The organism is Mycobacterium sp. JS623 (genome assembly GCF_000328565.1).
GTDB lineage: Bacteria > Actinomycetota > Actinomycetes > Mycobacteriales > Mycobacteriaceae > Mycobacterium.
The window spans coordinates 2158090-3068887 of record NC_019966.1 but is presented as its reverse complement, the minus strand read 5'-3'; the positions used below and the strand labels follow the sequence as shown (position 1 = coordinate 3068887).

The 910798-nt window shown below is 65.6% G+C and carries 897 protein-coding genes, 8 tRNA genes, 3 rRNA genes and 18 pseudogenes (2 of these 926 running past the window's edge); 356 read left to right on the top strand and 570 right to left on the bottom strand.

Annotation, left to right across the window (positions count from 1 at the left end; all coding sequences use genetic code 11):
* Positions 1-655: the 5' portion of a segregation/condensation protein A gene (locus tag MYCSM_RS15025; protein ID WP_015307015.1), read on the bottom strand. Its footprint begins 173 nt before the window's first position; 655 of the gene's 828 nt are visible here — the first part of the coding sequence; it begins with the start codon at positions 653-655; its stop codon lies beyond the left edge, outside the window.
* Positions 652-1512: a ParA family protein gene (locus MYCSM_RS15020; protein ID WP_015307014.1), complete on the bottom strand. Its 861-nt coding sequence runs from the start codon at positions 1510-1512 to the stop codon at positions 652-654. The genes MYCSM_RS15025 and MYCSM_RS15020 overlap by 4 nt, the downstream gene beginning before the upstream one ends.
* 139 nt (positions 1513-1651) lie before the next feature.
* On the opposite strand from MYCSM_RS15020, the gene MYCSM_RS15015 reads away from it, so the two are divergent.
* Positions 1652-2407: an O-methyltransferase gene (locus tag MYCSM_RS15015; RefSeq protein ID WP_015307013.1), complete on the top strand. Its 756-nt coding sequence runs from the start codon at positions 1652-1654 to the stop codon at positions 2405-2407.
* Positions 2408-2459: 52 nt separating this feature from the next.
* Here the strand turns inward: MYCSM_RS15015 and MYCSM_RS37175 are convergent, their stop codons facing one another.
* From MYCSM_RS37175 to tyrS, 16 genes are all read right to left on the bottom strand, one after another.
* Positions 2460-2603, bottom strand: coding sequence for a hypothetical protein (locus MYCSM_RS37175; protein ID WP_157681330.1), 144 nt, complete (start codon positions 2601-2603; stop codon positions 2460-2462).
* 87 nt (positions 2604-2690) lie between these two features.
* On the bottom strand, positions 2691-3638 hold the full coding sequence (gene xerD / locus MYCSM_RS15010) for a site-specific tyrosine recombinase XerD (protein ID WP_015307012.1): 948 nt from the start codon (positions 3636-3638) through the stop codon (positions 2691-2693).
* Entirely contained in the window at positions 3635-4255 is a 621-nt protein-coding gene (locus tag MYCSM_RS15005) for an NUDIX domain-containing protein (RefSeq protein ID WP_015307011.1), read from the bottom strand. Before MYCSM_RS15005 ends, xerD begins: the two co-directional genes overlap by 4 nt.
* On the bottom strand, positions 4248-6011 hold the full coding sequence (locus MYCSM_RS15000; RefSeq protein ID WP_015307010.1) for a CTP synthase: 1764 nt from the start codon (positions 6009-6011) through the stop codon (positions 4248-4250). The genes MYCSM_RS15005 and MYCSM_RS15000 overlap by 8 nt, the downstream gene beginning before the upstream one ends.
* A 114-nt stretch (positions 6012-6125) precedes the next feature.
* Positions 6126-7067, bottom strand: coding sequence for a copper transporter (locus MYCSM_RS14995; RefSeq protein ID WP_015307009.1), 942 nt, complete (start codon positions 7065-7067; stop codon positions 6126-6128).
* Between the two features lie 9 nt (positions 7068-7076).
* Entirely contained in the window at positions 7077-8261 is a 1185-nt protein-coding gene (gene steA, locus MYCSM_RS14990; protein WP_015307008.1) for a putative cytokinetic ring protein SteA, read from the bottom strand.
* A gap of 167 nt (positions 8262-8428) precedes the next feature.
* Positions 8429-10180 (bottom strand): DNA repair protein RecN, encoded by a 1752-nt coding sequence (gene recN, locus MYCSM_RS14985; RefSeq protein ID WP_015307007.1) that lies wholly within the window; start codon positions 10178-10180, stop codon positions 8429-8431.
* On the bottom strand, positions 10180-11103 hold the full coding sequence (locus tag MYCSM_RS14980) for an NAD kinase (protein ID WP_015307006.1): 924 nt from the start codon (positions 11101-11103) through the stop codon (positions 10180-10182). Before MYCSM_RS14980 ends, recN begins: the two co-directional genes overlap by 1 nt.
* Entirely contained in the window at positions 11100-11909 is an 810-nt protein-coding gene (locus tag MYCSM_RS14975) for a TlyA family RNA methyltransferase (RefSeq protein WP_015307005.1), read from the bottom strand. Before MYCSM_RS14975 ends, MYCSM_RS14980 begins: the two co-directional genes overlap by 4 nt.
* Positions 11910-11915: 6 nt before the next feature.
* Positions 11916-12101 (bottom strand): hypothetical protein, encoded by a 186-nt coding sequence (locus MYCSM_RS14970; RefSeq protein WP_041314086.1) that lies wholly within the window; start codon positions 12099-12101, stop codon positions 11916-11918.
* 8 nt (positions 12102-12109) lie between these two features.
* Positions 12110-13132 (bottom strand): HAD-IIA family hydrolase, encoded by a 1023-nt coding sequence (locus MYCSM_RS14965; RefSeq protein WP_015307003.1) that lies wholly within the window; start codon positions 13130-13132, stop codon positions 12110-12112.
* A gap of 2 nt (positions 13133-13134) precedes the next feature.
* Positions 13135-13917 (bottom strand): tetratricopeptide repeat protein, encoded by a 783-nt coding sequence (locus tag MYCSM_RS14960; RefSeq protein WP_015307002.1) that lies wholly within the window; start codon positions 13915-13917, stop codon positions 13135-13137.
* 113 nt (positions 13918-14030) lie between these two features.
* A 5S ribosomal RNA gene (rrf, locus tag MYCSM_RS14955) occupies positions 14031-14145 on the bottom strand.
* Positions 14146-14248: 103 nt separating this feature from the next.
* A 23S ribosomal RNA gene (locus MYCSM_RS14950) occupies positions 14249-17377 on the bottom strand.
* A gap of 386 nt (positions 17378-17763) precedes the next feature.
* A 16S ribosomal RNA gene (locus MYCSM_RS14945) occupies positions 17764-19287 on the bottom strand.
* Together the 16S, 23S and 5S rRNA genes form the textbook arrangement of a ribosomal RNA operon.
* Before the next feature lie 472 nt (positions 19288-19759).
* Complete coding sequence (gene tyrS / locus MYCSM_RS14940; RefSeq protein WP_015307001.1) at positions 19760-21034, bottom strand: tyrosine--tRNA ligase; 1275 nt, start codon at positions 21032-21034, stop codon at positions 19760-19762.
* Positions 21035-21064: 30 nt separating this feature from the next.
* Between tyrS and MYCSM_RS14935 the strand changes: the two genes are divergently transcribed.
* Positions 21065-21493, top strand: a complete 429-nt coding sequence (locus MYCSM_RS14935; protein WP_157681329.1) for a DUF5990 family protein — start codon at positions 21065-21067, stop codon at positions 21491-21493.
* Here MYCSM_RS14935 and MYCSM_RS14930 read toward each other — a convergent pair.
* Positions 21490-22101: a DNA-3-methyladenine glycosylase gene (locus MYCSM_RS14930; protein ID WP_041312129.1), complete on the bottom strand. Its 612-nt coding sequence runs from the start codon at positions 22099-22101 to the stop codon at positions 21490-21492. The genes MYCSM_RS14935 and MYCSM_RS14930 overlap by 4 nt on opposite strands.
* 59 nt (positions 22102-22160) lie before the next feature.
* On the opposite strand from MYCSM_RS14930, the gene MYCSM_RS14925 reads away from it, so the two are divergent.
* Genes MYCSM_RS14925 through MYCSM_RS14915 form a run of 3 tightly spaced genes read left to right on the top strand, consistent with a single transcriptional unit; the run spans position 22161 to position 24293 of the window.
* Complete coding sequence (locus tag MYCSM_RS14925) at positions 22161-22925, top strand: ABC transporter ATP-binding protein (protein WP_015306998.1); 765 nt, start codon at positions 22161-22163, stop codon at positions 22923-22925.
* On the top strand, positions 22859-23677 hold the full coding sequence (locus tag MYCSM_RS14920; protein WP_083906287.1) for an ABC transporter permease: 819 nt from the start codon (positions 22859-22861) through the stop codon (positions 23675-23677). Before MYCSM_RS14925 ends, MYCSM_RS14920 begins: the two co-directional genes overlap by 67 nt.
* 1 nt (position 23678) lies before the next feature.
* Positions 23679-24293 (top strand): TetR/AcrR family transcriptional regulator, encoded by a 615-nt coding sequence (locus tag MYCSM_RS14915; RefSeq protein WP_015306996.1) that lies wholly within the window; start codon positions 23679-23681, stop codon positions 24291-24293.
* Here the strand turns inward: MYCSM_RS14915 and MYCSM_RS14910 are convergent.
* From MYCSM_RS14910 to MYCSM_RS14900, 3 genes are all read right to left on the bottom strand, one after another.
* On the bottom strand, positions 24276-24491 hold the full coding sequence (locus tag MYCSM_RS14910; protein ID WP_015306995.1) for a Trm112 family protein: 216 nt from the start codon (positions 24489-24491) through the stop codon (positions 24276-24278). The genes MYCSM_RS14915 and MYCSM_RS14910 overlap by 18 nt on opposite strands.
* Positions 24492-24496: 5 nt before the next feature.
* Positions 24497-24871 carry a hypothetical protein gene (locus MYCSM_RS14905; RefSeq protein WP_232425766.1) on the bottom strand — a complete coding sequence of 125 codons (375 nt, stop codon included), beginning with the start codon at positions 24869-24871 and terminating at the stop codon, positions 24497-24499.
* A 226-nt stretch (positions 24872-25097) separates the two neighbouring features.
* Positions 25098-28061, bottom strand: coding sequence for an acyl-CoA synthetase (locus MYCSM_RS14900; protein WP_015306993.1), 2964 nt, complete (start codon positions 28059-28061; stop codon positions 25098-25100).
* An 80-nt stretch (positions 28062-28141) separates the two neighbouring features.
* Between MYCSM_RS14900 and MYCSM_RS14895 the strand changes: the two genes are divergently transcribed.
* From MYCSM_RS14895 to MYCSM_RS14885, 3 genes are all read left to right on the top strand, one after another.
* Complete coding sequence (locus MYCSM_RS14895; RefSeq protein ID WP_015306992.1) at positions 28142-29890, top strand: ABC-F family ATP-binding cassette domain-containing protein; 1749 nt, start codon at positions 28142-28144, stop codon at positions 29888-29890.
* A 226-nt stretch (positions 29891-30116) separates the two neighbouring features.
* Positions 30117-30689 carry a TetR/AcrR family transcriptional regulator gene (locus MYCSM_RS14890; protein WP_015306991.1) on the top strand — a complete coding sequence of 191 codons (573 nt, stop codon included), beginning with the start codon at positions 30117-30119 and terminating at the stop codon, positions 30687-30689.
* 15 nt (positions 30690-30704) lie between these two features.
* Positions 30705-31157 (top strand): TIGR03618 family F420-dependent PPOX class oxidoreductase, encoded by a 453-nt coding sequence (locus tag MYCSM_RS14885; protein WP_015306990.1) that lies wholly within the window; start codon positions 30705-30707, stop codon positions 31155-31157.
* On the opposite strand, the gene argH is transcribed toward MYCSM_RS14885, so the two are convergent.
* From argH to MYCSM_RS14835, 10 genes are all read right to left on the bottom strand, one after another.
* Entirely contained in the window at positions 31154-32566 is a 1413-nt protein-coding gene (argH, locus tag MYCSM_RS14880; protein WP_015306989.1) for an argininosuccinate lyase, read from the bottom strand. The two genes, MYCSM_RS14885 and argH, sit on opposite strands and share 4 nt — an antisense overlap.
* 28 nt (positions 32567-32594) lie before the next feature.
* Positions 32595-33797: an argininosuccinate synthase gene (locus MYCSM_RS14875; protein ID WP_015306988.1), complete on the bottom strand. Its 1203-nt coding sequence runs from the start codon at positions 33795-33797 to the stop codon at positions 32595-32597.
* Positions 33798-34289 (bottom strand): arginine repressor, encoded by a 492-nt coding sequence (locus MYCSM_RS14870; RefSeq protein WP_015306987.1) that lies wholly within the window; start codon positions 34287-34289, stop codon positions 33798-33800.
* Complete coding sequence (argF, locus tag MYCSM_RS14865) at positions 34286-35209, bottom strand: ornithine carbamoyltransferase (RefSeq protein ID WP_015306986.1); 924 nt, start codon at positions 35207-35209, stop codon at positions 34286-34288. The genes MYCSM_RS14870 and argF overlap by 4 nt, the downstream gene beginning before the upstream one ends.
* On the bottom strand, positions 35206-36378 hold the full coding sequence (locus MYCSM_RS14860; RefSeq protein ID WP_015306985.1) for an acetylornithine transaminase: 1173 nt from the start codon (positions 36376-36378) through the stop codon (positions 35206-35208). The genes argF and MYCSM_RS14860 overlap by 4 nt, the downstream gene beginning before the upstream one ends.
* Positions 36379-36439: 61 nt before the next feature.
* A complete protein-coding gene (gene argB / locus MYCSM_RS14855) occupies positions 36440-37342 on the bottom strand; it encodes an acetylglutamate kinase (RefSeq protein ID WP_015306984.1) in 903 nt (300 codons plus the stop codon).
* Positions 37339-38553, bottom strand: coding sequence for a bifunctional glutamate N-acetyltransferase/amino-acid acetyltransferase ArgJ (gene argJ, locus MYCSM_RS14850; RefSeq protein ID WP_015306983.1), 1215 nt, complete (start codon positions 38551-38553; stop codon positions 37339-37341). Before argJ ends, argB begins: the two co-directional genes overlap by 4 nt.
* On the bottom strand, positions 38550-39584 hold the full coding sequence (gene argC, locus MYCSM_RS14845; RefSeq protein WP_015306982.1) for an N-acetyl-gamma-glutamyl-phosphate reductase: 1035 nt from the start codon (positions 39582-39584) through the stop codon (positions 38550-38552). The genes argJ and argC overlap by 4 nt, the downstream gene beginning before the upstream one ends.
* A 42-nt stretch (positions 39585-39626) precedes the next feature.
* A complete protein-coding gene (locus tag MYCSM_RS14840; protein ID WP_015306981.1) occupies positions 39627-40397 on the bottom strand; it encodes a DUF2182 domain-containing protein in 771 nt (256 codons plus the stop codon).
* A gap of 4 nt (positions 40398-40401) precedes the next feature.
* Entirely contained in the window at positions 40402-41004 is a 603-nt protein-coding gene (locus tag MYCSM_RS14835) for a DUF1326 domain-containing protein (protein ID WP_015306980.1), read from the bottom strand.
* A gap of 91 nt (positions 41005-41095) precedes the next feature.
* On the opposite strand from MYCSM_RS14835, the gene MYCSM_RS14830 reads away from it, so the two are divergent.
* Positions 41096-42298, top strand: coding sequence for a cytochrome P450 (locus MYCSM_RS14830; protein ID WP_015306979.1), 1203 nt, complete (start codon positions 41096-41098; stop codon positions 42296-42298).
* Between the two features lie 4 nt (positions 42299-42302).
* On the opposite strand, the gene pheT is transcribed toward MYCSM_RS14830, so the two are convergent.
* From pheT to MYCSM_RS14810, 4 genes are read right to left on the bottom strand one after another with little or no spacing between them, the layout of a single operon-like run.
* Entirely contained in the window at positions 42303-44801 is a 2499-nt protein-coding gene (gene pheT / locus MYCSM_RS14825) for a phenylalanine--tRNA ligase subunit beta (protein WP_015306978.1), read from the bottom strand.
* Positions 44801-45844 (bottom strand): phenylalanine--tRNA ligase subunit alpha, encoded by a 1044-nt coding sequence (pheS, locus tag MYCSM_RS14820; protein WP_041312119.1) that lies wholly within the window; start codon positions 45842-45844, stop codon positions 44801-44803. The genes pheT and pheS overlap by 1 nt, the downstream gene beginning before the upstream one ends.
* On the bottom strand, positions 45837-46643 hold the full coding sequence (locus tag MYCSM_RS14815) for a rhomboid-like protein (RefSeq protein ID WP_015306976.1): 807 nt from the start codon (positions 46641-46643) through the stop codon (positions 45837-45839). Before MYCSM_RS14815 ends, pheS begins: the two co-directional genes overlap by 8 nt.
* An 18-nt stretch (positions 46644-46661) precedes the next feature.
* On the bottom strand, positions 46662-47471 hold the full coding sequence (locus MYCSM_RS14810) for an adenylate/guanylate cyclase domain-containing protein (protein WP_442928532.1): 810 nt from the start codon (positions 47469-47471) through the stop codon (positions 46662-46664).
* Positions 47472-47651: 180 nt separating this feature from the next.
* On the opposite strand from MYCSM_RS14810, the gene MYCSM_RS14805 reads away from it, so the two are divergent.
* Together MYCSM_RS14805 and MYCSM_RS14800 are read left to right on the top strand one after the other, a co-directional pair.
* Entirely contained in the window at positions 47652-48701 is a 1050-nt protein-coding gene (locus MYCSM_RS14805) for an oxygenase MpaB family protein (protein ID WP_015306974.1), read from the top strand.
* A gap of 4 nt (positions 48702-48705) precedes the next feature.
* Positions 48706-49944, top strand: a complete 1239-nt coding sequence (locus MYCSM_RS14800) for an acyl-CoA dehydrogenase family protein (RefSeq protein ID WP_015306973.1) — start codon at positions 48706-48708, stop codon at positions 49942-49944.
* Positions 49945-49998: 54 nt separating this feature from the next.
* Here MYCSM_RS14800 and MYCSM_RS14795 read toward each other — a convergent pair whose 3' ends face one another.
* Genes MYCSM_RS14795 through infC form a run of 4 tightly spaced genes read right to left on the bottom strand, consistent with a single transcriptional unit; the run spans position 49999 to position 52033 of the window.
* A complete protein-coding gene (locus MYCSM_RS14795; RefSeq protein ID WP_015306972.1) occupies positions 49999-50745 on the bottom strand; it encodes a TrmH family RNA methyltransferase in 747 nt (248 codons plus the stop codon).
* 23 nt (positions 50746-50768) lie between these two features.
* A complete protein-coding gene (gene rplT, locus MYCSM_RS14790; protein WP_015306971.1) occupies positions 50769-51158 on the bottom strand; it encodes a 50S ribosomal protein L20 in 390 nt (129 codons plus the stop codon).
* Positions 51159-51201: 43 nt separating this feature from the next.
* Positions 51202-51396, bottom strand: coding sequence for a 50S ribosomal protein L35 (rpmI, locus tag MYCSM_RS14785; protein ID WP_015306970.1), 195 nt, complete (start codon positions 51394-51396; stop codon positions 51202-51204).
* Between the two features lie 10 nt (positions 51397-51406).
* Positions 51407-52033 carry a translation initiation factor IF-3 gene (infC, locus tag MYCSM_RS14780; RefSeq protein ID WP_083906286.1) on the bottom strand — a complete coding sequence of 209 codons (627 nt, stop codon included), beginning with the start codon at positions 52031-52033 and terminating at the stop codon, positions 51407-51409.
* Positions 52034-52249: 216 nt separating this feature from the next.
* Here infC and MYCSM_RS14775 point away from each other — a divergent pair, with 216 nt between their 5' ends.
* From MYCSM_RS14775 to MYCSM_RS14760, 4 genes are all read left to right on the top strand, one after another.
* Positions 52250-52609 carry a DUF1844 domain-containing protein gene (locus tag MYCSM_RS14775; RefSeq protein ID WP_041312110.1) on the top strand — a complete coding sequence of 120 codons (360 nt, stop codon included), beginning with the start codon at positions 52250-52252 and terminating at the stop codon, positions 52607-52609.
* A 50-nt stretch (positions 52610-52659) separates the two neighbouring features.
* Positions 52660-55956 carry a bifunctional lysylphosphatidylglycerol synthetase/lysine--tRNA ligase LysX gene (gene lysX / locus MYCSM_RS14770; protein ID WP_015306967.1) on the top strand — a complete coding sequence of 1099 codons (3297 nt, stop codon included), beginning with the start codon at positions 52660-52662 and terminating at the stop codon, positions 55954-55956.
* A 107-nt stretch (positions 55957-56063) separates the two neighbouring features.
* On the top strand, positions 56064-57452 hold the full coding sequence (locus MYCSM_RS14765; protein WP_015306966.1) for an alpha/beta hydrolase: 1389 nt from the start codon (positions 56064-56066) through the stop codon (positions 57450-57452).
* A gap of 18 nt (positions 57453-57470) precedes the next feature.
* On the top strand, positions 57471-57764 hold the full coding sequence (locus MYCSM_RS14760) for a hypothetical protein (protein ID WP_015306965.1): 294 nt from the start codon (positions 57471-57473) through the stop codon (positions 57762-57764).
* Here MYCSM_RS14760 and MYCSM_RS14755 read toward each other — a convergent pair.
* Entirely contained in the window at positions 57758-58840 is a 1083-nt protein-coding gene (locus tag MYCSM_RS14755) for a hypothetical protein (protein ID WP_015306964.1), read from the bottom strand. The genes MYCSM_RS14760 and MYCSM_RS14755 overlap by 7 nt on opposite strands.
* Positions 58837-60159: a hypothetical protein gene (locus MYCSM_RS14750; RefSeq protein ID WP_015306963.1), complete on the bottom strand. Its 1323-nt coding sequence runs from the start codon at positions 60157-60159 to the stop codon at positions 58837-58839. Before MYCSM_RS14750 ends, MYCSM_RS14755 begins: the two co-directional genes overlap by 4 nt.
* Before the next feature lie 54 nt (positions 60160-60213).
* Between MYCSM_RS14750 and MYCSM_RS14745 the strand changes: the two genes are divergently transcribed.
* Positions 60214-60708: a hypothetical protein gene (locus tag MYCSM_RS14745; RefSeq protein WP_015306962.1), complete on the top strand. Its 495-nt coding sequence runs from the start codon at positions 60214-60216 to the stop codon at positions 60706-60708.
* A 5-nt stretch (positions 60709-60713) separates the two neighbouring features.
* On the opposite strand, the gene MYCSM_RS14740 is transcribed toward MYCSM_RS14745, so the two are convergent.
* The 3 genes from MYCSM_RS14740 to MYCSM_RS14730 form a co-directional block, all read right to left on the bottom strand.
* Entirely contained in the window at positions 60714-61949 is a 1236-nt protein-coding gene (locus MYCSM_RS14740; protein ID WP_015306961.1) for a CHAT domain-containing protein, read from the bottom strand.
* Positions 61904-63529 carry a hypothetical protein gene (locus tag MYCSM_RS14735; RefSeq protein ID WP_015306960.1) on the bottom strand — a complete coding sequence of 542 codons (1626 nt, stop codon included), beginning with the start codon at positions 63527-63529 and terminating at the stop codon, positions 61904-61906. The genes MYCSM_RS14740 and MYCSM_RS14735 overlap by 46 nt, the downstream gene beginning before the upstream one ends.
* A 62-nt stretch (positions 63530-63591) precedes the next feature.
* On the bottom strand, positions 63592-64074 hold the full coding sequence (locus MYCSM_RS14730) for a lipoprotein LpqH (RefSeq protein WP_015306959.1): 483 nt from the start codon (positions 64072-64074) through the stop codon (positions 63592-63594).
* A gap of 117 nt (positions 64075-64191) precedes the next feature.
* Between MYCSM_RS14730 and MYCSM_RS14725 the strand changes: the two genes are divergently transcribed.
* Complete coding sequence (locus tag MYCSM_RS14725) at positions 64192-65352, top strand: winged helix DNA-binding domain-containing protein (RefSeq protein ID WP_015306958.1); 1161 nt, start codon at positions 64192-64194, stop codon at positions 65350-65352.
* A 118-nt stretch (positions 65353-65470) separates the two neighbouring features.
* Complete coding sequence (locus MYCSM_RS14720) at positions 65471-66331, top strand: GNAT family N-acetyltransferase (RefSeq protein WP_015306957.1); 861 nt, start codon at positions 65471-65473, stop codon at positions 66329-66331.
* Between the two features lie 6 nt (positions 66332-66337).
* On the opposite strand, the gene uvrA is transcribed toward MYCSM_RS14720, so the two are convergent.
* Positions 66338-69235, bottom strand: a complete 2898-nt coding sequence (gene uvrA, locus MYCSM_RS14715) for an excinuclease ABC subunit UvrA (RefSeq protein WP_015306956.1) — start codon at positions 69233-69235, stop codon at positions 66338-66340.
* Positions 69236-69331: 96 nt separating this feature from the next.
* Here uvrA and MYCSM_RS14710 point away from each other — a divergent pair, with 96 nt between their 5' ends.
* Both MYCSM_RS14710 and MYCSM_RS14705 read left to right on the top strand, forming a co-directional pair.
* Entirely contained in the window at positions 69332-70003 is a 672-nt protein-coding gene (locus MYCSM_RS14710; RefSeq protein WP_015306955.1) for an MBL fold metallo-hydrolase, read from the top strand.
* 14 nt (positions 70004-70017) lie between these two features.
* Positions 70018-70902 (top strand): fructose bisphosphate aldolase, encoded by an 885-nt coding sequence (locus MYCSM_RS14705; RefSeq protein ID WP_015306954.1) that lies wholly within the window; start codon positions 70018-70020, stop codon positions 70900-70902.
* Between the two features lie 18 nt (positions 70903-70920).
* Here MYCSM_RS14705 and MYCSM_RS14700 read toward each other — a convergent pair whose 3' ends face one another.
* Positions 70921-71367 (bottom strand): universal stress protein, encoded by a 447-nt coding sequence (locus tag MYCSM_RS14700; protein WP_015306953.1) that lies wholly within the window; start codon positions 71365-71367, stop codon positions 70921-70923.
* Between the two features lie 337 nt (positions 71368-71704).
* Here MYCSM_RS14700 and MYCSM_RS14695 point away from each other — a divergent pair, with 337 nt between their 5' ends.
* From MYCSM_RS14695 to MYCSM_RS14685, 3 genes are read left to right on the top strand one after another with little or no spacing between them, the layout of a single operon-like run.
* Positions 71705-73243: a glycosyltransferase family 39 protein gene (locus tag MYCSM_RS14695; RefSeq protein WP_041312105.1), complete on the top strand. Its 1539-nt coding sequence runs from the start codon at positions 71705-71707 to the stop codon at positions 73241-73243.
* Between the two features lie 16 nt (positions 73244-73259).
* The gene (locus tag MYCSM_RS14690) at positions 73260-73907 is read left to right on the top strand and encodes a UdgX family uracil-DNA binding protein (RefSeq protein WP_015306951.1); all 648 of its coding nucleotides are present in this window, start codon (positions 73260-73262) and stop codon (positions 73905-73907) included.
* A 15-nt stretch (positions 73908-73922) separates the two neighbouring features.
* Complete coding sequence (locus tag MYCSM_RS14685; protein ID WP_015306950.1) at positions 73923-74783, top strand: alpha/beta fold hydrolase; 861 nt, start codon at positions 73923-73925, stop codon at positions 74781-74783.
* Here the strand turns inward: MYCSM_RS14685 and MYCSM_RS14680 are convergent.
* Positions 74780-75577 carry a nitrilase-related carbon-nitrogen hydrolase gene (locus MYCSM_RS14680; RefSeq protein ID WP_015306949.1) on the bottom strand — a complete coding sequence of 266 codons (798 nt, stop codon included), beginning with the start codon at positions 75575-75577 and terminating at the stop codon, positions 74780-74782. The genes MYCSM_RS14685 and MYCSM_RS14680 overlap by 4 nt on opposite strands.
* Before the next feature lie 115 nt (positions 75578-75692).
* Between MYCSM_RS14680 and MYCSM_RS14675 the strand changes: the two genes are divergently transcribed.
* Complete coding sequence (locus tag MYCSM_RS14675) at positions 75693-77105, top strand: purine-cytosine permease family protein (RefSeq protein WP_015306948.1); 1413 nt, start codon at positions 75693-75695, stop codon at positions 77103-77105.
* 18 nt (positions 77106-77123) lie between these two features.
* Here the strand turns inward: MYCSM_RS14675 and MYCSM_RS14670 are convergent, their stop codons facing one another.
* From MYCSM_RS14670 to MYCSM_RS14660, 4 genes are all read right to left on the bottom strand, one after another.
* On the bottom strand, positions 77124-77555 hold the full coding sequence (locus MYCSM_RS14670; RefSeq protein WP_015306947.1) for a type II toxin-antitoxin system Rv0910 family toxin: 432 nt from the start codon (positions 77553-77555) through the stop codon (positions 77124-77126).
* A gap of 27 nt (positions 77556-77582) precedes the next feature.
* Entirely contained in the window at positions 77583-77717 is a 135-nt protein-coding gene (locus tag MYCSM_RS36725) for a hypothetical protein (RefSeq protein WP_442928518.1), read from the bottom strand.
* Positions 77718-77778: 61 nt separating this feature from the next.
* Positions 77779-77849: transfer RNA gene (locus MYCSM_RS14665), tRNA-Cys, on the bottom strand.
* A gap of 60 nt (positions 77850-77909) precedes the next feature.
* Positions 77910-78668, bottom strand: a complete 759-nt coding sequence (locus tag MYCSM_RS14660) for a DUF899 domain-containing protein (RefSeq protein ID WP_015306946.1) — start codon at positions 78666-78668, stop codon at positions 77910-77912.
* Between the two features lie 92 nt (positions 78669-78760).
* Here MYCSM_RS14660 and MYCSM_RS14655 point away from each other — a divergent pair, with 92 nt between their 5' ends.
* On the top strand, positions 78761-79489 hold the full coding sequence (locus tag MYCSM_RS14655) for an MgtC/SapB family protein (protein WP_015306945.1): 729 nt from the start codon (positions 78761-78763) through the stop codon (positions 79487-79489).
* A gap of 26 nt (positions 79490-79515) precedes the next feature.
* The gene (locus MYCSM_RS14650) at positions 79516-80232 is read left to right on the top strand and encodes a 5'-methylthioadenosine/adenosylhomocysteine nucleosidase (protein ID WP_015306944.1); all 717 of its coding nucleotides are present in this window, start codon (positions 79516-79518) and stop codon (positions 80230-80232) included.
* On the opposite strand, the gene MYCSM_RS14645 is transcribed toward MYCSM_RS14650, so the two are convergent.
* The 3 genes from MYCSM_RS14645 to MYCSM_RS14635 all read right to left on the bottom strand — a co-directional run bounded on the left by MYCSM_RS14645 (position 80178) and on the right by MYCSM_RS14635 (position 84718).
* The gene (locus MYCSM_RS14645) at positions 80178-81620 is read right to left on the bottom strand and encodes an MFS transporter (RefSeq protein ID WP_015306943.1); all 1443 of its coding nucleotides are present in this window, start codon (positions 81618-81620) and stop codon (positions 80178-80180) included. The two genes, MYCSM_RS14650 and MYCSM_RS14645, sit on opposite strands and share 55 nt — an antisense overlap.
* Positions 81621-81729: 109 nt before the next feature.
* On the bottom strand, positions 81730-83892 hold the full coding sequence (gene uvrB / locus MYCSM_RS14640) for an excinuclease ABC subunit UvrB (RefSeq protein ID WP_041312102.1): 2163 nt from the start codon (positions 83890-83892) through the stop codon (positions 81730-81732).
* Positions 83893-83938: 46 nt separating this feature from the next.
* Entirely contained in the window at positions 83939-84718 is a 780-nt protein-coding gene (locus MYCSM_RS14635; protein ID WP_015306941.1) for a crotonase/enoyl-CoA hydratase family protein, read from the bottom strand.
* 20 nt (positions 84719-84738) lie between these two features.
* On the opposite strand from MYCSM_RS14635, the gene MYCSM_RS14630 reads away from it, so the two are divergent.
* The 5 genes from MYCSM_RS14630 (at position 84739) to MYCSM_RS14610 (ending at position 88582) form a co-directional block, all read left to right on the top strand.
* On the top strand, positions 84739-85326 hold the full coding sequence (locus MYCSM_RS14630; protein ID WP_041314060.1) for a TetR/AcrR family transcriptional regulator: 588 nt from the start codon (positions 84739-84741) through the stop codon (positions 85324-85326).
* 26 nt (positions 85327-85352) lie between these two features.
* The gene (locus MYCSM_RS14625; protein WP_198345091.1) at positions 85353-85859 is read left to right on the top strand and encodes a DUF402 domain-containing protein; all 507 of its coding nucleotides are present in this window, start codon (positions 85353-85355) and stop codon (positions 85857-85859) included.
* A 137-nt stretch (positions 85860-85996) separates the two neighbouring features.
* The gene (ligD, locus tag MYCSM_RS14620; RefSeq protein ID WP_015306938.1) at positions 85997-86884 is read left to right on the top strand and encodes a non-homologous end-joining DNA ligase; all 888 of its coding nucleotides are present in this window, start codon (positions 85997-85999) and stop codon (positions 86882-86884) included.
* Entirely contained in the window at positions 86877-87653 is a 777-nt protein-coding gene (locus MYCSM_RS14615; RefSeq protein ID WP_015306937.1) for an Fpg/Nei family DNA glycosylase, read from the top strand. The genes ligD and MYCSM_RS14615 overlap by 8 nt, the downstream gene beginning before the upstream one ends.
* A gap of 362 nt (positions 87654-88015) precedes the next feature.
* The gene (locus MYCSM_RS14610; RefSeq protein WP_015306936.1) at positions 88016-88582 is read left to right on the top strand and encodes a hypothetical protein; all 567 of its coding nucleotides are present in this window, start codon (positions 88016-88018) and stop codon (positions 88580-88582) included.
* Here MYCSM_RS14610 and coaE read toward each other — a convergent pair whose 3' ends face one another.
* The gene (gene coaE, locus MYCSM_RS14605) at positions 88583-89743 is read right to left on the bottom strand and encodes a dephospho-CoA kinase (RefSeq protein WP_015306935.1); all 1161 of its coding nucleotides are present in this window, start codon (positions 89741-89743) and stop codon (positions 88583-88585) included.
* Between the two features lie 80 nt (positions 89744-89823).
* Entirely contained in the window at positions 89824-91269 is a 1446-nt protein-coding gene (gene rpsA, locus MYCSM_RS14600) for a 30S ribosomal protein S1 (protein WP_015306934.1), read from the bottom strand.
* A 212-nt stretch (positions 91270-91481) separates the two neighbouring features.
* Between rpsA and MYCSM_RS14595 the strand changes: the two genes are divergently transcribed.
* Both MYCSM_RS14595 and MYCSM_RS14590 read left to right on the top strand, forming a co-directional pair.
* Positions 91482-92669 (top strand): PrsW family intramembrane metalloprotease, encoded by a 1188-nt coding sequence (locus tag MYCSM_RS14595; RefSeq protein ID WP_015306933.1) that lies wholly within the window; start codon positions 91482-91484, stop codon positions 92667-92669.
* A 26-nt stretch (positions 92670-92695) separates the two neighbouring features.
* Positions 92696-94282 (top strand): adenylate/guanylate cyclase domain-containing protein, encoded by a 1587-nt coding sequence (locus tag MYCSM_RS14590; protein ID WP_015306932.1) that lies wholly within the window; start codon positions 92696-92698, stop codon positions 94280-94282.
* On the opposite strand, the gene polA is transcribed toward MYCSM_RS14590, so the two are convergent.
* Positions 94239-96896, bottom strand: coding sequence for a DNA polymerase I (gene polA, locus MYCSM_RS14585; RefSeq protein WP_198345090.1), 2658 nt, complete (start codon positions 96894-96896; stop codon positions 94239-94241). The two genes, MYCSM_RS14590 and polA, sit on opposite strands and share 44 nt — an antisense overlap.
* Positions 96897-96941: 45 nt before the next feature.
* The gene (locus MYCSM_RS14580; protein WP_041312095.1) at positions 96942-97832 is read right to left on the bottom strand and encodes a LysR family transcriptional regulator; all 891 of its coding nucleotides are present in this window, start codon (positions 97830-97832) and stop codon (positions 96942-96944) included.
* Between the two features lie 87 nt (positions 97833-97919).
* Here MYCSM_RS14580 and MYCSM_RS14575 point away from each other — a divergent pair, with 87 nt between their 5' ends.
* Positions 97920-99059, top strand: coding sequence for an FAD-dependent monooxygenase (locus tag MYCSM_RS14575; protein ID WP_015306929.1), 1140 nt, complete (start codon positions 97920-97922; stop codon positions 99057-99059).
* A complete protein-coding gene (locus MYCSM_RS14570; RefSeq protein WP_015306928.1) occupies positions 99056-99721 on the top strand; it encodes an alpha/beta fold hydrolase in 666 nt (221 codons plus the stop codon). Before MYCSM_RS14575 ends, MYCSM_RS14570 begins: the two co-directional genes overlap by 4 nt.
* Here the strand turns inward: MYCSM_RS14570 and MYCSM_RS37790 are convergent.
* Both MYCSM_RS37790 and MYCSM_RS14560 read right to left on the bottom strand, forming a co-directional pair.
* A complete protein-coding gene (locus MYCSM_RS37790; protein ID WP_015306927.1) occupies positions 99718-99921 on the bottom strand; it encodes a hypothetical protein in 204 nt (67 codons plus the stop codon). The two genes, MYCSM_RS14570 and MYCSM_RS37790, sit on opposite strands and share 4 nt — an antisense overlap.
* Positions 99922-99933: 12 nt before the next feature.
* Complete coding sequence (locus MYCSM_RS14560) at positions 99934-100314, bottom strand: hypothetical protein (RefSeq protein ID WP_015306926.1); 381 nt, start codon at positions 100312-100314, stop codon at positions 99934-99936.
* Positions 100315-100510: 196 nt separating this feature from the next.
* On the opposite strand from MYCSM_RS14560, the gene MYCSM_RS14555 reads away from it, so the two are divergent.
* The 4 genes from MYCSM_RS14555 to MYCSM_RS14540 all read left to right on the top strand — a co-directional run bounded on the left by MYCSM_RS14555 (position 100511) and on the right by MYCSM_RS14540 (position 103254).
* Positions 100511-100948, top strand: coding sequence for a Zn-ribbon domain-containing OB-fold protein (locus tag MYCSM_RS14555; RefSeq protein ID WP_041312092.1), 438 nt, complete (start codon positions 100511-100513; stop codon positions 100946-100948).
* Positions 100930-102144, top strand: a complete 1215-nt coding sequence (locus MYCSM_RS14550; RefSeq protein ID WP_198345030.1) for a lipid-transfer protein — start codon at positions 100930-100932, stop codon at positions 102142-102144. Before MYCSM_RS14555 ends, MYCSM_RS14550 begins: the two co-directional genes overlap by 19 nt.
* Positions 102145-102247: 103 nt before the next feature.
* Positions 102248-102931 carry a YwaF family protein gene (locus MYCSM_RS14545; protein ID WP_015306923.1) on the top strand — a complete coding sequence of 228 codons (684 nt, stop codon included), beginning with the start codon at positions 102248-102250 and terminating at the stop codon, positions 102929-102931.
* Between the two features lie 8 nt (positions 102932-102939).
* The gene (locus MYCSM_RS14540; RefSeq protein ID WP_015306922.1) at positions 102940-103254 is read left to right on the top strand and encodes a hypothetical protein; all 315 of its coding nucleotides are present in this window, start codon (positions 102940-102942) and stop codon (positions 103252-103254) included.
* 67 nt (positions 103255-103321) lie between these two features.
* Here MYCSM_RS14540 and MYCSM_RS14535 read toward each other — a convergent pair whose 3' ends face one another.
* The 6 genes from MYCSM_RS14535 to MYCSM_RS14510 form a co-directional block, all read right to left on the bottom strand.
* Entirely contained in the window at positions 103322-104062 is a 741-nt protein-coding gene (locus tag MYCSM_RS14535; protein WP_015306921.1) for an ABC transporter ATP-binding protein, read from the bottom strand.
* Positions 104049-104876, bottom strand: a complete 828-nt coding sequence (locus MYCSM_RS14530; RefSeq protein WP_015306920.1) for an ABC transporter ATP-binding protein — start codon at positions 104874-104876, stop codon at positions 104049-104051. Before MYCSM_RS14530 ends, MYCSM_RS14535 begins: the two co-directional genes overlap by 14 nt.
* Entirely contained in the window at positions 104873-106039 is a 1167-nt protein-coding gene (locus MYCSM_RS14525; RefSeq protein ID WP_015306919.1) for a branched-chain amino acid ABC transporter permease, read from the bottom strand. The genes MYCSM_RS14530 and MYCSM_RS14525 overlap by 4 nt, the downstream gene beginning before the upstream one ends.
* Positions 106036-107082 carry a branched-chain amino acid ABC transporter permease gene (locus MYCSM_RS14520; RefSeq protein WP_015306918.1) on the bottom strand — a complete coding sequence of 349 codons (1047 nt, stop codon included), beginning with the start codon at positions 107080-107082 and terminating at the stop codon, positions 106036-106038. Before MYCSM_RS14520 ends, MYCSM_RS14525 begins: the two co-directional genes overlap by 4 nt.
* A gap of 102 nt (positions 107083-107184) precedes the next feature.
* Positions 107185-108396, bottom strand: a complete 1212-nt coding sequence (locus tag MYCSM_RS14515) for a branched-chain amino acid ABC transporter substrate-binding protein (protein WP_015306917.1) — start codon at positions 108394-108396, stop codon at positions 107185-107187.
* Between the two features lie 176 nt (positions 108397-108572).
* Positions 108573-109184: an ANTAR domain-containing response regulator gene (locus MYCSM_RS14510; protein WP_015306916.1), complete on the bottom strand. Its 612-nt coding sequence runs from the start codon at positions 109182-109184 to the stop codon at positions 108573-108575.
* 78 nt (positions 109185-109262) lie between these two features.
* On the opposite strand from MYCSM_RS14510, the gene MYCSM_RS14505 reads away from it, so the two are divergent.
* Positions 109263-109339 (top strand) — tRNA-Leu (locus MYCSM_RS14505).
* 142 nt (positions 109340-109481) lie between these two features.
* Here the strand turns inward: MYCSM_RS14505 and MYCSM_RS14500 are convergent.
* From MYCSM_RS14500 to speB, 3 genes are read right to left on the bottom strand one after another with little or no spacing between them, the layout of a single operon-like run.
* Positions 109482-110930, bottom strand: a complete 1449-nt coding sequence (locus MYCSM_RS14500; protein ID WP_015306915.1) for a sodium:solute symporter — start codon at positions 110928-110930, stop codon at positions 109482-109484.
* Positions 110931-110944: 14 nt separating this feature from the next.
* Positions 110945-112522: a 5-guanidino-2-oxopentanoate decarboxylase gene (locus MYCSM_RS14495; protein WP_015306914.1), complete on the bottom strand. Its 1578-nt coding sequence runs from the start codon at positions 112520-112522 to the stop codon at positions 110945-110947.
* Positions 112519-113466 (bottom strand): agmatinase, encoded by a 948-nt coding sequence (speB, locus tag MYCSM_RS14490; RefSeq protein WP_015306913.1) that lies wholly within the window; start codon positions 113464-113466, stop codon positions 112519-112521. Before speB ends, MYCSM_RS14495 begins: the two co-directional genes overlap by 4 nt.
* 82 nt (positions 113467-113548) lie before the next feature.
* On the opposite strand from speB, the gene MYCSM_RS14485 reads away from it, so the two are divergent.
* The gene (locus MYCSM_RS14485) at positions 113549-115048 is read left to right on the top strand and encodes a PucR family transcriptional regulator (RefSeq protein WP_041314057.1); all 1500 of its coding nucleotides are present in this window, start codon (positions 113549-113551) and stop codon (positions 115046-115048) included.
* Positions 115049-115067: 19 nt separating this feature from the next.
* Positions 115068-116366, top strand: coding sequence for an adenylate/guanylate cyclase domain-containing protein (locus MYCSM_RS14480; RefSeq protein ID WP_041312089.1), 1299 nt, complete (start codon positions 115068-115070; stop codon positions 116364-116366).
* A gap of 199 nt (positions 116367-116565) precedes the next feature.
* On the opposite strand, the gene MYCSM_RS14475 is transcribed toward MYCSM_RS14480, so the two are convergent.
* Genes MYCSM_RS14475 through MYCSM_RS14445 form a run of 7 tightly spaced genes read right to left on the bottom strand, consistent with a single transcriptional unit; the run spans position 116566 to position 123233 of the window.
* Complete coding sequence (locus tag MYCSM_RS14475) at positions 116566-117057, bottom strand: Dps family protein (RefSeq protein WP_041312086.1); 492 nt, start codon at positions 117055-117057, stop codon at positions 116566-116568.
* Positions 117058-117086: 29 nt separating this feature from the next.
* On the bottom strand, positions 117087-118883 hold the full coding sequence (locus MYCSM_RS14470) for a DUF2339 domain-containing protein (RefSeq protein ID WP_015306909.1): 1797 nt from the start codon (positions 118881-118883) through the stop codon (positions 117087-117089).
* Between the two features lie 44 nt (positions 118884-118927).
* Positions 118928-119590: a response regulator gene (locus MYCSM_RS14465; RefSeq protein WP_015306908.1), complete on the bottom strand. Its 663-nt coding sequence runs from the start codon at positions 119588-119590 to the stop codon at positions 118928-118930.
* On the bottom strand, positions 119563-120684 hold the full coding sequence (gene macS / locus MYCSM_RS14460) for a MacS family sensor histidine kinase (RefSeq protein ID WP_015306907.1): 1122 nt from the start codon (positions 120682-120684) through the stop codon (positions 119563-119565). Before macS ends, MYCSM_RS14465 begins: the two co-directional genes overlap by 28 nt.
* Positions 120684-121436: an amino acid ABC transporter ATP-binding protein gene (locus MYCSM_RS14455; protein WP_198345089.1), complete on the bottom strand. Its 753-nt coding sequence runs from the start codon at positions 121434-121436 to the stop codon at positions 120684-120686. Before MYCSM_RS14455 ends, macS begins: the two co-directional genes overlap by 1 nt.
* A gap of 5 nt (positions 121437-121441) precedes the next feature.
* Entirely contained in the window at positions 121442-122371 is a 930-nt protein-coding gene (locus MYCSM_RS14450) for an amino acid ABC transporter permease (RefSeq protein WP_015306905.1), read from the bottom strand.
* A gap of 19 nt (positions 122372-122390) precedes the next feature.
* Positions 122391-123233 (bottom strand): ABC transporter substrate-binding protein, encoded by an 843-nt coding sequence (locus MYCSM_RS14445; RefSeq protein WP_085976616.1) that lies wholly within the window; start codon positions 123231-123233, stop codon positions 122391-122393.
* A gap of 488 nt (positions 123234-123721) precedes the next feature.
* On the opposite strand from MYCSM_RS14445, the gene MYCSM_RS14440 reads away from it, so the two are divergent.
* The 6 genes from MYCSM_RS14440 to MYCSM_RS14415 all read left to right on the top strand — a co-directional run bounded on the left by MYCSM_RS14440 (position 123722) and on the right by MYCSM_RS14415 (position 130386).
* Positions 123722-124336: an HdeD family acid-resistance protein gene (locus tag MYCSM_RS14440; RefSeq protein WP_041312082.1), complete on the top strand. Its 615-nt coding sequence runs from the start codon at positions 123722-123724 to the stop codon at positions 124334-124336.
* A gap of 70 nt (positions 124337-124406) precedes the next feature.
* Positions 124407-125867, top strand: coding sequence for a cytochrome ubiquinol oxidase subunit I (locus MYCSM_RS14435; protein ID WP_015306902.1), 1461 nt, complete (start codon positions 124407-124409; stop codon positions 125865-125867).
* Between the two features lie 12 nt (positions 125868-125879).
* Positions 125880-126920 (top strand): cytochrome d ubiquinol oxidase subunit II, encoded by a 1041-nt coding sequence (gene cydB, locus MYCSM_RS14430; RefSeq protein WP_015306901.1) that lies wholly within the window; start codon positions 125880-125882, stop codon positions 126918-126920.
* Between the two features lie 23 nt (positions 126921-126943).
* Entirely contained in the window at positions 126944-128422 is a 1479-nt protein-coding gene (locus MYCSM_RS14425) for an ABC transporter ATP-binding protein/permease (protein ID WP_015306900.1), read from the top strand.
* On the top strand, positions 128415-129890 hold the full coding sequence (locus MYCSM_RS14420) for an ATP-binding cassette domain-containing protein (RefSeq protein WP_015306899.1): 1476 nt from the start codon (positions 128415-128417) through the stop codon (positions 129888-129890). Before MYCSM_RS14425 ends, MYCSM_RS14420 begins: the two co-directional genes overlap by 8 nt.
* Before the next feature lie 10 nt (positions 129891-129900).
* Positions 129901-130386: a DUF4190 domain-containing protein gene (locus MYCSM_RS14415; protein ID WP_015306898.1), complete on the top strand. Its 486-nt coding sequence runs from the start codon at positions 129901-129903 to the stop codon at positions 130384-130386.
* Here the strand turns inward: MYCSM_RS14415 and MYCSM_RS14410 are convergent.
* The 15 genes from MYCSM_RS14410 to MYCSM_RS14335 form a co-directional block, all read right to left on the bottom strand.
* Entirely contained in the window at positions 130383-131780 is a 1398-nt protein-coding gene (locus tag MYCSM_RS14410) for a bifunctional lysylphosphatidylglycerol flippase/synthetase MprF (protein ID WP_015306897.1), read from the bottom strand. The two genes, MYCSM_RS14415 and MYCSM_RS14410, sit on opposite strands and share 4 nt — an antisense overlap.
* 18 nt (positions 131781-131798) lie before the next feature.
* Positions 131799-132668 carry an acyl-CoA thioesterase II gene (locus tag MYCSM_RS14405; RefSeq protein ID WP_015306896.1) on the bottom strand — a complete coding sequence of 290 codons (870 nt, stop codon included), beginning with the start codon at positions 132666-132668 and terminating at the stop codon, positions 131799-131801.
* Positions 132669-132681: 13 nt separating this feature from the next.
* Positions 132682-134100 carry a pyruvate kinase gene (gene pyk, locus MYCSM_RS14400; protein WP_041314048.1) on the bottom strand — a complete coding sequence of 473 codons (1419 nt, stop codon included), beginning with the start codon at positions 134098-134100 and terminating at the stop codon, positions 132682-132684.
* A gap of 26 nt (positions 134101-134126) precedes the next feature.
* Positions 134127-135635, bottom strand: a complete 1509-nt coding sequence (locus tag MYCSM_RS14395) for a glutamate synthase subunit beta (RefSeq protein WP_015306894.1) — start codon at positions 135633-135635, stop codon at positions 134127-134129.
* The gene (gltB, locus tag MYCSM_RS14390; RefSeq protein ID WP_015306893.1) at positions 135628-140154 is read right to left on the bottom strand and encodes a glutamate synthase large subunit; all 4527 of its coding nucleotides are present in this window, start codon (positions 140152-140154) and stop codon (positions 135628-135630) included. Before gltB ends, MYCSM_RS14395 begins: the two co-directional genes overlap by 8 nt.
* Positions 140155-140238: 84 nt before the next feature.
* Positions 140239-140646, bottom strand: a complete 408-nt coding sequence (locus tag MYCSM_RS14385; protein WP_015306892.1) for a DUF2752 domain-containing protein — start codon at positions 140644-140646, stop codon at positions 140239-140241.
* Entirely contained in the window at positions 140636-141073 is a 438-nt protein-coding gene (locus tag MYCSM_RS14380; RefSeq protein WP_041314045.1) for an NINE protein, read from the bottom strand. Before MYCSM_RS14380 ends, MYCSM_RS14385 begins: the two co-directional genes overlap by 11 nt.
* A gap of 80 nt (positions 141074-141153) precedes the next feature.
* Positions 141154-142671, bottom strand: coding sequence for an HNH endonuclease signature motif containing protein (locus MYCSM_RS14375; RefSeq protein ID WP_041312078.1), 1518 nt, complete (start codon positions 142669-142671; stop codon positions 141154-141156).
* A gap of 89 nt (positions 142672-142760) precedes the next feature.
* Positions 142761-144680 (bottom strand): prolipoprotein diacylglyceryl transferase, encoded by a 1920-nt coding sequence (gene lgt / locus MYCSM_RS14365; RefSeq protein ID WP_015306889.1) that lies wholly within the window; start codon positions 144678-144680, stop codon positions 142761-142763.
* Positions 144677-145465 carry a tryptophan synthase subunit alpha gene (gene trpA / locus MYCSM_RS14360; RefSeq protein WP_015306888.1) on the bottom strand — a complete coding sequence of 263 codons (789 nt, stop codon included), beginning with the start codon at positions 145463-145465 and terminating at the stop codon, positions 144677-144679. The genes lgt and trpA overlap by 4 nt, the downstream gene beginning before the upstream one ends.
* Positions 145462-146721 (bottom strand): tryptophan synthase subunit beta, encoded by a 1260-nt coding sequence (gene trpB, locus MYCSM_RS14355; RefSeq protein WP_015306887.1) that lies wholly within the window; start codon positions 146719-146721, stop codon positions 145462-145464. The genes trpA and trpB overlap by 4 nt, the downstream gene beginning before the upstream one ends.
* A gap of 35 nt (positions 146722-146756) precedes the next feature.
* Positions 146757-147575, bottom strand: a complete 819-nt coding sequence (gene trpC, locus MYCSM_RS14350) for an indole-3-glycerol phosphate synthase TrpC (protein ID WP_015306886.1) — start codon at positions 147573-147575, stop codon at positions 146757-146759.
* A 71-nt stretch (positions 147576-147646) separates the two neighbouring features.
* A complete protein-coding gene (locus MYCSM_RS14345; RefSeq protein WP_015306885.1) occupies positions 147647-148225 on the bottom strand; it encodes a TIGR02234 family membrane protein in 579 nt (192 codons plus the stop codon).
* The gene (locus MYCSM_RS14340; RefSeq protein WP_015306884.1) at positions 148222-149781 is read right to left on the bottom strand and encodes an anthranilate synthase component I; all 1560 of its coding nucleotides are present in this window, start codon (positions 149779-149781) and stop codon (positions 148222-148224) included. Before MYCSM_RS14340 ends, MYCSM_RS14345 begins: the two co-directional genes overlap by 4 nt.
* Positions 149782-149819: 38 nt before the next feature.
* Positions 149820-150020 carry a hypothetical protein gene (locus MYCSM_RS14335; RefSeq protein ID WP_041312075.1) on the bottom strand — a complete coding sequence of 67 codons (201 nt, stop codon included), beginning with the start codon at positions 150018-150020 and terminating at the stop codon, positions 149820-149822.
* Positions 150021-150123: 103 nt separating this feature from the next.
* Between MYCSM_RS14335 and MYCSM_RS14330 the strand changes: the two genes are divergently transcribed.
* The 4 genes from MYCSM_RS14330 to MYCSM_RS14315 are packed head-to-tail and all read left to right on the top strand — an operon-like array spanning position 150124 to position 153344.
* Positions 150124-150588, top strand: a complete 465-nt coding sequence (locus MYCSM_RS14330) for a peroxiredoxin (RefSeq protein ID WP_198345088.1) — start codon at positions 150124-150126, stop codon at positions 150586-150588.
* Positions 150588-151388 carry an alpha/beta fold hydrolase gene (locus MYCSM_RS14325; RefSeq protein ID WP_015306882.1) on the top strand — a complete coding sequence of 267 codons (801 nt, stop codon included), beginning with the start codon at positions 150588-150590 and terminating at the stop codon, positions 151386-151388. The genes MYCSM_RS14330 and MYCSM_RS14325 overlap by 1 nt, the downstream gene beginning before the upstream one ends.
* Positions 151385-152533 (top strand): PP2C family protein-serine/threonine phosphatase, encoded by a 1149-nt coding sequence (locus tag MYCSM_RS14320; RefSeq protein ID WP_015306881.1) that lies wholly within the window; start codon positions 151385-151387, stop codon positions 152531-152533. The genes MYCSM_RS14325 and MYCSM_RS14320 overlap by 4 nt, the downstream gene beginning before the upstream one ends.
* A gap of 13 nt (positions 152534-152546) precedes the next feature.
* Positions 152547-153344, top strand: coding sequence for an ABC transporter ATP-binding protein (locus MYCSM_RS14315; protein ID WP_015306880.1), 798 nt, complete (start codon positions 152547-152549; stop codon positions 153342-153344).
* On the opposite strand, the gene MYCSM_RS14310 is transcribed toward MYCSM_RS14315, so the two are convergent.
* From MYCSM_RS14310 to hisD, 9 genes are all read right to left on the bottom strand, one after another.
* Positions 153341-154126 carry an SDR family NAD(P)-dependent oxidoreductase gene (locus tag MYCSM_RS14310; RefSeq protein WP_041314036.1) on the bottom strand — a complete coding sequence of 262 codons (786 nt, stop codon included), beginning with the start codon at positions 154124-154126 and terminating at the stop codon, positions 153341-153343. The genes MYCSM_RS14315 and MYCSM_RS14310 overlap by 4 nt on opposite strands.
* A gap of 103 nt (positions 154127-154229) precedes the next feature.
* Complete coding sequence (gene hisI, locus MYCSM_RS14305; protein ID WP_015306878.1) at positions 154230-154574, bottom strand: phosphoribosyl-AMP cyclohydrolase; 345 nt, start codon at positions 154572-154574, stop codon at positions 154230-154232.
* The gene (hisF, locus tag MYCSM_RS14300) at positions 154571-155353 is read right to left on the bottom strand and encodes an imidazole glycerol phosphate synthase subunit HisF (RefSeq protein ID WP_015306877.1); all 783 of its coding nucleotides are present in this window, start codon (positions 155351-155353) and stop codon (positions 154571-154573) included. Before hisF ends, hisI begins: the two co-directional genes overlap by 4 nt.
* The gene (locus MYCSM_RS14295) at positions 155353-156168 is read right to left on the bottom strand and encodes an inositol monophosphatase family protein (RefSeq protein ID WP_015306876.1); all 816 of its coding nucleotides are present in this window, start codon (positions 156166-156168) and stop codon (positions 155353-155355) included. The genes hisF and MYCSM_RS14295 overlap by 1 nt, the downstream gene beginning before the upstream one ends.
* Before the next feature lie 7 nt (positions 156169-156175).
* A complete protein-coding gene (priA, locus tag MYCSM_RS14290) occupies positions 156176-156910 on the bottom strand; it encodes a bifunctional 1-(5-phosphoribosyl)-5-((5-phosphoribosylamino)methylideneamino)imidazole-4-carboxamide isomerase/phosphoribosylanthranilate isomerase PriA (RefSeq protein ID WP_015306875.1) in 735 nt (244 codons plus the stop codon).
* A gap of 4 nt (positions 156911-156914) precedes the next feature.
* Positions 156915-157535, bottom strand: coding sequence for an imidazole glycerol phosphate synthase subunit HisH (gene hisH / locus MYCSM_RS14285; protein ID WP_015306874.1), 621 nt, complete (start codon positions 157533-157535; stop codon positions 156915-156917).
* Positions 157532-158146 (bottom strand): imidazoleglycerol-phosphate dehydratase HisB, encoded by a 615-nt coding sequence (gene hisB, locus MYCSM_RS14280; protein ID WP_015306873.1) that lies wholly within the window; start codon positions 158144-158146, stop codon positions 157532-157534. Before hisB ends, hisH begins: the two co-directional genes overlap by 4 nt.
* Entirely contained in the window at positions 158143-159279 is a 1137-nt protein-coding gene (locus MYCSM_RS14275) for a histidinol-phosphate transaminase (protein WP_015306872.1), read from the bottom strand. Before MYCSM_RS14275 ends, hisB begins: the two co-directional genes overlap by 4 nt.
* A complete protein-coding gene (hisD, locus tag MYCSM_RS14270) occupies positions 159279-160592 on the bottom strand; it encodes a histidinol dehydrogenase (RefSeq protein ID WP_232425802.1) in 1314 nt (437 codons plus the stop codon). The genes MYCSM_RS14275 and hisD overlap by 1 nt, the downstream gene beginning before the upstream one ends.
* A gap of 71 nt (positions 160593-160663) precedes the next feature.
* On the opposite strand from hisD, the gene MYCSM_RS14265 reads away from it, so the two are divergent.
* Entirely contained in the window at positions 160664-161083 is a 420-nt protein-coding gene (locus tag MYCSM_RS14265; protein WP_041312071.1) for a nitroreductase family deazaflavin-dependent oxidoreductase, read from the top strand.
* Between the two features lie 21 nt (positions 161084-161104).
* Positions 161105-161743, top strand: coding sequence for a LysE family transporter (locus MYCSM_RS14260; protein ID WP_015306869.1), 639 nt, complete (start codon positions 161105-161107; stop codon positions 161741-161743).
* Here MYCSM_RS14260 and MYCSM_RS14255 read toward each other — a convergent pair.
* The gene (locus MYCSM_RS14255; protein ID WP_015306868.1) at positions 161733-162371 is read right to left on the bottom strand and encodes a maleylpyruvate isomerase family mycothiol-dependent enzyme; all 639 of its coding nucleotides are present in this window, start codon (positions 162369-162371) and stop codon (positions 161733-161735) included. The two genes, MYCSM_RS14260 and MYCSM_RS14255, sit on opposite strands and share 11 nt — an antisense overlap.
* A gap of 64 nt (positions 162372-162435) precedes the next feature.
* Positions 162436-163470, bottom strand: a complete 1035-nt coding sequence (locus MYCSM_RS14250) for a zinc-dependent alcohol dehydrogenase (RefSeq protein WP_015306867.1) — start codon at positions 163468-163470, stop codon at positions 162436-162438.
* A 63-nt stretch (positions 163471-163533) separates the two neighbouring features.
* Here MYCSM_RS14250 and MYCSM_RS14245 point away from each other — a divergent pair, with 63 nt between their 5' ends.
* Positions 163534-164115 (top strand): TetR/AcrR family transcriptional regulator, encoded by a 582-nt coding sequence (locus tag MYCSM_RS14245; protein ID WP_015306866.1) that lies wholly within the window; start codon positions 163534-163536, stop codon positions 164113-164115.
* Positions 164116-164194: 79 nt separating this feature from the next.
* On the opposite strand, the gene MYCSM_RS14240 is transcribed toward MYCSM_RS14245, so the two are convergent.
* The 4 genes from MYCSM_RS14240 to nadA all read right to left on the bottom strand — a co-directional run bounded on the left by MYCSM_RS14240 (position 164195) and on the right by nadA (position 168395).
* A complete protein-coding gene (locus tag MYCSM_RS14240; protein ID WP_015306865.1) occupies positions 164195-164686 on the bottom strand; it encodes a hypothetical protein in 492 nt (163 codons plus the stop codon).
* A gap of 285 nt (positions 164687-164971) precedes the next feature.
* A complete protein-coding gene (gene nadC, locus MYCSM_RS14235) occupies positions 164972-165829 on the bottom strand; it encodes a carboxylating nicotinate-nucleotide diphosphorylase (RefSeq protein WP_015306864.1) in 858 nt (285 codons plus the stop codon).
* Positions 165829-167373 (bottom strand): L-aspartate oxidase, encoded by a 1545-nt coding sequence (locus tag MYCSM_RS14230; protein WP_015306863.1) that lies wholly within the window; start codon positions 167371-167373, stop codon positions 165829-165831. Before MYCSM_RS14230 ends, nadC begins: the two co-directional genes overlap by 1 nt.
* A complete protein-coding gene (gene nadA / locus MYCSM_RS14225; protein WP_041312067.1) occupies positions 167370-168395 on the bottom strand; it encodes a quinolinate synthase NadA in 1026 nt (341 codons plus the stop codon). The genes MYCSM_RS14230 and nadA overlap by 4 nt, the downstream gene beginning before the upstream one ends.
* 64 nt (positions 168396-168459) lie before the next feature.
* On the opposite strand from nadA, the gene MYCSM_RS14220 reads away from it, so the two are divergent.
* Both MYCSM_RS14220 and MYCSM_RS14215 read left to right on the top strand, forming a co-directional pair.
* Positions 168460-169152 (top strand): NUDIX hydrolase, encoded by a 693-nt coding sequence (locus MYCSM_RS14220; RefSeq protein WP_015306861.1) that lies wholly within the window; start codon positions 168460-168462, stop codon positions 169150-169152.
* 43 nt (positions 169153-169195) lie between these two features.
* Positions 169196-170533, top strand: coding sequence for a lipase family protein (locus MYCSM_RS14215; protein WP_015306860.1), 1338 nt, complete (start codon positions 169196-169198; stop codon positions 170531-170533).
* Here the strand turns inward: MYCSM_RS14215 and MYCSM_RS14210 are convergent.
* The 3 genes from MYCSM_RS14210 to bioB are packed head-to-tail and all read right to left on the bottom strand — an operon-like array spanning position 170499 to position 172346.
* Positions 170499-171164: a DUF2567 domain-containing protein gene (locus MYCSM_RS14210; RefSeq protein WP_015306859.1), complete on the bottom strand. Its 666-nt coding sequence runs from the start codon at positions 171162-171164 to the stop codon at positions 170499-170501. The two genes, MYCSM_RS14215 and MYCSM_RS14210, sit on opposite strands and share 35 nt — an antisense overlap.
* Positions 171151-171351 (bottom strand): biotin synthase auxiliary protein BsaP, encoded by a 201-nt coding sequence (gene bsaP, locus MYCSM_RS14205; RefSeq protein ID WP_015306858.1) that lies wholly within the window; start codon positions 171349-171351, stop codon positions 171151-171153. Before bsaP ends, MYCSM_RS14210 begins: the two co-directional genes overlap by 14 nt.
* On the bottom strand, positions 171351-172346 hold the full coding sequence (bioB, locus tag MYCSM_RS14200) for a biotin synthase BioB (RefSeq protein ID WP_015306857.1): 996 nt from the start codon (positions 172344-172346) through the stop codon (positions 171351-171353). The genes bsaP and bioB overlap by 1 nt, the downstream gene beginning before the upstream one ends.
* Before the next feature lie 49 nt (positions 172347-172395).
* On the opposite strand from bioB, the gene MYCSM_RS14195 reads away from it, so the two are divergent.
* Both MYCSM_RS14195 and MYCSM_RS14190 read left to right on the top strand, forming a co-directional pair.
* Positions 172396-173007, top strand: coding sequence for a TetR family transcriptional regulator (locus MYCSM_RS14195; RefSeq protein WP_015306856.1), 612 nt, complete (start codon positions 172396-172398; stop codon positions 173005-173007).
* 140 nt (positions 173008-173147) lie between these two features.
* The gene (locus tag MYCSM_RS14190; RefSeq protein ID WP_041314028.1) at positions 173148-173483 is read left to right on the top strand and encodes an MmcQ/YjbR family DNA-binding protein; all 336 of its coding nucleotides are present in this window, start codon (positions 173148-173150) and stop codon (positions 173481-173483) included.
* On the opposite strand, the gene MYCSM_RS14185 is transcribed toward MYCSM_RS14190, so the two are convergent.
* Genes MYCSM_RS14185 through MYCSM_RS14170 form a run of 4 tightly spaced genes read right to left on the bottom strand, consistent with a single transcriptional unit; the run spans position 173476 to position 177110 of the window.
* Entirely contained in the window at positions 173476-173985 is a 510-nt protein-coding gene (locus MYCSM_RS14185; RefSeq protein ID WP_015306854.1) for a 2'-5' RNA ligase family protein, read from the bottom strand. The two genes, MYCSM_RS14190 and MYCSM_RS14185, sit on opposite strands and share 8 nt — an antisense overlap.
* Positions 173985-174650, bottom strand: a complete 666-nt coding sequence (bioD, locus tag MYCSM_RS14180) for a dethiobiotin synthase (RefSeq protein ID WP_015306853.1) — start codon at positions 174648-174650, stop codon at positions 173985-173987. Before bioD ends, MYCSM_RS14185 begins: the two co-directional genes overlap by 1 nt.
* Complete coding sequence (locus MYCSM_RS14175; RefSeq protein ID WP_015306852.1) at positions 174647-175792, bottom strand: 8-amino-7-oxononanoate synthase; 1146 nt, start codon at positions 175790-175792, stop codon at positions 174647-174649. Before MYCSM_RS14175 ends, bioD begins: the two co-directional genes overlap by 4 nt.
* A 28-nt stretch (positions 175793-175820) precedes the next feature.
* Complete coding sequence (locus tag MYCSM_RS14170; protein WP_015306851.1) at positions 175821-177110, bottom strand: adenosylmethionine--8-amino-7-oxononanoate transaminase; 1290 nt, start codon at positions 177108-177110, stop codon at positions 175821-175823.
* 93 nt (positions 177111-177203) lie between these two features.
* Between MYCSM_RS14170 and MYCSM_RS14165 the strand changes: the two genes are divergently transcribed.
* Genes MYCSM_RS14165 through MYCSM_RS14135 form a run of 7 tightly spaced genes read left to right on the top strand, consistent with a single transcriptional unit; the run spans position 177204 to position 186668 of the window.
* Positions 177204-179381 (top strand): acyltransferase family protein, encoded by a 2178-nt coding sequence (locus MYCSM_RS14165; protein WP_015306850.1) that lies wholly within the window; start codon positions 177204-177206, stop codon positions 179379-179381.
* Positions 179381-181528 (top strand): glycogen debranching protein GlgX, encoded by a 2148-nt coding sequence (gene glgX, locus MYCSM_RS14160; protein ID WP_015306849.1) that lies wholly within the window; start codon positions 179381-179383, stop codon positions 181526-181528. The genes MYCSM_RS14165 and glgX overlap by 1 nt, the downstream gene beginning before the upstream one ends.
* A gap of 3 nt (positions 181529-181531) precedes the next feature.
* Positions 181532-183757: a malto-oligosyltrehalose synthase gene (gene treY, locus MYCSM_RS14155; protein WP_015306848.1), complete on the top strand. Its 2226-nt coding sequence runs from the start codon at positions 181532-181534 to the stop codon at positions 183755-183757.
* Positions 183750-185501, top strand: a complete 1752-nt coding sequence (gene treZ, locus MYCSM_RS14150) for a malto-oligosyltrehalose trehalohydrolase (RefSeq protein ID WP_015306847.1) — start codon at positions 183750-183752, stop codon at positions 185499-185501. The genes treY and treZ overlap by 8 nt, the downstream gene beginning before the upstream one ends.
* 56 nt (positions 185502-185557) lie before the next feature.
* Positions 185558-185998 carry a hypothetical protein gene (locus MYCSM_RS14145; RefSeq protein ID WP_041312063.1) on the top strand — a complete coding sequence of 147 codons (441 nt, stop codon included), beginning with the start codon at positions 185558-185560 and terminating at the stop codon, positions 185996-185998.
* 17 nt (positions 185999-186015) lie between these two features.
* Complete coding sequence (locus MYCSM_RS14140; protein WP_041314025.1) at positions 186016-186282, top strand: type II toxin-antitoxin system Phd/YefM family antitoxin; 267 nt, start codon at positions 186016-186018, stop codon at positions 186280-186282.
* Entirely contained in the window at positions 186279-186668 is a 390-nt protein-coding gene (locus MYCSM_RS14135; RefSeq protein WP_015306844.1) for a type II toxin-antitoxin system VapC family toxin, read from the top strand. Before MYCSM_RS14140 ends, MYCSM_RS14135 begins: the two co-directional genes overlap by 4 nt.
* On the opposite strand, the gene ilvA is transcribed toward MYCSM_RS14135, so the two are convergent.
* Together ilvA and MYCSM_RS14125 are read right to left on the bottom strand one after the other, a co-directional pair.
* Positions 186665-187945: a threonine ammonia-lyase IlvA gene (gene ilvA / locus MYCSM_RS14130; RefSeq protein ID WP_015306843.1), complete on the bottom strand. Its 1281-nt coding sequence runs from the start codon at positions 187943-187945 to the stop codon at positions 186665-186667. The two genes, MYCSM_RS14135 and ilvA, sit on opposite strands and share 4 nt — an antisense overlap.
* A gap of 53 nt (positions 187946-187998) precedes the next feature.
* The gene (locus tag MYCSM_RS14125) at positions 187999-188436 is read right to left on the bottom strand and encodes a nitroreductase family deazaflavin-dependent oxidoreductase (protein WP_015306842.1); all 438 of its coding nucleotides are present in this window, start codon (positions 188434-188436) and stop codon (positions 187999-188001) included.
* Positions 188437-188529: 93 nt separating this feature from the next.
* Here MYCSM_RS14125 and MYCSM_RS14120 point away from each other — a divergent pair, with 93 nt between their 5' ends.
* Positions 188530-188721, top strand: coding sequence for a hypothetical protein (locus MYCSM_RS14120; protein WP_335337509.1), 192 nt, complete (start codon positions 188530-188532; stop codon positions 188719-188721).
* On the opposite strand, the gene MYCSM_RS14115 is transcribed toward MYCSM_RS14120, so the two are convergent.
* Positions 188718-189119, bottom strand: coding sequence for an SRPBCC family protein (locus tag MYCSM_RS14115; protein ID WP_015306840.1), 402 nt, complete (start codon positions 189117-189119; stop codon positions 188718-188720). The genes MYCSM_RS14120 and MYCSM_RS14115 overlap by 4 nt on opposite strands.
* A 29-nt stretch (positions 189120-189148) precedes the next feature.
* Here MYCSM_RS14115 and MYCSM_RS14110 point away from each other — a divergent pair, with 29 nt between their 5' ends.
* Complete coding sequence (locus MYCSM_RS14110; protein WP_015306839.1) at positions 189149-189895, top strand: hypothetical protein; 747 nt, start codon at positions 189149-189151, stop codon at positions 189893-189895.
* A 2-nt stretch (positions 189896-189897) separates the two neighbouring features.
* Here MYCSM_RS14110 and dnaE read toward each other — a convergent pair whose 3' ends face one another.
* The 8 genes from dnaE to lspA form a co-directional block, all read right to left on the bottom strand.
* Positions 189898-193461, bottom strand: coding sequence for a DNA polymerase III subunit alpha (dnaE, locus tag MYCSM_RS14105; RefSeq protein WP_015306838.1), 3564 nt, complete (start codon positions 193459-193461; stop codon positions 189898-189900).
* Between the two features lie 67 nt (positions 193462-193528).
* Entirely contained in the window at positions 193529-193663 is a 135-nt protein-coding gene (locus MYCSM_RS38725) for a hypothetical protein (RefSeq protein WP_257720751.1), read from the bottom strand.
* A gap of 107 nt (positions 193664-193770) precedes the next feature.
* Complete coding sequence (locus MYCSM_RS14100; protein ID WP_157681328.1) at positions 193771-194496, bottom strand: TetR/AcrR family transcriptional regulator; 726 nt, start codon at positions 194494-194496, stop codon at positions 193771-193773.
* A gap of 31 nt (positions 194497-194527) precedes the next feature.
* A complete protein-coding gene (locus MYCSM_RS14095; RefSeq protein ID WP_015306835.1) occupies positions 194528-195760 on the bottom strand; it encodes an RNA polymerase sigma factor in 1233 nt (410 codons plus the stop codon).
* Positions 195745-196122: a YciI family protein gene (locus MYCSM_RS14090; RefSeq protein ID WP_015306834.1), complete on the bottom strand. Its 378-nt coding sequence runs from the start codon at positions 196120-196122 to the stop codon at positions 195745-195747. The genes MYCSM_RS14095 and MYCSM_RS14090 overlap by 16 nt, the downstream gene beginning before the upstream one ends.
* Positions 196123-196149: 27 nt before the next feature.
* Positions 196150-197052 carry an EamA family transporter RarD gene (gene rarD / locus MYCSM_RS14085; RefSeq protein ID WP_015306833.1) on the bottom strand — a complete coding sequence of 301 codons (903 nt, stop codon included), beginning with the start codon at positions 197050-197052 and terminating at the stop codon, positions 196150-196152.
* Positions 197049-197978: an RluA family pseudouridine synthase gene (locus MYCSM_RS14080; RefSeq protein ID WP_041312058.1), complete on the bottom strand. Its 930-nt coding sequence runs from the start codon at positions 197976-197978 to the stop codon at positions 197049-197051. Before MYCSM_RS14080 ends, rarD begins: the two co-directional genes overlap by 4 nt.
* Positions 197975-198538 (bottom strand): signal peptidase II, encoded by a 564-nt coding sequence (gene lspA / locus MYCSM_RS14075; protein ID WP_015306831.1) that lies wholly within the window; start codon positions 198536-198538, stop codon positions 197975-197977. Before lspA ends, MYCSM_RS14080 begins: the two co-directional genes overlap by 4 nt.
* 43 nt (positions 198539-198581) lie before the next feature.
* Here lspA and MYCSM_RS14070 point away from each other — a divergent pair, with 43 nt between their 5' ends.
* Positions 198582-199514, top strand: a complete 933-nt coding sequence (locus MYCSM_RS14070; protein WP_041312055.1) for an asparaginase — start codon at positions 198582-198584, stop codon at positions 199512-199514.
* On the opposite strand, the gene MYCSM_RS14065 is transcribed toward MYCSM_RS14070, so the two are convergent.
* A complete protein-coding gene (locus MYCSM_RS14065) occupies positions 199479-200861 on the bottom strand; it encodes a DNA polymerase IV (protein ID WP_015306829.1) in 1383 nt (460 codons plus the stop codon). The two genes, MYCSM_RS14070 and MYCSM_RS14065, sit on opposite strands and share 36 nt — an antisense overlap.
* A gap of 117 nt (positions 200862-200978) precedes the next feature.
* On the opposite strand from MYCSM_RS14065, the gene MYCSM_RS14060 reads away from it, so the two are divergent.
* Positions 200979-201449, top strand: coding sequence for a cupin domain-containing protein (locus MYCSM_RS14060; RefSeq protein ID WP_015306828.1), 471 nt, complete (start codon positions 200979-200981; stop codon positions 201447-201449).
* Here MYCSM_RS14060 and ileS read toward each other — a convergent pair.
* Entirely contained in the window at positions 201446-204556 is a 3111-nt protein-coding gene (ileS, locus tag MYCSM_RS14055) for an isoleucine--tRNA ligase (RefSeq protein WP_015306827.1), read from the bottom strand. The genes MYCSM_RS14060 and ileS overlap by 4 nt on opposite strands.
* Positions 204557-204837: 281 nt before the next feature.
* On the opposite strand from ileS, the pseudogene MYCSM_RS14050 reads away from it, so the two are divergent.
* Positions 204838-205101: pseudogene (locus MYCSM_RS14050) on the top strand (PaaI family thioesterase); the annotation flags it as partial.
* Here MYCSM_RS14050 and MYCSM_RS14045 read toward each other — a convergent pair.
* Together MYCSM_RS14045 and MYCSM_RS37170 are read right to left on the bottom strand one after the other, a co-directional pair.
* On the bottom strand, positions 205083-205652 hold the full coding sequence (locus MYCSM_RS14045; RefSeq protein WP_015306826.1) for a carboxymuconolactone decarboxylase family protein: 570 nt from the start codon (positions 205650-205652) through the stop codon (positions 205083-205085). The pseudogene MYCSM_RS14050 and the gene MYCSM_RS14045 overlap by 19 nt on opposite strands.
* Positions 205649-205795 (bottom strand): hypothetical protein, encoded by a 147-nt coding sequence (locus MYCSM_RS37170; protein ID WP_015306825.1) that lies wholly within the window; start codon positions 205793-205795, stop codon positions 205649-205651. Before MYCSM_RS37170 ends, MYCSM_RS14045 begins: the two co-directional genes overlap by 4 nt.
* Positions 205796-205826: 31 nt before the next feature.
* Here MYCSM_RS37170 and MYCSM_RS14040 point away from each other — a divergent pair, with 31 nt between their 5' ends.
* Positions 205827-206042: a dodecin gene (locus MYCSM_RS14040; RefSeq protein WP_015306824.1), complete on the top strand. Its 216-nt coding sequence runs from the start codon at positions 205827-205829 to the stop codon at positions 206040-206042.
* 2 nt (positions 206043-206044) lie between these two features.
* On the opposite strand, the gene MYCSM_RS14035 is transcribed toward MYCSM_RS14040, so the two are convergent.
* A complete protein-coding gene (locus MYCSM_RS14035) occupies positions 206045-206689 on the bottom strand; it encodes a hypothetical protein (RefSeq protein WP_015306823.1) in 645 nt (214 codons plus the stop codon).
* 135 nt (positions 206690-206824) lie between these two features.
* On the opposite strand from MYCSM_RS14035, the gene MYCSM_RS14030 reads away from it, so the two are divergent.
* Entirely contained in the window at positions 206825-207193 is a 369-nt protein-coding gene (locus MYCSM_RS14030; protein ID WP_041314006.1) for a transcriptional regulator, read from the top strand.
* A 51-nt stretch (positions 207194-207244) separates the two neighbouring features.
* Positions 207245-207982: a hypothetical protein gene (locus tag MYCSM_RS14025; RefSeq protein WP_015306821.1), complete on the top strand. Its 738-nt coding sequence runs from the start codon at positions 207245-207247 to the stop codon at positions 207980-207982.
* A gap of 1 nt (position 207983) precedes the next feature.
* Here the strand turns inward: MYCSM_RS14025 and MYCSM_RS14020 are convergent, their stop codons facing one another.
* Genes MYCSM_RS14020 through mutA form a run of 4 tightly spaced genes read right to left on the bottom strand, consistent with a single transcriptional unit; the run spans position 207984 to position 214329 of the window.
* Positions 207984-209255 (bottom strand): serine hydrolase domain-containing protein, encoded by a 1272-nt coding sequence (locus tag MYCSM_RS14020; protein WP_015306820.1) that lies wholly within the window; start codon positions 209253-209255, stop codon positions 207984-207986.
* A gap of 50 nt (positions 209256-209305) precedes the next feature.
* On the bottom strand, positions 209306-210295 hold the full coding sequence (gene meaB, locus MYCSM_RS14015; RefSeq protein WP_015306819.1) for a methylmalonyl Co-A mutase-associated GTPase MeaB: 990 nt from the start codon (positions 210293-210295) through the stop codon (positions 209306-209308).
* Complete coding sequence (gene scpA / locus MYCSM_RS14010) at positions 210296-212530, bottom strand: methylmalonyl-CoA mutase (protein ID WP_015306818.1); 2235 nt, start codon at positions 212528-212530, stop codon at positions 210296-210298.
* A gap of 2 nt (positions 212531-212532) precedes the next feature.
* Positions 212533-214329 carry a methylmalonyl-CoA mutase small subunit gene (gene mutA / locus MYCSM_RS14005; protein WP_015306817.1) on the bottom strand — a complete coding sequence of 599 codons (1797 nt, stop codon included), beginning with the start codon at positions 214327-214329 and terminating at the stop codon, positions 212533-212535.
* A gap of 100 nt (positions 214330-214429) precedes the next feature.
* Between mutA and MYCSM_RS14000 the strand changes: the two genes are divergently transcribed.
* Positions 214430-215170 (top strand): TVP38/TMEM64 family protein, encoded by a 741-nt coding sequence (locus MYCSM_RS14000; protein WP_041312050.1) that lies wholly within the window; start codon positions 214430-214432, stop codon positions 215168-215170.
* 25 nt (positions 215171-215195) lie between these two features.
* Here MYCSM_RS14000 and MYCSM_RS13995 read toward each other — a convergent pair whose 3' ends face one another.
* The gene (locus MYCSM_RS13995; RefSeq protein ID WP_015306815.1) at positions 215196-216407 is read right to left on the bottom strand and encodes an SPFH domain-containing protein; all 1212 of its coding nucleotides are present in this window, start codon (positions 216405-216407) and stop codon (positions 215196-215198) included.
* 33 nt (positions 216408-216440) lie between these two features.
* Positions 216441-216872, bottom strand: coding sequence for an NfeD family protein (locus tag MYCSM_RS13990; protein WP_015306814.1), 432 nt, complete (start codon positions 216870-216872; stop codon positions 216441-216443).
* A 60-nt stretch (positions 216873-216932) separates the two neighbouring features.
* Between MYCSM_RS13990 and MYCSM_RS13985 the strand changes: the two genes are divergently transcribed.
* Positions 216933-217778 (top strand): hypothetical protein, encoded by an 846-nt coding sequence (locus tag MYCSM_RS13985; RefSeq protein WP_015306813.1) that lies wholly within the window; start codon positions 216933-216935, stop codon positions 217776-217778.
* On the opposite strand, the pseudogene MYCSM_RS13980 reads toward MYCSM_RS13985, so the two are convergent.
* The 10 genes and pseudogenes from MYCSM_RS13980 to MYCSM_RS13935 form a co-directional block, all read right to left on the bottom strand.
* Positions 217744-218767, bottom strand: a pseudogene (locus MYCSM_RS13980) (ferrochelatase). The gene MYCSM_RS13985 and the pseudogene MYCSM_RS13980 sit on opposite strands and share 35 nt — an antisense overlap.
* Positions 218768-219577: an NADH-dependent enoyl-ACP reductase InhA gene (inhA, locus tag MYCSM_RS13975; protein WP_015306811.1), complete on the bottom strand. Its 810-nt coding sequence runs from the start codon at positions 219575-219577 to the stop codon at positions 218768-218770.
* Between the two features lie 19 nt (positions 219578-219596).
* On the bottom strand, positions 219597-220361 hold the full coding sequence (gene fabG1, locus MYCSM_RS13970; RefSeq protein WP_015306810.1) for a 3-oxoacyl-ACP reductase FabG1: 765 nt from the start codon (positions 220359-220361) through the stop codon (positions 219597-219599).
* 43 nt (positions 220362-220404) lie between these two features.
* Positions 220405-221412: a VWA domain-containing protein gene (locus MYCSM_RS13965; protein WP_015306809.1), complete on the bottom strand. Its 1008-nt coding sequence runs from the start codon at positions 221410-221412 to the stop codon at positions 220405-220407.
* Positions 221413-221436: 24 nt separating this feature from the next.
* On the bottom strand, positions 221437-222444 hold the full coding sequence (locus MYCSM_RS13960; protein ID WP_015306808.1) for a VWA domain-containing protein: 1008 nt from the start codon (positions 222442-222444) through the stop codon (positions 221437-221439).
* Positions 222445-222501: 57 nt separating this feature from the next.
* Positions 222502-223446: a DUF58 domain-containing protein gene (locus tag MYCSM_RS13955; protein ID WP_015306807.1), complete on the bottom strand. Its 945-nt coding sequence runs from the start codon at positions 223444-223446 to the stop codon at positions 222502-222504.
* Positions 223443-224585 (bottom strand): chaperone MoxR1, encoded by a 1143-nt coding sequence (moxR1, locus tag MYCSM_RS13950; protein WP_015306806.1) that lies wholly within the window; start codon positions 224583-224585, stop codon positions 223443-223445. The genes MYCSM_RS13955 and moxR1 overlap by 4 nt, the downstream gene beginning before the upstream one ends.
* Positions 224586-224759: 174 nt before the next feature.
* Positions 224760-225458, bottom strand: a complete 699-nt coding sequence (ripB, locus tag MYCSM_RS13945) for an NlpC/P60 family peptidoglycan endopeptidase RipB (RefSeq protein ID WP_015306805.1) — start codon at positions 225456-225458, stop codon at positions 224760-224762.
* On the bottom strand, positions 225452-226840 hold the full coding sequence (gene ripA, locus MYCSM_RS13940; protein WP_015306804.1) for an NlpC/P60 family peptidoglycan endopeptidase RipA: 1389 nt from the start codon (positions 226838-226840) through the stop codon (positions 225452-225454). The genes ripB and ripA overlap by 7 nt, the downstream gene beginning before the upstream one ends.
* Before the next feature lie 214 nt (positions 226841-227054).
* Positions 227055-227615: an Rv1476 family membrane protein gene (locus MYCSM_RS13935; RefSeq protein WP_041312048.1), complete on the bottom strand. Its 561-nt coding sequence runs from the start codon at positions 227613-227615 to the stop codon at positions 227055-227057.
* Between the two features lie 171 nt (positions 227616-227786).
* Between MYCSM_RS13935 and acnA the strand changes: the two genes are divergently transcribed.
* The gene (acnA, locus tag MYCSM_RS13930; protein WP_015306802.1) at positions 227787-230609 is read left to right on the top strand and encodes an aconitate hydratase AcnA; all 2823 of its coding nucleotides are present in this window, start codon (positions 227787-227789) and stop codon (positions 230607-230609) included.
* Positions 230610-230616: 7 nt separating this feature from the next.
* Positions 230617-231186, top strand: a complete 570-nt coding sequence (locus MYCSM_RS13925; RefSeq protein ID WP_015306801.1) for a TetR/AcrR family transcriptional regulator — start codon at positions 230617-230619, stop codon at positions 231184-231186.
* On the opposite strand, the gene MYCSM_RS13920 is transcribed toward MYCSM_RS13925, so the two are convergent.
* The 9 genes from MYCSM_RS13920 to MYCSM_RS13880 form a co-directional block, all read right to left on the bottom strand.
* Positions 231183-231374: a helix-turn-helix domain-containing protein gene (locus MYCSM_RS13920; RefSeq protein ID WP_015306800.1), complete on the bottom strand. Its 192-nt coding sequence runs from the start codon at positions 231372-231374 to the stop codon at positions 231183-231185. The two genes, MYCSM_RS13925 and MYCSM_RS13920, sit on opposite strands and share 4 nt — an antisense overlap.
* 123 nt (positions 231375-231497) lie before the next feature.
* The gene (locus tag MYCSM_RS13915; RefSeq protein WP_015306799.1) at positions 231498-233126 is read right to left on the bottom strand and encodes an ABC-F family ATP-binding cassette domain-containing protein; all 1629 of its coding nucleotides are present in this window, start codon (positions 233124-233126) and stop codon (positions 231498-231500) included.
* Positions 233127-233188: 62 nt separating this feature from the next.
* Positions 233189-234037 carry an enoyl-CoA hydratase gene (locus tag MYCSM_RS13910; RefSeq protein WP_232425801.1) on the bottom strand — a complete coding sequence of 283 codons (849 nt, stop codon included), beginning with the start codon at positions 234035-234037 and terminating at the stop codon, positions 233189-233191.
* Positions 234038-234403 carry a thioredoxin gene (gene trxA / locus MYCSM_RS13905; protein WP_015306797.1) on the bottom strand — a complete coding sequence of 122 codons (366 nt, stop codon included), beginning with the start codon at positions 234401-234403 and terminating at the stop codon, positions 234038-234040.
* A 69-nt stretch (positions 234404-234472) separates the two neighbouring features.
* Complete coding sequence (locus tag MYCSM_RS13900; protein ID WP_015306796.1) at positions 234473-234712, bottom strand: anti-sigma factor family protein; 240 nt, start codon at positions 234710-234712, stop codon at positions 234473-234475.
* Positions 234709-235341: an RNA polymerase sigma factor gene (locus tag MYCSM_RS13895; protein ID WP_015306795.1), complete on the bottom strand. Its 633-nt coding sequence runs from the start codon at positions 235339-235341 to the stop codon at positions 234709-234711. The genes MYCSM_RS13900 and MYCSM_RS13895 overlap by 4 nt, the downstream gene beginning before the upstream one ends.
* Positions 235342-235348: 7 nt before the next feature.
* A complete protein-coding gene (locus MYCSM_RS13890; protein WP_015306794.1) occupies positions 235349-235975 on the bottom strand; it encodes a hypothetical protein in 627 nt (208 codons plus the stop codon).
* Between the two features lie 31 nt (positions 235976-236006).
* Positions 236007-236885, bottom strand: a complete 879-nt coding sequence (locus MYCSM_RS13885; RefSeq protein WP_041312045.1) for a bifunctional helix-turn-helix transcriptional regulator/GNAT family N-acetyltransferase — start codon at positions 236883-236885, stop codon at positions 236007-236009.
* A gap of 10 nt (positions 236886-236895) precedes the next feature.
* Positions 236896-237450 (bottom strand): hypothetical protein, encoded by a 555-nt coding sequence (locus MYCSM_RS13880; protein ID WP_015306792.1) that lies wholly within the window; start codon positions 237448-237450, stop codon positions 236896-236898.
* A 250-nt stretch (positions 237451-237700) separates the two neighbouring features.
* Between MYCSM_RS13880 and MYCSM_RS38720 the strand changes: the two genes are divergently transcribed.
* A complete protein-coding gene (locus MYCSM_RS38720) occupies positions 237701-237835 on the top strand; it encodes a hypothetical protein (protein ID WP_257720750.1) in 135 nt (44 codons plus the stop codon).
* Here the strand turns inward: MYCSM_RS38720 and MYCSM_RS13870 are convergent.
* Genes MYCSM_RS13870 through MYCSM_RS13840 form a run of 7 tightly spaced genes read right to left on the bottom strand, consistent with a single transcriptional unit; the run spans position 237832 to position 244172 of the window.
* Positions 237832-238179: a metal-sulfur cluster assembly factor gene (locus MYCSM_RS13870; RefSeq protein WP_015306791.1), complete on the bottom strand. Its 348-nt coding sequence runs from the start codon at positions 238177-238179 to the stop codon at positions 237832-237834. The two genes, MYCSM_RS38720 and MYCSM_RS13870, sit on opposite strands and share 4 nt — an antisense overlap.
* A complete protein-coding gene (gene sufU / locus MYCSM_RS13865; protein ID WP_015306790.1) occupies positions 238157-238660 on the bottom strand; it encodes a Fe-S cluster assembly sulfur transfer protein SufU in 504 nt (167 codons plus the stop codon). The genes MYCSM_RS13870 and sufU overlap by 23 nt, the downstream gene beginning before the upstream one ends.
* 9 nt (positions 238661-238669) lie before the next feature.
* Positions 238670-239977, bottom strand: coding sequence for a cysteine desulfurase (locus MYCSM_RS13860; RefSeq protein ID WP_015306789.1), 1308 nt, complete (start codon positions 239975-239977; stop codon positions 238670-238672).
* A gap of 1 nt (position 239978) precedes the next feature.
* Complete coding sequence (sufC, locus tag MYCSM_RS13855) at positions 239979-240746, bottom strand: Fe-S cluster assembly ATPase SufC (RefSeq protein WP_015306788.1); 768 nt, start codon at positions 240744-240746, stop codon at positions 239979-239981.
* Positions 240746-241918 (bottom strand): Fe-S cluster assembly protein SufD, encoded by a 1173-nt coding sequence (gene sufD / locus MYCSM_RS13850; protein WP_041312042.1) that lies wholly within the window; start codon positions 241916-241918, stop codon positions 240746-240748. The genes sufC and sufD overlap by 1 nt, the downstream gene beginning before the upstream one ends.
* On the bottom strand, positions 241915-243360 hold the full coding sequence (gene sufB / locus MYCSM_RS13845; RefSeq protein ID WP_015306786.1) for a Fe-S cluster assembly protein SufB: 1446 nt from the start codon (positions 243358-243360) through the stop codon (positions 241915-241917). Before sufB ends, sufD begins: the two co-directional genes overlap by 4 nt.
* Positions 243357-244172: a helix-turn-helix transcriptional regulator gene (locus MYCSM_RS13840; protein ID WP_015306785.1), complete on the bottom strand. Its 816-nt coding sequence runs from the start codon at positions 244170-244172 to the stop codon at positions 243357-243359. The genes sufB and MYCSM_RS13840 overlap by 4 nt, the downstream gene beginning before the upstream one ends.
* Positions 244173-244196: 24 nt before the next feature.
* Between MYCSM_RS13840 and mptB the strand changes: the two genes are divergently transcribed.
* The 4 genes from mptB to MYCSM_RS13820 all read left to right on the top strand — a co-directional run bounded on the left by mptB (position 244197) and on the right by MYCSM_RS13820 (position 248653).
* A complete protein-coding gene (mptB, locus tag MYCSM_RS13835) occupies positions 244197-245909 on the top strand; it encodes a polyprenol phosphomannose-dependent alpha 1,6 mannosyltransferase MptB (protein WP_041313998.1) in 1713 nt (570 codons plus the stop codon).
* The gene (locus tag MYCSM_RS13830) at positions 245906-246868 is read left to right on the top strand and encodes an ABC transporter ATP-binding protein (protein ID WP_015306783.1); all 963 of its coding nucleotides are present in this window, start codon (positions 245906-245908) and stop codon (positions 246866-246868) included. Before mptB ends, MYCSM_RS13830 begins: the two co-directional genes overlap by 4 nt.
* Positions 246862-247638: an ABC transporter permease gene (locus tag MYCSM_RS13825; RefSeq protein WP_232425800.1), complete on the top strand. Its 777-nt coding sequence runs from the start codon at positions 246862-246864 to the stop codon at positions 247636-247638. Before MYCSM_RS13830 ends, MYCSM_RS13825 begins: the two co-directional genes overlap by 7 nt.
* 85 nt (positions 247639-247723) lie before the next feature.
* Positions 247724-248653, top strand: a complete 930-nt coding sequence (locus MYCSM_RS13820; RefSeq protein WP_198345086.1) for a COX15/CtaA family protein — start codon at positions 247724-247726, stop codon at positions 248651-248653.
* Here the strand turns inward: MYCSM_RS13820 and MYCSM_RS13815 are convergent.
* A complete protein-coding gene (locus tag MYCSM_RS13815; protein ID WP_015306780.1) occupies positions 248603-249541 on the bottom strand; it encodes an ATP-grasp domain-containing protein in 939 nt (312 codons plus the stop codon). The genes MYCSM_RS13820 and MYCSM_RS13815 overlap by 51 nt on opposite strands.
* 18 nt (positions 249542-249559) lie before the next feature.
* Here MYCSM_RS13815 and MYCSM_RS13810 point away from each other — a divergent pair, with 18 nt between their 5' ends.
* Positions 249560-250531 (top strand): quinone oxidoreductase family protein, encoded by a 972-nt coding sequence (locus MYCSM_RS13810; protein ID WP_015306779.1) that lies wholly within the window; start codon positions 249560-249562, stop codon positions 250529-250531.
* Here the strand turns inward: MYCSM_RS13810 and MYCSM_RS13805 are convergent.
* A complete protein-coding gene (locus MYCSM_RS13805; RefSeq protein ID WP_015306778.1) occupies positions 250520-251452 on the bottom strand; it encodes a heme o synthase in 933 nt (310 codons plus the stop codon). The two genes, MYCSM_RS13810 and MYCSM_RS13805, sit on opposite strands and share 12 nt — an antisense overlap.
* A 167-nt stretch (positions 251453-251619) precedes the next feature.
* Here MYCSM_RS13805 and tkt point away from each other — a divergent pair, with 167 nt between their 5' ends.
* From tkt to MYCSM_RS13775, 6 genes are all read left to right on the top strand, one after another.
* On the top strand, positions 251620-253710 hold the full coding sequence (gene tkt, locus MYCSM_RS13800; protein ID WP_015306777.1) for a transketolase: 2091 nt from the start codon (positions 251620-251622) through the stop codon (positions 253708-253710).
* 17 nt (positions 253711-253727) lie between these two features.
* On the top strand, positions 253728-254846 hold the full coding sequence (gene tal, locus MYCSM_RS13795) for a transaldolase (RefSeq protein ID WP_015306776.1): 1119 nt from the start codon (positions 253728-253730) through the stop codon (positions 254844-254846).
* Positions 254843-256402 carry a glucose-6-phosphate dehydrogenase gene (zwf, locus tag MYCSM_RS13790; protein ID WP_015306775.1) on the top strand — a complete coding sequence of 520 codons (1560 nt, stop codon included), beginning with the start codon at positions 254843-254845 and terminating at the stop codon, positions 256400-256402. The genes tal and zwf overlap by 4 nt, the downstream gene beginning before the upstream one ends.
* On the top strand, positions 256399-257310 hold the full coding sequence (opcA, locus tag MYCSM_RS13785; RefSeq protein WP_015306774.1) for a glucose-6-phosphate dehydrogenase assembly protein OpcA: 912 nt from the start codon (positions 256399-256401) through the stop codon (positions 257308-257310). The genes zwf and opcA overlap by 4 nt, the downstream gene beginning before the upstream one ends.
* Before the next feature lie 148 nt (positions 257311-257458).
* Entirely contained in the window at positions 257459-258196 is a 738-nt protein-coding gene (gene pgl / locus MYCSM_RS13780; RefSeq protein ID WP_015306773.1) for a 6-phosphogluconolactonase, read from the top strand.
* A gap of 403 nt (positions 258197-258599) precedes the next feature.
* On the top strand, positions 258600-258974 hold the full coding sequence (locus MYCSM_RS13775; protein ID WP_041313995.1) for a hypothetical protein: 375 nt from the start codon (positions 258600-258602) through the stop codon (positions 258972-258974).
* A gap of 9 nt (positions 258975-258983) precedes the next feature.
* Here the strand turns inward: MYCSM_RS13775 and ppc are convergent, their stop codons facing one another.
* Positions 258984-261779, bottom strand: coding sequence for a phosphoenolpyruvate carboxylase (ppc, locus tag MYCSM_RS13770; RefSeq protein WP_015306771.1), 2796 nt, complete (start codon positions 261777-261779; stop codon positions 258984-258986).
* Between the two features lie 33 nt (positions 261780-261812).
* On the opposite strand from ppc, the gene MYCSM_RS13765 reads away from it, so the two are divergent.
* Positions 261813-262067, top strand: coding sequence for a hypothetical protein (locus tag MYCSM_RS13765; protein ID WP_041312032.1), 255 nt, complete (start codon positions 261813-261815; stop codon positions 262065-262067).
* 32 nt (positions 262068-262099) lie between these two features.
* Here the strand turns inward: MYCSM_RS13765 and secG are convergent, their stop codons facing one another.
* The 7 genes from secG to MYCSM_RS13730 all read right to left on the bottom strand — a co-directional run bounded on the left by secG (position 262100) and on the right by MYCSM_RS13730 (position 271483).
* Positions 262100-262333, bottom strand: a complete 234-nt coding sequence (gene secG / locus MYCSM_RS13760; protein WP_015306770.1) for a preprotein translocase subunit SecG — start codon at positions 262331-262333, stop codon at positions 262100-262102.
* Positions 262334-262364: 31 nt separating this feature from the next.
* Entirely contained in the window at positions 262365-263150 is a 786-nt protein-coding gene (gene tpiA, locus MYCSM_RS13755) for a triose-phosphate isomerase (RefSeq protein WP_015306769.1), read from the bottom strand.
* Between the two features lie 12 nt (positions 263151-263162).
* Positions 263163-264377 carry a phosphoglycerate kinase gene (locus tag MYCSM_RS13750; RefSeq protein ID WP_015306768.1) on the bottom strand — a complete coding sequence of 405 codons (1215 nt, stop codon included), beginning with the start codon at positions 264375-264377 and terminating at the stop codon, positions 263163-263165.
* Between the two features lie 4 nt (positions 264378-264381).
* Positions 264382-265404 (bottom strand): type I glyceraldehyde-3-phosphate dehydrogenase, encoded by a 1023-nt coding sequence (gap, locus tag MYCSM_RS13745; protein ID WP_015306767.1) that lies wholly within the window; start codon positions 265402-265404, stop codon positions 264382-264384.
* Between the two features lie 75 nt (positions 265405-265479).
* Positions 265480-266190, bottom strand: a complete 711-nt coding sequence (locus MYCSM_RS13740) for an ABC transporter substrate-binding protein (protein ID WP_015306766.1) — start codon at positions 266188-266190, stop codon at positions 265480-265482.
* Between the two features lie 5 nt (positions 266191-266195).
* Entirely contained in the window at positions 266196-268835 is a 2640-nt protein-coding gene (locus MYCSM_RS13735; RefSeq protein ID WP_015306765.1) for an ATP-binding protein, read from the bottom strand.
* A complete protein-coding gene (locus MYCSM_RS13730) occupies positions 268832-271483 on the bottom strand; it encodes an ATP-binding protein (protein WP_015306764.1) in 2652 nt (883 codons plus the stop codon). The genes MYCSM_RS13735 and MYCSM_RS13730 overlap by 4 nt, the downstream gene beginning before the upstream one ends.
* A gap of 132 nt (positions 271484-271615) precedes the next feature.
* Here MYCSM_RS13730 and MYCSM_RS13725 point away from each other — a divergent pair, with 132 nt between their 5' ends.
* Positions 271616-271867 carry a hypothetical protein gene (locus tag MYCSM_RS13725; protein ID WP_015306763.1) on the top strand — a complete coding sequence of 84 codons (252 nt, stop codon included), beginning with the start codon at positions 271616-271618 and terminating at the stop codon, positions 271865-271867.
* A gap of 100 nt (positions 271868-271967) precedes the next feature.
* Here MYCSM_RS13725 and whiA read toward each other — a convergent pair whose 3' ends face one another.
* The 4 genes from whiA to uvrC are packed head-to-tail and all read right to left on the bottom strand — an operon-like array spanning position 271968 to position 276848.
* A complete protein-coding gene (gene whiA / locus MYCSM_RS13720; protein WP_085976614.1) occupies positions 271968-272945 on the bottom strand; it encodes a DNA-binding protein WhiA in 978 nt (325 codons plus the stop codon).
* The gene (gene yvcK / locus MYCSM_RS13715; protein WP_015306761.1) at positions 272942-273967 is read right to left on the bottom strand and encodes a uridine diphosphate-N-acetylglucosamine-binding protein YvcK; all 1026 of its coding nucleotides are present in this window, start codon (positions 273965-273967) and stop codon (positions 272942-272944) included. Before yvcK ends, whiA begins: the two co-directional genes overlap by 4 nt.
* On the bottom strand, positions 273964-274857 hold the full coding sequence (gene rapZ / locus MYCSM_RS13710) for an RNase adapter RapZ (protein ID WP_198345084.1): 894 nt from the start codon (positions 274855-274857) through the stop codon (positions 273964-273966). Before rapZ ends, yvcK begins: the two co-directional genes overlap by 4 nt.
* A gap of 8 nt (positions 274858-274865) precedes the next feature.
* Positions 274866-276848 carry an excinuclease ABC subunit UvrC gene (gene uvrC, locus MYCSM_RS13705; protein ID WP_015306759.1) on the bottom strand — a complete coding sequence of 661 codons (1983 nt, stop codon included), beginning with the start codon at positions 276846-276848 and terminating at the stop codon, positions 274866-274868.
* Between the two features lie 112 nt (positions 276849-276960).
* On the opposite strand from uvrC, the gene MYCSM_RS13700 reads away from it, so the two are divergent.
* Both MYCSM_RS13700 and MYCSM_RS13695 read left to right on the top strand, forming a co-directional pair.
* Positions 276961-278901: a gamma-glutamyltransferase family protein gene (locus MYCSM_RS13700; protein ID WP_015306758.1), complete on the top strand. Its 1941-nt coding sequence runs from the start codon at positions 276961-276963 to the stop codon at positions 278899-278901.
* Positions 278898-279374 carry a GNAT family N-acetyltransferase gene (locus MYCSM_RS13695; RefSeq protein ID WP_015306757.1) on the top strand — a complete coding sequence of 159 codons (477 nt, stop codon included), beginning with the start codon at positions 278898-278900 and terminating at the stop codon, positions 279372-279374. The genes MYCSM_RS13700 and MYCSM_RS13695 overlap by 4 nt, the downstream gene beginning before the upstream one ends.
* Here MYCSM_RS13695 and MYCSM_RS13690 read toward each other — a convergent pair.
* The 4 genes from MYCSM_RS13690 to MYCSM_RS13675 all read right to left on the bottom strand — a co-directional run bounded on the left by MYCSM_RS13690 (position 279361) and on the right by MYCSM_RS13675 (position 282328).
* A complete protein-coding gene (locus MYCSM_RS13690; RefSeq protein WP_015306756.1) occupies positions 279361-279813 on the bottom strand; it encodes a PH domain-containing protein in 453 nt (150 codons plus the stop codon). The two genes, MYCSM_RS13695 and MYCSM_RS13690, sit on opposite strands and share 14 nt — an antisense overlap.
* Entirely contained in the window at positions 279810-280286 is a 477-nt protein-coding gene (gene ribH, locus MYCSM_RS13685) for a 6,7-dimethyl-8-ribityllumazine synthase (protein WP_015306755.1), read from the bottom strand. The genes MYCSM_RS13690 and ribH overlap by 4 nt, the downstream gene beginning before the upstream one ends.
* Positions 280287-280308: 22 nt before the next feature.
* Positions 280309-281580 (bottom strand): bifunctional 3,4-dihydroxy-2-butanone-4-phosphate synthase/GTP cyclohydrolase II, encoded by a 1272-nt coding sequence (locus MYCSM_RS13680; protein ID WP_015306754.1) that lies wholly within the window; start codon positions 281578-281580, stop codon positions 280309-280311.
* A gap of 130 nt (positions 281581-281710) precedes the next feature.
* Positions 281711-282328 (bottom strand): riboflavin synthase, encoded by a 618-nt coding sequence (locus MYCSM_RS13675; RefSeq protein ID WP_015306753.1) that lies wholly within the window; start codon positions 282326-282328, stop codon positions 281711-281713.
* A gap of 109 nt (positions 282329-282437) precedes the next feature.
* On the opposite strand from MYCSM_RS13675, the gene MYCSM_RS13670 reads away from it, so the two are divergent.
* Positions 282438-283136: an LppX_LprAFG lipoprotein gene (locus MYCSM_RS13670; protein ID WP_015306752.1), complete on the top strand. Its 699-nt coding sequence runs from the start codon at positions 282438-282440 to the stop codon at positions 283134-283136.
* Positions 283137-283140: 4 nt separating this feature from the next.
* Entirely contained in the window at positions 283141-284793 is a 1653-nt protein-coding gene (locus MYCSM_RS13665) for an MFS transporter (protein ID WP_015306751.1), read from the top strand.
* A 4-nt stretch (positions 284794-284797) separates the two neighbouring features.
* Here the strand turns inward: MYCSM_RS13665 and MYCSM_RS37785 are convergent, their stop codons facing one another.
* Complete coding sequence (locus tag MYCSM_RS37785) at positions 284798-284950, bottom strand: hypothetical protein (RefSeq protein WP_015306750.1); 153 nt, start codon at positions 284948-284950, stop codon at positions 284798-284800.
* Between the two features lie 148 nt (positions 284951-285098).
* Between MYCSM_RS37785 and MYCSM_RS13660 the strand changes: the two genes are divergently transcribed.
* Genes MYCSM_RS13660 through MYCSM_RS13650 form a run of 3 tightly spaced genes read left to right on the top strand, consistent with a single transcriptional unit; the run spans position 285099 to position 287778 of the window.
* Positions 285099-285662 (top strand): type 1 glutamine amidotransferase domain-containing protein, encoded by a 564-nt coding sequence (locus MYCSM_RS13660; RefSeq protein WP_015306749.1) that lies wholly within the window; start codon positions 285099-285101, stop codon positions 285660-285662.
* Between the two features lie 46 nt (positions 285663-285708).
* On the top strand, positions 285709-286758 hold the full coding sequence (locus MYCSM_RS13655) for an ABC transporter permease (RefSeq protein ID WP_015306748.1): 1050 nt from the start codon (positions 285709-285711) through the stop codon (positions 286756-286758).
* 3 nt (positions 286759-286761) lie between these two features.
* A complete protein-coding gene (locus tag MYCSM_RS13650) occupies positions 286762-287778 on the top strand; it encodes an ABC transporter ATP-binding protein (protein WP_015306747.1) in 1017 nt (338 codons plus the stop codon).
* On the opposite strand, the gene ribD is transcribed toward MYCSM_RS13650, so the two are convergent.
* The 8 genes from ribD to MYCSM_RS13610 are packed head-to-tail and all read right to left on the bottom strand — an operon-like array spanning position 287759 to position 296815.
* On the bottom strand, positions 287759-288760 hold the full coding sequence (ribD, locus tag MYCSM_RS13645) for a bifunctional diaminohydroxyphosphoribosylaminopyrimidine deaminase/5-amino-6-(5-phosphoribosylamino)uracil reductase RibD (protein ID WP_015306746.1): 1002 nt from the start codon (positions 288758-288760) through the stop codon (positions 287759-287761). The two genes, MYCSM_RS13650 and ribD, sit on opposite strands and share 20 nt — an antisense overlap.
* The gene (gene rpe, locus MYCSM_RS13640; protein ID WP_015306745.1) at positions 288757-289434 is read right to left on the bottom strand and encodes a ribulose-phosphate 3-epimerase; all 678 of its coding nucleotides are present in this window, start codon (positions 289432-289434) and stop codon (positions 288757-288759) included. Before rpe ends, ribD begins: the two co-directional genes overlap by 4 nt.
* A gap of 5 nt (positions 289435-289439) precedes the next feature.
* On the bottom strand, positions 289440-290810 hold the full coding sequence (locus MYCSM_RS13635) for an RsmB/NOP family class I SAM-dependent RNA methyltransferase (protein ID WP_015306744.1): 1371 nt from the start codon (positions 290808-290810) through the stop codon (positions 289440-289442).
* Positions 290807-291736: a methionyl-tRNA formyltransferase gene (gene fmt / locus MYCSM_RS13630; protein WP_015306743.1), complete on the bottom strand. Its 930-nt coding sequence runs from the start codon at positions 291734-291736 to the stop codon at positions 290807-290809. The genes MYCSM_RS13635 and fmt overlap by 4 nt, the downstream gene beginning before the upstream one ends.
* A gap of 19 nt (positions 291737-291755) precedes the next feature.
* Positions 291756-292292, bottom strand: coding sequence for a LemA family protein (locus MYCSM_RS13625; protein ID WP_015306742.1), 537 nt, complete (start codon positions 292290-292292; stop codon positions 291756-291758).
* Positions 292286-294094, bottom strand: coding sequence for a DUF2207 domain-containing protein (locus MYCSM_RS13620; protein ID WP_015306741.1), 1809 nt, complete (start codon positions 294092-294094; stop codon positions 292286-292288). The genes MYCSM_RS13625 and MYCSM_RS13620 overlap by 7 nt, the downstream gene beginning before the upstream one ends.
* Positions 294095-294131: 37 nt before the next feature.
* Complete coding sequence (locus MYCSM_RS13615; protein WP_083906401.1) at positions 294132-296072, bottom strand: primosomal protein N'; 1941 nt, start codon at positions 296070-296072, stop codon at positions 294132-294134.
* A gap of 47 nt (positions 296073-296119) precedes the next feature.
* Complete coding sequence (locus MYCSM_RS13610) at positions 296120-296815, bottom strand: lysoplasmalogenase (RefSeq protein ID WP_015306739.1); 696 nt, start codon at positions 296813-296815, stop codon at positions 296120-296122.
* Between MYCSM_RS13610 and MYCSM_RS13605 the strand changes: the two genes are divergently transcribed.
* On the top strand, positions 296814-297776 hold the full coding sequence (locus MYCSM_RS13605; RefSeq protein ID WP_015306738.1) for an alpha/beta hydrolase: 963 nt from the start codon (positions 296814-296816) through the stop codon (positions 297774-297776). The two genes, MYCSM_RS13610 and MYCSM_RS13605, sit on opposite strands and share 2 nt — an antisense overlap.
* Positions 297773-297946, top strand: coding sequence for a hypothetical protein (locus MYCSM_RS37780; RefSeq protein WP_015306737.1), 174 nt, complete (start codon positions 297773-297775; stop codon positions 297944-297946). The genes MYCSM_RS13605 and MYCSM_RS37780 overlap by 4 nt, the downstream gene beginning before the upstream one ends.
* Here the strand turns inward: MYCSM_RS37780 and MYCSM_RS13600 are convergent.
* Positions 297930-298886, bottom strand: coding sequence for a GlxA family transcriptional regulator (locus MYCSM_RS13600; RefSeq protein WP_015306736.1), 957 nt, complete (start codon positions 298884-298886; stop codon positions 297930-297932). The two genes, MYCSM_RS37780 and MYCSM_RS13600, sit on opposite strands and share 17 nt — an antisense overlap.
* An 84-nt stretch (positions 298887-298970) precedes the next feature.
* Between MYCSM_RS13600 and MYCSM_RS13595 the strand changes: the two genes are divergently transcribed.
* The 3 genes and pseudogenes from MYCSM_RS13595 to MYCSM_RS13585 all read left to right on the top strand — a co-directional run bounded on the left by MYCSM_RS13595 (position 298971) and on the right by MYCSM_RS13585 (position 301566).
* Positions 298971-299612, top strand: coding sequence for an HD domain-containing protein (locus tag MYCSM_RS13595; RefSeq protein ID WP_015306735.1), 642 nt, complete (start codon positions 298971-298973; stop codon positions 299610-299612).
* Between the two features lie 263 nt (positions 299613-299875).
* Positions 299876-300013, top strand: a pseudogene (locus MYCSM_RS38180) (alpha/beta hydrolase); the annotation flags it as partial.
* Between the two features lie 71 nt (positions 300014-300084).
* Positions 300085-301566, top strand: coding sequence for a flavin-containing monooxygenase (locus tag MYCSM_RS13585; protein ID WP_015306734.1), 1482 nt, complete (start codon positions 300085-300087; stop codon positions 301564-301566).
* Here the strand turns inward: MYCSM_RS13585 and metK are convergent.
* From metK to mihF, 5 genes are all read right to left on the bottom strand, one after another.
* A complete protein-coding gene (gene metK, locus MYCSM_RS13580) occupies positions 301563-302771 on the bottom strand; it encodes a methionine adenosyltransferase (protein WP_015306733.1) in 1209 nt (402 codons plus the stop codon). The genes MYCSM_RS13585 and metK overlap by 4 nt on opposite strands.
* A gap of 115 nt (positions 302772-302886) precedes the next feature.
* Positions 302887-304140 carry a bifunctional phosphopantothenoylcysteine decarboxylase/phosphopantothenate--cysteine ligase CoaBC gene (coaBC, locus tag MYCSM_RS13575; RefSeq protein WP_015306732.1) on the bottom strand — a complete coding sequence of 418 codons (1254 nt, stop codon included), beginning with the start codon at positions 304138-304140 and terminating at the stop codon, positions 302887-302889.
* Between the two features lie 13 nt (positions 304141-304153).
* A complete protein-coding gene (gene rpoZ / locus MYCSM_RS13570) occupies positions 304154-304474 on the bottom strand; it encodes a DNA-directed RNA polymerase subunit omega (RefSeq protein ID WP_015306731.1) in 321 nt (106 codons plus the stop codon).
* Between the two features lie 62 nt (positions 304475-304536).
* Positions 304537-305136, bottom strand: a complete 600-nt coding sequence (gmk, locus tag MYCSM_RS13565; protein ID WP_015306730.1) for a guanylate kinase — start codon at positions 305134-305136, stop codon at positions 304537-304539.
* Positions 305137-305146: 10 nt separating this feature from the next.
* Positions 305147-305464, bottom strand: a complete 318-nt coding sequence (mihF, locus tag MYCSM_RS13560; RefSeq protein WP_003932123.1) for an integration host factor, actinobacterial type — start codon at positions 305462-305464, stop codon at positions 305147-305149.
* 535 nt (positions 305465-305999) lie between these two features.
* Here mihF and MYCSM_RS13555 point away from each other — a divergent pair.
* Positions 306000-306320, top strand: a complete 321-nt coding sequence (locus MYCSM_RS13555; protein ID WP_015306729.1) for a hypothetical protein — start codon at positions 306000-306002, stop codon at positions 306318-306320.
* A 125-nt stretch (positions 306321-306445) separates the two neighbouring features.
* Here MYCSM_RS13555 and pyrF read toward each other — a convergent pair whose 3' ends face one another.
* The 7 genes from pyrF to pyrR form a co-directional block, all read right to left on the bottom strand.
* Positions 306446-307264, bottom strand: coding sequence for an orotidine-5'-phosphate decarboxylase (gene pyrF / locus MYCSM_RS13550; RefSeq protein WP_015306728.1), 819 nt, complete (start codon positions 307262-307264; stop codon positions 306446-306448).
* Positions 307264-310602 (bottom strand): carbamoyl-phosphate synthase large subunit, encoded by a 3339-nt coding sequence (gene carB, locus MYCSM_RS13545; protein WP_015306727.1) that lies wholly within the window; start codon positions 310600-310602, stop codon positions 307264-307266. The genes pyrF and carB overlap by 1 nt, the downstream gene beginning before the upstream one ends.
* An 87-nt stretch (positions 310603-310689) precedes the next feature.
* On the bottom strand, positions 310690-311808 hold the full coding sequence (gene carA / locus MYCSM_RS13540) for a glutamine-hydrolyzing carbamoyl-phosphate synthase small subunit (protein ID WP_015306726.1): 1119 nt from the start codon (positions 311806-311808) through the stop codon (positions 310690-310692).
* A complete protein-coding gene (locus tag MYCSM_RS13535; RefSeq protein WP_015306725.1) occupies positions 311805-312302 on the bottom strand; it encodes a PH-like domain-containing protein in 498 nt (165 codons plus the stop codon). The genes carA and MYCSM_RS13535 overlap by 4 nt, the downstream gene beginning before the upstream one ends.
* A 31-nt stretch (positions 312303-312333) precedes the next feature.
* Complete coding sequence (locus MYCSM_RS13530; RefSeq protein ID WP_015306724.1) at positions 312334-313629, bottom strand: dihydroorotase; 1296 nt, start codon at positions 313627-313629, stop codon at positions 312334-312336.
* A complete protein-coding gene (locus tag MYCSM_RS13525) occupies positions 313626-314573 on the bottom strand; it encodes an aspartate carbamoyltransferase catalytic subunit (protein WP_015306723.1) in 948 nt (315 codons plus the stop codon). Before MYCSM_RS13525 ends, MYCSM_RS13530 begins: the two co-directional genes overlap by 4 nt.
* Complete coding sequence (gene pyrR, locus MYCSM_RS13520) at positions 314570-315154, bottom strand: bifunctional pyr operon transcriptional regulator/uracil phosphoribosyltransferase PyrR (protein WP_015306722.1); 585 nt, start codon at positions 315152-315154, stop codon at positions 314570-314572. The genes MYCSM_RS13525 and pyrR overlap by 4 nt, the downstream gene beginning before the upstream one ends.
* A gap of 188 nt (positions 315155-315342) precedes the next feature.
* Here pyrR and MYCSM_RS13515 point away from each other — a divergent pair, with 188 nt between their 5' ends.
* Both MYCSM_RS13515 and MYCSM_RS13510 read left to right on the top strand, forming a co-directional pair.
* Positions 315343-316548, top strand: coding sequence for a serine hydrolase domain-containing protein (locus MYCSM_RS13515; protein ID WP_015306721.1), 1206 nt, complete (start codon positions 315343-315345; stop codon positions 316546-316548).
* On the top strand, positions 316549-317751 hold the full coding sequence (locus MYCSM_RS13510; RefSeq protein WP_015306720.1) for an FAD-dependent monooxygenase: 1203 nt from the start codon (positions 316549-316551) through the stop codon (positions 317749-317751).
* A gap of 45 nt (positions 317752-317796) precedes the next feature.
* Here the strand turns inward: MYCSM_RS13510 and MYCSM_RS13505 are convergent, their stop codons facing one another.
* The 12 genes from MYCSM_RS13505 to MYCSM_RS13450 all read right to left on the bottom strand — a co-directional run bounded on the left by MYCSM_RS13505 (position 317797) and on the right by MYCSM_RS13450 (position 328781).
* A complete protein-coding gene (locus MYCSM_RS13505) occupies positions 317797-318012 on the bottom strand; it encodes a hypothetical protein (RefSeq protein ID WP_015306719.1) in 216 nt (71 codons plus the stop codon).
* 90 nt (positions 318013-318102) lie between these two features.
* Positions 318103-320781: a fumarate reductase/succinate dehydrogenase flavoprotein subunit gene (locus tag MYCSM_RS13500; protein WP_015306718.1), complete on the bottom strand. Its 2679-nt coding sequence runs from the start codon at positions 320779-320781 to the stop codon at positions 318103-318105.
* Positions 320778-321524, bottom strand: coding sequence for an ABC transporter ATP-binding protein (locus MYCSM_RS13495; protein WP_015306717.1), 747 nt, complete (start codon positions 321522-321524; stop codon positions 320778-320780). Before MYCSM_RS13495 ends, MYCSM_RS13500 begins: the two co-directional genes overlap by 4 nt.
* Positions 321521-322381, bottom strand: a complete 861-nt coding sequence (locus MYCSM_RS13490; RefSeq protein WP_015306716.1) for an ABC transporter permease — start codon at positions 322379-322381, stop codon at positions 321521-321523. Before MYCSM_RS13490 ends, MYCSM_RS13495 begins: the two co-directional genes overlap by 4 nt.
* Complete coding sequence (locus MYCSM_RS13485) at positions 322378-323805, bottom strand: ABC transporter substrate-binding protein (RefSeq protein WP_015306715.1); 1428 nt, start codon at positions 323803-323805, stop codon at positions 322378-322380. The genes MYCSM_RS13490 and MYCSM_RS13485 overlap by 4 nt, the downstream gene beginning before the upstream one ends.
* Positions 323806-323815: 10 nt before the next feature.
* Positions 323816-324043 (bottom strand): 4Fe-4S dicluster domain-containing protein, encoded by a 228-nt coding sequence (locus MYCSM_RS13480; RefSeq protein ID WP_015306714.1) that lies wholly within the window; start codon positions 324041-324043, stop codon positions 323816-323818.
* Entirely contained in the window at positions 324040-324816 is a 777-nt protein-coding gene (locus MYCSM_RS13475) for a GntR family transcriptional regulator (RefSeq protein ID WP_015306713.1), read from the bottom strand. Before MYCSM_RS13475 ends, MYCSM_RS13480 begins: the two co-directional genes overlap by 4 nt.
* Before the next feature lie 211 nt (positions 324817-325027).
* Positions 325028-325915, bottom strand: coding sequence for a DUF559 domain-containing protein (locus MYCSM_RS13470; protein WP_041313978.1), 888 nt, complete (start codon positions 325913-325915; stop codon positions 325028-325030).
* A gap of 160 nt (positions 325916-326075) precedes the next feature.
* Positions 326076-326618: a hypothetical protein gene (locus MYCSM_RS13465; RefSeq protein WP_015306711.1), complete on the bottom strand. Its 543-nt coding sequence runs from the start codon at positions 326616-326618 to the stop codon at positions 326076-326078.
* On the bottom strand, positions 326618-327097 hold the full coding sequence (gene nusB / locus MYCSM_RS13460) for a transcription antitermination factor NusB (RefSeq protein ID WP_015306710.1): 480 nt from the start codon (positions 327095-327097) through the stop codon (positions 326618-326620). The genes MYCSM_RS13465 and nusB overlap by 1 nt, the downstream gene beginning before the upstream one ends.
* A 20-nt stretch (positions 327098-327117) precedes the next feature.
* A complete protein-coding gene (gene efp / locus MYCSM_RS13455; RefSeq protein WP_015306709.1) occupies positions 327118-327681 on the bottom strand; it encodes an elongation factor P in 564 nt (187 codons plus the stop codon).
* Positions 327682-327695: 14 nt separating this feature from the next.
* On the bottom strand, positions 327696-328781 hold the full coding sequence (locus MYCSM_RS13450; protein ID WP_015306708.1) for a M24 family metallopeptidase: 1086 nt from the start codon (positions 328779-328781) through the stop codon (positions 327696-327698).
* An 86-nt stretch (positions 328782-328867) separates the two neighbouring features.
* On the opposite strand from MYCSM_RS13450, the gene MYCSM_RS13445 reads away from it, so the two are divergent.
* Entirely contained in the window at positions 328868-329431 is a 564-nt protein-coding gene (locus MYCSM_RS13445) for a B-4DMT family transporter (protein ID WP_015306707.1), read from the top strand.
* A gap of 3 nt (positions 329432-329434) precedes the next feature.
* Here MYCSM_RS13445 and aroQ read toward each other — a convergent pair whose 3' ends face one another.
* The 8 genes and pseudogenes from aroQ to MYCSM_RS13405 all read right to left on the bottom strand — a co-directional run bounded on the left by aroQ (position 329435) and on the right by MYCSM_RS13405 (position 335094).
* Complete coding sequence (aroQ, locus tag MYCSM_RS13440; RefSeq protein ID WP_015306706.1) at positions 329435-329872, bottom strand: type II 3-dehydroquinate dehydratase; 438 nt, start codon at positions 329870-329872, stop codon at positions 329435-329437.
* Complete coding sequence (gene aroB, locus MYCSM_RS13435; protein ID WP_015306705.1) at positions 329869-330954, bottom strand: 3-dehydroquinate synthase; 1086 nt, start codon at positions 330952-330954, stop codon at positions 329869-329871. Before aroB ends, aroQ begins: the two co-directional genes overlap by 4 nt.
* Before the next feature lie 127 nt (positions 330955-331081).
* Positions 331082-331588, bottom strand: a pseudogene (locus tag MYCSM_RS13430) (shikimate kinase); the annotation flags it as partial.
* A gap of 67 nt (positions 331589-331655) precedes the next feature.
* Positions 331656-332856: pseudogene (gene aroC, locus MYCSM_RS13425) on the bottom strand (chorismate synthase); the annotation flags it as partial.
* A 38-nt stretch (positions 332857-332894) separates the two neighbouring features.
* Entirely contained in the window at positions 332895-333497 is a 603-nt protein-coding gene (locus MYCSM_RS13420; RefSeq protein ID WP_041313972.1) for a TetR/AcrR family transcriptional regulator, read from the bottom strand.
* A 175-nt stretch (positions 333498-333672) separates the two neighbouring features.
* Positions 333673-334164, bottom strand: a complete 492-nt coding sequence (locus tag MYCSM_RS13415; protein ID WP_015306701.1) for a DUF3237 domain-containing protein — start codon at positions 334162-334164, stop codon at positions 333673-333675.
* Complete coding sequence (locus tag MYCSM_RS13410; protein WP_015306700.1) at positions 334161-334547, bottom strand: nuclear transport factor 2 family protein; 387 nt, start codon at positions 334545-334547, stop codon at positions 334161-334163. Before MYCSM_RS13410 ends, MYCSM_RS13415 begins: the two co-directional genes overlap by 4 nt.
* A gap of 115 nt (positions 334548-334662) precedes the next feature.
* On the bottom strand, positions 334663-335094 hold the full coding sequence (locus MYCSM_RS13405; protein ID WP_015306699.1) for a prepilin peptidase: 432 nt from the start codon (positions 335092-335094) through the stop codon (positions 334663-334665).
* Positions 335095-335117: 23 nt separating this feature from the next.
* Here MYCSM_RS13405 and MYCSM_RS13400 point away from each other — a divergent pair, with 23 nt between their 5' ends.
* Positions 335118-336005 (top strand): EamA family transporter, encoded by an 888-nt coding sequence (locus tag MYCSM_RS13400; protein WP_051073752.1) that lies wholly within the window; start codon positions 335118-335120, stop codon positions 336003-336005.
* A 41-nt stretch (positions 336006-336046) separates the two neighbouring features.
* On the opposite strand, the gene MYCSM_RS13395 is transcribed toward MYCSM_RS13400, so the two are convergent.
* From MYCSM_RS13395 to MYCSM_RS13375, 5 genes are all read right to left on the bottom strand, one after another.
* On the bottom strand, positions 336047-336850 hold the full coding sequence (locus tag MYCSM_RS13395; RefSeq protein ID WP_015306697.1) for a shikimate dehydrogenase: 804 nt from the start codon (positions 336848-336850) through the stop codon (positions 336047-336049).
* Positions 336828-338078 (bottom strand): endolytic transglycosylase MltG, encoded by a 1251-nt coding sequence (locus tag MYCSM_RS13390; RefSeq protein WP_015306696.1) that lies wholly within the window; start codon positions 338076-338078, stop codon positions 336828-336830. Before MYCSM_RS13390 ends, MYCSM_RS13395 begins: the two co-directional genes overlap by 23 nt.
* Positions 338071-338586, bottom strand: a complete 516-nt coding sequence (gene ruvX / locus MYCSM_RS13385) for a Holliday junction resolvase RuvX (protein WP_015306695.1) — start codon at positions 338584-338586, stop codon at positions 338071-338073. The genes MYCSM_RS13390 and ruvX overlap by 8 nt, the downstream gene beginning before the upstream one ends.
* Positions 338587-338589: 3 nt before the next feature.
* On the bottom strand, positions 338590-341283 hold the full coding sequence (gene alaS / locus MYCSM_RS13380) for an alanine--tRNA ligase (protein ID WP_041312014.1): 2694 nt from the start codon (positions 341281-341283) through the stop codon (positions 338590-338592).
* Positions 341284-341394: 111 nt separating this feature from the next.
* Positions 341395-341784 (bottom strand): secondary thiamine-phosphate synthase enzyme YjbQ, encoded by a 390-nt coding sequence (locus MYCSM_RS13375; RefSeq protein ID WP_198345082.1) that lies wholly within the window; start codon positions 341782-341784, stop codon positions 341395-341397.
* Between the two features lie 164 nt (positions 341785-341948).
* Here MYCSM_RS13375 and MYCSM_RS13370 point away from each other — a divergent pair, with 164 nt between their 5' ends.
* The 3 genes from MYCSM_RS13370 (at position 341949) to MYCSM_RS13360 (ending at position 343699) form a co-directional block, all read left to right on the top strand.
* A complete protein-coding gene (locus tag MYCSM_RS13370; RefSeq protein ID WP_041313966.1) occupies positions 341949-342572 on the top strand; it encodes a hypothetical protein in 624 nt (207 codons plus the stop codon).
* Positions 342573-342679: 107 nt separating this feature from the next.
* On the top strand, positions 342680-343303 hold the full coding sequence (locus MYCSM_RS13365) for an antibiotic biosynthesis monooxygenase (protein WP_041312011.1): 624 nt from the start codon (positions 342680-342682) through the stop codon (positions 343301-343303).
* Positions 343304-343390: 87 nt separating this feature from the next.
* Positions 343391-343699, top strand: coding sequence for a GlsB/YeaQ/YmgE family stress response membrane protein (locus tag MYCSM_RS13360; RefSeq protein ID WP_015306690.1), 309 nt, complete (start codon positions 343391-343393; stop codon positions 343697-343699).
* A gap of 71 nt (positions 343700-343770) precedes the next feature.
* On the opposite strand, the gene MYCSM_RS39050 is transcribed toward MYCSM_RS13360, so the two are convergent.
* The 6 genes and pseudogenes from MYCSM_RS39050 to MYCSM_RS13335 all read right to left on the bottom strand — a co-directional run bounded on the left by MYCSM_RS39050 (position 343771) and on the right by MYCSM_RS13335 (position 347470).
* Positions 343771-343851 carry a hypothetical protein gene (locus tag MYCSM_RS39050; RefSeq protein WP_442928531.1) on the bottom strand — a complete coding sequence of 27 codons (81 nt, stop codon included), beginning with the start codon at positions 343849-343851 and terminating at the stop codon, positions 343771-343773.
* A 5-nt stretch (positions 343852-343856) separates the two neighbouring features.
* Positions 343857-344192 (bottom strand): annotated as a pseudogene (locus MYCSM_RS13355) (VOC family protein); the annotation flags it as partial.
* Positions 344192-344665 (bottom strand): SRPBCC family protein, encoded by a 474-nt coding sequence (locus MYCSM_RS13350; protein ID WP_015306688.1) that lies wholly within the window; start codon positions 344663-344665, stop codon positions 344192-344194. The gene MYCSM_RS13350 and the pseudogene MYCSM_RS13355, both read right to left, overlap by 1 nt.
* On the bottom strand, positions 344662-344979 hold the full coding sequence (locus MYCSM_RS13345; RefSeq protein ID WP_051073751.1) for an ArsR/SmtB family transcription factor: 318 nt from the start codon (positions 344977-344979) through the stop codon (positions 344662-344664). Before MYCSM_RS13345 ends, MYCSM_RS13350 begins: the two co-directional genes overlap by 4 nt.
* Positions 344980-345175: 196 nt before the next feature.
* A complete protein-coding gene (locus MYCSM_RS13340; protein ID WP_015306686.1) occupies positions 345176-346048 on the bottom strand; it encodes a hypothetical protein in 873 nt (290 codons plus the stop codon).
* Between the two features lie 93 nt (positions 346049-346141).
* Complete coding sequence (locus MYCSM_RS13335) at positions 346142-347470, bottom strand: replication-associated recombination protein A (RefSeq protein WP_015306685.1); 1329 nt, start codon at positions 347468-347470, stop codon at positions 346142-346144.
* Between the two features lie 40 nt (positions 347471-347510).
* Here MYCSM_RS13335 and MYCSM_RS13330 point away from each other — a divergent pair, with 40 nt between their 5' ends.
* The gene (locus MYCSM_RS13330) at positions 347511-347906 is read left to right on the top strand and encodes a cupin domain-containing protein (RefSeq protein WP_015306684.1); all 396 of its coding nucleotides are present in this window, start codon (positions 347511-347513) and stop codon (positions 347904-347906) included.
* On the opposite strand, the gene MYCSM_RS13325 is transcribed toward MYCSM_RS13330, so the two are convergent.
* Positions 347903-348745 carry a DUF3097 domain-containing protein gene (locus MYCSM_RS13325; RefSeq protein WP_015306683.1) on the bottom strand — a complete coding sequence of 281 codons (843 nt, stop codon included), beginning with the start codon at positions 348743-348745 and terminating at the stop codon, positions 347903-347905. The genes MYCSM_RS13330 and MYCSM_RS13325 overlap by 4 nt on opposite strands.
* Before the next feature lie 23 nt (positions 348746-348768).
* Between MYCSM_RS13325 and MYCSM_RS13320 the strand changes: the two genes are divergently transcribed.
* Positions 348769-349341, top strand: coding sequence for a hypothetical protein (locus tag MYCSM_RS13320; RefSeq protein WP_015306682.1), 573 nt, complete (start codon positions 348769-348771; stop codon positions 349339-349341).
* A gap of 145 nt (positions 349342-349486) precedes the next feature.
* On the opposite strand, the gene MYCSM_RS13315 is transcribed toward MYCSM_RS13320, so the two are convergent.
* Genes MYCSM_RS13315 through MYCSM_RS13300 form a run of 4 tightly spaced genes read right to left on the bottom strand, consistent with a single transcriptional unit; the run spans position 349487 to position 357381 of the window.
* The gene (locus MYCSM_RS13315; protein ID WP_015306681.1) at positions 349487-350512 is read right to left on the bottom strand and encodes a zinc-binding metallopeptidase family protein; all 1026 of its coding nucleotides are present in this window, start codon (positions 350510-350512) and stop codon (positions 349487-349489) included.
* Entirely contained in the window at positions 350505-351428 is a 924-nt protein-coding gene (locus tag MYCSM_RS13310) for a transglutaminase family protein (protein WP_015306680.1), read from the bottom strand. The genes MYCSM_RS13315 and MYCSM_RS13310 overlap by 8 nt, the downstream gene beginning before the upstream one ends.
* Entirely contained in the window at positions 351425-354064 is a 2640-nt protein-coding gene (locus MYCSM_RS13305; RefSeq protein WP_015306679.1) for a circularly permuted type 2 ATP-grasp protein, read from the bottom strand. Before MYCSM_RS13305 ends, MYCSM_RS13310 begins: the two co-directional genes overlap by 4 nt.
* Entirely contained in the window at positions 354064-357381 is a 3318-nt protein-coding gene (locus MYCSM_RS13300) for a transglutaminase family protein (RefSeq protein WP_015306678.1), read from the bottom strand. Before MYCSM_RS13300 ends, MYCSM_RS13305 begins: the two co-directional genes overlap by 1 nt.
* A 123-nt stretch (positions 357382-357504) precedes the next feature.
* Here MYCSM_RS13300 and MYCSM_RS13295 point away from each other — a divergent pair, with 123 nt between their 5' ends.
* The 3 genes from MYCSM_RS13295 (at position 357505) to MYCSM_RS13285 (ending at position 359284) form a co-directional block, all read left to right on the top strand.
* Positions 357505-357846 carry a hypothetical protein gene (locus tag MYCSM_RS13295; RefSeq protein WP_015306677.1) on the top strand — a complete coding sequence of 114 codons (342 nt, stop codon included), beginning with the start codon at positions 357505-357507 and terminating at the stop codon, positions 357844-357846.
* Between the two features lie 174 nt (positions 357847-358020).
* Positions 358021-358821 (top strand): hypothetical protein, encoded by an 801-nt coding sequence (locus MYCSM_RS35240; RefSeq protein ID WP_157681327.1) that lies wholly within the window; start codon positions 358021-358023, stop codon positions 358819-358821.
* A gap of 1 nt (position 358822) precedes the next feature.
* Entirely contained in the window at positions 358823-359284 is a 462-nt protein-coding gene (locus tag MYCSM_RS13285; protein WP_015306675.1) for a hypothetical protein, read from the top strand.
* 18 nt (positions 359285-359302) lie between these two features.
* Here MYCSM_RS13285 and MYCSM_RS13280 read toward each other — a convergent pair whose 3' ends face one another.
* Both MYCSM_RS13280 and MYCSM_RS13275 read right to left on the bottom strand, forming a co-directional pair.
* Complete coding sequence (locus MYCSM_RS13280) at positions 359303-359749, bottom strand: DUF1003 domain-containing protein (RefSeq protein ID WP_051073749.1); 447 nt, start codon at positions 359747-359749, stop codon at positions 359303-359305.
* Between the two features lie 63 nt (positions 359750-359812).
* Positions 359813-360283 carry a winged helix-turn-helix transcriptional regulator gene (locus MYCSM_RS13275; protein WP_015306673.1) on the bottom strand — a complete coding sequence of 157 codons (471 nt, stop codon included), beginning with the start codon at positions 360281-360283 and terminating at the stop codon, positions 359813-359815.
* A 94-nt stretch (positions 360284-360377) separates the two neighbouring features.
* Here MYCSM_RS13275 and MYCSM_RS13270 point away from each other — a divergent pair, with 94 nt between their 5' ends.
* Entirely contained in the window at positions 360378-361559 is a 1182-nt protein-coding gene (locus MYCSM_RS13270) for a thiolase family protein (protein WP_015306672.1), read from the top strand.
* 65 nt (positions 361560-361624) lie between these two features.
* On the opposite strand, the gene MYCSM_RS13265 is transcribed toward MYCSM_RS13270, so the two are convergent.
* The 3 genes from MYCSM_RS13265 to MYCSM_RS13255 are packed head-to-tail and all read right to left on the bottom strand — an operon-like array spanning position 361625 to position 363378.
* A complete protein-coding gene (locus tag MYCSM_RS13265; protein ID WP_015306671.1) occupies positions 361625-362056 on the bottom strand; it encodes a nitroreductase family deazaflavin-dependent oxidoreductase in 432 nt (143 codons plus the stop codon).
* On the bottom strand, positions 362053-362943 hold the full coding sequence (locus MYCSM_RS13260) for an LLM class flavin-dependent oxidoreductase (protein WP_015306670.1): 891 nt from the start codon (positions 362941-362943) through the stop codon (positions 362053-362055). The genes MYCSM_RS13265 and MYCSM_RS13260 overlap by 4 nt, the downstream gene beginning before the upstream one ends.
* A gap of 6 nt (positions 362944-362949) precedes the next feature.
* Positions 362950-363378, bottom strand: a complete 429-nt coding sequence (locus MYCSM_RS13255; RefSeq protein ID WP_015306669.1) for a nitroreductase family deazaflavin-dependent oxidoreductase — start codon at positions 363376-363378, stop codon at positions 362950-362952.
* Between the two features lie 95 nt (positions 363379-363473).
* Here MYCSM_RS13255 and MYCSM_RS13250 point away from each other — a divergent pair, with 95 nt between their 5' ends.
* Complete coding sequence (locus tag MYCSM_RS13250) at positions 363474-366062, top strand: flavin-containing monooxygenase (RefSeq protein WP_015306668.1); 2589 nt, start codon at positions 363474-363476, stop codon at positions 366060-366062.
* Here MYCSM_RS13250 and aspS read toward each other — a convergent pair.
* The gene (gene aspS, locus MYCSM_RS13245; protein ID WP_015306667.1) at positions 366059-367858 is read right to left on the bottom strand and encodes an aspartate--tRNA ligase; all 1800 of its coding nucleotides are present in this window, start codon (positions 367856-367858) and stop codon (positions 366059-366061) included. The two genes, MYCSM_RS13250 and aspS, sit on opposite strands and share 4 nt — an antisense overlap.
* Positions 367859-367934: 76 nt before the next feature.
* On the opposite strand from aspS, the gene MYCSM_RS13240 reads away from it, so the two are divergent.
* Positions 367935-368852: an oxidoreductase gene (locus MYCSM_RS13240; RefSeq protein ID WP_232425762.1), complete on the top strand. Its 918-nt coding sequence runs from the start codon at positions 367935-367937 to the stop codon at positions 368850-368852.
* Between the two features lie 19 nt (positions 368853-368871).
* Positions 368872-369366 (top strand): SRPBCC family protein, encoded by a 495-nt coding sequence (locus MYCSM_RS13235; RefSeq protein ID WP_015306665.1) that lies wholly within the window; start codon positions 368872-368874, stop codon positions 369364-369366.
* Positions 369367-369438: 72 nt separating this feature from the next.
* Here the strand turns inward: MYCSM_RS13235 and MYCSM_RS13230 are convergent, their stop codons facing one another.
* Positions 369439-370941, bottom strand: coding sequence for a carboxylesterase/lipase family protein (locus MYCSM_RS13230; protein ID WP_041313951.1), 1503 nt, complete (start codon positions 370939-370941; stop codon positions 369439-369441).
* A 72-nt stretch (positions 370942-371013) separates the two neighbouring features.
* Between MYCSM_RS13230 and ypfJ the strand changes: the two genes are divergently transcribed.
* The 5 genes and pseudogenes from ypfJ to MYCSM_RS38175 form a co-directional block, all read left to right on the top strand.
* Complete coding sequence (gene ypfJ, locus MYCSM_RS13225; RefSeq protein ID WP_015306663.1) at positions 371014-371901, top strand: KPN_02809 family neutral zinc metallopeptidase; 888 nt, start codon at positions 371014-371016, stop codon at positions 371899-371901.
* Positions 371894-373540, top strand: a complete 1647-nt coding sequence (locus MYCSM_RS13220) for a DUF885 domain-containing protein (RefSeq protein ID WP_015306662.1) — start codon at positions 371894-371896, stop codon at positions 373538-373540. Before ypfJ ends, MYCSM_RS13220 begins: the two co-directional genes overlap by 8 nt.
* 41 nt (positions 373541-373581) lie before the next feature.
* A complete protein-coding gene (locus tag MYCSM_RS13215) occupies positions 373582-374259 on the top strand; it encodes an MBL fold metallo-hydrolase (RefSeq protein ID WP_041312003.1) in 678 nt (225 codons plus the stop codon).
* Positions 374256-374783, top strand: a complete 528-nt coding sequence (locus MYCSM_RS13210; protein ID WP_015306660.1) for a DinB family protein — start codon at positions 374256-374258, stop codon at positions 374781-374783. Before MYCSM_RS13215 ends, MYCSM_RS13210 begins: the two co-directional genes overlap by 4 nt.
* Positions 374784-374841: 58 nt before the next feature.
* Positions 374842-374943 (top strand): annotated as a pseudogene (locus MYCSM_RS38175) (SDR family mycofactocin-dependent oxidoreductase); the annotation flags it as partial.
* Positions 374944-375011: 68 nt separating this feature from the next.
* On the opposite strand, the gene MYCSM_RS13205 reads toward MYCSM_RS38175, so the two are convergent.
* The gene (locus MYCSM_RS13205; protein WP_015306659.1) at positions 375012-375893 is read right to left on the bottom strand and encodes an acyl-CoA thioesterase; all 882 of its coding nucleotides are present in this window, start codon (positions 375891-375893) and stop codon (positions 375012-375014) included.
* A gap of 108 nt (positions 375894-376001) precedes the next feature.
* Here MYCSM_RS13205 and MYCSM_RS13200 point away from each other — a divergent pair, with 108 nt between their 5' ends.
* From MYCSM_RS13200 to MYCSM_RS13185, 4 genes are all read left to right on the top strand, one after another.
* The gene (locus MYCSM_RS13200; protein WP_083906283.1) at positions 376002-376568 is read left to right on the top strand and encodes a TetR/AcrR family transcriptional regulator; all 567 of its coding nucleotides are present in this window, start codon (positions 376002-376004) and stop codon (positions 376566-376568) included.
* Positions 376569-376678: 110 nt separating this feature from the next.
* On the top strand, positions 376679-377902 hold the full coding sequence (locus tag MYCSM_RS13195) for an amidohydrolase family protein (protein WP_015306657.1): 1224 nt from the start codon (positions 376679-376681) through the stop codon (positions 377900-377902).
* An 87-nt stretch (positions 377903-377989) separates the two neighbouring features.
* Positions 377990-379147: an acyl-CoA dehydrogenase family protein gene (locus MYCSM_RS13190; RefSeq protein ID WP_015306656.1), complete on the top strand. Its 1158-nt coding sequence runs from the start codon at positions 377990-377992 to the stop codon at positions 379145-379147.
* Positions 379144-380397: an acyl-CoA dehydrogenase family protein gene (locus tag MYCSM_RS13185; RefSeq protein ID WP_015306655.1), complete on the top strand. Its 1254-nt coding sequence runs from the start codon at positions 379144-379146 to the stop codon at positions 380395-380397. The genes MYCSM_RS13190 and MYCSM_RS13185 overlap by 4 nt, the downstream gene beginning before the upstream one ends.
* Positions 380398-380613: 216 nt before the next feature.
* Here the strand turns inward: MYCSM_RS13185 and MYCSM_RS13180 are convergent, their stop codons facing one another.
* Positions 380614-381630, bottom strand: coding sequence for an Rv2578c family radical SAM protein (locus MYCSM_RS13180; RefSeq protein WP_442928517.1), 1017 nt, complete (start codon positions 381628-381630; stop codon positions 380614-380616).
* Between the two features lie 109 nt (positions 381631-381739).
* Between MYCSM_RS13180 and MYCSM_RS13175 the strand changes: the two genes are divergently transcribed.
* The 4 genes from MYCSM_RS13175 to MYCSM_RS13160 are packed head-to-tail and all read left to right on the top strand — an operon-like array spanning position 381740 to position 385120.
* The gene (locus MYCSM_RS13175; RefSeq protein WP_015306653.1) at positions 381740-382366 is read left to right on the top strand and encodes a PadR family transcriptional regulator; all 627 of its coding nucleotides are present in this window, start codon (positions 381740-381742) and stop codon (positions 382364-382366) included.
* Between the two features lie 10 nt (positions 382367-382376).
* Positions 382377-383603, top strand: a complete 1227-nt coding sequence (locus MYCSM_RS13170) for an FAD-dependent monooxygenase (RefSeq protein ID WP_015306652.1) — start codon at positions 382377-382379, stop codon at positions 383601-383603.
* A 31-nt stretch (positions 383604-383634) separates the two neighbouring features.
* Complete coding sequence (locus tag MYCSM_RS13165) at positions 383635-384219, top strand: TetR/AcrR family transcriptional regulator (protein ID WP_157681326.1); 585 nt, start codon at positions 383635-383637, stop codon at positions 384217-384219.
* 10 nt (positions 384220-384229) lie between these two features.
* Positions 384230-385120: a haloalkane dehalogenase gene (locus tag MYCSM_RS13160; RefSeq protein WP_015306650.1), complete on the top strand. Its 891-nt coding sequence runs from the start codon at positions 384230-384232 to the stop codon at positions 385118-385120.
* 33 nt (positions 385121-385153) lie between these two features.
* Here the strand turns inward: MYCSM_RS13160 and MYCSM_RS13155 are convergent, their stop codons facing one another.
* Positions 385154-385570, bottom strand: coding sequence for a hypothetical protein (locus MYCSM_RS13155; RefSeq protein WP_157681483.1), 417 nt, complete (start codon positions 385568-385570; stop codon positions 385154-385156).
* A gap of 188 nt (positions 385571-385758) precedes the next feature.
* Between MYCSM_RS13155 and MYCSM_RS13150 the strand changes: the two genes are divergently transcribed.
* Positions 385759-387360: a purine-cytosine permease family protein gene (locus tag MYCSM_RS13150; protein ID WP_232425799.1), complete on the top strand. Its 1602-nt coding sequence runs from the start codon at positions 385759-385761 to the stop codon at positions 387358-387360.
* 125 nt (positions 387361-387485) lie between these two features.
* Positions 387486-388016 carry a hypothetical protein gene (locus MYCSM_RS37775; RefSeq protein ID WP_015306647.1) on the top strand — a complete coding sequence of 177 codons (531 nt, stop codon included), beginning with the start codon at positions 387486-387488 and terminating at the stop codon, positions 388014-388016.
* Positions 388017-388096: 80 nt separating this feature from the next.
* Here MYCSM_RS37775 and hisS read toward each other — a convergent pair whose 3' ends face one another.
* Together hisS and MYCSM_RS13135 are read right to left on the bottom strand one after the other, a co-directional pair.
* Positions 388097-389362 (bottom strand): histidine--tRNA ligase, encoded by a 1266-nt coding sequence (hisS, locus tag MYCSM_RS13140; protein ID WP_015306646.1) that lies wholly within the window; start codon positions 389360-389362, stop codon positions 388097-388099.
* On the bottom strand, positions 389362-390024 hold the full coding sequence (locus MYCSM_RS13135; protein ID WP_041311999.1) for an MBL fold metallo-hydrolase: 663 nt from the start codon (positions 390022-390024) through the stop codon (positions 389362-389364). The genes hisS and MYCSM_RS13135 overlap by 1 nt, the downstream gene beginning before the upstream one ends.
* Positions 390025-390129: 105 nt before the next feature.
* Between MYCSM_RS13135 and MYCSM_RS13130 the strand changes: the two genes are divergently transcribed.
* On the top strand, positions 390130-391008 hold the full coding sequence (locus MYCSM_RS13130) for a peptidylprolyl isomerase (RefSeq protein ID WP_015306644.1): 879 nt from the start codon (positions 390130-390132) through the stop codon (positions 391006-391008).
* Positions 391009-391018: 10 nt separating this feature from the next.
* The gene (locus MYCSM_RS13125; protein WP_015306643.1) at positions 391019-392038 is read left to right on the top strand and encodes a peptidylprolyl isomerase; all 1020 of its coding nucleotides are present in this window, start codon (positions 391019-391021) and stop codon (positions 392036-392038) included.
* 57 nt (positions 392039-392095) lie between these two features.
* Here the strand turns inward: MYCSM_RS13125 and MYCSM_RS13120 are convergent, their stop codons facing one another.
* The 7 genes from MYCSM_RS13120 to yajC all read right to left on the bottom strand — a co-directional run bounded on the left by MYCSM_RS13120 (position 392096) and on the right by yajC (position 400522).
* Positions 392096-392389 carry a DUF4333 domain-containing protein gene (locus MYCSM_RS13120; RefSeq protein ID WP_015306642.1) on the bottom strand — a complete coding sequence of 98 codons (294 nt, stop codon included), beginning with the start codon at positions 392387-392389 and terminating at the stop codon, positions 392096-392098.
* Positions 392390-392435: 46 nt separating this feature from the next.
* The gene (locus MYCSM_RS13115) at positions 392436-394784 is read right to left on the bottom strand and encodes a RelA/SpoT family protein (RefSeq protein WP_015306641.1); all 2349 of its coding nucleotides are present in this window, start codon (positions 394782-394784) and stop codon (positions 392436-392438) included.
* 72 nt (positions 394785-394856) lie between these two features.
* Positions 394857-395384 (bottom strand): adenine phosphoribosyltransferase, encoded by a 528-nt coding sequence (locus MYCSM_RS13110; RefSeq protein WP_015306640.1) that lies wholly within the window; start codon positions 395382-395384, stop codon positions 394857-394859.
* Positions 395381-397027 carry an ABC transporter substrate-binding protein gene (locus MYCSM_RS13105; RefSeq protein WP_015306639.1) on the bottom strand — a complete coding sequence of 549 codons (1647 nt, stop codon included), beginning with the start codon at positions 397025-397027 and terminating at the stop codon, positions 395381-395383. Before MYCSM_RS13105 ends, MYCSM_RS13110 begins: the two co-directional genes overlap by 4 nt.
* A gap of 5 nt (positions 397028-397032) precedes the next feature.
* Positions 397033-398271, bottom strand: coding sequence for a protein translocase subunit SecF (secF, locus tag MYCSM_RS13100; protein ID WP_015306638.1), 1239 nt, complete (start codon positions 398269-398271; stop codon positions 397033-397035).
* A 4-nt stretch (positions 398272-398275) separates the two neighbouring features.
* The gene (gene secD, locus MYCSM_RS13095) at positions 398276-400081 is read right to left on the bottom strand and encodes a protein translocase subunit SecD (protein WP_015306637.1); all 1806 of its coding nucleotides are present in this window, start codon (positions 400079-400081) and stop codon (positions 398276-398278) included.
* A 78-nt stretch (positions 400082-400159) separates the two neighbouring features.
* Positions 400160-400522, bottom strand: a complete 363-nt coding sequence (gene yajC / locus MYCSM_RS13090; protein ID WP_015306636.1) for a preprotein translocase subunit YajC — start codon at positions 400520-400522, stop codon at positions 400160-400162.
* Positions 400523-400651: 129 nt separating this feature from the next.
* Here yajC and MYCSM_RS13085 point away from each other — a divergent pair, with 129 nt between their 5' ends.
* From MYCSM_RS13085 to MYCSM_RS13075, 3 genes are all read left to right on the top strand, one after another.
* Positions 400652-401062 (top strand): VOC family protein, encoded by a 411-nt coding sequence (locus MYCSM_RS13085; RefSeq protein ID WP_015306635.1) that lies wholly within the window; start codon positions 400652-400654, stop codon positions 401060-401062.
* Positions 401063-401211: 149 nt separating this feature from the next.
* On the top strand, positions 401212-402552 hold the full coding sequence (gabT, locus tag MYCSM_RS13080; RefSeq protein WP_015306634.1) for a 4-aminobutyrate--2-oxoglutarate transaminase: 1341 nt from the start codon (positions 401212-401214) through the stop codon (positions 402550-402552).
* Positions 402553-402568: 16 nt separating this feature from the next.
* Positions 402569-404002 carry a gamma-aminobutyraldehyde dehydrogenase gene (locus tag MYCSM_RS13075; protein ID WP_015306633.1) on the top strand — a complete coding sequence of 478 codons (1434 nt, stop codon included), beginning with the start codon at positions 402569-402571 and terminating at the stop codon, positions 404000-404002.
* A gap of 138 nt (positions 404003-404140) precedes the next feature.
* On the opposite strand, the gene MYCSM_RS13070 is transcribed toward MYCSM_RS13075, so the two are convergent.
* Positions 404141-404854, bottom strand: coding sequence for a hypothetical protein (locus tag MYCSM_RS13070; RefSeq protein ID WP_015306632.1), 714 nt, complete (start codon positions 404852-404854; stop codon positions 404141-404143).
* Between the two features lie 194 nt (positions 404855-405048).
* Here MYCSM_RS13070 and car point away from each other — a divergent pair, with 194 nt between their 5' ends.
* The gene (gene car / locus MYCSM_RS13065) at positions 405049-408555 is read left to right on the top strand and encodes a carboxylic acid reductase (RefSeq protein WP_015306631.1); all 3507 of its coding nucleotides are present in this window, start codon (positions 405049-405051) and stop codon (positions 408553-408555) included.
* A gap of 189 nt (positions 408556-408744) precedes the next feature.
* Here the strand turns inward: car and MYCSM_RS13060 are convergent, their stop codons facing one another.
* The 5 genes from MYCSM_RS13060 to MYCSM_RS13040 are packed head-to-tail and all read right to left on the bottom strand — an operon-like array spanning position 408745 to position 411992.
* On the bottom strand, positions 408745-409131 hold the full coding sequence (locus tag MYCSM_RS13060) for a DUF1304 domain-containing protein (protein WP_015306630.1): 387 nt from the start codon (positions 409129-409131) through the stop codon (positions 408745-408747).
* Between the two features lie 8 nt (positions 409132-409139).
* Complete coding sequence (gene ruvB, locus MYCSM_RS13055) at positions 409140-410201, bottom strand: Holliday junction branch migration DNA helicase RuvB (protein ID WP_015306629.1); 1062 nt, start codon at positions 410199-410201, stop codon at positions 409140-409142.
* Positions 410198-410785 (bottom strand): Holliday junction branch migration protein RuvA, encoded by a 588-nt coding sequence (ruvA, locus tag MYCSM_RS13050; RefSeq protein WP_015306628.1) that lies wholly within the window; start codon positions 410783-410785, stop codon positions 410198-410200. Before ruvA ends, ruvB begins: the two co-directional genes overlap by 4 nt.
* Positions 410782-411348, bottom strand: a complete 567-nt coding sequence (ruvC, locus tag MYCSM_RS13045; RefSeq protein ID WP_015306627.1) for a crossover junction endodeoxyribonuclease RuvC — start codon at positions 411346-411348, stop codon at positions 410782-410784. The genes ruvA and ruvC overlap by 4 nt, the downstream gene beginning before the upstream one ends.
* A gap of 32 nt (positions 411349-411380) precedes the next feature.
* A complete protein-coding gene (locus MYCSM_RS13040; RefSeq protein ID WP_015306626.1) occupies positions 411381-411992 on the bottom strand; it encodes a TetR/AcrR family transcriptional regulator in 612 nt (203 codons plus the stop codon).
* A gap of 67 nt (positions 411993-412059) precedes the next feature.
* Between MYCSM_RS13040 and MYCSM_RS13035 the strand changes: the two genes are divergently transcribed.
* The 3 genes from MYCSM_RS13035 to MYCSM_RS13025 all read left to right on the top strand — a co-directional run bounded on the left by MYCSM_RS13035 (position 412060) and on the right by MYCSM_RS13025 (position 415743).
* Entirely contained in the window at positions 412060-412890 is an 831-nt protein-coding gene (locus MYCSM_RS13035; protein WP_015306625.1) for an alpha/beta fold hydrolase, read from the top strand.
* A 27-nt stretch (positions 412891-412917) separates the two neighbouring features.
* Positions 412918-414876, top strand: coding sequence for a molybdopterin-containing oxidoreductase family protein (locus MYCSM_RS13030; protein WP_015306624.1), 1959 nt, complete (start codon positions 412918-412920; stop codon positions 414874-414876).
* Positions 414877-414966: 90 nt separating this feature from the next.
* The gene (locus tag MYCSM_RS13025; protein WP_051073748.1) at positions 414967-415743 is read left to right on the top strand and encodes a methyltransferase; all 777 of its coding nucleotides are present in this window, start codon (positions 414967-414969) and stop codon (positions 415741-415743) included.
* A gap of 1 nt (position 415744) precedes the next feature.
* Here MYCSM_RS13025 and MYCSM_RS13020 read toward each other — a convergent pair whose 3' ends face one another.
* From MYCSM_RS13020 to MYCSM_RS12940, 17 genes are all read right to left on the bottom strand, one after another.
* Entirely contained in the window at positions 415745-416173 is a 429-nt protein-coding gene (locus tag MYCSM_RS13020) for an ester cyclase (protein WP_015306623.1), read from the bottom strand.
* Positions 416174-416184: 11 nt separating this feature from the next.
* Complete coding sequence (locus tag MYCSM_RS13015; RefSeq protein ID WP_015306622.1) at positions 416185-416940, bottom strand: YebC/PmpR family DNA-binding transcriptional regulator; 756 nt, start codon at positions 416938-416940, stop codon at positions 416185-416187.
* A gap of 65 nt (positions 416941-417005) precedes the next feature.
* The gene (locus MYCSM_RS13010) at positions 417006-417170 is read right to left on the bottom strand and encodes a hypothetical protein (protein WP_015306621.1); all 165 of its coding nucleotides are present in this window, start codon (positions 417168-417170) and stop codon (positions 417006-417008) included.
* Positions 417171-417274: 104 nt separating this feature from the next.
* Positions 417275-418123, bottom strand: coding sequence for a class I SAM-dependent methyltransferase (locus MYCSM_RS13005; RefSeq protein WP_015306620.1), 849 nt, complete (start codon positions 418121-418123; stop codon positions 417275-417277).
* Positions 418124-418171: 48 nt separating this feature from the next.
* On the bottom strand, positions 418172-418843 hold the full coding sequence (locus MYCSM_RS13000; RefSeq protein ID WP_015306619.1) for an SDR family oxidoreductase: 672 nt from the start codon (positions 418841-418843) through the stop codon (positions 418172-418174).
* Between the two features lie 73 nt (positions 418844-418916).
* Positions 418917-419501 carry a pyridoxal 5'-phosphate synthase glutaminase subunit PdxT gene (gene pdxT, locus MYCSM_RS12995; protein WP_015306618.1) on the bottom strand — a complete coding sequence of 195 codons (585 nt, stop codon included), beginning with the start codon at positions 419499-419501 and terminating at the stop codon, positions 418917-418919.
* Entirely contained in the window at positions 419498-420337 is an 840-nt protein-coding gene (gene tesB, locus MYCSM_RS12990; protein ID WP_015306617.1) for an acyl-CoA thioesterase II, read from the bottom strand. Before tesB ends, pdxT begins: the two co-directional genes overlap by 4 nt.
* A 10-nt stretch (positions 420338-420347) precedes the next feature.
* Entirely contained in the window at positions 420348-421265 is a 918-nt protein-coding gene (gene pdxS / locus MYCSM_RS12985; protein WP_198345081.1) for a pyridoxal 5'-phosphate synthase lyase subunit PdxS, read from the bottom strand.
* 115 nt (positions 421266-421380) lie between these two features.
* Complete coding sequence (locus MYCSM_RS12980) at positions 421381-422427, bottom strand: NUDIX hydrolase (protein WP_015306615.1); 1047 nt, start codon at positions 422425-422427, stop codon at positions 421381-421383.
* Entirely contained in the window at positions 422424-423608 is a 1185-nt protein-coding gene (locus MYCSM_RS12975; RefSeq protein ID WP_015306614.1) for a glycosyltransferase family 4 protein, read from the bottom strand. The genes MYCSM_RS12980 and MYCSM_RS12975 overlap by 4 nt, the downstream gene beginning before the upstream one ends.
* Positions 423609-423633: 25 nt before the next feature.
* Positions 423634-424545: a phosphatidylinositol mannoside acyltransferase gene (locus MYCSM_RS12970; protein WP_015306613.1), complete on the bottom strand. Its 912-nt coding sequence runs from the start codon at positions 424543-424545 to the stop codon at positions 423634-423636.
* Positions 424542-425210 (bottom strand): phosphatidylinositol phosphate synthase, encoded by a 669-nt coding sequence (gene pgsA / locus MYCSM_RS12965; protein WP_041311993.1) that lies wholly within the window; start codon positions 425208-425210, stop codon positions 424542-424544. The genes MYCSM_RS12970 and pgsA (MYCSM_RS12965) overlap by 4 nt, the downstream gene beginning before the upstream one ends.
* Entirely contained in the window at positions 425207-425779 is a 573-nt protein-coding gene (locus MYCSM_RS12960) for an HIT family protein (protein WP_041313929.1), read from the bottom strand. Before MYCSM_RS12960 ends, pgsA (MYCSM_RS12965) begins: the two co-directional genes overlap by 4 nt.
* Before the next feature lie 14 nt (positions 425780-425793).
* Positions 425794-427848: a threonine--tRNA ligase gene (gene thrS / locus MYCSM_RS12955; protein ID WP_015306610.1), complete on the bottom strand. Its 2055-nt coding sequence runs from the start codon at positions 427846-427848 to the stop codon at positions 425794-425796.
* 79 nt (positions 427849-427927) lie between these two features.
* Complete coding sequence (locus MYCSM_RS36720; protein ID WP_015306609.1) at positions 427928-428347, bottom strand: TIGR02611 family protein; 420 nt, start codon at positions 428345-428347, stop codon at positions 427928-427930.
* On the bottom strand, positions 428344-429006 hold the full coding sequence (locus tag MYCSM_RS36715) for a PaaI family thioesterase (protein ID WP_015306608.1): 663 nt from the start codon (positions 429004-429006) through the stop codon (positions 428344-428346). The genes MYCSM_RS36720 and MYCSM_RS36715 overlap by 4 nt, the downstream gene beginning before the upstream one ends.
* A 21-nt stretch (positions 429007-429027) precedes the next feature.
* Positions 429028-429900: an aldo/keto reductase gene (locus tag MYCSM_RS12940; RefSeq protein ID WP_015306607.1), complete on the bottom strand. Its 873-nt coding sequence runs from the start codon at positions 429898-429900 to the stop codon at positions 429028-429030.
* A gap of 37 nt (positions 429901-429937) precedes the next feature.
* Between MYCSM_RS12940 and MYCSM_RS12935 the strand changes: the two genes are divergently transcribed.
* Positions 429938-430435: a DUF1990 family protein gene (locus MYCSM_RS12935; protein ID WP_015306606.1), complete on the top strand. Its 498-nt coding sequence runs from the start codon at positions 429938-429940 to the stop codon at positions 430433-430435.
* A gap of 75 nt (positions 430436-430510) precedes the next feature.
* Positions 430511-431221: a GAF and ANTAR domain-containing protein gene (locus MYCSM_RS12930; protein WP_015306605.1), complete on the top strand. Its 711-nt coding sequence runs from the start codon at positions 430511-430513 to the stop codon at positions 431219-431221.
* Here the strand turns inward: MYCSM_RS12930 and MYCSM_RS12925 are convergent.
* Positions 431218-432087, bottom strand: a complete 870-nt coding sequence (locus MYCSM_RS12925) for a L,D-transpeptidase (protein WP_015306604.1) — start codon at positions 432085-432087, stop codon at positions 431218-431220. The genes MYCSM_RS12930 and MYCSM_RS12925 overlap by 4 nt on opposite strands.
* A 235-nt stretch (positions 432088-432322) precedes the next feature.
* Positions 432323-432835: a hypothetical protein gene (locus tag MYCSM_RS38170; protein ID WP_083906399.1), complete on the bottom strand. Its 513-nt coding sequence runs from the start codon at positions 432833-432835 to the stop codon at positions 432323-432325.
* A gap of 345 nt (positions 432836-433180) precedes the next feature.
* Between MYCSM_RS38170 and MYCSM_RS12920 the strand changes: the two genes are divergently transcribed.
* From MYCSM_RS12920 to MYCSM_RS37770, 4 genes and pseudogenes are all read left to right on the top strand, one after another.
* Entirely contained in the window at positions 433181-433591 is a 411-nt protein-coding gene (locus tag MYCSM_RS12920) for a phage holin family protein (RefSeq protein WP_041311986.1), read from the top strand.
* Positions 433578-433877, top strand: coding sequence for a DUF3618 domain-containing protein (locus MYCSM_RS12915; RefSeq protein ID WP_015306602.1), 300 nt, complete (start codon positions 433578-433580; stop codon positions 433875-433877). The genes MYCSM_RS12920 and MYCSM_RS12915 overlap by 14 nt, the downstream gene beginning before the upstream one ends.
* Positions 433878-434034: 157 nt before the next feature.
* A complete protein-coding gene (locus MYCSM_RS39045; RefSeq protein ID WP_015306601.1) occupies positions 434035-434994 on the top strand; it encodes a DUF742 domain-containing protein in 960 nt (319 codons plus the stop codon).
* A 539-nt stretch (positions 434995-435533) separates the two neighbouring features.
* A pseudogene (locus tag MYCSM_RS37770) lies at positions 435534-435752 on the top strand (IS1380 family transposase); the annotation flags it as partial.
* 942 nt (positions 435753-436694) lie between these two features.
* On the opposite strand, the gene MYCSM_RS12895 reads toward MYCSM_RS37770, so the two are convergent.
* From MYCSM_RS12895 to MYCSM_RS12885, 3 genes are all read right to left on the bottom strand, one after another.
* Positions 436695-438653 (bottom strand): GMC family oxidoreductase, encoded by a 1959-nt coding sequence (locus MYCSM_RS12895; RefSeq protein ID WP_015306599.1) that lies wholly within the window; start codon positions 438651-438653, stop codon positions 436695-436697.
* Entirely contained in the window at positions 438643-439791 is a 1149-nt protein-coding gene (locus MYCSM_RS12890; RefSeq protein ID WP_015306598.1) for a catalase family protein, read from the bottom strand. The genes MYCSM_RS12895 and MYCSM_RS12890 overlap by 11 nt, the downstream gene beginning before the upstream one ends.
* A gap of 221 nt (positions 439792-440012) precedes the next feature.
* Entirely contained in the window at positions 440013-441218 is a 1206-nt protein-coding gene (locus MYCSM_RS12885; protein WP_157681325.1) for a S1 family peptidase, read from the bottom strand.
* A 327-nt stretch (positions 441219-441545) separates the two neighbouring features.
* On the opposite strand from MYCSM_RS12885, the gene MYCSM_RS12880 reads away from it, so the two are divergent.
* The gene (locus MYCSM_RS12880; RefSeq protein WP_015306596.1) at positions 441546-444152 is read left to right on the top strand and encodes a helix-turn-helix transcriptional regulator; all 2607 of its coding nucleotides are present in this window, start codon (positions 441546-441548) and stop codon (positions 444150-444152) included.
* Positions 444153-444242: 90 nt separating this feature from the next.
* Positions 444243-444605, top strand: coding sequence for a hypothetical protein (locus MYCSM_RS38155; RefSeq protein ID WP_015306595.1), 363 nt, complete (start codon positions 444243-444245; stop codon positions 444603-444605).
* 95 nt (positions 444606-444700) lie between these two features.
* Here MYCSM_RS38155 and MYCSM_RS12870 read toward each other — a convergent pair.
* Positions 444701-444775, bottom strand: a tRNA-Val gene (locus MYCSM_RS12870).
* Between the two features lie 312 nt (positions 444776-445087).
* Here MYCSM_RS12870 and MYCSM_RS12865 point away from each other — a divergent pair.
* The 12 genes from MYCSM_RS12865 to MYCSM_RS37160 all read left to right on the top strand — a co-directional run bounded on the left by MYCSM_RS12865 (position 445088) and on the right by MYCSM_RS37160 (position 453130).
* Positions 445088-445160: transfer RNA gene (locus tag MYCSM_RS12865), tRNA-Gly, on the top strand.
* Positions 445161-445186: 26 nt separating this feature from the next.
* A tRNA-Cys gene (locus MYCSM_RS12860) sits at positions 445187-445260 on the top strand.
* A 10-nt stretch (positions 445261-445270) separates the two neighbouring features.
* Positions 445271-445345: transfer RNA gene (locus MYCSM_RS12855), tRNA-Val, on the top strand.
* Positions 445346-445754: 409 nt separating this feature from the next.
* Positions 445755-445955 (top strand): helix-turn-helix domain-containing protein, encoded by a 201-nt coding sequence (locus MYCSM_RS12850; protein ID WP_015306594.1) that lies wholly within the window; start codon positions 445755-445757, stop codon positions 445953-445955.
* A 49-nt stretch (positions 445956-446004) separates the two neighbouring features.
* Positions 446005-446313 (top strand): hypothetical protein, encoded by a 309-nt coding sequence (locus MYCSM_RS12845; protein ID WP_015306593.1) that lies wholly within the window; start codon positions 446005-446007, stop codon positions 446311-446313.
* A 126-nt stretch (positions 446314-446439) separates the two neighbouring features.
* Positions 446440-446841 (top strand): hypothetical protein, encoded by a 402-nt coding sequence (locus MYCSM_RS12840; protein WP_015306592.1) that lies wholly within the window; start codon positions 446440-446442, stop codon positions 446839-446841.
* Between the two features lie 677 nt (positions 446842-447518).
* Positions 447519-447812: a hypothetical protein gene (locus MYCSM_RS12835; protein ID WP_041311983.1), complete on the top strand. Its 294-nt coding sequence runs from the start codon at positions 447519-447521 to the stop codon at positions 447810-447812.
* 11 nt (positions 447813-447823) lie between these two features.
* Entirely contained in the window at positions 447824-448273 is a 450-nt protein-coding gene (locus MYCSM_RS12830; RefSeq protein WP_015306589.1) for a hypothetical protein, read from the top strand.
* Positions 448274-448375: 102 nt separating this feature from the next.
* Positions 448376-449800 carry a DUF4041 domain-containing protein gene (locus tag MYCSM_RS12825; protein ID WP_041311980.1) on the top strand — a complete coding sequence of 475 codons (1425 nt, stop codon included), beginning with the start codon at positions 448376-448378 and terminating at the stop codon, positions 449798-449800.
* A 402-nt stretch (positions 449801-450202) separates the two neighbouring features.
* The gene (locus MYCSM_RS12820) at positions 450203-450658 is read left to right on the top strand and encodes a DUF2834 domain-containing protein (protein ID WP_015306587.1); all 456 of its coding nucleotides are present in this window, start codon (positions 450203-450205) and stop codon (positions 450656-450658) included.
* Positions 450659-451113: 455 nt separating this feature from the next.
* Positions 451114-452286, top strand: coding sequence for a phage major capsid protein (locus MYCSM_RS12815; RefSeq protein ID WP_232425761.1), 1173 nt, complete (start codon positions 451114-451116; stop codon positions 452284-452286).
* A gap of 574 nt (positions 452287-452860) precedes the next feature.
* Positions 452861-453130 (top strand): hypothetical protein, encoded by a 270-nt coding sequence (locus MYCSM_RS37160; RefSeq protein ID WP_157681324.1) that lies wholly within the window; start codon positions 452861-452863, stop codon positions 453128-453130.
* A gap of 465 nt (positions 453131-453595) precedes the next feature.
* On the opposite strand, the gene MYCSM_RS12800 is transcribed toward MYCSM_RS37160, so the two are convergent.
* Together MYCSM_RS12800 and MYCSM_RS12795 are read right to left on the bottom strand one after the other, a co-directional pair.
* Entirely contained in the window at positions 453596-453838 is a 243-nt protein-coding gene (locus tag MYCSM_RS12800) for a hypothetical protein (protein WP_041311974.1), read from the bottom strand.
* A 671-nt stretch (positions 453839-454509) separates the two neighbouring features.
* Positions 454510-455700, bottom strand: coding sequence for a tyrosine-type recombinase/integrase (locus tag MYCSM_RS12795; RefSeq protein ID WP_015306581.1), 1191 nt, complete (start codon positions 455698-455700; stop codon positions 454510-454512).
* Between the two features lie 737 nt (positions 455701-456437).
* Here MYCSM_RS12795 and MYCSM_RS12790 point away from each other — a divergent pair.
* Entirely contained in the window at positions 456438-457196 is a 759-nt protein-coding gene (locus MYCSM_RS12790; RefSeq protein WP_015306580.1) for an AIM24 family protein, read from the top strand.
* A gap of 143 nt (positions 457197-457339) precedes the next feature.
* Here the strand turns inward: MYCSM_RS12790 and MYCSM_RS37150 are convergent, their stop codons facing one another.
* Complete coding sequence (locus tag MYCSM_RS37150) at positions 457340-457501, bottom strand: hypothetical protein (RefSeq protein ID WP_157681323.1); 162 nt, start codon at positions 457499-457501, stop codon at positions 457340-457342.
* Positions 457502-457908: 407 nt separating this feature from the next.
* Here MYCSM_RS37150 and MYCSM_RS37145 point away from each other — a divergent pair, with 407 nt between their 5' ends.
* The 3 genes from MYCSM_RS37145 (at position 457909) to MYCSM_RS12785 (ending at position 458918) form a co-directional block, all read left to right on the top strand.
* The gene (locus tag MYCSM_RS37145; protein WP_015306579.1) at positions 457909-458067 is read left to right on the top strand and encodes a hypothetical protein; all 159 of its coding nucleotides are present in this window, start codon (positions 457909-457911) and stop codon (positions 458065-458067) included.
* A gap of 166 nt (positions 458068-458233) precedes the next feature.
* Positions 458234-458392 carry a hypothetical protein gene (locus MYCSM_RS37140; protein WP_157681322.1) on the top strand — a complete coding sequence of 53 codons (159 nt, stop codon included), beginning with the start codon at positions 458234-458236 and terminating at the stop codon, positions 458390-458392.
* A gap of 103 nt (positions 458393-458495) precedes the next feature.
* Positions 458496-458918: a hypothetical protein gene (locus tag MYCSM_RS12785; RefSeq protein ID WP_015306577.1), complete on the top strand. Its 423-nt coding sequence runs from the start codon at positions 458496-458498 to the stop codon at positions 458916-458918.
* Positions 458919-458930: 12 nt separating this feature from the next.
* Here the strand turns inward: MYCSM_RS12785 and MYCSM_RS12780 are convergent, their stop codons facing one another.
* Positions 458931-459287, bottom strand: a complete 357-nt coding sequence (locus MYCSM_RS12780; RefSeq protein WP_015306576.1) for a helix-turn-helix domain-containing protein — start codon at positions 459285-459287, stop codon at positions 458931-458933.
* A 75-nt stretch (positions 459288-459362) separates the two neighbouring features.
* Here MYCSM_RS12780 and MYCSM_RS12775 point away from each other — a divergent pair, with 75 nt between their 5' ends.
* The 7 genes from MYCSM_RS12775 to MYCSM_RS12745 are packed head-to-tail and all read left to right on the top strand — an operon-like array spanning position 459363 to position 463285.
* Positions 459363-459839 carry an SRPBCC family protein gene (locus MYCSM_RS12775; RefSeq protein WP_015306575.1) on the top strand — a complete coding sequence of 159 codons (477 nt, stop codon included), beginning with the start codon at positions 459363-459365 and terminating at the stop codon, positions 459837-459839.
* Positions 459840-459890: 51 nt separating this feature from the next.
* The gene (locus MYCSM_RS12770) at positions 459891-460604 is read left to right on the top strand and encodes a Clp protease N-terminal domain-containing protein (RefSeq protein WP_015306574.1); all 714 of its coding nucleotides are present in this window, start codon (positions 459891-459893) and stop codon (positions 460602-460604) included.
* Positions 460605-460639: 35 nt separating this feature from the next.
* Positions 460640-461122 (top strand): RNA polymerase sigma factor, encoded by a 483-nt coding sequence (locus MYCSM_RS12765; protein ID WP_015306573.1) that lies wholly within the window; start codon positions 460640-460642, stop codon positions 461120-461122.
* Positions 461119-461712: a methylated-DNA--[protein]-cysteine S-methyltransferase gene (locus MYCSM_RS12760; RefSeq protein WP_015306572.1), complete on the top strand. Its 594-nt coding sequence runs from the start codon at positions 461119-461121 to the stop codon at positions 461710-461712. Before MYCSM_RS12765 ends, MYCSM_RS12760 begins: the two co-directional genes overlap by 4 nt.
* A gap of 41 nt (positions 461713-461753) precedes the next feature.
* The gene (locus tag MYCSM_RS12755; protein ID WP_015306571.1) at positions 461754-462176 is read left to right on the top strand and encodes a PPOX class F420-dependent oxidoreductase; all 423 of its coding nucleotides are present in this window, start codon (positions 461754-461756) and stop codon (positions 462174-462176) included.
* Positions 462177-462222: 46 nt separating this feature from the next.
* The gene (locus MYCSM_RS12750; protein ID WP_015306570.1) at positions 462223-462750 is read left to right on the top strand and encodes a hypothetical protein; all 528 of its coding nucleotides are present in this window, start codon (positions 462223-462225) and stop codon (positions 462748-462750) included.
* A gap of 4 nt (positions 462751-462754) precedes the next feature.
* Positions 462755-463285, top strand: a complete 531-nt coding sequence (locus tag MYCSM_RS12745) for a GNAT family N-acetyltransferase (protein WP_015306569.1) — start codon at positions 462755-462757, stop codon at positions 463283-463285.
* On the opposite strand, the gene zapE is transcribed toward MYCSM_RS12745, so the two are convergent.
* Positions 463261-464298, bottom strand: coding sequence for a cell division protein ZapE (gene zapE / locus MYCSM_RS12740; protein WP_015306568.1), 1038 nt, complete (start codon positions 464296-464298; stop codon positions 463261-463263). The two genes, MYCSM_RS12745 and zapE, sit on opposite strands and share 25 nt — an antisense overlap.
* A 34-nt stretch (positions 464299-464332) precedes the next feature.
* On the opposite strand from zapE, the gene MYCSM_RS12735 reads away from it, so the two are divergent.
* The 6 genes from MYCSM_RS12735 (at position 464333) to msrB (MYCSM_RS12710) (ending at position 477796) form a co-directional block, all read left to right on the top strand.
* Complete coding sequence (locus tag MYCSM_RS12735) at positions 464333-465106, top strand: pyrimidine reductase family protein (protein WP_015306567.1); 774 nt, start codon at positions 464333-464335, stop codon at positions 465104-465106.
* 55 nt (positions 465107-465161) lie between these two features.
* Positions 465162-466727, top strand: a complete 1566-nt coding sequence (locus tag MYCSM_RS12730) for an alpha/beta hydrolase (protein ID WP_041311969.1) — start codon at positions 465162-465164, stop codon at positions 466725-466727.
* A gap of 21 nt (positions 466728-466748) precedes the next feature.
* The gene (gene aftC / locus MYCSM_RS12725) at positions 466749-468038 is read left to right on the top strand and encodes an arabinofuranan 3-O-arabinosyltransferase (RefSeq protein ID WP_015306565.1); all 1290 of its coding nucleotides are present in this window, start codon (positions 466749-466751) and stop codon (positions 468036-468038) included.
* 112 nt (positions 468039-468150) lie between these two features.
* On the top strand, positions 468151-469218 hold the full coding sequence (locus tag MYCSM_RS12720; RefSeq protein ID WP_015306564.1) for an oxidoreductase family protein: 1068 nt from the start codon (positions 468151-468153) through the stop codon (positions 469216-469218).
* A 2-nt stretch (positions 469219-469220) separates the two neighbouring features.
* Entirely contained in the window at positions 469221-477386 is an 8166-nt protein-coding gene (locus tag MYCSM_RS12715) for an AAA family ATPase (RefSeq protein ID WP_015306563.1), read from the top strand.
* Positions 477383-477796 (top strand): peptide-methionine (R)-S-oxide reductase MsrB, encoded by a 414-nt coding sequence (msrB, locus tag MYCSM_RS12710; protein WP_015306562.1) that lies wholly within the window; start codon positions 477383-477385, stop codon positions 477794-477796. The genes MYCSM_RS12715 and msrB (MYCSM_RS12710) overlap by 4 nt, the downstream gene beginning before the upstream one ends.
* An 11-nt stretch (positions 477797-477807) precedes the next feature.
* Here the strand turns inward: msrB (MYCSM_RS12710) and MYCSM_RS38150 are convergent.
* Both MYCSM_RS38150 and MYCSM_RS12700 read right to left on the bottom strand, forming a co-directional pair.
* Positions 477808-478027, bottom strand: a pseudogene (locus MYCSM_RS38150) (diaminopimelate decarboxylase); the annotation flags it as partial.
* 41 nt (positions 478028-478068) lie between these two features.
* Positions 478069-478830 carry a class II aldolase/adducin family protein gene (locus MYCSM_RS12700; RefSeq protein ID WP_157681321.1) on the bottom strand — a complete coding sequence of 254 codons (762 nt, stop codon included), beginning with the start codon at positions 478828-478830 and terminating at the stop codon, positions 478069-478071.
* Between the two features lie 102 nt (positions 478831-478932).
* Between MYCSM_RS12700 and MYCSM_RS12695 the strand changes: the two genes are divergently transcribed.
* A complete protein-coding gene (locus MYCSM_RS12695; RefSeq protein ID WP_015306560.1) occupies positions 478933-479898 on the top strand; it encodes a D-2-hydroxyacid dehydrogenase in 966 nt (321 codons plus the stop codon).
* Between the two features lie 15 nt (positions 479899-479913).
* Here the strand turns inward: MYCSM_RS12695 and MYCSM_RS12690 are convergent, their stop codons facing one another.
* Genes MYCSM_RS12690 through MYCSM_RS12680 form a run of 3 tightly spaced genes read right to left on the bottom strand, consistent with a single transcriptional unit; the run spans position 479914 to position 483249 of the window.
* The gene (locus MYCSM_RS12690) at positions 479914-480699 is read right to left on the bottom strand and encodes a hypothetical protein (protein ID WP_015306559.1); all 786 of its coding nucleotides are present in this window, start codon (positions 480697-480699) and stop codon (positions 479914-479916) included.
* Positions 480699-482297 carry an APC family permease gene (locus MYCSM_RS12685; protein WP_015306558.1) on the bottom strand — a complete coding sequence of 533 codons (1599 nt, stop codon included), beginning with the start codon at positions 482295-482297 and terminating at the stop codon, positions 480699-480701. Before MYCSM_RS12685 ends, MYCSM_RS12690 begins: the two co-directional genes overlap by 1 nt.
* Positions 482298-482301: 4 nt before the next feature.
* Entirely contained in the window at positions 482302-483249 is a 948-nt protein-coding gene (locus MYCSM_RS12680; RefSeq protein ID WP_015306557.1) for a metallophosphoesterase family protein, read from the bottom strand.
* A 200-nt stretch (positions 483250-483449) separates the two neighbouring features.
* On the opposite strand from MYCSM_RS12680, the gene MYCSM_RS12675 reads away from it, so the two are divergent.
* From MYCSM_RS12675 to MYCSM_RS12650, 6 genes are all read left to right on the top strand, one after another.
* Entirely contained in the window at positions 483450-484286 is an 837-nt protein-coding gene (locus MYCSM_RS12675) for a creatininase (protein ID WP_232425760.1), read from the top strand.
* Between the two features lie 19 nt (positions 484287-484305).
* Positions 484306-484998 carry an SDR family NAD(P)-dependent oxidoreductase gene (locus MYCSM_RS12670; protein WP_157681320.1) on the top strand — a complete coding sequence of 231 codons (693 nt, stop codon included), beginning with the start codon at positions 484306-484308 and terminating at the stop codon, positions 484996-484998.
* Entirely contained in the window at positions 484995-485714 is a 720-nt protein-coding gene (locus MYCSM_RS12665) for an SDR family NAD(P)-dependent oxidoreductase (protein ID WP_041311959.1), read from the top strand. Before MYCSM_RS12670 ends, MYCSM_RS12665 begins: the two co-directional genes overlap by 4 nt.
* 57 nt (positions 485715-485771) lie before the next feature.
* The gene (locus MYCSM_RS35235) at positions 485772-486494 is read left to right on the top strand and encodes a TetR/AcrR family transcriptional regulator (RefSeq protein WP_157681319.1); all 723 of its coding nucleotides are present in this window, start codon (positions 485772-485774) and stop codon (positions 486492-486494) included.
* Positions 486491-487546, top strand: a complete 1056-nt coding sequence (locus MYCSM_RS12655) for an aromatic ring-hydroxylating oxygenase subunit alpha (protein ID WP_015306552.1) — start codon at positions 486491-486493, stop codon at positions 487544-487546. The genes MYCSM_RS35235 and MYCSM_RS12655 overlap by 4 nt, the downstream gene beginning before the upstream one ends.
* Positions 487547-487643: 97 nt before the next feature.
* Positions 487644-487880 (top strand): hypothetical protein, encoded by a 237-nt coding sequence (locus tag MYCSM_RS12650; RefSeq protein WP_015306551.1) that lies wholly within the window; start codon positions 487644-487646, stop codon positions 487878-487880.
* 20 nt (positions 487881-487900) lie between these two features.
* On the opposite strand, the gene MYCSM_RS12645 is transcribed toward MYCSM_RS12650, so the two are convergent.
* The 6 genes from MYCSM_RS12645 to MYCSM_RS37135 all read right to left on the bottom strand — a co-directional run bounded on the left by MYCSM_RS12645 (position 487901) and on the right by MYCSM_RS37135 (position 493217).
* Complete coding sequence (locus tag MYCSM_RS12645; RefSeq protein ID WP_015306550.1) at positions 487901-488158, bottom strand: hypothetical protein; 258 nt, start codon at positions 488156-488158, stop codon at positions 487901-487903.
* Positions 488159-488258: 100 nt separating this feature from the next.
* A complete protein-coding gene (locus tag MYCSM_RS12640; protein WP_015306549.1) occupies positions 488259-489905 on the bottom strand; it encodes an NAD-dependent malic enzyme in 1647 nt (548 codons plus the stop codon).
* A 24-nt stretch (positions 489906-489929) separates the two neighbouring features.
* The gene (gene hemQ / locus MYCSM_RS12635) at positions 489930-490625 is read right to left on the bottom strand and encodes a hydrogen peroxide-dependent heme synthase (RefSeq protein ID WP_015306548.1); all 696 of its coding nucleotides are present in this window, start codon (positions 490623-490625) and stop codon (positions 489930-489932) included.
* Between the two features lie 4 nt (positions 490626-490629).
* Positions 490630-491985 carry a protoporphyrinogen oxidase gene (locus tag MYCSM_RS12630; protein ID WP_015306547.1) on the bottom strand — a complete coding sequence of 452 codons (1356 nt, stop codon included), beginning with the start codon at positions 491983-491985 and terminating at the stop codon, positions 490630-490632.
* Positions 491982-493031, bottom strand: coding sequence for a uroporphyrinogen decarboxylase (gene hemE, locus MYCSM_RS12625; protein ID WP_041311957.1), 1050 nt, complete (start codon positions 493029-493031; stop codon positions 491982-491984). The genes MYCSM_RS12630 and hemE overlap by 4 nt, the downstream gene beginning before the upstream one ends.
* A gap of 24 nt (positions 493032-493055) precedes the next feature.
* Entirely contained in the window at positions 493056-493217 is a 162-nt protein-coding gene (locus MYCSM_RS37135; protein ID WP_015306545.1) for a hypothetical protein, read from the bottom strand.
* Between the two features lie 93 nt (positions 493218-493310).
* On the opposite strand from MYCSM_RS37135, the gene MYCSM_RS12620 reads away from it, so the two are divergent.
* The gene (locus MYCSM_RS12620; protein ID WP_015306544.1) at positions 493311-493892 is read left to right on the top strand and encodes a DUF3000 domain-containing protein; all 582 of its coding nucleotides are present in this window, start codon (positions 493311-493313) and stop codon (positions 493890-493892) included.
* A 2-nt stretch (positions 493893-493894) separates the two neighbouring features.
* Positions 493895-495163 carry an HRDC domain-containing protein gene (locus MYCSM_RS12615; protein ID WP_015306543.1) on the top strand — a complete coding sequence of 423 codons (1269 nt, stop codon included), beginning with the start codon at positions 493895-493897 and terminating at the stop codon, positions 495161-495163.
* A gap of 14 nt (positions 495164-495177) precedes the next feature.
* Here the strand turns inward: MYCSM_RS12615 and MYCSM_RS12610 are convergent, their stop codons facing one another.
* The 3 genes from MYCSM_RS12610 to nhaA form a co-directional block, all read right to left on the bottom strand.
* Entirely contained in the window at positions 495178-496074 is an 897-nt protein-coding gene (locus tag MYCSM_RS12610) for an alpha/beta fold hydrolase (protein ID WP_015306542.1), read from the bottom strand.
* A gap of 91 nt (positions 496075-496165) precedes the next feature.
* Positions 496166-498079 (bottom strand): 1-deoxy-D-xylulose-5-phosphate synthase, encoded by a 1914-nt coding sequence (gene dxs, locus MYCSM_RS12605; protein ID WP_015306541.1) that lies wholly within the window; start codon positions 498077-498079, stop codon positions 496166-496168.
* 28 nt (positions 498080-498107) lie between these two features.
* The gene (nhaA, locus tag MYCSM_RS12600; RefSeq protein WP_015306540.1) at positions 498108-499391 is read right to left on the bottom strand and encodes a Na+/H+ antiporter NhaA; all 1284 of its coding nucleotides are present in this window, start codon (positions 499389-499391) and stop codon (positions 498108-498110) included.
* A gap of 251 nt (positions 499392-499642) precedes the next feature.
* Between nhaA and MYCSM_RS12595 the strand changes: the two genes are divergently transcribed.
* The 5 genes from MYCSM_RS12595 (at position 499643) to MYCSM_RS12575 (ending at position 503147) form a co-directional block, all read left to right on the top strand.
* Positions 499643-500086 (top strand): CBS domain-containing protein, encoded by a 444-nt coding sequence (locus tag MYCSM_RS12595; RefSeq protein ID WP_015306539.1) that lies wholly within the window; start codon positions 499643-499645, stop codon positions 500084-500086.
* A 25-nt stretch (positions 500087-500111) separates the two neighbouring features.
* Positions 500112-501401, top strand: a complete 1290-nt coding sequence (locus MYCSM_RS12590) for an SLC13 family permease (RefSeq protein WP_015306538.1) — start codon at positions 500112-500114, stop codon at positions 501399-501401.
* 5 nt (positions 501402-501406) lie between these two features.
* The gene (locus MYCSM_RS12585; protein WP_041313900.1) at positions 501407-502054 is read left to right on the top strand and encodes a TIGR03085 family metal-binding protein; all 648 of its coding nucleotides are present in this window, start codon (positions 501407-501409) and stop codon (positions 502052-502054) included.
* Positions 502055-502147: 93 nt separating this feature from the next.
* The gene (locus tag MYCSM_RS12580; RefSeq protein WP_015306536.1) at positions 502148-502633 is read left to right on the top strand and encodes a hypothetical protein; all 486 of its coding nucleotides are present in this window, start codon (positions 502148-502150) and stop codon (positions 502631-502633) included.
* Between the two features lie 37 nt (positions 502634-502670).
* Positions 502671-503147, top strand: coding sequence for an Lrp/AsnC family transcriptional regulator (locus MYCSM_RS12575; RefSeq protein ID WP_015306535.1), 477 nt, complete (start codon positions 502671-502673; stop codon positions 503145-503147).
* Between the two features lie 53 nt (positions 503148-503200).
* Here MYCSM_RS12575 and MYCSM_RS12570 read toward each other — a convergent pair.
* Both MYCSM_RS12570 and MYCSM_RS12565 read right to left on the bottom strand, forming a co-directional pair.
* Positions 503201-503660: pseudogene (locus MYCSM_RS12570) on the bottom strand (MSMEG_6728 family protein).
* A 41-nt stretch (positions 503661-503701) separates the two neighbouring features.
* A complete protein-coding gene (locus MYCSM_RS12565; RefSeq protein WP_015306534.1) occupies positions 503702-504154 on the bottom strand; it encodes an SRPBCC family protein in 453 nt (150 codons plus the stop codon).
* Positions 504155-504217: 63 nt separating this feature from the next.
* Here MYCSM_RS12565 and MYCSM_RS12560 point away from each other — a divergent pair, with 63 nt between their 5' ends.
* The 3 genes from MYCSM_RS12560 to MYCSM_RS12550 are packed head-to-tail and all read left to right on the top strand — an operon-like array spanning position 504218 to position 505556.
* Complete coding sequence (locus tag MYCSM_RS12560) at positions 504218-504772, top strand: TIGR03086 family metal-binding protein (protein WP_015306533.1); 555 nt, start codon at positions 504218-504220, stop codon at positions 504770-504772.
* On the top strand, positions 504769-505092 hold the full coding sequence (locus tag MYCSM_RS12555) for an ArsR/SmtB family transcription factor (protein ID WP_015306532.1): 324 nt from the start codon (positions 504769-504771) through the stop codon (positions 505090-505092). Before MYCSM_RS12560 ends, MYCSM_RS12555 begins: the two co-directional genes overlap by 4 nt.
* Positions 505089-505556, top strand: coding sequence for an SRPBCC family protein (locus tag MYCSM_RS12550; protein ID WP_015306531.1), 468 nt, complete (start codon positions 505089-505091; stop codon positions 505554-505556). Before MYCSM_RS12555 ends, MYCSM_RS12550 begins: the two co-directional genes overlap by 4 nt.
* Positions 505557-505859: 303 nt before the next feature.
* Here the strand turns inward: MYCSM_RS12550 and MYCSM_RS12540 are convergent, their stop codons facing one another.
* The 3 genes from MYCSM_RS12540 to MYCSM_RS12530 are packed head-to-tail and all read right to left on the bottom strand — an operon-like array spanning position 505860 to position 511226.
* Complete coding sequence (locus tag MYCSM_RS12540) at positions 505860-507971, bottom strand: catalase (protein ID WP_041311952.1); 2112 nt, start codon at positions 507969-507971, stop codon at positions 505860-505862.
* Between the two features lie 37 nt (positions 507972-508008).
* Positions 508009-509235: a class I SAM-dependent RNA methyltransferase gene (locus MYCSM_RS12535; RefSeq protein ID WP_015306528.1), complete on the bottom strand. Its 1227-nt coding sequence runs from the start codon at positions 509233-509235 to the stop codon at positions 508009-508011.
* Complete coding sequence (locus tag MYCSM_RS12530) at positions 509232-511226, bottom strand: APC family permease (protein ID WP_015306527.1); 1995 nt, start codon at positions 511224-511226, stop codon at positions 509232-509234. Before MYCSM_RS12530 ends, MYCSM_RS12535 begins: the two co-directional genes overlap by 4 nt.
* A 97-nt stretch (positions 511227-511323) precedes the next feature.
* Between MYCSM_RS12530 and MYCSM_RS12525 the strand changes: the two genes are divergently transcribed.
* Positions 511324-511998, top strand: a complete 675-nt coding sequence (locus MYCSM_RS12525) for a potassium channel family protein (RefSeq protein ID WP_015306526.1) — start codon at positions 511324-511326, stop codon at positions 511996-511998.
* A complete protein-coding gene (locus tag MYCSM_RS12520) occupies positions 511995-512660 on the top strand; it encodes a potassium channel family protein (protein WP_015306525.1) in 666 nt (221 codons plus the stop codon). Before MYCSM_RS12525 ends, MYCSM_RS12520 begins: the two co-directional genes overlap by 4 nt.
* Positions 512661-512663: 3 nt before the next feature.
* Here the strand turns inward: MYCSM_RS12520 and MYCSM_RS12515 are convergent, their stop codons facing one another.
* Genes MYCSM_RS12515 through MYCSM_RS12505 form a run of 3 tightly spaced genes read right to left on the bottom strand, consistent with a single transcriptional unit; the run spans position 512664 to position 515171 of the window.
* On the bottom strand, positions 512664-514094 hold the full coding sequence (locus tag MYCSM_RS12515) for an MFS transporter (RefSeq protein WP_015306524.1): 1431 nt from the start codon (positions 514092-514094) through the stop codon (positions 512664-512666).
* Positions 514084-514803: a DUF3159 domain-containing protein gene (locus MYCSM_RS12510; protein ID WP_041311949.1), complete on the bottom strand. Its 720-nt coding sequence runs from the start codon at positions 514801-514803 to the stop codon at positions 514084-514086. The genes MYCSM_RS12515 and MYCSM_RS12510 overlap by 11 nt, the downstream gene beginning before the upstream one ends.
* A complete protein-coding gene (locus tag MYCSM_RS12505; RefSeq protein ID WP_015306522.1) occupies positions 514800-515171 on the bottom strand; it encodes an OB-fold nucleic acid binding domain-containing protein in 372 nt (123 codons plus the stop codon). The genes MYCSM_RS12510 and MYCSM_RS12505 overlap by 4 nt, the downstream gene beginning before the upstream one ends.
* 133 nt (positions 515172-515304) lie before the next feature.
* On the opposite strand from MYCSM_RS12505, the gene MYCSM_RS12500 reads away from it, so the two are divergent.
* Entirely contained in the window at positions 515305-516006 is a 702-nt protein-coding gene (locus MYCSM_RS12500; RefSeq protein ID WP_015306521.1) for an alpha/beta fold hydrolase, read from the top strand.
* A 53-nt stretch (positions 516007-516059) separates the two neighbouring features.
* On the opposite strand, the gene MYCSM_RS12495 is transcribed toward MYCSM_RS12500, so the two are convergent.
* Positions 516060-516803 (bottom strand): DUF3710 domain-containing protein, encoded by a 744-nt coding sequence (locus MYCSM_RS12495; protein ID WP_015306520.1) that lies wholly within the window; start codon positions 516801-516803, stop codon positions 516060-516062.
* Between the two features lies 1 nt (position 516804).
* Complete coding sequence (gene dut, locus MYCSM_RS12490; protein ID WP_015306519.1) at positions 516805-517269, bottom strand: dUTP diphosphatase; 465 nt, start codon at positions 517267-517269, stop codon at positions 516805-516807.
* Between the two features lie 25 nt (positions 517270-517294).
* Here dut and MYCSM_RS12485 point away from each other — a divergent pair, with 25 nt between their 5' ends.
* The gene (locus tag MYCSM_RS12485) at positions 517295-517771 is read left to right on the top strand and encodes a DUF3093 domain-containing protein (RefSeq protein WP_015306518.1); all 477 of its coding nucleotides are present in this window, start codon (positions 517295-517297) and stop codon (positions 517769-517771) included.
* Positions 517772-517793: 22 nt separating this feature from the next.
* Here the strand turns inward: MYCSM_RS12485 and MYCSM_RS12480 are convergent, their stop codons facing one another.
* Positions 517794-518096 (bottom strand): DUF4193 domain-containing protein, encoded by a 303-nt coding sequence (locus MYCSM_RS12480; RefSeq protein ID WP_015306517.1) that lies wholly within the window; start codon positions 518094-518096, stop codon positions 517794-517796.
* A gap of 166 nt (positions 518097-518262) precedes the next feature.
* On the opposite strand from MYCSM_RS12480, the gene cei reads away from it, so the two are divergent.
* The gene (gene cei, locus MYCSM_RS12475) at positions 518263-518919 is read left to right on the top strand and encodes an envelope integrity protein Cei (RefSeq protein WP_015306516.1); all 657 of its coding nucleotides are present in this window, start codon (positions 518263-518265) and stop codon (positions 518917-518919) included.
* 38 nt (positions 518920-518957) lie between these two features.
* Here cei and MYCSM_RS12470 read toward each other — a convergent pair whose 3' ends face one another.
* A complete protein-coding gene (locus MYCSM_RS12470) occupies positions 518958-519809 on the bottom strand; it encodes an inositol monophosphatase family protein (protein WP_015306515.1) in 852 nt (283 codons plus the stop codon).
* Positions 519810-519906: 97 nt separating this feature from the next.
* Here MYCSM_RS12470 and ppgK point away from each other — a divergent pair, with 97 nt between their 5' ends.
* The 4 genes from ppgK (at position 519907) to MYCSM_RS12450 (ending at position 523947) form a co-directional block, all read left to right on the top strand.
* A complete protein-coding gene (gene ppgK / locus MYCSM_RS12465) occupies positions 519907-520716 on the top strand; it encodes a polyphosphate--glucose phosphotransferase (RefSeq protein ID WP_015306514.1) in 810 nt (269 codons plus the stop codon).
* A gap of 182 nt (positions 520717-520898) precedes the next feature.
* On the top strand, positions 520899-522419 hold the full coding sequence (locus MYCSM_RS12460) for an RNA polymerase sigma factor (RefSeq protein ID WP_051073897.1): 1521 nt from the start codon (positions 520899-520901) through the stop codon (positions 522417-522419).
* 36 nt (positions 522420-522455) lie between these two features.
* On the top strand, positions 522456-522884 hold the full coding sequence (locus tag MYCSM_RS12455) for a hypothetical protein (RefSeq protein ID WP_015306512.1): 429 nt from the start codon (positions 522456-522458) through the stop codon (positions 522882-522884).
* Between the two features lie 97 nt (positions 522885-522981).
* Positions 522982-523947, top strand: a complete 966-nt coding sequence (locus MYCSM_RS12450; protein WP_015306511.1) for a methyltransferase — start codon at positions 522982-522984, stop codon at positions 523945-523947.
* Positions 523948-524037: 90 nt separating this feature from the next.
* Here the strand turns inward: MYCSM_RS12450 and MYCSM_RS12445 are convergent, their stop codons facing one another.
* Positions 524038-524850: an LLM class F420-dependent oxidoreductase gene (locus MYCSM_RS12445; RefSeq protein ID WP_015306510.1), complete on the bottom strand. Its 813-nt coding sequence runs from the start codon at positions 524848-524850 to the stop codon at positions 524038-524040.
* Between the two features lie 165 nt (positions 524851-525015).
* Between MYCSM_RS12445 and MYCSM_RS12440 the strand changes: the two genes are divergently transcribed.
* Positions 525016-525291 carry a hypothetical protein gene (locus MYCSM_RS12440; RefSeq protein WP_015306509.1) on the top strand — a complete coding sequence of 92 codons (276 nt, stop codon included), beginning with the start codon at positions 525016-525018 and terminating at the stop codon, positions 525289-525291.
* Positions 525292-525314: 23 nt separating this feature from the next.
* Here MYCSM_RS12440 and MYCSM_RS12435 read toward each other — a convergent pair whose 3' ends face one another.
* The gene (locus MYCSM_RS12435; protein WP_015306508.1) at positions 525315-526097 is read right to left on the bottom strand and encodes a hypothetical protein; all 783 of its coding nucleotides are present in this window, start codon (positions 526095-526097) and stop codon (positions 525315-525317) included.
* Between the two features lie 79 nt (positions 526098-526176).
* Here MYCSM_RS12435 and MYCSM_RS12430 point away from each other — a divergent pair, with 79 nt between their 5' ends.
* Entirely contained in the window at positions 526177-526542 is a 366-nt protein-coding gene (locus MYCSM_RS12430; protein WP_015306507.1) for a RidA family protein, read from the top strand.
* On the opposite strand, the gene MYCSM_RS12425 is transcribed toward MYCSM_RS12430, so the two are convergent.
* A complete protein-coding gene (locus MYCSM_RS12425; RefSeq protein ID WP_015306506.1) occupies positions 526539-526895 on the bottom strand; it encodes a DUF952 domain-containing protein in 357 nt (118 codons plus the stop codon). The two genes, MYCSM_RS12430 and MYCSM_RS12425, sit on opposite strands and share 4 nt — an antisense overlap.
* 131 nt (positions 526896-527026) lie before the next feature.
* Between MYCSM_RS12425 and MYCSM_RS12420 the strand changes: the two genes are divergently transcribed.
* Together MYCSM_RS12420 and MYCSM_RS12415 are read left to right on the top strand one after the other, a co-directional pair.
* Positions 527027-527218 carry a DUF7455 domain-containing protein gene (locus tag MYCSM_RS12420; protein ID WP_015306505.1) on the top strand — a complete coding sequence of 64 codons (192 nt, stop codon included), beginning with the start codon at positions 527027-527029 and terminating at the stop codon, positions 527216-527218.
* Positions 527219-527245: 27 nt separating this feature from the next.
* Positions 527246-528238, top strand: coding sequence for a YihY/virulence factor BrkB family protein (locus MYCSM_RS12415; protein WP_015306504.1), 993 nt, complete (start codon positions 527246-527248; stop codon positions 528236-528238).
* Here MYCSM_RS12415 and MYCSM_RS12410 read toward each other — a convergent pair.
* Entirely contained in the window at positions 528228-528464 is a 237-nt protein-coding gene (locus MYCSM_RS12410) for a DUF3039 domain-containing protein (RefSeq protein WP_041313890.1), read from the bottom strand. The two genes, MYCSM_RS12415 and MYCSM_RS12410, sit on opposite strands and share 11 nt — an antisense overlap.
* A 66-nt stretch (positions 528465-528530) precedes the next feature.
* On the opposite strand from MYCSM_RS12410, the gene MYCSM_RS12405 reads away from it, so the two are divergent.
* The 3 genes from MYCSM_RS12405 (at position 528531) to MYCSM_RS12395 (ending at position 530860) form a co-directional block, all read left to right on the top strand.
* Complete coding sequence (locus MYCSM_RS12405) at positions 528531-528932, top strand: DUF3099 domain-containing protein (protein ID WP_015306502.1); 402 nt, start codon at positions 528531-528533, stop codon at positions 528930-528932.
* Positions 528933-529079: 147 nt separating this feature from the next.
* Positions 529080-530039: a sigma-70 family RNA polymerase sigma factor SigB gene (sigB, locus tag MYCSM_RS12400; RefSeq protein WP_015306501.1), complete on the top strand. Its 960-nt coding sequence runs from the start codon at positions 529080-529082 to the stop codon at positions 530037-530039.
* Between the two features lie 131 nt (positions 530040-530170).
* Entirely contained in the window at positions 530171-530860 is a 690-nt protein-coding gene (locus tag MYCSM_RS12395; RefSeq protein WP_015306500.1) for a metal-dependent transcriptional regulator, read from the top strand.
* 74 nt (positions 530861-530934) lie between these two features.
* On the opposite strand, the gene MYCSM_RS12390 is transcribed toward MYCSM_RS12395, so the two are convergent.
* The gene (locus MYCSM_RS12390) at positions 530935-531984 is read right to left on the bottom strand and encodes a DUF4192 domain-containing protein (RefSeq protein WP_015306499.1); all 1050 of its coding nucleotides are present in this window, start codon (positions 531982-531984) and stop codon (positions 530935-530937) included.
* 187 nt (positions 531985-532171) lie between these two features.
* Between MYCSM_RS12390 and sthA the strand changes: the two genes are divergently transcribed.
* Positions 532172-533578 (top strand): Si-specific NAD(P)(+) transhydrogenase, encoded by a 1407-nt coding sequence (gene sthA / locus MYCSM_RS12385; RefSeq protein WP_198345078.1) that lies wholly within the window; start codon positions 532172-532174, stop codon positions 533576-533578.
* A 5-nt stretch (positions 533579-533583) separates the two neighbouring features.
* On the opposite strand, the gene MYCSM_RS12380 is transcribed toward sthA, so the two are convergent.
* Positions 533584-534408: a trypsin-like serine peptidase gene (locus MYCSM_RS12380; RefSeq protein WP_015306497.1), complete on the bottom strand. Its 825-nt coding sequence runs from the start codon at positions 534406-534408 to the stop codon at positions 533584-533586.
* Positions 534409-534629: 221 nt separating this feature from the next.
* Here MYCSM_RS12380 and MYCSM_RS12375 point away from each other — a divergent pair, with 221 nt between their 5' ends.
* Genes MYCSM_RS12375 through MYCSM_RS12365 form a run of 3 tightly spaced genes read left to right on the top strand, consistent with a single transcriptional unit; the run spans position 534630 to position 537396 of the window.
* The gene (locus MYCSM_RS12375; protein ID WP_015306496.1) at positions 534630-535601 is read left to right on the top strand and encodes a proteasome assembly chaperone family protein; all 972 of its coding nucleotides are present in this window, start codon (positions 534630-534632) and stop codon (positions 535599-535601) included.
* Positions 535602-535660: 59 nt separating this feature from the next.
* Positions 535661-536683 (top strand): alpha/beta fold hydrolase, encoded by a 1023-nt coding sequence (locus MYCSM_RS12370; RefSeq protein ID WP_015306495.1) that lies wholly within the window; start codon positions 535661-535663, stop codon positions 536681-536683.
* Positions 536684-536709: 26 nt separating this feature from the next.
* Complete coding sequence (locus tag MYCSM_RS12365; protein WP_015306494.1) at positions 536710-537396, top strand: PhzF family phenazine biosynthesis protein; 687 nt, start codon at positions 536710-536712, stop codon at positions 537394-537396.
* A gap of 13 nt (positions 537397-537409) precedes the next feature.
* On the opposite strand, the gene nrdR is transcribed toward MYCSM_RS12365, so the two are convergent.
* Positions 537410-537874 (bottom strand): transcriptional regulator NrdR, encoded by a 465-nt coding sequence (nrdR, locus tag MYCSM_RS12360; RefSeq protein ID WP_015306493.1) that lies wholly within the window; start codon positions 537872-537874, stop codon positions 537410-537412.
* Positions 537875-538034: 160 nt separating this feature from the next.
* The gene (locus MYCSM_RS12355; RefSeq protein WP_015306492.1) at positions 538035-538499 is read right to left on the bottom strand and encodes a LysM peptidoglycan-binding domain-containing protein; all 465 of its coding nucleotides are present in this window, start codon (positions 538497-538499) and stop codon (positions 538035-538037) included.
* Between the two features lie 209 nt (positions 538500-538708).
* Here MYCSM_RS12355 and lexA point away from each other — a divergent pair, with 209 nt between their 5' ends.
* Entirely contained in the window at positions 538709-539416 is a 708-nt protein-coding gene (lexA, locus tag MYCSM_RS12350; RefSeq protein ID WP_041311930.1) for a transcriptional repressor LexA, read from the top strand.
* On the opposite strand, the gene MYCSM_RS12345 is transcribed toward lexA, so the two are convergent.
* The gene (locus MYCSM_RS12345) at positions 539413-541335 is read right to left on the bottom strand and encodes an LGFP repeat-containing protein (RefSeq protein WP_041311927.1); all 1923 of its coding nucleotides are present in this window, start codon (positions 541333-541335) and stop codon (positions 539413-539415) included. The two genes, lexA and MYCSM_RS12345, sit on opposite strands and share 4 nt — an antisense overlap.
* Positions 541336-541443: 108 nt before the next feature.
* Positions 541444-542604, bottom strand: coding sequence for an acyl-CoA dehydrogenase family protein (locus tag MYCSM_RS12340; RefSeq protein WP_015306489.1), 1161 nt, complete (start codon positions 542602-542604; stop codon positions 541444-541446).
* Between the two features lie 150 nt (positions 542605-542754).
* Here MYCSM_RS12340 and MYCSM_RS12335 point away from each other — a divergent pair, with 150 nt between their 5' ends.
* The 3 genes from MYCSM_RS12335 (at position 542755) to mbp1 (ending at position 545887) form a co-directional block, all read left to right on the top strand.
* Positions 542755-545043: a molybdopterin guanine dinucleotide-containing S/N-oxide reductase gene (locus MYCSM_RS12335; protein ID WP_015306488.1), complete on the top strand. Its 2289-nt coding sequence runs from the start codon at positions 542755-542757 to the stop codon at positions 545041-545043.
* Positions 545040-545543 (top strand): hypothetical protein, encoded by a 504-nt coding sequence (locus MYCSM_RS12330; protein WP_015306487.1) that lies wholly within the window; start codon positions 545040-545042, stop codon positions 545541-545543. The genes MYCSM_RS12335 and MYCSM_RS12330 overlap by 4 nt, the downstream gene beginning before the upstream one ends.
* A gap of 104 nt (positions 545544-545647) precedes the next feature.
* Complete coding sequence (mbp1, locus tag MYCSM_RS12325) at positions 545648-545887, top strand: microaggregate-binding protein 1 (RefSeq protein WP_015306486.1); 240 nt, start codon at positions 545648-545650, stop codon at positions 545885-545887.
* 352 nt (positions 545888-546239) lie between these two features.
* Here the strand turns inward: mbp1 and MYCSM_RS12320 are convergent, their stop codons facing one another.
* From MYCSM_RS12320 to MYCSM_RS12295, 6 genes are read right to left on the bottom strand one after another with little or no spacing between them, the layout of a single operon-like run.
* Positions 546240-547940 (bottom strand): amidase, encoded by a 1701-nt coding sequence (locus MYCSM_RS12320; RefSeq protein WP_015306485.1) that lies wholly within the window; start codon positions 547938-547940, stop codon positions 546240-546242.
* Complete coding sequence (gene hflX / locus MYCSM_RS12315) at positions 547941-549353, bottom strand: GTPase HflX (protein ID WP_015306484.1); 1413 nt, start codon at positions 549351-549353, stop codon at positions 547941-547943.
* A gap of 45 nt (positions 549354-549398) precedes the next feature.
* Entirely contained in the window at positions 549399-550259 is an 861-nt protein-coding gene (gene dapF / locus MYCSM_RS12310) for a diaminopimelate epimerase (protein ID WP_015306483.1), read from the bottom strand.
* Between the two features lie 4 nt (positions 550260-550263).
* On the bottom strand, positions 550264-551169 hold the full coding sequence (gene miaA, locus MYCSM_RS12305; protein WP_015306482.1) for a tRNA (adenosine(37)-N6)-dimethylallyltransferase MiaA: 906 nt from the start codon (positions 551167-551169) through the stop codon (positions 550264-550266).
* Complete coding sequence (locus MYCSM_RS12300) at positions 551166-551846, bottom strand: hypothetical protein (RefSeq protein WP_015306481.1); 681 nt, start codon at positions 551844-551846, stop codon at positions 551166-551168. The genes miaA and MYCSM_RS12300 overlap by 4 nt, the downstream gene beginning before the upstream one ends.
* 16 nt (positions 551847-551862) lie before the next feature.
* On the bottom strand, positions 551863-552732 hold the full coding sequence (locus MYCSM_RS12295; RefSeq protein WP_015306480.1) for a DMT family transporter: 870 nt from the start codon (positions 552730-552732) through the stop codon (positions 551863-551865).
* Between the two features lie 160 nt (positions 552733-552892).
* On the opposite strand from MYCSM_RS12295, the gene MYCSM_RS12290 reads away from it, so the two are divergent.
* Positions 552893-554218, top strand: a complete 1326-nt coding sequence (locus tag MYCSM_RS12290) for a DUF349 domain-containing protein (RefSeq protein WP_442928516.1) — start codon at positions 552893-552895, stop codon at positions 554216-554218.
* On the opposite strand, the gene MYCSM_RS12285 is transcribed toward MYCSM_RS12290, so the two are convergent.
* Positions 554215-554823 carry an Rv2732c family membrane protein gene (locus MYCSM_RS12285; protein WP_015306478.1) on the bottom strand — a complete coding sequence of 203 codons (609 nt, stop codon included), beginning with the start codon at positions 554821-554823 and terminating at the stop codon, positions 554215-554217. The two genes, MYCSM_RS12290 and MYCSM_RS12285, sit on opposite strands and share 4 nt — an antisense overlap.
* Positions 554824-555041: 218 nt before the next feature.
* Positions 555042-556487 (bottom strand): annotated as a pseudogene (gene miaB / locus MYCSM_RS12280) (tRNA (N6-isopentenyl adenosine(37)-C2)-methylthiotransferase MiaB); the annotation flags it as partial.
* 124 nt (positions 556488-556611) lie between these two features.
* On the opposite strand from miaB, the gene MYCSM_RS12275 reads away from it, so the two are divergent.
* Genes MYCSM_RS12275 through MYCSM_RS12260 form a run of 4 tightly spaced genes read left to right on the top strand, consistent with a single transcriptional unit; the run spans position 556612 to position 559761 of the window.
* Entirely contained in the window at positions 556612-557340 is a 729-nt protein-coding gene (locus MYCSM_RS12275) for an amino acid ABC transporter ATP-binding protein (RefSeq protein WP_051073896.1), read from the top strand.
* Between the two features lie 24 nt (positions 557341-557364).
* Positions 557365-558180, top strand: a complete 816-nt coding sequence (locus tag MYCSM_RS12270) for a glutamate ABC transporter substrate-binding protein (protein ID WP_015306475.1) — start codon at positions 557365-557367, stop codon at positions 558178-558180.
* A gap of 15 nt (positions 558181-558195) precedes the next feature.
* Positions 558196-558876, top strand: a complete 681-nt coding sequence (locus MYCSM_RS12265) for an amino acid ABC transporter permease (protein WP_015306474.1) — start codon at positions 558196-558198, stop codon at positions 558874-558876.
* Entirely contained in the window at positions 558877-559761 is an 885-nt protein-coding gene (locus tag MYCSM_RS12260) for an amino acid ABC transporter permease (protein WP_015306473.1), read from the top strand. It begins immediately after the preceding gene.
* Between the two features lie 8 nt (positions 559762-559769).
* Here the strand turns inward: MYCSM_RS12260 and recX are convergent, their stop codons facing one another.
* Both recX and recA read right to left on the bottom strand, forming a co-directional pair.
* Positions 559770-560300, bottom strand: a complete 531-nt coding sequence (gene recX, locus MYCSM_RS12255; RefSeq protein ID WP_015306472.1) for a recombination regulator RecX — start codon at positions 560298-560300, stop codon at positions 559770-559772.
* Positions 560266-561318 (bottom strand): recombinase RecA, encoded by a 1053-nt coding sequence (gene recA / locus MYCSM_RS12250; RefSeq protein ID WP_015306471.1) that lies wholly within the window; start codon positions 561316-561318, stop codon positions 560266-560268. Before recA ends, recX begins: the two co-directional genes overlap by 35 nt.
* 225 nt (positions 561319-561543) lie before the next feature.
* Between recA and MYCSM_RS12245 the strand changes: the two genes are divergently transcribed.
* From MYCSM_RS12245 to hypD, 18 genes are all read left to right on the top strand, one after another.
* The gene (locus tag MYCSM_RS12245) at positions 561544-561873 is read left to right on the top strand and encodes a hydrogenase maturation nickel metallochaperone HypA/HybF (protein ID WP_041313881.1); all 330 of its coding nucleotides are present in this window, start codon (positions 561544-561546) and stop codon (positions 561871-561873) included.
* A 2-nt stretch (positions 561874-561875) separates the two neighbouring features.
* Positions 561876-562652, top strand: coding sequence for a hydrogenase nickel incorporation protein HypB (gene hypB, locus MYCSM_RS12240; RefSeq protein WP_015306469.1), 777 nt, complete (start codon positions 561876-561878; stop codon positions 562650-562652).
* 107 nt (positions 562653-562759) lie between these two features.
* Positions 562760-563815, top strand: coding sequence for a Ni,Fe-hydrogenase I small subunit (locus tag MYCSM_RS12235; RefSeq protein ID WP_015306468.1), 1056 nt, complete (start codon positions 562760-562762; stop codon positions 563813-563815).
* Between the two features lie 90 nt (positions 563816-563905).
* A complete protein-coding gene (locus tag MYCSM_RS12230; protein WP_015306467.1) occupies positions 563906-565702 on the top strand; it encodes a nickel-dependent hydrogenase large subunit in 1797 nt (598 codons plus the stop codon).
* Positions 565703-565705: 3 nt separating this feature from the next.
* Positions 565706-566596 (top strand): NifU family protein, encoded by an 891-nt coding sequence (locus MYCSM_RS12225; RefSeq protein ID WP_015306466.1) that lies wholly within the window; start codon positions 565706-565708, stop codon positions 566594-566596.
* Positions 566596-567231 carry a DUF5947 family protein gene (locus MYCSM_RS12220; RefSeq protein ID WP_015306465.1) on the top strand — a complete coding sequence of 212 codons (636 nt, stop codon included), beginning with the start codon at positions 566596-566598 and terminating at the stop codon, positions 567229-567231. Before MYCSM_RS12225 ends, MYCSM_RS12220 begins: the two co-directional genes overlap by 1 nt.
* Positions 567228-567872: a DUF6084 family protein gene (locus MYCSM_RS12215; protein ID WP_015306464.1), complete on the top strand. Its 645-nt coding sequence runs from the start codon at positions 567228-567230 to the stop codon at positions 567870-567872. Before MYCSM_RS12220 ends, MYCSM_RS12215 begins: the two co-directional genes overlap by 4 nt.
* The gene (locus MYCSM_RS12210; protein WP_015306463.1) at positions 567872-569206 is read left to right on the top strand and encodes a hypothetical protein; all 1335 of its coding nucleotides are present in this window, start codon (positions 567872-567874) and stop codon (positions 569204-569206) included. Before MYCSM_RS12215 ends, MYCSM_RS12210 begins: the two co-directional genes overlap by 1 nt.
* Positions 569197-569316 carry a DUF6893 family small protein gene (locus MYCSM_RS39040; protein WP_015306462.1) on the top strand — a complete coding sequence of 40 codons (120 nt, stop codon included), beginning with the start codon at positions 569197-569199 and terminating at the stop codon, positions 569314-569316. Before MYCSM_RS12210 ends, MYCSM_RS39040 begins: the two co-directional genes overlap by 10 nt.
* A 16-nt stretch (positions 569317-569332) precedes the next feature.
* Positions 569333-569815 (top strand): hydrogenase maturation protease, encoded by a 483-nt coding sequence (locus MYCSM_RS12205; protein WP_015306461.1) that lies wholly within the window; start codon positions 569333-569335, stop codon positions 569813-569815.
* Positions 569816-569817: 2 nt separating this feature from the next.
* Positions 569818-570102 (top strand): HypC/HybG/HupF family hydrogenase formation chaperone, encoded by a 285-nt coding sequence (locus tag MYCSM_RS12200; RefSeq protein WP_015306460.1) that lies wholly within the window; start codon positions 569818-569820, stop codon positions 570100-570102.
* The gene (gene hypF / locus MYCSM_RS12195; RefSeq protein WP_015306459.1) at positions 570099-572402 is read left to right on the top strand and encodes a carbamoyltransferase HypF; all 2304 of its coding nucleotides are present in this window, start codon (positions 570099-570101) and stop codon (positions 572400-572402) included. The genes MYCSM_RS12200 and hypF overlap by 4 nt, the downstream gene beginning before the upstream one ends.
* Positions 572399-573094 carry a DUF6390 family protein gene (locus MYCSM_RS12190; protein ID WP_015306458.1) on the top strand — a complete coding sequence of 232 codons (696 nt, stop codon included), beginning with the start codon at positions 572399-572401 and terminating at the stop codon, positions 573092-573094. The genes hypF and MYCSM_RS12190 overlap by 4 nt, the downstream gene beginning before the upstream one ends.
* On the top strand, positions 573091-573807 hold the full coding sequence (locus tag MYCSM_RS12185) for a hydrogenase assembly protein HypCF (protein ID WP_015306457.1): 717 nt from the start codon (positions 573091-573093) through the stop codon (positions 573805-573807). The genes MYCSM_RS12190 and MYCSM_RS12185 overlap by 4 nt, the downstream gene beginning before the upstream one ends.
* Positions 573804-574484 (top strand): D-sedoheptulose-7-phosphate isomerase, encoded by a 681-nt coding sequence (locus MYCSM_RS12180; RefSeq protein ID WP_015306456.1) that lies wholly within the window; start codon positions 573804-573806, stop codon positions 574482-574484. Before MYCSM_RS12185 ends, MYCSM_RS12180 begins: the two co-directional genes overlap by 4 nt.
* A complete protein-coding gene (hypE, locus tag MYCSM_RS12175) occupies positions 574481-575566 on the top strand; it encodes a hydrogenase expression/formation protein HypE (protein ID WP_015306455.1) in 1086 nt (361 codons plus the stop codon). Before MYCSM_RS12180 ends, hypE begins: the two co-directional genes overlap by 4 nt.
* A 15-nt stretch (positions 575567-575581) precedes the next feature.
* Positions 575582-575854: a HypC/HybG/HupF family hydrogenase formation chaperone gene (locus tag MYCSM_RS12170; protein WP_015306454.1), complete on the top strand. Its 273-nt coding sequence runs from the start codon at positions 575582-575584 to the stop codon at positions 575852-575854.
* A gap of 10 nt (positions 575855-575864) precedes the next feature.
* On the top strand, positions 575865-576989 hold the full coding sequence (gene hypD, locus MYCSM_RS12165; protein WP_015306453.1) for a hydrogenase formation protein HypD: 1125 nt from the start codon (positions 575865-575867) through the stop codon (positions 576987-576989).
* A 9-nt stretch (positions 576990-576998) separates the two neighbouring features.
* Here the strand turns inward: hypD and MYCSM_RS12160 are convergent, their stop codons facing one another.
* Positions 576999-577265, bottom strand: coding sequence for a helix-turn-helix domain-containing protein (locus MYCSM_RS12160; RefSeq protein ID WP_041313877.1), 267 nt, complete (start codon positions 577263-577265; stop codon positions 576999-577001).
* An 80-nt stretch (positions 577266-577345) separates the two neighbouring features.
* Here MYCSM_RS12160 and map (MYCSM_RS12155) point away from each other — a divergent pair, with 80 nt between their 5' ends.
* Both map (MYCSM_RS12155) and MYCSM_RS12150 read left to right on the top strand, forming a co-directional pair.
* Positions 577346-578158 carry a type I methionyl aminopeptidase gene (gene map, locus MYCSM_RS12155; protein ID WP_015306451.1) on the top strand — a complete coding sequence of 271 codons (813 nt, stop codon included), beginning with the start codon at positions 577346-577348 and terminating at the stop codon, positions 578156-578158.
* Between the two features lie 40 nt (positions 578159-578198).
* Positions 578199-578636 (top strand): hypothetical protein, encoded by a 438-nt coding sequence (locus MYCSM_RS12150; RefSeq protein ID WP_015306450.1) that lies wholly within the window; start codon positions 578199-578201, stop codon positions 578634-578636.
* A 48-nt stretch (positions 578637-578684) separates the two neighbouring features.
* Here MYCSM_RS12150 and MYCSM_RS12145 read toward each other — a convergent pair whose 3' ends face one another.
* Together MYCSM_RS12145 and MYCSM_RS12140 are read right to left on the bottom strand one after the other, a co-directional pair.
* The gene (locus MYCSM_RS12145; protein WP_015306449.1) at positions 578685-578879 is read right to left on the bottom strand and encodes a DUF3046 domain-containing protein; all 195 of its coding nucleotides are present in this window, start codon (positions 578877-578879) and stop codon (positions 578685-578687) included.
* A 10-nt stretch (positions 578880-578889) separates the two neighbouring features.
* A complete protein-coding gene (locus MYCSM_RS12140) occupies positions 578890-580062 on the bottom strand; it encodes a glycosyltransferase (RefSeq protein WP_015306448.1) in 1173 nt (390 codons plus the stop codon).
* Positions 580063-580136: 74 nt separating this feature from the next.
* Here MYCSM_RS12140 and MYCSM_RS12135 point away from each other — a divergent pair, with 74 nt between their 5' ends.
* Positions 580137-580580: a limonene-1,2-epoxide hydrolase family protein gene (locus MYCSM_RS12135; protein WP_015306447.1), complete on the top strand. Its 444-nt coding sequence runs from the start codon at positions 580137-580139 to the stop codon at positions 580578-580580.
* Entirely contained in the window at positions 580577-580993 is a 417-nt protein-coding gene (locus tag MYCSM_RS12130; protein ID WP_015306446.1) for a DUF5313 domain-containing protein, read from the top strand. Before MYCSM_RS12135 ends, MYCSM_RS12130 begins: the two co-directional genes overlap by 4 nt.
* Here MYCSM_RS12130 and pspM read toward each other — a convergent pair.
* The 5 genes from pspM to pgsA (MYCSM_RS12105) all read right to left on the bottom strand — a co-directional run bounded on the left by pspM (position 580990) and on the right by pgsA (MYCSM_RS12105) (position 584227).
* A complete protein-coding gene (gene pspM / locus MYCSM_RS12125) occupies positions 580990-581811 on the bottom strand; it encodes a phage shock envelope stress response protein PspM (protein WP_015306445.1) in 822 nt (273 codons plus the stop codon). The two genes, MYCSM_RS12130 and pspM, sit on opposite strands and share 4 nt — an antisense overlap.
* Positions 581812-581823: 12 nt before the next feature.
* Complete coding sequence (gene pspA / locus MYCSM_RS12120; RefSeq protein ID WP_015306444.1) at positions 581824-582636, bottom strand: phage shock protein PspA; 813 nt, start codon at positions 582634-582636, stop codon at positions 581824-581826.
* A 93-nt stretch (positions 582637-582729) separates the two neighbouring features.
* Positions 582730-583056, bottom strand: a complete 327-nt coding sequence (gene clgR, locus MYCSM_RS12115) for a transcriptional regulator ClgR (RefSeq protein ID WP_015306443.1) — start codon at positions 583054-583056, stop codon at positions 582730-582732.
* A gap of 108 nt (positions 583057-583164) precedes the next feature.
* Positions 583165-583653 (bottom strand): CinA family protein, encoded by a 489-nt coding sequence (locus MYCSM_RS12110; RefSeq protein ID WP_015306442.1) that lies wholly within the window; start codon positions 583651-583653, stop codon positions 583165-583167.
* Positions 583631-584227, bottom strand: coding sequence for a CDP-diacylglycerol--glycerol-3-phosphate 3-phosphatidyltransferase (pgsA, locus tag MYCSM_RS12105; protein WP_015306441.1), 597 nt, complete (start codon positions 584225-584227; stop codon positions 583631-583633). Before pgsA (MYCSM_RS12105) ends, MYCSM_RS12110 begins: the two co-directional genes overlap by 23 nt.
* A gap of 150 nt (positions 584228-584377) precedes the next feature.
* Here pgsA (MYCSM_RS12105) and MYCSM_RS12100 point away from each other — a divergent pair, with 150 nt between their 5' ends.
* On the top strand, positions 584378-584878 hold the full coding sequence (locus MYCSM_RS12100) for an amino-acid N-acetyltransferase (RefSeq protein WP_198345076.1): 501 nt from the start codon (positions 584378-584380) through the stop codon (positions 584876-584878).
* A 17-nt stretch (positions 584879-584895) separates the two neighbouring features.
* Positions 584896-585144 (top strand): hypothetical protein, encoded by a 249-nt coding sequence (locus MYCSM_RS12095; protein WP_041311915.1) that lies wholly within the window; start codon positions 584896-584898, stop codon positions 585142-585144.
* Here the strand turns inward: MYCSM_RS12095 and MYCSM_RS12090 are convergent.
* Positions 585141-587624 (bottom strand): FtsK/SpoIIIE family DNA translocase, encoded by a 2484-nt coding sequence (locus MYCSM_RS12090; protein WP_015306438.1) that lies wholly within the window; start codon positions 587622-587624, stop codon positions 585141-585143. The genes MYCSM_RS12095 and MYCSM_RS12090 overlap by 4 nt on opposite strands.
* A 98-nt stretch (positions 587625-587722) precedes the next feature.
* On the opposite strand from MYCSM_RS12090, the gene MYCSM_RS12085 reads away from it, so the two are divergent.
* From MYCSM_RS12085 to MYCSM_RS12070, 4 genes are all read left to right on the top strand, one after another.
* Positions 587723-588172 carry a DUF2834 domain-containing protein gene (locus tag MYCSM_RS12085; protein WP_015306437.1) on the top strand — a complete coding sequence of 150 codons (450 nt, stop codon included), beginning with the start codon at positions 587723-587725 and terminating at the stop codon, positions 588170-588172.
* Between the two features lie 68 nt (positions 588173-588240).
* Positions 588241-588555: a putative quinol monooxygenase gene (locus MYCSM_RS12080; RefSeq protein ID WP_015306436.1), complete on the top strand. Its 315-nt coding sequence runs from the start codon at positions 588241-588243 to the stop codon at positions 588553-588555.
* Complete coding sequence (locus tag MYCSM_RS12075; RefSeq protein ID WP_015306435.1) at positions 588555-589373, top strand: mycofactocin-coupled SDR family oxidoreductase; 819 nt, start codon at positions 588555-588557, stop codon at positions 589371-589373. The genes MYCSM_RS12080 and MYCSM_RS12075 overlap by 1 nt, the downstream gene beginning before the upstream one ends.
* A 2-nt stretch (positions 589374-589375) precedes the next feature.
* Entirely contained in the window at positions 589376-590248 is an 873-nt protein-coding gene (locus MYCSM_RS12070) for an SAM-dependent methyltransferase (protein ID WP_015306434.1), read from the top strand.
* Positions 590249-590444: 196 nt separating this feature from the next.
* On the opposite strand, the gene MYCSM_RS12065 is transcribed toward MYCSM_RS12070, so the two are convergent.
* The 4 genes from MYCSM_RS12065 to MYCSM_RS12050 are packed head-to-tail and all read right to left on the bottom strand — an operon-like array spanning position 590445 to position 594636.
* A complete protein-coding gene (locus MYCSM_RS12065) occupies positions 590445-592121 on the bottom strand; it encodes a ribonuclease J (RefSeq protein ID WP_015306433.1) in 1677 nt (558 codons plus the stop codon).
* Positions 592121-593023: a 4-hydroxy-tetrahydrodipicolinate synthase gene (gene dapA, locus MYCSM_RS12060; protein ID WP_015306432.1), complete on the bottom strand. Its 903-nt coding sequence runs from the start codon at positions 593021-593023 to the stop codon at positions 592121-592123. Before dapA ends, MYCSM_RS12065 begins: the two co-directional genes overlap by 1 nt.
* Before the next feature lie 57 nt (positions 593024-593080).
* Positions 593081-593833 carry an FAD-dependent thymidylate synthase gene (thyX, locus tag MYCSM_RS12055; RefSeq protein WP_015306431.1) on the bottom strand — a complete coding sequence of 251 codons (753 nt, stop codon included), beginning with the start codon at positions 593831-593833 and terminating at the stop codon, positions 593081-593083.
* 35 nt (positions 593834-593868) lie between these two features.
* The gene (locus MYCSM_RS12050) at positions 593869-594636 is read right to left on the bottom strand and encodes a FadR/GntR family transcriptional regulator (protein WP_015306430.1); all 768 of its coding nucleotides are present in this window, start codon (positions 594634-594636) and stop codon (positions 593869-593871) included.
* Between the two features lie 66 nt (positions 594637-594702).
* On the opposite strand from MYCSM_RS12050, the gene MYCSM_RS12045 reads away from it, so the two are divergent.
* Together MYCSM_RS12045 and MYCSM_RS12040 are read left to right on the top strand one after the other, a co-directional pair.
* Complete coding sequence (locus MYCSM_RS12045; RefSeq protein WP_015306429.1) at positions 594703-595614, top strand: proline iminopeptidase-family hydrolase; 912 nt, start codon at positions 594703-594705, stop codon at positions 595612-595614.
* Positions 595615-595642: 28 nt separating this feature from the next.
* Positions 595643-597052, top strand: coding sequence for an APC family permease (locus MYCSM_RS12040; protein ID WP_015306428.1), 1410 nt, complete (start codon positions 595643-595645; stop codon positions 597050-597052).
* 149 nt (positions 597053-597201) lie between these two features.
* On the opposite strand, the gene MYCSM_RS12035 is transcribed toward MYCSM_RS12040, so the two are convergent.
* The 3 genes from MYCSM_RS12035 to MYCSM_RS12025 are packed head-to-tail and all read right to left on the bottom strand — an operon-like array spanning position 597202 to position 599762.
* A complete protein-coding gene (locus tag MYCSM_RS12035; protein ID WP_041313868.1) occupies positions 597202-598410 on the bottom strand; it encodes a winged helix-turn-helix domain-containing protein in 1209 nt (402 codons plus the stop codon).
* 34 nt (positions 598411-598444) lie between these two features.
* On the bottom strand, positions 598445-598936 hold the full coding sequence (locus tag MYCSM_RS12030; protein WP_015306426.1) for a dihydrofolate reductase: 492 nt from the start codon (positions 598934-598936) through the stop codon (positions 598445-598447).
* A 25-nt stretch (positions 598937-598961) separates the two neighbouring features.
* Positions 598962-599762, bottom strand: coding sequence for a thymidylate synthase (locus tag MYCSM_RS12025; protein ID WP_015306425.1), 801 nt, complete (start codon positions 599760-599762; stop codon positions 598962-598964).
* Positions 599763-599805: 43 nt separating this feature from the next.
* Between MYCSM_RS12025 and MYCSM_RS12020 the strand changes: the two genes are divergently transcribed.
* Both MYCSM_RS12020 and MYCSM_RS12015 read left to right on the top strand, forming a co-directional pair.
* Positions 599806-600546 carry a dienelactone hydrolase family protein gene (locus MYCSM_RS12020; protein WP_015306424.1) on the top strand — a complete coding sequence of 247 codons (741 nt, stop codon included), beginning with the start codon at positions 599806-599808 and terminating at the stop codon, positions 600544-600546.
* 44 nt (positions 600547-600590) lie between these two features.
* Entirely contained in the window at positions 600591-601628 is a 1038-nt protein-coding gene (locus MYCSM_RS12015; RefSeq protein WP_157681318.1) for a winged helix DNA-binding domain-containing protein, read from the top strand.
* Here the strand turns inward: MYCSM_RS12015 and MYCSM_RS12010 are convergent.
* The 7 genes from MYCSM_RS12010 to MYCSM_RS11980 form a co-directional block, all read right to left on the bottom strand.
* The gene (locus MYCSM_RS12010) at positions 601618-602076 is read right to left on the bottom strand and encodes a hypothetical protein (RefSeq protein ID WP_015306422.1); all 459 of its coding nucleotides are present in this window, start codon (positions 602074-602076) and stop codon (positions 601618-601620) included. The two genes, MYCSM_RS12015 and MYCSM_RS12010, sit on opposite strands and share 11 nt — an antisense overlap.
* Positions 602077-602086: 10 nt before the next feature.
* On the bottom strand, positions 602087-602731 hold the full coding sequence (phoU, locus tag MYCSM_RS12005; RefSeq protein ID WP_015306421.1) for a phosphate signaling complex protein PhoU: 645 nt from the start codon (positions 602729-602731) through the stop codon (positions 602087-602089).
* A 9-nt stretch (positions 602732-602740) separates the two neighbouring features.
* Positions 602741-603001, bottom strand: coding sequence for a hypothetical protein (locus MYCSM_RS12000; RefSeq protein ID WP_015306420.1), 261 nt, complete (start codon positions 602999-603001; stop codon positions 602741-602743).
* Positions 603002-603161: 160 nt separating this feature from the next.
* Entirely contained in the window at positions 603162-603617 is a 456-nt protein-coding gene (locus MYCSM_RS11995; RefSeq protein WP_015306419.1) for a flavodoxin family protein, read from the bottom strand.
* Positions 603614-604030, bottom strand: coding sequence for a hypothetical protein (locus MYCSM_RS11990; protein ID WP_051073895.1), 417 nt, complete (start codon positions 604028-604030; stop codon positions 603614-603616). Before MYCSM_RS11990 ends, MYCSM_RS11995 begins: the two co-directional genes overlap by 4 nt.
* A 47-nt stretch (positions 604031-604077) precedes the next feature.
* On the bottom strand, positions 604078-604815 hold the full coding sequence (dapB, locus tag MYCSM_RS11985; protein WP_015306417.1) for a 4-hydroxy-tetrahydrodipicolinate reductase: 738 nt from the start codon (positions 604813-604815) through the stop codon (positions 604078-604080).
* A 64-nt stretch (positions 604816-604879) separates the two neighbouring features.
* Positions 604880-605395 carry an Lrp/AsnC family transcriptional regulator gene (locus MYCSM_RS11980; RefSeq protein WP_015306416.1) on the bottom strand — a complete coding sequence of 172 codons (516 nt, stop codon included), beginning with the start codon at positions 605393-605395 and terminating at the stop codon, positions 604880-604882.
* Positions 605396-605488: 93 nt separating this feature from the next.
* On the opposite strand from MYCSM_RS11980, the gene ald reads away from it, so the two are divergent.
* The gene (gene ald / locus MYCSM_RS11975; RefSeq protein WP_015306415.1) at positions 605489-606604 is read left to right on the top strand and encodes an alanine dehydrogenase; all 1116 of its coding nucleotides are present in this window, start codon (positions 605489-605491) and stop codon (positions 606602-606604) included.
* A 952-nt stretch (positions 606605-607556) separates the two neighbouring features.
* On the opposite strand, the gene MYCSM_RS11970 is transcribed toward ald, so the two are convergent.
* From MYCSM_RS11970 to MYCSM_RS11945, 6 genes are all read right to left on the bottom strand, one after another.
* Positions 607557-608252: a LuxR C-terminal-related transcriptional regulator gene (locus tag MYCSM_RS11970; RefSeq protein ID WP_015306414.1), complete on the bottom strand. Its 696-nt coding sequence runs from the start codon at positions 608250-608252 to the stop codon at positions 607557-607559.
* 111 nt (positions 608253-608363) lie between these two features.
* Positions 608364-609260, bottom strand: coding sequence for a class A beta-lactamase (gene bla, locus MYCSM_RS11965; protein WP_015306413.1), 897 nt, complete (start codon positions 609258-609260; stop codon positions 608364-608366).
* A 17-nt stretch (positions 609261-609277) separates the two neighbouring features.
* Positions 609278-610624 carry a M16 family metallopeptidase gene (locus tag MYCSM_RS11960; protein ID WP_015306412.1) on the bottom strand — a complete coding sequence of 449 codons (1347 nt, stop codon included), beginning with the start codon at positions 610622-610624 and terminating at the stop codon, positions 609278-609280.
* The gene (locus tag MYCSM_RS11955) at positions 610602-612866 is read right to left on the bottom strand and encodes a polyribonucleotide nucleotidyltransferase (RefSeq protein ID WP_015306411.1); all 2265 of its coding nucleotides are present in this window, start codon (positions 612864-612866) and stop codon (positions 610602-610604) included. The genes MYCSM_RS11960 and MYCSM_RS11955 overlap by 23 nt, the downstream gene beginning before the upstream one ends.
* Before the next feature lie 322 nt (positions 612867-613188).
* Positions 613189-613458 carry a 30S ribosomal protein S15 gene (gene rpsO, locus MYCSM_RS11950; RefSeq protein ID WP_015306410.1) on the bottom strand — a complete coding sequence of 90 codons (270 nt, stop codon included), beginning with the start codon at positions 613456-613458 and terminating at the stop codon, positions 613189-613191.
* Between the two features lie 97 nt (positions 613459-613555).
* Positions 613556-614530 carry a bifunctional riboflavin kinase/FAD synthetase gene (locus tag MYCSM_RS11945; protein WP_015306409.1) on the bottom strand — a complete coding sequence of 325 codons (975 nt, stop codon included), beginning with the start codon at positions 614528-614530 and terminating at the stop codon, positions 613556-613558.
* A gap of 81 nt (positions 614531-614611) precedes the next feature.
* Between MYCSM_RS11945 and mntR the strand changes: the two genes are divergently transcribed.
* Positions 614612-615316: a manganese-binding transcriptional regulator MntR gene (gene mntR, locus MYCSM_RS11940; RefSeq protein ID WP_015306408.1), complete on the top strand. Its 705-nt coding sequence runs from the start codon at positions 614612-614614 to the stop codon at positions 615314-615316.
* Here the strand turns inward: mntR and MYCSM_RS11935 are convergent.
* The 4 genes from MYCSM_RS11935 to MYCSM_RS11920 are packed head-to-tail and all read right to left on the bottom strand — an operon-like array spanning position 615313 to position 618238.
* Complete coding sequence (locus MYCSM_RS11935; protein WP_015306407.1) at positions 615313-615723, bottom strand: DUF6632 domain-containing protein; 411 nt, start codon at positions 615721-615723, stop codon at positions 615313-615315. The genes mntR and MYCSM_RS11935 overlap by 4 nt on opposite strands.
* Positions 615724-615738: 15 nt before the next feature.
* Positions 615739-616620: a tRNA pseudouridine(55) synthase TruB gene (truB, locus tag MYCSM_RS11930; protein ID WP_015306406.1), complete on the bottom strand. Its 882-nt coding sequence runs from the start codon at positions 616618-616620 to the stop codon at positions 615739-615741.
* Complete coding sequence (gene pptT / locus MYCSM_RS11925) at positions 616617-617291, bottom strand: 4'-phosphopantetheinyl transferase PptT (protein ID WP_015306405.1); 675 nt, start codon at positions 617289-617291, stop codon at positions 616617-616619. Before pptT ends, truB begins: the two co-directional genes overlap by 4 nt.
* Complete coding sequence (locus tag MYCSM_RS11920) at positions 617288-618238, bottom strand: metallophosphoesterase family protein (RefSeq protein ID WP_015306404.1); 951 nt, start codon at positions 618236-618238, stop codon at positions 617288-617290. The genes pptT and MYCSM_RS11920 overlap by 4 nt, the downstream gene beginning before the upstream one ends.
* Positions 618239-618367: 129 nt before the next feature.
* On the opposite strand from MYCSM_RS11920, the gene MYCSM_RS11915 reads away from it, so the two are divergent.
* Together MYCSM_RS11915 and MYCSM_RS11910 are read left to right on the top strand one after the other, a co-directional pair.
* Positions 618368-618937 (top strand): DUF3558 domain-containing protein, encoded by a 570-nt coding sequence (locus MYCSM_RS11915; RefSeq protein WP_015306403.1) that lies wholly within the window; start codon positions 618368-618370, stop codon positions 618935-618937.
* 120 nt (positions 618938-619057) lie between these two features.
* Positions 619058-620740 (top strand): CocE/NonD family hydrolase, encoded by a 1683-nt coding sequence (locus MYCSM_RS11910; protein ID WP_015306402.1) that lies wholly within the window; start codon positions 619058-619060, stop codon positions 620738-620740.
* On the opposite strand, the gene MYCSM_RS11905 is transcribed toward MYCSM_RS11910, so the two are convergent.
* Positions 620729-621274 carry a DUF1802 family protein gene (locus MYCSM_RS11905; protein ID WP_015306401.1) on the bottom strand — a complete coding sequence of 182 codons (546 nt, stop codon included), beginning with the start codon at positions 621272-621274 and terminating at the stop codon, positions 620729-620731. The genes MYCSM_RS11910 and MYCSM_RS11905 overlap by 12 nt on opposite strands.
* Positions 621271-621537, bottom strand: coding sequence for a DUF2277 domain-containing protein (locus MYCSM_RS11900; RefSeq protein WP_015306400.1), 267 nt, complete (start codon positions 621535-621537; stop codon positions 621271-621273). Before MYCSM_RS11900 ends, MYCSM_RS11905 begins: the two co-directional genes overlap by 4 nt.
* Before the next feature lie 47 nt (positions 621538-621584).
* Between MYCSM_RS11900 and MYCSM_RS11895 the strand changes: the two genes are divergently transcribed.
* A complete protein-coding gene (locus tag MYCSM_RS11895) occupies positions 621585-622328 on the top strand; it encodes an enoyl-CoA hydratase (RefSeq protein ID WP_232425795.1) in 744 nt (247 codons plus the stop codon).
* Positions 622329-622400: 72 nt separating this feature from the next.
* Here MYCSM_RS11895 and MYCSM_RS11890 read toward each other — a convergent pair whose 3' ends face one another.
* From MYCSM_RS11890 to rimP, 7 genes are all read right to left on the bottom strand, one after another.
* Positions 622401-623735, bottom strand: a complete 1335-nt coding sequence (locus MYCSM_RS11890; RefSeq protein WP_015306398.1) for an MATE family efflux transporter — start codon at positions 623733-623735, stop codon at positions 622401-622403.
* Positions 623728-624711, bottom strand: coding sequence for a DHH family phosphoesterase (locus MYCSM_RS11885; RefSeq protein ID WP_198345075.1), 984 nt, complete (start codon positions 624709-624711; stop codon positions 623728-623730). The genes MYCSM_RS11890 and MYCSM_RS11885 overlap by 8 nt, the downstream gene beginning before the upstream one ends.
* Positions 624704-625210 (bottom strand): 30S ribosome-binding factor RbfA, encoded by a 507-nt coding sequence (gene rbfA, locus MYCSM_RS11880; RefSeq protein ID WP_015306396.1) that lies wholly within the window; start codon positions 625208-625210, stop codon positions 624704-624706. The genes MYCSM_RS11885 and rbfA overlap by 8 nt, the downstream gene beginning before the upstream one ends.
* Positions 625203-627920 (bottom strand): translation initiation factor IF-2, encoded by a 2718-nt coding sequence (gene infB / locus MYCSM_RS11875; protein WP_015306395.1) that lies wholly within the window; start codon positions 627918-627920, stop codon positions 625203-625205. Before infB ends, rbfA begins: the two co-directional genes overlap by 8 nt.
* Before the next feature lie 67 nt (positions 627921-627987).
* Positions 627988-628305 carry a YlxR family protein gene (locus MYCSM_RS35935; RefSeq protein WP_015306394.1) on the bottom strand — a complete coding sequence of 106 codons (318 nt, stop codon included), beginning with the start codon at positions 628303-628305 and terminating at the stop codon, positions 627988-627990.
* A gap of 108 nt (positions 628306-628413) precedes the next feature.
* Positions 628414-629448: a transcription termination factor NusA gene (gene nusA, locus MYCSM_RS11865; protein WP_015306393.1), complete on the bottom strand. Its 1035-nt coding sequence runs from the start codon at positions 629446-629448 to the stop codon at positions 628414-628416.
* Positions 629445-629978: a ribosome maturation factor RimP gene (rimP, locus tag MYCSM_RS11860; RefSeq protein WP_015306392.1), complete on the bottom strand. Its 534-nt coding sequence runs from the start codon at positions 629976-629978 to the stop codon at positions 629445-629447. Before rimP ends, nusA begins: the two co-directional genes overlap by 4 nt.
* A 191-nt stretch (positions 629979-630169) precedes the next feature.
* Here rimP and MYCSM_RS11855 point away from each other — a divergent pair, with 191 nt between their 5' ends.
* Positions 630170-630637: a hypothetical protein gene (locus tag MYCSM_RS11855; protein WP_015306391.1), complete on the top strand. Its 468-nt coding sequence runs from the start codon at positions 630170-630172 to the stop codon at positions 630635-630637.
* A complete protein-coding gene (locus tag MYCSM_RS11850) occupies positions 630634-631200 on the top strand; it encodes a ferritin-like domain-containing protein (protein ID WP_015306390.1) in 567 nt (188 codons plus the stop codon). Before MYCSM_RS11855 ends, MYCSM_RS11850 begins: the two co-directional genes overlap by 4 nt.
* A gap of 88 nt (positions 631201-631288) precedes the next feature.
* Here MYCSM_RS11850 and MYCSM_RS11845 read toward each other — a convergent pair whose 3' ends face one another.
* The 11 genes from MYCSM_RS11845 to mqo all read right to left on the bottom strand — a co-directional run bounded on the left by MYCSM_RS11845 (position 631289) and on the right by mqo (position 644504).
* Entirely contained in the window at positions 631289-633031 is a 1743-nt protein-coding gene (locus MYCSM_RS11845) for a proline--tRNA ligase (RefSeq protein ID WP_015306389.1), read from the bottom strand.
* Entirely contained in the window at positions 632988-633458 is a 471-nt protein-coding gene (locus tag MYCSM_RS37765) for a hypothetical protein (protein WP_041311883.1), read from the bottom strand. Before MYCSM_RS37765 ends, MYCSM_RS11845 begins: the two co-directional genes overlap by 44 nt.
* Positions 633459-633475: 17 nt before the next feature.
* On the bottom strand, positions 633476-634147 hold the full coding sequence (locus tag MYCSM_RS11835) for a VOC family protein (RefSeq protein ID WP_015306387.1): 672 nt from the start codon (positions 634145-634147) through the stop codon (positions 633476-633478).
* Positions 634148-634160: 13 nt separating this feature from the next.
* The gene (locus MYCSM_RS11830) at positions 634161-635654 is read right to left on the bottom strand and encodes an MFS transporter (RefSeq protein WP_015306386.1); all 1494 of its coding nucleotides are present in this window, start codon (positions 635652-635654) and stop codon (positions 634161-634163) included.
* Between the two features lie 141 nt (positions 635655-635795).
* Positions 635796-637301: an MFS transporter gene (locus MYCSM_RS11825; protein ID WP_442928530.1), complete on the bottom strand. Its 1506-nt coding sequence runs from the start codon at positions 637299-637301 to the stop codon at positions 635796-635798.
* A 108-nt stretch (positions 637302-637409) separates the two neighbouring features.
* On the bottom strand, positions 637410-638609 hold the full coding sequence (gene cobA, locus MYCSM_RS11820) for a uroporphyrinogen-III C-methyltransferase (RefSeq protein WP_015306384.1): 1200 nt from the start codon (positions 638607-638609) through the stop codon (positions 637410-637412).
* Positions 638610-638618: 9 nt separating this feature from the next.
* Complete coding sequence (locus tag MYCSM_RS11815) at positions 638619-639986, bottom strand: cobyrinate a,c-diamide synthase (RefSeq protein ID WP_015306383.1); 1368 nt, start codon at positions 639984-639986, stop codon at positions 638619-638621.
* Between the two features lie 85 nt (positions 639987-640071).
* A complete protein-coding gene (gene cobO, locus MYCSM_RS11810; RefSeq protein WP_015306382.1) occupies positions 640072-640686 on the bottom strand; it encodes a cob(I)yrinic acid a,c-diamide adenosyltransferase in 615 nt (204 codons plus the stop codon).
* A 10-nt stretch (positions 640687-640696) separates the two neighbouring features.
* Complete coding sequence (locus MYCSM_RS11805; protein WP_083906398.1) at positions 640697-642526, bottom strand: magnesium chelatase subunit D family protein; 1830 nt, start codon at positions 642524-642526, stop codon at positions 640697-640699.
* Positions 642526-642987: a GNAT family N-acetyltransferase gene (locus MYCSM_RS11800; protein ID WP_015306380.1), complete on the bottom strand. Its 462-nt coding sequence runs from the start codon at positions 642985-642987 to the stop codon at positions 642526-642528. Before MYCSM_RS11800 ends, MYCSM_RS11805 begins: the two co-directional genes overlap by 1 nt.
* Positions 642984-644504, bottom strand: coding sequence for a malate dehydrogenase (quinone) (gene mqo, locus MYCSM_RS11795; RefSeq protein ID WP_015306379.1), 1521 nt, complete (start codon positions 644502-644504; stop codon positions 642984-642986). Before mqo ends, MYCSM_RS11800 begins: the two co-directional genes overlap by 4 nt.
* A gap of 77 nt (positions 644505-644581) precedes the next feature.
* Here mqo and MYCSM_RS11790 point away from each other — a divergent pair, with 77 nt between their 5' ends.
* Both MYCSM_RS11790 and mtr read left to right on the top strand, forming a co-directional pair.
* A complete protein-coding gene (locus MYCSM_RS11790) occupies positions 644582-645631 on the top strand; it encodes an alpha/beta hydrolase (protein WP_041311877.1) in 1050 nt (349 codons plus the stop codon).
* 3 nt (positions 645632-645634) lie between these two features.
* The gene (mtr, locus tag MYCSM_RS11785; protein ID WP_015306377.1) at positions 645635-647050 is read left to right on the top strand and encodes a mycothione reductase; all 1416 of its coding nucleotides are present in this window, start codon (positions 645635-645637) and stop codon (positions 647048-647050) included.
* Here mtr and MYCSM_RS11780 read toward each other — a convergent pair.
* The 3 genes from MYCSM_RS11780 to MYCSM_RS11770 form a co-directional block, all read right to left on the bottom strand.
* Positions 647047-648150, bottom strand: coding sequence for a HoxN/HupN/NixA family nickel/cobalt transporter (locus MYCSM_RS11780; protein ID WP_015306376.1), 1104 nt, complete (start codon positions 648148-648150; stop codon positions 647047-647049). The two genes, mtr and MYCSM_RS11780, sit on opposite strands and share 4 nt — an antisense overlap.
* A 69-nt stretch (positions 648151-648219) precedes the next feature.
* Positions 648220-650667 (bottom strand): GcvT family protein, encoded by a 2448-nt coding sequence (locus MYCSM_RS11775; RefSeq protein ID WP_015306375.1) that lies wholly within the window; start codon positions 650665-650667, stop codon positions 648220-648222.
* An 8-nt stretch (positions 650668-650675) separates the two neighbouring features.
* Positions 650676-651599: an LPS biosynthesis choline kinase gene (locus MYCSM_RS11770; RefSeq protein ID WP_015306374.1), complete on the bottom strand. Its 924-nt coding sequence runs from the start codon at positions 651597-651599 to the stop codon at positions 650676-650678.
* A 46-nt stretch (positions 651600-651645) separates the two neighbouring features.
* Here MYCSM_RS11770 and MYCSM_RS11765 point away from each other — a divergent pair, with 46 nt between their 5' ends.
* Entirely contained in the window at positions 651646-652383 is a 738-nt protein-coding gene (locus MYCSM_RS11765; protein WP_015306373.1) for an HAD family hydrolase, read from the top strand.
* On the opposite strand, the gene MYCSM_RS11760 is transcribed toward MYCSM_RS11765, so the two are convergent.
* Complete coding sequence (locus MYCSM_RS11760; protein WP_015306372.1) at positions 652334-653137, bottom strand: GntR family transcriptional regulator; 804 nt, start codon at positions 653135-653137, stop codon at positions 652334-652336. The two genes, MYCSM_RS11765 and MYCSM_RS11760, sit on opposite strands and share 50 nt — an antisense overlap.
* A 10-nt stretch (positions 653138-653147) precedes the next feature.
* Positions 653148-653477: an ArsR/SmtB family transcription factor gene (locus tag MYCSM_RS11755; RefSeq protein WP_015306371.1), complete on the bottom strand. Its 330-nt coding sequence runs from the start codon at positions 653475-653477 to the stop codon at positions 653148-653150.
* A gap of 135 nt (positions 653478-653612) precedes the next feature.
* Here MYCSM_RS11755 and MYCSM_RS11750 point away from each other — a divergent pair, with 135 nt between their 5' ends.
* The gene (locus tag MYCSM_RS11750) at positions 653613-654995 is read left to right on the top strand and encodes an HNH endonuclease signature motif containing protein (protein ID WP_041311871.1); all 1383 of its coding nucleotides are present in this window, start codon (positions 653613-653615) and stop codon (positions 654993-654995) included.
* Between the two features lie 132 nt (positions 654996-655127).
* On the opposite strand, the gene MYCSM_RS11745 is transcribed toward MYCSM_RS11750, so the two are convergent.
* From MYCSM_RS11745 to eat, 11 genes are all read right to left on the bottom strand, one after another.
* Positions 655128-655475 carry a VOC family protein gene (locus MYCSM_RS11745; protein WP_015306370.1) on the bottom strand — a complete coding sequence of 116 codons (348 nt, stop codon included), beginning with the start codon at positions 655473-655475 and terminating at the stop codon, positions 655128-655130.
* A gap of 15 nt (positions 655476-655490) precedes the next feature.
* Positions 655491-656210 carry a FadR/GntR family transcriptional regulator gene (locus MYCSM_RS11740; RefSeq protein ID WP_015306369.1) on the bottom strand — a complete coding sequence of 240 codons (720 nt, stop codon included), beginning with the start codon at positions 656208-656210 and terminating at the stop codon, positions 655491-655493.
* Complete coding sequence (locus MYCSM_RS11735; protein WP_198345074.1) at positions 656210-656986, bottom strand: 3-oxoacyl-ACP reductase; 777 nt, start codon at positions 656984-656986, stop codon at positions 656210-656212. Before MYCSM_RS11735 ends, MYCSM_RS11740 begins: the two co-directional genes overlap by 1 nt.
* Positions 656983-658344 (bottom strand): aldehyde dehydrogenase family protein, encoded by a 1362-nt coding sequence (locus tag MYCSM_RS11730; protein ID WP_015306367.1) that lies wholly within the window; start codon positions 658342-658344, stop codon positions 656983-656985. Before MYCSM_RS11730 ends, MYCSM_RS11735 begins: the two co-directional genes overlap by 4 nt.
* Positions 658344-659123 carry a gamma-glutamyl-gamma-aminobutyrate hydrolase family protein gene (locus tag MYCSM_RS11725; RefSeq protein WP_015306366.1) on the bottom strand — a complete coding sequence of 260 codons (780 nt, stop codon included), beginning with the start codon at positions 659121-659123 and terminating at the stop codon, positions 658344-658346. Before MYCSM_RS11725 ends, MYCSM_RS11730 begins: the two co-directional genes overlap by 1 nt.
* Positions 659110-660468: a glutamine synthetase family protein gene (locus tag MYCSM_RS11720; RefSeq protein WP_015306365.1), complete on the bottom strand. Its 1359-nt coding sequence runs from the start codon at positions 660466-660468 to the stop codon at positions 659110-659112. The genes MYCSM_RS11725 and MYCSM_RS11720 overlap by 14 nt, the downstream gene beginning before the upstream one ends.
* A 110-nt stretch (positions 660469-660578) precedes the next feature.
* The gene (locus tag MYCSM_RS35230) at positions 660579-661328 is read right to left on the bottom strand and encodes a GntR family transcriptional regulator (RefSeq protein ID WP_015306364.1); all 750 of its coding nucleotides are present in this window, start codon (positions 661326-661328) and stop codon (positions 660579-660581) included.
* Positions 661329-661338: 10 nt separating this feature from the next.
* Positions 661339-662031: a 1-(5-phosphoribosyl)-5-((5-phosphoribosylamino)methylideneamino)imidazole-4-carboxamide isomerase gene (locus MYCSM_RS11710; RefSeq protein WP_015306363.1), complete on the bottom strand. Its 693-nt coding sequence runs from the start codon at positions 662029-662031 to the stop codon at positions 661339-661341.
* A 10-nt stretch (positions 662032-662041) separates the two neighbouring features.
* Entirely contained in the window at positions 662042-663397 is a 1356-nt protein-coding gene (locus MYCSM_RS11705; protein WP_015306362.1) for an iron-containing alcohol dehydrogenase, read from the bottom strand.
* Positions 663394-664887: a xylulokinase gene (locus tag MYCSM_RS11700; RefSeq protein ID WP_015306361.1), complete on the bottom strand. Its 1494-nt coding sequence runs from the start codon at positions 664885-664887 to the stop codon at positions 663394-663396. The genes MYCSM_RS11705 and MYCSM_RS11700 overlap by 4 nt, the downstream gene beginning before the upstream one ends.
* A gap of 14 nt (positions 664888-664901) precedes the next feature.
* Positions 664902-666476, bottom strand: coding sequence for an ethanolamine permease (gene eat / locus MYCSM_RS11695; RefSeq protein ID WP_015306360.1), 1575 nt, complete (start codon positions 666474-666476; stop codon positions 664902-664904).
* A gap of 244 nt (positions 666477-666720) precedes the next feature.
* On the opposite strand from eat, the gene MYCSM_RS11690 reads away from it, so the two are divergent.
* The 3 genes from MYCSM_RS11690 to ngg are packed head-to-tail and all read left to right on the top strand — an operon-like array spanning position 666721 to position 671910.
* A complete protein-coding gene (locus MYCSM_RS11690) occupies positions 666721-668304 on the top strand; it encodes an amino acid permease (protein WP_015306358.1) in 1584 nt (527 codons plus the stop codon).
* A gap of 49 nt (positions 668305-668353) precedes the next feature.
* Positions 668354-670153 (top strand): N-acetylglutaminylglutamine amidotransferase, encoded by a 1800-nt coding sequence (locus tag MYCSM_RS11685; RefSeq protein ID WP_015306357.1) that lies wholly within the window; start codon positions 668354-668356, stop codon positions 670151-670153.
* The gene (gene ngg / locus MYCSM_RS11680) at positions 670150-671910 is read left to right on the top strand and encodes an N-acetylglutaminylglutamine synthetase (protein WP_015306356.1); all 1761 of its coding nucleotides are present in this window, start codon (positions 670150-670152) and stop codon (positions 671908-671910) included. The genes MYCSM_RS11685 and ngg overlap by 4 nt, the downstream gene beginning before the upstream one ends.
* A gap of 5 nt (positions 671911-671915) precedes the next feature.
* Here the strand turns inward: ngg and MYCSM_RS11675 are convergent, their stop codons facing one another.
* The 3 genes from MYCSM_RS11675 to MYCSM_RS11670 are packed head-to-tail and all read right to left on the bottom strand — an operon-like array spanning position 671916 to position 673406.
* Entirely contained in the window at positions 671916-672479 is a 564-nt protein-coding gene (locus MYCSM_RS11675; RefSeq protein WP_015306355.1) for an alpha/beta fold hydrolase, read from the bottom strand.
* A gap of 9 nt (positions 672480-672488) precedes the next feature.
* A complete protein-coding gene (locus MYCSM_RS37130; RefSeq protein WP_157681315.1) occupies positions 672489-672668 on the bottom strand; it encodes a hypothetical protein in 180 nt (59 codons plus the stop codon).
* 9 nt (positions 672669-672677) lie between these two features.
* On the bottom strand, positions 672678-673406 hold the full coding sequence (locus MYCSM_RS11670; RefSeq protein ID WP_041311864.1) for an SDR family oxidoreductase: 729 nt from the start codon (positions 673404-673406) through the stop codon (positions 672678-672680).
* A gap of 24 nt (positions 673407-673430) precedes the next feature.
* Here MYCSM_RS11670 and MYCSM_RS11665 point away from each other — a divergent pair, with 24 nt between their 5' ends.
* Positions 673431-674081 carry an HAD-IA family hydrolase gene (locus MYCSM_RS11665; RefSeq protein ID WP_232425759.1) on the top strand — a complete coding sequence of 217 codons (651 nt, stop codon included), beginning with the start codon at positions 673431-673433 and terminating at the stop codon, positions 674079-674081.
* A gap of 1 nt (position 674082) precedes the next feature.
* On the opposite strand, the gene MYCSM_RS11660 is transcribed toward MYCSM_RS11665, so the two are convergent.
* From MYCSM_RS11660 to MYCSM_RS11645, 4 genes are read right to left on the bottom strand one after another with little or no spacing between them, the layout of a single operon-like run.
* Positions 674083-675123, bottom strand: coding sequence for an ABC transporter substrate-binding protein (locus MYCSM_RS11660; RefSeq protein WP_015306353.1), 1041 nt, complete (start codon positions 675121-675123; stop codon positions 674083-674085).
* Positions 675120-676202 carry an ABC transporter permease gene (locus MYCSM_RS11655; RefSeq protein ID WP_015306352.1) on the bottom strand — a complete coding sequence of 361 codons (1083 nt, stop codon included), beginning with the start codon at positions 676200-676202 and terminating at the stop codon, positions 675120-675122. The genes MYCSM_RS11660 and MYCSM_RS11655 overlap by 4 nt, the downstream gene beginning before the upstream one ends.
* Positions 676199-676963, bottom strand: a complete 765-nt coding sequence (locus tag MYCSM_RS11650; protein WP_015306351.1) for an ATP-binding cassette domain-containing protein — start codon at positions 676961-676963, stop codon at positions 676199-676201. Before MYCSM_RS11650 ends, MYCSM_RS11655 begins: the two co-directional genes overlap by 4 nt.
* Entirely contained in the window at positions 676960-677979 is a 1020-nt protein-coding gene (locus tag MYCSM_RS11645) for a class I mannose-6-phosphate isomerase (protein ID WP_015306350.1), read from the bottom strand. Before MYCSM_RS11645 ends, MYCSM_RS11650 begins: the two co-directional genes overlap by 4 nt.
* 154 nt (positions 677980-678133) lie before the next feature.
* Between MYCSM_RS11645 and MYCSM_RS11640 the strand changes: the two genes are divergently transcribed.
* Complete coding sequence (locus MYCSM_RS11640) at positions 678134-679168, top strand: LacI family DNA-binding transcriptional regulator (protein ID WP_015306349.1); 1035 nt, start codon at positions 678134-678136, stop codon at positions 679166-679168.
* Here the strand turns inward: MYCSM_RS11640 and MYCSM_RS11635 are convergent.
* From MYCSM_RS11635 to dxr, 9 genes are all read right to left on the bottom strand, one after another.
* Complete coding sequence (locus MYCSM_RS11635; protein WP_015306348.1) at positions 679149-680624, bottom strand: cobyric acid synthase; 1476 nt, start codon at positions 680622-680624, stop codon at positions 679149-679151. The two genes, MYCSM_RS11640 and MYCSM_RS11635, sit on opposite strands and share 20 nt — an antisense overlap.
* Before the next feature lie 79 nt (positions 680625-680703).
* Entirely contained in the window at positions 680704-681561 is an 858-nt protein-coding gene (map, locus tag MYCSM_RS11630) for a type I methionyl aminopeptidase (protein WP_015306347.1), read from the bottom strand.
* A 76-nt stretch (positions 681562-681637) separates the two neighbouring features.
* Entirely contained in the window at positions 681638-682219 is a 582-nt protein-coding gene (locus tag MYCSM_RS11625; protein ID WP_015306346.1) for a DUF1707 SHOCT-like domain-containing protein, read from the bottom strand.
* A gap of 34 nt (positions 682220-682253) precedes the next feature.
* On the bottom strand, positions 682254-684068 hold the full coding sequence (locus tag MYCSM_RS11620; RefSeq protein WP_015306345.1) for a penicillin-binding transpeptidase domain-containing protein: 1815 nt from the start codon (positions 684066-684068) through the stop codon (positions 682254-682256).
* 111 nt (positions 684069-684179) lie between these two features.
* Complete coding sequence (locus MYCSM_RS11615; RefSeq protein ID WP_015306344.1) at positions 684180-684839, bottom strand: GNAT family N-acetyltransferase; 660 nt, start codon at positions 684837-684839, stop codon at positions 684180-684182.
* A gap of 11 nt (positions 684840-684850) precedes the next feature.
* Positions 684851-685705 carry a GNAT family N-acetyltransferase gene (locus MYCSM_RS11610; protein ID WP_015306343.1) on the bottom strand — a complete coding sequence of 285 codons (855 nt, stop codon included), beginning with the start codon at positions 685703-685705 and terminating at the stop codon, positions 684851-684853.
* Positions 685706-685759: 54 nt separating this feature from the next.
* Positions 685760-686914: a flavodoxin-dependent (E)-4-hydroxy-3-methylbut-2-enyl-diphosphate synthase gene (gene ispG, locus MYCSM_RS11605; RefSeq protein ID WP_015306342.1), complete on the bottom strand. Its 1155-nt coding sequence runs from the start codon at positions 686912-686914 to the stop codon at positions 685760-685762.
* Positions 686915-686923: 9 nt separating this feature from the next.
* The gene (locus MYCSM_RS11600; protein ID WP_041313838.1) at positions 686924-688150 is read right to left on the bottom strand and encodes a M50 family metallopeptidase; all 1227 of its coding nucleotides are present in this window, start codon (positions 688148-688150) and stop codon (positions 686924-686926) included.
* Positions 688150-689361: a 1-deoxy-D-xylulose-5-phosphate reductoisomerase gene (dxr, locus tag MYCSM_RS11595; RefSeq protein WP_015306340.1), complete on the bottom strand. Its 1212-nt coding sequence runs from the start codon at positions 689359-689361 to the stop codon at positions 688150-688152. The genes MYCSM_RS11600 and dxr overlap by 1 nt, the downstream gene beginning before the upstream one ends.
* A gap of 207 nt (positions 689362-689568) precedes the next feature.
* Here dxr and MYCSM_RS11590 point away from each other — a divergent pair, with 207 nt between their 5' ends.
* Together MYCSM_RS11590 and MYCSM_RS11585 are read left to right on the top strand one after the other, a co-directional pair.
* Positions 689569-690240, top strand: coding sequence for a fasciclin domain-containing protein (locus MYCSM_RS11590; protein ID WP_015306339.1), 672 nt, complete (start codon positions 689569-689571; stop codon positions 690238-690240).
* Between the two features lie 65 nt (positions 690241-690305).
* A complete protein-coding gene (locus MYCSM_RS11585; protein WP_015306338.1) occupies positions 690306-691988 on the top strand; it encodes a cytochrome c biogenesis protein DipZ in 1683 nt (560 codons plus the stop codon).
* 1 nt (position 691989) lies between these two features.
* Here the strand turns inward: MYCSM_RS11585 and msrB (MYCSM_RS11580) are convergent, their stop codons facing one another.
* The gene (gene msrB / locus MYCSM_RS11580; protein WP_015306337.1) at positions 691990-692484 is read right to left on the bottom strand and encodes a peptide-methionine (R)-S-oxide reductase MsrB; all 495 of its coding nucleotides are present in this window, start codon (positions 692482-692484) and stop codon (positions 691990-691992) included.
* A gap of 112 nt (positions 692485-692596) precedes the next feature.
* On the opposite strand from msrB (MYCSM_RS11580), the gene msrA reads away from it, so the two are divergent.
* Positions 692597-693301, top strand: coding sequence for a peptide-methionine (S)-S-oxide reductase MsrA (gene msrA, locus MYCSM_RS11575; protein ID WP_015306336.1), 705 nt, complete (start codon positions 692597-692599; stop codon positions 693299-693301).
* Here msrA and sigI read toward each other — a convergent pair.
* Complete coding sequence (gene sigI, locus MYCSM_RS11570; RefSeq protein ID WP_015306335.1) at positions 693288-694136, bottom strand: RNA polymerase sigma factor SigI; 849 nt, start codon at positions 694134-694136, stop codon at positions 693288-693290. The genes msrA and sigI overlap by 14 nt on opposite strands.
* Before the next feature lie 81 nt (positions 694137-694217).
* On the opposite strand from sigI, the gene MYCSM_RS11565 reads away from it, so the two are divergent.
* The 3 genes from MYCSM_RS11565 to MYCSM_RS11555 all read left to right on the top strand — a co-directional run bounded on the left by MYCSM_RS11565 (position 694218) and on the right by MYCSM_RS11555 (position 696259).
* On the top strand, positions 694218-695060 hold the full coding sequence (locus MYCSM_RS11565) for an NmrA family NAD(P)-binding protein (protein WP_015306334.1): 843 nt from the start codon (positions 694218-694220) through the stop codon (positions 695058-695060).
* A 12-nt stretch (positions 695061-695072) separates the two neighbouring features.
* Positions 695073-695516, top strand: coding sequence for a nitroreductase family deazaflavin-dependent oxidoreductase (locus MYCSM_RS11560; RefSeq protein WP_015306333.1), 444 nt, complete (start codon positions 695073-695075; stop codon positions 695514-695516).
* Between the two features lie 134 nt (positions 695517-695650).
* Positions 695651-696259 carry a hypothetical protein gene (locus MYCSM_RS11555; RefSeq protein ID WP_041311854.1) on the top strand — a complete coding sequence of 203 codons (609 nt, stop codon included), beginning with the start codon at positions 695651-695653 and terminating at the stop codon, positions 696257-696259.
* Here the strand turns inward: MYCSM_RS11555 and MYCSM_RS11550 are convergent.
* The 4 genes from MYCSM_RS11550 to MYCSM_RS11535 are packed head-to-tail and all read right to left on the bottom strand — an operon-like array spanning position 696232 to position 698334.
* The gene (locus MYCSM_RS11550; RefSeq protein ID WP_015306332.1) at positions 696232-697044 is read right to left on the bottom strand and encodes a DUF4097 family beta strand repeat-containing protein; all 813 of its coding nucleotides are present in this window, start codon (positions 697042-697044) and stop codon (positions 696232-696234) included. The genes MYCSM_RS11555 and MYCSM_RS11550 overlap by 28 nt on opposite strands.
* Positions 697045-697073: 29 nt before the next feature.
* Positions 697074-697544, bottom strand: a complete 471-nt coding sequence (locus MYCSM_RS11545) for a hypothetical protein (RefSeq protein WP_015306331.1) — start codon at positions 697542-697544, stop codon at positions 697074-697076.
* A 38-nt stretch (positions 697545-697582) separates the two neighbouring features.
* Positions 697583-698005 (bottom strand): ester cyclase, encoded by a 423-nt coding sequence (locus MYCSM_RS11540; protein WP_232425758.1) that lies wholly within the window; start codon positions 698003-698005, stop codon positions 697583-697585.
* 14 nt (positions 698006-698019) lie between these two features.
* A complete protein-coding gene (locus tag MYCSM_RS11535) occupies positions 698020-698334 on the bottom strand; it encodes a hypothetical protein (RefSeq protein WP_041311849.1) in 315 nt (104 codons plus the stop codon).
* Between the two features lie 46 nt (positions 698335-698380).
* On the opposite strand from MYCSM_RS11535, the gene MYCSM_RS11530 reads away from it, so the two are divergent.
* The gene (locus tag MYCSM_RS11530) at positions 698381-699661 is read left to right on the top strand and encodes a cryptochrome/photolyase family protein (RefSeq protein WP_015306329.1); all 1281 of its coding nucleotides are present in this window, start codon (positions 698381-698383) and stop codon (positions 699659-699661) included.
* On the opposite strand, the gene MYCSM_RS11525 is transcribed toward MYCSM_RS11530, so the two are convergent.
* Positions 699654-700487: a mycofactocin-coupled SDR family oxidoreductase gene (locus MYCSM_RS11525; RefSeq protein WP_015306328.1), complete on the bottom strand. Its 834-nt coding sequence runs from the start codon at positions 700485-700487 to the stop codon at positions 699654-699656. The two genes, MYCSM_RS11530 and MYCSM_RS11525, sit on opposite strands and share 8 nt — an antisense overlap.
* A 150-nt stretch (positions 700488-700637) precedes the next feature.
* Between MYCSM_RS11525 and MYCSM_RS11520 the strand changes: the two genes are divergently transcribed.
* On the top strand, positions 700638-700892 hold the full coding sequence (locus MYCSM_RS11520; RefSeq protein WP_015306327.1) for a DUF2631 domain-containing protein: 255 nt from the start codon (positions 700638-700640) through the stop codon (positions 700890-700892).
* A gap of 7 nt (positions 700893-700899) precedes the next feature.
* On the opposite strand, the gene MYCSM_RS11515 is transcribed toward MYCSM_RS11520, so the two are convergent.
* Together MYCSM_RS11515 and MYCSM_RS11510 are read right to left on the bottom strand one after the other, a co-directional pair.
* On the bottom strand, positions 700900-701469 hold the full coding sequence (locus MYCSM_RS11515; protein ID WP_015306326.1) for a hypothetical protein: 570 nt from the start codon (positions 701467-701469) through the stop codon (positions 700900-700902).
* A 135-nt stretch (positions 701470-701604) separates the two neighbouring features.
* On the bottom strand, positions 701605-703032 hold the full coding sequence (locus MYCSM_RS11510) for a WS/DGAT/MGAT family O-acyltransferase (RefSeq protein ID WP_198345026.1): 1428 nt from the start codon (positions 703030-703032) through the stop codon (positions 701605-701607).
* Positions 703033-703153: 121 nt separating this feature from the next.
* Here MYCSM_RS11510 and MYCSM_RS11505 point away from each other — a divergent pair, with 121 nt between their 5' ends.
* A complete protein-coding gene (locus tag MYCSM_RS11505; RefSeq protein ID WP_015306324.1) occupies positions 703154-703831 on the top strand; it encodes a DUF427 domain-containing protein in 678 nt (225 codons plus the stop codon).
* A gap of 129 nt (positions 703832-703960) precedes the next feature.
* The gene (locus MYCSM_RS11500) at positions 703961-705787 is read left to right on the top strand and encodes an acyl-CoA dehydrogenase (RefSeq protein WP_015306323.1); all 1827 of its coding nucleotides are present in this window, start codon (positions 703961-703963) and stop codon (positions 705785-705787) included.
* 112 nt (positions 705788-705899) lie between these two features.
* Here MYCSM_RS11500 and MYCSM_RS11495 read toward each other — a convergent pair whose 3' ends face one another.
* Entirely contained in the window at positions 705900-706559 is a 660-nt protein-coding gene (locus tag MYCSM_RS11495; protein ID WP_015306322.1) for a TetR/AcrR family transcriptional regulator, read from the bottom strand.
* 103 nt (positions 706560-706662) lie between these two features.
* On the opposite strand from MYCSM_RS11495, the gene MYCSM_RS11490 reads away from it, so the two are divergent.
* The 6 genes from MYCSM_RS11490 to MYCSM_RS11465 are packed head-to-tail and all read left to right on the top strand — an operon-like array spanning position 706663 to position 713709.
* Positions 706663-707793 (top strand): VOC family protein, encoded by a 1131-nt coding sequence (locus MYCSM_RS11490; protein WP_015306321.1) that lies wholly within the window; start codon positions 706663-706665, stop codon positions 707791-707793.
* Entirely contained in the window at positions 707790-708728 is a 939-nt protein-coding gene (locus MYCSM_RS11485) for a fumarylacetoacetate hydrolase family protein (RefSeq protein ID WP_015306320.1), read from the top strand. Before MYCSM_RS11490 ends, MYCSM_RS11485 begins: the two co-directional genes overlap by 4 nt.
* The gene (locus MYCSM_RS11480; protein ID WP_041313826.1) at positions 708719-710557 is read left to right on the top strand and encodes an AMP-binding protein; all 1839 of its coding nucleotides are present in this window, start codon (positions 708719-708721) and stop codon (positions 710555-710557) included. The genes MYCSM_RS11485 and MYCSM_RS11480 overlap by 10 nt, the downstream gene beginning before the upstream one ends.
* On the top strand, positions 710554-712098 hold the full coding sequence (gene mhpA / locus MYCSM_RS11475) for a bifunctional 3-(3-hydroxy-phenyl)propionate/3-hydroxycinnamic acid hydroxylase MhpA (protein ID WP_015306318.1): 1545 nt from the start codon (positions 710554-710556) through the stop codon (positions 712096-712098). Before MYCSM_RS11480 ends, mhpA begins: the two co-directional genes overlap by 4 nt.
* 11 nt (positions 712099-712109) lie before the next feature.
* Complete coding sequence (locus tag MYCSM_RS11470; RefSeq protein ID WP_015306317.1) at positions 712110-713300, top strand: cytochrome P450; 1191 nt, start codon at positions 712110-712112, stop codon at positions 713298-713300.
* Positions 713301-713331: 31 nt separating this feature from the next.
* Complete coding sequence (locus tag MYCSM_RS11465; protein WP_015306316.1) at positions 713332-713709, top strand: DoxX family protein; 378 nt, start codon at positions 713332-713334, stop codon at positions 713707-713709.
* A 171-nt stretch (positions 713710-713880) separates the two neighbouring features.
* On the opposite strand, the gene MYCSM_RS11460 is transcribed toward MYCSM_RS11465, so the two are convergent.
* A complete protein-coding gene (locus MYCSM_RS11460) occupies positions 713881-714798 on the bottom strand; it encodes an LLM class F420-dependent oxidoreductase (RefSeq protein ID WP_015306315.1) in 918 nt (305 codons plus the stop codon).
* Between the two features lie 103 nt (positions 714799-714901).
* On the opposite strand from MYCSM_RS11460, the gene MYCSM_RS11455 reads away from it, so the two are divergent.
* Together MYCSM_RS11455 and MYCSM_RS11450 are read left to right on the top strand one after the other, a co-directional pair.
* The gene (locus tag MYCSM_RS11455; RefSeq protein ID WP_015306314.1) at positions 714902-715738 is read left to right on the top strand and encodes a MaoC/PaaZ C-terminal domain-containing protein; all 837 of its coding nucleotides are present in this window, start codon (positions 714902-714904) and stop codon (positions 715736-715738) included.
* Positions 715735-716667: an LLM class flavin-dependent oxidoreductase gene (locus MYCSM_RS11450; protein ID WP_015306313.1), complete on the top strand. Its 933-nt coding sequence runs from the start codon at positions 715735-715737 to the stop codon at positions 716665-716667. The genes MYCSM_RS11455 and MYCSM_RS11450 overlap by 4 nt, the downstream gene beginning before the upstream one ends.
* Positions 716668-716735: 68 nt before the next feature.
* On the opposite strand, the gene MYCSM_RS11445 is transcribed toward MYCSM_RS11450, so the two are convergent.
* Genes MYCSM_RS11445 through MYCSM_RS11410 form a run of 8 tightly spaced genes read right to left on the bottom strand, consistent with a single transcriptional unit; the run spans position 716736 to position 724582 of the window.
* On the bottom strand, positions 716736-717851 hold the full coding sequence (locus MYCSM_RS11445) for an acyl-CoA dehydrogenase family protein (RefSeq protein ID WP_015306312.1): 1116 nt from the start codon (positions 717849-717851) through the stop codon (positions 716736-716738).
* A complete protein-coding gene (locus MYCSM_RS11440; protein ID WP_015306311.1) occupies positions 717833-718768 on the bottom strand; it encodes an alpha/beta hydrolase in 936 nt (311 codons plus the stop codon). The genes MYCSM_RS11445 and MYCSM_RS11440 overlap by 19 nt, the downstream gene beginning before the upstream one ends.
* Complete coding sequence (locus MYCSM_RS11435) at positions 718750-720264, bottom strand: flavin-containing monooxygenase (RefSeq protein ID WP_015306310.1); 1515 nt, start codon at positions 720262-720264, stop codon at positions 718750-718752. Before MYCSM_RS11435 ends, MYCSM_RS11440 begins: the two co-directional genes overlap by 19 nt.
* On the bottom strand, positions 720246-720950 hold the full coding sequence (locus tag MYCSM_RS11430; protein WP_015306309.1) for an SDR family NAD(P)-dependent oxidoreductase: 705 nt from the start codon (positions 720948-720950) through the stop codon (positions 720246-720248). The genes MYCSM_RS11435 and MYCSM_RS11430 overlap by 19 nt, the downstream gene beginning before the upstream one ends.
* A complete protein-coding gene (locus MYCSM_RS11425) occupies positions 720947-721693 on the bottom strand; it encodes an HpcH/HpaI aldolase family protein (protein ID WP_015306308.1) in 747 nt (248 codons plus the stop codon). The genes MYCSM_RS11430 and MYCSM_RS11425 overlap by 4 nt, the downstream gene beginning before the upstream one ends.
* Positions 721690-722658: a zinc-binding dehydrogenase gene (locus MYCSM_RS11420; RefSeq protein ID WP_015306307.1), complete on the bottom strand. Its 969-nt coding sequence runs from the start codon at positions 722656-722658 to the stop codon at positions 721690-721692. Before MYCSM_RS11420 ends, MYCSM_RS11425 begins: the two co-directional genes overlap by 4 nt.
* 2 nt (positions 722659-722660) lie before the next feature.
* Positions 722661-723881, bottom strand: coding sequence for a cytochrome P450 (locus tag MYCSM_RS11415; RefSeq protein WP_015306306.1), 1221 nt, complete (start codon positions 723879-723881; stop codon positions 722661-722663).
* Complete coding sequence (locus tag MYCSM_RS11410) at positions 723878-724582, bottom strand: NIPSNAP family protein (RefSeq protein WP_015306305.1); 705 nt, start codon at positions 724580-724582, stop codon at positions 723878-723880. The genes MYCSM_RS11415 and MYCSM_RS11410 overlap by 4 nt, the downstream gene beginning before the upstream one ends.
* Positions 724583-724640: 58 nt before the next feature.
* Between MYCSM_RS11410 and MYCSM_RS11405 the strand changes: the two genes are divergently transcribed.
* Positions 724641-725474: an SMP-30/gluconolactonase/LRE family protein gene (locus MYCSM_RS11405; protein ID WP_157681314.1), complete on the top strand. Its 834-nt coding sequence runs from the start codon at positions 724641-724643 to the stop codon at positions 725472-725474.
* On the top strand, positions 725471-726286 hold the full coding sequence (locus MYCSM_RS11400) for a thioesterase family protein (RefSeq protein ID WP_015306303.1): 816 nt from the start codon (positions 725471-725473) through the stop codon (positions 726284-726286). The genes MYCSM_RS11405 and MYCSM_RS11400 overlap by 4 nt, the downstream gene beginning before the upstream one ends.
* 47 nt (positions 726287-726333) lie before the next feature.
* Here the strand turns inward: MYCSM_RS11400 and MYCSM_RS11395 are convergent, their stop codons facing one another.
* Positions 726334-726531 (bottom strand): ferredoxin, encoded by a 198-nt coding sequence (locus MYCSM_RS11395; protein WP_015306302.1) that lies wholly within the window; start codon positions 726529-726531, stop codon positions 726334-726336.
* Positions 726532-726539: 8 nt separating this feature from the next.
* The gene (locus MYCSM_RS11390; RefSeq protein ID WP_015306301.1) at positions 726540-727793 is read right to left on the bottom strand and encodes a cytochrome P450; all 1254 of its coding nucleotides are present in this window, start codon (positions 727791-727793) and stop codon (positions 726540-726542) included.
* A 38-nt stretch (positions 727794-727831) separates the two neighbouring features.
* On the opposite strand from MYCSM_RS11390, the gene MYCSM_RS11385 reads away from it, so the two are divergent.
* The gene (locus MYCSM_RS11385) at positions 727832-728362 is read left to right on the top strand and encodes a TetR/AcrR family transcriptional regulator (protein WP_015306300.1); all 531 of its coding nucleotides are present in this window, start codon (positions 727832-727834) and stop codon (positions 728360-728362) included.
* On the opposite strand, the gene MYCSM_RS11380 is transcribed toward MYCSM_RS11385, so the two are convergent.
* Positions 728343-729509 carry a CaiB/BaiF CoA transferase family protein gene (locus tag MYCSM_RS11380; RefSeq protein WP_015306299.1) on the bottom strand — a complete coding sequence of 389 codons (1167 nt, stop codon included), beginning with the start codon at positions 729507-729509 and terminating at the stop codon, positions 728343-728345. The genes MYCSM_RS11385 and MYCSM_RS11380 overlap by 20 nt on opposite strands.
* A 157-nt stretch (positions 729510-729666) precedes the next feature.
* On the opposite strand from MYCSM_RS11380, the gene MYCSM_RS11375 reads away from it, so the two are divergent.
* The 3 genes and pseudogenes from MYCSM_RS11375 to MYCSM_RS11365 all read left to right on the top strand — a co-directional run bounded on the left by MYCSM_RS11375 (position 729667) and on the right by MYCSM_RS11365 (position 731076).
* Positions 729667-730215, top strand: coding sequence for a TetR/AcrR family transcriptional regulator (locus MYCSM_RS11375; protein ID WP_015306298.1), 549 nt, complete (start codon positions 729667-729669; stop codon positions 730213-730215).
* A gap of 32 nt (positions 730216-730247) precedes the next feature.
* Positions 730248-730608, top strand: a pseudogene (locus MYCSM_RS11370) (aldehyde dehydrogenase family protein); the annotation flags it as partial.
* A gap of 150 nt (positions 730609-730758) precedes the next feature.
* On the top strand, positions 730759-731076 hold the full coding sequence (locus MYCSM_RS11365; protein WP_015306297.1) for a hypothetical protein: 318 nt from the start codon (positions 730759-730761) through the stop codon (positions 731074-731076).
* 61 nt (positions 731077-731137) lie between these two features.
* Here MYCSM_RS11365 and rlmN read toward each other — a convergent pair whose 3' ends face one another.
* On the bottom strand, positions 731138-732256 hold the full coding sequence (gene rlmN, locus MYCSM_RS11360; RefSeq protein ID WP_015306296.1) for a 23S rRNA (adenine(2503)-C(2))-methyltransferase RlmN: 1119 nt from the start codon (positions 732254-732256) through the stop codon (positions 731138-731140).
* 66 nt (positions 732257-732322) lie between these two features.
* Between rlmN and MYCSM_RS11355 the strand changes: the two genes are divergently transcribed.
* Positions 732323-733252: a DMT family transporter gene (locus tag MYCSM_RS11355; RefSeq protein WP_015306295.1), complete on the top strand. Its 930-nt coding sequence runs from the start codon at positions 732323-732325 to the stop codon at positions 733250-733252.
* Positions 733253-733302: 50 nt separating this feature from the next.
* A complete protein-coding gene (locus MYCSM_RS38715; protein WP_257720747.1) occupies positions 733303-733434 on the top strand; it encodes a TetR/AcrR family transcriptional regulator in 132 nt (43 codons plus the stop codon).
* On the opposite strand, the gene MYCSM_RS11350 is transcribed toward MYCSM_RS38715, so the two are convergent.
* The 4 genes from MYCSM_RS11350 to MYCSM_RS11335 form a co-directional block, all read right to left on the bottom strand.
* The gene (locus MYCSM_RS11350) at positions 733423-734307 is read right to left on the bottom strand and encodes a phosphatidate cytidylyltransferase (RefSeq protein ID WP_015306294.1); all 885 of its coding nucleotides are present in this window, start codon (positions 734305-734307) and stop codon (positions 733423-733425) included. The genes MYCSM_RS38715 and MYCSM_RS11350 overlap by 12 nt on opposite strands.
* On the bottom strand, positions 734307-734864 hold the full coding sequence (gene frr, locus MYCSM_RS11345; RefSeq protein WP_015306293.1) for a ribosome recycling factor: 558 nt from the start codon (positions 734862-734864) through the stop codon (positions 734307-734309). Before frr ends, MYCSM_RS11350 begins: the two co-directional genes overlap by 1 nt.
* 39 nt (positions 734865-734903) lie before the next feature.
* Positions 734904-735662: a UMP kinase gene (gene pyrH / locus MYCSM_RS11340; RefSeq protein ID WP_015306292.1), complete on the bottom strand. Its 759-nt coding sequence runs from the start codon at positions 735660-735662 to the stop codon at positions 734904-734906.
* An 83-nt stretch (positions 735663-735745) separates the two neighbouring features.
* Complete coding sequence (locus MYCSM_RS11335; protein WP_015306291.1) at positions 735746-736432, bottom strand: class I SAM-dependent methyltransferase; 687 nt, start codon at positions 736430-736432, stop codon at positions 735746-735748.
* Positions 736433-736477: 45 nt separating this feature from the next.
* Between MYCSM_RS11335 and MYCSM_RS11330 the strand changes: the two genes are divergently transcribed.
* Positions 736478-736909, top strand: coding sequence for a MarR family winged helix-turn-helix transcriptional regulator (locus tag MYCSM_RS11330; protein ID WP_015306290.1), 432 nt, complete (start codon positions 736478-736480; stop codon positions 736907-736909).
* A gap of 66 nt (positions 736910-736975) precedes the next feature.
* Here the strand turns inward: MYCSM_RS11330 and MYCSM_RS11325 are convergent, their stop codons facing one another.
* From MYCSM_RS11325 to rpsB, 9 genes are all read right to left on the bottom strand, one after another.
* Positions 736976-738949, bottom strand: a complete 1974-nt coding sequence (locus MYCSM_RS11325) for a primary-amine oxidase (protein WP_015306289.1) — start codon at positions 738947-738949, stop codon at positions 736976-736978.
* The gene (locus MYCSM_RS11320; RefSeq protein WP_015306288.1) at positions 738946-740448 is read right to left on the bottom strand and encodes an APC family permease; all 1503 of its coding nucleotides are present in this window, start codon (positions 740446-740448) and stop codon (positions 738946-738948) included. The genes MYCSM_RS11325 and MYCSM_RS11320 overlap by 4 nt, the downstream gene beginning before the upstream one ends.
* Before the next feature lie 25 nt (positions 740449-740473).
* Positions 740474-741196, bottom strand: a complete 723-nt coding sequence (locus MYCSM_RS11315; RefSeq protein WP_015306287.1) for an ABC transporter ATP-binding protein — start codon at positions 741194-741196, stop codon at positions 740474-740476.
* Positions 741197-741199: 3 nt separating this feature from the next.
* Entirely contained in the window at positions 741200-741766 is a 567-nt protein-coding gene (locus MYCSM_RS11310; RefSeq protein WP_015306286.1) for an ABC transporter permease, read from the bottom strand.
* Between the two features lie 31 nt (positions 741767-741797).
* Positions 741798-742970 carry an FtsX-like permease family protein gene (locus MYCSM_RS11305; RefSeq protein WP_083906271.1) on the bottom strand — a complete coding sequence of 391 codons (1173 nt, stop codon included), beginning with the start codon at positions 742968-742970 and terminating at the stop codon, positions 741798-741800.
* 120 nt (positions 742971-743090) lie between these two features.
* Positions 743091-743279, bottom strand: coding sequence for a hypothetical protein (locus MYCSM_RS11300; RefSeq protein WP_015306284.1), 189 nt, complete (start codon positions 743277-743279; stop codon positions 743091-743093).
* Positions 743276-744718 (bottom strand): amidase, encoded by a 1443-nt coding sequence (locus MYCSM_RS11295; RefSeq protein ID WP_015306283.1) that lies wholly within the window; start codon positions 744716-744718, stop codon positions 743276-743278. Before MYCSM_RS11295 ends, MYCSM_RS11300 begins: the two co-directional genes overlap by 4 nt.
* Before the next feature lie 92 nt (positions 744719-744810).
* On the bottom strand, positions 744811-745635 hold the full coding sequence (gene tsf / locus MYCSM_RS11290) for a translation elongation factor Ts (RefSeq protein WP_015306282.1): 825 nt from the start codon (positions 745633-745635) through the stop codon (positions 744811-744813).
* Between the two features lie 16 nt (positions 745636-745651).
* Positions 745652-746482 carry a 30S ribosomal protein S2 gene (rpsB, locus tag MYCSM_RS11285; RefSeq protein ID WP_015306281.1) on the bottom strand — a complete coding sequence of 277 codons (831 nt, stop codon included), beginning with the start codon at positions 746480-746482 and terminating at the stop codon, positions 745652-745654.
* A 281-nt stretch (positions 746483-746763) separates the two neighbouring features.
* On the opposite strand from rpsB, the gene MYCSM_RS11280 reads away from it, so the two are divergent.
* Positions 746764-747255: a M23 family metallopeptidase gene (locus MYCSM_RS11280; RefSeq protein WP_015306280.1), complete on the top strand. Its 492-nt coding sequence runs from the start codon at positions 746764-746766 to the stop codon at positions 747253-747255.
* Between the two features lie 77 nt (positions 747256-747332).
* Here MYCSM_RS11280 and MYCSM_RS11275 read toward each other — a convergent pair whose 3' ends face one another.
* The 3 genes from MYCSM_RS11275 to MYCSM_RS11265 all read right to left on the bottom strand — a co-directional run bounded on the left by MYCSM_RS11275 (position 747333) and on the right by MYCSM_RS11265 (position 750082).
* A complete protein-coding gene (locus MYCSM_RS11275; RefSeq protein WP_041313818.1) occupies positions 747333-748235 on the bottom strand; it encodes a tyrosine recombinase XerC in 903 nt (300 codons plus the stop codon).
* 68 nt (positions 748236-748303) lie between these two features.
* Complete coding sequence (locus tag MYCSM_RS11270; protein WP_015306278.1) at positions 748304-749464, bottom strand: lactate 2-monooxygenase; 1161 nt, start codon at positions 749462-749464, stop codon at positions 748304-748306.
* Between the two features lie 33 nt (positions 749465-749497).
* The gene (locus MYCSM_RS11265) at positions 749498-750082 is read right to left on the bottom strand and encodes a TetR/AcrR family transcriptional regulator (RefSeq protein WP_015306277.1); all 585 of its coding nucleotides are present in this window, start codon (positions 750080-750082) and stop codon (positions 749498-749500) included.
* A 116-nt stretch (positions 750083-750198) separates the two neighbouring features.
* Between MYCSM_RS11265 and MYCSM_RS11260 the strand changes: the two genes are divergently transcribed.
* The gene (locus MYCSM_RS11260; protein WP_015306276.1) at positions 750199-751974 is read left to right on the top strand and encodes an acyl-CoA dehydrogenase; all 1776 of its coding nucleotides are present in this window, start codon (positions 750199-750201) and stop codon (positions 751972-751974) included.
* Here MYCSM_RS11260 and MYCSM_RS11255 read toward each other — a convergent pair.
* The 4 genes from MYCSM_RS11255 to MYCSM_RS11240 all read right to left on the bottom strand — a co-directional run bounded on the left by MYCSM_RS11255 (position 751971) and on the right by MYCSM_RS11240 (position 756103).
* Positions 751971-752819 (bottom strand): siderophore-interacting protein, encoded by an 849-nt coding sequence (locus tag MYCSM_RS11255; RefSeq protein WP_015306275.1) that lies wholly within the window; start codon positions 752817-752819, stop codon positions 751971-751973. The two genes, MYCSM_RS11260 and MYCSM_RS11255, sit on opposite strands and share 4 nt — an antisense overlap.
* Before the next feature lie 283 nt (positions 752820-753102).
* Complete coding sequence (dprA, locus tag MYCSM_RS11250; protein WP_015306273.1) at positions 753103-754227, bottom strand: DNA-processing protein DprA; 1125 nt, start codon at positions 754225-754227, stop codon at positions 753103-753105.
* Positions 754224-755735 carry a YifB family Mg chelatase-like AAA ATPase gene (locus MYCSM_RS11245; protein WP_015306272.1) on the bottom strand — a complete coding sequence of 504 codons (1512 nt, stop codon included), beginning with the start codon at positions 755733-755735 and terminating at the stop codon, positions 754224-754226. Before MYCSM_RS11245 ends, dprA begins: the two co-directional genes overlap by 4 nt.
* Positions 755735-756103 carry a YraN family protein gene (locus tag MYCSM_RS11240; RefSeq protein WP_015306271.1) on the bottom strand — a complete coding sequence of 123 codons (369 nt, stop codon included), beginning with the start codon at positions 756101-756103 and terminating at the stop codon, positions 755735-755737. The genes MYCSM_RS11245 and MYCSM_RS11240 overlap by 1 nt, the downstream gene beginning before the upstream one ends.
* A 554-nt stretch (positions 756104-756657) precedes the next feature.
* Between MYCSM_RS11240 and MYCSM_RS11230 the strand changes: the two genes are divergently transcribed.
* Positions 756658-757476: a DUF1206 domain-containing protein gene (locus tag MYCSM_RS11230; protein ID WP_015306269.1), complete on the top strand. Its 819-nt coding sequence runs from the start codon at positions 756658-756660 to the stop codon at positions 757474-757476.
* A 3-nt stretch (positions 757477-757479) separates the two neighbouring features.
* On the opposite strand, the gene MYCSM_RS11225 is transcribed toward MYCSM_RS11230, so the two are convergent.
* A complete protein-coding gene (locus MYCSM_RS11225; RefSeq protein ID WP_015306268.1) occupies positions 757480-757878 on the bottom strand; it encodes a heme-binding protein in 399 nt (132 codons plus the stop codon).
* A gap of 44 nt (positions 757879-757922) precedes the next feature.
* Positions 757923-758150: pseudogene (locus tag MYCSM_RS35925) on the bottom strand (helix-turn-helix domain-containing protein); the annotation flags it as partial.
* 113 nt (positions 758151-758263) lie between these two features.
* Between MYCSM_RS35925 and MYCSM_RS11215 the strand changes: the two are divergent.
* Genes MYCSM_RS11215 through MYCSM_RS11200 form a run of 4 tightly spaced genes read left to right on the top strand, consistent with a single transcriptional unit; the run spans position 758264 to position 764402 of the window.
* Entirely contained in the window at positions 758264-759280 is a 1017-nt protein-coding gene (locus MYCSM_RS11215) for an iron ABC transporter substrate-binding protein (RefSeq protein WP_015306267.1), read from the top strand.
* Positions 759281-760855 (top strand): ABC transporter permease, encoded by a 1575-nt coding sequence (locus MYCSM_RS11210; RefSeq protein ID WP_015306266.1) that lies wholly within the window; start codon positions 759281-759283, stop codon positions 760853-760855.
* Entirely contained in the window at positions 760852-761895 is a 1044-nt protein-coding gene (locus tag MYCSM_RS11205; RefSeq protein WP_015306265.1) for an ABC transporter ATP-binding protein, read from the top strand. The genes MYCSM_RS11210 and MYCSM_RS11205 overlap by 4 nt, the downstream gene beginning before the upstream one ends.
* Positions 761892-764402, top strand: coding sequence for an AMP-binding protein (locus MYCSM_RS11200; RefSeq protein WP_015306264.1), 2511 nt, complete (start codon positions 761892-761894; stop codon positions 764400-764402). Before MYCSM_RS11205 ends, MYCSM_RS11200 begins: the two co-directional genes overlap by 4 nt.
* On the opposite strand, the gene MYCSM_RS11195 is transcribed toward MYCSM_RS11200, so the two are convergent.
* From MYCSM_RS11195 to MYCSM_RS11175, 5 genes are all read right to left on the bottom strand, one after another.
* Entirely contained in the window at positions 764295-765095 is an 801-nt protein-coding gene (locus MYCSM_RS11195) for an acyl-CoA thioesterase (protein WP_015306263.1), read from the bottom strand. The two genes, MYCSM_RS11200 and MYCSM_RS11195, sit on opposite strands and share 108 nt — an antisense overlap.
* The gene (locus MYCSM_RS11190) at positions 765092-766291 is read right to left on the bottom strand and encodes a CoA transferase (protein ID WP_015306262.1); all 1200 of its coding nucleotides are present in this window, start codon (positions 766289-766291) and stop codon (positions 765092-765094) included. Before MYCSM_RS11190 ends, MYCSM_RS11195 begins: the two co-directional genes overlap by 4 nt.
* A gap of 98 nt (positions 766292-766389) precedes the next feature.
* Entirely contained in the window at positions 766390-768495 is a 2106-nt protein-coding gene (locus MYCSM_RS11185) for a thiamine pyrophosphate-dependent enzyme (protein WP_442928529.1), read from the bottom strand.
* Positions 768496-768539: 44 nt separating this feature from the next.
* Positions 768540-769460 carry an arginase family protein gene (locus tag MYCSM_RS11180; RefSeq protein ID WP_015306260.1) on the bottom strand — a complete coding sequence of 307 codons (921 nt, stop codon included), beginning with the start codon at positions 769458-769460 and terminating at the stop codon, positions 768540-768542.
* A gap of 3 nt (positions 769461-769463) precedes the next feature.
* Complete coding sequence (locus MYCSM_RS11175) at positions 769464-770237, bottom strand: HAD-IIA family hydrolase (RefSeq protein ID WP_041311826.1); 774 nt, start codon at positions 770235-770237, stop codon at positions 769464-769466.
* On the opposite strand from MYCSM_RS11175, the pseudogene MYCSM_RS38885 reads away from it, so the two are divergent.
* Positions 770225-770578 (top strand): annotated as a pseudogene (locus MYCSM_RS38885) (GNAT family N-acetyltransferase); the annotation flags it as partial. The gene MYCSM_RS11175 and the pseudogene MYCSM_RS38885 sit on opposite strands and share 13 nt — an antisense overlap.
* Positions 770579-770681: 103 nt before the next feature.
* Here MYCSM_RS38885 and MYCSM_RS11170 read toward each other — a convergent pair.
* Genes MYCSM_RS11170 through MYCSM_RS11160 form a run of 3 tightly spaced genes read right to left on the bottom strand, consistent with a single transcriptional unit; the run spans position 770682 to position 774513 of the window.
* On the bottom strand, positions 770682-773585 hold the full coding sequence (locus MYCSM_RS11170) for an MMPL/RND family transporter (protein ID WP_015306257.1): 2904 nt from the start codon (positions 773583-773585) through the stop codon (positions 770682-770684).
* Positions 773582-774022, bottom strand: coding sequence for an MmpS family transport accessory protein (locus MYCSM_RS11165; protein ID WP_015306256.1), 441 nt, complete (start codon positions 774020-774022; stop codon positions 773582-773584). The genes MYCSM_RS11170 and MYCSM_RS11165 overlap by 4 nt, the downstream gene beginning before the upstream one ends.
* Positions 774019-774513 (bottom strand): MarR family winged helix-turn-helix transcriptional regulator, encoded by a 495-nt coding sequence (locus tag MYCSM_RS11160; protein WP_041311822.1) that lies wholly within the window; start codon positions 774511-774513, stop codon positions 774019-774021. The genes MYCSM_RS11165 and MYCSM_RS11160 overlap by 4 nt, the downstream gene beginning before the upstream one ends.
* Before the next feature lie 271 nt (positions 774514-774784).
* Here MYCSM_RS11160 and MYCSM_RS11155 point away from each other — a divergent pair, with 271 nt between their 5' ends.
* Positions 774785-776158, top strand: a complete 1374-nt coding sequence (locus MYCSM_RS11155) for a pyridoxal phosphate-dependent decarboxylase family protein (protein WP_015306254.1) — start codon at positions 774785-774787, stop codon at positions 776156-776158.
* Here the strand turns inward: MYCSM_RS11155 and MYCSM_RS11150 are convergent.
* The 10 genes from MYCSM_RS11150 to MYCSM_RS11110 form a co-directional block, all read right to left on the bottom strand.
* On the bottom strand, positions 776155-776940 hold the full coding sequence (locus tag MYCSM_RS11150) for a spirocyclase AveC family protein (RefSeq protein WP_015306253.1): 786 nt from the start codon (positions 776938-776940) through the stop codon (positions 776155-776157). The genes MYCSM_RS11155 and MYCSM_RS11150 overlap by 4 nt on opposite strands.
* On the bottom strand, positions 776937-777065 hold the full coding sequence (locus MYCSM_RS38710; RefSeq protein ID WP_257720768.1) for a hypothetical protein: 129 nt from the start codon (positions 777063-777065) through the stop codon (positions 776937-776939). Before MYCSM_RS38710 ends, MYCSM_RS11150 begins: the two co-directional genes overlap by 4 nt.
* A 151-nt stretch (positions 777066-777216) precedes the next feature.
* Positions 777217-778485, bottom strand: a complete 1269-nt coding sequence (locus tag MYCSM_RS11145) for a cytochrome P450 (RefSeq protein ID WP_015306251.1) — start codon at positions 778483-778485, stop codon at positions 777217-777219.
* Entirely contained in the window at positions 778482-779705 is a 1224-nt protein-coding gene (locus MYCSM_RS11140) for a cytochrome P450 (RefSeq protein ID WP_015306250.1), read from the bottom strand. The genes MYCSM_RS11145 and MYCSM_RS11140 overlap by 4 nt, the downstream gene beginning before the upstream one ends.
* A gap of 11 nt (positions 779706-779716) precedes the next feature.
* A complete protein-coding gene (locus tag MYCSM_RS11135; RefSeq protein WP_083906397.1) occupies positions 779717-781165 on the bottom strand; it encodes an aldehyde dehydrogenase family protein in 1449 nt (482 codons plus the stop codon).
* A gap of 19 nt (positions 781166-781184) precedes the next feature.
* On the bottom strand, positions 781185-782072 hold the full coding sequence (locus tag MYCSM_RS11130; RefSeq protein ID WP_015306248.1) for an SDR family oxidoreductase: 888 nt from the start codon (positions 782070-782072) through the stop codon (positions 781185-781187).
* A complete protein-coding gene (locus MYCSM_RS11125) occupies positions 782065-783195 on the bottom strand; it encodes a spirocyclase AveC family protein (protein WP_015306247.1) in 1131 nt (376 codons plus the stop codon). The genes MYCSM_RS11130 and MYCSM_RS11125 overlap by 8 nt, the downstream gene beginning before the upstream one ends.
* Positions 783196-783197: 2 nt before the next feature.
* Positions 783198-784313: an ABC transporter substrate-binding protein gene (locus tag MYCSM_RS11120; RefSeq protein ID WP_015306246.1), complete on the bottom strand. Its 1116-nt coding sequence runs from the start codon at positions 784311-784313 to the stop codon at positions 783198-783200.
* Positions 784314-784407: 94 nt separating this feature from the next.
* Complete coding sequence (locus tag MYCSM_RS11115; protein WP_015306245.1) at positions 784408-785208, bottom strand: CbbQ/NirQ/NorQ/GpvN family protein; 801 nt, start codon at positions 785206-785208, stop codon at positions 784408-784410.
* A 52-nt stretch (positions 785209-785260) separates the two neighbouring features.
* On the bottom strand, positions 785261-786949 hold the full coding sequence (locus MYCSM_RS11110) for a nitric oxide reductase activation protein NorD (RefSeq protein WP_015306244.1): 1689 nt from the start codon (positions 786947-786949) through the stop codon (positions 785261-785263).
* A gap of 79 nt (positions 786950-787028) precedes the next feature.
* On the opposite strand from MYCSM_RS11110, the gene MYCSM_RS11105 reads away from it, so the two are divergent.
* Both MYCSM_RS11105 and MYCSM_RS11100 read left to right on the top strand, forming a co-directional pair.
* Complete coding sequence (locus tag MYCSM_RS11105; protein WP_015306243.1) at positions 787029-787958, top strand: SDR family NAD(P)-dependent oxidoreductase; 930 nt, start codon at positions 787029-787031, stop codon at positions 787956-787958.
* 99 nt (positions 787959-788057) lie between these two features.
* Positions 788058-789341: a TetR/AcrR family transcriptional regulator gene (locus MYCSM_RS11100; protein ID WP_015306242.1), complete on the top strand. Its 1284-nt coding sequence runs from the start codon at positions 788058-788060 to the stop codon at positions 789339-789341.
* A gap of 2 nt (positions 789342-789343) precedes the next feature.
* Here MYCSM_RS11100 and MYCSM_RS11095 read toward each other — a convergent pair whose 3' ends face one another.
* On the bottom strand, positions 789344-790540 hold the full coding sequence (locus MYCSM_RS11095) for a cytochrome P450 (protein WP_015306241.1): 1197 nt from the start codon (positions 790538-790540) through the stop codon (positions 789344-789346).
* An 85-nt stretch (positions 790541-790625) separates the two neighbouring features.
* Positions 790626-791512: pseudogene (locus tag MYCSM_RS11090) on the bottom strand (dihydrodipicolinate reductase).
* Between the two features lie 170 nt (positions 791513-791682).
* Here MYCSM_RS11090 and MYCSM_RS35915 point away from each other — a divergent pair.
* Positions 791683-792012: pseudogene (locus MYCSM_RS35915) on the top strand (dihydrodipicolinate reductase); the annotation flags it as partial.
* Here the strand turns inward: MYCSM_RS35915 and MYCSM_RS11080 are convergent.
* From MYCSM_RS11080 to rplS, 4 genes are all read right to left on the bottom strand, one after another.
* Positions 792013-792318 carry a DUF2469 domain-containing protein gene (locus MYCSM_RS11080; RefSeq protein WP_015306240.1) on the bottom strand — a complete coding sequence of 102 codons (306 nt, stop codon included), beginning with the start codon at positions 792316-792318 and terminating at the stop codon, positions 792013-792015.
* Between the two features lie 41 nt (positions 792319-792359).
* On the bottom strand, positions 792360-793079 hold the full coding sequence (locus MYCSM_RS11075) for a ribonuclease HII (protein ID WP_015306239.1): 720 nt from the start codon (positions 793077-793079) through the stop codon (positions 792360-792362).
* A 20-nt stretch (positions 793080-793099) separates the two neighbouring features.
* Positions 793100-793945, bottom strand: coding sequence for a signal peptidase I (gene lepB, locus MYCSM_RS11070; protein WP_041313810.1), 846 nt, complete (start codon positions 793943-793945; stop codon positions 793100-793102).
* A 77-nt stretch (positions 793946-794022) separates the two neighbouring features.
* Positions 794023-794364 (bottom strand): 50S ribosomal protein L19, encoded by a 342-nt coding sequence (rplS, locus tag MYCSM_RS11065; RefSeq protein ID WP_015306237.1) that lies wholly within the window; start codon positions 794362-794364, stop codon positions 794023-794025.
* Between the two features lie 291 nt (positions 794365-794655).
* Between rplS and MYCSM_RS11060 the strand changes: the two genes are divergently transcribed.
* Positions 794656-795600 (top strand): hypothetical protein, encoded by a 945-nt coding sequence (locus MYCSM_RS11060; protein WP_015306236.1) that lies wholly within the window; start codon positions 794656-794658, stop codon positions 795598-795600.
* On the opposite strand, the gene trmD is transcribed toward MYCSM_RS11060, so the two are convergent.
* Genes trmD through rpsP form a run of 4 tightly spaced genes read right to left on the bottom strand, consistent with a single transcriptional unit; the run spans position 795597 to position 797649 of the window.
* Positions 795597-796274, bottom strand: a complete 678-nt coding sequence (gene trmD, locus MYCSM_RS11055; protein ID WP_015306235.1) for a tRNA (guanosine(37)-N1)-methyltransferase TrmD — start codon at positions 796272-796274, stop codon at positions 795597-795599. The two genes, MYCSM_RS11060 and trmD, sit on opposite strands and share 4 nt — an antisense overlap.
* A 13-nt stretch (positions 796275-796287) precedes the next feature.
* Entirely contained in the window at positions 796288-796803 is a 516-nt protein-coding gene (gene rimM / locus MYCSM_RS11050) for a ribosome maturation factor RimM (protein WP_015306234.1), read from the bottom strand.
* Positions 796804-796810: 7 nt separating this feature from the next.
* Positions 796811-797053, bottom strand: a complete 243-nt coding sequence (locus MYCSM_RS11045) for an RNA-binding protein (protein WP_003881089.1) — start codon at positions 797051-797053, stop codon at positions 796811-796813.
* A gap of 8 nt (positions 797054-797061) precedes the next feature.
* Positions 797062-797649 (bottom strand): 30S ribosomal protein S16, encoded by a 588-nt coding sequence (gene rpsP / locus MYCSM_RS11040; protein WP_015306233.1) that lies wholly within the window; start codon positions 797647-797649, stop codon positions 797062-797064.
* A 206-nt stretch (positions 797650-797855) separates the two neighbouring features.
* On the opposite strand from rpsP, the gene MYCSM_RS11035 reads away from it, so the two are divergent.
* Both MYCSM_RS11035 and MYCSM_RS11030 read left to right on the top strand, forming a co-directional pair.
* Positions 797856-798347 (top strand): nuclear transport factor 2 family protein, encoded by a 492-nt coding sequence (locus MYCSM_RS11035; RefSeq protein ID WP_015306232.1) that lies wholly within the window; start codon positions 797856-797858, stop codon positions 798345-798347.
* Positions 798348-798365: 18 nt separating this feature from the next.
* Positions 798366-798995 (top strand): class I SAM-dependent methyltransferase, encoded by a 630-nt coding sequence (locus tag MYCSM_RS11030; RefSeq protein WP_015306231.1) that lies wholly within the window; start codon positions 798366-798368, stop codon positions 798993-798995.
* Between the two features lies 1 nt (position 798996).
* On the opposite strand, the gene MYCSM_RS11025 is transcribed toward MYCSM_RS11030, so the two are convergent.
* The gene (locus tag MYCSM_RS11025) at positions 798997-799419 is read right to left on the bottom strand and encodes a nuclear transport factor 2 family protein (protein WP_015306230.1); all 423 of its coding nucleotides are present in this window, start codon (positions 799417-799419) and stop codon (positions 798997-798999) included.
* Positions 799420-799465: 46 nt separating this feature from the next.
* Here MYCSM_RS11025 and MYCSM_RS11020 point away from each other — a divergent pair, with 46 nt between their 5' ends.
* Both MYCSM_RS11020 and MYCSM_RS11015 read left to right on the top strand, forming a co-directional pair.
* Positions 799466-800344, top strand: coding sequence for a D-alanyl-D-alanine carboxypeptidase family protein (locus tag MYCSM_RS11020; RefSeq protein ID WP_015306229.1), 879 nt, complete (start codon positions 799466-799468; stop codon positions 800342-800344).
* Positions 800345-800406: 62 nt separating this feature from the next.
* Entirely contained in the window at positions 800407-801243 is an 837-nt protein-coding gene (locus tag MYCSM_RS11015) for a D-alanyl-D-alanine carboxypeptidase family protein (RefSeq protein ID WP_015306228.1), read from the top strand.
* Between the two features lie 73 nt (positions 801244-801316).
* Here the strand turns inward: MYCSM_RS11015 and MYCSM_RS11010 are convergent, their stop codons facing one another.
* From MYCSM_RS11010 to ftsY, 6 genes are all read right to left on the bottom strand, one after another.
* Positions 801317-802414, bottom strand: coding sequence for a metal-dependent hydrolase family protein (locus MYCSM_RS11010; protein WP_015306227.1), 1098 nt, complete (start codon positions 802412-802414; stop codon positions 801317-801319).
* A 1-nt stretch (position 802415) separates the two neighbouring features.
* Entirely contained in the window at positions 802416-803972 is a 1557-nt protein-coding gene (gene ffh / locus MYCSM_RS11005) for a signal recognition particle protein (RefSeq protein ID WP_015306226.1), read from the bottom strand.
* 184 nt (positions 803973-804156) lie between these two features.
* Positions 804157-806664, bottom strand: a complete 2508-nt coding sequence (locus tag MYCSM_RS11000) for a [protein-PII] uridylyltransferase (RefSeq protein WP_015306225.1) — start codon at positions 806662-806664, stop codon at positions 804157-804159.
* A gap of 77 nt (positions 806665-806741) precedes the next feature.
* Positions 806742-807080, bottom strand: a complete 339-nt coding sequence (locus tag MYCSM_RS10995) for a P-II family nitrogen regulator (RefSeq protein ID WP_003881099.1) — start codon at positions 807078-807080, stop codon at positions 806742-806744.
* Positions 807081-807086: 6 nt separating this feature from the next.
* Entirely contained in the window at positions 807087-808466 is a 1380-nt protein-coding gene (locus MYCSM_RS10990) for an ammonium transporter (protein WP_015306224.1), read from the bottom strand.
* Positions 808467-808641: 175 nt separating this feature from the next.
* Positions 808642-809970: a signal recognition particle-docking protein FtsY gene (gene ftsY / locus MYCSM_RS10985; RefSeq protein ID WP_015306223.1), complete on the bottom strand. Its 1329-nt coding sequence runs from the start codon at positions 809968-809970 to the stop codon at positions 808642-808644.
* 49 nt (positions 809971-810019) lie between these two features.
* Here ftsY and fni point away from each other — a divergent pair, with 49 nt between their 5' ends.
* Positions 810020-811024 (top strand): type 2 isopentenyl-diphosphate Delta-isomerase, encoded by a 1005-nt coding sequence (fni, locus tag MYCSM_RS10980; RefSeq protein WP_442928528.1) that lies wholly within the window; start codon positions 810020-810022, stop codon positions 811022-811024.
* Here fni and smc read toward each other — a convergent pair.
* The 15 genes from smc to MYCSM_RS10905 form a co-directional block, all read right to left on the bottom strand.
* A complete protein-coding gene (gene smc / locus MYCSM_RS10975) occupies positions 811021-814611 on the bottom strand; it encodes a chromosome segregation protein SMC (RefSeq protein ID WP_198345024.1) in 3591 nt (1196 codons plus the stop codon). The genes fni and smc overlap by 4 nt on opposite strands.
* 26 nt (positions 814612-814637) lie before the next feature.
* Positions 814638-814922, bottom strand: a complete 285-nt coding sequence (locus MYCSM_RS10970; protein ID WP_015306220.1) for an acylphosphatase — start codon at positions 814920-814922, stop codon at positions 814638-814640.
* A complete protein-coding gene (locus MYCSM_RS10965; RefSeq protein ID WP_015306219.1) occupies positions 814906-815322 on the bottom strand; it encodes an OsmC family protein in 417 nt (138 codons plus the stop codon). Before MYCSM_RS10965 ends, MYCSM_RS10970 begins: the two co-directional genes overlap by 17 nt.
* A 122-nt stretch (positions 815323-815444) precedes the next feature.
* Entirely contained in the window at positions 815445-816173 is a 729-nt protein-coding gene (locus tag MYCSM_RS10960) for a hypothetical protein (protein WP_015306218.1), read from the bottom strand.
* A 95-nt stretch (positions 816174-816268) separates the two neighbouring features.
* Positions 816269-817126 carry a bifunctional DNA-formamidopyrimidine glycosylase/DNA-(apurinic or apyrimidinic site) lyase gene (mutM, locus tag MYCSM_RS10955; protein ID WP_015306217.1) on the bottom strand — a complete coding sequence of 286 codons (858 nt, stop codon included), beginning with the start codon at positions 817124-817126 and terminating at the stop codon, positions 816269-816271.
* The gene (rnc, locus tag MYCSM_RS10950) at positions 817127-817819 is read right to left on the bottom strand and encodes a ribonuclease III (protein WP_015306216.1); all 693 of its coding nucleotides are present in this window, start codon (positions 817817-817819) and stop codon (positions 817127-817129) included.
* Positions 817816-818400, bottom strand: coding sequence for a YceD family protein (locus MYCSM_RS10945; protein ID WP_015306215.1), 585 nt, complete (start codon positions 818398-818400; stop codon positions 817816-817818). The genes rnc and MYCSM_RS10945 overlap by 4 nt, the downstream gene beginning before the upstream one ends.
* Positions 818401-818430: 30 nt before the next feature.
* Complete coding sequence (sepIVA, locus tag MYCSM_RS10940; protein ID WP_015306214.1) at positions 818431-819168, bottom strand: cell division protein SepIVA; 738 nt, start codon at positions 819166-819168, stop codon at positions 818431-818433.
* Between the two features lie 252 nt (positions 819169-819420).
* Positions 819421-819987: a hemerythrin domain-containing protein gene (locus tag MYCSM_RS10935; RefSeq protein ID WP_015306213.1), complete on the bottom strand. Its 567-nt coding sequence runs from the start codon at positions 819985-819987 to the stop codon at positions 819421-819423.
* A gap of 98 nt (positions 819988-820085) precedes the next feature.
* Complete coding sequence (gene coaD / locus MYCSM_RS10930) at positions 820086-820562, bottom strand: pantetheine-phosphate adenylyltransferase (protein WP_041311803.1); 477 nt, start codon at positions 820560-820562, stop codon at positions 820086-820088.
* Positions 820563-820960: 398 nt separating this feature from the next.
* Complete coding sequence (gene rsmD / locus MYCSM_RS10925; RefSeq protein WP_083906270.1) at positions 820961-821518, bottom strand: 16S rRNA (guanine(966)-N(2))-methyltransferase RsmD; 558 nt, start codon at positions 821516-821518, stop codon at positions 820961-820963.
* On the bottom strand, positions 821515-824898 hold the full coding sequence (locus MYCSM_RS10920) for a pyruvate carboxylase (protein WP_015306210.1): 3384 nt from the start codon (positions 824896-824898) through the stop codon (positions 821515-821517). Before MYCSM_RS10920 ends, rsmD begins: the two co-directional genes overlap by 4 nt.
* 29 nt (positions 824899-824927) lie before the next feature.
* Complete coding sequence (locus tag MYCSM_RS10915; protein ID WP_015306209.1) at positions 824928-825560, bottom strand: vitamin K epoxide reductase family protein; 633 nt, start codon at positions 825558-825560, stop codon at positions 824928-824930.
* Complete coding sequence (locus MYCSM_RS10910; protein ID WP_015306208.1) at positions 825557-826447, bottom strand: DsbA family protein; 891 nt, start codon at positions 826445-826447, stop codon at positions 825557-825559. The genes MYCSM_RS10915 and MYCSM_RS10910 overlap by 4 nt, the downstream gene beginning before the upstream one ends.
* A 35-nt stretch (positions 826448-826482) precedes the next feature.
* Positions 826483-827577 (bottom strand): alpha/beta hydrolase, encoded by a 1095-nt coding sequence (locus MYCSM_RS10905; protein ID WP_015306207.1) that lies wholly within the window; start codon positions 827575-827577, stop codon positions 826483-826485.
* Between MYCSM_RS10905 and MYCSM_RS10900 the strand changes: the two genes are divergently transcribed.
* Entirely contained in the window at positions 827576-828406 is an 831-nt protein-coding gene (locus MYCSM_RS10900) for an aldo/keto reductase (RefSeq protein ID WP_015306206.1), read from the top strand. The genes MYCSM_RS10905 and MYCSM_RS10900 overlap by 2 nt on opposite strands.
* Positions 828407-828411: 5 nt before the next feature.
* Positions 828412-829251 carry an aldo/keto reductase gene (locus MYCSM_RS10895; protein ID WP_015306205.1) on the top strand — a complete coding sequence of 280 codons (840 nt, stop codon included), beginning with the start codon at positions 828412-828414 and terminating at the stop codon, positions 829249-829251.
* Between the two features lie 49 nt (positions 829252-829300).
* Here MYCSM_RS10895 and MYCSM_RS10890 read toward each other — a convergent pair whose 3' ends face one another.
* The 4 genes from MYCSM_RS10890 to MYCSM_RS10875 form a co-directional block, all read right to left on the bottom strand.
* Entirely contained in the window at positions 829301-830269 is a 969-nt protein-coding gene (locus MYCSM_RS10890; RefSeq protein WP_015306204.1) for a type IV toxin-antitoxin system AbiEi family antitoxin domain-containing protein, read from the bottom strand.
* A gap of 135 nt (positions 830270-830404) precedes the next feature.
* Positions 830405-831112 (bottom strand): HNH endonuclease family protein, encoded by a 708-nt coding sequence (locus MYCSM_RS10885; protein ID WP_015306203.1) that lies wholly within the window; start codon positions 831110-831112, stop codon positions 830405-830407.
* A complete protein-coding gene (gene recG, locus MYCSM_RS10880; RefSeq protein WP_015306202.1) occupies positions 831109-833319 on the bottom strand; it encodes an ATP-dependent DNA helicase RecG in 2211 nt (736 codons plus the stop codon). The genes MYCSM_RS10885 and recG overlap by 4 nt, the downstream gene beginning before the upstream one ends.
* Before the next feature lie 2 nt (positions 833320-833321).
* Positions 833322-834956: a DAK2 domain-containing protein gene (locus MYCSM_RS10875; RefSeq protein WP_015306201.1), complete on the bottom strand. Its 1635-nt coding sequence runs from the start codon at positions 834954-834956 to the stop codon at positions 833322-833324.
* A 227-nt stretch (positions 834957-835183) separates the two neighbouring features.
* On the opposite strand from MYCSM_RS10875, the gene rpmB reads away from it, so the two are divergent.
* A complete protein-coding gene (rpmB, locus tag MYCSM_RS10870) occupies positions 835184-835378 on the top strand; it encodes a 50S ribosomal protein L28 (RefSeq protein WP_015306200.1) in 195 nt (64 codons plus the stop codon).
* A gap of 59 nt (positions 835379-835437) precedes the next feature.
* Here rpmB and MYCSM_RS10865 read toward each other — a convergent pair whose 3' ends face one another.
* Positions 835438-836121 carry a uracil-DNA glycosylase gene (locus MYCSM_RS10865; protein WP_015306199.1) on the bottom strand — a complete coding sequence of 228 codons (684 nt, stop codon included), beginning with the start codon at positions 836119-836121 and terminating at the stop codon, positions 835438-835440.
* A 31-nt stretch (positions 836122-836152) separates the two neighbouring features.
* Positions 836153-837106: a thiamine-phosphate kinase gene (locus MYCSM_RS10860; protein ID WP_015306198.1), complete on the bottom strand. Its 954-nt coding sequence runs from the start codon at positions 837104-837106 to the stop codon at positions 836153-836155.
* 73 nt (positions 837107-837179) lie between these two features.
* Here MYCSM_RS10860 and MYCSM_RS10855 point away from each other — a divergent pair, with 73 nt between their 5' ends.
* A complete protein-coding gene (locus MYCSM_RS10855; protein WP_083906396.1) occupies positions 837180-837422 on the top strand; it encodes an Lrp/AsnC ligand binding domain-containing protein in 243 nt (80 codons plus the stop codon).
* A 10-nt stretch (positions 837423-837432) separates the two neighbouring features.
* Complete coding sequence (locus MYCSM_RS10850; RefSeq protein ID WP_015306196.1) at positions 837433-837996, top strand: DUF3515 domain-containing protein; 564 nt, start codon at positions 837433-837435, stop codon at positions 837994-837996.
* Between the two features lie 237 nt (positions 837997-838233).
* Here the strand turns inward: MYCSM_RS10850 and MYCSM_RS10845 are convergent, their stop codons facing one another.
* The 3 genes from MYCSM_RS10845 to MYCSM_RS10835 all read right to left on the bottom strand — a co-directional run bounded on the left by MYCSM_RS10845 (position 838234) and on the right by MYCSM_RS10835 (position 841582).
* Complete coding sequence (locus tag MYCSM_RS10845) at positions 838234-839355, bottom strand: D-alanine--D-alanine ligase family protein (RefSeq protein WP_015306195.1); 1122 nt, start codon at positions 839353-839355, stop codon at positions 838234-838236.
* 138 nt (positions 839356-839493) lie between these two features.
* Positions 839494-840597, bottom strand: coding sequence for a cystathionine gamma-lyase (locus MYCSM_RS10840; RefSeq protein WP_015306194.1), 1104 nt, complete (start codon positions 840595-840597; stop codon positions 839494-839496).
* A 4-nt stretch (positions 840598-840601) separates the two neighbouring features.
* Positions 840602-841582, bottom strand: coding sequence for an NAD(P)H-dependent glycerol-3-phosphate dehydrogenase (locus MYCSM_RS10835; RefSeq protein ID WP_085976611.1), 981 nt, complete (start codon positions 841580-841582; stop codon positions 840602-840604).
* 143 nt (positions 841583-841725) lie between these two features.
* Here MYCSM_RS10835 and cofC point away from each other — a divergent pair, with 143 nt between their 5' ends.
* The 3 genes from cofC (at position 841726) to MYCSM_RS10820 (ending at position 845594) form a co-directional block, all read left to right on the top strand.
* Positions 841726-842379 carry a 2-phospho-L-lactate guanylyltransferase gene (cofC, locus tag MYCSM_RS10830; protein WP_015306192.1) on the top strand — a complete coding sequence of 218 codons (654 nt, stop codon included), beginning with the start codon at positions 841726-841728 and terminating at the stop codon, positions 842377-842379.
* 65 nt (positions 842380-842444) lie between these two features.
* Positions 842445-844598, top strand: coding sequence for an RNA degradosome polyphosphate kinase (locus tag MYCSM_RS10825; RefSeq protein ID WP_015306191.1), 2154 nt, complete (start codon positions 842445-842447; stop codon positions 844596-844598).
* A 66-nt stretch (positions 844599-844664) separates the two neighbouring features.
* Positions 844665-845594 carry an NUDIX hydrolase gene (locus MYCSM_RS10820; RefSeq protein ID WP_015306190.1) on the top strand — a complete coding sequence of 310 codons (930 nt, stop codon included), beginning with the start codon at positions 844665-844667 and terminating at the stop codon, positions 845592-845594.
* Positions 845595-845693: 99 nt separating this feature from the next.
* Here the strand turns inward: MYCSM_RS10820 and MYCSM_RS10815 are convergent, their stop codons facing one another.
* The 3 genes from MYCSM_RS10815 to leuC form a co-directional block, all read right to left on the bottom strand.
* Positions 845694-846332: an HU family DNA-binding protein gene (locus MYCSM_RS10815; RefSeq protein WP_015306189.1), complete on the bottom strand. Its 639-nt coding sequence runs from the start codon at positions 846330-846332 to the stop codon at positions 845694-845696.
* A gap of 192 nt (positions 846333-846524) precedes the next feature.
* Positions 846525-847118: a 3-isopropylmalate dehydratase small subunit gene (gene leuD, locus MYCSM_RS10810; RefSeq protein WP_015306188.1), complete on the bottom strand. Its 594-nt coding sequence runs from the start codon at positions 847116-847118 to the stop codon at positions 846525-846527.
* Between the two features lie 12 nt (positions 847119-847130).
* Complete coding sequence (gene leuC, locus MYCSM_RS10805) at positions 847131-848564, bottom strand: 3-isopropylmalate dehydratase large subunit (RefSeq protein ID WP_015306187.1); 1434 nt, start codon at positions 848562-848564, stop codon at positions 847131-847133.
* A 39-nt stretch (positions 848565-848603) separates the two neighbouring features.
* Here leuC and MYCSM_RS10800 point away from each other — a divergent pair, with 39 nt between their 5' ends.
* Positions 848604-849305 carry an IclR family transcriptional regulator gene (locus MYCSM_RS10800; protein ID WP_015306186.1) on the top strand — a complete coding sequence of 234 codons (702 nt, stop codon included), beginning with the start codon at positions 848604-848606 and terminating at the stop codon, positions 849303-849305.
* Between the two features lie 127 nt (positions 849306-849432).
* Here the strand turns inward: MYCSM_RS10800 and MYCSM_RS10795 are convergent.
* The 4 genes from MYCSM_RS10795 to MYCSM_RS10780 all read right to left on the bottom strand — a co-directional run bounded on the left by MYCSM_RS10795 (position 849433) and on the right by MYCSM_RS10780 (position 852045).
* A tRNA-Glu gene (locus MYCSM_RS10795) sits at positions 849433-849505 on the bottom strand.
* 86 nt (positions 849506-849591) lie between these two features.
* Positions 849592-849666, bottom strand: a tRNA-Gln gene (locus MYCSM_RS10790).
* A 118-nt stretch (positions 849667-849784) separates the two neighbouring features.
* The gene (gene gltX / locus MYCSM_RS10785; RefSeq protein WP_015306185.1) at positions 849785-851260 is read right to left on the bottom strand and encodes a glutamate--tRNA ligase; all 1476 of its coding nucleotides are present in this window, start codon (positions 851258-851260) and stop codon (positions 849785-849787) included.
* On the bottom strand, positions 851260-852045 hold the full coding sequence (locus MYCSM_RS10780) for a fumarylacetoacetate hydrolase family protein (protein ID WP_015306184.1): 786 nt from the start codon (positions 852043-852045) through the stop codon (positions 851260-851262). The genes gltX and MYCSM_RS10780 overlap by 1 nt, the downstream gene beginning before the upstream one ends.
* A gap of 104 nt (positions 852046-852149) precedes the next feature.
* On the opposite strand from MYCSM_RS10780, the gene MYCSM_RS10775 reads away from it, so the two are divergent.
* Complete coding sequence (locus MYCSM_RS10775; protein ID WP_015306183.1) at positions 852150-853358, top strand: MFS transporter; 1209 nt, start codon at positions 852150-852152, stop codon at positions 853356-853358.
* A gap of 141 nt (positions 853359-853499) precedes the next feature.
* Here MYCSM_RS10775 and MYCSM_RS10770 read toward each other — a convergent pair whose 3' ends face one another.
* From MYCSM_RS10770 to serA, 3 genes are all read right to left on the bottom strand, one after another.
* Positions 853500-855083, bottom strand: coding sequence for a phospholipase C (locus MYCSM_RS10770; protein WP_015306182.1), 1584 nt, complete (start codon positions 855081-855083; stop codon positions 853500-853502).
* 301 nt (positions 855084-855384) lie between these two features.
* The gene (locus MYCSM_RS10760) at positions 855385-856395 is read right to left on the bottom strand and encodes a 3-isopropylmalate dehydrogenase (RefSeq protein WP_015306181.1); all 1011 of its coding nucleotides are present in this window, start codon (positions 856393-856395) and stop codon (positions 855385-855387) included.
* Positions 856392-857978, bottom strand: coding sequence for a phosphoglycerate dehydrogenase (gene serA, locus MYCSM_RS10755; RefSeq protein ID WP_041311787.1), 1587 nt, complete (start codon positions 857976-857978; stop codon positions 856392-856394). Before serA ends, MYCSM_RS10760 begins: the two co-directional genes overlap by 4 nt.
* A 56-nt stretch (positions 857979-858034) precedes the next feature.
* Here serA and MYCSM_RS10750 point away from each other — a divergent pair, with 56 nt between their 5' ends.
* Both MYCSM_RS10750 and wrbA read left to right on the top strand, forming a co-directional pair.
* Complete coding sequence (locus tag MYCSM_RS10750; protein ID WP_198345023.1) at positions 858035-859468, top strand: phytoene desaturase family protein; 1434 nt, start codon at positions 858035-858037, stop codon at positions 859466-859468.
* On the top strand, positions 859465-860064 hold the full coding sequence (wrbA, locus tag MYCSM_RS10745) for an NAD(P)H:quinone oxidoreductase (RefSeq protein ID WP_015306178.1): 600 nt from the start codon (positions 859465-859467) through the stop codon (positions 860062-860064). The genes MYCSM_RS10750 and wrbA overlap by 4 nt, the downstream gene beginning before the upstream one ends.
* A gap of 61 nt (positions 860065-860125) precedes the next feature.
* On the opposite strand, the gene ilvC is transcribed toward wrbA, so the two are convergent.
* From ilvC to MYCSM_RS10730, 3 genes are read right to left on the bottom strand one after another with little or no spacing between them, the layout of a single operon-like run.
* The gene (gene ilvC / locus MYCSM_RS10740) at positions 860126-861127 is read right to left on the bottom strand and encodes a ketol-acid reductoisomerase (protein WP_198345071.1); all 1002 of its coding nucleotides are present in this window, start codon (positions 861125-861127) and stop codon (positions 860126-860128) included.
* 44 nt (positions 861128-861171) lie between these two features.
* A complete protein-coding gene (gene ilvN / locus MYCSM_RS10735) occupies positions 861172-861678 on the bottom strand; it encodes an acetolactate synthase small subunit (RefSeq protein WP_015306176.1) in 507 nt (168 codons plus the stop codon).
* The gene (locus MYCSM_RS10730; protein WP_015306175.1) at positions 861678-863543 is read right to left on the bottom strand and encodes an acetolactate synthase large subunit; all 1866 of its coding nucleotides are present in this window, start codon (positions 863541-863543) and stop codon (positions 861678-861680) included. Before MYCSM_RS10730 ends, ilvN begins: the two co-directional genes overlap by 1 nt.
* A 322-nt stretch (positions 863544-863865) precedes the next feature.
* Here MYCSM_RS10730 and MYCSM_RS10725 point away from each other — a divergent pair, with 322 nt between their 5' ends.
* A complete protein-coding gene (locus MYCSM_RS10725; protein ID WP_015306174.1) occupies positions 863866-864207 on the top strand; it encodes a PH domain-containing protein in 342 nt (113 codons plus the stop codon).
* On the opposite strand, the gene MYCSM_RS10720 is transcribed toward MYCSM_RS10725, so the two are convergent.
* Entirely contained in the window at positions 864204-865004 is an 801-nt protein-coding gene (locus tag MYCSM_RS10720) for a DoxX family protein (protein WP_015306173.1), read from the bottom strand. The two genes, MYCSM_RS10725 and MYCSM_RS10720, sit on opposite strands and share 4 nt — an antisense overlap.
* Before the next feature lie 139 nt (positions 865005-865143).
* Between MYCSM_RS10720 and MYCSM_RS10715 the strand changes: the two genes are divergently transcribed.
* Positions 865144-866265 carry a PQQ-dependent sugar dehydrogenase gene (locus MYCSM_RS10715; RefSeq protein WP_041311776.1) on the top strand — a complete coding sequence of 374 codons (1122 nt, stop codon included), beginning with the start codon at positions 865144-865146 and terminating at the stop codon, positions 866263-866265.
* Positions 866266-866278: 13 nt separating this feature from the next.
* Here the strand turns inward: MYCSM_RS10715 and MYCSM_RS38140 are convergent, their stop codons facing one another.
* Both MYCSM_RS38140 and MYCSM_RS10710 read right to left on the bottom strand, forming a co-directional pair.
* Positions 866279-866368, bottom strand: a complete 90-nt coding sequence (locus MYCSM_RS38140; protein WP_232425794.1) for a hypothetical protein — start codon at positions 866366-866368, stop codon at positions 866279-866281.
* A 14-nt stretch (positions 866369-866382) separates the two neighbouring features.
* Positions 866383-867282, bottom strand: a pseudogene (locus MYCSM_RS10710) (oxygenase MpaB family protein); the annotation flags it as partial.
* Positions 867283-867367: 85 nt separating this feature from the next.
* Here MYCSM_RS10710 and MYCSM_RS10705 point away from each other — a divergent pair.
* Positions 867368-867991 carry a TetR/AcrR family transcriptional regulator gene (locus MYCSM_RS10705; RefSeq protein ID WP_015306170.1) on the top strand — a complete coding sequence of 208 codons (624 nt, stop codon included), beginning with the start codon at positions 867368-867370 and terminating at the stop codon, positions 867989-867991.
* On the opposite strand, the gene gatB is transcribed toward MYCSM_RS10705, so the two are convergent.
* Positions 867988-869490, bottom strand: a complete 1503-nt coding sequence (gene gatB, locus MYCSM_RS10700; RefSeq protein ID WP_015306169.1) for an Asp-tRNA(Asn)/Glu-tRNA(Gln) amidotransferase subunit GatB — start codon at positions 869488-869490, stop codon at positions 867988-867990. The two genes, MYCSM_RS10705 and gatB, sit on opposite strands and share 4 nt — an antisense overlap.
* Positions 869491-869513: 23 nt before the next feature.
* Positions 869514-869987, bottom strand: coding sequence for a MarR family winged helix-turn-helix transcriptional regulator (locus tag MYCSM_RS10695; protein ID WP_015306168.1), 474 nt, complete (start codon positions 869985-869987; stop codon positions 869514-869516).
* A gap of 74 nt (positions 869988-870061) precedes the next feature.
* On the opposite strand from MYCSM_RS10695, the gene MYCSM_RS10690 reads away from it, so the two are divergent.
* Together MYCSM_RS10690 and MYCSM_RS10685 are read left to right on the top strand one after the other, a co-directional pair.
* A complete protein-coding gene (locus tag MYCSM_RS10690) occupies positions 870062-870760 on the top strand; it encodes an NAD(P)-dependent oxidoreductase (RefSeq protein ID WP_015306167.1) in 699 nt (232 codons plus the stop codon).
* 84 nt (positions 870761-870844) lie between these two features.
* A complete protein-coding gene (locus tag MYCSM_RS10685) occupies positions 870845-871195 on the top strand; it encodes a DoxX family protein (protein WP_015306165.1) in 351 nt (116 codons plus the stop codon).
* An 11-nt stretch (positions 871196-871206) separates the two neighbouring features.
* On the opposite strand, the gene MYCSM_RS10680 is transcribed toward MYCSM_RS10685, so the two are convergent.
* The 3 genes from MYCSM_RS10680 to gatC form a co-directional block, all read right to left on the bottom strand.
* Entirely contained in the window at positions 871207-872238 is a 1032-nt protein-coding gene (locus tag MYCSM_RS10680) for an ATP-dependent 6-phosphofructokinase (RefSeq protein ID WP_015306164.1), read from the bottom strand.
* 18 nt (positions 872239-872256) lie between these two features.
* Entirely contained in the window at positions 872257-873741 is a 1485-nt protein-coding gene (gene gatA / locus MYCSM_RS10675) for an Asp-tRNA(Asn)/Glu-tRNA(Gln) amidotransferase subunit GatA (protein WP_015306163.1), read from the bottom strand.
* A gap of 64 nt (positions 873742-873805) precedes the next feature.
* The gene (gene gatC, locus MYCSM_RS10670; protein WP_015306162.1) at positions 873806-874105 is read right to left on the bottom strand and encodes an Asp-tRNA(Asn)/Glu-tRNA(Gln) amidotransferase subunit GatC; all 300 of its coding nucleotides are present in this window, start codon (positions 874103-874105) and stop codon (positions 873806-873808) included.
* A gap of 63 nt (positions 874106-874168) precedes the next feature.
* Between gatC and MYCSM_RS10665 the strand changes: the two genes are divergently transcribed.
* Positions 874169-874822, top strand: coding sequence for an amino acid-binding protein (locus MYCSM_RS10665; RefSeq protein ID WP_051073887.1), 654 nt, complete (start codon positions 874169-874171; stop codon positions 874820-874822).
* A gap of 6 nt (positions 874823-874828) precedes the next feature.
* Here MYCSM_RS10665 and MYCSM_RS10660 read toward each other — a convergent pair whose 3' ends face one another.
* The gene (locus tag MYCSM_RS10660; protein ID WP_015306160.1) at positions 874829-875083 is read right to left on the bottom strand and encodes a hypothetical protein; all 255 of its coding nucleotides are present in this window, start codon (positions 875081-875083) and stop codon (positions 874829-874831) included.
* Positions 875084-875195: 112 nt separating this feature from the next.
* On the opposite strand from MYCSM_RS10660, the gene MYCSM_RS10655 reads away from it, so the two are divergent.
* The 5 genes from MYCSM_RS10655 to MYCSM_RS10635 are packed head-to-tail and all read left to right on the top strand — an operon-like array spanning position 875196 to position 878823.
* The gene (locus MYCSM_RS10655) at positions 875196-875813 is read left to right on the top strand and encodes a DUF4178 domain-containing protein (RefSeq protein WP_015306159.1); all 618 of its coding nucleotides are present in this window, start codon (positions 875196-875198) and stop codon (positions 875811-875813) included.
* A gap of 8 nt (positions 875814-875821) precedes the next feature.
* Entirely contained in the window at positions 875822-876325 is a 504-nt protein-coding gene (locus MYCSM_RS10650; protein ID WP_015306158.1) for a DUF2617 family protein, read from the top strand.
* A complete protein-coding gene (locus MYCSM_RS10645) occupies positions 876322-876750 on the top strand; it encodes a DUF4247 domain-containing protein (protein WP_015306157.1) in 429 nt (142 codons plus the stop codon). Before MYCSM_RS10650 ends, MYCSM_RS10645 begins: the two co-directional genes overlap by 4 nt.
* A 31-nt stretch (positions 876751-876781) precedes the next feature.
* A complete protein-coding gene (locus MYCSM_RS10640) occupies positions 876782-877249 on the top strand; it encodes a DUF350 domain-containing protein (protein ID WP_015306156.1) in 468 nt (155 codons plus the stop codon).
* Positions 877246-878823 (top strand): polyamine aminopropyltransferase, encoded by a 1578-nt coding sequence (locus tag MYCSM_RS10635; RefSeq protein ID WP_015306155.1) that lies wholly within the window; start codon positions 877246-877248, stop codon positions 878821-878823. Before MYCSM_RS10640 ends, MYCSM_RS10635 begins: the two co-directional genes overlap by 4 nt.
* Positions 878824-878829: 6 nt before the next feature.
* On the opposite strand, the gene ligA is transcribed toward MYCSM_RS10635, so the two are convergent.
* Complete coding sequence (ligA, locus tag MYCSM_RS10630; RefSeq protein WP_015306154.1) at positions 878830-880929, bottom strand: NAD-dependent DNA ligase LigA; 2100 nt, start codon at positions 880927-880929, stop codon at positions 878830-878832.
* Between the two features lie 58 nt (positions 880930-880987).
* Between ligA and MYCSM_RS10625 the strand changes: the two genes are divergently transcribed.
* Together MYCSM_RS10625 and MYCSM_RS10620 are read left to right on the top strand one after the other, a co-directional pair.
* Positions 880988-881428 (top strand): MmcQ/YjbR family DNA-binding protein, encoded by a 441-nt coding sequence (locus tag MYCSM_RS10625; protein ID WP_041313791.1) that lies wholly within the window; start codon positions 880988-880990, stop codon positions 881426-881428.
* Positions 881429-881439: 11 nt separating this feature from the next.
* Positions 881440-883050 carry a 4-coumarate--CoA ligase family protein gene (locus MYCSM_RS10620; RefSeq protein WP_015306152.1) on the top strand — a complete coding sequence of 537 codons (1611 nt, stop codon included), beginning with the start codon at positions 881440-881442 and terminating at the stop codon, positions 883048-883050.
* Here the strand turns inward: MYCSM_RS10620 and MYCSM_RS35220 are convergent.
* The 4 genes from MYCSM_RS35220 to MYCSM_RS10600 all read right to left on the bottom strand — a co-directional run bounded on the left by MYCSM_RS35220 (position 883033) and on the right by MYCSM_RS10600 (position 885719).
* Positions 883033-883701 carry a hypothetical protein gene (locus MYCSM_RS35220; RefSeq protein WP_015306151.1) on the bottom strand — a complete coding sequence of 223 codons (669 nt, stop codon included), beginning with the start codon at positions 883699-883701 and terminating at the stop codon, positions 883033-883035. The genes MYCSM_RS10620 and MYCSM_RS35220 overlap by 18 nt on opposite strands.
* 114 nt (positions 883702-883815) lie before the next feature.
* Positions 883816-884148, bottom strand: a complete 333-nt coding sequence (locus MYCSM_RS10610; protein WP_015306150.1) for an ArsR/SmtB family transcription factor — start codon at positions 884146-884148, stop codon at positions 883816-883818.
* Positions 884145-884639 carry an SRPBCC family protein gene (locus MYCSM_RS10605; RefSeq protein WP_015306149.1) on the bottom strand — a complete coding sequence of 165 codons (495 nt, stop codon included), beginning with the start codon at positions 884637-884639 and terminating at the stop codon, positions 884145-884147. Before MYCSM_RS10605 ends, MYCSM_RS10610 begins: the two co-directional genes overlap by 4 nt.
* Positions 884640-884708: 69 nt before the next feature.
* Complete coding sequence (locus MYCSM_RS10600; RefSeq protein ID WP_015306148.1) at positions 884709-885719, bottom strand: methionine synthase II (cobalamin-independent); 1011 nt, start codon at positions 885717-885719, stop codon at positions 884709-884711.
* Positions 885720-885755: 36 nt separating this feature from the next.
* Here MYCSM_RS10600 and MYCSM_RS10595 point away from each other — a divergent pair, with 36 nt between their 5' ends.
* Positions 885756-886400, top strand: coding sequence for a sensor domain-containing protein (locus tag MYCSM_RS10595; RefSeq protein ID WP_015306147.1), 645 nt, complete (start codon positions 885756-885758; stop codon positions 886398-886400).
* A 78-nt stretch (positions 886401-886478) separates the two neighbouring features.
* On the opposite strand, the gene mnmA is transcribed toward MYCSM_RS10595, so the two are convergent.
* The 7 genes and pseudogenes from mnmA to MYCSM_RS10560 all read right to left on the bottom strand — a co-directional run bounded on the left by mnmA (position 886479) and on the right by MYCSM_RS10560 (position 893038).
* On the bottom strand, positions 886479-887546 hold the full coding sequence (gene mnmA, locus MYCSM_RS10590; RefSeq protein ID WP_015306146.1) for a tRNA 2-thiouridine(34) synthase MnmA: 1068 nt from the start codon (positions 887544-887546) through the stop codon (positions 886479-886481).
* Positions 887543-888742: a cysteine desulfurase family protein gene (locus MYCSM_RS10585; protein ID WP_015306145.1), complete on the bottom strand. Its 1200-nt coding sequence runs from the start codon at positions 888740-888742 to the stop codon at positions 887543-887545. Before MYCSM_RS10585 ends, mnmA begins: the two co-directional genes overlap by 4 nt.
* A gap of 47 nt (positions 888743-888789) precedes the next feature.
* Positions 888790-889617, bottom strand: coding sequence for a lysophospholipid acyltransferase family protein (locus MYCSM_RS10580; RefSeq protein ID WP_015306144.1), 828 nt, complete (start codon positions 889615-889617; stop codon positions 888790-888792).
* Positions 889614-890462 (bottom strand): GNAT family N-acetyltransferase, encoded by an 849-nt coding sequence (locus MYCSM_RS10575; protein ID WP_015306143.1) that lies wholly within the window; start codon positions 890460-890462, stop codon positions 889614-889616. The genes MYCSM_RS10580 and MYCSM_RS10575 overlap by 4 nt, the downstream gene beginning before the upstream one ends.
* Before the next feature lie 91 nt (positions 890463-890553).
* A pseudogene (locus tag MYCSM_RS10570) lies at positions 890554-891021 on the bottom strand (nitroreductase).
* Between the two features lie 224 nt (positions 891022-891245).
* Entirely contained in the window at positions 891246-892202 is a 957-nt protein-coding gene (locus MYCSM_RS10565; protein WP_015306142.1) for an electron transfer flavoprotein subunit alpha/FixB family protein, read from the bottom strand.
* Positions 892203-892237: 35 nt separating this feature from the next.
* Positions 892238-893038, bottom strand: coding sequence for an electron transfer flavoprotein subunit beta/FixA family protein (locus tag MYCSM_RS10560; RefSeq protein ID WP_015306141.1), 801 nt, complete (start codon positions 893036-893038; stop codon positions 892238-892240).
* A 196-nt stretch (positions 893039-893234) separates the two neighbouring features.
* Here MYCSM_RS10560 and MYCSM_RS10555 point away from each other — a divergent pair, with 196 nt between their 5' ends.
* The 7 genes from MYCSM_RS10555 to MYCSM_RS10525 all read left to right on the top strand — a co-directional run bounded on the left by MYCSM_RS10555 (position 893235) and on the right by MYCSM_RS10525 (position 900461).
* On the top strand, positions 893235-894011 hold the full coding sequence (locus MYCSM_RS10555; protein WP_015306140.1) for a class I SAM-dependent methyltransferase: 777 nt from the start codon (positions 893235-893237) through the stop codon (positions 894009-894011).
* Positions 894008-895585, top strand: coding sequence for a 1,4-alpha-glucan branching protein domain-containing protein (locus MYCSM_RS10550; protein ID WP_015306139.1), 1578 nt, complete (start codon positions 894008-894010; stop codon positions 895583-895585). The genes MYCSM_RS10555 and MYCSM_RS10550 overlap by 4 nt, the downstream gene beginning before the upstream one ends.
* 100 nt (positions 895586-895685) lie before the next feature.
* Positions 895686-896927 carry a glycosyltransferase family 4 protein gene (locus MYCSM_RS10545; RefSeq protein ID WP_041311759.1) on the top strand — a complete coding sequence of 414 codons (1242 nt, stop codon included), beginning with the start codon at positions 895686-895688 and terminating at the stop codon, positions 896925-896927.
* A 175-nt stretch (positions 896928-897102) separates the two neighbouring features.
* Entirely contained in the window at positions 897103-897525 is a 423-nt protein-coding gene (locus tag MYCSM_RS10540) for an Hsp20/alpha crystallin family protein (RefSeq protein WP_015306137.1), read from the top strand.
* A 337-nt stretch (positions 897526-897862) separates the two neighbouring features.
* A complete protein-coding gene (locus MYCSM_RS10535) occupies positions 897863-898243 on the top strand; it encodes a J domain-containing protein (RefSeq protein WP_041311756.1) in 381 nt (126 codons plus the stop codon).
* 75 nt (positions 898244-898318) lie between these two features.
* The gene (locus tag MYCSM_RS10530) at positions 898319-899704 is read left to right on the top strand and encodes an MFS transporter (RefSeq protein WP_015306136.1); all 1386 of its coding nucleotides are present in this window, start codon (positions 898319-898321) and stop codon (positions 899702-899704) included.
* Positions 899697-900461 (top strand): ArsR/SmtB family transcription factor, encoded by a 765-nt coding sequence (locus MYCSM_RS10525; protein ID WP_015306135.1) that lies wholly within the window; start codon positions 899697-899699, stop codon positions 900459-900461. Before MYCSM_RS10530 ends, MYCSM_RS10525 begins: the two co-directional genes overlap by 8 nt.
* A gap of 78 nt (positions 900462-900539) precedes the next feature.
* Here MYCSM_RS10525 and MYCSM_RS10520 read toward each other — a convergent pair whose 3' ends face one another.
* Positions 900540-901277, bottom strand: coding sequence for an acyltransferase (locus MYCSM_RS10520; RefSeq protein ID WP_015306134.1), 738 nt, complete (start codon positions 901275-901277; stop codon positions 900540-900542).
* A gap of 81 nt (positions 901278-901358) precedes the next feature.
* On the opposite strand from MYCSM_RS10520, the gene MYCSM_RS10515 reads away from it, so the two are divergent.
* A complete protein-coding gene (locus MYCSM_RS10515) occupies positions 901359-902654 on the top strand; it encodes an outer membrane protein assembly factor BamB family protein (RefSeq protein ID WP_015306133.1) in 1296 nt (431 codons plus the stop codon).
* 3 nt (positions 902655-902657) lie between these two features.
* Here the strand turns inward: MYCSM_RS10515 and MYCSM_RS10510 are convergent, their stop codons facing one another.
* The 9 genes from MYCSM_RS10510 to MYCSM_RS10470 all read right to left on the bottom strand — a co-directional run bounded on the left by MYCSM_RS10510 (position 902658) and on the right by MYCSM_RS10470 (position 909525).
* On the bottom strand, positions 902658-903341 hold the full coding sequence (locus MYCSM_RS10510; protein ID WP_015306132.1) for an esterase: 684 nt from the start codon (positions 903339-903341) through the stop codon (positions 902658-902660).
* A 68-nt stretch (positions 903342-903409) separates the two neighbouring features.
* Positions 903410-904555, bottom strand: coding sequence for a class I SAM-dependent methyltransferase (locus MYCSM_RS10505; protein WP_015306131.1), 1146 nt, complete (start codon positions 904553-904555; stop codon positions 903410-903412).
* Positions 904556-904573: 18 nt separating this feature from the next.
* Complete coding sequence (locus MYCSM_RS10500; RefSeq protein ID WP_015306130.1) at positions 904574-905578, bottom strand: class I SAM-dependent methyltransferase; 1005 nt, start codon at positions 905576-905578, stop codon at positions 904574-904576.
* A gap of 10 nt (positions 905579-905588) precedes the next feature.
* Positions 905589-906236, bottom strand: coding sequence for an enoyl-CoA hydratase (locus MYCSM_RS10495; protein WP_015306129.1), 648 nt, complete (start codon positions 906234-906236; stop codon positions 905589-905591).
* The gene (locus MYCSM_RS10490; protein ID WP_015306128.1) at positions 906233-907108 is read right to left on the bottom strand and encodes an NUDIX hydrolase; all 876 of its coding nucleotides are present in this window, start codon (positions 907106-907108) and stop codon (positions 906233-906235) included. Before MYCSM_RS10490 ends, MYCSM_RS10495 begins: the two co-directional genes overlap by 4 nt.
* The gene (locus MYCSM_RS10485) at positions 907105-907974 is read right to left on the bottom strand and encodes an ABC transporter ATP-binding protein (RefSeq protein ID WP_015306127.1); all 870 of its coding nucleotides are present in this window, start codon (positions 907972-907974) and stop codon (positions 907105-907107) included. Before MYCSM_RS10485 ends, MYCSM_RS10490 begins: the two co-directional genes overlap by 4 nt.
* A 76-nt stretch (positions 907975-908050) precedes the next feature.
* On the bottom strand, positions 908051-908683 hold the full coding sequence (locus MYCSM_RS10480) for a nucleoside/nucleotide kinase family protein (protein ID WP_015306126.1): 633 nt from the start codon (positions 908681-908683) through the stop codon (positions 908051-908053).
* A complete protein-coding gene (gene yczE / locus MYCSM_RS10475; RefSeq protein WP_015306125.1) occupies positions 908634-909329 on the bottom strand; it encodes a membrane protein YczE in 696 nt (231 codons plus the stop codon). Before yczE ends, MYCSM_RS10480 begins: the two co-directional genes overlap by 50 nt.
* On the bottom strand, positions 909322-909525 hold the full coding sequence (locus tag MYCSM_RS10470; RefSeq protein WP_015306124.1) for a hypothetical protein: 204 nt from the start codon (positions 909523-909525) through the stop codon (positions 909322-909324). Before MYCSM_RS10470 ends, yczE begins: the two co-directional genes overlap by 8 nt.
* Before the next feature lie 12 nt (positions 909526-909537).
* On the opposite strand from MYCSM_RS10470, the gene yczR reads away from it, so the two are divergent.
* Positions 909538-910798, top strand: the 5' portion of a protein-coding gene (gene yczR, locus MYCSM_RS10465; protein WP_015306123.1) for a MocR-like transcription factor YczR. The gene runs 185 nt beyond the window's last position; only the first 1261 of its 1446 coding nucleotides appear in the window; its start codon is at positions 909538-909540; its stop codon lies beyond the right edge, outside the window.

Here is a 910798-nt window from a genome sequence, read left to right as displayed (position 1 = left end):
CGGCAACCAGCTCGGAGAACGACGCCCACTGCCCGATGCCGCGACTCTCCAGCAGGTTCATCAGATTGGTGACCTGCTCGGGCACCGACACCCCCACTTCGTGCAAGTGGTCGGTGCGTATGGTCGGCACGGGCCGTGGTGTGAACGCCGCCGCGGCGATCTCGGCGAAGCTCTCGGCGTCGACGCCCAGCATCACCTCGGGCAGCAGGTCCTCATAGCGCTTCTCCAACGCCACCGACCGCGGATAACTGCGCAGCGCCGCAGCCTCGAGTTCGGCGAACATCTCCGCGACATGCTTGAACGCCCGATACTGCAGAAGGCGCGCGAACAGCAGGTCGCGGACCTCGAGCAGCGCGAGATCGTCCTCGTCGTGTATCTCCCCCGCGGGCAGCAGCCGCGCGGCCTTGAGGTCGAGAAGCGTGGCCGCGACGACGAGGAACGCCGTCGTCTCGTCCAGCTCCATCTGCGGGCCAATCGCCTTGGTGTACGCGATGAATTCGTCGGTTACCTGATGCAGCGCCACCTCGGTGACGTCGAGGCGGTGCGCGAAGATCAGCTGCAGCAGCAGATCGAACGGACCCTCGAAATTGCTCAGCCGGACCTGGAAGCCGCTCTGTTGGGTCTGCTCCTCCGGCGTTGATTGGACGTCGTTCACGCGCCGAACCGGTCGATGACCTCGCGCGCCAACGACCGATACGCTTCGGCCCCACCGGATTTCGGCGCCCATGTGGTGATCGGCTCGCCTGCGACGCTGGTCTCGGGGAACCGCACCGTGCGGGTGATCACGGTGTCGAACACCAGATCGCCGAACCTCTCGATCACGCGGGCCATCACCTCGCGGGCGTTGACGGTTCGGGTGTCGAAGCGGGTGATCAGGATGCCGCTGATCGACAGCTTCGGGTTCAGCCGGTCACGGACCTTGTCGACCGTGTCGGTCAGCAGCGCCAGGCCGCGCAGCGAGAAGAACTCGCATTCGGTCGGGATGATCACGCCGTCGCTGCACGCCAGCCCATTTACGGTGAGCAGACCCAGCGACGGCTGGCAGTCGATCAGCACGTAGTCGTAGCGGTCCAGCACGGGATACAGCGCGCGGGCCAGTGATTGCTCGCGGCCCACCTCGTTGACCAGCTGGATCTCCGCGGCCGACAGGTCGATATTGCTTGGCACCAGGTCCATGCCGGGCACCCGGGTGTGGATCAGCACAGTGTCGATCGACACCCGCGGTTCGACCAGCAGGTTGTGGATCGTGTGCTCCAGCTCGTAGTGCGGCACGCCCAGCCCGGCTGACAGCGCACCCTGCGGATCGAGGTCCACGAGCAGCACGCGGCGACCGTACTCGGCCAGGCTGGCGCCCAGATTGATGGTCGACGTCGTCTTGCCGACCCCGCCTTTCTGGTTGCACATCGCGATGACCTTGGCGGGCCCGTGCACGTTCTTCGGCTTGGGCTCGGGAATGGTCCGTGGCGTGCGGCCGGTCAGACCGAACTCGGAGCCGCCCCCCTCGTCGGTCATGCCCGACCGTCGCTGGTCATCCACGCTGGAGGCATTCCGAACATCCGGGCAAGTTTAACGGTGCGCGGCTGCCTGGTCTGGCAGACCCGCGGGCAACGTAGAACCCAATCCCGGTGGTCGCGCTAATAGGCTGACGGCTATGAGCCTGAAGCAGCGCGTACCGTTCCTGCGCTGGTCGTTTTGGCGGCTGGCGCTCGGGGCCCGCAACATCACCAAGACCGGGCAGATCGGCGACGGACGCGAGGCTGCCGCCGCCGACTATGTGGTCGCCAACGCACGCAAGGGCGACATCGACGACGTGATCGCCAAGGTGGACCAGTTCGCGTACGAGAAGTCTTTCCTGATCAATGTCGGCGACGAGAAAGGCGAGCTGCTCGACGCCGCCGTCCGCCGCGCCAACCCCGGCCTCGTGCTGGAGCTGGGCACCTACTGCGGCTACGGCTCCCTGCGGATCGCGCGCGCTGCGCCGTCGGCGAAGGTGTTCTCCGTCGAGCTGTCCGACGCCAATGCCGAAGTGGCGCGGCGCATTTGGGCCCACGCCGGCGTCGACGACCGGGTCACGTGTGTGGTCGGCACGATCGGCGACGGCGGCTTCACGCTCGACGCGCTGGCCGATCAGCACGGGTTCGCCGGCGGGAAGTTGGACCTGTTGTTCATCGACCACGACAAGGCCGCCTACCTGGCCGACCTGCAGAGCATCATCGACCGGGGCTGGCTGCACCGCGGGTCGATCGTCGTCGCCGACAACATCCTGATACCCGGCGCGCCGAGGTACCGCGAATTCATGAAGCTGCAGCAGGGCAAGCTGTTCGACAGCGTCGAGCACAAGACGCACGGCGAGTACCAGACGCTGATACCCGACCTCGTGCTGGAGTCGGAGTACCTAGCCGGCTAGGCGCTCGCGATCTTCTTCGCGATCCGCAGTGACTGGATGCCGACGAAGCGGATCAGCGCAGGCCGCGCCGAGAACCCGAGGAACCACAGCCGCGCACGGCGGGTGCCTCTCCGCTGATCTGCGGTGCGCCGCGGCCATCGAGCACGCCCAGGTGCCCGACCATCTGCTCGAGTCCCTGCCGATAACGGTCGCGCACACCATCACGTCGGGGTCGAGCCGGCGCCCGTCGACTAGCCGACCCTAACCTAGCGGTCAGGTCATATGTTGTCTGGAATTGACGCTGCTATCGCGCCCGCGGATGGGCGCCGGCCCACACCTCGCGCAGCACGTTCACCGTCACCATGGTGTAGATCTGCGTCGTCGTGACCGACGCGTGGCCAAGCAATTCCTGCACAACGCGAACGTCTGCGCCGCCATCGAGCAGATGTGTGGCGAACGAGTGACGCAGCACGTGCGGCGACACCGCAGCCTTGATACCTGCACGCTCGGCGGAGTCCTGCAGTACCTGCCACGCGCTCTGCCGCGACAGCCGCCCGCCGCGCGCATTGAGGAAGATCGCCGGGGTGCCACGGCCGCGGCGGGCGAGCTCGGGCCTGCCGCGCACCAGGTAGGCGTCGAGCGCAGTGACGGCCGGACGGCCGATCGGCACCAGTCGCTGCTTGCCGCCCTTGCCGCGTAACAGCACCGACCGTGCCTGGGTGTCGATGTCGTCGATGTCGAGGCCGACCGCCTCGGAGATGCGCGCGCCCGTCGAATACAGCAGCTCCAACAGCGCGCGGTTGCGTAGGGTCAGCGGACCGTCGGCCTCGCTGTCGCCGCCTGCGCCGTCGAGTAGGGCCAGCACCTCGTCGATGGTCAGGCTCTTTGGCAGCCGCCGACTCGGCGTCGGTGGCTTCACCTCGCGCGCGACGTCGACCTCGGTCAGCCCCTCCGCGACCGCGAACTTGTGCAGGCCCCGGACGGCGACCACGGCGCGGGCGGCCGAAACCGCGGACAGCGGAACGGTTTTCGCATCAGGATCGCCACGGCGCAGCGCCACCAGGAAATCGCTGACGTCTGTCTCGGTGACCTTGGTGAGATCGTCGATGCCGCGTTCTGTCAGGTGCTCGGCGTAGCGGCGCAGATCGCGGCGGTACGAACTCAATGTATTGGCGGCGACTCCGCGTTCGATGGTGAGGTGGTCGAGGTAGCCCTGCAACTGGTCATCCAGAGCCGATCGAAACGTGGTCATGTGTGTGCCTGTCGAGCGGCGAACGCTTTCGACCTGTCGATCCATGGTGCCTCGACAGGTCGCAGCGACGACGGATCCTCGACGTCGTGGGCGGCCAGAATGCCCGCTATCGCAATGGAATTGACGATCTCGCCAGCCAGCACCATGCGCCTGGCCTCCTCGAGTGAAAACCACTTCACCTGCAGGTCGGCTTCTTCGTCATGAGCTTCCGGCCGGCCGACGTCGGTTATTCCGGTCGCGAGGTACACCCGCACGCTTTCGTCGCTGAAGCCCGGCGCCGATATCAGGTCAACCAGCACCCGCCATTCGGTGGCCTCTAGCCCGGCTTCCTCCTTGAGTTCGCGGGCGGCGGTGACATGCGGTGCTTCACCGCCGAGGTCGAGCAGACCCGCCGGCAGTTCCCACAACCGCCGACCGACGGGATGCCGGTATTGATAGACCATGACGACATTGCTTTGTTCGTCCATCGCGAGAATGGCCACCGCGCCGTAGTGCTCGACCACTTCGCGGCGTGCGGTGTTGCCGTGCGGCATGCGGACCTCGTCGGCGCGCAACGCGAAAATCTTGCCGACGTAGATGGTTTCGCTGGAGACGGTGTCGAACTCGTGTTCAGCCACGGGTCGCGGGCTCTTGCAGCAGTTGCGAAACCTTGTCGTCGTGCTCGACGCCATTCGCGTGCTGCTCGGGAATGTCCATGCCCGGCAAGCGTTCTTCGGCCTTGTAGTTCAGCGACGCGCCGATGAACGCGACGAACAGCGGATGCGGCCGGGTGGGCCGACTCTTGAGTTCGGGGTGTGCCTGGGTGCCGACGATGAACGGGTGGACGTCGGCGGAGTACTCGACGAACTCCACGAGATGCCCGTCGGGCGAGGTGCCGGAGAACTTCAGTCCGCTTTCGGCGATGCGGTCGCGGTATTCGTTGTTGACCTCATAGCGGTGGCGGTGTCGCTCGGAGACTTCGGTGGCCTGATATGCCTCTGCCACAATCGAACCCGCCTCCAGCACAGCCGGATACGCGCCCAGTCGCATGGTGCCCCCCAGGTCTGCTTCGCCGGCGACGGCGTCGCGCTGATCGGCCATTGTGGAGATGACGGGATCAGGGGTCTTCGGGTCGAACTCCGCGGAGTTGGCGCCGGCCAGCCCGACCGAACGCGCCGCCTCGATGACGATGCACTGCAACCCCAGGCACAGCCCGAGCACCGGCAGCCCGCGCTTGCGGGCATATGAGATGGCGCCGATCTTGCCCTCGATGCCGCGGATGCCGAACCCGCCTGGAATGAGTACACCGTGCACGTCGGCGAGCGCAGCCGCGGCGCCGGCTTCCGTCTCGCAGTCGTCGGAGGCAACCCAGCGCATCTCGACCTTGGCGCGGTGCTTGAAACCGCCGGCCCGCAGCGCCTCCGCCACCGACAGATATGCGTCGGAGAGGTCGATGTACTTGCCCACCAACGCGATTCGCACCGTCTCCTGCGGTTCGTGCACCCGCTGCAGGAGGTCGTTCCACTGCGTCCAGTCGACATCACGGAACGGCAGGCTCAGCCGGCGCACCACGTAGGCGTCGAGTTCCTCGCGGTGCAGCACCTTGGGGATGTCATAGATCGACGGCGCATCGGGTGTGGAGATCACACCATCGATGTCGACGTCGCACATCAGCGCGATCTTGTTCTTCAGCGGTTCGGGCACGTCGCGGTCGCAGCGCAAGATCAGCGCGTCCGGGGTGATACCGATGCTGCGCAGCGCAGCCACCGAATGCTGCGTCGGCTTTGTCTTGAGCTCACCCGACGGCGCCATGTAGGGCACCAGCGAGCAGTGCAGGAAGAAACAGTTCTCCCTGCCGACCTCGTGTCGCACCTGCCGGGCGGCTTCGAGGAAGGGCAGCGACTCGATATCGCCGACGGTGCCGCCGATTTCGGTGATCACCACGTCGGGCCGGTTCCCGTCGACGTCGGGTTCGGCCATTTCCCGGATGCGGCTCTTGATCTCGTCGGTGATGTGCGGAATGACTTGGACGGTGTCGCCGAGGTATTCGCCACGGCGCTCCTTGGCGATCACCGTCGAATACACCTGTCCCGTCGTGACATTCGCCGAACCAGACAGATTGCGGTCCAGGAAGCGTTCGTAATGCCCGACGTCGAGGTCGGTCTCGGCGCCGTCCTCGGTAACGAACACCTCGCCATGCTGGAAGGGGTTCATGGTGCCGGGGTCGACGTTGAGGTACGGGTCGAGCTTCTGCATCGTCACCTGCAAGCCCCGCGCCGTCAGCAACTGGCCGAGGCTGGACGCCGTCAGGCCTTTACCGAGTGAGGAAACCACGCCGCCCGTTACGAAGAGATGCTTGGTAGCGGTTTGCGGGTGCTTGCGTAACGCTGGCAAGAGCAACCTCCGTGACGACGGGCAGGGGATCGCTGAACTAGCTGGGGCCTGCCGACCCACGGAATCTCACCTTAACACCGACGCCGACAAGCCGTCGCTGACACGCCCTTGGTGTTATTGCGGGAGCGTCACCGATGACGCGCCCTGGCCGACGCCGTATTGACCGGGCCGTCCGCCGTTGATCAGCTCGCTCAAGGCGAGCACCGCGGTCATCCGGCCCGACTCGGCGTTAACGTCGTCGACGGTGCTGATCGCGCCGCTGAGCCCCGCGTCGGACCTGGTCACGGCCACCGCTGCGGTGCCAGATGCGGAGCCGTCGCGCCCGGCGACGACGATGCCCGAGCCGTGCGGAGCGAGGCCGACCGCGAACCTGGCGACCGTCGCGCCCTGGTTGCCGGCACCGTCGCCCATGCCGCCGCCGGTGACGATCAGCGCGGTGTTGGCGGGGCCGATGCGCTCGCTGCCATAGGTGACAAAGCCGGTGTCGCGCAGCGCCGCCAGCACGGTGTCGCGCTGGGCGTCGTCGACCACCTGAACCTTCGGATCTCTGTTGGTCAGCAGCGCGATGCCCAACAGGTCGCCGGCCTGCGAGCCCTGGTCCACGGACTTGGTGCTCAACTGCGCGCCGGCGGGCACGATCGGCGAGTTCACCACCGACAGCAGCTTCTCGGCTGAGTTGGCGTCGACGAACTCCTGGGTCAGCGCGATGGTTCCGCTGACCGTGCCCCGGGCCTGCCCCACCATCCGGGTCAGCGCGTCGACGTCGTCGTCGCTTGCGTCGGGGGTTCGGAACACCACGACCGACTTGCCGTCGAGCGCGTTGTGCAGAATGCGTGGCGACATCTGCGCATCGAATTCGCCTGCCGCATTGAGCTTTTCGTTCAGCGCGTTCTTGTCGTCGGTGAGCGTGTTGATCTGGTTCTGCAGCTGGTGCTTGTCATCGCGCAGCCCCGACAACAGCGTGTTCGACAGCAACCCGGACCCGAGCGCCACGCCAATTGCCAACGCAAGGAAAACCGCGGCAAGCGAAATCGCGTGTGTGCGTAGGGAAATCATGCGGACTGCCTAAGTGACCAAGCCCTGGACCCAGAGCGAGAACTGATTCCAATAATTGCCGATCCAATCGAGCACCGCGGCGTCGGCGCGCGACACCCACAGCGCGGCGATCACAGCGATGAGCATCGCCAGCACCAACAGTGCAATGGCCCCGCCGGACACCCTGCTGCGGTACAACGTGGCAACGGCCTTGGCGTCCACCAGTTTCTCGCCGACCTTGAGCCGGGTCAGGAATGTCGACGGGTTGCTCTGCTGCCGCGACCGGTCGAAGAACTCCTCGATGCTTGCGGTATGGCCGGCCGTGACTATCAGCGACGCCCCGTGGTGATCACACAGCAGCAACGCCAGATCGGCGGCCGAGCCGGCGGCCGGGAACGTCATCGCGCCGACGCCCAGATCCTGGATGCGCTCCAGGCCCGCGGCGTGGCCGTCAGCGTCGGCGGGCAGCACGACCTGGGCGCCACAGCGCAGCACCTCGGCACTCATTCTGTCGGGATCGCCGACGATCAGCGCCGGCCGGTAGCCACCCTTGCGGAGCACATCGGCACCGGTGCCGACCCCGATAAGCACCGGTTGGTACTCCTTGATGAACGGCTTGAGAGCTTTAAGGTCCGCGGCGGCGCTGATGTCCTCGGCGACGATCACAACGTGCCTGCGGTTGACGTCGACATCGATGTCGGGAATGCCGATGCCGTCGATCAGCAGCGGGCTCTCGCTGCGGATGAACTCGATCGTGTTGCCCGCGAACGCCTCGAGGTGAGCCACCAGGCCGCTCTTGGCCTCGTGCATCAACTCGTGGATCTCGTGGTCGGTGCGCTCGGTACCGAGGATCAACTGCCGGTCGCCGGCGTACACAGCACCCTCGTGCAGGCGCACCCGCGCGCCGTCCTTGACCTTCTTGAACACGTCAGGGCCGGTGTCGTCGATGAGCGTGACGCCGTTGGCGACGAGCACCTCCGGCCCGAGGTTCGGGTAGCGGCCCGAGATCGATGGCGACGCGTTGACGACCGCGGCAACATTCGCCTCAACGAGCGCGTCCGCGGTGATTCGATCAAGATCAAGGGCGTCGATGACGACGATGTCACCGGGGGTGACTCGACGTAGCAGCCGATCGATGTCGCGGTCAACCCGTGCGGTACCGGTGACGCCGGGCCGTGAGCTGGCAGTTCGGGATAGCAGCGCAGACATCTTCATAGAGGCCGATTCTGTCGAGGATCAGCGCGTATCCGTCGGAGGCGCGCCGTAACATGAGCCCCAGAAGTACCTTTTGTCACAACTGCAACACGATTAGTGTCCGCTTTCGGACGCCTCGAATAACTCGACGAGGTTCCGGTGGCGGCCCTCGCGGGCGTCCACCACTCCTACTCCGCGCGGTCGCTCTGCGCCGCATCGAGCAGCTCGCGGGCATGCGCCCGGCCGCTGTCGGACTCCCCGAGCCCGGCCAGCATCCGCGCAAGTTCGGCGACGCGGTCGTCATCGTCGAGGCGCCGCACCCCGCTGGACTTGTTGCGACCCCCGCTGTCGACGACAAGGTGGACGTCGGCGTAGGCCGCGACCTGCGGCAGATGCGTGACGACGATGACCTGGTGCGTGCGGGCCAAACGGGCAAGCCGCCGGCCGATCTGCACCGCCGCACGCCCGCCCACCCCGGCGTCGACCTCGTCGAAGACCATGGTGGTGCCCTCGGCGGAGGCCGCCAGCACCACCTCCAGCGCCAGCATGACGCGCGACAGCTCGCCGCCCGATGCGCTCTTGTTGAGCGGCAGCATGTCGGTGCCGCGGTGCGCGGCGAAGCCGAACTCGACGGCGTCGATGCCGTCATGCCCGGCGTGAACGGCCTCGCCCGACGGGAGAGTCAGCGGCGCAGAGTCGTCGGTGCGGGCCGCCAGATTGGCGACCGACACGCTGAAACCGGCGTCGCTCATGGCCAATCCGGACAGCTCTGCCGTGACGGCCTTGGCCAGACCCTTGGCGGCCTTGGCGCGCGCCTTGCTGAGTTCGGTTGCGGCGCTGACGACTTTGGCCTCGAGTTCGTTGACGCGCCGCTCGAGTTCGGCCAACGCCTCTTCGGAGACGTCGAGCTGCGCCAGCCGCTCGCGCGACTCGGTCGCCCATCGCAGCACTCCGTCGATGTCCGGCGCGTACTTGCGCGTCAGCGTGCGCAGCTCGCCCTGCCGCGCCAGCTTGGTCTCCAAAGTGCTTGCATCGCTGGGCAATCCGGCCAGATAGTCACCGAGTTCGGTCGAGACGTCCGAGACGACGGCCAATGCCTCGGCCAGCTGCTCGGCGAGTGCCCGCAACGCCGAGTCATCGGTGGCCTCGAGCACGGACTTCGCGTGTCCCACCCCATTGGCGGCCGACGCGTCCGACGGATCGTCGTCCAGGCCGGACAATGCTGTGCGTGCCGTTTGCGCGGCCTCACGCAGCGCATCGAGTTCGGAGAGTTTGCGGATGTCGTCGACGAGCGCGTCGTCTTCGCCGGGTTCCGGCGCGACAGCGTCGATCTCGTTGAGTCCGAACTTGAGGCGGTCGGCCTCCTGCGCAAGTTCACGCGCTCGCTGCTTGCGGTCGGCCAGGTCGCGGCGGGCGTCGAGCCAGTCGTCGCGCACCCGTCGGTAGCGCTTGAGCTGTGACTCGATGTCGATGAACCGATCGAGGGCCCCTCGCTGTTCCTCGGGGCGCATCAGCCGTAGCTGGTCGTTCTGGCCATGCAGCGCGAGCAGTTCGCTGGTGAAGGTGCTCAGCGATTTAGCGGGCACGCTGCGGCCACCGAGGTACGCGCGCGAGGGCCCGTCACGGCTGACGGACCGCGCGGCGATGACACTGCCGTCGTCGTCGCGCTCGGCGCCGGACGAGTCGAGAATCTCGTCGACGTGTGCGGCCACCCCGTCGCCGAGTTCCGTTGTGGTGAACCGTCCTTCGACCACCGCGCGATCGGCGCCGGAGCGCACCCGGTTGGCGTCGGCGCGTCCGCCGCCGAGCAGATGTAGGCCGGTGACGACCATGGTCTTACCCGTACCGGTTTCGCCGGTCAGCACTGTGAACCCGCGATCGAATTCGGCGGTCGCGGTGCTGATGGCACCCAGAGACTCGATACGGATTTCGGATAGCACTACTGTCCGCGCCACCCTTTGACCGGCAGCCGGAACTTACGCACGAGGCGGTCGGTGAACGGCGCGCTGTCCAACCGCACCCACTTCAGCGGGGTGCCGCAGCGCGTCACCTCCAGCCGGCCGCCCGCGGGCACAATCATTTCGCGGCGACCATCGCAGAACACGAGGGCGTCGTGGCCGCCGCCCTCGATCTCGATGGCGATGGCAGCGTTGGGGCTGGTGACCATCGGGCGCGCGAACAACGCGTGAGCGTTGTTGGGCACCACCAGGATTGCCTCTAAGTCCGGCCACACGATCGGGCCGCCCGCAGAGAACGCCCACGCGGTCGAACCGGTGGGCGTCGCGACCAGCACCCCGTCGCACCCGAACGACGACACCGGCCGACCGTCGACCTCCAGTACCGCGCCCAGCACGCCAAGCCGCGGCCCCTTCTCCAGGCTTGCCTCGTTCAGCGCCCAGCCACGATCGGTGATCTTGCCGTCGACGCGCACCACGACGTCGAGCGTCATGCGCTCCTCGACGTTGTAGTCCTTGTTGATGACATGCTCGAGCACGCTGTCGATGTGATCGGCCTCGGCCTCGGCGAGGAAGCCGATGCGGCCGAGATTGACGCCGAGCACGGGTATTTCGACATTGCGTGCGAGTTCGGCGGCACGCAGGAATGTACCGTCGCCACCGAGAACCAGGACGAGTTCGCAACCTTCCGCCGCGCGTTCGTCGGCGTCGACAACCTCGATCTCGACCCCGAGGGCACGCATGTCGTCCGGTGCAAGATGCACCGGGCCTCGGTCGACAGCTTCCGCCGAGAGCACTCGAAGCGCAATGTTGTTGTCGCCCAATACTTTCTCGACCCGGCGAGCGACCTCAGTGGCCTCGTCGCGGCCGGTGTGCACGACCAGTAGGACGGTGCGTTCACAGGTCATTGCGGACCCTCCGCGACGGCCCGGCGCACCGTCTGCTCGAGCAGGTCACCCTGCAATGGGCTGTCGGTGGTGGTGCGCAGGTGCAGAAAGAACTCGACGTTGCCGGACGGGCCGGGCAATGGGCTGGCGATGACACCGACGGTATGCCACGCGAGTTCGGCGGCCCTGTGCGCCACGGCAAGCACCGCGTCCGCGCGCAAGTCCGGGTCGGACACGACCCCTCCCGCACCGACCCGATCCTTGCCGACCTCAAACTGCGGCTTCACCATAGGAACGATATCCGCGTTCACCGACGCGCAGGACGTCAGCGCCGGTAACACTGTCGTCAAGGAGATGAACGACAGATCGGCCACCACGAGATCGACCAGTCCCCCGATCGCGTCGGCCGTCAGCTCGCGGACGTTCGTGCGTTCGTGCACGACGACCCGAGGATCTGTGCGCAGTGACCACGCCAGCTGGCCGTAGCCCACATCTACGGCCGCCACCTCGCGGGCGCCTCGGTCGAGCAGGACCTCGGTAAAACCCCCGGTCGACGCGCCGGCATCCAAGCAGCGACGGCCGTCAACCGAGAGACCGAATGCGTCGAGTGCGCCGATCAGCTTGTGCGCACCGCGGGAGACCCAGCTGCGTTCGTCATCGCCCTCGACCGTCAGAGCGGCGGTGACGGCGATCGCGGTCGCGGGCTTGGCCGCCGGCATCCCATCAATGGAGACCCGCCCGGCGCCGATCAACTCGGCGGCCTGTTGGCGCGAGCGCGCAAGACCGCGCCGCACCAGCTCGGCGTCAACACGAGCGCGCCGCGTCACGTGCGGTTAGCCCTTCTCGACCGATTCCAGCGCACGCACCAGCAGGTCGTGGGCCTCCTCGAGCCGCGCGGCGACAGCGTCGATATCAGATTCGGCGAGCTGGTCGAATCCAGACCCCTCCTGGGCAGGATCGGGCACATCTGCCAGTAACGCCGCGATCTGGGCGCGGATCTGGTTGGGCTCGGTACTCATCTCGCTGTTCACGCTAGCCGATCTGGCGAGCTGAGCAGGGACCAGCGGTCCATGGCCTGTCGCGCCACGTCGTCACCGGCAAGCAGGACCACGCGACGCCCGTCGAGCTGGGCGTTCCACACCGCGCTGGCAGTCGCGCGGACCACTGACAGCGCATCCCCGGGGTCGCGCCCGGTGGCCTGCACGGTGACCGCTGTCGGGCCGACGTCTACGTACCACGCGGGGTGCGGCCCGATGCGCAGGCTGTCGGCGCGGGCGTAGAGCGCGCGGAGGTCTTCGGCGATGTAGTTGGGTCGTTGCCCGATGGTGGCGCGCACAGTGTCGGCGGCGGTGCTGACGCCGCACAGCACGTGCAGGCTCGGCAGACCCGCGGCGTTGGCCCCCGCGATATCGGTGTCGAGCCGGTCGCCGACAACGAGCGGGGTGCGAAACTTGCCGCGCGCCAACGCATCCATCAGCAATGTCGGCTCCGGTTTGCCTGCCACCTGCGGTTTACGGTCGGTGGCGGCCTGCAGCGCGGCGACCATCGCACCGTTTCCGGGCAGCAGTCCACGTTCGGATGGCAGTGTCTTGTCGACGTTCGCCGCGACCCAGAGCGCCCCTCCGCGGATGGCCAGCGCCGCTTCGGCCAGGTCGGGCCACGCGGTCTGCGGCGAATGGCCCTGCACGACGGCGACCGGTCCGTCGGACCACTGCCGGACCGGCTTGAGACCGACCCTCCTGACTTCGGCGGCAAGCGAATCGGTGCCGACGATGAGGACAGCAGCACCCGGCTTTAGTTCTTCCTGCAGCAGGCGCGCGGCACTTTGCGCACTCGTGACGACGTCATCGGGTTTGGCCGCGAAGCCCATTGCACTCAGATGCTGGGCGACCTCGGCCGGTCCGCGGGAGGCGTTGTTGGTGACGAACAGGACGCGAGAGCGGACTACCGCGAGCGTCTCAACGGCGCCGTCGGTAGGTTCATGGCCGCGGAAAACGGTGCCGTCGAGATCGAGAAGTAAGCAATCATGGTCCTGCGCAAGGGTACTCACGTTTAGGCGAGCTCCGTGATCCGCTCTTCGGCATCGGTGACGCCATCGACGTCGGCTGCCGCGGCATTGATGAACCATTGCAATGCGTCTTGCTCGCGGCCAAGCGCGAGCAGCGTTTCTGCGTAAACATAGAAGAGCCGGGCAGCTGTCTGCCCGGTGCGGGTCGGGTCAAGTTGCGGGGTCGACAGAGTCGCCAGGGCCTGCTCCTGCTGGCCGAGGTCGGAGCGGGCGCCGGCAACGACGATGCGCAGCTCGTCGGCGTCGTCCCCGTCAAGTTGGGCGGCTTCAGGCGTGCGGGCCAACTCGATCGCCCGTTCCGGGCGGCCGACGCCGCGTTCGCAGTCCGCGATCATTGGTAGCAGCGGCGATTTGCTGCCCATCCGGCGGGCGGCCCGGAGTTCAGCCAGCGCCTGGGCCCAGTCCCCGCAGTGGTAGGCGGCAATGCCGACCGCCTCGCGGACCGCCGCGATGCGTCCCGAACGAGCGCGAGCGGCGCGGGCGTGGGCCAGAGCGGCCTCGGGATCGACGTCGAGAAGTTCGCCGGCGGCGACGAGATGCCGCGCGACGACATCGGCCGTCGTGCGATCCAAAGTCGTTAATTCGCCGCGGATTTCGGGCGACAGCTGCTTGGCTTCGATCTCGGCGGGTATCGGCGGGCCCTGGGGCTTCGGCGCGTCACCATCGGGCTTGGGCTGAGCTCGGCGGGCGCGGTCCGGCCCCGAGGTGCGCGGCGCCGACTGCCGCGGACGGCGCCCGTTGCTGCCGCCGTGCCTGTCCTGGACCACGTATGCCTTTCTACACTTATTTGCCAATCTCGACAATTCATGCAATTCAATTGTCGAATGCGGCGAATATAGAATTACCCCCCACGCAATCGTGGGGGGTAATTCTAATGTGTGTTCGGCGGTGTCCTACTTTTCCACCCGGGTTGGGTAGTATCATCGGCGCTGGCAGGCTTAGCTTCCGGGTTCGGGATGGGTCCGGGCGTTTCCCTGCCGCTATGGACCGCCGTAACTCTATTCACTTTTCGGTGCCCCACGGTTTTGTGTGGGGAAGTGTTATTTGGTGGTGGGGTGCAGTGGTTTGACTGCTGTGGATGTGTGTGGTTGCGGGTGTGTGTGTAAGTTTTCGGCCGGTTAGTGCCAGTTCCCTGAACACATTGCTGTGCGTGTAGGTCTGGTCTATCGATCCCGTGGTCTGCGGGGGGCCTTATCCCACTTGAATGGGTGAGAAGCCTGGTCTTGGAGGGGGTTTCCCGCTTAGATGCTTTCAGCGGTTATCCTGTCCGAACGTGGCTATCCAGCGGTGCCCCTGGTGGGACAACTGGTGGACCAGAGGTTCGTCCGTCCCGGTCCTCTCGTACTAGGGACAGGTTTCCTCAAGCTTCTGACGCGCGCGGCGGATAGAGACCGAACTGTCTCACGACGTTCTAAACCCAGCTCGCGTGCCGCTTTAATGGGCGAACAGCCCAACCCTTGGGACCTGCTCCAGCCCCAGGATGCGACGAGCCGACATCGAGGTGCCAAACCATCCCGTCGATATGGACTCTTGGGGAAGATCAGCCTGTTATCCCCGGGGTACCTTTTATCCGTTGAGCGACACCCCTTCCACTCGGGGGTGCCGGATCACTAGTCCCGACTTTCGTCCCTGCTTGACGTGTAGGTCTCGCAGTCAAGCTCCCTTGTGCACTTACACTCAACACCTGATTGCCGTCCAGGTTGAGGGAACCTTTGGGCGCCTCCGTTACATTTTAGGAGGCAACCGCCCCAGTTAAACTACCCACCAGGCACTGTTCCTGAACCGGATAGACGGTTCGAGGTTAGAGGCCCAATACGATCAGAGTGGTATTTCAACGATGACTCCACAATCACTGGCGTGACTGCTTCACAGTCTCCCACCTATCCTACACAAACCGTATCGAGCACCAATACCAAGTTGTAGTGAAGGTCCCGGGGTCTTTTCGTCCTGCCGCGCGTAACGAGCATCTTTACTCGTAGTGCAATTTCGCCGAGTCTATGGTTGAGACAGTTGAGAAGTCGTTACGCCATTCGTGCAGGTCGGAACTTACCCGACAAGGAATTTCGCTACCTTAGGATGGTTATAGTTACCACCGCCGTTTACTGGGGCTTAAATTCTCCGCTTCACCCCCGAAAGGGTTAACGGGTCCTCTTAACCTTCCAGCACCGGGCAGGCGTCAGTCCGTATACATCGTCTTGCGACTTCGCACGGACCTGTGTTTTTAGTAAACAGTCGCTTCTCACTGGTTTGTGCCACCCCCCACCGCTGCCGGCTGCAAGAGCCATGACGATGTGAGGTCCCCCTTCTCCCGAAGTTACGGGGGTATTTTGCCGAGTTCCTTAACCATAGTTCACTCGTACGCCTCGGTATTCTCTACCTGACCACCTGTGTTGGTTTGGGGTACGGGCCGTGTCTGTGCTCGCTAGAGGCTTTTCTCGGCAGCATAGGATCACCGAATTCACCTCACTCGGCTATGCATCACCTCTCGGACTCATATGACACCCGGATTTACCTAGATGTCGTCCTACCGGCTTGCCCCAGTATTACCACTGACTGGTACGGCTACCTTCCTGCGTCACCCCATCGCTTGACTACTACCAAAGAAGATCCCACGCAGCCCCACCACCCCATCACCCGAAGGATCCGGTGGTCGTGGTTTTGGGTGGTTAGTACCTCTGATTCGTCAGGGGCGCACATACACGGGTACGGGAATATCAACCCGTTGTCCATCGACTACGCCTGTCGGCCTCGCCTTAGGTCCCGACTCACCCTGGGCGGACTGGCCTGGCCCAGGAACCCTTGGTCTTTCGGCGGGCAAGGTTCTCACTTGCCTTATCGCTACTCATGCCTGCATTCTCACTCCCACACCCTCCACCACTGAATCACTTCGTGGCTTCACCGGATGCAGGACGCTCCCCTACCCAACAATCCTCGCGGACCATTGCCGCGGCTTCGGCGGTGTGCTTGAGCCCCGCTACATTATCGGCGCACAATCACTTGACCAGTGAGCTATTACGCACTCTTTCAAGGGTGGCTGCTTCTAAGCCAACCTCCTGGTTGTCTTCGCGACTGCACATCCTTTTCCACTTAGCACACGCTTAGGGGCCTTAGCCGGCGATCTGGGCTGTTTCCCTCTCGACGCACGGAGCTTATCCCCCGCCGTCTCACTGCCACGCTTTCATTTACCGGCATTCGGAGTTTGGCTGACGTCAGTAACCTAGTAGGGCCCATCGGCCATCCAGTAGCTCTACCTCCGGCAAAAAACACGTAACGCTGCACCTAAATGCATTTCGGGGAGAACCAGCTATCACGGAGTTTGATTGGCCTTTCACCCCTACCCACAACTCATCCCCTCAGTCTTCAACCTAAGTGGGTTCGGGCCTCCACAACATCTTACTGCTGCTTCACCCTGGCCATGGGTAGATCACTCCGCTTCGGGTCCAGAACACACCACTACACCAATCCCAACGAATTGGATACGCCCTATTCAGACTCGCTTTCGCTGCGGCTACCCCACCCGGGTTAACCTCGCGACATGTCCCTGACTCGCAGGCTCATTCTTCAAAAGGCACGCCATCACCCCACAACAAAGTCGAGGGCTCTGACGGATTGTAAGCGCACGGTTTCAGGTACTCTTTCACTCCCCTCCCGGGGTACTTTTCACCATTCCCTCACGGTACTAATCCGCTATCGGTCACTGGGAAGTATTCAGGCTTACCGAGTGGTCTCGGCAGATTCACAGCAGATTCCACGGGCCCGCTGCTACTCGGGGACAGTTCCACGAAAGCCGTCAAATTTTCGGTTACGGGGCTCTCACCCTCTCCGGACAGGCCATCCCAGGCCACTTCACCTAACCCAACGGTTTATCACTTTCGCCCTGGCCGGCGGACCAGAGAAGAAACGCCCCACAACACCGCACACACAACCCCCGCCGGGTATCACATGCATACGGTTTAGCCATCCTCCGCTTTCGCTCGCCACTACTCACGGAATCACTTTTGTTTTCTCTTCCTACGGGTACTGAGATGTTTCACTTCCCCGCGTTCCCCCCCAACGCCTATATATTCAGCGTTGGGTGACACGACATCACTCGTGCCGGGTTTCCCCATTCGGACATCCTCGGATCCACGCTCGGTTGACAACTCCCCGAGGCATATCGCAGCCTCCCACGTCCTTCATCGGCTCCCAGTGCCAAGGCATCCACCATGCGCCCTTAAACACTTACAACACAAAACCAATTGTATTAACAAAAATTGCACATCAACACACACAAAAACACCAACCCCCCAACGGAAGGCCAGCGCCCACATGCGTGCTAGATGCTCGCAACCACTATCCACAAATCAAACACCACACCCCACCACCAAAACTCGGGGCGACAACAACCAACTCCCTATCCCCGGTTTCCCACCATCGGGACGAAGAGATAGCGGGCTTGTTGTCTCAAAGCCCAATAGTGTGTCTGGCAATCCATCACCGATGTCTCCCCACCGGCTCAACGTTTGTCGTGCACCAGAACCACACCCACTACAGGTGCGGCCCATCCATCGAATCGCCCAAATCTCGGTGATCCGCGCGATGCGGGCCGGCTCGGGTCTCGTGGTGCTCCTTAGAAAGGAGGTGATCCAGCCGCACCTTCCGGTACGGCTACCTTGTTACGACTTCGTCCCAATCGCCGATCCCACCTTCGACGGCTCCCTCCCACAAAGGGGTTAGGCCACCGGCTTCGGGTGTTACCGACTTTCATGACGTGACGGGCGGTGTGTACAAGGCCCGGGAACGTATTCACCGCAGCGTTGCTGATCTGCGATTACTAGCGACTCCGACTTCACGGGGTCGAGTTGCAGACCCCGATCCGAACTGAGACCGGCTTTGAAAGGATTCGCTCCACCTCACGGCATCGCAGCCCTTTGTACCGGCCATTGTAGCATGTGTGAAGCCCTGGACATAAGGGGCATGATGACTTGACGTCATCCCCACCTTCCTCCGAGTTGACCCCGGCAGTCTCTCACGAGTCCCCGCCATAACGCGCTGGCAACATGAGACAAGGGTTGCGCTCGTTGCGGGACTTAACCCAACATCTCACGACACGAGCTGACGACAGCCATGCACCACCTGCACACAGGCCACAAGGGAAACCACATCTCTGCAGTCGTCCTGTGCATGTCAAACCCAGGTAAGGTTCTTCGCGTTGCATCGAATTAATCCACATGCTCCGCCGCTTGTGCGGGCCCCCGTCAATTCCTTTGAGTTTTAGCCTTGCGGCCGTACTCCCCAGGCGGGGTACTTAATGCGTTAGCTACGGCACGGATCCCAAGGAAGGAAACCCACACCTAGTACCCACCGTTTACGGCGTGGACTACCAGGGTATCTAATCCTGTTCGCTCCCCACGCTTTCGCTCCTCAGCGTCAGTTACTGCCCAGAGACCCGCCTTCGCCACCGGTGTTCCTCCTGATATCTGCGCATTCCACCGCTACACCAGGAATTCCAGTCTCCCCTGCAGTACTCCAGTCTGCCCGTATCGCCCGCACGCCCACAGTTAAGCTGTGAGTTTTCACGGACAACGCGACAAACCACCTACGAGCTCTTTACGCCCAGTAATTCCGGACAACGCTCGCACCCTACGTATTACCGCGGCTGCTGGCACGTAGTTGGCCGGTGCTTCTTCTGCATCTACCGTCACTTGCGCTTCGTCGATGCTGAAAGAGGTTTACAACCCGAAGGCCGTCATCCCTCACGCGGCGTCGCTGCATCAGGCTTGCGCCCATTGTGCAATATTCCCCACTGCTGCCTCCCGTAGGAGTCTGGGCCGTATCTCAGTCCCAGTGTGGCCGGACACCCTCTCAGGCCGGCTACCCGTCGTCGCCTTGGTAGGCCATCACCCCACCAACAAGCTGATAGGCCGCGGGCCCATCCCACACCGCAAAAGCTTTCCCCCACCAACCATGCAGCCAGCGAGGTGTATTCGGTATTAGACCCAGTTTCCCAGGCTTATCCCAAAGTGCAGGGCAGATCACCCACGTGTTACTCACCCGTTCGCCACTCGAGCACCCCCGAAAGGGCCTTTCCGTTCGACTTGCATGTGTTAAGCACGCCGCCAGCGTTCGTCCTGAGCCAGGATCAAACTCTCCAAACAAAACCCAAAAAGGCCATTCAGAAAAATCTGAACCAAAGCAAGACACCAAAAACTGGCATCAAAAACAACCACCCCCCAAACGGGAAAAAGAGGGCAGCCAAAAAACAACAACAAACAAAAACCACCAAACACACTATTGAGTTCTCAAACAACACACCCGCTCGGCCGCGCAGCGAGCCCGCGGCCAAAAGGCCGCGGACAAGTAGTGCGGACGATCAGGAACCCACCGAAGTGGGGTTTCCCTCTGGGAGCCGCCGCGCTCTTCGGGCCAGGCCCGTGTCGCAGCGACTCCGATAAGTTACGTGAGGGATAACTCGGAGTCAAATGGGCTGATAGGGCGTGTCTTTCAGGTTACGGCCTATCGTGCGCACAAGGGTGCGTCGACTCCAACAAGTGGTCCAACGCACAACGAGAACGCTTTGTTCCCAGCCCCGCACACACCCCTACCGTCAGAGTCAAAAACTCCGACAAATCAATCAACTCGCTCGACGCCGGCGATATTCCGCTTCCCACGGCGAAGCACCAACCAACGGCCGTGGAGGAAGTCGGATGTCTGCGGCGACCACTCCTCGCTGTCGATCCGCACGTTGTTGACATAAGCGCCGCCCTCCCCGATGGTTCGGCGGGCGGCCCCCTTGCTGTTCGACAGTCCACTGGCTACCAGCAGGTCAGTGATGGTGTCGGGGCCACCGGGCTTGAGTTCGGCCACCGAGGCTTCGCGCAGCGCGGCCGCCAGCGTCGGCTCATCGAGCTGGGCCAACTCCCCCCGTCCGAACAGCGCCTGGCTGGCATGTTCCACGCCTTCGGTCGCCGCCTCGCCGTGCACCAGGTTGGTCAGCTCGCGAGCCAGCCGGCGCTGCGCGGCTCGCTCATGGGGCCGTTCCTCCGTCGCCTCCTCGAGTTCAGCGAGCTCGTCGCGCGACAGGAAGGTGAACCACCGCAGGTAGCGGATGACACCGGCGTCCGCGGTGTTGATGAAGTACTGATACCAGGCGTACGGGCTCGTCATGTCGGGATCGAGCCAGAGGCTGCCGCCGCCGGTCGACTTGCCGAACTTCTTGCCTTCCGAGTCCGTCACCAGCGGCGTTGTCAGCGCGTGAACCGTCGCTCCCGCTATCTGACGCACCAACCGGACGCCGGCGATGATGTTGCCCCACTGATCCGAGCCGCCGACCTGAAGCGCGCATCCGTACCGCCGATGCAGCTCCACGTAGTCATTGGCCTGCAACAGCATGTAGCTGAACTCCGTGTAGGAGATGCCGTCGCCCTCGAGGCGCCGGCGAACGGTTTCGCGATCGAGCATCACGTTGACCGAGAAGTGTTTGCCCAGGTCGCGGAGGAATTCGATCGCGGACAGCTCGCTTGTCCACGACAGGTTGTTCTGCACAATCGCGCCGGTTGGCGAGTCGTCGAAATCGACGAACCGCTCCAGTTGCCCGCGTATCCGATCGGCCCAGTCGGCCACGGTGTCCGCGGTGTTCAGCGTCCGCTCGCCGGTGTCACGCGGGTCGCCGATCATTCCTGTCGCGCCGCCGGCCAGCACGATCGGCCGGTGCCCCGCCTGCTGGAAACGCCGCAGCGTCAACAGCGGGATGAGGTGCCCGGCATGCAGGCTGGGCGCGGTCGGGTCGAAACCCGAATAGACGGTCACGGGTCCGGACTCCAACTCGGCGGCCAGCGCATCGCGGTCGGTGGACTGCGCAATCAGCCCACGCCATTCCAACTCGTCGAGGATCGACGTACCCATGCGCTTGATCTTCCCCTACCGTCGATGCCGATGTTGTTGCAGATCCAGGGTCATCACCTGCCGGGCCGCGTCTGGCGGTCCCGCGATGAGTACTACGACAACATTCACGTCGGAATCCAGATCGGCAAGGAGCCACGCGACCTGGTGCGCGCCGACGCGGAGTCGTCGTTCTGGACGATCCCGATCGAGGTCGTGTCCCGCGGTGACGGTGTGGACTTCCGCGGACCGGCCGTGCAAGGCAAGCCCGGTGCCCGGTTTGTGTACCTCACCTGGGGTGACGTGGGCGACGACGGCTCTTTCGCGATGTTTCGCCGAGCCAAGCTGATGCTCTCTGACCTCACGCCTCTGGTCGGCGACACCGGGCAGGTAGTCGCACGTGTCGACCTCACCGACGAATGCGGCGCCCCGCGATGCGCCCGGCTCGCACCGCCGGCGTTGGCCTTGGAGCAGGCTGACTAATCGCTTTTGCCAGGCGCGGGTGCCCGCGGGCTGCGGCGATACAACGACACCTCCGGACGGCCGGCCAGCCAGAATCGCCAGGGCCGGTCGGCCGCCTTACTGACGCCGACACGCGGACCATCGACGCCGTCGTGCTCTTCGTTGAGCGTCACCCGCACGGGGCTCGTCGCGTCGAATAGGTCAATTCCGTTGTCGTCCATGGTGATTCCGAGCGCTGAGCAAAGATTGCCGGGGCCGCGCGCCAACGCAACCGGTCGCGTCGAGACGCCGCGCCGGGCTTGGGCCTCATCGATCCCCGCCTCGACCGCCGCCGCACGCAACAGCACTGCACCAGCCACACCGTCCGTCGCACACACGACGTTCGCGCAGACGTGAATGCCGTGGCTGCGGTAGGTATAGAGCCGGCCTGCAGGGCCGAACATCACCTTGTTGCGACCGGTCGGGCCGCGAAACGAGTGCGCCGCGGCGTCGGGCCACGGCCCGTCCGGTGGACCGCCATACGCCTCTACCTCCACGATCATCGCGCTCACTCCGCGCCCGGTCAGCGCCGCCCCGAGCAGCCGCCGCGCCGCGGTCACCGGATCCACGGACAACAACTCGGCGCTCACCTGAGCGATTCTGCCTGCGGACCTTGACAGCCCCACCAGCGGGGAGGACTATTCATCACATGATGAGTTCATCGAGCGATGAATTACTTCGCAACGGGGCAGAGCCGGCCATCGACATCCAGAACCTGCGGGTCGTCCGCGGTAAGCGGGTCGCGCTGGACAACATCTCGGTTCAGATCGCACGTGGAACGATCACCGGCCTGCTCGGCCCGTCCGGTTGCGGCAAGACGACACTGATGCGCTGCATCGTCGGCACGCAGATCATCGACGAGGGCACGGTGGCCGTACTGGGCCGCCCAGCGGGGTCGGCGGAACTGCGCCACCGCGTCGGCTACGTCACCCAGGACCCGACCATCTACAACGACCTGCGGATCGTCGACAACGTGCGCTACTTCGCAGCCCTGTACGGCACGGGCACCGACGGCGCCGACGACGCGATCAAGGCTGTCGGCCTGGATGATCACCGAACTGCTTTGTGCGGCAACCTGTCCGGCGGCCAGCGAACCCGCGTGTCATTGGCATGCGCTCTGGTATCACGTCCCGAACTTCTCGTACTCGACGAGCCCACCGTGGGCCTTGACCCGGTGCTGCGGGTCGACCTGTGGGACCAATTCCACCAACTTGCCCAGCGCGGAACGACATTGGTGGTCTCGAGCCACGTGATGGACGAGGCCGACCACTGCGGCGACCTGCTGCTGATGCGCGAAGGCCATCTGCTCGCCCACAGCACACCGACGAAACTACGAGAGGACACGGGATGTCAGTCACTGGAGGAAGCGTTTCTGTCCGTCATCCGGCACAGCACCGCGGCCGCAGCCGGCTGAGCCCGCAGGCTTACTTCGCCACCACCGGGCGAATCCTGCGCCAGCTCGCCGCCGATCATCGCAGCGTCGCGATGATCCTCGTGGTGCCGAGTCTGATCATCACCCTGATGTATTTCATGTTCCAGAATGCCCCGCATCGGCCAGGCATGCCGACGCCATTCAACAACGCCTGCCTGATCATGCTCGGCGTGTTTCCGCTCATCGTGATGTTCCTGATCACTTCGATCACCATGCAGCGAGAACGGGTTTCGGGAACCCTGGAACGCATCCTCACTACTCCCCTGCGCCGGCTCGACTTGTTGGCGGCATACGGCACCGCGTTCTCGATCGCGGCCGCAGCGCAGGCCACGCTGGCGTGTCTGGTGTCATATCTGTTCCTGGGGCTCGACACCAAGGGCAGCCCGATACTGGTGTTCACCATCGCGATCATCAATGCCGTCCTGGGTGTCGGGCTGGGTCTGCTGTGTAGTGCGTTCGCCCGCACCGAGTTTCAGGCGGTGCAGTTCATGCCGGTGGTCATCGCCCCACAGCTGCTGTTGTGCGGCATCATCGTGCCTCGCGACGTCCTGCCCGAATGGCTGCAGTGGATCAGCAATGTGCTGCCCGCCAGCTACGCTCTGGAAGCGTTGCAACAGGTCGGCGCATACTCGGAGCCGACGGCGATTGCCGTGCGCGACATCGCCGTCGTCATCGGCTTCGCGGTACTCGCACTGTGCCTGGCTGCGGCAACGCTTCGACGAAGGACTCCATAGATTGACGGCGGAACTAGAACGCAAGCGTCCCGGGCGCCCACCCGGGACATCGGACACGCGTGAGCGCATCTTGGAGAGCGCTCGTAATCTGTTCGCCCGCAACGGTATTGACAAGTCCTCGATCCGCTCAATCGCCAAGGACGCAGGCGTCGACCCCGCTCTGGTGCACCACTACTTCGGCACCAAGACCCAACTGTTCGCAGCGGCCATTCACATTCCGATCGATCCCATGGATGTCATCGGCCCGCTTCGCCAGGTGCCGGTCGAGCGGATCGGCTACGTGCTGCCGTCGGTGCTGTTGCCGCTGTGGGACTCCGAGATGGGCAAGGGTTTCATCGCAACACTTCGGTCGATTCTCGCGGGCGGCGAAGTCTCGCTTATCCGATCGTTTCTCCAGGAAGTGATCGCCGTCGAGGTCGGTAACCGCGTCGACAATCCTCCTGGCAGCGGACGGATCCGCGTGCAGTTCGTCGCATCGCAGTTGGTGGGCGTCGTAATGGCGCGCTACATCCTGGAACTGGACCCGCTCAAGTCGCTGCCCGTCGAGCAGATCGCCGAAACCATCGCCCCCAACCTGCAGCGCTATCTGACGGGCGAACTACCCGGTCTCACCTGAGGAACGGTCCAGCATTCGCTGATGCTCGGCGTCGTCGGTCACCGCGACCGCCTCGTCGACGAGAAGCACCGGAATGCCGTCCTCGATGCGGTATGCGCGGCGCAGCCGCGGGTTGTACAGAAACTCGTCGCCGACCAGTAACAGGGCCCCGCGGTCCTGCGGGCAGACGAGAATGCTCAGCAGTTTTTCGTCGAGCACGGCCGTTAGCCGACGCCGATGAAAACGCCCTGGTTCTGGCCCGGCTCGACCGGGACGCCCGGCGGCACAGCCGGTCCCATGCCGGCCGGCGGCTGGCCGATACCGACGTTGTATCCGGGCTGCTGTGGGTTGTTCGCGTTCTTCTGGAGCGCCTGCATCTTGTGCTGGTAGGCCAACGTCTCCTTCAGCGCGTCAATGAGTGGCTGCTGGTTCGGCCGGTAATCCAACGCCTTGACGATGGCGTCTTTGTTCGCGTTCGATGGCATGAAGCCCTGGGCTCGAAGCTTCAACACGTCGTGGATCAGAGTCGACAGCTGACCGCCGCCAGCGCCGGTGTCGTAGTCCTGGTCGATGATGGCGAGCACCTGATCGGCTGTCATCGCCGGTGGAGTGCCGGCCTGCGCGTTCGGGGTCGCTGGATCATTTTTTGCGCACTCCGCCCCTGTACAACTGTCACCGGGCTCGGCAAACGCCGTCGCAACACCGAGACCGGTGAGGAGACTCGCGGCCATAGCGCCGCCAACGACTGCGCGCCGCAGATTACTGGTCTGCAATGTCATCTCCTCCTGCCGACAGCGGGAGCCTAACAGTGATCCCAGCTCACTGTTAGGCGCCGGCGATCTCGGTCCGGACAGCAACGGTCAACCGCTTGTACCGATTCTCATCGGGATCGAGATACCAGGCGTTACGCGATGGCTTCGGGATGCCCTCCGCCGTCAGCGGGCCAACCAGCGGCCGGTAGGTCGCGCTGAGCTTCATCTCAGGCACCACATGCACGATGTCGGGCGGGTTGCCGACCGGCAGATCGGCCAGCGCCTCGTTGAGATCCGCCGACGGAATGCTGCCGCCAGGACGCAGCGCCAACGCCGTCACTGCCAGATGGTGGCCGTTGGTGTCGACCCCGTAGGTCACGGCCAGATCCACGGCACCGAGCTGCCCGACGGCGTCATTGACGGGTGACGAGTACACCGTGCCTCGCTCGGTGTGGATCAGCGCGCCGCGGTTGTCGACGAGCCAGTAGTCGCCGTCCTCATCGCGGCGGAACAGGTACTCCGTCGACACCCAGGTGTCGGCGGGCGCGAAGACGCCACGCTTGACGGACGCCTTCGGATCCACCGGACCGCGCGGGTGCGCGAGCAGCACACCGACTTCGTTTGTTTCGGCCCTGCGGACGAATCCCTGTTCGTCCTCGAGAATCAGGTCATCCTCTGCGTCGTAGGCGGCGAGTTCGACCTCGCCGCCGCCCGGCAGCGCCCTGCCCTTGCTACCCGGCTTGGCGCCAGAAACGTTGGCCAGCACGGCTTGTCCGTCGGTGGTGGCGAAGAACTCCACGATGTGCGCCGGCTCGAAAACCTCGCACACCCGCTTCCACAGTCCCGTCGGCATGCCGGAGCCGATGAACAGTCGCACCGGATGGCTGCCAGTCAGCGAAAACGCGGGATCGTCGATGACCGCACGCAGCATCGCCCAGGTGTACGACACCACGGTCACGCCGTACTGGCGGATCTCCTGCAGAAACCTGTCGGGGCGCAACTCGCGCGACAGCGCGATGCGCGACCCGCCGACGACCGCGCCGCCGAGGCTCACCAGAAGACCGGACTGATGATGCAACGGCGTCAGGCAGTAGACCGTGTCGGCGCGGCCGAGGTTGGCCGCCGACGCGGTGCCGAAAGCGGACAGCGCCCAGCGGTAGTTGGTGATCTGGCGGGCGACGAGCTCACCGCCGATGTTGCTGAACGCGACGAATGCCAGGTCGCGGGCGAGCCCAGGGTTGGGTCGGTACCACCCGGGCAGGTCGACGACATCAGGATCGATCTTCTCCATATCGATGACGTCGGCGTGCTCCGGCACGTCCAGGTCGCGCGATTCGCCGCCGCCGAGCACGAGCACCCGCGTGTCGAGTCGGCGCGCGGCCTCCAGGTGGCTGGGGTCGGCGATGATCTCTGACACCCCGCCGAGCCGCGCGGCGGCAGCCAGGTCGACGTCGGGCGGCATCAGTACCGCGACCGCGCCAAGCCGCGACAGCGCGGCGATCGCGACAAGCGCGCTGGGCCGGGTCTCCATCAGCACACCGACGTGAGCGCCTTGCCGCACCCCGACGTCGATCAGGCCGCGGACGACGTTGTTGATCCGGCGGTCCACCGCTTCGTAGGTGTGGACGCGGCCGTCGAACAGCAGGCATTCGCCTTGGGGTACGTCGCGGGCCTGCTCGGACATGATGCGGCCGAGCGAGATGCGGGTGTGGTCATTGATCTGGCCGAGGCGGGCGAGCCGGGGCAGCGTGCGATACGTCTCGATCGCCAGCGTCCGCGCTGATTTGTTCGCGGCGACGACCGCGTCGGCCGCCGTGCGTGCGAGGCTGAGCGCCAACTCGGTTGCGGCGGCGGTGGTGTGGGCGACGCGAGAGCTCAGCGAGACACCGCTTTCGGTGTGCTCGGCGGGTTGCAACGCCATCGGGTTGACGCCCTCGGGCTGATCGCCGCTGCCGTCGATCCACTTCACCCACTGCGCGACGGTCGGCCACGTTTGGCTGGCGGCCTTCGAGCCCACAACAAGTCCGAAATGCCCTGCGCGAATGAGGAATTCGTAGACGTCGGCCCTCGGCGCAGCACGCTTGATGCCGCGCACAGAGGCCGGCTGACCGATGTCGTCGACCTCACCGATGACGGCGAGCACCGGGCAGTCGATGTCAGACAGCGTGACGAGGTCGCCGTGGATAGAGAAGCCGCCACTCATCATCCGGTTGTGGGCGATGAACTGCTTGAGGAGTTCGGCGATGGCAGGCCCCGACCACGCGATCCAGCCTTCGGAGGCAAGGAAGCGCCGTTGCTGCTCGCGTGGCAGCAACGCCTCGCGGTCGTGCAGCTGACGCAGGAACTCCAGCCGCGACTGAGCGGTCTTGATGGGGTCGAGCATCTGGAAGCCGGTGCGTGCCAACCAGCCGGGGATGTCGATGCGGCTGAAAACGTGGTCGGCCATGAAGTCGGCCGCCGCCGGCGCCAGGCTGGCGGGCATGTTCATCGGGAGCGCGGCCAGGGTGTCGACCGGTGATCCGAACGCGACGATACTGGCCAGGTCCTTCGATCGGCGGTAGGCCGCGGTCTGGTAGGCGAACATGCCGCCCTGGGAGTAGCCGGCCAGGTGTACGTCGCGGCCGGTGACCTCCTTGACGGTGTCGATCGCTTCGCTCAGCGCCACGACGTGGTCAGCGAGGTTGCGGTCCATGCCGCCCTCGACCTTGTCGGGCGAGCCGAAGTCGATGACCCACGGGTCGACGCCCGCATTGTGCAGGATGCCGACGGCGCCATCGTCGCGGGTGACGTCCCACATGTCGGCCGACATCATCATCGGGTGGACCATCAAAACCGGCGGTCCGGGACGTTTTGCGCCCGGCCTCGCATCGGGCGGGAAGTAGCGCCGCAGCCGGTACATCGGAACGCTCTGGATGATCTGGAACGGCGACGGCACGGCGCCGGTTTCGAGGCCGCCGTACCGCAGTACCTCGAGCCCGTTTTGCGCGGTGGCCACCAGCCGCCCAACAGGCCTGGTTATTGCCGAAAGGTCCACCACGACCCACTCCCCTTTTGCTGCTGTCAGTCCCCGACTGCCGTCGTCATCATGGCACGTCGCCCGCATATCATCGGCGGCTGATGGCGAATCTGATCAACGTCGAGCGGGCGACCGTCGGCTACGGCACCCGCACCCTGTTGGACGCGGTCAGCCTCGGTGTTGAGGAGGGCGACGCAATCGGCGTCGTCGGCCGCAACGGCGACGGCAAGACAACCCTGCTGCAGGTGCTGACCGAAACCCGGTCGCCCGATTCGGGCCGGGTCACGCACACCTCCGGTCTGTCCGTCGGTTATCTGCGGCAGGGCGACGAACTCCTTGGCGCCACCGTGCGGGAGGTGATCGTCGGCGGCCGGGCCGATCATGTGTGGGCAGCCGAACCCGAGACCCGCGACGTCGTCTCGCATCTGTTGTCCGGTGTGGATCTGGATGCCGAGGTCGGCACGCTCTCCGGTGGTGAGCGTCGCCGGGTGGCGCTGGCGCAGGTGCTGCTGGCCGGGCACGACGTGTTGGTGCTCGACGAGCCGACCAACCATCTCGACGTCGAGGTGATCGAGTGGCTGGCGTCCTACTTGAGCGGGCAGCGGGCCAAGGCGCTGGTCGTGGTGAGCCATGACCGCTGGTTCCTTGATGCGGTATGCACACGGACGTGGGAGGTGCATGGCGGCCAGGTCGACGCCTACGACGGCGGATATGCGGCCTACGTCCTTGCGCGTGCCGAGCGGATGCGGCTGGCGGCCGGGACCGAGGCCCGCCGACGCAACCTCATGCGCAAGGAGCTGGCGTGGCTTCGGCGCGGGCCGCCGGCACGCACTTCTAAACCCAAGTTCCGGATCCAGGCCGCCAACGACCTGATTGCCAACGAGCCGCCGCCGCGCGATTCGCTTGTGCTGCAACGCTTTGCGACCACCAGACTGGGCAAGGACGTGTTCGACTTGCACCGCGTTGTGTTACAAGTCGCGGATCGGGCGATCCTGGATCGCGTGGACTGGTCGATCGGCCCTGGCGTCCGAATCGGGTTGGTCGGTGTGAACGGCAGCGGCAAGACGTCGGTGTTGCGGCTGCTCTCCGGCGAACTGGAGCCGGCCGCGGGAACCATCAAGCGCGGCACCACGCTTCGGATCGGCTACCTGAGCCAGGCACTTGCCGAGGTCGACGGTGCCTCTCGGGTGTTGGATGCCGTCGAGAACCGGCGCCGGGTAACCGAATTGGCGGGTGGCCGGAAGATCACCGCAGACACCCTGCTGAAGGATTTCGGCTTCACCGGCGACAAGCTGACCGCGCGCATCGAACAGCTATCCGGTGGTGAGCGGCGCCGACTGCAGTTCCTTCGGCTGTTGCTCGACGAGCCGAACGTCTTGTTGCTCGACGAGCCGACCAACGATCTGGATATCGACACGTTGACCGTGATCGAGGATTACCTCGACGGCTGGCCGGGCACGCTGATCGTCGTCACGCACGACCGGTATTTCCTGGAGCGGGTCAGCGATGTGACCTATGCGCTGACCGGTGGCGGTCGGTGTGATCTATTGCCAGGCGGCGTCGACCAGTACCTTGCCGAGCGGGCAGGTGTTTCGGAACAGGCAGCGCGACCGGAACCGTCACGGGGCTCGGAGTCCGCGTCGGCTCGCGAACGACGGGCCGGCAAGGAGATGTCCCGTATCGAGGGACAGCTCGGGAAGCTCGACGGCCAGATTGCCACGCTGCACGAGTCGATGGCCGAGGCGGCCGCGGATCACGTGCGGGTCGGCGAACTCAACGGCCAGCTTCAGGAGCTGTTGGCGCGCAAGGAATCTCTCGAGGAGGCGTGGCTGGCGGCTGCGGAGGAATGAGAACGCCTCTCGGCTGTAGGCGTTCTTCTGCTGTTCGACCCGCTGCTGGCTGTCCGCGAGCAGCCTCATGCATGAAGATCATGAAATCGGGGCGCTGGTAGGCACGTCGAGGTATCCGATGGGCATCTTGTCCTCCTTCAGGATACGCTGTTAGTCAGTTACCTAACTAAGTCGACCGACCGTCGACGAATTTCGCATCGCCAGCGACTGCCTTAGGAGAACCGACGTGAATGGCCCTGCCGCCCGATCGCCCAAGCGGGAGCGGCTGGTGACCGCAGCGGGCGAGCTCGTCTACCGCCAGGGCGTTGCACGCACCACACTCGCGGACATCGCCGCGGCGGCAGATGTCCCCCTGGGCAATGTCTATTACTACTTCAAGACAAAGGACGACATCGTCGATGCCGTCGTCGATACGCACGTCCAGCAGCTCACGACGGACATCGCCGAGCTCGAGCGTCGTCATCGCAACCCGAAGACGCGGCTGAAGGCGCTAGTGGGTCTCGTGCTGGCGCAGCGGTGCGACGTGATCGCCCAGTACGGCTGCCCGTTCGGCACGCTGACTTCCGAGCTCGCCAAGCATGCGGATGGCTCAGATCAGCCGGCCGCTGCACTGATGGAGGTTTCGCTCGACTGGGCCGAACGGCAATTGCGAGCAATGGGTCGACGAGACGCGCACGACCTCGCGGTCGAACTGGTTGTTGGGTTTCAGGGCACCACTGTCCTCGCCAATGCGCTCGGTAAACCCGAGCTGGTGGCCCGGCAGGCCCGACGCCTTGAGAAATGGATCGATGCACTCTAGGGAAGGAATCGCAGCATGACCGATATCTCCGCGTTCGCCGAGTTGATCTCGCTAGACAACGGGCTGTGTGTGCTGAGCACTCTGCGAAGCGACGGCAGCATCCAATCGTCGTTGGTCAATGCCGGGGTACTGCCGCACCCGTTCACCGGCGAACCGGTGGTTGGGCTTGTCGCAATCGGTGGGTCCCTCAAGCTGCGTCATCTCCGAGCGGATCCGCGGACCACGATAGTCGCGCGCGCCGGCTGGCAATGGGCCAGCGTCGAGGGAGCAGCCCAGCTCATCGGACCCGACGACACACATCCCGACGTCGACTCCCAAGCGCTGAGGACGCTGTTGCGCGACGTCTTCAAGGCCGCGGGCGGCACCCACGACGACTGGGACACCTACGACCGGGTGATGGCGGAGGAACGCCGAACTGCGGTACTCATCGCCCCTACGCGCGTGTACACCAACCCAGCTGCGAGCTAGCGGCGCAGAGCCAGCCGCAGCTTGTCGCTGGTGTCGCGGACGACGCCGAGCTGCTTGGCGACCTGGATGGGCGCGGTTCCACCGCGGGCGTCGCGCGAGTTGACCGACCCGTCGACGGTCAGCACCTCGCGCACCTGTCCCGTCATCTCGGGATGGATACCGGCGAGCTCCGCGTCTTCGAGATCCTCCAGCCCCACGCCTCGAGCCTCAGCGGCCCGGACCGCCGCGCCCGCGGCCTCATGTGCGACCCGGAACGGAACTCCCCTGCGCACAAGCCATTCCGCGACGTCGGTGGCCAGTGTGTATCCCAACGGCGCGAGTTCCGCCATCCGGTCAACGTCGAAACGCAGCGTGCCGACAAGGCCGGCCATCGCAGGCAACAGCAGCTCGAGCTGGGCCACCGAGTCGAACACAGGCTCCTTGTCCTCTTGCAGATCGCGGTTATACGCCAGCGGCTGCGCCTTGAGCGTCGCCAGCAGCCCGGTGAGATTGCCGATGAGCCTGCCCGCCTTACCGCGCGCCAGCTCCGCGATGTCGGGGTTCTTCTTCTGCGGCATGATCGAGCTGCCTGTCGACCACGAATCGTGCAGCGTGACGTAACCGAATTCGGTTGTGCTCCAAAGGATGATGTCCTCGGCCAACCGCGACAGGTCTACGCCGATCATCGACAGCACAAAGGCGGCCTCTGCGGCGAAGTCACGGGACGCGGTGGCGTCGATGGAGTTGTCGGCCGCCGCTTCGAAGCCGAGATCCTCGGCGATCGCGTCGGGATCGAGGCCGAGCGATGATCCTGCCAAGGCCCCAGACCCGTAGGGCGACACCGCCGCCCGCTTGTCGAAATCGACCAGCCGGTCTACATCGCGCAGCAGCGGATGTGCGTGCGCCAGGAGATGATGCGCCAACAGCACCGGCTGCGCGGACTGCAGGTGCGTCTTGCCCGGCATGATCGCCGTCGGATGCGCCGCCGCCTGAGTAGCCAGCGCGCCGACGACCTCGAGGGCACCGTCGGCGACTCGACGAACGGCATCGCGCAGCCACATGCGAAACAGCGTGGCCACCTGGTCGTTTCGCGACCGTCCCGCCCGCAGTCGGCCGCCAAGGTCGTCGCCGACCCGGTCGATCAGGCCACGCTCCAGCGCGCCGTGCACGTCCTCGTCGGTGACCAGCGGCCCGAAGCTGCCGTCGGCGACGTCTTCGGCCAGGCTGTCCAGTCCGGCCAGCAGGCCATCGCGCTGCTCTTCGGTCAGCAGTCCTGCCCGGAACAGCACCTGCGTGTGGGCTTTCGACGCGGCGACGTCATACGGTGCCAGCACCCAGTCGAAGTGTGTCGACTTGCTCAGGGAGGCAAGGGCATCGGATGGCCCATCGGCGAACCGGCCACCCCACAGCGACCCCTCGTTGGTGCTCATAGTTGATGCTCTTCGCGCAAGCGGCTCATCACTGGCCCGCGAGATCCCGTCGCGCCGAGATCTTCGACGACAGACCGTGCACGTGCACGAAGCCCTTGGCCGCCGACTGGTCGAAGGTGTCGCCCTCGTCGTAGGTGGCGAGGTTGAAGTCATACAACGACTCGGCGCTGCGACGGCCATTGACCGCAATGTGCCCGCCGTGCAACACCATCCGGATCTCGCCCGACACGTGCTCCTGCGTCTTGGCGACGAACGACTCCAGCGCAGACTTCAGCGGCGAGTACCACAGGCCGTCGTACACCAGCTCGCCCCACTTCTGGTCCGTCGTTCGCTTGAACCGGCCGAGTTCACGCTCCAGCGTGACATGCTCGAGTTCGGTGTGCGCGGTGATGAGCACCATCGCGCCTGGCGCCTCGTAGATTTCACGGCTCTTGATACCGACCAGCCGGTCCTCGACCACATCGAGCCGGCCGACGCCCTGCGAACCCGCGCGCTCGTTGAGCTCCTCGATGGCCTGCAGCACTGTCACCGGCTTGCCATCGATGGACACCGGCACACCCTTTTCGAACCCGACGATGACCTCGTCTGGTGTGCTCCAGTTGACCGTCGGGTCCTCTGTGTAGTCGTAGACGTCTTTCGTCGGCGCGTTCCACAGGTGTTCGAGGAAGCCGGTTTCCACGGCCCGGCCCCATACGTTCTGGTCGATCGAGAACGGAGAGCGCTTGGTCACGTTGATCGGGATCGCGTTCTCCTCGGCGAACGCGATGGCCTTCTCCCGCGTCCACGCGTAATCGCGGACCGGGGCGAGCACTTCGAGATCCGGTGCCAGCGAAGCGAATCCGACCTCAAAGCGCACCTGGTCGTTGCCCTTACCGGTGCACCCGTGCGCGACGATGCCGCCGCCGTGTTCACGCGCCGCGGCCACCAGATGCTTGACGATCAGCGGCCGGGAGAGCGCCGACACCAGCGGGTAGCGGTCCATGTAGAGCGCGTTGGACTTGATCGCGGGCAGGCAGTATTCGTCGGCGAACTCGTCCCTGGCGTCGACCACCACGGCCTCCACCGCGCCGCAGTCGAGTGCGCGCTTGCGGACGACCTCCATGTCCTCGCCGCCTTGACCGAGGTCGATGGCGACCGCGACGACTTCTTTTCCGGTTTCCTTGCCGATCCAGCTGATCGCCACCGAGGTGTCCAAACCACCGGAATACGCCAGGATGACGCGTTCGGCCATTTAACCAATCTCCTTTTGTTGGATGCTTTCAAGCTTTGTGGCGAGTTCAGCGCCGGTCATCGGCTCACGAGCCACCACCAAGATGGTGTCGTCGCCGGCGACGGTGCCGACCACATACTGCAGGGCAGCGCGGTCGATCGCGCTGGCGAGGTAATGCGCGGCGCCGGGCGGCGTGCGCAGCACAGCGAGGTTGCCACTGGCGTCCGTCGACACCAACAGTTCGCCCAGCAGTCGCGACATGCGTTCGGTGCCACCGGAAACGCCGCGCACCGGGCTGCCGTCCTCGGGGACGACGTACACGCCGACGCCGCCGTCCGCGCCGCGCAGCTTGACCGCGCCCAGCTCCTCGAGGTCGCGTGACAACGTGGCCTGTGTGACGTCGATGCCTTCATCGGCCAGCATTGCCGCCAGTTCCGTCTGGCTGTGCACCGACTGCGACGACAGGAGCGAGACGATGCGCGCCTGCCGACCGACTCGGGTAGCTGAAGTCATGATCGCTCCAGCAGCCACACCAGCAGCGCCTTCTGCGCGTGCAGCCGGTTCTCGGCCTCGTCCCACACCGCGCTGTGCGATCCGTCGATCACCTCGTCGGTGATCTCATGTCCGCGATGCGCCGGAAGGCAATGCAGCACAACGGCATCGGGATCGGCGAGGCTTACCAGATCGGCGTTGATCTGGAACGGCCGGAACGGCCGCACGCGGTCCAGCCCATCGTTCTCCTGTCCCATCGAGGTCCAGGTGTCGGTGACGAGCACGTCGGCGCCCTCGGCGGCCGCCCGAGGGACGTTGGTGACGCACACGGAGGCGCCGGTCTGCAGTGCGCGTTGCTCGGCGGCGACGACGAACTCGGTATGCGGCTCAAAACCGCTCGGCGCGGCGATTGTCACGTGGACGCCTGCCGTGACGCCGCCGAGCATCAGTGAGTGCGCCATGTTGTTGGCACCGTCGCCGAAGTAGGCCATTCGCAGGCCCTTCAGCTCACCTTTGCGTTCGGCCAGCGTCTGCAGATCGGCGAGCACCTGGCACGGGTGGAACTCATCGGACAGCGCGTTGACGACGGGAACAGTGGCTCCGGATGCCATGGCACTCAAGCGTTCCTGGGCGAATGTGCGCCACACGATCGCGTCCACGTAGCGCGACAGCACCCGCCCGGTGTCTTCGAGTGTCTCCTCACGGCCCAGCTGGGTGTTGCGGCCGTCGACCACCACCGCGTGTCCGCCGAGTTGCGCGATGCCGATCTCGAACGAGAACCGGGTGCGCGTGGAGTTCTTGTCAAAGATGACGGCGACGCCGCGCGGTCCGTCGAGTGGCCTGTGGCTGAACGGGTCCTTCTTCAGCTCGGCCGCCAGCGCCAGCACCTCGGCCTGCTCGTCGGGACTGAGGTCGTCATCGCGCAGGAAATGACGGGTCATGCCTGGGCTCCGGTGTCCAGCACGCCCGGAAGCCCCTTCAGGAAATCGTCGATTTGCGCCTCGGTGATCACCAGCGGTGGCGCCAGCCGGATCACGTCAGGGGCGGCGGCGTTGACCAGGAACCCGGCGTCACGGGCTGCGGCCTCAACAGCTTTGGCGGCTTCGGTGGTGAGCACGACACCCTGCAACAGACCGCGTCCGCGGACATGGTCGACCAGCGGATGGTGCAGCGACTCGATGCCGTGCGACAACGTCTTGCCGAGCACATCCGCGCGACCGACAAGTCCCTCGTCGGCGAGCACCTTGAGCACCGCGTTCGCGGCGGCCGTGCAGACCGGGTTGCCGCCGAACGTGCTGCCGTGCAGGCCGGGCGTCAGCAGATCGGCGGTCTTGCCGACCGCGAGGCACGCACCGATCGGCAGCCCGCCGCCCAATCCTTTGGCGAGCGTGACGATGTCGGGGGTGATGCCGTCGTGCTGGTGTGCGAAAAACGCGCCGGTGCGGCCCATTCCAGTCTGCACCTCGTCGAGCACCAGCAGCGCACCGTGCTTGGCGGTGATCTCACGCGCCGCGACCAGGTAACCGCCCGGCGGGACGACCACGCCGCCCTCCCCCATGATGGGCTCGAGGAACACCGCCGCCGTGGTGTCGTCGATGGCCCCTTCGAGCGCGGCAGCGTCGCCATACGGCACGTGCGTGACATCGCCGGGCAGCGGTGCGAACGGCTCCTGCTTCGGGGGCTGACCGGTCAGCGCAAGCGAGCCCATCGTGCGGCCGTGGAATGCGCCATGGGCGGCAACGAGTTTCGTGCGTCCGGTCAACCGAGAGATCTTGAACGCGACCTCGTTGGCCTCGGTGCCGGAGTTGCAAAAGAACACTCGCGCATCGGCACCGAGCAGCCCGACCAGCGATTCGGCCAACGCGATACCGGGCTCGGTGGCATAGAGGTTCGACGTGTGTCCGAGCGTGTTGAGCTGGTGGGTGACAGCATCGATGACCGCGGGGTGCCGGTGCCCGAGAACGTTGACCGCGATGCCGCCGAGCAGGTCGACGTAGGACTTGCCGTCGACATCTGTCACCACCGCTCCGTCACCACTGGCCAATGCCAGCGGCGGTGTGCCGTAGTTGTTCATCATCACGCCAGACCAGCGCTCCAGCAGCGTGCTCATGCGGTGACCTCGCGGGCTCGGCCGCGGCATTCCGTGCCCATGATTCGCTCGCAAGCTTTGCTCATGCGCTCACCACCTTGGTGCCCGTCCCTTCATCGGTGAACAACTCGACCAGTACGCAGTGTTCGACGCGGCCGTCAATGACGTGCGCGCTGGGCACCCCGCCCGACACGGCACGCAGGCACGCCTCGATTTTGGGCACCATTCCGGATTCCAGCGTCGGAAGCAGTTGCGTCAATGCGGCCGTGTCGATTTCGCTGACCAACGAATCGGTGTCGGGCCAGCTGGTGTAGAGGCCTTCGACATCGGTCAGCACAACCAGCTTCTCGGCGCCGAGCGCCTCGGCCAGCGCGGCCGCGGCGGTGTCGGCGTTGATGTTGTGTACGACGCCGTCGATGTCGGGCGCGATGGTCGAGACCACCGGGATACGGCCCGCAGCAATGAGATCCATCAACGCGGCGGCGTCAACGCGTTCGACGTCGCCGACCAGTCCGATGTCGGTCGCGACGCCGTCGACGGTGACGCTGCGGCGCACCGCGGTGAACAAGTGCGCGTCCTCGCCGGTAACACCGACCGCGTAGGGGCCGTGTGCGTTGATCAGGTTCACCAGCTCGCGACCGACCTGGCCGAACAACACCATCCGGGCCACGTCGAGCACCTCCGGTGTGGTGACGCGGAAGCCGCCCTTGAAATCCCCTTCGATGCCAAGGCGTTTGAGCATCGTGCTGATCTGCGGACCGCCACCGTGCACGACGACTGGATGGATGCCGCAGTTGCGCAGGAACACCATGTCGGCGGCGAACGCCGTCTTGAGCAGGTCGTCGGTCATCGCATTGCCGCCGTACTTGACGACCACGATCTTGCCGTGCAGTTGTTTGAGCCACGGCAGCGCTGCCGCGAGCACCTGGGCCTTGGTCTCGGTCGCAGGCGGAGTCGTTCCGGCGGCGACATCAGGCGAAGTCATGAGCTGTAGGCCGAGTTCTCTTCGACGTAGCCGTGTGACAGATCGGTGGTGCGGATGCTCGCCCGTTGCGATCCGACGCCGAGGTCGATGGTGACGTCGATATCGGCGCCGGACAGGCCGACCTCGCGTGCGCCGGGTGCGCCGGTGCCGTCGACGCAGACCGGAGAACCGTTGAACGACACGCTGATCCGCTCGGCATCCAGGGTCACCGGCGCCATGCCGACCGCGGCGAGCACGCGGCCCCAGTTCGGGTCGGAGCCGAACAGCGCGGTCTTGACCAGGCTGTCGCGTGCCACCACCCGCGCCGCGGTCAGCGCCTCGTCTTCGGAAGCGGCACCGGCGACCGTGATGACGACGCGTTTCGTGACACCCTCGGCATCGGCCTGCAACTGCGCGCACAGGTCATCGCATACGCGCAGTACCGCGTCGTCGAGTTCGCTTTGGCTGGGCGTGATCTCACTGGCGCCCGAGGCCAGCAACAGGACGGTGTCGTTGGTGGAGCAGCTGCCGTCGACGTCAAGGCGGTCGAACGTCTGCGCGGCCGCTTTCCGCAGCGCACGATCCAGGGCCGCCGAGTCGGCAACGGCATCGGTGGTGATGACCGTCAGCATCGTCGCCAGCGACGGCGCCAGCATGCCCGCCCCCTTGGCCATGCCGCCGACCGTCCAGTTGTCGCTGTGGTGCAGCGCAACCTGTTTCGGCACGGTGTCGGTGGTCATGATGGCGCGGGCCGCCTCTTCGCCACCGGTCAGCCCGCCTGCCAACTCGTGCACGATCTCGGTAACCCCGGCCAACACCTTGTCCATCGGTAGCCGGTCACCGATCAGCCCGGTGGAGCAGACCGCGACCTCGACGGCGCCGGTCTCGGTGCCCCAGTCGGACAGCGCGGCGGCGACAGCTTCGGCGGTAGCGTGGGTGTCCTGAAACCCTTGCGGCCCGGTGCAGGCGTTGGCGCCGCCGGAATTCAAAATCACGGCGCGCAACCGGCCCGTGGTCAGCACCTGCTGCGACCACAACACCGGCGCGGCCTTGACCTGGTTGCGGGTGAACACGCCTGCCGCGGCGTAGTCGGGGCCCTCGTTGAACACCAACGCCAGGTCGAGCGCGCCGGAGGCCTTGATACCCGCCGCGATTCCGGTGGCGCGGAAACCTGCTGGTGCGGTTACGCCCTGCGTGCGGACGAGCCGCGTGGTTTCGGTGATGTCGGTCATGGCGCGACTCCCACGATCGAAAGTCCTTCTGTCTCTGGCCAACCCAAGGCGAGGTTCATCGACTGCACGGCCGCGCCACCGGTCCCCTTGACAAGGTTGTCGATGGCGGCGATCGCGACGAATGTCTCGGCATCCTCATCGACGGCCACCGCCAACTGAGCGGCGTTACTCCCGATCACCGCGCCAGTCTTCGGGAACTGTCCCTCCGGCAGCAGATATACGAAAGGCTCTGCGTCATAAGCCTTTTCATACGCTGCGCGCAGCTGCGACAGCGGCGTCGTCGTGCGGGCGGTGCACGTAGCCAGGATGCCGCGGGAGGTCGGAATCAGCACCGGTGTGAACGACACGGTGACGTCCTGGTCGGTGAGCGCCGCCAGGCCCTGGGCGATCTCCGGAGTGTGGCGGTGCTTCCCGCCGATGTTGTAGGCGCGGGCCGACCCGATGACCTCCGAGCCGAGGAGGTCCACCTTGGCTGCGCGGCCGGCTCCGGAGGTGCCGCTGACGGCGACGACCGTCACCGCGGGCTCGATCAGGTCCTCGGCGATCGCAGGCCACAAGGCCAGCAGGGCCGCGGTCGGATAACAACCGGGAACGGCGATCCGCTTGGCGCCGCGCAACCGGTCGCGGGCGCCGGGTAGTTCGGGCAGTCCGTACGGCCAGCTGCCCGCGTGGGCCGAGCCGTAGAACTTCTCCCAGGCGGCCGCGTCAGTCAGCCGGAAGTCGGCGCCGCAATCGATGACTACGGTCTGCGGCCCGAGCTGTTCGGCCAGTGCGGCGGAATGCCCGTGCGGTAACGCCAGGAAGACGACGTCGTGGCCGGTCAGCACGTCGATGTCGGTAATTTCGAGCACGCGCCCTGCCAGCGGAAGCAGGTGGGGATGGTGTTCGGCGAGCGTGGTGCCCGCGCTGGCCGCGGCGGTGAGCGCACCGATGGTCAGCCGGCCGTCCGCGTATGCCGGATGACCAAGCAGCAGGCGAAGGATCTCTCCGCCGGCATATCCGCTGGCACCGGCGACCGCCACAGACGTCATGCAACCGATTCTGCATGGTTATGCAGGACGTTGCAAATTGATTTACATACCGGGCATCGTTGGCATCGGCGGCGGGGCTGCGACCTGCAGAATGGCCAGAATCAGCAGGATGGCTGCGGTGCCGTACGTCGCCAGGCGGCCCCACGGCAGCGTCTTCTCCAGGGTGATCAGCGCCGCGACGAGGGCCATCCACGCCACGCTCATCACGCCGAGCGCGAATAGGGATGCCATCAGCGCCCAGCAGCATCCGACGCACCAGGCGCCGTGCGTCGCACCCATCCGCAGTGCGCCGGGCAATCCGTTGCGCCAGGAGCCGAGGAGGAAGCCCAGCGGGCTGCGGCAATGCCGCAGACAGACGGATTTCAGCGGGGTCAGCTCGTAGACGGCGGCGACCGCCAGAACGCCTGCCGCTAGCCAACGGCCCGCCCGATCCCAAGCCAACGCGTCGCCGAACAGGCGGCGACCAGCCGCCGACACTGCGAAGGCCAGCAGTCCGGCCGCGGTCCACGTCAGCAGGTACCCGGAGGAGAAGACCAGCGGCGCCAGCGGGGTGCTCCGCTTTGCCATCGTCGAGTACAGCGCCACCGTTGGCGCGACCGACGGGAACATCATCGCAGCCATCATCACCAACCAGATAGCGAGAAACCATGTGAGCGGGCCCAGCTCGGTGCCCGGCCCGTCGTCCATGCCACGCACCTGCTCGACGGTGAACCACCACGCGAGCGCGGCAAGGACCAATAGCAGCGCGATCAACCCGAGCCGGCTGCGCGCAGCGGTGAAAACCGGTTGCAGTTCGTCCTTTTGGACAGTCACGCGATCAAGTAGCCCAGTTGAACTGTGAGGAGCTGAGCCCCGACTTGCCTTGGTATTCAATGCCGAACAAGCTGATGTCAGCCGATTTTGCCTTTGCCACACGGAATTCCGAGCCAGCCGGATGGAAGATGCCGGTGACGCGCGCAGGCTCCCCGTTCTCGACGCCGAACGGCACGACATCCTCGACTTCGAGGTTCGTGGTGTCGCCGATGCGGACGCTGTGCAACCGCCCTTCCTCTCGGACGTCGATGGCGGCGCGCTGGACACCGAGGTTCTCGGCAACGAGCGGCCCCAATGCCGCCATCGGGCCGCCCAATTCGCCGCTGAACACGCATCGCAGTTTCTCGGCCTGTTCATCGGTGGCCCTTGAATCGATCACCGTGCCCAGTCGCCAGTTGCCGTCGGCCATCACCTTGGGTGTGTCGGCGATGATAACCACCACGAGCCCGCTGACGTCTGTCCCCTCGATGTCGCCGTCGGTGATGTTGAAGACCAATGTTGCGCGGCAACGGTCGTAATCAGCGCCGTTTGCCAAATTGAAGTTGCACGGGCAAAAGAATTCACACGAACAGGTTTCGACGTACGTCCCCCGAATTTTCCACGCCATTGCTGGATTGTCCGCCTATTGCAGTCGACTTGAAGCGATTCGCGCAGAACCCGCGCATACTTCTGAGCAACGGCAACTTCCGGGGGAAATCGTGACTTCGTCTGTGCTCACACCCATTGACTTGTCTCGGTCGTTTTCGGCCGACCTGCACGGCATGCTCCGGGAGGCCGCGGCACAAGGGCCACTGGCCACCGACATCGACACCGGCGCCACCATTGTCTTGCGCCAGCACGACGTCGAAACGCTGGCGCATGATCCGCGACTCGAGGGCATCGGGCTGATCTTGTTCGACATGATGGGCATCGCCGACGGACCGCTGCGCGACTGGTACGCCAAAGTCATGTTCACCACCGAGGGTGACTACCACCGTCGCATCCGATCGCTGGTGTCGCGGGCCTTCACGCCTCGCTCCGTCGGGGCACTTCGGGATACCGCTGCGCAGATGGCTAATGACGCCATCGCAGCGGCTAAACAGACCGGCGACCTACTCACCATGTCGTCGCTGGGCACGCGCATGATCTGTCGGCTGCTCGGGGTTCCGGATGGTGACGACGCGGTTTTCACGCAATGGGCCGAAGCCTTGAGCCCCGTGTTCTTCGTCATGACGCCCGAGCAGATCGCCGATGCGACCATGGCTATCGTCGAATTGCAGAGCTACGTCGATGAATTGACGACGCGGCGGGCGAAGGATCCGGGTGACGACCTCATCACATCGCTGCTCGCCGCCGAGTCCGATGGGGATTGTCTGACTCACGACGAAACGGTGACGATGATCGCCAATCTGCTTGTCGCCGGGCATGATACGGCTGGCAGCCAGATTCCGTGCAGCATTCTGACCGCCCTGCAGCATCGCGACAAAGTCGACGGAACGCTCGACGACGCGCCGCGGTTCACCAGCGCCGTCAACGAGACCATCCGGCTCGAACCGAGTATCCCGGCCATTCCGCGCACCGCAGTGCAGCCGGTTGAGTTGCACGACACCGTGCTTCCGTCCGGGTCGATGGTGTTCTTGTGTATCGCGTCGGCATGTCGCGATGCATCCGCGTGGCCGGAGCCAGACCGATTCGATCCCGACCGCTTCACCCGCCCGGATACCGCAAAGCTGCTGAATTTCGGTGCAGGCACCCACTATTGCTTGGGGACCGCGTTGGCCAAGGTCGCCGTTGAGGAGGCGGTGCGTGCTGTGTTCGCCGCCGATCCCCCGCTGCGCCTGACCGAGAACGTCGGCGAGATACCGTGGCGCCAGGTGCTCGGCCGCAGTCCCGCCCGGTTGACGGTCAGCCCTGGGACCTAACGACTTAGGCGCGTTGCACGGCGCCGACACGGTCGGCCGCGGTCTTGACCGCAGCGTCTCGGGCCGTGCTGGCCTCGTCTTCGGTCAACGTGCGATCCGCGGCGCGGAAGCGCAGCGCCAGCGTGACCGATTTACGGCCGTCGCCGATCTGCGGTCCGGTGTAGACGTCGAATAGCCGCACATCCTCGAGCAATTCGCCGGCGCCGTCGCGCACCGCATCGACTACCGCTTGCGCGGCGACATCCTTCCCGACGATCAAGCTGACGTCCTGGAAGACCGCGGGGAAGGGGGAAACTCGCGGGGCGGGCAGCACCTCGCTGATCGGAATCGCGTCGAGGTCAAGCTCAACCGCGCAGGCGCCTTTCGGCAGGCCCGACCGTTCCACCACCGCGGGGTGCAATTGACCGGCGTGCCCGACCACTACCCCGTTTTGGCTGTCGCCGATCAAAACCTCCGCGCAGCGGCCCGGATGCCATGGCAGATATTGCGCAGCCCGCAACGTCAACTCGACGCCTGCGGCGCGGCCGATGACGCGGACCGCCTCGAACGCATCGCGGGCCTCCACCGGACGGCCGGGGCCCCACGGGCCCGCCGGTTCACGCAGCCCCGCCATCACGACGCCCACGTGCTGCGGCTGACGTGGCAGCGACGCGTCGAGGATGGCGATCTCGTCGTCGGTTGGCCTGCGGTCGTTCGGAATCCGTTCCACGGAGCGGGTTTCCGAGATGGGTTCGACGACCTGCTGGATCGCATACAGCGCGACGTCGACAGCACCACGGGACACGTTGCGCGCCAAGGCTTCCAGCAGCCCAGGCAGCAGCGTTGTCGCCAACTCCGGCCGGTCGGACTCCAACGGGTTGAGCACCTGGGTGGCGATGCGCCGCGGATCGTCGGCGGGCAGACCCCACTGGTCGAAAACACCTGCTGGTAGGAACGGCGTCGGCAGAACTTCGACATAGCCGTTGAGCGCCAACGACTTTCCGATCGCCCGGCGACGCTTCTGGACCGGAGTGAGACCGCGGCCCGCCGGCGCCTGCGGCAACACCGACGGGATGATCTCGAGACCTTCCAGCCGCAGCACCTCTTCGACGAGGTCGGCCGGCTCGCGCAGGTCGGGCCGCCAGCTCGGCGGGGTTGCCGTCACCCGGTCGCCATCGGTCACCACGTCGGCGCCGATCTGTGTCAGCCTGCGTTGCGTCGTGCCGTCGGCGTAGTCGACACCCGCGGTGCGGTGCGGCAGGTCGACAGCCATGCTGACGGGTGCCGGCGACCAATTCTCGCGCGGCGGGTCGCCGCGCCAGTCGGTCAGCTTGGGTTCGATTGTGCCGCCGGCGATCTCGGCCAACAGCGTGGCGGCCCGGTCCAGTGCGGCCACGGAGACAGCAGGATCGACGGTGCGCTCGTAGCGACGGCCCGACTCGCTGGTGAGGTGCAACCGACGCTGAGTCCGCGACACCGCAGCCGGGTCCCACACCGCGGCCTCCAACATCAGGTCGGTCGTGGTTTCGCGCACCTCGGTGGTGCCCGCTCCCATGATCCCACCGATCGCCGCGGTCGCGACGTCGTCGACGATCAGCACATCGCGAGGGTCGAGCTTGCGCTCGATGTCGTCGAGCGTGACGACCGTCTCCCCCGGTTCCGCGAAGCGGACCTTGAAGCCGCCGGTGATCAGGCTGCGGTCGTGGGCGTGCATCGGGTGACCGAGCTCGAGCATCACATAGTTCGTCACGTCGACGGCCGGTGAGATGGCGCGGATGCCGGACAACAGCAGCCGCCGCTGCATCCACCACGGCGACACCGCTTTTGGATCGATGCCCGTCACCGGTCGCAGTCCGAATCGCAGCACCCCGGTGCCGGGCTGAATCGTCACCGGCAGCGCCTCGCCGTCGGCGGGCAGCGGTGGTACATCGGCGGGGTCGACGTAATCGAGGTCGTATGCGCAGGCGATTTCGCGTGCCATGCCGCGCACCGACAGGCAGTAGCCGCGATCCGGGGTGATGGCCAAATGGAACACCACATCGTCGAGGCCGAGCAGTTCGGCGGCCGCCGCCCCCGGCTCTGCAGTGCCGGGCGGAAGCACCAGGATGCCGGAATGGTCGGTGCCCACGTTGAGTTCGGCCGTCGAGCAGATCATTCCATCGGACGTGCGACCGTATGTCTTTCGCGTCGCGATCGTGAACTCGCCGGGCAGCACCGTTCCCGGCAGCGCGACGACCACCAGATCGCCGACGGCGAAGTTGGTTGCCCCGCAGACGATGTCGCGAGGTTCGGGCTCGCCGACGTCGACCTTGACCGCCCGGATGGGTTTCTTGAACTCGGTAAGTTCCTCGATCCCGGCGACGCGGCCAACGGTCAGCGGGCCTGTGACGGGTCCGACGGGGATGATCTCTTCGACCTCGTGGCCGATCCGGATCAGGGTGTGCTCCAGTTCTTCGGGAGGCACGTCCCACCCCGGAGCGCCGGCCTGGACGACGTCGCGCAGCCAGCTGTAGGGAAGCCGCATCAGGCCCCTACCCCGAATGGCAGCGAGAAGCGGACGTCGCCCTCGACCATGTCGCGCATGTCGGGAATGCCGTTGCGGAACTGCAGGGTCCGTTCCAAGCCCATGCCAAACGCGAAGCCTGAGTATATCTCGGGGTCAATCCCACAGGCGCGCAACACATTTGGATTGACCATGCCGCAGCCGCCCCACTCCACCCAGCCGGGACCCCCCTTCTTGTTGGGGAACCAGATGTCCACCTCGGCGGACGGCTCGGTGAACGGGAAGAAGTGCGGGCGGAAACGCGTGCGGCCCTCCGGGCCGAACTCCGAGCGGGCGAACGCGTCGAGTGTCCCGCGCAGGTGCGCCATCGTCAGCCCCTTATCCACCGCCAGCCCCTCGACCTGATGGAACACCGGGGTGTGGGTGGCGTCGAGCTCGTCGGTGCGGAACGTCCTGCCGATCGAGATGATGTACACCGGCAGGTCGCGCTCAAGCAGCGCGCGGATCTGCACCGGCGAGGTGTGCGTGCGCAACACCTGACGCGCTCCGTCCGGCGCGACGTAGAAGGTGTCCTGCTCGCTGCGGGCCGGGTGGTCAGGCGGGAAGTTCAGCGCGTCGAAGTTGAACTGCTCAGTCTCGACCTCGGGGCCCTCCGCCAGCTCCCAGCCCATCGCGACGAACGTATCGGCGATGTGCTCGGCGAGGATCGTGATCGGATGGCGAGCGCCGATCGGCTGTCGGGTCGAGGGCAGCGTGACGTCTATGCGCTCGGCGACCAACACGGCGGCGTCTCGTTCGGCCCGCAGCGCGGCCAGCCGGTCGTCGAAGGCCCGCTGGGCCTCGGTGCGCGCGACGTTGACCCGCTTGCCCGCATCGGCGCGGTCGGCCTTTGGCAGCGAACCCAGCGCCTGGCGGGCCAACGCGATCGGCGAACGGTCGCCGAGATGCTCGGTCTTCGCGCGCGCCAGCTCATCCAGATCGGCGGCAAGATCGAAGGCATGCTCGGCCGCGCTGACGGCTTTGGTCAGCGACTCTTCTGACAGGTCTCCTGCCTGATCAGCCACCCGGCGATCGTACGCGATCGCCAGTGGTGGCCTCACACGCATTACTTGCCGGTGCGCGCGCCGCGAATGACCGGCTCAACGCCTCGCCGATCACGGCGCCTGCCAGGCCAGCGGCAGTGGCAACCAGCAGGTCGGTGCTGCCCAGCACAAGAAAGCCGAACGCTACGGCCACCACGAGCAGTACGAACCGCGCGGGCGTCCAGTGGTCCGGCCGACGGAAGCGCGTCGCCACCAACATGCCAAGCCCCAGCGCCACCGCATGACCGACGTCGGTGAAGTCATGGCCAACGGCGACCGCCGCCAGCCCTACCGCGACAAACCATCCGATCCATGCGGGCCGCCAGCGTGCGGGTATCGCCGCGGTCAGTGAGCCAAGCACGGCCGCGGCCCCGTAACTCATGCCGACATCGGTCGCGCGGCTGATCGACAACGGCAGCCAGCCCACGTGTACAGCCACAGTCAGGCCCGCAGCGACCAGCAGGGTCGCCCCGATGTGGCCCGCCGCGAACGTCGCCGCCAACAGGCCGCTGCGGAACGTCAGTTCCGCCACCGCTAGCAGGCAGACCAACCCTGGCAACCACACATAGATGGGCCCGGCGTCGATGACGAAGGCACTGCCCAGCAGCGTGCCGAAGTGCCCGTGACTGAGATTGTGCAGGTTCGTGCTGACATGACGGATCACTCGGTCCTGTACCTGAGGACCGAGCGCGTACAAGGCTACGGTGACGCAGGTCACTATGACCGCGTAGACCGCGGTGACGCGGACCCGTGCCAGCGGGGCGAGGGTTCGGAGCAACATCTCAGACATCTCAGACCACTATGCGCCCGCCGCGCCTGCTTCGCCGTCCTCGCCGCCTGGCAACTGCCTGCGAGTTCTCAAGCGGTACATGATGAGGTCGGCGGGCACGCCGTCCTGCTTGGCCGTAAAGACCTGCCGGCGAAGCCGTTTCGCCGTCACGCCGAGATTTTCGAAATCCTCCTCTGAAATTCGGTCGAGCGTCGCCGCAGACACCACTAGTTCGCCCTTGGTGGCCCGCGCCATCACTCGCGCAGCGATGTTGACGTCGACGCCGAGCCAGTCCGAACCGATCCGCTGCGGCCGGCCGGTGTGCACCCCGACTCGCATCCGCGGCGTATGGCCTTCCACCTCAACGTCTTTCACTGCTTCGCGGGCAGCGATGGCGGCGCGCACCGCGGTGGCGGGTTGGGCGAACACCGCCATTATGCCGTCGCCCATCCGCTTGACGATCTGACCACCCGCCTCCAGTAGCGGCGGCTCGACGACCTGAGAAACCCGGCGCAACAACTTCAACGTCGCCTCGTCGCCAGCACTCAGAGACCACGACGAAAAGCCCACTAAGTCGGTAAACACCAGCGTCACCTCACGATTCGCCGGCTTACCCGACACCCGCTCCGTCAGCGCCTGCCACACCTGCAGTGCGCCCAGGCTGACTTCGCGCGAGGCGGCCTCCCGTTCGAGCAAGCGATCAGCGGCCCGCGCGGCCGCACGTGGACCCCCAACACCGTCGACTGACAACGGATCTCCGAAATCGGGGTCACCGGGCAGTGCCCGACGCGCCCGGCGCAGGAACTCGATGACAGCCGGGTTGTGATTGGTGCCCTTCAACCAACCCTTAGGGCCGGATGATTGTGTGACGGGTCGCTCGTCGATCGACTCGACATCATCCACGGGCGCCAGCCTAGTTGAGGCAACATCGACCGGTAAACAGCCTGGTCACAGGCGTGTGGCTAGACGATGGAGCGCGGATAACACTGCGCCGCCACGCCGCAGGCAATCGTAGACAACATGTGTTGTCAACATTATCGTTGGGTTGTGCGTTCAACGACGACCACAGACGACGGCAATCCCCTCGGCCCCGACTCGCTGACATGGAAGTACTTCGGCGACCTGCGGACCGGCATGCTCGGCGTTTGGATCGGTGCGATCCAGAACATGTATCCCGAGCTCGGCGCCGGCGTCCAGGACCATTCGATTTTGCTGCGCGAGCCACTGCAGCGGGTCGCCCGCTCGGTGTATCCGATCATGGGCGTGGTGTATGACGGCGACCGCGCCGCGCAGACCGGTGAGCAGATCAAGAGCTACCACAAGACGATCAAGGGCACCGACGCCGAAGGCCGTCGCTATCACGCGCTGAACCCGGAGACCTTCTACTGGGCCCATGCCACGTTCTTCATGCTCATCATCAAAACCGCCGAGTACTTCTGCGGCGGGCTGACCGAGGCCGAAAAGCGACAGCTGTTCGACGAGCACGTGCAGTGGTACCGGATGTACGGCATGAGCATGCGCCCGGTGCCCAAGTCCTGGGAGGATTTTCAGGAGTACTGGGAACGCAAGTGCAGCGAAGAGCTCGAGATCAACAAGGCCACGCTGGACATCTTCACGATCCGCATCCCCAAGCCGTGGTTCGTGTTGATGCCGACGGCGGTGTGGGACCAACTGTTCCGGCCGATGGTGGGCGCGCAGCGCTGGATCGCGGCCGGCCTGTTCGACGAAGCGGTGCGCGAGAAGGTGGGCATGCGGTGGACGCCAGGCGACGAGGTGCTGCTGCGGTTGTTCGGAAAGCTCGTCGAGCTGGCGTTCGTCGCGGTTCCCGACGAGATCCGGTTACACCCACGGGCATTGGCCGCCTACCGCCGCTCCCAGGGCCGGACGCCGGCCGATGCCCCGCTTGTCGAGGCGCCGGCGTTCATGTCGCCGCCTCGCGACCGTCACGGCCTGCCGATGCATTACCTGCCGCCGCGCAAGACACTGCTGGATCGCGCCGGGTCGCTGATGCATACGACGTTCTCGTTGGCGGGGCTGCGTCCGGCGCGCGGTCGCGGTAAGGCAGCCTGAACACATGCTCGAGTGGACTGATGTCGATCTCGCTGTGCGCGACGCCGTGCGCGAGTTCGTCGACAAAGAGATTCGTCCCCACGTCGACGCGCTGGAAAGCGGCGAGATGGAGCCCTACCCCATCATCCGCAAGCTGTTCGCGACGTTCGGCATCGCGGAGATGGCGCGCGACTCGCTTGACAAGCGGCTCGCGAAGCTCCGCGAGGGCGGGTCGTCGTCGGGTAAACCGTCATCCGGCGGCGGCATGTTCGGTGAGGGCTCCGGCGGTATGGGCTTCGTCGTGGTCAGCGAGTTGTGCCGGGTGTCGATGGGCATCGTCACCGGCATGGGCGTCTCGTTGGGCTTGACGGTGCCGACGATCATGGGCCGCGGCACGCTGGCGCAGCAGGAGCGCTGGCTGCCCGATCTCGTCACGTACGACAAGATCGGCGCGTGGGCGATCACCGAACCGGACTCTGGTTCTGATGCGTTCGGGGGCATGAAGTCCTACGTGGTGCGCGACGGTGACGACTACATCCTCAACGGCCAGAAGACGTTCATCACCAACGGGCCGGACGCGGATGTGGTGGTGGTGTACGCGAAGCTCGATGAGGGTGACGGCGCCGATAAGCGCGACCGCAAGGTGCTGACGTTCGTGCTTGATCGCGGCATGCTGGGCTTCGTCCAGTCAAAGCCGTTCCGCAAGATGGGGATTCACAGTTCCCGCACCGGGGAGTTGTTCTTCAACAACGTCCGACTTGGCCGCGACCGGCTGCTGGGCGAGACCGAAGACGCGGCTGGCGACGGCCGCGCGAGCGCACGGTCCAACTTCTCGGCCGAGCGGATCGGCGTTGCGGCGATGGCGTTGGGCGTCATCGAGGAGTGCCTGCGGCTGTGCGTCGACTACGCGAAGAGCCGCACGCTGTGGGGCCAGGAGATCGGCCAGTTCCAACTGATCCAGCTCAAGCTGGCGAGCATGGAGGTCGCGCGAATGAACGTGCGCAACATCCTGTTTCGCGTCATCGAGTCGGCGCAAAAGGGCAAGCCGATTTCACTGCCCGAGGCGTCGGCGATCAAGTGGTACTGCTCGCAGGCCGCCACCGACGTCGCGATGGATGCGGTGCAACTGTTCGGCGGCAACGGCTATATGACCGAGTACCGCGTCGAGCAGTTGGCGCGCGACGCGAAGTCGTTGATGATCTACGCCGGGAGCAACGAGGTGCAGATCACCCATGTCGCCAAGGCGCTGCTGAACGGTGGCTAGAGTTTTTACGTAACGCAGTGGCGAGTTTTCGGCGGCAGTTTCTTCGCCGTGGCGTTACGCAAATCGGTGGGCTCTGGCGCTTTGGTAGAGGCAGATCGAGGCGGCCGACGCGACATTCAGGCTTTCGGCGCTGCCCGGCATCGGGATGTGCACCCGATGGGTGGCCATGTCCGCCAATTCGGTTGGCAGGCCGTGCGCTTCCGGGCCGAACAACCAGGCCGTGGGCCCCGATAAGTCGGCGTCGTCGAGGCTCACCTCGCCGTCGACCGTTGTCGCCAGCACCTGAAGGCCGCCGTCGCGCAGCTTGCTCACGGCGCCCGAGGCGTCGTCATCGGCCACCACAGGGATAGCGAAGATGCTGCCTGCCGAAGCCCGCAGGCACTTGCCGTTGTAGGGATCGACGCTGTGCCCGGCCAGCACCACCGCGTCGGCGCCCATCGCATCGGCGATGCGGATCAGCGTGCCGGCGTTGCCGGGTTCAGAGATCTCCACCGCGACCGCCACCAGGCGCGGCGTGTCGGCAAGCACATCGTCAAGCGTCGTCTCCGGCACCGAACACACTGCGACCAAACCGACTGGAGTTACGGTGTCCGACAACGCTTTTGCGGCACGGTCAGTCACTAGATGCACCGGCACGTCGGTGAGTAGCGCGCCGAACCGGTTCATCGCGGACTCGGTGGCGAACACTTCAGAAACGAGTCCGCACCGCAACGCTGCCTCGACGAGATTGGATCCCTCGGCGAGAAAACGTGCGGCGCGTCGTCGTCCAATGTGGCGGTGCAGCTTGACCGCGGCCGCCACCCTTGCGGAGCGCTCGGTGAGCGTCAGGCGGCCTCGCCGGAGGGCGCGTTGACATCGCTGGGCAGCGCGCCCTTGGCGACCTCGACCAGCGCGGTGAACGCAGCAGGATCGCTGACCGCGATCTCGGCGAGGTTCTTACGGTCCACCTCAACGCCGGCGGCCTTCAAGCCCTGGATCAGGCGGTTGTAGGTGATGTCGTTGGCGCGGGCCGCCGCGTTGATCCGAGAGATCCACAGCTTGCGGAACTCGCCCTTGCGGGCACGCCGGTCGCGGTAGGCGTAGGTCAACGAATGCAGCTGCTGCTCTTTGGCTTTGCGATACAGCCGCGACCGCTGACCGCGGTAGCCCTTGGATGCCTTGAGTACTGTGCGCCGCTTCTTTTGAGCGTTCACTGCGCGCTTCACGCGTGCCATGGGAGTTTTCCTCTTCGTTCAGGTCGTACGGGGGCTGGGCTACTTAGCCGTTCAGCAACTTCTTGATGCGCTTGGTGTCGTTGGCCGCCACCTCGGTGCGTCCGTCCAGGCGCCGGGTGCGCTTGGTCGGCTTGTGCTCGAGAAGGTGCCGACGGTTGGCCTTCTGGCGCACGACCTTGCCGGTGCCGGTCAGCCGGAACCGCTTGGAAGCGCCGCTATGGGTCTTCGCCTTTGGCATGTGTCCTCTTTCAGTTCTTCGTTACGTCTGGAGCTTCAGTCGGTGCCGCCGCGGGCGCGGGGGTCGGTTCTGCCCGTTGCGCCGGCGGGGCATCTGCGTCGTGTGCCGCCTTGGCGCGAGTCTTCGCGCCGCGGTGCGGAGCCAGCACCATCGTCATGTTGCGGCCGTCCTGCTTGGCCGACGTCTCGACGAAGCCGTAGTCGGCGACGTCGGCGCCCAGCCGTTGCAGGAGCCGGTACCCGAGTTCGGGCCGCGACTGCTCGCGTCCGCGGAACATAATCGTGACTTTGACCTTCGACCCCGCTTGCAGGAAGCGGACCACGTGGCCCTTCTTGGTCTCGTAGTCGTGCGGATCGATCTTGGGTCGCAGCTTCTGTTCCTTGACGACGGTCTGCTGCTGATTCTTGCGAGACTCGCGCGCCTTCTGAGCCGTCTCGTATTTGAACTTGCCGTAGTCCATGATCTTGCAAACCGGCGGTTTGGCATCCGGGGCTACTTCGACAAGGTCGAGATCGGCATCCGCGGCGACGCGGAGGGCGTCTTCGATGCGCACAATGCCTACTTGCTCGCCACCTGGTCCGATAAGCCGGACTTCGGGGACTCGAATGCGCTCGTTGACGCGGGTCTCAGTGCTGATGGGGCCTCCTATGTTGTCCTCTAGGAGTCCACGCCTTCAGCCACTCTGCTCAATCGAACAGAAAAGCCCTGCTCAAAGCAGGGCCCAAAGCCGACCAGGACAGGCACGGATGCCTGTGACCGGACCGCTGTGCCGGTATGGTCAGCGGTGGGAGTGGGACTCCACTTGCTGTCCCTGGCGTACGCCGGGACGGTCGCGCATGCGAGTCTAGCAGGCATGACCGATCCCACTGACATTGGCGATCTGGACGGCCCGGCCGTCCGCGAGCTGAGTGATATCCCCGCCGTCGAGGTCATCACGCGGTCGGCGGTCATGTTGATGAGCGCCGCCGCCGAGAAGCTCGGGCTCTCGGCGGAGGACCCGGACGAGAGCCCGCAGCGCGATCTCGACGAGGCGCGGCGGCTGATCACCGCGCTTGCCGGGTTGGTCACCGCGTCCGCCGAATACCTCGGCCCACACGCCGGGCCAGTGCGCGACGGGCTGAAGACACTGCAGTTGACGTTCCATGAATCCAGCGCCGCGCCAGACGAACCGGGCCAGGGGCCTGGCGAAAAGTACACCGGGCCGGTCTGGTAGCTAGCGCAGTCACAACCATTTCCAGGTTTGAGCGAATATCCTCGCGGCCTATGACCGCCACGTTGACGCGTCGGGCCTCCCGCTACTCATGGGTGCCCGCAGCCGCCGGCTGGACGGTCGGCATCATTGCCACGCTGTCGTTGATCGCCAGCGTCTCACCGGGAATCCGGTGGGTGATCAAGGAGCCCCGCGAGTTCGTCAACAACTACATCTTCAACTTCCCCGACACCAGCTTCGCGTGGGCCTTCGTGCTGGCGCTGCTCGCGGCGGCGTTGGCAGCCCGCAAGCGGATCGCATGGTGGATCCTCATCGGCTACATGGTCGCGTCGATCGGGTGGAACGTCGGCGGATTGGTCACGAGCCCCAAGTCGGTGATGGACGACATCGGCGAAGTGATCGGGGTGGCGTTCCACGTCACGTCGATCCTGTGCCTGGTCCTGGCCCGCAAGGAATTCTGGGCGAAGGTGCGCCGCGGAGCATTGCTGAAGGCGGTGTTCACGCTGGTCGCGGCCATGGGAATCGGCACCCTCATCGGCTGGGCCCTACTCGAGGTGTTCCCTGGCAGCCTGGCCCGCGAAGACCGCTTCCTCTACGCGCTCAACCGGGTCAGCGCCTTCGCGGGCGCCGACTCCGCCTCGTTCAGCGGCCACCCGCATGTCTTCGTCAACGCGCTGCTCGGCCTGTTCGGCGCGGTCGCGCTGATGGTGACCGCGATCGTGCTGTTCCAGTCGCAGCGCGCCGACAACGCGCTCACCGGCGAGGACGAATCAGCCATCCGCGGGCTGTTGGAACTGTTCGGAAAGAACGACTCACTTGGCTATTTCGCCACCCGCCGCGATAAGGCCGTGGTCTTCGCCTCCAACGGCCGGGCGGCCATCACCTATCGCGTCGAGGTCGGCGTCTGCCTCGCCAGCGGCGACCCCGTCGGCGATCCGAAGGCGTGGCAGCAAGCCATCCATGCGTGGCTAGAGCTGTGCCAGACGTACGGCTGGGCGCCCGGCGTGATGGGGGCCAGCTCGACGGGCGCGGAGGCGTTTCGGCAGGCGGGCCTCAACGCGCTGCAACTCGGCGACGAGGCCATCCTGTATCCCGACAGCTTCCGGCTCTCCGGACCCGAAATGCGGGCAGTGCGCCAGGCCGTGACGCGGGCGCGACGGGCAGGTGCAACCGTCCGGATTCGACGGCACCGAGATCTGTCCAGCGAGGAAATGGCCAAGGTCATCGTGCGTGCGGACACGTGGCGCGACACCGAAACCGAGCGCGGCTTCTCGATGGCGCTTGGCAGACTCGGCGACTCCGCTGACGGCGACTGTCTGCTGGTGGAAGCTGTGCAAAACGATCAAGTCGTGGCGATGCTGTCGCTGGTCCCGTGGGGCAACAACGGCGCGTCGCTCGACCTGATGCGCCGCTCACCGCAGTCCCCCAACGGAACCATCGAATTGATGGTCAGCGAGCTATGCATGCAATCCGAAGGCATTGGGGTGACCCGGATTTCGCTGAACTTCGCGATGTTCCGGACGGCATTCGAACACGGCGCACAGCTCGGGGCGGGCCCTGTCGCGCGGCTGTGGCGTGGCCTGTTGGTGTTCTTCTCCCGGTGGTGGCAGCTCGAGACGCTGTACCGGTCGAACATGAAATACCTGCCGCAGTGGGTGCCGCGGTACGCCTGCTACGAAGACGCCCGCCTTGTGCCCCGCGTCGGTGTCGCATCGGTGATCGCCGAAGGCTTCCTGGTGCTGCCGTTCTCGCGACGCGCTGAGCAACCGCATACCGGCCATCACATCTCGGCTCCCGAAAACCTGGTCGCGACAGGGCTTTTGCGCCATGACGGCAGCGCGCCCGACCTCGGCGAGCTAGAGGCCGACCTCCCCGAGGCCGACGACGGAGCGCGACTGCCTGAGCAGGTGCGCGTCCGGATGGCCAAGTTGAAGTCGTTGCAAGACAACGGCGTCGACGCATACCCCGTCGGCGAGGCGCCCAGCCACACCGTCGCGCAGGCAGTCGACTCCGAGGGCGCAGGCACCGTGACCGTCGCAGGGCGGGTGCTTCGCATCCGCGACTACGGCGGCGTGCTGTTCGCGCAGTTGCGCGACTGGTCGGGCGAAGTGCAGCTGCTGCTTGACAATTCGATCCTTGAAGACGGATCTACCGCGGATTTCACCCAGGCCATCGATCTTGGCGACCTGATCCAGGTGTCCGGGACCATGGGCTACAGCAAGAAGGGCACCCGCTCGCTGCTTGTTCTCAGTTGGCGACTGATCGGCAAGTGCCTGCGCCCGCTGCCCGATAAGTGGAAGGGGCTGACCGACCAGGAGTCGCGGGTACGGGCCCGCTACGTCGACCTGGCGATCAACACCGAGGCCCGCGAGCTGATCCGAGCGCGCAGCGGGGTGCTGCACGCGATCCGCGAAACCCTGGTCGGCAATGGGTTTTTGGAGGTCGAAACCCCGATCCTGCAGCAGATCCACGGCGGTGCCAACGCCAGGCCGTTCCTCACCCACATCAACGCCTACGATCTCGATCTGTATCTGCGCATCGCGCCCGAGCTGTATCTCAAGCGGCTGTGCGTCGGCGGTGTCGAGCGGGTCTTCGAGCTTGGTCGCGCGTTTCGCAACGAGGGTGTCGACTTCAGCCACAACCCCGAGTTCACACTGCTGGAGGCCTATCAGGCGCACGCCGACTACAACGTCTGGATCGGTGGCTGCCGCGAGCTGATCCAGAACGCCGCGCAGGCCGCCAACGGCGCACAGGTCTTCATGCGTCCTCGCGAGGACGGCACGCTGGAACCCGTCGACATCTCCGGGGAGTGGACGGTGAAGACCGTGCACGGCGCGGTGTCCGAGGCGCTCGGCGAGCAGATCGGGCCCGACACGAATCTGGCCGTGCTGCGCAAGCTTTGCGATGCGGCAGGCATCCCGTACCTGACCCACTGGGATGCGGGCGCGGTGGTGCTCGAGCTTTACGAACGGTTGGTCGAGGACCGTACCGAGGCGCCGACTTTCTACAAGGACTTCCCCACCTCGGTATCGCCGCTGACCCGGCCGCATCGCAGCATCCCCGGGGTCGCCGAGCGCTGGGATCTGGTGGCGTGGGGGGTGGAGTTGGGCACCGCCTACAGCGAGCTGACGGATCCCGTCGAGCAGCGCCGACGGCTGCAGGAGCAGTCGCTGCTGGCCTCGGGCGGCGATCCCGAGGCGATGGAACTCGACGAAGACTTCCTGCAGGCAATGGAGTACGCGATGCCGCCGACGGGCGGCCTCGGCATGGGTGTCGACCGGGTGGTCATGCTGATTACCGGACGCAGCATCCGCGAAACGCTGCCGTTCCCCTTGGCCAAACCGCGCTAGCAGCATCCGCCGGGGACGAACAGCTGGCTCACAGGCAGCCCTAAGGAACCACGTCCACGATTGTTGCCGTGACGTTACCGGGCCCGTTTCGCCACCACCTCTCGCTCATGCACGGATGGCTTCCGATCGCGGTGCAAGTCATCGCAGGCCTGCTGCTCATCGCCGCGATCGGCTGGCGAAACCGCCGCTGGCGCGTGGTGTGGCTGCCGTGGGCGGCGCTGGTCGGGGTCGCGCTGACGGTGGCGGCGTACTGGTACATCGCTTCGCAGGGGCTGGGCGACAACACCAATCCAGCTCCGAATTCGCTGTGGATTTGGATCGGCCTGACCGGTGTGGCCGCCGGCGTGTTGATCGCGGGCTGGCGTGGCGCCCGGTGGTGGCGGCGGGGCGTATCAGCAGTGGCGGTGCCGGCGTGCGTGCTGTGTGCCGGGCTCGCGCTGAATATATGGGTGGGCTACTTCCCCACCGTGGAGACCGCCTACAACCAGCTGACCGCGGGACCGCTGCCCGACCAGACGGACGCCGGGACCGTCGTCGCGATGCAGAAACGGCACGCTATTCCGCTGAAGGGCACTGTGGTGCCGGTCAACATTCCGGATGCGGGATCCGGCTTCAGGCACCGGGGCGAGCTGGTCTACCTTCCGCCCGCCTGGTACGCCACCGATCCCCCGCCGCCCTTGCCGACGGTGATGATGATCGGGGGCGAATTCAACACGCCCGCCGATTGGTTACGCGGGGGTGGCGCGGTCAAGACGATCGACGACTTCGCTGCCGCGCACGGCGGTAATGCACCGGTGTTCGTGTTCGTCGACGCCGGCGGCGCCTTCAACAACGACAGCGAATGCGTCAACGGCAGCCGCGGAAACGCCGCGGATCACCTCACCAAAGATGTTGTGCCGTTCATGGTTTCGGACTATCACGTTTCGCAGAACCGGGCCAACTGGGGCGTTGTCGGATTTTCGATGGGTGGCACGTGCGCGGTCGACCTGACAGTGATGCATCCCGACATGTTCAGCGCCTTCGAGGACATCGCGGGCGATTTGTCACCCAACTCCGGAAACAAGGCCCAGACGATTGCGCGGCTGTTCGGGGGCAATGCCGCCGCCTGGGCGGCGTTTGATCCGACGACGGTCATCACCCGCCACGGCCCCTACACCGGGGTGGTCGGCTGGTTCGACATCAACGGCAACCCGTCGACGCAGCCGCATGTGGTGAATGCGGCGGCCAGCGCGGGCGACCAGACCGCGGCGGCGAACTCGTTGTGTGCGACCGGAAGCGCGAACGGGATCAAATGTGCGGTGGTGATGCAGCCGGGCAAGCACGACTGGCCGTTCGCCGCACACGCGTTCGCGGTCGGGCTGCCATGGTTGGCCGGTCAGCTGGGCACACCCGGGCTGCCCGTACTGCCGCTGCCTCCGTCGCCGCAACCAACGGCTCCCGCTCCAGCGCCTGCCCCGCCGCACTCGGGCCCAAACCTGCAGGCGGCGGCCAAGTAGGACGGTAGCGTTGGCGTCATGCCGGACGAACCCACGCCTGAGCCGGAACCCGAGGCCGGTACCGCAGCAGCACCTTTACCCACCGAGCCGGCCGACACCGGATACACGGCCGGCGGGGTGCCCACGTTCGATTCGGTGCGCGAAAAGATCGAAACGCGCTACGGCGCCGCTATCGGCGCCTCAGAACTGGCCACCGAGACTCCTGAGGGTCGCACCATCGAGGAGCAATACGACGCCCGTCAGCGGGCCGCAGCCGAACGGCTAGCCGAGATCCGCAAGTCGATGCACCGCGAAGAGAACGCGGGTCAGTAATCCGACTCAGCGGCCAGCACTTCGGCGAGGAACGCATCACCTGCGGGCACTCGCAGTCGTGCCCGCGCGAACTCCCTGATCCGCTCGCGCGTCTGCGGCGACTCCTCGATGTCGGCACCGATCGTCACCGTGGTGGACCGCCAATCATGATCCCACGCAGCCGATTCCGCGACCGGCTGCTGTCCGCCGAGAATTTCAAAGGTGGCGACGCCGTCCGCATCAAGCACGCCCTCACCGCTGAAATCGCCGGAGCGCAGCCGAACATTGATGCCTGCGGGCAACGCAGCCCCTGACAACTCAACGCGCACAACGGCTTTCGCTGCGCCATCGATCATCTCGACCTGCCACTGGATGGTGTCCTCAGCCGCATCGAAGATGCCCGGTGGGACAGCGCCCCAGTTGACCGAGTCGGTACCTGTCGCTATTGCGGTCGCGCTGCGTCCGTGGCCGTCCGCTCCGGCGGCCAGCGCGTAGTCATCGCGACGCATCGCCAGATTGTCCGTCTCGGAGAACGCGACTCCGACGTCGGCGGCGAGATCGGCACAGCTGCGCACGAGTTCGATGACGCGCGGGTCGCCGCCCCGCAGATGCGCGCTCAGCGCCGCGGTGTGCGGCCGCAACAGGGCCGCCACGTCGGAATCGAAGGTGTCGTCGGTGAAGTACTCCTCGGCCCCGGCCGTAAGCGTCGCTATCTCCGCGTCGAGCAGCGAGCCGTCGAGTGCTGCGATGCCGTCGCGCTGGCTGGTGGGCCACCAACGCCGCAGCCAATGCCCCAACGCCAGCCTGCGAAGCGGCTCAAGCGTTTCCGGTCGCGGATTGACGTCGGCGAGCTCGATGGCCGCGTCGGGCGTCCGCCCGTCCAGCGCAGCGGCCAGCGCGATGTGCCCGGGCTCGCCGAGCACCCGCCACAGCCAATCGGCGCGATCAGGATGGGTGAAGGTGATCTGTGCCGCGTGCGTAGCGTCGTCGACGGTCCACGACAGAACCGCACCGCTGACTTCCAGCAGCGCGACGAGTTGTGGCTGGGCCACTTGTTGTCCGGTGCTCCACAACCCGGAATCGGCGACGAGTCTCATCCCGCCACCTGCAGCTCGAGCATCGATTTGATCCGTTGGCGGTGATCGAGACTCACCGACCTCGCAACGCCCTCAAGAAGCGCGCGCACGTCGTCGACGTCATCGCACGACTCCTGCCAAACGTCGCGGCCATGCAGTCGGGCCCACAGTCGGCTCAAATACGGGCGCGCGAACGAGGCCAGGTCATCGACCACCTGCTGCTGCCGAGGATGCATGGGGCCGCCGTCGACGAGATACCGACGGGCGTGCAGCACATAGGCTTCCTTGCGCAGCCGGGCCTGAATCTGGGCGGCCAACTCATAGCGGGTGTCCACGGAATCGGACAGCGGTGCCAGGCAGGCGCCGACCTCGATTCCAGCGATCAGCGTGGCCTGCTTGTCCTCTGCCATCAGTCCCCACGGCGCGCAGGACCGGTCGACCTCTTCCGCGCACAACAACGGGATGTCGGGCAAATCATCGCGCCCCATCGCGCGCCGCAGCGTCGCCCGCACCCGGTCGATGACGCTCCGGTTCAGCGGCCGGTCGCTGTCCGACCCGCTCACGATGTCCGGCGGTCGTTGCGGCTCAACGGAACTCAGGCCGAGCGCCGAGATCGACCACGGCAACTCCGCGACGGCGCTCCGTGCTTTTGCGCCCAGGTTGTACGGTGTGGCATCGGCGATCAGCGCCGACCACACGCGCTGCCGAGCGATCGACGCATTGTGACCGTCGGCAGGTCCGAGCACCGTGGTGAGGCCCGCCAGAAACGGAGTATTGATCTCGGGGCCCGGCTGTACGTCGGTCCAGCTGCGGCCGAGTTGATCAGCCAGCGCGGCGACGACGTCGGGATCGGTCACGTATTGGTTGAGCACCTCAATCGCGATGCGGTCGCGGTCGCCGTGAATCTCCCGTAACGCCGACTCGGCAGATCCATCATCCTGTTGCGCGGGTGCGCCTTTCGTTACCGCGAGCTCGAAACAGACCGGGAAGTAGAGCTCCTGGGCATTGCCGGTGGTGATGCGCAGCCTGCGACGCTCACGCTTGAGCTGCTCGAACCACGCTGCGGCAGCACGCAATTGGGGCCCATGGCTGACGATCAGCTCGTGCATCGCCATCGCGGTGGCCGCGTCGACGAAGGGCGCCGAGTACTGGGTGTTGGCACGCAGCCGAAGCACCAGCGGGTCGAGGATCCGCTTGATGGTGCGACGCAGCGGCCCACCGTCGTCGCCGCTGAGCACCTCGACGCCGGGGCCGATGGCCCGCCATGCGCGGTCGATCACGGCGCGGCGAGGCTGGCTGACGGCAATAGCCGACGTCGCCGTCTCGAAGCCCGCGCTCATCCGTCCAGCATAAAGTTGGGTTCGGTAGCCAGCACAAGAGCTGAACCTAGTGGCATGTCCACAGCACTGTTGCTCGGATTCGCCGCCGATCAGCTCGTCACCGTTGCCTTCTTCTGCTTCCTGCTGACAGGCAGCACCGCCGCATTGCTCATGCCGGCTCGGGTGAGCACGGGGCACCCACCGGGGTCCGACGAGAGCGCCGAACGCCTGGTCACCGCTGCGGACATGCTGGTCGTCCGCGCGGAATTCGAGCAGATGTTGTTGCGAAAAGGCCTGCTCACCGGTGATCAAATCGCCCTGATCCGGAACGGCACCAAGTCGCACGCAGTCGTCACCGGCATGCGCACCACCGGCGCTTCCCGCGAGGACCATCGGGAGGTCGTGCTCGACGTGATGGTGAGAAAGCCGGGCGGCGGCCAGTTTCCCGCTCACCAGACGGCACTGATTCCCGCCTCGGCGCTGACGAAGGTCTCTCCAGGCAGCATTGTCGAGACCTATTACTGGGCCGGAGACGAGTCGGCGGTGGCCGTGTGCGTGCCCCCCAGCTGAGGTGTTCATCGGACTCCGTCGACCGCGAAAGTAGCCAGGGCCGCCCAATACAGCGGGCTCGCGCTGATGTCGCCGTCGCGCCATCGTCGCATCTGCGCACGCTGCCAACCGTTCACGGCGCGTCCCGCGGCTGGCTCTTCGTGGGCGCGGTCGACGGCGATGATCGCCTCCGCCATCGGATCGTGATCACCTGCGGCAGAGACGAACTGGCGGTAGCCAGCGGTGGTCGGTAATGACCACAGCGTGGCGGTGACCAGCTGCGCGCCACCCAGGATCATCGCCGCCACCAGGCCCGTCGCCTCGTCGAATTGATAGTCGCCGCCGGATGCACACGCAATCATCGCGATTCGCGGCGGCATCGGCAGTTTCGCCGACATCAGATCCGACGCCGTCAGCGGTCGTTCATCGGCGAGATGCAGCGCGGCCCGGTCGGCATGCCCAACGTCGCCGTCTGCGGCGGTGGCATGCCCGACGTACAGCAGCCTGCTCGGTTTCCGGTCGAGCTGACGGCCCAGCCATGACCGATCGGCGTCGGTACGGCGGAATAACTCGATGGCGCCGCCGACCTCGGGCAGCACCGCGCGTTGCCCCATCGTGGCCGCAAAGTGTTGCGCCAGTGAGGTTTCCGCCGATGGTCTGCCCAGCACGGAGCCCAGCGCAGAGTCGGGTCGCTGCCCTGGCACACGCGGATCGAGAATCAGGAGCGGCGGGCTATCGCGACGATCGTCCCAGTTCGCCGCTGTTCGCGCGGAATTCACGATGTTTGACGGGGCCGCCATCAGCACGTCCGCGAGTTCCACCAACCGGAAGCCGTCCTCGTTCGGCATCGCGAGCAGCCCCCACGGCACGCGCGCCAGCCGCGCGCTGGGCGATACGAACAGCGCGGCCCGCGGCGATGCCGCACATTCGACCAGCAGCTGCCACGCTTGGGGCGCCAACAGGCTAAGCCCCAACGTGCGGGCGATCGCCAATTCGGTGGCTGGCGCTGCGAACGGGCCTGAGGCGATGGCACGCTCGACCGCATCGCGGCGTGTCTCGGACTCGACTGGGTCCGGCAGCGCGGTGGCCAGTCGATCAAGTGCGGCAACGAGTTCGGGCTCCTGAACCACCCAGGTGACGGTTCGCGCCGGCTCTCCGACGACGCGGAGGCTGGCATAGGTGGCGACTCCGACGTCGGCGTAGCGAAGGACGAGGGTTACGGCCACGTTGACCAAGCGGCCTCGTCGGCGGTGACTGCACATCCGTAGCGCTCCGACGCCAGCGTGCGATACCGGCTCATGATCGGTCCGTTGGTCGGATCCATCTGCAGCGGTGGCAGCGGACCGAGCCGGGTCAGCGACGCGCCGCCGGACACCGCTTGTCCAGCGGCGACCAGGGCGTACTCGTCGACGGTATCGAGGGGAACTGCGGCTGTCGCGGTCCCGGTCCAGTCGGCGGTCTGGGCGTCCGGCTCGGTGCTGAAACTGCCTCGCGCGCTGTGGTATTCGACGAGTTCGCTGACGAGTTCGGTGTTGCCCCACTCCCATGCGACAGCGAAGGCGCCCGCAAGGATCCTGGCGGATACGTGGTTCGCCCACCGCATCCGCGCGTCCGCATCGGTCATGGAGTGCCGTACGGAGTCGACGGCGAGCGCCGCCGGGACCTTGAGCTCGGCGGCCTGCTCGAACTTTGCCGCCGCGGTGTGGGGGTCGGCCAGCGCCTCGGCGCGCAGGATGCTGCCGAAATGGTCGTCGAGCCGGGCGTACTGCAGCCAGCTGTGCCGTGGCCACGAGTCGAGCAGCGCGCGGGCCTCGTTGGTGCGCGCCTCAGCCGCCGCGAAGTCGCCACGGAAGATGTCGACCCAACTGCGCTGCAACAGAATACGGTGGATGTGCAACGGCTTCTCGACCTCACGCCAATGTCGTTCGGCATGCCCGAACCGCTCGTCGGCGTCGTCCAGCATCTCGATCGAGAGGCTGAGCAGACCGAAGTACAGCCAGCACCGCGACACGTCGTGCGCGCGGTAGCCCTCGGCAATCGCTGGGTACGCCTCGTGCACAAGCCGCTGACACTCCGCGCGGTCGCCCACCGACCAGCGGGCGGTGGAACGTTCGAATTGCGTTCTGGCCGTTGCCAGTTTCCATCCGCGTTTCTGGGCACGGGCACCGGCGCGCTGAAGCCACGGCTCCGCCTCCGATAAGCGCCCGGTCTCGACGCAGAACCGGCCGTATGCCGTGCCGGCCTGGACGAGCAGGAAGTCGTCGAATTCGGTTTCGCCGCAGGAGTTTTCGATGGTATCGAGCACGTGCTCCCACAGCGGAACCGACCGGACGTGCAGGTCGTCGTCGCAGAGCGCGGTGGCACAGAGAATCTGTGCATAGGTGATGAGAAATCGGTGTTCGGCCGTGAGGTCGGAGAATGTTGTCGGGGTGTCGTCGGTCAGGATCAGCAGTGCGGCCTCGGCGGCCTCATGGTCGCCGTGCGCGGCGGCGGCAAGTCCGGTCCGCAGAAACTGCGCCCGTCGCGAATACCGGCAGATCATGTGGTCGACGTCGGCGTCAGACATCGGGACCTGGGCCGCCGCTTCGGGATTGGTGCCGGTCCGGATCGACTGGTAGATGGTCAGGCAGTCGGTGATGCGGCGGAGGCATTCCTCGACGCCGTTGTACGCCGTGCGAACCAGGTAGATCTCGCCCAGCTGGGCGTAGACCTCGAGCAGAAGATCGTCCCGGTCGGCCTTGTCGATCTGCTCGTCGAGAGACAGCAGCAATTGCTTCGCCGCTTCTTCGTCCGCGGCGAAGATCAGCCGTCGCGCGCGCTTCAAGTCGCTGGCTATCGTCACAGGTGAATTGTAGGAAGCGGCGGGCGCGGGAGGGGCGCCCGCCGCTTCCGTACTTCGGCCGATCAGCTGCAGGTCACCTTGACGGTGAACGGCTTGGTGATCATGCCTGCCATCGGGTTCTTGATGTCAGCGCCCGCGGCCTGACCGGTGATGGTGTAGGTGCTGCCGTCGACCTTGACGTCGGCCTTACCGACCTGTGCGCCCATGCTGTTGGTGACCGCCAGAGCGTTGCCGTCAACAGTCATGCCCAGCGACTCCACGGTCGGCGGGTTCGCGTCGCTCATCACGACGGCCAGGCCCGCCTGGCCGTTGACTGCGGCGCTGGCCACGTTGATCTTGCCGCCCTGCTTGACGCACGTCACCGATTTCAGATCGAGGCCGGAAAGGTCCTTACCGTCGACCTTGACCTCGGTGCTGCCGCCTGTGCTGACCTGTGAGCCACCCGCAGCCGTCGCCGGAGCGGGTCCGCTCTTGTTGTCAGAGCATCCCACCAGCACAGCAGCCGCGGCGGCCAATCCGACCACGCTCACGACAACCTTGTTCATCGATTTTCCCTTCGTCGTACGTCGCCTTGATGGCGTCCGTCGTGGGTTCAGTCAAAGTCGGCCCGATGGCTACCGATCCCAAACTTTGTCGGTCTGTGCAGGTACGGTTCGTCCGCGATGCGGTCATTCACGGTTGAGGAGCGACGAGCTCGGCTCGGGCGGCGACATTTTCTGGCTGAGCCGGCAGGGTCGCTCGACGGTGTGGTGGCGGATCTGGTCGGGCTGCATGCCACCGATCCGGCCACTCCGTATTTGTCGCTGTGGGCGCGGATGCCGGGCTTCGCCGTCGCTGACCTGGATGCCGAACTGTATGAGCGCCGCACCCTGCTCAAACACCTGGCGATGCGGCGCACACTGTGGACGGTGCGGGCGAAGGACCTTCCGCTGATCCAGTCGGCCGCCAGCGACCGCGTAGCAGACAACGAACGCAGGCGATTGGTCACGGACGCGCAGAAGGCGGGCGTCGCGACGGACGGTGAGCGATGGCTGGATGCGGCGTGCGCGGCGGTACTGCGTCACCTCGCCGAACACGGCGCGGCCAGCGCGAAGGAGTTGCGCGAGGCGCTGCCCGAGCTGACCGGCCGGTACGACTACGCGCCCGGCAAGCGTTGGGGCGGCGAGACTCCTTTGGCGCCAAGGGTTTTGACGGTATTAGCCGTGCGGGGTGATGTCGTCAGGGGCCCGAATGACGGCGCGTGGACGATTTCGCGGCCGCGATGGACGCCGATGGGCGCGTGGCTGCCATCGGTTTCGGAGCCCGCAGAGCCGGAGGCGGCTCGCGCTGAACTGGTGCGCAGATGGCTGCGGGCGTTCGGCCCCGCGACGGAGACGGACATCAAGTGGTGGTTCGGCAACACCCTGACGTGGGCGCGGCACGCGCTGCGCGACATCAGCGCTGTCGAGGTTGATATCGACGGCACACCCGGTTTCGCGTTGTCCGATGATCTCGACATCGAACCCGATGTCGAGCCGTGGTGCGCGCTGCTGCCCGGCCTGGATGTCACCACGATGGGCTGGTACGGCCGCGACTGGTATCTCGGTGAGCACCGCGGTCAGTTGTTCGACACGAATGGCAATGGTGGCCCGACCGCATGGTGCAACGGCCGGATCGTCGGCGGCTGGGGTCAGGACGCCGACGGCCGCGTCGAGGTGCGGCTGCTCGAGGATGTGGGCCGCGACGCGAAGCGGGCGTTGAAGAAGCGGGCAGCGGAGCTGACGGCGTGGCTGGACGGTGTGCGTGTCAGCCCAAGCTTTCCGTCGCCGCTGTCGAAGCGCTAGCCGCTGGGCCACGCACAGGCCGGCAGACACAATTGCTGTCGACACCAGGGCTGTCCGTCTGTCGACTCATGGCGCTGATTTCCTCTCGGTTGCCGAGTGCTCGGCGCACACTTGGCTGGTGACACGGCTGCGGATTCGCGAGGCGACGGCGCACGACGCCCAGACGCTGGGTCGCATATTCTTCGATTCCTTCGAGTCGCTGGCGACGCGCCACGGGTTCCCCATCGAGCCCGGCACCCCGGAATTCACCGAATTTCAGATGACGTCAATGCTGAGCACCGACGGTATCCACGGTTTGGTCGCCGAAAGCGACGGCAAGATCCTGGGCAGCGGATTTCAGGACGAACGCGGCATGATCGTCGGCGTCGGCCCCATCAGCGTCGATCCAGCCGCGATGGACGCCGGCGTAGGCCGGGCGCTGATGGAGGCGTTGCTGCTCCGATCTGCCAACCGAGAAGTCGCGGGCGTCCGACTCGTCCAGACGGCCTACCACTATCGATCGCTTTCGCTGTACGCCAAGCTCGGCTTCGCTGTCCGGGAGCCGCTCTCGGTCTTCCAAGGCAGTCCTAGCGCGGAACCTGCACCCGGCGCCACGGTGCGACCAGCCACCGCCGACGACACCCAGGCATGCGATGCCATCTGCCGATGGGTGCACGGCCACGACCGCCACGCCGAACTGCAAGCCTGGATCGCCGCCGGCACGGCGCGAGTGGTCGAGCGCAACAACGACATCGCCGGATATGCAACCGGATTCGGCTACGGGTGGCATGCGGTCGGTCGGACCGACGACGACGTTGCCGCCCTTCTGGGTTCCGCCGAAACGCTCATGGGGCTGGGTGTTCTTGTGCCGTCACGCAATACCGCGCTGATGAAGTGGTGCTTCGAGGCGGGGCTTCGTATCGTGCAACAGTCGACGCTGATGACGGTCGGACTGTACAACGAGCCGCAGGGCTCCTGGCTGCCGTCGATCAGCTACTAGCGGGTACTAAGCGGTGACCCTGCGGCCGCGAGACTTCAGCTTCGGCCGCGGCACGTCGAGGACCTCCGCGAGGAAATGCCCGGTGTAACTGTCCGGGTTCACGGCGACGTCCTCCGGCGTACCCGACGCGACCACCGAGCCGCCACCCGCCCCGCCCTCGGGACCCATATCGACAATCCAGTCCGACGTCTTGATCACATCGAGGTTGTGCTCGATGACGATGACCGTATTGCCTTTGTCCACAAGGCCATTGATGACGCCGAGCAGCTTGCGGATGTCCTCGAAATGCAGTCCCGTCGTCGGTTCGTCGAGGATGTACACCGTGCGACCCGTCGAGCGCTTCTGCAGTTCGGACGCCAGCTTCACGCGCTGCGCCTCGCCGCCCGAGAGCGTCGGCGCCGGCTGACCCAACCGCACATAGCCGAGCCCGACGTCGACCAGCGTCTGCAGATACCGGTGAATCGAGCTGATCGGCGCGAAGAACTCCGCCGCTTCCTCGATCGACATGTCGAGCACCTCGGCGATGGTCTTGCCCTTGTAGTGCACTTCCAGCGTTTCCCGGTTGTACCGGGCGCCGTGGCACACCTCGCACGGCACGTACACGTCCGGCAGGAAGTTCATCTCGATCTTGATGGTGCCGTCGCCCGAACACGCCTCGCACCGGCCGCCCTTGACGTTGAAGGAGAACCGGCCCGGCTGATAGCCCCGCACCTTCGCCTCGGTGGTGGCCGCGAACAACGTGCGGATCTTGTCGAACACCCCGGTGTAAGTGGCCGGATTCGACCGCGGCGTGCGGCCGATCGGCGACTGGTCGACCCGCACCAGCTTGTCCACCTTGTCCAGCCCGGTGACGCGGGTGTGCCGGCCGGGCACCTGCCGCGCGCCGTTGAGTTTGTTAGCCAGCACCGATGCCAGGATGTCGTTGACCAGAGTCGACTTGCCCGAACCAGACACACCCGTCACAGACGTCAGCACACCTAGGGGGAACGACACATCGATCTCACGCAGGTTGTGCTCGCGGGCGCCGACGACGGTGAGCTGACGCTTGTGGTCGGCCGGGCGCCGAATAGCCGGCACCTCGATCTGTTCCTTGCCCGAAAGATACGCTCCGGTAAGCGAATTCGGGTTGGTCAGCAGTTCGTCATACGGGCCGCTGTGCACGATGCGACCACCGTGCTCCCCCGCCGCCGGGCCGATGTCGACCACCCAGTCGGCGTGGGCGATGGTGTCGAGGTCGTGCTCGACCACGATCAGCGTGTTGCCCAAATCCCTTAGCCGGATCAGGGTTTCGATCAGCCGGCGGTTGTCACGCTGATGCAGACCGATGGACGGCTCGTCGAGCACATAGAGCACGCCGACCAGTCCCGACCCGATTTGGGTGGCGAGCCGAATGCGTTGCGCCTCACCGCCAGAGAGCGTGGCCGCCGCCCGCGACAGCGACAGATATTCCAGCCCGACGTCGAGCAGGAAGCCCAACCGCGATTGGATCTCCTTGAGCACCTGCCCCGCGATGGCCTGCTCGCGCGTGCCGAGCGTCAGCCCGTTGAGGAACTCTGCGCACTCCGCAATGGAAAGTTCAGCGACCTCGGCGATCGACATGTGCTTGCTGTCCGCGGCCAGCGTCACCGCGAGGATCTCCGGCTTCAGCCTGGTGCCTTCGCATTCCGGGCACGGAACGTCACGCATGAAGCCCTCGTAGCGCTCCTTCATCTGTTCGGAGTCCGTCTGCTCCATCTTGCGCTGAAGGAACGCCATCACGCCTTCGAAATCGGCGTAGTACGAACGGGTTCGGCCGTAGCGGTTGCGGTACCGCACGTGCACCTGCTCGTCGCAACCCTCGAGAATCGCTCTGCGTGCCTTGGCAGGCAGCTTCTTCCACGGCGTGTCGACGTCGAAGCCGAGTTGATCACCCAGGCCCGACAGCATCCGGGTGAAGTACTCGGCCGTCTGGCCCATGGACCATGGGGCCACGGCCCCTTCAGCCAGCGTCAGCTCAGGATCCGGGACTACCAGGTCCGGATCGACCTCTTTCTTGATGCCGAGGCCGGTGCACTCCGGGCAGGCGCCGTAGGGCGAATTGAACGAGAACGACCGCGGCTCCAGGTCGTCGACGGCCAGCGGGTGGCCGTTCGGGCAGGCCAGCTTCTCGGAGAACCGTTGCTCACGGTGCGGGTGGTCGTCCTCGCGGTCGACGAACTCGAGGACGACGATGCCGTCGGCGAGGGTCAGCGCCGTCTCCACCGAATCGGTCAGCCGCTGCTTGGAGCTGGCCTTCACGGTCAGCCGGTCGACGACCACCTCGATGTCGTGCTTTTCCTGCTTCTTCAGCTTCGGCGGATCGGTCAGCGAGTGCACCACCCCGTCGACGCGCACGCGGCTGTAGCCCTGCGAGTTGAGCTTGTCGAACAGGTCGACGAACTCGCCCTTGCGGGTGCGCACCACCGGTGCCAACACCTGGAACCGCAGGCCCTCGTCCATTGCGAGCACCTGGTCGACGATCTGCTGCGGCGTCTGCCGCGCGATGCGCTCGCCGCACACCGGGCAGTGCGGGGTGCCGGCCCTGGCATAGAGCAGGCGCAGGTAGTCGTACACCTCGGTGATGGTGCCGACGGTCGATCGCGGGTTGCGGTTGGTGGACTTCTGGTCGATGGACACCGCGGGTGACAGACCCTCGATGAAGTCGACGTCGGGCTTGTCCATCTGGCCGAGGAATTGCCGCGCGTACGCCGACAACGACTCGACGTAGCGGCGCTGCCCCTCGGCGAAGATCGTGTCGAACGCCAGCGACGACTTGCCCGAGCCGGACAGACCGGTGAAAACGATCAGCGCATCGCGAGGTAATTCGAGGTCGATGCTTCGCAGGTTGTGCTCCCGCGCACCCTTGATGATCAGGCGCTCAGCCAACTGTGTGTCCTCCCGAAGACAGAAGTCATGCCCATGCTATGTCCACCCACCGACAACTTCGCGGGCGCTGTGAAGCCATTCGATAACGTGAGCACTATGACGACCGTCGACGACAACTACACCGGCCACGTCGAACCCAGAACCGCGGCGCGGCGCACCCTTCCCGGCGCGTCGATCGTCAAAGTGTCAGTAGGCCCGATGGACAACAACGCGTACCTCGTCACGTGTTCCCAAACAGGCGAAACGCTACTCATCGACGCCGCCAACGACGCCGAGATCCTGCTCGAGCTCATCGAGAAGAACGCCCCCAAGCTGTCGTTGATCGTCACCAGCCACCAGCACCAGGACCACTGGCTGGCACTAGAGCAGGTCGCCAAGGCCACCGGAGTGCCGACGGCCGCGCATCAACTCGACTCCGAGCCGCTGCCGGTGAAGCCCGAGCGCGTGTTGGCCCATGGCGACACCGTCAAGATCGGCGAACTGTCCTTCGACGTCATCCATCTGCAGGGCCACACTCCTGGCTCCGTCGCACTGGCTTTAAACGGCGCGGACGATGCCACCCACCTGTTCACCGGCGATTGCCTGTTTCCCGGCGGCGTCGGCAAGACGTGGAAGGAAGGCGACTTCGAGCAGCTGCTCGAGGGCGTCACCCACCGAGTGTTCGACGTCTACGGCGATTCGACCGTCGTGTACCCGGGGCACGGGGACGACACCACGCTCTGGACGGAACGCCCGCATCTTGACGAGTGGAAACAGCGCGGTTGGTGAGAAAAGGAAAAGGGATGAACACCGAACAATTCGACAAGGCCCGCAACGGCGCCGGATTCATTGCGGCACTTGATCAAAGCGGCGGCAGCACGCCCAAGGCGCTGAAGCTCTATGGCATCCCCGAGGACGCCTACACCGGCGACGAGCAAATGTTCGACCTGGTGCACGAGATGCGGACCCGCATCATCACCAGCCCGGCCTTCGACGGCGACCGCATCATGGGCGCAATCCTCTTCGAGATGACAATGGACCGCACCATCGACGGGCGGCCGTCGGCCGACTACCTCTGGAACGTCAAAAACGTCGTGCCGTTCCTCAAGATCGACAAGGGCCTCGCCGACGAGGACCAGGGCGCACAGGTGATGAAGCCGATGCCTGGCCTCGACGCGCTGCTGAACCGCGCGGTCGAGAACGGCATCTTCGGTACCAAGGAACGCTCGGTCATCAAGCTGCCGGGCGCCGGCCTGGACGCCGTCGTCGACCAGCAGTTCGAGGTGGCCCAGCAGGTCCTCGCCAAGGGACTCGTGCCGATCATCGAGCCCGAGGTCGACATCCACAGCCCGCGTAAGGCCGAGGCCGAAGATCAGCTCAAGGCCGCGCTTCTCGATGGTGTCAACAAGCTGGCCGACGACCAGGCGGTCATGCTGAAGCTGACGCTGCCCGACACCGACAACCTGTACAGCGAACTGGTTGCGCACCCGAAGGTGGTCCGCGTGGTCGCGCTGTCCGGCGGTTACAACCGCGACGAGGCGTGCGAGAAGCTCGCGCGCAACAACGGTGTCATCGCTAGCTTCTCGCGCGCGCTGACCGAAGGACTGACCGCGCAACAGAGCGATCAGGAGTTCAACGCGACACTGGATGCGGCGATCGGCGAGATCGCGAAGGCGTCGAGTACGTAACCCAGCGGCAGGGACGCATCAAGGAGTGGTGTGCACGATGAGCACGTCGGTCTTGGACCGGCGTGCGACGTTGGCTGGCACCGAGCCGAGCAGACGGCCGGCGATGGTGCTCAGCCCAACGTTGCCCACTACGAGTAGATCGGCGTTGACTTCCTCGGCCAGGTCGACGAGTGCGTCAACCGGCGCGCCGACAACGGCCTTCTCCTCGACATCGCCGGCACCGGCGGCCTTCGCCCGGTCTTTCGCCTCACGCAAGATGGCGTAGATCGGCGCATTGCCTGCCATCTTGTAGCCCTCGTCCTTGAGGACATCGGCGGCGCGCTGATCCTCGCTCTGAGGGAAGTACGCGGTCGCGACGACCACCCTGGCACCCGACCCTGCGGCGATCTGGCCGGCCTTGTCCACCGCGCGCAGTGACGAATCCGATCCGTCCGTGCCGACGACGATGGTCTGGTAGCCGCTCATCCATTCCCTCCCAGTGTCAGTTGCAACGCCACCCGAGACAGTAACCTGTTGCTCGTTGACCAGGGGCGCAATTGGAAACACCCGATGGTAACCGGCGGTTGGGCCGTACACGCACCTTAAGTGACGGACGCGACGCCGTTGCTACGCCGAACGCCCGTGTCGCAACGGCATTGCCGACGTGACCCAGATCAACTTTTGTGAACGCGCCACGGCCCCAAGGAAAGTCGGAACCGATCTCGACGACGACGTCAAATATGCGGCCGTAGCGGGTTTTCCCGAGCGCGCAGCGTAGAGACGAGTTACGGTTTTGCCGTCACTAGAGGGGCAGGCCGAGCAGGTGGATCTTTCAACCGGACCGCTGCGCGTCGCGCGCGTCCAACCGCGAGAGCGGGTTCGGGCCGGACGGTTCGATCCGGCGATGGTGGCGGTGTTCGCCGTTGCGGTGTCCGCGGCGGGTGCGGCCAGGCCGTCGCTGTGGTTCGACGAAGCGGCGACGATCTCTGCGTCGACTCGATCGGTGCCCGAACTATGGCGGCTGCTGCACAACATCGATGCGGTGCACGGCCTCTACTACCTGGTGATGCACGGTTGGTTCGCGATCTTTCCTGCGACGGAGTTCTGGTCGCGGCTATCGAGTTGTCTTGCCGTCGGGATTGCCGCGGCGGGTGTTGTCGTTGTGGGCAAACAGTTTTCGACGCGAACCGTAGGTGTGTGCGCCGGCGTGGTTTTCGCGATCCTGCCACGGATCACATGGGCGGGCATCGAGGCGAGGTCGTACGCGCTGACAGTGGCGGCTGCGGTGTGGTTGACGGTGCTGGTTGTCGTCGCCGCCCGACGGAACACATCGGCGCTGTGGCCGCTGTACGGGCTGGCGTTGGTGGTGTCGACGGTGCTGAACGTGTTCGTGGTGCTGATGGTCTTGGTGCACGGCGTTGTAGTGGCGGTGGTGGCCAAGAACCGGGCGGCGATACTGCGGTGGGCCGCGGCGGCGACGGTCGCCGCGCTGTTGGTCGGCCCGTTCCTGATGTTCTGTCGTACCCAGATCGCGCAGGTCAGATGGATTTCGCCGATTCATTTGGGGACATTCGTCGAGATCGTGCAGGAGCAGTACTTCGACCACAGTGTCGGGTTCGCGCTGTTGGCCGGGGCGGTGCTCGCGGCCCCGTTGCTGCTGCGGCGGCCGTGGCAAACCGGCGACCGCCAGCTCGCAGGCATTGCCGTGGCGTGGATCGTGCTGCCGACCGTCGTCTTGCTGCTGTATTCGGTGGTGCAGCAACCGATTTACTACCCGCGCTACCTCTGCTACACCTCGCCCGGCATGGCGCTGCTGCTGGCGGTCTGCATCGCGGAGTTGGTCCGCACCCGCGAACGCGTCACCGCGGTGGTGGCCGCGTTTGCGCTCGCGGCCACCCCGAACTACCTCCTCGAGCAACGCGGTCCGTATGCCAAGGAGGGCATGGACTTCAGCCAGGTCGCCGACGTGATCACCGCGCACGCGTCGGCAGGCGACTGCCTGATCCTCGACAACACGACCACATGGAAGCCGGGCCCGATCAGGCCGCTCACGGCGGCCCGGCCCTCCGCCTACGCAAAGCTCGTCGATCCCGGCCGCGGCTTGCGCGCCGCGCAACGCAACTGGCTGTGGGACCAGCACCTCGCTATCTGGGGCGTCGCCGACCGCGTTCAGCACTGCAGGGTGCTGTGGACGGTGTCGGAACGGGACACCACTGTGCCGGATCACCAGAGCGGCCAGGCGTTGGATCCAGGGCCACGACTCAAGCGGGCCCCGGCGTACCAGGTGCCGCAACACATGGGCTTTCACATCGTCGAGCGCTGGCAGTTCAGCTTCGCGCAGGTGGTGAAGTCGACGCGATAAGGGGTAACCGAAGGCGGTGAGCGCCGCCGACTTCGTGCCCGACACCCATGACCTCGACACGCTGACCGAGGCCGCGCACGGATGCAAGGGATGCGATCTGTACCTGGACGCCAGCCAGACGGTATTCGGTGCGGGCGCGAAAGATGCCGCCATGATGCTCGTCGGTGAACAACCGGGCGATCAGGAGGACAAGGCGGGCGCTCCGTTCGTCGGGCCTGCGGGCAAGTTGCTCGACAAGGCGCTGATCGAGGCTGGCGTCGAGCGCGACCGGTTGTACGTCACCAACGCGGTGAAGCACTTCAAGTTCACGCTGCCCGAACGCGGTAAGCGCCGCATCCACAAGACCCCCAGTCGAACGGAAGTGGTGGCGTGCCGGCCATGGCTGTTCGCGGAGATGATGTCGGTTGAGCCCGACGTTTTGGTGCTACTCGGTGCCACCGCGGCAAAGTCGTTGATGGGTAACGACTTTCGGTTGACAACGCATCGCGGCGAGGCGCTGCACCTTCTTCCCACCAATGAGATGGCCGACCTTGACTTCGACCCCCTGGTGACCGTCACGGTTCATCCGTCGTCTGTGTTGCGCGGACCACCGGAGGACCGGGCGAAGGCGTTCGACGGGCTGGTGGCAGATCTGCGGTTCGCCGCCGGGCTGGTTGCCCATTGAGACATGATCGACTCGATGCAGCTCGCGGTCGATCGCATCGTCCGGCTAATGGACGGACGATCGGTGAGCTACGCGCAGTACGGCAATCCCGGGGGCTTTCCGATCGTCAATGCTCACGGTGGTCTGGCCTGCCGCCTCGACGTGGCTGCCGCGGACGCTGCTGCGGCGGCCGCGGGTGTCCGCCTGATCTCTCCCGACCGGCCAGGTGTCGGTCGGTCAGATCCACACCCCGGCCGCACCATCGACGACTGGGCGCGTGATGTCGCGGGGTTGCTCGACCTGATCGATGTCGACCGGTTCGCGGTGATGGGCTGGTCGATGGGTGGGCAGTACGCGGCGGCAGTGGGTCATGCGCTGCCGCACCGGGTGACGCGGGTCGCGATCATCGCAGGCGCGCGGCCGCTGACCGAGCCAGGGATTTTCGACGAACTGCCCACGATGGACCGGCTGCTCAGCCGCGCGGCTCAGCGCGTGCCGTGGCTCGCGGCGCAGTGGTTTCGAATCATGCGACTTGCGGCTGGCGCGGCGCCGACGTGGTACGGGCGGCTGGCCGCGCGCGAACTGGGGCCCGCAGACGGTTCGGTGCTCCGCGAGGACGGGTTCGCGGCGTTCGCCCGCATGACCTGCCAGGCAGTACGCCAACCGGCTGGCGCCGTCGAGGAGTACCGGGCGTGGATGCGCCCAAGGGGTTTTGCTCCGGAGGAGCTGACGGTACCGGTCGACGTATGGGCGGGGACGCGCGACGAGCTCGTCAACGAAAGCTGGCCGCACCGCCTCGCTGCGCGAATCCCCAATGCCACCTTGAACATTCGCGACGGCGGGCACTTCATGGCGCACTTGCACTATCGCGAGATCTTCGACGCGCTGATGCGTTAGTACAGGTCGATGCGCCGGTCGTCGAACAGGTGGACGTGCTCGGTCAGGGTCTTGTCGTGTGTGAGGGCAAGGTCGATGTCGGCGAGGGCCATCGCGGTGCCGGGACCGGCGGAGGCGACCACCCATCCGTTCGGATCGACGATCGCCGTGCCTTCGGTCCATTGCTGGCCACGCTCGACGCCAGCGCGGTCGCACACCGCGACCGCGATCTTGTTGGTCCGTGCCGTCGACATCGCGGTGATGACTTCTCCCGGGTGCTCGCCCTCTGGTCGGGGGAACAGTGGCCAGTTCACCGGGGCGGCGATCAGCTCAGCGCCGTGCACAGCGACGGGGCGAGTGAGTTCGGCGAACTCCAGGTCGTAGCAGACCATCACGGCGATCACGCCGTGCTTGGTCTCGACCACTGAAGGCAGGGCACCGCCCGGGGTGAAGATCAGCTTCTCGCGGTCCCACAGGTGCGTCTTGCGATAGGTGGCGATCACGCCGTCGGCGTCGAGCATGACCGCGCTGTTGTACAGCCGTTCGTCATCGCCCACTTCACAGAAGCCACCGACGACAATCGAATCCCCCGCGGCAGCAGACCATTTGGTGAATGTCGGGGCAGCGGCCGTGAGCGCCACCGCCCGCGCTTCATCCGCGTCGGCGAACATGTATCCGGACGTGGCGAGCTCGGGCAGCACGATCACGTCGGCGCCGGCCTCGACCGCTCGGCGGATATTCGTCTCGATCAATTCGGTGTTGGCCGCCAATTCGCCGATCGTCGGGTCGATCTGACAGCACGCGATCCTGACCATGGTGCAACGGTACGGGACTGGCGGTGCAGGCTCAGGACAGTTTGTCCAAGCGGTCTTGGCTCGTTGGACATTTTCACCATGGTGTCGCATCGGGACGGGGCGCAAGGTGTGACGCGTGGAATCGCCCGCTGTCACCAGGATCGAAACGCGCTCCATCGACTATGATCCCGACGACGAACGTCATGGCAAGGTCGGCCATCAAGGGCCGTTCTGGTTCGTCGGGAACTTTCAGCCGTTCACGCTTGCGCTCGGGTTCGTCGGGCCAAGCCTTGGACTGTCGCTGTGGTGGAGCATCGTCGCCGGCATAGCGGGCATCGCGTTCGGCACGCTGTTCATGGCGTTCCACGCCACACAAGGACCGGTCCTCGGGCTGCCGCAGATGATCCAATCGCGCGCCCAGTTCGGTTTTCGCGGTGTGCTGTTGCCGTTGATCGGCACGTTGTTCACGTTCGTCGGCTTCAACGTCGTCGACGTCGTGATCATCAAGTCCGGTCTGCAGTCGATCTTCGGCTGGAATCCCGTTGTGGTGGCCGCGGCGATCACCGTGATCGCGGCGCTGCTGGCCATCTTCGGACACGACCTGCTACACAAGTCGTTCCGGGTTCTGTTTTGGATCTCGTTGCCGCTCTGGGTGATTCTGACCGCCAGCGTGGTGTTCGGCGGAGTGACCGGCGGCCCGGCCGCGCCAGGCGGTTTTTCGTGGGTCGGGTTCCTGGCGCAATTCGGTGTTGCGGCGTCCTACAACATCACCTACGCGCCATACGTTTCGGACTACAGCCGCTACCTGCCGCGCGAGACGAAGCCGTCGTCGATCATCGCCTCGGTGTTCGTCGGGGCGGCCGGCTCCCCCGCGTGGTTGATCCCGATCGGCGCGTGGATGGCGACCTATCTCGGTGCCAGCGACGCGCTCGCGGGCATCAACGAGACGGGCAATGCTGCCGTCTCCTACCTCGGCGGCGGATTGGCGATCGTGTCGACCTTGGTATTGGTGGCCACGATGGGCTTGAACGCTTACAGCGGAATGCTCACTGTGGTAACGGCTTTGGACTCGCTGCGACCTGTTCAGCCGACGCGACGGCTGAGGGTGGTGACGATCGTCGTGCTGGCGGTGGCCTGGTTCGTGATGAGCCTGCTGCTGACGAACGCGACGACCGCGCTGAACACGACCCTGCTGATCATGCTCTATCTGCTGGTGCCGTGGACGGCGGTGAACCTGACCGACTACTTCTTCGTCCGTCGCGGTCACTACGCGATCGCCGACCTGTTCACGCCCGACGGAATCTACGGCGCATGGTCGTGGCGGGGCATCACGGCGTTTGTGGCCGGCATCGCCGCCGAGATCCCCTTCGTTGTGCTGCCCTACTTCGTCGGGCCGGTGGCCGCGGCGATGGGCGACGCCGACATCGCGTTCATCGTCGGTCTATTGGTGTCCGGTCTGGTCTATGTACTGCTGACTCGGACCCTTGATGTGTCGCAGGAGTTGGCGCTGATCGAATCGCATCCCGAGCTCGCCGACCCGGTCGGCTAACGCTCAACACCCATTGCGTCAGCCGTAGAGTTGTTCGAACCGCCGGATCGATCGTTCGATGTCGCCCTTGACGGCTCGGGCCGCGGCCGCCCCGATGGGTCCGAACAAGGGCCTGCCACCCAGTTCGAGTTGGAACGTGAACGCGCATCCCTTCGACGTCGGCGACACCGTCATTCGCAGCGCGTACTTGGTGCCGCCAACGCCATCGCCGGTCAGCTCCAGCAGCCGGGGCGGCTCAACCTCCCGCACGGTCCACGCCACCCGATTGCGTAGTCCCTTGGCGCCTGCGACGCCGACGAGCGTCGCACCCGGTGTCAGTTCGGCCGGCACCTCACCCCGCCAGCCCTGGTGCATCACCAGCCAGTCACCGAGCTCGGCGAGGTTGGAGGCATGCGCCCACGCATCCTCGGGGGTCTGCGACAGCTCGCGGGACAGCTCCAGTTTGGCCACGCACCGATGTTAAAGGGGGCCCCGCAACTACGAGGACTGATACACGAGCCACCGCATCTCGATGGGCGATTCTTCGCGCGGCAAGTCGAATACGTCGCGACCGCTGACCCAGTCCGCATACCAACTGGTCTGCGGCGAGGCGCCCTGCGGCAGGTGCGTCATTTCGTATTCGTACATGAGGGAAGCCGCGGCATCCGCGCACGACTATTACGTATCGTGTACGAGCGAGTGACGGGATTCGAACCCGTGTAGACGGCTTTGCAGGCCGGCGCCTAGCCACTCAGCCACACCCGCACTGGACGTGACTTTGCCAGGTGGCCAGGCATCGGCACAGCGTTTGGATCGCGGTGATCGCTACTCGTCCATCGGAACGCCGACAGCGTCAGCCCCCTGCGGCCACCCGGCAGGCGAGTCTTCCCACTTTTCCTGGCGCCCATAGGGCGTCAGGTCGAGGAAGGGATATCCCGGCGCCGAGTGGTCGAGGCCGCGCGCGAACGCCGAATATGTGTGGAACACCTCGTCACCGCGCCGCAGAAAGACACTGGCGCCGGGCCAGTCGCCACGCAGCACGTCGTCGGTCAATCCGTCGGCGTGCAACTCATCGACGGATTTGTAGTTGTACTCGATCGGGGCCCGCGCGGGGTCGAGGGTGACGTGGTAGTCGTAGGTGAAGTCGTTGTCGCGCGACGAGTACCACGGAAACGTCCAGCCGTGCTCGGCCTGGTAGCGCGCGATGCTCGCGTACGGCGCCCGCGACACCGCCGCGAACGTCACACCCTTCGCATTCAGCAGTGCGCGATCCCGTTCGGTGAACGTGAGGTCCGCGGCCATCGTGCAACTCGGGCAGCCCCTGTCGATCGCGTCTATCCACATGAAGTGGTGGATATACAACTGCGGGCGCCCCTCGAACATGTCGATCAGACGCAGTTCACCGTCCGGACCCTCGAACACATAGTCCTTGTCGACCTTCACCATCGGCAGCCGGCGACGCTCCGCGTTGACGGTGTCGCGCAGGTGGGTGACCTCGCGTTCGCGGGCCAGCAGCTTTCTGCGGGCGGCGAGCCAGTCTTCGCGGGTGGTGACGTCGGGATAGCCGGCGGGAGTTGTTGGCATAGTGGATCTCCTATCGAATAGGCCTTGCAAATATCGACTCCCCGGCGCGCCGGAAGTCATCGGTCGATCTGCGCGGGGTTAATTTGTTTCCCATGCAGGTGTGGCTCGCCGATCCGCCGTTCTTCGGCGGCCCTGGGCAGGGCACGCGCCAGCTCGTCGAGCTTTTCGTCGCGTTCGGTCTGACGTCGTTGATCGGCCTCGAGCGTGAGATCCAGGGCAAAAGCGCCGGCGTCCGCACACAGACCATCGTCGGCACCGCCGCCGCCCTGATCCTGCTCGTCAGCAAGTACGGCTTCGCTGACGTGCTGCAGGACGGTCTCGTCGTCGTCGACCCGTCGCGCGTCGCGGCCCAAATCGTCTCCGGCATCGGCTTTCTCGGAGCCGGCATCATCATCTTCCGCCGCGGCTCAGTTCATGGCCTGACGACTGCCGCCGCCGTGTGGGAGTCTGCGGCCATCGGCATGGCGGCCGGCGCCGGACTGCTGCTGCTGGCGGTCACGGTCACCGCGATGCACTTCCTCATCATCGTCGGCTTCATGCCGCTGGCGAAGCGACTGAGCGCCCGGTTAGCGGGATCGATCACCATGCACGTCACCTATGACGAGGGCCGCGGCGTGATGAGCCGGTTACTGCAAGCCTGCGACCGGCACGACTGGCAGCTCACCGACCTCGCCGCCGACGCCGCAGGAGAGCGCGTCACTGCGGACAGCGCAGGCGTCTTGCTGACACTGTCGGGCCGAGGCATTCTCGCCGCGCCGACGGTGCTGGCGGGTATCGACGGCGTGACCGCGATCCGCCAGCTGGACGACGAAGCCGACTAGTTGTGCCATGCCCTTTAATACCTGGTGTGACCATCGGATTGATCTGCGCGATCCCGCAGGAACTCGCACACCTTCGCACCGTCCTGGCCGACCCTCGTAGCACGCACGCCGCGCATACCGTCTTCGATACGGGCACGATCGACGGACATGAGGTCGTGCTGGCCGGCTCAGGCATGGGCAAGGTTAACGCCGCACTCGTCACGACGCTGTTGGCAGACCGATTCGGCTGCCGCACAATCGTTTTCACCGGCGTGGCTGGCGGGCTGAATCCGCGGCTGACCATCGGCGACATCGTCGTCGCCGACTTCTTGATCCAGCACGACGCGGGCATGGTGGAGAACGAGCGGGTTCAGACGTATCAGCCCGGCCACGTACCCGTCATCAACCCGACCGATCGCCTCGGCTACCCGGTCGACGCCGAACTGCTGGACCGGGTCAAGCAGCGGTTGGTGGGTGTCTCGACTCCGGGCCAAATCGTCTATGGCACAGTGCTATCCGGCGATCAATACCTGAACTGCGAGGCCACCCGCGATCGACTGCGCAGCCAACTTGGCGGGCAGGCGATCGAAATGGAAGGCGGTGCAGTCGCGCAGGTGTGCGAGGCGTTCGGCATCCCCTGGCTCGTGATCCGGGCGCTGTCCGACCTTGCAGGCGGCGACGCGTTGTTCGATTTCACCGCGTTCGTCGATCAGGCCGCGGAGTCCTCGGCCACGATCCTGCGCCGTCTGCTTCCGGTGCTCTGAGTCCGTCCGCTTCTTGTCGACGCGAGCACACCGAGTGCGGCCAGCGCGGCGAACGCCGAGAACAACCAGCGCGCCGGCGTAGCGTCGCCGGCTTCGGTCAGGTTGACCATTATCCCAGCCAGGCCGGCGCCGAAGGCGCCGCAGATCAACTGCACGGTGTTGATGGCTGCGGCCGCAGCCGGTCCTTCGGCGGGATCGTCGACACGACTCATGGCCCACGCCGAAAGATGAGGCCACGCGATGCCGACCCCGACGCCTGTGATCAGTAGTGCCACCGCCCACACCGCCACAAGCCCGAACGACGCTTGCTCGTATTGCGTCACCGCGGCCAGCGCAAGCCCGGTCGCCATCACCAGTGGCGCGACGGCGACCGTCCACCTGATCACCCGCTCACTACGCAGGGACGCGCTACCGATTTCGCCGACTGTCCAGCCGATGGCGAGCCCAGCGCCAAGGAATCCGGCGGCGACGGGTGTCAGGTGCGCCAGGCGTTGACCGAAGAGCGGCACATACATATCGGCCATCGTCGCCGCCATCAACAACCCGAGCGTCAGGTAGATCCACTTCAACGGGCCGGGGCCGAATGCGCTCGGCGGCAGCACCGCCGCGGGCAGGCGCCGATCGACGTAGAGGAACACGACGACAAGTACGGCGCCGAGGGCCAGCAGCAGGGCCGTCGCGCGCCAGTCGTGCGGGATCCCCGCCACGCTCACGGAAAGCGCCGCGGCACCCAGAAGAAGCAGTGACCAAATGGGAATCGGGATGCGCAACCCCTGCACGTCGGCCTCGTCTCGCGCCGGTAGCGCGATCGGCACCAGTGCTGCCATTGCCGCGGTCAGAATCACCAGCACACCGAAAGCCCAACGCCACGAACTGAATTGGGCAAAGAGACCGCCTGCAGCAGGTCCGACCAGGGTTCCGACTCCCCACATCGCCGACACCAGTGCGGAGGCTTTGGTCCACAACGTGCTGGGCAGCGCGGTGTTGATCACCGCATAGCCGAGACCAGCCAGCAGACCGCCCGCCGCGCCCTGCACCGCGCGGCCTGCGAGCAGTATCTCCATCGTCGGCGCCGCCGCGCACGCGAGGCTACCCGTGCCAAAGACGCTGAGGCCCAACAGATATGCCAACCGCGGCCCCAGGCGTATCAGCAGCGCGTGCACGGTGGTTGCGGCCACCACCGATGCCACCAGGTACACCGTCGTCACCCATGCGTAGAAGCGGTGACCGCCGATGTCGGCGACCGCGCTGGGCATCAGGCTGATGGTGAGAAACTCATTCGTGGCGTACAGCGCGACACCGCCTGCGAGCACCGTAGAGGCCCCGAGGTTCTTCGGGCCGAGCAGCTCACGCCAGCTGCCGGTGCTGATCGCCGCGCTATCGGTCACGCGCTCACCGTAGGAGCTCAAGCGCCATTGAGGTCAAGCCATTTTGAGGTTGGCGATTCGGGTAATTAGCTGTCCTGATCGTCCTAGCGTGTTCCTCGTGGTAGGGGCGCTACTTGAGCCCGGCGGCGTCCATTCCGCGCAGTTCCTTCTTGAGGTCGTGGATCTCGTCGCGGATCCGCGCGGCCAGCTCGAACTGCAGGTCGCGCGCTGCGGCCATCATCTGAGCGGTCAGATCCTTGATCAGATCGGCGAGTTCCGCGCGCGGCATGTTTGATGTGTCGCGGCCCTCGACAATGCCCGCGCTGACGGCCCGACCCGGCTCGCCCTGGGCACGGCGCCCGCGCGACGCGTTGCGACCGGAGCCACCGATTTCGACGGTCGCGTCGGTGTCGTCGGCTTCGCGATACACCTGATCGAGGATGTCGGCGATCTTCTTGCGCAGCGGTTGCGGATCGACACCATGGGCCTGGTTGTAGGCGATCTGCTTGGCCCGACGACGGTCTGTCTCGTCGATGGCCTCGCGCATTGAGTCGGTGATCTTGTCGGCGTACATGTGTACCTCGCCCGACACGTTGCGTGCCGCGCGGCCGATGGTCTGAATCAGGCTGCGCGCCGACCGCAGGAAGCCCTCCTTATCGGCGTCCAGTATCGACACGAGCGACACTTCGGGCAGGTCCAGACCTTCCCGGAGCAGGTTGATGCCGACCAGCACGTCGTACTCGCCGAGCCGCAGCTGGCGCAGCAGCTCAACGCGACGCAGTGTGTCGACCTCGGAATGCAGGTACCTGACCCGGATGCCAAGCTCCAGCAGGTAGTCCGTCAGATCCTCGGCCATTTTCTTGGTCAAGGTGGTGACCAGTACCCGCTCGTCGAGTTCGGTGCGTTTACGGATCTCGCCGATCAGATCGTCGATCTGCCCCTTGGTGGGTTTGACCACGACCTTCGGATCGACCAGGCCGGTCGGTCGAATGACCTGCTCGACGAACTCACCGCCGGTCTGGCTCAGCTCATAAGGCCCGGGCGTGGCCGACAGGTAGACCGTCTGCCCGATCCGGTCGGCGAACTCCTCCCACGTCAGCGGCCTGTTGTCGACGGCCGACGGGAGCCGGAAGCCGAAGTCGACGAGGTTGCGCTTACGCGACATGTCGCCCTCGTACATGCCACCGATCTGCGGCACCGTGACGTGCGACTCGTCGATGACGAGCAGGAAGTCCTCGGGAAAGTAGTCGAGCAGCGTGGCAGGCGCTGAGCCGGCGGGCCTTGCATCGATGTGGCGCGAGTAGTTCTCGATGCCCGAGCAGAACCCGACCTGGCGCATCATCTCGACGTCGTAGTTGGTGCGCATCCGCAGCCGCTGCGCCTCGAGCAGCTTGCCCTGGCCCTCCAGTTCGGCCAGCCGCTCCTCGAGCTCCTGCTCGATGGTCGAGATCGCGTGCGCCATGCGCTCCGGGCCGGCGACGTAATGGGTGGCAGGGAAGATCCGCAGCGAGTCGACCTTGCGAACGACGTCGCCGGTCAGTGGGTGCAGGTAGTACAGCTCCTCGATCTCGTCGCCGAAGAATTCAATGCGGACGGCAAGCTCCTCATACGACGGGATGATCTCGACGGTGTCGCCGCGCACGCGGAACGAGCCGCGGGTGAACGCCATGTCGTTGCGGGTGTACTGGACATCAACCAGCAGCCGCAGCAGCGCGTCGCGCGGGACCTCCTGGCCGACGGCCAGCTCGACCGAGCGGTCCAGATACGACTGCGGCGTGCCGAGGCCGTAGATACAGGACACCGACGCGACCACGACCACATCCCGACGGGACAACAGGCTGGACGTCGCGGAGTGCCGCAGCCGCTCGACGTCGTCGTTGATCGAGCTGTCCTTCTCGATGTAGGTGTCAGTCTGCGCGATGTACGCCTCGGGCTGGTAATAGTCGTAGTACGAAACGAAGTACTCAACGGCGTTGTGCGGCAACATCTCTCGTAGCTCATTGGCCAGCTGTGCGGCCAGCGTCTTGTTGGGTGCCATCACCAGGGTGGGCCGCTGCAGCCGCTCGATCAGCCACGCGGTGGTGGCCGACTTACCGGTGCCAGTGGCACCGAGCAGCACCACATCGCGCTCCCCGGCCCTGATCCGGCGTTCCAACTCCTCGATGGCTGCCGGTTGGTCACCCGCCGGCGCGTGCGGGCTGACCACCTCGAAGCGACCACCGACCCGGACCATCTGGTCGACAGGGCGGTACTCCGAGTGCGCAAGCACGGGGTGTTCGGTAGCGAAAGCCATATTCACCAGGGTAGAACCAGCCACCGACATCGGCTGTTCCCTGGGCTCAGGCTCCCGCGAAGCGCGGCGCACGGCGTTCGATGAACGCCTGGATTCCCTCCGCCCCGTCGGTCGTCCTGAACAGGGCGAGGACGTCGTCGACGAAGCGGTCCTCGGCGGCCTGCTCACCCTCCCGGTTGGCGCGTTGAGCAGCACCAAGGGTGGTGCTTACGGCCAGCGGAGCCGACCGTGTCGCGATCCGTTCTGCCAGCTCAACGGCACGGTCGCGCTGTCGTCCCGGCTCGACAACCTCCTGCACGAGGCCGATGCGCAGCGCCTCTGCGGCGTCGAATTCGTCGCCGGTCAGCAGCCAGCGCATCGAGTTGCCCCAGCCCGCGTCGCGGGGTAGCCGGGTGGTGGCCCCGCCGAACGGATAGATGCCCCGCTGGACCTCGAGCTGGGCGAAGCGGGTATCGGCGCTGGCGATCCGGATATCGGCGGCCAGTAAGAGTTCGATGCCGAGCGTCATGCACCAACCCTGGGCGGCAGCGACGATCGGCTTCGTCCACCCCCGGCCGTCATTGCGCCAGGGGTTGCGGGCGTCGTCGGGCCAGTCCAGGGTTCCTTCCATCAGCCGGGGGCCGATCTCGGCGAGGTCGAGGCCGGCGGTGAAGTTGGCGCCCTCCGCATACAGCACGCCCGCGCGCAGGGTGTCGTCGCGCTCCAGCCGCTCGTAGGCGCGGCCGAGGTCCTCGAGCATCTCGACGTCGAATGCATTTCGCTTTGCCGGCCGGTTGAGACCCATGTGCAGGACGTGGTTGCGTTCGTCGACTATGACAGTTGGCATAGCCACCACACTAGACTATGATGACTGTCATAACCAGCGATAGCCGAGACCGGATGATTCAAAGTGCCGCTTTGCTGTTCAGAGAGAACGGCTACAGCGGCACGGGTTTTCGCGACGTCATCGAGCACAGCGGAGCGCCGCGCGGTTCGATCTATCACCACTTCCCCGGAGGCAAGGAACAACTCGCGGCGGAGACGGTGGCATGGGCGGCGGCGGTGATCGAGCGGCGCATCACCCGCGCCGCGGAGAGCGGTGACCCGATCGCCGCGCTTGGCATATTTGTCGAGTCCTGGCGAGAAGTGCTTGAAGACAGCAACTTTCGCGCCGGCTGTCCAGTCGTTGCTGTGGCTGCCGAGGCCGACGCCGGCTCAACTGCAACCGATGCGGCCGCCGCGGCGTTCGGGCGGTGGCAGGATCTGATCGGACGGACCCTGCTCGACAGCGGTGTCAGCCGTACCGACTCACGGCGATTAGCTACGACGGTCGTCGCCGCAATCGAAGGCGCGATCCTGCTCTGCCGGGTTCGCCGCGACATTCGTCCACTGCGCGACGTCCACCGCGCGCTGGAGGCGACGCTGCGCACCGCCATTTCCTGGCACGACCGGTAGCCCCCCGGGCCGCCTATGCTGAGAACATTCACGCGCCGAAGCACGAAACATTTGACCTGGTAGCCCGCACCAACACCGATCCGAAGGGCATCGTGCGGGCTGTCGACGTCTACACCGTCGAGCCGTGGGGGCTCTACATGGCACGGCCCGCTCCCGGGCGGGCACAGTTTCACTACTTGGAGTCCTGGCTGCTGCCGTCTGTGGGCTTGCGGGCCACGGTCTTTCACTTCAGCCCCGGGCACGAACTCGACCAGGACTACTACCTTGACGTCGGCCACTACACGCCGGGGGCCAACGCATGGCACGCCGAGGACCACTACCTCGATCTTGTCGTGCGGACCGGTAAGGGCGTCGAGTTGTTGGACGTCGACGAGCTGCTGACTGCCGTTCGCCACGGCCTGTTGACCCCGGAAACCGGCGAGCATGCGGTGCAGACGGCGGTATCGGCGATCGATGGGCTGTCCAGGCACGACTACGACCTGAACCGCTGGCTCGCCGACAGCGGGATGACGCTCACCTGGCGCTCGGCATAGGCCCGTTCCCGGGCGGGTACGCCGTGGACATGACGCTGAAGGCATCGCATGCGCTGACCCGCTTGCGCACCGGCAAGGACGAGGCGTGAACGTGCCCCGGTGGGTGTCCCCGACGATGTGGTGAGGGAGACGCGCTGATGGCCGCCACGGTAGAGATCACCCACGGGAAGCGAGTGCTGTTTCCCGATGACGGTATCACCAAGGAGGAGCTAGCCGGTTACTACGCCGCGGTGGCCGACGTGATGGTGCCGCACTTGAAGGGCAGGCCGCTGACGCTGTGGCGGTATCCACGGGGAATCGGTCAGCATGGCTTTGTCCAGCAGGATTTCGGAGGCGCGCTGCCCGACTGGATGGGTTCAGCCGAGGTCACCAAGCAGGGTGGGAATGTCGTCCATCCGGTCGCCGATAGCCGTGATGCCCTGGTGTGGCTGGCCAATCAGAACTGCATCACCCCGCATACGTGGCTGTCGCGCCGCGACCGGCTGGACGAACCAGACCTCATCGTGTTCGACATGGATCCCTCGACAACCGACTTCGCGCCGGTGCGGGCGGCGGCCCGCGCCTGCGCCGATGCCCTGAGAGATCTTGGTTTGACGCCGTATCTGAAGACGACGGGCTCGCGCGGCCTGCATGTCGTGGTGCCGATCAGTCGCGGTTCCGACTTCGATACGGTGCGCCAGTTCTCCCGCGATGTAGCCGAACTCGTCGTGGCCGACGATCCGGGCCACCGCACGCTCGAGCAGCGCAAGGACAAGCGCGGCGATCGGGTGTACCTCGACATCATGCGAAACGCCTACGCGCAGACGGCGGTTGCGCCGTATGCGGTGCGTGCCCGCCGCGGCGCCCCGGTGTCCACGCCGCTGGAGTGGGAAGAGCTGAACAGTCGTGGCATGCGGCCCGACCGATTCGCGCTTCGCGATGTGCCCAAACGGATTGCCGAGCAAGGAGATCCGTGGGCCGACATGCGCAAGCACGCGCGTTCGCTCTCGCGGCCAACGCAGCGCCTTTCAAAAGTTCATGCCTGAGCTGCCCGATGTGGAGGGATTCCGCCGCGAGCTGGCCGACAAGCTGCCGGGACGCCAGGTCCGGCGCGTCGATGTGCGTGACGCCGGCGTATTGCGCAACGCAACGGCACGTGGGCTTTCGCGCAATCTCCTCAAGCACACGTTCCGCGACCCGCGCCGACACGGCAAGTGGCTGATTCTGCCGACCGACGGTCCGGTATTGCTGGTCCACAGCGGAATGACCGGCCACCCCTATTTCGCGGCGGAAGGCGCTCCCGAAAAAGGATACGAACGGCTTGTAATCGGACTGGACCGTGGCGAGTTGCGTTACGCCGACCTCAGAAAACTGCGCGGCGTTTGGCTGGCCCCCGACGACGACGCGACAGCCGAGGTGATGGGCAAGCAGGGCCCCGACGCGCTCGACCTGGATCTGCCGTCGTTTCGCAAGGCAATGCGTGGTCGGCGCGGCGCGCTGAAACCCACCTTGATGAACCAATCCGTGATTGCTGGTCTCGGCAACCTGCTCGTTGACGAAATCTGTTGGCGCGCCGCAGTGCACCCAGCACGACCGGTCGCCAGCATCGACGATGAGATGCTGCGATTGCACGCTGCAATGAAGCGGGTGCTGCGGACGTCGGTGCGACACGGCCGAGTGCCCGGACTGCCGCGGTGGCTGACCAGCGTGCGCGACGACCCCGATCCAAGCTGCCCGCGCTGCGGTACACGACTGCGGCGCAGCCGAATCGGCGGCCGGACCTCGGTGTGGTGCCCGAATTGCCAACGGCCATAACGACAATGAGCCCGCTCAGCACCTGATGTCGGAATACTGAGCGGGCTCACCGTCATTGCGCAGCGGCTAGGTCGTGCCGCCGTTACTCCCGTTGCTTCGATTGTTTCCTCAGCGCCGGTGGCACCAGTACCGCCCGTGCCGCCCTTGCCGCCGGCACCGCCGTCGCCACCGATGCCTAGCACCAGGCCGCCGTAGCCACCTTTACCGCCAGCGTCGCCGGCCGTAACGGGTGAGTGGGCGTGGGCGATGATCTTGTAATGGCAAATAACCGCAGGTCCGCGCGCTACGACCACGCAGTTCGGCAGCGGTCGGCCGGCAGCCGCATCGCCGGTGGTCCGATACCGACGGTAAGGTCGGCTGTCATGAGCTTTGCCAAGCGCCGATGGCTGGCGATCGCCGCTGCTGCGGTCATCGGCACAGGTGCGCAGTCCATGCCGGCCACGGCGATGGCCGCTCCGGAACCCGCGCCGCCCGGACCGCAGACCGAAACCCAGCCCGCTCCCGGCGATGGTTTGAAGCACAACATCACCTACCGGGCCCGAGCGGACGGGACGTCGCGGGGCGCGGTGGTGGCGTACAAGTTGGACGACCAGAACGTCAACAGCGAAACGCCGACGCTGCTGCCCGGACAAACATTCGAGGTCAACACCGTGTTGGACGACCCCAAACAGGCCGGCATGGAAGTCTCGATCCAGTGGCCATACGGGTCGAATCTGCACTGCGAGATCCTGGCCGACGACCAAATCGTCGCGCAGGCCGATCAGTTCATCGCTCCGCGGTTATTTCACCCTAGGGACGATCCTCTGTACGGCGTGCTGCAGTGTGGCGCCCCGCTCGACACGCCGACCGCAGGTCAGCCAGCGACCGAGGGTTCCGCTCCGGCCGCGCCCGCAGCTCCGGCTGCCGCTTTTGGTCCAGCCGCCGCGTAATCAGGGCCGCCACCCCGTCGTCTTCGCCCACTCCCTGGCGCGTTCGTACGCGTCGGCGAACCACGGCTCCTTGGCTTCTGAGTAATGAGGGGCCGTCAGCGCGTGTCGCTTTGCCTTCACATACTCGTCGCGCACGCTGGAATTCGAACGCAGCCAGTCGGTGAACAGCAAGGCGAATCGCTGATTCGGCCAGCCGTCAACGCGAATGTGGATGCGGGCCGGCCGACCGGGATCGGCGGCGCCGTGAATCCGCTTCTGCCACAACGACGGATCGCCATCGTGGGGCACATCGCTGACGATCTGCTTGATGCGTGGGTAGCCGACATTGGCGAGTGAATCGTTGATCTCGTCGGCGACATGCAGCGAAGCGACCGTTACCTGGAGATCGATGACGTTTTTGGCTTCCGTGTCCGGAACAGCGGTCGATCCGATGTGGTCGACCCGTAAGATCTTTGCGCTGCATGCCATTTGGACCCGTTTGATGATCCGCGCCGCGTCGTCGGCCCATGTCGGGTCATAGGGAGTCAACTCCAGCTTGTGTTGAGCCACTTCTCGCGTGCGGATATTGTGCGCTAGCGGCAGTACCCGGTTGTACCAGAGGTCTCGCGCCTCCTCGACGAGTTCGCCCTGCGAACCCGAATTGTCCAGCAGCACATCGGCTATCGCGCGGCGCTGCTCTTCCGGTGCTTGCGCCTTGATGCGCGCGCGGGCGTCGGCTTCGTCCATGCCACGCTTGATCAACCGCTCGACCCGTGTCTCCTCGTCGGCCGTGACCACGACGACGAGCGGGAACAATGGCGCCATCCCCGTTTCCACGAGCAGCGGAATATCCTCCACCACGACGGCGTCGTCGTGCACCGCGTCCAGGATCTCCTGACGACGACGGGCAACCTGCGGGTGCACGATTCCGTTCAGCGTCGCGCGCTTCTCGTCGTCGACGAACGCCTTGGCGGCCAGCGCAGGCCGGTTCAGCGCCCCGTCAGCCAACAGAATGTCCTCGCCGAACGCCTCGACCAGCTGCGCCAACCCTTCGGTGCCGGGTTCGACGACCTCGCGGGCAATGACATCGCCGTCGACGACGATGCCGCCACATTCGGCGAACGCGGCGGACACCGTCGACTTGCCGGCGCCGATGCCGCCGGTCAGACCTATGCGCAACACCGTCCCAGTCTGTCAGGGGCCCAGCCCGATACGACAAAGGCCCGACTCGAATTGAGTCGGGCCCTTGCCGTTGGAATCGGCTAGGCGCTACCGGCGAGCTTCTCGCGCAGCGCGGCCAGCTGAGCGTCGCTGGCGAGCGAGCCACCGGCGGACTGCTCATCGGAGCGCGACGCGCCGTTGGACGACGACGGCCGTGCCGCGTCTTCGGCCTCGGCCGCGGCGAACTTCTCCATCTGCGTGGTGTGCATCTTGTGCCGGCGCTCGGCCTCCGCGTAGCGGGACTCCCACTCCTCACGCTGCTTCTCGAAGCCCTCGAGCCATTCGTTGGTCTCGGAATCGAAGCCCTCGGGGAAGATGTAGTTGCCCTGCTCGTCGTAGCTGTCGGCCATGCCGTACTTCGACGGGTCGAACTCCTCGGTGTAGTCCTCGTTGGCCTGCTTGAGGCTCAGCGAGATGCGGCGACGCTCCAGGTCGATGTCGATGACCTTGACCATCGCGTCGTCGCCGACCTGCACCACCTGGTCCGGGACCTCGACGTGGCGCTCCGACAGCTCGGAGATGTGCACCAGGCCCTCGATGCCCTCCTCGACTCGGACGAACGCGCCGAACGGCACCAGCTTGGTGACCTTGCCGGGCACGATCTGGCCGATGGCGTGCGTGCGGGCGAAGTGGCGCCACGGATCTTCCTGAGTTGCCTTGAGCGACAACGAAACCCGCTCGCGGTCCATGTCGACGTCGAGAACCTCGACGGTGACCTCGTCGCCGACCTGGACGACCTCGGACGGATGGTCGATGTGCTTCCAGGACAGCTCGGAAACGTGCACCAGGCCGTCGACGCCGCCGAGATCGACGAACGCGCCGAAGTTGACGATCGAAGACACGACACCCTTGCGGATGGCGCCCTTCTGCAGCTGGTTGAGGAACTCGCTGCGCACCTCGGATTGGGTCTGCTCCAGCCAGGCGCGGCGCGACAGCACCACGTTGTTGCGGTTCTTGTCGAGCTCGATGATCTTGGCTTCGATCTCCTTGCCGATGTACGGCTGCAGATCGCGGACGCGACGCATCTCGACCAGTGATGCCGGCAGGAAGCCGCGCAGGCCGATGTCGAGGATCAGGCCGCCCTTGACGACCTCGATGACGGTGCCCTTGACGGCCTCGTCCTTCTCCTTGAGCTCTTCGATGGTGCCCCAGGCCCGCTCGTACTGAGCGCGCTTCTTGGACAGGATCAGGCGGCCTTCCTTGTCCTCCTTCGTGAGAACCAGAGCTTCGACCTCATCGCCGACGGAAACGACCTCGTTGGGGTCGACGTCGTGCTTGATGGAGAGCTCACGGGAAGGGATGACGCCTTCGGTCTTGTAACCGATGTCGAGCAGGACCTCGTCACGGTCAACCTTGACGATTGTTCCCTCGACGATGTCGCCATCGTTGAAGTATTTGATGGTTTTGTCGATGGCGGCGAGAAAATCCTCGCTCGAGCCAATGTCGTTGATGGCTACTTGCGGCGAGGTGACGGAGGGACTTGGCATGTGGTGGGTTGCTCCGGACAGGTTTGATCGTAGGGACATGGGACTCTTGTTATTTGCTTCGGCGCGAGCGCCGAAAATCGTGCTCTGCACCCGCAGCAGAAATCGCAAAACCACAGACGGGTACCCGTCGAGATTACTCGACTGTGCACATGCTGGACAAACTCGGTCTCAAGAGCCGCCGGTCATGATCAGCGCGCCGCTACGCTGCTGGAGTGTCATCCGCAGGCGCAGCACCACCGAGGTACGCGCTCGCCCCGCCATTTCAGCGCAAAATCCGTAAGGTCGGCGCCCCCCTCGCCGTGATCATCCTGCTCGGCACCATTGCAGGGCTGATCGTGATCGGGCTGACCGTCTACAACCCGGTCGGGACGGGAATCGGGTTTGCGCTGTCCAGCACGACAATGATGATCGTCGTCCTGGCCTATATCTGGCTAGATCGCTGGGAACCCGAGCCGCCGCGCCTACTCGTCTTCGCATTCTTGTGGGGCGCATCGGTCGCAGTCGTGCTGGCCTCGATAATTCAGATTTACGCCGAATCGATGCTCAACCCCGATTTGGCGGATACGGAGTCGGTCAGCGCGTTCTCCGTCGTCCTCAGTGCGCCGCTGACCGAGGAAGCCGCGAAGGGCCTGTTTCTGCTGCTCATGATGACCGGCCGACGCCGTAACGAGCTCAACTCACTTACCGACTGCCTGGTGTACGCGGGCCTGGTCGGGGCCGGCTTCGCCTGGCTGGAGGACATTCTGTACATCGCCAACGGCGAGTCAATGTCCGATTCGCTGCTGACGGCGGCGGTTCGGCTGATCATGGGGCCGTTCGCGCACTCCCTTTTCACGACGATGACCGGCATCGGCGTCTACTTCGCGCTGCAGCAGCGCAACGGCATCGCCAAAGCCGGCTGCGTCGCGCTCGGCTATGTGGGCGCGGTGTTCATGCACGGGCTCTGGAACGGCTCATCGCTGGTGGGGTTCGAGGCGTATCTGCTGGTCTACGCGTTGTGGATGGTGCCGATTTTCGCGCTGGTGATAATCCTAGGCGTGCACAGCCGTCGCAGGGAGCAGACGGTCACCGCCTCCAAGCTGCCGGGCATGGTGTCGGCGGGGATCGTGACGCCGAACGAGGCGACCTGGCTGGGTTCGTTGAAGACCCGCAAGCTCGCGATCGCCGAGGCGAGGAGGCTCGGCGATCGGGCGGCGGGCAAGAGCGTGAAGAATTTCGCCGCGCAGGTGGTGGAACTCGCGTTCGTACGCGACCGGATCGATCGCGGTTTCGGCGATCCACGGGTCGCCGCACTACAGAACGAGGAGACGTACCGGTTGTACGACGCACGAGCAGCCGCGCCCGCGCTGGCGAGGCTGGCCGGATACCACACTCCGGCGGCGCCAAACCGGAAATATTAGCGTGCGCGTTAGATACGCTTGACGGCGTGGGGGAAACGTCGTACGCGACCTGCGGCGACCTCAGCCTGGCCTATCAAGTGTTCGGCGACGGGCCGGTCGAGCTCGTATTCGTCGGCCCCTTCGTCAGCCACGTCGAGCTGTTCTGGACGCTGCCGGAATTCAAGGCCTTCTTCGACCATCTCGGCACGTTCTGCCGCGTCGCCCTGTTCGACAAGGCCGGGCTCGGGCTGTCGGACCCCATTCCGAAAGTCCGCACACTCGATGATCGGGCGGCCGAAATCGAGGCCGTCATGGATGCCGCCGGATTTCGACGACCGGCCGTCTTCGGCATGAGCGAAGGCGGTCCGGCGGCCATCCTGTTCGCTGCGAAACGACCAGAGCGCACCCGCGCATTGATCTTGTACGGCTCCTATGCCTTCACTGCTGGCGGGTGGGAAGACCTCGACCGCGAACCGGCGGAACTCCATGCGCGCGCCGTTGCCGACTATGGCGAGGAGTACACGCCGACGACCGCTCAAATCGCTCGCATGCAGGAACTCATCCAGCACGTCAGCTCCGGGTGGGGCAGCGGCGAGGCGATCAGAGCGTCCATGCCGTCTCTCGGGTCGATCCGGCAGCTCGGCATCTTCGAGCGGATGTGTGCCAGCCCCGGGATGGCGCGGGCTACCGTCGAGGCGACGTTCAGGATCGACGTACGGCCGATCTTGCCGACGATCACCACGCCGACGCTCGTCATCCACGCCCGCGAAGACCCCATGCCCGTTCAGTGCAGCCGATATCTCGCCGACAACATCCGCGGGGCCACGTACCTGGAGGTTGACGGTGCCGACCATGCGCCGTGGCTCAGCGATCCGGACAAGATCCTGACCGGAATCGAGGGATTCCTCACCGGCGGCCATGCGGCGCCGTCGCAGACGCACCGCGCGCTGCGCACCGTCTTGTTCACCGACATGGTTGCATCGACGCAGCGTGCCGCCGCGGCAGGCGACGAGCGGTGGCGCGCGGTCCTTCAACGCTTCGGGGAGCTCACCACCGAGCTCACGAATCGATTCGACGGGACGCTGGTGAAAAGCACCGGCGATGGCCACCTCACTACGTTCGACGGCCCAACCCAGGCCATCCGGTGTGCCGAAGCACTGCGCGCTGACGCCGAGGCACTGGGCATCGAGATACGGGCAGGCATCCACACCGGAGAATGCGAACTGCTGGACGGTGACATCGGCGGGATCGCGGTACACATCGCCGCCCGGATACTCGGCAATGCCGGGGCCGGAGAGATCCTGGTGTCCCGCACGGTCCGGGACCTCGTCGTGGGCTCGGGCATCGGCTTCGACGACCGCGGCAGTTTCGAATTGCGCGGTGTGCCCGACGCCTGGCAGCTGCTGGCGGTCGATCCCGCCGGTGCACGGCCGGGATCGGTCGAGGCGGAACTGGTGGCGCGACCGACTCCCGGCGCGAGGGATGAGATGCGCCGGTCCGATCGGGCCGTCGCCGCGGTGGTCAGGCACACGCCGTGGATCTTGCGAGGCATCGCGCACTTGTCCGCGGTCAACGGTCGCGGGCAGCCGGTCAGTGCGCTGCCGAGTCCCAGCTCCGCCCGAAACCCACGCTGACCTCGAGCGGCACGTCCAGCGGATAGGCGTTGCCCATCTGCTCGCGTACCAACTTCTCGAGGTCGGCGCGCTCGCCGTCAGCGACCTCGAATAGGAGTTCGTCGTGCACCTGTAGCAGCATCCGCGACTTCAGACCGGACTCCTTGAGCGCCTTGTCGACGTTGATCATCGCGACCTTGATGATGTCGGCCGCACTGCCCTGGATCGGCGCGTTGAGCGCCGCGCGTTCGGCGGCCTCACGCACGTTGCGATTGCTGCTGTCCAGCTCGGGCAGGTAGCGCCGCCTGCCGAACACCGTCGACGTGTAGCCGTCCTTGCGCGCCTGGTCGACGACATCGCGCAGATAGTCACGCACCCCGCCGAACCGGTCGAAGTACTGCTCCATCTGCACCTTGGCTTCCTCGGTGGAGATCTTCAGCTGCGCGGCCAAGCCGTACGCGCTCAATCCATACGCCAGGCCGTACGACATCGCCTTGACCCGGCGCCGCAGTTCGGCGGTGACCTCATCGATTGGCACCGAGAACGCCCGCGAGGCAACAAACGAGTGCAGGTCTTCGCCGGTGTTGAACGCCTCGATGAGGCCTTCATCCTTCGACAAGTGCGCCATGATGCGCATCTCGATCTGGCTGTAGTCGGCGGTCATCAGTTCGTGGAAGCCCTTGCCGACAACGAACGCGTCGCGAATGCGGCGGCCCGCCTCGGTGCGGATCGGGATGTTCTGCAGGTTCGGCTCGGTCGACGACAACCGTCCGGTGGCGGCGATGGTCTGGTTGAACGTGGTGTGGATGCGGCCGTCGGACGCGACAGAGTTGATCAACCCGTCGACGGTGACCTTGAGCCTGGTCGCATCGCGGTGCGACAGCAGGTGTTGCAGGAAGGGGTGGCCCGTCTTGTCGTACAGCGACTGCAGCGCGTCCGCGTCGGTGGTGTAGCCGGTCTTCGTGCGCTTGGTCTTCGGCATCTCCAGCTCGTCGAACAACACCACCTGCAGCTGCTTCGGCGAGCCCAGGTTGATCTGCTTGCCGATCACCGCATACGCCGCCTCAGCCGCGTCGCGGATCATGTCGGCGAACTCACTCTGCAGCTCGCCCAGCTGCTTCAGGTCGACGGCGATGCCCGCGGACTCCATCTCGGCGAGCGCGCGCTGCACCGGCAGCTCCATGTCGCCAAGCAGCGACGAGCACTCCATCCGGGCCAATTCCTCGTCGAGCGCATCGGCCAGATCCATCACGGCGCTGGCGCGAAGAATAACCGTCTGCACGGCCTGATCGTCAACACCCTCACTGTCGTCAAGCAACGAAAGTTGTTGCTGCTCAGGGTTATCCGCGCGCAGTTCACGTTTGAGATAGCGCAGCGACAGGTCGTCGAGGGCGAAACTGCGCTGACCAGGACGCACCAGGTACGCGGCGAGTGCGGTGTCGGAGGTGACGCCTGCCAGCTTCCAGCCGCGGCCTTCGAGGTCGTGCATGGCCAGCTTGGCCTCGTGCAACGCCTTCGGTTGGCTTGCATCGGCCAGCCACGACCCCAGCGCCGCCTCATCGTCGGGATGCAGCGTCGCGGTGTCGATGTAGCGGCCGTCGCCGTCATTGGCGACGATGGCCAGCGCGGTGGCGTCGGCGTCGAATGCCAGATGCGTACCGACAACCGCCATCCCGAACCGGCCGCCCTTGTGCTGGGCCAACCAGTCGGCCAGCTCACCCGCTTCGAGCGCGCCGCCCTTGATGTCGAAGCCCTGGTCGACCTCGGGATCGGCCGACGCCAGCGTGTCGAAGAGCCGGTCGCGCAGCACCCGGAATTCCAGGTCGTCGAACAGCCGGTGGATCTGGTCGCGGTCCCACGGCTGCATCCGCAGCGTGTCGGGTGTCTGCGCCAGCGGCACATCCTTGACGAGGTCGGTGAGCTCACGGTTGAGCACCACGCTCGACAGGTTGGCCCGCAGCGCATCGCCGACCTTGCCCTTGACCGCGTCGACGTTGTCGACCAGCGACTGCAGTGACCCGAATTCTGCGATCCACTTGGTCGCCGTCTTCTCCCCTACGCCGGGGATGCCGGGCAGGTTGTCGCTGGGGTCGCCGCGCAGCGCCGCGAAGTCGGGGTATTGCTGCGGCGTCAGCCCGTATTTGTCGAGAACTGCCTCCGGGGTGAACCGCGTCAGCTCGCTGACACCCTTCCGCGGATACAGCACCGTGACGTCGTCGCTGACGAGTTGCAGCGAGTCGCGGTCGCCGGTGACGACCAGCACGCGGTAGCCGTCATCCTCGGCCTGGGTGGCCAGCGTGGCGATGATGTCGTCGGCCTCGAAGCCCGGCTCGGCGAGCACCGTGATGCCCAGCGCGACGAGCACCTCTTTGGTGATGTCGATCTGGCCGCGGAATTCGTCCGGCGTGGCCGACCGGCCCGCTTTGTACTCCGGGTACTTGTCGACACGAAATGTCTGGCGGGAGACATCGAAGGCGGCCGCGATGTGTGACGGCTGTTCGTCGCGCAGCAGGTTTATCAGCATCGCGGTGAACCCGTAGACGGCGTTGGTGGTCAGCCCGCCCTGGGTCTTGAAGTTCTCGGCGGGCAGCGCATAGAAGGCCCGATACGCCAGTGAATTGCCGTCCAGCAGCATCAATGTGGGCTTCTCGGCGGTAGCGCTTGCGGTCACGGGCCTACTCTATGCACCGCCGCTGACACGCAGTAGCCGCCGAGCCCTATCGACGAGTACGCGTGCGGCGGGGCTCATCGGCCCGTCGGACCGCCATGCCAGCACCAGTCGGCCGCGCAGCTGCGGAACAATGGTCAGTGCCTGGACCCCGTCCCGGTCGCGCGGCACCGATGCGGGCACGATCGCCACGCCGAGCCCGCGCTCGGCTAGGTCGGCGAGCGCCACCGGGGTGCTGGCCTCGAAGGCGATTCGTGGCATCACCCCGGCCTTGGCGCACGCGATGTCGAACTGATGGCGGATGCCCGCCCCGACCGGGAGCACGATGAGCTGACGGTCGGCCAGGTCGCTTAGCCGGATGGTCTTGCGCGACGCGAGCTTGTCGGTGCGTGACACCACGGCCTGGATCGCCTCGTCGGTGACGACCTCCACATCGAGGCCCTCTGGTCGCTCGTCGGGCCCGACGGAGACGATTGCAGCGTCCAGCCGTCCGGTGCGCACCTTCTCGATCAGTGCGTCGGAACCGTCTGTGCTGAGAATGATTTCGACCTGCGGATGGTCGGCGTGGAAGTCAGCAAGCAGCGATGGGATGTCGACGCTGTGCGACGTCACCGTGCCGATCGTGACGGTGCCGCGCACCAGCTGTGTCAGCTCCTCGACGGCGACGTGGACGTCGGCGACTGCGGCAAGAGCGGCCCGCGCATGGGGCAACGCGGCCTCGCCTGCGGCGGTCAACCGCACCGTGCGCCGCGACCGGTCCAGCAGCGGCTGGCCGAGTTCGCGCTCGAGACGCTGGATCTGGGCGCTGACGGCCGGCTGTGCGACGTGGACTCGCTGGGCGGCGCGGGTGAAGTTGGCCTCCTCCGCGACGGCGACGAAGTATTCGAGCTGCCGCAATTCCATAATCATTGATTATAGTTTCTGGCTCTAACCGATATTGGACTTATAGAACGTCGGCGCCGACCCTGGATAGCGAGGGAAGGAGACGAGATGACTGACGTCTTGATTGCCGGCGGCGGCGTCGGAGGGCTGACCGCGGCGTTGACGCTGCACGCGCGCGGCATCGAATCGACCGTTCTTGAACGAGCTTCACAGCTTCGCCCCCTCGGCGTCGGGATCAACCTGTTGCCGCACGCCGTCAGGGAGCTGTATGAGCTCGGTCTTGGCGACAAGCTGTCCCAGCTGGCGGTGGCGCCCACCTCGATCTCGTACTACGACACCGACGGTGAGCTGCTGTTCCGCGAACCACGCGGGATCGATGGCGGCTACGGCTATCCGCAGTACTCCGTGCACCGCGGCCAGCTGCAGATGCTGCTGCTGTCCGCACTGCGAGAACGGCTGGGCCCCAACGCCGTTCGCGTAAACACTCAGGTGGAGAGTTGTGACGACATGGCCAACGGCGTGCGTGTGCACACCTCGGCGGGCGACTTCACGGCGCACGCGCTGGTCGGCGCCGACGGAATCCACTCGGTCGTGCGCTCGCAGTTGCATCCAGAAGCCGACCCGCTGCTGTGGTCGGGCGTGCGGATGTTCCGGGGTGCGGCACCGGGCGATTTCCTCGACGGCCGCACGATGGTGATCGTGAAGGACCCCCACGGCGTCGACCTCGTCACATACCCGATCGGCGACGGCCTGCTCAACTGGGTGGTGATGAGGCCGGAGGCAGACCCCGGGCCGTTGCCGGGCGACGTGAAGTGGAATCAGCCAGGTGACCGCAGCGCCATCGTGGGCCACCTGGAGCGTTGGAAGCTGGGCTTTCTGCACGCCGCCGACCTGGTGCAGCGCACCGAGGAGGTGTTGGAGTATCCGATGGTCGACCGCGACGTGCTGCCGTGGTGGGGTCGCGGGCGGGTGACGTTGCTCGGCGATGCCGCCCATCCGATGTATCCGGTCGGCGCAAACGGTGGTTCGCAGGCGATCGTCGACGCGCGGGTGCTGGCCGACGAGCTGGCGCGCGATATCACCGGCGGGCTGCGGTCCTATGAGGACATCCGTCGTCCTGAGACAGCCGACGTGGTCGCGGCCAACCGCAAGATGCACGTCACCGGCGCCACTCAGCGGCCCGAGGACCTGGCGACGGTGACGGGCAGGTACCGCGAGGACACTGACGCCGACAAGGTGAGCCGATGACCACATACGTATTGGTGCCCGGAGCGTGCCATGGCGCGTGGTGCTTCGACGACCTCGCCAAAGGCCTTCGGGCCCAAGGGCATCGGGTGCTTACCGTCACGCTGACCGGCATCGCGGAGCGCGCGCATCTGTTGCACGCCGGCGTGAACCTCGAAACGCACATAACCGATGTACAGGCCGAAATGGCCGTGCACAACGTCTTCGACGCGGTGCTCGTCGGGCACAGCTACGGCGGCATGGTGACCACCGCGGTGGCGGATCGTGTTCCGCAACAAGTCAATTCACTGGTGTATGTGGATGCATTCGTCCCGCGCAACGGCGAGTCGTGCTGGACGCTGACCACCGACGAGCAGCGGGAGTGGTACACGGGGGTTGATGAAACCGGCTACGGTGTGCCGCCGATGCCGTTCTTCGATGCCCGCGCCACCGCGCATCCGCTCGCATCGCTGATGCAGCCGGCCCGGTTGACCGGGGATCTGTCCCGCTTCCGCAAGCGGGCGTACGTGTACGCGACCAAGTGGGAGGGTGAGTCGCCGTTCGCGGCGACGTTCAACCGTGTGCGACACGACCCGACGTGGACCACGCATGTGCTCGACGGCGCGCACAACCTGATGCGCGACTGCCCGGACGAGCTGCTGCGCATTCTGCTCGGCGCGGCCTAGCCGCTGAGCTGGCCCCTCCGGATCCAGTCGATGGTCATGCCGACATCCTCAGCAACGGCGACATGTTCATGTACGACCCGACCTGCCAGACGCCCTCGATCGTGACGCTGGCCGAAGGTTGATGACGGCCGGCCCTGCGATTCGAGGTACTGCGTGTGGGCGCCGTACATCCGCGCCCAGTCCTTGACTGGGTTGGGCATTTAAGGGCTCGCTCAGTAACCGAGTAGCTTGCGGAACTGCTGCCCGACAGCCATCGACTGGCCCATCCGCTGCACCCAGCCGTCGAACGCCGCTTTGGTGTCAGCCGGGTTCCAGCCGCGCTCCTGGGCGAGGGTGATCATGCCGGCTTCGTCGTTGATGCCGCGTGCCTGCGCTTCGCGGGCGAGTTCGGCGTAGTCCTGCAGCGAGATGCCGTTGATGGGCTGCCAGATCGGGTCATCGGCCGCCACCGAACGCGTCGACGGTCCGCCGAAATGGGCAGTGTCGATTGGTCCGGCGCCTTGGACGTGCACCATTCCATCCCCTTGGTGTGGTTGCGCGAATGCCTGTTGTGCCTGCTGCGCAGCCTTCTTGGCCTTATCGAAAAGTCCCATCGATGGTCTCCCAGTGAACGGGCGCCGCCTCTGTTGGCGTGCGCCATTGCGGTTGAGTAAAGACCGTCGCCGTGGCTACCGATCCCAACAAGACATCTTCAGTCGAATGAGCACGGGGGATTGGGGTAATCGGCTACCCCAGGTGCCGAACTGGAACACGTTTCAGTTTTGCTCCCGGACTCGGTACGCTGACCGCGTGTCAGCTTCTACGCAACCTGCGATCGACGGGTGGTTCGCGACCGACGGGTCCGGAGCTCCGTATCTGATCGGCGGCAAGTGCCACCAGTGTGGAACGTATGTGTTTCCGCCGCGGGCCAACAATTGCCCCAATCCCTCATGTGACGGCGACGAACTAGCTCAGGTGCCGTTGTCGCGCCGTGGCACGCTGTGGAGCTACACCGAAAACCGCTACGCCCCGCCGCCGCCCTACCCGTCGCCAGATCCGTTCGAACCGTTCGCCGTCGCGGCCGTGCAATTGGCCGACGAGGGCCTGATCGTGCTCGGCAAGGTCGTCGAGGGCACCCTGGCAGCGGATCTGAAGGTTGGCATGGAGATGGAGTTGACCACCATGCCGCTGTTCGTCGATGACGACGGCGTCGAACGCATCGTCTACGCATGGCGGATCGCGTCATGAGTCCCGAACCGCTCTACATCCTCGGCGCGGGCATGCACCCGTGGGGCAAGTGGGGCAACGACTTCACCGAGTACGGCGTGTCCGCCGCGCGCGCAGCGTTGGCCGAGGCGGGGCTGGACTGGCGTCAGATCCAGCTCGTGGCCGGCGCCGACACCATCCGCAACGGATATCCCGGCTTCGTCGCGGGGGCGACTTTCGCGCAGAAGCTCGGCTGGAACGGCGTGCCGGTGTCGTCGTCATATGCCGCATGCGCCAGCGGGTCCCAGGCATTGCAGAGCGCCCGCGCCCAGATCCTGGCCGGCTTCTGCGACGTCGCTTTGGTGATCGGCGCGGACACGACGCCGAAGGGTTTCTTCGCCCCGGTCGGCGGCGAGCGTAAGAACGACCCCGACTGGCAGCGATTTCACCTGATAGGTGCGACGAACACCGTGTACTTCGCGATGCTGGCCCGTCGCCGGATGGACCTCTACGACGCGACGCTCGAGGACTTCGCCGCGGTGAAGGTGAAGAACTCGCGTCACGGCCTGAACAATCCGAATGCGCGTTACCGCAAGGAGGCCTCCGTCGAGGACGTGTTGGCCAGTCCGGTGGTGTCGGATCCGCTTCGGCTGCTGGACATTTGCGCGACGTCAGACGGCGCCGCCGCGCTGATCGTGGCCAGCGCCGAGTTCGCGAAGAAGCATTTGGGTTCGCTGGACGGCGTGCCGTCGGTGCGCGCGGTGTCGACGGTGACGCCACGCTATCCGCAGCATCTGCCTGAATTGCCGGATATCGCAACGGATTCCACGGCGGTGGTGGCAGCGCCGGAACGAGTGTTCAAGGACCAGATCCTCGACGCCGCCTACGCCGAGGCCGGCATCGGGCCCGAGGACTTGAGCCTCGCAGAGGTCTACGATCTGTCCACCGCGCTGGAGCTGGATTGGTATGAGCACCTTGGCCTTTGCCCGAAGGGTGAGGCCGAGCAGCTGCTGCGCAGTGGAGCGACGACGATCGGCGGGCGCATCCCGGTCAATGCCTCCGGTGGGTTGGCGTGCTTCGGCGAAGCCATTCCGGCGCAGGCCATCGCGCAGGTCTGCGAGCTGACGTGGCAGCTCAAGGGGCAGGCCACCGGCCGTCAGGTCGAGGGCGCGACCGTCGGCGTCACCGCGAACCAAGGTCTGTTCGGCCACGGTTCGTCGGTCATCGTTGCTCGCTAGCTCGTCGATGTGACGAGCTGAACTTGTTGTCGAGAATTCCGGAAAATCTCGCACCCAAGCTCATGTTCGACGTGCATGTGACGCGATGGTGGTAGGCACGATAATGGCCGCACGGGAGTTCACTGCCTATGGTCCGTCGCATTGGGCCGTCATCGCCGTGTTTGCAATCGGCGCCGTGCTTTTGGTGTGGGTCGGGCGCAGGCAAACCGACGGGCAAGCCCGGCTCCTCGGGCGCATCCTCGGCGCGCTGACCGCGCTCATCTACGCCGCGATCCTGGTCTACGTCCTGACCCCGCCCACTTTGGATTCAGTGCCACTGCAACTGACCGACCTCGCGACAGTCGTCGGCGCGTACGCCTTGTGGTCGCAGAAGCACTGGGCGTACGCGCTCACCTATTACTGGGGGCTGGTGCTGAGCACGCAGGCGTTGATCTCGCCAGCGCTGCAGAGTCCCGATTTTCCGCACTATCAGTTTCTGGCGTTCTGGGCGATTCACCTGATGGTCGTGTGGGCGGCCATCTATCTGACTTGGGGTCGCGGCATGCGACCTCATTGGCGCGACTTTCGCTTGGCGGTCGTCGTCACCGTGGGATGGGCCATCGTGACGTTCACTTTCAACCGGATCACCGGAACCAATTACGGCTTCCTCAACCGAAAACCGTCCACTGCGTCGCTGTTGGACGTGATGGGGTCGTGGCCCTGGTACGTCTTCGTCGGAGCCGCGCTGATTGTGCTTGTGTGGGCGTTGATGACGTGGCCGTGGGAACGGATGCGGGCGTCGAGCTAGTGTGAGTTATGGCGGTCCCCGAAGACTGGGCGCCGGACGCATGCACGCTTCCGACGACGGAGCGCCCCCTGCGCGTCGCCGAATTCGACGACCTGTTCACCTTCGTCGTGCGCGCCGAGCGCCGGCAGCCGCAACGTCTTGAACTCGTATTGCAGCGCATTGTCGAGGCGCCTGCCCGCGAGCTGGCGCGACGGGAAAGCGCATGCTGTTCGTTCTTCACCTTTGAGTTCGAGGCCGTGGACGAGGATGTTCTGATGCGGATCGGCGTTCCGCCGGAGCACGTCGCGGTGCTCGACGCCCTCGAAGCGCGCATCACTCGATGAGCGCGAGCGACCGCCCAGGTACAGATTTGCGCGGCGTGTCGTATACAAACACGGTCGCTCGCGGGAACTAGGCGACGCCCAGGTACGCCGCGCGAATGCTGTCGTCCGCCAACAACTCTCGCGCGTTGCCCTCGCGGGTGACCTCACCGGTCTCCAGGATGTAGGCGCGATCGGACCGACTCAGCGCCTGCTGCGCGTTCTGCTCGACCAGCAGTACCGTCGTGCCCTGCGAGTTGATCTCGGCAATGATCTTGAAGATCTGCGATATCACCATCGGCGCCAGACCCATCGATGGTTCGTCAAGCAGCAGCACCTTGGGTCTGGCCATCAGTGCGCGGCCGATCGCCAACATCTGCTGCTCGCCGCCGGACAGTGTGCCGCCCACCTGGTTCTTGCGTTCGGCCAGCCGCGGGAACGTTTCGAGCACCCAGTCCAGCCGCTCCTTGTGTTCGGCCTTCGACGCGAACTTACGCCCGTAGCAACCCATTTCGATGTTCTCGGTGACGGTCATGCCGGGGAACACGCCCCGGCCCTCCGGCGCCTGAATCAGACCGTCGGTCACCCTCTTGTGTGCCTTCACGCGGGAGATGTCCTGCCCGTTGAACCACACCGAACCCGACGTCAGCGGCCGCAGGCCCGAAATCGCCCGCATCATCGTCGTTTTGCCTGCGCCATTGGAGCCCAGCAGCGTCACCAATTCGCCTTCATGCACCACCAGCGACACCCCGTGCAGGGCCTTGATGCGGCCGTAGTGCACGACGACATCGCGGGCCTCCAGCAGGATTGGGCGATCATCACTCGACGTCATCGTCGGGCACCCCCAGGTATGCGGCGACGACCTTCGGATCCTCGCGAATGTCATGCGGCAGGCCGTCGGCGATCTTGCGGCCGAATTCCAGCACCACGATCCGGTCCGTCACGCCCATCACCAGACGCATGTCATGTTCGATGAGCAACACCGTATAGCCGTCGTCGCGGATCTTGCGGATCAGCTCGATCAGCGCGGCCTTCTCGCTGGGGTTGAAGCCGGCTGCGGGTTCGTCGAGGCAAATCAGCTTGGGCTCGGTGGCCAGCGCCCTGGCGATCTCCAGCCGCCGCTGGTCGCCGTAGGGCAGGTTCTTGGCCTTCTCCTCGCCGCGGTGCGCGATGCCGACGAAGTGCAAGAGCGCCGCAGCTCGTTCGACCGCCGTCTTCTCTTCTCGGCGATGCCGCGGGGTTCGCACCAGCGCACCCGGTACCGACGTCTTGTGTCGCGCATCGGTCGCGACGACGACGTTTTCCAGCGCCGTCATTTCGCCCCACAGCCGGATGTTCTGGAACGTGCGAGCGATGCCCTTGCGGGTGATCTGGTGGCGTTTGATCCGGCCCAGCGGCGCCCCGTCGAAGATCACCGCCCCCGAACTCGGGCGGTACACGCCGGTGATCGCGTTGAAGCAGGTGGTCTTGCCCGCGCCGTTGGGTCCGATCAGGCCGAGGATCTCCCCGCGCTTGATGTTGAAGGTGACCGAGTCCAGCGCGACGAGCCCGCCGAACTTCACAGTCAAATCCTTTGTCTCCAAAAGGACTTCGCCTTCGGCGGCGTGGATCTCGCGGTGGACGCCCGCCAGGTCCTCGATTGTCATGTGGCCGGCTCCTTCTCCACTGGCGGAGTTCGCAGCCAGTCGCGGGCGGCCTTGCCGTAGGCCAACAGCCGCGCGCGGGCAGGGAACAGGCCCTCGGGCCGGAAGATCATCATGACCACAAGCGACAGCCCGAAGAACAGATACTTCAGGTCACCCATGTTGATGCCCAGGAAATGCACGCCCAGCAGTCGGTTCGGCAGATACACGATGACGAACGCGCCGAAAATCACGCCCAGTTTGTTGCCCTGCCCGCCCAGCACCACCGCACACAGGAACAGCATCGAGTTGATGATGTTGAAGCTCGGCGGCGCGACGTACTGCACCTGGCCCGCATACAACGCGCCGGACAGCCCGCCGATGGCAGCCCCCATCACGAACGCCCACAGTTTGAACCGAAACGTGTTGACGCCCATCACTTCCGCGGCGTCCTCGTCCTCCCGGATGGCGACCCACGCGCGGCCAACCCTGCTGCGCTCCAGGTTGCCGACCAACAGCAGGATGGCGACGATCAGCACCAAACCCAGCCAGAACCACCACGTTCCATAGTTGGCGTGGCCCGATGAGTTCCCATTGGAGAACACCCCTTCCGGGAGCTTCTCGCTCTCCCCCAGCCGCGGGAACGCCACCTGGCTCAGCCCCCGCGGACCGTTCGTGATGTCGGACAGGTTGTCGGCCATCAGCCGGATGATCTCGCCGAATCCCAGCGTGACGATCGCCAGGTAGTCACCGCGCAGACGCAACGTCGGGATCCCGAGGATCAGGCCCGCCAGCGCGGTAATAGCCATCGCCAGGGGCACACAAGACAGCCATGCCCACGGGGCACTGAAGGGCCCCGTGGCGCTCATCTTGTTCCACGGGCTGTTGGGGCTGGTGAGCAGCGCGACGGTGTAGGCGCCGACGGCGTAGAAGCCGACATACCCCAGGTCGAGCAAGCCAGCCTGGCCGACCACGACGTTCAACCCGATTGCGATGATCGCCACCATCGCGAACTGCGCCATCGTGCCGCCGAAGCTGATGCCGGGCGTGTCCAAGAACGGCGGCGTATACAGCGGCAGCAGCGCCAGCGCGCCGAACAGCAGGACGCCGAAGCCCCACTTCGGCACTCGGGACAGGCCGTCCCACCACTCGCGCAGGCCGTCGCCCGGAGCCAAAAGCTTGCTCATGCTCGTGCCTTCCCGAGGCTCTCCCCGAGTATGCCCGTCGGCCGGAAAAGCAGCACCAGAACCAGCAGCACGAACGCCACCACGTCGCGCCACTGGGTGCCGAACACGGCCTGGCCGTAATTCTCCATGATGCCCAACAGCAGGCCGCCGAGCAGAGCGCCGCGGAGGTTGCCGATACCGCCGAGCACCGCGGCCGAAAAAGCCTTGATGCCCAATAGGAATCCGCCGGAATAGATGATGCCCTGCGGCACCTTGAGCGTGTAGAGCAGCGCTGCGGCGCCGGCGAGCAGCCCGCCGATCAGGAATGTCGTCGTGATGATGCGTTCACGGGAAACACCCATCAGCGTTGCAGTTGTCGGGTCTTGGGCGACGGCGCGGATGCCGCGGCCGAACTTGGTCCGGTTGATCGCGAAATCCGTGAGTACCGCGAGGATCAACGCCGCGATGACGATCAGGATGGTCACGTTGGAGACCGTGGCATTGAAGATGTGGAACTGGGTCTTGGGCTGTACCAGGATGATTGGCTGTTGCGCGTTACTGCCGCCGTAGCCCTTGATGAGGTGCGGCAGGATGAAGTGGACGAATTCCTGCATCACGAATGACGCACCGATAGCCGTGATGAGAAACGTCAGCGAGCGGGCGCCCCGTCTTCGCAACGGCCGGTACGCGACGAATTCCAAACCCACCGCCGCCGAACCCGACACCAGCATCGCGAACAGCATTGCGATGCCGAGATACAACACCGTCAGCGCGATGCCCTTGTTGTACGCGTTACCGCTCGGCGTGAAGCCAAGGATGATATCGAGCGCGAAGTAGGCGCCGAACATGCCGAGCATGAAGATCTCGGAATGCGCGAAGTTGATCAGCCGTAGTACGCCGAACACCAGCGTGTAGCCGACTGCCACCAACGCATAGATGGCTCCCCAGGCAAGCCCGTCGATCGTCAACTGCCAGAAGCCGATTCGCAGGCCTTCTAGGTTGAAGTTGATGTTGGCGGCCAGACAGGCGTACTGGGCCCCGTGCTCCATGCACTCATGAATCATCCGTTGGCGGCTCTCCTCGCGAAACTTTCCTTGGCAAACAAGCGCTTCTCTAGCGAAAACGCGTCCGAGCCTTTCGGTCTCGGACGCGCTTCGCTTGAGCGACTACTGAACCTTGAAGATCCAGATGAGGTTGGTGGTGAGCTCACCGGTTGGCGTCCACTGGTACTTACGCGCCGTCCCCTGGCCGTTGTAGTTCTTGACGAAGTCGAGCAGCGCGGGCCGGGTGATGGCGCCCGAGTCGATGCCCTTGACCAGGATCGTGCCGAGGTCGTAGCCCTCTGCGCTGTAGGTGCCGGCGTCGGTGTTGAACTTCTTCTTGTACTCGTCGGCGAACGATCCGGTGGCCGGTCCGCACGGGCAGGACAGAATGGCGCCCTTGGTCGCTTCGCCACCCTGCTTGACGTACTCGGGGTCCTTGGTGCCGTCGGCCGACACGAAGGTTCCGGTGAAGCCGCCGTCCTTCAGCTGCTGGGTCAGCGGCGCCGCCTCAGAGTAGTAGCCGCCGTAGAACACCGCGTCCGGGCTGACGCCCTTGACCTGTGTGACCGCGGCGGAGAAGTCCTTGTCGCCCTTCTTCACTGAGATGTTGCATCCCGAATCGGCGATCGGCCCCAGAGTTTGACGCACCGCAGAGGCCAGCCCGAGGCCGTAATCGGTGCTGTCGTCGATCACGCAGATCTTCTTGTAGTTCAACGTGTTCTTCAAATAGTTGGCGACTGCCGGGCCCTGCACGGCATCGTTGGCCAGGCCGCGGAAGAACGTCTTCCAACCGTTTTGGCTGAGCGTCGGGTTAGTCGCGGACGCCGTGGTGGCGACAAGGCCGGCCTGGTCGAACACGGTGCCGGTGGCCTTCGTCTCGCCGGAGAACGCCGGGCCGACAAGGCCGATCGTGTACTGATCGTCGACGATCTGCGGCGCGATCGCGGTGGCCTTCTGCGGATCACCCTCGGTATCGAACGGCTTCAGCTGCACCTGGCAACCAGGGTTGGCGGCGTTGTGCTTGTCGATGGCGAGCTGCACGCCGTTTTTGATGTTGATGCCGAGCGCGGCGTCGGGGCCGTTGAGCGCGCCCGCCATCGCGATCGACACCGGCGGGCAGGTGGCCTTGCCGTCACCGGCCGGATCGGCAGGCGCGGCGCTCTGGTCCGACTTGACCTCCTTGCCTTGCTCGTCGATCTGTACCTGTTCGACGATCTTCAGCGGGGTCTGCGACGACTGTTCCTCAGGCTTGGACTGGTTGCAGCCGGCAATACCGAGGACAACCAAACCCGCACTACCGAGAGCAAATACATTCCGTGCTACGCGTGCGCGCACACTTCACCTCCGGGTCAATGTTTTCGTCGGCATCGACGCACCAGCCCTCCGCTGCCGGGGCGGCGATGCTTCGGGACGACCATAGCCAACGGGGGCCCATGTCGCGTGATGTTGGAAAACGCACACGGCTGACCGGCTGCTAAATCGCTGTCAACGGCGCGTCGGAAACGAAGTATTTACGCTTTCTCCGGCGTATCGAGGGTTTCCAGCACCACTTCGGCGACGCGCTTCATGGTGGTCCGGCGATCCATCGCGGCGCGCTGGATCCACTTGAAGGCCTCGGGCTCGGTCATCCCCTGCTTTTGCTGCAGCAAACCCTTGGCGCGTTCGACCAGCTTGCGAGTCTCCAACCGCTCCGACAGCGTTGCGACTTCGTTTTCCAGCGCGGCGATCTCACTGAACCGGCTGACGGCCACCTCGATTGCCGGGATCAAGTCGGTGATGTTGAACGGCTTGACGAGATACGCCATCGCGCCGGCGTCGCGGGCGCGCTCCACCAGATCGCGCTGACTGAACGCGGTCAGAATGACGATCGGCGCGATTCTCTTGCTGGCGATCTCGGATGCGGCGTCAATGCCGTCGCGACGCGGCATCTTGACGTCCATGATCACGAGATCGGGCCGGAGACTCTCGGCAAGATCGACGGCTTCCTGGCCGTCGCCGGCCTCGCCGACGACCTCGAAGCCTTCTTCACGCAGCATCTCGGCCAAGTCCAGCCGGATGAGCGCCTCGTCTTCGGCGACGAGAACGCGGCGCGGCTTATCGGCGTTGGTCGGTGACGCGGTCATGGCACACATTGTGGCGGTACCACGCCCGATCAGCGACCGCGGGGCATCCTCTATGGTGGGAAGCCGCGATAAAGAGAAGCCCTCGTATCCCAACTGGCAGAGGAAACGGATTCAAAACCCGTCCAGTGTGAGTTCGAATCTCACCGAGGGCACCAGCGATTGAGCCGAGCGACGCGTGAGGCCCCGCGGGTCCTCGGCGAACCCGCGAGGCTCTCACGCGCGTTGTCTTTCATCTGGCCTGCCCTAGATTTTGTTATGGCATACGGCGGATAGCCGAGGCGTCGTAATTCGGCAAACCTAAGAAACCGGTGCCGGCACTGTCTCAGCACTCTGTGGGCGGCTGCGGCGGTCCCACTCCGCGAGCACCTCGGGATCAGTGGGATCACTGGCGAGACTTGCGACCACAAACACCAACAGCCCAGACGCCAAGCCGAAGTAGATCGGCTCGTTGGCGTAGATGTCGCCCAGGTAGATCATCGTGGCCAGCGTCAAGACGGTGCCGACAGCCATGGCCGCTACCGCCCCGACGTTCGTGCCGCGCCGCCAGATCAAGCCACCGAGGATCGGGACCAGCAGTCCGCCGACGAGGATGTCGTAGGCCACGGTCAGTGCGGCGACGACATCCTGCAGCACGCACGCAATGATCACCATCACGATGCCGAATCCGAACACGTACAGCCTGTTGTTGCGGATGTGGTCGTGCTCGCTACCGGCCTCGATATCGCTGTGCCGCAACCGCGCGACGATGTCCTGACTGAACACGGTCGCGGTGGCAATCAGCGCCCCGCTCGAGGTCGACATCACCGCGGCCAGCGCGGCGGCCAACACCAAACCGGCTAGCACCGGCGGCAATTGCTGCTCAACGAACTGCGCGAACGCGTCGTCGCGGGACTCCAGCGCAGGCAGCAGCACCTTGGCCGCCATGCCGATCACGGCGCCGGCCACCGCGTAGAGCAGGCAGTACACCCCCGACGCTGCACCTGCCCAGCGCGCCACGCCCGGGCTGCGTGCCGTGAACACCCGCTGCCAGATGTCCTGGCCGATCAGCAGGCCGAACGTATAGATGACGAAGTACGTCAGGATCGTCTCGCCGCCGATCGTCGTCAGCGACGTGGCATCGGCGGGCAGCTTGTCGGCCAGCCCGGAAATGCCACCCGTCTTGTACAGCGCGATCGGCACGAGGATGAAGAAGATCCCGATCGTCTTGACCAGGAACTGCACGAAGTCGGTGAGTGTGATCGACCACATGCCGCCCAGCGTGGAGTAGATGATCACCACGCTGCCGCCAAGGATGATGGCCGGCACCTTGCCGATATCGAATAGCGCGCCGAAAATCGTGGAGTACGCAATCGTCGAAGTCACCGACAGCATCAGCGTGTAGCCCCACATCACCATCCCGGACAACACGGATGATCCTGGGCCATAACGTAATTCGAGCATCTGACTGACGGTGTACACCCGCAGCCGCTGAATCCGGCCTGCGAACAGCAGGCTCAGTGCCAGGATGCCGACACCGATCCAGAACACCAGCCACATGCCTGAGATGCCGTACTTGTAACCGAGTCCGACGCCGCCGATCGTCGACGCGCCGCCGAGCACGATCGCGGCCATGGTGCCGGAGTACAGCAGCGGGCCGAGTCGGCGACCGGCGACCAGGAAGTCGGATTGCGTTTTGGCTCTGCTCTTTCCCCAGAAGCCGAACGCGATCATGCCAAGCAGATAAATGACGACAATCGCGATATCCATGAGTAGTGGTCCTTTCAGCGGATGTCGAAATGGATGAGGGTCGGGCCGTCGGCGCCCAGCGCGCCGCGGACCATGTCGGTCAGGTCGGCCGTCGACGTCGTGCGCGCACCGCGCGCACCCATCGCGACCGCCAGCGCGGCGAAATCCGGGGTGCGCAGGTCGACACCGATCGGCGGGATGTTACGAGCCGCCTCCTGGTCGCGGATCTCCCGATAGCCACCGTTGTCGACAACGATCACCGGCACCGAAAGCCGTTGCTCGACAAGCGTTATCAGCTCCTGCACGGAAAACATCAGCGCGCCGTCACCGAGCAGCACGGCCACCGGCGTAGCCGGCTTGCCTATCGCGGCGCCGATACCCGCGGGCAGCCCGTAGCCGAGAGTCGCGAATCCGGGTGAATAGCAAAACCGGCGCGGCGCAGGCATGTCGAAGAAATGGACCGATCCGAAGTAGGTGACTTGCGAGCTGTCCCCGGTGAGCACACCGTCGGCGGGCAGTGCCGCGCGCACGGCCGCGTTGATCTCCGCATACGGGCCTGCGTCCTTGGCGGCTTCCTCGCGACATGCCACCCGTAACGCAGCGGCCCGCTCGGGCACCGACGGCCGGTTCCCGGGCAGGGCGGCGCAAAGTGCGGCGACGGTGTTGGCGGCGTCACCGAGCAGCGTGTGGTCGGCCCGGCAGTTCTTGTTCAGCTGAGCCGCGTCGATGTCGCAACGGATCACAGTCCGACCGCGAATCTGGCCCTCCCACAGATCCGAATCGCCGAGTTCTGTGCCGACCACGAGCAGCGCGTCGCTATCGGCGGCCGCCTTCTGCACGGTGCGCAATCGAACCGATGCGCCGACCGACAGCGGATGCCCCTCGTCGACGACACCCTTGCCGTTGACCGTGGTGGCGACCGGCGCTCCGAGCGTCTCGACCAGCGCGGTCAGCTCCGCTTGTGCGTCAACGGCTCCCCCGCCGGCAATGACCATGGGCTGGGTGGCAGCCGCCAACACCGCGGCGATCCGGGCAATCTCGTCCGGATCAGCTTGAGGCGCAGTAACTTTCACGGCAATACGCGGTTGGCCTGACCACTGCTGCTCCAGCACGTCGACCGGAATTTCGATGTGTACTGGGCGCGGTCGCCCACCGGTGAAGGATTCGAACGCCTCGGTGACGGCTTCGGCCGCTTCATCGGCATCGCGGACCCGCGTGCTCCAGCGGACCAGCTGACCCATCGCAGCACTGGTGTTCTTTGCCTCGTGCAGCTGTCCCAAATCCTGGTCCTCGCTGCCGGTGGGCATGCCCGACGAGACGATCAGCATCGGCTGCGACTCGGCATAAGCGGTCGCCGCGGCGGTCATGGTGTTGGTCAGCCCTGGACCGCTGGTTGCGACGACCACGCCGGGCCGTCCCGTGACTCGCGCGTAGGCCTCGGCGGCATACCCGGCGCCCTGCTCGTGACGTGGGGTGACCGCGCGGATGCCGGTCGCCGGGAAGTGGCGATACAGCTCCAGGTTGTGCGTGCCGGGAATACCGAAGATGGTGTCGACGCCATGTGCGGCAAGGGTTTCCACCACAGCCGCGCCACCGTTGCGATTCCTGGTCATTTGGAGGCCGCCAGCACGGACAACAGCTCGTACGCGACATGGGCGGCGGCGATGCCGGTGATCTCGGCGTGGTCGTACGCGGGCGCGACCTCGACGATGTCGGCGCCAACAAGGTTGACGCCCACCAGGTTTCGCAGGCAATGCAACAGCTCGCGGCTCGTGATGCCGCCCGCCTCCGGCGTGCCGGTTCCCGGTGCGTGCGCCGGGTCGAGCACGTCGATGTCGACGGACACGTAGACCGGTGCGTCGCCCAGGCGCGCCCGCATCCGTTCGATCACCGCGGCGAGGCCGTCGAGCTGGAAGTCGTCTGTGCCGATCACCTGGAAGCCGAGCACCTTGTCGTCGGTCAGATCGGTGGACGCGTACAAAGGCCCGCGAATTCCGACATGCAGGCAGTGCTCGGGATCCAGCAACCCCTCTTCGCTGGCACGACGGAACGGTGTGCCGTGAGTGAACGGCGCACCGAAGTAGGTGTCCCAGGTGTCGAGGTGAGCGTCGAAGTGCAGTACCGCGATCGGGCCGTGGTCGCGGTGCAGTGACCGCAGCAGCGGCAGCGCGATGGTGTGGTCACCGCCCAGCGTGATCAGCTTCGTCCCGCCGTAGCGCAATTCGTCAGACGCGCGCTCGATCGTGGTGATCGCCTCGGCGATGTCGAACGGGTTGACGGCGATGTCGCCTGCGTCGGCCACCTGGTGAACCGCGAAGGGCTCAACGTCCAGCCGCGGGTGATATGGCCGCAGCAGCTTCGACGCGGCGCGAATGTGGGCCGGCCCGAAGCGCGCGCCCGGCCGATAAGAGACACCCGAATCGAACGGGATGCCGACGACGGCGACGTCGGTGTGGGTGACTTGGTCGGTGCGGGGCAGGCGTGCGAATGTGGCCGGGCCGGCATAGCGCGGCACGCGGGTGGCATCTACCGGTCCGATCGGGGGCTGTGACGTCATGCCCAGAAGGCTTCCGGACATGCGCGCCGGCGGATATGGCCATTTTGTAGAGATTGTTCGACGGGTGTTCGACGATATGTCCATGTTGACCGTCGCCGAGTTGGTCGCGGATCCCGAACTCGGGCTGAAGCTGGTGGCGGGCCGCACCGGTGCCGACCGGGAGATCGAGGCCGCCGCAGTTTCCGAGCTGGTGAGTCCGGGGCCGTGGCTACAGGGCGGCGAGCTGCTGTTGACGATCGGGCTGCTGCTTCCGAAGACCGTCGACGGCTGCCGCTCCTATGTGGCCGAGCTGGATGCCGTTGGCGTGCAGGCCGTGGGGCTCGGGCTGGGCGCCGAGCTTCCCCATCAGCGGGCCCCGGCGCGGCTGATCACCGCCGCCGACGAGATCGGCATGCCACTGCTGACAGTGCCCGACCCGGTGCCTTTCATCGCCGTGACGAAGGCGGTGTTCGCCTACCGGGCGCGCGCCGAGCGCCAAGAGTTGGAATGGGCGTTGCAGACGCAGCGCGCATTGACGGCCGCCGCCGTCACACCAGGCGGATTGCTGGGCATCCTTGCCGCTCACCGCGAAACGACAGGCCGCTCGGGTGTGGTGATCGACTTACTCGGGCGGGTCCTCGCGCAATCCGACGCGAGCGGTGAGCAGTTGGTCGCACGCCTGTCGGGGTTGCTCGAGTCGGTGCGCGATCAAGGCCTCAGCGCCGCGGCCGCCGACATCAGCGAGGGCCGCAGGCGCGAGCTACATGCGCTCGGCGCACGCAGGCTGCGGGCCTGGCTGATGATCGACGGTCCTGCCGAACTTCCTGCGGCGCATCAGATTTCAGGTGATCTGGTATCGCTGCTTTCCCTTGAGCTTGAGCGCAGGCACGGGCTGAACACGACACAGCGTCGCGGGCGGGCACAAATGCTCGACCGGTTGGCCCGAGGCACAGTCGACGACGTGGTGGCGGCGCGCTGGCTGACTGCCGTAGGACTGCCCGACGCCGACCTCCGTGCGGCCGCCGTCGCCGCGCCGGATGACGCCGACGAATTGGCCGCCGACTTGCTGACCACTCTGCCTGACGGGTTGGTTCGGGTCGTTGGAGAAGTCGTCGAGCTGGCCGTGCCACTCGACACCGACCTGCCGGGCGTGCTCGCCACATTGGCAGGGCACCACCCCGCAGGCATCGGTATCGCCGTGCGCCCTGGCGCGCTGGTCGTGTCGCTGCGGCAGGCCCGCTCGGCGTTGCCCGCCAGCCGGGTGCAAGGCAGGCACATGCACGCCGAGGAGATCGCCAGCAGTCGGCTGCTGCTCAATACCGTTGGAGCTCAACCCCTTCAGGCCTACGCCGACGCGGTGCTCGGACCGCTGGACGCAACGGACCGATCCGGTGAACTGCTGCGGGGGCTGACCGCATTCCTCGAACACAACGGGCACTGGGGTTCGGCGGCCACTGCGCTGCGCGTGCACCGGCACACCATGCGAAATCGAATCGATGCGGTGGAACGACTAACCGGGCGGCGGATGGATTCCGCACAGGACCGCCACGAGTTGTGGCTGGCCCTGCGGGCCCGCGACGCCGCCCGGATGTCGTCCGACTAGCCGACTGGGGCGTTACGCTTTGAGCGTGGTGGTCAAGGTCCGCCCCGTCTGCGTGCCGGAACTGGCGCTGGAAAGCCGAGTCCCGGCCCGCACGCGCCACTACGCCGAGACCGCGGCGCGCCACCTACGGGTGCTGACCGTGACCACCCGCATTGGCGCAGCCATCAGCCTGTTCTTCGGCATCCAGGGCTTGGTTGTCGGCCCGGATGTCTGGACCGCAGTGATCAACCTCGCGAGCGGCGTGATCTTCCTACTGATCCCGCTGCTATACCCGCTCGGCGAGCTGGTTGCACCACTGGTGTTCGTCGTTGTCGCCTACGCGACCATCACCGTGGTGTGCTGGCACCTTGGCACGGGCTCGGGCCTGCCCTTCTACTACCTGGTCGCCGCGACGCTCATGGTCCTGATTCTCGGCATCGACCACATTCTGCTCGCATCGCTGCTTGCCGCCTTGGGCGTTGCCACCGTCATCGCACTGGAGTTCCTGGTCCCGTATAACACTGGCGCACAACCGGATTGGGCGTTCAGACTGGGTTTCATCCTCTCGGTCATCTCCGCGTGGGTGATGGTCGTCGCGGTGGTCTGGTATGCACTGCGCGAAACCCGTCGCGCCAGGCTCGCAATGGAAGCGGAATACGAACGGTCCGAACGGCTGCTCACGAACATCCTGCCCTCGACCATCGCCCAGCGGCTGAAAGACCCGTCGCGCAACATCATCGCCGACAAGTACGACGACGCCTCGATCCTGTTCGCCGACATCGCCGGCTATACGAAACGCGCGAGCGACACTCCGCCAAGTGATTTGGTGCGCTTCCTGGATCGCCTCTACACCGACTTGGATGCGCTGGTCGACCGACACGGCTTGGAGAAAGTGAAAACCAGCGGCGACTCATACATGGTGGTCAGCGGCGTGCCCGAGCCGCGTGACGATCATGTCGAGGCGCTCGCCTGCCTCGCGTTGGACATGGCCGAGGCTGTCGCAGACCTGAAAGACCCGCAGGGAAGGGAGGTTCCGTTGCGCATCGGCCTTGCGGCGGGTCCGGTGGTCGCGGGTGTTGTGGGGACCCGAAAGTTCTTCTATGACGTCTGGGGCGACGCGGTCAACATCGCTGCGCGAATGGAAACCACCGACGTCGAGGGCCGAATTCAGGTGCCGCAGAACGTTTATGAACGGCTCAATCACGAATTCCTGCTCGAGGAACGCGGCGAGGTCGATATCAAGGGCAAGGGTGTGATGACCACGTGGTACCTGGTCGGGCGGCGCAACGACGGGGCGGTTCGAAACGCGGTCGAACAGGGCGCCCCCGCTGGCGGCTAGTCGATGCTGGCTGCGCGCGGCGCGACGCAGGGTCTTGCCAGCAGCTCCAACGGCGCGGCGGTCACCTCGTCCGGTCGCTCTTCCATGATGTAGTGATCGCCGCCGGCCAGTCGGCTCAACGTTGCGCCAGGGATGCCGTCGGCCAGTTCAGGCGCGGTGGCATCGGAATGTCGCGGTCGCGGTCACCCCAGATGATGGCCTAGACCTTCCGATTCTCCGACTTGATCAACCAAGCCAGCTTCTCCAGACCGTCGATCAGCTGATGCAGGATGTCGGCGGTGCTGGAGTCCTCGGCATCGACGGCGTCATGCACCGTACGGATCGTGTCGACAGCCGCGTAGATGCGGCCGGTGATGAGGTCGACGACCTCGGTGGTGCCGTGCTCGTAGGCCGGGAACGCGGGCAGCGACGTGCCGGCCGCGACGGTGTCAGACCGGCCGTCCGGCACTGCATCCAGCGCGCGCATCCGCTCGGCGACGGTGTCGCTGGCTTCTCGGGCGAAGTCGACGACTTCGTCGAGTTGCAGGTGAAGGTCACGGAAGTTGGTGCCGACGACATTCCAGTGCGCCTGCTTGCCCTGCAGGTGAAGTTCGACCAGGTCGACCAGCACCCGTTGCAAGTTGGCGCCCAGCTCCGGTGATGCCTGAAAATTCTGTACTTCTGCTTCTGTGCGACGTGTTGAGGTAGCCATGTCTAAGACAACGTCCGCGTTTTCTGGATTCATTCCAAATTAGCGAGGTCTTGTTTCTCCAGCAGCCGCGCATAGCCGGCGCCCATGCCTAGCAGGACCAAGCCCACGACGATGAACACCACCACGCGGAAGATGCCGTCGAGGGTGCCGAGGTCGAACAGGAACAGCTTGGCCATGGCCGCGGCCACCAACGCCATCCCGCCGCCGATCGGCATCGACCGCTCCGCCTTGGTCAGGCGCGCGGCGTAGCCGAACAGCGCGGCGGCCATGGCGATCCAGCAGATCGTCGCGGCCATGTGGCCGGCGAAGAAGCCGCCGCCCGCTCCCCCGATCAGCACACCGGCGGTGACCGTGAACGCGGTGACGGCGTAGGTGATCGCCGCGGCTGCACCCGCCCAGATCACTGTCTCGTCCTTCCACCACCATGCGATCGTCACGGCGCACACCGCCAACAGGACGCTGCCGATCAGCGTGGAAACACCTGCCGCTGTGGTTGTTTCGGTGGCTTGGACCAGTGAGCTCGGCGGTGCGTAGGCGAGGAAGGTGCCGCCACCCGCGACGCTGAATCCGACCGCGACCCACCGCGCGATGACGTCGCGACGGCCCGCGATCGCGGCCACCACGGCCACCGCCAGCAGCACCGGACCCGCGATGTACCCGTCGAAAGCCACGGTCACCGCGATCAGCGCCGACACCGCTGACAGCGCGGACCAGATCGGTCGCACCACGCCCGTCACGCCCGGCAGGTCGATCAGGACGATTGTGAGCAGCGCCGCGGCCAACGCGGCCGCCAGCAAAGCCGCCACCACCTTGTCAACCGCCAGCGATACACACCACACCGGCACCACGCCTGCGGCGGTCAGGATGGCCATCGCCGCGCGGTTTGCCGTGCGCGGCAACAGAATCAACGCCCCGACGACGGCGAGCAAAGCGGTGATGCCGCACGCGCCTGCCAGCCAGAGATCGCGCCCAGAGTCGAGGTAAACCCCGGCCAAGGCGATGAGTAGCGGGAAAGAAGTGGCTGCCGTGCGGGCAGCGTGCATCCAGATCCAGTCCTTGCCGAGCTGTACCGGCAGAGAGGCCGCCGACAGAGCCAACATGAACCCGACAAGCATCAGCGTGATGCCGTCGGTGACAACCGGTGCGAGGACGATCAGCGGCGCCAGCACCAACAGGCCGAGGTGCTGCGAATCCCAGCGCCGCGCCAACGTCAATCCGCCGCCGCCGATGACCGCGGCGACAAGGAGGCCCGCGACCGCGGGCACCCAGTGATAGATCGTTGTGACAGCGATGACGTCCATGTACGACGCCGCGACACCAGTGGCGGCCAACGCGATCGCGCCGACCCGGCCACCGGGTCGGGTATACAGCCACCACGCTGCTGCCACCAGAGCGGCCGCGAGTGCCGCCCCGCCTGCAACGCGGAACTCTGGCCGCAGAAAGCCTGCCTGCGCCGCCAGTACGAGCAACAACACGACACCGATCAGCGTCACGGCGACACCGGCGACGGCCAACACCTTGCCGATCCAGCCCTCAGAGCGCTCCTGTCGAGACTTCTGCGGCGGGCCCGGCGACGGAATGTGTGCGGGCCGCGGCGGCTGGGCATAGTGCGGCGGATACTGCACGGGGGGCCAGTAGGGCACGGCGGGCCGGGCGTAAGGCTGCGGGGCGAAAGGCTGAGGCGCTGCGACGGGGTGGGGCCCTTGCGGCTGTTCCGTCAGCAGTCGGTCGAGTTCGATCAGATCAGCCGACACCCTGGCCAGCTGTTGGGAGATCGCGGCGAAGTCCGCCGACAGCCGGGAGATGACGGCGCGCGGATCGGTCATGTCAACGATCGTCGCAACGCGCCGGCGAAAGCGGATGAGTAGGACTACTCGTCCTTGTCGAGACCGTGTTCGATCGCGTAACGGGCGAGCTCGACCCGGTTGGCGACCTGCAGCTTGCGGAAGGTGGCCTGCACGTGGTTCTCGACGGTGCGGTGGCTCAGCGAAAGCCGGGCCGCAATCTGCTTGGCGGTCAACCCCTTCGCAACGTGGCGCAGTATCTCGGTCTCGCGGTCGGTAAGGCTGGGCATGCCGGGCCCCGTGCCCGGGGTCAGCGCGATGCGGCGGTACTCCCCCAGCACCAGCCCCGCCAACCCTGGCGTGAACACCGCGCGCCCCTCTGAAGTCGCGCGCACCGCATCACCGAGCTCCTGCCTCGACGCACTCTTGACGAGATAGCCTGTGGCGCCGGCCTTTACCGCCTCAAGGACGTCGTCGCGCTCGTCGGATGCCGAGAGCACCAGAATTCGGGACGACGGCGAAACGACGAGCACCTCCGCGGTGGCTTGTGCGCCGTCGCCGTCGGACAGCCGCATGTCCATCACCACCACATCGGGATGCACAACGGCAGCGCGCCTGCGCGCCGTCGCCACCCCATCTGCCGTGGCCACCACGTTGAAGCCGTCCTCGGCGAGGTCACGGGCCACCGCGTGGCGCCAGATCGGATGGTCATCGACGACCATCACCGTCGGGGTACCGTCAGCTCCCATTCCGTCCCGCATCCCGGTGAGGTGTTCAGCTTCGCGCTGCCACCCAACCACTTCATCCGTCCCACAATCGATTTGGCCACGCCGACGCGGCCCTCTGCCACCGCTTCCGCCAGCCTGCCCTCCGCAATGCCGACACCGTCATCGCGGACGCTGACGGTGACCGAATCCCCGAGATCCTCCAGCAGCACGTAGGCGCGCGATTCGGGCCCAGCGTGTGACGCGGCATTGTCCAAACAGTTGGCGGCCGCCGCGTAGAGCTCTTCGGCCACCGCGGAGTCCAGCAGCACCGGATCCGCGGGCACGCTAACCGAGACCCGGTCCGATGCGCGGCGCCGCAGTAGTGCCCCAAGGTCTGCCATCGTTCCGGCCTGCGGTTCGGCGTCTGAGGAGCTGACCAGCCGGCGCAGCGCTCGCTCCTGCTCGCCTGCCAGCTCGGCCAATTCCGCTGTCTCTCCGCCGATTTCGCGACCCCGCCGAGACACCAGCGCGAGCACCTGGATCGCGCCGTCGTGGACCTGACGCGACAGTCGGTCGCGTTCCTGTTGCGACGCCGCGAGCCGGGTGGCCCGTTCCAATTCCGCGTGCGCGCGTCTGGCCGTCTGCGCAGCCATGCCGATCGCAAGGCCCACCGCGAGTTCGATGACGATGGTCGCGTTGCGGCCGAGGTCGTAGTTGATGAAGCCCTTGACCACCGTGCTGGCGATCATCACAACGATGCCCGAGAGCATGCCGGGGATCGGACCCGCCAGAACCGCCGCGGAGATCGTCGCGTTGGTCGCCCACAGCGTCGTCGGCCACGACTGATTGTCCAGTGCCCACTGGTCGGACGCGACGTACTCGGTCGACAACACCAGCGCGACCACCACCGCGATTTCGGCCAACACCCATGCGGGCCTTCGGCCGAACCCTTGCAAATATGCCACCGCGCACGACGCACTCCACCCGATCAGCACAGCGAACAGCGTCCAGCCGACCGCGGGATGGTCAAGCTCTGCGTTGATCGCGATCTGGAAACCCAGCGCGTAAATGCAACTCAGCAGACGGAACACCTGAGCGGCCCGCCACAGCGGGGTGGCCGGGTCCTGGTCGTGCATTAGAGCACCTTGGACAGAAACGCTTTCGTGCGTTCGTGTTGCGGGTTGCTCAGCACGTCACGGGGCGGCCCGTTCTCGACGACCACGCCACCGTCCATGAACACCAGTTGGTTGGCGACCTCGCGCGCGAAGCCCATCTCGTGGGTGACCACGACCATCGTCATGCCTTCTTGCGCAAGCTTTTTCATCACCGCGAGCACCTCGCCGACGAGTTCTGGGTCGAGCGCCGAGGTGGGTTCGTCGAACAGCATCAGTTTGGGATTCATCGCCAGCGCGCGCGCAATAGCGACCCGCTGCTGCTGACCGCCGGACAGCTGGGCCGGGTAGGCACCTGCCTTATCCGACAGCCCCACCTGCTCGAGCAGATCTTTCGCCCGGGCCACGGCGGTGTCCTTCTTGACCCGCTTGACGTGGATTGGCGCGTCGATGATGTTCTCCAGCGCAGTGCGGTGCGGGAACAGGTTGAAATGCTGGAAAACCATGCCGATATCCCGCCGCTGCTTGGCGGCGTCACGCGGTGACATCTCGTGCAGTTTGTCGCCGCGCTCGCGGTAGCCGATCAAGTCGCCGTCGACGTACAGCCGCCCCGCGTTGACCTGCTCCAGATGATTGATGCAGCGCAGGAACGTCGACTTGCCCGACCCCGACGGGCCGACCATGCACAGCACCTCGCCCTTGGGCACCTCCAGCGTGATGCCCTTGAGGACATGCAGTGCGCCGAAGCTCTTGCATACGCTCTCGGCCTTGACCATCGGTGTCATGGGTGCGCCTCCCCAACCATCTGCGCCTTCGCCAGGGCCTCAAGCTGTTTGGCGGTCAGTTTTCGGCTTGCCCCACGCGAGTAGTACCGCTCCAGGTAATACTGGCCGACCATCAGGACACTTGTCACCACGAGGTACCACGCAGCCGCAACGAGCAGCAGCGGAACAGGCTCGAACTCCCGGGCGGCTATCTCTCGGGTGGCAATGCTGTACAGGTCCAGCGTGTACGGCACGGCGGTGACCAGTGATGTGGTCTTCAGCATGCTGATGACCTCGTTGCCGGTCGGAGGGATGATGACACGCATCGCCTGCGGGAGCACCGTGCGGCGCATCGCCAAACCCCACGACATACCTAGCGCTGTCGAAGCCTCCAGTTGGCCCTCCGGCACGGAACTGATTCCCGCGCGGATGATTTCGGCCATGTAAGCGGCTTCGTTGAGAGCCAGACCCAGAGTTGCCAGCAGGAAGGGAATGGACAACGCCTGTAGGTCGAGGTGGAAGAATGATGGTCCGAATGGCACTCCCAGCTGAATCTTCGAGTAGATCGTCGGAATCAAACCCCAGAACGTCAGCTGCACATAGATCGGCGTGCCGCGGAATATCCATAAATACACCCACGACACCGACCGGAACACGGGGTTAGGCGATAACCGCATCACCGCCAGGATCACGCCAAGCACGATCGCCAGCACCATCGAGTAGACCGTCAGCTGGAGGGTGTTCGACACCCCCATCAGGATCCGTTCGTTGAACAGATACTCGAAGAAGACAGACCACCGATAGGCCGAGTTCGTGGCGACGCCGTATAGGAACAGCCCAAGAAGCACAACGATGACGACCGCCGCCACCCACCGCCACGGATGTCGCAGTGGGACGGCATCGATCGCGGCTGGGCTGGTGGATGGCGACGAGTCGACAACAGTCATTTCTCGGGCTCCTCGGAACCTAGCTGATCGCGCCGTTGACGACCGGCTTGTCGATGACGCCCTTCTCGACACCCCAGTTCGTGGCGATTTGCTTGTACTGGCCGTTCTCGATCAAGTGCTCGAGCGCCTGCTTGAGCGACTGAGCCAGCGGCGAACCCTTCTTCACCGGCCAGCCGTACGGCGCTGCGTCAGCGACGCCGCCGGCGGCCTCGAGCTTGCCGTTGCTCTGCTTGATCGCATACAGCGTCACCGGTGAGTCGGCCGACATCGCGTCGGCCTGGCCAAGCACCACCGCGTTGGTGGCCGCGTCCTGACCGTCGAACTTAATGATGTCGATCGCGGGCTTGCCTGCATCCGTGCATGCCTTGCTCTTGGCCGGTAGCTCATCGGTTTCCTCGGTCGTGGTGGCCTGCACCGAAACCTTCTTGCCGCACGCGTTGTTGGGATCTATTCCGGCACCCGGCTTTTGGGCCCAAAGGATGCCGGCCGAGAAGTACGTGACGAAGTCGACCGTCTGCTCGCGTTCCTTCGTGTCGGTGAACGACGACATGCCGACGTTGAAAGTATCGCCCTGGATCGCCGGAATGATTTTGGCGAAGTCCGCCTCGCGGTACTCGGCCTTCAGACCGAGGGTCGCGGCAACCGCGTTCATCAAATCGACGTCGAAGCCGACGATCTTGCCGTTGGGATCCTTGAACTCGTTGGGTGAGTAGGGAATGTTCACACCGACGATCAACTTTCCGGACGACTTGATGGCCTCGGGCACGGTGTTCGCGATCGCGTCGACCTTCTCGGCGTTCACCGCCGTGGTGGCCGTCGTCGGCCCCGCCTGTTCGCTCTTACTCGAGCATCCCGACAGCATGAGAGCGCCGGTCGCAGCAAACACCGCCGCGATGCGCCAGAACTTCTTTGGTCCGCCTTGACATCCAGCTGACACGGTTGCCTCTACTTTCTGCTTCGTGGATCCGGCGCGCAGCACCGGTAACGGAACAGTAGTAGAGACCTAACGCGCTGGCAGGAGAACGAAGGCCAGCGAGCAACCCAGCACTGAGCCCAGGCGCTCGGGCAGTAGGTGGGGACGGCGCACAGCCCTTGCAACGAGCGCGCCGTTGCTCAGGCGAATCGCCGGGTCCATCATCCCTACATTTGTTTGCCCACGGGCCTCGACCAGCTGTGCTGACGGGAATCGTTTCTCTGGACACCATAGCGAACGAAACGAGTGTTACCAGAATCTTCGAATTCTCCCCATCGCCAACACTATTTGCACTGACGGGTTGCGCTACTTTGCGTTGTGCTGAACAAACGCCGAAAGACGCGTCAATTCAGCGCCGGCTATGCCACACTTCGGCCATGGAAAGCCCTGCTCCTCCTGCGATGCTGCAGCATCTGTGGAAATCCGCGCTGTTGTCCGGGATTCTCGCTGTGATTCTCGGCATTCTCGTGTTGGCTTGGCCAGGCAAGACGATCATCGTTGCGGCGATCTTCTTCGGCGCCTACTTATTGGTTACCGGCTTCGCGCAAGTGATATTCGCGTTCGCGTTGCATGTGTCGGCAGGCGGCCGGGTTCTGCTGTTTCTGTCGGGCGCGGCGTCGCTAATTCTGGCGGTGCTGTGCTTTCGCAGCTTGGCTGACTCGATCCTGTTGCTGGCCATCTGGATCGGGGTCGGCTTCATCTTTCGCGGGGTTGCGACCGCCGTATCGGCGATCAGCGATCCGACGTTGCCCGGCCGCGCCTGGGAGATCTTCATTGGCGTGATCAGCCTGATCGCCGGCGTGGTGATGTTGGCCTCGCCGTTCGATTCGATTGCGACGCTCACCTTCGTCGTCGGCATCTGGCTGATCGTCATCGGAGTATTCGAGGCGATTTCCGCCTTCGGCATCCGCAGCGCCAGCAAGAAGGTCGGCGAGGTCCGGGAGAAGTTGGCAGCGCCTACCTCGCCTGCTGCGACCGAGCCCACAGAGTAGGCCTATCGCCACGAGTCCCGGATCACTACTACAATCTGTCGTAGATTGATCCTCGGCCTGGGAGTGGCACATGGATGCCCTGGACGTTTCACGGTGGCAGTTCGGAATCACCACCGTCTACCACTTCATCTTCGTCCCGCTCACGATCGGACTGGCTCCGCTCATCGCGGCGATGCAGACCGCGTGGGTGATCACCGGCAACACGGGGTGGTACCGGCTGACCCGGTTCTTCGGGAAGCTGTTCCTGATCAACTTCGCGATGGGCGTGGCGACGGGGATAGTGCAGGAATTCCAGTTCGGGATGAACTGGAGCGAGTACTCCCGCTTCGTCGGTGACATCTTCGGCGCGCCACTGGCCTTCGAGGGCCTGATGGCGTTCTTCTTCGAGTCCACGTTCATCGGGCTGTGGATCTTCGGCTGGAGCCGGCTGCCGCGCCTGGTGCATCTCGCGTGCATCTGGATCGTCGCGATCGCGGTCAACGCCTCGGCGTATTTCATCATCGCGGCAAACTCGTTCATGCAGCATCCGGTGGGCGCCCGATTCAATACCGAAACCGGTCGTGCCGAACTGGTCGACTTCGGCGCGCTTCTGACAAACAACACCGCGATCTGGGCGTCCCTACACGCGATCGCCGGGTCGTTGTTGACGGCAGGCGCGTTCGTCGCCGGGGTTTCGGCGTGGCTGATGGTCCGCTCGCGTAAGCGCCCTGAGGATGCCGCCGATGCACGAACCATGTATCGGCCCGCGACGATCGCAGGCAGCCTCGTCGCGCTGGTCGCTGCGGGCGGGTTGTTCTTCACTGGCGACGTCCAGGGCAAGCTGATGTTCGTCCAGCAGCCGATGAAGATGGCTTCGGCGGAATCGTTGTGCCACACCGAAACCGACCCGGACTTCTCATTCCTCACGATCGGCACGCACAACAACTGCGACAGCGTCACCCACGTCATCGAGGTGCCGTACGTGCTGCCGTTCCTCGCCGAAAGCAAATTCGAGGGCGTCACCCTGCAGGGCGTCAAGGACCTTCAGCAGTCCTACACCGAGAAGTTCGGGCCCGGCGACTACCGGCCCAACCTGTTCGTCACGTACTGGGCGTTTCGCGCCATGATCGGATTGATGGCAGTCCCAGTGGCTTTCGCGTTGCTCGCCCTGTGGCTGACTCGGCGCGGACGGATTCCCGACCGGCGCTGGTTCGGCTGGTTCGCGCTATTGACGATTCCGACGCCGTTCCTTGCCAACTCATCCGGATGGGTGTTCACCGAAATGGGCCGACAGCCATGGGTGGTGGCGCCGAATCCGACCGGCGATCAGATGGTGCGCTTGATGGTGCAACAGGGCGTGTCCGACCATGCGCCGGGGACGGTGTTCTTCTCGCTTGCCGTCTTCACGCTGTTGTACGGCGTACTGGCGGTGATCTGGTTCTGGCTGATGCGCCGGTACGTGGTCGAGGGTCCGCTCGAGCACGACTCCGAACCCGCCCCGCCCGCGCCGCCGGACTCCGACGACGTGGCTCCCCTGTCGTTCGCGTACTGAGAGGAGGAAATCGTGGGACTTCAGGAACTCTGGTTCTTCATCATCGCGGCGCTGTTCCTCGGCTTCCTCGTGCTCGAGGGCTTCGACTTCGGGGTCGGCATGCTGATCGCCCCACTCGGCGCGGCGGGCGGCGGAGAACCCGAAACCCGCAGGCGCGCAGTGCTGAACACCATCGGGCCCGTCTGGGATGCCAACGAGGTGTGGCTGATCACCGCGGGCGCATCGATGTTCGCGGCATTCCCCAACTGGTACGCGACGATGTTCTCCGCCCTTTACCTGCCGCTGCTGGCGATCCTGTTCGCGATGATCCTGCGCATCGTCGGCATCGAATGGCGGGGCAAGATCGACGATCCCGTCTGGCGGGCGCGGGCTGACGCGGGCATCGCGATCGGGTCATGGGTGCCTGCGATCCTGTGGGGCGTCGCCTTCGCAATCCTGCTGCGCGGCTTGCCAATTGGTGCCGATCACCGGGTAGACCTGTCGATCGGCGACGTGCTCAACGCGTACACACTGCTTGGCGGGCTCGCGACCGCGTCACTGTTCGCCTTCTATGGCGCCGTTTTCATCGCTTTGAAAACGGCGGGCCCGGTGCACGACGACGCATTCCGATTCGCGCGCGTGCTGTCGGGACCGGTGATCGTGTTGGCCGGTGGCTTCGGACTGTGGACGCAGCTCGCGCACGGCAAGGCATGGACCTGGCTACCTTTGGCCGTCGCGGTCGGCGCACTGTTGATTGCCGCCGCACTGGTGTGGGCTCGCCGCCACGAGGGGTGGGCGTTCGTGTCGATGGTGGTGGTGATCGTGGCGGTGGCCGTGCTGGTGTTCGGCTCGATGTATCCAAACTTGTTGCCGTCCACGCTCAACCCGCAGTGGAGCGTGACGATCTACAACGGGTCCTCGACGGCCTACACGCTGAAGATCATGTCGTGGGCGTCGCTGACGTTGCTCCCGCTGGTGATGATCTGTCAGGGCTGGACGTACTGGGTGTTCCGCCGTCGGATGACCGCCGACGCGATACCCGCATCCATCGGACTGGCGAGGCGATCGACCTGAACCTACTGCAGGTTTCCACCGCGATGCGGCGCTTCCTGGCCGCGTCGGTGGTCTGCGGTGCGGTGATCAGCGGCGCCACCATCGCCTCGGCCGTGCTGCTGGCGCACATCGTCGCGGGCGTCATCACCGACCCGCAATCGCGTACTGTGGCGCATTGGGCCGGCCCACTGTGGATCCTGGTGGCGCTGTGGGTGATCCGCACGGGCGCGCACTGGCTGCAGGGCCGCCTGTCTCAGCGGGGCGCGACGGCGGTGATCGGCGAACTGGCAGGCGAGGTGCTGCGCAAGGTCGCCCAACTGCCACCGCGGCAGCTCGCCGCTCAGCGTGAATCCGCCGCCGCGCTGATCACCAGGGGGCTGGACGGACTGCGGCCGTATTTCACGTCATATCTGCCGTCGCTGTTCCTCGCAGCCATCCTCACCCCGGCTGCAGTGGTGGTCATCGCGCTCTATGACTGGCGGTCCGCGGCCATCGTCGTTGTCGCGTTGCCCCTCATTCCGATATTCATGGTGCTCATCGGATTGCTCACCCGCGATCGCTCCGCGGCGTCGCTTGCCGCGATGACCACACTGCAGTCGCGGCTGCTCGATCTGGTGGCGGGCATCCCCACGCTGCGCGCATTGGGCCGAGTGGGCGACTCCGCGCAGCGGATCGCCGAACTCGGTGCGGCCCACCGCCGATCGGCGATGTCCACGCTGCGCATCGCGTTCCTGTCAGCACTCGTGCTGGAGCTGTTGGCCACGCTCGGCGTCGCGCTCGTCGCGGTCGGGGTGGGCCTGCGTCTGGTGTTCGGCGATATGACGCTGGCCGCAGGTCTGACCGCGCTGCTGCTGGCGCCGGAGGTGTTCTGGCCGCTGCGCCGCGTCGGCATGGAGTTCCATGCGGCGCAGGATGGGAAGGTGGCCGCCGACAAGGCCTTTGAGCTACTGGAAACCGCCCAGCCGGGACCGGCCGCGCCGCCCGCACTGGACGTCGAACTCGAACCGGGTGTAGTCACGGTGTTGACCGGACCGAACGGTGCCGGAAAGACCACGCTATTGCACAGCATTCTCGGGCTCGATTCGTCGCAGCCGCAGGCGTGGTGGAGGCAGGTGGCGTGGCTGGCCCAGCGTCCCATCCTTGTGCCGGGCAGCATCCGCGACAACCTCGAGCTGTTCGGACCGCTGGCGGATCTCGAAATGGCCTGCCGGGCTGCGGGTTTCGACCAGGTGCTTGCCGTATTGCCGGACGGTTTGGACACGGTGATCGGCCGCGGAGGAGTCGGCCTGTCACTTGGCCAACGCCAACGACTCGGCCTGGCGCGGGTGTTCGGTTCGGAGGCGTCGGTGCTGCTTCTCGACGAACCGACATCGCACCTGGACGCTGCGCTGGAAGCCCGTGTGCTGCGGGAGATCGTGGCGCGCGCTCGCGCAGGCGCGGCCGTCCTGGTTGTCGGCCACCGTGACCCGGTGCTGGCGATCGGCGACCGGGTGCTACGCATGGGGAGCTTGGTCGATGCGTGACCTGTTGCGCCCCCGCTTGCCCCGGTTGCTGCTGGCCGTCGCACTCGGCGTGCTGTCGCTGGGCAGCGCGCTGGCGCTGACCGGCGTTTCGGCGTGGTTGATCACCAGGGCCTGGCAGATGCCGCCCGTGCTCGACCTCTCGGTGGCGGTGGTTGCGGTCCGCGCACTGGGCATCTCGCGCGGTGCGCTCGGATATTGCCAGCGATTGGCGGCCCACGACACCGCACTGCGGGCCGCTGCGGACACGCGCGAAACGCTGTACCGCAGGCTCGCCGACGCGCCCGCCGACATCGCGATGCGTCTGCACAGCGGTGAATTGGTGGCCCGCATCGGCGCCTCGGTCGACGAACTCTCCGATGTGCTGGTGCGCGCGGTGTTGCCGATCGCGGTCGCTGCAGTGCTCTCTGTGGCGGCCGTGGCCGCAATCGCGGTGATCTCCCTGGCCGCGGCGGTCGTGCTCGCAGTCTGTCTATTGATCGCAGGGGTTGTCGCGCCGTGGCTCGCAGCCCGCGCCGCTACCGCTGCTGAAGATGTTGCTGCGCAGCATCATTCAGGCCGCGATATCGCGGTCATGCTGGCTCTTGAGCACGCACCCGAGCTGCGGGTCGCAGGACGCCTCGACGACATCATCTCCGAAGCCGACCGCCGACACCGCGCGTGGGGCCGGGCCGCCGACCGAGCCGCTCGGCCAGCCGCGGTGGCCGCTGCCGCACCAACTGCGACACTCGGCGTCAGCGTGCTCGGCGCCGTCGTGGCCGCCATCGGGATCGCCGACGCGGTCGCGCCGACGACTGCGGCGATACTGATGCTGGTGCCGCTCGCGGCGTTTGAGGCGATCGCCACGTTGCCCGCCGCCGCTGTGCAACTGACTCGCTCGCGGCTCGCGGCCCGAGGGTTGCGCGACCTCGTTGAACCGGACGCCGAGATGCGGATGCGGCCGCGAGTGACGCCCGTCGCGTTCCAAGAAGGTGACCGGCTCGCAGTGACCGGGCCGAGCGGTTCCGGCAAGACCACACTGCTGATGACGATGGCCGAAAACCCGTCGAAGGAAGCCTTTTTCGCCGAAGACGCGCATCTGTTCGCCACCACGGTGCGCGACAACTTGCTTGTCGCCCGCGGTGACGCCACCGACGAGGAGCTGCGAGATGCGCTGCGGCAGGTGGGTCTTGGTGATTGGCTCGACGCACTGCCAAACGGATTGGCTACGGTGCTCGTCGGCGGCGCGGCGGCCGTCTCGGCAGGACAGCGCAGGCGGCTGCTGCTGGCGCGGGCGTTGATCTCGACGGCGCCGACCGTGCTGCTCGACGAACCGACCGAGCATCTCGACACCGCCGACAGCGACCGGCTGCTGAGCGAACTCCTCACCCCCGGCGCGCTTTTCCCTGCCGACCGCACCGTCGTCATCGCCACCCACCACCTGCCCGGCGGTGTTGTCTGTCCCGTACTCAATCTCAGCTCCGGCGAGTAGCCTCACCGGCATGAGCGAACCGCCGCCGCCACCGCCACCACCTCAATGGGGTTCGTACCCTGGCGGCTATCCCCCGCCGCCACCGCAGCCGTACGCGGGGTACGCCGCTCCCGTCGGTCCCCGCAATGGGCTCGGCATTGCCGCATTGGTGGTCGCGATCATCGGCTTGGTGCTCTGCTGGACCGTGGTCGGCGGTGTCATCCTCGGCGTCGGCGCCATCATCATGGGGTTCGTTGCGCGGGGGCGGGTGAAACGGGGCGAAGCCACTAACGGCGGCGTCGCGATCGCCGGAATCGTGTTGGGGTTCTTGGCGATCGTCGTCTCGCTGGTCTTCATCCCGATCTGGATCGGCATGTTCGAAGATGTAGGCGGATCCAACTACGTCGACTGTCTATCCAAGGCCGGCTCCGACCAGCAAGCGATCCAGAAGTGCGCCGACCAATTCCGTCAACACGTCGAGAATCAGTTCTCGGTAACGGTCACGCGGCACAGCTAGCGCAGCCGTCGCCGCCTCGGCAGGAATTCCAGCGACAGCAGCACCGCCGCCACCGGCAGGATCTGCGTCAGCGACACCATCACGTGGCGACGATCGCCGAGCGCATGGAATTTGCGCAGGTAGCGGTAGAGCGATTCGAGCGCAATCAGCGCGTCGCCCAGGTGAATCGCCGTATAGATCAGACTCGCGATCTTGCCGCGGTGCTTGTCGTTGAAGATCTCCGGGAACGCCGCGAAGGCGAGCGACAGCCGCTGGGCCCCGTTGTCGCGGGCCCACGCGATCATGTCGACCGACAGCCGTTCGTCGATGCCGTTCGGCGCGCCGCGGCGCCGCCATGGCACGTCAAGGGACACCTCGCTGCCCTGACCCGCGGTCGCATACCGGTGAAAGCCCTGCACCCGCCCGTGCTTGTCGCGGGCGACGATCAACTGCACACCGGGATACCGGCCTTCGAGGGCGCCGTCGAGGCACATCGAGAAGCCCCGTTCGGTGCGCGCCCCGCTGGGTGAGGCCAACAGCACCTCGGTCAGCTCGGCCAGCATGCCGTCGTCGAGGCCCTGCTCGGACACCACCTCGGTGGTCACACCGAAGTTCCGCGTGCGATGCACGGCCTGCCGTAGGTTGCGGTACTTGCGCCCGACCATGTCGAACGCCGTCACATCGATGACGACGTCGCGCCCGATCGGCACGGCGCGCAGCGACTGGCCGAGCACCGTCGCATCGTCCCAAAGTTCCAGCCGCCGTTGGCTGCAGCCGAGCACGACCATGCGCCAGCCGTGGGAGTGACACATCGCGGCGAAGTCGGCAACGAGTTCGGGGTAGCGGGATTGGTCGCCGATCGGGTCGCCGCTGACCACCGCGTAACCCATCCGGGTGCGGTACGCGATGGCCGCCGTCCGGTCGGCGTTGAAGTGATAGCACTTCAAATCCTGCATCGCGAACGGCGCGAGCGGGTCAGCCGTCGTCATGTCGACTAGCGCCCAAACCCGGTGCAGGTCAGTGGGATTCGGCCGGGCGCTGGTAGGCCACATCAACAGCGCGCCTGCCGCGACAATCAACAGGTTGCCCCCGAGGTCGAACACCAGTACATGCGCGCCGAGGCCGACGAGCACCGCCGCCAATGCCATCCAGGCGTGTGCCGCCGTCACCGGCCTGCCCAAGAAGATGCCGCGGGCGATCAACGCGACCGCGAACAGCAGCGTCAGCGACCACGCCAGCCGGCCCGCGGCATGCCAGTCGCGGTCGTGGTCGCGGGTAAGCAACAGGATCAGCCAGCAGAACATGGACAGCACCGCGAGCGCGCTGATCCAGCGCGCGGCGGGCGAATCCACGTGGACGACGACCCGCTCGCGGGCGCGCAACCGGGGAGCAAAATTGACGTGCGATTCGCTCACAGCAAAAGGTTACGCCCGCTACCTGGGTTTACCGGGGAAATACTTGACGATGCCTTCCTGGACCACGGTGGCCAACAGTTGGCCCGACCGGTCGAAAAAATGCCCGGTGCCAAGGCCACGCGAGTCCGCCGCCACCGGCGAGGACGTGGAGTACAGCACCCATTCGTCGAAGCGCACCGGCCGGTGAAACCACACCGAATGGTTGGCGGTCACGGCAAAAATGCGGTCGTAGCCCCACGACAGGCCATGCGTGGTGATGATCGAGTCGAGCACGGTGGTGTCCGACGAATACACCATCGCGGCGGCGTGCATGACCGGATCGTCGGGCATCCGGGCGACCGTCCTCATCCACACTCGGTTATGCGGAAGCCGGTCCCCCTTGTCGCGCATCACCCACGTCGGGTCGTTGGTGTAACGCCAGTCGATCGGCCGCAGCGCCTCGACGAAATGCGGCACGACGTCCTCATAACCCTGCAGCAGATCATCCACTGGCAGCAGCGATTCCGGGTCGTTGAGCACGGGAGGTTCGACACCGTGCTCGAGCCCTTGGCCGCCAGAGAGGAACGCGACCATGGCCGTCGTCAGCACCTTGCCGCCCTGCATCACGTCGACACGACGATTGGCGAAGCGGCGCTCGTCACGCAGCCGCACGACGCGGAATTCGAGATCCTTCTCGGGATCGCCGCCCGCGATGAAGTGCACCGACATCGCGCTCGGCGGCACCTCGTGTTCGAGGCTGCGGCTGGCGGCGACGAAGGCCTGGGCCATCATCTGACCGCCGAACGTCCTGATCGGATTCTTGCTCGGGTGCGAACCGATAAAGAGGTCGTCGTCCTCGCGGGAGAGGTCGAGGATCGACAGCAGTTCTTTGAAGTCCGCTGTCGACACTCAAAACCTCCTGCTAAACGTCTTCCTCCCCGATCCGGTGCACGTGGATCAGGTTCGTGGAGCCTACTGTGCCAGGCGGTGCGCCCGCGACGATGACCACCAGCTCGCCGCGCTTGTAGCGGCCGAGCTCCAGCAGCGACTTGTCCACCTGGCGGATCATGCCGTCAGTACTGGCGATATGCGGCACGATGAACGTCTCGGTGCCCCACGTCAGCGCCAATTGGCTGCGCACCTCGGGCAGGGACGTGAACGCCAGCACCGGCAGCGGGGTGTGCAACCGCGCAAGCCTGCGCACGGTGTCGCCGGATTGGGTGAAGGCCACAAGTGCCTTGGCGTCCAGGCGTTCGCCGATATCGCGGGCCGCATACGAGATGACGCCGCGCTTGGTGCGCGGCACGTGCGCGAGAGGCGGTGCGGCCACCGAATTCTCCTCGACCGCATGGATGATGCGAGCCATCGTCTTGACGGCTTCGAGCGGGAACTTGCCGACCGACGTCTCACCCGAGAGCATCACCGCGTCCGCGCCGTCGAGCACGGCGTTGGCGACGTCGGACGCTTCGGCGCGGGTCGGCCGCGAATTCTCGATCATCGACTCCAGCATCTGAGTGGCGACGATGACGGGTTTGGCGTTCTCCCTTGCCATTTGGATGGCACGCTTCTGCACCAGCGGCACTTCCTCGAGCGGCAGTTCGACGCCGAGGTCACCGCGGGCCACCATGATCGCGTCGAATGCCAGCACGATCGCCTCGAGATTGTCGATGGCTTCCGGTTTTTCGAGCTTGGCGATCACCGGAACCCGCCTGCCGACGCGGTCCATGATCTCGTGCACGAGTTCGATGTCTGCGGGCGAGCGGACGAACGACAACGCGACGAGGTCGACGCCGAGCTTCAACGCGAATTCGAGGTCGTCGATGTCCTTGCCCGACAGCGCGGGGGCGGACACATTCATGCCGGGCAGCGACATGCCCTTGTTGTTACTGACCGGCCCGCCCTCGGTGACGGTGCAGACGACGTCGTTGCCCTCGATGGTGTCAACGAGGAGGCCCACGTTGCCGTCGTCGACGAGCACCCGGTCTCCTGGCGTGGCGTCCTGGGCCAGTCGCTTGTAGGTGGTGGACACCCGGTCGTGGGAGCCTTCGCAGTCATCGACGGTGATGCGCACCGTTTCGCCGTTGGCCCAGAAGGTCGGACCGTCCTTGAATCGACCAAGGCGGATCTTGGGGCCCTGTAGGTCGGCCATGATGCCGACGGCGTGCCCAGTCAGGTCGGAAGCGGCGCGAACCCGCTTGTAGTTGGCCTCGTGATCGGCGTAGTCGCCGTGGCTGAAGTTGAGCCGTGCGACGTCCATCCCGGCCTCAACCAGAGCCGTCAAGGTCTCGTCGGTGGCAGTGGCCGGACCGAGCGTACAGACGATTTTCCCGCGTCTATTCACGCCGAGAAGCATAGTCGTTAATCGATTCAGACGACGGCCAGAGGTAGGGCGCCCGGCTTGACCGGCTCAGGCAGATCCGACTCACCCATCAGGTATGTATCGACTGCGTGCGCGGCGCTGCGACCCTCGGCGATGGCCCACACGATCAGCGACGCACCGCGGTGAGCGTCACCGCAGACAAACACGCCGGGCGCCGCTGTCTGCCAATCCGACCCACACGGCAAAGCCCCGCGCCGGTTCAGTGTCAGGCCAAGACCGTCCAGCAGCGGCATCTGCTCCACGCCGTCGAAGCCGATGGCCAGCAACGCCAATTCACAGGGAATCTCAAGGGACTCACCAACCGGCGTGATGCGCCTGCGACCGTCCGGGTCGCGGTCGACTTTCACCTCTGCGATCTCCATTGCGCGCAGGTGACCGTTCTCGTCGCCAAGGAATCGCTGCACGGCGACTTCGTAGTGGCGGGCGCCGCCCTCGGCGTGCGCAGGCGACAGCCGGGTGCGCAGCACGATCGGCCACATCGGCCACGGCGAACGGGATTCGTCGCGGTACTCCGGCGGCTCGGGGTTGTAGTCCAACTGGGTGACCGACTTGGCGCCCTGCCGGTGCGCGGTGCCAAGGCAGTCGGCACCGGTGTCGCCGCCGCCGATGATCACCACGTGCTTGTCCTTGGCGGACAACGAGCTCGGTCCGTCGCCCTCGCACTCCTTGTTCGCGGGCACGAGGTGCTCCATCGCCAGATGCACGCCCTGAAGGTGGCGGCCCTCGACGTCGTTGTCGCGACCGCGTAGCGCACCGACGGCGAGCACAATGGCGTCGTACTGATTTCGGATTTGGTCGACGGTGATGTCGACACCGACTTCGGTCTCGGTGACGAAACGCGTCCCCTCCGCACGCATTTGAGCCAGCCGCTGGTTCAGCGCGCGCTTCTCCAGCTTGTACTCGGGGATGCCGTAGCGCATCAGCCCGCCGATGCGGTCGTCACGCTCGTAGACCGTGACGTCGTGGCCCGCCCGCGTGAGCTGTTGTGCGGCAGCCAGACCCGCGGGTCCGGACCCGACGATGGCGACCTTTTTGCCCGTCGAAATCGCGGCGGGCTGTGGTTCGACGATGCCGTCCATCCAGGCCTGGTCGGCGATGGTCTGCTCGATCCGCTTGATCGTCACGCTGCCACCGGTCTGCTCCTCGGCGATGGACAGCACGCACGCCGCCTCACACGGCGCGGGGCACAGCCGGCCGGTGAACTCGGGGAAGTTGTTCGTGGCGTGCAGTCGGTCGCTGGCCGCATCCCAGCGTCCCCGCCTGACGAGGTCGTTCCACTCGGGGATCAAATTGCCCAGCGGGCAGCCCGCGGTTCCCGAGTGGCAGAACGGGATTCCGCAGTCCATGCACCGGCGGGCCTGCTGCGACACCTCGCCTGCGCGCTCATGTGGGTCCTGCAGTTCGTAGACCTCACGCCAGTCCCCGACCCGCTCATCGACCGGCCGCTTGGCCGCCTCCACCCTGGCTACTTCGAGGAACCCATGCGGATCAGCCACGGCTGGCCTCCATGATCGCGGTGTCGACGTCGCGGCCCTCGGCCTTGGCCATTCGGGTGGCCTGCAGCACCCGCTGATAATCGGTGGGCATGATCTTGGTGAATTGAGCGCTGCGCCTTGGCCAGTCGGAAAGCATCGACGTGGCCAGGGTGCTGCCGGTGTAAACGGCGTGCCTGGCGATCACGTCGTGCAGCCAGGTGAGGTCCTCGGGTTCGAGGCGTTGCAACTCCACCATCTCGGTGTTGACGTTCGCGGGGTCGAGGCCGAGGACGAACGCGATACCACCGGACATGCCCGCCGCCATGTTGCGACCGGTCTTGCCGAGCACGACGACTCGACCGCCGGTCATGTATTCACATGCGTGGTCGCCGACACCCTCGACGACGGTCAGTGCGCCGGAGTTACGTGCGGCGAACCGCTCCCCGACCCGGCCGCGCAGGTAAACCTCGCCGGAGGTCGCACCGAACAGCAGTGTGTTGCCCGCGATCACGTTGTCCTCGGGCAGGAACAGCACGTCGTCGGGCGGCCGGACAATGATGCGCCCACCCGAAAGACCTTTGCCGACATAGTCATTGGCGTCGCCGACGAGTTCGAGGGTGATACCGGGCGGCAGGAATGCGCCGATCGACTGGCCGGCCGATCCGGTGAGCGTCACGTGGATGGTGCTGTCCGGCAGCCCCTGCGCACCGTAGCGACGGGTGACCTCGGAACCCAGCAGGGTGCCGACGGTGCGATTCACGTTGCGCACGGGCAGCTCGAGCCTGACGGGGTGCGCATCCTCGAGGGCGCCCTCAGCGAGCTGGATCAGGGTGCGGTCCAACGCCTGCTCGAGCCCGTGGTCCTGGTCCCTGGTGCGGCGGCGCTGCTCCCCTTCGGGCACGGCGAACACCGGCGTCAGGTCGAGGCCCTTGGTCTTCCAGTGGGCCACGCCCTCTGCGGTGTCGAGCATCTCGGCGTGACCGATGGCCTCGTCGAGGCTGCGGAAGCCGAGCTCGGCCAGATAGTGCCGGACGTCTTCGGCGATGAAGCGGAAGAAGTTCTCGACGAACTCCGGCTTGCCATTGAATCTGGCCCGCAGTTCCGGGTTTTGGGTCGCGACGCCAACCGGGCACGTATCGAGGTGGCAGACCCGCATCATGATGCAGCCGGACACCACCAGCGGCGCGGTGGCGAAACCGTACTCCTCGGCACCGAGCAACGCCGCGACGATCACATCGCGCGCGGTGCGCATGCCGCCGTCACATTGCACGGTGATGCGGTCTCTCAGGCCGTTGAGGACCAGCGTCTGCTGGGTGTCGGCAAGGCCGATCTCCCACGGCACGCCCGCATGTTTGAGACTCGTCAGCGGCGCCGCACCGGTGCCGCCGTCGTAGCCCGAGATCAGCACGACGTCGGCGTGCGCCTTGGACACCCCCGCGGCGACGGTACCGACACCAACGGAGCTGACCAGCTTGACGTGGATACGCGCGTCGGAGTTGGCGTTCTTGAGGTCGTGGATCAGCTGAGCCAGGTCCTCGATCGAGTAGATGTCGTGGTGCGGCGGCGGGCTGATCAGACCCACTCCGGGTGTCGAGTGGCGGGTCTTGGCGATGTTGGGATACACCTTGAAGCCCGGAAGCTGGCCGCCCTCACCGGGTTTGGCGCCTTGGGCCATCTTGATCTGAATGTCGGTGGCGTTGACCAGGTAGTCGCTGGTGACGCCGAACCGGCCGCTTGCGACCTGCTTGACCGCACTGCGTCGCTTCGGGTCATAGAGCCGGTCAACATCTTCCCCGCCCTCACCGGAGTTGGACCGGCCGCCCAGGTTGTTCATCGCGATGGCCATGTTCTCGTGGGCTTCGGCGGAAATGGAGCCGTAACTCATCGCGCCGGTGTTGAACCGCGTGAAGATCGATTCGACGGACTCGACTTCTTCGAGCGGCACGGGTGGCCTGAGCTTCTTGAAGTCGAACAGCCCCCGTAGCGTGCCGCCCTCCTTCGAGAGCCGATTCACCTCGTCGGAGTACTGCTGGAAGACCTCATGTCGGCCGGTACGCGTCGAATGCTGCAGCAGGAAAACCACTTCCGGGGTGAACAGGTGCAGTTCGCCCTCGCGACGGAACGCGTACTCACCGCCCACCTCGAGGCGGCGATGCACCCGCTCGGTCGGGTTCTCAGGGTAGGCGCGGCGGTGCCGCAGCTTGACCTCGTCGGCGAGCACGTCGAGACCCGCGCCGCCGAGTTGGCTTGGCGTACCGGTGAAGTACTGGTCGATGACGTCCTTGCTGATGCCGACGGCCTCGAAGCCCTGCGCGGCCGTGTAGGAGGCGACGGTCGAGATGCCCATCTTGCTCATCACCTTCATCACGCCCTTGCCGAGCGCCTTGAGGTAGTTGCGCACCGCGGTGGCCGGCTCGATGCCGGTGAGTTCGCCTTCGCGGATCAGGTCCTCGATGGATTCGAAGGCGAGATACGGGTTGACTGCGGCAGCGCCGAAACCGATGAGCATCGCGATGTGGTGCACCTCGCGGGCGTCACCGCTTTCCACCACGAGCGCAACCGAGGTGCGCTCCTTGGTGCGGACGAGGTGGTGGTGCACCGCCGAGACCGCAAGCAGCGAAGGGATCGGCGCCCGCGTGTGGTCGGAGTCGCGGTCCGAGATGACCAGTGTGCGTGAACCTTTGGAGATCGCGTCGCACGCTCGGTGCTGCAGTTCGTCCAGCGCGTCGGCGAGACCTTCACCGCCGCGTTCGACCTCGTACAGGGCCTTTAGCACCGTGGTCCTCAGGCCGGGGTGCTCGTGATCGTCGTTGATGTGGACGATCTTGTTGAGCTCGTCGTTGTCGAGAACGGGCCATCGCAATACGATCTGACGACACGAGGCGGCGGTCGGTTCGAGCAGGTTCTGCTCGGGGCCCATGACGCGCGCCATGGACGTGACGACCTCTTCACGGATAGCGTCCAGCGGAGGGTTGGTCACCTGAGCGAAGAGTTCGACGAAGTAGTCGTAGAGCAGCCGGGACCGTTGCGACAGTACGGCGGTCGGGGTGTCGGTGCCCATCGAGCCCAGCGGTTCAGCGCCGGACGCGGCCATCGGGGTGAGCAGGATGCGGAGGTCTTCTTCGGTGTAGCCGAACGAGATCTGGCGGCGCACCACCGATTCGTGGTTGGGCGTCACGCGGTGGCGCTCGGGAAGCGTCTTGAGGTCGAGTAGGCCGGCGTGCAGCCATTCGCCGTAGGATTCCTGCTTGCTCAGGTCTTCTTTGATCTCGTCGTCGGAGACGATGCGGCCTTGCGCGGTGTCGACCAGCAACATCTTGCCGGGCTGCAGGCGGCCCTTCGCGACGATCTCCGCGGACGGCACGTCGAGCACACCGCTTTCACTCGCCAAGATGATGCGGTCGTCGATGGTGCGCCACCACCGGCCGGGCCGTAACCCGTTGCGGTCCAACACCGCTCCGACGAGTGTGCCGTCGGTGAACGTCACGCAGGCGGGGCCGTCCCACGGCTCCATCAGTGACGCGTGGAATTGCCAGAACGCGCGTTCGGCGGCGTCCATGGTGGTGTTGTTCTCCCACGCCTCGGGGATCATCATCAGCACGGCGTGCGGCAGGCTGCGGCCGCCGAGATGCAGCAGTTCGAGCACCTCGTCGAAGGAGGCCGAATCGGAAGCCTCCGGCGTGCAGATCGGCGAGAGCCTGCCGAGGTCGCCTGGGATTTTCGAGCTGGCCAGCATGGCCTCGCGGGCGTGCATGCGATTGCGGTTGCCTCGCACCGTGTTGATCTCGCCGTTGTGCGCGACGAAGCGATACGGGTGGGCCAGCGGCCACGACGGGAACGTGTTGGTGGAAAAACGGCTGTGCACGATCGCGATCGCACTGACGCATCGTTCGTCGCGCAGATCCGGAAAGTATTGGGGCAGCTGCATTGTCGTGAGCATGCCCTTGTAGACGATGGTGCGGCTGGACAGTGACGGGAAGTACATGCCGTTGCGCTCGGCGCGCTTGCGCAGCGGGTACACCCGGCGGTCGAGGTCGATGCCCCCGACATCGCCGTGCGGGGCGGAGACGAACAACTGCGCCATGTGTGGCATGCAGCTTCGTGCCGTGACGCCGACTTCGGCGCCGTCGGGATCGACAGGCACCGTGCGCCAGCCGAGGACATGCAGGCCTTCGTCCTTGGCGATGGCTTCGACATGTTGGGTGGCGGCCGCGCGGGCGTCGGGGTCCTGCGGCAGGAAGCAGATGCCAGCGGCGAACGCGTTGGTGCCGTCGGGCGCGGTAGGGGGAAGTTCGAAGTCGACAACCTCGGTGAGGAGTGCGACGGGCAACTGGATGAGGATGCCTGCGCCGTCACCGCTGTTGGGTTCTGCGCCGGCCGCGCCGCGGTGTTCGAGGTGTTCCAGGGCGATCAGCCCGTCGGCGACGATGCCGTGCGAGCGGCGACCCTGGATGTCGGTGACCATGGCGACGCCACAGGAGTCCGACTCGTTCGCGGGGTCATACAGGCCCTGGGGTTTCGGGAATGCCGAATACAGCATCGAGGGGGCACCTCCGCAGTCCGGGAAAATCTGGTCCGGGACTGCACCGGCCCGGTTGCTGATTGTATCAGCGCAGCAGCGGACCTACCCGGTAATAAGCGTCGGGACCAGCGGGAATCCCGGCAGATTCCGTACCACCGTCCAGCTAATCGCGGCAATGGCAATAACGACGCTCGCGGGCGTCGGCATCAGTTTTCCCCCCCGGCGCCACCGCAGCACCAGCCAGGCCGCCAGCATCGGCAGACCGATAAGGAGGAATACGTTGTCGACGATGGCGGCGGCGAAGTCGCCGTGCAGGAGGTCGTGGGTCATCCGCAAGCCGCCGCACCCCGGGCAGTTCCAGCCCGTCAGCGCCTTGAACGGGCAGGTCGGGAACGCGAAGTCGGAACGGTGTGGATCGCCGATGCCGATATAGGCGAGCGCCCCCACGGCTGCGGCCCCGGTGCCGAGTGCGCCGTAGAGCCGTCCCCGACTGGTCGCGCTAGGTGCCATCGCGCAGCGGACGCCCCTCTGGATCGCGGACCCTGTCGGTGAGCATCAGGACCGCGTCGATGATGCCCCAGACGATCGCCCCGAGGCCGCACGTGATTAGGCCGACGATGAGCTGAGCGATGCCAAGCCCGGTGTAGCCGAGATAAATGCGGCCGATACCGACGAGCCCAAACAGGCCGAGCAACTGTAATAGGCCAGCGACGACCTTCGATTTGTCGGACAGCGGCTCGCCGGTCAGTGGATGACGGCCGAACGGCGCCGCGGGATCCGCGTACGCCGGCGGATACATCCCCGCGGGCGGTGGATATTGCCCTGGCGGGGGAGGGTACTGCCCTGGCGGCGGATATTGGCCAGGCGGTACGTAACTCGGATCCGGCGGCGGAAACGTATTGCCACTCTCGGTGCCACTGAAAGGCGGCTCGGTCATGGCATTCAGCATGCCAGAGCGGGACCTCGCGTTGTAAGTAAGGAAATCCGCCGAATGTTCGTCGGGTAATCCGCTTCGCCTCAGAAGGGAGGCGGTTTGTTGCGTTCGAGGACACGGTCGTCGTTCAGTCGGCGTTCGGCCTCGATGCTGCGTTGCCGGTTGTATTCCCGAGTGCGCTTGCGGCGCGGCATCATCAGGCCGGTGGCCGCTCGGGGCACGCGGACCGACGCCGCAACGGGCGCGGTCGGCTTGCACAGCGTGGGGAAGTGCAGCCGACTACCCGGATAGGTCGTGTAGGTCTGCCCACTGGGCGCAGTCCAGATGAAGGTGCCGTCGGGTAACTGTCGCGCCAACCACCCCCAGTAGGTCTTGAGCAGATGGTGCTTTCGACACAGACAGCCGAGGTTCGAGGCACACGTCGGCCCCACGGGATACGGGATCGTGTGGTCCAAGTCGCAGCGGTACGCGGGCTCATCACATCCGGGGAAGCGACATCTCAGATCCCGACAGCGCACGAAGTCGGCCAGTTTTCGTGACGGCACATACCTCGGCTCCGGTGGCGCCTCCCCCGGATGAATCAGCGGCCGAATCGTCGCGGTTTTCGCGAGTTTTGCGGCGAGCAGCGGCGCTGGCATGATTCCGCCACCGATCACCAGCGCAGGATTTGTGTGCGCGGGACCCGTCTGCGGATCGGGCGCCGACACTTCGGCAATCGTCCTGTCCCGCAACGGCTTATCCGGATCGAACGGGGGCGGTGCTTCGCCGTCCAGCTGTACCGGAGTGTCATCGGTCAGGCTGCGCTCCTCGGCGATGACGTGAACCACAGGCGCACTGGGCGCCGCATTGGCGGCCGCCGAGCATGCCGGATCACCGCACTCGCACGCCAGGCGGTCCGCGCCCATTCCCAACGCGCCGAGGGCATCGGAGCGCAGCTGATCAACCGTGCGGGGATCGTTCTCGCACACGCCGCCGGCCATGTCGAGGAGGCGTTGTTTCAGCGCAGCCCCGTGGTGGCCGTATAGCTTGCCCTCGATACTGTCCAGTCCGCTGCCGTCGTCGCTAGGCACGATGTCCAAGTGTCGGCCACGGGAACTACTCTCCATGCGCCGCAACGCGCCTGGATCAACCCGATCCACCCAGGCGTCTATCTCCGCCTCCGCCTTGGCGACCGACAAGCTCCCCCAGCCCGCGACCTCGGCCGCGATTGCCGCATCTAGTTGTGTCCGGGCGTCGAGGTCGCGTACCAATCGGGTGCGCGACACGATCGCCGACACCAACCGATACGAGATCGCCCCCGTGGCGAAAACCTCAGCGACGCGCGGCAGCCGCTCCCGTAAGGCCATCGCCACCAGCAGTTGATGCGACGCCACTCCGTGCGAGACGTTCTGCGCTGCGGCCACCTCAGCGGCCACCGCATCCCAATTGTCGAGGCACCACTGGTCGCGTTCGGCCGACCCGTGCGCCGAGAGCCGCGCCTCCAAGGCGTCAGCGCTTGCGGCCAACCGCCGCGCGCAGGCCGCGTTCTCGACGCGCGCCCACGCCCCGACTCCGCCGGCACCAGAAGTGCCCGCGGCGGCGGCGCTCAGCGATTCGAACATACTTTCGACAATAATCAGGCGAAGGACGTCCCGCCACACCACAGATCCAGCCTGTGGACGAATTCGGGTCTGGGGATAACTCGCTTTGGTCAGCGATTACGACGAAGCCAGCGGCTCAATCGCCCACCGGATTCCTGCTCCGGTGCGCGCACAACGGCTGGATCGGGGGCAACGGCCGGATCGGGCACAACGGCTGGATCGGGGGCAACGGCCGGCTCGGGCCCGACCTTCGCCTCTTCGAGGACGCCCGTCTTGGGTTCGTCCTCGGCGGCGGAATCGGCCTCATCGTCCACGGCTTCCGCCTGCTCGGCGGCCTCTTCTTCGGTGGGTTCGGCTGAAGCCTCTCCTACCGCAGCTTCGGCGGCCTCGGTCTCCGGCTCGTCGGGTTCGGAGTCGTCCGACTCCACCGCATCTGCTTGCTCGCCTGCGGCGGCGAACTCGGCGGCCGCCTCGATGTCCTCCGCCGGCGCTTCGGCCACCGCGTCAGCAATATCTTCGGCTTCCGCCGCCGCCTCGGAGAGTGGCTGGTCAGCCTCATCGGCGACTGTTTCCGCCTCATCGGCCGCTTCTACCGCGGCGTCGTGAACCTCCGGCGCCGCGTCCACTGCCTCGGCCACTTCGTCACCCTCAACCGCGCCAAGGCCGGCTTCGGGCTCGGACTCTTCCTTGCCTTCGTCGCCTTCCACTGCGGGCTCGGGCTCGGACTCGGGCTCTTCCCCTTCGACATCGTCGGCCTCGGCGCGTTCAGCAGCCAACTCATCGGCGACGGCTTCGGCCTCCTCGACCGCTTCGACCTCTGCGTCATGAACCTCCGGTGCGGCCTCTACCGCCTCGGCGACGTCATCACCCTCGACGGCGCCTAGGCCACCCTCAGGTTCTTCGGTTTCCTCTTCGCCCTCGGCGGCGAATTCCTCGGCCTCTTCAACAGTCTCGGCGGGGACACCCGCGACGTCCGCGCCAAGCGCTTCAGCATCGGCATCCTCGACCGCAGGTTCGTCCTCGACGGAATCCACCACGTCACCCACTGCATTGGCGTCTTGGTCCTCGACATCACCCGCGGCCTTCGCAGCGGCCACCACGCCCGTCGTCGCCGCCACCGCCGTCAGCTCCTTGGCGGCCAATGTCGCGAATTCGTCCTCGGTCTCCGGCTTACCAACGAGCGTCGCAGGATCTTCTCGGCCCTTCGGCGCGACCATGATGTAGACCACCGCGCCGATGAACACGAACGTCGACGTGAACGAGTTGACACGAATGCCCGCAAAATGGGTCGCCACATCGCTACGCATCAGCTCGATCCAGAATCGACCAAGGCAATAGCCCGCAACATACGTTGCGAACAGTCGACCGTGGCCCATCTTGAATCGGCGGTCGAGGTAGATCAGCGCCGCGAAAACCAAGAGATTCCAAAGCAGTTCGTACAGGAACGTCGGATGTACCACCTCGATCAGCTGGCCCGTCGACGCGCCATTCAACGTGTCGAGCGCACCGCTGGCATCGCGCCGCTCATAAATCTCCAAGCCCCACGGCAGCGTCGTCGGCCTGCCGTAGAGCTCCTGGTTGAAGTAATTGCCAAGCCGCCCAATGGCCTGCGCCAAAATGATTCCCGGGGCAATCGCGTCACCGAACGCGGGCACCGGAATGCCCTTCTGCCGACAGCCAATCCATGCACCAACGCCGCCAAGCGCCACCGCGCCCCAGATGCCGAGGCCGCCATCCCAGATCCGCAGCGCACCCGCCAGTCCCGCTCCGTCCTCACCGAAGTAGGTCCGCCAGTCCGTCATGACGTGATAGAGCCGGCCACCAATCAGGCCGAAGGGCACTGCCCACAGCGCAATGTCGTAGATGACCCCTGCCTGGCCGCCACGCGCAACCCAGCGCCGGTCGCCCAGCACCAGCGCCACCACGATGCCGACAATGATGAACAACGCATACGCCCGAAGGGGTACGGGGCCGATGTGCCACACGCCCTGCGACGGGCTCGGTATGTAGGCCAAATAAGTCGTCGTCATGCAGTAATCCTCTGCCGCACACCGTCGGCGAGTTCCCCGGTCAACGACCGCACCGCCGGAATACCATCCTTCAACGCCGACACCAATGCCGACCCCACAATGACACCGTCCGCGTATGCGCCGATCTCCGCCGCCTGCTCACGCGACCGCACACCCAGGCCGACGCCAACCGGAATATCCGATACCGCCTTCACCCGGCGCACCAGTTCGGGTGCCGCCACCGACACTGCATCGCGCGCGCCGGTCACCCCCATTGTTGAAGCGGCATAGACGAATCCGCGCGACGCGTTGACCGTCGCCGCCAGCCGCTCCGGTGTCGACGACGGCGCGACCAGGAAAATCCGATCCAGGTCGCGCGCTTGCGACACCTCGAGCCATTCCGACGCTTCATCGGGAATCAGGTCCGGCGTGATCATGCCGAGCCCGCCGGCAGAAGCCAGGTCACGCGCGAACGCGTCGATTCCCCAGCGCAGCACCGGGTTCCAGTAAGTCATGACGACGGCATGTCCGCCGGCCTCGCTGATCGCCTCGACCGCCGTCAGCGCGTCGCGCACCCGCACCCCGCCCTGCAACGCCGCCTCGGTGGCCGCTGCGATCACGGGTCCGTCCATTCCCGGATCCGAATACGCGATCCCGACTTCGATGATGTCGCAACCGGATTCGACCATCGCCGTCATTGCCGAAATCGACGTTGGCACGTCGGGAAATCCCGTCGGCAGATACCCGATCAGCGCCGAGCGGCGCTGGTCACGGCACGCGGCAAACAACGAAGCAAGCCGGCTCATGACGCCCCGTCCAACAACCCGAACCACTTGGCGGCCGTTTCGACGTCTTTGTCGCCGCGCCCCGACATGTTCACCAGAATGATCGACCCACGGCCCAACTCGACACCGAGTTTCAACGCGCCCGCCACCGCATGCGCGGACTCGATCGCCGGAATGATGCCCTCGGTCTTGCATAGCACCGAGAACGCGTCCATCGCCTCGGTGTCGGTGATCGGCCGGTACTCGGCGCGGCCGGTGTCCTTCAGGAAGGCATGCTCTGGGCCGACGCCTGGATAGTCCAAACCCGCTGAAATCGAATGTGATTCGATGGTCTGACCGTCCTCATCCTGCAGCAGATATGAGAACGAACCCTGAAACGCCCCAGGCGAGCCACCGGTGAACGTCGCGGCGTGCCGACCGGTCTCGACACCGTCGCCCGCCGCCTCATAGCCGACCAGTCGCACGCCCGGATCATCGATGAACGCATGGAAGATTCCGATCGCATTCGACCCACCGCCCACACACGCCGTCACCGCGTCGGGCAAGCGGCCCGCCTGCTCGACGATCTGGACCCGCGCTTCCAACCCGATCACCCGCTGGAAGTCGCGCACCATGGTCGGGAAGGGATGCGGGCCCGCGGCAGTGCCGAAGCAGTAATAGGTGTTGTCCGCGTTGGTGACCCAATCGCGGAACGCCTCATTGATCGCGTCCTTCAACGTCTTCGAGCCGCTTTCGACCGAAACGACCGTTGCACCCAACAGCCGCATCCGTGCCACGTTCAGCGCCTGGCGCGCGGTGTCGACGGCACCCATGTAGATCACGCACTCGATGCCCAACAGGGCGCACGCCGTCGCGGTCGCCACTCCGTGCTGTCCTGCACCGGTTTCGGCGATCACGCGGGTCTTGCCCATCTGGCGCGCCAGCAGTGCCTGTCCCAGCACGTTGTTGATCTTGTGAGATCCGGTGTGGTTGAGGTCTTCTCGCTTCAGGAATATCCGCGCCCCGCCAGCCACCTCGCTCAACCGGGAAGCTTCGTAGAGCGGCGAGGGCCTGCCGCTGTAGTGCCGCTGCAGTCGGTCCAACTCATCCAGGAAAGCCTGGTCGCCGCGGGCCTTTTCGTATGCCGCGGTGACCTCTTCGATCACCGCCATCAGCGCTTCGGGAACGAACCGCCCGCCGTAGACGCCGAAATGTCCACGCGCATCGGGATCGTGAACGGTCGGTTCGGCGACGGCCGCGCTGGAACGCGGCAGATTTGGATTGGAGAGATCCGACATCAGTGATGCTCTTCGCCCAAGCGGCTCATCGCCAGTCAGCGCGCGGGTTTGGGGCACGACGGATGCGTGCCTGCGGTGACCAAATCGGCAACGGCGCTACGGGGATCGCCACTGGTGACCAGCCCCTCGCCGACGAGCACCGCATCGGCCCCCGCTCCGGCGTAGGCGAGCAGATCGGCGGTGCCGCGAATCCCGGACTCCGCGATCCGAATGACGTTGCTCGGCAGCCCCGGCGCAATCCTGGCGAAGCAATCACGGTCGACGTCAAGCGTCTTGAGGTCGCGGGCGTTGACACCGATCACCTTCGCGCCCGCCTGCAGCGCGCGATCCGCCTCTTCCTCGGTATGAACCTCGACGAGCGCCGTCATTCCGAGCGACTCGGTGCGGTCAAGCATGGGTTCGAGCACCGACTGCTCCAGCGCCGCGACGATCAACAGCAGCATGTCCGCACCGTGCGCGCGCGCTTCGTGGATCTGGTACGGCCTGACGATAAAGTCCTTGCGCAACACCGGGATTGACACCGCTGCACGCACCGCGTCGAGGTCGTCGAGCGAGCCGTTGAACCGGCGCTGTTCGGTCAACACACTGATGACGCGCGCGCCTCCGTCCTGGTAGGCACTGGCCAGCTTGGCGGGATCGGAGATCGTCGCCAATTCCCCGCGTGACGGGCTGGCCCGCTTCACTTCCGCGATCACGCCGATGCCCGGTTCACGCAGCGCGGCCAACACATCCAGCGGCGGCGGTGCGTCCTTGGCCATCTGCTTGATCTCGGTGAGGGGAACAACAGCCTCACGGGCGGCTACGTCGGCGCGAACTCCCTCGATGATGGAGTCGAGCACAGTCGCCGAACTCATACCCGCCGCAGTCCTTCCATAGAGCTCGCTTGATCTTCAACGAAGGGTAGCCGCCACCACAGCACGATCGATCACCGACCCTTGTTGTCCGGATCGGTTGGGTCTCGACCCTCGTCGAGGGCGTCCCAGATGGCCCGCTCGGACGGCGCAGCGGCCTCCTGCGCCGACGCCGCGCTGCGACGTTCGTAACGGGCCGCCTCGGGCTTGGCTCTGGCCGCCGAACGCACGAGCAACACCGCGCCCAACAGCGTGACAACCGCGGCCACCAACGTGACGATCGCCCCGGCGTAGTGGCGCTGCGTACTCACCAGATTCGTAATCGGCACGTCGGCAAGATGCGCGGCGCGCGGCGCGACATCGCGGATCACCCACAGGCTGATGGCCAAGTACGCCATCAGTGCGCTGGCTGCGGCGACGAGCACCGCGAACAGCCGCAGCGGCCAGCCCCGCACCGCCAGCGCCGCCACCGCGGCCGCCAGCAGCAGCACCGCGAGTGGCACCAGCGCCGTCGACCACGATGAGCCGGTCAAGGCGGTGGTCTTGGGTTGGCCGAGCCCGTCGAACGACTGCACCTCGACCCACACCATCCGCGACGCCCCCCACAGCGCCGCAGCGGACACCAGGAGCAGCAGTTGGGCCAGCCGGATCACGGCTCGGTCAGCGTTTCAGCCGCGGCAATCGCGTTCAGCACCGCCTTGGCCTTGTTCGCCGCCTCGGTGTACTCATACGGGCCGTTGGAGTCGGCCACGACTCCCCCGCCTGCCTGCACATACGCCGTGCCACCCCGTATCAGGGCCGTGCGAATGGCGATCGCGAAGTCGGCGTTGCCCGCGAAGTCCAGATAGCCGAGCACGCCGCCGTACAGGCCGCGGCGGGTCATCTCGACCTCCTCGATCAGCTCCATCGCCCGCACCTTCGGCGCTCCCGACAGCGTGCCCGCCGGGAAGCAGGCCGTCACCGCGTCCAACGCCGTCTTGTCGGCTGCGAGCTCGCCGTGCACCGTCGACACGATGTGCATGACGTGGCTGTAGCGCTCGATGTGGCTGTAGTCCTCGACGCGCACCGTGCCGGGCCGGCAGACCCGACCCAGATCGTTGCGGCCAAGGTCGACAAGCATCAGATGCTCGGCGCGCTCCTTCTCGTCGTGCAGCAGTTCCTTTTCGAGCAGCACATCCTCTTCCTCGGTCGCGCCACGCCAGCGCGTACCCGCGATCGGATGCGTCGACGCCCGGCCGTCCTTGACGGTCACCAGCGCTTCGGGGCTGGAGCCGACAATCGAGAAGTCCAGTCCACCAACATGATTGGGCACGTTCAGCAGGTACATGTACGGGCTGGGGTTGGTCACCCGCAGCATCCGGTAGACGTCCAGCGGGTCGGCGTCGGTGTCCATCTCGAACCGTTGCGAGGGCACCACCTGGAACGCCTCGCCTGCCTCGATGTCGCCGACGAGCTTCTCGACGATGCTCGTGTACTCCTCGACCGTGCGCTGCGAGCGATGCAGCGGCTCCGGGCGGCTGAAGGTAGCGACAGTCGAGGGCAGGTGCTCGGACAGCGCAGCCGTCATCACATCAATGCGCTTCACCGCGTCGTCGTACGCCCAGTCCACGCGCTCCTCGGTGCCATTCCAGTTCACGGCGTTGGCGATCAGCGTGATGGTGCCCTCATGGTGGTCGACGGCCGCTACGTCGGTCGCCAGGAGCAGCAGCATGTCCGGCAGCCCGAGGTCGTCGACGGCCAGCGAAGGCAGCCGCTCCAGCCGCCGGACCATGTCGTACGCGAAGAAGCCGACAAGGCCGCTGGACAGCGGGGGCAGGCCCGGCACGGGTTCGGTCTTCAGCAGCTCGAGCGTGGCGCGCACGGCCTGCAGCGGGTCGCCGCCGCGCGGCGCGTCGTTCGGCGTCGTGCCCAACCACACCGCCTCGCCGTCGCGCACCGTCAACGCCGACGGCGCACCGGCGCCGATGAACGACCATCGCGACCACGAACGGCCGGTCTCGGCCGATTCCAGCAAGAACGTCCCGGGCCGGTTGGCGGCCAGCTTGCGGTACGCCGACAGCGGGGTCTCACTGTCGGCGAGCACCTTGCGGGTCACCGGCACCACGCGGTGCTCGGCGGCCAGCGCCCGGAAGTCCTCGCGCGAGGTTGTGATCAGCTGCGATGAGCGCTCGCGCGAAGAGCCGACGGCAAGGTTGGCGGTCGTTTGCACGGGTCAATCCTCCCAGACCAGCCTGTGCCGACCACAATTCAGGCGGCGAACACGCACGCGAGCGGCTGGGACGAGGTGGGCGTGAACGGGGTGGTCAGCATGACCGGCGCCTGCGCCATCAAGCGGGGGGTACGCCCGCAGTGCTGGTCGGTGGCGTGCACGACAGGCCGGTGGGCGCTGGCCTCGTCGACAATGCGACCCACGAAGCCGTCGGACAGGAAGGCCTCGAGGTTGACCATTGCGCGAGAGTGACACGACAACAAAGCACCGCGCCAATGGTTTTCGATGCAGCCCTGTTTGCCCGGGCCGCCGCTGGGCGTAGCGTGAACCGCCATGACAGCCATCAAGCAGGGCGACCAGGTAGGCGAGTTCGAACTGCCGGACCAAACGGGCACTGTGCGAAGCCTCACCGAGCTGCTCGCGGGCGGCCCCATCGTGCTGTTCTTCTACCCCGCGGCGATGACACCGGGCTGCACCAAAGAAGCCTGTCACTTCCGCGACCTGGCTTCGGAGTTCGCGGCCCTCGGCGCCAGCCGCGTCGGCATCAGTGCCGACGCGATCGAGAAGCAGGCCAAGTTCGCCGACAAGGAGAAGTTCGACTATCCGCTGTTGTCGGACATCGAAGGGACCGTCGCCACGCAGTTCGGCGTCAAGCGTGGCCTTCTCGGCAAGTTCATGCCCGTCAAGCGGACCACCTTCGTGATCGACACCGACCGCACCGTGCTCGACGTGATCGCCAGCGAGATCAGTATGGATACCCACGCCGACAAGGCGCTGGAGGTGTTGAGGCAGCGGCAATCGGCGTAATGACAGCCCGCACCCGCAATAACGTCAACATCGTCGGGCCCGACGGTGCACCGACGATCATGCTGGCCCACGGATTCGGCTGCGATCAACAGTTGTGGCGACTCGTCGTACCGGAACTTGTTCCGAATTTCCGGGTCGTGCTCTTCGACCATGTCGGTTGTGGCGCGGCCGAGCCATCCGCCTGGGACGCCGAGCGATATGCGTCGCTGCAGGGATATGCGGCCGACATTCTCGAGCTCCTGTCAGCGCTCGAGCTGCGCGACGTGACGTTCGTCGGGCACTCGGTGGCAGCGATGATGGGAGTGCTTGCGGTCGCGACCGATCCGAGTCGGTTCGCGAAGCTCGTGCTCTTGACCCCATCCCCGTGCTACATCGACGACGAGGACTACCGCGGCGGCTTTTCCCGAAGCGACATCGACGAGCTACTGGAGTCGCTGGACAGCAATTACCTCGGCTGGTCCCGGGCGATGGCGCCGGTGATCATGGGTGCACCCGAACAACCCGAGCTCACGGACGAGCTGGCTGACACCTTCTGTCGAACCGATCCTGAGTGTGCACGGGTTTTCGCGCGCGTGACGTTCCTTTCCGACAACCGGGCCGATCTGCGACGCGTTCCCGTGCCGACGCTGGTGATCCAATGCGAACACGATGCCATTGCCCCCCGCGACGTCGGGGCCTATGTGCACCGGCACATCGAAGGCAGCGAACTCGTGACGCTGAACACCACAGGCCACTGCCCACACCTAAGCGCCCCGAAAGACACCGCCAGAGCCATAATGGCCTTCGCTGGTGCCCCGTGAACATTGCCGACCTGTACGAGAACTCACCATGCGGATACATAGCGGCGAACGCCGACCGCCGGATAATTGCGGTCAATACGACGCTGTCGCGATGGCTTGGTTATGCGCCGGCGGCACTGATCGGTAAGCCCTTCACAGATCTGCTCACCGCAGGCAGCCGCATCCACTACGAAACGCACTTCGCACCGTTGCTGCAACTGAAAAACGAAATCTCCGGTATCACGGTGGATTTGGTGACCTCGATCGGTACACGCCTGCCTGTCTTCATCACCGCCAACGTCAAGACAGACGTTGACGGAAACATCGAACTTCTGCGGATTGTCAGCCAAGACGCCAGCGACCGTCGCTCCTACGAGCGCGAACTACTCGAAGCGCAACGCGAAGCCGAACTCGAGCGAACGCGAACTCAGGTGTTGGCGCGAACCTTGCAGCGCTCCCTGTTGCCTCCCACGCTATCGCCGCCCGAAGGCCTGGAGGCGCGCGCCTATTTCCACGCCGCCTCGCCCGACCAGGTGGGTGGCGACTTCTATGACTTGTTTGCATTGTCGCACGACAGATCGGGATTTTTCATCGGTGACGTATGCGGCAAAGGAGCCAATGCTGCAGCGCTCACGTCGTTGACCCGATACACGCTGCGCGCGGCCGCCGTCATCGACGGCGACCCGGTGATGGTGTTGGACAACCTCGACGCCGTGTTCCATCAGGAAGTGCTCAGCCCGTCCATGCGGTTCTGCACTGTCATTTTCGGAGTCCTGACTCGATGCGAGGACGGCTTCGACGTGCACCTTGCGAATGGCGGGCATCCGCCTGCCGTTCTACTTACCGCCGACGGCGCCGCGCGTTTCGTAGACCTCGTCGGCGGTCAAGCCGTCGGCATCTCCTCGGCTCCGCACTTCACCTCGACCCGGATCCGTCTCACCGCCGGCGACACGCTGGTGCTGTACACCGACGGTCTTACGGAGGCACGCACAGGTGTCGCCAGTCAGCGTCTCGGCGACGATGCACTGATCGAATTCGCTTCGGCCCATTCTCCCGCGTCGGCCGCCACGATCGTGAATGCATTACGTTCGGTACTCGAGAACCTCGGCGAGGGCGTCGAAGACGATGCAGCCGTTCTGGCGATAGGCGTGCCCCTGCGGGCCTAGTAGCGTGCGAGTCGTGACGCCGGTGCTGGAACTCGTGGATGTGACGTTTCGCCGCGACCGCAAGCAGATCATCGACGGCATCTCGTTAACGGTGCACGAGGGCGAGCACTGGGCGCTCCTGGGCCCCAACGGCGCCGGCAAAAGCACGCTGCTCGGTTTCTGCGCGGCGGTGATGTTCCCGACCTCAGGCACCGTGCGCATCCTCGGCGAGCAGATGGGCCGCGTCGACCTGGCGCGGCTGCGGCATTCGATCGGCCACGTGAATCCTCGGCACCGCTTGCAATACGCGTTGACGGTTCGCGAGGTGGTGCTCACCGGCATCACCGCGACGATCGACATTCCGAACCGGTGGACGCCCACCGCCGACGAACTGCGCCGCGCCGACGACATGATCGCCACCGTCGGCCTGTCACGCAGAGCCGACGATGTCTGGCCCACCTTGTCTCAGGGTGAGCGCGGCCGCACTCTCATTGCGCGGGCACTGATTTCGGATCCGAAGCTGCTGCTGCTCGACGAACCCACCACCGGTCTCGACGTGGCGGCGCGTGAGCAGCTTCTGGAAACCATTGACACGCTTGACGAAACGCATCCCGAAGTGGCCTCGATCCTCGTCACGCATCATCTCGAGGAGCTGCCGACCACCACCACGCATGCGCTGCTGATCGCCGAAGGTCGCACCGTCGCGGCCGGGCCTGCACGGGAGACGGTGACAACCGAGAACGTCTCGGCGGCGTTCTCTCACCCGGTCGAGGTGCGCCACGACGAGGGCCGGTGGGTGGCCCGCACGAAGGCCGCCCGCATCGACGTTTAACCGCCCAGCGTGCCGATGGTGAAACACGATGTGCGGCCGCCGTCGACCACCAGATTGGCTCCCGTGATGTAGCCGGCCTCATCGGACAACAGGAACGCAACCGCGGCTGCGATGTCTTCCGGTTGTCCGAATCGGCCCAGCGGGATTGTCGACTGGTTCTCCGCCCGCTCTCGGGCTGGGTCGGGTGAGGCGTCGAATTCGGCTGCAAGCATTGGTGTTTCGGTGGTGCCCGGAGAAATGCTGTTCACACGGATACCGTGCACGGCCAGCTCTGCGGCGAAGGCACGCGTCATCGCCAGCACGCCGCCCTTCGTCGCCGTGTAGCCGACATAGCCGGTCTGGCCGAGGATTCCAAGTTCTGAGCCCGTGACGACGATGGCACCGCCGCCCCGCGCAATCATCCGCCGGGCCGCTTCACGCACGACGTAGAAGCTGCCGGACAGGTTGATCTGAAGCTGATGCAGCCAGTCGTCGTCGGTCAGTGACACTGCCGGACCGACGATCGAGATGCCGGCATTGCTGAACACCGCGTCGACGGGACCGAGGGTTTCGGCCTGATCGAACGCGGCGGCCACCTGGCGAGAGTCCGCGACCTCCGTGGGCACGGCGAGGGCTGTGGCTCCCGTGGCCCGACATTCCTGTGTAGCCGCGGCCAGTTCGTCGCCGGGCAACGCGACGAGCGCGACACCGGCACCCTCCTGCGCCAGCCGAAGCGCGGTGGCGCGACCGATTCCAGAACTGGCGCCGGTGACGAGGGCGACGCGGTCGGCGAAGCGAGGCATCGTCACAGTGTGCTGTCCCAACGACATCTGTGCCGAACGTGAGCTTGTGGTCGAAGAATCCGGCAAATATGGCACATGAGCTCAGGTTCGCTGCGGCGCGTCGTCACTCGGGCGCCAGCAGCTGGTCCGCATCGAAGCACGTGTGGTCGCCGGTGTGGCAGGCGGCCCCGACCTGGTCGACCTCGAGCAGCACGGTGTCGCCGTCGCAGTCGAGTCGCACCGAGTGCACGTACTGCGTGTGCCCCGACGTTTCGCCTTTGACCCAGTGCTGCTGGCGAGAGCGCGAGTAGTAGGTGGCCTTGCGCGTCTCCAGGGTGCGGGCCAGCGCGAGGTCATCCATCCACGCCACCATCAGCACCTGACCGGTGCCGTGTTCCTGCACCACCGCGGTGAACAACCCGTTCGCATCGCGTTTCAGCCGCGACGCGATGCCTGCGTCCAACGTCACCTCACCACGATCCCTTCCGCCGCCATCGCCTCCTTGACCTGGCCGATGGTCAGCTCCCCGAAGTGGAACACGCTGGCGGCCAGCACGGCGTCGGCTCCTGCAACAACCGCGGGCGCGAAATGTTCCACCGCGCCCGCGCCGCCGCTGGCGATCACCGGCACGGATACCGCGCCGCGGACGGCCCGCAGCATCAACAGGTCGAACCCGGCCTTGGTACCGTCGAAATCCATCGAGTTGAGCAGGATCTCCCCCACCCCGAGTTCGGCGCCGCGGGTGGCCCACTCGATCGCGTCGATGCCAGTGCCGCGCCTGCCGCCGTGTGTGGTGACCTCCCAGCCCGATTGGGTCGCCGGCTCGCCCTCCGGCACCGTGCGCGCGTCGACGGACAGCACGATGCACTGCGACCCGAACTGGCGCGATAGCTCGGCCAGCAATTCGGGGCGGGCGATCGCCGCGGTGTTGACCGAGACCTTGTCCGCACCCGCCCGAAGCAGCGCGTCGACATCCTCGACCGAGCGCACACCCCCGCCGACGGTGAGCGGGATGAACACCTGCTCCGCGGTGTGCTTGACCACCTCCAGCATGGTCGCCCTGCCCGCCGAGGATGCGGTCACATCGAGGAAGGTCAGCTCGTCGGCGCCTTCCTTGTCGTAGCGCGCGGCCAGTTCGACGGGATCGCCTGCGTCGCGCAGGTTTTGGAAGTTGACCCCCTTGACCACCCGGCCGTTGTCGACGTCCAGGCATGGGATGATCCGGACTGCAAGGTCTCCTGCGTTCATCAGTAACTCCCCGGCTCACCGGCGGAGTTCAGGATCTCGAGTAGCTGCTCGTGCACGCCGGGCGCGCCGACGACCGCCGAGCGCGATTTCGTCGTCCAGGCGCTGCCGTCAAGATCGGAGACGACGCCGCCCGCCGCCCGCACCAGTGCGACACCGGCCGCGTGATCCCACACATGGGCACCGAAACTGATTGCACCGCCGAGGATTCCGGCTGCCGTGTAGGCCAGGTCGATGCCGGTCGCACCATGCATCCGCATCCGCGAGCACGAGCGGCTCAGACTCTCGATCACCGCCAGCCGGTAGCGGCCTGGCACCCGACCACGCGAATCGATGTTGAAGGTGCTGACGCCGACGATGGAGTCGGCCAGCTTCGTGTGTTGCAACCGTGGCTGCTCGATGCCGTTGCTACGCAGCGGTTTACCCACCACCGCTGTGAATCGCTCGCCGGTGAACGGCACCCATGTCAGCCCTGCGACGGGTTCGCCGTCGCGGACCAGGCCCAGCAGGATCGCCGCCATCGGTGAGCCAGCGGCGTAGTTGAACGTGCCATCGATCGGGTCGAGCACCCACACCAGCGGTGAATCGACGTCGGCACCGCCGAATTCCTCGCCGTGCACCTCGATCCCGGTCTTGGTGGTCAGCGCCTCGACCACCTGGCGCTCGATCGCCAGGTCGACCTCGGTGGCGAAGTCGTTGCCCTTCTTCTGCACCGCCGAGTCGGCGCGATGGCCGTCGACGAACGGCACGGCGGCGGCGTCCAGGATGGCAGCGGCCTCGTAGACCAGTGCCTCGAGGTCGGTGTCGTCCAGCGCCATCGGCGGCCTACTGCGTTACCGCGGCCAGCGCCTGCGGCAGCGTGAATCGTCCTGCGTACAGCGCCTTCCCGACGATCGCGCCCTCGACGCCACGGTCAACCAGGGTGGCGATCGCGCGAAGGTCGTCCAGGCTGGAGACTCCGCCGGAGGCGATCACCGGGGCGTCGGTGCGCTCGGTGACCTTGCTGAGCAGTTCGAGATTTGGACCGTTCAGCGTCCCGTCCTTGGTGACATCGGTGACCACGAATCGCGAACATCCTTCACGGTCAAGGCGTTCCAGCACATCCCACAGGTCACCGCCATCGGTCTCCCAGCCGCGACCGCGGAGCCGGTGCTCGCCGTCAACGATCTTCACGTCCAGCCCGACCGCGACCTTTTCACCGTGGTCGGCGACCACTTTTGCGCACCACTGCGGGTTCTCCAGCGCTGCGGTGCCGAGGTTGACGCGGGCACAGCCGGTGGCAAGCGCCGCCGTCAGCGAGTCGTCGTCGCGGATGCCGCCCGAGAGCTCGACCGCGACGTCGAGCTTGCCGACCACCTCGGCCAGCAGGTCACGGTTGGAACCGCGGCCGAAGGCGGCATCGAGGTCGACGAGATGGATCCACTCGGCGCCGTCGCGCTGCCAGGTCATGGCGGCGTCCAGCGCCGAGCCGTAGTCGGTTTCGCTGCCTGCCTGACCCTGCACCAGGCGGACAGCCTTGCCGTCAACGACGTCGACAGCAGGCAACAAAATCAATGACACGGGCTCAACCTAGTGCTCCGACCCAATTGGTAAGCAATTCGGCACCGGCGTCGCCGCTCTTCTCCGGATGGAACTGGGTGGCCGACAGGGGTCCGTCTTCGACCGCCGCGAGAAACGGCACGCTATGGGTGGCCCACGTCAGCACCGCGTCCGGATTGCCCTCCCACTGTTGAGCGGCGTAGGAGTGCACGAAGTAGAACCGTGTGGTGGACCCGATGCCCTTGAATAGGATCGAGCCTGCCGGTGCGTCGACGACGTTCCAGCCCATGTGCGGGATCACCGGGGCGTCCAGCCGCACGACAGCACCCGGCCACTGCGCGCAGCCGGTGGTCTGCTGGCCGAACTCAACACCCCGGGCGAACAGGATTTGCATACCGACGCACACGCCCAGCACGGGCCGACCGGCGGCTACCCGATCGGCGATGATCTTGTCCCCGTGGATCTTTCGCAGTCCTGTCATGCAGGACTCGAATGCGCCGACGCCTGGCACCATCAGCCCGTCGGCGTTCATCGCCGCATCGACGTCCGCGGTCACCTCGACGTCGACGCCGACCCGCTCCAGCGCCCGCTGTGCAGATCGGAGGTTGCCGGAGCCGTAGTCGAGAACAACGACTTTGTTTGTCACAGCGTGCCTTTGGTCGACGGCACACCGCTGACCCGCGGGTCGTACTCGACGGCCTGGCGCAGCGCGCGGGCCACGGCCTTGTATTGCGCCTCGGTGATGTGGTGCGGATCGCGACCATACAGCGTGCGCACGTGTAGAGCGATGCGCGCGTTGAAGGCCAGCGATTCGAACACGTGCCGATTGACCACGGTGTGGTACGGTGCGCTCGAACCCGCAATCGTGAACTCCACCATGAATTCCGGCTCGCCGGTGTGCACGAAGTACGGCCGACCGGAAACGTCGACGGCCGCATGCGCGAGCGTCTCGTCCATCGGGATCCACGCATCGCCGAACCGGCGGATGCCCTTCTTGTCGCCGAGCGCCTGACCGAGCGCCTGACCAAGCACGATCGCGGTGTCCTCGATGGTGTGGTGGCCCTCGATCTCGATGTCGCCCTTGGCCTGCACGCTCAGGTCGAAGCTGGCGTGACTGCCCAGCGAGGTGAGCATGTGGTCGAAGAACGGCACCCCGGTGTCGATGTCGACGCTGCCGGCACCGTCGAGGTTCAGCTCGACGACGATGTCGGATTCCTTGGTCTTGCGCTCGATTCTCGCGCGACGTGGCTCGGTCACTGTGCTCCTATTTCGGCGCTCGCCTTGAGCAGCGCATCGTTCTCCTCGGCCAGCCCTGTGGTGGCGCGCAAATATCCGGGAATGCCGACGTCGCGGATAAGGATGCCGGCGTCGAGGTACCGCTGCCAGGTCGCGGACGCGTCGGCGAACTCGCCGAACAGTACGAAGTTGGCGTCACTGGGAATCACCCGAAAACCCATGTCGGTCAACGCTTCCACGACGCGATTGCGCTCAGCGATCAGCTTCGCGACGCTGCCGAGGGTGTCGTCGGCGTGGCGCAGCGCAGCGCGCGCGGCCGCCTGGGTGAGCGAGGACAGGTGGTACGGCAGCCGCACCAACAGCATCGCGTCGATGACCGCAGGCGCGGCGATCAGGTAACCGAGCCTACCGCCAGCGAACGCGAACGCCTTGCTCATGGTGCGCGTGACGACCAGCTTGGTCGGATACTCGTCGATCAGTTTGACCGCGCTGGGCTGCGACGAGAACTCCCCGTAGGCTTCGTCCAGAATCAGGATGCCCTTGGGCATCGCGTCAAGCAGGCGCCTCAGCTCGTCCAGCGGAACGCTTTGTCCCGACGGGTTATTCGGGCTGGCGACGAACACGATGTCCGGATTGTGTTCCTTGATGGCCTGCACGGCCACATCCACGTCGAGACTGAAGTCCTCGCCCCGGTTCGCCACCAGCCAAGCCGTCTGTGTGCCGTCGGAGATGATCGGGTGCATCGAATACGACGGCACGAAGCCGACGGCGCTGCGGCCCGGCCCGCCGAACGCCTGCAGGAGTTGCTGCAGGATCTCGTTGGAACCGTTTGCCGCCCAGAGGTTCTCGACACCCAACGCCGTGCCCGTCCTGGCGCTCAGGTACGCGGCCAGGTCGGTGCGCAGGGCCACCGCGTCGCGGTCGGGATAGCGGTGCAGGTCGCCCGCCACCGCCTGCACAGAGGCGGTCACGTCGTCGACGAGCGCCCGCGTCGGCGGATGCGGATTCTCGTTGGTGTTGAGCCGCACCGGCACATCCAATTGCGGTGCGCCATAAGGTGATTTGCCGCACAGATCCTCGCGCAGCGGCAGTTCGGACAGCGATACAGATCGCCCAACCGGCCCCGTCTTTTGTCCTTCGTCCGAGCGGCTCATCACGTTTCGAACCTCCGCCTGACCGCCTCGCCATGGGCGGGCAGGTTCTCGGCTTGAGACAAGGTGATCACGTAGCCGGACACATCCTTCAGCGCAGCCTCGTCGTAGTCGACGACGTGGATGCCTTTGAGGAACGTCTGCACCGAAAGCCCGCTCGAGTGCCGTGCACACCCCGCTGTCGGCAGCACGTGGTTGGACCCGGCGCAGTAGTCACCAAGGCTGACCGGTGCATAGGCGCCCACGAAAATTGCTCCCGCCGAACGGATTCGGTTGGCTACCTCGCGCGCGTCGACGGTCTGGATCTCCAGGTGTTCGGCGGCGTACGCGTTGACGGTGCGCACCCCGGCATCGATGTCGTCGACCAGCACGATGGCCGACTGCTTGCCGGTCAGCGCCGCGGTCACCCGCTCGCGGTGCACGGTGGTCTCCAGCTGGTTGGCCAGCTCCCGATCGGTGGCGTCGGCGAGCGTCAGGCTGTCGGTGACGAGCACACTGGCGGCCATCTCATCGTGTTCGGCCTGGCTGATCAGATCCGCGGCGACATGCACTGGGTTCGCGGTGTGGTCAGCGAGGATTGCGATTTCCGTCGGTCCGGCCTCCGCGTCGATGCCGACCTGCGAACGGCAGATCCGCTTGGCGGCAGTAACGTAGATGTTGCCCGGCCCGGTGATCATGTCGACGGGCGACAGCTCTGCACCATCAGTGTCGGTGCCGCCATGGGCCAGCAGCGCAATGGACTGCGCACCGCCGACCGCCCACACCTCGTCGACCCCCAGCAGCTTGGCGGCGGCCAGGATGGTCGGATGGGGTAGGCCGCCAAAGTCGGCCTGCGGCGGGCTCGCGATCACCAGCGAGTCAACGCCGGCGATCTGTGCGGGCACCACGTTCATCACGACGCTCGACGGGTAGACGGCGTTGCCGCCGGGCACGTAGAGGCCGACGCGCTCGACGGGCACCCAGCGTTCGGTGACTGTCGCGCCGGGCGCAAGGCTGGTTGTGGTGTCGGTGCGCCGCTGGTCGCTGTGCACGGCGCGGGCCCGGTCAATGGACACTTGCAGAGCCGCGTGGACGTCGGCATCCAATGCGGCGAGCGCCGCGTCCAGCTCGTTCGCCGGCACCCGGACGGTCGCGGGCCGCACGCCGTCGAACGACGCACCGTATTCGAGGGCGGCCTCGGCGCCCCGCTCGGCGACCGCATCGACGATGGGGCGCACCTTGGGGACCACCGCGTCCACGTCCACGCCACCGCGCGGCAGCGCGGCACGAAGCTGTGCTGCGCCCAGCGAGCGGCTGCGCAGGTCGATGCGGGTCATCGTGAAGGAGGCCATCGGCTCTATTGTCCCTGATCGGCCGATCCGAACAAAAATGCATTACCTTCAAGGCCATGTCGTCTGGATCTCGCAAAGAGCACCCGAACAACGCCCCCGGTGTGCCGATGGTGTTCCCGGTCGCGGTGGAGAACTTCCAGGTCAAATATTTCAACCCGTTGATCAAGCCGATCGCGAAGTTCCTGCCGGGCATGTCGACCATCAAGCACCGCGGCCGCAAGTCCGGTAAGCCGTACGAAACCGTCGTCACCGCGTTCCGCAAGGGCAACCAGGTCGCGATCGCCCTGGGTCACGGCAAAACCGACTGGGTGAAGAACGTGCTGGCCGCCGGCGAGGCCGATCTGCGCTTCATCCGGAAAGAAGTGCATCTCACCAACCCGCGGATCGTGCCCGCAGGAACCGGGGCCGAGGGGCTGCCGTTCATGGCTCGGATGCAGGCGAAGAACGTTGCGATCTTCGTCGCCGATATCGCTTGACCGCGCTGAAAGACTGACGTCATGGCGTGGGAAGTCTGGCTGACGTTCTTTGGTGCTGCGATCGCGATCAGCGTGTCTCCCGGCGCCGGTGCCATCCAATCGATGGCGACCGGTCTAACACACGGCGTGCGGCGTGGCTACTGGAGCATCCTCGGGCTCGAGATCGGACTGATGCTGCAACTCGCGCTCGTCGCGATCGGCCTCGGTGCGGCCGTTGCGAACTCGATCCTGGCGTTCAACATCATCAAGTGGATCGGCGTGGCCTATCTGGTGTATCTGGCTGTGCGCCAATGGCGTACCGCGACCATTGACCTCCGCGAACAGGTCAGCAAGGCGATGGACGGCGGCCGGGTGGCGCTGTCGGTCCGCGGCTTTTTAGTAAACGCCACCAACCCAAAGGGTTTGGTGTTCTTCCTCGCGGTGCTGCCGCAGTTCGTGGTGCCGACGGAACCGCTGCTACCGCAATATCTCGCCGTCGGCGTGACGATGGTCGCCGTCGACCTCGTCGTGATGGGGCTCTACACCGGCCTGTCGGTACGGCTGCTGAAGTGGCTGCACACGCCGCGCAAGCAAACGATGATGAATCGGGTCTTCTCCGGACTATTCGCCACCGCGGCCGTCGTGCTGTCGCTGGTGCGCCGCGGTGCGGCTACGGTCTGAGCCCCCCTGCCAACGCGTCGACGCCTGGTCCCGACAACTGCGGTATCGCAACAGCGCGTCCGGTCAACAACAACAGGATCGCCGCGGCGGGGCCGGCTACCTCTGGGCCATCGCCAGCCGTCCAATCGACATCGGTCGCGGTGTAAGTGAACCGCTTGAGTGAGCGGTTCACCCCTAAGAGCCAGCCGATCGTCCAGGCTCTCTCGATGGCTGCGAGGACGGCGTCCTTCGGCATGTCGCGGGGAATGCCGAGCGGGATCGCGATGTCCTGACCGTGCACGAGGATGTCCATCACGATGTTGCGGTAGTTCGTCACTATCGGCAGCCGCCGTGACGCCGCGTTCTCGCGTATTTCGGCAACCAGGTCGGTTCCGGGACGGTCGGCGAAGCGCACCGCCATGTCCCGAGTCGCCTTGGGCAGGCTGCCTCGAGCGCGGACCAGTTCAGCGGCCACGGCACCCAGCGTCGGCGGCCGCGGGGTCATCGCGACATGCGCGGCGACGTCCCTGATCCGCCACCCGTCGCACAGCGACGGCGAGTTCCATTGGTCCTCTGTCAGATTCTCCAGCAGATCGGCGAGGCTGCGGCGTTCCCGTTCGATCACCCGCCAACTCGTTTCGGCGTCCACCCGTCGATACTAGTCAGGCATCCTGACTATTTGCAAGAGCGTGTGATCGCCTGCGGGCGTGCACTCACCGATCCATTCGGGTGAACACCGTCTTGCCCGTCATCGCCGGCCATGCCTGCGGTGCGTCCTCCCACGCCACCACCCGGTCGATGGCGGGCGCGAGATCGCAATGCGTCGTGAGCAATTCGATGATCTCCGGGATCACAGCGCGCGCATTCACCCGGCCGGTGACGAATCGCAAGCCGCGGGTGTACATCGATAGCAGCGGCATCTCGACCGCGCCTTGGTAGTAGATGCCGGTGTCGGTGCACACCCCGTCCGGCCAGGTGGCGCGCATCGTCGCCGCAAGCACCGCCGAATCAGCCGTGGTGTGCACCGTGACCGGGTAGGGATCCCACGACTTGTCCGGCTTCAACCCGTCATGCACTGTGGCGCCCAGCTTCTCGGCCATCGCCAGTCGCTGCGGGTCCGTGTCCACGTAGTCAACCTGCGCTCCGTAGGCACATGCAAAAGCGGCGGCATACAACCCGATCGAAAGGCGGCCCGCGACCAACACCCGGCGATCCGCGGGATCCAGGGCGGCCAGTTCTGCGCGATACGGGCCGACCGCGCGCCAGCCGTCGGGAATGTTGTCCGACAACGACGCGATCGCGACCGGATCGACCCCGGCGGGAAGGCGCAACAACATCGCGTCCGCATACGGCACCAGCAGTAGGTCGGCCATGAACCCGCCGCCGTCGAGACCTGCCAACGGCGCCATGCCATACATCGCCATCAACGGCACCGACGCGCACGAGCCCGTCGCACCCCGACGGCACGCGACGCACGTTCCACAGCTGATCTGGAACGGCACGATCACCCGATCGCCAATCGTGACGTCGCGGACGGCGTCGCCCACCGCCACGACCTCGGCAACCCCCTCGTGGCCGACGGCGTGCCCCGGCGGCGTCGGCAACCGCCCCTCGGCGACCGCCACGTCAAGGTCGCAACACGCGACGGCCACCGGCCGCACGATCGCCTGTTCTGGTGCCGTGACCTGGGGGTCAGGGGCGTTCCGCCAGGTGTATTCGCCTGCCGCCTCGAACATCAGCTGCTGCATGCCGGACCCTTCTTTAGCGACCTTTCAAGTATTGTTGAGCGATCTTTCAAGTAAAGTCAAGGCATGCCCCGTCCGGATCGGAGCCGCGCCGCGCTACTGGAAAGCGCTGCCCTGCTGTTCCGCAGGCAGGGCTACGCCGCGACCGGGGTGAACCAGATCCTGGAGTCCGCCGATGTCAAGGCGGGTTCGCTCTATCACCACTTCCCCGAAGGTAAGCAGCAGCTCGCCGCGGCGGTCGTCGACGTCGTCGGTGGAGACATCGAGCGACGCCTGCGGTCATTCCTCGCCAGCGACTTGGCGGTCGCCGACATCATCGACGCATGGATCGACCTGATGAGCGCCGGGCTGAGCTCCGATCGGCGCGACGGCTGCCCCATCGAGCCGATTGCCACCGAGTCGGTGAACGCCAGCGCGCAGGTGCGGGACGCCTCGGCGCGAGCCTTCGGCGGCTGGTGTTCGGCCGTCGCCGACCGACTACGTAACGACGGCTGGCCCGCCGACGACGCGCAGCAGACCGCGCTCGCGGTGATCGCGCTCCTGGAAGGCGCGCTGATCCTCTCGCGGATCGCCGGCGACGCGTCGGCGCTCAACGCCTCGAAGGCGGCCGCGCGCACCCTGCTCAGCTCAGCGAAACCAACTAATTAGCCAGTTCACCGATGCATCACGTGCCTTTTCAGCCCAGTAAAAGCGCCCTTAACGACGGCTGTCTGGCTTGCTGATTTCGTTATTTGCACAGTTCGGTGAGCTTGGTATTGGCCGCGTCCGCTTCCTTTAGCCGAGCCGCCTGTTCCGGCTGGGAGTTCTGCGCTCCCGCGGTTGCGTTCGCGCCGATGTCCACCAACAGCTTGGCAAAGTCTTTTACCGCGTCGGCGAGATCCGTCGGAGTCGCAGGGTCGAGGCGCACGAGCAGATATTGGCCTCCGTCGTACAGCGATATCCGGGCGTTGGCCGCCACCGCCAGGCTGCCGGTGACATCCTCCGGGCCACCGGGTGGTTGCAGATTGGTGTTGAGCGACACGCCCTTACGCACCACGGCGGTCGCGTCGCAGATCTTCTGTTTCGCATCGCTGCGCTGTGCGTCGGAGTAATTCGGCGTGTGTTCTCGCATCACTCGAAACAGCAGCCAACCGGACAACACGGCTGCAGCGAGGGCTACGGCAAGGGTGACGGCAAGCAGGATCCGCCACGAGCGCGAGGCGCCGCCATCCTGATACACGACGGTGGACTCATCATCTGATCGCTGCGGCACGAGGCCGATAGTAACGGCGCTGCCTTCACATGAGCGCCGGATTGTTGCCCGGGACGCGCCGGCCCACGGCTTCGCTGCGCGGTTTGCGGACATCTTCGAATTACCGCTGTCCCAAGTCTTTCGGACGCTCGAAAAAGACTGCGTACCGCTCTGCCAACCGGACAAACACCAATTCCGTCGACTTTGGCAACGCACTTAAGAATTCCCACGGAGCGGTAGTGGTCACGCGACCGGCGGCACCGATGGCAACGGCTAGACGTCTAGGCCGATATCCAACACACGTACGGAGTGGGTCAGGGCTCCGACGGCTAGGTAGTCGACGCCCGTCCCCGCATATGCTGCAGCGCTGTCCAGCGACAGCCCGCCGGACGATTCGAGTTTCGTTGCGGGGGAACGGGAGTCGCGGCGCTGCGCGGCGATCTGCGTCTGCCACACCGGAAAGTTGTCCAGCAGAACAAGGTCTACATCCTCGGCGAGTACCTCGTCGAGCTGCTCGAGAGAGTCGACCTCGACCTCGCACTCCAATTCCGGTGCGGCGGCGCGGACCGCGCGCAGAGCGGCCACCACGGAACCCGCGGCGGCGACATGGTTGTCCTTGATCAGCGCGGCGTCGCCAAGTCCCATCCGGTGGTTGACTCCCCCGCCGACGCGCACCGCATATTTCTGCAGCGCGCGAAGGCCAGGCAGTGTCTTGCGGGTGTCGCGGATCTTCGCCTTGCTGCCTTCGACGGCATCGACCCACGCAGCCGTCGCCGTCGCGATGCCTGACAGGTGACACACCAGGTTCAGCATCGTGCGCTCGGCGGTCAGCAGGCCCTGCGTCGGCGCCTCAACAACGAGCAGGACCCCACCCGCGTCCAACCGGGCACCGTCTTCGACGCGCTCCTTGACCCGGTAGCCGTCGGGCCCGATCACCTCGTCGAGCACCAACAACGCTATGTCCACGCCGGCGATCACGCCGGGCTCACGCGTGACCATTGACGCGGTGGTCGTCGCGTCGACAGGCACTGTCGACAGCGTGGTGACATCGGGTCCGTAGCGCAGGTCTTCCTCGAGGCCGCGCGCGATCACCCTGCGAGCCTCGGTCAGCTCGTCGGCACTGAGCTCCATCACCAGGCCACCGCCGGAACCAGACTATGCGCCAACGCCGGGTCAGTGGCCGGATAGTCGGACCGGTGATGGCAGCCGCGCGATTCCGTGCGGGCCAGTGCTGCGGCTGCGACGGCGCCCGCCGTTGCAGTCAACGCGACATCCTCGAAGTCGCTGCGGGACTTGAGAACACGTGGTGCCGCGGTGTCGAGCTCCTTCGCGAGCCGTTCGAGGCCATCGCCGTCGCGCACCACCGAGGCGTAGCGGGACATGGCACGCTGCAGATCGGCCCGCGGTAAGGCACGCCGCGGGGATGGGTCGGGCAACATCGCGCGACTCGGCCCGGCGGCCACGGCATGTTCGGCCGCCGCCATGCCCGCTCGACGGCCGACGACCAAACCCTCCAGAAGGCTGTTGGATGCCAACCGGTTTGCGCCATGCAGGCCCGTGCGGGCCACCTCGCCGGCGGCGAATAGGCCGCCCAGTTCGGTGCGGCCATTCACGTCGGTGACGACACCGCCGCAGCTGTAGTGCGCGCCCGGCACGACCGGAATTGGCTGACGCGTCGGGTCGATGCCGGCGGCCAGGCAGGCCGCCGTCACGGTGGGGAACCGCCGCTTGAAACCCTTGATGCCGCGAGCGTCGAGATACACACAAGGGTCGCCGGTTTCGACCATCCGAGCGTCGATGGCTGCCGCCACCACATCCCGCGGCGCGAGGTCACCCATCGGATGAACTCCCGTGGTTACCGAATTCCCTTGCCGGTCAAGCAGTATCGCACCTTCACCGCGAACGGCTTCGGTGATCAGCGGGCGTCGGCCGCCGACGTCGCCGTCGAACAGCATGGTGGGGTGGAACTGGATGAATTCGAGGTCGCTGACCGCCAGCCCGGCCCACATCGCCAATGCGATGCCATCGCCGGTCGAGCCCTCAGGGTTCGTGGTCGCGGTGTAGAGGTGTCCGAGGCCGCCGGTAGCAAGGATCACCGACGGCGCGTGCACGATGCCAAGCCCGTCGTCATTGCGCACAAGCACTCCGGTGACCGCACCATCGGCCTGCAGCAATTCCAACGCAACGTGATTGCGCCGGATGTCCAGCAGCGCCGCAGCGTGATCAAGCGCGCGCTGCACCTCCGCGCCCGTCGCGTCGCCGCCGGCGTGGATGATCCGGCGCCGTGAATGTCCACCCTCGCGGGTGAGCGCCCACTGCCCCGGCGCAGCCTCGTCGAAACGTGCGCCGTCGTCGACGAGTGCGGCGACAGCAGGGTAGCCGTCGGCCACGATCGAGCGCACCGCATCGGGGTCGCACAAGCCGGCACCGGCCGCCAACGTGTCTGCCACGTGCTGCTCGATGGAATCGTCCGTGTCCGGCAGCACGACGGCGATGCCACCTTGCGCATAGAACGTCGCAGTGTCACTGGCCTTGCTCAGCACCAACACTTTTTGCCCCCTGCGGTGCGCGGCCAACGCGGCGACGAGGCCGGCCACTCCGGTGCCGATGACGACGACATCGGCACGCTGCTGCCAGTAGCCTCGACCGCCGCAGGCCGTCGGTGGGCGAGTCATTCGCCGCCGCCGGGCGTACCGATCTCGATCATTCGCTGCACGCTGGCGCGCGCCAGTCGGGCGGTCTCGGGATCGACGTCGACTTCGTCCTTGCCTTCGACGAGGCAGCGCAGCAGCGCGGCAGGCGTGATCATCTTCATGTACTTGCATGACGCCCGGTCGTTGACGGCACGGAAGTCGACTTCCGGTGCGGCGCGGCGCAATTGGTGCAGCATGCCGACCTCGGTGGCGACCAGCACCTGGCGCGCGTGTGTTTCGCGCGCCGCATCCAGCATGCCGCCGGTTGACAGAATCTTGACCCGGTCCTCGGGAAACGCACCTTCGCCCGCCAGATACAGCGCCGAAGTCGCACAACCACATTCGGGGTGCACGTAGAGTTCGGCGTCCGGGTGAGTGCGGGCCTGGTCGGCGAGTTCGTCGCCGTTGATGCCGGCATGCACATGGCACTCGCCGGCCCACACATGCAGGTTCTTGCGGCCCGTGACCCGCCTGACGTGGGCGCCAAGGAACTGGTCGGGACAGAACAGCACTTCGCGGTCTTCGGGGATGGACGCGACGACCTCGACCGCGTTAGACGATGTGCAACAGATGTCGGTCTCGGCTTTCACGGCGGCCGTGGTGTTCACGTAGGACACGACGACGGCGCCGGGATGCTCGGCCTTCCATGCCCGCAACTCGTCGGCGGTGATCGAGTCGGCCAGCGAGCAGCCGGCACGCTGATCAGGGATCAGCACGGTCTTGGCGGGGCTGAGAATCTTCGCCGTCTCGGCCATGAAGTGCACACCGCAGAACACGATGGTTTCCTCGGCCACGTCGGCGGCGATCCGCGACAGCGCCAGCGAGTCACCGACGTGGTCGGCGACGTCCTGAATGGCAGGAAGTTGGTAATTGTGGGCCAGCAGCGTCGCGCCACGCAGGTCGGCAAGGCGGCGCACCTCGGCGGCCCAGTCCTCATCGCCATCGAGGCCGGAATATCCCGTCGGACCAGCAACAATTCGGTCCGCAAGATCGTTAGCGGGCATACGGTCTATAACCGTCACTGCCGCCTCCTTACTCCGTAGAGGTTTTCGACTTATAATCGAAAACATGTCCCATGGTAACACTGCGCACGAGGTGCTTGCCGTCGTGTTTCAGGTTCGCGATGTCGACTCCCATAAACCCGCACTTCACGTGCTGTTGTGGCAACGTGCACTCGAACCCGAGGCCGGCAAGTGGTCGCTGCCTGGCGGCCGCCTTGGCGTAGACGAGGATCTGACCAGCTCAGTACGCCGGCAGCTCGCGGAGAAGGTGGACCTCCGTGAACTTGCTCACCTCGAGCAGCTCGCTGTGTTTTCAGACCCCAAACGGGTTCCGGGAGTCCGCACCATCGCGTCGACGTTCCTCGGGCTCGTGCCCTCCCCCGCAACCCCCGAGCTTCCACCGGACACCCGGTGGCATCCTGTCAGCGATCTGCCGCCGATGGCGTTCGACCACGGCCCGATGGTGGAGTACGCCCGCACTCGACTGGTTGCCAAGCTGTCTTATACGAACATCGGATTCGCTTTGGCGCCAAAGGAATTCGCGGTTTCAACGCTTCGCGACATCTACGGCGAGGCGCTGGGTCATCCGGTCGACGCCACCAACCTTCAGCGCGTGCTGGAACGCCGCAACGTCATCACGCGCACCGGCACCACTGCGCGTTCTGGCCGCAGCGGTGGCCGCCCCGCAGCGCTGTACCGCTTCACCGACTCGTGCTACCGGGTGACCGACGAATTCGCGGCACTGCGCCCGCCCGGGTGAGTCGGCTGGCTTCTTAATGCCTTCTTAAGGTAAGAATGACCGGATGGACCTGGGCAGCGCGGCGCGGTACACCGGCGCCGAATGGATCGGCCAGCCGCTTCACGAGGACGTGGAGCGCAAGGCCCGGCCCGTCATTCCTGCTAAAGATCCCTTTTACCAGCCGCCGGCAGGCTTCGAGCATGCCCGCCCTGGGACCGTGCTGCGTTCGCGCGACGTTGAGCTGGCCTTCATGGGGCTGGTTCCGCAGCAGTTCACGGCCACGCAGCTGCTGTACCGCACCACAGACCTGAACGACCTGCCCCAGGCCACGGTCACCACTGTGATCGTGCCGGCCGAGCGCCCGGCCAAGGGACCGATTCCGCTGGTGTCCTACCAGTGCGCGATCGACGCGGTAGCGGGCCGCTGTTTCCCCTCGTACGCACTGCGCCGGGGCGCCAAGGCTCTCGGCGCGCTGGCCCAGTTCGAGTTCTTCCTGGTCGCGGCTGCGCTTGCCGAAGGCTGGGCCGTGTCGGTCCCCGACCATGAGGGCCGCTACGGCATGTGGGGCGCCCCCTATGAGCCCGGTTACCACGTGCTCGACGGCGTACGCGCGGCGCTGAACTTCGAACGGCTCGACCTGTCCCCCGAAGCCCCTGTGGGCCTCTGGGGCTATTCCGGCGGTGGCCTGGCCAGCGCCTGGGCCGCCGAGGTCAGCGGTTCGTATGCGCCGGAACTCAACATCGTGGGCGCGGTCCTCGGCTCGCCGGTCGCGGACCTCGGCCACGCGTTTCGCCGGCTGAACGGAAGCATCTACTCCGGCCTGCCTGCGATGGTGGTGGCCGCGCTGACGCACATCTATCCCGAGCTCGACAGGGTCATCCAGGAGCACGCCACCGACGAAGGCAAGGCGATGCTGCTGCGGATCGAGAAGATGACCACCGCACATGCGGTGCTCCGCCTGATCGGCATGGACATGGCCAAGATGGTCGATCAGCCGCTCGAGCAGATCCTGCAGACGCCGGAGGTGCAACACGTCTTCGACAGCATCAAGCTCGGCACTGCGGTGCCGACGCCGCCGGTGCTGATCGTGCAGGCGGTGCACGACCGCATCGTCTCGGTGGACGACATCGATGACCTGACGCACACCTACCAGTCGGGCGGTGCCTCGGTGACATACCACCGCGACATGTTCAGCGAGCACATGCTGCTGCACCCGATGTCGGCACCAATGACGTTGCGCTGGCTCACCGATCGCTTCAACGGCAAGCCGCTCGACGAGCACCTGGTGCGGACGAAATGGCCGACGCTGCTGAACCCGATGACCTACGTCGGCATGGCGCGGCTGATCAAAATCGCCGCGAAGGTCGTCACTGGGCGGACGGTAGAACGTTCTCCGTTGTGACCTGCGGGCCGAGAACCGGCTCTGCCACCGGCGGCCACGCGCCAAGGTCATCACGCTGCGTCGACACCGCCATCAGCGCGTAGACGAACGCCGCAACGGCGGCAGGGAACAGGATCGTGGTTGCGATCACTAGTGGACCGTGCCCGAAGAACACCGCGGGCGCCTCGATGACGTAGTGCACGCGATGTTCGGGCGACACTGGTGCGCCCGCGATGTCGATTGCGCCGTAACGCCAATGCACCAAGACGGCGCCGATACCCGCCGCCGCACCCGCGGCTGCCGCCGATCCGATCGTCAGCGCTGCTGCCATCACCGGACCCCGGTGAGCCCGCCATTTCCACACCAAAACCGCCGTGATGAATGCCAGTACCGACACCATGCCGACCACCAGGAAGGCTCCGATGAAGAAGTTGTCGCCTTCGTTGCCTAGATAGCCCTTGACCCGGTTACCACTCTTGGTGAGCGCCACGACGCCATGGATCGGCGGCGCCAGCCAGGCCCACAGCGCCCCCACCGCAGCGCCGGCCACGGCCAGGCCTGCGACGGTCGTCGCCGCGGCCCTGCGGCGCGAAAAGCGGGGTGGCTCAACGTCAGTCATCGTCTCCTCGCGCAAGCGCTCATCGGCGTTCATCTAGATCCTTGGAGTCCAGCTCGCCGTGCCGCGAGCATTTCGCCACCCAGCCGTCGGGGCGCACCTGCACCACCATGCGGCGGCCGCACTCCGCGCAGAACCGGGGTGGCTCGAGGCCGAGTTGCGCGGCGGTCGGCACTGCTCCGCCCGCGGACTCGCCAGTGTAGACGTTGAACTTGGCAGCCATTAGAGGCTGGCGTTGAGCGCCTTGATAGGCATCTGCAGATCGTCGAGCAGTTCCAGATCCGCCTCGGCGGGTCTGCCGAGCGTGGTCAGGTAGTTGCCGACGATGACGGCGTTGATGCCGCCCAGGATGCCCTTCTTGGCGCCGAGGTCGCCGAGCGTGATCTCGCGGCCGCCGGCGAAGCGCAGCATCGTGCGCGGCAGCGCAAGGCGGAACGCGGCGACGGCCTTCAGCGCCTCGGTAGCGGGCAGCACGTCGAGGTCGCCGAACGGCGTGCCGGGTCGCGGGTTGAGGAAGTTCAGCGGCACCTCATGCGGATCGAGTTCGGCGAGGTTCGCCGCGAATTCGGCACGCTGCTCAAGGGTTTCGCCCATCCCGAGGATGCCGCCGCAGCAGACCTCCATGCCCGCCTCGCGGACCATCTGCAGAGTGTCCCAGCGCTCTTCCCAGGTGTGGGTGGTGACGACGTTGGTGAAGAACGACTGCGCGGTCTCGAGGTTGTGGTTGTAGCGGTGCACGCCCATCTCGGAAAGCCGCTCGACCTGGTCGGCGGTCAGCATGCCCAGCGAGCACGCGATCTGGATGTCGACCTCGTTGCGGATCGCTTCGATGCCCGCGGCGACCTGGGCCAGCAGTCGCTCGTCGGGTCCGCGCACGGCGGCGACGATGCAGAACTCGGTCGCGCCGGTCTTGGCGGTCTGCTTGGCGGCCTCGACAAGGCTCGGGATGTCCAGCCATGCGCTGCGCACCGGAGACGCGAAAAGCCCTGACTGCGAACAGAAGTGGCAGTCCTCTGGGCAGCCGCCGGTCTTCAGGCTGATGATGCCCTCGACCTCGACGTCGGGTCCGCACCACTTCATCCGGACGTCGTGAGCCAACTCCAGCAGCTCGTCGAGCTTGTCGTCGGACAGCTGTAGTACCCGCAGCGTCTGGTCCTGGTTCAGGCCCTCGCCGCGCTCCAGTACCTGCTCGCGAGCCTCCGCCAGAATGTCGCTCACCCGTTGCCCTCCATCGCGTCTTGAACGGTGTTCAGGTTAGGGTACCGGTGTGCAGCTCCACAAACGCGACGTGGTCGACGCAGCGACGACGCTGCTGGACTCCTACGGCATCGCCGACCTGACGATGCGGCGGCTGGCCCGCGAGCTCAACGTCTCCCCCGGCGCGCTGTACTGGCATTTCGGCAACAAGCAGGAGCTACTGGGCGCGGTTGCGGACAGGATTCTGGAGTCGGTCGACGATGTGCCGGGCGGCTGGCGTGACCGCGTGGCACAAATCTGCGGGCGGCTGCGCGATGCCCTGCTGTCGCACGCGGACGGTGCCGAGCTGGTGTCGGCGAGCTTCGCGGCAGGCCAGTCGAAGGCGATGGCGCGGGTGCTCACACATCTGACCGGGGGCGCCGCGGATGCCGGTGTCGAACGCGCCAACGCCGAGCTGGCCGCCCGCACGGTCGTGTACTACGTGCTCGGCTTCACGGTCGACGAACAATCTCGTTTGCAGTGGGACGCCGCGGGGGCGGAACTGCCGGACGAGCAGTCGGTGCTGGCAGAGGATCCCAGCGCACGGTTTGCGTTCGGGCTGCGCCTACTCATCGACGGGATCGCCGGCCACAGCGCATCACGTCATGCCCTCGGTGACGAGGGCCTCAAGAGCCGCAACTGATACCGGCTCCCCGGCAATGTCCACCTTTCCGCCGCGCGTCCACGCCCATAGCGCGAGGTCGACCACCACGGTGCGAATGATCGCAATTCGGTCCCGCGTTGAGCATCTGAGTGTCGGACGGCGCCGCTAACGTCATCGACGTGATCACAGTCGACGAAGTACGGCCCATCGCCTTATCACTGCCACGGGCGTCCGAGGCCATCGTTCGCGACCAGATCAAGTTCCGGGTAGGTCAGATTGTTTTCGTCGCGTTCTCTCGTGACGAGACGGTAATGGGCGTCGGCTTTGCAAAGGAAGAGCGGGCGGCCATGGTGGAAGCCGAACCCTACAAGTTCATGCTGCCGCGCCAATCCGACATGCGATACAACTGGATTCACGTCCGGCTCGACGCAATCGACCTCGACGAGGTGCGCGAGCTGGTGCTCGACGCCTGGCGGATGTGCGTGCCGAAAAAGGTTGCCGCAGAGCTTAACTGATCGGATACTCGCGCTTCGAGCCGCCATCCCAACGCCGCACGCCCACCACCTTGCCCGCAATCTCCGACGGCCGACCCGCAATGCGCAACGCCCGCCCGAGCTGGCTGCCGTGCAGCCGACGCGCCATGGTGACGTGACAGGTCCATTGACCTGGCAGCGAGTTCGCCATCGGCCCCGGTGCCTGATGCGGCGCACACAGCCGGTACACCTCGGCGTGCAGGTCGAGCAGCGCCGCGGTCGGCACCACCAGCCGCGTGAGGATGAACTGGGACCGGCCGAATAACAACGGCGCGCCGATGCGACACCCAAACGGGAACCGCGCCGCCAGCGGCTGTAGTGCAGCGTCCACCTCGGGATCGATGCGTTCAGCGACCGTCAGAGTCGCGTGCGGCCGACTCGCAGGCGCCTGACTCGGTATCCCGGCCTCGCGCAGCCCGTCCCAGATGTGCCGGACCGCGGCCTCGGTATCCGGATCGAAAACCAGCTCGATCGAGTGAACCATCAGAGGCTGGTGAGCCAGTCAGCGTCGACCGCGGACGCGCTCATGGCCTCGAACTCCGCGGCGCTCATCGCTCCCGCACCCGCGGGCAGCACCGCCCGGACCGGAGCCAGTCGAGCCAGCGCGTCGCGATTGCCTTCCTCAACAATTCCCGGTTCACGCGGCCAGGCGCCAATCACCAATCCCGCACATGGAATGCCGTGCGCTGCAAGCGCTTCCAGTGTCAGCGCAGTGTGGTTCAGCGTGCCAAGGCCCGGCGAAACGACCACTACTACCGACGCGGCCAGATCGCGCGCGAGGTCGCGCAGCGTCACCCCGCCGATACCCAGCTCGACCAGCAGCCCACCCGCGCCTTCCACCAGGGTCAGCTTGGCGTCGACCCCCGAGACCGAAGCCACCAGCTCGTCACCCGTCGGCAGCGCCATGCCGGCGCGCGCTGCAGCCGCGGCCGGCGCCAGCGGTTCGGGATAGCGCCAGGTGCCGTATAGCGCACTGACCCCGGACAGCCGCGCCACATCGGCGAGGTCGTCGTCGCGAGGACTGCCGGTTTGCACCGGCTTGCACACCGCGACGTCGACGCCTGCCAACCGCGCGCTACACGCGAGCGCCGCAGTGGCCACCGTCTTGCCGACGCCGGTATCGGTGCCCGTGACGACCAGAACGCTCACGGTCGCCGCGATAGCACTTCTGTGAGAACCTCGCGCGCCAAAGCCATCTCGTCGTCGGACAGCGACGCCCGCGCCGTCAGCCGCAGCCGAGACGTACCGGCGGGGACGGTCGGTGGGCGGAAGCAGCCGACCCGCACGCCGCGGTCCAGGCATGCCACCGCTGCTGCGAGGGCCACCTCGGGTTCGCCAATGATGACCGACACCACCGCCGAATCCGGCCGCTCGCCGACCCCGCACATTTGGGCTAGAGCCGCAGCATGATCCAGCACGGCCGGCGCGCGCCAGGGCTCATCGGCCAACACCGTCAAAGCGGCCCACGCGGAACCGACCGCAGCTGGCGCCAGCCCGGTGTCAAAGATGAACGATCGCGCGGCGTCGATCAGATGTGCACGCACCGCCGCGGGCCCGAGCACCACACCACCCTGGCTGCCCAACGCCTTGGACAACGTCGTCGTCATCACCACGTCCGGCGCGCCGGCCAGGCCGACCTCGTGCAACAGCCCGCGGCCGGCGCTGCCTCGCACGCCGAGGCCGTGCGCCTCGTCGACGATCAGCAGCGCGCCGTACCGCCGGCACACGTCGTGCAAGGACCGCAACGGCGCCAGCACCCCATCGGCGGAGAACACCGAATCGGTCACCACGACGGCGCGCTCCTCATCGCGAGAGGACAACGCCTCCTCGACGGCGGAAACATCGCGGTGCGGTGTCACGACGACGCGGGCACGCGACAGCCGGCAGGCGTCGACCAGCGACGCATGCGTCAGCGCATCCGATACCAGCAACGAGCCCGCCCCGGACAGCGCGACCACCGCGCCGAGGTTGGCGGTGTAACCCGATGAGAAGACCAGCGCCGACTCGGCGCCGACGAACTCGGCGAGCGCGGTCTCGAAGCCTTCGTGCAGTTCGGTGTTCCCGGTGACCAGGCGCGATCCGGTCGAGCCCGCACCCCACGTGCGTAGCGCCTCGACGCCGCCAGCGATCACCGCAGGGTGCTGCGAGAGCCCCAGATAGTCGTTGGAGGCCAGGTCGAGCTCTGCGCCGACGGGCGGACGGGTGCGGAGGTAGCGGCGCAGTCCGGCCGCCCGGCGCTGCTGCTCGACCTCGTCGAGCCAGGCCAGCGGCGAAACACCGACACGCGTCATCTGAACACCTCCCGCACTTGAACGGTGTTCAGGTTAGCGCACCGGCGACTCCGACCATCGCCGAGGTGATCTGCGCGATCTCCGCAGCAGTGCAGATATACGGCGGCATGACGTAGATGAGATTGCGGAACGGGCGCAGCCAGACGCCACGCTCCAGCGCGGCCGGTGTCGCGATCCGAAGGTCGACAGGGTTGACCATCTCGATCACGCCGATCGCGCCGAGCACCCGAACATCGGCCACGCCCGGCAGGTCGGCAGCTTCTGCCAACCCACCACGCAGACCCGCCGAGATCGCCGAAACCCTTGCGCGCCAATCTTGTTCGAGCAACAGCTCGACGGCTGCCACCCCGACAGCACAGGCCAGCGCGTTGGCCATGAACGTCGGGCCGTGCATCAGTGCGCCCGGCTCGTGCGTACTGATGGTCTGCGCGATGTCTCGGGTACACAAGGTCGCGGCCAGCGTGATGTATCCGCCGGTCATTGCCTTGCCCACACACATGATGTCGGGGCTGACGCGCGCATGGTCGGCGGCGAACAGCTCCCCGCTCCGGCCGAAGCCGGTGGCGATCTCGTCGAAGATCAGTAAGACGCCGTGCCGATCGCAGATTTCCCGCAGATCGACCAGATACCGCGGGTCGTGGAACCGCATGCCGCCCGCCCCCTGCACGACGGGTTCGACGATCACAGCCGCCAGCTCATCGGCATGCGAGGCCAGCTGCTGTTCGAACGCCTCGCTGTACGCAGCGTCGTATTCGGTCGGTACCGGCGGAGCGAAAACTTGCCGTGCCAATACGTCCGTCCACAGCTCGTGCATGCCGCCGTCCGGGTCGCACAGGCTCATCGGCGTGAACGTGTCGCCGTGGTAGCCGCCCCGCCACGTCATCAGCCGATGCTTGGCGCCGCGGCCGATGCTGCGCCAGTACTGCAGCGCCATTTTGACCGCGACCTCCACCGACACCGAGCCGGAGTCGCTGAAAAACACCGTCTCGAGACCATCGGGCGTGATCTGCACCAGCAGCTGCGCCAACCGCGCGGCCGGCTCATGGGTGAGCCCGCCGAACATGACGTGGTTCATCGTCGCGAGCTGGCCGGTGATGGCTGCGTCCAGCACGGGATGGCCGTGGCCGTGGACGGCGGTCCACCATGACGCCATCGCGTCGAGCACCTCGATTCGCCGTCCGCCGTCGACCAGCGTCAGCCAGGCGCCCTTCGCGCCCACCGCCACCACCGGCGGCAGCGCCTCGGCCCCGATCGTGCTGTACGGATGCCAGACGTGCGCGGCGTCGATCGCACTGATCTCGGCGGGGGTCAACGTCATCTCCAGAACCAGCCTGATCCTTTGCTCGGGGGCTGTGATGGATCGCCTGTCGTATGAGGCACCAGGCGATCTTCGGTAGATTAACCGTCGACCATGTTGACCCTCGCCCCTCCCCGGCCGACGGCCGTCACCGATCCGGTTCCCCCCTCACGGCCCACCACCGGGACGCGTGAGTCGGGTTTCTACCGACACGATCTCGACGGCCTGCGCGGCATCGCGATCGCCCTCGTTGCGGTGTTCCACGTGTGGTTTGGTCGCGTGTCCGGTGGTGTCGATGTTTTTCTCGCGCTGTCGGGCTTCTTCTTCGGAGGGCGACTTCTGCGCACGGCGCTGACGCCGGGCACGTGTTTATCGCCGGTGCCCGAAGTGATGCGACTTGTTCGCCGGCTGCTGCCCGCGCTTGTCATCGTGCTCGCCGCGTCGGCCGTGCTGACGATCGTCATCCAGCCAGAGACGCGCTGGGAAACGTTTGCTGATCAAAGCCTGGCGAGCCTGGGCTACTTCCAGAACTGGGAGTTGGCGAACACCGCGGCGGACTACCTTCGCGCCGGTGAAGCGGTCAGTCCGCTGCAGCACATCTGGTCGATGTCCGTCCAAGGACAGTTCTATATCGCGTTTCTGGCATTGATCTTCGGGTTCGCCTTTCTGTTCCGTCGGCGCCTCGGTACGTACATGCGGATTTCATTCGTGGTGCTGCTGAGTGCGCTGACCATCGCCTCCTTCGTCTACGCGATATTTGCTCACAACGTCGATCAGGCGACCGCCTACTACAACAGCTTCGCGCGCGGATGGGAGCTGCTTCTTGGCGCGTTGCTTGGCGCCCTCGTGCCGTATGTGCGGTGGCCGATGTGGCTGCGGACGATGGTCGCGCTGGTCGCACTGGCGGCGATCCTGTCGTGCGGGGCGCTGATCGATGGCGTCAAGGAGTTCCCGGGCCCGTGGGCGCTGGTGCCAGTCGGCGCGACGATGTTGTTCATCCTGTCGGCCGCGAACCGGCAGGCCGATGCCAAGACCGCCGACCGATTGCCGGCCCCGAACCGGTTTCTCGCCAGTGGGCCGTTCGTGACGCTCGGCAGCATGGCCTATTCCTTATATCTCTGGCACTGGCCGCTGCTGATCTTCTGGCTCTCGTACACCGGCCGGTCGCGGGTCAACTTCTTCGAGGGCGCCGCGGTGCTGCTGCTTTCGGGCGTGCTGGCCTGGTTGACGCTGCGCTACGTCGAGAATCCGCTGCGCTACCGGGCCGCCTCGAAAGCGCCGAAGCCGACCGTTCTCGTCCCGCTGTGGGTGCGGCTGCGGCGCCCGACGATCGCGATGGGTTCCATCGTCGCCCTACTGGGTGTCGCGTTGACTGCGACGGCGTTCGGATGGCGCGAGCACGTCACAGTGCAGCGCGCGAACGGCAAAGAGCTGGCCAACCTTTCGATCCGCGACTATCCCGGGGCGACCGCATTGCTCAACCACGCCAAGGTGCCCAAACTGCCGATGCGCCCGACGGTGCTGGAAGCCAGGGACGATCTGCCCGAGACGACCACCGAGGGCTGCATCAGCGACTTCAACAACAGCGACGTCATCGACTGCACCTTCGGTGACAAAGAGGCGACCCGCACCATCGCGCTGGCCGGCAGCTCTCATGCCGAGCATTGGGTCACCGCGCTCGACCTGCTCGGGCAGCTGCATCACTTCAAGGTCGTGACGTACCTGAAAATGGGTTGCCCACTGACCACGGAGCAGACCCCTCTGGTGATGGGTGACAACCGCCCGTACCCGGGCTGCCGGGTGTGGAACAACCGGGTGATGCCGAAACTGATCGCCGATCATCCGGACTTCGTGTTCACCACCTCCACCAGGCCGTGGAACATCAAACCCGGCGACGTGATGCCATCCCACTACATCGGCATCTGGCAGGCGTTGTCGGACAACAACATTCCGATCCTCGCCATGCGCGACACGCCATGGATGGTGCACGACGGAAAGCCGTTCTTCCCGGCGGACTGCCTGGCCAGCGGCGGCAACGCGATCTCCTGCGGCATCAAGCGATCCGACGTACTGTCGGAACACAACCAGACATTGGATTTCGTCGCGCAGTTTCCCCTGCTGAAGCCGCTCGACATGAGTGATGCGGTGTGCCGCAAGGACATTTGCCGCGCCGTGGAGGGGAATGTGTTGCTGTATCGCGACGCCCACCACATCTCGACGACCTACATGCGCACGATGGTCAACGAGCTGGGCCGGCAGATGGGCCTGGCCACCGGCTGGTGGCGGGGCTGATGTCGTCCGCCGAGCGCGCGTCCGCCCTCACCGTCTGGCCGGGTGAGGCCTATCCCCTTGGCGCTACGTATGACGGTGCGGGCACGAACTTTTCGCTGTTTTCCGAAGTGGCAGAGCGGGTGGAGTTGTGCCTGATCGCCAAGGACGGCACCGAGGAGCGCGTCAATCTCGATGAGGTCGACGGTTATGTGTGGCACTGCTATCTGCCCACGGTTACACCGGGCCAGCGCTACGGCTTCCGCGTATACGGGCCGTGGGATCCCGCGGCGGGACATCGCTGCGATCCGAGCAAGCTGCTGCTTGACCCCTATGGCAAGTCGTTCCACGGTGACTTCGATTTCAGCCAGGCGTTGTTCTCCTACGACCTCGAGGCCGACGACCTGGCGTCGGGCGGCACGCCGCCGCAGATCGACTCACTGGGCCACACCATGACCAGCGTGGTGATCAATCCGTTCTTCCAGTGGGGGTCGGACCGCGCACCGCGAACGCCCTACCACGAGACCATCATCTACGAGGCCCATGTCAAAGGGATGACGCAGACGCATCCTGGCATCCCTGAGGAACTGCGCGGCACCTACGCCGGGCTCGGCCATCCGGTGATCATCGACCACCTCAAGTCGTTGAACGTCACCGCAATCGAGCTGATGCCGGTGCACCAGTTTCTGCACGATCACCGCCTGCTCGATCTCGGGCTGCGAAACTACTGGGGCTACAACACTTTTGGGTTCCTCGCGCCCCACTACCAGTACGCCGCCACCCGGCACGCCGGCGGCGCGGTCGCCGAGTTCAAGACCATGGTCCGGTCGTTTCACGAGGCCGGCATCGAGGTCATCCTCGACGTCGTCTACAACCACACGGCCGAAGGCAACCACCTCGGTCCCACGATCAACTTTCGTGGCATCGACAACGCCGCCTACTACCGGCTGCAGGACGGTGACCTGCGGTACTACAAAGACTTCACCGGCACCGGCAACAGCCTCAACCCGCGGCACCCGCACACCCTGCAGCTGATCATGGACTCACTGCGGTACTGGGTGCTGGACATGCATGTCGACGGGTTCCGCTTCGACCTGGCCGCCGCGCTGGCCCGCGAGTTCTATGACGTCGACCGGCTGAGCGCCTTTTTCGACCTGGTACAGCAGGATCCGGTGGTCAGCCAGGTCAAGTTGATCGCCGAACCGTGGGATGTCGGCGAGGGCGGCTACCAGGTCGGAAATTTTCCGGGTTTGTGGACCGAGTGGAACGGGAAGTATCGCGACACTGTGCGTGACTACTGGCGGGGCGAGCCCGCAACCCTCGGCGAGTTCGCCTCGCGGCTGACCGGATCCTCGGACCTCTACGAGGCCACCGGCAGGCGACCGGGCGCCAGCATCAACTTCGTCACCTGTCACGACGGCTTCCCGCTGGCCGACCTGGTGTCGTACAACGAGAAGCACAACGAGGCCAACGGCGAGGACAACCGCGACGGCGAAAGCCACAACCGGTCGTGGAATTGCGGGGTCGAGGGCCCCACCGACGACCCGGAGATCCTCGCGCTGCGCGCCAAGCAGATGCGCAACATCATGGGCACGTTGATGGTGTCGCAGGGCACGCCGATGATTTCGCACGGCGACGAGATCGGCCGCACCCAGGGTGGCAACAACAACGTCTACTGCCAGGACTCCGAGATTTCCTGGATGGATTGGTCGCTCTGCGAGAAGAACACCGACCTGCTCGAGTTCACCCGCCGGGCCACCACGCTGCGGCGGGACCATCCCGTATTCCGCAGGCGCCGCTTCTTCGAGGGCGAGCCGATCCGCCGCGGCGATCAGGTGCGCGACATCGCCTGGCTGACCCCGGCAGGCAAGGAGATGGCACAGCAGGATTGGGACTCCGGCTTCAAATGCGTGGCGGTGTTCCTCAACGGCGAGGCGATCCCGACTCCCAACTCGCGCGGTGAACGGGTCGTCGACGACTCATTCCTGCTCTGCTTCAACGCAAACGACAAGCCGCAGGACTTCGTCACACCGAAGGGTGACTACGCCAAGGAATGGACCGCCACACTGGACACGGCCGACGCCACCGGGGCGACCGAACTGGTTGTCACTGCGGGCAAGAAGATCTCGCTGCAGGCGCGGTCTCTGCTGGTGCTGCGTAAGACCGCCTGACACATGGCATTTCCCGTGCTGTCGACCTATCGGCTGCAGATGCGCGGCTCGGCTTCTGGGGCTGCATTCACCTTTGACGACGCGATAGCGGTGCTGGACTACCTCGACAACCTCGGGGTGTCGCATCTGTACTTGTCGCCGATCCTGACCGCGGTCGAGGGATCGACGCACGGCTACGACGTCACCGACCCCACCACGGTCTCGGCGGCACTGGGTGGGCCGCAGGGTCTCGCGAGGTTGTCGGAAGCGGCCAGGGCGCGCGGCATGGGCTTGATCGTTGACGTCGTGCCCAACCACGTCGGCGTCGACAAGCCGGAGCAGAACAGGTGGTGGTCCGACGTACTCGAACATGGTCGCTCGTCGCCGTACGCCACGTATTTCGACATCGACTGGGACCTCGACCCGGACGGCCGAATCATCTTGCCGGTCTTGGGTTCCGACAATGACGAAGCCCCGCCCGGCTACCCCGCCGACAACCAGCACTACCGGTTGACCGGATGGCGCACGGGGATCTGCGGCTACCGCCGCTTCTTCTCGATCACGTCGCTGGCGGGGCTACGGCAGGAGGACCGCGCGGTTTTCGACGCCACACATGTGGAGGTCAAGCGCTGGTTCGACGAGGGCCTTGTCGACGGGGTGCGCATCGACCATCCGGACGGATTGTCCGATCCCGCAGGGTATCTGGCGTGGCTGCGTGAACTCGCCGGACCGCAGGCATGGATCGTCGTGGAGAAGATCCTCGCCGTCGACGAGCCGCTGGACACGACGCTGCCCGTGGCGGGCACCACGGGCTACGACGCGCTGCGTGAAATCGGCGGCCTGTTCCTCGATCCAGCGGGTGCGGGCCCGCTCACCGAGCTGTTTAATTCGAGCGGAATCGACTATGCGGACATGCCCGACCTGGCCCGCCGGCTGAAGGCCGAAGCCGTCACCACCACCCTGGCGAGCGAGCTGGGGCGGGTGTGCCGGACGATCATCGCTGCCACGGGCATCGACCACGCCGATCTGCCCAACGCGGTGGCGGAGCTGATCAGCCGGATCCCGGTGTACCGGTCGGACTATCCGTCGCTGTCGTTGGTGCTGTCCGAAGCGCTGGCCCGAACCAGTTCTGACCATCCGGAATTGGCCGACCCATTGGCGATCGTGTCAGCGGCATTGAGCACCAGCACCGCGGCGGCGGTACGCATCCAGCAACTCTGCGGCGCGGCTACCGCCAAATCGATGGAGGATTGCCTGTTCTACCGCGACGCCCGGTTGGTGTCGCTGAACGAAGTCGGCGGAGAGCCCGAGCGATTCGGAGTCGGCATTGCGGAGTTCCACCAGCGCGCCGCCACCCGTGCGCGGCTGTGGCCGCACGCAATGATCGCGCTCAGCACCCACGACACCAAGCGCGGAGAGGACGTTCGGGCCCGCATTGGCGTGCTCTCGCAGGTACCGTCGCTGTGGGAGCAGTATGTCGGCGCCTGGCAACGACGGACTCCGCCACCCGACCCTGCGACCGGACTCTTCTTGTTGCAGAACATGTTCGGCATCTGGCCGGCCGACGGCGCGGTCACCGAAGAGCTGCGGGGCCGGCTCCACGCGTACGCCGAGAAGGCGATCCGCGAGTCAGGCATGCACACGTCATGGCACGATCCCGACACCGAATTCGAAGACTCGGTGCACGCATGGATCGACGCGGTTATCGATGGACCCGTGGCCACGGAACTGGTCGGGCTGCTCGGTCGGTTGGACCTGCATGCGCGCAGCGACGCGCTCGGGCAGAAGTTGTTGGCATTGACCGTGCCCGGTGTGCCGGATGTCTACCAAGGCACAGAGTTGTTCGAGGACAGTCTGGTCGATCCGGACAACCGGCGACCGATCGACTATCGGGCCCGCCGCGATGCTCTTGCCGCCATCAACCACCCCAAGATCAGGGTGGTTTCGGCGGCGTTGCGGCTACGGCGTGACCGTCCGGCCACTTTCGCCGACGGTGGCTACACGCCGGTACTGGCGCAGGGACCCGCCGCCGACCATCTAGTGGCGTTCTTGCGCGGTGACGATGCGCTGACCGCGGTGAGCCGCCACACCGTACGGCTCTCCGAAAAGGGTTGGGGCGACACGTCTCTGACGCTGCCTGGCGGAACGTGGACGGACCGGATCAGCGGTGGACGATTCAGCGGCACGGTGCTGGCGGTGGAGTTGTTCACGGATCTGCCGGTGGCTCTGCTGGTGCGAGACGATGACTGAGTTTTCGGTGTGGGCGCCGCGGCCGCAGCAGGTCCGACTCGACGTCGACGGAGCGCTGTACCCGATGCAGCGCGACGACGACGGCTGGTGGCGGACTGACGTCCCCGATTCTCAAGCCCGGCCCGACGCGCGGTACGGGTTTGTGCTCGACGATGATCCGACCGTGCTGCCCGACCCGCGCTCACCCAGGCAGCCGGACGGCGTGCACGGACGCTCGCAACTGTGGCAGGCCGCCCCGGACGCGTGGACCGACGGTGACTGGCGCGGACGCTCGATCGAGGGCCGCGTGATCTACGAGCTGCACGTCGGAACGTTCACACCGGACGGCACGTTCGACGCTGCGATCGAGAAGCTGGACTACCTTGTCGATCTGGGTGTCGACTTCGTCGAGCTGATGCCCGTCAACGCGTTCGGCGGCACCCACGGCTGGGGCTACGACGGCGTGCTCTGGTACGCGGTGCACGAACCGTATGGCGGGCCTGACGGGCTGGTGCGCCTGATCAACGCATGCCACCGACGCGGCCTGGGTGTGCTGATCGACGCGGTGTTCAATCACCTTGGCCCGTCGGGAAATTACCTACCGCGCTTCGGGCCGTATCTGTCGTCGGGCAGCAACGCGTGGGGCGAGTCGATCAACATCTGCGATGCCGATGCCGACGAGGTGCGCCGCTACATCATCGACTGTGCGCTGCGATGGATGCGCGTTTTCCACGCCGACGGCCTGCGACTCGACGCCGTGCATGCACTGGTCGACACCACCGCGATCCACATCCTCGAAGAGCTGGCGGCCGAAACCGAGGCGCTGGCTGAGGAGTTGGGCCGTCCGCTGTCGCTGATCGCGGAGAGCGACCTCAACGACCCGCGGCTGATCACTCCTCGCGATCGCGGCGGATACGGGATGACCGCGCAGTGGGACGACGACATCCACCACGCGATCCACTCGGCGGTGTCGGGCGAGCGGCAGGGTTATTACGCGGATTTCGGTTCGGTGGAGGCGTTGGCGCAGACACTGATGCACGGCTACTTCCACGCGGGGACATACTCGTCGTTCCGGCATCGCAGGCACGGGCGTCCACTCGACACGTCAACCATCCCGGCCACCCGACTGCTGGCGTACACGCTGACGCACGATCAGGTGGGCAACCGCGCGGTCGGCGACCGGCCGTCGCAGAACCTGACGTTTGGCCAACTGGCCGTGAAGGCCGTGCTCGCACTCGGATCACCGTATACCGCAATGCTTTTCATGGGTGAGGAATGGGGATCGTCGTCGCCGTTTCAGTTCTTCAGCTCACACCCGGAACCGGAGTTGGCTCGAGCGACCGCCGAGGGCCGCAAGCGTGAATTCGCCGAACACGGCTGGGATGCCGACGTGATTCCCGATCCCCAGGACCCAGCCACCTTCGAACGGTCCAAACTGAACTGGGATGAGATCGACGCCGGCGAGCATGGCAGGCTGCGGCAGGTCTACCGGCAACTGATCGCGTTGCGGCACAACGAACCCGACCTGGCCGATACGTGGTTGGACCACATGCGCGTCGACTACGACGAAGCCGAGCGATGGATTGTCATGCACCGCGGCCATCTGGCGATTGCGTGCAACTTGGGCACCGATGCCGTGGACGTTCCAGTAACCGGCGACGTGGTGTTGGCCTGGGGCCAGCCGACGGTTGAGGCCGACGCGACGCGGCTGGACGGGCATTCTTTCGCGATTCTGCGAACTGTCAAGTCGCTATCCACAGCCTGACGGCCTGTGGATAACTGATTACCGCACAATGGCTTTCGTGGGTGATGCTCACCCGTATGGCACATCCCTACGTACCGCCTCGGATCGAAACCGCCACTGATCCCATTCACTCGGCCGCAGACTTGGCGCAACGCTGGCGCGCCCTGATGGGACCGTTGGGATTTGGTGAACGGCTGCTGTGGATGGGATTCGTCGGACCTGACCGGTGCTTGATCAAAGCGCTGAGCCAGCTGCCGCTTCCGCCTCGACCGAGGCACCCCATCGTGGTCTCCGCAATGACGGCACTTCTCGAGGTACTCGATGGACTCACGAAGGACACCACCGTGGCGCTGCTGTTGACCCGACCAGGACGGGGTCCGATATCGGATGCCGACCGGCGCTGGGCAGCGCTGCTAACAGATGTGGCGCACTCCTTGGGTGTGCCGATCGAGCCTGTCTTCCGTGCGAATGACGAGTCGCTTGTGCTGGTCGAGCCGGAAATGACAGCAGCCGGCTAAGTGCTACCATGTGCTACATGGAGCGCATCGGTCTCCGTGAACTGCGACAAAACGCAAGCCAGTACATCGCCCGCGTGGCGCGTGGGGAAACCGTGGAAGTCACCCAACGCGGCCGATTGGTCGCGCGCATCGTGCCGGCCCGTCCGGACACTTGGGAGGACATGATCCTGCGCGGCGACGTCATTCCAGCGGAGTCGTCGGCAGCCCTGGAAGACGTCGTGCCAATCAGCGTCGATTTCGACGCATCCTCAGAACTGCAGCGGCAACGCGAAGACCGCCTGTGACTATCTACGTCGACTCGTCGGCGCTTGTGAAGATCGTGGTCTATGAGGCTGAATCACCCGCATTAGCGCGATATCTGGCGAGCGTGCCGGATGACAAGCGGCTGACCGCTGCGATCGCCCGGACGGAGTTGCTACGGGCTGTTGCTCGTCGGGGTGTCGCGGTCGAGAACGCACGCAAGGTTCTCGCCAGACTCAATTTCGTCGCGCTCACTGCCAGCGTGCTCGATGTCGCGGCAACCATCGGGCCACCTGAGCTTCGTACCCTCGATGCGATTCACCTGGCCGCCGCGCAGGTTGCGCCCGAACTACGTGCGCTTGTCACGTACGACAACCGCCTGGCCGACGCCGCGAGGGCTGCCGGTCTGGCGGTCGTCTCCCCTGCTTAGAGCAGGTAGCGATACGCCGGTGAACCCGGCTCAAGCGTCTCGACGTGGATGTCGGAGGCTTTGATCCGCTCGAGCAGGCCTTCGAAGTCCGCTGCCGAACTGAGTTCGATGCCGACGAGCGCCTCGCCGGTTTCGCGGTTGTTGCGCTTGACGTATTCGAACAACGTGATGTCGTCGTTCGGGCCGAGCACATCGTCCAGGAACCGCCGCAGCGCTCCGGGTTCCTGCGGGAAGTCGACGAGGAAATAGTGCTTGAGACCGAGGTGCACCAGCGAGCGCTCGAGCACTTCGTTGTACCGCGATACGTCGTTGTTGCCACCCGAAATCAGGCACACCACAGTCGATCCCGGTTCGATGTCGGCCTCCATCAGTGCGGCCACCGACAGCGCCCCGGCGGGTTCGGCGATGATGCCCTCGTTCTGGTAAAGGTCGAGCATCGCGGTGCACACCGCACCCTCGTCGACCGTCGTGATCGACACCATGTCCCCCGCCGCCGACAGCACCGCGTACGGCAGCGCGCCTGCACGGGCTACTGCTGCGCCATCGACGAACTGGTCGACGTGCTCCAGCGTGACGGGCTCCCCGTTGGCCAGCGCGGCAACCATCGCCGCGGCCCCGGCCGGTTCGACGCCCAACACCGCCGTATTCGAGGTGCGCTCGGCGAGATACGTCGTAACCCCGCTGATGCAGCCCCCTCCGCCAACCGGGACGATGACGAGATCCGGCTCGCTGTCGAGTTGATCGAGTATTTCGACGGCGATCGTGCCTTGACCGGCCATCGTGCGGAGGTCGTCGTAGGGCGGCACCAGAGTCGCACCTGTACGAGCGACATCGTCGAGTGCCGCCGCGGCGGCGATGTCGTAGGTCTTGCCGCCCACGATCAGCTCGATGAACTCGCGGCCGTGGTAACGGATGCGGTCACGCTTCTGCTTCGGCGTCTTGGCGGGCACGTACACCCGACCGTGGACGCCCATCGAACGGCACGCCATCGCGAAGCCCTGCGCATGGTTGCCCGCCGACGAACACACCACGCCGGCGGCTTTCTCCGCGTCGGACAGCTGCATCAGCAGGTTGTGCGCGCCGCGCAACTTGTACGACCGAACCGCCTGCTGGTCCTCGCGCTTGAGGTAGACCGTCGCGCCCGTGGCCTCCGAAAGCCGTTCGCTGTACTGCAGCGGGCTGCGCAGCACCACGCCCGAAATTCGCTGAGCAGCCTCGTCGATGTCGGCCGCGGACAGCGGCGACGTCTGGGGGCTCTGGCTCAGTTCAGCGGACACCGAACAATAGTGCCACTAACCAGCGGTTTTCAGTTAATCGGGGTCAGCATTTTTCAGTTAATCGGGGTCAGCACAAAGACGGGAATCTGCCGGTCCGTCTTGGTCTGATACTCCGCGTAGTCTGGCCACGCTTCGACGGCGCGCTCCCACCAGATGGCCTTTTCGTCACCGGAGACCTCGCGTGCCTCGTACTCCTTGGTGACGTCTCCGTCCTGCAACTCAACCTGTGGGTGCGCCTTGATGTTGTAGTACCAGACCGGATTCTTCGGCGCCCCGCCCAGAGAAGCCACCACCGCGTACTGGCCGTCATGCTCGACGCGCATCAGCGGTGTCTTGCGGACCTTGCCGGACTTCGCACCGATGGTGGTCAGCAAGATGATCGGTTTGCCCTTCATCTCACTGCCTTCGGTGGTGCCGGTCTCCATAACCCTGTCGGCGTCCTTGCGGACCCAGTCCCAGGGGCTTGCTTCGTACTCTCCGGAAAGTGGCATCGCACCAGGGTAGACCCGCTATCGAAAGGCCCATCCAGAACGGTGTTTCGGTTGACCGAAAACTTGCTTGCGAGCTATCGTCACCCTGTGACCGTGCGCGACGAAGTCAGCATTGCCGGTGTGGCCTGGCCGGTGTACAAGCTGCTCGCGCTCGCAATCGGCTTCCTGGTCCTGGTGATCGTCGCGGTCGCGACCGCCAGCGCCGCCCCGTCCGTACTGGCCGCCGCTGCGGCGGGCACCGTGGTGTGGCTGGCCTTGAGCCCGTTCCAGTCGTCTGACCGCTAGTTCTCCAGCAGCCGCCGAAGCGCTTCGAGGTCGGCGGCAACGGCTGCTGCATCGGCATCGAACTCGGATGCGGCCATACCGTCGCGCCGTCGCACTGTGAAGAGCACCTCGCACCGCGGCTCCCCGACCCCGCCGGGAATCACCCGCAGCGGGTTGTAGACGGCCTCACCGGACGGCAGCCGGACCACATGGTCCAGCACGCCGAATGTGTTCGGCGGTGCGAACTCGACCGTCACCTGCCCCATCGGTGAATCGGCGACCCATCCTTCGGCGGTCTGCCGAAGCTCTCCTGCGGCGAGTCCAGCGGCCCACCTCGGCCAGGTTTGGGGGTCGGCGGCGAACTCGTAGACGGCCTCGGGGGCGGCTTCGATCCATATGCTGACGTGTCGCGACTCCATCTCTCCATCGTGGCGCAGACACTGATCTAATGGACAACACACCCGAACCATCGTCACCGGTCGAGGAGTTCGTCAAACGCGCCGAGCGAATGGCCTCCGGCGCCGAGCGCCACATCCCGTCATGGCTGCGGCCCGGCGATCCGGAAAGCCGGCTGCCCGTGCTCATCGCACTGATAGCCGCGATCGGTCTGCAGCTGGCGATCCCGAAGAGCTACACCGTGGTGCCACGCTGGCCGCTCATCGCGCTCGAATTGTTGCTGCTTGGAGTTCTCACCTGGCTCAACCCGTTGCGCCTCACCAATGCCACGCGACTCGGCCGATACGCCACCTTGGTGCTTCTCGCCGCCATCACACTCGACAACACCCTGTCGGCGGTACTGCTGGACATCCGCATCCTGTCCGGAGAGGTGAGCAACAAGCCAGCGGTGTTGTTGGGCAGCGGAGGGGCGATCTTCGTCACCAACATCATCGTTTTCGGCATCTGGTACTGGGAACTGGACCGCGGTGGACCATTCGCCCGGCGTGCCGGCGAGCAGCCCTACCCGGACTTCATGTTCCCGCAGATGGATCCCGACACTGCGAAGCTCGTAAAACCGGGTTGGCGGCCGACGTTCGTCGACTACCTGTATGTCAGCCTGACCAACGCGATGGCCTTCTCTCCCACCGATACCATGCCGCTGGCCCGCTGGGCGAAGGGGATGATGGCGGTGCAAAGCCTCGTCGCGGTTACCACCATCGCGCTCGTAATCGCAAGGGCAGTCAACGTTTTGGGCTAGTTCTAGCCGCCCAGGCAGCCGGGGCCGAGCAGCGCCTTCAGGTCGCCCATCAGAGCCGACGACGGCGTGACCCGCAGCGAGGCATCCAGTTCCAGCGTAGTGATCCGCTCGCCGCTGATCAACCGCAGATGCACCTGCGACGTGCCAGGATGGCGTGCCAGCACCTGCTTGAGCGCGGTGACCTTGTCGACCGTACATTGCCGCGTCGGCAGGCTAACGGCCACCGGCCGGTTCACCTGGGCACTCGAAAAGTCGGGTACCACAAGCTCATTGGCGATCAACGAGATGCGGTCATCGCGAATCGCGACCTTGGCTCCCACCAACACCACTGCGTCGTCGGCGATCTCCGCACCGAACGTGGAGTACGTCTGTGGGAAGAACAGCACCTCGATGCCACCGGTGAGGTCTTCCAATTGTGCTGACGCCCACGGCAGACCGTTCTTGTTCACCCGCCGGTTGACCGAGGCCAGAATCCCGCCCACCCGCACCTGCGTGTCGTTTCCGACGTCGCCGTCGAGGATGGCCGGAATCTGCGTATCAACCTGCGCCGCAAGCAGATGCGCGATGCCATTCAACGGGTGCCCTGACACGTAGAGGCCGAGCATCTCGCGCTCGAGCGCCAGCTTGTGCTTGTCCTCCCACTCCTCGTCGGGCACCTTGATCGTGAACACCGCATCGGTCGCAGTGTCGGCGCCGCCGAACAGGTCGAACTGACCCATCGCCTCGGCCTTCTTGGTGCCGAGCACCGAGTCGACGGCGTCGGTGTGAATCAGGAACAGCCCCTTGCGCGGATGATCAAGCGAGTCGAACGCGCCCGCCTTGATCAGCGATTCCGTCACCTTCTTGTTGCAAGGGCCGATCTCGATCTTGTTGAGGTAATCCGAGAAGTCGATGTACTTGCCCTTGTCAGTCCGGGTAGCGACAAGGGATGCAACGACGTTCGCTCCGACGTTGCGTACCGCGCCGAGGCCGTAGCGGATGTCCTCACCGACCGAGGCGAAGTTCAGACTCGATTCGTTGACATCCGGCGGTAGCACCGTGATGCCGAGCCGTCGGCAGTCGGCCAGGTACACAGCGGCCTTGTCCTTGTCGTCGCCCACCGACGTGAGCAACCCCGCCATGTACTCGGCCGGATAGTTGGCCTTCAGATACGCCGTCCAATACGACACCAGCCCATAGCCCGCGGCGTGTGACTTGTTGAATGCGTAGTCGGCGAACGGCAGCACCGTGTCCCACAACGCCTTGATGGCCGCGGCCGAGAACCCGTTGGCCTTCATTCCCTCCGAGAAGCCCTCGTACTCCTTGTCGAGCACCTCACGCTTCTTCTTGCCCATGGCCTTTCGCAGAATGTCTGCTCGGGCGAGCGAGTAGCCGGCCACCTTCTGCGCGATACGCATGATCTGCTCTTGGTAGACGATCAGGCCGTACGTCTCGGCAAGAATATCCCGGAGAGCGTCCTCCAATTCGGGGTGGATCGGCTTGATGGCCTGCTTACCGTTCTTGCGGTCGGCGTAGTCGTTGTGGGCGTTCATGCCCATTGGGCCTGGCCGGTACAGCGCGATGACCGCGACCACGTCCTGGAAGCCGGTGGGCTGCATGCGTCGCAGCAGGTCGCGCATCGGTCCACCGTCGAGCTGGAACACGCCCAGCGTGTCGCCCCGGCCGAGCAACTGGTAGGTGGCGGGATCGTCGAGCGGGACCGACTCGAGGTCGAGGTCAATTCCCCTGTTGGCCTTGATGTTCTCCAGCGCGTCGCCGATGATCGTCAGGTTGCGCAGCCCGAGGAAGTCCATCTTCAACAAGCCGATGGCCTCACACGACGGGTAGTCCCAGCCGGTGATGATCGCGCCGTCCTGCGGCCGCTTCCACAGCGGGATGGCCTCGGTCAACGGCTCACTGCTCATGATCACCGCGCAGGCGTGCACGCCGGAGTTGCGGATCAGGCCTTCCAGTCCGCGCGCGGTCTCATAGATGGTGCGGACGTCGGGATCGGTATCGATCAGCCCGCGAACCTCGGCGGCTTCCTTGTACCGCTCGTGGTTCGGATCGGTGATGCCGGACAGCGGGATGTCCTTGGCCATGATCGGCGGCGGCAGCGCCTTGGTGATCCGGTCGGCGATTGCGAAGCCCGGCTGCCCGTAGTGAATGCGGGCCGAATCCTTCAGCGCCGCTTTGGTTTTGATGGTTCCAAACGTGATCACCTGAGCGACCCGGTCGCTGCCCCACTTGTCGGCGGCGTAGCGCACCATCTCACCGCGGCGACGGTCGTCGAAGTCGATGTCGATGTCGGGCATCGACGCGCGCTCGGGGTTCAGGAACCGCTCGAACAGCAGCCCGTGTTCGATCGGGTCGATGTCGGTGATGCGCAACGCATAGGCGACCAGCGATCCCGCCGCCGAACCGCGGCCAGGCCCGACCCGGATATCGACCGAGCGCGCGTAGCTCACCAGGTCCGCCACGATCAAGAAGTACGACGGGTAGCCCTTGGCGCAGATGACGTCGATCTCATACGCCGCGCGGTCGATGTAGTCCTGCGGCACCCCGGACGGAAAGCGACGCGCGAGGCCGGCGTCCACCTCGTGCTTCAGCCACGACGCCTGATCATGCCCTTCCGGCACCGGGAAAACCGGCATGCGGTCGCGCAGCTCCCACACATCGGAGTAGGACTGCACGCGCTCGGCGATCAACAACGTCGAGTCACACGCACCGGGGATGTCGGCATCCCAGATCTGCCGCATCTCCTCGGCGGATTTCAGGTAGTAACCGTCACCGTCGAACTTGAACCGGTTCGGGTCCGAGAGCGTCTTGCCGGTCTGCACGCACAGCAGCGCCTCGTGATTGTGCGCGGCGTCCCGGGTGACGTAGTGGCAGTCGTTGGTGGCCAGCGGCGGGATGCCGAGCTTCTGCCCGATCTCGAGCAGCCCGTCGCGCACCCGACGCTCGATGTCGAGGCCGTGGTCCATCAGCTCGAGGAAGTAGTTGTCGGGCCCGAAGATCTCACGCCAGTTGGCGGCCGATTCCAGTGCCTCGCGATCGTGACCGAGCCGCAGCCGCGTCTGCACCTCGCCGGAAGGACACCCGGTGGTGGCGATGATGCCCGATGAATGCTCGGCGATGAGCTCGGCATCCATCCGGGACCATTTGCCGAGCTGACCTTCGAAAGAGGCCAGCGACGACAGCTTGAACAGGTTGCGCAGACCCGTGGCGTTCTCGGCGACCATGGTCATGTGGGTGTAGGACCCGCTGCCCGAAACGTCGTCACCCTTCTGGCTCGGATCACCCCACAGGATGCGCTTGGTCTCGAAGCGCGACGCCGGCGCAATGTAGGCCTCGATTCCGATGATCGGCTTGATGCCCACTTCGGTGGCGGCGTTGTAGAACTCGCTGGCGCCGAACATGTTTCCGTGATCGGTCATCCCGATCGCGGGCATCTGCAAGCGCTGCGCCTCGGCGAGCATCGGCTTGACCTTCGCGGCACCGTCCAACATCGAGTATTCGGTGTGATTGTGTAAGTGCACGAAGGACCGATGAGCACTTGCGCGAAGATCAGACGAATCCGAGTTCATAGGGACGCCAGTCTATGGCCGCGGTCCGACACTTCTCGGCGTGTCGCTGTGCGTGTCTTTGCCGGCGTTAGTCGATCCGCGACCGTCCCCGCCGCAGCACCCGTTTGACGGTGGGAATCGGGTGCAGTTTCCAGCCGATTTGCACGAGCACCCCGGCCGCGATGAACGCCGCGATGAGGATTGCGAACCAGATGCCAACCATGGGCAGAACGCTATTGGCGTCCGCCAACGGAGGAATCGGGTGTTTCCCTCGAATACTGTCGGGGGTTGGCCGCTAAACGGCTAACCTGCGGAAACAAGATCCGCCCGTCAGCCCGTCCAGGCGTGGGGGAATTCCTCGCCGCCGACGGTCGCAGGGACCGGCGGGGTGAAGCTCAGCGTGTGGCCATTCTGCTGCTGATCCAGCAATCCTCGCTTCATCAGCCTGTGGAGTTGCTTGGCAATCTCGGCCATGTTGTTCTGATCGACGATAAAGCCCGCGTAGAAGCCCATTCCCAAGAACGTCGCCAGCAACATGCTCACCACAGCAGGCGCGTCCGTCTGGGCAGGAATCTCGCCACGAACCATCGCCTCGTCCACGACGGAGACATAGAACGCCTGCATGGCGGCGACCACAGGACCGGGGTTGTCCCGCAGGCTGGGACTGCGGTGGGATTCCAACCGGGCCGTGATGACGAATCGCAACATCGACTGGTTCGCGAACCCCGACCGGTGTGCGGCTGTTGCGAAGGTCGTCAGCTGATTCATCAGGGTTTCCTGACGTTTCGCTTGCGCAATGCAGTCGGCGACAATCGAATACGCCTCCGCGACGAGGCAGTCGTAGATCTCCTCGCGACTGTGGAAGTAGTAGTGCATGGTCGGCCGGCTCAGGTCGGCACGCGACGCGATGGCCTGAAAGTTGGCGGCCTCATAGCCGCGTTCGTTGATCACCTCGCGGGCCGCGCGAAGAATGCGCGCCCGTGTTTCGGCCGAGTCGGCACCCACTGGGCGGCCCCGTCCCCTGCCGCCTGTCAGCGGCTCCGCGTCACACCCCACGAGCAAACGCTAGGACATTGCTAGCAGCTGGTCAACACGTGACCAGATGCAAACACCGCAAAAGGTAGTCGGCGACGCCCGGATCACCGGTCAGTTCGATCGCTCGGCGATACGCCTCCGCGGCCTCCGCACGCCGTCCCGCTTCGGCCAGCAGATGCGCGCGCGTCGTCCAAAACGGCTGGAATCGCACGGCGGCCGGGTCATCGATCGCGGCCAGCCCCCGAAGCCCTGCATCGGGCCCGTCGAGCTCGCCGTCGACGGCCGCAGCTGCCACGGCCGCCCCCAGGGACGGCGCCGTTCGCAGCAGTGCTCGGTGCAGCTTGCTCAAGGCATTCAGGTCGACGCTGCCCGCGGTGGCTCTGGCGCAGTGGGCGGACTGGATCGCCGCCTCGTATTGGAACCGGCCGGGCATGTGGTGGTCATGGGCGTGACGGAGCAGACCTTCGCCGCGGGCGATCAGTGCCGCGTCCCACAGGTCGGTGTCCTGTTCGTCGAGCGGGACGAAAGCTCCGTCGGCGGTGCGCCGTGCCGGCCTGCGGGCCTCCGACAAGCACACCAACGCGGCAAGGCCGAGTACTTCCGGCTCGTCGGGCAGTAACTCGGCAAGCACGAGTGCCAGGTGAAGGGCCTCGGCGGATAGCGATTCGATCGGCGCGCCGTGCGGCGCGAGTTGCCAGTCGATCGAATAGGCACCGTAGACCGCCTCGAGCACCGCGGGCAGCCGTTCGGCGAGGTCGTCGCGTTCGGGCAACACAAACGGGATGCCTGCGTCGCGGATGCGTTTCTTGGCGCGCACCAGTCGTTGCGCCATCGTCGCGGGCTCCACTGCGAATGCGGTGGCGATCGCGGCGGCCTCGACGCCGAGCACCGACTGCAGCATCAGCGGTGTGCGAATGTTCGGCGAGATCGCCGGATGGGCGCAGACCAGCATCAGCTCGAGCCGCCGGTCTGGTATGGCGGGCATATCGTCATCCAAACTTGTCGGAGCATGGTCGATTTCGTCGAGCGGCTCGGTCATCCGATAGCCGGAGGACTTCCACAGGTCGCGTAATCGGTTACGTGCGACCGTCAGCAGCCAGCCTTCTGGATTGGCAGGTATGCCATCGTCGGGCCAGTGCGTCAGCGCGCGTTCGAACGCGTCGGCCAACGCGTCTTCGGCGGCGGACAGATCACGCGTCGGCGCCGCCAGCACAGCCAGCAGCCTGCCGTAAGAGTCCCGGGTGAGCTCCGCCAGCCGGGCCTGTACTTCTATGGGTTGTACCACCCGCGGTCGGCGGCGTATGTCCGCGCCACCGGGCGGATCTCGATCCAACCCCAGCCGTTGGCGGGATTGCGCTGCGCCCACTTCAGTGCCTCGTCGAGGTTGTCGACCTCGATGACGAAGATGCCGCCGAGTTTCTCCTTGGTGTCGGCGAAGGGGCCGTCCTGGATTTCGGGGGTGCCGGAGTGGGCGGTGACGGTGGTGGTGGCGACAACGGATTCGAGCACTTCGGTGTCGATCAGCACACCGGCGGCCGACAGGTCGTCGGCGTACTGCTGGAAGGCGGCCATGGCGGGAGCCATGTCCTCCTCGGTCAGCCCGACCTCGGTGCCTTCCTGGTAGTGCATCAATAGGCAGTACCGCATGACTGGATCCTCTCTAACTCGATGCTGTCACGGGTATGACGATTCGAGGTCCTGCCGATCGACACGGGCCCGCCGCAATGCATCGACGCTGAATACCGCAAGCGCCACCCAGATCAGCGCGAAACCCAGCCACCGCGCCGGGGGCATCGGTTCATGGCCGACGACCACGCCCCACGTCAGCTGCATCGCCGGGGTCAGATAGAACAGCAGGCCCATCGTCACCAGCGGCAGCCGCTGGGCGGCGGCAGCGAACAGCAGCAGCGGCAGCGCCGTGAACACCCCGGACAGGATCATGAGCACGACGTGACTCGGGCCGTGGTCGGTGAAGGTGCCGCGCCCCGTCACCTGCAGCACGACGACGTAGGCGACCGCAAGAGGACCGGCCACTCCAGCTTCTATACCGACGCTGACCCGCGGATCGACGGGCACCACCTTCTTGATCGCCCCGTAGAGACCGAAGGACAGTGCCAGCCCGAGGCCGATCACGGGCAGCGCGCCGACCTCCACCGTCAGAACCACGACCGCGATCACTGCGACGCCCAACGCGGCGAACTGTGCGCGGTTGAGCCGCTCACGGAAGACCAGCAGCCCCAGCGCCACCGTCACCAGTGGGTTGATGAAGTACCCGAGCGCGGCGTCCACGACGTGGCCGTTGTTGACGGCGTAGATGTAAATCACCCAGTTAATTGAGATCAGCGCGGACGCCAATGTCAGCAACAGCCAAGTGCGCCCGGTGATTTGGCGGACGTCACCGAGTCGGCGCACGGCCGCGACCACAACGACCATCAGCGCCAAACACCAGACGATTCGGTGGGCCAGTATCTCGAATGCGCTGGCGGGCTTCAGCAGCGGGAAGAACGCCGGGAACAGACCCCACGACGCGTATGCGCCAACGCCGAACAACAACCCAGACCGACGCGCGTCACTCACAGTTCGTGATTGCGCAACACGTCCAGCGCGTGCTGCAGATCGTGCGGATAGGGGCTAGTGATCTCGACGCGCCTGCCGTCGGCGGGGTGAGCGAACGCCAGCGACCGCGCATGCAGCCATTGGCGCTCCAGCCCAAGCCTTTTCGCCAGCGTCGGGTCAGCGCCGTAGGTAATGTCGCCTGCACATGGATGGTGCAGAGCGGCGAAGTGCACCCGAATCTGGTGGGTGCGTCCCGTTTCCAGCTCGATGTCGAGCAGACTCGCCGCCTGGTGCGCCTCGAGCGTGTCGTAATGCGTGATGCTGTGCCGACCCTGTTCGGTCACCGCGAACTTCCAGTCGTGCCCGCGGTGTCGCCCGATCGGCGCGTCGATCGTCCCACTGGACGGATCGGGATGCCCTTGTACGAGTGCGTGATAACGCTTTTCGACGGTGCGTTGCTTGAACGCCCGCTTGAGCACGGTATAGGCGCGTTCGGAGAGCGCCACTACCATGACGCCCGAGGTGCCGACGTCGAGGCGGTGCACGATGCCCTGGCGTTCGTGGATACCCGACGTGCTGATCCGAAAGCCCGCCGCGGCGAGACCACCGAGCACCGTCGGCCCGTGCCATCCGACGGTCGCGTGCGCGGCCACGCCAGGGGGCTTGTCGACGGCGACGATGTCGGCATCGGAGTACAGGACCTCCATGCCCTCGATGTCGACGGGCGTATTCTCCACCGGCGCAGGCGCTTCCGGCAGCTGCACCTCCAGCCACGCGCCTGCTGTCAGCTTGTCGGACTTGCCGGCGCGGGCGCCGTCCACCTCGACGCCGCCGTCCTCGGCCAGCGCTGCCGCTGCTGTTCGCGACAGCCCCAGCAGCCGCGCCAGCCCGGCGTCGACGCGCATCCCGGCCAGTCCCTCGGGGACTGGCATCGAACGGGTCGTCACTCGGACGGGTCGGCCTTGCGACGGCCGACGGTGTCGAAGTCAAAACCGAACAGCGACAACGCAACCAGCAGGATCGCCCCGCCTACCACCGACGGGTCGGCGACGTTGAACACCGGCCACCAGCCGATGGACAGGAAGTCCACCACATGCCCGCGAAGCGGCCCGGGCGAACGGAAGAATCGATCGACGAGGTTGCCCATGGCGCCACCGAGGATCATGCCGAGGCCGATCGCCCACCACGGCGAGACCAGCCGCCTGCCCATCCAGATGATGCCGATCACCACGCCGGTGGCGATCAAGGTGAGCACCCACGTGTAGCCGGTCGCCATCGAGAACGCGGCCCCGGAGTTGCGCACCAATGTCCAGGTGATGGTGTCGCCAACGATCGACACCGGTTGGCCCGGGGTAAGGAGCCTCACCGCGAGAACCTTGGTGACGATGTCGAGAACCAGCACCACCCCGGCCACGGCAAGCAGCAGGCGCAGCCGCTTGTGTGCAGGCTGCGGCGTCGCCTCCTCATCGGTCACGGGCTCGGCCGTCCCCGGGGATTCGTCAGTCACTCCCCCATCATCGCAGGAGACTGGTTTTGGGATGATTTCCCCCATGGGTCGCTTCGTCGTCGTCACCACCGGCGGCACCATCGCCACAAGCAGCGACGACAGCGGAGTCAAGAGACCTACGCGAAGCGGCGCGGATCTGACCGCCGGGCTCGACGTCGACGTCGTCGACCTGATGGCGATGGACAGCTCGCAATTGACTCCCGCGCACTGGGACCAGATCCGCGCAACGGTGCTGTCGGCCTGCAAGAACGACAGCGCCAAGGGTGTGGTCATCGCGCACGGCACCGACACCATGGAGGAGACGGCGCTGTGGCTCGAGCTGACCTATGACGGGGAGATGCCGGTGGTTATTACCGGCGCGCTGCACAGTGCCGATGCGCCCGACGCCGACGGACCCGGGAATCTGCGCGATGCGCTGACGCTGGCCGCCAGCGCCCAGACCCGCGGACAAGGGGTGCTGGTGACGCTCGCCGGCACCGTGTGGCAGCCGCTGGGTCTGCAGAAGCGGGCGACGGGTGACATGCGCGGCTTCACCGGCGACGAGCTCGGCACCGTCACCGATGGGCGGTTCGTCCAGCAGCGATCGAAGGACAGGCCGTTTTTCGGGCCGCTGTCGGCGGCGGACGCGCCGCGCGTCGACATCATCGCGGTGTACCCCGGCGCTGACGCGGTCGCGATGGATGCCTGTGTAGAGGCAGGCGCCCGCGGCATCGTGCTCGAGGCCGTCGGCGCGGGTAACGCAGGGGCGGCGGTGATCGACGGGGTGCGGCGGCATTGCCGCGACGGGGTGGCGGTCGCGGTGTCCACCCGGGTGCCCGGGGGGAAGGTCACCGCGGGCTACGGCCCGGGCAGAGACCTGGTCGACGCGGGAGCGGTGGTGGTGCCGCGGCTCCCAGCGGCGCAGGCACGCGTCCTGCTGATGGCCGCGTTGGCTGCCGGCTCACCCGTCGAGGAGGTCATCAGCCGCTGGGGCTGATCGGGCAGCCAGCTCACTGACGAAGTCCGGCCAGTCCAGGCTGTCGACGGGGTTCGCGCGCTCGATGCGCGCCGTGTCGTCGGTAAATGTGCGCACCGGCCCGGGCCCGGTACCGCGCGTCTCGAACCGCACCGTCATCACCCCATGGCCTGCGCCCTGGATCCAGCCGTGCCCGTATTCGGGGTGCACGACGTCGTCGCCGACGCGCCAGGCCGGCGGCGTGGCGGCCAATTGGCTGACGGTCTGCGGTAGTTGGGTGTTGGACACTTCCTCGGCCACCAGGTCGAGATCCGGAAACAGCGACTCCTGGCGGACGTCGGACAGTCCCGAAAAGCCAACGCCGACAAGGCGAATCGGGCCGATTTCGACGGGATCGAGCAGCAGCCGCCTGGCCATTGAGATCAAGGTAGGAGCATCGGTCGTCGCGTACGGCAGTGTCGCCGACCGAGTCAGGATGCTCATGTCCGACTTCTTCAGCTTTACCGTGACCGTCCGGGCACCGCGGCCGTCCTTCTCCAGCCGTGCGTGCGCGTGCTCGCCGATGGGTCCCGCCGCTTCCCGCAACTGGTCCAGGGTGGTCAGGTCTTCGGGGAAGGTGGACTCGGCGCTGATCTGCTTGGCGGGAGCGTTCTCGGCGACGGGGCGGTCGTCGATGCCCTGCGCGAGGCGGTGCAGCGCAGGTCCCACAGTCGCACCGAGGATGTTCGCAGCCTCGGCGTCGGTCAAGGCCGCGAGCTGGCCGACGGTGTCGATGCCGAGCCGGTGCAGCTTCTCCTCGGCCACCGGACCGATGCCCCACAACCGCCGCACCGGAAGGCTGTGCAGCAGAACGGTTTCCTCGTCGCGGCGCACCACCCGGATGCCGTCGGGCTTCGCCAGGTCCGAGGCGATCTTGGCGATCTGCTTGCCCGAGCCCGCGCCGACAGATGCGACAAGCCCGGTCTCCTCACGGATCCGGGCCTTGAGATGTCGGCAAAACTCGTCGACGTCCTCGGCGGCCGCACCGGTGAGCTCAGGCGGCTCGCCGAAAGCTTCGTCGAACGACAGCTGCTCGAGGACGGGAACCAAAGCCCGGACGGTCTCGAACACGCGGCGGCTTGCCACGCCGTAGACCACACCGCGCGGCGGCAAAACCACCGCCGGAGCGCCGACGAGACGGCGAGCCTGATGCATGGGCATCGCCGACCGGGCGCCGTAGACGCGCGCCTCGTAGCTGGCACCCGCCACCACGCCGCGACCGCCCAACCCACCCACGAGCACGGGCCGTCCCCGCAGGGTGGGCCGGGTCAGCTGCTCGACGGACGCGAAGAACGCGTCCATGTCGAAGTGCAGCACCCAGCGGTCCATGCCGCCGATGTTATGGCGCGAGCCCGACGTCGCCGACGTTCTCCCCGGCGGGATCTCTTTTGCAGAGTCATCATGTGGTGACGGCGGAAAGTGTGCATCCTTGGAGCGGAGGTCGCGATGGCTACCGAGAAGTCCGACTACCGTCTGGATGGCGTGCGGGTTGTGCGCGCCGATGAACTGGATCCCAACACGCCGCAGACTCCCGGCATGAATCGTGCCGCGGCGATCAATGCCGCGCGCGCCGGCGCCGAGAAGTTGTGGGCGGGCACGGTTGTCATTCATCCAGACGCCAGGACCGGGCCGCACCATCATGGCCACCTGGAGAGCGTGATCTATGTCGTCGCGGGCCGGGCCCGGATGCGATGGGGCGAGCGCCTCGAATTCACTGCCGAAGCCGGCCCAGGCGATTTCATCTACGTCCCGCCGTACGTGCCGCACCAGGAGATCAACGCCAGCGCCGACGCACCGCTGTCCTGCGTCGTGGTCCGCAGCGACCAGGAACCGGTCGTCGTCAACCTTGACCTAGCCGATGTGGAAGCCGATCCCGAGCGCGTGCAATGGGTCGACGACATCCACCCGGGCAGCTAGGCCTTTTCGATCGCCACCCGCACGCCGTCGCCGAGCTCGGCGCCGTCGACCGGCTCGCCGAACTCAAAAGTGGTGGCCAAGATTTCGCCGGCGATCAAGTCGGCGTGCGTCTGCGCCCATTGCGTCTTGTCCTCGGGCACCGCGATCGTCACCCGGATCCGGTCGGACACCTCGAGCCCCGTCGACTTACGCAGATCCTGCAGCTCGCGAATCAGGTCGCGCGCCCAGCCCTCGGCCGCCAACTCCGGGGTCACCGTGCCGTCGAGCACCACCAGTCCGGCGCCGTCAGGCAGCGCCGTGGTGAACTCGGGATCGGCGGCCACCAGCCGCGAACTGTATTCCTCGGGCTGCAAGACGGCCGGACCCGCCGTCAACGTGCCGTCGGCATTGACGACCGCCTCGCCCGCCTTCACCGCCTGGATCGCTGCCTGCACGTCCTTGCCCAGCCGCGGACCGGCCACCTTGGCGTTGACAGTGAGATCGAATCGGCCGTAGGTGTCGATGTCGTCGGTCAGCTCGACCGCCTTGACGTTGAGCTCCTCGGCCAACAGATCCTTGAACGCCTCCAGCCGCTGCGGATTCTCCACCGCCACAGTCAGTTTCGGCAACGGCAGCCGCACCCGCAGCTTCTTCGCCTTGCGCAGCGACGACGCCGCTGATGCAACCTCACGCACCTGATCCATGGCGGCGACGAGTTCCGGATCCGCAGGCACCACACCGGCTTCAGGCCAGTCGGTCAGATGCACCGACCGCTCCCCCGTCACGCCACGCCAGATCACCTCGGCGATCAGCGGCAGCAGCGGGGCCGCCAGCCTACCGGTCACCTCGAGCACGGTGTGCAGCGTGTCGATCGCGTCGGGATCCTCTTCCCAGAACCGCTGACGCGACCGTCGCACATACCAATTCGTCAGCGCCTCGGTGAACTGGCGCAGCTGATCGCATGCGCCGTAGATATCGCAGACGTCCAGCGACTCGGTCAGGTCCTCGCGCAACTCGGCGAGCTTGGCAAGGATGTACCGGTCAAGAACATGCGACGAGTCGGTGCGCCAAGTGCCCTTCTTCGGCGCGTACAGCGCCAGGAACGTGTAGGCGTTCCACAACGGCAACAGCACCTGCCGGACGCCCTCGCGGATGCCCTGCTCGGTGACAATCAGGTTGCCGCCGCGCAGGATCGGCGATGCCATCAGGAACCACCGCATGGCATCGGAGCCGTCGCGGTCGAACACCTCGGTCACATCGGGATAGTTGCGCAGCGACTTGCTCATCTTCTGACCGTCGTTGCCCAGCACAATGCCGTGTGCCACACAGGTTTTGAAGGCCGGGCGGTCGAATAGAGCGGTCGCCAGTACATGCATCGTGTAGAACCAGCCACGGGTCTGCCCGATGTATTCGACGATGAAGTCGCCGGGAAAATGCGTGTCGAACCAGTCCTGGTTCTCGAACGGGTAGTGCACCTGCGCGTACGGCATCGAGCCTGAGTCGAACCACACGTCGAAAACGTCCTCGATGCGCCGCATCGTCGACTTACCGGTCGGGTCATCCGGGTTGGGCCGGGTCAGCTCGTCGATGTATGGCCGGTGCAGATTGTCCGGCCGCACCCCGAAGTCGCGCTCCAACTCGTCGAGGCTGCCGTACACGTCGATTCGCGGATACTCCGGGTCGTCTGACTTCCACACCGGAATCGGGCTGCCCCAGTAACGATTTCGCGAAATCGACCAGTCCCGCGCGTTGGACAGCCACTTGCCGAACTGGCCGTCCTTGACGTGCTCGGGATACCAGGTGATGTCATTGTTCAGCTCTAGCATGCGGTCGCGGAAGTCGGTGACCTTGATGAACCAGGACGATACGGCCCTATAGATCAACGGGTTTCGGCACCGCCAGCAGTGCGGGTAGGAGTGCTCGTATGTTTCGTGGCGCAACAGCACAGGGCCGTTGACCGCCGCCGAGCGGCCCTGGTTCTTCAGGTCGCGGATGATCTGCGGGTTGGCGTCGAACACGTGCTGGCCCGCATAGTCCGGCACCGTCTTGTCGAAGCGGCCCTTGGCGTCAACGGGCGTCACCGCGGGGATACCGGCTGCCTGCGTCACCGCCATGTCGTCCTCGCCATACGCCGGCGACATGTGCACGATGCCGGTGCCGTCCTCGGTGCTGACGTAATCGGCCGGCAGCACCCGAAACGAGTTCGGCGCATCCATGAAGTACGGGAACGGCGGCAGATACCGCGTCTCGACCAGATCCCGACCGGTGTACGTGCCAAGGACTTCCGGTTCCTCACCGAGTTCGCGGGCGTACGCCGCCAGCCGTGCCTGCGCCAGTACATAACACTTGTCTTCGGGACCCTGAACCAGAACGTAGGTGACGTCGGGGTTCACCGCGACCGCCTGGTTCGACGGCAGCGTCCACGGCGTCGTCGTCCAGATCAACAGATAGGCGCCCTCAAGTGGGCCGTCGGCGACCCGGAAGCCGACGGTGATCGCCGGGTCCTGTCGACTCTGATAGACGTCGTCATCCATCCGCAATTCGTGGTTGGACAGCGGTGTTTCGTCGTTCCAGCAGTATGGCAGCACCCGATTGCCTTCGTAGGCAAGGCCTTTGTCCCACAACTGTTTGAACGCCCAGATCACCGACTCCATGAAGCCGAGATCCAATGTCTTGTAATCGTTGTCGAAGTCGACCCAGCGCGCCTGCCGGGTCACGTAGGCCCGCCATTCGTTGGTGTACTTGAGCACCGACTCGCGGCACGCCTCGTTGAACTTCTCGATGCCCATTTCTTCGATCTGGGCCTTGTCCGCGATGCCGAGCTGGCGCTGCACCTCCAGTTCGGCGGGCAGTCCGTGGGTGTCCCAGCCGAAGCGGCGTTCCACCCTGTAGCCGCGCATCGTGCGATACCGCGGCACGATGTCCTTCACATAGCCCGTCAGCAGATGCCCGTAGTGCGGAAGGCCGTTGGCGAACGGCGGGCCGTCGTAGAACACGTATTCCGGTCCGCCGTCACGACGCGCGACACTCGCGCGGAACGTGTCGTCGCGCTCCCAGTAGTCGAGGACGTCGAGTTCGAGCTCCGGGAACTTCGGAGCCCCGGATGTCGGCTTCGGATATGCGGTCACTGTGGTGCGTTGTCTCCATGCCCAATTTGCGGCCTCCGGCCTCGGAAGCCAACTGTCGGCACGGGGACGACGTCGCGCCGGTGCGCGAGCGCCGCGGTACCACCCCGCTTGCGCACTCAGGTGTGCGCCGCTCATCTGCGGGCGATGACGGGCCCACCCGTTCGGCTCTACTGGGCTGGATCAGCTGTTCTTCCGAAGGCTCCCCGGTGATGGCCGGATCGGTGCCGTTAGATCGATTCTAGTGGCCGCCGCAAATCAGGGCTGACCAGGCGTCGCGCCGCTTCCGCAGCGGCGTGATCGCGGCTGCGATGGACACCACCGGCGCGGCCGCCGCGTGGTCCAACCATGACTTCGAAAAGGGCACGCGGGCGTCGACGATCTCGATGACGATCAACTACGTCGGCGCCGCCAAGCGCTCAGATTTGATCTGGCACGCCCGCACCGTGCGTCGGGCCAACGAACTGACCTTCACCGAAATCACCACCACCGATGCCGACGGCGATGTCGTCGCCCATGCGGTGCAGACCTATCGGCTCGGCGGCTGACCGTGCGGCGGCCAGCTGGAAACGCCGTCCTCCAGCGGCACCTCGAGGCTGTGCAGCATCGAAGCGATCATCCGCCACGCCCCGATCGCCGTCACCAACTCGATCAGCACGGCTGAATCGGCGCCGAGTTCCCGCTCGCACGCGCCCCATGTCTGCGCACTGACCGCACCGTCGCGCACGACTTCGTCCGTGGCGGCGAGCACCGCACGCTCCACGGCACCGAAGCCGTCATGCGTCGACCAGTCCCGCACGCCGAGCAGATCCTCAGCAGGCACACCCAGCCCGCACGCAACCCGCCAATGCTGTGTCCACTCGTAGTCGCACGCCGTTAGCCAGCCGATCCGCATGATCGCCAACTCACGCAGCCGCAGCGCGAGGCGGCCATGCCAGAGCATCGTCGCGAGCAGGTCGTTGATGGCACGCGCGAGCGTCGGATGGTTCAGAAGTACTTGAAAGATGGACAATTCGGCCATGTAGTCGGGCACTCCGGCCCCGTCGGCGGCGGCCTTGGCCTCCTGCAGCGGCAATCTCGGAACACGCGCCTCAGTCATGCGGCCACCACTCTGTATGCGCGCGTGACCTCATCGCGGACGTGGGCGTCATCGCCGCCGAGGACCGGCAGCGGAATTTCGTGGAGCGCGAGGCGGCGTCGATATTCCAACGCCATCGCATGCGCGCTCGCCGACTCCGGCATAGCCGCACCCTAAACCGCGTAGCGTCGCGACATGAGCGATCACACGTACCGAATCATCGAGATGGTCGGCAGCTCGCCGGACAGCATCGACGACGCGATCCGTAACGGGATATCAAGGGCATCGGAGACAATGCGCGGCCTCGACTGGTTCGAGGTGCAGTCGGTCCGCGGGCACCTTCAGGACGGCGCCATCGGGCATTTCCAGGTAACGCTGAAGGTTGGGTTCCGCCTGGAAGATGCCCGATGACGTCAGACCGGAGCGGCGGCGTCTGAAGTCATGTCGAAGAGCGCCAGCGGGAACTGCTCCGCGAGCTCTTCGATGGTGGAGGCCTCGAAGCGGGTGCTGTCGTACCACCAGTCGAGATGCAGCTGCCCGTCAACGCGATATACCCGGAGTTCGAGCGCGTAGCCCAGGCCGGGCGGCGTCTCGTACATCGGAGTGGTTCCGTCCGGCAGTTCGCCGATGTAGTTAAGGAGGATCTCCGACTCGAGGGAGGTGACGTGCGCAGGCCCCGAATCGAACATGCGGTGCACGTCCTGCAGCATTTCCGTCGGGCTGGCTTGCCGCGACGAAGCGCATAGCAGCGGGATGGCGTGCAGCAGCCAACGGCGCTGACCGGTCACGTCTACCGCAACGACGCCGTCACCGATGGTGCGAGCGATGGTCCGGCCGAGCGCGGCAAGCAAGATCTCGTCGGCCGCTACCCCGAGCCATTCCGTTGCTCCGTCAACTTCCGCGGTCACCTCATCGGAAGGGGGTGTGGAGAGTTTGTCGAGGACGGGGACGGTCCCGTCGGCAATGTCATGGTCGGCGACCCGCAACGTGGCGACGGCCACGGTGTCGACCGGATACGTCATCTCGCTGGTCTGATCAGCTACATGGGGAGCAACCATGCAGCTAACATAACATCGTGTTCCCAAAATTGGGAGAGCACTCCCAAAACTGTGACACCTGCGTCAATAACGGCTAACCTATCCGATTTGCGAAGGGTACTGCCCAAAACCGGGATGTCCAGCTATCGTGAGTGCATGCCACGGACCGATGAGAACGGCAGACAACTTAAGGCGTTGCTTGACTACCTCCTTGACGGCGACATCGATGCCAAAGACATCTACGACGCGTTGGGCATCTCGAGCAGCACGTACTACCGGCGAATCAAGGAATCCGACTATCCGAACGCCGAGGAACTGCGGCGAGTCGCCGATAGATTCGCACTCAGTTACCCCGACCTGCAAATCCAGTTCGGGTTGATGAGCCGCCAAGAAGTGTGGAGCTACGTTGAATCGGCCCCATTCACCACGATGACGGCAGTGCAGGACGCCGTGCAGACCAAGCAGTCGACCCGCCCGCCGAAGCTTTCCGAGATGAAGCCGAGGGCGGACGCTCCTCCTCTTTAATCCGGATAAGCCGTACACTTTGCTGACAGGCTCAGTTCGAAGGCGACTCCCATGGCTCTGGCAACCCTGATAGCAATCACCCTTGCATGTATCGGGTGGAGCTTGTGGATTCGTCGCGTCACCTGGTCGTCTCGCTGGGAGTTCGCCGCCACCCTGAACATCGCATTGCAGGGGGGCGCGGTTCTGTTGATGTCTCCGTGGGCTTCGGAGACGCTCGGCCATTGGCTGCACGCACTGACCGGCAAGTGGAATCTCGAGGACTACATCGGCCACGACCTCTACATCGTCGCCGCATCCGCCGTGGTGTACAACGCTCTCGGCAGGCTTCAGGACGACCACTCCCTGCAGAGGACCTTCAAGCAGTACGTCGAATACCCTGCGACGCTGTGCATCCCGCTGCTGTTGGTCACGTTCACACTCGGCAACGGCGCAAAGATATACAAGGCCGACTTCTTCCAGGTGCCCACCGACCTCTGGCTGAATATCTACTGGCTGCTGCTCTGCGGCATGCTGATCTACCTGCTGACCTACGGGGCCCGGGCGCTGCTCGTGCTGCGCAAGGACCCGCGTTCGCGCCGGGTCGCCAACATCTATCTCGTCGCCTCGGCAGCGGGTGTGGCCGCCTGCCTCGTCCGGCTTGCCACCGCCTTGATCCCGCCGCTTCAGGCGACTGACGCCGGCACCACCTTGGTGTGGGTGTTCGCGTGCATGTGCGGCGCCGGATTCGCGATCACGTCGGCGGAGTCCTGGCGAAACAAGACCAAGTGGTTCACCAACGCCAATCGGTGAACTACCCCGCGACCGGCCTCGACACGTCGTAGGGCGCACCGAACGCGGGCACAGTCTGGTAGCCCCGCCTGCGCGCCTGTGCGGCGTCGCGGCGGATCAGCGCGTAGATGCCAGCGAATGTCGCCTGGTCCAGCACCATCCTGGTGAGCAGTCGGTTGTGCACGAACCCGAACGACAGGCCGGTCCCCGGATCGGCCCAGCCCACCGAGCCGGCCAGTCCCGCATGCCCGAAGCCCGGCATCAGCCCCGGCGGGAACGGCATCGAGTGGTAGCCAAGGTGGAAGCTCAACGGCACGAAGATGTTTCGGTCCGGCAGCATGCTGGGCTTGCCGGTCAAACCGGCGGTCAACTCCTGCGAGAGGAACTGGGCGCCGTCGATGCGACCGCCATTGGCCAGCGCGCCGTACATCTTGGCCAGGCCGCGGGCCGTTGTCACGCCGTTCGCTGCGGGGATCTCGGAGTCGAGGAACGGGATATCCCCCTGCACAACGGCTTTCATGCCAGGGAAGTACATCGATCCGAACACCCCTGAGTACTGCAGCGCGGCGATCCGGGGCGCGACGAAGTTGAACACCGGATTGCTGAACGTGCCCTGTGGCACCAGGATCTGAGCGGCCCGCGTCGGCGAATCGGCGGGCGGGCGGCCCAAGTGCAGCCCGTCGGTGTTCAACGGCTCGGCCAGTTCCTGACGGATCAAGTCGCGCATGCCCTTGCCGGTGACGGCGCGAGCGAGCCCCGACATCAGCCAGCCGTATGTCAACGCGTGATAGGCCGGCTTGCCGTATAGCACCTTGTTCACCGACGCCGCCGCCAGCCGCGACTCCATCGCCTGGTGATCAAGGAGTTCGGTCTTGCTTACGCCGTTGAGCTGAGACAGCCCGGCGCGGTGGCGCATCGCATCCCGGACGGTGATCTCGGACTTGCCGTTGGCACCGAACTCCGGCCAGTACTTGGCGACGGGACTGTCGTAGTCGATCAGGCCACGGTCGGCCAGCCGGTGGATGACGGTCGAGGCCAGGCCCTTGGTCACCGACCAGACCATCGCGCCGGTATCGGCGGTCCAGTACTCGCTGCCGCGTCGGTCGGCGTATCCCGTCCAGACATCGACCACCGGTTCGCCGTGGAGGTAGACGGCAAGCGCCCCGCCACCGAACCGCTTGCCAGGGAACAGTTGGGAAAACGCGCGAACCGTGCAAGCGAAGCTGGAGTCGGCTGCGCCCTGTATGCCGTGCGGGAGCGCTGCGCTGCGCTCCCCGTTATTGACACCCGTCACAATGTATTGAATTTACCTGCAACCCCGGCAAATAAACGAAGTGTTACCAATTAGTTAGGTCCGTGCACGTCAGCGGCATCGAGCAGCTGCTGTGCAGCAAGCGCGGGGGTCAGCTCGCCATCGCGCACCTGGCGTTCCACCTCGGCGCGGATCTTTCGCACGGCCGGATGCGACAGCACCCGGTCCAGCACGGCGTCGCGAACCATCGACCACGTCCAGTCCACCTGTTGCGCGCGTCTGCGGGTCTCGAACTCCCCCGCGTCGGTGAGCACCCTGCGGTGTTTGAGCACCGTATCCCACAGCTCGGTGAGGCCGTTTCCCTCCAACGCACTCATCGTGAGAACTGGTGGGCGCCAAAGGGTTTCGCGAGGATAAATGAGGCGGATCGCTCCGGTCAGCTCGCGGGCCGCCGTCTTGGCCTCGCCGGCGTGCTCACCGTCAGCCTTGTTCACCACCACGATGTCGGCGAGTTCCAGCACGCCCTTCTTGATGCCCTGCAGTTGGTCACCGGTGCGCGCCAGCGTCAAGAAGACGAACGTGTCGACCATGTTGGCCACCGTCACTTCGGACTGCCCGACGCCGACGGTTTCGACCAGGATCACGTCGAAGCCGGCCGCCTCGAGCAACACGATGGTTTCGCGGGTGGCCTTAGCAACGCCGCCGAGAGTGCCCGAGGTCGGCGAGGGCCGGATGTAGGCGTCGGGATGCACCGCGAGTTGAGCCATCCGGGTCTTGTCGCCCAGGATCGATCCGCCAGTGCGGGTAGACGATGGGTCGACGGCCAACACCGCGACTCGATGGCCCTGCTCGATCAGATACATACCGAGCGCTTCAATGGTCGTCGACTTGCCGACGCCGGGCACACCGGTGATGCCGACATGCATGGCGTTTCCCGCCTCGGGCATCAGCTCGAGCAGCAGCTGCTGCGCCTGCTCGCGGTGATCCGGGCGGGTCGACTCGACCAGCGTGATGGCCCTCGGCAACGCCGCCCGGTCGCCGCTGCGGACGGCCGCCGCTAGTTCCTCGACCGGGGTCGCCATCTAGCCGAGGCTGTAGCCAAGGCGTTCGGCCAGCTTCTCCAGCAGTCCGATCGCGGCGTCGGCGATGACCGTGCCGGGTGGGAAGATCGCCGTCGCACCGGCGGCGTAGAGCTCATCGAAGTCGCCGGGCGGGATGACGCCGCCGACGACGATCATGATGTCGGGCCTGCCCACTTCGGCGAGTGCGTCGCGCAGTGCAGGCACCAGCGTCAGGTGCCCGGCGGCCAGCGACGACACCCCGACCACGTGTACGTCGTTATCGGCGGCCTGGCGCGCCACCTCTTCCGGGGTGGAGAACAACGAGCCCACGTCGACGTCAAAGCCGATGTCCGCGAACGCCGTTGCGATCACCTTCTGGCCCCGGTCGTGCCCATCCTGGCCCATCTTTGCCACCAGGATGCGGGGGCGGCGGCCGTCGGCCTCGGCGAACTTCTCGACGAGCTCTGAAGCGCTGGAGATATTGCTGACCTTTCCGACTTCGTCGCGGTAGACCCCGGCGATGGTACGGATCTCGGCCTGATGGCGCCCCCAAACCTTCTCGAGCGCATCGGAGATCTCACCGACGGTGGCCTTGGCCCGCGCCGCGTTGATCGCGAGTTCGAGCAGGTTCCCCTTCCCGTTCGCGGCGGTGCTGAGTTCGGCCAGCGCTGCTTCGACGGCTTTCGGGTCGCGGTCGGCGCGCAGCTGCTGCAACTTGGCGATCTGTTCGGCCCGCACCCGGCTGTTCTCGACCTTGAGCACCTCGATCTCGTGGTCGGTGCCATCGCCGGTGGCAACCTGGTACTTGTTGACGCCGATCACGGGCTGCTGCCCGGAGTCGATGCGCGCCTGTGTGCGGGCGGCCGCCTCTTCGATCCGCATCTTCGGGATGCCGTCGCTGATCGCCTGAGCCATGCCGCCGTGCTCGTTGACCTCTTTGATGTGGGCCCGCACCTTCTCGGCGAGCTGATGAGTCAGCCACTCCACGTAGTACGAGCCGCCCCACGGGTCGATCGGCCGCGTGGTGCCGGACTCCTGCTGCAGCAGCAGCTGGGTGTTGCGTGCGATGCGGGCGGAGAAGTCGGTCGGCAGCGCCAGCGCCTCGTCCAGCGCGTTGGTGTGCAGCGACTGGGTGTGGCCCTGGGTGGCGGCCATCGCCTCGATGCAGGTGCGCGCGACGTTGTTAAACGGGTCCTGCGCGGTCAGCGACCAACCCGAGGTCTGCGAATGTGTGCGCAGCGAAAGGGATTTCGCGTCTTTCGGGCCGAACTCGGCGACCAGCTCGCTCCACAGCAGCCGGCCCGCGCGCAGCTTGGCGACCTCCATGAAGAAGTTCATCCCGATGCCCCAGAAGAACGACAGCCGTGGCGCGAACTTGTCGATGTCCAGGCCCGCGTCCAGCCCGGCCTTGATGTACTCGACACCGTCGGCCAGCGTGTAGGCCAGCTCCAAATCGGCTGTGGCACCGGCCTCTTGGATGTGATAGCCGGAGATGGAGATCGAGTTGAACTTCGGCATCTTGGTGCTGGTGTAGCCGAAGATGTCCGAGATGATCCGCATCGACGCCTTGGGTGGATAGATGTAGGTGTTGCGGACCATGAACTCCTTGAGGATGTCGTTCTGAATGGTCCCGGCCAGCTTCTCCGGCGGCACACCCTGCTCCTCGGCGGCCACCACGTACAGCGCGAGGATCGGCAGCACCGCGCCGTTCATCGTCATCGAAACGGACACCGTCGACAGGTCGATGCCGTCGAACAGCTGGCGCATGTCGAGGATGGAATCGATTGCCACGCCCGCCATTCCGACGTCGCCGGCGACCCGCGGGTGATCGGAGTCGTAGCCGCGGTGGGTGGCAAGGTCGAACGCGACCGAAAGACCCTTCTGGCCAGCGGCCAGGTTGCGGCGGTAGAACGCGTTGGATTCAGCCGCGGTGGAGAAGCCGGCGTACTGGCGGATGGTCCACGGCTGGTTGACGTACATGGTCGGGTAGGGCCCCCGGATGTACGGCGCCTCGCCGGGGAAGCTGTTCAGCGGGTAACCCGCGGCGACGGCGGCATCGCGGTCGGCGCCGATATAGACCGGCTTGACGTCGATGCCCTCGGGGGTGGCCCAGCCGAGCTGGTCGGGGGTATAGCCGTGCGCGGCGGCCGCGGCGTCAACGTGCTTGGCGACCGCGGCTTCCGTGGTCGGTTCGCCCTCGCGATCGCCGTGCAGCGGAACGTCGGCGAAGCTTCCGATTCCAGTAGTTGCCGTCATGGTCACGCCCCCAATCGGGTGAGCAGGTCCGAGAGCGCCTTGACGGCGTCGATCTTGGCGGTCAGATAGTCGTCGGGTTTCGAATCCGCTTCGGCCACAGCCTTTTCCGGGCCTGCCAGCAGGACATGCGAAATCCCCGCCTGGTGCGCCGCGTCGACGGCGGCCGACGCCTCGGTCGCATAGCGGGCGTCGGTGCCGCAGATCACCGCGACTTTGGGGTCGGGATCCTCGGTGACCGCCTCGATGCCGCCGGACGCGAGCAGGTTGGTCGCGAACGTGGTGCGGATGTTGTGCTCCGCCAGCGGGCCGAGCGGCAACAGCAATACCGTCGGTCGCGATCCGGTTTTCTCCAGGAAAGCATCCGATCGGTCCCGCAGCGCCTCGAAGCCAGCCGCATAGCGCACCACTGCGTCAAGCGAATCACCTTGCGGCAGAGGTGGTTCGGCCAGATTCGGGTATTCGTTGACACCGGTGAGCGCCGTACGGCGGTGTGCGATGTCGTCCGCGCGGCGCTCGGCTACCTCGTTGATCTGGCCGACGACGTAGTCACGCGCGGCCTCGAAGCCACCGCGGGCTTCGATGTCCTGGAAGTGTTTCCACGCTTGCTCGGCCAGCCCCCTGGTGAGATCCTCGACGAACCAGGAGCCGCCAGCGGGGTCGAGCACCCGGCCGATGTGCGACTCCTCCAGCAGCAGCAATTGGGTGTTGCGGGCAATGCGTCGCGCGAAACTCGCTGCGGTACCGGGGAACCCACCGGGTATCGCCACATCGAACGGGTGTACCAGCACAGTGTCCGCTCCGCCGGCGCCCGCAGAAAACGCCGCCACCGTGGTGCGCAACATGTTCACCCACGGGTCGCGCTGCGCCATCATCGGCAGCGACGTGACGGCGTGCAGCCGGGCCGCTCCCGCGTCTGGCTCCCCCACCACTTCGGCCACCCGCGCCCACAGCTGGCGCGCCGCGCGCAGCTTCGCAATCGTCATGAACTGGTCGTCGTCGGCGGCGAAGCGGAAGCTGATCTGCCGCAGCGCATCCCGCGTAGCGATACCGCCCTCGCCGAGCGCACGCAGATACCCGACCGCCGCCGCGATGCTGCCCGCCAATTCCCACGACGCACTGGCGCCACGATTGTGGAACGCCGGGCCGTCGACGGTAATCGCCCGTACGCCACCGTTGTATCCGGTCGCCTTCGCTGCCACCGCAACGAAGTCGGTGAGATTCACCGTGGCTTGCGCGTTCAGCGGTGCGGTCAACGGATCGGCGCCGAGATCCACCGACAGCCGCGACCGTTGGTCGTCATCGAGATCCGTCAACAGAGCCAACACGGCATTCGATGCGGCCACATAGTCGGCACCAGCATCGAGCACTACCGGGACGAGGTCGAGGAACACACCGTCGAGCAGGCGGTCCAGTTCAGCCGTCTTACCCCCGACGCGCAGCACCAGCGCGCTGACGCCTTCGGTCAATGCCACCAACACAGCGCCGTTGGCGTCGGCCGCCGAGGATCCGTTCGCGGGAAAGACTTCGGCGACCCGCCAGCCGGACTTGACGTCGCGCAGCGCGTCGCCGCCCCGCACGAACGGCCACTGCCCCGGCAGCGCCGGTTCGGGTAACTCGTCGAGCGATGTGTACAGCGGGCGCACCGGAAAACCCTCGTAGGTCGGCGAGTCCAGCAGCCGCTCAGGCTCGGCGGGCAAATCCGCCGGGTCGCGCCGGGTGCTCTTGGCCAGGACGCCGGCTACCGCCGTGCGCCACCTCGCGATATCGGAATCCGTAACGCCGGGTTTCTGCACAGCCATCAGGCTAAATGATCGCCATCACAACATCGCCTGCCGGCTGACCGACTCACACCGACGCGCAGATCGTGTCGCCGCGGCATGGCCCGTAGTGTTGGTAGGCGTGAAAGCCGTCGTCAACACCCTGCGTGCACTGCGTGCTGCGGTGATTTCGACGGCGTCCACGGTCTCACCCCGCCGCTTCATCGCGATCCTCACAGCAATTGTGATTCTCATCGCAGTTGCGCTGCTGGCCCCAGTGCCGAGCGCCCTGCAGATGCGCGATTGGGCGACCTCGGTGGGGCCGTGGTTCCCGCTGGCGTTCCTGGCCGCCCACATCGCGGTGACGGTGTTTCCGTTCCCACGCACCGCATTCACGTTGGCCGCGGGCCTACTCTTCGGCCCGTACCTGGGCGTCCCGCTGGCGGTGCTGGCCAGCACCGTGAGCGCGGTCATCGCGCTGCTGCTGGTGCGCGCCGCCGGCTGGCAACTGAGTCGGCTGGTAAAGCACGCCCGGGTGGAATCCGTCGACGCGCGGCTGCGCGAGCGCGGCTGGCCGACGGTGATCTCGATGCGGATGATCCCGGCCATGCCGTTCTCGGTGGTCAACTACGCGTGCGGGGCGTCGGCGGTGCGCGTGCTGCCGTACACCGTGGCCACCCTGGTGGGCCTGCTGCCAGGCACCGCCGCTGTGGTCATCCTCGGCGACGCACTCACCGGCAACGTCAGCCCGCTGCTGTTCGTGGTCTCGTTGTGCACAGCGAGCATCGGCATCGCGGGGTTGATCTACGAGATCCGCACCCACCGCCGCCATCATCGCGAGCGCCTCGCGGCGCCCCACAGCGAACCGGCGGTCACCGGTTGACGCCGGGCCCCTTTACAACTCGGCGTTACCCGCTGTGGCGCCCTGGTGGCGGCGGCTGTGGCGCATAGTCGGAAGGCGGCTGCTGCTGCTGGCTCAGCGGCGGGTATTGGGGAGGCGGGTCAATCGCACCCGGCACCGGTGTCCGCGCCTCAGCCACAGCGGCGGCAACGGCCTGCGCGATCTCGGGGTCCGTCTGCGTGTTGAACCACTCGGCCACCTCAGCGGAGTCGTCCTCGGGCTTCGGCAGATCCTCCTCGACGGGCGAAGGCTGGTAACGGAACACGCCGTCGTCGCCCGGCGCCCCCAGCATCTTGGTGAACCCCTGCAGCGCAGCACCGAAATCGCTTGGCACCAGCCACACCTTGTTCGCCTCGCCCTTGGCCATCTGCGGCAGCGTCTGCAGGTATTGGTAAGCCAGCATCTCCGGGGTGGGCCGCCCCGCCTTGATCGCGGCGAACGTCTTCTCGATCGCCTTGGCCTGGCCCTGGGCCTGCAGGTAGGACGCGGCGCGCTCACCCTGGGCCCGCAGCATGCGCGACTGCCGGTCGGCTTCGGCCGCCAGGATTGCGGCCTGCTTGGCACCTTCGGCCGCCAGAATCTGAGCCTGCTTCTGACCCTCGGCCTGTTTGATCGAGGCCTCCCTGCTGCCCTCGGCGGTCAGGATCATGGCCCGCTTTTCGCGGTCGGCACGCATCTGCTTTTCCATCGAGTCCTGGATCGACGGCGGCGGATCGATCGACCGCAACTCCACCCGGGCCACACGCAGGCCCCACCGGCCGGTGGCCTCGTCGAGCACTCCGCGCAGCTGGCCGTTGATCTGGTCGCGCGATGTCAGTGTCTGCTCCAGCGTCATCCCGCCGACCACGTTGCGTAAAGTGGTGGTGGTCAACTGCTCGACACCGACGATGTAGTTGCTGATCTGGTACACCGCCGCCTGCGGGTTGGTGACCTGGAAATACACCACCGTGTCGATGTTGACCGTCAGGTTGTCTTCGGTGATCACCGGCTGCGGCGGGAAGGACACCACCCGTTCGCGCAGGTCCACCCGCGCCCTGATCTTGTCGACGAACGGCAGCAGCAACGTCAGCTGACCCGACACGGTCTTGCTGTAGCGGCCCAACCGTTCGATCACCGCGGCCTCGGCCTGCGGGATCAGCGCAATCGATTTGGCCACGATGATGGCGGCGAATACCACCAGCACCCCGACCAAGATCAGGCCGGCAACGGCACCTTCCATGACGGGTTCCTTCCCTAGTTTGTCCAGCGTTCTCTAGACAACTTTTTGGACGACGGCGGTGGCGCCGTCGATGTGCACGACGGTGACGTGGTCGCCCGGTTCGTAGATATCGTCGTCGTTGAACGGGCGCGCCGTCCAGATTTCGCCATCGAGTTTCACCTGGCCTTCATGGCGCGCCACCCGATCGAGCACCAGAGCGCTCTTGCCCTCGAGCGCCTTCACCGGTTCGGGCAGACCCTTACCCGAGAGGAAATGCCGTCTCAACGCGGGCCGCACGAGCACCAGCAGCAGGACCGACACCACGAGGAACACGGCGCCGTGCACCCACAGCTCATCGAAGACCAGACTCGAGCCCGCAGCGGCCAACGCCCCACCGCCAAGCATGAGGAGAAACATGTCGCCGGTGAGCGCTTCGGCCCCGGCGAGGGCCAGTGCGGCGATTAGCCAGATCAGCGGAACGGCCATGCCGCCCACCCTATCGTGTGACCGACCCAATCCGCCGTTAACAACTACACTGCGAGCATCATGTGGTGCCCCAGTGTCTCACTTTCGGTTTGGGCCAACGCCTGGCTCGCAGGCGCCGCCGCGCCTGACGACGTCCTCGATGCGTTATCGCAATGGGCGTCAAGGCATTCCGTGACCGCGTATGACTCGGTCGCGGCCGGTCGCACGGGGCTGCCGTGGCCCGACTTGAACGACGCCGGCGCGGTGTCGATGCTGCAAACGGTGCGCACAGCGGCAGGCAGGGGCCTCTCGGCGCCCGCCATCGGCGTGGTGTTGCCGGTGCCTGGCGATGTGCGCGGACTGCCCGCCGGCACCCAATTTCAGCGCGACGCAGTGACCGCGGGCGAGGCGGTCATCGTCGGTCGCGATGCGTCAACCGCGGTCGGCCTTGTCCCCGAATTCGAATACGACGAATTGGAAGACGAAACCGATTACGAACCGGAGCCGACCGCATTGTCGTGGACGGTCTATTCGGTGCCGGCGCAAGCCGCTGACGAACATGTCGACCTCGGCGAGGCGGAGTACGCGTTGCGCGCTGCGGTCCGGTCAGCCGCCGACGCACTCGGCGCAATCCGCGCGGCCGGCACCGATGTGGCCGATCCGCGCGGACTCGTCGAGCAAGTGCTTGAAGGCAATCGGGGGCACCGGGTGCCCGATCACGCGCCCACCCGCGCGGTGCGCGTGCTCGAAAATGCCGCCCACATCGACGCGATCGTCACCGTCAGCTCCGGCCTGATCCCGATCGGATTGCAGACATCATCGGAGGTGCAGATCGCCAGCGACGCGCTGCGTCCGCTGTCATCAGTGGTGCGATCCGCGCGCATGGCGGCGGTCAGCGCGATCCTGCACTCCGCCTGGCAGGCCTAACCGCAGTTCGGCGTGCAGACCACGCCGTCTCGCGAAAACCCTTGCAGCGGAGGCGCATCCGGGCCCGCCACCCTGGCAGGCTCGCGGCCGTCGCGCAGCTCATCGAGCAGATCGGCGACCAGCCTCGCGAATCGCGGATCGGCGTTGGGAGTTGCGGCCCGCGCGAACGCGATGCCGAGATTCTCGGCGTGCTCGCGTAGCTCGTTGTCCAGATCCCAGACCACCTCGATGTGATCGGCAACGAAACCGATTGGGCAGACGATCACCGCCTTGGTTCCGCCGTCGGCAAGTGCCGTCAGATGATCGGCGACGTCAGGCTCCAGCCACGGTACCTGCGGCGGCCCCGAGCGTGACTGCCACACCTGGTCATAGTCGGCGTATCCGGCGGCGGTGGCGACCAGGCGCGACGCGTAGGCCACCTGGCGGCTGTACAGGTCTGTGCCGCACCGGTTCCGGGCTGCAACCGGAATCGAATGCGCGCTGAACACCAGGCGGGCACCGTCGGGCACGGTCTGTGCCGCCGCACCGATGGCTTCGGTGAACATCTCGACGAACAATGGGTGGTCGAAGTACTGGCGCAGCTTCACCAGTTCGGGCGCGCCCTCACCTGCCGCAGCCCTGGCCCGCGCGATGTCCTCGACGTACTGGGTGCAACTGGAGTAACCGCCCCAGGCCGAGGTGGCGAATACGGCAGCTCGGCGAATCCCGTTGTCCCGCATTGCCGCAACCGTGTCCTCGACATACGGCTCCCAGTTACGGTTGCCGAAGTAGACGGGCAGGTCGATCTCGGCCTCGAGCGCGCTGACCAACTGGCGGTTGATGCCGTTGATCGGTGACACGCCACCGAAGTGCAGGTAATGCTCGGCGACCGACGCGAGCCGTTCGCGCGGGATACCGCGGCCGCGAGTGACGTTCTCCAGGAACGGCATCACGTGTTCCGGCGCCTCCGGTCCGCCGAACGACAGGAGCAGAAGCGCATCGAAGTTCATTTACAGTAACTGCGTGCTTGCGCCGCCGTCGGCGTAGATGATGGTCCCGGTCGTCGCGGGCAACCAGTCGGAAAGCAACGCGCACACCGTCTTTGCCACCGGCGTCGGATCCTTCATGTTCCAGCCGATCGGCGCACGCTGATCCCAGCCCTCCTCGAGCAGCTGCATCTGCGCGCCCGCCTCCTCGCCGAGTGCACCGCCGACGATGGCGCTCATCGCCAGCGTCCGGATCGGTCCGGCGGCAACGAGATTCGACCGCACACCGTACTTGCCGGCTTCGCGCGCCACGAACCGGTTCACCGACTCGAGCGCACTCTTGGCCACGGTCATCCAGTTGTAGGCGGGCATCGCCCGGGTGGGGTCGAAGTCCATGCCGACGATGCCGCCGCCGGGATTCATGATCGGCAGTAGCGCCTTGGCCAGCGAGGCATACGAATACGCCGAGATGTGGATGCCCTTGGCGACGTCCTCATACGGTGCGTCGAAGAACGGGTTGATGCCCATGCCGGTCTGCGGCATATAGCCGATCGAGTGCACGACGCCGTCGAGCTTGTTGCCCTCGCCGATCACTTCGGTGACCCGGTCAGCCAACGACGCCAAGTGCTCCTCGTTCTGCACGTCGAGTTCCAGCAGCGGCGCCTTCTCCGGCAGCCGGTCGGCGATGCGCTGGATCAGCTTCATCCGGTCAAAGCCGGTCAGTACCAGTTCGGCACCGGCCTCCTGCGCCACCTTGGCGATGTGGAACGCGATCGACGAATCGGTGATGATCCCCGTGACGAGGATGCGCTTGCCTTCGAGCAAACCTGCCATGTCAAAGTCCTTCTCTCTCTTAGTGGCCCATGCCCATGCCGCCGTCGACCGGGATCACCGCGCCCGCGATGTAGCTCGCGTCCTCGGACGCCAGGAAGCTGACCGCTCCTGCGACCTCCTCGGCGGTGCCGACCCGCTTGGCCGGGATGAACTCGAGCGCCCCCTCCTGGATGCGCTCGTCCAGCGCGCGGGTCATCTCGGTGTCGATGTAGCCCGGCGCCACCACGTTCGCGGTAACACCAGCCTTGGACAGCTCCCTGGAGATCGACCGGGCCATGCCGATCAGACCGGCCTTGGCGGCCGCGTAGTTGGCCTGGTTGCCGATGCCCCACGTGCCAGAGACCGAACCGATGAAAATGATCCGGCCAAAGCGCTTGCGCTGCATGCTGCGCGACGCGCGCTGCGCCACCCGGAACGCCCCGGTGAGGTTGGCATTGATCACCTCGGTGAACCGCTCCTCAGTCATCCGGATCAGGAAGGCGTCCTTCGAGATGCCTGCGTTGGACACCAGCACCTCGACCGGACCCTGGTGTTCCTCGACCTCTTTGAAGGCGCGGTCGACGGCGTCGTTGTCGGTGACGTCACACTCCACGCCGAACAGCCCGTCGGGCGCTCCCGATCCGCGGTGCGTGACAGCGACCTGGTGGCCGTCGGCAGCCAGCCGCTGAGCAATGGCCAGACCGATGCCGCGGTTTCCCCCGGTCACCAGCACCGAACGCGAGACGAACGGTGGACGGCCACCCGCGGCTTGGCCGGCGGAACCGGCATCATCGGTCGCAGTCATGGAGGCCAACTTAGTGCCTGAGGCGCATTCTTAAGAAATCGCCTTAGTTGGGCAGCCGCCGATTGATGAACAACGCGGCCAACGCCGCGAGCGCCAGCACCAGCGCCCCAAGTCGCAGCCAGCCCGCGCTGGCGTCGCCCTTGCGGGTCTCGTAGCCGATCTGCTCCTGCAGATTGGTGAAGACTTCTTTGAGTTGCTCGACATCGGACGCGGTGTAGGACTGTCCGTTGGACAGCTGGGCGATCTTCTTCAGCATCTCGTCGTCGACGGGTACTGGCGTTCGCTGGCCATTCATCTCGACAAAGCCGTACTGGGTGCCGAAAGCCACCGTGGAGATCGGCACTCCCTGATCCTTGGCGGCCCGCGCCGCAGTGTAGGCACCCTTGGGGTTGTCCGGGTTCGACGGCACCGTCTCCTTGCCATCGGACATCAGGACGATGCGGGCAGGCGGCGGGGTATCACCGCCGCCGATCACCGCGCCGACGGTGGAGATGGCCTGCAGCGCTGTGAAGATGGCCTCACCGGTCGCGGTGCGGTCGGCCACTTGCAGCTTGTCGATCGCGTTCTTGGACGCGTCACGATTGGTCGTCGGCGACACCAGCACGGTCGCCGTGCCCGCATAGGCGATCAGTCCCAGGTTGATCCCGGGCGTCATCTGATCGACGAACTGCTTGGCCGCCTCCTGCGTCGCCGCCAGCCGGTTCGGCGATACATCGGTGGCCTTCATGGACTGGGACACGTCGATGACGAGCATCACCACCGCGCGGTTGCGCGGAATCTTGACATCGTGCGTCGGCCCGGCCATCGCGACCGTGAATAAAACAAGCGACAACACCAGCAGGATGGTCGGCAGATGCCGCCAGCGCGGCGGCCGTTTGGGCGCAACGCTTTCCAGCAGTTCGGTGTTCGCAAAGCGCAACATCCGCTTACGCCGCGCCGCCTGCATCGCGAGGTACAGCCCGGCCAGCCCCAGCACCGCAATGAGGAACAGGAAGAACCACGGGTGGTCAAAACCCGTCAGCGTCATGGGTCCGAGCAACGGTAAAGTCATGTGCCAGTTGTCATTTCATTTGCGTCAGTCGGGTAGTCGGCGGTTGATCAGCATGGCCGCCAGCGCTGCCAACGCCAGCACCAGCGCGCCGAGCCGCAGCCAGCCGGCGCTCGCGTCGCCCTTGCGGGTTTCGTAGCCGATCTGCTCCTGCAGGTTGGTGAAGACTTCCTTGAGCTGCTCGAGGCTCGAGGCGGTGTAGGCCTGACCGCCGGATAGCTCCGCGATCTTCTTCAGCGTCTCGTCATCGACAGGGACCGGCTGGCGCTGGCCGTTGATCTCGACGTAGCCGTACGGGGTGCCGAACGACACCGTCGAAATCGGCACGCCCTGGTCCTTGGAGGTACGCGCGGCGGTGTAGGCGCCCTTCGGGTTGTCCGGGTTGGACGGCACCGTCTCCTTGCCGTCGGACATCAACACGATGCGCGCGGGCGGCGGTTCGTCCCCACCGCCGATCACTGCGCCGACGGTGGCGATCGCCTGCAGCGCGGTGAAGATGCCTTCACCGGTCGCCGTGCGGTCGGCCAATTGCAATTTGTCGATCGCGTTCTTGGAGGCTTCACGATTGGTGGTCGGCGACACCAGCACGGTGGCGGTGCCCGCATAGGCGATCAACCCGAGGTTGATCCCTGGCGTGAGCTGATCGGCGAACTGCTTGGCGGCCTCCTGGGCCGCGGCAAGCCGGTTGGGCGACACGTCGGTGGCGCGCATCGACTGCGAGACGTCGATGACGAGCATCACCACCGCGCGGTTACGCGGAATGCGAACATCATGCGTCGGCCCAGCCATCGCGACGGTGAACATCAGCAGCGACAACACCAGCAAGATCGCGGGCAGATGCCGCCAGCGCGAAGGTCGTTTGGGCGCAACGCTTTCCAGCAGCTCCATGTTCGCAAAGCGCAACATCCGCTTGTGTCGGGCCACCTGCACCAGGACGTACAGCGCCGCGATCGCGAAGACCGCGATGAGAAACAGGAAGAACCACGCGTGTTCGAAGCCCGAGAGCGTCATCGGTCCGAGCAACGGTAATGTCATATGCCAGTTGTCATTTCGTTGGATAACGCGCCTCGGACACGCTCTTCGCGCAAGCGCTCATCGGCCGGCAAGCGCTCCACGACGGCGGTTGGCGACAAAACGGACTACGTCGGCGATCCAGTCCCGGTCGGTGCGCAACGACAACAACGGTGCGTCGCATCGCCGTAACGTGCGGGCCACCTCTGCGCGATGGGCGGCAGCGGCCTTCTCGAAGTCGTCGCGCAGCTGCGCGTCGATGGTGAACTCCCGGGTCACGCCACTTTCGGCGTCCTGCAGGATGACGTCGCCGACGTCGGGAAGTTCCACATCGCGCGGGTCCAGTATCTCGATGCCGAGCACCTCGTGGCGGCCCGCGATCGCCCGCAGCGGACGCATCCAGTTGATCGGACCGAGGAAGTCGCTGATGATCACCGCCATCCCGCGGCGCCGCTCCGGCCGGCGCAACGCGTCGATGGCCGCGGCCAAGTCGCCGCGTACGCCCGTCGGCGCCTTGGGCATCGTGGCGATCGTGCGCAGCAGTTCCTGTTCGTGCATGCGGCCGGACAATGCCGGAACCCGCCGCACCGAGTCGCCGTTCGCGATGATCGCGCCGATCCGGTTGCCGCCGCCACTGTTGAGGAACGTGATCGCCGCCGCCGCTGCTACCGCCAGATCGCGCTTCTCGCAGCCGGTGGTACCGAAGTCGAGGCTGGCCGACATGTCGACAACCAACCATGTCTCGAGCTCACGGTCGGCGATCATCTGACGCACATGCGGGTGAGTGGTGCGCGCGGTGACCGACCAGTCCATCCGGCGCACGTCGTCACCGGGCTGGTAGAGCCGCGACTCCCCCGGCTCTGACCCCGGCCCCGGCAGTAGCCCGAGGTGGTCGCCGTGCAGCACGCCGTCGAGCTTGCGGCGCACGGTCAGCTCCAGCTTGCGCAGTGCCGCCGTCAGCGCGGGGTCACGAATCTCCCCGCGCTTGAGCGACGGCAGGTCGACCCCTCGTCTGGAAGTAGTCACCGATTACCGGCGGCAGCCGCTGCTGCTGGCATCACCGGCTGCACCGAATGACCTTGCTGCGGAATGGCATTCACTTGCGGGAGCGCCACCGTCTGCAGGATCCGGTTGATCACGGTCTCCGACGAGATCTCGTCGGCCAGCGCGTCGTAGGTGAGCACGAGGCGGTGCCGCAGCACGTCGGGGATGACCTCGACGACATCCTGCGGCACGACATAGTCGCGCCCACGCACCAGCGCCAGAGCACGCGACGCGGCGATGATGCCGAGCGAGGCGCGAGGCGAAGCACCGTAGGCAATCCACGCCTTGGCGTCGGGCATGCCGAACTTCTCGGGATGCCGGGTTGCGGTGACGATGCGGACCACGTAGTCGACCAGCGCGTGGTGCACGAAGTTGTTCGACGCGACGTCCTGCAAGCGCAGCAGATCACCGGTGGCCAGGATTTGCTTGGGCTCCGGCGGCTTGACGCCCATCCGGTAAACGATCTCCCGCTCCTCCTCAGGAGTCGGGTAGTCGATGTTGAGCTTGAACAGGAAGCGGTCGCGCTGGGCTTCCGGCAGCGCGTAGACGCCTTCCTGCTCGATCGGGTTCTGCGTGGCCATCACCAGGAACGGCGCAGGCAGCGGGAATGTCTTGCCGCCGATGGAGATCTTGCGCTCGGCCATCACCTCGAGCAGCGCCGACTGCACCTTGGCGGGCGCGCGGTTGATCTCGTCGGCGAGCAGGAAGTTGACCACCACCGGGCCGAGTTCGATGTCGAACTCTTCCTTGCCCTGGCGGTAGATCCGGGTGCCGACGATGTCGGTGGGCACCAGGTCGGGGGTGAACTGGATGCGGGCGAAGGTGCCGCCGACCACCTTGGCGAAGGTTTCGACGGCCAGCGTCTTGGCGACACCGGGCACACCTTCAAGCAGCACGTGGCCCTTCGCGAGCAGGCCAACGAGCATCCGCTCGACCAACTGGTCCTGGCCGACAATGATCCGCTTGACCTCGAAGATGGCGCGCTCGAGGGTGTGCACCTCCTGCTGCAGACCTCCGTTGTTCGGCGGGGCGGCGTGGGAGCTACCGGGGTTGTAGGCCTGGGTGGGGGCCTGTCCGGAATATCCTCCAGCGCCCTGCGGCGGCCCACTCGGTGACGTCATCAACGGTCCTTCCACATCAATTAAGACGCTGGTCGCAACGGCGTAGGCCGGTGTTGGCCGCACGCTCGCCGTCAACTATTCCAGGCAGTCCGGAATCCGTCGACGTTGCCCAGCGAAGTGTCGCCTGGTCGAACGGCATTCACCAGGAGTGCTCAGTGTTAACTCAGGCCCCGCTCAGCTTTCGATAATTCGCGCGGCATACGGCTGAAGGCCGGGGTTACGCACGGGGCTGACCGTGACGTGTCCCGCGGCGCTGGAGGCTTCGAGCATCCGCCCGCCGCCCAGGTACAGCGCGACGTGCTGCGTGCCGCCGGGACCGTAGAACAACAGATCGCCGCGCTTGGCCTGCGACAAGGGCACCTTGCGGCCGGTGTTGTACTGGTCGCCAGAGTACTTCGGAATCAGCACGCCAACGCCGGCGAACGCATAGCGCGTAAAACCGGAACAGTCGTAGCCGATCTTGCCCGCGTCTTCATCGACGCCTGCGCTCGGACCGTTCGGCATGCCGCCGCCCCACGAGTACGGCACTCCCATTTGCGAGGCACCGCGGCGGATCACGTATTCGATCGCCTGAGGACCGCGCACACGCGTACCCGGGGAAGCGGCTGCTGTACTCGGCGAGCCGCCAAGGCCCAGGCTCGACAGGAACTGCTGACCGAGATTCTGGGTCGTTTGAATGGCCACCTGGGTGGCCTGAAACGACGCGTTCGCGATCGCGACGGGATCACCAGGCGCGCCGGCGCTGAGGATCTTCGGCAGCGTGGGATCCCACTGTCCGTCATCGGGGGCGGCGATCGCGGGTGCGACAAGGCCAAGCAGCAGCGCGACGGCTATCAGGAGTCCAATTGTTATGCGGCGCAGGGGATTCACCATTCGATCATTCGAGTCACGTAGGGGGTCATACCGCTGGTGCGCACCGGCGAGACCTTCACGACGGAGCCCGTGTACGGGGCCTCGAGCATTTGGCCGTCGCCGAGATACATCGCGACGTGCTGGCTGGCGTTGGGTCCGTAGAAGATCATGTCGCCACGACGCATCTGCGACGACGGGACCTTACGGCCGGCGTTGTACTGCGAGCCCGAGTAGTGGTCGAGCTTGATGCCGACGCCCGCGAACATGTACAGCATCAATCCCGAACAGTCGAAACCGACTGTGTCAGCACCGGAATCGATGCCGCGGCTCGGGCCCGCGGCGTTGCCGCCACCCCAGGAGTACGGCGTGCCGCGCACCGCGAGGCCACGGTTGATCACGTACTCGGTGGCCTGGCGGCCGTACACACGGGGAATCGCGCCATTCGTGTAACCGCTCGGCGTGGGCAGCAGGCCGACCGACTGCAGGAAGTTGCGGCCCATCTGTTGGGTCACCTGAGCCGACGTCGACATGTAGCCGAGGATCGTGTTGATGATCGCGATCGGGTCACCGCTGACAAAGGCGCTCGGGATCGCAGGCAGCGTGGGATCCCACCCTGAGTCCCACTTCTGACCGCCCCCGCCACGCGCACCCGGTGCGCGATCCCAGTTCGCGTTCGGGTCACCGACGCGCGCCGCGGCAGGTTGGGCCGCAGGCGCTCCGCCTGCGGGCGCAGACCAGTTGCGGGCGTTGTCCAGCTTGGCTTGAGCGGCGGCGTGCTCGGCGGTCAACTGATCGAGTTGGGACTGCTGGTCCTTGAACGTCTGTTGCGCGTTGCTCAGCGCCGAAACCGCGCTCTGCTGACTGGCTTCCGCGTCGGCGACGGCCTTGTCGGCGTTCTGCTTCGCCAACCGCGCGGCCGACTCCTTGTTCACCTGCTCGGTGCGGGCGCGCTGAAGATTGGTGATGACTTGCTGTGAGCTCACTGCCAATGTCTGGCCTGCCGACGCCGCGGACAGGATGTCGGCGGGATCGGTGGCCGTCAGGTAGGAATCCGACGGCCCGCTGACATACGTTGCGGCAGCGAAGGTGTCGAAGCGTTGCTGCGCCGCAGCGATCGCGGTGTTGGCCTCCGTCACCCGCTGCGCGTTGGCATCCACTTCGTGTTGCGCGGCGGCGGCATTCTCACGCGCAGTCTGCACATCGACGATCGCCTTGTTGACACCTTCCTGCTGGGCCTGGATCGCGGCGCCGAGGTCTTGCAGCTTCTGGTTGGCGTTGGCCACGGCCGCGACAAGCTCGCCGAGGGTGTCCGGACTCGCGGGCTGGGCGATCGCCAGGCCGGGAGTCGCGAGCAGCATGCCGATGGCAAGCGTCAGCGCGCGGACCCGCGGGGTGCGTCTCATTCGACCGTGTCTCCTAATGGCTCACATGCTGTGCGCAGTCACAAGAACCACAACTGCAACATCAGCCACCGATTGCACGGTACGTCACATCTGACGCTAAGGAAACTTTAGTCACAAATTACAGGTTTGTAATTGAATTTAGCGTTATCCCGCTGTGACTTTCTATTGCGCGAGCAGACGTGAAAACCCCGGAAAACGCGCGCTTTTGGGGGTTTTACGCCTGTTCGCGAGAAGAGGCGCGCTTGGCTTTGACTTGTAACACTCGAGTGGCGACAACGGCCGCAATCACCGCCAACACAAGAACAATCGTGAATGGCGTCCACGGGAAATGTTGGGTCGTCAACTCACTGACGAAATTCTTCGACGACTGCACGGCGTCGCCGGTCTTGGCGATGTCCTGACCCGCCTCGAGAGTCACCCGGTCGTATACCGGGCTATACGTGCCAGCCCAACCGGGGCTGATGACCAAGACTGTGGAACCGGGATAGGCCTTGCCAACCTGAGTGGCGACATCGCGCAGCGGGGTGTCGATCGGCGGACTCTGGTCGAGCACGACGATCTTGAGGTCGATGCCCTTCTGCTTGGCGTCGGCAACCACGGCCGCGAGGCCGGCCTTGTTCTGGCTAGCCGATGCGCTCACGCCGTCCTCGCGAATATCGGCGAAGACGAGATTCATGCAGGCGTCCGGCGGGGTCGCCGGGTCCTGCCCGACCGTCGCGCATACCTGGGGCGGGATGTACGTCGGCAGAAACGGAATCACGTGCGGTCCGGTCACACGGGCACGGTACGCGATGAGTGGGTATGTGGGTGGCAGCACGCGCCTCGCAAGGAAGAATGAGGCAAGACACAAAAACACCCCTGCGTTGGTTTGCAGGACAAGCGTACTGTTAGAGTTGTGACCGCCGACGACACAGCCCGTCGCGGCGATATCGAGCCGGGAGTTGATGTGAGCAGCAAAGATTCGGTTAATTCGTTTGGCGCCCGCGACACATTGAAGGTCGGGGACAAGAGCTACGAGATCTACCGCTTGGACGCGGTGAAGGGCACCGAGAAACTGCCCTACAGCCTCAAGGTGCTCGCCGAGAATCTGCTGCGCACCGAGGACGGCGCCAACATCACCAAGGACCACATCGAGGCCATCGCGAACTGGGACCCGTCGGCAGAGCCGAGCGTGGAGATCCAGTTCACCCCCGCCCGCGTGATCATGCAGGACTTCACCGGGGTCCCCTGCATCGTCGACCTGGCCACCATGCGTGAGGCCGTTGGCGACCTCGGCGGCAACCCGGACAAGGTCAACCCACTGGCGCCTGCCGACCTGGTCATCGACCACTCCGTGATCGCCGACCTGTTCGGCACCGCGAACGCATTCGAGCGCAACGTCGAGATTGAATACGAGCGCAACGGCGAGCGCTACCAGTTCCTGCGCTGGGGGCAGGGCGCGTTCAACGACTTCAAGGTGGTGCCGCCGGGCACCGGCATCGTGCACCAGGTCAACATCGAGTACCTGGCCCGCGTGGTGTGGGAACGCGATGGCGTGGCCTACCCCGACACCTGCGTCGGCACCGACAGCCACACCACGATGGAGAACGGCCTCGGCGTACTGGGCTGGGGCGTCGGCGGCATCGAGGCCGAGGCGGCCATGCTGGGTCAGCCCGTGTCGATGCTGATCCCCCGCGTCGTCGGCTTCAAGCTCTCCGGCGAGCGCAAGCCCGGCGTAACCGCCACCGATGTGGTGCTCACCGTCACCGAGATGCTGCGCAAGCACGGCGTGGTCGGCAAGTTCGTCGAATTCTATGGCGAGGGTGTTGCCGAGGTGCCGCTGGCCAACCGCGCAACGCTGGGCAACATGAGCCCCGAATTCGGTTCTACCGCAGCCATTTTCCCCATCGACGAGGTCACCATCGACTACCTGCGGATGACCGGACGCAGCGACGAGCAGCTCGCGTTGGTCGAGGCTTATGCCAAGGAACAGGGCATGTGGCACGACCCCAAGAGTGAGCCGAAGTACTCCGAGTACATCGAGCTGGACCTGTCCGACGTCGTACCCTCGATCGCCGGACCCAAGCGTCCGCAGGACCGCATCGCGCTTGGCGACGCAAAGTCGGCCTTCCGCAAGGACATTCACAACTATGTGGACGACGGCGCGGAGAGCCCGCATACCAAGCTCGACGAGGCCGTCGAAGAGTCGTTCCCGGCCAGCGACCCGGCTTCGAGCCTGGCCTTCGCCGACGACGACGCGGTCGTTCCGTCGGCGGCCGTCGGCGCCGACGGCAGGCCGAGCAGCCCGGTCGAGGTCAAGTCCGACGACCGCGGCGAGTTCATCCTCGACCACGGCGCGGTGGTGATCGCGGCGATCACGTCGTGTACCAATACGTCCAACCCCGAGGTGATGCTCGGCGCGGCACTGCTTGCGAAGAACGCCGTCGAGAAGGGCCTGACGTCGAAGCCGTGGGTGAAGACCACGATGGCGCCTGGTTCGCAGGTCGTCACCGACTACTACAACAAAGCTGGGCTGTGGCCGTATCTGGAGAAGCTCGGCTTCTACTTGGTCGGTTATGGCTGCACCACGTGTATCGGTAACTCGGGCCCGCTGCCCGAGGAGATCAGCAAGGCGGTCAACGACGCCGACCTGTCGGTGACGGCGGTGCTCTCGGGTAACCGCAACTTCGAAGGCCGCATCAACCCAGACGTGAAGATGAACTACTTGGCGTCGCCGCCGTTGGTGATCGCCTACGCGCTGGCGGGCACCATGGACTTCGACTTCGACTCCGAGCCGCTTGGCAGAGACAAAGAAGGCGCCGACGTCTTCCTGAAGGACATCTGGCCGTCGCAGAAGGACATCAACGACACCATCGCCAATGCCATCAGCACGGAGATGTTCACGAAGAACTACGGAGACGTTTTCAAGGGCGACGACCGGTGGCGCAATTTGCCGACGCCTGCGGGCAACACCTTCGAGTGGGATTCCAACTCGACGTATGTGCGCAAACCACCGTACTTCGACGGCATGCCCGCCGAGCCGCAGCCGGTGACCGACATCAAGGGCGCCAGAGTGCTGGCGCTGCTGGGTGATTCGGTGACCACCGACCACATCTCCCCAGCAGGCAGCATCAAGCCGGGCACGCCGGCCGCGCAGTACCTCGACAGTCACGGGGTCGACAAGAAGGACTACAACTCCTACGGCTCGCGGCGCGGTAACCACGAAGTGATGATCCGCGGCACGTTCGCCAACATCCGGTTGCGTAATCAACTTCTCGATGACGTGTCCGGCGGCTACACCCGCGACTTCACTACCGGCGGTGAACAGGCGTTCATCTATGACGCCGCGCAAAACTATGCGGCGCAGGACATTCCGCTGGTTGTGCTCGGCGGCAAAGAATACGGCTCGGGCTCGTCGCGCGACTGGGCGGCCAAGGGCACCAGCCTGCTCGGCGTGCGCGCGGTCATCACCGAGTCGTTCGAGCGCATCCACCGCTCCAACCTGATCGGGATGGGGGTCATCCCCCTGCAGTTCCCCGAGGGCGAGTCGGCGGCCAGCCTCAAGCTGGACGGCACTGAGACGTTCGACATCACCGGCATCGAGGCGCTCAACGACGGCAAGACGCCGAAGACCGTGCATGTCACCGCGAGGAAATCGGGAGACGGCGCCTCGGATGACAACACTGTCGAGTTCGACGCGGTGGTGCGCATCGACACCCCCGGTGAGGCGGACTACTACCGCAACGGCGGCATCCTGCAGTATGTGCTGCGCAACATGCTGAAGTCGTAAGAGTCCAGTGCCCCGGGTAACGGATGACCATCTGGCAGCGCGGCGCCGGCAGATTCTCGACGGCGCCCGGCGATGCTTCGCAGAGTACGGCTACGACAAGGCCACCGTGCGACGGCTCGAGCAGACCATCGGGCTGTCGCGCGGTGCGATCTTTCACCACTTCCGCGACAAGGACACGCTATTCTTCGAGCTCGCCCGCGAGGACGCCGAACGGATGGCCGATGTCGCGTCGCGGGAAGGGTTGATTCAGGTGATGCGCGACATGCTGGCCGCGCCCGAGCAGTTCGACTGGCTGGCGACGCGGCTGGAGATCGCGCGCAAGCTGCGCAACGATCCGGCGTTCAACCGCGGTTGGTCCGAGCGCTCGGCGGAGTTGTCGGCGGCGACCACTGAACGTCTGCGCACCCAAAAGCAGGCAGGCCGGCTGCGCGACGACGTGCCCAGCGCAGTGCTGCAGACGTATCTGGACCTCGTGCTCGACGGCCTGGTGGCGCGACTGGCCTCCGGCGATGAACCCGAAAAGCTCAGTGCCGTACTAGACCTCGTCGAGGCCTCGCTGCGCCAGCAACCGCCTTAACTGGCACGCCTGCGGTGGTTGGGCCCCCCGCGGCTACGCATTGCAGTGCCCGACTCACGCAGCATGCTGTGAATCGAGCCGTACGAGCGGCCGGTGTTGGCTACCAACGTACGGATGCTCGCGCCCCCCTCGTAGGCACTGCGCAACTCGTTCAGCACCTCGTCTCGCGACTTGTTCAATTTCTTCATCGACATCTCCCCACGTGTGATGCCCCGACGCATACCCAGCGTAAGAAGCCTTCACACGCGATGGGCGGAATTGATGAAACGGTTCGCGATTCGGACTGGCCGAAGCTCCATGAGCGTCCGAGCTCAGGCGAGCTCGATCAAATCCGAGTAGTCGTTGGACCAGAAGTCCTCAGTACCGTCGGGCAGCAGCACCACCCGCTGCGGGTCGAGCGCTTCGGCGGCACCCGGGTCGTGTGTCACCAACACCACTGCGCCGACGTAACTCCGCAACGCGTCGAGCACCTGCTCGCGCGACGCGGGGTCGAGATTGTTGGTCGGCTCGTCGAGCAGAAGCACGTTCGCGGTCGACGCGACGAGGCCCGCCAACGCGAGTCGAGTCTTCTCGCCACCGGACAGTGTGCCTGCCGGCTGATCAAGCTGCGCACCGCTGAACATGAAGGCGCCCAACAGACCCCGCAGTTCCTGCTCACCTGTGTCGGGCGCAGCGTGACGGATGTTCTCCCACACCGTCGCCATATTGTCGAGCGTGTCATGTTCCTGTGCAAAGTAGCCGAGCTTCATTCCGTGGCCGGGCTCGAGTCCCCCGGAGTCCGGTGTCTCCACGCCCGCCAACAGCCGCAGCAGTGTGGTCTTGCCCGCGCCGTTGAGGCCGAGCACCACGACGCGCGAACCGCGGTCGATCGCGAGATCGACGCCGGTGAACACTTCGAGCGAGCCGTAGTTCTTCGTCAGCCCCTTGGCCACCAACGGTGTGCGACCGCACGGCGCCGGCGTCGGGAACTTGATCCTGGCCACCTTGTCGGCAACTCGTTCCTCGTCGAGCGCGGCCATCATCCGGTCGGCTCGGCGCAGCATGTTCTGCGCGGCAACGGCTTTGGTGGCCTTGGCGCCCATCTTGGCGGCCTGCGCGCGCAGGGCCGAGGCCTTGCGTTCGGCGTTGGCACGCTCGCGGCGGCGCCGCTGTTCGTCGGTCGCACGGGCATCGAGGTACTTCTGCCAGCCCATGTTGTAGACGTCGACCTCGCCGCGCACCGCATCGAGGAACCACACCCGGTTGACGACGTCGGCGAGCAACTCGACGTTGTGACTGATCACCACTAGACCGCCGGTGTGGCCGCGTAGGAAGTCGCGCAGCCAGCCAAGCGAGTCGGCGTCGAGATGGTTTGTTGGCTCGTCGAGCAGCAGCGTGGTGGCCGACCCCGAACCCGTATCGGATGCGGCGAACAGGATGCGGGACAGCTCCACTCGGCGACGCTGACCGCCGGACAGCGTGCGCAAGGGTTGGGTCAGAACACGTTCGGGCAGACCAAGACTCGCGCAGATGCGGCCCGCCTCGCTTTCGGCCGCATAACCGCCGAGCGCCGCGAAGCGCTCCTCGAGCTGGCCGTATTTCCGGACCGCTTTGTCACGTGCGGCGTCGTCGGCCACCTCGGCCATCAGCGCCTGCTGCTTTTCCAGATCGGCAAGCAACGCGTCAAGACCGCGGGCGGACAACACCCGATCGCGGGCCAGCACCTCGAGGTTGCCCTCTTTGGGATCCTGTGGCAGATAACCGATTTCCGCGCTGCGAACGATGGTGCCCGCGTAGGGCTCACCCTCGCCGGCGAGGATGCGCATGGTGGTGGTCTTACCTGCGCCGTTGCGACCGACGAGCCCGATGCGGTCGCCGGGCTGGACCCGCAACGCTGCGCCGTCGGTGGACAGCAGCGTGCGTGCTCCAGCGCGGACCTCGAGGTCCGTTGCGGTGATCATTGGCGCCACTCCTCCTCACCACTTCGCGATGCATCGTCGGCGCGGATCACGCTGCGGTACTCCTACTTGTCGTCTGTAAAGACCGGTGCGCGCTTGTCGGCGCGCGCCGCGACCGCTTCTTCGAAGTTGCCGGTGAGCAAACGGACGAAGAGCTGTCCCAGGCCCTCGGCCTGCATATGCCCCTCCAGGCTAGCGGCGTCCAGTCCACTCCAAAGCGTGCGCTTGGTCAATTCGATTCCGGGCCGCGAAAACGATGCGATGCGCTCGCCGAGCTCGTAGCAAACGTCGAGTAGCTTGTCGTCCGGCACTGCACGCGACACCAGGCCGATGCGTGCGGCTTCGTCCGCGTCGACGTCGCGTCCGGTCAGCATCAGCTCGAAGGCGCGAGACGTGCCGATGGCGCGTGGCAACAAGTAGGACAGCCCGAGCTCGCTGGCGGTCAGGCCGTTGTTGATCCCCGCGGCCCGGAAATAGCCGGCCTCACCTGCGACGCGGATATCGCAGGCGAGCGCCAGGCAAAGTCCCCCGCCGATCGCCGCGCCGTTGACGGCAGCGATCACCGGTTGGTGCATCTTGCGCAACGACAGGATGACGTCGTCGAGCACCTCCATCGATCGCAGCGCGAACGTCGGCCGGGTCAGCCCGTCGATGTGCGGCACCGAACCTGCCGACTTGTGGTCGGCGCCGGACGAAAAGCCGCGGCCCGCGCCTGTGAGCACAATCACCCGCGTCGCGTTGTCGTAGGTCAGCTCCTCGAGCACCTTCTTGAGCGGCACCATGACGTCGAACGCCATCGAGTTCATCCGCTCGGGCCGGTTCAGCGTCACCAGCGCGACATGCGGCCGCGGATGGTCGACGAGGACGAAGTTGTTTTGCTCGGTCACGGACTGCACGCTATCGCGTGCATTCAGTTACTTCGGTTCGCCGTTGCCCTGCGCGGCGATTGCGGCGTCGATATCGAACTCCTTGACCCGCTGCACCAGCTGCTCCAGCGCCGCCGGCGGCAACGCACCGGCCTGGTTGAACACCAGCTTGCCCTTCTTGAATGCCATCAGGGTCGGGATGGAGCGGATGTCGGCAGCCGCGGCCAACTGCTGCTCGGCCTCGGTGTCGACCTTCGCGTACACGACGTCGGGGTGCTCCTCCGAAGACGCCGCGAACGTCGGCGCGAACGCCTTACACGGGCCGCACCACGACGCCCAGAAATCCACCAGCACGATGTCGTTGTCGTTGATGGTGTCGTTGAACTCTTCGGCGGTGATGTCTCGCGTAGCCACGATGTTCCTAACGCTCGGGTAAATCGGGTTGTTCCCAGCCTATGGGCACGGCAAACTGCCCGGCGGCAATCAACGGAAGTCTCTGAACGCATCGAGCAGCCGGTTGCGAAATCCTGGGTCGAGGTCGTCGTCGCGGATCTTGCCGACGGCCCGCACGGTTTCGCGGAACTGCTGAAGATAGTTCTCGCAGCCGTCGCAGTCACCGAGGTGGGACTCGAAGCGCGAGCGGGTTTCCCGGTCGAGGGCGTCGTCAAGGTATGCGGTGACCAACTCTACGAGTTCGTTGCAGTCCATGGCATCCAGGCTCATGACCGGTCCTCCAAATACTCTTCGAGCGCCTGCCGAACCGCGGCGCGGCCGCGGTGCAGAAGCACCCGTTGGTTGGCGACGCTGATGTCGAGCATGTTGCACACCTCGCCCGAGTCGAAGCCGAGCATGTCCCGCAGCGTCACCACCATCCGCTGTCGGTCGGGCAGTCTGTCCAACTCACGCCCAGCCACGTCGACGAGTTCGTTGCTGAGCACCGATCCCTCCGGGGTGTCGGGGAACGGCGACGGCTGCTCGCCTTGTTTCCAATGTCCCGGATAGGGATCGTCGGCCGTGCGAAACCGTGCCGGGTCGACGGTGCCGTCGGTGAACGCCATGATCGCCGCGTCGGCATCGCGGCGCTCGCGAAGCCCGCGGGCCTTGGCGATGTTGATCATCACGGCGAAAAGCCAAGTGCGCAAAGAGGATCGGCCTTCGAAATTGTCAATGCCCTTGAGCAGAGCGATCCACGTCTCCTGGACCACCTCTTCGGCGATCTCGCGGCTGGGCACATAACCGCGGGCCACTCGCAGCATCGATGGCGCATGCTGATCGACGAGTTGGGCGAACGCTCCCTCGTCGCCGGCACGCAATCCCGCGAGAATCGTCGTTTCGTCCACGGCTGCGATCATGGCCGAATCACAACTCCCGTCTGCCCTGTTGGAAGAACTCGGTGATCTGCGCGGCCAATTCGTCCACATCGTGTGCGGCGTCGAGCGGACGAACCGCCCCGAATGGGGCATTCCAGAATGGACCGGTGCGTTCAGTCCATGGCCCGACGTACGCGTACGGCGTCGGGTGGTAGTCGTCGCCGGCGGAGACGCCGTAGTTCACCTCGTCCTCGGTGGCGGCGACGTCGAAGTGCTCGGGCCATAGCACGGGGTGTGCCTCGGGCAGGACGGTCTTGATCGCGTGCCCGCCCGCGTAGTGGCTGCGATAGAGCCAGTCCGCCACGGTCGCGTCCACGTCCAGCGCCGCATCCACCGGCAGTGGGTCGACGACGTCGTATACGCCCTCGGGCGGGCCAGGGGCGACGCCGGCGGCGTCGGCGAGCGCGCCAACCGGTCCTGCTAGCGCGGCGGCACCGTCGGGCCAGACCAGCTGCGTGCCATGCACGGCCAGGGGCACGGCCACGCCTGCGAAGCCATCCGGGCGCACCGCCAGCCGGATGGTGCCTGTCGCGCGGTACTGCGGCCCGGCGATCAGGCTTTCGGCGACTCCGCGCAGTTGTCGCCGGGTAGCGACATACGTCTCGTCGAGGCTCATACCGACTGAGTTACCAGATCTCGCCCGAGCGTTACAGCGACTTCTCGAACCAGTGATGGGCGTAGGGCTCGTCGTTGAAGGGCTCGACTTCGCGGTACCCGGACGTCTGATACATCCGGATCGCCTCGGACAATTCGTTGCGGGTCTCCAACCGCATCAACCGGACCCCGTCGGCGCGCGCCCGGTTCTCCAATTCGTAGAGCAGCCGGCGGCCCAGCCCCAGGCCACGGACCGCGGGAGCCACCCACATCCGCTTCACCAGGGCCACGCCGTCGGGGTAGAAGATCAGCGCCCCACAGCCGACAGGTTCGCCGTGCAACGACGCGACGAGCAAAAGCCCTGCGGGCGGGGTCATTTCGGCGTCGGCGACAGGGCTGAGCGCCGGGTCGTAGCCGCCCTCGAAGCGGACAGCCAGCTCGTCGTAATAGGTCTGCAGACAGAACCGGGCGTCGCGGTGGCGCGGTTCGCATTCCCTGACCTCGACCGTTGAGGCGATCAGCAGACGCTCGACGTCCGCCATGGCCGTGACCAGTGCGGTGCGCTGTCGGTCGTTGAGCGGCTGCAGAATGGCCGCCGCGGCGTCGTCGGAGCGCCGGTCGAGTGCGGCGAGCTCACGGCGGCCCGCCGCCGTCAGCCGGGCAATGCGGATGCGCCCGTCGGCTGGACTCGGCTCCACGACGACGTGGCCAGCCGCCTCCAGCGCGCGCAGCAGCCTGCTGACGTAGCCCGAGTCCAGGTCGAGCCGTTCCCGCAGCGAGCGGATGTCGCAGCCGTCGACTCCGATCTCCCAGAGCAGCCGGTTCTGGGCGAGTGACCGGTGGCTGGCCAGGAAATTCTCGTTGAGCACGCCGATCCGCTGGGTGACGGTGCGGTTGAACCGTCTGACCTGCGCCACCATCTCCGCCGTCATATCTCTGACTTTAGTCAGAGATCATCGTCTGTCGAGCCATTTCCGCCGCGCGGTCACCATTAGCCAGCAGCTCGTCTCGCTTCTTGGGCCACCAGAGCAGCTCGATCAGTAGGGCCACCAAGTAGATGACGGACACGATAGCGTTGCCCCAAGTGCCAAAGATGCTGTCCCACAACACGGTTGCGACGCTCACGACGAGGATGAGCGGCAGCACCCATCGATAGGGCTTAGCCTGCTCGGCCGCTGCATGCATACCTGCGCTGTAGTCAACGACGGGTTGCGCCAACCGAGAGTCGCCGACGTGCTCGCCCCGTCGGGCAGTGCCAGCCACCGTCACGCGGTCCTCGCCCGAGAGTTGTTCGGCGCCTGGCCAGTAGCGTCTCATCCGCCGCGGCATCCAGCTGCCGTAGATGAGACCGGTCATGAAGACCGTCAAGATGCCGGCAAGCAGGAGTCCGGAATCTATCCAGGCCATCGCGCCGAGGACGATCCCCAGTGCGCCGCCGATGATTACTGCGCGGCGGAGGAAATCGCCCCGCCAAACGAACGCCGGCACTGTGACCACAGTGCGATTGTGACGTCAGTGGCCGCTCCGAGGCGGGCAAACGCAATACGTCGACGCAGGTTATCCACAACAGACACAATGACTGCTGTCGCGTGGTCATTTCTGACTTAGTGTGATGGCGTGGCGACGCTGGAAGATCTCGAAGCGCGGGTAGCAGCGCTCGAAGCATCGCAAGCCGACTACCGCGCGGTACTAGCGGACGTAAATGCGCTCGGCGCAAACCAGCGGGAACACGCAATCCGACTAAGCGGTGTTCGAAACACGATTGACCGTGCTCGAAACACGGGTGGACGAAGGCTTCCAAGAGACGCGCGGGCGCTTCCGCTCAGTGGATGAGCAGCTCGCCGAGATCAAGGATCTGATCATCGGCGGCCGCAACGGCTAGACGGTAAAGCCCAACGCCCGCAACTGTTCGCGGCCGTCCTCAGTGATCTTGTCCGGGCCCCACGGCGGGTTCCACACCCAATTGATCCTGATCTCATTGACCAGTCCGGCACCAACCAGAGCGGTGCGCGACTGATCCTCGATGACGTCGGTCAGCGGGCAAGCGGCCGACGTCAGCGTCATGTCGATCAACGCAACGTTGCCCTGCTCCCCCTGTTCGACGTTCAGGTCGTAAACGAGCCCGAGGTCGACGACGTTGATCCCAAGTTCCGGATCGACGACGTCGCGCATCGCCTCCTCGAGGTCGGCGAGCAGTTCGTCGTTAGGCGCTGCGGTTTCGCTCATCTGCGGTCTCCTCGTCTTCAAATGAAGCTAGCGCTGTGTTTGATGCGCTCGCCTGGGCGAGCGCGGCCTTGAAAGCCATCCAACCCAGCAGCGCGCATTTCACCCGTGCCGGATACTTCGCGACACCGGCGAACGCGATGCCGTCGCCGATTACATCCTCGTCCCCTTCGACTGTGCCGCGCGAGGACACCATCTCGGTGAACGCCGCCACAGTCTTCAGCGCATCGCCGACGCTCTGGCCGATCACCTGATCTGTCAGCACCGACGTCGATGCCTGGCTGATCGAGCAGCCCTGCCCGTCGTAAGACACGTCGTCGATGCGCTCGCCATCCTCGCTCAGCGCGACGCGGAGCCGCACCTCATCTCCGCACGTCGGGTTCACCTGATACGACTCGGCACCGAACGGCTCGCGCAGCCCGCGATGGTGCGGATGCTTGTAGTGATCGAGGATCACTTCCTGATAGATCTGCTCCAGCCGCACGTCAGTCCCTCAGCCCAATCCCCGGGTCGCTTCGCTCCTGCCCGCCGGATCGAAGAATTCGACCGCGTGCCGCACGCCGGCGACCAGCCGGTCGACCTCGTCGAGCGTGTTGTAGACGGCGAACGATGCCCGCGCGGTCGCGGCGATGCCGAACCGGCGGTGCAGCGGCCACGCGCAGTGGTGGCCCACGCGCACCGCAACGCCGTCGTCGTCGAGCACCTGCCCGACATCGTGGGCATGAACGCCGTCTACGACGAAAGACACTGGCGAACCGCGATTTTCAAGTGATGTGGGTCCGATGACCCGCACACCGTCGATGTCCGACAGTCCGCTCAGTGCCGCTGCCACCAACTCTGCCTCGTGCGCCTCGACGGCGGCCATGCCGATCTCTCGCAGATACTTCGCCGCCGCGGCCAGGCCGACCACCTGCGAAGTCATCGGTGTCCCGGCCTCGAAGCGTTGCGGCGCGGGAGCGTAGGTGGTCTGCTCCATCGTGACGGTCTCGATCATCGACCCGCCGGTGATGAACGGCGGCATCGCATTGAGCAGTTCACTGCGGCCGTACAACACGCCAATACCGTTGGGGCCAAGCATTTTATGTCCGGAGAACGCCGCGAAGTCAACATCGAGCGCGTGGAAGTCGACCGGCTGGTGCGGCACCGACTGGCAGGCGTCCAGCAGCGTCAGCGCACCGACCGCCTTGGCGCGCGCCACCAGCTCCGCTACCGGAGCCATCGTACCGGTGACGTTCGAGTGATTGCTGAACGCAACCACTTTCACGCGTTCGTCGAGCACCAGCGACTCCAGATCGATGCGGCCGTCGTCGGTAACGCCGTACCACTTCAGCGTCGCTCCGGTGCGACGCGCCAGCTCCTGCCAGGGAATCAGGTTGGCGTGGTGCTCCAGCTCGGTGGTGACGATGACGTCGCCCGGCCCGACCGCATGGTCAAACCGGTCGTCGCCGAGCACATAGGCGACCAGGTTGATCGCTTCTGTGGCGTTCTTGGTGAACACCAGCTCGTCGGGGTCCGCGCCGACGAAGGCCGCGATGTCGGCACGGCCCTCTTCGTAGGCGTCGGTGGACTCCTCCATCAGCTGGTGTGCACCGCGATGCACCGCGCCGTTGGACGTGGTCAGGAAGTCCCGCTCGGCGTCGAGCACCTGAAGCGGCCGTTGCGATGTCGCACCGGAATCCAGGTATGCCAGCTGACTTCCGCCGCGCATCACCCTTTTCAGGATCGGAAAATCCGCCCTGATCTTGGCGACATCGAGAGTTCTAGCGGCGGACGAAAGGAGCACCTCTTGTGCCCGAGTCATGTCAGGCTCCGACCGCCTGGGTGAAGCGCACGTACCCGTTCTCTTCGAGCTCGTCGGCGAGTTCCGGTCCGCCGGACTCGACGATGCGGCCGCCAACGAACACGTGCACGAACTGCGGCTGGATGTAGCGCAGGATGCGGGTGTAGTGGGTGATCAGCAGGACGCCGCCGTGCTCTGCTTCCGCGTAACGGTTGACACCCTCGCTGACGACGCGCAGGGCATCGACGTCAAGGCCGGAGTCGGTCTCGTCGAGTATCGCGATTTTGGGCTTCAGCAGCGACAGCTGCAGGATCTCGTGGCGCTTCTTCTCGCCACCCGAAAAGCCTTCGTTGACACTGCGTTCGGAGAACGCGGGGTCGATTTCGAGGTCACCCATCGCGCCCTTGACCTCTTTGACCCAGTGCCGCAGCTTCGGCGCCTCGCCGCGGACCGCGGTGGCCGCAGTGCGCAGAAAGTTCGACATCGACACACCCGGCACCTCGACGGGGTACTGCATCGCAAGGAACAGCCCGGCGCGTGCGCGCTCGTCGATGGTCATCTCGAGCACGTCCTGACCGTCGAGCGTGATCGAGCCCGAGGTGACGGTGTACTTCGGGTGACCGGCGATCGCGTAGGACAGCGTGGACTTGCCGGATCCGTTGGGGCCCATCAACGCGTGGGTCTCCCCCGAGTTCACGGTGAGGTCGACGCCCTTGAGGATCGGGATGTCGGTCCCGTCCTCTTTGGAGACGACGCTGACGTGCAGGTCCTTGATTTCCAGTGTGGTCATCAGTGAGTGATTCCTTCGGTTAGCTCGAGTTCGTGTTCGATGGCCGCGGTGAGACGTTCACGCACCGCGGGGACGGCGATCTTGCCGATGATCTCGCCGAAGAAGCCGCGCACGACCAACCTGCGGGCCTGGTCCTCGGGAATGCCGCGGGCCTGCAGATAGAACAGCTGCTCATCGTCGAAACGACCGGTGGCGCTCGCGTGACCGGCGCCGACGATCTCGCCGGTCTCGATCTCCAGGTTCGGCACCGAGTCGGCACGCGCGCCATCGGTGAGCACCAGGTTGCGGTTGGTCTCGAAGGTATCGGTTCCGGTGGCCGCGGCCCGGATCAGCACGTCGCCGATCCACACGGTGTGCGCGTCCGGCTTTTTCGAATCGGGATCGCCTTGCAGCGCACCCTTGTACGTGACGTGCGAACGGCAGTTCGGCTGGGCGTGGTCCACCAGCAGCCGCGACTCGAAGTGCTGGCCGTCGTCGGCGAAGTACAACCCGAGCAACTCGGCGTCACCACCCGGCGCACAGAACTTGGCCCGTGCGGTCAGCCGCACGACGTCGCCGCGGAGCGTGACCGCGACGTGACGCAGCACCGCATCCTTGCCGAGCGCGGCGTGGTGTGTGCTGACATTCACCGCATCGTCTGCCCAGTCGGCGATCGACACCACCGTGAGCCGGGCGGCGTCGCCGATGACGAACTCGACGTTGTCGGCATACGTTCCGCTGCCGCGTTGGTCGATGACGACGACTGCCTCGGACAGCTCACCGACCCGCACCTGCAGGTGCCCGTAGGCGACCTTGTCCTCGCCGGGCCCGGTCACCGTCACCTGGATCTCATCGCGGATGACGGTATCCTTCGGCACCTCGATCAGCGTCGCGGTCTCGAACGACGAATATGCTTGCGCCGCAACACGATCAGCGGGTGCACCCGCTGCGCCGAGTCGCGAGTCGTCGCGCCCGACCCGATCGACTCGCACGTCATCCGATGTCTCGACGTCGATGGTGGCCGCGCCGGTCGCGACAGCCGACCCGTCGTGGAGGCCGCGCAAACGCCTCAAGGGTGTGAAGCGCCAGAGCTCGTCGCGACCGTGCGGCACCTCGAAGGCGTCGACGTCGAACGACGTGAACAGCTCCCCCTTGTTGATTCCCTCGACAGCAGTGGTCAGCTCAGCCACTATCCGACCGCGCCTTCCATCTGCAGCTCGATCAGCCGGTTGAGCTCAAGCGCGTACTCCATCGGAAGCTCCTTGGCGATCGGCTCGACGAAGCCGCGCACCACCATGGCCATCGCCTCGTCCTCGGTCAGCCCGCGGCTCATCAGATAGAACAGCTGATCCTCGCTGACCTTCGACACCGTGGCCTCATGGCCCATCGTCACGTCGTCCTCGCGGATGTCGACGTACGGATAGGTGTCGGAGCGGCTGATCGTGTCGACCAGCAGCGCATCGCATTTCACGCTGGAGCGCGAACCGTGCGCGCCCTTGTTGACCTGAACCAGTCCGCGGTAGGACGCGCGGCCACCGCCGCGGGCCACCGACTTGGACACGATGTTGCTCGAGGTGTTCGGCGCCAGGTGCAGCATCTTCGCGCCGGTGTCCTGGTGCTGACCCTCGCCTGCGAACGCCACCGACAGCACCTCGCCCTTGGCGTGCTCGCCGGTCATCCAGACCGCCGGGTACTTCATCGTGACCTTCGAGCCGATGTTGCCGTCGACCCACTCCATGGTCGCGCCTGCCTCTGCCCGCGCACGCTTGGTCACGAGGTTGTACACGTTGTTCGACCAGTTCTGGATGGTCGTGTAACGGCAACGGCCACCGGGCTTCACGATGATCTCGACGACCGCCGAATGCAGCGAGTCGCTCTTGTAGATCGGCGCGGTACAGCCCTCGACGTAGTGCACGTAGGCGTTCTCGTCGACGATGATCAGCGTGCGCTCGAACTGGCCCATGTTCTCGGTGTTGATCCGGAAGTAGGCCTGCAGCGGGATGTCGACGTGCACGCCGGGCGGCACGTAGATGAACGAACCGCCTGACCACACAGCGGTATTCAGCGCGGAGAACTTGTTGTCGCCCGCCGGGATCACGGTGCCGAAGTACTGCTTGAAGATCTCCGGGTGTTCCTTCAGCGCGGTGTCGGTGTCGAGGAAAATGACGCCCAGCTTCTCTAGATCCTCGCGGATGGAGTGGTAGACGACCTCGGATTCGTACTGTGCGGCGACACCAGAGACCAGACGCTGCTTCTCGGCCTCGGGGATGCCCAGCTTGTCGTAGGTGTTCTTGATGTCGGCGGGCAGGTCGTCCCACGTGGCAGCCTGCTTCTCGCTGGATCGCACGAAGTACTTGATGTTGTCGAAGTGGATGCCCTCGAGGTTGGAGCCCCAGTTCGGCATCGGCTTCTTGTCGAACGTGCGTAGCGCGCGCAGCCGGGTCTCCAGCATCCACTCCGGCTCGCTCTTCTTGGCCGAGATGTCGCGCACTACCGCTTCGGACAGCCCGCGCTGTGCGCTGGCGCCCGCCGCGTCGGAGTCCACCCAGCCGTAGCCGTACCGGCTCAGCGAGGCGATGGCCTCATCCTGGCTGAGCGGTTCGCCCACTTTGTGGATCTCGGGAGTGGTCGTCATGTCGACGCTCCTTGCTTGCTCGTGGTTTTCCTGACGCGGGCTGTGCGCCGGGTTGATTTTGGCTTCTCGGGGGTGAGCGGTACGTGGGTGGTGCACGCGCAGTCGCCGTTGACGATGGTCGCCAGCCGCTGCACGTGGGTGCCCAGGATCTCTGCGAATGCCTCCCGCTCGGTCTCGCACAGTTCGGGGAACTCCTCGGCGACGTGCGATACCGGGCAATGGTGCTGGCACAGCTGGATGCCGTGGATCGGCCCCGTCACCGGAGTCGTGCTGGTTGCGTAGCCGGCCTTGGTCAGCGCATTCGCAACCCGGTCGGCCTTGGCTTCAACGTCACTGGGCCCATCGGTTACTCCCGACAGGATGGCATCGATGCGGCGCCTCGCGAAGGTGCGCACGGCGTCGTCGCCGCCGATCTCCCGCAGCTGTCGCATCGCGGCAACAGCCAGGTCGTCGTAGGTATGCTGCAGCTTTGCCCTGCCCTGAGGCGTCAGCCGATACCGCTTGGCCGGCCGTCCGCGTCCGTGGTGCTGCCAAGCCGCCGCGGCGCTGGATTGCGCGTCGCCCGCGTCCAACAGGGCGTCAAGGTGCCTACGCACGCCGGCGGCGGAAATACCGAGGCGGTCGCCGATCTCCCCCGCTGTGATTGGTCCGGATTCCAGCAAGAGCTGGACGATCGCGCCACGCGTGTGGCGATCAGCGCTAGTAGTCGCCGCCTGAGCGGCGCCAGCGTCCGGACCGAATTTCACAACACTATTGTGACGGAATTCAGAAACCCGGTAAAGCAAGGGTGCCCTTAGGGTGACGGGACCCATACAACCGGCCGCTACGCTGCTGTGGTGGCGCTTCGCCTGCGGACCCTCAGCACGTCGATTGCCGGATGGCATGGCGACGAGCGTGCCGTCGGCTCCCCGCTGAACGACGCCGAACTCATCGCGTTCCGGCGCACCCGCCTGTTCGGAGCCACCGGGACGGTGTTGATGGCGATCGGCGCATTGGGTGTCGGCGCCCGCCCGGTGGTGCAGGACCCCACATTCGGGGTCCGGCTGCTGAATCTGCCGTCGCGCATTCAGACGGTGTCGCTGACCATGACCACCACGGGCGCGGTGATGATGGCGTTGGCCTGGCTGATGCTCGGCCGGTTCACCCTCGGCGACCGGCGCATGACGCGCAGCCAGCTGGACCGCACGCTGCTGTTGTGGGTGCTGCCGCTGCTCATGGCGCCGCCGATGTACAGCAGAGATGTCTACTCCTACCTGGCGCAGAGCGAGATCTCGCTGCAGGGCCTCAACCCGTACCGCGTGGGTCCTGCCCCAGGACTCGGCCTCGACCATGTCTTCACCTTGTCGGTGCCGAACATGTGGCGCGAGACGCCTGCGCCCTACGGCCCGCTGTTTCTGTGGATCGGGCAGGGCATCTCCGCGCTGACGGGAGAAAACATCGTCGCGGCGGTGCTGTGCCATCGGCTCGTGGTGCTGCTCGGCGTCGGCCTAATTGTGTGGGCGACACCGCGGTTGGCGCGGCGCTGCGGTGTCGCCGAGGTGAGTGCGCTGTGGCTGGGCGCGGCGAACCCGCTGCTGATCATGCATCTGGTCGCAGGCATTCATAACGAGGCATTGATGCTGGGCCTGATGTTGGCCGGCGCCGAATTCGCGCTGCGCGGCGTCGACGCCGCGGGCCCACTCCTGCCGAAGCCTTGGGCCTGGCCGCAAGGCAGGGACGACTGGGCACGATGGCTGCCGATGGCGAATCTCCTGCTCGGCATTGTGCTGATCACGCTGTCCTCGCAAGTGAAGCTGCCGTCGCTGCTCGCACTCGGCTTCGTGGCGATGGCGCTGGCCTGCCGCTGGGGCGGCACGTTCAAGGCATTCCTGATCGCTGGCGGGTCGCTGACCGCCGTCTCGCTGGCGGTGATGGGGCTGATCGGCTGGGCCAGCGGGCTCGGCTTCGGCTGGTTGTACACGCTGGGCACCGCCAACGTCGTGCGCAGCTGGATGTCGTTGCCGACGTTGTTGGCGCTGGGCACCGGACAGGTCGGCATCCTGTTGGGGCTCGGCGATCACACCACCGCGGTGCTCGGGCTGACGCGTGCGATCGGTGTGTTCGTCATCGCGATCATCGTGACGTTCCTGTTGCTCGCGGTGCTGCGCGGCCGGCTGCATCCGGTGGGCGGACTAGGTGTCGCGCTCGGCATGACGGTTCTGCTGTTCCCTGTGGTTCAGCCGTGGTACGTGCTGTGGGCCGTGATCCCGCTCGCGGCATGGGCTACCCGACAGCAGTTCCGAACTGCGACGATCGGTGTCACCCTTGTCGTCGGCATCTTCGGCCCGACGGCCAACGGTGACCGATTCACACTGTTCCAGATCCTGCTCGCGGTCGTGGCGAGCACCGTGATTGTGCTCATACTCATCGGCCTCACCTACTACCGATTGCCGTGGCGAAAGCTGCCCGACCCCGGCCGTCCGCACGTAGAGCCGGTGCCTGAAATCGTCGAACCGGCAATACCGGCGCCGCAGCCTGCCAAGCCCGGCGCTTACGCTGAATCCCCGTGACCTCCTCGAGTGCTGCCGGCTCCTCGCGCGAGCGCTCGTCGGCCGTCCCCGTGCGCCTGCGCGGCGTCATCAAGCGGTATGGGTCGACGACGGCCGTCTCCGAACTCGACCTCGACGTGAACACCGCTGAAGTGCTCGCGCTGCTCGGCCCCAACGGCGCCGGGAAGACCACGACGGTGGAGATGTGCGAGGGCTTCATCAAGCCCGACGCGGGCAGTATCGAGATCCTCGGACTGGATCCCGTCGCCGACAACGCCCGCCTGCGCGAGCGCATCGGTGTGATGCTGCAGGGCGGCGGCGGATACCCGGCAGCGCGCGCCGGCGAAATGCTGAATCTCGTTGCGGCGTATGCGGCTAACCCGCTCGACCCGCAATGGCTGCTGGACACGCTTGGCCTTAACGAGGCGGCGCGCACGACCTACCGTCGGCTGTCCGGTGGCCAGCAGCAGCGGTTGGCCCTGGCCTGCGCGGTGGTGGGCCGCCCGGAGCTGGTGTTCCTCGACGAGCCAACGGCGGGCATGGATGCCCATGCGCGAATCGTCGTGTGGGAGTTGATCAATGGGCTTCGCCGCGACGGCGTGACGGTGGTGCTGACAACACATCAGCTGACCGAGGCCGAGGAACTCGCCGACCGGATCGTCATCATCGACCGTGGTGTCGCGGTGGCGACCGGCACACCGGCCGAACTGATGCGCAGCGGCGCGGAAAACCAGCTGCGATTCCGCGCGCCACGGATGCTCGACCTGTCGCTACTGGTGTCGGCGCTGCCCGAGAGCTACCAGGCGACCGAAACCGCGCCGGGCGAGTACCTGGTCGAGGGCAACATCGACCCGCAGGTGCTGGCCACCGTCACCGCCTGGTGCGCTCGACTGGATGTACTGGCCACCGATATGCGAGTCGAGCAGCGAAGCCTTGAGGACGTGTTCCTCGACCTGACCGGCCGGGAGTTGCGATCGTGACCAATTTGTTTGCGCCAGGCACTTTTTCGCCCGATCCCCGCCCGGCGACCGTGCAGAAGATGCTGACAGCACAGTTCGGCCTTGAGCTCAAGCTGCTGCTGCGCAACGGCGAGCAGTTGTTGCTCACCATGTTCATTCCGATCACGCTGCTGGTCGGGCTGACGCTGCTGCCGCTGGGCTCGTTCGGCCCGAACCGGGCGGCCACGTTCGTGCCCGCGATCATGGCGCTCGCGGTGATCTCGACGGCGTTCACCGGGCAGGCCATTGCGGTGGCGTTCGACCGTCGCTACGGAGCGCTCAAACGGCTTGGCGCGACGGCGTTGCCGGTGTGGGGCATCATCGCGGGCAAGTCGTTGGCCGTTGTCACCGTGGTATTCCTGCAGGCGATCCTGTTGGGCGCCATCGGTTTTGGCCTCGGTTGGCGACCGAACATTCTTGGGTTGGCGCTTGGCGCGGCGATCATCGCACTCGGCACCGCGGGGTTTGCCGCGCTGGGGCTTCTGCTCGGCGGCACGCTGAAGGCCGAGATCGTGCTGGCGATCGCCAACCTGCTCTGGTTCGTCTTCGCCGGCCTTGGCGCGCTGACGCTCGAGGGCGGAATGGTGCCGCACGGCGTGCAGTGGGTGGCTCGGTTGACGCCATCTGGTGCGTTGACCGAAGCGCTGTCGCAGGCGATGACGCTGTCAGTCGACTGGTTCGGAATCGCGGTGCTCGCGGCATGGGGCGCGGTGGCCTCGCTATGCGCGCTGCGCTGGTTCCGCTTTACCTAACGCACGCACGACCACCCGCTACTACGAGCTGTAGTTGCGTTCCTCTACCATCGAGGCCGTGCCCGTCGGACGACTCTTCCTACGAATGGTCGACCGACTGCCGATGCCGAGCCTGCGGGTTCAGCGCATCATCGCCGCCGCAGTCATCCTGACGCAGGGCGGTATCGCCGTCACCGGCGCCATCGTCCGCGTCACCGCGTCGGGTCTCGGCTGTCCGACCTGGCCGCAGTGCTTCCCCGGCAGCTTCGTACCGGTCCCCCACGCCGAGGTCGCCGTCATCCATCAGGCCGTCGAGTTCAGCAACCGGATGATTACGTTCCTTGTGGTGTTGACGGCTGCGCTCGCGGTGCTGGCCGTCACGCGCGCCAGACGCCGCCGCGAAGTGCTGATCTACGCATGGTTGATGCCGGCGTCGACGGTGGTGCAGGCGGTGATCGGCGGTATCACCGTGCTCACTGGATTGCTCTGGTGGACGGTCGCCATTCACTTGCTCGCGTCGATGACGATGGTGTGGTTGGCGGTGCTGCTGTACGTCAAGATCGGCGAACCCGACGAAGGTGTGCCGACGCCCGTAGTACCAAAGCCGTTGCGCCAGTTGACTATACTGACCGCACTCGTGCTGGCCGCGCAGCTCGTGACCGGCACCCTGGTCACTGGCGCCGGACCACACGCGGGCGATAAAAGCATCACCCAGCCCGTGCCGCGGCTGCAGGTGGAGATCACCACGCTGGTGCACCTGCACTCGTCGCTGCTCGTCGGCTACCTGGCGCTGCTCGTCGGCCTCGGCTTCGGCCTGCTCGCGGTGCGGGCGCCCCGTCCCGTCACACTGCGGCTGAACGTTCTGCTCGCGCTCGTCGCGATCCAGGGTTTCGTCGGCACGGTGCAGTTCTTCACCGGTGTGCCCGCCGCGCTGGTGGCCGTCCATGTGCTCGGTGCGGCCGCCTGCACCGCGGCAACCGCGGCACTATGGGCGTCGATGCGAGAGCGGTCCGAGCCCGAGCCGCTCAAGGGCTGATTCCACGCCGAGCGCGAACTCCCGCTGCTGCCGCGTCCTCGTGGCCGCATCCAGTTGTCGCCAGCCCAGCGACGGCTCCACCAGTTCGACCTCGAGCACATGCGCGTCGCGTCGATCCCCGATCACGTCGACGCGCGCGTACAACAGGTCGCCGACGCTGATGCCGAGGTGGGCCGCCGAGGCCTCAAGCGCCGCGTGGCCGGTACCCCACAACTCGAAATCGGGATCGGCGGGCGTCAGGGTTTCTTCGGCATAGGTGCCGGACTCGTCGAACACCGGCGCCTGTCCCGGCGGCGGCAGGATCGGGCCCTTGGTGAATGCGTGCGACTGCCTGCCACCGAGAAACACCAGCGCCGTCTCGCCGTGCTTGATCCGGCGGTCGTAGGGCTGCACCAGCACCGTGCGCCCCTCTGCCTGCAAGGCGGCGGCGTGCGCGCGCGCCTCGTTATGATCGGAAAACCGCAGCGCGCCAACGGAACCCGCGCCGATCGCGGGCTTGACCACCACCTCGCCGGCGGGCAGTACCACGTTCTCCCCCGGCGCGAAGAACTGGCTGGGCACGGTAGGGACACCAGCATCGGCGAGGTCAGCGAGGTACCGCTTGTCAATGTTCCACAGCACGACCTGAGGCGGGTTGAGCAGATTGCGGACACGCTTCGTCCATACCAGGAACTCGTCGAGCCGCTCGATGTAGTCCCACGCCGCGCGCAAGATCACCAGATCGGCCTCAAGCGTCTTCGGGTCATCCCACGACCGCCAGCGAGCATGCAGCCCACGCCCGCGCAGCGCTACGACCAGCCCATCGTCGTCGCCGTCGCCCTCCGGCAGTGCCGGGCAACCCGCCAACACGATGCGGGGATGGAACACGTCAGGCTTCGCGAGCTTCACCTTGGCAGGATAGAAGGCATGAAGGCCATTGAAGTCGCCGAGACCGGCGGACCCGAAGTCCTGACCTACGTCGACAAAGACAAGCCCTCCCCTGGCTCGGGCGAGGTGGTGATCAAGGCCGAGGCCATCGGCGTGAATTTCATCGACACCTACTTCCGGTCCGGCCAGTATCCGCGCGAGGTGCCGTTCATCGTCGGAACCGAAGTCTGCGGCACCGTCGAGGCCGTCGGCGACGACGTCGCCGCGTTGAGCGTCGGCGATCGCGTCGTCACCGCCCAGGCCGTCGGCGCCTATGCCGAATACTGCACTGCCGCAGCCGATTTCTGCGCGTACGTGCCCGACGGCGTCGGCGCGGATGTGGCCGCCGCTTCCCTGCTCAAAGGGATGACGGCGCACTATTTGATCAAGTCGACGTACCCGGTGCAGGAGGGCGACGCCGTGCTGGTGCACGCCGGCGCAGGAGGCGTCGGGCTGATTCTCACGCAGTGGGCCACCAGCCTCGCCGTGCGCGTGATCACCACGGTGTCGACACCCGAGAAGCGCGAGCTGTCGCGCAAGGCCGGCGCGGTCGAGGTGCTCGGCTACCCCGAGGACCCAGAGGAATTCGGCGCGACGATCAAGGACCTGACCGACGGCGGCGTCGCCGCGGTGTACGACGGCGTCGGCGCGGACACCTTCGATGCGAGCCTGGCCAGTTGCCGGGTCCGCGGCACCGTCGCGCTGTTCGGGGCGGCCAGCGGGCCGGTCCCTGCGTTCGATCCGCAGCGGCTCAATGCGTCGGGTTCGCTGTTTTTGACCCGTCCGACGCTTGCGCATTACACCCGCACACCCGACGAGTTTGCTTGGCGCGCAGGTGAACTGCTCGACACGATCGCTGCGGGCACCATCAACATCACCGTCAGCGAGCACTACCGGCTCGAGGACGCCGAGCAGGCCCACCGCGATTTGCAGGGCCGCAAGACCGTCGGCTCGGTGGTGTTAGTGCCCTAACAGCCTCGGCAGCGCCAGGGCCGAATCCACCGCGAGCGCAAGGAAGACCACAGCGAGATAGTTGTTCGACTGCAGGAACAGTCGCAGCGGCTTCACGGTCTCACCGCGTCGCACGCCGGCGTACAGCTGGTGCGCCATCACCAGGAACCAGGCGCCCGCAAGGATCGCGACCGACGCATACAACCAACCGGTCGCGAGCGCCAGCACCAGCGTCGAGATCACCGTCAGCCACGTGTACACGAGGATCTGCTTGGTGACCTGCTGCTCGGTGGCCACCGCGGGCAGCATCGGCACCCCGGCTGCCTGGTAGTCCTCCTTGTAGCGCATGGCAAGCGCCCAGGTGTGCGGCGGGGTCCAGAAGAAGATGATCGCGAACATCACCAGCGCGGGCCAGCCGATGGTCCCGGTAACCGCGGACCAGCCGATCATCACTGGCATACAGCCGGCCGCCCCACCCCACACGACGTTCTGCGAGGTGCGCCGTTTCAGCAGCAGCGTGTAGACCAACACGTAGAACGCGATGGTCGCCCCGGCCAGGTGTGCGGACAGCATGTTCGTCGTCCACCACAGCCAGAAGAACGAGCCAACGGACAACGCCAGCCCGAACACCAGTGCATGACTGCGCGGCACCGTGTCCCTGGCCAGGGGCCGACGGGCGGTCCGCTTCATCTTCTTGTCGATGTCCGCGTCGGCCACACAATTCAGCGTGTTGGCGCCAGCCGCGGCCAGCATTCCGCCAAACAAGGTGTTGAGGATGAGCAGCGGATCAACGGTGCCGCGGTGAGCCAGCAGCATCGCCGGAATGGTGGTGACGAGCAGCAGCTCGATCACCCGCGGCTTCGTCAGGGATAGATAGCCGAGAAGTTTGGTGGTGATTCGGTTCGGCGCCCCTTCGGCAAGGCTGCCTTCGCGAATCCTCACGCAATTACTCCTCGGGGTCGCCGCTGGGCGGCTTCTACTACAGACGATGGTAGACCGCGTGTAAACGCCGTCCTAATCGTCCCCCACGCACCTGCGGCACGCCAGGTTCGCGCACTAGGGTGGACCAAGCGGATTGCGAAGCCGGGCCTATGTAAGGAGTTCGCCACGTGACCACTCTCGACGAGATCTCCACCCTCACTCGTCCGAATCACCCCGACGACTGGACCGAGCTGGACTCGCAGGCGGTGGACACGGTCCGCGTGCTGGCGGCGGATGCGGTGCAGAAGGTGGGCAACGGCCATCCGGGCACAGCGATGAGCCTGGCGCCCCTTGCCTACACGCTGTTTCAGCGCCAGCTGCGCCACGACCCCAGCGACCCGCACTGGCTCGGTCGCGACCGCTTCGTGCTGTCATGCGGACACTCCAGCCTCACGCTGTACATCCAGCTGTATCTGGGTGGGTTCGGGCTGGAACTGTCCGACATCGAGTCGCTGCGCACGTGGAAGTCCAAGACGCCGGGCCATCCGGAGTTCCGCCACACCAAGGGTGTGGAGATCACCACCGGCCCGCTGGGCCAGGGGCTTGCCTCGGCCGTCGGAATGGCGATGGCCTCGCGCTACGAGCGCGGCCTGTTCGACCCGGATGCCGCGCCGGGCACCAGCCCGTTCGACCACTACATCTACGTGATCGCCTCCGACGGCGACATCGAAGAGGGCGTCACCAGCGAAGCGTCATCATTGGCGGGCACCCAGCAGCTGGGCAACCTGATCGTGTTCTACGACCACAACGAGATTTCGATCGAGGACGACACCAACATCGCGTTGAGCGAGGACACCGCCGCCCGCTACCGCGCATACGGGTGGCATGTGCAACAGGTCGAGGGCGGCGAGAACGTGGTCGGCATCGAGGAGGCCATCGCCGAGGCCAAGCGGGTCACCGACAAGCCTTCGTTCATCTCGCTGCGCACGATCATCGGCTATCCCGCGCCCGAGCTGATGAACACCGGCAAGGCGCACGGAGCCGCGCTGGGCGACGAAGAGGTCGCGAAGGTCAAGGAGATCCTCGGCTTTGACCCGGACAAGACATTCGAAGTGCGCGACGAGGTCATCGAGCACACCCGCAGGCTGGTCGCGCGCGGCAAGGAAGCACACGAGAAATGGCAGAGCGAGTTCGACGCGTGGGCCCAGCGCGAACCCGACCGCAAGGCGCTGCTGGACCGGCTGACTGCGGAGGAACTGCCCGACGGCTGGGATGCCGACCTGACCTATTGGGAGCCGGGTTCCAAGCCGCTGGCCACCCGCGCGGCCTTCGGTCAGGTACTCAACGACGTCGCACCGAAACTGCCCGAATTGTGGGGCGGCTCAGCGGATCTCGCTGGCAGCAACAACACCACGATAAAGGGCGTCAAGTCGTTCGGCCCCGCATCAATCTCCACGAAGGAGTTCACCGCGGACCCCTACGGCCGCGTGCTGCACTTCGGCGTCCGCGAACACGCGATGGGGTCGATCCTGTCGGGCATCGTGCTGCACGGGCCGACACGCGCGTTCGGCGGCACCTTCCTGCAGTTCTCGGATTACATGCGCCCGGCAGTGCGGTTGGCGTCGCTGATGAACATCGACACCATCTATATCTGGACGCACGACTCGATCGGCCTCGGCGAGGACGGTCCCACCCACCAGCCGATCGAACACCTGGCGGCACTGCGGGCCATCCCCAACCTGTCGGTGGTGCGACCAGGCGACCCGAACGAGACCGCGTACGCGTGGCGCACGATCATCGCGCGTGGCGCGACAGCCGGCCCGGTCGGTTTCATCCTCACCCGACAGGGCATCCCAGTACTGGAGGGCACCGACGCTGAAGGGGTTTCCAAGGGTGGTTACGTGCTCGGTGGTGCACCTGATGAGGACCCCGACGTGGTGCTGATTGGTACGGGGTCGGAGCTGCAGTTGGCCGTGGCCGCACAAAAGATATTGGCCGACAAGGGAATCACCGCGACGGTGGTCTCGATGCCATGCGTCGAGTGGTTCGAATCTCAGCCGGCGGAGTACCGCAACAGCGTGCTTCCCCCGGCGGTGTCAGCGCGTGTTGCGGTGGAGGCCGCAGTCGCGCAGAGCTGGTACAAACTGGTCGGCGACACCGGCGAGATCGTCTCGATTGAGCACTACGGCGAGTCGGCCGACGACAAGACGTTGTTCCGCGAGTTCGGTTTCACCCCAGAGGCAGTGGTGGCCGCCGCAGAACGATCACTAGATAATTAGTTTCGAAAGGCAATCCAATGGCTCAAAACGCAAACCTTGCAGCCCTTTCCGCGCAAGGCGTCTCAGTATGGCTCGACGATCTCTCCCGGGACCGGCTGCAGACCGGCAACCTGCAGGAGCTGATCGACACCAAGAGCGTGGTCGGTGTGACCACCAACCCGTCGATCTTCCAGGCAGCGCTGTCCAAAGGCAGCGCCTATGACGACCAGGTGAAAGAACTCGCCGAGCGCGGCGCCGACGTAGAAGCCACCATCCGCACCGTCACCACCGACGACGTGCGCAACGCCTGCGACGTGCTGGCCAAGCAGTACGAGTTGTCCGACGGCGTGGATGGCCGCGTGTCGATCGAGGTGGACCCACGCATGGCGCAGGACACCGACAAGACGATCCTGCAGGCGATCGAGCTGTGGAAGATCGTCGACCGGCCGAACCTGTTGATCAAGATCCCCGCGACGATGGCAGGCCTGCCCGCCATCACCGCCGTTATCGCCGAAGGGATTTCGGTGAACGTGACGCTGATTTTCTCCGTCGAGCGCCACCGCGCCGTGATGGACGCCTACCTGGCCGGCCTGGAGAAGGCCAAGGAAGCCGGACACGATCTGTCGAAGATCCATTCCGTGGCTTCGTTCTTCGTCTCGCGTGTCGACACCGAGATCGACAAGCGGCTGGAGAAGATCGGCGGAGACGAGGCACTCGGACTGCGCGGCAAGGCCGGCGTCGCGAATGCCCGGCTGGCCTATGCGGCATACGAAGAGGTCTTCCTCGGCGGGTCGCGCTACGAGGCGCTGAAGGCCGACGGTGCACGCGTGCAGCGGCCGCTCTGGGCGTCAACCGGCGTGAAGAATCCGGATTACTCGGACACGCTGTATGTCACCGAGCTAGTGGCACCGAACACCGTGAACACCATGCCGGAGAAGACGATTGATGCGGTCGCCGACCACGGCGTCATCACCGGTGACACCGTCACCGGGACGGCAGACGCGGCACAGGCCGTGTTCGACGAGCTTTCAGGTGTCGGTGTCGATCTACCGGACGTGTTCAAGCTGCTCGAGGACGAGGGTGTGGAGAAGTTCGAGAAGTCCTGGCTTGAGTTGCTCGAAGCGACACAGGCTCAGCTCGACGCCGCCAACAAATGACGGCCGACACGGAAACGGCCGCATCGACCGCAGCGGCATGGCGTAATCCGCTGCGGGACAAGCGCGACAAGCGGATGCCACGCATCCCGGGCCCGTGCGGTGTCGTGATTTTTGGTGTCACCGGCGACCTGGCCACCAAGAAGCTGATGCCTGCCATCTACGACCTCGCCAATCGCGGATTGCTGCCCGCGAACTTCGCACTCGTCGGTTTCGCCCGAAGGGACTGGGCCCACGAGGATTTCGCCAAGCTGGTCTGCGACGCGGTCAGGTCGCATGCGCGCACGCCGTACCGCCAGGAAGTCTGGGACCGGCTGTCGGAGGGAATCCGGTTCGTGCAGGGCACATTCGATGACTCGAAGGCGTTCGAGCGGCTGGCCGAAACACTGCAGAAGCTCGACGCCGAGCGGGGCACCGGCGGCAACCACGCGTTCTATCTGTCGATTCCGCCCAAGGCCTTTCAGCAGGTATGCGAGCAGCTACAAAAGTCTGGGTTGGCCCGCCCGCAGGAAGAGCGCTGGAGCCGGGTGGTCATCGAGAAACCGTTCGGCCACGATCTGCAGAGCGCCCAGGAGCTCAACGGGGTCGTCAACAGCGTCTTCCCCGAAGAGTCGGTGTTCCGCATCGACCACTACCTCGGCAAGGAAACAGTCCAGAACATTCTGGCACTTCGGTTCGCCAATGAGCTGTACGAGCCGATCTGGAACAACAACTACGTCGACAGCGTGCAGATCACGATGGCCGAGGACATCGGCCTCGGCGGCCGGGGCGGCTACTACGACGGGGTCGGCGCTGCCCGGGACGTCATCCAGAACCACTTGCTGCAACTGCTTGCATTGACGGCCATGGAGGAGCCGGTCAACTTCAGCCCGCAGGAGCTGCAGGCAGAGAAGATCAAGGTGCTCTCCGCCATCAAGTTGATGCAGCCCCTCGATGACACCACAGCTCGCGGGCAGTACGCCGCGGGTTGGCAGGGCAGCGAGAAGGTCGTCGGCCTGCTGGACGAGGAGGGATTCTCCAGAGAGTCCACCACGGAGACGTATGCGGCGATCACGCTGGAAATCGACACCCGTCGTTGGGCGGGTGTGCCCTTCTTTCTGCGGACCGGAAAACGGCTGGGACGCAGGGTGACCGAGATTGCGCTGATCTTCAAACGCGCCCCGCACCTGCCGTTCGACAAGACGATGACCGAGGAACTCGGCCAGAACGCGTTGGTGATCCGAGTACAGCCCGACGAAGGCATCACCACCCGGTTCGGATCCAAGGTTCCCGGCAGCGCCATGGAGGTCCGTGATGTCAACATGGACTTCTCCTACGGCTCCGCCTTCGCTGAGGACTCCCCCGAGGCCTACGAACGATTGATTCTCGACATGCTGCTCGGCGAACCGTCGCTGTTCCCGACCAACGCCGAGGTCGAATTGTCTTGGGAGATCCTGGATCCCGTGCTGGATTACTGGGCGTCGCACGGCAAGCCTGATGAGTATGAATCCGGCACCTGGGGGCCGGCCTCGGCCGACGAGATGATGCGCCGCACCGGCCGAGAATGGAGGCGGCCGTGATTGTCGACTTGCCCGACACGACAACCAACGACATCAGCAAGAAGATCACCGGTCTTCGCGAGGAGGGTGGTGCGATCACCCTGAGCCGGGTGCTCACGCTCGTGATCTCGCTTGACTCAGACGATCTGCTGGAAGATTCCATCGAGGCGGCCAATTTTGCGAGCCGTGAACATCCGTGCCGTGTGATCGTGGTGGTCCAGGGCGATCGAAGCGCCGCCGAGTCACGACTGGATGCGCAACTTCGGGTCGGCGGCGATGCGGGCGCCGGCGAGGTCGTCGCGCTGCGCCTGCACGGTGAGCTTGCCGAACACGCCAGCAGCGTTGTGCTGCCCTTCCTTCTGCCTGATACCCCGGTCGTGGCATGGTGGCCGGCGGGCGGCCCGCCCGTTCCGGCACAGGACCCGTTGGGCCACTTGGCAATTCGCCGGATAACGAATGCGACAGAATGCTCCGACCCGCTTGCAGCGATCAAGAGTCGCCTGCAGGGTTACACCGACGGCGATACCGACCTGGCGTGGGCCCGCATCACCTACTGGCGGGCACTGCTGGCGTCGGCGCTCAATCAGCCGCCCTTTGAACCAATCACCTCAGCGGTGGTGTCGGGCCTGAGGGATGAGCCCTCGCTCGACGTTCTCGCGGGTTGGCTCGCCGCCCGCATCGACGGACCGGTACAGCGCGCAGTCGGCGAATTGAAGGTCGAGCTGGTACGGGACAGCGAGACCATCACCCTGAAGCGTCCGCAGACAGGAGTCACCGCGACGCTGAACCGAACCAGTAGGCCCGAAGCGCGAATCCCGTTGGCGCGCAGGGACGCCAAGGAATGTCTGGCCGAGGACCTGCGCAGGCTGGACGCCGACGAGATCTATCGCGAAGCACTGCAGGGCATCGAGAAGGTGCAGTACGTATGAACTCCGAAGGCGACGACGAGTGAGGATCGCAGCGAGGAACGAGCGAGGACCGGAGCGAGGAGGAGTCGAGGCATGAACTCCGAAGGCGACGACGAGTGAGGATCGCAGCGAGGAACGAGCGAGGACCGGAGCGAGGAGGAGTCGAGGCATGAATTCCGTCGTCGAGAAGTATCCCGACACCACCGCATTGGTGGCCGCGGCCGGCGACCGACTGGTCGACGCGATCACCGATGCGATCGACAGACGCGGCGCGGCCCACATCGTGCTGACCGGTGGTGGCACCGGCATCGGCCTGCTCAAGCGGGTTGGCGAGGGCAGCGACAAGGTCGACTGGTCGAAGGTGCATCTGTATTGGGGCGACGATCGGTTCGTGCCCGAGGACGATGACGAACGCAATTACAAGCAGGCCCGTGAGGCGCTGCTCGACCACATCGACATCCCGAACGGCAACGTGCATCCGATGGCGGCCAGCGGCGGTCAGTTCGGCGACGACCTGGCTGCCGCTGCCCGCGATTATGCGCAGGTGCTGGCCGCCAATGCCGCCGACGGCCAGCCCGCACCGGACTTCGATGTGCACCTGCTGGGCATGGGGCCCGAAGGCCACATCAACTCGCTGTTTCCCGATACCCCTGCGGTGCGCGAGACGGAGCGGCTGGTACTCGGCGTGCCCGACTCCCCCAAGCCGCCGCCGCAGCGAATCACGTTGACGTTGCCCGCGATTCAGCGTTCGCGGGAGGTTTGGCTGGTGGTGTCGGGCGCTGGCAAGGCCGAGGCCGTGGCCGCGGCGATCGGCGGCGGCAAGCCGGTCGATGTGCCTGCGGCGGGCGCGATCGGCCGGGATGCGACCGTGTGGCTGCTCGACGACGACGCCGCCTCGAAGCTCTGATACCACCACCCATGGCGCATGAGCCCAGCGCTCATCGCGGGCTGATGCCGCGCCGCAAACAAACCCGAGCACAAGACCACCGCGACCGCATCAACGCCGAACGCCGCCAACGAACCCAACTCATCGTCGAAGAAGATCGCCAACGCCAAGCCTGGCTCGCCGCCCACTACGCACCACCATCCTTCTGAGGGTTAGTCGTACGCTGTTATGCCCCAGTCGGTTTGTCCATCCTTGAATCCCTGGGCATACTCGGCCGCCCGGATCGATGGGTCGGCAGCACGCGCTCGCCGCCGAACATCGACCGGGCATTGGCGGGACGGTGTGTCCCCTCCGCACTCCGTCATACCTGGTTCAGACGACCACTAGGCTCCGGCGGTTCCGTCGTGTGGTCATAATGACTGCCATGGTGGACAAAGGTGGCAAGGCGGGCGCGCGCACCGGCACCGAGCGGATCCGCAAGCTCGCGCAGGCCGCGCTCAACGCCGACGTCACGGTGGAGCAGGTCGACACCATCTTGGAGGGGTTGAGCGAGACCCTGGTCGACCTGAACAACTCGACGGGCAACCTCGACGCCACCCTGGAGCGGTTCAACGAAACGATCAACCAGATCAACGAGCTCGCACCGCGGCTGTTCGCGGTGGTCGATCGCCTAGAAGCGATCGTCGGCCGCGTCGAACGCATCGTCGACATCGGTGAAGCGGCGGTCGCGCCGATCGCGGCGACAGAATCGGCAGTGCGCGGTGTCGTCGACAGGGTGCGCCGAACTGCCGGTTTCTAGCGACCAGCGCTATCCACTGTTGCGTAACGCGGTAGCCAGCCCACTCATCGTCAGCAGGATGCCCCGCTGGACGAGTTCGTCGTCGTCACCGGACCGGTATCGCCGCAGCAGCTCGACCTGCAAATGGTTCAGCGGTTCCAGATACGGAAACCGGTTGAACACCGACCGCGCCAGCGCCGGGTTGTCGGCAAGCAGGTCGTCCTGGCCGGTGATGAGCTTGTGCATGCGGATCGTGCGGTCGTGTTCGTCGACGATCTTGTCGAACACCCGCTGGCGCAACGCCTCGTCCTCGACGAGTTCCGAGTAGCGCGCGGCCAGTCCCATGTCCGACTTGGACAACACCTGCGCCATATTCGAGAGGACGGTGCGGAAGAACGGCCATCGATGATAGAGGTCCTGCAGCACTTCCAGCCTGCCGTCGCCTTCGGCGATCCAGCCTTCGAACGCGGCCCCGGTGCCGTACCAGCCGGGCAGCATCACCCGCGACTGGCTCCACGCCAGCACCCAGGGGATAGCACGCAGATCCGAAATCGACGTGGTCGGTTTACGCGACGTCGGCCTGCTGCCGATGTTGAGCGCACCAATCTCGCTGACCGGCGTCGACGCCTTGAAATACTCGACGAAACCCGGTGTCACGTGCACCAATTCGGCGTACGCACGCTGGGCACGGGCAGCAAGTTCATCGAGCACCTCGTAGGCCGGCTCGGCCGCATCGCCGAGGCCTTCGACGTCGAGCAGCGTGGCTTCCAACGTCGCCGCCAACAGCGTCTCGAGGTTGCGATGCGCGACCCGCGGTTCGGCGTACTTGGCGGCGATCACTTCGCCCTGCTCGGTGATCCGAAGCGACCCGTTCACCGCGCCAGGCGGTTGGGCGAGAATGGCGTCATAGCTCGGCCCACCTCCGCGGCCGACCGTGCCGCCACGACCATGAAAGAGTCGCAACCGAATTCCGGTCTTGCGGGCCGACTCGACCAGATCGAGCTCGGCACGATACAGCGCCCAGTTGGCCGCGAGATAACCGCCGTCCTTATTCGAGTCCGAATAACCAAGCATCACTTCCTGGCTGTCGCCGCGCGCAGTCACGACAGCGCGGTAGAGGGGAAGATCAAGCACCGCTTCAAGAATCGACGAGCCCCGCTGCAAGTCGTCGATCGTCTCGAAGAGCGGCACAATCCCGACCGGCGCATACGGCTCGTCGCCCGAGGCATCCAGCAGCCCGACCTCCTTTAGCAGGATGGCCGCCTCGAGCATGTCCGAAACCGACTGGCACATCGAGATGATGTAGTTGGGTATCGCATGAGGCCCATAGACATGAACGGCTCGCGCGGCGGCGGCAACGATGTCCAACTCCTTGCGAGCCAGCTCCGACAATTCGGCATCGTCTTTCGTCAGTGGTCGACGGGTCGCCAACTCGGCGGCCAGCAGCTCAACGCGCTCCGGCTCAGACAACGACTGGTAGTCCGCGTGCACCCCCGCCCAGGCCAGCAGTTCGGCAACGACTTCTTCGTGCACATCGGAGTTCTGACGCAGATCCAGGCCGGACAAGTGAAAGCCAAAGACACGCACGGCCTCTCGCAGCTGCGCCAGCCGGTCGTCGGCGAGCACCCCGCTGCCGTTGGAACGCAACGAGTGATCAATGACATCGAGGTCGGCCAGCAGTTCGGCCGGCGTCACGTAGCGCTGTAGGCCAAGATCGAGCTCGTGCTCGGGCTGGCTGTCCAGGATCTCACCTGCAGTCGCGGTGAGCCGGCCGTGGATGACGCGCAATGCGCGGCGATACGGTTCGTCGGCACGTGCTGGCTCGTGACACTTGTCGGCCAATGCCGCGAGGTCGTCGCTGACCTTGACCAGCCGCGCCGACATCGACAATTCCTGTTCCAGCGCACTGATTTCGGTGAAGTAATGTTCGAACGCGGTGTAGGAAGCTCTGCCGGTGGCCTGCCGGACCACGTCCGCGGTGACGTTGGGATTGCCGTCACGGTCACCACCGATCCACGAGCCCGGCCGCAGAATCGGCAGCTCGAGCAGGTCCGCCTCGGGCCAGCGGGCCTGCAGTGCGGTACGTACCTCCGCGTTGACCTTCGGGATCACTTCCAGGAAAGCCGCCTGGTAGTAGCGCAACCCCGTCTTGATTTCGTCCTGAATCTTCAACCGCGACAACCGAATCAGCGCGGTCTGCCACAGCGTGAAGATGTGGCGACGCAGCTCCAGGTTGATGTTGCGACCGTCGTCGGTCTCGGTCTGGCCGTGCAGCCGCAGCCTCATCAGTTCGGTGATGCGATGTTGGGTGTCGAACACCGTGCGCCGGCGCGTCTCGGTGGGATGCGCGGTGATCACCGGAGCGACCAGCGCGCCTCTCAGTGCGTCGGCAACCGTGGCCGAATCCAGTTCCGCGGAGTCGAGTTTCAGGTACGTAGCGGCCAGGCTGCTGTTCTGCGGAGGTTCGCCCGCGGCGACGTGAACGGCGCGGCGGCGTTCACGATGGATATCCTCGGCGACGTTGGCAAGCAGCGCGAAATGCGAGAACGCCCGGATAACCGGGATGGCCTGGTGGATGTCGATGCCGTCGAACATGCGGGCCAACTCGGCCCGATCGATCTCCGAGCGTCGCACCCGGAACGACTCGACGCGGGCCCGCTCGACGAGGTCGAAGACCTCCTCGCCGTTCTGCTCACGCACCGTGTCGCCGAGGATCGTGCCAAGCAGCCGGATGTCCTCCCGCATCGGCTCGGTTGCCTCGCGACCCACCTGGGTACGACGCACCGAGCCGATCGGGGCGAGCGCGACATCGGGTCCTTCAGCCATGCGTCAAGTATCGATGCGGGCCCCAAGGCGCGCATGACGAGGGCCAGTGCTTGGCACCGCAGGGTTGCTGCGGCCTTGGGCCGGGCGCGTTGGCTCTCGGGCCATCCGGGCCCCGCGGCCGCCGAACCGCCGGTCTGCCCGAAGAACACCGTGACGATCGGCAACCAGGGTCAGGTGATCAATGTGCCGCAGCAGAGCCAGGTCTGCGACGACGATCCGACGATGGGCGGACTGCTCGGTGATCTGCCTTTGCTTGGCAATCTGCCCGGCCTTGGCGGCATCAGGTAGCGGCTAGAGGGCCGCAAGTAGGAACAGCAGCACTACGTGTACTTGATCATCAGCGCGACGCCGATGATCGAGACCAGCCAGATGCCGGTCACGAACAGCGTCAGGCGGTCGAGGTTCTTCTCGACAACGGTCGATCCCGACAGGCTGGACTGGACGCCACCGCCGAACAGCGTGGACAAGCCACCGCCCTTCGCGCGGTGCAGCAGGACCAGGAGCACAACCAGCACACTGGTCACGACCAGGGTTATCTGCAGGGCCAATTCCATGGCAGCCAGACTACAGGCTGGTGAGCAGGCCTCAGGGCAGGGGCCCGCCGGCCGCAATGGCCGACAACGTGGCGAATTGCTCGCCGTCCAGCGACGCTCCGCCGACCAATGCGCCGTCTACGTCTTCCTGCGCGACGATCTCGCCGACGTTCTTGGCGTTGACGGAACCGCCGTAGAGCACCCGGACGCCGGCGGCCAGTTCCGGTGTCGCCAGCTTGCCCAGCTCGTCGCGGATGGCCTTGCAGACCTCCTGTGCATCGGCCGCACTGGCCACCCGCCCGGTGCCGATGGCCCATACCGGCTCATAAGCGATCACGGAGTTGCCAATCTGCTCGGCCGTCAGCCCTGCCAGCGAGCCGCGCAGCGACTCGACGTTGTATTCGACGTGGTTGCCTGCCTCGCGGACCTCGAGCTGCTCGCCGATGCAGATGATCGGAGTGAGCCCGTGCTTGAACGCGGCGGCGGCTTTCGCCGCAACCAGTGCGTCGTCCTCGTGGTGGTAGGTGCGCCGCTCCGAATGGCCGACGACCACGAAAGTGCAGCCCAACTTGGCCAAAAACGCACCGCTGATCTCACCCGTGTAGGCGCCGGAGTCGTGCTGAGACACGTCCTGCGCTCCGTAGGTCAGCCGCAGCTTGTCGCCGTCGACAAGGGTCTGCACGCTGCGCAGGTCGGTGAACGGTGGAATCACCGCAACGTCGACCTTGTCGAAATATTTGTCCGGCAGCGAGAACGCGATCTTTTGGACGAGCGCGATCGCCTCGAAATGGTTGAGGTTCATCTTCCAGTTGCCGGCGATCAGGGGCTTACGGCTCACGGGCGATGCCTTTCAGTCGTCCAGCACTTCAATGCCGGGCAGTGTTTTGCCCTCAAGGTATTCCAGCGAGGCACCGCCACCGGTGGAAATGTGGGAGAAGCCGTCCTCGGGCAGGCCGAGCTGGCGCACCGCTGCGGCCGAGTCGCCGCCGCCGACGACGCTGAACGCGCCTTTGCCGGTCGCGGCGATGATCGCCTCAGCAACGCCCTTCGTGCCCGCCGCGAACGCGGGGAACTCGAAGACGCCCATCGGGCCGTTCCAGAACACCGTCTTGGCGTTGGACAGCAGCGTGGTGAACCGGTCGACCGAACCAGGCCCGACGTCCAGGCCCATCTTGTCCTCCGGAATGCGGTCAGCCGCAACGATCTCCGAGGGCGAATCGGCCTTGAACTCGTCGGCGACGACGATGTCGACTGGCACGTGGATCACGTCGCCGTAGTCCTCGAGCAGCTTGCGGCAGGTGTCGATCATGCCCTCTTCGAGCAGCGACTTACCCACCGAAACACCTTGTGAGGCAAGGAAGGTGAAGCACATGCCGCCGCCGATGACGATGCTGTCGGCCTTGGTGGCGAGGTTCTCGATGACCGCCAGTTTGTCCGACACCTTCGAGCCGCCGAGCACCACCGCGTACGGCCGCTCGGTCGAGCTGGTCAGCTGCTCGAGAACTTTGACCTCGGCGGCCACCAGCGTGCCCGCATAGTGCGGCAGCAGCGTTGCGACGTCGTAGACCGATGCCTGCTTACGGTGCACCACGCCGAAGCCGTCGGAGACGAAAGCGCCGTCGTCTCCAACCAATTCGACGAGCTGCTTGGCCAGTGTCAGTCGCTCGGCGTCGTCCTTGCTGGTTTCGCGAGGGTCGAAGCGAATGTTCTCCAGCAGCAGGAGGTCGCCGTCAGTCAGGCCTTCGGCGCGGGCTAACGCGTCGGTTCCGACGACGTCTCCGGCCAGCGGAACGTGCCGACCGAGCTTGTCCCCCAACGCCTTTGCGACCGGCGCGAGCGAGAACTGCGGGTCCGGGCCGCCCTTTGGCCTGCCGAGGTGCGCGGTGACGATGACCTTGGCACCGGCGTCGGACAGCGCCTGCAGCGTCGGCACCGAGGCGATGATGCGGCCCGGGTCCGTGATGTCACCGTCATCGTCCAGTGGGACGTTCAGGTCTGAGCGCACAAGTACGCCCCGGCCCGAAACCCCTTCTGCGAGTAGGTCGTCGAGTGTCTTGATAGCCACTGGGCTACAGGGACTTGCCGACCAGCGCGACCAGATCGACGAGTCGGTTCGAGTAACCCCACTCGTTGTCGTACCAGGAGACGACCTTGGCCTGGTTGTCGATGACCTTGGTCAACCCCGAGTCGTAGATCGAGCTGTGCGGGTCGGTGACGATGTCACTCGACACGATCGGCGCGTCGTAGTACTTCAGGATCCCCTTCAGTGGGCCCTCGGCTGCGGCCTTGTAGGCGGCGTTGATCTCCTCGACGCTGGCCGACTTCTTCAGCTCCACAGTCAGGTCGGTCACGGAGCCGGTTGGGATCGGCACGCGCAGCGCGTAGCCGTCGAGCTTGCCCTTGAGTTCGGGCAGCACCAGGCCGATGGCCTTGGCGGCACCGGTGGAGGTCGGCACGATGTTCAGCGCGGCGGCGCGGGCGCGGCGCAGGTCCTTGTGCGGGCCGTCCTGCAGGTTCTGGTCCTGGGTGTAGGCGTGGATCGTCGTCATCAGGCCCTTGACCACACCGAACTCGTCGTTGAGGACCTTGGCCAGCGGGCCGAGGCAGTTCGTGGTGCACGAGGCGTTGGAGATGATGTTCTGGCTGCCGTCGTACTTGTCGTCGTTGACGCCGATGACGATCGTGATGTCCTCATCGGTGGCGGGTGCGGAGATGATGACCTTCTTCGCACCGGCGTCCAGGTGGCCCTTGGCCTTGGCGGCGTTGGTGAAGATACCGGTGGACTCGACGACCACGTCGACGCCCAGGTCGCCCCAGGGCAGGGCGGCGGGGCCTTCCTTGACCTCGAGCGACTTGATCTTGGTGCTGCCGACGACGATCGTGTCGTCGCCCTCGAGGCTGACGTCCTCGGGCAGGCGGCCCAGGATCGAGTCGAACTTCAGCAGGTGCGCCAAGCTGGCGTTATCGGTGAGGTCGTTGACCGCGATGATCTCGATGTCGGTGCTCTTGCCCTCGGCCTTTTGCGCCGCGAGGGCCCGGTAGAAGTTGCGTCCAATGCGGCCGAAGCCGTTAACGCCAACCCGGATGGTCACTTGTCTCTCCCTATTAGTTGCCTTGATGCTCGGCGCCCAGCCTAGTGGTGTGATAGACGCCACGCGCGGGCTGGTTCAATGGATGGCCGTGCTCTGGTCCGCGTCGGGTCTGCCCAGCCATTTCTGACGGATTCGCGGCAGGGTGCCGTCGGCTTCGAGCTCGGCCTGGGCGACCGAGATTCTGCTGAGCAGGGCCTGGTCATCCAGCGGGACGGCGATCGCGATGTTCTCGACGGAAATGCCGCGCTGGACGACCTCGACGCCGGCGATCAGCTTGACCAGTTCGGTGAGGACTGGCGCGAGCTTCATGAACGCATCGCAGCCGCCGGTGGTCAGGTCGGTCAGCGCGGTTTGGATGGAGCCGTAGTCGTAGACGCGGACTCTTGCGGCCTTGCCGTGGGCGACGAGTTGGTCGGCGATCGGCTGGCTGGTGTTGCCCTGTTGGACGCCGATGGTCAGACACGTGAGGTCATCGATCGAGGTGACGTCCGGTAGCCGGGTGGTGTCGACTGCGAGGGATTGCCCAGAGATGAGATAGGGCGCGACGAATTTGGCTTTCTTTTCGCGGTCAGGTGTGACGGTGGTGCCTGCGGCCACACAGTCGTACTCGGAACCGAGTGCGTCGAAAATACCGTTGAAATCCGCTCCTAGGTACGGAACGAATTCGACTGTGGCGCCGAGGGCTTCGGCAATCGCGGACATCAGGTCGATGTCGAGCCCTGAATTGTCCGGCATGCCGTTGAAGGGCGGATCGGGGAACGCCGCGCCGACCCTCAGTGTCTCCATGGGAGTCACGCTAGTCGTTCGAGTTCTATTCGGGCTTGGGCGATTTGCTCATAGGCATACGCGACAACCTCCGCCGTGCTCATCGCTTCGCCATGGCCGGCGAACGATTCGTAGGTCGGATCGCCGAGCACTTCGCGGAGGTGGGCGATGGTAGCGGGGAACTCTGGCACCGATGCCAGAGATACGGGGTTGCACGAGAAGCCGGCTATTGTCGCGGCGGCCTCTAACCGCCCAAGGCGATCGAGGAATCCGCTGAGCATCGCGAGGGGCCCGACCACCCCCCCGACATTCCCTGAGTCGTGCCAATGCCGAATGACAATCGTCAGGTGGTCGAGCGCCGCTACGGTAACAAACGGCTCGGCTTCGAGTCGGGCCAGAGCCGTCGCGAGAATCGTTCCGGTGTACCGATTGCCGCTGTCTTGAGCGAGCGCTAACCCCTGTCGGCAGAGCGCGAGATCATGTTCGGAGCCTGCTGAGCTCAAGCAGATGCCGTAGTTGGCGAGCGCGAACGTGTGCAAGTACGGGTTATCGCAGGCAATAGCCGCTTCGATCAGTCCGTCGGCCGCTGCTCTCGCGTCCTCCACGAGACCGGCGAAAGCGAGCGCGAAGGAGCGGCAAATACGAATGAGCACGTTGTTGTCGCCGCGGCGTTGGAGCGAAGTGCGGCAGAGCTCGGCCCACCGCTCGGGTTGCCCGGTGGCAATGTATGGTCCGCCCAGGGCGCCCTCCCAGCCGTGCGGCGGCGCATCCGGACTGTTCGCCGCGAACGTCGCCAAGAGGGTCTGGCCGCTGTCGACGTATACGAGCGCTTGATCGACTCGGCCCACCGTCCAGCACAGCGATGCACCGACATACAGACTGGCCAGGCGCGGGTGCTGAACTGCACGCGCCGGCTCGATCAGCTCTTCCGCCCACGAAACCGGCTCGAGGTTCTCGACGCAAAACCCGAGAAACGAGCCACATGTCGCGATGGCCGCAGCAGTGTCGAGGTCACCGCGGTCGGCGGCCCAGCGGAACGCACTGCGCAGATTGGCGAGTTCGATTGCGAACCAGGCATATGCCTCACGCTGGCGCGGGCTGTCCCACAGCGCGAGCATGTCGGTTCCGAGGTCGGCGAAAAAGTGGGCGTGGGCCGAACTCGCTTCGGCCGCTTTCCCATGTTCGATCAGTTTCTCCTCCGCATATTGGCGGATGGTCTCCAGCATCGAAAACCGGGTCTTACCGGTCGATCGATCCGCGACAAGCAAGGACTTGCGCACCAGCGTGTCGAGCACGTCAAGGATCGCGAACTCGTCGGCATCGTCGAATCCTGAAACGGCACAAGCGCCTCGGACGTCGAAGCCACCCGCGAACACCGAACACCGTTCCAGCAACGTCTTTTCCGGTTCTTCTAGGAGGTCATACGACCATGACACCGCCTGCCGCAGCGTCTGGTGGCGTGCAAGTCCACGCCGCGAGCGGACGAGCAGCTTGAATCGGTGGTCGAGGCGGTCGCGCATCTCGGTCGCGGTCATTGACTCCATTCGCGATGCGGCCAGCTCGATCGCCAATGGGATGCCGTCGAGTCGGCGGCAGACCTCTTCCACCGCCGTGGATTCGTCAGCCGACATTTCCCGTGCAGCCCGTTCTGTGAACAGCTCGATGGCCGCAACGACTGCCAATGACGGAACCCGCCACAATCGCTCGTCGGCGAGGCCCAGCCCCTCACGGCTTGTGGACAGGATCTTCACCGTGGCCGACCCCTCGAGGATGCGGTTGATCAAATCCGCTGCGGCGTCAACGACGTGCTCGCAGTTGTCGAAGACCAGGAGGCGAACCCTGCCCTCCAAAGTGGCTGCGATCGACTCACTCATCGTCATGCCGGGCTGCTGCGTGATGCCCAGCACCGCGGCCACGGCGTCGGGCACAGCCGCAGGATCGGTGACCGAAGCGAGTTCGAAAAACCAGACGCCGTCAGGAAATTCGTCGGCCAGGACTGTGGCAACCTCAAGCACCAATCGGGTCTTACCGACGCCGCCCACACCCGCCAACGTGACAAGCCGGTGCGACCGCATCGCCGCTACGACGTCCTCAACTTCGTCGTCGCGACCGATGAGTCGACTGGCAGCCGGTCGCAGATTGCCCAGACTGGAATCGATCGTCCGTAACGGCGGGAAATCCGTACGCAAGCCAGGCGCGTGCAATTGAAACACTGTGATCGGATTCGGCAGATCTCGCAGCCGACGAGATCCGAGGCTGACTAGCTCTACTCCGCTGAGCAGGCTGGCGGTGGAGTCTGCGACCAAGATCTGACCGCCATGCCCGGCGGCCATCACCCGGGCGGCGCGGTTGAGCACTGTCCCGAAGTAGTCACCGTCCCGCAGTTCGGCTTCCCCGGTCGCGATGCCCATCCGCACCGGCAACTCCAACTCGCGCTGCGCGTCGATTGCCGCGTCGACAGCCGCCTTTGGCGACGCGAATGCGGCAACCACGCCATCGCCGGTGTGGCTGAACAGAAAACCGTCATGCGCGTCGATCGCGGTGCGTAGCACCTTGTCATGCGCAACGAGCGCTACCCGCATCACGTCCGCATCTGCCTCCCACCGACGAGTCGATCCCTCGATATCGGTGAACAGGAACGTCACGACCCCCGACGGCGGTTTCATTTCGATCGTTCGAGTTCTGCTCGAACGTGGTCGATTTCGTCGTACGCATACGCCGCGATGCCGGAGGCGGTCATCGATTTCCCCTTGCCGGCGAGCGTGTCATAGGTTTCGTCACCAAGGGCCTCGCGGAGTTGGGTGATCGCGGTGCGGAGCTCAGGCACCCAATTTTTAGCGAAGGGACTGAACGCGTAACCCGCGATAATTGCGCACTTTTCGTGGCGACCGATCCGGTGGAGCAATGCTGCGAGCGAGGCAAGGGGTACCCGCATCACCGTGAAACTGCCTGAGTCATGGTAGTTGTGGATGGCCAGAGAGAGATAACCCATCGCGGTCAAGGGGTCGCCGTACCAGGCCTCGAGCCGTCCCAGCACGTTTGCGATGTGAGATTCGTTGTAGCGGTTGCCGCTTTCTTGAGCAATCACGAAACCCCTGCGCAGCGCGTCTCGCGCGCTGACGGGATCGCTATCGCAACAGGCCATGCCGTACACCAGAAATGCATACGTCCGCGCCCACGGATTTGAGATGGCATCGGCGGTTTGAACTAGGCGCTTGGCCGTGGCGACTGCCTCCGCGTGATCGCCGGATGCCATCAGAGCGGCAACCAGGCTAGACGACGCCAACGCGTACGGGTCTGGACGGGTCGCAAGCATTTCCCGGGACCACGCGGCGGTCCGCTCGGCTTGGCCAATCACGTTGAACACACCCGCGAGCCAGCTTTCGAAGCCCGGTGGCACTGCGTCGCGGCCGCTGAGAAGAAGCTTCTGACCGGCCTCGCTGTAGCGGATCGCTTCTTCGACCCGCCCGAGCGACCAGCACCAAGTTGCCATCAAGTGCAGCGACGTCAGGCCGGGATGGTCGACGGCGCGTGCGGGCTCGACGAGCTCCTCCACCCAGGTGATGGGTTCTACGTTCTCCACGAACGTCCCGAGCAACGCCGCGTATACGGCGATGGGGGTGGCTGAGTCGAGGTCGCGGTGTTCCTCAGCCCACCGAAACGCGGCGCGGAGATTCGCCAACTCATTGGTGAACCACGTGTAGGCGTCGCGCTGACGAGGGCTATTCCACAGCGCGAGTATGTCTGCTTGGCGCCCCGCAAAGTAGCTGGCGTGTGCAGTACGCGCCTCATCGGCCTCGCCGCGACTAGCGAGTTGTTCCTCGGCGAACTGGCGGATGGTCTCCAGCATTGAATACCGGGCTCGGCCCGTTGACCGATCGGTGACAAGCAGTGATTTGCGTACCAGTGCATCGAGCAAATCAAGAACGGCAAAGTCGTCGCGGTCATCGAATCCTGCTACTGCACAAGCACTTTGAACATCGAATCCGCCAGAGAAGACCGAACACCGCGCCAACAGCGCCTTTTCCGCGTCTTCCAAAAGGTCGTAGGACCACTGGACAGCCTGACGCAGCGTCTGGTGTCGCTCAACGCCCCGCCGAGTACCCACCAGCAACTTGAAACGTTGATCGAGTCGATCGCGGACGTCGACCGCGGTCATCGACGAAATGCGCGAAGCCGCCAACTCGATTGCCAATGGGATGCCGTCGAGGCGCTGGCAGATCTCCGTGACGGCTTCCTCGTCTTCTGCCGAAAGGGCCGGCGCCACACTGTAAGCACGTTCGGCGAACAAGTGGCCGGCCGCAACTGTATCCAGCGATTTCACCGGCCAGACTTGCTCGTTAGCGACACTTAAACCCTCGCGACTGGTGGCCAGAATGCGTACGGTCGTCGAGCGGTCGAGGATCGCCCCGATGAGATCGGCCGTCGCGTCCAGCACGTGCTCACAGTTGTCGAATACCAACAACCGAACCCGGCCCTCCAAAGCCGCGGCCACGCTTTCGCTTACGGTCATGCCGGGCTGTTGAGTGATGCTCAACACTGCGGCTACCGCGTCGGGAATCGCTGCGGGATCTGTCACTGCCGCCAGCTCGAAAACCCATACCCCGTCGGGAAACTCACCGACGAGTTGCGCCGCCGCCTCAAGTGCGAGCCGGGTCTTGCCCACTCCTCCGACACCTGTCAGGGTGACCAAACGATGAGCCCGAAGCGCCGCCTGCACATTGGCGACCTCGCCTCCGCGGCCGATGAAGCTGGTGGCTGCCGGCCGGAGGTTGCCCGGATTTCTGTCAAGGGTGCGGAGCGCCGGGAAGTTCGTCCGCAGACCCGGCGCGTTCAGCTGGAAGATCGTGATGGGATTCGGCAGATCCTTCAGGCGTCGCGGGCCGAGGTTCTGTAGCTCCACCCCGCTCAGCAGGACTGCCGTTGAGTCCGCCACCAGCACTTGACCGCCATGCCCGGCCGCCATCACCCGCGCGGCGCGGTTGAGCACGGTGCCGAAATAATCCCCATCTCGCAGTTCGGCCTCCCCCGTGGCGATGCCCATCCGCACCGGTAACTCCAACTCGCGCTGCGCATCGATCGCCGCGTCAACGGCCGCCTTGGGCGACGCGAACGCCGCTACGACGCCATCTCCGGTGTGGCTGAACAGAAAACCGTCATGCGCCTCAATTGCGGTGTGCAACACGTCGTCATGCGCCAGCAGCGCCACCCGCATCGCAGCCGCGTCTGCCTCCCACCGACGCGTCGAACCCTCGATATCGGTGAACAGAAACGTGACAACGCCAGAAGGCGGTCCCCCCGCGGACACCCGCACAGAATCTCATAGAACACGAGGTCGATCAGATATTCACGCGATTCCACTTGCCGCCAAGGATCCGCCAAGGCACACCTCGGAAGCTTTAGACCAACCCGGGGGGACCGGGAACTTCACACCAAGGGGAACAAAATGAAGAAGATCGTCGTAGGGGCACTACTGTCAGGCGGCATCGCGCTCGCAGGCCTGGGGCTGAGCGTGGGCACGGCTCAGGCCTTCAACCCGCAGCCGGACCCGCCCGGCAAGGTCGCCACCTCGCCCATCACCGATCGCGGTGTCATCCGCGGCTTCAACCCGCAACCCGACCCGCCGGGCGTGCCGGTGCTGAAGCCCGGCCTCATCCGTGGTTTCAACCCGCAGCCCGAGCCGCCAACCGCCGGGTAGCAAGGCTGAGCGGGCCAGGCCTCGTCGCAAGATTGCATCTACGGTCGTGCTTCGATCGAAATCACGACCCTCAGTGCAATTTCGGGCGAACAAGCGCCGGCTAGGCGTCCTCGAGTAGATCAGGCGTGACGGCAGACTCGGTATCGGGAATGCCGTCCTGCTTGGCCTTACGGTCGGCCATCGACAGCAAGCGTCGAATCCGGCCTGCCACAGCATCTTTCGTCATCGGCGGATCAGCAAGCCGACCCAGCTCCTCCAGCGACGCCTGCCGGTGCTCGACGCGCAGCTTCCCCGCTGCGGCCAGATGATCGGGCACGGTGTCGCCGAGGATCTGCAGAGCCCGCTCCACCCGGGCCGCCGCCGCCACCGCCGCGCGCGCTGACCGCCGCAGATTGGCGTCGTCGAAGTTGGCCAGCCGATTCGCCGTCGCCCGCACCTCGCGGCGCATCCGGCGCTCTTCCCACGTCAGCCGGGTGTCCTGGGCGCCCATTCGCGTCAGCAACGCCCCGATGGCCTCGCCATCGCGCACCACGACGCGGTCACTGCCGCGAACCTCACGCGCCTTAGCGCTAACCCCCAACCGTCGCGCCGCGCCAACCAAAGCCAGCGCCGCCTCCGGCCCCGGACAACTGACCTCCAGCGCTGACGACCGGCCTGGTTCGGTCAGCGAACCGTGCGCCAAAAACGCTCCGCGCCAAGCGGCTTCGGCATCAGCGACGCTACCGCCGACCACCTGCGCGGGAAGTCCTCGCACCGGTCGGCCGCGCAGATCGAGCAGGCCTGTTTGCCTGGCCAACGCTTCCCCGTCTTTGGCCACCCGCACCACGTAGCGCGTGCTCTTGCGGATGCCGCTGGCTGAGAGCACGTGCACCACCGCGTTGTAGCCGTACAGGTCGTAGATGTCCTTGCGCAGCCGTCTTGCGATGATCCCGAGGTCGACCTCGGCCTCCACCACCACGCGTCCGGACACGATGTGCAGGCCGCCCGCAAAGCGCAGCAAGGACGCCACCTCGGCACGACGGGCGCTCACGGAGTTGACCGCCAGCCGGCTCAGCTCGTCCTTGACCTCGGCCGTCATCGCCACGGGTCGTCACCTCTCGGTCCGTTCACTGTCGGTGTGGGCACGGTCGGCTCCTGGATGTTCGGCGTCGGGGCCACCCCACGTACACGTACACCCTCCAGAGCCGCAGCCAACCTCGCCGGGTCATGTAAAGGTGTACCAGGTCTGGACACCTCAGCAAACTCAACTTCGGCATTGAGGATGGTAGCGGTCCGACGCAACTGCTCGCGTTCGCGTTCGCTGGGCACCCGGCTGGAGTCGACGATGATGTCGTGCACCGAGAACCCCGGCGCATGCTGGGCGAGCACATGGATGTGCCGCTCCACCGAAAAGCCCGCCGTCTCCCCCGGCTCGGCTACCAGGTTCAGCACCAGCGCCCGTCGCGCCGTCGTGGCCTGCAGCGCCGCCGCCAACTGCGGCACCAGCACGTGTGGGATCACGCTGGTGAACCACGAGCCGGGGCCAAGCACCACCAGATCTGCGGACATGATTGCGTCGACCGCCTGGCGGGTGGCTGGCGGATCCGCGGGCTGCAGCCGCACCCGTCGCACCTGACCGACGGTGGTGGCGATCGCCACCTGTCCGCGGATCACCCGGAACATCCGCGGATCCGACTCGAGGCCCGACACGTCGGCCTCGATGCTCAACCCCATCGGGCACATCGGCAACACCCGGCCCTTGACGCCGAGGACACGGGCGAGTTCGTCGAGCGCCGCCACCGGATCGGCCAGCACCTCGTTGAGCCCCGCCAGCATCAGGTTGCCAATCGGGTGGCCGGCCAACGCGCCGCTGCCGCCGAATCGATGCTGAATGATGGTCGCCCACAGTCGGCCATGAGGGCTGTCAGATGCCAACGCCGCCAATGCCATTCGCAGATCACCCGGTGGCACCACATCGAGCTCGCTACGCAACCGGCCCGACGATCCGCCGTCGTCGGCGACCGTGACCACCGCGGTCACGTGCGGACTGAGCCGACGGGCGGCAGACAGCGTGGCGTAGAGCCCGTGCCCGCCACCGAGTGCGACAATCCGTGGGCTCATTCGCGGCCCAGATCCCGGTGCAGCACCCGCACCGTGAGCTCATCGTCCTGCAGTCGCGATGCCAGCGCCTCGGCCATCGCGACACTGCGGTGCTTGCCGCCGGTGCAGCCGATGGCAACGGTCATGTAGCGCTTCCCTTCCCGGCGATAGCCTTCGATCACGACGTCCAGCAGCTGATGGTAGGTATCCAAGAACTCCGCGGCGCCCGGCTGTCCGAGCACGTAGTCCCGCACCGCCGGGTGCTGGCCGGTGTGCGGCCGCAGCTCATCCACCCAGTGCGGGTTCGGCAGGAACCGAACGTCCATCACGGTGTCGGCGTCCATCGGCAGCCCGTATTTATACCCGAACGACTCGACGGTCACACTGGTCTGGGCGATGGTCTCGCCGCCGAACGCGCGCTCGATGCTTTCGCGCAGCGCAGGCACAGACAACTTGGACGTGTCGATCACCAGGTCTGCTACCGCGCGCAACGGCGCGAGCATCTGCCGTTCCGCCGCGATGCCTTCGGCCAGAGTCTGGTTGCCCTGCAACGGATGACTGCGTCGGTTCTGCTCATACCGGCGCACCAGGATGTCGTCGGAGGCTTCAAGGAACAACACCCTCGGAGAAATGCCCCGCGTGGCCAAATCGGTGCGCACCCAATCCAGGTCGCCGGTGAAGCCACGGGACCGCACATCCATCACCACCGCGAGCTGCGTGATGCGAGAACCCGCCGCCAGACCCAGTTCGACCATCTGGGCGATCAGCTCGGGTGGCAGGTTGTCCGCGACATACCAGCCGAGGTCCTCCAGCACCTTCGCCGCCGTGCCACGCCCCGCACCCGACAACCCGGTGACCAGGACAACATCGATACCGGTGTCGCCGGCGCTAGCGCGCAGTTCCTCGTGCATATGCTCCGTCATCCCGATGCCCTGGTCTGATCATTGCCGATGACGGGGGCGGGCGCTTCGGAATCGGGCGGTACGCCGAGCGCCTCCAGCACCGCCTTGGCCGTTGCCACGCCGATCCCAGGCACCGCAGTGATCTCCTCGACGCTGGCCTGCTTCAGCCGGGCCACCGAGCCGAAGTGCGTGACCAGCGCCTTACGCCGGTGTTCCCCGAGCCCGCGCACCGAGTCGAGCGCAGACGCGGTCATCCGCTTCGAGCGCTTGCTGCGGTGATAGGCGATCGCGAACCGGTGTGCTTCATCACGCACCCGCTGCAACAGATAAAGCCCCTCGCTGTTGCGGGGCATGATCACAGGGTCCGGCTCTGACGGCACCCACACCTCCTCCAGCCGCTTGGCCAACCCGATAACAGCCACGTCCGCGACTCCCAATTCATCGAGCGCCGCCTGCGCAGCGTTGACTTGCGGCGCGCCGCCGTCGACCACAAACAGGTTGGGCGGATAGGCGAACTTACGCGACTTTCCTTCTGGCGCAAGCTCAGTCGGATGCTGGGTGTCGTGCAGGTGACGGTAGAAGCGGCGTCGCGTCACCTCCGCGATCGACGCCACGTCGTCGGAGCGACCTTCACCGGCAGCCTCCTTGATCGCGTAATGCCGATAGTCCGACTTGCGTGGCAGCCCGTCCTCGAACACCACCAGTGACGCCACCACGTCAGTACCCATCACATGGCTGATATCTACGCATTCGATTCGCAGCGGCGCATCGGCCAACCCGAGTGCGTCCTGAATGCTTTGCAGCGCAGCGGTTCTCGCGGTGAAATCGCCTGCGCGCTTCAGCTTGTGCTGGGTCAGCGCATCCTGCGCGTTGCGCTTCACGGTCTCGGCAAGCGCACGCTTGTCACCGCGGCGCGGCACTCGCAGTGAAACCTGCGATCCCCGCAGCTGCGACAGCCAGGTCGCCAGCTGGTCGGAGTTGTCAGGCAGGCATGGCACCAGCACCTGGCGCGGTACCGGGTTGAGCGACTCGTCGGCTGCGCCATCCAGTTCGACCTGATCGCCATAGAACTGCGTCAGGAACTGCTCGACAAGCTGGCTCTCACCGGATTCCCCTGGCTCACCGGACTTTTCGACGATCCACCCGCGCTGACCCCGAACACGTCCGCCACGGACATGGAACACCTGAACGGCTGCTTCGAGTTCGTCGTCGGCGAACGCCACCACGTCGGCGTCGGTGCCGTCGCCGAATACGACGGCCTGCTTTTCCAGCGCGCGTTTGAGCGCGGAAATATTGTCCCGTAACCGGGCAGCGCGCTCGAAGTCGAGTTCTGCGGCCGCCTCGTTCATCTGCTGTTCCATGTCGCGGGCCAGCCGGTCGGTCTTGCCTGCCAGAAAATCACAGAAGTCGTTGACGATCTGACGATGCTCGTCAGCGCTGACCCGCTCGACGCACGGCGCCGAACACTTGTCGATGTACCCCAGTAAACACGGACGTCCGATTTGCCTGTGCCGCTTGAATACTCCCGCAGAACACGTGCGGGCAGGAAACACCCGGGTCAGTAAGTCGAGGGTCTCCCGGATTGCCCAGGCATGCGAATACGGCCCGAAGTAGCGAACGCCTTTGCGCCTGGAGCCGCGGTACACCATCAGCCGCGGATACTCCTCGTTCAGCGTGACGGCCAGCACCGGATACGACTTGTCGTCGCGGTAGCGGATGTTGAACCGGGGATCGAACTCTTTGATCCAGTTGTATTCCAGCTGCAGCGCCTCGACTTCGGTGGTCACCACCGTCCACTCGACGCTGCCCGCAGCCATCACCATCTGCCGGGTGCGCGGTGCCAGGCCGGCGATGTCTGCGAAGTACGAGTTCAGCCGGCTGCGCAAGCTCTTGGCCTTGCCGACGTAGATGACCCGGCCGTGCGGATCCCGGAACCGGTAAACGCCCGGCTCGACCGGAATCGATCCGGCGGCAGGCCGGTACGTCGCTGGATCGGGCACGGATTCCAGGTTACTGCCGCCGGTCCGGCAGGCAGGGCGGCTGGGCCCACCGCGAAGCGTGGGGACGACTCGGGGAGTTACCGAGGCGGCTCCGATCAACTACCGTCGAGTGATGCGGATCCTGGCACCGCTCGCAGCAGTGATCTTGGTTCTGGCCGGATGTGCCGCCGAGGAGACGACGCCACCGGCCACCAAGGCTGGCCCTTGTTCGATCGTCGCGAACGGGACACCGGCTCCCAAGACGTCCGCGGCGCCGGCCTCGGGGTCGGCCACCACCTCCACGAACATCTCGACCAACCCCGAGGTCGCCACCGGCTACCGCAAAGACATGACGGCGGTTCGGACGTCGCACTATGCCGCCGTTACCGCCAATCCGCTGGCCACGCGGGCGGCCTGCGAGGTGCTCGACAAAGGTGGAACCGCCGCCGATGCACTCGTCACTGCGCAGGCGGTGCTTGGCCTGGTCGAGCCGCAGTCCTCTGGCATCGGTGGCGGCGGCTTCCTGCTGTATTACGACGCCGCGACCGGCACGGTGCAGGCCTATGACGGCCGCGAGACGGCGCCGATGGCCGCCACCGAGAATTACCTGCGCTGGATCTCCGATGCCGACCGCACCGAGCCCAAACCCGATGCCCGCGGCTCGGGGCGGTCCATCGGCGTGCCCGGAATCCTCCGGCTGCTGCAGGCCGTCCACACCGAGCATGGCAAGACCCCATGGCGTGATCTGTTCAGTCCCGCGGCGTCGATGGCAGACGACGGCTTCGACATCAGCCCGCGGCTGGCCGCCGCGATCGCCGACGGCGCCCCGAAGCTGAAGGTGGATCCGAACGCCTCGGCCTACTTCCTGAACCCCGACGGCAGCCCGAAGGCGTCGGGCATCAAACTCACCAACCCGGCCTACTCAAAGACGTTGGGCGTCATCGCATCCGATCCGGAGTCCTTCTACACCGGCGATCTCGCGCGGGCCATCGTGGCCGCTTCGGTCGACACCAGCGGCGGCCGTACCCCAAGCGTGATGACGCTCGACGACCTGTCGCGCTACACCGCCAAGAAACGCGAACCTCTCTGTACGGCCTACCGCGGCAAGGAAATTTGCGGCATGCCGCCCCCCTCCTCTGGTGGCATCGCGGTGGCGGCGACACTGGCCATGCTCGAACATTTCCCGATGGCTGATCACAAACCCACCGACGTCGACCTGAACGGCGGCAAGCCAACAGTGATGGGTGTGCACCTGATCTCCGAAGCCGAACGGCTGGCCTACGCCGACCGCGACAAGTACGTTGCCGACACCGATTTCGTGCCCCTGCCGGGTGGCTCACCGGAGACACTTCTTGGCAGTGATTACCTCGCAGGCCGAGCTGCATTGATTTCCGAGCAGCACACCATGGGCACCGCGAAGCCGGGCGAGTTCGGCCCACCGACGCCGCCCGCCCCGCCGATACCTGAACACGGCACCAGCCAGATCAGCATCATCGATGCCCAGGGCAACGCGGCGTCGATGACCACCACGGTGGAATCGGCATTCGGCTCGTTTCACATGGTGGACGGGTTCATCCTCAACAATCAGCTCACCGACTTCTCCGCGGAACCGGATAAGGACGGGGTGCCGGTGGCCAACCGGGTGCAGCCAGGTAAGCGACCACGCAGCTCGATGGCGCCCACACTGGTGTTCAACCCGACCGATCCGGGCCAGTCGAAGCGGACGTTGTACGCAGTGACGGGGTCACCTGGCGGGTCCGTCATCATCCAGTTCGTCGTGAAAACCCTTGTCGGAATGATTGATTGGGGCCTGAATCCGCAACAGGCGGTATCAGCGGTGGATTTCGGTGCGGCGAACTCGCCGAAGACCAATGTCGGCGGTGAACATCCCGCGATCGACACGGCCGACAACGGCGACCACGATCCACTGGTGCAAGGCCTACGCCAGCTTGGCCATCAAGTCGACATCGCCGACCAGTCCAGTGGGCTGTCGGCGATCGTGCGCGACAGTGGGGGGTGGAACGGTGGCGCAGACCCGCGTCGCGAAGGTCTTGTCATGGGCGACACTCGGTGACCGCAGCTACCTCACGTGTCGCGCGACTAACAGAGGCTGACTGGCGGACATTCGCCGCAGTTCGGTTGCGCGCGTTGGCCGATTCGCTCGGCGAGAACGATCCGCAGTATCAGCACGAAGCTACGTTCACTGCTGCGAAATGGCGCCGCCGGTTACGCGATCACGCGCAGTTCGCTGTGCTGATCGACGAGCGACCCGTTGGCCTGATCGGGGCACAGCGGGAGAATGCCGAAACCGTGTACCTGTATTCGCTGTGGTTGGACCCGGCGGCCCGCGGCCGAGGCCTGGCGCGGCCGCTGGTAGAGGCTGCGGTGGACTGGGCCAGCCAATGCCGCGCCCGCACCGTCACCTTGCGGGTGGCGGCCGAAAACGCCGTGGCTCGTGGCGTTTACGAAAGCCTTGGCTTCACACTGAATCCAGCCGAGAACCCAAGCGACCGTGGCGAAGTCGCGATGACGCTCAGCGTGAGTTGATGTCGGGCCGGTAGCGCACCAGCAGACCGCGCACGCGGTCCATCGCGTCGACGGCGCGCTCCTTGTCAACGGCCTGAATCGCCATCACCGGAATGTATTCATCGTCGGGCAGATCCACCCGCGCCCACCGCGCCCCGCGCGGAAATGACACGTCCACCACGTCCGACCACGGGATCAGCTTGTACCCAAATAGGTTTCGCACTGCAATGCCCGCGGCGCCGACCCGAAGCCGCGGCCGGGCGAAGAGCAGAACAGCGCAGGCGATGACAACACCGAGGAGCGCGATCGCCACCTGATCGGCGGTCTGGAAGATCACGCCGGTCGACGAAATCTTCAGCAGCGCACCGACGGCGATGTGGACCGCCAATATCAGCGCAGCCGCGCCATAAGCGAAATAGGGCGTCAGATGCGGCCGCACCTCAATATCCCAAGCAGTCATGACCTCAGGTCACGCAGTGTCATCGCGGTCGACAGCGCCGCGGCGGCGGCCTGCGCACCCTTGTCCTCTGCTGAGTCCGGCAGTCCCGCGCGATCCAGCGCTTGCTGCTCGTTGTTCGTCGTCAGCACGCCATTGGCCACTGGGGTGGACGCATCCAGCGACACCCGCGTCAAACCCTGGGTGACCGCGTCACACACGTAATCGAAATGCGGTGTCTCGCCGCGGATCACCACGCCCAGCGCCACCACCGCGTCGTGAGTGGCGGCCAATGCCTGTGCCACGACCGGGATCTCGATTGCGCCAAGCACGCGGACGATGGTCGGGTTGTGAATGCCCGCATCCGCGGCGACCTTTCGGGCGCCCTCGAGCAAGGCATCGCAGATCTTCACGTGCCACGTGCTGGCCACGATGCCCAGCGTCACACCCCTCGCGTCCAGATCGGGAAAATCGGGAACGCCGGCGCCTCCACTCAATTCACGGCCCCGCCGTGGCTGCTCACAATGCACCGCCGAATTCGCCGGGCACGGCTTCGTCGTAATCGTCAAGGCCGACCAAGTCGTGGCCCATCCGGTCGCGCTTGGTCATCAGATAGCGGATGTTCTCCGCGTTGGCCCGCACCGGCAGCGGCACGCGCTCGATGATGTGCAGCCCGTAGCCGTCAAGGCCAACCCGTTTCGCGGGGTTGTTGGTCAGCAACCGCATCGATCGCACTCCGAGATCCACCAGGATCTGCGCGCCGATGCCGTAGTCGCGCGCGTCGGCGGGCAGGCCGAGCTTGAGATTCGCGTCGACGGTGTCGTCGCCCGCGTCCTGCAGCTGATAGGCCTGCAGCTTGTGCATCAGGCCGATGCCGCGGCCTTCGTGGCCGCGCATGTACAGGACCACGCCGCGGCCCTCGCGAGCCACCATCGCCATTGCGGCGTCCAGCTGCGGGCCGCAGTCGCAGCGGCGCGAGCCGAACACGTCGCCGGTAAGGCATTCCGAGTGCACGCGCACCAGCACGTCGTGCCCGTCGCCGTGTGGTCCGGCGATGTCGCCGCGGACCAGCGCCACATGCTCGACGTCGTCGTAGATGCTGGTGTAGCCCACCGCCCTGAACTCACCGTGCCGGGTCGGGATGCGGGCTTCGGCGATGCGCTCGATGTGCTTTTCGTGCTTGCGACGCCATTCGATCAAGTCGGCGATGGAGATGAGTGCTAGGTCGTGCTCGTCGGCGAAAACGCGCAGCTCATCGGTCTGCGCCATCGCGCCTTCGTCTTTCTGGCTGACGATCTCGCAGATCGCGCCCGCCGGTTGCAGACCAGCGAGTCGCGCCAGGTCGACGGCGGCCTCGGTGTGGCCGGGCCGGCGCAGCACCCCGCCGTCCTTCGCGCGCAGCGGCACCACATGTCCCGGCTTGGTGAAATCCTCAGCGACGCTTGACGGATCGGCGAGCAGACGCATGGTGGTGGCACGGTCGGAGGCCGAAATACCCGTTCCCACACCATTTTTCGCGTCGACCGTGACGGTGTACGCGGTGCCATGCTTGTCCTGGTTGACCGCATACATCGGCAGCAGCCCAAGCCGGTCGCAGACCTCACCATCCAGTGGCACACACAGGTAGCCCGACGTGTAGCGGACCATGAACGCGACGAGTTCGGGAGTGGCCTTCTCGGCGGCGAAGATGAGGTCGCCCTCGTTCTCGCGATCTTCGTCATCGATGACGACGACGGCCTTACCCGCGGCGATGTCGGCAACCGCTCGCTCCACGGAGTCCAGCCTCGTCATCACATCAGTATGAACCACGCCGACTGGATAGTTATTGCCGCTCCCCTGACCTGGGCATTGACCGAGATTGTCAGGGTGATCGGCGCGTTGCCGCCATGCCCGTCGGACATTCCGAGCTGTCAGAAGCCTGTCAGGAGTTGCTGCCGTCCGGCTGATCGCCGGAGCCAAGCAATCGTTCCACGTACTTCGCGATGACGTCGACTTCGAGGTTCACCCTGGTGCCGACCTCTGCCCTTCCGAGGGTGGTCAGATCCAACGTCGTCGGGATCAGCGACACCTCGAACCAGTCGTGCCCCAAACCGGAAACCGTAAGGGAGACACCGTCGACGGTGATCGAACCCTTCTCGACGACATAGCGCGACAGTGCGGTCGGCAACGCGATCCGAACAACTTCCCAATGTTCCGACGGTGTCCGCGCGATCACATGCGCCGTGCCATCGACGTGTCCCTGCACGATGTGTCCCCCGAGGCGGCTGTTGACCGCGGCGGCGCGCTCCAAGTTCACGTGGCTGCCGACACCGACACCGCGCAGACTCGACCGGTTCAGCGTCTCGCCCATCACGTCGGTGCTGAACGCCCCATCCGGCAGCACCTCGACCACGGTGAGGCAGACTCCGTTTACCGCGATCGAGTCACCGTGTCCGGCATCGGACGTGACGACGGGCCCGCGGATGACGAGTCGCGCCGAATCGCCGAGCTCTTCCTTGCCGACGACCTCGCCCAGCTCTTCGACGATTCCGGTGAACACGCCGACGAGCCTAGCTCCTGCTCGAAAGTCCAGTTCGGAAGCCACGATTGCAGTTCGGCCGCCACCACGCACAACGCGCCCACACAAGCGCACCCTCTACGATGCACTCATGCAGACGCGCCTCTTGGCCATCTTCGCCGCCCTTTTCGCCACAATCGCCCTTATCGCCGGGTGCTCCTCGAAGTCGCAGGACTCGTCCAAGCCACTGCCAGACGCCGCCACCCTGCTCAAGGAGTCCAGCGAGACCACCAAGGCGCAGTCGAGCATGCACCTGAAGCTGAGCGTGCAGGGGCAGATCAAGGAACTGCCGATCGAGACCCTCGAAGGCGATGTGACGAACAAGCCCGCCGTCGCCGCCCAGGGCACGGCGAACATCATCTTCCTGGGTCAGCGCCTTCAGGGCGTCGACTTCGTGGTCGCCGACGGCAACCTGTTCGGCGCGCTCACCAAGGGCAGCTTCCAGGATTTCGGACCTGCCGCCGACATTTACGACGTGTCAGTGCTGCTGAACCCCGATACCGGGTTGGGCAACGTCCTCGCCAACTTCTCGGACGCGAAGACCGACGGCCGCGAGACCCTCAACGGTGTCGAAACCATCCGCGTCACCGGAAACGTGACCGCCGACGCGGTCAACAAGATCGCCCCGCAGATCGGCGCGACCGCTCCGGTCCCCGGCACCGCATGGATCCGCGAGGACGGCAACCACGAACTCGTGCAGGCCAAGCTGGACCCGTCACCAGGCAACAGCATCACGATGACATGCACTGACTGGGGTAAGTCAGTAACCGTCACCAAGCCCACGGTCTGATCTGATGCGCGCTTCGCCCGGAGTCGCTCAGCCGGCGACATCTGGCCGCCGAGTCGCGATCAGCGCCGGCAGCCTCGCAGTGCTGCTGGGTGCCCTCGACACGTATGTCGTGGTCACCATCATGACCGACATCATGAAAGACGTCGGGATCGGGATCAATCAGATCCAGCGGGTCACCCCGATCGTCACCTGGTACCTACTTGGCTACATCGCGGCCATGCCGCTGCTCGGCCGCGCCTCGGACCGGTTCGGCCGCAAGCTGGTGCTGCAGGTCAGCCTCGCCGGGTTCGCGATCGGCTCGGTCATCACCGCGTTGTCGGACGATCTGCTGCAGCTGATCATCGGGCGCGCGATCCAGGGCACTGCCAGCGGCGCGCTGCTGCCGGTCACGCTGGCGCTCGCGGCCGACCTGTGGTCTGCGCGCAACCGCGCCGCCGTGCTTGGCGGCATCGGCGCCGCGCAGGAACTGGGCAGCGTGCTGGGCCCGCTGTACGGCATCGCCGTGGTCTGGGCGCTGAACACCTGGCGTGACGTGTTCTGGATCAACGTGCCGCTCACCGCGGTCGCGATGGTGATGATTCACTTCAGCCTGCCGTCGCGGGAGAAGACGGAGGAACCGCAGAAGGTCGACGTGATCGGCGGTGTGCTGCTGGCGATCACGCTGGGCCTGGCCACCTGGGGCCTGTACAACCCGGCGCCGGACGGCAAGCGGGTGCTGCCGAGCTACGGGCTGCCCCTGCTGATCGGCGCCGCGCTCGCCTGTGTGGCGTTCTTCGTGTGGGAGAAATTCGCCCGCACCCGGCTGATTGAGCCTGCCGGTGTGCACTTCCGCCCGTTCCTTTCCGCGCTCGGCGCCTCGCTGACCGCAGGCGCGGCGCTGATGGTCACGCTGGTCAACGTCGAGCTGTTCGGCCAGGGCGTGCTCGGTCTCGACAAGAACGGCGCCGCCGCCTTGCTGCTGCGGTTTCTCATCGCCCTGCCGATCGGCGCTCTACTGGGCGGCTGGATCGCGACCAAGGTCGGCGATCGGATCGTGGCGTTTGTGGGCCTGATGATCGGCGCCGGCGGCTACTGGTTGATCTCGAAGTGGCCCGTTGACCTCCTGGCCGCCCGCCACGACCTCGGCTTCATCAGCCTGCCGGCTCTCGACACCGATCTAGCGATCGCTGGCCTTGGCCTTGGTCTGGTGATCGGCCCGCTGACGTCGGCGACGCTGCGGGTAGTGCCCACTTCCCAGCATGGGATCGCGTCGGCGGCCGTGGTGGTGTCCCGCATGATCGGCATGCTGATCGGCATCGCCGCGCTGAGCGCATGGGGGCTTTATCGCTTCAATCAGCATCTGGCCAGCCTGCCCGCCGGCACCGGCAACAACCTCGTCGAGCGGCTGGCCGCGCAGGCGGCCCGTGTCCGCACGGCCTACGTCATGCAGTACGGGGAGATCTTCGGCATCACCGCGCTGGTCTGCGTGATCGGTGCCCTGCTGGGCCTGTTGATCGCTGGCAGGCATGAGCACGCCGAGGAATCAGCTCCGGCGGCTGACGTCGCCGAGACTGGGCGTGCGAATGAGACGCCCACCACAATGATCGAGGCGCCGACACAGGCGTTCGACGCCCAGACTCAGCAGATCTCGAGGCCGGGCAGACACCGGCAGGAGTAGACGCTCAGCAGCGCTCGAGCCCCCTGCGCAGCAGCGCAGGCTCGTCGGTCTTTGCCGGCTCGTCGGCGGTCAGGGTCCGCAAGGCGTCGCGGATGAAAATTTTGAGGCCCCGCGGATCTACGGGTCGGGTGCTGAGCCAGTCCTGCAGTGCAGTCACGCTCGTTTTCCTTTGTTAGTGCTCACCAGGCGGCAACTCTCGTCGGTGAAAGCGCTTTGGTACGAGTGTACCGACAGCAATGCGCTGATTGGTCCCTCGCCGCGCCGGGTACGCGTGCGATAGCCAACAATGAGACGGGAGAAAATTCATGCCAAGTTCACTGAAAGGCAAGACTATTGCGTTCCTCGTCGCCCCCGAAGGAGCCGAGCAGGTCGAGTTGACGGAACCGTGGAAGGCCGTCGAACAGGCAGGCGGCACACCCGAGTTGGTTTCGACGGAGGTCGGAAAGGTCCAGGCGTTCAACCACCTGACACCGGCCGATACATTCGAGGTCGATAAATCTGCCGATAGCGTCTCCTCTGCCGACTACGCCGGCCTGGTGTTGCCCGGCGGCGTGGCCAACCCCGACTTCCTGCGCACCAACGACGCGGCAGTTGCGTTCGTCAAGAGTTTCTTCGACGCCGGCAAGCCGGTTGCAGTGATCTGCCACGGACCGTGGACGCTGATCGAGGCCGACGTTGTCCGCGGCCGGACGATGACGTCGTGGCCAAGTGTGGCGACCGATCTTCGCAACGCTGGCGCGAATTGGGTCGACGACGAAGTTGTCGAATGCTCGCGCGGGCCAAACACGTTGGTGTCGAGTCGCAAGCCCGACGACCTGCCCGCGTTCTGTAGCACACTGGTCGGGGCGTTCGCAAAGGAGAAGTCATAGTCCGAACTCGGCCCATAATCGTTAAGGCGTCGGTAATCTCGCGGACATGCTGATCGCCGCGCTGCGCGACATGCAGTGGCGGAGACGGCGCTTCGTCATCGCGATTCTTTCCACGTCGATCATCTTCGCGATGACGCTCGCTCTCACGGGGCTCGCGAACGGATTCCGGGTGGAGGCCGAGAAAACCGTCGGTGCGCTTGGCGTCGACGTCTTTCTCGTCAAGGCAGGAGCATCCGGGCCCTTCGTCGGTGCGACGCCGTTCGCGCCCGTGGACCTGCAACGGATCGCCACCATCCCTGGCGTGATCGCGGCCGCTCCACTTGCTTATGCCGGCGGCACGGCCACGCTTGGCGACACAACGCGCAATGTTGACATCTTCGGTGCACCGGAGCGCGGGCCAGGGATGCCGGCCGTGTCCGAGGGCCGGCCGCCGACGACGCCCGACGAGGTCGTGGTATCGACCACGCTCGGTCGCAACATTGGCGAGGACGTCGAAATCGCTTCGCGCAGACTGCACGTCGTCGGCCGTGTGGAGAACTCGACGGCGTTGGCCAACCTGCCGAATGTGTTCCTCACCACCCAGGGCGCGCAGCAATTGGTGTACGGCGGTCAACCGCTGGTCGCCTCCATCGGCATCCGCGGAGCCCTCGGCCAGGTGCCCGCCGGCTATCGCGCCGTCGACAGAGCGGGCGCGGTCGCCGACCTCCTTCGGCCGTTGAAGGTCGCAGTGAATTCGATCACGATCGTGGCCATTCTGCTCTGGGTGGTCGCGGCGCTGGTGGTCGGATCCGTGATCTATCTGTCGGCGCTCGAACGACTGCGAGACTTCGCGGTTTTCAAGGCGATTGGCGTTCCCACTCGGAGCATCGCCGCCGGCCTCGCAATGCAGTCGGTCATCGTGGCATTGCTCGCTGCGCTTGTCGGCGCCGGCCTCTCGATGCTGCTTGGTCCGTTGTTTCCGATGCAAGTTATTGTTCCGGCTTATGCTTTCGTCCTGCTTCCGGTTGTCGCGGTCGTGATCGGCTTGATCGCCAGCGCGACAGGACTGAGCCGCGCGGTGTCCGTCGACCCGGCGCTGGCCTTCGGGGGTCCTTGAGCCATGGGCGATCTGAGCATTCAGGACCTGGTGGTGGAGTACGCCAGCGGCGCCGAGACGGTTCGCCCGATCGACGGCTTCAACCTCGACGTGGCCGCCGGCTCACTGGTGATCCTGATGGGCCCCAGCGGCTGCGGGAAGACGACGCTGCTGTCCTGCCTCGGCGGCATTCTGAAACCCAGCGGGGGCGCCATCAAATTCGGTGACGTCGACGTCACCGCCCTCGACGCCCGCGCACTGTCGAATTACCGTCGCGAAACAGTCGGCATCGTGTTTCAGGCCTTCAATCTCGTTCCGAGTCTCACCGCCCTGGAGAATGTGATGGTGCCGCTGCTCGCCTCCGGTATGTCACGCCGCGCCTCGTTCAAGAAGGCCGAACAGCTGTTGTCCCGAGTCGGCCTGCAGGATCGGATGTCGCACCGGCCTGGTGATCTCAGTGGTGGGCAGCAGCAGCGCGTCGCGGTGGCCCGCGCGATCGCCCTCGATCCGCCGTTGATATTGGCCGACGAGCCCACCGCGCACCTGGACTTCATCCAAGTCGAGGAAATACTGCGGCTGATCCGCGAGCTCGCATCGGGCGACCGGATGGTGGTCGTCGCGACCCACGACAGCCGGATCCTGCCGTTGGCCGATCTCGTCGTCGAATTGGTACCGGACTTCGCGTCCACCGACCGCCCCCCCGAGACCGTGGAGTTGACGGCAGGTGAGGTGTTGTTCGAGCAGGGCACAATGGGCGAGCTGATCTACATCGTCTCCGAGGGCGACCTGGAGGTTGTGCGTGAATTGCCAAGCGGCGCTGAGGAAATACTGAAGGTCGTCAAACGCGGAGACTACTTCGGGGAGATCGGTCCTGTGTTTCATCTGCCGCGCAACGCGACGGTGCGGGCTTGCACCGATGCAACGGTGGTCGGCTACACCGTACGAGCCTTCAGGGAGCGTCTCGGCGTCGGCGGGGTGCGCGATCTGATCGAACACCGCCCGCTGGAGGTCGACGAACCCGCTACGCAGGAATCAGGCTGAGCAACAGGTCCGGCCCGATCGGCTCGATACCGTCGAAGCGCCACCGCTGTGCATGGGCGATGGACAGCACGCCGACGTCGTCGACGGCGGTGATGGGCCCGCCCAACAAGATTGGCGCCACGTACGCAAGGATCCTGTCGATCGCCCCTGCCCGCAGGAACGCGCCAGCCAGCGTCGGGCCGCCTTCGAGGAGCACATCGGTGCGGTCTGACAACGCCTTGATCACCTCGTGGGGATCACGGGTACGGATCACCATGGTGCGCGAGTCGTCGTTGAGAACCCGTGCCTCAGAGGATATTTCACGCTCACCGACGACGACGCGCAACGGCTGACGCGCAGCCAACGTTCCGTCGGGCAACCGTGCCGTCAACGTCGGGTCGTCGACGAACACCGTGCCGGTTCCAACGATGATCGCGTCAGCAGTCGCTCGACGGCGATGCACGTCGGCCCTGGCGGCCTCGCTGGTGATCCACTGACTGGTGCCGTCGGCGGCTGCGCTGCGGCCGTCGACGCTTGTGGCGTATTTCCACGTGATATGTGGTAACCCGGTGCGCTGCTTGTGCAGCCACTCCCGAAGCGGACCGCCAGCGACGACGTCGGTCAGCACTCCGGCCTCAACGTTGATGCCGGAGTCAGCCAGCCGCGTGGCGCCACCCGCGGCTTCCGGGTTGGGATCGGCGACCGCGTAGGCGACGCGCGAAATCCCGGCGGCGACAAGCGCATCCACACACGGCGGGGTCCTGCCGTAGTGGTTGCACGGCTCGAGCGTCACGATTGCGGTGCCGCGGACGGCGCGCTCCCCCGCTCGACGCAACGCGACGATCTCGGCGTGCGGACCGCCGGGCGGTTCCGTCGCACCAGCGCCGGCGATCTCGCCGTCGCGGTCCAAAATAACCGCTCCCACAGGTGGATTCGGATACGTGGTGCCCTTGACCCGGTCGGCGTGTTCGACCGCCAACCGCATCGCGGCGTCCAGATTCATAACGTCAGATGTTTTGAGGCCGAGGCAGCCTGTCGGCGCAGCGATTCCACTGCGGCGGCCGGGTCTTCGGCGCTGTACACAGCGGATCCCGCGACGAAGCAGTCGACTCCGGCCAGGGCCGCCTCTTCGATGGTGTCTTCGTTGATACCGCCATCGATCTCGACGACGATCGTCAACTCGCCGGCGTCGACGAGCCTGCGTACGGTGCCAACTTTCGGCAGCACCTCCGGGATGAACTTCTGCCCGCCGAAGCCGGGCTCAACGGACATGATCAGCAGCGTGTCGAAGTGGGGCAGGATCTCCAGGTACGGCTCGATCGGGGTGCCCGGCTTGACCGAGAGCCCCGCCTTGGCGCCTGCTGCCCGGATGTCGCGGGCCACGCCGATTGGGTTGTCGGTTGCCTCGGCGTGGAATGTGACGTTGTACGCCCCGGCCTCGGCATAGGGCGGCGCCCACCTGTCGGGGTTGTCGATCATCAGATGGCAGTCCATCGGGATGTCGGTTCTCCTGAGCAACGCCTCGACAACCGGGAGCCCAATGGTCAGGTTGGGCACGAAGTGGTTGTCCATCACATCGACGTGCAGCCAGTCGGCGCCCGCCACCGCCGCGGCTTCGTCGCCGAGCTCGGCGAAGTCGGCGGCCAGGATCGACGGCGCGATCAGGGGTTCTGCCATGGCGCTCACCCTACTAAGAGGGCCGCGGCGAACATCGCATCGGTGCCATGCCGGTGCGGCCAGAGCTGCACGTAGGGCCCGTCGCCGAGATCGTCGACCGGGTCGAACAACGGCCGGGTGTCCAACGCCATGACCCGGTGACGGCGCAATGCGTCGGCCACGACGCCAACGGTCTCGGCCAGATGCGGCGAACACGTCGCATACAGCACCACCCCGCCGGGCCGGGTCAGCTCAATTGCCGAGGCCAGCAGCTCACGCTGCAGCTTGGCCAACGCAGGCACGTCGCTGGGCTGGCGCCGCCAGCGGGCCTCTGGCCTGCGCCGCAGCGCACCGAGCCCGGTACACGGGGCGTCGACCAACACCCTGTCGAATCCCGGCTCGAGCCCCGACTCGCGGCCGTCGACGCGCACCACCTCGACCGGCAGGCCACGGGTGTTCTCCTCGACCATCTCGGCGCGTCTAGCGGCTGGCTCGATCGCGGTGACCTGTGCTCCGTCAGCTAAAGCGGCCAACAGCGCGGTCTTGCCGCCGGGGCCTGAGCACAGATCCAGCCATCGGCCGGAGTCCGGGCCGTCGAGTGGGGCGAGGGTCAAGGCCCGCGCCACCAACTGGCTGCCCTCGTCCTGCACCAGCGCCGCACCCCCACGGATCGCGTCAAGCCGACCCGGATCGCCACCTGACAGGTACACCGCGTACGGCGAATATCGCCCGACGGTGCCGTCGACCTGATCGGCCAGTTCCTCGGCGGTCAACACGCCGGGCCGCGCGGCCAGATGCACCGCCGGGCGCGCGTCATCGCTTGCCAAGAGCGCGTCCAGCTGTCCCGCATCGACGCCAAGCGCGTCGGCGAAGGCTTGGGCAACCCAACGCGGATGGGCATGCACGAACGCGAGATGTCCGATGGGATCGCTGTCAGCGGACGGGGCCAGCTCCGACACCCAAGACTGTTCGTCACGGCCGGCGATGGTGCGCAGCACACCGTTGACGAAACCCGCTCGAGCCGAATCGAATTCGATACCCGCCTGCTCGACGGTCGTGGACACCGCCGCATGGTGTTCCACCCTGGTGCGCAGCAGTTGGTAGGCGCCGAGCCGCAGCAGGTCCAGCAGCACGGGGTCGATGTGCTCGGGCGGTCGATTGGCTGCCTTGCCGATGATCGAGTCGAGCAAGCCGCGGGTGCGGCAAGTGCCATAGGCGAGTTCGGTGGCGAACGCTGCGTCGCGGCCGGTGATACCGCGATCGCGCAGCAGCGCAGGCAGGGCGAGATTGGCGTAGGCGTCACGCTCCGACACCGCGCGCAACACGTCGAACGCCGCCCCGCGGGCCGGGTCGAGTGGTTTGCGTCGCGGCGGACGTCTGTTGGGCGGCTTGGTCATTCGGCGCGTGCGGTTTCGTCGAGACGGGCACCGCGCGCCCAGTCAGCAGCGAGCATCGGCTTCTTACCCTGGGGCTGGATCTGGCCGAGGAGCACCGGATGCGAGCCCGTGCCAACGTGAACGCCGTTGCGTTCCACCCGAATCGCACCGGGCGCCAGAGTGTTTGCCCCCTCTTCCACGGTCACGGGACCGAGTTTGACGCGCAGATCGCCAATCATTGTCCATGCGCCGGGATTCGGCGTGACGGCCCGAACCCGGCGATCGACCGCGTGGGCGGGCAGGTCCCACCGCACACGCGCGTCGTCGACGGTGACTTTCGGCGCGACGGTGACGCCGTCGGTGGGCTGTGGCACCGCGGTCAGCGAACCGTCGGCGATACCATCGAGCGTCGTCTCCAGCAGCGCCGCTCCCGAAATCGACAGCCGCTCAAGCAGATCGCCCGCGGTGTCGGTGGGCCGGATCGTCTCCGTCACGACCCCGTACACCGGGCCTGAGTCCAGCGCGAGTTCGATCTGAAACGTCGTCGCTCCGGTCACCGCGTCACCGGCGGCGATGGCCGCCTGCACGGGTGCCGCGCCACGCCACGCGGGCAACAGCGAGAAGTGCAGGTTGATCCAGCCGTTGGCGGGCACCGCGAGCAACCGTTCCGACAGCAGCGCGCCGTAGGCGACGACCCCGCAGGCGTCTGGCGCCAGGTCCGTCAGCTCGGCGATGAATTCGTCGGAGTTGGGACGTGACGGCCGCAGCACGGGAATGTCGTGTTCAAGGGCCAGCTGAGCCACCGGCGACGGCGAGAGCTTGCCGTGCCTGCCCTTCGCGGCGTCAGGCCGGGTCAACACGGCGACGACGTCGTGACGCGGCGATTCGATCAGCCGTCGCAACGACGGAAGCGCTGGCTCTGGGGTGCCGGCGAAGACGATGCGCACCGCGCCAGTGTAGGGATGGCTAGCGCGGGGTCTGGTAGTACTCCCGCTCCGACACCCCGGTCATCGGCGCGACGAACATCCACGGGATGGTGCTGATCAGCCGATTCAGCGTCGCGACGGAATCGTTGTAGTACTGCCGCGCGAAGGCCAGCTTGTTCTCCGTGTCGGCGAGGTTGTCCTGCAGATTCAGGAAGTTGTTGGACGAGTTCAGCTGCGGGTAGCTCTGGCCGAGCGCCAGCACTGGCGCCAACGCGCTGTCGAGCTCCTTCTCCGCCGCGCTGCGCTGCGCCACCGATTTCCCGGTCGTGGCGGACGTCAGTGCCGCACGCGCGTTGGTGACGTGATCGAGGACGCCCTTCTCGTGAGCGGCGAACGTCTCGACGGTGTGCACGAGGCTCGGGATCAACGAGGCACGCCGCGTCAGCTCCACGTCGATGCCGGACAGCGCTTCGGCGACGCGGACGTCCGCGGAGCGAATCTTGTTGTAGCCCATCACAAAACCGATCAGCACCAGCACCGCTAGCACCAACACCAGAATGAGCAGAAACCTCACCATGAGCCGCCTCCTCCTCCACCGCCGCCGCCCCCTCCGCCGCCGCTGAAGCCGCCGCCGCTACTGCTGCCGGAGGAGGACGATTGCGACGCGGTATAGGCGCCGATCGATGACGATAACGCCGACTCGAAGCTGTCGAAACTCGGACCACTGGAGCCGTGCGCGAAGCCCCATGAGGTCGACGACGACGAGTTGTACCAATCCGGTTGTGGTGCAGGCGCCCCCACCGTCGTCTCATACTTCTTCGCCCACAGCGCCGCCGTACCTGCGGCCACGGCGAACGGCACATAGGCGCTGTAGAGATCCTTGCGGGCGCCGAAGTCGAACCGCGTCTCGGCGGAGTCGGTGGACAGCATCCGGTGGAATCCGCCTGCACGCGACCACAATTCGCGGCCGGCCTCGGTGCGCCTGGTGCCGACGCCGTCGGCCCATGCCCGGACTGACAGCAGGAAGAACGCCGCGAACGGCAGCGCCCACATCGTGGTCGGAAGGCCCCACCGGAAGAACCCGCACACCATGATGCCGAACGCTATCGCGTTCGCCGCGCGGACCCACATTTCCTTTTTGCGCTTGACCATCAGCCCGTGGTCGAACGCCCACTTCTCGGCGGCCTTAGCCATATCGGTCTTGGCCTTGTTGAGTTTCTGACCGGATTTGACGGTGTGTTTGGCCTCGAATTCGCTGCCCTTGTTCATGACGCCCAGTGCTGAGCCGACCGCGACGCTAACCGGATCGACGTCAGCCCAGGCGCTGCGTTCAGCGAGGCTTCGGATGTTCCACTGTTTGTCGTTCACCTGCTTCAGCTCGATGAGCCTTCGCTCGGCGAGATAGAAGAGCGTGGCGGTGAGCCCGTTCTTCGGGACGGACTCAGTACGGATGTACTCGGTCTGGACCGGCCCGAGACCCGGCGGTGGCGCGTACTGCAGTGGGAATCCTGGCGGTGGCTCGACGGTGGTGCGGTACCAGAGGAACGCCCAAAGGCCGAAAGCCACTGTCAGGCCTGCGATCCAGACCACGCCGGTCACCGACTGGCCCAGGATGCGGTCCCAGGTATACGGCCACGGCAGGCTGATGCGCGACGGTGTCGGCACGTCGACACCAGCGCGCACGGTGACGGGCGTACGCGGCGCGAGGTCGGATGCCGACAACCTGACCGTGTTGCCGTCTACCGTGAGGTCGTCGCACTTGCGGCCCACGCCGAATCCCACCGAGCATTGAGCGCGGCCGACGTCGCCGGGAAGGGCCACGGTGACATCAACGTTGTCGATCTCGTTGTTCCAGGACGGCGCGATGACGTTCCAGAAAAACACCGACGGCGACGTCGTTGGCACACCCATGCCGCTGGCGAACATCTTGTCGGCGCCGGTGCTGCCGGGGTCGAGCACGCCAGGGATGCGGTAGCGGATCTCGTAGGTGTGGGTGCCGTAGCTGAGGTACTTGTCCGCCTGACCGATCTTGGCGACCACGAAACGTTCTCCGCCCTCCCACAGTATTTCGTAGGACTCGGGCTCACCGTCGAGCAGGATCGAGGTGATCTCGGGCTGCTGCCGCACCCGCGGGCTGTTCTGGTTGGCGACATCCCAGTACCGGAAGATGCCGTGGCGCCCGCCGGGGAATTCGGCTGTGATGGTTTCGACCGCGTCGAGTTGGCCGTCGCTGTCGACGACGAAGTTGGCCTTGTAATTGCTGAAAACCACCGGATCGGAAACATCTGATGCCTGCGAGCCACCGGTGAACACGAGCGGCCACAATAGACCAAAAGTGATGAGCGCCAACGGGATCAGCCACTTGAATAGCCGCCCCATGGCCACCTCCTGATCGGCGCGAGTCGCCGTGTCCGCATCACCCTATGTGCAAAGGATCGATTTGCACACGAGTTGGCTGCTGATCGTGTCGCGCGCTGAGTACACCGGTGGCCCGCCGCAGCGCGGCCGCGAGCGCCAACCCGCCGTCGCGCGGCACCCGGACCAGCATTCGGGTGACGGGGGTGTCGACCGAGAACCCGGGCGGGCGCCGCGCACCGATCGGCAGGTCAACGGGCCCGAGTAGCTGCGCGGTTTCGGGCAATTCCGCCGTGTCGAGCAGAGCAGCCACGGCCGCGGGCGCGCCGTCGACCGCCGCGATGTGCACGGCGGGCGGCAGTCCCACCTCCGCGCGGGCGTCGAACTCGGCGTCGGCATGCCCCACCGGATCCCACCGGATCAGCGACTGCACGGTCGGAATCGCCGATTCGGCAACCACGGCAACCGTGCCGCCGTCCTCGCGTGGCCGCACCAGCGCCGCGGCTGCCATCCATCGCCGCAGGGTGTCCTCGGCGGCTCGCAGATCCTGGCGGCCGAGCAGAGCCCACGCGTCGAGCAGCAATGCCGCGCCGTAGCCGCCCTCGGCCACGGGTTCAGCACCGGGTGTCGCGACGACGAGAGCCGGCTCTCCAGCGACCGCAGCGACCATCGCGTCACCGCCGGACGTGAGCACTGGCATCCCGGGAAATGCCCTCCCGAGTTCCTCGGCGGTGCGCCTCGCGCCAATGACAACCGCGCGCACCGCATCGGATCCGCACCGGGCGCAACGGAGCGCCGGCTCCTCACGGCCGCACCATCGGCAGACCGCCGCACCGCGGTCTAGTAGCGACAACGGTCCGGTGCAGTGCCTGCACCGCGCGACAGTGCGGCACCGCGCACATGCCAGCGCGGGCACGTAACCGCGTCGGGGCACCTGAACCAGCACAGGATGTCCGGCCTGCAGCGCGGTCCGCGCCGCCCGCAGGGCCAGCGACGGCAGCCGGGCCGTGCGGGCGGCCGGGTCGCGTTCCTGCTCGTGGCCGCTGTCATCGGGTGCGACGACGCGTGGCGAGCGGGCGCGCACAACACCGCGGGGCGCGACGAGATCATGCGCCCATCGGCTCCGCACCAGCGCCTGTGCTTCTGCGGTGCGGGCGTAGCCGCCGATCAGTGCGGCACAACGCAGTTGGTGAGCGCGCAGCATCGCCACCTCACGCGCATGCGGGTACGGGGCACGGGGTTCGGCGAGGGTGTCGTCGCCGTCGTCCCACACGATGGCCAACCCGAGGTCGGTGACAGGTGCGAAGACCGCGCTGCGAGTGCCGATGACCATGCGTGCGCCGCCGTGCAGCACGGACAACCAGCGGCGGTAGCGCTGCGCGGGCCCGAGCCCGGCCGACAACGCCGCCACCCTCTCCTCGTCGATGTACCGAATTGCGCTGGCGTGCAACGCATCAACATCGCGCTGATCGGGCACGATCGCCAACACCCCGCGGCCCGAGTTCACCGTGACCGCGGCGGCTTCGGCCAGCCGGTCGGTCCACGGCTCCCCCGGCAACGCCTGCCACACAGCGCGGGCTGCGCGGCCGTCACCGAGCGCCGTGAGGAACTGCTCGCCACGCCCGTACGTGGACCACGCGGCTGTGTCGACGGGCTTGACTGCCAGCGGCGCAAGCTCTGGCGCGGGCTGCTTTTCGACGTTGGCGTGCCGCGGCGGGACGGCGAGCCGCAACACGTCGGCGCGGGTGCCCGCGTAGCGCGCCGCAACGGCGTCGATGAGGCGGCGCACGTCGGGTGTCAGCACCGCCTCCGCCGACACCACCCGGTCAAGCCAGCCGAGCTTGCCGACATGGTCTGTGTCGGAACGTCTTTCGAGGACAAAGGCGTCAACAAGCCTGCCGTGGAAACGCACCCGCACCCGCACGCCGGGCTGGGCGTCGTCGGATTGCTCGGCCGACACGAGATAGTCGAATTCACGGTCCAGGTGCGGCACCGTCAACATCGGCAGCACACGCGCGATCGGCTCGTGCTCGGCTTGCTGGCGGGTGGTCACGTGCGGCCGAAGAAGAAGCCCGCGGTGATGAGCAATATCGACGATGCGTACGCCCACCAGATCGGCACGGCCAGCGCCTCTGAACCCAACACGAACTTGCCGATGCCGATCATCCCGTCCGACACCGCAAAGCACACCGCGCCCAGCGCGGTCCACGGCGTCGGCAACCGAGCCAGCAGCGCAGCACACACCATCGCCCCGAGCACTGCGATGTAGAGCGTCACCGGTACGGCCATGCCCTCGACGAGCAGTCTCGGCCAGAACCACACCAGCAGCACAATGCAGGCCGACACCATGACAGCGGCGCCCGCCAGCCGCGGACCCGTCCGGGAGACAAGCGGGATCAGCACGGCCAGAAAGCACAGGTGCGCGATCAGGAATGCGCCGAGCCCAAGCACGAACGAGGGTTTCCACCACGGCATCGCCAGCAGAAAATCACCGGCCGCCGAGAGCACCAGTGCCGCGATCAGCCAATGTCGCTCCCGGGCGATGGGGTGTGTCAGCGCCGCGACGGCCAACAGCACCGCGGTCAGCGCCTTGGCGGCAGGCTGCAGCATGAACTGGCCAGTGAGCTCTGCACCGGACGGCAGTTGCAGTGCCGTGACGATGAGGAACACGCCGTAACAGGCGCCGACGATCGCGGCGGTCACCCAAAACAGCCTGGTTCGCGAGTGTGCGTACGGTGTCCCCATGTCTGTTGCCGAGGAAGAGCCCGCCAGCCGAAAACCCCCAGACGCCATTCTGCTGAAGGTACTGGAGGCCGTTCCGTTTCAGTTGACAACCGACGGAGGTGTCGAGGCAGCCCGGCAACGATTTCGCGACCTGCCGCGCCGCCCTGTGCATCCCGACGTGCACACAGAGGAGCGCACGATCGACGGGCCTGCGGGACCGATCCCGATCCGCATCTACCGGTCGCCGACCGATAACGAGGCAACGCCGCCGGTGGTCGTCTTCCTGCACGGGGGCGGCTGGTGCGTCGGCGATCTCGATACCTATGACGGCGACGCACGCAACCATGCGGTCGGAGCCGACGCGGTAGTGGTGTCGGTGGACTACCGGCTCGCGCCCGAACACCCCTACCCCGCGGCGGTCGAAGATGCTTGCGCCGCAACGCAATGGGTGGCCGCCCACGCCAGCGAGCTCGGCGTCGACCCCGAGCGGATTGCCGTCGCGGGCGACTCGGCTGGCGGCAACCTTTCGGCGGTGGTGACGCTGCTGGCACGTGACGCCGGCGGCCCGCCGATCCGCTTTCAGTTGCTCTGGTACCCGGCGACGACGTGGGACACGTCGCTGCCGTCGTTCACGGAGAACGCCGATGCATTGCTGCTCAACGGCTCGTCGGTAAGAGGGTTTTCCCGTTGGTACGTGGGCGATTTGGATCTGTCCGACATGCCAATGACGTTGGCTCCCGGGCGGGCGAAGGATCTGACGGGACTTCCCCCTGCGTATATCGCCGTCGCAGGCCATGACCCGCTGCGTGATGACGGCATCCGCTATGCCGAACTGCTGGCGGCGGCGGGTGTGCCCGTGCAACTGCACAACGCCGAGACGCTGATCCACGGCTACCTCGGGTACGCCGGCGTGGTGCCCGCAGCGACGGAGGCGGCCGAACGCGGATTGTCCGCGTTACGGGACGCGTTACACGGTCCATGAGCAACTCCGTCGATATCGTGCATGCCTTCTGGGAACAGTGCTGGAACGCACGCGATCCCGCGGCCGTCGACACCGCCGTGTGGGCTGTGCGTGAGGACGGGAAATTGTTGAGCAACCATGTCGAACGCGCTGCGCTCGATCAGTTTCAGCGGCTCACCCGGTCGACTTGAACCGGTCCCGATACGCCTTGGGCGAGAGGCCCAGCTGGGTGACGAACACACGACGCAAGGTCTCCGCACTGCCGAAACCGGCCAGCCGGGCCGAGTCCGCGACAGAGCGGCCCGCGTCAAGAGCCGAGCGGGCCGCGTCGATGCGGATCATCTCGACATAGCGGGCAGGAGTCGTCCCAAGCTCGCTTTGGAATAACCGGGTTAACTGCCGAGTGCTTAGAGATGCTTGCGCTGCAAGGGTTTTCACGGTGTGGTTGGCGCCGGGATCGGCAGCGATCGCCTCCGTGACCGCACGCAGCTGGAATCGCTCCGGTGGAGGCGATTCGACCAACGCGGAGAACTGCGACTGGCCGCCTGCCCGCTTCAGGTAGACCACCAACGACCGGGCAACATCGCGAACGAGGTCGGCGCCGTGGTCGTCCTCGACGAGGGCCAACGCAAGATCGATGCCCGCCGATACCCCAGCCGAGGTATAGATGTCACCGTCGCGCACAAAGATCGCGTCCGGTTCGACGTTGATTCGCGGATATGCACGCGACAGCAGGGCGGTTTGGCGCCAATGGGTGGTCGCACGGCGGCCGTCGAGCAGGCCGGCCTGCGCCAGGATGAACGAGCCGGTGCAGATCGACGCCATCCGGCGGGTCCGCGGACGCAACGCCTGGACCGCCGCCACGAGGTCCAGATCGATGGGACGACCGACCAGATCGTCACCCCCGGAAACGACCACCGTGTCAACATCTTCCACCGCGCTGGTCGAAGTCGACACCGCGAGCCGGCTGCCGACCGACGTGACCACGTCCTGCCCGTCGACTGACGCCATGACCACGCGGTAGGGCGCCCCGAACCGGTTAGCCTCCGCGAACACCTCGGCAGGCCCGGCGACGTCGAGCAGCTTCATGCCGTCGAACACCACGAACACAACGACGCGGGCACTGGACATGCGACCATTGTATGTCGCTTTTTGTGGGAAAGATGGCTGAACGGACACCCCCAGTCGAGGGCGCTCCCAGCTGACACTGACGTCATGACAACACAGACGATCGCGGGCATCGCGATACCAGACACTCAACTCGTGCGCGACACCACCGAGTACATCCGGGACGTCGAAGACGACCTGCTCTTCAACCACTCCCGGCGCGTCTTTCTGTTCGGCGCCCTGCAGGGCCGTCGGAGGGGCCTCGACCCCGATCTCGAACTGCTGTACGTCGGCGCGATGTTCCATGACATCGGCCTGACGGAGGCCTTCCGCGACTCCACCGTGCGCTTCGAGGTAGACGGCGCCAACGCGGCCGAGAAATTTCTGCGGAACCAGGGTCTAGACGATGCGACGGTGCGCAAAGTCTGGCTTTCCATCGCGCTGCACACCACGCCCGGCATCCCGGAGTTCCTCGATCCCGAGATCGCCCTCGTCACCGCTGGGGTCGAAACCGATGTGCTCGGCATCGGTCGCGACGACTTGTCGGAGGATGTCCGCAACGCCGTCACAGCGGCGCATCCGAGGCCGGATTTCAAGCGTCAGATTCTGCAGGCCTTCAACGACGGCATGGCGCACCGGCCACAGACCACCTTCGGCACGGTCAACGACGACGTGCTGGCCCATTTCGATCCGACGTTCGTTCGCGAGGACTTCGTCGAGATCATCGTGAACAACAGCTGGCCGGAGTAGGCGCTCAGCGGCGGCCGCTACGGTGCCTGAACCCATTTGACACCGGCCGGCATCGATCCGGCCATGCAGGCGCTGCTCGATGCATTCCCGTTCACCTCACCGCGGACCAGGGTGTCGACGTGGCGCGCGAGCAGATGCGTCAGATGAAGGCGCCGCCGGAAACTGTTGCCGGAGATGCGAATCGAAGAGCGGACGATCGATGGGGATTCGGCGGGTGGCAACATCTCGGCGGTGATGGCGCCGCTGGCCCGCGACAACGGCGGACCCGCGCTGGCGTTCCCGTTGAGCTGGACAACGCGCCGACACTCGTGCATGGCTTCGTCAGCTTCGCACTGGCGGTTCCCGCCGCGGCCGAGGCCACCAATCGTGGCCTTGCGGCGCTGAAGGCCGCGCTGCACTAGGTGTACTGACCCTTTGACCCGACGCGGGACGTCCGGTGAAATGGGAAGGGAGCCCAGCGACGGGAGACCCTATGACAGTGCCCGACTACGAGACCGTCATCGTCGGCGCCGGTTTTTCCGGTATCGGCACCGCGATCAAGCTCGACAAGGTCGGCTTGAGCGACTATCTGGTCGTCGAAGCCGGCGACGGCCCGGGCGGCACGTGGTACTGGAACACGTATCCCGGTATCGCCGTTGATATTCCGTCGTTTTCTTACCAGTTCTCCTTCGAGCAGAGCCCGGACTGGTCACGCACCTACGCGCCCGGCCACGAATTGCGGGCGTACGCCGAGCACTGCGTCGACAAGTACGACCTGCGCCGAAAGATCCGGTTCAACACCAAGGTGCTCGGCGCCGACTTCGACGAGGCACAGGATTTGTGGCACGTCCGCACCGACCCCGGCGGCATGATCACCGCGCGGTTTCTGGTCAACGCCAGTGGCGTGCTCATCACACCCAAGCTTCCGGACATCGACGGCGTCGATTCGTTCGCGGGCCTGACCATGCACACCGCGCGCTGGGACCACGACCAGAACCTGACCGGCAAGCGCGTCGCGATCATCGGCACGGGAGCCTCAGCGGTGCAGGTGGTTCCCGAGATCGCGCCAATCGTCAAGCACCTCACAGTATTTCAGCGCACGCCGATCTGGTGCTTCCCCAAACTCGATGTGCCTCTGCCGCCGTGGTCACGCTGGGCGATGCGGCTGCCTGGCGGCAAGACCGTGCAGCGGATGCTCAGCCAGGCCTACGTCGAGCTGACGTTCCCGTTGGCGGCGCAGTACTTCACCGTCAACCCGATGGCCAAGAACATGTCGAAGGTCGGTGAGGCGTATCTGCGCAAGCAAGTCCGCGACCCCGAAGTCCGCGACAAGCTGACGCCGCGATATGCCGTCGGCTGCAAGCGGCCAGGATTCCACAACACGTATCTGTCGACGTTCAATCGCGACAATGTTCGGCTGGTCACCGAACCGATCGACAAGATCACGGGCTCGGGGGTGGCCACCGCGGACGGCGAGAACCATGACGTCGACGTGCTGATCTTGGCGACCGGTTTCAAGGTGATGGACACCGACGACCTGCCGACCTATCCGGTCACCGGCCCGGGCCGCCGATCGTGGAGCAGCTACTGGGACGAGCATCGCCTGCAGGCCTACGAAGGTGTGAGCATTCCCGACTTCCCCAACTTCTTCATGGTGTTCGGGCCATACGGCTATGTCGGATCGTCGTACTTCGCGCTGATCGAGACGCAGACCCACCACATCGCGCGTTGCCTGAAGCGGGCCCGTCGCCGCAAGGCCACCCGAGTCGCCGTGAAGCAGGAGGCCAACGACCGGTATTTCGCCGAGATGATGCGCAAGCGGCACCGGCAGATCTTCTGGCAGGACAGCTGCCAGCTAGCCAACAGCTACTACTTCGACAAGAACGGCGACGTGCCGCTGCGGCCGGCCAGCACGATCGAGGCGTACTGGCGCAGCCGCCGTTTCCCGCTCGACGATTATGTGTTCAGCCCCTAGACGGCGGCCTTGAGCTCGTCGACCTTGTTCAGCTGCTCCCACGGCAGCTCGACGTCCGTGCGGCCGAAGTGGCCGTACGCGGCGGTCTGCGCGTAGATCGGGCGCAGCAGGTCCAGGTCGCGGACGATCGCGCCGGGGCGGAGGTCGAAGACCGAGGTGATGGCCTTCTCGATGCGGGCCGGGTCGACGGTCTCGCTGCCGAAGGTCTCGACGAACAGGCCGACGGGGGCCGCCTTGCCGATCGCGTAGGCCACCTGCACCTCAGCGCGCTCAGCCAGGCCAGCTGCGACGACGTTCTTTGCCACCCAGCGCATCGCGTACGCGGCCGAACGGTCCACCTTGGACGGATCCTTGCCCGAGAATGCGCCGCCGCCGTGGCGGGCCCAGCCGCCATAGGTGTCGACGATGATCTTGCGACCGGTCAGGCCGGCATCGCCCATCGGGCCGCCGAGCACGAACTTTCCGGTCGGGTTGACCAGCAGCCGGAAGTCCGAGGTGTCCATCGTGTCGTGGTTGAGGTCGGCCAGCACGGTGTTGACGACCTTTTCGCGGATGTCCGGGGTCAGCGTGGCGTCGAGGTCGATGCCCGCGGCGTGCTGAGTCGAGAGCACGACGGTGTCGAGGCGGACCGGCGTGGTGCCGTCGTACTGGACGGTGACCTGGGTCTTGCCGTCCGGGCGCAGGTAGTCCAGCACGCCGTTCTTGCGGACCTCGGTCAGCCGGCGCGACAGCCGGTGGGCCAGCGCGATGGGCAGCGGCATCAGTTCAGGGGTGTCCTTGATGGCGTAGCCGAACATCAGGCCCTGGTCGCCGGCGCCTTGGGCATCCAGCGGGTCGCCTGCGCCCTCGACGCGGGTCTCGTGCGCGGTGTCGACGCCTTGGGCGATATCGGGCGACTGCGCGCCGATGCCGATGTTCACCCCGCAGGTCTCGCCGTCGAAGCCCTTTTCCGATGAGTCGTAGCCGATGTCGAGGATCCGCCGACGGACGATGTTGGTGATGTCGGCGAAGGCCTCCCTGGCGCTCGTCGTCACCTCCCCGACGACGTGCACCTGTCCCGTGGTGACCAGTGTCTCCACCGCGACGCGAGATTTGGGATCGTCCGCGAGCAACGCGTCGAGCACCGAGTCGCTGATGGCGTCACAGATCTTGTCGGGGTGGCCCTCGGTTACCGACTCACTGGTAAACAGCCGAGCATCGCTCACGGTTCGAACCCTTTCCGAAACTTAGTTAGTCAAATTATATCCCTGCTTCGCTGCAGCCAACCGTGCGCCACCTTCTCGCGCAACCCTTAGCCGCAGCCTGACGCCTGCGTCGGTGCTACCCGCCGCTGCTGTGCAGGAACGCCACGATCGCGTCCACAATACGGCTGGCCATCAGAGTTTTGGAACCGTGCTCCAGTGCCGATTCGGTTCCGTCTGATGCAAGCAGCCATCCGTCGTTGTTGTCGACTTCGAACGCCCGATTCTCACCGACAGCATTGACCACGAGCAAATCGCAGCCTTTCCGTGCCAATTTGGCGCGGGCGTGGAAAAGCACATCGCCGTTCGCGTCGCCGGTTTCCGCAGCGAACCCGACGATGGCCCGCATGTTCGGCAGCTGTCCGTCGGCACGGGCGCGCACCGCACCGGCGAGCACGTCGTCGGTGCGGGTCAGCTCGATCACCGGCGCCGCGGCGTTGGGGTCCGCCGACTTCTTGATCTTGCTGGTCTGCACGTTCGTCGGCCGGAAGTCCGCGACGGCGGCGGCCATCACCAGCACGTGCGCGTCCGGGGCGTGCTTGGATACGGCGTCTTTGAGCTGGGCGGCGGAGCCGATGTGGACGACGTCAACACCAGCCGGGTCGATCAGGCCTGCGGTGTTACCCGCGATGAGCGTGACGTCGGCGCCACGCTGAGCCATCACTCGGGCCATCGCATAGCCCTGCTTGCCGGAGCTGCGGTTGCCGATGAAACGCACCGGGTCGATCGTCTCGCGGGTGCCGCCGGCGCTGACCAACACCTTAACGCCGGCCATGTCGAAGGGCAGCGCGTCGCCGCGTTCGAGCAGCAGCCCCGCAAGCGTGGTGATTTCTTCGGCCTCGGGCAGTCGGCCCGCTCCGGTGTCTGCTCCGGTCAGCCGACCCGAGGCGGGCTCGAGAACGATTGCGCCCCTTCGCCGTAACGTTGTGACGTTCTCGATCGTGGCTGGGTGGAACCACATCTCGGTGTGCATCGCGGGCGCGAACATCACGGGGCATCGCGCGGTGAGCAGCGTCGCGGTCAGCAGGTCGTCTGCGCGGCCGGCGACCGCGCGGGCCAGCAGGTCGGCTGTCGCCGGCGCGACCACGACGAGGTCGGCCTCCTGCCCGATGCGGACGTGCGGAACCTCGTGGACGTCGTCAAAGACGCCCGTGTGTACGGGATTTCCGGACAGCGCTTCAAACGTTGCGGCACCGATAAAACGCAGGGCGGACTCGGTCGGCACGACGCGGACGGAATGGCCCGCTTCGGTCAACTGACGGACGACGGTGGCCGCCTTGTAGGCGGCGATGCCACCGGCGACGCCGACGATGATCCGCTTGCGCTCCGTCACGCCCGCGGGTCCCCTACGACTCGCCCTCGGTGTGCTCGAGCAGGTCTTCGTGGATCTCGCGCATAGCGATCGACAGAGGCTTTTCCTGCAGGCCAGGCTCGACCAGCGGGCCGACGTATTCGAGGATGCCGTCGCCGAGCTGGTTGTAGTAGTCGTTGATCTGGCGCGCCCGCTTGGCGGCATAGATCACCAGCGCGTACTTGCTCGACGCGCGGTCCAGCAACTCGTCGATGGGCGGGTTGGTGATGCCCAACGGCGTGTCGTAGGCGCTGGCGGCGGACGGGTCGATGTCGTCCACAGCGGCCAGCTGCGCATCGGCGTGCGGGGTGCTCACGTAGAAAATCTCCTGGGGGTTTAGGTGGCTCTCGGGCGGGATGGCGACTGGCTAAGGGCGCCTCAACAAGTCCTGCCCACCAGCAAGGATACCAATTCGGTGCAGGCAGATTCCAACTCGCTGTTCACGACGACCGCGTCGAAGTCACTCTGAGCGGCCAATTCGGCCCGTGCGGTGGCCAGCCGGCGCGCCATCACCTCGGGGGTTTCGGTGCCTCGAGCGGACAACCGGCTCTCCAGCTCCGCCCAACTGGGTGGGGCCAAAAAAACGGTGATGACCTCGGGCATTGCCTGCTTGACTGCCCGCGCGCCTGCCAGATCGACTTCGATCAGGACTGGGCGGCCTGCCTCGGTTGCCTCGCGTACCGGCGCGGCGGGCGTTCCCGATCTGTGCAAGCCACTGTGAATTTCCGCCCATTCCAGCAGGGCACCGTCATCGATCAGCTGCTGGAACCGTTCGGGGGTCACGAACGCGTAGTCGACGCCGTCCACCTCACCGGGGCGGGGCGCCCTGGTGGTGACGGACACGGAAAAGTGCAGGTCAGGAATCCGGTCCCGCAGGCAGCGGACGACTGTGGATTTCCCGACGGCAGACGGGCCGGACAACACCAAGACCGGTGCCTTAGAGCGCCGAGTGCTGGCCGGCCCTCCGCCTTCGCTCACCGACCTCCCTTTACGAGAAGTCGAACTTTTCCAGCAGCGCCTTCCGCTGACGATCGCCCAGGCCGCGCAGACGGCGGGTCGGGGCGATCTCGAGTTCGGTCATGATTTCCTGCGCCTTGACCTTGCCGACTTTGGGCAATGCCTCCAGAAGCGCAGAAACCTTCATCTTGCCCAAGACCTCGTCGGTCTCGGCATCCTTCAGCACCTGCTTGAGGTTGGTGCCGCCGCGCTTGAGCCGATCCTTGAGTTCGGCACGTGCTCGACGTGCGGCAGCAGCCTTCTCCAACGCTGCCGCGCGCTGTTCGTCGGTCAACTGGGGAAGGGCCACGGGTTCCTCCGTCTCGTCTCCATCATCTGTTTTGTCTCGGCTGACCTAGAAACTTCCTAGAACCAGCCAGCGTGGACGACCGTACCCACGCAATCTGACGAAAGCTAACCCCACCCCCTGGTTACTGGGTCAAAAGCCCAGCGTGTAGCGCGCACACGTGGCTCACCCGCTGCGGCCTCCTGCGGCGCCTGCGATGCAATTTCTCCGGCGATTTGTGCGGAACTGCCTGCATATCAACGGTTTTCGCGTTTTGTGTCGCGCGTCACCCCAACGGCGTCGATGTGACGCCTTCCAAAGCCCGGCCTGGCGGTGACCGCAAAATTAAAATTTTCCCTGGTCATCGCGTGTCGGGCGTGTCGCGGCCGGTCAGTTGACAGGTAATCCGCCCAGCACGCCATGCGGAATGTTGCATTCAAACAACACTGGTGTGACTCGTGCGCCGCGTGATGCAGAAGTTGCCCATGGCAGGCCCAATTCCTGTCAACTACAGTGCGTAGTAGATCGAAGCACGCGGAGCAACGCTCGGGAGCCGTCCATGCGGCAGGCTTTTCAGGGGTTCCTGACGCTATTCGGCGTCATCGTGATCGGCATTTCGCTCCCCCATCTGGCGATCGGCCCGCGAGCAATCATCGGCAGCGTGGCCGTTGACCCGACCATGGCGGGTGAGGACCGGTTCTTCGCCGGGCTGTTCCTGTGTACCGGCGTCGCGTCGAGGCGGCTTCGGCCAGGAGCCGACCGCTTGTGTGGTGTGCGCGCGACGTGCAACGCAAACGCGTGCACGTCAACCTGCTGGCTGGTGTTGCCGCCGCTGATGGTCGTCGTGGCCAAGCGCGTCGCCGAGCCTATTAGCGTTTGATCTCAACCAGCAGCACCCAGGCATTGGCCGTTGCGGCCGCGAAACCCGTTGCCACAGCCGCGGTTATCCAATACAGGCCGCGACGGTGTTCGCGAATTCGGCCCATTTCGCGACGAGGTAAGCGGTCATGCCAGGTATGCCACCGCGTCGCGGAAGCGTTCGGCAGCAGCGTGTAGCGCGGCCACGTCGGGCCCGGCACGCAGGATGTCGCGCGACACAGCGGGCAGCAGCTGCCCTGGTAGCGCCCCGCCGAGGCCGCCTAGCGCCTCGAGTCGCCCGCCCTGCGCGCCGACGCCGGGCACCAGGACCGGACCGGCAAGCGCGCTGAGGTCCGGCGGGTCGGACAGCGTGGCACCGACGACGACGCCGACGGACCCCGGCTCCGGAGATGACTCGCGGTTGACTGCTGCGGCGGCATCGACGATCGACTGCGCGACGGTGCCGCCGTCGGTCTTGGCCCGCTGCACGCTGGCGCCCTCGGGGTTCGACGTTGCGGCGAGGACGAACACGCCGCGGCCATGCGCCTTCGCGGTGTCGAGCAGCGGTTGGAGAGACCCGAATCCGAGATACGGCGAAGCGGTCACCGCGTCGGAGGCAAGCGGCGAATCACCCGCCCAGGCGTCGGCGTACGCCGCCATCGTCGAGCCGATGTCGCCACGTTTCGCGTCGGCCAGCACGAGCACACCCGACGACTGCAGCGCACCGATCGTCCGCTCCAGCACTGCGAAACCCTTGGCCCCGAACGCTTCGAAGAACGCAACCTGCGGCTTGACGACGGCGAAGTCGGCGAAGGCTTGCACGCAGATGTCGCAGAACGTGGCGAGGCCGTCGCTGTCCGTTGACAGGTCCCACGCCCGCAGGAGCTCCCTGTGCGGATCGATGCCCGGGCACAGCGGCCCGCGCCGCGACACCGCGTCGGCCAGCCGCCGCCCGAACCCGTCCACTATGAACCCAAGGTGCTGTGCAGTTCCTGCAGCGACATCACGTCGATATCACCGCGGATGCCTGCCTCGATGCCTTGCACCGCCGCCGAGGCGCCCTGCACGGTCGTCACGCATGGGATGTTCACCGACACTGCGGCAGAACGGATTTCGTAACCGTCGATGCGCGGACCGGAGTTGCCGTACGGCGTGTTGATCACCATGTCGACCTCGCCGGCGCGAATCGCGTCGACGGCCGACAACTCCGGGCGGCCCGGGCTGGGTTCTTCGAAGTGCTTGCGCACCTCGTCGCACGGAATGCCGTTGCGCCGTAGCATCTCCGCGGTGCCTGCGGTGGCCAGCACCCGGAAGCCCAAGTCGGCGAGCCGCTTGACCGGGAACACAAGCGAGCGCTTGTCGCGGTTGGCGACCGAGACGAATACTGTGCCTTCAGCGGGGAGCGACCCGTAGGCGGCTGTCTGACTCTTCGCGAACGCCGTGCCGAAGTCGTGGTCGATGCCCATCACCTCGCCGGTCGACTTCATCTCCGGGCCGAGCAGCGAGTCGACCTGGGCGCCATCGGCCTTGCGGAACCTGTTGAACGGCAGCACGGCTTCCTTCACCGCGACGGGTGCGTTGCGGGCAGTGGTGGCGCCGTCGCCCGTCTTGGCTAGCATGCCTTCCTCGCGCAGTTGAGAGATGCTGGCGCCCAACATGACTCGCGCGCACGCTTTGGCCAGCGGGACTGCCGTGGCTTTTGACACGAACGGCACTGTGCGGCTCGCGCGTGGGTTGGCCTCCAGCACGTAGAGCACATCGTCCTTGAGTGCGTACTGCACGTTGAGCAGGCCGACGACCCCGATGCCGTGGGCGATCGCCTCGGTGGCACGCCGCACGGCCTCGATGTCGCTGCGGCCCAAGGTGACAGGAGGCAGCGCGCACGCCGAATCGCCGGAGTGGATGCCCGCCTCCTCGATGTGCTCCATGATGCCGCCGATGTAGACCTCGGTCCCGTCGCAGAGCGCGTCGACGTCGATTTCGATGGCGTCCTCGAGGAACCGGTCGACCAGCACGGGATGTTCGGGCGACAGCTGGGTGGCGCGGGTGATGTAGCCCTCCAGCGTCTCATCGTCGTAGACGATCTCCATGCCGCGGCCGCCCAGCACGTAGGACGGGCGCACCAGCACCGGATAGCCGATCTCGGCAGCGATGCGGCGGGCCTGCTCAAAGCTGGTGGCCATGCCGAACCGCGGCGCGGGCAGCCCCGCGGCCCGTAGCACCTCGCCGAAAGCGCCGCGGTCTTCGGCCAAGTCGATCGCCTTGGGGCTGGTGCCGACGATCGGGACACCGGCCTTCTCGAGGCGCTCGGCCAGCCCGAGCGGTGTCTGCCCACCGAGTTGCACGATGACGCCGACGACGCCGGGACCGCCCTTCCCGGAAGCAGATTCGGCGTAGTACACCTCGAGCACGTCTTCGAACGTCAGCGGCTCGAAGTACAGCCGATCTGCGGTGTCGTAGTCGGTCGACACCGTCTCGGGGTTGCAGTTGACCATCACGGTTTCGAAACCGGCCTGGCTCAGGGTCGTGGCGGCGTGCACGCAGCTGTAGTCGAATTCGATGCCCTGCCCGATCCGGTTCGGGCCGGAGCCGAGGATGAGTACCTTGGGCTTCTCGGCCTGCGGGGAGACTTCGGTTTCGGCTGCGGGGTCCAGCTCGTAGCTGCTGTAGTGGTACGGGGTCTTGGCCTCGAACTCGGCCGCACAGGTGTCGACCGTCTTGAACACGGGATGGATGCCGAGCCGCTGGCGCAGTGCGCGCACCCCGACTTCGCCAGCCAATTCCGGTCGCAGCGCAGCGATCTGGCGGTCGGACAGGCCGTAGTGCTTGCTGCGTCGCAACAGCGCCTCGTCCAGCACGGGCGCATCCAGCAGCTCGGAGCGCAGCGCCACCAGCCCGGCGATCTGCTCGACGAACCAGGGGTCGACCCCCGACGCCTCCGCCACCTGCTCGACGGTCGCGCCCAGGCGAAGCGCCTGTTCGATGTCGTAGAGCCGGCCGTCCGTCGGCGTCCTGAGACCCTCGAGCAGGTCGTCGACCGACATCTCAGGCTCCGGCGCGGTCCAAAACCCGGCTCGCCCAGTCTCCAGCGACCGCATCACCTTGCCGAGAGCTTCGATGAAGTTGCGGCCCAACGACATCGCCTCGCCAACGGACTTCATCGTGGTGGTCAGCGTGGGGTCCGCACCGGGGAACTTCTCGAAGGCGAACCGCGGCGCCTTGACCACGACGTAGTCCAGCGTCGGCTCGAAGCAGGCGGGGGTTTCCTTGGTGATGTCGTTGAGGATTTCATCGAGGGTGTAGCCGATGGCCAGCTTGGCGGCGATCTTCGCGATCGGAAAGCCGGTGGCCTTGGACGCCAGAGCAGACGAGCGCGACACCCGCGGGTTCATCTCGATGACGATCAGGCGGCCATCGGCCGGGTTGACCGCGAACTGGATGTTGCAGCCGCCGGTGTCGACCCCGACCTCGCGCAGGATCGCGATGCCGAGGTCGCGCATTTTCTGATACTCGCGGTCGGTCAGCGTCATCGCCGGCGCGACGGTCACCGAGTCGCCGGTGTGCACACCCATCGGGTCGACGTTCTCGATCGAGCACACCACGACCACGTTATCGTGGTGGTCGCGCATCAGCTCGAGCTCGAATTCCTTCCAGCCGTAGATGGATTCCTCGATCAGCACATTGGCGCTTGGCGAAGCCGCGAGTCCGTCGCCCGCCATCCGGTCCACGTCCTCGGTGGAATACGCCATGCCGGACCCAAGGCCGCCCATCGTGAACGACGGGCGCACCACTACCGGCAGCCCGAGTTCGGCGACCGTCTCGCGAACCTCGTCCATGGTGAAACACACGCGGGAGCGCGCCGATTCGCCGCCGACCTTCGCGACGATGTCCTTGAACCGCTGCCGGTCTTCGCCCCGCTGGATGGCCTCGAAGTCGGCGCCGATCATCTCGACGTTGTACTTCTCGAGCACGCCGTTCTCGTACAGCGCGACGGCGGTATTCAATGCCGTCTGCCCACCGAGGGTGGCCAGCACCGCGTCAATCTTGTTGCCGCGCTTGGCTTGCTGGGCGATCACCTTCTCGACGAACGCCGGCGTGATCGGCTCCACGTAGGTGTGGTCGGCGTATTCGGGATCGGTCATGATCGTGGCCGGGTTGGAGTTGACCAGGCTCACTTGCAGGCCCTCTGCGCGCAGCACGCGACACGCCTGGGTGCCCGAGTAGTCGAATTCGCAGGCCTGCCCGATGACGATCGGCCCTGAGCCGATCACCAGCACGTGGTTGAGGTCAGTCCGCCTCGGCATCTACCGCTCCCCCTTCTCCGCGAGTGACCGTGTTTGTACACGACACGCCGTGGGTTTCTGCGCAAAAGCGGTCGCTCGCCGCGGAAATCATCGCCCTCCACTCATCAGGTCGACGAACTGGTCGAACAGGTACTCGGCGTCGTGCGGGCCCGCTGCCGCCTCCGGGTGGTATTGCACCGAAAAGGCGCGGCCGTCAACGAGTTTGATGCCCTCGACGACACCGTCGTTGGCGCAGGTGTGGCTGACCTCGGCGCGTCCGAACGGGGTATCAAAGACCTCGCCACGCTCTCCTTCTAATGCGAACCCGTGGTTCTGTGCGGTCACTGCGACCCGCCCGGTGGCATGGTCGATGACCGGAACATTGATGCCGCGGTGTCCGAACACCATCTTGTAGGTCGAGCGGCCCAACGCCCTGCCCAGGATCTGGTTGCCGAAGCAGATGCCGAACAGCGGGATTCCGGCGCCGAGCACGTCTCGGGTGACGCCGACAATGTGGTCGGCGGTCGCAGGGTCGCCCGGACCGTTGGACAGGAAGACACCGTCGGGATTGAGGTCGGCGATCTGTCCGAACTCCACCGTCGACGGCAGCACGTGGCTGCGGACGCCGCGTCGCGCGAAGTTGCGCGGCGTGTTGGTTTTGATGCCGAGGTCGATCGCGGCGACGGTGAATCGTTGCGGCCCATCGGGTTCCACGATGTAGGTGGCGTCGGTGCTGACTTCGCCTGCGAGATTGGCACCGAGCATCGACGGCTGGTTGCGCACCCTATTCAGCAGCTTCTCCGGGTCGGCCAGCGCGGCTCCCGAGAACACCCCGGCCTTCATCGAGCCGAGGCTGCGCAGGTGGCGCACCACTGCCCGAGTGTCGATGCCGGCGATGCCGACGATGCCCTGGCGCACGAGTTCGTCTTCGAGGGTGCCGCTGGCACGCCAGTTCGAGGCACGCGGCGAGGGGTCACGAACTGCGTAGCCGGCCACCCAGATCTTGTCGCCGCGACTTTCGGCGTCCTCGTGATTCCACCCGGTGTTGCCGATCTGCGGTGCCGTCGCCACGACGATCTGCCCGTGATAACTCGGGTCGGTGAGCGTCTCCTGATAACCGGACATCCCGGTGGAGAACACCGCTTCGCCGAGTGTCTGGCCCACCGCTCCGAACTCGGTACCGGTGAAGATGCGGCCGTCCTCGAGGACGAGTACTGCCTTACTCATGCGACCTCCAGCCATCGGTCGTACTCGCGGCGATCGTCGGCGCGAAACCCGGTGTCGATTTCGGCGCCCGACGGCAACCGCCAGCGGATGGCCAGGATGCCTTCATGGGTCATCGCCTTGCCTGCGATGCCCTTCTCGGTGCGGATCGCTTCGATCGAGTCGTCCGGTATCCAGATGGGCCCGGCACCGGTGCGCTGCAACATGATTCCTTCGGGATAGCGGGTCAACACGGCCTTGGCGCGATAGCCGAGGTCACCGACGGCGATGCGATCGAGCCAGCTGGGCGCCAACGTGCTGCCGACGTAGAGACCCTTTGTCGCGGGAATCAGCGCCGGGCCGACAGTATCCGGCAGCTGCGGCAGCGTGCCGATCAATTGCGCCTGCCGCTGGGCACGGTGCAGCCAGCCGCGCATCATCTGCCGGATCGCCAACGCGATCAGCGCTGCCAGCGCGGCGGCGATGATCAGCATCGTGATAAGCGTTCCGGTGTTCACGCGCGATCCGCCTGCGTTACTGGCTGGCCGTTCACGCCGGGCTCTTCCCATCGCGCGCTGTCACCTTGCCCCGCAGCAGCGTCAGCGTGACGGCCGCGGGCAGTTCCATCGACTCATAAGGCGTGTTGTCCGAGCGGCTGGCCAACGCGGAACCCTCGACTGTCCAGGTGGCGTCGGGGTCGACGACGGTCAGGTTGGCGGGTTCCCCGATCTCCAGCGGTCGGCCGTGGTCGGGCAATCCGACTATGCGGGCGGGGTTTTCGCTCATCACCCGCGCGACGTCACGCCATGTCAGCAGGCCGGGGCGCACCATCGTCTCGACCACCACCGACAGCGCGGTCTGCAGTCCGAGCATGCCAGGCCGTGCGTGGGCGAACTCGCACATCTTCTCGTGCTCGGCGTGGGGCGCATGGTCGGTGGCGACACAGTCGATCACGCCGTCGGCAAGCGCCTGGCGCAGCGCCTCTGCGTCAGAGGCCTCACGCAGCGGCGGGTTGACGCGGTTGCGGCCGTCGTAGGTGGCCAGCCGGGCATCGTCGAGGAGCAGATGGTGGGGTGTCACCTCGGCGGTGATCGAAATGCCTTGTGCCTTGGCCCATTTGACGATCTCGACGGTGCCCGCGGTAGACGCGTGGCAGATGTGTACCCGCGCGCCCGCATCACGGGCCAGCAGCGCGTCGCGCGCGACGATGGATTCCTCCGCGGCGCGCGGCCAGCCGGCAAGCCCGAGCCGGGCGGCGTTGGGTCCTTCGTGCGCGACGGCGCCGACTGTCAGACGCGGCTCCTCGGCGTGCTGAGCGATGAGCACACCCAGGCCGGTGGCGTACTCCAAAGCGCGGCGCATGATCAGCGGATCGTCGACGCAGATGCCGTCGTCGGAGAACATCCGCACCTGCCCTGCGCCCCCGGCCATCATGCCCATCTCCGTGAGCTGCTTGCCCGCTAACCCCATGGTCACCGCGCCGACGGGATGCACATCGACGAGCCCGACCTGCTGGCCGCGGTACCACACGTGATCAGTGACGACGGGGCTGTCGGCGACCGGATTGGTGTTGGCCATCGCGAAGACCGCGGTGTAACCGCCCAAAGCCGCAGCCGCCGAACCCGTTTCGATGTCCTCGGCGTACTCCCGGCCCGGTTCACGTAGGTGGGTGTGCAGGTCGACGAAGCCAGGAAGCAGCACCTGATCGGTGGCGTCGAAGACGTCGGCGTCGTCGGGCGCGGGCAGGTCTGCCCCGATGTCCGCGATCTGGCCGTCGGACGCGAGGACGTCGGCCCTGTCGCCTTCGCCGTATAGACGTACTCCTCGAATCAAGACACTGGTCATGCGCTGATCGCCTCCTGCCCGGCGCCGACGAGTAAGTGGAACAGCACCGCCATTCGAACGTGCACACCGTTGGAAACCTGCTGCAGCACCGCCGATTGCGTCGAATCGGCGACCGAGAACGCAATCTCCATGCCGCGCACCATCGGGCCAGGGTGCAGCACCACGGCGTTGCCGGGCAGCAGCGCCTGACGCTTCTCGGAGAGTCCGTAGAGGACCGAGTACTCGCGCGCCGACGGGAAGAAGCCGCCGTTCATCCGCTCTGCCTGGACGCGCAGCATGAGCACCGCGTCGGCCAGCGGCAGTTCGGCATCGAGGTCATGTGAAACGGTGACCGGCCACTCGGCGACGCCGACCGGCAGCAAGGTGGGCGGCGCGACGAGCACCACTTCGGCGCCGAGGGTGGCGAGCAGCAGCACATTGGAGCGCGCGACCCGGCTGTGGAGGACGTCGCCGACGATCACCACCCGCTTGCCGTCGATGCTGCCCAGCCGCTGCCGGATGGTCAGCGCGTCGAGTAGCGCCTGCGTCGGATGTTCGTGGGTGCCGTCGCCGGCGTTGATCACCACCGGGCCGCCATGCTCGGTCGCCGTCCATTCGGCGAGCTGCTGGGCTGCGCCGGAGGCAGGATGGCGGATGATCAACGCGTCAGCGCCTGCGGCCCGCAGCGTCAACGCGGTGTCGCGCAGCGACTCTCCTTTGGAGACAGACGATCCCGAAGCGCTGACGTTGATGACGTCGGCGCTCATCCACTTGCCCGCCACCTCGAACGAGACCCGGGTGCGGGTGGAGTTCTCGTAGAACATCGTGATGATGGTGCGGCCGCGGAGCGTCGGCAATTTCTTGACCTCGCGGCCGAGCAATGACTGGCTGAACCGGTCGGCGTCGTCGAGAATGGCCAGCGCGTCGTCGCGGGACAGGTCGCCGGCCGAGAGCAGATGCTTCATCGTGTTGGCCCTCCCTGAGGTGCGATCCAGATGCCTTCGATTTGATCGTCTTCGGAGAGCCGGACCTTGACGTTCTCGCTACGCGAGGTTGGCACGTTCTTGCCGACGTAATCCGCACGCAGCGGCAACTCCCGGTGGCCGCGGTCGACGAGGACCGCAAGCTGCACGGCGCGGGGCCTGCCGATGTCGCGCAGCGCGTCCAGAGCCGAGCGGACCGAGCGCCCGGTGTAGAGGACGTCGTCGACGAGGACGACCAGCGTGCCGTCGATGCCGCCTTCAGGAATGGAGGTGTCCTCGAGTGGACGCGGCGGCTTGAAGTCGAGGTCGTCGCGGTAGAGCGTGATGTCGAGGGCGCCGTGCGGGACGGTGACTCCGGAGAATTCCTTGATCTTGTCGGCCAGCCGCGCGGCGAGGGTGACGCCCCTGGTCGGGATGCCGAGGAGGATGACGCGGGGGGCATCGGAGCCGTCGAGAGCGGTCTTTTCGATGATCTGATGGGCGATGCGGGAGATGGTTCGACCGACGTCCGCTGCGGACATCAACTCCCGGTCGGTGCCTGATGAGGCTGCGCTAGAGCCCAAGTGACCCTGACCTCCTTCTCCGCCTCTCTGGACGGATCGTTAAAGGACGTCGAACTTCGCCGGCGAGCTTAGCACCTCCCTTTCAGCGCGCAGCCAGCGACACCAGCGGGTTACAGCGGCGCCAGATCATCGTCCCGCCCGACTCATCCCCGTCGAGCGATGCGCGCCCGCTGGGTACGCTGACGCCGATGAAGCTCGACACCAACCAGGCGTCCATCCGCGAGGCCATCGACGCCGGCCTGTTGGCTGGCGCGGTCACGCTCGTGTGGCGCTCCGGCGAGGTGCTCCAGGTCAACGAGCTCGGCCACCGCGACGTGCACGCCAACCTGCCCATGCAGCGCGACTCGATCTTCCGTATCGCGTCGATGACCAAACCCGTCACCGTCGCCGCGGCCATGACCTTGGTCGACGAGGGCAGGCTCGCCCTAACCGACCCCGTCGTGAAATGGCTACCGGAATTGTCGGACATGCGGGTGCTCGCCTCTCCGGGCGGTCCACTCGACAAGACGCAGCCGGCGCGTCGGCCCATCACCGTCGACGACCTGATGACCCACCGCAGCGGGCTCGCATACTTCTTCTCAGTGACCGGTCCGCTGGCTAAGGCGTATTCGCGCATTTCGCCCCGGCAGGGCCCCGACCGCTGGCTAGCCGAGGTGGCCGCGCTGCCGCTGCAGCATCAACCCGGCGACCGCCTGACCTACAGCAATGCGACGGATGTGCTGGGGATTGTGCTCGAGCGGATTGAGGGCAAGTCCCTGCAGGAAGTGCTCGCCGAGCGGGTGCTGGGTCCGCTGAACATGACGGACACCGGGTTCTTCGTTGACTCCCGCAGTCGCGGTCGTACCGCGACGATGTACAAGCTCGAGGACGACGACACCCTCAGCCATGACGCGATGGGTCCCCCGCCGATCACGCCGCCGCCGTTTTGCATGGGCGGCGCCAATCTGTTCTCCACCGCCGACGATTATCTGAAGTTCGTCCGAATGCTGTTAGCGGGCGGCGAAGTCGACGGCGTACGTGTGCTGTCGGACGAGTCCGTGAGGTTGATGCGCACCGACCGGCTGACCGACGAGCAGAAGCAACATCCGTTTCTCGGCATGCCGTTCTGGATCGGCCGCGGTTTCGGCTTGAATCTTTCGGTGGTGACCGACCCAGCCCGATCCCGGCAACTGTTTGGCCCAGGAGGTCTTGGCACGTTCAGTTGGCCGGGCGCATACGGTACGTGGTGGCAAGCGGATCCGAGCGAGAACCTCATCTTGATCTACCTGATCCAGAACCTGCCGAACTTCGGCGCAGACGCGGCGGCCGCTGTCGCGGGTAACACCGCATTGCTGAAACTTCAATCCACCCAACCGAAGTTCGTCCGGCGCACCTACCAGGCGCTCGAAATCTAGATGCCGACGGTACTGATCAACGGTGCCGGGATCGCGGGACCCGCACTTGCCTTCTGGCTCACCAAAAGTGGCTATCAGGTAACGATCGTCGAACTCGCGGACGGCATTCGCCCCGGAGGACAAACCGTCGACTTGCGCGGCGCGGGCGGCGATGTGGTCGAGCGCATGGGGCTCATCGACCAGATGCGCCAACGCTCTCTCGACCAGCGTGGCGTCGCGTGGATCAAGGCCGACGGCAGCAGGCGCGCCGAGATGCCGGTCACCGCGTTCAACGGGAACGGCTTGGTTTCCAAGCTCGAGATTCTGCGCGGCGATCTGGTCGACGTGCTGTATCAGGCGACCAATGCGCAGACCGACTACCGCTTCGGCACCCGCATCGAGGAACTCGGCCAGACCCAGGATGCCGTGACAGCGACGCTGAGCGACGGGTCGACTGTGTCCGCGGACATCGTCGTCGGTTGCGATGGACCACATTCGGCAGTGCGGCGCTTGGTTTTTGGGCCCGAAGAGCAGTTCGTCAAACCACTGGGCGGATACAATGCATGGTTCACCGCGCCCGACACCGTCGGACTCGATGGCTGGTATCTGATGTATCAAGCACCGGGTCTCAACGCGTCGATGCGGCCGTCGCATGATCCAGCGCTGTGCAAGGCCGGACTGGCCTTTCGCTCAGAACCCCTTACCTATGAGCGACGCAATGCCGACGAGCAACGAGCGTTGCTGGCAACGTATTTCGCTGGCGCCGGTTGGCAGTGCGACGCACTCTTGTCCGCCGCGCAGACCGCCGACGACTTCTACTTCGACGCGTTCGCACAGGTGCACATGCCGACAATTTCGCAGGGCCGGGTCACCCTCGCCGGTGACGCCGGATATTGCGCTTCACCACTGAGCGGCATGGGCACCAGCCTCGCGTTGGTCGGCGCCTACGTGTTGGCGGGCGAACTTGGCTCCGCCAAATCTCTAGACGCCGAACGCATCCAGGTCGCGCTGAAGCGATACGAGGCCGTGATGCGACCGTACATCCAGAGGTGCCAGGGTCTGCCCAACGGCGTCGACGGCTACCTGCCGAAGTCGAGCAGCGACATCACGATCACCGCACAGGTGATGAAGTGGATGCAGCGCTGGCCGTTCCGCTCCTTCGCTGAGAAGAAGTGGTTCACCACCGCGGACGCCATTGACCTGCCGGACTACGCCGCACCGTGAACTGCGACGACGCCTTCGGTTGTTTCATCTGTCAAACAGAACTCCTCAGCAACGCTCCTCGCATGGCTTCCGTGCCTGCTCCGCGGCGTTGAGCTTGGCCTCGGCTATCCGGTAGACGCCTGCCAACGCGGCTTCGTCCACACCGACGTATTCGCTGACCACTTCGGGCGCGACTCCGGCCTCGCGTAGCCGTAGCGCGAGCGAGTACGGCAGCGGAAGCTTGCGCAGTGCGTTCTCGTGAGGGGTGAGTTCATCGGCCACCCCATCAGCCTCCTCCCGGCGGGCAGTGACCAGGTGAGTAACGGCCTACTCGATTTTCTCGACGTCTTCAGCTGGTGCCACTCAGCGGAGTCATACCGCCAATGCCTTCCGGGCATACGCCCGCACGTCGGCGTCGCCGTCCTGAAGCGCCAGCTCCAACGCCTCACGCGCCGCGGGCTCGTCGTCCGCCCACCGCGTCAAGGTCAGCACCGCCGCCTTACGGACGTCGAGGTGCGGATCGGTGAGCGCGGTTGTCAGCGTGGGGACGGCGACCGTCGGCTCTGCTCCGGCCAGTGCCCTTGCGGCACCTTCACGGACCTGCCACGCCGGTTCGGTGAGCGCACGCTGTACGTGGGCCAAATCGTCGTCGCCACAGCCGACGGCGCCGAGCGCAGCCAGCGCCGCGGCCCGCACTAGGGGGTCGTGGTCGCCGACCAGGCTGCGCACCGCATCGACGCCCGCGCGCAGTGTCGCAAGCCCGTTCGCCGCTGCGATCCTGACTTCGCGGTTGTCATCGGTGGCGGCGGCCGCGACGCCCTCGGCATCGTCCACGGACACCAGGGCCCGCACCGCCTCGATGCGCACGCGGTGATCGGCATCCGCCGACGCACGCCGGTATTGCACTCGGTCGCCCACCCGCCGCGCGCTCAGCAGGTACACCGCCACCGCGCGGACGACGGGATCCGCCGAATTCAGCTGTCCGGCAACATCTTCTGGGACAGGAATCACCTCGGCGAGTTCGCGGGCACTGTCAGCGGCGGTCCGCCGCACTTCCCCGTCGCCGTCGCCCAGCGCATCCAGCAGTGGTCGGGAGTACCCGTCGGGCAGATTCTCGACGAGCGTTGCCACCGCGGTCCTTCGTACCCCCGGATCGGAGTCCGTCAGATACTGCGCCAGGTCAGCGACCGTCGGTGATTCCAGCGTCACGACCTCGACGATGCGCGGCGACGGCGGCTGGCTAGGCCCGGCCGGCCGTACGCGCGACGCCGAGGTGGCCGGCGCCTGGCCGCCGGCCAGCACCGGCTGCTCGATATGCGCCACGGGCTGCTCGGATGGCAGGTGCTCCAGCTCTGGTACCGGCACGAAATACGGTGCGACGGGCCGTTTCAGGAACTCCATCGAACCGTCGGGCCTCTTGCGCAGGTTCAGGTGATAGCGCCACTCTTCGTCGTCACGATCGGGCAGGTCGGCGCGATCGTGATACAGGCCCCACCTCGACTCGGTGCGGGTGAGCGATGAGCGGGCGGCCATTTCGGCGCAGTCACGGATGAACGACACCTCCACCGCCCGCATCAATTCATGCGGTGTAGTGGCGCCCATCTCGGCGATTTCATCGTGCATCCGCTCGAAGCTCTGCACCGCGATCGATAGCTTCGTCGCGGTCTTCGGCGGAGCCACGTAGTCGTTGACGAACCGGCGCAGCTTGTATTCCACCTGTGGCTGCGGTGGGCCGTCGGGCTGACGTATCGGACGGTAGACGAGCTCGTGCGCCTCCTTGAGCTGGTCTTCGGGAGGCTGCTGCGGCGCAACGACGTCCGCGATCGTCGATGCTGCATGCTCGCCTGCCAGATCGCCGTACACGAAGGCACCGATCATGTAGTTGTGCGGAACGCAGGCCAGATCGCCCGCGGCGTACAGACCGGGCACCGTGGTGCGCGCGTGCTCGTCGACCCAGACCCCGGAGGCGGAATGCCCACTGCACAAGCCGATCTCGGAGATGTGCATCTCGACGTCGTGGGTGCGGTAGTCCTGCCCGCGGTTGGCGTGAAAGGTGCCACGGGTGGGTCGTTCGGTGGTGTGCAGAATGTTTTCCAGCGCGGTCAGCGTCTCGTCGGGCAGATGCGACACCTTGAGGTAGATCGGGCCGCGGGCGGACTCGATCTCGCGTTTCACCTCGAGCATCATCTGACCGGACCAGTAGTCGGAGTCGACGAACCGTTCCCCTAATGCATTGACCTGATAGCCGCCGAACGGATTGGCGACATATGCGCATGCGGGCCCGTTGTAGTCCTTGATCAACGGGTTGACCTGGAAGCACTCGATTCCGGACAGTTCGGCCCCTGCGTGATACGCCATCGAATACCCGTCGCCGGCGTTGGTGGGGTTTTCGTAAGTGCCGTATAGGTATCCCGATGCGGGCAGGCCCAGCCTGCCGCACGCACCGGTGGCCAGGATCACCGCCTTGGCTGCCACCGCGACGAATTCGCCTGTGCGGGAATTCAGTGCGGCGGCACCGACCGCGCGGCCATTGTCGGTCAGCACGCGCACCGGCATCAGCCGGTTCTCGATCGTGATCCTCTCGCGCATCGACCGCTGCCGCAGCACCCGGTACAGCGCCTTCTTGACGTCCTTGCCCTCGGGCATCGGCAGCACGTAAGAACCCGATCGATGCACACGGCGCACCGCATACTCGCCGTGCTCGTCCTTCTCGAATTTGACGCCGTAGCGCTCCAGGCGCTGCACCATCGCGAAGCCGCGCGTAGCGGTTTGGTAAATGGTGCGCTGGTTGACAATTCCGTCGTTGGCCCGGGTGATCTCGGCGACGTAGTCCTCGGGGCTGGCCTTGCCGGGGATGACGGCGTTGTTCACCCCGTCCATGCCCATCGCCAACGCGCCAGAATGGCGCACGTGCGCCTTCTCCAGCAGCAGCACCTGCGCACCATGCTCCGCGGCGGTCAACGCCGCCATGGTGCCCGCCGTGCCTCCGCCAATCACCAGCACATCGCAGTCGAGGCGACTCGTGTCGGCCAGTTCAGGTATCTGCATCATGAATGACCAAGGACTGTAATGATTTCCGTCCGGAGTGCGTGGCGGCCGGTCTGGTCGGTGCGCGGCTGCGGCACGTCGATCACCGCGCGCAAGGGCTGGCCGACGCGGCCGAGAACGGCGACACGGTCGCCAAGGATCAGCGCTTCGTCGACGTCGTGGGTGACGAACACGATCGTGGTCGGGTGGGCGCGCCAGGTCTCGATGAGCAGTCGTTGCATCGCGCCGCGGGTCTGGGTGTCCAGCGCGGCGAACGGTTCGTCCATCATCACCGCACGGGGTGCCCCGGCAAGCCCGCGAGCGAGCTGCACGCGCTGACGCATGCCGCCCGACAGACTCTTGGGCAGATAATCGGCGAACCCGGTCAGTCCCACCTCGTCGATCCACTGGTCGGCACGCCGGCGTCGGTTTGCGCGGGGTTCACCGCGCAACTGAAGGGCGAGTTCGATGTTGGAACGCACTGTGCGCCATGGCAACAACGCGCTGTCCTGGAACACCATGCCGCGATCGCGCGACGTGGTGGTGACCTCTTGCCCATCGGCCAGCACCTGGCCGGAGTCCGGCCGCAGCAGACCGGCCAGTGCGCGAAGAACAGTCGACTTGCCGCAGCCCGATGGCCCGGTGAGCACCAGGATTTCGCCCGGCTGCACCGTCAGGCTCAAGCCATCGACGACTGGCGCTCCCGTGTAGGACAGCCGGACGTCGTCAAGCTCCAGCCGCATGCCTTCTGCCACAGCCGTCGTCATCGCACGTTCTCCTCACCGCGGGGCAGCCAACGGGTGGCCCGCCTGCCGATCAGTTCGACGGCCGCAGCGGTCGCGAAGCCGAGCACGCCGATCGTGATGATGCCGACGAACACGTCGGGATAGCTGAGCACCGTGTAGGCCTGCCAGGTGCGGTAGCCCACACCCAGTCGCCCCGAGATCATCTCGGCGGATACCACGCAGATCCACGCCACACCCATGCCGACAGAGAGCCCCCCGAACAACCCGGGCAGGATGCCGGGCAGCACTACGCGCCGCAGCACATCCCAGCTGTTGCCTCCGAAGGTGCGCACCGAGTCCTCCCAGATCGTCGGCAATGCGCGCACGGCGTGCCGGGTGCTGACCATGATCGGGAAGTAGGCCGCAAGGAACGTGATGAACACGATCCCGGCCTCGTCGGTCGGGAACAGCAGGATCGCGACCGGAACGATCGCGATCGCCGGGATGGGCCGCGCCAATTCGGTCAACGGACCGAACACGTCGGCGAACACCGCCGACCGGCCGAGCAGGATCCCGGTGCCAACACCGATGACCGCGGCCAACCCGAAACCGGTCAAGATCCGGATCAGCGACTGGCCGAGGTCGAGCCAGTATGCCTGGGTGCCAAGGCGATCCACGAATGCCGTGGCGATCTGCGTGACCGTGGGCAACGTGTCGAACCGTAGCCACATCCGGACGTGGTTGGCGGTGAGCAGCTGCCAGAGGCCGATGGCCGTGATGACCGATGCCAGGCGCACGAGCCGACGGCGCCATTGTGGGTTCGACCGCGGGCGTAGAACCGCCGGCCGCGCGCTTACCGGCTCGAGTACACCCGGGACGACGGCATCGGCGGTCGTCATACGGCGCCCGCCAACGCCTCTTGGTAATCCACCGCCGTACTTCCGGGATGGGCTGCAACGTGTCGCTGGGCCCCAGCTGGGGTGCCGAACGGTAGGTAGTTCTGGCCGTCGCGCACCCACGACGCCTTGTCGGCGAACCACCGCGTACCGAGATCGGTGTCGGGAACGTAGGCGGCGCGGACCTTCGAACCGTTGGCGGTGGCCTCGCGAACGGCCTTGAGCAGGCAGGTCGGGCTGGCCGCGGGCTGCGTGGCCGACGCTCCGTCGAGCCAGAGTTCACTGGCCCGCGCGGGATTGTCGACAGGCGTGTTGCAGACCGGGTCGGTACCGCCGAGCACCGACGGGTTCGTCGTGGCGGCTACGGCCTTGCCGTAGTCCTGGTTTCGCGTCGCGAATGCGGCCTTCAAAGGAGCGTCCTGGACGAAGCCGGCGACGTCGAGGTCGGCGAAGTCGCCGATCGACTTCAGATAGGGCACATCGCCTTTGAGCGCGTCGACCAATGACGGCTTGAGCGTCGTATCGAACGAGGTGCCGCCTGGGCCGTTGTAGAGGTAGACGACTTCCTGGGGCAGGCCGCTGCCGTCGGCGACGATCTTGGCTGCTTCCAGTGGCTTGGAGTTGAGGAAGTCAGTGGCGTCGAGTTGCGCCTGCAGGAAGGCGTCGAGCACTTCTGGATGTTCGGCGGCGTACGCACGTCGGACGACAACACCGTGCAAGGTGGGATAGTTCAGCTCGGCCCCGTCGTACAGCAGCTTGGCCTTGCCCTGAAAGACCAGCAGACCTGGCCATGCCACAAACTGCGAAAGCCCCTGGACCTGACCGGATTCCAATGCTGACGCGCCGACCTGTGGCTGCTGGTTGAGCACCTCGACCCCGCTCTTGGGGTCCAGGCCCGCGTTGGACAGCGCCCGCACGAGCGTGCCGTGGCCTGCCGATCCGACACTGGCAGATACCTTCTGACCTTGGAGATCGGAGAGTTTCTGTGCAGGCGAATTAGGCGCCACCACAACCATGTTCAGTACGCCCTTGGGGTTGTAGCCGGTCACCGAGACGATCTCGGTGCGCGCGCGGTCGTTGGCCTGGGTCTTGGAGCCATTGATCAACATCGGGTAGTCGCCCATCGAGCCGATATCGATCTTCTCGGCGACCATCTGCGCGGTGATGGGTGCACCCGTGTCGTAGTCCTGCCACGTCACGTTGTACTTGGTTCCGGTCCGGCTGGTGATGTCGGCCAGCCGGCGCTCCAGATATCCCTGCGCGCGCAGCAATGTCCCTGCGGTGACGGTGTTGATGGTCTTCGACTGGTAGCCGATGACGACATTGACGACGTTGCCGGAGGATTGGCTGGTGGCGTCCAGTGAGCAGCCGGTGGCGGCGAGGAGAAGCGCAGTGGCCAGGGCTACAAATCGAATCAGTTGTCTCACGGTGGGGTCCTTACCGGATCAGATAGGGCATGTTGACGGTGACGGCGCCGGTGGGGCAGCGGGCGGCGCAGGGCCCGCAGTACCAACACTCGTCGACATGCATGTAGGCCTTGCCGTTGTCCGGGTTGATCGCCAGCGAGTCGAGCGGACAGATGTCGACGCAGAGCGTGCAGCCCTCGATACACAAGGATTCGTCGATCGTCACCGGAACATCGGTGCGTTGGTTCACCAGCGTCATGATTCGCTCCTGATCAGGCTGCCGCGCATGGTGATTCGGTCACCACGCATCCGGATGTATTCGAGGTCGACGGGCCTGCCGTCGTCGAGGCTGGTGAGACGTTCCAGCATCAGCAGAGCCGCGCCGTCGGGCACCTGCAGCGTCGCTGCGGAATGCGGATCGGCCGAAACCGCCTCCAGCGCAAGCGTTGCCGATCCCAGCCGTTGTCCGCTGACCTGCTCGATGAGCGCGAACACGTCGTTGGTTTCTAGCGAGTGCGCGAGTACCTCGGCGCCGATATCGGGCGCCAGGTACGTCAGGTCGAGAGACAGCGGCAGGTCGCCGAGATAGCGCAACCGCTCGATGAAAACCACCTGTGCGCCCGGTTCGAGCCGCAGTCGGCGCGCGACCGCGGGCGGCGCGGCCACGTTTAGGACGGCCCGCACATCGTTGTGCACCTCGCCGTAGTCCTTGAAAGTCTCCTTCAGGCCGACGAGGGCATCGAGGCCGTGGTCGTACTTGCGGACTGCGACGTGGGTGCCAACCTTGCGCCCGCGGTCGATCAGCCCTTCGTTCTTGAGCACCGCGAGCGCCTCGCGAACGGTATTACGGGAGGCGAAGAACTCGGCGGCCAGCTGCTGTTCGGTGGGCAGCCCGTCGTCGTAGGCGCCGGCATGGATTTGATGCCGCAGCACGTCGGCGACCTGCCGCGCACGGTCGGCGCGGGGCCGCCGGATCGGCGTCGGCTCAGCTGACACGACGTGAACGCTAAGAGGCGCGAAAGCCTGCCGCATCGCCGTGAAATCTACGTTGGCGCAGGTTAACTGAATCCGCCACCGTGGACAGGCGGCTACCAGGCAAAAGACCGCGCGGGCGTGGCTATTGCGCCAGCCCGTGCCGGCGAAGAATTTACAATCGCGCTGAGCTTAAAGCCGTCGCTCAACTACCGCGACCGTGCGTGTCCGCACGCTGACACGCCGCATTTCGTGTGCATTCCGCGCACGCTCACGCCGCCCGAGCGTGACACAACTGCTTGGCAATCATCGCGATGAACTCCCATGGCCGGTGACGGACATCCTCGAACACGATGGGGATGACGATCCATCCGACCGCTTCCAGAGCCGCGCGCCGTCGGCGGTCGCGCTTCATGGCGTCGGGCTGGCTATGCCAGTCGACGCCGTCATACTCGACCGCGATCCGGTATTGCGGCCACGCGAAGTCGACGCGCCTGCGCTCACCATTGCCGTCGATGATCTCGTATTGCAGTTTCGGGATCGGCAGCCCACCGTCGATCATCGCGAGCCGCGCTTCGCTTTCCATCGGTGATTCCGCGAGCGCATCGGCGAGCGGGATCAGCTCGCGCACCGCAACGATGCCGCGCCGCCGGGCCTGCTCGACGGCCGCGCGCCACATCTCGGCGCGACTACACGATTCACTGCGCAGCGCGGCATCCAGCGTTGCGAGCGCCCGCGGCCGACGCTGCGCACGGGCGACCTCGACAGCCGTCCACCCAGCAGACGTTGCCAGTCGTCCGTCGACCATCACGAGAGGAGCGCCGTCGCGCCGATGCACCACCAGCCCGTCAGCGTTACGCAGCTGTCCGCCGGCCGGATTCAGCACATGTAGGTCGACGGTGCCCTCGGTGTCGAAACCGTAAATCGCCGCGGCGGTACCGAGGCACACGGGTACAGATTTGCCACTCGACAGGTCTAGGCCGCGAAGCCTCAGCTCGTCCGTCGGCTCGCCGGCGCAGTAGATTCCTTGCCACATCCTCTCCAGGACACCGCAATTGACAGCCGCCGCGAAACGGCGCCTCGTAGTGCGGGCCAGAATTTGACCGCTTGTGGCCACGCCGCCTTGGTTGTAGAAGAGTTCCGCTAGTTCGGGATTCATGGCCAGGATCATCTAAACCGGCTGACAAGGACGGTAGACCCGGAGTAGTCATCTGTGGATGAGTGCGCGATTGTGCACAGTCGGCGGCCGTGAGCGTGCACGAAATGCACGCGATTTGCGGCGTGTCGGCGCGCAGACACGCACGCTCGGCATAGCTAAGTTATTGCATGCAGCGCGAGAGCACCCGGCCGAACTGCAATAGTCGTTGCATCTGGGCCAGGCCGCCGTTGTCGACGGACTTGTAATAGCGAAACGATTCGCAGTAGATATCGCTTTCGGTGGCGGACTTCTGCCGCGACCGCGTGACGAGCTGGGTATACATCCGCAGCCGCACCTCGGACAGTCGCCGGGTGTCGTCGCCGAGTACCTCGTACTCGGCGGTCAGCACATGGTCGGTGATCGTCGACAGCAGGATGGTTCGCACCGACGCGTTCAGGATGCGACGCTCGCGATCGTCCGCACCTGCCAGCTCGTCATCGGCGCGCCACATGATCAGCCGCTGGCCGTCGGTGAGGATCACCTCTTGCCACAGCGCCTCGCCCCACGACTCCTCGCTCGAACCGCGCGACATGATGAACGACTTGATCGCGGAAAGGTCAATCACCGAACGGATTTGGTCCAGAGCAAGCTCGGGGTCACGCAGGTACACCCTGGCTGCCTCCTCGACACTGGAGTACGGCGCCCAATCCTGCGGTATGCCCATCAGCTGCCCTCGCTTGTCCCCCGCATCGCCGCTGAAGCCGCCCGGATCTGTGGCGTCACCAGCATCACTTGTCCCAGCACGCCGTTGACGAAACCCGGTGAGTCGTCGGTGGACAACTGCTTGGCCAACTCCACGGCCTCGTCAACTGCGACCGGCTCGGGTACATCGTCGGCGTGCAACAACTCCCACACCGCCACCCGCAGAATCGCTCTGTCGACCGCGGGCAGCCGCTCGAGCGTCCAGCCCTGCAGATGCGCGGAGATGAGATCGTCGACGTGCGCGGCGTTCTCGGTGACGCCGCGTGCCACCGTCACCGTGTACGCATTCAGAGGTGAGACGTCGGACTCTTTCTCCGCCAAGGCATTTCGCGCTTCTGCAACCTCGGCAGGGGTAAGCCCCCGCGCCTCGGCCTCGAACAGCAGGTCGACGGCGCGTTTGCGGGCCTGATGCCGCCCCCGATCACCCTTGCGGTCAGGCATTCACCAGACTCCCAATGCCGTCAGGCATTAACGCGGCCCAAGTAGCTGCCGTCGCGGGAGTCGATCTTCAGCTTGTCGCCGGTGTTGATGAACAGCGGCACCTGGATCTCGGCACCGGTCTCGACGGTGGCCGGCTTGGTGCCTGCGCTCGACCGATCGCCCTGCAGTCCCGGCTCGGTGTGGGTGACCTCCAGCTCGACGGTCACCGGCAGCTCCAGATACAGCGGCGCGCCGTCATGGAACGCGATCTGCACCGGCATGCTCTCGAGTAGGTACTTGGCGGCGTCACCGACCAGCGACTCGGGCAGGTGGTGCTGCTCGTAGTCCTGGGAGTCCATGAACACGAAGTCCGACCCGTCGCGGTACAGGTAGGTGTGGTCGCGCCGGTCGACGGTCGCGGTCTCGACCTTGACGCCGGCGTTGTAAGTCTTGTCGACGACCTTGCCGGACAGCACGTTCTTCAGCTTGGTCCTGACGAAGGCCGGCCCCTTGCCTGGCTTGACGTGCTGGAACTCGACGATCTGCCACAGCTGGCCATCGATCTGCAGGACGAGCCCATTCTTGAAGTCGGCGGTCGATGCCACGGTCGGTCGTTCTCCTAGAGGATCGCCAGTTCTTTGGGGAACCGGGTGAGTAAGTCGGGGGCCTTGTCGCCGACGACCAGCGTGTCCTCAATGCGGACACCGCCGCGGTCGGGCAGATAGACACCTGGCTCAACGGTGACCGCAGAGCCAGCAAGCAGTGTACCGGCGGCCGAAGCGCTGATCCCCGGCGCTTCGTGGATCTGTAACCCGACGCCATGGCCGAGCCCGTGGCTGAAGTTGTCGGCATAACCCGCGTCGGCGATGACCTGCCGCGACGCTGCGTCGACATCCTTGAGCGTGACGCCCGGTGCGAGCGCGTCACGGCCGGCCCGCTGGGCTGTAGCGACCAGTTCATAGACGTCGAGCTGCCACTGCGCGGCAGGCGCCAGCACAAAGGTGCGAGTCATATCGGAGTGGTAGCCGCAGACCAGCGCACCGAAGTCGATCTTGACGAAGTCGCCCGCCGCCAACACCGCGTCCGTCGGCCGATGATGCGGGATCGCCGAGTTGGCGCCTGCGGCCACGATGGTTTCGAACGACACGCCATCAGCGCCGTGGTCGAGCATCAACGCCTCGAGTTCGCGGCCTACCTCTTTCTCTGTCCGGCCCGCGCACAGCCCACCGCGTTCAACGAGATCGGTGAGCGCGGCGTCGGCTGCCTCGCATGCGAGTCGCAGCAGGGCGATCTCGCCCGCGTCCTTGACCTCGCGCAGCGCCTCCACCGTGCCTGCGGCCCGAACCAGCTCCACCTGGTCGCCTGCGGCCTTGCGCAACGTCGCGAACCCGTCGACGGTCACCACGTGGCTCTCGAAGCCGACCCGACGAGCTCCGTCTGCGGCGGCACGCGCGGCCAGATGTGGCCCGCACGCCCGCTCGATCACGACCTCCGCGTCGGGGGCCTGCTGTGCGGCCTGCGTTCGATAGCGTCCGTCGGTGGCCAGCACCGGCGTTTCGCTGTCGACACGAATGAGCAATGCCGCGTTCGAACCTGTGAAACCAGACAGGTAACGCACGTTGACCAGGTCAGATATCAGCATCGCGTCCAGTTCGGCGTCGGCCAGTCGCTGGCGCAGACGGTCCCGGCGCTGTGAAATAGTCACGGTTGAAGAACCTACTCGCTAAGGTGTGGCCCCATGAGCTCCGAAGCCGACAACGAGCGAGGACCGGAGCGAGAAGGAGTCGAGGCATGAGCAAGTGGTTACTGCGCGGACTGGTGTTCGCGGCCCTGATGGTGATTGTCCGATTGCTGCAAGGGGCGTTGATCAATGCGTGGGAGACCAAGGCGGGATTGATCAGCATCGTGCTGGTCGTGCTCTTCGCGATCGCGGTCTTCATCTGGGGCCTTCTCGACGGTCAAGCCGACGCCAAGGCCAACCCCGACCCCGACCGGCGAGGAGACCTTGCGATGACGTGGCTGCTGGCCGGCCTGTTCGCGGGCGTGGTGAGCGGCGCGGTGGCATGGTTCATCTCGCTGTTCTACAAGAGCCTCTACGTGGAAGCGCTGCTCAACGAGGTCACCACGTTCGCGGCGTTCACGGCGCTGTTGGTGTTCCTGTTCGCGATCGCCGGCGTTGCAATCGGTCGCTGGATGATCGACCGCAACCTCGAAAAGCAGCCGCGCAAGCATCACGGCCTGGCCGAGGCCGCCGCAGAGCAAGAACAAGACCGCGCCGACACTGACGTCTTCGCAGCGGTGCGCCACGACGGCGGCGCCGAAACCGCGCCCACCGAGGCACGCCGCGAGGAGTAGTCCCTAGTCGAGGCTCGCGAGGTAGCGCAGGGCCAGCACGTAGCCCTGCACTCCGAGGCCGACGATCACTCCGGTTGCGACCGCGCTGAGGTAGGAGTGGTGTCGAAACTCCTCGCGGGTGTGCACATTCGAGATGTGTACCTCGATCAGCGGCGCGCTCAACTCCGCGCATGCATCGCGCAGCGCCACCGAGGTGTGGGTGAAGGCGCCTGCGTTGAGCACCACCGGATCGCCCGCATCCGCGGCCGCATGGATCCAGTTCAACAGCTCGGCTTCGCTATCGCTTTGTCGCACAACGGCTTTCAGGCCAAGCTGATCGGCCTCGCGTTCGATCAACGCAACCAACTCGTCGTGGGTGGTGCTGCCGTAGACTTCCGGCTCGCGACGCCCGAGCCGACCGAGGTTGGGACCGTTGAGCACGAGCACGGTCGAGAATTTCATGAGCCCATCGCTCCGATTTCTGAGTAGGCCGCCGCCAGCAGTGACGGGTCCGGCCCCTCGAGCCTCCCCGGCTTGCCCAACCCGTCGAGCACCACGAATCGAAGCACGCCTGCACGCGTCTTTTTGTCACCCGCCATGTATTCGAGCAGCTGCGGCAGCGCATCGGCGTCATAGCTGACGGGCAGGCCCAGCGAGGTGAGGATCGACCGGTGTCGCGCGGCGGTGTCATCGTCGAGACGTCCTGCCAGCCTTCCCAATTCGGCGGCGAACACCAGACCCACCGATACCGCTGCACCGTGTCGCCACTGGTAACGCTCCCGGCGCTCGATCGCATGCGCGAGGGTGTGGCCGTAGTTGAGGATCTCGCGCAGCTGCGATTCCTTCTCGTCGGCCGCAACCACCTCAGCCTTGACCGCGACGGCCCGGCGGATCAGCTCCGGCAGCACCGTGCCCTTCGGGTCGACAGCGGCCTCCGGGTCGGCCTCGATCATGTCGAGGATCACCGGATCGGCAATGAAGCCTGCCTTAACGATCTCGGCCATGCCCGCGACAATCTCGTTGCGGGGCAACGTTTCCAGCGTCGCCAGGTCGATGAGCACGGCAGCCGGCTGATGGAACGCGCCGACCAGGTTCTTGCCCGCGTCGGTGTTGATTCCCGTCTTGCCGCCGACCGCGGCGTCGACCATGGCAAGCAGCGTGGTGGGCACGTGGACGATGTCGACGCCGCGCAGCCAGGTGGCGGCGGCGAACCCGGCGACGTCGGTGGCCGCTCCCCCGCCGAGGCTGACGATCGCATCCTTGCGGCCAACGCCGATGCGGCCCAACACTTCCCAGATGAAACCGAGGACCGGCAACTCCTTGCCGCCCTCGGCGTCCGGGATCTCGATGCGATGCGCGTCGATGCCCTTGTCCGACAGGTGATTTCGGATTGCTTCTGCGGTCTGCGCGAGCACCGGCTGATGCAGGATTGCTACCTTGTGCCTGCCCTCGAGGACACGGCCCAGTTCGCCGAGCAGGCCGGTGCCGATGATGACGGGGTATGGCGGGTCGACGAGCACATCGACGGTCACCGGCTCAGTCACGGTGTCCTTTCGGGTGTCGGGCGGCGACGGCCGCGGGTGTCGGTGGGGCTTCCGTGCTTGGCTTCGGTGCCAGCGACGACGGACCGCGGCGCCACGACGGTCGGCGACGTCGACGCCGGGTGGCCTGTGGGTTCTCCAGGCGATCCACGATGTGGCGAACCACCGCGCCGGGGTTGCGACGGTTGGTGTTGACGCGCATCGTGGCGACCCGTCGGTACAGCGGAACCCGTTCGGCCATCAGTGCTTTGAACTTCTCGTTGCGATCGGGGCCCGCGAGAAGTGGCCGCACGGTGCTGCCGCCTGTCCGGCGCACACCTTCGGCGGCGCTGATCTCCAGATAGATCACGGTGTGCCCGGCCAGCGCGTCGCGCACCCCGGGGGTGGTGACGGCGCCGCCGCCCAACGACAGCACCCCGTCATGCGACTGCAGCGCGGCGCGGATGACGTCCTCTTCGATGCGCCGGAATTCGTTCTCGCCGTCGGTGGCGAAGATGTCGGCGATGGTGCGGCCGGTGGTTTCCTCGATCGCGGCGTCGGTGTCGAGCATCGAGGTGCCAAGCGATTTGGCCAGCCGCCGCCCGATCGTGGACTTGCCCGATCCGGGCAGCCCGATCAGCACCGCTTTGGGGGCCATCAGCCCGAGGCCTGCGCCGGTTGCGCGTTGCCGATTCCCCGGTCGCTTCGCTCTCCCCTGGCCTCCGCCCGTGGGCCCGACCCGCCGGACGGCTCGCGGTCGGCCACAGCCCGCAGGTAGGTATCGATGTTGGCCCGCGTCTCCGTCAGCGAGTCGCCGCCGAACTTCTCCAACGCGGCACGCGCCAGCACCAGGGCAACCATCGTCTCGACGACGACACCGGCGGCGGGCACCGCACACACGTCGGAGCGCTGGTGAATCGCAACGGCCTCTTCGCCGCTCACCATGTCGACGGTGGCCAGCGCACGCGGCACGGTCGAGATCGGCTTCATCGCGGCGCGCACCCGCACGGGCTGGCCGTTGGTCATGCCGCCCTCGAGGCCGCCGGCCCGGTTCGTGGAGCGCATCACCCCGTCAGGACCCGGGTACATCTCGTCGTGCGCGACGCTGCCGCGCCTGCGCGCGGTCTCGAAGCCATCGCCGATCTCGACGCCCTTGATCGCCTGGATGCCCATCACGGCACCGGCCAGTTGGCTGTCAAGACGGTTGTCGCCGCTGGTGAATGAGCCGAGCCCGACGGGCAACCCGTGCGCGACGACCTCGACCACACCCCCGAGTGTGTCGCCGTCCTTCTTGGCGGCCTCGATCTCGGCGATCATCAGCTTTTCGGCTTCTTCGTCGAACGCCCGAACCGGGCTGGCATCGATGGCAGCCAGGTCGGCGGCCAGCGGCGGCGGCCCGTCGTAGGGCTTGGATGCGCCGATGGAGATGACGTGCGACACCACCTCGACGCCGAGCGCCTCCTTGAGGAACGCCCTGGCGACGGTTCCTGCGGCGACGCGGGCGGCGGTTTCGCGGGCACTGGCCCGCTCGAGCACCGGGCGCGCGTCGTCGAATCCGTACTTCAACATGCCTGCGTAGTCGGCGTGGCCTGGGCGGGGCCGGGTCAGCGGCGCGTTGCGAGCGACATCGAGCTCAGCGGGATCGACAGGGTCGGGAGCCATCACGGTTTCCCACTTCGGCCACTCCGTGTTGCCGATCTCGATCGCGATCGGCCCACCGAGCGTGACCCCGTGCCGCACACCAGCGAGCATGGTGACCTGGTCCTGCTCGAACTTCATCCGGGCGCCGCGGCCGTAGCCGAGTCGGCGGCGGGCCAGTTGGGCCGCGATCTCGTCGGAGGTGACGTGGACGCCGGCAACCATGCCTTCGACCATGGCCACCAGCGCGCGGCCGTGGGATTCACCAGCTGTCGTCCATCGCAACACGCGTCCCATTTTCGCACGTCGCGCCGTCGAGACCCGAATCAGTCGATAGCCAGGCCGTCAAGGATGCGGTTGATCTCGCTGACGGCCTGGCGATGGGCGGTCTTCTGGTCGTCGGCGCGGGCGACGATCATCGCGGTTTCGCAGAGCGCTCCGTAGAGAAAATGAGCGAGTGGCGCCGGTGGTCGTGGCGCGATGCGGCCGGCTTCTGCGGCCCGCGAAATTCCGACCTGCATCATGTCCAGCAGCGGGCCTTCCAGCCGCCGGACGTGCTCCCAGCCGATGGCGGCCAAGGCGTCGAGCAGCACGATTCGCTGTAGGTCGGGGGCGAGGCACTCGTCGAGGAATGCCCGGCATCCGGCCTTGAAGGCGTCCCACGGATCCTTCTTCCGGGCGTACGCCTCGACAAGTGGCGTGGCCAACTGCTCCACTTCGCGGGTGAAGACGGCCTCGAACAGCTGCCGCTTGCCGTCGAAGTGGTGATACACCGCGCCCTTCGTCATGTTGGCGCGTGCCGCGACCGCGTCCAGCGACGTCGCGTCGTAGCCGTCGCGGGCGAACAGTTCACGTGCGGCATCGACGAGCGCAGTGGTGGTCGCCTCGGTCCGCTCGGCCTGAGTCCGTCTTGCCGCCTTCGTCGCCACGGCCCGACCATAGCCGGTGCTCACCCTGTATCCGGCACCAACGCGATCAGCCGCAGCGCGCGATCCGTGTACCGCGCGTAGTGCTCGGCCTGGGCGTGCAGCCGCCCCATCGCGCGTTGCGCTCTGGGCCAGCGTCGCACCACCCGATTCGACTGGCGCGCAAGCCTTGCCTGGTTCACAGCACTCGATAGATCCGGTAGTCGATGTGGTTGGGCGACAGGATGTTGTAGCCGACGGCGACCACCTCGGATAGCCACGCGTAGCGCTCGTCGGAGGTTTCGAACTTCGGCGTCGTGCGAATGTAGGTCTGCTCAAACGGGAGCACTTCGCCCGCAGCGAGCCGTTGCACACCGTCCGCGGGGATCTTGATGACGCCGCGGGACTCGTAATGAATGAGCGCGCCGTCGTGCGTGCGCAGCGTGGCTCGGACGTCGACGCGTCCGGTGCCGTCGGCGCCGATGATCAGCCAGTCTCCGCCGCCGGGGAGGAGTTCACCGCGCAGCTTCGGTCCTTCGATGACGCCTCCGGTCGTGATGAAGGTCAACCGCGTACCGACGGGAGTCGGAATCGATTGAGCGGGTTGCAGATTGACATGCATGTCGAACAAGTGCTCAACCGGTAGGGCGGTGACGAGCGGCAACTGGTCGACGGGTGTTGCGGTGGTCATGCGATCACGGTTCCCATCGCTTGCTGCAACTGGGCCGCGTCGATGAAGGTGTCCTTGCGGCTCACCAAGCCGTCCGATGAGACGTTGACGACGTCGAGGCAGTCGAAGCGGATGTCACCGGAGGTCAACGCCCAGTCGAGGATCCAGTGATCCTCGCCGTACAGCACGCGATAGGTCTCCCAGGCGAAATCCGGGAACTGGGCGAAAATCTGCTCGAAGGCCGCGCGCACGGCGTCACGGCCCTGTACGGGCCCCGCGCCAAGATGCGTCCAGAACTGAGTGTCCTCGGTGTGCATGGCGACGATCGCACCCGGATCATGCGCCGCCCAGGCGGCGAAGTAACGGTGCGAAATCGCGGGTAGATCTAGATCGGTACTTTGCATACCTACAGTATGTACTAACCTACTTTAAGTATGCAAGGGTGTCGGGTGGCTGAAATGCGCGTGCCGATCAACCGCAGCGCGAGGCGAGCGAGTCGGCGCAGCCGTCGTCTCCGACTTAGCGCACGACCAACGCGGTTGCTATGACCGCCGCCGCGCACATCGAAGGACCGTGCGGCACAGTGTGTTCCGATCGGCGCAACACGATCACAACAGCCCATCCCGCGGTCAGCATGGGCGCAGCAAGCGCGGCCAGCAGCCAAACGTCGCTACCGAAGGTTGCTGTCAGCGCACCGATGCCGAGCGCCAGCTTTACGTCGCCGGCGCCCATCGCCGGTGGTGACAACAGGTGCACGACGGCGTAAATGACGAACAACGCGACCGCGCCGAGTAGGGCGGCGACACCGCGACCATGTGCGGCGGCCACCGCGAGGATCACCGCGGCACCTGGCAGCGTCAGCCAGTTCGGCAACCGTCGCGAATAGATGTCGTAGGCGGACAACACCGCCAGCCACGCCAGCACGCAAACACCGGCCACCACCGCCCCCATACATTGAGGCTAACGTCGGTTCCGTGCATCGACGGTCACCAATTGGTCCAGCGCTGCTGGTGGTGGCGGCCGCGATCAGCCAGGAGGTTGGCGCCGCGTTCGCCGTCGGCCTGTTCGCGGCGCTCGGCCCGGTCGGTGCGGTGTTCATGCGACTCCTTGTCGCCGGGGTAGTCCTCTGCGTGGCGACCCGCCCCCGACTGCGTGGGCTATCGCGCCGGGCGTGGGTGTCCGCGATCGCCCTCGCCACCGCTTTGGTGGTGATGAATGCATGTTTTTACATCTCGCTGACGCGCGTCCCCCTCGGGGTGGCCGTCACCGTCGAAGCCCTTGGCCCGCTTGCGCTTTCGGTGATCGTCAGCCGACGCAAGTCAGCATGGTTGTGGGCGCTGTTGGCACTGCTGGGTGTCGCGCTGCTCAGTCTCACCGGTGTCCGAGTCGGTCATCTCGACCCGGTTGGCCTTGGCTTCGCCGCGGGCGCAGGGGTGAGCTGGGCCGGCTACATCCTGGCCACGGCTCGCGCGGGGGCCGATTTTCCGAGGCTCGACGGGCTGGCGCTGGCGACCGCCATGGGTGCGGTAGCCATGGCTCCATTTGCGGTGTTCGCGGTCGATCCGGACGCTGCGCTGCGGTGGCAGGTGCTGGGGCTGGGGGTGACGGTCGGAGTGATGTCGTCCGTCATCCCCTACTCGCTGGAGCTCATCTCGCTGCGCCGGTTGCCACCCGAGACGTTCGCGATACTGACATGTCTGTCCCCGGTGTTCGCGGCGGTAGCGGGCTGGCTGATTCTTGGTCAGCACCTCGCGGTGATGGGGTATGCGGCGATCGTGCTGGTGACCGTGGCCAGCATCGGTGCGGTGCGCTCAGCACGAGGCCGCTTGGCGCACAGCGACACCCGGCTGATCACCGCCTAGCGGCGGTGACGACATTGCGGCCGCGACCAATTCAGGCGACCCTACTGTTCGGCCAGTGCCGCCCTCATCGCCTCTTTGGGGGCGGGCAGACCGGTGAATTGCTCGACTTGAGCGAAGGCCTGGTGCAACAGCATCTGCAGTCCGCTGATGACCCGGCCACCCGCCGCCTCGACCGCCGCCGCCAGCGGCGTCGGCCACGGGTCGTAGATCGCGTCGAGCAGCACTGGCGTCGACGCGACGGTGTTGGCATAGCTGGCCGCGACGTCCGCGGGGATGGTGCTGACGACAGCGTCGACGTCCGCCACTGGCGTGCCCAGTTCGATCCAGCGGATCTCGATGTCGAGCCTAGGCCCGAGGGCCAGCAACGGTGCAGCCCTGTCGCGATTGCGGGCGACCACCGAAATATCTTCCACGCCAAGCTCTGCGAGCCCGACGACGACGGCGGGTGCCGTACCGCCAGAGCCCAATACTGCCGCACGTCCGGTGACCGACCCCAACGCCCCCTTCACACCGTCGATGTCGGTGTTGTCGGCCTGCCATCCCGTCGCCGTCCGCACCAATGTGTTGGCCGAGCCGACGAGTTCGGCGCGTTCGGTGCGTTCGTCGGCGAACCGAAGCGCCGCGAACTTGCCGGGCATCGTCACCGAAAGGCCGACCCACTCCGGGCCGAAACCCCCTACCAGGCTTGGTAATTGGTCGGCGGTGCATTCGATACGGTCATACGTCCAGCCGTCGAGCCCCAGCGCCTGGTAAGCGGCCAGATGCAGCTGCGGTGACCGCGAATGCGCAATCGGCGACCCGAGCACCGCAGCTTTGCGCGGACTACCTTGCGGAGTCGAGGACACCGTTGCGCTTGGCCAGTTCGATGTTCGCCAGATGCTGCTCGTAGTCGCGGGTGAACAGCGTCGTGCCCTGCATGTCGACCGTGACGAAGTACAGCCAGTCCCCGGGCGCAGGCTGTTCGGCCGCCGATAGCGCGGGCTGCCCCGGCGAGCAGATCGGTGTTGCCGGGAGGCCCGGCCGCACATACGTATTCCACAACGTGTGCTGCGCGCGGTCGGCGTCGGTGGTGGCCACTTCGATCCGGTCCAGCGGATAGTTCACCGTAGAGTCGAACTCCAGCGTCCGGTTCTCGTGCAGCCGGTTGTAGATCACCCGCGCAACCTTCGCGAAGTCATCCGGCTTGGATTCGCGCTGCATCAATGAGCCGACGGTCAGGATCTGATACGGCGACATGTTCATCGCCTTCGCCGTGTCCAGCAGCCCGCCCTGCGCGTACTGCGTCGCACTGGCCGCGACCAACGTCGACAGGATTTGTTGTGCCGACTCCGAAGGATCGATGTTCCAGGTGCCAGGGGCGATCAACCCTTCCAGCCGGCGGTGATCGTTGCCCAGTGCGGCGACCGGATTGGTAGCCCAGTCTGGCACCGAAAGCACCGACGGCTCAGCGCTTCCCGCGGCCTTCTTCAGATCGTCCACCGCGACACAGCGCCTGTCGCCGTCGAGGTTCACGCATGTCGCCCGCGAGATCAGGCTGAAGATGCCTTCGGTGACGGCGTTCGTCTTCACGTCTTGAATGTCGTCGAGTTGGCGGCCTTCGGGGATCACCAGCTTGCCGACTCGGTTCTGCGGATCCGCAAGTCGCGCAACAGCATTGGAAGCCGGTATCTCTGTGCGCACCTTGTAGAAGCCGGGCTGGATGGCCGAGATGGCGGCGTTACCATTCGCGGCTTCGACGAATGTATTGACGTTGGCCACCACCTTGTGGTCTTTCAGCGTCTGACCGATCGCAGTCGTGGAGTCGCCGTCGTGGACCTGGATGACCACGTCATTGACGCCGTTGCCGGTGAAGTCGTTGCCTCCACCGAACAGCGAGTGCCACATCTTCGAGCCGAGGAACACCGCGCCGACGAGGACGACGATCAGCAGGGCCAGCGCGAAGCCACTGGTAAAGCGCCGTTTGCGTTTACCTCGCGCTTCCCGAATCCGGTCCGACCGGCTCATTCGGCGTCGCGGCGGTCCGACCGCCACGGGCTCTGCGCGATCGCGACCGCCCCATGGGTTGTCAGTCATCCCCGACCTCTCCGTGCGCGGTCAAAGCCGCGCGCCGCTGGTCCAGCCAATTCTGCAAAATCCCTACCGCCGCAGCCTGATCGATCATCGCTCGTTGTCCCTTGGCGCGGATACCGGCGTCGCGAAGTGACCGCTGCGCCGCCACTGTGGTCAGCCGTTCGTCGGACAACCGTACCGGCGTCGGCGCGATGCGCCGGGCCAACTGGTCGGCCAGCTCGATCGCATCCCTGGCGGACGAACCGGAGCGGTCGGCAAGGGTGCGCGGCAACCCCACCACCACTTCGACCGCCTCCAGCTCCTCGGCCAATTGCGCGAGCCGGCGCAGATGTTTGCCGCCTCTGTTCCGCCGGTCCCGCTCCACTGTTTCCACGGGCGTGGCCAGTATCCCGTCCGGATCGCTGGCCGCCACCCCGATACGCACCGTACCCACGTCGACACCGAGCCGTCGGCCGCGGCCAGGATCGTCGCCCCCGGGCCGATCCGGGAGACGATCATCGGTGTCGACCACGGACTACTCCCGGCCTATTTCTGCGCGCAGCGCGGCCAATGCCGCGTCTATGCCCGCCGCCCCCTTACCGGAACCCTGTGCCAGATCGGTTTTCCCGCCCCCACGACCGTTTACCGCCGCGCCCAACTGCTTCACCAATTCGTTGGCCTTCAGGCCGAGATCCTGCGCTGCCGTGTTGACCGCCACCACGAACGGCACACTGTCGTTCTCACCTTCGGCGATCAACGCGACAACGGCTGGGTCGCTGCCCAGCTTGCCCTTGATATCGCCGACGAGGGTGCGCAGATCCGCCGCCGACATTCCGCCGGCCATCCGCTGCGCCACGACACGCACCTTACCGATTTGCTCAGCTCCCGCGGCGGCATTCGCTGCGGCGGCGCGCGCACTCGCAAGCCGCATCTTGTCGAGTTCCTTTTCGGCGGCCCGCAGGCGCTCGACCAGATTGGCCACTCGCGCCGGAACCTCCTCGGAGGGAACCTTCAGCGTCGACGCCAGACCTGCCATCAATGCGCGTTCCTTGGCGAGATGGCGGAAGGAGTCCAGACCGACGTAGGCCTCGACGCGGCGCACACCGGAACCGACCGAAGACTCGCCGAGGATCGTCACGGGACCGATCTGCGCCGAATTGTGTACGTGGGTACCGCCGCACAGCTCCAGCGAGAACGGCCCGCCGATCTCGACGACGCGAACCTCGTCGGGATAGTTCTCACCGAACAGCGCCATGGCGCCCATCGCCTTGGCCTTGTCCAATTCGGTGGTGAAGCTGTGCACCTCGTAGTCGGCCTCGACAGCCTCGTTGGTCACTTCTTCGATCTGCGTGCGCTGGTCCTCGGTCAACGCGCCCTGCCAGTTGAAGTCGAACCGCAGATAGCCCGGCCGGTTCAGTGAGCCCGCCTGAACAGCGTTGGGGCCCAGCACTTGTCGCAGCGCCGCATGCACCATGTGGGTACCCGAATGACCCTGCGTCGCACCGTGCCGCCACCGCGGGTCGACGGCGGCGACCACGGTGTCACCCTCGACGAATTCACCGGACTCGACGTTGACGCGATGAGCCCACAGGGTTTTGGCGATCTTCTGCACGTCGGTGACGGCGGCCTTGGCCGAACTCGACGCGCCGGCGCCGGTGACGCTGCCCTCATCGGCGATCTGACCGCCGGACTCCGCGTAAAAGGGGGTTCGGTCGAGGATCAACTCAACGCGGTCAGGCGCCGGTCCACCGTTGTGCGCAACGACAGGAACGCGCTTGCCGTCCACGAAGATGCCGAGAATCTTTGCCTCGGAAGTCAATTCGTCAAAGCCGGTGAACTCCGTCGGGCCCGCATCGACCAGATCGCGGTACTCCGACAGATCGGCGTGCGCCTGCTTGCGCGCGGCCGCGTCGGCCTTGGCGCGCTGGCGCTGCTCGGCCATCAGGGTGCGGAAGCCTTCTTCGTCGACGCTCAGGCCGGACTCGGCGGCCATCTCGAGCGTCAACTCCAACGGGAAGCCGTACGTGTCGTGCAGCGTGAAGGCGTCGGTGCCCGACAGCACCGTGGCGCCGGAAGCCTTGGTTGCGCTGGCCGCGTCGTCGAACAACCTCGAACCCGATGCCAGGGTGCGGTTGAACGCGGTCTCCTCCGCGACCGCGATGCGGTGAATCCGATCGAAGTCGGTGACAAGCTCGGGATAAGACGGCCCCATCGCGTCGCGCACCGTGGCCATCAGGTCACCGACAATCGGGTCGTCGATGCCGAGCAACTTGGCCGAGCGGATCACGCGGCGCAGCAGCCGACGCAGCACGTAGCCGCGGCCGTCGTTACCGGGGCTCACCCCGTCGCCGATCAGGATCGCCGCGGTGCGTGTGTGGTCGGCGATGATCCGGTACCGGACGTCGTCGTCGTGATTGCCGACGTCATACCCGCGAGGGGCGCGCGCAGCCACGGTATCGATGACGGGACGCAGCAGGTCGGTCTCGTAGACGTTGTGCACGCCCTGCAGCAGGAACGCCACCCGCTCGACGCCCATGCCGGTGTCGATGTTCTTGCGCGGCAACGGGCCGAGGATCTCGAAGTCCTCCTTGCTCGTGCCCTCGCCGCGCTCGTTCTGCATGAAGACGAGATTCCAGATCTCGATGTAGCGGTCCTCATTGGCGACGGGCCCGCCCTCGATGCCGAACTCGGGGCCGCGGTCGTAGTAGATCTCCGACGACGGACCGCACGGCCCGGGGATGCCCATCGACCAGTAGTTGTCGGCCATACCGCGACGCTGGATGCGCTCGGCCGGTAAGCCGGCGACCTCCTGCCACAGGCCGACAGCCTCGTCGTCGTCCAAATAGACTGTGGCCCAAAGTCTTTCGGGATCTAATCCGTAGCCGCCCTGGTCGACGGGGTTGGTCAGCAGCGTCCAGGCCAGCTCGATGGCGCGGCGTTTGAAGTAATCGCCGAACGAGAAGTTGCCCGCCATCTGGAAGAAGGTGTTGTGCCGGGTGGTGATGCCGACCTCGTCGATGTCCGGCGTCCTGATGCATTTCTGGATGCTGGTCGCCGTGTCGTAGGGCGGGGTGCGCTGCCCCAGGAAGTACGGCACGAACTGCACCATGCCCGCATTGACGAAAAGCAGGTTGGGGTCGTCGAGGATCACCGAGGCGCTCGGCACCTCGGTGTGGCCTGCCTTCACGAAGTGATCGAGGAAGCGCTTCCTGATCTCGTGTGTTTGCACGTTCCTTACGTCCCTTTTCTGCATTACCTGCGACTATTCGACCGCACTACAGTACCGGTCGCTATTGTCGCGCTGACAATCAACGAACCGGCGCGGCGCCAAGTGCCGAGCTCAGGAATTGACGAAGCTCAGCCGCACCTGGCGTTGTCGATTGTCCCTGTTCAGATCGACCAACACGACACTTTGCCAGGTGCCAAGCAGCGGTTCGCCGTGCTGGACCGGCACCGTGACCGAAGGCGCCACGATGGCGGGCAGCACATGGTCGGCGCCGTGGCCCGGCGAACCGTGCGCGTGGCGGTAGCGGTCATCACGCGGCAGCAGGCGCTCAAGCGTGACGACCAGATCGTCGTCCGAGCCCGCACCCGTCTCGATGATCGCGACACCGGCGGTGGCGTGCGGCACGAAGACGTTGCACAGGCCGTCCCCGTGGCCGTCGCAAAACGCGCGCACCGCTTCGGTGAGGTCGACGATCCGTCGGCGCGATGTGTCGATTTCGAGCACGTCGGAGTCCACCAGACCACCCTACGGACCATCCGTTTGCGTACCGAAATATGCCTGCTTGCACAGGGAAATATCCATTGAATTGCCTGCTCGGCGGGAGGAAGCTGAGCACTGGTCCGGTGGCGCCACCGGGGCGCCGCCCCAACACCAATCGGGGGTGGATCGTGCACGCACGCACAACCACATTGCAGGCGCAAACCTCATCGATCGACGGCGGCATTGCCTATATGCGCGATGAGTTGACGCCCGAACTGGAGAACATCGAGGGCTACGTCGGCATCTCACTACTGGTCGACCGGCATTCCGGCCGCTGCATCATCACCACCGCCTGGGAATCCGAGGACGCGATGCGCGCCTCGGCCGACAAGGCGAAGGAGCTGCGCAGCCAAGCCGCACAGCGCTTCGGCGGCGAGGTCGAGAAGATCGAAGAGTGGGAAATCGGGTTGCTGCACCGCGACCACCGCTCGAAGGACGGCGCATGCGTGCGGGCGACGTGGGCGCAGGGCGATCCGGGCATGGCAGAGCAAAACATCGAGTACTTCAAGACATCCGTCCTGCCCGACTTGGAGAGCCTCGAGGGCTTCTGCAGCGCAAGCCTCATCCTCAACCGCTCGACGGGCGTCGGCGTGTCCTCGGTCACGTTCGACAGCCGTGAAGCGATGGAGCGCAACCGGGAGCGGGCGACTGCGCTCAAGGCGGAAAAGATTGGCGCACTCGGCGTTCAAGAGCTCGACGAAGGCGAATTCGAGTTGGCTTTGGCGCATCTGCGGGTGCCCGAGTTGGTCTGAGGAAAAGTTTGTCGGTTCCGCCGCCGGGAGCTGCTCGGCGGCGGAACGTGGTGATTGGACCGGTGGCGCCACCGGGGCGCCACCCCGAACCAAAGGGGTGGGTAGACGTGTATGCACGCTCGACCACAATCCAGGCGCAGACTTCTTCTATCGACGAGGGCATTGCCTATATGCGTAATGACGTGATGCCCGAACTCGAGAGCGTCGACGGGTACGTCGGCATCTCACTTTTGGTTGACCGTGAGTCCGGCGACTGCATCATCACCGCCGCCTACGAAAGCGAAGACGCGATGCACGCCGCCGCCGACAAGGCGAAGCACTTGCGCGCCCAGGCGGCTGATCGCTTCGGCGGCACGGTCGAGAAGATCGAAGAGTGGGAGATCGGGGTCTTGCATCGCGACCACCAGTCGGTCGACGGTGCGTGTGTGCGGACAACGTGGATCAGGGTTCCGCGCGACCAGGCGGACCGCGCCATGGATTTCTACAAGGACTCGGTCCTGCCATCGCTTGAAGGGCTCGAGGGGTTCTGTAGTTCCAGCTTCTTGATGGACCGCGCGTCGGGGCGGGCCGTGTCGTCAACGACGTTTGACAGCCGCGACGCCATGGAGCGAAACCGGGAGCAAGCCAAAGAACTGCGAAACACGCGTACCCGTGAACTGGGCGCTGACGTGCTCGACGTTGGCGAGTTCGAGCTCGCAATTGCCCACCTGCGGGTGCCCGAGATGGCCTGACTGGTCCTCGCGTGCAGATTGACGCACGCGTTTATTGACACCGCCGCAGGGGTATGTCCCCTCCAGCCCACACAGCTTGGAGGAACAATGACTATCACCGGCGTAATTACCGCCATTCTCATCGGCATCGTCGTCGGCGCGTTGGGGCGGCTCTTGGTCCCTGGTAGGCAGCCGATCGGATGGCTGGTGACGATCCTCGTCGGCATCGTGTCGGCCTTCATTGGCACGGCGATCGCCCGCGCGCTCGGCATCCCCACCGACACCAACGGCATCGACTGGCTGGAGCTGCTGTGCCAGGTCGTCGTCGCGGCGCTCGGCGTTGCGCTCGTGTCTGCATTGATGGGCCGGCGGCGTACCGGCCTGATGGGCGGCAGGCGTTCCGGTCTATTGCGCTAGCTGCCCACCCCCGGCGATCCCGGCCTGGCCCCCGACCGGCCGGGATCGTCTTGCGGGTTCATGCGCTCGGACTACAACGTCGACTCACTGGATTGCGTCAGCGCGATAGCAAGGGCATGTCCGCCCGCGCCTTGATCTGCTGTACCACCCACGAATTGCCGTCGGGATCAGCGAATCCGAACAGCGTGCCGCCATCGCGTTCATCGATGACGTCGATATCACCGGCGGCAACTCCGCGGTCGACGAGTTCCTCGCGGGCGCGATAGGCGTCGGCGACGACGAGCTGGAGGCTCTTGAGCGAACCTGGCGGCATCGGCGGTGGCGAGGCGAGCACTATCGAACAACCTGAGCCCGGCGGAGTGAGTTGTACGAAGCGCTGCTCACCCGCCCGCGTGTCGTGGTCGAGATTGAAGCCCACCTGGTCGCGGTAGAACGCAATCGCCCGGTCGACATCGCCGACCGGAACCCCTACGACTTCGAGAGTCCACTCCATCAGAGCCTCTTGAGCAGCTCGTCGAGCTTTTCGTAACCCTCGGTCATGCCGCCCTCCATCCCCGAGGACAGCAGGCCGTCACGGGCCTCGATGTTCGGGCAGATCGACCGGCCGCGCAGTCGACTGCGGCCACCGCCGAGGGCTTCGAACCACATGAATTCGATGTTCACCATGTCTGGCGCGCCCTCGAATTCGAAAGTCTGGATGATGAATTCGTTGTCCCGGACTTTGTGGAAGACGCCGTTGAAGCCGAACTCGCCGCGATCTGCCTTGTGTACGTAGCGGTAGCCGCCGCCGGTCTTGAACTCCCAGTGTTGGATCGTCATCTCGAGGTCGCGTGGGCCGAGCCACTGCTTGACCAGATCCGGCTCCGCATGGGCGCGGAAGAGCGCCTCGACCGGAGCGTCGAACTCGCGGGTGAACTCCATGGCGAGGGTGTCGACCGGGGCGTTGAGGTTGAGTGGATTCGTCATGTGTCGGTTCCTTTCTTATGGGTGTCGGTGATCGCCGCCAGCACGGCGTCGAGCTGGCGGTAGCTGCGTTCGGCGTCAAGCCGGTATCGGTCGATCCATGCGGTCAGCCGCTCCAGCGCGGCCGCGTCGAGATGCACCGGCCTGCGCTGCGCATCGCGGGTTCTGGTAACCAGTCCCGCCTGTTCGAGCACCTGAATGTGTTTGGACACCGCCTGTTTCGTGATGTCGAAAGGCTCGGCCAGCTCGTTGACCGTGGCCGGGCCGCGGGACAGCCGCGCCACCATCGCGCGCCGAACCGGGTCGGCCAGCGCCATGAAGGCGCGGTCCAGCCGGGCGCCTGCATCTCCATCACTCCCCAATTATCAACCTTGTGTTTGATCAATCAGTTGGTTGACTACCAACGTAGAAGGCGCTGCGGCGGGTGTCAAGGGCCGATTGCGCCGCGTTTAAGCAAGCGGGTTCTTTGAGCCTGCAGTTACCGAGAGATGGTGCGAGTAGACGCCTCGGTAACTACAGGCTCGACGGTGGGTGCAGTTGCCCATCCCAACCGCGTGCGATCAACGCTCGATATGCGCGGTCGATGATGTCTTCGTCGCGGTCCTCCTTGATTACGCGGATCACGATCCAGCCGAGACGCTCGAGTATCGCCAATGCCCGCATGTCCTTGACGTACGCCTTCCGGCTGGTGCGGTGGTGTTCCCCGTCGTACTCGGCGGCGACCAGAAAGTCCTCCCACCCCATGTCGACAGGGCGAACGAGCCGCCCGCGGCCGTCGACCACGGGTATTTGAGTCGTTGGCCCGGGAAACCCGGCGTCGATGAACAGAAGCCGCAACCGCGTCTCTTGCAGCGATCCAGCTCCGCCGTCGACAAGCGGGAGCGCGGCACGTAGTTGCGTGAGGCCGCGGGCGCGGCGGTGACGCTGCGCCAACCCCAAGACCTCATCCATCGAAAACGGCGCGGCCCGCATCAGCGCGTCTAACCGCGCGATCGCGTCGTTTCGCGGCAAGTGGCGCCCGAGGTCATACGCCGTGCGAGCGGATGTGGTGACGGAAATACATGAGACGGTGGTTATCTCGTCATTGTCGAGACGCTCGTCGCGAGCGATGATGCCCGGCGGCGGTCGCGTGTTATCCCAGATCAGCTCGACCGGTATGTCGTGGTCGACCCACTGCGCTCCGTGGAGAGCCGAGGCAGCCACGCCGGCCACCACCCCTTTCCGGCCCGAACGGAGCCAAGCACCGTCGATGCGGTCCAACAGTGTCGGCTCACAGCCTTTGGGCCAGTAGATGTCCCGGAACATCCGGTCGTACCAACGACGCAAGTCATGTTCAGTCACCGCACCACTCGCTAGTGCCTGGCTGCCGACGATGAGCTTCCTCATGCCAGCATGCTCACAAAGGGCACCGACAAGTTGAGCCTGCAGTTACCGAGAGGTTGTGCGAGTAGACGCCTCGGTAACTACAGGCTCAATTCATCAGCGCTTCTTGCGAATGATGGCCCGCAGCTTGTCCAACCGGGTCGCAATCTCCCGTTCGGCGCCGTGGGTGGTCGGCTGATAGTAGTCGACACCGACCAGTTCGTCGGGCGGATACTGTTGCGGCACAACACCATCCGGGTCGTCATGGCTGTACTTGTAGCCGATGGCGTTGCCGAGCTTTGCCGCGCCGGAGTAATGGCCGTCGCGCAGATGCGCGGGCACCAATCCGGCCTTGCCCTCGCGAATGTCGCCCATCGCGGCGCCCAGCGCCGTTGTCACCGCATTGGATTTCGGAGCGGTCGCGAGGTGCACGGTGGCGTGGGCCAGCGTCAGTTGTGCCTCCGGCATGCCGATCAGCTGCACGGTCTGCGCCGCCGCGACGGCGGTCTGCAGCGCAGTCGGGTCGGCCATCCCGATGTCCTCACTGGCCAGGATCATCAGCCGACGGGCGACGAACCGCGGGTCCTCCCCCGCCACCAGCATCCGCGCTAGGTAATGCAGGGCCGCGTCGACGTCGGAGCCGCGCACCGACTTGATGAAGGCGCTGACCACGTCGTAGTGCTGGTCGCCGTCGCGGTCATATCGCACGGCGGCCTTGTCCAGCGATTGCTCGATGGTCGCGACCGTCACCTGCTCGCCTGTTTCGGAGGCCACCTCCAGCGCGGTCAGCGCTCGCCGCGCGTCACCCGCGGCGAGTTGCACCAGCAGATCGACGGCCTCCTCGGTGACGTCCAACCGCCCGCCGAGGCCGCGAGGGTCGTCGATGGCGCGGCGGACCACCGTCCTGACGGCGTCGGCGTCGAGCGGTTGCAGTTGCAGGATCAGCGACCGCGACAGCAGCGGCGCGACGACGGAGAACGACGGATTCTCAGTGGTGGCCGCCACAAGCAACACGATGCGATTCTCGACGGCCGAGAGCAACGCATCCTGCTGAGTCTTGGAGAACCGGTGCACCTCATCGATGAACAACACCGTCTGCTCACCATGCACGGCGGCGCGGCGCGCGATATCGATGACGGCGCGGACCTCCTTGACGCCTGCCGACAGCGCCGACAGCGCCTCGAACCGACGTCCGGTGGCCTGCGAAATCAATGACGCCAGCGTGGTCTTTCCGGTGCCCGGCGGACCGTACAAGATGACCGACGCTGCGCCCGAGCCCTCGACGAGTCGACGCAGCGGGGAGTTCGGCTTGAGCAGGTGATCCTGGCCGACCACCTCGTCGAGGCTGGCCGGTCGCATCTTCACCGCCAGCGGAGCCGACGCGCCGACGGGTCCGCCCGCGCGAGCGCTCGGCTCGCCGGGGACGTCAAACAGACCGTCGGACACCGTTCAGGAATACCACGGCAAGCGGACATACTCTCGAATCGTGACAGCCAAACCGATCAATCTGGCCAAGGCGCTCGCGTCGTTCGATGACATCTACAGTCCGCGAATCGTCGCCAAGGTGAATGAGTACGACGTTCGGGTCGCCCATGCCAAAGGTGAGCACCTTTGGCATGTTCACGAGGACACCGACGAGTTCTTCCTCGTCCTCGATGGCGAGTTCCACGTCGCGGTGCGGGACGGCGACGGGAATGAGTCGGCCGTCGTGCTGCGCAAGGGCGACACCTACGTCGTGCCAAAGGGTACTGAGCACAAGCCGTCGTCGCCGGGCGGCTCCATCCTGATGTTCGAGCCTCGCGGAACCTCGACTACCGGCGATCGACACGAAGGCGACATACCGGACCATATCGACAGCACGACAGGCCACGCGCTGAGCTAAGCGCCGGCGGTCACGAAGTCGATCAGCTCTTCGACCCGACCGATCAGCGCGGGCTCGAGGTCGTTCCAGTCGCGCACCCGACTCCTGATCCGTTGCCACGCCCGCGCGATGTCGGCCTGTTCGCTGTGCGGCCAGCCGAGCGCCTGGCACACGCCGTGCTTCCAGTCGGTGTCGCGCGGCACCACCGGCCACGACGAGATACCAACACGCGCCGGCTTGACGGCCTGCCAGATGTCGATGAACGGGTGACCGACGACCAGGGTGTGCTCGCCGCCCTGGCCGCGCCGCACCGCTTGCTGAACCTGGCTGGCGATGCGCGACTCCTTCGAGCCGGCCACCAGATGGTCGACGAGCACGCCGAGGCGGCGGCCGGGGGCGGGCCGAAATTCCTCGACGATGCCGACGAGATCGTCGACGCCGCCGAGGTATTCGACCACCACGCCCTCGACGCGAAGGTCGTCGCCCCACACCTGCTCGACCAGTTCGGCGTCGTGGCGCCCCTCGACGTAAATCCGGCTGGCCAGCGCGACTCTCGCCTTGGCCTGCACCGCTACCGACCCGGACGCGGTGCGCGCCGGAGTCGTCGGCGCCGAACGCTTTGGCGCGGTGAGGATCACCGGTTTCCCGTCGATCAGATAGCCCGGCCCGATCGGGAACGGCTTGCGCCGCCCGTTGCGGTCCTCGAGCTCCATCCGGCCGTATTCGACGCGCACCACCGCGCCGACATAACCCGTCTGTGCGTCCTCGACGACCATGCCCATTTCCAAAGGTTGTTCGGTCGAGCGGGGTTTCCTGTTCGGGTTGTTGGCGAGAACATCGGAGCCATAGCGGTCAGCCACCGGGTGATCGTAGGGTCACAGCCGTGCTGCTCAATCGCGACACGGCCGAAGGCATTGCTAACGGTGACATCACACTCGTCCTGCGGCGGTGGGACGCGCCTCGCGCCAAAGCCGGCGGTACCCAACGCACCGTGGCGGGCACCATCCGCGTCGACGACGTCGCCGAACGCCCAGGCGGCTATCGCGTGACCGCCGCGCAGGCGCGGGCCGCGGGCTATCCGGATGCGAAGTCCGCGCAGAAGGATCTGGACCGCCGCCCAGCCAAGCACACCTATCTGATCACGGTGTCGTACCTGGCGCCCGACGAGCGGCCGAAGCTGGCCGCCGATGATCGGTTGTCGGCGGCGGACGTCGATGCGATCTCCGCCCGACTGGCCCGCTGGGATGCGGCGGCCGAATCCGCTTGGACGCGACAGTATCTGGAGATGATCGCGGCCAACGAGGCAGTGCGCGCGCCTGACCTGGCCGCGCGCGTCGGGCTGGACGTGCCCCGCTTCAAGCGTCGTGTGCGGCAGCTCAAAGGGTTAGGCCTGACGATCAGCCTCGACGTGGGTTATCGGCTGTCGCCGCGCGGAAAGGCTTTCCTGAAGCGTTAGTCGTCGAGGCTGCCCATGGTCAGGTTGACGGTCGTTCCCGTCTTTTCCCGTCATCACTGCGAGCGACCGCATTTGCACACCAATCTCCGGCGTGTCGACGTACAGACACGGTCGCTCGCGGAAGTTCTCGCACACTCGCGGCAAGTCAGGAGGTGGTTTCCTCGATGACCGTGTGGATGAACCGCATCTTCTCCAGCACCGCGGGAGGCAGCACGAACGGGTAGAGGTCCTCTTTACCCATCGAGCGGTTGATCATGTTCAGCGCCCATGCCAACGGCAACCACATGTCGATGATCGCGTCAAACCCGCTGGGGCCTACCACTCCTCGCTCGAACGTCGCGGCGGCCTGCGCGAAACCGAACGCGGCGGCGGTATCCAGCGTGTCACGGATGTGCAGATAGTGCGCGAACGTCTCGGCCCAGTCCTCGGCGGGGTGCATCGTGGCGTAGGACGACACGTGGGTGTCCTCCCAGCCAGGCGGCGCGCCCTCGTTGTAATGCCGATCCAGCGCCGCCTGGTAGTCGGCGTTCGGGTCGCCGTACAGTTCCCGGAACCGCGCCGCGTATGCCTCCGACGGCTCGACGAGCCGGTAGAAGTAGTAGTGGCCGATCTCGTGGCGGAAATGTCCGAGCAATGTGCGATACGGCTCGTCCATCGAGACCCGTAGCTGTTCGCGATGGACGTCATCGCCCTCTGCGAGGTCTAGCGTGATGACCCCATTCGCATGCCCGGTGAAAACCTTCTCCTGCTCACTGGACAGTAGGTCGAACGCCAGGCCGTACTGCGGGTCCTCATCGCGGCCAACAATTGGCAGTTTCAACTCGTGCAGTTCCGCGATCAACCGCCGTTTGGCTTTCTCGGCGGCCGCGAATGCCGCGAGCGCCTTGCTGTCGGCATCATTGGGCCGTGTTCGGGTGAGACGGCAGGAGGCGCACAGCTGTCTGATGGGTCCCTTTCGGACCAGCCAATTGCATTCGGCCAGATACAGGTTCGCGCACAGTTGGTATTGGTTTTCGTCCACCGCGCCGCCGTGCTCGCTCTCCTCTCCTGGCGCAATGACCAGCAGGGCCATGTCGGTCAACGAAAAGCCCAGTGCGCTACCGCAATTCAGGCACAACGAATTCTCGAAGGCCAGGCGCTGGCCGCAGGTCGGGCAGATGAAATCACGCACGCAGCACTCCGCCGTCACACGGCGCTACGTCCACGGAGACATCGATCACGCTGCTGTCGGCGTCGGTGTAGATGATGCCGCGCAGCGGCGGCACATCCGCGTAGTCGCGGCCGAATCCTACGAAGATATACCGCTCGTCGACCATCTGGTCGTTGGTGGGATCCAGACCCAGCCACTGGTTCTGCGGGGTCCACACCGACGCCCACGCGTGCGTCGCGTCAATGCCGATCATGCGTTCCTTCCCCGGCGGCGGGTCGGTCGCCAGGTATCCCGATACATAACTGGCGGCCAACCCGTTGGCACGCAGACAGGCGATCGCGAGTCGCGCGAAGTCCTGACATACCCCTTCCCGCGCCGCCAAAACCTCGCCGACTCCAGTGGACACCGTCGTCGACCCGGACCGATATGTGAAGTCGGTGAAGATCCGCGACGTCAGGTCGCGAAGCACCTCGATCAAAGGCCGGCCAGGTTCGAAACTCGGTGCGGCATAGGCACGTAGCTCGTCGGTGATCTCCGGCGGCTGAAGGTCGAGCGTGAACTCGATGGCCAGCGCGCCGTCCACGCCGACCGGCCGCGCGATCTCCCACGGTGCGCGTGCTGACCCGCCGCCATACAGCTCGGGCGGTGGTGGATCGACCTCGACCACAGAGTCGCTGCGAATCGACAGTGTGTTATGGCGTTCGGTGACATGGAAATACGAGCTGATGTTGCCGTAGCCGTCGGGGCTGGTGGAGCTGTCGGCGGCCTCGGGTTCGATGATCAGCTCGTGCGACAGGCACCGCTGCCGCGGTGAGTCGCGCGGGGTCAGGAAGCCGCGGCCGTACGAACTGGTGACGATGTCTGAGTACCGGTACACCGTGCTGTGCGAGATCTGGTAGCACCGACTGGACGCCGACGCGATGGGGCCGTCGGTCACGGGACCAGGCGCCGTTCGCCGGCACCCCAGAGATGCTGCATGCCACCGGGCAGCGAGAGGTGCGTTGAGGTGATGACACCGGACAGCTCGCGCAAATCCCGGTGCATCCCGTCGAGCAGGTCGGCCAGTTCGGCCCGCCTACCGTCCGCGGTGACCACTTCCAGGTCCGCGGGATCGATCCGGCGCAATCGCGTGGCAAGGTCGTCGACCAGTCGCTCAGGCCGCGACGACCCGGACGATGCGGGGAGCGCCTTCAGGTCCGCCCGCAGCCGCTCGAGTTGGTAGACCAGCGACCGCGGGTTCTCGGTGTCGAACAACACCAGGTCCGCCACAGCAGCCACACTAACCTTGCCCAGCATGCGACGCCGGTAGATGACCGACGATTCGCAAGCCACCAGCGCCGACTCGGTGATTGTTTGCTCTGCGCCCACGCTACGAACTGTCGTCAACGTCGCACGCAGCAGCGCCGTTAGGGCCAGCCCGCGTTCGATTCGTTTGCCGATGTCCATCATCGTCCAGCCGACGTCCTGCACCATCGACTCGGCGGCGACGCCGGACAGCGCCAGCATCCCGGCGAGCGTCAGGTTGTTCGTCGACGACAGGAACGCCTCACCCTCGGTCTGTGATTCGGGCGGCATATCCGGCGCATACAACAGCGCGCGCTCGACGGCAGCCAGCACCATCCACGTGTCGTTGGACATCTGGTCACGCACGGCGCGGGCGGCCAGCCCCAGCCGTTCGACCGATTGCGCCAGCGACCCGGCCCGGTGCCTGTCGGCGGTCAGCGACCACAGCGTGCTCTGGGCTGTCGCGACCATCTCGGCGTAATCACCGGCCGCGCCGGTGTCGGTCCCCGTGATGTGCCCGAGCGTGGCGAGCAGCACCGGCACGCACTCGCTGCCTTCCATCTCGCGGCGATACCGGAATTCGTGATAGCGCTCGCGGGTGACGGTGAGTAGTCGGGCCATGTTCTCGGCGCGTTCGGCGTAGCGGCCCATCCAGAATAGATCGGACAACACACGCGGCGAGCTGACCGCCCGCGTCGGGCTGGGCGTCATCGCCGGTTGTTCAGCCGCGCTCGGAACCAGCTCGACGGTCACCCGTGTCGGGGTGCGCACCCAGATATCTTTGGCTGCAACGGTATTCAACCGATAGGCGGCATTGCCTGGCGCCAGCAGATAACCCAGACCTCCGATCATCGGCGCATAGCCGCTGCGTTGCGACACGGTGAACAGTCGCATGCCGACGCGGCCAGACGACAGCCCGCCCGGGTAATGGTCGGTGGGCGCTGACGAGAACTGCGGCAACTCCTGGCCCACCCATTGCCACGGTGTGGCTTCGATGCGGGCTCCCAAATCTTTGCGCTGCGCGGACGATAACGCCGGTCCGACGATCGGGTCGCCACCAAACACCGACCTGATCAGCAGCGCCGACAGGTTTGTCAGCAGATGCGAGCGTTCGGTGTTGATGCCGCCCCAATACACCGGCGCGGTCTGCAGTAGCGGCGTCTCCCCCAGCAGCCGTTCGGCCATTTCGGGCAAAAACCGAAGCAGCCCAGGGCTTTCCAGGATTCCACTGCCCAAACTGTTGACGACCGTCACCGCACCGCGGCGCAATACCTCGACCAAGCCGACCACGCCCAGACGCGAATCCGCCCGCAGGTCAAGCGGATCGGCGTATTCCGCGTCGACTCGGCGCAACACGACGTCGACGCGTTTGAGCGTGCCCATCGATCGCATCCACAGCTTGCCGTCGCGCACCACCAGGTCGGCGCTCTCGACCAATGGGAAGCCCAGCACGCTGGCCAGGTAGGCCTGATCGAACGCGGTCTCTGAATGAATGCCCGGGCTGAGCACCACCACCACCGGCTCCTCGGCCGACTCGGGGGCCGCATCGATTAGCGCCAGCCGCAACGCCTGCGCCCAAGGCGAGGCCGGCCGCGGCCCGATCCGCTCGTATAGGTCTGGGATGGCGTGCGCGATCACTCGCCGATCGGCCAACGCGTAACCCGCACCCGACGGCGCCTGGGTCCAGTCGGCGTTCACCAGGAAGCTGCCATCGGCGGCCCGACTCACGTCGCAGCCGTGCAGGAAGAGCTGATGACGACCGGGCACCTCGATACCGCGGGCCGCCCTGACGTAGCCGGGGTGCGCGAACAGCAGCTGGGGCGGCAGCACGCCGCCGGTCACCGAAACCCGCGGGCCGTACAGATCGGTCAGCACCGCGTCGAGCAACCGGGAGCGCTGCACCAACCCCGACTCCAGGACATCCCAGTCAGCGGAGGACAGCACGAGCGGTAGCGCATCGAGGTGCCACGGCCCAGGCTCCGCGGTGCCGTCGCCGTTCGTCACAGCCTCGCCGTGCCTGTCCACCTCGATGTAGGTGATGCCGTCGTTGTCGACCAGGCTCCGGACGATCGACCGCAGCTGGGCCAACCCACCCCGGCCGCGCTCGCCGACGCATTCGGCCAGTTCCTGCCAGGCGGGCCGGACATCGCCTGCCGCGTCGACGAATTCGTCGTATCCGGTGCTCGCCCCGTCGCCGCGCACGTCGAAAAGCGCCTGCTGTGAACGCGCGGCCCGGTACCGGGCGAGCAGGTTGTCGATGTCGTGCGTGTTCGGTGCGGGAAGTGCCATCACTGCAGAACGGTACGCACCCGTCGCAGGTCGAGAATGCCGGGCGCGCCGATATCGGTTGATTGGCGCGCCTGCTTCTCCCGAATGTCCGACATGTCCACCTTGCCGGGGGTGAAGCCCGTTCCGTCGAAGCGCCGACCCCGCCGGGACTCCGCCTCCACCGCGTTGACCGGTGGGGCGTCGTAGGCGCGGCCGCCCGGGTGTGACACGTGGTAGGTGCAGCCGCCGCGTGACATTTCCGTCACGGTGTCGACGAGCTCGAAGCGCAACGGCGCGTCGACGGTGATGGTCGGGTGCAGCGCGCTCGGCGGCTGCCAGGCCCGGAATCGGACGCCGCCGACCTGGACGTCGGGGTTGTCGGTAGCGAGTAGCGGGATCGGGTAGCCGTTGGCGGTGACGACGTAGCGATGCCGGTCCGCCCCGATCAGCCGGACCTGGATGCGCTCTATCGACGAATCGACGTACCGCGCGGTGCCGCCTGCGGTGGACTCCTCGCCGAGCACGTTCCACGGTTCGATCGCGCCACGCAATTCGATCTCGACACCATCGAACACCGCGGTGCCGATGCGCGGGAACCGGAACTCGGTGAACGGATCGAGCCAGCTGGTGTCGAAGTTGATGTCATGCGCACGCAGATCGGCGGCGACATCGGCGATGTCGTGAATCAGGAAGTGCGGCAACAGGTATCGGCCGTGCAGGTTGGCGCCGTGCCGGATCAGCGGCGCCCGCAGTGGCTCGTCCCAGAACCACGCCACCAGCGACCGCACCAAAAGCGACTGCACCATCGCCATTTGGTAGTGCGGGGGCATCTCGAAGCCGCGAAGCTCAAGCAGCCCGAGCCGGCCGCGCGCGCTGTCGGGGCTGTAGAGCTTGTCGATGCAGAACTCGGCGCGGTGCGTGTTGCCTGTGATGTCGGTGAGCAAGTGACGCAGCGCGCGGTCGGTGACCCAGGGCTTAGTCGCGCCGGGCGCAGAGGCCAGCCGCGCGATCTCGGCGAAGGCGATCTCGAGTTCATACAGCGCCTCGGCACGACCCTCGTCGACGCGCGGCGCCTGCGAGGTGGTGCCGACGAACCGGCCGGCGAACAGATACGACAGCGACGGGTGGCGCTGCCAATAGGTCAGCAGTGACACCAGCAGGTCCGGGCGGCGCAGCAGCGGCGAATCGGCTGGCGTGATGCCGCCCAGCGTGATGTGGTTGCCGCCGCCGGTGCCGCCGTGCGTGCCATCGACGTCGAATGACTCGGTCGATAGCCGCGCCTGCCGGGCCTCCTCGTAGAGCGTCTCCAGCTGCCGCTTCTGCTCCGCGAAGCTGGCCGTCGGGGCGATGTTGACCTCGATGACACCCGGGTCGGGGGTGATCGTCATCGAGCCGATCCGCGGATCGGGCGGCGGTCCGTAGCCCTCGACCACGACGGCGCAGTCGACCTTGGCCGCAGCCGCTTCGACCCGACTGACCAGGTCGACGAAGTGCTCGAGTTCCTCGGTCGGCGGCAGGTAGACATACAAGTGCCCGTCGCGGATCTCGGCCACCAGCGCGGTGGTGGGTGCAGAGTCGGCGTCCTCGACCGTGGCGGCCTCGTCGTCGGTTTCGGCGGGCAGGGCGGCGCGACGAGCCAATGGGTCGGCATCGTAGGTCGGCCGCGGCGGCTCCCAGCTGATGGAGTCCAGCGGCAGCCGCAGTCCGGCCGGCGACTCGCCCTCGAGCAGGACGATGCGCCCGCGGCGCAGTTTCCAGTCGGCGCTGGCCCATCCCGAGCCGTCGTCGCGGCGATGCAACGGCAGCACATGTGCGGCGGGGTCGCTGACGGACTCCTCGAGCCGGGACAAAAGTGCGGTGCGGGCGTCGACAGCGTCGGCCTCCAAATCGTCTGCCGCAGTGACGGGTTCACCCTCAGGGTGTCGCACCGCGCCTGCCAGCCGGGCCAGCGCGTCCTCGTAGGCAGGCCGCACCTGGGTTGTAGGCAGCCCGAGGCCGTTGGCGATCGCGTTCAACAGTAGATGGCCGACATCGGGTGCGAGCGCGGGCAATTCGCCTTCGGCCTGCCACGGGTCGACCAGCAGTGCCTCGTCATTCCATAGCGGCTCGCCGTCCTGCCGCCAGTACAACCCAATCTGCCAGCGCGGCAACGGTTCTCCGGGATACCACTTGCCCTGGCTGCGTTGCACCAGCCCCTGCGGCGCCCACACCTTCTTCAGCCGGGCAGCCAAGGCGGAGGCCCGCTCCCTCTTGTGCGGTCCGTCGGCGTCTGTGGTCCACTCAGGGTCGACCTGGTTGTCGATCGAGACGAACGTCGGCTCACCGCCGACGGTCAGTCGCACGTCGCCGTGGGTGAGCAGCTGATCGACGCGGGCGCCCAACGCGCAGATCGCTCCCCAGGCCGCCTCGGTGTACGGCAGTGTGACGCGGGGATCCTCATGTACGCGGGTGACGACGTTGGAGAAATCCAGCGTGGTCTCGCACGGCTCGGTGGCTCCGGTGATCGGCGCCGCCGACTCCGGATGAGGTGTCGCCGACAACGGGATGTGGCCTTCGCCTGCGAACAGCCCCGACGTGGGATCCAGCCCGATCCAGCCGGCGCCGGGGATGTACACCTCGGCCCACGCGTGCAGATCGGTGAAGTCGGCGGCGGGGCCCGACGGTCCGTCGAGCGCCTCCACGTCGGACGTCAGCTGCACCAGGTAGCCGGAGACGAAGCGGGCAGCCAGGCCCAGCTGCCGCAGGATCGACACGAGCAGCCATGCCGAGTCGCGGCACGAGCCGATTCCGGTGCGCAGCGTGAAATCTGGTGTCTGCACACCGGGTTCCATCCGCACGCTGTAGCCGACGTCGGCGTTCACCGCGCGGTTGAGCGTGACCAGGAAATCGATGGTGCGCGTGCCCGGTGCGACTGAGAAATTCTTCACCCACGCCTGGGCAAGGTCACCGGGCCCTGAGCCCTCACCGTTCTCGTCGACCGGCCGCAGATACGGCTTGAGGTCTTCGGCGAGCGCCTTGGGGTATTCGAAGCCGATCCGCTCGGCCCAGTCCTCGATGAAGAAGTCGAACGGATTGATGACCTTCAGGTCGGCGATCAATCCGACGCTGATGGTCAGGCGGCGGGTGCGGCTCGGAAACACCAGGCGGGCCAAGAAGTTACCGAACGCATCCTGCTGCCAGTTGATGAAGTGATCGGCCGGTTCGACCGTCAGCGAATACGCCTCGATCGGGGTGCGCGAATGCGGCGCGGGGCGCAGTCGAACGACATGGGGATGGACCTCCACCAGCCGATCGAACGTGTAGCTGGTGCGATGCTCCAGCGCCACCTTGATGCCCATCGACAGATCCCATCACACCGTGAGGAGGTGCGCATCGCAGCGCGATCTGCGGGTGGCGAATGTCCCCGGCCCGCGCAGGTGCGGGCGTACGCTCGCTGCGTCGCATATTCACGGGGGTGAGTGATGAGTTCAATCGGCTTTGTCGTGCCTGTACCGGCTGGCAAGGAGCAAGCGGACCGGGAGTGGATGAGCGCACTCGATGGGGAGAAGCGCGCGGAATATCTAACCGAGTGGAAGAAGGCCGGCTTCAAACACCACACGGTCTGGCAGCAACAGACTCCGAACGGCACCGTTGACATCGTGTATCTGGAGGCCGACGACATACCCACGGCCATGCAGGCCGTCACGTCGTCGGATTCTCCGTTCCACCAATGGTTCCGCGAACGCGTCCGCGATGTGCACGATCTCGATCTGACGCAGCAAAATCCGCCGACGCCGACGCTGTTGCACGACGCCAGCTTCTAATCTGGTGTGGTGGCCACCTGCGATGACGTCGCGCGCGTCGTCATCGCCGGTCTACCAGAAACCGCCGAAGCGTGGCCGGGCGCAGGCACCGAAGTCACTTAGCAGAAAGTTCCTTAACGGAAGCTGAAAAGCGCTGGGAGACAACTGGGCATCCGCGGAGTTAGGGTGTGCGAGGTGAGGACCCGTCTATCGGCGGTGACCGCAACGGTGTCGTTGACGGTGGCGACCGCGGCGTGCGCAAGTGGCCCGTCCACACCGTCGACCGCCAGCACACCGGCCGCTTCCGCGCGCAACTCCTCCTCTGCCTCGGCAGCGACTCCCGGTCCGTTGAGGATCACCGACCCTTACTCCCCGACGATCGATCCGTCGGCCTTCACGACCAAGATCGACAACCCGTACTTCCCGCTCACACCGGGTACCCGCACGATCTACGAGGCAGCCACACAGGACGGGCTGCATCGCACGACCACCGAGGTCACCCGGGACACCAAGAACATCATGGGGGTCGACACCGTCGTCGTCCACGACGCCGTCACTGTCGACAACGCGCCGTTCGAGGACACACTGGACTACTACGCCCAGGACCGGGACGGCAATGTCTGGTACTTCGCCGAGGCCACCAAGGAATTCAAGGACGGCGAGGTGGACACCGCGGGCTCGTTTGAGGGCGGAGTCAACGGCGCTCTACCCGGGATCATCATGCCGGCGCACCCGCAGGTCGGCGATCAGTATCGGCAGGAGTTCGCAAAGGGTGTCGCGGAGGATACTGGCGAGGTGCTCAGTCTCGCCGGCGCTGAAACCACCCCGCTCACCGGGCCCGCCAAAGACCTTCTGGTTACGAAGGACTCCGACCTGCTCGATCCCACCGGGCCGGGCGAGAACAAGTACTACGCCCGCGGTATCGGGCTGATCCTCACCGTGACGACAACGGGTCCGCCGGAGCGCGAACAAGCCACCGTCGTCGAAAAGTTCTGACATGACTGTGCTCGACGGTGATCGTGAGCTCGCTGACCCTATCGATGGGCCTGCGCGCGAACCTTGGTACGGCAAGGTGACGGCGACGATCGTGCTCATCGTGATTGCACTCGTGGCGGTGGCCATCGCCGTTTCGGCCGATCTCGTTGTGTCCCGCGAGCCGGTGGGGCCCGCCGGCGCCGTCGTTCCGACAATTCCGGTCACCACTACCCCGCCGTCGGCCCCGACCATGGCCCCGCCAAGCGCACCGCCCGCAACCGAAGCCCCGTCGCCGACGCCGGCGTACACCCCGCCCGCACCAGTCGAGCCGAGCACACCGCCACCTCCGCCGAAGCCGAAGCAAACCACTGCAAAACCGGCACCCAGCACGTCCGCGCCGTCGAAGAGTTCTGGCCCGACGACGCACCGGCCGTTCCCGCAGGAGACCACCGACTTCTTGGGGCCTCCGGGAACGAACAACTGATACGCCTCGCGGGAATCCCTATTGCTTCACCGACCGAGTTGCCTTGGTGTGCTCGTGGATTGCCTTGGTCAGTTCGAGGATCTGACTCGATAACTCGATCAGTTGCTTGTTCTGATCGTCTTCCTCTTGCACCATCTTCCACTGCAGATCCGCGGCGGCTTGGCGTTTGAAGTCGGCGCGGTTCTGGCTGATCATCACGAACGTCGACAAGAAGATCGCCTCGAGCGACACGATCATCGTCAGCAGCCCGAATGGGTAGCCCTCGATACCGAAGATGATCCAGACCGCGAACCACACGATGTGGAAGTAGACGAAGGCCATCGAACCGGCGAATCGCGTGATGGCGTCGGCGATGCGGTTCTGAATGCTGGAGGCGCGGGCTTCGTAATGCTTGGCGAGTGCCGGGTTGATCGGCTTGGGTAGCTTCGGCGGAACGAACCCGCGGTGAGCAGACGTTTCTGACATCGGCTCACCGTAGCTGTGGGCAAAATCGCGGCCCGTCACCTTCAGCTGTGAATCAGCTTCAGGTCATCTCTTGGCTAGCTGTACGACCAGTTCGTCGGCGGGCACGTGATGGCCTCGCTCGCAACGGATCTCGACAGTGGCCTCGGCGCCGCAATCTTTATGCGCAAGCTGTAGCGACGCGTTGTACGGCAGGTGCCGTCGACCCCACTCGAACATCGCCCACACCACCGGCATGAAATCCACTCCCGCGTCGGTGAGCACATACTCGTCGCGGCTGCGCTGGCCGGGTTCCTTATAGGGCCTGCGCTCGAGCAGTCCAATGTCCACTAGTTCAGTCAGCCGCGCCGACGCCGCGGCCTTCGTGATTCCGACGCGCCGCCAGAAGTCCTCGAACCGGGTGGTGCCGTAGAAGGCCTCACGCATGATCAGCATTGCCGACTTGGTGCCCAGCAACGCCATGGTCTTCTCGATCGGGCACTCTCCCACCGCCGACCAGGTGTCACGGTCGGCCAGCGGCCCCCGCAGAACTGTCATGCACGTCACTCCTTTTCTGGGTTGTTCCCACTATACCTAGGTGTTATAGCTGGATATAGCGAGTACTACTCAGTGTCGAGTACAGGAGGCGGTAATGGCCGGATACGTGGGCCGGGATGCAGTGATCGTTGGGGCCGTGCGCACCCCGATCGGCAAGGGAAAGGCCGGCGGCGCGCTGCACGACGTGCTGCCCGTCGACCTTCTGGCGCATAGCCTGAAGGAACTGGTCAGCCGGACCGGAATCGACCCGGCGCAGATCGACGACGTGATCGCGGGCGCGGTCACCCAGGTGGGTGACCAGGCCGTCAACATCGCTCGCAACGCGGTGCTCGGCGCCGGCTTCTCGGAGAGTGTTCCGGGCACGACGGTCGACCGGCAGTGCGGCAGCAGCCAGCAGGCCATCAGCTTCGCCGCTCAAGGTGTCAGCTCGGGAGCTTACGAGGTCGTGATCGCCGCCGGTGTCGAGTCGATGGGTCGGGTGCCCATGGGCTCGAGTGTGCTGCCGGGCAGCGACCCGTTCGGCCAGATGGCTCAGCGTTATCCCGAAGGCCTTGTGCCGCAGGGCATCAGCGCGGAGTTGATCGCCGCCAAGTGGGGCTTCTCGCGCCAACAGCTCGACGAGTTCTCTGCAGGTAGCCACGAAAAGGCTGCGGCCGCAACCAAAGAGGGCCGCTTCGACAACGAACTGGCTCCGATTGCGGGCCTGGCGACGGATGAGATCATCCGTCCTGGCACCACCGTCGACACGTTGGCTGGTTTGAAGCCGGCGTTCTACAACCCGGCATATGAGGCCCGCTTCCCGCAGATCAAGTGGGAGATCACCGCAGGCAACTCGTCGCCGCTATCCGACGGCAGCGCCGCCCTGCTGATCACCACCAGTGAAGCGGCGGCGCGATTGGGGCTGCGTCCCCTGGCCCGCATCCACACGGCCACCGTGGTCGGATCGGACCCGCTGTACATGCTGACCGGAGTTATCCCCGCGACCGAAAAGGTCTTGCAGCGTGCGGGATTGGCACTTTCGGACATCGACCTGTTCGAGGTCAACGAGGCCTTCGCGCCTGTTGTGCTGGCGTGGGCTCAAGATGTCGGTGCTGACTTGGCGAAGACGAACGTCAACGGCGGCGCGATCGCCATCGGCCACCCGCTGGGCGCCAGCGGTGCGCGCATCATGACGACCATGGTCAACGCGCTCGAACAGCGCGGCGGCCGCTATGGGCTGCAGACGATGTGTGAAGCCGGTGGCATGGCCAACGCCACCATCATCGAGCGGCTGTAAAGGCTTGCCTCCCGATTGCACTCAGGGTCGTGATCTGGTGCCTTTCACGACCCTGGGTGCAATCTTCAGACCCTCTGTAGTTCGAACAGCGGGATGATGCGGCTTGTCTTCTCTTGGTACGCACCGAAAGCCGGTGCCAAGGCGACGACCTTCGGGTATGTCTTGTCGCGCTCCTCGGCAGGCAGCTCGCGCGCAATCACGTCGTAGGCATCGGTTCCGACCTCAATGTGCGCCTGCGGATTGGCGCGCAGGTTGTGCACCCAATCGGGATTGGTGTCGGCACCCGCCTTTGATCCGATGATGATCATTTTGTCATCGATCGTCAGGTAGGCCAGCGGAGCCAACCGCGGCTGGCCCGATTTGGCGCCCGTCGACGTGAGCAGCAGAAGGGTCGCGCCGTCGAAAGGTCCGCCGACCTTGCCGCCGTTGGCGCGGAACTCGTCGACGATGTTCTTGTTGAACGCCTTCATCGTTTCGGCGTCGGGTATTTCGGTCACGGGCTCTCCTTCAGTGCTGACAACAGTTCGGCCACGGATTCGGGACGCGGAGTCAGCGACCCTATCCGCAGGATCAGGTGTTGAGCGCCCGCGGCGATGTAGCGGGCCAGCCAGTCCAGGCACTCCTGAACGGAGCCGCCTCGGATCGCCTGAACGTGGCGCATCACGTCGAGCGGCTGGCCGTAATACGCGCGCAAGTACTCATCGAGGTCGTCGTCGGCGCCCGGGCCGCTGATGTTCACGGTCGCGTACAAGGCGGGTGTGACCTCGCGGACTGCCTGCGCGCGGATCCGATCCCACGCCCGCGCATAGGCATTCACATCCGGCAGGTACGGCAGCCAGCCGTCGTACGTGGCAGCGACGCGCTCGATGACCTTCGTCGTGTCACCTCCGGCAAGCCATACTGGTGGACCGCCCGCTCGTGCCGGCGGGAGCGCGTCAGCGAATTCGCCTTGGCCACCCCATGTCTCGCGCCACAGCTTGACCGACTTGTCGAGCCGTGCGCCGCGACCGGCGAATGCCATTCCCACGGCATCGAATTCACGCCGGCTCTCCGGCAACGGCGCGCCTGACCCGAGCCCGAGAATCAACCGACCACCGGACAGCTGGTCGACCGTAGCCGCTTGCGCGGCGACGAGCAGCGGATGCCGCAGCGGCGCGATCATCGCCGCGGTGCCAAGCGCAAACCGTTCGGTCACCGCTGCGACGTCGGACAAGATCGACAGCGGCTCGGCACGCGTCCGTGCCAAGAGTGAATCGCCGACCCACACCGAGTCGAAGCCGGCGGCTTCGGCAGTTCGTGCAAACTCGACCAGTCCCGGCGCGTCGTGCTGGCCCGTCATCGCGGTTTCCCGGCTGGGCAGCATGATCCCGACGCGTACCGGCATCGCGTGCTACGCCTTGTCGAGTTCGAAGATCGGGATCACGCGGCTGACATTGGCCTGGAAGTCTGCGAACTGCGGCGCGATCGCGATGACCTTGGGCAGGATCGACTCGCGCTCGTCTCCAAGCAGTTCGCGGGCTGTCACGTCGAAGGACTCGCAGCCGAGTTCGACGTGCGCGCGGGGGTTTGCCCGCAGGTTGTGCACCCACGCCGGGTTGACGTCCGCACCGCCGTAACCACCGATGACCACCAACTTCCCGTCGATGCGCTTGCACGACAGCGGCGACAACCGCGGTTCACCCGACTTCGCGCCGGTGGTCGTGAGTAGCAGCAACTCGTTGCCCTCGAACGCGCCGACCTTGCCGTCGTTGGCGCGGAATTCGTCGGCGACCTTTACGTTGAACGCCTTCGTCGTCTCGATGTCGGGTGGCTGGGTCATTGCACCTTCAAGCTTCGCGCGATTGGGGTCTATTCCCGGAAAGTCGAGTATTCAGTACTCAGTACAGCTGGTCGCAATCGCGTGATGATCGGTTGATGACCGATGCGGCAAAACCTGACGTAGAAGTCGTTGTGGTAGGCGCAGGCATTGCCGGCCTCTATCTCGCTTACCGGCTGAGCCGTGCCGGGTACAGCATGCGCGTCTTCGAGGCGGGCGACGACCTCGGCGGCACGTGGCACTGGAACCGGTATCCCGGCGCCCGGGTCGACATCCCCAGCATCGACTACATGTACAGCTTCGATCCCGACTGGCGAAGCGACTGGCAATGGTCCGAGAAGTACGCCACCCAGCCGGAGATCCTGCGCTATTTGAACCACGTCGCCTACAAGCACGACCTGCGCCGCCACCTCACCTTCTCGACGCGAGTGCAGCAGGCCCACTGGGATGAGGAGGCGTCGCTGTGGCATGTCCACACCGATGCGGGTGACGACGTCAGGTCACGCTTCGTCGTGATGGCAACGGGTTGCTTGTCGATGCCCAAGCCGCCAGAGATCGATGGCCTGGAGCGATTCGCCGGAGAGGTGTACTTCACCAGTCGTTGGCCGGATGAACCTGTGGACTTCGCCGGGAAACGAGTAGCGGTGATCGGCACGGGTTCCTCTGGGGTGCAATCGATTCCGGTGATCGCCGAACGGGCGGAGCAGGTGCTGGTGCTCCAGCGCACCCCGACCTTTTGCATCCCAGCGCACAACGGCCCGGTCACACCGGAGATGCTCGTGCCGGTCGAGGGCGAGGCCGAATACCGCGCCGCGGCAAAGGTCTCGCCCAACGGCATCCCGGCAGAACGCAACATCACGCCGACGTTCAGCGTGTCGGAGGCCGACCGCCAAGAGCGCTATGAACGGGTCTGGGAGTTGGGGCTGCTGCTGGAGTCGTTCACCGTGTTTGCCGATGTGCTCAGCAATCCCGCTGCCAATCACGAGTTCGCCGAGTTCGTCAGGAACAAGATCCGTTCGATCGTCGACGATCCACAGACTGCGTTCGAGCTGTGCCCGACGGAGTACCCCATCGGGACCAAGAGGCCCTGCCTCGACACGAACTATTACGCCACCTACAACCTGCCGCACGTGCGCCTCGTCAACATCCGGAAGCATCCGATCCAGGAGATCACTGAATCCGGCATAGATACCGCCGATGAGTCGTTCCCCGTCGACGTCATCGTCTTCGCCACTGGTTTTGACGCCATGACTGGTGCGATAACGGCTGTCGACATCCGAGGGCGCAATGGCTTGGCGCTGAACGAGAAGTGGGCGAACGGGCCGCAGACCTATCTCGGATTGACGACGGTGGGCTTCCCCAATCTGTTCTTGATCACCGGCCCGGGAAGCCCGTCGGTGCTGTCCAACATGACCGTCTCGATCGAACAGCACGTGGACTGGGTGCTCGACTGTCTCGGCCATATGAGCGCCTCGGGCTTTCACATCGTCGAGCCCACCAAAACGGCCGAGACCGGGTGGATGCAGCACGTGAACGACTGCGCCGGCATCACCCTCTTCCCCACCGCCAACTCGTGGTATATGGGCGCCAACGTGCCTGGCAAGCCACGAGTGTTCCTGCCGTACTGCGCGGGTGTCGACTTCTACCGGGCCAGCTGCGAAGAGGTCGTTGCCCGCGACTATCTGGGCTTCACGCTGTCCGGTCCGAACGGCGTGCAGTGCAACGACGGAGTGGTGCGGCGGCTGCAACCCGACGCGGAGATGGTGCTGATGGAGATGGCGGCGATGGATCTGCCGTTGATGGAAACGATGACCGCCCCGCAGGCCCGCGCGTTCTACCAGCAGCTGCTGGCGGACCGACCGGCTGGCCCGGATGTCGGCGAGATCAACGACGGTGTATTGCCCGGCGCCACAGGCGATCTCGCGTACCGGCTGTATAAACCGCCAACTCCTGGCCCGCATCCGGTCATCCTGTACTTCCACGGCGGCGGATGGGTTGTGGGCGATGCCATTTCGGACGATCCGCTGTGTCGGGACCTTTGTGTCCGCAGCGACGCGATCGTCATCTCGGCGGACTACCGCCACGCACCGGAGCACCGATTCCCGGCGGCGGTCGACGACGCCATGGGCGCGCTGCGGTGGGTCGCCGACAACGCCGAGGCTCTCGGCGGCAGACCGGGCGGAGTCGCGGTGGCGGGGTGGAGCGCTGGCGCCGGCCTCACCGCGGTGGTCTGCCGGCTAGCGCGAGACATGGGCGGACCACACATCGTCGGACAGCTCTTGTTGACGCCGCCCACGAGCGGTGGCACCGCGCTCGCGTCATTCGTCGAGAACGCGGACGGCTACCTGCTGACGACGCCGCTGATCGACTGGTTCTACGACCACTACATCGACGAAGCGGACCGCAGCGATCCACGCTTCGCGCCGTTGCGCGCTAGCGATCTGTCCGGGCTGCCGCCTGCCACCGTGGTGACGGCCGAATTCGACCCGCTTCGGGACGACGGCAGGGCGTATGCCGCCGCGCTCGCGGCCGCGGGCGTTCCGACCGAACACATCAGCGCCGGGGGGCACACCCATCACTCGGTGACGATGGTGGATGTCGTGATTTCAGGTGAACCGATACGCGCCCAGATGGCCGACGCACTGCGCCGCTTCTTCGCGGCGGTGCGCACGCCCGAGCCGGCTTAGCCTTTCGGCTCCGGCTTGGCATCGATATCGCCGCCGGCGCGGCTCCGTGCGTCTATTCCCGATTCCTTGCGCTGCTGCGGCGTGATCGGGGCCGGCGCACCGGTCAGCGGGTCGACGCCGCCGCCGGACTTCGGGAACGCGATGACCTCGCGGATGGAGTCCATGTCCGAGAGCAGGGCATTGATGCGGTCCCACCCGAACGCGATGCCGCCGTGCGGCGGTGCGCCAAAGGTGAACGCTTCCAACAGGAATCCGAACTTCTCTTCGGCTTCGGCCTTGTCGATGCCCATCACCGCGAACACCTTCTCTTGCACGTCGCGACGGTGAATACGAATGGAGCCGCCGCCGATCTCGTTTCCGTTGCACACGATGTCGTAAGCGTCGGCGAGCACAACACCCGGATCGGTGTCGACACTGTCCGCGAACTCCGGCTTGGGCGCGGTGAACGCGTGGTGCACCGCCGTCCATGCACCAGAGCCGACGGCGACGTCGCCATGCGCGGTGGCTTCGTCGGCAGGTTCGAACAGCGGTGGGTCGACGATCCACGTGAAGGCCCACGCGTTCGGGTCGATCAGGTCCAGCCGCTTGGCGACCTCGATGCGGACCGCGCCGAGCAGCGCGCGCGACGACTTTGCCGGGCCCGCCGAGAAGAAGATGCAATCACCGGTCGATGCGCCGACATGCGCGGCCAGCCCGTCGCGCTCGGCATCCGACAGGTTCTTGGCCACCGGACCACCCAGCGTGCCGTCGTCGTTCACCAGCACGTAGGCCAGCCCACGGTGGCCGCGCTGTTTGGCGAACTCCTGCCAAGCATCCAGCGTGCGGCGCGGCTGCGAGGCGCCGCCCGGCATCACCACCGCCCCGACGTAGGGCGCCTGGAACACCCGGAACGGCGTGTCTTTGAAGTAGTCGGTGCATTCGACGAGTTCCAGGCCGAACCGCAGATCGGGTTTGTCCGAGCCATAGAGACGCATCGCGTCGGCGTAGGTCATTCGGGGCAGCGGCGTGGGCACGTCGTAGCCGATCAACGCCCACAGCGCCGTGACGATCTCCTCCGAGACCGCGATGACGTCCTCCGTGTCGACGAAGCTGAGCTCCATGTCGAGCTGGGTGAACTCGGGTTGCCGGTCGGCGCGGAAGTCCTCGTCGCGGTAGCACCGCGCGATCTGGTAGTAGCGCTCCATGCCCGCCACCATCAGCAACTGCTTGAACAGCTGCGGGCTCTGCGGCAGCGCGTAGAAGCTGCCCGGCTGCAGCCGTGCGGGCACCAGGAAATCGCGCGCCCCCTCGGGCGTCGACCGCGTCATCGTCGGCGTTTCGATCTCGACGAAGTCATGGCGCGCCAGCACCTCGCGGGCGGCAGCATTTACCTTGGAGCGCAACCGAATTGCGTTGCCCGGTCCGTCGCGGCGCAGATCCAGGTAGCGGTACTTGAGGCGGGCCTCTTCGCCAGCAGTCTCATCGAGCTGGAACGGCAGTGGCGCGCTCTCCCCCAGCACCGTCAGCGACGTCGCGTTGACTTCGATCTCGCCGGTGGGGATTTCGGGGTTCTCGTTGCCTTGGGGCCGGACCTCGACGACACCGTCGACGGCAATGCAGAACTCCGCGCGCAGCCGATGGGCCTGGGCCAGCACGTCGCCCTCACGGAACACCACCTGTGCCACGCCGGACGCATCGCGCAAGTCGATGAAGATGACGCCACCGTGGTCGCGGCGACGCGCCACCCAGCCGGCGAGCGTCACCTTCTGCCCGGCATCGGTGGACCGCAGCGAACCGGCGGCATGTGTGCGCAGCACGAAATCTCCCTGTTGATGGCCTGACGAGACGATTGCCAAGTGTAGAGGGGTGCTGACCGCCGGTAGCTTGGCCTTCGTGGACGAGCGCTTGCGCGAAGACAATGCACCGGGCACGAAGATCGCACTGATCGGACCCGGCGCCATTGGCGCAACCGTGGCCGCCTACCTGCACGCCGCGGGTCACTCCGTCCTGCTGTGTGGGCACAGCCCGCGTTCCTCGATCGAGGTTCGGCCCGACGATCACGCGCCGATCATGCTGCCGGGACCCGTGCACACCGACCCCGCTGACATGGATGAACCCGTTGACGTGGTGTTCATCGCGGTGAAGGACACCCAGAACGAACAGGCCGGCGGCTGGCTGGCGCGGCTGTGCAATGACCGCACTGTGGTGTGCGCGCTGCAGAACGGCGTCGAACAGGTCGAGCGGGTAGGCCGGTTCTGCTCGTCGTCGACGGTGGTGCCCGCAGCCGTCTGGCTTTCGGCGGAAATCCAGCCGGAGGGCTGGGTCCGGGCCCGCACAGAGCCGCGGCTGATTCTGCCCAATACCGAGGCAGCAGACATTCTGGCGCAGCTGTTGCGGCCGGCAGGTGTGAACGTCGAGCTCGACTCCGACTTCAACACCTCCGCATGGCACAAGCTGCTGGTCAACGCTGTGGTCGCGGTCATGGTGCTGACCGGTCGACGCTCCGGCGCCTTTCGTCGCGACGACGTGGCGGCGCTCGGGCGCCGGTATCTGACCGAATGCCTCGCGGTCGCGCGCGCCGAGGGTGCCAACCTTCGCGACGAGGTGATCGACGAGATCATCGGCATGCTGGCGCAGGCCCCGCCGGACCTCACCACGTCGATGCTGACCGACCGCGAAGCGGGCCGGCCGCTGGAGTGGGACATCCGCAACGGCGTCATCCTGCGGAAGGCCGCCGCGCACGGGCTGGCCACTCCAATCAGCGAAGTATTGGTGCCGTTGTTGGCGGCGGCCAGCGACGGCCCTGGCTAGACACCGTCGTCTACCGTGTATGGCCATGCACCCATGCGAGCGCGTCGGCCGCGACTTCATCGATAGCGCACCGTTCCGCTTCGTCTCGACCGTCGATCTGACCATCACCCCCGAGCAGGTTTTCGAGATCCTCGACGACGCCGAGTCGTGGCCGCAGTGGGCCACGGCGATCACCAAGGTGACGTGGACCAGCCCCCAACCGCATGGCGTCGGCACCACGCGAACCGTCGATATGCGCGGCGGCATCGTCGGCGATGAGGAGTTCTTGGCCTGGGAACCCTACAGCCACATGGCTTTTCGATTCAACCAGGCATCGACCCGCAGCATCGCGGCGTTCGCGGAGGATTACCGCATCGTGCCGACCACCACCGGTTGCAACCTGACGTGGGTGATGGCGATGAAGCCCAACGGCGTGGTAGCGCGCCTCGGCATGACGCTGGGCCGCCCAGTGATGGCGCGGACGTTCCAGAAGTTCCTCTACAACCTGCTCGAGTACGCCGACAAGCATTACTGATCTTGCGGCGAAACGGCATTCCGGCACGGAAAGTTCGAGTACAGGCGTACCGGAATGCCGTTTCGGCGGAACCTAGTACAGCCCTTCCCAGGCCTTGCGACGGTCGGCGTCGGGATCGGAGACCACGGTGTCGTGGGCGGTCTGGATGATCCGGGTGAAGCGGTTTTCCGTGTCATAGATCGGCCAGTGATGTCCGCTGGACCAATGGATTTCGCCCGTCTCCCAGCCCTTGGCCGCGAAGTCCAGCCAGGCGCGTTGCATCCGCCTGCCGACGGGCGGTTGCAGCCTCCGTCCCAGCGGATGCAACTTGCGTCCGATGAACGACGCGTAGCTGTGCTGGATGTGCACGATCTCACTGCCATGCGTGGCGCCGAGGCCGAGAAGCCGCAAGCTCCAACCGAAATGGTCGAACCGGTACATGTGCGTCGGTGCATGGGAACTGTAAGCGTCGGCGAACGCCCAGACTCCGCGGCCGAACATGACGTCGGACCCGAACGCGACGAGCGCACGCCTACGTGGGTAGTCCGGGTACGCCGCCAGCACCTGTTGCTTGGCATCGGGAGCGACACGGTCGAGGTACGAGTCGATCGACGCAACCGTCGTTGGCAGCATCGGCGGCTTGGTCCAGGCGAACATCGACGCCTCGTGACTGTTGGTGCCGATGATCAGCGGCACCCGCGCCAGCTTGCCCACGCGGGCCGCGTCGACGGGATGCTGAGGCAGCAGGTCGACACCGTAGGTCAACCCGTAAGCCAGCGTCGGGGTCCTCGCGGCGCTCTTGAGCTGCAGCATGCCCGCGGCACGGCGCAGCTGCCGCTGCGGTAGCCGCTTGACCTCGTCGGCACCCACACCTAACCGCATCAGGAATTCGTGGGCCTGCCTGGCCCGCAGGTCGCGGTCGGCGATCAGCGGCAGCGCCGGACTCTGAGCGATCGCCCCACGGAACAGGCCGTCGGCGGCGGGACTGGCCAACAACGCCAGCACGGACGTCGCACCCGCCGATTCCCCAAACACGGTCACTCGATCGGGATCACCGCCGAACGCGGCGATGTTCTCCTTGATCCATCGCAAGGCGGCCATCTGATCACGCAGCGCCAGGTTGTCGTCGAACCCGTCGCCGAGATCGCTGAGTTCGAAGCCGCCGAACACACCGATCCGGTAAGTGACGTTGACCACCACGTTTCCGTTGGCGGCCAGCCGCGATCCGTTGTAGAGCTGGAATTGGCCGGCCCCGTAGACGAATGCACCGCCGGGAATCCACACCATCACGGGCAGGGAGCCGGTGGTGTCGGGCGACCACACCGTCAGGGTCAGACATGCTTCGTCGCGCACCTTCGGATCGTCGCGACCCCCGCCGACGAACGACTTACTCTGCGGCGGGAGCGGTCCGTGCTCGAGCGCGTCGCGCACCCCGGTCCACGGCTGCAGCGGAGCCGGCGCCAGAAACCGACGTTCACCGATCGGCTGCTCGGCGTACGGCACGCCGCGCCACACCTCGACGCCACCGTCGGTGGTGCCGCGAAGACCTCCCAGTGCCGTGTGCGCGATGGTCGAATGCCCCAGAAGGACTGCCACGCCCAAATCGTAGTGTGCAAAGCTGGACACGCCTGGGTCTGAACAGGGTGTGGCGAGCGACGGAGCGGGGCAATGACCTTCAACGAGGGTATGCAGATCGACACGAGCAACATCTCCGCCGGAGGTGGCGGTGGAGGTGGGCGAGGAATCGCGATCGGCGGCGGGCTCGGCGGATTGGTCATCGTCGTGATCGCGCTGTTCCTCGGCGTCGATCCGAGCGCGATAACCCCCCAGCAACAGGAGATCGGCGCAGGCGGTGTTCAAGCGCCCGGCTATGACCTGAGCCACTGCAAGACCGGTGCCGATGCCAACAAGTATGTGGAATGCCGGGTGGTCGCGACGACGAACTCGGTGGACGGCGTATGGCAGCAGCTACTCCCCGGCTACACCCCGCCTCGCACCACGCTTTTTCACGGTTCGGTGGACACCGGCTGTGGCCCTGCCGACACCTCCGTCGGTCCGTTTTACTGTCCTGTCGACAAGACCGCGTACTTCGACACCGACTTCTTCCAGGTGCTGGTCGACCAATTCGGTTCCAGCGGTGGCCCGTTCGCCCAAGAGTATGTCGTGGCGCATGAATACGGCCATCATGTCCAGGACTTGCAGGGCACGATCGGACGCGCCCAGCAAGGCGTTCAGGGGGCTCAGGGCAACAGTGTGCGCACGGAACTGCAAGCCGACTGCTACGCCGGTATCTGGGCGCATTACGCGGCCACCACCAAGCAGGCGAGCACAGGCGTGACCTTCCTGGAGCCGTTGAGCGACAAAGACATTGCCGACGCATTGTCAGCCGCATCATCCGTTGGCGACGACCGGATTCAGAAGCAGGCGACGGGGCGGATCAACCCCGAACAGTGGACGCACGGCTCGTCGGCGGAGCGGCAGAAGTGGTTCACGGTCGGCTACCAAACCGGCGACATCAAGAAGTGCGATACCTTCGCAACCAACAACCTTGGTTAGGCCACCAACGGCCGTCGACGCCGTCGCCGAACGCTACCTCCATACGTTCGCGTCGCTAGATCCATGCGCGGCAACGGAAATGGGCATCCTCGGCCACGACGACGACATCACCGACTACTCCCCCGACGGCGTGGCGGCGCGCGTCGATGCCGCGCGTACGGCGTTGCGCGAGCTCGATGATACGACGGCGACCGATGAGGTCGACCATGTGACGATCGCGGCAATGCGTGAACGGCTCGGCCTGCAGATCGAATTGCATGATGCCGGACTGGATGTCGGCGATTTGAACGTGATCGCGTCGCCGCTGCAGTCGATGCGTGACGTTTTCGACTTGATGGCCACCGACACCGACGAGGACTGGGCCCTGATCGACAAGCGGATGTCCAAGGTGCCCGACCGTGTCGGCGGCTATGTCGAGGCGTTGCGCGCGGCCGCGGCGGCCGGACGGGCGCCCGCGGCCCGCCAAGTTGCGCGGGGCGCCCAACAGGCGGCACAGATTCAGCAGCTGTTCGTGACGATGGTGGCAGACGCGGCGCCCGGAAACGACGTGCTGCATGCCGACTTGCAACAACGGGCCGCGGCGGCCGCTGAGGCCTACGCGACACTCGCCGTCGCGCTCCGCGACGAGATCGCACCGCACGCCCGGCAGGAAGACGCGTTCGGCCGTGATGCGTACCGGCTGCTGTCGCGCGAATTCCTCGGCACGGCCGTCGATCTCGACGAGACGTACCAATGGGGTCTCGAACGGCTGGAAAGCATTGTGGCAGAACAGGAATTGATCGCGAATCAGCTCTATCCCGGCGCTTCGGTGAGTGAGGCGTTGCGGCGGCTGGACGACGAGCCGCGCTACCTGATACACGGCACCGACGCCCTACAGGCGTGGATGCAGGACCTGTCCGATCGCGCGGTCGACTCCTTGGCGGATACGCATTTCGACATCGCGCCCGCGCTGCGCAGGCTTGAGTGCAGGATCGCCCCGACACACACGGGTGGCATCTACTACACCGGGCCCTCGGAAGACCTGAGCCGGCCCGGCAGGATGTGGTGGTCGGTCCCGCCTGGCGTCGACACCTTTCGCACCTGGCAGGAGACGACCACGGTGTTCCATGAGGGCGTGCCGGGCCACCACCTGCAGGTCGGCCGCGCGGTGGTCTCATCGGATCGCCTGAACCGGTGGCGGCGGATGGGCTGCTGGGTGTCGGGACACGGCGAGGGTTGGGCGCTCTACGCCGAGCGCCTGATGGCCGACCTCGGCTGGCTCGACGATGCCGGCAATCGAATGGGAATGCTTGACGCGCAACGCTTCCGCGCCGCGCGCGTGGTGATCGACATCGGTGTGCACTGCGGGCTGACCGCACCGGACGGCGGCCAATGGGATGCGGAACGGGCGTGGGTATTCCTGCAGTCGCACAGCGCGATGACAGAAGAGCATCTGCGCTTCGAATTGGACCGCTACCTGGGCTGGCCGGGACAGGCACCGTCGTATGCGATCGGACAGCGGATCTGGCAACAGCTGCGCGACGAGATGCTCGGCCGCGGGCTGTCGTTGAAGGAATTCCACAGCAGAGCACTCGATCTCGGTGGCCTGCCCTTGGATGTGCTTCGGTCGGCACTGCTCGCCGATTTCGCCGCTAGCTGATCAGCTTTCGTTTCACCCGCAGGGACCTTTAGCGTCGAGGCATGGACACGGTGCCGATGACACCGATCCTGACCATGCTGCGCGTGAACGGCTGGCAGCTGTACGTCTGGCGCGACGACGACTCGGTGACGCTGATCGATACCGGCGCGCCGGGATCCGGCGCGGAAATACTGGAGGCTGTGCCGGGTGTGGACCGGATTGTGCTGACCCACGGCCACGTCGACCACATCGGATCGGCCGCCGAGCTGCATGAAGCCACCGGCGCACCGGTGTACGCGGGCGCCGGTGACGCCGACGCGATCCGGACGGGGACGGCTGTGCCACCGGCCGTGTTCGAAGACTGGGAAATACCGATCTATCAACGAGTTTCGGTGGGGCTGCCGGACACAGCGCCGCCGGTGCCGGTGGATCGGGAACTCGGAGACGGCGACGTGCTCGATTTCGGCGGTGGCGCCGAAATCCTGGCGATCCCCGGCCACACCGAAGGCAGCATTGCGATCCACCTGCCTCGCCACGGCGTGCTGTTCACGGGCGACACCATCGCCAACGTCAGCACCGTCATGCTCGGCGTCTTCAATCAGAACCGCGCACAAACCGTTGCGGCATTTCAGCGATTGGCCGCCCTCGACGCCGACACCGCCTGCTTCGGCCACGGTGAGCCGATTTCTTCCGGCGCCGGCGATCGAATTCGCGAGGTGGCTGCCACACTGGTGCCGTGACTCCTGAGCCCATCGAGCCTGACACCAAAGACTGGACCTGGGTGCTGTCGCGCGCCTGCCCCGAGTGCGGCTTCGACGCCGCATCCGTGCACTACACCGAGGTGGCCGATCGGATCCGCGGCGACGCCACCAATTGGATGGCGCGCCTCGGCGAACCTGGCGCCACGGAACGCCGTGAACCCACGGTGTGGTCCACGCTGGAGTACGGCTGCCATGTCCGCGACGTCCACCGGATCTTCAATAACCGCATGCAGTTGATGCTCACCGAGGATGACCCGCAGTTTCCGAACTGGGACCAGGACGAGACCGCGATCGCCGACGGCTACGCCTCGCAACACCCTGCGACGGTGGCCACCGAACTGTTCGACGCCGCAAACGTCGTCGCCGACACCTACGCCCACGTGCCCGCCGACGCGTGGTCGCGGCGCGGCCTGCGCAGCAATGGCAGCGAGTTCACCATCGCGACGATCGCGATCTACCACCTGCACGACATCGTCCACCACGCCCACGACGTAGACCATTGACCCATGAGGAGCCGAGGCATGAGCGAACCACCACTGGCAGGCAAGGTCGCATACCGCCCCGGACCTGATCTCCGACATCGTGGTGTGGCTGGCAAGCGACGCGTTGTCACTGGTGACAGCGGCCCAAATCCCCGCGGACAAGGGCTATCTGAAGATCTAAATCTTTGCCGAGCAGACGCAAAGTGCTCGCTTCTCCCGGCGTGTCGGGACACTTTGCGTCTGCTCGCGCTATAAACGCGACTGTTCTTTGATCGCCGTATCGGTCGTGCGCAGCGGGCGGATCAACGCGTCCTGCGCGAACGACGCGATCAGATTCCCCTCCTCGGTGTGCACAGCACCGCGTACATACGACATGCCGGCACCGACCTGCGTGCTCTCGTGGGTGTAGAGCAGCCAGCCGTCCCAGCGGACCGGTTCATGAAAGCTCACGGTGATGGTCATCGGCGCCGTCGACACCGTCAGGTGAGCCTGCCCGGTGCCGATGCCCTCGTGCGCCCGCATCGTCGTCGAAATGCCAAGGTGCCCTGTGAAATACGCAACCAACGCCTTCGCGAGGTCGTCGCGCGACGGGATCGGGTCGTAGTGCAGCCACGCATATAGCTCCGGCGGGCCTACCTCGTCCGGACTGTTGACGTCGACGACGTCGACCAACCGCAGCTGCCGTCCCTCCATCGGCATCTCTGCGACGTTGGCATCATTCGGCCCGGCTACCTCGGGGCGTGGCAGATGGTGCCGAATCACGTCAGCGGTCGGCACGTCGGTGAGCATCGTCATCGTGATGCACCGCTTGCCGTTCTGCTTGGCGGCGACGATCGCGGTGGCGGTGGACCGGCCCTCGCTCACCACGTCGAGTTCCAGCTCCACCGGCCCCGCCCCGACCATGACCGCGCGGGCGAACACCGCGGACACCGACCGCACCGATTTATCCGGGAACCGTTTGGCCACAGCGACAATCGCCTGGGCAAGCACCTGGGTGCCCTCCACCACTTGGCGCTCGTCCTCCCCGGCGGGACCCGTCTCGGCGATGAAGCGGTTCTCCCCGTCCTGACAGACGTCGAACAAATCGAGCAGGCCTGCGACGGTCCACGTCTGCGCTGAGTCTGTCGTCATGGGACGGAACAGTAACCGAGCTTCTGCAATAGCGGTAACGTCATTACCGTGACGAAGTGCAGCAGGCCACCGGATGCCGCCGGCGTCGAACCGCGCGAGAGGCGCTTCATGAGGTCGGCGCTGGCGATCCTCGGCGAAACGGGTCGCACCGACTTCACGGTGCTCGAAGTCGTCGAGCGGTCCAAGACCTCGCTGCGGTCCTTCTACCAGCACTTCACCACCAAGGATGAGCTGCTGCTCGCGCTGGTCGACAAGATCATGTCGGAGTCGACGAAGAAGTGGCGCGAGGACACCGCCGGCGTCGAGAGCGCCGCTGCCCTACGGATTTTGATCGACCGGATCTGCACACCCGCCGAGTCCAGCACCCAGGACAGGGTCAACCGCGGTCTGACGAACTACAACGACCATCTCGCCGAGACGCTGCCCCGCGAGTACGCCCGCGTGCTGTCTCCGCTTCACGAGTTGATCAAGGACATCATCAACCGCGGCATCAACGAGGGCACCTTCCGCAAGGACCTCACCGTCGACGCCACCGCCGCGCTGATCATGCAATCGGCGCTGGGCGCCATGCGGCTGCAGGTCCTCGGCGCTGAACTCAATGGCGCCCCGATCGACGCCGACCACATCTACGAGTTCTGCGTGGCCGGCCTGGTCCGCCCCGGCAACGGCGTCTGACCTGCGCGATACCGGCTTGGGATTCCCTTTCTCCGAGGTGGTGTTTTCGCTGGTCCAGACGTGGTAATGTCATTACCAGTTAATGTCAATGAGACTTCCAGGAGGCGAATATGACCCGCAAGCTTCCCTATCCAGTGTTCGACGCCGACAACCACTTCTACGAGCCCAAAGAAGCGCTGACAAAGTTCCTGCCGGAGCATCGCAAGCACGTCATCGACTACATCGAGGTGCGCGGCCGCACCAAGATCATGGTGCGCAATCAGGTCAGCGACTACATCCCGAATCCGACGTTCGAGGTGGTCGCGCGGCCCGGTGCGCAAGAGGAGTATTTCCGGCACGGCAGCGGCGGTAAGAGTTTCCGCGAGGTGATGGGCAAGCCGATGAAGGCGATCCCCGCGTTCCGCGACCCGGCCGCGCGGATGGAGGTGATGGACGGGCTCGGCCTCGACTACTCACTGATGTTCCCGACGCTGGCCAGCCTGGTCGAGGAGCGCATGAAAGACGATCCCGCGCTCATCGCCGACGTCATTCATGCGCTCAACGAGTGGATGTACGAGACTTGGCAATTCGATTACCAGGGCCGTATCTTCTCCACCCCGGTCATCAACCTCGGCATCGTCGACCGGGCGCTCGAGGAGCTGCAATGGTGCCTCGAACGCGGCGCCAAGACCGTCCTCGTGCGGCCCGCTCCGGTGCCCGGATTGCGCGGCACCCGGTCGTTCGGCACGGAGGAGTTCGACCCGTTCTGGGACGCCTGCGTCAAGGCCGGTATTCCCGTCTCGATGCACGCATCGGACTCCGGCTACGCGGAGTACCTCAACGACTGGGAACCTGCCGACGAGTTCCTGCCGTTCAAGCCGACCGCGTTCCGCATGGTGTCGATGGGCAAGCGCCCGATCGAGGACTCGATGGCCGCGCTGGTCTGCCACGGCGCGCTGACCCGCAACCCCGATCTGCGCATCCTGTCCATCGAGAACGGCGCCGACTGGGTGCCCTACCTGTTCAAGCAGTTCGAGAACACCTACAAGAAGATGCCGCAGGCGTTCCCGGAGAATCCGGTCGAAGCCTTCAGGCGCGGCGTCTACGTCGCCCCGTTCTGGGAGGACGACTTCGCGCAGATGGCTGAGCTGTGTGGCGTCAACCGGGTGATCTTCGGATCCGACTGGCCACATCCCGAGGGTTTGGCGGAGCCGACGCATCTGATCGACGACCTTCAGGGACTTGACGACGAGGGTCAGCGGAAGGTCATGGGCGGCAACATGATCGACCTGTTCAAGGTGCCCAACGAGATCGTCCACAACCCCGACGTGCCACCCCTCGTCATACCCGCCTGAACCGTTTCGGCTGGGGGGAGCGCCCTGGGACGCCCGGCGCGCTCCTCGCAGTAAGAGCGCCAACTTCGAAGAGGTTGAACCGAATACATGACGGACGACGCAAATCCAGAACGGCTGCTGTTCGCCTCGACGACCCAGTCGTTTTTGGAGAAGGAAGCCTCGCTAAGCCGGCTGCGGGACCTCCACAAAGCCGGTGCGTCCTTTGAAGCCGACTGGTGGCGGCGGGCCGCCGAGCTGGGCTGGACGAGTCTGCTGGTGCCTGAAGAGCTTGGCGGCGGCAGTGTGTCCGGTGACGGCGTAGCCGACTTGGCGCTGGTCGCCGAACTCGCGGGAAGGACCGTCGCCCCTGGGCCGCTGCATCCTGTCAGTACCGTGCTGGCCGGTCTGGTCGAGGCGCCCGAAAACCACGAAGCGACAATCGAATCCCTGGTCTCGGGTGACGTCGTCGGGTCGTGGGCGGTCTACGAGCCGGGCAAGCCGTGGTCTCCATTGGACGCGACGACCACGGCGACGCGGACGACGACGGGCTACCGGATCGATGGCGTGAAGGATCGCGTTGAGGCCGGCGCGGAGAGCGCGGTGCTGTTGGTGGTCGCGCAATGCGACGGTGCGGTACGCCAGTTCCTGGTGCCGACGGATGCGACGGGCGTCCGCGTCGAGCCGCAGCAGTCGATCGACCTTGTGAAGAGTTACGCGCGTGTGCATTTCGACGGTGTCGAGGTCGACGAATCCGCGGCCGTGGGATCGGCCGAACAGACGCCCGACCTGATCAGGCGACAGAGCCAGATCGCACAGGTGCTGCAGTGCGCCGAGGTGGTCGGCATCTTGGACACCGTGCTGGCTTTCACCATTCAGTGGGGATTCGACCGGCATTCGTTCGGCCGCCCCATCGGCTCCTACCAGGCGCTCAAACACAAGTACGCCGATCTGAAGATCTGGTTCGAGGCGTGCCGCGCGACGACGAAGGCCGCCGTCGCCGAGGTCGCGTCGCGGTCGCCGGGCGCCGAGATGGCGGTCAGCGTCGCCAAATCCTATGTCGGCGAACACGCCCCTGGCATGCTGCAGGACTGCGTCCAATTGCACGGCGGGATCGGCGTGACGTGGGAACACGATCTGCACCTGTACCTGCGAAGGGCCACGCTGTATCGTTCGATGTTCGGCACGCCCGAGGACCACAACCTGCGCGTCTACGCGCTCACGGTGGGCCCACGCGCAAGCAGGGGACAACTGGAGACCGCGTCGTGACCGAAACCACCTCAGCACCAACGCAGACCGAGTCGGTCGAAGAATTCGCCGCCCGCGCCCGCGCCTGGCTGGCCGCGAACATGCCGCGCATCGATTCGGACAATCCGCCGGAAGCCGACCGTGGTGAAGAGGCACCGTGGCTGCGCGCCCGCGAGTTGCAGAAGATGCTGTGGGACGGCGGATTCGCCGGTATCTGCTTCCCGCGCGAGTATGGCGGCCTGGGCCTGCCGATCGCCTACCAGAAGGCGTTCGACGCCGAATCGCGCAACTACGAGATGCCGGTCATTCTCAACACGCCGACGTTCACGATCTGCGCGGCGACAATCCTCGATACCGGCTCGGAAGAACAGAAGCGTCAACATATTTCCGGCGTGCTGCGCGGCGACGAAGTATTGGTGCAGCTGCTCTCGGAACCCAGCGGTGGGTCCGATCTGGCCGGCGTCATCACCCGCGCCGACCGCGTCGGCGACAAGTGGGTGATCAACGGCGCGAAGACGTGGAGCACGAGCGCGTTCGCGGCTGACTACGGGTTGATGCTGGCACGGACCAACTGGGATGTGCCCAAGCACGAGGGCCTGACGATGTTCCTCGTGCCCATCAACAGTCCGGGCATCACGTTGCGGCGCATCAAGCAGGTCAACGGGTCGGTCGAGTTCTGCGAAGAGTTCTTCGACAACCTCGAGCTCGGCGACGACGCCGTCGTCGGTGAGGTCAACGAGGGCTGGCACGTCGCATCGCGGCAGCTTTATCACGAGCGGCGCGCGGTGGGCGGCGGCTCCGAGTTCGCCAGTGGCATTGGCGCCGAAGGCAAGACCGACATGCCCATCGACTATGTCGAGCTTCTGGAGAAGACGGGGCAGACCGACAGCGAGCACGCCCGCATGCTCGCCGGCCGTGCATTGGTGCATCGAGCCGTACGCGAGCAGTTGATCGACCACGTCTACCACGGCGTGCTCGACGGCTCACTGCCTCCGGCCGCGGGCTCGATCATCCGCGTCACGCACGCCGAAACACACCATCTGGAATTCGACACGGTCTTGGCGATCACCGGCAGTTCGGCAGTCGTCGATGGCGGCGATGGCTCGCTGCGCTTCGGCGAGCGTTACCTGTCGCGGCAGACGGCAGCGCTCGGCGGCGGGACCACTGAGATCGCGAAAAACATCATCGGCGAACGTGTTTTGGGGTTCCCCCGCGAGTACGCGGCCGACCGCGGTGTGCCGTTCAATCAGGTCAAGCGCAACAAGAGCTAATCCCCTCGCCGAGACTGCGCACAGATCGCGGTCTCTGCGAAATTTGCGATCTCACAGCGGTTTCGGCGATTAATTGGATAGAAGTTCCGGCTTGAGCAGCAACGTCGGCAAAGTCGTCGCCAGCCACCGCTGATAACGATCAGCCGAGCCGCGCTTCGCCGATCTCGGCTTCAGTAATCGTTAGAAGCGCCCGCGAGACCGCGGGGAGATCGCAAATCAGAACAGCGTGGGCTGCAGGACCTGGGCGGGCGCCGCCGCCGGGGCCTCGGCCGCCCGGAAGGACCGCCGATCGGGAGCAAGGCCGTACTTGGCCACCAACGGCGTCACCCGGTCATGCAGCATCTTTTTGTAGTCCGACGGCAGATACGCTCCGCGCCTGTACAACTCGCGGTACTCCCCCATCAACTCCGGGTGCGAGCGAGCCAACCAGCCCATGAACCATCCGCGCGTCGAGCCCCGCAGATGTAGGCCGAACACCGTCACACCTGTTGCGCCGGCTGCGGCGACCTGAGCGAGCAGCGTATCGAGGTGCTCGACGGAGTCGGTCAACCGCGGCAGCACCGGCGCCACCATGACGTGACAGCCAAGTCCCGCATCACGAATCGCCGAGATCAGTCCCAACCTGGCCTGCGGCGACGGAGTCCCCGGTTCGACGTCCTTGTGCACTTCGGGATCACCGACCGCCAGCGACACCGCGACGCTGACGTCCACGCTTTGCGCGGCTTCAGCGATCAACGGCAGATCGCGGCGCAGCAGCGTTCCCTTGGTCAGGATCGAAAACGGTGTACCGGAATCGGCCAGCGCGCCAATGATTCCCGGCATCAACGCGTAGCGGCCCTCGGCCCGCTGATATGGGTCGGTGTTGGTGCCGAGCGCGACGGTCTCCCGCCGCCACGATGGTCGGTGTAGCTCGCGACGCAACACCTCGGCGACATTGGTCTTGACCACGACCTGGGTGTCGAAATCGGTGCCGCAGTCGAAATCGAGGTACTCGTGGGTGGGCCGGGCGAAGCAGTAGCGGCAGGCGTGTGAACAGCCGCGGTAGCCGTTGACGGTGTACCTGAACGGGAGCATCGACGCTGCAGGCACCTTGTTGAGCGCGCTCTTGCAGAGGATCTCGTGAAAGGTCATGCCCTCGAACTGAGGACTGCGCACGCTACGGACAAAGCCGATGCGCTGCAGGCCAGGCAGGGCGCCGTCGTCGACGCTCACACCCTGTCGATCCCACCGCACCATGCTATTCGAACGCTTGTTCGATCCGATGTCAAGGTATTTACCCGCTTGTGTCGCGATTACTCGTATGCGTATATTCGCTTACGAGTAATTAGACCAAGGAGTGGCGATGGCCGAGAAGCGCAAGGTCGCGAACTTGATGGCGCTCGCGGTGCTGGCCACGGTCGTGCAGGGACCCATGCACCGCTACGAGATGGCCTCGCTGATGCGGGCCCGCGGCAAGGAACGCGACATGGGCATCAAGTGGGGGTCGCTGTACACCGTCGTGCAGAACCTGGAGCGCAGCGGCTATGTCGAAGCCATCGGCGTTACCCGTCAGGGGGCGCGGCCCGAGCGCACCGTGTATCAGATCACCGACGCCGGGCGAGACGAACTCGTCGCATGGACCCGTGAGCTGATCGCCGAACCCGAGGCCGAGCACACCAGGTTCATCGCCGGGCTGTCGGTGATGTCCGTGCTCCCCCCACAGGACGCCGCGGCCTTGCTGCAGCGGCGTCTACAGCGGCTGAGGAAGTCCATCGCAACGGCGCGGACCGAATTGGAGCAGGCCGCCGACGTGCCGCGACTGTTCCTGATCGAGGACGAGTACCGGATTGCGATGGCCCAGGCCGAGGCCGACTGGACACGGTCGCTGCTCGACGAACTGACCGCGGGGACGTTCCCGCATCTGGACGCGTGGCGCCGGTGGCACGAAGGCGGCGATATCCCAACCGAATTCACCGAACACAATCAGTAGGAGTAATCAAATGCCCACAGCACAGACCGCGCTCGTGATCGGCGGCGGCATCGCTGGGCCCGTCGCGGCCACAGCTCTGGAGATGGCCGGCATCGAGGCCGCCGTCTACGAGGCGCGTCCGGCCGATCCCGCGTCGGCTAACGGTATTGGCGGCTCATTGGCGTTGGAACCCAACGGCCTCGCGGCGCTGGGCATCGTCGGGGCCGCGGATGCGGTCCGCGCCGCCGCTAGTCCCATCACATGCTCGATGATGTCGATCGGCGGTAGCCCGGCTCGGGAATTGCCGGGCCGCAACGACTTACCGCCACGGCGACTCATCGACCGCGGCGCGCTGCACCGGATTCTTCGCGAACAAGCCGAGCAAACAGGCGTACGAATCCACGATGACAAGAAGTTGATTCGTGTCGACGAACATCCCGACGGGGTCACCGCTCACTTCGCGGACGGTACCAGCGCCAGAGCCGACGTGCTGATCGGTGCTGACGGCGTCCACTCCACGGTGCGTCGGCTCATCGACCCCGAGGCGCCGACCGCGCGCTACCTCAACCTGCTCGGCTTCGAGGGCCTGGTGGACGATGCGTCCGACACCGCCGCGTTGGAACCCGGCACGATGACGTTCGCTTTCGGTAAACGGGCCTACTACTTGTACTGGAAGCGGCCAGACGGCCGCATCGGCTGGGGCGCGAATCTGCCGTCGCAGCAATACCTCACGCTCAAGCAAGCCCGCGCCATATCTGCCGAGGACTGGCTGCATACCCTTCGCAGCACGTATGCCAACGACGTGCCCGGCGCCCGACTGGCCGCTGAAACCACCAGCGAGACACTGCAGGCCGTCGGCGGCCTGCATATCATGCCTGCGGTCCCCCACTGGCACCGCGACCGCATGGTGCTCGTCGGCGATGCCGTGCACGCTCCGTCGAACAGCACCGGGCAGGGCGCCTCGCTGGCCATGGAGAGCGCGATTCAGTTGGCGCGATGCCTGCGCGACATGCCCGACGTCGCATCGGCGTTTGTCGCCTACGAGCGACTGCGCCGCGCTCGGGTGGAGAAGATCGCTGCGCGTGGTGCGCGGATCAGCCACGCGAAGGCTCCCGGCCCGATCGCGCAGCGGATGATGCGACTGGTGCTGCCGGTCATGTTTGCGACGATGAACGTGGAAAAGACCATGGCCACCGAACAGCGCTACACCATCGACTGGGACGCGCCGGTGCAGGAGGACACCAAAGCACTCGCATGATGTATGTCATGCGACTAGCATGATGGCCATCATGCGAAATGCCGGGACACGCGCGCAGAGCAAGCAGGAGTCGCTGGACAAAATCCTGGATGCCGCGGCGCGCCGGATTCGCGAGGAGGGGCTGGACGGGGCGGCGATCGTGCCGGTCATGCGCGACGCCGGCCTGACGCACGGCGCGTTCTACTCGCATTTCTCCAGCAAGGACGACCTCGCCAACGCAGCGTTCGCGCGGGCGATCACCACTGGCCGCCCGCAATGGATCAAGCCGAGACGCGCTGAGTCGTGGCGGGAGCGACTGACCAGCCTCGCCAAGCGTTACCTGACCACCGCTCATCGTGACGACCTGGCTACCAGTTGCGCATTCGCGGCGTTGAGTTCCGACGCCGCGCATGCGTCCGAAGGATTCCGGGCGTCGTACGAGCGGGAACTTCGCGGATCGTTGGCCGCGATCTGTGACGGTGAGAACGACCGTCTCGACGACGCAATCGCGCTGATGACGGTCTGCGTGGGCGGGATGGCTCTGGCACGCGCCGTGGCCGACCCGAAGTTCTCAGCCCGAATCTTGCGGGTGGCTCGAGAGGCCGCGGCGAAACTCGCCGACGCCCAACCGAATTGAGGAGGACGTAATGCCGGCAGCCAAACCCTTTGGGCAGCTGCAGTACAAGCAGATAAACGGCAAGCGGATGGCTTACATTGATGAGGGCCAAGGCGATCCGATCGTCTTCCAGCATGGCAACCCGACGTCGTCGTATCTGTGGCGCAACGTCATGCCGCATCTAGAGGGGCTGGGTCGGCTCATTGCCTGCGACCTGATCGGCATGGGCGCCTCGGACAAGCTCGACGACTCCGGACCGGACCGCTACCACTACGCCGAACAGCGTGACTTCCTGTTCGCGCTTTGGGATGAACTCGATCTCGGCGATCGGGTGATCCTCGTTCTGCACGACTGGGGTTCGGCGCTGGGATTCGACTGGGCCAACCAGCACCGTGACCGTGTCGCGGGCATCGCCTACACGGAAGCGATCACGATGCCGATCGACTGGTCGGACTTCCCCGGCCCGATGCGCAGCGTGTTCCAGGGCTTCCGCTCTCCCGACGGCGAGTCAATGGTGTTGGAACAGAATGTGTTTGTCGAACAGGTGTTGCCCGCTTCGATCAAACGCCAACTCACCGACGAGGAGATGGACCACTATCGTGAGCCGTTCCGCAATCCGGGTGCGGACCGTCGGCCGACGTTGTCGTGGCCGCGCAACATCCCGATCGAGGGTGAACCCGCCGACGTCGTCGCCATTGTCGAGGAGTACGGCCGGTGGCTGTCGCGAAGCGACGTGCCCAAACTGTTCATCCAGGCCGAGCCAGGCGCGCTGATCCGGGGTCGTGCACTCGACTTCGTCCGTACCTGGCCGAATCAGACCGAGGTCTCCGTGCCCGGTGTGCACTTCGTCCAAGAGGACAGCCCCGACGAAATCGGCGCTGCCGTGGCGTCGTTCGTGCGCGCAGTGCGGGCGAGCGCCTAGCTCACCGGCGACGAGCGCACGCGCCGAAAGCAATCACCACTGCGACAGCTGGCATTGCAGGTTGTAGGGCGCGTCCTGCTGCACGACGACCTGACCGTCGACGGCGATCTCGCAGTGCGGATTCGGCGCGGCCTGCCCGCCGTGCGTGGTGCTGCTGATGGTGAAGATCGCCCACTGCGGATCGGCGAGCGTGGTCTCGAACACCCACGGCGCGTCCGGCCCGACATTGACGGTCTCTCGCTTCACGAATGCGTACGCGTCCGCGTTGTAGGCCTGCTTGTTCGGCGGCTGGTTGACCAGATAGAACAGGTCGAAATCCGCCGGGCCACCCGTCGTGAGCGTGTACCGCACCTGGTGACCAGCCGGCTCAGCGCTCGCCACGCCATGACTTACTGCAATTCCGGCAGCCGCCACCACCAGCGCAGCACCAACCGTTGTCACTTTTCGCATGTCCGTCACATCGCCGCACGGTACCGGATCGTTACAGCAGGCACACGTCCACATGGCCCCCCGAAATCTGTTCACGCAGGGAACACGCTTGAAATCGATACGAAACAAGTCGGTCTTAATTTCGCGCCATGACACAAGAGCTCAGCAAAGAGCCGCTGAACGAGACTGTCGAGGCCGACCTCGACACGATGACCGCCACCAAGGAAACCTTGGAGGACTACACGCTGCGTTTCGCGCCGCGCAGCTACCGTAAATGGTCAACACGTGTGGTCGGCATTTCCGCGCTGGGCGGCATCGCCTACCTCGCCGACTTCGCGATCGGCGCCAACGTCGGCATCTCGTACGGCACGACGAACGCGCTGTGGGGCATCCTGATCTTCGCCGTCGTCATCTTCTTGACCGGTTTTCCTGTCGCGTACTACTCCGCGCGCTACAACATCGATCTCGACCTGGTCACGCGCGGTAGCGGATTCGGCTACTACGGCTCGGTGGTCACGAACGTCATCTTCGCGACGTTCACGTTCATCTTCTTCGCGCTCGAGGGTTCGATCATGGCGCAGGGACTCAACCTCGGGCTGCATATCCCGTTATGGCTGGGCTATGCCGCGTCGACGCTCATCATCTTCCCGCTCGTGATTTACGGCATGAAAGTGCTGTCGACACTTCAGGTCTGGACCACTCCCCTGTGGCTGGTGCTGATGGTTGCGCCGTTCGTGTACTTGGTGATCAGCCACCCCGACTCAGTGAGCCAATTCTTTGCGTATCAAGGTGAGAACGGTAAGGGCGGGTTCGATTTGGGTTCGACGCTGCTGGCCGCCGGCGTGTGCTTGTCGCTGATCGCCCAGATCGCCGAGCAGAACGACTATTTGCGCTTCATGCCGCCGCAGACCCCGGAGAACAAGCGCAGCTGGTGGACATGGCTGATCCTGGCCGGGCCCGGCTGGGTGTTCTTCGGCGCCATCAAACAGATCGTCGGCCTGTTCCTCGCGGTCTACCTGATCGCGAACGTCGCGGGCAGTGCGGGCATCGCCAATCAGCCGGTGCACCAGTTCCTCGAGATCTACCGCAACTTCCTGCCCAGCTGGCTCGCGATGACGCTGGCCGTCGTCCTTGTCGTCATCAGCCAGATCAAAATCAACGTCACCAACGCCTATTCCGGCTCGCTGGCGTGGACCAACTCCTTCACCCGCGTCACCAAGCATTACCCGGGACGCATCGTGTTCCTCGGCGTCAACCTGTTGATCGCGCTGATACTGATGGAAGCCAACATGTTCAGCTTCCTCAACACGATCCTCGGCTTCTACGCCAACTGCGGCATGGCCTGGGTGGTGGTCGTCGCGTCGGACATCGTGTTCAACAAGTACCTGTTGAAGCTGTCTCCGATGAAGCCGGAATTCCGCCGCGGCATGCTGTATGCGTTCAACCCCGTCGGCTTCGGCTCGATGCTGTTGGCCGCCGGCCTGTCGGTCATCGCGTTCTTCGGCGGCCTCGGTGAGGCGATCCGGCCATACTCGCCGCTGGTGGCGATCGGCTTGGCGCTGGTGTTGCCGCCGATTCTCGCGGTCGCGACGAAGGGCAAGTACTACCTGCGCCGCACGGACGACGGCATCGAGTTGCCGATGTACGACGAATACGGCAACCCGTCGGGCGAACACCTGAAATGCCATGTGTGCCACCACGACTACGAACGGCCCGACATGATGAAGTGCGAGACGCACGACGCACACGTCTGCTCGTTGTGCCTGAGCACCGACAAGGTGGCAGACCACGTCCTTCCCGCGCAGACGTAGTTTGATGTAGCGCACAGCGTCGAACCGATTCTCGCGCAGACGCGACGCTTCGGACGGCATGCTGTCGCGGATGGCGTTTGCGGTTTTGCCAACGCGCGAGCCCGTTAGCGGGCACTCTGCAATGCGTGAACACACCGACGCCACCGCAAACCCTGGCCGACACGGGCGGACTCGTCGTCACCGATGACGGCAGGCGGGTGCTTTTGTTCGACCGCCGCACGGGTGCGCTGACGGTACTGACCTTCGTGCTCGGTGTGTTCGCCCTGGTCGCCGGCGGCTTCGGTGTCGTCGCGGTCATTGCAGCCACACCCTATCGGGCGGTGGGCGCGGCATTTGTCGCCGTCGGCCTGGTGATCGCGGCCGCGGCGTTTTTGGCGTTCCGCAAGTTTCGCCGCCGCCGCAGCCAACCCCTTCACGAATGCCGGCCGGTGGCGGTCATCGACCGCAAGCTCGGGATATTCAGCTACGGCGGCGGGGCAATCGTCTCGTTGGATCAGGTGCGCTTCGCACGCAAGATGCAAATCGGTTCCAGCTCAACGAAACTCGTCGCGGTGACGCCGGGCGGCACCCACGTCTTGAAGCGCGGTAACCCGTTCGACGGTGGCGTCGGCAACGTCGACGAAGTATTGACCGCATTGGTCTCACTTAGCCGTTGAGCGCGAGCGACCGCATTTGTACGCAGTTTGACGGCGTGTCGCCGTGCAGACACGGTCGCTCGCGGAAGGGTGGTGCCAGGCTAGGCGCGGCTGAGGCGCGAAAGCACTTCGCTCAGAACGTTATCGACAGCGACGTCGACCTGCTCACCGGTCGCCAGGTTCTTCACGCCGACCGTGCCTGCCTCGATGTCGCGGTCTCCGGCGACCAAAGCGATTGACGCGCCCGACCGGTCGGCAGCGCGCATCGAGCCTTTGATACCGCGGTCGCCGTAGGACAGGTCGACGCGCACACCCGCGGCGCGCAGCCGCGCCGCAAGCACAGCCAGCGTCAGTTTGGCCTGGTCGCCCAGCGGCACACCGAACACATCGACGCGCGTAGGCCCACCGACCGTCTTGCCCTCGGCCTTCAACGCCAACAGCGTGCGGTCGACACCCAGACCAAACCCGATGCCGGACAAGTCTTTTCCGCCGAGCTGACGCATCAGCCCGTCATAGCGGCCGCCACCCCCGATGCCCGATTGGGCGCCCAGCCCGTCGTGCACGAACTCGAACGTCGTCTTCGTGTAGTAATCCAGCCCGCGCACCATCCGCGGATTGATCACATACGGCACGCCCAACGCGTCGAGATGCGCGAGCACCGTGTCGAAGTGCTGTTTGGCGACATCGGAGAGGTGATCCAACATCACGGGTGCGTCGGCGGTCATCTCGCGCATCTCGGCCCGCTTGTCGTCGAGCACCCGCAGCGGGTTGATCTCGGCGCGGCGACGGGTCTCTTCGTCGAGGTCGAGCTTGAACAGGAACTCCTGCAACAGCTCCCGGTACTGCGGCCGGCAGGAGTCGTCGCCGAGCGAGGTGATTTCGAGCCGAAACGCGTCAAGCCCCAACGAGCGGAAGCCCGCGTCGGCCACCGCGATCACCTCTGCGTCCAGCGCGGGGTCGTCGACACCGATCGCCTCGACGCCGACCTGCTGCAGCTGCCGGTAACGCCCCGCTTGTGGACGCTCGTAACGGAAAAACGGCCCTGCGTAACAGAGCTTCACGGGCAGCGGGCCGCGGTCGAGGCCATGCTCGATCACCGCACGCATCACCCCCGCGGTGCCTTCCGGGCGCAATGTCACCGAGCGATCGCCCCGATCGGCGAACGTGTACATCTCCTTGCTCACCACATCGGTTGACTCGCCGACGCCACGGGCGAACAGCGCGGTGTCCTCGAAGATCGGCAGTTCGATGTCGCCGTAGCCGGCACGCCGGGCAGCGTCGAGAAGGCCGTCGCGCACACCCACGAACTGGGCCGAGTCGGGCGGCAGGTAATCCGGGACGCCCTTGGGCGCCTGAAAATCGGTCACTAGGTCAGGCCTTCGAGGAACGGGTTGGTGCGGCGTTCGAAACCAATCGTTGTCTTTTCACCGTGTCCCGGGAATACCACGGTGTCGTCTTCGAGCACCAACAGTTTTGTCACGATCGAGCCGAGCAGGTCGCGGCCGCTGCCGCCGGGAAGATCGGTGCGCCCGACCGAACCGCGGAACAAAGTGTCGCCGGAAAAGACGACCTCTTCCGGTCCGTCGGAAATTCGAAATACGACGGAACCGCGGGTGTGCCCGGGCGTGTGGTCGATGGTCACCGTCACATCACCCACATCTACCTTGTCCCCGTCGCGGTCGAGCTCAACGACCTGTTTGGGTTCGCGGAACAGCGCGCCGAACGCGATCTGCGCCAGCCGTGGGCCGAAGTCCTTGATCGGATCGCTCAGCATGAAGCGGTCTTCGGGATGGATGTAGGCCGGGCAGCCGTACATGTCGGCCACCTTCTGGGCCGACCAGATGTGGTCGATGTGCCCGTGAGTCAACAGCACCGCGGCCGGGGTGAGGTGGTGGTCGTCGAGGATCTGGCGCAGCTGCCCCATGGCCCGTTGGCCAGGATCGACGATGATCGCGTCGGCCCCGGCTCGTTTGGCCAGCACGTAGCAATTGCACGCCAACATGCCTGCCGGGAAGCCGGTGATCAACACGGCGTCCAGTGTCCCATTTAACGTTGGCGTGGGTCGCGACCCCTGCACTCAGCAACGCCTGGCACACTCGGTGCCGACCACCCGATCATGAGGAGGACACCGGCGGTGCCGACCAATGAACAACGGCGTGCAACGGCAAAGCGCAAACTCGAGCGTCAGCTCGAGCGCCGAGCAGCGAAGGAACGCAAGCGCCGCATCTACACGATCGTCGGCTCCGTCGCGGCCGCCATCGTCGTGATCGGCGCCATCGTGGCCACCATCGTCATCACCAACAAGCACTCCGATAGTCAGACCGCGTCCGCGACGACGACGTCGGCCACCCCGACCAGCGCGGCTCCCGCAGCGGCGGGAGCCCTGCCCCCGTTCGCAGCACCGGCGAACCTCGGCGCGAACTGCCAGTACCCTGCATCGCAAGACAAGGCGAGCAAGCCGGCCAAGCCGCCACGCACCGGCAAGGTTCCGACCGACCCGCCGCAGGTCAGCGCCAGCATGTCGACGAATCAGGGGAACCTCGGGCTGCAGCTCGACAACGCCAAGGCGCCGTGCACGGTCAACAGCTTCGCCAGCCTGGCTCAGCAGGGCTTCTTCAACGACACGCCATGCCACCGGCTGACCACCTCGCCTGGCCTGGCGGTGCTGCAGTGCGGCGATCCGACCGGTCAGGGCACGGGCGGTCCGGGTTACCAATTCGAGAACGAGTACCCGACCAACCAGTACCAGCCTGACGACCCCAAGCTGCAGGAGCCGGTGAAGTATCCGCGCGGCACGCTGGCGATGGCCAATGCCGGGCCTGGCACCAACGGCAGCCAGTTCTTCCTGGTGTACAAGGATTCGGAGCTGCCGCCCAACTACACGGTGTTCGGGACCATCGACGAGACCGGCCTCGCGACGCTGGACAAGATCGCTGCGGCCGGCACCGCCGACGGCGGTCAGGACGGCAAGCCGAAGGACGACGTGACGATCAAGTCGATCCTGCTCGACTGACGCCGCGGCCATGACCACTCCGCCGCCGTACGGCCCGTACCCACCACCGCCCGGCCCGTACGCGGGGTCCTACGGCTATCCGGGATACCCGGGATATCCGCGGCCGCCGACCACCAATGCGCTGGCGATCGCGTCGTTGGTATGCGCGTTCGTGTTCGCGCCGCTGGGCATCATCTTCGGGCATATTTCGCTGTCGCAGATCCGCAAGACCGGCGAGGAGGGCCGCGGCCTAGCCATCGCGGGATTGGTGATCAGCTACCTGATCACCGTGTTCACTGTCGTGGCGGTGGCGCTGAGCGTGGTGTTCTTCGTGACCGTCGCCAATGAGCTCGACCGGCTGAACGGCCTGTCCACCGCGCCCTCGGTCACCGCAGCGCCCTCGCCGACGGTCGACAACACCCTGCCGCCGTTCAACCCGCCGAAGACGCTGGGCTCCAACTGCCAATACCCGGCGACGACGGAGCCGGGGAGCAAGCCCGTCAAGCCGCCGCAGAACGGCCGGATCGCGACCGACCCCGCGCTCATCCGCGCGACCGTCACCACGACCCAGGGCACGATCGGGCTGGAGTTGACCAACAGCAAGACGCCGTGCACCGTTAACAACTTCACGAGCCTGGCCAAGCAGGGCTTCTTCGACAACACCAAGTGCCACCGGCTGACCACATCGGCCGAACTCGGTGTGCTGCAGTGCGGCGATCCGACCGGCACCAGCACAGGCGGGCCTGGCTACCGGTTTCCAAACGAATACCCGACCAACCAGTACCGGCTGACCGATCCAGCGTTGAAGGTGCCGGTGACCTATCCGCGCGGCACTTTGGCGATGGCCAACTCCGGGCCGGGCACCAATGGCAGCCAGTTCTTCTTGGTGTACAAGGACTCTCAGCTGTCGCCGACCTACACCGTGTTCGGCACGATCGACAGCGCCGGGTTGGCGACGTTGGACAAGGTCGCCGCGGGCGGCGTCGCCGACGGAACTGAGGACGGCAAGCCTGTCGTCGACGCGACGATCAAGTCAGTACAGATCGGCTAGCGGCGAAAGCGCACGAATCCGGCTGTCGGAGTGCGGTTTTGCGTCTGCTCGCGGGGATTACTTGCTGGGCGCGGTCTTGATGTAGAACTCGACGTTTTCGCCCTCGACCTTGGTGACCTTCATCTGGGCGGTGTAGTCCTTGCCCTCGGGTCCGGTGAAGTGACACTGGAATTCCTTGCCGACCTGGGCGTCGACGCCCGACGGGCACTTGACGTCGTTCGGCTTGAAGCCGGTCTGCTTTGACACCAGGTCGACGACGGATTGCGCCGCCCCCTCGGGCTTGATCGTCGAACCACAACCGGCCAAGAGCATCGCCAGCGAAGCAACCAGAACCACCAACGCAGTGCGCATCACCGCAGTATTTCACAACAGAGCAAACGGTAGATTGCGTTCGCAGCTATGCGGCAGAAGTCACCCGGTAGACGTCGTAGACGCCCTCCACATTGCGCACCACGTTGAGCAAGTGACCCAAATGCTTCGGGTCGCCCATTTCGAAAGTGAACCGGCTGATGGCCACGCGATCGTCGGACGTCGTCACCGATGCCGACAGGATGTTGACCTTTTCGTCGGCCAGCACGCGCGTGACGTCCGACAACAACCGATGCCGATCGAGCGCCTCCACTTGAATGGCGACGAGGAACACCGACGACGGCGACGGCGCCCACTGCACGTCGATGATCCGCTCCGACTGTTGTTGCAGCGACGTGGCATTCGTGCAGTCGGTGCGGTGCACGCTGACGCCGCCGCCGCGCGTGACGAATCCCATGATGTTGTCGCCGGGCACGGGTGTGCAGCACTTGGCCAGCTTCGACAGCACGCCGGGAGCGCCTGGCACCGACACGCCGACATCGTCGGTGCTGCGTTGCCGCACCACCATGGTCGTCGGTGTCGAGCGTTCGGCGAGCTCGTCGGCGGCTTCGTCGGCGCCGCCGAGCTGGGCCACCAGCCGCTGCACGACGTGCCGGGCCGAGACGTGGCCTTCGCCCACCGCGGTGTAGAGGGCGGACACATCGGTGTAGCGCAGTTCGCGCGCCAGCGCCGCCATCGACTCGGCATTCATCAACCGCTGCAACGGAAGTCCGCTACGGCGGACCTCACGCGCGATGGCGTCTTTACCCGACTCCAGCGCCTCTTCGCGACGTTCCTTGGCGAACCATTGCCGAATCTTGGCCTTCGCACGCGGCGACACCACGAACGTCTGCCAGTCCCGCGACGGGCCTGCGTTCGGCGCCTTGGACGTGAAAACCTCGACCACTTCCCCGTTTTCGAGCTTGCGCTCGAGCGCGACCAACCTGCCGTTGACCCTGGCGCCGATGCAGCGGTGGCCAACCTCGGTGTGCACGGCGTAGGCGAAGTCGACGGGAGTCGAGCCCGTCGGCAGCGTGATCAGATCGCCCTTGGGGGTGAACACGAAGATCTCTTGCACCGCAAGGTCGTAACGCAGTGCCTCGAGGAACTCGCCGGGGTCCGCAGCCTCCCGCTGCCAGTCGAGCAGCTGACGCATCCACGCCATATCGTCGATCTCGGCGGCGGCGTGCGGATGAGGGGCGTTGCGGCCCTTGGTTTCCTTGTATCGCCAGTGCGCCGCGATGCCGTACTCGGCGGTGGTGTGCATATCGCGGGTGCGGATCTGCACTTCCAGTGGCTTGCCCTCAGGCCCCACGACGGTGGTGTGCAACGACTGATAGACCCCGTAGCGCGGTTGGGCGATGTAATCCTTGAATCGCCCGGGCATCGGTTGCCACAGCGAATGCACCACGCCCACAGCGGCATAACAGTCGCGGATCTCGTCGCACAGGATGCGCACACCGACCAGGTCATGGATGTCGTCGAAGTCGCGGCCCTTGACGATCATCTTCTGGTAGATCGACCAGTAGTGCTTCGGGCGACCCTCCACGTCCGCGTTGATCTTCGACGCGTTGAGCGTGGAGGTGATCTCGTCACGCACCTTCGCGAGATAGGTGTCGCGCGACGGCGCCCGGTCGGCGACCAACCGAACGATCTCTTCGTACTTCTTCGGGTGCAGGATCGCAAACGACAGGTCCTCGAGCTCCCACTTCACCGTGGCCATACCCAGCCGATGTGCCAGTGGCGCAATGACTTCCAGCGTCTCGCGGGCCTTGCGGGCCTGCTTCTCCGGCGGCAGGAAACGCATGGTGCGCATGTTGTGCAGCCGGTCGGCGACCTTGATCACCAACACTCGGCCGTCGCGAGCCATCGCGATGATCATCTTGCGGATCGTCTCGGCGTCAGCTGCGGTGCCGAGCGCCACCCGGTCCAGCTTGGTGACGCCGTCGACCAGATGCGCCACCTCCTCACCGAAGTCGGCGGTCAGCTGTTCCATCGTGTAGCCGGTGTCCTCGACGGTGTCGTGCAGCAGCGCGGCGACCAGCGTGGTGGTGTCCATGCCGAGCTCGGCCAGGATGTTGGCGACGGCCAGCGGATGGGTGATGTACGGATCGCCGGAGCGACGCATCTGGTCGGCATGTCGCTCCTCGGCGACCTCATATGCCTTCTGCAGCAGCGCCAAATTGGCCTTGGGGACGAACCCCTTGTGCACAGCGACCAGCGGCTCGAGCACCGGGTTGACGGCACTGCGCTGCGCGGTCATCCGGCGGGCCAGCCGGGCGCGCACGCGCCGCGACGCACTGGTCGAAACTTTGGGGATCTCCAGCGGCTGCGTCTCGGGCAACGAAGCTCCAGGAGGTGCCTGCACGGCTTGTCCCGTGCCGGGATCGTCAGCCATGGTCACCTCCAACGTCCGCCCTTCGCGCGAGCGCTCATCGCCCTACTCCTCGTCAGACTTCGAGGATAGCCCTCACACCGTGTGCAAGCTGCTGACGGCCAACGGTTTGAGCAGGTCGCGGCCACCGAGGGCAGCAAGCTCGAGAACCACTGCTGCGCCGGTGACGTTCGCTCCGGCAAGCCGAAGCAGCTTGGCCGTGGCCGCCACCGTGCCGCCGGTAGCTAAAACGTCGTCGATGATCGCGATGTTCCGGCCTGCCAACTCGATGCCGTCGGCGGGAACCTCCAGCGTGGCCGTGCCGTATTCCAGGTTGTAGGTCTCGCCGATCACCGGCGGTGGCAGTTTGCCGCCCTTGCGGACTGCCAGCACGCCGATGCCCAGCTTGATCGCGACGGCGCCGCCGAGCAGGAAGCCCCGTGCGTCCACGCCGGCCACCAGGTCCACTCCCCTTGCGACGTCTGCCAGCGCGTCGGCCACCGCGTCGAGGCCACGAGCGTCGGCCAGCAACGGGGTCAGGTCCTTGAATTGGACACCGGGCTCGGGAAAATCGGGCACCTCGCGCGTCAACGACGCAACCAGCCGCGAGATCTCGGTCGTCATTTCGACAGCTTCCAGCGGTCCATGTTCCACCCCGCGCCCCATCGAGTCGGATTGCTGCTCACCGCGTACATCTGCTTCGATGTGAGCAGTGTGCGCTGTTGACGGTAGAGCGGCAGCGTCGGCATGTCGGCCCACAGGATCGATCCGCCCTCACCGAGCAGTCGCGCAAGCTCTTTCGGGTCGGAGGTCACCGCCAGCGACGCGATGATTCCGTCGACGCGTTCGTTGGAGTAGCTCGACAGGTTGTTGCCGTTGCCGGTGTGCAGGTCGTAGGCGTCCATCGCCGATGAGCCCGTCGACCCGCTTCCCGTGGCGCCGCCGGTGCTCGCGATCAACACGTCAATCTTGTTGTCGCGCAGGCTCAGTGGGCCGGTGGAATCCGACGCCGCGTCCTGCACGGTGATACCGGCGGGCGCGCATGCCTTGGCGATCGCACCGACGGTAGCCGCCAGTCGCGCGTTCGGGCTCTGATAGCCGATGCGCACGGTCATCGGCCGGTTGTTGATCGCGGCGCGGGCGGCGTCGGGGTTGGCGACCGCGAACTGCCCGGACTGGTCGGCACCCTCCGCCGCGGCATAGGCATCCTCGGCAGTGGGGTTGAGCCGGGCGTTGGCGATCGGCACCGTCGCGTTTTTGGCGATCACGTCGCGCGGCGTGCAGAACGCAAGCGCGCGACGCGCGGGCGGGCCGGCCAACGGCCCCTGCGGGGCGAAGATGAGCTGCTCGATACCCGCCGACGGCGAGTCGGTGCGTACGTAGTCGTCGGGCAGATTCAGCGTTCCCGACGATCCGGCCGCCACGTCGACCACGTCGTAGGCGCGCTGATTGAGCTTGTCCTGGATGTCGGCGCCGCGCGGCCACACCGTGACCTTCTTGGTGACGGGCTTGGCGCCCCACCACTTGTCGTTGGCGACCAGCACGACCGAGCCGTCCTTGTTGACTGCGTCGATCTTGTAGGGCCCCGACGACGGGAAGCGCTTGGCGTCGAAGTGCCCGGGGTCCAGGTTCCAGGTGTTGTTCCATACCTGCGCGATGCGCTCGGCGGTCGGGCCGTCGTTGTTGAGCAGTGCGGTGGTGACGTCGATTCCCAGCTCGTCGGCGATGACGTGTGACGGCATCATCGACGTCGCGGCGAACAGCTGGCCGAAGTCGACGAACCCGCGGTCCTGCGCGAACGTCACCCGCGCCTTCTTCTGTCCGGGCGCACAGTCGACGGAGGCGATGTCGCTGTAACCGGCACGGCTGGCCGCGTCGAAGTCCGGCAGCCGGCCCGCCTGGGCGGCCCACGCCAGCACCATGTCGTCACAAGTGATCGGCTTGCCGTCGGAGTACACCGCATTGGCGCTGATCTCGTAGTCGAGTACCAGCGGCGCCCGCCCGACCACCGAGATGGTGCCGAAATCGTGGTCGCCGACGATCTGGCCGTCGGGTCCGTGGTAGTTGAAACCGGTTAGCACGCGGGCGAAGGCCTGCGGCCCCCCCGATGCGGCGCCCGCGACGGTGTTCGTGTTGTAGGTGACCAGCGTGCCGTCAACGGCGTAGTTCACGCTGTCGGCGGGACCGGCCGCGCATGCCGCCAGTCCCAGCCCACCGACCAGCGACAGCACGGCCGCGGGGATAACGCTCCGGCTCCCGACTGGCATCGCCGTTACCGCCGAGTGTTTCGCTTACCCGACGGGCGTCCGGTCCGGGTGGCGGTCGGCCGAACGGGCCGCGAGCCAGGCGCGGGTTTCTCTGGTGCCGGCTTGGCGGCCACCGCCGCCTCCTCAGGCTCGGCATCCTGCACGACCTCGGTGGCCTTGGTCGGCTTGCGCCGGTTGAGCACCCGCCGGGTGTGTGTGCGGACCAGATCGGTGCGCTCACGCAGCGACACCAGAAGCGGAGTCGCGAAGAAGATCGAGGAGTACGTGCCGACGATGATGCCGACCAGCTGCACCAACGCCAAATCCATCAGCGTGCCGACGCCGAGCAACCACACCGCTATCACCATCAGCGACACAATCGGCAGCACCGAGATCAGGCTGGTGTTGATCGACCGCATGAAGGTCTGGTTGACCGCGAGGTTCGCTTGTTCTGCGAACGTGCGCCGCGTGGTGTGTTCGAAGCCGTGGGTGTTTTCCTCGACCTTGTCGAAGACGATGACGGTGTCGTACAGCGAGAAGCCGAGGATGGTCAGCAGGCCGATCACCGTTGCAGGCGTGACCTCGAACCCGACGATCGAATAGACGCCCGCTGTGGTCACCAAGTCGAACACGAGCGTCGCCAGCGCCGACATCGCCATGTAGCGCTCGTAGCGCACGGTGATGTAGATGGCGGCGAGCACCAGGAAGACCACCAGGGCGATCAGCGCCTTCTTGGTGATCTGTCCACCCCACGACGCCGACACCGCCGAGTCACTGATCGCCCGTTTCGACACCTGCCCGTCGGCACCCTTGGGGTGGAACGCGTCGAACAGCGCATTGCGCAGTTTCTCGGTCTCCTCGTTGGTCAGCGTTTCCGAACGGATCTGCATGGTCGCCGAACCACCGCTGCCCACCATCACCACCGATTCGGGGGCCTTGCCCAGCGTCTTGCTGAACACGTCCTCGACCTGCTGGGTGCTGACCGTGCCGGTCTGGCCTGCGACCGGCATCGACACCTTTGTGCCGCCCTCGAAGTCGATGCCAAAGGTGAAGCCGCGCAACAGGATGCTCGCGAGGGCCACCGCCACGATGAGGCCGCTGACCGTGTACCAGAGCTTGCGGCGCCCGATGACCTCGAATGCGCCTGTGCCGGTATAGAGGCGAACGAAGAAGCCGTGCCTGGGCGCATTGGCCGCGGCGGCTTCGAGGTCGGGTGCCTCGACCGCATTGGAATCGGTCACGTCGGATGAATGCTTGGCCGCCATCTGGCTATCCCCGTTCCGTCGCGTGTGCGGCCGCTCGTCGTTCCCGCGCAATCTGCTGCACCGCGCCGAGGCCGTTGAACGCGGGCTTGGCCAGCGTCGGCGACTTCGAGGCGAGGTACACCAGCGGCCAGGTGACCAGGAACACCACGACGACGTCGAGAATCGTGGTCAGGCCCAACGTAAATGCGAAGCCCTTCACCTGGCCGACCGCCAGGACGTAGAGCACCGCGGCCGCGAGGAAGGTCACCGCGTTGCCGGACAGGATCGTCTTGCGCGCCCTTGCCCAACCGCGCGGGACGGCCGAGCGGAACGAACGCCCTTCGCGTATCTCGTCTTTGATGCGTTCGAAGAACACCACGAAGGAGTCCGCCGTGGTGCCGATACCGATGATCAGACCAGCGATACCGGCGAGGTCCAGCGTGTAGTTGATGTATCTACCCAGCAACACCAGAATCGCGAAAACCATTGCCCCAGAAGCAACTAGCGACAGTGCGGTAAGCAACCCGAGCACCCGGTAATAGAGCAGTGAGTACAACAGCACCGCCGCAAGCCCGATGGCGCCTGCAATGAGGCCGGCCCGCAGCGACGACAAACCCAATGTGGCGGAGACGGTTTCGGCCTCCGAGGATTCGAACGACAGCGGCAGCGAACCGTACTTCAGCACGTTGGCCAGCTCGCGCGCCGAGTCGGCGGTGAAGTGGCCGGTGATCTGCGTACGCCCGCCGGGGATGGCTTCCTGGATCTCCGGGGCGCTGACCACCTTGGAGTCCAACACGAACGCGGTCTGCGTGCCGATGTTGGCCGCGGTGAAGTCGGCCCAGATCCGCGACGCCTCATCATTGAATTCGACGGTGACGACGTACTCGCCGCGCTGCTGGTCGAGCCCGGAGTCGGCGTTCTTGATCTGCTCGCCCTTGATGATCGCCTTGTCCAGCAGATAGACCTGCTTGCCGTCCTGCGAGCACGTGACAAGCGGCAGGTTCGGGTCGTCATTGCCCGCCAGCACGTCCTCGTCGCCGCAGCGGGTGGCCTGGAATTGCAGCGCCAGGATCTGGATCTGCTGATCGCTGCTCTGCCGCAACTGCTTCTCGTCGGCGATGCGCTGGGCCAGAGTCTGCTTGTCCCGTGGCGGTGGGGCGCCCGGCGCCGGAGGTGCGCCCGGTCCGGGTGGAGGCGGCGGCGCCGGCGTCGGCGGCGGCTCCTGGGGATAGGGCCGCGGCTGGGGGGCCGGAGTCTGCGCAGGCGGGGCAGCAGGCGGCACCTGCTCTGCGGGTGACGGCGGTGACACGGGTGCCCCGGGCTCGGCGGGTGCGATCGGTGACACGGGTGCACCCGGCGGCATGCCCGGAGCACCAGGCGGTGCACCCGGCGGAGTACCGGGTGGTGCCCCGGGTGGAGCTGCGCCCGGCGGTTGCTGGCCCTGCCCCTGGGCCGAAATCACGTGGATGACGGGCCGGATGTACAGGCGCGCCGTCTGGCCCAGGTTGCGGGCCTCGCTGCTGTCGTTGCCCGGCACCGTGATGACCAGGTTGGAGCCGTCGATGATGACCTCGGACCCGGACACGCCCAGCCCGTTCACACGCGCGCTGATGATCTGCTGCGCCTGATTGAGCGCATCGCGCGTGGGTGCGGAGCCGTCGGGCGTCCGTGCGGTCAGCGTGACGCGGGTGCCGCCCTGCAAGTCGATACCGAGCTTGGGCTTGGCCTGCTTGTCACCGGTCAGGAAGACCAGTAGGTAGACACCGATGAGCAGCACCAAGAACAGGGTCAGGTAGCGGGCAGGGTGCACCGGCGTCGGGGACGATGCCACGTTGTCAGGGTCTCCTTCGAGATCAGTTCGTCAGCACCGCAAAGGGTACGTGCTGGTATCCGAGAAGTGCGCGAGTTGTCAGCCGTCAGTCTTGGTGTTCGGGCTCTCGGTGATCTCGGTCGCGTTCGATTCGCGAGCCTCGTAGTCGGCATCGGCGTCGTCGGTGTCATCGTCCTCGACGTCGTCGACGATGCGGTCGCGCACCGCGAGCTTCATCCAGGTGGTGACGACGCCGGGGGCGATCTGCAGGTGGACGCTGTCATCGGTGATGCCGGTGATAGTCCCCTCCAGGCCCGAGGTGGTGTGCACGCGGTCCCCGATGGCGAGCGACTCGTGCAGGTCGATGGTCGCCTGCATCGCCTTCTTCTGTTTGCGCGAGGCGAAGAACATGAATGCGCCCAAAATGATGATGAGGGGCAGGAAGAGGGTCATTTCGCCCATGGCGGAGGTGTCTTTCGTGTCGTCTTGCGGTTACGGCCCCCAGACCGCAGGTCAGGGGCCTCGTCGTTGACCAGTGTGCCATTGTTGCCGTGGACGGCCGACCCCGCGGTCTGCTGTTAGCGTCGCAAGATGCTGGGACACATCGGCATCAATGTTCCCGACCTGGACGCCGCTAGGCGTTACTACAGCGCGGTTATGCCGCTGGTCGGATTCGAATCGTTCCTCGACGCCGACGACGAGTTCGCATATCGCCCGATGGCCGGTAAGCCCGGCACGTACCTGTTCTTCTACCCGGCAGCCGAGCCGTCGACGTATTCACGCCACCACACCGGCCTGCAGCACCTGGCGTTCATGGTCCGCACGCGCTCGGCGGTGACTGCCGCGCACTCCGCTGTTGCCGACCTGTCGGCTCAGTTCGGCGGGCGGGTGTTGCACGAGCCGCAGGTCTTTCCTCAATACCCACAGCCGTATTTCGCGACGTTCTGGCTAGACCCGTGGGGCTTGATGCTCGAGGCGGTGTGTCATCACGACCGCGACTAAGCCTGCGCAACGAAATCCGTTGCACTAACCCGACCTCACCGACGATTCCGGTATTAGGTGCCGCGCTTTTCGACGGATTGGTGGGTCAACAGACTAGGCTCAGAGCGCAACGCGGCATTCGTCGAAACCACCGGAATCAGGAGCCTCCATTGAGCACTCTCGAGCAAAGCCGCTACCTCGCTACCGCGATTCCTGGGCCACGGTCACAACAGCTGATCGACCGCAAGAGCGCCGCGGTGTCCCGCGGGATCGGCAACACCATGCCCGTCTACGCCGCGCGAGCGTTCGGCGGCATCGTCGAAGATGTCGACGGCAACCGACTCATCGACCTGGGCTCGGGTATCGCCGTCACGACGATCGGCAATTCGTCACCACGTGTGGTGGCGGCGGTGGCCGAGCAGGTCGCGCAGTTCACGCACACCTGCTTCATGATCACGCCCTACGAGGGTTACGTCGCGGTAGCCGAACAGCTCAACCGACTGACGCCGGGCAGCGGTAAGAAGCGGTCGGCGCTGTTCAACTCCGGGTCGGAAGCGGTCGAAAATGCGATCAAGATCGCCAGGACCTACACGCGCAAACAGGCCGTGGTGTCGTTCGACCACGCCTATCACGGCAGGACCAACCTGACGATGGCGCTGACCGCAAAGTCGATGCCGTACAAGCATGGCTTCGGCCCGTTCGCGCCCGAGATCTACCGCGCGCCACTGTCGTACCCGTTCCGCGACGCCGAATACGGCAAGGAGCTCGCGACCGATGGCGAACTGGCCGCCAAGCGGGCGATCTCGGTTATCGAGAAGCAGGTCGGGGCGGACAACCTGGCCGCGGTGATCATCGAACCAATCCAGGGCGAGGGCGGGTTCATTGTTCCCGCAGACGGTTTCCTGCCCGCACTGCTCGATTGGTGCCGCGACAACAACGTGGTGTTCATCGCCGACGAGGTGCAGACCGGGTTCGCCCGCACGGGAGCGATGTTCGCGTGCGAACACGAAGGCATCGAGCCCGACTTGATCTGCACCGCGAAGGGTATCGCTGACGGTCTGCCGCTGTCGGCGGTCACCGGCCGCGCGGAGATCATGGATGCTCCGCATGTCAGCGGGCTGGGCGGGACGTACGGCGGCAACCCGGTGGCATGCGCGGCGGCGCTGGCCACCATCGAAACGATCGAGTCCGACGGGCTGATCGAGCGTGCACGCCAAATCGAGACATTGATGAAGGACCGCCTTGGGCGGCTGCAGGCCGAGAACGACCGCATCGGCGACGTGCGCGGCCGTGGCGCGATGATCGCGATGGAGTTGGTCAAGCCCGGCACGCTGGAGCCCGACGCGGAGCTGACCATGAAGCTGTGCGTCGGTTGCCACACCGCGGGCGTAATCGTGTTGTCCTGCGGCACATTTGGCAATGTCCTACGGTTCCTGCCGCCGCTGACCATCAGCGACGAACTGCTCATCGAAGGCCTCGACGTCCTCGCTCTCGTCCTGGCCGACCTCTAAACCAACAGGAGTTGATATGACCAAGGTTCAGAATTTCATCGCAGGCGAACTCACCGACTCCGTCAGCGGGGCCACCATGGCCCTGGTCGACCCGAGCACCGGCGAGGAGTACGCCACCGCGCCGATCTCCAACGAGGCCGACATCGACAACGCGTATGCCGCGGCGTCGAAGGCGTTCGCCGACTGGAAGCGCACCACCCCGTCACACCGGCAGAAGGCGCTGTTGGATTTCGCCGACGATGTCGAGAAGAACGCGCAGGCGCTCGTCGAGGCCGAAGGCCGCAATACCGGTAAGCCCAACCACGTCACGATGGCCGAAGAGATCCCTCCGCTGGTGGACCAGATTCGGTTCTTCGCCGGTGCGGCAAGGATGTTGGAGGGCAAGTCTGCAGGCGAGTACATGGAGAACCACACCTCGTGGATCCGCCGTGAGCCCGTGGGCGTGGTCGGTCAAGTGGCGCCGTGGAATTACCCGATGTTGATGGCGATCTGGAAGTTCGTCCCCGCGGTTGCGGCGGGCAACACGGTAGTCATCAAGCCCAGCGACACCACGCCGGTGACGACGGTGATGCTGGCGGAGATCGCGGCGCGGCATTTCCCGCCCGGCGTACTGAATGTTGTTTGTGGCGACCGGGATACGGGTGCGGCTGTGGTCGCTCATCCGACACCGGAGATGGTGTCGATCACGGGTTCGGTGGCCGCTGGCCGTGCGGTTGCGGTCAGTGCAGGCAGCCATTTGAAGCGCACGCACCTCGAGTTGGGCGGCAAGGCGCCGGTGCTTGTGTTCGATGACAGCGACATCGCCTCGGCCGCAGAGGGAATCGCGACCGCAGGCTATTTCAATGCGGGCCAGGACTGTACGGCGGCGACGCGCGTGTTGGCGCGGGCGTCGGTGGCGTCCGACCTGACTGATGCACTCGCCGAGCAGGCGCGCGGTGCGACCACGACGTACGGCAGGCCGGCCGACGACGAGGACGCGTGGGTGCCGCCGGTGAACAACTCCACTCAGCTGGAGCGGGTGCTGTCGTTCCTTGGCGATGTGCCGTCGCACGCGAAGGTCGCGGTCGGCGGACAACGCCAGGGCGACAAGGGTTTCTACATCGAGCCGACGGTCATCGGTGGCCTTCGTCAGGATGACCGGCTGATCCAGCAGGAGATCTTCGGGCCGGTGATCACCGTGCAGTCGTTCTCCGATGAGGACGAGGCGATCCAGTGGGCCAACGGCACCGAGTACGGACTGGCGTCATCGGTGTGGACGCGCGATGTCGGTCGGGCGCTGCGGGTTTCGGCCGCGCTGGACTTCGGCTGCGTGTGGATCAACACGCACATCCCGCTGGTAGCCGAGATGCCGCACGGCGGCTTCAAATCCTCGGGCCATGGCAAGGACCTGTCGGCCTACGGGTTCGAGGACTACACGCGCATCAAGCACGTCATGGCCTACACCGGGTAATTTTTCTCCCGCGAACAGACGCAAAGTGCGCCATTTCCTCGGCGTGTCGGGTCATTTTGCGTCTGGTCGGCAGGCCGCAATAGGAATTCCCGGTCGCTAGCCGGGGGGATGTAGCGACCGGGAATTCCGTTGGAGGGGCTAACGGTGTGCTGGCCGATGACCGCCGCCACCGGCAAACATGTCTCGCCAGCTGCGCCGCGGCCGGTCGGCAGTTGCGGTGCCTGCCGGCTGAATCTCCGTCACCTCTTCAGAAGGAGCCGGTTGCCGCTCAGCCGTCGCGGCCACAGGTTGCCGCTCAGCGGCCGCCAGCGGGCGTTCGTCGTAAGCGGCGACATCGCGCTCTGCATACGCGTCGCGCTCTGCGTACGCGATGTCGCGGACACTGCGAACCGACAGCCGGCCCAGCGCTATCGCGCCGAGGAAGACGATCAGCGCGCCGAGGCCATAGAAGTACGTCAGCTCCAGCCAGACCCGCTTGGTTTCGGTGTCGGCCACCGGCGAGCCGGCATCGCCAATCGCCAACGGCCCGGCCAGCGCGCGGCCAACGACGAACCACGCGCCGGCGAGCACCGTCAGCCAACCACCGAACATCGCTGTCGCGCGGTTGCCCGAGACGAGTAGCAGTAAGCCGCCCAGCGCCGTTGCCGCGCCGGGCAGAACCTCGAGCCAGCCTCGCGCAGTCGTCCAATACCACTCCTGGTCCGGAGTGAACGCGAAGTTGAAATAGGGCCCGACGAACGGAACCAACGCGCCCCAGGCACCCAACAAGATCAGTAGAAATCCGCTCATCGCGCCGCGGCTACGTGGAATTCGCATCCGTCCACCGCGCGGCCGAACTCGGCTTTCAGTCATGGTTTCCTCCTCCGTCTTCGGGGCGGGTACCCCCGTCGCCGCCTGCATAACCCGTCAATAATCAGTGGTGACAGCCGTCACAGCGTTCACAGCGAACTGACAGCCAGCAGTGGAATAAAGTTAGCTTTGCTAACGTACTTTGGATTAGGCGCAACGTCGCGCCAACACTTCCTGCGATTTGCTGAGGATTCTTGATGTCGACTGTTTCCCGTGAAGAGCGGCTTGCGCGCCGCATCTCCGATTTGTACGCCACTGACCAGCAGTTCGCCGATGCCCGACCAAGCGAGGCCGTCGCGCACGCGATTGAATCGCCAGCGCTGAGGCTGCCGCAGATCATTCAGACGGTCATCGACGGCTATGCCGAGCGGCCCGCGCTGGGGCAGCGCGCCGTCGAATTCGTCACCGATCCGACGACCGGCCGCACGTCGGCTGCCCTGCTCCCCCGTTTCGACACGATCACTTACCGCGAGCTTTCGGAACGCGTTGACGCCGTCGCGACCGCGTTGACGCAGAATCCGGTGCGTCCCGGTGACCGCGTCGCGATCCTCGGATTCACGAGCATCGACTACACCACCGTCGACATGGCGCTGCTGCGCGCCGGCGCGGTTTCGGTTCCCCTTCAGACCAGCGCACCGGTCGCCCAGTTGCGGCCGATCGCCGCCGAGACCGAGCCGGTCGCCATTCTCTCGAGCGTCGACTTCCTCGACGACGCCGTCGAACTCATGCTGACCGGCCACCTGCCCGAGCGGCTCGTCGTGTTCGACTACCACGCCGAGGTCGACGACCATCGCGAGGCGCTGGCCTCCGCGACCGCGCGGCTCGCCGAAACCCCCGTCGTGGTCGAGACTTTGGCCGAGGTGTTGGCCCGAGGAAACGCGTTGCCTGCTCACCCGGCCTTCGACGCGGGTGACGACAACCTCGCGTTGCTCATCTATACGTCGGGCAGCACTGGCACGCCGAAGGGCGCGATGTACCTTGCGAAGGCGGTCGCCAACTCCTGGCGGCGGTCCAGCATGGCGATGTGGGGCAACGAAGGCGCCACACCGTCGATCACGCTGAACTTCATGCCGATGAGCCACATGATGGGCCGCGGCATTCTGTACGCCACGCTAGGAGCCGGCGGCACCGCCTATTTTGTTGCCAGAAGCGATCTTTCGACCTTCTTCGACGACCTGTCATTGGTGCGGCCCACCCAGCTCAGCTTCGTGCCTCGAATATGGGACATGGTCTTCGCTGAGTACCAGAGCGAGGTCGACCGCCGGTCTGCCGATGGTGGCGATCGCTGGGCCGTCGAGGCCGACGTTCTTGCCGACTTGCGCCAGAACCTCCTTGGTGGACGGTTCATTTCGGCGATGACGGGCTCTGCTCCCATTTCGTCGGAAATGAGGACGTTCGTCGAATCGCTGCTCGACATTCATTTGACCGATGGCTACGGCTCCACCGAGGCCGGCGCGGTGTTCGTCGACGGCCAGGTGCAACGCCCACCCGTCATCGACTACAAGCTGGTTGACGTCCCCGATCTCGGCTACTTCAGCACTGACCGCCCGTACCCACGTGGCGAGCTGCTCGTCAAGTCCGAGACCATGTTTCCCGGCTACTACAAGCGGCCCGAGATCACCGCGGACGTGTTCGACGCCGACGGCTACTATCGCACCGGCGACGTCGTGGCCGAACTTGGACCAGACCAGCTGCAGTATCTCGACCGCCGCAACAATGTGCTGAAGCTGTCGCAGGGGGAGTTCGTCACGGTCGCCAAGCTGGAGGCGGTATTCGTTGACAGCCCGCTGATCCGGCAGATCTTCGTGTACGGCAACAGCGCTCGCTCGTATCTGCTGGCGGTCATCGTGCCCACCGAAGAGGCTTTGGCACGTCACGATGCAGCCGAGCTGAAGCAGCTGATCACGGAATCGCTGCAAGACGTCGCGAAGGCAACGGGACTGCAGTCGTATGAAATTCCTCGCGACTTCATCATCGAGACAACGCCTTTCACGCTGGAGAACGGTCTGCTGACTGGTATCCGCAAGCTGGCGCGGCCGAAACTCAAGGAGTTCTACGGCGAGCGGCTCGAACAGCTCTACACCGACCTGGCCGACAGCCAGGCCAACGAGTTGCGGGAACTGCGCCAGCACGGCGCCGACCGGCCGGTCCTGGAGACCATCAGCCGTGCCGCGGGTGCGCTCCTGGGTGCGGCGGCAAGCGAGCTGCAGCCCGACGCCCACTTCACCGATCTGGGCGGAGATTCGCTGTCCGCGTTGACATTCGCCAACCTGCTACACGAGATCTTCGAGATCGACGTGCCCGTCGGTGTCATCGTCAGCCCGGCCAACGACCTCGCGGCGCTGGCGGCATACATCGAGGCCGAGCGGCAGCCCGGCAGCAAGCGGCCGACGTTCGCATCGGTGCATGGCCGCGACGCCACCGAGGTGTACGCGAATGACCTGACGCTGGACAAGTTCATCGATGCGAAGACTCTCGCAGCAGCTTCGTCGCTGCCGGGTCCGAGCTCCGAGGTGCGCACGGTGCTTTTGACTGGCGCGACGGGATTCCTGGGCCGCTACCTGGCCCTGGAATGGCTCGAGCGGATGGACATGGTCGATGGCAAAGTCATCGCGTTGGTGCGCGCCAAGGACGACGACGCCGCCCGCGAACGACTGGACAAGACGTTCGACAGCGGCGACCCCGAATTGCTGCGTCACTACCACGAATTGGCGGCCGACCATCTCGAGGTCATCGCAGGCGACAAGGGCGAAGCCAACCTGGGGCTGGATCAGCAGACCTGGCAGCGGCTGGCCGACACGGTCGACCTGATCGTCGACCCCGCCGCGTTGGTCAACCACGTCCTGCCCTACAGCCAGCTGTTCGGACCGAATGCGCTCGGGACCGCCGAGCTGATCCGAATCGCGCTTACCACCAAGCAGAAGCCGTTCGTCTACGTGTCGACAATCGGCGTCGGCGCGGGCATCGAGCCCGGCCAGTTCACCGAGGACGGCGACGTTCGCGTCTACAGCGCCACGCGCAAGGTCGACGACACCTATGCCAACGGCTACGGCAATAGCAAGTGGGCCGGCGAGGTGCTACTGCGTGAGGCGCACGACCTCGGCCTGCCCGTCTCAGTGTTCCGATGCGACATGATCCTGGCCGACACCACATATGCCGGTCAGCTCAACCTGCCCGACATGTTCACCAGGCTGATGCTGAGCCTGGTCGCTACCGGGATCGCGCCTGACTCGTTCTACGAGGTCGACGCCAACGGCAATCGGCAGCGGGCCCACTATGACGGGCTGCCAGTGGAATTCATCGCGGAGGCGATCTCCACGCTGGGCGCCCAGGTGGTTGACGGGTTCGAGACCTATCACGTGATGAACCCGTACGACGATGGCATCGGGCTCGACGAGTACGTCGACTGGCTGATCGAAGCCGGGTTTCCCGTCGAGCGGGTCGGCGACTACACCACGTGGCTGCAGCGGTTCGACACCGCGGTCCGTGCCCTGCCGGAGCGGCAGCGTCAGGCCTCGCTGCTCCCGCTGCTGCACAATTACCAGCGGCCAGAGACGCCCATTCGCGGATCCATCGCTCCGACCGATCGGTTCCGCGCTGCCGTGCAGGACGCGAAAATCGGTCCGGACAAAGACATTCCGCATGTGACGCGCGACGTCATCGTCAAGTACATCACCGACCTGCAACTGCTCGGCCTGCTGTAAATCACTGCACCGAGCGTGGGGAATATGACGAATTTCCTCATATTCCCCACGCTCAGTTGCCGCCTCGGATCTTCGGTCACACGATCCCTTGATGAGTGCCGAGGGACAGACGTTGAGAGTTGGCGTCCTTCGCGACGCGGGCCACCGCGTGACTGATTAAGCGTCAGCCACACCGAGATCGCCGCGTCGCTAGACCAACAACCCGATCGCTAGGAGCACGACCGCAACGAGAGGGAGGGTTCCTTGCGTAATGGCCGCGCGTGCCTTGTCCGGTGATGACACCAAAAGCACCAGCGCCGCGGCGAGCATCGAACCGACCCCCGCGAACACCAATGCCGCACCCACTGGTCGGTGTCCGGCGATTACGCAGATCACCCCGACCGCGGCGACGATCGCCAGAAACAGGTTGTAGAACCCCTGATTGAAGGCGAGTTCCTTGGTGGCCACCGCTTCCTCGTGGGTGGTACCGAACGTCGCGCGGGTGCGCGCCGACGTCCAGGTCAGCGACTCCATCACCCAGATGTAGACATGGAGCAGGGCCGCGAGAACCGCGAAAAGCAAACCCGCATAGATCATTTGACCTCCTAGTCGAACAACCCTGCCTGCCCCAAGCCACTGACCCCGCTGGGCGGCGTCAGTCCGAGATGCGTCCACGCCTGACCCGTGGCGACGCGTCCACGTGGGGTGCGCGCGATCATCCCGGCGCGCACCAGGAACGGCTCACACACCTCCTCGACGGTGGTGGCTTCCTCCCCCACCGCGACGGCCAGCGTCGACACTCCGACCGGTCCGCCACCGAAACTTCGTGTCAGCGCGGACAACACGGCCCGGTCCAGTCGATCGAGGCCGAGTTCGTCGACGTCGTACACCTCGAGCGCCATCTTGGCGATGTCGCGGGTGATCACGCCGTCGGCTCGCACCTCCGCGTAGTCGCGAACGCGGCGCAGCAACCGGTTGGCAATGCGTGGGGTGCCACGTGACCGGCGGGCGATCTCGGCGCCCGCATCGGCACCCAACTCGATACCGAGGATCCCCGCCGAGCGGGTCAACACCCGCTCCAGCTCGGCAGGCTCGTAGAAATCCATGTGCGCGGTGAACCCGAACCGGTCACGCAGCGGGCCGGTCAGCGCACCGGACCGAGTGGTGGCCCCGACCAACGTGAACGGCGCGACCTCGAGTGGAATCGATGTTGCGCCAGGGCCTTTCCCCACCACCACATCGACGCGGAAATCCTCCATCGCCAGATACAGCATCTCCTCGGCGGGCCGGGCGATGCGATGGATCTCGTCGATGAACAGCACGTCGTGCTCGACAAGGTTGGACAGCATGGCGGCCAAGTCGCCCGCGCGCTCCAGGGCCGGCCCAGACGTAACCCGCAGCGACGAACCGAGTTCCGCGGCGATGATCATCGCCAGCGAAGTCTTGCCGAGGCCCGGCGGCCCGGACAGCAGAATGTGATCCGGTGTGCCGCCGCGGTTTTTGGCGCCCTCGATGACGAGCTGCAATTGCTCGCGCACCCGGGGCTGCCCGATGAACTCGCCCAGCGACCGCGGCCGCAGGCTGGCGTCGACGTCACCCTCGCCGACAGTCAGCGCAGGCGAGACCTCCCGGTCTTCGGGTTCTTCGTCGTTCTCGAACCGGCTCACTTTTTACCCAGCATCGACAGCGCCAACCGCAGCGCGCTTGACGTGGTGGCCTCCGGCTCGTTGGCGAGCACCTTGTCGGTGGCCTCTTCGGCCTGCTTGAGCGCAAAGCCAAGTCCGACAAGGGCTTCCACGACCGGAGTGCGCACCGAGTGACCGTTCAACGCCACCGCACCTGCCGGGTGCGTTGCCCCGATCTTGTCGCGCAGCTCGAGCACCATGCGCTCGGCGCCACGTCTACCGATACCGGGCACCCGGGTCAACGCGGTGACGTCGCCGTCGGACAGGGCCTGCCGCAGCGACGGCGCGTCATAAACGGCGAGAGTGGCCAGCGCGATCTTGGGGCCCACCCCGGAAACCCCGAGCAGCGTCAGGAACAGATCACGCGCATCGGCGTCAGCGAAGCCGTACAGCGTCTGCGAGTCCTCGCGCACGATCATCGCGGTGATCAGCCGGGTCTCGCTGCCGCGGCGCAGCGTCGCCAGCGTCGAAGGGGTTGCCATCACCTTGTAGCCGACGCCGCATGCTTCGATGACGACGTGGTCGAGTGCGATATCGAGGACTTCGCCGCGAACGGATGCGATCATCGTGCCGCCTTTGCCTTGGCCTTCAAAGTCGCCTTGTACTTACGTTGCTGCTCGGCGGCCAACGCGTGCGCCGTCGCCATTCTTGCGATCATCGGGGCACGCCAGCAGTGACAGATCGCCAGCGCCAGCGCATCAGCTGCGTCGGCGGGCGTCGGTTTCGTCTGCAGCGCAAGGATTTTGGTCACCATCGCGGTGACTTGCGCCTTGTCCGCGTTCCCGTTGCCGGTAACCGCGGCCTTGACCTCGCTGGGTGTATGGAAGTGCACGTCGATGCCACGCTTTGCGGCCGCCAGCGCGATCACGCCGCCGGCCTGAGCGGTGCCCATCACCGTCGAGACGTTCTGCTGTGAGAACACCCGCTCGATCGCGATGACGTCGGGACGATGGGTGTCCATCCAGTACTCGACGGCGTTGCTGATCGCGAGCAGTCGATGGTGCAGCGGCTCGTCGGACGGGGTCCGGACCACGTCAACGTCCAGCGCGGTGACCTGACGACCCTGCCCGCCCTCGATCACGGACAGGCCGCAGCGGGTCAACCCGGGGTCGACTCCCATTACCCGCACGTCAAGCCTCCTGTGAACACCTGTTCGACAGGTTAACGGCCGAGTACGACGCCTTCCTGAACGACACGCGGAAGCAGCTGCACTCCCCGATACTGCGGGGCCAGGGCACGGCCCGCGGCGAGCAGCGGCTCGGCGCTACGAAGCGTGCGGCCCAACACGAAAGCGCCTTCCAAAGCGCCGATCAGGGCAAGGGTCACCGCGCGGGCCTGCGACGGGTCGAGCCCTCGCGAGGCGAAGTACGCGCTGCCCCCGTCCACCCAGCCCTGGAACACGGCCGCAGATGTCTCGCGGAGTTCCTCGACGGTGTCGGCGATCTCGGCGGCAACGCTGGCCACCGGACACATGTTCGCGAACCCGGTACCGGCCATGTCCTCGGCGGCCTGGGTAAAGACGGCGTCGATCGCGGCGCCGAGGTCATCGTACGAGTCGACGATCGACGGGATGAGCAGCGCGTAGGCGGCACCGGCGTTGGTCAAGGCCTCACGCGCGATCTGGATCTTGCCGCGGGGGAAGTGGTGGTACAGCGAGCCGATCGGCGCGCCGGATGCCTGGGCGATGTCCTTCATGCCGACCGCGCCGTAGCCCTTGTGTCGCATCAGTTCGGCCGCCGCGGTCAGGATCGATTCTCGGGTGGACCTTGCCATCTGCGCCTCCTGACGACAGACTAGAGCATACGTTCTAGAATCACCGTTCTAATGCCGGAAGGCCGCCATGAAATCCGTCGACGTCACTGCCGGAACCATCGAATACCGCGACGAGGGCGACCCGAACGGGCCTGCCGTCGTCCTCCTGCACGGCCTGCTGATGAACGATGCGCAGTGGAACCTTGCGCTGCCACTGCTACCCGCCGGCTTTCGGTATCTGTTGCCGGTCCTTCCGATGGGCGCACACCGGATCCCGATGCGCGCGGAGGCGGACCTGACGCTGCAGGGGATGGTCGATATCGTCGCCGACTTTCTCGACGCGCTTGACCTCGCCGACGTCACGCTGGTCGTCACCGACTGGGGTGGGCCGCTGTTCCTCACCGACGCTGGTCGCGACAAACGTGTTGTGCGCCTGGTGATCTGCCCGTCGGAGGCGTTCGACAACTTCCCGCCCGGCCTGCCCGGGAAGGTGGCCTGGCTGGCCAGCCGTAACACGGCCACGGTCTTGCTGGCCATGCGGCAGCTCAAGATCGGCTGGCTGCGCAAGCAATGGCTGATATTCGGCCAAATGGCGAAAAAGCCTGTCCCTCAAGATATTGTCGACCAGTGGATGGCGGCGGGATTGGCGGACCGACGGATCCGCCATGACCTCGTCAAGTATTGCCGCACCAAGTTCGACAAGGCCGAGCTGATCCGGGCCACCAACCGGCTTGCCGATTTCGACGGCGAGGTGCTGGTGTTGTGGAGTCGCAACCCGGTGATGCCTGATGGCCATGCGACTCGACTTGCCGGGCTCACCGGCGGGACGCTGCGATACGTCGACGATGCGAACGTGTTGGTGATGCTCGATCAGCCGCAGCAGACGGCGCGGGAAATCGGGGCGTTTCTCACCGGCTGAGGGTAACGTTCTCCGACCGTGAGAACGGTGCGCAGTTTCTGCCGGGTCTGCACGTCGGTGTGCGGCATCCTCGTCGACCTCGATGGGGACCACGTGGTGGCGGTGCACGGCGACCGCGACAATCCGTTCTCGCAGGGCTACACGTGCCCAAAGGGCCGCGCGCTTCCGCAGATTCACCATCATCCCGACCGGCTGGAGCGTCCACAGATGCGGGTCGACGACACGCTGCAGGACACCACGTGGGAGGCATGCCTGGACGACCTCGGCGCTCGACTGCGCGACACCATCGACCGATATGGACCCGAATCCGTCGGGATCAATTTCGGTACCGGTGTGGGCATGGACGCCGTCGGTTATCGCGTCGCGCAACAGTTGCATGCCGCGATAGGCACGCCTGCGAAGTTCAGCCCGCTGACCATCGACGGCACCGCCAAGGTGTTGATGGCCGACCTGATGGGCGGCACGCCATCGCTGGCTGCACGGCCTGACTATGAAAACGCCACGTTCGCGATGTTCGTCGGCAGCAATCCCGTTGTCTCCCATGGGCATAGCGTCGGGATGCCGAATCCGCGCGGCGTCATCCGCGACCTGGCCAAGCAGGCCGAGGTCTGGGTGGTCGACCCCCGCTACACCGAAACCGCACGGCTCGCGACCCATCACCTGGCGCCGCGGCCGGGCACCGACTACGCGGTGCTCGCATATCTGGTGCGCGAAGTACTGCGCGACGGGGTCAAGGCGCCTGCGCAGGATTCCGACGCGTTGACAGCCGCGGTCGAACCGTTCACCGTGCAGCACGCGGCCGCGATCGCCGACGTTCCAGAAGCCGATCTCGAACGGCTACTGGGCGCGATACGCACAGCCGGCCGCATCGCGGTGGACACCGGCACCGGCGTCACGATGTCGCCGAGTGCCAATGTGACGCAATGGCTTTCGTGGGCGCTGCTGATCATCACTGATTCAATGAACCGCCCCGGCGGCATCTGGTTCCATCCCGGCTTCGGCTACCAGCTGGAGAGCTTCGAACTGCCGATTACGCCGCCGGAAGGGCGCTTCGGCCCCGGGCCGCGCAGTCGCCCTGAGACGCAGGCGTTTCTGCGGGAATGGCCCTGCGCCACGCTTCCCGACGAGATCAATGCGGGCAACATCCGCGCGTTTCTGAATCTCGGCGGCAGCATGCTCACCGGGTTTCCGAACGCGGGGTCGTTGCTGCCCGCGCTGCAGAAGCTCGACGTGCTGGTCACCACCGAGATCCTGCCGAACGCGACGACGGCGGCCTCGACACATGTGCTTCCGACGAAGGGTCAGCTCGAACGGCCCGACGTGACGCTGTGGGATTTCCTCTGCCCGCGGGTCTGCGCACAACACACCGACGCGCTGGTAACCCCCGTGGGAGAACGACGTTCGATGTGGTGGGTGCTGGCGGAGATCGGTCGGCGCCTCGGCCACGAGCTCGCCGATCCCAATGCCACCGACGAGGCGATGCTCGCGCAGCTGAGCTCGAGCGGCCGCACGCCGTACGACGAGTTGGTCGCCAACGGCTGGGCCGAGGCCGACCACGAGCTGCCTGCGCCGTGGGTGGACCGGCACGTCGAACGGCTCGGCGGTTGGCGGCTGGCGCCCCGCGTGCTCGTCGCGCAGCTGAACGCGCTGCGGGAGCCCGCACCGCTGGTGCTCGTGCCGCGACGACAGTTGCGGCGGCTCAACGCGCAGCTCGAATTCCTCGGCGAGGCCGCCGAAATCGTCGTCCATCCCGACGACGCCGCGGCGGCGGGAATCTCGGACGACCAGAAAGTCCGTGTCCGCAGTGAGCACGGCGAACTGACCGGCGTCGCGCGGGTGGATGCATCTGTTCGCCGCGGCGCGGTCTCGGTGCCCCATGGCCATGCCGGGGCGAACGTCAATCTGCTCACCAGCAAGGACGACATCGACCTGGTCACCGGGATGACGCGCTACTCCGGCGTGCCGGTCAGCCTGCACCCGGCGTGATTCGAGTACTCAGCTACTCGGTGCGTCTGCTGTTCGTCGGCTGATACTCGGCCACGTGGGTATTTCACTGAAGGTTCCGCCTGTTACGACGTGACCCCGCTGGCCATGACGCTGCGGTCGGACACTGCGGATTCTATGGCGGCCTTCGCCCGATTCGTCGGCTCGCCGGAGGACCGTGAGCACTGGAGCCACTGCATCGAAGCCATCAGGACCGGTGAGTCAGTTGTCCCGAAGCTGCGAGGAATGCCGGCCTTCGACTGGGCCATGAGCGATCCGGAACTGAGCGAAGTCTTCAACCAGGCGATGACCAACTTCACCGAGTTGGCCCTGACCGCGGTGCTCGCTGCCTACGACTTCGCCGAGCATCGGACCATCGTCGATGTGGCTGGCGGGCACGGACGGCTGCTCGCCGGCATGTTGTCAGCAGCACCGACAGCGCAAGGCATCTTGTTTGACCTCCCGCATGTGGTGGCGGGTGCCGAGCCGCTGCTGCGCAAACATCGAGTCGTTGACCGCGTCAGCATCGTCGGGGGCTCGTTCTTCGAGACCGTTCCCGAGGGCGGTGATCTGTACGTGCTGAAGAACATCATTCACGACTGGTCTGATGACAAAGCCATGCAAATCCTCAAGACCGTGCGGGCCGCGGCGGCCTTGGATTCGAAATTGCTGCTGGTCGAATCCCTGATACCCCAACACGATCGCGATTTCGCGACGAAATGGCTGGATTTGGAGATGCTGGTGGGCAATTCGGGGCGCGAACGCACCGCAGACGAGTACCGAGAATTGTTGCGAGATACGGGATTTGAAATGACTCGCGCGGTCCCGACCGCATCGCCGTTCAGTTTGGTGGAGGCCAGGGCGACCTGAGCTAGATGACGCCAATCTGTTTCATTTGCGCATAGACGTCGACGACGCCCCATGTCTCGACCACCCGGCCGTCGGCGACGCGGAACATGAACATCTCGTTGTACGTGACGGGCTTGCCCGTCGGTGCGACACCCATGAACTCGCCCTGGTGCGTGCCGGTAACGGTCGTCCTGCCGACGACCTTGTCCCCCTCGCCGATCAAATCCTCGACCGTCAGGTGGATATCGGGATAAATGCGGAGCAGCATCGCCCAGATCTGCTTCAGCGCCTCCGCGCCGTTCGTGTCGATTGGCAGCGGCGTGCGAACCACTGCGTCCGCAGCGACGAGGTCGTCGATCGTCTTCGCGAGCAAGTCGAAGTCACCGGAGTTGGCGGCATCGTGAAAGCGCTTGAACAGCGCCTTGTTAGCGGCCACCTCGGAAGTCGACATGCTGGTTGGGGCTACTCCTCGTCCAGGGTGGCGGCGACGTCGTCAGGGATGTCGACGTTGGTGTAGACGTCCTGCACATCGTCGAGATCCTCGAGCGCGTCGATCAGCTTGACCACCTTGCGGGCGCCGTCGAGGTCCACAGGCACGCTCACCGACGGCTGGAAGCTGGCCTCCGCCGACTCGTAGTCGATGCCTGCATCCTGCAACGCGGTGCGTACTGCAACGAGATCGCTTGGCTCGCATATGATTTCGAAGCTGTCCTCGAGATCGTTGACTTCTTCTGCCCCCGCTTCCAGCACTGCGGTCAGCACGTCGTCCTCGGTGAGGCCGTCCTTGGCCAGCGTGACCAGACCTTTGCGGGAGAACAGGTAGGACACCGACCCGGGATCGGCCATGTTGCCGCCGTTGCGCGTGACCGCGACGCGCACCTCGCCGGCCGCGCGGTTGCGGTTGTCGGTCAGGCACTCGATCAGCACCGCGACGCCGTTGGGGCCGTAGCCCTCGTACGTGATGGCCTGGTAGTCGGCGCCGCCGGCCTCCTCGCCCGCGCCACGCTTGCGGGCCCGCTCGATGTTGTCGTTGGGCACCGAGTTCTTCTTGGCCTTCTGGATGGCGTCGTACAGCGTGGGGTTGCCGCCGGGATCACCGCCACCGACGCGCGCGGCCACCTCGATGTTCTTGATCAATCGGGCGAAGTTCTTGCCGCGGCGGGCGTCGATCACGGCCTTCTTGTGCTTGGTGGTGGCCCACTTGGAATGGCCGCTCATGCAGGTACAGCTCTCCTTCTAACGATGCAAAGTCCGATCAACGAGTCTACGTGGAGGTTTATGCCTCACCGAACTGCGCTGGTGGGCGTCAGCGCCATTACCCGGTAGCCGACGCCCGCCGGCCAGCCGAGGTGTCCGCTGACGTGCACCTGAATCCACGTCGGGGCACCCGACGGGTCATCGGTGAACGTCGCCGCGGCGTTGACGATCGCAGCCCTTTCGCCGGACATCCGCAAGACCACAGAGGCCGAAAGCGTCGCGTCACCTCGAGCTGAGCCCGCGTGTTAATGCGTGGTTGCGGCTCCACCTCGATCATCGTCATGGCCGACCGCGGTTACTTCTCGGCTACCAGTAGCCACTCATACCGAACCGGTTGCAGGCCGTCGGATCGACCGGCGAACCACGGCGCGAATGACGCGGGATCCACGCTGGTCACCTGTCGCCAGTGCGCCTCCCGCGCAATGGTCTCCATTTCCTCGGGCTGAAGCCACGTGACCTGTGGCTCACCGATTTTGGCGACCAACTCTCGGACGAGGTGAGCGAATTCGCTTGATGCGGGTTCCATGAACTCATCGGGAACACCGAACGAAGCGACGAGTGTCGATCGCTTCGTCGAAAGCGCGGCAACTTCTGCAAGGGTCGATCGAACTGCATCAACCCTCCGATACGTGACGACCCCGAGCCAGGACCAGATCGACGGCTTCGAAGCATCGAAACCTGCACCCGTGAGCGCATCAGCGAGACTGTCGGCTGCGTTGAAGTCCACCGCCACGAAATGCATATTGGGCGGACAGGTCAACCCAACAGCATCGACACGCTGACGCTTGACTGACTGCGTGTCGGGATGGTCGACCTCGAACACGTTAAGGGTCTGGAGCAAGTCAGTCCTGCGCCATGCGAACGAACTCAACCCCGCGCCTACATCGACGAACTGGTTGACGCCGTCCGCGACCGCTCGTTCGACCGCTTCCTCGACGAACCGGGAACGCTGGCAGACGAAGAGGCGGGCCACGTGCCACAGCCGTTCTGGGCCGGCGGCCCTGAGGAACTCGACCGCTTCCAATTCGCTCATGCCGACAAGCGCCAGCGCATAGGTGTCGCTGAAGATCGGGTCCGGGTCCATGAAGTGGTGAGCGCCACGGCTGACTGCGGTCATCACTGCCGTCTGACTGGCCCCTTGCATCCCGTGAGTTTATAAATTCGCGGTTGCCAGACGGCCGGTTTGCGTGCACTAGCCGGACAGCCCGGCCTTTACTTGGCGCGTCAGGTCGTCGGCGAGGATCTCCGGCTCACCCGCGAATAGGCCATCCAAGGCGAGCTTCGCGACAGTCGACGGATCGGTCTTCTGGTCTGCCGGCGCGAACGCGGCCATGTCGGTATCCATATACCCCACATGAAGGGAAGCCACATGGACCCCGCGCGGAGCGAGTTCCTGCCGCAGCGCATCGGTCATCGCCCAGCCCGCCGCCTTGGCCGCGGAGTACGCACCCAGTGCGGGCGCATGGAACCACGACAACACCGAGAGCACGTTCAGGATCGATCCGCCGCCGTTTCCTTCGATGATCGGAGCGAACGCCCGGGTCACGGCGAGCGTGCCGAAGTAGTGGGTCTCCATCTCCAGACGCACATCATCCAGCGACCCGGTCAGCAGCGATGCGCCGGTCGACACGCCTGCGTTGTTGATCAATACATTGACGTCGCCGGCCACCTCGGCAGCGCGGGCGACGGACTCCGGATCGGTGATGTCGAGTTGCACGGGAATCACACCCGGCACGTCGATCGTCTCGGGCCGACGGGCCGCGGCATACACCTTCGCGCCGCGCTCGACGAGCTGCTCAGCGAACCGCTTGCCCAATCCGCGGTTGGCTCCGGTTACTAGTGCGGTGATCTGTTCGGTCGTCATGGCTTCTCCTCGGGGTGGGCTGATGCTGTCATCCCCAACAAGCCTGGTTTCGTACCGAATATTCCATAACGCGCTAGAGCATCTCGACGAACAGCTTGTGAATACGACGGTCGCCCGTCATCTCCGGGTGAAACGCCGTCGCGAGCATGCGGCCCTGCCGCACCGCGACAATGTGATCAGCGGCGCGGCCCAGCACCTGCACATCGGGGCCGACGCGCTCCACCCACGGCGCACGGATGAACACCGCATGCACGCGATCGTCGAGCCCCTCAAATGGAAAATCACCCTCGAAAGAGTCAATCTGGCGGCCAAAGGCGTTGCGCCGCACCGTCATATCGATGGCCTTGAGCGGAACGGCCTCGCGGCCGTCGGCGCCCGCATCCAGAATCTCGGTGGCCAGCAGGATCATCCCGGCACACGAGCCGTAGGCCGGCATGCCCTCGGCCAGCCGTGCCCGTAGCGGCTCGAGCAGTTCGAACTCGCGCAGCAGGTGACTCATCGTGGTGGACTCGCCGCCGGGGATCACCAGCGCGTCGACGGCCTCGAGCTCTGCGAGGCGACGAACCGTCGTTGCGTCGGCGCCCGCCTCACGCAACGCGGCCAGGTGTTCGCGGGTGTCGCCCTGCAGCGCGAGCACGCCGACGCGCGGGGCGCTCATGGCGTGTAGTCGCGCTTGTACCGGGTGAGGCCTTCCTGCATCACCGCCGCCACCATCTCACCGGTCTGCGTGAAGATCTTGCCCTGCGTCAACGACCGGCCACCTGAAGACGACGGTGACGACTGGTCGTAGAGCAGCCACTCGTCGGCCCGGAACGGCCGCATGAACCACATCGCATGGTCCAAGGACGCGACCATCAGATGTTTGCGTTCCTCGACGTGGTTGACCTGCGCGGAGCCCAGCAGCGTCAGGTCGCTCATGTATGCCAGGGCGCAGATGTGCAGCACGTGATCATCGGGCAGCGGATCGCGGTGGCGGAACCACACCTGCTGCTGTGACGCCTTACCGGGCAGCAGCTTCATCGCCTCGCGGGGAACGATGCGCACGTCCCACTCCGCGAACTGCGCGAAGCCTGCGTCGTCGAAGGCCCCGCCCTTGGAGATGAAGCCGGGCAGATCGTCGGGCGGTGGCGCGAAGGGCATCGAGTCCTGGTGCTCGATACCACTCTGGTCGATCTGAAACGACGCGGACATCGAAAAGATGGTCTCGCCGTGTTGGATCGCGTTGACCCGACGCGTGACGAACGAACCACCGTCGCGCAGGCGTTCGACGAGAAAAACCGTCGGCGCCTTGGCATCTCCCGGCCGAAGGAAATAGCCGTGCAGCGAATGCACCGCAAAGCGCGCATCGACGGTGCGCACCGCAGACACCAGAGACTGACCCGCCACATGACCACCGAAGGTGCGCTGGAAGTAACCCGACTCCGGACTGAAGACACTTCCGCGGTAGATGTTTACCTCGAGCTGCTCGAGATTCAGGATCTCTTCGATCGCCATGCAGAGTTGTCTACCAGCCCCGTTCAGCAAGCCTATGCGGGGCTGGCACGTCCTCCACGTTGATGCCGACCATGGCCTCGCCCAGCCCGCGTGACACCTTGGCCAACACGTCGGGGTCGTCATAGAAAGTCGTTGCCTTGACAATTGCGGCGGCCCGCGCCGCGGGGTCACCGGACTTGAAGATGCCGGATCCGACGAACACGCCCTCTGCGCCGAGCTGCATCATCATCGCCGCGTCCGCGGGTGTCGCGATGCCACCGGCGGTGAACATCGTCACCGGTAGCTTGCCTGCCCGCGCCACTTCCACGACCAGTTCGTAGGGCGCCTGCAATTCCTTTGCGGCGACGTACAACTCGTCTTCCGACAGCGATGTCAGCCGACGGATCTCACCGCCGATCTGACGCATGTGCGTGGTCGCATTGGACACGTCGCCCGTGCCGGCCTCACCCTTGGAGCGGATCATCGCCGCGCCTTCGGTGATGCGACGCAGCGCCTCGCCCAGGTTGGTCGCACCGCACACGAACGGCACGGTGAACTTCCACTTGTCGATGTGGTTGGTGTAGTCCGCCGGGGTGAGCACCTCGGACTCGTCGACGTAATCGACGCCGAGGCTCTGCAGAATCTGCGCCTCGACGAAGTGCCCGATGCGGGCCTTGGCCATCACCGGGATCGTGACCGCGGAGATGATGCCCTCGATCATGTCGGGGTCGCTCATTCGCGACACCCCGCCCTGAGCGCGGATGTCGGCGGGTACCCGCTCCAGGGCCATGACGGCCACGGCACCTGCGCCCTCAGCGATGCGGGCCTGCTCGGGGGTGACGACGTCCATGATCACGCCGCCCTTGAGCATCTCGGCCATGCCGCGCTTGACCCGCGCCGTCCCGGTCTGGCTGTTAGCCGACCCGTTCGATCCAGCTGCGCCGCTAATTCCCCGGTCGCTGCGCTCCTGCCCACCGGATTCCACTGCTATCTCCTTCAAATCGCTACTGATCCAGTCTAAAGGTGACGGCAAATACAAAAGGATCCGCAGCTTCGGTGCTGTCTCAGCGGATCGACTGCAGCTGCCGGCGCGGCACTGCGCCCCGCGCATCGGCCAGTGCATTCGCTTCCTCGAGAAGCTCACCGAGCTGCAGCGGATAGACGGTTTCACCCTTGGCGACTAGGTCGGCGATCATTGTCGCATCGCACCAGCGATGGCCGTGAATATAGGCCCGCTCCAGTCCGGTGCGACCGGCCGCCGATGGCTCGAAGCGACGGGTGCGGTGCACGAAGAACATCTCCTCGCTGCGGATGACCGACCCGTTGAAGTCGATGACGGCGTCGCGCCGCCACACCGGTCCGACCATGTCGGTCGGCTCGACGCGCAACCCGGTCTCCTCCTCGAGCTCACGCGCGGCCGCCTGCGGCAGCGTCTCCCCCTGCTGGGCGGCCCCGCCGACGGTGAACCACCACCGCGGTGCTGGGTTTTCTGACCCGGCCTCGATCGCGGGATCCGATCCGCAGAACAGCAGGACGCAGCCGTCGTCATCGAGCAGCACGACGCGCGCGGACACCCGCCGATTGACCAGCCCCACTTCCCTTGGCGAGGCCTCCGCGCGCTCGGCGATCTCGAAATACGTTGGCAGCGCGGCGGTTCCGCCAAGCCGCAGGATGCGCACCGCGGGCCGTTCCCGCAACGCGAGGGTGTCGCGGACTGCGTCGTTGTGGAAGCGACGGGCCAGCAGCACCCGCGCCTCGGCGTCGGCGAGCTCGGCGACCAACGCCACCGGCAGCGACGCCGGGTCGACAAGCGCCAACGCCGCCGACAAGTCGTTCTCGGCGGCCTCGCGCGCCGTTCGGGGTGCCCGCTCCGCGGCGTCGGCCCACGCCGCCAACCGCTTGCCGTCGGGACCACCGCCGTAGGCCTCGACTGCGACGGCGCGAGCCACCACAGCGCGCCGCGCCAACGCCCCATCCAGGGCCTGCCAGGACAGGTCGTAGCGGACGTGCAGCCGGTCCAGCCGATGCGCGGTCTGATACGCCCACGCCGCGACCAACACCACCACCACGGCCAGCGCCGCCAGCGCAGCGATCACGACCCAGGTGATCACCTAGTCCCCCCGGTCGTCCCCTGCGCTTCGCGCGTGGGCCCAGCGCCGCGGCCCGCCGATCCGGCCACCTGGACCTTCACTCCGGATCCGGCGACCGTTTCGTAGACGCGCATAATCTGTCGCGCCACCACCGACCAGTCGTAGCGATGCACGGCTTCGGTCGCGGCCGCCACATAGTCCTTTTGCAGCGCGTCGTCGTCGAGCACCTCGACCAGCCCCGCGGCCAGCGCGGCGGAATCGTCGATCGGTACCAGCCGCCCGGCCTTGCCGTCGACGAGGACGCGGCGAAACGCGTCGAGATCGCTGGCCACCACGGCGGTGCCCGCCGCCATTGCCTCGACAAGCACGATGCCGAAGCTCTCGCCGCCGATGTTCGGTGCGCAGTACACGTCGGCGCTGCGCATGGCCGACGCCTTCTCGGCGTCGTTGACCTGACCGAGGAAGCGCAGATGCTTGGCCAGTTTCCCGGCGCGCGCACGCAGTTCGTCCTCATCGCCGCGGCCGACGATGAGGATCTCGATGTCACCAAACCGCTTCGCCAGCGTCGGCAGCGCGCCCAGCAGTACTTCCATGCCCTTACGGGGTTCGTCGAAGCGGCCGAGAAACAGCACCGTCTTGCCGGGCCGCGGGTAGCCGTCGAGCAGCGGCGCGTGTGCGAATGATCCGACATCGACGCCGTTGGGGATCTCGACGGCGTCGCTGCCCAGCGCCTCCATCTGCCATCGCCTCGCGAGGTCCGATACTGCGATACGGCCGACGATCTTCTCGTGCATCGGCCGCAGAATGGGCTCAAACACGGTGAGCGTCAACGACTTTGTGGTCGACGTGTGGAACGTCGCAACAATGGGGCCCTCGGCGATGTTCAACGCCAGCATGGACAGGCTCGGCGCATTGGGCTCGTGCAGGTGCAACACGTCAAACTCGCCGCTGGCCAGCCAGCGCTTGACCATGCGATGGGTGGCAGGTCCGAACCGCAGCCGGGCGACCGAGCCGTTGTACGGGATCGGCACCGCCTTGCCGCCGGACACCACGTAGTCCGGCAGCTCCACATGCGGTGACGACGGCGCCAACACGCTGACCTCGTGGCCGCGCCCGTGCATCACCGCCGCGAGCTGCAGCACATGGGATTGGACGCCGCCTGGGACGTCGAACGAATACGGGCAGACCATGCCGATGCGCATCAGGGTTTTTTCTTCGGGCGGGCGCTCATCGTTGGGACTCCAATTTCGCCCGACGCTCGTCGGAGAGATCGGCGATCCACTGCGGTTGCATCATGTGCCAGTCGGCCGGGTGCGCGGCGATATTCCGGGCGAATCGGTCGGCCAACATCTGGGTGATGACGCCGACATCTCCGGACGTCGTATCCAGCGGGGGGCTCGTGCTGAATTCCCATCCGTCGGCGGTGTACCAGCAGTGCACGGCCAGGAGGTCGGCGCCTGTCTCGATCGCGAGCTTCGCCGACCCGGCAGGCATCCGCGTGGGTTCCCCGAAAAAGTCGACTTGTATCCCGTTGCGACTGAGGTCGCGGTCGGCCATCAGGCAGACCGGGCGGTTGGCGCGTAACCGCTCCGCCAACACCTCAAAGGGCGGTCGCTCGCCACCAGTCAGCGGCAACATCTCGAAACCGAGGCTTTCGCGATAGGCGATGAACCGGTTGTACAGCGATTCGGGCTTGAGCCGTTCGTTGACCGTCGTGAAGGTGCCGTGTTTCCACACGAACCACACCCCCGCCATGTCCCAATTCCCGCTGTGCGGCAGGGCGAGGATTACGCCGCGGCCGGCATCGAGCGCGGCGGCGATGCGCTCTTGACCCCCGAAGTGGCGGTCAAGCAACTGGCCTTGCTTCTCGAGATCCATCGAGGGCAACCGGAACGCCTCTCGCCAATACCGCGCGTAAGACGCCAGCGAAGCACGAATCAGCCCGTCCGGCACCCTGTCCGGCGAAACCCCGATGACGCGTGCCAGATTCTTGCGCAGCTGCGCGGGCCCGCCACCGCGGGCTGCGTAGTGCGCACCCGCGTCAAACACGTTGCGCGCCATGAACTCCGGCATCGCACGCACCACTCGCCAGCCCGCGGCGTAGCCCAAATCGGAGAGCTGGCCGTCGAGCGGATTCATCGCTCCCCCGGCTCGCCGTTGGCCGCGTCGGTGTTGGTCAGGGGGTCCATCGCGCCGGGCGAGGTCCGTACGCTGTGCATCCGCTGCCCGACGGTCACCAGGCTGGCCACTGCGAGCACCCACATCGCCACGTGCAGCAGCCACGGAACATGCAGGAACCACACCCCGGAGAGCCCTGCGCCGACCAACACGATGATCAGCCGTTCGGGGCGCTCGATGAGGCCGCCCTCACCAGAGAGCCCGCTGGCCTCGGCGCGGGCCTTGATGTAGGAGATGACCTGCGAGGTGACCAGACAGATCAGCGTGGCCACCACCAGCGACGTGCTCCGCAGGCCGAACGCCGCCCACCACAGCAGCCCGCAGAACACCGCGCCGTCGCCGATGCGGTCGCAGGCGGCGTCCAGCACCGCGCCGAAGCGGGTGCCGCCGCCGCGCTCGCGCGCCATCGCCCCATCGAGCATGTCGGCGAGCACGAAAATCCACACCGCGAACGCGCCCCACCAGAGTTGACCGATAGGGAACAGCGTCAGCGCGCTGAGCACGGTCCCCGCCGTACCGAGAATGGTGATGCTGTCCGGTGTGAAGCCCGCTCGCAGTGCGGCCTTCGCGACCGGCTTGGACAGCTTTGCGTAGGCGGCGCGCGTCATCAGGTAGAAGTTGCTCACGGCAATTTCGCCCACTCGGCCGCCAACAACTCGCGGGTCTCACGCAACAACTGCGGGACGATTTTCGAGCCGCCGATGATCGTGATGAAGTTCGCGTCGCCGCTCCACCGCGGTACCACGTGCATGTGCAGGTGTTCGGCGAGCGACCCGCCTGCCGAACTGCCGAGGTTGAGTCCGACATTGAAACCGTGCGGTCGCGATACCGACTTGATCACGCGAATCAGCTTCTGCGTGAACGCCATTAGTTCGGCGCTCTCTTCGGCGGTGAGGTCCTCCAGCTCGGAGACCCGCCGGTACGGGACGACCATCGAGTGTCCCGGGTTGTACGGGTAGAGGTTGAGCACGATGTACACCAGCTCGCCGCGGGCCACCATCAGCCCTTCCTCGTCGGGCATCCTGGGGATGTCCGTGAACGGCTCGGTGGACGCCGCCGAGCCGCCCTTCATCGGCGCCTCGGCGATGTAGGACATCCGGTGCGGCGTCCACAGCCGCTGCAGATGGTCGGGCTCACCGACGCCGTGGTCGACGATCGTGCGGTCGTCGGACTCCGACGTCTGCTCTTCGCGCAAGCGCTCATCGCGACTCACTTCGCGGTGCCCACCTTGAGCAGTTCGGCTGTCGGAGTGGAGTTTTCGCGGCTGGCGATCCACTCGACGATCGCGGCGACGGCATCGTCTCGGGGTACCCCGTTGATCTGCGTGCGGTCACCGAAGCGGAAGCTCACGGCGTTCGCCTCGACGTCGCGGTCGCCGGCCACCAACATGAACGGCACCTTCTGGTTGGTGTGGTTGACGATCTTCTTGGCCATCCGGTCATCGCTGGCGTCCACCTCGGCCCGCACACCGTGCATCTTCAGTTGCGTCGCAAGGCCGTTCAGGTACGGGACGTGGTCGTCGGCGACGGGGATGCCGACCACCTGGACCGGTGCCAGCCACGCCGGGAACGCGCCGGCGTAATGCTCGGTGAGGATGCCGAAGAAGCGCTCGATCGACCCGAACAGCGCTCGATGGATCATCACCGGCCGCTGCCTGGTGCCGTCGGCCGCGGTGTATTCCAGCTCGAAGCGCTCGGGGAAGTTGAAGTCCAGCTGGATCGTTGACATCTGCCAGCTGCGGCCTAGCGCGTCCTTGACCTGCACCGAGATCTTCGGGCCGTAGAAGGCCGCGCCGCCCGGATCAGGCACCAACTCCAACCCGGACGCGGCGCCGACCTCGGCGAGCACGCTGGTGGCTTCCTCCCACATGTCGTCGGACCCAACGAACTTGTCCGGGTCTTTGGTCGACAGCTCGAGGTAGAAGTCGGTCAGGCCGTAGTCACCAAGCAGTTCGAGGATGAAACGCAGCAGTGAGGTCAGCTCGTCGCGCATCTGCTCGCGGGTGCAGTAGATATGCGAATCGTCCATCGTCAGGCCGCGCACCCGGGTCAACCCATGCACCACGCCGGACAGCTCGTAGCGGTATACCGTGCCAAACTCGAAGAGCCGCAACGGAAGTTCCCGATACGACCGCCCGCGCGATCGGAAGATCAGGCAGTGCATCGGGCAGTTCATCGGCTTGAGGTAGTAGTCCTGGCCCGGCTTGCGCACGGTGCCGTCATCGTTGAGCTCAGCGTCGAGGTGCATCGGCGGGAACATGCCGTCGGCGTACCAGTCGAGGTGGCCGGAGATCTTGAACAGCTCCGCCTTAGTGATGTGCGGGCTGTTGACGAACTGATAGCCGGCCTCGATGTGCTTGCGCCGCGAGTAGTCCTCTAGCTCGCGCCGGATGATGCCACCCTTGGGATGGAAAACCGCTAAGCCCGAACCGATTTCGTCGGGAAAGCTGAACAGGTCGAGCTCAGCGCCGAGCTTGCGGTGGTCGCGGCGCTGGGCCTCCTCGATGAACTCCAGGTGTTTGTCGAGGGCCTCCTGCGACTCCCACGCGGTGCCGTAGATGCGTTGCAGGCTGGCGTTGTTCTGGTCACCGCGCCAGTACGCGGCGGAGCTGCGGGTCAGCTTGAACGCCGGAATGTATTTCGTCGTCGGGATGTGCGGGCCGCGGCACAGATCGCCCCATTCCCGTTCGCGGGTACGGGGATTAAGGTTGTCGTAGGCGGTGAGCTCGTCACCGCCTACCTCCATCACCTCGGGGTCACCGGACTTGTCGTCGACGAGCTCGAGCTTGTAGGGCTCGTTGGCAAGTTCTTCGCGCGCTTGCTCTTTGGACGCGTACACGCGCCGCGAGAACAGCTGGCCTTCCTTAACGATCTGGCGCATGCGCTTCTCCAGCGCCTCGAGATCCTCGGGCGTGAACGCCCGCGGCGCGTCGAAGTCGTAGTAGAAGCCGTCGGTGATCGGCGGCCCGATGCCGAGTTTGGCCTCGGGGAACATGTCCTGCACGGCCTGCGCGAGCACGTGCGCGGTCGAGTGCCTGATGACGCTGCGGCCGTCGTCGGTGTTGGCGGCGACCGGCGTCACCTCGACGTCAACCTCCGGCGTCCACGACAAGTCGCGCAGCCGCCCGTCGGCCTCGCGCACGACGACGATCGCGTCGTCGGCGCCCCGGCTCGGCAGCCCGGCGTCACGAACCGCTGCCCCGGCGGTTGTCCCGGCAGCGACCCGGATAGGGGCTGCTAGGGCGGAGCTGGCGGGCGCGCTCATCGGTGACTCTCCAAACTGTCGGTGAAACGGGCGGTGCGCGGGTCGGCACTGAACGCGACCATGCTATCGGTGCGGGTGGTCATGCCCCCAGGCCAATCGGGCTCTTCAGCCACTTGGCCTCGACGCCGACCAGCCCGGCCGCCCAGCCGAGCGCGCCCAGTAACCACAAGGTGCCGAGCACGACGGCGGCGGTGAACGCCGCGCCGAGCACCTGCACCCAGAGTCCCTGCGACTTGAACCAGGCCATCACCTTGTCATAGCGTTCGCGTGTGTAGGCGAGAAGCCTTCGCGCCGAGTCGAATTCGGTCGCCAGGATCGCGAGTCCGACGAACACGATCGCCCAGCCTGGCCCCGGGTACGGGATGGCCAGGATGCCCACACCGAGCACTGCAAGGCCGATGACCGCGACGGCAATGCGGTAGCCGAATTCGGCCTTCGGGCGGTCGCGCAGCCGGTCGCGCCACCGCGCCCAGCGCCGCTTGACATCCGAGGCCTTCACGGCTGGCCCGGATTCAGCTTGACGAACAGCGCGTTGGCCTCGGCCAGCACGGTATCGCCATCGAGCACCCGGCCCGTGATGAACATCTTGCGGCCGTCGACGCGATCCACACCGGCGTCGACCTGTAGTTCCTTCTCGATCGGCACGATCTTTCGGTAGTCGACGTGCAGGAACGCGGTGCGCTGATAGAGGCTCTTCGTGAGCCGGAACGTGCTGTAGCCGAGTAGTGAGTCGAAGAGTTGCGCGATGCATCCGCCGTGCACGGCACCGTTGCGGCCCAGGTGGAAGCGGCGGAAGCACACAGTGCCGACCACCCGTTCGCCGTCGGTCTTGTGGTAGTCGCCGGGGATGCTGAGCACGCTGCCGCGGTTCGGCAGGTCCATTCGCCGGCCCGACGGCGATGACCACTCGTCGGCGTCGTAGGGCGCCAGCAGCTTCGAAGCGGCCTCGATCAGGTCGGCAGCCTGGGTGATCACCTCGTCGGGGGCGTCCGCGGCGCGCGCATGGTCCTGCAGGGTGCGGACGGCCTCGACGAACCGACCGTAGTCAGGTCCGCCGTGGAGGGTGGGCTCGATCGGGCTGAAATCGCCGCCGCGATGTTCCTCTGCGAATTCCGGGACCGATTCTCCAGTCGCTTCGCTCCTGCTCTCCGTAGCCACACGGCCACCGTATTGCCTAACTCATCCGCTGGCGGACCCGGCTTTGCTCAAGGTCTCGAACTCCTCGTCGGACAGCTCGATCTCTGCGGCAGCGACGTTCTCCTCCAGATGCGCGACCTTCGACGTCCCGGGAATCGGCAGCATCACCGGTGAGCGCTTCAACAGCCATGCCAGCGCCAGCTGGGACGGCGTGGCGTGGTGGTCGTCGGCGATGCGCTGCAGCGGTCCGCCCGGCGCGGCGAGCGGCCCTGCGGCCAGCGGGAACCACGGGATGAATCCGATGCCGCCCGCCTCGCACGCCTCGAGCACGGGCTCAGCGGAGCGCACGGTGATGTTGTACATGTTCTGCACCGACACGATGGTCGCAGTTTTCTGCGCGGCCTCGAGCTGATCGACGTTTACCTCGGACAGGCCGATGTGGCGGATCTTGCCCTCCTGCTGCAGCGCGACAAGTTCGCCGATCTGATCCTCTGCGGGGAACTTGGAATCGATGCGGTGCAGCTGAAACAGGTCGATGCTGTCGACACCGAGACGGCGCAGGCTCATCTCGCATTGCTGGCGCAGGTATGCGGGATAGCCGAGTGGCGGCCATTCGTCGGGCCCGGTGCGCAGCAGCCCGGCTTTGGTGGCGATGACGACGCCGTCGTAGGGGTGCAGCGCCTTGCGGATCAATCGCTCAGAGATGTATGGGCCGTAGGAGTCCGCGGTGTCGATGAAGTCGACGCCGAGTTCCACGGCGCGGCGCAGCACGCGAATACATTCGTCACGGTCATCGGGCGGGCCCCAAACCCCTTTTCCCGTCAGGCGCATCGCGCCGAATCCCAGGCGATTGACCGTCAGGTCGCCGCCGATACCGAAGGTTCCCGATCCTTGCGCGACGCTTTGCGTGGTCATTTTTCCGACCGTACGCCGAGGATGAAAGGCTGTCCCAGTGAAGTTGCGTGACCTCGCCGCGCTGCCGTTGACGTACGCCGAAGTCGGCGCAACCGCGGGCCCGTTGCCCGCCGGGTACCACCACGTCCAGAAGGCCGCGGTGATCGGGCGGGGCCGACGCCGGTTCGAGGAGGCGGCCGACGCGGGCATGCGATGGGGCATGTTGCGCGGCGCCGGGCTGCGCGTCGAGGCGACGACCGACGTCGCCGCGGTGGGTTCAGACGTGATCGTGCATCTGGGCCCGGTGCGCGCGCCGTGTCGCGTCGTCTATGTCGTGGACGAAGCCGACCGCCGTGGCTTCGCCTATGGGACGCTGCCCGGCCACGCCGAATCGGGCGAGGAACGGTTCATGGTGCGCTACGACCCTGCTTCCGACGAGGTGCGCGCGGAAGTCGTGGCATTCTCCCGGCACGGGACGTGGTGGAGCAGGCTGGGCTCGCCGGTCACCTCGGTGATTCAACGGGTGGTCACCGACCGCTATCTGCGGGCGCTGTAACTCCCAGGTCATCCCGCCTTCTTTTATGTTGAGCTGCGCGTAGCCTTAGGCCTAGTCAAGAAGGATGATCGGATTATGACCGTGAGCGATTCCACCGGGGTGGAGGGCACCCACCTCCGCATAGCCGAACTCGTACAGCAGCTGTACAGCCGGCCGGACCCCGATTCCGACACAGTCATCGCCGAGCTGGCAGAACATGCCGCCGCGGAGATTCCGGGTGCCCAGTACGCAGGCGTCACCGTCACCCGCAACGCCAAGCACATCGACACCCCCGCGGCAACGCACAAGTGGCCAATTCTGTTGGACGAGATCCAGCAGCGCCATCGCGAAGGCCCATGTCTGACCGCGGCGTGGGAGGAGAAGACGATCCACGTCGCGGACCTGGAGACCGACGATCGGTTCCCCCTCTATCGCCGAGAAGCGTTGGAGCAGACGCCTATTCGATCTGTCATGGCGTTCCAGATGTTCATCGCGGGCGAAACCATGGGGGCGCTGAATGTTTATGCCGAAACCCCAAACGCGTTCGGCCAGGTATCCAGGGACATCGGTTTGATCTTCGCCGCGCATTCGTCGGTGGCATGGAATGCCGCGCGGCGCGACGAGCAGTTCAAGCGCGCACTGGCCAGCCGCGACACGATAGGCCAGGCCAAAGGCATGATCATGGAGCGCTACGGGGTGAACGCGGTGCAGGCGTTCGAAGTACTGCGCAAGCTCTCACAGGATTCGAATGTGCCACTGGTGCAAGTCGCTTCGGAACTTGTTGCGACCGCACAGTCAAACAGCTAGCCCGACACGGTTCGTGGCACCTCGATGCTGTTCTGCTGCACAATCACCGGATCGCCGACGTTGACCGTGTTGTAGTACCACTCTGCGTCCTCGGGACTCAGGCTGATACATCCGTGGCTGACGTTCTCATACCCAAGTGAATTGACGGCCCACGGAGCCGAATGGACGAAGAGGCCACGACTCGTGATACGGACGGCATAATCGACGTGGAGTAGATAACCGTCGGGAGCATCGACAGGGATGCCGACGCTGCTCGAATCCATCACCACGTCGCGTTCTTTGGCCAACACGGTGTAGGTGCCGACTGGCGTCGGGTATTCCGGTCTGCCCATCGAAGCCGGGAATACCCCGGGCTCACCCCAGTGAGGTCGGTGATGCGGCGAGGGCAGTGAAGTAGGCGGTCCCGCGTCGACACCGTCGATGGTCACCGTGAAGGTGTGGTCGGAGACGTTCGCGACGCCGACGACGGCAGGCCCGGTGGCAAACTCCGTCTTCAAGCCGCCAACCGAAAGCGCGACAGTGCTGTGCGCAGGCCAGCGCCGGTCGGGAATCCATTGCACGACTTCGTTGTCGAGCCATTCGAACTTGCCCGTCATCGCAGGCACGGACTTGATGGCGATCGCGCGCTCGGCCGCGCGTCTGTCAGAGATGGGCTCGCTGAACGTCACGACCACGGGGTGCGCCACACCCACGACTTGGCCCTGCGTGGGGAGAACCGATGCAATGGCGGGCTCATACGCCTGGTGCGTCGCAGCGCCGGACCTATACGACTGGTTCGCTGCCGTCATGCTGACCCCGGCCGGCTCTGAAGCCGCAATCGCGTTGAGCCCGATCGCTGCGACTAGACACAGAACAACCCCACGCATGGCTTCCGATTCCTTTGAAATTACAACAGTGTCAATTTATCGTAGGCGCAGTAATGGCTTCGATGCGCAAGTGCGCCTTAGCAATTCGATCAAGGATCTATCACGCTTTGGCCACAGCGCATGAGCTTGGCACCGATTCCTGTAGTGCCAGTGGCCGATTGGGCCAGCGGCACAGGTCCGCGTGCGGATCGGTCTGCAGCACAGGCAGATTCGGATCGGCGGCCTCAGTGCGCCGTCAGCTCGTGGGTCCCGGCCAAATTGGCTCACCAGCCACGGGTGCTCCCGGCGGCGGCGGACCAGTCAGCTCCCCCTTACCGCCGCCCGCGCCACCCATCTGAGTAACTGGAGCGCCGACGGGCACTGGCGCACCAACGGGGACCGGCGCGCCGGCTGGAACCACGGGGACCGGCGGAGCGATCGGCACGGGCGGAGCCAGCGGGACCGGCGGAGCCACCGGGACCGGCGGAGCCACTGGCACGGGCGGAGCTGCGGGAATCGGTCCTGGCAAGGCCATCGGAACACCAGCCATGTCAGCAACCGGGGCGCACGGGGCGGCCGCACCGGCGGCACCGGCTGCTGCGGGGGCTCCGCCGGCGAGCCCACCTGCTGATGACTCGAGACATGCGTAATCGTTGCCGCCGGTTACCAGCGGCGCGGCCGTTACCTCAGGGCTCAACGCCAGAGCGACACCGCACAAACCAGCGCCGGCAGCAACTACTGTGATGGTGAATCGATCAAAGACCCTCATCGACGTCGAACCCTTCATTTGCGCTCAAGCATTCCGCAATTCACCCGGCACAGCCGCATGCCGTACCGAGGCCGCCGGGAGCGACCGCGCTAATTATCAGCAGTCACTGCTGCCCCACGCACCACACCGCACCGAGCCGTATCCAAAAGGTGACGTTGGGACGCGATGTCGGCCACCGGTGATGAGCGCCTCCGAAAATCCGTCTGAGGTGCATGGATTGTGGAAAGCACGCCGGCCTTTCGAGCGTTGCCGCCCACGGACGGCTCCGCAGTTATCCAAACGTTGCGCCGGCGAAGCTCAGCCGTCACTTGGTTTCGGCTGAGCAGGCTGGGGCATCTCTATGGAATGAGTGTCGAGTCGAAGCAGGCCGCCGATCTGTCGATCGGCGAGTTGATGAGCCAGTTCTCATCACAAGTGTCACGGCTGATTCGCGACGAGTTGAAGCTCGCGGAGAAAGAATTTCAGGAGTCCGCCAAACATGCGGGTATCGGTGCGGGGTTGTTCAGCGTCGCGGGATTGCTCGCGTTTTTTGGTGCGGCCACTGTCATCGCAGCAGCGGTTGCGGCGCTGTCGCTAGCGCTACCGGTATGGGCGGCCGCGCTCATCGTCGCCGCAGTGCTTTTCATCGCAGCGGCCGTCGCCGCGCTCGGCGGACGAAGCCAAGCCAAAGAGGTCACTCCGGCGGCGCCGAGAACTGTGGAAACCGTGAAAGCCGACATCGCAGAGATCAAGGACGCGCGCCATGGCACTACCTGATCCCCCGCGCCCGGAACCTGGCCCCGACGCCGGTGTAGACGACATTCAGGCCGACATCGAACGCACCCGAAAAGAATTGGGCGAGACGGTCGGAGCGCTTTCGGACAAGTTGGACGTCAAGCAGCGCGCCAAGGACAAGGCCACGGAAACCAAGGAGCGCGTTGTCGAGACAACCCACACCCTGGGACGGGTCGCGACCCAGCCGAAGGTGAGTGCGCCGGTGATCGGGGTGCTCGTGTTCGGTGCCGTCGCGATAGGCGTTTGGGTGTGGCGGCGCCGCCGCTGATTTCGTCAGAAGGATCGCAACGCTGGCGGTGATCGCCCGTCAGGACAGCCGGACGACCGCTCGGCATATCGGCCAGGTGAGGCCGGCCTGATAGCCGATCGGCGATGAATTATCCGAGGCATGCTCCGCGAGAGCTTCCCCGCGTTACCCTTTGCCGATGATCGCAGGTGAGAAGGCACCTGACTTCACTCTGTATGACCACACCGGTTGGCCTCGGACACTGTCCGCGCTCCTTTCCGGAGGGCCGGTCGTGCTGTTCTTCTTTCCAATCGCGTCCTCACCGATCTGTACAGCCCAGGCTTGTCATTTTCGGGACCTGAGTAGCGAATTCGCCAAGGTGGGTGCCCAACGGGTGGGCATCAGCACCGATACCGTCGACAAGCAGGCCCACTTCGCCCTTCAGCGCTCGTTCGACTATCCGCTGCTCTCCGACGCGGATGGAGTGGTATCCGACATGTTCGGGGTGCACCGAGGCAAGCTCGCCAAGCTGCGTACAGCTGTCGTGGCGCATGAGGCGGCCGGGCGTAGCCGGCACACTCGGCGCCGTGGCCTGCTGGCCCGGCTGCTTCCGGTCAGACGGACCACATTCGTCATCGACACCGACCGCACCGTGCTCAAGGTCGTCTCCAGCGAGTTGCGCGCATCGGTGCACGCCGACGAGACGTTGGCGTTCTTGCAGAACATTCGGGAGAAGCACCCCGACAAGCATCGCCGGTCGAGGGGCAAGCGCGAACGGACCGACGACCGGTTCTCGGAAACCAAATCGGCAGACGTGCCGAACCTGGTCCGGCCATACGCGCTGACGAGAGGCCGTACCTACTCTGGCGTTGAACTGGCACTCGAGGCTCTGGTCGAAGTACCCCACACCACAGCGAAGCCGCCGCGCTGGCCGAGAAATGATGTTCGGGGCCAGATCCTGACGTTGTGCGTGCGCAGCCCCTCAGTCGCAGAAATCGCCGCTCGCCTGTCCTTGCCGCTCGGAGTGACGCGGGTCCTGGTCGGCGACCTCGTCAAACAGGGTTATTTGCGGGTGCACGCCACCCTCGACGACTCGATGACAATCGACGAACGGCGTGACCTAACAAAAAGGACCCTGGAAGGCCTGCGAGCACTCTGACGGGCAGGGCGCGGGCTCGACGAAGTCCCAAGCGCTGGCAGCGATTTCGTGTTGTGGTCCCAACTGGGATCGAACCAGTGACCTTCCGCGTGTGAGGCGGTTTAGCCAGCGACAAGATTCCGTTTGCGCTGGTCAGACGGCTGCGAACCGCTCGAATTGGACCCCTCAGAGCACCCGTTCTGGACGTTTGGCCGGATGGGGCCGGGCCATGTTTCGTAGGCGTAGTCGATGCTCGGCGCATCCGCTTCCTTCCGCGGGATCGGTTTATGGGATCCACACTCGCCCGGCTTCTTCGCATCGCATGAGCGGTCTTCGTCGCCACAACTACGCGTTTCACAATCTAAGAGCCATCGACTATTGACCGAGCGACCGCTCACTCCCGTTGGTATCCCCGCCGCCGCAGTTCCCCCCGGCCTTAACCTCGATCCACCGATGAAATGTGTGGGGTTCGGGGTGTTGATATGAGGAAAGTGCCCTCTGAACTCGGGTGATTGATGTTCCTTACGCATTAATCGCCCGAGTTCGGAAAGGCACTTCCGGTGCAAGTGTCGCACAACTTCATGCCCACGTCGGCGGTGTTCGATGATGAGCGTCTCGTGTCGTGCGCCGGGCTGGTCCCGGTGATGGAGCTGGCCACCCAGACCGGGCTGGCTGATCTGTTGGCCGAGAAGGTCCATATCGCCGAACCGAGGATCAAGTCGGGGTCAGCCAATCCATCGCCGAAGCTGACGACTGTGATCGCCGGGATGTGCGCCGGCGACCGCCAGCTCAACTGCTGTCTGCACACCATGGCCATCACCCAGATCGGCCGAGACACTCCAGGACGGGCCTACTACCGACGAAAGCGAGCAGCCGGCAAGAGCCACCGAGAAGCCTTGCGCTGCCTCAAACGACGCCTCTGCGACGTCGTCTACCGACAACTCATGCGCGACGCGACAAGGTCAATAGAGGCAGGCCCGGCGGGACATGTGGGGGCCGACTCTAGCGTCCAGCGCGGCCGGCTCACACCCCATCACCAGCACTTCGGACAAGTCACTCACCGGGCCAGCCAACCGTCACCCTACAACCGGCGACCGCAACGCTTGACACAGAGAGGCGCTGTCTACAGCGGCGGCTATCACCTTGAGCTGACGGGCCGGACGCGCCACTGATAGCGGTGTTGACCGCCGGTTGTCTGTTCTCTTGTCGATGTGCGTTGGAGCGGCGGCTGCCGACCCACCAGGCCTCTGGTTCGCCATTGGCATGAAATCAAGCAGTGTGTCACATGCATTTCGGGTTCATCGTGCAAGCCAACATGTTCATCGGCGCCGTGATAGCCGTACTGGCAGAGGGCTGAGTACCCGGGACTACGCGGAGGCGCAATCCGTTGGCATTTGCGCTACACATCTCGCTCGAGCGGATGAGGTCACCTCATTCACGCGAGCAACCGATGCGGTTCATCGCCGAGTTGATCCGCAGACTGTGGGCCGACGCGCGCGATGCGCGACGAGCACCTGTGAGCAGGCCGCAGCCCAGCCGATCGGCTGACCGAGCTGATGGCGCTGCCTGATATGGACGCCATCACCGAGGCGAAGTATGTGCAACGTTAGCAGAAGTTGCTGGGGCAGTAACTATTTCAGTGATTTTCGGGCAACTCGCGGTCGGTCTACGCGAGATGCCCGAGATCGGCTGGACTGATTTCAGCCGCATCGAGGCGAACACTATCGCGGCCGACAGTGGCGGGCATGGATGAGTCGCGTCGGGTTACCCGTCAGGTGTTTCGCAGCGTCGGCCAGTATTGTCTCGCTTGCCTTCTCGGCGAGCATGTAGATGGAGGTGACGATGAAGAACCCGGGGATGCGGGGAAAAACCGAGGCGTCCACGACGCGCAGTCGCCCGACGCCGTGCACCCGGAAGCTGCCATCGGTCACCGCGCCGTCAGCGCGCTTTCCGATGGGGCATGTGCACGACGCATGATGACCCCAGGCGTTGTCGCGGATCCATTCCTTCAGCTGGTCGTCTGTCTGCACCTCCGGGCCGGGTGAGACCTCCTCTGCGACGGCGGTGCCGGCGCGGGACATGATGTCGCGGGCGATGCGCACGCCTTTGACCACCGCGTCCAGATCCTCGCCCTTGGTATCGCTGCCTTCCTCGAAATAGTGAAAGTCGATCACCGGGGGATCGCGGGGGTCAGCGGAACGCAGCCGCACCTCCCCAGCCCGGTTCTCGGTGTGCGCCTTGAGGATTGCCCAGGTGAAGTAGTCGCGGTGGTGTTCGAGCTCGCACGAGTATCCCGGATAGTAACCCTCAAACCGGGCCGGCAGGCCGAACACGAACAGATCGGGGGCGGCGCGGCCGTAATCTGATCGCCTGACGACGCCGACCACCGTGCCGTTGGTGGCGTAGACACCCTTACCGCACCAGCGCCACCGGCGATACGCCGGATCGGGCCGCTCGCCGGGAAACGGCGGGCGAAACCTGTTGCGGCGGCTGAGCAATGAGAAGTCGCGCGTCATCCGGCTGACGACGGCGACTTCGTAGCGGTCCCGCAGGTTACGCCCCACTCCTGGAAGCTCGACGCGCGGCTCAATGCCGAGGGGTCCGAGTTCGGCGGCCGCGCCGATGCCCGAAAGCTTCAGCAGCTGCGGAGAATTGAACGCCCCCGCGGCCAGGATGACTTCTTGGGTCGCGCACGCTGTTTGCACCGGCGGCATGGGACCGCGCGCCGGGCAGGGATCACACCAGTAGGCGTGCGGGGCGTGGATGTACTCGACTCCGGTGGCGGCCGGCTCCTCATCCAGCAGCACGCGGGTGACCAGGCAGCCGGTGCGCACCACCAGACGGTGCGGCAACCGCCGGGCCACGTCACGAATCCGTTCGCGGCTGCCGTTGCGCCGGCCGCGCTGCACCGCCATCGGGATCTCCCACACGCCGTCGGGGCTATCACGCAGCCGCCAGTCGTTGGGGTCGAGCCAGCTGCGCGGACCGGCGAACAGATCGCCTCGCCGCTGCCAGAACTCGGCCACGTTGGCTTGCGCCGCGTCGCCGAGCAGGGCGCAGATCTTCTTGTCTTCCAACGCCATCAGCGGGTCGGCCAGCGCGGTGTGCAACCAGCCGCCGAAACCGTGCCGGGCGTCGTTTCTGAACCGATGGTTCAGCAGCGGCAGATGGGTGGCGAGCGCGGCGAGCAGCCGGTTGGCCGGCAGCCGCCACGGCCGCCAGCGATACCCGCAGTCCTCGAGCCGCTCGAAATAGGTGCGCATGTTCTCGGCGCGCCACGACTCGTCGCCGGTGAGTTCGTAGATCTCGTTCCAGTCCTCGGCGTGCGGGTAGATGGTGATCATCGCGTTGTGGGCGGTGCAGCCGCCGAGGGCCGCGGCGCGCGGGTAGAACACCCCGTCGCGTGCGGCGACGAACTTGGAGTCGCGCTCCTGCTGCTTGCGGTTGGCGTAGTGGCGCACGAAGTATTGCCAGCTGGTGGCCGGGTCCTCGGTGGCCCGACCGTGAAAGGCGGGTACGGCGTAGTCGTCACTGTCGTGATCGGCCAGCCCCTCGGCGCCCGCTTCGAGCAGCAGCACCCGCATGCCAGCTTCGGCCAGCCGGGCGGCCAGCGGACCGCCGCCCGCGCCCGATCCCACCACGATGTAGTCGAAGCTGTCGTGATGCCCGCTAGCTGTCATCGCAGGACTCCTGGCGTCCACTGGCGCAGGGCCGCGCGTTGGGTGTGCACGACGGCAATTCGGTGATGCTGGTGGGTTCGACGCGCGGTGCGTTGTTCTTCCCGTGGCGGAATTCGCTAGACGCGTCGTACACCTTGGCCTTGAGGCGGTTGATCGACCCGAGCGGGGTGTGAGCTTGCATCGCGGTCCACGAGTTGAACGACAGCACGTCGTCGGCGTAGACCCGGGCGCAGAAGCAGTCCGACATCTGTTGGTCGAAGACGAGTTTGGCTACCGGCTGCGACGGTCCGGTCCATGGCATTCTGGCGTCTTCGATCACGCGCGGATCGGTGCACAGCTGCACGTGCATCTCATATTCGGCTGAGTTCGCGGCGAAGAATTCTTTGATCAGCAGCCGGTGGGCGTCGGAGCCGCCGCGGCGCGTGATCAGTGCTCTCATCAATTTCAGCACCGACGGCGAGGACGGCACGAGGCTGATCTTGGCCACGTAGTCGCCGTAGCGCAGCGCCGAAGCGGTGGAGAACGTGAAACCCAGGATGTGATAGTTGGGCAGGATCAGCAGTCGTGCCGCCGCGGGCAGCGGCAGGTGAAACACGGCGTCCAGCGCGGCGAGGGCCTCGGTGGACGGTTTGAGCAGACAGTCGGGAACCCGGGTCAGCATCCAGGCTGCCGCCATGCCTTGGCGCAGATAGCTTTTGGCGCCGGCGTAGGGGAAGGTGTCGTGGTTGACCAACACGAAGTCCTGGTTGCTCGCGTTGTCGGGGCGCGCCCGTGGGTCGTCCACGCCCAGGACCTTCAGCGCGATGGCCCGGATGCCGCGGATCTGATCGCTTCGGATGGTGGGGAAGGTGCTTGAGATGCGCGCGATGACGTCGTAGGACTTTCCCGGTTCGGCGAATAGGCCCTGGGCCAGTGGCGGATCCAGGTGCTCGTCGACGATCAGGGTTCCGCGCAGAACGGCGTGGCTTTTGGAATGCGCGTCGCGCAGTCCGTGCCCGAACTTCTTGAAAGTCCACTCGTTGTTCGTGCGCAGCTTGGCGATCAGTTTGTCGATCACATGAGCCTCGTCGCGTCCTGGCTGCAGCAGATCGAGGTCGAACAGTATCGGCGTGCTACTCGCGGCATCGCTAAGAGTCATCGCAGTTGATCCCTCCCCGTTACGGCGTCACGGGCGTTGGTGACGACGCCCGTGCACCGCTCAACTGTCGTGAATCAAGTGCAGTCCCTGGGCCCCCGGCCGGTGGGCCGAATGCGCAAATTGGTCCCGGATCCACAGCTGATCTCAAGGTCGTGCGAGAGGACCGGGTGGACGGTCGAGCCGCCACCCGGTCCCCGGTGTCGCCCGCGCCGCGACCGCGGCTAGGCGAGCTGGGCTGTCCCGTTGGTCGACGGGATCGGCTGTGCGGCTGACGGCTGCTGCGCCACCGCCGGTTCGGATCCAGCGGGAGTTGGCGCGGCCGGTGTGAGCAGTTGGCTGCCGTCGATGACCGGCGCGGTGAGTCGGCGTGCGGTCCGCCGCCGCCGCACCAACAGCGCCCCCGACAGCGCCAGCAGGACCACTGCGCCCGCGCCGCCGACGGCCACCCACGTCCACGGGAACGGTTTCGCCGGGACGGCCGGAACCACCAGGTGCACGCTGTTCTTCTGCAGGAACGCCCGCAGGGCGGCGGCATCGGTGATGAAGTTGAACGGCTGGTTCTCCCCATTGAGAGTGAAGTCGTTGAGACCCACCACCTCACCGGTGGCGTCGTCGACGGTGGGACCGCCGCTCATCCCCGGGGAGATCGCCGCGCTGATCTCGGTGCTGGCCGCCCCGCTCGGGGTGACCTGCTGGCTGGAGGCCGAGCCGTCCTTGAAGCTGGGCTCCTGTAGCCGCGACAGGTCCATGGCGTCACCGACGTCGCCGGGGAAGCCGGCGGAGGTCAGTGCGGTGCCGGGGTCGGGAGCCTTCTCCGCGATCGGCATCGCCGGCAGCGCTGGCTCGTTGGCGACTTTGATCAACGCGTTGTCGCCGTCGGCGGTCTTCTGGAAGTCGACCACCTGAGCGGTCACGAAGTGATCGATGACCCGGCCCTGCCCCTCGGGCTGAATGACCGAGACGAAACGGTCGATCGGCGTGCTGGGCTGCTTGCCCTCGACCAGCCACTCCGCGCTGACGGCGTCCTGTGTCCTGCGCTCCGCGGTGGCTTGATCGAAGCCCGCTTTGAGGAACAGCTGCATCAGGATCGACTGCTTGATGCCGGGATTGGCGGCGTCCACGCAGTGCCCGGCGGTGGCGATGAAACCGGTCGGGTCGACGATGACCCCCGAGCACGACGTGTAGACCTTGATCGGATCCGACCAGTAGGCCTGGCCGTTGGTCGAATCCGTTGCCGGCACAAGCACATAGCCGTCGTATTCGGTCTGGATGTATACCAGTGACTGCTTGACCTGCTGGTCGATCTGCGTCTGGTTCTGGGCGGCCGCGCCCGGCATCCCGCCGACCAGACCGAGCACCGGCAGCGCCAGGCCGACCACGGCGAGCATTCCGCGCCGGACGGCGGGTGGCCTTGGTAGTACAGACATTTCATGTTCCCCTTCATGTGGTGATGCGCGTCCGAGGTGGACACGCCAGAAACGTAGGGCGCGGCCATGCGGGGAATCTGGAGTAGTGATTACCTGCTTTCGCGCTCCAGCTCCGGCGGGAAGTGAAGTACGAGCGTCAGATCGCTTGCGGTCGCGGGCATTTTCAGCAATATCACAGGTAGCGGTGCGGTGCGCTGGAGGTGAACCGCTGCGACGGTTTGTGCGGCTGAGTGGCCATGTCACGATTTCCTGGCACATTGCTGAGAAAAGTTGCTCGTCCGTCGATTTGTCGGCGGTGCGCAGTGGGGCTACTTAGACTTTTAGTGCATGGCGGCCCGCGGTTGGCAGCTATTGGAGCGCCGCTACGAACACGACTCGATCCGCTCGGCGCTCGTGTCAGACCACAGCGCGGGCGTGGTCGTCGTCGGTGCGGCCGGCGTGGGCAAAACGACGTTGGCGCGCAACGTGACTGCGTCGCTGCGGTCGAATGTGCAGTGGGCGGTGTGTACCGAATCGTCGCAGCGCATTCCGCTCGGAGTGTTCGCGGCGCGGGTCGGCGTTTCGGCGTCCCGTGACCCCGCGGCGTTGATCGCCGCAGCGCGGGGATCGATCCTGTCCGGCGAGGACACAGTGATCGGTATCGACGACGCGCATCTGCTCGACCACCTGTCGGCGACGCTGGTTCAGCAGATCGCCGTCGACGGCGCGGCGCGGATCGCCGCCACGGTCCGCAGCGGCGAGTCGGTGCCCGACGCCGTCACGTCGCTGTGGAAGGACGGCTATCTGCAGCGCGTGGAGCTTGCGCCGTTCACTAAAGAGCAAAGCGTCGCGCTCGTCCAGTCGGTTCTGGGCGGGACGCTGGAGGGCCTGAGCGCCGATGTGTTGTGGGAGGCCTCGGGCGGCAACCCACTTTTCCTGCGGCACCTGATCGAAGGGGCGTTGGAGGCGGGCGCCTTGACCGACGTCAACGGGGTTTGGCAATGGCGCGGACGCATGGTCGTGCCGTCCGGGCTGGCCGCGCTGCTGGAGAGCCGTGTTGACCGGATGGCCGGCGACATCGTCGGGGTGCTGAAGCTGCTGGCGCTGTGCGAGCCGCTGGACATGGATGCTCTCTGCGAGCTGGCCGGTGTGGAGGCCGTCGATGCCGCTGAGGTCGAGGGACTGATCCGCGTCGTGCACGAAGAGGACGACATCCTCAACGTCCGGTTCAGCCATCCCCTGTATGGCGATGTGATCCGGCGTCGCGTCGGAACCGCACTCGGGCGCCGCTTGCGTGGCCGACTGGTGCAGGTGCTGCGCGAGCGCGACCTCAGCTCGGCGGCAAGCCGTATCCGGCTTGCTCAGCTCTACATCGCCAGCGATCAGGCCGTCGACACCGACCTTCTGGTGACGGCTGCCAAGGACGCGATCCTGCTCTCCGATCTGCCGCTCGGAGAAAGACTGGCGCGCAAGGCCTTTCAGCAAGCCGGCGGGTTACGTGAAGCCGCGCTGCTGTCGCGCGCCCTTCTCTGGCAGGGTCGCCCGGCCCAGGCCGACGAGATCCTCACCGGCTTCGATCCAGCAGAGCTGGACGAATTGCAACTCGTGCAGTGGGGAGTTCCGCACCTGTCGAACCTGTTCTGGTCGATGAACGAGGTGGACCGGGCGCACGAGGTGATGGCTCTGCTGCGGCAGCGGGTGAGCCATCCCCGGCTGCGGCTGATCGTCGATGCGTCCGGCGCCGCGTTGGCCGTGCACGAAAACCGGATCGCAGACGGGCTGCCGGTCGCCGAGCGGGTGCTCTGCGATCCCACCTCACCCCGGCAGGCGTTCGAATTCGCCGCGTTCACCGCAGGTCTGACCCTGCCGGTCGTCGGCCGCGGCGACGACTTCGAGCCGATCGCGGCCCGCAGCCGTGCCGAACAGAAGGCCAGCGACGGCATGGTCCGCGTCATGGTGCGGTACTGCGACGTGCTGGCGCTGACTTATATGGGCAAATTGGACCTGGCCGACCAACGTGTCGCCGAGTACGCCGAGTTCTCCTCGGCGGGACAGTTTTTGGGCTGGGCGATCGCAAAGATCATGGCCGGTCTGGTCGCCACCTACCGGGGCCGGTTCCCCGATGCGGTGTCCTCGATCGAGCAGGCGCTGGCCGCTTTGGACGCCGAGGCGCCGCTGCCGTGGCGCCTACCCGCGCGATTGCTGCTGGCCAGGGCGTACGCGGCGTTGGGGAGCATCGAGCAGACGCAGCGGGTGTTGGAAGACGCCAAAGAGCACCATGGACGCTCGGTGTCGCTGCACTATCCGCAGCTGGTGATCGCGAAGTCGTGGCTGGCCGCCGCCAAGGGTGCCCAGCGTTCGGCAGCCGAGCTCGCGCTGGCCGCCGCGGACTGCGCGCGCGACGCAGGCCAGAGCGCCGTCGAGGCCGAGGCGCTGCATCACGCGGCTCGGTTCGGTGACGGCACGGTGGCGGCGCGGTTGGCGTCGGTGGCCGAGTGTGCGCACGGGCCGCTGGCCGGGCTTTATGCCGATCACGCTGCGGCGCTGGCGGCCCGTGACGGCGACGCCCTCGACGCGGCTTGCGCCGCGTTCGAACAAGCCGGCTTGCTGCTGTCCGCGGCTGACGCGGCCGCCCAGGCCGCATTGCTGCACGACCACGCCGGGCAGCGGCGTAGCAGCACCGAGTCGTCGGCGCGCGCGCTTCGACTGGCCGAACAGTGCGGCGGGGCTTCGACGCCGGCGATCCGGTCGGCCGCGCACCCCTTGCCGGTGACGTCCCGGGAACGCGAGATCGTCGCGCTGGTGGCCGAGGGATTGACCAACCGGGAGATCGCCGAGCGGCTGACACTGTCGGTGCGCACGGTGGAAGGCCATCTGTACCGGGCGTCCACCAAGCTTGACGTCGCCGACCGCGACGCGCTGGCCAAGGTGGTACTGCACCATTCGGTGAGCTAGCGCCCTACTTCATCTCCGCCGCGCAGCGAGCGCGCAATCGAGTACCGGCTACCCGCGCTATTGGCGGGGCTCTGCGCGAACGTTTCCGGCATGGCGGTCATCCGCACATTCAAACGCCCCGGCGGCGACGCCGCAGCCCTGCGCGTCCGGATGCGCCTGTGCGGGAGAGGCTTTGGTGGCGCACCGAGTTTGACCGGTCTCGGCGCGCACCGCAACGGCTGCTGCATGGAGTCCGGCGACCCCGTCTACCAGTTGACCGATCGCCTGCGCCCCGCCCGCACGGTGCGGGTGTCGGCAGACGAGCTGCAGGCCACCGTGTCGACGTGGCTGGCCGAGCTCGGCGCGGCCAGCCCACTTGCCGGTGATCTGGCCCGAGCCGTGCGGGCGCGCGACTGGCCGACGGTGCACTCGGTGTCTGAGTACCTGTCGGTGGAGGTGACGGTGGCGGGGTAGCGACTTCGGCCGGAGTTTGGCCGGATTTTGGCCGGATGGTTTTGGTGAGCTAGCTGACGGCTGCGGTGAAAACTGCCGCTGATCTGCGCTTTTGATGGTGGTCCCGACTGGGATCGAACCAGTGACCTTCCGCGTGTGAGGCGGACGCTCTCCCCCTGAGCTACGAGACCGGGGAGCCCGACCGAATTGGTCGAACGACGTCGAAGACTAGCACGTGAGCGCCTTGTGACCCGAATGCCCGAGACCAGACCGGAGTCACACGCTGCGGGTTATGTTCGCGCGATGGGCCCCGTGTTCTTGCGGCCGGCCCCGGTCGCGGATCGCACGTCGCGATGTCCGCACCGGCCATGGCTTCTCGATCTCTCGCGACGCGTACCGGCTGCTCTGGCCGCGCTGAGCCCGGCGATCAAACGGATTTGTGCGGCTACACTTTGGTGGACTATCGTCGTCCTTCGCGACGGGCGACCAGTTGTTCGTGGCGCGCGGATGTAGCGCAGTTGGTAGCGCATCACCTTGCCAAGGTGAGGGTCGCGGGTTCGAATCCCGTCATCCGCTCGAGGTGCAGTCGCATCAACCCCAGCGGTGGAGTGGCCGAGTGGTGAGGCAACGGCCTGCAAAGCCGTGCACACGGGTTCGATTCCCGTCTCCACCTCCACGTTGGATCCGCGCGATTAGCTCAGCGGGAGAGCGCTTCCCTGACACGGAAGAGGTCACTGGTTCAATCCCAGTATCGCGCACCAGTGTTGTTGCAGCTCAGGCATGGTAGCTAGATCAGCTAACGGTGGCTTGCACCACATACGCACCACATCGGCCAGGCACGACCTGGCCCCGAGTGGACGCCTGCGCCATCCCCGCGACACGCCAGGAGTCGAGGAACCACCCGGCGTTGTCGGATCCCCCACTAGGGTTGCGGACAACAACACAATCCCGGGCGACGGGATCTCGGCCAGCATGTCCTGCGAAACGGTACAGGCTGCGCGATGGCAGAGGTCACCTGGACCCAGGAACATACAAGCTTGACCAGCGGGTAATACGGGACTCCCCGTCGGCCTTTCGGTGGCCACTATGACCCGCATTCGCTAATAAACATCTAACGAGCGGCCCCAGCGTGTCTTGGGGCCGCTTTTTCATGCCTAGAGAGGCACAACTATGGCTAGAGAAAAGCAATCCCTTCTGCCCGCGATGCTCACCATTCAGCAGGCAGCCGAGGCATTCGGAACATGCGATAAGACCATCCGTCGCCGCATCGCAGACGGCACGCTGTTGTCCTACCGAGTTGGTCCACGCCTGATCCGTGTGGACCGTGACTCGCTGTTGGCGCTGGCGCGTCCGATGGCCGGTGCCGCGTGATGACACAGGCGAAAACCGTCGTTCACACCACAACCACAGGAGAAATCGCATGACCATCACCGAGCACGACATCCAACACATCGAGAGCTACTGGACCGAGTACGACGAGCACCAGGTGGCCGACCTTGCCGCCGCAACCCTGGCACGACTGCACGACCTCGAACCCGAGGTGTACTACCTAAGGCGGCAACTGTGGGCGCTCATTGAATGGGCTGCGGAACATCGTCCCGGCTTAAGCACGGGAATCCTTGAAGGCGTCGCGAACCTAGCGCTCGGTCAGATCGAGTCTCGCTACCTGGCTGCGCAGGTCCAGTGCATCGTCGCAACACTGCCTCCACCGGACCTGGTGCATCACTAAGGGCGGAAATGCCGGAATGGGGGCAACTAGTTGCCCCCATTCCACAAGCATCAGTTACTCGCTGAATAGCGCCTTTAGTAAATGGTCCTTATAAGCGGCCGAATTGGTACACTAAAAGGGGAAGTAATGGCAAGACCAAGCACCATCATTAAGCGGACATGCTTCGTTGAGGCGGATTTCCACGTCGGCGATAACGGCTCGGTGAAGTTGGTTGACCCGCCTAATCGGCGGCTGACGCCCGGCAATGTCTGCGGCAACCCAACTGTCAGTTTTGCGGGGCGCACCTATTTCGTGGCCGATCTAGTTGCACGAGCGCACCTGGCGAGTAAGTACGGAATGATCCTGTTCAGGGATGGCGACCCGGAGAACTGCAAGCCCGGCAATATCGTCGTCATTGAGGACCCGTATGCCGACCGCTTCGCGGCACTGATGAGGCGGAAGCGCGAAGGTGTGCCGCTTCGCGGAGACGGGGACCGCTTGTGGTGGCGCGAGGACCTCCGGACACAACAAGCGAAGGGGAGGGCATGAGTCCTCAGTGGGCAAAGCACTACCAGCGGGAGTGGGAAAACCGCGTGGCGGACACCACGCTGCCGGTGTGGCTGAGGCTTGCTTGCCTGGCATACGGGCGGCATGAAGCCAACGGGCATGCGACATTTCGGCGGGGCCAACTGTCATGGATTCTCGGTACGCCTCCGACATCCGGCCAGCCTTTTAAGCGGCTCGACAAGTACACGGTTCGCGACGCGATCAAGCTGGCCGTCTCCCACGGATGGTTAGCGGACGGTTCCTGCTCCGAGTGCCTTATTGTCCCGGCCCATGCCATCGAAGGACCCCAGGGCAATCCCGCAAAACCATGCGCCGTCCATGAGCGCAAGATTGCTTCCAAGCGGAAGAGCAGGCTTCGGCTGGCCTCATAATCGGCCAACCAAAGTCCTGAGAAGACTCAAGAGAGCGCCATTGAAATCGCTGCTCACGGCGTCCTCGGTGGGTACTAAACACCCACCAGGTGGGTGCTGAACACCCCACCATCGCCCCGGAGGTGGCGTACTGAGCACCCACCTTGTTCAGCGAACTCCCCACAAGCATCAAATGGACCCCGAAACCGCGCGACCCAACAAGCACCGTCGGTTAGGTCGTTTCGTCGCTTCACCAATTACTGCGATAAGCGCAATGACCCACCTACTCGACTCGAAGAAAGTAACCACATGAATGACGAAACGACTAACACTCCAATGCAGCTAGACGTCCAGGCAATCGACCTCGCTTTGATGGAGGACGATAACCGCGACGAATTTGTCGTAATGCGCCTAATCGACGCCACCGGCCTAGTCCTAGACGTGCCGATGGCCCGCCAGCAGGCAGAGGCATTCGGCGAATCATTGCGGGCTTATGCCAGCGCCGCACACTTGCCGACCTGGCTGCCGCATGCCGTCTCACCTGCTAAAGCGAGACTCATGGCCTTCCCGATAACGACTAAGGGACTGAGCGCGGTGGGATAGTCTCCGGCACCATGGAGCGGCGAACGGCAGTGATTCCGCTGGCGGCGATGGCACTTCTGACGGTGGGCTGCTCAACGATTCCTGTGGCGTCCGGACTGCCCGCTTACACCACCCCGCCGCCGGACACGCAGGGGAATCCGCCATGCCAGTTCGGGGTTGGCTGGTCGACCCATTACGGCGGTTCCGGTGGAGTGGACTCAACTCGTGTAGTGCTCGACAAGACCGGCGGGTTGGGTGTCAACAGTTCATTTATCGTGCTGCCGGACCATTATGTCGTTGTGGTGCAGACCAAAGACGGTCACCACCACACCCAAGAGGCGTATGTCGGGAGGGAAGCAACGGGCAACTGGGACACCGTCGCTGAGAAGGACTTCCTGTTCCCGGACATCGACCCCGCCGACGTTGCACACGTCGTAATGACCACCAGCAAGGGAACGTGTTGGGTCGACGGTTCACCCTAACGAGATCACCGCGCGGCCCGATTGGATCGTCTGCACCCGCACCTTCTGTGAGTATCGGCGGTTTCTGTCCGCTTAGCCGGCAGAGGGTAAGACGATAGCTTCGTGACGACTCCGCAAGGCTGGTATCCAGACTCACAAGTTGCTGGGATGTTGCGCTATTGGGACGGCAGTCAGTGGACCGCCCATACTTCGCCAGTTCGCGCTGCCCCGCCCCCGTCATCGCCGCCCAATCCCACCGCGTCGGGCAGGCATGCACAGCCGGATTCAGACAGCAAAGTTCCGCTATTCGGTGCACGGAAGCTCGCCGAGGAATTGCAGGAGCAAAACCAGGAGCTGCAGCGGGAGAACGAGGAGCTTCGGGCGGCGTTGGCTCGCGTGCACGCGATGGAACTCGTGGACGTTGAAGCGGAGGTTAAACGCCAGGAAGCTGAGGTTCAGCGGCTCCGTGCGGAGAAAGCCAGTCTCGAGAGTGAAATAGAGCAGGCACGTTCAGACCTCGTCGAAACTCAAGGTCTTGTCCAGCTTCAAGATGTTGGCCTGTACGACTATCACCACCCCGCTGAATCGTCGGTCGCGCTGCGCGAACAGCTCGATGCCGTTCGTGGACGCATTAAGCAGTTCGCCAATCCCAAGTCGGCGATCATGGCGAACCACAACTTCACCTTCAATAACTCTGCCGCGCAGGGCCGCAGGTTTGTCGACCAGATGTCGCGAATCATGCTGCGTGCGTACAACGCTGAGGTCGAGAACTGCGTCAAGACGGTTAAAGCGGGAAACCTTCCCGCCGCCCAGGCGCGTCTCGCCAAGGCGGTTCAACAGATCGAAAAGCAGGGCACGATGATCGACCTGCGAATAACTCCGGCCTACCACGAATTCCGGCTTCTCGAACTCCAACTTGCAGCCGACTATCAGATGCAACTGAAGCGCGAGAAGGAGGCAGAGAAGGAGCGCATTGCCCGCGAGCGTGAAGACCGGCTAGCGCAGCAGGAACTAGAACGGGAGCGCGAACGGCTAGAGAAGGAACACGCGCACTACTCCAACGTCCTCGAGAAGTTGCAGGTTAAGGGTGACGAGGAAGGGGCGCAGCGGATGCAAGAGAAGCTGGCCGACGTGCAGCGCGCCATCGAAGACGTAGATTATCGCGCCGCCAACAAGCGCGCCGGATACGTCTACGTCATCTCCAATATCGGCTCGTTCGGCAGGCACATGGTCAAGATCGGTCTTACCAGACGACTTGAACCCATGGACCGCGTGCGGGAGTTGGGCGATGCCTCAGTGCCGTTCCGGTACGACGTCCACGCACTTTTCTTCGCTGACGACGCAGTAACGGTGGAGCACAAGTTGCACGAGGCGCTGGAGGCCAAACGGGTGAACAGGATCAACGCCCGTCGCGAGTTTTTCTATGCATCGCCCGATGAGGTACTGCCGCTGCTGAAGTCCACAGTCGGTGAACTTGTCGAATACACCGTGACTCCCGAGGCTGAGGAGTATCGGCTCAGCCTCGGAACGCCCGACACCACACTTTAAAGTCCGCAATCAGACCTCAGGAAAGCCTAGCGGCTTGACCTGCGGCTAAGTTGCCCCAAACCCCTTCTGAGCCGGGCTGACACCGGGCCGGGGGTGGGTTCAACAATGAGCGCCGCGACGCGGATGACCGCTCGTCAGGCGCTTAAAAGTCGGGACACGTTTTCGAAAAATAATGAAACTGGCCTAAATGACCTGTTCCCTTCCCTGCGCGACACGCATTTACCCAATCAGACCTATTTGAGAGTGTCAATTGGGGCACGGTGGTGAACATCGCTTTGCCTAGACACTCTCATTCCTCCCTATTCAGTAAGCACAGGAGCCACCACAATGATTACCGAGGGTAGTTATGCCACCCGGCTCTAAGCCGCTAACTCGGGGCCTATCGCTGATACTGTCACAGCCATGAGTACGAGCGAACTCACAGCATCGTCTCTGCCCACGTCACGCAAAGTGCTCTGCATCGTCTACGGGGTGATCGCCGTCGCCGCGATCATTGGCACCTGGAGCCACATGGGCCCTTATCTACACAGCTTCACAGACTTTGTCGGCACCTTATTTCGCGACACTAAGGTCACACCGGGTTCGCGGGTCGTCACTGTCGACGCCTTGATGCTCAGCGTCTCCGTCGCGATTTTCATGGTCATCGAGGCGCGAAAGTACAACGTGAAGTTCGTTTGGGCGTACATCGCCGCAGGCTTCTTCGTCGCGGTAGGCGCGGCCTTCCCGCTGTTCTTGATCGCCCGCGAATTGCGCATGGGCGGCTCGGAGACGCCACAACTCCGGACGGTTGACACCATCCTGCTCGCGATGTTGGCCTGCGCGTTGGCGGGCTTGTCGGGCTGGATCGACTTCGGGTAAGGCGGGGAAGCAAATCGCCTGCTTTGTTAAATCGTTCATCATGGCCCATTCCGCGATTCTCGCCGACGCCTGACGAGACTTCCCCCGAAAATCGGGGGCGAATTACTGCAATTACAGTAATTTCCGGGACTTCTAACCCGTCAACCTAAGCCGCTTACTAAGCCGCCTAAGGGTCCGTCTACGAGACGATCCCTTACCCGCTGAACCTCCGGTTAGCTCGACCGCTTAGCGATCCCATGCACAACCGCAAACCCCTGCAATTGCAGGGATTTCGCCGCTCCACCTGTGCCGCCTCTCCGCTCCCCACCCGGACCCGTCAGACCGGCACGACCAGCCGCACGACCAACGCCGCCGACCCGCAATCGCAAATTAGTCTCGCAAGACTGATTTGCCGTCACCGGGTTTCCCGCCGCCGTCGTCCCGCAGGTGAATCACCGCCGCGCCCATTCCGGGCCGTGGCGCTCACTCACATGCAAAGAAAGCAACAGCTGAATATGAATGAATCGCAGATCGAAGCGGTACGCCGCCAGATCAACGAGGAAGCCGCCGAACTCGACCAGCAGATCGGTCAGGCCATCGCGACTAAGAGCTTCGGCACCCTTCCGGGTCTTGAGGCCCGGGTAGAGAAGCTGGCCGCTAGCCGCGCCGAGCTGGACGCCGCCGAGGTCCGCGCCAAGGCATTTGCCGCACACCCGCTAGCCGGGGCTGGCATGTTCGCCGCCAGCGTGGCCGACGATGAGCACCGGGCCGACGCGCCCGCCGACAACCTCCGCCTGGCCTTTAACGCCAAGATGGCTAAGGGCCTGGTGGAGCGCAAGAGCCTTGCAGCTTCTGGTGCCGCCGTGGTTGGGCAGGAGTTCCTACCCGATCCGATTGCACTTGGACAGCCAGCGACCGGCCTTTTGGACGTTCTGCCGACCGTCGGTCACGGCAGCCCCCTCTACGCCTTTTTGCAGCAGTCCACCCGGACCAACAACGCGGCGGTTGTCGCTAGTGGAGCGGTCAAACCGACGTCGGTTTATTCGGTCACTCGCGTGGAGCAGTCGCTAAGCGTCATCGCCCACCTATCGGAAGGCATCGACCACTATTGGATGGCGGATAACGCCACCCTTGAGCAGTTCATATCCGGCGAGCTGAATTACGGCTTGCAGCGCGCGGTTGAGGCTAAGGTTCTCGCCGACATCAACGCCACGAGCGGGATCGTTACGCAGGCATTCGCCACTAGCATTCCGGTCACTCTCCGCAAGAGCCTTACAGCGCTTGAGGTTGCGGGCTACACGGCTAGCGCGATTGTCTTGCACCCAAGCGACTTTGAGGCGATTGAGCTTCTGCTTTCCACAACCAACGCCGTGGAGCACCTGTCGCTGCCTTACAACCCGGCTCAGCGCCGCTTGTACGGCGTCCCGATTGCAACGACCATCTCCCAGGCTGCTGGTGTGGGTCACGTGCTGGCTAGGAACGCTGTCGCTGTCGACACTGACCATCTGGGCGTGCAGCTGACCTGGTCGGAGATGTCGAACGCCGACGACTTCAGCCGGAACCTTAACCGTGCCCGCCTAGAAGGCCGTTACGGCACTTCGGTGTACCTGCCAGGCGGCGTGGTCAAGGCCACACTGGCGAGTTCCTAATGGCAGCCGCAGAGGCTAAGCAAGCGGAGGGGGTTGCCGGTGATCCCGGCACCCCGCCGCTTGTCTTCGTCGTTGTGAACCCGCCGTATCAGGCCGTACATCACGGCATAGTGTTCGGTTCTGGCGAGACTGCCGAGGTGCCGGAACATGTTGCAGAACAATGGATTGCGTGCGGATGGGCGGTCGCGAAGTGACCGAGTCAAAGTCGGCAACGGCAAGCATCAAAGCGCTCGCGGACGACAGCCCGAACGGCACATTTGATCTGCTGCTAAGCAGCGCTGCACTCGACCGAGACGGCGAGATTCTGCTACCCGATCAGTGGCAGCAGCCCTTCCCGGCGAGCGTGCCGATCAATGCGAACCATAGTTCTGACGTGTCCGACATCGTTGGTTCTGGCCGACCGTGGATGGACGCCGACCGTAACCTTCGGGTGTCGGGCACGTTTGCATCAACGCCAGCCGCACAACATCTAAGGTCGCTCGTAGCCGAAGGCCATCTCCGGTCTGTCAGTGTCGAGTTCATCCGCACTAAGGGCGCTAACGGCCCCGCTCATGTCCTTATAGGGGGCGCATTCGTGAATGTCCCGAGTAACCCGGACGCCCGCGTTCTCAGCGCTAAGGCGTTTCAGGACGGGCTTGATGCCATCCTGTCGGGTAAGTCCTTCGGTGGCGACGGCGCGATGTTGCAGGCCATCCATGACGCTTCGGTGCATCTCGGCGCTGACTGTGTTGACGGCATTGTGGGCCTGGACGATGACCTGTCCGAGGACGCCGAGGACGGTTCGTCCGAGGGAGCGAATAAGGCTGTCGCGCTAAGGCTTCGGCTTAAGGGCCTTAGCCGCTGAGTGCGTGCCGGACATGCACGTTGGCTCGTGCGTGTCCGGTGGGTTACGCCGCTTCCGGCGGGGGGTGTTTTTACCTTTCTACCGCCGCCGGGAGCGCGTGACCGTTGGGTGGTCGGTTGCCGAACGGACGGGGCGACCGGCCACCTTGCTGGGCGGGTGTGGGAACGATTTCCCCGCACTCGTTCAAGCACTTCAAATTACGCCAACTGGCGTAATTTCATATTCCTGCAATTGCAGGAATCTCCAAAGCTTCGCCCGCTGCCGCCGACCGGCCTCCCACTCCTGGGGCCGTCGTGTGCTCGCGCGGGCGTCGACCGCTTAGGTGTGCGCCTTGGGGTGAGCGCGCCACCTTAAGCGGTCCCGGGCCGGGATCGCGGCGTCCTCTCCTCCCCCCGCCTCGCGTGCCCGAATGCAGAAGACGGCCACCGAGATGGTTGCCCCGATGGCCGTCTCCCTACTTTCCTGCTACGCCGCGCGAACCCTGATCCGTGTACCTTCGCTGATCGCGGTTGCGATCTTGGTCAGCTCAGGATCGGTGATGTCCGCACCGCCGCGCTTGAACTCGCGCTTGAGTGCGTCCTTTACGTCCGGCACAGACTTTCCGGCGTGACGCCGAAATACTGTGTCGAACATCTTCTGAAAGTGACTGTTCACCTGGCGTCCAATCTCTTCGCCGAAATTGGGGTTCATCTTGAATCCTGATGCCATGTCACACCCGCTGCGTGATTGTCGTATTGGGGTGACGCTTGGCTGTCGATTCTTTGACGAACCGGCCAGATGCCGCCGAGCGATTGACCGCTGTCTTGTTCGACGTGCCACGACCTACTGACTCGGTGGTGGTCGTCTTCGGGTTGCTACGCGCGGTAGAACCCTTCACAAAACGCCCGGTTGCGGCGCTCCTACTAACTCTGCGTGCCACGAGGGCACCTCCTGACAGGGCACTTAGCCCATATAACGAGCACCCGCTAGGAGATGCGCTACAGTCTGTGGTCTAGTTGCCGAACTACCCATCAGCCCTGGAGCGATCCCCACCCTGTGGGATTTCCCAGGGCTTTTGGTGCTCTTGAGGGAGTCTAGAGTTCGCTGGCCCAACAAGAAACCCAATGAACTACACCGCTGTAAGTAGGTTTTGGCAAACATTGTGAGCTAGCTAACCCAGCTTGTGGATAACTCGCGCCAATCGAGGTCACAACCAGTCATTACCCGGTCAGCGGGTAGAAGTCCGCAACCCACGTAGCTAAGAATCTTTAAAAAAGCCTAAGCCCATTTCTTAGGCGATTTGTGACCCACGCCACTAGCTGAGCGGAGCGCGTACCGCCCACAACCAAGCGCCCCCCAGCGGGCGCTTAGCGTTCATGTAACCCGACCTCTCGCCCCTTTTACGACACCGCAGCCAGGGGCGTCACGTCGGGCTGTGCCAGCTTCGAGAGCGCCGCCGCGAGGGCCTTATCGCGTCCATCGGTGGCGTGTTGATACTTCATTGCGGCCTGCGGGGTCGTATGCCCCAGCCGGTTCATCAGTTCGGCCAGTGTCGCCCCGGTCTGGGCTGCGAGCGTCGCGCCTGTGTGCCGCAAGTCGTGAAATCGCAGATCGTCGCGACCCGCCGCCGTGCGCGCCCTGTAGTAATGCCGGTAGAACGTGGACGGCTGCAAGTGCCTGCCAGATTTCGCCGGGAATAGCAGCGCATCCTTACCAGGCTCGACATGCTCCAGATGCGCCTTAACGGCGGGGAGGATATGCGGCGGGATCGCCACATCGCGCACACCCGCGTCCGACTTCGGTCCGCCGACGCTGTGTCCACCGGACACCCGCGAAACACCCCGCGTGATGGACACCACGCCGTCTTTGACGTTGACATCTCCCCGGCGCAGCTCTGCCAGTTCTCCGAACCTCATTGCGCACCAGGCCGCCAGCAGAACCATCAGCCGCAGCCCCTCTGGCATTTCAGCGGCAACGGTGCCCAACTGCTGGAGGGTCGCAGGCTTCGGAGTGATCACGCGCGTGACGCTCCCGGCTCCCCGAATCATGCACGGGTTGACGTCGATGAGCCGATCACGGGTGCGCGCCGTCTCCAAGATCGTTCGCAGCAGCGAGTAGGCGTGTGCCCGGACGGTCGGCGCATCCTTAGCCGTCTTGGCGTACCAGCGGTCAACCGACGCCATCGTGATGTCGCGGATCGGCTTGCCCCGGAAGGTCGGCAGGATGTGCCGACCCAGCAGCTTCTCGTAGTGCTCGCAGGTGCGCGGCCTAAGCGGCCGGCCCTTCACGGTTCGCGCCTCTAGCCACTTCTTGGCGTAGTCGCCGAAGGTTTGGGCCGCCGCCTTTTTCCGCTGGCCCGCCTCCTTCTTCTGCTCAGTGCTGGCGGGGGGTGACCACAGTTCACGGTCGATCTCGCGGCGGCGATCAGTAAGCCACGCCTCTGCGTCGACCCTGGCCGCGAACGTGTGCTCAGCCTCGTAGAGGTTGCCGTCAGGCCCCGTATAGCTCGCCTTCCATCGACCCGAACGGAATTGACGAAGCCGCCCGAATGCGCGCCGCTCGGACCTTGGTTCCTTTTTCCGTGACGCCATTACTTTGCACGACTTTCGCACCACATATGCACCACATACATGGATATTTGAGGGTTGCTGTGTCCATTTAAGTACCTCTGTGGACCTGAGTTGTTTTCTCCCATAACCCCAGTATATGGCACCAAATGCTCAGCTCACGACCTCAACACGCATATTTGCTAGTGGCAAGTTCAATCCCAGTATCGCGCACCACTTTGTTTGCAGTTCCCAGACACTTTCTGAGATCGGTTTCGGACCACAGGGGCCAGATATGGGCCAGTCGATTGCGGCGCTAGGTTCTGAACTCTGGTTTAGCCGCCCCTGGCGCGAGGAACGTATTCATCAGCGTCGCTTTGAGGTTGGTCACGTCTTAATTCGGCGTTAGGCGATCGACGGGGTGACCCTGAGAGTTCAGCAGCGAGCCTGGCCCGCCGCCCGCCGTACCCGCCCCGCCAGGCGCCGTGGGGGGATACGTGTCTGGCGGGGCTCCCCTCGGCGCCCCGGGGGTGAGCGTCGGACCGGAAAGGGGTCGGGCCACATAAATTGTCCCACGTGTCAATAGCGATATGAATCTTTCTAGCAAGGCTATTTAGCTGCGCTTGCATCAGCAACAACCATCGCGCTTCGAGAACGGCTGGAAGAACGAGCGCGCGCGAACGCTGACCTTAGCCGACACCTTCCCCGTTCATCACTGACGAAGTTAGTGGCGCCACTAGAGTGACAGCAACCAAGTCTCTTGCACTCCGGAGGGATTGTTTATGCGTAGCAACCTCTTTTCGCCCGACAACGCCGAGGCTCAGACTCAACAGCCAGGGATGAAGCTGCAGAACGGCAAGATGCTCAAGATTGCGCTCAACGGTGACATGCTGGTGCGCCAGGGCTCGATGGTCGCCTACCAGGGCAACGTGCAGTTTCAGCCGCTGGGCTCGGGCGGCGTCGGCAAGTTCCTCAAGCAGCAACTCACTGGCGAGGGCGTGCCGATCATGAGATGCACCGGTGTCGGTGACGTGTTCCTCGCCGACCTTGCGGCCGACGTGCACCTCATCGACCTCGACGGTCCCCACGACTCTCTCACCATCAACGGCAAGAACGTGCTCGCGTTCGACCCGACGCTCACCTACGACATCCGCCGCGTGCAGGGCGCTGGAATGTTGTCGAATGCGGGCCTGTTCAACTGTGTCTTTGCCGGCCAGGGTCGCATCGCAATCACTTCGAAGGGTGCCCCGGTAGTGCTCAACGTCGACCAGCCGACATACGCGGATCCGCAGGCCGCGATCTGCTGGTCCACGTCGCTGCAGACGGGATTCCACCGCGCCGACCAACTTGGCTTGGGCACACTCATCGGTCGCACCACTGGCGAGGCGTTCACGATGTCGTTTCAGGGCAACGGTTTCGTCGTCGTTCAGCCCTCCGAGGAACTGCCCGGGTCATTCATGGGCGGGAAAGGCGGCGGTCAGCAGGCCGGCGCCAGTGCGGCCAGCGTCGGCGGGATGATCGGCAACATTCTCGGTCGCTAGCCGAGAACGCGCGAGCTGCTAAGCGGGCAAGTTCGACTTGTCAGCCTGGACGCCGCTCCAACGCATGGATCAAAAGCGTTGTGCGACACCGCGCACCGATGGTGGCCGGTGGATGGGTTGCCGGCCGCAGGGCCACCATCGGGTCACTGTTGGTCGGCGCCCACGACGCCAGCGGACGGTTTGTGTGCTGCGGTCATGTGGCTTTCGGATTCACCGGCCACCTTCGCCGCCAGTTGCGCCCGGTTGACCGAAATCGCATGTAGCACTTCGCCGTTCAGCGGCTTGCGTAGCGGTGAGGGTGTCAATTGGGTTGAGCCTGGCGTCGTTATCAACGTCGACTACCGAGAGTTTTCTGGCCAGCTTCGGCACCCGCCGCTTAACGGGCATCGCCCTCGTGGAAGCGCCGAGCGTCCTGCCAGCGTGGTCGTGAACCGAGACTCCGAGCGGCAATGGCTGTCGTCGTTGCGCAATAGGCGCGTCATGTGCTGGGCGACCTGGTGCGGACAACGATGGGCAATTGGATATCGTGACGTGCACGCCAAATCGTTCGCGCAGCGCCCCGGCCGCAGCCGACTTACTCGCCAACATGATCACTGTTGTGCAATGCCGCAGCATGCGCGACACGGTTTCGCAACTAAGCAGGTAATTTGCGGCATTTGAACAAGCGTTGCGCGAATCATGGGTCTAACTGGTCTGATCAGCTGGAGCCCACATGAACCCTTACGGCTGTACCCGCCAGTGCGACTGCAACCATCCGAGTGAATGCATTTTCAAGCAGACCGCACCCGAGCGGCCGAGCTTCGCGGTGGTGTGGATCGTCGGCGCGATCGCCGTCGCGGCGATGGTCGTGGTGGTCCTCATCCTGGTCTGATTCGCCCGACCGCCAAGGCGCTCCCTATATTGCTGCGCGATATTGCTGCGCGCACGATTCCCCTTAGTGCATTGACCAATCCAGTTTGCCCCGACGTTTGCTGTGACTTACGGTAACTTCCGTGGCATGCGGCTAGCCGGAGCCTTCTTCGCCAACAAGGCCGAGGTTGTCGACGAAAATCCAGTTTCCCAGCGCGATGAAGTTCATGGTGCTGACGCAGATCACGCTGCCCATCGAGCCGGGCGGCGGGCGGCATGCGTACAGCCGCCGCGTCGACGGGACCCACGAGCGATTCGACATCCCGCTCGATATCGTCGTGCAGTGATCCAACGCGTCGAGCAGTCCGCTCCAGGAAAACGTTCACGGCCCAGACCGCACCCGTTAGGCTTCGCGAAGGCCAACCGGTCAGGACGACCAAGGGGTGGGACATGATTCGCGTACTTTTCGCCGCCGCCGCGATCGCGGGTGCTGCCGTGTGCACGGCGCCTGCCGCTGTCGCCGACAACGACAACATGTATTTCGACCAGCCGGGGCACTACGCCACCGACGTGCCCGGCATGAACTACGACGCCCACCTCGCCGCGCCGTGCGACAACATGGACTTCTTCACGTTCGGGCGCGGGCCCGGTGGCGAGGCCCTGCAATGCCGGTGGATCGCGAATCAGTGGCCCCCGGTCACCACCGGTTTCTGGGTGACCACGTACGAGTTGTTCGGCGTTCAAGAGGTCGGCTCGCCGTGCCCGAAGCCGCAAGCCGCGGCCCAGACCCCGGACGGACGCCCGCTGTTGTGCCTCGGCGAGCAAGGTTGGCAGCCCGGTTTCTTCACCCGCGACGGATTCTTCCAGGGCTGACGCTTCGCCGGGCTACGCCCCGCGCAACGTCCGACTCGGCGGGGTTCCGAACGCTTCGCGGTAGGCGATGCTGAACCGGCCCGCGTGACTGAACCGCCACCGGCCCGCAATGGCCATCACTGTGTCGACCGACGGGTCGGCGGCCAGCAGATCGCGATGTGCGCGATCCAAGCGCACCCGCCGCAAGTACTCCAGCGGTGTCGTGCCGAGATGACGGCGGAAGGTGTATTGCACCGACCGCGGGGTGACGTTGATCGCGGCCGCAATGTCGCTGAGCCCGATGTCGCGATGCGCGTTTTCGTGGATGAACGTGATTGCCCGGCGCAACGTCCTGGGTTGCGCAGCAGAGGTTTCGACATAGTTCCGCATTAGCCGGTCACATACCCGGCGCTCAAGAACTCAAACCGCCCCGGCACAGGTCTGCGCCCTGACACGATCTGGCCCATGACCGAACGCATCGAAGTCCAGCGCACCATTGACGCACCGGCCGCCGACATCTTCGCCGTACTGTGTGACCCACAGGGCCACGTCGCCATCGACGCCAGCGGCATGCTGCAGGACGCCGAAGGAGACCCCGCCCAAGCCGTCGGCGACAGCTTCGTCGTGCACATGGATCGCGAGTCGCTCAACGACTTTCCGATGGGCCGCTACGACGTGACCGTCACCATCCGCGAGTTCGAAAAGGACCGGCTGATCGCGTGGACCATCCTCGGCCGGATCCGGCCTCAGATCGGGCACATTTACGGCTATCGGCTCGAGCCGACAGACGGCGGCACCCTCGTCACGTCCTTCTACGACTGGTCTGACATCGATCCGCAGTGGCGCGAGGCCAACATCTTCCCGGTAGTGCCGGAAAGCGCGCTGCGCGCCACCCTGGGCATCCTCGACCGCACGGTGCGCCGCGGTTACCCACGCGCATAAAGCGTCAACCGACGGTTGACGAATTCAGCGCGTCAACCTAGAGTTGACGCCATGACCGAGCCCGCCAAGATCTCCTACCCCGTCCGCCTCGACGACCTGATCACCGTGATCAAGCAGGTGCACGAGGAACCGCTGGAGCAGCTCACCGACGCGGTGCTCGCCGCCGAAACGCTCGGCGAAGTCGCCGATCATCTCATCGGCCATTTCGTGGACCAATCCCGCAAATCAGGGGCCTCGTGGACCGAGATCGGCAAGTGCATGGGCGTTACCAAGCAGGCCGCACAAAAGCGGTTCGTGCCCAAGGCGGACGCGGCACTCGATCCCCAGGCGGGCTTCGCCCGGTTCACTCCCCGAGCACGCAACGTCGTCTTCGTCGCGCAGAACAAAGCCGGCGAGGCCGGCAACAACGAAATCACGCCGGACCACTTGGTTCTCGGGCTGGTCTCCGACCCGGACGGCCTGGCCGCCAAGCTGCTCGCCGGTCAAGGACTCAATGCCGACAAGGTGACCAAGGCCATCACGCTGCCGCCGCGCGTCGACGACAGGCCCACACTGATCCCGTTCAACACTGCCGCCAAGAAGGCGCTCGAATTGACCTTCCGACAAGCACTTCGGCTCGGGCACAACTACGTCGGCACCGAACACCTCCTGCTGGCGCTCTATGAGGCCGAAGACGAGGACGGCACGCTGCACCGCCTCGGTGTCGACAAGGACCGCTTCGAGCGCGAACTCGTCGCGGCACTCGAGGCGTATTCCAAAGCCTGATCTCACAGAACTGATCGCCGCGGCGTCTGCATGATGTGAAGGTGCGACCGTTCGAGGACGTAGTGGCCGAACACGGCGCGACGGTGCTGCGGGTGTGCCGTGGCGTCGTCGGCCCGGTCGACGCCGAGGACGCCTGGTCCGAAACGTTTCTATCGGCGTTGCGGGCCTATCCCGACCTGCCCGCCGACGCCAACGTCGAGGCGTGGCTGGTCACGATCGCCCACCGCCGCGCTATCGACGTCGGACGCGCCCGAGCGCGACGCGCCGTGCCGACCGACACGATGCCCGAGCGACCCGCCACCCATGCCGACCCTGCAGCGCGTGACCCCGATCTGTGGACCGCACTGCAGCGGCTGCCGACCAAACAACGCCAGGCGGTGGCCTACCGCCACCTCGCGGGGCTGCCGTTCGCCGAGATCGCCGACCTGCTCGGCAACTCCCCCGACGCCGCGCGCCGCGCCGCCGCAGACGGACTCAAGACTTTGCGCAAGTACTATCGTGAGGACGAAACAGGATGAATACCAACATTTTTGACGAAATCGACGCCGACGACGGCGCACTGACGCGGCTCCATGAGCGACTGGAACGCGCCGCCGAGGTCGCCGATGTGCTCGACGTCGCCTATCGCACCATCGACACGCCAGTCGGCACGCTCCTGCTGGCGGCCACGACCGCAGGACTGGTCCGGGTGGCCTACGACGTCGAGGGCCACGACGCGGTGCTCGCGGGCCTGGCCGACCGCATCAGCCCCCGCGTGCTGCGCGCGCCGGCACGACTGGATGCCGCGGCGCGACAGATCGACGAGTATTTCGCCAAGCGCCGCACCACCTTTGAGGTTCCGGTCGACCTTCGGCTCGCGGAAGGCTTCCGCCGCAACGTCATCGAGCATCTGCGCGAGATCGGCTATGGCCACCGCGAAAGCTATGCGACCGTCGCTGCCGCGATCGGAAGCCCGCGGGCGGTTCGGGCCGTCGGCACGGCCTGCGCCCACAATCCGCTACCGGTCGTGATTCCGTGCCACCGCGTCGTGCGGTCCGACGGATCGACGGGCCAGTACGTCGGCGGGCCGCTGGCCAAATCGACGCTGTTGAACCTTGAGGCCGCCTGAAAGCGGGAATTTATCTGCGGGCGCAGCGGTAGAACTGGAACATGAAACTCAACGACGCCGCTCGCGAGCTCATCGGCGAAGGCACCGACGCGACGCTGGTGACCATCAACCCCGACGGCAGTCCGCAGGTGACCGTCGTCTGGGTGGCGCTGGAGTCGACGCCCGACGGCGACGAACTCGTCTCCGCGCATCTGGCCGAGTACCAGAAGACCCGCAACATCCGCCGAGACCCGCGCGTCGCCGTCACGATCCTGTCGACGAAGCATCCGCAGCAGCAGACGCCCTACCTCGCGATCACCGGGACGGCCCGAATCGAGGAGGGCGGCGCGCCCGCGCTGCTGAAGAAGCTGGCCAAGACGATGCTGGGCAGCGACGAGCACTTCCCGCCGCCGAACGCGCCGGAGGGATTGCTCACCCGCATCCGGATCGAGAAGGTCGGCGGCTTCGGGCCACCGGCTTCCTAACAGCCAACCTGCTGTAACACGTTTCAGTTTGTGCCATCATGCGTGGATGCACCGCTGCTTCGTGCTCCTGATCGCGCTGCTGGTGGCCGTCGCCGGCTTCGTCGCCCCACCCTCGTCGGCTGAGGGGACGCCAATTGGCAATCTCGGCGATACGCTGCGCGTCGAATTCAAGGGCATCGTCGCCGACGTCACCGTCCACGATGTGCTCCCAGTCGACCCCCCACCGCCGGGGTATGCGGCCACCGGTTCGCCGCGATGGATCAACCAGGGCGGGCCGTGGAAGGCAGTGGTGACGATCCACGTCGTTCAGGCGCCCACGCCCTTCGCAATGGCCAAGTCGTTCGCGTTCGACGGCGTGACGCCCTATGCCGACGCCTATCAGCCGAAGAACACCGACGCCCCGGACGAGCTGATGGCCGCGCTGGTGAATGCCTCGGCGGGGGCAACGGTCAACGGGGCCGTGTACTGGCAGGTCTATCGCGCACTCGTGACGAACGTGGTGCTGCTCGATCGCCAGTCGGGTGAGCACCTGGCGCAGTGGAACATCTGGCAGCCAGGAGCACCGCTACCGTAGAGCCGTGGCCATTGCCGTCACCCCGGCCGTCGAGGCCGACCTGCCAGAACTCACCGACGTCGCCGCGCGCACCTTTCCGTTGGCTTGTCCGCCGTCGGTGACGCCGGAGAACATCGCGGCGTTCGTCGAGGAGAACCTGTCGCAGGCGCGCTTTTCCGACTATCTTGCCGATCCCGACCGCGCGGTGCTAGCCGCGCGCGACGATGGCCGAATCACGGGCTACGCCATGCTGATTCGCGGGTTGCCCGACGACGACGATGTCCAGGGTGCGGTCACCCTGCGGCCCGCCATCGAGTTGTCCAAGATTTATGTGCTGCCCGGCAGTCACGGCGCGGGCGTCTCCGCGGCACTGATGGCCGCGGCATTGCAATACGCCAGCGATGTGGGCGCCAAATGCGTGTGGCTGGGTGTCAATCAGCGCAACCTTCGCGCCCAACGCTTCTACACCAAGCAGGGCTTTACGATCAACGGCACCAAGACATTTCGGCTCGGCGCCGGTATCGAAAACGACTACGTAATGGTGCGCCCGCTCTGACCTGCGGCCGTCAGCGCCAACAGCCGCGACGTCGCCCGCAGGTACTTCTTGCGGAAGCCACCGGCCAACATGTCAGCGGAGAAGATGGTGTCCAGCTTGGTCCCGGATGCCACCACCGGAATGCCCGCGTCGTAAAGCCGATCGGTCAGCGACACCAATCGCAGCGCAACGTTTTGATCGTCGATCGGATGCACGCCGGTGATGAACACCGCGGTAACTCCCTCGATCAACGTCAGATAGCGCGACGGATGCATGGTGGCCAGGTGCGCGCACAATGCGTCGAAGTCGTCCAGCGTCGCGCCGGGCATCTGGGCTGCACGCGTCGCCACCTCGTCATCGCTCGGCGGTTCGGGCGCAGGCGGCAGATCGCGATGGCGGTAGTCTGGCCCGTCGATCCGCACCGACGTGAAAATGCTTGACAGAGCCTGGATTTCACGCAGAAAATCCTGCACGGCGAAGCGGCCCTCACCGAGTTGATCGGGCAGCGTATTCGATGTCGCCGCCACCGACACTCCGCGGGCGACCAGTTCGGACAGCAGCCGCGAGATCAGCGTGGTGTTGCCTGGATCGTCCAGCTCGAATTCGTCGATGCAGACCGCGGTGTAGTCAGCCAACAGCTCGATGCATTCGACGAAGCCGAACACCCCGGCCAGCTGGGTCATTTCGCCGAACGTCGCGAAGGCCTTTGGCCCGGGCAGCGCAAAGTACGACGACGCGAGCAGATGTGTCTTGCCCACGCCGAACCCACCGTCGAGGTAGATGCCCACCCCGGGCAAGACCTCGCGCCTGCCGAACAACTTCTTCTTGCCTGCCCGCCGCGCGACGGCATGCTCGCAGAACTGTCGGCACGACTGCACGGCGGCCGCCTGCGTCGGCTCGGCCGGATCGGGCTGGTAAGTCTCGAAGCTGACGTCGGAGAAAGTCGGCGGTGGGATCAGCTGGGCGATCAGCCGCTCGGGGGTGACGCTGGGCTGCCGGTCGACCAGATGCGCGACATCGCCGGACCCGTGCATGCACGCACCTTAGCGGCGTGCTGCAATTTCCCCTATGCCTGACGACGCTGCCGGGATACCGCTCACAGTGCTTGGGTCCGTCGACTCAGTGGACGACGGCCGGCTCGCCGACTTGTACGCCTATCCCGACGATCTGCAGTCGTGCTGGGTGCGCGGCAACATGATCGCCAGCCTGGACGGTGGCGCCACCGACGACGGCAAGGCAGGCGGCCTTGCGGGTGCGGGCGACCGCGCGGTGTTTTCGCTGATGCGTCACGCTGCTGACGTGATCCTCGTTGGCGCATCCACCGTGCGCATCGAGAACTACTCCGGCGCGCAGCTGTCCGTCGCCGCGCGGCAAGACCGCCAGCACCGCGGGCAGGCCGAGGTGCCGGCCATCGCCGTCGTCACCCGGTCGGGCAACCTCGACCCGAACGCACTGCTGTTCACCCGCACCGAGGTGCCGCCGCTGATACTGACCACCAGCCGCTTCCATGATGACGCACGACGCCGACTCGGCTCGGTGGCCGAGGTCATCGACGCGTCAGGTCTTGAACCCGAGTCTGTCGACAATGCGACGGTCCTGAAAATCCTGGCCGATCGCGGGCTTTACCGCGTGCTAACTGAAGGCGGCCCGCTATTGCTCGGCGCGCTGATCGAGGACGGCCTGCTCGATGAGCTGTGCCTGACCATTGCGCCGATCCTCGTCGGGGGCGGGTCCAAACGCATCGTCACCGGGATGGGCAGCGTGCACACCAAGATGCGGCGCACCCACCTGTTGACCGACGACGACGGCTACTTATACAGCCGCTACGTCAAGGGTGTCTAGGTCGCCCACGCGCGCATGCGCGAGCAGCAGCTACGGCGTCAGTACATTGGTCAGCATGCATCGGCGTCGTCAGGTCGCAAAAGTCCTGAGCTTGGCAGCTGTTTTGGCGTTCGTCGCTGCATGCGCGCCCGGTCTGGCCGCCAATCCTCGGTACGCGACCGACTCCGGCGCTGGCCCGCAGGGCGCGCCGCAGACCACCAAACCGCCGACCGGACCGCCACCGATCGAGGCGCCGAAGAACGACCTGGCTTGGCGGGACTGCACCTCGCGCGTGTTCAACGACGCCGCCGTACCGCCGCTGCCCGGGGTCAAGCTGGACTGCGCCAGCTACGACGCCGACCTCGATCCGATCAACGGCGCCACCGGAACGGTGAGCATCGGGGTCGTAAGGGCCACGTCGGCACAGACACCCAAAGACGCCGGGCCGTTGGTGATGACCACCGGATCGGACCTGCCGTCGTCGACGCAGTTGCCGGTGTGGCTGTCACGGGCGGGCGCCGATGTACTCAAGACGAATCCGATCGTGGCGGTCGACCGCCGCGGCACCGGCATGTCGGGCGCGCTGGACTGCCGCGACCTGTTCGACCGCCAGGAGATGATCGACCAGGCGCAGTTCCAGTCCGGCGATGACCCCGTCGCCAACCTCGGCGCCATCACGCAGACGGCAACCACCAGCTGCACTGACACCATCGCGCCCGGGGATTCGGCCTACGACAACGGGCATGCCGCAGAGGACCTCGAACGGCTGCGCAGCACGTGGGATGTGCCCACGCTCGCACTGCTCGGCATCGGCAACGGCGCTCAGGTCGCGTTGGCCTACGCCGGATCACACCCCAACAAAGTGGCCCGGCTGATACTCGACTCCCCGCTGCCGCTGGGCATCGCCGCCGAGGCCGCGATGGAACAGCGCATCAAGGGTGAGCAGGCGGCGCTCGACGCGTGGTCCGCGCAGTGCGTGGCCACCAACTGCCCGCTCGCGCCCGACCCGAAGGGAGCGATCGATGCGCTGCTGACGTCGGCGCGCAACGGCAGCGGGTCCGCGGGCGCGTCGGTGTCGTCGGTGGCGGATGCGATCTCGACGGCACTGGCCTACCCGCATGGCGACCGCGTCAACGCCGGCAACGACCTGGCGGCGGCCGTGGCCGCGGCTCGCACCGGCAACACGAACCAGATGACCAACCTGATCACCGCCGCTGAGACGATGCGCCAGACCGACGGACAATTCGTCAACGGCTGCAGCGACTCACTGAACAGACCGACACCCGACCGGGTCCGCGAGCTCGTGGTCGCGTGGCCCAAGCTGTACCCGCAGTTCGGCGCCGTCGGCGCGCTGAGCCTGGTCAAGTGCCTGAACTGGCCGAGCGGAACGGCGCCGCAGGATCCGAAGAACCTGAAGATCCCCGTGATGCTGCTCGGTGTGCAGAACGACCCGATCGTCGGCAACGAGGGCGTGGCGGCCGTCGCCGCGACCGTGATCAACGCAGGCACCACCAGCAAGCGGGTGATGTGGCAGGGCATCGGGCATGGTGCCAGCATCTATTCGGACTGCGCGCTGCCGCCGATCATCGGCTACCTGGACAGCGGCAACCTGCCGCCGACCGACACGTACTGCCCTGCCTGACACGGACCGCTCGGACTGTCGGTGTACGGTGCGCTGGTGGCGGCTCCCGACTCCATCAGAACCGGCCTGCTGAAGGCGTTTGCACCCCGCACCTCAGCCCCAAGCGTCGCAACGGTGCTGCGGTCGATTCTCTGGCCGATCGCGATCCTGATGATCATCCACCGCAGCTACGTGCTGGCCACCAACGGCTACATCACCGACGACTACGGCCCGGTGTACCGCGCGGTCGTCAACTTCAAGCGCGGCTGGGACATCTACAACGAGCACTTCGACCAGGTCGACCCGCACTACCTTTACCCGCCCGGCGGCACGCTGATCATGGCGCCCTTCGGCTATCTGCCGGTCGACGCGTCGCGGTACTGGTTCATCACGTTTAACACGATCGCGATCGTCATTGCGGCAGTTCTGCTGGTGCAGCTGTTCAAGTTTTCGTGGACGTCGGTGGCGCTGCCCGCTCTGCTCGTCGCGATGTTCTGCACCGAAAGCGTGGTCAACACACTGGTTTTCGGCAACATCAACGGCTGCATCCTGCTACTCGAGGTGTTGTTCTTCCGCTGGCTGCTCGACGGCAAGGTCAATCACCAGTGGTGGGCAGGCGTGGCGATCGGACTGTCGCTCGTGGTGAAACCGCTTCTGGGACCGCTGCTTTTGTTGCCGTTGCTGAACCGGCAGTGGCGGGCGCTGGTGACCGCTGTGGTGGTGCCGGTCGTGTTCAACGTCATTGGCTGGTTCATGGTGAGCGATCCAATGAACTTCGTCCGCGGCACGATTCCGTACATCTTCTCGATCCGCGATTATTTCAACAGCTCGATTCAGGGCAATGGGATTTACTACGGGCTGCCAGGGTGGCTGATCTTCTTGCTGCGCATCGCGTTTCTGGCCTTGGCGATCGCCAGCCTCTGGCTGCTGTACCGCTACTACCGCGCGCGTGATCCGCTGTTCTGGATGGCAACGTCGTCAGGTGTGCTGTTGATCGCGTCATACCTGGTTTTGTCGCTGGGCCAGGGCTATTACTCGATGATGCTGTTCCCGTTCTTGATGACGGTGGTCCTGCCGAATTCGGTGATTCGCAACTGGCCGGCGTGGCTGGCGATCTACGGGTTCATGAGTGCGGACCGGTGGCTACTCGGGCACTGGCCGACGACCGGTCGCTTCCTGGAGTACATGAAGTTCACTTACGGCTGGTGCTTGATGCTGATCGTCGTCTTCTGCGTGCTCTACTTCCGCTATCTCGATGCGAAGGCCGACGGCAGGCTCGACGACGGTATCGATCCGACATGGGTGACGCCGAAGGAGCCCGTGCCGGCTTAAACGCCAGTGTGTCTGCCATCCCGACGACCTCGGGCCCGGTATTAGCCCTGATGGAGCCCTGATCTCGTAGGATTGATTCGCTGGCGGGGGGCGCCACGGGGAGGCGAAGCGTATGCCGAGGATTCCAGTCGATCCCCAATCTGTAACGCCAACCTGGCTCAGCGAAGCACTGCAGGCTGACGTGCGGGGATGTGAGATCAAGCAGATCGCGATCGGCGTCGGGCTGCTAGGCCGGTTGTTCCGCGTCCATCTGCGTGGCGGACCGGACGTGCCCGCGTCGGTGATCGTCAAACTGCCCACACTCGACAACCAGGTCCGCTTGAAAATTTGCGAAGCCGCCGACTTCTATCTCCGAGAGGTCCGCTTTTACGAACAAGTTGGCATCGCCAATCCCCTGCCACCCGCGCGCCCACACTTCGCCGCCTTCGACGAGGCGACCCACGATTTCGTCCTTGTGCTCGAAGATCTGGGTCGGCTTCGGCTCGCCGACCAGACCGTCGGATGCAGCGCGGCGGACGCCGAGATCGTGATCGACGCGATCGCCCGTCACCACGCGTACTGGTGGGCCAACGACCGCCTGGCGTCGCTGCGGTGGCTGACGCCGTACAGCACTCCGCCGTTCCCGGACGTCGCCATCGGCAACTACACGGCTGGCTGGCCAGTATTCCTCGAGCGTCTCGGGTCGGATCTTTCCCCCACTTTGCGTGACTACGGCGAAAGGCTCCCGTCGCTGATGCCCTGGCTCCTAACCGAACTCACGCGCCCGCCCCACACCTTCCTGCATGGAGACCTCCGGCTCGATCAACTATTTTTTGCGGTCGACGGTGGCGACCCACCGGTGACCGCGCTGGACTGGCAGATCACCGCGAGGGGCCGTGGCGCGTATGACGTCGGCTACTTCCTGAGCCAGAGCCTCACCGCTGAAACTCGCCGCAGTTGCGAAGATCGGCTACTCGAGCGATACGCCGAGCGTCTTTCCGAACACGGAATCGACTATCCCCGAGAGCAATTGCGGCGCGACTACCGGCTCACTATGGCGTGGTGCTTCGGCTACCCGGTGATCGGCGCCGGCCGGATCGACGTCGCCAACGACCGTCAACTCGATCTGTTGCGCGTCATGCTCGATCGCGCCGCAACGGCAATCGAAGACCACGACGCCATTGCGTTAAGGCCGGACTGACCATGGTCGAGCACCGCCGCACCTGCGCCGCCTGCGGGACACCGAATGAGGAGGACGCCCGCTTCTGCGAGGGCTGTGGCGCGTCACTCGCCCGCGAGTGCGCCACATGCGGTATGGAAGCCCGCGCAAGCGCGCGATTCTGCCGCGGGTGCGGTGCACCGCTGGACAGTCAAGTGCCACAAGGTGTTCCGGCTGCAGGACCGGTCCGCAAGACCGTGACTGTCATGTTCGCCGACCTGGCCGGTTCGACCGGCTTCGAGGAGCAGGTCGACGCGGAGACAGCGCGCGAGGTCATCGGCCGCTACCACGACCTACTGCGCTCGACCGCAGAGCACCACCGAGCGGGCCTGACGAAGTACATCGGCGACGGCTTCATGGCCGTCTGGGGTGTGCCCGAGATCGGCCCGGACGACGCCGCTAAAGCCGTCGAAGCCGCTGTTGAGTTGCAGGAGCATTTCGTCGACCTCGCAGCCATGGTCATCGAAATCCATGGGGTCGAACTCGCGCTGCGCGTTGCGGTGAACACAGGCGAGGTCGTCGTCGGGGCGGGCGATGCCGACCTCGTCGGCGACGCGCTGAACGTCGGAGCCCGACTCGAGGCTGAATGCCCGCGCGGACGGGTCGTGGTCGGCGAGGAAACCTGGCGGTCCACACGAGGACGGCACGGGTACGAGTCGCTCGGCGCGGTGCAGGTGAAGGGGCGGAGCGCGCCAGTTGCGGTGTACCAGTGGCTCGGCCGCCGGTCGGACACCGATGCCACTCCATTCGTCGGCCGGGCCGAGGAGGCGCGGCGATTGCAGGCGGTACTCGACGAGGTCGTCGCCGCACGGGCGGCGCGGATGATCACGGTCATAGGCGACCCCGGTGTCGGAAAGAGCCGGTTGGCAGCGGAGTTCACCGGTGCGCTAGGCGATGCGCGCACCATCCCGGTCCGGTGCGACGTCGCGGGGACGGTCGCCCTGGCACCGATCGTGGAGGTGCTGAGGTCCAGCGATCTCGAAACCGATATTCCCCCAAGCATTCCCGAGCGCGACCGATTGCTGCGCGACCTCAATGGCTTGGTGACGGGCGTCCCAGGCTCGGTCGAAGAGAACTTCTGGGCACTGCGGCGATTCGTCGAGGTGCTGGCTTCCGATTGCCCGGTCATCTTGGTTCTCGACGACATTCAATGGGCCGACGCACTTTTGCTGGATTTCATCGAGCACCTCGTGGAATGGGTGCAGGAAGCGCCGATACTGCTGTTGGCCCTGGCACGGCCCGAACTCCGCGAGATCCGGCCCGACCTCGGCACCGTTAGCCGGTGGGTAACCGGGGCAGTGCACCTTGACGGCCTCGACGCCGACGCAACGGCCGAACTCGCCGCCAAGGTGCTCGGAGCGACTGCGCTGCCCGCCGAACTTCTGCACCGGCTGCCGTCGTCGACCGGAGGCAATCCGCTGTTCGTACGGGAACTGATCGGCATGCTCGCACACGACGGTGTGCTGGTGCAGGAGCCGACGGGCTGGCGGCTTGCGATCGACGTCGACGCGATCACGATCCCGCCGACGATCCACGCCTTGCTCGCGTCACGACTGGAACGGCTCAACGCCTCCGACCGTCGCGTCCTGGAAGTCGCATCGGTAATCGGCAACGACTTCTCGCCCGAGGCGGTGTCCGCCCTCGCCCGTGCAAGCGCAGCGGAGATCATGGTGTCCCTCAACCGGCTTCGACGCCTCGAACTCGCGCAACCCAGTGGGGCCTACGTCGGCGACGAGCCGGTCTGGCGCTTCCACCACGTCCTCATCCGCGACGTGGCCTACCGTCGACTGCTGAAGTCTGACCGCGCGGATCTGCACGAGCGGCTGGCCGATTGGGTCGAAGCGGGCGGCTCAGGCGTGGCGTTCGAATCCGACGAGATCATCGCCCGGAATCTGGAAGCCGCGCACTCCTATCGACTCGAATTGGGCACCCCCACTGGCGATCTCGCCCTGCGGTCGGCCCACCGCTATGCCGCATCGGCGCGGCGGGCCCTCGATCGCGACGAGCTGGTCTCTGCGGGCACCCAGGCCGCTCACGGTGCAGCGTTGGCGGCCGCTGACGAATCGCTGCACGCCGAACTGCTGCTGATCGGTTGCGAGGCTTTCCTTTCGGCGGGCGACGTGGCCGCCGGAGGGCCACTGGTCGATGAGCTCGACCGCATCGCAGGCGACGCGCTGGCGCCATGGGCGACCTGCTATCGATGCCAGTTCGTGGTCTACACCTCCCCGGAGCGGTTATTGGAAGTCGACACCCGCCTGCAAAGCGCCATTGACGAGTTCAGCCGCCGCAACGATCCGGCAGGTTTGGCGAAGGCGCATCGGGTGCGGGCGGGCGCGCGGGCCCGCCTCGGTCGGATCGGCGACTGCGAAGGCGACCTGTTCGAGGCGCTCATCGCAGCGCGCCGAAGCGGGGACCACCGACAGATCACTGCCGCCCTTGGCGCCGCGCCCGGGGCCGCGCTATGGGGGCCGAGCCCCGTGCCGAAGGCCGGCGGCCGTTGCCTCGACGTGGTTCGGATGCAGCGAATGACCACGGCCGCACCGTCACTCGAGGCAACGTCGCTGCGCTGCTTGGCAGTTCTGGAAATGTTGCGAGGCCGGTCGAACAAGGCCCGCACGATGCTTGCCGACGCCCGGCAGGTGGTCGCCGATCTCGGCCTGCGGCACGGGCTGATGGAGACCGAACTGTTCGCAGGCATCATCGAGTCGATGGAAGGCGACCCGATCGCCGCCGAACCCCACTTCCGAACTGCCCTCGAGGGTTTGGATGCGCTCGGGGTAGGCGCCGATGCCGGTCAGGCCGCAGCACTTCTCGCGAGATCGGTACTCGTCCAAGGCCGGCTTGACGAAGCCGACCGGTACGCGACAGAGAGCGAGCACCTCGCAGGCCGGAATCTGAAGACGGCCATCGCATGGCGGGCGGTGCGCGCCGAGATTCTTGCGACACAAGGCCGTCACGACGAGGCCGCCGCGATGGCCCGCGATGCGGTTGCGGTCGCTGCGGGCACCGACCTGGTGCTTGACCACGCAGAAGCTTGTCTCGCATTGAGCCGAGTGCTGGCCGCTGCCGGAGATGCCAAGGGCGCCAATGCTGCTCGCGCGGAAGCTGAATCACTGTACGCGGCTAAGGAAGTGGCGAGTCCGATCGACCGCGGCCTGGGGCCCGCCGTTGCAGCCGCGCCAGCATCTGAGGCAGGTTCGGAAACGTCACGTCTGACATTGAGGAACCGGGCGAGCCAGACGGTGGAGGATCTCGTCAAAGCGATGCTCACAAGTGATGTCGACACCGCCATCGGATGTTATTCCGACCCGTTCGTGTCCGACGATCGGCGACTCACCAGCGGTGAACCTATCCCCGACAACACCGCAATGCGCTCTGCTCTCACACGAATCCTGCTGCACTACAGCCGATTCGACAGCCACGTGCTCGCGGTACGCGGTGAGCGTTTAGTTATGAGTCTAGGCCACGTCTCGAATGACGCCGGCTACGAGTCAACGTATTTGCTTGTGCACGAGATCGACGAAAGCGGACGGCTAGCCTACGAGGGCCGTTTCGACGAGGACGACTTCGAGAGCGCCTACCGCGAGCTCGACCGCCGCTATTACTCCGGAGACGGGGTGGTCTCCGCAGACGCGGGAGGCGTCATCACGGAGTGGTTGGCAGCGCTGAACCGGGGCGACTTTGACCGGGCGTTCGGAGAACTCATCAGTTCAGAAGCACACTTGGAGAATCGTTCCCGCGCCCCCTTCACCAACGACTACGCCACCGAGATTCGCACCGGCTTTGAGGGGCTCAACGCGATGGTGGCATCGGCGCGGTTGTGGAACTCCGCGGTGATCTGGCTGTCGCCGACCGTGATGGTATGTCGATTCGAACGCGAAGCCATCGGGCCGGACGGCGAGAATTATGCGTGGGCATGGTTCAGCGCGGGCGAGATTCGCGACGGTCAAATCGCAGCGGTCTGCAGCTTCGACCTCGAAGACGAGACCGCCGCCTTCGCCTACGCCGAGACCCGACTTCGCGGGACCACGAGCCGCCTGGCGATCACAAACGAGTCGTGCGAGTTTTTGCCTGCGTTCATCGAAGCGACGCGGGCCCATGACGTCGACGCCACGCTCTCCGCCTACGCCGATGAGTTCGTCTACGACGATCGGCGACGCCTTAGCGGTGACCCCATCGTCACCCGCGATGCGATGCGCACTGCAATCGAGCGCGTCTTCGAGCATTACACCCGGTTCGAGTTTCGCGTTCTGGCGGTGCGCGGTCAGCGATTGCATCTCCTGTGGAGTCGTTGGTCTGACGACGACGGTAACCAGACGCCGACCCTCTACATAATTGAAACCGACGACGACCGACGGGTAAGCCATTTCATCCGCTTCGATGACGACGATTTCGAGGGCGCTTACCTCGAACTCGAGCGCCGCTACTATGCCGGAGAAGGTGCGGCATTCGCCGAACCGGGTGCCACTGTCACCGATTGGGTGATGGCCCTGAACCGGGGTGATCTTGACCGCATCCTCGGCGAACTCAGCACTCCCGACATACGCATCGAGAACCGTTCGCGCTCAGCTCTGCCAGATCTGTCCGCCGCGGGGTTTCGCGAAAGCATCGGTGTCCTCGACGCGATGGTCACATCAGCGCGGACATTACTGCAGGTGCTGGTTTGGTTGTCACCGACAGTGGTTGTTGGATGCTTTGAGCGCGAGGCCATCGGCCACGACGGCGAGCACTACTCATGGACTCGACTCCACGTCAGCGAGATCCGCAACGGTCGGCTTGTGTCAGCCTGCCAGTTCGATGTGGAAGACGAGGAAGCGGCGTTCGCCTACGCAGAAGAACGTGTGCGGTCAACGCCCAGCTGGCTTGCGGTCAGCAATAGCGCCAGCGACGCCACTGGGATGACTTGGCGCGCAATGCAAACACACGATCACGACGCCGTTGTTGCGGCCTACGCTGATCCCTTCGTGTACGACGATCGCCGCCGCTTCCGGGGCGACCCGATCGAGAGCGCTGACGCAATGCGGACTGCTGTGGAGCGCATGGCCGCGCAGTATCCGTACATCGAGTGGCGCACGTTGGCCGTTCGAGGTGAACGCCTGGTACTACACCAGAGTCGGTTCTCGGACGACGCAGGCAATGAAACTGCGTATCTGCACGTGCGAGAAGTTGACGACGACGGCCGGGTGACGTATGACGGCCGCTTCGACGAAGACGACTTCGAGGGTGCCTATCGCGAACTCGAGCGCCGTTACTACGCAGGCGAGGGCGCGGCATTCGCCGAGGGGGGCGCCATAGAGACTGAATGGGTAGTCGCGTTGAACCAGGGCGACTTCGGCAGATTGTTCGGTGAGCTCACCGCCCCCGATATGCGCGTCATGAACCGATCACGATCGGTCTTCGTCGATCGCTCGGCGGCTGAGGTCCGCGGCGCTTTTGATGAGCTCAACGCGATGGTCACCTGGTCGCGGTCGTGGAATTCGGCCATGTGCTGGCTGTCGCCCACCATTGTCGTCCTTCGCTTCGAGCGAGAGGCATCGGGACTCGACAGGGAAAAGTACACGTGGACATGGCTTCACGTAAGTGAGATCCGCGAAGGGCGGTTCGCTGCAGCATGGCGTTTCGAGCTCGACGACGAAGACGCCGCATTCGCGTTGGCCGAGGAACGGGTGCGGGCCACCACCAGCAGACTCGCTGTCACGAACAGGGCGACCCAGATGGTGGATACGTTGTTGCGGGCGATGCAAGGCAATGATGTCCGCGGTGCCGTTGCGCTGCATTCAGAAAACTTTATGTACGACGATCGCCGCCGATTGAGCGGTGATCCCATCGAGAGCACCGCAGAGTTATTCCAGGCATCGGCGCGCCTTCTCGAGCAGTACCCACACATCGAGGGGCGCGTGCTGGCCGTCCGAGGTGAGCGCTTGGAATTGCGCTGGACTCGATGGTGGGACGACGACGGGAACGAGGCGACGTACCTAACCGTGTTCGAAGTGGACGACGATGGTCGGATCGACTATCACGGTCGCTTTGACGGGGATGATTTCGAGAGCGCGTATCGCGAACTCGAACGCCGTTACTACGCAGGCGAAGGCGCGGCATTCGCCGCCGGGGGCGCAGTCGGCACCGAATGGGTGACTGCGCTGAATCGAGGCGATTTCGACCGACTCTTCAATGAGCTCACCGCCCCCGACTTGCGCGTCGAGAATCGGTCGTTGTCGGTTTTCGGAGATCCCACTGCAGCCGAGTTCCGCGCCACCTTCGAGGAACTGAACGGCATGGTCGCCTCGACTAAGTCCTGGAGCTCCGCGTTGTGCTGGTTGTCGCCCGAGTGGGGCATCGCCCGCCTCGAGCGGGAGGCCATCGGACAAGGCGGCGAAAAGTACACGTGGGCAAGGCTTCACGTAACCGAGATCCGCGACGGGCGGCTGGTCTCGCTCTGCCGTTTCGAGCTCGAGGATGAGGCGGCGGCGTTCGCCTACGTCGAGGAACGCGTGCGGGCGACTACCAGCCGGCTCGCCGTCACGAACAGAGCAAGTCAGGTAATCGATATCTCAGTGCGGGCGATGCAAACTCGCGACGTCAACGGTGCACTCGCACTCTCATCGGATCGGTTCGTCTACGAGGACCATCGACACCTCAGCGGCGACCCTTTCGTCGGTCTCAGCGCGATGCGACGTGCGCTCGAGCGCCTCCTCGCACAATATTCGCACCTCGTATCGCGCACGCTGGCCGTCAGAGGTGAGCGGCTGGAATTACGCTGGAGCCGCTGGTGGGACGACGACGGCAATGAAGAGACCTATCTGACGGTGTGCGAGGTCGACGATGTCGGACGCGTTGAGTACCAAGGCCGCTTCGACGGAGACGACTTCGTGGCCGCGTACCGCGAGCTCGAGCGACGCTACTACGCCGGAGAAGGTGCAGCGAGTGCCGAATCGGGCGCTGTGACAACGGAGTTTTTTGCCGCCGAGAACCAGGGCGACCTCGATCGTGCGTTCGGCGACCTCACCTCCCCCGGCTTTCGCGTCGAGAATCGGTCTCGGTCCGTTTTCGGAGATCGCTCCGGGGTGGAGTTTCGCGCCAGCCGTGAGGAGTTCGGCTCTATGGTCGAATCAGTGCGGTCTTGGCACTCGGCGATTCGCTGGCCGACCCCGACGTCGATGGTCGGTCGCTTTGAGCGCGAAGCAGTCGGACTCGACGGCGAACGGTATGTCTGGAGCTGCATCACCTCACTGGAGGTTCGCGACGGTCAGCTCGAATCGACGTGCATTTTCGAACTCGAGGACGAGGAGGCCGCCTTCGCCTACGCCGAGCAGCGGGCCCGTACGGCCACCACCCGGCTACCAGTCGTAAACCGCGCCAGCCAGACATGGGATGCCGTGGGCGGAGCCGCTCAGGCCCACGATGTCGACGGCATGGCGGCGTGCTACTGCGATCAGTTCGTGTACGACGATCGACGGCGGCTGGGCGGAAATCCACTCGGCAGCGTGCGATCCGCCGTCGAAGGCATCTTGGCCCAGTACAACCAGTTCGAGAGCCGAACGCTCGCGGTCCGGGGAGAGCACCTTCATTTGGGCTGGAGCCGCTGGTCGAATGACGCGGGATATGAGACGACATACCTGATCGTTCATGAGGTCGACGAAACCGGGCTGTTCGTCTATGAGGGCCGCTTCGAAGAAGACGACTTCGAGGGCGCGTACCGCGAGCTCGACCGGCGTTATTACTCAGAGGAAGGCGCGGCGTTCGCCGACGCAGGTGCGGCTCAGACCGAGTGGCTGGTCACTCTGAACCGCGGCGACCTTGACCGCTTGTTCGGCGAACTCACCGCCCCCGAGATGCGCTTCGAGATGCGGTCGAGCTCCGCGTTTGCGGACACGACGGCCACGGCGGCTCGCCCCTTCATCGAGGATTTCAACACGACGGTCGCCCGGGCACGAACATGCCATCGGGCCGTTCGCTGGGTATCGCCGACATGTTGCGTCAGCCGCACGGATCGCGAGGCCGTCGGTCAGGATGGCGAGCAATATGTATGGACACGGCTTAGCGTGACCGAGTTTCGCGACGGACAGATGACGTCAGAGCGCGAATTCGACCTCGACGACGAGGCCGCCGCGTTTGCTTACGCCGAGCAGCGGGCTAGCGTGGAATCATGACCACACCCGCTCCCAAACTGCAGCTCACCGACGACGAGTGGCGCAAGAAGCTCACCCCGGAGGAATTCCACGTGCTTCGTCAGGCGGGCACCGAGCGGCCGTTCACTGGCGAGTACACCGATACCAAGACCGAGGGCGTGTACGAGTGCCGGGCGTGCGGCGCCGAATTGTTCCGCAGCAGCGAGAAATTCGAATCCCATTGCGGCTGGCCGTCCTTCTTCGACCCGGCCGACTCTGATGCGGTGATCCTGCGGTCTGACGACTCGCTGGGCATGCATCGTGTCGAGGTCCTGTGCGCCAACTGCCATAGCCACCTCGGCCACGTCTTCGAGGGCGAGGGCTATCCCACTCCGACCGACCAGCGTTATTGCATCAACTCGATTTCGCTGCGGCTGGTGCCCAATAGCTGATCGACGCGCCATCCACCAACCACGGCGGTGCGTCCGCCGGGTTGTGGCTGCACCCACAGAATCCGATAGAGCGTTGCATCGGCGTGTGCGCTGATCGCGCGGCCCGGCTCGACCACGACAGTCGGGCAGAAAACGCGCAGCGACGCATGACTCGGCGAGCGCATCGTCGATCAAATCTCACAATGGCTCGAGATCCAATTCCGGATCGCCGGACACGTACGGGATGCCATGTCGCCACCGATGTTCCCCAAGTCACGCAATCCGCCGCACCGCTACTGCCCGGCCACGCTGATGTCGGGCACGTAGGTGCGCTGCGCCCACTGGAATACCTGCCACGCGGCGACCTCGTCGAGCTCGTCGTGAACCCGCCGAGCCGACTCGTGCCCGATCGGGCGGGCGTCGCGGGCCTTCATCTGGACCTCGGCGCAGCGTTCCATCAATAGGAAGTAGCCGACCGCTGCGTCGACGCTGGCACCGACCGTCAGCAGACCATGATTGCGCAGGATCACCGCGCGGGCACCGCCGATCGCCGCCGCGATCCGCTTGCCGCCGTCGGTCGACCCGATGTTGACCTCCTCGTCGTCGAAGATCTCGTGATCGCCAAAGAACGCACACGACTCCTGCGAGATCGGCTCGAGCTTGATGACGTTCGCCGAGAACGGCGTCCCGTAGGGCGTATGGCAATGGGCGGCGGAGACGATCTCGGGCCGTGCCTCGTGCACCGGCGCGTGAATGTAGTACGCCGCCATGTTGATGTGGCCGTCGCCTTCGATGGTGCCGTCGCCACGGACCAGCACCAGGTCCTCGGTTGTCATGTACCGGAACGGCACACCATAGCGCCCGAGCCAGAAGCAGTCGGGTCGCTCTGGGTCGCGCGCGGAGATGTGTCCATCGCCGAGGGACCCCCAGCCCATCGCGCCGAACACCCGATAGGCCAGCGCGAGCCTGCGCTTGCGATGTGCTCGTAGCTCGGCGGGATTAGTGATATCGGGCTCGTAGGTCCCCGGGTCGAGAAAGTGACGATCGGTCGTCATGTCAGGCATTGGTGTTTATTCTCTCACTACTCAGCGGATATATACCTTTTCGATATACTATCGAAAAGCATTCCTATGTAGCCGTAATTGAATGGAGCAGCCGTGCCGGATTGCCCCCGCGTGCTCGTCCTGATCGAGCCCGACCCTGACGCACCGCCGCCTCCGCTGCATCTGATCCCCGGCGACATCGAGGTAGTCCAGATCGACTCGGCCCCCAGCCACGAGGAACTGGCAGGCGCGTCGGTGCTGTACATCTGGGACCACCGCTTCGCCGACCTCGCTCCGCTGCTGCGCCGGACCGACGAACTGCGCTGGGTACACGCTGCGTCGGTCGGGGTAAACCGGCTTATCTGCCCGGAGCTGGAGTCGATCGTGCTGACCAACTCGCGCGGTGTATTCGACACGTCGATTTCCGAATGGGTGCTGGCGGCGTTGCTGGCGCACGTCAAGGGGCTCGCCGACACCTGGGCCCTGCAACAGAAGAGCACCTGGCAATACCGTGCCACGGGGCGGCTCGCCGGGGCCCGGGCGGCGGTGTTGGGCACCGGATCGATCGGCCGGGCCATCGCCGACCGCCTCGCCCGCCTCGACGTCCACGTCACCCTGATCGGTCGCACCCCTGACCTCGACCCGGACTTCGGGCCGATACGAAGCTCGCACGACCTCGTCTCGGTGGCTGCGGACGTCGACCTGCTCGTGCTGGCCGTTCCGCTCACACCGGCCACCACCGCGCTCGTCGGAGCCGAGGTGCTAAACGCGCTCGGGCCACGCGGGTACGTCGTAAACATCGGGCGCGGACCAACCGTCGTCGAGGCCGAGCTGATCGACGCGCTTCGGGCCGGGACGATCGCCGGCGCGGCACTGGACGTGTTCGAGGTCGAGCCGCTGCCGGCCGGCTCGCCCTTGTGGTCGATGCCGAATGTGCTTGTGTCGCCCCACATGTCCGGCGACTACGTCGGGTTCGAGGTCGACATGATGACCGTCTTCACCGACAACCTGCAGAGGTGGCGGCGCGGCGAACCGTTGCACAACGTCGTCGACGCGGCCGTCGGCTACGTGCCGGGCTGAGCGCGCCAACCCCCATTAGCTGACCTCATCGACCTGTTGGTACCACCGCTTGCGGGTGCCGACCTTGGCCCGCATCTTCCAACGCCGGGACTTGGGCGCCTCGGCCAGGTGCGCCCGCAAGGTCTCGATCTGTGTCCGGACCCGGGCCGCCAACACCGGGTCAACACCGTGCCGCTGCACCGAGTCGTGCAGCAGTGCCAGGTTCAGGTCGGCCGAGTACCAGAATCCCCAGTCGTCGCACAGCACGTCGCGGATGCGGTTGAGGTCGATCTGTCCGGCCGACTGCAACCCGATCCGGTGCTCACCGAGCAGCACGGTGAGGTCGATCAGGTCGTTGGCCGTCATCTCGTGGATCTGCAGCTTAGAGAGCAGCAGGTCGGCCAGCGAGATGCACGGGTCGGCCAGTTCGAGCCGGTCGGCGAACTTGATCGAATGCGCCATTACCAGGGTGTCCATGAAGACGTCGATCTTGATGCCCGTTTCGGGGTGGGCGAAGATCTGCCGCTTGATGCCCCACTCTCTCAGGCCACGCGCTGCCGGGTCAGCGAGGTAGCCCTGCGTCAGGAAGAACGTATCGATTCGCTGGTGATCGCGATCGCGTCCCCAGAAGTCGATGTCGTAGAACGGACGTCGGCCAAGCGCGCGCATCAACGCGTTGTGCCGGGGGCAGTGCAGATGCACGGCCACCGAGCCGGTGATCCGCAGCAGCAGCGATTGCTCCGCGGCGGATCCGACAAGGCGGGCGGCCTCGGCGGGTATCCGCTCGGCGCGCAAGAGAGTTGCGGCGTCCGTCCCGTCCATTACTCGACCGGAATCTCACTGAACTGGCCCTTGATGTCGGCCCCCTGCCGGGCCCGGTAGATCCGGAACGCCGCATACCAGGTCAGCGCGAACACCGTGACGGCCACCGTCATGACTTCGGAGAGGTGGTTGTTGGCCCCGTAGGCGGCGTCGATCAGCAGCCGGTAGAACACAAACACCACGCAGACAAGCGCGATGACGCCGATCACCGAGATCACCGGTACTTTGCCCACCCGGTAGGCCACCGGCGAGGACTCGAACTCGCGCTTGCGCCGGAACGGGAAGATGATCGCGGCCAAGCAGACGCCCATGAATGGGATGCATTGGCCGAGGAACCCGCCCAGCACCAGGACAGAGCTGGTGAATGCGTAGAGGCAGACCCAGACGAAGGCGATCGCCGCCGATAACGCCAGGGCCCAGGTCGGTGTGTGGAACTTGGCCGAGACCGACGAAAACCACTTCGGGGCCATCCCGTCCAGCGACCATGCGAGCATGCTGCGGGTCGAGACAATCAACGAGCTGGCGCCGACGAAGAAGAGCAGCGAGAGCACCCACAGGCTGTTCACCACCGTGAGCACCGGATTGCCGCCGGCAATACCCGTATAGAGGTTGACGTAGGGGTCCGCGTCGAGCGGGAACTTATCCGGCGTCACCTCGGTCGAGGCGAGCATGAACGCGCTGCCGAACGCTGCGCGGTACAGGAACATCAGCAGGATCATCGCCCCGCCCATGGTGACGATGGCCAGCGTCATGCCCCGGAGCTGACTACGCTGCCCGTCCTTCACCTCGCCGCCGAAGCTAACCGAGAGAACCGCGAACCACAGCGAGAACGCCGGCCAGGCCGCGAAGAAGATGCTCTGGGTCAGGCTGAACGGGTGCTGGGTGTTGCCAGCCGCCGCGATGACGTTGTCGTAGGCGCCCGCCCCTGCAGCCGCGTCGAAGTTGTGGTGGAAGTCGAGCACGCCGGTCGCCGCCAGCGCGAGGGTGACGAACGTGACCAGCAGGCTGACCGCCGTGATGTAACTGGCCCACCGCTGCACCTTGAAGTACACCCCGGCACCGCGGTATTGGACGAACGAGAAGGTGCCGATCACCAGGACGCCGCCGAGGAACAGGCCCCATTTGCCTGCGAACCAGTTGCCCGCGTTGATCAGGGCCGCATTGTGTTCCTGGACGCCCAGCGAGCTGAGCATGGGCGCAATCCCGAACTTGGAGAGGAACGCCCCGTTGACTCCGGTGTAGAAGAGCTGCCAGAAAACCAGGGACATGCTCAGTGCGATGCCGGCGACCGGATGCAGGATCCTCGACATAAAGACGTAATCGCCGCCCGAGCGCGGGTAGACCATGCTCAGCAGCCCGTAGCAGCCGGCGATGAAAAGCCCTGCGACCGTGGCGATCAGGGTGGCCAGCTCCATGGACGCGCCCGGGTAGAACTGCCAGGCCGCGACGATGAAGATGATGTAGCCGAGGGCGATCTGCTGCCATCCGTAGAACATCACGTCGTCGGTGCGGACCTGGCGGACCAGGCCCGAGCTGGCTCGAGTGAATACCCCCGTCGCGGTCGGCACGCCAGTGTTGAGTGTCGGTGCAGCAGTCATTGGATCAGCCCCTTACCAGGCTCGTGTTGACAAGGCCGTGTCGTTCGTCGAGATCGATCAGCAGGCCACCCAGGACCCCCTCGCTGTACTCGCTGCCCGGGTTGCCGATCGGCACGCCGTCCAGGTCGCGGACTCCACGGGATTCGTGGATGTGTCCGTGCACGCCGAGCATCGGCGTGTACTTGGAGATGGCGTCGCGGGTGGCGGTGCTGCCGACCGGGATCATGTGGGGGCCGCCGGACGTGACGACCGCGCGCAGATCCCCGTCGAGCTCGGGCGCATAGTCCAGTCCCGAGGCGTACGGCGGGACGTGCAGGCTCATGATCGTCTTGCCGGGGTCGGCGACTGTGGCCATCACCTCGTCGATCCGGCGGCCGAGATCCTCTTCGGACACGTCACGGGGGCACGCCCACGGCGTGATGTTGCCGTAGCCCATGCCCATGATCTGGAAGCCGCCGTCGAGTTCGATGACCGTCCCGTTGGGGTCCTCGATCAGGCTCGACCGGCTCAGCATCTCGTCGACCTCGAAGTAGTCGTCGTTGGCGCCACTGATCAGGACCCGGACGCCGGTGCCGGCGAGGCGGTCCTCGGCCATGTCGATCCATCGCTCGACGCGCTTGAGGATCAGCGTGTGGAACAGGTCGTCGGTCTTGTCCTGGTCACCGGCATACGTTTCGTATTCGTCGGGGGTGGTAAGGAATGCGTACTCACCCGCGTCGGCGATCATCGCCAGCAGGTTGTCGAGCGCAGGCCCCTTGCTCACCTTGCGCTCGATGCCGGCGAACCGGGCTTTGAACTTGCCGGGCTTGGTCTCGATCACCGGCACGATGAACTTCCCCGTGATGTCGCCACCGATCACGATCGTGTCGCACTCGTAGTGCTTGGGGGTGGCGAGGAACTTCTTCCAGCACCGCTCGCTGCCGTGGATGTCGGTGCAGAAGTACATGCGCACGTTGGCGCCTCCAGAAGAAACGTGGGGATTTGGCGGACAGTTGCGAAGGTAGGAGCCAGTTGTTTCGTGCACAATAAATACCCGTGTCGATAACGTATCGAATATGCGTCTGTCGACGCGACGTAGTATCTATTGACATATCGCAGATATTGCAAACCGATACGGTATCGATTTGGCTGAAAGAAAACGTGGAGGCAGCTGTGAGTGAGGATCGCATGAGCCCGGTGCTGGGTGAGGGCACCGTCGAGTACGAGTGGATGACCTGGCCCGAGATAGCGGCGGCCGCCGCCGCGGACGCCCCGGTCGTGATCGCGGTCGGTTCGACCGAACAGCACGGCCCGCACCTGCCGGTCAGCGCCGACTGGGTGGTCCCCCAGGCGCTGTTGCGTCTGGCCGCGGCCCGACGCCCATTCATCGTCGGTCCAGCTATTCGGCTCGGCTACCGGTCACGCCCGGCCAGCGGCGGCGGTCAGCAGTTCCCCGGCACGCTGTCGCTGCGCGCGACGACGTTCATCGCCATGCTCGAAGACCTTCTCGAGGAACTGATCCGCACTGGATTCCGCCGAATCGTGTTGTACAGCTGGCACTTCGAGAACGCCAACTTCGTGTACGAACCGGCCTATCTGGTGTCCGGGCGCTACCCCGACGTGAAGATCGTCGTCGTCGAGAACGGCATGCCCGACTTCGCCGACGCCGATCTGGACATGCTGTTCCCGGACGGCTTCCCAGGTCTGGCCCTCGAGCACGCCGCGGTCATCGAGACGTCGCTCTTTGAGTACCTGCGCCCCGCCACAGTGCGCATGGACCGCATCGTCGACGATGCCCCGGCCCGCAACGTGCCGTGGGACGTGCTGCCGATCGACCCGACGATGTCGACTCCCACGGGCGTGCTCGCATCGGCGACCCAGGCCACCGTCGCCAAGGGAGAACTGCTGACCGAGCGGATCGTCGAGCACATCGTCTCCATCCTGGACACCGAATTTCCACTGCCCCTCAACGGTGCGTCGGTCCCGCTGGCCGCGGACGAGGCCCACTGAGATGGCGGGCGCTGCCCTGGTGACTGGAGGTGCGAGCGGCATCGGCCGCGCCACCGCCTACGCGCTCGCCGCCCGCGGATACCACGTCGCGGTCGATCACCTCGGTCGCGAGGCCGAGGCCAAGCAGGTGGCCGCTGACATCGGTGGCGTTGCCTACGAAGCCGACGTCTCGGATGTGGCGGCCGTCGACGGGCTGGTCGCTGCCGTCGAGTCCGACTTGGGCCCGATCGAAATCGCAGTGGCGTGTGCGGGTTTCGACGTCGACGTGCCGCTTGAGCAGGTGACACCGGAGTTGTGGCACAACAGCCTTGGGGTCATCCTCGGGGGCTGCGTCAACGTCATCGCCGCGGTCGGACCGCGTATGCGGGCACGGCGGCGCGGCTCGATCGTGGCAATCTCCTCGGAGCTGGCCCTGCTCGGCGACGGAGATCACGTGCCGTACGTGACGGCCAAATCGGCGATGATCGGCCTGGTCCGCTCAGTCGCCCGCGAATATGGCCCCGATCAGGTGCGGGTCAACGTCATCTGCCCGGGCCCGACGGACACAGAGATGCTGACCGAGCGGTGGCGCGGCGAGGACTACCGCCAAAGCATCCCGCTCGACCGCTTCGGCACCCCAGAGGAACTGGCCCGCGCCATTGTCGACGTCGCCGAGTGGACATGGCTTACCGGCCAGGTGATTTCGCCCAACGGCGGCGTGGTGATCCAGTGAGCGCCCCAGTGGCGCTGGTGACCGGCGCCGCAGGAGGCATCGGCCGCGCGATCGTGGCCGGGCTCGCCGGGGCGGGCTGGACTGTCGCGGCCACCGATCTGGCGGAGGCGGGCGATGTCACCGGCGCCGACGTGACGATCCCTGCCGACCTACGCGGGCGTGATGCCTGCCGAGCGGTCGTCGACGGGGTGCTCGCGCGTTTCGGGCGGCTGGACCTACTGGTAAACAATGCCGCGACGATGACAGTTGTCGAGCCGACCGTCGAGACGATGGCCTTATGGTGGCGCGACATCGACGTGAACCTGACCGCTCCGCTGTGGCTAACGCAGGCCGCCGCCGCGGCGCTGCGGGAGAGTGCCGGACAGGTCATCAACGCGTGCAGCATCTCCGGGCTGCGCGGGGAGCCCGGCTTCAGTGCCTACGCGGCGAGCAAGGCAGGGTTGCTCGGTATGACGCGGTCGTTAGCCCGGGAGCTGGCCCCCCTGATCCGGGTGAACGCGATCGCGCCAGGCCCGACCGAGACCGAGCAGCTCAATCGCGACGCCGAGTTCCAGGGCGTCGGGTTGGACGAGTTGCATCGCATGTATACGGCAGGCATGCCGACCGGCAGGCTGGTGCAGCCCGCCGAGGTGGCCGACCTCGTCGTATTCCTCACGGGGGCTAGATCTTTCACTGGAGAGTGCGTGCAAATCAACGGCGGGATGTTGATGTCATGAGACGATCACGGAACACGAACGGCCCACAACAGCGGCCGCGGAGGGGACGGAGTGTCGGTGGCGCAGCACACTGATCAGGGCCAAGTCACGATTGACACCGATGCCGACTCCGGTCGCCAGGGCCACATCCTCGTCGTCGCCGCCCGACTTTTCCGCGAGCGCGGGTACTTGAATACCACCATGACCGAGATCGCACGCGAGTGCGGGCTGGGTCAGTCGTCGCTGTACTACTGGTTCCGCCAGAAAGAGGACATCCTGCTCGGCCTGCTCGCGCTGAACCGCGTTTCGCTCGACTTCGCGGAACAGGTTGTGGCCGAAGGCGGTTCGCCCGCCGTCAGGCTGCTACGGCTGCTACGGCTCGACATGCTCGAGCTGTGCTCTTCGCCGATCGACATCTGCGAAGTCGAGGTGCTGGCCGAGCAGCAGCCCGACGTGTTCGTCGAGTTCTGGGCCGACACCGCCGCGCTGCATGGACATATCGGCGCTTTGATCAGCGACGGCATCGCGTGCGGCGAGTTCATTGAGTGTGATCCCGAATTCGCGGCACTGAACATCTGCGCAGCCGAGGAGGGCGTGCAGCGCCGGTACCGAAACTCGGCCGCACACGCCCCTGGCGGCACCAGCCCGTTCCGCCACCGGGACTACTCGCGCGAACACGTCGCAGGAGAACTCGCGACCATCGTCGTGCGGGGCCTGCTCCGCGATCCTGCGACGTTGCCCGCGCTGACCGCGGTCGCCTTCGACAATCTCACCGCTGCGCCCACCCCGACTGACGGATGACTCCCGAGACGCGCGTGGCCGCACTGCGCCGCGGCTGGTATCCGATCGCGCGCGCAGTTGATCTGGACCGCCCCCGGCAGGCGACGTTGCTCGGCCGGCGGTTGGTCACATTCCGCACCGCCGACAATCGACCGCGGGTCCTGCCCGACCGATGCCTGCATCGGGGCGGGGCGCTGCACCTCGGCGCGGTCATCGGTGACTCCATCGAATGCCCGTATCACGGGTGGCGATGGCGTGGCGCCGACGGGCATTGCGTCTACATCCCGTCCAACGGCCCATCCGCGCCGATCCCGAAGTCCGCCGTCATCGACGCCTTCCCCACCGTCGAGCGCTACGGCCTGGTCTGGACCTGCGTCGGCGATCCGCTGACCGGGCCGCCGCATCTGCCCGAACTCGAACCGCTCGGAATGACCTACGCCGCAGGCGATCCGGTCGACGTCGAGGCCGGAATCCTGGCCGCGATGGAGAACTTCCGCGACGTCGCCCACTTCCCATTCGTCCACCGAGGCACGATGGGGGACGTCCCGCACCGGGTGGCGAAGTTCGACGTGCGCCGCGAAGGCTACGAAACGTGGATGACACGGCACTACTCCGCCGCCAACGGCGAATCCGAACTGTTCCGCGACATCGAGGACCAAACGTTCGACTACCACGCGGTGGCACCGAGCATCGCCACCGTGCTGCTCGATCACGGCGTGGGCGGCAAGCGGGTCGTCATGGAGGCGTTCACTCCGGCGGGTCCGACAGGGTGCCGGATATTCCTCGTCTCTGGGACTTCGGCCGGCTACACCGCGCACGACCCGGCCGCAACACTTGCCACCGAGATGCAGGTGCTGCACGAGGACCTGCCGACCCTGAACACCTTGGACCCGCTGGAGGTGCCGTTCGAGCGCGAGCAGTACGAACTCTCGGTCGAGGCCGACCGCTACACGCTCGCGACGCGACGCGCCTTCGTCGACTTCATGCGCGATGCGGGTGAGGCCATCGATGGGGCCGCGGACCCGGCGTGTGGGCGTAAAAGCCCAAAGAATGCTCCAGCCGTGACGCTTTAGACACCTCCAATTGACCGCCTAAGCGGCCGCACGTCGATCCCAATCGAGAGAGTCTGTTGGGCAAACGATTCCGACGATTGCGGCACGCAAGGTACCAATGTCTCGTAGTGACAACGCACCGATCGTCGCCACACCCCCGCGGATCGTTGTGCACGAGGTGAATTCGGACGCGATGACTCTTCTGGCCGGGCCGTCATGGTGTGCGGTTTGGCCGCCCGCCATCGTCGTCGATGAGGCATCGGATGTCGTGTTCCCGCGGAATCGCGCCGGCGATCAAGGTATGAGCTACATCACCGGCCAGGTCTGGAGCGTCAACGGCGGCATGGATATGTGAGCCCACAAACCGCCTCGTGCTTACGGGATCGGCGCCTGCGGGTTCGAGTTCGGCGCCTCCCCCGCGTATAGCGGTGCGGGCCCCGTGATACTCGGCACCGCTTTCTCGATCGCAGGCACCGTCGGCTCAGTCGTCGTGGCGGGTGCGCTGGAGCTTCCCGCCGCTGTGAACTGCTCGCCCTGCATGCAATACACCGCCACGCCGCCAAGGGCGATCATGGCGCCACTACCGATTACTGCGGCACAGAGCCGTATGTTTTGAATGACCTTTTGGCTCATAGTCTTAGTGAACGCCGTCAATCTGGAATCATGCTGACGGACCGATGCCAATCGGCTACACGGCGCAGTTATTCCCGCTCAGGCGAAACGCTAAGCAAACTCAGACGCGATACTCAGGTGTCCAGCGCACCTGCGTGATTCGATCGGCGAGTTCCTCGGCGCTGCGCTTTTCAGCTACGCCGTCGGCGATCGCTTGCAGACCTACCGCGTGCGCGATGCGCACGGCGACGTCGGGAACGTCCGTCCACGCAGGCAGCAGTGGCTGGTTTGGATCGAGCAGTGCCGGCGAGGCGTCACCGAGAGTAGCGGCTGCGACCCGCATCATTTCATCGGTGACCCGGGTGGCCTGTGCCGCAGTGACGGCCAGTCCCATGGCCGGGAAGATATAAACGTTGTTGCACTGCGCAATTGGACGTTCGACGCCGTCTCGGTGCAACGGTGCGAACGGTGAGCCCGTTGCGATCAGCGCGCGACCGTCGGTCCAGGCGTCCAACTCCGCCGGATGCGCCTCGGCGCGACTTGTCGGATTGGACAGCGGGAAGATGATCGGGCGTTGGGTCTTGGCCGCGAGCTCGCGCACGATCTCCTCGGTGAAAGCTCCAGCGGCGGTGGACAATCCGAGCAAGACGCCGACATCGACATTGTGCACGACGTCGCCGAGTTGGGCAGGCCCGCTCAAGCCCCAATCCGCGACGCGGGCGACGGGCTTGGCGAACTTCTGCTGTTCGGCTGACAGGTCGGTTCGGTCCTCGGTGAGCAGCCCTTGGATGTCGACGACCCAGATCCGGTCCGCCGCATCGGCTTCGGACAATCCCTGCGCCATCATCTCACGCTGCACCATGTCGAGCACACCCATGCCCGCCGACCCCGCGCCGAGCATCACGACCTGCTGCTGCGACAGCGGGCGGCCTGCGACTTTCGCCGCGCCGTGCAGCGCGCCGAGAGCGACGGCTGCGGTGCCCTGAATGTCGTCGTTGAAGGTCAGCAACTTGTCGCGGTATCGCTGGAGAATCGGCAGTGCATGGGCGGTGGCGAAATCCTCCCACTGCAGCAGCACGTCGGGCAGTTCCTCGTGCACCGCCGCGACGAACTCGTCGATGAACGCGTAGTAGTCGTCGTCGGCGATCCGCCGGTGCCGCCAGCCCAAATACTGTGGGTCCTCCAGCAATTCGACGTTGTCTGTGCCCACGTCGAGCACGATCGGCAGGGTGCGTGCCGGGTCGATTCCGCCGATGAGTGTGTAGAGCGAGAGCTTTCCGATCGGGATGCCCATTCCACCAATGCCCTGATCGCCAAGGCCCAGGATTCGCTGCCCGTCCGTCACGACGATCACGTCGACGTCATGATGCGGACGGTTGCGCAACACCTCGCGCAATTCGGCTCGGTCGGGGTAGGACACGAAAAGCCCGCGCGGCCGTCGGTAGATCTCGCTGAAGCGCTGGCAGGCCTCGCCAACCGTCGGGGTGTACACGATCGGCATCGTCTCGGCGATGTGGTCGCGTAGCACGCGGTAGAACAGCACCTCGTTGCGGTCCTGCAACGCGCGCAGGTAGATGTGCCGGTCGAGACCCTCACGGCGAGTGGAGAACTCGTTCCAGCAATGCTCGACTTGCTGGTCGGCGGTCTTCTCGGCGGTCGGCAAGAGACCCAGCAAACCGTACTTACGACGTTCGTCGTGGGTGAAAGCCGTGCCCTTGGTCCTCAACGCGTCGAACAGCAGATCCTGCCCGGTCTTTGCTTCAGACAACTGGGGTCCCTTTCGCCGGCGCAGTTACGGGAGTTTGTTGATCAACTCTTCCACTCCAACGCGCGGACCGGTGAAGAACGGCGTCTCCTCGCGGGTGTGCCTACGCGCGTCGGTGGCCCGCAAGTCGCGCATCAAGTCGACGATGCGATGCAACTCGGGCGCCTCGAACGCCAGGATCCACTCGTAGTCACCCAGCGCGAACGCGGGCACCGTGTTGGCGCGCACGTCCTTGTAGCCGCGGGCGGCCATGCCATGCTCGGCCAGCATACGGCGGCGCTCGTCGTCGGGCAGCAGGTACCACTCGTAGGACCGGACGAACGGATACACGCAGACGTAGTTACCTGGCTCCTCCCCCGCCAGGAACGCCGGGATGTGACTCTTGTTGAACTCGGCGGGGCGATGGAGCGCGACGCTGCTCCACACGGGATCACTCGCACGGCCGAGGGCGGTCGTGCGGCGGAAATCCGAATAGGTCGCCTGCAGCGCCTCCACCGTCTCCGCGTGGGTCCAGATCATGAAGTCGGCATCGGCCCGCATGCCCGCGACGTCATAGAGGCCGCGGACCACCACGCCTCGCTCTTCCTGCTCCTTGAGGAAAGTCGCCATCTCGTCGACGGCGCCGGCACGGTCGTCACCCAGCGCGCCAGGGTCGGCCGCGAACACCGAAAACATCAGGTAGCGGACGGTCGCGTTGAGCTCGTCGAAATCCAGCTTGGCCATGTATCTATCGTGCCACGCGCGAGGTGACCAGCGACGCGGCCGCCCTCGTCGCCGCGGCTACACAAGCGGGCACTCCGATGCCGTCCAGGTATCCGCCCGCGACGGCAAGCGTCGGCGGCAAGCCGGCCCGCAGATCGGCGACCAGCTCGAGGTGGCCCGGCCCGTATTGCGGCATCGCGTCGATCCACCGGTGCACATGGCAGTCGACCGGCTCGACGTTGACACCGAACACCGTCGCCAAATCTTGCGACGCCCACTCCAGCAGGTCCTCGTCGCCTGCGCTGCGGGCCAGATCGTCGCCGAACCGGCCATACGACAGGCGCACCAACTCGACGTTTCCGCGCTGACCCCACTTGCGGCTCGACAACGTAATGGCCTTGGCGCGCAACCGTTCTCCGTGCGCCACCAGTACTCCCGACTGATCGGGCAGCGGGATGCCACCCGGCAGCGCCAGCGCCACCAACGCCGAGGATGCGACGCCAATGCGTCGGGCTGCCGCGGCGGTCCGCGGGGCAACGGTGTCGATCAGCCTTCCCAGCCTCGGCGCAGGCACGGCCAGCACCGCGGCGTCGGCGTGCCAGCGCTGCCCCTCGTCGTCGACCAGATCCCAGCCCGGCGGCGCCGCATCGACTCGATCGACGGCGACTTGCGCCCAACCGATGGCCGCCCGGCGTACCAGCTCGTCGACGAGCACCGTGTAGCCGCCGTCGATGGCGCCGAACACCGACCCGGTCAGCGGCGGCGGGAGCGTCTCACGGACCGCCTCGGTGAGGCTGCGCGCGCCGCGGTCCAACACGGCGGCCAAGGTCGGGACGGCTGATCGCACACCGATGGTGGCCGCAGATCCGGCATACACGCCCGCCAGCAACGGATCAACCGAGCGGACCACGACCTGGTCACCGAACCGGTCACCCACGAGTGCGGCCACCGACGGATCGGCGCCGGGACGCCAGGAAAACGGACGGGTGGGCTCGTCACGCATCCACGTGATCGCGGCATCGTCGACGAGGCCCGTGAGCGTGTCTGGATCCGCGGGTATGCCCTGCAGGGTGCCGATCGGCATCTCGTGCAGCCGGCGCTGGCTGTAGATCAACGGCCGGGCGCCGGTGGTGCCGATCTGTCGGCGTGCCAAGCCCAGCTCGGCCAGCAGCGCGGGCACCTCGGGCCGTCGCGCAATGAACGCTTCGGCCCCGACGTCCAGCGGCTGGCCGCCGACCCGTTCCGTGCGCAGCACCCCACCCAGCCGGTCCGCAGGATCGAACACGGTGATGGTCGCGTCCGGTCCCGCTGCGACCCGCAGCCGATACGCCGCCACCAGACCCGAAATGCCGCCCCCGACAACGGCATACGACGCAGTCACAGGGAGTGCACCAGCGCCACGACGTCGGTGATGACGGACGGATCGGTGCTCGGCAGCACGCCATGGCCGAGGTTGAAGATGTGGCCCGCTGCGCCGGCGTCGACCGCGCGCCTGCCGTCCTCGACAACGGCACGCACCGCACGCTGCGCCACGTCGAAGCCGGCCAACAACACCACCGGGTCAAGATTTCCCTGCAAGGCAGTTCCTGGCCGCACCCTAGCGGCGGCATCGGTCAGCGACGTGCGCCAGTCCACGCCGACCACGGTCGCGCCGGCCTCCGACATCGCGCCGAGCAGCTCGGCGGTGCCCACCCCGAAATGCGTCATCGGCACGCCAGCCTCGGCGAGCGTGGCGAACACCCTGCGGCTGTGCGGCAGTACATAGCTGCGGTAATCGGCCAGCGACAGCGTGCCTGCCCACGAGTCGAACACCTGAATCGCGTCCACCCCTGCCGCCACTTGGACCTGCAGGAATGCGATCGTCACGTCGGTCAGCGCGGTCATCAGCGCATGCCAGGTTTCGGGTTCGCCGAGCATCATCGCCTTGGTGCGTTCGTGATGCCTGCTGGGCCCGCCCTCGACGAGGTAGGAGGCCAGCGTGAAGGGGGCGCCGGCGAATCCGATCAGGGCAACGTCGTTCAGTTCGGCCACCAGCTGCGACACGGCCTGCGCAACAGGCGCAACCTGTTGCGGCTCAAGGGGTTTGATAGATTTCACGTCCGCGATGCTGCGCACGGGACGCTCGATCACCGGTCCGACGTCGGGCACGATGTCGAGGTCAATGCCCGACGCCTGTAGCGGCACGACGATGTCGGAGAACAGGATTGCGGCGTCGACCCCGTGCCTGCGGATGGGCTGCAGCGTGATCTCGGTGATCAGCTCGGCGTCGAAGCACGCCTGCATCATCGTGTTCTTGGCCCGCAGCTCCCGGTACTCGGGCAGCGACCGTCCGGCCTGCCGCATGAACCACACCGGCACGCGGCTGGGTTTGCGGCCGGTGGCTGCGGCCAGGTAGGGCGACTCGGGCAGTTCGCGGCGGGTACTCATTGGCACCAATGCTGCCATGCGGGCTCAGCCGCGTTGATCGTCATCCTCGCCTTGCTGCGCCAGATCGGGCGGCCACGGCCGCAGCCCTCGCACGGCCGGATCGGCCTGAATCTGGGACTTTCCTGGCTGGTCGTCGCGGTCGAGGCGGGCGATTTCCTCGATGGGCTGAGCAACCCGTTCCGGCATCGTTTCATCGTCTCATCTGCGGCGCAGGCGTCGCGCGCACGAAATCGGCGCGCCTGCGCACAGACCAGCCAAGATGGTCTAGCGTCAAACGGCATGACCACCGCCGAACCGGATCAGTTCCGTGAAGCGGTGGCGGCGATGAATGCCACCACCGTACGGCCGGAAATCGAGCTCGGCCCGATCCGCCCGCCGCAGCGGCTGGCGCCGTACAGCTACGCGCTGGGCGCCGAGGTCCGGCACCCCGAGACCGCCATCGTCCCCGAGCGCTCGGAGGGCGATGCGTTCGGCAGGCTGATCCTGCTGCACGACCCTGAGGGCGCCGAGGCGTGGGACGGCACCATGCGGCTGGTCGCCTACATCCAGGCCGACCTCGACCCGAGCGAAGCCGTCGACCAGTTGCTGCCCGACGTCGCGTGGAGCTGGCTTGTCGAGGCGCTGCAGTCGCGCGCCGAACATGTCACGGCGTTGGGCGGCACGGTCACCGCCACCACGTCGGTGCGCTACGGCGACATCTCCGGGCCTCCGCGCGCGCATCAGCTGGAGCTGCGGGCCTCCTGGACGGCGACGACGCTGGAACTCGGGCCGCATGTGCAGGCGTTCTGCGAGGTGCTCGAGCACGCGGCGGGCCTGCCTCCAGCGGGGGTCACCGACCTGAGCTCCCGCACGCGCGCCTGACGATGCAGGACTCCCCCGGGGATGACCCAGACGCCGCGGCCGCTGCTGAACCAGAAGCCGAGGCCACCCCACTGCTGGCGCCGCGTGACGGAGTGCCGCCACTATCGATCAGCCGAACCGAAATAGCAAGGGCCGCAGATGTTTTGGCTTCCGGACATGGACCGTTCGCGGTTGATGCCGAGCGGGCGTCGGGCTTCAGGTACTCCAACCGCGCGTACCTGGTGCAGATCCGCCGCGCCGGTGCAGGCACGGTGCTGATCGATCCGGTGAACCACGGCCACGACCCGATCGAGACGCTGGCGCCGATCGCCGAGGTGCTCGCCACCGACGAGTGGGTGTTGCACGCGGCCGATCAGGATCTGCCGTGTCTGGCCGAGATCGGCATCAGGCCACCAAAGCTGTATGACACCGAGTTGGCGGGCAGGCTGGCCGGCTATGACCGGGTGAATCTGGCGGCGATGGTGCAGCGATTGCTTGGCCTACAGCTGATGAAGGGACACGGCGCCGCCGATTGGTCGAAGCGTCCGCTTCCTGACGAATGGCTGAACTATGCGGCCCTGGACGTCGAGGTGCTGCTCGATTTGCGCGACGCGATTGCCGATGTGCTGGCTGAGCAGGGCAAAACCGATTGGGCCGCACAGGAATTCGAGTTCGTTCGGACGTACGAGGCGACGCCGACGCGACGAGATCGCTGGCGACGCACGTCGGGCATTCACAAGGTACGCAACCCGCGGGCGCTGGCCGCGGTGCGGGAGTTGTGGCAGACGCGCGACCACATCGCCCGTCGCCGCGATATCGCGCCGGGGCGGATCCTGCCCGACGCCGCAATCATCAACGCCGCCACCGTCAATCCGGACAGCATCGAGAAGCTGACGGAGCTTCCGGTGTTCGGCGGCAACCGGCAACGCCGCAGCGCGCAGGTGTGGCTGGATGCGCTGGCCCGCGCACGGATCGTGGATCCGCCGGACGCGCAGGAGCCGTCGAACGGCCCGCCGCCTGCGTCGCGCTGGTCTCGGCGTAAGCCAGAAGCGGCCGTCCGGCTGGAGACCGCGCGGGCGGTGTTGACCGAACTGTCGCAACGGGTTTCGGTGCCAACGGAGAACCTGCTCTCCCCCGAATTGGTGCGCCGGCTGTGCTGGGACTGGAAGCCGGTCGACGATGTCGCCGCGGCGGTCGACGAGTTTTTGCGCGACGCCGGCGCGCGGCCGTGGCAGCGCGAGCTGACCGTGCCGGTATTGGCCGAGGCACTTTCCGAGCGCGAGCAGAAATAGACGGGTGGTGCGGACTAGGCGATTCGGTCGATGTGAGCGAGGAAGTGTTCGAGCACCGCGTCGGGCGCCTCGATCTGCGGCCAGTGCCCGATGTTGTCGTCGAGCATCACCACGTCGGGATTCGGAATGACCCTCAGGTAGCGCTGCGCCATGTGCCTGCCCGAGTTGGGATCGATCGGGCCGTCGATCAACCGCATCGGGACGGCGGTCTCGCGCATCGCGCGCACCCATCGATTGCGGTGGGCGTAGCGGTCGTTGACGAACCGGCCGACCTTGTGGGTCACCCGCTTGCCGTCGTTGTATTCGAGGATCTCGTGAAACAGGTCGAGCATGCGTCGCGACGGCTTGGTGTCGGGCCCGAACATCTCGTTGATCGTCGGTTCGATGATTCGCTTTGACAGCGGGCTGCCCTGAAGCGGACTCAGCAAGTCCCCCAGCGGTGTACGCGACAACACCTTCTGCATCAGCCGCGGTGTGTATGCCTCATTGAACAAGCCGCCGTTGAGCCAGGTGATCGAGTCGATCCGCAGTGCGCCGTAGGCAGGTTGGCCGAACTCGTGGCGCGCCAACAGCTCTTGGCCGACCGAGTCCCCGATGTCGTGGGCCAGGATGTGCGCCGACTCGACACCGAGGTGCGCCAGCAACGCCTCGTGCATGTCGGCGTGGTCGTGAACCGAGTACTGGTAGGCGAACGGCTTGTCGGAGAATCCCATGCCGAGCATGTCGGGCGCGATAACGGTGAATCGCTCGGTCAGCCTGTCCCACAGCGGCGCCCAGTCACACGAGTTGAACGGATAACCGTGGATGAGCAGCAGATTCGGCCCGTGTCCCTCGGTGCGGTAGAAGATGTTGAAGCCCAGGTAGTCGAAGTACTCGCCCGCGGCTTTCCAGCGCTTCAACTCCGCGTCCATTGCCGCAGCCTAGCTGCTCGCCCAGTGGCCACTTGTGTCACGCGCACACGCGAAATGCGTGCAATAACTGGCCACTCGCCGATGGCAAAGGCTAGTCGAGGCGCTCGCTGACGGCAGGCTCCGTGGTATGCGCGCCGAGCGCGGCCACCCAGCCCGTGATTTGGCGGGCGATGTTGCGGTCAGTCAGGCCGACATCGGCCAGCACCTCACCGCGCGACGCCTGCGCGAAGAACTCCTGCGGTAACCCGACGTCGCGGCACGGCACGTCGATCTCGGCGTGCCGCAGCGCCGCCGATACGGCCGAGCCGACGCCGCCTGCAACGCCGTTGTCCTCGACTGTCACCACCAGCTTGTGCGCGCGGGCCAGCTCACCTATCGCGTCCGGCACCGGCAGCACCCAGCGCGGGTCGACCACGGTCACACCGATGCCCTGGTTGCGCAGCAGCTCGGCGACCGTCAGCGCCATCGACGCAAACGGGCCGATGGCCACCAGCAACACGTCGTCTGAAAGACCGTCCGCGGGCACGGCGAGCACGTCGACATCGCCGCGGCGTTCGAGCGCCGGTATGTCTTCGCCGACATCACCTTTGGGGAACCGAATGGCGGTCGGGCCGTCGTTGATGTCCAGCGCCTCGCCGAGTTCCTCGCGCAGCCGGGTACCGTCGCGCGGCGCCGCGACACGCATCCCCGGCACGATGCCCAGCATCGACATGTCCCACATGCCGTTGTGGCTGGCGCCGTCGGGGCCGGTGACGCCCGATCTGTCGAGCACCATGGTCACCGGCAGCTTGTGCAGCGCGACGTCCATCATGACCTGGTCGAACGCCCGGTTCAGGAACGTCGAGTAGATGGCCACCACCGGATGCATGCCGCCCATCGCCAGCCCGGCCGCCGACGTCATCGCGTGCTGTTCGGCGATGCCGACGTCGAAGAACCGGTCAGGGAAACGCTGCCGGAAGCTGGTCAGCCCCGTCGGACCCGGCATCGCCGCCGTGATCGCCACGACATCGCGTCGCCGCGAGGCATAGCCGATCAGCGCGTCGGAGAACGCCGAGGTCCAGCCCGGCCCGGGCACCGACGTCGCAAGGCCGGTCTCGGGATCGATCACACCGCATGAGTGCATCTGGTCGGCCTCGTCGTTCTCGGCCGGCGGGTAACCCATGCCCTTGCGGGTGACGACGTGCACGATCACCGGCGCGTTGAAGCCCCTGGCGCTGCGCAGCGCACTTTCCACCGCGTGCTGGTCGTGCCCGTCGATCGGGCCGACGTACTTCAGCCCGAGGTCGGTGAACATCACCTGCGGCGACAGCGCATCCTTGATGCCCGCCTTGACGCTGTGCAGGCACTGGTAGCAGAGTTCGCCCACCAGCGGCACGCCTCGCAGGGCCCGCTTGCCCTCGTCGAGCACCTTCTCGTAGCCCGGCTGCAGCCGCAGCCCGGCGAGGTGCTCGGCGAACCCGCCGATGGTCGGGGCGTAGCTGCGGCCGTTGTCGTTGACGACGATCACGACCGGCCTGCGCGCCGCGGCGATGTTGTTCAGCGCCTCCCAGCACATGCCGCCTGTCAGGGCGCCGTCGCCGACGACCGCGACCACGTGCCGGTTGCGATGCCCGGACAGCTCGAACGCCTTGGCAAGGCCATCGGCATACGACAGCGCCGAGCTCGCGTGGCTGGACTCCACCCAGTCGTGCTCGCTCTCGCTGCGCGACGGATAGCCCGAAAGACCACCCTTTTTGCGAAGCGTGTCGAAGTCATGGCTGCGGCCCGTGAGCATCTTGTGCACATAGGACTGATGTCCGGTGTCGAAGATGATCGGATCGTGCGGCGAATCGAACACGCGATGCAGGGCAAGCGTGAGCTCCACCACACCGAGGTTGGGGCCTAGGTGCCCGCCGGTGGCAGCGACCTTGTGGATCAGGAACTCGCGGATTTCCTGTGCCAGATCGCTCAGCTGCGACTGCGAAAGGTGCTGCAGATCGGCGGGACCGCGGATCTGTTCAAGCATTCGGTCAGTCTACGCAGAGGCGCTGGCCTCAGTCCTGTCGAGCTTGGTAGATGTCGGGCACACCATCGTGGTCCGCGTCCGCAGTCTCGAATTCATGGATTCGCCGGTAGGCGGCGTTTCGGCTCAACAACACCACCGACGCCAATACACCTGCGATAACGGACCCGACCAGCACACCGATCTTGACGTCATCGCCCGTCGGCGTGCCGTATCCGAACGCAAGTTCACCGATCAATAACGAAACGGTGAAACCGATGCCCGCCAGTAGCGACACGCCGAGCACGTCGCGCCACGCGAGGTCGTCGTCGAGGTTGGCGTGGGTGAACTTGGCCAACAAAAACGCGGTGACGAACACGCCGAGAGGTTTGCCGATGACCAGCCCCGCGATCACCCCATCGGTGACGGGATGCAGCAGCGCGTCACCGAGACCGGACCAGCCGCCCACCGTCACACCGGCGGCGAAGAATGCGAAGACTGGTACGGCGAAGGCCGCCGACACCGGCCGCAGCTTGTGTTCGAACAATTCGGCGGTGGGGTGGCCGAGGCTGCCTAGCACAGGGACGGTGAAGCCGAGGACCACCCCAGCGACCGTCGCGTGCACGCCGCTGGTATGCACCAGGGCCCAGGCGACCACGGCCAGCGGCATCAACGCCCACCAACGATGAATCCCGCGCTGCACCGCGAGCCCGAACAGTCCTATCGGGATCAGCGCGAGCGCGAGCGGACCGAGGGCCAGATGATCCGTATAGAAGATCGCAATAACGGTGATGGCGAGAAGGTCATCGACAACGGCGAGCGTCAGCAGGAAGGTTCGCAGCGCGGTCGGCAGGTGCGTGGACAACACAGCCAGCACGGCAACTGCGAACGCGATGTCGGTCGCGATCGGCACCGCCCATCCGTCGAGGTTCTCGGGATGCCCGCTGGCCACGTTGATCGCAATGAAGATCGCAGCGGGTACGACCATCCCGCCGACCGCCGCCGCGATTGGCAAGGCGGCCCGGCGCGGATCGCGCAGGTCACCGGCAACGAATTCACGCTTGAGTTCGAGTCCCACGACGAAGAAGAAGATCGCCAGCAGTCCGTCGGCTGCCCACTGCGACAGGGACAAGCGCAGATGCAAGGTCTGGGGTCCGAACGCGAAGTCCGACACTGAGCGGTACGCCTGCGCCCACGGCGAATTGGCCCATACCAGTGCGGCGCCTGCGGCAATCAGCAGCAGCACGCCGCCGACGGTCTCTCTACGAAGGATTTCGGAAAAACGTTGCGTCTCCGACCACGAGCCGCGCGTCAGCAGACGGAGGGGCTTGGGCATTGCCGAGAGTCTAATGATCGAGCGTCCGCGCGTCCGAATGCATTTCTAGTTGCCTCGCAGTGCCGTTTGCGGCATCTTTACGTGAGGAGCGCCGGGAAGTCTGGTCGGCAGTCGCACCGCAGGTGCCGACTTGAACGACGGCCGCGGGAGTTACCAGATGGCGCTGCAATCGCAATTTGGCAGACTACCGGCCCGCCAAGAATCCATATGGATTTGTGCTCATTGGCACTGCCGCGTCGTAGCGTTGACGTATGAGGGCGGAGCAGATCGCCGAGGACTTCCCAGCAGTTGCACTGAATTCCAGTGCGCTCGAGGCGGTCCGACTGTTGGCCACCCGACGGCTGCCCGGGCTGGTCGTCACGGACGTGAACGGGACTCCGGTGACGATCCTGCCTGCTTCGCAAGTCGTCCGCCTGCTCGTGCCGCCGTACGTCCTGGACGATCCTTCGCTCGCGGGAGTGTTGAGCGAGCCGATGGCCGACCGTGTTGCGGACAAGCTGAGCGACAAGACTGTCGAGTCGGTGCTGCCAAAACCGCCGCCCGATATGACGACGGTGAAGGCGGACGACACCATCGTCGAAGTGGCCGCCGCCATGGCGCGCAACCGGTCGCCGCTGGCCGCAGTGATGGGAGGCCAAGGACTCGTCGGTGTCATCACGGCTACCCACCTGCTCGAGGTGGTTCTCGCGCACTGAGCCCCGCTAGCCTGAGGGTGTTGCGGTGGCGATCGTCGCACTAGGCGTCTTCATCGTCGCCTACACCTTGATCGCGACCGAGCGCATCCACAAGGTCAAGGTCGCGCTCGGCGGCGCCGCGGTGGTGCTAGCGCTGGGCATCGTCGACTCCCAGGACGTTTTCTACTCCCACGAGACCGGAATCGATTGGGACGTAATCTTTCTGCTGCTGGGCACGATGGTCATCGTCGGCGTGCTCCGACAGACGGGTGGCTTCGAGTACGCCGCGATCTGGGCGGCGAAGCGGGCCGGCGGTTCCCCGCTGAGGGTGATGATTCTTCTCGTCCTCATCACCGCGACGGCCTCGGCGGTGCTGCCCAACGTGACCATCGTGCTGCTGATGGCACCAGTGACGCTGTTGGTGTGCGACCGCCTTGACATCAACCCGATCCCCTTTCTCATTGCCGAAGTGCTCGCGTCCAACATCGGTGGTGTATCGACGCTGATCGGCGATCCCCCGAACATCATCATCGGGAGCCGAGCGCACCTGTCGTTCAACGACTTTCTGATCCATCTTGCGCCCGTGGCGATCATCGCGATGGTGGCATTCGTGGCGGCACTCCCGTTTCTGTTCCGCGGAACGTTTGGTGTGCACGCCGACCGGGTCGCCGAGGTGATGTCACTCAACGAACGTGAGGCGATCCGCGATGTGCGGCTACTGGCCAAGTCGGGTGTCGTGTTGGCTGGAGTGATCACCGCGTTGGTCGCGAGCTCGGCCATCCACGTCGAGCCCTCCATCGTGGCGCTCATCGGTGCCGGTGTGTTGGTGATCATCTCCGGCCTGGAAAGTGTCCACTATCTGGCCAGCGTCGAATGGGAGACACTGTTGTTCTTCGCCGGATTGTTCATCCTCGTGGGCTCGTTGGTGAAGACGGGGGTGATCGCGAATCTGGCCCGGCTGGCGGGCGACGTCACCGGTGGCGACCCGCTGTTGGCGACGATGTTGATACTCGTCGTCTCCGCGGTGCTCTCGGGCCTGATCGACAACATCCCGTACGTCGCCACCATGACCCCGGTGGTCGCCGACCTCGCGACCACCATTCCCAATCCCGGCCACGTGCAGGCCATGTGGTGGGCCCTGGCCATCGGGGCCGGCTTCGGTGGGAACATGACTGCGGTCGGCGCGAGCGCAAACGTAGTAATGGTCGGAATCGCCGGACGCGAGGGGTACCCGGTCGGGTTCTGGCAGTTCACCCGCAAGGGATTTGTGGTGACAGTGCTGACTGTCGCGGTGTCGGCCCCCTATTTGTGGTTGCGCTACTTCGTCTTCGGCTGATGAACATGGCGAATCTTCCGTTTGACGCACAGGAGCGACTTGCGATGTGCGATCTCTTCGATGAACTCGGAGCTGACGCACCCACTCTGCTGAACGGCTGGACCGCCGAAGACCTTGCCGCCCATCTCGTGCTGCGCGAACACGACCTCATCGCCGGGCCCTGCCTGGTCCTACCCGGTCTGTTCCAACGGTTCGGCGAGCGACGCAGAGCGAAACTAACGAGGCAGAGACAGTTCGAGTTGCTGGTCGCACAGATCCGCTCGGGACCTCCGCCGGGCTTCTTCCGGATCGGCTGGGTCCGCGCGGGACCGAGCCTCAACGAGTTCTTCGTCCATCACGAGGATTTGCGCAGAGCCAACGGCTTGGGCCCGCGCGACTCCCTGGCGTCCGCACTCGAGGAAGCCTTGTGGCGGAACGTCTGCCAAGGGAGTCGCTACTTGAGCCGCCGCCTGCGAGACATCGGACTTGAGATCGAATGGGCGGGAACCGACAAGCGGTTCACGGTGCGACGGGCTCATCGGGGGGCAGTGCTCAGTGGGCGGCCTGGTGAACTGCTGTTGTACATCTTCGGCAGGCAGGCTGCGGCGCGGGTTGAGGTGACCGGACCGCCGAAGGCTGTTGCCACTTTCCGCCGGACGCGCTTCGGGATGTGAGCCACGAGGCCCTATCGGAGATTCCGTCGTTTGGAACGCTGGTACCAAAGGTAGCGGCCAGTCATGGGCGTTTCTCGGATACCGTGAATCGTCATGATCATCGAACGACAGAGCGTTGTCGATGCGCCGGCCGAGCAGGTCTGGGCGCGCGTGGTCACGCCGGAAGGCATCAACGACGAGGTACGGCCGTGGATGACCATGTCCATGCCGCGTGGCGCGGAATCGCTGACCGTCGACAATGTGCCGGTCGGCGTCCCGATCGGCCGGTGCTGGTTGCGGCTGTTCGGTCTGTTGCCGTTCGACTATGACCTGTTGACCATCGCCGAACTGGAGCCCGGCCGCGGTTTCGACGAGCAATCCACGATGATGAGCATGCGCACATGGCGGCACCAACGCACGGTGACACCCGACGGCGACGCCAAAACCGTTGTGCGGGACCACATCACATTCCAGCTCCGCGCTCCCCTGCGTCCCGCTACGCCGATCGTCGCAGCAGGACTGCGTGCCCTGTTCGGCCACCGACACCGGCGACTTCAGCGGCATTTCACTATTTCCCAGCGACACGGGCAAACCGAATAACCGCACACGACGTTAGCTACCGTGCACAATCAGGGCCATGGCTGACATCGGTGTTACCACGCAGAAGCCGCCGCTGGATCACACCTCCAAGGCCATCATCTACGCACTACAGCGAGACGGTCGGCGGCCGTACTCGGCCATCGCCGAGGAGGTCGGCATCTCCGAGGGCGCGGTGCGGCAGCGGGTGCAGCGCCTGGTGAGCGCCGGCGTCATGCAGATCGTCGCCGTCACCGACCCGACAGAACTGGGCTTCGGGCGCGAAGCGATGATCGGGATCAGCTGCTCGGGCGACAGCCTGCAGGTCGCCGAAAAGCTGACGCAGATCGACGAGATCGACTACGTGGTGCTGACGGCGGGCAGATTCGACATCGTGGTCGAGGTGGTGTGTGAGGACGACGCGCAGCTGCTCGACATTCTCAACACCCGCATCCGCTCGCTACCCGGGGTATACCTTGCCGAAACCCTGGTCTACCTGAGAACGCTTAAGCAGCAATACAACTGGGGCACGCGCTAGCTCAGCAGGCCCAATTCACGTGATACGGCCGAACAGCCCACAAACCCACTGACCTACGGATCCGTGCGGCGTGGCCGGTCGGAATTCGGCCACACGTACGGGAGATCGTCGGGGATGTCGGTGAGGATCGGCCGATAGCGGGACGGGTCCTTGCGCACAAGGGCCGACTGACTGCGGTGGAACGACGGATGGGCCAGGGCGGCAGTTCACCGGCAGCTGCCAGATCCGCCTGCACGCGTGGCGACGAGAGGCCGGTGCCGCGTGTCAGGTCGGCAACGAGGGTGCCCCCGCACGTGTCGACGCTACCGAGGTCGCACCAAATGGCGCAGATGTCGAGCCCTCAAGGACCGGCGCCTCTTCGTATCCCGCCCACATCTTCGCAGCGGGATGACGGCGCCATCCTTCGCCTGCGACGGTGAGCACACGCAGCATCTGAATGGTCTCGACCCGCTGCTTGCCAAGGCGGCGCTTGTCGAGCACACGCGCCGTATCACCGAAGTCGGCGGAGACCAGGAAATCCGCACCGCACTTGGCTACCCGCTATCGATCGTGAGTCAGCGAGGGTCTTGCGATTCGAGGATGGCCTTGAGACGCTCGAGGTCTTTGCTGTTCGCGCGCTTCATCGCCCGCGCCATCATCGGGGCCACGATCCCCGTGAAGCCGGAGGGTTCGCCGCGATTGCGCAGCTTCATCAGCGTGGAATCGGTTGTGACGTCGAACCACTCGTATGTCGTCTCCATTGGGAACGGTCCTTCGGCAGTGCGCATCACGAAGCGCTGCGCCGGGACGAAATCCACCACCTCGTAGGTGTACTCCAGCGAGCGGCCAAGGAATGCGGCCGTGAACTGGAATTGCGAACCCAGCTCCAACGGACGCGATGTCTTCCACTGGACGCTTTTGATGTTGACGTACCAAGCCGTCGCGTTGTCAGGGTCAGCGGCGTAGGCGGCCACTTCCGAACGACGTCTCTGGATGAGTGTCTCCACGGTGACGTCGAACTCGGCCATACCAACCGCTTACCACGAACCCGACCATTGACACCAATGTTCAGCACATCCTAAATTTAGAACATGCTGAATTATCCGCAACCCCTATCGCTCTACCGTGCCGTCACTGAGCAGGCCACAGTCGCCATCGAAGCGGTCCACTCTGACCAGCTCGCGTTGCCGACGCCGTGCACTGACTGGACCGTCCAGCAACTCATCGATCATCTCGTCGGCGGGACGGAGTACTTGTTGTCGGCCGCGGAAGGCCGCGAAGCCACGCAGTGGGTCGACGCGACGGGTGCCGACTACCGACGCGGCACCGCGGCGGTAATGGATGCGCTCATGCGGCCCGGCGTAATGGACAGAACCTGCATTTCACCACTTGGCTTCGAATGGCCCATCTCGCAGGCCGTCGCCGGAACGTTCATGGATGTGTTGATCCACACGTGGGACCTCGCACGCGCGACCGGCCAGGACGAAGGGCTCGACCCCGAAATGGTGGAGGCGTGTATCGCGATGTTCTTGCCGGAGATGCCGGAGCGAGGTCGCGCCGCCGGAATAATCGGTCCCGCCGTGGAAGTCGGCGCTGACGCCTCGGCACAGGACCGGCTGCTGGCGGCGATGGGACGGCATCCGTGAGCGACCCAGCAGTCGAAGACGCGATCCGCGCGCTGGCACATCCCGGTCGCAGGGCGATGCTGCGCCTGGTATGGGACGAGGAGCGGACCGCGACCGAGCTTGCCGATGCCGCGGGTCTGTCGCCGTCGGCGGCAAGCCAACACCTGAAGCTGTTGCGAGACACAGGATTCATCACGGTGCGCGCAGATGCCACTCGCCGGCTATACCGAGCCGACCTCGCCCGGGTGGCCGAAATCGCCTCGTTTCTCGATGACTTCTGGGCAACTCCCCTAGACCGCCTCCGCGCGGCCGCGGAGAAACGCCCTGGGGGCGCGTCGTGAAGCTCGCCGTCCAGCAGGTCGTCATCCACGCACCTGCCGAGAGGGTGTTCGAATATCTCATCGATCCGGTGCTTTTCGGCCAATGGATGGCCGAAGGCGCCACGCTGGATGCGCAGCCGGGCGGGACAGTGCGCTGGACACATCCGAACGGTGACACCGTTTCAGGTCACTACGTTGAGGTCGATCCGCCCCGCCGCTTGGTGTTCACCTACGGCTGGGAACGCACCGAAGTTCGGATTCCGCCAGGGTCGACCACGGTGGAGATCGACTTGGTAACTCAAAGCGACGGCACGACGCTGGTCACATTGGTGCATCGGGGGCTCGAAGGCGGCGCGGTAGACGCGCACCGCGGTGGATGGGCCCACTATCTGGACCGCCTGTGCAGCGCCGCCGAAGGCCGACCACCGGGGCCCGATCCGTGGGCGGGCCGCCGTGTGCCGACACCGGAGGAGATGGCTCAATGACGCCAGCGTCTGACGAACACTTTTGGGTGCTCGCCGAGCGCCTCTGCGCCGAGCCAAACGTCACACGATCCACCATGATGGGGCTGCCCTGCTTGCGCTGCGATGGCCAGTTCTTCGGTTGTCTTGACCGCCGCAGCGGCGAACTCGTCGTCAAGTTGGCGCAAACGCGGGTGGACAAGTTGGTTGGCGCCGGTCACGCACGCCCGTTCGCACCCGCGGGACGGCGCTTCAGGCAGTGGGCGACGATCAGCGTTGCGCAGCAAGACCTTTGGGGCGACTACCTGGCGGAGGCCATGTCATTCGTCATGCAGGCACCGGATCGGTCGCCCGATCCCAGGCGCGGTGTTTCGCCAACTCCGACGCGAAGGCCTCAGCGAACTCATCGGTGAGGTCGTCTGCAGCGGCGGCGGTCGACACCACCCCGTTCGACACGACGACGTCGGTGTCGTCGGCGAGTTGTTCGGCCACGCCCAGTTTGCGCACCAGGTCGACTCCGGAACCGAAGGCGCCGACGGCCTTCAGATGCTTGTACGCCTCGGTGATGAAATGCATTGCGTAGCCGTCCTTCGACAGCGTTTCATTCGAATCGGGGCCGCAGGGCACCACCACCGCGTCGTAGAGCACCGACGCCATCGTGGTGATAGCCCGGTCAACGGCGACTTCGCCGCCCGACCCGCCGGATAGCGTGCCACCCGCAACGGGCGCCAGCACTTCGACGATCGCGCCGTATTGCGCCATCGCGTCCTTGAACCGCTCAACGCCTTTCGCATCGACACCGTTGGCGGCCAGCACCGCGATCTTGCGGGTTGCGATGCTGTCGGTCGCGGTATTCAGCTGTGACAGCGCCGGCGAGGGCGCCAACTTGTCGTCGACCGGTTCCTCCGCGGGTTGCGGCAGCCCCAGCTTTGCCGCGACCTGGCCGGCCAACTCATGGTCGACGAGGTTGAGCTCATCGACGACGCGCGCGCGGATCTCCGGCGTTTCCACCTTGCCCAATTCGAAGGCGTATGCGTCGACGATGTGTTTGGCCTCGACCGGCGACATGCTCTGCCAGAACATCCTCGCTTGGCTGTAATGATCTTGGAAACTCTTGGCGCGCTGGCGAATCTTGTGACCGTCGACCTTCTCGGTGTAGTGCCGGAACACATCCTCATCCGCCAGCGCAGGGCAGCCGCCACCGAGCGTATTCGGGAAATAGCTGGACCTGCCCTGGGGTATCGCTTGCTGGCCGTACCCATCCTGCTGGTTGGTGCGGACGTCGGCCACCGGCCGGTTGACGGGCAGCTGTGCGAAATTCGGGCCGCCCAACCGGATCAGCTGCGTGTCCAGGTAGGAGAAGTTGCGGAACTGCAGCAGCGGATCGTTGGTGAAGTCGATGCCTGGCACCACATTCGCGGTGTGGAACGCAACTTGCTCTGTCTCGGCAAAGAAGTTCTCCGGGTTGCGGTTCAGCACCATCTTCCCGACCGGTCGCACCGGAACTTGTTCCTCCGGAATGAGTTTCGTCGCGTCGAGCAGATCGAAATCGAAGTTGAACTCGTCGCTTTCACTGACCAGTTGCACGCCGAGCTCCCACTCGGGGAAATCGCCAGTCTCGATGGCCTCCCATAAGTCGCGCCGGTTGAAGTCGGGATCCTTGCCGGCGATCTTCTGACATTCATCCCAAACAAGGGAATGCACACCGAGTTTCGGCTTCCAGTGAAACTTCACGAACGTGCCCTCGCCCTTGGCGTTGACGAAGCGGAACGTGTGCACACCGAATCCCTGCATCATCCGGTAACTGCGCGGCAGGGCGCGGTCCGACATCAGCCACATGATGGTGTGCAGCGTCTCGGGCTGCAGGGAGACGAAGTCCCATAGCGTGTCGTGCGCGGACTGCGCTTGCGGAATCTCGTTGTGCGGCTCCGGTTTCACCGCGTGCACGAAGTCGGGGAACTTGATGCCGTCCTGGATGAAGAACACCGGAAAGTTGTTGCCGACCAGGTCATAGTTGCCCTGCTCGGTATAGAACTTCGTGGCGAAGCCTCGCACGTCGCGGACGGTGTCCGCCGAACCGCGCGACCCCGCAACCGTCGAGAACCTGACGAACACCGGGGTCTGCTTGCCGGGCGTGGTCAGGAACTTCGCGACGGTGTACTCCGCGAGTGAGTCGTCATACGGCTCGAAGTAGCCGTAGGCGCCCGCCCCGCGGGCGTGCACGACGCGTTCGGGGATGCGTTCGTGATCGAAGTGGGTGATCTTCTCCCTGGCGTGGAAGTCCTCCAGCAGCGTGGGGCCGCGTTCGCCGACGGTCAGAGAATCGTCGGTGTGGTCCACCCGGACGCCCTGCTGGGTGGTCAGGTAGCCGGTTTCGCGGCTGACGCGGGACTCGTCGAGTTGGTCTTGCTTTGCGTTGTGGCCATTCTTATCCGCCATGGCGGGGCGGGTACCCACCATCCTCATCGGCAAACGGTCAGCGGGTGAGCACCGCGACGCACTCGACGTGGTGCGTCAGCGGGAACGAGTCGAACACCCGCAGGTCTTCGACGGTGTAGCCGTGCCCGAGGTACAGCCCGACATCGCGGGCGAAGGACGCGGCCTCACAACCGATGTGAATCACCCTTGGTACCTCGGCGGCGGCCAGCATGTCTATCACGTCGCGTCCGGCCCCGGACCGCGGCGGGTCGAGCACCGCGACATCCGCGCGCTCGGTCTGCGCCGACAGCGCACGGCGCACCGAGTCCGTCACCACGGACACCCAACCGAGGTCGGCCAGTGCTGCCCGCGCCGACCGCGAGGCACCACGTGACGTGTCCACGGTGATCACCTTGCCTCGGTCCCCGACCCCCTGTGCCAGCACAGCAGCGAAAACCCCTGCGCCGCCGTACAAATCCCACGCTGTCATACCGGAGTCGAGCTGCGCCCAGCCCGCCACCAGATCGCTGTAGACGCTTGCGGCATCGCGGTGCGACTGCCAAAACGCCGTCACCGGCACCCGCCAGATCCGCTCCCGGACGCGCTGCACGGCCTCGTAGCGGCCCTCGGCCACCAGGGTCGTCGTCTTGCGCCCGGTCCGCGGTCCCGATTGGACGACATGGCGGTTGCCGTCATCGTCGACAACGACGTGCAGCTGCGCGCCCGGCGGCCATCGCCAGTCGTTCAAGCCGTCGAGCATGCCGGCCGGAAGCTGCGCGCAGTCCAGCTCTGTGACCAGCTCCGAGCTGTGGTAACGATGGAAGCCCGCCCGGCCTTCGGCCGTCGTGTCCAGCCTCACCCGCGTCCGCCACCCCGTCGGTTCGCCGTCACCGACCGGCTCGGCGACGGCGGAGTGCTCATCGCCCCATTGGTAGCCGCCCAGCCGGGCCAATTGGTTGGCGACGACTGCACCTTTCAGCCTGCGCGTCGCCTCCGGTTCGGCGAACGCGAGATCGCAGCAGCCGGCGCCGTCCACACCCGCGATCGGGCACAGCGAATCGACGCGGTCGGGCGACGGCTCAATCACCTCGACAGTGTCGGCGTGCCAGTAGGATCCGTGGTCGCCGACCACCCGCACCTTGACCGTCTCGCCGGGCAATGCGTAGCGCACGAATACGACCCGACCCTCGTGGCGCGCCACGCAACTGCCGCCGTTGGCCGGCGGCCCTGCGGTCAGCGTCAGTTCTTCCGGCCAGCGCGGTGCCTCGTCGACCTGTTCGCTCAATCCAGGAAGCCTCTACGTGCGTCGCCCGGAGCCGCATGTGGCTGCATCATCTTGATCCGCTCCGACGAACTCAGTTGCCACGGAACCGAAGTCACCATCACGTTCGGCATGAACAGCAGCCTGCCCTTCAGCCGCAGCGCGCTCTGGTTGTGCAGCACCTGCTCCCACCAGTGCCCAACGACATACTCAGGAATGAACACGGTGACGACGGTGCGCGGTGACTCCTTGCTGACCCGCTTGACGTAATCGAGTACCGGGCGGGTGATTTCACGATACGGCGAGGCAATCACCTTGAGCGGCACGCTGATATCGCTCTCCTCCCAGCGGTGCACCAGCTCACGAGTCTCGGCGTCGTCGACGCTGACCGTGATGGCCTCGAGCACGTCGGGCCGGGTGGCGCGGGCGTAGGCCAGTGCCCGCTTCGTCGGCATATGCAACTTGGACACCAGCACGACGGCGTGGTTGCGGCTGGGCAGGACCATGTCGTCGCCGTGCTCCGCGGCTTGTTGCTCGAGTTCGTGGGCGACGGTGTTGTAGTGCCGGTGAATCGATTTCATGATGATAAACAGCGCGCCCATCGCCAGGATCGCGATCCACGCGCCCGCGACGAACTTCGTCACCACCACGATGATCAGCACGGTCCCGGTGCAGATGCAACCGATCGTGTTGATCACCCGGGACCGCATCATGTGACGGCGCACGGCAGAGTCCGTTTCGGTGCGCAGCAACCGCGTCCAGTGCCGCACCATGCCGATCTGGCTGAGCGTGAACGACACGAACACGCCGACGATGTACAGCTGGATCAGCGCGGTCACCTCGGCGCGGAAGGCCACGACGAACGCGATCGCGGCGAACGCGAGAAACAGGATGCCGTTCGAGAACGCCAGCCGGTCACCGCGGGTGTGCAGCTGACGCGGAAGGTAACTGTCCTGCGCCAGAATCGATCCCAGTACCGGGAAACCATTGAACGCCGTGTTGGCGGCCAGGATCAGGATCAGCGCGGTGACGCCCGCGATCAGGTACAAGCCGACCGGGAAGTCGTGGAACACAGCGTCGGCCAGCTGCGCGATCAGCGTCTTCTGGTGGTAACCCGGTGGTGCTCCGACAAGCTGCGCGGTGGTCTCGGCGACTTTCGCGCCGGTCTCTTTGGCCAACAGGATGATGCCCATGAACAGTGACACCGCGATGGCGCCCAGTAGCAGCAAGGTGGTGGCGGCGTTGCGGGACTTGGGTTTCTGGAACGCGGGCACCCCGTTGCTGATCGCCTCGACGCCGGTCAGCGCCGCGCAGCCGGACGAGAATGCGCGCGCCACCAGGAACACCATCGCGAAGCCGAGCACGTCGCCGTGTTCGGATTGCACCGAGAACGAGGCGGATTCGGCGCGCAGCGGGTTGCCGAGCACGTAGATCTGAAACAGCCCCCACACCAACATGATGTACATGCCGATCATGAACGCGTAGGTGGGGATCGCGAACGCGGTTCCGGACTCCCGGATGCCACGCAGGTTCAACGACGCCAGCACCAGGATCGCGAGGACCGCGAACAACACCTTGTGATGGTTGATGAACGGTATCGCCGAACCGATGTTGGCCATCGCCGACGCCATCGACACCGCAACGGTGAGCACGTAGTCCACCAGCAGCGCGCTGGCCACGGTCAGGCCCGCGGTGGGGCCCAGATTTGTGGTGACGACTTCGTAGTCACCACCGCCGGACGGGTAGGCGTGCACGTTCTGCCGGTAACTGGCGATGACGATGAGCATGACCGCGGCGACGGCCAGCCCGATCCACGGCGCCATCGAGTACGCGCTAAGACCGGCGACGGAGAGCACCAGAAAGATTTCCTCTGGCGCGTAGGCCACCGAGGACAGCGCGTCGGACGCAAACACCGGCAATGCGATGCGCTTGGGTAAGAGCGTGTGAGCGAGCTTGTCGCTGCGAAACGGTCTTCCGAGAACCAACCGGCGTGCAGCGGTCGAAAGCTTGGACACGAGAGCCAAGAGTAAGCCCGACGGCCGTTGGCCGTCGGAAAGCGGTACGGTTCCGAGTGCGCGGGTTCGCCACAGACATGCCGGAAAGGACCATCAGGTGCGTGTAGTGGTCATGGGATGCGGCCGGGTGGGCGCGTCACTGTCAGACAGCCTGGCCCGGATCGGTCACGACGTGGCGGTCATCGATCGCGACAGCACGGCATTTCATCGGCTGTCCCCCGAGTTTCCCGGGGAACGCGTACTCGGCATGGGATTCGACCGCGACGTGCTGCTGCGGTCGGGCATCGAGGAGGCCGGAGCCTTCGCCGCCGTGTCGTCCGGCGACAACTCGAACATCATCTCGGCGCGGGTGGCGCGCGAAACGTTCGGCGTCGAGCGTGTCGTGGCCCGCATCTACGACGCCAAGCGCGCGGCCGTCTATGAGCGCCTCGGCATCCCGACCGTGGCCACCGTGCCGTGGACGACCGACCGGCTCCTCAACCTGCTGACCCGCGAGACCGAGACCACCAAGTGGCGCGACCCGACCGGCAACGTCGGCGTCACCGAGCTGGCGCTGCACGAGGACTGGGTCGGCCACCGGGTCACCGCCCTCGAGACGGCCACCGGCGGTCGCGTCGCATTCGTGATCCGGTTCGGCACCGGGCTGTTGCCGGACCCGAAGACCGTGATCCAGGCCGGCGATCAGGTGTACATGGCGGCGATCGCCGGGCACATCGCCGAAGCACTGGCCATCGCGGCGTTGCCGCCGAGCGAGGATGTCGAGAGCGCATGAAGGTCGCCATCGCCGGGGCAGGGGCCGTCGGCCGCTCCATCGCCCGCGAGCTCGTCGAGAACCACGAGGTGACGCTGCTGGAGCGCAATCCCGACCACATCGACGTCGACGCCATTCCGGCCGCGCACTGGCGCCTCGGCGATGCGTGCGAACTCAGCCTGCTGGAATCGGTCAAGCTCGAGGAGTTCGACGTCGTGATCGCGGCCACCGGCGACGACAAGGTCAACGTGGTGGTCAGCCTGCTGGCCAAGAGCGAATTCGCGGTGCCGCGCGTGGTGGCCCGCGTCAACGATCCGCGCAACGAATGGCTGTTCGACGAAAACTGGGGTGTCGACAAGGCGGTGTCCACGCCGCGCATGCTCGCCTCGCTCGTCGAGGAGGCCGTCGCCGTCGGCGATCTGGTCCGGCTGATCGAGTTCCGCAAGGGCCAGGCCAACCTGGTCGAGATCACCCTGCCCGACGACACACCGTGGGGCGGCAAGCCCGTCAAGCGGCTGGAGCTGCCGCGCGACGCCGCGCTCGTGACGATCCTGCGCGGACCGAGGGTGATCGTGCCGGAGGCCGACGAACCCCTCGAGGGCGGTGACGAACTGTTGTTCGTGGCCACCAGCGAGGTCGAGGACGAGTTGCAGGAACTGCTGCTGCATCCACAGGCGCGCTGAGCGTCAACGCTCGGCGTAGGCCGGCGGCGGCGTCGCGCGGTCGTGGCAGCGGGCAGCGTCCTTCGCCGAGATCCGGCTGTAATCGCATTGCGCGTTCTGGATACCAAACGCAGAGACCAGCCCGGCAACCACAAGCAATGCCGCAGTGACCAGTGCGCCATGTCGGAAACCGGCGAAATCGACTGCGCCGCCGATGATTACACCCGCGAACGCAATCGCGATCAGGCCGGCGATTCGCGAAACGGCGTTGTTGATCGCCGAACCGATGCCGCTCTGCGCAGGATCGACAGCGGCCAGGATCGCGGCGGTCAGTGGCGACACCGTGATCGTCAGCCCCAGCCCGAACACCACCAGACCCGGCAGCATCTGGGTGGCGAAGTTGAACGGCTCGTGCGCTGTCGCCAACCATAGGTAGCCGCCCGCGCCGATCAGCGGGCCGATCGCCATGAACAGCCGCGGCCCGTGCACCCCCGCCAGTGTGCCGAAGCGGCGGGCCAAGAAGAACGACAGCACGGGCACCGGGAGTGTGGCCAGCCCCGCCTCGGTGGCCGACAAACCGGCGGCCTCTTGCAGGAACAGCGCAACGATCAACATGCCCAGCGATACCGCCGCATAGAGGAAGACCGTGGCCATGTTGCCCACCGCGAAATTGCGGGCGGCGAAGATATGCAACGGCATCATCGGGTGCGCAGTGCGACTTTCCCAACACGGGAACGCGGCCAGGCACGCCAGCCCGATCACCAGGCCCGCCACGACCGGCGGATGCGAGAAGCCGAGCCGTTGCCCTTCGATCAGGGCATACACCGCCCCGGTCAGCCCGACAGCGTTGAGCACCGCGCCGACGACGTCGATACGAGCGGACCGATCTCCGGTGTCGGGTGACAGCCTCGTTGTCAGGTACAGCGTGGCCACCAGCGGCAGGATGTTGACGCCGAAGATCCACCGCCAGCCGACCGCGTCGACCAACAGACCGCCGAGCAGCGGGCCGATCACGAAGGCGGTGCCCGTCCACGCCGTCCACGTTCCGATGGCGCGGGCCTGCGCGGCGCCCGAGAACCGCGCGTTGATCATCGCAAGCGAGCTGGGCACCAGAAACGCCGCCCCGACACCCTGGAGGCAGCGGGCCGCGACCAGTATCCAGCCGGTTGGCGCCAACGCGCACAACACCGACGCGACGCCGAATAGCACGACGCCCATTCGCAATACGGCCAACCGACCGAACTGATCGGATATCGCGCCCGCGACAAGGATGAGAGCCCCGAGGGTGAGCAGATAGCCGTCGACGACCCACTGCTGCAGCGCGAGGCCGCCGCCGAATTCGCGCCCGATCGCGGGCAGGGCCAGGTTGACCACCGACCCGTCGAGGAACGCGACAAACGAGGCCAGCACCGCGACCGCAATCAGCGGCCGGTCGGTATCGGTCTCAGTGGGCATCGGGTTGAGCGATGTCCCCGTGCGCCTCTGCAGTCTTCGCAGTTTCCGCGGCATGATGCGCATGCAGTGCCCGCTGGGCCGCCCGAATGGCCAGGTACGTCACCAGCGCGGCCACCGCGGTCAGCGGCCACCCCATCGCGATGCGTGCAATACCCAACCAGCCCGTCTGGTTGGCGTCATAGAGGTGCTGCTGCACGACGAATCGCGAGGTGAACACCAGCACCCACACGAACGTCGCGAGGTCGAACGCCACCACCGCTTTTCGCAGCCCGCGCCAGTCGCGGTCATGCGAGTTGACCCACCCCCAGATGTAGCCGACGGCCGGGCGCCGAATCAGGATCGAGAGCCCGAAGACGACGGCCCAGAACAGCGACATCCAGATGCCGAGCAGGAAGTAGCCCTTCGATTCGCCCACCAGATAGGCGATCGCCGCGCTGATGCCAACTCCGATGAAGCCCGAGATCGCGGGTTGGGCGGACTCGCGTCGGATGAGCCGCCAGATCAGGATCAGTGCCGCCACCCCGAGCGCCGCGCCGATGGCGGGCAGCAGCCCGAAGGCGGTTGATATGGGAACGAATACGACGACGGGCAGAGAGGAATAGATCAGGCCGCTGATGCCGCCCATTTGTTCGAGGACGGCGCCCCCGCGAGCGGGGAATGGGCTTGAGTTTTGGTTCGAAGTCCCCGGTTCAGGTCCGGGGTCGCTCACTTCTGAATCTCGTAGTGCGGGTTGTACATCGCCTTGGCGCCGCTGTCGAGCTTGCCGATCCGGCCGTGCACCCGCAGCGTGCGGCCGGACTCGATACCGGGAATGCGGCGCTGGCCGAGCCAGACCAGCATCACCGAGTCGGTCCCGTCGAACAGTTCCGCCTTGACTCCGCCGGAGCAGCCCTTGCCGTTGCATTCAACGCTGCGCAGGGTGCCGACCATTGTCACCTCTTGGCCGCGGTGACAGTCGATCGCCTTCTGGGCGCCGGTGCTGGCGGCTTCGTCGGTGAGCTCTTCTACGTCGAGTTGCTCCGGGTCCTCCGTCAACCGGCGGGTGAGCCGGCGCAGATACCCTTCGGCCGTAGCCATGGCCTCTCCTGACTTTTGCAGATCCACCATGGATCTACCCAATCCAACGCCACGGTAGACCTCTTGGTTCCGAGATGCCACGCGGGGCCGGGTCGGCACGCCGACGAGTTGGTGAACAGGGGACGATCGTGTGATGGCGGTCAATCTGCGCGGCGTCACGACGGTCCTGCTGCCCGGCACAGGATCCGACGATGACTACGTCTACCGGGCGTTTTCCGACGCTCTGCACGACGCAGGCGCCGTTGTGGTGACCCCGGCGCCGCGGCCGGAGCGGCTCATCGACGGCTACCGCCACGAGCTCGACAACGCCTCGCGGGGCGGCCCGATCGCGGTCGGTGGAGTGTCAATCGGGGCGGCCGTGGCCGCCGAGTGGGCGCTGGCCCATCCCGCTCACGCCGTTGCCGTGTTGGCGGCCCTGCCCGCCTGGACGGGCGACCCGGACACGGCGCCGGCGGCGCTGGCGGCGCGGCACTCGGCGGAGATGCTGAGGCGCGACGGGCTGGCGTCGGCCACCGCGCAGATGCGCGCGGGCAGCCCGGCGTGGCTGGCCGACGAGCTGACCCGATCATGGGTGGGGCAGTGGCCCGCGCTGCCCGATGCGATGGACGAGGCCGCCCGGTTCGTCGCGCCGACGTGCGGCCAGCTGGAGGGGCTGGCCGCGCCGATGGGCGTGGCGTCGGCGACCGACGACCCGATTCATCCGGTCGAGGTCGGCCTCGAATGGGTGGCAGCCGCACCGCGTGCGGCGCTGCGCACCGTCACGCTGGACGAACTGGGTGCGAACCCGTCGGTGCTGGGCGCCGCGTGTCTGGCGGCGCTGGCCTCTATCGAGTGATTACGGCACGTTTACACGCGCTCAGCGTGTGTTTCGTGCACAAATCGCAGGGCTTAGCCGCCGGTGATCGTGCGCAGCTGCTGCATGGCCGACCCGAGCTCGCTGCGGCGTGCTGCGGGCTGCGGGGGCGGCTGCTGCTGAGCCTGCTGGGCCTGTTGCATCTGCTGCTGGGCGGCCTGTTCGGCGGCCGCACGCAACTGCGCGGCCATCGGCTCTGGCAGCTGCACCTGCAGCGGAGTGCGAACCGGTAGCGGGGTCTCTCCGCGCCGAACGACGGTGTCCGCCAACGCATTTCGCGCCTCGTCGGTCAGCGCCGCGGTTTTGTCCTGCGGGCCGTTGACCACGCAGCGGATCATCCAGCGGTACCCGTCGACGCCGATGAATCGCACGACACCCGTCGGCTGATTCGGTTCGGGCTTCGAAACGCCGATCACTTCGCGACCCCACGGGCCGTCCTCGATGCGGACCTCGGGCACGTCCTTCCGCAGCGAGTCGGCCAGTTCGGTGGCGACCTCCCGCCACAGGCCCGCGGTCTTCGGCGCGGCGTAGGCCGCGATGGTGAACCGGCCGTTGGGCGTCACCACCCACACCGCGCTTGGCACACCCACCTCGCTGAGTTCGACCTGAACCTGACCGGCCTCGGGCATCGGAATCAGGACCGAGCCCAGATCCAGCCGGCCGAGCGCCGCTGTCGACGGATCGTCGAAGTCGTCGATGTCGAACGGGCCGTCGAGGTCCTCGTCGACGGGATCGCCCGTCAGGTCGTCGTCGCTGTCGTGGTGCTTTCCGAATGCCATCTCACAAACTCGCATGTCCGCCGGAGGAACCGTGGCCACCGTCGCCACGGGTTGTGTCGGCCAAGCCGGCCTCGTCGAACGACGTCACCTCGACCAGCTCGGGCAGCTCGACCCGTTGCACAAGCAGCTGGGCGATCCTGTCTCCCCGGTTCACGACGATCGGCGTCTCCGGGTCCAGGTTGATCAGTGAGACCTTGATCTCACCACGGTAACCGGCGTCGATCGTGCCAGGGCTGTTAACGATCGAAAGGCCCACGCGCGCAGCCAAACCCGAGCGAGGATGCACCAGTCCAACCATGCCGTGCGGGATGGCGACGGCGACGCCGGTCGGCACCAACGCCCGCTGACCGGGCGCCAGCTCGACGTCGAGCGCGCTGAAGAGGTCGACGCCCGCGTCGCCGTCATGAGCACGGCTGGGCATCGGCAATTCACGATCCAGGCGCACGACCGCCAGAGAAGTGGACACGACGTCAGAGATTACTCTTGGCCGCGTGTCCGACACGCGCGCCACGTCGCAATCCGTGCGCTACCGCGAACGGTTGCGAGTGCCTTGGTGGTGGTGGCTGCCCGGACTGGGGCTGGCCGGGCTGATCGCATTTGAAGTCACCATGGGCGTGCCCGCGCTGCCGAACTGGGTGCCATTTGCCGTGCTGTTGCCGGTCGCCGCCGTCGTGCTGTTGTGGTTCGGCAAGACGGAAGTACGCGTCGTCGCGGGTACCGACGGAACCGAGCTGTGGGTAGGGGCGGCCCATCTGCCGGTCAGCGTGATCGCACGATCGGCCGAGGTGCCGAAAACAGCGAAATCGGCTGCGCTGGGCCGCCAGCTGGACCCGGCCGCCTACGTCGTACACCGGGCATGGGTAGGCCCCATGGTTCTGCTGATCCTCGACGATCCCGACGATCCGACGCCGTACTGGCTGGTGAGCTGCCGGCGTCCGGAAAAGGTGCTGGCGGCAGTGCGCGGCTGAGCCGCTAATCCGACCGCAGCGCTCAGGCCGCGCAGTCGGTGCAGATCATCACGCCGTTCTTCTCGCTGGCCAGTCGGCTGCGGTGATGCACCAGGAAGCAGCTCGAGCACGTGAACTCGTCGGCCTGCTTCGGGACCACTCGCACAGACAGTTCCTCGCCGGAGAGATCGGCGCCGGGCAGCTCGAAGGACTCAGCGGACTCGGACTCGTCGACATCTACGACCGCAGACTGGGCCTCGTTACGCCGCGCCTTCAGTTCCTCGAGCGAATCCTCGGAAACATCATCGGTCTCAGTGCGCCGCGGGGCGTCGTAATCGGTAGCCATCTTCCTCGTCCCCTCCGTCAAACCTTGCAGCAGAGCTTTGTACCAGCGTCGAACGCATTCCCCAAACGATTCGTGCCCGTTCTGACACCCGTTCCAGTGTGATTTACGTCACAGTGTAGGTCTCACCGCAGGAAGGACAGCTTGTCATTGCCCTTAGAGTGCAGGCGTGGTCGCGCAAATCACAGACGGCACCGCGTTCGACAAGCGCGGTCGGCCCTTCCGCCGGCGTAATTACCTGCCTGGCATCCTGCTGTTCGCCGCCCTGGCGGTGGTGACGCTTCTGGTGTGGGTGATGGCACTGAGCAGGCCGCCGGATATCCACGAGGCCACGATCTGCAATGCGCCGCCGCCACCTGCAGATCCGGCCGCCCCGGCGCCGAAGCTGGGTGAACAGGTGACCCGCTCCGATATGACCGACGTGATGCCCGCCAAGCTCGCCGACGCCAAGATTCGCGTGCTCAACGCCAGCGGCCAGGGCGGTCAGGCCGCCGAGGTGGCCGGCGAGCTGCGTGACCTGGGCTTCGCCGAACCGGCCGCGAGCAACGACACGCTGTACACCAACTCTCGGCTGGAATGCATCGGCCAGATCCGCTTCGGCCCGGCCGGGCGGGCCGCCGCCGCGGCCGTGTGGCTGGTCGCGCCGTGCACAGAGCTGTACCAGGATCAGCGCAGCGACGACACCGTCGACCTGGCGATCGGCACCGAGTTCTCCCAGCTGACCCACAGCGACGACATCGACGCGGTGCTGGCCAGCCTGCGGCCCGACGCCACACAGGCCGCCGATCCAACCCTGTTGAAGAAGATTCACACCGCCACCTGCTGACGCCGAATTGCGTTGGGGCAAGCGGGCATTCGCGCTTATCACCCGCCCGAACGACGCAACGCGTCGGTCAGCGCCTCGGCGATGCCCGGCGCGGCGGCCATGATCCGCCCAGCCGCCCGATCGGCAGGCGGCAAGCTCACGATTGCGCCTGCTTCGGCCGCGATCAGCGCACCGGCAGCCCAGTCCCAGACGTGCACGCCGTCCTCGTAGTAACCGTCGAGCGCTCCGGCGGCCACCATGCACAGATCGAGCGCACATGAGCCGATGCGTCGCACGTCGCGCACCGCGGGCAGCAGCCGGGCAAGCACCTCGGCCTGCCGTGCGCGCTGCTCACGCGCGTAGGAAAACCCGGTGCCTACCAACGACATTGACAGCTCAACGGCCGCGCTGGAGCGCAGCGGCGTCGCGACACCGTCGCGCTGAACATGTGCGCCGTGTCCCAGCGCAGCGGAGTAGAGCAGACCGGCGGGCACGTTTGCGACGGCTCCGGCCAGCGACACGCCGTCGCGCTGCACACCCACGGACACCGCGTAGCTCTCGATTCCGTAGACGAAGTTGACCGTGCCGTCGATCGGGTCGAGCACCCATGTCAGGCCGTCGCGCCCGCCGGTCGAGCCGCCTTCCTCCTCGCCAAGGATGTTCTCCCCCGGCCGCAGTTCCGCCAGCCGGTCGCGCAGCAGCCGCTCGGTTTCGGTGTCGACGACGGTGACGGGGTCGGTGGGTGTGCTCTTGGTCCGCACCGCCGCGTCCGCGGTCGGCGCGGGATTCCCGAAAACCTCGAGGCGCCGGCGCCGGACGAAATCGGCCGCCTCCGTCGCGAGCTGCTCGGCGACCGAGCGCAACTGGATTGGGTCGGTGTCGTTATCCGTCACGGGTCCATCGCAGCACATTCGGAGTTAACCGGTTGTGTGACAGTCACGCATGAGATTTCCCGAGCTACTAGTGTGTGGGGCGCGTCGCACCTGCCCGCGTCTGTGAGGAGCCCTCATGACCGCCACCGATTCACCCGCCGCGGACCCCGCCACCAACGGCGGCTCGCAACGCCGCGGCTTCGGTATCGACGTCGGCGGCAGCGGCGTCAAGGGCGGCATCGTCGACCTTGACACCGGGCAGCTGATCGGCGAGCGCTTCAAGCTGGAGACCCCGCAACCGGCCACTCCAGACTCGGTCGCCCAGACGGTCGCCGCGGTCGTCAAGCAGTTCGGCTGGACGGAGCGCCTGGGCGTCACCTACCCCGGCGTCATCACCGACGGCATCGTCCGCACCGCGGCCAACGTCGACAAGCGCTGGCTCGGCGTCAACGTGCGCGAGACGTTCGCCAAGGCGCTCGACGGCCAGCAGGTGACCGTGCTCAACGACGCCGACGCGGCGGGACTGGCCGAGGAGAAGTTCGGCGCGGGCCGGGACAATTCCGGGGTTATCGTGCTGCTGACGTTCGGCACCGGCATCGGCTCGGCGGTGATCCACAACGGGGTGTTGCTGCCCAATACCGAGTTCGGTCATCTCGAGGTCGGCGGTAAAGAAGCCGAGCACCGCGCGGCGTCGTCGATCAAGGAGAAGAAGGGCTGGAGCTACGAGCGCTGGACAAAAGAGGTGACCAGCGTGCTCGTTGCCATCGAAAACGCAATCTGGCCCGACCTGTTCATCGCGGGCGGCGGCATCAGTCGCAAGGCAGACAAGTGGATTCCGCTGTTGAAGAACCGCACGCCGGTGGTGGCCGCCGCGCTGCAAAACACGGCAGGCATCGTCGGCGCGGCGATGGCCGCTGAGGTCGACGTCACCGCTACTGGGAAGTAGCCAGCCCGCCGACGCGCCAAATTTGCCGCTCAACACGGCTGTACCTCACACTGTCGTTACAATGGTCGACGGCGGCCGCATCCCGGATAGCGGCGAGATCAACCGCCAATATTCGACATAGCCGACGCTTTCGATGGTGCACGACCGTGCCCGTTGGATTTTGCAAGACCGAAAGGGTGTACGTGGCAGCGACAAAGGCACGCCCGGCAACCGATGAGCCGGTGAAGCGCACCGCTACCAAGACCCCCGCCAAGAAGGCCTCGGCGGCGAAGTCAACCAATGGCTCCGCCCCTGCGAAGCGGGCCACCAAGACCGCCCCGGCCAAGGCCGCGAAGGCTCCCGCGGCGAAGGCCGTCAAGGCCGCGCAGGCCAAGCGGCCCGCCAAGGCCAAGGCGGACGGCCCCGCGCCTCGCACTCGCGGTAAGAAGGCGACTTCTCCCGAGGGCACCGTCGACGAAGACCTCACCGAAGAGGTCGAGGGCGACGACGATCTCGAAGCCGAGCCTGGCGAGGACCTAGAGGACGACGCCGACCTGGATCTCGAAGACCTCGAGGTCGACGACGAAGCTGTCGTCGTAGTCGAGGGCGACGAGGCCGAGGCCGAAGCCGGGGAAGGCGAAGCCAAGAAGCCCAAGGTCAAGCCCGCTGAGAAGGCGGCAACCGAGGATGACGACGAGGAGATCGCCGAGCCCAGCGAGAAGGACAAGGCCTCCGGCGATTTCGTTTGGGACGAAGAGGAATCCGAGGCGCTGCGTCAGGCCCGCAAGGACGCCGAGCTCACCGCGTCCGCCGACTCGGTTCGCGCGTACCTCAAGCAGATCGGCAAGGTGGCGCTGCTCAACGCCGAGGAAGAGGTTGAGCTGGCCAAGCGGATCGAGGCAGGCCTCTACGCCACGCAGTTGATGTCCGAGCTGACCGAAAAGGGCGAGAAGCTGCCGCCCGCGCAGCGCCGCGACATGATGTGGATCTGCCGCGATGGTGACCGCGCCAAGAACCACCTGCTCGAGGCGAACCTCCGTCTGGTGGTGTCGTTGGCCAAGCGCTACACCGGCCGCGGCATGGCCTTCCTCGACCTTATCCAGGAGGGCAACCTCGGCCTGATCCGTGCGGTCGAAAAGTTCGACTACACAAAGGGTTACAAGTTCTCGACGTATGCCACCTGGTGGATCCGGCAGGCGATCACCCGTGCGATGGCCGACCAGGCCCGCACCATCCGCATCCCGGTGCACATGGTCGAGGTGATCAACAAGCTCGGCCGCATCCAGCGTGAGCTGCTGCAGGATCTGGGCCGTGAGCCCACGCCCGAAGAGCTGGCCAAGGAAATGGACATCACGCCGGAGAAGGTGCTGGAGATCCAGCAGTACGCGCGTGAGCCGATCTCACTGGACCAGACCATCGGCGACGAAGGCGATTCGCAGCTCGGCGATTTCATCGAGGACTCCGAGGCGGTCGTCGCGGTCGATGCGGTGAGCTTCACGCTGCTGCAGGATCAGTTGCAGTCGGTGCTGGAGACGCTGTCCGAGCGCGAGGCAGGTGTGGTGCGGCTGCGGTTCGGCCTCACCGACGGTCAGCCGCGCACGCTCGACGAGATCGGTCAGGTCTACGGCGTAACGCGCGAGCGGATCCGGCAGATCGAGTCCAAGACGATGTCAAAGTTGCGCCACCCCAGCCGTTCTCAGGTGCTGCGCGACTACCTGGACTGAGCCATTCGCGTTTCCCCGCCCGGCGGCATGACAGTCATGGCGGCCGCCGCTCTTCTGATCGCCGGCCTGACTGGTTGCTCGTCTGCCGACCGCGGCGCCTCGCATGCCGACACACTGAAGACCTGGCGAACACACGCACAGCCATCGATCGACAAGATGAACGACGCGATGACGTGGTTCGAGGGCGCGGTGAAGAGCTCCGACTACGCCGGCGCGCTGGACGCGTGTCGCGCATTCGCCGGCGGCGTGGACAGTTTGGAGCGGCAGCTGCCGACACCGGATGACAGTGTGACGTCCGTGCTCAAGGAAGCCGTGGGCCACTTTCGTGACTTCGACCGCCAGTGCGTGACGGTGAATCCGCAGATGACTCAGGACCAAGCCAATGTCGTGGTGTCCTACCGGGACAAGGGAATCGAGCGAATCAAGACGGCCGTCGACATGATGGACCGCATCGAGGCGCAGTGAGCAGAATACGCCGCTGACCGGTTGCTGCTGTGAGGTTGCTGAACGGGTAAGGTCTCGCCGTGCCTGAAAGCCTCTCCCAATCCCGCCACTCGCGCTGGTGCGCGCAATCAACGTCGTTCGCGCCGGCGCGCAACGCGCCAACCGCATGCTTGCCCCCGGCGGCATCAACGTTCTCGAGTTGCTGACCGGCGCGTGGACCGCACAGGCGCTCTACGTCGCGGTGAAGCTCGGCATCCCCGACGAGCTCGCCAAGGGGCCACTGTCCGCCGCCGAGGTCGCGCGCCGGGTCGGCGCAGATCCTGACGCCGTCTACCGACTGATGCGGGCGCTGGCTTCCCGCGGCGTGCTGCGCCATCGACGCAACCACACGTTCAAGCTCACCTCGATCGGCAAGGCGTTGCGCACCGGCACGCCCGGCTCGGTGCGCGACTTCGCGCTGTTCCTCGGTCACCCACTGCGCTGGGAGGACTGGGGCAACCTGCTGTACTCCGTGCAGACCGGAAAGCCGTCGGTCGACATGCTGCGCGGCATGGGCTTCTTCGAGTACGTCGACACCGACGCCGACCTGGCCGAGGCGTTCAACAGCGCGATGACTGCAGGCAGCGAGTTCGCCATCTACTCGGTGCTGGCCGCCTACGACTTCAGCGGCTTCCGCAGGATCATCGACGTCGGCGGCGGCCACGGCCGGCTGCTCTCGATGATCCTGGCGAAGGCGAACACCGCGCGCGGCATGCTCTATGACCTGCCCGCCGTGGTCGACGGCGCCGGGCCTGAACTGACGAAAGCCGGTGTCGCCGAGCGGTGTGAGGTGCTCGGCGGGTCGTTCTTCGACTCGGTTCCCGAGGGCGGTGACGCCTACCTGATGAAGGCGATCCTGCATGATTGGGACGACGACGACGCGCTCAAGATTCTGAACAACATCAGGACCGCGATCGCGCCAGCCGGCAAGCTGCTGCTGCTGGAAAGCGTTCTGCCCGAACGGTCTTCATCAGACATTGGTTTGCTGTTCGACCTCGAGATGCTGGTAGCTGTCGGGGGCAAGGAACGCACCCGCGCAGAGTGATCGAACTTGTTGAGCCGGGCCGGATTCCGGCTGAACCGGGTCATTCATACGACGACGCCGGTGTCGATCGTCGAGGCGGTCCCTGCCTGATCAGCCCCGCGAATCACGCCATGCCAGAGCTTCTTTCAGTTCGGTGAGGTCATAACCCTCGCTCGCCAGAACCGACACCTGAAACATCGTCACCCCGGCATCGACGAAACGATCGGCGTCAGCGGGGGTCGTCCACGCTACCGCTCGCTCGATCTCCCGGTGATCACGCCCGATGCTCTGAGCGTTCTCGACAACGATGTCGTTCTTGCGCAGGAAGGTTTCCACGTCAGCGTGGACATGCCAGATATCGGCGAATCGCGCGACGGTTGGCAGCGTCTTGCGCTCGCCTCCCCCGCCGATGAGGATCGGAATCTTGCGCACCGGCGGTGGCAGCAGCTTCGGCAACCTGTTCTCGATGCGCTCTAGGGCATCGACGAACACCGCATGCCGTGACGACACGGTGCCGAACTCGTAGCCGTACTCGGTGTAGTCGGGTTCATACCAGCCGGCACCGAGTCCGAGGATCAGTCGCCCGCCGCTGATGTGATCGACGGTGCGGGCCATGTCGGCAACGAGATCGGGATTGCGAAATCCAGCTCCGCCAACCAACAGCCCAATCTCGGCGCTGCTGGTGATTTCGGCCCACGACGCGAGCGCGGTCCAACTTTCGAAGTTGGGCAGTGGCGGATGATCCTCGTCGACCACCGGCCGACCGTCGACTATGCCGCTGATCGCCGGCACGACGAAGTGGTCATAGCCAAGTACGACGTTGGCACCAGCGTCTTCGGAGCGCAACACGGTGTCGCGCCACGCGGCGTAGCTCGGGGTGCCTCCCGGCGGAATCTGAACGGCAATGCGAATCGATCGAGTCATGTGAGATCCGACCGCGCGGCCATGTGGATTATTCCTTCACTCGGCGAGTCTGTGAAGCGACGCGAGGTGTCAGGTGAGGGAGGCTGGGTATCGGCTGAAATCGCCGCTGCGCCCCACCCCCGTCCATAGTGTTGAGCCGACGTCATTCCAACGATGGGGTTAACGATGATGGAAACCATTTGGATCCAAGGTCGGTTGGTCTTCGCCGCTGCAAGTGGCGTGATGATCGCGCTCGCAACGATCGGCGCCGTCATCGTCGCGCCGAGCATTGATCCCGCGCATGCTGTCGCCCAGGGGTGTTCGGACAGCGAAATCGAGGACAGCTACTCGCTGCAGTGCGTTCCCAGCACGGTGCCCGACTTCAACGATCAGATCACAGAAGCCGAAGCGGCGGAGCCCGGCTTCAACAGCCATCCCGGTGGCGGCGGCGGCCATCGCTGATCCTTCGCCAAAACCCTTGCCAGTCAGCGCTTCTTGTCGCGCACCTTGTACGTCGACGGCCACGACTCGCGGGTCTCGTCGCCGACCAGCGGAACTCCCTTACTGCCGATCCTGATGTCGTAGGGTTCTTTGCCCGGACCGACTTCGCGGTTGGCGTGTTCAGTCGCGAGGTAGATCAACTGGTCGATCTCGGCCTCGGCGAACGCCACGAACGTGGTCTTGCGCACGATGTCCTCCGGCGGCGGGGTCATCTTCTCAGGCAGGATCCGCGACGCCAGAGCCGCCAGCCCAAGCAACGAGAACGGGATGACCCAGTAGCAGACGAACGACAGCGGCGTCTTGGTGTCGAGGATCGTCGCGTCGCCGTACACGAGCGGCGGGATCGCCGACGAGACCGTCATACCGGCGAACGCGGCGACCCAGATCCACGTCAGCAGCGAGGTGATCTTGCCGAACAACTCGCTCTCCACGACCTCTTTCGGCTGATCTACTTGGGCAAACTCACGCACGAACGGCCTGCCGACAAGCGCACCGGTCAACGCGACGAGGAAGATGCCGGCGTTGCTCAACGGCTGAATCCAGCGCTCCATGAACGACTGGTCCAGCGTGAACGTCAGCACCGTGAGGATCAAAAACGTTGCGACTGCACCGGTTTCGAGGGTGCGGCCGGGCGCTCCCCTGACCCGCCCGATCACGAACGACAGCACCGCCACCACGAGCGCGACCAATACCGCTGTCGCGAACGGAACGTTGCCGACAAGCACCCAATAGACGATCCACGGCGCGAAGCCCAACAGAATGCCCACGGAGGGAAGTCTAGGTTGTCAGTCAACGATGGAACTGTAAACCTCTTGCACGACCGATATCCGTCGCTAGTTTGAACTGATGACGCAGCGCCACACGGTGTCTTCCGGCTCGGAGTATGAGTCTTTGGTCGGGTATTCGCGCGCGGTCCGCCTCGGCCCCTTCATTGCGGTGGCGGGCACCACCGGCGCGGGTGGCGACATTGCCGCTCAAACACGGGATGCGTTGCGCCGCATCGAAATTGCGCTGCAAGAGGCGGGCGGGTCGCTGTCCGACGTGGTGCGCACCCGCATGTATGTCACCGACATCTCGTTGTGGCAGGAAGTCGGGTCGGTGCACGCAGAGGTGTTCGGCGAGGTTCGTCCCGTTTCGACCATGGTGGAGGTGTCCGCGCTCATCGCGCCCGAGTTGCTGGTCGAGATCGAAGCCGACGCCTACATCGCCTAGGCCAGTGGCGCGAACCGACCCTTTTCGTCGGGCGGATAGGGCGTGACGTTTATCACAGCGTTTACGGTCAATGCCCCGTACAAGTGCGGGAACAGCATGGCTTCGGGATCGGCCGCGACGCCGGGTTCCCACCGGACAGGAGCGGTCAGCCGTGCGGGATCGATTCGGAGCAGCACAAGATCAGTACGGCCGGCGTAGAGCCGGTTGGCCGGCAGATGAACCTGTTCAGGCGTCGACAGGTGAACGAACCCCTGCGCCTCCAGCGAATCGGGCCGATGCTCACAGCCAATCTGCGCCGCACGCCATTCATCGTTGCTGCAGAGATGGACCAGGACGCTTGGGGTGCGAGGCATACCGTCAGCCTGCCCGCGTTGCAAATCGACGCAAGCGTGAGACACGACACACCCGTAAACAGCCGGGGAACAAGGCCGGAACCGAAAACGTCTGAGACAGTGGATGTACGCGAATCACTACGGAGGTCGCTATGAACGCAACGCTCACCAGTCCCGAACTAACCAGGGCTGACCGCTGCGATCGTTGTGGAGCGGCCGCACGCGTACGCGCAAAGCTTCCGTCGGGAGCAGAATTGCTGTTCTGCCAGCACCATGCCAACGAGCATGAGGCCAAGCTGGTTGAACTCGCCGCGGTCATTGAAGTCAGTGCGCTGGAGCCATAACACCGAATAGGCCATGCTGGACTGGTCATGAGTGACCAGTCCGAGCCGCTGCCGGTGCCGCCGTCCCGTCACCACATCTGGCACATCGCACGGCGCACGTTGGCGAAAAGCTGGGACGACTCGATCTTTTCGGAGTCCGCGCAGGCGGCATTCTGGTGTGCGCTGTCTCTGCCGCCCCTGCTGTTGGGGATGCTGGGCAGCCTGGCTTACGTCGCGCCGTTGTTCGGCCCGGACACGTTGCCGACGATCCAGGACCAGTTCATCAGCACTGCCGCTCGGTTCTTTTCCCCCAACGTCGTCAACGAGATCATCGCGCCGACCGTCCGAGACATCGTCAAAGGCGCCCGCGGCGAGGTGGTGTCGTTGGGGTTCGTGATCTCGCTGTGGGCCGGCTCGTCGGCGATTTCGGCTTTCGTCGACTCGGTCACCGAGGCGCACGACCAGACACCGCTGCGCCACCCGGTGCGTCAACGCTTCTACGCGCTGGGCCTGTACGTGGTGATGCTCGTCGGGGCGATCGTGGCCGCGCCCTTCCTTGCGCTTGGGCCGCGCAAGATCGCGGAGTTCCTACCGGACAGCTGGGACAGCGTGCTGGCCTACGGGTATTACCCGGTGCTGTTCGTGGGCCTGATCGTGGCGATGAACGTCCTCTATCGGGTGTCGCTGCCCAAACCGCTGCCGTCACACCGGCTTCTGATCGGCTCGGTGCTGGCCACCGTGGTGTTCCTGATCGCCACGTTCGGGCTCCGGGTGTATCTGACGTGGATCACCAGCACCGGCTACACCTACGGAGCACTCGCGACGCCGATCGCGTTCTTGTTGTTCGCGTTCTTCCTCGGCTTCGCGATCATGATCGGCGCCGAGCTGAACGCCGCGATCCAAGAGGAATGGCCTGCACCGGTCACCCACGCGAAGCGGTTCCGCTGGTGGCTCGAGGAGAAGGCCGAATCGCTCAACGGAACCGGTCCCATTCCGACCCAGCCGGCGGCGACCCCGACCGACAGCGAAGCTACTTCTTGAGCTTCTCGTAAATCCGCTTGCACTCCGGGCACACCGGGGAACCCGGCTTGGCCGCCCGCGTCACCGGAAACACCTCGCCACACAGCGCGACGACGTGCGTACCCATCACGGCGCTCTCGGCGATCTTGTCCTTCTTCACATAGTGGAAGTACTTCGGGGTATCGCTGTCAGTCCCGTCGTCGACGCGTTCGTCGGTGTCGGTGCGCTCGATCGTCTGGGTTCGCATGTTTCCCATTTTGCCCGTAAGAAATCCGACTCGTACAGCGGATGACGAGTGTGGAACAGTGGAGCTATGAAACACGGCCCCGAGCTGAGTTTCGACGACGACGGCCGGCCCGTCTTGATCACTCGCGCAGCGATTCCTTATGAGGAGGAGCACCGCGCGCGGGTGCGTAGGTACCTGACCCTGATGTTCTGGCGCGTTCCCGCACTGATCCTCGCCGCCGTCGCGTACGGCATCTGGCACAACGGTCTCATCTCGCTCGCGATACTTCTCGTCTCGGTCCCGTTGCCGTGGATGGCGGTGCTGATCGCCAACGACCGCCCGCCGCGGCGGGCCGAGGAACCGCGGCGTTACGAGTCAGCCCGTCGGATACCGCTGTTTCCCACGGCCGAGCGGCCCGCGCTGGAGCGCGGCATCCGCCCCGCGTCGCAAGCGGGCGAGGGCGATTCGCCGCGCGATGTTCCGAACTGAGAAAGTTCTGGCTCTATTCTCAGGAGAATTTCAGGTCGCCCGCGAATAACCGCAGATCAGAAGGTGTGAACCGGGCAACGGGTGGGAACTCTTAACGGCACGTGGGCGTTGTAGCTCATGACAGTTCGACCCAACCAGGAGGCCGTCATGGCAAATGCCACCACCACCCGCGTCGACTCCGACCTGGACGCCCAAAGTCCGGCCGCTGACCTCGTGCGCGTGTACTTGAACGGCATTGGCAAAACGGCCTTGCTCAATGCCGCCGATGAGGTCGAGCTCGCAAAGCGCATTGAGGCGGGCCTTTATGCGGCCCATCTGCTCGAAACGCGGAAGCGCTTGGGCGAGAACCGCAAACGTGATCTCGCTGCGGTGGTCCGGGACGGCGAGGCGGCCCGTCGGCACCTGCTGGAGGCGAACCTCCGGTTGGTGGTGTCGCTGGCGAAGCGCTACACCGGTCGCGGGATGCCTTTGCTGGACCTGATTCAAGAGGGCAACCTGGGTCTGATCCGCGCGATGGAGAAGTTCGACTACACCAAGGGATTCAAGTTTTCGACGTACGCCACGTGGTGGATCCGCCAGGCGATCACCCGCGGTATGGCGGATCAGAGCCGCACCATCCGGCTGCCCGTCCACCTTGTCGAGCAGGTGAACAAGCTGGCCCGGATCAAGCGCGAGATGCATCAGAACCTGGGTCGCGAGGCGACCGATGAGGAGCTTGCCGAGGAGTCCGGCATTCCCGCGGAGAAGATCGCCGACCTGCTCGAGCACAGCCGCGACCCGGTGAGCCTGGACATGCCCGTCGGCAGCGACGAGGAAGCCCCGCTTGGCGACTTCATCGAGGACGCCGAGGCGATGTCGGCAGAGAACGCGGTGATCTCGGAGCTGCTGCACACCGACATCCGCCACGTGCTGGCCACGCTCGACGAGCGCGAGCAGCAGGTCATCCGACTGCGGTTCGGCCTCGACGATGGCCAGCCCCGCACCCTCGACCAGATCGGCAAGCTGTTCGGGTTGTCCCGAGAGCGGGTTCGCCAGATCGAGCGTGAGGTGATGGCCAAGCTGCGCAATGGGGAGCGCGCCGATCGACTGCGCTCCTACGCGAGCTAGCTGTTGTCCAACGACAGCTAGCCACTGACTAACGACCCCGCCGGGACCCCCCAACCGGCGGGGTCGTTGCCGTGTGCGGCTCGGTTTTCCCAGCTTGACCGGTAGACTCTGGCATGACGGAGGGTTGCCTAATGAACGATCTTGTCGATACCACCGAGATGTACTTGCGGACCATCTACGACCTCGAAGAAGAGGGCGTAGTGCCTCTGCGTGCGCGCATCGCGGAGCGCCTCGAACAGAGTGGACCCACCGTCAGCCAGACCGTGTCCCGGATGGAGCGCGACGGCCTACTCCATGTCGCCGGTGACCGCCATCTCGAGCTCACCGACAAGGGCCGCTCCCTGGCCATCTCCGTCATGCGCAAGCATCGGCTTGCCGAGCGCCTGTTGGTCGACGTGATCGGGCTACCGTGGGAAGAAGTGCACGCCGAGGCCTGTCGGTGGGAGCACGTGATGAGCGAGGACGTCGAGCGCAGGCTCGTTCAGGTGCTCGACAACCCCACCACCTCTCCGTTCGGCAACCCCATTCCCGGCCTGTCCGAACTCGGCGTCGACGACTCGATCAACGAGGCGGTCAACCTGGTGCGGCTCACCGAACTGCCATCCGGAATGCCCGTGGCGGTCGTGGTGCGACAGCTCACCGAGCATGTGCAGGGCGACACCGAATTGATCTCGAAGCTGAAGGAAGCCGGCGTCGTGCCGAACGCCAGGGTGACCGTCGAGGCCAACGACCACGGCGGGGTCATGATCGTGATCCCCGGCCACGAACAGGTCGAGCTCCCCCACCACATGGCGCACGCTGTGAAGGTCGAAAAGGTCTAGCGGCGGGCAGGAGTGCCGGGGGCACCTCCCGCCCGAAGGGCAGGGGACGACCCGGGGTGTGTTGAGCCGCAACGTCATCCGGCGCGCCGACCGATTGTGCGCATCGGTGGCAGCTGCACGCCGAGCCGTTCGGCCAGCCGGTAGCCGGTAAGCGCCAGATCGCGAATCTTCTCGGGACGAAGCCCCGACTGCAGCGCGGTGTCGAGCATGCCGGCCATGCGATGTGTCGGGTCAACGCGCAGCGCGGCTTCCAGGGATACGCCCGCCAGCGGGCCGTCGCCGCGCGCGTACGCCGAGAACGCCAGCAGCACGAGTGCCTCCACCCGCCACGGTTCCGGCAGGCTGCGTGACAGCAGCGCCCACAGCCCTTCGGCCTGGCCGGCGTTCTCACCGACGGCCAGCGCGTAGAGAGTGTCACGAACGCGAAGGTCGGTCAACGCTAAACCCAGCCGGGCCAATTCGTCGTCGCCGAGATCGACAGCGTCGGCCACGCGTACTGCCGCCGCTATGGCCGCCTCGACGTCTGCCCGCGCCGCGTCATCCGGCCTCTGGGAAGCGTCCGCTGTGGCGTCCCCGATGAGCTCGGCGAGCATGTCGGTTCGGGTGCGGTCGGCCACCTCGATGACTTCCTGCAGCTCAGCACGCCGGGTGTACAGCCTGCGGCCGTCCAGAACCGCGGCCATGGCCAGCGGCGAGGCCGACGGGTCCTCGACGGTGCCCGCGTTACCGCAGCCGTCCGCGCAGTGCCAGCGCCCGCCCGCGGCGACGCGGTCGACGACATGCGCTGCGAGAAGTTCGATACCCCGGTTGGCCAGCGCGGTGGTCAAACCGTCGGCAAGTTCGCGGTATTCGTCGCTGCACATCCGGCATCCGAAACCGTCCTCGTCGATTACCACCGCGATTGCGGAATCGGGTTTGGCCGCTGACGCCACGTCGGCGATGTGCGCGAGCGAGTGCGTCAGTTCGTCTGAAAGATCAACGCGCATAACGCATCCCATTTCGCCACCGTCGATGGTCACGAGAACGAGGGATTTCTCCGGCACAAAGCCGAGCACTGCGGGTAAGGCCGCGATGAGCACTCCGGGCCGGTTGAGATGAAAGTCGGATGATTGCGATGTCGTCATGTCGCCAAGATCGCAACGAGCACCGCCGTATTTCGCGCCGCAGCGTGTCGTCCGCAGGCGCCTGGGGATGAGTTCGCGACTGGGGACAAACTGGGAGCTGCTGACAGAGGCAAATATTCACGTGTCGTTGACGCCCGTCGGCGTGCGAATAGGCTCCAACCGGCGTAGACCTTTTGCCATGGGTTCCATGGTTGAGTACGACCTCGTCGTCATCGGTTCGGGTCCGGGCGGCCAGAAAGCCGCGATCGCAGCGGCGAAGCTCGGCAAGTCGGTGGCGGTCGTGGAGCGCGGGCGGATGCTCGGCGGCGTTTGCGTGAACACCGGAACCATCCCGTCCAAGACACTGCGCGAGGCCGTCGTCTATCTCACCGGCATGAGCCAGCGCGAACTGTACGGCGCCAGCTACCGCGTCAAGGAGAAGATCACCCCCGGTGATCTGTTGGCGCGCACCAACCATGTCATCAACAAGGAGCAGGACGTGGTGCGCAATCAGCTGATGCGCAACCGTGTCGACCTCCACACCGGTCACGGCCGGTTCCTCGACGAACACACCGTGTGTGTCGATGACCAGACCCGTGGTGAGAGAACGACCGTCCGCGGCGAATACCTCGTGATCGCAACCGGCACCAAGCCGGCCCGCCCAACCGGTGTCGAATTCGACGAGGACCGGGTGTTGGACTCGGACGGAATCCTCGACCTGAAGTCGCTGCCGTCGACGATGGTCGTAGTGGGCGCCGGCGTGATCGGTATCGAGTACGCCTCGATGTTCGCCGCGCTGGGCACCAAGGTCACCGTCGTCGAGAAGCGCGACAACATGTTGGACTTCTGTGATCCCGAAATAGTCGAGGCGCTGAAGTTTCACTTACGCGATCTCGCGGTGACGTTCCGGTTCGGCGAGGAGGTGACCGCCGTCGACGTTGGCGCCGCGGGCACGGTCACCACGCTCGCCAGTGGCAAGCAGATCCCCGCCGAAACGGTGATGTACTCCGCAGGCAGGCAGGGCCAGACCGAGCACCTCGACTTGGCCAACGCCGGACTCGAAACCGACGACCGCGGAAGGATTGTCGTCGATAGCAACTTCCAGACGAAGGTCGACCACATCTATGCCGTCGGCGATGTGATCGGTTTTCCCGCACTGGCCGCGACGTCGATGGACCAGGGCCGGCTGGCCGCCTATCACGCGTTCGGTGAGCCCGCGAAGGGCATGACCGATCTGCAACCGATCGGCATCTACTCCATTCCCGAGGTGTCCTACGTCGGCGCCACCGAGGTTGAGCTGACGAAGAATTCGATACCCTACGAGGTCGGGGTGTCGCGTTACCGCGAGCTAGCGCGGGGTCAGATCGCGGGCGATTCCTACGGCATGCTGAAACTGTTGGTGTCGACCGATGACCTGAAGTTGTTGGGCGTACACATCTTTGGCACCAGCGCCACTGAGATGGTGCACATCGGCCAGGCAGTGATGGGGTGCGGCGGCACCGTCGAATATCTGGTCGACGCGGTCTTCAACTATCCGACGTTCTCGGAGGCCTACAAGGTTGCCGCGCTTGACGTGATGAACAAGTTGCGCGCGCTCAACCAGTTCCGCTCCTAGCACGGCTAGCCGCAATCGTCGTCGAGCACCGTGGGCGCGACGTCGCCAGGTCCGCCGGCTTCGGCACGCGCCAGCAGGCGCTTGATCGCATCATCGAAAGGTGGTGAGTACGAGATGCTTTCGTCTGCACAGCCTCCGCCGTTGAGTCCACCGATCACACCTGCGACGGTCGATCCCTCGATCCACGGAGCGCCGGACAGGCCGTCGATCAACTGCGCGCAGTCGAACGCCGGAAATCCTTTTGTTGGCTGCGCTGTGGGTGTCTGACAGCCGATCGGACCACCGCCGACGCCCATCGCGTAGCCGGTGACGGTAATGACGGTGCCCGGTTTCGGCGTCTGCCCGAGTTTTAGTCCCCCACCGGCCAAGTCCTTCACCGATCCGCCGGCGTCTCGGCTCACCCGTGCGATCGCGAAATCGGCCATAGGGTCCTGGTTTTGCACCCAGCGCGGATCGAGGTAGACCGCATCGATATGCCAGACGTCCTCGGGCGCCGCCGTGTCGTGCAGACCCGCAACGAATGTGGCGTCGACCCCCTGGGCTACGCAGTGCGCCGCGGTGAGGATCAGATCACCGGCCGCCGAATCCAGCACCCCGCCGGTGCAGGTGTGCAAATCGCCGCCGCCCAGAAACACCGCGCCCACCCGTGGATCCGGCGCCATCGGCCGCGCCGTGGGGGGCGGCGCTTTCGCAGTGGACGGCTGCTCGTTGGCCGCGACGCTGGGGGCCTGCTCCGGTGGCTGGTTCTTCGCACACGCCTGTGCCCAGAACGGCAACGCAGCCAGCAAGCCGCTCACCAGAACCGCCCGGCCGGTCGCGAAGAAGCGCATGAGCACCGATCTTGCCCCACCGCTGGGCGCTACGCCCCGACGATTGGCTGGGCGACCAGACTGGCAAACTTTCACCAGCAGCGGTTCACCGGCATCCGATGCGGGCATCCCAGGCGGAATGCGAAATCGGCGGCGTCTTGTTCGTACAAATGCAAGGGCCGCAACCGCATCAACGACGAAATGCGCCACACTTAGACAGATGGGTGCCAGGAGGCGAGGCAATGGCTGAGAACGCCGATAGACCAGAACAGCACTACCAGCCCGAGCACACCGGGATGTATGAGCTGGAGTTTCCCGCGCCGCAGTTGTCGTCGCCTGATGGCAGCGGGCCGGTGATGATCCACGCCCTCGAGGGGTTCTCGGACGCCGGCCACGCGATTCGGCTGGCCGCGCAGCACCTGAAGAACACCCTTGACACCGAGCTGGTCGCATCGTTCGCGATCGACGAACTGCTGGACTACCGGTCACGCCGGCCATTGATGACGTTCAAGACCGACCACTTCACCGCCTATGAGGAACCCGAACTCAAGCTGTACGCCCTGCACGACAGCCTCGGCACGCCGTTTCTGCTGCTCGCGGGCATGGAACCGGACCTGCGATGGGAGCGGTTCATCACGGCTGTCCGGCTGCTGGCCGAACGGCTCGGCGTGCGCCGGGTGATCGGCCTTGGCACCATTCCGATGGCGGTGCCGCACACCCGCCCGATCACCATGACCGCGCACTCCAACGACAAGGAGCTGATCGCCGAGCACACGCCATGGGTCGGCGAGGTGCAGGTGCCGGGCAGCGTGTCCAACCTGCTGGAGTTCCGGATGGCGCAGCACGGCCACGAGGTGGTGGGCTTCACCGTTCATGTGCCGCACTACCTGGCGCAGACGGACTACCCATCGGCGGCCGAAGCGCTGCTGTCCGAGGTCGCCAGGAGCGGTTCGCTGCAATTCCCTCTCGCCGAACTGACGCAAGCCGCCGCCGAGGTGCACGACAAGATAAACGAGCAGGTCGAGGCCAGTAGCGAGGTCGCTCAAGTGGTGGAGGCACTGGAGCGCCAGTACGATGCGTTCGTCGCCGCTCAGGAGAATCGGTCGCTGCTGGCGCGCGATGAAGATCTACCCAGCGGAGACGAACTCGGCGCGGAATTCGAGCGGTTCCTCGCACAACAGGCCGACGACAAGCCCAAGGACGACGACAACTAGCCGCTGCCCGGCCCGACAACGAAGTTGGCTGAATTGATCGCGACAACAAGGTTGGCGCAATGAGCGAGCGAAAGCCCAATCTGCGTACCGTGCGGGAACTGACACCCTCGCTGCAGTACCGCACCATCCACGGGTACCGGCGCGCGTTTCGGGTGGCCGGCTCCGGTCCTGCCATCCTGCTGATCCACGGGATCGGCGACAACTCCACCACGTGGAGCACCGTGCAGAGCAAGCTGGCGCAACGCTTCACGGTCATCGCTCCCGATCTGCTGGGCCACGGCCAGTCCGACAAGCCGCGTGCCGACTATTCAGTTGCCGCCTACGCCAACGGGATGCGCGACCTTCTTTCGGTCCTCGACATCGACAACGTCACGGTCGTCGGCCATTCGCTCGGCGGCGGCGTGGCGATGCAATTCGCTTATCAGTTCCCGCAATTGGTCGACCGGCTGATCTTGGTGAGCGCCGGTGGCGTGACCAAGGACGTCAACTTCGCGCTGCGGTTCGCCTCGTTGCCGATGGGCAGCGAAGCCCTCGCGCTGCTGCGACTGCCGCTTGTGCTGCCCGCGCTGCAAGTGGCGGGCCGTGTTGCGGGAGCCATGTTGGGTTCCACCGGCCTTGGCAGGGATCTGCCCGACGTGCTGCGCATCCTTGCCGACCTGCCCGAGCCGACCGCCTCCTCGGCGTTTGCCCGCACCCTGCGCGCCGTCGTCGACTGGCGGGGCCAGGTGGTCACCATGCTCGACCGATGTTATTTGACGCAATCCGTTCCGGTGCAACTGATTTGGGGTAACCGCGACTCGGTGATCCCAGTGGGCCACGCCCGGATGGCGCACGCGGCGATGCCGGGCTCACAGTTGGAAATCTTCGAAGGCTCCGGGCATTTCCCATTCCACGACGACCCCGACCGTTTCGTCGAGGTGGTCGAGAAGTTCATCGATTCGAACGACCCCGCGGTGTACGACCAGGAATACCTCCGCGGCCTGCTGCGGTCGGGTATCGGCGAGGGCACCATTGTAGGATCCGTCGACACCCGCGTCGCAGTGCTCGACGCGATGGGCGCCGACGAGCGCAGCGCCACCTGATTTGGCGACCACGTAGCATCGGCCACATGGCCATCGACGTGACAGTGTTGCGCGTTTTCACCGACCAGGACGGCAACTTCGGCAACCCCCTCGGTGTGGTTGACGCCAGCCAGGCAGCGCCCGGGCAGCGCCAACGGATAGCTGCCCAATTGAGTTACAGCGAAACGGTATTCATCGATGTGCCGAGGTCCGGCGCCAACACCGCGTACGCGCGCATCTTTACGCCTGCCACCGAATTGCCGTTTGCGGGGCATCCGACGGTCGGAGCGTCGTGGTGGCTTCGCGACCGCGGCGTCCCGGTCCACACCCTGCAGGTGCCCGCGGGCATCGTGCAGGTCACCTACGAGGACGACGTCACCGCCATCAGCGCCCGCTCGGAGTGGGCGCCGGAGTTCGCCATCTATGACCTCGAGTCAGCCGATGAGCTCTTCGATGCCGACCCCGACGGTTACCCAGACGACATCCAGAATTACTTGTGGACATGGACCGACCGCGAGCGCGGTGCGATCCGATCGCGGATGTTCGCCGCGAATCTCGGAGTGCCCGAGGACGAGGCGACGGGAGCTGCGGCGGTGCGGATCACCGACTACCTCAGCCGCGACCTGACCATCGTGCAGGGCAAGGGCTCGGTGATCAACACCCAATGGAGCCCTGAGGGTTGGGTACGTATTGCCGGTCGCGTCGTGAACGACGGAACCAAGCAGATCGACTGAGCCGGCCCGCGACTCAACTCTGCGCGGGGACCTCACGAGCAGCGCGCAGCGCCTCGATCTCGCGCTCGAAATCCTCGGCCGACTGGAATGATCGATAAACCGAGGCGAACCGCAGATACGCGACCTCGTCGAGTTCGCGCAGTGGGCCAAGGATCGCCAGCCCGACCTCTTGGCTGGGCACCTCAGGCGAACCCGTCGCCCGCACCGTGTCTTCCACCTGCTGGGCGAGCATGTTCAACGCGTCGTCGTCGACCTGTCGGCCCTGGCAGGCGCGTCGCACGCCGCGGACGACCTTCTCGCGGCTGAACGGTTCGGTGACCCCGCTGCGTTTGACCACCGCCAACACGGCGGTCTCGACAGTGGTGAAGCGTTTACCGCACTCCGGACACGATCTGCGTCGCCGGATCGCCTGGCCTTCGTCGGTTTCGCGGGAATCCACCACCCGGGAATCGGGGTGACGGCAGAACGGACAGTGCATCTCCGCTCCTTCGCCGCGACGACAAACAACTACCTCGAACGTCTTCGAGCGTACCTGCGTGCCGCCGCCGGAGCCTAGTGTCGGTGCGATTCGGGCACCCAGCGCCGAAGCGGCTACCGAAGGCGCTGTGCGGCAATATCTTTCACCGCTCACGGTGGATTCAGGTGCCGATGGGAGCGATGAGTGTCTGACCGGCTTGCAGCGCAACCGAATCGAGCTGGTTGAGTTCCTGGATGCGCTCGACGACCTGGCCGACAGGCGAGTCGGGGGCCACCCGGTGCGCCACCTGCTGCAGCGTCTCCCCCGTCTGGACCTGCACAACGGCCAGCCGAGCGGGCACCGGCGCATCGCCTCCGGTCACCCCACCGAGCTGGGCGACCAGGCCCAGCCAGACCGTGATACCCGCCGCGATGAGGGCGAGCATCACCGTGGTTGCCGGGGTGATGGGGCGCCGGCGGTGCGAGGCCCGCGACATCAGCACGCCGGTACCGCGGTACCGCATCGGCGCCGCGTCGGGCCGGCTCGCCCGCGGCCGCCGCCTGGCCTCTGCCGGCCGTGAACCGGGCCTGACCACCGGCCTGAGCACCGAATCCGCCTGGATCTGTCGCGTGTCGAGGATCGTCATCTGCTTGCCTTCCCGTTCCGGCTTTTCGCTCTGGTGTTCGAATGCTATCGCTCACTTGTTCGATTTATAGAACATGTGATCGAACTGTTGCCAAACGATAGGACAGCCCACCGACAAATTTCTGCCACCTGATCCGGCAGGCGGCTCCGATGCGACACGCCTCGAACACATGTTTGATTATTGGGTCAGCGCGGACTACATTCGGCGCCATGAAGGACGACGACACGGACAGTTCTGGCAGCACGGAAAGCACAGGCGGACGCCGAGGTCTCGAGAGCGCCCTAACCGAGCGTCAACGCACCATCCTCGATGTCATCCGCGCCTCTGTGACCAGTCGCGGCTACCCGCCGAGCATCAGGGAGATCGGCGATGCGGTCGGGCTGACGTCGACTTCGTCGGTGGCCCATCAGCTACGCACCCTGGAGCGCAAGGGCTACCTGCGGCGCGATCCCAACCGCCCGCGCGCAGTCGATGTCCGCGGTGCCGACGACGGCCTCACGTCGATCGTCGCCACCGACGTTGCGGGCTCCGACGCGCTACCGGAGCCCACGTTCGTTCCCGTGCTCGGCCGTATCGCCGCGGGCGGGCCGATCCTGGCCGAAGAAGCGGTCGAGGATGTCTTCCCGTTGCCCCGCGAACTGGTCGGTGAGGGTTCGCTGTTCCTGCTCAAGGTCGTCGGCGACTCGATGGTCGATGCGGCCATCTGCGACGGCGACTGGGTCGTCGTACGTCAGCAGAACGTGGCCGACAACGGGGACATCGTCGCGGCGATGATCGACGGCGAAGCGACGGTCAAGACGTTCAAGCGCACCCGCGGTCAGGTGTGGCTCATGCCGCACAACCCGGCGTTCGATCCCATCCCCGGCAACGACGCCGCTGTGCTCGGCAAAGTCGTCACCGTGATCCGCAAGATCTAATTGGCTCGCAGGAATCCGTTCGTCCGAGCGAGTTCCTCACTGGCGAACCAGATTTCGGCGCGTGCGTCGTCGTAGAGGGTGGTGCCTGGCGCCCAGTACAGCCCAGACTTGGTGTCCGCCTTGATCGGGTAGCCCGCGGGCGCCTCATTGGGATCGTCGAGCGGCAGATGCAGTGCCGTGCCGTTGGGCGCGGGTTCGCCGATCTCGATCCGCGCGTGGCGCCCTGTGTCGGTCAACGGATCGCGTTCGATGCCGGTCGGCAGCAGCGTCGGCGTCGTGTCGACCTTGTCGGGATCTTCGTCATTGTCTTGGTGCGCAACAGCTTCCGGTGTGGCTACCCGTTCGCGCGCGGTGTCATCGTCGTCATCCTCGTCGGCGCCTTCGGGAGGTTCGGGCGGCGCGCCCCATACGTTCCTCGGCGATTGGTGATGCTGCTCGTCACCGGACATCGTCGGTGGCGAGCCCAGCCCCTGGTGCGCATAACGACCGCTGAACTGCTCGGCCGATTGATCGCCGGGATACGACGACCCGAATTCGTCATCGCCGTCATCGAAGATGTCGCCCTCATCGTGGCCTCGGCGGTTGCGTATTGCCGCCACCGCTACCAGCCCGGCCAACACCACCACCGGAATGATGGCAAGCAGCCACCACCAGCTCCACGCAAACCACTTCTTGCCGTTGGTATCTGAGGCCTGCGGGCTGGCGGGTGCCTTGGGCACGTCCTGCCCAGGCACTTGCAAGCCGGCGAGCTGCGAGGCCAGATTCGCAGGCTCGGTGCTGAAGGAGTTCTTGGACCGGTCCCACGAAACCACGCCGCCACTGAACCGTTGCGTGATCACGTCGCCGTTCTCGGTCTGGTCGGCCATCGGTGCGCCAAGCGAACCCGCCGCGCCGCCCAGCTTGTCCCACGCGGCGTTCATGGCGCCGCGCACGATGACGGCCCCGTAATCGGGGGTCCAGAAGATGACCGGGTGGTCCTTGCCGGAGAAGGTGGTGATCCGGCTGTTGGGCAGGCCGCCGTCGCCCTCACTGGACGCCGGTAGGCCCAGGTCGCCCTGCGGCCCGCCGACGCTTTCGTACTTCGCCAGTACCTGTCCCGTGACGACGTTGGCTCCCGTCGCGGGGCTGAAGAAGATCTTGCCGCCGGCGAAATTCTGGCCGAGGCCGTCTGTGCCGATCTTGTACGGCTCGCCTTGCGCAGCGCCCAGCGGGCCCAGGGGTCCGCCGGCGGCGCGCCGGGCCGTATTGATCGCCGATGTCGGGTCCTCCGAATATTGCAGCCCGGTCAGCTCGCCGGCGAGCTCGGGCGGAACCGTCGTGAAGTCCTTGGACTTCCTGTCGTAGGACACCTCACCGCCGGTGAACTTCTGCGTGATGAGGTTGCCGTGATACGTCTCGTCGTCGCTGGGCACACCGAGCGCGCCCGCTGATCCGCCCAACTTGTCCCACGCGGCGTTGATTGGACCGCGAACGACCCGCGCGCCGGTGTCGGGCGTCCAAAAGATGACGGGGTTGTCGGGGGCGCTGAACGTGGTGTTTCGGCTGTCGGGAGCCTTGCCTGCGCCTTCGTCGATGGTCGGGAAGCCAAGGTCGCCGTCCGCCGGGCCGCCGAGCGACATGTACTTGTCGAGAATCGCGCCCATCATGGCGTGAGCACCGGTGGCCGGCGTGAAGAAGATCTTGCCGCCGGGAAAGTTCTGACCGAAGCCGTCGCCGGCCGGATAGACGCCGCCATCCTTGGGTCCGAGCGGGCCCGTATCGCCCCCTGCGGCTTGCCAGGCCGCGGTGATCGCCGCGTCGGCGTCGTCCTGGGGCGTAGCCAGGGCCGCGGGCGCGAGCCACAGCAACGCCGCAGCGCTCAACAGGCCGATGGTCGTCCGCGCGATCAGGCCCCTGCCCACCATGCCCCGTTTCGTCATCCGACAGGTCACGTTAATCCTCGCCTCCGTGACCATGTCAGACGACGATAACCAAGCGCGCGTGGCGAAACAGCGCAACCCGGCGCCCGGCGTGCCGCTCAGCGGTGGCTAGACACCCATGCTGCGGCCGATGATCTCCTTCATGATCTCGGTCGTCCCGCCGTAGATGGTCTGCACACGGGAGTCGAGATAGGCCCTGGCCACTGGATATTCGCGCATGTAGCCGTAGCCGCCGTGCAGTTGCAGACAACGGTCGATCAGATAGACCTGCTTTTCGGTGGAGTACCACTTGGCCATTGCGGCCTGCTCGGCGGTCAGCTTCTCCTCGAGGTGCAACTTGATGAACTCGTCAACCATCATGCGCACCACCGTGGCTTCGGTCGCTAGCTCGGCCAACACGAACCGGCTGTTCTGCTGGCTGCCGATCGGACGGCCAAAAGCCTTGCGCTCCTTGGTGTATTGCAGCGTGTCCTCGAGCACTGCCTCCATCGCCGTGGCCGCCATCACCGCGATACCGATCCGCTCCTGGGGCAGGTTCTGCATCAGGTAGATGAAACCCTGACCCTCCTCGCCGAGCAGGTTTTCGGCGGGCACCTTCACGTCGGTGAACGAAAGCTCCGCGGTGTCCTGCGCGTCCAGACCGATCTTGTCGAGTTTGCGGCCGCGTTCGAACCCCGCCATGTCGCGCTCGACGACGAGTAGCGAGAAACCCATCGCGCCCTTGTCCGGGTCGGTGCACGCGACAACGATCACGAGGTCGGCGTTGATGCCGTTGGTGATGAATGTCTTCGCGCCATTGAGGATGTAGTGGTCGCCGTCTTTGACGGCCCGGGTCTTGATCCCCTGCAGGTCACTTCCAGTTCCGGGCTCGGTCATTGCGATCGCGGTGATGATTTCACCGGTGCAGAACTGCGGCAGCCACCGCGCCTTCTGCTCGTCGGTGGCCAGCCGCAGCAGGTACGGCGCAACCACGTCGTTGTGCAGGCTGAAGCCGATGCCGCTGTATCGCCCGGCAGTGGTCTCCTCGGTGACGATCACGTTGTAGCGGAAGTCCGGGTTGCCCCCGCCGCCGTACTCCTCGGGCACCGCCATGCCGAGAAAGCCCTGCTTACCGGCTTCCAGCCAGACGCCGCGGTCGACGATCTTCTCCTGCTCCCACTGCTCGTGGTACGGCGCGACGTGCCGGTCGAGGAACGCGCGATAGGACACGCGGAACAGGTCGTGCTCGGGCTCGAAGAGGGTGCGGTCGTATTTGACGACGCTGCCCATGGGACCTCCATGAGTTGGTACGGGCTGTTACCGCCAAAGGTACCCCATCCAACCGGATGGTTGGTCGACGGGCGGCGAAGCACACTGGGCCCCAGCGGGGGGCGTTCTCGAGTCCAGAGAACGTCACCGTCCGGCCCTAGAATCCGATACGTGACCCGCCCCCCGACGAGCCTGACGCATTGGGGCGGGTTCTCGGTGGAGGTCGAATCCGGCGATATCGCGTCTGTGACGCCATTGGCCGGCGACACCGACCCGTCACCGCTACTGGGCAACCTGCCCGCTTCGATCCGGCACCCCGCGCGCGTCGCAACCCCTGCGGTTCGCCGCGGCTGGTTGCGTGACGGGCCCGGCCCCACCACCCGCAGAGGCGCCGACGAGTTCGTCGCCGTCTCGTGGGACGAGCTCACCGACCTGCTTGCAGGAGAGCTGCGGCGCGTCATCCAAACACACGGGAACGAAGCGATCTACGGCGGCTCGTACGGCTGGGCCAGCGCCGGCCGGTTCCACCACGCCCAGAGCCAAGTCCACCGGTTCCTCAAACTCCTTGGCGGATATACCTTTTCGCGGCACTCATACAGCCTCGGCGCCACCGGCGTCATCATGCCCCGGGTAGTCGGTACGCACGGTGACCTGTTCAAACGGTCTACGTCGTGGAACGTCATCGTCGAGCACACCGATCTGCTGGTCTGTTTCGGCGGCTTGGCGCTGAAGAACACGGGAACCAACCACGGCGGCACCACAGGCCACCCGGCCCGCGACGCACTGCGCCGGTTCCGCGACCGCGGCGGTCGCATCGTGTCATTCTCGCCCCTGCGCGACGACGTCGACGGCGACTGCGAATGGCATGCGCCGGTGCCGGGTACCGACGTCGCGATCATGCTGGCGCTGGCCTACGTGTTGGCACGCGAATCGCTGGCCGATCGGGATTTTCTGAACACCTACTGCACCGGCTACGACCGCTTCGAGCGGTATCTGCTCGGTATCGACGACGGCGTGCCGAAGTCCCCCGAGTGGGCGTCGCGGATCTGCGGGCTGCCCGCCGGTGAGCTGTCCGCACTGGCGCGACGGATGGCGGCACAGCGCACACTTGTGACCGTCAGCTGGTCGCTACAGCGCATCCGGCACGGCGAGCAGGCGCCGTGGATGGGGCTCACGCTCGCGGCGATGCTGGGCCAGATCGGCCTTCCCGGAGGCGGTTTCGGACACGGCTACGGTTCGATGAACGAACCGGGACTGCCACCGCTGCGCTTCGGGTTGCCAAGGTTGCCGCAGGGCCCCAATCCGGTGCAGACGTTCATTCCTGTGGCAGCCATCAGCGACATGCTGTTGCGCCCCGGCGAACCGTTCGACTACAACGGCCAGCAGTTGACCTACCCGGATATCAAGTTGGTGTACTGGGCCGGCGGCAACCCGTTTCACCATCACCAGAACATTCCGCGGTTGCGGCGCGCCCTCGGCCGCGTCGACACGATCGTCGTGCACGACCCGTACTGGACCGCAATGGCCAAGCACGCCGACATCGTCGTGCCGTCGACCACCGCGTTCGAGCGCGACGATTACTCCGGCTCCCGCAACGACCCGCTGCTGATGGCCATGCCAAAGCTAGCCGAGCCATATGCGCACTCGCGTGACGACTACACGACATTCGCTGCACTCGCCGAGGCGCTGGGGGTCGGTGATCAGTTCACCGAGGGTCGCACGGCAAGCCAATGGCTGGTGCACCTGTACGAGAAGTGGGCGGCGGGACTGGATTTCGCGGTGCCGACGTTCGACGAGTTCTGGGCGTTGGGACAACTTCGGTTACCCACGGAGAGCGGTCTGACACTGCTGGCGGACTTTCGCGCGGATCCCATTACGCACCGGCTTGCGACTCCGAGCGGGCGCATCGAGATCTTTTCCGATGACATCGACGGGTTCGGTTACGACGATTGCGCCGGCCACCCGATGTGGTTCGAGCCATCCGAGTGGCTCGGCGGCGCTCGCGCTGGCGACTACCCGTTGCACCTGGTGGCGAACCAACCAGCGACGCGGCTGCACAGTCAGTTGGACATCGGTGCGGTGAGCCAAGCTTCGAAAGTACAAGGGCGCGAGCCCATCCGGATGCATCCTGTCGACGCCGCGGGGCGCGGGCTGGCCGACGGCGACGTGGTGCGGGTGTTCAACGACCGCGGCGCCTGTCTGGCCGGGGTCGTGATCGACGATCGTCTGCGCCGCGATGTCGTGCAGCTGTCGACCGGTGCCTGGTTCGATCCGGCCGAGCCCGCCGATGCCGACGCCATGTGTGTGCACGGCAATCCGAATGTGCTCACCGACGACACCGGCACGTCGTCATTGGCGCGGGGCTGCACCGGCGCTCACGTACTGGTGCAGGTCGAGAAGTTCACAGGGCCGCTTCCGGAAGTGCGGGCACATCAGCCACCGGTGATCGTCGACCGATGAGCGAAGCACTGACTGTCGAAGAACGTGGCCAGCCAATCACATTCACGTTCGGCGACATGATGCGCTATCACGGACCGCACTCCCCCACCGGAGTTGCGGTGGCGTTCAAGGTCATGCAGCGCGCATTCGCCGACCTCTCGCCCAACGAAGCACCGGCTCGTCGAACGATCAAGGTACGCACCCCGTTTCGAGGTCCCGGCGCGCGCGACGGTTTTGAGGCGGTGACGCGGGCGGTGTCCGACGGGCGCTACGTCGTCGACCGCACGTTGGTCAGAAGCGACCGGGGTCGACTTCTCGAGGACTTCGTGTTCGTCGTCGACATCGGCGGCCGCACGATCACCCTTCTTCTGCGCGAGGGATTCGTTACCGACGAGTTCATCGACCTGGCCCGCACCGACGACCGTACCGATGCGCAAGAGCAACGGCTCGACGAGCTGAAAGAACAGCTCGCTCACCGCGTGATGAGCACCGCCGCCGAGGCGCTGTTCGATATTGCCTGATCGGCATTGCCTGACCGACGTGAGTAATCCCACTCCATGTTTGCCTACGAGCGGTTATGGGGATTCCGGGATCACGTGACCGTACCGACCAGGAGGGTGAAGCAATGTCGGAGAAGAACAGCGGACCCGAGGAAGCCATCAAGGGTGTCGTCGAGGGCGTAAAGGGCAAGGCCAAAGAGGTAGCAGGCGCCGTCGCCGGCCGCGATGACCTCTACCGCGAAGGCCAGGCGCAGCAGGACAAGGCCGATGCACAGCGCAATGCCGCGCAGAAGGAAGCCGAAGCCGAAAGTGCCAGGGCCGCCGCCAAGACCGCCGAGAAGCGCCAGGAGGCCGAGCAGCGGTAACAACGTAACGGAATACGCGCAGACGCAAGGAAACCCGAGGGGAGCCTTGCGTCTGCGCGTATTCGCGCCTCAGATTGCGACCAGGTCTTCTGCCCTCGACCAGGGTGGCCGTGGCCCGCTACTTCGAGTTTGATTCGGGCCGTTGATCTTTCGAGCTCTGTGATAGTTTCCATGATGGCTCACCGGATGCATAACCGCCTCGGCGCACCGCGCAATTTTTGCTTGGTTTGACGTGACTTTGCTCTCCGACCATCAGCCCTACCCGGTTATGGGCCGCATCCATCGCTCAATGGCCAGGTAGATGGCTGTTTTTGGTAGCCGTAAACGGCGCAAACCGGATTCGCTGCGTTACTCAACAGCCAACAGGTGGCGTGCGCGGCGGCGGTGTCCGTCGCGTGCCAGTCGCCTCGAATGCCGCCGCCAGCCGCAGCAGGGCGACGTCGTCGTGGGCGCGGCCGGCAAATGTCAACCCCACCGGCATGCCGATGTCCGCCATCGTGCCCATCGGCACAGTCACGCTCGGGATGCCAAGGTGTCGAATCGCCAGGTTTCCGTTGGCGACCCACACGCCGTTGCGCCATCCGAGGTCGGCCGACGCTTCGTTGACGTCCATGTCGGCGGAACCGACATCCGCGACGGCCGGGAAGATCACAGCGTCCAAGCCGAGACCGTCCATCCAGTCCTCGAGGTCGACGCGACGCGTCTCCTCCAATCCGCGCACTCCCTGCTCGAGATGCGGGATCTCCAGGAACGAATTCATCGGGTGGTCCCTCACCTGCGCCGGATAGCTTGCGATGTCGTCGTCGAAACCGGTGTACCGGTCGGGCAGCGCTCCAGGCGGATGCGGGAAGATGCGTGAGCCGTCCACGTCGGCCAACCGGTTCAGCGCGGGGTCGCCGTTGTCGTCGAGGAAGTCGTCCCATGCCCACGCGCTCAGGTCGAGCAGCTCACGAGCCAGGTACTCCGGACTCACAAGGCCGCGCGTGAAAATCGTTGGGGCTCCTGGCCTGTCGCCTTCATAGTTGCTGACCGTGGGAAAGTCCACCTCGATGACCTCGGCGCCTGTGGACTCGAGATCCCGCCGTGCCGCGTCGAACAACGCAAGCACCGAGGGCCGCGTCTCGATCCGCTGGCCCGTCGGCCCGCCGATACCCGGCAGTTCGGCACTGCCGGCGTCGGGGTCGGCGTTGATGTACATCCGCGGCACACCGAAGCGCGTGCCGACGATGCTGGCGGGCGACACCTTCCGATACGTTGCGGGCCGGTGATCACTGGGGCGCGGCAACGGGATCCACGGCTGGCTGCGCCAGAAGTCTCCGCGCGCATTCGCGTCGTCCGCGACGATCACGTCGAGCACCTCGAGTAAGTCGGCCATCGTCCTGGTATGCGGCACAACGACATCCATCGTCGGCACCAGCGGCCAGCCGCCCCGCACGGAGATGATGCCACGCGACGGCGTGTACGCACACAGCGCATTGTTCGACGCTGGGGCCCGGCCCGACGACCACGTCTCCTCGCCGATGCCGAACGCACAGAACGACGCCGCCGTTGCGGTGCCCGACCCGTTCGACGAGCCGGATCCGAAGGCAGCCGTGAGATAGTCGCCGTTATATGGGCTTTCAGCGCGGCCGTACAGCCCCCGCTGCATGCCGCCGTTGGCCATCGGCGGCATGTTCGTCAGCCCGATCAACACCGCCCCGGCATCGCGCAAGCGCTCGATGACAAAGCAGTCCTTCTGTGCGACCAGGTCGGCGAACGCTGGGCTGCCCGCGGCCGCCGTGAGCCCGCGGGCCAAGTAACTGTCCTTGGCGGTGTACGGGATTCCGTCCAGCGGTCCGCGGGTCTGCCCATTCGCCCGGCGTTCGTCCGACGCCTCAGCGTCTGCGCGGGCCTGCGGGTTGAGCACCACCACGGCGTTGAGCCGGATGCCGGCGTGGTCATAGACGGCGATGCGCTGCAGGTAGCTTTCCAGCAGTTCCACGGCCGTCACGGACCCCGCCTCGAGTGCAGCCCGCAACTGCGCGATGGAGGCTTCGACGACGTCGAACGACACTTAGAACGTCGCGAACTCTTGCAGGCTTGCGGCCAACGGAACCGGCACGCGCGCCTTGATTCTGGTGCCGTGGGCGGTGTGCTCGGTGGCGTCCACCCGGCCGTCGGCGTGCACCTTGTTGACCAGATCACCGCGGTCGTAGGGAATCGTCACGTCGACCGCGGTGTCGGTGGGCTCGATCACCGCGGCCATCCGCTGCTGCAGGCGCTCGAGCCCGTCGCCGGTGCGCGCGGATACGAACACCGCATCAGGCAACGCACTGCGCAACTGGGCAAGCGTCAGGCCGTCGGCCGCGTCGATCTTGTTGACTACCAACAACTCTGGCGGCGGCTTGCCATCGTGGTCTGTCACGACTTCGTTGACCACTTGCCTGACCGCGTTGATCTGCGCCAGCGGATTGACGTCGGAGCCGTCGACCACATGCACCAGCAGATTGGCATCGACGACCTCCTCCAGCGTGGACCGGAACGCCTCGACCAGCTGGGTCGGCAGATGCCGCACGAACCCGACGGTGTCGGTCAGCACGAACGGCCTGCCATCCGCGAATTCCCCACGCCGCGTAGTCGGTTCGAGTGTGGCGAACAACGCGTTCTCGACAAGCACACCCGCGCCGGTCAGCGCGTTGAGAAGACTGGACTTGCCGGCATTGGTGTAACCGACGATCGCGATGGACGGCACGTCGCTGGCTACCCGCTTGCTGCGCTGGGTGTCGCGGACCGTCTTCATGTCCTTGATCTCGCGGCGCAGCTTGGACATTCGTTCGCGGATGCGACGCCGGTCGGTCTCGATCTTCGTCTCGCCGGGACCACGCAGGCCCACCCCGCCGCCACTGCCGCCGGCACGCCCGCCGGCCTGCCGTGACATCGACTCACCCCAGCCGCGCAGCCTGGGCAGCATGTACTCCATCTGGGCGTACGCCACCTGCGCCTTGCCTTCCCGGCTGGTGGCGTGCTGGGCGAAGATGTCGAGGATCAGCGCGGTGCGGTCGATGACCTTGACCTTGACAGCCTTCTCCAGCGCGGTCAGCTGCGCGGGGCTCAGCTCGCCGTCGCAGATCACGGTGTCGGCACCGGTAGCCAGGACGACCTCGCGCAGCTCCTGCGCCTTGCCGGAGCCGATGTAGGTCGACGGGTCCGGCTTGTCGCGACGTTGGACGAGGCCCTCGAGCACTTCGGAGCCTGCGGTCTCGGCGAGCGCAGCCAGCTCGGCCATGCTCGCGTCGGCGTCGGCCGCGCTGCCTTCGGTCCAAACACCAACCAGCACAACGCGTTCCAGCCGCAGCTGCCGGTACTCGACCTCGGAGACATCGGCCAGCTCGGTCGACAGGCCAGCCACGCGGCGCAACGCCGTGCGGTCTTCGAGGGCGAGCTCACCCGCGCTGGGAGTGCCGGGGCGAAAATCGGGATACGTCATAAGCGAATACACATTTGCACGGCTACCACTGCACGTGCACCCCAATTAACGCTGCGCAACGCGCCACCATTCCTCTGATAGCTCCCCCTGCGCCACGAGCACCGACGGCCCGCGCAGGTAACTGCTGGCGTCGGTAACCGTGACGGTGACCTCGCCGCCGGGAACGCGCACCTGCAGTGTTCCTGTGGTCGCCCCGTCGAATGCCAGCGCCGCCACGGCGGCGGCGACGGTTCCCGTGCCACAGGATCGCGTCTCTCCGACACCTCGTTCGTGAACCCGCATCGACACGGCTCCACCGTGCGGTGCCGTCAAAACCTCGACGTTGACGCCCTCAGGGAACTGCGCGCGATCGAACATAACCAGCGCGGCGACATCGAGGGCCGCGAGTTCGTCGATGGTCAGATCGGCGTCGACACATGCCAGATGCGGGTTACCCACGTCGATGGCCAACCCGGCGAACGGCCGTCCGCCGACGATCGCCTCACCCGTGCCGAGTTGGTTGACCTTGCCCATCTCGACCGCGACGTCCGCGGTGGCGTCATCCCACTGGTGCAACACCACGGGGCGCGGCCCGGCCAGCGAGCCGACGACGAACTCGTCGCGCGACTCGAGCCCGCTAACCCGCAGGTAGTGCGCGAACACCCGAACCCCGTTGCCACACATCTGCGCAATCGAGCCGTCAGCGTTGCGGTAGTCCATGTACCAGTCGTCCGCCGCGACACCCTCGGGCAACCGGTCAAGACCGGCGGCCCCGGCCGTTGACACCCGCAGCACCCCGTCGGCGCCAAGGCCCCGGCGGCGGTCGCACAACGCGGCCACTGCGGCAGGCGTCAACGACAGCAGGCCGTCGGGATCGGGCAACAGCACGAAGTCGTTCTGCGTGCCGTGGCCCTTGGCGAATTTCACGTGTTCAGGATACGTGCCGCCATATCCGCAGCGTGCGCTCGACGTTGTCGGGGGCGCTGCCGTCGAGCCATGCGATGCGGTGGTCGCGGCGGAACCATGACCGCTGGCGGCGAACATAGCGGCGGGTGCCGAAGTACGTCGGTTCGCGGGCCGCCGACCCGTCGCCGCCCGCGTCGAGGTCCTCGATCACCTGCGCGTAACCGAGCGCGCGGGATGCGGTGACGCCGTCGCGCAGGCCCTGACCCAGCAGCGTGCGGACCTCGCCGACCAAGCCGTCATCGAACATCCTGTCTGTGCGTCGCGCCAGCCGCTCGTCGAGAAGCGCTGTGTCCCAATCTAATCCGACAATCGCAGTATCCCAGCGCGGCGTCCCGATCACCGGTGCCGAGGCGGAGAACGGTTGCCCGGTCAGCTCGACGACCTCGAGCGCACGCACGATGCGGCGACCGTCGGTGGCCAGGATCGAGGCAGCGGCGGCAGCGTCGACCCGGGCGAGCTCCTGATGCAGTGCGCCGACGCCGACCTCGGCCAGTCGGGCCTCCCACTTCGCACGCACGCTGGCGTCGGTGGCGGGAAATGACCATTCGTCGAGCAGCGACTGGACGTACATCATCGATCCGCCGACGACGATCGGAACGGCTCCACGGGTGGCGATCGCCTCGACGTCGGCGACCGCGGACTGCTGGTATCGGGCGACAGTGGCGGTCTCTGTCACCTCGAGGACGTCGAGCTGGTGGTGCGCAATGCCGCGACGCCCGGAAACGGGCAGCTTGGCAGTGCCGATGTCCATGCCGCGGTAGAGCTGCATCGCGTCGGCGTTCACGATTTCGCCGCCGACGCGTTCGGCGATGGCGAGCGCCAGCGCCGACTTGCCGGTGCCGGTCGGGCCGATGATCGCCAGCGGTCTCATGGGGTCCAGACGCCAGCGAAATACCCGACCCCGTAGGGCGCGCCGCGATACAGCTCCTTGGCCGAACGCGGCTCAGCAAGTCCTGCCAACACCTGATACGCGACCCGGCCGACGATCGTGTCGGGTAGCCGAGTCAGGGCGGCGGCATCGCCCGCGGCGAGCGCGTCGTCGAGCGCGTTCTGCGTGGGTATCGAGTCGGGGTCATAGCCGCCCGGCGCAGGCGGGGCCAGCGTGTGCGCGCCGTCGGCGACGACGAGTACACCGATCGGGTCGGCCGCTTCGTCGAGCTCGGCGCGCAACCCGCGACCGCGGGCCAGCGCGGCGTCGACGTCATGGTCCTCGGAGTACACCCGCACCGCGGCATGCGCGCCGGGGTTGGTCTGGCCGCGGACCCAGCCCGCGATCAACGCGCACAACGGCAGGTCGGTAGGGGCGGCCGAGGCGTCAGGCGAGAGCGTGACGCGCAGGTCGACGCCGTATCCCGCGAACGTCCCGACGGTGGCAGGGCCCAATACCGCGTCGGCGGAGCCGACTCCGACGGCGATCCACGTCGCCGGCAGCGCTGCCGCGGCCGCGAAGACGGCATCTCGCAGGCCGGTCAGCTCCTCGGTGGCACCGGCGGCCAGCTCCGGGACCATGACGGGTGCAGACGGGATGGTCGCGATGGCGCTCAGCACGGTCCCAAGTTAGTGCTCACGCGGGTTGCGTGGTGGCACCGACCGCTTCGCCGCGAGCCAATGCGACCGTCGCGACGACCATCACCGCCACCGCGACGATCAGCGTCAGCCACCCGGCGTCCCCCGGGCGCAGCGTCTCGCCGAGCACCACGATGCCGAGCACCGAACCGACCACCGGCTCGGCGACGGTCATGGTGGGCAGCGTCGCCGTCAGCGCGCCTGCCCGAAACGATGACTGTTGCCACGATGTGCCCGCGATCGCGACGAGGACCCAGACGTATAGCTCGGGCGTGCGCAGCAGCGTCCACAATCCATCGTCGAGGCGATCCACCACGCCCTTGGTCAACACGGCGAACAGACCCCACAGCGCGCCGGAAACCACCGCCAACAGCACGGCGCTGACGGGACCCGACCAGATCCGAGCGCCCACCACGCACAACACCAGCGCCGGCCCGAGCACGGCGATCACCGCGGTCCATGTTTCCAGCGACGCCCGCGAATGCCCCGCGGTCGGATTGCCGACGGTCACGATGACCGCGACGGCGGCGGCGAGCAACACGGCCCATGTCCACTCCCAGCGTGTCACTCGCCGATGCGCCAGCCATGCACTGATCGGCAACGCGAACAGCAGCGACGTCACCAGTAGCGCCTGCACCAACAGCACCGAGCCAAACCCGAGCGCTGCCGCCTGCAGCGCGAACCCGACCGCCGCGACGACGCTGCCCAGCCACCATTGACCGTCGCGCAGCAGGCGCATGAACAGCTCGACGTGGCTGACCGGTTCGTCGGTCACCTCCTGTGCTGTGCGTTGGTGGATGACGTCGCCGATCGCGATGAAAAACGCCGCGCCGAGGGCAAGCAGGGCGGCGATATCCGCCTTGTCCATCCGGGGCCTCCCGTTGTGTTCGGAAAGAGCGTAGGCATTTGCATCGCGAAAGGCGTGGGCACGGGCCGCCGTGACCTGTTTGAATAGCGTTCGAGCTATCAGGCGCCGCGTCGCGCGGCAGGTGCGCGGATTCCCGCGCGGAGGGTGCGAGGTAATGGAGATGACGACCAGCGAGCACGGCGGGCAGTCCGCCGTTCCCAAACCCGCTCCCCGGCCAGGACCGCCGCGTCCCTCACCTCGTCCCGGGCCGCACCCGACGCCGACGGTCGCGGTACCCGCGTCAACCGATCCGCACCGGTTCGGCCGCGTCGACCCCGACGGAACTGTCTGGTTGATCACCGGATCCGGTGAGCGCGTCATCGGCTCGTGGCAGGCCGGCGATACCGAGGCGGCGTTCGAGCACTTCGGCCGTCGCTTCGACGACCTGCACACCGAGGTCGCGCTGATGGAGCACCGGCTGGAGTCCGGGACGGGCGACGCGCGCAAGATCAAGTCGGCGGCCGCGGCGCTCGCCGAGACGCTGCCGCAGGCGCACGTGCTTGGCGACGTCGACGCGCTGGCCGCGCGGTTGACCGCCATCGTCGAGCACGCCGATGAGGCCGCCCAGGCGGAGCGGGCCAAGCGCGATGAGTTCCGCGCCGCGCAGACCGCGCGTAAGGAAACGCTGGCCGCCGAGGCTGAAGAGCTGGCTGCAAACTCGACGCAGTGGAAGGCTGCCGGCGACCGGCTGCGCGAAATCCTCGAGGAATGGCGGACGATCAGCGGGCTGGACCGCAAGACAGACGACGCGCTGTGGAAGCGCTATTCGACGGCCCGCGAGACGTTCAACCGTCGCCGTGGCTCGCACTTCGCCGAACTCGACCGCGAACGCGCCGGCGCGCGGCAGGCCAAGGAAGAGTTGTGTGAGCGAGCCGAGGCACTGTCCAGCTCCACCGATTGGGGTGCGACGAGCGCGGCGTTCCGTGACCTGCTGGCGGAGTGGAAGGCGGCGGGCCGCGCCGCCAAGGACGTCGACGACGCGCTGTGGCAGCGATTCAAGGCCGCGCAGGATGTCTTCTTCTCCGCTCGCAACGCCGCCAGCTCGGAGCGCGATGCGGAGTTCCGGGCGAACGCCGAAGCCAAGGAGGCGCTGCTCGCGGAGGCCGAAAAGGTCGACACCTCCGACCTGGAGTCTGCGCGGGCGGCGCTACGCGTGATCGGCGACAAATGGGACGCGATCGGCAAGGTACCGCGTGAACGCAGCGCCGAGCTGGAACGCCGACTGCGGGCGATCGAGAAAAAGGTGCGCGACGCCCCGACCGGTGGTGTCGACCCCGAAGCGAAGGCCAGGGCCGACCAATTCCGTGCTCGCGCAGAGCAATTCGAGCGGCAGGCGGAGAAGGCCGAGGCGGCCGGGCGGACCAAGGACGCCGAAGAGGCGCGGGCCAGCGCCGAACAGTGGCGGCAGTGGGCCGATGCGGCAGCTCAGGCGCTGAAGGGCAGCTAGCTCTTCGCCGTTCCGTTCTCGCCGTTGTCGGTGTCGTCGTTCAGCGTGTCCAACAGGCCCTTGGCCTGACGGTCGGCGGCCTGCTTGCGGCGTTGTTCCTCGGCCGCGAGTTGCAGCGCGGTGCGCGCCCACACTGCGCGCGCCCAGTTGAAGGCCAGCACGATCACCGTGAGCCAGGCGATGATCAGTCCGATGCCCGGCCCTGGATGGTGTGCGGGCGCGGTCTGCCGCGACCACACCGCGAGCAGGCCAGTGAACGACGCCACCGTCGACCCGGCCAGCGCGATCCACGCCAAGCTCCACCGGCGGGTCAGCAGCGCCAACATCGAGAAGCCGACGCCGAATACCAGCGCCAGCCAACAGAACACCCGCGACGGCAGCGCGATGCCGTTGCGGATCGCCGCGTCGTCGCCGACCAACACGTCCCAGCCTTTGGTGTCGCCGGTGTGCGGCAGCACGAAGCTCAGCAGCAGCACGAACACCGCGACTGCGATCACCAATGCCCGTGCGCCGGGGTCGATTTCGCGCGCCACCCGGCGCTCGGCAGCCTCGAGGTCGCCCTTGAACTCGTCGAACTTGCCGTTGTTCTGATCGCCTGAGGTCACCGGGCACACCCGGACGAAGTCGGCGCTTGCGCCGGGACACCGATGCCGGGCATGCCCAGGCCGACGCTGAATGTCGCCGACCTTCCGGCTCCGGCGCTGAATGTCGCCGACCTTCCGGCTCCGGCGCTGAATGTCGCCGACCTTCCGGCTCCGGCGCTGAATGTCGCCGACCCTCCGGCTCCGCTGAATGTCGCCGACCCTGCGGCTCCGACGCCGGTGCGCGGCGTGAGCCCCGCAGCGTGGGCGTCGCCGGCCCTGGTGCGCCGGTGAGTGTGTGGGGCACCGTCGGCGATCAGGTGATGCGGCGCGGCGCCGGTCACGGTGGTGGTGACGATGTCGCCGGGCCGGATCTTGAGGCCAGCGGGGTCGAAGTGCACCAACCGGCCGTCGCGGGCCCGGCCGGACATGCGTGCGGTGCTGGCATCCTTGCGACCTTCACCGGTGGCGACCAGCAATTCGACGGTGCGGCCGACCTGCGCGGTGTTCTCCTCCAGAGAAATGCCTTCCTGAAGGTCGATCAGCCGTTGATAGCGTTCTTGGACAACGGCTTTCGGCAGCTGCTCGTCGAGTTCGGCGGCCGGAGTGCCGGGGCGTTTGGAGTACTGGAAGGTGAAGGCGCTCGAGAACCTCGCCTGCTCAACCACATCGAGCGTGGCCTGGAAGTCTTCCTCGGTTTCACCAGGGAACCCGACGATCAGGTCGGTGGTGATTGCGGCATGCGGGATAGCGGCCCGGACACGGTCGATGATGCCGAGGTACTTCTCCGCGCGGTACGACCGCCGCATGGCCCGCAGGATCCGGTCGGAGCCCGACTGCAGCGGCATGTGCAGCGTCGGGCACACGTTCGGGGTCTCGGCCATCGCCTCGATCACGTCGTCGGTGAATTCGGCGGGGTGCGGCGACGTGAAGCGCACCCGCTCCAGACCCTCGATGCGCCCGCAGGCGCGCAGCAGTTTGGCGAACGCGCCGCGGTCGCGCGGCTGATCCGGATCGGCGAAGGAGACGCCGTAGGCGTTGACGTTCTGGCCGAGCAGGGTCACCTCGAGGACGCCCTGGTCGACAAGCGCCTGCACTTCAGCGAGCACGTCGCCCGGCCTGCGGTCGACCTCTTTGCCGCGCAGCGCGGGCACGATGCAAAACGTGCAGGTGTTGTTGCAACCGACAGAGACCGAAACCCATGCGGCGTAAGCGGATTCGCGCGCCGCCGGCAACGCGGACGGGAATTCCTCAAGCGCTTCGACGATTTCGACCTGTGCGGTGCGGTTGTGTCGGGCGCGTTCGAGCAGAGTCGGCAGCGACCCAATGTTGTGGGTGCCGAACACCACGTCCACCCACGGTGCCTTCGAAAGGACGGTGTCGCGGTCCTTCTGCGCCAGGCAGCCGCCGACGGCAATCTGCATGTTCGGGTCGGCCTGCTTGCGCGGTGCGAGGTGGCTGAGGTTGCCGTACAGCTTGTTGTCGGCGTTTTCGCGAACCGCGCATGTGTTGAACACCACGACGTCGGCGTCGGCTCCGTCGGCCGCGCGCTCGTATCCGGCGGATTCCAGCAACCCGGCCAGCCGTTCGGAATCATGCACATTCATCTGGCAGCCGTAGGTGCGGACCTGATAGGTGCGGTGCTGCTGGCGAACGGGACGTATCCCGTTCTCCTCCTGCGTCACCATCGAAGTCACGGCCCCATGGTACGGACCACGTCGCCGCGCCATTCGGACGGATTCCCAAGTTGCGGGCAAGCTGAGCATTCCCTGGGTAAGGTCTGCACCCATGGGGACGCCCGGCGGTGCGCCGATGATCTCAATGGAGGCGGTCAACAAACACTTTGGCGCCCTGCACGTGCTCAAGGACATCAACTTGAAGGTGGACCGCGGAGAGGTGATCGTCGTGTTGGGCCCGTCCGGTTCGGGCAAGTCGACGTTGTGCCGCACCATCAATCGCCTTGAACCTATCGACTCGGGCACAATCGAGATCGACGGCGTTGCGCTGCCCTCCGAAGGAAAAAAGCTGGCGCAGCTGCGGTCCGACGTCGGAATGGTGTTCCAGTCGTTCAACCTGTTCGCACACAAGACAATTCTGGATAACGTCACGCTCGCGCCAATGAAGGTTCGCAAGAAGTCGAAGGCCGAGGCCCGCGAAAAAGCGATGACACTGCTGGAGCGGGTCGGCATCGCCAATCAGGCGGACAAGTATCCGGCTCAACTGTCGGGCGGCCAGCAGCAGAGGGTGGCGATCGCCCGGTCGCTGGCGATGAACCCGAAGGTCATGCTTTTCGACGAGCCGACGAGCGCGCTGGATCCCGAGATGATCAGCGAGGTACTGAACGTCATGACCGGGCTCGCCAAGGACGGCATGACCATGGTGGTGGTCACGCACGAAATGGGTTTCGCCAGGGGGGCCGCGAACCGTGTGGTGTTCATGGCCGACGGCGCCATCGTCGAGGACGCCGAACCCATTGAATTCTTCGAGAAACCGAAGACCGATCGGGCCAAAGACTTTCTCGGCAAGATTCTCCGTCACTAACGCTCCGGCGAAAGGAACCGACCAATGCCGTCCATGAAAGTGCGTGTCGCAGGTGCCATTGCGCTAGCCATCGCGTTGCCGTTCGCGGCCACCGCGTGCGGCGGCGGTGGTGGCGGCGGCGGCGACAAGATCGTCATCGGAACCAAGTTCGACCAGCCGGGCCTCGGGATGAAGAATCCCGACGGAACGATGAGCGGCTTCGACGTCGACGTCGCGAAGTACGTTGCCAAGGACCTCGGGTACAGCGAGGACAAGATCGAATGGAAGGAATCCCCGTCCGGCCAGCGTGAGACGCTGATCCAGAACGACCAGGTCAAGTTCATCGCCGCGACCTATTCGATCACCGACACCCGCAAGCAGAAGGTCGACTTCGCCGGGCCGTACCTGATCACCGGGCAGAGCCTGCTGGTGAAGGCGGACAACACCGACATCTCCGGGCCGGAGTCGCTGCAGAACAACAAGAAGCTGTGCTCGGTTTCGGGTTCGACGCCGGCACAGCGGATCAAGGACAAGTACCCGGGTGTCCAGCTGCAGCAGTACGACACTTATTCGGCCTGCGTCGAGGCACTGAAGAACGGTGCAATCGACGCGGTCACCACCGATGAGGTGATCCTGGCCGGTTACGCCGCCCAGACCCCCGGCGCGTTCAAGATCGTCGGCAAGCCGTTCTCCGAGGAGCGTTACGGCATCGGCATGAAGAAGGGCGACACCGACCTACGGACAAAGATCAACGACGCGATCACCAAGATGGAACAGGACGGCGCGTGGAAGGCGGCGTGGGACAAGAACCTTGGCCCCGCGGGCATTCCGGCACCGACGCCGCCGCCGGTCGACAAGTAAGCGCCTTTCTCCGACGTGGAGCTGTTTACCAAGTACCAGAGCCAGATCTTCGAGGCGTTCTGGACCACTATCCAGCTGACGGTCTTTTCCGCGATCGGCGCGCTTGTCCTGGGCACGCTGCTGGCCGCGTTCCGCCTTTCTCCGGTGCCGATGCTCACCTGGATCGGGACGGCCTACGTCAACGTGGTGCGTAACACGCCGTTGACGCTGATCATCTTGTTCTGTTCGTTCGGCTTATCGCAGACGCTGGGGATCACGCTGGTCGATTCGAAGTCACTGACGTCGATCGTGGACAGCAATTTCCGGCTCGCGGTGCTCGGGTTCACGGTCTACACGGCGGCGTTCGTGTGTGAGACGGTGCGGTCGGGTGTGAACACGGTGCCGCTGGGCCAGGCGGAGGCGGCGCGATCGCTCGGCCTGACGTTCGGGCAGAATTTGCGAATCATCCTGCTGCCACAGGCATTTCGCGCCGTGATCAGTCCGCTTGGCTCGGTGCTGATCGCGTTGACGAAGAACACGACGATCGCCTCCGCAATCGGTGTCGCCGAGGCGGCGTTGCTGATGAAGGAGATGATCGAGAACGAGGCCGCGCTGCTCTATATCGGCGCCATCTTCATGTTCGGGTTCGTCATCTTGACGCTGCCGATGGGCCTGTTCTTCGGATGGCTCGGCAAACGGCTGGCGGTGGCACGGTAGATGGCAGGTTCAGTCCTCTTCGACGCGCCGGGACCACGGGCACGCGCACGGAACCGGGTGTTCAACGTCGTCACCGCGCTGGTCGTCGCGCTGGTGATCTGGGTGGTGTATTCCCAGCTGAACGCGAAGGGTCAACTCACCGCCGCGAAGTGGGAACCATTCCTGACTGCCAACCTGTGGAAGACCTACATCCTGCCGGGCGTGCAGGGCACCCTGACCGCCGCTGCAGTGTCAATCGTGTTGGCGCTGACGCTGGGCTTCGTTCTCGGTGTCGGCAGGCTTTCCACTCACCCCGCGATCCGCGTCCCGTCCGCGGTGTTCGTGGAGTTTTTCCGCGCGGTGCCCGTGCTGATCATGATGATCTTCGCGTACTTCTTGTACGCGCAATACGACGTCTTCCCGTCCAAGCACTTGGCGCTGGCGGGCGTCATCACCGGCCTGACCTTCTATAACGGTTCGGTCATCGCCGAGATTGTGCGCGCCGGAATCCTCGCGCTGCCTCGCGGGCAATCCGAGGCCGCGTCAGCGCTCGGTCTGCGTTGGGGTCAGACGATGCGATCGATCCTGCTGCCGCAGGCCGTCACGTCGATGTTGCCGGTGCTGATCTCGCAGATGGTGGTGGTTCTCAAGGACACAGCGATCGGCTACCAGATCACCTTCCTGGAGATGGTGCGCCAGGGCACGCAGGTCGGCTCTTCATACGGCAACTACGTCCCCGCGCTCATCGTCATCGCGGTGCTGATGATCAGCGTCAACTTCACGCTGTCCTGGTTCGCGACATGGTTGGAGGGCCGGATGCGCCGCTCCCGCAAGGGGCCGGAGCCCATGCATATCCAGCCGATCACGCAGGGCACCTTCGGCGCTGGGGCCGGCGGCACCATTTGACATGCCGGCTAGACGTTGCGTCGTTCCCGCTCGGTGGCCAGTTCGTTCTTGACGACGTCGAACGCCATCGTCTGGCTGTAGCCCCGGCGGGCCAGCATCCCGACGAGCCGACGTGCGACTTTGGTGTCGTCGTCGACGAGCTTCTCGCGGCGCAGCTTGTCGCGGACCAGCTGCTCGGCGCGCCGCCGTTCGGCCGCAGCGTCGATGTCTGCGAGCACCGTGGTGATCACTTCGTCGTCGACGCCCTTGGTCCGGAGCTCAGCGGCCAAGGCGCGCTTGCCTTTTCCGGCGTTCGCCCGTCGAGACTGCACCCACTGCTCGGCGAAGTCGACGTCGTCGATCAGACCCACGTGAGCCAGCCGGTCGAGCACACGGTTGCTGACGTCGTCGGGGTATCCTCGCTTGGTCAGCTGCCCCTCGAGTTCGGCGCGGGTCCTGGCCCTCACGGTGAGCAGGCGCAGACAGAGGTCTCGCGCCCGCTCCTCGCGTTTGGGCTCAGCCGCCTCAGAAGTCGACGGGGGCGGGCAGGACTTCGTCATTGGCCACCTCCGCGGTCACCACGGCACCGATGCCGAGCTTTTCCTTGATCTTCTTCTCGATCTCGTTGGCCACGTCGACGTTTTCCAGCAGGAAGTTGCGGGCGTTCTCCTTGCCCTGGCCGAGCTGCTCACCCTCATAGGTGAACCAGGACCCGGACTTACGGATGAAGCCCTGCTCGACGCCCATGTCGATGAGCGAGCCTTCCTTGCTGATGCCCTTGCCGTAAAGAATGTCGAACTCGGCCTGCTTGAACGGCGGCGACACCTTGTTCTTGACGACCTTGACGCGGGTGCGGTTGCCGACCGCGTCGGTGCCGTCCTTCAGCGTCTCAATTCGCCTGACGTCCAAGCGAACCGAGGCGTAGAACTTCAATGCCTTTCCACCCGTTGTCGTTTCGGGCGAGCCGAACATCACGCCGATCTTCTCGCGGAGCTGGTTGATGAAGATCGCGGTGGTGCCCGAATTGTTCAGCGCGCCAGTCATCTTCCGCAGCGCCTGGCTCATCAGCCGGGCCTGCAGGCCGACGTGGCTGTCCCCCATCTCGCCTTCGATCTCGGCGCGTGGCACCAGCGCGGCCACCGAGTCGATGACCAGAATGTCCAGCGCGCCGGAGCGGATCAGCATGTCGGCGATCTCCAGCGCCTGCTCACCGGTGTCGGGCTGGGATACCAGCAGCGAATCGGTGTCCACCCCGAGTTTCTGGGCGTAGTCCGGATCCAGCGCATGCTCGGCGTCGATGAACGCCGCGATGCCGCCTGCGGCCTGGGCGTTGGCGACCGCATGCAGCGCGACGGTGGTCTTACCTGAGGACTCCGGGCCGTAGATCTCGACCACTCGGCCGCGAGGAAGCCCGCCGATGCCGAGCGCCACGTCCAGCGCGATCGAGCCGGTGGGGATGACGGAGATCGGCTGGCGCACCTCTTCACCGAGCCGCATCACCGAGCCTTTGCCGAAGTTCTTGTCGATCTGCGCGAGGGCCAACTCGAGGGCCTTCTCGCGGTCGGGTGCCTGAACCATGGGGTGGTCTCCGTCCTGGTGAGTGATCGGTTTTCGATCGGTTGGCCGTGACGCTAGACAGAGGGTCTGACAAATCGGGCTCGTGCCTTCCCGTCGCTCCGCTCGCCCCTGTCCCGCATCCCGCTGTCGCCCACAGTAGACGAACACCTGTTCGATTCAAGTAGACACGCCGTGCGGCCGAAGTTTCCGACCTATCGTGGGATTCATCTGCCGGAACGGACCGACATGCACGAGATGGCGATTACGCAGAGTGTTGTCGACGCGGTGTGTGAGCACGCCGCGGGCCGCCATGTGCAGAGCGTCAAGGTCGAGGTCGGTGCGCTGTGCGCGGTCGTGCCCGATGCCATGCAGTTTTGTTTCGAGCTGGCCACCGAGGGCACCCTCGCCGACGGCGCCCGCCTCGATCTGGACGTGCAGCCCGGCTCGGCTCACTGCCGCAGCTGCGGAGAAGACTTCGAACTACGTGACCTGATCCTGCTGTGCCCGTGCGGCAGCGCGGACGTCGAAGTGTTGACGGGGCGGGATCTTCGAATTCTCTCGATGGAAGTGAGCTAGCCATGTGCGCGACGTGCGGATGCGGAGACGACACGACAACCATCACGGTGGCCGGCGATGACCATCCGCGCGTACACGAGCACGACCACCCCCACACCGAGACCATCACGCTCGAACAGAAGGTGCTCGCGAAGAACGATTTGATCGCCGCTCACAACCGCCAATCGTTCGCCGAGCGCGGCATCCTGGCTCTCAATGTGACGAGTTCACCCGGGGCCGGCAAGACGACACTGCTCGAACGCACCGTCCGAGAGCTCGGCGGCGACCTCCCGGTGGCAGTCATCGAGGGCGATCAGGAGACACTGCTCGACGCCCAGCGAATCCAGGCGGCGGGCGCCCGCGCGGTGCAGGTGAATACAGGAGCGGGCTGCCACCTCGACGCGGACATGGTCCACCGCGCACTCCACGCCTTGAATCCGGAGCCGAAGTCCGTGCTGTTCATCGAAAACGTCGGCAACCTGGTGTGCCCGGCACTGTTCGATCTCGGTGAGCACAGCAAAGTTGTGGTGATCTCGGTGACGGAGGGTCAGGACAAACCTCTGAAGTACCCCCATATGTTTGCCGCGGCGGGGCTGGTCCTCATCAACAAGATCGACCTTGTTCCCTACGTCGACTTTGATCTTGAAAAATGTTTCGGCTTTGCACGGTCAGTGAACCCCGGCGTTCAAATTTTGCCGATCTCGGCGACGCGCAGCGACGGACTCGACGCATGGTACGACTGGATCCGGGCGGAGATCCGCGTTCTGGCAAACCCCAACTATGTCCCAACGACTCGTTGACAAGACATTTGGCCCGGAGTAAACCGAGAACCAGCGCTTAAAAAAGCGGGCGCACGCATATTCCTGCGAGAGGGGTCGCCAGCCCCGACCCCAGAGAGCTGTTACGCATGCCAAGCGAAGCAGCAGTCAAAGCGGAAGAGGCGTTGATCCATGTTCTCTGGATCAACGCGGGCCTGAGTTGTGACGGTGATTCGGTGGCGTTGACTGCCGCCACCCAACCCAGCATCGAGGAGATCGCGCTTGGCGCGCTTCCCGGGCTGCCGAAGATCGCCGTCCACTGGCCCCTGATCGACTTCGAGTGCGGCCCCAACGGGGGTGCCGACGATTTCCTGGAGTGGTTCTTCAAGGCCGAGCGTGGTGAGTTGGAGCCGTTCGTTCTTGTTGTCGAGGGGTCCATTCCCAACGAGCAACTCAAGGACGAGGGCTACTGGTGCGGGTTCGGCAACGACCCCGCGACCGGTCAGCCGATGACCACGAGTGAATGGCTGGACCGGCTCACCCCGAAGGCCACCGCGGTCGTCGCCGTCGGAACCTGCGCCACCTACGGCGGAATCCACGCGATGGCAGGCAATCCGACCGGCGCCATGGGTGTCCCGGATTACCTTGGCTGGGATTGGAAGAGCAAGGCCGGCATCCCGATCGTCTGCGTGCCGGGCTGCCCGGCTCATCCGGACAACATGGCCGAGACGCTGACGTATCTGCTCTACATGGCGACCGACCAGGCGCCGATGATTCCGCTTGACGATGCGTTGCGGCCCAAGTGGCTGTTCGGCGCCACCGTGCACGAAGGCTGTGACCGCGCGGGCTACTACGAGCAGGGCGATTTCGCTACCGAGTACGGCTCGCCGAAATGCATTGTGAAACTGGGCTGTTGGGGTCCGGTCGTCAAGTGCAACGTCCCCAAACGGGGCTGGATCAACGGCATCGGCGGCTGCCCGAACGTCGGCGGCATCTGCATCGGCTGCACAATGCCGGGCTTCCCGGACAAGTTCATGCCGTTCATGGACGAGCCGCCTGGCGGCAAGGTTTCCACGACGGCCTCCGGCCTGTACGGCTCGGTCATCCGCAGCCTTCGCCACGTCACCGGGCGCACGGTGGACAAAGAACCGAAGTGGCGGCATCCAGGCACAAGACTCGAAACCGGAGCGACGCGCACCTGGTAGGTGCGCGCCCTTCGGCGCTGCTGCACGTGCGTTTGGCGATCGCCGAAATCTCTTGCGGCGCTGTCCTCTAGACGAAAGAAGAACAGTTCGATGACAACGACCATCCCCGAGCCGTCACATGTGAAGCGCGATCCCGGCCAACTGGTGGAGATGGCATGGGATCCCATCACCCGCATCGTCGGCAGTCTCGGCATCTACACCAAGATCGACTTCGACAACAGGGAGGTTGTCGAATGCCACAGCACCTCGTCGATCTTCCGCGGCTATTCGATCTTCATGAAGGGCAAGGATCCTCGCGACGCCCACTTCATCACCAGCCGCATCTGCGGCATCTGCGGCGATAACCACTGCACGTGCTCGGTCTACTGCCAGAACATGGCGTACGGCGTCCGGCCGCCGCACCTCGGTGAGTGGCTCATCAACCTCGGTGAGGCTGCGGAATACATGTTCGACCACAACATCTTCCAAGAGAACCTGGTCGGCGTGGACTACTGCGAGAAGATGGTGTCCGAGACCAATCCGAGCGTGCTGGCCAAGGCTGAGAACACCCAGGCGCCGCACGCCGACATGCACGGCTACCGGACGATCGCCGACATCATGCGCGCGCTCAATCCGTTCACCGGCGAGTTCTACCGTGAGGCGCTGCAAGTCAGCCGATGGACGCGAGAGATGTTCTGCCTCATGGAAGGCAGGCACGTGCATCCGTCGACGCTGTACCCGGGCGGCATCGGCACCACCGCGACGGTGCAACTGATGACGGACTACATGACCCGGCTGATGCGCTACGTAGAGTTCATGAAGTCGGTCGTGCCGATGCACGACGATCTCTTCGACTTCTTCTACGAAGCGCTGCCCGGCTACGACCAGGTGGGCCTGCGTCGCACGCTCCTGGGCTGCTGGGGCTCGTTCCAGGATCCCGAGACATGCAACTTCGAATACAAGGACATGGAGCGCTGGGGCGACGCAATGTTCGTCACCCCGGGCGTGGTGATCGACGGCAAGTTGCACACACATTCGCTGGTCGACATCAACCTCGGCATCCGAATCCTGTTGGGCCACAGCTACTACGACGACTGGACCGACCAGGAGATGTTCGTCAAGAATGATCCGCTCGGCAATCCTGTCGATCGTCGGCATCCGTGGAATCAGCACACCAACCCAAGGCCACAGAAGCGTGACTTCGACGACAAGTACAGCTGGGTGATGTCGCCACGCTGGTTCGACGGCAAGGACCACTTGGCGCTCGACACCGGGGGCGGCCCGCTGGCGAGGCTGTGGGCGACCGCGCTCGCCGGCTTGGTCGACATCGGCTACGTGAAGGCCACGGGCAACAGTGTGCAGATCAACTTCCCGAAGACCGCGTTGAAGGGGCCGGTATCGCTCGAGTGGAAGGTGCCGAAGTACGGCAGCAACACGCTGGAACGCAACCGCGCCAGGACCTACTTCCAGGCCTACGCCGCGGCGTGTGCGCTTCACTTCGCCGAGAAGGCTCTGGTGGAGATTCGTGCCGGCCGTACCAAGACATGGGAGAAGTTCGAGGTGCCCGACGAAGCCATCGGCTGCGGATTCACCGAAGCGGTGCGCGGAGTGCTGTCCCACCACATGGTGATTCGCGACGGCAAGATCGCGAACTATCACCCGTATCCCCCGACGCCGTGGAACGCCAATCCGCGGGACAGCTACGGCACGCCGGGGCCGTATGAGGATGCGGTACAAGGCCAGCCGATTTTCGAGGAGAACGACAGGGAGCACTTCAAGGGCATCGACGTCATGCGCACGGTGCGCAGTTTCGATCCATGTCTGCCGTGCGGGGTGCACATGTACCTCGGCAAGGGAAAGTCATTGGATCTGCTGCACTCCCCCACGCAATCTGTCACAGGGGATTAGCGTATGGCCCCGCCGACACTGCCAGGCCTTTCCGATTCCCAGGACGACGCGCAGTGGCGCACGGCGGGCGAGCGCATACAAGCCCTGCTCGACGCGTCGTCATCGGGCGGCGCCGTCGCACGCGAACGCGCGGAACAACTCGTCCGGGAGGTGACCGACCTCTACGGAGCCGCGCTGGAGCGCATGATGGACGTGGCGTTGGCCGCCGAACCGGCGCTGTCAGACCGGTTTGCGGCCGACGACCTCGTCGCCAGCCTCCTTCTGGTACACGGGTTGCATCCATACGGCGTCGAGCGGCGGGTGTCGGACGCGTTGGACAGCGTGCGGCCCTACCTTGGCTCGCACGGCGGAGATGTGTCACTGCTGGGCGTCGCCGACGGCGTGGTTCGCCTTCAGTTCCAGGGCAGCTGCAAGACTTGCCCGTCGTCGTCGGTCACGTTGGAGCTCGCGGTCGAGGACGCGGTGCGTGCCGCTGCGCCGGAGATCACCTCGATCGAAGTCGTTGCGGCGGAAAATGTTTCCACCTCGAGTGTGATTCCGGCCGATTCACTGATGCACCGGCTGCACGCCAACGGCCACCAATGGCAGCCTGTCCCCGAGCTCGCCGGATTGGCCGACGGTGAAGTCGGTGGCTTCCGAGTGTCGGGCGTGACGGCGCTGGTCTGCCGGATCGGCGGCGACGTCTACGCCTACCGCGACCGCTGCGCGAGCTGCCTCGGCACCTTAACGGGAGCGCAACTGCGCGGCGCGGTGCTGCAGTGCCCGGCCTGCGGCGCAGGCTTCGACGCCGTGCATGCTGGCGCAGGCGTCGGCGGTGACAGCCATCTGGACCCGCTGCCTTTGCTGGTGCGCGACGGCGTGCTGTCGATGGCCGTTCCTGAAGGGGTGGCGTGATGGATGCGGCCTTCGATGTGCTGACTCGCATCCGCGCCAACCGCGGAGCCCCACAGCCCATTGGTGAACGGTGTGAGATGTGTTCAGAGGCCATCGCGGACGAGCATCAGCATGTGGTGAATCTCGAAGGCAGGCAATTGATGTGTGTCTGCCGCGGCTGCTACCTGCTGTTCACTGACACCGCGGCCGACTTGCGCTACCGCGCCATCCCGGACCGCTACCTGGTATTCGAGGGTTTCGCGCTGGATCGCCGCGCTTGGGAGGCACTGCAGATCCCCGTCGGGCTGGCGTTCTTCTTCCACAACTCGACGCTCGGCCGCACCGTCGCATTCTATCCGGGGCCGGCGGGCGCCACCGAGTCCGAACTGGATCTGCAGGCGTGGAACGACATCCGCACCTCCGATCCGCGAGTGGACACCGCCGCGGCGGACACCGAGGCCTTGCTCGTTCGGGTGCCCGACGATGAAACTGCGTCTCCCCGCGCGTATTTGGTTCCCATCGACGCCTGCTACGAGTTCGTCGGCCGGTTGCGCATGATGTGGCGCGGATTCGACGGCGGCCAGGACGTCCGCAGCTACATCGAGGGGTTCTTCGAACAGCTCGACAACCGCAGCAGAGTAGTTGACCGGACATGACCGACATCACGTTCGCCGTCCTCGACGTCGCGCCGGAACCATACGCGGTGACGCCGATTCTGATGGCGCGCGTCGGCATCGCCTCCATCGCTGAGGAACCCGTGCACGCGGTCGCATTGCGTTGTCAGGTCCGCATCGAGCCGTCGCGGCGCCAATACTCCGATGATGAGGCCGCCGCACTCACGGATCTGTTCGGGCCGCGGGATAGGTGGGCCGCGACTCAACACTCGTTCCTGTGGCAGCACGCAAACGCGATGGTGCCGGGATTCACCGGTACCACCCAGGTGAGCATGCCGCTGGAATGCACGTATGACTTCGAGGTGGCAGCGGCGAAGTATCTGCATGCGCTGGGTGACGGTACCATCCCGCTGCAATTCCTGTTCAGCGGAACGGTTTTCGGGCGGGGCGCAAACGGTTTTACCGTTCAGCAGGTGCCGTGGGACCGGGAAGAGCGCTACGACATGCCCGTCTCAATCTGGCGCGACCTGGTCCGGCAGCACTTCCCCAACACCGGGTGGGTGCGGCTGGACCGCGACACCATCGACTCGCTGGCGGCGTACCGCTCGGCGCGCGGCTTGCTCGGGTTCGACGAGGCGATCACCTCGCTGCTCGCGGGAAACTCGGCGGCGCGGGAGACGTGATGACCGCTGGATGGAACCATGCACGCGCCGTCGCCGACGCGGTGCTCTACGAGGGCTACCTGCTCTACCCGTACCGCGCGACCTCGGGAAAGAACCAGTCGCGCTGGCAGTTCGGAGTACTCGGCCCGCAGGGCGCCGCTGACACCGGCATCGGTGAGGACAACACGCTATCCGCGCAAGTGCTGGTTCGCTCGAGCGGCGTCCCGGCACTGTCCGGCGTGGTGCGGTTCCTACAGCTACAACATCGGGCGGCGGAGCGGGAAGTCGGCGGCCGCTACCAGCCAACCGCCGAGCTGTCCACCGGTTCCGCTAGCTGGCTCAGCTGGGACGAGGCCGTCGAATGCGAGATCGCGATAGACCGCTTCTCCGTCACGAGTCTGCCACGCACGCTCGATATTTCGGTCGCGTCCGGCAGCGACGTCGAGATGTTGGACGGCGGTCGTTTGGTCCGCACCCGCCGCGCGCTGTGCGGTCAACTCGACATCTCCACAGAGCGGGACGGCGACCTGTTGCGGCTGTCGTTCGAGCTACGCAACGTCGCGCCGCCGGCCCCCGACAAGAACGAGGCAATCGCCACCTCCATGATCGGCACGCATCTCCTTATCGAAGTAGCCGGCGGCGAGTTCGTGTCTCTTCTCGAACCACCGGACTCCGCGGCCGACGCCGTCGCGCGGTGCACGCAGCACCGTTGCTTCCCAGTGCTCGCGGGACCGCCGGGTGAACGCGATCTGGTGCTGGTTTCGCCCATCATTCTGTACGACCATCCCGAGATCGCAGAACAGAGCAAGGGCGCGTTGTACGACTCGACAGAGATCGACGAGATCCTCACGCTGCGGATCATGACGATGACCGACGAGGAGAAGGCGCAGGCCCGGGCCACTGACCCGTTGGCCGCCCAGATCATCGACCGCTGCGACACCATGTCACCAGAAGCCATGCTGGATCTGCACGGTGTGCTGCGCAATCCGCACGCACCGCCGCAGGGACCACAGTTGATTCCGGAAGTCCCCGCGGACGTAGACTGGTGGGATCCCATGGCGGACAACGCAGTACGCCCCGAACTCGACGCCATCCTGGTCAACGGCACCCGGGTGTCCCGGGGCAGCCGTGTCCGCCTGCACCCATCGCGCAGGGCCGACGCCCAGGACCTGTTTTATGCCGACAAGGTCGCGCGTGTCACCTCGGTCCACGAAGACGTCGACGGCGACCAGCACGTCGGCGTGGTCCTCGAGGAGGATCCTGCCGCCGACCTGCACGACTGGTATGGCCGCTACCTGTACTTCGCTCCCGATGAAGTTGAACCACTCACCGAAAGGAGTTCGCAATGGACGTAGTGGGATGGGTGGCCGTGGCCGTCGTAGCGGTCGTCGTCATAGGTGGCGTCGCCGTAGGCGTGGTGAACCTTCCGGACGCGCGCCGGTACATGAAGATCCGCCGGATGTGACAGTGAGCGAGGTGGGATCACGTCAAGAATTCTGGTAGCCGGGATCGGCAACATCTTCCTCGGTGACGACGGCTTCGGCCCCGAGGTGATGCGTCACGTCCCGCAACGCCTGGCGGGTCCGCGGATCCAGTTGGTCGACTATGGCATTCGGGGCATGCACCTGGCGTACGACCTGCTCGACGGTTGCGAGGCCCTCGTCCTGGTCGACGCCATCCCCAGCCGGGGATCACCGGGAACTGTTCATATCTTCGAGGCCGACCTCGAAAGCCTGACCGCTGCAAGCGGTCTCGATGCGCACGCCATGGACCCCGGTGCGGTGTTCGCCAGTCTGAACGCACTCGGCGGCACACCGCCGTACACGGTGGTGATCGGCTGCGAGGCCGCGAACGTCGATGAAGGCATCGGACTCTCAGCTGAGGTGGCCACCGCGATACCCGCAGCGGTGCGTGCGCTCGAGGACGTCGTTGCGCGACTGCTCGAACCAGTCAAGGGAGGCTGACCATGTGCCTTGGCATCCCGGGGCAAGTCATCCACATGCTGGAGGGCTACGGCAACCAGCTCGCACTCGTCGACGTCGCCGGTGAGCAGAGGAAAGTCAACGTCGGGATGCTGCCCGACGAAACCTTCGGACCAGGCGACTGGGTGATCATCCACATGGGCTTCGTCGTCGAGAAGACCGACAAGGCCGGCGCCGACGCGGCGATGGAAGGCCTCGAACTGATGGGTTCCGGGAGCGAGTCTCGACAAGCGACCGATGTCAGCCGGAACACCGAGACGTCGCCATGACGACTCGGCGCCGATTGCGTATCTGTGTGCATGGAGTAGTCCAGGGCGTGGGCTTCCGGCCGTTCGTCTACGCGAGCGCAGCAGCACTCGGATTGTCCGGGTCGGTACGCAACGACACCGCAGGCGCCATCATCGAAGTGGAGGGCGACCCGTCGAACCTTGATCGCTTCCTCACCCAGTTGCGTGACCGGCCACCGCCGCTGGCGATTGTTGAATCAGTTGAGACACAGGATATCCCGATCGTCGGGGGCACCGGCTTCGCGATCGCCGACACGTCGCGCTCCGACGGTGGCCGAACGCTGGCCTCCCCCGACGTCGCGATGTGTACAGAATGTGCGGCCGAACAACGCGACCCGTCGAACAGGCGCTACCGCCACGCGTTCGTCAACTGCACCAACTGCGGGCCCCGCTTCACGATCATCGCCAGCCTGCCCTACGACCGCGCCTCGACCACGATGGCGACGTTCCCGATGTGCGCCGACTGCGCCCGCGAATACGCCGACCCCGCCGACCGGCGCTTCCACGCGCAGCCCGTGTGCTGCCCGAACTGCGGTCCGACGCTGCGTTACCGGGACGCCGCCGGCAACCTGACGCACAGCGACGATGCACTGGCCCATGCGCGGCGACTGCTACGCGACGGCGGCATCCTCGCCGTCAAGGGCATCGGCGGATACCACCTGGCCTGTGACGCCGCCGACGGGGCGGCCGTTGCCGAGCTGCGACGGCGAAAGCAGCGCGGCGACAAGCCGTTCGCGGTGATGGTGCCCGACCTGCCGAGCGCGTGCGCCATCGCAGACGTCGATGACCCGTCGGCTCGACTGCTGACCGGTCCGCAGCGACCGATCGTGCTGATCGCCCGCCGGCCCGATGCGCGCATCGCCGACGCGGTGGCGCCGCGAAACCCCGATCTCGGCGTCATGTTGGCCTACACACCTCTGCACGCACTGCTGTTCGGTCTGCCAGGCGATTCGGCGGGGCCACCCGTGCTGGTGATGACGTCGGGCAATCTGGGCGGCGAGCCCATCTGCTTTACCGATGACGATGCGCTCGAACGGCTTTCGCACCTGGCCGACGGCTGGCTGATGCACGACCGGGACATCTTGGTGCCCTGCGACGACTCCGTGCTGCGGGTGGTCTCCGTCGGCGAAGCCGACGACGAGGGCGAGAGCGTTGAGTTGCCGATCCGGCGGTCGCGGGGGTATGCGCCCCTGCCGATTGCTCTGCCCATCACCCTGCCGCCGACGATGGCGGTGGGCGCCGACCTGAAGAACACGATGGCGGTGGCGGACGGCAAGTATGCCTGGTTGAGCCAGCACATCGGCGACATGGACGACCTCGCGACGCTGTCGGCCTTCGACGCCGCGCAACAGCACCTGCGTGAGCTCACCGCCGTCGACCCCGAAGTGCTTGTGGCCGACGCACATCCGGTGTATCGATCGACCGCCTGGGCACACCGCAACGCCGCCGGGCGGCCGGTCAGAACCGTGCAGCATCACCACGCCCACATCGCTGCGGTGATGGCCGAGCACGGCTTGGACGGATCGCAGCAGGTGCTCGGCTTCGCCTTCGACGGCACCGGCTACGGTCCTGACAACGCCGTCTGGGGCGGTGAGGTGCTACTCGCCAACTACAAGGGCTACCAGCGGCTCGCGCAGCTCAAGTATGTTCCGCTCGCGGGCGGTGACATCAGCGTGCTGCGCCCTTACCGGATGGCGCTAGCGCATCTGTGGGCCGCGGGCATCGCGTGGGAGCCGGACCTACCACCGGTGGCTGCCTGCCCCGTCGACGAGCGACAAGTGTTGCGCCGTCAACTCGAAACGGGGGTTGGCTGTGTGCCGACGTCCAGCATGGGCAGGCTGTTCGACGCGGTATCCGCGCTGATCGGGGTAAGACAGGTGGTGGCCTACGAGGCACAGGCGGCCATCGAACTGGAAGCGCTTTCGCGTGGCGTCGACTGCGGCGCAAGCACTTACAGCTTCGACGTGGGTGACGGTGTGATGGATCCGGCGCCCGTGGTAGGTGCGGTGGTCCGCGATGTCCGCGACGGCGTGCCGCAGGGCGTGATCGGTGCACGGTTCCATCGCGCCGTCGCCGATCTGATCGCCGAGCTCGCCGACCGGGAACGCGACGCGTCGCAGCTCGTCGCCCTTTCCGGCGGCGTCTTCCAGAACAGCCTGCTGCTGCAACTGACGTTGAATGGACTGCATGCCAAGGGACTCCAGGTGATCACGCATCGCGCGGTGCCGCCGAACGACGGCGGTGTCGCGTTGGGCCAACTGATGGTGGGGAACAGCGGATGACACTGTTCGACCAGTATGCCTATCCACCAAACGAGCTCGGTTATTGCGGCCCGAGTGGCGGCGGTGGCGCGCTCGAACTTGCCGTTCATGCCAAGGAGTTCGACGGCGCCTGGCCGTACCTGAGGGCCATTGCCGACGCTGTCGGTGCCTCTGATCCACTCTCCGACGAGGTGGTCAGCAGCTACTGGGTCGGCGGTCCGGCGTTGGCCAAGGTCGACCCGGCCGCGCTGCTCACTCGGCTGCGGACATCGTTCAAGGGTCAGGTCACCGGGTTGCTCGAAGGCCTTGAGTCGGGCCCAGAGGTATTGGCGCATCACAGTTTTCACGTCTTCGTGGTCTACCCGTGGATCCGCTTCCTCGACCGCGATGCGGCGACAGCGCTTGGCGTAATGCAGGACTGCCGGATCCGCTGGGGCACGGTCGAGTCGGTCGACGGTGAGCACGCCATGATCGCGTCTCCTCCACTGCGACTCGCAGACGGCGTACTGACGCTCGGCGATCCCCAGCCCGAACAAGTGCAGTGGAAGAAGGGTGAGCTGTCGCTGGCACCCGCCCCAGCACCGGGTTCCATCGTTGCAGCGCACTGGAATTGGGTGTGCGGGACGCTGGACCCCGATCAACATATGGCACTCGAAGCCGCCACCCAGGCAACACTCGATCTAGTCAACACCTTGAGGGGAGGTCGACAATGACGACCGCGCAACTCGGGGGTTCGTACATCGGTGTGGAGTTGTCCGCCGATCTGGCTGCCGCCGCACTGGACTTGGCCCGCAGATTCCACGACGGGGCCACACTGTGGGTGATTTCACCGCAGTGGGAACCCCACGCCCACCACGTCGCCGTCGAGTTCGTCCATCCGGTGATCATGGGGAAACGCGCCCTGCCGTCGGTGGCGCTCGTCGAACCGGATCCCGTCGCGCAGACCCGGGTCGCCAGCCAGCCCGGCGATCTGCTGGTCGCGGTCGCGTCGGCCGACGAGCCCGCAGTCGTCGAGGCCATGCGACGCGCACCCGCGTGGGGTGTGTTGACGCTGTGGATCGGTTCGGGTCCGCGACCGCCTGCAGGCGCGGCCAACCACATCCTGTGGATCGACTCCGACGACCCGATGGTGCCCGCCACCGGAACGTTCGTGCTGATGTATCACCTGCTGTGGGAGCTGACCCACGTCTGCTTCGAACACCCCGGACTGCTCAAGCCACAAGCAGAAGGCGACGCCTGCGTCACCTGTAGCGACGAGGGGCGGCTCGCCGAGGTGATTATCGAACCGGCCGACGGTCAGGCGCTCGTGCGAACAGCCAGCGGCGAGGAGTGGGTGGACACCACGGTGCTCGGCGACGTCGACGTCAACGACTTGATTCTGGTGCACGCCGGAGCGGCGATCATACGTCTGGAGGCGATGTCATGACGACCCGACACGAACCCGAAAGCACAGCGTTCCTCTACCCGTTCATCGAATCCGAGGAGACCGACGCCACCAGTCTGCTCGACGATCTGGCCGCCTCGGCCCGGGGTAAGGCAGGAGAAAGCGCACGGCTGCAACGGGAATCGCTCGACGAGTACGCCCCCGGTCTGACCGCGGCGGGCACCCAGATGGCCGAGCGCTTCCTGCGCGGCGGCAGGCTCTACACGCTCGGCAACGGCGGCAGTTCCACCGACGCGGCAACGCTGGCGACGCTGTTCAGTCGCCCCGCCCGGGGCAGACCGGTGGCGGCGTGGTCGCTGGCTGCCGACGAGGCAGTGGTGACAGCCCTGGGCAACGATGTCGGATTCGAGCTGATCTTCAAGCGCCAGATCATCGCTCACGCAAGGGATCGCGACGTTGCGATCGCGTTGTCCACATCGGGCAACTCCGAAGACCTGATGACTGCGATCACCGAGGCCAAGCAACGGGGCCTGGTCACCGTCGGCTTTTCAGGGCATGACGGCGGCAGGATGGCCGCCGCTGACGATCTGGACTTCTGCTTCACCGTGCACTCGCAGAGCATCCACCGCATCCAGGAGAGCCACGCGATGCTCGGATATCGCCTGTGGTCGGTTACGCAGGAACACATGGCCCGAGCGATCTCGGAGGCCCGCGCATGAGCACCACCGCCGACCGCGAAGACCGTGTGCTGGAAAGGATCGACAAGTTCCGCCAGCGCAGGCCGCGACTGCTCGACGACGTGGTGACGCTCGCGCACGGGGCGGGCGGCAAGTCGTCGGCAGCGTTGGTCGACGCGGTGTTCCTGGAGGCGTTCCGCAATGACGAACTCGAACAGCTCGGCGATGCCGCCGCGCTACGCACCCCCTCGGGTGAGCGGCTCGCGTTCTCGACCGACTCGTATGTCGTTTCGCCACGGCGCTTTCCAGGCGGATCCATCGGCCACGTCGCGGTGCACGGCACCATCAACGATCTGGCGGTCTCGGGTGCGCGTCCGCAGTGGCTGTCGGCGGCGTTCGTCATCGAGGAGGGATTCCCGATCGCCGAACTGCGCGAGATCGTCGCGGATATGAGCGAAGCCGCCGTGAACGCGGGCGTTCTGATCGTCACCGGCGATACCAAAGTCGTCGGCAAAGGTGCGGCCGATGGTGTCTACATCTCGACCGCCGGCGTCGGCGTGATTCCCGAGGGCAGGCAGTTGTCTCGCGGTCAGGTCCAGCCCGGCGACAAGGTGTTGTTGTCCGGGACCATCGGCGAGCACGGCATGGCCGTCATGCTGGCCCGCGGCGACCTGGCCATCGACGCGGACATCGAGTCCGACACGGCACCCGTGCACGAACTGGTCGAAATCTTGCTTGCCGCAGCGCCGTCGACGCGGTGGATGCGCGATGCGACGCGCGGCGGTGTCGGCACCGTGGCGAACGAACTCGTGAAGGACTCGCCGTTCGCGTTGATCCTCGACGAGGCCACGCTGCCGGTGCAGCCGCAGGTGCTCGGGGCCTGCGACATGCTCGGCATCGACCCGCTGTACGTGGCGAACGAAGGCAAGTTCGTCGCCATAGTTCCGCCCGATGAAGCGGAGGCGGCCGTCGCGGCCTTGCGCGAACATCCACAAGGCGCCATTGCCGCCGTTGTCGGTGAGATCGTCCCCGACCCGCACGGAATCGTAGCGCTGCGAACATCATTCGGCGGCAGCCGGATCGTCGACATGCTCGTCGGTGACCCGCTGCCCCGCATCTGCTGAGCAAAGGAGAAACCGATGTGTCTTGGGATACCGGGTCAAGTGGTCGACATCGTCGACGCCGAACAGTCCCTGGCCAAGGTCGACGTGAACGGGGTGCGCAGAAACATCAGTGTGCGCCTGCTGGCCGATGACAACCTGCAAGTCGGTGACTGGGTACTGGTGCACGTCGGCTTCGCGCTGGCGAAGATCGACGAGCGCGAGGCAGCCATGACGCTGGACCAGGTGCAGAAGATGGGCGAGAACTATCAGCAGGAGATCGACGCGTTCAACGACTCCGAAATCGCTTGAGAGGCTTGACATGAAGTTTGTCGACGAATTCCGCGACCCCGCCGCCGCACGCGCGTTGGTCAAGTCCATCACCGAGCTGGCCGGCGGCGATGAGTTCAAATTCATGGAGGTGTGCGGAGGTCACACGCACACCATCTACCGGCACGGCATCGAGCATCTGCTTCCCGAAGCGGTGGAGTTGGTGCATGGACCCGGCTGCCCGGTGTGCGTGATACCGATGGGCCGTGTCGACGACGCGATGTGGCTGGCCGAGCAGCCCGGCGTCATCTTCACGACGTTCGGCGACATGATGCGGGTACCGGGTTCGAAGGGAAATCTGATCGAGGCGAAGGCGCGCGGAGCCGACGTGAGATTCGTGTACTCACCGCTGGACGCGCTTAAGGTCGCGCTCGACAACCCGGACCGCCACGTGGTGTTCTTCGCGGTCGGATTCGAAACCACGGCGCCGTCAACGGCGGTCACGCTGGTGCGGGCACGGACGCTCGGCGTGCGCAACTTCAGCGTGTTCTGTAACCACGTCACCATCGTCCCGCCGATCAAGGCGATCCTCGAGTCGCCGGATTTACGGTTGTCCGGCTTCCTCGGCCCCGGCCACGTCTCCACGGTCGTTGGTTTGCGGCCCTACCGGTTCGTGCCCGAGGTATACGGAAAACCGATGGTGGTGGCCGGGTTTGAGCCGTTGGACATCCTCGCGTCGGTGCACATGCTGCTGCAGCAGATCCGCGACGGCCGCTGCGAGGTGGAAAACCAGTACACCCGGGTGGTCCGGCCCGAGGGCAACACCCAGGCGCTGAAGCTGATGGCCGCGACGTTCGAGCTACGGCCGCACTTCGAATGGCGGGGACTGGGATTCATTTCGCAAAGCGCATTGAAGGTACATCCCGACTACGCGGAGTTCGACGCGGAGCACAAGTTCGACATGCCAGGTGTCCGGGTCGCCGATCCGAAGGCATGCCAATGCGGCGAAGTGCTCAAGGGCGTGATCAAGCCGTGGGAGTGCAAGGTGTTCGGCACCGCGTGTACACCCGAGACGCCGATCGGCACGTGCATGGTGTCACCGGAAGGCGCCTGTGCGGCGTACTACAACTTCGGCAGGCTGCACCGCGAGACGGCACAGTTGTTGGGTCAGCGCTAGTCAGTGGGATTAGATGGCCACCCGTTGGTTGTCTGTCCCGTGCCACGCATCTACGGCATCCTGCAGTGGCAGGCCGAGTGCATTGCAGAGTCCTACGACGGTGCCGAAGCTCGGACTAGGCATCCTTCCGACCTCGAGTTTGCGCAGTGTCTCGGGTGAGATGCCAGCGTCACGCGCGATCACCTCGGGGTCGCGACCTGCCCGAGCCGTCCTGATGAGCGCGCCGAGGCGTTGGCCTGCTCTCACTTGCTCCGTACTCAGAGGTAAGCGCACCATGTCGCCCAGCATAGCCGGTATTTAATTACCGGTGCTGTTACGGTCGGTATAAAAATACCGATGGCCGATAGGTGTGGAACATGATCGAACTCAAGACTGCCGGCGAGATCGACAAGATGGCGGTTACGGGTGCATTCGTTGCGGAAACGCTGGCGACGCTCTCGATTCAGGCGCAGCCAGGTGTGAATTTGATGCAGCTCGAGCACCATGCCCGCAAGCTGATCGATGACCGTGGCGCGACGTCATGCTACTGGGATTACGCGCCGTCATTCGGTCGCGGTCCATTTCGCAATGTCATCTGCCTATCGGTCAATGATGCTGTGCTGCACGGCAAGCCGCGCGACTACGTGCTCCGAGAGGGTGACGTGTTGAGTCTCGACTTTGCCGTGTCAATCGACGGTTGGGTGGCCGATTCCGCAGTCACGGTCATCGTCGGTGGGGCGGCCGAACCTGCTGACGAAGAGCTGATCGCGTCGACACAACGAGCCCTTGCCGCGGGTATCGCCGCCGCGGTGCCCGGCGGACGACTCGGTGACATCTCCGCCGCCATCGGCGACGTCGCCACCGAGGCCGGATTTCGCGTCAATACCGAATTCGGCGGGCATGGGCTGGGCCGCACCATGCACGAGGATCCACACATCCCCAACCGCGGACGGCACGGGCGCGGATTGCTGCTGCGGCCGGGCATGACGCTCGCGCTTGAACCGTGGTGGGCACGCGGCAGTGATCGTCTGGTGATGGACGCCGACGGTTGGACGCTGCGCTCGGCGGACGGGTCGAATACGGCGCACTCCGAGCACACCATCGCGATCACCGAAACCGGTCCGCGGATACTCACGCAAACCCGGGTAGACAGGGTTGTGCCAGGGTCGGCGCGGGTAGCCAGCAATTAGCGTCGCCGCAGTCCATGCGGCGGGCTGTGAGGAGTTCCCAATGACCAAACCAGACGAACAGGGATCCCGAGATACCGGATCAGATTTGCCGTCAGGCGGGCCCGCCGACCGGCCGTCGGGCGCGTACAAGGGCGACGAGTCCGTTCCCCAACATGGCGAAGCCGAGAAGCCCGACTTCGAAACGGGCTTCACGACAGAACCGCCGCGCGACGTGAAACCGGAGGTGCCGCCCTACGAAGGCCGCCAAACAGAAGCAAAGCCCGACACCGGCGCCGGCGATGACGAGGGTGCGCGGACGGGCGGCGCAGTCAAGCCGACCAGCGATGCCGCCATGAAGTCGGACTCGGGCAGCGGCGGGACTACGTCACCGGCGCAGGAGCAGCCGGCGTCGCAGGCTTCCGAAACCGATCGGGACGACGACGCCGTTGACTCGCCCGCACATACGCAGGGTACTGGACGGGCCGAGAACAAGCGCTAGCGGTTTGTCCAGCCGCAACCGCACCGACCGCGGCCCAGACTCCGCAAGTCACCACTGATCACGCGGGACGTCAAAGTCAGCGCACAGCGCGCGCCAGACGTCGCGCGGCTCGACGCCGTCCTCGATAGCTTGCGCGGCGGTCCGTCCGCCGAATCCACTCAGTACATGGTCAACAAGCAACGACGCGCCGCGCACCGAGCCGAACTGGCTGGCGACGAGTTCCTGGAATTCGGTCAGCCGCACGCACCCAAACCTACGCGGAGGGTGCGAGCGCGTCATGGCACACCTGTACCGGATCGGCGACATCCGCTACGGTCGCTCCGGCGTCCCGGGCCGCCTCCCGGTAGCTCGGCGTCGACAACACCTCGCCGACGGCAGCCACCAGCGTTTCCGAAGTCAACGGCCGCACCAGTTGTGCACTGCCTTGGCGCACAATACGATTCGCGATCTCCCACTGGTCGCCTCCGCCGGGCACAACTACCATCGGCACCCCGGCCAGCAGCGCCTTGGCCACCAGACCGTGCCCTCCGCCGCAGATCACCAGATCGGCATGCGCCAGCAGTTCGTCCTGTCGGCCGAGGCCGACCACCGCCCATGGCGGCACCCTGAGGTCGGACCCGCCCAATCGGGACACCACCACGCGAGCGCCCTCGGGCAGTGTCTCCCCCGGCCGCAGCACCTCCAGCGCCAACTCTGCCAGGCCGACCGTCCCGATCACCGCCGTCGATGGTGCGACGACCACGACCGGCCCCGACCCGGGCGGTATCTCCAACACCGTCTCGGTCGGTTCGAAGTGCAGCGGCCCCACCATCACCGCCTCCTCCGGCCAGTCGGGGCGCGGCACCTCAAGAGCAGGTAACGTCGCGACTAGACGTCGACGCGGCCCGGGATCGACTGCGGGCAAACCGATTTCGACTCTGGCCGCCGAGCGCTCACGCAAGCCCTGCCGCCAGGACCGCGCGGTCAACGCCCGCATCACCGCGTCACGCAGCCGGCCACGCAGCCCCACGCCGGGTGCCAACCCACTACCGAGCGGCGGCAACCCCTTCGACGGCCGGTACAGCGGCGACGGGGTGAGCTCGATCCACGGCACACCCATCAACTCGGCCGCCAAACCGCCACAGGCGGTGATGACATCGGAGACCACCAGGTCCGGCCCCAGCTCACGCAGCCGCGGCACGTTCAGCACCGCCATCCGTGCCGCGCGCTGATGAATCTTGGCCCCGGCGTCGGTGTCGTCGTCGGCCGCGGTCGGGTCAAGCCCGTCGAGCTCGACCGCGTCGACCCCGATCTGACGTGCGGTGTCGAGCCATCGCGTCCCGGTCAGCAGCGTCGGGGAATCCCCCGCGGCCAGAAACCGACGGCCCAGCGCAATGGCTGGAAGGGCGTGCCCGGGATCCGGTCCGGCAACCACGGCGACCCGCACGCGCCTACCCTGCCACAACGGCCGCCGACGGCGGTGAGCACTTGCGCATAGAGCCAGGTACTACGCTGGCGGCCATGACTGACCAGGTTTCCCGGGCCTCAGACGTCGACAATCTGCGTACCGTCGAGACCTTGATCGCCGCCCTGCAGGAGGCGGATTTCGACAAGCTCGACTCCGTACTGGCGGACGACGTCGTCTGGACAAACGTCGGGCTGCTCACCTTGCGTGGCCGCGAGCGGATCGTGAAGTTGCTTCGCCCCATGCGGGGTCGGCTAGGCCTCGAGATAACGGTGCACCGCGTCGCCGCCGACGGCGATGTCGTACTGACCGAGCGCACCGACGCGATGGTGATTGGCCCGGTGCGCCTGCCGTTCTGGGTGTGCGGGGTGTTCGAGGTGCATGACGGACGAATCACGTTGTGGCGCGACTACTTCGACATGTTTGACTTCTTCGTCAAGGCCCCGCTGCGGGCCATCGCCGCTTTGGTGTTGCCGTCACGAAATCCGGCGCTGCAATGAGCGACAACACCGCCGCCACCAAGCCGAACCTGTGGCAGTACATCGGCTACTGCTACGGGCGCCGACTGCCCGACTCGATGCGGGACTGGGTGCGCGAGGACCTCGCGGGCAAGGGCGCAACGATCCGGACCATGGTGCGCGCCGCGATTCCCGCGCTGATCGTGCTTTCGCCGTTCTGGTTCATCCCGATGTCGCTCTATCTGCATCTGAGCACGACGCTGCCGATCTTCATCCCGTTCGTGCTGTTCTCGCACGCGCTGAACAAGGTGTACCGCCGCCATCGGCTCCGTCAGCATGGCCTGGACCCCGCCCTTGCCGACGAGCTCAAGCGCAAGAAGGACGCGCACATTCACGACGCGTACATCGCGAAGTACGGTCCGCGGACTGGACCGTCCAGCTCGCACGACGTCTAAGCGCCGCGCAGGTGGCCTAGTTCGTCGAAGGCCTGCGCCCAGCCCATCAGCCGATCGGTGGCGTTTACCAATTCGTCGCGGTAGCGCTGCTGCGACATCGGCGAGTGCGACATCGAGCCCCTGTTGGCCGCCGACACCAATTGTGCTGCGGCAGTGACCATTTCGTTGTACTGCCGGGCACCCGCATCGAGCTGGGCGCTGAACGCCGCGATGGTCGGGGCCAGGTGTGATCGCGACTGGGGCGCAGAACTGATCGCGCGTTCCATCGAAACCACCTCGTTGGCGGTGGCAGTCATCGTCGCGGCGGTCTGGTGGGCTGCCGCGGTCAACTCGCGCAGTTCGTCGGCCGGCAACATGCGGCCGCGCTCCATCACGCCGAGCAGCGAGAACAACCCGCGTTCGGAGGCGGCAAGCGCCGCTATTGGCTGCCGGGCCGCGGATCCCCACGGCGGAAGCCGCCGACCGGCACGCCGTGGCGGCGGCAGCGGTTCACCTCGCAGCCAGCGATAGCGCAGGAACGCCAACGTCGCCAAAAAGGCCGCGCCGACCGCGATCGGCGCCGGGATGAACAACGCCCACGCAGGCGTACTCCACGACGCCAAAAGTGCCGTCACCCCTACCCAGAACACACTCGACACCGCAAAGAACACGCCGAGCCGCAGCGCCCAGCGCCGCTTGCGCATCAACTTGGCGCGCGGATCGGCTGCCGCATTGAGCTTTTCGGATAATACGTCCGACCACTCCGCGGCGGTGTCAACCCCGCGCTGCACCAGCGTGCGCCAGGCTTCTGGTCGACCCGCGCGTGAATTCACCGTCATGCCTTACGAAAGTTATTGGGAGAGCGGATTTTCCGGTGCCGGCTGCTGATCGGCCACCGGCGTCGCCGGCGCGGTGGCCGTAGTGCCGCCGGCCGGCAGCTGATCGCCTCGCATCGAGGCGCGGATCTGCTCCAGCCGGGAATGCCCGGCCATCTGCACGCTGGCCTGCTGCACTTCCATCATCCGGCCCTGCACCGAGTTCTGCGCCAGCTCCGCCGAGCCCATGGCGTTGGCGTAGCGCCGCTCGATCTTGTCGCGCACCTCGTCGAGGCTCGGCGTGGTGCCCGGCGCCGCGATCTCGCTCATCGACCGCAGCGATGCGCTGACCTGCTCCTGCATCTTGGCCTGCTCGAGCTGAGACAGCAGCTTGGTGCGCTCGGCGATCTTCTGCTGCAACACCATCGCGTTCTGCTCGACGGCCTTCTTGGCCTGTCCGGCCGCCTGCAGCGCCTGGTCGTGCAACGTCTTGAGGTCCTCCACGCTCTGCTCGGCGGTGACGAGCTGAGCGGCGAAGGCCTCGGCGGCGTTGTTGTACTCGGTCGCCTTGGCGGCATCACCGCTGGCGGTGGCCTGGTCGGCGAGCGTCAACGCCTGGCGCACATTGACCTGCAGCTTCTCGATGTCCGCGAGCTGGCGGTTCAGCCGCATCTCCAGCTGGCGCTGATTACCGATGACCTGCGCCGCCTGCGTCGACAGTGCCTGATGCTGGCGCTGAGCCTCCTCGATGGCCTGCTGGATCTGCACCTTCGGGTCGGCGTACTCGTCCACCTTGGAGCTGAACAGCGCCATCAAGTACTTCCACGCCTTGACGAACGGATTGGCCATCAGATCACTTCCGCCTTTGTGTCGTTGTGTGTGCTGTCTGCCAACTTATCGGTTTCGCACAGATCGCTACACCCTGTGCGGCCGTTTTGCCGGTCAGGCCACCGCCATCGACACGACCTGCGGGATGACGACCTTCGTCGTGGCATCGATATTGGTGGCGCCGACGCGCGCGGGCGCCGCCAGTTCCTCGCGCGCCATCTCCTCGCCCGCGTCGGAGAGCACCCGCGACAGCGGGATATCCAGGGCGCCGCAGATAGCGCTGAGCAGTTCGCTCGAGGCCTCCTTGCGGCCACGTTCCACCTCTGACAGGTAGCCGAGGCTGACCCGGGCGGTATCGGAGACCTCACGCAGGGTGCGGCCCTGGTCGGTGCGGGCACGACGCAGCACGTCGCCGATCACCTCGCGCAGCAATGCCGTCATGGTCGTCTGCTCCTCGCGCAAGCGCTCATCGTGGGCTCCTTCCCCGATTGGGCGTTGATTATTAGGGCAACGCTGCACGGCGCCGTGTTGGTTCCCGGATGGCTCAGATCACTGTGCTTCCACAAGAGCCCGCAACCGAGCGACGGCCTCATTCACGGCGGCGACCCGGATTTCCCAGCGAGAACCGGGCAGAGCCAGCTCGACGACCTCGGTGTCCACCGGCCCGGCGAGGCCGAGGAAAACGGTGCCCACCGGATGGCCGCCGTGCGGCTCTGGACCTGCCACCCCGGTCAGCCCGACGCCCCAGGTTGCCGCGCACCGCTGCCTGGCTCCGACGGCCATGGCACGCGCCGTCGGGGCGGCGACCGGTCCGACCGCATCCAACAGCTGGGGCGCTACCCCTGCCAACGCGATCTTGGTGTCCTCGATGTAGGTGATCAGGCCACCGCGCAGCACCACGCTGGCGCCGGCCACCCCGGCCAGGGTGGCGGCGAGCAGCCCAGCGGTCAGCGATTCGGCGGTCGCAACGCTCTGCCTGCGGATGGTCAGGTCGGCGACCAGCGCGCGAGCATCCTCAGTGACCAGCGGGTCGTCCACGCGAATCCCTGATCGCCGAAACGATGTAGTCGACGCCGGTGAGCACCGTCAGTGCCACTGCGGCCCACATCACCACCCATGCGCCGGTCAGCCAATGCCCCGAGAGCGGCAGCACGAAGAGGCCGATCGCGACGGCCTGGACGAGGGTCTTCAGTTTGCCGCCGCGGCTGGCCGGGATGACACCGTGGCGCAACACCGCGAAACGCAGGACAGTGATGCCGATCTCACGAACCATGATCACCACGGTCACCCACCACGGAACGTCGCCGAGCATCGACAACCCGATCAGCGCCGCTCCGATGAGCGCTTTGTCGGCGATCGGGTCGGCCAGCTTGCCGAACTCCGTCACCATCCCGTAGCTGCGGGCCAACGCGCCGTCGAATCGGTCGGTGATCACCGCGACCGCGAAGACGACGAATGCGGCTATCCGCCAAAATGTTTCATGACCGTCGCCGACGAACAGCAAGACGAGGAAAACCGGCACCAACACCATTCGCACGCCGGTGAGCATGTTGGCGATGTTCGCGACGCGGGCGCGCGGAACCACCGGATCGATATCTGGCTGCCCCGACACCGCAACAGAATATCGGTTGAGCAAACCGATACCCTCGCACGTGTGAGCACAGTGTCCGATGATTCCTCGCCCGAGGGCTCGTCGGTGTCCGATCCCTCCTTGCCCGAGGGCTCGTCGGTGTCCGATGCCTCCTCGCCCGAGGGCTCGTCGGTGTCCGAGCGGATTGTCGTCCGGCGTGCCCGCACGTCCGACGTTCCGGCCATGAAAGAGCTCGTCGACATCTACTCCGGCAAGATCCTGCTCGAGAAGAATCTTGTCACGCTCTACGAGGCGGTCCAGGAGTTCTGGATTGCCGAAGCCGACGGTGAACTGATCGGCTGCGGCGCGCTGCACGTGCTGTGGTCGGACCTCGGCGAGATCCGCACCATCGCGGTACACCCGAAGGTTAGGGGTCAGGGGGTCGGCCACGCGATCGTCGACCGATTGCTGGACGTCGCCAGAGAACTACACCTCGAGCGGATCTTCGTGCTCACCTTCGAAGTCGAATTCTTCTCCCGGCACGGCTTCGAGGAGATCGAGGGCACACCGGTCACCGCAGAGGTCTACGAGGAGATGTGCCGCTCCTACGACACGGGCGTCGCGGAGTTCTTGGACCTGTCCTACGTCAAGCCCAACATCCTCGGAAATACCCGAATGCTGTTGACGCTCTGACGCGTACCGTTACCGGTGTGCGGCGTCCGTTGGTTGTTTGCGTCGCGGCTTCAATGGCTGCGGCGGGACTGATCGCGTCGGCGCCCGCGCAAGCCGGTCCACCGCAATGCGGCAACGGTCCCATCGTGATGGACGGATGCACCGCTCCGGGAGACTGCACCGCCGTGATCGACAATCAGTGCGTCGGGCTCCAGCCGCCGCTGCTGCCGCCGCCACCGGATGTGCGGGTCGGCCTGCAAGGGGACATCGGCGTCGGCATGGGCTAGTCGGCCTCGTCCGCGTCGTCGCCGCCGTTGGCGTCGGAGCCGCCACGGATCAGCGCCAGCGTGCCCGCCAGTTCGTCGGGCTTGACCAACACCTCACGCGCCTTGGAGCCCTCGCTGGGCCCGACGATGTTGCGGGTCTCCATCAGGTCCATCAACCGGCCCGCCTTGGCGAAACCGACCCGCAGCTTGCGCTGCAGCATCGACGTCGAGCCGAACTGGCTGGACACCACCAACTCCACGGCTTGTAGGAACACGTCCATGTCGTCGCCGATATCAGGGTCGACGTCGGTGCGCTCGCTGTTGGTCTTCGCCTTGGTGACGCCCTCGGTGTATTCGGGCTCGGCCTGCGCCTTGGTGGCGTCGACGACGGCGTGGATCTCCTCGTCGGTGATGTACGCGCCCTGCAGACGCAGGGGCTTGTTCGCGCCCATCGGCAGGAACAGCCCGTCGCCCATGCCGATGAGCTTCTCGGCGCCCTGCTGGTCCAGGATGACGCGGCTGTCGGTCAGCGATGACGTCGCGAACGCCAGCCGCGACGGCACGTTGGTCTTGATCAGGCCAGTGACGACGTCGACCGATGGCCGCTGGGTGGCCAGCACCAGATGGATGCCCGCCGCACGCGCCTTTTGGGTGATCCGCACGATGGCGTCCTCGACGTCACGCGGCGCGGTCATCATCAGGTCGGCCAGCTCGTCGACGATCGCGACGATGTAGGGATACGGCTTGTACTCCCGCTGGCTGCCCAGGGGCGCGGTGATCTCGCCGGAGCGCACCTTCTTGTTGAAGTCGTCGATGTGACGCACGCGCGACGCCTGCATGTCCTGGTAGCGCTGCTCCATCTCCTCGACGAGCCACGCCAATGCCGCCGCGGCCTTCTTCGGCTGCGTGATGATCGGCGTGATCAAGTGCGGAATGCCTTCATACGGCGTGAGTTCCACCATCTTCGGGTCGATCAGGATCATCCTGACCTCTTCCGGGGTGGCACGCGCCAGCAGCGACACCAGCATGGAGTTGACGAAGCTGGACTTGCCCGAACCCGTTGAGCCAGCCACCAGAAGGTGCGGCATCTTGGCGAGGTTGGCCGAAATGTATTCGCCCTCAATGTCTTTGCCGAGGCCGATCACCAGCGGATGGTGATCGCTACGGGTGCCAGGGTCGGTGAGCACGTCGGCCAGCCGCACCATTTCGCGGTCGACGTTGGGAACCTCGATGCCGACCGCAGACTTACCGGGGATCGGTGCCAGCATGCGCACGCTCTCGGTCGCCACCGCGTAGGCGATATTGCGTTGCAGCGCAGTGATTTTCTCGACCTTGACCCCGGGGCCGAGCTCGACCTCGTAACGGGTGACGGTCGGCCCGCGGGTGCAACCGGTGACGGCGGCGTTCACCTTGAACTGCTCGAGCACCTCGGTGATGGCCTCGATCATCCGATCGTTGCCGGCGCTGCGGCGCATCGGCGGGTCACCGGCGATCAGCAGATCCAGCGACGGCAGCGTGTACGGCCCGTCGACCACCCGGTCCATGACGATGGCCTGCTTCTTGGCCGGCTTCTTCTTGCGGGTCTTGGCCGTCGGCTCCGGAACCGTTGGCGCCTCGTCGTCGATCGGATAGTTCTCCATCGGCGTGCCGCTCGGCCAGGCCTGCGGCTCGTCTTCCGTATACGAGGCCGGGTCGTCGTAGTAGCCGTCCGAGAAGTCTTCCGGCTGTTGATCGCTGGTCGGCCCTTCGTCGTCGTAGTAGTTCTCGTCGTAGACCTCACCGCGGAATGCGCGCGCGGAGAACATCCGCTGCAGCGTCGCGGGCACTTCGCGGATCGTCGTGCCGGTCACCAGCAGCAGACCGAACAGCACACCGATGAACAGCAGCGGCGCGGCGATCCACGCAGTAAGCCCATCGGACAGCGGACCACCGATGGCGAAGCCCAGAAATCCTGCGGCGTGTTGGCGCTCGACAGGGTTCATCGGTGCACCCGCCCACAAATGCCACAAGCCGAGGAACGGCAGCGTGATCATCGCTGCGCCGAGGATGAGCCGCGGCCGGGCGTCGGGGTCCGGTTCGGTACGCATCAATACGACGGCGATCGCGCCTAAGACGATCGGAACGAGGACGACGGCCGAGCCGATCAGGACGCGAAGGAAGGTGTCGATCCACGCGCCGACGGGACGCGCGGCGTCGAACCACGAGCTGGCGGCGATCACCACGGCGATGCCCAGGAGCGCCAGCGCGATGCCGTCGCGGCGATGGCCGGGCTCGAGGTCGCGGGCGCGGCCGACGGACCGGGCGGTCGAACCCGCCCCCTTGGCCACCATCAACCAGCCGGCGCGGACGCCGCGGCCGACGGTCGCGCCCGCCGACGAAACGGCCGACGGATTGCGCCGCGGCGCCGGCTTGCGGCGGGCTGCCGGGCGGGCCCCACCTCTTGAGCCGGCCTTTGACCTGCTCGAACGGCCACCGGAGCGGGCGGCGGTCTTACTTGGCATGCCTCCCAGCCTAGTCGCACCAGCCCCGTATTCACCATGTGCCACACGGGTCACAGAAACGTATCAATTCGGGCGCCCGCGGGCTCTACCGTGCCGAAATGACCACAACCGAGCCGGAAACGGTCCTTCCCACGTCAAGCAAGGTTCTCTGCGCCGCTTACGGCGTAATTGCCATCGCTGCCCTGATCGCCACCTGGAGTCAGAACATCGCGTATCTCGACACTCCCTCGGGGCTGGGCGGCTTCTGGACAGACACCAAGGTCAACCCAGCGTCCAGGTCGATCACCGTCGACATCGTCCTGTTTTCGATCGCCGCGGCAATACTGATGGTGATCGAAGCCAGACAACACGGCGTGAGGTTCGTCTGGCTCTACATCGCCGGCGGGCTGTTGATCGCAATCAGCGTGACGTTCCCGTTGTTCCTGATCGCGCGCGAGGTTCGCGTCGGCCGCAAGCAGCCCACCCGCCTGGGTCCCGTCGACACGACGGCGCTCATCCTGGCCGCGGCGGCCGCGGCGGCGTTTGTCGTCTGGGTCGACATCGGCTGACCGATGCGAAACCCGCTAGGTAGGCTAGGCAACCGTCCAGCACGTACTCAGCGAGGAGTCCCCTGCCCATGCCCATCACTGTCGTCGCCACCATGAAAGCCAAGCCCGAGTCGGTGGATGCGGTCCGCGACGCCTGCAAGCAAGCCATTGAGGCGGTGCACTCCGAGCCTGGCTGCGACCTGTACTCGCTGCACGAGGCGGACGGAACCTTCGTTTTCGTCGAACAGTGGGCCGATGCGGACGCGCTGAAGACCCACAGCACCGCGCCTGCGGTCGGCGCACTGTTCGGAACGGTCGGCGATCTGCTCGAAGGCGCACCGGACATCAAGATGCTGCAACCTGTCGTCGCAGGCGATCCGGCCAAGGGCCAGCTGCGCCCGTAATGTCTTCGCTCGCAGGCAAAGTCGCGTTCATCACCGGCGCCGCCCGCGGTCAGGGCCGCGCCGAGGCGCTGCGGTTGGCCTCCGACGGAGCGAATATCATCGCTGTCGACATTTGCGACCAGATCGCGTCGGTGCCCTATCCGATGGCCACTGCCGACGACCTGGCCGCCACGGTCAAGCTCGTCGAGGACACCGGTGCGCGAATCGTCGCGCGGGAGGCCGATGTTCGCGACCAAGCGTCGTTGACCTCTGCGGTGCAAGATGGGTTGGACGAGTTGGGCCGACTCGACATCGTCGTCGCGAACGCCGGAATCGCGCCGATGGAGTCGGGTGCAGAGGGTTGGCGGGATGTCATCGACGTCAACCTCACCGGCGTACACAACACGGTCGAGGCGACGATGCCGCGTCTGGTCGAACAACGTGAGGGCGGATCAATCGTGCTGATCAGCTCTGCTGCAGGCCTGGTCGGGATCGGCGGCGGCGACCCCGGCTCGCTGGGCTACACGGCCGCGAAGCACGGTGTGGTCGGGCTGATGCGGGCGTATGCCAATCACCTTGCACCCCACAGCATTCGAGTGAACTCGATTCACCCCAGCGGCGTTCTGACACCGATGATCGACAATGACCACACCCGGCAGTGGCTTTCCAACATGCTCGCCCAGTCAGAACGACCACCGGACATGGGCAACGCAATGCCGGTGCAGGTGCTCGATCCGGAAGACATCGCGGCCGCGGTCGCCTGGCTGGTTTCTGACGAGGCCCGCTACGTCACCGGCGTGACGTTGCCGGTCGACGCGGGTTACGCCAACAAACGCTGACCATGGCGCAAAATCCTGCTGCGCAGACCGCCTTCGGCCCGATGGTGCAGGTGGCCATCGAGCAGTACGAGCCTGCCGAACGCCGCTTGGTCGATGACGATCTCGCGCTGTCGATCTTGCCCGCCGGCCAACGCGCGTTGGTTCGTGCGATGCGGTGGAAGCCGCTGCGCCGCATGACAATATCTCTCGGTGAGCGGGCCGTGCCGGGATCGTGGTCGCTCATCACGTGCCGCAAACGCTATATCGACGACAAGCTCGAGGAGGACCTCGGGAACATCGAGGCTGTCGTCATTCTGGGTGCGGGCATGGACACCAGGGCATACCACCCGGCTCGACGGTCCGACCTCCCCGTCTTCGAAGTGGACTTGCCGGTCAACATCGACCGTAAGCGGGTTGCGGTGCAGCGCGCGGTCGGAGGGGCGCCCGCCTCGGTTCACCTGGTGCCCGTGGACTTTGAGCACGACGATCTGATGAGCACGCTGACAGCAAATGGCTACCGCGCCGGCGCACGAACGTTCTTCATCTGGGAAGGCGTGACGCAGTATCTGACCGAGGGCGCGGTCAGGGCGACGCTCGTCGCATTGCAGGACGCCCCGGCCGGCAGCCGGCTGGCGTTCACGTATGTGCGCAGGGACTTCATCGAGGGCACAAACATGTACGACGCCGCGATCCTCTACAAGCGCTTCCGTCAGCGGCAGCAGGTCTGGCATTTCGGGCTGGATCCCGACGAGGTTTCAGGCTTCATCGCGCAGTACGGCTGGCGGCTCATTGAGCAAGCCGGACCGGATTACTTTTTGCGCCACTACATTCGGCCGACGGGCCGCTCTCTAGCCGCATCCCAGCTCGAGTGGTCGGGGTACGCGGAGAAGGCCTAGCCCCTAGCCCCCAGCCCGCCGAGCAAGAAGTAGCGAACGACGCCTATTCGGCCTGCTCATGTGGTTGATCGGCACGACGGCGAATCGTGAAAACCCGCGGCGTGCCAGGACGCGTGGATGCACGCGGCCCACAGCGATTGCGACGTCAACGTCCCGCTCGTGATTCCTGGGAGGAAATCATGTTCGCCGGCCAGCGTCAGATCTCGATGACTGTCGGCACGATCATCGGCTGTCGGCGGTAGGTATCGCCCACCCACTTGCCGACGACGCGACGCACCGCCTGGGCAATGCGCGTCACTTCGGTGATGTTCTCGGAGGCAAGGAATTCCAGCTCTTCCTCGACTTTGCGTGCCACCGGTTCCAGCGCCTTCGGGTCCTCGGAGAAGCCCCGCGAGTGCAGATGCGCGGGGGCGACCGGCTTGCCGGTGCCGCGCTGCACCACGACCGTCACCGCGATGAAACCTGAAGAGAGAACGAGGCGTTCGCCCAGCGTCGCATCGCCGACATCGCCGGTGATCAACCCGTCGACGAACATCTTCCCGGTCGTCACCGCACCCGCGATGCTCGCCCTGCCCGCGACGAGGTCGACGCTGACACCGTTCTCCGCCAACATGATCGCCTCCGTTGCGACACCGGTCCGCTCGGCCAACTTGGCGTTCGCCCGCATCATCCGCCACGTGCCGTGCACGGGCATCACATTGCGCGGTCGCACCGCGTTGTACAGGAATAGCAGTTCGCCGGCATAGGCATGACCCGAAACATGGATCCGCACTTGGGCATTAGTGACGACGCGGACCCCGATCTTGGCCAGCGAATCCAACACACCGTAGATCGCCTCCTCGTTACCCGGGATTTGCGACGACGACATGATGATCAGGTCGCCAGACGTCAGCGTGATGCTGCGATGCTCGCCACGCGACATCCGCGATAACGCGGCCATCGGCTCACCCTGCGTGCCCGTGGTGACCAGCGTGACCCGCTCCGGCGCCATCATTTCCGCCGCGCCGATGTCGATCACGTCGTCATCTGCTACCCGCAGGTACCCCAACTCCTTGGCGATTCCCATGTTGCGCACCATCGACCGGCCCACGAACGACACCTTGCGGCCCAGCGTTACCGACGCATCGATGATCTGTTGCACGCGGGCTACATTGGAGGCGAAGCAAGCCACGATGACCCGTCCCTCGGCGCCGCGAATCAGCCGATGCATGTTCGGCCCGATCTCGCTTTCCGACGGCCCTACGCCGGGGATCTCGGAATTCGTTGAGTCGCAAAGGAACAAGTCGACTCCGGCATCACCCAACCGAGACATTCCCGGCAGGTCGGTCGGTTTGTCGTCCAGCGGCAGCTGGTCGAGCTTGATGTCACCGGTGTGCAGCACTGTGCCAGCACCGGTGTGAATCGCGATTGCCAAGCACCCGGGGATCGAGTGGTTGACGTGAAAATATTCGCACTCGAACACGCCGTGCTGAGAGCTCTGCCCCTCATCCACCTCGACGAACACCGGCTTGATCCGGTGTTCCCTGCACTTCTCTGCCACCAGCGCGAGCGTGAACTTCGAGCCGACCACCGGGATGTCGCCACGCAGCTTGAGCAGGAACGGAATCGCGCCGATGTGGTCCTCGTGTGCATGTGTCAGCACCAGCGCCTCGACGTCGTCGAGGCGGTCCTCGACGTGCCGAAGGTCGGGCAGGATCAGGTCGACGCCGGGCTCGTCGTGGGTCGGGAACAATACGCCGCAGTCGACGATCAACAACCGGCCGAGATGCTCGAAAACCGTCATGTTGCGGCCGATTTCGCTCACTCCGCCCAGCGCGGTAACCCGCAGACCACCTGGGGCCAATGGCCCCGGCGGTTTGAGTTCTTCGTTCACTACCGCAGCACCGCGGCGGCACGCATATCGGCGGCCAGCTCTTCGATCTGGTCGGCGGTGGCCGGAATCTGAGGTAATCGTGGATCGCCGACCTCGATACCCTGCAGGCGCAGTCCCGCCTTGGCCAAGGTGACCCCACCGAGCCTGGCCTGTGCGCCGCTGAGTGGGCCGAGGGTGACATTGATCTTGCGCGCCGTGGCAACGTCTCCAGAGTTGAACGCAGACAACATGTCTCGCAGGTGTCCGGCCGCCAGGTGCCCCCAGACACTGATAAAGCCGACGGCGCCCATCGCCAGCCACGGCAGATTCAGCGCGTCATCACCGGAGTAATACGCGAGCCCGGTCTCGGCGATGATCTGCCCGCCGCCGTGCAGATCGCCCTTCGCGTCCTTGACGGCCACGATGTTCGGATGCTCGGCCAGCGTGCGGATGGTGTCCCACTCGATTGCGATCATCGACCGCGGCGGGATGTCGTACAGAATGACCGGCAACTCGGTGGCATCGGCCACCGTTGTGAAGTGCGCAAGCAACCCGGCCTGCGGCGGGCGCGAGTAGTACGGCGTCACGACCAGCAGGCCGTGCGCACCCTCGGCCGCGCATGCCTTCGCGAGATGAACGGTGTGCGCGGTGTCGTAACTGCCCGCCCCTGCGACGATCCGTGCCCGGTCACCGACGGCCTCCAGCACCGTGCGCAGCAGCGTCAGCTTCTCGTCGTCGGTGGTGGTCGGCGACTCCCCCGTGGTGCCGAACAGCACGAGGCCGTCACAGCCAGCGTCGACAAGATGGGTGGCGAGGTGGGCCGCGGCGTCGGTGTCCAGCGACCCGTCGGGCTTGAAGGGAGTGACCATAGCGGTTAGCACGGTGCCCAAACGGGCGGTGACGTCGAATCCGCTGGTACTCACGGGGCACAGATTACCCGCTGGACCTCACGGTTCCGTAGCTATATACCCCCGGCGCCGTCAGGCCTCGGTCGCCAGCGGCGACGTTGCCACCTCAGTCCCGTCCGCCAGCGTGGAGACCTCGAAGTCGGAGAAAACCTGCGGTGCGACATCGATGAGCTGGCGCAAGCACTCGATCGCCAGCCTGCGGATCTCGACATCGGCATGCTCGCTGGCCCGCATCGCGATGAAATGCCGCCAGGCCCGGTAGTTTCCGGTCACCACGATGCGCGTTTCGGTCGCATTGGGCAAGACAGCGCGAGCCGCCTGCCGCGCCTGCTTGCGCCGCAGCACCGCGTTGGGCTGGTCGGCGAATTTCGCCTCCAGCCGGGACAGCAACTCGGTGTAGGTCGCCCGGCTGGCGTCGGCCGCTGCGGTGAAGATGTCCTGCAGCTCCTTGTCGTCCTCCATGCCGGGTGGCACTACCACCTGCGCATCGTGCTCAGGCACAAACCGCTGCGACAGCTGTGAATATGAGAAGTGGCGATGACGGATCAGCTCGTGCGTGCACGACCGCGAGATGCCGGTGATGTAGAAGGTCACCGATGCGTGTTCGAGCACCGAGAAGTGGCCGACATCGATGATGTGACGCAGGTACGCGGCGTTCGTCGCCGTCTTCGGATTCGGCTTCGACCAGCTCTGATAGCACGCGCGTCCGGCGAACTCCACCAGCGCAGGGCCGCCGTCGGCGTCGGTGCTCCACGGCACGTCCGGCGGCGCCAAGAACTCGGTCTTGGCGATCAGTTGCACGCGCAGCGGCGCGGTCTCAGCCACGGGCACACCCTAACGTGGCCTTTGCCGAGGTGGATTCAGTCGGTCAGCGCGCCGGCGCGGCGCATGGCCGTGGTGATGAGCTCGAAGTCGATCGCGCCGTGGTGGCGCGCCAGCTCGTCGGCGTCGTCCCCTCGGCCGTCGGCGATCGCCTGCACCAACTGCTCGTGTTCATGGAGAGCACGTAATTCCATGGTGCGCATGGTCGTTGGTTCACCCCACAGGTGGGCGGGTGAGCCGATGCTCACCGTTGCCTTGAGATCGAGCAGGAGCTGCTTGAGGACGTCGTTGTGGGCGGCGTCCATGATCGCGAGGTGAAATCGACTGTCGGCCTGCTGCGCTTCCAGGCCGCTCTCGGCTGTTCGGTACGCCTCGAATCTCGCTCGCAATACAGATACGTCGTCGTCGGATCGGGATTCGGCGGCGGCGCGACAAACCGTGCCCTGCAGTCGGCAAAGCGCGTCGCAGCGGTCGCGCAGGTCGTCGAGCCGCCCCCGCAGCGTGCGGCCCACCACATCGGTGGACGACTCCGGCCACTGGTCGAGCACATACGATCCGCCGCCGCGGCCCCGGCGCGTTTCCAGCAGGCCCCGCTCAACGAGCCGCGCCAGCGCAGCCCGCACCGTCATGCGGCCCGCCCCCAGCGAGGCGGCGAGATCGCGTTCGACCGGCAGCCGCGCACCGGGCAGGTACTCACCGATCGCGATCGCGGTGACCAGCCGGTCGGTGATCTCGTCCACCCGGGACGAGGTGTCTAACTGCTGGTGCAGCAGCCCCGGCGAAGCGGGTGCACCGTTGTGCGCCATGCCCAAAATGTTAAATCTCGGTCAATGGTCTTGTCATGAGACCTTTACGGGTTCATTCTGAGCGCCATGACTTCTACGACCAGGCCGGTGCCGTTCCGTGGCCACGAAACCTGGGTGCAGATCACCGCGCCCGACGACGCGCGCAGCGGTGCCCTTCCCCTGTTCGTCCTGCATGGCGGCCCGGGCATGGCGCACAACTACGTGCGAAACATCGCTGAGCTCGCAGCGGAGACCGGCCGCACAGTCATCCATTACGACCAGATCGGCTGCGGCAACAGCACCCACCTGCCGGACGCCCCAGCTGATTTCTGGACCCCCGAACTGTTCGTCGACGAGTTCCATACCGTGCGCGAAGCGCTGGGCATCGACGAGTACCACCTTCTCGGCCAGTCGTGGGGCGGCATGCTCAGCGCAGAGATCGCGGTGCGGCAGCCGCCCGGGCTCGCCTCTGTGTCGATCTGCAACTCCCCCGCCTCGATGGAGCTTTGGATGGCCGGCTGCGCGGAGTTGCGCGCACAGCTGCCCTCGGAAACGCAGGCCGCGTTGGACCGTCACGAGAAGGCGGATACCGTCACCGATCCCGAGTACCTGGAGGCGACCAACGAGTTTTACCGCCGCCACCTGTGCCGGGTCGAACCCATGCCGCAGGATCTGATCGACACCATCACGCAGATGGAGGCGGAGCCGACGGTTTACCACACCATGAACGGCCCCAACGAGTTCTACGTCTGGGGCACACTGCGTGGCTGGAGCATCATCGACCGACTGTCCAAGGTCACGGCGCCGACGTTGGTGATCGCCGGTGAGTTCGACGAGGCGACCCCCGCGGCCTGGCAGCCCTACGTCGATCACATCGCCGGCGCAGTCAGCCACGTATTTCCCGACACCAGCCACTGCTCGCATCTCGAAAAGCCCGAGGAGTTTCGCGCTGTCGTCGCCGACTTCCTCGCCAACCACGACGCAGTAGCCCGCGTCTAGCCACCCCTCCAATCTCGATAGGACGCTCATGGACGGTCAGCGCACGCTCGAATCCTTCGGCTACAAGCAGGAATTGCACCGCTCGGTGGCAACCGTCGACCTGCTCGTCTACGGGCTGATCTTCATGGTGCCGATCGCGCCTTGGACGATCTTCGGCGTTGTGTACAACAGTGCCGGGGGCATGGTGCCGCTGGTCTATCTCATCGGCTTGGTCGCCATGGTGTTCACGGCGATGGCGTACGCGCAGATGGCGAAATCCTTCCCGCTGGCAGGCTCGGTCTTCTCGTATGTCGGCCGCGGAATCCATCCCGGCGCAGGCTTTTTCGCTGGCTGGGCCATCCTGCTGGACTACCTGCTGATCCCGACGCTGCTGTACGTGTTGGCCGCTGAATCGATGATCGGGTTGTTCCCCGGCACGCCGAGATGGATGTGGGCGCTGGTATTCGTCGCCGTCAACACCGTGATCAACTTGCTCGGTGTCGACTCGCTGAAGATCGCCAACCGGCTGTTCCTGGCGCTCGAACTGGTCTTCTTGGCGATCTTCGTGGTGATCGCGGTGCGTGCCATCAACGGCAACTCGCTGCCCAACGTGCACTGGAGCACCACGCCGATCTGGAACCCCGACACCGTCAGTGCGCCGTTGATTGCCGCAGCGTTGTCGATCGCGGTCCTGAGTTTCCTTGGCTTTGACGGCATTTCGACGCTCGCCGAGGAGTCCACCGGCGAGAAGAACCCGGCGGGCAAGGCGATGATCGGGGCGCTGTTCATCGTGGCGTTCCTGTTCATCGGTCAGACGTGGCTGGCCAGCCTGCTGGCAGGTGGGCGTGAGTCGTTCAGCGACGACGAGGCAGGCAACGCGTTCTTCAAACTGGTCGAGGCTGCGTCGAGCACCGGCTGGATGAATGCGTTCTTCGTCGTCAACGTGCTGGCCGTCGGTTTCGCCAACGCGATGGCCGCGCAGGCCGCGACCAGCCGGCTGCTGTACTCGATGAGCCGTGACCGCCAGCTGCCAAGCTTCCTGTCGAAGGTCAGCTCCCGTCAGGTGCCGATGGCCGCGATCCTGGTGGTCAGCGCAATCAGCGTGGTGCTCGTGCTGTTCTTCGTCGGCCAGATCGCGTTGATCTCGTCGCTGGTGAATTTCGGTGCGCTGTTTGCCTTCTGCCTGTTGCACGTGTCGGTCGTCTGGTATTACATCGGGCGCAAGAAGTCGAAGAACTACCTGCTGCACCTCGTAGTGCCGACGCTCGGCTTTCTGATCATCGGGTACGTGCTGTTCAACGCGGATTACCTCGCGAAGATCGGCGGCCTCGTGTGGCTGGCCGTCGGCACGGTGGTGTTCATCGTCAACAAGGTGCGCGGCCGCGGCGTGCCGGACCTTAGCGACGAGCGCACGGTGCGTGGCGAAGGCATTACGCCGGCGGTTCAGAACCAGGGTTAGCTTGGGGCGGCATGCGTTTGGGCAACGACGCGGCGAGCTCCTCGCGGTTGGCCGTGACCGCCGCGACCAGCTCTCGCGGGCGACGCGATTCTTGCCGACCCCTGCCGCGCCGCATATCACAATTCCTGACGAACCCTCTGAACAGTCCTCTAGCTGGTCAGCCGCCTCAGATCCTTAGTCAGCTCCCCGTTCTTCCCAATCGTGACGTCGGATAGCCCAAGCCAATTCGCCATCGTGCGTAATTCTTCAACCATGGAGGCGGCAACCCGCGACTTGTCTTGCCCATCCTCGGAGAACGCCCCCACGACATGCAGCCTGTCCTCGGTGCGCTCCGCCTTGAGGTCGACGCGGCCGACGAGTTGTCCGTCGAGCAGGAAAGGCCATACGTAGTAACCGAATTGGCGCTTGGGCTTTGGCACATAGATTTCGATGCGGTAGTGGAAATCGAACAGCCGCTCCACCCGTGGCCGAAAGAAGATCAACGGATCGAACGGGCACAACAGCGCCGTGCCGCGATCTCGTCGCGGAATGGTTTGGCCCGCAGGCAAATACGCAGGCGCTGTCCAGCCGACGACCTCGACCGGCTCCAACTCCCCGTCCGCCACGAGCTTGGCGATCGCGGGCTTCGACCGATTCGGAGACAACCGGAAATAGTCGCGGATATAGGCCTCCGTTCCGACACCGAGCGCCGCGGCCGCCCTTAGCGTGAGCTCGCGGACTGCTTTCTCCTCATCAACTTCTCGGGCCAACACTTCGGGTGGCAGCACGTTCTCGACAAGGTCGTAGTGGCGAGCGAACCCGACACGCGTCTCGGTCGTCAGCACTCCGGAGGCGAACAGCGCCTCGGTCACCCACTTGGTGTCACTGCGATCCCACCACGGCCCCTTGCGGCCACGCTGTTCGGCGCCTATATGCGCCTCAATCTGGCCGGCAGTCGACGGCCCGAGTTCCTTCACCGCGGCGATGATGTCGTCGGCGAGCCGCGGATTCTTCTTGACGTTTCCCCACCGGCCGCGGGTGTACTCACGCATCCGCCAGCGCAGCAACGGCCAGTCGTCGACCGCCATCAAGGCGGCTTCGTGCGCCCAGTACTCGACCAGCAGCCGCGGTGAGCGCGCCGAGTGGCTCCACGCGGCACGATCCAGCACATCGCGGTCGTACGGGCCGAGCCGGCTGAACACCGGCGCATAGTGGGCGCGCACTGCCACCGACACCGAATCCAGCTGCAGCACCTGAATGCGCGCCATGAGCCGCCGCAGGTGTGCACGGGTGACTGGGCCCCGTGGCTTCGGCTCCGCGAACCCCTGCGCGGCGACAGCGATGCGGCGCGCCTGGGCGCCCGTCAGAGTCGGCGGCATCTCGTCATCGTGCAGCACACCACCGACAAGCGCCTTACCGGCGTTGCCTCAAATAGCTGTCGAACCGATAACGCAACCCGGAGCTGCTGGTGAGCCAGTCTCCACTGGTCCCGAGCCAGCTTTCGTCGAGCACCGGCGCGACTGCATCGGTGTCTTGCCGCCGCAAGTCGATCTCGACCTCGGTGACTTCACACCGCGTCGCAATCGGCAGTGCCAGCGCGTAAATCTGCGCGCCGCCGATCACCCACGTGTCGTCGCCGGTGAGCGCGTCGTCGAATGACGGGACGACCTGAGCGCCCTCGGCCGGGTAACCGGCCTGCCGCGTGACGACGACGTTTCGGCGCCCCGGCAGTGGCCGCACCTTGGCTGGCAGCGATTCCCACGTCAGCCTGCCCATCACGACGGTGTGGCCCATGGTGAGGTCTTTGAAGCGCGCCTGGTCCTCGGGCAGCCGCCAGGGGATGCCGCCGTCGCGGCCGATGACACCAGAGGTGGACTGGGCCCAGATCAGGCCGACAGTCGTCATCGACGTTCGGCACTGCAAGCAGGACTCATACGGCGACGGGGGCCTTGATCGCCGGATGCGGATCGTAGTTGACGATGGCGACGTCGTCAAAGATGTAGTCGAAGATCGAATCACGCGGCGCCAGAACCAGTTTCGGATATGGCCGGGGGTTGCGCGATAGCTGCTCGGTGACCTGCTCGACGTGGTTGTCGTAGATGTGGCAGTCACCGCCGGTCCAGATGAAGTCGCCGACTCCTAGCCCCGCCTGCGCGGCCATCATGTGGGTGAGTAGCGCGTAGCTGGCGATGTTGAACGGCACGCCGAGGAACAGATCGGCGCTGCGCTGATACAGCTGACACGACAGCCGTCCGTCGGCGACATAGAACTGGAAGAACGCGTGGCAGGGCGGCAACGCCATCTGCGGGATCTCGCCGACGTTCCAGGCCGAGACGATGTTGCGTCGCGAGTCGGGATCGGTCTTCAGCAGCTCGAGCGCCGCACTGATCTGATCGATGTGCTCACCCGACGGCGTGGGCCACGACCGCCACTGCACACCGTAGACCGGGCCCAGATCGCCTGTCTCCGAAGCCCATTCGTCCCAGATCGAGACGCCACGCTCCTGCAGCCACCGCACGTTGGAGTCGCCGCGCAGAAACCACAGCAGCTCGTAGATCACCGATTTGGTATGCACCTTTTTGGTGGTGATCAGCGGGAAGCCGGCGGTCAGGTCGTAGCGCATCTGGTGGCCGAACAGGCTGCGGGTGCCGGTGCCGGTGCGGTCCGATTTCGGCGTACCGCTGTCGAGCACCAACCGCAGCAGATCCTCATACGGCGTTGCTATCGGCACGCCGCTCAGCTTACGTCCGGAGACGACGAGTACAACGGATGCCATGCCGAGTATCTCCGCGACCGTCACCACGCCCGACGGCACCTGTCCCGTGACCCTGCACACCCCCAACGGCACCGGCCCCTGGTCGGCGGTCGTGATGTACCCCGACGCCGGCGGTGTCCGGCAGACGTTCCAGGAGATGGCGGCCAGGCTGGCCGGCTTCGGCCACGCCGTGTTGCTGCCCGACGTGTACTACCGCAGCGGCGACTGGGAGCCGTTCGACATGCAGACCGTGTTCGGCGACCCCGAGCAGCGCAAGCGCCTGATGACGATGGTCGGCAGCGTCACGCCCGACATGATCGCCTCGGACGCGACGGCGTTCTTCGACTTCCTCGCGTCGCGGCCCGAGGTCAAGGGTGACGCATTCGGCGTCTGCGGCTATTGCATGGGCGGCCGGACGTCGGTCATCGTCGCAGGCCGAGTGCCCGACCGGGTGGCGGCCGCGGGATCGTTTCACGGCGGCGGCCTGGTCACCGACGACGCGGCCAGCCCGCATCTGCTCGCCGACCAGATGAAGGCGACGGTTTACGTCGCGGGCGCCGAGAACGACGGCTCGTTCACCCCCGAGCAGGCCGAGACCCTGGACAAGGCTCTGACCGCCGCGAACGTCACGCACACAGTCGAGTTCTACCCCGCTGCGCACGGTTTCGCGGTGCCCGATAACCCGCCGTATGACGAAGACGCCGCCGAGCGGCACTGGATCGCGTTGCAGGAGCTATTCGGGTCCGCACTGCCGAATTGAGGGTTTCGCGGCGGGCGCTGAACCGAGCCACACTCGCTCGTCAAATGCTGTTGCAGCGCTCATCGATGGGCGCGCTGGACGCGATCGAGCACTTGGTCGGCATGCAGGCGCAGGCGCCGTTCGCGCCCTACTACGGGTTGTGGAGCCGACTGGACGGCTTCACCGGCGAGCAGCTGTCCGACCTGCTCACCACGCGAAAGGCCGTTCGGATCGTGCTGATGCGCGGCACCATCCACCTCGTCACCGCGAAGGACTGTCACCGGCTGCGCCCGTTGGTCCAGCCTGCACTGGATCGGATGCTGCGCGGCAACACCACACACGGCAAGGCGCTGGCGGCGGTCGATCTTTCGGCGGTCGTCGACGCGGCGGAACGGCTTCTGGATGCCGAGCAGCTGACGCCCGGCGAGGTGGGAGCCCGGCTCGCCGAAAAGTGGCCGGACACACCACCCGGGTCGCTGGCGGAAGCCGCTCGTAGCAAGTTGCCGTTGGTACAGGTTCCGCCGCGGGCGTTGTGGCAACGCAGCGGGCAGGTCCGGCTGACCACCGCGACCGCCTGGCTTGGGAAGCCGCGAGGCAAGCTCCCGACGATTGACGACCTGTTGATGCGGTATCTGGCGGCTTTCGGCCCAGCGAGCGCCGCTGACGTGCAGACGTGGAGCGGCCTCACCCGGCTGGGTGAGGTTCTCGAGCGGATGAAGGTGGTCCAACTGAAAAGCGAAGGCGGACAGACTCTTTATGACGTCCCAAATGCGCCACGGCCCGATCCTGACGTACCGGCACCGGTGCGACTCGTCGCCCCATTCGACAACATCTTGCTTTCACACGCCGATCGCACGCGGGTGATCTCGGACGATCACCGCAAGCGATTGTTCGCAGGCAAGAACGGGGTGTTCCCCGGCACGGTGCTGGTCGACGGATTCGTCTCGGGCACATGGGAACTCGTCGGAAAAGGCGAGGAGACGAGCCTACGGGTTCAGCCGTACCGTCGTCTCGATGTCGCGGAGGAAGTCATTCGCGAGGGAAATCGATTGCTGCAGTTGGCGTTTGGGGTAACCCAGCCGCGGGTCGACGTTATTCGTTAGTGCCGTTTCGGTGCATGAATTTGCCGAACGCCCGCAGTAGCCCGCGCCCCGCGTAGACGCCTGCGACCACGGACACGACGATCATCACGATGAACATCACCAGCCAGTTGGCTCGGCTGTGGCTGACATTCCACCAGACAATCGTGAATAGGATGGCGCATAAGAACACCACAATGTCGCGCCAATTTCCGGTGTACGACATCGCGGCGATTCGGAGTTCGCGGCTACGCTCGTCCGCCTTGACGAGATCGTCGATCCGCCGATCGATGCTGGCCTTCAGCCGGGCCTTCAATTCGGCCCGATCGTCGGGAATCCGCTCGAGCAAGTCCATGTCCTTGGCGATCATTCCGCGGATGTCCGGCGGCCTCAGATTACCGGCGGCCACACCCAACAAGGCGCCCCCTGCGATCGGTGCTGCGCCCAAAGCGATTTCAGCGATACCGGGCATGTTCCCTCCGTCATTCCGTCGGCCGGCCGGTGGCCTGGAAGATGACCCGGCGCCCGATCGCGACGGCGTGGTCGGCGAACCGTTCGTAGTAGCGGCTAAGCAAGGTCACGTCGACCGCGGCGGCGACACCGTGTTTCCACTCCCGGTCCATCAGCACCGAAAACAGGTGCCGGTGCAGATTGTCCATGTCGTCATCGTCATCATCGAGTTGTGCCGCTCGGTCTGGATCGCCGGACTCCACAACGTCTTTGACGCCGTTACCGATGTCGACGGCGATCCGACCCATTTCGGTGAAGTAGCCGTTGACCTCCTCGGGCAACGCTTTGGAGGGGTGGCGGCGGCGGGTGAGCTTGGCGACGTGCAGCGCAAGGGCCCCCATCCGATCGACATCGGCGAGGTTTGACAGCGAACTGATGACGAGGCGCAGATCGCCCGCAACCGGGGCCTGCAGGGCGAGAAGCGTGATCGCCGCCTCTTCGGTCTTCTTGATCCGTAACGTGAACGCCTCGTGGTCGGCGAGCACCTCTTCGGCCAGCACGAGGTCCGCCTGCAGCAGGGCCTGGGTAGCGCGCTCCATCGCCGCTCCGGCCAACCCGCAGAGTTCGGCGATATCGGCGGTCAGGGCATGTAGCTGCTCTTGAAAAGCCGTTCGCATAGGGTCACATTATTGCGTGGACAGTTTCCGCAGCCGCGCGGACAGCCGCTTTGCCTCATCGAGTTGCTCCCGCAACCGCAGCAGCCGAGCCGGCGTATCGACATCCTGGTGGCTGCGGCCGCGTCGGTCATCCCACTGTTTCTCCGCCTTGCGTACCTGGGCACGCAGTGTCGCGACTTCGGCGGACAGGATGTCGGCGAATAGCGCAGCCTGCGCGATGTCGCAAGCGCCCATCGCGCGGCGCTTGGTGTGTACGGCGTTGTCCCCCATCGATCATGCCTAACCGAAAGTTGTCTGCCTGACCAGAGAATTAACCGGACGTGCCGGCATCATGGACGCTGGCTCACTGACGATACCGCCAGGTGTGCAGGACCATCATCAGAATTGTCGCCATGACAAGCGCGAGCCAATTCAGCATCGGGTCCCCCGGTCACTCCATCAGCTGAGCGGCGACGGTGGCGCCGAGTTCCCAACAGGATTCAAGGTCGTCCTTGCTCGGCTTGCCCGACACCACCACGTACTCAGCGGCTTTCACCCAACCTAGCCCGGTCGTGATCGCGGTGACGCCCGTTTCCGCCCCCTCGGTGCCCTCGTTGCCGTGCAGGTACAGGCCGAACGGTCGCCCCCGCGTCGCGTCGAGGCATGGGTAGTAACAGACATCGAAAGCGTGCTTGAGCGCTCCGCTCATGTAACCGAGGTTCGCCGGGGAGCCCAGCAGATAACCGTCAGCCTCCAGCACGTCGGTCGGTGAAACGGTGAGAGCGGGACGCCGCACCACTTCGACGCCCTCGATCTCCGGGTCGGTGGCGCCGGCCAGCACCGCCTCGAACATCTCCTGCATGAACGGCGACGGAGTGTGGTGGACGATCAGCAGCGTCTTGGTCATTCGTGCTCCTGCATGTCCACGGCCCTGCGCATCGTCTCGCGGGCGCGGCCGCGGTCGCCCGCATAGTCGTAGGCGCGGGCCAGCCGGTACCACCGCCGCCAGTTATCGGGATCGGCTTCCAGCTCGTCGCGGACGGTCGCGAACAGCGCGTCGGCGGCGTCGCGTTCGATCCGACCAGAGGGCATCCGCGGCAAGGAACTGACGTCGAGCTCCATCCCTTCTTCCTTGGCAAGGCGGGCCAGCCGCTGATGGGCGAGGCCTGCTCTCAACGTGCTGACCATCACCCAGATCCCGATCAACGGCAGGCCCATCAGCGCAAGGCCGAGGCCGATGGCGGCGGCCCGGCCGGAGGTGATGAACGCCATCGCGATGCGGCCGAGCATGACGAAATAGACGATCAGGGCCACGCACATGAAGCCGATCACCAGCTGGATACGCAGTGCGCGGGCCCCGTCGGATTTCACGTCAGGTCGAGGAAGGGCTCGAGACCGACTGTGAGGCCGGGGTGTTCGCCGACCGCTCGCACGGCCAGCAGCACACCCGGCACGAACGAGGTGCGGTCCAGGCTGTCGTGCCGGATCGTCAGGGTCTCCCCTTGCGTACCGAAGAGCACTTCCTGATGAGCCACCAGCCCGGCGAGCCGCACGGAGTGGACCGGGATGCCGTCGACATCGGCGCCGCGCGCGCCGTCGATGCCGGTACTGGTCGCGTCCGGGTTGGGCGGCAGGCCTTTTCGCGCCTGCGCGATGAGGCGGGCGGTGCGGCCCGCCGTACCCGACGGCGCATCGGCCTTCTGCGGGTGGTGCAGTTCGATGACTTCAGCAGACTCGAAGAAGCGGGCCGCCTGCTGGGCGAAATGCATTGACAGCACCGCGCCGATGGCGAAGTTCGGGGCGATGAGCACCGCAACGTCGGACTTGTCTTTGAGCCAACTGTTGACCTGGCTCAGACGTTCGTCGGTGAATCCGGTGGTGCCGACCACGGCGTGAATTCCGTTGTCGATCAGGAACTTCAAGTTGTCCATCACGACGTCGGGGTGTGTGAAGTCGATGACGACCTCGGTCTGGCTGTCAGAGAACAGGCTCAACGGATCGCCCGCGTCGACCCCGCTAGTGAAGGTGAGATCGTCAGCGGCCTCGACCGCTGCAACCATAGTCGCGCCGACCTTGCCTTTGGCGCCAAGTACTCCGACTCGCATGGGCCCACCCTAGCTTCGGTGGCTGGGGGACGGCGTCGGGTCCCGGCTGAACTAGCGGTCGGCCCTAGAGCGGTGACGCCCCGCGGAGATGTTCGAAGATCAGCGACGTCTGCGTGCCGGCCACGTCGGCATCGGCGTTGAGGTTTTCCACCACGAACGCGCGAAGGTCGTCGGTGTCACGTGCGGCGACATGAAGGATGAAGTCGTCCGCGCCCGCGAGGAAGTACACATCCATCACCTGCGGTCGGGAGCGGATTTGCTGTATGAAGTTGCGAATCTTGCCGCGGGCGTTGGATTGCAGGCTCACCGAGATCATCGCTTGCAGCGTGAGTCCGATAGCGGCGGGATCGATGTCGGCGTAAAAGCCACGAATCACGCCGACCTCCTGCAGTCGACGCACCCTGCCGTGACACGTCGACGGGGCGATGCCGATCAGATCGGCCAGCGCGCTGTTGGACACCCGCGCATCGGCATGCAGTGCGGTCAGGATGCGGCGGTCGACGTCGTCGATCTCGACCGGCCGAACATCCTTCGACGACCGCACCGGGGCCGCCACGGTTTTCGTCAATCCTTCGGGCATATCCTCAGTCTACCGTGGTGTCTTCGGAGTGATTGCCATTACACCGAAAGTTCTTCACACTTTGGGTAGTAAACACGTCTTTTAGGAGCCGTCATGCGCGTCGGAATCCCGACCGAGATCAAGAACAACGAATACCGCGTCGCCATCACCCCCGCTGGTGTCGCCGAGCTGGTTCACCGCGGCCACGAGGTGATCATCCAGTCGGGCGCCGGTGAAGGTTCGGCCATCACCGATGCCGACTTCAAGCGGGCGGGCGCGCAGCTGATCACCAGCGCCGACCAGGTGTGGGAAGAAGCCGACCTGCTACTCAAGGTCAAGGAGCCGATCGAGGCCGAGTACTCCCGGCTGCGCAAGGGCCAGACCTTGTTCACCTACTTGCATCTGGCGGCGTCCAGGCCGTGCACCGACGCTCTGCTCGCATCCGGCACCACGTCGATCGCCTACGAAACGGTGCAGACCGCCGACGGTGCCCTGCCGCTGCTCGCACCGATGAGTGAGGTCGCCGGCCGACTTTCGGCTCAGGTCGGCGCCTACCACCTGATGCGCACCCAGGGCGGTCGCGGCGTCCTGATGGGCGGCGTCCCCGGCGTCGCCCCGGCCAAGGTCGTGGTCATCGGCGGTGGCATGGCCGGCGACAACGCCGCCGCCGTGGCATGGGGTATGGGCGCGCACGTCACCGTGTTCGACCTCAACGTCAACACACTGCGCAAGATCGACGCCGAGTACGGCGGCGCCATCGAGACCCGCTACTCGTCGAGCCTCGATCTGGAAGATGCGGTCAAGCAAGCCGACCTGGTGATCGGCGCAGTTCTGGTACCCGGCGCCAAGGCACCCAAGCTGGTGACGAATTCGACTGTCGCGCAGATGAAGTCGGGCGCGGTGCTGGTCGACATCGCCATCGACCAGGGCGGCTGCTTCGAGGATTCACGGCCCACCACCCACGACGAACCGACGTTCGCCGTGCACGACACGCTTTTCTACTGCGTGGCCAACATGCCGGGCGCAGTGCCTCGCACGTCGACCTATGCGCTGACCAACGCCACGATGCCGTATGTGCTGAAGCTGGCCGACAAGGGCTGGCAGGCCGCCTGCCAGGCCGATGCAGCGCTTGCCAAGGGCCTCTCTACGCACGAAGGGGCGCTGCTCTCCGAGCAGGTGGCCACCGACCTCGACATTCCGTTCACGGACCCAGCAGCTGTCCTGGCCTAACGCTTACCACCCCCGCGAACCCGGCGCGCCGCAATTGAGCGGTGCCCGGGTTTGCTGCTGTATGGGGATCGCCGGCGACAACCGTAGGGAATCGCCCGATTCCCACGCCCGCGGATTGCCATAGCGTCATCTCCTGTACCAAGAGGAGACAGGATGAACCAGGTGACGGTCCGAATCGTGCACATTCAGCAAATTGCTCTGCACGATAATTTCGCGGCCGTCTCGCATTCGGCTGGATCATCCCAATTCCGGGATTTCGATCCCACTATTGGGAATAAATCCTGCAGTTTGCCACGTCATCATGCCGACGCGGGGCGATCATGATGACATTACTGACGTTCGGTGGGTATTTGCTGCCTCCGGCGGCTGAGAAGTCGACACGATGTCGAACCAAAACTGCACTACTCGTGTGAATCTGACGCCAGAGGGCATACGGTCTTAGCACGCAGGAACAGCGCCGGGGGTAAAATCCCACGGCAGAGAAGGAAAAGCAGGGCATCTGACCGCCGCCACGGCTCACGAAGAGCCAGCGCCTCAGGTGCCACGGGAGACCGGTCGCCCGGCCGCGAGGGGTTGCCGGGCGACCAGGTCGCCGAGGCTCAGTGATGTTGCTCAAATCGACGATCTCGGTGCGTGGCGGGCGGCTACGGCCAGAAATTCACCCGCACGGCATAAACCGGTCGCTCCTCGAACCCCATGACATTCGGCGCCTCGTGAATGACAGCCATTGCGGAGACCGCTGACCCGCATTTCGTTGAATGGATAAAGACCTAATTGCTATGGCAAATATTGTACGGCGCCGCCGACGTCGGCATCGAGACTGGTCGGCACTCCGCTGGCTCGGTAACCGCGCAGCACAAGTGACTACGGATTGCCGATGTGCGCCGGATTACGCGTCGACAGATTCCGAGTATCGCGTGGCTTCACTGCAAGGGTATTCAGGGTCGCACGGCTAGATGTCATCGACGTTGACGATGCCATCCTGAATGGCACGGGCCACCAGTGCCGCCTTGGTGGGGGCGGGTCGTCCCACCGCGGCGTATTTGGCGCGGACGCGCTGAAGGTGAGTGCGAACGGTTGTCGGTGCGATCTGCAGTTGGCGCGCAACGACATCCTTGCTCTCGGTACGAAACCAAGCGATCAGCACCTCCTTCTCCCGCGGGGCGAGGTTCGCGCGGCCAATCGTGCTGTCGTTGAGCATCGCCAAGGCCATTCGCGGTCCGACGTAGGGCGTGTCGGTTCCCGCCGCCCGGATCGCGTCGATCAAATGATCCTTACTTTCGGATTTCGTCAAGTAGGTGACAGCGCCGCGATTCAGCGCGGTCAAGACCACTTCGTCAGTTGCGATGTGCGAGTAGACGATTACGCGGTGCCCGCGCGAGACGATGCGGTCCAAACCGGTGAAGTCGACCCCGTTGCGCTGCTGCAATTCCAGCACGATCGGACCCACCTCTGACACGAAGGGCGAAGGATGCTCGACGAGGAACTCTTCGGCCGAGAAGTAGGTACCCGCCAACGGAATGCTCGGCTGGGCCTTGCTGCACCACAACTCGACCGCCGCGTGGATCGCGTCATGTTCGTCGACGACCGCGACCGCACCCGTGCCGACGTCCGTCGCGTGATGAATCGCTATCGTCTCGATCGCCACGTCTACTGCTCCGTCCCCTCGCCGGTCCGCTACGCAGGCGCGGCTCGTCTTCTGGGCAAAAGGTATTGCAGAAGGGCCGCCGAGGAATCGGGTGTTTCCCTCGCAGTGCGCCTACGACGAGAGTTCGGGTACGAGCAGCGCGGTGAGTTCGCCGATCAGCGCCCGCTGATTCTGGGCCTTTGGGTCGTTGACCTGCGAACGTGTCATCAGCGCAAGCAGCACTCGCTGACCGTCGGGGCCGTAGGCGATGCCGACGTCGTTGGTGCTGCCGTAGGCGCCGCTGCCTGTTTTGTCGGCTGTCGTCCATTGCGGTGGCAGGCCGGACCGCATGCTCGACGTCTCATTCGCGCGCATCCAGTCCTCGAGCTGCTGGCGCTGTGGCGGGGCGAGCGCGTCACCGGTGAGCAGATTGCGATACCCGCCGCCGAGTGCCTCTGGCGTGCTGGTGTCGCGCGGGTCTCCGGCGATCGCCGAGTTCAGTTCGGTCTCCCAGCGATCCAGCCTTGTGCTCGGATCGCCGATGCTTCGGGCGAACGCGGTGATGGCGGGCGGCCCGCCGATGGTTTGCAACAGCAGGTTGCCCGCGGTGTTGTCGCTGACCCGCAGCGCGGCCTGGCACAGTTCGTCGAGCGTCATGTCGCCGCCGGCGCGCGGCGCCGTCCTCGGCGAGTTAGCGACGGTTGCTGCGGGGTCGACGAACACTCGCTGGTCCAACGTCAGCTGACCTTGTTCGACCATCTGGAGCACCCGTGCCGACGCGTAGCCCTTGAACGTCGAGCACATGGCGAACGCTTCCTGGCCGCGGTGCGAGATGGCGCGGCCGTCGTCGACGTCAACGGCGAACAGGCCGACGTATGCGTCGTAGCGTCGCTCCAGCGCTGCGATGCGATTCTGAATCCGCGGCGTTGGCGCCGCCGGATCCGCCGCCGCGGGTTTGGTCGCGAATGCGGCTGCGGTCGCGAACGTCAATCCGCCGATCAGCGCGCGCCGCCTAGACACTCCAGTCATCGGCTCCAGACTACGGGTCAGCGTGCGATACCCCGAAGCGGCTGTGGCAGCGACCTTTTCGATCGTTGCGGGCCAAGGACTGCGGCACCGTAGGGCCGGGTCAGCAATTGGCGTGCGACGGCGTTGACTTCCGCCAGGGTGACAGCGTCTATCTTGCCGAGGGTATGCGCGATGCTGCGGTGCTCGCCGTAGTTGAGCTCGCTGCGGCCGATGCGGTTCATCCGCGAGCCGGAATCCTCCAGCCCGAGCACCAGCCCACCGCGCATGGAACCCTTGGCGATGCGGCATTCCGCCTCGGTGATGCCGTCGCGCGCCACCTTCTCCAGCACGTCGGCGGTCACCCGGACGACTTCATCGAACCGCTCGGGCTGACACCCCGCGTAAATCGATAGCGCGCCGCTGTCGGAGAACGTGTCGATGGTCGAGTACACCGAGTACGCCAGGCCACGCGTTTCCCGAATCTCTTGGAACAGCCGGGAACTCAGGCCGCCGCCGAGCGCGGTGTTGAGCACCGACAGCGCCCATCGGTGCTCCCAGTGTCGTCCCGGAGTGCGCACCCCGAGCATCAGATGCGTCTGCTCTGCGTCACGGTGGACAAGCCGCAGGGTCGGCTTGCCGGTGACCCGGCCGGTGCCCTTGCGCGGTGCCACCGGGTGTCGGCCGCGAATCAGCCTCGGCCCGAAGTGTTCTCGTACCAGCGAAACCACCTCGTTGTGGTCGACGTTGCCCGCAACGGCCACCACCATCCGCTCAGGGATGTAGCGCCGGAGGTGGAAAGAATGCAGCTGCGCGCGCGTCATCGCCGAGATGGACTCGACGCTGCCGATCACCGGACGGCCCACTGGGTGCTCGCCGAACATCGCCGAAAGGAATACATCGCCGAGCGTGTCCTCTGGATCGTCGTCGCGCATCGCGATTTCCTCGAGCACGACGTCACGTTCGACTTCGACATCTTCTGCGGCGCAGCGGCCGCGCAGCACCACGTCGGCAACCAGATCGACGGCCAACGCGAGGTCCGTGTCGAGCACGTGCGCGTAGTAGCAGGTGTGCTCTCTGGCGGTGAACGCGTTCAGCTCACCGCCGACAGCGTCGACCGCTTGCGCGATTTCGACTGCAGTGCGGGTAGGAGTCGACTTGAACAGCAGGTGCTCGAGGAAGTGCGCGGCGCCTGCCACGCTGTGTCCCTCATCGCGCGATCCGACCCCAACCCATACGCCCACCGATGCCGAATGCACCGACGGGATGAATTCCGTGACGACACGCAGGCCACCGGGCAAGGTGGTGCAGCGCACCGCGTCCGACGTTTCGTCAGCGCGGGCGCCGCGATGCAGTGCCCGGGACCTAGCTGCTGGCGGTTGCGGCATCGACGGGTGCGTCAGCGGGTGCCTCGTCGGCGGGTTCGGCGGTGTCCTCTTCGGAGACCAGTATCAGCGAGATCTTGCCGCGGTTGTCGATGTCGGCGATCTCCACGCGCAGCTTGTCGCCGACCTTGACCACGTCTTCGACCTTGGCGATCCGCTTGCCCTTGCCGAGCTTCGAGATGTGCACCAGGCCGTCGCGGCCCGGCAGCAACGACACGAATGCACCGAAATCGGTTGTCTTGACCACGGTTCCGAGGAACCGCTCACCGATCTTGGGCAGCTGCGGGTTGGCGATCGCGTTGATCTTGTCGATCGCTGCCTGCGCCGAGGCGCCGTCCGAGGCGCCGACGAACACCGTGCCGTCGTCTTCGATCGAGATCTGCGCGCCGGTCTCCTCGGTGATCGAGTTGATCATCTTGCCCTTGGGCCCGATGACCTCGCCGATCTTGTCGATCGGGACCTTGATCGTGGTGATCCGCGGCGCGTACGGACTCATCTCGTCGGGGCTGTCGATGGCCTCGGCCATCACCTCGAGGATGGTCAGCCGGGCATCCTTGGCCTGCGACAGCGCACCGGCCAGCACCTGCGACGGGATGCCGTCGAGCTTGGTGTCCAACTGCAGCGCGGTGACGAAGTCCTTAGTGCCTGCGCACTTGAAGTCCATGTCACCGAACGCATCCTCGGCGCCGAGGATGTCGGTGAGGGTGACGAAGCGCCGCTCGGTGTTGCCGTCAACCTCGACATCGTCCGACACCAAGCCCATTGCGATGCCCGCCACCGGCGCCTTGAGGGGCACACCGGCATTCAGCAACGACAGGGTCGACGCGCACACCGAACCCATCGACGTGGATCCGTTGGAGCTCAACGCCTCCGACACCTGGCGGATCGCGTACGGGAATTCTTCGATGCCGGGCAGCACCGGCATCAGCGCCCGCTCGGCAAGCGCGCCGTGGCCGATCTCGCGCCGCTTGGGCGAACCCACGCGGCCGGTCTCACCGGTCGAATACGGCGGGAAGTTGTAGTGGTGCATGTAGCGCTTGCTGGTTTCCGGCCCGAGCGAGTCGATCTGCTGAGCCATCTTGACCATGTCCAACGTGGTGACACCGAGGATCTGGGTCTCGCCACGCTCGAACAGCGCGCTGCCGTGCGCCCGCGGTACGACGGCCACCTCGGCAGAGAGCGCGCGAATGTCGGTGACGCCGCGGCCGTCGATGCGGAAGTGATCAGTCAGGATGCGCTGGCGCACAAGCTTTTTGGTCAGCGACCGGAATGCGCCGCCGATTTCCTTCTCGCGACCCGCGAACTGTTCGGCCAGCCGCTCGAGCACCTCGGCCTTGATCTCGTTGGTGCGGTCATCGCGCTCGTTCTTGCCCGCGATGGTCAGCGCCTTGGACAGCTCGTCGGTGGCCACCGATGCGACCGAGTAGTACACGTCATCGCCGTAATCGGGGAAGACCGGGTACTCGCCGGTCGGCTTGGCCGCACGATCGGCGAGCTCCTGCTGCGCCGCACAGAGCGCCTTGATGAACGGCTTGGCGGCCTCCAGGCCTTCTGCCACAACAGTTTCCGTTGGTGCCTGGGCACCGCCGGCAACCAGCTCGACGACGTTCTCCGTCGCCTCGGCCTCGACCATCATGATCGCGACGTCACCGTCGTCGAGCACACGCCCGGCGACGACCATGTCGAACACGGCCTTTTCGCCCTGCTCGACGGTCGGGAAAGCGACCCAGGTGCCGTCAATCAGCGAGACCCGCACACCGCCGATCGGGCCCGAGAAGGGCAGACCGGCCAGCTGGGTGGACATCGACGCGGCGTTGATCGCCACCACGTCGTAGAGCTCTTGGGGATCGAGCGACATGACCGTGACCACGACCTGGATCTCGTTGCGCAGGCCATCGACGAACGATGGGCGCAGCGGGCGGTCGATCAGCCGGCAGGTCAGGATCGCGTCGGTGGAGGGACGACCCTCACGACGGAAGAACGAGCCGGGGATGCGCCCCGCGGCGTACATGCGCTCCTCCACGTCGACGGTCAACGGGAAGAAGTCGAAGTGGTCCTTCGGGTTCTTGCTGGCGGTGGTCGCCGACAGCAGCATCGTCTCGTCGTCGAGGTAAGCGACGGCGGAGCCGGCGGCCTGCTGGGCGAGCCGACCGGTTTCGAAGCGGATGGTGCGGGTGCCGAAGCTCCCGTTGTCGATCACGGCGGTGGATTCGTATACGCCGTCTTCAATTTCGACTACAGACATGTGCGTCCGTATGGCCTCTCTTGGTTCAGTGTCTTCACTGTTTAGCTGTTTCGCGTCGTCACAGCGTGTGAACCACCGGCCTTGATGCGGCTACGGCCATCGATCGAAGCTGTCGGGATTGCTACCCGGCAGCCACTACCGAAGACCGCGCGATCAGGGCGGGTCCCGATATGAGACGCGGGAGCGGGTTCGCGGATATGCGAAACCGCACCCGATTTGTTCGAGCCGATCCGGCTGGCGAACGAAGCCATCGTACCTTGGGCCTCCTACGAGGCCGAATAACCCGGGCTCGGGCGTCAGCGACGTCAGCTCGATGAGCCGCTCAGCGGCGCAAGCCGAGCCGCTCGATCAGCGAGCGGTAGCGCTCGACGTCCACCTGGGCGACGTACTTGAGCAGCCGGCGGCGACGGCCGACCAGCAACAGCAGACCGCGCCGCGAGTGGTGGTCATGCTTGTGCACCTTGAGGTGCTCGGTCAGGTCGGAGATGCGCTTGGTCAGCAGCGCGACCTGGGCTTCTGGGGAGCCGGTGTCGGTGTTATGCAGGCCGTACTGGCCCAGAATGTCCTTCTTTTGTTCGGCAGTGAGCGCCACGAAATAACTCCATCAATAGGTCCGCGACTAATTCTTCTAAGGCGTAGCCACCGCGAACTGCAGCACACGCCGGGTCGGCAGGGAGTCTAACAGTGCCTCAGCCCGCAGAAAGAATCGTGCGGGCGTGCTCGGTGTCGTCGCCCATGGTCGCCACCAGGTCCTCGACCCGGTCGAACGTCTCCTGGCCACGGATGCGGGCGACGAAATCGACCGCGACGTGCTGGCCGTACAGGTCCGCGCTGGTGTCGAGGACGAACGCTTCCACGGTGCGGGTGCGCCCCGAGAACGTCGGGTTGGTGCCAACCGACACCGCGGACTGATAACGCTCGCCGGGCACGACGCTGCCGGTGATGGGGCCGTGACCCAGCACGGTGAACCAGGCGGCGTAGACGCCGTCGGCCGGGATCGCCGAGTACATCGGCGGCGCCACGTTTGCGGTAGGAAAGCCCAGCACCATGCCTCGTCCCTCGCCGCGCACCACCACGCCCTCGACGCGGTGCGGACGGCCGAGCGCCTCGGTCGCGGCGACCATGTCGCCCGCGTCCACGCAGGATCGGATGTAGGTAGACGAGAACGTGATGTCCTCGTTCTGGTGGTGCTCACTGACCAGCGACATGCCTTGCACGGCAAAGCCGAACCGCTCGCCCGCCCTGCGCAGCGTGTCGACGTTGCCCGCGGCCTTCTTGCCGAAGGTGAAGTTCTCCCCCACCACGACCTCGACGGCGTGCAGGTGTTCGACCAGCAGCTCGTGGATGTAGCGCTCCGGAGTGAGCTTCATGAAGTCGGTGGTGAACGGCATTACCAGAAAGACGTCGATGCCGAGTTCCTCGACGAGTTCGGCGCGCCGGGTCAGCGTCGTCAGCTGTGCGGGATGGCTGCCAGGGAACACGACCTCCATCGGGTGCGGGTCGAACGTCATCAGCACCGACGGCACGCCGCGGGTCCGGCCTGCCTTCACGGCGTGACTGATCAGCTCCTGATGTCCCCGATGCACCCCGTCGAAGACGCCGATCGTAACGACGCATCGACCCCAGTCCGTCGGGATGTCGTCTTGCCCCCGCCAGCGCTGCACAGCCGCCAGCCTACGGCGCAGAGGTGCGCAGGGCTTCGCTGGACCACCAGATCAGGTGAAGATTGCCTAAACTTTCTGACTGTGAGTCCTGAAGGCAATCCTCGCGACCTGAGCACGGTTGCCCAGGACTACCTCAAAGTCATCTGGACCGCCCAGGAGTGGTCGCTGGAGAAAGTCAGCACCAAGCTGCTCGCCGAGCGGATCGGCGTGTCGGCGTCCACAGCATCGGAGTCCATCCGCAAGCTCGCCGACCAGGGTCTGGTCGATCACGAGAAGTACGGGGCCGTGACGCTGACCGAGGCGGGCAGGCGCGCCGCGCTGGGCATGGTGCGCAGGCATCGGCTGATGGAAACGTTCCTGGTCCGCGAACTGGGCTACAGCTGGGACGAGGTGCACGATGAGGCCGAGGTGCTCGAGCATGCGGTGTCCGACCGGATGCTCGACCGGATCGACGCCAAGCTAGGCCACCCCACCCGCGACCCGCACGGCGATCCGATCCCGGCCAAGGACGGCCAGGTGCCCACCCCGGATGCGCGACAGCTGTCGGTCTGCCAGAACGGGGAGTCCGGGACCGTGGCCCGCATCTCCGACGCCGACCCCGAGATGCTGCGGTACTTCGACACTGTCGGCATCAGCTTGGACTCACGGCTGCATGTGCTGGCCCGACGCGACTTCGCAGGCATGATCTCGGTGGCCATCAAGTCCGCCAACGCCAGGGAGGACGATCCCGGCACCACGGTCGACCTAGGAAGCCCTGCGGCAGAAGCGATCTGGGTGGTCGGCTAGCGCGATCCCGCTGGGTCAGGTTCCGGCTGCTTCAGTCCGGCCGACATCACGAGCGCCGACAGCACGATGGCCACCAGCAGAAGTGCTGGAACATCACCGAACAGATGGCCCAATTGGTGCTCGCCGGTGAGGGATTGCACCGCCATGATCGTGGCGTGCACGACGCTGGACCACACCGCAAACCAGATCACGCTGAGGTGGGTCGCGGGGTTGCGCGCGGCGCTCAGCAGGAACACTCCGAGTGTCGCATAAATGCCGACGATCATCATGAAATACACCGAATCGTGTGGGGGGCCGTGATGCCATGCCCAGCCCGATGGCCACACCCACGCAAGTGGATACAGCAGCAGCATGATCACTCCGAACACGGCCAGGGCCAACTGAAGAAGTTTATAAGGCGTTCCCACTTAGCCAGTATGCGACTACAGGGTGGCAGGGCGTAACACAACAACCGACTTCGACCGTGACGCTTGGTCTTTCAGCAGCGCGATAACTCTTCCATCGGGTGCGGTGGCAGCGTAGACGCCGTCGATGTCGGCGGCGTCCAGCGGCCGTCCGTGCCGGGTGTCCTCGGCCTCGGCGTCGGTCAGATCGCGGCGCGGAAACGATTGCAGGCAGGCTTCATCAAGTGAATAGCTCAGGCGGGGCCGCTCGGCGAGGTCATCGAGAATGCGAGCCTGATCGAGCCCGAACCGGCCGACTCTGGTGCGCCGCAGCGCGGTCAGATGTCCGCCGACTTTCAGTGCATCGCCGACGTCGCGGGCCAGCGCGCGGATGTACGTGCCGCTCGAGCAGTCGACTTCGACGTCGACGTCGATGAGTTCGTCGTGCCGGCGGATGGCCAGCACATCGAACCTTTCGATGCGAACGTTGCGCGGCGCGAGTTCGACCGTCTGGCCCTCGCGGACCAGTCTGTAGGCGCGCTTGCCGCCGACCTTGACGGCGCTGACCGCCGACGGCACCTGCGCGATCTCACCGCGCAGCGCGCCGACCGCGTCACCGATCTGATCGTCGGTGACGGCGCTGGCCGAAACCGATTGCAAGACTTCACCTTCGGCGTCATCGGTGGATGTGGTTTGGCCGAGCCGGATGGTGGCGGAATAGGACTTGTCGGTGGTCGTCAGCAGGCCGAGGATCTTGGTGGCGCGTTCTATCCCGACGACGAGCACGCCGGTGGCCATCGGGTCGAGTGTGCCCGCGTGGCCAACCTTGCGGGTGCCGAAGATGCGCCTGCAGCGGCCGACGACGTCATGGCTCGTCATGCCCGCCGGTTTGTCGACTACGACAATTCCAGCGTGGGTCATACGACGATCGCCGTCAGCGCCAGCCCGTCGCGAACCGACCAGCGTCCCGACAACGTCTCCAGCGGCGGGCCTGACTCGGCGGCCGGATCGATCAGAATGCGTGACTCGAACGTGCCCGCGGTGCCGCTGCCGTCGACTCCGAAGGTGATGTGCGCATCTTCGAAACCAAGCCAGCGGTGCGTCAACGGAAACCACGCCTTATACGTCGCCTCCTTGGCGCAGAACAGGATTCGGTCCCAATGCAAACCATGCGGCATCTGTTGCAGTTCGACGCGCTCTTTCGGCAGGCTGACCGCGTCGAGCACGCCCTTGGGCAGCACGTCGTGCGGTTCGGCGTCGATGCCCACCGAGCGCACCTGACCGCGCCTGGCGACGGCCGCACCGCGAAAACCCGTGCAATGGGTGAGGCTGCCGACGACACCGTCGGGCCAGCAGGGCTCGCCCTTGTCCCCCTTGAGGATCGGCACCGACGGCACACCGAGTTCATCGAGGGCCTGCCGGGCGCAGTGGCGCACGGTGATGAACTCGTTGCGCCGCTTGGCCACCGACTTCGCGATCAGTGGCTCCTCTTCCGGCAGCGGCGCTAATCCCGGTGGGTCGTTATACAATTCGGCCGCCGCCAGCGCCTCGGCCTCTGGCAGCACCACCGCGAGCAGCGGAGCAGCGGTCATGACTGCCTGGCCTTGACCCGCTCCTGCACCTTCTCGGCGTGGTCGCGCATCTCCTGCGTGATTTGGAAGTGGCCGCCGAACTCATTGAGATAGCCGGGCGCGTACTTCGGGTCGGGCAGTATCTGGCGCAACCATCGATATGGCTTGCGGCGCCGCCATTCTCGCGGATAACCGACGGATACCTCTTCGTGTCGCACCCCGTCGTACCACGTGGTCCGCGGGATGTGCAGATGGCCGTAGACCGAGCAGATCGCGTTGTAGCGGGTGTGCCAGTCGGCGGTGGCGGTGGTGCCGCACCACAGTGAGAACTCGGGGTAAAACATCGCGTCGCAGGGTTCGCGGACCAGCGGGAAATGGTTCACCAGCACCGTCTGGTCCATCCAGTCGAGGTCCTCGAGGCGCTTGCGGGTGTAGGACACCCGGTCGCGACACCACGCGTCGCGGGTGGCATACGGCTCCGACGACAACAGGAATTCATCCGTGCCGACGACGTTGCGCTCGCGGGCGATCGCCAGCCCCTCGGCTTTGGTCGCCGCGCCCTGAGGAAGAAACGAGTAGTCGTACAGCAGGAACATCGGCACGATGGTCGCCGGGCCACCCTCTTCGGTCCACACCGGAAAAGGGTGTTCGGGGGTGACGATGCCCATCTCGTCGCACATGTTGACGAAGTAGTCGTAACGGGCCTTGCCGAAGATCTGCATGGGGTCGCGGTTGGTGGTCCACAGTTCGTGGTTGCCTGGCACCCAGATGACTTTGGCGAAGCGCTTGCGGAGCAGGTCGAGCGACCAGTGGACCTCGTCGGTCCGCTCTGCCACGTCCCCCGCGACGATCAGCCAGTCGTCGGGCGTCGACGGATGCAGCGACTCGGTGATCGGCTTGTTGCCGGTGTGACCGGTGTGTAGGTCGCTGATCGCCCATAGTGTGGGTCGGCGGCCGTCTCGTGTCACAACCGACCACCCTACTTGCGCTAGCGTGGGCCCTGATTCGGCAACTAGAACATGTTCCTATTTCTCGTCCTGACACGTGCGGCGGACCGCTACACTCCCCGCAGGGTCGGACCAAGGTAAGGGGGTTGGATGGTCGCCAAACTTCGCCTGCTGTCCGCGCTGTGTGCGCTGGTCGCGGCGGTGATCGTGGTGTGGCAGTCGAACCCGGCCGGCCCTGTGCGCGTCGACGCCACCGATATCCCGATGACCAACGTCACCACGTCCATCAAGTGGCCCGTCGTCGAAACGGTCAACCCCAGGCCCTTCGATCCGTGTCAGGACATCCCGATCGACGTGATCCAGCGGATCGGGCTGGCCTTCACTCCGCCGACGCCCGAGGAAGGCCTGCGCTGCCACTACGATGCCGGCAACTATCAGATGGCCGTCGAAGCGTTCGTCTGGCGCACCTACGAGGAAACGCTGCCGCCCGACGCGGTCGAGCTCGACATCAACGGCCACCGCGCGGCCCAGTTCTGGATCATGAAGCCGACCGACTGGAACGACCGCTGGTGGATCACCTGCGGGATCGCGTACAAGACCAGCTATGGCGTCATCCTGCAGACGCTGTTCTACTCACCGATCTACGCCGCCGACGATGTCGATTGCCTGCAGACCAATCTGCAGCGCGGCCGCGAGCTGAGCAACTACTACAAGTACTGACATCTTCGTTGACTCTGCGCCTATGGCGTGAAAGTCCGAGTAGCCGACGTCGTAGGCGCAGAGTCAACCCAGCCGCGGCCGTCGATGCCGACGACGCAGCCGATCCGTAAGGTTAGTTAGGTGACCGCAGTATCCGCCGCCGCCACTGCATCGCCGTTCCGTTCCAGAGTCAAGAAATACGCCGGCCGCGCCGTCAGCACCCTGCTGAAGCTGCCGCCACACACCACCCAGTACCGGGTACGCCGGGGCTTGCGCGTGCCGATGCGCGACGGCGTCGAGTTGATCGCCGATCACTACGAACCTCGCACTGCCAGCCCGGCAGGCACGCTATTGGTCCGCGGGCCCTACGGCCGCGGATGGCCGTCCTCGACGTTGTTCGCAGCTCTGTACGCCTCGCGGGGCTATCACGTCGTCTTCGAAAGTGTCAGAGGCACATTCGGCTCCGGTGGCGAGTTCAACCCGATGGTCAACGAGACTGCCGACGGCGCGGACACGGCCGCGTGGTTGCGCGATCAACCGTGGTTCACCGGTTCGTTCGCCACCGTCGGGATTTCCTACCTCGGCTTCACGCAATGGGCGCTGCTCACCGATCCGCCACCGGAGATGACGGCCGCGGTCATCACCGTCGGCCCGCACGACCTCAGCGGCCCCCGCTGGGGCACCGGTTCATTTGGCCTGAACGATTTCCTCGGCTGGTCTGAGATGGTGGCTCACCAGGAAGAGCCGCGCGATATCCGCGCCCTCGTCCGCCAGGTGCGGGCGCGACGAGCGCTGGCCCTAGCGACAGGCGCGCTGCCGGTCGGCGAATCGGCCCGCACGCTATTGGGCACGGGCGCACCGTGGTTCGAGTCCTGGCTCGAACACCCCGAGCACGACGACCCGCACTGGGCGCCGTTACAGCTGCATCAGGCGCTGGAGCGCACACAGATTCCGGTGCTGCTGCTCAGCGGATGGCAGGACCTGTTTCTCGAGCAGACACTCACGCAGTACCAACGTCTTCGCGAGCGCGACGTGCCGGTCGCCGTCACGATCGGACCGTGGACGCACAGCCAGATGATGACCAAAGGCGCACCGACCGTCCTCCGAGAATCGTTGGCCTGGTTGGATACTCACTTGGCGGGCACCCGCAGGGTGGCACGTAAACCAGTGCGAATCCACATCAACGGGCACGGATGGCAGGACCTCGACGACTGGCCGCCGGCGATGCCCGAACAGGTGTGGTATCTGCGACCGGCGGGCCACCTCGGCGCCAGCGCGCCCGATCAGGACACTCCCCCGTCGAGCTTCACCTACCACCCCGGCGAACCGACGCCTACCATCGGTGGTCGACTGCTGGCACCAGAAGGCGGCTACCGCAACGACATTCGACTTGCCGAACGCGCTGACGTGCTGACGTTCACCAGCGCCCCGCTTCCTGCGGACCTCTACGCCGTCGGAACCCCGCTGCTGCAACTGTCGCACTCGTGCGACAACCGTTACAACGATCTGTTCGTCCGGATCAGCGAGGTGGATGCGCGGGGCCGGTCGCGCAACGTCAGCGACGGATATGTCTGCGGGACACCGGATTCGCGCGACATTCGGATCGAGTTGGACGCGATCGCCCACCGCTTCCGCGCGGGGTGGCGCATTCGGGTGCTCATCGCGGGCGGATCGCATCCGCGGTTCGCCCGCAATCTGGGCACCGGCGAACCGTTGATCAGCGGGCGAGAATTGGTAGCGGCGACGCACACCGTGCATCTCGGCCAGGGCGGCAGTTCCCGGCTGGTGCTGCCCGCAGGACCGCGTCCGCCTTCACCCCACTGAGTGGCGCACTCGATCGGCGATGTCGGCCAGCGCGGCGGCGTCGTGCACCGGCTCCGCCCAGGCCGGATCGACCGGCAGCGGCACCCAGCTTTTGCAGCCCGCGTACTCGGGGACGCGGGCCAGTCGAACCGGCTCGACCAACGGACTGGCCTGCACGACGAGCACAGTCAGCCGGTGCTTGGGGCGAAAGTCGAGGCGGTCTTCTTTGACGGATTCGGCCGTCCAGATGTGCAGCGACTGGATCTCGTCAAGCGCCTCCGGACGGTTGACCTCGATCGCGGCAACGACTTTCGCGCCTGCCCGCAGCATCAGCGCGTCATCGGTGCTGTCGGCGACCGCAGGGTCGAGCAGGTCACGGTGTTCGGGCCGCACCCGCTCGGTGTGGCTGTGAGCGACGGTCGGAAACAGCAGGAAGCGGGAAGCTGTTACGTCGAACCGCTTTTCGTGGATGCCGCCCTTGCGCAGCAGCACCGTCTGTCGGCCGTCGAGCAGGGCGTGGACCGCAGCGCTCCACTCCTTGAGGGCTGTTGTCATGTGGCTGCGAGCCGAGCCTGTACCTCCGGCCTGCGTAGCGGCGGAACGGTCTTCGGCGGCTGACGTCGCGGCGCCAATCCGGCCAACAGTCGGGTAGTCACCTCGGTGACTTCCGCGACCGCGGTCTCGAAGACCTCGACATTGGCGCCCGTCGGGCGGGTCACGCCGCTGACCTTGCGAACGTATTGGCGGGCCGCGGCCTCGATCTCCTCGGCCGTCGCCGCCGGCTCCAGTCCACGCAGTTCCGTGATGTTTCGGCACATGACCCCCACGATAGATTCGAGGAGTGACCAACCCCAACAACACCCACGTGCTGCTCATCGAGACCCAAGACCGGGTGCGGACGCTGACGCTGAACCGGCCGCAGTCCCGCAATGCGCTGTCGGCCGAGTTACGTAGGCGCTTCTTCGGCGCGCTGCGCGACGCGGAGGCCGACAGCGACGTCGACGTCGTCATCGTCACCGGCGCCGACCCGGTCTTCTGCGCAGGGCTGGACCTCAAGGAACTGGGCGATACGACGCAGCTGCCGGACATCTCTCCGCAATGGCCGCCGATGGCCAAGCCGGTGATCGGCGCAATCAACGGCGCGGCCGTGACCGGCGGCCTGGAGATCGCGCTGTACTGCGACATCCTGATCGCATCCGAGCAGGCCCGTTTCGCCGATACCCACGCCCGCGTCGGATTGCTGCCCACCTGGGGGCTCAGCGTTCGGCTGCCGCAGAAGGTCGGCGTCGGGCTGGCCCGCCGGATGAGCCTGACGGGCGACTATTTGTCGACGACCGACGCGCTGCGCGCGGGGCTGGTCACCGAGGTGGTGTCGCACGACGAGTTGTTGCCGACGGCGCGAAAGGTCGCGGCGTCGATCGTGGGCAACAACCAGAACGCGGTGCGCGCACTGCTCGCGTCGTATCACCGCATCGACGCCTCACAGACCGACGCGGGGCTGTGGATCGAGGCGGCCTCTGCCAAGCAGTGGATGAACTCGGCGACCGGTGACGATATCGCCGCCAACCGCGACGCGGTGCTGCAGCGGGGACGGGCGCAGGTCCGATGAACAAGGCGCACGAGGCCTGCGGCAGTTGAAGTGGGATGAGGCGGAAGTAGGCCGCGAGCCGGTTCGACACGTTCAGCCGTCACCCGTCCCTGGCACCAGCCAGTGCCCGGAGAACGCGCGCCAGCCCACGAACGCAAGCCGCAGCACCATGAATGTGCTTAAACCCGACCAGATTCCGAGCAAGCCCCAGCCGAACGCCAGCGACAGCCAGATCAATGGCAGGAAGCCGATCAGCGCGCTGATCAGCGTGGCGTTGCGCATGAACTTCGCGTCACCAGCGCCGAGCAGCACCCCGTCGAGCGCGAAAACGATTCCCGCAATTGGTAATTGGGCCACCATAAACCACCATGGCACCCCGATGGCGTCGAGCACCGACCGGTCGTCGGTGAACACGCTCGGGAACACCGACGCACCGACCGCGAAGACAATGGCCAACACCGCGGAGGCCAGAGTGGAGAAGATCGTCACCCGCCATGCGACGGACTTCGCGTGGGCCAGCTGCCCTGCACCCAGTGCCGCACCCACCAACGACTGCGCGGCGATCGCCAGCGAATCAAGCACCAGCGCAAGGAAATTCCACAGCTGCAGCACCACCTGATGAGCGGCGACGGCGGCCGCGCCGAACCGGGCCGCGACGGCGCCCGCCGACACGAAACACGCCTGGAACGCCACCGTGCGCAACACCAGGTCGCGCCCCATCACGACCTGTGCTCGCAGCACCGCAGGCTGAATACGCAGCGGCACCTGTTCGGCAAGCAGTGAGCGCAGGAATAGCAAAGCGGCCACCCACTGCCCCACCAGGTTGGCCACGGCCGAACCCGCCAATTCCAATCGGGGCATACCAAACCAGCCGTACACCAGCAGCGGGCACAGCACTGCAGATACCGCGAACCCACCGATGACGTAGCGCAGCGGCCGCGTGGTGTCCTGCACGCCGCGCATCCAACCGTTGCCCGCCGCGGATACCAGGATCGCGGGCACGCCCACGATCGCGATGCGGACCCACGGCAAGGCGGCATCAGTGATGTCGCCGCCAGCCGCCAATGCCGACACCAACGGCACCGCAGCAGCCTCGACCACCACGACGATGGCCGCACCCAAGCCGAGCGCCAGCCAGGTGGCCTGCACTCCCTCGTCGACGGCCGCGGCCCGGTCGCCTGCTCCGAAGAAGCGTGCCGAGCGCGCGGTGGTGCCGTAGGACAGAAACGTCATCTGTGAGCTGAGCGTGCTCAGAATCAGCCCGCCAATCGCCAAGCCGGCCAGCGCCAACGCGCCCAACCGGCCGACGATGGCGATGTCGAACAACAGGTAGATCGGTTCGGCTGCCAGCACGCCGAGCGCGGGGAACGCCAATGCGGCAATGCGCCGACCAGTGGCGGGCGTGCCCGAGAGGTCGCCCTCAGCCAAGAGCGGTGTACAGCGCCTGAACGACGTCGTCGATGGATCCGTTCGCCGAATATCCCGCCGCGTGTGGATGGCCGCCGCCGCCGAACGCGCTCGCAACATCGGCCAGGTTGTACGACTTGGCGCGCATCGACACCGACCAGTGCGCCGGCTCGATCTCCTTGAACACCGCGGCGATCTCAGCCTGCTGCGTGGTGCGCACGATATCGACGATGCTCTCGACTTCCTCAGGCCGCGCGTTCGCCCATTCCTGGTGTGCCACAACGGCATACACCAGTCCACGGCCACCGGCGGCGTCGGGCAGCAGCTGCGCGGAGGACAACACGCGCGACAACATCGGCAGCCACGCGAACGGGTGGCTGTCAAGCAGCGCGCGGCTGATCGACGCGTTGTCCACACCGAGGTCCACCAGCCGTGCCGCGAGCCGATGCGCGCGGGCGGTGGCCCACCGGAACGAGCCGGTGTCGGTGGTCAGCCCGGCGTACAGGCAATGCGCGACGCCCAAGTCGATCGGCTTGCCCCACGCGTCGAGCAGCTCGGCGACCAGCATCGTGGTGGAGTCCGCTGACGGATCGACGTAATTGGCGGTGCCGAACATCAGGTTCGAGGCGTGATGGTCGATCACCAGCACCTCGCGGCCGACATCGGCGAGCTCAGACAGCGCCCCGAGCCGGTTGACGCTGGGGATGTCGACGGTGACGACGAGGTCGGCGTCGCGACGCATCCGCTCCGGCCCAACCAGCAGGTGGCCGCCCGGCAGTGACTGCAGCGACTCGGGCAGCGCAGCGGGAGCGGCGAAACTCACCTCGACCGCCTTGCCCGCGTGGTCGAGCACCAGCGCAAGCGCCAGACCTGCGCCTATGGTGTCCGCATCCGGATAGACATGGCAGACCACGCTGACCGTTGCAGCGGCCTCCAACAGCTCAGCGGCCTGCCGCGCGTCGACGCGCACGCCTTCGATGGGAGGAGCGTCAGTCATCTTGTCGGTTGCGGTCACCGGTGTCCTCAGCGTCAAGCCCGTCATCTAGGTCCCCGCTCGAACCCTCAGCCCCGGTCTTACGGTACGGGTCTTCCTCGCCCGCGTGCTTGGCACCCTGCCGAACTCTAGCCAAATCCTCATCTGCGGCTCGCGCGCGAGCGAGCAGATCTTCCATTCGATGCGCGGTGTCGGGCACAGTGTCGCGTTCAAACGCCAACGTCGGCGTGAACCGCACGCCGAGCGCAGCACCCACCTTCGTGCGCAGCACCCCCTTGGCACTTTCCAGTGCCGCCGCCGCACCGGCATAGTCCGGCTCATCTTCGAGGTTGCTACCGAACACTGTGTAGAACAACGTGGCGTCATGCAGATCGCCCGTCATCTTGGCGTCGGTGATCGTCACGCCGGCCAGCCGCGGATCCTTGATCTCGTACTCGATCGCCGAGGCGACGATGGTGGAGATTCGCTTGGCCAGCCGGCGTGCTCGTGCCGGATCAGGCACGTGCCTTCTCGACCAGCTCGTAGGTCTCGATCACGTCGCCCTCCTTGATATCGGAGTACGTCAGCGTCAAACCACACTCGTAGCCCTCGCGCACCTCGGTCGCGTCATCCTTCTCGCGCTTCAACGACGACACCGTGAGGTTCTCGGCGACGACGACACTGTCCCGGAGCAGACGCGCCTTCGCGTTGCGGCGCATGATGCCCGAGGTGACCAGACAGCCGGCGATGTTGCCGACCTTCGACGACCTGAAGATCGCCCGGATCTCCGCGCGACCGAGTTCGCGCTCCTCGTAGATCGGCTTGAGCATGCCCTTGAGCGCACTCTCGATCTCGTCGATGGCCTGGTAGATCACCGAGTAGTAGCGGATCTCCACACCCTCGCGGTTGGCGAGTTCGGTGGCCTTGCCCTCGGCGCGGACGTTGAACCCGATGATGATCGCGTCCGAGGCCGACGCCAGGTTGACATTGGTCTCCGTGACGCCGCCGACGCCGCGGTCGATGACGCGCAACTCGACTTCATCGTCGACCTGGATGCCCAGCAGCGCTTCCTCCAGTGCCTCGACCGTGCCTGCGTTGTCGCCCTTGAGGATCAGGTTCAGCTGGCTGGTTTCCTTCAGCGCCGAATCCAGGTCTTCCAGGCTGATCCGCTTGCGGGTACGCGCCGCCAGTGCGTTGCGCTTACGCGCGCTGCGCCGGTCGGCGATCTGACGGGCGATGCGGTCCTCGTCGACGACGAGGAAGTTGTCACCCGCACCTGGCACCGACGTGAAGCCGATGACCTGCACCGGTCGCGACGGCAGAGCCGCCTCGACGTCCTCGCCGTGCTCGTCGACCATGCGACGGACGCGGCCATAGGCGTCGCCTGCCACCACCGAATCGCCCACCCGCAGCGTGCCGCGCTGGATCAGCACGGTCGCCACCGGTCCACGACCCCGGTCCAGGTGCGCCTCGATCGCAACACCCTGGGCCTCCATGTCGGGGTTGGCCCGCAGGTCCAAAGACGCGTCGGCGGTCAGCACGACCGCCTCGAGCAGGGACTCGATGTTGGTGCCCTGCTTGGCGGAGATGTCGACGAACATCGTGTCACCGCCGAATTCCTCTGGCACCAAACCGTATTCGGTGAGCTGCCCGCGGATCTTCTGCGGATCGGCACCTTCCTTGTCAATCTTGTTGACCGCCACCACGATCGGCACGTCGGCCGCCTGAGCGTGATTGACCGCCTCCACCGTCTGCGGCATCACACCGTCATCGGCGGCGACCACCAGGATCGCAATGTCGGTGGCCTTCGCGCCGCGGGCACGCATGGCGGTGAACGCCTCGTGACCCGGGGTGTCGATGAAAGTGATCGGGCGCGGGGTGCCGTCGAGATCGACCTCGACCTGGTAGGCGCCGATGTGCTGGGTGATGCCGCCGGCCTCTTCCTCGCGGACGTTGGCCTGGCGAATCGTGTCCAGCAGTCGGGTCTTGCCGTGGTCGACGTGACCCATGACGGTCACCACCGGAGGACGGGTCTCGAGGTCTTCCTCGCCGCCCTCGTCCTCGCCGTAGGTGAGGTCGAAGGACTCGAGCAGCTCGCGGTCCTCGTCTTCCGGAGACACGACCTGCACGACGTAGTTCATCTCGCTGCCCAGCAACTCGAGGGTCTCGTCACCCACTGACTGGGTGGCGGTCACCATCTCGCCGAGGTTGAACAGCGCCTGCACCAGCGAGGCCGGGTTGGCGTCGATCTTCTCGGCGAAGTCCGACAGCGACGCGCCGCGGGCCAGCCGGATGGTCTCGCCGTTGCCGTGCGGCAGCCGTACGCCACCGACGACCGGCGCCTGCATGTTCTCGTATTCGGCGCGTTTTGCCCGCTTCGACTTGCGGCCACGCTTCGGCGCGCCACCGGGACGACCGAATGCACCGGCCGCTCCACCACGCTGACCTGGCCGTCCGCCGCCACCGCCGCCAGGGCGACCGCGGTAACCGCCACCGGCACCGGCTGGAGCGCCGCCGCCACCACCAGCGCCACCGCCGCGGTAGTTACCGCCGCCGCCACCGCCGCCGGGACGTCCGGCGCCACCGGGAGCAGGACGACCACCGGGACCGGGCCGTGCGCCAGGTCCGGGACGGGGGCCACCCGGACGGCCACCTGCGGCCGGACGGGGTCCGCCGGGCCGCGGGGGCATGTTTCCAGGCGACATCCCGGGCCGCGGCGCACCGGGACGAGGTGCCTGGGGCCGGGGAATCGGCCGGTCAACCGGCTGCGCCGAGGAGAACGGGTTGTTGCCGACGCGCGGCGTGCGCGCGGCGGGCTTGGGTGCACTGGGCGCCGGGCCTGGCCGGGGGCCAGGGGTTGCGCCCGGGCTAGGCGCGGGCGGGGCCGGCGTTGGCGCGTCGGGCGGGGCCGCGGCCGCCGCCGCCGGAGGAGCGGCCGGGGGTTCTGCCGGAGCCGCGGGAGCCGCAGGCGCTGCGGGCTTGGGCGCGGCCGGCTTCGCGGGGGCCTTCGGCGTTGCGGCCTTGGCCGGCGAACCGTTGCCGTCCGTCTTGACCTTCTCGGCGGCCGGCTTCGCGCCGCCGAATGATTCGCGCAGTCGACGCGCGACGGGTGCCTCCACTGTGGAGGACGCTGATTTGACGAATTCGCCCTGTTCGCTCAGGCGGGCGAGAACTTCCTTACTGGTGACACCGAGTTCCTTAGCCAACTCGTGTACACGGGCCTTACCTGCCACTACATCTCCATCTCTAGAGGCGTCAGCGGTGGTAGGCGCCGCGCCTCGGGTTAGCTATGACGCATGGTCATCGGGACTTCACGGTGTGCTCATGTTCTTCGCTACCTGTTCTCTGAACCGCTGCGGTCGGGTGCTCCGATTGCTCGAAGTGCGCTACCACCGCGGTGGTGTCCGGTGAACCGGTGATCCGTAGCGCTCGTGCGAATGCTCGCCGCCGAATTGCTGCGTCTAGGCACGCTGGATCGGGATGCAGCCAGGCACCCCGCCCCGGCAGCTTTCTCGCTGGGTCAACGGTCACGGCGTACTCGCCATTCCCGTCGACGGCGACTACCCGAAGCAGTTCGACGGCCAGCTCTCGCTTCCGGCAACCAACGCACGTCCGCACCGGTCCACCCGGGCGTGTATGCGCCTTAGCCGAAGTCTCGCGCTGGATCACAGCTGAGTCTACCGTCTGCCTGCTTGCGATCTGAAACGGCAGTGCTGGTCTGACCGGCTATTGGCGCTCGTGCGCCGCCCCGTGTGCCGCGCCGGGGTCAGGCTGCGGCGCGGCGTCGCTTCGGATATCGATCCGCCAGCCGGTCAACCGGGCCGCCAGCCGGGCGTTTTGGCCCTCCTTGCCAATCGCAAGCGACAGCTGGAAATCGGGGACCACAACGCGGGCCGCTCGCGCCGACTCGTCGATGACGCTGACCGACACCACCTTGGCGGGCGACAACGCATTGGCCACGAACCGCGCGGGGTCTTCGTCGTAGTCGATGATGTCGATCTTCTCGCCGGACAACTCGCTCATCACGTTGCGCACCCGCTGACCCATCGGCCCGATGCAGGCGCCTTTGGCGTTGAGGCCGGGCACCCGCGAGGTCACCGCGATCTTCGAGCGGTGGCCGGCTTCGCGCGCCACAGCCACGATCTCGACGGAGCCGTCGGCGATCTCGGGCACCTCCAGTGAGAACAGCTTGCGCACCAGGTTTGGGTGGGTGCGCGACAACGTGATCAGTGGCTCGCGGGCGCCGCGGGTAACGCCGACGACGTAACACCGCAGTCGGTCGCCGTGCTCGTAGCGCTCACCGGGAACCTGCTCCGCGGCGGGGATCACACCCTCGGATCCCTTAGTCTCGCTGCCCATTCGGACGACGACCAGCCCACGGGCGTTCGCGCGCGCGTCGCGCTGAATGACGCCACCGACGATGTCACCCTCGCGCGCCGAGAACTCGCCGTAGTTCTTCTCGTTCTCCGCATCGCGCAGCCGCTGCAGGATCACCTGGCGCGCGGTGGTCGCCGCGATGCGGCCGAATCCCTCTGGCGTGTCGTCCCATTCATGAATGAGGTTGCCATCAGCGTCGGTCTCACGCGCAAGCACCTTCACGACGCCGGTCTTGCGGTCGATGTCGATGCGGGCGTCGGCCTCGTGGCCTTCGGTATGGCGATAGGCGGTCAGCAGTGCCGACTTGATGGTCTCGACGACCACATCGACCGAGATACCTTTGTCTGCCTCGATGGCGTGTAGTGCCGCCATGTCGATGTTCACGCTGAAGCCTCCTCCCCAGACTGGCCGGCCAGCTCCAGCTCACGCTGGTTCGGCGGCGAAAACTCAACCTGCACAACGGCTTTGGTGATGCCGTCGACAGGTAGTTCGCGGATCGAGAAGTTGGCCTTCGCGCCCTCGCGCACCACCAGTCGCACAGTGCCGCCACGGGTTTCACCCAGACGACCGGTCAGCTGTGAACCGTCGGACAGTGTGAGTTCGACCTTGCGGCCGCGGGCGCGCCGATAGTGTTTCTCGGTGGTCAGCGGGCGATCGACGCCGGGCGAGGTTACCTCGAGCACGTACGGCGGGGCGTCGATGCGATCCAGTACTTCGGACGCCGACCGCGACAGAGCCGCGATCGAGTCGAGATCCAGTGGTCGGTCGCCGGCGGCGATCACGGTGATACGGGGCGGGCGCGCGGCGGTATCGATGACCACGTCTTCGATTTCATAGCCTGCGCGCGCGAACTCGCCGTCGAGTAGCTCGATCACCTGTTTCTGCGACGGTAATCCCGCAGACCGCTCCGTCACGGCGAGCTCCTCATCTTGAGTTGTCCTGACACGATTCCACGCGGCGCAACTTGGAACCGACTATCAACGATACGCCAGGGCAGCCATGACGAGCCGCAAACGCGCTGCGGCGTCCAGCGAATACACAGTGGGTAGGCAATGGCAGGATGTTGCACGTGCCGAGCTCGCCGCCGACCATCAGCAGACGACAAATGTTGTTTTCCGCGGCAGCTTTGGCACTGCTTGGCGGCGCCGCTGCCGCGTGCGGTGAGCCGCCGCCACCGCCGGATGTAGACGAATTGGCCGCACAGCTCGACCGTGCCCGCGCCGACAGCCAGCTGGCCTCCGACGCCGCGGCCGTAACGCCTCCCCCGCCGACGGCGCAGGCACTCACCGCGGTGGCATCGGAGCGTTCGGCGCATGCGCAGGCATTGTCGGATGAGCTCGTCCGGATGGTCGGCAAGAAGGCGACGACGGCCACCCCGACCACCACGACGGTTGCACCGGCGAAGGCACCAACCACCGAGGACGTGATCGCCGCGCTGCGTCAGTCAGGCGATGCCGCTGCGCAATTGGCGGCCACGCAGTCCGGCTATCGCGCGGGTCTGCTGGGCTCCATCGCGGCCTCCTGCACGGCGGCCTACAGCGTCGCGTTGGTGCCGCCGAAGGCGGCGCAATGACCTCTCCGCAACCGACACCACCCACAACGACCACGTCACCGACGACCACCAATTCGACGACGACGGCGACCACAACCACCACCACGTCGTCGCGGGCTGCCGAACCCACCACGCCGGGGCGGCCGTCAGATGCGGCCAACGGCGCCCTGTTCGACGCGATTGCCGCCGAGCACGCAACGATCTACGGCTATGGGCTGGTGTCAGCGCACTCGACGCCCGACGTCAACGAGCTGGTGTCGACAGCGATGGCCGAGCATCGGGAGCGGCGTGAGGGCGCCATCGCGCTGCTACAGGCGCGGTCCGTCGATGCGCCCTTGCCTGCCGCCGGCTACCAGCTGCCGATCGAGGTCGACAACCCGACTGACGCGGCCAACCTGGCGGTGCGGATGGAAAAGGACGCCGCCGTGGCCTGGCGGGCAGTTCTCGAGCAGGCGACCGACGATAAGGACAGGACCTTCGCGGTGACCGCATTAACGCAGTGCGCGGTGACGGCGGCCAAATGGAGCCGGGCGCTGGGCATTTCACCGATCACGGTCGCTTTCCCCGGCGGCTCTGAGGAATAGCCGCTACGACCTCATCGCCGCGGGCGCTTTGCGTAACGTGGTGGCGGAAAATCAGTCGTTGAAACGCCGCCGCGTTACGTAAATATCGCTATCCGGCCAGCGTCGCGGCGATTTCGGTGGCCGCGTTGTCGACGGCAACCTCGCGGGTTTCGCCGGTAAACCGGTTGCGCAGCTCGACCACACCGTCGGCCCAGCCACGGCCCACCACGACGATCCACGGCACGCCAAGCAGCTCGGCGTCCTTGAACTTCACGCCCGGAGAGGCCTTCCGGTCATCGAGCAGCACCTCGATGCCCAAGCGGTCCAACGCATCGGCCAGGTCTAGGGCGCCCACGCGCGCGGCCTCGTCCTTGTTGGCGATCACCACGTGCGCGTCGAACGGCGATACCGACGACGGCCACCGCAGCCCCAACTCGTCGTGGTGCTGTTCGGCGATCACGGCGACCAACCGGGAAACACCGATGCCGTAGGAGCCCATGGTCAGCCGGACGGGCTTGCCGTCCTCGCCGAGCACGTCGACGGAGAACGCATCGGTGTACTTGCGGCCGAGCTGGAAGATGTGGCCGATCTCGATACCACGCGCCGAGACCAGCGTGCCTGCGCCATCGGGCGACGGGTCACCGTCGCGCACCTCGGCGGCCTCGATCGTGCCGTCGGCGACGAAGTCACGACCCGCGACCAGGCCCACCACATGCTTGCCGGGCTCGTCGGCACCCGTGATCCACGACGTGCCGTCCACCACCCGCGGGTCGACGAGATAACGAACACCGTTGGCCAGCAATCCTTTTGGCCCGATGTACCCCTTCGCCAGGAACGGGTACTTGGGCCAATCGGCATCCTCGAGAAGCGCGTACTCGGCAGGATCAAGCGCCGCGCCCAGTCGCTTCTCGTCGACCTCACGATCCCCCGGTACGCCGACCGCGAGCAGTTCCCAGTCGCCGCCGGGTTGGCGCGTCTTGAGCACCACGTTCTTCAGCGTGTCCGCGGCGGTCACCTGGCGGTCCAACGCGGAGTTGGCCCAGTCGACCAGCGTTGCGATCGTCGGGGTGTCCGGTGTGTCGTACACCTTGGCCTCGGGCCGGCCCTCGATGGGCAGCGACTCCGGCACCGCGGTCACCACCGCTTCAACATTGGCGGCGTAGCCCGACTCGAGGCACCGCACGAAGGTGTCCTCGCCGATCTCACTTTCGGCGAGGAACTCCTCCGACGCACTGCCGCCCATCGCCCCGGACACCGCCGACACGATGACGTATTGGACGCCGAGCTCGGCGAAGATCCGCTGGTATGCATCCCGGTGCCGCAGGTAGACGGCCTCGAGCCCCTTGTCGTCGACGTCGAACGAATACGAGTCCTTCATCAGGAACTCGCGGCCCCGCAGAATTCCTGCGCGCGGCCTGGCCTCGTCGCGATATTTCGTCTGGATTTGGTACAGCAGTACCGGGAAATCCTTGTAGCTGCTGTACTCCCCCTTGACCGTCAGCGTGAACAGCTCTTCGTGCGTCGGGCCCAGCAGGTAGTCGTTCTTGCGGCGGTCCTGCAGCCGAAAGACCCCGTCGCCGTATTCGGTCCAGCGGTTGGTCACCTCGTACGGCGCCTTGGGCAGCAGTGCCGGAAACAGAATCTCTTGTCCGCCAATAGCATTCATCTCGTCGCGGACGACCTTCTCGATCTTGCGCAATACCCGCAGGCCGAGCGGCAGCCAGCTGTACAGCCCAGGACCGACCGGGCGGACATAGCCGGCCCGGATCAGCAGCTTGTGGCTGGGCACCTCGGCGTCGGCGGGGTCGTCACGCAGGGTGCGCAGGAACAGCTCGGACATGCGGGTGATCACAGCGGACCACCTTACTGATGCGCCCGGTTGCGCACATTTGGGTGCGCGGCATGGGCGTTGCGGGCGTCCTGCACCGATGGGAGAGGGTGGCCGGCCGCGAGCCCTTCGCCACGCCGAGCATAGCCGCGAGCAGATAGCCGCCGACCGCCCATCCGACGACGAGGTAGAAGGCTGACAGCCCGCGGGCATCGCCTGGGTCGAGCGGCACCGCGTCATTGATCGAGACCGTCCGATTGTGCTGCGCGTACACCCCGGAGGTCTCGCCTTTGCGCAACGCGTGCAGCGCGACCCTCGTGTCGTCGGACGCGCTGGCCTCCAGCGGTTGGCCCGGTATCGCGTTGAGTTGCTCGACGACCTGCCCGGCCAGGCCGTCCTGTGCCACCACGATCACGGGAATTTGGTGCGGCGACGGCGAGTGGCGCTTCATGTTTCGGTGTGGTCGCGTCAATCCCGCCCCTGCCATGTGCAGATGCATGCTTCGTTGCCCTCGGGGTCGGCCAGCACCCAAAACGCCGGCGCCTCAGCGTCGGACAGTAGGCGCCCACCCCCGGCGATCGCCGCGTCGATCCGCTCCTTGGCCACGCCGTGTGGCACGTCGACGTCGAGGTGAATCCGATTGCGTTGTGGCCGAGTCGAATCCATCTGCTGGAACCAAATTGCAGGCGCACGGCCGGCGGGGTCGATCAGCGCGGCGTTGAGCTCGGAACCGGGCTCGTCGGCGTAGCCGGTGACCGCTTTCCAGAACGGTCGCACCAGCGGAATGTCGAGCGCGTCGATCGCGATCTCCAGCGCCTGAACGGTACCCGGTCTTGGCTGCCATCCCCGCGCGGCCAGCGCCACCGACACCTCATGTGCCAATCGAATATCGCGCCCGGTGACCGCGCCGGCGGCAGCGGACTGCAGCCTCAGCACAGCCCGGTCCGCACGGATGTCGACGGTCAAATGCGCTTGCCCCTCGGCGCCCACCGACGCGACAGCAACCGACGCCGCTTCGGCCGCGTCGGTCAACGTCGGCACGCGCACTTCCGCATAGATGGCGCCGAGGATCAGACACCAGCCTGAGGCATCGACCGCGTCGGAAATCTGCTGTCTAGTCGGTCTCGCGTCGTCATCCACCGCGACAGCGTATCTAGAGCTCGCCCGCCTCGACGGCTTCGCGGGTGTGCTGCGCCGTGGCGATCTGGCGCGCAGAGTAGCCGATCCAGAATGCGGCAATGCCAACCAGAACCGCGATGCCTGCGACCCACAGCAGCGAGTAGGTGTAGCCATGGTCCAGCGCGTCGAGCTGGCTGGACGTCATGTCCTTGACCGGTCCCGTGGTGCCACCCAAGAACAGCGTGCGCGACGTCAGGACGGCCTGGATCACCACCAACACCACCGGGCCGCCCAGGTTTTGCACCATCAACGTGATCGCCGAAACAGGGCCGATCTCCTTTGGGCCCGCTTCGGCGATCGCGCACAGCGGCAGGACGACGGAAAGAACACCAATACCCAAGCCCCCCACCACAAGTGGTACGACAAGGTCGGGGAAGTACGGGATGTGTCGGTTCAGCGTCGAGCCGTACAGCATTGCACCGAACACGAGCGCGCCGAAGCCGATGATGAGCCAGCGCGGTGCGACGTACAGCGCGATGCGGGCGGCAATCACATTGCCCGTTCCCATCGCCAGCGCAAACGGGATGAAGCAAATGCCAGCGCGCAGAGCCGAATAGCCCATCACGTCCTGCACATAAAGCCCGATGATCACCGTCGCCGTCAGCATCACCCCGCCTGCCATGAACAACGAGATGAACGTCATTACGCGATTGCGGTTGTCGAACACCGAGAACGGCACGATCGGATGCTCGGCGGACCGTTCGACAACGAGGAACGCGGCGAAGAAGACGGCAGCGGCGATTGCTGCGCCGATCACCCACGGGTCGACCCACGCGCGTGGCGGGCCCTGCGTGAACACAAGAACCGCCGACGCACAGCCGAGCGTGGCCAGCAGCGCGCCGGTGACATCGAGTTTGAGGCGCTCGTGGTGGGTTTCGCTGATCCGGTACACGGCGATGACGATGATGACGATGCCGATCGGCACATTGATCAGAAACGCCAGCCGCCACGAGATCACGGTCAGCAACCCGCCGAGCACGAGGCCCAGCACCGACCCGATGCCCTGCATGGCGGCTGAGACGGCCATCGCCCGGTTGCGTGCTTGTCCGACGGCATACGTCGTGGCGATCAGCGCCAGACCCGTCGGCGCGGCCACGGCAGCGCCGGTGCCCTGTACCGCCCTGGCTGCGATCAGCGTGATGCCATCGTTGGCCAGGCCGCACACCAACGACGCGATCGTGAAGACGCCGACACCGGACAGGAACGCCCGCTTGTGCCCGATCGCGTCGCCGACGCGACCGCCAAGCAGCAGCAGACCACCGAACGTCAGCACATAGGCGGTGATGATCCAGCTCTTGGTGACGTCGGAGAGGTCCAGGTCGGCCTGCATCCGCGGCAGCGCGACGATGACGATGGTGCCGTCGAGCGTCGACATGAGCTGCATACCGGTGATCGCGATGATCGCGATGCCCAGCACCGACGACGACAGCGGTGCGGTGGAGCGCTCAGTTGACTCCCCGGCAGACATGGGTTGCCAGCCTACCGATCAGAAAGTCGATGAAGCTCTCCCAGGCTCGATGTCGAGCTAGAGCTCTCCGCGGCTCGATGTCGAGCTAGAGCTCCCCCAGGCTCGATGTCGAGCTAGAGCTCTCCGCGGCTCGATGTCGAGCTAAAGCTCTCCGCTGTCGATCGCGTCCTTGACTTCCTGCGCATGCGCGACCTGCTCGGAGGTGTAGCCAATGAACAGGGCCACGGCGCCGACGATGACCGCGACCGCGGCCACCCACAGCAGGCCGTACGTGTAGCCCTGGTCGAGGGCATGCAGCTGCGCGGTGTCCATGTTTTTCACCGGGCCGGTGGTGCCGCCCAGATACAGCGTGCGCGACGTGATGACGGCCTGGATGATGGCCAGCACGACGGGCCCGCCGAGGTTCTGCAGCATCAGAGCGATCGCGGAGACCGGGCCGATCTGGTCGAAGCCGACACCGGCGATGGCGGACACGGTCAGCGGAACGACGATCATTCCGATCCCGAAGCCGCCGACGGTGATCGGCAACACCAGATTCGGGAAGTACGGGATGCCACCGTTGAGCGTGGATCCGTAAAGCATCGCGGCGAGTACCAGCACACCACCGGCGATCACCAGCACCCGCGGCGGGAACTGCGACACCAGATGCGACGACAGGCCAAGGCCGATACCGAGCGCGATGACGAACGGAATGAAGCCGACGCCAGCGCGTAGTGCGCTGTAGCCCATGATGTCCTGCACGTACAGGCCGATCAGCACGGTCAGCGTGAACATCACGCCGCCGGCCAGGAATACGGCCGCGAACGTCGCGACCCGGTTGCGGTCTTTGAACAGCTGGAACGGCACGACGGGGTTCTCGGCGGTGCGCTCGACGATGAGGAATGCGATGAAGAAGCCCAGGGCGGCCACGCCGGAGCCGATCGTCAGCGGCTTGATCCAGCCATGCTCGGGTCCCATCGAGAAGCCGAACACCGCGAAGGTACAAGCCAGCGTCGCCAAGATGGCGCCAGTCGCGTCCAGCTTCAGCCGCTCGCGGTGCGTCTCCCGCAGCGTCGTGCGGGCCAGCTGGATCATCAGGATCCCGATCGGGATGTTGATCAGGAACGCCCACCGCCAGGACACCTCGGTCAGCGCGCCGCCAACGATCAGGCCCATCACGGAGCCGACGCCGGTCATCGCGGCGAAGATCGCGGTGGCGGCGTTGCGCGCAGGGCCCTTCGGGAACGTGGTCGCGATCAACGCCAGAGCGGTTGGTGAGGCGATAGCCGAGCCGACGCCCTGCAGCAGTCTCGCGGTGACCAGCGTCGCCTCGTTCCACGCCAGACCGCACAGGATCGACGCGATGGTGAACAGGGCGACGCCGACGATGAACGTGCGCTTGCGGCCGATCGTGTCGCCGAGACGACCGCCGAGCAGCATCAGCCCGCCGAAGGTCAGCACGTAGGCCGTGATGACCCAGCTACGGCCGGCGTCGGACAGGCTCAGCTCGTCCTGGATCTTAGGAAGCGCGACGATGGCGACGGTGCTGTCCATCGTGGCGAGCAGCTGCATGCCGCCGATCGCGATGACTGCCGCGACGAACCGCCGCGACGGCAGCCAAGCCGGATACCTGCCCGTTTGCTCCAGTGGTGTGTGTTCCATGTGCATGGGAAAAGACCCGTTAGCCCTACTTTCGGCGTCGCGTTGAATGGCCGCGCGCTCTGCGTCATTGAGAGCGGTCATAGCCGGTTACCTTACAGTAATCTTAAGAATCCTTTAACCGCCGAAAGCCGCCACAGGGCCGATCACGATGATCGCGGGCGGCCTGATGCCCTCCTCGCGGATGCGTTCGGGCGCGTCGGAAAGCGTCGCACGCAAAGTTCGCTGAGCGGTCGTTGAGCCGTGCTGCACGACGATCACCGGCGTATCCGCAGGTCGGCCGCCTTCGAGCAGGGCCTTGGCGAACAACTCGATGCGCTCGACAGCCATCAGCAACACGATCGTTCCCGACATCGCGGCCAGGGCATTCCAATTCACTAACGATTCCGGATGGTCAGGCGCAACATGGCCGCTCACCACCACAAACTCGTGCGTTACGTGGCGATGCGTGACCGGAACGCCCGCCAGCGCAGGGACTGCTATGGCACTAGTCACACCCGGCACAACTGTGACAGGAATCCCAGCATCGGCACACGCGATCACCTCTTCGTAGCCGCGCGCGAATACGAATGGGTCGCCGCCCTTCAGCCGGACGACGAACTTGCCCGCTTTGGCGCGGTCGATGAGCACGTCGTTGATCGCGTCCTGGGCCATCGCGCGCCCGTACGGAATCTTCGCCGCGTCGATCACCTCGACGTGCGGCGCCAGTTCGGCCAGCAGCTCCTGCGGTGCGAGCCGGTCAGCGACGACGACGTCAGCATGCGCCAGGAGTCGCCTGCCACGCACGGTGATCAGCTCCGGATCCCCCGGTCCCCCACCGACCAACGCGACACCACCATGGACGACACCCGGCGTGTCGGCCGTGATCAGGCCCTGTTGCAAGGCCTCGTGGATGGCCGAGCGGATGGCAGCCGACCGGCGGTGCTCGCCTCCCGCGAGTACCCCAACGGACAACCCCTCGTATTCGAATGAGGCGGGGGTGACGGCCGTGCCTTCGCGGGCGACGTCGGCACGCACACAGAAGATATGACGGCGCTCCGCCTCGGCGACGACGGCGGCGTTGACATCAGGGTTGTCGGTGGCCGCGATCACATACCACGCGTCATCGAGGTCGCCGTCGCGGAAGTCCCTGAGCGTCAAGGTGATTCCCGGCATGCCTTCGACGGCCGGGGTGGCACTGCGAGTGATGACGTGGACGTCGGCACCGTTGGCGATCAGAAGCGGCAAGCGGCGCTGCGCGACGGTACCGCCGCCGACGACGACAACCTTCTTGCCGGTCAGGCGCAGGCCGACGAGGTAGGCGTTGTCCGAAGTCACCCGGCGAGCTTAGAGGTTGCGGCCGCTGGAGCTGAAGTGTGCCTCCGCCACGGAAACGAAGCGGGATATCGCCTGCGGATGTGCGGCGGGATGGGTGTGCAGATAGGACGCGTGCACGCCGCGGTCTACGACGCCGTCGCGGACCCGACCCGCGAAGATCCAGGCGGGTTGGTAGGTATCGGCGAATGTGACTGTGGTGCGGTGGAATTCGTGCCCCATGGCGCGATCGCCGACGGCGTGCAACGGCGAACCGGTCACCGCGACGGCCTCCCGGTAACCGAGCGTGAGCCGGTCGGTAAACCGCGCCGAGCCGGACAGCACCCCGCACATCGGATACCCGTCGAGGTCGTCGACCAGGTACGTCAGGCCCGCGCACTCGGCGTGGATCGGGGCGCCGGTCGCGGCCAGCTCGTGGATCTGTTGACGCACAACATCGTTGGTCGACAGCTCGGTGCCGAACTGTTCGGGAAAGCCGCCGGGCAGCACCAGCGCGGCGGTCTGCGGCGGCAGCGGATCGGTTAGCGGGTCGAACTCGACGACGTCAGCGCCCGCGGCGCGCAGTAGTTCGCCGTGTTCGGTGTAGCCGAAGGTAAACGCCTTGCCGGCTGCCAGCGCGACCCTGATGTTCTCGGCCGCGGGCTCGGCGACGGCAGGGCTCCATGGCCCGTCTGCCACCCGACTGGCCGCCGCTGCCGCGGCACCTGCCAGGTCCACATGGCGGCCGACAAGCTCGGTCATCGCGTCGACGGCAGCCCGCGCCAGCTCGCCGTGTTCGACGGCCGTGACAAGGCCGAGGTGCCGCGACGGGACCGACAGCTCGTCGGCGCGCGGTATCGCGCCGAACACCGGCACACCGGCGTGCTCACACGCCTGCCGCAGTACCTCCTCGTGCCGGGGCGAGCCGACCCGGTTGAGGATCACCCCGGCGAGACGCATCGACTGGTCGAACGTCGAAAAACCGTGCAGCAGAGCCGCAATGCTGTGACTCTGGCCGCGGGCGTCGACGACGAGGATGACCGGGGCGCCAAGCAGCGCGGCCACGTGAGCCGTGGAGCCCTGCGCGGTGCCGGCGGTGTCGTCTGTGATGCGCCCGTCGAAGAGTCCCATCACCCCCTCGACGACTGCGATGTCCGCACCATCGCTGCCGTGTCGGTACAGCGGACCGATCAGTCGCTCCCCCACCAGCACGGGGTCCAGGTTGCGGCCGGGCCGCGCTGCCGCGAGGGCGTGGTAGCCGGGGTCGATGAAGTCGGGGCCGACCTTGAACGGGGCCACTCGTTTCCCCGCCCGCCGCAGCGCACCCATCAAACCCGTTGCGACGGTGGTCTTTCCGCTGCCCGACGCGGGCGCCGCAATGACGACGGCGGGCGTACTCACGTCGCCTTCCTACGGCGAGCGACCGTGTTTGCACACCGACACGCCGCAAATACTGGCATTTCGCGGTCGCTCGCGGCGTCGAGACTCACCACTCGATGCCTTTTTGGCCCTTGCGGCCGACATCCATCGGATGTTTGACCTTCGTCATCTCCGTCACCAGATCCGCGGCGTCGAGCAGCTTTTGCGGCGCCTCGCGGCCGGTGATCACCACGTGCTGGGTGCCCGGGCGCGACGCCAAGGTCGCGATCACGTCATCGACGTCGACCCATCCCCACTTCAGCGGATAGGTGAACTCGTCGAGCACGTAGAAGTCGTGCCGCTCTTCGGCGAGCCGGCGGGCGATCTCCGCCCAGCCATCGGCCGCAGCCGCCGCGTGGTCGACCTCACTGCCGTGCTTGCGCGACCATGACCAACCCGAGCCCATCTTGTGCCACTCCACCGGTCCGCCGACCCCCTGCTCGTCGTGCAGTCGGCCGAGTTCCCGAAATGCGGCTTCCTCGCCCACTTTCCACTTGGCACTCTTGACAAACTGAAACACTGCGACATCGAAGCCCTGGTTCCACGCCCGTAGCGCCATCCCGAACGCCGCGGTCGACTTGCCCTTGCCCGCGCCGGTGTGCACAGCGAGCAGCGGCGCATTGCGCCTGGCGCGCGTCGTAAGGCCGTCGTCTGGGATGGTCATCGGTTGACCCTGTGGCATTCGAGTCTCCTTATGCGGCCGTGCGCACGACGCCGGTGAGCGCATCGGCGCGTAATTGTGCTAAGCGCACAGCAGGCGCACCGAGCTGGCTGGCGAGTTGCTCGGCTAAACCCAAACGCACGTATGAGGTTTCACAGTCCACGACGACGGTCGCGGCACCCTCGGCGACAAGCAGGCTGGCGGCCGCCCGGGCCCGGCCCAGTGGATCCGGCCCGCCCGTAGCGCGCCCGTCGGTGAGCACGACGATGAGGCTGCGCCGTGCCCTGTCACGCGCCTTCTCGCGCACCACCACGTCGCGTGCGGCCAGTAAGCCTTGCGCCAGTGGCGTTTTCCCGCCGGTGTCGAACCGGGCCAACCGTCGGCTCGCGATGTGCACCGAGGACGTCGGCGGCAACAACAACTGAGCGTCGGTTTGCCGGAACGTGATCACGGCCACCTTGTCGCGGCGCTGGTACGCGTCGCGCAACAGCGACAACGTCGCGCCACCGACGGCAGACATCCGGTCACGCGCGGCCATTGAACCCGAGGCGTCGACGACGAAGATGACGAGGTTGCCTTCACGGCCCTCCCTGATCGCCCGACGCACGTCATCCGGTTCGGGGCGCGGCCTGCCGGGGCGGCGCTGGCGACCCGCGGCGGCCAGCAGTGTGCCGAACACATGCACGCCGTGACCCGCGTCCCGCGCGTTGGTCGACGAGATCGTCTTGCCCGTGCGGTTACGCGCCCGCGAGCGCCGGCCAGGTGCCCCCTCGCCGACACCGGGCACTACCAGCGCCCGAGTCCGAAACACCGGCGACGGCGCGGCGTTCGGCCGGGTCTGCGAATTCGAATTACGTTGCGGCGCCGAATTTTCGGGTCTCTGGCCCGAATCCGATCCACCACCCGGCGGGTCCGGCTCGGGTTCCGGCTCTGGTTCGGCTGCGGACTCGCCGGCCTGCGCCATCGCCTCGTCGAGCTGGTCGGGGTCGAGGCCAGGATCGTCGAATGGATCGCGGCGACGGCGGTGCGGCAGCGCCAGTTCTGCGGCCACCCGAATGTCTTGCTCCGCCACGGTGTCGGCGCCTCGCCACGCTGCGTGCGCGACAGCCGTGCGTGCCACCACCAGATCGGCGCGCATCCCGTCGACGTCGAAGGCCGCGCACAGCGCCGCGATGCGCCGTAACTCGTTGTCCGGCAATGTAACCGAACTCACCCGAAGCCGGGCAGCTACAACACGCCGCGTCAACTCGGCGTCCGCTGAAGCATAGCGTTCGGCGAACGCGGCGGGATCGGCCTCAAACGCCATCCGTTGCCGGATCACGTCGGCGCGTACCTCGACGTCGCGTGACGCGTGTACGTCGACCGTGAGCCCGAACCGATCGAGCAGCTGCGGACGCAGTTCGCCCTCTTCGGGATTCATCGTTCCGATCAATACGAAGCGGGCCTCGTGGCTGTGCGAGACGCCGTCGCGCTCGACGTGGACACGGCCCATCGCGGCGGCGTCAAGGATCACATCGACCAAGTGGTCATGCAGCAGGTTCACCTCGTCGACGTAGAGGACGCCCCGGTGTGCGCGGGCGAGCAGACCCGGCTGGAAGGCGTGCTCGCCGTCGCGCAGCACCTTCTGCAGGTCCAGCGAGCCGACCACACGATCTTCGGTGGCGCCGATCGGCAATTCGACCAACGACGCCCCATCGACTTCGGCCAGCACATGCGCAAGCGCTCGCACTGCCGTCGACTTCGCCGTGCCCTTCTCGCCGCGGATCAGCACACCCCCGATCTCGGGCCGCACCGCGCACAACAGCAGCGCCAACCGCAGCCGGTCATGGCCGACGATCGCGCTGAACGGATAGCTCGGTATCACGGTGATCCCGCTCCCGCCTTGATCATCGGCACGTGCGGGATGCCGTCGTCGAGGAATTCGTCGCCGTCGCGGACGAATCCGTGCCTGCCGTACATCTCCGCGAGGTAGGTCTGCGAATTGATGCGGCACGGATAGTCGCCGACCTCAGCCAGCGCGGCCTGCAGCAGCCGGTTGGTATGGCCATGTCCGCGGGCGTTGCGTTTGGTGCAGACCCGACCGATCCGGAAGCCCTTCTGCCCGCCGGGGTGCTCCTCCATCAACCGCAGCGTCGAGATGACTTCGCCGTCGGGGCCTTCCAGCCAGAAGTGGCGCGTTTCGGCGTCGAGGTCGCGGCCGTCGAGTTCCGGGTACGGAGTGGCTTGTTCGACCACGAACACCTCAACCCGCAGCTTGAGCAGTTCGTACAGCGTCGCGGCGTCGAGGTCCTTGGCCCAGCTGCGGCGTAGCGCGACAGTCATTCGGCTGCCGTCGCGTTGCGGACGGAATCCAATTGCTCATCCAATTTCAGTACCTTTGTCCCCCACGACCAGACCTCCTCGAACAACGCCGGCTCGTTCGACAATTCGGTGCCCAGTGACGGCACCATCTCTTTCAGCTTGGGCAGCCAGGACGGATAGCGGTCGGCGAAACAGCGCTCCATGACGTCGAGCATCGCAGGCACCGCAGTAGAGGCTCCCGGCGAGGCGCCCAGCAGCCCCGCGATGGTGCCGTCGGCCGAGGACAACACCGTTGTGCCGAAGTCCAGCACCCCGCCCTTGCCCTTGACGGGCCGGATCACCTGCACCCGCTGACCCGCGGCGTCCAGTTCCCAATCGGAATCGACTGCGCGGGGGGCGAATTCGCGCAATATGTGCATCCGCTCGCTGTCGGACTGCAGTAGCTGGCCGATCAGATATTTCACGAATCCCGCCTGGGCGACCCCAACCTTGAGGATCGGCGCGACGTTGTTGGGCTTCACCGAGAACGGAAGATCGGTGAGCCGGCCGTGCTTCAAGAATTTGGGCGACCAACTCCCGAACGGTCCGAACACCAGCCAGGACTTGCCGTTGATGACGCGGGTGTCCAGGTGCGAACCCGCCATCGGCGGTGCACCCGGCGGTGGCTGGCCGTAGACCTTGGCCTTGTGCGCGGTGGTCAGATCGGGCCGATCCGTGCGCAGGAACGCGCCGCCGACCGGAAAACCGCCGAACCCGTTGGCTTCCCGTATCCGCGACTTCTGCAGAAGCGGCACCGTGCCGCCACCGGCTCCGACAAACACGAACTTGGCGTTGAGCTTTCGCTTGCCGCCGGTTCGCCTGTTGACGACGGACAGGGTCCAGCTGCCATCGGATTGCCTGGTGAGATCACGCACTTCGTGACCGAACAGCGTGACCATCCCCCGTTGCGCCGCGCGGCCGATGAGCCGTCGCGACACTGCCCCGAAGTCGACGTCGGTGCCGTCCTGCGCCCAGGCCAGCGCCACCGGATCGGAGAGATCACGGCCCTCGGCCATCAGCGGCAGTCGCTTGGCGAATTCATCTGTGTCCTCGATGAACTCCATCGACGCGAACAACGGATTGCCGACGAGTGCGTCGTGCCGGCGTTTCAGGTAACCGACGGCGCCCGCGCCACGCACGAAGCTGACGTGCGGAATGGGGTTGAGGAAGCTGCGCACATCGGGCAGCAGCCCGTTCTCGACCGCGTACGCCCAGAATTGCCGCGTCACCTGAAACTGCTCGTTGACCTGAACCGCCTTGGTGGTCTCTATCGAGCCGTCGGGCCGCTCGGGCGTGTAGTTCAGCTCGCACAACCCCGCATGACCGGTCCCCGCGTTGTGCCACGCATAGCTGCTTTCGGCGCCAGCACCGTCAAGGCGCTCGACCAACGTGATCGACCAGTTCGGTTCCACCTGCTGCAACAGCGCGGAGAGTGTGGCGCTCATGATGCCGGCGCCCACCAGGACGACGTCAGTCCGTGCGGCCTTCGGGTCAGACATCGCTGTTCAGGCTATCCCGCCGTGGTCGGATCCTCATCGGCCCGGGTCCGTCGACGTGCGCCACTAAGGTAACTGTTGTGCCTCGATGGGAGCCCGACGTGCTGCCTGGCTACTGGCAGCAGACCTTCGACCTTGGCCCGGACCCCGACGGTGAGGGCGAGCTGGCCGCCACGCTGGTGCGCCGCGGCGAGCCCACCCCGTCGGCGACCCGCGCCGTGCTGCTGGTGCACGGCTTCACCGACTACTTCTTCAACACCGAACAAGCCGACCACTTCGCCGCCCGCGGCTTCGCCGTCTACGCGCTGGACCAGCACAAATGCGGGCGGTCATGGCGCGAGGGGCAGACGCCGCACTTCACCACCGACCTGGCCCGCTACGACGCAGAACTGGAGCGGGCGCTAGATTTGATAGCCGAAGACACCGGATCTGATGTCGCCGCCGGAGCGGCTCCAAAAGTCGACCTTCTGGTCTGCGCGCATTCCACCGGGGCACTGATCGTCGCGCTGTGGCTTGACCGGGTGCGACGTCGCGGCGAGACGGCACGGCGGCGTATCAGGGGCCTGGTGCTCAACAGCCCGTGGCTGGATCTGCAGGGCCCGGCGATTCTGCGCAGCGCGCCCACGCGGGCGGCCATCGGCGCGATGTCGCGCATCAACAAGAAGCGGGTGCTGCGCCCGGCCACGGAGGGCGGATATGGGGCCACCCTGCACAAGGCATACGGCGGCGAGTTCGACTACAACCTCGCATGGAAGCCGATCGGTGGCTTCCCCGTCACGTTCGGCTGGCTGCACGCCGTCCGCCGCGCGCAGACCAAGCTGCACCGCGGGCTCGACGTCGGGGTGCCCAACCTGATCCTGCGCTCCGACCACAGCGTGCGGGAGGTCACTGACCCCGCCAAGGTCGACGAGATCCAGCGCGGCGACGCGGTGCTCGACGTCAAGCAGATCGCGCGGTGGGCGGGCTGCATCGGCAATCGCTCGACGATCGTGCCGATCGTCGACGCCAAGCACGACGTGTTCCTGTCGGTGCCCGAGTCGCGGCACGCGGCGTATCGGGCCGTGGACCAGTGGCTGGACTGGTATCTGGCCGAAACTTCAGATGCGACAACTCAATCCGAGCGAGGGTGACACGTGACCCATTTCGACATCGCGATCATCGGCACCGGCTCCGGCAACTCGATCATCGACGAGCGCTACGCCGACAAGCGGGTCGCGATCTGCGAGCAAGGCGTGTTCGGCGGCACCTGCCTCAACGTCGGCTGCATCCCGACGAAGATGTTCGTCTACGCCGCCGACGTGGCCCAAACCGCCCGCAACTCAGCGCAATACGGGGTCGACGCCCACGTCGACGGCGTGCGGTTCAGCGACATCGTGTCCCGCGTGTTCGGCCGCATCGATCCGATCGCAATGGGCGGTGAGAACTACCGACGGTCTTCTCCGAACGTACAGGTGTTCGCCAGCCACACGCGATTTCGGCCACCGCTGGCCGACGGCCGATACCGTCTGCGCACCGATGACGGCGACGAGTTCACCGCAGACCAGGTCGTGATCGCAGCCGGTTCCCGGGCCGTTGCGCCCGATGCCGTCACCGAATGCGGCGTGCCCTACCACTCCAGCGACACCATCATGCGCATCGCCGATGTGCCCGATCACTTGATCATCATCGGCGGCGGTTTCGTGGCATGCGAGTTCGCCCATATCTTTTCGTCACTCGGCAGCCGAGTCACGCTGTTGATCCGGGGCAGCACGCTGCTGCGCGGCCACGACGATGAGATCACCATGCGGTTCACCGACCTCGCCAGCAAGAAGTGGGAGATCCGCAGCCACCACGAATTAGCCGATGCGCGTGCCGTCGGCGACGGCGTCGAAATCCGGTGCACGGACGGCACGACTTTGCGTGGCGACACCTTGTTGGTCGCGACGGGCCGAGTGCCCAACGGCGACCTGCTGGACGCCGAGCAGGCAGGCATCAAAGTCACTGCCGGCGGTCAGATCGTCGTTGACGAATACCAACGCACCTCGGCGCGTGGCGTTTTCGCGCTTGGCGACGTGTCATCGGACTATCAACTCAAGCACGTCGCCAACCACGAGGCCCGGGTGGTCAAGCACAACCTGCTGCAGGACTGGGACGACACCGACGCGTTGATGCCGTCCAGTCACCGGTACGTACCGTCCGCGGTGTTCACCGACCCGCAGATCGCCAGCGTCGGACTGACCGAAAATCAAGCCCGGGCAAAGGGTTTCAACATCAAGGTCAAGGTCCAGGATTTCGCCGACGTCGCCTACGGGTGGGCGATGGAAGACACCACCGGCATCACGAAGCTCATCGTCGATGACGACAGTGGGTTGATTCTCGGTGCGCACATCATGGGTCATCAGGCGTCATCGTTGATTCAGCCGCTAATTCAGGCGATGGCCTTCGACTTGCCTGCGCAGGAGATGGCGCGCGGCCAATACTGGATTCATCCCGCGCTGCCCGAAGTTGTCGAGAACGCGCTGCTGGCGCTGTGCGGCGAGCCGCCGTGGCCACCCTCGAAACGGCACTAGGGCGCGTCAAGCGCTGGGGCCCAGCGCTTCTCGAGCTGCCCGAATCGCCAGACTGCCAGCGCGATCAACCACGCAGCGACGAAAAGCCCCACGATCATGAAGCCGACGAACTCCAGGTTCGCCGACGCGATGACCGCCAGCGGACCCGACTCCACCCCAAACCGATCGGCCACTAGGCCTGCGAGCACGATCACGCCGACGAGCAAGGCGACGATCACCGACAGCATCGTCACGGTCAGGTTGTAGTACACCTTGCGGATCGGCTGTAGGAACGCCCAACCGTAGGCCCGCGACATCAGGATGCCGTCCAGCGCGTCGAACAGGCTCATCCCGGCCGCGAATAGCACGGGCAACACCAGGATCGCGTACCAGGGCAGCGTGAACGCCGCCGTTCCCGCGGCCAGCACCAGCAGCGCCACCTGCGTCGCGGTGTCGAAGCCGAGTCCCATCAACAGCCCGACCGGGTAGAGGTGCCATGGTTTGCTCACCCGGCGCATGACCCGACTGAAAAGCCGCGCCAAGAAGCCCCGGTTCTCCAATTGCCGCTCGAGCTCGGCCTCATCGAAATCGCCGCTGCGCATCCGGCGAAACACCTTGGCGATGCCCACCGCGGCGAACAGGTTCGACAGCCCGATCAGGATCAGGAAGATACCCGCGACAAGCGAACCCACCAACCCGAGCGTCTGGAGCATCGGCGAACCCTCGTCCTGCACCGGCCCGACGACCGCACGCACGCCGATCGCCAACAGGAACGCCAGCCCGAACACCACGCTGGAATGGCCGAGCGAGAACCAGAAGCCGGCCGACAGCGAGCGGGTACGCTCACCGACCAGCTTGCGCGTGGTGTTGTCGATGACGGCGATGTGGTCGGCGTCGAAAGCGTGCCGCACGCCCAGCAGGTAGGCGGTGACGCCAAGGCCTACGCCGAACACACCCGCCGAGCCCAGCGTGATGTGCTGCGGTACCACCCCGAGCACGAGCACACCCCAGCCGAACAGGTGCAGCGCCACGACCACGCCGCCCATCGCGGCGATTGTCGGCCAGTCCCTGCGGTCGAATCGTGTCGAATCGGTCGGTTCGGGCTGTTCGACGACAGTCATGGCTCGAGACTATGCCCGCACCGCGTTATCTGTCTAGCTGAACAGATGTTCATGTGGATGGTGCCGGTGTTATGGGCGGATTCGCGCGTTGCCAGGATCGTAAAGCGGCTTCAGCGATACCGAGAGCGGGTACAGCTGCCCGCCGACGTTCACTTCGTAACTGCCCGCGTTCGCCCAGTCGGCATTGATGACGGAGCCGTCCGACGCGCGCACGTAGCCGAGCCCGATGCATGCGCCGGTTGTCTCGCCCCACGCCGCCGAGGTCACCTGACCGGCGACAGCGCCGTCGCGCATGATCAGCTCCCCGCCCCACAGCATCGCCTCGGGCGTATCCAGCCTGAATCCGACAAGTTTCTTTCGCGGCCCTTCGGCTTTGGCCTTCTCGAGGGATTCGCGGCCGAGGAACGCGATGTCCGTTTTCAGCTTGCACGCAAACAGCAGACCGGCCTCGACGGGGTTCTCGCTCGGGGTCAGTTCTCGGCCGAAGGCACGGTAGCCCTTTTCCAGGCGTAGCGACTCGATCGCGTAGTAGCCGCCGCGGCCCGCACCAGCCTCTATCAGGGCCTCGTAGACGACGACCGCGAATTCGGTGGGAACGTAGAGCTCCCAACCCAATTCGCCGACATAGGTGATCCGGGTGGCGCGTACGGTGGCGTAACCCAGTGAGATCTGTTGGCTGGTGGCGAACGGGAACGCCTCGTCGGACAGGTCGGCGGACGTCAACGTGGACAGCAAGTCGCGCGACTTCGGGCCCATCACCCCGAACACCGCGTACGCCGACGTCATGTCGACCAGTGAGGCGCTGACACCGTCGGGCAGGTTCTTGCGGATGTGGTCCTTGTCGCGTTCGGTGGTGGCGGCGCTGCTGATGATGAGGAATTCCTCTGGCCCGGTGCGGGTGACCGTGACGTCGGACTCGTAGGTGCCCCGCTCGTTGAGCATTCCGGTGTAGACCGACGTGCCGACCTCGACGCCGACATCGCCAGTGCACAGCCATTGCAGCGCCGCCTCGGCGCCGGGACCGACGAGTAGGTACTTCGAGAACGAAGTCTGGTCGAACACGGTGACATTCGTGCGCGTGTTGGTCTGCTCGGCGGCAGACCATGGCAGCCAGTTCGGCTTCCCCCAGGTGTATTCGATCGTCGACGTGACACCGCCGGGTGCGAAGAAGTTCGCGCGCTCCCAGCCCATTTTGCTGCCGAAGTTGGCACCCGCCGCCTCCAGTAGGTGGTGCACCGGCGAGCGACGGAATGGTCGTGCGGTCGTCATTTCGCGGTTGGGCCACGGGATTTCGTAGTGGATGCCAAGCACTTCGGCCACCCGATCGCGTAGCCAGCGATTGTTCCCATTGAACGGTGCGAAGCGGCGGATGTCGACCCCCGTCAGGTCGCTTGTCGCTGCTCCGTTGACGATCCACTCGGCAAGCGCGCGACCCGCACCGCCCGCGGTGGCGATGCCGACCGAATTGAACCCGGCGCCGACGAAGAAGTTGGCAACCTCAGGGGCCTCCCCGAGAAGGAATTGATTGTCGGGGGTGAAGCTCTCGGGCCCGTTGTAGAACTTCTTGATGCCCGTCACTTCGAGCGCGGGAATGCGCAGCAGCGCATTGGTCATCAGGATCTCGAAGTGGTCCCAATCCTCGTCCAGGAGTTGGAATTCGAATGGATAGGGGATCTTGTCTGGTGAAACCCACGGTTTGGCCTCGGGCTCGAAGCCGCCGATGACCAGGCCGCCGACCTCCTCCTTGAAGTAGGTGTAGCCGTCGGGGTCGCGCAGGATCGGTAGATCCGGATGCACGCCGTCGATGCGCTCGCTGACCACGTAGAAGTGTTCGGCCGAGTGCAATGGCACGTTGACTCCGGCCATCGCGCCGACCTGTTTGGCCCATTGGCCCGCGCAGTTGACGACGATCTCGGCCTCGATGTCGCCGAGGTCGGTGCGCACACCACTGGCGCGGCCGCTGTACGTGAGAACATCTGTCACCCTGACCTTTTCGATGATGCGCGCGCCGCGCATCCTGGCACCTTTGGCCAGGGCGAAGGTGAGGTCGGTGGGGTTGGCCTTGCCGTCGCCGGGCAGCCAGATCGCGCCGACGAGATCGTCGACGCGCATCACCGGATAGTGCTCGAGCGCCTGCTCACCGGTCAGCAGCTCGCATTCCATGTTGAACGCGGCGGCGTTGGCTGCGGTGCGGCGCAGCTGGATCATCCGGTCCTCGGTTCGCGCGACCGTCACTCCCCCGCATTGTTTGTAGCCTGCGGACAGCCCGGTCTCGCCCTCCAGCTCGGCATACAGCTGCGTCGAGTACTGCACCAGACGGGTTGCGCTCTCTGAGGCACGCAGCTGGCCGACCAGTCCGGCCGCGTGCCATGTTGTGCCGCAAGACAGTTGGCCCTGTTCAAGCAGCACCACGTCGGCGATCCCGAGCTTGGTCAGATGGTAGGCGACGCTGGTGCCGATGACGCCGCCGCCGATGATGACGACATGAGCGCGTTCGGGTAGCGATGTGGTGGCCATGAAGGTTCTTAGTCTCCTGCGTGAACGTCGTCGAGAAGGCGGATGAAGTGCGGGTTGTTGAATTCGGCGATGGCGGCTTCGTATCGCTCCATGCCCCAGCTCCAGAAGTCGAATTCGAGTGCACTGGATGCGCTTTGGATGCAGCCCCACAGCGTCCAGCCGTACTTGGCGACAATGCCCTGCAGGTGCGCCCTCGCGGTCTTGTGTCTCAGCGCCCGGCCGTAGTAGGTGGTGACAAGTTCGTCGAGCTGGTCGGTGGACAGGCCGCACTCGCTCCAGATGTTGCCGAGCTCGAAGCAAGGATCGTTGTTGCCGGAGTACTCATAGTCGATGATCCAGACGCGGTCACCGTCTTCGATGAAGTTCTCTGCCAACAGGTCGTTGTTGCACGGCACGGTCGTCTGATCGGTGGCAGCCAACGCTGTCCGGATCCGGCCGAAAACGTCGGTGTACTCCAGATAGTCGGGTGGCAGCTTGAAGCCGTTGTCCAGCACGGTTTTCAGGTATTGCGGCTGACGCTCGAACATATCGAAGCGGCCACGGAATCTCGGCCCCGCGTGCAATGTCCGGCATCCCACAGCGACCTTGGCGATCACCTCCGGCCGCTGAAAGTCACTGTTGCGCAGCGTCTTTCCAGGTAGATATGCCAGCAGCAGGATGCCGAGATCGGGGCGGTAGTCGATCACCGGCGCACCGACACCGGCGCGTTCGGCGGCGACGGAGTTGTGGTACTCCGCGTCGCGGTCGATGGCCAGGAAGTTCGCCGAGGACTCGGTACATCGCGCGACGTAGATCGCGTCGGGGGTGGTCACCTTGACATTGCGATTGGTCAGGCCGCCAGACAATTCCTCCAGTTGCCGCGGCCGTCCGGCGAGCGCCGGAATCTGCTCCAGCGCCGCGTCGAGCTGGGCATCGGTCGACGGAAACGGCATCGGTTCACTGTAACCTCCGCCCGGTTAAAGGTCTAGACTATTGGGCATGCCGTCGACCGAGGTGATCGAAGCATGGTTACGTAGTCCCGACCCCGCCGTCGTCTTCGACTTCAACGGCACGCTGTCGGACGATGAGCACATCCTGTTCGACATCTTCCGCGAGCTGTTCCGCACCCATCTCGGCTGGGCGATGACCGCAGAGGATTACCGCGCCGAGCTTTTGGGTCGCAGCGACCGCGAGATCATCGAGCGCGCGGTGACGCGTCATGGCCGCGGCACCGAAGAGGAAATCACCGAGCTGCTGCGGTTACGACAGGGCGTGTACAAACAACGGGTCGCCGAGCACAACCCGATCGGCGCGGCCGCCGCGCAGCTGGTGAAGTTATTGGCGGACAACGGGATTCCCGTTGGCATCGTCACGGGTGCCCAGCGCGACGACGTGCTCGCGGTCCTGAACGGCAGCCCCGCCGGCGAGTTGATCAGCTTCCTGATCGCCGAGGAGGACGTCAACGACGGCAAGCCGCACCCTGAGGGGTTTCAGACTGCGGCGGCCAAACTGAACCGCGAGCCCCGCGATGTGCTGGTCTTCGAGGATTCGGTCCCCGGCGTGCAAGCCGCAGTGGCCGCAGGCATGCACTGCATAGCCGTCTGCGCCGACGAGCCCTCTGCCGATCTGCGAGCCGTCGCCCCGGCGATCGTGACCGAGTTGTCTGCCGAACTCGTCGCGGAGCCCCTCAGCCGCTGGCGTCGCGGACAGCCGAGTCCGATTCCACCCGCGACTTGATCCGGATTCGCGCGCGATCGGAGCGGTGGTAATCGCGGGAGAACTCGACCGCAATGCCGTCCTCGGTGAAAGACGTGCGGGTGATCAACAGCAACGGGCTTGCCGGTGCGACACCGAGGATTTCGGCCTGCTCGTCGTTGGCCTGCGTGGCCTCGAGTTCTTCGTCGGCCGAGTACGGCGACGCGTGGTATTCCCGCATCAACGCGTACAGCGAGCCGGTGAGATCCGCGGACAGCAACCCGGGAAAGACCGCCGCAGGCAGATACGCCTCCTCCAACACGATCGGTTCGCTATTGGCCAGTCGCGCGCGCAGCACCTCATGCACCTGAGCGCTGCGGGTGAGCCCAAGGGCCTGTCGTACATCGGCCTCGGGCCTGCGGGTCGTGGCGCGCAAGACCCGCGCGCCTGCTTCGACACGGATCCGCCGCATCTGCTCGGTGAAGCCGGGCAGGCTCGCGTGGTCGAATTCGAATCGCGGTGCGGAGACGAAGTTGCCGCCGAACCGGCCGCGTCGGCGATCGATCAGACCCTTGGCTTCGATCGCGCTCAGCGCCTGTCGCAGCGTCATCCGGCTGACGCCAAGCGCGTTGGCGATCTCCACCTCGGACGGCAGTTTGTCGCCGGGCGCCAATGTGCGGGACACGATCAGCTGCTCAAGCCAACTGCCTATGCGGGAATGGGCGGGTAATTCGCCGGCACCGGCCAGGTCCGGGCGCTCCGCCAGCAGCGGATCGTCCATCGTCAACACGCGCATATGGCAGCTTTCAGCCGTGCCTGGCGCCGATCCGGTGCAGCAGATCGTGCACGATCTCGTCTTCGAGCCGATAGCTGACCAGCCGGCCAACACGCGTCGAGGAGACCCAACCCTGCTGCCTGAGCACCCGCAATGCCTGGGAGACCGCGTTCTCCGATCGGCCGAGCGCCGCCGCCAGGTCACCGACGCAAATCCCCGGCGCGCGGTGCAGCACGAGCAGTATTTCCAGCCGATTGGGGTCGGAGAGCAGGTCGAACCGCTGCGCCCACCCCGGGGTATCGACGTCGGCGAGCGCCGACGATGCACGTTGCACCGTCTTCTGATCAGCCGGTTGCGTCACCCGTCAAGGCTAATCCCTTGGACGCAATACCTGACGGCACCGACACATGCCGGAAGTTGTCCCCGGTGGTGAACTCATCCACAGGTTGTCGGTTGGGTATGGCCGGGTGGCGGTGGCTTCTGGAGAATCGAATGTGTGTTCGAAGGATGTGGGAATGCGGAATTGCTTGACCTGATGGGTGATGCCCAGCAGGGCGAGCGTGCCGCGTTTGCCCATCAGTTGATGGCCATCGGCCGCTACACCGTCAATCGCATCGATGAGCAGACCGATGAGCACAACTTCTGGGTGGTCGATGGCTGGGAGCAGATCGCCGCCGAGATCAGTGCCGAACTCGGGATCAGCCGCCAACGCGCCTCCTCACAAATGCATTATGGCCAAACCCTGATCGAACGCTTCCCACGACTGGGTGCGGTGTTTGTGGCCGGGCTGGTCGACTTTCGGGTGATCGCCGCGGCGATCTTTCGCACCGACCTGATTCATGACCCCGAGGTGTTGGCCGGCATCGATGAGCAGTTGGCCGCCAAAGCGCCGGCCTGGAACACACTCTCGCGGGAGAGGATCTGCGAGCTGGTCGACTGGATGGTCATCGACGCCGATCCCGAGGCGGTGCGGATCGCCAAGCAGCGCGATCTGGATCGCCATATCGAGGTGCGGCCCAGCCAGAACGGGACCGCCGAAATCTATGGTGAGGTCCGCGGCCCCGATGGGGCAGTTTTCGATGCCGCCCTCGACGAACTGGCGGCCACCGTGTGCCCGGATGATCCGCGCACCACCACCCAGCGTCGCACCGACGCGCTGAGGCCGCTGGCCGCGCGGGCGATGAGCATGCCGTGCCTGTGTGGCTGCCCCGACTGCCCCGCCGCCGGCACCGAGGCGTCCTCGACTGCGGTGGTGATCAATGTGATCGCCGAAGCCGCCACCCTCGACGGCAGCAGCGACAAACCCGGGTATCTGCCCGGCTACGGCGCGGTGCCCGCGGCCACGGTCGCCCAGATGGCCACCACCGCCTCCCTGCGGCCGGTGCCCACCGCCAAAGACCTGGGTGCCGAGCCGAATTACCGCCCCTCAGCGGCGTTGACCCGGTTCGTCCAGTGCCGCGATCTGACCTGCAGCTTTCCTGGCTGCGATCAACCCGCCATCAGTTGCGATATCGACCACAGCGTGCCCTACCCGTACGGGCCGACCCACCCGTCGAACAATTCGCTGAAATGCCGGATTCACCACCTGCTGAAAACCTTCTGCGGCTGGACCGACTCCCAACTGCCCGACGGCACCATCGTGTGGACATCACCCAGTAAACGCACCTACACCACCAAACCCGTTGGAGCGCAGTTCTTTCCCCAACTCGCCACCCCCACCGGGGCATTACAACTACCGAATAATCCACCGCCCGAACCGAATCGCGACTTGGCCATGCCCAAGCGAAAACACACCCGCACCCACGACCGCACCCGGCGAATCGAATACGAACGCGCTTACAACCGCGCCCGATACGCCGCCGACCCACCACCCTTCTGACTCCGAGCCGTGCAGCTGCATGCGCACGTCACGGTCGTCGTCGACGAAGCGGCGGCCGGACAGCTCAAGAACGCAGACTTCTACCGGTACGCGCTGAAATACAAGCCGGTCCAACAGAAGTTCTGAGCCTCGCTATTCCGGCTGATTCAACTCGATGAAATTGCCGAACGGATCATGCAGGAACGCCTGGTGCCCGGAGCCGGCGATCAGCGGCACCCGGTGCACTTCGACTCCATGCTCCTGAAGGTCGGCCACCGCGGCGTCGATATCGTCGACACGGATCGCGAAGTGGTTCGCACCGGGCGGCTGTGCGTCGGATTCCATCAGGTGGACCTGCTGACCGCCAGCATCGAGCCAGAAACCCGGGCCGACGTCCGGGCGAGGCAGTTGCGTCATCCCGAGCACGTCGCGATAGAAGGCCAAACCCTTTTTCGCATCGGCGACGCAGATGGCGACGTGGTGTACACCGGCGGGCTTCATCTCTCACCTCTTCGTTCAGTCCAGGAAGCCATGCAGCAGAGCGGCAGAACCCGCGACGTGTGCTCGCATCGCCGCGGCTGCACCGTCACCGTCGGCGGCCAGGATCGCGAGGACGATCGCCTCGTGCTGTTCGTCCGAGTGTGCGATATTGCGGGGCAGCAACGGAATCTGGTCGAGCAGCGCGTTCAACCGCATCCGATTCTCGGCGACCAGCGGGACCAACGACGGCGAGCCCGCCGCCTCCGCAATCGCCAGATGCAGCCGCGAGTCCAGCCGCCGATAGTCGTCGGGCGGGGCGCCGCGGACATCGGTCATCCGCGACCACAACACTTCCCGCTCCCCCGCGGTCAGCGTGCGACTGGCCGCCATTCGTGCCGCGCCGACCTCGAGAATCTCCCGCAGACGCAACGCATCGTCGAGCTCCTCACGGCTGACGCGCGGGCTGTCGGTATGGCGGGGCAGTTCGTCGGCCAGGAACGTACCGCCGTAGCGACCGCGACGCGACACCAGATATCCCGCGTCGGCCAGTGACTTGATGGCCTCGCGCACAGTGTCGCGGCTGACCCCGAGCCGCGCGGCCAGTTCGCGTTCGGGCGGAAGCGATTCGCCCGGCTGCAGCACACCTAGCCTGATGTTCTGCAGCAGCCGTTCGACCGTGTCCTCGAACGGGTTCCCAGGACGGACCGGGCGCAGCAATGCCTCGCTGGCCAATGGGACGTCCGGGTCGGCAGACATTAGATCGGCGTGACGTAGTGGCCGCTGATGCCACCGTCGACCAGGAAGGTGGCGCCAGTGATGAACGACGAATCATCGCTGGCGAGGAAAGCCACCGCGGCGGCTAGCTCCTCCGGCTCGGCGAACCGGCCCATCGGCACGTGCACCAGCCGACGCGCCGCGCGTTCGGGATCCTTGGCGAACAATTCCTGCAGCAGCGGGGTGTTGACCGGGCCGGGACACAGCGCATTGACCCGAATACCACTGCGCGCGTACTGAATTCCGAGCTCGCGCGACATCGCCAGCACGCCGCCCTTGGATGCGGTGTAGGAGATCTGCGAGGTCGCCGAGCCCATCACCGCGACGAACGACGCGGTGTTGATGATCGACCCCTTCCCGGCCGGCACCATGTGGCGCAGCGCCGCCCGGCAGGACAGGTACACCGACTTGAGGTTGATGTCCTGCACCTTCTGCCACGCGGGCAGCTCGGTCGTTTCGATGACGTCGTCGTCTGGCGGTGAGATGCCTGCGTTGTTGAACGCGATGTCGACCGAGCCATAGGTGTCGGCGGCGGTGTCGAACAGGTTGTCGACGGCCGCTTCGTCCGAGACATCAACGGGGACAAACAATCCGTCGAGTTCGTCGGCCGCGACCTTGCCCGCCGTCGGGTCGATGTCGCCGACCACGATCCTCGCGCCTTCGGCGTGCATCCGCCGGCCGGTTGCAAGTCCGATGCCTCCGGCCCCGCCGGTGATCACCGCGACCTTGCCGGCCAGTCGTTGGGTCAGATCCATCAGGCATCTCCGATCGCGTAGAAGACGTTTTTGGTTTCGGTAAACGACAGCGGCGCGTCGGGGCCGAGCTCGCGACCCAGTCCCGACTGCTTGAACCCGCCGAACGGCGTGTTGTAGCGCACCGACGAGTGCGAATTGACCGACAGATTCCCGGATTCCACAGCGCGCGACACCCTCAGCGCCCGCGACAGGTTGTCGGTCCATATCGAGCCCGACAACCCATACGGCGTGTCATTGGCGAGCGCGATGGCGTCAGCCTCATTCTCGAACGGCAGCACCGTCACCACTGGCCCGAAGATCTCCTCGGTGACGGTGCGGTCGGTACGCGACGGCGTCAACACCGTCGGCGGGAACCAGTAGCCCGGTCCCGACGGCGCATCGCCTCGGAACGCGACTGGCGCATCGTCAGGCACGAACGACGCCACCGTATTCCAGTGCGGTTTCGAGACCAGTGGACCCATCTCGGTGTCCTTGTTCCTCGGGTCACCGACCACAACACCCTTGACCGCTGGCTCGAGCAGCTCCATGAACCGGTCGTAGACGCTGCGCTGCACCAGGATTCGGCTCCGGGCGCAGCAGTCCTGTCCCGCGTTGTCGAATACACCGTAGGGTGCAGTCGCCGCGGCCTTCTCCAGGTCGCAGTCGTCGAACACGATGTTGGCGCTCTTACCGCCCAGCTCAAGGGTGACGCGCTTGACCTGAGCGGCGGCCCCGGCCATCACCCGCGTGCCGACCTCGGTCGACCCGGTGAACACGATCTTGCGTACATCGGGATGGCTGACGAAACGCTCCCCCACGACCGAACCCTTGCCCGGCAATACCTGGAACAGGTCAGCGGGCAGACCCGCCTCGGCGGCGAGCTCGCCGAGCCGGATCGTGGTCAGCGGCGTCCACTCCGCCGGCTTGACCAGGACCGCATTGCCGGCGGCCAGCGCGGGCGCGAAGCCCCACGACGCGATCGTCATCGGGAAGTTCCACGGCGTGATGACGCCGACGACGCCGAGCGGTTCGTTGAACGTGATGTCGAGTCCACCCGCCACCGGAATCTGCTTGCCGGACAACCGCTCCGGAGTCGCCGAGTAGTACTGCAGCACGTCGCGGACGTGGCCGGCCTCCCACTCCGCGTTGCTGATCGGGTGACCGGAGTTGGCGACCTCCAGCTCCGCAAGCTCGCCGACGTGCGCGTCGACCATCGCGGCGAAGGAGCGCAGCGCCGCCGCACGCTCGGCGGGGGCCAGTCGTGCCCAATCGCGTTGCGCCGCCTTGGCGCGGGCCACCGCATCGTCGACCCCCGCCTCGTCGGTCTGCTCGACCGTGCGCAGCACCTCTTCGGTGGCCGGGTTGATGATTTCCGAGGACATCACGCTCCTACCTTCCCCCGAGTCGCTTCGCTCCTGCCCCCAGGGGTTTCCTTCGCGTACACGGCCGCAGCCTGCACCACCGCGGCGAACAGCCGCAGATCATCCAAGCGTTCCTCGGGATGCCATTGGACCGCCAAAACGAAGTTCTCCCCGGGGATTTCGACGGCCTCGATGACCCCATCGGAGTCCTGAGCGGACACGATCAGGCCGTCGCCCAGCTTGTCAATGGCCTGGTGGTGATAGCACTGCGCGTCCGACGACTCGCCGATCAACGAGGCCAGCCGCGTTCCCGGCACGGTACGCACCGCGGATGTGGAGAACACCGCATTGCCTTGCTGGTGGTGCGCGTGGCCGACGACATCGGGCAGATGCTGGTGCAGCGTCCCGCCCAGCGCGACGTTGATCACCTGTGCCCCGCGGCAGATGCCCAACAGCGGTATGCCCCGCAGGATCGCCTCGCGCACCAACGCGTACTCGAGCGCGTCGCGCTGGCGGTTGTCGGCGACCGCTTCATCCGTGGCTGGATGTGGTTGCTGCCCATAGCCTTCCGGTACCACGTCGCGACCCCCGGTGAGGATCAGCCCGTCCAGGCCGTCAAGAATCCGCGAGGCGATCTCGGCGTCCACCGGCTGCGGCGGAAGCAACCCGGCGATGCCGCCAGCCATGTTCACCCCGTCGATGTAGATGGCGGGCAGAAAGCTGGCCCGCACGTCCCACACCCCGGTCTGTGCCTGCTGCAGATACGTGGTGAGTCCGATAACCGGTCTAGAGCCGCTCAAAACCTCGCACCCTTTCCCAATCCGTCACCGCACCGTTGAACGCGTTCAGTTCGATCCGTGCGTTGTTCAGGTAGTGCTCCACGACGTCGTCGCCGAATGCCTCGCGGGCCACCTCGGACTTGCCGAACAGCGCAGCGGCCTCGGCCAACGTGGTGGGCAACCGTTCCGCCCCGGACGTATAGGCGTTGCCCTCCAACGCTTCCGGCAAGTCGAGCTCTCGTTCGATGCCATAGAGTCCGCCCGCGATCAAAGCGGATACGGCGAGGTACTGATTGACGTCGCCACCGGGGGCCCTGTTCTCCATCCGCATGCCGTGCCCGTGGCCAACAACGCGCAGCGCGCAGGTCCGGTTGTCCAGACCCCACGCGATCGCGGTCGGCGCGAAGCTGCCCTCCACGAATCGCTTGTAGGAGTTGATGTTCGGCGCGTACAACAATGTCAGCTCGCGCATTGTCGCGAGCTGCCCTGCGATGAAGCTGCGGAACATCGGCGACATACCTAGCTCGTCATCTTTATCGGCGAACACCGCCGCGCCGTCGTCACCGCGAAGCGAGATGTGGATGTGGCAGCTGTTGCCTTCGCGCTCGTCGAACTTGGCCATGAACGTCAGGCTCTTGCCGTGCTGGTCGGCGATCTCCTTGGCGCCGTTCTTGTAGATCGTGTGGTTGTCGCATGTAACGCGCGCATGGTCGTAGCGGAATGCGATCTCCTGCTGGCCGTAATTGCATTCACCCTTGACGCCTTCGCAGTACATGCCCGCGCCGTCCATCGCCAGCCGGATGTCGCGCAGCAGCGGCTCCATCCGGGTGGACGCCAGCATCGCGTAGTCGACGTTGTAATCGGTGGCCGGGGTCAGTCCTCGGTAGCCCTTCGCCCACGCCTGACGGAAACCGTCGTCGAACACCATGAACTCCAGCTCGGTGCCCACGTAGGGCACCAGACCGCGCTCGGCGAGCCGGTCGATCTGGCGATTGAGGATGCTGCGCGGCGCCTGGGTGACAGGGGTGCCGTCGGTCCACGACAAGTCGGCCATCACCATCGCGGTGCCGGGCAGCCACGGCAGCAGCCGCAGCGTGGCGAAATCGGGCGTCATCACCATGTCGCCGTAGCCGGTCTCCCAGCTGGAGATGGCGTAGCCGTCAACCGTGTTCATGTCGACGTCGACTGCGAGCAGATAGTTGCAACACTCAGCGCCGTGGGCGGCGACGTCCTCGACGAACAGGCGGGCCGAAACCCGTTTGCCGGTCAACCGGCCCTGCATGTCACAGAACGCGACTATGACGGTGTCGATGTCGCCTGCGGCCACCAGCGACTCGAGCTCGGATTGCGACAACATGCCAGTCATGACGAGAAGTCAACCATTGGAAACCACATCCCGCCTGTCTGACCTTGGAGATTTAGCGAATTCTCACCCTAAAGGTAGGGCATCAGACCATTAGAACTCAATAACACCGGTTATGCGGTCGTCGACGCCGAGACGGCGCGCAGCGTATTGGCCTTCCGATTGATTCGGACATCGAAGGCTTCGGACACATGCCACTCGCGCGACAGCATCACCGGGGTGCCGTCGCGCCCATAGTCGACTTCCTCGATGTACAGCAGCGGCCTGCCCCTCCGCACGCCAAGCACCTTCGCGGTCTGGCTGGTGCTGGCGACCGCCCGCAGCGTCGCGGTGGCGTGGTCCGCCGCGTGCCCGCAGGAACTCAGCAGCGCGAACAGCGACGGATCCAGGTGCTTGAGATCGAGGTCGGTACGCAGCAGCCGAGCGGGGATGCGGTCAAGCGAGTAGATCACCGGTTGATCGTTGGCCGTGCGCACCCGCTCGACCGCCAGCACGGTGTCGCCCGACTCGAGTTGCAGTGCAGCGTCGTCTGGTTCGCACGGCTCGAAGGCTGCTTGCAGGATGCGCATGCCAGCGCGGGCCCCCGCCGTCTCGATCATCGCGAGGTAGCTCAGCGTCGCATCGAGTCCGTGTGGCATGCGCCGCCGCTCGGTGATGTAGCTCCCCGATCCGCGACGACGACTGACATATCCGGCCTCGACCAGCCCGCGCACCGCTTCTCGCACCGTCGCGCGAGATACCTTGAAGCGCTTGGCTAGTTCTCCCTCGCTCGGCAACTTGGTCCCGGGCTGCAACCGCGAACTGGAGATCTCCTCCAGCAACTCGTCACGCAGCCGGTCGGCGAGCAAAGTACGGCCGGACACTCTGCACAGCCTACGTCCGGCCCTCGCGGGCCGCACCGGCGGTCGTCGCCGCCAGCACGCCGCGAACCTGGTCTGCGACGGACGGTGCACCGGGCAACAGGCCGTCGAAGATGGCGCTGCCGATGGTGAAACCCCACGCCCCCGCATCGCTGACCGCGCGCACCCGGTCGATGGTCGCGATCGATCCCGCGACGATCACCGGGCCGCTCGAGCGGCGCACCACTTCACGGATAAGTGCCTCGTGATCGGCGGTCGGATGGCGATACGCCAGCAGGTCGAGTCCGCTGACGTGGGCTAGTCCGGTGAGTCTTTCAGCGTCGCTTGCGATTTCGTCGATGCTGCCGAGCAGCACACTCGGATGATCGACAACCGTGCCCGGGAATGGGCAGTAGCGCACCTCATCCGGCAACAGGCCCGCGGCGGCTGAGGCGTGGGTGCCGCCGAGTACCCAGTCCACTCCCGCCGCGGCCGCTGCGTTTAGCGACGCAAGTTCGTCCTCCTTGCTGGTCGACACCACCTCCAACATCACCTCGAAGCCCGCTTCGTGGGCCAGCGATGTCAGCTCCCGCTGCCGTGAGGCATCCGCGCCGACGTCCTTGAACCCGATGTAGCGCAGCCCGGTGTCGGCCAGCTCCGGCACGACCTCGGTGGCGTGTTCGATGGTTCGGTCCCCGTGGGTGAGCATGAACACGAATTCAGACACGGCAGCGCTCCTATTCCGTTGCTTTCGAGGCGTCGGCCACGATCGACCGCGCCGTCTTGTCTGACCACACCCCGAGCAGGTCGGCGAGGTCCACGATCGAAATGCGCTCTCGTAGTAGATGGGAATTTCGCAGTGCCCAGAACAACAGGTCGTCGTCGTAGCCGGCACCTAGGTCTTGTGCGCGGGTAGGCAGGCCGCTCGCGTTGCTGATCTCGTCGAATTGTTCCGGTGAAGCGAGTCCCAGCGACCGCGCGAACGCGTCCCACTCCGAGATCACGGCCTCGACCTCGGATTGGTGCGCCAGCAGCCAGTTTCGCTTTGCCGAGTACGCCGTCCAGCACTCTTGCGCGGTCTGCGGGTCGAACTCGGTGAATGCCCGTACGACGGCGTCGCGGCTCGTCGCTTCGTCGGGAATCTGCACCTTGGCGTCGCCCGACCGGATCGTCGCGTCGACGAGTTGCCAGACCCGCACCGCCAGCCGGGTCGCGACCGTGACCTGCATGCCGTGCGCCGCGGTCGGTCGGCCCTCGCGACTCCGGGCCATCTCCATCAGGTGCGAGACCGCGTGCTCGGTGCCCGAAGCCGGCGCCGTCGACCCGACGATCCCCATCGACAATCCACTGGCCGCCAACAGCCGGGCCAGGTCGGTCAGTCCGTCGGGCTCCGCGTCGCGTGCCGCCCGGCCAAGTCTGGGCAGCACCGGGTTGGCGGCGAGGATGTCCTCGACCACGGCCGCGTTGTACGGCGGCCCATGACCGAGGCGGGCGGCCAGTCGCCACTCGGCGACCGCGTTGGGAACCGTCGAAAGGTCGCCTACCCCCGCAAGATTCAACTGCCACGGCGCCGAGGCAAGGATGTTGGTGTCGGCAACCAGCACGTCGGGCCACCTCGACTGCACGGTGCGTTTCGCTCCCGCGATGACGAGAACGCTGCGATCGGCGATGAAACCATTGATGCTGCAGGCTGTTTGGATAGCCACATGGTGGTTTCCGGTGCGCAGGGCGGTGACCTTTGCGATGTCGGTGAGCGTGCCGGACCCGACCGAGATCAGGAGCCGGTGCTCCCCCACTTCTGCGACGGCCTGTTCGACGGTTTGCTCGTCGGCCCTGACCGTTCCCGCTCCCAGCTGGATCACGCGGCAGCCGAGACGGACTGCGAGCCGCTCCACCACCGGCCCGGCCGTCGTGCGATACGGTGCGCCGTCGCTGAGGATCAGGGAGTCCCTTCCGATGAACCTCTCGGCGCTGTCGGTAATTGCGCCGTCCAGCACCGACGAGCCGATGCGGACGTCGACATCGGGCAGCCCGTCGTGGCCGTCGGCTCGCAGAGTCGACAGCAGCGACGCCGGATCAGGGACGGTAATCACGTTGGCCGGGCCAATGAATCAGGCTGCCCCAGAGCCGATTCGACGGCATCGAACGCGGCGAGATAACGGCGGTAGGCGTCGGCGTAGGTCTTGGTGGCCTCGGGCTGAGGATCGATGGCGGCCGGAGCGAGTCGAACCGCAACAGACGCTTCGGCGAAATCGGCGAAGAAGCCGGTACCGACGCCCGCGACCATCGCGGCGCCAACGGCGGTCGCCTCCGCGGTGAGCACTCGCCGCACTGGCCGTCCAAGCACGCTGGCCTTGATCGCCGCCCACAGGTTGTCGCGGGCGCCGCCCCCGACGATGCGCACCTCTCCGCGACCGAGGCCAAGCGCATCGAGGCGATCGACGATGTCGCGCAACGCAAATGCGCAGCCTTCGAGTACTGCGCGGGCGACGTGGGCCGGTGTGTGGTTCATCGCCAGGCCCAGCAGCGCGCCGCGCATCTTGTCGTTCCACCGCGGTGCCGTCGCCCCCGACAGCGCAGGCAGGAACAACACGCCTTCACTGGCCGGCGGCGCCTTGCACGCCAACGGAAACACCTCGGCCTGCGGCATGCCCAGCACCCCGGCGAGCCAGAGCGTGCTACCACCGCTGACGAATCCGGGATTCTCGATCAACCACGCGCCAGGTACCGCGTGGCCGTGTGTCTCGACGAGGCCGAGCGGGTCGCGCACGGGTGCCGCCGACACTGTCGTCACGGGTTCGGCCGTCCCGGTGACGTCGACGACCACGCCGGCTTCGATCGCTCCTGCACCCACCGATGCGGCATGCTCGTCGCCGGTGCCGACGACTACGGAGCACTCCGCGGGCAGACCGAACTCCGCGGCGATGCCGGGTAGTAGTGTGCCGACCACGTCCGTGGACCGCCGAACCGGCGCGAACATCGATGGATCCAGATCCGCTGCTAGACAGAGCGATCGGTCGAAGTCCCCGCGGGTGACGTCGTACACCATGGTGGACGACGCGTTCGCGGCGTCCTGGGCGTGCGAGCCGGTCAGGCGGTGCAGCAGATAGGAGCCGACGGGCGCCAGCGTCACCGTGCGCTGCCAGACCTGCGGTTCGTGGTCGCGGATCCACATCATTTTCGGAGCACTGTGCGAGGCGTCGGCCACCAGCCCCGTCCGCTCGGTCAGCGTCTCCTCTCCGACCGCCGCGACCAGGCGGCCGCACTGCTCCGTCGCCCGCTTGTCCAGCCAGATGATCGCCGGACGCAAGGACTCGCCATTCGCGTCGCAGGCAACGACGCCGTCCACCTGGCTGCCGAGACCCATTGCCACCACGCGCGAGGAATCGATGCCATCCGTCGCCACCCGGACGGCGTCTCGCAGTGCGGCGCAATAACTCTGGGGATCCTGCTCCGCCCAGCCGTCATGCTGGTGCGTCATGCTCAGCGTGGCCGAACCGGTGGACACGACGTCGCCAGCCTCGTCGACGAGGACGGCTTTGATGCTCTGCGAGCCGACATCGACTCCCAGGACCAGCGACACGGCTGCCCCTCAGCTCACGCTGAGGGAGTCTTCGGGTTGTCGGCCGCGATCTGGGTAGCGGACATCGCGCCGTAGCCCTCCGTTTCCAGGTTCACGCCGTACTGCCCATGCGAAAGCGCGAACTCCTCTTCAGGCGAGAGCACCAGCTTGTGCCGCCCCACGACCGCGAAATAGAGCAGACCGATCACGAAATAGACCAGTGTCCCGACCACACCGGGGCGGTAGTCCGAATTGAAGAACAAGGAGATGAGCGCGACGAGCGCAATGAAAGCGGCGACGGCGGCGCCCGCGACCCCCCACGGACTGCGGTAGGGCCGTTCGATGTTCGGCAGCTTGCGGCGCAGCATGATGAACGCTGTGCACTGCATGAAGTAGGAGATCACCGCACCGAAGACGGCCATGTACAGCAGCGCACCGACGATCTTTCCCGCGAGCGCGTTCTGGCTCTGGCCGAGCAAGTACATCAACCACACGAGCAGGAAACCGACGACCGCACCGGCGATCAGCGCGACGTACGGCGTATGCCGCTTCGGGTGGGTGATCGACAGGACCTGCGGGAAATAACCTGCGCGCGAAAGCGAATAGGTATTGCGCCCGTACGCGTAGATGATCGTGAAGAAGCTCGCGATCAACCCGATCAACCCGATCGTGGCGAGAATCGCGGCCCCGGTGCCCTCGCCGAAGACCGCCTTGAACCCGTCGAACAACGGGGTCGCCGACGTGCCGATACTTGCTGCGCCACCTCCGACACCCGTGTTCAGGAACAGGGTCAGCACCGCGAACAGCACCAGCGTGTTGAGACCCCAGATCGTCGCACGCGGAATGTCGCGCCTGGGATCATGCGACTCCTCCGCGGCCAGCGGCAGTTCCTCGATCGCCAGGTAGAACCAGATCGCGAACGGCAAGGCGGGGAAGATGCCCCAAATTCCCCTCGGCAGGAAGCTGTTTCCGCCGTCATCCGGTGGGATGTTGGTCAGCAGGCCGAAGTCGAACTTGCCCGAGAAAAGCACTGCGAGGAAGAAGAACCCGAGGATTCCAAGCGCCAGCAACGTGATCACCACCGTAAACCGCATGGTGATCTCGATGCCCATGATGTTGATGCCGACGAAGATGATGTAGAAGACCGCTGCCCAAAGCACCGGGCTGTTCCACCATCCGTCGGCTCCGGCCAGCTCAAAAACGATGTCGTGGGACAGGAATCCCATGGCACTGACGACCACAGCGGGCGTGATCACGTATTCCATGTTTTCGGCCAGGCCGGTGACGAATCCGCCCCACGGGCCCATCGCGGACCGTGAGAAGGAATAGGCGCCACCGGTGTGAGGCAGTGCGGGTGACATCTCGGCGATGCTGTAGCACAGGCCGTAGTACATGACCGTGATGATGACGCCCGCAATCAGCAGACCGCCGAATCCGCCGGCGTCCAGACCGACGTTCCAGCCGTAGAAATCTCCGGATATGACGGCGCCGACACCGAGCGCCCACAGCGACCAGAACGCGGCGTGCCGGCGCAACTTGCGCCGTTCGAAATAACCGTGTTCTGCGTCCCGATAGGTGACCGATCCGACTGCCCGCTTGTAATCCGCCATGGCGGCCTCCTCGGCAATTTGGCCAAAGTTGTCAGACAACTTGGACAATAATGACGGCGTATCCCCACGTCAATATCGAGACGGAGGCAGTTCGGAAAGACCCGAAACGCCAGCTAGTCGCCCCGCTGGGCCCCCTGCGGGGAAGTTTTACGTACCCGTCATCTCCAAAGGTAGGACGCCAGACCAATAGCGGCCTATTGTCCGTAGGGAAACTGCCTGTCCCCATCGGTGAAGGAGAACCGTCGTGCCAGAGGGCCATGAGCAATTGAATGAAGACGAGCAGCATCTCGCCAAGCTCGGCTACGTGCAGGAGTTGCAGCGGTCCTGGTCGGGCTTCTCCAACTTCGCCATCTCGTTCTCGATCATCTCGATCCTGGCGGGCTGCTTCACCTCGTTCGGCCTCGGCTGGAACAACGGCGGTCCCGCAGCGATCGCATGGGGCTGGCCGATCGTGTCGGCGTTCATCCTGATCATCGGCCTGTGCATGTCCGAACTGGTGTCGGCGTTCCCGACCTCCGGCGGAATCTATTGGTGGGCAAGCAAACTCGGTGGCGTCAAGGCCGGGTTCTACACGGGCTGGCTGAACCTGATCGGGCTGATCGCGATCCTGGCATCTGTGGCCTACGGCTGCGCGACGTTCCTGGATCTGACGCTCGGCACGTTCAGCGAGGGTTGGCTCGCCGGCTACAGCCTCACCCGGACGTTCATCATCTTCCTGATCATCCTGGCCATCTCGGCCACCATCAACATCTTCTCGTCGCACCTGTTGGCCGTCATCAACAACATCTCGGTGTGGTGGCACGTGGCTGGCGCCGCGGCCGTGATCCTCATCTTGTGGGCCGTCCCCGAGCAGCACGCCAGCTTCGGTGACGTGTTTGCCAAGACGATCAACAACACCGGAATCTTCGGCGGCGCCACATCCGGCTTCGGCTTCCTGCTGTTCGTACTGCCGATCTCGGCGATCCTGACGCAGTACACGATCACCGGCTACGACGCGTCCGCCCATCTTTCCGAGGAGACCAAGAGCGCGGCCAACGCGGCGGCGAGAGGCATTTGGCAGTCGATCTTCTACTCCGCGATCGGCGGCTGGATCCTGCTCTTGACCTTCCTTTTCGCGGTGCAGGATTCGGATGCGGTCTCCGCCAACGGCGGCGCGGTGGCGACCATCTTCAGCCAGGCCCTTACCTCGAAGTGGATGGCGACCGTGCTGTTCATCTCGACCGCCGGCCAGTTCTTCTGCACGGTCGCCTGCCAGACGAGCGCGTCTCGCATGCTGTTCGCCTTCAGCCGAGATCGGGCCGTGCCCGGCCACCAGCTGTGGTCGAAATTGACCACAAAGCGGGTGCCTGCCAACGGCGTGATGATCACAGCACTGATCGCCGCGATCATCACGGTGCCCGCGATCGTGGCGGTCAAGATTCCGATCAACGGCCAGGATGTACCATCGCCGGTCGCCTTTTTCGCGGTGGTCTCGATCGGCGTCGTCGGCCTATATCTATGCTTCGCCGTCCCGATCTACTACCGCTGGAAAGCGGGCGATTCGTTCCAGCAAGGCTCCTGGAACCTCGGCAACCATTGGAAGTGGATGTGTCCGGTCGCGGTGATCGAGATCATCGTCACATCCGTCGTCGCCATGTTTCCGACATCGCTCGGCGGTATGCCGTGGGATCCGAGCTTCGAGTTGAAGTTCGTCAACTACACCCCACTGCTGGTCGGCGGCGTGTTGATCCTGTTGTGGATCTACTGGCACGCGTCGGTGAAGAACTGGTTCACCGGGCCGATCAAGCAGGTCGACGAGACCGGCGAACAGTTGGAAGGCGTGTCCTAGCTACGGCGGAATTGTTTGACGAGCCCCGTCAGTGGGTAGGGTCGGCTGAGTGTGCGGAGCCGCTGGCGAGGTGCGTTTGGACGGCCGGACACCCGATGTCGCCGCCGTCTCGGCGATGGCCGAGGCGATGGTGCCCCGGGGTCCCGACGCCGCTGGCGTGTGGTCGCAGGGTCGGGTGGCGCTCGGCCACCGTCGCCTGAAAATCATTGACCTGTCCGAGGCAGGCGCGCAGCCGATGGTCGATTCCGACCTCGGGCTCGCGGTCTGCTGGAACGGCTGTATATACAACTACAAGCAGTTGCGGCGCGAACTGAGCGAGCAGGGTTACCGGTTCTTCTCGCACAGCGACACCGAGGTCTTGCTGAAGGCCTACCACCACTGGGGCGACCGCTTCGTCGACCGCCTGTTCGGCATGTTCGCGTTCGCGATCGTCGAACGCGACAGCGGTCGGGTGGTGCTCGGGCGTGACCGCCTTGGCATCAAGCCGCTGTATCTGTCCCAGGACGGCAAGCGCATCCGGTTCGCCTCGTCGTTGCCCGCCCTGCTCGCAGGCGGCGATGTCGACACCCGCATCGACGCCGTTGCGCTGCACCATTACATGACCTTCCACTCGGTGGTGCCCGCGCCGCGCACGATCCTGCGCGGCGTGACGAAGGTTCCGCCCGCGTCGCTCGTCGCGATTGAGCCCGACGGCCGCTGCACCACGACAACGTATTGGGAGCCCGACTTCACCAGGAACGACGAGCGCGCCGACTGGTCCGAACGTGATTGGGAGGACGCGGTTCTCGAGGCGTTGCGGGTCGCTGTCGATCGCCGTCTGGTGGCCGACGTGCCCGTCGGATGCCTGCTGTCGGGCGGCGTCGACTCCAGCCTGATCGTTGGGCTGCTCGCAGAGGCCGGCCAGCACGGCCTCGCGACGTTCTCGATCGGCTTCGAGTCGGTGGGCGGCGTGAAGGGTGACGAGTTCAAGTACTCAGACATCGTCGCCGAGCGCTTCGGGACCGACCACCATCAGATCCGCATCGGCACCGAGCGCATGCTGCCCGCGCTCGACGGCGCGATCGGCTCTATGAGTGAGCCGATGGTCAGCCACGACTGCGTGGCCTTCTACCTGCTCAGCCAGGAAGTCGCCAAGCACGTCAAGGTCGTGCAGTCCGGGCAGGGTGCCGACGAGGTGTTCGCCGGCTACCACTGGTATCCCCCGATGGCCGAAGCCACCTCACTCGAGGACTCGGTTGGCAAGTACCGCAAGGCGTTCTTCGACCGCGACCCGTCCGGATATCGGGGCATCATTGCGCCCGGCTACCTCGTCGACGGGGATCCCAGTGAGCAGTTCGTCGCCGAGCACTTCGCGCGCACGGGTGCGGCCACGGGTGTCGACCGCGCGCTGCGACTCGACACCACCGTGATGCTGGTCGACGACCCGGTCAAGCGGGTCGACAACATGACCATGGCGTGGGGCCTGGAGGGCAGGGTGCCGTTCCTCGACCATGAACTGGTTGAACTGGCCGCCACATGTCCACCCGAGCTGAAGACTGCACACGACGGCAAGGGTGTACTGAAAGAGGCTGCGCGCAAGGTGATTCCCGCGGATGTCATCGACCGGCCCAAGGGCTACTTCCCCGTGCCCGCGTTGACCCATCTGGAAGGTCCGTACCTCAACCTCGTCCGTGACGCACTGTATGCGCCGGCCGCCAAGGAGCGCGGCCTGTTCCGGCCGGAGGCGGTCGACCGGTTGCTCGCCGACCCCAACGGCCGGCTCACCCCGTTGCGCGGCAACGAGCTCTGGCAGATCGCGCTGCTGGAACTGTGGTTGCAGCGCCACGGCATCACCGGTGCCGCGGCATGACGGCTCTTGATCCCGACCATTCCGAGGCCATCACCCTCGGCCTGCACGATGCGTCGCCGCAGCACATGGTCGACGCGATGGCCGACGATGTCGTCGTCGAATTGGGTTGGGGCCGACTGATTTTCGGGCAGACGTTCGCCGACCCGAGCAAGCTCGCCGAGGTGCTGCGGCACGAGGGCCAAGGCAGGCGCGACATCTGCATGTACGCGCGCGAACCGCAGGTCCTCGTCGCGCTCGCACCCGCCGAGCTGTTCATCGACCCGAGCCACACTTATCGCCTGCGGTTCTCCGAGGAGGAGCTGACCGCGGCGCCCACCGGCTTTTCGGTGCGCACGCTGCAAAACGCCGCGGACGCCGACGCGATGAATCGGGTGTACCTGCGCTGCGGGATGGTATCGGCGCCCGTTGATGTCATCTGGGACAACCATCTTCATCGCGATGCGGTCGACTATCTCGTCGCGGTTCGCGATGACGACGGCACCATCGTGGGAACCGTAACGGGCGTCGACCATCAGCGACTGTTCTCCGATCCGGAGAACGGCTCGAGCCTGTGGACACTGGCGGTCGACCCGACGTCGAGCCTGCCCGGCGTTGGCGCGGCATTGACACGCGCGCTCGCCACGATCTATCGCGACCGCGGCCGGGCATACATGGATTTGTCTGTGGCGCATGATAATTCGGCCGCGATCGCGCTGTACGAGAAACTTGGCTTCACGCGGGTCCCGGTGATGGCGGTCAAACGCAAGAATGCGATCAACGAACCGCTGTTCACTCACCCGCCGGAGACCGTCGACGACCTCAATCCGTACGCACGCATCATCGCCGACGAAGCCATGCGTCGCGGCATTTGGGTGGAGGTGCTCGACGCCGAAGCCGGCGAGATGCGGCTGTCGCACGGCGGGCGCAGCGTCGTCACCCGAGAGTCGTTGTCGGAGTTCACATCTGCGGTGGCGATGGCCCGATGCGATGACAAACGACTGACCAGGCGCCTCGTCGCAGAGGCCGGTATCGCCGTCGCCAAAGGCAGATTGGCCACCTTCGACGACGAGGACTACGCGTTCCTCGACGAGGTCGGCGACGTCGTGGTCAAGCCCACCCGGGGCGAGCAGGGCAAGGGCATCACGGTCGGTGTCGACGGCCACGAGGAACTCGACGCCGCCCTGGCACGGGCGCGTGAGCAGCATCCCGACGTGCTCATCGAGCAGCGCGCGCCGGGCGACGATCTACGGCTGGTGGTGATCGACCACAAGGTGGTGGCCGCGGCGCTGCGGCGGCCCGCCGAAGTCATCGGCACCGGACACCACACCGTTCGCGAGCTGATCGATGCGCAGAGCCGGCGCCGCGCGGCGGCCACCGGTGGTGAATCCCGCATCCCCATCGACGAGGTCACCGAAGCGACGGTGACCGAAGCCGGTTGGTCGTTTTCCGATGTGTTGCCTGAAGGCGTGCGACTACGGGTTCGTCGGACCGCGAACCTGCATCAGGGCGGCACCATTCACGACGTCACCGCCGAGGTGAACCCGGAGTTGTGCGCGGTCGCGGTGACCGCCGCCGATGCGATTGGCATCCCCGTGACGGGCATCGACCTACTCGTTCCCGATGTGACCGGGACCGATTACGTGTTCATCGAGGCCAATGAGCGGCCCGGCCTGGCCAACCACGAGCCGCAGCCGACCGCGCAGGCGTTCGTCGACTTCCTGTTCCCGCAGAATCCGGGCCTGCCGCAGGCGTGGACGCCCGATCAGCCGCCGCAGTAACCGGGCTACCAGGTGCTGGTGCGCATGACGATCTCGGCGGCCAGCTGGGCGGTCGACTCCTGGGCGTTGCGTCTGCCGAGCAGGTCCACGAGCCGGAAGTCGCCGTACACGTAGCGCTGGCTGGCCTTGGCCACGGCCCGCGCGGCAGGGGTGCTGACCAGCGCAGTCGTGTTCATCTCGACCGGCGGACAGTGCTCGTCGCGGATGACCCCGGTCAGGTCGGCGACGCGCGGATGGCCTCGATCGATCACCACCAACCCTATGAAGCGGTCCAATCGGGTGGCGGCCAGCTCCCAGGCAAGTTCGCCGCCGATGCGATCACCGACCAGCAGCGCCCAGCGCACATCGAGCGAGTCGAGGATGTCGATGACGGATTTGGCGGTCAGCCGCGGATCCGGGCCGATCACGATGGTCCGCAGCGACGCGGTGTGCAGCCGCTGGCATATCGCCTCATAGGCCGACGGCGCGTGATGCGCCGCGCCGAGTACCACTACGACGGAGCCCTTGTCGGGGCCCGCGACGTCGACCGGCACGGGAATCCCGTCGACGGTCACCATGGTGGAAGGCATTTGGCCACGCTACAGTGACTGGCCGCGTTGGTGGGCGGATTTTCCCGGTCTCAGCCCTCGCGTCAGACGGCCTCGGCAGCCTGCGCCTGCTTTTGCCGCGATCTCCAGAAACGTCTGCGGCAGCGTGGCTTTGACGGTGATTGTCGGGTCGGGCGTCGCGAATACGACCCCGAACACCGCCCTCGTCATGCTCCCAAACTAGCGACAGGAATAGCCGCCATCCACCGGCAGCGATACTCCGGTGATCATCGAGGCGTCATCGCTGAGCAGGAAACAGATGGGCGACGCGATCTCGTCCTCGGTAGCCCACCGCCCCAGCGGCATCTGCTGCAGGAACGGCGGACCGACCTCGGCGCGACCCCAGTAGTGCGCGGACATCTCGGTCATGACCACGGTCGGGTTCACGCTGTTGACGCGGATGTTGTGCCTACCCAGTTCGAGCGCGGCCACGCGGGTGATGTTGTCGAGCGCCGCCTTGGACGACCCGTAGGAGATGTGGCCCGGCAACGCCACCAAACTCGCTTGGCTGGAGACGTTCACGATGGATCCGCCCACGCCGCGGGCGATCATTCCGGGAGTTGCGTACTTGATGACGAGCAGGCTTCCTCGTGCATTGATGCTGATCACCTCGTCGAACACGGCGATATCGGTGTCTTGGGGCGTCGCGATCTCTCCGCCGAAACCACCGCAATTCACCACACCCCACAGGTCGAGGCCCGAGACGCCCTCGCGGATCTCGGTCTCGGACGTCAGGTCGAACACGACCGGCGTGGCCCCGGTCTGGTTGGCCAGGGTGGTCAACTTCTCGGCGTCGCGGCCCGCCGCATACACCGTCGCACCCTGCGTCGTGAGTTTTCGAACCGTCGCCGCGCCGATGCCACCACTGGCACCGGTCACCAGGATCTCGCGTCCGCTGAATTCAGCCATACCCATGTCATACCCTGCTTCCTCGTGACCGAGATCGACGTTGTGCGCCTGCGCGTGGACGGGCTTCTGCTCGACTGCGATGGTGTCCTCGTCGACTCTCACAACGCCGCGGCCGTCGCGTGGAACTCGTGGGCCAAGCGGTGGGCACCGGATTTCGACTTCCACCGTGATGTCGAGCATGGCAGGCGAATCGCCGACCTGGTGGCTGAATTGGTAAGTGCGCCAGGCGATGTCGCTGAGGCCACCGCGGAGCTGATTCAAGGCGAGCTGGATCACGCCGCCGACGTCATGGCGATACCTGGCGCACGACAACTTCTCGAGTCCAGCCCTCGGGGGCGCTGGGCAGTGGTCACCTCCGAAGGCCGGGCGATCGCCACCGCGCGCATGGCGTCGGCCGGCCTCGTTCGCGCGGACGTTCTGGTGACCAGCGAGGACGTCGAACGGGGGAAACCGTTCCCCGATCCGTATTTGCTCGCCGCGCAACGCCTTGGCATATCCCCCGATCGGTGCGCGGTGTTCGAGGACGCACCCGCAGGAATAGCGGCCGCGCGCGCCGCGGGTGTCCGCACCGTCGTCGGTGTCGGCCCCGACGCAGCGACCGACGATGTCACTGCCGCCGTCCCGGATCTGCGCGGCGTCCGCTTCGACGGCCAGTGTCTGCTCCTCGGTAGCTAGTTCAGCAGCTCGACTTGTAGGCCGCCGCACCGCCTTCGCCGTTGAGGTTCTCCTGCGTGATGATGGTGAAGCCGGTCTGCACCTTCTTGGTGTTCTGGCCACCATCGAGAGCCGTCACCGCCTCGTCGACGCCGTATTTACCGATGATCCCGGGCTCCTGCGCGACGAGGGCCTGCACGGTGCCGTCCTTCAGCGCCTGGATCTGGTTCGGGCCGGCGTCGAAGCCGACGATCTTCACCTGGCCGCTCTTGCCGGCCTGCTTGACGCCGGTAGCCGAGCCTTCGGCGGAGAAGATGTTCGTGGCGAAGATGCCGACGAGATCCGGGTCCTTTTGCAGCTGGGCGCCGACGAGTTGTGCCGCGGTCGCCGGGTCGTCGTGGCTGTACTGCGCGCCGACGTAGGTGAACTTGCCGTCGGCCTTGACCGCGTCCTCGAAACCCTTCGCGCGCGCATCGGTGGTGGAGATGCCGGGATCGACGTTCATCACCATCACCTTGCCGCCCTCGGGATGCAATTGCTTGATCGCGTCGAACGCAGCCTTGCCGCCGCCCTCGTTGTCACTGGCGATCGACGACGCCGCATAGGACGGGTCGTTTGTCGTGGTGTCGACGAGCACCACCTTGATACCGGCCGCGGCGGCCTGCTCGAGCGGCTGCTGCATGGCCTGAACGTCGGTGGGCGCGACCAGCAGCGCATCGGGCCGGCCTGCGACGATTGAATCCAGGATCGGCTTCTGCAATGTCGGGTCGAACTTCTGCGGGCCTTGCGTCTTCACGGTGACGCCGAGCTTGGCCGCCTCTTCTTGCGCGCCGCACTGCATCGTGATGTAGAACTGGTCGCCGATCACACCCTGCAGGAGTTGGATGTTGTAGTCCTTGGTGGCCTTGGGTGGCGGCGTGACTGTGGTCGCGGCGGCAGCAGGTTTTGCGTCGCCTGAGGTTTGGCCGGATCCGCTCGACTGCGGCTTGAAGGAGGTACAACTCGCTATCGACAGCGTGAGCACCACCACGCCCATCGCACCGGTCACTCGCTTACGGTTCACTGGCTTTCCTTTCGTTTCGACCCGTTGCGTTTGAAGAGGCCCCGAGACCGCGCACTGCGCATCGCCGCGGCGCGGCGTGTTTGGTCGACGTAGACGGCGGCGATGAGCACCGAGCCGACCGCGACGCCCTGCCAGAAGGGTTGGACGCCGATGATGACGAACCCGGATTGCAGCACCGCGGGGATGAACAGGCCGACGACGGTGCCGAAGATGGTGCCGAAGCCGCCGAAGATCGAGGTGCCGCCGATGACCACGGCCGCAATGACGTTCAGGTTCGTCAGCGACTGGCCCGCGATCGTCGTCGTGCCGTACTGGGCGAGTGAGAGCAGCGCGCCGAGTCCGGCCAGCGTGCCCGCAAGGGCGTAGACGGCCACCAGGTGTCTAGTCACCTTGATGCCGGTCCTACGCGCGGCCTCCTCGTTGCTGCCGATGGCATACGTGTAGCGGCCGAACCTTGTCTTGTGCAGCAGGATGCCGCCGAGAACGATCACCACCAGCGCGACGAAAGGCAGACCAGGGACGCCCACTATCTTCGTATAGGCGCTGAAATCAGTCAGTTCGCTGGGCACCGAGCGGATGTCAATACCTCCGGTGAAGACCTGCGCGAGCCCGAGGGCGACCGACAGCGTGCCCAGGGTGACGATCAAGGCGGGCACCTTGGCGAGGGCGACCAGCACACCGTTGACGACGCCCCACGCCATGCCTGACAGGATCGCCGCTGCGACGCCTGCAGCAGCCACGCCAAATCCATTGCCGCCCAAGGCTTCCATCACCTTGGCGGCGACCACCGACGAGAACACCAATACCGAACCGACGGACAGGTCGATGCCCGAGGTGATGATCACGAACGTCATCCCGACACCGAGCACGGCCCAGACGGCGACGTTCTGCGAAATCAGCGAAAAGTTGCCCGCCGAGAGAAAACGATCACCCGCGATCACCGTGAAGAACAGACAGATGACGATGAGGACGCCGAGAATCCAGAAGGCTTGAAGTCCGACAATGCGTTTCAGCACCGATTGCGAACCGTCGAATTCGTCCTGCTCGACGGCGGCCTGCCGGTTGGCGAGAGTGCTCATGCCGCACCCTCTTTCGTGTCGAGGGCTCCGGTCATGGCGCCGACCAACGTTTCGACCGTCGTGGTGTGGCCTGGGTACGTGGCGACGCGCCGTCCGAGACGCAGCACCTGGATGCGGTCGCACACTTCGAGTACGTGCGGCATCGAGTGGCTGATGAATATCACTGCAATTCCCTTGTCGCGCACCCGCTTCACCGACTCAAGGACATTCTGGGTCTGGACTACGCCAAGCGCCGCGGTCGGTTCGTCGAGGATGACAACTTTGTCTGCCCAGGCGATGGCCCTTGCGATGGCTATGCCTTGACGCTGGCCACCAGACATCGAGCCGACGGGCGAATTCAACGACCGCACCGTCGCGCCGAGCTCCTTGAACGACGCAGCGGCCTGGCGGCGCATCTCCTTTTCGTCCATGAAGCCGAGGTGGCCCAGGAAACCCTTGCGGGCGATCTCCCGACCCAAGAAGACGTTTTGGACAGGGTTGAGGTGCGGGGCGAGGGCCAAGTCCTGGTACACCACCTCGATGCCGAGGTCGTTGGCGTGCCGCGGCGACGACAGGCGCACCGGCTCACCGTCGAAATAGATCTCGCCCTCATCCAGCTCGAGGCTGCCGGACAACGCCTTGATGAGCGTCGACTTGCCTGCGCCGTTGTCGCCGACCAAGCCGACCACCTCACCGGGACAGATGTCGAAGTCCGCCCTGTCCAGCGCGCGGACGTGGCCGAAGCTGCGTGAGACGGCGCGTGCTTCCAGCAACGCGGTCATGCGATGTCTCCCTTACCATTTGGCGGCCAACTGGTGCCGGGCCTGCAGACCAGCAGCCGCGCGTCACCGCCGACGGCCCAGTCCCCCGCAGCCGCTGGGACGACGAGCGTTTGGCCGCGTTCGACGTCGACGGCCTCGCCGTGCGCGGCTTTCAGCGCGCCCGCTCCGGACAGCACGACGGCGACCGCGAATCCCGCAGGTACTTCGACGCCGGGCGTCAGGAGCTGCATGCGGAAGAACGGGTCCGCCGCTTCCGGTAGCACCTCGACGAGACCGGCGATGTCGGGGCCCGTGTGCCGCGTCAGCGTCGCGATATCGGGTACTGCTGTCGCCTCGACGACCGATAACGCAACGTCGCGGGTGAGCCCGAGAAAGATTTCGTCGTCGGAGGCCGTAGTGTTGGTGCGCTCCAACAGGATTGACTGGTCGGTGGGTTCCTGCGCCTCGACGAGAAGGATGCCTGCGCCGATCGCGTGCGGGGTTCCGCCCGGCACCAGCACACCGTCGCCCGGTCGCACGGGTACCCGGTGCATGAGCGAAAGCATCGCCTCGGCATCCTGCGTCTCGACGAAACGCGAGAGCCGGTCCTGGCCGACCTCTTCGCGCCATCCGACCCACACCGCGGCATCGGCGTCCGCTTCCAGGATGTACCACGCCTCGGTCTTTCCGTAGGGGCAGCCGAGATGGCGCGAGGCGTACTCGCGCGTCGGATGCACATGGACGGGAAGACGCTGGCCGGCGTGCAGCAGCTTGACCAGCACACCGGTGTCGCCGGGGACTCCATCGTCGCGCCCGAGCCAAGCCGTGGGGTCCGCGCAAACCGCTTCGCGCAACAGCGTGCCGTCGGCCAACCTCGCGGGTCCGAGGTCCGGCGCACCGAAGCGCGACACCGTCGCGCCCACCCATTCTTCCGGCGAGTGGTCACCGGCCGGAGGCAGACCGCGCCACGCGGCCAGTTTCGGCCCGCCCGAATACCAATGCCGCACCACATTGGGAGGCAGGAGCTGGGGTCGCACAGTCTTCCGGGGCCTCCTTTGGGCTGTTACCTGGATCACTTCTGCCGGACAGTACGCCACATTCACGGCTATGTCACCGGTGTCAGAAATTTCCGGGTCTTCGGTCTGACATCGGTGACATACTGGCCGCTGACCGACCGCGAAAGGATGCTGGATGGCGACCATGCGCGATGTAGCGCACCGGGCGGGGGTGAGCGCCAAGACGGTTTCGCGCGTGGTCAACAACGACCGTTACGTCTCCGCGGACGTCCGGGAACGAGTCGAGCGGGCGATCGACGAGCTGCAATACGTGCCCAACATGCTCGCTGTGACCTTTCGTAGCGGTCGCGACGCAGCCATCGGCGTCGCGGTACCCGGCGTCGCCGACCCGTTCTTCGCCAGCATCATCGGCGCCGTCGAGCGCGAGGCGAGCAGGCGAGGCGTCGCGGTCATCGTGACCGCCGTCGGCTGGGAGCCCTCGCACGAGCAACAGTCGATCGAAGCCGTCTTGAAGCGTCAGGTCGCGGGAATGATCATCTGCCCCGTCGGCAGGGACATGTCGTACCTGCGGCCATGGCAGAAGCGCACCCCACTGGTGTTCGTCGACCGGGAACCGGGCCGGCTGACCGCCGACACCGTACTGCAGGACGACGTCGGCGGTGGGTATGACGCTGCGCGGCACCTGATTTCGCACGGACATCGGGCCATCGCCTTCATGGGTGACGACACCGTGACGGGGCTGTTGCGGCTCAAGGGTTTACAGAATGCGCTGGACGAGGCCGGTCTGCCGCAACGCCCCGACCTCACACATGTCGGCGCCATCGACGCGTCGACGTTGACGGCCGAGTTGCGTCGCATGCTGGTTGCACCGGGCCCGCCGAGCGCGGTGTTCTCATCGAACGCCCGCGTCACGATAGCCATCGTTACGGCACTGCAGACATTGCGGCGCAAGGACATTGGAATAGTGGGCTTCGGCGACTTTCCCACCGCCGCGGCGTTGAAACCCGCTGTCACGGTCATCCATCAGGACGGCGACGAGATGGGACGTTTTGCCGCCGACCGGCTCTTCACGCGACTGGACCATCCCACCCGGCGACTGCGAAGGCAGACAATTCTGCCGGTTTCACTCGTGACGCGGGCATCGTGTGCGATGCCCGGCGAAAGGGTGCGCGCCGGACACCCGGACGTGGTCAGCCCCGCAGCGTCGTGACGATGGTCGGCCGCCGCGGCGGACCGTGTTCGAGCAAGCCCAGAACGGCGTCGACGTCGGTATGCGCCGTCAGCAGATCGGCCATCACGTCGAGCTGCGCGTCGCGGCGCGCCGCCACGTCGATTTCGTCGGCGACGATGAATCCCGGCTTTCCCACCTCTGTAAGCCACTCGCGGCGGAAGTCGTTGTTATCCAACACTCCGTGCCAGTGCGTTCCGTAGACGTGTCCGCTCCGGATACCGACAGCCAGCCAGTCGTCCTCGGTGTGGCGCTGCAGTTGGCCGTGGTGGATTTCGTAGCCCTGCAGTGGGGTTTCCCAGTGCCGCAACGTCTTCTGGGGCGCAAACGCGATGTCGGCGTCGAGCAGCGCGAGGCCTTCGACCGCGCCGGCCTTGGACTCCACCGGATCATCGATACGCGCACACAGCATCTGGAATCCGCCGCAGATGCCCAGCACCGGCTTGCCCGCTGTGGCGTGGGTGACGATGCCGTCGGCGAGCCCGCGCTCGCGCAGCCAGACCAGGTCGGAGACGGTGGCCTTACTGCCCGGGAGCACCACCACGTCAGCGTCGGCGAGGTCGGCGACATCGGTCACCCACCGCACCAGCACACCGGGTTCGCAGGCCAGCGCCTCGACGTCGGTGGAATTCGAGATGCGGGGCAGCCGGATCGCGGCCACCCTCAGCCAGTCTGTACCCCGCGGTGGCTGAGGAGCACCGAGCGAGCCGTGCACGGACAACGAGTCCTCGGTGTCCAGCCACAGGCCGTCGGTGTAGGGAATGACGCCGTAGGTGGGGCGGCCGGTCAGCTGTCGCAGTTGCTCGAGTCCTGGGGCGAGCAGGCCGGGATCGCCGCGGAACTTGTTGACCACGAAGCCAGAGATCAGTCGCTGGTCGTCGGGTTCAAGCACCGCGAGGGTGCCGTGCAGGTGGGCCAGCAGCCCACCGCGGTCGATGTCACCCACCACGATGACGGGCAGCTCCGCAGCGCGCGCCAGTCCCATATTCGCCAGATCGGTTGCCCGCAGATTGATCTCGGCGGGTGAGCCGGCCCCTTCGCAGATCACCGCGTCGAATTCGCTTCGCAGCGAATGTAATTCGTCGGCCACAACGGCGGCGAGCCGGGCGCGATGGGTGAAGTAGTCTCCTGCGCCGACGGTGTCAACGACCTGACCGCGCAGCACCAGCTGTGAGGTGCGATCGCTGCCCGGCTTGAGCAGGATGGGATTGAAGCGGACGCTGGGTGGCAGACCGGCGGCGCGGGCCTGCATGGCCTGCGCTCGGCCGATCTCCCCGCCCTCGACGGTGACGGCCGAATTGTTGGACATATTCTGCGCCTTGAACGGCGCTACCCGAATACCCTTGCGCGCCAACAGCCGACACAGCCCCGCAACGACCATGGATTTCCCGGCGTCCGACGTGGTGCCAGCGACCAGCAGCGCGCCGTTGGTGGTCACTTTTCTCCCGCGAGCAGACGCAAAGTGCCCCTTTTTCTCGGCGTGTCGGGGCAGTTTGCGTCTGCTCACGGGGGAAGTCTCACAGCTGGGTCAGGATCTCCGCGCCGTCGTCGGTGACCACCAGGGTGTGCTCGAACTGCGCGGTCCACTTCTTGTCGACGGTGGCGACAGTCCAACCGTCGTCCCAGATCTCGTAGTCCAGTGCGCCGAGGTTGATCATCGGCTCGATGGTGAACGTCATCCCTGGCTCCAACACGGTCTCGACAGCAGGCTGATCGTAGTGCAGCACCACCAACCCGTTGTGAAAGGTGGTGCCGATGCCGTGTCCGGTGAAATCACGAACGACGTTGTAGCCGAACCGATTTGCATACGACTCGATGACCCGGCCGACGACGGAGAGCTGCCTGCCCGGTTTGACGGCCTTGATCGCGCGCATCGTCGCCTCGTGGGTGCGCTCGACGAGCAGGCGATGCTCCTCGGACACGTTGCCCGCCAGGAAGGTGGCGTTGGTGTCGCCGTGCACCCCGTCGAGATAAGCGGTGACGTCGATGTTGACGATGTCGCCGTCCTCGATGACCGTCGAGTCCGGGATGCCGTGGCAGATGATCTCGTTCAGCGACGTGCAGCAGGACTTCGGGTAGCCCTTGTAGCCGAGCGTCGATGGGTAGGCCCCGTGGTCGATCATGTACTCGTGGGCGATGCGGTCCAACTCATCGGTGGTAACCCCGGGAGCTACGGCCTTACCCGCCTCGGTAAGCGCGCCCGCGGCGATGCGGCCCGCGACACGCATCTTCTCGATCACCTCGGGCGTCTGTACCCACGGCTCGCTGCCCTCTTTGACGGTCGGCTTCCACGCGTATTCCGGAAGTGCGATCGAACGGGGCACCGGCAGCGTCGGTGAGACCACGCCGGGGCGAAGGGCGGTGCGAACAGGCATGACGCCAGAGTAGCTGCAGCCTGTAGGTGGCAGAAACCGACAGCGACCCCGAGCGGCGCTCGACTGGACGAGCCGCTCAAGTAGCGCGGCCGAACCGAAATGATCGGCGTGGTCCGCGGATGTCGACCGATCCGCACACCACTTTGCCGGTGAGGATGACGTGTGGCCTGCCTTCGGCGGGCGCATCCTTGCGGTGGTCGTGCGCGCTGCCGACAATGACTTCGACGTCGTCGATCGATGCGCTCGCACCATCAGGCAGTCGCAGATCCAACCCGCCGAACTTCAGGTCGAGTTCCACGACGACCATCGGGCCTGCGAACCGCGCCCGGGTCAGGTCCAAATCCACTGAGCCCATCCGCCGGTGCAGGGCCAGCCGGGTCGGCACGATCCACTCCCCCTGGCGCTTGAGCGAGCCCAGCACCCCGCGAAGCTCCACCCGGTCGGTGGCGGTGGTGACGATCGCGCCCGGTCCTGGCAGGTCGCCGACGAGCGAGTCCAGATCGGTGCGCAGCCTGGCCTGCGACACCAGCGCTGAGCGCTCCTCGAACTCGTCGATGTCGATCAGTCCGAGCGCGACAGCATTGTGCAGCCGCCGCAACGTGCCGTTGCGGTCCGCATCCGAGATGCGCATCGCGTATTCACCGTTGATGTCCGTCATAGCCGCAACCAACGGTACCGCCGGCGCAATCCACTCAGGCCAGATAGTCCGGCGGTAGCTGACCGAACATGCCCTTGAGCATCCGCACCGCGTACTCCGACGACCCGCCGCCGACGATCAGCGCCGCGAACGCCATGTCCCCGCGGTACCCGGCGAACCACGCGTGCGAGCCACCGTTGAATTCCGCCTCACCGGTCTTGCCGCGCACGTCGCCGGAACCATCGAGATCCTTGGCGGTGCCGTTGGTGACCACCAGCCGCATCATCGGTCGCAGCCCGTCGAGCATCTTCGGCGTGATCGGGGTGCGGTCCCCCGTGATGACGGTATGTCGACCCTCAATCAGTTGCGGCACAGGCGTTTTCCCTGCGGCGACGGTCGCGGCGGCCAACGCCATCCCGAACGGGCTGACCAACACCTTGCCCTGGCCGAAACCGTCCTCGGTGCGCTCGGCCAGGTTCACCGTCGGCGGAACAGAACCGGAAACCGTACTGATGCCCTCGATCTGGTAGTCGGGGCCGATCCCGTACTGCGCCGCAGCCATCGTCAACCCGCGCGGCGGCATCCTGCTCGCAAGCTCCGCGAACGTGGTGTTGCACGAACTCGCGAACGCCCGCGACATCGGCACCGTGCCGAGGTCGAAGCCGCCGTAGTTCGGGATGGTGCGTTGGCCGATGTCGATCGTCCCCGGGCAGCCAAGCAGTGTGTTGGGGGTGGCCATATCGCGGTCGATGGCAGCGCCCGCGGTGATGATCTTGAACGTCGACCCGGGTGGGTACAGACCGGTGGTCGCGAGCGGTCCCTCCGTGTCGGCAGAGCCGTTCTGCGCAACGGCCAGGATCTCCCCCGTCGACGGCTTGATCACGACGATCATCGCCTTCTTGCCGGTCGTGTTGACGGCGCCCTGCGCCGCGTTCTGCACGGCCCGATCCAGGCTGATGGTGACCGACGGCGCAGGTGCTCCCGCGACCTCGTTGAGCACGTCGACGTCGGCACCGTTCTGGTTCAAGCTGACGACCCGCCAGCCGGCCTGGCCGTCGAGATCGTCGAGCACCGCGCTCTTGACCTGATTGATGATGTCGGGCGCGAACGAGTCGTCAGTGGGCAGCAAGTCGGCCTGGGGCGTCACCACGACACCGGGCAGCGCCCCGATCGCGCCGGCCACCCGATCGTGGTCGGACTGGCGCAACGTGATCAGGCTCAGCGGGGTCTTCGACGAGCTGGCCTGTTCGGCCAGCCGCTGCGGATCCAGCGTGTTGTCGAACGGCCGCAGCGCGTCGGCCACCGCTCTGGCTGTCGACATCAGTGCTGCGCCAGCCGATTTCGCGTCCAGCTCAAAGTGATAGAGGTTGCCGGGCACCAACACGTCGGTGCCACCATGCTCGTTGACCGACGCCCGACGCGGCGGGTCGGCGCGCAGCGCGAAGGTCTGGTGTTCGCCGAGTCGCGGGTGCAACCCGGTGGTGCTCCACCGGACCTCCCACTTGCCTTCCTCGCGCACCATGTTCAGCTGCCCGTCGTAGGTCCACGTCCGATTCTTCGGCAGGTGCCAGGTGTAGCGGTAAGCAATGCTGCCGGTGTCCTCGGCGTACTTAGAGCCGAGGATCTGCGCGTCCAACCGCTTGGCCTGCAGCCCGGCCCACGCCTCGTTGAGCGCCGCCCTGGCGTCGGCCGGTTTGTCGGCCAGCTCCGCGGCGGCCGCGGTGTCGCCAGTCGCCAGCGCGGCGAAAAACTTCTCGGCGATCGGTTCGGGGCCGTTCGGTTTCGGGGTGCACGCGTTGAGCGTCACTGCCAGGGTCACGACCGTCAGCAGAGTGGTCGCACGTGTTGCAATTGAGAGCGATGTTGCCATTGAGGCTGATGTTACGAACCTGAGACCTGAATCGCGTGGAGGCGCACCGAATTCTGCGTCAGGGTCGCGATCCTTCGAATTCCACGACCCTCAGGCAGAAATCGGCGGTGCTCAGGAGCCGGCGGCAGGGGCACGCACTACCAGTGGCACCGCCGGGAAGTACGCGGCCATCTCCGAGCGTGATTTGCGCAGCGCTGCCGTGCCGTAGCCCTGCTTGCGGTAGGCGGGGTGGATCCAGACCCGGACGTTGACCTCACCGCTGGACAACTCGCCGAACACCATGCCGACCTTGTCGGAACCGTCGATGGCCACCAGCCACGCTGCCTCTTCGGCGTCGACCCGGCCCAGGGCAGCGCGAATCTCGTCGTCGAGGTCACCGGGAGGCGCGCCCGAGCCGTCGCCGGCCGCGCGTACATCGTCGGTACGCGCGGCGAAGAGGTCGCGGTCCTTGTCCGCCGCGAACGGGCGCAGCACCAGGTTGTTGCCGAGGCTCGCTTGATGTTCAGCCATGAAACTGAGTTGGCTGTTGAGGTCCTCGAGTTCGGCCGCGATCCTGTCTCGCGAGACCCTTGTGAGCCGGTCGAACGACAACCGGAGCACCGCTTCGGCGGCGACCTGCGACGTGCCGACGAGGGTGGCGATCGCCTCGATCGCGGTGTCGTAGTCCTCTGATTCGACGACGGCGTCGAGCAGTTCGTGCCTGCATTCGAGCGCTCGTACCATTGCGCGGGCGATCTCCCTGCGCTCGACCTTGTTGTCCTGCTCCGTCATACCGGTCGACGTTAGTCCAGCAACACCGTGGAGAAGCTGCCGACCTGTTCGAATCCGATGCGCGCGTAGGTAGCGCGGGCGACGGTGTTGAAGTCGTTGACGTACAGGCTGGCGATGCGGCCGCTGCGCACCACCGCCGACGCGAGGGTGGCGGTGCCCGCGGTGCCGAGTCCGCGCCCGCGCCAATCAGGGTGTACCCAGACGCCCTGGATCTGCCCGACTGACGGCGACTGCGATCCGACTTCGGCCTTGAACACCACCTGGCCGCGCTCGAAGCGCGCCCATGCCCGGCCGGCGGCGATCAGGCCTGCGACGCGCCGCCGGTAGCCGCGGCCGCCGTCGCCGGTGCGCGGGTCGATGCCGACTTCGCCGATGAACATGTCGATGGCTGCCACCAGGTAGGCGTCGAGTTCGTCGACGCGCACCGGGCGCACCGCAGGATCCATCGACGATTGCGGTGCCCCGCTGAGGGCCATGAGCGGTTGATGTTCGCGGACGTCGCGCGCCGGACCCCACGCATGCTCGAGGCGCCGCCACATCGGCATCACGTATTCGGCGCGGCCCACCAGCGACGAGCAGCGGCGCGCGGTGCTCATTGCCTTGTCCGCAAAGGCATTTAGATCGGTGAGGTCACCGCGCAATGGGATCAGGTTCGCACCTGCGTAGCAGAGAGATTCGCTGACCCGTCGCCGCGTCCACAGCTCGCCGCCGATCGCGGACGGCTCGACGCCGTGCTCGGCGACCCGCGACGCCACCATGCAGCTACCGACGGGATCCTCGTCGAGCACCTGGCGTACCGCCGCAGCGTCACGCACCACCGACACCCGTCGCTCGTCGACGAGGCGGAATAGCGGCGGAGCCGACATGGAGACTCTTTCTAACCGTTCCCGGGGGCGGTGACCCCGCTCACAGGGTCATGCTCAGCTTACGGTCACAATCGGCGAACCGCTGGCAGATGTTTCGTCGCCGCGCTCTTCTGCAATCCGCAGGGCCTCTTCGATCAATGTCTCTACGATCTGCGCCTCCGGCACGGTCTTGATCACTTCGCCCTTGACGAAGATCTGCCCCTTGCCGTTGCCGGACGCGACGCCGAGGTCCGCCTCGCGCGCTTCGCCGGGTCCGTTGACAACGCAACCCATCACAGCAACGCGCAGCGGCACCTCCATGCCTTCCAGGCCGGCGCTGACTTCGTTGGCCAAGGTGTAGACGTCGACCTGCGCGCGTCCGCACGACGGACACGACACGATCTCCAGTTTTCGCGGCCGCAGGTTCAGCGACTCGAGAATCTGGTTGCCGACCTTGACCTCTTCGATCGGCGGCGCCGACAGCGACACCCGGATCGTGTCGCCGATGCCGCGCGACAGCAACGCCCCGAACGCGACCGCGGACTTGATGGTGCCCTGGAAGGCGGGGCCTGCCTCGGTGACACCGAGGTGAAGCGGGTAGTCGCACTGCGCGGCCAACTGCTCGTAGGCGGCGACCATGATCACCGGGTCGTTGTGCTTGACGCTGATCTTGATGTCGCCGAAGCCATGCTCCTCGAACAGCGAGGCCTCCCACAGCGCGGATTCGACGAGCGCCTCAGGCGTGGCCTTGCCGTACTTCTCCATGAACCGTTTGTCGAGGCTTCCGGCGTTGACCCCGATACGGATCGGGATGCCCGCGGCCCCCGCGGCCTTGGCCACTTCGGCCACCCGGCCGTCGAATTCCTTGATATTGCCGGGGTTTACGCGCACCGCGGCGCAGCCGGCGTCGATCGCGGCGAAGATGTACTTCGGCTGGAAGTGGATGTCGGCAATCACCGGGATCTGGCTGTGTTTGGCGATCTCGGACAGCGCGTCGGCGTCCTCCTGTCGCGGGCACGCCACCCGGACGATGTCGCAGCCGGACGCCGTCAGCTCGGCGATCTGCTGCAGCGTGGAGTTGATGTCGTGGGTCTTGGTGGTGCACATGGACTGCACCGCGATCGGATGGTCGCTGCCAACGCCGACGTTGCCGACCATCAGCTGGCGGGTCTTGCGACGCGGCGCAAGGGTGGGAACAGGCGGGGCCGGCATACCTAAGCCGACGGACATTTGTGTCTCCTACTGGAACGGTCTGATCGGGTTGACGAAGTCAGCGGTCACCGTCAGCGCCATATAGCCGATGACCACGACCAGGATGACGTAGGTGGCCGGCATGAGCTTGAGATAGTTCACCGGGGCCGCGGGCAGGATGCCGCGCGCCTTGCGAATCATATTGCGGATCTTCTCGAATACGGCAATCGCGATGTGTCCACCGTCGAACGGCAGCAGCGGCACCAGGTTGATGGCGCCGAGCACGAAGTTCAGCTGAGCCAGGAAGAACCAGAACGCCATGAAAAAGCCGTGCTCGAACGCGTCGCCGCCGATGATCGATGCGCCGACGACGCTGATCGGTGTCTCCGGATCGCGTTCGCCACCGCCGATGGAGTGCACCAGCGCGCCGATCTTGGTGGGGATCTTCGCCAGCGATTTGCCCAGTTCGACGGCCAGGTCGCCGGTGAACGCGACAGTGCCCGGTATTGCGGTGACCGGGTTGAACTGCTTGTACTTGACGGGGCCGAACTCGGCGGCAGAGATGCCGACGGCGGACACGGTGCTGGGTGCCTGCGCGTCCTTGGAGGTCCACCGCTGCGTGCGGGTGACGTCGACCATGGTGGTGAACTTGGTGCCGTCGCGTTCGACGACGAACTGCGCCGGCCCGTTCAGCGCGCGAACGGCGGCGACCATCTGATCGGGGTTGGAGACGTCCTTGTCGCCGACCTTGACGATGATGTCGCCCGCCTTGATGCCCGCCGCGGCCGCGGGTCCGATGCCCTCGCAATGGCCCATCTGGTCCTTGCTGAGTTGCGGTGCGACACAAGAGGTTTCGCTGACGTAGGCGGCGGGTTGGGGATGCAGGTTCGGCAGCCCCCACATCAACGCCATGCCGTAGATGAGTACCAGGCCGATGACGAAGTTCATGGCCGGGCCCGCAAACAGCACCAGCACCCGCTTCCAGGTCTTCTGCTTGTACATCGCGTAGGGCTGGTCCTCGGGGGCGATCTCGTCGATCGCGGTCATGCCCGCGATGTCGCAGAAGCCGCCGAGCGGTACGGCCTTGACGCCGTATTCGGTGTAACCGAGCTTGTTGGGCCGACGCGTCGACCACAGCGTCGGGCCGAAGCCGACGAAGTAGCGTCGCACCTTCATGCCGGTCGCGCGCGCCGCCCACATGTGCCCGCATTCGTGCAACGCCACCGACATCAAGATGAAGAGCGCGAACAGCGCGACGCCGATGATCCACATCATCATTTGGTGGTGACGACCTCCCGGGAAACTGCGCCCTTTGCCCGGTCGCGGGCCCAGTGTTGCGCATCAAGTACGTCTTCCACGGTAGCGGGTTGGGCGGCCCACTGGTCGGCAGCGCGCAGGACCTCGGCAATCGTCCGCACGATCGCGGGGAACCGGATCCGGCCGTCGAGGAACGCCGCGGCGGCCTCCTCGTTGGCGGCGTTGTAGACCGCGGTCAGGCAGCCGCCCTTCGTGCCCGCCGTTTTCGCCAGCTCCACGGCCGGAAACACTGCGGCATCCAGCGGCTCGAAATCCCAGGTCGAAGCTGTGGAGAAGTCACAGGCCAGGGCCGCGTTGGCGACCCGAGACGGCCAGCCAAGGGCAAGGGCGATGGGCAGCTTCATATCCGGCGGGCTGGCCTGCGCCAGCGTCGAGCCGTCGGTGAAGGTGACCATGGAGTGCACGATCGACTGCGGGTGGACCACGACTTCGATGCGGTCATACGGGATGCCGAACAGCAGGTGCGTCTCGATCAGCTCCAGACCCTTGTTCACCAGCGACGCCGAATTCAGCGTGTTCATCGGGCCCATCGACCAGGTGGGATGCGCGCCGGCCTGCTCGGGGGTAACGTCCTCGAGCCGCTCGGCCGGCCAGCCGCGGAACGGCCCGCCCGACGCGGTCAGCACGATCTTGGCCACCTCGTCGGGAGTACCGCCGCGTAGGCACTGCGCCATCGCGGAATGTTCGGAGTCGACGGGCACGATCTGGCCCGGCTTGGCGGCCTTGAGCACCAACGGCCCGCCGGCGACCAGCGACTCCTTGTTCGCCAGCGCCAGCCGTGCGCCGGTGCCGAGTGCGGCCAGGGTTGGCTTGAGCCCGAGCGCGCCGACCAGCGCGTTGAGCACCACGTCGGCTTCGGTGTTCTCGACGAGCTGGGTGGCGGCGTCGGGCCCGGCGTAGGTCACGTCGCCGACCTTGGCGGCCGCGGCGTCATCGGCAACGGCAATGTTCGTCACGCCGGTCTCGGCGCGCTGCTGGGCCAGCAGGTCCGGGTTACCGCCGCCCGCCGCCAGCCCGACGACCTCGAAGCGGTCGGGGTTGGCGGCGATGACGTCCAGCGCCTGGGTGCCGATCGAGCCGGTGCTGCCGAGTATCAGCACCCGGACGCGGTTGATTCCCCGGTCGCTTCGGTCCTGCCCGCCGGTACTCACCGACCCATTGTCCCGCATCCGCAACGCCCGCGAACGTGGGTTACCCGCACGCAAAAAGCCGCTGAGGCGTGCGGGTAACCCACGTTCGCGATTGGGAGAAAGGAAAGTGTGACGCAAATGTGACGTCAGCGGTCGGCTTCCATCCATGACGGGCCTCACGCCGAATCCCCTTCGTCAACACAAAGGCGGGCACCACGCCCGTCACGACAAGGGAGTCACAACGTCATGAAAATCATTCACCGTCAAGCAATCTCGGTGGCAGGCCTGACCGCGGTCGCGGTACTGGGCCTCTCGGCGTGTTCGAGCGACTCGTCCACTGCCGCTCCGGCGTCCGTCACCAGCTCGACGATGGCGGCCAGCAGCGCCGCGCCCAAGCCCATGGATCAGCCGATGGACCCCGGCGCCGGTCTGGTCGGACCGGGTTGCGCCGACTACGCCGCGCAGAACCCCACCGGCCCCGGCTCGGTGACCGGCATGGCGCAGGATCCGGTGGCGGTGGCGGCGTCGAACAACCCGCTGCTGACCACGCTGACCGCCGCCTTGTCGGGCAAGCTCAACCCCAACGTGAATCTCGTCGACACCCTCAACGGTAGCCAGTTCACGGTGTTCGCACCGACCGACGCGGCATTCGCGAAGATCGACCCGGCCACCATCGAGAAGCTGAAGACAGACTCGAATCTGCTAAGCAGCATCCTGACCTATCACGTGGTGCCCGGACAGGCGAGCCCCGCTCAGGTCGTCGGCATGCACAAGACCGTGCAGGGCGGCCAGGTCGACGTGACCGGCATGGGTAACAACCTGAAGGTCAACAACGCAGGCGTGGTGTGCGGCGGCGTCCGCACCGCCAACGCGACCGTGTATCTCATCGACACCGTCCTGATGCCCCCGGCCGCCTAGGCCCCGACTCCCCGAGCTGGGCCTCGCGCGAGCAGGCCCAGCTCGGCCATAAGAAGAGCGCCCCCATGTTCACACTCGCTCTCATCGGCTTTCTCGGTGGTGTGATCACCGGCATCTCGCCGTGCATCCTGCCGGTGCTGCCAGTCATCTTCTTCTCCGGCGCCCAGGCCGGCCAGCCGAAAGCGCGACCGTACCGCGTGATCGGCGGCCTGGTGCTGAGCTTCTCAATAGTCACGCTTGTCGGCTCGGCGCTGCTGTCGCTCCTGCACCTGCCGCAGGACGCGATCCGCTGGGTCGCGTTGGTGGCATTGGCGGCGATCGGCGTCGGCCTGATCTTCCCGAGAGTCGAAGCGCTGCTGGAGAAGCCGTTCTCACGGCTGCCGCAGAAGCAATTCGGTTCCGGCAGTGGCGGTTTCGGGCTCGGCCTGGCGCTTGGCGTGCTGTACGTGCCGTGCGCGGGCCCCGTGCTGGCGGCCATCGTGATCGCGGGCGCGACGGGCACCGTCGGTCTACCGACTGTGGCGCTCACACTGTCGTTCGCGGTCGGTGCCGCGCTGCCGCTGTTGTTCTTCGCGTTGGCAGGCCGCCGTGTCTCAGAACGCGTGGCGGCGTTTCGCCGACGCCAAGGCGAAATCCGAATCGCTGCAGGCATTGTCACGATCCTGCTCGCCGTGGCACTGGTGTTCAACCTGCCCGCCGCGCTGCAACGCGCGATCCCCGACTACACCGCCAAACTTCAGGAAACCGTCGGCGGCGACGCGCAACTGCGCGAAAAGCTCAACCTGGGCGGCCTTGTCAACGACCAGAACAAGGAGCTGTCCAACTGCACCAACGGCGCGCCCGAGCTGGAGAGCTGCGGTACCGCCCCCGACCTAACCGGGATCACCGGCTGGCTGAACACGCCGAACGGAGCCGCGGTCGACCTGAAATCGCGGCGGGGCAAGGTCGTTATCGTCGACTTCTGGGCATACTCGTGCATCAACTGCCAGCGCGCCATCCCCCACATCGTCGACTGGTATCACGCCTATAAGGACGCCGGCCTAGAGGTGATCGGTGTGCACACACCGGAGTACGCGTTCGAGCGCGTACCCGCCAACGTCGCCGGCGGCGCCAGAGATCTTGGCATCACCTATCCGGTCGCGCTCGATCCTAACTACTCGACGTGGAGCAACTACCGCAACCGGTATTGGCCCGCCAAGTATCTGATCGACGCCAACGGAACTGTGCGCCACATCAAATTCGGCGAGGGCGACTACGCGCAAACGGAAACCATTATCCGCCAACTGCTTTCCGACGCGCACCCGGGCATCAAACTGCCGGCTCCCACCGACGCCGCTGACACGACTCCGCCACCGGATCTGACGCCGGAGACCTATCTGGGCGTCGGCAAGGTGGTGAACTATGGCGGCACCGGTAGCTATGACGAGGGCGCAACGACCTACGAATATCCGACGCGCCTGCCCGACGACACGTTCGCCTACAAAGGCGATTGGAAGCTGGACTATCAGGGCGCGACGGCCAACGCTGCACACTCGAGCATCGAACTGAACTACCGCGCCCGCAACGTCTACCTGGTGATCGGTGGGACGGGCACGGTGACCGTCACCCGCGACGGCGAGTCCATGCAGATACCGGTCAGCGGTCCCCCTGCCCTGCGCCAGATTGCCGCCGACGACGAGGTCAATCGCAACACCCTCGAGGTGCAGTTGAGCCAAGGGCTGCAAGCGTTTTCATTCACCTTCGGGTAGGTCAGAGCGCACGGAAGTTCATCGCGACGCCGTTCATGCAGTAGCGCAGCCCGGTGGGCTGTGGACCGTCGTCGAACACATGGCCGAGGTGACCGCCGCAGCGCCGGCAGAGCACCTCGGTGCGAGCCATGCCGATGCTGTCGTCCTGGCGCTCCAGTACGGCACCGTCGAGCGGCCGCCAGAAACTCGGCCACCCGGTGCCGCTGTCGAACTTGGTGTCGGAGGAGAACAGGTCGAGCGCGCAACCCGCACAACTGAACACCCCATGCCTGTGCTCATCGTTGAGCGGGCTGCTGTACGGCATCTCGGTGCCTGCCCTGCGCAACACGTTGTACTGTTCGGCAGTCAACAGCTGCTTCCACTCGGCGTCGGTATGAGTCACCTCGAAATCGACCGCGGGACTGGCCACTGCCGACCGCGCGCACGCCGCGGCCCCAACGATGGTCGCCGACGCTGCGCCAACACCGACCAGGAACTGCCGTCGCGTCACACTCATCGGAGGAATCTACGCCCGAACCGGCGCGATAACCGTTGTTGTAGAAGCAGTGTCACAGTTCGGTAAGGAATGATCCGATCGTTTGCGCACTTATAGTCGCTAGCCTGAACCGATGAGGTTGACCGCCAAGACGGGCGGAATCGCCGCCCTGGCCGTGATGTTGGCACTGGGTTTCGCACTATTGCCCGCAGGCGCGGCGACACCCGTTCCGGCACCCGTGCTGGACGAGCCGGTGGGTAGCCGGGGGGCGAGCGAGACCGCGGTGCTGGCCGGCGGCTGCTTCTGGGGTGTTCAGGGCGTATTTCAACACGTGAAGGGCGTGTCGGCGGCGGTCTCCGGCTACGCGGGTGGCGACGCGTCGACCGCACAGTACGAGACGGTGAGCACGGGTAGCACCGGGCATGCCGAGTCCGTACGCATCACCTACGACCCCAGCCAAGTGACGTTCGGCGAGCTGCTGCACGTGTTCTTCGCCGTTGTCCATGATCCGACGGAACTGAACCGACAAGGACCCGACGTCGGCGAACAATATCGCTCGGCGATCTTTCCGCAGAACGATATGCAGCAGCGGGTTGCCGACACGTACATCGCTCAACTCAACCAGGCGAAAGTCTTCGATGGCACCGTGGTCACGCAGACCAAGAGAGACTCCGGGTTCTTCCCCGCCGAGGACTACCACCAGGATTACCTCAACTCGCATCCGACCGCGGCGTACATCGCGATCAACGACATGCCGAAGCTAGACGCGTTGCGGCAACAGTTTCCGCAGCTGTACCGCGATCAACCTGTGCTGGTGCACGCGGTCACCCACGGATAGCGGCGGACGGGTCGACGGTCGCCTCGATCTTGATGACGCGGTCGCCGCGCACCGTCAGCACGAGCACCACCGCGAGCCTGCGGTCCGTGAACCCCAGCACCTCGCCCGCAGGGCCAGCGACCAACGTCGCACCCTGGCCGAGGAAACGAAGAAGGTTGGGCGCCACCGTATCTCGCCCGTGGTTGACTTGCTGGGGCGCGCCGCCGACAAAGGTCGCCACCCCCCACACCGTGGGATCCAGCACTGCGGTCAAGGCGTGCAAGTCCCCGTTCGCGCAAGCGGTGATGAACTTCTCGGTGACGATCCGGTGCTCGACATCCGTCACATCGGCGGCCCGAGGCCTTGATCCCGCGGAATCAGCGAATTTCGCCCTCGCGCGTCTGGCAAGTTGACGACAGGTGCCGACCGGCCTGCCCACCGTCTCGGCGACGTCTTCGAACGACATCTGAAACACGTCGTGCAGGACGAACGCCACCCGCTCGCCGGGGCTCAACCGCCGCAATACCTCCAGCAGCGCGGAGCGGACCTCGTCGTCGAGCGTGACCCGGTCGGCGGGATCGGCGTCCCGCGACACGGCTGTGTCGAGAGCCCCTGACTCATCGGGTTGTTCGTGGCGGGCGCGCGCGGACCGCATCTGATCCAGGCACAGCCGTCCGGCGACCACTGTCAGCCACGCACGGACATCGTCGACTTGCGAGGCGCGTGACAGCCGAAGGAACGCCTCCTGTGCGACGTCCTCGGCCTCGCCCACGTCGCCGAGCATCTGGTAGGCGAGGTTCACCAGGTACGGGCGGTGGCTGCGCACCGCTGCTTCGACCGGGGGTGAAGAGCTCATGCAACTAAGACGACACGCGGCCCGAAAAAGTTACACCCGTCGCTGTGTAACTTTTCTCTACGCGACGCCGTCCTTGACTCCATGAACGCAATTCTCGTCACCGGCGCAACCGGCAATGTCGGCCGCCCACTCGTCAACGAACTCGCAACAGCCGGCATGGAGGTGCGCGCCGTCACCCGACAACCCGATGCCGCCCGCTTTCCCGATGGCGTCAAGGTGGTGGCCACTGCGGCAGAGGGTCTGCCCGGAGCCTCGGCGGTGTTCCTCAACTCCCGCGCGCTTGGCGACGAACTCGAGCCATTCATCCGTCAAGCCCGCTTCGAAGGTGTCACGCGACTCGTCGCGTTGTCGGCGATCAACGCCGACGACGATTTCTCACGTCAGCCGTCGCGGTTCCGCGACGACCGCAACAAGGAAGTCGAGCAGCTCGCCGTCGACTCCGGCTTGGAGTGGGTGAGCCTTCGCCCAACGGTGTTCATCACCAACTTCTTTGGTATGTGGGCGCCCCAGATTCAGGCGGGCGACGTGGTCAGCGGACCGTATGCGACGGCATCGACTGCACCGATCGTCGACCGTGACATCTCAGCCGTGGCGGCCAAGGCGTTGCTCACCGACGAGCTCGTCGGCCGCAAGATTCCGATGACGGGCCCGCAGGCGTTCACCAACACGGAGATGGTGGAGATCATCGGATCAGTGCTCGGCCGCCCCTTGCGCTATCAAGAGGTCCCTGCCGAGATGGTCCGTCAGCGCTTCATCGGGCTGGGCTTTGCACCTGAGTTCGCCGACGCGTACATCGCGTTTCTGGAGGCGACGGTATCTAAACCGGCGTTGGTCACCCACGAGGTGGAAAAGATCCTCGGCAGGCCCGCTGAGACGTTCGCCGACGCGGTGTCCGCCCACCAAGAGCTTTTCATCAAACAGTAAGGGAGACAAGCCATGTCCGAGTTCCGTCCGCCGCGGTATCTCAAGCCGATGAACAAGTTCATGATGGCCGTGCAGAAGCTCGGCATCCCGATCGGCCCGGCGATGGTTCTGACAGTCCCAGGACGGAAAACCGGGAAGCCGCGCAGCACGCCGATGACGCCGTTCGAGCATGACGGCGGCCTCTACGTCGTCGCGGGCTATCCAGGGGCCGACTGGGCGTCCAACGCGCGCGCTGCCGGTGCGGGGACGCTGTCGCGCGGACGCAAGTCGCGGCGCATAAAGATCGTCGAACTGAATCCGGCGCAGTCGCGGCCCGTGCTGCGGGCTTTCGCCGTCAAGGTGCCGGTCGGCGTCGGCTTCGCCAAACGCGCGGGCCTGGTGCGCGACGGCGCCCCCGAGGAGTTCGCGGATCTGGCCGGCAAACTCACGGTGTTCCGGTTCGACCCCGGCGACTAGCCTCATCCGTGTGGAGCTGACGACTGCCCGGCTGTCCTTGGTCCCATTGGATCCCGAACGCGACGCAGACGCAATGCATGCCGGCTATCGCGATCCAGACGTAATGCGTTGGTGGAACAGCCCGTTGCGCGTCGATGTCGCCGATACGCGGCGAGATCTGGCACGTCTGCTCGAAGGCGGCGGCAGCAGTCATCGAGTATGCGTTCGGACCGCTGGGTCTCGACCGGATTGAGGCGTGGGTAGAAAGCACCAACCTCCGATCGCTGGCCACCGCGCGCAGGGTCGGGCTCACTGAACACGGCCAGCTCGCGCAGCGGTATCCGCATCGCGAAACACCGCACGAATCAATCGTTCTCGGCCGGTCGCGCGACCCAGAGACCACCGCCGTACTCAATGTCGAAGCCACGCTTCCCGTACTCGACGTCGCCGCAGAACTCGATGTACTACGGGCCGTGCTCGGCGCCAGGGTGCTCTACGAGGTCGGTGATCCACCAGCCATGGTCGGTGTGGTCTTCGGTCCGTGGAGTGTCGGTCCTGGCCTGCGACTGGTGGTGGCGCGGTCACCGATCGCACCCATCACAGTGACTGTTGATGTCGGCACCGAGTTCGATTCGGCGCACCGCCGTGCGGCGGCCTCGGGAGCGGACATAGCCTCCGCTCCCGTCGAACAGCCTTGGGGCATGCGGGAGTTCGTCCTGCGCCTGTCGGACGGACATCAGCTGGTGGTGACCGGTCCGTCCTGAAGTGCGCGCTGAATAACGACGTCGCCGGAGGCCGTCCGTGCGTGCACGGTCAGCGTCTCGTCACCCTCGGCAGGACCGTCGGATTCGGTCAGGGAATTGCGGACTTCGCCGGACCTGGTGCGCAAATCGAGCTGGGCCGCGGTGCCTTCGGCGATACCGACGACGACCTCGCCGCTGGCGGCCTGCGCCGACACACCCCCGTTGACGGCGGCCGCGACATGGACATCGCCAGAAGCAGTCTGCGAATTGATGTTGCCGCGCAAACGCTTGACGGTCAGCGACCCGCTCGCGGCGCGGAATTTCACGTCGCCGTCGAGATCACCAATGACGGCGTCACCGGACGCCGTCGACACCGACGCTGACCCGCTGATGCCGTGCACCGAGACACCGCCGGATGCGCTGTCCGCCTTGAAGTTTCCCCTCACCGAACCGACCTCCAGGTCACCGCTGGCCGACGCAAACCTGCAATCGCCGAACTGACCGTCGGCGGTGATGTTCGCTGACGCGACCGACGCCGCGAGTTGTGAGCCGCGCGGTAGCGCAATGTCGACGACAACCGCTCCCCTAGGCGGAAAGGAGAAGCCGCGGTCGCTGGACACGCGCAGCGTGCCGTTGCTGAAGTCGACGCGCACCTGCTCGGCGGCCTTGACGTCGTGACTTCGGTTCTCGTCGCGCGGTCGCACGTCGACGACCGTGTCGTCGCGGTCAGTGGCGACCAGCCGCACGGAGCCCGCTGAGATCTCCACGGTCGCGGTGATGGGATGGGGCGTATCGAATTTCGGCATCGTTGTTACTCCTCATCGGTTTTCATGGACTAGCGAACCCAGCCGCTGATGTGCTTGCCAGAACCGCCTCGGGAACGTCTGGTGCCGCCGAGTGCCGCCGCGACCGCGCGGACGAGCCATGCGTTCACCGACAGCCCATCGCCGCGCGCAGCGGCGTCGACGCGGGCGCGCAGGTGTTCCGGCAGCCGAAGCGTCACCCGCCAGGTGGCGCCGTCGTCATCGGGTTCCGGGGTGACGACGGCGGGCGTCTCCGCATCAAGGCCGGACGACACCGTGAACTCGGGGTCGCGCCCACGCAGCCGAACATCGACCGAGCCGGGCGCGAGGTCGCGGGTGATCTGTTCGGCTGCCTCGGACAGCGCCTCGAGCACCGCCAGCCGGATCGCCGATTCCAGCGGTGCGGTCAATCGCTCGGCGAGTGCCTCCGCTTCCTGTCCGCCCGCGGCGGCCGCCACAGACAACTCGTGGCGCACCGCGTCCACATACGGCTGCAACTCCATGGTGTCATGGTGTCATCACTATGATGTCATCGCAAGCGTCAATCTGACGCAGGACTGTTGAGCTGCTCTATTAGGCCGTACAGGTCGAGTTGGCCGCGGTGTGCCACCAACGAATCGCCCTGGAATCGGTCGATGTGGATGCCCGCGATCGACACTTTGGTGCCTGTCGGCGCAATGCCTCGGAACTCACCGGTGTGGGTGCCGGTGAACCGGCACCGCGTGATGCCGTGGGAACCATCGACGAGGACTTCCTCAATTTCGTGGCGGCCATCCGGAAAGCCGCGAATGAACTCCTCCAGATTCGCGCGCCACTCGGCCCAGCCGAAGGGTTCCGAACTGCCGACCTCAACGACCAACCGGGGCGACACCAGGGCTTCGACCGTCGGCCAGTCCCGCCTGTCCAGCGCGGCGTAGAAGCACTCTACGAGTTCCCGGACCGCGTCATCCATCGAATCAGCCACGTGGCCAACGATATTTACCTGCGCACCTTGGCGATGATCGTTTCGGCGAACCGCTCGATCGGCTCGCGGTAGCGCTCGACACCGCCCTGCGGCAACTCCGTTCCCATCCACGGGGCGGACATCACCGCAGTGATGCCTGCCTCCTCGGCGCGCTTGTACAGATCGGGGGTCGGCGGCTGGAGCAGCGCCAGCACGATGTCGAACGGCTCGTTCTCGCGGCCGTATTCGCGGCGCAGCTTATTGAGCCTCTGTAGACGGCATTGGAGAAGCGCAGCCGCTGCGCCACCGCGACGATCTCGGTGGTCTTCATGAACGGCGTGCCGCTCCAAAATTCCATCTTGTTTCTCTATCGCGAAAATCGGGCAGCATCAATGGATGCCCACGCTGTTGTGGTTTCGGCGCGATCTGCGGCTGCACGACCTACCGCCGCTGCTCGACGCCGCGGCCTCAGATGGCGAAGTGCTGGCCTGCTATCTGCTGGACCCGCGGCTGACCGCGTCGGCCGGGCCGCGCCGACTCCAGTATCTGTACGACGCGCTGCGGGATCTCCACGAGTCCCTCGATGGGCGGCTGCATGTCACGCGCGGTCGGCCCGAGAAGGTCATTCCCAAGCTCGCCAAGGAAATTGGTGCCAGCTCGGTGCATGTGTCGGCAGACTATTCGCCATTTGGCCGGCGACGCGACGTCGCTGTTCGTAGTGCGCTGGGTGACGTGGCGCTCGAGGAAGCCGGTTCGCCATATTTGGTGTCCCCTGGCCGTGTCGCCAAGAGCGACGGCACGCCGTACAAGGTGTTCACCCCGTTTTTCGATGCGTGGCGACGGCACGGCTGGCGTCCGCCGGCCGACTCGGATGCCAACTCGGCGCGCTGGATCGAACCCGCCGACTTACCTGGCGGCGTGAACATCCCTGATTCCGGAGTGGAGTTGGAACTGCCTGCGGGCGAGACCGCGGCCCGCAAGCAATGGGCGAGATTCGTTGACGGCGGGCTGGAAGACTACGCCGACGACCGTGACCGCCCCGACCTCGACGCCACCAGCCGAATGTCGGCTCACCTGAAGTTCGGCACCATTCACCCGCGCACGATGGCCGCCGACGTGAACAGCGGCAAGGGCGCCCAGGCATTCCTGCGGGAGCTGGCATTCCGTGACTTCTACGCGGCGGTACTCCATGAGTGGCCCGATAGCGCGTGGTGGAACTGGAACAAATCGTTCGATGCGATCCAGGTCGACGAGGACCAAGAATTATTCGAGGCATGGAAGGCCGGCCGCACAGGTTTTCCCATTGTGGATGCCGGCATGCGCCAGCTCTCGCAGACCGGGTTCATGCACAACCGGGTGCGGATGATCGTCGCGTCGTTTTTGGTCAAGGATCTGCACCTGCCGTGGCAGTGGGGCGCGCGGTGGTTTCTGGAGCAGTTGGTGGACGGCGATATCGCCAACAATCAACACGGTTGGCAGTGGGCGGCCGGCTGTGGCACCGACGCCGCGCCGTACTTCCGGGTGTTCAACCCCGTTACACAGGGCAAGAAGTTCGACCCGGACGGCACCTACGTCCGACGGTGGGTGCCAGAGGTCGACGACGACAGCTATCCCGCCCCGATCGTCGACCACGCGGCGGAACGCAAGGAGGCGCTGCGACGCTACAGCGCTATCTGACCAGGAAGCCCGCGTCGACGGGAAGCTGGATGCCGGTGATGTAGCGACCCGACGGTCCGCAGAGGTAGAGCATCGCCTCACTGATGTCACCGGCCTCGATCAGCGGAACCGGCAGCAGATTTTCGAATGCCGCCGCGTACTCGGGCTGCTCTGCCAGCAACTGTTCGACTTGCGGATTGACGATCATCGCGCTGTTCAACCCTGTGGGGTGCACGGTGTTTACCCGAATATTCTTCTCGGCGAGCATGTTTGCGTAGCCGCGCATAATGCCGACCACCCCATGCTTGGCGGCCAAATAGCCGGCTCCACCGTGAGTCTTCTGACTGAGCTTCACGTGCATACCCGACAGCCCGGCCACCGAACTGGTGATCACGATGGCGCCGCCGTCTCCGCTTTCGATTAGTGCGGGCAGCGCCGCCTCGATCGTGTAGTACACCCCGTTGAGCATGACGGCGATGGCGTCGTCGAAAGCCGAAATCTGCTGTGCCTGTTCGCCGACCATCGGCAAGATCCCGGCGTTGGCGAGGACGAAGTCCAACCGCCCGAGTTCGGCAACACCGTTGGCGACCGCCGTCTTGAGCCGTTCGAAGTCGCGAACGTCACCCTGTTCGGCCACGATGCGGCGGCCGGTCTTCTCTACGAGGTTCACCGTTTCGTCGAGATCTTCCGGCGTTGCCATTTGGTAGGCGACGCTGTCGATCTGGTCGCACAGGTCGAACGCGATGATGTCGGCGCCAGCCTCGGCGAACCGAACGGCATGCGAACGGCCCTGCCCCCTGGCAGCGCCGGTGATGAAAGCGACTTTTCCCTCCAGTTGCAACGCCATGACGTTCCCCCTTCGGCGCGCAGACGACGTTACGCTCCGAGCGTCCGCGATGTCAGCAAACAGAAAACGGAAGGTCAACGGGGGTACGGCCGCGTGTAGTAGACCTGTGCCAGAATGTCTGCAGACTCAGCCCGACCATGAGGAGTAGCCGTGGCCAACACCGAGGTGGAACGACACACCGGCGTCGACGTCGAAGATGTGCCCTCCGCGGAATGGGGCTGGTCCAAGGAGAACCACAAGCTGATCCATATCGGCGGGCTGCTGTCGGCCGGCTTCCTGCTGCTGATGCTGAGGGGCAACCACGTCGGCCACGTCGAGGACGTCTTCCTGATCGCCTTCGCAATCCTTCTCGTCGTAGTGGTCGCGCGCGACTGGTGGCTGCGCCGGCGCGGCTGGATCCGGTAGCGCGCCCTCAGACTGAGTACAGCGGGCGGAATGCCCCCGACCCGATCCGGAACAGCGTCTCGCTCGAGGTGACCGCATCCGGCGAGACATCAGCGGCGACAAGTGCATGTGACTTGAAAGCCCGTGCGGCCGAACTCACCCGGTGGTAGACCGCGTCAGCCTGACGGCCGAGTTCAGCCGGCCATTGAGAACCCCACACCGTGACTTCGGTGAGTCCGCGCTTCAGCACATGAAGAACTTCGTCACGCACCTCTCGATCGGCGCCAAGGACTTCGGCGCTGACGGCGAGCGCACCGACGCGCGACGAGTTACGGACAATCGACAGGAAGCCCTCGTTCAGGTCGAGTGCCGTCGCACCCAGAATTGTCAGCGGTCGCGGGTCGCCGCCGTCGGCGACCATCACGTTGACATCCCAGCCTGCCCTCGCGCGGTCGCACAACCATCCGCCTGCAGACTGCACGACGTCCAGCGTCGACGTGGCGACGATGTTGAGTTGGTAGCGGAGCACCCTGCTCGCGGTCGCTCGATCGAACCCCGCAGCGGCTTTGTCGTCGGCGATGACGGTTCGGGTTGCCATCCCTAGAGCGTGACATTTTTGTCATGATCTGTAAAGGTTTGATTTTCCGAAGCGACGACGCCCGGCCAACTGTTCGGTCGATCGCATCGACGCGCCACACCGTGCCTGCAGGGCGTTCTAGTACTCGGATCGCGGTCAGCCCGCCGCGGCGGCCAACGGCATGACCGCACCGATCGGTGTCAGGTGAGTGGACAGCCCTGCGGCGCTGCGTATTTCGATGAACGCATCGATCATCGCGTCGGTAGCCTCGTGGGGGTCGTCGAGCGTGAGGTCGTCGGTCAGCACCGATATCGCGAGCTGGTCGACATAACTCCAGACCGTGATGTTCATCCCGCTGCCTACCACCACCGGTCCGACAGAATAGATTTCGCTGACGACCGCGCCCTCGATGTGGCCGCGTTCGCGCGGACCGGGCACATTCGAGATGACCAGGTTCATGACGCTGGCCGACTCGAGCCGACTGGCCTGTCTGCGGAACAGCCGCGGCGCAAGTGCAGGAGGAAGATAGGACAACCAGGCGGGCAGCACCGTCGGCCCGAGGAGTTGGTTGTTCTCCTTGGCGATCGAGGTGGCCACAGAGGTCAATTCCACTCGCTTGAGTGGATCATCGATGTGCACGGGCAACGACGGCGTCATGTACGTAAACTCGTTGCCCACCAACCGTTCCGGTGAGGCGTTGTAGCTCACCGGAACGCCCGCGATAAGGGGTGCATCCGCCGAACCGTCGTAGCGCAGCAACAGCTGACGAAGCGCACCGGCCGCCGTCGCCAACACGATGTCATTGAGAGTCACCCCGAGGTGCTTGCTCGTCTCCTTTACGTCCGCCAACGCCAACGGCGCCGTCGCGAACCGGCGGCCTGGGGAGACCACGTGATTGATGAAGCACTGCGGAGGTGCGAAGTTACGGGCCAGATCCGGATGCCGACCACGCTCCTTCGAACGGCGCCGAACCCGCGACACACCGCGCGTCGTCTCGCGCACCAACCGAGGCAGCTTTCCGATCAGCCGCAGGTGGTCACGCCCGGCCGCCTTCAGCAGGTTGCCCCGCGATTGCGCCAATGGGTCGGGCGCCGCGGCGGTCGCCGCGTCGGGCGGCGCCATCGCCTTGGCCATCTGGTTGGCCGATGCGACGCCGTCGGCCAGCACGTGGTGGACCTTGTGAATGATCGCGATGCGGTCGTCGGCCAACCCCTCCGCGACATACATCTCCCACATGGGGTGAGCACGATCGAGCGGGGTACTGGCGATCTCGCCGATCAGCCGATCGAGCTCGCGACGTCCACCTGGAGCAGGCACTCGTGTGCGGCGCAGGTGATAGTCCAGGTCGATGTCGTCGTTTTCCACCCACATCGGGTGATGCAGCTTCAACGGGATGTCGACAAGTTGGTAGCGAAGCGCCGGTAGCGCCATCAATCGCGGATATGCCACTTCGCGAAACAGATCGAACGTGAAACCGCCCTCGACACCGGATACGTCGAGGATGCCGATCTTCAGCGTGTGCATATGGACCTCGGGCGTCTCGCTGTACAGCATCAACGCGTCTACGCCATTGAGTCGCCTCACGTCCACCCCGATCCTCGGTGACCCCTGCCTTATTGCACTCCTCACGGATGCCCACCACAGCACTTCGGCGAACATTCACCTGGCGAGTGACACTTCACAGAGAATCTGTAAAGCTTTGGCCATGAGTCTTGTCGCCGGGCGCGGTCCGCTCAGCACGGACCCTGCAGGCTGGTTCGTTCCTCCCCTGCCCGACGAGGTCGTCTTCGTCGAGCCACATCCGCGACGTATCCAGGCCCTCCGCAGTGGGCAGACGGTCATCGACACCGAGCGGGCGTTGCTGGTACATCGGCGCGATCATCCGCTGAGCTATGCGTTCCCAGCAGATGACATTCGCGATCTTCCCAGCGAGGCCGAACAGCACGCGCCCGGATATGTCCGCGTGCCGTGGGATGCGGTCGACACGTGGCTCGAGGAAGGCCGGCAACTCGTCCACTACCCGCCGAATCCGTATCACCGTGTCGACTGCCGACCGACTCACCGCCGGCTGCGGGTCGGTGTCGCAGGCACCACACTCGTCGACACCGCGGACACCATGATCGTGTTCGAAACCGCATTGGACCCTCGCCTGTACGTCGATTCATCCGCTGTCCGCACCGACTTGTTGCGCCGAACGGACACGATTACCTATTGCAACTACAAGGGCTACGCGACGTATTGGGCGGCCGTCGTCGGCGACACCGTTGTTGACGACGTGGCGTGGAGTTACGAGGACCCGCCACCTGAATGTCTGCCCGTCAAGGGATATCTCAGCTTTGATGCGGGCCGTGCCGACGTAGTCGCCGAGCTTCCCAGTATGTGACGCCAGTCACACCAAGCCGCGTGACCTCGTAGCCTACGGTTCCGTCACCGTAGGTTGCCGTGGTTACGGTTGCGTACGTTTTGCCTGGTCCGCCACACTTTTCGCAGTTTGCTATGCGAAGGGAAAAGCGTGGGCCACTACCGCACCAATGTCCGTGACATCGAGTTCAACCTGTTCGAGGTGCTGAACCTCGGCGACGTCCTCGCTGCTGGCGGCTACGGCGATCTCGACGCCGACACGGTGCACACGATGCTCGACGAGGTCGCGCGGCTCGCAGAGGGTCCGGTGGCCGAATCCTTCGCCGCGGCCGACCGCAAGCCGCCCATCTTCGACCCCGAACACCACACCATCAGCGTGCCCGGCGAATTGGCGAAGTCGGTGCAGGCCGTCAAGGACGCCGAGTGGTGGCGCATCGGCCTGCCCGAAGAGATCGGCGGTGTGCCAGCACCGAGGGCACTGGTGTGGGCAGTCAACGAGATGCTGCTGTGCGCCAATCCATCCGGGGCCTTCTGGTGGGCGCTGGGTCCTGCGATGGCGCTCGCCCTGTACGAAGAGGGCAACGATCAGCAGAAGCGTTGGGCTGCAATGGGATTAGAACGCGGCTGGGCGGCGACCATGGTGTTGACCGAGCCCGACGCAGGCTCCGATGTCGGCGCGGGCCGCGCCAAGGCCATCGCACAACCCGACGGGACCTGGCACATCGAAGGTGTGAAGCGGTTCATCTCCGGCGGCGATGTCGGCGATACTGCCGAGAACATCTTCCATTTGGTGCTCGCTCGTCCCGAGGGCGCCGGACCGGGCACCAAGGGCCTGAGCCTGTTCTATGTGCCGCAGTTCCATTTCGACCCCGACACGCTCGAACTCGGCCCCCGCAACGGCGTCTTCGCCACCGGGCTGGAACACAAGATGGGGCTGAAGTCCTCCCCCACATGCGAATTGACGTTCGGCGGCCACGGCATCCCCGCGGTCGGATATCTGGTGGGCGACGTCCACAATGGCATCGCGCAGATGTTCACCGTCATCGAGAACGCGCGGATGACGATCGGTGTCAAGGCGGCGGGCACACTGTCGACCGGATATCTCAACGCGCTGGCGTTCGCGAAGGAGCGAATCCAGGGCGCCGATCTGACCCAGATGACGGACAAGTCGGCGCCGCGCGTGACGATCATCCACCACCCGGATGTGCGTCGCAGCCTGATGACGCAGAAGGCATATGCCGAGGGGCTGCGCGCGCTGTACATGTACGCCGCTGCACACCAGAACGACGATGTGGCTCAATGGGTTTCGGGTGCAAATGCCGAGATGGCGCACCGTGTGGACGACCTTTTGCTTCCGATCGTCAAGGGCGTGGGTTCCGAACGGGCCTACGAATTGCTCACCGAGTCGCTGCAGACGTTCGGCGGTTCGGGCTTCCTTCAGGATTACCCGATCGAGCAGTACATCCGCGACGCCAAGATCGATTCGCTGTACGAAGGCACCACCGCCATCCAGGCGCTGGACCTGTTCTTCCGCAAGATCGCTCGCGACCGCGGTGAGGCGCTGGCACACGTCGCGGCGCAGATCAGCCAGACGATCGACGGTTCCGATGCGGGGCTGAAGACCCAGGCCGCCCAACTACGCACCGCGCTGGAACACGTCCAGGCGATGACGGCAACGTTGACTGGCTACCTGATGGCCTCGGCCGAACAGCCCACGGAGATCTACAAAGTGGGCCTCGCGTCGGTGCGGTACCTGCTCGCAGTCGGTGATCTGGTGATCGGATGGCGACTTCTGGTGCAGGCCAACGTCGCTCAGGCCGCGCTCGCCGCGTCGAAGGGCGACGAGGCGTTCTATCGTGGCAAGATCGCCACCGCGACGTTCTTCGCCGCCAACATGCTGCCGAATCTCGCGGCGGTGCGCGAGATCATCGAGAACCTCGACGACGACGTCATGAGCCTGCCTGAGGCCGCCTTCTGAGTATCTAAGAACGCCCAAACGGACACATCGGCGCGAAAGTGCGAGTGGAATCCGTCATTTCGTCTATCTCGGCGTGGTAACCGGTCGACATCGCGCTGGACCTCACATCTCCCTAAGCCGAGTCGGGCAGCGCCACTTCGTCGATACCTGGAAGCGGACGAGTGCAAACGTCGTGCGCGTCGTCCGCGGGAAGTCCGAACAGCCGCAACACATCTTCCGTCACGCGATCGGCGGCTGCCGCGTCGTCACGCTCCGGCTCGTCCTGCAGCAGCTTGCCGAGCCCAAGCAGGGCACCGCCCGCGACGGCCAATGCCAGTTTCGGATCGTCGACCGTGAACCGACCGGCAACTGTGGCCTCGGTGATGTCGCGTAACGCACGCGGGCCAAGGCCGCGTTCCGACGACATCAGGTTGAGTCCGCTGGCAAGCAGGATTCGGCTCTCCTGTGGGCGACGTCGAAATAGCCGGCCGGTCAACCGGAAGCTGGACGCGAACGTTTCGGCCGGGTCGTCGATCGTGGCCGTGAGCTGATCGAGCAGGGCACCGTGAGTGTCGAGGACGTCGGCAACCGCCGCTTCGAACAGTGCTTCCTTGCTGTCGAAGTGGTTGTAGAACGAGCCCATCCCCACATCAGCGACCTGCGTGATCTCGAGTACCGGCACGTTCAGCCTGCCCGCAGCGATCAGGGCCTGCGCCGCCTGGATCAGCGCCGCGCGGGTGCGCTGTTTGCGCCGTTCCAGTCGGTTGACCGGCTCATCTTGCGATTCGCTCACACACGCAGGATAGCAGCTTCTGTCAGTTTGAGGATTTCGTCAGAACCCTTGACTGAGCGTTGCGTCGTATGTGACGATTTCGTCAGTCAGTAAAGGAGCCAGCATGAATAGCCTGGTAGGCGCGCACAACGAGCTGCACAGCGAGCAGGGCGCTCGCAAGGGCGAGCACATCGGGCGGTCCGCCAATCCGGTGATCAAGGTCGCCGACATCGCGTGGCTGGAGTTCGAGAAGCCCGACCTCGTTCGGGCCGAGGTGTTCGCCCAAGCTTTCGGTTTCGCGACCGCGCTGCGAACCCGGAACGAGCTGCTCCTCCGGGGCACCGACGCCGGCTCGCCATGTGTGATCATTCGCGGCGGCTCGGCCACCCGATTCCTCGGCGCTGCGTACCGAGCCCAGGACGAGACCGACCTGGTCCGGCTCGCCGACGCGACGGGCGCCGTTGCCAAGCCCCTGCCCGAATCGATCGGCGGGCTGACCGTCGACCTGACCGATCCGAGTGGCGTTCCCGTGCACGTTGTCGCAGGCATGCATCCACTGGACTCGCTGCCGTCACAGACACCGCACACGTTCAACTTCGGACACGAGCTTCGAAGGGTGAACGCGACACAGCGCCCGCCCCGTGAACCCACCAAAGTGCAGCGACTCGGGCACCTCGTCCTGCAAACCACCAAGTACCTCGCGACGCTGAACTGGTATCTCGACAACCTCGGCATGATCGTCAGCGACTTCCTTTACTACCCCGGCCAGCGTGACCGCGGACCGACGATGAGCTTCATCCGCTGCGACCGCGGCACCACACCGGCCGATCACCACACGCTGGCGCTTGCACTCGGCCCACAGAACCGGTATGTGCATTCGGCCTATCAGGTGTGCGATCTCGACGCACTGGCTGCCGGTGGCGAATACCTCAGGGAGCGTGGCTATTTCCGGTCCTGGGGCATCGGCCGTCACATCCAGGGCAGCCAGTTGTTCGACTACTGGCGCGACCCGGACGGCTTCATGGTCGAGCACTTCGCCGACGGCGACATATTCGACTCGTCCTTGGCGCCGGGCTGGGCGCCGTTCACCGCGTCGGGTTTAGCCCAGTGGGGGCCGCCCGCGAGCAAGGACTTTCTCGGCACCAATCCCAAAGCCCTTCCTCATGAGGCCCGGTCGATGATCGCCGCGCTGCGCGAGGACAACGAATTCAATATCAACCGCCTGATCGGCCTTCTGAAAGTAGCGAGCTCATGACCACTTCCGTTCTGCGCACCGCCGACGCCTGGTGGGTTCAAACACCCAGTGGTGCAGCCAAAGTCGATTCTTCCGCAACCACGACCGGTGAGTTGCTGGCCGATCGGGCGGCCATCGACACCGCGGCCCACCATGGCACCACAGTGCCCGTGGACAGCCTCGACCTCGTCTCCCCCGTGACGGCTCCATGCCGTGTCGTCGCCCAGATGACGAACTTCATTTCACACGTCACGGACGCGGGCATGGATCCGAAGACGATTCCGCTCACCTTCTTTCGCAAGGCGTCGGCGTCTATCAGCGGACCGTTCGACGACATCGTCAAGCCGGCGCACGTCAAGTTCATGGACTACGAGGTAGAGATCGGGCTGGTGATCGGTCGGGACATCCCGGTGGGCACCGAGGTCACGGAAGCGAACCTGTCCGACTACGTCGCGGGCCTGGTCGTGACGAATGACGTGTCAGCCCGCGACATTCAGTTGCCGCAAACCCAGTTCTACGAAGCGAAGTCGTATCCGACGTTCACACCCGTCGGGCCAGGCTTGGTGCTGCTGGATGCCGATGAGCTCAAGCGGTTCGGCGACCTGCGCCTGCAGCTTCGAGTCAGCGGCGAGGTGCGGCAGAACATGGTCGTCGACGGCGACATGATCTACCCGCCCCTGCAGGCGCTGCAGTCGCTGACGCGGTTCCAAAACCTGAATTCGGGCGACCTCATCATGACGGGCACCCCGGTCGGTACCGCGCTCAGCGCCCCGCCGAAGGCGATCCAGATGATCTCCAATCTGCTACCGCCAGAAGTCAAATGGAAAGCATTCTTCGCCCAACAAGCCAAGAACGAGAAGTACCTGCGGCACGGCGACGTCGTGGAAGTGTCAGTGGCCACCGACGACGGCGCGATCGATCTCGGTACCCAGCGGACCACGGTGAAATACGCGTGACCGATCTGCTCTGGCCGCGCTACGCCTCGCCAGCCGATCTGGAAGAGATCGAGTCGATTCCGTTGGCGCACAGGGGCTTACCCGAGTCCACCTACGCGCTGCTGGCACGAGCGGCAGCGCTGTGGCCGGAGCGAATCGCGGTGACCGTCCTTCCCAATGCGACCCGCTGGACTGAACCTACGCATCGCACGTTCGGCGAACTGCTGACCGACGTGCACAAGACGGCCAATCTACTGCGCGACTTGGGCGTCCAGCGTCACGACGCCGTCGCGATCATCTCCCCCAACTGTGGGAAGCTGATCACCGCGACCTTGGCTGCCCAGCTTGCCGGCATCGCCGCACCAATAAACGGCGCGCTGTCGGGCGAGCACATCTGCGAACTCGTCACCCGGGCTGGAGCCAAGGTGCTGATCGCCGCGGCGCCGGAACTGGATGCCGCCAGCTGGGACACCGCCCAGCAGCTCGCCGATGCCGGGGCCGTCGACACCGTTCTGGCTCTTCACCCAACCGGCGGAATCCGGGGGGCCGAAAGATACACAGGGTCAGCTTTTTTGGGTGAACCGCCCGTGTCGAGGGATCTGGCCGCGCTGTTTCCCACCGGCGGCACGACTGGCGCACCGAAGCTGGCCGCGCACACCCACGCCAACGAGATAGCCGACGCCTGGATGATCGCGGCCAACACGCTGCTCGACGAGGACGCGGTACTGTTCGCCGGCCTGCCACTGTTTCACGTCAACGCTCTGGTCGTGACGTTGTTGGCACCGCTGCTGCGCGGGCAGCAGGGGGTGTGGGCCGGCCCACTGGGATACCGCGATCCGGCGTTGTACACGAACTTCTGGAACATCGTGCAGCAGTACAGGATTGCCGCAATGAGCGCGGTGCCGACCGTGTACGCCGTCTTGGCGCAGTGTCCGGTCGACGCCGACATCAAGAGCCTGCGGTACGCGTTGGTCGGAGCGTCAGCGCTACCCGCCGCTGTGCGCAAGGACTTCGAGTCGCACACCGGCGTTCCCCTTCTCGAGGGATACGGGCTCACGGAGGCCACCTGCGCCAGCGCGCGCAGCTTCCCCGACCATCCGCGGCCGGGCTCGGTCGGCCAGCGTCTCCCCTATCAACACGTCAAGACCGTGCGAATCGACGACGCCGGCCGCTGGCACGATCTCCCCCACTGCGAGGTCGGGAACCTCGCGATCAGCGGGCCTACCGTCTTCCCCGGCTATGTCACTGCTCGCAGCGACGACTCGTATGTGCTCGACGGTCTCGGGAAACTCAACGACGGCTGGCTGGACACCGGGGATCTTGCATGGGTTGACGCCGAGGGCTTCGTCCACCTCACGGGTCGGGCCAAAGACCTCATCATCAGAGGCGGCCACAACATTGACCCCGCCATGATCGAAGATGCACTGCTGGCCCATCCCGATGTCACCGGCGCCGCCGCGGTCGGCAGACCCGATGTGCACGCAGGCGAGGTGCCCGTCGCGTACGTGACCGTGGCGACGGGTGGTTCTGCCACCGAGGACGAATTGCAAACATGGGCGAGCAAGCAGGTCGCCGAACGCGCCGCCGCGCCGAAGTCGGTGACGATCGTCGACGCACTTCCGGTCACCGCGGTCGGTAAGCCGTACAAGCTCGGACTGCGGGCCGACGCTGCCCACACGGCGATTTCCGAAGCACTTGCCGAAACCAGCGGTGTGCACGCCGTCGACGCGGCAGTTGATGACGGGTCGATCGTCGTGACGGTCACTGTTGATCCGGGCGCCGCCACCGACGCGATCGCCGCCACGCTCGGCCGCTATGCCCTGGCCTGGCACATCAGGGAGCGGCAATGACGCTCGAATCCCTCCCGGTAGTCATCGTCGGCGCCGGCCCTACCGGCATCACAGCCGCGACTTTGCTTGCCGATTACGGCATCTCGTGCCTGATCCTCGACCGGTGGGAATCGGTGTACCCGCAGCCCCGAGCGGTCCACCTCGACGACGAGATTTATCGGGTGGTGGCTCGCCTGGGTGTAGCTGACGAGTTCGCCGCGATTTCGCGGCCCGCGCTGGGTCTGCGGCTGCTCGACCATGATCTGCGGTTGTTGGCGCAGTTTCACCGCGACCCGGCCGAGAGCGCCCACGGCTTTCCGCAGGCCAACATGTTCGACCAACCCGAGCTCGAGTCCGTGTTGAGGGCGAACCTGAAAAGGCGCACCGCCGTTGAGCTTCGCGGCAACGTGGAAGTCACTGACGTCACCCAGCTTGACCCCGGCAGGGTTCGGCTGACGTACACCGACCGCGTCACCGGCGACGAACACGCCGTCGACGCCGCTTATGTGCTCGGCTGTGACGGCGCCAACAGCATCGTCCGCCGCTCAATCGGCGCGGTGATGGAAGACCTGCGTTTCGAGCAGCGCTGGTTGGTCGCTGACGTGGTGACCGACGCTGAGCTCGATCAATGGGACGGCGTCCATCAAGTGTGCAATCCGGTTCGTGCTGCCACCTACATGCGGATCGGGCCGACGCGGTATCGCTTTGAGTTTCGTTTGCTGCCCGGCGAAACCGCCGACGACTTCGCCACCCTCGACGCGCTGCGCTGCCTGATTGCGCCGTGGGTCAACGACATTCCAAGCGATGACCTCGAGTTGATGCGGGTCACGGAGTACACCTTCCGCGCGCAGATCGCGGACCGCTGGCGCGATCGAAATGTCTTCCTGCTCGGCGACGCCGCCCATCTGACGCCGCCGTTCATCGGGCAAGGAATGGGCGCGGGACTTCGCGATGCGATCAATCTCGCGTGGAAGCTGGCGGGCGTGCTCACGGGAGACCTACCCGCGGACGTGCTGGCCACCTACGAGGTAGAGCGAAAGCCACACGCACGCACGATGATCGGGCTGGCGCTTGGAATCGGCTGGGCAATGACCGCTGGCGGCCAATTCGGAAACGCCCTGAGGCGCATCATCGCCCCTCGCCTGCATCTGATCCCCGGTCTGCGCAAAAAGATCGTCAACGGCACGACGCCGGTGCTGCACCGATCCGCCCTGGTCCACAAGGCGCGCCGGCCGCGGCAATTGGCCGGGACGCTTTGTCCCAACCCGATTCTCGCCGACGGGCGGCGTCTCGACGCGTTGTTCGGGAACGCATTCGTCCTCGTCACGACCACTCGGCCACTGGCATTCGAGAGCACGCTGCTCGAAGAGCACGGCGCCGTCGTCCACGTCGCCGAACCCGGCAGCGAGTTGGCGCGTTGGCTCCGAAGCGGACACGCAACCGCCGCGGTCCTCCGGCCTGACCGGGCAGTGATGTGTGCTGGGCGAAACCTTCGAAAGTTGTGCACCGAAATTCCCAAGTATTCGACGGCCGTTCAGACCACCGGCGCCCAGAAACCCTGAGAGGAGACCAAATGCGTCGCAAACCGGCAGGCATCCCGGTCTACACAGCAGACATCTATTCGGTCGACGCGATCATCGATCCCTACCCCCACTATCAACGGATGCGCGACCTCGGTCCGGTGGTGTGGTTGGCGAAACAGAAGGTGTACGCGCTGCCTCGCTACACGGAGTGCAAGACCGTGCTTCGTGATGACAAGACATTTCTGTCGGGCAGCGGGGTCGGGCTCAACCCGGTCACCAACCGCCTGGCGCGGGGAACGACCCTCAATAGCGATGGGACCGAACACGAGCAGCGACGCAAGCGCCTCGCGCATCGGATGCTGCCGCGCGCACTGCGGGCGATCAGCGACAGCGTCGACGCGACGGCCGCCGCTGTGGTCGACGCCGCACTGAACAAAAGTGAGATCGACGGCGTCAACGACCTCGCGGCCGCCTTACCGCTGGCCATCGTCCCGGATCTCATCGGCTGGCCTCGCGACCAACGCGACCACCTCATTGAATGGGGCGGAGCCACCTTCGATGTCCTTGGCCCGCTGAATTGGCAAGCGATCAAAGCCATGCCTGGCGCGCTACGCATGCTGAGCTTCGCCCGCCGCGTGGTGCGCGAGCGCAACGTAATCGCGGGCAGCATGGCGGACGAACTGCTGATCGCCGCCGACGAAGGCAAGCTGACGCACCGCGAATGTTCCCCGCTGATGGTCGACTATCTCGCCCCGTCGATTGACACCACCATGAGCGCCATCAGCAATGCGCTGTACTTGTTCGCCAGGCACCCTGAGCAGTGGCAGCTACTCAAAGACGAACCGGAACTCATGCCGAACGCCATCAATGAAGTCGTCCGGTACGAACCACCGTTGCGGGCATTCGCGCGTTGCGTGGCCCAGCAGACCGAAATCGGCGGTGTCACAATCCCGCCCGGCGCCCGGGTCCTGGTGATGTACGCCTCGGCTAATCGCGATGAACGCGAGTGGGACGAGCCCGATGTGTTCGATATCCGCCGCGACGCCGGTCGGCAGATCGGCTTCGGCCAAGGGGCTCATGCCTGCGCAGGTCAGGGTTTGGCGCGCTTGGAAACGACCGCCGTCCTGCGTGCACTGATCGACCGGGTCGACCGGATCGAAGTCAGTGGCACACCGACATGGGCGATCAACAACATCATCCACCGCCATGAACACCTTCCCCTCAAGTTGATCGCCGCATAGCGATCAGCCGATTACCGACCATTGGGGTCTCGTGCATATCGCGTTCATCGTTCTATCCGTCCTGCTGGCGTTGGAGATGGCCGTCACCGGAGCACCAAAGGTTTTCCACCTCAGCGTTGTTCGCGCCAGCGCCGAGCACCTGGGCATTAGTGTTGCGCTGCACCGGATGATCGGCTTGGCAGAAGTCTCTGCCGCTGTCGGTTTTCTGCTTGGAATCACCTTCCCAGCATTGTCCTTTGTGACCGCCGCCGCGGTATGCGTTCTCATGTGCGGCGCTGTGGGTTACCACGTCAAAGCCAAGGACAACGTCGCGGCTGTGCTTCCTGCCGTTCTGACCGCGGCAGCTTCCGTCGCGGTTATCGCGCTGGCCGCCGGGGCACCCGGCGCCGCGCCCTTACCGAACCTGTAAACCTTCCAATGGAATGGCCGAACGCGAGGACAGGCTCGTGATTCGCTGCCGGCCGTATGCGACGTTCGCCACGCCGCCGCCTCACCTGTACGCCAACGAGGGCGCAAGCGAGCTGACCCATTGGGGATCCTCTTCGGTCGCGTGGGACGCCCCTGACCCTGCAAGCTTTCGCTAAGCGGCTTCAATCACTGACTTGCCGAAGCGCTCGATCGTCTCCAACACGTGCGCGAGGCTGTCACCCGGCAGTCCGACCTGCAGCCAGGTAACGCCAAGCGCCGCAAGCTTTTCCAACCCGCTCAGGTAGGCGTCGGCGTTGAAGTCCTCGGCGCCCGGGCTGCCGCCCTCGGAATTGGTGAAGCTGATGTCGATGTCGGACGGATCCCGCCCCGCGGCCTCCAGTCGGCGGCGCAGGTCATCGATACCGCCACCCAGAGTTTCGGAGCTCATCTCGGCTGTGCGCGCGGTTTGGGCGAGCATTGCGGGCGCAGGGAACGGGCACCAGCCGTCGCCGTGGGTGGTCACCCGCCGACGCGCGGCAGCGGTGTTGCCGCCGATCCAGATCGGCGGATGCGGTTGGCTCACCGGCCGCGGATGGGCGGTGATGCCGCTTGCGGTGAAATGCGTTCCCTCATAGGAGAAGTCATCGGTTGTCCAGATTCCGCGGATCACTTCCAGCGCCTCGTCGAACAACTGACCCCGTTCGTCGAAGTTAACGCCCACCGCGGTGAATTCGCGTTTCAAGTAGCCCACGCCGACGCCGAGGATGAACCTGCCCTCGGACAACAAATCCAGCGTCGCGCTGGCCTTGGCCACCACGAACGGATTCCGGTACGGCAACACCACGATGTTGGGGATCAGGCGCAGCGTCGTCGTCCGCGCCGCGGCGTATCCCATCGCTACGAAGGGGTCCAGCGCATCGTGTCCGCCCGACTCCAGCCACCGCTGGGTCGGCGCCGGATGGTCGGTGAAACCGAACCCGTCGAACCCCGCCGCCTCGGCTGCCGCCGCGACCGTTGCGATGCCCGAGCCAGTCACCAACTCCGGGTTGTACGGATGGCTGTGCATCGGGTGGGTGAACGTGAACCGCATGTAGGCACTCCGCTTCAGAACAATCTTCTCGATTTCTGAGAATGTCGTTACCATGCGAACGACGGAAAGTACAGGGTTCCAGCGTTAGAAGAGGTCACGGGCCATGAGCGAGTTGGTGTTGGCGCCCGCCCGGCACGGCCCTTTTCCTGGTGCCCTCGCGCCCGAGGCCATCGCGGCCTACGCAGCAGCCACCGGAGATCGGACCGCGGCGGTGCTCGATGGTCGCGCCGTGCCTGCCGTTTTTCCGGCGATCCTGATCTTCGAACCGCAGGAGGCCGCTCGCGCCGACGTGCCCGAGGCGGTATGGCAGCGCATCCGCGGTGGCGTGCACGGTGAGCACGACATCGTGATTCATCGGCCACTTGTGCCCGGCGAGCGACTCGATACGTCGTCGTGGCTCTCGGCGGTGCGGACGTCGCGGGCGGGCACCCAGATTGTCGTGCAGTTCGAACAGGTCGGCGCCGACGACGCGGTCGCGGTCGAGCAGTGGTGGACCATGGTGCTGCTCGGCCTGCACGGCGTCGCAGACCTCGGGACGATGCCGGCCGATCACCGATTCCCCGGTGATGCGCGCGCCCGGTCCCTCGGAACTGCGCGCCAGCACATCGACGAGGACGTAGCACATCGCTATGCCGAGGTCTCCGGCGACTGGGCGGCGCATCACTTCGACATCGACGTGGCGCGGGCCGCGGGTTTCGACTTTGTGTTCACCCACGGGCTGTGCACGATGGGGATCACCACCCACCTACTGCTCGACCTGCTCGGCGTCGACGACCCCGCGAGCGTTCGGCGGGTAGCAGTCCGATTCGCCTCGCCGACACCGCTGGACTCCCACCTGACGGTGAACGCCTTTGGTATCAAAGACAATTCAATTGCTTTCGAAGCGCTTGCCAACGGCACGCCCACCATCACCCACGGAAGATTGGAACTGCGGCCATGAGCAAGCCCGAGATCGGCGTCTACCTGCCCCAGACGGGCTTCACCTATGAGCAGATCCTGCACCGCGCACAGCGGTGCGACGACCTCGGCATCGACTCGTTGTGGCTCTACGACCACTTGTATGGCCCAGGCGCACCCGACTACCCGTCGATGGAAGCGTGGACGTTGGCCACTGCACTGCTCAGCCGTACCAAGCGCATCCAGGTCGGACATATGGTGTTGTGCAACCAATTCCGACATCCTGCGGTCTTGGCGAAGATGGCCACGACGCTCGATCAGATATCGGCGGGTCGGCTGCAACTCGGCATTGGCAGCGGTTCGATCGAAGACGAACATCAGCGCGTCGGGCTGGACTGGGGCACCTTTCGTGAGCGTTCCGAAAAGCTGGGTGAGACGTTGGAGATCCTCCAGCAGGCGTTCTCTAACGAGGTAATCGATTTCACCGGAAAGCATTTCACCGTCCACGATATGCCGATCAAGCCGGGGCCGGTCCAGCAGCCGCGGCCACCGATCGTCGTGGGCGGTGTCGGCGAGAAGTACACGCTGCCTCTGGTGGCACGGTACGCCGACGTGTGGAACATACCCACCTACGCGCTCGGAGAACTCGAGCACAAGGTTTCGGTGCTGCGGTCGATCTGTGAGCAGATCGACCGCGACCCGTCGAGCATCGTGCTGTCGATCGAGGCGGTGATGGCCCTGGCACCCGACGATGCAGCGCTGCCTGCCGTGCGGAGGCTCGCCGAAAAGCGGTTTGGGGTACCGGCATTCGGTCTCAAGGAAGGTGGCCTGATCGGCACGCCGCCGGCCATCGTGGACCGTCTGCACGAGTTGACGGAGCTCGGCTTCGGCCAGATCGTGTTGTTCACCCACGACCGCGGCTCGGACGAGACCCTCGACCTGCTGGCCTCAGAGGTGATCGCTCAGCTTTAGCTGGCCTCAATTTTGCACTGAGGGCTGTGGATACCCGACCCACCACGACTCTCACGGCAAAAACGAGCCTAGGTCTTCGGCCGCCCCAGGCCCAGCGCGTGCTGAGCGATCATGTTGCGGAACACCTCCAGGGTGCCGCCATAGATGCCCGTCGGCCCCGCGAGCCGGAAGATGTATTCCGCCGCCTCGCCGGAAATGCTTGACGCCGTTCCCAATACATCCATCAATTCCGGTGCGCCATCGCGCATGGTCTGCGCGATGGCGACGCGGCCGAACATGTCGGGAGTGCTCATCGCCGCTTCCATCCTGGCTATGCTGCGGCCGAGGCGATACTTCACGGCGTCGTCACTGCCCGCTCGGGCCGCCACATTGTCGACGGCTTCGGCGAACAACAGCAGATGTTCGGTCATGGCGGCCAGCTTCTGCAGGCCGTCGTCCTCACGCTCGACCGTGCCGTGCTCATCGTTGAGTGCATCCCGCAGGACGGTCCACCCGCGATTGACGTCACCGATGCGATATCTGTCCTCGATGCGCACATCGCTGTAATAGGTGATGTTGGTGCGATCGCCGTCGACGGTGCGCAGAGGTTGGATCTCGACGCCCGGTCTGTCGAGCGGAACCAGAAACATGGTCAGGCTCTGATGTTTCGGCGCGTCCGGGTCGGTGTTGGTGATCAGGTACACGTACTGGGCGTTTTGCGCGTTGGACGTGAACATCTTGGACCCATTGATAATCCAGCCATCACCATCGCGCACCGCCCGGGTCTTGCACGTCGCAACATCTGAACCACCCTCCGGTTCGGTGTAGCCGAGGCACAGCCGGAACTGACCCGAGAGCACCTTCGGCATGACTTCCGCCTGGAGGTCTGGCGAGCCATACTGCTCGACCGCACGCGCCACCATCGCCGTCGTCCCCCAGTGAAACCACGGCGTATGCGCGCGTCCGAGTTCCAGATTCCAGATCCTTCGCCGGAGCCGACTGAAGCCGCCGTCGGCCTCGTCTTTGAAGTCAGACGCCAGATATCCGGCCTCACCCAACGCCAGATGCACACCTTCGTCGAAGTTCTCCCCCGTCCGGCGGTCCCGGGCGATGACTTCGTCGGTGACGATCCTGTGCAGGAACGCTCGCAGCTCGTCGCGGAAGGCCTGGTCCTCGGCCGACAGTTCTACACGTGCGAAATCCAACTCAATTCCCTATCGTGGAATGCTTGTCGCAGAGCGGCCGCCTGGAGTTCAAACAGTTGTTGGCTCGTCTCCCACTCCGGAAGCAGTGAATCAAACCCGTGGCACGTTCCGGGAAAGACGTGTAGCTCGGTGGCGACGCCGGCCCACATCAGCCGCAGCGCGTAATCCACGGCCTCATCCCTCAACGGATCCAACTCCGAACACGAGATGAATGCGCCTGCGAGATCATGCAATTCATCAGCCCGCGCGGGAACCGCATCGGCGGATATCGATTCGCCGGCCGAATAGTGCCGCCACATCTGCGACACCGCTAACCGATCGAATCCCGGCGTGGTGACGAATTCGTCCTTCGACGGCATCGGGCGATCATCGAGCACCGGCTGATGCAGCAGCTGAAACACGACTGGCGGCGCGGTCCCGTCAACGGCACGCTGAGCGAGCAGCGCCGCCAGAGCCGCCCCCGCACTGCTGCCCCCGACTGCCAGCCGAGCGTTGTCGATTCCCATGTTCGAACCCTTGACCGCGACCCAGTCCAGCACCGTCGCCGCATCGTCGAGGCCGGCGGGATATGGATGTTCCGGCGCCAACCGATAGTCGACGGAGATCACCGTGCACCCGCCGCGTCGTGCGAACTCCACACACTGGCGGTGATCGGTATCGAGGTTTCCCATTACGAAAGCCCCTGAGTGGCAATAGATCAACGCCGGCGACGGTGCCGGAGCTCCACGGTAGATCCGGACTGGAATCGCGCCAACCTCGCGGTTTTCGATCTCGACGCCGACCGTGTTGACGCCGCGAGCAGCTTCGGCGCGGCGCTGGTTCAGCGAATCACGGACCACGCCGAGTAGGCTTGGCGACAGGTCGGTGCGCGCTGTGGCGAATTGCCGCAGCGCCGGGTCTAAACGGTCGGAAAGCACGAGGCGTTCACCTGCTCCAGGGGCTGCTTCTCGGTGGCGGGGTCAAAGGTGTAGTCCGCAGGCCGAAATCGACGGGTCATCCCCCAGAACGCCCGCGCACTGCGCGGCCACTGGGTGACCACTCGACCGTTGGCGGCGCGGAAGTAGTTGCTGCACCGGGTAAGCCACACGGTGCCCTCCATCCATCGGTCGATCTTGGCGAGGAAGTCCGCCATCGCTGCCGGCCGAACAGCGACATAGCGCTTACGCTTGCGCCGCATGTACTTCAGCGCGCGCACAATGTAATGCGCCTGCGCCTCCAGCATGAAGATCACGCTGTTGGAGCCGACGTTCGTGTTGGGCCCGTAGAGCATGAAGAAATTGGGAAAGCCAGGAACCGCCATGCCGAGATACGCGTATGCCCCATCACTCCACGTCTCCCGCAGCGTCACCCCGCGCTCGCCGGTGACGTCGATCTGGCCGAGGTAGTCTGCCGCCGCATACCCCGTGGCACACAACACGACGTCCACCTCGAGTTCGGTACCGTCATCCGTGAGCAACGACCGGGCCCGTAGCGACCGTGCCGGACTGGACACCACCTCAACGTGTGGCTGCGTCAACGAATGCAAGTAGTCCGTCGCGAAGACCAGCCGCTTGCAACCGAACGGATGGTCCGGAGTCAGCTTGCGGCGCAGGTCTTCATCGGGGACCGTAGTTTCCAGCAGGTGCAGCGCGATGTCCTTGAACTCCTGCGTCTTGTCGCTGCCGTTCTCGATCACCGAGATATTCGACTCGCTGCGCAACCATAGCCGTGTTCGATAGACCTTCTTGGCGAACGGAATACGACGGAAGAGCCACTTCTCCCGATCGGTGTAGGGTCGATCCGGTTTCGGCAGAATCCACGTCGGCGACCGCTGCACCGAATAGACCTTCTTCGCCACCTTGGCGACCTCCGGCACTAGCTGCGCCGCAGTCGACCCCGTGCCGAGCACCGCCACGCGTGCACCCCGCAGATCGACGGAGTGATCCCACCGCGCGGTGTGCATCAGCTTGCCGGTGAACGTCTCCTCTTCGATGAGGTCGGGCAGCACCGGCTGGGTGAACAGGCCGATGGCCGACACCACGACATCGAAGGTGTACACCTCCCGGGCGCTGGTGGTCAGCCGCCATGCCGTGCCATCCCAATGGGCAGCAGTGATTTCGGTGTTCAATTTGAGATTCGGCGCGAGCTCGTAGCGGCGCGCACACTGCTCGAAGTACTCCAGGATCTCGCGCTGCCCGGACCACATCCGCGACCAGTTCGCGTTGAGGTCAAACGAGTAGGAGTACAGATGCGATTTCACATCGCAGGCCAGACCCGGATACGTATTGATCCGCCAGGTGCCGCCGACTCCGTCTTCCCTGTCGAAGATGGTGAAGTCGCGAAAGCCGGCCTTGCGCAGGAAAATACCCAGCGCCAGCCCGCCAGGACCCGCGCCGATGATGCCGACCGACGGGCTCAGCCCATTCGCAGGCATTGCCCTCCGTCCACCACAAGCTCCGCCCCCGTCATGAACGACGCATGGTCGGACACCAGGAACGCGACCACGTTCGCGACCTCCACCGGTTCGCCGAGGCGACCGAACGTGGCGGTGAGCCTGCTTTGGGTGACATCGTCAAGCATCGGCGTGGCGATCGGTCCGGGGAACACCGCGTTCACCCTGATGCCGGATGCGGCTAATTCTGCCGCTGCGATCTGCGTTAGCCCACGCAGCGCCCACTTCGATGACCCGTAGGCGGCGTGGTTCGGGAAAGGCCGGATGGCGCCTGTGCTGCAGGTGTTGACGATGGACGCACCTTCGGCGACGATCAGGTGCGGCAACGCGGTCTGAATACCGAGGAACGGGCCGAAGCAGTTGACGCGCCAGCTTCCCTCGAAGCCTACGGCGGTTTCGTCAGCCAGCGATGCCCGGTGTAGCACCCCGGCGTTGTTCACCAGAGTGCTCAACGCACCCAACCGTTCGACCGTCGTTGCGACCGCCGTGGCCCATTGGTCGGCGTCGGTCACATCGAGCGGTATCGCAATCACCTCGTCGCTTGCCTCAATGTCCTCAGCCATCGGATCGCAAGCGGCGATATGGAATCCGTCCTTCTGCAACCGCTTGACAATCGCCGCGCCTTGCCCCCGCGCGGCGCCGGTCACCAGAGCGACTCGATCCGTCATTGCGCCTCCCGAAAGTGCGCAGCCGCACCCCGCCGCAGCGCCTGCGATTCCGAGGCAAGGGTGATCATCTGAAAACCCGCTTCCGCCATGGCTTTACCGCGAGCCCCGCTGCTGGCATGAATTCCAGCCACCAGGCCAGCCGCTGACGCCGACTTGTGTACTCGGGCCATCGCATTGCGCACGTCGGGGTGTGTCCACGTGTCCACCAGCCCGTATCCGAGTGAGATGGTTAGGTCCGCGGGTCCGACATAGACGCCTGTCAGTCCCGGGACGGTGCAGATGTCGTCGACCGCCGATAAGCCCCTCGCGGTTTCGATCATCGCGAACACACTCACCCTCGCTTCGAGCGCCGCAGGGTCGAGCCCGAGGCTGGCGCGCAACGGCCCAAAGCTGCGCACCCCGTCGGGCGCATAGCGGGTGGCGGCGACGGCGGCGGCAGCCTGATCGGCCGACTCGATCATCGCGATGATGACAGCGTCGGCGCCCGCGTCGAGTACCCGGCCTATCGGGGCGGGGTCGGTCGACGGCAGTCGCACCGCGGTCGCGATCGGCACATGCTCCAATCGGCGCAACAGCAGGGCGACGTCAGCGTCGTCGAGATAGCCGTGCTGCACATCGAATCCGACGTAGTCGTATCCGGCGGCGGCGAATTCCTCAGGGCCAATGATCGTCGGGCCGACTACCCATCCGCCCCATACCTGCTGCTTTGCGGCCAAGGCTCCCTGCAGCCTGCTCGGCGTCATGCGACGATCGCAATCTTGATGCGTACCGGCGTCGGGCGGCAGGCCAGTTCGAATGCGGCCTGAACCTCGTCGACACCGAACGTATGGCTGACGTATGCGCGGAGCAATTCGGGATGCTTGCGGGCGAATTCGCTGGCAGAGCACAGCACGCGCCGGCGGTCCAGCGTCACACCCGATTTGAGAGTCAGGTTGTTGCGCAGCATTGTCCGCATGCTGATCGGGTAGCTGTCATCGTCGGGAACTCCGAAATAGAACACCGTCCCACCGAAAGCCGCCGCTTCGATCGCGTGATTCAGCGTCGCGACCTGGTGGCCGACGGCTTCGATGACGATGTCGGGCCGGTCGTTGGCATCCAGGTGGCTGACCCAACGGTCGCTGGGAGCGCGGACGATGGTGTCGACGCCGAATTCCTTGCCAATGCCGTCGCGGTCGATCGGATCGACACCGGTCACGTGCCGTGCGCCGAAAGCCTTTGCCGCGTAGGAGAACAGCAGCCCGATCGAGCCCTGGCCGATGACGGCGACGTGGCTTCCCTTGATGTTGGGAATTTGTTCGAGCACGTAGAGGACGCATGCCAGCGGCTGCAGCGCCACCGCGTGCTGCGGCGTCAGTGCGGGATCGAACGGGGCCAGACCCTCCCCGTCGGCCACGACGTGTTCCATCAGCCCGTCGAAACCGGACGCCCAGCCGACAACCCGATCGCCGACGCCGTGGCTTCGATGGCGACTGGCGATCACCTCACCGACGACCTCGTGTATCGGAAAGCCGTCCATTTCCGCAGCGCTGACCCCGGTGTCACCGGGGAGCCTGCCCTTGCTGCCACGAAAGCCAGGCAGGTCGCTGCCGCAGATACCGGCGGCCAGGAAACGCAGCAGCACCTGACGGTCGCCGAGACTCCCCGGCGTCTTCTCCGGAATGTCCACTCGCTCAAAGGTGTACGGCGCAACCAGCCGATAGGCCCACATCCTCAGACCTCCACCGGGATGGTGTTCCAGCCCCACTGGAAGCTCGACGGCGGTCGCAGAGCAGAGTCGCTGTCAACGCGCCAGTCATCGACACGCTTGAGCCATTCGGTCACCATGATGGCGATCTCCAGGCGTGCCAGATGCACGCCGAGGCAGAAGTGTTGACCGCGGCCGAAGGCCAGCAATCGTTCGATGGGGCGGTCCCAGACGAAGTCGTCGGGATTGGCGTATTCACGCTCGTCGCGGTTGGCCGACGCGAGGAGTGTGATGATCCGTTGGCCGGGCTCAATTGTGGTGCCGTGCATGGTGAACGGCTTGCGAACAGTGCGGGCGAACCACTGTGCGGGTGCGCAATAACGGATCATCTCCTCACGGGCAACGGGCACATTGGCGTTCAGGTCGGCGCGCACCGCCGCCATCTGGTCAGGCCGTCGGCCCAATTCCCATAGCCCGTGCGCGACGATTTTCGGCACCGTTTCCGTTCCGCCGATGAAGATGCCGAGCAGTTGGGTGGCGGCCTCGATGTCGTTCAGGGCGGAGCCGTCGGGCAGCCGGTAGTCGATCAGATTGCGGGCGATCGAGGATTCACCATCGACTCGTCGCTGCTGCACCAGGGGCACCAGGTACGAGAGATAACCGGGACGGGCGTTGGCGACTTCCACGCCGCTGCCTGGTTGCGCCAGGCTGCCCGCGTTGACCGTGGCCAGTACCTCGGGGGCGAGATCGACAGGCAGACCCAGCAATTCGCACACCACCGACGCGGCGACGATGCCGCCGTATTCCTGCGTCAGATCGAATGTCCCTCGTGGCAACAGCTCGTCGAGTCGCTCGTTGGTCAGCGTGCGGATCCGGTCGGCCAGCTGCGCCACCGACTTTGGCCGCAACGGGCTCGACGTGCACCGCCGCACACCGTCATAGATCGGGGCGTCGAAGTTCGCATGGAACGGCATCGGGTGCAGCGGTGGATCTGGCACAGGACCGTGGTTGCGCTGTCCCAAAACCGTTGCGGCGGGCAGGGTCCCTTCCGATGCTACGAAGGTGCCGTCGCTGATCTCGAGGACATCCCAGATGTCGGCGAATCGCGACAATGCAAACGTGTCCCACTTGTCGAGGTAGTACACAGGATGCTCGTCACGCAAAACCCGGTAGTAGGACAGCGGGTCGGCCATCACCGCCGGGTCAAACGGATCGTATGAAAACTTTTGCATCACAGGTGAATTCATTGCAGCGGCGAGGGTGGTAGGGCCTGCAGGATCGAATCTTCCCAGCCGTCGCGCAGCGCCGGCGCGACGCTCATCCAGGTGACGATTTCGGCGGGCGGGCTGTCCTTCCAGGAAGGATAGTGGTTCTCGAAGCAGTCCCAATCGCCGTCGAGCGCCCAGTAGTGGATCACCTCGTTGAACCGGAACGTGGTGATGAACGAGCCGAGCCAACGCTTGCCGGTACGCTCCGACCACGGCACATACAGCCGCTCGAGTTCACGGATGTAGTCGTCCTGACGGCCCGGTTTGGTCTGCATGATCTCCTGGATCACCAGCCCTGCCCCGAACTTCGACTCCTTGAGTTCGGCGAGTGTCTTGTTGCTCGCGCCGGCGTACATGATCCGGCCCTCTCCCGACGCGCCGATCTCCCACAGGAACGCCGCCCACTTCGCGGCCGACGACTCGTGGCTGCCGCCCCGCGCCTGCGCCTTGCCGATTCGCGCATAGTCGGCGAACGCGTCGATCTCCCAGATGATGGTCGCCTGCGGCCAGTGGCCGTTGTAGGGCGTCGTCGCCCAGATCGCGAACAGCCGTGCGCCAAGGTCTTCCATCATCGGGTGGTACACGTCGCTGAACATTTCTGTGAATTGCTCGCTACGCCCGGACCCCAGGTCGATGGTCTCGTGAAGGTAGAGAAGCGTGTGGCCGTGGTAGCGCTTCATGCTCACCGAAGGCTGCAGGTAGTTGACAGTGGCACCTTGCGAGCGTGACACTTACGGCGTGATTTGTAAAGGTGCGACGCTGACGTCGCTGGCCAACGGTTTCTGTTTCGGCGAGGGACCACGGTGGTTCGAGGGACTGCTGTGGTTCTCTGACATGCTCGGCCAGGCGGTGCACACGGTCAACCTGCACGGGGACATGACCACGCTGCCGTTGACCGGCCATGCCCCGTCGGGTCTCGGCTTTCGGCCGGACGGATCGCTGCTGATCGCGTCGACCGAGAAGCGGCAGGTGCTGGGCTACGACGGTGACACCGTCTCGACCGTCGTCGACCTGTCCGACGTCGTCCCCGCGAACCTCGGCGACATGGTGATCGACGACATCGGACGCGCATACGTCGGATCGCAGGCCCGCGAGGGCGGCGTCATCGTGCGGCTGGACCCCGATAACACCCCGACCGTCGTCGCCGAAGACCTCGACTTTCCGAACGGCATGGTGATCACGCCCGACGGCACGATGCTCATCGTCGCCGAATCGATCGGTAGGCGCTTGACGGCGTTCACCATTGGCGCCGACGGTGCACTGTCGGATCGGCGAATCTTCGCCGACGGACTGGAGGGACCACCCGACGGCATCTGCCTCGATGCCCAAGGCGGAGTTTGGACGTCGATGACTCTGGCGAACCGGTTCGACCGGATTGTCAAGGGTGGCACCGTGACCGATCGCATCGACATCGGAGACCGCACCGCGATCGCGTGCATGCTCGGTGGTCCGGAGCGTCGCACCCTGTTCATGCTGTCGAGCACCAGCGCCTATCCAAACCGACTGGTCGGGACGAGACTGGCGCGGCTGGACGCGACCATCGTCGACATCCCAGGAGCAGGCTGGCCGTGAGCGACTCGTACTACGAACTCATCAATGCGACAGACGAACTCGGCGAAAAATTCATAGCAACCGACATGGTCCGCAGCACATGGTCCGCGGCGATTCAGCACGCGGCGCCCGTATCCGCCTTGCTGGTGCGAGGATTGGAGCGGTGCGAGCAGCGCGACGACACCCGGCTGAGCCGCGTCATGGTCGACCTGCTGGGGCCGGTGCCCGCGGAGGGCGACCTGTGGGTGCGCGCTAAACGCGAACGCTCCGGCAAACAGATCGAATTGGTAACCGCCGAAATGCTGGCGCCGGGCCCCGACGGTGAGCCGCGGCCGGTCGCGCGGGCCAGCGGGTGGCGGCTGCAGACACTCGACACCAGTGAGGTCGTGCACGCCCCGGCGCCACCGCTGCGCCCAGTGGGCGAGGCGCGCGGCCGAGACATGAAGAAAGACTGGGATCCGAACTATGTGCACAGCCTGGATTGGCGCTGGCTGACCAAGCCGCTGAACGATGGGGCGGGCGAATCGTGGATCAGGCCCGAGGTCGATCTGGTCAAGGGCGAGAGCATGACTCCGCTGCAGAGGCTGTTCGCCGTCGCGGATGATGCCAACGGCATCGGCACGAAGCTGGACATCCGCCGATGGACGTTCCTGAACACCGATCTCGTCGTGCACATCCATCGCGTGCCCGACGGCGAGTGGATCGGCATCCGCGCCGAAACCAACTACGGCCCCGACGGCATCGGCACGACGATCGGCACGCTGTTCGACGAGAGCGGACCCGTCGGCGGCATTCAGCAGTCGGTGCTGGTGCGCCCGCGTCCGCCTAGATAGCGCGAGCAGACGCAAAGTGCCCGAAATCCTCGGCGTGTCGGGGCATTTTACGTCTGCTCGCGCAGATAAAGAGCCGCTGCAGGGCACTGGGTTACGGCCTGCTGCATGCGATCTCGATCCGACTCCGGCCGGTCATTCTCATGGATCAGCACGGTGCCGTCGTCCTGCACCTCGAACACATCCTCTGCGATCGACTCGCAGATCCCATGTCCCGTGCACTTATCGAGGTCGACTTCGACCCGCATAGTCTCTCCTACTTGACGAACGCCGGCAGCCGTTTGACGCCGTGGACGAAGCTGCTGTACAGCAGATCGGGTTCACCGAACTCGACGGTCGTCAACCGGGTCAACAACTCGCGGAACAGGTTTCGCAGCTCGGCCTTGGTCAGCTGGTTGCCAAGGCAGAAGTGCGGGCCGCCACCGCCGAAGCCGAGGTGCGGATTGGGTGAGCGCTGCAGATTGAACTGGTCGGGGTCGTCGAAGACCGCCTCATCCCGGTTCGCCGAGCAGTAGAACAGGCCGACCTTGTCTCCGGCGCTGACCGGCTGCCCGTTGATTTCGGTGTCCTCGGTGACAAACCGCGCGAACTGCAGGACCGGCGACGCCCACCGCACGAATTCCTCAATGGCAGGACCGATCCGGTTCTCGAAATCCGCCATCAGCCAACCACGTTGGGCCGGGTTCTCGACCAACGCCATCATCGTGTGCGTGGTGGCCTGCTTGGTGGTGTCGTTGCCCGCCGACGCCAGCAGGATCAAAAACGCACCCATCTCATCGTCGGTCAGCCGGTGACCGTCGACCTCGGCGTTGACGATGCTCGTCATCAAATCGTCGCCGGGGTTGGCGCGCCGGAACTTCGCCAGCTCCTGACCCGTGGTGTTCAGCAGCATGATCTCGTTGATCGTGTCCTGCGCGCGTTCCTCGATCGAGCTGTATTCGTCGTCGCTGAGCCCGAACAGCTTTTCGGCGGCCTTGGCAACCGCCGGCTGGTCGGCCTTCGGGACGCCGAGCATCTCCATGATCGTCAGCATCGGCAGTCGCGCCGAGCAGGCTTCGACGAAGTCGACATCGCCCGCACCGACGAGGTCGTCGACAATCGTCATCGCGTTGGTGTGGATCTGATCCTCGATCTGGCGCACGTGTCGCGGCGTGAACGCAGAACTGATCAGCCGCCGATACACGGTGTGCTGCGGCGGATCCATGGTCAGGAAGAACGACGCGAACTGCTGGATCTCGGCGGGCATCGGGTCAAGTGCCACGCCCCGCGCCGACGTGAACAGCTCGGGGTGCTGGCTGACGAACACAATGTCGGCGCGCCGCGTCAGCGCCCAGTAGCCCGGCTCCTCGATCGGGAACATCGACGGGAAGGGCCGGTGCCAACTCAGCCCTTCAGCGGCGCGGAGCTGCGCGAACATCTCGTCGCGCACGGCGAACGGCCGACTCCAGAAGTCGTGTGACGTGATGTCGATCGGACTGTACTCACGCGCCTGCACCGGTGCCGCTGTCACCGAATCAGCGTGACACTTCAGCGAAAATTTGTAAAGCTGTGATCGTGCAGCCCGTCGACAACTCGAGCCGCGAGCGAATCCTCGCCGCAACCGCCGAGGTGCTCGGCCGCATGGGCAAGACGAAGCTCAGCCTGTCAGAGGTAGCGCTGCAGGCCGGGGTGTCCAGACCGACGCTCTACCGCTGGTTCGCGTCCAAGGAAGGTCTACTCGACGCCCTGGGCAAGTGGGAAACGCACATGTACGAACGGGGCGTCGCCGAGGCCTGCGCAGGCCTGCCCGCGAACGAAAAGCTCGACGCCACGCTGCGGTACATCGTCGAATACCAGCATTCCTATCCAGGGCTGCGCGTCGTCGACATCGAGCCCGCGCACATGATCAGGCGGCTGTCACACGTCATTCCGCTGATGCGGGCACGACTCGAACGGCTCATCCCCGGACCCGATGGCGCCGAAGCCGCGGCGACGGCGGTGCGCGTTGCGGTCTCGCACTATCTGGTGCGCAGCGATGACGACGCAGACTTCCTGGATCAACTACGCCACGCAGCGCGGGTCAAGCACCACGCGCCTTGAGCTCGGCGAGGATCTCGTCGGTGTGCTCGCCGAGTCGCGGTGCAGCAGAACGCGGTTCCCATGGCGTGCCATGGAAATCGGCAGGCGTTGCCACCATCGGCCCGCCACCGTCTCCGTCGGGCACGTACACCACCCCGCCCGCGGCGTGAAACTGCTCGTCGGCCACCACGTCCTCGATGGAGTTGATGGGCGACCAGAAGAACTCCGGTTCTGCCGCAAAGACTTCCGCCCATTCGTCGAGCGGCCTCCTCGCGAAGATCGCGTCCAGTTCGGTTACGAGCTCGGTTGCATTGGCAGCGCGGGCGTGCGCACTTTCGTAGCGCGGATCGGTCAACCACTCCGGCCGTTCGACGGCCCTGCACAGCGCCGGCCAATGCCGACTCCCCTGTAAGCCGACAATCCAGAACCGCTTGCCGTCGCCTGCCGTGTAGTTGTTCATGCACGGGTTGCCCATGGTCTCGCGCTGACCGATGGCGATCGAATGCCCGGTCATCAGGAACGTATTGAGGTCGAAGCTGACCGTGTACGCGCCCTGCCGGTACAGCGAGGTACTGACCAACTGCCCCTTGCCGGTTCGTGCTCGCGCGACAAGTGCCGCACAAACCGCCGCGGCGAGCGTCATTCCGGCCGAGTGGTCACCCATGCCACCGCGCTGAAACGGGGGCGTATCACCCGGCCGTGTCAGCAGATGCGCCAGTCCTGCCCGCGCCCAGAACGCGGCCACGTCATATGCCGCACGGTCGGCATCCGGTCCGCTGTCGCCGTAGCCGGTGATCAGGCCGTACACCAGCCGCGGATTGTGCGAAGCAACCGTTTCGAAGTCCAAGCCGATCCGCGCGAGGGCACCTGGGCGGATGTTGGTCAGGAAAACATCTGCGCCGCTGAGCAACTCGAATGCGGTGGCGCGACCGTCGTCGGTCGCCAGGTCGAGCACGATGCTGCGCTTGGAACGATTGTCCATCTCGAACGGTGGGCTGACGTCGTCCTCGATACCGAGCATCCGGCCGAACATCCGCGCTGGATCCCCGTCCGGCGGCTCGATCTTGATGACGTCGGCACCCCAGTCGGCGAGTATGCCGCCCGCCGCGGGGCCGGCCACCCAGACGCCGAGTTCGACGACCTTGATGCCCTCCATCGGTCCGGCCATGGACATCCTTCCGAATCGCCTTACAAAGTCCCGCCAATTTGTAAACTGACGAGGTAGATCGGGTTCTCGAAGAAGCTCGACACGGTCTCGCTGCTTGAGAAGTCACTGTGATCGCACCATCTAGGATCATCTGGACCAAACGATTGAGGTCTCGAAAGTGAACGAACCGCTGCGTGACGCATCCGGAGGCGTCGAGGACACCTCGACGAGACACCGGATCCTCGTCGCGACCGCGGAAGTGCTCGGCCGCAGCGGTCAGACAAAGCTGAGCCTCTCCGAGGTGGCGCTGCAGGCCGGGGTTTCTCGGCCCACGCTGTATCGATGGTTCGCATCCAAGGGCGAGCTCCTCGACGCGTTCGGCGTGTTCGAGCGCGAGATGTTCGACAGCGGCATCAGCCGCGCGACATCGGGCCTGCGCGGCACCGAGAAACTCGACGCCGCGCTGCGCTTCATCGTCGAGTACCAGCAGTCCTACTCCGGGGTGCGGCTGGTCGACATCGAACCGGAGGTCGTCATCGCACAGCTGGGCAGGATCCTCCCGTTGATGCGCGCGCGCCTGCAAAAGCTGATGCCGGGACCGAACGGGGCGGTCAAGGCCGCGACGGCTATCCGTGTGGCGGTGGCGCACTACATCGTGCGCAGCGACGACGGCGACCAGTTCCTGGCGCAGCTTCGGCATGCCGCGGGAATCAAACAGAACGGGTGACATTCTCCCGCTGATTTGTAAAGCTGTCTGCTATGACGGGCGTGCAGACTGAAACTGGCGTGCTCGCCGTGACGAGCGGATGCTCATTGACGGCGAACTGCAGATCACAAGCAGCAAAGCGACATTCGACGTCACCCATCCGTCCAGCGAGCAGGTAGCCGGGCAGGCTACCGACGGAACGATCGACGACATGGCGCGCCCGGTCGCGGCCGCGCGCCGGGCGTTCGACGAAACCGACAGGTCGCGCGATCTGGAGTTCCGCTACCACTGCCTGACCCAGCTGCGCGACGCGCTGAAACGCAACAAGGAGCGGCTGCGCAGAGTGCTGATCACCGAGGTGGGTGTCCGGTCACGGTGAGTGGCAGCCAGATCGAGAGTCCGATCGAAGAGGTCAACAAGGAGTACCTCGAGGCCAAGACGATCGGCATCCCGGATTGAGCGACGAAGCCGTGAATTCGCCTGGGTAGCGAGCGGATCCCCAACCCATACCCAAAGTGCCCGCGTACACAGCGACATGTCGGACGTGCCTGTCACCGTTCGACGATGGTGACAAGTCATGAGTTGAAGGGCATCGACCTGCGCTACGCGCTGACGATGTACCTGCTGCAGCACGGCCCCACCACCGTAAAGGAGCTCATTGAAGCTCTGGAATGGCAGGGCTTCACGATCGGTGGACGCGCATCGAAAGAAGTCTCCGATGCGCTGCGCTGGGAACGACGGCGCGGAAGAGTGCGACGGCTGGCGCGCGGACCTTACGGCTCCGGATACGTGCCGCGGGCTACGGAGTACCGCATCTACAACCGCGTCATGGACATGCGCGCAGCGGCCATACCGTGGTACTTCCGCGGATTCAGGCTGTAACGCGATTGTCGCTACGTACGCGGGCAATCTGAAATACGCCTCCAGGAGCCGCGCCGCCAGCTCAGCCCTCGGCCGCCAATTGCCCACAGGCCGCGGCGATTTCGCGGCCCCGGGTGTCGCGCACTGTGCATGACACGCCGCGCTCCCGCACCCGCCGCACGAATTCGCGTTCGGTCGGCTTCGGGCTGGCATCCCACTCGCTGCCCGGCGTCGGGTTCAGCGGAATCACGTTGACGTGGACCAACGGCCCCAGCGCTCCGTGCAGCCGCTTGCCCAAAAGGTCTGCCCGCCAAGGCTGATCGTTGATATCGCGGATCAACGCGTATTCGATCGACACTCGTCGCCCCGTCACGTCGGCGTAATACCTTGCCGCGTCAAGCGCTTCGGACACCTTCCACCGATTGTTGACGGGCACCAGCGTGTCGCGCAATTCGTCGTCGGGCGCGTGCAGCGACAACGCCAGCGTGACGCCCAGTCGTTCATCGGCCAGCTTGCGGATCGCCGGCGCCAACCCCACCGTCGATACCGTCACCGACCGCGCCGAAATCCCGAACCCGTTCGGCGGAGCCGCGGTGATTCGACGCACTGCCGCCAGCGTCCGGTTGTAGTTGGCCAGCGGCTCCCCCATGCCCATGAACACGATGTTGGACAAGCGGGCCCCGCGCGCGGGGCGCGCAATCCCATCCCCGTCACGGTCGCGCAATTCGACAGCAGCCGCCCGCACCTGCTCGAGGATCTCGGCCGTCGACAAGTTGCGCGTGAGCCCCCCCTGCCCCGTCGCACAGAACGGGCACGCCATGCCACAGCCGGCCTGCGACGAGATGCACACCGTGTTGCGCTGCGGATAGCGCATCAACACCGACTCGAACGTCGTGCCGTCGACCGCCCGCCACAGCATCTTTCGCGTCTCACCGGCGTCGCACTCGATCTCGCGCACCGCGTCGAGCAGATGCGGGAACAACGCATCGGCGACCTGCTCCCGCACTGCAGCCGGCAGATCGGTCATCTGCTGCGGATCAGCGATCAGCCTGCCGTAGTACTGATTGGCCAGCTGCTTGCCCCGAAACGCCGGCAGCCCGAGTTCCGCGACCGCGGCCGCGCGCCCCTCTTCGTCGAGGTCGGCAAGGTGCCGCGGCGGCATTGCGCGACGCGGAGCATCGAAAACCAGAGGTAAAGACATGTCTTGTCAGTATCTCACCCCGGCCTGGCCGAAATTGATTGGCGATGACGGGCGTTGATCGCATCCATGGGAACCATGCCCCTGCCCCCGATGCCCCTACGCGCCGCGTCGAATCTGACGTTTTTCTATGCGCTCGGGTATCCCATTGGCGCACTTGCTGTTTCAGCGATGTCGCCGATGGCGGTGCTGACCTTCCGCTTCGGATTGGCCGGCGCCATCTTGTCCGCGTGGGCCCTGATCTCGCGTGTGACGTGGCCCACGGGCCGCACCCTGGCACACGTCCTGACCGCCGGGTTGCTCACCAACGCGCTGCAGTTCATCTGCCTGTATCTGGCGCTGCTGCACGGGGCGCCCGCGGTGCTGGGCGCGGTGATCATCTCGATGAATCCCGTCGTCACCGCCGTACTGGCCACGATGTTCCTCGGCGAGGGCATGACGTGGACGCGCGTCGGCGCGCTGGTCCTCGGCGTCGTGGCGGTGCTGGCTGCCTGCGCAGGACGGCTCATCGCCATCGGCAGGGTCGACACCGTCGTACTTCTGTTGGTCGGGGCACTGCTCGCCATCTCCGCCGGCGGGGTCTACCAGCAGCGGTTCTGCTCCGGCGTGGACTTCCGGGCTACGGCGGCGCTACAGAACGGGGTGGCCCTGCTGCCCGTCGCGGTGCTCGCCACCGTCATGCCGTTCACGGTGACCGACCCCTGGAAGGCGGCGGGCGCCGTCGCTGCCGTTGTGCTGTTCAATGCAACCCTGTGCATGACACTTTACGTGCGCGCGATCAACAACTTCGGCGCCGCCGCGGTAGCGATGCTTTTCGCGGTCATCCCCGCAGTGGCAGGTGTGTTGTCGTGGGTGATGTTGGGCCAGCGACCCGACATCGGGATCGCGGTCGGTCTTGTCGTCGGCGCGGTGGCTTGCTGGCTCAACGCGCGGTCGCGCGCGCCGGGTCCCACGCAGACAAGCGTGGAATCCACCGCGGAACCTGTTGTCGGTAGGTGACGTACTGGTCGCCGAACCGCTTCGCGAGATGCGGTTCCTCCCACAGCTGGATGAACGTCGTCAGCGCCGTGAAGAAGATCGCGGACCTCAAGATCGAGCCGATGGCCTCGACCCCCGTCGACGAACTGGTCCCGATGCTGGGTCCGACGCTGCAGCGATATCTGACGGCGTCAGGCCAGTAGCGTCAACACGATCCAGCCGGCGACGGCCGACGGAAGCATCGCGTCGATCCTGTCCATGATGCCCCCGTGGCCGGGCAATAGCGTGCCCATGTCCTTGATGCCAAGCTCGCGTTTGACCTGAGATTCGACAAGGTCACCAAGAACGCCGGTAACCACCAGCATCAGCCCTAGTGGCACACCCACCCACGCGGGTTTGTCGAGCAGGAACGCCACTGACAAGACGGCCGCGGTGATGCCGAACAGCATCGACCCGCCCAGTCCCTCCCACGATTTCTTTGGGCTGATCGCCGGCGCCATCAGGTGCTTGCCGAACAACACCCCCGCGACATAGCCGCCGATGTCGGCGAAGACGACGGTCGCGATCACCGTGAACGTTCGAAAGCCACCGTGATCCTGGAAGATCAACAACGCGCTGAAGCTGGCGAACAGCGGCACCCACGTTGCCAGCAGCACGGTGGCCGAAATGTCGCGCAGATAGTTGACCGGTTGTTCGCTGAGCCCGTGCCCGACCAGCCGCCACACCATGCACACCACGATCGTGCCGCCGTACGCTCCCAACAGCCCGATCGGCCCGAACGGCCACGTCAGCCAGATCATCGCCTGGCCGCCGAGCAACAGCGGGATCACCGGCAGCGCGTAGCCGGCTTCGCGCAGCCTTCGGACGACCTCATGCGTGGCAATCGGCATCGCCACGGCCAAGACGGGCAGCCATCCGATCGGCGCAAAGAACAAGACTGCGATCGCCATTCCGCCCAACAGGACGCCGACGACGATGGCGGCCGGCAGATCGCGGCCGGCGCGGGATGCTTTTTTGGGCGGCTCAGTCGGGCCGGCTTCAGTGTCTGCCACGGGAGTCGCTTGCTGCTCGGTCACTAGACCTCCAGCAGCTCGCCTTCTTTGTGCTTGACGAGCTCGTCGATCTGAGCGGTGTAGGTGTGCGTGGTCTTGTCGAGATCCTTCTCGGCGCGGGCCACCTCGTCCTCGCCGGCCTCGCCGTCCTTCTTGATGCGGTGCAGCTCCTCCATCGCCTTGCGACGGATGCTGCGGACGGTAACGCGCGCGTCCTCACCCTTGGCCTTGGCCTGCTTGACGAGATCGCGGCGACGCTCCTCGGTCAGCTGCGGAATCGACACCCGAATGACGTTGCCGTCATTGGTCGGATTGACCCCGAGGTCGGAGTTGCGGATCGCGTCCTCGATATGTTTCAGCTGGTTGGCCTCATACGGCTTGATCACGACCAGCCGAGCCTCTGGCACATTGATGCTAGACAGCTGGGTGATCGGAGTCTGCGACCCGTAGTAATCGACGCTCACGCGGGCGAACATGCCAGGGTTGGCCCGGCCGGTACGGATCGACGAGAGGTCGTCGCGCGCCACCGACACCGCCTTCTCCATCTTCTCTTCGGCGTCGAAGAGCGTTTCGTCGATCACGGGTTTCTCCTGTTGCTTCGCTCGCCTGGTCTTCTCCTGTTAGGTGGTGACCAGTGTTCCGATCTTCTCACCTGCCACCGCCCGTGCGATATTCCCATCGGTGAGCAGGTTGAACACCAGAATCGGCATTCCGTTGTCCATGCACAGGCTGAACGCCGTGGCGTCGGCGACCTTCAGGCCGCGATCGATGACCTCGCGGTGACTGATCGCAGTGAGCAGCTCGGCCTGCGGATTGACCCGGGGATCGTCGGTGAACACGCCATCGACGGCCTTGGCCATCAGCACCACGTCGGCGCCGATCTCCAGCGCGCGCTGTGCGGCGGTGGTGTCGGTAGAGAAGTACGGCAGACCCATGCCTGCGCCGAAGATCACCACGCGGCCCTTCTCGAGGTGCCTGCGCGCCCGCAGCGGAATGTAGGGCTCGGCGACCTGTCCCATGGTGATCGCGGTCTGCACCCGCGTCGCGATGCCTTCTTTTTCCAGGAAGTCTTGCAGCGCAAGGCTATTCATTACGGTGCCGAGCATGCCCATGTAGTCGCTGCGGGTGCGCTCCATGCCGCGCTGTTGCAGCTGCGCGCCGCGGAAGAAGTTGCCACCGCCGATGACGACCGCGACTTGCACGCCGCTGCGAACCACCTCTGCGATCTGTCGGGCCACTAGATGCACGACATCGGGGTCGAGGCCCACCTCGCCGCCGCCGAACATCTCGCCACCGAGCTTGAGCAGCACACGGGTGTACATCGGCCGGATCGGGGAATTTGATGTCTGGGCTCCGTTGGGACTGGTGGGCTCCGCCATCCGACTCCTTCGGGTCTTCGCTGCGATCGCCCTCAATCCTGCCCCATAGCGGCCGGATTGCCGCTATGGGGACCCCCGGCGGGTTACTCCGGCAGGTGTGCCGTCAGCAGGAAGGCCGGGACCGACTTGCGACCGTTGGGTTCGTCGCGAATGTCGCCGAACGGCATCGGCAAACCCTCGGGGACCTGCGATGGGAAGTTGGCGTGGATGCGGGCCGGCCGGATCTCGTCGATCGTCCAGTACTTGGACACCACGTCGCGCAGTTCGTCCTCAGTGACGGGGTTGGCCGGGCCGTTGGGAAGGCCGGTGCGGTCGAAGACCAGCACGAAGTACGACGCCCCAGGCGCAGCCGCGCGCACGATCGACTGCTGGTAGCCCTCGCGCAACTCCGCCGGGATGGAGTGGAACAACGTCGAGTCGACGATCGTGTTGAACCGGCCGTCGTAGCCATCGAAGGCGCTGATGTCGGCGACCTGGAAGCTGGCGTTGGTCAAGCCGCGCTTGGCCGCTTCGGCCCTGGCGAGCTCGATGGCCGTCGGCGAGAGGTCGAGGCCGACGGTGGTGAAACCGCGCTCCGCGAGATACAGGTCGACGGCCGCCTCGCCGCAGCCGACGTCGAGCACCTCACCGTGGAACTTGCCCTGCTCGATCAGTGCCGCGATCTCCGGCTGCGGTTCGCCGATGCTCCACGGCGGCTTGGTGCCAAGACCAAGCTCCTCCGCCTCACCCTTGTATGCGTTTTCGAACAGATCTTGCGTTGGTTGGGTCATGAGTCCGGTATATCAATCTAGTTGATATGTGTCAATATAGTTGACATGAGCGACAACCTCGAGGACGAGCCATTGGGTTACCTGCTGCACCGGGTGATGCACGCGCTGAAGACCGATGTGACGGCGACCGTCCTCGATCCGCTGGAAGTGGCCTTCCCCGAGTACCTCTGTATGCGGGTGCTATCGAAGTATCCCGGCCACTCCAACGCCGAGCTAGCGCGTGCACTGAACGTGTCACCGCAGGCGATGAACATGGTGTTGCGCGGGCTCGAGGACCGCGAACTCGTGAGCCGGCCGGCCAGCGTGTCATCGGGCCGGTCGCTACCTGCACAACTGACTCGCGACGGCGAGGAACTGCTCAAGCGCACCGACGCCGGCGTGATCGCAGCCGAGCATCGACTAATGGTCCATCTGACCGATAAGGAGCGCCGCGAGTTCAGGCGCATCCTCGCCGCGCTGGGTTCGGATCCGCTCTGAGTGCGAGCAGACACCGAAGACCCCAATTTCGTTGTGCAATGGGCCTTCCGCGTCTGCTCGCCGGAATCAGTGGTGATGGCAGGCCACGGGCGGTGAGGGCGGAATATCCAGCGCCGGGTTGCCATCGAAGAAGCCTATTGGCTTCAGGTGGAAGCCGGTATAGGCGCATGGCATCACCGGCCAATCCTCGGGTCGCACAACGTGATGCGCGCCGACCGTGTACCAGAGCACCACATCGGTGTCCTCCAGCGGTGCGTCATCCGCGATGAACTGCGGCAGCCCCTGGATGTCGGACGACTGGTACATGTAGTCGCCTGCCGCGAACTTCTCCGCAGGGTCGTATCGCGTCACCCACAGGTTGTGCTGCACGAACCGCGCTCTGTCATAAATGTATGAGCCCTCCTGCACCATCACCGGCACCATGTCCCTCGGCGTCAGCTTGTAGGCCACCGGATTGCCCAACTCGTTGCGCCTGGACGGGTTTGCGATCTTCCAATAGCGGCCCTTTGACCAATCCCAGTCCCTCGCCCCGTCGGCTTCCGACGCCACCAGCGTGTCCTGCGTGATCCAAGCGTTGTGGTGCGGGTTGAGCTCCGGATCGGGTTCGGGGATCGAGTCGACTTCGTAGACGCTGTTGTTGGCGCCGTCGACGCTCATGTCGAGGCGGAAGCTGAAGAAGTGCTGGTGATTAGGCCCATAGATGTTGGGCGCGACCAGCTTTCCCCATCGCGGTACCTCGCCGTCCTTGACCGCGCCAGTGGTCAGCACCCCGGAGAGCTTGACCTCCACTTCCATCGACGCGTCGTTGTAGAAGTACCAGAAGAACCCGTACTCGTAGTTGCCGACAGTGCAGATCATCGAGATGACGAGCCGTCTGGCGCGTCGCACCTCCACCTCGCCGGTCCGGAAATCCGTATGCTTCCAAGAGATTCCGTAGTCCTCCTCATGCATACAGATCGCGTTCGGGATGGTCACCGCGTTGCCTGAGGAGTCATTCACCGTGCCGTCGAAGTAATAGATCTCGCCGAGACAATCGCAGCCGAGGGTCAGCGGGTTGGCGGAGAAGCCCATCCCGACCTCGCCCATGTCGAAGACGTTCTTGTTCCAGTGGGTGGGCGCGGTATCCCCGTACGGCACAACCATTTCCGACAGTGACGCCCGATAGATGATCGGCCGGGTCTCACCCCGGTCGGCGTAGGTAACCTCGTGCAGCGTGATGCCTTCGCGCGGGTTGAAACCCACGCGCATTGACCACTTCTGCCACTGCACCTTCCAACCGTCAACAGTGAAGCTGGGCCCATCGGGCTGGGTGATCTCGATGGGCTTGACATCGGTGCGGAACTGTTTGAAAGCAGGCCGGTTGTTCTCGTCGAACATGAACTTCTCGGCGTAGTTGCCTGCCGTCGGCGGCAGCGGAACCACCCCGTGATCCTCGATGTCGATCACCTTCATCGCGTCCAAATCGAACGTGACGATCAGGCCTTCGACGGGCCGCGCATAGCCGTGCTCGGACGCCGCGGCACGCATGAACGTCAACGGTCGACAGATCAGCGGAGAGTTGTCGTAGTGGTCCTGAGCACCGTAATAGCCAGCCGGCCAAGGGTCGATCATCGCCAGATCGAAATCGGTGACGCCGCGCTTGCGCATCGCCTCTTGCCAGCCTGGGTCGGCCCGCACCACCTCCTCGACCCCCGTCATGTGCTCGACGAGATAGGACGGGAACCGGCCAGGCACCGCTGTCCAAGAGTCGATGATCCGCGCGCCGAGGTCGACGATCGCCTCATACATCAGCTTGGCCGCGCCATCGTACATCGTCACGAACGCGCACCTCGGAACCTGCGTGCCCTCGAATGTCAGCTCGGGGTTCTTGTCTGGCTCCGCCAGCTGGATCATGACGAATTTCAGTGTGGGCGTGGCGTATTCGGAGTCCGTGACTACCGCTGCAGCCGTTTCGATCTCTGCGCTGGTCAGCGGGTCCAGCGGATAACGCGCCGTGTTGTCAATCGCCTCCGTGCTGGGCACGGTGCTTTCCATCGTCATTTGGCTTCGTCCTTCAGTTCTAGTACCGCCAGATGTGCCAGGGCATCTTCCACGGAGGTCTTGTGCGCGGCCCTGCGACCGAAGATGTACACGACGATGCCCAGCAGGAACATGCCCGTCGCGATGCTGCCTGTCCACATCATCCAAGTGCTGTCCGGTACGTCTTTGATCCACGACTTTGCAAACGAGTAGTAGATGCCGCCGATGGTGCCAAGGCTGCCGACGAGAACTGTGATCCACACGCCCGCCATGCCGCCGGGAATCCGCCAAAACTTTTCGGTGGCATAGCGATCGGCGTACTTCTTGCGAGCCAGGATGACCGGGAACAAGAAGAAGAAACCGGAGATGAGCCACGCGATGGACAGACCGCCCTGCAGGAAGATGGTCACGTTGGCCATGCTGCTCTGCGAATACAACCCCACCAGGATCAGCGACGACAGCACGCCCTGAATCAGCACCGCGGTAACCGGATTGCGCGTGCGGGGGTTCAGGTGGGTGAAGATCCGCGGCAGGTGACGCTCCAGTCCGGAAACGAAGATCAGTCGCGAGTAGGTGACCTGGTAGGACATCAACGCGACGAACACGATGCAGGCAAGCACGATTGCGCAGACCTCCATCACACCCTTGGGCGCGGCCGTCCCTAGCATCCCGATCACCCCGGTGACCGGGTTGATCTGATCGGCGGGCAGCACCATCACGGTGCCCAGCGTGGTCAGCAGGTAGATGACGACCAACGCGATCGAGCCCCAGACCACCATCCTCGGTCCGCTCTTGCGCACCGACAGGAACTCAGCACCCATGTTGTACGGCGTCTCGACACCGACGAGGTAGAGCAGCACGGTGCCGTACAGGAAACCGGCGCCGGCGAAGTCGGGCACCAATGCGGCGTGCGCAGTGAAAGGCTGGGCCGAACCGTTGCTCAACGCGTAAACCAGGCCCGAGATGAAGATGACGGCGGTCAGTGCCAAGTAGACGACGAAAACGACGTTCATGATGCGCTGATTGGCGGCGAGTTTGGCCAGCGCCAGACCGACGACGGCCCAGAGCAGCGCCAGTTGCAGGATGATCGTCAGCGTCAACCCGAGTTCCGCGTGGAACGCCAGCAGCAGGAACTGCAGGATGATTGCAGGCGATGACGCGGAGTTCAGCACGACCGGTATCCACGATAAATAGCCGCCGATGAATCCCCACGTTTCGCCCATGGTGCGGGTTGCCCAGATATATACACCGCCCTCGCCGGGCCACAGATTGCCCAGTTCCGCGACCGCCATGCCCGCTGGCACCAGGAATGTGAGAATGCCGAGCACCCACATCGGAATGGCCGTCCAGCCCCCCGCTGCCATGATCGACGAGCCGGTGATCCAGCAGATGATGAAGACGTAGGTAGCCGTGAGACCGAAGGTGGTCATCACCTTCGGCAGCACCTGTTCGGGGACCAGCTCAGTGGTCAGAAGCTTGTCGCGCCCGGATGGTGGCGCAGCCTCGAGTTCTTGCGTCATGTGTGACTCTCCCAATGCCGTTGGGTCAGTTGACGATTTGTCCGTCTTTCATGCGGACGACACGGGTCGCTTCGTCGGCCACCGTGGGGTCGTGCGTGCTGGCGACAACGGTGACGCCGAGCGTGGAACACAGGTCGCGCAGCATGCGCACCACCGTTTCCCCCGTGCGGTGGTCAAGGTTGGCCGTCGGCTCGTCGGCGAGTACCAGCGTCGGATTGCTGATCAACGAGCGCGCGATGGCGGTGCGCTGCTGCTCGCCGCCCGACATCTTGGTCGGCTGGTGATGAATCCGATGTCCGAGACCGACGAGCTCGAGCAGTTCGATCGCCCTGGTACGCAACGACTTGCGGTCGTAGGGCTCGAACAACAAAGGCAGCTCGACGTTCTCCACCGCCGACAGGAACGGGATCAGGTTGTAGCTCTGGAAGATGAACCCGATGGTGTCGTGACGCAGCGCCGCGAACTGGCTCTCGGTCAGCAGCGCGGTGTCGCGTCCCGCGAGCTTCACGGTTCCCTTGGTGGGGCGGTCGAGGCCGCCGATGATGTTGAGCAGCGTCGACTTGCCGCTGCCGCTCGGCCCCATCAAGCAGACGAATTCACCAGGCATCACCCGTAGTTCGGCTGCGACGAGCGCGCGGACCACGTCGTCACCGAGCTTGTGCAGCTTCCACACGTCCAAAATCTCGATAACGGGCGCGTGCCCCTCGGACTCGCGGGTCGTGCCTGCGGTTTCATCGATGGCAGTCATCCATCACCCTCCTGCGGTCAACGAACGAATCGGCGGCCGCGAGGCGGCATTCCAGGTGGGCACGATGCTGGTGGCCAGTGCCGCGACGATGCTCACGCCGACCGAGATCGCCACACCGAGCGTCAGCCCCTCGACCGACACTCCCGTCGCCACCAAACCGACTGTGCCAAACGCGATCCCGGTCACAGCCGCAGCCAACGCTCCGACGAGGGCGCCGAGTATCGCCGCAATCACCGGCTCAACCAGCAACGCGGCCACCACCGGAGTGCGCGGCACCCCGTTGGCGCCGAGCACCCCGAGTTCGCGGGTGCGGTGGGCGACGGTGCGCGTGGTCGCCACGGCGACCTCGACGACACCCACCAGTAGCACAGTCACAGCGATCAACACGACGGCGCGGCCGATCTCATCGGCGTGGCCCAGCGACGCCGATTGCGCGCGGATTCCGTCGGACATGCCGAACACGATCACCACGAGGAACGCCCCCGTAGCCGTCGTCACGACGGGCAACACCATCTCTCGGACCCGCCGCCGCGCGGCCAGCCATCCGTACGACAACCCATGACGCAACATCAGTGCGCTCTCTTCTTCGCGCGAGCACTCATCAGCGATCCCCCAACAAATCGACGGGACGTTGTTGCAGCAGCCGGTGCACCGGTACCAGCGCGCCGACAATCGCCATTGCCGGGAGGAACGCGGCTACCATGCCGGTCGCCTGCAGCCACGCGGTCGGAGTTGCGATGCCGGGAATCACCAGCGCCACAGCGACTCCCGCGCCGACTACGCCTAGGGCGTAGGCGGCGAGGAACACGATCCCCGACTCGACAAGGAAGAAGTACAGCACTTCGTCGGCCAGTCCGATGCTCGACATGATTCCGAATTCCCGTCGTCGTTCCTGCACCGCGGCCAGGAACGACGACACGGCGATCACGAAACCGAGACCGAGCCCGATGGTCGAGATCAGGCCGAGCGTCGAGCTGGTCACCTTGCCGGAGAACAGCGCGGAAAACTTCTGCTCGAACGTCAACGGGCCTGTGCCGCCGACGGTGTCGTAGATCAGGCCCCGCCCGGCGGGATCCGGCTTGACCGACGGATCCGCGGTCGATTTAAGTCCGACCGCACCGCCGAAGATCTGCCCCAGGTCGCGGCGCTTCTCGTCACCCGGGGGCGCGAAAATCAACCACCAGCCATTGTCGCCGACAACGGACTGGGCAAGCGGTGTGGCGACGGTGATGGATTGGCCGCTGCCCGCGACGTTCACGGTAAGACTCTGCCCGTCGACCACGACCCGATCGCCGGTGTGCAGGTCTAGCCGGTCGGCAACTTCGGCCCCCAACGTTGCTTGGCCGCTGGCTATTTCGTCGCTTCCTCGTAGCGACACTCTGCTGCCGTTGACGTCAGTGGTTCCCGATGGCACCCGGGTCGCGGCCCAGCCGGCAGGAATAGTGATGGTCGGCGCGGCGCCGTCGGCGACAAGTGCCTGTGCGTCGGAGTCGTAATGCACTCCCACCGCGGGCACCGCCCACAGTTGCGCGCTCCCAAGCACATCGGTCACCGAATCGGCGCCGGTGATCGCAAAACTCGCGGAGATCGTGCGGACCACAGTGACGCAGGCGATCGCCAAGGCGATACCGAGCACCGACAGCACGAACCGTTCGGGGCGACGGCGGATGTTGGCCAGCGCGAACCGGACGAGGCACACGAAGGTGTTCCCCGATGCGGCGACCTCGGGCGCTCGAACGGCGGTGGGTGCATTACTGACCGGGATGGTCTCCACAGTCAGAATGGTCGACCCGCAAGGTTTCACCCGCCGCCACACGCAATGTCCACAGCGTTAACTCAGGCGTGTTGCGGTTACGACGCCATTGCGGCGGCGCAACGGATTTCGTTGTCTGGTTCAGCCGCGGCGGCCGATTCCCGCCATCATCATGGGCGTGAGCAATCGACGATTTTCCTGAAATACGCTGGCTGCGGCTTCGGCCCGCTCGGCCGATAGGTATCCGGCCTTCACGACGGCTTCGCGCAGGCTTTCGAACGTCAATCGAAAGAAGTCGCAGCCCTGGTCGAGGACGTAGTCGCGCGTCATCCCTGGATTCTGGCCCAGGGCCGCGCCTCCTCGAGTTCATATGCCAATTCCAGGAGCCGCGATTCGCCGCCCCACCCCGCTGACAGCATCATGCCGACCGGCATGCCCGATGCGGATTCCCCGAGCGGAAGCGAGATCGCGGGATCGCCGGTCGCGTTCTGCAATGGCGTGAACGCGACCCATTCGAGAAGACGGTCCATGATCTGGTCGTAGTCGGCAGTCGGGTCGAGATAGCCGATAGCCGGTGTGTCCTCGGCAAGCGTCGGCATGAGCACTATGTCGTAGGTCTGCGACAGCCGTTGGGTGATCCGGCGCGAGCGAGCCAACCGCGCGATGGCCATCGGGAGCCGGTGCATATTCCTGGCGGCAATGCGGTCGAGGCCGAGCGTGAGATTGTCCAGTTTGGTTCGGTCGAAGCTCGGTCCGAACATTCGCCGTCCGCCACGCACGACAGAGAAGGCAAGAAACGACCAGTACGTCAGGAATTCGTCCTTGAACCGGGCCGGCACAGGGTTGTCGATCTCGGTGACCGTATGGCCTAGCTCCTCCAAAAGCGCAGCCGTCTTCAAAGTCTGCTCACGCATCTCCGAACTGACTTCTCGCATAATCGATTTCGTGCAGAACGCGATGCGCAGGCGCTGCGAGCCCGGCTTGGTCACGTCACCGATCGCGGGCAGCTTGGGGTTGCGGTAAACGCGTTCAGCTTCGCGGAAAAACGCCGCGGTGTCGCGGACCGAGCGAGTCACTACCCCGTTGGCGACGATATGCAGCGGCATCCGAGCGGTCTCCTTGTCCAACGGGAGACGGCCGCGGGTCGGCTTGAGGCCGACTAATCCGTTGCAGGACGCGGGGATTCGGATGGAACCGCCGCCGTCGTTGGCGTGCGCGATCGGCGCCACGCCTGCCGCCACGAACGCGGCGGAACCCGACGACGAGGCGCCCGCTGTGTGTTCCGGATTCCACGGGTTACGCACCGGGCCGATCCGTGGGTGCTCGGCCGAGCCGCTGAAGCCGAATTCCGACATCTGCGTCTTGCCGAGAGGAATCAATCCTGTCGCAAGGAACGTCCGCGCCCACGCGCCATCGGACGGAAGGGGTCGCGGCTCCCACGCGTCGGTGCCCTGCATGGTCGGCATGCCCGCGACGGCGACGTTGTCCTTGATGAACGACGGCACGCCGTCGAAATACCCGCCATACGGCCTACGCGCGTCTGCCCGGGCCCGCGCGCGGTCGTATGCCTCGAACGCCAGACCGTTCAGTCTGGGGTTGACCACTTCGGTCCGGGCGATGGCAGCCTCGACCAACTCGCGCGGCGAGACCTCGCCGGCTCCCAATTTCTCGACAAGTCCGACTGCGTCATGGTCACCGAGGGCGTCGTCGCCGAAGGCGTGGCATCGGCTACTGGCTCTTCGGCCGAGGGCCTCATCGCGGTGACTCATGCCCAGACGGTACCAACTCGTACCGCGACTGTGGTTGCCGACGCAAAAGGCCCCCGGAATATCCCGAGGGCCCTTCGCGTGTGTTTCAGCTGTTAGGACTGCCCGACCTCGAACCGGACGAACCGGGTCACGGTCACGCCGGCCTCGTCGAGCAGCGCCTTGACGGTCTTCTTGTTGTCGGACACCGACGGCTGGTCGAGCAGCACGACGTCCTTGTAGAAGCCGGTCACCCGGCCCTCGACGATCTTGGGCAACGCCTGCTCGGGCTTGCCCTCGTTGCGGGCCGTCTCCTCGGCGATGCGGCGCTCGTTGGCGACAATGTCCTCAGGCACGTCGTCGCGCGTCAGGTACTTGGCCTTCAGCGCGGCGATCTGCAGAGCGACCGCGTGCGCGGCCTCTGAGCCTTTCGAGTCAGAGCCCGTGTATTCGACGAGGACACCCACGGCGGGCGGCAAGTCGGACGCCCGCTTGTGCAGGTAGGTCTCGACGGTGCCGTCGAAGTAGGCGACGCGGCGCAGCTCGAGCTTCTCACCGATCTTGGCGGACAAGTCCGCGATGACCTGCTCGACGGTGGTGTCGCCGACCTTGGCGGCCTTCAGAGCGTCGATATCGGTCGCCTTCGCGGCGGCAGCCGCCGCGACGATCTGATCCGCGACCGCTTGGAATTCGGCGTTCTTCGCGACGAAGTCGGTCTCGGAGTTCAGCTCGATCAGTGCGCCGTCCTTGGCGGCAACCAGGCCCTCTGCGGTGGCACGCTCGGCGCGCTTGCCGACGTCCTTGGCGCCCTTGATGCGCAGCAGCTCGACGGCCTTGTCGAAATCGCCGTCGGCCTCAACCAGCGCGTTCTTGGAGTCGAGCATGCCGGCGCCGGTCAGCTCCCGAAGTCGCTTGACGTCGGCAGCGGTGTAGTTCGCCAATGTTCAGCCTTTCCTACTAAGACTCTGTCTTCGTTTCAGTTGCGGTGTCGGCCCCGGCCGTCTCCGTCGACGCCGTGGCGCCCGCCAGCAGCTCCTGCTCCCACTCGGCGAGCGGCTCGGCGCCCTCTGCCTCGGCCTCGCCGTTGCCCTTGCCGACGCCTGCGCGGGCCTGCAGGCCCTCGGCGACCGCAGACGCGACGACCTTGGTCAGCAACGCGGCCGACCGGATCGCGTCGTCGTTGCCCGGGATCGGGTAGTCGACCAGATCGGGGTCGCAGTTGGTGTCGAGGATCGCGATGACCGGGATGCCAAGCTTGCGGGCCTCACCGACGGCGATGTGCTCCTTGTTGGTGTCGACCACCCAGATCGCCGAGGGCACCTTCTGCATGTCGCGAATACCGCCGAGGCTGCGCTCGAGCTTGTTCTTCTCGCGGGTCAGCATCAGGATCTCCTTCTTGGTGCGACCCTCGAAACCACCGGTCTGCTCCATCGCCTCGAGCTCCTTGAGGCGCTGCAGCCGCTTGTGCACGGTGGAGAAGTTGGTGAGCATGCCGCCCAGCCAGCGCTGGTTCACATAGGGCATGCCGACGCGGGTCGCCTCCTCGGCGATGGATTCCTGGGCCTGCTTCTTGGTGCCGACGAACATGATGCTGCCGCCATGGGCGACAGTCTCTTTGACGAACTCGTACGCCTTGTCGATGTAGGTCAGCGTCTGCTGCAGGTCGATGATGTAGATGCCGTTGCGGTCGGTGAAGATGAACCGCTTCATCTTGGGATTCCAGCGACGGGTCTGGTGCCCGAAGTGGGTGCCGCTGTCCAGCAGCTGTTTCATGGTCACTACGGCCATGGGTGTATGCCTCTTTTGTTGTCGGTTGCCGCGCGGCGCCGGGTGACGCCGAGCCCTGGTGCCTGCGGGATACCGAACCCGTCCTAGAACGGGACCGACGGCATCCGGATATGACCGCCATTGGGTGGTCATGCGTAGACACGCGAAGTCAGCCCGCGCAAGCGAGCTGCGGTTAGCAGTTTACACGCTGGACAGGGTGCTTTTTTCCACACTGCGACCGTCATCCACAGGTTGGCTGGTTCGCCTGGACTTCTCCGAGCCCGGTGCGCTGAGCTGGGAGTATGCGGTATGTGGCGGCGCTGACGGCGATGGCACTGCTGTGGGCGCCGGCAGTCTTGGCCGATGACGACAGGCTGGACTGGCCGCTGCGGCCCCGACCAGCTGTTCTGCGGATATTCGACGCGCCGTCACCGAACTGGAAGCCCGGCCACCGCGGCGTCGACCTGGCAGGAGTCGCGGGCCAGCCGGTGTACGCCGCCGGCGCGGGCACGGTGGTGTTCGCGGGAGAGCTCGCGGGGCGGACCCTGGTGTCGATCGCACATCCCGGCGGGCTGCGAACCACCTATGAACCGGTGCGTCCGACGGTGCGGGCAGGGCAGCTCGTCGACGCCGGCGATCCGCTCGGCACGCTCGAGGCAGGCCACGCCGGTTGCTCAGCCGCTGCGTGCCTGCACTGGGGTGCGATGTGGGGTGCGGCGTCGCGGGCGGATTACGTCGACCCGCTGGGCCTTCTGGCCGGCACGCCGATCCGCCTCAAACCGCTGGGCGGCTAACTCACTAGCGCGAGTGACCGTGTTTGCACACGACACGCCGTGGATTTCTGTACAAACGCGGTCGCTCGCCGGGTGGGTTAGGCCCGCGGATGCGCCTGGTCGTGCACCGCACGCAGGCGGGCGACGGTGACATGCGTATACAGCTGCGTGGTGGCCAGCGTCGAGTGGCCGAGCAGTTCTTGCACGACGCGCAGGTCGGCGCCGCCCTCGAGCAGATGCGTTGCGGCGCTGTGCCGCAACCCATGTGGGCCGATATCGGGGGCGCCATCGACGGCGGCCATTGTCTGGTGCACGACGGTGCGGGCCTGCCGCGGATCGAGCCGACGGCCGCGCGCGCCCAACAGCAGCGCAGGCCCCGAATCCGCGGTGGCCAGTTCGGGCCGTCCGTCTGATAGCCACGCCGTCAACGCCGCCTGCGCCGGCTCGCCGAACGGCACTGTCCGCTGCTTGTTGCCCTTGCCGAGCACGCGCAGAAGTCGCCGCGGTCGATCGACGTCATCGATGTCGAGCCCGCACAGCTCGCTGACCCGAATCCCGGTGGCATACAACAACTCAACGATCAACTGATCCCGCAGCGCTAGCGGATCACCTTGCTGCGCACCGGATTTCGCCGCAGCCATGGCGTCCAGAGCCTGATCCTGCCGCAGCACCGAAGGCAACGTTCGTCTAGCCTTCGGCATTTGCAACCGCGTGGCAGGATCACTCGACAACAGGCCGCGACGCGTCGCCCACGCCGTAAAGGTCTTGACTGCCGACGTCCGTCGCGCCAACGTGGTCCGCGCCGCGCCAGCCGTCGCCTGTGCCGCGAGCCAGGACCGAAGGATCGGAAGGCTCAGCCTGTCCAATCCGGCGCCGGGAACCTGTGCGGAGAGATAGTCGAACAGCAATCGCAGATCACCCAAATACGCGCGGCGCGTGTGGTCGGAGCGGCCGCGCTGCAACTCGAGATACTCATCGAACTCCTCGAGACAGTGCTCGATTCCCCGGTCGCTTCGCTCCTGCCCTCCGGTCTCCACTCCCCTACCGTCGCAGACCCGAGCGCCCGCTCTCAGGTGACGCGCCGCAGAACGTCAGGCGTCAGGTCCTTCAGAGTCGGATAACCATCCACAGCCATGATCAGGTCGGTCTCGGCCAACAGCGAGCGCAGCACGTGCACAACGCCATCCTCACCGCCGATCGCGAGCCCGAACGCGTACGGGCGCCCGATACCGACGGCGGTCGCGCCGAGCGCCAGCGCCTTGACAATGTCGGCGCCGGTGCGGATGCCGGAGTCGAACAGCACCGGCAGCCCGTCGGCCGCCGTCACCACGCCAGGGAGGCAGTCGATGGCCGGAATGCCGCCGTTGGCCTGGCGTCCACCGTGGTTCGAGCAGTAGATGCCGTCAACACCGCCGTCCCTTGCCCGGCGCGCATCATCGGGATGGCAGATGCCCTTGACGATCAGCGGCAGATCGGTCAGCGACCGCAGCCATGGAAGGTCGTCCCACGTCAACGGATTGCCGAATACCGAAACCCAGCGCAGCACAGCCGCCTGCGGATTCTCCTCGGGCGTTTGTTGCAGGCTCGCCCGGAACACCGGATCACTCGTGTAGTTCGCGAGACAGCGGCCGCGCAGCTGCGGGAAGTTTGACGTCGACAGGTCACGCGGACGCCAGCCAGGCACCCAGGTGTCCAGCGTGACGATGATGCCCTTGTACCCGGCGGCCTCGGCGCGCCGGACCAAGCTTTCCGCCAAGTTCTTATCGGTCGGCGTGTACAGCTGGAAAAAGCCTGGGGTAGAACCGAATTCGGCCGCGATGTCTTCGAGAGGATCCTCGGTCAGCGTCGAGATGACCATCGGCACACCGGTGCGCGCGGCGGCTCGCGCGGTGGCCAGATCGCCATGGCCGTCCTGCGCGCAGATGCCGGTGACGCCGATCGGCGCCATGAACACCGGCGACGGCAACGTCAGACCGAATACTTCGACTGACAGGTCACGCTCGCGTTGAGCGTTGAACATCCGCGGCATCAAGCCCCAGTTGTCGAAGGCGGTGCGATTCACCCGTTGAGTCCGTTCGTCGCCCGCGCCGCCCGCCACATACGACCAGATCGACGGCGACATCGCCGCTTCGGCCTTGGCCTCCCATTCCACGTAGGACATCGGGAGTGACGGCACTATGCCGGACAGTCCCTGTAGATAAATCTCGAACTGGTAGTCGCCGAATGCCATCCGCCTAGCGTGCCAGCCGGGCGCCGGACTTGGTCAGCGAACCAGCCGCGCGGCCACCCCGGCGTAGACGTGACCGAGCTTCTGGGCGTCGCGGTGCTGGCGCGACGGGAACCACCGGCAGACGTCCACGCACAGCGACGAGATCGCCATCACCACCTCGTCGACGTTGTCGACATCGAACTCGCCGGCGACCACACCGCCGGCCACGATCTGGGTAATGACGTCGGTCGCCTGGTGCCGCAGCGGTGCGATCGTGCGGTAGTGAGCCGTCGTCAGGCCGTGCAGTTCGTATTGCACGACGCGGGCCTGTTTGTGGTTTTCCGCATGCCATGACGCGAATGCCGCGACGACGGCGCGCAATCGGTCGGTGAAGGTAGCCCCTGGTTTGTCGGCCCTTTTCAGTGCGGCCAGCAGGCTGCTGTGGCCTTCGAGGGCGATCGCGTAGAGCAGCTCCTCTTTGGAGCGGTAATGCGGATACATCGCCGTCGCGCTCATGTTGAGTCGCTTGGCGATCTGGCGCGTGGAGCTGCCGCCGTATCCCGACTCCGCGAAGGCCTCGATTGCGGCGCGCCGCATGCGTTCCGCCGCAGCTGAATCCGCAGCTCTACCGATGGTCATGACGGTCGGGATCCTACACGTAATTGACATTTGTCGATGGTCGGCGCATTATTAGCGAGCGCTCATAAAATGAGCGTTCGCTAATGTGATGTACCTCTCCGAAAGGCTGTCCCGACATGGCGGAGTTCTTCTCGCGGCGTGATGTCGACTTCATGCTCTACGAGTGGCTCGACGTGGTCGAGTTGACCAAGCGTGACCATTTCGGAGAGCACTCCCGCGACACGTTCGACGCCGTTCTCGACCTGTCGGAAGACATCGCGACGAAATGCTTTGCGCCGCATAACAAGAAGGGCGACCAGAACGAGCCGACCGTCGGCCCCGACGGGAAAGTCGTGCTGATCGACGAGATCAAGGACGCTCTGGAGACTTTCAGCGAAGCTGGCCTGCTGGCCGGATCATTCGACGAAGCGGTCGGCGGCATGCAGCTGCCGACGGTGGTGGCTCACGCGTGCATGGCGTTCTTCCGAGCCGCCAACCCCAGCACAACGTCATATGCGTTCTTGACCGTCGGCAACGCCAACCTGCTCGTCGAATACGGGACTGAGGAGCAGATCGACACGTGGGTCCGGCCGATGCTCGAGGGACGGTACTTCGGCACCATGTGCCTTTCGGAGCCCGATGCCGGCTCCTCGTTGACCGACATCACCACCAAGGCTGTGCCCGCCGCCGACGGCACGTACCGGATCACAGGAACAAAGATGTGGATCACGGGCGGTGACCACGAGCTGACCGAGAACATCGTGCACCTCGTGCTCGCCAAGGCTCCCGGCGGCGGCCCCGGCGTCAAGGGCATCTCGCTGTTCATCGTGCCGAAGTTCCTGCCCGATGGCACCCGCAACGACGTCGCACTGGTCAGCCTGAACCACAAGATGGGCAACCACGCCACCACGAACGCGCTGCTGAATTTTGGCGATGGTTCGCATCAGCCCGCCGAAGAGCCCGGCGCGGTCGGCTATCTCGTCGGTGAGGAGCACAAGGGACTGGCCTACATGTTCCACATGATGAACGAGGCTCGCGTAGCCGTCGGCTTCCAGGCGATGGCCACAGGATACGCCGGTTACCTGGCGTCCCTCGAATACGCCAAGCAACGCACTCAAGGCCGTCCTCTCGGCGATAAGGATCCGAATCGCCCTCAGGTGGCGATCATCGAGCATGCCGATGTCAAGCGAATGTTGTTGGCGCAGAAGTCTTATGTCGAGGGCGCGTTCGCGCTCGGCCTCTACTGCTGGATGCTGGTGGATGAGGGGCGCACCAGCGTCGGGGCCGATCGCGAACGCGCCAATCTTCTGCTCGAGGTGCTGACGCCGATCGCGAAGAGTTGGCCGTCGCAGTGGTGTCTTGAGGCCAACAGCCTGGCGATCCAGGTGCACGGCGGATACGGCTACACCAGGGAGTTCGACGTCGAACAGGGCTATCGCGACAATCGTCTGAACGCAATTCACGAGGGCACGCACGGCATCCACGGCCTGGATCTGTTGGGCCGCAAGGTCGTCATGGCCGACGGTGCGGGCCTGACGTTGTTGGCCGAGCGCATCAACGAAACCATCGACAAGGCACTGCAGTCCGAGAGCACCGAGGGCTATGCCCAGCAGTTGCGCGTGGCGGTGCAACGGCTGGTCGACGTCACCGAGACATTGTGGGCCGCGGGCGATGTCGCCACCACGCTCGCCAACTCGACTGTCTACCTCGAGGCAGCAGGGCATGTGGTGATGGCCTGGATGTGGCTGGAGCAGCTGATCGCCGCGAACGACCACCGGGGCGATTTCTACGACGGCAAACGCGCTGCGGCACAGTACTTTTACGCGTTCGAGCTGCCGAAGGTCGGCCCGCAATTCGATCTGCTGGCCAGTCTTGACCGCACCACGGTGGACGCGCAGCCAGCCTGGTTCTAGGCGCTGGCCTCCGCTTCGGCCAACTCGCGCTTCCATTGGCGGAAGGTCTCCTCGGTGCGGCCGCGTCGCCAATAGCCGGAGATGGATGCGGCCCACTTGGCGTCGACGCCGCGTTCCTTGCGGATGTAGGGTCGCAGGCTGTGCATCACGGCCTGCGCTTCGCCGTGGATGAAGACTTGCACCTGTCCTGGCAGCCAGGCGGCTTCCTTGACGGCTGTGATTAGCGGGGCGTTGTCCCCCGCCGCGTCTTCGGGCACCAGGTCGGCGCGGCCTCCGCGATAGATCCATCGCACCTCGACACCGGCCGGTGCGCTCAGCGCGATCTCGTCCTCAGGTCCGGCGACCTCGAGAAATACTTGACCAACTGCGTTGTCGGGCAGGGCTTCCAACGCGGCACTGATGGCGGGGACGGCCGCCTCGTCGCCGGCGAGCAGGTGCCAATCGGCAGCGGGGTCTGGCGCGTACGCGCCGTTGGGGCTCGTCAGGTAGGCGGGTTGGCCCGGGACGGCCGACGCCGCCCATGGCCCAGCCACGCCGTGTTCGCCGTGCACGACGAAGTCAATCCAGATCTCGCGGCGCCCGGTGTCGACCCGGCGCACTGTGTAGGTGCGCACCGTGGGTCGCTTCTCGGCGGGTAGTTCGTTGAAGCTGTCCATCGTCAGCGGCTGCGGCAGCGCGCCGACGTCGACGCCATCGGGCACGAACGCGATCTTGACGTAGGCGTCCGTGTTCTCATTGGGGACGAACGAGTCAAAGCCCTTGCCGCCCAAGACGACGCGGATCAGGTGCGGGGTGAGCTGCTCCGTGCGCACCACCTCGAACGTATTCAGCGGACGTCCTGCCACAGTTCCTCCAAAATAATTAGCAGCACTTATGGTTGTATTTTCACAACTATAAACGACCGAACGTCTGCGTGGCCGGGTACCTCGCCAGCACGCCGGCCCGGCATCTGATCAGCGCGCTGGCCACTACCTTGGGCTGCCAGTCCGACGAATGCGAGTGGGTCATCGGGTGCCCATGCACGACTCAGCCCGGCATCACGCTGACGACCGTCATCGCGGCGACGAGCAGGATGACCGTTGCGGCGCGGGCAACGAACCTGCTCGTCGCGCTGTGCATGGAGCCAACCTACCGGTGCGCCAACTTCCAACGCCCACCTTGGCAGACGACCAGGCCCGCGATCTCCAGCATTGAAAGCGGACCCAAAACCTGTGTCGGTGGCAAACCGGATCCGACCGCAATCTCGTCGACGGTGCGTGCGCCGCGGGCGGGAAACGCGTCGTAGACCCGGCGCTCGTCGTCGGCCAGACCATCGAGCGGTGACTTCGGACGCGCGTGATCGGGCGCCAACTCGCCCACGCGGCCAACCAATTCCAACACCTCATCTGCGCGCGTGACGAGGATCGCGCCGTCACGGAGCAACACGTGACAGCCGACGGAGGCCGACGAAGTCACCGGCCCGGGCACCGCCGACACTGCGCGGCCGAGCGCCTTGGCCCACGCGGCGGTGTTGGCCGCGCCGCTGCGGGCGCCGGCCTCGACGACCACCGTGGCTCCTGACAGCGCTGCGACCAATCGGTTGCGGGTCAGGAACCGGTGCCGCTGCGGCCGAAGGCCCGGCGGGTACTCGGTGACGATCAGTCCCTCTTCGCCGATCCGATGCAACATCGCGGCGTGGCCCGCAGGGTAGGACACGTCGATGCCACCGGCGAGGACCGCGACAGTGAATCCGTCGGCCGCCAATGCAGCACGGTGCGCTGCCCCGTCGATGCCGTAGGCACCACCCGACACCACCGCCACGTCCCGTTCCGCCAAACCGGCAGCCAACTCCGCCGCGACATGTTCGCCGTAGGTGGTGGAGGCGCGGGTGCCCACAATCGCCGCCGCGCGTTCGGCGACTTCGTCGAGGCGCGCCGGACCCATTACCCATAGCGCAAGCGGTGGATGCCCCTCCGGCCGCTTCATAGTATCGATGCCGTCGAACGCGGTGAACGCCAGCAGCGGCCACTCGTCGTCCGCCGCGGTGATCAAGCGTCCACCCATTCGGTCCAGGAGAGCCAAATCATCTGCAGCACAATCGATCTGGTGACGTGCCGCGGTGAGATGCAGCAGCCGCTCATCGACCACACGTCGCTGTATTTGCTCGGCCGCCTCGACCGGTCCTACGCGGGACACCAGCGCTGCAAGTGGCGGGCACGGCGGTTCTGCAACGCGGGACAGGTAGGCCACGGCGCGCAGGGCTCGTTCGCTCATCGCGCACCGCCGGCCTGACGAAAACTCAGCGCCGTGCAGACCTGCTCGACTCCCGGTGATGATCGGCCGGCTAGATCTGCCAACGTCCAAGCCACGCGCAAACTTCGGTCGAATCCCCGAGGGCTCAACTGGCCACGGTCGAGCGCCGTTCGTAGCGGCTTCATGGTGTTGAAGTCGAGTCGAAATTTTCTACGCATGAGCGAACCGCTGACTTCGGCGTTGGTGCGGATGCCGTAGGGCCGCCATCGCTCGGCGGCTGCCATCCGTGCCGCGGCTACCCGCTTGCGGACGTCGGCGCTTGACTCACCGTCTTCCGCCGCGAACGCTCCCGCCCGCGCCATGTGCATCTCGACGCGCAGGTCCACTCGATCCAGCAGTGGCCCGGACAACTTGCCCATGTATCGCCGCTTGACCATCGACCCGCACGTGCAATCCTTCGGATCGGCAGGCGCACACGGACACGGGTTGGCGGCGAGCACCAATTGGAATCGCGCCGGATAGCGAGCAACGCCACCCCCGCGGGCAAGGCGAATCTCACCTTCCTCCAACGGAGTTCGCAATGCTTCCAATGCAGCGACCCCCATCTCGGCGCACTCGTCGAGAAACAGCACACCGCGGTGCGCCCGGCTGACGGCGCCCGGCTGGGCAATCCCTGAGCCGCCGCCGACCAATGCCGCCACGCTTGACGTGTGATGCGGCGCAACAAACGGTGGCTGGGTGATTAATGGTGTGCTGCCCGACAGCAGCCCGGCCACCGAATGAATTGCCGTCACCTCAAGTGCCTCCTCGTGTGTCAGCGGTGGCAGCAGACCTGGAAGCCGTTGTGCCAGCATGGTTTTGCCGACACCGGGCGGCCCGGTAAGCATCAAGTGGTGCGCCCCCGCGGCCGCGACTTCGACGGCGAACCGAGCGTGCGACTGGCCGACCACGTCAGCGAGGTCGACCGACGGGTCCTGCGCGGGAGCGGCCGCCTCGACGCGGTCGTCGAGCTCGGCCTTGCCCACCAGCCAGGCCATCACCTGACCCAGGCTGCTCGCACCCCACACGTCGATACCGTCGACCAGGCTGGCCTCCGCAAGATTTTCGACTGGGACCACGACGGCAGGCCATCCCTCGCACTTTGCGGACAGCACCGATGGCAACACACCTTTGACGGGGCGAATCCGGCCGTCGAGGGCGAGTTCGCCCAACAACACGGTCTTGTCGAGCCGCGGCCATACCGTCTTTTGCTCCGCCGAGACGACGGCCGCGGCGAGGGCCAGGTCGTAGACCGAACCCATCTTCGGCAGGGTGGCTGGCGAGAGCGCAAGTGTCAGCCTCGCCATCGGCCAGTTCATGCCGCAGTTGGTGATCGCCGCGCGCACGCGGTCGCGCGACTCGTGCAAGGCGGTATCGGGCAGTCCGACTAGATGCACACTCGGCAACCCAGAACCGATATCGGCCTCGATCTCGACGATCACACCGTTAAGGCCGCGTACGGCCACCGAGAAAGCCCTGCCCAGCGCCATCAGCCGACCCCCTGCATGTGAGTGATTTCCGGTGTTGGGCTACGACCGATGCGCACGCCGATCACGTCTATGCGCACCGTTCCCCAGCTCCCGGTCTGAGCGGCGAGCCAGAGTCCGGCGAGCCGCCGCAGCCGTCGCACCTTCAGAGGGGTCACCGCCTCGGCAACACCACCGAATTGGTCGCTGGTGCGTGTCTTGACCTCAACGAACACCAGCGTGCAAGCGGCATCGTCGGCGGCGATCACATCCAGTTCGCCGTACCGGCATCGCCAGTTGCGCGACAACACGCGCAGTCCCAGCGATCCCAAATAGTCGACCGCCAATTGCTCACCCAGCGCACCGATCTCGGCACGTGTCAACGAAGTCATGGCGTCACAGTGCGATGCACAGCCGACATGTCGGTGCGCTTGGGCTGTGTCGTCCCGCGTAGATATGCGCTTAGAGGCCGCGTTGTACACAGTTGCGACTTCATCCACAGAAGACCGCAGAGTCATCTTCATCCCCGGAGCACCGCACGCCGTCGCGGGCGTTGGCGGAAGCATGTGGTGCAGCCGAAAGAATGGGCGACGAGAGCGCACGGTCCCCGTCGCGAGATCAGAAATAGTTCGACTTGCCCGCCTCTAAGCGACAACAGCATTTGTCCAGGTCATCGGCCTAACGCGCAGGTGCTGATCATCCCCGATAGAGTGCCGTCGTCGCAGGTCAGAGATTTGTCGCTCAGAGGCGGGCAGAAAGCTACTCGGTCGGCAACCAATCCGGCTGCGCCGAAATCGCGAAGGCCTCGGTTCAGAAAGCTTCGCGCGTCGGTCCAGAAAGGCTTCACCGCCTCGGTCCAGAAAGGCTTCACCGCCTCGGTCCAGAAAGGCTTCACCGCCTCGGTCCAGAAAGGTTCGCTCCGGTCGACACCGGGGTATACGGAGCCATGGTCGACGACTCAGTGCAAGGCGCGGTCGACAGGGCGACCCAAAACGACGCTTTCGAGTACGCCGCCCGCGCCGGATTCGCCGTCAGCGGCGTCCTGCACATCGTCGTCGCGTACCTCATCGCCCAAATCGCTTTCGGATCCGGAGGCAACGCAGACCAATCCGGAGCGTTGGCGACACTGGCCAGTCACACCGGTGGCGCCGTGGTCCTCTGGGTCATCGCGGCGGGCCTGACGGCGCTCGGCCTGTGGCGCATCGCCGAGACGATCGTCGGCTCGAAACCTGGCGAAGGGTCTGGTCCCTATCAGGACGACACCCCGGCGTGGAAGCGCGCGAAATCCCTTGGGCTGGCAATCGTGAACTTCGCGATCGCGTTCTCAGCAGCGCGCTTCGCGATGGGAAGCGGCAAACAGAGCACCGAGCGGAATGCCGGACTGAGCGCGCGCATGATGCAATCCGGTTGGGGCAAAACCATTCTCATCGCCGTCGCGTTGGGTCTGGTCGTGGCCGGCGGCTATCACGTCTACAAGGGATTCAAGAAGAAATTTTTGAAGGATCTGCGTGTCAGCGGCGGGCGTGCCGTCACTGCGCTCGGAATCGCCGGCTATGCCGCCAAGGGTGTCGTGCTCGCCGGCGCGGGGATCCTGGTGATCATCGCGACGGCACAAGCCGACCCATCGAAGGCGACGGGGCTCGACGCCGCGGTCAAGGCGCTCGGCCATGCACCGTTTGGACAGGTGCTGCTCGTCGTCGCGGCGGTCGGTTTCGCCGCGTTTGGCCTCTACAGCTTCGTGCGCAGTCGTTACGGCCGGATGTAGCAGCTACATCGGAGCCCCGGACTGCGACAGCGCTTGGTACAGCGCGGCGATCTGCATCGGCTGGATCGCCGCGTTGCAGCCGTGCTGCAGGTCGATCAGCGGCGCAGCGATGCCCCGCAGCTCCTGGAATTCCTGCGGCCGGCTGGTGAAGTAATCGCGCACCGACTGTTCGGCGCCGGCCCCTTGCATACCCGCAGCTGTCAACACGTTGTTGGCCTCGGGATGCGTGTCGAGCCACGCACCTGCCGCCGCTAGCACGCCGCTGGCCGTATGAGAGAAGCCACTCGCCGTGCAGTCGGGCTCAGCGCCCGCCGTCGGAACAGCAACCGTGAGGGCTGCTACGGCGCAAGTGGTGAAGGCGCCGAACAGGCCGCGGCGCACGGCAGTAGCTGACATTGTCATGTCGGCGTATGTACCCGCAGCACGTCATGATCAAGCCCGCTCATGCACACCTCCGTCACCGTCAGGTTCGCGGCTCGCAACAGGTCCTGCGCCCGCTCGATACGCCGCCGGGTCAGATATCGGATCGGCGTCTCCATACGTCGCCTCGACGCAGCGGGCGAAGTGAAACTTCGACACCCCACGACGCCGGCGAGAACATCGAGGTCGAGCGGTTCACGGTAGTGGCGATCGATGTGGTCGCGGGCCCGCCGCAGGTGCGCGAGCAGGGCCACCGCAACTGAATGCGACCCATATTCCGGCACCGCACCAGATCAAAAGTTCGGGAAGGGTAAGTTCTCTTAGGTAAAGCTCAGCTAAAAGCGTGAGTAGGGAAGGACTTCACTGGATGCGACGACGTTGGAGCCGGATCGCCGCACTCTTCTCGATCCTTGCCGTCGTCCTCGGCGCAACCGCATGCTCGGGCTCCGAAGACAAGAACGAACTGCTGATCTACAACGCGCAGCACGAGTCGCTGACCAAAGAGTGGATCGACGCGTTCACGAAGGAGACCGGCATCAGGGTCACCTACCGCCAGGGCGGTGACACCGAATTCGGAAATCAGCTGATCGCTGAAGGCGACGCGTCACCCGCCGACGTCTTCCTGACCGAGAACTCCCCGGCAATGGCCGCCGTCGAACGCGCCGGCCTGTTCGCCGATCTCGACGCCGACACCATCAGTCAGGTTCCGGCGCAATACCGCCCGGCCAGCGGCAAGTGGACCGGTGTCGCAGCACGCACCACCGTGTTCGTTTACAACAAAGCCAAGCTGCAACCCGGCCAGCTGCCGAAGTCCCTGCTGGATCTGCAGCAGCCAGCGTGGAAACGCCGCTGGGGAGCCCCGCCTGCCAAGGCAGACTTCCAGGCCATCGTCGCTGGCCTACTGCAGCTGAGGGGTGAAGCCGCGACCGCGCAGTGGCTGGCCGCGATGAAGGCCAACGCGGTGATTTACAACGACAACATTGCCACCCTCAAGGCGGTCAACGCCGGCGAGGTCGACGGCGGCGTCATCTACCACTACTACTGGTTCCGTGATCAGGCGAAAACCAAAGAGATGAGCGGCAATACGGCGCTGCACTACTTCAAGGGCCAGGACCCCGGCGCGTTCGTCAGCCTGTCCGGCGGCGGCGTGCTCAAGTCCAGCAAGAAAGCCGACAAGGCACAGCAGTTCCTGAAGTTCATCACCGGCAAGGCCGGCCAAGAGGTCCTGCAGAAGGGCGACTCGTTCGAGTACCCGGTGGCCAGCGGCGTGCCTGCGAACCCCGCACTCGTCCCGCTCACGGACCTGCAGGCGCCGGTGGTTGATCCGTCGACGCTCGATGCCCAGAAGGTGACGGACCTGATGACGAAGGCGGGGTTGTTATAGGTGGTCGCTCCCCCGGTTTCGCGCCCGACGGCGCCGGTCTCGAGGCCTGACACGGTCTCGCGACCGGGCCCGCTGGTCAGCGCCACGGTCGCGATCTTGGTGGCGGCCACGCTGATTCCGCTCGGCTACGTCGCATGGGCCGCGGTGTCGATCGGGTGGACGAAGGCGTACGACCTTGTCGTGCGGCCCCGGGTAGGCGAACTGCTGTTCAACACGGTGGCGCTGGTCGTGATCACGGTGCCGCTGTGTGTCGTCATCGGTGTCGGGGTCGCGTGGCTGGTGGAGCGGACTGACCTGCCCGGCCGGGCGTTCTGGCGTCCGTTGTTCGTCGCCCCGCTCGCTGTCCCGGCATTCGTCAACAGCTACGCCTGGGTCGGAGTGGTCCCCTCGCTGCATGGTCTGTCGGCCGGTGTGTTGGTGTCGACGCTGTCCTACTTCCCCTTCATGTACCTGCCGGTGGCCGCGACGATGCGCCGACTCGACCCTGCCATCGAGGAGTCCGCGCGGGCACTGGGTTCCGACTCGGCCGGTGTGTTCTTCCGGGTGGTGCTGCCACAGCTGCGGCTGGCGATCCTCGGCGGCGGCCTGCTGATCGGTGTGCACCTGCTGGCCGAGTACGGTGCGTTCGCGATGGTTCGGTTCGACACCTTCACGGTCGCGATCTTCCAGCAGTTCCAGGTGACCTTCGACGGCGCGGCGGGCAGCACGCTCGCCGGCGTTCTTGTGCTGCTTTGCCTGACGCTGTTGGTAGCTGAAGCACTGGCCCGCGGCAGCTCCCGGTTCTCCCGCATCGGGTCAGGTGCGCCGCGATCCGCGACTCCGATCCGGTTGGGTCGCAACATGATTACTGCGCAGGCCGTCCTGGCCGCGCTGACGTTACTCGCGCTCGGCGTGCCGGTGTGGACGATTCTGCGTTGGTTGTGGATCGGCGGCGCCGAGGTCTGGGTGTTCGACGACATCGGCACCGCGCTCGGCCAAACCATCGGGCTGGCAACGGTTGCCGCGGTGCTGACGACGGTGCTGGCATTTCCCGTCGCGTGGGTCGCCGTGCGGTCGCGCGGCGTGCTGGCCCGTGCTGTCGAAGGCGCCAACTACGTCACCAGCTCGCTTCCCGGCATCGTCACCGCGCTTGCGCTCGTGACGGTCACCATCCGCGTCGCGCCGCCGCTGTACCAAAGCATCGTGCTGATCGTGTTCGCCTACGTGCTGCTGTTCATGCCACGCGCGCTGGTCAACGTCCGGGCCGGGCTTGCCCAGGTGCCGCCGAGCCTCGAGGAGGCGTCGCGGTCACTGGGCAGTTCACCGTCTGCCACCTTCCTTCGGGTAACGCTGCGACTGACCGCACCCGCCGCCGCGGCGGGTGGATCACTGGTATTCGTCGCTGTCGCAACAGAATTGACCGCCACACTGCTGCTCGCGCCAACCGGTACGCATACGCTGTCGATGCGGTTCTGGTCCTTGTCCAGCGAGCTGAACTATGCGGGCGCCGCGCCGTATGCACTCGTACTGGTGCTGCTCGCGATCCCCGTCACGCTGGTTTTGTTCCGGCAATCGACGAAGGTGGCCGCGCTGTGACGACCACGACGCTCGAGGTCAAGGGAATCGCCAAGTCCTTCAACGGACACACCGTGCTGCATGACATCGACCTCAACTTGCGGTCGGGCACTACGACCGCCGTCGTCGGGGCGTCCGGTTGCGGCAAGACGACGCTGCTGCGCCTCATCGCCGGATTCGAATCCCCCGACGCGGGCACGATCTCGATCGATGGGCGGCAGGTCGCCGGCCCCCGAAGCGCTGTAGCGCCGCACCGCCGCGGGGTCGGTTATGTCGCGCAGGACGGTGCGCTGTTCCCACACCTGACCGTCGGACAGAACATCGCCTACGGATTACGCGGCACGTCGCGCGACGAAGTCCGTGCGCGAGTCGCCGAATTGCTCGAAACGGTCTCCCTTGACCCGTCATACGCGGCACGCCGGCCGCATCAGCTGTCCGGAGGACAACAGCAGCGCGTCGCCCTCGCGCGCGCACTCGCCCGACACCCGGTGCTGATGCTGCTCGACGAGCCGTTCAGCGCCCTCGACACCGGGTTGCGCGCATCCACCCGCAAGGCCGTCGCCGGTCTACTCAGTACCGCGGGCGTGACAACCCTTTTGGTGACGCACGACCAGGAAGAGGCGCTGTCGATCGCGGATCAGGTGGCGGTCATGCGCGACGGTGAGTTCACCCAGGTCGGTTCCCCGCAACAGGTATATCGACAACCGACCGACCGATTCACGGCCGAATTCCTCGGCGACTGCATCTCGCTGCCCTGCACGGTCACGTCGGGCGTGGCCGAATGTGCGCTCGGCCGGGTGCCGGTGCAGGCTGCCGACGGACCCGCCACTCTTGTGTTACGGCCCGAACAGCTTGTCGCGACCGTGGTTTCGGACAGTGAGCGGCTCGACGGTGTCGGCACTGTGATGGCCACCGAGTTCCTGGGTCACGATGTGTTGTTGACCATAGATCCGGCGGGCGACGCCGCACCCTTGATCGTGCGCCAGCACAGCTTCAACCCGCCGCCCATCGACGCCAAAGTGCGGATCGAGGTGGTGGGCACCGGGATTGTGCTCACGTGAACCGGCTTCTCGAACACCTTCGCGCCCACGGCGAGAAGGTGGCGATCCTCACCGAAACCGAACAGCTCACGTATCACCAACTCACCGACAGGGTCGCCGACACCGCACGTGAGCTCAGGGGTCGCCGTCGCCTGGTCCTTCTCGAAACGCACAACGAAGTAACCACTCTGGTGCACTATCTGGGGGCGATGGCCGCCGGCCACGTGGTCCTGCCTGCCTCTGCCGGCCACGACCACGCCGCGATAATGCAGACGTACGAACCTGATGTCGTGATTGACGCCGACGGAATCCACCGCCGCGGCCAACACCACCGCCTGCACGACGAGCTCGCCCTGCTGTTGTCAACTTCGGGCAGTACGGGCTCCCCTAAACTCGTGCGCCTGTCTTACCGCAATCTTTGTAGCAACGCAGAGGCGATCGCCGACTACCTCGACATCCGTGAAACCGACAGGGCCGCAACAACATTGCGTATGTCGTATTGTTACGGGCTTTCGGTGATTCACAGCCACCTGCTGCGCGGCGCGGGCCTGATCGTCACCGACCGCTCGGTCGTCGACGAGGAGTTCTGGGGGCTGTTCCGCAGACACAGAGGTACCGCGTTCGCAGGGGTGCCCTACACGTTCGAACTGCTGGAGCGCATGGACGCCCAAACCCTGGATCTGCCGCATCTGCGGTACCTCACCCAGGCCGGTGGCCGGATGCCGCCCGAGCGTGTACGCCAATTCGCCGAACTCGGCCAACAACAGGGCTGGGACTTGTTCGTCATGTACGGCGCGACGGAGGCCACCGCCCGAATGGCCTACCTGTCGCCACAACTCGCGTCGTCGCATCCGGCTGCGATCGGCAGGCCGATACCGGGCGGAGCGTTCAGCATCGAACCGAGTGGCGAGCTGGTGTACCGCGGCCCGAACGTGATGATGGGCTACGCGCACGGGCCCGACGATCTCGCGCTTGGCAAAACCGTCGAAGCGCTGCACACCGGGGACATCGCCCGCCGCGGACCCGAGGGTCTGTACGAAGTGATCGGACGCAGCAGCCGTTTCGTCAAGATGTACGGGTTGCGGATCGACCTGCAGCGGGTCGAAGCGACGTTGTCCGACCACGGGGTGACCGCGTTCTGCACCGACGTCGACGACCGCCTCGCCGTGGGGGCGGCTGTTGACGACCCGGGTGAAGTGCGGCGCATCGCCGCCGGTGCGGCAGGCATCCCCGCCACAGCCGTGCTGGTTGTCACACTCGCCGATTTGCCGCTGTTGCCTTCGGGCAAGCCCGACTATCAGGTGATTCGCAAACTCGCGCGCGCGTCAAACACAAACGAACCCAGCGTGATTGGGCTGCGCAAGCTGTACGGTGACGTGCTGGGGCTGGACGCCGACAGCATCGACCCCGATACCAGCTTCGTAGATCTCGGCGGAAATTCCCTGACGTACGTGACGATGTCGGTGCGGCTGGAACGGGCACTGGGTCGGCTACCCGCGGACTGGCAGCGACTGCCGCTGCGGGAGCTGGAACGCATGCCAGAACCGCGGCGGCGACGGTGGGGTGCGACGCTGGAAACGACCGTCGCGCTGCGCGCCGCAGCGATCCTGCTCATCGTCGGCTCGCATGCCGGGCTGTTCGAACTGTGGGGTGGTGCGCACCTACTGCTTGGCGTCGCGGGGTACAACTTCGGCCGGTTCTGCCTGACGCCGGTGCCCCGCACCGATCGGGTCAGGCACCTGCGCAACACCATCGCCTGGATCGCCGGACCATCCGTGGCGTGGGCCGCGATCGCCCTGCTGATCACCGACGACTATGCCCCAACGAATCTGTTGCTGGCCCACAAGTTTCTCGGCCCACACGACAGCATGACCGCGGGTCGACTGTGGTTTGTCGAGGTGTTGGTGTGGATTCTGGTGGCGCTGGCCCTGCTGTGCTGGCTGCCGGCGCTCGACCGATGGGAACGGCAATGGCCCTTCACCGTTGCCATCGCGTTCCTAGCCGTCGGACTGGCGCTGCGCTACGACATCCTCGGCCTGCATCTCGGCCGCGACGCGTGGTTCACGATGCTGGCGTTCTGGTTCTTCGCGGTCGGCTGGGCCGCGGCCAAGGCATCGACGACGTTGCAGCGGGCGGCGGTGACGGTCGTGTTGATCATCGGCCTGCACGGCTACTTCGATCGCGCGGAACGAGAATTGTTGGTACTGGCCGGGTTTGCCCTGCTGATCTGGCTGCCCGCACTGCGCTGTCCGCCCGCGGCCACCGTCGTCGCCGGTGTCATCGCGGAAGCGTCGCTGTACATCTACCTGACGCATTTCCAGGTCTACCCGCTGTTCGGCGGCCATCCATTGCTCGGCGTAGTCGGGGCCGTCATCGTCGGGGTGCTGCTGACGCGGCTGGTGTCGGTGCTGCGGCGACGCCTAGCGCTCGGCGATAAGGCCTTCCTGCGTCAAGGTCGCCGCGATGAAACCGTCGGCGCGGATCAGGCTGGCGGTCACGACACCACGCCCGCGGGCCGCCGCGGGTGAGCGGCACTCGAGCAGATTCCACTCATCGGCCCGAACGGCCCTGTGGAACCAGATCGACGAGTCGGTGGTGCCGCTGCGATGGGTGCGGGCCTTCATCGAATGCCCATGCACCTGCAGCGCGGGGTCGATCATGTAGACGTCGGTGACGTAAACCGCGACCAGCGTGTGCACCGCCGGATCGTCCGGGAGCGGCACCGTGGCTCGCCACCACAGCCGCCGAACGAACTGCCCTGTTGAGCTGTCGTCGGTGATCCTGATGTCGAGCTCGTCCAGCGGCATCGACGGCGCAGGCCCAGCCGGCCCGGTCTGCGGCAGCGCGTCGGGATCGCTGGGCCGGTCCGAAACGTGGCCATGCTCGGGGCCGGACAACTCGGCGGCGAACGACACCGTCGCAGTCGTCAGCAGCCGCCCATCCTGACGGGAGTCGACGCGCCGCGCCGCCGCGGTCCTACCGTCGAACACTCGCGCCACCGTGTACTCGACGGGATCACCGGCCTCACCGCCGCGCAGGAACTGCAGGTGCATGTTGGTCGGTTGGCGGCCGGCGTCGACGGTTCGATACGCGGCGGCCAGGCTCTGTGCGACGAATTGCCCTCCGTACGAACGCTTTCCGGCGGGGCCACTGGCAGGGCCGATCCAGGTATCCGCGTCGGCGCCCGGCCCAACCTCGAGCAGTTTCAGCAGCGCGCTCATGCGACGATGCCCGACTCGGTGAGCCCACCGATCTCGTCGGGACTCATTCCCAGCCACTCGCCGAGCACCGCCGCGGTGTCGTCGCCTAGTGCCGGTGCGGCGACCGCTGATGGGTAGTCGCCGTTGATCTCGAGTGGCAGCCCAGGCGCCAGGTATTGCCCGATCCGCGGCTGGTCGAGTCGGCTGAACATCGGGTTGGCGAGCACCCGCTCGTCGGCGGCCGTTTCGGCGAATGTGCGGTAGCGCTCCCACAACACGGACGTGCCCGACAATCCCGCGGTGACCTCTTCGGCAGTGTGTTGTGAGAACCACTCGGTGAACAATCCGGATAAAGCGCCGCGGTGGCGGTACCGCTCCCCTTCATCGGAAAAGTTGGCGTCGAGTGTGTCGGCCAGCGCGGCTACGGCTTTCGTCGTTCCGGTGAGTTCAATCAGGTCGCGAAAGTGCCGCCCGGTCAGCGCGACGATCATGAACGACGTCCCGTCACTGCTGGTGAAGTCCTGACCGTATTGGCCATACACCGAGTTGCCGATCCGCTCGCGCGCTGTGCCGTTCACCATCACTTCGGTGAACAGGCTGAGATTGCCTGCCGTGGCCAACGCGACGTTCTCCAACGGAATGCTGATCCGCTGCCCCTGCCCGGTCGCGTCGCGATGCCGCAACGCGGTCACGACGGCCAGCGCGGTGTAGATGCCACACGAGACATCCCATGCGGGCAGAACGTGATTCACCGGTGTCGCGAGTTCGGCGGGACCGGTGACCAACGGAAAGCCGATTCCCGCATTGACGGTGTAGTCGACGCCGGTGCCACCGTCGACACGGCCGGACACCTCGACATGAATCACGTCGGGCCGCAGCCGCGTCAGCGTGCCGTACGAATGCCATTCGCGCCCTGCGACATTCGTGATCAGAATGCCGCTGTCGGCGATCAGTCGCTGGACCAGGTCCTGGCCTTCAGCCGAGCGGAAGTCTGCAGCGACGGAACGCTTGCCCTTGTTCAGCCCGGCCCAGTAGATACTCTCGCCGTCGCCGGTGACGGGCCAGCGGTGGTAGTCGGCGGCACCGCCGATGGGGTCGACGCGGATCACCTCGGCGCCGAGTTGGCCCAGCGTCATCCCCGCCAACGGCACCGCGACGAAACTGGAGATCTCGACGATCCGCACCCCGGCCAGCGGCCGCGCGGCATCTGCGCTCATCTGGTCAAGCTATCAAGCGCCTGGTTCACCCCCGCGAGACTGCGGGGAGATCGACAAATGCTGATGAATCGCGATCTCGCCGCAGTTTCGGCGAGCAGTCAGGAGCCGGCTAGTTTGATCGCTGCGGCCTCGATCGTCTCCTCCGACAGCAACACCTCCAGCGCGGCGTCGCCGAGCGGGATGAAGCTGTCCCTGCTGGCCACCCGCTCGACCGCGCCGGTGTAGCCGTGGTCAAGCAGTTCAGCGAGCATGCCCTCGCCCACGCCGCCGGTCGATCGGGTCTCGTCGACTATCAACACCCGGCCGGTCGCGTTCGCCTCGCGCACCAAGTCGTCCACCGGCATCGGCGCCAGCCACCGCAGGTCGACGACGCGGGCGCGAATGCCCACCGACTCCAGCGTGCGAGCCACCCGCAGACTCATCCGCACCCCGTTGCCGAACGTGAGCATCGTCAGGTCTGTGCCATCGCCATACGTGCGGGCACGCCCAAGCGGCGCGCCGGCCTCCGGATACGGCGCAAGCCAGCCGTCGTCGCCCTCATCGTGCAGATCGCGGGTGTGATAAAGCGCGATCGGTTCGAGGAACACGCATACGACGCCGGCCGCTTTCGCCGCGGCAGCGCAGGTGTGCAGCATCGCGGCGGCATCGTCGGGTCGCGCCGGCGATGCGATGACGACTCCGGGGATGTCGCGAATCGCGGCAATCGAGTCGTCGTTGTGAAAGTGTCCGCCGAAGCCCTTCTGGTATCCGTAGCCGGCCACCCGAACCACCATCGGATTGCGGTACTGCCGGTTGGAGAAGAACTGCAGCGTCGCGCCCTCGCCGCGAATTTGATCCGAGGCGTTGTGAAAGTAGGCCAGGTACTGGATCTCGGGAATCGGCAGCAGTCCCGACACCCCCGCTCCCAGTGCAAGACCGAGGATCGACTGCTCGTCGAGCAGCGTGTCGAACACCCGCGCCGAACTGGTCTTGCCGAGAAGCCCACGGGTGACGCCATATACGCCGCCCTTGCGAGCGACATCCTCACCGAAGATCATCGCCTCCGGATAGCGGTCCAAGATGTCGTGCAACGCGCGGTTGATGGCCAGCGCGACCGTCAACGGAGCATCCGGCCCACCCGATCTGACCGTCGCGGCAAGAGATTCCGGCGATGCGGCCGCGGCATCCGAAAAGCTGTCCTGCAGCGGCCTCATGACCGCAGCCGCGGTGTCGAGCTGCGGTAGATCAGCGACCGCCTCCGCTGCCTCAATTACGTTGGCACGCTTGGCCTCATAACGGTCGAGCACCTGCTGAGGCGTCAGTACTCCACCGTCGATCAAGGCCAAGGCCGTGCACAGCACCGGATCCCGGTCGTAGTCGGCCGCTATCTCGTCGGGGCGGCGATAGGCGGGCTCGTAGTCGGAACCCGCGTGCCCCATCAGCCGGACCATCCGCAGATGCAGGAAGGCCGGGCGACGGTGGGTGCGCACCCAGGCCGCGGCGTCGGCGGCGGCCGCTAACGTCGCCGCCGCATCCCAGCCGTCAGCGTCGAAATATGTTAGCCCCTCCCGGTTTCCGTAGGTGTGGGCGATCCATCCGCGTGGCGTCGTGACGCTGATACCGATCCCGTTGTCCTCGCAGACGAACAGCAACGGCATCGGCACCCCCTGATACGCCGAATGTAGCGCCGCGTTGATCGCGCCGACGGCGGTCGAGTGATTCACCGACGCGTCGCCGAAGCTGCAGACCGCGAGCGCGTCGTCGGGCCACGGACACGCCACCCCCAGCTTGCGGGCACGGGCGATGGAAAACGCGACCCCGACTGCCCGAGGCAGATGCGACGCGATGGTCGACGTCTGCGGAATGATGTTCAGGTCGTGGCGGCCGAACACCTTGTGCCGGCCGCCGGCGATCGGTTCTTCGGTGGCCGCCACCAGTCCAAGAAGCACGTCCCGCAACGGGTCTCGGCCCCCGACTTGCGCGGCGCGTGCCAGGAAGAAGCCACCCGAACGATAGTGCAGCAAAGCAGGATCGGTGGGCCGCAGGGCCGCGGCCACCGCCGCGTTGCCCTCATGCCCGGACGAGCCGATGGTGTAGTAGCCTTTGCCCTTCGATCGCAGCCACCGCGCGGCCAGATCGAGATGGCGACTGCCGAGTTGCGCGTCGAACAACCCGAGCAACGCATCATCGGATGAGCGCCGCTGTCCGGCACGAAGCGCGGAGATGGTCGCGGTGAAATGCTCATCGATCGGTTCGGCCAACCGGGCTCCTAGGGACTGATTGTCGGACGTACCAACACGTTTCGGATGAACGCCACGATCTGCGCCGCACCGGCACCGTCGGGGTCCTGATCCGGATCGTAAATCGCAATGCTGCCGCCGACACACGACGCCGTCCCGGTGAACAGCGCCGAGACGAGATCTGTGAGCTGATCCCACGTCAGGCCGCCGGGTTCGTCCTCGACATCAGGCAGGCCCTGCGCCGGAAAATCGACGGGATCCAGCACGTCGAGGTCGATGTGCAACCACCACCGGTCCACCTGACCCGATAGCCGCTCGATCGCCCGGCGTCCCGCGCCGGAAGGGTCGTCGGCGACTTCTGCCAGCGGTGCGAGCCACACCCGTGAATCGGCAAGCGTTCCTACGTTGAACTGCCGCCGCCAGTCGTCGTCGCGAGGACCGAGGATCACCAATTGCTCGGGCCGCAGCGCGGGCAGCCGATCGCCGAGCTCGCCGGTCAGCAGCCGACCCGTCAAACCGAGCAGCAACCCGATCTCGGCGTTGGCAGCCTCGCCATCCTCAGACACGTCCAGCGGCATCGTGTCCTCGTGACCGTCGATGAACACCAGCCCGACGTCGCCGACGTGATCGCGCAGTCCGGTCACGATGCCGAGCAGCGTGGAGCAATCACCGCCGTAGACGAACGGAAACCGGCCCGCGCTGATCACTTCCCCGACCTTGCGGTTGAGCGCGTCGGTCATGGCCAGCAGTGCCCGCTCGTTGATCAGGCTGGTCGACTCGCCGCGGCCCGGATCCTGGTCGGGTAACGCGAGGTCGTCGTCATCGATGACATGGTGATGGTCGAACGCGTCGCGAAGCCCGGCGTCGCGCAGTGCGGCAGCGGCGCGCGCTTGATGTCCGGCGCGCCCATAGCCGTCGAACGGCACCCCGATCAGTTCGATGTCGGCCATTGATCAAACGAGTTCGATGCAGTCGGCGATCGAGTCCAGCACGCGACCGGGCCGGAATGGATACCGCGCGATGTCAGCGACAGTGGTCGACCCGGTGAGCACCAGCACGGTGTCCAGGCCCGCCTCGATGCCGGCGACGACGTCGGTGTCCATCCGGTCGCCGACCATCATCGTGCTCTCCGAATGTGCCTCGATGCGATTCATCGCGCTGCGGAACATCATCGGGTTCGGCTTGCCGACGAAGTAGGGATCCCTGCCGGTGGCCTTGGTGATCATGGCCGCGACCGAGCCCGTCGCGGGCAGCGGCCCCTCGGCAGACGGGCCGGACACATCAGGGTTGGTCGCGATGAACCGCGCGCCGCCAAGGATCAGCCGGATCGCCTTGGTGATCGCGGTGAACGAGTACGTGCGGGTCTCGCCGAGCACGACGAAGTCGGGTTCGGTATCGGTCAGCGTGTAGCCGAGCTGATGCAACGGCGTGGTCAGGCCGGCCTCGCCGATCACATACGCGGACCCGCCGGGCTGCTGATCGTGGAGAAACGCCGCGGTCGCCAAGCCTGAGGTCCAGATCGATTCCTCCGGCACGGTCAGCCCCGAGCGTTTCAGCCGGGCGGACAGATCCCGCGGCGTGAAGATCGAGTTGTTCGTGAGGACGAGGAAAGGCCGAGCACGGTCGCTCAACCTCTGCAGGAATTCGGCTGCGCCGGGCAGGGCGTGTTCTTCGCGGACGAGGACACCGTCCATGTCGGTGAGCCAGCACTTCGGTGTTGAGCGCACCCGTCCACCCTAGGCGGAGACTCGTGGATCAGACGTCTATCCGACGAGCTACCGCTGCTGACCTGCCAGCGATACACCAATTGATCACCGACGCGTACACGAAGTACATCCAGCGCATCGGCAGGCCACCTGCCCCGATGACGGCCGACTACGCGGCGGCGCTCACGCATTCCCGGGTATGGGTGCTTCTCGGCGACGAGACCGTCGTCGGCGCGCTCGTGACCGAGGACCGCGACGACCACCTGTTGCTGGAGACGGTCGCCGTCGCGCCCACCGTCCAGGGCAGCGGCAGCGGTGCGCTGCTGCTGGACCGCGCCGAATGTGATGCTGTCGAACTCGGGCTGCCGGAGGTCCGATCTTGCCGCCGTCTGGCGGCCGGCAACCAATCGACTGGTCGCCGATTTCCTCGAGGCAATCAAGCAGTCTGCCGGGTAGCTCCTCCGGCTATACCTGTGCCGGCAGCGCCACCGTATCGGGGTCGTCCTTTGACCGACGTCCGGGTTGAGGTGGCAGGAAGTGATAGTCGCCGCGCGGGTAAACGACTTGCGGCCACCAGAACCACCGACCCAAAAGCGTTGCAATGGACGGCATTAGCAAGGACCGCACGATGAAGGTATCGATCAGCAATCCGATAGCGATCGTGGAGCCCATCTGGGCCAGCACGATGAGCTTGCTCCCCATCATCCCCGCCATGGTGGCTGCGAACACCAGCCCGGCCGACGTCACCACACCACCCGTACCGGCCATCGAGCGAATGATGCCGGTCTTGAGGCCCGCGTGGATCTCGTCTTTGAACCGGGACACCAGCAGCAGGTTGTAGTCAGATCCCACGGCCAACAGGATGATGACCGACATCAGCATGACGAGCCATTGCACCTGAATCCCGAACAGGTCCTGCCAGAGCAGCACCGAGATGCCGAACGATGCCGCGATCGAGCTGGCGGCCGTGCCGACAATGACGAGTGAGGCAACCGCGCTTCGGGTCAAAATGAGCATGATCATGAAGATCAGCGTCAGCGACGACACCACAGCGATCATCAGGTCGTACCTGGCGCCGTCCGACATGTCCTTATAGGTCGCCGCCACTCCACCCAGATAGACCTTGGCGTTGGACAGCGAGGACATCTTCAGGGCTTCCTGCGCGGCCTTTCTCTCCGAGTCGACGCGCTTGATGCCGTCGACCGTCGCCGGGTCGCTTTCGTGCGTGATGAACATGCGCGCGGACTTGCCGTCGGGCGAAAGGAACATCGCCAAACCACGTTTGAAGTCGGGGTTGTCGAAGGCTTCCGGTGGCAGGAAGAACAAGTCGTCGTTCTTCGCTTGATCAAAGCTCGAGCCAATCGCCAGGGCCGTGTCGTTGGAGGCCTCCATCTGGTCGAGTAGCGCCTTCTGCGAGTTGTACGACGCCAGCGACAGGTCCCTACTGGCCTTCATCGACGCGATCGTTTGCGGCAGGAGTGCCGTCAGTTGCGGAGCGAGGGCGGCCAATTGGTCGGTATTGCCCTGAACCGCTCCCGTTCTGTCGGTCAGCTCGTCGATCCCGTCTAGGGAGTCGAAGAGGGATCTGGTGGCGGCGCACAGCGGAATGTCGAAACAGTGCGGTTCCCAATAGAAGTAGTTCCGGATCGGCCGGAACTGGTCGTCGAAGTTCGCGATGTTGTCTCGTAGCTTCTCGGTGGTCTCCAGTAGCTCCTGCGACTTGGCAGCCGAGTCCTGCGTGAGCGCGGTCTGCTTGAGCGAGAGTTGATACTGCTGCTCCAAAATGTCGATAGAGCGGTTCGTCTCATCGATCGTTTTGAGCTGATTGGCCAATTGATCCCGCTGAAACGGCAGATTCATGTTGCTCGTCTGCCCCTGAACACTTGTCTGGAACGGGATCGAGCTGTGCTGGATCGGAATCCCCAATGGCCGCGTGATGTTCTGCACCATCGCGATGCCGTCGCTGTGCATCATGTTTCGCGCCACAGCGTTCAGCACCAGCATGTCGGCGGGATTTCGCATGTCGTGGTCGGCCTCGACCATCAAGATGTCGGGATTCATTCGCGCCTGCGAGAAGTGCCGATCGGCAGCCGCGAAGCCGATGTTCACCGGCGCGTCCTTGGGCAGGTAGTAGCGGTCGTTGTAGGCCGGCTTATACCCCGGGATGGCCACGAGGCCGATCAGCACCACGAACAAGCTGGCCACGAAAATCGGTGCGGGCCAACGGACTACCGCGGTGCCAACACGCCGCCAGAACCTGCTCTGCGGAGGCCGCTTGGACTCGTACAGTCCGACGCGGCTGCCGAGGAAGAGCACGGCAGGACCGAGGGTGACCGCGATCGCCACAATCACGAGCATGCCGATCGCGACGGGAGCGCCCATGGTGGAGAAGTAGGGCAACCGCGCGAAGCTCAGGCAGTACGTCGCTCCAGCGATCGTCAGCCCGGAACCCACGATGACGGGCGCGACGGATTTGAACGTGGCGTAGTAGGAGTCGTCCCTGTCCAGACCCATGCCGCGGTCTTCGCGATATCGACCGAAGATGAAGATGCCGTAGTCGGTGGCCGCCGCGATGGCCAACATCGTGAGGATGTTTCCCGCGAACGTCGTCAGCCCGAAGGCGCCGTGGGTGGCCAGCATGGAGACCACGCCGCGTGCGGTCAGCAGTCCGAGAAACGTCAGGAACAACTGGATCAGCGTGGTTCGTATCGACCGATAGACAACCAGCAGCATGCCGGCGATCGCGGCAAGCGTGATCAACGTGATCTGGCCGAGGCTGGCGTTGCCGATGACGTGCAGGTCGTCGGTGAGCGCGGCGGGGCCGGCGACGTAGGCCTGAACTCCTGGCGGGGCTTTCGTTTCTTCGATGACCTTGCGGACGGTCTCCACACCCTCGTTGGCCAGGGTCTGACCCTGTTCGCCCGCCAGGTTCAGCATCACGTAGGCGGCCTTGCCATCAGGGCTCTGCGCCCCGGCCGCCGTCAGGGTGTCGCCCCAGAAGTCCTGAATGTGCTGGATGTGTTTGGGATCCTGACGCAGCTTGCGAATGATCTCGTCGTAGTAGGCATGGGCGTCGGGGCCCAGTGGCTTCTGGCCCTCGACCACGATCATCACCGTGGCATTGGTATTGAATTCCTGGAAGTTGGCGCCCATCCGCTTCATTGCGATCATCGACGGCGCGTCCTCGGGCGCCATTGGCGCCGAGTGCAATTCGCCGACGACCTCGAGCTGAGGCGCGAGCACATTCACTCCGACAGCGACGACGATCCAGAACAGGACGATCGGCAGTGCAAGGATGCGGATCAGGTGGGGGACGACGGGCCGCTTTGGCCTGCTTGTTGATTCGCGCTCGGTGATGGCGTGGGTCATGCGGACTTCACCAGGCAGTAGGTCTGGGCGTTGACGCCATTGGCCGATTTCTCCTCACGCACAGTTCCGTTCACCGTGACGCGGCATCCGATCTGGTCGCCATCGGTCTGCGCCATGAGACTGGCGCTGACCGCAGGCAGCGTCGTCGACAGTGTGATCGACCAGGGCAGCGATGTGCTGATCTGGTGCACGTTGGCGTCGGGGTCGAAATAGCTGATTTGGGCGGTGGTCCCCGGTGCGCCGTAGACGTCGTAGACCATGACCTTGGGGTTGAACTGGACGATCTCGATGCCCGCGCCCGCACCCGCGTTGAGGTCCTGCGAAGCAAACATCTTGTGCAGGCGCGACACGACCAGACCCGAGACCGCAAGCACGACCACCAGAACAAGCGGTATCCAGATGCGTTTGAGCACCCTGCCCGCCGGAATGGCCTTCACTCGAACACCTTTCGCTCCGTCGCGACATCATCCGATGGGCAATCTGCGTTCTCGGCCAGCCGAAGCAGAATCGGAAGTGCGACGCGCGCAGAAAGCCACAACGCGGACTCCTCCTCCGCCGTCAGCGTTTCCATCAACGCCGTCAGACGATCGCGGCGCATGCGCTTGCGCTCGTCGAGCAGCTTTTGACCGTGCTGAGTGATGCCGATCAGAGCGGCGCGACCATCGTCGGGGTCAGCGAGCCTGGCCACCAAGTCCAGCCGCTCCAGCCGTTGGATCAGCTGTGTCATCGACGGCTGGCTGACCCCCTCCTTGGCGGCCAGCGTCGTCAGGCGAATGGGACCTTCCCGGCACACCCTGTTCATCGCAAACGCGGCAGACGCGCTCAGATCGGCGCGATCGGACAGGAACCGCACGGTCAGGTCCACTGCCTGATCGAGAAGGTCGCCAACGCACTCCCCGGCGTGTTGGTCAGCTGACCTAACTTTCACACCGTATCTATATCACTCGACCTATATAGCGGCAATACGTGGGAGGTTTTCTCACTTCACAGGCACTTCACAGGGATATTGGCGGCATCTGCGACGGTGCAGTCTGCCGCCAGCCACGACGGGTTGGAAAGTACCGAATTCGAAATCCTTTGTGGGCAGCGACCCCGGGTGACGTCTGGGGAGCGAACGTAACGGCTGAGCGAACTACATACTTCCAGCTATGCATCGCGCTGTCGCGTTGTCACCCTGGGAATAGACGTAAGGTCGGCTCATGCCTGACCGCACCGGCGGCCTTCGCGCTGCCGCACAGCACGCTGCGGCTTTTCTCGCGACCCTCGACGAGCGGCCGGTAGCTGCCCGTGTCGACGCAGCAGCCGTCAGAGACGTCCTCGGCGGGCCCTTACCCGAACATGGCGAGGACCCTGCCGCCGTGATCGACGCGCTGGCGGCCGGCGCCGAACCGGGCCTGGTCGCAGCACCGGGACCGCGCCACTTCGGATTTGTTATCGGTGGCGCGCTGCCCGCTGCGCTGGCTGCGGACTGGCTGGTGTCGGCTTGGGACCAGTGCGCAGCCTTCCACTCGCTGTCCCCCGCCGCGGCAGCCATCGAGGAGATCGCCTCGGCGTGGGCGCTCGAGCTTCTCGGCCTACCGGACTCGGCGAGCGTCGGCTTCGTCACCGGCGGCCAGGGCGCCAACACCACCTGCCTTGCCGCGGCGCGGCACGCCGTCTTCGGGCGCGCGGGCTGGAATGTCGAGCGCGACGGACTGATTGGTGCGCCGCCGGTGCGCATCGTGTGCGGCGAGCAGGCCCATGCGACTATCTACACATCGCTACGACTCCTGGGTCTTGGTGAGCAGACCGCCATCCGAGTATCCGTCGACGCACAGGGCCGGATGGATCCCGATGCGCTTGGAAACACGTTGGCAGCCAACGGCAGACCGACGATTGTGTGCGCACAGGCGGGCAACGTGGCCACCGGTGCGTTCGACGCGTTCGGGCCGATTGCCGACGTGTGCGCGCGGCACGGCGCATGGCTGCACGTCGACGGCGCGTTCGGGCTGTGGGCCGCTGCATCTCCACGGACGAGGTGCCTCACCGCGGGCCTCGAGCGGGCAGACTCCTGGGCCGTCGACGCACACAAGTGGCTCAACGTGCCGTACGACAGCGCGATGGCGATCGTCGCCGACCCAGACGCTCACCTCGCCGCGATGCGTTTGGCAGGCCCGTATCTGGTCGCCGATCCCGGCCAGCGCGACAACACCAACTATGTGCCGGAAAGTTCGCGCAGGGCGCGGGCGGTGCCCGTCTACGCCGCGATCCGTTCTCTCGGTCGCGCGGGGATTGCCGAGATGGTTGATCGCAACTGCGCTCAGGCACGCCGAATGGCCAAGCAGCTCAGCACTATTCCCGGCGCTGAAGTGCTCAACGACGTCGTGCTCAACCAAGTGCTGGTCCGCTTGCCCGGCGGCGACGAAGCCAACCGCGCCGCGGTCACCGCAATCCAGCGTGACGGCACGTGCTGGCTCGGAGGGACAACATGGAACGGCGAGTATGTGCTGCGGGTGTCGTTTTCGAACTGGTCGACGACCGACGAGGACGTCGACCGTTCCGCCGCGGCGATCGCCTCAGCGGTTGCAGGCTAGCGAGGCTGGTTCGGCACGCCCGGGAATAACTGCACATCGGGCCCGGAGGTCACGTAGCCCAGCTGCTTCGTGACAAGGTGTGGCGCGAAAACCGCGCCGTAGAGCACGTTTCCGATGACGATGACTGCGACGACGGATAGCACCGCCGACTGCAGGCGCGTCTTCGATAACCTGTCCGACCACATCTCGATGACATTGCGGCCTTGCGAATCCGTCCGGCCAAGAAGGTAGGTGAAGACCATCATCTGGATGCCCATCGCGATCGCGTCGTAGATCGGATACTGGTGCAGGCTGCCCTCGAAGAGTCCGAGACCGGGAATCACATACGCGTAGTAGAAGACTCCGAGCCGGGCGCCAAGACCCCCGTTGAACAGCAGAGCCCAGCAGAAGCCGACGACGAGGCCGACGATCAACAGCGTGATCGGCATGCGCCAGTGGAATCGCGCGCTCAACCGTCGCCCGAGCGCGGCGCCGACTACCGCGGGTATGCAGAAGTAACCGATATAGCCCAGAGGCACTGACGACGGTAAACCGCCCCACGTCACGTTCAATGGCCACCACGAAGGCATCCGTGGAAGTGCCGGTGGAAACTGCGCATACATCGCCCAGTCGTACGGCGCTTCGATCCAGGAGAAGGAAATCGCCGAGATGCACAACAAAAGCAGCGGGTGCAACCGGCCACGGCGAACGCTCAGATAGATCCCCGCGGCGGTGAACGCGATGCCGCTGAGCCAGCCAAAGGCGTTGGCCGCCGTCAACAGTGGGGTCAACTCCGGGTTCACTGATCGCGCTCGTCGCTCGCGCTGCCGCGCGCTTCGGGGTCGAAATAGATGACCAGTCCAATGGTCACGGCGATCAGCCCGAACAGCGTGCCGAGCATGATGAGTTGCCCCACCGCACTAATCACGTTCCCGCACATCGGCGATTCTTGCCACCACACGACGTCCGATCGCCTTCACGGCAAGCCTTCCGGTCATGTCGTGCTCCTTCTTGGCGCGAGCAGACGTAAAGTGCCCATTTTCGTCGGCGTGTCGGGGCATTTTGCGTCTGCTCACGGGTTAATGGACCGGTGTGAACGTGATGTGCAGTTCGGAAAGACCGCGCATGATGAACGTCGGCTCGTATGCGTAGTGGCGGTCATCGGCTGGGCCGTGATGCTTCTCGGAGATCGTGATGTCGGCCATCCGGTCGAGAATCCTGTTCAGAGAGATCCGGCCCTCCGCCCGCGCCAGCGGCGCCCCCGGGCAGGAGTGCGCACCCCGGATGAACGCGATCTGCTCGCGCACGTTCGGTCGGTCCGGGTTGAAGACATTGGGGTCGGCGAACTTTCGTCCGTCACGATTGCACGCCCCCGGTAACAGCATGACGGTCGTTCCTGCGGGCACCTGTACATCTCCGATGGTGGTTGTCGTACACGCCATCCGGAAGTGGGACTTGACGGGGCTCTCCATCCGCAGTGTCTCTTCGAGAAAGGCCGGAATCTTGCTGCGGTCCTCACGCAGAGCTTTCTCGAAATCCGGTTGTTCGCCGATGATCCGGACCGCCGAGCTGACGAGTTTGGTCGTCGTCTCGGTGCCAGCGGCGAACAGGAACGTCGACAGATTCATGACATCCTCGATGTCGGGCGTCGATCCGTCCTCGTGTTTGGCCTGCGCGAGTCCGGTCAACACGTCCTCGCGCGGCGCACGCCTGCGATCCTCGATGTAGCTGCAGAACTTGTCGTTGAGCCACTGCAGCGGGTTGTGCGTCGTCGGGGCATCGTCGCCGAGTTGACCGACCAGCTCGCCCCCGAAGACGGCGCGAAACTCTTCGTGGTCTTCCGCCGGCACCCCGAGGAGGTCCGCGATGACGAGCAGTGAGAACGGCTTCGCGTAATCCTCGAGGAATTCGCACTGCCCGCGTTCGATGAATGTGTCGAGCTGCTGGTCGGCCAACCGCCACATGAAGTCCTCGTTCTCTTTGAGGCGCTTCGGCGTGATCAGCTTGTTCAACAAACTGCGGGTCCGAGTGTGCAGCGGGGGGTCTTGCGACGTGATGTGTTCGGCCATCGGGACCGTGTCGCGGTGCTGCTCGATCAACTCCGTCACGTCGTCGCGGCCATCCGGCCCAAAAGGCAGGCCCGAGAACGGGCCCGCGACCGAGACACACGACGAGAACGCCGGGTCTTTATAAACCGCAAGTGCTTCCTCATAGCCGGTGACAGCCAGGATGTTGAACGGAGTCGCCTGCGCCACAGGGCATTTCGATCTGAGGTGATCGAAGTATGGATACGGGTCGGGCACCAGCGATTCGTCGGTGAAGAAATCGACCGTCTCGAAATCGCTCACGCGGACACCTCTGCGGGGTCGAAGAGGATCGGCACCGAGGTCGGCGAACGGAAGACCTGCCCGCGGATATAGGCGTCGTCGGCCGCGGGATCCAGCCGCATGTTCGGCAGGCGGTCGAGTAGCAGGTTCATCGCCACCCGCATTTCCAACCGTGCGAGATGCATGCCGAGGCAGACGTGAACGCCATGACCCCACCCGATATTCGGTTTGATATCGCGGAAGACGTCGAATCGATTCGGATCGGCATACCGCTCGTCTTGCCGGTTGGCCGCGCCCAGCACGGGCATCACTGAACAACCCTCCGGGATCTGGACTCCGCCGAGTTCGGTGTCACGGCTCGCCACGCGCGTGATCATCATCAGCGGAGGCTCCCAGCGCACCGCCTCTTCGATCGCCTGCGGCAGCAACGATCGGTCGGCGCGGATAGCCTCGAGCTGTTCGGGATCGGACAGCAATCCGAACAGCAGGTTGCCGAGCGCCCGGTATGTGGTCTCGACACCGGCGGGAAGTAGCAGCCGCAAGAACGAGAAGATCTCCTCGTCCGACAGCTTCTCGCCCTCGATCTCTGCCGCAGCCAGTCCGCTGATCAGATCGTCGCGCGGGTCTTCGCGCCGCGCGGCAAGGATTGGTGCGAAATACTCAGCCAGCGCCTGCGACGCCTCACGACCGCGCTCAGGGTTGACGGTGAACGACAACAGGGAGATCGACCACTTTTGAAACTGTGCGTAGTCCTCCTGCGGCAGGCCCAACAGGCCGGCGATGATCAGCGTCGGATAGGGAAAGTTGAACTCCTTCACCAGATCTGCGCTGCCGCGATCGGCGAAGCGGTCGATCAGTGCGCTGCCCACCTTTCCGACCAGATCGTCTTCCCAGCGCGCCAACGCCTTCTGCGAGAACGCCTTTGACACTAGTGCTCGGTGTCGCCCGTGCTCTGGCTCGTCCATTCCAAGCATGACGTGCTTGCCGAAGACATCGCCGAACGCCTGAATGATGATCGAGGACGAGAAGGTCTCGTTGTCACGCAACATCTGCTGCGCTTCCTCATAGCGGTACACCATGAAGATGGGCTTACCCTCTTCACCCGGCATTCCCGGGATCTCGATCTTCTGTACGGGTTCCTCGCCGCGCAGTCGGGCGAGCTCGGTGTACGGGTCCCGTACGTCGCCCGACACGAAGTCGTCGAATTCCCCGAAATCCTCGAGGTCGTCAAACAGCTGCACGAAATGCTCCTTTACCCAGCCGGATAGGCGACTGACTTGATCTCCGTGTATTGGTCGAATCCGGCGATGCCGTTCTGGCGGCCGACGCCGCTGGCCTTATAGCCACCGAACGGCGTATCGGCGCCGTAACCGGCAGTGCCATTGAGGCCGATGAATCCGGCACGCAACCGCTTGGCAACGGCCAGCGCGCGCTCCACGGTGCCGGCCATGACGTTGCCCGCAAGGCCGTAGGGGCTGTCGTTGGCGATCCGGACCGCGTCGTCTTCGTCCTGATAGGGAATGACGACGAGCACCGGTCCGAAGATCTCTTCCTGTGCGATGGTCATCGAGTTGTCGACGTCGGCGAACAACGTCGGCTTGACGAAGTAGCCCTTGTTCAATCCGTCCGGCGCTTCTGGGCCGCCGACGACAAGCCTGGCGCCCTCTTCGACGCCCTTCTCGATATAGCCGCGAACGCGGCTGCGCTGTCTATCCGAAATGACTGGGCCGCAGAGCACTGCGGGGTCCTGCGGGTCACCCGGCGCGATGCCTTCGTAGATGCCCTTGAGGATTTCGACGCCCTCGTCGTAGCGTGAGCGCGGCAGCAGCATCCGGGTGGGCATCGCGCACCCCTGGCCGGCGTGCATGCAGACCCCGATGCCGATCATGCAGCCCAGCGCGAAGTCGGCGTCTTCGAGCACGATCGTGGCCGACTTGCCGCCGAGTTCGAGGAACAGGCGCTTCATGGTCGCCGCGCCTTTTTCCATGATTCGCTTGCCCACGACGGTCGAACCGGTGAATGAGATCAGGTCCACCTTCGGCGACAGCGTGAGCTCTTCGCCGACAAGGTGATCCGACGCTGTTACGACATTCACCACACCGGCCGGAATATCGGTGTTCTCGGTTATCAGCCGGCCCAGCCGTGTCGCGTTGTACGGCGTGTTGGGTGCCGGCTTCAACACAACGGTGTTACCCGTTCCCAAGGCCTGCCCGAGCTTTTGGATCGTCACTTCGAAAGGAAAGTTCCACGGCACAATCGCGCCGACCACACCGGCGGGCTCACGCCATACCTTGCGGGTGGTGTTCGCCCCGGTGAGGGAAACCACCGTGTCGCCCAGCGATGTCTCCCACGGGTATTCACCGATGAGCCGGGCCGGATATTTCAGCCCGTCCTCCAGCGGCGCGTCCAGTTGAGCACCGAAGGTGACCGCGCGGGGGCAGCCAACCTCGAGGATGAGTTCCTCACGCAACTCCTCCTTTTCGGCCTCGATTGCCTCGTGCAGTTGCAGCAGGCAGCGCTGCCGGAAGGAGTGGTTGGTGGACCAGTCGGTTTCGTCGAAGGCGCGACGGGCGGCGTCGATGGCGCGGTGCATGTCGGCTTTCGACGCGTCGGCGACTTCGCCAAGCACCTCTTCGCTGGCGGGATTGACATTGGTGAAGGTGCCGACTTCGCCGTCGACGAGCTTGCCGTCGATCAACATCTTGGTCTCGAACCGAACGTCAGGCATTCTTCCCATCTCCTCGCAGCGCGCCGTAGCGCGGGATTCCCATCATCAGTCGGGTCATATGGTGCAGACCCGCTCCAGGCAGTAATCGGTTGACGATCAACAGCATTCGCGCGTCCGGCCCGACTGGCCGCTTCACGAACGGCGCCTTGTCGTCGAGCGCCTTCGCGAGCCCAACGGCGAACTCCTCCGGTGACTTGGCGGCGAGCTTCATCATCGCCCGACCACGCTTGTCCATGGTGCTGTGGTGAGGCGCGTAGGGCCCGTCAAAGTCGCGGGAGTCCGTCGTGCCGGCATCGGTGATGATGTCGGTGTCATACGTGCCGGTGACCAACACGGTGACCCCGATGCCGAACGAGGCGACTTCGCCTGCCATCGCCTCGCCCCAGCGTTCGAGTGCGCCCTTGACAGCGGAATAGGGTGCAGTGGCGGGCATTCCACGTACACCACCCACGCTCGAGACGAGCACGATGCGGCCCTGTCCCGCCTTCCGCATGGCAGGCAGGAGCGCTTTGGTGAATGCGACGGGGCCGAAGATGTTCGTCGCGAACATCTGCTCCCAGAGGCTCAGCGGTGTTTCCTCGACCATCCCGGCCGCGGCGATGCCGGCGTTGTGGACCAGACCGTACGGTGCGCCGACAGCTTCCTCAATCGATTTCGCTGCAGCGGTGACCGACGCGGCGTCGGTCAAATCGAGCGGCACACCGATCAGGAGCGGGTCGTCCTCCGGGGCTCCGGTCGCCTCGCGCAGGCGTTCCATGCCTGCATCGACGGATCGCATCGCGGCCACCACGCGCCAGCCCTGCTTATAGAGATGGCACGCGGACGCGAAGCCCAGCCCCCGCGAGGCACCCGTGATGACGACGCTGCGCGGCTCAGCCATTCGCACTTTCCGGCGCACAACGTTGACTCTTCGAGCCGAGCTCAACATCGGGGCGACCGTCAGGCAGACCCTGCTGCCAGGTGGACCATTTACCTACCGAATATGGGCCCTCGGCGCCGTTCTGCTCGTAATACCCCTGCGGGTCATACACTTTGGCCTCAGGAAAGGGCCACGGACAGGCGACCGAGGTGGCGAGCCCACTGGCCTTGATCGCCCAGAACCAGCCGCCGTAGGCGAAATACGACACGTTGATGATCGCGAACATCACCAGGAACGTGCCGAGTACCGGCCTGGTCGGAAACAGCTTGGCTTTCGCGGCAAGCTTCTCCGCCACCGACTTACCGGTGTCATCGCGGTAGACGAGGATGGCAGCCGGGATCATCACGAAGGTCACCGACAGCGACTCCCAAATCAGCGGGAATTGAAAGGTGCTGCCTGCGAACAATGTTCCGAACGGGATCGCCTGTGAATAGATGTACAGCCCGGTGCGCACCAGGCTGACTTCCAGAATGGCGTCGAAAATGAAGCCAATCACCAGCACCAGAGCACCCAAGCTGATCAGCGGGTGGCGGGCGACGAACGCTTCTGGCCCGCGCTTGGCCTGCATTTTGCGAAGAATCCAGATCGCCGGGAAATACGGGCCGAAATAGAACGTCACGTATCCGAACACGATCCAGGGTTCCACGGTCGGCGACATCATGATCAGGGGCCAAGACTCCGGCCAGTGCAACAACGCCGGGTTGTACACCGCATACGGCGACCAGTTCATGATCGGGTCCTGCCAGACGATCAGCGTCGTCACCAACACCATCATCAGCACCGGACTGCCGGGGTTCCTACGCCACCCGCGGATGAAGACGATAGTCAGCACCACAACCATGATCAAGGCGCCTACCTGCGGAATGACCTGCCAGTGATCGAATCCCGTCAGGAACCCGACAGGGCGAGGCCGCCCGTCGACGTTCGGATTCGCAACTCGCGGATCGACATCCGTCCGCGCAACGGCGGCGAACAACCCGAGGAAGCCGAGCCACGCGAGCAGAGCGATCACCCGGCCCCAGTTCGGGCCCGTCTTCGCTTTTGGCTCAACCGATGTGGGGCCCAACTCTGCTTGAGTCGTCATGGTCAGTCCTCTCCGAAGCGATCGACGAGGTGAGAGTTGATACCGTCCGCATCGAGCGTCCTTGCCACCAGATAGCCCGAGCCCATCCATGCCCGTCGAGTCCATTTACCCAGCGACACACGGGTTCCCGGCGCTCCCGACGCAGCAGGCATCATCTTCACCCGCTCGAGTGCCTCCTTGACGCCGCGCGGGCTGAGCGGATGAGCGTCGGTGAACGCGCGCACCAGCGTGGCTGCAACATCGTGGTTGACGACCGAGACGCAGTATTCGGGACGGCTGCCGCCATACGCCTTCGCATACCGGTCGAGCCAAGCCTGGCCAACGGGGTTGTTTTCGTCGTATTGGTCCACCCCGACCCAGCCGAGGAAGGCGTTCCACATGATCGGGTTCACCCAGGCGTTTTGAAAAGCTGTGGTGGTGAATCGCGGTGGATCCCAACCGACCGCCTCGAGGGCCGGATTGATGAAGACGATGCCGAATCCGAACCCGAGGTGCACGATCGCCTGAGCTTTGGCCTCGTACAGCGTGTTGACCGCCTCGGTGATGTCCTGCGCCGTTTGCGCAATAGCAGCCTCCGCGACGATGCGAACGCCCTTGCGCGCACATGCACTTCGCAGATTTCTGAGGTAGCTCTCGCCGATGAGATTCTGTTCGACCAGCACGCCGATCTCATTGAGTCCGCGCTTGGCGACCAGGTCGGTCAGGAAAATCGGCTCGTCGGTCATCGAGCCCTGAGGGAAAGCGAACGTCCACTCGCCGAGCCAATCGTCGGTCCCGGTGACGCTTATCGCAGGCACCTTGAACCGCTCCTCGATCGCCTCGCGCACCGGAACACAGTTGTCGGTGATGTTCGGTCCGAAAACCACCAGGCAGCCCGCGTCGACGAGTTCGCCGAACGCGTCGATAACAGCCTTCACCGAACCCTTGGGCAGGCCCTCTACCTCGCGGTAGATCATCTGCACAGGCCTGTCCATCAGACCCTGCTCGACCGCCTCGAAGAAGACGAGCTCGAACGTCTGAGTGAACGAGGCCAACAGCTCCTCGGAGAATCCGGGCGGCAAGGTGAAGTCCATCAGATAGCCGACCTTGATCGGCTCCGCTGTGCTCTCGTAGGACATCGCACCTCCGTTGGCGTGCAGCTCGCGATGCAGGCATGAAACCTAATATTTGTTCTGACCCTAGCGAGGCTGCTCGCGCGGGTCAATCATTTGGTCACGTCTGCCCGTCTGTCAGGTAGGCGTCGATCATCTCTGCCAGGCCGCGGGTGACCGTCGCGTCATCGGTGAGCGGTCCGGCGATTGCGGCACAAGCGGCCTCGCGAGGAGTGAGCCCCTCGGCGATCAGCCGCCCGGCCGCGATCAGCACGCGCGTCGATGCGACCTCGCGCAGTCCCCCGGTTTCCAGTCGGCGGATCGCCTGGCCCAAACGCACGAGTTCGACCGCCCGATCGTGGTCGATCCCTGCTTCGTTGGCGACGATCTTCTCCTCGACATCGGGCGAGGGAAAACCGAAGGTAATTGCGACCATTCGCTGTCGTGTCGAATCCTTGAGATCCTTGAGCACGCTTTGATAGCCGGGATTGTAGGACACCACCAGGCAGAAACCCGGTGCGGCGTCCAGCGTGCTCCCCAGGCGTTCGATGGGCAACTGGCGACGGTGGTCGGCCAACGGATGCAGAACAACAGTGGTGTCCTGGCGGGCCTCGACTACTTCGTCGAGGTAGCAGATCGCGCCGTCGCGCACCGCACGCGTCAAGGGCCCGTCGACCCATTCGGTGTCGCCGCCACGCAACAGGAATCGTCCGACGAGGTCAGCCGTCGTCAGATCGTCATGGCAGGAAACAGTGATAAGAGGCCGGTCGAGATCGTGCGCCATCGCCTCGACGAATCGGGTTTTCCCGCAGCCGGTCGGGCCCTTCAGCACAATTGAGAGGCCCTGGTTGAAAGCCGCCTTGAACACCTGCTCCTCGTTCGCGACTGGCACGTAATACGGCCGCGGCGCCTTCACCGGCATAGTTTCCTCTCGTGAGAATCTTCCGCAGACTAACGCGGAACAGATGTTTGGTTCAAGGTCTTCGCGCCGGGGACACCCGCCGCCGCAGCTCTGCTGTGCGCAGCGCGGCGCGGAACAACGGGCCGATCACATTCCCTAACTGCGCGGGCTTGGGAATCGACGCATGCGCGGCCGTGCCGAACACTCGGGCGAGCTCACCCTGATCCGTTGCCGCCCCGATGGTCAGGCACAGACAACCGATGCCCTTTCTTCGCGCTTCTCCAAGCGCGCGGCGTGCGTCAGCGGCGCCATACAGGCGTTCGTATCCGTGGTCGTAGGCCAGCCCGTCGGACAACACCACGAGCAAGCGCCGTGACGTTCCCGCCTTCTCCGCAATGACGGAGGTGCCATGGCGAATCGCCGCGCCAAGCCGCGAATACGCACCAGGCGTCAGGCTGCCGAGACGTCGCATGGCCGTCGCGTCGAGGTTGTCGTCGAATCGCTTGATCGGCATCATGGACACCGCTGAGCGGCCTTGAGATTGAAAGGCGTACAGCGCCACCCGGTCTCCGAGCTCATGCAGTGCGACGGTCAGCGCCGCCGCGGCGGCACGCTGCTGCTCGTGCACCGTCTCCCCCAACGTGCCGGCCTCTGCGGCGGATCCCGACACATCGAGCAGTACCAGCACCGCGAGATCGCGGCGTCTGCGCAGGTTATCCAGATACACTGCCTCCTCTGGCGCCGATCCCGCAAGCGTTTCCACTCGCGCCTCCACCGCTGCGTCTACGTCGATGTCGTCGCCCTGCGCCTGCCGATGAGCCCGGTCGAGCCCGATGCCGAGCCGAGTGAGTGGCCGCCTCAACGCATGGACATCTGGTCGGTCGAGCATCGAATCCGGTTGCGCTGGAGGGTCGATCTCATGCACTGTGCACCAGTCAGGTCGGTAGCCGCGGCGATGAACGTCCCACTCGGGATACTTCCAGCCGCCGTCTGAGTACTCCTCGATACCGTCGAGTCCCGAAGGCGGTGCTGCGGTTGATGTGACCAAACCGATGCCTCGAATTCCATTGTGCGAGCGATGAGTAGGCGTCTCTGCGCCTGGCGGTCCGCCCCCACCGAGTTGACGTACTCTGCTCATCAGATGCTGTAAAACTTTCCCTAGGGCACCGCCACCACCCACAGGACTCGAGAACGGGTCCGTGACCTCCACACCGTCATCGACGTCGTCGAGGTCGGCCAGGTTCTTCTGCTCGCGCCGCGGCACGTGCGCGCCCTGTGACTCCATATGTGCGGCCGCGGCACTGGCCGAGAGCACATCTCTGGCCCGGATGACGCCGAAGCTCGCCGGCGGATCCGGAATGTGTGCACGTGCCAACGCCATCGCGAGTGATTCGGCCGGTGAAGTGGCTCGCGATGCGAGGTCCAAATCGATCAGGGATCGAACGGCGAACGGCAGCAGATCATCGTTCGCCGACAGCGCGCGATGACCTTCGACAGCGAGATACCGCCGCGCCACGGCCGGGCGTCTGACCAGCTTGCGCACCACCTCAGGGTCCAATCCCCCACTCGCTAGCAGGGATGCCTGCACGGTCACCGACTGCAGTTGCATTCGTTCGCTCGCTGCCGCGTCGACAAACAGGGTGACGCCGTCGGTCCACGCGGGCTCACCGGCCCCGGCGGGTGCGACCGCGACACTTCGTCCGGCAAGGGCGGATGCCAGCAGGCGCAGTCTCTGCGGGCCGTCGCTCGCCTGGTCGTCCACCGCACCTCACTCGTTGACCAAATATCTGTTCCACCGTAGGGTTCGCATCCAACCAGAGTCAATTGGCAAGGAGCACCCCATGATCGACTTCACGGGACAGGTGGCGGTGGTCACCGGCGCCGGCCGCGGGCTGGGTCGGCTGTATGCGATGGAACTCGGCCGTCGCGGCGCATCGGTGGTGGTCAATGACGTCGGGGGCTCGATGGGCGGTGAGGGCTCCGACGCCACGGTTGCCGACGGGGTCGTCGCCGAGATCGCTGCGGCGGGAGGCACGGCGGTGGCTTCCCACGATTCGGTGGACAGTCCTGCCGGCGGTCAGGCGATTGTGCAGACCGCCCTCGATGAGTTCGGGCGCCTGGACGCAGTTGTCAGCAATGCGGGCATCTTCAACAACATTCCGTTCGACGAGATCACGCCAGACGACTGGCGGCGCATGCTGCGCGTGCACCTCGACGGCGGGTTCTATCTGGCGCAGCCCGCCTACCGAGTGATGAAGTCACAAGGCTACGGCCGATTCGTATTCATCGCCTCCTCGGCGGGATTGTTCGGCCAGCATCTGGAGGCGCACTATGCGGCGGCCAAGGCTGGTCTGGTCGGCCTCACCAACGTGATCGCGCTGGAGGGCGCGCCGCACGGAATCCTCGCCAATACCGTTCTGCCATTCGGTCTTTCGCGGATGGTTACGGAAACGCTCGGTGATCCGAAAGCGCTCGAGGACAGCGGTTTCTTCACGGCCATACGACCCGAGCTCGTGGTCCCGATCGTGGTGTACCTGGCCAGTCGGGCGTGCGAGTTCACCCATCAGAATTTCTCGGCATTAGGCGGCCGCTTCGCGCGGGTCTTCATCGGCCTTGGCCAAGGATGGGCGGCCGAGCCCGACAGCGAACCGACTGCCGACGACATCGGGGCACATCTCACCGAACTGTCGGCGACCGAGCCGTTTAGCGTTCCCGGTTCGATCTACGACGAGGTGTTCGAGGCCGGTGAGCGGTTGGGCATCGCGCCGTGACGTGGTGGTGGCGAACTCGTGACCGCGTCCGGTGGAAGAAGACTCTGGTAGCGTTAACCAAACATTCGTTCAGTTCGCCGACCCACGAGGGAGTCAGGAGTGAGTCCGAAGCGTGACCTCGGGGTCAACCTCGGCCACGCCTATGACGACGGCACCAGGCGCACGGAGATCCTGCAGACCGCGGCGTTGTTGATCGCGACCTCGGGCCTGCGCACTTCCCTTCAGGAGATCGCCGAGGCGGCGGGGATCCTGCCTGGCAGCCTGTATCACCACTTCGAGTCAAAAGAAGCCATTCTCGTCGAGCTGCTTCGCCGCTACCACCAGGATCTCGACCGCATCGCCGAGCGCACGTTGGCCAGGCTGGACGAGGCCGACTCACGTTCCGCGTTCGACCGGATTGTCGATTTGAGTGCGGCAATCGGCGAGTGTGCGGTCACGCATCGCGCCGCATTGCAGATGACGTTCTACGAAGGGCCGAGTTCGAACCCGGAACTGACGGCGTTGGCCCAGCAGCGCCCGACGGCGATCCTCGAGTCGATGCTGCAGACCCTGCGCGCGGCGCGATGGAGCGGCTACCTGCGGTCTGATGTCGAGCTGCCCGTGCTGGCCGATCGAATTGTCCAGTCGATGCTGCAGGTCGGGCTCGACGTCATCCGACACAACGCCGGCGCGGACAAAGTGGCTACGTTGTTATGCCGAATTCTGCTGGAGGGACTCGCGGCCGTTCCACCGACCGATGCCGATCTCGACCGCTCCCCCGCGTTCATCGCCGCCGACGACGTCGTGCGGTCCTGGATCGACGACAGCGAAGCCGCGCCGCGCGACAAGGCCGCGCATGTCCGCGCGGTCGCCCGAGCCGAATTCGGCCGCAAGGGATACGAAGTCACGACAATCAGAGACATTGCGTCCGCAGCGAACATGGGCACTGGAACGGTGTATCGGCTGATCGGTTCGAAGGATGAACTGCTGGCCTCGATCATGCAGTCGTTCGGCGAGAAAGTCGCATTGGGATGGACGAACGTACTCCGGTCGGATGCATCGCCGATCGAGAAGTTGGATGCGCTGAGTTGGGTCAACACCAACGCGCTAGACCGCTTTGGCGACGAGTTCCGTATTCAGCTGGCCTGGATGCGCCAGTCGCCTCCGGACACCCCGAATCCGGGGTGGTTGTTCGCCAAACGCGTCCGGCAGATGAAAACGCTACTGGCTGACGGTATTCGGTCCGGCGACATCGCAATCGACAGCCCGTCGAACGAGATCCTCGCCCGCAGTGTAATCGGTATCGGATGGATCCCGGAGAACATCCTTCACGACCTAGGCACCCGTCGAGCACAGCTCCATGTGCGCGACACATTGGTGCGTGGGGTCATCGCCCGCAGCTAGCGCTACCCGATCGTCACGGGCAGCTTGCCCCAGCCCCGAACGCTCGAGGTGTGCGCCATGGTCGCGTTGTCATAGTCGACTTCCCAGTCGGGCCAGCGCGTGAGCACCTCCTCGAGCACCACCCGCGCCTGCATCCGCGCCAGCGCCGAGCCCAGGCAGAAGTGCAGCCCCTGGCCGAAGCTGAGATGCCCACCGCTGCGGTGGATGTCGAATTTCTCGGCGTCGGGGAAATGCCGCTCGTCGCGGTTCGCCGAACCGTTGAGCAACAACATGACCGACCCTTCGCGAATGGTCTGGCCGTGGCACTGGACGTCGCGGGCGACGTAGCGCGCCTGCACGGGTGACGGCGCTTCGTAGCGAAGCACCTCTTCGATCGCCCTTGGGATGAGCGAGAAGTCGTCCGCCAGCTGCCTGCGCTGGTCGGGGTGTTCGGACAGCAGCTGCCCGATGAACCCAACAAGACGAGTGGTTGTCTCATTGCCTGCGCCGGCGATCATGCTGGTGTAGGTGAGGACTTCGGTGCGCGTGAGGCGCCTTCGAGCCCCGTCTTCCTCGATCTCGGCGTTGAGCAACTGCGTCATCAGATCATCCGAAGGATGATCTGATCGCCATTCGATGTACTCCGCGAACAGCTGGAAACTGTTCTCGAAGGCATCCGCCGTGACCGTTCTGAACGTGCCCTCTTTGAGGCCAAGCGCTCGATCGGTCTTATCCCGTATTCCCCCCTGATCCTCTTCGGGAATGCCCAACAAGTACCCGATCGTCCGCATCGGCACCATCGCGCCGATGTCGCCGATGAAGTCGAATCGGGTCGAACCGATTATCGGGTCGAGTGCGCGCACACAGAACTGCCGCGTCAGGGGTTCGATCTCCTCCATGCGTCGCGGCGTGAAAACCCTTGACAGCAAACGTCGATGAAGGTCGTGCAGTGGCGGATCCTCGAACAGGATGACGCCGGGCGGGACCTCGACTCCGCTCGTGATGACATCCATGGTCGTACCGCGACCCGAGCGGTACGACTCCCAGTTCGGCAACTCTCGCGCCACGTCCTCATATCTGCTCAAAGCGTAGAAATCGAACTTGTCGTTGTAATACAGCGGCGCTTCGTCCCGAAGCAGCTTCCACGCCGGATAGGGATCATTGTCGATCTCGAAATCGAATGGGTCGTAGTACACTTCGACGGCACCTGCCTCGGTCACTTCACCACCTCCGCCCAGAGATTCGTGCCGACGACGCTACGGTCCGGCGCGTTACAGTGTCAACCATCATTGTCACTTTCTGTCGTCACTCGAAGGCGTACCGCGGCAAGGTATTCGGCATGTCGAGCGAGCTGAGCAGCCCTGCCGGAGCGTCCACCACGAACGGGATCGCATTGACGACGCGCATGGCGGTGGCGGCCATCGCGGCACGCGTGCATACCGCACCACACGTTCCTGCCTTGATGGTCCCGAACGCGACCTCAATATCTCTATCGGTGAGTCGTCGATCAAGCGACCCATGCACCTCGTCGACATCGACTCCCAGGCCAGCGGCCATAAGATAGATCGGTGCCTTCCAAGCCATTTCGCTAAAGCCAGGAGTCTTGAGCATCGGCTCGAAATCCAGTGGATGACCGAAACCCGTGCCATTGCGCATCACGTCGGCCATCGGATAATGGTCGTTGAACGCCACCTCGGTGACCTTGAGCGTCCGGATCGTCTTGGACTGCGTCGCCAGGAGCAACGCGAGCTGATCCGACGCGAAACCCGGGAAGATGCCGGAGGCGTAGAACGACACATGGCCCGACTCAGCGGCGTCATGCATCTGGTCGAGCCAGTCAGGCGAGTAGTACACCGACAGATAGACCAGGCTGGTGGAAGTCGTTGACACCACATTGATTCCGGCCCCCACAGCTTGACGTAGTCGGGCACCGCGCCCGCGTCACGTTCTGGGCCGCTGGCCGCATACACGACGCAGTCGGGTTTCAGCGCGATGAGTTCGGAACCATCGTTGGTGGCCGTCACTCCGATCGGGTCACCACCGGCCAGCTCGCCTGCGACTCTGCCGATCTTGTCGGCGGAATGCACCCAGACGCCCACGGGCTCGAGATCGGGGTGGCGGGCGATCGCGTCGACGGCGATCGACCCGACTCCGCCTGTCGACCACACCACTGTCCGACGGGGTGTTGGCATTTGCTGACCTCCGCTCATGCGCGTTCGGTCGCCATCACGGCGCGTTCCAGGTACGGCCACGCCATGTCGGGCGGGACGCCCGCGTACAGCGGGAGCAGTGGAAGCGGCTTGCCGCTGCGGATATACGCGGCCGCATCGTCAATGGTGAAGATGCGGTACGGACCCTGCGCCTCATCGGTGTGGTCGACGGGCGTGAAGCGATCGTCATCGAACACGTCACCCGGCTGGCGCCTGACGTCGCGCCCGACTGGCCCACGCGTCCTGGCGCGCTCGGCTACCGCGTCGTGATCACCGGTCAACCCGACATCGATTGCACGATGGCGGCGACGGTTCGCGACCGCAAACAGGCGGGCATCGAGGGCATGACGTCGGGCGCGGACGCAATGGTGGCGACTGCCATGCGAGTGGTCAATGCCGTGCCATTTGTCATTGCGGCGCCCGCTGGCTTGCTCAGCTTGGTCGACCTGCCATCGACGATCCCGCGGGGCGCTTTCGGATGACTACTCGGGGAGTCGCAGCTCGGGCTTCTCGACCTCTTCGATGTTCACGTCCTTGAACGTGATCACCCTGACCTGCTTGACGAACCGAGCCGGCCGGTACATGTCCCACACCCAGGCGTCGGCCAGCCTCAGCTCGAAATAGACCTCGCCCTCGGAGTTGCGCGGCACCAGCTCCACGCTGTTGGCCAGGTAGAACCGCCGCTCGGTCTCCACGACATAGCTGAACTGACCGACGATGTCCTTGTATTCGCGGTAGAGCGAGAGCTCCATCTCGGTTTCATACTTCTCGAGATCCTCGGCACTCATCGGCTCAGCTGTCCTTCATATCGATCGCGGTCCATTCTCCCCTACCCCAATTGGCTCTGCTGCTCGGGTTCCCACTCCAGAGCGGTGTCCGGCACCAGTTCACCCTCGACCGCCACCAGTCGGCGCACGTTGATGAAGGAATATCGGTGCTGACTGCAGGGCCCCAACTCCGCCAGCGCGGCACTGTGGGCCGGGGTGCTGTAACCCTTGTGCTCGGCGAACCCGTATCCCGGATGCTCGGCCTCCATCGTGACCATCAGCCGGTCGCGGCTGACCTTCGCCAGCACGCTGGCGGCTGCGATGCAGGCCGCAGCCGCGTCGCCGCCGACCACCGGCAGTGAGGGCACCGCGAGCCCCGGCACCCGGAACCCGTCAGAAAGCACATAACCAGGCCGAACCGACAGGCCGGCCACCGCCCGCCGCATGCCCTCGATGTTCGCGACGTGCACGCCCCGGCGATCCACCTCGGCCGACGGGATGAACACCACGTGATAAGCCAAGGCGTAGCGGCGAATCAGCGGAAACAGCCGCTCACGCTCCTTTTCGTTGAGCTTCTTGGAGTCGTCGAGCGCCGAGAGACTTTCGAATCGGTTCGGTCCCAGCACGCACGCCGCCACCACCAGCGGGCCCGCGCACGCGCCACGGCCGACCTCGTCGACGCCCGCCACCGGACCGAGTCCGCCGCGGTACAGCGCGGACTCCAGGGTGCGCAGGCCCGAGGACTTCCGGATCACAGTTCGCGGAGGCCATGTCGCGGGCAAGAGCAGCTTCCCCCTATGAGCTATTGAGTCTGTGGGTCCACCGCATGGACTCCACCCCACCGCGACGGCGGCCAGGCGATGAACCGTGCCTTTCCAATGACATTGTCTATCGGCACCGTGCCCGGCGTGGGGTCACCCGTGCAGATCAGTCCCTGCCGCGCATCGGCGGGCGTACTGCCGCAGTGCGCACGGGAATCCGCCGAGTGGGTGCGGTTGTCGCCCATCACCCACAGCCGACCATCGGGCACCTTGACCGGCCCGAACTCGGGGCCAAGGCACGGGTAGATCTTGGGGTCGGCCAGCATCGTCGACGGGTCGAGATACGGCTCGTTGAGCTTCTTTCCGTCGACCGTGAGCCCGGTGTCGGCACGGCATTGGACGGTCTGCCCGCCCGTGGCGATCACACGTTTGACCAAGTCGTTCTCGTCGGGCGGCACGAAGCCGATGAACGAGAGCGTGTTCTGCACGAAGCGCACGGCCGTGTTCTTGGAGCGAATCGACTTGTAGCCGATATTCCAGTTGGGCGGGCCCTTGAACACGATCACGTCACCCGGCTGCGGAGTGCCGAACCGGTAGGTGAGCTTGTCCACCATGATCCGGTCACCCGTGCAGCCTGCGCAGCCGTGCAGCGTGGGCTCCATCGATTCCGACGGGATCAGATAGGGCCGCGCGACGAACGTCAGCATCACGTAGTAGAGCACCACCGCGATGGTGATCAGCAGCGCCGCTTCCCGCAGCGCGCCACGCTTTTTGGGTTCTTCGACTTTTTCGTCGGTGACCGCGTCGGCCTTCTCGTCAGTGGCCGAGTCAGACCATTCGGGCGTTGGGTCGGAAGACGCGTCCTGAGGGTCCGTAGAGTCGGTCACCGCATCAGAGTAGCCAGCGCGGTGCTTACCGCCGCGCTCCTCGGTTGCCAAGGATCAGACCTCGTCGAAACCCGAAGTCAGCGCTTCTCCTTGATCTTGGCCTTCTTGCCACGCAGCTCGCGCAGGTAGTAGAGCTTCGCGCGGCGCACGTCGCCACGGGTGACGACGTCTATGTGATCGATATTGGGCGAATGCACCGGGAAGGTCCGCTCGACGCCGACGCCATAGCTTTCCTTGCGGACGGTGAAGGTCTCGCGGACGCCGCCGCCCTGACGGCGAAGAACGACACCCTTGAAGACCTGGATGCGCTCTTTGGAGCCCTCGATGACCTTGACGTGCACGTTAACGGTGTCGCCGGGGCCGAATGTCGGAATGTCGTCGCGCAGCGACGTCTGATCGACGAAGTCCAGCGTGTTCATCGGTGACACTTCCTTGTTGTTGGCGGCTGCGGGCGCCTCACAATGTGACGGGTAGCCGAGCCGATCTGTTCGGGCGTATCTGGGCGTCTCGCGGCGGGCGGCATTCGGCCCATGCGGACAACTGCTCAATTGTGCCAGACGTGCCCCGATCCAGTGAAATCGCCGCCCGACCACACCGCGAAACGCGCAGCCGCGCTAAGCACGCGACGCGGACAACCAACCGCTAGGCTGAAGCTTCCGGCAGGGCGGAGGGCAAACCCGATCCGGGATCGGAAGACGCGAGGGAGAACCATGCGACGGCGGCCGCCGACATTGGTCACGGCGACCGCTGCCGTCGCCATTCTGGCGCCACTTCTCGCCGGTTGTGAAGCCAAGGTCTACGGCGACACGGCGGCGCCCGCAGGCCCCCAGCTGACCGTTATCGCCCCGATGGGCACGAGGGCCCCGCTGCCCGAGTCCCCGCCCGACGAGCCCGCGGCCACTTTCGCGGGCCTTGACACCCGGGCCGAACAGGCGACGAGAGAGGCCGCGAAGGCCGGTGCCGAGGTCACGATCACCGTCCTTGATCGCAACACCGGGCAAATTGTCACCAACGGCAACAACAAGGCAATGCCGATCGCCTCGGTGGTCAAGCTGTTCATCGCCGACGACCTGCTGCTGCAGGAAGCGAAGGGGCAGACTCGGCTGTCTGCCGACGACCGGCAATCGTTCGATGACATGTTGCGCTCTTCTGACGACAGCGCAGCCGAGGTTTTCTGGAACCGCGGTGGCGGCAGCGCGATCGTTTCGCGGGTCACCGCGCGGTACGGCCTGGGTGCGACCACGACACCCTACGACGGTCGCTGGTACAACACGTTGAGCACCACAGGTGACCTCGTCCAGTATTACGACAAGCTGCTCGACGGCAGCGGCGGGTTGCCGCCCGAGCGGGCGAACATCATTCTGTCCAACCTGGCAGCCTCGACACCGATAGCGATCGACGGCACGATGCCCGACGGCGTGTATCCGCAGCGGTTCGGCATCCCCGAGGGGCTCTACTCGGAGTCGGTGGCCGTCAAGCAAGGCTGGTTCTGCTGCTGGAACGGCGGCAACTGGGTGCACCTGTCGACGGGCGTGATCGGACCGGACCGCCGATACGTCGTCGCCATCGGGGCGATGCAAACCACCGATGCAGATACGGCCCGCGCCACCATCACCCACGCCGTCAAGACGATGTTCCCCGGCGGCCGGATCTAGTCGAGCAGATCGGGACGACGCTCACGCGTCCGCTGCAGCCCCTGCTCATATCGCCACGCCGCGATTTTCGCGTGGTCACCCGACAGCAGTATTTCGGGGACGTCGAGTCCCCGCCAGCTGGGCGGCCGGGTGTAGCTCGGACCCTCCAGCAACCCGTTGGAGTGGGAATCGTCTTGGTGTGACGCAGGATTGCCGAGCACATCGGGAAGCAAACGAACCATCGCCTCGATCATTACCAGCGTGGCTGACTCACCGCCCGGCAGCACATAGTCGCCGATCGAGACTTCTTCGACCCGCATTCGGCGGGCCGCGTCGTCGACGACGCGCTGATCGATGCCTTCGTACCGTCCGCATGCGAACACCAGGTGCTTCTCGGTGCTCCACCGCTGCGCATCGGCCTGTCCGAACAGCCGGCCCGCCGGGGTGGGCACGATCAGAAGTGTTTCGTCCGAGCAGATTTCGTCGAGCGCATCCCCCCACACCGGCGCCTTCATCACCATTCCGGGGCCGCCGCCGTACGGTGAGTCGTCGACGGACTTGTGGACGTCGTGGGTCCACCGGCGCAGATCGTGCACGGCCAATTCCACGATGCCGGCCTCAATCGCCTTGCCCGCCAACGACTGTCGCAGCGAATCCAGGTAGTCCGGGAAGATCGTGATGACGTCAATCTGCACGGCGGCGCACCCCCTATAGCTCCAGTAGGCCATCGGGTGGGTCGATCACGATGGTCTGGTCGGCCAGCGACACCGACGTCACGATGGCGCTGACGAACGGCACCAACACCTCGCCCTCATCGCTGCGCACCGAAAGCAATTCGCCTGCCGCGGTGTGCAATACCTCCGCGACCGAGCCGATGGCACCGCCGGCGGTCGTCACGACCCGTAGCCCTTCGAGCTGGTGGTCGTAGAACTCGTCGGGGTCTTCGATCGGCGGCAGATCCGCCGAGTCGACGATGAACACCGTGCCCCGCAAGGCGTCGGCGGCGTTGCGATCGGCAACGCCTTCCAGGCGCACCAGCAGTCGCCCGCCGTGGTCGCGGACCGAATCGATGACGTAGCGACTTTCGGGCCCACCGCGAGATGGCTTGCCGCGCAAGGACGAGCCAGGCGCGAAGCGGATGTCGGGATCGTCGGTGCGGATCTCGACGACGATCTCGCCGGCGACGCCGTGCGCTCTGACGACCCGACCGACTACCAGGTCCATGACAGCGTTACTGGTCGGTGTCCACCACGTCGACCCGGATGCCGCGGCCGCCGATACCCGCGACCAGCGTGCGCAGCGCGGTCGCAGTGCGACCACCGCGGCCGATCACCTTGCCGAGGTCGTCGGGATGCACGTGCACCTCGACGGTGCGACCGCGCCGGCTGGTCACCATGTCGACCCGGACATCATCGGGGTTGTCGACGATCCCGCGGACAAGATGCTCGACGGCGTCAACGACGACAGAGCTCATGGCAGCGGTCAGCTCTCGGTGGATTCGGCCGACTCGGCAGCCTCAGCAGGCGCCTCGGCAGCGGGGGCGTCAGGCTGGGCAGCGGGCGCCTCGGCAGCGGGGGCGTCAGGCTGGGCAGCGGGCGCTTCGGCAGCGGGGGCGTCAGGCTGGGCAGCGGGCGCCTCGGCCTCGGCGGGCGTCTCGGCCTTGTCTGCCGCCTTCTTGGCGGGCGCCTTCTTCTTCTTGGGCGTGGTGGCCTCGGTGCTCGGGCCGCCCTCGGCCTCGGCGAGCGCGGCGTTGAACAGATCCAGCTTGGACGGCTTGGGCTCCTTGACCTTCAGCGTGCCCTCAGCACCGGGCAGACCCTTGAACTTCTGCCAGTCGCCGGTGATCTTCAGCAGCTGCAATACGGGTTCGGTGGGCTGGGCGCCAACGCTGAGCCAGTACTGAGCGCGCTCCGAGTTGATTTCGATCAAGCTCGGCTCTTCCTTGGGGTGGTAGCGGCCGATGACCTCGATCGAGCGGCCGTCGCGGCGGGTGCGCGAGTCGGCGACGGCGATGCGGTATTGGGGGTTGCGGATCTTGCCAAGCCGGGTGAGCTTGATCTTGACAGCCATGATTAAGCGATCTCCTGTGGTTGCCACGCTGCAATTCGGCGATCGCGGGCGGATTGCCCGGATCCGGTTTTGCCTTACGTGTGTGACCGACGCCCAGCCGTAGTCGAGCGACAGACAGCCGCCCATTGTGCCAGAACAGGCGCTACGGGTGAAAATCGCTTCCCACCGACCTTTACAACTACCGCCCATAGTGTCACGCTTCGGCAATGGACGACACCACCGCCCTGATAGAGATCGAGGCGATCAAGCAGCTGAAGGCCCGCTATTGCCGCTACCTCGACATCAAGGACTGGTCGGCATGGCGCGGGATCTTCGCCGACGACTTTTTCAGCGACACGTCGCAGGCGGGAGGCAAGGTCATCCGGGGTGCCGACGAGTTCGTCGCGTTCACCCGTACAGGCGTGGGTCAGCGGGCCACCGCCCATCAGGTGCACGCCCCGGAGATCGAGCTGACGTCGGCGACGACGGCGCGCGGCGTCTGGGCGCTCGAGGATGTGGTCCGGTTGGCGCCCGGGGTGAACCTGCGCGGCTACGGCCATTACCACGAGACCTACGAAAAGCTCGACGGCCAGTGGCGGATCACCAGCTCCAAGCTGACCCGGCTGCGTGAGGACATCTTCAACATGTTCATCTCGGTATACGTCTCTCCCCGCCTGCGGGATGTCATCGGAAAGGCTGCGCGTAGGGCCATGCGCTGAGCCCGGCATGCTGGAGCCATGACGTTCTTGCGCGAGCGGCTGTTGTCCGCGGTCGCCGGGCAACTCGGCCGGCCGCACGGAATCTTGAGCCCATTCGTCGCGCGTGCACTCAACCGCGGGAACCAGAAGGCGATCGTCGCCGCCGTGGAAGCGGCGCATGCTCCGCGCGGCGGCGTCGCAGCCGATGTCGGCTTCGGTGGTGGCGTCGGCCTGGAATTGCTGTTAAACGCTATCGGCGAGGACGGCGTCGTGCATGGCGTCGAGGTCGCCGAGGACATGTTGCGCAGGGCCAAATCGAAGTTCGGCAGCGATGGGCGGTTGCGGTTGGCGCGGGGCTCGCTGACGGAGTTGCCGTTGGACGACGGCTCGGTCGACGCGCTGATCACCGTCAACACCGTGTACTTCATTTCCGAACTCGATGCCGCGTGCCGCGAACTCGTGCGTGTGCTGCGCCATGGTGGCCGCGCGGTGATCGGCATCGGCGATCCGGACGTGATGGCGAAGCTGCCGTTCACCAAGCACGGCTTCACCATTCGTCCTGTCACCGAAATCGCTGCGGCGCTTCAGAATTCGGGGTTGCAGGTGGAGCAACGCCGCATCGAGGACAAGCCGATTCCGCGTTTCCTGCTGATCGGCACGCGCGCCTGACCTACACCACTTTGTCGAAGCACTTCTCTTCGACCCGACGGGTCATTCTCCAGCCACCAGGTGTGCGGGTGAATTCGTCGACGTACCAAAGCCCACAAAACATGACTTGGTTCTTGTCGCCCTCGAACACCATCGGGTTGAAACAGAAGGTCCGCGACGACGCGGTGTCGCCGTCGATGCGGACGTCGAAGTTGCCGAGCATGTGAGCGTGCGACCTGAAGATTTTCGGCAACGTCTCCGCCAGCCACGCCTTGACGTCCGGGAAGCGGCCGTCGATGCCGCCCATCGCGCGGTAGTCGATGTAGGCGTCCGGCGTGAACACTCGGTCGAGGTCGTCGAATTGACGAGTATCGATCGCCGTCGAGTAGTCGATCAGCAGCTGCTGTATTTCGAAGCGGTCCGAAATCTCCTCCAGGCTCAACATGGGTCGATTGAACACGACCAGGAACCGTGGTTACGCTGCAGGACCCATGGGGAGGTTCGTCGCCGTTTTCGCCGCATGCCTGAGTCTTGTCCTGCTGTCTTCGGGTCCGGTCGCCTCGGCCGAGCCGGACATCCAACCCGCGGGCAGCGTGCCGATTCCCGAGGGGCCCGCTCCCGCGTGGATCATCGCCGACATGGATACCGGCCAGGTGCTGGCCGGCCGGGAGATGGATGTCGCCCACCCGCCCGCGAGCACGATCAAGACGCTGCTGGCGCTGACCGCGCTGGACGAGCTGCCCAGCCTCGATACCACGGTCGTCGGTACGGAGGCCGACACCCACGTCGAGTGCAACTGCGCGGGTATCAAACCCGGTCACGTCTACACGGCACGCCAGCTGCTTGACGCCGTCCTGCTCGCCTCGGGCAACGACGCCGCCAACGCGCTCGCCGACATGATCGGCGGCTATGACACCGCGGTCGCGAAGATGAACGCCAAGGCCGCGTCCATCGGCGCGGTCAATACGCACGCGTCGACGCCGTCGGGGCTGGACGGGCCAGGGGGCTCGGGGTTCACCACTCCGCGAGACCTGGCGATCATCTTCCGCTCCGCGATGGCCAATCCCACGTTTGCCGAGATCACGTCGCAACCGGTGGCCATGTTCCCCTCCGACACGGGCGACAAGCCTCTGGTGAACGAGGACGAGCTGCTGCATCGCTACCCCGGGACCATCGGCGGCAAGACGGGCTTCACCGATGCGGCGAAGAAGACGTTCGTCGCCGCCGCCGATCGTGGTGGCCGTCGACTGGTGATCGCAATGATGTATGGGCTGGTCAAGGAGGGTGGGCCGACGTACTGGGATCAGGCCGCCGCGCTGCTGGATTGGGGCTTCGCCCAGGACCGCGGGGCCAGTGTCGGCTCACTTTAAGTTGCGCAATCGCAACTGATCCGAGACCTCGTCGGGTACCGCGCTGACTACGCTCGGCGGCCGTGCGAAAGTTATTGGCCGCGTTGACTATCACGCTGTCCGCGGCCGTAATGGTCGCTCCCCCAGTGTGCGCCGAGCCAACCGTCCAACCGGCGAGCGCGGTGGATCTGCCACAAGGGCCTGCGCAGGCATGGCTGCTGGCCGATCTGGACAACGGGCGAATCCTGGCTTCCCGCAACCCGTATGAGCCACATGCGCCCGCCAGCACCATCAAGGCTCTACTCGCGATGGTGGTGCTTGACCAGCTTCCGCTCACCGCGGTGATCACCGCGACACCCGCGAATACCGACGTCGAATGCTCATGCGTCGGCGTCAAAGAGGGCCGCTCGTACCCGGTGCGTCAGCTCTTGGACGGGCTGATGTTGGTGTCGGGCAACGACGCCGCCAACACCCTGGCCGAGGGCCTCGGCGGCTATCAGACTGCCGTCGCGAAAATGAACGCCAAGGCGGCCGCGCTGGGTGCACGCAACACGCACGCCTCGTCACCGTCGGGGCTGGACGGTCCGGGGATGGAATCGGTGACGACGCCGGCTGATCTCGCAGCGATTTACCGTGCAGCGCTTCACTATCCGGCCTTCGCTGCGATCGTGCGGCAGCCGTCGTCGCTGTTCCCCACCGACGACGGACCCAAGAAGATCGTCAACCAGAACGAACTGCTGTCGCGGTATCCCGGCACCCTGGTCGGAAAGACCGGCTATACCGATCTGGCGCAGAAGACCTTCGTCGGCGCCGCACAACGCAACGGCCACAACCTCGTCGTTGTCCAGATGTACGGCTCCGGCGACATGTACGGCCAGGCGATCGGCCTGTTGGATTGGGGCTTCAGCCAATACCGCTGATGCGTTTGTTCGGCGAGCGTGCCTGTTTGCACACGACACGCCGCGAAAAAGCGGCATTTTACGCACGCTCGCGCTAGAAAACGCGGCCCCGCAGGATGATTCGGGCTGGGTTGTTGAGTACGTCGACGCCTGAGCGCGGGTCGTCGGCGTAACACACCAGATCGGCACTCGCCCCGTGTTCAAGCCCTGGCCGCCCCAACCACTCCCGCGCGGTCCAGCTGGCCGCGCCAAGCGCTGCGGTCGGACTCATGCCGATGCCCTTGAGCGCCTCGACCTCATCGGCGATCCGGCCGTGCGCGACCATGCTGCCCGCGTCGGTGCCTGCGAAGATCGGAATGCCCGCCTCGTGCGCAGCACTGATGCGCGGATAGCAGCTGTCGTAGAGATCGCGCATGTGCCGGGCATACGCCGGAAACTTCTCCGCAGCGTCGGCGATGCCGGGAAAGTTCTCGATGTTGATCAGCGTGGGCACCAGCGCAGTACCGTGCTCGACCATCAGCTCGATGGTCTCGTCGGTGAGCCCGGTGCCGTGCTCGATACAGTCGATGCCCGCATTGATCAGGCCCGGCAGCGCGTCCTCGCTGAACACATGCGCGGTGACCCGTGCGCCGTTGACGTGGGCGGCGTCGATCGCTTGCTTCAAAACCTCGCCGGACCACAGCGGCGCCAGGTCGCCGGTTTCGCGGTCGATCCAGTCGCCGACCAGCTTGACCCAGCCGTCACCCCAGCGCGCCTGTTCGGCGACCGCGTCGGGCAGCTGCGACTCATCCTCGAGTTCAAGGGCGAATCCGCGCGAATAACGCTTTGGCCGAGCCAGATGGCGGCCCGCGCGGATGATGCGGGGCAGATCCTCGCGGTCGTCGAAGCTGCGGGTATCGGTCGGTGAGCCGGCGTCGCGCAGCAGCAGCGCACCGGCGTCGCGCTCGGTTTCGGCCTGTGTGATCGCCTCGTCGAGTTCGATGACGCCGTGCTGTCCCAGCCCGACGTGGCAGTGCGCGTCGACGAGGCCGGGGACGACCCAGCCGCCGTCGAATACCGTCTCGGCGTCTTTGACGGGCTCGGCGCTGAGGATGCCGCGGCGTCCATGCTCTTCGCCCGCGGGCTCCTCGACGATCCACCACTCGACCGGCTGGCCATCAGGCAATCCGCGGCCACGAACGTGCAGGCGCACGTTACTTCTGGCCCGGGAACTTCAGCTTCGACAGGTCGATGTCCGCGAGGCCGGGTGGCAGCTCGTCGAGGCCCTTCGGCATGTTGGACAGGTCCGGGAACCCGGCAGGCATGCCTCCGGCGCCGAGCGGGTTACGCGTCTTCGCCGGCGTGGGCCCGCGTCCCCCCTTCTTGCCCTTCTTCTTGTTCTTGGCGGCCTTACGCGCAGAACCCTTGCGGCCGAACGGCATTCCCATCTGCCCGGCCATCTGCGACATCATCTTGCGAGCCTCGAAGAAGCGGTCGACGAGCTGGTTGACCTCGCCCACCGTCACACCCGAGCCGTTGGCGATGCGCAGCCGGCGCGAGCCGTTGATGATCTTCGGATCGGCCCGCTCGGCAGGCGTCATCCCGCGGATGATCGCCTGCACACGGTCGAGCTGGCTGTCGTCGACGGCGGCCAGCGCATCCTTCATCTGGCCTGCGCCCGGCAGCATGCCCAGCAGATTGCCGATCGGCCCCATCTTGCGGATGGCCAGCATCTGCTCGAGGAAGTCCTCAAGGGTCAGCTCACCCGAGCCGATCTTGGCGGCGGCCTCCTCGGCCTTCTGCGCATCGAAATGCTGTTCGGCCTGCTCGATGAGCGTGAGGACGTCGCCCATGCCCAGGATGCGGCTGGCCATCCGGTCGGGGTGGAAGACGTCGAAGTCCTCGAGCTTCTCGCCCGCCGACGCGAACAGGATCGGCACGCCGGTGATCTCGCGCACAGACAGCGCGGCGCCGCCGCGGGCGTCACCGTCGAGCTTGGTCAGCACCACGCCGGTGAACCCGACACCCTCGCGGAACGCTTCAGCCGTGGTGACGGCGTCCTGACCGATCATGGCGTCGAGGACGAAGATCACCTCGTCGGGGTCGAGCACCTCGCGGATCGACGCGGCCTGGCTCATCAGCTCATCGTCGATGCCGAGGCGGCCCGCGGTGTCGACGACGACCACGTCGTAGTGCTTGGCCTTGGCCTCGGCCAGACCCGCAGCGGCCACGGCGACCGGATCGCCGTGTCCGGCCCGCTCTGAACCCTCGGTGGACACGCCTGGGTGCGGCGCGAACACAGCCGCGCCCGCGCGTTCGCCGACGATCTGCAGCTGGTTGACGGCGCCAGGGCGTTGCAGGTCGCAGGCCACCAGAAGCGGTGTATGTCCTTGGTCGCGAAGCCACTTCGCGAGCTTGCCCGCCAGCGTCGTCTTACCGGAGCCTTGCAAACCCGCGAGCATGATCACGGTCGGCGGGGTCTTGGCGAACGCCAATTGACGGGTCTCGCCGCCGAGGATGGCGACCAGTTCGTCGTTGACGATCTTGACGACCTGCTGGGCCGGGTTGAGCGCTCCGGAGACCTCGGCGCCCTTGGCCCGGTCTTTGATGCGGGCGACGAACGAGCGCACGACGGGCAGCGAGACGTCGGCTTCGAGCAGCGCCAGCCGGATCTCCCGGGTGGTGGCGTCGATGTCGGCGTCGGTCAGCCGGCCCTTGCCGCGCAGCCCCTGCAGGGCACCGGTCAACCGGTCGGACAGCGATTCAAACACGCCGACCAGCCTATCTGCTCCTACCCGGGACGCCTGTCGGCCGGGTCGGTCGCCCGCTTCGCGCTCGTCGCCGACGCCCACGCGTCGATCCCCCAGCAGGTCACTCAGCTATGGAGGAAAGAACCGAATACCCTGCAACGGGATTCATGAAGAAACGCAGAACGGCCTACCCATGACCTATCAGCTAACTGGCTTCGGACACCGGCTTCGCGGACGCGGGCGCAGGCAGCACTGCGTAGAGGTCGTGCTCTAGCTCCTCGCGGATCGAATCGTGCCCCGAAGCCACGATGCCGAACACGTCGACGACCGACGATCCCAGCGTGGTGACCTTCGCCCAGGCGATGTCCATACCGTCACGCTCGAATACCGCCGTCAGCCTGGCCAGCAGGCCGGCGCGGTCGGTCGCGCGGATCTGGACGACCAACTCGCCCGGCTCGGTGCCGTCGGTCCACAAAATCTTCGGCGGCGCTGTCGCGTGATTGATCGGAACCGCGTCCGGCACCTCACCCGCACGCCTGGTGCTGTGCTGGGCCGCGTCGCCGTCGCGCTTGTCCAACGACGACATCACATCGAGTTCGCCCTCCAGCGCGAGGATGAACTGTTGGCGCAACAGCTCCGCCGCCGGCGGCGACCCGAAATGCGGTGACACCACGAAGCTGTTGATCGCCGAGCCCTGATGACCGTTCACCGACGCGGAGTGCACCCGCAGCGAATTGAGCGCAAGCACGCCAGCCGCTTTCGACAGCAGGCCCCGAACGTCCGGCGCGATCATCGTCACGTTGTAGATGTGCGGGCTGTCGCCGGGCGTCATGTCGACGTGCACGCCGACATCGGAAGCCAACGAAAGATAATGCGGGTCAATGGGATCGGGATGCGGCAGCGGCTCGCCCGCCATCACCAGCCGGCAGCGGCGCACCAGATCGCCAATCAGTGATGCCTTCCAGTCGCCCCATACGCCGGGGCCGGTGGCCAGCGAATCCGCCTCGGCGAGTACCTGTAGCAGCTCGAGCAGAACGAGGTCGCCGTCGAGCGATTCGACCACCATCGCGATGACCTTCGGGTCCTGCAGATCGCGGCGCGTCGCGGTGTGTGGCAGTAGCAGGTGATGACGCACCACCTTCGACAGCAGCTCGACATCCGACGGCCACAGACCCAGCCGCGTGCCAATCTGCGTGGCCAACTCGGCGCCGATTACGCTGTGATCGCCTCCGCGGCCCTTGCCGATGTCGTGGCACAGCGCACCGAGCAGGAGCAGGTCCGGGCGCGATACCCGGGTGGTGAATGCGCTTGCCCGCGAGACGGTTTCGACGAGATGGCGGTCAACGGTCCAGATGTGCACCACGTCGCGCGGAGGGAGGTCACGCACGGCACCCCACTCTGGAAACAGCCGGCCCCACAATCCGGTGCGGTCGAGCGCCTCGATGGTGGCCACCGCCGCCGGACCGGCGGCCAGCATCACCAGCAGATCCTTGAGCGCCTGACGCGGCCACGGCGTGCGCAGCTCCGGCGCAGACTCGGTGAGACGGGCCAGCGTCGACGCTGCGATGGGCAGCCCGGTGGTGGCCGAGGCGGCGGCCACCCGCAGGATCAGTCCGGGGTCGCGCTCCGGGCGCGCGTCGCGGGCCAGGATCACTTCGCCGTTGAACTCGATGACGCCCTCATCCAGCGGCCTGCGGGCAGGCCGCTTGAACGCGGCTAAACCGCGGCGGGGCAACGCATTTGCCGCGGTGCGCAGCCCAGCGTCGACGTAGAAGCTGACAGTGCGCGCGGCGTCAGAAAGCGTGCGCGCCAAGTCGAAACGGTCACCGATGTGCAACGCCGCACCGATTTCGTCGGCGTGCTGGGCCAGCAACAGTTCTCGGCCGCGGCCCGATACCCGGTGCAGTTCGGTGCGGACGTTGAGCAGCGCCAGATGCGCCTCGCCGAGCGAGCCAAGCGGGGAGGCAAGCGAACGGCTTGGATAGACGTCCGCGAGTTGAGCGATCGCGAGCGCGTTGAGCAGTTGCACGTCGCGCAGCCCGCCGCGGCCGCATTTCAGATCGGGCTCAGCGCGGTGGGCGATTTGCCCGCTGCGTTCCCACCGCTGCTCGGTGTGCCCGACGAGTGCGTCGAACCTCGAAGCGATTCCGGTGCGCCACTGGCGTCGTGCGCCCCCGATCAACAAGGAAGACAGATCGGAGTCACCCGCGATGTGTCGCGCCTCGAGCATCGCCAGGCCCGCAGAGATGTCCTCACCGGCGACCTTCAGCGCCTCGGGCACGGTGCGAACGCTGTGATCGATGCGAATGTTGGCGTCCCAGAACGGATACCACAGAAGCTCGGCGACCTGAGCGACGACGTCGCGGGGCATGTTGTCGTGCAGCAGCGTCAGGTCGAGGTCCGAGTACGGCAGCAGCTCACCCCGCCCGAGGCCGCCTGTGGCGACGATGGCGAATCCACTGGTGGGGGTGACGCCGATCTCGCTGGCCTTGGTGGTGAGCCAGAAATCATGCAAGTCGAGCAGAGCATCGCGCAGCGCAGCCGAATCGAGTTGGCGCGCACCGCCGGCGAGCAGCTTTTCGCAAGCGGCCACCAAATCGGTTGCGGGGCGGGACGAGCCCGCCGCCGGGGCCTCCCATCGAGAGGCGCCGGCGGCGTTGATCTGCTCCTCGCGCAAGCGCTCGTCAGCGGAATCTGGTGTCTGCTCTGTCATTTCGAGTCCTCCCCCGGTCTTTACCTATTAACGCTCACAGTGCACGCCGGGAGACGACGTCGCATTTCAGATGCGGCTCAGAGGGCGTCGGCCCCCCGCTCGCCCGTGCGTACCCGGACCACGGTGTCGACGGGGCTGACCCACACCTTGCCGTCGCCGATCTTTCCGGTACGAGCAGCCTGGACAATGACATCCACCACCTTGTCGACGGCGGAATCATCGACCACGACCTCCACCCGCACCTTCGGCACGAAGTCGACTGAGTACTCAGCGCCGCGGTACACCTCGGTGTGACCCTTCTGGCGGCCGTAGCCCTGCACCTCGCTGACGGTCATTCCGAGAATACCCGTCTGTTCGAGGCCGGTCTTGACGTCCTCGAGCGTGAACGGCTTGACGATCGCAGTAATCAGCTTCATATTCCCTTATCCCTCCGCGCCGGAACGCGCCAGCACTGAGCTACCACCAACTGGCACGAAATCGTAACCAGTCTCGGCGTGTTCGGCTTCGTCAATGCCGCTGACCTCATCCTCTGCACCTAGGCGCAAGCCAATCGTGTACTTCAGGATCAACGCCAAGATAGTCGTAACGATGAACGAGTATGCGAGAACCGCGAACGCACCGACGGCCTGGCGCCACAGTTGATCGACTCCACCGCCATAGAACAGTCCCTTGACGGCAGCAGGCGCCTGAGGGGTCGCCAGGAAACCGATCAGCAAGGTGCCGGTGAGACCACCGACCATGTGCACGCCAACCACGTCGAGAGCATCGTCGTAGCCGAACTTGAATTTCAGCCCCACGGCCAGTGCGCAAATCGCACCGCCGAGGAAGCCGACGATCAGTGCACCGAGGACATTCACCGACGAACAGGACGGCGTGATCGCGACGAGGCCCGCCACGATGCCCGATGCGGCACCCAGCGAGGTGGCCTTTCCGTCGCGGATCCTCTCGACGAGTAGCCAGGCCAGCATTGCGGTACCGGTGGCGACCGTGGTGGTCACGAATGTCGACGCCGCGATACCACCGGAGCTCAGCGCCGAACCGGCGTTGAAGCCGTACCAGCCGAACCACAGCAGGCCGGCACCGAGCATCACGAAAGGCAGGTTGTGCGGCCGCATCGGGCTTCCCGGCCAACCATTGCGCCTGCCGAGAACGAGTGCCAACGCCAGACCCGCGGCACCCGAGTTGATATGGACCGCAGTACCACCCGCGAAGTCGATTGCCTTGAGCTTGTTGGCGATCCAGCCACCGTGCTCACCGGTGAAGCCGTCGAACGCGAACACCCAGTGTGCGACGGGGAAGTAGACGAAGGTCGCCCATAGACCTGCGAAGAGCAACCAGGAGCCGAACTTCAACCGGTCGGCGACGGCACCCGACACCAGCGCGACCGTGATGATCGCGAACATGAGCTGGAACATCACGAACACGAGCTGCGGGATCGTGCCCGCCAGCGGGATGTTCACCGCGTCGGCCGCGGCAGTGCCTGTGCTCGGGTCCGCAGCGACCGCGGCCTTCGCGTTGCCGGCGATGAGCCCCTTCAGCCCCCAATATTGCGTCGGATCACCGATGAAGCCGAACTTGTCGTTGCCAAAGGACAGCGAGTAGCCGTACAGCACCCACAACACCGTCACGACACCCATGGCGCTGATGCTCATCATCAGCATGTTGAGCACGCCCTTCGCGCGAACCATGCCGCCGTAGAAGAACGCCAGTCCCGGCGTCATCAGCAACACCAGCGCGGAGCTTGCCAGCATCCATGCCGTATCCCCGGTGTCGGGGATGCCCATTATTGGAAAGCCATCCACTCGCAGTTTCCTCCTTCAACATGCCACGGCCGCAGCTTTTTACGTCCGTTGACCTGTTGCAAGACAATGCTGAGTGGTTGTTTCGTATAAGACGCTGCGGTGTTTCGCTCGTGTGAACGGATGCGCAGACGACGTTTCGACGGTGTTACATCATGCGTTTCTCGACGATCGTTTGTTACCCGAGCAGCGCATCTACGAACGCGGCGGGCTCGAACGGCGCGAGATCGTCGGGGCCTTCACCGAGACCGACAAGCTTGACCGGAACACCCAACTCCTGCTGCACGCGGAACACGATCCCGCCCTTTGCCGTGCCGTCGAGTTTCGTCAGCGCCACCCCGGTGATGTCGACGACTTCGGCAAACACCCGGGCCTGAGGCAGGCTGTTCTGCCCGATGGTGGCGTCGAGCACCAGCAGCACCTCGTCGACCGCAGCGCGCTTGCTCACCACCCGTTTGACCTTGCCGAGCTCATCCATCAGGCCCGTCTTGGTGTGCAGCCGGCCTGCCGTGTCGATGACGACCACGTCGGCGCCGGACTCGATGCCCTTGTCGACGGCATCGAACGCGACCGACGCCGGGTCGGCCCCCTCGGCGCCCCGGACCACCTCCGCACCCACCCGGGAGGCCCAGGTCTGCAGCTGGTCGGCCGCCGCGGCGCGGAAAGTGTCGGCGGCGCCGAGCACCACACGGCGGCCGTCGGCGACCAAGACGCGGGCCAGCTTGCCGACCGTCGTCGTCTTGCCCGTGCCGTTCACGCCGACGACCAACAGCACGGACGGCTTGGCGTCGTGCGGCAGCGCCTTGATCGAACGGTCGAGGTCGGGCTGCAGCTCCTCGATGAGCACTTCGCGGACCACAGCGCGGGCGTCGGTCTCGGTGCGCACGCGGCTGCTGGCCATCCGCGACCGCAGCGAGGACACCACCGATTCGGTGACGACGGGTCCTAGGTCGGCGATGAGCAGGGTGTCCTCGACGGCCTCCCAGGACTCCTCGTCGAGATCACCGCCGCCGAGCAGGCCGAGCATGCCGCGGCCCAGCGTGTTCTGCGATTTGGCCAGCCGGCCGCGCAGCCGGTCCAGCCTGCCATCGATCGGTGCGATCTCCTCGATTGCCGCTGCGTGAGCGTCGACCGGTTCGGCAGGTTCGACCGGTTCGGTGGGTTCCGCGGGTGCGACCGGTTCGGCGGGTTCGACCCGTTCGGCGGACGGTTCGGGCAGCTGGATGTCCGCGATCGGCCGTTTCGGCGCGTCCCGGGGAACGGTGGCATCATCGCCGACGGCGGGCAGGCCGCTGGTGTCGATGCGGTCAACCGGCTCCGCTGGCGCCGACTGGCTGAATGTGATGCCTGAAGACGCGGTATATCCGCCGGAGCGGTCGATGGGAGTGGCAGTGTCTGGGGAAGACAGGTTGATCCGTCGACGCCGGTACCGTACCAGCCCGACGACCAGCGCAACCACGACCAGAACGGCAACGACCGCGATTGCGATCCATAGGGCATCCGACACGACGCCATTGTCGCAGGGGGATTAGGCGGTGACTCTCGACCCCGGGGGCATGGAAACCCGCAAGCAGCGCCACATTGATGTGTGCCTGTCGGAGGCGGTCGACTATCAGACGGTCACCACCGGGCTCGAGCGTTACCGGTTGCCGTACAACGCGCTCACCCAGACGGATCTGGGCACCGTCGACCTGAGCACCGAATTCCTCGGCGCGCGGTTACGGGCGCCTGTGTTGATCGGCGCGATGACCGGCGGGGCGGAGCTATCGGGCACCATCAACCGCAATCTGGCCGCCGCCGCGCAGCAGCTCGGCGTCGGCATGATGCTCGGCTCGCAGCGCATCATGCTCGACAACGGCTTCGCGTCGACGTCGTTTACCGTCCGCGATGTGGCACCGGACGCGCTGCTGATCGGCAACATCGGACTGGCCCAACTCAACGGCGTCATGGTCGGAGACCTCGTCAAGGTGCTCGACACCGTCGGCGCCAATGTCCTTGCCGTGCATACCAATCCGCTTCAAGAGGCGATGCAGCACGATGGTGATACCGACTTCTCCGGTTCAATTGCCCGACTACGAGACATCGCAGGATCGATCGGCTATCCGGTTCTTCTGAAGGAGGTCGGCCACGGCATCGGCGCCGCCGCCGCAGCGGAATTGGTCGACTGCCCGATCGCGGCCGTCGACGTCGCAGGCGCGGGCGGCACGTCGTGGGCGCGGGTTGAACAGTTTGTGCGGTACGGCGAGATCCGCCACCCGGCACTGGCCGAGTGGGGCATCCCGACCGCGGAGGCGCTGCTGGAAGTGCAGCACACACTGCCCGATGTGCCGATCGTCGCGTCGGGCGGAATCCGCACCGGCATGGACGCGGCCAAGGCATTGGCGATGGGCGCGGACGCGGTGGCGGTTGCGCGCCCGCTACTGGCACCTGCAATCGAATCGCCTGCCGCCGTTGTGGATTGGCTGCAGCAATTCATCGACGAGCTACGGGTATGCCTGCATGGCTGCGGGGCGGCCAACCTCGTGGCACTGCGTCGCCGCGGGGTCACCAAGCTTCCCTAATTGGCGGCGGCGCCGACCAGTTCCTGGCCGCGCATCCGCTGCGAAATCACTTGTGTGATCCCGTCGTCGCGCATCGTGACGCCGTACAACGCGTCGGCGACCTCCATCGTCGGCTTCTGGTGCGTGATCACGATCAGCTGCGACTGCGATCGCAGCATTTCGAACAGCCCCAGCAGCCGGCGCAGGTTCACGTCGTCGAGCGCCGCCTCCACCTCGTCCATCACATAGAACGGCGACGGCCGCGCACGGAAGATCGCCACCAGCATGGCCACCGCGGTCAGCGACTTCTCGCCACCGGACAGCAGCGACAGCCGCTTGATCTTCTTTCCGGGCGGACGGGCCTCGACCTCGATGCCGGTGGTCAGCATGTCGTCGGGATCGGTGAGCACCAATCGTCCCTCGCCGCCGGGGAACAGCGACGAGAACACGTCGCGGAATTCACGTTCCACGTCGACGAAGGCCTCTGTGAACACCTGCAGGATGCGCTCGTCCACATCGGCGATGACGTCGAGCAGGTCCTTGCGGGCCCCCTTGACGTCCTCGAGCTGAGTCGACAGGAAGTTGTAGCGCTCCTCGAGAGCCGCAAACTCTTCCAGCGCAAGCGGATTCACGCGGCCCAGCTCGTTGAGCTCACGCTCCGCCTTCTTGGCGCGGCGTTCCTGGGTCGACCGGTCAAACGGCAGGGGGGCCGGCATGGTGACCTGCTCGCCGCGTTCACGCGCCTGTTCGTACTCCGCCATCTCCAGCTCCGACGGCGGCAGCGCCACATCGGGGCCGTATTCGGCGATCAGGTCGGCGGTGGCCATTCCGAACTGCTCGAGGACGTGTTCCTCGAGCTGCTCAATGCGAAGGGCCGCTTGGGCTTTGGCGACCTCGTCGCGGTGTAGAGAGTCGGTGATCGCGGCGATCCTGGCGGACAGTTCGTTGACTTCCTCGCGCGACTTCGTCAGGGCACCTGCGCGGTGCTGGCGTTCGGCGGCAACCTGGTCTCGGGCCCGCGATGCCACGCCTACCGCTGCACTCAACCGCACTGCGACGTGACGTCCGGACTCTGCCACCGCGGCCGCAACCGCCGCTGCGTGTACGCGCGCCTCGCGCGCACGCTGGGCCCGCAACCTCGCCTCGCGTTCGGCAGCCGCCGCCCGTCGCAGCGAATCCGCCCGTCCGCGAACCGCATTCGCGCGTTCCTCGGCGGTGCGCACGGCCAACCGCGCCTCCACCTCGACTGCGCGGGCCTCTTCTGCCGCCGCCATCGACGCCTGGCGATCGACGGGTTCGGATTCGAACGTCGGCTCCTGCTGGGCGTTGTGCAGTCGCTGCTCGAGTTGAGCGAGTTCCTCGACAGTTTGGTTTCGGCCGGCCTCCAGCTCGTTGCGCTGCTGGATGAGCCGCTGCCATTCGTCGTCGGCGGCGCGGGCATCCTGGCCAAGTCTGCCGAGTTGCTCGTAGATCGCCGAGATCGCGGCGTCGGATTCGTTGAGTGCCGCGAGCGCCTGCTCGGCGGCGTCCTGCCGGGCCCCCTGCTCGACGAGCGCGCCGGACAACGCGGCGGACAGCTCGCCGGTCTGCCTTTCGGCGTCGGCCAGTTCGGCGCGCGCCTTCTCGACTTCCGAGGTGATCTCCAGCGTGCTGGGCTTGCGATCAGACCCGCCGCTGATCCAGCCAGCGCCGACAAGGTCACCCTCTGTGGTGACGGCTCGCAACTGCGGGCGCGCCGCGACGAGATCCAGCGCGGCGGAAAGATCTTGCACCACAACGACACCTGACAACATCGCCGTGATCGCGCCCTGCAGCCGCTGCGGCGCCTCGACGAGGTGCACCGCCCATGCCGCGCCGTGCGGCAGTTGCTCCGTCGGCGAGGGTGCGTGGTGCGGCCAGTCGCTCAGCACGATGGCCGCGCGGCCGCCGTCGGATTCCTTCAGCGCCTTGACGGCCGACCGGGCGGCACCGAAGTTCTCCGCAGCCAGGGCGTCTGCCGCGGCGCCGAGCACCGTCGCGACGGCCGCCTCGTAACCGGGCCGCACCTTCAATAGGTCGGCGATCGAGCCGAAAAGTCCCGCGCCGCCGTGGTTTCGCTGCAGCCAGGCCGCGCCGTCCTTGCGATCGAGCCCGACCGACAACGCCTCGATGCGCGCCCGCAGTGACGCGACCTGCCGCTCCGCGCCGCGCTCGGCGGCCTGCAGTTCGGCGACGCGCTCGTCGGCCAGCCGCAGCGCGGCCACGGTGCGATCGTGGTGTTCGTCGAGGCCGACCTCGCCTGCGTCGAGCTCACTGACGCGGCTCTGGACGGTTTCGAACTCGGCCTGCATCTGCTGGGCCTTGGCAGCCGCTTCATCGATGCCGCCCGTCAGCCGGGCGACGGTCTCGTCGATCGACTCGACGCGGGTCCGCATGGTGTCGACCTGTCCGGCCAGCCGCGCCAGCCCTTCCCGACGGTCGGCTTCGGCGCGGGCGGCGGCAAGATGGGCGCGTTCGGCCTCGGCCGCGGCGCGTTCACACTCGGTCAGTTCGGCGCGTGCGGACTCCAGCCGGGTGCGGGATTCCTCCAGCTCGGCGAGCAGCTGCCGCTCTTGCTCGGCGATCTCTTCTGCTTGCGCCTCAAGGGTTTCGGGGTCCGGACCGGTGGACGCCTCGGGCTCGGCGTCGAGGTGCTGAGCACGTTCGCTCGCGATGCGCACCGTGGCGCTGACACGTTCGGCGAGCGCCGACAGCCGGAACCACGTCTGCTGCGCGGCATCGGCGCGTTCGCTGAGCGTATTGACCGCCGCCTCATGGGCGTTGAGTTCAACGGTTTTGGCTTCGAGTCGCGCGGCGGCGTCGTCGTGCTCGCGGCGCAGGGTGGTCTCGGCCCGATCGGTGTTGTCGAACTCGGCCTTGCGGGTGACCAGGTCATCGGCGGCCAGTCGCAGCCTGGCGTCGCGCAGATCGGCCTGGATGGTCTGGGCGCGACGGGCCATCTCGGCTTGGCGGCCCAGCGGCTTGAGCTGACGGCGCAGCTCGGTCGTCAGGTCGGTGAGCCGGGCGAGGTTGGCCGACATCGCGTCGAGCTTGCGGACCGCCTTTTCCTTGCGCTTGCGGTGCTTGAGCACACCCGCGGCTTCCTCGATGAACGCGCGCCGGTCTTCCGGTCGGGACTCGAGGATCTCGGAGAGCTTGCCCTGGCCGACGATGACGTGCATCTCGCGGCCGATGCCCGAGTCGGACAGCAGCTCCTGCACATCCATCAAACGGCAACTGCTGCCGTTGATTTCGTATTCGCTTCCCCCGTCGCGGAACATCCGCCTGGTGATCGACACCTCGGAGTACTCGATCGGCAGCGAATTGTCGGAGTTGTCGATCGTCACCGTGACCTCGGCGCGTCCCAGTGGGGCACGCGACGACGTGCCGGCGAAGATCACGTCCTCCATCTTTCCGCCGCGCAAGGTCTTGGCGCTGTGCTCACCCATCACCCAGGTGAGCGCGTCGACCACATTCGACTTGCCTGAACCGTTAGGACCGACCACGCAGGTGATGCCGGGCTCGAAACGCAGAGTCGTGGGTGCGGCAAAGGACTTGAAGCCCTTCAGCGTCAGACTCTTGAGGTGCACAACGCGCCACACTACCGTCGCGGAGGCTAACGTTCGGTGAACCCCTGGAGCGAGTCGTCCGGTTCTGACCAGTCTGCGAGGACTTTGTCGACCTGACCCGGGGTGTTTCCGCTTTGTAGCAGTTCAAGTAGCTTTTCACAGGCGTCGCGCGGACCCTGCGCGACGACCTGGACGCGCCCGTCGGGCCTGTTCGATGCGTATCCGACCAGGCCGAGTTCCAATGCGCGCGACCGTGTCCACCACCGGAAGCCCACCCCTTGGACGTAGCCGTGCACCCAGGCCGTCAACCGGACGTCAGCTAACTCCTGCATCACTGACCTCAAACGTCACTTTGGTCCCAGACTTGAGCGTGCGGCCGACCGTGCAGACCTGATCGATGGCGCGCTCGACAACCGTCAGCACCCGCGACACCTCGTCCTCGGAGAGCCCCGACAGGTCGAGTTCCATGCGTTCCTCGAGCAGCGGGTAGCGCTCCTGATCACGGTCGGCGGGCCCGGACACCTTGATCGTCGTCGTGTAGTGCTCGCCTAGGCGGCGCTGCAATGGCGCGTCGCTGGCCATGCCGCTGCACGCTGCCAGGGCGATCTTCATCAGCTCGCCGGGTGTGAACACGCCCTCGACGTCCTCGTTGCCGACAAGCACCTCGGCGCCGCGCGTGCTGCGCCCGACGTAGCTGCGCACGCCGGTACGCTCAACCCACAATTCGGTCATGGCTTATTTCTACAACGACCGTGCCCACCACGAGGTGCGCCAACTGTTGCGAATCACACGTTGTGCATCGCGCTCCGGCACGCACTCTCACGGCAGGTGCTACCGACGCACGGCGAGGACTATCAGGGAATGGGGTCAAACGTCGAGTCGTCGAATTCCGTTGCCGTCGTTTGCCAGGTTTCTCGGTTCCACCAGATGAAATGGTCGAACTCGTGGACAAATCGGGCGGGACTGCCGGCATAGAGCCCCGATTTGTGTTCGTGGTCGTCACGAAATTTCATCAGCAGGGAGTGCGCGGCGAGAACCGACCTTGGTGGCAGGTAGGCGTCCATTAAAATCACGCAGTGGGTGACAGTGATGGCATTCTCGTCGATCACCACCTTTCCAACACCGATACGGTTGTGCTTGAGATCGATCTGGTGGGTCTGCACCGTTGTTTTGACTCCGCCGACCACGGCATACGGGCGCAGCAACACCTGGCCCGAGCAGTCCACGTAGTGTCTGTTGGTGAACGCTGCCTGCTCCCCCAGCGAAAGAAAGCCGGCGCGGTCGCTGACCTGTTGGTATAATGGTGCGGCAGTGAATTGATTGAGCTGGCCGATGATGGCGCCGCGCCCCATTTTGACAGCGGCCAAATTGCGGAAAAGATTCATCGGAAAAATTACAGTGTCGTCGGCGAGCATGAACCGGCCGCAGCTGATTACCAGCACAGGTCCTAGCCGGGCATTCTCTCCAATTTCATTCCCGATACGCCTCAATAGCCATATTTTGAACTTCGACATCGGCAGAAGCCAAGCGACCAGCGACAAGTACTTGTTTGGCCGCCGCGCCAAATTCTCTGCCCCCCGCATGGCGTCACCATACTGCGCTCTACCCAAATGTGGGCCTGTTTACTTAAGCCGTGGCGAATTCACGCGCTGTCGGCCGGCCGTCCGCGCTGCGACGTTCAGTGCGCCTGAGCCCGCGGTCGCGGTTGGCATTTCGGGCAGTAGAACGACGACCGGTTCATGAACTTCTCCCGCCGCATCACCGCGCCGCAGCGCCGGCACGGCTCGCCCTCGCGTCCGTAGGCGTCCAGCGACCGGTCGAAGTAGCCGGATTCACCGTTGACGTTTACATACAAGGAGTCGAACGAAGTGCCGCCCTGCCCCAACGCATCGGACATTACTTCGGCGGCGGCGTCGAGCAGCTCGGCCAGCTTCGCGCGCGATAACGATGACGCCAGTCGCGCTCCATTGATGCGCGCGCGCCACAGCGCCTCGTCGGCGTAGATGTTGCCGATGCCCGACACCACCGTCTGGTCGAGCAATTGGCGTTTGATTTCAGAATGCTTGCGCCGCAACACCGTAACGACACCATCGCGATTGAACGCAGGGTCCAGCGGGTCGCGGGCCAGATGCGCGACGGGCATCGGAACGTCGGTGCCGTCGACCGTCACCAAGTCGGCGAGCATCCAGCCACCGAACGTGCGCTGGTCGACAAAGCTCAGTGCGGTGCCATCGTCGAGCAGCGTCGCGATACGCAAGTGGTTTTCGTTTGGCAGCTCGCCCAACAACATCTGCCCACTCATGCCCAGATGCACGACCAACGCGGACTCGTCGTCCAGCGTCAGCCACATGTACTTGCCGCGTCGTCCGGTGCCGGTGATCTTCGCGTCGAGCAGCCGCGCGGTCAGGTCGGCGGGGCCGGCTTCGTGGCGTCGCACCGCCCGCGGATGGTGCACCCGCACCGCCGTGATGGTTCGACCCGTCACATGGGCCGCCAATCCCCGCCGGACGACCTCGACTTCAGGTAGTTCAGGCATCTACGCAGAGGAAGAGAGCGCGGTCCACGCCGCGGCGGCCGCCTTCAACTCGGCCTCCTTCTTAGTCCGCCCGATGCCTTTGCCGTACTCGACCTCGGTGACGATGACCGTCGCAGTGAATTCTTTGTCGTGATCGGGGCCGGTGGATGTCACCACATATGACGGCACACCCATGCCGCGGGACGCGGTCAGCTCCTGCAGGCTGCTCTTCCAGTCCAGCCCGGCCCCCAGCGTCGGCGCGGTGTCCAGCAGCGTGCTGAACAGGCGCATGATCACATCCCGGGCAACGGCGATGCCATGCTCCAAATAGATTGCGCCCAACAAGGATTCGACGCCATCGGCCAAGATGCTGGACTTGTCGGCACCGCCGGAGTGTTCCTCACCCTTGCCAAGCAGAAGGTACGCGCCGAGGCCGTCGTCGGTCAGATGTCTGCCGACATCGGCCAGCGCCTGGGTGTTGACGATGCTGGCGCGCAGCTTGGCCAAGTCACCCTCGGAGCGGTCGGGGTGCCGATGGTAGAGCTCCTCTGTGATGGTCAGCCCGAGCACCGCGTCGCCGAGGAACTCGAGGCGCTCGTTGGTGGGCAGCCCGCCGTTCTCGTACGAGTAGCTGCGGTGCGTCAGCGCGATGGTCAGCAGTTCTGCGGGCAGGTCGACGCCCAATGCCTTGAGCAGGAGCGCGCGGTCCGTCACGGCTCGTCCTGGTCCAGTAGGCCCGCGAGCTTGGCCCACCGCGGATCGATCTGGTCATGGTGGTGGCCAGGCTCCGCGGTGGCCAACGGCACGCCGCACTGCGGACACAGCCCCGGGCAGTCGGGCCCGCACAGCGGCGCGAACGGCAGCGCCATCCCGATCGCGTCGATGATCGGCTGCTCGAGGTCGACGGTGTCTGGCTCACCCGAGGCGCCGACACGGCCGATCTCGTCGGACTCGGTGGTCTCGTCGGTCGCGCTGTCGGGGTAGGCGAACAACTCGGTCAGATAGATCTCGACGTCGCCGGTGATCGGGGTCAGGCAGCGGGCACACTCGCCCGCCGTCGGCGCGGACACCGTCCCGGTGACCAGCACACCCTCCGATACGGATTCGATCCGAAGATCCAGCGTCAGCGGCGCGCCCTCGTCGATGCCGATCAGGTCCAGCCCGATGCGCGACGGGTTGGGCACCGTCTCGGAAAAGGTCATCATCGACCCGGGCCGCCGGCCAAGCCGGGAAATGTGGATAACGAGCGGCGATCGTGAGGCGCGGCGCGCCGCCGCGTTCGCATGCGTCGCCATGAATGTCGATTCTACGGCGACGGCGCCGACCTACCGCGACGCGTAGTCGTGGGTGCCCGCCGCGGTGCGTAGCTGGTGACGTCCACGGCCGACAGAGCGGATGGTTCCGTTCAGGAACTCCTCGAACTCTGCGAGCTTGCTGTCGACGTAGATGTCGCACTCCCCGCGCAGCCGGTCGGCTTCGGCGTGGGCCGAGTCGATCAGTCGCGTGGCCTCGGCCGTTGCGGTCTGCACGATCTCGGTCTGCGACACCAGCCGCTGCTGTTCCTTGATGCCTTCCTGCACAGCCTTCTCGTAGGCCAGGTTTCCGTTCTCGATGAGCCGGTCGGCCTCGTTCTTGGCGCGCCCCGTGCTGGCCTCGTACTCGCGCTTGGCGGTTGCGGTGACGCGGGCGGCTTCCTCGCGGGCCTCGCCGACCATCCGTTCGCTGTGCTGACGGGCCTCGGCGACCATGCGATCGGCCTGTGCCTTGGCGTCGGCCAGCAGTCGGTCGGCTTCGGCGCGCGAGTGATTGATCAGCGAGTCGGCCTCGGCGCTGGCCGTGGCGACCATCTGGTCGGAGTGCTCCTTGGCTTCGCGCAACATGCCGTCGCGCGCATCCAAGACGTCCTGGGCATCGTCGAGCTCGCCGGGGATGGCGTCCTTGATGTCGTCGATCAACTCGAGGACATCGCCGCGCGGGACCACGCAGCCAGCCGTCATCGGCACACCGCGCGCTTCTTCGACAATCGCGCCCAACTCGTCGAGCGCTTCAAAAACTCGGTACACGGCACACCCTCCAGGCGTAGTTGACAGTTACCAGTGTGCCTGGTGTTACCCGTGTGACTCGGCTTCCGGGCCGGTGTGTCGTCCTTTGGCCCTTTTGCTGTGTCCCGTGCTCCCCCAGGCCGCAACTCCCGCTTGAATTGCTTCGCCGACATTATGTCAACACAGCGAAACGGCGGCTTGCCGTCGGCTCCTAGCAAAGCAAAATCGCCCGCACCTGCGAGGTGACGGGCGATTTTGCCTCAGCTCAGCACACTACGATGTGGCCTGCTTGAGAAGGTCGCGGGCCCGGTCGAGCATCGACGCGAACGGGCCAGCAGCAAAGTTCATCTTCGCCGACTCAACGCCTGGGTGCGGACGCGTCGGTGCGATTGCCTCTGCGGCCTGGACGGCCTTGGCCATCCGCTCACGGTCGTCGGCGGTCAGGTTCCGCTCCAGCTTGGTGAACTCCTCGTTCTCCTCGTGCTCGGCGTGGTCGATGACGGCATCGCGGAACTTCGTCAGCTCGTCGATGAACTCCTTCGACTCGACGTCCATGCTTTCCAGCGCTGAAAGCATCTCCTTGGCTTTGTGCTCCTCCTCCAGGCGCGCGTCGACGATCTCGTCACCGTTGGCAGCCTCGTGGCGGACCCGCGGGTGAACCACCATCTCCTCGGCCGTCTCGTGGACCGCCAACAGCTTGCGCAAGTCGATGAACGCCTTCTCGCGCGCCTTGGGATCGGATGCGCTGAAAACCTCTTCGAACATGTCCTTGATCAGGTTGTGCTGATCCTTGAGGAACTTCACAACGTCGTCGCTCGATTGAACGAATGTCTCTACCACGCCAATACACCTCCGCTAGTCGTGGAACAGGTCGGGGCGCTAAGGGGCTGTGCGCCACCCAACACCTACCCGCGGAGGACGAAAATTAACCTTGACGTCTAACCGTTCAGCTTTGCCTGCAGGCGCTCGTTGACGGGTGCGGGCAGCAGTTCCGAAACGTCGCCGCCGAGCATCGCGACTTCTTTGGCCAGTGACGATGACACAAATGAATACCGCGGCGTGGTCGCGACGAAAAACGTGTCGACGCCAGCGATGTGCTTGTTCATCTGCGCCATCTGCAGCTCGTATTCGAAGTCGGTGCCGGTGCGCAGACCCTTGACGATCGCAGTCAACCCGCGGGCCTTCACGAAGTCGACGACCAGCCCTTGGCCGGATTCCACCCGTAGGTTTGGCAGATGCGTCGTCGACTCTTCGATCATCGCGATGCGTTCCTCGGGGCTGAACATCCCCTTCTTGTTGGGGTTGATCAGCACCGCGACAACGACCTCGTCGAACTGGGCGGCCGCGCGCTCGAGAACGTCGACATGGCCGAGGGTCACCGGGTCGAACGATCCAGGGCATACGGCGCCGCTCATGGTCGATGACGCTAGCAGGGCGGTTACCGTGAGTGGGCCCCGCTCGTGAGCATTCCCTGCTTCGACCATCTTGCGGGCCGGCGCGGAGTCGAACTACGCGACCGCTTGCTCGAGGTGGACGCGCTGCTGATGATCGATGACCGCGATCACCGACTTACCCGGCGTGGGCACAATTTGGTGGACCGGCTGGGAATCGATGCGGCGCAATGGAATTCGAAGCGGCGGGTGTTCGCCGGGTCTGCGTGGACTGGACGCAGCGCCGGCCCCATCGCGCAGGTGTGCTTCCCGCGCTTCTCACCCATCGCTTTCTCGAGCTGGGCTGGGTCTTCCGGGGGTCTGGCCGCAGCCTGCGAGTGGCCCGCGACTACGACGAACGCCTCCATACTTGGCTCTCTGGCTCAGGCTGATCGCCGCTCGGCCAGCTCCAGTCGAGTGTCGCCATACCGCCGCGACGGCAAGGTTTCCCAACCGTCGGCCCAGGTGATTTCCGGCCCCGATGTCCCGCGTTCCACGGCCACGACGGTCCCCACGCGCACCCAGCCGCCGTCGACCAATGCGGTCAGCGTCGCCTCGATCTCCGCGGGGGGGACCTCATACGGCGGGTCGGCGAGCACCAGATCCACCGGCCGGTTCGTGCCGCCGGCCAGCACGGCTGCCACGGGTCCACGCCGCACGTCTGCCGCTACCCCCAACGACGCGATGTTCTTGGCGATGACGGCGGCCGCTCGTTGATCGTTTTCGACGAACATCGCCGACGTCGCCCCCCGCGATAGCGCTTCCAAACCAAGTGCGCCCGAACCCGCATAGAGGTCGAGCACCGAGGCGCCCTCGAAATCCACGCGCGACGCCAGCACGTTGAACAGCGACTCACGCACCCGATCGGTAGTCGGCCGAGTTCCCGCGCGCGGCACAGCAATTCGCCGCCCACCGAACGTGCCGGCGATGATGCGGGTCAGCTGACCACCACCAGCAGGTCGCCACCCTCGACCTGCGCGGTGGCCGATACAGCCACGCGGCTGACCTTGCCTGCCTTAGGCGCGGTGATCGCGGCTTCCATCTTCATCGCCTCGATGGTGGCGATGGTCTGTCCGGCCTCGACCTGATCGTCGGCGACGACGTTGACCGTCACCACACCGGCGAACGGCGCGGCGATGTGGTCGGGGTTGGCGCGGTCGGCCTTCTCGGCGGTCGGAATGTCGCTGGCGACGCTGCGATCCCGCACCACCACCGGGCGCAGCTGTCCGTTGAGGATGCACATCACCGTACGCATTCCTCGCTCGTCGGGTTCGGAGACGGCTTCGAGCCCGATCAACAGCTCGACACCACGCTCGAGCTTGACCCGATGCTCCTCGCCATGCCGCAACCCGTAGAAGAACTGGTTGGCGCTCAAGCTGGAGGTATCGCCGAAGGCCTCGCGATGTGCCTCGAATTCCTTTGTCGGACCCGGGAATAGCAGCCGGTTGAGCGCGGCCTGGCGTTTGGGCCCGGCTTCGCCGAGCACTGCCTCATCTTCGGGAGACAGTTCTTGGGTAGCCTTGGCCGGCGGGCGCCCCGCAAGCGCCTTGGTGCGCAACGGTTCCGGCCAGCCGCCCGGCGGGTCGCCTAGCTCACCGCGCAGGAACCCGATCACCGAGTCGGGGATGTCGAATTTGGCTGGGTCCGCGGCGAATTCGTCGGCAGACACCCCCGCACCGACCAACGCCAGCGCCAGATCTCCGACCACCTTCGACGAAGGTGTCACCTTCACCAGCCTGCCCAAAACGCGGTCTGCGGCAGCGTAATTCGCCTCGATCTCCTCGAACCGGTCACCGAGGCCCAGCGCGATCGCCTGCTGACGCAGATTCGACAACTGTCCGCCGGGGATCTCGTGGTGATACACCCGCCCGGTCGGCCCGGGAATGCCAGATTCGAACGGCGCGTACACCTTTCGCAGCGCCTCCCAGTACGGCTCCAGATCGCACACCGCCGACAACGACAACCCGGTGTCGTATTCGGTATGCGCCGCGGCCGCGACGATCGAGGACAGCGCGGGCTGGCTGGTGGTGCCCGCCAGCGGCGCCGACGCGCCGTCGACGGCATTGGCCCCGGCATGCCACGCCGCCAGGTACGTGGCCAACTGGCCGCCCGGGGTGTCGTGGGTGTGCACGTGCACCGGCAGGTCGAACCGCGACCGCAGCGCGGAAACCAGCTGGGTGGCGGCCTGCGGGCGCAGCAGCCCGGCCATGTCCTTGATCGCCAGCACATGCGCGCCTGCGTCGACGATCTGCTCCGCCAGCTTGAGGTAATAGTCGAGCGTGTACAGGTTTTCGTTCGGGTCGGACAGATCGCCGGTGTAGCTCATCGCGACTTCGGCCACCGCCGTACCGGTTTCACGCACCGCGTCGATCGCGGGCCGCATCGAGTCGACGTTGTTCAAAGCGTCGAAGATGCGGTAGATGTCGATGCCCGTCGCCGTCGCCTCCTGCACGAACGCATAGGTGACCGACTCCGGATACGGCGTGTAGCCGACGGTGTTACGGCCCCGCAGCAGCATCTGCAGACAGATGTTGGGCACCGCCTCGCGAAGCGCGGCCAGCCGCTCCCACGGATCTTCCTTCAAAAACCGAAGCGCCACATCGTAGGTCGCGCCACCCCAGCACTCGATGGACAGCAGCTGCGGCGTCATCCGCGCGATGTACGGCGCGACCATCAACAGGCCAGTGGTGCGCAGCCGCGTCGCCAGCAGCGACTGATGCGCGTCGCGGAACGTGGTGTCGGTGACGCCGACGGACTTGGATTCCCGCAGCCATCGAGCGAAGCCCTCCGGGCCGACCTCGGTCAGCAGATGCTTACTGCCGCGCGGCGGGGCTGCGTCGAGGTCGACCTGGGGAAGCTTGTCCTGCGGATACACCGTTGACGGCCGGGCACCGTGCGGGTGGTTGACCGTGACGTCGGCGAGGTAGTTGAGGATCTTGGTGCCGCGGTCAGCCGGCGTGCGCGCGGTCAGCAGATACGGACGCTCGTCGATGAACGACGTCGTGACGCGACCGGCGCGAAAGTCCGGGTCGTTCACCACGGCCATCAGGAACGGGATGTTCGTCGACACACCGCGAATGCGGAACTCCGCCAACGCGCGGCGGGCCCGCGCGATCGCCGCGGAGAAGTCGCGCCCGCGGCACGTCAGCTTCACCAGCATCGAGTCGAAATGCGCGCTGATGTCGGCGCCCAGATGCGAACCGCCGTCCAGCCGGATGCCGGCGCCGCCGGGCGACCGGTATCCGGTGATGCGGCCGGTGTCGGGGCGGAAACCGTTGGCCGGGTCCTCGGTGGTGATCCGGCACTGCAAAGCAGCCCCGCGCACCGTCATTGTGTTCTGGCTCAGCCCAAGGTCTTCCAGCGTCTCCCCGTCTGCGATGCGCAGCTGGCTGGCGACCAGGTCGACGTCGGTGATCTCCTCGGTCACGGTGTGCTCGACCTGGATGCGCGGGTTCATCTCGATGAACACGTAGTGGCCGCGTTCGTCGAGCAGAAACTCGACGGTGCCGGCGTAGCTGTAGTTGATCTGGCGGGCGAAGGCGACTGCGTCGGCACAGATCTTGGCGCGCAGCTCGCCTGGCAGGTTCGGAGCCGGTGCGAGTTCGATGACCTTCTGGTGCCGGCGTTGCACGCTGCAGTCACGCTCGAACAGGTGCATCACGTTGCCGTGGGTGTCGGCGAGGATCTGCACCTCGATGTGGCGGGGGTTGATCACCGCCTGCTCGAGGTACAGCGTCGGGTCGCCGAACGCCGACTCGGCCTCGCGCGACGCGGCCTCGATGGCTTCGGGCAGCGCGGCCTCGTCGGCCACCCGCCGCATGCCACGCCCACCACCGCCGGACACCGCCTTGACGAACAGCGGGAACTCCATGGTCGCCGCGGCAGCCACCAGCTCATCGGCCGATGCCGACGGCGCCGACGAATTCAGCACGGGCAGGCCGGCGGCGCGCGCCGCGGCGATCGCGCGCGACTTGTTGCCCGCCAGCTCGAGGATTTCCGCGCCAGGCCCGACAAACGTGATGCCTGCATCCGCACACGCGGCGGCCAGATCCGGATTCTCGGACAGGAAGCCGTAGCCCGGATAGATGGCGTCGGCGCCGGACTGCTGAGCGACACGCACGATTTCGTCGACCGAGAGATACGCGCGGACCGGGTGGCCCGTCTCCCCTATCTGATACGACTCGTCGGCCTTGAGACGATGCAGCGAATTGCGATCCTCGTGCGCATAGACCGCGACCGTCGCGATGCCCATCTCGTAGGCCGCCCGGAACGCGCGGATCGCGATCTCCCCGCGATTGGCGACCAAAACCTTCGAAATCACCCGCTGACCCTATCCCCCGATGACGCTGACTAAATCAGCGTCGACCAGTAGTCCCAAAACCGCACGAGAATCATCAAGACCAGCGCGGTGAACCACAACGCCACCAGCGACCACCGCCAGGTGTAGAGCACCCGCGCGACCGCGTTCGACTCCAAGGGCTGCAGCGCGATCGAGGCGACCACGACAAGCAGCGGGATGGTGACCGCCCATACGCCCATGCAGTACGGGCACAGCGCGCCGATGCGGTACAGGCTCTGGAAAATCAGCCAGTGAATGAACACCACGCCCAGCAGCGTGCCTGCGGCCAAACCGGCCCAATACCACCGCGGCAAGCTCACTTTGGCCAGTGCGAGCACACCCGTCACCACCACCACGCTGAAGGCGACGATGCCGATCAACGGGTTGGGAAAGCCGAACGCCGATGCCTGCGGGGTGATCATCACCGAACCGCACGACAGCACCGGGTTGATGCTGCACGACGGCACATACTCGGGGTTGATCAGAATCTCGATCTTCTCGACCGTCAGCGTCAGCGCTGCGGCGAGCCCGACGACGCCTGCGACCAGAATCCACACCGCGCCGGCTCGCCCGACCGACACCCCGTTCGGCGCTTCGGCCACGGGTTCGCTCGGCTGGACGTCGCTGGGCGCGGTCACAGTCATCGCGTTGTTGTCGGCGGCGCGATCGACGGTGCGCTCGATGCCGGGACCGGCACGGGTGCAGGTGCGGCTACTGGCGTCGTCGGCGGCGCCGGTGCGGGCGATGCCGGGGCCTGGGCGGGCGGTGCGCCCGGTGGCGTCGGTGCCGGTGCCGCCGGCGCGGCGGTCAGGCCGGGAACATCACCGACGGTTTCCTTGATCTTGGCGACCAACGCGTCGGGCGTGGTGAATTGGTAATCCTGGCCGTTGATGCGGATGGTCGGGGTCGCCTGAATGCCGGCGGCCGCGGCCAATCCCTGCGACATCTCGGTGTAGCGACCCTTGTTGATGCAATCCGGGACCTTGCCTCCCGCACCCGCCTGGCGGGCGACTTCGATCAATCGCGCGTTGTCCGGGTACACGCCTGCCCCCTCTTGGGGCTGCTGCGCATAGAGCGCAGCGTGGAAACGACGGAACGCATCGATGGATTCGTCGGCCACGCAATAGGCGGCATTCGCGGCGCGCGACGAGTATCCGTTGCCCTGCCGATCCAGGATGGCGACCATGTAGTAGTCAGCGGCGACGGCACCGCTGTCGATCAGCTTGCTCACGGTCGGCCCGAACTGCTGCTCGAACACGCCGCAGTGCGGACATAGGAAGTCCTCGTACATCGACAGCACGACCTTGGGGTCGTTGCTGCCTTCCTTCTTGATGACGTTGCTCGAGGCGACGCGGATGGCCTTGGCATCGCCCGACACGGGCTTCTTGTCGCCCGACATCACGATGTAGAGCACCAGCGCGACGGCGAAGATCACCACAACCGCGGTCAGCCCGATCTGGATCGCGAGGTTGCGCTTGCGGTCTGCTGCCTTCAGGTCGTAGCTGGCTTGCTTCTTGGGTTTGGTCGCCACGGCGTCAAGAGTACCGGCGCCTCAGATCAGGCTTTTCATGCGCGGGCGAGATGGGCGCGCAGCGCGGAGATCATTTCCGTCGTCGCCGACGCGCTGCCGCCACCGAGCGGAAAGAAGTTGGCCCAGCCGTGTACTAGCGAGCCGAAATGCCGGTGGTCGACGGCAACACCGGCGGCGCGCATCGCGTCGACGTACTGCTGGTCCTCGTCGCGCAGGGGGTCGAACCCGCCCGAAAGCACAAGCGCGGGCGGCAGTCCGGTGAGGTCGTCGGCCAGCAGCGGCGACACCCGCGGGTCAGATGCGTCGAGCTGCGCGCCGTCGAGGAACTGATGACGAAACCAATTCAAGTCATGTTTGGTCAGGAAGTAGCCCTCGGCGAACAGCGTCTGAGAGCGCGTCTCGTCGCGGTAATTGGTCACGGGATAGATCAGGAGTTGCAGCGCCGGCAGTCCGGGCCCGTCGTTGCGTGCGCGCTGTGCAACCAGCGTCGCGAGGTTTCCGCCTGCGCTGTCGCCGCCGACAGCCACCCGATCGACGTCGGCTCCGAGGTCACCGGCGTGTTCGCGCGCCCACACGAACGCTGCGAACGCGTCTTCGGCCCCGGCCGGTGCCTTGTGCTCGGGTGCGAGCCGATAGTCGACGGACAGCACGTGCATGCCGCCGTCGCGGCAGATCTTCCTACAGAGATCGTCATGGGTGTCGAGGCTGCCGATCACCTGACCGCCGCCGTGGTAGAAGACCAGCAGTGCAGCCCGTTTGGTTCCCGGGCTGTAGTGCCGCGCGGGGATGGGGCCTGCGGGACCGGGGATCGAGACATTGGTCACCTTCGCCACCGGGATGTGCTGCTTGAAGCTGGCCGCCAAGATCTCGAGTCGGGCCCGCGACGCGACGACGTCATCCTCGGCCGCCAGCCCGTTGATGCCGGTTGCCTTCTGCCCGGCGAGCATCAACTGCAGCGTGGTGTCCAAGGTGTTGCCGTCGATCGTGACCGACCGACTGCCGAGCAACAGCCTTTTGACCGCGTCGGGAATCCGCGCCAGGTTGCGCAGTGTCACGCCCGCTGCGGCGTTGATGATCACGTCCTTGCGGGTCGGACTCCAAGGCGCCTGTGCTGGCAGACTTTGAGTCATGGCTTCTCCCTTGATCACTCTCAACGACGGAAACTCGATGCCTCAGGTTGGGCTCGGTGTTTGGCAGACGCCGGCCGAAGACACCGAGCGCGCGGTGACGACCGCACTGGAGGCCGGGTATCGGCACATCGACACCGCCGCAGGGTACTTCAATGAGCGCGAAGTGGGTAAGGCCGTCGCGGCGTCCGGTCTACCCCGCGAGGATGTCTTCGTCACCACCAAGCTGTGGAACGCCGACCAGGGCTACGACAGCACGCTCGCGGCATTCGACGCCAGCATGGAGCGCCTCGGTATGGAGTACCTGGACCTCTACCTCATCCATTGGCCGATGCCCGCGAAGAACCTGTTCGTCGAAACCTTCAAGGCGTTTGCGCATCTGCGCGACCAGCACCGGATCCGGTCGATCGGGGTCAGCAACTTCGAACCAGAACACCTGCGAATCCTGATGGACGCCACCGGAATCGTCCCTGCCGTCAACCAGATCGAGTTGCATCCGCTGCTGCAGCAGCAGGAGTTGCGGGAGGTTCATGCTCAGCTGGGTGTCGCGACCGAAGCGTGGAGCCCGCTGGGTCAAGGGTCGCTGCTGAGCAATCCAACAGTCACGGCCGTCGCCGAGGCCCACGGCAAAACGCCAGCACAGGCACTGATTAGGTGGCATATCCAACTCGGCAATATAGTCATCCCGAAGTCGGTGACCCCCGAGCGAATTGTGAGTAACTTCGACGTGTTCGATTTCGAGCTGAGCGAGCAGGAGATGGCGTCCATCTCGTCGCTGGGCGACGGAACACGACTGGGGCCCGATCCACGGACATTCAACTTCACAGGGTAGGTGCAATGACGTCGGCGGCCGCGATTCCCACTATCACTCTCAACGACGAGAACACGATCCCGGTGATCGGCCTCGGCGTCGCCGAGCTGTCGGACTCCGAGACCGAGCAGGCCGTGTCGGCGGCGCTGGAAGCCGGCTACCGGTTGATAGACACCGCGGCCGCCTACGGCAACGAGGCCGCGGTCGGTCGCGCGATCGCCGCGTCGGGGGTGCCCCGCGATGAGCTGTTCGTCACGACCAAGCTGGCCACCGAGGATCAAGGTTTCGGTTCCTCGCAGGAGGCGCTGACGGCCAGCCTCGAGCGGCTCGGCCTCGATTACGTCGACCTGTACCTGATCCACTGGCCCGCCGGCGACGCAGGCAAGTACGTCGACAGCTGGGGCGGGCTGATGAAGCGCAGGGAGGACGGCTTCACCAAATCCATCGGGGTGTCCAACTTTCACGCCGAGCACCTGTCGAACGTCATCGACTTGTCGTACTTCACCCCGGCCGTCAATCAGATCGAGCTACACCCGCTGTTGAATCAGGCCGAGCTGCGGGCGGTCAACGCCGAGTACGGCATCGTCACCGAGGCCTACGGCCCGCTTGGTGTTGGCAAGCTGTTGGAAAATCCGACGGTCGTGTCGGTCGCGCAGGCGCACGGCAAGACGCCGGCGCAGGTGCTGATCCGCTGGAGCATTCAGCTCGGCAACGTGGTGATCCCACGCTCGGCGAACCCGGAGCGGATCAAGTCGAACCTCGACGTGTTCGACTTCGAGCTGACTAACGACGAGATGGCCACACTCAACGGCCTCGACGACGGCACGCGCTTCCGCCCGAATCCGGAAACCTACACGGGCACCTAGCCCGTTGAGGCGGCTTAACGGGTTGATTACTCACGCCTGGCATGAATGATCAACCCGTTAAGGCAAGCCCCGCTGGGCAATTCGGGCAGGTTCGCAGGCGGCCGAGCCAACCGCGCTGACGGAGTAGATCGGCGATCAGCCTGGCTGTGCGGCATGCATCACCGTAAACGAGGCCGTACGTCACCCGCGTTGTGGTGAGCCCTGACTGGCTCAACTCGGCAAGATCGCGCAAGGCATCTCGATCGCGGTCATCCAGCGAATCGTGAAACGCTCGACCGTCGAGCTCGACGACGACACCTTGCTCGCGGTACCGCACGTCCTGGTAGGTGGATTGGCCGGTCACGGTGCTGTGTGTCTGACGCTCGCCCGTTGGCAATCCATGCGCGCGCTCGACGCGATGCAGATAGCCCTGCTCCAGCACGGAGCAGGCGCCGTCGCGCAGATCTGCCAGCATCGCCTCCAAGGTGCCGCGGCCCGTGACACGTCGACGCCCCGCCAACGTCCGAAGGATGCGGTCAGGGCTGGTGCGACGGGTCGAGCAGACACGCGCCAGTACGGCGAAGGCCTCCCGCACCTGGCCACGGCCGAGCTCGTCGGCGATGACATCGATCATTGCGTGCTCGACGCGAATCGCGGGCGGGCTGCGGTGAAGTTCGGCACGTGTCTCGAAGTCCGGCGTCCGATGAAGGATGATCCGCTGCAACGGCCGCAGGTTCCGCCCCGGCGCCACCGCGACGTGCAGAACCACGGTCGGCGGGTCGGGCAATGCCGACGTGTGAGCCAGCGCGGCGGGCCAATACGCAAGCACCCCAGCCCATTGCCGCTGTGTCCAGGTCAGCCGACCGGTGTGGTTGACGTAGATGCCGCGATGGACCTGGCTCAGTTCGCGCCTACGCAGGAATCGAGTGATGTCGCCGTCGGTGCCACCGGCGGCAAGGATCTGACGGCGGGCGACGACGCCATCCTGCGCCCAGACCAGGTGCTCGACATGGTCGAGATGCCACGCCCGCCGCGCCATGGCTATCAGAGTCGCACCACGGCCAACTCTCAGCCAGCGAGCGGCGCGGATTCTTGTGGACAACCCAGTTGAGGCGGCTTAACGGGTTGATCACTCACGCCTGGCATGAATGATCAACCCGTTAACCGTGTACACCTAGCCCGTCGGGCAGGTCGCCGCGGCGTCGCGCAGCGCTGTCGCTGACGGCGCATCGACTGGCAGACCGTAGCCGCGCAGCACAGCGATGAACTGCATCGCGTATTGGCAGCGGAATGCGGTGTTCGCCGGCATCCACACGGCGGGCTCCTTGTCGCCCTTGTCCTGGTTCGCCTGGCCTTCGACGGCAAGGAGATTCGCCGGATCGTTGGCGAACCGCACCCGCATGTCGTCGGGCCAGTTGCGGGCGCCCAGGTCCCACGCCAATGCCAGGGGGACGATGTGGTCGATCTGCACCGCCGCGCCGACCTGCGCGCCGCGGGTGAACGGCACGGTGGCGTTGGTGTACGGATCGTGCAGCGTGCCCGTCGCAACGGCCTTGGGGCACCGCTTGATTGACACGTACGTCTTGTCGACGAGGTCGCGGTCGAGGATGTCGTTGCGGGTGTCGCAGCCGTTGTGACCGCCGGGCGCCGGGTTGTCGTCGGTCCACGTGTCGCCGAAGGCATCCCGGTGATAGTCGTAGCTTCGGATTCGGACCGGTATCTCCGGAATGTCTGCGAGCACATCGACACCCGGTGCGACGGTGGGGATGTCGGCCTGGGCGACGAACTGGGTACGGTCGTCAGATGTCGCCGTCACCTGAATGGCGACCACGACCGCCAATACAACCGAGAGCACCAGCCAGAGCAGCCTGTTGCGGCTCACGTCTTGTCCAGGTATTCGACCCGATCGGCATTCGTGAACGGCGCGGCCAGCGCGGCCATTCCGGGATGGTCGGGATCCTTCTCGTATAGCTCCTCACACAGCTCACGGGCGGCAACGATGATGTTCAGGTGCTGGGACAGCGAGAGGAATCGCAGCGTGATCGGGCGACCAGATTGGCTGAGCCCCAACACATCTCCCTCTTTGCGTTCCTCCAGGTCGAGGTCGGCGAGCTTGAAACCGTCCAGAGTGCCTGCGACAGCCTTCAGTCGTTGGCCCGCCTTTGATCCCTCCGGCAGTTGGGTGGCCAGCAAGCAGAGGCTGGGATGCTCGCCGCGGCCGATGCGCCCGCGAAGTTGGTGCAACTGGCTGATGCCGAATCGGTCGCCATCCACCACCACCATCACCGTTGCGTTCGGCACATCGACGCCGACCTCGATGACGGTGGTACACACCAGGACATCGATCTCACCGGCACGGAACGCCGACATCACGGCGTCCTTCTCATCGCTTGGCAGTCGACCGTGCATCAAGCCCAGTCGTAATCCAGAGAGCGCCCCCTTGCGCAGTTGTTCGTAGAGCGTCACCACAGGCGTCGGCGGTGGCCCCTGATCATCCTTGGCCGGTTTGTCGTTCTCATCGATACGCGACGCGACAACGTATGCCTGGCGACCGGCGCCGACTTCTTCGATGATGCGCTGCCAGGCCCGCTGCAGCCACGCCGGTTTCTCCCTGACGAAAATCGCGTTTGTCGTGATGGGCTGGCGGCCACGCGGGAGCTCCCGCAGAGTCGACGTTTCGAGGTCTCCGTACACCGTGAGTGCGACGGTGCGCGGAATCGGAGTCGCCGTCATCACCAGTAGATGCGGCGTCAGTCCCTCGGGGGCCTTGGCGCGCAACCGGTCTCGCTGCTCGACACCGAACCGATGTTGTTCGTCGACGACCACCATGCCGAGCTTTTTGAACTCCACCGCATCCTGCAACAGCGCATGTGTGCCGATGACGATGCCCGCCTGGCCAGATGCGACTTCGTCACGTACCTCACGCTTCTGTTGAGGCGACATGGATCCGGTCAGCAACGCGACACGTGTCGCGCGGTCTGCTCCGCCAAGCTGGCCGGCCATCGCCAGCGGTCCGAGGACATCGCGGATGGACCTAGCGTGTTGGGCGGCAAGGACTTCCGTAGGCGCGAGGAGTGCGCATTGGTATCCGGCGTCGATCATCTGCAACATCGCCAGCACGGAGACGATGGTCTTGCCGGAGCCGACTTCGCCCTGCAGCATGCGGTTCATCGGCTTGCTCGCGGCCAATTCGGCCGAAACCACGCCGAGCACGTCCTCTTGACCTTCGGTCAATTCGAACGGCAACCGGTCGCGCATCGCGCTCAGCAGGCCGCCGTCGACGGGCTTGGCGACGGGACCAGATTCGCTCAATTCGCCATATCGCCGTCCCACCAAGGCCCACTGCAGACCGACTGCTTCATCAAACGTGAGCCGTTCCTGTGCACGTTCACGCTCAGCGGTGTTCTCGGCAAGATGGATGGCGCGTAGCGCTTCATCTTCGGTTATCAGATTCCGTTGCTGTAGAACGGTTTTCGTCAGGGGCTCCTTGATCGGGTCGAGCACGTCAAGGACCTGGCGCACGCACGCATAGATGTCCCAGCTCTGCACTTTATTGTTCGCCGGGTAGATCGGGAAGAAGTCCCGCTCGAACACCGCCAGTAGGTCGTCACCGGTTGCATCCGACGCCGCAGCAATCGTCTTGAGCGATTTGGTACCGAACTGCCGACCACCGGGCGAGTCGAGCACAAAAAACGCCGGATGTGTCAATTGCATTGTGCCCTTGAAGAATCCGACTTCTCCCGACAGCATCAGGCGGGTGCCCTGGACCAGGCCCTTCTTCAGAAACTTTGCATTGAAGAAGGTCGCCGTCACCTTCGGTCGCCGATCACGAAGCGTGACAACGAGATACTCGCGCTTCGGCGGCCGATTCGTCCACCTGGTTTCCGCCTTCGCGATGGTGTCGACGAACGTGACGTGATCGCCTTCCTCGAGCTCCTCACCCTCACCGAGCACCGTCAGTCCGTCGCTGTACCTGCGCGGGTAATGCCGCAACAGGTCGTTGACGGTGCGCATTTCGAAGTGCTCCGCGAGCGGATCCGCGGCTTTTTTGCCGAGGACGTACTCGAGTCGGTCGGTCAGGGCGGCCACAGCTACTCCACCCCGATCAGCAGCGCGTCGCCGCGGTGGCCGGTGTGATAGCTCACCAACTCCGTGCCCGGATGATGACGATGCGCGTGTTCCTGCAACGCTTCGCCGACGCTGCCGTCGACCCCGGCACCGGTCAACACCGTCACGAGTTCACCGCCAGAGGCCAGCAGCAGGTCGATCAGACCCGCGGCGGCCTCGGTGATGCTGTTGCCGACAATCAGCACCTCGTCACCCGAGATCGCCAGCCCGTCGCCCGGCTTACAGGTGCCCGCCCACGTCAGCGCCTCCTCGGTGGCCACGCGGACGGAGCCATGCCGGGCGCTCGCCGCCGCCCGGGCCATCGTGTAGCCGTCGTCGACGGCCTGCCGCTCGGCGTCGTGTACCGCTAGCGCCGCGAGCCCCTGAACCATCGACCCCGCAGGTACTGGGACAACATCGATGCCCCAACCGATCGCCGCGGTGCAGCCCGCGACCAGTTCCTCGGCGGCGACATAGCCGTTGGGCAACACCATGATTTGCGCCGCGCCGGTGTTGACGAGCGCATGCAGCAGGTGCTTGGCGCTCACCGGCGCATCGGCTTCCTGCCGCAACACGTGTGCGCCCTCGCCGTCGAACAGTTCCGCAGCCCCGTCGCCGTCGACTACCGCGAGGACTGCGCGTTCGCGGCTCCATCCGCCGGCGGGCCGTGCACCCGAACCGGCGGACAACGACGTGATCTGGATCCGGCTCGGCGTCCCGACCGATAAGGCCGCCTCCACGGCGGCTCCTGCATCGTTGGCGTGGACATGCACCGAGTAGTGGCCTGCGCCGTCGGTCGAGGCCGCGATGGCTACTGATTCGCCCAACTGCTCCAGCCGCTCGCGCAGCGTTTCGACACCGCCGGCGTCGCAACCACTGAGCAGGTACATCACCTCGAACTGCGGCGCGGCCACCGCGGTGACGGCGGCGTCGGCCTCCGGCGGCGACGGCTGGTATTCGTGGCGATGCGGCGCGCGACCCGTCAGCGTCGTGCTCATCGCGTCAAGCAATACCAGCAGGCCGCGGCCACCGGCGTCCACCACGCCGGCCTCGGCCAGGACGTCGAGCTGTCCGGTGGTCTTGTCCAGCGCGACCGCCGCGGCCTCGGCGGCTGCGGAAACCACCTCGGCGAGGCCCGCACCGTCGGCGTCCGCGTGCTCGGCTGCCCCCGCCGCGTCCTGCAGCACCGAGACGATGGTCCCGGGCACCGGCTCCCCCATCGACGCGACGACCAGGCCGACTGCATGACGCAGCGCCGCCGCGAAAACAGGTCCGTCGATGTCGGCGAACGCTCCGTTACGGTCTGCAGCCGCCGATGTGACGACGTCGGCCAGGCCCCGCAAGATCTGCGACAGGATGACACCCGAGTTGCCTCGGGCGCCGTGCAACGCGCCTGCGGCCAGGGCGGCCGCGATCTCGGTGACGTCGTCGCTGTCGGCGTGCATGTCCGCCTGCGCCCACGCAGAACGCATCGTGAACAGCATGTTTGTGCCGGTATCGGCGTCGGCGACCGGGAACACATTGAGCCGGTTGATCTCGTCGGTATGGGAAATGAGGTCTCCGACGGCGGTATGCGCCCAGTGCCGCAAAGCGGAGGCATCGAGCCGCCGAGCCGACATCCAAACCTCCATCAAATGTGGCGCTCGCGCCACCCCATCACTGGATGCCGCCGTGGGCGCCAGCCTAGCTAGGATCGCTGACAGCTCGGCACGACGTTCGGGCCGGTGGATGCGTTTTTGGCGTTCCCTGTTCCGGCCGGTATCCTGGTCAGGTTGTCGGGATCACCCACGCCGGTTTCCGGCGAAAGGCCCAGACCCCCAAAGTACTGATTCGAGGAGTTCTAGATATGGCTGCCGTCTGCGAGATCTGCGGAAAGGGCCCCGGCTTCGGCAAGTCGGTGTCGCACTCCCATCGCCGGACCAGCCGTCGTTGGGACCCCAACATCCAGACCGTGCGCGCCGTGACCCACCCCGGTGGGAACAAGAAGCGCGTCAACGTCTGCACCTCGTGCATCAAGGCGGGCAAGGTCTCGCGCGGCTAACCGCCCCCTACCGACGGTGGTACTGCGTCCCGGACTCGACACACGCGCTCAGTAACGAGTCAAGGAAGGCGCCAGTCGATCGGCTCGGCGCCCATCTTCTCAAGCAATTCGTTGGCGCGGCTGAATGGTCGCGAGCCGAAGAACCCGCGCGACGCCGAGAGCGGCGACGGATGCGGCGACTCGATCGCCACGCACTCTTCTCCTTCTAACCACGGCTTGAGTGTCGACGCGTCGCGACCCCACAACACCGCAACAAGCGGCTGCCGACGGGCCACCAGCGCCCTGATCGCACATTCGGTCACCGCTTCCCAGCCCTTGCCGCGATGCGAGGCCGGAGTGCCCGGGCGCACGGTGAGCACCCTGTTCAGCAACATCACGCCGCGCTCCGCCCACGGCGACAAGTCACCGTTGGAAGGCGGCGGAAACCCCAGGTCCTTGCCGTATTCGGCGAAGATGTTGTCCAGACTGCGCGGCAGCGGCCGCACATCGGGTGCCACCGAGAAGCTCAATCCCACTGCATGCCCCGGCGTCGGGTACGGATCCTGTCCGACGATGAGTACCCGGACTTGGTCGAACGGAAAGGTGAACGCGCGCAACACATTCGGGCCCGCGGGCAGATACCGGTGTCCCGCCGCGATTTCGGCCCGCAGAAACTCGCCCATCTCCGCGACCTGCGGGGCAACCGGCTCCAGCGCGGCGGCCCAGCCCTCTTCGACGAGTTCGGTCAGCGGGCGTGCGGTCATGACTCGTCAACCTAGCGTGCGCCGCCGGCGGTCAAAACGACTGCCAGCCCGTGTCGCCGTGCCATTGCTCACCATCCAGCAGAACGCGGGGAGCACCGTCGAGCACGCGCCCGATCGTGGTCCAGCCGGCCGGCGGTTCACCGGCGAACGTTGCGACCAATGCATGGTCCTCGCCGCCCGCAAGCACCCACACCCACGGGTCCATCGCCATCTCGCCGGCCGCCCCCAAGAGCGCGTCGTGATGTGTCTCCAGCGCGTCACGCGACAGATCGATGCCGATTCCTGAGGCTTGCGCGATATGCCCGAGGTCGGCCACCAGTCCGTCGGAGATGTCTGTCATCGCCGTGGCGCCTGCATCGGCGGCCACCCTGCCCTGCCCGTAGGGAGGTTCCGGCACCAGATGCCGGCGACGCAATGCGTCAAATCCTCCAATGCCGTTGCGCAACAACGCATATCCGGCAGCAGACCAGCCGAGGTCCCCCACCACCGCGACGGCGTCGCCTGGGCGCGCCCCATCGAGGCGTACCGCTGCGCGACCGGCCAGATCGCCCAGCGCGGTCACCGCGATCACCCACTGCGGCGCGCTGACCAGATCACCGCCGGCGATGCCCGCGCCCAGCAGCCCGGCCTCGTGCCACATGCCGTCGGCCAGTTCGAGCGCCAACTTTGTCTGCGTATCGCCGGGTGCGCCAAAGGCGACGACGAAGGCGGTGGTCGATGCGCCCATCGCCTCGATGTCCGCGGCATTCTGCGCGATCGCCTTACGGCCGATGTCGTGCGGCGATGACCAATCCAGCCGGAAATGGAACCCTTCGACGAGCATGTCCGTGGAGACGACAACGCGGGAATCGGTCGCGCTCACCACGGCCGCGTCATCCCCGGGTCCCAATTGCACTGTCTCGGGCAGCCGCCGACCCGCAACCAAACGGTCGATGACGGCGAACTCCCCCACCCCAGCCAGTGTCTCGGCCTCTTCGCTCGCCATGTCACCTCCGGTGGGCTGCGGTACGTTTGGGCCCTGCGGCCAGCAGTCTATGCAGCCAGACGGAGGGAAACGGGTGGTAGAGGCTTTCATGCTGATCCAGACCGAGGTGGGCCGCGCCGAGGTCGTCGCCAAGCAGCTCGCCGGCCTCCCCGGCGTGTTGTCGTCGGAATACGTCACCGGCCCATACGACGTGGTGGCCCGAATCCGCGCCGACACCCTAGCCGACCTGCACGCCAACGTCGTTCCGAGCGTGCAGCAGGTCACCGGCATCACCCGGACGCTGACCTGCCCGATTGCCAACGGAGTGGGCCCTTAGAGTTTGGGCCGTGACTGCCGAGACCCGCGACGGGCCCCCGCGGGCGCTGCTGATCGCCGCGCTGGTCGTGGCGGTCGGCGCGGTCATCGGCATCCTCGTCGTCGCCGCGCTGCAGCAGTCCCCACCCAGCCAACAACCCGTCGCGATCGCGTCCGTGCCCGCACCCAAGGGCGACAGCGCCGAATGCCGAGCGCTCCTCGGCGCCCTGCCGGAACAACTGGGTGACTATCACCGTGCCCCGGCGGCGCAGCCCGCACCGGCAGGGGCGGCCGCGTGGACGGCGGCAGGCGAGCCGATCATTGTGCGATGCGGCCTCGACCGGCCTGCGGAGTTCGTCGTCGGCTCCCCGCTCCAAGTGGTCAACGCCGTGCAGTGGTTCCGGGTGGGCGAAGCAGGGGCGGGCAATGACCCAGCCGCCGATCAAGGCCGCAGCACATGGTTCGCCGTCGACCGTGCGGTGTACGTGGCGTTGACATTGCCGCAGGGATCCGGTCCGACGCCGATACAGGAGATCTCGGACATCATCGCAAAATCGTTGCCCGCAAAGCCGATTGATCCCGCACCCGTGCGATAGGACGCACTCGGTGCGTGGTCATCCACGATGGCCACCAGAACCACCGGCCCGGCAGCGTGATCAGCGACGGCAGCACAAATGTGCGCACGACGCCGAATGTTGTTGTGCGGTACCGGCGTAGCGAATGCCCATGTCATGAATCAAAGCTAGAAAATCTGCACAGCGGACACATCGTGCCCAAGTCCGGTCTTTGCTCTCCTACGGAGGTAGGAGCCGATGCCACTTACGGCAGGATGTCTAACGCAGGCCGGTGCCGCGGCGCAGCGCCGTTTCGACCATGGTGGCCAACAGGGTTGGATAATCCACGCCGCTGGCCGCCCACATCCGCGGGTACATCGAGATGGTCGTGAAGCCGGGCATGGTGTTGATCTCGTTGACCACCGGCCCGTCGTCGGTCAGAAAGAAGTCGACGCGGGCAAGTCCCTGGCAGTCGACGGCGTTGAAAGCTCGAATAGCCAACTGCCGCACCGTATCTGCGAGTTCATCATCGATCTTGGCCGGCACGTCGAGTTCGGCGGCGTCATCGAGATACTTGGTCTCGAAGTCGTAGAACGCGTCCTCACGGCCACGCACACCCACGACCCGAATCTCGCCGACCGTACTGGCCTCGACCCGGCCGTCCGGGAATTCCAGGACGCCGCACTCCAATTCGCGTCCAGGTATCGCCGCCTCGACGATCACCTTCGGGTCATGCCTGCGAGCCAGCTCGATTGCGGCGGGCAGCTGGTCCCATGCCGTGACGCGGCTGACGCCGATGGACGAGCCACCGCGCGCGGGCTTGACGAACACCGGTAGTCCGAGCCGCTCGCGATCCTCGAGTTCGACAGTGTGCTGGCGCGGCCGCAGCACGACGTGGTCGCCGACCGGCAGCCCGTCGGCGATAAGCAGCTTCTTGGTGAATTCCTTATCCATGCCCGTCGCGCTGGCCAGCACGCCCGCTCCGACGTACGGCACACCGGCGAGTTCGAGCAGCCCTTGGATAGTGCCGTCCTCTCCGTAAGGTCCGTGCAGGACGGGAAACACGACGTCGACCGCCTCGAGCATCTCGCCGCCCTGCCCGAGCGACAACAGCTGACCGCCGCGAACAGGGTCGGCGGGCAAGGCCAGTTCGGTACCCGATGCCCCGCTGACCTCGGGCAGTCGGCCGTCGGTGATCGCGAGCGTCTCAGGACGACCGTCGGTCAGCACCCACGATCCGCCCGGCGTGATGCCGACCGCGACCACCTCGAATCGCTCGGGGTCGAGATTGCGCAGGATGCTGCCGGCGGAAACGCACGAAATGGCGTGCTCGGAGCTGCGCCCGCCGTAGACGACAGCGACGCGGATGCGTCCGGTTTTGCCGGACTGGTGGGCAGTCACAACCTAGAGAGGCTACCGCTCTGGCGGAAAGCCGCACGATCTAGCGATGGCGGGCAAAGCCGACGCAGCCACCGAGAACAGAGTTCTTGCACGTAAATGGCTCAAATGCGTACCGGAACCTGATTCCGGCGAAGCCGCCTACCCCAGCGCCTCCTCGATGTCGGCGATCAGATCGTCGGTGTCCTCGATGCCCAGCGAGATACGGGCGAACCCGTCGCTGACCGCATCTCCCCAGCGGGCGCGCCTGTCCACCGACGTGTGAATGCCACCGAAGCTGGTCGACGCGATCAACAGCGCACTGCGCTCGACGAGTGCGTGCACTGCGGCGGCGTCCTCGAATTCCACCGCGACGAGCCCGCCGTAGCGCTTCATCTGCTGTGTGGCGACCGGATGCGACGGATCATCGGGCAGACCGGGATACCGCACCGACTTAGCCGCAGGATGTGCCCGCAGCGCCACGGCGAGCGCCTGCGCGTTTTGACATTGCCGCTCAAACCGCAGACCCGCGCTGCCGAGACTGCGCAATACCAGCCACGCCTCGAACGCACCGAGAATCGGTCCGGCCAGCAGACGGTCGCGTTCGAGCGCCTGCATCAGTTCGGGTTGGCTGCCCGCGACATAGCCGGCAAGCAAATCGCTATGCCCCGAAAGCGCTTTCGTCGCGCTGGCCACCACCAGATCGGCGCCCATCGACAGCGGCTGCTGGCCAAGCGGTGTCGCGGTGGTGTTGTCGACGATCAGCGTGGCGCCGCGCCCGCGGCAGTCCATCGCAAGGTGGTGCAGATCGACGACGTCCAGCCCCGGGTTGGACGGTGTTTCTGCCAGCACCACATCGGCGTCCGCCGACGCTACACACATGTCCGCACTGAACACTTCGACGACCGTAACTCCCTGTGGTGCAAGGTATTCCGCGGCATAGCGGCGAACTTGATAGTAGCCGTCGGCCGGTACCACCAGTTTGGTGCCGGGTTTGGCGAGCACACGCAGCGCCGACGTGATTGCGGCCATGCCGGAAGCGAACGTCAAGGCCGACGCGGCGCCTTCGAGTTCGGCCAGTGCCGATTCCAGTTGACGCCATGTCGGATTCGAGCTGCGGCCGTAGCTGTCCAGCGGTTCGGTCTCGTCAGGCGAGAGATGATAGCTCGATGCCGGAACGGGCGGGGGCGCCACCGGGTTACCCGGAATTGCCTCCGAGCCAACGGCTTTGACGCTGCGAGTGGAATCCCCGTAGGTGCCGTTCATCCGTCTACTCCGGCTTGGTGCTGCGCCCCAGCAGCAGCGCAACCGCCTCGTCGACCGATAATCCCTTGTGGCAGACTCGCTGCACCGCGTCGGTGAGCGGCATCTCGACGTCGTAGCTTTCCGCAAGTGCGAGCACCGACTCACACGAGAAGACGCCCTCGGCGACGTGACCGCCGGCGGCCGCCATCGCCGACTCCACCGTGCCGCCCCTACCGAGCCGCTCGCCGAAGGAGCGGTTGCGCGAGCGGACGGATGTGCACGTCGCCACCAAGTCGCCCACACCGGCAAGCCCCGCCATCGTTGCGGGTTTGGCGCCCAACGCGATTCCCAGCCGCATGATCTCGGCGAGGCCGCGAGTGATGATCGCCGCTGCGGTGTTCTCCCCCAACCCGACACCGGCGGCCATGCCGCAGGCCAACGCGATCACGTTCTTGCATGCACCGCCGACTTCGGCTCCGATCACATCGGCGTTGGTGTACGGGCGGAAGTAGCCGGTCGACAGCGCGCGCTGCAAGGTCACCGCTCTGCCGGAGTCGCTGCAGGCGACCACCGTGGCCGCCGGCTGTTCATCGGCGATCTCGCTGGCCAGGTTGGGACCGGTGATCGCCGCGACTCGGGCCGGGTCAGCTCCCGTCACCTGCGCGATGACCTGACTCATCCGCATCAGGGTATCCAGCTCGATGCCCTTGGCCAGACTCACCAGCGTGACGTCGCCGCCGATCAGCCCCGTCCAGCGCTCGAGGTTCGTCCGCATCGTCTGCGATGGCACAGCGAACAGCACTGTGCATGCGCCGCCCAGTGCTTCGGCCGGGTCGCTGGTCGCGCGGATCGACTTCGGCAGCTCCGTATCACCTAAATAAGAGGTGTTGCGCTGGGTGTCGTTGATCTCGTCGGCCAATTCGGGACGACGCGCCCACAATGTGACGTTGTTACCTGCATCAGCCAGGACCTTCGCCAGTGCCGTCCCCCACGCACCGGCTCCCATCACCGCCGCCTCGACCACCGTTTCACATTAGTTGATGGTTCGGTTCTGCCCTCGCTCCGCTCCTCGGCGCCTCACGGCGCCTGCGATGCTCACTCGGCCGTCACCTCCAAAGTGCGATGGTCGGGCCTGGCAGGATGGCGCTCATGAGCGGCACCAGAACCAGCGACGCCGCCGACGTCGCGCTGGTGATTGCAGTCAAGCGACTGACTGCAGCCAAGACCAGGTTGGCGCCGGTTTTCTCGGCTGCCACCCGGGAAAACGTGGTGCTGGCCATGCTGATCGACACCATCAACGCGGCGTCGGCCGTCCCCGCGCTGCACTCGATCACCGTGGTCACCCCCGATGAGGTTGCCGCCGACGCATCCCGAGCGCTTGGCGCACGCGTGCTTGTCGACCCGACGCCTGCGGGGCACCGCGATCCGTTGAACAACGCCATCGCGGCCGCCGAAAGTGCGATCCGCCAGGAGACTCCGAATGTCGTTGCGCTGCAAGGTGACTTGCCCGCACTACAACCGCAGGAACTCGCCGAGGCGATCGCCGGCGCCCGCGGCTACCCGCGCAGCTTCGTCGGCGACCGGCACGGCACCGGAACCTCAGCGTTGTTTGCCTTCGGCGTCGGCCTCGATCCTCATTTCGGACCTGATTCCGCTCAGCGCCATCGACATTCAGGGGCCATCGAGCTGACCGGTGCATGGCCGGGGTTGCGGTGCGACATCGACACACCCGACGACCTGCTTGTCGCCCGCCGACTCGGCGTCGGCACCGCAACCGTGCAGGCCATCGGGCGCCCGAGATGAACAGCAAGCGACGGGATGCCCCACCGCGGTAGCCGGGCGCCTCGTCAATAAGGGATCATCGGAACATGACGGAAGCCGAAGCCCCGATCCGAACCGACGGCGCGGACTTGGTCGACTCGGCGCCTGAGGCACCACCGGCAGCGACGTCGCCCGCGATCGAGAACCCGCTGCCCGAGGATCGGTATCTCAATCGCGAACTGAGTTGGCTGGATTTCAACGCCCGCGTACTCGCGCTGGCCGCCGACACCTCGTTACCACTGCTCGAACGGGCGAAGTTCCTGGCGATCTTTGCGTCCAACCTCGACGAGTTCTATATGGTGCGCGTCGCCGGTCTGAAGCGCCGCGACGAAATGGGGCTGTCGGTGCGTTCGGCCGACGGTCTCTCACCGCGCGAGCAGTTGCGCCGCATCAATGAGCGCACCCAGCAGATCGCCGACAGGCACGCGCACGTTTTCCTCGACTCGGTGCGCCCCGCGCTCGCCGATGAGGGCGTTGTCATTGTCACGTGGGCCGAACTCGACGACGACGAGCGGTCGCGACTGTCGACGTACTTCCACGAACAAGTCTTTCCCGTTTTGACTCCCCTGGCCGTCGACCCCGCGCATCCGTTCCCATTCGTCAGCGGGTTGAGCTTGAATCTGGCGATCACCGTCAAACATCCCGACGACGGCGGCCAGCACTTCGCGCGCATCAAGGTGCCCGACAACGTCGACCGCTTCGTGGAACTCGCGCGCCGCGAAGGCAGTTCCGACGTCGTGCGGTTCCTACCGATGGAAGAGTTGATCGCCGCGTTCCTGTCGGTCCTCTTCCCCGGCCTGGATGTCGTCGAGCATCACGCGTTCCGTATCACTCGCAACGCTGATTTCGAGGTCGAAGAGGATCGCGACGAGGATCTGCTGCAGGCGCTCGAACGAGAACTGGCGCGCCGCCGATTCGGCTCGCCGGTCCGTCTCGAGGTGTCCGACGACATGACCGAGAGCATGCTCGAATTGTTGTTGCGCGAACTCGACGTCGACCCCGGCGATGTGATCGAAGTGCCTGGGCTGCTCGATTTGTCGTCGCTGTGGCAGATCTACGGTGTCGACCGCCCGGCGCTCAAAGATCCGCCGTTCGTGCCAGCGACACCGCCTGCCTTCGGCGAACGCGAAACGCCCAAGAGCATCTTCTCGACGCTTCGCGACGGCGATGTGCTCGTCCACCACCCCTACGACTCGTTTTCCACCACGGTGCAACGGTTCATCGAGCAGGCCGCGGCCGATCCCAACGTGCTGGCCATCAAGCAGACGCTGTACCGCACCTCCGGTGACTCACCGATTGTCAACGCGCTCATCGACGCCGCTGCCGCGGGCAAACAGGTGGTTGCGCTCGTTGAGATCAAGGCACGCTTCGATGAACAGGCCAACATCAAGTGGGCCCGCGCGCTGGAACGCGCGGGCGTGCATGTCGTCTACGGGTTGATCGGACTCAAGACGCACTGCAAGACGTGTTTGGTGGTGCGACGCGAGGGCTCGACCATCCGGCGGTACTGCCACATCGGCACGGGCAACTACAACCCCAAAACCGCCCGGCTATATGAAGATGTCGGCTTGCTGACCGCGGCACCCGACATCGGCGCCGACCTCACCGATCTGTTCAACTCGCTGACCGGCTACTCCCGCAAGGAGTCCTACCGCAACCTGTTGGTTGCGCCCTACGGCGTGCGCAAGGGCATCATCGAACGCATCGAGCGCGAGATCGCGGCCACCCGCGACGGCGCCGAGGGCCGGATTCGGATGAAGGCAAACGCATTGGTCGACGAGCAGGTCATCGATGCCCTGTACCGCGCTTCTCAGGCGGGCGTGAAAGTAGAAGTGGTGGTGCGCGGCATCTGCGCGCTAAAGCCAGGCGCCCAGGGTTACTCCGACAACATCGTCGTGCGCTCGATTCTCGGCCGGTTCCTCGAACACTCGCGAATTATTCATTTCCGCGCCATCGACGAGTTCTGGATCGGTAGCGCCGACATGATGCATCGTAATCTCGACCGACGCGTCGAAGTGATGGCACAAGTCAAGGATCCGAGGCTGACCGCTCAATTGAACGACGTGTTCGACTCGACTATGGATCCCGCCACGCGATGCTGGGAGCTGGGTGCCGACGGGCACTGGACGGCGTTGCCAAGCGCGGGCGAGACCGTACGCGATCATCAGGTGTCGCTGATGGACCGCCACAGACATCCGTGAGCCTGACGGTGTCACTGACGATCCAGGTGGCGCCCCGCCGGGGCCGGATGACCTGCAGGAGTTGAGGTGCCGAAGGAACTTTCCTCCGATGCTGCCCCGGCGAACAAGGCCGTCCTCGCGGCCGGCGCAGTGCTGTGGCGGCACAACGGTGACCCATCGGCACCGGAGGTGGCGATCATCCATCGTCCGCGTTACGACGACTGGTCACTACCCAAAGGCAAGGTCGATCCCGGCGAGACCGAACCTGTCACCGCGGTGCGCGAAGTACACGAGGAGACGGGCTACGAGTCGATCCTCGGCAGGCGACTCGCCGCAGTCAGCTATCCCGTCGAGCAGGGCATCAAAAAGGTGCGGTACTGGGCGGCGCGCAGAGTCGACGGCGAGTTCAGCCCGAACGCCGAGGTCGACGACCTCAAGTGGCTACCTGTCACCGAGGCGTTGAAGCACCTCGAGTACCCGCACGATCGAAAAGTGTTGCGCCGCTTTGTAAAACAACCTATCGATACTAAGACCGTGCTGATCGTGCGGCATGGGACAGCAGGCAGTAAGTCGCGGTACAAGGGCGACGATCGCAAGCGGCCACTGGACAAGCACGGCCGTGCCCAGGCCGAGTCTCTGGTCGGAGTGCTTCTGTCGTTCGGCGCCGATACGCTCTACGCCGCGAACCGCGTGCGCTGCCATCAGACACTCGAACCGCTCGCCGAGGAACTTGGCACCACGATCACCGATGAGCCGGCGCTGACCGAAGAGGCCTATGCGGACAATCGTAAGACGGCCAGGCACCGCATCCTCGAAATCGCCGCGGCAGGGGGCACCCCCGTGATCTGCACCCAGGGCAAGGTGATTCCCGATCTGATCTCGTGGTGGTGCGAGCGTGACGGAGTGCGCCCCGACAAATCACGCAACCGCAAGGGCAGCATGTGGGTGATGTCGCTCAGCGACGGACGCTTGATCGCCGCCGACCACATCGGCAGCCCGCTGGCCGCTAAGAAGTAGCGGACGCAGGTAAATCCAAAATGCGCGGGGTTCCACCGAACTCACGACGCACAGACACGCCGCGGGTCAGGTGACCCACGGCGTGCCCGATGCCGAAATTTAGCGACGGCCGCGCTTGGCCGGAGCCTTGCGCGCCGGAGCCTTGCGTGCTGTCTTCTTGGCGGCAGCCTTCTTGGCCGGAGCCTTCTTAGCAGCGGCCTTCTTCACGGCCTTCTTAGCGGCAGTGCGCTTCACTGCCTTCTTGGCGGCAGTCCGCTTCACAGCCTTCTTGGCTGCGGTCCGCTTCACTGCCTTCTTGGCTGCGGTCCGCTTCACTGCCTTCTTGGCGGCAGTCCGCTTCACAGCCTTCTTGGCGGCAGTCCGCTTCACTGCCTTCTTGACGGCCGCCCTCTTCACAGCCTTGCGGGCGCCGCCCGCGGTTGCGCCACGTTTCACTGCTGGTCCTTCCGCCGGGAGTTTTTGTGCGCCAGAGATAACCGCTTTGAACTGAGCACCGGGCCTAAAGGCCGGCACAGATGTTGGCTTGACTTTCACGGTCTCGCCGGTGCGCGGGTTGCGCGCGACACGAGCGGCACGACGGCGCTGTTCGAAAACACCGAAGCCGGTAATGGTGACGCTGTCACCCTTTTGAACCGCACGCACGATGGTGTCGACGACGTTCTCCACCGCATCGGTTGCCGACCGACGATCCGAGCCCAGTTTCTCCGTGAGTACGTCGATGAGCTCCGCTTTGTTCATGCAAAACCTCCGAAACCAGTGGCCCTCTTTGGACCGACTAGTGGACACGGTAAACCCAACGACCACTGATTTCCAAGAGCCACGCGCAATTTCAAGCGAAACTAGCGAACTTTCTTGCCCCCCTTGAACTCCTGCCGGGGGCCCCGAGAAGCGGGTGAAAGGCGGCGATTTCGGCTCACCGGAGCCGTTGAGTCACGCCGGCAGAGTGTGCGGTTTCCAGTTCGGCCGACTCGCTTCGTAGGTCTCGATTTCATCGAGTTTCCGCAGCGTAAGACCTATATCGTCGAGACCCTCGAGCAATCGCCAGGCGGTGTAATCGTCAATCTTGAACGGCACCATGACCGTTCCCGCGACGATATTCCGATCTTGAAGATCCACAGTGATTTCCACCCCCGGCTGCTCCTCAATGAGCTTCCACAGGAGTTCCACATCATCTTGCGCGACTTCGGCCGCCAACAGTCCGGCCTTGCCCGCGTTGCCGCGAAAAATATCGGCGAATCGCGATGAGATGACGACCCTGAAACCAAAGTCCATCAGCGCCCAGACGGCATGTTCGCGTGACGAGCCCGTGCCGAAATCGGGTCCAGCGACCAAGACTGAGCCCTTGTCGAAGGGCGGCAGATTCAGAACGAAAGACGGATCGTTACGCCAAGCCGCGAATAGGCCGTCCTCGAAACCTGTTCGGGTGACCCGCTTCAAATAGACGGCCGGGATGATTTGGTCCGTGTCCACATTCGACCGGCGCAACGGAACGCCGATACCTGTGTGTGTGCGAAACGCTTGCATGACGTTCTCCTCTTACTGAGTAAGCTCGGCCGGCGACGACAGCTTCCCTCGCACAGCGGTGGCCGCAGCGACTGCAGGCGACACCAGATGCGTGCGACCACCCTTGCCCTGCCTGCCCTCGAAATTTCGGTTCGATGTCGACGCGCAACGCTCGCCCGGCGACAGCTGGTCTGGATTCATTCCAAGACACATCGAGCACCCGGCTTGTCGCCACTGCGCACCGGCCGCGGTGAAGATCTCCCCGAGTCCTTCGGATTCGGCCTGTGCGCGCACGCGCATCGAACCCGGCACGATCAGCATCCGCACTCCGTCGGCCACCTTGCGTCCGCGCAGAACGTCGGCGACGACGCGCAGATCCTCGATCCTGCCGTTGGTACACGACCCGACGAAGACGGCGTCCACCGCGATGTCACGCATCGCCGTGCCAGGCCGAAGATCCATGTACGCCAAGGCTTTTTCGGCTGACTGCCGTTCGGCGTCATCGAACATCAGCTCGGGGTCCGGAACCGAATCCGACAACGGAACGCCCTGCCCGGGGTTGGTGCCCCACGTGACGAACGGGCTCAGCGTGGCCGCGTCGAGATACACCTCGGTGTCGAATTCAGCCCCTTCGTCAGTGCGCAATGCCAGCCATGCGGCCACCGCCGCGTCCCATTGCGCGCCCTTCGGTGCATGCGGTCGACCGCGCAAAAATTCGAACGTGGTTTCGTCCGGCGCCACCATGCCGGCGCGCGCTCCGGCTTCGATGCTCATGTTGCAGATCGTCATCCGGCCCTCCATCGAGAGCGATTCGATGGCGCTGCCGCGGTATTCGATGACGTGACCCTGTCCCCCGCCGGTTCCAATTTTCGCAATCACCGCGAGGATGACGTCCTTCGCGCTGACTCCGGGCGGCAACTGACCGTCCACGTTGACCGCCATGGTCTTGAACGGACGCAGCGCAAGAGTCTGCGTGGCGAACACATGCTCGACTTCAGACGTGCCGATGCCCATCGCGAGTGCACCGAACGCGCCGTGCGTTGACGTGTGGCTGTCGCCGCACACCACCGTCATGCCGGGCTGCGTCAGTCCCAACTGCGGCCCGATGATGTGCACGATGCCCTGCTCGGCGTCACCCATCGGATGCAACCGGATACCGAACTCTTCGCAATTACGACGCAACGTCTCGACCTGTGTGCGCGATATCGGGTCGGCGATCGGCTTGTCGATGTCGACAGTCGGCACGTTGTGATCCTCGGTGGCGATCGTGAGGTCCGGCCTGCGCACCGTGCGGCCGTTGAGCCGGAGCCCGTCGAAGGCCTGCGGACTCGTCACCTCATGAATGAGGTGCAGATCGATGTAGATCAGGTCGGGCTCGCGAGCCTCGCCTTTCCCTGTGCCGTGGGCGACGACGTGGTCGGCCCACACCTTTTCGGCCATCGTGCGCGGCGTGTCGACACTGGTCATGCTTGACTATCTCACAATCTGGGAAGCTAGTATCTCCTTGTGAGACAGGATAGCGGCATCGGCGTGCTGGACAAAGCGGTGGGTGTGCTGCACGCGGTGGGCGACTCGCCATGTGGGTTGGCGGAACTATGTGAGCGCACGGGTCTGCCGCGCGCTACCGCGCATCGCCTGGCCGCGGGACTGGAAGTGCACCGGCTGCTGAGTCGAAACGGCGACGGTCTGTGGCGGCTGGGTCCGGCGCTGACCGAATTGGCGGGACAGGTGCACGACCCACTGCTGGCCGCGGGCGCGGTGGTGCTGCCGCGACTGCGTGAGATCACGGGCGAAAGCGTGCAGCTGTATCGCCGCGAGGGCACGGCGCGGATCTGTGTTGCTGCGCTGGAACCGCCTGCGGGACTTCGCGATACGGTGCCTGTCGGCACCCGGTTACCGATGACGGCCGGTTCGGGCGCGAAAGTGTTACTGGCATACGCCGATGCCGCGACGCAGCAGGCCGTGCTGCCCGCGGCGATGTTCACCGATCGCACCCTTGCGGAGGTTCGCAAGCGCGGGTGGGCGCAGAGCGCTGCCGAGCGCGAACCCGGCGTTGCGAGTGTCTCGGCGCCTGTGCGCGACGGGCGCGGCACGGTCATCGCCGCGATCTCGGTGTCGGGGCCGATCGACCGGATGGGACGCCGACCGGGCGCCCGCTGGGCAGCGGACCTGTTGGCCGCCGCGGATGCGCTGACCCGTCGGCTCTGATTCTCGTTGTCCGCACCGGCCGAGGCTGCTGTCCGATCGCAATCTCGACACAACTTCGATCTACCCGCAGTGTCGAGCGATACAAAGAAAAGGCTCTGAACCCGAATACGGGTCCAGAGCCAATTTGTAGCCCCGATGGGATTCGAACCCACGCTACCGCCGTGAGAGGGCGGCGTCCTAGGCCGCTAGACGACGGGGCCAGAACCGGATTGCCAGCATAACGCAACCGAACATGTCGACCTAATCCACTCAGGCCTGACGCTCTTCGCGCTAGCGCTCATCGCAATGGCTGGGGTACCAGGACTCGAACCTAGAATGGCTGAACCAGAATCAGCTGTGTTGCCAATTACACCATACCCCATTGGCTGCCTATAACCGCAGGTCATCGGCTGTGTTCGGCCCGCTCAAGCGGAGGGCTGTTTCCGCCGCCTGTTGTATCGGGCCGACGTGCAGACTACCAAAGATTCGAAGCTGTCTTTTCACGCCTCCGCCGCGGCCGCGGCAGCCGCGTGGTCCCTTCCGGCGCGCAACCGCTGCAGGCTGCGCGCACGGCCGAGCAGTTCCAGCGACTCGAACAGCGGCGGGCTGATCAACGCGCCCGTTGCGGCTACCCGGATCGGACCGAAGGCCTTGCGCGGCTTGAGCGCCAGGTTCTCCAACAACGCCACCTTGAGCGCGATTTCGATCTTGGCCGTCGTCCAATCCCCGACCTCCTCGAGCGCTGCGATCGCCGCGTCGAGCACCGGCGCCGCATCACCGCGCAACTCCTTGGCTGCCGCCTTCTCGTCGAATTTGTATTCGTTGTCGTTGAGGAACTTCAGCAGATCCCACGCATCGCCGAGCACGACGATGCGCGTTTGCACCAGCCTGGCCGCCTCTGCGAATTGCGTGGCGTCCAGACCGGTGTCGTAGCCATGCTCGGCAAAGTACGCGCGTAGTCGTCCGGTGAAGTCGTCCTCGCCCAGCAGCCGGATGTGTTCGGCGTTGAGCGCGTCGGCCTTCTTCTGGTCGAAGCGTGCCGGGTTGGAGTTGACGTTGACGACGTCAAATGCGGCGACCATTTCATCGAGGCTGAACACGTCGCGATCCTCGGCGATGCCCCAGCCGAGCAGGGCCAGGTAATTCAGCAGCCCTTCGGGAATGAAGCCGCGCTCGCGGTGCAGGAACAGATTCGACTGCGGGTCCCGCTTGGACAGCTTCTTGTTGCCGTCACCGAGAACGCTTGGCAGATGCGCGAATTCAGGAACACGCTCGGCGACTCCGATGCGGATCAACGCCTGATACAGCGCGATCTGGCGGGGCGTCGACGGCAACAGGTCCTCGCCGCGCAGCACATGGGTGATCTTCATCAGCGCATCGTCGACCGGATTGACCAAGGTGTACAACGGATCTCCGCTGGCACGCGTCAACGCGAAGTCCGGAACCGTTCCCGCGGCGAAAGTGGTGTCGCCGCGCACGAGGTCGTGCCACGCGATGTCTTCGTCAGGCATTCGCAAGCGCACGACGGCGCTGCGCCCCTCGGCGGCGAACATCGCCCGTTGCTCGTCGGTGAGGGTGCGATCGAAGTTGTCGTAGCCCAGTTTGGGATTTCGGCCGGCGGCGATATGCCGGGCCTCGACTTCCCCTGGCGTCGAGAACGCCTCGTACGCTTCGCCGGCATCCAGCAGCCGCGCAATGATGTCGCGGTAGATGTCACTGCGCTCGGACTGCCGGTACGGCGCATACGGCCCCCCGATGTCCGGACCCTCGTCGTAGTTCAACCCGAGCCAGCTCAGCGCATCCAGCAGCGAAAGATAGCTTTCCTCGCTGTCACGTTCGGAGTCGGTGTCCTCCAGCCGGAACACGAACGAGCCCCCGGTGTGTCGGGCATAGGCCCAGTTGAACAGCGCGGTGCGGATCAGGCCAACGTGCGGCGTGCCTGTGGGCGACGGGCAGAACCTTACCCTTACGGTCATCACTTTCCTTTGCGCACAACAGGATTGCTCAGCTTCCCGATGCCTTCGAGGGTAACGCTGACAGTGTCGCCATCCTCGATCGGGCCGACGCCTTCAGGTGTGCCAGTGAGAATCAGATCACCGGGCAGCAGTGTCATCACCGCCGAGATCCACTCGATGATGGCACCAATGTCGTGAATCATCAGCGACGTTCGGCTGTGCTGCTTGACTTCGCCGTTGACGTCGGTGCGCAGATCCAGGTCGGCGGGGTCGAGGTCGGTGACGATCCAGGGGCCGATGGGGCAGAACGTGTCGTAGCCCTTGGCGCGGGTCCACTGGCCATCCTTTTTCTGTTGATCACGCGCGGTGACGTCGTTGCCGATTGTGTAGCCGAGGATGTTCTCGGCGGCGCGCGCGGCGGCAACGTCCTTGCACGGTCGACCGATGACCACAGCCAGTTCGCCCTCGAAGTGCACGGGGTTCGCGTCGGCCGGCATCTGAATCGGCACGTTGGGCCCAATGATCGAGGTGTTGGGCTTCATGAAGATCACGGGATCGGGAAAGTCGCCGCCACCCATCTCTGCGACGTGCGCGGCGTAGTTCTTGCCGATGCAGACCACCTTGCTCGCCAGAATCGGCGCGAGCAATCGGACATCGGCGAGCGGCCACTGCCTGCCAGTGAAGTTGGGCGACCCGAACGGGTGCTCGGCGATTTCCCTGGCGACCATGTCTGCCGGGTTATCGGTGGGTCCTTCGATGCTGACGAAGGCAACTCCGTCGGGGCTGGCGATTCGACCAAGGCGCATGGCCTCAGCCTAGTGGCCGTGGTCGGGGCGCTCCTTCGCGGTCGTCGTCTCACTATATGGAATATTAGTTCAGCATCCTGAGACGCCTGTGCGACGATAATCCCGTGTCCGTCGAAGCGATCAGCACCATGCGGCGCTGGTCGATGTTGGCCATCGCGCTGGGCGGCACGCTGTTCGCCAACGTGTTCATCAACGGTGCGGCCTTCCTCATCCCGACGCTGCACACCGACCGCGGGCTGGATCTGGCGAAGGCCGGCCTGCTCTCGTCGATGCCCAGCTTCGGCATGGTGGCGACGCTGATTGCGTGGGGTTACCTGGTCGACCGGGTCGGCGAGCGGATCGTGCTCGCGCTGGGTTCGGCGCTGACAGCGGCTGCAGCGTTCGCGGCGGCGTCGGTGCAGTCGCTCGTCGCGGTTGGTGCGTTCCTGTTGCTTGGCGGTATGGCGGCGGCCAGCAGCAACTCGGCTAGCGGTCGGTTGGTCGTCGGATGGTTCCCGCCCGAGCAGCGCGGCCTCGTGATGGGCATCAGGCAGACGGCGCAGCCATTGGGAGTCGGGCTGGGCGCCTTGGTGATTCCGCGTCTTGCGGAAAGTCACGGTGTCTCGGTGGCGCTGCTGTTCCCCGCGGTGGTGTGCGCCGTGTCGGCGGTGGTATGCGCCTTCGCGGTGATCGATCCGCCACGGCCGCCGCGACATGAGGCCGATGAAGCCGATCTGGCCAACCCGTACCGCGGCTCTTCGGTGTTGTGGCGCATCCACGCGGTGTCGTGCCTGCTGGTGGCGCCGCAAGTGGTGGTGTGGACGTTCACATTGGTATGGCTGATGAGCGACCGCGGTTGGTCGGCGGCATCGGCGGGAGCGATGGTGACGGTGGCCCAGTTGCTTGGCGCCGGTGGACGAATCGCCGCCGGACGTTGGTCGGACCTGGTGGGCTCACGTCTGCGACCGATCCGCATGATCGCACTGGCGGCGGCCGCGGCGATGGGTCTGCTGGCCCTGACTGATTGGCTGCACTCCCCCGTCAGCGTCGCCATGATGGTGATTGCCTCGGTGATCACGGTGTCGGACAACGGTCTTGCGTTCACCGCTATCGCCGAAATCGCGGGCCCGTTCTGGAGCGGCCGTGCGCTGGGCACGCAGAACACCAGCCAACTGCTGACGGCCGGTGTCGCGCCGCCGTTATTCGGAGGGTTGATCGCAGCGGCCGGCTACCCCGTCGCGTTCGCCGTGTGCGCGCTGTTTCCGCTTATCGCGCTACCGCTTGTTCCCGTCGATCGCAGTCAGTCAAAGTCGTTGCGCCACTGGGATATTTAACCTCTGAAAAGAGGCAACGGTAGCAGTGTCAGTTCGTCCGCTTCTCGCAATTTGATTAGCTTCACAAGCCATCAGGGCCACGAACTCGTCGTCCGGCCAAGATTCCGCACCGACGTCGAACAAGGCTCTTCTAGCGCACGCCTACGCCGGATTGCCGGTCTTCGGATTGAGCACCAACGGCGGCTGGGCGTGCCCGCTGAAGTCGAACATGTTGTCGAGCACGCCGGCTCGGGCGTCGAACGAATCGTCGCCGACGCGGCCGGTGCCCCAGTTGTCCTCGATGAACCGCAGAATCGAAGTCTGATCCGTCTGGGTGTGATCGACGAAGTCCGGCTTCGCATAGGGCGAGATGACCAGCAACGGCAGCCTGGGTCCATAACCGCAGCGGCCCTGGTACTTCGCGGCGCCACCGTTGGTGCCACAGGTCCCCGGTCTCGACAGCGCGTCGGCGGATGACGCGGAACTGGATACCGTCGGCGATGGTTTGTGGTCGTACCAGCCGTCGGAATCGTCGTAGGCAATGACGATTGCCATGTCTTTCCACTCGGGCAGCTTCTGCAGATGGTTGACGGTCTCGACCAGAAACTGTTGCTCGTCGAGCGGATCGGAGTACTCAGGGTGCCCGTCCTGGTAGCCCGCGGCCTTCAGGAAGCTCACCGCGGGAAGATGGCCGGCGTCGGCGGCGGCCCAGAGGTCGGAGAGGTCGTATTGGTGGTTGGCCGAATCGGTTTGGCCTACCTTGTCGACCGAGCCGGGCGGCAGGTGATGGGGGTTCGCCGTCGATGGGTAGTACTGGAACGGTTCGTGGTGAGGGATGTAGTCGTCCTTCGCGCCGAGCGACATCGGGCCGGATTTGCCTGTGCCACCGAGCACGGCGCCCACGTTGTGGCTCGCCCCGCAGACCGCCGTGCCGTCCGGCTTGGTCGACGTCGGCTTGAACCCGCCCTGAAAGTAGCCCCAGGTCACGTTCTTGGCGTTGAGGAGGTCGCCGATGTTCTTATTGTCCGCGCTGAGCTGCACTTGATCGCGACTCGAACAGTCATCGCCGAACGGCTGCGCGTCACCGATCACGGTGCCCTGGCCGTTGCCAGCGTTCTCGACAACCTCACCTGCCGGGAATTTCGCCCCGCTCGGCATGAATTCCTTTGTCACACCATGGGTTTGACCTGAGATCAGGCTGAGATGGCCCGGTGTCGACGGACCAAACGTGGTGTCGTAGGAATTGTCACTCATCGCGTAGTGCTGTGCGAAGTTCCACAGCGCGGTCACTGAATTGCCGTCGTAGTAGGCCATCACCATGCCCGGCACCTTGAACACCGGCGGCTTGCAGTCGGAGATCTCGGTGTTCTCGATGAACTGATCCATCGCTCCGCCGTGGAAAGCCTTTTGTTCGGCGGTGTATTCGTGGTCCTGGTCGCACGTGACCTGTTGGGCGGGGCCGCCCAGGCGCATCGGTGCCCCTTTGTTGGGGTTGTCCGTCATCAACTTCGGCGTCAGCCCATCGACCGGCGGGGTTCCCTGTTGTGCGGTGAAGGGCTGACCGTCGATGTTGGCGGCGTGAGGATAGGTGCCGAAGTAGTGGTCGAACGATACGTTCTCCTGAAAGATCACCACCAAGTGGTGAATCGGCGTCGCGGTGTTCGCATTCGACGCCCCACTCGCACACGATGCCGAAACCAAGGCAAGCACCATCGCGATCACGACCAACTTTCGACTGGGCCTCATGTTGAGGAAGCCTTCAGGGGTCAAGTGGACGACAGATGAACCGCAGCTGTGAGTCTCAGCCGATCTCCAGATTCTCTGCGCAGCGCGTCAGCGACGCCGTGAGCTGCCGCCCTGCCGTCGGCGATAACCCGCCGGTCATCGCCGAATCGACGCCGGTCACGGCGGCATGTGCCGCCGCCAACCGCTTGGCACCGGCTGTCGTCAGCTCGAGCGAACGCGCACGACCGCGCGGTGGCCGGTCCGCGTCTTTGACGAACCCCGCAGACCGCCTACTGTCAGGAACAGCGTCGCCCTCGCCGGCCTAAAGGCTCGCCGCGATCCGCTCGCCGATCTGCGCTGTGGTCAGCTTTGCGTCGCCGCGGGTGGCGAGATGCTGCTCGACGGCCTTGTCGACGCGGGCCGCGGCGTCGTGTTCACCGACGTGCGAAAGCAGCAGCGCCACCGACATGATCGCCGCGGTTGGATCTGCGACGCCCTGACCCGCGATGTCCGGCGCGCTGCCGTGCACCGGTTCGAACATCGACGGATTCGTCCGCGTCGCGTCGATATTGCCGCTCGCGGCCAGTCCTATGCCACCGCACACCACCGCGGCGAGGTCGGTGATGATGTCGCCGAACAGGTTGTCGGTGACGATCACGTCGAACCGGCCCGGATCGGTGACCATGTGAATGGTCACCGCGTCGATGTGTTGGTATGCGACTTCCACGTCCGGGAAATCCTTGCCGACTTCGGCGAAGATGCGCGACCATAGACCGCCCGCGAACGTCAGCACATTCGTCTTGTGCACCAGGGTCAGATGCTTGCGACGGCTTTGCGCTCGGGTGAAGGCGTCACGGACAACACGCTCGACGCCGTAGGCGGTGTTGACGCTGACCTCGGTCGCCACCTCCTGCGGAGTTCCGGCCCGCAGCACGCCGCCGTTGCCGGTGTAGGGGCCCTCGGTGCCCTCGCGGACGACGACGAAGTCGATGCCAGTCACCCCCGAAAGCGGGCTGCTGACACCGGGATACAGCCGGCCCGGCCGCAGGTTGACGTGGTGGTCCAGCGCGAAGCGCAACTTCAGTAGCAGGCCGCGTTCCAGCACCCCGCTGGGTACTGACGGGTCGCCGATGGCACCGAGCAGGATCGCGTCGTGACCGCGCAACTCTTCGATAGTGGCTTCGGTGAGCAGTTCGCCGGTGGCGTGGTAGCGCCGTGCGCCCAGGTCGTACTCGGTCTTCTCGACGCCGGGGACGACTGCGTCGAGCACCTTGAGGGCCTCGCTGACGACCTCGGGGCCGATGCCGTCGCCGGCAATGATCGCCAATTTCACGACAGATCGACCACTTCCAGGAGTTTGGCGCCGACGGCGTCAGTGATTGCGGCGCGGACATCGGCGGGCACGTCGCGGTCGATCCGCAGCAGGATCGTCGCGCCCGGCCCCTCGGCGTCCTCGCTGAGTTGCGCCGCATGGATGTTGATGTCGGCGGTGCCGAGCAGCGTGCCGATCTTGCCGAGCGTGCCGGGCTGATCGATGTAGTTGACGATCAGATAGACGCCCTCGGCCCGCAGATCGAAGTTACGACCGTTGATCTGGACGATCTTCTCGACTTGCTGCGGTCCCGACAGCGTGCCGGCGACGTTGGCCACCGACCCGTCGCCGTAAACCGCACGCACATCGACAACGCTGCGGTGGTTGGGACTTTCGGTGGCCGTGCTGATGTCGGCCTCGACGCCACGCTCGGCGGCCAACGCGGGCGCGTTGACGAACGTCACCGGATCTTCGATGACGGCGGAGAACAGTCCTCGCAACGCCGAAAGTCTCAGCACCTCAACGTCTTCCGAAGCCAGTTCGCCGCGCACTTGCACCGACAACGACACCGGCAGCTCGCTGCACAGCACACCGACGAGGACGCCGAGCTTCCGGACCAGGTCGAGCCACGGCGCCACTTCCTCACCGACGACCCCGCCACCGACGTTGACGGCGTCAGGCACGAATTCACCGGCGAGCGCGAGCTTCACGCTCTCGGCGACGTCGGTGCCGGCCCGGTCCTGCGCCTCACCCGTCGATGCGCCGAGGTGCGGCGTGACGACAACCTGGGGCAGGTCAAACAGCGGGCTGTCGGTCGTCGGCTCGGTGGCGAACACGTCGATGCCTGCGGCGCGCACGTGTCCTGAACGCACGGCGTCCGCCAGCGCCTCCTCGTCGACCAGCCCGCCGCGAGCAGCATTGACGATGATCACGCCAGGCTTCGTCTTGGCCAGCGCCTCCTTGCCGATCAGCCCCGCGGTTTCCGGGGTCTTCGGCAGGTGCACGGAGATGAAGTCGGCGCGGCTCAGCAGCTCGTCAAGCGTCAGCAGCTCGATGCCGAGTTGCGCGGCGCGCGCCGCCGACACGTATGGGTCGTATGCGACGACGTGCGTGCCGAACGCCGCCAGACGCTGTGCCACCAGCTGGCCGATGCGGCCGAGTCCCACGACGCCGACCGTCTTGCCGAATATCTCGGTGCCGGAGAACTTCGAGCGCTTCCAGGTGTGCTCGCGTAGCGACGCGTCGGCCGCCGGAATCTCCCTGGCGGCAGCAAGCATCAATGCCACCGCATGCTCGGCGGCGCTATGGATGTTCGACGTCGGTGCATTGACCACCAGCACGCCACGGGAGGTCGCGGCGTCGACGTCGACGTTGTCCAGCCCCACGCCGGCGCGGGCGACGATCTTGAGCTTGGACCCGGCGGTCAACACCTCGGCGTCGACGGTAGTCGCGGAACGCACCAACAGCGCGTCGGCGTCCGGCACGGCGGCCAGCAGCTTCTCTCGGTCCGGGCCGTCGACCCAGCGGACCTCTACCTGGTCACCAAGTGCGGCGACGGTCGATTCAGCCAGTTTGTCGGCGATCAGTACAACAGGAAGGCTCACGCCCACACAGCGTAGTGGGCTGTAATGGCGGGGTGGTGGGCGGGAGAATGGCGAGCGTGGACGTCACTGTTGTCGGTAGTGGACCCAACGGCTTGGCAGCCGCTGTGATCTGCGCCAGGGCCGGTCTTTCGGTGCAGGTCTTCGAGGAGCAGCCCACCGTCGGCGGCGGCGCGCGCACGCTGGCTGACCCGGAGTTTTCCGGGGTGTCGCACGACATCTGTTCGGCCGTTCATCCGCTGGCGCTGGCATCGCCGTTCCTGGCCGAGTTCGATCTGCCCGCCCGCGGGGTGAGGGTGACGGCACCGGAGGTGTCCTACGCCAACCCGCTGCCGGGACGACCCGCGGCCGTCGGATATCACGACTTGGACCGCACCAGCGCGGAGCTGATCGACGGACAGTCGTGGCGTCGTCTGCTGGGCCCGCTTGTCGAGCGTGACGGGGCGGTGCTCAAGCTGCTGCTTGGCGACAAACGCTCGATTCCGACCACCGACCTGATCGCGGCGGTCGCGGTGGCGCGTCGACTCGTCGAGCAGGGCACGCCGGCCTGGCGGGTGTTGTCGGGGGTGGATGCCCGCGCGCTGTTCACCGGTGTTGCGGCGCATACGATTTCGCAGATGCCGTCGCTGGTGTCCGCGGGTGCAGGGCTGATGCTCGCCGTTCTGGCGCATACCGTCGGCTGGCCGATACCGACAGGCGGCAGTCAAGCCATCCCCGACGCGCTCATCGCCGACCTGCAGGCCCACGGCGGCACGGTGATACCGGGAACGAAGATCACCGAACCCCCTTCGGGCGTGGTGCTTTACGACACCGCGCCTACCGCCCTGTTATCCGTTTACGGCGACCGATTGCCATCGAAGTATGCAAAGGCCTTGCAGCGCTACCGTTTCGGACCTGGTGTGGCGAAGGTTGATTTCGTGCTGTCGGGCGAGATCCCGTGGGCCGACCCGCGGCTGGCCGACGCGCCGACCCTGCACATGGGCGGCACCCGCGAGCAGATGGCGCACGCCGAGGCGGAAGCCGCAGCGGGCCGCCATCCGGAATGGCCGATGGTGCTGGCCGCGCTGCCGCATCTGGTCGATCCTGGCCGAATCGACAGTGCAGGCCGACGCCCGCTGTGGACATATGCGCATGTGCCTTCGGGGTCGACTGTCGACCAGAGCGAAACCGTCACAAGGGTTTTCGAGCGTTTTGCTCCCGGCTTCCGCGATGTCGTGGTGGCGGTCCGCTCGGTACCGGCGGCGCGGTTGGCCGATCACAACGCCAACCTCGTCGGCGGCGACATCGGGGTTGGCGGCAATACGCTGTTCCACGCGTTGGCAGGGCCGACGCCGCGGCTGAATCCGTGGAGCACGCCGATACCCAAGGCGTATCTGTGCTCATCGGCGACACCACCCGGGGGCGGCGTGCACGGCATGGCCGGGTACTACGCCGCGCGCACGGTGTTGCGTCGTGAATTCGGCATCAAGACGCTGCCTAAGCTGTCGCCATGACCAAACTCGCGGTGATCTACTACTCCGCCACCGGGCACGGCACCACGATGGCGCGACGCATCGCTGCGGCCGCGGAGGCTGCGGGCGCTGAAGTGCGCATTCGTCCTGTCGCCGAAACACGTGACCCTGCGTCGTTCGCGCAGAATCCCGCGTGGACGGCGAACTACGAAGCCACCAAAGACCTTCCACACGCGACCGGTGACGACATCGTCTGGGCCGACGCGGTGATCTTTGGGTCGCCGACCCGATTCGGTTCGGTCGCTTCGCAGATGCGCAATTTTCTCGACTCGCTTGGCGGCCTGTGGTCTGAGGGCAAGCTGGCCGACAAGGTATATGCGGGCTTTACGTCGACCAACACCGCGCACGGCGGCCAGGAGACCACACTGCTCACGCTGTACGTCACGCTGATGCACTTCGGCGGCATCATCGTGCCGCCGGGGTACACCGACGCGCTGAAGTTCGTCGACGGAAACCCGTACGGCGCGAGCCTCACCGCGGGGCACGACAACATCAGCGAGTTCGACGACGCGACGAACAACGCGCTCGACCATTTGGCCAAGCGCGTTGTCGCAGTCGCAGACCGACTTACTTCTTAGCGGTTGTGTGCAGTTTGTGGCGTTAGCGCTACCAACTGCACACAACTCGCACGGGTACGGTCTAGGCCGTATCCGTCAGCGGGCGGTCGACCCAGCTCATCAGCTCACGCAGCTTCTTACCGGTCACCTCGATCGGATGCTCGGCGTTCTGCTTGCGCAGCCCCTCGAGTTCCTTGTTGCCGCCCTCGACGTTCGCCACGAGACGCTTGACGAAAGTGCCGTCCTGAATCTCGGTCAGCAGCTGCTTCATCCGCTCCTTGGTCCCGGCGTCGATCACACGCGGACCGGACAGGTAGCCGCCGAACTCCGCAGTGTCGGACACCGAGTAGTTCATCCGCGCGATGCCACCCTCGTACATCAGATCGACGATCAGCTTGAGCTCGTGCAGCACCTCGAAGTAGGCCAGCTCGGGCGCATAGCCCGCCTCCACCATCACGTCGAAGCCGGTCTTCACGAGTTCCTCAGTGCCACCGCACAACACGGCCTGCTCCCCGAACAGATCGGTCTCGGTCTCGTCCTTGAACGTGGTCTTGATGACGCCGGCGCGGGTGCCGCCGATGCCCTTGGCGTAAGACAGCGCGAGCGCCTCGCCCTCGCCCTTGGGGTCCTGGTCGACCGCGATCAGGCAGGGCACGCCCTTGCCGTCGACGAACTGACGACGCACCAGGTGGCCCGGGCCCTTCGGCGCGACCATACCGATGGTGACGTTGGCAGGCGGCTTGATCAGATCGAAGTGGATGTTCAGACCGTGGCCGAAGAACAGCGCATTGCCATCTTCGAGGTTCGGTTCGATGTCGTTCTTGAAGATCTCGGCCTGCGCAGTATCGGGCGCCAGCAGCATGATCACATCGGCCCACTTGGCGACCTCGGCGGGCGTGTCCACCTCGAGGCCCTGCTCGGTGACCTTGTCCCGCGACTTGGAGCCTTCCTTGAGTCCGACCTTCACCTGCACGCCGGAGTCGCGCAGCGAAAGCGAATGCGCATGGCCCTGGCTGCCGTAGCCGATGACGCCGACCTTGCGTCCCTGAATGATCGACAGGTCCGCGTCGTCGTCATAGAACATCTCTACTGCCACTGAATTTCCTTATCTTCGAACTGATTTGGGGCTTACTTGACGGTGCCGATGCCGCGCGGACCGCGCGACAGCGAAACCACACCGGACTGCACGAGCTCACGAATGCCGTACGGTTCCAGCACTCGCAGCAGCGCCTCCAGCTTCTCGGGAGTGCCGGTCGTCTCGATGATCAACGACTCCGTAGACACATCAACGACTTTGGCGCGGAAAAGATTCACTGCCTCGATGACCTGACTGCGGGTGGCGGCATCGGCGCGCACCTTGATCAAGGCGAGCTCACGGTCGACCGAGTTATCGGGCTCCTGCTCGACGATCTTGATCACGTTGATGAGCTTGTTCAGTTGCTTGGTGATCTGCTCGAGCGGTGAGTCCTCGACGCTGACGACGATCGTCATCCGCGACATGTCCTTCTGCTCGGTCGCACCAACAGCCAGCGACTGGATATTGAAGCCGCGTCGCGAGAACAGCGACGCGACCCTGGCGAGCACGCCGGGCTTGTCCTCGACGAGCACGGACAGCGTGTGCGTGTTAACAGTCATCAGGCGTGCCCTTCTTCGGGATCGTCAAACAGCGGGCGGATGCCCTTCGCGGCCTGGATCTCGTCATTGCTGGTGCCTGCGGCCACCATCGGCCACACCTGGGCGTCGGCGCCGACGATGAAGTCGATTACGACCGGCCGGTCGTTGATCTCACGCGCCTGCCTGATGACGTCCTCGACGTCTTCTGCGCGCTCACAACGCAATCCGACACAGCCCATCGCCTCGGCCAGCATCACGAAATCCGGGATGCGGTGCGAGTGCGTGGCCAGATCCGTTTGGCTGTACCGCTCTGCGTAGAACAGCGTCTGCCACTGCCGCACCATGCCAAGGTTGCCGTTGTTGATGATGGCCACCTTGATCGGTGCGCCCTCGACCGCACACGTGGCCAGTTCCTGGTTGGTCATCTGGAAGCAGCCGTCGCCGTCGATGGCCCACACCTCGGCCTCCGGGCGGCCGAACTTGGCGCCCATCGCCGCGGGAACGGCGAAGCCCATGGTGCCAAGACCGCCGGAATTCAGCCACGTCTTCGGGTTCTCGTATTTGATGAACTGCGCGGCCCACATCTGGTGCTGCCCAACGCCTGCGACGTACACGGCGTCGGGTCCGGCCATCTTGCCAAGCGTTTCGATGACGTACTCCGGCGACAGGCTGCCGTCGCTCTGCGGCCCGTAGCTCAGCGGGTACGTCGACTGAACGCCGCGCAGGTATTCCCACCAGTTGTCGATCTTGATCGAGCCGATGGTGCCGTCCTTGCGCAGCGCCTCGATCAGATCGGTGATGACGGCCTTGACGTCGCCGACGATCGGGACGTCGGCGTGCCGGTTCTTGCCGATCTCGGCGGGGTCGATGTCGGCGTGGATGACTTTGGCTTCTGGCGCAAAGGAATCCAGCTTGCCCGTCACGCGGTCGTCGAAACGGGTGCCGAGCGCGATCAGCAGATCGCTGCGCTGCAACGCCGCGACCGCCGACACGGTGCCGTGCATGCCCGGCATGCCCATGTGCTGCGGGTGGCTGTCGGGAAACGCGCCGCGCGCCATCAGCGTGGTGACCACAGGGATGCCGGTCAGCTCGGCCAAATCCAGCAGTTGCTCGGTGGCCTCGCCGCGGATCACCCCGCCGCCGACATAGAGCACCGGCTTGCGGGCCGCCGCGATCAGCTTGGCGGCCTCGCGGACCTGTCGGTTGTGCGGCTTGGTGTTCGGCTTGTAGCCGGGCAGATCGATCTGCGGCGGCCAGCTGAACGTGCATTGGCCCTGCAGCACATCCTTCGGGATGTCGACGAGCACCGGACCGGGACGACCCGACGAAGCGATATGGAATGCCTCGGCGATCGCCCGCGGGATGTCGTCGCCGTCGCGGACCAGGAAGTTGTGCTTGGTGATCGGCATGGTGATGCCGGAGATGTCGGCCTCCTGGAAGGCGTCGGTGCCGATCAGTCCGCGACCGACCTGACCGGTGATCGCCACCATCGGGATCGAGTCCATGTGCGCATCGGCCAGCGGAGTGACCAAGTTGGTGGCGCCGGGACCCGATGTCGCCATGCACACGCCGACCTTGCCGGTGGCGTGTGCATAGCCGCTGGCGGCATGTCCTGCACCCTGCTCGTGGCGGACCAACACGTGCCGCAGCTTCTGCGAGTCGAAAAGCGGGTCATAGACCGGCAACACAGCGCCGCCGGGAATGCCGAAGATGACGTCGACGTCGAGTTCCTCGAGTGATCGGATTACGGCCTGCGCACCGGTGAGTTGGTGCGGCGCAACGCGTTTCGGTTGCGCGGTGCCGTTCTTCGGCGTCGGCTTAGCGGCAGCAGGCACGGGCTGACCCCCATTCGTCTGCTCCGGCGGTCGCGTGGTTGGTGCGCTCACGGTGTCCTCGTCATCTCAGTCGTCGTCTCTAGGATCTCAAATCGGTGTTGGGGCAAGAAAAAACCCCCGTCAGCTGGGCTGCTGTACGAGGGTCGCGCGTTGATGCTGGTTGCTATGCCCGACAGAGGGCAAGCGCGGCATCAACGCGCTTCCCAATTACTACGAGCAAGCCAGGGGTCTGCATAACCGTCGACGGTAGCCTCCGCACTGGTCACGGGTCAAATCCCGGCACCGCCGGGGCGGTCAAATCCAGGCCAAGTGCGAAGATGGCCGTGTGCCCGCCCACCCCGAGCAGACCCGCGTCGTCATCCGGATCTCCCCAATGGCACATTTTGCCGTCGGTTTCTTAGCGCTCGGCATGTTGGCTGTTGTGTTCGCCGGACCGTCGCGGTTCGCGCTGCTGCTCATCATTCCGCTCGGGCTGTCGGCGTTCATCGTCCGCTACCGCACGGTCGCCGACCGCGACGCCGTCACTGTGCGCACGTTCCTGGCCAGCCAAACCGCCGCGTGGGACGACATCGCCGGCCTGCGTTTCGGCAAGGGTTCGTGGGCATACGCCCAGCTCAAGGACGGCAGCGACCTGCGACTGCCTGCGGTGACGTTCTCGTCGCTGCCCCTGCTGACCGAGGCCAGCGGAGGTCGAGTGCCCAACCCGTACGGCTAGGCCAGTGGGTTGCCGCCGTTGAGCAGCACCCATACTGCGACGCCCGCGCCAATGCCCAGCAGGAGCGCAACGAAGGATCCCACGAACGGCCGACGTGCCCAGCCACGGCCGGCGTCCAGCCCGTACCGTCCCGGTCCAATCAGGATGATCGCGGCGGCCGCGCAAGCGAAGATCACTTTGTATTCGTGGCCGTCGGTGAGGAACGACGCCAGCCTGGCCTCTTCGTGGGCCATCATCGCCTCGGCGAGCAGGCCGGTCACCGAGTAGGCGAGCGCGCCGGCCGCCGCGACGGGAGTAAAGAGGCCAAGCACCAGAAGCACGCCCGCCGCGAGCTGCCCGCCGGCCGCCACGTAGGTCAGGATGTCGGCGTACTTGAACCCTTGGTCGGTCAGTTCCCTGTGCAAGCCGTCGAATCCGGGGCCACCCCACAAACCGAAAGCCTTCTGCAGTCCGTGTCCGATGAGCACCGCCCCAACTGCGAGGCGCAGTAGGAGCAGTCCGAAGTCCTGGGTGCCGCGCCGATCACGCGCTTGGTCATTGACGTCTGAATCGATCTCCATGGGCTCTGCCCCGTAGGGGCCGAGTGAATGTCTGCCGCCAGGCTGCACGTAGGGCAGCGGCTCGGGGTCGCTGATCAGGCCGAATGGCTGCTCGGCCGACTTGGCCGCGTCGTACCGTGGGATCGCGGTGGTCTCGAAGTCACCGGCGTAGTTCGAGGTCGGTAGATCGTCCTCGGGGTCGACCAGGCTTGCAGACGCCGGGCGCTGCCAGGTGCGTGGATCAGGTTGACTGGTCACGATTGCCAGGGTAAGTGCTCGTCACCCGCAATTCGAGCATTGGCGCGGCGCTTTCGCATCCCTATTCGCGAGGTGGAATCGGGCGCGCCGCGGGTACGCACGTGGCGCGTATCGCCAAACAATCCGTAACCTGGCCTGCATGACACGACGCCGGCCCATGCGGGGTGTGATTGTCCTGCTGTGTGCGGCGTTGCTCGTCGGTTCCGGATGCGCCCGCTTCGATCAGGCGCAGTCGCAGCCGTTCACCACCGAGCCGGAACTGAAACCGGGCCCGTCGTCGACACCACCTCCGCCGCCGCCGCTGCCACCAAAGCCGTTCCCGAAGCAGTGCCCGGCGCCGGGCGTCATGCAGGGCTGCCTGGAGAGCACCAGCGGGCTGATCATGCTTCCCGACAGCCAGTCGGCGCTCGTCGCCGAGCGGACCACCGGCGCGGTCAAGGAGGTCTCGACCCACGCCGAACCAAAGGTCAAGTTGGTGATCCCGGTCGATCCGTCCGGCGACGGCGGGTTGATGGATATTGCGCTGTCGCCGACGTACTCGCAGGACCGCCTGATGTACGCCTACGTCAGCACCCCCACCGACAACCGCGTCATCCGCATTGCCGACGGCGACATCCCCAAGCCGATCCTGACCGGTATACCGAAGGGTCCGACCGGTAACACCGGAGCACTGATCTTCACCAGTCCGACGACGCTTGATGTGCTCACCGGCGACGCGGGCAATCCCGCGCAGGCGAGCGACCCGGGTTCGCTGGCGGGCAAGCTACTTCGCATCGAGCAGCCCACCACGATCAATCAGGCGCCGCAGACCACCGCGCTCAGCGGCTTGGGTGCCGGCGGCGGCCTGTGCATCGATCCCTCGGACGGTTCCCTGTACGTCACCGACCGCAGCCCGACCGCCGATCGACTGCAGCGGATTACCAAAGACTCCAAGGTGTCGACGGTGTGGACCTGGCCCGACCGTCCCGGCGTGGCCGGCTGCGCGGCACTCGACGGCACCGTGTTGGTGAATCTCGTCAACACCAAGCAGACGGTGGCGGTGCGACTCGCACCGGACACCGGCGCGGTCACCGGCGAACCGGAAGTGGTCCGTCAGGATCAGCACGGCCACGCGTGGGCCCTCCAGCTGGCGCCCGACGGCAACGTGTGGGGCGCGACGGTCAACAAGACCTCCGGCGACGCCGAAAAGCTCGACGATGTCGTCTTCCCGCTGTTCCCGCAGGGCGGCGGATTCCCGCGTAGCAACGCCGACAACACTTAAGGCGCAGCGGGTTTCAGGCGTTCGTGCCACCATCGACGGTGACTACCGAACCGGTGATCGCCCTCGCTCCTGCGCCTGCGAGGAATCCGACGGTGTCCGCGATGTCGGCCGGATCGGCGTAGTGCGCACGGCTAGCCCTTCGCGTGCTTCAGCGGGCGTGACGGTCTCTCGATGCGCAGGGGGCGCGGCGCTCAGGTGTTGAGCAAGCACGTCGGCGGTCTCCGGCGCGATGCGCCTGGCCACTGCGATCATCGGCCGGAAGTTGTTGGTGGACAACGCTCTCACCCAGGCACGAGCGATAGGCGTGACGGCAGCATCGACCGCGGCGAATTGGCTGAAATTACCCATGTGCCGCATCCATCTTGGCAGGGTCGCGATCGCCGCGGGCGCCAACAGCCTGCTGCCCGCCCACAGCCGCATACCGCGGTCGCGCGGCGTGTGCAGCAGGTAATGCATTGCGCGGTCGGCATGTTCGGAGGTGCAGAGTCGCCCGCGCACGTTGGCGAAGTACTGCCGCACCTCGTCACGCGACGCGGGCACGTCGCCCGGCTTGCAGGTCTGCAGTTCGGCCGCGATGCGCGACTCCGCCCAAAACCGTGACTCCTCACCGGGTGTCAGCGGTCCGGGCCCGTACTGCTCATAGCACTTCAACACCGAGTGCCAGCCAGTAATGTGGATCCACAGCTGCGCCTCGGGATTGTTGGCGCTATACCGCGAACCGGTGATCGGCTCGATTCCCTTTGCCCTCGCATGAATACGCATCAGCGCATCGGATACCTCGATGGCAGTGCGACCGTCGGCCACGGCGACGGTGAGGAAGTAGGCCAGCGTGCGATCCAGCCGACCAGACGGGTCGGTGTAGATGCCCGCACTGTCGGCGACCGCCGCCGCCAGGTACGGGTCGAAGTGCTCGAGCACCACGGCGCGCTGGAAGCCGATCAACGCGGTCGGCGATGCCCACACCTTCCAGCTCGGCGAATCGGGCCCGAAAAAGCCGTAGTCGTCGCGTCGGATCATGGGTCCCTACCTCTGCTTTCCCCTGAATACAACGCCACCGTAGCAATTAGTGCCCGTGAATACAACGGTGGCGTAATATTGCCTGGTGACCCCAGCACGGCCAAGGCGGAAGTACGCCCCACGCCTTCCGCCCGAGCAGCGACGCGAGCAGCTGCTGGACGCGGCCATGACCGTGCTCGGTGGATGTCAGCTGCACGAACTGAGCATGGAAGCGGTGGCCGAAGCCGCCGGTGTCGGAAAACCGGTGCTGTACACCGTGTTTCGCACCCGCGCCGAATTGGTTTCCGCATTGCTGCGGCGCGAACATCAGCGCGGGCTGGAACAGGTGCTGGCGGGTATGCCCGAAGACCTCAGTGGGCCGGGCCCGACCGGTGCCTACGCGGCGACGGTCTCGGCGTTCCTGCGGGTGGTGCTGCAGAATCCCGCCCGATGGCGGCTGATTCTCACGGTGCCCGACAGCGCGCCCCGCGAATTCCGAGACGACCTGCGGCGCGCGCGGTCATCGATCCTGGCCCAGGCCGAGCAGTTCGCGAAGGCGGGCATCGCTTTGGAACCGCAGCTCGCGAAGCTCGATCCGGTGCTGCTTGGCCACACCATGCTGTCGTTCGCCGAAATGCTGGGACGGTTGGCCCTCAGCGATCCAGAAACCTATCCCCGGGAGCGGCTCGAGGAGTTCGCGGCCGCGGCGCTGGGTATCGGTCGACGCTAGCTGCAGGCGGCGAGCACCAGTTCCCGCACGCGCGCGGCGTCCGCCTGACCCTTGGTCGCCTTCATCACCGCGCCGACGATCGCGCCGGCCGCCTGCACCTTGCCGCTGCGGATCTTCTCGACCACATCGGGATTGGTGGCAAGGGCTTCATCGACGGCGGCCTGAAGCGCCGAGTCGTCGCGCACGACCTCGAGCCCGCGGTCCTTCATCACCTGCTCGGGCTCGCCCTCACCGGCCAGCACGCCCTCGATGACTTGGCGCGCCAGCTTGTTGGACAGTTTGCCGTCGTCGACCAACTTGACCACCGCCGCCACCTGCGCCGGGGTGATCGGAAGCGCGTCGAGTTCCACACCTGCCTCATTGGCCTTCTGCACCAGAAAGTTTCCCCACAAGGCGCGGGCTGATTCGCTCGATGCGCCGTGTTCGACGGTGGCGGCGATCAGGTCGATGGCGCCGGTGTTGACGAGATCGCGCATCACCTCATCGGAAATGCCCCAGTCCTCTTGAATTCGCTTGCGCTGCAACCACGGCAGCTCAGGGATGGTGCCACGCAGCTGTTCGATCAGTGCCGCGTCGGGCGCTACTGGTTCCAGATCCGGCTCAGGGAAGTAGCGGTAGTCCTGCGCGGTCTCCTTGCTGCGGCCCGGCGACGTGTAGCCGTCCTCGTGAAAGTGCCTGGTTTCCTGCAGAACTCGACCACCTGAATCAAGAACGGCCGCCTGGCGGCGCATCTCGTAACGTACCGCCACCTCAACACTCTTCAGCGAGTTCACGTTCTTTGTTTCCGTGCGGGTGCCGAATTCCTTCTGACCGGTGGGCTTGAGTGAGACGTTGGAGTCACACCGCATAGAACCCTGATCCATCCGCACATCGGAAACACCCAAGCCGCGCAACAGGTCTCGCAGAGCGGTGACGTAGGCGCGGGCGATCTCGGGGGCGCGCGCGCCGGTGCCCTCGATCGGCTTGGTGACGATTTCGATCAACGGCACACCGGAGCGGTTGTAGTCGATAAGGGATGTCGTCGCGCCCTCGATGCGGCCGGTCTCGCTGCCAAGGTGGGTGAGCTTGCCGGTGTCCTCTTCCATGTGGGCGCGCTCGATATCGACCCGCCAGGTGGTGCCGTCGTCGAGTGGAACGTCGAGGTATCCGTTGATCGCGATCGGCTCGTCGTATTGGCTGATCTGATAGTTCTTCGGCATGTCCGGGTAGAAGTAGTTCTTCCGCGCGAACCGGCACCACGGGACGATCTCGCAGTTGAGCGCCAGCCCAATGCGAATGGCCGACTCCACCGCCGTCTGGTTGAGCACCGGCAGCGACCCCGGCAGGCCGAGACAGACGGGGCATACCTGGGTGTTGGGTTCGGCGCCGAATTTGTTGGCGCAGCCGCAGAACATCTTGGTCTCGGTGGACAGCTCGACGTGCACCTCGAGGCCGAGCACCGGTTCGTAGCGTGCGACGACGTCGTCGTACTCAACCAGTTCAGCAGCGGCGATCGTCATGGCTCGATCCTAGTGGCAGGCCGCTAGCCCAATTTGGGGTGCACGCCCGGGCTCAGCCCGAGGCTCGCGGACACCCGTTGCAAAGTGTCGAGCAGCATCGCCCGCTCGTCGGGCGTCAGCGCCGCGGTTACTTCGTCCTCCATCGCGCGCGACTGCTCCTCGAGCGCAGGCAGCAGCTCGCGGGCCTTTTTTGTGAGCGTGACCGCAAACGCGCGGCGGTCATCCGGATGCGGCATGCGCTTGACGAGGCCTTGCTCCTCGAGGGTGTCAATCAAACTCACCATCACGTTGCGGTGCAGCCCCAATCGGACCGACAGCTGGCGCTGGGACTGGCCGTCGTCGCTCGACAGAGCAACCAGGACTGCATTGGTGCGTGGATGCACGTCGAGCGGCGCCAGCCGGCGCTTGAAGTCGTCGGACACATAGCTACCGAGCTGCGATAACAGGAACGGAATCCGCTGGTCGAGTTCCTTGATGCCAGGTCGTTGATCCACCACGCCGCGACATTAGCACCGATTGTGATCGTCATATATAGTGATAATCACTATCAGTGACTATCTAGGAGGACAGCGTGCGCATAGCGATCTTCGGAGCCAACGGACAGACCGGCCGACTGGTAACCAGGCGAGCCCTCGACGCCGGCCACACTGCGGTGGCGGTGACCCGCCGCCCGGACGAGTTCCCGTTCAGCGATCCCGCATTGACCGTCGCGGGCGCCGACGTCCACGACACTGACGCGGTCCTCCATGCCGTCGCCGACGCCGACGCGGTGGTGTCGACGCTGGGCGTGCCGTTCACGCGCGAGCCCGTCAACACCTATTCAAGGGGCACCGCCAACATCGTCGCCGCGATGCAGTCGTCGGGGGTGACCCGCCTCGTCGTGGTGAGTTCGACGGGTGCCTATCCCGCGCCGGGGCGAACCGGCACACCGTTCGCATTGCGGCTGTTCGAGCCGGTCATCACCAAGACGATCGGCAAGACCGTCTACGACGACATCCGACTGATGGAGTCGGTTGTGCGCGAGAGCGAGGTCGACTGGACGATCGTGCGGCCATCGGGCCTGTTCGATCTGCCCTATGTCACGGAATACACTGCCGGAGAAGTGGATCCGATCGGCGCGTTCACCTCGCGGGCCGACCTGGCCGACTATCTGGTCGCACTGGCCGCCAACCACGGCGGCGGCCACGACACCGTGACGATCTCCACCACCGAGAACACGCCGACAATGTGGCAGATGATTCGGCGCGAAGCGTTCAGCAGCGCCTCATGATCTATCACGAGCAGACGCTAAATCGCACGAAATACGCCCTGCCAGTGCGAGTTTGCGTCTGCTCGCGAGAAAAGGGAGCCCAAAATGACAACTAGCTATCTCGTCGTTACACTGCTCGCCACTGCCGCCAACGGCTTTTCAGGAATCGCCGCGCTACTTCATTTTCAGCCGATCATGCCGGGCATGGCCAAGGCCGGCGTTCCGGTGTCGTGGCTGACCTTTCCGATCGGAACGCTGAAAACGCTTGGCGCACTGGGGCTTGCGGCCGGACTGGCGTTTCGTCCACTCGGCGTTTCGGCCGCGATCGGACTCGTGCTGTTCTTTGTATGCGCGCTCTACACGCACATTCGAGCAGGCGATTACAGCGCCCAGTTCGGCCTCGCGATCGCGTTTCTGAGCCTCAACGTCGCGGCCCTCGCGTTGTCGCTCCCCTAGCGCGAAAGAACTCAGCCGAAGAATTCGGCGGCGTCGTCGTAGCGGCCCTGTGGCACCAGCTTCAGCTGACGGGTCGCGTCGGCCAATGACACCCGGCCGATCTCCTGCCCGCGCAACGACACCATCATTCCGTACTCGCCGGCGTGCGCTGCGTCGGCGGCGTTGACTCCAAAGCGAGTGGCCAGCACGCGGTCGTAAGCCGTTGGCGTGCCGCCGCGTTGGACATGCCCGAGCACCGTCACCCGGACGTCCTTCTTGATCCGCTTCTCCACCTCGACGGCCAGCTGCGCGGCGACGCCGGTGAACTTTTCGTGCCCGAATTCGTCGGTGCCGCCCGCCCGCAGCTTCATGGTGCCCTCGGCGGGCTTGGCGCCCTCGGCGACCACGCAGATGAAGTGCGAATCACCGCGCACGAAGCGCTGTTTGACGAGCCGGCACACCTCTTCGACGTCGAAGGGCTGTTCGGGGATCAGCGTCATGTGCGCGCCGGAGGCCAGCCCCGAGTTCAACGCGATCCAGCCGGCGTGGCGGCCCATCACCTCGACCAGCATCACGCGCTGGTGCGACTCGGCGGTGCTGTGCAACCGGTCGATCGCTTCGGTCGCAACCTGCAGCGCGGTGTCGTGTCCGAATGTCACGTCGGTGCAGTCGATGTCGTTGTCGATGGTCTTCGGCACCCCGACCACTGGCACGTTCTCCTCCGACAACCAGTGCGCCGCCGTCAGCGTGCCCTCGCCGCCAATGGGGATCAGCACGTCGATGCCGTTGTCCTCGAGCGTCTGTTTGATCTGCGGCAGACCGGCCCGCAACTTGTCGGGGTTGACGCGCGCGGTGCCGAGCATGGTGCCGCCCTTGGCCAGCAGGCGGTCGTTGCGGTCGTCGTTCTTCAACTGCACGCGGCGGTCTTCAAGCAGACCGCGCCAACCGTCCAAGAAGCCGACGACTGAGGATCCGTACCGCACGTCGCACGTCCGCACCACCGCGCGGATGACCGCGTTCAGGCCAGGACAGTCGCCGCCTCCGGTGAGAACTCCGATGCGCATGTCCCCCATCCTCCCCTGTCAGATCGCGGTTGGCAGCGGACCTCGGGCAGCTTCATACGCAGCGCCCACCCGGTAGAGCCGATCGTCAGCCAGCGCGGGCGCCATGATCTGCAGGCCCACCGGCAGGTTGTCGTCCGGCGAGAGGCCCGAGGGCACCGACATTCCGCAGTGCCCGGCCAGGTTCAGCGGCAGTGTGCACAGATCGAACAGGTACATCGCCAGCGGGTCGTCGACCTTCTCCCCAAGCGGGAACGCAGTGGTCGGGGTCGCAGGCGAGATCAACACATCGACCTTTTCGTAAGCCTCGTCAAGATCGCGCGCAATCAGCGTGCGCACCTTCTGCGCCTGGTTGTAGTAAGCGTCGTAGTACCCCGCTGACAACGCGTATGCGCCAATCATGATGCGGCGCTTGACTTCTGGGCCAAACCCGGCCGCCCGGGTCAGCGCCATCACCTCTTCGGCGCTGTGCGTGCCGTCGTCGCCGACCCGTAGTCCGTAGCGCATCGCGTCGAATCGGGCCAGGTTCGACGACACCTCCGACGGCAGGATCAGGTAGTACGCGGGCAGCGAGTAATCGAAGTGCGGGCAGTCCACCTCGCTGACCTCGGCGCCCAGTTTGGTCAACTGCTCGACCGCGGCGCTGAAGGACGCGAGCACGCCAGGCTGATAGCCGTCTCCGCGCAATTGCTTGACCACACCGACCCGCACCCCCTCGAGGTCGCCGGACGCCCCAGCGCGCGCGGCGGCGACCACGTCGGGCACCTCCGCCTCGACGGACGTCGAGTCCTTCGCGTCGTGTCCGGCGACCACCGCGTGCAGCAGCGCGGTGTCGAGCACCGTGCGCGCACACGGTCCGCCCTGGTCCAGCGAAGACGCGCACGCGATCAGCCCGTAGCGAGACACCGTGCCGTAGGTGGGCTTCACGCCGACGGTCGCCGTCAGCGCTGCGGGCTGACGGATCGACCCACCGGTGTCCGATCCGATGGCCAGCGGCGCCTGGAATGCCGCCAGCGCTGCGGCGCTGCCGCCGCCCGAACCGCCGGGCACCCTGTCGACGTTCCACGGGTTGCGGGTCGGACCGTACGCGGAGTTCTCGGTGGAGCTACCCATCGCGAACTCGTCCATGTTCGTCTTGCCGAGGATCGGGATGCCGGCCGCGCGCAACCGTGCCGTGACGGTCGCGTCGTACGGCGACGTCCAGCCCTCGAGAATCTTCGACCCGCACGTCGTCGGCATATCGGTGGTCGTGAAGACGTCCTTCAACGCCAGCGGCACACCGGCAAGCGGCGACGGCAGCGACTCGCCTGCGGCGACGGCTTTATCGACGGCAGCTGCCGAAGCCAGCGCCTGCTCCTGCGCCACATGCAGAAACGCGTGGTATTTCTCGTCGGTCTGGGCAATCTGATCAAGGCACGCACGCGTCGCCTCGACCGACGACACCTCCTTGGCTGCGATCTTGGCCGCGAGTTCGGCGGCCGACAGCCGAATCAGCTCGGTGCTCATGCCTCGGCTCCCACTCGCTCCGGTCCTCGCTTCGCTGCGATCCGCACTCGCGCTCGCCTTCGGGTCATTCCGCTTCCCCCAGAATCCGCGGCACCGCGAACCGGCCCTCGACCGACTTCGGCGCCTCGGCAAGCGCCTGCGCCTGGGTCAGGCAGGGCTCGACGACGTCGGAGCGGAAAACGTTGACGTCCTTCAGTGGGTTGTCGGTGGCTTCGACGCCGGTGACGTCGACGGCCTGGATCTGGCTGACGTGGCCGAGGATGGCGTCCAACTGGCCGGCGTAGCTGTCGAGCTCGTCATCGGTCAGCGCCAGGCGCGCGAGCCGCGCCAGATGGGCAACCTCGTCTCGGGAGATCTGGGACACGACAGGCAAGCCTAGTCACCGGCCGGAATGCCGGCCCACGCGCGCTGTGAAACAGTGTTGCGCGTGCCTTCGTATCTGCTGCGGGTCCAGCTGGAGGATCGACCGGGCAGTCTCGGCTCGCTGGCCGTGGCGCTCGGGTCGGTAGGAGCGGACATCCTGTCGCTCGACGTCGTCGAGCGCGCCGCGGGTTACGCGATCGACGATCTGGTCGTGGAACTGCCCGCCGGTGCGATGCCCGACATGCTGATCACCGCGGCCGAAAACCTCAACGGCGTCTACGTCGACGCCATCCGCCCGCACACCGGCCTGCTCGAGGCACACCGCGAGCTCGAACTCATCGACCACGTGGCCGCCGCCGACGGCAAGCAAAAGAGGTTGCAGGTACTCGTCGACGAGGCGCCGCGGGTGCTGCGCGTCAGCTGGTGCACGGTGATCGAGCTGACCGAATCGGGGCCAAAGCGCGTCGTCGGCAGCCCCGGCGCCCCCGAAACGCAGGCTGCCGAAACACCGTGGCTGCCACTCGACCACGCCAAGGCGCTCGACGACGAGTGGGTGCCTCAGCTGTGGCGCGACATGGACACCACGCTGGCGGCCGCCCCACTGGGTGATCACCGCACCGCGGTCGTGCTGGGACGCCCGGGTGGCCCGCAGTTCCGTCCGTCGGAGGTGGCCCGGCTCGGCTACCTGGCCGGGATCGTGGCGACGATTTTGCGCTGACTCGCCTCAGGCCCCTGCGGGCACCGGATAGCGGTCGTTGACGTCGGCATTGCTGTCTTTACGCGCGCAGTGCGCACAGCAGAAGATCCCGTCGGGTGTCTCGATGCCGTGCCCGAGAATCCGGCAGCCGCAGTGCAAACACTCCGGGGCCAGCTGCACCGCCGCGCATTCGACGCTGTCGAACGTTGCGGTGCGGCCGTCGTGAAAGGTGACGGTGAACGACTTGTCGTAGTGATTGCCGCAGGTATCGCATATCGCCATACGACGCGGGTGCCCGGTCGCCGCGGGCATGAAACCCACAGGACAATCCCAGCAGACTGCTGTTACGGTTGCCCGAATCGTGCCCTGGGGCATGCCTTGAGGAGGGGTCCGCGTGCAGACTGTGCTCCTGGTGGCGGCGATTGCGCTTTTCGTCGCGGCAATTGTCGTGCTCGTCATCGGTTTGCGGAGACCTCGGACACCGAAATCACAGCCCTCGCGCCAGGATCCACTCAAATTCGGGCAGATGCCTCAGTTCGGTCCGCGCCAACTCGGGCCCGGCGCCATCGTCAGCTACGGCGGCATCGATTACGTCGTGCGCGGGTCGGTGACCTACCACGAGGGCCCGTTCGTGTGGTGGGAACACCTCATCGAGGGCGGCACCGGCGAGCCGATCTGGTTTTCCGTCGAGGAAGACGAAGGCCGCCTCGAGTTGGCCATGTGGACCGCCCGCAAGGATCTGCAGTTGCAACCAGGCGGCGAGCACACCGTCGACGGCACCCGATTCCGTGAGTCCGAGCGCGGCCACGCCTCTTACACCAGCGAAGGCACCACCGGTCTACCCGCAGGCGGCGAGATGGACTTCGTCGACTACGCCAACGACGGGGAGACCGCGCTGCTCAGCTTCGAACGCTGGGCGCCGAACATGCCGTGGGAGGTGTCAATCGGCACACCGGTGAGCGAAGGGCAACTGACGGTGTACCCCGCTCCACCGCCTCCGCCGAGCGCGTAAGGAATTCGGTGCCCCTCCACCAACTTTCGGTGCTGCCTGCCGACGTCGCGGGTGCCCGGCTGGGTCTTGCCTTGAACGCACCAGCGCCGGCACCGCTGGCCAGCCACCGACTCACCCACCCCGACGCGGGCACGTTGGTACTCGGAATCCTCGGCGCTTCCCATGTGATCAGCGTCGAGCATGCGACATCGCCCTTCTCCGAAGAGATTTCGTGCACAGCTAACCAACGCGGAGGGGTTCTGCCTGAGCATGTCGATGCACCCGGTTACCACCTGACGTCACACACCGCCGACCTCACCGAAGCCCGCTTCCGCGCTCTCGCCGAATGGTTACGCGAGCAATGCCATTCTGAATCCGGTTGGCTGGGCGGCACTTTCCCCGGCGACGACGCCGCGCTGACGGCGATCTCGGCATCTGCCGACGGCACCGGCTGGCATTGGCACACCTGGCATCTGTACCCCGCATCGTCAGGCGGCACCGTGGTCCACACCGAAAGCCGATGGCGACCATGAGGCGCATCCACTTCTTCCTGTTGTCGGGCGCTCTGACTGTCGCTGCAGCGGTCTGTCTGTACTTCGGCGTCACGTTGCTGCCCGACATCGGTTCGTACGTCGGCAGTAACTACCAGCGGTATGCCGGCAGCGGAGACACCACGCGCTATGCGTGTTCCGGTAAACCGGCCGACGTCGCCGACGACCTCGCCGAAGCACAGGACCCCGACGCGCAGGCCAGCGACGGCAAGACCACCTACCTGCGCTACGACGACAACATCGTCGCGGTGGGCCCAGACGGCAACCGCCCCTGCAGTATTCGCGTCGAAGGGCTCGGCGGTGGATACAACCACGGCTCTTACGTGTTCCTCGGCCCCGGCTTCTATCCGGGTTCACCTGCCAGCGGTTCCAGCGGCAGCCCGGGCGGACCCGACGGAACCAAGTGACGCGTCCGGACATCGACCCCAGGAGGTACCCATGACCACACTGACCCGCGCCGCCGTCGAGTTCGGCACCGTCGACGCAAGCGTGCTCACGCAAAGCTTGGTCAGCACGGTGCTGTACTTCCTGGTCGGAATCGTGGTGCTGGTGGCCGGTTTCGTGATGGTGGACGTTCTCACACCGGGCAAGCTGCGGCGGCAGGTGTTCGTCGACCGCCGCCCCAACGCGGTCGTCATCACCTCGGCGATGGACCTGTCGCTGGCACTGGTCATCATCGCCGCCATCAGGGCCAGTGCCGACCAATTGGGACAGGGCCTGCTCGACACCTTGGTATACGGGCTCGTCGGTGTCGCGCTGCAAGGCGTGGCTCTGGTCATCCTCGAAGCGGCGGTACCCGGTCGATTCCGCGGCTTCATCGACGCCGAGGAATTCCATCCCGCCTCGATCGCGGCAGCGGTGGTCCTGCTCGCCGTCGGAGGAATCAACGCAGTCGCGCTGTCATGACCGCAACAGACAACGCGCTCAAGGCACCTACGCAGAGGTCGACAATGCGTTGGCGCGCACTGCTATTGACTGCCGTCTCGGCGTGCGCGGCGTGCGGCATCGTCTACGAACTCGCGTTGCTCACCCTGGCGACCAGCCTGGACGGCGGCGGCATCGTCGCGACATCGCTGATCGTCGCGGGATACGTCGCGGCACTTGGGGCCGGCGGCCTGTTCGTCAAGCCGTTGCTGAAGCGCGCGGCCATCACCTTCATCGCTGTCGAGACGCTGCTCGGCATCGTCGGCGGATTGTCGGCGGCGGTGTTGTACATGACGTTCGCGTACATCGGCGGGTCGACGGTGGTACTCGCGGTGGGCACGGCACTGATCGGCGGACTGGTCGGCGCCGAAGTGCCGCTGTTGATGACGCTGCTGCAGCGCGGCCGCACCGCGGGCGACGTCGACACCGGACGGGTGCTGGCCAACCTCAACGCGGCAGACTATCTCGGTGCTCTAGTCGGTGGGCTCGCATGGCCTTTCGTGGTACTGCCGCAACTGGGCATGATCCGCGGCGCTGCTGCAACGGGGATGATCAACCTCGCGGCGGCGGCGGTGGTCGCTCTGTTCTTGCTGCGCCGGGTGGTCAGTGGCCGCGAGCTAGCAACGGCGCTGACCGCGCTGGCGCTCGCCTTCGCACTCCTCGTGGTACTGATCATCGGTGCTGGACATGTCGAGGCCACCAGCAGGCAACGGCTTTATGCCGACCCGATCGTGGCCTACCAACACTCCATGTACCAGGACATCGTGGTAACCCGCCGCGGCGACGACATGCGCCTGTACCTCGATGGCGGACTTCAGTTTTCGACGCGTGACGAGTATCGCTACACCGAGAGTCTGGTGTACCCGGTGCTTGGCGACGGAGCGCGCTCGGTGCTGGTGATCGGCGGCGGTGACGGCCTGGCCGACCGCGAACTGCTGCGGCAGTCGGGCGTCGACAAGATCGTCCATGTCGAGCTCGACCCGGCTGTCATCGAACTGGCGCGGACCACCATGCGCACCGCCAACGCGGGCGCACTGGACAACCCGCGCATTCAAGTGGTGATCGCTGATGCGATGACGTGGCTGCGCGAGCCGCACCCGGATGTGGTGCCCGCCGGCGGCTTCGATGCGGTGATTGTCGACCTGCCGGACGCCGATAATCCGATTCTGGGCCGACTTTATTCGCAGGAGTTCTACACGCTCGTCACGCGTGCGCTCGCACCGAACGGTCTGGTCGTGGTGCAGTCCGGCAGCCCCTACTCGACGCCGACGGCGTTCTGGCGCACGGTGTCGACCATCAGGGCGGCAGGTTTCGCGGTCACTCCGTACCACGTCGACGTTCCGACGTTCGGCGACTGGGGTTTCACACTCGGCCGCCGCGGCGGTAACGCGCCGACCCCGAAAGTGCCGAAAGACGCACCGCCGCTGCGCTTTCTGAGTCAACCCGTACTCGACGCCGCGACGGTGTTCGCGGGCGATATAACTCCACAGTTGCTGGCGCCGTCGACGCTGGAGAATCCGCGCATCATGAACGACATGCGCACCGGCTACCGCTGAGCCGACTCAGACTCCGTCGGGCCCGTGTTCGAGCAGCCTGCGAAAGCCGTCCTCGTCGAGGATCGGCACGCCGAGTTCGACGGCCTTGTCGTACTTCGAGCCCGGTGAATCGCCGGCCACCACATAGGCGGTCTTCTTCGACACCGAACTGGCGGCCTTACCGCCGCGCGCGACGATGGCCTCCTTCGCATCGTCGCGCGAGTACGCGGTGAGCGATCCGGTGACAACGATCGACATGCCCTCGAGCGTGCGCTCGACGCTGCTGTCGCGCTCGTCGGCCATCCGGACCCCGGCGGCGCGCCACTTGTCGATGATCGCGCGGTGCCAGTCGACGGTGAACCACTCGACAACAGCAGCGGCGATGGTCGGACCGACGCCCTCGACCACGGACAGCTCCTCCTGCGACGCCGCCATCACCGCGTCGAGGCTGCCGTATTCGGTGGCCAGCGCGCGCGCAGCGGTGGGGCCGACATGCCGGATCGACAGTGCGACGAGGACCCGCCACAGCGGACGCGACTTCGCCTCGTGCAGGTTCACCAACAGTCGTGCGCCGTTGGCCGACAGGTTGCCGTCCTTGGTTTTGAACAGATCGGTGCGCAACAGGTCGGGGCTGCCGAGGGTGAACAGGTCTCCCTCGTCGGTGATGACGCCCGACGTCAGAAGCGCGGTGGCCGCTTCGTAGCCGAGACCCTCGATGTCGAACGCGCCGCGCCCCGCGACGTGAAACACCCTCTCCCGCAGCTGCGCTGGGCACGATCGGGTGTTGGGGCAGCGGATGTCGGCGTCGCCCTCCTTCGCGGGCGCCAGCGTGGTGCCGCATTCGGGACACGTTGTGGGCATGACGAATTCGAGTTCGCTGCCGTCGCGCAGATCGACGACGGGACCCAGCACCTCGGGGATCACGTCGCCGGCCTTGCGGATGACGACGGTGTCGCCGATCAACACACCCTTGCGCTTGACCTCGGACGCGTTGTGCAGCGTGGCCTGGCTGACCGTCGAGCCGGCGACCTTGACCGGCTCCATGAACGCGAACGGCGTGACGCGACCGGTGCGCCCGACGTTGACCTTGATGTCGAGCAGTTTGGTGGTGGCCTCCTCGGGCGGGTATTTGTAGGCGATGGCCCAGCGGGGTGCCCGTGATGTCGAGCCGAGCCTGCGCTGCAGCGCGATCTCGTCGACTTTGACCACCACACCGTCGATTTCGTGCTCGACGTCGTGCCGGTGCTCACCCCAGTACGCGATGTGTTCGGTGACCGCATCGATGCCCTGCACACGAGCGGTGTGTTCGGACACCGGCAGTCCCCAGGCCGCCAGCGCGCGGTAGGCATCGTGCAGCGTCTTGGGCCGAAAGCCCTCGGAGTGGCCGAGGCCGTGGCAGATCATCCGCAGCTTGCGGCGAGCAGTGACGGCTGGATTCTTCTGTCGCAGCGAGCCCGCCGCACTGTTTCGCGGGTTCGCGAACGGCGGCTTGCCCTCGGCGACAAGGCCCGCGTTGAGGTCTTCGAAATCGGCGACACGGAAGAAAACCTCGCCGCGAACCTCAAGGACCGCGGGTACCGGAAACTCCTTGGACCCGGTGAGCTTCTCAGGCACGTCGTCGATGGTGCGCGCGTTGAGCGTGACGTCCTCACCGGTGCGGCCGTCACCGCGGGTCGCGGCGCGTTCCAGCCTGCCGTCGCGATACACCAGCGCCAGCGCCACGCCGTCGATCTTCAGCTCGCAGAGATAGTGCGCCTTGTCGCCGATCTCGGCCTTGGTGCGGGCGGCCCAGGCGGCCAACTCATCGGGCGAGAAGACATTGTCCAGCGACAGCATCCGTTCGAGGTGCTCGGCCTGGGTGAATTCGGTGGCAAACCCCGCACCGCCGACGAGTTGGGTGGGCGAGTCAGGGGTGCGCAGTTCCGGATGGTTGTCCTCGAGCCCCTGCAGCTCGCGCAACAGCTTGTCGAACTCCGCGTCGGAGATGATCGGCGCGTCGCGCACGTAGTACCGGAACTGATGCTCCCGCACCTCGTCGGCGAGTTCTTGCCAACGGCGGCGAAGGTCGGCATCGGGGGCATCGTCGGCCTGCTCGGCGAGGACGGTTTCCGGCTTCTTCGGACTCACTCTGGTGAGGCTATCCGAGCAGGCCGACACCCGAACGGAAGCGGTTACGCTGACTGCCATGCCGCACCCGATCATGTTCCGAGACGACGACCTCGGGCTGGCGGAAGTGCGCAAGATCTGCCTGGGCTTCCCGGAGGCCTTCGAGAAGATCTCCTGGGGCAGACCGGTGTTCTGCGCGCCCAAGATGTTCGTGATGTACGGCGGCAGCGCCAAGACATCCCCCGGTCGCTCCGCTCCTGCCCGCCGGACGACAGACATCAAGGGCGAGTACGTGCAGTACCCCCACTCGATCCTGGTCAAGGTCGACGAGAGCGACCGCAAGGCTCTCGAGCAAGACAACCGCTTCTTCTTCCCTGCCTACATGGGCCCGTTCGGCTGGCTGGGGATGGACTTCACGGCGCGAAAGAAGGTCGACTGGGACGAGGTACGCGAACTCGTCGACGCGTCATTCCGGTTGATCGCGCCGAAGAAACTGCTCAAACAACTCGACGAAGTCTGATCGGAGGAACCTTGAGTTTCGCGAGTCCCTTTCCCGAAGTCGATATCCCGTCGACGAGCGTCTACGACTTCCTGTTCGGCGACATCGCCGACACCGACCTCGATCGGGTCGCGCTCGTCGACGCCAAGTCCGGCCGGGAGACCACCTACCGCGAAATGATCGGGCGCATCGCCGCTTTCGCCGGCGCGCTTGCCGGCCGCGGTGTCGGTGTCGGCGATGTCGTCGGCCTGCTGTCGCCGAACAGTTCTGGTTTCGCCGTCGCCTTCCACGGCATCCTGCGGTCGGGCGCGACGGCCACCACCATCAACGCGCTGTTCACCGCCAAGGACATCGCCAAGCAGTTGACCGACTCGAAGGCCAAGATGCTGGTGACGGTCACGCCGCTGCTGGCGCAAGCCAAAGAAGCTGCCGCCGCGGTCGGCATGTCCGACGCCGATCTGGTGGTGCTCGACGGCGAGGGGCACGAGGCGACGGGACATCCGAACGGCGCGGACTTGATGGCGAAGGGACTGCCCGCCCCAGAGGTGAGCTTCGCTCCGTCGTCGCATCTTGCGGCGCTGCCCTACAGCTCCGGCACCACCGGCAACCCCAAGGGCGTGATGCTGACGCACCGCAACTTGGTGGCCAACGTCGCGCAGATCAGGCCGCTGCACGGGATGGTCTCCGACGACGCGGTCCTTGCGGTGCTGCCGTTCTTTCATATCTACGGAATGACGGTGTTGCTGAACGCCGCCCTACACGCCCGAGCGCGGCTGGTGGTCATGCCGAGCTTCGACCTCGGCGAGTTCCTCGGCAACATCGCGAACCACAAATGCACCATCGCGTTCATCGCGCCGCCGGTGGCCGTCGCGCTGGCCAAACATCCACTGATCGACGAGTACGACCTGTCGTCACTGAACGTCGTGATGTCGGGCGCCGCTCCGCTGGACGCCGACCTCGGCCACGCCGTCACCAAGCGGTTGGGTTGTCGGGTGGTGCAGGGCTACGGGATGAGCGAGCTGAGCCCCGTCAGCCACATCACTCCGTTCGACGGCGGCGAGAAGAACATGGGCATGGTCGCCCCGCTGAGCTCTGTCGGATGGACGGTTTCGAACGCGGCTTCCAAGCTGATCCATCCAGAGACCGGCGACGAAATCGACCCTCCCGCAGAGGGTCTCAGCGAGACGGGCGAACTCTGGTTCAAGGGACCGAATGTGATGGCCGGCTATCTCGGCAACGAGCAGGCCACCCGGGAGACCATCGATGACGACGGTTGGTTGCACACAGGGGATTTGGCACAGGTCGACGCCTGCGGCTGTGTGTACATCGTCGACCGGCTCAAGGAGCTGATCAAGTACAAGGGTTACCAGGTGCCGCCCGCCGAGCTCGAGGCTGTGCTGCTATCCCACCCTGCTATCGCCGACGCCGCGGTCATCGGGGTCAATGACGCCCAAGGTGAAGAGGTGCCAAAGGCCTTCGTGGTCAAGCAATCTGGCGCCGAGCTCACCGAGGATGAAGTGATGGAGTTCGTCGCAGGCCATGTCGCCCCGTACAAGAAGGTGCGTCAGGTGGCCTTCATTGACGCGATCCCGAAGTCCGCGTCGGGCAAGATCCTGCGCAAGGATCTACGGGTGACGACCTAGTTCCGCGGCCGCGTGGGCGCCACGCGCCTGCCGATAGCCGAGGACGGCGCCGGCCGCGGGTATCAGCAGCAGTCCGGCGACGCCCCACAGCGGGTCTGCCACGCCAGCCGTCGGAGCGACCAACTGTTGGACGACTCCGGGGTGAGTCCCGACGGGACTTACCGTCGGCGAATCCAGCGGCACGGTGATGATCTGCGGGGGCGGCGGTGGCGGTGGCGGCGCCGGCGCATTCCAGCCCCACCGTGGTTCAGGATCATGGTCCTGGATTCCCGGCGCCCTGCCGTCGCCGAACGTCACTTTCGGCTTCTTGAACTGCGGTGGGTCGGGGCTGTAGTCGGAGCTCGGCCGTTCTTCGGACGTACCTGATTCGCGCCCCGACCCGACGCGGGTTGACGGACGGCTGTCGATCGCAGAGTTCGTGCCACTGCGGCTGTTGTCGTTGATGTTGTCGTCGCTGTAATCCGAGCCGCCGCGCGAACCTCCGCCGCTGTCGGAGCCTTTGCCGCTGTCGGAGCCTTTGCCACTGCCGGAGTGGCCCGAGTGCCCGCCGCCTGGGTCGGCGATCGCCACGGCAGCGGCGGGGCCACCTACCAGAAGACACGCAGCCACCACACCTACACCCGCCGCGAGGCGGAGGCTCGGTTGGGCCACGGTTCCTCTCCTGCGAGGGGCAAAGATTTGCAGAGACGGCGGATTGCATTCTTGCACGCGTATGCCCCGCGAGCCATAGCTTCATCGGATGCATGCAAATTTACGTTAGCCGTGCTATTCGTCCTCGACGTATGCACGCAATCGGTCGATGGCGTTGTCCCAGCGCTTGGATAGTGCTGTGAGGAAGTCACTGGCATCGCTGAGCGGTTTGGGCTCGATGCGCCAGATGCGTTCCCTGCCATTGCGTTCGCTGCTCACCAGGCCCACCGCCTCCAGCAACAGCAGATGCTTGGTCGCCGCTTGCCTGCTGACCGACACCACCTGGGTGACTTGCGACGTCGAACACGGCCCGCCGTCGCACAGACGCGTGACGATACGCAGACGATTCGGATCGCCGAGCGCGTCGAAAAGCGGCGCCTTGGCGACGACGGCCGCGGGCTTGCTCACACCTTCTCGCTGAGGGCCAAATACTTACTCACTAGCTCGGTCTGCTTGGCCCAACCCTGGCTGTTGGCCTCGAAGGCCGATGCCCGACGCTCTTCCGGAATCTTGTCGAAGCCTGATTCGACGATGCGCAGCAATACGCCCTCATCAGTCTCGGTGAGGGTGAACTCGACCAGCGTGGTCGGCTCCTGCGAGTAGTCGACGCCGGTCTCCACTCCGTAGGGATGCCACCGGAAGGCCAATCGGCGTTGCGGCTCGATAGCGACGATCTGCCAGGTGTCGGACTTGCCCGCGTGCGGTTCCTGCATGCGGGCCACCTCGTCGTCGACCGTCGTCGGTGTGATCACCCCTGTCAGGGACGCGCCTTCAACGAACGGGCCGTCGAACCGGACTCCGAACCACCGGCCAAACTCGTCAGCGTTGCTGATCGCCTGCCACACCCTGGCAAGCGGTGCCCGTAGAACAACTTCCTTTTCGATTCGATCCATACTCATGTGCAACCTCCTGGTTGCCTATCACCGTATCGGCCTCCGGATTAAAGCGCAACCTTTTGGTTGCTTTTATCAGATCGCGTCCGGATCCTCGGCGAACGCGTCGGCGGCCTTCTGCGCCAACTCGACGGCGGTGCGCGCCCACTGCGGTGTGGCACCTGCCAATCCGCACGCGGGCGTGATGCCGATGCGCTCACGCAGCACCGAGCGCGCGAATCCGAGGCGATCGGTGATGTCGACCGCGGCGTTGGCGACCTCTTCCGCCGATGGCCGTGTCGTGGGCGCCGTCGTTGCGACGACGCCCAGCATGACCGTGCGGCCGGAGTCCACGAAGTCCCCAACCCCGTCCAGGTCTGCGGGTGTCAGCGTGCCGGCGTGAACCGACAGCGCATGAATGGCGCTGCGCTGCAATGCCTTCCATGGCAGGCCGGGTGCACAACTGTGCAGAATTACCTCACCACCGACGACGGCAACGCAGTCGTCGAGTAGGCCCATCGCCACTGACTCGTCGACCGGGTGCACCGGCGACAGGCTTGTCACCCCGGTCAGCCTGCCCGCCAACGCGGCGGGCAGCGACGGCTCGTCGAATTGCACCACCACCGGAGTTTCGAGGCGCCGCTCGAGCTGCGCGCGGTGCACGGCCATTCCCTCGGCAAGCGATCCGGTCAGGTCACGTAGCGCACCCGCGTCGGTGATCGCGCGATGGCCACCGGGTAGCTCGAGCTGAGCGGCGAGCGTGATGGGGCCCGGTGCCTGCACCTTCACGCTGCGCGACCCGCCGCGCAGGCCTGCCTTCTCCCACGCCTCTTCGAGCGCGTCGATGTCCTCGTCAAGAAGGCTGGCCGCCCGGCGTACGGCAGAGCTGCGGCCGTTCGCGACGCGATACCCGCGGGGCACCGTGTCGATGCCGATGTCGACCAGCAGCGCACCCGCCCTCCCGATCATGTCGGCGCCGACGCCTCGGGCAGGCAGTTCGACCAGATGGGGCAGCGTATGCAGTTCGCCGATGACGATCTCGGCCGCTTCGCGCGGCGAGGAGCCCGGCCACGACCCGATGCCGGTCGCTGCGGCGAAAACACTCACTCGTTGCACAGTATTCGATGCGGCTAGCCTGACGGCATGCCCGTATCGGCCAGACCGTTGGTGGTCTGTTGCGCCGCGGTGGTGCTGGCGGCCGGTTGCGCGCTGACGGTGGGCGGCCGTGCGCTGCCGGCGGCTCCCGGTATCGACGACGAGTCCCTGTCGCCGGTCGACGTCGAGACGCTGATGCTGGACCAGTCGCAGATGCGGGCGATCACCGGGGCCGGCGATGACCTGACGATCATCCCGAGCATGGACGGCAAGATGCCCGTCGACATCGATCAGCTCGCGAAAACCGCTCCGCCGCAATGCCAATGGGTCTTCGAAGAGACGCAGACGTTCGGATCCGATATCGAGGAGTTCCACAAGACGACGTTTCAGAATCCGCCCCGCGGCGGGCTGATCTCCGAGGGCGCGGCGGCCTATCGGGATCCCGCGACCGCCCGGCGCGTTTTCGATGGCTTGGTTGCACTTGTCGACGGCTGCGCCTCGACGCCGTTGGGTCCCATGTTCGTCGGCGACTGGAGTTCGACGGTGGATTCGCTGCAGATGCGCCCGGGTAATGGCTGTGGCCGCGACTACCGCGTGAAGAACGTCGTCCTGGTCGAGGTCACGGCGTGCGCGTTCCCGGCTTCGGTGCCCGACATCGTAATGACGAACATCCTGGCCAAGGTGCCGGGCTAGGTCGCCACCTCGTCCGCGAACGTTCCTCACCGCTCGAATTTTTGGTGATTTTTCGAGCGGTAAGGAACGTTCGTCGAGTCAGCGCGTGATCGTCGCGCTGCCGATGACCTCGTCGCCGTCGGGATCGCGACGGTAGAGCACCATCGTCTGCCCAGGCGCCACTCCACGCAGTGCGGCGCGCAGATCGACCACCAACTGCCCCTCGCGCAGTTCGGCCACGCCGTCAGCGATGCCGCCATGAGCGCGCACCTGCACGTCACACTCCACCGGACCGTCCGGCGCAACACCGGAGGTGAACACCGGCCGCTCGCCCGTGAGCGTCCAGACGTCTAGATCAGCCTTGTCGCCGACGTGGACGGTCCCGGTCTCGGCGTCGATGCCCGTGACATAGCGCGGCTGCCCGTCCGGGCCGGGACCCGCGATGCCGAGACCCTTGCGCTGTCCGATCGTAAAGCCGTGCACGCCTTCGTGTTCGGCGAGCACGGTGCCACCCGAGTCGACGACCGAGCCACGTCGCACACCGATGCGGGCGCCGAGGAATGCGCGGGTGTCCCCCGAGGGGATGAAGCAGATGTCATGGCTGTCGGGCTTTTCCGCCACCGCCAGGCCTCGCCGCGCGGCTTCCTCGCGAATCTGCGGCTTGGGAGTGTCGCCGACTGGGAACACCGCATGGCGCAGCTGCTCGGCGTTCAGCACACCCAGCACATACGACTGATCCTTGTCGGCGTCGACGGCGCGGCGCAGGCGGCCGTCGGTCAGCCGCGCGTAATGACCCGTTGCGACGGCATCGAAACCCAGTGCCAGCGCGCGAGCGGCCAACGCGGAGAACTTGATTCGCTCGTTGCACCGCACACAGGGGTTCGGGGTCTCGCCGCGCGCGTACGACTCAACGAAGTCGTCGATCACGTCTTCGGCAAAGCGGTCCGCGAAATCCCAGACGTAGAACGGGATGTCGAGTACATCGGCGACGCGGCGCGCGTCACCGGCGTCCTCTTTGGAGCAGCAGCCGCGCGAACCCGTGCGCAGTGTGCCCGGCGCCGCCGACAACGCCAGATGCACGCCCACGACGTCATGGCCGGCGTCGACCATCCTGGCGGCGGCGACCGAGGAGTCGACGCCGCCGCTCATCGCGACGAGCACGCTCATTGTTCGGACGCTCCAGCGCTTGCCAGCGCGGCCTGGCGGGCACGATCGACAGCCGCGGGAAGGACAGCCAACGCAGCATCGACGTCGGCCTCGGTGCTGGTGTGGCCCAACGACAATCGCAGCGATCCACGCGCGCTGGCCGGATCGGCGCCCATCGCGAGCAACACGTGCGACGGCTGCGCGACACCCGCGGTGCATGCCGAACCCGTCGAGCATTCGATGCCCTTGGCATCGAGCAGCATCAGCAGCGAATCGCCTTCGCAGCCGCGGAACGTGAAGTGTGTATTGGCGGGCAGCCGCGCATCACCGGCTGCGCCGTTGAGGTACACATCGTCGATCGTGGACAGCACACCGTCGATCAGCCGGTCGCGCAACTGTTGCACGCGCGCGCTGTTGGTCGCGAGGCCCTCGATCGCCACCTGCGCGGCGGCGGCCATCGCGACCGCCCCGGCGACATCCGGTGTGCCGGAACGCACATCACGCTCCTGACCGCCGCCGTGCAACAACGGAACACAGCTGGTGTCCCGCCGCAGCAGCAGCGCGCCGACGCCGGTCGGGCCGCCGAATTTGTGGGCCGCGACGCTCATCGCCGACAAGCCACTCGCCGCAAAGTCCACTGGAATCTGGCCGACGGCCTGAATCGCGTCGCTGTGCATCGGTACATCGAATTCCGCTGCGATGGTTGCCAATTCGGTGATCGGCATGATGGTGCCGACCTCGTTGTTGGCCCACATGATCGACACCAGAGCGACGTCGTCGTTGGCCTGCAATGCTTCCCGAAGGGCAACGGGTGAGACGGAGCCGTCGTCGCCGACCGGCAGCCAGGTGACCTCGGCGCCTTCGTGTTCAGCGAGCCACTGCACCGCGTCGAGGACCGCGTGGTGTTCGACGGGCGTGGTGATGATCCTGCGTCGCTGGGGTTCAGCGTCGCGCCGGGCCCAGTAGATGCCCTTGACGGCGAGGTTGTCGCTTTCGGTGCCGCCCGCGGTGAAGATCACCTCCGACGGCCGGGCGCCCAGCAACTGCGCCAGCGACTCGCGGGCCTCCTCCATCCGACGGCGCGCCACCCGGCCGGTGCCGTGCAGTGAGGACGCGTTGCCGACGATCGCGAGCACGGCCGTCATCGCCTCGATGGCAGCGGGATGCATCGGGGTGGTGGCGGCGTGATCGAGGTAGACCGTCTTGTGCGAGGTCATAACCGTTCCATGCTAACCGCCATGGAATGGCAGACCCGAATCCGAGGTCAGGCCACCAGGACGTGCCCGTGACCGCGCCGTGCCGCATCTCCGCGGACCGCCGCCTCGCAACGCGCCGCCAAATCGCGCCGGGATGCCCCCGGCAGCTGCAGCGACTCGACCTGCACGTGAATGACCGTGCGGCGGCTGCCGACCATCCTGCGGATCGAGGTCAACAGCGTGTCGTCGCCGACGAACGCCGCCAACGTCGACGGTCGGCCGTCGCGATGGTGATAACTGAGCCGGAGCGGCTGCACGGGCCTGCCAGCGTCGACGGCGGCCTGGAACATCGCTGGCCGGAACGGGCCGTAGGCCAACCCGCACCACGTGGTTCCTTCAGGGAACGCGACGACGGTGTGACCCGCGCGCAGCCTGCCCGCGACGGTGCTCACCACATCGGGCAGACGCCGCAAGCTGGTCCGGTCGATCGGGATGACCTTCATGATGCGGGCGAGAACACCAAGGGCGGGCCAGTCGATGAGGTCGGCGCGGGCCACGAACGAACCCGGCATGACGGCGCCGATTGCGAAGATGTCCACCCACGACACGTGGCCACTGACCACCAGCACCCCGCGCAGGTTTCGAATCGGCCCGCCGGACACCGTGATTCGCACGCCGAGACAGCGCAGCATCAGCCGGCAGTAGCCCCGTTGAATGTGCGAACGCCCCGGCATCGGGACGGCCAGCAGTGGCAATGCAAAGAGCAATATCACCGCGAATGTCGCCCGCACAGCAATGCGCCATGCGACGGCCACCGAATGACCGGTCGCGGAGTCGGTGTGCACACAGCTGGCGTCGCAGGTCGCGCGGGGAATCCAGGAATGCTCGACGGTCATGACGACATCCCGTCGGCCATCGCGGCGGCCGCCCCTACCGAGCGCAGCCTGCGCAGATAGCGGGTGTCGGCCTGACGCTTGTCCAGTAGGGCCGGGAAATCGCCGACGCCGAAGTCCGGATCATGCGCGGGTTCGCCGCAGACCCGGGCGCCGAGCCGCAGGTAGCCGCGCATCAGCGGCGGCATGCCAACGCGGCGTGGCGGCTCGATGTCGTCGAGGCCTCGCCCGTCGACCGTCACCGGCCGGTACGGATACACCGTGTACGGCTCGGGCGCGGCATGCCTGCGGCGCACGAAGTCGCGCACGCCCCGGATCTGGCTGCCCGGTGCAGCGTCCTCGGGACCGTGGACGGGGACGGACACACAGCCGGTGACGTAGTCGTAGCCGCAGCGGTCCAGATAGGCCAGGATGCCTGCCCACATCAGCAGCACCACACCGCCGTTGCGATGGTCTTCGCGCACCACGGCGCGGCCCATTTCGACCAGCGACGGCCGCAGCGGGTCGAGCCCTTCGACGTTGAATTCTGTTGCGGTGTAAAGGCCTCCGGCCGCGATGGCTCCCGGCGGCGGCAGCATCCGATAGCAGCCGACAAGTTCCCCAGTGTTGTCTTCGCGGACGATCAGGTGGTCGCAGTGCTCGTCGAACCGGTCGGCGTCACGGCCGGCTTCAAATCCCGGGCTCGCGCCCGATACTTCGAAACCCGGCTCGGAGGTGAACACGTCGTGACGCAGGCGCTGCGCAGCCTCGATGAGCGCAGGGTCGGTGGACAACAGCAGGGTGTAGCGGGGGGTGTCTGATGAGAGGGTCGGCGGGTCTGCGGCGATGAGTACAGAAGCAGTGCTCATAGGCAGCACGGTCGCCCAGCTGCATCTCGGGACGGCATCGCGGCGGTGACGTGTCCGTGAGCGCTAGGTGACGACTTGAGGCGACCAACCGTCAGTTATCCAGGAACACCGCGTTCTTGTCGACCGGATTTCGCGGGGTCATGAGGCTGTTACCTGCGAAGGCGGGATCCGGATATCCGATCGCCAGGCCGCAAAGCACGGTCAGCTCATCCGGGATGCCCAGCTGGGCCCGCAGGATCTTGGGGGTAGGCCGCGATCGACACCTGCACGCGGGTGCCGAGGCCGCGCTCGGTCAAACCAAGCACCAGCGTCTGAAGGAACATGCCTACGCCGAGGCTGTCGACCAGCCCGAGATCGCGGTGCATGCACACCACGGCGCCGACAGGTGCGCGGAAGAACTCCCAGTTGCGCAGCTGGGCCAGTCGTCGGCCCGCTTTGTCGTGTCGCGTGATCCCCATGGACCGGTACACCAGTGCGCCGAGTTCGACGGCGTGCGCATCGCCAACGCCAGCGCTTCTTCGATCAGCTCGCGCGGAACGGGCGTGTCGCGCAAGAACATTCGTGTCGACCGACGTTGCCGCACGACTTGACGTCGTCGGCAGGAATGAACGGCGGGGTGACTGTCTGGATCGTCGTGATGGCATTCATCAGATCAGCGGTGTCAGTCATGCATTCAGCCCGACACCCACAGACCGTCGCCGAACCCTGGAAAGTCCGTAGTCCCACGCCGACCATGCAAAAGCCCCCGAACACCGTGGTGTCCGGGGGCTTTGCCTACGGGGATTAACCCTTGCGGGCCTTGACGGCCTCGGTCAGCTGCGGCGCGACCTTGAACAGGTCGCCGACGATGCCGAGGTCGGCGATCTCGAAGATCGGCGCCTCTTCGTCCTTGTTCACCGCGATGATCGTCTTGGACGTCTGCATGCCAGCGCGGTGCTGGATCGCACCGGAGATGCCCAGCGCGATGTACAGCTGCGGCGACACGGTCTTACCGGTCTGGCCCACCTGGAACTGGCCCGGGTAGTAGCCGGAGTCGACGGCCGCACGCGAGGCACCGACGGCGGCACCCAGTGAGTCGGCCAATTCCTCGACCACGTTGAAGTTTTCGGCGCTGCCGACACCGCGACCGCCGGAGACGACGATAGTGGCCTCGGTGAGCTCCGGACGATCGCCTGCGACGGCGGGCTCACGCTTGGTGATCTTCGTCGCATTCTCGGCTTGTGCAGGCACCTCGACGTTAACGACCTCACCGGCACCCGCGGCGGGCTCGGCTTCGATCGCACCCGGGCGGACGGTGATGACCGGTGTGTCGCCGGTGGCCTCGGCCTCGACGGTGAACGCACCACCGAAGATCGAGTGGATGGCCTTTCCGCCGTCCTTGACCTCGACGACATCGGTCAGCAGACCGGCGCCGGTGCGCGCGGCCAGCCGGCCCCCGATCTCTTTGCCGTCGGCGCTGGCTGCCAACAGCACACCAGCGGGCGCGGCCGACTCGACCAGCGCGGCCAGCACGTCCACGTACGGCGTGATCAGGTAGTTTTCCGCGTCGTCGGACTCGGCGACGTAGATCTTGGCGGCGCCGGCCTCCTTCAGCGCGTCCGTCAGCGCCGCGGCAGTGCCCGGCTTGCCCACCACGACGGCGGAGGGCTCGCCCAGCTTGCGGGCTGCGGTGATCAGTTCGGCGGTGATCTTCTTCACCGCACCATCGGCGTGCTCGACGAGCACAAGTACTTCAGCCATGTGTCTCTATGTCTTTCGGGTCTAAGGGGATTCGGCTAGATGATCTTCTGGGCAACCAGGTACTCGGCGACTTTCGTGCCGCCGTCGCCCTCGTCGGTGACCTTCTCGCCTGCCGTCTTCGGCGGCTTCGGAGTCGACGCGGTGACCTTGGTACCGGCGTTGGCGACGCCGACCTCGTCGGCCTCGACACCGATCTCGGCCAGCGTCAGCGTCGTCACTTCCTTCTTCTTGGCGGCCATGATGCCCTTGAAGGACGGGAAGCGCGGCTCGTTGATCTTCTCGTTCACGCTGACCACTGCGGGCAGCGGCGCCTCAACCGTGAACACGCCGTCGTCGGTCTCGCGCTCGCCGGTGACCTTGCCGCCCTCGACGGACACCTTGCGCAGGTGCGTCAACTGCGGCAGGCCCAGGTACTCGGCAATCACAGCAGGTACCGCGCCGCCGACACCGTCGGTGGCCTCGTTGCCGGCGATGACCAGCTCGGTGCCCTCGATGGTGCCCAGCGCGCGGGCCAGCGCCCAACCCGTCTGGATCAGATCCGAGCCGTGCAGGCCCTCGTCGAGCAGGTGCACGGCCTTGTCGGCACCCATGGACAGGGCCTTGCGGATGGCCTCGGTCGCACGCTCGGGACCCGCTGTGAGCACTGTCACAGTGCTCTCGGCGCCGTTGGCGGCTTCCTTCTCCTTGATCAGCAGCGCCTCCTCGACGGCGCGCTCGTTGATCTCGTCGAGCACGGCATCGGCGGCCTCACGGTCGAGGGTGTAATCGCCGTCGGTCAGCTTGCGCTCCGACCACGTGTCAGGGACCTGTTTGATCAGGACCACGATGTTCGTCATGAGTCTGGTTCGTCCTCCTCGGAGAGGCCGGGGACCCGGCCTGCATTACCACGCTTGAAGCAACTACCACCATGTTACTCGCCGGTAACTTAAGGTGGTTCGCACGAACACCATAGCTGGTCGAAGTTTGCGTTCTAGCGGCCCGTAGTCGGCGAACCGTTCGCCATCGGGCCGATCCGCGTTAGCCTGCCTTCCAATGAGCGCATTCGTTACCAACGGTCCGCTTGGGGACAACGAGTTGCCTTTGACAGGCGAACGCACGATTCCCGGGCTGGCGGAGGAGAACTACTGGTTCCGCCGCCATGAGGTGGTCTATGAGCGGTTGGCCAGTCGCTGCGCCGGTCGCGACGTGCTCGAGGCCGGCTGCGGCGAAGGCTACGGCGCCGACCTGATCGCCGGTGTGGCGCGCCGGGTGATCGGGCTCGACTACGACGAGTCGGCCGTCGCCCACGTGCGGGCCCGGTATCCGCGGGTGCAGATGCTGCACGGCAATCTGGCCGAACTGCCCTTGGACAACGGGACCGCCGATGTCGTCGTCAACTTCCAGGTGATCGAACACCTGTGGGATCAAGGACAATTCGTGGCCGAGTGTTTCCGAGTTTTGCGTCCCGGCGGTGTGCTGCTGATGTCGACGCCGAACCGGATCACCTTCTCGCCCGGCCGCGACACCCCGATCAACCCCTTCCACACCCGCGAGCTCAACGCCGCGGAGCTGACCGAATTGCTGACGGCGGCGGGCTTTTCGCTCGAATCGATGCTCGGGGTCTTTCACGGCCCGCGGTTGACGGAACTCGATGCGCGGCATGGCGGTTCGATCATCGACGCCCAGATCGCTCGCGCGGTCGCCGACGCGCCGTGGTCCGAGGATCTGCTCGCCGATGTCGCCTCGGTGACCATCGACGACTTCGACCTGACTGCCGACAGAGACATCGACGACAGTCTGGACCTGGTCGCAATCGCGGTGCGGCCGTGACCAGTTCCGAACCCGTACCCCATGTCGCCGGCCCTCCGGCTCCCCGGTCCTATGTCGCCGGCCCTCCGGCTCCGGGGCTCTTCACCCTCGTCCTTCACACACATCTGCCGTGGCTAGCGCACCACGGCCGCTGGCCCGTCGGCGAGGAGTGGCTCTACCAGTCGTGGTCGGCGGCCTATCTGCCGTTGATGCGAGTGCTGCGCACGCTCGCCGACGAGGATCGCAAGCATGTCGTGACGCTCGGAATGACGCCGGTGGTCACGGCGCAGCTCGACGATCCGTACTGCCTGTCCGGCATGCACCACTGGCTGGCGAACTGGCGGCTGCGGGCGCTGGAGGCCACGACGCTTGCGGAACCGTTGCGCGCCTTCGGGATTCGTGAACAAGCAGAGGCAGAGCAGGCACTCGAAGACTTCGCGACGCTGTGGCGGCACGGAGGCAGTCCGTTGTTGCGGGGTCTGATCGACGCGGGCACCATCGAACTGCTCGGGGGCCCGCTGTCGCATCCCTTCCAGCCGCTGCTCAATCCGCGACTGCGCGAGTTCGCATTGCGCGAGGGCCTCGCAGACGCCGGCCAGCGGTTCGCACACACGCCGAAGGGCATCTGGGCTCCGGAGTGCGCGTATGCGCCGGGCATGGAAATCGATTACGCCGCAGCAGGTGTCGGCCACTTCATGGTGGACGGCCCGTCATTGCACGGCGACACCGCGCTGGGACGGCCGGTCGGCTCGTCGAACGTCGTGGCGTTCGGGCGCGATCTGCAGGTCAGCTACCGGGTGTGGTCGCCGAAGTCGGGCTACCCCGGCCATGCCGCCTATCGCGATTTCCACACCTACGATCACGTGACCGGCCTCAAACCGGCACGCGTCACGGGCCGCAACGTGCCCTCGGATGCCAAGGCGCCCTACGACGCTGAACGCGCGGACCGGGCGGTCGACGTGCACGTCGAGGACTTCGTCGGCATGGTGCGCGAACGCCTCATCAGCGAGTCCGAACGCATCGGCAGGCCCGCGCATGTAGTGGCGGCGTTCGACACCGAACTATTCGGACACTGGTGGTATGAGGGCCCGGTGTGGCTGGAGCGGGTGCTGCGGGCACTGCCAGCGGCCGGGGTTCGGGTGGGGACGCTGTCGGATGCGGTCGCGGACGGATTCGTCGGCGCGCCGGTCGAATTGCCGCCCAGCTCTTGGGGTTCGGGCAAGGACTGGCAGGTATGGGCCGGCGAGAAGGTCGCCGATCTGGTGCAGCTGAACACCGAGGTCGTCGACACCGCGCTGACTACCGTGGACAAGGCGCTCGGCGAGACCGACGCACCGCCGGCCCGTAACTTCGTCGCCGACCAGATCCTGCGCGAAACCCTGCTCACCGTCTCCAGCGACTGGCCGTTCATGGTGAGCAAGGACTCCGCTGCCGACTACGCGCGCTACCGGGCACACCTCCACGCGCATGCCACTCGCGAGATTGCAGGCGCGCTGGCGTCGGGCCGCAGCGAGCACGCTCAACGCCTGGCCGAAGGCTGGAACCGCGCCGACGGTTTGTTCGGCGCACTCGACGCAAGGCGCCTCCCCCGATGACTATGGTCCCCTTCCCCGCCAGCGACCGTGTTTGTGCGCCCCACGCCGCAGCTTATTGGCATTTTGGGGTCCTTCGCAGCTTGCGCGTGGGCCCGCGCCGATGAAGGTTTTGATGGTGTCGTGGGAGTACCCGCCGGTGGTGGTCGGCGGGCTCGGCAGGCACGTCTACAACTTGGCGACGGCACTCGCGGCAGACGGCCACGAGATCGTCGTGCTGAGCCGTCGGCCCAGCGGAACCGACCCGAGCACACATCCGTCGACCGACGAAATCGCCGAGAACGTACGGGTTATCGCCGCAGCGCAGGACCCACACGAGTTCGACTTCGGCGCCGACATGATGGCGTGGACGCTGGCGATGGGGCATTCGATGGTCCGCGCCGGCCTCGCCATCAACGACCACCGCAACCGACAGTGGCGCCCCGACGTCGTGCACGCTCACGACTGGCTTGTCGCACATCCCGCGATCGCGCTCGCTGAATATTTCGACGTTCCACTGGTTTCCACGATCCATGCCACTGAGGCCGGTAGGCACTCGGGCTGGGTGGCGGGTCCGATCAGCCGCCAGGTGCACGCCGTCGAATCCTGGCTTGTTCACGAATCCGATTCGCTCATCACATGTTCGCACTCGATGAGCGATGAGATCACCGAGCTCTTCGGGCCCGGCCTCGTCGAGACCCGCGTCATCCGCAACGGAATCGATGCGACGCTATGGCCGTTCGCGCGACGCCAGCCCCGAACCGGCACAGCGCAGCTGATGTACCTGGGCCGGCTCGAGTACGAGAAGGGCATTCACGACGCGATCGCGGCCCTTCCTCGCATCAGGCGTGCACACCCCGGCACGACCTTGACCGTCGCAGGCGACGGCACGCAGCTCGACTGGCTGGTCGAGCAGGCGCGAAAGTACAAGGTGCTCAAGGCCACAACGTTCGTCGGCAGGCTTGACCACGCCGAGCTCGTCAAGCTGCTACACAGCGCCGACGCATGCGTATTGCCCAGCCACTATGAACCGTTCGGCATCGTCGCGCTCGAAGCGGCGGCCACTGGCATCCCGCTCGTCACGTCCAACGTCGGCGGACTCGGCGAGGCGGTGATCAACGGGCAGACCGGAATGTCGTATGCCCCCCGCGATGTCGCAGGCATTGCTGCTGCGGTATGCGCAGTGCTCGACGACCCCGACGCCGCTCAGCGGATGGCAGTCGCTGCCCGCGAGCGACTCACCTCCGACTTCGACTGGCACACCGTCGCCAACGAGACCGCGCAGGTGTACCTGGTCGCCAAGCGCCGCGAACGCGAACCGCACCGGCGTCGCGTCATCGTCGAGCACCCGTTGCCTGACCGCTGACTTCCCGGCAGGCCGTTGTGCGACGAAACCGGGTGCGCGGATCGGGCACTCGATTGCTCATTCAACTGGTCATCCAATCCGTCGAAATCTGTCCTTGCACGGACCTACCCGCAGTGCTATATAGAAATCTATGTCAGATCACACAGATGATCTGCGGGTTGAGAAGGAGGTGGAGATGATGTTGATGCGTACCGATCCGTTCCGTGATCTCGACCGCTGGACCCAGCAAGCGTTCGGTACCGCGGCGCGCCCGGCAGTGATGCCAATGGACGCTTGGCGCGAGGGCGAGGAATTCATCGTCGAGTTCGACCTGCCGGGCGTGACTGAAGACTCGCTGAATCTCGACATCGAGCGCAATGTGTTGACTGTCCGTGCAGAACGGCCCGGGCTGAATCAGGATCGGGAGATGGTATCGGCGGAGCGGCCGCGCGGAGTCTTCAGTCGCCAGCTGTTCCTCGGCGACAATCTCGACGCCGACCGGATCCAAGCCAGCTACCACAACGGAGTGCTCCGGCTTTCCATCCCGGTCGCCGAGAAAGCCAAACCACGCCGCATCAAGATTGCCAGCAGCGACGAGAAGACATCTATCAACGCCTGACCAGAAGGGCCGGGCACCGGCGACCGAACGGTCTCCCCCGCAGTCGAGCGGGGTCTTGCTGAAAGGTGCTGTCCAGCAACGGAGGTGATGCCATCGACGATGAGCACAAGCCGGCAGTGACACGAGCACGGTCCAAACGCCATCAATCACTGTGGATCTGCGCCAGACGCAGCGTCGCGTACTCGACCTGCGCGCGCACCGCCACCGTCAGTGGCACGGTGGAGTTGGGCTGTGCGTGATGTCACTGCGCAGCCGGGCCCGCGCGCTGATCGGTCGACCCACCCGCGGCGGGCCCCGGCCGCATGCAGCGGATTGAGTTCTGGCGCGGAGACGGCGGATGACTGGACATTCCAATCCCTATGCAGTGCTGGGTGTGACACGCACGGCCACACCGGCGGAGATCACGCACGCCTTTCGCGCCAAGCTGCGGTCCCTCCACCCCGACACTCGTTCTTCCGGTGTTGGCGACGCTGAGCTGCGAGAAGTTCTCACCGCCTACGGGCAACTGCGTGACCCCGGCCGCCGCGCCGAATACGATCGCGCGGCCGCGGTGGCTCCCCCGCGACCGCCGTCGCCCGATTCGGGCCCTGTGGCTCCGACATGCACGCGCACGAATTCCGTTGGACCAGTTCAGATTCCGGTCACTCATCGCCGCACCGACCAGTCGCCGCGCGCAGAGCGTCCCTTGTGGGCGGGGCCGGTGCGCCGACATCTCTGAGCTCAAACGCTTGACGCTGCCGCCGATGAAATAGTTCGACTGGGATCGAATCATTCCGGGCATACGTTCGGGTGCATGGACACGAAAAGGTTCAACCTCAACACCGCGTTGACCCTGATCGCCGCCTATCTGGGACTCTTCGTCGGGCTGATCGACGCCAACGCAATCAACCTCGCACTTCCCGCCATCCGTGACGACCTCGGCGGCGGCATCTCGGGCGCGCAGTGGACCATCGACGCCTACAACATCACCTTCGCCGCTGTCCTGCTCACAGCCGGATCGCTGGGCGACAAGTTCGGCCGCCGCACACTGTTGCGCCTTGGGCTAGTGACCTTTATCGCTGCGTCACTGGCCTGCGCGCTGGCTCCGTCATTGCCGTTGCTGCTGGCCGCCCGCGCCATCCAGGGTGTAGGCGCGGCAGTGATGTTGCCGCAGGGCCTGGCCATCACCGCCGCAGCTTTCCCCAGTCCGGTCGAACGCGGCAGGGCGACGGCGGCATGGGCAATGGCCGCCGCCATGAGCACGGCCATCGGGCCCATCCTCGGCGGCGTGCTGACCGACAGCCTCGGCTGGCGCTACATCTTCTGGCTGAACGCGCCCGTCGGCGTGCTCGCGCTGCTCATGTCGTACCGCTATCTACCCGAATCCCGTGACCCGGACGCAGCAAGGTTCGACGTCCCCGGCCAGACGCTGGCGATGCTCGGCCTCGGCGCGCTGACCATCGTCCTTGTCGAAGGCCGGACCATGGCACCCGCGTGGACAGCCGCTCTGGCCGTCGCCGCCGTCGCAGGGATCGCCGCATTCATCTGGAGCCAGCGCCGAGTCCGCCATCCGATGTTGCCGCTGGATCTGTTCCGCAACAGCCGACTGGTCGCCGCGCTGTTCGCCACATTCACCATGACGTCCGGCATCTACGGCCTGCTGTTGGTGAATAGCTTTGCGTTCCAACAACAACGGGGCGCGAGCGCGGTGGCCACCGCGTTGTGGTTCCTACCGATGCCGGTGACGTATCTGGTGTTGATCCCCGCGGTCAACGCGCTGGCCCACCGGACCGGCCCGCGCCTGCCGATCAGCGGCGGACTCGCACTGATGGCATCGGGTATGGCGCTCTACGCCGCGGTCGGGCCGCAGGCCGACGTGTGGCTAATCGAGCTGTCGTTCGTCCTCGCCGGTGCGGGCCTGGCACTCACCACCGGGCCGGCGGTCGGGCTGGCAATGTCGGCGGTGCCCGTGCAACGAGCGGGTCTGGCGTCCGGCGTGGTGAACCTGGCGCGGCTGGTGGGTATCACTGTCGGTGTCGCGGCGCTGGGCAGCGCCATGGCCGCGATCGGAGGCGCCGACGGAGCACGCGCGGCGACGATGCTGGGCGGGTTGGTCCAGCTGATCGGCGCCGCGGTCGCGCTGGCCTGGGCGCGTGCAGAAGCACCAGAGCTGGAGAAAGAGGAGGTCAGCCATGCGTAACGCTGCCGAGCTGCCGACGGGCGGTGACGCCGACATTGCCGCGGTGGCCTCGCTGCTGGCCGACCCGGCCCGGTGCAAGGTGCTGCTCGCGCTCGACGACGGACGCGCGCTGCCGGCCAGCGTGCTCGCCGACGAAGCCGGCATCAGTAGGCCGACCGCCAGCAGTCACCTCAACAAGCTGACCACCGCCGGCCTGTTGACCCTCGAGAACCACGGCAGGCACCGCTATTACCGGCTGTCCGGTCCTGAGGTCGGCGAGCTGCTGGAGCGGTTGGGACGCCTCGCGCCGTCGCGTCCCGTCCGATCGCTGCGCGAAGCCACCCGTGCGGCGCGGCTGCGCTCGGCCCGCACCTGCTATGACCATGTCGCGGGCCGTCTCGGGGTGGCCGTCATGGGCAGCCTGCTGGACCGCGGGGCGCTCGTCGGCGGCGACGGACGCTATGACCCGCAGCGCGACGGCCACGACTCACTGAGCAAGCCTGGCCACGACGTGCACTACGAGCTGACCGAATCCGGCCGCGACTTCCTCACCGGCGTCGGTGTCGAAATGCCAACGGGCAAAAGGCCTCTCGTGCGCTACTGCGTGGACTGGACCGAGCAGCGCCACCACCTATCGGGTGGACTGGGGCGTGCAGTGTTCGATCGCTTTCTGTCCGCAGGTTGGGTGAAACGTGTGCCACGTGGACGTGCGCTCACCGTCACCGACGACGGCCGCACTGCCCTTGCCGACGTGTTCGACATCGACTGGAGCGTCTAGCGACCGCCGAACGACCGCTATTGCAAGCGGTTTAGCGGCGTGTCGTCGTACAGACACGGTCACTCGCGGCAAGTTGAGCTAGCGGGCGGCCTTCTTGCGTTCGATGTCCGCCAGCGCCGCTGCCAGTTCCGCGCGCTGGGCAGCCGATGTCTCCCACGCCAATTGGCGGTTCTTGACGACCTTGGCAGGGGCGCCGACGGCGATCGAAAAGTCAGGGATGTCCCCCTTGACCACAGCGTGCGAACCGAGCACGCAGCCGCGGCCGATCGTCGTGTTGCGCAGGATGGTCACCTTCGTGGCGATCCAGGTGTCCGGTCCGATCCGCACCGGACCCTTGACGATGCCCTGGTCCTTGATCGGCACATTGATGTCGTCCATCCTGTGGTCGAAATCGCAGACGTAGACCCAGTCCGCCATCAGCACCGAGTCGCCCAGCTCGATGTCGAGGTACGTGTTGATGACGTTGTCACGGCCGAGCACGACCTTGTCGCCGAACCGCAGCGAGCCTTCGTGGCAGCGGATCGTGTTCTTGTCGCCGATGTGTACCCAGCGACCGATCTCCATCGTCGCCAACTCGGGCGTGCACTGAATTTCGACGCCCTTACCCAGGAACACCATGCCGCGCGTGATGACGTGCGGGTTGGCCAGTTTGAACTTCAGCAGCCGCCAGTAGCGCACCAGATACCACGGCGTATAGGCCTTATTCGCGATCACCCACTTCAACGAGGCGAGGGTCAGGAAGTTGGCCTGGCGCGGATCACGCAGCCGGGACCCCCGCCAGCGCTTGTGCAGCGGCGCGCCCCACATCGTCGTCATGGCCGGAAAGCCTACGCGAGGGCTCACACCCGCAACGGTTACCCTCACGTGGACCGAACGGTAGGAATCAGAAAGGATCCAGTGTTCCGGCGATTGATCGTGCTGACGTCAACGGCGCTGATCACGGGTGTGTTGGCCGGTTGCGGAACCACCGATTCCTGGGTCGAGGCGCACGCCGCCGACGGCTGGCCCGCGCAGTACGGCAACGCGGCGAACAGCAGCTACGCGGCGGTCGGCGGCGCGGGCGCTCTGCGACTCGAGTGGCGACGCTCCGTCAAGGGTGACTTGGCCGCGCAGGCGGCGCTCGGATCGGGCAGCTACATGGCGATCAATGCGCAGTCGGCGGGCGGATGCTCGCTGATGGTCTGGGAGACCGACAACAAGGCCCGCCAGCGCTGGTGCACTCGGCTCTGGCAGGTGCCGGGAACCGGAAGCCCGCTGTCCAGTCCTCTGTTTGATGGGTTCGACAACCTCTACGTCGGCCAGCCCGGCGCCATGCTGTCATTCCCGCCGACGCAATGGATTCGGTGGCGGCAGCCGGTGATCGGAATGCCCACCACGCCAAGGATTCTCGCGCCGGGGCAGCTGCTGGTGGTGACACACCTCGGCCAGGTGCTGGTGTTCGAGGCACACAACGGTCGCGTCCTCGGCACGCTGGACCTGGTCAACGGTGTCAATCCAACCGACTCCAATCGAGGACTGGCCGACTGCCAACCGGCGAGGCGCGGCTGCCCGGTGGCCGCGGCGCCTGCGTTCTCGTCCGCCAACGGAATCGTCGTCGTCAACCTGTGGGAACCCGACGCGTCCGCACCGGTGCTCGTCGGACTTCGCTACCGCGCAGGCGATCCGCCGTCGATCACCCGCGAGTGGACAACCGATGCGGTGGGTCAGGGCCCGATCTCTAGTCCCGTGCTCTCCGCCGACGGGTCGACCGTCTACGTCAATGGCCGCGACCAACATTTGTGGGCACTGAACACGGCCGACGGCAAGCCGAAATGGTCGGTGCCGCTGGACTATCTGGCGCAGACGCCGCCGTCGGTGACGCCAGACGGGTTGATCGTGGCTGGCGGCGGCCCCGGCGCCAAGCTGACCGCTGTCCGCGACAAAGGCGATCACGCCGACGTGCTGTGGACCCGCGACGACGTCGCCCCGCTGTCCACGACAAGTCGCGCAGGCGACGGCGTCGGCTACACCGTCGCCAAGGACGGCGACACCGGCCAGGCGCTACTGGTGTTCGATCCGCGCGACGGCCACACCCTGAACAACTACCCGCTGCCGCAGGCGACGGGCTGGCCGGTCGGCGTTTCAGTCGGCCATGACCGCCGCGTGGTCACCGCCACCAGCGACGGCCAGGTCTACGGCTTCGCGCCCGAATAGCAGCTACGCCAACAGCGCCGCGACCGTCGCGCGCGGCACCTTCGCCTCGACGGGACCCGCGGACTCCGCGAACAGCTCGCCCTGACCGAAGAAGAACAGCACCGAGTCATCCGTCAACGCGAAGTTCTGATACTTGGCCGCGTCGAGACCGATGGCAGGCGAAATGCCGTCGATCAACCCTTGCTGCTTTTGCAGGTACTGCTCGACGGCAGGAAAAATCACGTCGAGCGGCTTGCTACCGGGCTTGAACAACGTGTCGAAGGTGATCGGTGCCTTCTTGCCGACGTCCCAATTGAACGACTTGTACCAGGTTTGCGGGTGCGAACCGCCCACGTTCTGCCACATGGTCAGCACCACGCTCTGCGTGCCGCCGGTCGGCGGCCCGGAACGGTATCCGGCTCCCTTCGCATCGAGTTCGTAGGGCAGGTTGTAGGACCCCGGCATCTCCGAGACGTTGACGAAACCGTCGCGGGTCTGCGTCAGATAGGCCGTCAGCGCCTGCTGGTCGGGATAGTCGTTGGGAAACGTGATGTCGAACGTGTACGTGGAGTTCGAAGCGTGCACCGTGCAGACTCCGTCGGGGCCGACGGTGCCGCTCAGATCGGCGCACGCGGACTGCGCCGCAGCCGGCACTGAGCAGGCCAGCAGACCGGCGACGAGAATCGCAGCCACCCTGAGAATGCGCATCGTCGGACGTCCTTGCGAGCCGGCACCGGCTTCGGCACCGGCGCATTGATTCCAGCGTACGTGGCTTGTCATCGCGACGGACGACAAATGAATGCCGTTGCCCGGCTTGCCGCCCCGGATCCGATGCGGGTAATGACGACCGACACCGATTGTGTTCCGCGTAGCCGCAGCCGTGTCCGCAACGCGTCGGGGTCGACGTCGACTCCGCGCACCAGGATCTCGACGGCTCCGATGTCACGCGCCGAAAGCGCCTGGCGCAGTCGCCGTTCGCTGAAGCGGAGCTCGTCGAGCACCTCGAACCCGCGCACATTGTCGGGCAGCCGATCGCCGGACAGGTAGGCGATCTCGGGGTCGAGTTGCCACAGCCCGTGCCGGGCGGCGTAGTGCCGCACCAGACCTGCGCGCACCACCGCGCCGTCGGGATCGACGATCCACCGGCCCGCGGGTGCTACCGGGCAGTCGGCGGGGTCAGCGTCGGTGACGACTTCGTCGTTGTCGAGCATCGTCGCCCGACGGGTCACCTCGCTGAGGCCGACCGACCACAGGCAGGCCTCGCGCACGCTGCCCGCAAGTGAGGTGACCTCGATCTCCCCGCGAAACCCCAACCGCGACAGCTCGCTGAAATCGATTCCGGGAGCACACTTTACGACCAGGTTGCGACCGCGGTACACGTCGAGTAGCGCGTCGAGGGCAGGCGTGTAGTCAGCCGGGTTGAAGCGACGCCGCCCCCCACTGCGGCGGGCAGGATCGATGAGGGCGACTGCGTCACGAGTGACTGGCCGCAGCGCATCGGCGCGACACACGTCGACGCCGGGAACATTGTGCGCAGCCATCGCCACCCGAACGGGATCGATATCGCTGCCGACGACGTAGGCAGCCGAATGCTGTAGCGCCGCAAGCTCGGTGCCGATTGAACAGGTCGCGTCGTGCACGGTCAGGCCGACCAACCGCCGCGCCCTATGCACCGCTACCGGTTCCGCGGTGGCCTGCTGCAGCGCCTCATCGGTGAACAGCCACCGTGATGCGTCGGCGAATTTGGCTGCCGCCCTTCGTCGCAACAGCGTGGTTTCCACCAGGACGGGGGCGCGGTCCCCGAAACGGTCACGCGCTGAGGCGATATCGGAAACTAGCGTCGAATCGGTCAGCCGAAACCCGTTGACCTCGCCCAGGTCCCGGATACCCGCGTCGGAGCGCAGGTAGGCGACGGCTTCAATATCGAAGAGAGGCGACGCTCAATCTCCTGACGGCTTGACCCCGGTAACCATGACGTTGTAGTACCAGCTCTTCGGCACCACACGGCGCCACAGGTTGTGGTCGACCCAGCTCAGCGTGATCCAGCTGTGGAAGGCGAATTTGGCGTAGCCCCAACCCAACCGGCCGGGCGGCACAGCTGCTTCGAGCGTGCGCAGCGGCCAGCCCAGCATCGCGGCAGTGAATTCCGTTGTGGCTGTCGACACCTCAACCGCGCCGGCATTGCGGGCCATCCGCTCCAGATCGTGGGGATTGAAAGTGTGCAGGTCGACGATCGCCTCCAACGCTGCCGCACGCGACGACTCGTCGAGCTCGGCCTGCGGGCGGCGCCATCCACCCAGCCCCGGCAGCTTGGTCACGTTCGTCACCGCTCGCCAGGTCAGAGTCGACAGCGGACGGGCGTAGTTCTCCCCCGCGTTGGTCGGCTCGCCTGCGAACACGAAACGGCCACCCGGCTTCAGCACGCGAACGACCTCCTGCAGCGACAGCTCGACATCGGGGATGTGGTGCAGCACGGCGTGGCCGACCACGAGGTCGAAGGTGTCGTCCTCATACGGGATGCCCTCGGCGTCGGCGACGCGACCGTCGATTTCCAGCCCGAGGTTCTCGCCGTTGCGGGTGGCCACTTTGACCATGCCCGGCGACAGATCCGTCACCGACCCGCGCCGCGCGACACCGGCCTGAATCAGGTTCAGCAGGAAGAATCCGCTACCGCAGCCCAGCTCCAGCGCCCGGTCGTACGGCAGCTGGCGCAGCTCGTCGGCGGGCACGGTGGCGTCGAACAGATCGCGGGCGTAGTCCACGCAGCGCTTGTCGTAGCTGATCGACCACTTGTCGTCGTAGCTCTCGGCCTCCCAGTCGTGGTACAGGACCTGGGCCAGCTTCGAGTCGTGGCGGGCGGCCTCGACCTGCTCCGCGGTGGCGTGCGGATTCGGAGCCGGCTGGCCGGCGACATCGGAGAGAGTGCCGGATTCCTTCGAAGTCATGAAGGGCAGCCTAAACGCCGAAGGATGCCTTGGCGGCAGCCAGTGCCCGCGGGGAATGGTCAAGGAAGCGCTTTGCCCAGGCCACCGCGGCGTCGAAGACGCCGTCGGGCGCAACCATCTCGTCGATCAGACCGAGGGCCAGCGCCTCCTTGGCGTCGACGAACCGCCCGGTGAACACGAGGTCTTTGGCCTTGCTCTCGCCGGCCGCGCGGGCGAGCCGGGCGGTGCCGCCCTGTGGCACCCGGCCCGCCAGGATCTCCGTCGCGCCGAACTTCACGTTGTCTCCTGCCACCCGCCAGTCAGCCGCCAGCGCCAGGTTCAGCCCACCGCCGAGCGCGTAGCCCGTGATGGCGGCGACGGTCGGCTTCGGGACGGCTGCCAATGCGTCGACGGCATCGCGGCACACCCGCGCGGCAGCCTCGGCTTCGGAACCACTCAACGTGCTCAGCTCGTGCATGTCGTCGCCGGCGGAGAAGATCTCGTGGCCGCCGAACACGATGACGGCGCAGATATCGTCGCGGCCACCGAGGTCGCCTGCCGCAGAGATGATTTCGCGGTACAGCTGGCGGGTCAGCCCATTGCTGGGCGGTCGGGACAGCAGCAGCGTCGCGATGCCGGGCTGGTCATCGCTGGTGTGGATGGAGACGAACTCGTTCATGACTTGTCGACGTAGCCCTGCGGTGCGCGACGGTTGCGCGCGGCGTTGTAGCGGTCGCTGTTGAAGAACTCGATCTCCCAGTTGCCGGTGTCCTTGTTGGCGGCGAGATGCGGTTCGACGGGCACGATCTGACGTTGCACCGCAAGCACTTCGGCGACCGTGCGGCCGTTGAGCGAGTCCAGCTGTGTCCAGGTGGGCGGCAGCAGAAACGTCTTGCCTTCAGCGAATTCGTCGAGCGCGGCCTGCGGCGTAGTCCAGAACGCGCGGTCGGTTTCGGTGTTGTCGCCGTCGGCGCGTTGCCCCTCGGGCAATGCCCCGACAAAGAAGTACGTGTCGTAGCGGCGGGTGCGCTCTTCCTTCGGTGTCACCCAATTCGCCCATGGCCGAAGCAGATCCGCGCGCAGCACCAGCTTCTCCCGTTGCAGGAACTCCCCGAACGACAGCGACCTATCTTCGAGCGCGGCGCGCTCGGCACGGTAGATCGACGCGTCGCTGACGATGCCGTCCGGATCGTCGGCGGGCCCGGCGAACAGCACGCCGGACTCCTCGAACGTCTCGCGCGCGGCCGCGCACACCAACGCCTCAGCGAGATCCGGTGCGACACCGAACCTCTCGGCCCACCAGCCGGGGTCCGGGCCGAACCACGCGATGTCGGCATTGCGATCGCGGTCGTCTACTCCGCCGCCGGGGAACACCATCACGCCCGCGACGAACTCCATCGCGGAGTGCCGCCGCATCAGGAATACTTCAATTTCCCGGGCGAGGCCCGGGCCCTTATCGCGCACCAGCATCACCGTGGCCGCCGGCCGCGGCACTAATGGATCTGGGGTTTGGGCCCCAGTCGCTTCGCTCCTACCCTCCGGCACCGTCATTCTCGTCTCCTATGCGCCGCCCTGCTGCGCGTGCGACGAGCGAAGTAGCGTCCGTCCACCACCTCGAGGGCGATGGACTGCCCGAACGCCTTCGACAGGTTCTCAGACGTCAACGTGTCCGACAGCAGGCCGGAATCGACGACCTTGCCCTCCGACAGGATCAGGCAGTGCGAGAACCCGCGCGGGATCTCCTCGACGTGGTGGGTGACGAGGACTAGTGCCGGAGAGTCGGGATCGCCGGCCAGATCCTCGAGCCGCGCCAACAGCTCCTCGCGCCCGCCGAGGTCGAGCCCTGCGGCGGGTTCGTCGAGCAGCAGCAGTTCGGGGTCGGTCATCATCGACCGGGCGATCAGCACCCGCTTGCGCTCGCCTTCGGACAGGGTCCCGTAGGTGCGGTCGGCGAGGTGTTCGGCGCCCACGCTCTCGAGCATGTCGATCGCCTGGTTGTAGTCGACGTCGTCGTACGACTCCCGCCACCGGCCCAGCACCGCGTAGCCGGCGGAGACGACTAGGTCGCGCACCAGTTCACCGTCGGGGACGCGCTGCGACAGCGCGGAACTCGAGAGCCCGACCCGCGAACGCAGTTCGGACATGTCGACACGGCCGAGCCGCTCGCCCAGCACGAACGCCGTGCCCGACGACGGGTGCTCCAGCGCGGCCGCGATCCTCAGCAGTGACGTCTTGCCTGCACCGTTCGGCCCGATGACCACCCAGCGTTCGTCGAGCTCGACCGCCCAGGTGACGGGCCCGACCAGGGTCTGTCCACCGCGTCGCATAGAGACTTTGGCGAAGTCGATCAGCAGGTCGGGGTCGGCTGCATCTGCTTCGGCGTCGGCCACCCGACCATCGTGCCGTACTCGACACATGTCGCGTTCTGCGGGTCGTCCTCGTGAGTTGTATGCGTTTTGTTGCTGGTCAGCGCTGCGAACTGCACACAAATCGCTACCCGGTGACGATGACGCGGTCAGCCTTCGACGCCGTGCGCTCCACCAGTTCGGAGTTGCGTTGGTCAGTGGTGGCTACCCAGGCGCGGGCCTCATGCGGAGACTTGCCGTACTGGATATGACGCGCCACAAGACGCTCCACTCGCATGGTCTCCTCGCTCGCGACGAACCAGACGGCGTCCATGGCGCGACGCGCCTGCACCCACTGCGGATCGTCAAGCAGCAGATAGTTGCCCTCGGTGACGACGAGCCGCGCCGACGGCAACACGACCAGCGCGGCGGCCAGCGGCTGTTCCAGCACGCGGTCGAAGCCGGGCACATACACCGGCTCGTCGACCTCGCGGCGCACCCGCTCGAGCAGATGCGCGTAACCGGCCGCGTCGAAGGTGTCCGGGGCCCCCTTGCGGGCCAGTGCGCCGATGCGGTCGAGCTGGGCATCGGCCAGGTGGAAACCGTCCATCGGGATGTGCGCGACCCAGTCGTCGCCCTTGATCGCGCGGATGCGGCCAAGTAGCTCGTCGACAAGCGTCGACTTCCCGGCGCCCGGGCTGCCCGCAATGCCCAGGATGGCGCGCGACGAATCAGACGCCAGCGCGATCGCGTCGCGAGTCAGCTGCTCCGCTATCGCCATCCGTCGAGTATTGCGCGCCCAAGTCGCTCGCCTCGGCCACGGAAGCCCAACCGCTGACCGCGAGCACCCGCTTCGGCGTGATGCGCAGGAACAGTTGCACCAGCGGGCCGATGCCCAACGCGTACAGCACGGTGCCGACGCCGACCGTTCCGCCGAGAAGCCAGCCGACGGCCAGCACAGTGGCCTCGATCGACGTGCGGACCAGCCGCACCGAAAGGCCAATGCGCACGACCAATCCGGTCATCAGACCGTCGCGCGGACCCGGGCCGAGCGCGGCGCCGATGTAGAGGACCGTGCTCAACGCGTTGAGCACGACCGCGCCCACCATCATCGCGCTGCGCACCGGAAGCGCCGTCGGCGTGGGCAGCAGCCAAAGCCCGGCGTCGACGGTGATCGCGATCACGATGACGTTGGCGATCGTGCCGATGCCGGGGCGGTTGCGAAGCGGGATCCACGCCAACAGCACCGCAACACCGACCACTGCCGACGCGACACCGATGGTCATCCCGGTGTGTCTAGACAACCCCTGGTGAAACACGTCCCACGGGTCCAGACCTAGCCCGGCCCGCACCATCACCGCCATCGAGAAGCCGTAGCCGCAGAGGCCGACTAGTAGAGCCAGGCCGCGCAGGGTGGCTTTACGCATGGTGAGGAAAGCGGATCCGGATCAGATCTAATTCCCGACGGATGCGTTCGGCGTCACGGTCGACGAACTCGGCCGGCATGGTTTCCGCCGGCTGGAAGAACCGGGCCAGCGGCCGGGCCACTTTGGAAGTCCAATTCATGGTCATGACCCGATAATCCGGCCAACTGGCTTGCTTCTCAATATCCAGTTGCCGCATACTGGCCTGCAAATGTCGATTGAAATGGGAGCCAGAGCGCTCGATGAGGACCTGTTGGCTCGCGAGCTGGGGAACTGGCGCACGTCCAGTCGCAGCGGGCCGGCGTACCTGGGGCTGGCGGATGGCATCCGGATGTTGATCGTCGACGGACGCCTGCCCGTCGGCGCGCGACTGCCGAGCGAGCGGGCGCTCGCCGATTCGCTGCGCGTCTCCCGAACCACGGTCACCGCTGCGTACACGCAGTTGCGCGAAGACGGCTACCTCAACGCGCGGCGCGGAGCGCGCAGCACCACCGCGCTGCCCGTCTCCGGCGGCACACCCGTCGCGGCCCCAGCAGCGGCCACGGCCAGCCTGGCCGAAGCAACGCTGGCCGCCCCGGTCGGCCCGATGATGGACGCCTTTTCGGACGCGGCCCGCGACGTGATGCCGTATCTGCATGACATTGGCGTCGAGCTGGTCGGCGTCGCCCCGTTGCGCAAGGCGATCGCCGAAAGATATTGCGCCAGAGGCCTACCCACCGAGCCCGACGAGATCATGGTGACGACCGGCGCGTTACACGCGATCGGGTTGATCCTGGCGACCTACGCCCAACCTGGCGATCGCGTACTGGTCGAGCAGCCGACGTACCACGGCGCGTTGTCGGCGATCATCACCAGTGGGGCGCGACCGGTGCCCGTGGCGATGGCCGATGACGGCTGGGAACTCGACGCGCTCGACGCCGCGGTTCGTCAGCTCTCACCGCGTCTGGCCTACCTGGTCGTCGATAATCACAACCCGACGGGCATGACGCTTTCCGAAGACGGCCGCAGGCGCCTAGGCGCCGTCATCGCCGAAACCCGCACTCGCACAATCATTGACGAAACGATCGCCGACATGTGGCTGGACCGGCCGGTCCCCGCGCCGATGGCGGCTTTCATGCCGTCCCGGCGAGATCTTGTGTTGACCATCGGGTCAGTGTCGAAGTCGTTCTGGGGCGGCCTACGCATCGGCTGGATCCGCGCGGAGCGCAGCACACTGGCGACGATCGCCGCGGTGCGCCCGTCGATCGATATGGGAACCGCAATCGTCGAACAGCTTGCCGCGGCACGGCTGTTCGGCATGGCCGACGACCTCTTGGCCGAGCGCCGCGAGATTCTGCGTCATCGCCGCGCACTGCTGAGAAGGCTTCTGCGTGAACATCTTCCGGACTGGTCGGCCGGTGAAAGCCACGGCGGAATGTCGCTGTGGGTGCGGCTGCCCGCGCCAACCAGTTCGGCACTGTCGGCAGCGGCTT

Bases quoted from the DNA above. Each gene is read 5' to 3' on its own strand.
- MYCSM_RS15020 (WP_015307014.1), bottom strand. From the start codon at position 1,512: ATGACCGACGAGGGGGGCGGCTCCGAGTTCGGTCTGACCGGCCGCACG.
- MYCSM_RS15015 (WP_015307013.1), top strand. From the start codon at position 1,652: ATGAGCCTGAAGCAGCGCGTACCGTTCCTGCGCTGGTCGTTTTGGCGG.
- xerD (WP_015307012.1), bottom strand. From the start codon at position 3,638: ATGACCACGTTTCGATCGGCTCTGGATGACCAGTTGCAGGGCTACCTC.
- MYCSM_RS14995 (WP_015307009.1), bottom strand. From the start codon at position 7,067: ATGATTTCCCTACGCACACACGCGATTTCGCTTGCCGCGGTTTTCCTT.
- steA (WP_015307008.1), bottom strand. From the start codon at position 8,261: ATGAAGATGTCTGCGCTGCTATCCCGAACTGCCAGCTCACGGCCCGGC.
- MYCSM_RS14980 (WP_015307006.1), bottom strand. From the start codon at position 11,103: ATGACCTGTGAACGCACCGTCCTACTGGTCGTGCACACCGGCCGCGAC.
- MYCSM_RS14970 (WP_041314086.1), bottom strand. From the start codon at position 12,101: ATGAGTACCGAGCCCAACCAGATCCGCGCCCAGATCGCGGCGTTACTG.
- tyrS (WP_015307001.1), bottom strand. From the start codon at position 21,034: ATGGGTACGTCGATCCTCGACGAGTTGGAATGGCGTGGGCTGATTGCG.
- MYCSM_RS14935 (WP_157681329.1), top strand. From the start codon at position 21,065: ATGTTGTTGCAGATCCAGGGTCATCACCTGCCGGGCCGCGTCTGGCGG.
- MYCSM_RS14925 (WP_015306998.1), top strand. From the start codon at position 22,161: ATGATGAGTTCATCGAGCGATGAATTACTTCGCAACGGGGCAGAGCCG.
- MYCSM_RS14920 (WP_083906287.1), top strand. From the start codon at position 22,859: ATGTCAGTCACTGGAGGAAGCGTTTCTGTCCGTCATCCGGCACAGCAC.
- MYCSM_RS14905 (WP_232425766.1), bottom strand. From the start codon at position 24,871: ATGACAGCCGATCAGGTGCTCGCCATCATCGACCAGGACTACGACACC.
- MYCSM_RS14895 (WP_015306992.1), top strand. From the start codon at position 28,142: ATGGCGAATCTGATCAACGTCGAGCGGGCGACCGTCGGCTACGGCACC.
- MYCSM_RS14885 (WP_015306990.1), top strand. From the start codon at position 30,705: ATGACCGATATCTCCGCGTTCGCCGAGTTGATCTCGCTAGACAACGGG.
- argH (WP_015306989.1), bottom strand. From the start codon at position 32,566: ATGAGCACCAACGAGGGGTCGCTGTGGGGTGGCCGGTTCGCCGATGGG.
- MYCSM_RS14875 (WP_015306988.1), bottom strand. From the start codon at position 33,797: ATGGCCGAACGCGTCATCCTGGCGTATTCCGGTGGTTTGGACACCTCG.
- MYCSM_RS14870 (WP_015306987.1), bottom strand. From the start codon at position 34,289: ATGACTTCAGCTACCCGAGTCGGTCGGCAGGCGCGCATCGTCTCGCTC.
- argF (WP_015306986.1), bottom strand. From the start codon at position 35,209: ATGACCCGTCATTTCCTGCGCGATGACGACCTCAGTCCCGACGAGCAG.
- MYCSM_RS14860 (WP_015306985.1), bottom strand. From the start codon at position 36,378: ATGAGCACGCTGCTGGAGCGCTGGTCTGGCGTGATGATGAACAACTAC.
- argB (WP_015306984.1), bottom strand. From the start codon at position 37,342: ATGACTTCGCCTGATGTCGCCGCCGGAACGACTCCGCCTGCGACCGAG.
- argJ (WP_015306983.1), bottom strand. From the start codon at position 38,553: ATGACCGACATCACCGAAACCACGCGGCTCGTCCGCACGCAGGGCGTA.
- argC (WP_015306982.1), bottom strand. From the start codon at position 39,584: ATGACGTCTGTGGCGGTCGCCGGTGCCAGCGGATATGCCGGCGGAGAG.
- MYCSM_RS14835 (WP_015306980.1), bottom strand. From the start codon at position 41,004: ATGGCGTGGAAAATTCGGGGGACGTACGTCGAAACCTGTTCGTGTGAA.
- pheT (WP_015306978.1), bottom strand. From the start codon at position 44,801: ATGCGGCTTCCCTACAGCTGGCTGCGCGACGTCGTCCAGGCCGGCGCT.
- MYCSM_RS14815 (WP_015306976.1), bottom strand. From the start codon at position 46,643: ATGTTGCTCCGAACCCTCGCCCCGCTGGCACGGGTCCGCGTCACCGCG.
- MYCSM_RS14805 (WP_015306974.1), top strand. From the start codon at position 47,652: ATGTGTTGTCAACATTATCGTTGGGTTGTGCGTTCAACGACGACCACA.
- MYCSM_RS14800 (WP_015306973.1), top strand. From the start codon at position 48,706: ATGCTCGAGTGGACTGATGTCGATCTCGCTGTGCGCGACGCCGTGCGC.
- rplT (WP_015306971.1), bottom strand. From the start codon at position 51,158: ATGGCACGCGTGAAGCGCGCAGTGAACGCTCAAAAGAAGCGGCGCACA.
- rpmI (WP_015306970.1), bottom strand. From the start codon at position 51,396: ATGCCAAAGGCGAAGACCCATAGCGGCGCTTCCAAGCGGTTCCGGCTG.
- MYCSM_RS14775 (WP_041312110.1), top strand. From the start codon at position 52,250: ATGACCGATCCCACTGACATTGGCGATCTGGACGGCCCGGCCGTCCGC.
- lysX (WP_015306967.1), top strand. From the start codon at position 52,660: ATGACCGCCACGTTGACGCGTCGGGCCTCCCGCTACTCATGGGTGCCC.
- MYCSM_RS14765 (WP_015306966.1), top strand. From the start codon at position 56,064: ATGCACGGATGGCTTCCGATCGCGGTGCAAGTCATCGCAGGCCTGCTG.
- MYCSM_RS14760 (WP_015306965.1), top strand. From the start codon at position 57,471: ATGCCGGACGAACCCACGCCTGAGCCGGAACCCGAGGCCGGTACCGCA.
- MYCSM_RS14755 (WP_015306964.1), bottom strand. From the start codon at position 58,840: ATGAGACTCGTCGCCGATTCCGGGTTGTGGAGCACCGGACAACAAGTG.
- MYCSM_RS14750 (WP_015306963.1), bottom strand. From the start codon at position 60,159: ATGAGCGCGGGCTTCGAGACGGCGACGTCGGCTATTGCCGTCAGCCAG.
- MYCSM_RS14745 (WP_015306962.1), top strand. From the start codon at position 60,214: ATGTCCACAGCACTGTTGCTCGGATTCGCCGCCGATCAGCTCGTCACC.
- MYCSM_RS14740 (WP_015306961.1), bottom strand. From the start codon at position 61,949: ATGTGCAGTCACCGCCGACGAGGCCGCTTGGTCAACGTGGCCGTAACC.
- MYCSM_RS14730 (WP_015306959.1), bottom strand. From the start codon at position 64,074: ATGAACAAGGTTGTCGTGAGCGTGGTCGGATTGGCCGCCGCGGCTGCT.
- MYCSM_RS14725 (WP_015306958.1), top strand. From the start codon at position 64,192: ATGCGGTCATTCACGGTTGAGGAGCGACGAGCTCGGCTCGGGCGGCGA.
- MYCSM_RS14710 (WP_015306955.1), top strand. From the start codon at position 69,332: ATGACGACCGTCGACGACAACTACACCGGCCACGTCGAACCCAGAACC.
- MYCSM_RS14705 (WP_015306954.1), top strand. From the start codon at position 70,018: ATGAACACCGAACAATTCGACAAGGCCCGCAACGGCGCCGGATTCATT.
- MYCSM_RS14700 (WP_015306953.1), bottom strand. From the start codon at position 71,367: ATGAGCGGCTACCAGACCATCGTCGTCGGCACGGACGGATCGGATTCG.
- MYCSM_RS14685 (WP_015306950.1), top strand. From the start codon at position 73,923: ATGCAGCTCGCGGTCGATCGCATCGTCCGGCTAATGGACGGACGATCG.
- MYCSM_RS14680 (WP_015306949.1), bottom strand. From the start codon at position 75,577: ATGGTCAGGATCGCGTGCTGTCAGATCGACCCGACGATCGGCGAATTG.
- MYCSM_RS36725 (WP_442928518.1), bottom strand. From the start codon at position 77,717: ATGACGCACCTGCCGCAGGGCGCCTCGCCGCAGACCAGTTGGTATGCG.
- MYCSM_RS14660 (WP_015306946.1), bottom strand. From the start codon at position 78,668: ATGCCAACAACTCCCGCCGGCTATCCCGACGTCACCACCCGCGAAGAC.
- MYCSM_RS14655 (WP_015306945.1), top strand. From the start codon at position 78,761: ATGCAGGTGTGGCTCGCCGATCCGCCGTTCTTCGGCGGCCCTGGGCAG.
- uvrB (WP_041312102.1), bottom strand. From the start codon at position 83,892: ATGGCTTTCGCTACCGAACACCCCGTGCTTGCGCACTCGGAGTACCGC.
- MYCSM_RS14635 (WP_015306941.1), bottom strand. From the start codon at position 84,718: ATGCCAACTGTCATAGTCGACGAACGCAACCACGTCCTGCACATGGGT.
- MYCSM_RS14630 (WP_041314060.1), top strand. From the start codon at position 84,739: ATGACTGTCATAACCAGCGATAGCCGAGACCGGATGATTCAAAGTGCC.
- ligD (WP_015306938.1), top strand. From the start codon at position 85,997: ATGGCCGCCACGGTAGAGATCACCCACGGGAAGCGAGTGCTGTTTCCC.
- MYCSM_RS14615 (WP_015306937.1), top strand. From the start codon at position 86,877: ATGCCTGAGCTGCCCGATGTGGAGGGATTCCGCCGCGAGCTGGCCGAC.
- MYCSM_RS14610 (WP_015306936.1), top strand. From the start codon at position 88,016: ATGAGCTTTGCCAAGCGCCGATGGCTGGCGATCGCCGCTGCTGCGGTC.
- rpsA (WP_015306934.1), bottom strand. From the start codon at position 91,269: ATGCCAAGTCCCTCCGTCACCTCGCCGCAAGTAGCCATCAACGACATT.
- polA (WP_198345090.1), bottom strand. From the start codon at position 96,896: ATGCTGCTGGACGGCAATTCACTGGCGTATCGGGCCTTCTATGCGCTG.
- MYCSM_RS14580 (WP_041312095.1), bottom strand. From the start codon at position 97,832: ATGGAATTGCGGCAGCTCGAATACTTCGTCGCCGTCGCGGAGGAGGCC.
- MYCSM_RS14575 (WP_015306929.1), top strand. From the start codon at position 97,920: ATGACTGACGTCTTGATTGCCGGCGGCGGCGTCGGAGGGCTGACCGCG.
- MYCSM_RS14570 (WP_015306928.1), top strand. From the start codon at position 99,056: ATGACCACATACGTATTGGTGCCCGGAGCGTGCCATGGCGCGTGGTGC.
- MYCSM_RS37790 (WP_015306927.1), bottom strand. From the start codon at position 99,921: ATGCCCAACCCAGTCAAGGACTGGGCGCGGATGTACGGCGCCCACACG.
- MYCSM_RS14560 (WP_015306926.1), bottom strand. From the start codon at position 100,314: ATGGGACTTTTCGATAAGGCCAAGAAGGCTGCGCAGCAGGCACAACAG.
- MYCSM_RS14550 (WP_198345030.1), top strand. From the start codon at position 100,930: ATGGCGGATCGCGTCATGAGTCCCGAACCGCTCTACATCCTCGGCGCG.
- MYCSM_RS14545 (WP_015306923.1), top strand. From the start codon at position 102,248: ATGGCCGCACGGGAGTTCACTGCCTATGGTCCGTCGCATTGGGCCGTC.
- MYCSM_RS14540 (WP_015306922.1), top strand. From the start codon at position 102,940: ATGGCGGTCCCCGAAGACTGGGCGCCGGACGCATGCACGCTTCCGACG.
- MYCSM_RS14535 (WP_015306921.1), bottom strand. From the start codon at position 104,062: ATGACGTCGAGTGATGATCGCCCAATCCTGCTGGAGGCCCGCGATGTC.
- MYCSM_RS14530 (WP_015306920.1), bottom strand. From the start codon at position 104,876: ATGACAATCGAGGACCTGGCGGGCGTCCACCGCGAGATCCACGCCGCC.
- MYCSM_RS14525 (WP_015306919.1), bottom strand. From the start codon at position 106,039: ATGAGCAAGCTTTTGGCTCCGGGCGACGGCCTGCGCGAGTGGTGGGAC.
- MYCSM_RS14520 (WP_015306918.1), bottom strand. From the start codon at position 107,082: ATGATTCATGAGTGCATGGAGCACGGGGCCCAGTACGCCTGTCTGGCC.
- MYCSM_RS14510 (WP_015306916.1), bottom strand. From the start codon at position 109,184: ATGACCGCGTCACCGACCAACGCCGATAAGCCGCGCCGCGTTCTCGTC.
- MYCSM_RS14500 (WP_015306915.1), bottom strand. From the start codon at position 110,930: ATGGATATCGCGATTGTCGTCATTTATCTGCTTGGCATGATCGCGTTC.
- MYCSM_RS14495 (WP_015306914.1), bottom strand. From the start codon at position 112,522: ATGACCAGGAATCGCAACGGTGGCGCGGCTGTGGTGGAAACCCTTGCC.
- speB (WP_015306913.1), bottom strand. From the start codon at position 113,466: ATGACGTCACAGCCCCCGATCGGACCGGTAGATGCCACCCGCGTGCCG.
- MYCSM_RS14485 (WP_041314057.1), top strand. From the start codon at position 113,549: ATGTTGACCGTCGCCGAGTTGGTCGCGGATCCCGAACTCGGGCTGAAG.
- MYCSM_RS14475 (WP_041312086.1), bottom strand. From the start codon at position 117,057: ATGGCTACCTCAACACGTCGCACAGAAGCAGAAGTACAGAATTTTCAG.
- MYCSM_RS14470 (WP_015306909.1), bottom strand. From the start codon at position 118,883: ATGACCGATCCGCGCGCCGTCATCTCCCGGCTGTCGGCGGACTTCGCC.
- MYCSM_RS14465 (WP_015306908.1), bottom strand. From the start codon at position 119,590: ATGGGAGCTGACGGTACCCCGACGGTGATGGTCGTCGATGACCATCCG.
- macS (WP_015306907.1), bottom strand. From the start codon at position 120,684: ATGCACGACCAGGACCCGGCCACCCCGCTGTGGCGGGCCGCTCAGGTG.
- MYCSM_RS14455 (WP_198345089.1), bottom strand. From the start codon at position 121,436: ATGGTCAAGGCCGAGAGCGTATGCAAGAGCTTCGGCGCACTGCATGTC.
- MYCSM_RS14450 (WP_015306905.1), bottom strand. From the start codon at position 122,371: ATGACTGTTGTCGACTCGTCGCCATCCACCAGCCCAGCCGCGATCGAT.
- MYCSM_RS14445 (WP_085976616.1), bottom strand. From the start codon at position 123,233: ATGCTGTCGGGATGCTCGAGTAAGAGCGAACAGGCGGGGCCGACGACG.
- MYCSM_RS14440 (WP_041312082.1), top strand. From the start codon at position 123,722: ATGGAAAGCCCTGCTCCTCCTGCGATGCTGCAGCATCTGTGGAAATCC.
- MYCSM_RS14435 (WP_015306902.1), top strand. From the start codon at position 124,407: ATGGATGCCCTGGACGTTTCACGGTGGCAGTTCGGAATCACCACCGTC.
- MYCSM_RS14425 (WP_015306900.1), top strand. From the start codon at position 126,944: ATGCGGCGCTTCCTGGCCGCGTCGGTGGTCTGCGGTGCGGTGATCAGC.
- MYCSM_RS14420 (WP_015306899.1), top strand. From the start codon at position 128,415: ATGCGTGACCTGTTGCGCCCCCGCTTGCCCCGGTTGCTGCTGGCCGTC.
- MYCSM_RS14415 (WP_015306898.1), top strand. From the start codon at position 129,901: ATGAGCGAACCGCCGCCGCCACCGCCACCACCTCAATGGGGTTCGTAC.
- gltB (WP_015306893.1), bottom strand. From the start codon at position 140,154: ATGCTGTATTCGGCATTCCCGAAACCCCAGGGCCTGTATGACCCCGCG.
- MYCSM_RS14385 (WP_015306892.1), bottom strand. From the start codon at position 140,646: ATGGCACCTAGCGCGACCAGTCGGGGACGGCTCTACGGCGCACTCGGC.
- MYCSM_RS14380 (WP_041314045.1), bottom strand. From the start codon at position 141,073: ATGACCGAGCCGCCTTTCAGTGGCACCGAGAGTGGCAATACGTTTCCG.
- MYCSM_RS14375 (WP_041312078.1), bottom strand. From the start codon at position 142,671: ATGTTCGAATCGCTGAGCGCCGCCGCCGCGGGCACTTCTGGTGCCGGC.
- lgt (WP_015306889.1), bottom strand. From the start codon at position 144,680: ATGACGACGACTTATTTGGCCTACATACCGAGCCCGTCGCAGGGCGTG.
- trpA (WP_015306888.1), bottom strand. From the start codon at position 145,465: ATGAGCCGGCTTGCTTCGTTGTTTGCCGCGTGCCGTGACCAGCGCCGC.
- trpB (WP_015306887.1), bottom strand. From the start codon at position 146,721: ATGTCGGATCTCTCCAATCCAAATCTGCCGCGTTCCAGCGCGGCCGTC.
- trpC (WP_015306886.1), bottom strand. From the start codon at position 147,575: ATGAGTTCGGCGACTGTGCTCGACTCCATCATCGAGGGAGTTCGCGCC.
- MYCSM_RS14335 (WP_041312075.1), bottom strand. From the start codon at position 150,020: ATGGTCAACCTCGAGGCCTTCCTGTCCGACGGCTTCGTGGGTCGCATT.
- MYCSM_RS14325 (WP_015306882.1), top strand. From the start codon at position 150,588: ATGACAGCCCGCACCCGCAATAACGTCAACATCGTCGGGCCCGACGGT.
- MYCSM_RS14310 (WP_041314036.1), bottom strand. From the start codon at position 154,126: ATGCCTCGCTTCGCCGACCGCGTCGCCCTCGTCACCGGCGCCAGTTCT.
- hisF (WP_015306877.1), bottom strand. From the start codon at position 155,353: ATGAACGCAGGAGACCTTGCAGTCCGGATCATCCCATGCCTGGACGTC.
- MYCSM_RS14295 (WP_015306876.1), bottom strand. From the start codon at position 156,168: ATGGCGCTGGACGACACCGACCTCGAGGCACTGGTCTACGAGGCCGCT.
- MYCSM_RS14275 (WP_015306872.1), bottom strand. From the start codon at position 159,279: ATGAGCCGCTCGGACGAAGGACAAAAGACGGGGCCGGTTGGGCGATCT.
- hisD (WP_232425802.1), bottom strand. From the start codon at position 160,592: ATGACCCGCATCGACCTGCGCAGCCGCTCGCTGGGCGCAGCACAGCTT.
- MYCSM_RS14265 (WP_041312071.1), top strand. From the start codon at position 160,664: ATGTCGTCTGGATCTCGCAAAGAGCACCCGAACAACGCCCCCGGTGTG.
- MYCSM_RS14260 (WP_015306869.1), top strand. From the start codon at position 161,105: ATGGCGTGGGAAGTCTGGCTGACGTTCTTTGGTGCTGCGATCGCGATC.
- MYCSM_RS14250 (WP_015306867.1), bottom strand. From the start codon at position 163,470: ATGCAGCAGCTGATGTTCGAGGCGGCAGGCGAATACACCTGGCGGAAC.
- MYCSM_RS14245 (WP_015306866.1), top strand. From the start codon at position 163,534: ATGCCCCGTCCGGATCGGAGCCGCGCCGCGCTACTGGAAAGCGCTGCC.
- nadC (WP_015306864.1), bottom strand. From the start codon at position 165,829: ATGGAGCTCAGTGCCGACGAGCTGACCGAGGCTCGCAGGGTGATCGCG.
- MYCSM_RS14230 (WP_015306863.1), bottom strand. From the start codon at position 167,373: ATGACTCGCCCACCGACGGCCTGCGGCGGTCGAGGCTACTGGCAGCAG.
- nadA (WP_041312067.1), bottom strand. From the start codon at position 168,395: ATGCCCGCTAACGATCTTGCGGACCGAATTGTTGCTGGTCCGACGGGA.
- MYCSM_RS14220 (WP_015306861.1), top strand. From the start codon at position 168,460: ATGTCCCATGGTAACACTGCGCACGAGGTGCTTGCCGTCGTGTTTCAG.
- MYCSM_RS14215 (WP_015306860.1), top strand. From the start codon at position 169,196: ATGGACCTGGGCAGCGCGGCGCGGTACACCGGCGCCGAATGGATCGGC.
- MYCSM_RS14210 (WP_015306859.1), bottom strand. From the start codon at position 171,164: ATGAACGCCGATGAGCGCTTGCGCGAGGAGACGATGACTGACGTTGAG.
- bsaP (WP_015306858.1), bottom strand. From the start codon at position 171,351: ATGGCTGCCAAGTTCAACGTCTACACTGGCGAGTCCGCGGGCGGAGCA.
- MYCSM_RS14185 (WP_015306854.1), bottom strand. From the start codon at position 173,985: ATGGTTCACTCGATCGAGCTGGTTTTCGATCCGGATACCGAGGCCGCG.
- MYCSM_RS14175 (WP_015306852.1), bottom strand. From the start codon at position 175,792: ATGACGCGTGTCGGTGTTTCGCCGCTGGCCTGGCTCGACGAGGTCGAG.
- MYCSM_RS14170 (WP_015306851.1), bottom strand. From the start codon at position 177,110: ATGACGTTGACCCCCGCCGAGATCAGTGCGATCGACGCCGCGCACGTC.
- MYCSM_RS14165 (WP_015306850.1), top strand. From the start codon at position 177,204: ATGTTGACCCTCGCCCCTCCCCGGCCGACGGCCGTCACCGATCCGGTT.
- glgX (WP_015306849.1), top strand. From the start codon at position 179,381: ATGTCGTCCGCCGAGCGCGCGTCCGCCCTCACCGTCTGGCCGGGTGAG.
- treY (WP_015306848.1), top strand. From the start codon at position 181,532: ATGGCATTTCCCGTGCTGTCGACCTATCGGCTGCAGATGCGCGGCTCG.
- treZ (WP_015306847.1), top strand. From the start codon at position 183,750: ATGACTGAGTTTTCGGTGTGGGCGCCGCGGCCGCAGCAGGTCCGACTC.
- MYCSM_RS14145 (WP_041312063.1), top strand. From the start codon at position 185,558: ATGGCACATCCCTACGTACCGCCTCGGATCGAAACCGCCACTGATCCC.
- MYCSM_RS14140 (WP_041314025.1), top strand. From the start codon at position 186,016: ATGGAGCGCATCGGTCTCCGTGAACTGCGACAAAACGCAAGCCAGTAC.
- MYCSM_RS14125 (WP_015306842.1), bottom strand. From the start codon at position 188,436: ATGCCACTTTCCGGAGAGTACGAAGCAAGCCCCTGGGACTGGGTCCGC.
- MYCSM_RS14115 (WP_015306840.1), bottom strand. From the start codon at position 189,119: ATGGAGTCGCGACACGTCAGCATATGGATCGAAGCCGCCCCCGAGGCC.
- MYCSM_RS14110 (WP_015306839.1), top strand. From the start codon at position 189,149: ATGGACAACACACCCGAACCATCGTCACCGGTCGAGGAGTTCGTCAAA.
- dnaE (WP_015306838.1), bottom strand. From the start codon at position 193,461: ATGAACTCGGATTCGTCTGATCTTCGCGCAAGTGCTCATCGGTCCTTC.
- MYCSM_RS38725 (WP_257720751.1), bottom strand. From the start codon at position 193,663: ATGGTTGGCATCTGGTTCGCAATCCTCATCGCGGCGTTCATCGCGGCC.
- MYCSM_RS14090 (WP_015306834.1), bottom strand. From the start codon at position 196,122: ATGCGGTACTGCCTATTGATGCACTACCAGGAAGGCACCGAGGTCGGG.
- MYCSM_RS14070 (WP_041312055.1), top strand. From the start codon at position 198,582: ATGGGTCGCTTCGTCGTCGTCACCACCGGCGGCACCATCGCCACAAGC.
- MYCSM_RS14065 (WP_015306829.1), bottom strand. From the start codon at position 200,861: ATGGACCGCTGGGTGCTGCACTTCGACATGGACGCGTTCTTCGCGTCC.
- MYCSM_RS14060 (WP_015306828.1), top strand. From the start codon at position 200,979: ATGGCTACCGAGAAGTCCGACTACCGTCTGGATGGCGTGCGGGTTGTG.
- MYCSM_RS14045 (WP_015306826.1), bottom strand. From the start codon at position 205,652: ATGACTGAGGCGCGTGTTCCGAGATTGCCGCTGCAGGAGGCCAAGGCC.
- MYCSM_RS37170 (WP_015306825.1), bottom strand. From the start codon at position 205,795: ATGCCGGAGTCGGCGAGCGCGCATGCGATGGCGTTGGAATATCGACGC.
- MYCSM_RS14040 (WP_015306824.1), top strand. From the start codon at position 205,827: ATGAGCGATCACACGTACCGAATCATCGAGATGGTCGGCAGCTCGCCG.
- MYCSM_RS14035 (WP_015306823.1), bottom strand. From the start codon at position 206,689: ATGGTTGCTCCCCATGTAGCTGATCAGACCAGCGAGATGACGTATCCG.
- MYCSM_RS14030 (WP_041314006.1), top strand. From the start codon at position 206,825: ATGCCACGGACCGATGAGAACGGCAGACAACTTAAGGCGTTGCTTGAC.
- MYCSM_RS14025 (WP_015306821.1), top strand. From the start codon at position 207,245: ATGGCTCTGGCAACCCTGATAGCAATCACCCTTGCATGTATCGGGTGG.
- meaB (WP_015306819.1), bottom strand. From the start codon at position 210,295: ATGGCGACCCCGGTCGAGGAACTAGCGGCGGCCGTCCGCAGCGGCGAC.
- scpA (WP_015306818.1), bottom strand. From the start codon at position 212,530: ATGACGGCAACTACTGGAATCGGAAGCTTCGCCGACGTTCCGCTGCAC.
- mutA (WP_015306817.1), bottom strand. From the start codon at position 214,329: ATGGCTGTGCAGAAACCCGGCGTTACGGATTCCGATATCGCGAGGTGG.
- MYCSM_RS13995 (WP_015306815.1), bottom strand. From the start codon at position 216,407: ATGGAAGGTGCCGTTGCCGGCCTGATCTTGGTCGGGGTGCTGGTGGTA.
- MYCSM_RS13990 (WP_015306814.1), bottom strand. From the start codon at position 216,872: ATGGCCGTTCCGCTGATCTGGCTAATCGCCGCACTGGCCCTCGCCGGG.
- MYCSM_RS13985 (WP_015306813.1), top strand. From the start codon at position 216,933: ATGTGGTGCCCCAGTGTCTCACTTTCGGTTTGGGCCAACGCCTGGCTC.
- inhA (WP_015306811.1), bottom strand. From the start codon at position 219,577: ATGGCAGGTTTGCTCGAAGGCAAGCGCATCCTCGTCACGGGGATCATC.
- fabG1 (WP_015306810.1), bottom strand. From the start codon at position 220,361: ATGACTGCGACCGATGATGCCGGTTCCGCCGGCCAAGCCGCGGGTGGC.
- MYCSM_RS13965 (WP_015306809.1), bottom strand. From the start codon at position 221,412: ATGACTTTACCGTTGCTCGGACCCATGACGCTGACGGGTTTTGACCAC.
- MYCSM_RS13960 (WP_015306808.1), bottom strand. From the start codon at position 222,444: ATGACATTACCGTTGCTCGGACCGATGACGCTCTCGGGCTTCGAACAC.
- moxR1 (WP_015306806.1), bottom strand. From the start codon at position 224,585: ATGACGTCACCGAGTGGGCCGCCGCAGGGCGCTGGAGGATATTCCGGA.
- ripB (WP_015306805.1), bottom strand. From the start codon at position 225,458: ATGGTGAATCCCCTGCGCCGCATAACAATTGGACTCCTGATAGCCGTC.
- ripA (WP_015306804.1), bottom strand. From the start codon at position 226,840: ATGAGACGCACCCCGCGGGTCCGCGCGCTGACGCTTGCCATCGGCATG.
- MYCSM_RS13920 (WP_015306800.1), bottom strand. From the start codon at position 231,374: ATGAAGAAATTGAACAAGTCGCGAGACGAGGTGCTGAACGAGTTGCGC.
- MYCSM_RS13915 (WP_015306799.1), bottom strand. From the start codon at position 233,126: ATGATCACCGCAACGGACCTCGAGGTCCGCGCTGGAGCACGCACGCTG.
- MYCSM_RS13900 (WP_015306796.1), bottom strand. From the start codon at position 234,712: ATGAGCCTGGATGCCATGGACTGCAACGAACTCGTAGAGTTGGTCACC.
- MYCSM_RS13895 (WP_015306795.1), bottom strand. From the start codon at position 235,341: ATGATCGCAGCCGTGGACGAAACGACGATTCTCGCGGGATTGCGTGCC.
- MYCSM_RS13890 (WP_015306794.1), bottom strand. From the start codon at position 235,975: ATGAGCCTCGACGAGACGTATGTCGCTACCCGGCGACAACTGCGCGGA.
- MYCSM_RS13885 (WP_041312045.1), bottom strand. From the start codon at position 236,885: ATGACGGCGGAGATGGTGGCGCAGGTCAGACGGTTCAACCGCACCGTC.
- MYCSM_RS13870 (WP_015306791.1), bottom strand. From the start codon at position 238,179: ATGAGCGAAACCGCAGCGCCTAACGACGAACTGCTCGCCGACCTCGAG.
- MYCSM_RS13860 (WP_015306789.1), bottom strand. From the start codon at position 239,977: ATGACTCGGGCACAAGAGGTGCTCCTTTCGTCCGCCGCTAGAACTCTC.
- sufC (WP_015306788.1), bottom strand. From the start codon at position 240,746: ATGACCACACTGGAAATCAAGGACCTGCACGTCAGCGTCGTCTCCAAA.
- sufB (WP_015306786.1), bottom strand. From the start codon at position 243,360: ATGACGACCACTCCCGAGATCCACAAAGTGGGCGAACCGCTCAGCCAG.
- MYCSM_RS13840 (WP_015306785.1), bottom strand. From the start codon at position 244,172: ATGGGTCCCGTCACCCTAAGGGCACCCTTGCTTTACCGGGTTTCTGAA.
- MYCSM_RS13820 (WP_198345086.1), top strand. From the start codon at position 247,724: ATGGTCGACCGACTGCCGATGCCGAGCCTGCGGGTTCAGCGCATCATC.
- MYCSM_RS13810 (WP_015306779.1), top strand. From the start codon at position 249,560: ATGAAGGCCATTGAAGTCGCCGAGACCGGCGGACCCGAAGTCCTGACC.
- tal (WP_015306776.1), top strand. From the start codon at position 253,728: ATGGCTCAAAACGCAAACCTTGCAGCCCTTTCCGCGCAAGGCGTCTCA.
- zwf (WP_015306775.1), top strand. From the start codon at position 254,843: ATGACGGCCGACACGGAAACGGCCGCATCGACCGCAGCGGCATGGCGT.
- pgl (WP_015306773.1), top strand. From the start codon at position 257,459: ATGAATTCCGTCGTCGAGAAGTATCCCGACACCACCGCATTGGTGGCC.
- MYCSM_RS13775 (WP_041313995.1), top strand. From the start codon at position 258,600: ATGGTGGACAAAGGTGGCAAGGCGGGCGCGCGCACCGGCACCGAGCGG.
- ppc (WP_015306771.1), bottom strand. From the start codon at position 261,779: ATGGCTGAAGGACCCGATGTCGCGCTCGCCCCGATCGGCTCGGTGCGT.
- MYCSM_RS13765 (WP_041312032.1), top strand. From the start codon at position 261,813: ATGACGAGGGCCAGTGCTTGGCACCGCAGGGTTGCTGCGGCCTTGGGC.
- secG (WP_015306770.1), bottom strand. From the start codon at position 262,333: ATGGAATTGGCCCTGCAGATAACCCTGGTCGTGACCAGTGTGCTGGTT.
- MYCSM_RS13740 (WP_015306766.1), bottom strand. From the start codon at position 266,190: ATGGAGACACTGAGGGTCGGCGCGGCGTTCCCCGATCCGCCCTTCAAC.
- MYCSM_RS13735 (WP_015306765.1), bottom strand. From the start codon at position 268,835: ATGAAACCGCCGTCGGGGGTCGTGACGTTCCTGTTCACCGATATCGAG.
- MYCSM_RS13725 (WP_015306763.1), top strand. From the start codon at position 271,616: ATGAAGAAGATCGTCGTAGGGGCACTACTGTCAGGCGGCATCGCGCTC.
- whiA (WP_085976614.1), bottom strand. From the start codon at position 272,945: ATGACGGCCGAGGTCAAGGACGAGCTGAGCCGGCTGGCGGTCAACTCC.
- yvcK (WP_015306761.1), bottom strand. From the start codon at position 273,967: ATGAGCCCACGGATTGTCGCACTCGGTGGCGGGCACGGGCTCTACGCC.
- rapZ (WP_198345084.1), bottom strand. From the start codon at position 274,857: ATGCACGAGGAACTGCGCGCTAGCGCCGGCGACACCGGTATCGATGTT.
- MYCSM_RS13700 (WP_015306758.1), top strand. From the start codon at position 276,961: ATGCGGATCCTGGCACCGCTCGCAGCAGTGATCTTGGTTCTGGCCGGA.
- MYCSM_RS13690 (WP_015306756.1), bottom strand. From the start codon at position 279,813: ATGACTGCTTGGGATATTGAGGTGCGGCCGCATCTGACGCCCTATTTC.
- MYCSM_RS13680 (WP_015306754.1), bottom strand. From the start codon at position 281,580: ATGACGAGGCTGGACTCCGTGGAGCGAGCGGTTGCCGACATCGCCGCG.
- MYCSM_RS13670 (WP_015306752.1), top strand. From the start codon at position 282,438: ATGCAGACGCGCCTCTTGGCCATCTTCGCCGCCCTTTTCGCCACAATC.
- MYCSM_RS13665 (WP_015306751.1), top strand. From the start codon at position 283,141: ATGCGCGCTTCGCCCGGAGTCGCTCAGCCGGCGACATCTGGCCGCCGA.
- MYCSM_RS13660 (WP_015306749.1), top strand. From the start codon at position 285,099: ATGCCAAGTTCACTGAAAGGCAAGACTATTGCGTTCCTCGTCGCCCCC.
- MYCSM_RS13655 (WP_015306748.1), top strand. From the start codon at position 285,709: ATGCTGATCGCCGCGCTGCGCGACATGCAGTGGCGGAGACGGCGCTTC.
- MYCSM_RS13650 (WP_015306747.1), top strand. From the start codon at position 286,762: ATGGGCGATCTGAGCATTCAGGACCTGGTGGTGGAGTACGCCAGCGGC.
- ribD (WP_015306746.1), bottom strand. From the start codon at position 288,760: ATGAATCTGGACGCCGCGATGCGGTTGGCGGTCGAACACGCCGACCGG.
- rpe (WP_015306745.1), bottom strand. From the start codon at position 289,434: ATGGCAGAACCCCTGATCGCGCCGTCGATCCTGGCCGCCGACTTCGCC.
- MYCSM_RS13635 (WP_015306744.1), bottom strand. From the start codon at position 290,810: ATGACCAAGCCGCCCAACAGACGTCCGCCGCGACGCAAACCACTCGAC.
- MYCSM_RS13625 (WP_015306742.1), bottom strand. From the start codon at position 292,292: ATGGTGAGGTTTCTGCTCATTCTGGTGTTGGTGCTAGCGGTGCTGGTG.
- MYCSM_RS13620 (WP_015306741.1), bottom strand. From the start codon at position 294,094: ATGGGGCGGCTATTCAAGTGGCTGATCCCGTTGGCGCTCATCACTTTT.
- MYCSM_RS13615 (WP_083906401.1), bottom strand. From the start codon at position 296,072: ATGTTGACGGTGCCGCACCTGGACCGTGAATTCGACTATCTCGTGTCG.
- MYCSM_RS13605 (WP_015306738.1), top strand. From the start codon at position 296,814: ATGTCTGTTGCCGAGGAAGAGCCCGCCAGCCGAAAACCCCCAGACGCC.
- MYCSM_RS13610 (WP_015306739.1), bottom strand. From the start codon at position 296,815: ATGGGGACACCGTACGCACACTCGCGAACCAGGCTGTTTTGGGTGACC.
- MYCSM_RS37780 (WP_015306737.1), top strand. From the start codon at position 297,773: ATGAGCAACTCCGTCGATATCGTGCATGCCTTCTGGGAACAGTGCTGG.
- MYCSM_RS13600 (WP_015306736.1), bottom strand. From the start codon at position 298,886: ATGTCCAGTGCCCGCGTCGTTGTGTTCGTGGTGTTCGACGGCATGAAG.
- MYCSM_RS13595 (WP_015306735.1), top strand. From the start codon at position 298,971: ATGACAACACAGACGATCGCGGGCATCGCGATACCAGACACTCAACTC.
- MYCSM_RS13585 (WP_015306734.1), top strand. From the start codon at position 300,085: ATGACAGTGCCCGACTACGAGACCGTCATCGTCGGCGCCGGTTTTTCC.
- MYCSM_RS13555 (WP_015306729.1), top strand. From the start codon at position 306,000: ATGCGGCAGGCTTTTCAGGGGTTCCTGACGCTATTCGGCGTCATCGTG.
- carB (WP_015306727.1), bottom strand. From the start codon at position 310,602: ATGCCGAGGCGGACTGACCTCAACCACGTGCTGGTGATCGGCTCAGGG.
- carA (WP_015306726.1), bottom strand. From the start codon at position 311,808: ATGAGTAAGGCAGTACTCGTCCTCGAGGACGGCCGCATCTTCACCGGT.
- MYCSM_RS13530 (WP_015306724.1), bottom strand. From the start codon at position 313,629: ATGACCAGTGTCTTGATTCGAGGAGTACGTCTATACGGCGAAGGCGAC.
- MYCSM_RS13525 (WP_015306723.1), bottom strand. From the start codon at position 314,573: ATGAAGCATCTGCTCTCGGCCGGCGACCTGTCCCGCGACGACGCGCTG.
- MYCSM_RS13515 (WP_015306721.1), top strand. From the start codon at position 315,343: ATGAAGCTCGACACCAACCAGGCGTCCATCCGCGAGGCCATCGACGCC.
- MYCSM_RS13510 (WP_015306720.1), top strand. From the start codon at position 316,549: ATGCCGACGGTACTGATCAACGGTGCCGGGATCGCGGGACCCGCACTT.
- MYCSM_RS13500 (WP_015306718.1), bottom strand. From the start codon at position 320,781: ATGATGCAGATACCTGAACTGGCCGACACGAGTCGCCTCGACTGCGAT.
- MYCSM_RS13495 (WP_015306717.1), bottom strand. From the start codon at position 321,524: ATGACGACGGCTGTGGCAGAAGGCATGCGGCTGGAGCTTGACGACGTC.
- MYCSM_RS13490 (WP_015306716.1), bottom strand. From the start codon at position 322,381: ATGACGACCGCCGATGCCGTCGTCCCGGGTGTACTCGAGCCGGTAAGC.
- MYCSM_RS13480 (WP_015306714.1), bottom strand. From the start codon at position 324,043: ATGACGCTGGTGAACCAACGCACCGATGTTCCGGTGACGATCGACGAA.
- MYCSM_RS13475 (WP_015306713.1), bottom strand. From the start codon at position 324,816: ATGCGGCAGGCTTTCGCGCCTCTTAGCGTTCACGTCGTGTCAGCTGAG.
- MYCSM_RS13470 (WP_041313978.1), bottom strand. From the start codon at position 325,915: ATGAATCCCGAACTAGCGGAACTCTTCTACAACCAAGGCGGCGTGGCC.
- MYCSM_RS13465 (WP_015306711.1), bottom strand. From the start codon at position 326,618: ATGGGCATACCGCAGGATTGGGCGCCGTACTCCAGTGTCGAGGAGGCA.
- nusB (WP_015306710.1), bottom strand. From the start codon at position 327,097: ATGCCTGACCGCAAGGGTGATCGGGGGCGGCATCAGGCCCGCAAACGC.
- MYCSM_RS13445 (WP_015306707.1), top strand. From the start codon at position 328,868: ATGAGCAAGTGGTTACTGCGCGGACTGGTGTTCGCGGCCCTGATGGTG.
- aroQ (WP_015306706.1), bottom strand. From the start codon at position 329,872: ATGAAATTCTCGACCGTGCTCGTGCTCAACGGTCCCAACCTCGGTCGG.
- MYCSM_RS13415 (WP_015306701.1), bottom strand. From the start codon at position 334,164: ATGACCACCGCAACACCCGTCGACCAGTTGCCGCTCGTCACCGCCCTA.
- MYCSM_RS13410 (WP_015306700.1), bottom strand. From the start codon at position 334,547: ATGCAAAGTACCGATCTAGATCTACCCGCGATTTCGCACCGTTACTTC.
- MYCSM_RS13405 (WP_015306699.1), bottom strand. From the start codon at position 335,094: ATGGGGGCGGTGGTGGCCGGTGTTTGCGTGCTGGCGTGGCTGGCGGTG.
- MYCSM_RS13390 (WP_015306696.1), bottom strand. From the start codon at position 338,078: ATGACTGACAACCCATGGGGCGGTCGCGATCGCGCAGAGCCCGTGGCG.
- MYCSM_RS13360 (WP_015306690.1), top strand. From the start codon at position 343,391: ATGACTATCACCGGCGTAATTACCGCCATTCTCATCGGCATCGTCGTC.
- MYCSM_RS13350 (WP_015306688.1), bottom strand. From the start codon at position 344,665: ATGACGAATCCACTCAACCTCAACGCCCCGGTCGACACCCTCGCCATG.
- MYCSM_RS13345 (WP_051073751.1), bottom strand. From the start codon at position 344,979: ATGGCGCTGGCCGACCCGGTTCGGCGCGCGATGGTGGCGCGGCTGTCC.
- MYCSM_RS13340 (WP_015306686.1), bottom strand. From the start codon at position 346,048: ATGAGGAAGCTCATCGTCGGCAGCCAGGCACTAGCGAGTGGTGCGGTG.
- MYCSM_RS13305 (WP_015306679.1), bottom strand. From the start codon at position 354,064: ATGGCACTTCCCGCACCGAACACGCACGACATCGACAACCTGCTCGCC.
- MYCSM_RS13300 (WP_015306678.1), bottom strand. From the start codon at position 357,381: ATGGGCATCAAGGTGGCGCTGGAGCATCGCACCAGCTACACGTTCGAT.
- MYCSM_RS13295 (WP_015306677.1), top strand. From the start codon at position 357,505: ATGAGTTCAATCGGCTTTGTCGTGCCTGTACCGGCTGGCAAGGAGCAA.
- MYCSM_RS13285 (WP_015306675.1), top strand. From the start codon at position 358,823: ATGACTGTGCTCGACGGTGATCGTGAGCTCGCTGACCCTATCGATGGG.
- MYCSM_RS13280 (WP_051073749.1), bottom strand. From the start codon at position 359,749: ATGTCAGAAACGTCTGCTCACCGCGGGTTCGTTCCGCCGAAGCTACCC.
- MYCSM_RS13275 (WP_015306673.1), bottom strand. From the start codon at position 360,283: ATGACAGTTCTGCGGGGGCCGCTGGCCGACCGTGACACCTGGTCGGCG.
- MYCSM_RS13270 (WP_015306672.1), top strand. From the start codon at position 360,378: ATGGCCGGATACGTGGGCCGGGATGCAGTGATCGTTGGGGCCGTGCGC.
- MYCSM_RS13260 (WP_015306670.1), bottom strand. From the start codon at position 362,943: ATGCCGGTACGCGTCGGGATCATGCTGCCCAGCCGGGAAACCGCGATG.
- MYCSM_RS13255 (WP_015306669.1), bottom strand. From the start codon at position 363,378: ATGACCCAGCCACCCGACATCGAGACGACGAAGGCGTTCAACGTAAAG.
- MYCSM_RS13250 (WP_015306668.1), top strand. From the start codon at position 363,474: ATGACCGATGCGGCAAAACCTGACGTAGAAGTCGTTGTGGTAGGCGCA.
- MYCSM_RS13235 (WP_015306665.1), top strand. From the start codon at position 368,872: ATGGCCATGCACCCATGCGAGCGCGTCGGCCGCGACTTCATCGATAGC.
- ypfJ (WP_015306663.1), top strand. From the start codon at position 371,014: ATGACCTTCAACGAGGGTATGCAGATCGACACGAGCAACATCTCCGCC.
- MYCSM_RS13215 (WP_041312003.1), top strand. From the start codon at position 373,582: ATGGACACGGTGCCGATGACACCGATCCTGACCATGCTGCGCGTGAAC.
- MYCSM_RS13205 (WP_015306659.1), bottom strand. From the start codon at position 375,893: ATGACGACAGACTCAGCGCAGACGTGGACCGTCGCAGGCCTGCTCGAT.
- MYCSM_RS13200 (WP_083906283.1), top strand. From the start codon at position 376,002: ATGAGGTCGGCGCTGGCGATCCTCGGCGAAACGGGTCGCACCGACTTC.
- MYCSM_RS13195 (WP_015306657.1), top strand. From the start codon at position 376,679: ATGACCCGCAAGCTTCCCTATCCAGTGTTCGACGCCGACAACCACTTC.
- MYCSM_RS13190 (WP_015306656.1), top strand. From the start codon at position 377,990: ATGACGGACGACGCAAATCCAGAACGGCTGCTGTTCGCCTCGACGACC.
- MYCSM_RS13175 (WP_015306653.1), top strand. From the start codon at position 381,740: ATGGCCGAGAAGCGCAAGGTCGCGAACTTGATGGCGCTCGCGGTGCTG.
- MYCSM_RS13170 (WP_015306652.1), top strand. From the start codon at position 382,377: ATGCCCACAGCACAGACCGCGCTCGTGATCGGCGGCGGCATCGCTGGG.
- MYCSM_RS13165 (WP_157681326.1), top strand. From the start codon at position 383,635: ATGCGAAATGCCGGGACACGCGCGCAGAGCAAGCAGGAGTCGCTGGAC.
- MYCSM_RS13160 (WP_015306650.1), top strand. From the start codon at position 384,230: ATGCCGGCAGCCAAACCCTTTGGGCAGCTGCAGTACAAGCAGATAAAC.
- MYCSM_RS13155 (WP_157681483.1), bottom strand. From the start codon at position 385,570: ATGCGAAAAGTGACAACGGTTGGTGCTGCGCTGGTGGTGGCGGCTGCC.
- MYCSM_RS13150 (WP_232425799.1), top strand. From the start codon at position 385,759: ATGACCGCCACCAAGGAAACCTTGGAGGACTACACGCTGCGTTTCGCG.
- MYCSM_RS13125 (WP_015306643.1), top strand. From the start codon at position 391,019: ATGACCACTCCGCCGCCGTACGGCCCGTACCCACCACCGCCCGGCCCG.
- MYCSM_RS13120 (WP_015306642.1), bottom strand. From the start codon at position 392,389: ATGCGCACTGCGTTGGTGGTTCTGGTTGCTTCGCTGGCGATGCTCTTG.
- MYCSM_RS13115 (WP_015306641.1), bottom strand. From the start codon at position 394,784: ATGGCTGACGATCCCGGCACGGGACAAGCCGTGCAGGCACCTCCTGGA.
- MYCSM_RS13110 (WP_015306640.1), bottom strand. From the start codon at position 395,384: ATGACGACCGAGATCTCGCGGCTGGTTGCGTCGTTGACGCGCGAGGTG.
- MYCSM_RS13105 (WP_015306639.1), bottom strand. From the start codon at position 397,027: ATGCCAGTCGGGAGCCGGAGCGTTATCCCCGCGGCCGTGCTGTCGCTG.
- secF (WP_015306638.1), bottom strand. From the start codon at position 398,271: ATGGCGGCCAAGCATTCATCCGACGTGACCGATTCCAATGCGGTCGAG.
- yajC (WP_015306636.1), bottom strand. From the start codon at position 400,522: ATGGGCGAAATGACCCTCTTCCTGCCCCTCATCATCATTTTGGGCGCA.
- MYCSM_RS13085 (WP_015306635.1), top strand. From the start codon at position 400,652: ATGCTGGGACACATCGGCATCAATGTTCCCGACCTGGACGCCGCTAGG.
- MYCSM_RS13075 (WP_015306633.1), top strand. From the start codon at position 402,569: ATGACCAAGGTTCAGAATTTCATCGCAGGCGAACTCACCGACTCCGTC.
- MYCSM_RS13070 (WP_015306632.1), bottom strand. From the start codon at position 404,854: ATGACTGAAAGCCGAGTTCGGCCGCGCGGTGGACGGATGCGAATTCCA.
- car (WP_015306631.1), top strand. From the start codon at position 405,049: ATGTCGACTGTTTCCCGTGAAGAGCGGCTTGCGCGCCGCATCTCCGAT.
- MYCSM_RS13060 (WP_015306630.1), bottom strand. From the start codon at position 409,131: ATGATCTATGCGGGTTTGCTTTTCGCGGTTCTCGCGGCCCTGCTCCAT.
- ruvA (WP_015306628.1), bottom strand. From the start codon at position 410,785: ATGATCGCATCCGTTCGCGGCGAAGTCCTCGATATCGCACTCGACCAC.
- MYCSM_RS13040 (WP_015306626.1), bottom strand. From the start codon at position 411,992: ATGGCAAGGTCCACCCGAGAATCGATCCTGACCGCGGCGGCCGAACTG.
- MYCSM_RS13035 (WP_015306625.1), top strand. From the start codon at position 412,060: ATGAAATCCGTCGACGTCACTGCCGGAACCATCGAATACCGCGACGAG.
- MYCSM_RS13020 (WP_015306623.1), bottom strand. From the start codon at position 416,173: ATGTCGACTTCCGAGGTGGCCGCTAACAAGGCGCTGTTCAAGCGCTTT.
- MYCSM_RS13015 (WP_015306622.1), bottom strand. From the start codon at position 416,940: ATGAGCGGCCATTCCAAGTGGGCCACCACCAAGCACAAGAAGGCCGTG.
- MYCSM_RS13010 (WP_015306621.1), bottom strand. From the start codon at position 417,170: ATGTCCGGCGAAAGGGCTGCGATCGTCAACGCCGCGGCGACGTTCACC.
- MYCSM_RS13005 (WP_015306620.1), bottom strand. From the start codon at position 418,123: ATGCAAGGGGCCAGTCAGACGGCAGTGATGACCGCAGTCAGCCGTGGC.
- MYCSM_RS13000 (WP_015306619.1), bottom strand. From the start codon at position 418,843: ATGACGACCGAACAGATCACCGCACTAGTAACCGGAGCCAACCGCGGA.
- pdxT (WP_015306618.1), bottom strand. From the start codon at position 419,501: ATGAGCGCCCCGCGCGTCGGCGTGCTCGCGCTGCAGGGCGACACCCGC.
- tesB (WP_015306617.1), bottom strand. From the start codon at position 420,337: ATGGCGATCGAAGAGATCCTGAATCTCGAGCAGCTCGAGGTAAACATC.
- MYCSM_RS12975 (WP_015306614.1), bottom strand. From the start codon at position 423,608: ATGCGCATCGGCATGGTCTGCCCGTATTCGTTCGACGTCCCAGGCGGC.
- MYCSM_RS12970 (WP_015306613.1), bottom strand. From the start codon at position 424,545: ATGAATCCGCTCGACGGCCAGCTCTCCGATTTGGGCTACGCCGCGGGC.
- thrS (WP_015306610.1), bottom strand. From the start codon at position 427,848: ATGAGCGCGCCCGCCAGCTCCGCCCTAGCAGCCCCTATCCGGGTCGCT.
- MYCSM_RS12940 (WP_015306607.1), bottom strand. From the start codon at position 429,900: ATGACCACGCAAAGCGTCGCGCAAGGATCGGGAACCTTCGGTATCGGC.
- MYCSM_RS12930 (WP_015306605.1), top strand. From the start codon at position 430,511: ATGACCGTGAGCGATTCCACCGGGGTGGAGGGCACCCACCTCCGCATA.
- MYCSM_RS12925 (WP_015306604.1), bottom strand. From the start codon at position 432,087: ATGCGTGGGGTTGTTCTGTGTCTAGTCGCAGCGATCGGGCTCAACGCG.
- MYCSM_RS38170 (WP_083906399.1), bottom strand. From the start codon at position 432,835: ATGAGGGTCTTTGATCGATTCACCATCACAGTAGTTGCTGCCGGCGCT.
- MYCSM_RS12920 (WP_041311986.1), top strand. From the start codon at position 433,181: ATGAGTGTCGAGTCGAAGCAGGCCGCCGATCTGTCGATCGGCGAGTTG.
- MYCSM_RS12915 (WP_015306602.1), top strand. From the start codon at position 433,578: ATGGCACTACCTGATCCCCCGCGCCCGGAACCTGGCCCCGACGCCGGT.
- MYCSM_RS39045 (WP_015306601.1), top strand. From the start codon at position 434,035: ATGATCGCAGGTGAGAAGGCACCTGACTTCACTCTGTATGACCACACC.
- MYCSM_RS12895 (WP_015306599.1), bottom strand. From the start codon at position 438,653: ATGACAGCTAGCGGGCATCACGACAGCTTCGACTACATCGTGGTGGGA.
- MYCSM_RS12890 (WP_015306598.1), bottom strand. From the start codon at position 439,791: ATGACTCTTAGCGATGCCGCGAGTAGCACGCCGATACTGTTCGACCTC.
- MYCSM_RS12885 (WP_157681325.1), bottom strand. From the start codon at position 441,218: ATGTCTGTACTACCAAGGCCACCCGCCGTCCGGCGCGGAATGCTCGCC.
- MYCSM_RS12880 (WP_015306596.1), top strand. From the start codon at position 441,546: ATGGCGGCCCGCGGTTGGCAGCTATTGGAGCGCCGCTACGAACACGAC.
- MYCSM_RS38155 (WP_015306595.1), top strand. From the start codon at position 444,243: ATGGCGGTCATCCGCACATTCAAACGCCCCGGCGGCGACGCCGCAGCC.
- MYCSM_RS12850 (WP_015306594.1), top strand. From the start codon at position 445,755: ATGGCTAGAGAAAAGCAATCCCTTCTGCCCGCGATGCTCACCATTCAG.
- MYCSM_RS12845 (WP_015306593.1), top strand. From the start codon at position 446,005: ATGACCATCACCGAGCACGACATCCAACACATCGAGAGCTACTGGACC.
- MYCSM_RS12840 (WP_015306592.1), top strand. From the start codon at position 446,440: ATGGCAAGACCAAGCACCATCATTAAGCGGACATGCTTCGTTGAGGCG.
- MYCSM_RS12835 (WP_041311983.1), top strand. From the start codon at position 447,519: ATGAATGACGAAACGACTAACACTCCAATGCAGCTAGACGTCCAGGCA.
- MYCSM_RS12830 (WP_015306589.1), top strand. From the start codon at position 447,824: ATGGAGCGGCGAACGGCAGTGATTCCGCTGGCGGCGATGGCACTTCTG.
- MYCSM_RS12820 (WP_015306587.1), top strand. From the start codon at position 450,203: ATGAGTACGAGCGAACTCACAGCATCGTCTCTGCCCACGTCACGCAAA.
- MYCSM_RS12800 (WP_041311974.1), bottom strand. From the start codon at position 453,838: ATGGCATCAGGATTCAAGATGAACCCCAATTTCGGCGAAGAGATTGGA.
- MYCSM_RS12795 (WP_015306581.1), bottom strand. From the start codon at position 455,700: ATGGCGTCACGGAAAAAGGAACCAAGGTCCGAGCGGCGCGCATTCGGG.
- MYCSM_RS12790 (WP_015306580.1), top strand. From the start codon at position 456,438: ATGCGTAGCAACCTCTTTTCGCCCGACAACGCCGAGGCTCAGACTCAA.
- MYCSM_RS37145 (WP_015306579.1), top strand. From the start codon at position 457,909: ATGAACCCTTACGGCTGTACCCGCCAGTGCGACTGCAACCATCCGAGT.
- MYCSM_RS12785 (WP_015306577.1), top strand. From the start codon at position 458,496: ATGATTCGCGTACTTTTCGCCGCCGCCGCGATCGCGGGTGCTGCCGTG.
- MYCSM_RS12780 (WP_015306576.1), bottom strand. From the start codon at position 459,287: ATGCGGAACTATGTCGAAACCTCTGCTGCGCAACCCAGGACGTTGCGC.
- MYCSM_RS12775 (WP_015306575.1), top strand. From the start codon at position 459,363: ATGACCGAACGCATCGAAGTCCAGCGCACCATTGACGCACCGGCCGCC.
- MYCSM_RS12770 (WP_015306574.1), top strand. From the start codon at position 459,891: ATGACCGAGCCCGCCAAGATCTCCTACCCCGTCCGCCTCGACGACCTG.
- MYCSM_RS12760 (WP_015306572.1), top strand. From the start codon at position 461,119: ATGAATACCAACATTTTTGACGAAATCGACGCCGACGACGGCGCACTG.
- MYCSM_RS12755 (WP_015306571.1), top strand. From the start codon at position 461,754: ATGAAACTCAACGACGCCGCTCGCGAGCTCATCGGCGAAGGCACCGAC.
- MYCSM_RS12750 (WP_015306570.1), top strand. From the start codon at position 462,223: ATGCACCGCTGCTTCGTGCTCCTGATCGCGCTGCTGGTGGCCGTCGCC.
- zapE (WP_015306568.1), bottom strand. From the start codon at position 464,298: ATGCACGGGTCCGGCGATGTCGCGCATCTGGTCGACCGGCAGCCCAGC.
- MYCSM_RS12735 (WP_015306567.1), top strand. From the start codon at position 464,333: ATGCCTGACGACGCTGCCGGGATACCGCTCACAGTGCTTGGGTCCGTC.
- MYCSM_RS12730 (WP_041311969.1), top strand. From the start codon at position 465,162: ATGCATCGGCGTCGTCAGGTCGCAAAAGTCCTGAGCTTGGCAGCTGTT.
- MYCSM_RS12720 (WP_015306564.1), top strand. From the start codon at position 468,151: ATGCCGAGGATTCCAGTCGATCCCCAATCTGTAACGCCAACCTGGCTC.
- MYCSM_RS12715 (WP_015306563.1), top strand. From the start codon at position 469,221: ATGGTCGAGCACCGCCGCACCTGCGCCGCCTGCGGGACACCGAATGAG.
- msrB (WP_015306562.1), top strand. From the start codon at position 477,383: ATGACCACACCCGCTCCCAAACTGCAGCTCACCGACGACGAGTGGCGC.
- MYCSM_RS12700 (WP_157681321.1), bottom strand. From the start codon at position 478,830: ATGACGACCGATCGTCACTTTCTCGACCCGGGGACCTACGAGCCCGAT.
- MYCSM_RS12690 (WP_015306559.1), bottom strand. From the start codon at position 480,699: ATGGACGGGACGGACGCCGCAACTCTCTTGCGCGCCGAGCGGATACCC.
- MYCSM_RS12685 (WP_015306558.1), bottom strand. From the start codon at position 482,297: ATGACTGCTGCACCGACACTCAACACTGGCGTGCCGACCGCGACGGGG.
- MYCSM_RS12655 (WP_015306552.1), top strand. From the start codon at position 486,491: ATGACTCCCGAGACGCGCGTGGCCGCACTGCGCCGCGGCTGGTATCCG.
- MYCSM_RS12650 (WP_015306551.1), top strand. From the start codon at position 487,644: ATGTCTCGTAGTGACAACGCACCGATCGTCGCCACACCCCCGCGGATC.
- MYCSM_RS12645 (WP_015306550.1), bottom strand. From the start codon at position 488,158: ATGAGCCAAAAGGTCATTCAAAACATACGGCTCTGTGCCGCAGTAATC.
- hemQ (WP_015306548.1), bottom strand. From the start codon at position 490,625: ATGGCCAAGCTGGATTTCGACGAGCTCAACGCGACCGTCCGCTACCTG.
- hemE (WP_041311957.1), bottom strand. From the start codon at position 493,031: ATGAGTACCCGCCGCGAACTGCCCGAGTCGCCCTACCTGGCCGCAGCC.
- MYCSM_RS37135 (WP_015306545.1), bottom strand. From the start codon at position 493,217: ATGCCGGAACGGGTTGCTCAGCCCATCGAGGAAATCGCCCGCCTCGAC.
- MYCSM_RS12620 (WP_015306544.1), top strand. From the start codon at position 493,311: ATGACCACCGCCGAACCGGATCAGTTCCGTGAAGCGGTGGCGGCGATG.
- MYCSM_RS12615 (WP_015306543.1), top strand. From the start codon at position 493,895: ATGCAGGACTCCCCCGGGGATGACCCAGACGCCGCGGCCGCTGCTGAA.
- MYCSM_RS12610 (WP_015306542.1), bottom strand. From the start codon at position 496,074: ATGGACGCGGAGTTGAAGCGCTGGAAAGCCGCGGGCGAGTACTTCGAC.
- dxs (WP_015306541.1), bottom strand. From the start codon at position 498,079: ATGCTTGAACAGATCCGCGGTCCCGCCGATCTGCAGCACCTTTCGCAG.
- nhaA (WP_015306540.1), bottom strand. From the start codon at position 499,391: ATGCCCAAGCCCCTCCGTCTGCTGACGCGCGGCTCGTGGTCGGAGACG.
- MYCSM_RS12595 (WP_015306539.1), top strand. From the start codon at position 499,643: ATGAGGGCGGAGCAGATCGCCGAGGACTTCCCAGCAGTTGCACTGAAT.
- MYCSM_RS12585 (WP_041313900.1), top strand. From the start codon at position 501,407: ATGGCGAATCTTCCGTTTGACGCACAGGAGCGACTTGCGATGTGCGAT.
- MYCSM_RS12580 (WP_015306536.1), top strand. From the start codon at position 502,148: ATGATCATCGAACGACAGAGCGTTGTCGATGCGCCGGCCGAGCAGGTC.
- MYCSM_RS12575 (WP_015306535.1), top strand. From the start codon at position 502,671: ATGGCTGACATCGGTGTTACCACGCAGAAGCCGCCGCTGGATCACACC.
- MYCSM_RS12565 (WP_015306534.1), bottom strand. From the start codon at position 504,154: ATGGCCGAGTTCGACGTCACCGTGGAGACACTCATCCAGAGACGTCGT.
- MYCSM_RS12560 (WP_015306533.1), top strand. From the start codon at position 504,218: ATGCTGAATTATCCGCAACCCCTATCGCTCTACCGTGCCGTCACTGAG.
- MYCSM_RS12540 (WP_041311952.1), bottom strand. From the start codon at position 507,971: ATGGCGGATAAGAATGGCCACAACGCAAAGCAAGACCAACTCGACGAG.
- MYCSM_RS12520 (WP_015306525.1), top strand. From the start codon at position 511,995: ATGAAGGTCGCCATCGCCGGGGCAGGGGCCGTCGGCCGCTCCATCGCC.
- MYCSM_RS12515 (WP_015306524.1), bottom strand. From the start codon at position 514,094: ATGCCCACTGAGACCGATACCGACCGGCCGCTGATTGCGGTCGCGGTG.
- MYCSM_RS12505 (WP_015306522.1), bottom strand. From the start codon at position 515,171: ATGGCTACGGCCGAAGGGTATCTGCGCCGGCTCACCCGCCGGTTGACG.
- MYCSM_RS12500 (WP_015306521.1), top strand. From the start codon at position 515,305: ATGGCGGTCAATCTGCGCGGCGTCACGACGGTCCTGCTGCCCGGCACA.
- MYCSM_RS12495 (WP_015306520.1), bottom strand. From the start codon at position 516,803: ATGGCATTCGGAAAGCACCACGACAGCGACGACGACCTGACGGGCGAT.
- MYCSM_RS12480 (WP_015306517.1), bottom strand. From the start codon at position 518,096: ATGGCTACCGATTACGACGCCCCGCGGCGCACTGAGACCGATGATGTT.
- MYCSM_RS12470 (WP_015306515.1), bottom strand. From the start codon at position 519,809: ATGTGCTGCGATGGACCCGTGACGGATAACGACACCGACCCAATCCAG.
- ppgK (WP_015306514.1), top strand. From the start codon at position 519,907: ATGACCGCCACCGATTCACCCGCCGCGGACCCCGCCACCAACGGCGGC.
- MYCSM_RS12455 (WP_015306512.1), top strand. From the start codon at position 522,456: ATGGCGGCCGCCGCTCTTCTGATCGCCGGCCTGACTGGTTGCTCGTCT.
- MYCSM_RS12445 (WP_015306510.1), bottom strand. From the start codon at position 524,850: ATGACTCGATCGATTCGCATTGCCGTTCAGATTCCGCCGGGAGGCACC.
- MYCSM_RS12440 (WP_015306509.1), top strand. From the start codon at position 525,016: ATGATGGAAACCATTTGGATCCAAGGTCGGTTGGTCTTCGCCGCTGCA.
- MYCSM_RS12430 (WP_015306507.1), top strand. From the start codon at position 526,177: ATGACGCAGCGCCACACGGTGTCTTCCGGCTCGGAGTATGAGTCTTTG.
- MYCSM_RS12425 (WP_015306506.1), bottom strand. From the start codon at position 526,895: ATGCCTCGCACCCCAAGCGTCCTGGTCCATCTCTGCAGCAACGATGAA.
- MYCSM_RS12420 (WP_015306505.1), top strand. From the start codon at position 527,027: ATGAACGCAACGCTCACCAGTCCCGAACTAACCAGGGCTGACCGCTGC.
- MYCSM_RS12415 (WP_015306504.1), top strand. From the start codon at position 527,246: ATGAGTGACCAGTCCGAGCCGCTGCCGGTGCCGCCGTCCCGTCACCAC.
- MYCSM_RS12410 (WP_041313890.1), bottom strand. From the start codon at position 528,464: ATGCGAACCCAGACGATCGAGCGCACCGACACCGACGAACGCGTCGAC.
- MYCSM_RS12405 (WP_015306502.1), top strand. From the start codon at position 528,531: ATGAAACACGGCCCCGAGCTGAGTTTCGACGACGACGGCCGGCCCGTC.
- sigB (WP_015306501.1), top strand. From the start codon at position 529,080: ATGGCAAATGCCACCACCACCCGCGTCGACTCCGACCTGGACGCCCAA.
- MYCSM_RS12395 (WP_015306500.1), top strand. From the start codon at position 530,171: ATGAACGATCTTGTCGATACCACCGAGATGTACTTGCGGACCATCTAC.
- MYCSM_RS12390 (WP_015306499.1), bottom strand. From the start codon at position 531,984: ATGACGACATCGCAATCATCCGACTTTCATCTCAACCGGCCCGGAGTG.
- sthA (WP_198345078.1), top strand. From the start codon at position 532,172: ATGGTTGAGTACGACCTCGTCGTCATCGGTTCGGGTCCGGGCGGCCAG.
- MYCSM_RS12380 (WP_015306497.1), bottom strand. From the start codon at position 534,408: ATGCGCTTCTTCGCGACCGGCCGGGCGGTTCTGGTGAGCGGCTTGCTG.
- MYCSM_RS12375 (WP_015306496.1), top strand. From the start codon at position 534,630: ATGGCTGAGAACGCCGATAGACCAGAACAGCACTACCAGCCCGAGCAC.
- MYCSM_RS12370 (WP_015306495.1), top strand. From the start codon at position 535,661: ATGAGCGAGCGAAAGCCCAATCTGCGTACCGTGCGGGAACTGACACCC.
- MYCSM_RS12365 (WP_015306494.1), top strand. From the start codon at position 536,710: ATGGCCATCGACGTGACAGTGTTGCGCGTTTTCACCGACCAGGACGGC.
- nrdR (WP_015306493.1), bottom strand. From the start codon at position 537,874: ATGCACTGTCCGTTCTGCCGTCACCCCGATTCCCGGGTGGTGGATTCC.
- MYCSM_RS12355 (WP_015306492.1), bottom strand. From the start codon at position 538,499: ATGACGATCCTCGACACGCGACAGATCCAGGCGGATTCGGTGCTCAGG.
- lexA (WP_041311930.1), top strand. From the start codon at position 538,709: ATGAAGGACGACGACACGGACAGTTCTGGCAGCACGGAAAGCACAGGC.
- MYCSM_RS12345 (WP_041311927.1), bottom strand. From the start codon at position 541,335: ATGACGAAACGGGGCATGGTGGGCAGGGGCCTGATCGCGCGGACGACC.
- MYCSM_RS12340 (WP_015306489.1), bottom strand. From the start codon at position 542,604: ATGGGCAGCGTCGTCAAATACGACCGCACCCTCTTCGAGCCCGAGCAC.
- MYCSM_RS12330 (WP_015306487.1), top strand. From the start codon at position 545,040: ATGAGCGAAGCACTGACTGTCGAAGAACGTGGCCAGCCAATCACATTC.
- mbp1 (WP_015306486.1), top strand. From the start codon at position 545,648: ATGTCGGAGAAGAACAGCGGACCCGAGGAAGCCATCAAGGGTGTCGTC.
- hflX (WP_015306484.1), bottom strand. From the start codon at position 549,353: ATGACGTATCCCGATTTTCGCCCCGGCACTCCCAGCGCGGGTGAGCTC.
- miaA (WP_015306482.1), bottom strand. From the start codon at position 551,169: ATGAGACCGCTGGCGATCATCGGCCCGACCGGCACCGGCAAGTCGGCG.
- MYCSM_RS12295 (WP_015306480.1), bottom strand. From the start codon at position 552,732: ATGGACAAGGCGGATATCGCCGCCCTGCTTGCCCTCGGCGCGGCGTTT.
- MYCSM_RS12290 (WP_442928516.1), top strand. From the start codon at position 552,893: ATGACGACCAGCGAGCACGGCGGGCAGTCCGCCGTTCCCAAACCCGCT.
- MYCSM_RS12275 (WP_051073896.1), top strand. From the start codon at position 556,612: ATGATCTCAATGGAGGCGGTCAACAAACACTTTGGCGCCCTGCACGTG.
- MYCSM_RS12270 (WP_015306475.1), top strand. From the start codon at position 557,365: ATGCCGTCCATGAAAGTGCGTGTCGCAGGTGCCATTGCGCTAGCCATC.
- MYCSM_RS12260 (WP_015306473.1), top strand. From the start codon at position 558,877: ATGGCAGGTTCAGTCCTCTTCGACGCGCCGGGACCACGGGCACGCGCA.
- recX (WP_015306472.1), bottom strand. From the start codon at position 560,300: ATGACGAAGTCCTGCCCGCCCCCGTCGACTTCTGAGGCGGCTGAGCCC.
- recA (WP_015306471.1), bottom strand. From the start codon at position 561,318: ATGGTTCAGGCACCCGACCGCGAGAAGGCCCTCGAGTTGGCCCTCGCG.
- MYCSM_RS12245 (WP_041313881.1), top strand. From the start codon at position 561,544: ATGCACGAGATGGCGATTACGCAGAGTGTTGTCGACGCGGTGTGTGAG.
- hypB (WP_015306469.1), top strand. From the start codon at position 561,876: ATGTGCGCGACGTGCGGATGCGGAGACGACACGACAACCATCACGGTG.
- MYCSM_RS12235 (WP_015306468.1), top strand. From the start codon at position 562,760: ATGCCAAGCGAAGCAGCAGTCAAAGCGGAAGAGGCGTTGATCCATGTT.
- MYCSM_RS12230 (WP_015306467.1), top strand. From the start codon at position 563,906: ATGACAACGACCATCCCCGAGCCGTCACATGTGAAGCGCGATCCCGGC.
- MYCSM_RS12225 (WP_015306466.1), top strand. From the start codon at position 565,706: ATGGCCCCGCCGACACTGCCAGGCCTTTCCGATTCCCAGGACGACGCG.
- MYCSM_RS12220 (WP_015306465.1), top strand. From the start codon at position 566,596: ATGGATGCGGCCTTCGATGTGCTGACTCGCATCCGCGCCAACCGCGGA.
- MYCSM_RS12215 (WP_015306464.1), top strand. From the start codon at position 567,228: ATGACCGACATCACGTTCGCCGTCCTCGACGTCGCGCCGGAACCATAC.
- MYCSM_RS12210 (WP_015306463.1), top strand. From the start codon at position 567,872: ATGACCGCTGGATGGAACCATGCACGCGCCGTCGCCGACGCGGTGCTC.
- MYCSM_RS39040 (WP_015306462.1), top strand. From the start codon at position 569,197: ATGGACGTAGTGGGATGGGTGGCCGTGGCCGTCGTAGCGGTCGTCGTC.
- MYCSM_RS12200 (WP_015306460.1), top strand. From the start codon at position 569,818: ATGTGCCTTGGCATCCCGGGGCAAGTCATCCACATGCTGGAGGGCTAC.
- hypF (WP_015306459.1), top strand. From the start codon at position 570,099: ATGACGACTCGGCGCCGATTGCGTATCTGTGTGCATGGAGTAGTCCAG.
- MYCSM_RS12190 (WP_015306458.1), top strand. From the start codon at position 572,399: ATGACACTGTTCGACCAGTATGCCTATCCACCAAACGAGCTCGGTTAT.
- MYCSM_RS12185 (WP_015306457.1), top strand. From the start codon at position 573,091: ATGACGACCGCGCAACTCGGGGGTTCGTACATCGGTGTGGAGTTGTCC.
- MYCSM_RS12180 (WP_015306456.1), top strand. From the start codon at position 573,804: ATGACGACCCGACACGAACCCGAAAGCACAGCGTTCCTCTACCCGTTC.
- hypE (WP_015306455.1), top strand. From the start codon at position 574,481: ATGAGCACCACCGCCGACCGCGAAGACCGTGTGCTGGAAAGGATCGAC.
- MYCSM_RS12170 (WP_015306454.1), top strand. From the start codon at position 575,582: ATGTGTCTTGGGATACCGGGTCAAGTGGTCGACATCGTCGACGCCGAA.
- hypD (WP_015306453.1), top strand. From the start codon at position 575,865: ATGAAGTTTGTCGACGAATTCCGCGACCCCGCCGCCGCACGCGCGTTG.
- MYCSM_RS12160 (WP_041313877.1), bottom strand. From the start codon at position 577,265: ATGGTGCGCTTACCTCTGAGTACGGAGCAAGTGAGAGCAGGCCAACGC.
- map (WP_015306451.1), top strand. From the start codon at position 577,346: ATGATCGAACTCAAGACTGCCGGCGAGATCGACAAGATGGCGGTTACG.
- MYCSM_RS12150 (WP_015306450.1), top strand. From the start codon at position 578,199: ATGACCAAACCAGACGAACAGGGATCCCGAGATACCGGATCAGATTTG.
- MYCSM_RS12135 (WP_015306447.1), top strand. From the start codon at position 580,137: ATGACTGACCAGGTTTCCCGGGCCTCAGACGTCGACAATCTGCGTACC.
- MYCSM_RS12130 (WP_015306446.1), top strand. From the start codon at position 580,577: ATGAGCGACAACACCGCCGCCACCAAGCCGAACCTGTGGCAGTACATC.
- pspM (WP_015306445.1), bottom strand. From the start codon at position 581,811: ATGACGGTGAATTCACGCGCGGGTCGACCAGAAGCCTGGCGCACGCTG.
- pspA (WP_015306444.1), bottom strand. From the start codon at position 582,636: ATGGCCAATCCGTTCGTCAAGGCGTGGAAGTACTTGATGGCGCTGTTC.
- clgR (WP_015306443.1), bottom strand. From the start codon at position 583,056: ATGACGGCATTGCTGCGCGAGGTGATCGGCGACGTGCTGCGTCGTGCC.
- MYCSM_RS12090 (WP_015306438.1), bottom strand. From the start codon at position 587,624: ATGCCAAGTAAGACCGCCGCCCGCTCCGGTGGCCGTTCGAGCAGGTCA.
- MYCSM_RS12085 (WP_015306437.1), top strand. From the start codon at position 587,723: ATGACCACAACCGAGCCGGAAACGGTCCTTCCCACGTCAAGCAAGGTT.
- MYCSM_RS12080 (WP_015306436.1), top strand. From the start codon at position 588,241: ATGCCCATCACTGTCGTCGCCACCATGAAAGCCAAGCCCGAGTCGGTG.
- MYCSM_RS12075 (WP_015306435.1), top strand. From the start codon at position 588,555: ATGTCTTCGCTCGCAGGCAAAGTCGCGTTCATCACCGGCGCCGCCCGC.
- MYCSM_RS12070 (WP_015306434.1), top strand. From the start codon at position 589,376: ATGGCGCAAAATCCTGCTGCGCAGACCGCCTTCGGCCCGATGGTGCAG.
- MYCSM_RS12050 (WP_015306430.1), bottom strand. From the start codon at position 594,636: ATGGCGCACAACGGTGCACCCGCTTCGCCGGGGCTGCTGCACCAGCAG.
- MYCSM_RS12045 (WP_015306429.1), top strand. From the start codon at position 594,703: ATGACTTCTACGACCAGGCCGGTGCCGTTCCGTGGCCACGAAACCTGG.
- MYCSM_RS12040 (WP_015306428.1), top strand. From the start codon at position 595,643: ATGGACGGTCAGCGCACGCTCGAATCCTTCGGCTACAAGCAGGAATTG.
- MYCSM_RS12035 (WP_041313868.1), bottom strand. From the start codon at position 598,410: ATGCCGCCGACTCTGACGGGCGCCCAGGCGCGCCGCATCGCTGTCGCC.
- MYCSM_RS12030 (WP_015306426.1), bottom strand. From the start codon at position 598,936: ATGACGACTGTCGGCCTGATCTGGGCCCAGTCCACCTCTGGTGTCATC.
- MYCSM_RS12020 (WP_015306424.1), top strand. From the start codon at position 599,806: ATGCCGAGTATCTCCGCGACCGTCACCACGCCCGACGGCACCTGTCCC.
- MYCSM_RS12015 (WP_157681318.1), top strand. From the start codon at position 600,591: ATGCTGTTGCAGCGCTCATCGATGGGCGCGCTGGACGCGATCGAGCAC.
- MYCSM_RS12010 (WP_015306422.1), bottom strand. From the start codon at position 602,076: ATGCCCGGTATCGCTGAAATCGCTTTGGGCGCAGCACCGATCGCAGGG.
- phoU (WP_015306421.1), bottom strand. From the start codon at position 602,731: ATGCGAACGGCTTTTCAAGAGCAGCTACATGCCCTGACCGCCGATATC.
- MYCSM_RS12000 (WP_015306420.1), bottom strand. From the start codon at position 603,001: ATGGGGGACAACGCCGTACACACCAAGCGCCGCGCGATGGGCGCTTGC.
- MYCSM_RS11995 (WP_015306419.1), bottom strand. From the start codon at position 603,617: ATGACCAAGACGCTGCTGATCGTCCACCACACTCCGTCGCCGTTCATG.
- MYCSM_RS11990 (WP_051073895.1), bottom strand. From the start codon at position 604,030: ATGTGCGTGGCCCTGATCGTCTATTTCGTCATGCTCGGCCGCATCGCG.
- dapB (WP_015306417.1), bottom strand. From the start codon at position 604,815: ATGCGAGTCGGAGTACTTGGCGCCAAAGGCAAGGTCGGCGCGACTATG.
- MYCSM_RS11980 (WP_015306416.1), bottom strand. From the start codon at position 605,395: ATGCCCGAAGGATTGACGAAAACCGTGGCGGCCCCGGTGCGGTCGTCG.
- ald (WP_015306415.1), top strand. From the start codon at position 605,489: ATGCGCGTCGGAATCCCGACCGAGATCAAGAACAACGAATACCGCGTC.
- bla (WP_015306413.1), bottom strand. From the start codon at position 609,260: ATGACTGGAGTGTCTAGGCGGCGCGCGCTGATCGGCGGATTGACGTTC.
- MYCSM_RS11960 (WP_015306412.1), bottom strand. From the start codon at position 610,624: ATGCCGCAACCGCCAGCAGCTAGGTCCCGGGCACTGCATCGCGGCGCC.
- MYCSM_RS11955 (WP_015306411.1), bottom strand. From the start codon at position 612,866: ATGTCTGTAGTCGAAATTGAAGACGGCGTATACGAATCCACCGCCGTG.
- truB (WP_015306406.1), bottom strand. From the start codon at position 616,620: ATGACCCACGCTGGAATTGTCGTAGTCGACAAACCGGCGGGCATGACG.
- pptT (WP_015306405.1), bottom strand. From the start codon at position 617,291: ATGACCGCTGCTCCGCTGCTCGCGGTGGTGCTGCCAGAGGCCGAGGCG.
- MYCSM_RS11915 (WP_015306403.1), top strand. From the start codon at position 618,368: ATGGTCGCCAAACTTCGCCTGCTGTCCGCGCTGTGTGCGCTGGTCGCG.
- MYCSM_RS11905 (WP_015306401.1), bottom strand. From the start codon at position 621,274: ATGACAACAGCCCTCAAGGAGTGGAGCGCTGCGGTCCACGCCCTGCTC.
- MYCSM_RS11900 (WP_015306400.1), bottom strand. From the start codon at position 621,537: ATGTGCCGAAACATCACGGAACTGCGTGGACTGGAGCCGGCGGCGACG.
- MYCSM_RS11885 (WP_198345075.1), bottom strand. From the start codon at position 624,711: ATGACTGACGCTCCTCCCATCGAAGGCGTGCGCGTCGACGCGCGGCAG.
- MYCSM_RS11855 (WP_015306391.1), top strand. From the start codon at position 630,170: ATGTTGTTTTCCGCGGCAGCTTTGGCACTGCTTGGCGGCGCCGCTGCC.
- MYCSM_RS11850 (WP_015306390.1), top strand. From the start codon at position 630,634: ATGACCTCTCCGCAACCGACACCACCCACAACGACCACGTCACCGACG.
- MYCSM_RS37765 (WP_041311883.1), bottom strand. From the start codon at position 633,458: ATGAAGCGCCACTCGCCGTCGCCGCACCAAATTCCCGTGATCGTGGTG.
- MYCSM_RS11830 (WP_015306386.1), bottom strand. From the start codon at position 635,654: ATGTCTGCCGGGGAGTCAACTGAGCGCTCCACCGCACCGCTGTCGTCG.
- MYCSM_RS11825 (WP_442928530.1), bottom strand. From the start codon at position 637,301: ATGCACATGGAACACACACCACTGGAGCAAACGGGCAGGTATCCGGCT.
- cobO (WP_015306382.1), bottom strand. From the start codon at position 640,686: ATGCCACAGGGTCAACCGATGACCATCCCAGACGACGGCCTTACGACG.
- MYCSM_RS11800 (WP_015306380.1), bottom strand. From the start codon at position 642,987: ATGACTGTCGCGCTACGCCGCAGCTGGGCCAAGGACCTCGACGCCGCG.
- mqo (WP_015306379.1), bottom strand. From the start codon at position 644,504: ATGTCTGACCCGAAGGCCGCACGGACTGACGTCGTCCTGGTGGGCGCC.
- MYCSM_RS11780 (WP_015306376.1), bottom strand. From the start codon at position 648,150: ATGACTGTCGTCGAACAGCCCGAACCGACCGATTCGACACGATTCGAC.
- MYCSM_RS11775 (WP_015306375.1), bottom strand. From the start codon at position 650,667: ATGGCCACCACATCGCTACCCGAACGCGCTCATGTCGTCATCATCGGC.
- MYCSM_RS11770 (WP_015306374.1), bottom strand. From the start codon at position 651,599: ATGCCGTTTCCGTCGACCGATGCCCAGCTCGACGCGGCGCTGGAGCAG.
- MYCSM_RS11765 (WP_015306373.1), top strand. From the start codon at position 651,646: ATGCCGTCGACCGAGGTGATCGAAGCATGGTTACGTAGTCCCGACCCC.
- MYCSM_RS11760 (WP_015306372.1), bottom strand. From the start codon at position 653,137: ATGCGCGTGTTGACGATGGACGATCCGCTGCTGGCGGAGCGCCCGGAC.
- MYCSM_RS11745 (WP_015306370.1), bottom strand. From the start codon at position 655,475: ATGAAGCCCGCCGGTGTACACCACGTCGCCATCTGCGTCGCCGATGCG.
- MYCSM_RS11740 (WP_015306369.1), bottom strand. From the start codon at position 656,210: ATGTCTGCCGACCCGGACGTCCCATTGGCCAGCGAGGCATTGCTGCGC.
- MYCSM_RS11730 (WP_015306367.1), bottom strand. From the start codon at position 658,344: ATGTCCTCGGAAATCATCAACCCGGCCACCGAAGAGGTGCTGCGCACG.
- MYCSM_RS11720 (WP_015306365.1), bottom strand. From the start codon at position 660,468: ATGACTGGCATGTTGTCGCAATCCGAGCTCGAGTCGCTGGTGGCCGCA.
- eat (WP_015306360.1), bottom strand. From the start codon at position 666,476: ATGGCGGATTACAAGCGGGCAGTCGGATCGGTCACCTATCGGGACGCA.
- ngg (WP_015306356.1), top strand. From the start codon at position 670,150: ATGACGGCTCTTGATCCCGACCATTCCGAGGCCATCACCCTCGGCCTG.
- MYCSM_RS11675 (WP_015306355.1), bottom strand. From the start codon at position 672,479: ATGCCTTCCACCATGGTGACCGTCGACGGGATTCCCGTGCCGGTCGAC.
- MYCSM_RS37130 (WP_157681315.1), bottom strand. From the start codon at position 672,668: ATGACGAGGGCGGTGTTCGGGGTCGTATTCGCGACGCCCGACCCGACA.
- MYCSM_RS11670 (WP_041311864.1), bottom strand. From the start codon at position 673,406: ATGGCTGAATTCAGCGGACGCGAGATCCTGGTGACCGGTGCCAGTGGT.
- MYCSM_RS11655 (WP_015306352.1), bottom strand. From the start codon at position 676,202: ATGAGCACTCTCGCCAACCGGCAGGCCGCCGTCGAGCAGGACGAATTC.
- MYCSM_RS11650 (WP_015306351.1), bottom strand. From the start codon at position 676,963: ATGACCGCGTTGCTGGAAGCACGCGCCGTCTCACGCAGCTTCGGCCAC.
- MYCSM_RS11640 (WP_015306349.1), top strand. From the start codon at position 678,134: ATGGCGACCATGCGCGATGTAGCGCACCGGGCGGGGGTGAGCGCCAAG.
- map (WP_015306347.1), bottom strand. From the start codon at position 681,561: ATGCCTGTTCGCACCGCCCTTCGCCCCGGCGTGGTCTCACCGACGCTG.
- MYCSM_RS11625 (WP_015306346.1), bottom strand. From the start codon at position 682,219: ATGACGGACATCAACGGTGAATACGCGATGCGCATCTCGGATGCGGAC.
- MYCSM_RS11620 (WP_015306345.1), bottom strand. From the start codon at position 684,068: ATGGCAACATCGCTCTCAATTGCAACACGTGCGACCACTCTGCTGACG.
- MYCSM_RS11615 (WP_015306344.1), bottom strand. From the start codon at position 684,839: ATGACGGAGCAGGACAACAAGGTCGAGCGCAGGGAGATCGCCCGCGCA.
- MYCSM_RS11610 (WP_015306343.1), bottom strand. From the start codon at position 685,705: ATGTCGGCTCCGCCGCTATTCCGCCTCGTCGACGAGCGACGGGTGTCG.
- ispG (WP_015306342.1), bottom strand. From the start codon at position 686,914: ATGTCCGTCGGCTTAGGTATGCCGGCCCCGCCTGTTCCCACCCTTGCG.
- MYCSM_RS11600 (WP_041313838.1), bottom strand. From the start codon at position 688,150: ATGATGTGGATCATCGGCGTCGCGCTGTTCGCGCTCTTCATCTTGATG.
- dxr (WP_015306340.1), bottom strand. From the start codon at position 689,361: ATGCGGGACAATGGGTCGGTGAGTACCGGCGGGCAGGACCGAAGCGAC.
- MYCSM_RS11590 (WP_015306339.1), top strand. From the start codon at position 689,569: ATGAAAATCATTCACCGTCAAGCAATCTCGGTGGCAGGCCTGACCGCG.
- MYCSM_RS11585 (WP_015306338.1), top strand. From the start codon at position 690,306: ATGTTCACACTCGCTCTCATCGGCTTTCTCGGTGGTGTGATCACCGGC.
- msrB (WP_015306337.1), bottom strand. From the start codon at position 692,484: ATGAGTGTGACGCGACGGCAGTTCCTGGTCGGTGTTGGCGCAGCGTCG.
- msrA (WP_015306336.1), top strand. From the start codon at position 692,597: ATGAGGTTGACCGCCAAGACGGGCGGAATCGCCGCCCTGGCCGTGATG.
- sigI (WP_015306335.1), bottom strand. From the start codon at position 694,136: ATGAGCTCTTCACCCCCGGTCGAAGCAGCGGTGCGCAGCCACCGCCCG.
- MYCSM_RS11565 (WP_015306334.1), top strand. From the start codon at position 694,218: ATGAACGCAATTCTCGTCACCGGCGCAACCGGCAATGTCGGCCGCCCA.
- MYCSM_RS11560 (WP_015306333.1), top strand. From the start codon at position 695,073: ATGTCCGAGTTCCGTCCGCCGCGGTATCTCAAGCCGATGAACAAGTTC.
- MYCSM_RS11555 (WP_041311854.1), top strand. From the start codon at position 695,651: ATGTCGCCGATACGCGGCGAGATCTGGCACGTCTGCTCGAAGGCGGCG.
- MYCSM_RS11550 (WP_015306332.1), bottom strand. From the start codon at position 697,044: ATGCCGAAATTCGATACGCCCCATCCCATCACCGCGACCGTGGAGATC.
- MYCSM_RS11545 (WP_015306331.1), bottom strand. From the start codon at position 697,544: ATGGAGTTGCAGCCGTATGTGGACGCGGTGCGCCACGAGTTGTCTGTG.
- MYCSM_RS11530 (WP_015306329.1), top strand. From the start codon at position 698,381: ATGCCCACGCTGTTGTGGTTTCGGCGCGATCTGCGGCTGCACGACCTA.
- MYCSM_RS11525 (WP_015306328.1), bottom strand. From the start codon at position 700,487: ATGGCGTTGCAACTGGAGGGAAAAGTCGCTTTCATCACCGGCGCTGCC.
- MYCSM_RS11515 (WP_015306326.1), bottom strand. From the start codon at position 701,469: ATGGCAACCCGAACCGTCATCGCCGACGACAAAGCCGCTGCGGGGTTC.
- MYCSM_RS11505 (WP_015306324.1), top strand. From the start codon at position 703,154: ATGAGTCTTGTCGCCGGGCGCGGTCCGCTCAGCACGGACCCTGCAGGC.
- MYCSM_RS11490 (WP_015306321.1), top strand. From the start codon at position 706,663: ATGAATAGCCTGGTAGGCGCGCACAACGAGCTGCACAGCGAGCAGGGC.
- MYCSM_RS11485 (WP_015306320.1), top strand. From the start codon at position 707,790: ATGACCACTTCCGTTCTGCGCACCGCCGACGCCTGGTGGGTTCAAACA.
- mhpA (WP_015306318.1), top strand. From the start codon at position 710,554: ATGACGCTCGAATCCCTCCCGGTAGTCATCGTCGGCGCCGGCCCTACC.
- MYCSM_RS11470 (WP_015306317.1), top strand. From the start codon at position 712,110: ATGCGTCGCAAACCGGCAGGCATCCCGGTCTACACAGCAGACATCTAT.
- MYCSM_RS11460 (WP_015306315.1), bottom strand. From the start codon at position 714,798: ATGCGGTTCACGTTCACCCACCCGATGCACAGCCATCCGTACAACCCG.
- MYCSM_RS11455 (WP_015306314.1), top strand. From the start codon at position 714,902: ATGAGCGAGTTGGTGTTGGCGCCCGCCCGGCACGGCCCTTTTCCTGGT.
- MYCSM_RS11450 (WP_015306313.1), top strand. From the start codon at position 715,735: ATGAGCAAGCCCGAGATCGGCGTCTACCTGCCCCAGACGGGCTTCACC.
- MYCSM_RS11435 (WP_015306310.1), bottom strand. From the start codon at position 720,264: ATGCCTGCGAATGGGCTGAGCCCGTCGGTCGGCATCATCGGCGCGGGT.
- MYCSM_RS11430 (WP_015306309.1), bottom strand. From the start codon at position 720,950: ATGACGGATCGAGTCGCTCTGGTGACCGGCGCCGCGCGGGGGCAAGGC.
- MYCSM_RS11425 (WP_015306308.1), bottom strand. From the start codon at position 721,693: ATGACGCCGAGCAGGCTGCAGGGAGCCTTGGCCGCAAAGCAGCAGGTA.
- MYCSM_RS11420 (WP_015306307.1), bottom strand. From the start codon at position 722,658: ATGTGGGCCTATCGGCTGGTTGCGCCGTACACCTTTGAGCGAGTGGAC.
- MYCSM_RS11415 (WP_015306306.1), bottom strand. From the start codon at position 723,881: ATGAATTCACCTGTGATGCAAAAGTTTTCATACGATCCGTTTGACCCG.
- MYCSM_RS11410 (WP_015306305.1), bottom strand. From the start codon at position 724,582: ATGAAGCGCTACCACGGCCACACGCTTCTCTACCTTCACGAGACCATC.
- MYCSM_RS11395 (WP_015306302.1), bottom strand. From the start codon at position 726,531: ATGCGGGTCGAAGTCGACCTCGATAAGTGCACGGGACATGGGATCTGC.
- MYCSM_RS11380 (WP_015306299.1), bottom strand. From the start codon at position 729,509: ATGGCCGGACCGATGGAGGGCATCAAGGTCGTCGAACTCGGCGTCTGG.
- MYCSM_RS11365 (WP_015306297.1), top strand. From the start codon at position 730,759: ATGGTGACAAGTCATGAGTTGAAGGGCATCGACCTGCGCTACGCGCTG.
- rlmN (WP_015306296.1), bottom strand. From the start codon at position 732,256: ATGTCTTTACCTCTGGTTTTCGATGCTCCGCGTCGCGCAATGCCGCCG.
- MYCSM_RS11355 (WP_015306295.1), top strand. From the start codon at position 732,323: ATGGGAACCATGCCCCTGCCCCCGATGCCCCTACGCGCCGCGTCGAAT.
- MYCSM_RS38715 (WP_257720747.1), top strand. From the start codon at position 733,303: ATGAACGTCGTCAGCGCCGTGAAGAAGATCGCGGACCTCAAGATCGAG.
- pyrH (WP_015306292.1), bottom strand. From the start codon at position 735,662: ATGGCGGAGCCCACCAGTCCCAACGGAGCCCAGACATCAAATTCCCCG.
- MYCSM_RS11335 (WP_015306291.1), bottom strand. From the start codon at position 736,432: ATGACCCAACCAACGCAAGATCTGTTCGAAAACGCATACAAGGGTGAG.
- MYCSM_RS11330 (WP_015306290.1), top strand. From the start codon at position 736,478: ATGAGCGACAACCTCGAGGACGAGCCATTGGGTTACCTGCTGCACCGG.
- MYCSM_RS11325 (WP_015306289.1), bottom strand. From the start codon at position 738,949: ATGACGATGGAAAGCACCGTGCCCAGCACGGAGGCGATTGACAACACG.
- MYCSM_RS11320 (WP_015306288.1), bottom strand. From the start codon at position 740,448: ATGACGCAAGAACTCGAGGCTGCGCCACCATCCGGGCGCGACAAGCTT.
- MYCSM_RS11315 (WP_015306287.1), bottom strand. From the start codon at position 741,196: ATGACTGCCATCGATGAAACCGCAGGCACGACCCGCGAGTCCGAGGGG.
- MYCSM_RS11310 (WP_015306286.1), bottom strand. From the start codon at position 741,766: ATGTTGCGTCATGGGTTGTCGTACGGATGGCTGGCCGCGCGGCGGCGG.
- MYCSM_RS11300 (WP_015306284.1), bottom strand. From the start codon at position 743,279: ATGACGCGCGACTACGTCCTCGACCAGGGCTGCGACTTCTTTCGATTG.
- MYCSM_RS11295 (WP_015306283.1), bottom strand. From the start codon at position 744,718: ATGAGTCACCGCGATGAGGCCCTCGGCCGAAGAGCCAGTAGCCGATGC.
- rpsB (WP_015306281.1), bottom strand. From the start codon at position 746,482: ATGGCCGTAGTGACCATGAAACAGCTGCTGGACAGCGGCACCCACTTC.
- MYCSM_RS11280 (WP_015306280.1), top strand. From the start codon at position 746,764: ATGCGGTATGTGGCGGCGCTGACGGCGATGGCACTGCTGTGGGCGCCG.
- MYCSM_RS11270 (WP_015306278.1), bottom strand. From the start codon at position 749,464: ATGGCATTCGGCGACTACCAGTTCGAGATTTATCTACAGGGACTGTCC.
- MYCSM_RS11265 (WP_015306277.1), bottom strand. From the start codon at position 750,082: ATGACCATCGGTAGAGCTGCGGATTCAGCTGCGGCGGAACGCATGCGG.
- MYCSM_RS11260 (WP_015306276.1), top strand. From the start codon at position 750,199: ATGGCGGAGTTCTTCTCGCGGCGTGATGTCGACTTCATGCTCTACGAG.
- dprA (WP_015306273.1), bottom strand. From the start codon at position 754,227: ATGAGCGAACGAGCCCTGCGCGCCGTGGCCTACCTGTCCCGCGTTGCA.
- MYCSM_RS11245 (WP_015306272.1), bottom strand. From the start codon at position 755,735: ATGGCGCTGGGCAGGGCTTTCTCGGTGGCCGTACGCGGCCTTAACGGT.
- MYCSM_RS11240 (WP_015306271.1), bottom strand. From the start codon at position 756,103: ATGACTTCGTTGACACGTGCCGAGATCGGTGCGCTGGGTGAGCAATTG.
- MYCSM_RS11230 (WP_015306269.1), top strand. From the start codon at position 756,658: ATGGTCGACGACTCAGTGCAAGGCGCGGTCGACAGGGCGACCCAAAAC.
- MYCSM_RS11225 (WP_015306268.1), bottom strand. From the start codon at position 757,878: ATGACAATGTCAGCTACTGCCGTGCGCCGCGGCCTGTTCGGCGCCTTC.
- MYCSM_RS11215 (WP_015306267.1), top strand. From the start codon at position 758,264: ATGCGACGACGTTGGAGCCGGATCGCCGCACTCTTCTCGATCCTTGCC.
- MYCSM_RS11195 (WP_015306263.1), bottom strand. From the start codon at position 765,095: ATGAGCGCGCTGCTGAAACTGCTCGAGGTTGGGCCGGGCGCCGACGCG.
- MYCSM_RS11190 (WP_015306262.1), bottom strand. From the start codon at position 766,291: ATGAGCGCAGATGCCGCGCGGCCGCTGGCCGGGGTGCGGATCGTCGAG.
- MYCSM_RS11180 (WP_015306260.1), bottom strand. From the start codon at position 769,460: ATGGCCGACATCGAACTGATCGGGGTGCCGTTCGACGGCTATGGGCGC.
- MYCSM_RS11170 (WP_015306257.1), bottom strand. From the start codon at position 773,585: ATGACCCACGCCATCACCGAGCGCGAATCAACAAGCAGGCCAAAGCGG.
- MYCSM_RS11155 (WP_015306254.1), top strand. From the start codon at position 774,785: ATGCCTGACCGCACCGGCGGCCTTCGCGCTGCCGCACAGCACGCTGCG.
- MYCSM_RS11135 (WP_083906397.1), bottom strand. From the start codon at position 781,165: ATGTTGATCGACGGCAAGCTCGTCGACGGCGAAGTCGGCACCTTCACC.
- MYCSM_RS11130 (WP_015306248.1), bottom strand. From the start codon at position 782,072: ATGGCTGAGCCGCGCAGCGTCGTCATCACGGGTGCCTCGCGGGGGCTG.
- MYCSM_RS11125 (WP_015306247.1), bottom strand. From the start codon at position 783,195: ATGACGACTCAAGCAGAGTTGGGCCCCACATCGGTTGAGCCAAAAGCG.
- MYCSM_RS11120 (WP_015306246.1), bottom strand. From the start codon at position 784,313: ATGTCCTACGAGAGCACAGCGGAGCCGATCAAGGTCGGCTATCTGATG.
- MYCSM_RS11115 (WP_015306245.1), bottom strand. From the start codon at position 785,208: ATGCCGGTGAAGGCGCCGCGGCCGTATTACGTGCCAGTCGCGAACGAG.
- MYCSM_RS11105 (WP_015306243.1), top strand. From the start codon at position 787,029: ATGATCGACTTCACGGGACAGGTGGCGGTGGTCACCGGCGCCGGCCGC.
- MYCSM_RS11080 (WP_015306240.1), bottom strand. From the start codon at position 792,318: ATGAGTGCCGAGGATCTCGAGAAGTATGAAACCGAGATGGAGCTCTCG.
- rplS (WP_015306237.1), bottom strand. From the start codon at position 794,364: ATGAACACGCTGGACTTCGTCGATCAGACGTCGCTGCGCGACGACATT.
- MYCSM_RS11060 (WP_015306236.1), top strand. From the start codon at position 794,656: ATGCGACGGCGGCCGCCGACATTGGTCACGGCGACCGCTGCCGTCGCC.
- rimM (WP_015306234.1), bottom strand. From the start codon at position 796,803: ATGGACCTGGTAGTCGGTCGGGTCGTCAGAGCGCACGGCGTCGCCGGC.
- MYCSM_RS11045 (WP_003881089.1), bottom strand. From the start codon at position 797,053: ATGAGCTCTGTCGTCGTTGACGCCGTCGAGCATCTTGTCCGCGGGATC.
- rpsP (WP_015306233.1), bottom strand. From the start codon at position 797,649: ATGGCTGTCAAGATCAAGCTCACCCGGCTTGGCAAGATCCGCAACCCC.
- MYCSM_RS11035 (WP_015306232.1), top strand. From the start codon at position 797,856: ATGGACGACACCACCGCCCTGATAGAGATCGAGGCGATCAAGCAGCTG.
- MYCSM_RS11030 (WP_015306231.1), top strand. From the start codon at position 798,366: ATGACGTTCTTGCGCGAGCGGCTGTTGTCCGCGGTCGCCGGGCAACTC.
- MYCSM_RS11025 (WP_015306230.1), bottom strand. From the start codon at position 799,419: ATGTTGAGCCTGGAGGAGATTTCGGACCGCTTCGAAATACAGCAGCTG.
- MYCSM_RS11020 (WP_015306229.1), top strand. From the start codon at position 799,466: ATGGGGAGGTTCGTCGCCGTTTTCGCCGCATGCCTGAGTCTTGTCCTG.
- MYCSM_RS11000 (WP_015306225.1), bottom strand. From the start codon at position 806,664: ATGACAGAGCAGACACCAGATTCCGCTGACGAGCGCTTGCGCGAGGAG.
- MYCSM_RS10995 (WP_003881099.1), bottom strand. From the start codon at position 807,080: ATGAAGCTGATTACTGCGATCGTCAAGCCGTTCACGCTCGAGGACGTC.
- fni (WP_442928528.1), top strand. From the start codon at position 810,020: ATGGAAACCCGCAAGCAGCGCCACATTGATGTGTGCCTGTCGGAGGCG.
- MYCSM_RS10970 (WP_015306220.1), bottom strand. From the start codon at position 814,922: ATGCAGGAGTTAGCTGACGTCCGGTTGACGGCCTGGGTGCACGGCTAC.
- MYCSM_RS10965 (WP_015306219.1), bottom strand. From the start codon at position 815,322: ATGACCGAATTGTGGGTTGAGCGTACCGGCGTGCGCAGCTACGTCGGG.
- MYCSM_RS10960 (WP_015306218.1), bottom strand. From the start codon at position 816,173: ATGCGGGGGGCAGAGAATTTGGCGCGGCGGCCAAACAAGTACTTGTCG.
- mutM (WP_015306217.1), bottom strand. From the start codon at position 817,126: ATGCCTGAACTACCTGAAGTCGAGGTCGTCCGGCGGGGATTGGCGGCC.
- MYCSM_RS10945 (WP_015306215.1), bottom strand. From the start codon at position 818,400: ATGGCGACGCATGCGAACGCGGCGGCGCGCCGCGCCTCACGATCGCCG.
- coaD (WP_041311803.1), bottom strand. From the start codon at position 820,562: ATGAGCGGCGCCGTATGCCCTGGATCGTTCGACCCGGTGACCCTCGGC.
- MYCSM_RS10915 (WP_015306209.1), bottom strand. From the start codon at position 825,560: ATGACTGTGACCGCGCCCAGCGACGTCCAGCCGAGCGAACCCGTGGCC.
- MYCSM_RS10900 (WP_015306206.1), top strand. From the start codon at position 827,576: ATGGCTTCTCCCTTGATCACTCTCAACGACGGAAACTCGATGCCTCAG.
- MYCSM_RS10905 (WP_015306207.1), bottom strand. From the start codon at position 827,577: ATGACTCAAAGTCTGCCAGCACAGGCGCCTTGGAGTCCGACCCGCAAG.
- MYCSM_RS10895 (WP_015306205.1), top strand. From the start codon at position 828,412: ATGACGTCGGCGGCCGCGATTCCCACTATCACTCTCAACGACGAGAAC.
- MYCSM_RS10890 (WP_015306204.1), bottom strand. From the start codon at position 830,269: ATGGCGCGGCGGGCGTGGCATCTCGACCATGTCGAGCACCTGGTCTGG.
- MYCSM_RS10875 (WP_015306201.1), bottom strand. From the start codon at position 834,956: ATGTCGGCTCGGCGGCTCGATGCCTCCGCTTTGCGGCACTGGGCGCAT.
- rpmB (WP_015306200.1), top strand. From the start codon at position 835,184: ATGGCTGCCGTCTGCGAGATCTGCGGAAAGGGCCCCGGCTTCGGCAAG.
- MYCSM_RS10865 (WP_015306199.1), bottom strand. From the start codon at position 836,121: ATGACCGCACGCCCGCTGACCGAACTCGTCGAAGAGGGCTGGGCCGCC.
- MYCSM_RS10860 (WP_015306198.1), bottom strand. From the start codon at position 837,106: ATGGCGAGCGAAGAGGCCGAGACACTGGCTGGGGTGGGGGAGTTCGCC.
- MYCSM_RS10840 (WP_015306194.1), bottom strand. From the start codon at position 840,597: ATGAACGGCACCTACGGGGATTCCACTCGCAGCGTCAAAGCCGTTGGC.
- MYCSM_RS10835 (WP_085976611.1), bottom strand. From the start codon at position 841,582: ATGGGAGCCGGTGCGTGGGGGACGGCACTGGCGAAGGTCCTGGCTGAT.
- cofC (WP_015306192.1), top strand. From the start codon at position 841,726: ATGAGCGGCACCAGAACCAGCGACGCCGCCGACGTCGCGCTGGTGATT.
- MYCSM_RS10825 (WP_015306191.1), top strand. From the start codon at position 842,445: ATGACGGAAGCCGAAGCCCCGATCCGAACCGACGGCGCGGACTTGGTC.
- MYCSM_RS10815 (WP_015306189.1), bottom strand. From the start codon at position 846,332: ATGAACAAAGCGGAGCTCATCGACGTACTCACGGAGAAACTGGGCTCG.
- leuD (WP_015306188.1), bottom strand. From the start codon at position 847,118: ATGCAAGCGTTTCGCACACACACAGGTATCGGCGTTCCGTTGCGCCGG.
- leuC (WP_015306187.1), bottom strand. From the start codon at position 848,564: ATGACCAGTGTCGACACGCCGCGCACGATGGCCGAAAAGGTGTGGGCC.
- gltX (WP_015306185.1), bottom strand. From the start codon at position 851,260: ATGACCGTAAGGGTAAGGTTCTGCCCGTCGCCCACAGGCACGCCGCAC.
- MYCSM_RS10780 (WP_015306184.1), bottom strand. From the start codon at position 852,045: ATGCGCCTTGGTCGAATCGCCAGCCCCGACGGAGTTGCCTTCGTCAGC.
- MYCSM_RS10770 (WP_015306182.1), bottom strand. From the start codon at position 855,083: ATGAGGCCCAGTCGAAAGTTGGTCGTGATCGCGATGGTGCTTGCCTTG.
- wrbA (WP_015306178.1), top strand. From the start codon at position 859,465: ATGACCAAACTCGCGGTGATCTACTACTCCGCCACCGGGCACGGCACC.
- ilvC (WP_198345071.1), bottom strand. From the start codon at position 861,127: ATGTTCTATGACGACGACGCGGACCTGTCGATCATTCAGGGACGCAAG.
- ilvN (WP_015306176.1), bottom strand. From the start codon at position 861,678: ATGACTGTTAACACGCACACGCTGTCCGTGCTCGTCGAGGACAAGCCC.
- MYCSM_RS10725 (WP_015306174.1), top strand. From the start codon at position 863,866: ATGGCACATTTTGCCGTCGGTTTCTTAGCGCTCGGCATGTTGGCTGTT.
- MYCSM_RS10715 (WP_041311776.1), top strand. From the start codon at position 865,144: ATGACACGACGCCGGCCCATGCGGGGTGTGATTGTCCTGCTGTGTGCG.
- gatB (WP_015306169.1), bottom strand. From the start codon at position 869,490: ATGACGATCGCCGCTGCTGAACTGGTTGAGTACGACGACGTCGTCGCA.
- MYCSM_RS10685 (WP_015306165.1), top strand. From the start codon at position 870,845: ATGACAACTAGCTATCTCGTCGTTACACTGCTCGCCACTGCCGCCAAC.
- MYCSM_RS10680 (WP_015306164.1), bottom strand. From the start codon at position 872,238: ATGCGCATCGGAGTTCTCACCGGAGGCGGCGACTGTCCTGGCCTGAAC.
- gatA (WP_015306163.1), bottom strand. From the start codon at position 873,741: ATGAGCACCGAGCTGATTCGGCTGTCGGCCGCCGAACTCGCGGCCAAG.
- MYCSM_RS10660 (WP_015306160.1), bottom strand. From the start codon at position 875,083: ATGGCGATATGCGATACCTGCGGCAATCACTACGACAAGTCGTTCACC.
- MYCSM_RS10645 (WP_015306157.1), top strand. From the start codon at position 876,322: ATGAGGCGCATCCACTTCTTCCTGTTGTCGGGCGCTCTGACTGTCGCT.
- MYCSM_RS10640 (WP_015306156.1), top strand. From the start codon at position 876,782: ATGACCACACTGACCCGCGCCGCCGTCGAGTTCGGCACCGTCGACGCA.
- MYCSM_RS10635 (WP_015306155.1), top strand. From the start codon at position 877,246: ATGACCGCAACAGACAACGCGCTCAAGGCACCTACGCAGAGGTCGACA.
- MYCSM_RS10625 (WP_041313791.1), top strand. From the start codon at position 880,988: ATGCCGCACCCGATCATGTTCCGAGACGACGACCTCGGGCTGGCGGAA.
- MYCSM_RS10605 (WP_015306149.1), bottom strand. From the start codon at position 884,639: ATGAGTATGGATCGAATCGAAAAGGAAGTTGTTCTACGGGCACCGCTT.
- MYCSM_RS10595 (WP_015306147.1), top strand. From the start codon at position 885,756: ATGCCCGTATCGGCCAGACCGTTGGTGGTCTGTTGCGCCGCGGTGGTG.
- mnmA (WP_015306146.1), bottom strand. From the start codon at position 887,546: ATGAGCGTGCTCGTCGCGATGAGCGGCGGCGTCGACTCCTCGGTCGCC.
- MYCSM_RS10585 (WP_015306145.1), bottom strand. From the start codon at position 888,742: ATGACCTCGCACAAGACGGTCTACCTCGATCACGCCGCCACCACCCCG.
- MYCSM_RS10580 (WP_015306144.1), bottom strand. From the start codon at position 889,617: ATGACCGTCGAGCATTCCTGGATTCCCCGCGCGACCTGCGACGCCAGC.
- MYCSM_RS10575 (WP_015306143.1), bottom strand. From the start codon at position 890,462: ATGAGCACTGCTTCTGTACTCATCGCCGCAGACCCGCCGACCCTCTCA.
- MYCSM_RS10565 (WP_015306142.1), bottom strand. From the start codon at position 892,202: ATGGCTGAAGTACTTGTGCTCGTCGAGCACGCCGATGGTGCGGTGAAG.
- MYCSM_RS10560 (WP_015306141.1), bottom strand. From the start codon at position 893,038: ATGACGAACATCGTGGTCCTGATCAAACAGGTCCCTGACACGTGGTCG.
- MYCSM_RS10555 (WP_015306140.1), top strand. From the start codon at position 893,235: ATGAGCGCATTCGTTACCAACGGTCCGCTTGGGGACAACGAGTTGCCT.
- MYCSM_RS10545 (WP_041311759.1), top strand. From the start codon at position 895,686: ATGAAGGTTTTGATGGTGTCGTGGGAGTACCCGCCGGTGGTGGTCGGC.
- MYCSM_RS10540 (WP_015306137.1), top strand. From the start codon at position 897,103: ATGATGTTGATGCGTACCGATCCGTTCCGTGATCTCGACCGCTGGACC.
- MYCSM_RS10535 (WP_041311756.1), top strand. From the start codon at position 897,863: ATGACTGGACATTCCAATCCCTATGCAGTGCTGGGTGTGACACGCACG.
- MYCSM_RS10530 (WP_015306136.1), top strand. From the start codon at position 898,319: ATGGACACGAAAAGGTTCAACCTCAACACCGCGTTGACCCTGATCGCC.
- MYCSM_RS10525 (WP_015306135.1), top strand. From the start codon at position 899,697: ATGCGTAACGCTGCCGAGCTGCCGACGGGCGGTGACGCCGACATTGCC.
- MYCSM_RS10520 (WP_015306134.1), bottom strand. From the start codon at position 901,277: ATGACGACGATGTGGGGCGCGCCGCTGCACAAGCGCTGGCGGGGGTCC.
- MYCSM_RS10510 (WP_015306132.1), bottom strand. From the start codon at position 903,341: ATGCGCATTCTCAGGGTGGCTGCGATTCTCGTCGCCGGTCTGCTGGCC.
- MYCSM_RS10500 (WP_015306130.1), bottom strand. From the start codon at position 905,578: ATGACTTCGAAGGAATCCGGCACTCTCTCCGATGTCGCCGGCCAGCCG.
- MYCSM_RS10495 (WP_015306129.1), bottom strand. From the start codon at position 906,236: ATGAACGAGTTCGTCTCCATCCACACCAGCGATGACCAGCCCGGCATC.
- MYCSM_RS10490 (WP_015306128.1), bottom strand. From the start codon at position 907,108: ATGACGGTGCCGGAGGGTAGGAGCGAAGCGACTGGGGCCCAAACCCCA.
- MYCSM_RS10485 (WP_015306127.1), bottom strand. From the start codon at position 907,974: ATGTGTCGAGTACGGCACGATGGTCGGGTGGCCGACGCCGAAGCAGAT.
- MYCSM_RS10480 (WP_015306126.1), bottom strand. From the start codon at position 908,683: ATGGCGATAGCGGAGCAGCTGACTCGCGACGCGATCGCGCTGGCGTCT.
- yczE (WP_015306125.1), bottom strand. From the start codon at position 909,329: ATGCGTAAAGCCACCCTGCGCGGCCTGGCTCTACTAGTCGGCCTCTGC.
- MYCSM_RS10470 (WP_015306124.1), bottom strand. From the start codon at position 909,525: ATGCGGCAACTGGATATTGAGAAGCAAGCCAGTTGGCCGGATTATCGG.